The 922,746-nt window shown below is 44.0% G+C and carries 817 protein-coding genes, 55 tRNA genes, 10 rRNA genes, 3 other RNA genes, 13 pseudogenes, 3 riboswitches and 1 other annotated feature (2 of these 902 running past the window's edge); of the genes and pseudogenes, 356 read left to right on the forward strand and 542 right to left on the reverse strand.

What is annotated here, in order from left to right; all coding sequences use genetic code 11:
• The 3 genes and pseudogenes from OCU50_RS08335 to OCU50_RS08345 all read left to right on the forward strand — a co-directional run.
• Positions 1–820, forward strand: the 3' portion of a protein-coding gene (locus OCU50_RS08335; RefSeq protein WP_060467951.1) for an ATP-binding protein. It extends 530 nt beyond the left edge of the window; the window shows 820 of its 1,350 coding nt (coding positions 531–1,350); its start codon lies off the left edge, out of view; the stop codon is at positions 818–820.
• Positions 821–1,145: 325 nt separating this feature from the next.
• Positions 1,146–1,424, forward strand: coding sequence for a 50S ribosomal protein L25 (gene rplY, locus OCU50_RS08340; protein WP_060467952.1), 279 nt, complete (start codon positions 1,146–1,148; stop codon positions 1,422–1,424).
• Positions 1,425–2,260: 836 nt separating this feature from the next.
• A pseudogene (locus OCU50_RS08345) lies at positions 2,261–2,380 on the forward strand (IS110 family transposase); the annotation flags it as partial.
• Positions 2,381–2,425: 45 nt separating this feature from the next.
• On the opposite strand, the gene OCU50_RS08350 reads toward OCU50_RS08345, so the two are convergent.
• From OCU50_RS08350 to OCU50_RS08385, 8 genes are all read right to left on the reverse strand, one after another.
• Positions 2,426–2,635, reverse strand: coding sequence for a DUF3955 domain-containing protein (locus OCU50_RS08350; protein ID WP_060467953.1), 210 nt, complete (start codon positions 2,633–2,635; stop codon positions 2,426–2,428).
• Positions 2,636–2,930: 295 nt separating this feature from the next.
• Positions 2,931–3,356, reverse strand: coding sequence for a hypothetical protein (locus OCU50_RS08355; RefSeq protein ID WP_060467954.1), 426 nt, complete (start codon positions 3,354–3,356; stop codon positions 2,931–2,933).
• Positions 3,357–4,082: 726 nt separating this feature from the next.
• Positions 4,083–4,496, reverse strand: a complete 414-nt coding sequence (locus OCU50_RS08360; protein WP_060467956.1) for a GFA family protein — start codon at positions 4,494–4,496, stop codon at positions 4,083–4,085.
• Positions 4,497–5,220: 724 nt separating this feature from the next.
• Positions 5,221–5,889: a hypothetical protein gene (locus tag OCU50_RS08365; protein WP_060467958.1), complete on the reverse strand. Its 669-nt coding sequence runs from the start codon at positions 5,887–5,889 to the stop codon at positions 5,221–5,223.
• A gap of 219 nt (positions 5,890–6,108) precedes the next feature.
• The gene (locus OCU50_RS08370) at positions 6,109–6,987 is read right to left on the reverse strand and encodes a transglutaminase-like domain-containing protein (protein ID WP_060467959.1); all 879 of its coding nucleotides are present in this window, start codon (positions 6,985–6,987) and stop codon (positions 6,109–6,111) included.
• Positions 6,988–7,244: 257 nt separating this feature from the next.
• Positions 7,245–7,451 (reverse strand): hypothetical protein, encoded by a 207-nt coding sequence (locus tag OCU50_RS08375; protein WP_060467960.1) that lies wholly within the window; start codon positions 7,449–7,451, stop codon positions 7,245–7,247.
• Between the two features lie 275 nt (positions 7,452–7,726).
• Positions 7,727–8,518, reverse strand: a complete 792-nt coding sequence (locus OCU50_RS08380) for an EamA family transporter (protein WP_235588146.1) — start codon at positions 8,516–8,518, stop codon at positions 7,727–7,729.
• A 103-nt stretch (positions 8,519–8,621) separates the two neighbouring features.
• The gene (locus OCU50_RS08385; protein ID WP_060467962.1) at positions 8,622–9,182 is read right to left on the reverse strand and encodes a Crp/Fnr family transcriptional regulator; all 561 of its coding nucleotides are present in this window, start codon (positions 9,180–9,182) and stop codon (positions 8,622–8,624) included.
• Positions 9,183–9,721: 539 nt separating this feature from the next.
• On the opposite strand from OCU50_RS08385, the gene OCU50_RS08390 reads away from it, so the two are divergent.
• Together OCU50_RS08390 and OCU50_RS08395 are read left to right on the forward strand one after the other, a co-directional pair.
• Positions 9,722–11,137 carry a KAP family P-loop NTPase fold protein gene (locus tag OCU50_RS08390; RefSeq protein WP_060467963.1) on the forward strand — a complete coding sequence of 472 codons (1,416 nt, stop codon included), beginning with the start codon at positions 9,722–9,724 and terminating at the stop codon, positions 11,135–11,137.
• Positions 11,138–12,285: 1,148 nt separating this feature from the next.
• Positions 12,286–12,468, forward strand: coding sequence for a YegP family protein (locus OCU50_RS08395; protein ID WP_060467965.1), 183 nt, complete (start codon positions 12,286–12,288; stop codon positions 12,466–12,468).
• A gap of 174 nt (positions 12,469–12,642) precedes the next feature.
• On the opposite strand, the gene OCU50_RS08400 is transcribed toward OCU50_RS08395, so the two are convergent.
• The 7 genes from OCU50_RS08400 to OCU50_RS08435 form a co-directional block, all read right to left on the reverse strand.
• On the reverse strand, positions 12,643–13,380 hold the full coding sequence (locus OCU50_RS08400; protein WP_060467966.1) for a hypothetical protein: 738 nt from the start codon (positions 13,378–13,380) through the stop codon (positions 12,643–12,645).
• Positions 13,381–13,629 carry a competence protein CoiA family protein gene (locus OCU50_RS08405; RefSeq protein WP_060467967.1) on the reverse strand — a complete coding sequence of 83 codons (249 nt, stop codon included), beginning with the start codon at positions 13,627–13,629 and terminating at the stop codon, positions 13,381–13,383.
• A 222-nt stretch (positions 13,630–13,851) separates the two neighbouring features.
• The gene (locus tag OCU50_RS08410; protein ID WP_060467968.1) at positions 13,852–15,093 is read right to left on the reverse strand and encodes a VapE domain-containing protein; all 1,242 of its coding nucleotides are present in this window, start codon (positions 15,091–15,093) and stop codon (positions 13,852–13,854) included.
• Positions 15,086–15,328: a helix-turn-helix transcriptional regulator gene (locus tag OCU50_RS08415; RefSeq protein WP_017057177.1), complete on the reverse strand. Its 243-nt coding sequence runs from the start codon at positions 15,326–15,328 to the stop codon at positions 15,086–15,088. Before OCU50_RS08415 ends, OCU50_RS08410 begins: the two co-directional genes overlap by 8 nt.
• Positions 15,329–15,416: 88 nt before the next feature.
• A complete protein-coding gene (locus tag OCU50_RS08420; protein ID WP_060467969.1) occupies positions 15,417–16,361 on the reverse strand; it encodes a hypothetical protein in 945 nt (314 codons plus the stop codon).
• Between the two features lie 76 nt (positions 16,362–16,437).
• Positions 16,438–17,616 (reverse strand): site-specific integrase, encoded by a 1,179-nt coding sequence (locus OCU50_RS08425; protein WP_060467970.1) that lies wholly within the window; start codon positions 17,614–17,616, stop codon positions 16,438–16,440.
• Positions 17,617–17,897: 281 nt separating this feature from the next.
• Entirely contained in the window at positions 17,898–18,416 is a 519-nt protein-coding gene (locus OCU50_RS08435) for a GNAT family N-acetyltransferase (RefSeq protein ID WP_025634908.1), read from the reverse strand.
• A 192-nt stretch (positions 18,417–18,608) separates the two neighbouring features.
• Here OCU50_RS08435 and OCU50_RS20750 point away from each other — a divergent pair, with 192 nt between their 5' ends.
• Both OCU50_RS20750 and OCU50_RS08445 read left to right on the forward strand, forming a co-directional pair.
• Positions 18,609–18,788: a hypothetical protein gene (locus tag OCU50_RS20750; protein WP_082995078.1), complete on the forward strand. Its 180-nt coding sequence runs from the start codon at positions 18,609–18,611 to the stop codon at positions 18,786–18,788.
• A 915-nt stretch (positions 18,789–19,703) separates the two neighbouring features.
• Positions 19,704–19,829, forward strand: a complete 126-nt coding sequence (locus tag OCU50_RS08445) for a hypothetical protein (RefSeq protein ID WP_261809194.1) — start codon at positions 19,704–19,706, stop codon at positions 19,827–19,829.
• A gap of 380 nt (positions 19,830–20,209) precedes the next feature.
• Here the strand turns inward: OCU50_RS08445 and OCU50_RS08450 are convergent.
• Positions 20,210–20,678 (reverse strand): annotated as a pseudogene (locus OCU50_RS08450) (cold shock domain-containing protein).
• Positions 20,679–20,876: 198 nt separating this feature from the next.
• Here OCU50_RS08450 and OCU50_RS08455 point away from each other — a divergent pair.
• On the forward strand, positions 20,877–21,056 hold the full coding sequence (locus OCU50_RS08455; protein ID WP_060469835.1) for a hypothetical protein: 180 nt from the start codon (positions 20,877–20,879) through the stop codon (positions 21,054–21,056).
• Between the two features lie 332 nt (positions 21,057–21,388).
• Here the strand turns inward: OCU50_RS08455 and OCU50_RS08460 are convergent, their stop codons facing one another.
• The 11 genes from OCU50_RS08460 to OCU50_RS08520 form a co-directional block, all read right to left on the reverse strand.
• On the reverse strand, positions 21,389–21,904 hold the full coding sequence (locus tag OCU50_RS08460) for a hypothetical protein (protein ID WP_060469799.1): 516 nt from the start codon (positions 21,902–21,904) through the stop codon (positions 21,389–21,391).
• Positions 21,905–22,038: 134 nt separating this feature from the next.
• Positions 22,039–22,386: a hypothetical protein gene (locus tag OCU50_RS08465; RefSeq protein WP_060469800.1), complete on the reverse strand. Its 348-nt coding sequence runs from the start codon at positions 22,384–22,386 to the stop codon at positions 22,039–22,041.
• A 204-nt stretch (positions 22,387–22,590) separates the two neighbouring features.
• Complete coding sequence (locus OCU50_RS08470; protein ID WP_060469801.1) at positions 22,591–23,040, reverse strand: RidA family protein; 450 nt, start codon at positions 23,038–23,040, stop codon at positions 22,591–22,593.
• Positions 23,041–23,190: 150 nt separating this feature from the next.
• Positions 23,191–23,751, reverse strand: a complete 561-nt coding sequence (locus tag OCU50_RS08475; protein WP_201023963.1) for a hypothetical protein — start codon at positions 23,749–23,751, stop codon at positions 23,191–23,193.
• Positions 23,752–23,899: 148 nt separating this feature from the next.
• Positions 23,900–25,285 (reverse strand): hypothetical protein, encoded by a 1,386-nt coding sequence (locus tag OCU50_RS08485; protein ID WP_060469802.1) that lies wholly within the window; start codon positions 25,283–25,285, stop codon positions 23,900–23,902.
• Positions 25,266–25,475, reverse strand: a complete 210-nt coding sequence (locus OCU50_RS08490; protein WP_060469803.1) for a hypothetical protein — start codon at positions 25,473–25,475, stop codon at positions 25,266–25,268. Before OCU50_RS08490 ends, OCU50_RS08485 begins: the two co-directional genes overlap by 20 nt.
• A 1,129-nt stretch (positions 25,476–26,604) precedes the next feature.
• Positions 26,605–27,015 (reverse strand): GNAT family N-acetyltransferase, encoded by a 411-nt coding sequence (locus OCU50_RS08500; protein ID WP_054963648.1) that lies wholly within the window; start codon positions 27,013–27,015, stop codon positions 26,605–26,607.
• Between the two features lie 218 nt (positions 27,016–27,233).
• Positions 27,234–27,905, reverse strand: coding sequence for a DUF4145 domain-containing protein (locus tag OCU50_RS08505; protein ID WP_060469808.1), 672 nt, complete (start codon positions 27,903–27,905; stop codon positions 27,234–27,236).
• Between the two features lie 151 nt (positions 27,906–28,056).
• A complete protein-coding gene (locus tag OCU50_RS08510; protein ID WP_060469807.1) occupies positions 28,057–28,524 on the reverse strand; it encodes a cold shock domain-containing protein in 468 nt (155 codons plus the stop codon).
• Between the two features lie 967 nt (positions 28,525–29,491).
• Positions 29,492–29,647: a hypothetical protein gene (locus OCU50_RS08515; RefSeq protein WP_157769195.1), complete on the reverse strand. Its 156-nt coding sequence runs from the start codon at positions 29,645–29,647 to the stop codon at positions 29,492–29,494.
• A gap of 196 nt (positions 29,648–29,843) precedes the next feature.
• Positions 29,844–30,668 (reverse strand): hypothetical protein, encoded by an 825-nt coding sequence (locus OCU50_RS08520; protein WP_060469806.1) that lies wholly within the window; start codon positions 30,666–30,668, stop codon positions 29,844–29,846.
• A 190-nt stretch (positions 30,669–30,858) separates the two neighbouring features.
• Between OCU50_RS08520 and OCU50_RS20755 the strand changes: the two genes are divergently transcribed.
• Positions 30,859–31,038, forward strand: coding sequence for a hypothetical protein (locus tag OCU50_RS20755; RefSeq protein ID WP_060469834.1), 180 nt, complete (start codon positions 30,859–30,861; stop codon positions 31,036–31,038).
• Between the two features lie 334 nt (positions 31,039–31,372).
• Here OCU50_RS20755 and OCU50_RS08525 read toward each other — a convergent pair whose 3' ends face one another.
• The 14 genes from OCU50_RS08525 to OCU50_RS08590 all read right to left on the reverse strand — a co-directional run bounded on the left by OCU50_RS08525 (position 31,373) and on the right by OCU50_RS08590 (position 41,764).
• Positions 31,373–31,834 carry a GNAT family N-acetyltransferase gene (locus OCU50_RS08525; RefSeq protein WP_060469817.1) on the reverse strand — a complete coding sequence of 154 codons (462 nt, stop codon included), beginning with the start codon at positions 31,832–31,834 and terminating at the stop codon, positions 31,373–31,375.
• Positions 31,835–32,509: 675 nt separating this feature from the next.
• Entirely contained in the window at positions 32,510–33,424 is a 915-nt protein-coding gene (locus OCU50_RS08530; protein ID WP_060469818.1) for an alpha/beta hydrolase, read from the reverse strand.
• A 447-nt stretch (positions 33,425–33,871) separates the two neighbouring features.
• On the reverse strand, positions 33,872–34,123 hold the full coding sequence (locus tag OCU50_RS08535) for a hypothetical protein (protein ID WP_157769194.1): 252 nt from the start codon (positions 34,121–34,123) through the stop codon (positions 33,872–33,874).
• A gap of 619 nt (positions 34,124–34,742) precedes the next feature.
• The gene (locus OCU50_RS08540) at positions 34,743–35,102 is read right to left on the reverse strand and encodes a hypothetical protein (protein ID WP_153011343.1); all 360 of its coding nucleotides are present in this window, start codon (positions 35,100–35,102) and stop codon (positions 34,743–34,745) included.
• A gap of 173 nt (positions 35,103–35,275) precedes the next feature.
• Complete coding sequence (locus OCU50_RS08545) at positions 35,276–35,566, reverse strand: hypothetical protein (RefSeq protein WP_060469821.1); 291 nt, start codon at positions 35,564–35,566, stop codon at positions 35,276–35,278.
• Positions 35,567–35,713: 147 nt separating this feature from the next.
• Entirely contained in the window at positions 35,714–36,244 is a 531-nt protein-coding gene (locus OCU50_RS08550; protein WP_060469820.1) for a hypothetical protein, read from the reverse strand.
• Positions 36,245–36,349: 105 nt separating this feature from the next.
• A complete protein-coding gene (locus OCU50_RS08555) occupies positions 36,350–36,670 on the reverse strand; it encodes a hypothetical protein (protein WP_060469819.1) in 321 nt (106 codons plus the stop codon).
• A gap of 241 nt (positions 36,671–36,911) precedes the next feature.
• A complete protein-coding gene (locus tag OCU50_RS08560; protein WP_261809195.1) occupies positions 36,912–37,040 on the reverse strand; it encodes a hypothetical protein in 129 nt (42 codons plus the stop codon).
• Between the two features lie 26 nt (positions 37,041–37,066).
• Positions 37,067–38,650, reverse strand: coding sequence for an IS66 family transposase (tnpC, locus tag OCU50_RS08565; RefSeq protein ID WP_016769319.1), 1,584 nt, complete (start codon positions 38,648–38,650; stop codon positions 37,067–37,069).
• Between the two features lie 55 nt (positions 38,651–38,705).
• On the reverse strand, positions 38,706–39,062 hold the full coding sequence (gene tnpB, locus OCU50_RS08570; protein ID WP_016769320.1) for an IS66 family insertion sequence element accessory protein TnpB: 357 nt from the start codon (positions 39,060–39,062) through the stop codon (positions 38,706–38,708).
• Complete coding sequence (gene tnpA, locus OCU50_RS08575) at positions 39,059–39,412, reverse strand: IS66 family insertion sequence element accessory protein TnpA (RefSeq protein WP_055451982.1); 354 nt, start codon at positions 39,410–39,412, stop codon at positions 39,059–39,061. Before tnpA ends, tnpB begins: the two co-directional genes overlap by 4 nt.
• A gap of 172 nt (positions 39,413–39,584) precedes the next feature.
• Entirely contained in the window at positions 39,585–39,806 is a 222-nt protein-coding gene (locus OCU50_RS08580; RefSeq protein WP_060469655.1) for a hypothetical protein, read from the reverse strand.
• A gap of 89 nt (positions 39,807–39,895) precedes the next feature.
• On the reverse strand, positions 39,896–40,318 hold the full coding sequence (locus OCU50_RS08585; RefSeq protein WP_060469656.1) for a GNAT family N-acetyltransferase: 423 nt from the start codon (positions 40,316–40,318) through the stop codon (positions 39,896–39,898).
• Positions 40,319–41,434: 1,116 nt separating this feature from the next.
• Complete coding sequence (locus OCU50_RS08590; protein WP_060469658.1) at positions 41,435–41,764, reverse strand: hypothetical protein; 330 nt, start codon at positions 41,762–41,764, stop codon at positions 41,435–41,437.
• Positions 41,765–41,907: 143 nt separating this feature from the next.
• On the opposite strand from OCU50_RS08590, the gene OCU50_RS08595 reads away from it, so the two are divergent.
• A complete protein-coding gene (locus tag OCU50_RS08595) occupies positions 41,908–42,180 on the forward strand; it encodes a hypothetical protein (RefSeq protein ID WP_065311204.1) in 273 nt (90 codons plus the stop codon).
• A 789-nt stretch (positions 42,181–42,969) separates the two neighbouring features.
• Here OCU50_RS08595 and OCU50_RS08600 read toward each other — a convergent pair.
• The 3 genes from OCU50_RS08600 to OCU50_RS08610 form a co-directional block, all read right to left on the reverse strand.
• Positions 42,970–43,407: a hypothetical protein gene (locus tag OCU50_RS08600; protein WP_060467979.1), complete on the reverse strand. Its 438-nt coding sequence runs from the start codon at positions 43,405–43,407 to the stop codon at positions 42,970–42,972.
• A gap of 159 nt (positions 43,408–43,566) precedes the next feature.
• Positions 43,567–44,001, reverse strand: coding sequence for a GNAT family N-acetyltransferase (locus OCU50_RS08605; protein ID WP_060467980.1), 435 nt, complete (start codon positions 43,999–44,001; stop codon positions 43,567–43,569).
• A gap of 1,349 nt (positions 44,002–45,350) precedes the next feature.
• On the reverse strand, positions 45,351–45,740 hold the full coding sequence (locus OCU50_RS08610; RefSeq protein WP_060467981.1) for a hypothetical protein: 390 nt from the start codon (positions 45,738–45,740) through the stop codon (positions 45,351–45,353).
• A 1,390-nt stretch (positions 45,741–47,130) separates the two neighbouring features.
• Here OCU50_RS08610 and OCU50_RS08615 point away from each other — a divergent pair.
• Positions 47,131–48,105: an integron integrase gene (locus tag OCU50_RS08615; protein WP_060467982.1), complete on the forward strand. Its 975-nt coding sequence runs from the start codon at positions 47,131–47,133 to the stop codon at positions 48,103–48,105.
• 227 nt (positions 48,106–48,332) lie between these two features.
• On the opposite strand, the pseudogene OCU50_RS08620 reads toward OCU50_RS08615, so the two are convergent.
• Positions 48,333–49,467: pseudogene (locus tag OCU50_RS08620) on the reverse strand (ISL3 family transposase).
• A gap of 115 nt (positions 49,468–49,582) precedes the next feature.
• Here OCU50_RS08620 and OCU50_RS08625 point away from each other — a divergent pair.
• Positions 49,583–50,104: a prepilin-type N-terminal cleavage/methylation domain-containing protein gene (locus tag OCU50_RS08625; protein ID WP_060467983.1), complete on the forward strand. Its 522-nt coding sequence runs from the start codon at positions 49,583–49,585 to the stop codon at positions 50,102–50,104.
• A gap of 402 nt (positions 50,105–50,506) precedes the next feature.
• A complete protein-coding gene (locus OCU50_RS08630; protein WP_060467984.1) occupies positions 50,507–50,698 on the forward strand; it encodes a hypothetical protein in 192 nt (63 codons plus the stop codon).
• Positions 50,699–51,040: 342 nt separating this feature from the next.
• On the opposite strand, the gene proX is transcribed toward OCU50_RS08630, so the two are convergent.
• The 6 genes from proX to OCU50_RS08660 all read right to left on the reverse strand — a co-directional run bounded on the left by proX (position 51,041) and on the right by OCU50_RS08660 (position 58,806).
• Complete coding sequence (proX, locus tag OCU50_RS08635) at positions 51,041–52,048, reverse strand: glycine betaine/L-proline ABC transporter substrate-binding protein ProX (RefSeq protein ID WP_060467985.1); 1,008 nt, start codon at positions 52,046–52,048, stop codon at positions 51,041–51,043.
• Entirely contained in the window at positions 52,041–53,144 is a 1,104-nt protein-coding gene (gene proW / locus OCU50_RS08640; RefSeq protein WP_060467986.1) for a glycine betaine/L-proline ABC transporter permease ProW, read from the reverse strand. The genes proX and proW overlap by 8 nt, the downstream gene beginning before the upstream one ends.
• 3 nt (positions 53,145–53,147) lie before the next feature.
• Positions 53,148–54,335, reverse strand: coding sequence for a glycine betaine/L-proline ABC transporter ATP-binding protein ProV (gene proV / locus OCU50_RS08645; RefSeq protein WP_060467987.1), 1,188 nt, complete (start codon positions 54,333–54,335; stop codon positions 53,148–53,150).
• 538 nt (positions 54,336–54,873) lie between these two features.
• Positions 54,874–55,086 (reverse strand): TIGR02450 family Trp-rich protein, encoded by a 213-nt coding sequence (locus tag OCU50_RS08650; protein ID WP_060467988.1) that lies wholly within the window; start codon positions 55,084–55,086, stop codon positions 54,874–54,876.
• Positions 55,087–55,229: 143 nt separating this feature from the next.
• Positions 55,230–57,677 carry a molybdopterin guanine dinucleotide-containing S/N-oxide reductase gene (locus OCU50_RS08655; protein ID WP_060467989.1) on the reverse strand — a complete coding sequence of 816 codons (2,448 nt, stop codon included), beginning with the start codon at positions 57,675–57,677 and terminating at the stop codon, positions 55,230–55,232.
• 22 nt (positions 57,678–57,699) lie between these two features.
• On the reverse strand, positions 57,700–58,806 hold the full coding sequence (locus tag OCU50_RS08660; RefSeq protein WP_060468145.1) for a NapC/NirT family cytochrome c: 1,107 nt from the start codon (positions 58,804–58,806) through the stop codon (positions 57,700–57,702).
• A 293-nt stretch (positions 58,807–59,099) separates the two neighbouring features.
• Between OCU50_RS08660 and OCU50_RS08665 the strand changes: the two genes are divergently transcribed.
• Complete coding sequence (locus tag OCU50_RS08665; RefSeq protein WP_060467990.1) at positions 59,100–59,375, forward strand: nitrogenase-stabilizing/protective protein NifW; 276 nt, start codon at positions 59,100–59,102, stop codon at positions 59,373–59,375.
• Positions 59,376–59,532: 157 nt separating this feature from the next.
• A complete protein-coding gene (locus OCU50_RS08670) occupies positions 59,533–60,657 on the forward strand; it encodes a M14 family metallopeptidase (protein WP_048658353.1) in 1,125 nt (374 codons plus the stop codon).
• 152 nt (positions 60,658–60,809) lie between these two features.
• Here OCU50_RS08670 and OCU50_RS08675 read toward each other — a convergent pair whose 3' ends face one another.
• Complete coding sequence (locus tag OCU50_RS08675; RefSeq protein WP_017630073.1) at positions 60,810–61,166, reverse strand: hypothetical protein; 357 nt, start codon at positions 61,164–61,166, stop codon at positions 60,810–60,812.
• Between the two features lie 390 nt (positions 61,167–61,556).
• Here OCU50_RS08675 and OCU50_RS08680 point away from each other — a divergent pair, with 390 nt between their 5' ends.
• Together OCU50_RS08680 and OCU50_RS08685 are read left to right on the forward strand one after the other, a co-directional pair.
• Entirely contained in the window at positions 61,557–62,795 is a 1,239-nt protein-coding gene (locus tag OCU50_RS08680; RefSeq protein WP_060467991.1) for a DEAD/DEAH box helicase, read from the forward strand.
• A 252-nt stretch (positions 62,796–63,047) separates the two neighbouring features.
• A complete protein-coding gene (locus OCU50_RS08685) occupies positions 63,048–63,269 on the forward strand; it encodes a hypothetical protein (RefSeq protein WP_060467992.1) in 222 nt (73 codons plus the stop codon).
• Between the two features lie 262 nt (positions 63,270–63,531).
• Here OCU50_RS08685 and OCU50_RS08690 read toward each other — a convergent pair whose 3' ends face one another.
• Both OCU50_RS08690 and OCU50_RS08695 read right to left on the reverse strand, forming a co-directional pair.
• Positions 63,532–63,699, reverse strand: a complete 168-nt coding sequence (locus OCU50_RS08690; protein ID WP_167346763.1) for a hypothetical protein — start codon at positions 63,697–63,699, stop codon at positions 63,532–63,534.
• 107 nt (positions 63,700–63,806) lie between these two features.
• On the reverse strand, positions 63,807–64,070 hold the full coding sequence (locus OCU50_RS08695) for a DUF1289 domain-containing protein (RefSeq protein WP_060467993.1): 264 nt from the start codon (positions 64,068–64,070) through the stop codon (positions 63,807–63,809).
• A gap of 194 nt (positions 64,071–64,264) precedes the next feature.
• Between OCU50_RS08695 and OCU50_RS08700 the strand changes: the two genes are divergently transcribed.
• The 5 genes from OCU50_RS08700 (at position 64,265) to OCU50_RS08720 (ending at position 69,121) form a co-directional block, all read left to right on the forward strand.
• Positions 64,265–64,711: an META domain-containing protein gene (locus OCU50_RS08700; RefSeq protein ID WP_060467994.1), complete on the forward strand. Its 447-nt coding sequence runs from the start codon at positions 64,265–64,267 to the stop codon at positions 64,709–64,711.
• A gap of 311 nt (positions 64,712–65,022) precedes the next feature.
• On the forward strand, positions 65,023–66,189 hold the full coding sequence (locus OCU50_RS08705; RefSeq protein ID WP_060467995.1) for an ABC transporter substrate-binding protein: 1,167 nt from the start codon (positions 65,023–65,025) through the stop codon (positions 66,187–66,189).
• A gap of 5 nt (positions 66,190–66,194) precedes the next feature.
• Complete coding sequence (locus OCU50_RS08710; protein WP_060467996.1) at positions 66,195–67,895, forward strand: ABC transporter permease; 1,701 nt, start codon at positions 66,195–66,197, stop codon at positions 67,893–67,895.
• The gene (locus OCU50_RS08715; RefSeq protein WP_060467997.1) at positions 67,861–68,511 is read left to right on the forward strand and encodes an ATP-binding cassette domain-containing protein; all 651 of its coding nucleotides are present in this window, start codon (positions 67,861–67,863) and stop codon (positions 68,509–68,511) included. The genes OCU50_RS08710 and OCU50_RS08715 overlap by 35 nt, the downstream gene beginning before the upstream one ends.
• Positions 68,501–69,121 carry a CDP-alcohol phosphatidyltransferase family protein gene (locus OCU50_RS08720; protein ID WP_060467998.1) on the forward strand — a complete coding sequence of 207 codons (621 nt, stop codon included), beginning with the start codon at positions 68,501–68,503 and terminating at the stop codon, positions 69,119–69,121. The genes OCU50_RS08715 and OCU50_RS08720 overlap by 11 nt, the downstream gene beginning before the upstream one ends.
• 76 nt (positions 69,122–69,197) lie before the next feature.
• On the opposite strand, the gene OCU50_RS08725 is transcribed toward OCU50_RS08720, so the two are convergent.
• The 3 genes from OCU50_RS08725 to OCU50_RS08735 all read right to left on the reverse strand — a co-directional run bounded on the left by OCU50_RS08725 (position 69,198) and on the right by OCU50_RS08735 (position 72,565).
• Complete coding sequence (locus tag OCU50_RS08725) at positions 69,198–70,151, reverse strand: class I SAM-dependent methyltransferase (protein ID WP_060467999.1); 954 nt, start codon at positions 70,149–70,151, stop codon at positions 69,198–69,200.
• Between the two features lie 8 nt (positions 70,152–70,159).
• The gene (locus tag OCU50_RS08730; protein ID WP_060468000.1) at positions 70,160–70,858 is read right to left on the reverse strand and encodes a TIGR01621 family pseudouridine synthase; all 699 of its coding nucleotides are present in this window, start codon (positions 70,856–70,858) and stop codon (positions 70,160–70,162) included.
• Between the two features lie 273 nt (positions 70,859–71,131).
• Positions 71,132–72,565 (reverse strand): sodium-dependent transporter, encoded by a 1,434-nt coding sequence (locus OCU50_RS08735; RefSeq protein ID WP_082710334.1) that lies wholly within the window; start codon positions 72,563–72,565, stop codon positions 71,132–71,134.
• 367 nt (positions 72,566–72,932) lie between these two features.
• Here OCU50_RS08735 and cls point away from each other — a divergent pair, with 367 nt between their 5' ends.
• A complete protein-coding gene (gene cls / locus OCU50_RS08740) occupies positions 72,933–74,387 on the forward strand; it encodes a cardiolipin synthase (RefSeq protein WP_060468002.1) in 1,455 nt (484 codons plus the stop codon).
• 175 nt (positions 74,388–74,562) lie between these two features.
• Positions 74,563–75,747, forward strand: coding sequence for a cystathionine beta-lyase (locus OCU50_RS08745; protein WP_060468003.1), 1,185 nt, complete (start codon positions 74,563–74,565; stop codon positions 75,745–75,747).
• A 107-nt stretch (positions 75,748–75,854) separates the two neighbouring features.
• Here the strand turns inward: OCU50_RS08745 and OCU50_RS08750 are convergent, their stop codons facing one another.
• The 7 genes from OCU50_RS08750 to pspA all read right to left on the reverse strand — a co-directional run bounded on the left by OCU50_RS08750 (position 75,855) and on the right by pspA (position 83,178).
• A complete protein-coding gene (locus OCU50_RS08750; protein ID WP_060468004.1) occupies positions 75,855–76,421 on the reverse strand; it encodes a DNA-3-methyladenine glycosylase I in 567 nt (188 codons plus the stop codon).
• Positions 76,422–76,497: 76 nt separating this feature from the next.
• Entirely contained in the window at positions 76,498–79,608 is a 3,111-nt protein-coding gene (locus OCU50_RS08755; protein ID WP_060468005.1) for an efflux RND transporter permease subunit, read from the reverse strand.
• Complete coding sequence (locus OCU50_RS08760; protein ID WP_060468006.1) at positions 79,601–80,686, reverse strand: efflux RND transporter periplasmic adaptor subunit; 1,086 nt, start codon at positions 80,684–80,686, stop codon at positions 79,601–79,603. Before OCU50_RS08760 ends, OCU50_RS08755 begins: the two co-directional genes overlap by 8 nt.
• A gap of 1 nt (position 80,687) precedes the next feature.
• Entirely contained in the window at positions 80,688–81,722 is a 1,035-nt protein-coding gene (locus OCU50_RS08765; RefSeq protein ID WP_060468007.1) for an efflux RND transporter periplasmic adaptor subunit, read from the reverse strand.
• Between the two features lie 157 nt (positions 81,723–81,879).
• Complete coding sequence (gene pspC, locus OCU50_RS08770) at positions 81,880–82,266, reverse strand: envelope stress response membrane protein PspC (RefSeq protein ID WP_060468008.1); 387 nt, start codon at positions 82,264–82,266, stop codon at positions 81,880–81,882.
• Complete coding sequence (gene pspB, locus OCU50_RS08775; RefSeq protein WP_004734605.1) at positions 82,259–82,492, reverse strand: envelope stress response membrane protein PspB; 234 nt, start codon at positions 82,490–82,492, stop codon at positions 82,259–82,261. Before pspB ends, pspC begins: the two co-directional genes overlap by 8 nt.
• A gap of 14 nt (positions 82,493–82,506) precedes the next feature.
• Positions 82,507–83,178, reverse strand: coding sequence for a phage shock protein PspA (gene pspA, locus OCU50_RS08780; protein WP_060468009.1), 672 nt, complete (start codon positions 83,176–83,178; stop codon positions 82,507–82,509).
• Between the two features lie 272 nt (positions 83,179–83,450).
• On the opposite strand from pspA, the gene pspF reads away from it, so the two are divergent.
• The 7 genes from pspF to OCU50_RS08815 all read left to right on the forward strand — a co-directional run bounded on the left by pspF (position 83,451) and on the right by OCU50_RS08815 (position 90,696).
• Positions 83,451–84,473 carry a phage shock protein operon transcriptional activator gene (gene pspF / locus OCU50_RS08785; protein ID WP_060468010.1) on the forward strand — a complete coding sequence of 341 codons (1,023 nt, stop codon included), beginning with the start codon at positions 83,451–83,453 and terminating at the stop codon, positions 84,471–84,473.
• A gap of 102 nt (positions 84,474–84,575) precedes the next feature.
• Positions 84,576–86,198 (forward strand): ABC transporter substrate-binding protein SapA, encoded by a 1,623-nt coding sequence (sapA, locus tag OCU50_RS08790; protein ID WP_060468011.1) that lies wholly within the window; start codon positions 84,576–84,578, stop codon positions 86,196–86,198.
• Positions 86,198–87,160, forward strand: a complete 963-nt coding sequence (locus OCU50_RS08795; RefSeq protein ID WP_060468012.1) for an ABC transporter permease — start codon at positions 86,198–86,200, stop codon at positions 87,158–87,160. Before sapA ends, OCU50_RS08795 begins: the two co-directional genes overlap by 1 nt.
• Positions 87,147–88,034 carry a putrescine export ABC transporter permease SapC gene (gene sapC, locus OCU50_RS08800; RefSeq protein ID WP_017057092.1) on the forward strand — a complete coding sequence of 296 codons (888 nt, stop codon included), beginning with the start codon at positions 87,147–87,149 and terminating at the stop codon, positions 88,032–88,034. The genes OCU50_RS08795 and sapC overlap by 14 nt, the downstream gene beginning before the upstream one ends.
• A complete protein-coding gene (locus OCU50_RS08805; RefSeq protein ID WP_060468013.1) occupies positions 88,034–89,035 on the forward strand; it encodes a peptide ABC transporter ATP-binding protein in 1,002 nt (333 codons plus the stop codon). The genes sapC and OCU50_RS08805 overlap by 1 nt, the downstream gene beginning before the upstream one ends.
• Positions 89,032–89,814: a peptide ABC transporter ATP-binding protein gene (locus tag OCU50_RS08810; RefSeq protein WP_017057090.1), complete on the forward strand. Its 783-nt coding sequence runs from the start codon at positions 89,032–89,034 to the stop codon at positions 89,812–89,814. Before OCU50_RS08805 ends, OCU50_RS08810 begins: the two co-directional genes overlap by 4 nt.
• A gap of 81 nt (positions 89,815–89,895) precedes the next feature.
• Positions 89,896–90,696, forward strand: a complete 801-nt coding sequence (locus tag OCU50_RS08815; RefSeq protein ID WP_060468014.1) for a DUF2927 domain-containing protein — start codon at positions 89,896–89,898, stop codon at positions 90,694–90,696.
• A gap of 98 nt (positions 90,697–90,794) precedes the next feature.
• Here OCU50_RS08815 and OCU50_RS08820 read toward each other — a convergent pair whose 3' ends face one another.
• Positions 90,795–91,184 (reverse strand): DUF2750 domain-containing protein, encoded by a 390-nt coding sequence (locus OCU50_RS08820; RefSeq protein WP_017057088.1) that lies wholly within the window; start codon positions 91,182–91,184, stop codon positions 90,795–90,797.
• Between the two features lie 141 nt (positions 91,185–91,325).
• Positions 91,326–92,231 (reverse strand): manganese-dependent inorganic pyrophosphatase, encoded by a 906-nt coding sequence (locus OCU50_RS08825; RefSeq protein ID WP_060468015.1) that lies wholly within the window; start codon positions 92,229–92,231, stop codon positions 91,326–91,328.
• A gap of 201 nt (positions 92,232–92,432) precedes the next feature.
• Here OCU50_RS08825 and OCU50_RS08830 point away from each other — a divergent pair, with 201 nt between their 5' ends.
• Positions 92,433–93,641, forward strand: a complete 1,209-nt coding sequence (locus tag OCU50_RS08830) for a putative manganese transporter (RefSeq protein WP_060468016.1) — start codon at positions 92,433–92,435, stop codon at positions 93,639–93,641.
• Positions 93,642–93,959: 318 nt separating this feature from the next.
• On the opposite strand, the gene torA is transcribed toward OCU50_RS08830, so the two are convergent.
• The 3 genes from torA to torE are packed head-to-tail and all read right to left on the reverse strand — an operon-like array spanning position 93,960 to position 97,860.
• The gene (torA, locus tag OCU50_RS08835) at positions 93,960–96,422 is read right to left on the reverse strand and encodes a trimethylamine-N-oxide reductase TorA (protein WP_060468017.1); all 2,463 of its coding nucleotides are present in this window, start codon (positions 96,420–96,422) and stop codon (positions 93,960–93,962) included.
• A 24-nt stretch (positions 96,423–96,446) separates the two neighbouring features.
• Positions 96,447–97,628, reverse strand: coding sequence for a pentaheme c-type cytochrome TorC (torC, locus tag OCU50_RS08840; RefSeq protein ID WP_060468018.1), 1,182 nt, complete (start codon positions 97,626–97,628; stop codon positions 96,447–96,449).
• A gap of 49 nt (positions 97,629–97,677) precedes the next feature.
• Entirely contained in the window at positions 97,678–97,860 is a 183-nt protein-coding gene (torE, locus tag OCU50_RS08845) for a trimethylamine N-oxide reductase system protein TorE (RefSeq protein ID WP_017057083.1), read from the reverse strand.
• 435 nt (positions 97,861–98,295) lie between these two features.
• Here torE and OCU50_RS08850 point away from each other — a divergent pair, with 435 nt between their 5' ends.
• A complete protein-coding gene (locus OCU50_RS08850) occupies positions 98,296–99,090 on the forward strand; it encodes an ABC transporter permease (protein ID WP_060468019.1) in 795 nt (264 codons plus the stop codon).
• 286 nt (positions 99,091–99,376) lie between these two features.
• On the opposite strand, the gene OCU50_RS08855 is transcribed toward OCU50_RS08850, so the two are convergent.
• Positions 99,377–100,684, reverse strand: coding sequence for a hypothetical protein (locus OCU50_RS08855; RefSeq protein ID WP_060468020.1), 1,308 nt, complete (start codon positions 100,682–100,684; stop codon positions 99,377–99,379).
• 256 nt (positions 100,685–100,940) lie between these two features.
• Between OCU50_RS08855 and OCU50_RS08860 the strand changes: the two genes are divergently transcribed.
• From OCU50_RS08860 to OCU50_RS08870, 3 genes are all read left to right on the forward strand, one after another.
• Complete coding sequence (locus tag OCU50_RS08860; RefSeq protein WP_010440041.1) at positions 100,941–101,171, forward strand: TIGR02647 family protein; 231 nt, start codon at positions 100,941–100,943, stop codon at positions 101,169–101,171.
• Between the two features lie 193 nt (positions 101,172–101,364).
• Positions 101,365–102,219, forward strand: coding sequence for an NAD(P)H-binding protein (locus OCU50_RS08865; protein ID WP_060468021.1), 855 nt, complete (start codon positions 101,365–101,367; stop codon positions 102,217–102,219).
• Positions 102,212–102,877: a YdcF family protein gene (locus tag OCU50_RS08870; RefSeq protein ID WP_060468022.1), complete on the forward strand. Its 666-nt coding sequence runs from the start codon at positions 102,212–102,214 to the stop codon at positions 102,875–102,877. Before OCU50_RS08865 ends, OCU50_RS08870 begins: the two co-directional genes overlap by 8 nt.
• Positions 102,878–103,060: 183 nt before the next feature.
• On the opposite strand, the gene OCU50_RS08875 is transcribed toward OCU50_RS08870, so the two are convergent.
• Together OCU50_RS08875 and cysS are read right to left on the reverse strand one after the other, a co-directional pair.
• Positions 103,061–103,639, reverse strand: coding sequence for a thymidine kinase (locus OCU50_RS08875; RefSeq protein ID WP_017057078.1), 579 nt, complete (start codon positions 103,637–103,639; stop codon positions 103,061–103,063).
• Between the two features lie 85 nt (positions 103,640–103,724).
• Positions 103,725–105,110 carry a cysteine--tRNA ligase gene (gene cysS, locus OCU50_RS08880; RefSeq protein ID WP_017057077.1) on the reverse strand — a complete coding sequence of 462 codons (1,386 nt, stop codon included), beginning with the start codon at positions 105,108–105,110 and terminating at the stop codon, positions 103,725–103,727.
• Positions 105,111–105,301: 191 nt separating this feature from the next.
• Here cysS and OCU50_RS08885 point away from each other — a divergent pair, with 191 nt between their 5' ends.
• The 4 genes from OCU50_RS08885 (at position 105,302) to OCU50_RS08900 (ending at position 108,647) form a co-directional block, all read left to right on the forward strand.
• The gene (locus tag OCU50_RS08885) at positions 105,302–105,796 is read left to right on the forward strand and encodes a peptidylprolyl isomerase (RefSeq protein ID WP_017057076.1); all 495 of its coding nucleotides are present in this window, start codon (positions 105,302–105,304) and stop codon (positions 105,794–105,796) included.
• A gap of 135 nt (positions 105,797–105,931) precedes the next feature.
• The gene (gene lpxH / locus OCU50_RS08890; protein WP_060468023.1) at positions 105,932–106,678 is read left to right on the forward strand and encodes a UDP-2,3-diacylglucosamine diphosphatase; all 747 of its coding nucleotides are present in this window, start codon (positions 105,932–105,934) and stop codon (positions 106,676–106,678) included.
• Positions 106,679–106,789: 111 nt separating this feature from the next.
• Positions 106,790–108,007 (forward strand): EAL and HDOD domain-containing protein, encoded by a 1,218-nt coding sequence (locus OCU50_RS08895; protein WP_029627081.1) that lies wholly within the window; start codon positions 106,790–106,792, stop codon positions 108,005–108,007.
• A gap of 115 nt (positions 108,008–108,122) precedes the next feature.
• A complete protein-coding gene (locus OCU50_RS08900) occupies positions 108,123–108,647 on the forward strand; it encodes a YchJ family protein (protein WP_060468024.1) in 525 nt (174 codons plus the stop codon).
• 177 nt (positions 108,648–108,824) lie between these two features.
• On the opposite strand, the gene hisIE is transcribed toward OCU50_RS08900, so the two are convergent.
• The 9 genes from hisIE to OCU50_RS08945 all read right to left on the reverse strand — a co-directional run bounded on the left by hisIE (position 108,825) and on the right by OCU50_RS08945 (position 118,083).
• Complete coding sequence (gene hisIE / locus OCU50_RS08905; RefSeq protein ID WP_060468025.1) at positions 108,825–109,475, reverse strand: bifunctional phosphoribosyl-AMP cyclohydrolase/phosphoribosyl-ATP diphosphatase HisIE; 651 nt, start codon at positions 109,473–109,475, stop codon at positions 108,825–108,827.
• The gene (gene hisF, locus OCU50_RS08910; RefSeq protein WP_060468026.1) at positions 109,472–110,245 is read right to left on the reverse strand and encodes an imidazole glycerol phosphate synthase subunit HisF; all 774 of its coding nucleotides are present in this window, start codon (positions 110,243–110,245) and stop codon (positions 109,472–109,474) included. The genes hisIE and hisF overlap by 4 nt, the downstream gene beginning before the upstream one ends.
• Positions 110,227–110,964 (reverse strand): 1-(5-phosphoribosyl)-5-[(5-phosphoribosylamino)methylideneamino]imidazole-4-carboxamide isomerase, encoded by a 738-nt coding sequence (gene hisA / locus OCU50_RS08915; RefSeq protein WP_060468027.1) that lies wholly within the window; start codon positions 110,962–110,964, stop codon positions 110,227–110,229. Before hisA ends, hisF begins: the two co-directional genes overlap by 19 nt.
• Positions 110,965–111,007: 43 nt before the next feature.
• Positions 111,008–111,622, reverse strand: coding sequence for an imidazole glycerol phosphate synthase subunit HisH (gene hisH / locus OCU50_RS08920; RefSeq protein ID WP_060468028.1), 615 nt, complete (start codon positions 111,620–111,622; stop codon positions 111,008–111,010).
• A 25-nt stretch (positions 111,623–111,647) separates the two neighbouring features.
• Positions 111,648–112,736, reverse strand: a complete 1,089-nt coding sequence (gene hisB, locus OCU50_RS08925) for a bifunctional histidinol-phosphatase/imidazoleglycerol-phosphate dehydratase HisB (RefSeq protein ID WP_060468029.1) — start codon at positions 112,734–112,736, stop codon at positions 111,648–111,650.
• A 128-nt stretch (positions 112,737–112,864) separates the two neighbouring features.
• The gene (gene hisC / locus OCU50_RS08930) at positions 112,865–113,905 is read right to left on the reverse strand and encodes a histidinol-phosphate transaminase (protein ID WP_060468030.1); all 1,041 of its coding nucleotides are present in this window, start codon (positions 113,903–113,905) and stop codon (positions 112,865–112,867) included.
• Between the two features lie 9 nt (positions 113,906–113,914).
• The gene (gene hisD / locus OCU50_RS08935; RefSeq protein WP_060468031.1) at positions 113,915–115,216 is read right to left on the reverse strand and encodes a histidinol dehydrogenase; all 1,302 of its coding nucleotides are present in this window, start codon (positions 115,214–115,216) and stop codon (positions 113,915–113,917) included.
• A complete protein-coding gene (hisG, locus tag OCU50_RS08940) occupies positions 115,216–116,112 on the reverse strand; it encodes an ATP phosphoribosyltransferase (protein ID WP_060468032.1) in 897 nt (298 codons plus the stop codon). Before hisG ends, hisD begins: the two co-directional genes overlap by 1 nt.
• Positions 116,113–116,165: 53 nt before the next feature.
• Positions 116,166–116,301: a sequence feature (His leader region), on the reverse strand.
• A gap of 189 nt (positions 116,302–116,490) precedes the next feature.
• Complete coding sequence (locus tag OCU50_RS08945) at positions 116,491–118,083, reverse strand: Na+/H+ antiporter NhaC family protein (protein WP_060468033.1); 1,593 nt, start codon at positions 118,081–118,083, stop codon at positions 116,491–116,493.
• A gap of 112 nt (positions 118,084–118,195) precedes the next feature.
• A riboswitch (Lysine riboswitch) is annotated at positions 118,196–118,373 on the reverse strand.
• Positions 118,374–118,735: 362 nt separating this feature from the next.
• Between OCU50_RS08945 and OCU50_RS08950 the strand changes: the two genes are divergently transcribed.
• Positions 118,736–119,146, forward strand: a complete 411-nt coding sequence (locus OCU50_RS08950) for an H-NS family histone-like protein (RefSeq protein ID WP_017057063.1) — start codon at positions 118,736–118,738, stop codon at positions 119,144–119,146.
• Between the two features lie 171 nt (positions 119,147–119,317).
• Here OCU50_RS08950 and OCU50_RS08955 read toward each other — a convergent pair whose 3' ends face one another.
• Complete coding sequence (locus OCU50_RS08955; RefSeq protein ID WP_060468034.1) at positions 119,318–120,622, reverse strand: inosine/guanosine kinase; 1,305 nt, start codon at positions 120,620–120,622, stop codon at positions 119,318–119,320.
• Positions 120,623–120,724: 102 nt separating this feature from the next.
• Positions 120,725–120,994, reverse strand: coding sequence for a hypothetical protein (locus tag OCU50_RS08960; protein WP_010439986.1), 270 nt, complete (start codon positions 120,992–120,994; stop codon positions 120,725–120,727).
• A gap of 204 nt (positions 120,995–121,198) precedes the next feature.
• On the opposite strand from OCU50_RS08960, the gene mnmA reads away from it, so the two are divergent.
• The 3 genes from mnmA (at position 121,199) to purB (ending at position 124,513) form a co-directional block, all read left to right on the forward strand.
• A complete protein-coding gene (mnmA, locus tag OCU50_RS08965; protein ID WP_017060260.1) occupies positions 121,199–122,335 on the forward strand; it encodes a tRNA 2-thiouridine(34) synthase MnmA in 1,137 nt (378 codons plus the stop codon).
• Between the two features lie 46 nt (positions 122,336–122,381).
• The gene (gene hflD, locus OCU50_RS08970; RefSeq protein ID WP_017057060.1) at positions 122,382–122,999 is read left to right on the forward strand and encodes a high frequency lysogenization protein HflD; all 618 of its coding nucleotides are present in this window, start codon (positions 122,382–122,384) and stop codon (positions 122,997–122,999) included.
• 143 nt (positions 123,000–123,142) lie between these two features.
• A complete protein-coding gene (gene purB / locus OCU50_RS08975) occupies positions 123,143–124,513 on the forward strand; it encodes an adenylosuccinate lyase (RefSeq protein ID WP_060468035.1) in 1,371 nt (456 codons plus the stop codon).
• 267 nt (positions 124,514–124,780) lie between these two features.
• On the opposite strand, the gene htpX is transcribed toward purB, so the two are convergent.
• Positions 124,781–125,644: a protease HtpX gene (gene htpX, locus OCU50_RS08980; RefSeq protein ID WP_060468036.1), complete on the reverse strand. Its 864-nt coding sequence runs from the start codon at positions 125,642–125,644 to the stop codon at positions 124,781–124,783.
• Positions 125,645–125,921: 277 nt separating this feature from the next.
• Here htpX and OCU50_RS08985 point away from each other — a divergent pair, with 277 nt between their 5' ends.
• Entirely contained in the window at positions 125,922–126,089 is a 168-nt protein-coding gene (locus tag OCU50_RS08985) for a hypothetical protein (protein WP_017057057.1), read from the forward strand.
• An 80-nt stretch (positions 126,090–126,169) separates the two neighbouring features.
• Here the strand turns inward: OCU50_RS08985 and bioD are convergent, their stop codons facing one another.
• From bioD to bioB, 4 genes are read right to left on the reverse strand one after another with little or no spacing between them, the layout of a single operon-like run.
• The gene (bioD, locus tag OCU50_RS08990; protein ID WP_060468037.1) at positions 126,170–126,853 is read right to left on the reverse strand and encodes a dethiobiotin synthase; all 684 of its coding nucleotides are present in this window, start codon (positions 126,851–126,853) and stop codon (positions 126,170–126,172) included.
• Positions 126,850–127,653, reverse strand: a complete 804-nt coding sequence (bioC, locus tag OCU50_RS08995; RefSeq protein ID WP_060468038.1) for a malonyl-ACP O-methyltransferase BioC — start codon at positions 127,651–127,653, stop codon at positions 126,850–126,852. Before bioC ends, bioD begins: the two co-directional genes overlap by 4 nt.
• Positions 127,654–128,874: an 8-amino-7-oxononanoate synthase gene (gene bioF / locus OCU50_RS09000; protein ID WP_060468039.1), complete on the reverse strand. Its 1,221-nt coding sequence runs from the start codon at positions 128,872–128,874 to the stop codon at positions 127,654–127,656.
• Positions 128,861–129,913 carry a biotin synthase BioB gene (gene bioB, locus OCU50_RS09005; RefSeq protein ID WP_016792500.1) on the reverse strand — a complete coding sequence of 351 codons (1,053 nt, stop codon included), beginning with the start codon at positions 129,911–129,913 and terminating at the stop codon, positions 128,861–128,863. Before bioB ends, bioF begins: the two co-directional genes overlap by 14 nt.
• Positions 129,914–130,073: 160 nt before the next feature.
• Between bioB and bioA the strand changes: the two genes are divergently transcribed.
• Positions 130,074–131,351 carry an adenosylmethionine--8-amino-7-oxononanoate transaminase gene (gene bioA, locus OCU50_RS09010; RefSeq protein ID WP_060468040.1) on the forward strand — a complete coding sequence of 426 codons (1,278 nt, stop codon included), beginning with the start codon at positions 130,074–130,076 and terminating at the stop codon, positions 131,349–131,351.
• Positions 131,352–131,452: 101 nt separating this feature from the next.
• Here bioA and serS read toward each other — a convergent pair whose 3' ends face one another.
• The 5 genes from serS to lrp all read right to left on the reverse strand — a co-directional run bounded on the left by serS (position 131,453) and on the right by lrp (position 138,787).
• Entirely contained in the window at positions 131,453–132,760 is a 1,308-nt protein-coding gene (serS, locus tag OCU50_RS09015; protein WP_019822476.1) for a serine--tRNA ligase, read from the reverse strand.
• A 142-nt stretch (positions 132,761–132,902) separates the two neighbouring features.
• Positions 132,903–134,258 carry a replication-associated recombination protein A gene (locus tag OCU50_RS09020; RefSeq protein ID WP_269983838.1) on the reverse strand — a complete coding sequence of 452 codons (1,356 nt, stop codon included), beginning with the start codon at positions 134,256–134,258 and terminating at the stop codon, positions 132,903–132,905.
• Between the two features lie 64 nt (positions 134,259–134,322).
• The gene (gene lolA / locus OCU50_RS09025) at positions 134,323–134,919 is read right to left on the reverse strand and encodes an outer membrane lipoprotein periplasmic chaperone LolA (RefSeq protein ID WP_046223800.1); all 597 of its coding nucleotides are present in this window, start codon (positions 134,917–134,919) and stop codon (positions 134,323–134,325) included.
• Between the two features lie 75 nt (positions 134,920–134,994).
• On the reverse strand, positions 134,995–138,129 hold the full coding sequence (locus tag OCU50_RS09030) for a DNA translocase FtsK (protein ID WP_060468042.1): 3,135 nt from the start codon (positions 138,127–138,129) through the stop codon (positions 134,995–134,997).
• 163 nt (positions 138,130–138,292) lie between these two features.
• Complete coding sequence (gene lrp, locus OCU50_RS09035) at positions 138,293–138,787, reverse strand: leucine-responsive transcriptional regulator Lrp (RefSeq protein WP_060468043.1); 495 nt, start codon at positions 138,785–138,787, stop codon at positions 138,293–138,295.
• A gap of 156 nt (positions 138,788–138,943) precedes the next feature.
• On the opposite strand from lrp, the gene ald reads away from it, so the two are divergent.
• The gene (gene ald, locus OCU50_RS09040) at positions 138,944–140,068 is read left to right on the forward strand and encodes an alanine dehydrogenase (protein ID WP_060468044.1); all 1,125 of its coding nucleotides are present in this window, start codon (positions 138,944–138,946) and stop codon (positions 140,066–140,068) included.
• Positions 140,069–140,225: 157 nt separating this feature from the next.
• On the opposite strand, the gene OCU50_RS09045 is transcribed toward ald, so the two are convergent.
• Complete coding sequence (locus OCU50_RS09045; protein ID WP_060468045.1) at positions 140,226–141,428, reverse strand: methyltransferase; 1,203 nt, start codon at positions 141,426–141,428, stop codon at positions 140,226–140,228.
• A gap of 148 nt (positions 141,429–141,576) precedes the next feature.
• Positions 141,577–142,551 (reverse strand): HTH-type transcriptional regulator CysB, encoded by a 975-nt coding sequence (gene cysB / locus OCU50_RS09050; protein ID WP_060468046.1) that lies wholly within the window; start codon positions 142,549–142,551, stop codon positions 141,577–141,579.
• 322 nt (positions 142,552–142,873) lie between these two features.
• Between cysB and OCU50_RS09055 the strand changes: the two genes are divergently transcribed.
• On the forward strand, positions 142,874–143,638 hold the full coding sequence (locus OCU50_RS09055) for a hypothetical protein (protein ID WP_060468047.1): 765 nt from the start codon (positions 142,874–142,876) through the stop codon (positions 143,636–143,638).
• A 104-nt stretch (positions 143,639–143,742) separates the two neighbouring features.
• The gene (gene miaE, locus OCU50_RS09060) at positions 143,743–144,537 is read left to right on the forward strand and encodes a tRNA isopentenyl-2-thiomethyl-A-37 hydroxylase MiaE (RefSeq protein WP_279614546.1); all 795 of its coding nucleotides are present in this window, start codon (positions 143,743–143,745) and stop codon (positions 144,535–144,537) included.
• Between the two features lie 101 nt (positions 144,538–144,638).
• Here miaE and pyrF read toward each other — a convergent pair whose 3' ends face one another.
• The 11 genes from pyrF to OCU50_RS09115 form a co-directional block, all read right to left on the reverse strand.
• The gene (gene pyrF / locus OCU50_RS09065; protein ID WP_060468049.1) at positions 144,639–145,334 is read right to left on the reverse strand and encodes an orotidine-5'-phosphate decarboxylase; all 696 of its coding nucleotides are present in this window, start codon (positions 145,332–145,334) and stop codon (positions 144,639–144,641) included.
• Between the two features lie 130 nt (positions 145,335–145,464).
• Entirely contained in the window at positions 145,465–146,640 is a 1,176-nt protein-coding gene (gene lapB / locus OCU50_RS09070; RefSeq protein WP_060468050.1) for a lipopolysaccharide assembly protein LapB, read from the reverse strand.
• An 11-nt stretch (positions 146,641–146,651) separates the two neighbouring features.
• Positions 146,652–146,924: a LapA family protein gene (locus OCU50_RS09075; RefSeq protein WP_017057039.1), complete on the reverse strand. Its 273-nt coding sequence runs from the start codon at positions 146,922–146,924 to the stop codon at positions 146,652–146,654.
• A gap of 129 nt (positions 146,925–147,053) precedes the next feature.
• Positions 147,054–147,338 carry an integration host factor subunit beta gene (gene ihfB, locus OCU50_RS09080; protein WP_010439923.1) on the reverse strand — a complete coding sequence of 95 codons (285 nt, stop codon included), beginning with the start codon at positions 147,336–147,338 and terminating at the stop codon, positions 147,054–147,056.
• 121 nt (positions 147,339–147,459) lie between these two features.
• On the reverse strand, positions 147,460–149,130 hold the full coding sequence (rpsA, locus tag OCU50_RS09085; RefSeq protein ID WP_017057038.1) for a 30S ribosomal protein S1: 1,671 nt from the start codon (positions 149,128–149,130) through the stop codon (positions 147,460–147,462).
• 106 nt (positions 149,131–149,236) lie between these two features.
• Complete coding sequence (cmk, locus tag OCU50_RS09090; protein WP_017057037.1) at positions 149,237–149,917, reverse strand: (d)CMP kinase; 681 nt, start codon at positions 149,915–149,917, stop codon at positions 149,237–149,239.
• 275 nt (positions 149,918–150,192) lie between these two features.
• A complete protein-coding gene (gene kdsB, locus OCU50_RS09095; protein ID WP_060468051.1) occupies positions 150,193–150,939 on the reverse strand; it encodes a 3-deoxy-manno-octulosonate cytidylyltransferase in 747 nt (248 codons plus the stop codon).
• Entirely contained in the window at positions 150,939–151,118 is a 180-nt protein-coding gene (locus tag OCU50_RS09100; RefSeq protein ID WP_004736429.1) for a Trm112 family protein, read from the reverse strand. The genes kdsB and OCU50_RS09100 overlap by 1 nt, the downstream gene beginning before the upstream one ends.
• Positions 151,099–152,106: a tetraacyldisaccharide 4'-kinase gene (lpxK, locus tag OCU50_RS09105; protein WP_060468052.1), complete on the reverse strand. Its 1,008-nt coding sequence runs from the start codon at positions 152,104–152,106 to the stop codon at positions 151,099–151,101. The genes OCU50_RS09100 and lpxK overlap by 20 nt, the downstream gene beginning before the upstream one ends.
• 15 nt (positions 152,107–152,121) lie before the next feature.
• Positions 152,122–153,870, reverse strand: a complete 1,749-nt coding sequence (msbA, locus tag OCU50_RS09110) for a lipid A ABC transporter ATP-binding protein/permease MsbA (protein ID WP_060468053.1) — start codon at positions 153,868–153,870, stop codon at positions 152,122–152,124.
• A gap of 31 nt (positions 153,871–153,901) precedes the next feature.
• On the reverse strand, positions 153,902–156,016 hold the full coding sequence (locus tag OCU50_RS09115; RefSeq protein WP_082710337.1) for a DNA internalization-related competence protein ComEC/Rec2: 2,115 nt from the start codon (positions 156,014–156,016) through the stop codon (positions 153,902–153,904).
• 215 nt (positions 156,017–156,231) lie between these two features.
• On the opposite strand from OCU50_RS09115, the gene OCU50_RS09120 reads away from it, so the two are divergent.
• Positions 156,232–156,744 (forward strand): DUF2062 domain-containing protein, encoded by a 513-nt coding sequence (locus OCU50_RS09120; RefSeq protein WP_060468055.1) that lies wholly within the window; start codon positions 156,232–156,234, stop codon positions 156,742–156,744.
• A 188-nt stretch (positions 156,745–156,932) separates the two neighbouring features.
• Here the strand turns inward: OCU50_RS09120 and lolE are convergent, their stop codons facing one another.
• The 3 genes from lolE to lolC are packed head-to-tail and all read right to left on the reverse strand — an operon-like array spanning position 156,933 to position 160,071.
• Positions 156,933–158,177 (reverse strand): lipoprotein-releasing ABC transporter permease subunit LolE, encoded by a 1,245-nt coding sequence (gene lolE, locus OCU50_RS09125; RefSeq protein WP_060468056.1) that lies wholly within the window; start codon positions 158,175–158,177, stop codon positions 156,933–156,935.
• Positions 158,178–158,870, reverse strand: a complete 693-nt coding sequence (gene lolD, locus OCU50_RS09130; RefSeq protein WP_060468057.1) for a lipoprotein-releasing ABC transporter ATP-binding protein LolD — start codon at positions 158,868–158,870, stop codon at positions 158,178–158,180.
• Positions 158,863–160,071 carry a lipoprotein-releasing ABC transporter permease subunit LolC gene (lolC, locus tag OCU50_RS09135; RefSeq protein ID WP_060468058.1) on the reverse strand — a complete coding sequence of 403 codons (1,209 nt, stop codon included), beginning with the start codon at positions 160,069–160,071 and terminating at the stop codon, positions 158,863–158,865. The genes lolD and lolC overlap by 8 nt, the downstream gene beginning before the upstream one ends.
• A gap of 227 nt (positions 160,072–160,298) precedes the next feature.
• Here lolC and OCU50_RS09140 point away from each other — a divergent pair, with 227 nt between their 5' ends.
• From OCU50_RS09140 to OCU50_RS09155, 4 genes are all read left to right on the forward strand, one after another.
• Entirely contained in the window at positions 160,299–160,868 is a 570-nt protein-coding gene (locus OCU50_RS09140; RefSeq protein ID WP_060468059.1) for a hypothetical protein, read from the forward strand.
• Positions 160,869–160,874: 6 nt separating this feature from the next.
• Positions 160,875–164,336, forward strand: a complete 3,462-nt coding sequence (mfd, locus tag OCU50_RS09145) for a transcription-repair coupling factor (RefSeq protein WP_060468060.1) — start codon at positions 160,875–160,877, stop codon at positions 164,334–164,336.
• Positions 164,337–164,398: 62 nt separating this feature from the next.
• On the forward strand, positions 164,399–165,166 hold the full coding sequence (locus OCU50_RS09150; protein WP_060468061.1) for a peptidoglycan binding protein CsiV: 768 nt from the start codon (positions 164,399–164,401) through the stop codon (positions 165,164–165,166).
• 132 nt (positions 165,167–165,298) lie between these two features.
• Entirely contained in the window at positions 165,299–165,844 is a 546-nt protein-coding gene (locus tag OCU50_RS09155; protein ID WP_060468062.1) for a GNAT family N-acetyltransferase, read from the forward strand.
• 111 nt (positions 165,845–165,955) lie between these two features.
• Here the strand turns inward: OCU50_RS09155 and OCU50_RS09160 are convergent, their stop codons facing one another.
• The 7 genes from OCU50_RS09160 to hinT all read right to left on the reverse strand — a co-directional run bounded on the left by OCU50_RS09160 (position 165,956) and on the right by hinT (position 172,425).
• Complete coding sequence (locus OCU50_RS09160; protein WP_060468063.1) at positions 165,956–167,245, reverse strand: NAD(P)/FAD-dependent oxidoreductase; 1,290 nt, start codon at positions 167,243–167,245, stop codon at positions 165,956–165,958.
• A 492-nt stretch (positions 167,246–167,737) separates the two neighbouring features.
• On the reverse strand, positions 167,738–168,277 hold the full coding sequence (gene ycfP, locus OCU50_RS09165; protein ID WP_060468065.1) for an alpha/beta hydrolase YcfP: 540 nt from the start codon (positions 168,275–168,277) through the stop codon (positions 167,738–167,740).
• Between the two features lie 111 nt (positions 168,278–168,388).
• Positions 168,389–169,243 carry a phosphotransferase gene (locus OCU50_RS09170; protein ID WP_060468066.1) on the reverse strand — a complete coding sequence of 285 codons (855 nt, stop codon included), beginning with the start codon at positions 169,241–169,243 and terminating at the stop codon, positions 168,389–168,391.
• A 155-nt stretch (positions 169,244–169,398) separates the two neighbouring features.
• Positions 169,399–169,989, reverse strand: a complete 591-nt coding sequence (gene lpoB / locus OCU50_RS09175) for a penicillin-binding protein activator LpoB (RefSeq protein WP_017057020.1) — start codon at positions 169,987–169,989, stop codon at positions 169,399–169,401.
• A 114-nt stretch (positions 169,990–170,103) separates the two neighbouring features.
• Positions 170,104–170,487: a YcfL family putative periplasmic lipoprotein gene (locus OCU50_RS09180; RefSeq protein ID WP_017057019.1), complete on the reverse strand. Its 384-nt coding sequence runs from the start codon at positions 170,485–170,487 to the stop codon at positions 170,104–170,106.
• Positions 170,487–171,878 carry a COG3014 family protein gene (locus tag OCU50_RS09185; RefSeq protein ID WP_060468067.1) on the reverse strand — a complete coding sequence of 464 codons (1,392 nt, stop codon included), beginning with the start codon at positions 171,876–171,878 and terminating at the stop codon, positions 170,487–170,489. Before OCU50_RS09185 ends, OCU50_RS09180 begins: the two co-directional genes overlap by 1 nt.
• Before the next feature lie 196 nt (positions 171,879–172,074).
• Positions 172,075–172,425 (reverse strand): purine nucleoside phosphoramidase, encoded by a 351-nt coding sequence (gene hinT / locus OCU50_RS09190; RefSeq protein ID WP_004736268.1) that lies wholly within the window; start codon positions 172,423–172,425, stop codon positions 172,075–172,077.
• A gap of 277 nt (positions 172,426–172,702) precedes the next feature.
• On the opposite strand from hinT, the gene OCU50_RS09195 reads away from it, so the two are divergent.
• A complete protein-coding gene (locus OCU50_RS09195; RefSeq protein WP_060468068.1) occupies positions 172,703–174,694 on the forward strand; it encodes a methyl-accepting chemotaxis protein in 1,992 nt (663 codons plus the stop codon).
• A 195-nt stretch (positions 174,695–174,889) separates the two neighbouring features.
• Entirely contained in the window at positions 174,890–176,056 is a 1,167-nt protein-coding gene (locus tag OCU50_RS09200; protein ID WP_060468069.1) for a DUF1887 family protein, read from the forward strand.
• Positions 176,057–176,243: 187 nt separating this feature from the next.
• Here OCU50_RS09200 and udp read toward each other — a convergent pair whose 3' ends face one another.
• The 4 genes from udp to OCU50_RS09220 all read right to left on the reverse strand — a co-directional run bounded on the left by udp (position 176,244) and on the right by OCU50_RS09220 (position 181,828).
• Positions 176,244–177,002: a uridine phosphorylase gene (gene udp, locus OCU50_RS09205; RefSeq protein ID WP_017057015.1), complete on the reverse strand. Its 759-nt coding sequence runs from the start codon at positions 177,000–177,002 to the stop codon at positions 176,244–176,246.
• 300 nt (positions 177,003–177,302) lie between these two features.
• Complete coding sequence (locus OCU50_RS09210) at positions 177,303–179,654, reverse strand: zinc/cadmium/mercury/lead-transporting ATPase (RefSeq protein WP_060468070.1); 2,352 nt, start codon at positions 179,652–179,654, stop codon at positions 177,303–177,305.
• 154 nt (positions 179,655–179,808) lie between these two features.
• Entirely contained in the window at positions 179,809–181,269 is a 1,461-nt protein-coding gene (locus OCU50_RS09215) for an MATE family efflux transporter (protein ID WP_060468071.1), read from the reverse strand.
• Between the two features lie 142 nt (positions 181,270–181,411).
• Complete coding sequence (locus OCU50_RS09220; protein ID WP_060468072.1) at positions 181,412–181,828, reverse strand: CBS domain-containing protein; 417 nt, start codon at positions 181,826–181,828, stop codon at positions 181,412–181,414.
• 418 nt (positions 181,829–182,246) lie between these two features.
• On the opposite strand from OCU50_RS09220, the gene OCU50_RS09225 reads away from it, so the two are divergent.
• On the forward strand, positions 182,247–182,543 hold the full coding sequence (locus tag OCU50_RS09225; protein ID WP_060468073.1) for a hypothetical protein: 297 nt from the start codon (positions 182,247–182,249) through the stop codon (positions 182,541–182,543).
• A 120-nt stretch (positions 182,544–182,663) separates the two neighbouring features.
• Here the strand turns inward: OCU50_RS09225 and OCU50_RS09230 are convergent, their stop codons facing one another.
• On the reverse strand, positions 182,664–183,620 hold the full coding sequence (locus OCU50_RS09230; RefSeq protein WP_060468074.1) for a glycosyl transferase family protein: 957 nt from the start codon (positions 183,618–183,620) through the stop codon (positions 182,664–182,666).
• Positions 183,621–183,948: 328 nt separating this feature from the next.
• On the opposite strand from OCU50_RS09230, the gene OCU50_RS09235 reads away from it, so the two are divergent.
• Complete coding sequence (locus OCU50_RS09235) at positions 183,949–184,443, forward strand: peptidylprolyl isomerase (RefSeq protein ID WP_060468075.1); 495 nt, start codon at positions 183,949–183,951, stop codon at positions 184,441–184,443.
• A gap of 81 nt (positions 184,444–184,524) precedes the next feature.
• Here the strand turns inward: OCU50_RS09235 and OCU50_RS09240 are convergent, their stop codons facing one another.
• The 6 genes from OCU50_RS09240 to cyoA all read right to left on the reverse strand — a co-directional run bounded on the left by OCU50_RS09240 (position 184,525) and on the right by cyoA (position 190,295).
• Positions 184,525–185,391, reverse strand: a complete 867-nt coding sequence (locus OCU50_RS09240; protein WP_060468076.1) for a DMT family transporter — start codon at positions 185,389–185,391, stop codon at positions 184,525–184,527.
• A gap of 127 nt (positions 185,392–185,518) precedes the next feature.
• Positions 185,519–186,388 (reverse strand): heme o synthase, encoded by an 870-nt coding sequence (gene cyoE, locus OCU50_RS09245; RefSeq protein ID WP_201023949.1) that lies wholly within the window; start codon positions 186,386–186,388, stop codon positions 185,519–185,521.
• 8 nt (positions 186,389–186,396) lie between these two features.
• Positions 186,397–186,708 (reverse strand): cytochrome o ubiquinol oxidase subunit IV, encoded by a 312-nt coding sequence (cyoD, locus tag OCU50_RS09250; protein ID WP_010439794.1) that lies wholly within the window; start codon positions 186,706–186,708, stop codon positions 186,397–186,399.
• Positions 186,708–187,325, reverse strand: a complete 618-nt coding sequence (gene cyoC, locus OCU50_RS09255) for a cytochrome o ubiquinol oxidase subunit III (RefSeq protein WP_010439790.1) — start codon at positions 187,323–187,325, stop codon at positions 186,708–186,710. Before cyoC ends, cyoD begins: the two co-directional genes overlap by 1 nt.
• Positions 187,315–189,393, reverse strand: a complete 2,079-nt coding sequence (cyoB, locus tag OCU50_RS09260) for a cytochrome o ubiquinol oxidase subunit I (RefSeq protein ID WP_060468078.1) — start codon at positions 189,391–189,393, stop codon at positions 187,315–187,317. Before cyoB ends, cyoC begins: the two co-directional genes overlap by 11 nt.
• A 5-nt stretch (positions 189,394–189,398) precedes the next feature.
• The gene (gene cyoA, locus OCU50_RS09265; protein ID WP_082710335.1) at positions 189,399–190,295 is read right to left on the reverse strand and encodes a ubiquinol oxidase subunit II; all 897 of its coding nucleotides are present in this window, start codon (positions 190,293–190,295) and stop codon (positions 189,399–189,401) included.
• 655 nt (positions 190,296–190,950) lie between these two features.
• On the opposite strand from cyoA, the pseudogene OCU50_RS09270 reads away from it, so the two are divergent.
• Positions 190,951–191,049: pseudogene (locus OCU50_RS09270) on the forward strand (TetR/AcrR family transcriptional regulator); the annotation flags it as partial.
• Between the two features lie 22 nt (positions 191,050–191,071).
• On the opposite strand, the gene OCU50_RS09275 reads toward OCU50_RS09270, so the two are convergent.
• Positions 191,072–191,968, reverse strand: a complete 897-nt coding sequence (locus OCU50_RS09275; RefSeq protein ID WP_060468080.1) for a LysR family transcriptional regulator — start codon at positions 191,966–191,968, stop codon at positions 191,072–191,074.
• A 174-nt stretch (positions 191,969–192,142) separates the two neighbouring features.
• Here OCU50_RS09275 and OCU50_RS09280 point away from each other — a divergent pair, with 174 nt between their 5' ends.
• Both OCU50_RS09280 and OCU50_RS09285 read left to right on the forward strand, forming a co-directional pair.
• Complete coding sequence (locus tag OCU50_RS09280) at positions 192,143–192,448, forward strand: monooxygenase (protein WP_060468081.1); 306 nt, start codon at positions 192,143–192,145, stop codon at positions 192,446–192,448.
• 73 nt (positions 192,449–192,521) lie between these two features.
• A complete protein-coding gene (locus OCU50_RS09285) occupies positions 192,522–192,896 on the forward strand; it encodes a hypothetical protein (protein ID WP_060468082.1) in 375 nt (124 codons plus the stop codon).
• A gap of 100 nt (positions 192,897–192,996) precedes the next feature.
• Here OCU50_RS09285 and OCU50_RS09290 read toward each other — a convergent pair whose 3' ends face one another.
• Together OCU50_RS09290 and OCU50_RS09295 are read right to left on the reverse strand one after the other, a co-directional pair.
• Positions 192,997–193,515 carry a lipocalin family protein gene (locus OCU50_RS09290; protein WP_060468083.1) on the reverse strand — a complete coding sequence of 173 codons (519 nt, stop codon included), beginning with the start codon at positions 193,513–193,515 and terminating at the stop codon, positions 192,997–192,999.
• Between the two features lie 186 nt (positions 193,516–193,701).
• Positions 193,702–194,664, reverse strand: coding sequence for a helix-turn-helix transcriptional regulator (locus tag OCU50_RS09295; protein WP_060468084.1), 963 nt, complete (start codon positions 194,662–194,664; stop codon positions 193,702–193,704).
• A gap of 52 nt (positions 194,665–194,716) precedes the next feature.
• Between OCU50_RS09295 and OCU50_RS09300 the strand changes: the two genes are divergently transcribed.
• Together OCU50_RS09300 and OCU50_RS09305 are read left to right on the forward strand one after the other, a co-directional pair.
• Positions 194,717–194,893, forward strand: a complete 177-nt coding sequence (locus tag OCU50_RS09300) for a hypothetical protein (protein ID WP_016786079.1) — start codon at positions 194,717–194,719, stop codon at positions 194,891–194,893.
• 125 nt (positions 194,894–195,018) lie between these two features.
• Entirely contained in the window at positions 195,019–196,713 is a 1,695-nt protein-coding gene (locus tag OCU50_RS09305; RefSeq protein WP_060468085.1) for an amidohydrolase, read from the forward strand.
• Positions 196,714–196,788: 75 nt separating this feature from the next.
• On the opposite strand, the gene OCU50_RS09310 is transcribed toward OCU50_RS09305, so the two are convergent.
• Both OCU50_RS09310 and OCU50_RS09315 read right to left on the reverse strand, forming a co-directional pair.
• Positions 196,789–197,241, reverse strand: coding sequence for a septal ring lytic transglycosylase RlpA family protein (locus tag OCU50_RS09310; protein ID WP_060468086.1), 453 nt, complete (start codon positions 197,239–197,241; stop codon positions 196,789–196,791).
• Positions 197,242–197,602: 361 nt separating this feature from the next.
• Complete coding sequence (locus OCU50_RS09315; protein ID WP_060468087.1) at positions 197,603–198,094, reverse strand: VOC family protein; 492 nt, start codon at positions 198,092–198,094, stop codon at positions 197,603–197,605.
• Between the two features lie 486 nt (positions 198,095–198,580).
• On the opposite strand from OCU50_RS09315, the gene ahpC reads away from it, so the two are divergent.
• Together ahpC and ahpF are read left to right on the forward strand one after the other, a co-directional pair.
• Positions 198,581–199,138 carry an alkyl hydroperoxide reductase subunit C gene (gene ahpC, locus OCU50_RS09320; RefSeq protein ID WP_016798107.1) on the forward strand — a complete coding sequence of 186 codons (558 nt, stop codon included), beginning with the start codon at positions 198,581–198,583 and terminating at the stop codon, positions 199,136–199,138.
• 211 nt (positions 199,139–199,349) lie between these two features.
• The gene (ahpF, locus tag OCU50_RS09325) at positions 199,350–200,942 is read left to right on the forward strand and encodes an alkyl hydroperoxide reductase subunit F (protein WP_060468088.1); all 1,593 of its coding nucleotides are present in this window, start codon (positions 199,350–199,352) and stop codon (positions 200,940–200,942) included.
• A gap of 140 nt (positions 200,943–201,082) precedes the next feature.
• Here the strand turns inward: ahpF and OCU50_RS09330 are convergent, their stop codons facing one another.
• On the reverse strand, positions 201,083–201,682 hold the full coding sequence (locus OCU50_RS09330) for a LysE family translocator (RefSeq protein ID WP_060468089.1): 600 nt from the start codon (positions 201,680–201,682) through the stop codon (positions 201,083–201,085).
• A gap of 121 nt (positions 201,683–201,803) precedes the next feature.
• Between OCU50_RS09330 and OCU50_RS09335 the strand changes: the two genes are divergently transcribed.
• Together OCU50_RS09335 and OCU50_RS09340 are read left to right on the forward strand one after the other, a co-directional pair.
• On the forward strand, positions 201,804–202,289 hold the full coding sequence (locus OCU50_RS09335; protein ID WP_060468090.1) for an Lrp/AsnC family transcriptional regulator: 486 nt from the start codon (positions 201,804–201,806) through the stop codon (positions 202,287–202,289).
• A pseudogene (locus tag OCU50_RS09340) lies at positions 202,290–202,403 on the forward strand (LacI family DNA-binding transcriptional regulator); the annotation flags it as partial.
• 23 nt (positions 202,404–202,426) lie between these two features.
• Here OCU50_RS09340 and OCU50_RS09345 read toward each other — a convergent pair.
• The 4 genes from OCU50_RS09345 to OCU50_RS09360 form a co-directional block, all read right to left on the reverse strand.
• Positions 202,427–202,840, reverse strand: a complete 414-nt coding sequence (locus OCU50_RS09345) for a globin (RefSeq protein ID WP_060468091.1) — start codon at positions 202,838–202,840, stop codon at positions 202,427–202,429.
• A 137-nt stretch (positions 202,841–202,977) separates the two neighbouring features.
• Positions 202,978–203,358, reverse strand: coding sequence for a VOC family protein (locus OCU50_RS09350; protein WP_060468092.1), 381 nt, complete (start codon positions 203,356–203,358; stop codon positions 202,978–202,980).
• Between the two features lie 143 nt (positions 203,359–203,501).
• The gene (gene soxR, locus OCU50_RS09355) at positions 203,502–203,942 is read right to left on the reverse strand and encodes a redox-sensitive transcriptional activator SoxR (protein ID WP_060468093.1); all 441 of its coding nucleotides are present in this window, start codon (positions 203,940–203,942) and stop codon (positions 203,502–203,504) included.
• A gap of 142 nt (positions 203,943–204,084) precedes the next feature.
• Positions 204,085–204,642: a YceB family lipoprotein gene (locus tag OCU50_RS09360; protein WP_060468094.1), complete on the reverse strand. Its 558-nt coding sequence runs from the start codon at positions 204,640–204,642 to the stop codon at positions 204,085–204,087.
• A 161-nt stretch (positions 204,643–204,803) separates the two neighbouring features.
• Here OCU50_RS09360 and OCU50_RS09365 point away from each other — a divergent pair, with 161 nt between their 5' ends.
• The 3 genes from OCU50_RS09365 to OCU50_RS09375 all read left to right on the forward strand — a co-directional run bounded on the left by OCU50_RS09365 (position 204,804) and on the right by OCU50_RS09375 (position 207,412).
• On the forward strand, positions 204,804–205,190 hold the full coding sequence (locus OCU50_RS09365; protein ID WP_060468095.1) for a thiol-disulfide oxidoreductase DCC family protein: 387 nt from the start codon (positions 204,804–204,806) through the stop codon (positions 205,188–205,190).
• A gap of 235 nt (positions 205,191–205,425) precedes the next feature.
• On the forward strand, positions 205,426–206,778 hold the full coding sequence (locus OCU50_RS09370; RefSeq protein ID WP_060468096.1) for an ABC1 kinase family protein: 1,353 nt from the start codon (positions 205,426–205,428) through the stop codon (positions 206,776–206,778).
• Positions 206,779–206,866: 88 nt separating this feature from the next.
• Positions 206,867–207,412, forward strand: coding sequence for a glutathione peroxidase (locus OCU50_RS09375; protein WP_060468097.1), 546 nt, complete (start codon positions 206,867–206,869; stop codon positions 207,410–207,412).
• Positions 207,413–207,555: 143 nt separating this feature from the next.
• Here OCU50_RS09375 and OCU50_RS09380 read toward each other — a convergent pair whose 3' ends face one another.
• The 8 genes from OCU50_RS09380 to OCU50_RS09415 form a co-directional block, all read right to left on the reverse strand.
• Positions 207,556–207,990: a GNAT family N-acetyltransferase gene (locus OCU50_RS09380; RefSeq protein WP_060468098.1), complete on the reverse strand. Its 435-nt coding sequence runs from the start codon at positions 207,988–207,990 to the stop codon at positions 207,556–207,558.
• 339 nt (positions 207,991–208,329) lie between these two features.
• Positions 208,330–209,766 (reverse strand): lipopolysaccharide biosynthesis protein, encoded by a 1,437-nt coding sequence (locus OCU50_RS09385; RefSeq protein WP_060468099.1) that lies wholly within the window; start codon positions 209,764–209,766, stop codon positions 208,330–208,332.
• Between the two features lie 16 nt (positions 209,767–209,782).
• Positions 209,783–210,709: a glycosyltransferase family 2 protein gene (locus OCU50_RS09390; RefSeq protein ID WP_060468100.1), complete on the reverse strand. Its 927-nt coding sequence runs from the start codon at positions 210,707–210,709 to the stop codon at positions 209,783–209,785.
• 369 nt (positions 210,710–211,078) lie between these two features.
• Entirely contained in the window at positions 211,079–211,858 is a 780-nt protein-coding gene (locus tag OCU50_RS09395; protein WP_060468101.1) for a ribonuclease H1 domain-containing protein, read from the reverse strand.
• A gap of 179 nt (positions 211,859–212,037) precedes the next feature.
• The gene (locus OCU50_RS09400) at positions 212,038–212,529 is read right to left on the reverse strand and encodes a DUF2059 domain-containing protein (RefSeq protein ID WP_060468102.1); all 492 of its coding nucleotides are present in this window, start codon (positions 212,527–212,529) and stop codon (positions 212,038–212,040) included.
• Between the two features lie 320 nt (positions 212,530–212,849).
• A complete protein-coding gene (locus tag OCU50_RS09405) occupies positions 212,850–213,179 on the reverse strand; it encodes an AzlD domain-containing protein (RefSeq protein WP_060468103.1) in 330 nt (109 codons plus the stop codon).
• Between the two features lie 2 nt (positions 213,180–213,181).
• Positions 213,182–213,910, reverse strand: coding sequence for an AzlC family ABC transporter permease (locus OCU50_RS09410; protein ID WP_060468104.1), 729 nt, complete (start codon positions 213,908–213,910; stop codon positions 213,182–213,184).
• Between the two features lie 104 nt (positions 213,911–214,014).
• Complete coding sequence (locus tag OCU50_RS09415; protein ID WP_017631022.1) at positions 214,015–214,848, reverse strand: AraC family transcriptional regulator; 834 nt, start codon at positions 214,846–214,848, stop codon at positions 214,015–214,017.
• A gap of 311 nt (positions 214,849–215,159) precedes the next feature.
• Between OCU50_RS09415 and OCU50_RS09420 the strand changes: the two genes are divergently transcribed.
• Complete coding sequence (locus OCU50_RS09420) at positions 215,160–215,921, forward strand: transporter substrate-binding domain-containing protein (protein ID WP_017056974.1); 762 nt, start codon at positions 215,160–215,162, stop codon at positions 215,919–215,921.
• A 274-nt stretch (positions 215,922–216,195) separates the two neighbouring features.
• On the opposite strand, the gene OCU50_RS09425 is transcribed toward OCU50_RS09420, so the two are convergent.
• The 3 genes and pseudogenes from OCU50_RS09425 to OCU50_RS09435 form a co-directional block, all read right to left on the reverse strand.
• Complete coding sequence (locus OCU50_RS09425; RefSeq protein WP_060468105.1) at positions 216,196–217,062, reverse strand: LysR family transcriptional regulator; 867 nt, start codon at positions 217,060–217,062, stop codon at positions 216,196–216,198.
• A gap of 183 nt (positions 217,063–217,245) precedes the next feature.
• A pseudogene (locus OCU50_RS09430) lies at positions 217,246–217,499 on the reverse strand (CatB-related O-acetyltransferase); the annotation flags it as partial.
• 462 nt (positions 217,500–217,961) lie between these two features.
• Positions 217,962–219,238: pseudogene (locus OCU50_RS09435) on the reverse strand (peptidoglycan DD-metalloendopeptidase family protein).
• A 149-nt stretch (positions 219,239–219,387) separates the two neighbouring features.
• Between OCU50_RS09435 and OCU50_RS09440 the strand changes: the two are divergent.
• Entirely contained in the window at positions 219,388–220,260 is an 873-nt protein-coding gene (locus tag OCU50_RS09440) for an aspartoacylase (RefSeq protein ID WP_060468106.1), read from the forward strand.
• Between the two features lie 150 nt (positions 220,261–220,410).
• Here OCU50_RS09440 and OCU50_RS09445 read toward each other — a convergent pair whose 3' ends face one another.
• The 10 genes from OCU50_RS09445 to OCU50_RS09490 form a co-directional block, all read right to left on the reverse strand.
• A complete protein-coding gene (locus tag OCU50_RS09445) occupies positions 220,411–221,502 on the reverse strand; it encodes a nickel/cobalt transporter (RefSeq protein WP_370736480.1) in 1,092 nt (363 codons plus the stop codon).
• A 29-nt stretch (positions 221,503–221,531) separates the two neighbouring features.
• Entirely contained in the window at positions 221,532–222,086 is a 555-nt protein-coding gene (locus OCU50_RS09450; RefSeq protein WP_060468107.1) for a DUF1007 family protein, read from the reverse strand.
• Positions 222,087–222,255: 169 nt separating this feature from the next.
• Positions 222,256–223,269, reverse strand: coding sequence for a CobW family GTP-binding protein (locus OCU50_RS09455; protein WP_060468108.1), 1,014 nt, complete (start codon positions 223,267–223,269; stop codon positions 222,256–222,258).
• Complete coding sequence (locus OCU50_RS09460) at positions 223,259–223,819, reverse strand: LbetaH domain-containing protein (protein ID WP_060468109.1); 561 nt, start codon at positions 223,817–223,819, stop codon at positions 223,259–223,261. Before OCU50_RS09460 ends, OCU50_RS09455 begins: the two co-directional genes overlap by 11 nt.
• 49 nt (positions 223,820–223,868) lie before the next feature.
• Positions 223,869–225,203, reverse strand: a complete 1,335-nt coding sequence (locus OCU50_RS09465) for a dihydroorotase (RefSeq protein WP_060468110.1) — start codon at positions 225,201–225,203, stop codon at positions 223,869–223,871.
• An 81-nt stretch (positions 225,204–225,284) separates the two neighbouring features.
• On the reverse strand, positions 225,285–225,755 hold the full coding sequence (locus OCU50_RS09470) for a Fur family transcriptional regulator (protein ID WP_060468111.1): 471 nt from the start codon (positions 225,753–225,755) through the stop codon (positions 225,285–225,287).
• A gap of 4 nt (positions 225,756–225,759) precedes the next feature.
• Positions 225,760–226,428: a DUF1826 domain-containing protein gene (locus OCU50_RS09475; protein ID WP_060468112.1), complete on the reverse strand. Its 669-nt coding sequence runs from the start codon at positions 226,426–226,428 to the stop codon at positions 225,760–225,762.
• Entirely contained in the window at positions 226,425–227,630 is a 1,206-nt protein-coding gene (gene zigA, locus OCU50_RS09480) for a zinc metallochaperone GTPase ZigA (RefSeq protein WP_060468113.1), read from the reverse strand. The genes OCU50_RS09475 and zigA overlap by 4 nt, the downstream gene beginning before the upstream one ends.
• A gap of 30 nt (positions 227,631–227,660) precedes the next feature.
• Positions 227,661–228,485 (reverse strand): metal ABC transporter permease, encoded by an 825-nt coding sequence (locus tag OCU50_RS09485; protein WP_060468114.1) that lies wholly within the window; start codon positions 228,483–228,485, stop codon positions 227,661–227,663.
• Complete coding sequence (locus tag OCU50_RS09490) at positions 228,475–229,206, reverse strand: ATP-binding cassette domain-containing protein (RefSeq protein WP_060468115.1); 732 nt, start codon at positions 229,204–229,206, stop codon at positions 228,475–228,477. Before OCU50_RS09490 ends, OCU50_RS09485 begins: the two co-directional genes overlap by 11 nt.
• Positions 229,207–229,357: 151 nt before the next feature.
• Here OCU50_RS09490 and OCU50_RS09495 point away from each other — a divergent pair, with 151 nt between their 5' ends.
• Positions 229,358–230,365, forward strand: coding sequence for a zinc ABC transporter substrate-binding protein (locus OCU50_RS09495; protein WP_060468116.1), 1,008 nt, complete (start codon positions 229,358–229,360; stop codon positions 230,363–230,365).
• Between the two features lie 598 nt (positions 230,366–230,963).
• On the opposite strand, the gene OCU50_RS09500 is transcribed toward OCU50_RS09495, so the two are convergent.
• Both OCU50_RS09500 and OCU50_RS09505 read right to left on the reverse strand, forming a co-directional pair.
• Entirely contained in the window at positions 230,964–231,170 is a 207-nt protein-coding gene (locus tag OCU50_RS09500; protein WP_060468117.1) for an antitoxin Xre/MbcA/ParS toxin-binding domain-containing protein, read from the reverse strand.
• A gap of 182 nt (positions 231,171–231,352) precedes the next feature.
• Positions 231,353–231,745 (reverse strand): hypothetical protein, encoded by a 393-nt coding sequence (locus OCU50_RS09505; RefSeq protein WP_060468118.1) that lies wholly within the window; start codon positions 231,743–231,745, stop codon positions 231,353–231,355.
• Between the two features lie 330 nt (positions 231,746–232,075).
• Between OCU50_RS09505 and OCU50_RS09510 the strand changes: the two genes are divergently transcribed.
• A complete protein-coding gene (locus OCU50_RS09510) occupies positions 232,076–232,519 on the forward strand; it encodes a hypothetical protein (protein ID WP_060468119.1) in 444 nt (147 codons plus the stop codon).
• Between the two features lie 29 nt (positions 232,520–232,548).
• Entirely contained in the window at positions 232,549–233,181 is a 633-nt protein-coding gene (locus tag OCU50_RS09515) for a hypothetical protein (RefSeq protein ID WP_060468120.1), read from the forward strand.
• 234 nt (positions 233,182–233,415) lie between these two features.
• Here OCU50_RS09515 and cas6f read toward each other — a convergent pair whose 3' ends face one another.
• From cas6f to OCU50_RS09535, 4 genes are read right to left on the reverse strand one after another with little or no spacing between them, the layout of a single operon-like run.
• A complete protein-coding gene (cas6f, locus tag OCU50_RS09520; RefSeq protein ID WP_060468121.1) occupies positions 233,416–234,033 on the reverse strand; it encodes a type I-F CRISPR-associated endoribonuclease Cas6/Csy4 in 618 nt (205 codons plus the stop codon).
• Positions 234,034–234,042: 9 nt separating this feature from the next.
• Positions 234,043–235,074 (reverse strand): type I-F CRISPR-associated protein Csy3, encoded by a 1,032-nt coding sequence (gene csy3 / locus OCU50_RS09525; RefSeq protein WP_060468122.1) that lies wholly within the window; start codon positions 235,072–235,074, stop codon positions 234,043–234,045.
• Between the two features lie 6 nt (positions 235,075–235,080).
• Positions 235,081–237,168 carry a type I-F CRISPR-associated protein Csy2 gene (locus tag OCU50_RS09530; protein ID WP_060468123.1) on the reverse strand — a complete coding sequence of 696 codons (2,088 nt, stop codon included), beginning with the start codon at positions 237,166–237,168 and terminating at the stop codon, positions 235,081–235,083.
• A 2-nt stretch (positions 237,169–237,170) separates the two neighbouring features.
• Complete coding sequence (locus tag OCU50_RS09535) at positions 237,171–238,382, reverse strand: TniQ family protein (RefSeq protein ID WP_060468124.1); 1,212 nt, start codon at positions 238,380–238,382, stop codon at positions 237,171–237,173.
• Between the two features lie 403 nt (positions 238,383–238,785).
• On the opposite strand from OCU50_RS09535, the gene OCU50_RS09540 reads away from it, so the two are divergent.
• Positions 238,786–239,748 (forward strand): hypothetical protein, encoded by a 963-nt coding sequence (locus OCU50_RS09540; RefSeq protein WP_060468125.1) that lies wholly within the window; start codon positions 238,786–238,788, stop codon positions 239,746–239,748.
• Positions 239,749–239,887: 139 nt separating this feature from the next.
• Entirely contained in the window at positions 239,888–241,234 is a 1,347-nt protein-coding gene (locus tag OCU50_RS09545; protein WP_060468126.1) for a hypothetical protein, read from the forward strand.
• Between the two features lie 66 nt (positions 241,235–241,300).
• Here OCU50_RS09545 and OCU50_RS09550 read toward each other — a convergent pair whose 3' ends face one another.
• From OCU50_RS09550 to OCU50_RS09565, 4 genes and pseudogenes are all read right to left on the reverse strand, one after another.
• Positions 241,301–242,083, reverse strand: a complete 783-nt coding sequence (locus tag OCU50_RS09550) for a hypothetical protein (protein WP_060468127.1) — start codon at positions 242,081–242,083, stop codon at positions 241,301–241,303.
• Positions 242,084–242,251: 168 nt separating this feature from the next.
• Positions 242,252–242,344: pseudogene (locus OCU50_RS09555) on the reverse strand (IS5/IS1182 family transposase); the annotation flags it as partial.
• Between the two features lie 346 nt (positions 242,345–242,690).
• The gene (locus tag OCU50_RS09560) at positions 242,691–244,073 is read right to left on the reverse strand and encodes a DEAD/DEAH box helicase (protein WP_060468128.1); all 1,383 of its coding nucleotides are present in this window, start codon (positions 244,071–244,073) and stop codon (positions 242,691–242,693) included.
• The gene (locus tag OCU50_RS09565; protein ID WP_060468129.1) at positions 244,067–244,612 is read right to left on the reverse strand and encodes a hypothetical protein; all 546 of its coding nucleotides are present in this window, start codon (positions 244,610–244,612) and stop codon (positions 244,067–244,069) included. The genes OCU50_RS09560 and OCU50_RS09565 overlap by 7 nt, the downstream gene beginning before the upstream one ends.
• Before the next feature lie 101 nt (positions 244,613–244,713).
• Here OCU50_RS09565 and OCU50_RS09570 point away from each other — a divergent pair, with 101 nt between their 5' ends.
• Entirely contained in the window at positions 244,714–245,022 is a 309-nt protein-coding gene (locus tag OCU50_RS09570; RefSeq protein ID WP_060468130.1) for a helix-turn-helix domain-containing protein, read from the forward strand.
• A gap of 3 nt (positions 245,023–245,025) precedes the next feature.
• Here the strand turns inward: OCU50_RS09570 and OCU50_RS09575 are convergent.
• The 5 genes and pseudogenes from OCU50_RS09575 to OCU50_RS09595 form a co-directional block, all read right to left on the reverse strand.
• Positions 245,026–246,119, reverse strand: a pseudogene (locus tag OCU50_RS09575) (TniB family NTP-binding protein).
• Positions 246,088–247,953: a Mu transposase C-terminal domain-containing protein gene (locus tag OCU50_RS09580; protein WP_060468131.1), complete on the reverse strand. Its 1,866-nt coding sequence runs from the start codon at positions 247,951–247,953 to the stop codon at positions 246,088–246,090. Before OCU50_RS09580 ends, OCU50_RS09575 begins: the two are co-directional and overlap by 32 nt.
• A gap of 2 nt (positions 247,954–247,955) precedes the next feature.
• Positions 247,956–248,579 carry a TnsA endonuclease N-terminal domain-containing protein gene (locus OCU50_RS09585; RefSeq protein ID WP_060468132.1) on the reverse strand — a complete coding sequence of 208 codons (624 nt, stop codon included), beginning with the start codon at positions 248,577–248,579 and terminating at the stop codon, positions 247,956–247,958.
• 117 nt (positions 248,580–248,696) lie between these two features.
• Positions 248,697–248,793: signal recognition particle sRNA small type (gene ffs, locus OCU50_RS09590), an RNA gene on the reverse strand.
• Between the two features lie 195 nt (positions 248,794–248,988).
• Positions 248,989–249,732, reverse strand: a complete 744-nt coding sequence (locus tag OCU50_RS09595; RefSeq protein ID WP_060468133.1) for a VP0952 family biofilm-associated protein — start codon at positions 249,730–249,732, stop codon at positions 248,989–248,991.
• A gap of 51 nt (positions 249,733–249,783) precedes the next feature.
• On the opposite strand from OCU50_RS09595, the gene OCU50_RS09600 reads away from it, so the two are divergent.
• Positions 249,784–250,086 (forward strand): MGMT family protein, encoded by a 303-nt coding sequence (locus OCU50_RS09600; protein ID WP_060468134.1) that lies wholly within the window; start codon positions 249,784–249,786, stop codon positions 250,084–250,086.
• A 75-nt stretch (positions 250,087–250,161) separates the two neighbouring features.
• On the opposite strand, the gene OCU50_RS09605 is transcribed toward OCU50_RS09600, so the two are convergent.
• Positions 250,162–250,602 (reverse strand): YbaY family lipoprotein, encoded by a 441-nt coding sequence (locus OCU50_RS09605; protein WP_060468135.1) that lies wholly within the window; start codon positions 250,600–250,602, stop codon positions 250,162–250,164.
• Between the two features lie 168 nt (positions 250,603–250,770).
• On the opposite strand from OCU50_RS09605, the gene tesB reads away from it, so the two are divergent.
• Positions 250,771–251,631 carry an acyl-CoA thioesterase II gene (gene tesB, locus OCU50_RS09610; RefSeq protein WP_060468147.1) on the forward strand — a complete coding sequence of 287 codons (861 nt, stop codon included), beginning with the start codon at positions 250,771–250,773 and terminating at the stop codon, positions 251,629–251,631.
• A gap of 103 nt (positions 251,632–251,734) precedes the next feature.
• Here the strand turns inward: tesB and OCU50_RS09615 are convergent, their stop codons facing one another.
• Both OCU50_RS09615 and OCU50_RS09620 read right to left on the reverse strand, forming a co-directional pair.
• The gene (locus OCU50_RS09615; protein WP_060468136.1) at positions 251,735–252,400 is read right to left on the reverse strand and encodes a hypothetical protein; all 666 of its coding nucleotides are present in this window, start codon (positions 252,398–252,400) and stop codon (positions 251,735–251,737) included.
• A gap of 106 nt (positions 252,401–252,506) precedes the next feature.
• Entirely contained in the window at positions 252,507–252,962 is a 456-nt protein-coding gene (locus tag OCU50_RS09620) for an Lrp/AsnC family transcriptional regulator (protein ID WP_060468137.1), read from the reverse strand.
• Between the two features lie 145 nt (positions 252,963–253,107).
• On the opposite strand from OCU50_RS09620, the gene OCU50_RS09625 reads away from it, so the two are divergent.
• Positions 253,108–254,175, forward strand: a complete 1,068-nt coding sequence (locus OCU50_RS09625; RefSeq protein WP_060468138.1) for a PLP-dependent cysteine synthase family protein — start codon at positions 253,108–253,110, stop codon at positions 254,173–254,175.
• A 163-nt stretch (positions 254,176–254,338) separates the two neighbouring features.
• Here the strand turns inward: OCU50_RS09625 and OCU50_RS09630 are convergent.
• Positions 254,339–254,972: pseudogene (locus tag OCU50_RS09630) on the reverse strand (IS5 family transposase).
• 383 nt (positions 254,973–255,355) lie between these two features.
• Here OCU50_RS09630 and bla point away from each other — a divergent pair.
• Both bla and OCU50_RS09640 read left to right on the forward strand, forming a co-directional pair.
• Positions 255,356–256,216, forward strand: coding sequence for a class A beta-lactamase (bla, locus tag OCU50_RS09635; protein WP_060468139.1), 861 nt, complete (start codon positions 255,356–255,358; stop codon positions 256,214–256,216).
• A 482-nt stretch (positions 256,217–256,698) separates the two neighbouring features.
• Positions 256,699–257,334: a CatB-related O-acetyltransferase gene (locus tag OCU50_RS09640; protein ID WP_060468148.1), complete on the forward strand. Its 636-nt coding sequence runs from the start codon at positions 256,699–256,701 to the stop codon at positions 257,332–257,334.
• 442 nt (positions 257,335–257,776) lie between these two features.
• Here the strand turns inward: OCU50_RS09640 and OCU50_RS09645 are convergent, their stop codons facing one another.
• Positions 257,777–258,559: a sulfite exporter TauE/SafE family protein gene (locus tag OCU50_RS09645; RefSeq protein WP_060468140.1), complete on the reverse strand. Its 783-nt coding sequence runs from the start codon at positions 258,557–258,559 to the stop codon at positions 257,777–257,779.
• 21 nt (positions 258,560–258,580) lie between these two features.
• Positions 258,581–259,453, reverse strand: a complete 873-nt coding sequence (locus OCU50_RS09650; RefSeq protein WP_060468141.1) for an NAD(P)-dependent oxidoreductase — start codon at positions 259,451–259,453, stop codon at positions 258,581–258,583.
• Positions 259,454–259,858: 405 nt separating this feature from the next.
• Here OCU50_RS09650 and OCU50_RS09655 point away from each other — a divergent pair, with 405 nt between their 5' ends.
• Both OCU50_RS09655 and OCU50_RS09660 read left to right on the forward strand, forming a co-directional pair.
• A complete protein-coding gene (locus OCU50_RS09655) occupies positions 259,859–261,199 on the forward strand; it encodes an aminotransferase-like domain-containing protein (RefSeq protein WP_060468142.1) in 1,341 nt (446 codons plus the stop codon).
• A 247-nt stretch (positions 261,200–261,446) separates the two neighbouring features.
• Positions 261,447–261,770, forward strand: a complete 324-nt coding sequence (locus OCU50_RS09660) for a DUF1244 domain-containing protein (protein ID WP_017056962.1) — start codon at positions 261,447–261,449, stop codon at positions 261,768–261,770.
• 95 nt (positions 261,771–261,865) lie between these two features.
• Here OCU50_RS09660 and vexH read toward each other — a convergent pair whose 3' ends face one another.
• A complete protein-coding gene (vexH, locus tag OCU50_RS09665; RefSeq protein ID WP_060468143.1) occupies positions 261,866–264,979 on the reverse strand; it encodes a vibriobactin export RND transporter permease subunit VexH in 3,114 nt (1,037 codons plus the stop codon).
• Positions 264,979–266,076 (reverse strand): efflux RND transporter periplasmic adaptor subunit, encoded by a 1,098-nt coding sequence (locus OCU50_RS09670; protein WP_060468144.1) that lies wholly within the window; start codon positions 266,074–266,076, stop codon positions 264,979–264,981. The genes vexH and OCU50_RS09670 overlap by 1 nt, the downstream gene beginning before the upstream one ends.
• 565 nt (positions 266,077–266,641) lie before the next feature.
• Between OCU50_RS09670 and OCU50_RS09675 the strand changes: the two genes are divergently transcribed.
• The 6 genes from OCU50_RS09675 (at position 266,642) to OCU50_RS09700 (ending at position 267,661) form a co-directional block, all read left to right on the forward strand.
• A tRNA-Tyr gene (locus OCU50_RS09675) sits at positions 266,642–266,726 on the forward strand.
• 102 nt (positions 266,727–266,828) lie between these two features.
• Positions 266,829–266,913: transfer RNA gene (locus OCU50_RS09680), tRNA-Tyr, on the forward strand.
• A gap of 102 nt (positions 266,914–267,015) precedes the next feature.
• A tRNA-Tyr gene (locus tag OCU50_RS09685) sits at positions 267,016–267,100 on the forward strand.
• A gap of 102 nt (positions 267,101–267,202) precedes the next feature.
• Positions 267,203–267,287, forward strand: a tRNA-Tyr gene (locus tag OCU50_RS09690).
• 102 nt (positions 267,288–267,389) lie between these two features.
• Positions 267,390–267,474, forward strand: a tRNA-Tyr gene (locus OCU50_RS09695).
• A 102-nt stretch (positions 267,475–267,576) separates the two neighbouring features.
• Positions 267,577–267,661 (forward strand) — tRNA-Tyr (locus OCU50_RS09700).
• A 581-nt stretch (positions 267,662–268,242) separates the two neighbouring features.
• On the opposite strand, the gene OCU50_RS09705 is transcribed toward OCU50_RS09700, so the two are convergent.
• A complete protein-coding gene (locus OCU50_RS09705) occupies positions 268,243–269,151 on the reverse strand; it encodes a Tim44 domain-containing protein (RefSeq protein ID WP_060468149.1) in 909 nt (302 codons plus the stop codon).
• A 196-nt stretch (positions 269,152–269,347) separates the two neighbouring features.
• Between OCU50_RS09705 and OCU50_RS09710 the strand changes: the two genes are divergently transcribed.
• From OCU50_RS09710 to OCU50_RS09720, 3 genes are all read left to right on the forward strand, one after another.
• A complete protein-coding gene (locus tag OCU50_RS09710; protein ID WP_060468150.1) occupies positions 269,348–269,938 on the forward strand; it encodes a TetR/AcrR family transcriptional regulator in 591 nt (196 codons plus the stop codon).
• A 17-nt stretch (positions 269,939–269,955) separates the two neighbouring features.
• On the forward strand, positions 269,956–271,830 hold the full coding sequence (locus OCU50_RS09715) for an MFS transporter (RefSeq protein ID WP_060468151.1): 1,875 nt from the start codon (positions 269,956–269,958) through the stop codon (positions 271,828–271,830).
• Positions 271,831–271,936: 106 nt separating this feature from the next.
• Positions 271,937–272,857 carry a YeiH family protein gene (locus OCU50_RS09720; protein ID WP_060468152.1) on the forward strand — a complete coding sequence of 307 codons (921 nt, stop codon included), beginning with the start codon at positions 271,937–271,939 and terminating at the stop codon, positions 272,855–272,857.
• Between the two features lie 164 nt (positions 272,858–273,021).
• On the opposite strand, the gene OCU50_RS09725 is transcribed toward OCU50_RS09720, so the two are convergent.
• From OCU50_RS09725 to OCU50_RS09755, 7 genes are all read right to left on the reverse strand, one after another.
• Positions 273,022–273,186 (reverse strand): hypothetical protein, encoded by a 165-nt coding sequence (locus tag OCU50_RS09725; protein ID WP_060468153.1) that lies wholly within the window; start codon positions 273,184–273,186, stop codon positions 273,022–273,024.
• 151 nt (positions 273,187–273,337) lie between these two features.
• Positions 273,338–274,771 (reverse strand): o-succinylbenzoate--CoA ligase, encoded by a 1,434-nt coding sequence (gene menE / locus OCU50_RS09730; protein WP_060468154.1) that lies wholly within the window; start codon positions 274,769–274,771, stop codon positions 273,338–273,340.
• A gap of 89 nt (positions 274,772–274,860) precedes the next feature.
• A complete protein-coding gene (menC, locus tag OCU50_RS09735; RefSeq protein ID WP_060468155.1) occupies positions 274,861–275,868 on the reverse strand; it encodes an o-succinylbenzoate synthase in 1,008 nt (335 codons plus the stop codon).
• A gap of 74 nt (positions 275,869–275,942) precedes the next feature.
• On the reverse strand, positions 275,943–276,809 hold the full coding sequence (menB, locus tag OCU50_RS09740; RefSeq protein WP_060468156.1) for a 1,4-dihydroxy-2-naphthoyl-CoA synthase: 867 nt from the start codon (positions 276,807–276,809) through the stop codon (positions 275,943–275,945).
• A gap of 102 nt (positions 276,810–276,911) precedes the next feature.
• Complete coding sequence (gene menH / locus OCU50_RS09745; protein WP_060468157.1) at positions 276,912–277,712, reverse strand: 2-succinyl-6-hydroxy-2,4-cyclohexadiene-1-carboxylate synthase; 801 nt, start codon at positions 277,710–277,712, stop codon at positions 276,912–276,914.
• Positions 277,713–277,721: 9 nt separating this feature from the next.
• The gene (gene menD, locus OCU50_RS09750; protein WP_060468158.1) at positions 277,722–279,446 is read right to left on the reverse strand and encodes a 2-succinyl-5-enolpyruvyl-6-hydroxy-3-cyclohexene-1-carboxylic-acid synthase; all 1,725 of its coding nucleotides are present in this window, start codon (positions 279,444–279,446) and stop codon (positions 277,722–277,724) included.
• A complete protein-coding gene (locus OCU50_RS09755) occupies positions 279,443–280,750 on the reverse strand; it encodes an isochorismate synthase (RefSeq protein ID WP_082710341.1) in 1,308 nt (435 codons plus the stop codon). Before OCU50_RS09755 ends, menD begins: the two co-directional genes overlap by 4 nt.
• Positions 280,751–281,045: 295 nt before the next feature.
• Between OCU50_RS09755 and OCU50_RS09760 the strand changes: the two genes are divergently transcribed.
• From OCU50_RS09760 to OCU50_RS09770, 3 genes are all read left to right on the forward strand, one after another.
• Positions 281,046–282,263, forward strand: coding sequence for a pyridoxal phosphate-dependent aminotransferase (locus OCU50_RS09760; RefSeq protein ID WP_060468160.1), 1,218 nt, complete (start codon positions 281,046–281,048; stop codon positions 282,261–282,263).
• Positions 282,264–282,460: 197 nt separating this feature from the next.
• Positions 282,461–283,045 (forward strand): 5'-deoxynucleotidase, encoded by a 585-nt coding sequence (gene yfbR / locus OCU50_RS09765; RefSeq protein WP_060468161.1) that lies wholly within the window; start codon positions 282,461–282,463, stop codon positions 283,043–283,045.
• Between the two features lie 54 nt (positions 283,046–283,099).
• Positions 283,100–284,443, forward strand: a complete 1,344-nt coding sequence (locus tag OCU50_RS09770) for an anti-phage deoxyguanosine triphosphatase (protein ID WP_060468162.1) — start codon at positions 283,100–283,102, stop codon at positions 284,441–284,443.
• A gap of 26 nt (positions 284,444–284,469) precedes the next feature.
• Here the strand turns inward: OCU50_RS09770 and OCU50_RS09775 are convergent, their stop codons facing one another.
• Entirely contained in the window at positions 284,470–285,069 is a 600-nt protein-coding gene (locus OCU50_RS09775) for a tRNA-uridine aminocarboxypropyltransferase (RefSeq protein ID WP_060468163.1), read from the reverse strand.
• A 9-nt stretch (positions 285,070–285,078) separates the two neighbouring features.
• Here OCU50_RS09775 and rrtA point away from each other — a divergent pair, with 9 nt between their 5' ends.
• A complete protein-coding gene (rrtA, locus tag OCU50_RS09780) occupies positions 285,079–285,627 on the forward strand; it encodes a rhombosortase (protein ID WP_060468164.1) in 549 nt (182 codons plus the stop codon).
• Here the strand turns inward: rrtA and OCU50_RS09785 are convergent.
• The 7 genes from OCU50_RS09785 to tig form a co-directional block, all read right to left on the reverse strand.
• On the reverse strand, positions 285,618–285,917 hold the full coding sequence (locus OCU50_RS09785) for a ComEA family DNA-binding protein (RefSeq protein ID WP_060468165.1): 300 nt from the start codon (positions 285,915–285,917) through the stop codon (positions 285,618–285,620). The two genes, rrtA and OCU50_RS09785, sit on opposite strands and share 10 nt — an antisense overlap.
• A 208-nt stretch (positions 285,918–286,125) precedes the next feature.
• Positions 286,126–287,991 carry a peptidylprolyl isomerase gene (gene ppiD / locus OCU50_RS09790; RefSeq protein ID WP_060468166.1) on the reverse strand — a complete coding sequence of 622 codons (1,866 nt, stop codon included), beginning with the start codon at positions 287,989–287,991 and terminating at the stop codon, positions 286,126–286,128.
• Between the two features lie 222 nt (positions 287,992–288,213).
• The gene (locus OCU50_RS09795; RefSeq protein ID WP_004736083.1) at positions 288,214–288,486 is read right to left on the reverse strand and encodes an HU family DNA-binding protein; all 273 of its coding nucleotides are present in this window, start codon (positions 288,484–288,486) and stop codon (positions 288,214–288,216) included.
• Between the two features lie 192 nt (positions 288,487–288,678).
• Positions 288,679–291,030 (reverse strand): endopeptidase La, encoded by a 2,352-nt coding sequence (gene lon, locus OCU50_RS09800; RefSeq protein WP_060468167.1) that lies wholly within the window; start codon positions 291,028–291,030, stop codon positions 288,679–288,681.
• Between the two features lie 132 nt (positions 291,031–291,162).
• Positions 291,163–292,443, reverse strand: coding sequence for an ATP-dependent protease ATP-binding subunit ClpX (gene clpX / locus OCU50_RS09805; RefSeq protein ID WP_017056940.1), 1,281 nt, complete (start codon positions 292,441–292,443; stop codon positions 291,163–291,165).
• Positions 292,444–292,524: 81 nt separating this feature from the next.
• Entirely contained in the window at positions 292,525–293,151 is a 627-nt protein-coding gene (clpP, locus tag OCU50_RS09810; RefSeq protein ID WP_017056939.1) for an ATP-dependent Clp endopeptidase proteolytic subunit ClpP, read from the reverse strand.
• Between the two features lie 105 nt (positions 293,152–293,256).
• Entirely contained in the window at positions 293,257–294,555 is a 1,299-nt protein-coding gene (gene tig, locus OCU50_RS09815; protein ID WP_060468168.1) for a trigger factor, read from the reverse strand.
• A gap of 639 nt (positions 294,556–295,194) precedes the next feature.
• On the opposite strand from tig, the gene OCU50_RS09820 reads away from it, so the two are divergent.
• The 3 genes from OCU50_RS09820 (at position 295,195) to OCU50_RS09830 (ending at position 298,675) form a co-directional block, all read left to right on the forward strand.
• Positions 295,195–297,021 (forward strand): sensor histidine kinase, encoded by a 1,827-nt coding sequence (locus OCU50_RS09820; RefSeq protein WP_060468169.1) that lies wholly within the window; start codon positions 295,195–295,197, stop codon positions 297,019–297,021.
• A 52-nt stretch (positions 297,022–297,073) separates the two neighbouring features.
• A complete protein-coding gene (locus OCU50_RS09825) occupies positions 297,074–298,423 on the forward strand; it encodes a sigma-54-dependent transcriptional regulator (protein WP_060468170.1) in 1,350 nt (449 codons plus the stop codon).
• 78 nt (positions 298,424–298,501) lie between these two features.
• Positions 298,502–298,675: a hypothetical protein gene (locus OCU50_RS09830; protein WP_167346764.1), complete on the forward strand. Its 174-nt coding sequence runs from the start codon at positions 298,502–298,504 to the stop codon at positions 298,673–298,675.
• Positions 298,676–298,735: 60 nt separating this feature from the next.
• On the opposite strand, the gene OCU50_RS09835 is transcribed toward OCU50_RS09830, so the two are convergent.
• From OCU50_RS09835 to OCU50_RS09845, 3 genes are all read right to left on the reverse strand, one after another.
• The gene (locus tag OCU50_RS09835; RefSeq protein WP_060468171.1) at positions 298,736–300,097 is read right to left on the reverse strand and encodes a TRAP transporter large permease; all 1,362 of its coding nucleotides are present in this window, start codon (positions 300,095–300,097) and stop codon (positions 298,736–298,738) included.
• Positions 300,098–300,099: 2 nt separating this feature from the next.
• Entirely contained in the window at positions 300,100–300,855 is a 756-nt protein-coding gene (locus tag OCU50_RS09840; RefSeq protein WP_060468172.1) for a TRAP transporter small permease, read from the reverse strand.
• Between the two features lie 66 nt (positions 300,856–300,921).
• A complete protein-coding gene (locus tag OCU50_RS09845) occupies positions 300,922–301,917 on the reverse strand; it encodes a TRAP transporter substrate-binding protein (RefSeq protein ID WP_060468173.1) in 996 nt (331 codons plus the stop codon).
• Between the two features lie 346 nt (positions 301,918–302,263).
• Between OCU50_RS09845 and OCU50_RS09850 the strand changes: the two genes are divergently transcribed.
• The gene (locus OCU50_RS09850) at positions 302,264–302,671 is read left to right on the forward strand and encodes a thioesterase family protein (RefSeq protein WP_009847292.1); all 408 of its coding nucleotides are present in this window, start codon (positions 302,264–302,266) and stop codon (positions 302,669–302,671) included.
• A gap of 91 nt (positions 302,672–302,762) precedes the next feature.
• On the opposite strand, the gene OCU50_RS09855 is transcribed toward OCU50_RS09850, so the two are convergent.
• The gene (locus OCU50_RS09855) at positions 302,763–303,590 is read right to left on the reverse strand and encodes a 4'-phosphopantetheinyl transferase family protein (RefSeq protein ID WP_060468174.1); all 828 of its coding nucleotides are present in this window, start codon (positions 303,588–303,590) and stop codon (positions 302,763–302,765) included.
• A 706-nt stretch (positions 303,591–304,296) separates the two neighbouring features.
• On the opposite strand from OCU50_RS09855, the gene OCU50_RS09860 reads away from it, so the two are divergent.
• The 4 genes from OCU50_RS09860 to pfaD are packed head-to-tail and all read left to right on the forward strand — an operon-like array spanning position 304,297 to position 321,881.
• The gene (locus OCU50_RS09860) at positions 304,297–312,156 is read left to right on the forward strand and encodes a type I polyketide synthase (protein WP_060468175.1); all 7,860 of its coding nucleotides are present in this window, start codon (positions 304,297–304,299) and stop codon (positions 312,154–312,156) included.
• Positions 312,156–314,204 carry a PfaB family protein gene (locus tag OCU50_RS09865; RefSeq protein WP_060468176.1) on the forward strand — a complete coding sequence of 683 codons (2,049 nt, stop codon included), beginning with the start codon at positions 312,156–312,158 and terminating at the stop codon, positions 314,202–314,204. The genes OCU50_RS09860 and OCU50_RS09865 overlap by 1 nt, the downstream gene beginning before the upstream one ends.
• Positions 314,201–320,206 carry a hotdog fold thioesterase gene (locus OCU50_RS09870; protein ID WP_060468177.1) on the forward strand — a complete coding sequence of 2,002 codons (6,006 nt, stop codon included), beginning with the start codon at positions 314,201–314,203 and terminating at the stop codon, positions 320,204–320,206. Before OCU50_RS09865 ends, OCU50_RS09870 begins: the two co-directional genes overlap by 4 nt.
• A 37-nt stretch (positions 320,207–320,243) precedes the next feature.
• The gene (pfaD, locus tag OCU50_RS09875; RefSeq protein WP_060468178.1) at positions 320,244–321,881 is read left to right on the forward strand and encodes an eicosapentaenoate synthase subunit PfaD; all 1,638 of its coding nucleotides are present in this window, start codon (positions 320,244–320,246) and stop codon (positions 321,879–321,881) included.
• A gap of 123 nt (positions 321,882–322,004) precedes the next feature.
• On the opposite strand, the gene hflX is transcribed toward pfaD, so the two are convergent.
• The 10 genes from hflX to prmB form a co-directional block, all read right to left on the reverse strand.
• Positions 322,005–323,372, reverse strand: coding sequence for a GTPase HflX (hflX, locus tag OCU50_RS09880; RefSeq protein ID WP_060468179.1), 1,368 nt, complete (start codon positions 323,370–323,372; stop codon positions 322,005–322,007).
• 270 nt (positions 323,373–323,642) lie between these two features.
• The gene (locus OCU50_RS09885; RefSeq protein ID WP_060468180.1) at positions 323,643–324,755 is read right to left on the reverse strand and encodes an ABC transporter ATP-binding protein; all 1,113 of its coding nucleotides are present in this window, start codon (positions 324,753–324,755) and stop codon (positions 323,643–323,645) included.
• A gap of 6 nt (positions 324,756–324,761) precedes the next feature.
• Entirely contained in the window at positions 324,762–325,619 is an 858-nt protein-coding gene (locus tag OCU50_RS09890) for a carbohydrate ABC transporter permease (protein WP_060468181.1), read from the reverse strand.
• The gene (locus tag OCU50_RS09895) at positions 325,616–326,554 is read right to left on the reverse strand and encodes a carbohydrate ABC transporter permease (RefSeq protein WP_060468182.1); all 939 of its coding nucleotides are present in this window, start codon (positions 326,552–326,554) and stop codon (positions 325,616–325,618) included. The genes OCU50_RS09890 and OCU50_RS09895 overlap by 4 nt, the downstream gene beginning before the upstream one ends.
• Positions 326,555–326,698: 144 nt before the next feature.
• Positions 326,699–327,946 carry an ABC transporter substrate-binding protein gene (locus tag OCU50_RS09900; protein WP_060468183.1) on the reverse strand — a complete coding sequence of 416 codons (1,248 nt, stop codon included), beginning with the start codon at positions 327,944–327,946 and terminating at the stop codon, positions 326,699–326,701.
• Between the two features lie 110 nt (positions 327,947–328,056).
• The gene (locus OCU50_RS09905) at positions 328,057–329,502 is read right to left on the reverse strand and encodes an ATP-binding protein (RefSeq protein ID WP_060468184.1); all 1,446 of its coding nucleotides are present in this window, start codon (positions 329,500–329,502) and stop codon (positions 328,057–328,059) included.
• A gap of 13 nt (positions 329,503–329,515) precedes the next feature.
• Positions 329,516–330,244, reverse strand: a complete 729-nt coding sequence (locus tag OCU50_RS09910) for a response regulator (protein ID WP_060468185.1) — start codon at positions 330,242–330,244, stop codon at positions 329,516–329,518.
• 151 nt (positions 330,245–330,395) lie between these two features.
• Entirely contained in the window at positions 330,396–331,853 is a 1,458-nt protein-coding gene (locus tag OCU50_RS09915) for a protein adenylyltransferase SelO (RefSeq protein ID WP_060468186.1), read from the reverse strand.
• 516 nt (positions 331,854–332,369) lie between these two features.
• Positions 332,370–333,011: a LysE family translocator gene (locus OCU50_RS09920; protein ID WP_060468187.1), complete on the reverse strand. Its 642-nt coding sequence runs from the start codon at positions 333,009–333,011 to the stop codon at positions 332,370–332,372.
• Positions 333,012–333,237: 226 nt separating this feature from the next.
• Positions 333,238–334,170 (reverse strand): 50S ribosomal protein L3 N(5)-glutamine methyltransferase, encoded by a 933-nt coding sequence (gene prmB, locus OCU50_RS09925; protein WP_060468188.1) that lies wholly within the window; start codon positions 334,168–334,170, stop codon positions 333,238–333,240.
• Positions 334,171–334,232: 62 nt separating this feature from the next.
• Between prmB and smrB the strand changes: the two genes are divergently transcribed.
• Positions 334,233–334,763: an endonuclease SmrB gene (gene smrB / locus OCU50_RS09930; protein ID WP_017056914.1), complete on the forward strand. Its 531-nt coding sequence runs from the start codon at positions 334,233–334,235 to the stop codon at positions 334,761–334,763.
• 111 nt (positions 334,764–334,874) lie between these two features.
• Here smrB and sixA read toward each other — a convergent pair whose 3' ends face one another.
• Complete coding sequence (gene sixA / locus OCU50_RS09935; RefSeq protein ID WP_046224380.1) at positions 334,875–335,339, reverse strand: phosphohistidine phosphatase SixA; 465 nt, start codon at positions 335,337–335,339, stop codon at positions 334,875–334,877.
• 305 nt (positions 335,340–335,644) lie between these two features.
• On the opposite strand from sixA, the gene OCU50_RS09940 reads away from it, so the two are divergent.
• Complete coding sequence (locus tag OCU50_RS09940; RefSeq protein WP_060468189.1) at positions 335,645–338,422, forward strand: insulinase family protein; 2,778 nt, start codon at positions 335,645–335,647, stop codon at positions 338,420–338,422.
• 193 nt (positions 338,423–338,615) lie between these two features.
• On the opposite strand, the gene fadJ is transcribed toward OCU50_RS09940, so the two are convergent.
• Both fadJ and fadI read right to left on the reverse strand, forming a co-directional pair.
• Positions 338,616–340,832, reverse strand: a complete 2,217-nt coding sequence (fadJ, locus tag OCU50_RS09945) for a fatty acid oxidation complex subunit alpha FadJ (protein WP_060468190.1) — start codon at positions 340,830–340,832, stop codon at positions 338,616–338,618.
• Complete coding sequence (fadI, locus tag OCU50_RS09950; RefSeq protein WP_060468191.1) at positions 340,832–342,139, reverse strand: acetyl-CoA C-acyltransferase FadI; 1,308 nt, start codon at positions 342,137–342,139, stop codon at positions 340,832–340,834. The genes fadJ and fadI overlap by 1 nt, the downstream gene beginning before the upstream one ends.
• A 560-nt stretch (positions 342,140–342,699) precedes the next feature.
• Here fadI and OCU50_RS09955 point away from each other — a divergent pair.
• The 4 genes from OCU50_RS09955 to OCU50_RS09970 all read left to right on the forward strand — a co-directional run bounded on the left by OCU50_RS09955 (position 342,700) and on the right by OCU50_RS09970 (position 347,157).
• Positions 342,700–343,248, forward strand: a complete 549-nt coding sequence (locus tag OCU50_RS09955; protein WP_060468192.1) for a sigma-70 family RNA polymerase sigma factor — start codon at positions 342,700–342,702, stop codon at positions 343,246–343,248.
• Entirely contained in the window at positions 343,241–343,969 is a 729-nt protein-coding gene (locus OCU50_RS09960) for a DUF3379 domain-containing protein (protein ID WP_060468193.1), read from the forward strand. The genes OCU50_RS09955 and OCU50_RS09960 overlap by 8 nt, the downstream gene beginning before the upstream one ends.
• A gap of 296 nt (positions 343,970–344,265) precedes the next feature.
• On the forward strand, positions 344,266–345,534 hold the full coding sequence (locus tag OCU50_RS09965; RefSeq protein WP_060468194.1) for an outer membrane protein transport protein: 1,269 nt from the start codon (positions 344,266–344,268) through the stop codon (positions 345,532–345,534).
• Between the two features lie 297 nt (positions 345,535–345,831).
• Positions 345,832–347,157: an outer membrane protein transport protein gene (locus tag OCU50_RS09970; protein WP_060468204.1), complete on the forward strand. Its 1,326-nt coding sequence runs from the start codon at positions 345,832–345,834 to the stop codon at positions 347,155–347,157.
• Positions 347,158–347,253: 96 nt separating this feature from the next.
• Here OCU50_RS09970 and OCU50_RS09975 read toward each other — a convergent pair whose 3' ends face one another.
• The 60 genes from OCU50_RS09975 to OCU50_RS10270 form a co-directional block, all read right to left on the reverse strand.
• On the reverse strand, positions 347,254–348,039 hold the full coding sequence (locus OCU50_RS09975; protein WP_060468195.1) for an MlaA family lipoprotein: 786 nt from the start codon (positions 348,037–348,039) through the stop codon (positions 347,254–347,256).
• Between the two features lie 126 nt (positions 348,040–348,165).
• Positions 348,166–349,386: a c-type cytochrome biogenesis protein CcmI gene (gene ccmI / locus OCU50_RS09980; RefSeq protein ID WP_060468196.1), complete on the reverse strand. Its 1,221-nt coding sequence runs from the start codon at positions 349,384–349,386 to the stop codon at positions 348,166–348,168.
• Positions 349,386–349,877: a cytochrome c-type biogenesis protein gene (locus tag OCU50_RS09985; protein ID WP_060468197.1), complete on the reverse strand. Its 492-nt coding sequence runs from the start codon at positions 349,875–349,877 to the stop codon at positions 349,386–349,388. The genes ccmI and OCU50_RS09985 overlap by 1 nt, the downstream gene beginning before the upstream one ends.
• The gene (locus OCU50_RS09990; RefSeq protein WP_060468198.1) at positions 349,874–350,425 is read right to left on the reverse strand and encodes a DsbE family thiol:disulfide interchange protein; all 552 of its coding nucleotides are present in this window, start codon (positions 350,423–350,425) and stop codon (positions 349,874–349,876) included. The genes OCU50_RS09985 and OCU50_RS09990 overlap by 4 nt, the downstream gene beginning before the upstream one ends.
• 5 nt (positions 350,426–350,430) lie before the next feature.
• On the reverse strand, positions 350,431–352,401 hold the full coding sequence (locus tag OCU50_RS09995) for a heme lyase CcmF/NrfE family subunit (protein ID WP_060468199.1): 1,971 nt from the start codon (positions 352,399–352,401) through the stop codon (positions 350,431–350,433).
• Positions 352,398–352,880 (reverse strand): cytochrome c maturation protein CcmE, encoded by a 483-nt coding sequence (gene ccmE, locus OCU50_RS10000; RefSeq protein WP_017056901.1) that lies wholly within the window; start codon positions 352,878–352,880, stop codon positions 352,398–352,400. The genes OCU50_RS09995 and ccmE overlap by 4 nt, the downstream gene beginning before the upstream one ends.
• Positions 352,877–353,083, reverse strand: coding sequence for a heme exporter protein CcmD (gene ccmD, locus OCU50_RS10005; protein WP_017056900.1), 207 nt, complete (start codon positions 353,081–353,083; stop codon positions 352,877–352,879). The genes ccmE and ccmD overlap by 4 nt, the downstream gene beginning before the upstream one ends.
• Before the next feature lie 14 nt (positions 353,084–353,097).
• Positions 353,098–353,838 (reverse strand): heme ABC transporter permease, encoded by a 741-nt coding sequence (locus OCU50_RS10010; RefSeq protein ID WP_060468200.1) that lies wholly within the window; start codon positions 353,836–353,838, stop codon positions 353,098–353,100.
• A gap of 147 nt (positions 353,839–353,985) precedes the next feature.
• Positions 353,986–354,654, reverse strand: a complete 669-nt coding sequence (ccmB, locus tag OCU50_RS10015) for a heme exporter protein CcmB (RefSeq protein WP_004736228.1) — start codon at positions 354,652–354,654, stop codon at positions 353,986–353,988.
• A 1-nt stretch (position 354,655) separates the two neighbouring features.
• Positions 354,656–355,273 carry a cytochrome c biogenesis heme-transporting ATPase CcmA gene (gene ccmA, locus OCU50_RS10020; RefSeq protein WP_060468201.1) on the reverse strand — a complete coding sequence of 206 codons (618 nt, stop codon included), beginning with the start codon at positions 355,271–355,273 and terminating at the stop codon, positions 354,656–354,658.
• Between the two features lie 279 nt (positions 355,274–355,552).
• Positions 355,553–356,065 (reverse strand): DUF2802 domain-containing protein, encoded by a 513-nt coding sequence (locus tag OCU50_RS10025; protein WP_060468202.1) that lies wholly within the window; start codon positions 356,063–356,065, stop codon positions 355,553–355,555.
• Positions 356,065–356,559: a chemotaxis protein CheW gene (locus OCU50_RS10030; protein WP_017056895.1), complete on the reverse strand. Its 495-nt coding sequence runs from the start codon at positions 356,557–356,559 to the stop codon at positions 356,065–356,067. Before OCU50_RS10030 ends, OCU50_RS10025 begins: the two co-directional genes overlap by 1 nt.
• Before the next feature lie 70 nt (positions 356,560–356,629).
• The gene (locus tag OCU50_RS10035; protein WP_065311185.1) at positions 356,630–357,769 is read right to left on the reverse strand and encodes a chemotaxis protein CheW; all 1,140 of its coding nucleotides are present in this window, start codon (positions 357,767–357,769) and stop codon (positions 356,630–356,632) included.
• A complete protein-coding gene (locus OCU50_RS10040; protein ID WP_060468205.1) occupies positions 357,756–358,538 on the reverse strand; it encodes a ParA family protein in 783 nt (260 codons plus the stop codon). Before OCU50_RS10040 ends, OCU50_RS10035 begins: the two co-directional genes overlap by 14 nt.
• Before the next feature lie 10 nt (positions 358,539–358,548).
• Positions 358,549–359,655, reverse strand: a complete 1,107-nt coding sequence (locus tag OCU50_RS10045; RefSeq protein WP_060468206.1) for a protein-glutamate methylesterase/protein-glutamine glutaminase — start codon at positions 359,653–359,655, stop codon at positions 358,549–358,551.
• A gap of 13 nt (positions 359,656–359,668) precedes the next feature.
• Entirely contained in the window at positions 359,669–361,870 is a 2,202-nt protein-coding gene (locus OCU50_RS10050) for a chemotaxis protein CheA (protein ID WP_060468207.1), read from the reverse strand.
• Positions 361,871–361,879: 9 nt separating this feature from the next.
• Entirely contained in the window at positions 361,880–362,611 is a 732-nt protein-coding gene (locus OCU50_RS10055; protein ID WP_060468208.1) for a protein phosphatase CheZ, read from the reverse strand.
• Positions 362,612–362,725: 114 nt separating this feature from the next.
• Positions 362,726–363,094, reverse strand: coding sequence for a chemotaxis response regulator CheY (gene cheY, locus OCU50_RS10060; protein ID WP_060468209.1), 369 nt, complete (start codon positions 363,092–363,094; stop codon positions 362,726–362,728).
• Between the two features lie 42 nt (positions 363,095–363,136).
• Positions 363,137–363,871, reverse strand: a complete 735-nt coding sequence (locus OCU50_RS10065) for an RNA polymerase sigma factor FliA (RefSeq protein WP_017056889.1) — start codon at positions 363,869–363,871, stop codon at positions 363,137–363,139.
• On the reverse strand, positions 363,864–364,751 hold the full coding sequence (locus tag OCU50_RS10070) for a MinD/ParA family protein (protein WP_060468210.1): 888 nt from the start codon (positions 364,749–364,751) through the stop codon (positions 363,864–363,866). The genes OCU50_RS10065 and OCU50_RS10070 overlap by 8 nt, the downstream gene beginning before the upstream one ends.
• 13 nt (positions 364,752–364,764) lie before the next feature.
• A complete protein-coding gene (gene flhF, locus OCU50_RS10075) occupies positions 364,765–366,312 on the reverse strand; it encodes a flagellar biosynthesis GTPase FlhF (RefSeq protein ID WP_060468211.1) in 1,548 nt (515 codons plus the stop codon).
• A 27-nt stretch (positions 366,313–366,339) separates the two neighbouring features.
• The gene (flhA, locus tag OCU50_RS10080; protein ID WP_046224363.1) at positions 366,340–368,442 is read right to left on the reverse strand and encodes a flagellar biosynthesis protein FlhA; all 2,103 of its coding nucleotides are present in this window, start codon (positions 368,440–368,442) and stop codon (positions 366,340–366,342) included.
• 242 nt (positions 368,443–368,684) lie between these two features.
• The gene (flhB, locus tag OCU50_RS10085; protein WP_017056885.1) at positions 368,685–369,815 is read right to left on the reverse strand and encodes a flagellar biosynthesis protein FlhB; all 1,131 of its coding nucleotides are present in this window, start codon (positions 369,813–369,815) and stop codon (positions 368,685–368,687) included.
• A 9-nt stretch (positions 369,816–369,824) separates the two neighbouring features.
• Positions 369,825–370,607, reverse strand: coding sequence for a flagellar biosynthetic protein FliR (gene fliR, locus OCU50_RS10090; protein WP_017056884.1), 783 nt, complete (start codon positions 370,605–370,607; stop codon positions 369,825–369,827).
• A gap of 5 nt (positions 370,608–370,612) precedes the next feature.
• Positions 370,613–370,882, reverse strand: coding sequence for a flagellar biosynthesis protein FliQ (gene fliQ / locus OCU50_RS10095; protein WP_060468212.1), 270 nt, complete (start codon positions 370,880–370,882; stop codon positions 370,613–370,615).
• Between the two features lie 11 nt (positions 370,883–370,893).
• Positions 370,894–371,823, reverse strand: coding sequence for a flagellar type III secretion system pore protein FliP (gene fliP / locus OCU50_RS10100; protein WP_082710342.1), 930 nt, complete (start codon positions 371,821–371,823; stop codon positions 370,894–370,896).
• Positions 371,810–372,250 (reverse strand): flagellar biosynthetic protein FliO, encoded by a 441-nt coding sequence (fliO, locus tag OCU50_RS10105; RefSeq protein ID WP_060468213.1) that lies wholly within the window; start codon positions 372,248–372,250, stop codon positions 371,810–371,812. Before fliO ends, fliP begins: the two co-directional genes overlap by 14 nt.
• A complete protein-coding gene (fliN, locus tag OCU50_RS10110; RefSeq protein WP_017056880.1) occupies positions 372,250–372,660 on the reverse strand; it encodes a flagellar motor switch protein FliN in 411 nt (136 codons plus the stop codon). The genes fliO and fliN overlap by 1 nt, the downstream gene beginning before the upstream one ends.
• Positions 372,661–372,689: 29 nt before the next feature.
• Positions 372,690–373,733: a flagellar motor switch protein FliM gene (gene fliM / locus OCU50_RS10115; protein ID WP_017056879.1), complete on the reverse strand. Its 1,044-nt coding sequence runs from the start codon at positions 373,731–373,733 to the stop codon at positions 372,690–372,692.
• A 7-nt stretch (positions 373,734–373,740) separates the two neighbouring features.
• Entirely contained in the window at positions 373,741–374,229 is a 489-nt protein-coding gene (gene fliL / locus OCU50_RS10120; RefSeq protein WP_060468214.1) for a flagellar basal body-associated protein FliL, read from the reverse strand.
• A 53-nt stretch (positions 374,230–374,282) separates the two neighbouring features.
• A complete protein-coding gene (locus OCU50_RS10125; RefSeq protein ID WP_060468215.1) occupies positions 374,283–376,412 on the reverse strand; it encodes a flagellar hook-length control protein FliK in 2,130 nt (709 codons plus the stop codon).
• 182 nt (positions 376,413–376,594) lie between these two features.
• Positions 376,595–377,032 (reverse strand): flagellar export protein FliJ, encoded by a 438-nt coding sequence (gene fliJ / locus OCU50_RS10130; RefSeq protein ID WP_060468216.1) that lies wholly within the window; start codon positions 377,030–377,032, stop codon positions 376,595–376,597.
• Between the two features lie 18 nt (positions 377,033–377,050).
• Complete coding sequence (fliI, locus tag OCU50_RS10135; RefSeq protein WP_060468217.1) at positions 377,051–378,370, reverse strand: flagellar protein export ATPase FliI; 1,320 nt, start codon at positions 378,368–378,370, stop codon at positions 377,051–377,053.
• The gene (gene fliH, locus OCU50_RS10140; RefSeq protein WP_060468218.1) at positions 378,370–379,170 is read right to left on the reverse strand and encodes a flagellar assembly protein FliH; all 801 of its coding nucleotides are present in this window, start codon (positions 379,168–379,170) and stop codon (positions 378,370–378,372) included. The genes fliI and fliH overlap by 1 nt, the downstream gene beginning before the upstream one ends.
• Positions 379,171–379,293: 123 nt before the next feature.
• Complete coding sequence (gene fliG / locus OCU50_RS10145; protein WP_060468219.1) at positions 379,294–380,355, reverse strand: flagellar motor switch protein FliG; 1,062 nt, start codon at positions 380,353–380,355, stop codon at positions 379,294–379,296.
• Positions 380,348–382,090 (reverse strand): flagellar basal-body MS-ring/collar protein FliF, encoded by a 1,743-nt coding sequence (gene fliF, locus OCU50_RS10150; protein ID WP_060468220.1) that lies wholly within the window; start codon positions 382,088–382,090, stop codon positions 380,348–380,350. Before fliF ends, fliG begins: the two co-directional genes overlap by 8 nt.
• Before the next feature lie 16 nt (positions 382,091–382,106).
• A complete protein-coding gene (gene fliE / locus OCU50_RS10155; RefSeq protein ID WP_060468221.1) occupies positions 382,107–382,418 on the reverse strand; it encodes a flagellar hook-basal body complex protein FliE in 312 nt (103 codons plus the stop codon).
• Positions 382,419–382,550: 132 nt separating this feature from the next.
• Complete coding sequence (locus OCU50_RS10160; RefSeq protein WP_060468222.1) at positions 382,551–383,960, reverse strand: sigma-54-dependent transcriptional regulator; 1,410 nt, start codon at positions 383,958–383,960, stop codon at positions 382,551–382,553.
• Between the two features lie 32 nt (positions 383,961–383,992).
• Positions 383,993–385,033 (reverse strand): sensor histidine kinase, encoded by a 1,041-nt coding sequence (locus OCU50_RS10165; RefSeq protein WP_017056869.1) that lies wholly within the window; start codon positions 385,031–385,033, stop codon positions 383,993–383,995.
• 185 nt (positions 385,034–385,218) lie between these two features.
• A complete protein-coding gene (locus OCU50_RS10170; RefSeq protein ID WP_060468223.1) occupies positions 385,219–386,685 on the reverse strand; it encodes a sigma-54 dependent transcriptional regulator in 1,467 nt (488 codons plus the stop codon).
• Positions 386,686–386,913: 228 nt separating this feature from the next.
• Positions 386,914–387,324 (reverse strand): flagellar export chaperone FliS, encoded by a 411-nt coding sequence (gene fliS, locus OCU50_RS10175; RefSeq protein ID WP_060468224.1) that lies wholly within the window; start codon positions 387,322–387,324, stop codon positions 386,914–386,916.
• A 12-nt stretch (positions 387,325–387,336) separates the two neighbouring features.
• Positions 387,337–387,642, reverse strand: coding sequence for a flagellar protein FliT (locus OCU50_RS10180; RefSeq protein ID WP_060468225.1), 306 nt, complete (start codon positions 387,640–387,642; stop codon positions 387,337–387,339).
• 3 nt (positions 387,643–387,645) lie between these two features.
• Positions 387,646–389,655: a flagellar filament capping protein FliD gene (fliD, locus tag OCU50_RS10185; RefSeq protein WP_060468226.1), complete on the reverse strand. Its 2,010-nt coding sequence runs from the start codon at positions 389,653–389,655 to the stop codon at positions 387,646–387,648.
• 22 nt (positions 389,656–389,677) lie between these two features.
• Positions 389,678–390,103 (reverse strand): flagellar protein FlaG, encoded by a 426-nt coding sequence (gene flaG, locus OCU50_RS10190; RefSeq protein WP_060468227.1) that lies wholly within the window; start codon positions 390,101–390,103, stop codon positions 389,678–389,680.
• Positions 390,104–390,183: 80 nt separating this feature from the next.
• The gene (locus OCU50_RS10195; RefSeq protein WP_017056863.1) at positions 390,184–391,314 is read right to left on the reverse strand and encodes a flagellin; all 1,131 of its coding nucleotides are present in this window, start codon (positions 391,312–391,314) and stop codon (positions 390,184–390,186) included.
• Between the two features lie 471 nt (positions 391,315–391,785).
• Positions 391,786–392,919, reverse strand: a complete 1,134-nt coding sequence (locus OCU50_RS10200) for a flagellin (RefSeq protein WP_065311174.1) — start codon at positions 392,917–392,919, stop codon at positions 391,786–391,788.
• 626 nt (positions 392,920–393,545) lie between these two features.
• Positions 393,546–394,682 carry a flagellin gene (locus tag OCU50_RS10205; RefSeq protein WP_060467289.1) on the reverse strand — a complete coding sequence of 379 codons (1,137 nt, stop codon included), beginning with the start codon at positions 394,680–394,682 and terminating at the stop codon, positions 393,546–393,548.
• Between the two features lie 419 nt (positions 394,683–395,101).
• The gene (gene flgL / locus OCU50_RS10210; protein WP_060467288.1) at positions 395,102–396,292 is read right to left on the reverse strand and encodes a flagellar hook-associated protein FlgL; all 1,191 of its coding nucleotides are present in this window, start codon (positions 396,290–396,292) and stop codon (positions 395,102–395,104) included.
• 9 nt (positions 396,293–396,301) lie between these two features.
• Positions 396,302–398,182: a flagellar hook-associated protein FlgK gene (flgK, locus tag OCU50_RS10215; RefSeq protein WP_060467287.1), complete on the reverse strand. Its 1,881-nt coding sequence runs from the start codon at positions 398,180–398,182 to the stop codon at positions 396,302–396,304.
• 222 nt (positions 398,183–398,404) lie between these two features.
• Complete coding sequence (gene flgJ / locus OCU50_RS10220) at positions 398,405–399,322, reverse strand: flagellar assembly peptidoglycan hydrolase FlgJ (RefSeq protein ID WP_060467286.1); 918 nt, start codon at positions 399,320–399,322, stop codon at positions 398,405–398,407.
• A gap of 10 nt (positions 399,323–399,332) precedes the next feature.
• Positions 399,333–400,424 carry a flagellar basal body P-ring protein FlgI gene (locus OCU50_RS10225; RefSeq protein ID WP_060467285.1) on the reverse strand — a complete coding sequence of 364 codons (1,092 nt, stop codon included), beginning with the start codon at positions 400,422–400,424 and terminating at the stop codon, positions 399,333–399,335.
• A 94-nt stretch (positions 400,425–400,518) separates the two neighbouring features.
• Positions 400,519–401,295 (reverse strand): flagellar basal body L-ring protein FlgH, encoded by a 777-nt coding sequence (gene flgH, locus OCU50_RS10230; protein WP_060467284.1) that lies wholly within the window; start codon positions 401,293–401,295, stop codon positions 400,519–400,521.
• Positions 401,296–401,398: 103 nt separating this feature from the next.
• Positions 401,399–402,187 carry a flagellar basal-body rod protein FlgG gene (gene flgG, locus OCU50_RS10235; RefSeq protein WP_004739713.1) on the reverse strand — a complete coding sequence of 263 codons (789 nt, stop codon included), beginning with the start codon at positions 402,185–402,187 and terminating at the stop codon, positions 401,399–401,401.
• A 21-nt stretch (positions 402,188–402,208) separates the two neighbouring features.
• A complete protein-coding gene (flgF, locus tag OCU50_RS10240) occupies positions 402,209–402,958 on the reverse strand; it encodes a flagellar basal-body rod protein FlgF (RefSeq protein WP_009848571.1) in 750 nt (249 codons plus the stop codon).
• Between the two features lie 254 nt (positions 402,959–403,212).
• Positions 403,213–404,517, reverse strand: a complete 1,305-nt coding sequence (gene flgE / locus OCU50_RS10245; protein ID WP_060467283.1) for a flagellar hook protein FlgE — start codon at positions 404,515–404,517, stop codon at positions 403,213–403,215.
• Positions 404,518–404,566: 49 nt separating this feature from the next.
• Complete coding sequence (gene flgD / locus OCU50_RS10250; RefSeq protein WP_017056853.1) at positions 404,567–405,280, reverse strand: flagellar hook assembly protein FlgD; 714 nt, start codon at positions 405,278–405,280, stop codon at positions 404,567–404,569.
• A gap of 17 nt (positions 405,281–405,297) precedes the next feature.
• A complete protein-coding gene (gene flgC / locus OCU50_RS10255; RefSeq protein WP_017056852.1) occupies positions 405,298–405,711 on the reverse strand; it encodes a flagellar basal body rod protein FlgC in 414 nt (137 codons plus the stop codon).
• Between the two features lie 4 nt (positions 405,712–405,715).
• Positions 405,716–406,111: a flagellar basal body rod protein FlgB gene (gene flgB, locus OCU50_RS10260; protein WP_017056851.1), complete on the reverse strand. Its 396-nt coding sequence runs from the start codon at positions 406,109–406,111 to the stop codon at positions 405,716–405,718.
• A gap of 255 nt (positions 406,112–406,366) precedes the next feature.
• Positions 406,367–407,194: a protein-glutamate O-methyltransferase gene (locus OCU50_RS10265; RefSeq protein ID WP_060467282.1), complete on the reverse strand. Its 828-nt coding sequence runs from the start codon at positions 407,192–407,194 to the stop codon at positions 406,367–406,369.
• Positions 407,195–407,205: 11 nt separating this feature from the next.
• Positions 407,206–408,132 (reverse strand): chemotaxis protein CheV, encoded by a 927-nt coding sequence (locus OCU50_RS10270; protein WP_017056849.1) that lies wholly within the window; start codon positions 408,130–408,132, stop codon positions 407,206–407,208.
• Positions 408,133–408,210: 78 nt separating this feature from the next.
• Between OCU50_RS10270 and flgA the strand changes: the two genes are divergently transcribed.
• From flgA to OCU50_RS10285, 3 genes are all read left to right on the forward strand, one after another.
• Positions 408,211–408,957 carry a flagellar basal body P-ring formation chaperone FlgA gene (flgA, locus tag OCU50_RS10275; RefSeq protein WP_060467281.1) on the forward strand — a complete coding sequence of 249 codons (747 nt, stop codon included), beginning with the start codon at positions 408,211–408,213 and terminating at the stop codon, positions 408,955–408,957.
• A 181-nt stretch (positions 408,958–409,138) separates the two neighbouring features.
• Positions 409,139–409,456 carry a flagellar biosynthesis anti-sigma factor FlgM gene (gene flgM / locus OCU50_RS10280; protein WP_060467280.1) on the forward strand — a complete coding sequence of 106 codons (318 nt, stop codon included), beginning with the start codon at positions 409,139–409,141 and terminating at the stop codon, positions 409,454–409,456.
• Positions 409,457–409,530: 74 nt separating this feature from the next.
• Entirely contained in the window at positions 409,531–409,956 is a 426-nt protein-coding gene (locus OCU50_RS10285) for a flagella synthesis protein FlgN (RefSeq protein WP_046224995.1), read from the forward strand.
• A gap of 311 nt (positions 409,957–410,267) precedes the next feature.
• Here OCU50_RS10285 and flgP read toward each other — a convergent pair whose 3' ends face one another.
• Together flgP and OCU50_RS10295 are read right to left on the reverse strand one after the other, a co-directional pair.
• Positions 410,268–410,699, reverse strand: coding sequence for a flagellar assembly lipoprotein FlgP (gene flgP / locus OCU50_RS10290; RefSeq protein ID WP_017056845.1), 432 nt, complete (start codon positions 410,697–410,699; stop codon positions 410,268–410,270).
• Positions 410,700–410,708: 9 nt separating this feature from the next.
• Positions 410,709–411,344 carry a FlgO family outer membrane protein gene (locus OCU50_RS10295; RefSeq protein ID WP_029627050.1) on the reverse strand — a complete coding sequence of 212 codons (636 nt, stop codon included), beginning with the start codon at positions 411,342–411,344 and terminating at the stop codon, positions 410,709–410,711.
• Positions 411,345–411,535: 191 nt separating this feature from the next.
• Here OCU50_RS10295 and OCU50_RS10300 point away from each other — a divergent pair, with 191 nt between their 5' ends.
• The gene (locus tag OCU50_RS10300; protein ID WP_060467277.1) at positions 411,536–412,669 is read left to right on the forward strand and encodes a flagellar assembly protein FlgT; all 1,134 of its coding nucleotides are present in this window, start codon (positions 411,536–411,538) and stop codon (positions 412,667–412,669) included.
• Between the two features lie 138 nt (positions 412,670–412,807).
• Positions 412,808–413,314, forward strand: coding sequence for a hypothetical protein (locus tag OCU50_RS10305; protein WP_060467276.1), 507 nt, complete (start codon positions 412,808–412,810; stop codon positions 413,312–413,314).
• A 125-nt stretch (positions 413,315–413,439) separates the two neighbouring features.
• Here the strand turns inward: OCU50_RS10305 and OCU50_RS10310 are convergent, their stop codons facing one another.
• The 3 genes from OCU50_RS10310 to OCU50_RS10320 are packed head-to-tail and all read right to left on the reverse strand — an operon-like array spanning position 413,440 to position 416,201.
• Positions 413,440–414,681, reverse strand: coding sequence for an NAD(P)/FAD-dependent oxidoreductase (locus OCU50_RS10310; protein ID WP_060467275.1), 1,242 nt, complete (start codon positions 414,679–414,681; stop codon positions 413,440–413,442).
• Positions 414,682–414,706: 25 nt separating this feature from the next.
• A complete protein-coding gene (locus OCU50_RS10315) occupies positions 414,707–415,780 on the reverse strand; it encodes a methyltransferase (protein ID WP_060467274.1) in 1,074 nt (357 codons plus the stop codon).
• 31 nt (positions 415,781–415,811) lie between these two features.
• Positions 415,812–416,201, reverse strand: a complete 390-nt coding sequence (locus tag OCU50_RS10320; protein WP_017056839.1) for a hypothetical protein — start codon at positions 416,199–416,201, stop codon at positions 415,812–415,814.
• Between the two features lie 72 nt (positions 416,202–416,273).
• Between OCU50_RS10320 and OCU50_RS10325 the strand changes: the two genes are divergently transcribed.
• The 17 genes from OCU50_RS10325 to OCU50_RS10405 all read left to right on the forward strand — a co-directional run bounded on the left by OCU50_RS10325 (position 416,274) and on the right by OCU50_RS10405 (position 431,977).
• The gene (locus OCU50_RS10325) at positions 416,274–417,023 is read left to right on the forward strand and encodes a beta-ketoacyl synthase chain length factor (protein ID WP_063124280.1); all 750 of its coding nucleotides are present in this window, start codon (positions 416,274–416,276) and stop codon (positions 417,021–417,023) included.
• Complete coding sequence (locus OCU50_RS10330) at positions 417,020–417,790, forward strand: lysophospholipid acyltransferase family protein (RefSeq protein ID WP_060467273.1); 771 nt, start codon at positions 417,020–417,022, stop codon at positions 417,788–417,790. Before OCU50_RS10325 ends, OCU50_RS10330 begins: the two co-directional genes overlap by 4 nt.
• 106 nt (positions 417,791–417,896) lie before the next feature.
• Positions 417,897–418,157 carry a phosphopantetheine-binding protein gene (locus OCU50_RS10335; protein ID WP_004736154.1) on the forward strand — a complete coding sequence of 87 codons (261 nt, stop codon included), beginning with the start codon at positions 417,897–417,899 and terminating at the stop codon, positions 418,155–418,157.
• A gap of 10 nt (positions 418,158–418,167) precedes the next feature.
• Positions 418,168–418,425 (forward strand): acyl carrier protein, encoded by a 258-nt coding sequence (locus OCU50_RS10340; protein ID WP_017056835.1) that lies wholly within the window; start codon positions 418,168–418,170, stop codon positions 418,423–418,425.
• Positions 418,425–418,982 carry a COG4648 family protein gene (locus tag OCU50_RS10345; RefSeq protein ID WP_017056834.1) on the forward strand — a complete coding sequence of 186 codons (558 nt, stop codon included), beginning with the start codon at positions 418,425–418,427 and terminating at the stop codon, positions 418,980–418,982. The genes OCU50_RS10340 and OCU50_RS10345 overlap by 1 nt, the downstream gene beginning before the upstream one ends.
• 6 nt (positions 418,983–418,988) lie before the next feature.
• Positions 418,989–420,377: an AMP-binding protein gene (locus tag OCU50_RS10350; RefSeq protein ID WP_060467272.1), complete on the forward strand. Its 1,389-nt coding sequence runs from the start codon at positions 418,989–418,991 to the stop codon at positions 420,375–420,377.
• An 88-nt stretch (positions 420,378–420,465) separates the two neighbouring features.
• Complete coding sequence (locus OCU50_RS10355; RefSeq protein WP_060467271.1) at positions 420,466–420,828, forward strand: ApeI family dehydratase; 363 nt, start codon at positions 420,466–420,468, stop codon at positions 420,826–420,828.
• Positions 420,821–422,617 (forward strand): glycosyltransferase family 2 protein, encoded by a 1,797-nt coding sequence (locus OCU50_RS10360; protein WP_060467270.1) that lies wholly within the window; start codon positions 420,821–420,823, stop codon positions 422,615–422,617. The genes OCU50_RS10355 and OCU50_RS10360 overlap by 8 nt, the downstream gene beginning before the upstream one ends.
• On the forward strand, positions 422,595–424,139 hold the full coding sequence (locus tag OCU50_RS10365; RefSeq protein WP_060467269.1) for an HAL/PAL/TAL family ammonia-lyase: 1,545 nt from the start codon (positions 422,595–422,597) through the stop codon (positions 424,137–424,139). Before OCU50_RS10360 ends, OCU50_RS10365 begins: the two co-directional genes overlap by 23 nt.
• Positions 424,140–424,229: 90 nt before the next feature.
• Positions 424,230–424,730 (forward strand): acyl-CoA thioesterase, encoded by a 501-nt coding sequence (locus OCU50_RS10370; RefSeq protein ID WP_060467268.1) that lies wholly within the window; start codon positions 424,230–424,232, stop codon positions 424,728–424,730.
• Complete coding sequence (locus tag OCU50_RS10375) at positions 424,717–425,403, forward strand: LolA family protein (protein ID WP_060467267.1); 687 nt, start codon at positions 424,717–424,719, stop codon at positions 425,401–425,403. The genes OCU50_RS10370 and OCU50_RS10375 overlap by 14 nt, the downstream gene beginning before the upstream one ends.
• Entirely contained in the window at positions 425,375–427,747 is a 2,373-nt protein-coding gene (locus OCU50_RS10380) for an MMPL family transporter (protein WP_060467266.1), read from the forward strand. Before OCU50_RS10375 ends, OCU50_RS10380 begins: the two co-directional genes overlap by 29 nt.
• The gene (locus tag OCU50_RS10385; RefSeq protein WP_060467265.1) at positions 427,744–428,367 is read left to right on the forward strand and encodes a DUF3261 domain-containing protein; all 624 of its coding nucleotides are present in this window, start codon (positions 427,744–427,746) and stop codon (positions 428,365–428,367) included. Before OCU50_RS10380 ends, OCU50_RS10385 begins: the two co-directional genes overlap by 4 nt.
• A gap of 5 nt (positions 428,368–428,372) precedes the next feature.
• Positions 428,373–429,572, forward strand: a complete 1,200-nt coding sequence (locus OCU50_RS10390; RefSeq protein WP_060467264.1) for a beta-ketoacyl-[acyl-carrier-protein] synthase family protein — start codon at positions 428,373–428,375, stop codon at positions 429,570–429,572.
• Positions 429,565–430,029, forward strand: a complete 465-nt coding sequence (locus tag OCU50_RS10395) for a hotdog family protein (RefSeq protein ID WP_060467263.1) — start codon at positions 429,565–429,567, stop codon at positions 430,027–430,029. The genes OCU50_RS10390 and OCU50_RS10395 overlap by 8 nt, the downstream gene beginning before the upstream one ends.
• Entirely contained in the window at positions 430,026–430,751 is a 726-nt protein-coding gene (locus OCU50_RS10400) for a 3-ketoacyl-ACP reductase FabG2 (protein WP_060467262.1), read from the forward strand. Before OCU50_RS10395 ends, OCU50_RS10400 begins: the two co-directional genes overlap by 4 nt.
• Complete coding sequence (locus OCU50_RS10405) at positions 430,748–431,977, forward strand: beta-ketoacyl-ACP synthase (RefSeq protein ID WP_060467261.1); 1,230 nt, start codon at positions 430,748–430,750, stop codon at positions 431,975–431,977. The genes OCU50_RS10400 and OCU50_RS10405 overlap by 4 nt, the downstream gene beginning before the upstream one ends.
• 80 nt (positions 431,978–432,057) lie before the next feature.
• Here OCU50_RS10405 and gltX read toward each other — a convergent pair whose 3' ends face one another.
• Positions 432,058–433,485, reverse strand: a complete 1,428-nt coding sequence (gene gltX, locus OCU50_RS10410) for a glutamate--tRNA ligase (protein ID WP_017056821.1) — start codon at positions 433,483–433,485, stop codon at positions 432,058–432,060.
• Positions 433,486–433,786: 301 nt separating this feature from the next.
• Here gltX and OCU50_RS10415 point away from each other — a divergent pair.
• Positions 433,787–436,601, forward strand: a pseudogene (locus tag OCU50_RS10415) (heavy metal translocating P-type ATPase).
• Positions 436,591–437,037: a DUF411 domain-containing protein gene (locus OCU50_RS10420; RefSeq protein WP_060467260.1), complete on the forward strand. Its 447-nt coding sequence runs from the start codon at positions 436,591–436,593 to the stop codon at positions 437,035–437,037. Before OCU50_RS10415 ends, OCU50_RS10420 begins: the two are co-directional and overlap by 11 nt.
• Before the next feature lie 188 nt (positions 437,038–437,225).
• Here the strand turns inward: OCU50_RS10420 and OCU50_RS10425 are convergent, their stop codons facing one another.
• Both OCU50_RS10425 and OCU50_RS10430 read right to left on the reverse strand, forming a co-directional pair.
• Complete coding sequence (locus tag OCU50_RS10425; protein WP_060467259.1) at positions 437,226–437,993, reverse strand: ABC transporter ATP-binding protein; 768 nt, start codon at positions 437,991–437,993, stop codon at positions 437,226–437,228.
• 2 nt (positions 437,994–437,995) lie between these two features.
• Entirely contained in the window at positions 437,996–439,048 is a 1,053-nt protein-coding gene (locus OCU50_RS10430) for a FecCD family ABC transporter permease (RefSeq protein ID WP_060467258.1), read from the reverse strand.
• Positions 439,049–439,231: 183 nt separating this feature from the next.
• Between OCU50_RS10430 and OCU50_RS10435 the strand changes: the two genes are divergently transcribed.
• Positions 439,232–440,314, forward strand: coding sequence for an ABC transporter substrate-binding protein (locus OCU50_RS10435; RefSeq protein WP_060467257.1), 1,083 nt, complete (start codon positions 439,232–439,234; stop codon positions 440,312–440,314).
• 238 nt (positions 440,315–440,552) lie between these two features.
• Here the strand turns inward: OCU50_RS10435 and OCU50_RS10440 are convergent, their stop codons facing one another.
• Complete coding sequence (locus OCU50_RS10440) at positions 440,553–443,204, reverse strand: beta-N-acetylhexosaminidase (RefSeq protein ID WP_060467256.1); 2,652 nt, start codon at positions 443,202–443,204, stop codon at positions 440,553–440,555.
• Positions 443,205–443,611: 407 nt separating this feature from the next.
• Between OCU50_RS10440 and OCU50_RS10445 the strand changes: the two genes are divergently transcribed.
• Positions 443,612–444,499 carry a TraB/GumN family protein gene (locus tag OCU50_RS10445; RefSeq protein ID WP_060467255.1) on the forward strand — a complete coding sequence of 296 codons (888 nt, stop codon included), beginning with the start codon at positions 443,612–443,614 and terminating at the stop codon, positions 444,497–444,499.
• 171 nt (positions 444,500–444,670) lie between these two features.
• Here the strand turns inward: OCU50_RS10445 and OCU50_RS10450 are convergent, their stop codons facing one another.
• Genes OCU50_RS10450 through OCU50_RS10460 form a run of 3 tightly spaced genes read right to left on the reverse strand, consistent with a single transcriptional unit; the run spans position 444,671 to position 446,421 of the window.
• Complete coding sequence (locus OCU50_RS10450; protein WP_060467254.1) at positions 444,671–445,507, reverse strand: CsgG/HfaB family protein; 837 nt, start codon at positions 445,505–445,507, stop codon at positions 444,671–444,673.
• 16 nt (positions 445,508–445,523) lie between these two features.
• Complete coding sequence (locus OCU50_RS10455) at positions 445,524–445,934, reverse strand: curli assembly protein CsgF (protein WP_060467253.1); 411 nt, start codon at positions 445,932–445,934, stop codon at positions 445,524–445,526.
• 10 nt (positions 445,935–445,944) lie between these two features.
• Entirely contained in the window at positions 445,945–446,421 is a 477-nt protein-coding gene (locus tag OCU50_RS10460; protein WP_060467278.1) for a curli production assembly/transport protein CsgE, read from the reverse strand.
• 314 nt (positions 446,422–446,735) lie between these two features.
• Between OCU50_RS10460 and OCU50_RS10465 the strand changes: the two genes are divergently transcribed.
• The 3 genes from OCU50_RS10465 (at position 446,736) to OCU50_RS10475 (ending at position 449,469) form a co-directional block, all read left to right on the forward strand.
• Complete coding sequence (locus tag OCU50_RS10465; RefSeq protein ID WP_060467252.1) at positions 446,736–447,347, forward strand: curlin subunit CsgB; 612 nt, start codon at positions 446,736–446,738, stop codon at positions 447,345–447,347.
• 84 nt (positions 447,348–447,431) lie between these two features.
• Entirely contained in the window at positions 447,432–448,304 is an 873-nt protein-coding gene (locus tag OCU50_RS10470) for a hypothetical protein (protein ID WP_060467251.1), read from the forward strand.
• 496 nt (positions 448,305–448,800) lie between these two features.
• A complete protein-coding gene (locus OCU50_RS10475; protein ID WP_060467249.1) occupies positions 448,801–449,469 on the forward strand; it encodes a LuxR C-terminal-related transcriptional regulator in 669 nt (222 codons plus the stop codon).
• Positions 449,470–449,748: 279 nt separating this feature from the next.
• Here OCU50_RS10475 and OCU50_RS10480 read toward each other — a convergent pair.
• Positions 449,749–449,825, reverse strand: a tRNA-Pro gene (locus OCU50_RS10480).
• A 255-nt stretch (positions 449,826–450,080) separates the two neighbouring features.
• Here OCU50_RS10480 and OCU50_RS10485 point away from each other — a divergent pair.
• From OCU50_RS10485 to rluF, 3 genes are all read left to right on the forward strand, one after another.
• On the forward strand, positions 450,081–450,221 hold the full coding sequence (locus OCU50_RS10485; RefSeq protein ID WP_017056811.1) for a DUF3149 domain-containing protein: 141 nt from the start codon (positions 450,081–450,083) through the stop codon (positions 450,219–450,221).
• A gap of 167 nt (positions 450,222–450,388) precedes the next feature.
• Positions 450,389–450,970, forward strand: a complete 582-nt coding sequence (smrA, locus tag OCU50_RS10490) for a DNA endonuclease SmrA (RefSeq protein ID WP_017056810.1) — start codon at positions 450,389–450,391, stop codon at positions 450,968–450,970.
• Between the two features lie 192 nt (positions 450,971–451,162).
• Positions 451,163–452,281 carry a 23S rRNA pseudouridine(2604) synthase RluF gene (gene rluF / locus OCU50_RS10495; protein WP_060467248.1) on the forward strand — a complete coding sequence of 373 codons (1,119 nt, stop codon included), beginning with the start codon at positions 451,163–451,165 and terminating at the stop codon, positions 452,279–452,281.
• Between the two features lie 124 nt (positions 452,282–452,405).
• Here rluF and ybaK read toward each other — a convergent pair whose 3' ends face one another.
• The 8 genes from ybaK to hemA all read right to left on the reverse strand — a co-directional run bounded on the left by ybaK (position 452,406) and on the right by hemA (position 460,665).
• A complete protein-coding gene (gene ybaK, locus OCU50_RS10500) occupies positions 452,406–452,879 on the reverse strand; it encodes a Cys-tRNA(Pro) deacylase (RefSeq protein WP_060467247.1) in 474 nt (157 codons plus the stop codon).
• A gap of 135 nt (positions 452,880–453,014) precedes the next feature.
• Complete coding sequence (gene ushA / locus OCU50_RS10505; protein WP_060467246.1) at positions 453,015–454,676, reverse strand: bifunctional UDP-sugar hydrolase/5'-nucleotidase UshA; 1,662 nt, start codon at positions 454,674–454,676, stop codon at positions 453,015–453,017.
• 431 nt (positions 454,677–455,107) lie between these two features.
• The gene (gene kdsA / locus OCU50_RS10510) at positions 455,108–455,962 is read right to left on the reverse strand and encodes a 3-deoxy-8-phosphooctulonate synthase (protein ID WP_171351091.1); all 855 of its coding nucleotides are present in this window, start codon (positions 455,960–455,962) and stop codon (positions 455,108–455,110) included.
• A 22-nt stretch (positions 455,963–455,984) separates the two neighbouring features.
• Entirely contained in the window at positions 455,985–456,794 is an 810-nt protein-coding gene (locus OCU50_RS10515) for a SirB1 family protein (protein ID WP_060467245.1), read from the reverse strand.
• A 28-nt stretch (positions 456,795–456,822) separates the two neighbouring features.
• A complete protein-coding gene (locus tag OCU50_RS10520; RefSeq protein WP_060467244.1) occupies positions 456,823–457,206 on the reverse strand; it encodes a SirB2 family protein in 384 nt (127 codons plus the stop codon).
• Positions 457,207–457,389: 183 nt separating this feature from the next.
• Positions 457,390–458,283, reverse strand: a complete 894-nt coding sequence (gene prmC, locus OCU50_RS10525; RefSeq protein ID WP_060467243.1) for a peptide chain release factor N(5)-glutamine methyltransferase — start codon at positions 458,281–458,283, stop codon at positions 457,390–457,392.
• Positions 458,284–458,288: 5 nt separating this feature from the next.
• Positions 458,289–459,377, reverse strand: a complete 1,089-nt coding sequence (gene prfA / locus OCU50_RS10530; protein WP_017056804.1) for a peptide chain release factor 1 — start codon at positions 459,375–459,377, stop codon at positions 458,289–458,291.
• A gap of 28 nt (positions 459,378–459,405) precedes the next feature.
• The gene (gene hemA, locus OCU50_RS10535; protein ID WP_060467242.1) at positions 459,406–460,665 is read right to left on the reverse strand and encodes a glutamyl-tRNA reductase; all 1,260 of its coding nucleotides are present in this window, start codon (positions 460,663–460,665) and stop codon (positions 459,406–459,408) included.
• A gap of 160 nt (positions 460,666–460,825) precedes the next feature.
• On the opposite strand from hemA, the gene lolB reads away from it, so the two are divergent.
• From lolB to OCU50_RS10660, 25 genes are all read left to right on the forward strand, one after another.
• Positions 460,826–461,473 (forward strand): lipoprotein insertase outer membrane protein LolB, encoded by a 648-nt coding sequence (gene lolB / locus OCU50_RS10540; RefSeq protein WP_060467241.1) that lies wholly within the window; start codon positions 460,826–460,828, stop codon positions 461,471–461,473.
• Positions 461,470–462,345, forward strand: coding sequence for a 4-(cytidine 5'-diphospho)-2-C-methyl-D-erythritol kinase (ispE, locus tag OCU50_RS10545; RefSeq protein ID WP_060467240.1), 876 nt, complete (start codon positions 461,470–461,472; stop codon positions 462,343–462,345). Before lolB ends, ispE begins: the two co-directional genes overlap by 4 nt.
• A gap of 27 nt (positions 462,346–462,372) precedes the next feature.
• Positions 462,373–463,317, forward strand: coding sequence for a ribose-phosphate pyrophosphokinase (locus tag OCU50_RS10550; RefSeq protein WP_012603389.1), 945 nt, complete (start codon positions 462,373–462,375; stop codon positions 463,315–463,317).
• A gap of 223 nt (positions 463,318–463,540) precedes the next feature.
• Positions 463,541–464,131 (forward strand): aminoacyl-tRNA hydrolase, encoded by a 591-nt coding sequence (gene pth / locus OCU50_RS10555; protein ID WP_004739815.1) that lies wholly within the window; start codon positions 463,541–463,543, stop codon positions 464,129–464,131.
• 10 nt (positions 464,132–464,141) lie between these two features.
• Positions 464,142–465,233, forward strand: a complete 1,092-nt coding sequence (gene ychF / locus OCU50_RS10560) for a redox-regulated ATPase YchF (protein ID WP_017056799.1) — start codon at positions 464,142–464,144, stop codon at positions 465,231–465,233.
• Positions 465,234–465,512: 279 nt separating this feature from the next.
• Positions 465,513–465,589: transfer RNA gene (locus tag OCU50_RS10565), tRNA-Met, on the forward strand.
• 68 nt (positions 465,590–465,657) lie between these two features.
• Positions 465,658–465,742: transfer RNA gene (locus tag OCU50_RS10570), tRNA-Leu, on the forward strand.
• 29 nt (positions 465,743–465,771) lie between these two features.
• Positions 465,772–465,846 (forward strand) — tRNA-Gln (locus OCU50_RS10575).
• Between the two features lie 77 nt (positions 465,847–465,923).
• Positions 465,924–466,000 (forward strand) — tRNA-Met (locus OCU50_RS10580).
• Between the two features lie 104 nt (positions 466,001–466,104).
• Positions 466,105–466,189, forward strand: a tRNA-Leu gene (locus OCU50_RS10585).
• A gap of 29 nt (positions 466,190–466,218) precedes the next feature.
• Positions 466,219–466,293 (forward strand) — tRNA-Gln (locus tag OCU50_RS10590).
• A gap of 68 nt (positions 466,294–466,361) precedes the next feature.
• Positions 466,362–466,446: transfer RNA gene (locus OCU50_RS10595), tRNA-Leu, on the forward strand.
• 30 nt (positions 466,447–466,476) lie between these two features.
• Positions 466,477–466,551, forward strand: a tRNA-Gln gene (locus OCU50_RS10600).
• 68 nt (positions 466,552–466,619) lie between these two features.
• Positions 466,620–466,704, forward strand: a tRNA-Leu gene (locus tag OCU50_RS10605).
• A 30-nt stretch (positions 466,705–466,734) separates the two neighbouring features.
• Positions 466,735–466,809, forward strand: a tRNA-Gln gene (locus OCU50_RS10610).
• A 108-nt stretch (positions 466,810–466,917) separates the two neighbouring features.
• Positions 466,918–467,002 (forward strand) — tRNA-Leu (locus OCU50_RS10615).
• Between the two features lie 30 nt (positions 467,003–467,032).
• Positions 467,033–467,107, forward strand: a tRNA-Gln gene (locus tag OCU50_RS10620).
• Between the two features lie 68 nt (positions 467,108–467,175).
• Positions 467,176–467,260: transfer RNA gene (locus OCU50_RS10625), tRNA-Leu, on the forward strand.
• A 30-nt stretch (positions 467,261–467,290) separates the two neighbouring features.
• Positions 467,291–467,365: transfer RNA gene (locus tag OCU50_RS10630), tRNA-Gln, on the forward strand.
• Between the two features lie 68 nt (positions 467,366–467,433).
• A tRNA-Leu gene (locus OCU50_RS10635) sits at positions 467,434–467,518 on the forward strand.
• A 50-nt stretch (positions 467,519–467,568) separates the two neighbouring features.
• Positions 467,569–467,645: transfer RNA gene (locus OCU50_RS10640), tRNA-Met, on the forward strand.
• A 105-nt stretch (positions 467,646–467,750) separates the two neighbouring features.
• A tRNA-Leu gene (locus OCU50_RS10645) sits at positions 467,751–467,835 on the forward strand.
• A 51-nt stretch (positions 467,836–467,886) separates the two neighbouring features.
• Positions 467,887–467,963, forward strand: a tRNA-Met gene (locus OCU50_RS10650).
• 104 nt (positions 467,964–468,067) lie between these two features.
• Positions 468,068–468,152: transfer RNA gene (locus tag OCU50_RS10655), tRNA-Leu, on the forward strand.
• Between the two features lie 156 nt (positions 468,153–468,308).
• Positions 468,309–469,355, forward strand: coding sequence for a lactonase family protein (locus OCU50_RS10660; protein ID WP_060468441.1), 1,047 nt, complete (start codon positions 468,309–468,311; stop codon positions 469,353–469,355).
• 69 nt (positions 469,356–469,424) lie between these two features.
• Here the strand turns inward: OCU50_RS10660 and OCU50_RS10665 are convergent, their stop codons facing one another.
• Entirely contained in the window at positions 469,425–470,600 is a 1,176-nt protein-coding gene (locus tag OCU50_RS10665; protein WP_060468442.1) for a 2-octaprenyl-3-methyl-6-methoxy-1,4-benzoquinol hydroxylase, read from the reverse strand.
• A 306-nt stretch (positions 470,601–470,906) separates the two neighbouring features.
• On the opposite strand from OCU50_RS10665, the gene miaB reads away from it, so the two are divergent.
• The 5 genes from miaB to lnt all read left to right on the forward strand — a co-directional run bounded on the left by miaB (position 470,907) and on the right by lnt (position 476,641).
• On the forward strand, positions 470,907–472,331 hold the full coding sequence (miaB, locus tag OCU50_RS10670) for a tRNA (N6-isopentenyl adenosine(37)-C2)-methylthiotransferase MiaB (protein ID WP_060468443.1): 1,425 nt from the start codon (positions 470,907–470,909) through the stop codon (positions 472,329–472,331).
• 165 nt (positions 472,332–472,496) lie between these two features.
• Positions 472,497–473,618, forward strand: coding sequence for a PhoH family protein (locus OCU50_RS10675; RefSeq protein ID WP_060468444.1), 1,122 nt, complete (start codon positions 472,497–472,499; stop codon positions 473,616–473,618).
• Positions 473,619–474,080 carry an rRNA maturation RNase YbeY gene (gene ybeY / locus OCU50_RS10680; RefSeq protein WP_060468445.1) on the forward strand — a complete coding sequence of 154 codons (462 nt, stop codon included), beginning with the start codon at positions 473,619–473,621 and terminating at the stop codon, positions 474,078–474,080. It begins immediately after the preceding gene.
• Between the two features lie 120 nt (positions 474,081–474,200).
• Positions 474,201–475,091, forward strand: a complete 891-nt coding sequence (corC, locus tag OCU50_RS10685; RefSeq protein WP_017056793.1) for a CNNM family magnesium/cobalt transport protein CorC — start codon at positions 474,201–474,203, stop codon at positions 475,089–475,091.
• Positions 475,092–475,123: 32 nt separating this feature from the next.
• Positions 475,124–476,641 (forward strand): apolipoprotein N-acyltransferase, encoded by a 1,518-nt coding sequence (gene lnt, locus OCU50_RS10690; protein ID WP_060468446.1) that lies wholly within the window; start codon positions 475,124–475,126, stop codon positions 476,639–476,641.
• A 78-nt stretch (positions 476,642–476,719) separates the two neighbouring features.
• Here lnt and OCU50_RS10695 read toward each other — a convergent pair whose 3' ends face one another.
• Positions 476,720–477,190, reverse strand: a complete 471-nt coding sequence (locus tag OCU50_RS10695) for a zinc ribbon-containing protein (RefSeq protein ID WP_017056791.1) — start codon at positions 477,188–477,190, stop codon at positions 476,720–476,722.
• A gap of 266 nt (positions 477,191–477,456) precedes the next feature.
• Between OCU50_RS10695 and leuS the strand changes: the two genes are divergently transcribed.
• The 12 genes from leuS to lipA all read left to right on the forward strand — a co-directional run bounded on the left by leuS (position 477,457) and on the right by lipA (position 490,273).
• Positions 477,457–480,033 (forward strand): leucine--tRNA ligase, encoded by a 2,577-nt coding sequence (gene leuS, locus OCU50_RS10700; protein WP_060468447.1) that lies wholly within the window; start codon positions 477,457–477,459, stop codon positions 480,031–480,033.
• Positions 480,034–480,250: 217 nt separating this feature from the next.
• Positions 480,251–480,907 carry an LPS-assembly lipoprotein LptE gene (locus tag OCU50_RS10705; protein ID WP_060468448.1) on the forward strand — a complete coding sequence of 219 codons (657 nt, stop codon included), beginning with the start codon at positions 480,251–480,253 and terminating at the stop codon, positions 480,905–480,907.
• Positions 480,908–480,916: 9 nt separating this feature from the next.
• Positions 480,917–481,942, forward strand: a complete 1,026-nt coding sequence (holA, locus tag OCU50_RS10710) for a DNA polymerase III subunit delta (protein ID WP_060468449.1) — start codon at positions 480,917–480,919, stop codon at positions 481,940–481,942.
• A 66-nt stretch (positions 481,943–482,008) separates the two neighbouring features.
• Positions 482,009–482,326, forward strand: a complete 318-nt coding sequence (rsfS, locus tag OCU50_RS10715) for a ribosome silencing factor (protein WP_017056787.1) — start codon at positions 482,009–482,011, stop codon at positions 482,324–482,326.
• A 3-nt stretch (positions 482,327–482,329) separates the two neighbouring features.
• Positions 482,330–482,800, forward strand: coding sequence for a 23S rRNA (pseudouridine(1915)-N(3))-methyltransferase RlmH (rlmH, locus tag OCU50_RS10720; protein ID WP_017068506.1), 471 nt, complete (start codon positions 482,330–482,332; stop codon positions 482,798–482,800).
• A gap of 6 nt (positions 482,801–482,806) precedes the next feature.
• On the forward strand, positions 482,807–484,699 hold the full coding sequence (gene mrdA, locus OCU50_RS10725; protein WP_060468596.1) for a penicillin-binding protein 2: 1,893 nt from the start codon (positions 482,807–482,809) through the stop codon (positions 484,697–484,699).
• Complete coding sequence (gene rodA, locus OCU50_RS10730) at positions 484,699–485,820, forward strand: rod shape-determining protein RodA (protein ID WP_017056784.1); 1,122 nt, start codon at positions 484,699–484,701, stop codon at positions 485,818–485,820. The genes mrdA and rodA overlap by 1 nt, the downstream gene beginning before the upstream one ends.
• 3 nt (positions 485,821–485,823) lie before the next feature.
• Entirely contained in the window at positions 485,824–486,663 is an 840-nt protein-coding gene (locus OCU50_RS10735) for a septal ring lytic transglycosylase RlpA family protein (protein WP_060468450.1), read from the forward strand.
• A gap of 93 nt (positions 486,664–486,756) precedes the next feature.
• Positions 486,757–487,938, forward strand: coding sequence for a serine hydrolase (locus tag OCU50_RS10740; RefSeq protein WP_082710346.1), 1,182 nt, complete (start codon positions 486,757–486,759; stop codon positions 487,936–487,938).
• 231 nt (positions 487,939–488,169) lie between these two features.
• On the forward strand, positions 488,170–488,448 hold the full coding sequence (gene ybeD / locus OCU50_RS10745) for a DUF493 family protein YbeD (protein ID WP_026084358.1): 279 nt from the start codon (positions 488,170–488,172) through the stop codon (positions 488,446–488,448).
• Between the two features lie 195 nt (positions 488,449–488,643).
• Positions 488,644–489,303: a lipoyl(octanoyl) transferase LipB gene (gene lipB / locus OCU50_RS10750; protein ID WP_017056781.1), complete on the forward strand. Its 660-nt coding sequence runs from the start codon at positions 488,644–488,646 to the stop codon at positions 489,301–489,303.
• Positions 489,304–489,307: 4 nt separating this feature from the next.
• Positions 489,308–490,273, forward strand: a complete 966-nt coding sequence (gene lipA, locus OCU50_RS10755) for a lipoyl synthase (protein WP_046224568.1) — start codon at positions 489,308–489,310, stop codon at positions 490,271–490,273.
• Between the two features lie 158 nt (positions 490,274–490,431).
• Here the strand turns inward: lipA and OCU50_RS10760 are convergent, their stop codons facing one another.
• The 3 genes from OCU50_RS10760 to OCU50_RS10770 all read right to left on the reverse strand — a co-directional run bounded on the left by OCU50_RS10760 (position 490,432) and on the right by OCU50_RS10770 (position 493,413).
• Positions 490,432–491,793, reverse strand: a complete 1,362-nt coding sequence (locus tag OCU50_RS10760; protein WP_060468451.1) for a sodium-dependent transporter — start codon at positions 491,791–491,793, stop codon at positions 490,432–490,434.
• Between the two features lie 281 nt (positions 491,794–492,074).
• Positions 492,075–492,851: a YggN family protein gene (locus OCU50_RS10765; RefSeq protein ID WP_060468452.1), complete on the reverse strand. Its 777-nt coding sequence runs from the start codon at positions 492,849–492,851 to the stop codon at positions 492,075–492,077.
• 88 nt (positions 492,852–492,939) lie between these two features.
• The gene (locus OCU50_RS10770) at positions 492,940–493,413 is read right to left on the reverse strand and encodes a GreA/GreB family elongation factor (RefSeq protein WP_060468453.1); all 474 of its coding nucleotides are present in this window, start codon (positions 493,411–493,413) and stop codon (positions 492,940–492,942) included.
• A 144-nt stretch (positions 493,414–493,557) separates the two neighbouring features.
• On the opposite strand from OCU50_RS10770, the gene OCU50_RS10775 reads away from it, so the two are divergent.
• Positions 493,558–495,492, forward strand: a complete 1,935-nt coding sequence (locus tag OCU50_RS10775; protein ID WP_060468454.1) for a RecQ family ATP-dependent DNA helicase — start codon at positions 493,558–493,560, stop codon at positions 495,490–495,492.
• Positions 495,493–495,592: 100 nt separating this feature from the next.
• On the opposite strand, the gene dinB is transcribed toward OCU50_RS10775, so the two are convergent.
• The 10 genes from dinB to bolA all read right to left on the reverse strand — a co-directional run bounded on the left by dinB (position 495,593) and on the right by bolA (position 504,976).
• Positions 495,593–496,669 (reverse strand): DNA polymerase IV, encoded by a 1,077-nt coding sequence (gene dinB / locus OCU50_RS10780; RefSeq protein WP_060468455.1) that lies wholly within the window; start codon positions 496,667–496,669, stop codon positions 495,593–495,595.
• Positions 496,670–496,858: 189 nt separating this feature from the next.
• Positions 496,859–497,113 (reverse strand): (Na+)-NQR maturation NqrM, encoded by a 255-nt coding sequence (nqrM, locus tag OCU50_RS10785; protein WP_004735214.1) that lies wholly within the window; start codon positions 497,111–497,113, stop codon positions 496,859–496,861.
• A gap of 16 nt (positions 497,114–497,129) precedes the next feature.
• Positions 497,130–498,134 carry an FAD:protein FMN transferase gene (locus OCU50_RS10790; protein WP_060468456.1) on the reverse strand — a complete coding sequence of 335 codons (1,005 nt, stop codon included), beginning with the start codon at positions 498,132–498,134 and terminating at the stop codon, positions 497,130–497,132.
• Positions 498,135–498,307: 173 nt separating this feature from the next.
• A complete protein-coding gene (gene nqrF / locus OCU50_RS10795; RefSeq protein WP_060468457.1) occupies positions 498,308–499,534 on the reverse strand; it encodes an NADH:ubiquinone reductase (Na(+)-transporting) subunit F in 1,227 nt (408 codons plus the stop codon).
• A gap of 29 nt (positions 499,535–499,563) precedes the next feature.
• On the reverse strand, positions 499,564–500,160 hold the full coding sequence (gene nqrE / locus OCU50_RS10800) for an NADH:ubiquinone reductase (Na(+)-transporting) subunit E (RefSeq protein ID WP_046224563.1): 597 nt from the start codon (positions 500,158–500,160) through the stop codon (positions 499,564–499,566).
• A 7-nt stretch (positions 500,161–500,167) separates the two neighbouring features.
• A complete protein-coding gene (locus tag OCU50_RS10805) occupies positions 500,168–500,800 on the reverse strand; it encodes an NADH:ubiquinone reductase (Na(+)-transporting) subunit D (protein WP_017056771.1) in 633 nt (210 codons plus the stop codon).
• Positions 500,800–501,567, reverse strand: coding sequence for a Na(+)-translocating NADH-quinone reductase subunit C (locus tag OCU50_RS10810; RefSeq protein ID WP_046224562.1), 768 nt, complete (start codon positions 501,565–501,567; stop codon positions 500,800–500,802). The genes OCU50_RS10805 and OCU50_RS10810 overlap by 1 nt, the downstream gene beginning before the upstream one ends.
• A complete protein-coding gene (locus tag OCU50_RS10815; protein ID WP_060468458.1) occupies positions 501,557–502,801 on the reverse strand; it encodes an NADH:ubiquinone reductase (Na(+)-transporting) subunit B in 1,245 nt (414 codons plus the stop codon). The genes OCU50_RS10810 and OCU50_RS10815 overlap by 11 nt, the downstream gene beginning before the upstream one ends.
• Positions 502,802–502,806: 5 nt before the next feature.
• A complete protein-coding gene (locus OCU50_RS10820) occupies positions 502,807–504,147 on the reverse strand; it encodes a Na(+)-translocating NADH-quinone reductase subunit A (protein WP_032547916.1) in 1,341 nt (446 codons plus the stop codon).
• 517 nt (positions 504,148–504,664) lie between these two features.
• A complete protein-coding gene (gene bolA / locus OCU50_RS10825; RefSeq protein WP_017056767.1) occupies positions 504,665–504,976 on the reverse strand; it encodes a transcriptional regulator BolA in 312 nt (103 codons plus the stop codon).
• A 173-nt stretch (positions 504,977–505,149) separates the two neighbouring features.
• Here bolA and OCU50_RS10830 point away from each other — a divergent pair, with 173 nt between their 5' ends.
• The 7 genes from OCU50_RS10830 to csdA all read left to right on the forward strand — a co-directional run bounded on the left by OCU50_RS10830 (position 505,150) and on the right by csdA (position 512,618).
• Positions 505,150–506,301, forward strand: a complete 1,152-nt coding sequence (locus OCU50_RS10830) for a methyltransferase (RefSeq protein WP_046224560.1) — start codon at positions 505,150–505,152, stop codon at positions 506,299–506,301.
• Between the two features lie 66 nt (positions 506,302–506,367).
• Positions 506,368–506,937, forward strand: a complete 570-nt coding sequence (locus OCU50_RS10835) for a YajG family lipoprotein (RefSeq protein ID WP_017056765.1) — start codon at positions 506,368–506,370, stop codon at positions 506,935–506,937.
• A complete protein-coding gene (locus OCU50_RS10840) occupies positions 506,937–507,485 on the forward strand; it encodes a peptidylprolyl isomerase (RefSeq protein WP_060468459.1) in 549 nt (182 codons plus the stop codon). The genes OCU50_RS10835 and OCU50_RS10840 overlap by 1 nt, the downstream gene beginning before the upstream one ends.
• Positions 507,486–507,539: 54 nt before the next feature.
• Positions 507,540–508,898: an AmpG family muropeptide MFS transporter gene (locus OCU50_RS10845; protein ID WP_017056763.1), complete on the forward strand. Its 1,359-nt coding sequence runs from the start codon at positions 507,540–507,542 to the stop codon at positions 508,896–508,898.
• A gap of 618 nt (positions 508,899–509,516) precedes the next feature.
• A complete protein-coding gene (locus OCU50_RS10850) occupies positions 509,517–510,314 on the forward strand; it encodes a nucleoside-specific channel-forming Tsx family protein (RefSeq protein ID WP_060468460.1) in 798 nt (265 codons plus the stop codon).
• Between the two features lie 111 nt (positions 510,315–510,425).
• Positions 510,426–511,319, forward strand: a complete 894-nt coding sequence (gene panE, locus OCU50_RS10855) for a 2-dehydropantoate 2-reductase (protein WP_060468461.1) — start codon at positions 510,426–510,428, stop codon at positions 511,317–511,319.
• Between the two features lie 87 nt (positions 511,320–511,406).
• Positions 511,407–512,618 (forward strand): cysteine desulfurase CsdA, encoded by a 1,212-nt coding sequence (gene csdA, locus OCU50_RS10860; RefSeq protein ID WP_060468462.1) that lies wholly within the window; start codon positions 511,407–511,409, stop codon positions 512,616–512,618.
• Positions 512,619–512,723: 105 nt separating this feature from the next.
• On the opposite strand, the gene csdE is transcribed toward csdA, so the two are convergent.
• The 4 genes from csdE to OCU50_RS10880 form a co-directional block, all read right to left on the reverse strand.
• Positions 512,724–513,152, reverse strand: coding sequence for a cysteine desulfurase sulfur acceptor subunit CsdE (gene csdE / locus OCU50_RS10865; RefSeq protein WP_060468463.1), 429 nt, complete (start codon positions 513,150–513,152; stop codon positions 512,724–512,726).
• A gap of 41 nt (positions 513,153–513,193) precedes the next feature.
• Positions 513,194–514,003: a tRNA cyclic N6-threonylcarbamoyladenosine(37) synthase TcdA gene (gene tcdA / locus OCU50_RS10870; protein ID WP_060468464.1), complete on the reverse strand. Its 810-nt coding sequence runs from the start codon at positions 514,001–514,003 to the stop codon at positions 513,194–513,196.
• A 113-nt stretch (positions 514,004–514,116) separates the two neighbouring features.
• Complete coding sequence (gene mltA, locus OCU50_RS10875) at positions 514,117–515,229, reverse strand: murein transglycosylase A (protein WP_060468465.1); 1,113 nt, start codon at positions 515,227–515,229, stop codon at positions 514,117–514,119.
• An 81-nt stretch (positions 515,230–515,310) separates the two neighbouring features.
• Positions 515,311–515,784, reverse strand: a complete 474-nt coding sequence (locus tag OCU50_RS10880; protein ID WP_060468466.1) for a DUF2850 domain-containing protein — start codon at positions 515,782–515,784, stop codon at positions 515,311–515,313.
• Between the two features lie 160 nt (positions 515,785–515,944).
• Here OCU50_RS10880 and argA point away from each other — a divergent pair, with 160 nt between their 5' ends.
• Positions 515,945–517,285 (forward strand): amino-acid N-acetyltransferase, encoded by a 1,341-nt coding sequence (gene argA / locus OCU50_RS10885; RefSeq protein ID WP_060468467.1) that lies wholly within the window; start codon positions 515,945–515,947, stop codon positions 517,283–517,285.
• Positions 517,286–517,565: 280 nt separating this feature from the next.
• Positions 517,566–517,757 carry a hypothetical protein gene (locus OCU50_RS10890; RefSeq protein WP_082710347.1) on the forward strand — a complete coding sequence of 64 codons (192 nt, stop codon included), beginning with the start codon at positions 517,566–517,568 and terminating at the stop codon, positions 517,755–517,757.
• A gap of 104 nt (positions 517,758–517,861) precedes the next feature.
• On the opposite strand, the gene recD is transcribed toward OCU50_RS10890, so the two are convergent.
• The 5 genes from recD to OCU50_RS10915 all read right to left on the reverse strand — a co-directional run bounded on the left by recD (position 517,862) and on the right by OCU50_RS10915 (position 528,737).
• Positions 517,862–520,054, reverse strand: a complete 2,193-nt coding sequence (gene recD / locus OCU50_RS10895; RefSeq protein WP_060468468.1) for an exodeoxyribonuclease V subunit alpha — start codon at positions 520,052–520,054, stop codon at positions 517,862–517,864.
• Positions 520,054–523,728, reverse strand: coding sequence for an exodeoxyribonuclease V subunit beta (gene recB / locus OCU50_RS10900; RefSeq protein ID WP_060468469.1), 3,675 nt, complete (start codon positions 523,726–523,728; stop codon positions 520,054–520,056). Before recB ends, recD begins: the two co-directional genes overlap by 1 nt.
• A 241-nt stretch (positions 523,729–523,969) precedes the next feature.
• Positions 523,970–524,131: a hypothetical protein gene (locus OCU50_RS10905; RefSeq protein ID WP_167346765.1), complete on the reverse strand. Its 162-nt coding sequence runs from the start codon at positions 524,129–524,131 to the stop codon at positions 523,970–523,972.
• A 6-nt stretch (positions 524,132–524,137) separates the two neighbouring features.
• Complete coding sequence (gene recC / locus OCU50_RS10910) at positions 524,138–527,614, reverse strand: exodeoxyribonuclease V subunit gamma (RefSeq protein WP_060468470.1); 3,477 nt, start codon at positions 527,612–527,614, stop codon at positions 524,138–524,140.
• A 127-nt stretch (positions 527,615–527,741) separates the two neighbouring features.
• The gene (locus OCU50_RS10915) at positions 527,742–528,737 is read right to left on the reverse strand and encodes a TDT family transporter (RefSeq protein ID WP_060468471.1); all 996 of its coding nucleotides are present in this window, start codon (positions 528,735–528,737) and stop codon (positions 527,742–527,744) included.
• 160 nt (positions 528,738–528,897) lie between these two features.
• Between OCU50_RS10915 and OCU50_RS10920 the strand changes: the two genes are divergently transcribed.
• From OCU50_RS10920 to OCU50_RS10940, 5 genes are all read left to right on the forward strand, one after another.
• Positions 528,898–529,794 (forward strand): LysR family transcriptional regulator, encoded by an 897-nt coding sequence (locus OCU50_RS10920; protein WP_060468472.1) that lies wholly within the window; start codon positions 528,898–528,900, stop codon positions 529,792–529,794.
• Between the two features lie 88 nt (positions 529,795–529,882).
• A complete protein-coding gene (locus OCU50_RS10925; RefSeq protein WP_008223840.1) occupies positions 529,883–530,176 on the forward strand; it encodes a YebG family protein in 294 nt (97 codons plus the stop codon).
• A 155-nt stretch (positions 530,177–530,331) separates the two neighbouring features.
• A riboswitch (Fluoride riboswitch) is annotated at positions 530,332–530,416 on the forward strand.
• A 194-nt stretch (positions 530,417–530,610) separates the two neighbouring features.
• Entirely contained in the window at positions 530,611–531,303 is a 693-nt protein-coding gene (locus OCU50_RS10930; protein WP_060468473.1) for an iron-sulfur cluster assembly scaffold protein, read from the forward strand.
• Between the two features lie 23 nt (positions 531,304–531,326).
• Entirely contained in the window at positions 531,327–532,316 is a 990-nt protein-coding gene (locus OCU50_RS10935) for a GGGtGRT protein (RefSeq protein WP_017631946.1), read from the forward strand.
• Positions 532,317–532,554: 238 nt separating this feature from the next.
• A complete protein-coding gene (locus tag OCU50_RS10940; RefSeq protein WP_048663700.1) occupies positions 532,555–533,196 on the forward strand; it encodes a MarC family protein in 642 nt (213 codons plus the stop codon).
• Between the two features lie 75 nt (positions 533,197–533,271).
• Here OCU50_RS10940 and ushA (OCU50_RS10945) read toward each other — a convergent pair whose 3' ends face one another.
• Positions 533,272–534,972, reverse strand: a complete 1,701-nt coding sequence (ushA, locus tag OCU50_RS10945) for a bifunctional UDP-sugar hydrolase/5'-nucleotidase UshA (protein WP_060468474.1) — start codon at positions 534,970–534,972, stop codon at positions 533,272–533,274.
• A 501-nt stretch (positions 534,973–535,473) separates the two neighbouring features.
• On the opposite strand from ushA (OCU50_RS10945), the gene dapD reads away from it, so the two are divergent.
• Positions 535,474–536,505, forward strand: coding sequence for a 2,3,4,5-tetrahydropyridine-2,6-dicarboxylate N-succinyltransferase (gene dapD / locus OCU50_RS10950; RefSeq protein ID WP_009848346.1), 1,032 nt, complete (start codon positions 535,474–535,476; stop codon positions 536,503–536,505).
• Between the two features lie 172 nt (positions 536,506–536,677).
• On the opposite strand, the gene purL is transcribed toward dapD, so the two are convergent.
• Positions 536,678–540,640, reverse strand: coding sequence for a phosphoribosylformylglycinamidine synthase (gene purL, locus OCU50_RS10955; protein WP_060468475.1), 3,963 nt, complete (start codon positions 540,638–540,640; stop codon positions 536,678–536,680).
• A 342-nt stretch (positions 540,641–540,982) separates the two neighbouring features.
• Between purL and mltF the strand changes: the two genes are divergently transcribed.
• Together mltF and OCU50_RS10965 are read left to right on the forward strand one after the other, a co-directional pair.
• Positions 540,983–542,551, forward strand: coding sequence for a membrane-bound lytic murein transglycosylase MltF (mltF, locus tag OCU50_RS10960; protein ID WP_060468477.1), 1,569 nt, complete (start codon positions 540,983–540,985; stop codon positions 542,549–542,551).
• Positions 542,552–542,844: 293 nt separating this feature from the next.
• Positions 542,845–542,979: a hypothetical protein gene (locus OCU50_RS10965; RefSeq protein ID WP_017056742.1), complete on the forward strand. Its 135-nt coding sequence runs from the start codon at positions 542,845–542,847 to the stop codon at positions 542,977–542,979.
• Between the two features lie 63 nt (positions 542,980–543,042).
• On the opposite strand, the pseudogene tadA reads toward OCU50_RS10965, so the two are convergent.
• From tadA to OCU50_RS10995, 6 genes and pseudogenes are all read right to left on the reverse strand, one after another.
• Positions 543,043–543,646: pseudogene (gene tadA, locus OCU50_RS10970) on the reverse strand (tRNA adenosine(34) deaminase TadA).
• A 288-nt stretch (positions 543,647–543,934) separates the two neighbouring features.
• Positions 543,935–545,497, reverse strand: coding sequence for an AbgT family transporter (locus OCU50_RS10975; protein ID WP_017056740.1), 1,563 nt, complete (start codon positions 545,495–545,497; stop codon positions 543,935–543,937).
• A gap of 295 nt (positions 545,498–545,792) precedes the next feature.
• Entirely contained in the window at positions 545,793–546,203 is a 411-nt protein-coding gene (locus tag OCU50_RS10980; protein ID WP_017056739.1) for a type IV pilus modification PilV family protein, read from the reverse strand.
• Positions 546,193–547,458 carry a hypothetical protein gene (locus OCU50_RS10985; protein ID WP_060468479.1) on the reverse strand — a complete coding sequence of 422 codons (1,266 nt, stop codon included), beginning with the start codon at positions 547,456–547,458 and terminating at the stop codon, positions 546,193–546,195. Before OCU50_RS10985 ends, OCU50_RS10980 begins: the two co-directional genes overlap by 11 nt.
• Complete coding sequence (locus tag OCU50_RS10990; protein ID WP_060468480.1) at positions 547,455–548,057, reverse strand: PilW family protein; 603 nt, start codon at positions 548,055–548,057, stop codon at positions 547,455–547,457. The genes OCU50_RS10985 and OCU50_RS10990 overlap by 4 nt, the downstream gene beginning before the upstream one ends.
• Entirely contained in the window at positions 548,035–548,535 is a 501-nt protein-coding gene (locus OCU50_RS10995; RefSeq protein WP_017056736.1) for a GspH/FimT family pseudopilin, read from the reverse strand. The genes OCU50_RS10990 and OCU50_RS10995 overlap by 23 nt, the downstream gene beginning before the upstream one ends.
• A gap of 102 nt (positions 548,536–548,637) precedes the next feature.
• Here OCU50_RS10995 and OCU50_RS11000 point away from each other — a divergent pair, with 102 nt between their 5' ends.
• Positions 548,638–549,069: a type IV pilin protein gene (locus tag OCU50_RS11000; RefSeq protein WP_060468481.1), complete on the forward strand. Its 432-nt coding sequence runs from the start codon at positions 548,638–548,640 to the stop codon at positions 549,067–549,069.
• A 158-nt stretch (positions 549,070–549,227) separates the two neighbouring features.
• On the opposite strand, the gene dnaJ is transcribed toward OCU50_RS11000, so the two are convergent.
• From dnaJ to grpE, 4 genes are all read right to left on the reverse strand, one after another.
• Complete coding sequence (gene dnaJ, locus OCU50_RS11005) at positions 549,228–550,376, reverse strand: molecular chaperone DnaJ (RefSeq protein WP_017056734.1); 1,149 nt, start codon at positions 550,374–550,376, stop codon at positions 549,228–549,230.
• 284 nt (positions 550,377–550,660) lie between these two features.
• Positions 550,661–552,574, reverse strand: a complete 1,914-nt coding sequence (dnaK, locus tag OCU50_RS11010; protein WP_017056733.1) for a molecular chaperone DnaK — start codon at positions 552,572–552,574, stop codon at positions 550,661–550,663.
• A gap of 484 nt (positions 552,575–553,058) precedes the next feature.
• Entirely contained in the window at positions 553,059–554,333 is a 1,275-nt protein-coding gene (locus OCU50_RS11015) for a dicarboxylate/amino acid:cation symporter (protein ID WP_060468482.1), read from the reverse strand.
• Between the two features lie 388 nt (positions 554,334–554,721).
• Entirely contained in the window at positions 554,722–555,303 is a 582-nt protein-coding gene (gene grpE, locus OCU50_RS11020) for a nucleotide exchange factor GrpE (RefSeq protein WP_017056731.1), read from the reverse strand.
• Positions 555,304–555,446: 143 nt separating this feature from the next.
• On the opposite strand from grpE, the gene nadK reads away from it, so the two are divergent.
• From nadK to bamE, 3 genes are all read left to right on the forward strand, one after another.
• The gene (gene nadK, locus OCU50_RS11025; protein ID WP_017056730.1) at positions 555,447–556,331 is read left to right on the forward strand and encodes an NAD(+) kinase; all 885 of its coding nucleotides are present in this window, start codon (positions 555,447–555,449) and stop codon (positions 556,329–556,331) included.
• Positions 556,332–556,624: 293 nt separating this feature from the next.
• Positions 556,625–558,289, forward strand: coding sequence for a DNA repair protein RecN (gene recN, locus OCU50_RS11030; RefSeq protein ID WP_060468483.1), 1,665 nt, complete (start codon positions 556,625–556,627; stop codon positions 558,287–558,289).
• A gap of 167 nt (positions 558,290–558,456) precedes the next feature.
• Complete coding sequence (bamE, locus tag OCU50_RS11035) at positions 558,457–558,816, forward strand: outer membrane protein assembly factor BamE (RefSeq protein WP_010438918.1); 360 nt, start codon at positions 558,457–558,459, stop codon at positions 558,814–558,816.
• A 168-nt stretch (positions 558,817–558,984) separates the two neighbouring features.
• Here bamE and OCU50_RS11040 read toward each other — a convergent pair whose 3' ends face one another.
• Both OCU50_RS11040 and OCU50_RS11045 read right to left on the reverse strand, forming a co-directional pair.
• A complete protein-coding gene (locus OCU50_RS11040) occupies positions 558,985–559,293 on the reverse strand; it encodes an RnfH family protein (protein ID WP_060468484.1) in 309 nt (102 codons plus the stop codon).
• Positions 559,294–559,296: 3 nt separating this feature from the next.
• Positions 559,297–559,725 carry an SRPBCC family protein gene (locus OCU50_RS11045; RefSeq protein ID WP_060468485.1) on the reverse strand — a complete coding sequence of 143 codons (429 nt, stop codon included), beginning with the start codon at positions 559,723–559,725 and terminating at the stop codon, positions 559,297–559,299.
• A 119-nt stretch (positions 559,726–559,844) separates the two neighbouring features.
• Here OCU50_RS11045 and smpB point away from each other — a divergent pair, with 119 nt between their 5' ends.
• From smpB to OCU50_RS11070, 5 genes are all read left to right on the forward strand, one after another.
• Positions 559,845–560,330 carry an SsrA-binding protein SmpB gene (gene smpB, locus OCU50_RS11050; RefSeq protein WP_004735156.1) on the forward strand — a complete coding sequence of 162 codons (486 nt, stop codon included), beginning with the start codon at positions 559,845–559,847 and terminating at the stop codon, positions 560,328–560,330.
• A gap of 66 nt (positions 560,331–560,396) precedes the next feature.
• Positions 560,397–560,763: a transfer-messenger RNA gene (ssrA, locus tag OCU50_RS11055) on the forward strand.
• A 186-nt stretch (positions 560,764–560,949) separates the two neighbouring features.
• Positions 560,950–562,164 carry an integrase domain-containing protein gene (locus OCU50_RS11060; RefSeq protein ID WP_060468486.1) on the forward strand — a complete coding sequence of 405 codons (1,215 nt, stop codon included), beginning with the start codon at positions 560,950–560,952 and terminating at the stop codon, positions 562,162–562,164.
• A gap of 381 nt (positions 562,165–562,545) precedes the next feature.
• Positions 562,546–563,394 carry an EAL domain-containing protein gene (locus tag OCU50_RS11065; protein ID WP_235588154.1) on the forward strand — a complete coding sequence of 283 codons (849 nt, stop codon included), beginning with the start codon at positions 562,546–562,548 and terminating at the stop codon, positions 563,392–563,394.
• Complete coding sequence (locus tag OCU50_RS11070) at positions 563,387–564,124, forward strand: helix-turn-helix transcriptional regulator (protein ID WP_060468487.1); 738 nt, start codon at positions 563,387–563,389, stop codon at positions 564,122–564,124. Before OCU50_RS11065 ends, OCU50_RS11070 begins: the two co-directional genes overlap by 8 nt.
• 137 nt (positions 564,125–564,261) lie before the next feature.
• On the opposite strand, the gene OCU50_RS11075 is transcribed toward OCU50_RS11070, so the two are convergent.
• Together OCU50_RS11075 and OCU50_RS11080 are read right to left on the reverse strand one after the other, a co-directional pair.
• Positions 564,262–565,107 (reverse strand): hypothetical protein, encoded by an 846-nt coding sequence (locus tag OCU50_RS11075; protein WP_060468488.1) that lies wholly within the window; start codon positions 565,105–565,107, stop codon positions 564,262–564,264.
• Positions 565,104–565,343 (reverse strand): helix-turn-helix transcriptional regulator, encoded by a 240-nt coding sequence (locus tag OCU50_RS11080; protein ID WP_060468489.1) that lies wholly within the window; start codon positions 565,341–565,343, stop codon positions 565,104–565,106. Before OCU50_RS11080 ends, OCU50_RS11075 begins: the two co-directional genes overlap by 4 nt.
• 213 nt (positions 565,344–565,556) lie before the next feature.
• Between OCU50_RS11080 and OCU50_RS11085 the strand changes: the two genes are divergently transcribed.
• Positions 565,557–566,138, forward strand: coding sequence for a hypothetical protein (locus tag OCU50_RS11085; protein ID WP_060468490.1), 582 nt, complete (start codon positions 565,557–565,559; stop codon positions 566,136–566,138).
• A 452-nt stretch (positions 566,139–566,590) separates the two neighbouring features.
• Here the strand turns inward: OCU50_RS11085 and OCU50_RS11090 are convergent, their stop codons facing one another.
• From OCU50_RS11090 to OCU50_RS11100, 3 genes are all read right to left on the reverse strand, one after another.
• Complete coding sequence (locus tag OCU50_RS11090; RefSeq protein WP_060468491.1) at positions 566,591–568,471, reverse strand: ATP-dependent zinc protease family protein; 1,881 nt, start codon at positions 568,469–568,471, stop codon at positions 566,591–566,593.
• Between the two features lie 260 nt (positions 568,472–568,731).
• Complete coding sequence (locus OCU50_RS11095; protein WP_060468492.1) at positions 568,732–569,541, reverse strand: M15 family metallopeptidase; 810 nt, start codon at positions 569,539–569,541, stop codon at positions 568,732–568,734.
• An 83-nt stretch (positions 569,542–569,624) separates the two neighbouring features.
• On the reverse strand, positions 569,625–570,353 hold the full coding sequence (locus OCU50_RS11100; protein WP_060468493.1) for a DUF429 domain-containing protein: 729 nt from the start codon (positions 570,351–570,353) through the stop codon (positions 569,625–569,627).
• A 407-nt stretch (positions 570,354–570,760) separates the two neighbouring features.
• Here OCU50_RS11100 and OCU50_RS11105 point away from each other — a divergent pair, with 407 nt between their 5' ends.
• The 3 genes from OCU50_RS11105 (at position 570,761) to OCU50_RS11115 (ending at position 574,538) form a co-directional block, all read left to right on the forward strand.
• The gene (locus OCU50_RS11105; RefSeq protein WP_060468494.1) at positions 570,761–571,705 is read left to right on the forward strand and encodes a hypothetical protein; all 945 of its coding nucleotides are present in this window, start codon (positions 570,761–570,763) and stop codon (positions 571,703–571,705) included.
• A gap of 190 nt (positions 571,706–571,895) precedes the next feature.
• The gene (locus OCU50_RS11110) at positions 571,896–572,663 is read left to right on the forward strand and encodes a 1-acylglycerol-3-phosphate O-acyltransferase (protein WP_060468495.1); all 768 of its coding nucleotides are present in this window, start codon (positions 571,896–571,898) and stop codon (positions 572,661–572,663) included.
• Between the two features lie 327 nt (positions 572,664–572,990).
• Positions 572,991–574,538, forward strand: a complete 1,548-nt coding sequence (locus OCU50_RS11115) for an alanine/glycine:cation symporter family protein (RefSeq protein WP_060468496.1) — start codon at positions 572,991–572,993, stop codon at positions 574,536–574,538.
• Between the two features lie 124 nt (positions 574,539–574,662).
• Here the strand turns inward: OCU50_RS11115 and OCU50_RS11120 are convergent, their stop codons facing one another.
• The gene (locus tag OCU50_RS11120; protein ID WP_060468497.1) at positions 574,663–575,256 is read right to left on the reverse strand and encodes an acetate uptake transporter; all 594 of its coding nucleotides are present in this window, start codon (positions 575,254–575,256) and stop codon (positions 574,663–574,665) included.
• Between the two features lie 217 nt (positions 575,257–575,473).
• On the opposite strand from OCU50_RS11120, the gene OCU50_RS11125 reads away from it, so the two are divergent.
• Positions 575,474–575,677, forward strand: a complete 204-nt coding sequence (locus tag OCU50_RS11125) for a hypothetical protein (protein WP_060468498.1) — start codon at positions 575,474–575,476, stop codon at positions 575,675–575,677.
• A 221-nt stretch (positions 575,678–575,898) separates the two neighbouring features.
• Positions 575,899–577,020, forward strand: a complete 1,122-nt coding sequence (locus OCU50_RS11130) for a phosphatase PAP2 family protein (protein WP_060468499.1) — start codon at positions 575,899–575,901, stop codon at positions 577,018–577,020.
• On the opposite strand, the gene OCU50_RS11135 is transcribed toward OCU50_RS11130, so the two are convergent.
• Positions 577,007–577,936 carry a LysR family transcriptional regulator gene (locus tag OCU50_RS11135; protein WP_060468500.1) on the reverse strand — a complete coding sequence of 310 codons (930 nt, stop codon included), beginning with the start codon at positions 577,934–577,936 and terminating at the stop codon, positions 577,007–577,009. The two genes, OCU50_RS11130 and OCU50_RS11135, sit on opposite strands and share 14 nt — an antisense overlap.
• A gap of 101 nt (positions 577,937–578,037) precedes the next feature.
• On the opposite strand from OCU50_RS11135, the gene chrA reads away from it, so the two are divergent.
• Positions 578,038–579,183 (forward strand): chromate efflux transporter, encoded by a 1,146-nt coding sequence (gene chrA / locus OCU50_RS11140; RefSeq protein WP_060468501.1) that lies wholly within the window; start codon positions 578,038–578,040, stop codon positions 579,181–579,183.
• 147 nt (positions 579,184–579,330) lie between these two features.
• Here chrA and OCU50_RS11145 read toward each other — a convergent pair whose 3' ends face one another.
• From OCU50_RS11145 to OCU50_RS11195, 11 genes and pseudogenes are all read right to left on the reverse strand, one after another.
• Positions 579,331–580,347: a tetratricopeptide repeat protein gene (locus OCU50_RS11145; RefSeq protein ID WP_060468502.1), complete on the reverse strand. Its 1,017-nt coding sequence runs from the start codon at positions 580,345–580,347 to the stop codon at positions 579,331–579,333.
• Positions 580,344–581,315: a type II secretion system F family protein gene (locus OCU50_RS11150; RefSeq protein WP_060468503.1), complete on the reverse strand. Its 972-nt coding sequence runs from the start codon at positions 581,313–581,315 to the stop codon at positions 580,344–580,346. Before OCU50_RS11150 ends, OCU50_RS11145 begins: the two co-directional genes overlap by 4 nt.
• A gap of 3 nt (positions 581,316–581,318) precedes the next feature.
• On the reverse strand, positions 581,319–582,284 hold the full coding sequence (locus OCU50_RS11155) for a type II secretion system F family protein (RefSeq protein ID WP_060468504.1): 966 nt from the start codon (positions 582,282–582,284) through the stop codon (positions 581,319–581,321).
• 10 nt (positions 582,285–582,294) lie between these two features.
• Positions 582,295–583,581: pseudogene (locus OCU50_RS11160) on the reverse strand (TadA family conjugal transfer-associated ATPase); the annotation flags it as partial.
• Between the two features lie 198 nt (positions 583,582–583,779).
• Entirely contained in the window at positions 583,780–584,994 is a 1,215-nt protein-coding gene (locus OCU50_RS11165) for an AAA family ATPase (RefSeq protein WP_060468598.1), read from the reverse strand.
• 211 nt (positions 584,995–585,205) lie between these two features.
• Positions 585,206–585,502, reverse strand: a complete 297-nt coding sequence (locus OCU50_RS11170; RefSeq protein ID WP_201023951.1) for a hypothetical protein — start codon at positions 585,500–585,502, stop codon at positions 585,206–585,208.
• Positions 585,465–586,919, reverse strand: coding sequence for a type II and III secretion system protein family protein (locus OCU50_RS11175; RefSeq protein ID WP_060468507.1), 1,455 nt, complete (start codon positions 586,917–586,919; stop codon positions 585,465–585,467). The genes OCU50_RS11170 and OCU50_RS11175 overlap by 38 nt, the downstream gene beginning before the upstream one ends.
• An 8-nt stretch (positions 586,920–586,927) precedes the next feature.
• A complete protein-coding gene (gene cpaB, locus OCU50_RS11180; protein WP_060468508.1) occupies positions 586,928–587,677 on the reverse strand; it encodes a Flp pilus assembly protein CpaB in 750 nt (249 codons plus the stop codon).
• On the reverse strand, positions 587,670–589,019 hold the full coding sequence (locus OCU50_RS11185; protein ID WP_060468509.1) for an ATP-binding protein: 1,350 nt from the start codon (positions 589,017–589,019) through the stop codon (positions 587,670–587,672). The genes cpaB and OCU50_RS11185 overlap by 8 nt, the downstream gene beginning before the upstream one ends.
• Before the next feature lie 39 nt (positions 589,020–589,058).
• The gene (locus OCU50_RS11190; RefSeq protein ID WP_060468510.1) at positions 589,059–589,589 is read right to left on the reverse strand and encodes an A24 family peptidase; all 531 of its coding nucleotides are present in this window, start codon (positions 589,587–589,589) and stop codon (positions 589,059–589,061) included.
• A gap of 168 nt (positions 589,590–589,757) precedes the next feature.
• The gene (locus OCU50_RS11195) at positions 589,758–589,937 is read right to left on the reverse strand and encodes a Flp family type IVb pilin (protein WP_017088257.1); all 180 of its coding nucleotides are present in this window, start codon (positions 589,935–589,937) and stop codon (positions 589,758–589,760) included.
• 194 nt (positions 589,938–590,131) lie between these two features.
• On the opposite strand from OCU50_RS11195, the gene OCU50_RS11200 reads away from it, so the two are divergent.
• A complete protein-coding gene (locus tag OCU50_RS11200; protein ID WP_099049804.1) occupies positions 590,132–590,875 on the forward strand; it encodes a helix-turn-helix domain-containing protein in 744 nt (247 codons plus the stop codon).
• Between the two features lie 83 nt (positions 590,876–590,958).
• Entirely contained in the window at positions 590,959–592,647 is a 1,689-nt protein-coding gene (locus OCU50_RS11205) for an AMP-binding protein (protein ID WP_060468512.1), read from the forward strand.
• A 157-nt stretch (positions 592,648–592,804) separates the two neighbouring features.
• On the opposite strand, the gene OCU50_RS11210 is transcribed toward OCU50_RS11205, so the two are convergent.
• The 4 genes from OCU50_RS11210 to OCU50_RS11225 all read right to left on the reverse strand — a co-directional run bounded on the left by OCU50_RS11210 (position 592,805) and on the right by OCU50_RS11225 (position 596,142).
• Positions 592,805–594,187, reverse strand: coding sequence for a TadE/TadG family type IV pilus assembly protein (locus tag OCU50_RS11210; RefSeq protein WP_060468513.1), 1,383 nt, complete (start codon positions 594,185–594,187; stop codon positions 592,805–592,807).
• Between the two features lie 10 nt (positions 594,188–594,197).
• Entirely contained in the window at positions 594,198–594,758 is a 561-nt protein-coding gene (locus OCU50_RS11215) for a TadE family protein (RefSeq protein WP_060468514.1), read from the reverse strand.
• An 11-nt stretch (positions 594,759–594,769) separates the two neighbouring features.
• Positions 594,770–595,264 carry a TadE/TadG family type IV pilus assembly protein gene (locus OCU50_RS11220; protein ID WP_060468515.1) on the reverse strand — a complete coding sequence of 165 codons (495 nt, stop codon included), beginning with the start codon at positions 595,262–595,264 and terminating at the stop codon, positions 594,770–594,772.
• A gap of 671 nt (positions 595,265–595,935) precedes the next feature.
• A complete protein-coding gene (locus OCU50_RS11225; protein ID WP_060468516.1) occupies positions 595,936–596,142 on the reverse strand; it encodes a DUF1127 domain-containing protein in 207 nt (68 codons plus the stop codon).
• 103 nt (positions 596,143–596,245) lie between these two features.
• Here OCU50_RS11225 and OCU50_RS11230 point away from each other — a divergent pair, with 103 nt between their 5' ends.
• Both OCU50_RS11230 and OCU50_RS11235 read left to right on the forward strand, forming a co-directional pair.
• On the forward strand, positions 596,246–597,196 hold the full coding sequence (locus tag OCU50_RS11230) for a LysR substrate-binding domain-containing protein (protein ID WP_060468517.1): 951 nt from the start codon (positions 596,246–596,248) through the stop codon (positions 597,194–597,196).
• Positions 597,197–597,241: 45 nt separating this feature from the next.
• Positions 597,242–597,460: a VF530 family protein gene (locus OCU50_RS11235; protein ID WP_060468518.1), complete on the forward strand. Its 219-nt coding sequence runs from the start codon at positions 597,242–597,244 to the stop codon at positions 597,458–597,460.
• Between the two features lie 84 nt (positions 597,461–597,544).
• On the opposite strand, the gene fusA is transcribed toward OCU50_RS11235, so the two are convergent.
• Positions 597,545–599,632 carry an elongation factor G gene (gene fusA / locus OCU50_RS11240; RefSeq protein WP_060468519.1) on the reverse strand — a complete coding sequence of 696 codons (2,088 nt, stop codon included), beginning with the start codon at positions 599,630–599,632 and terminating at the stop codon, positions 597,545–597,547.
• Positions 599,633–599,867: 235 nt separating this feature from the next.
• Positions 599,868–601,247 (reverse strand): DNA repair protein RadA, encoded by a 1,380-nt coding sequence (gene radA, locus OCU50_RS11245; protein WP_060468520.1) that lies wholly within the window; start codon positions 601,245–601,247, stop codon positions 599,868–599,870.
• A gap of 161 nt (positions 601,248–601,408) precedes the next feature.
• Between radA and OCU50_RS11250 the strand changes: the two genes are divergently transcribed.
• A complete protein-coding gene (locus OCU50_RS11250) occupies positions 601,409–603,757 on the forward strand; it encodes a PilZ domain-containing protein (protein WP_060468521.1) in 2,349 nt (782 codons plus the stop codon).
• 146 nt (positions 603,758–603,903) lie between these two features.
• Here the strand turns inward: OCU50_RS11250 and serB are convergent, their stop codons facing one another.
• Entirely contained in the window at positions 603,904–604,884 is a 981-nt protein-coding gene (gene serB / locus OCU50_RS11255) for a phosphoserine phosphatase (protein ID WP_017056693.1), read from the reverse strand.
• 109 nt (positions 604,885–604,993) lie between these two features.
• Between serB and OCU50_RS11260 the strand changes: the two genes are divergently transcribed.
• On the forward strand, positions 604,994–605,605 hold the full coding sequence (locus tag OCU50_RS11260) for a YtjB family periplasmic protein (protein ID WP_060468522.1): 612 nt from the start codon (positions 604,994–604,996) through the stop codon (positions 605,603–605,605).
• A gap of 110 nt (positions 605,606–605,715) precedes the next feature.
• Here OCU50_RS11260 and deoD read toward each other — a convergent pair whose 3' ends face one another.
• The 12 genes from deoD to ubiT form a co-directional block, all read right to left on the reverse strand.
• On the reverse strand, positions 605,716–606,435 hold the full coding sequence (gene deoD / locus OCU50_RS11265) for a purine-nucleoside phosphorylase (RefSeq protein WP_060468523.1): 720 nt from the start codon (positions 606,433–606,435) through the stop codon (positions 605,716–605,718).
• A 65-nt stretch (positions 606,436–606,500) separates the two neighbouring features.
• Complete coding sequence (locus OCU50_RS11270; RefSeq protein ID WP_046223359.1) at positions 606,501–607,721, reverse strand: phosphopentomutase; 1,221 nt, start codon at positions 607,719–607,721, stop codon at positions 606,501–606,503.
• Positions 607,722–607,797: 76 nt separating this feature from the next.
• Complete coding sequence (gene deoA / locus OCU50_RS11275; protein WP_060468524.1) at positions 607,798–609,126, reverse strand: thymidine phosphorylase; 1,329 nt, start codon at positions 609,124–609,126, stop codon at positions 607,798–607,800.
• A 240-nt stretch (positions 609,127–609,366) separates the two neighbouring features.
• A complete protein-coding gene (gene deoC, locus OCU50_RS11280) occupies positions 609,367–610,143 on the reverse strand; it encodes a deoxyribose-phosphate aldolase (RefSeq protein ID WP_048605645.1) in 777 nt (258 codons plus the stop codon).
• 522 nt (positions 610,144–610,665) lie between these two features.
• The gene (locus tag OCU50_RS11285) at positions 610,666–611,928 is read right to left on the reverse strand and encodes a NupC/NupG family nucleoside CNT transporter (RefSeq protein WP_046223358.1); all 1,263 of its coding nucleotides are present in this window, start codon (positions 611,926–611,928) and stop codon (positions 610,666–610,668) included.
• 204 nt (positions 611,929–612,132) lie between these two features.
• The gene (locus tag OCU50_RS11290; RefSeq protein ID WP_060468525.1) at positions 612,133–612,945 is read right to left on the reverse strand and encodes a TatD family hydrolase; all 813 of its coding nucleotides are present in this window, start codon (positions 612,943–612,945) and stop codon (positions 612,133–612,135) included.
• Entirely contained in the window at positions 612,926–613,081 is a 156-nt protein-coding gene (locus tag OCU50_RS11295; RefSeq protein ID WP_160327927.1) for a DUF5363 family protein, read from the reverse strand. The genes OCU50_RS11290 and OCU50_RS11295 overlap by 20 nt, the downstream gene beginning before the upstream one ends.
• 105 nt (positions 613,082–613,186) lie before the next feature.
• Positions 613,187–614,767 (reverse strand): peptide chain release factor 3, encoded by a 1,581-nt coding sequence (gene prfC / locus OCU50_RS11300; protein WP_046223356.1) that lies wholly within the window; start codon positions 614,765–614,767, stop codon positions 613,187–613,189.
• Positions 614,768–614,939: 172 nt separating this feature from the next.
• The gene (gene rimI, locus OCU50_RS11305; protein ID WP_060468526.1) at positions 614,940–615,395 is read right to left on the reverse strand and encodes a ribosomal protein S18-alanine N-acetyltransferase; all 456 of its coding nucleotides are present in this window, start codon (positions 615,393–615,395) and stop codon (positions 614,940–614,942) included.
• The gene (locus OCU50_RS11310) at positions 615,388–615,786 is read right to left on the reverse strand and encodes a DNA polymerase III subunit psi (RefSeq protein ID WP_060468527.1); all 399 of its coding nucleotides are present in this window, start codon (positions 615,784–615,786) and stop codon (positions 615,388–615,390) included. The genes rimI and OCU50_RS11310 overlap by 8 nt, the downstream gene beginning before the upstream one ends.
• A 158-nt stretch (positions 615,787–615,944) precedes the next feature.
• A complete protein-coding gene (locus tag OCU50_RS11315; protein ID WP_060468528.1) occupies positions 615,945–616,448 on the reverse strand; it encodes a GNAT family N-acetyltransferase in 504 nt (167 codons plus the stop codon).
• Positions 616,432–616,959: a ubiquinone anaerobic biosynthesis accessory factor UbiT gene (ubiT, locus tag OCU50_RS11320; RefSeq protein ID WP_060468529.1), complete on the reverse strand. Its 528-nt coding sequence runs from the start codon at positions 616,957–616,959 to the stop codon at positions 616,432–616,434. Before ubiT ends, OCU50_RS11315 begins: the two co-directional genes overlap by 17 nt.
• 259 nt (positions 616,960–617,218) lie before the next feature.
• Here ubiT and OCU50_RS11325 point away from each other — a divergent pair, with 259 nt between their 5' ends.
• The 3 genes from OCU50_RS11325 to OCU50_RS11335 all read left to right on the forward strand — a co-directional run bounded on the left by OCU50_RS11325 (position 617,219) and on the right by OCU50_RS11335 (position 621,349).
• Positions 617,219–619,258 carry a bifunctional diguanylate cyclase/phosphodiesterase gene (locus OCU50_RS11325; protein ID WP_060468530.1) on the forward strand — a complete coding sequence of 680 codons (2,040 nt, stop codon included), beginning with the start codon at positions 617,219–617,221 and terminating at the stop codon, positions 619,256–619,258.
• Positions 619,259–619,438: 180 nt separating this feature from the next.
• Positions 619,439–620,452 (forward strand): ubiquinone anaerobic biosynthesis protein UbiU, encoded by a 1,014-nt coding sequence (gene ubiU, locus OCU50_RS11330; RefSeq protein WP_060468531.1) that lies wholly within the window; start codon positions 619,439–619,441, stop codon positions 620,450–620,452.
• 18 nt (positions 620,453–620,470) lie between these two features.
• Positions 620,471–621,349, forward strand: coding sequence for a U32 family peptidase (locus OCU50_RS11335; protein ID WP_060468532.1), 879 nt, complete (start codon positions 620,471–620,473; stop codon positions 621,347–621,349).
• A gap of 85 nt (positions 621,350–621,434) precedes the next feature.
• Here OCU50_RS11335 and OCU50_RS11340 read toward each other — a convergent pair whose 3' ends face one another.
• From OCU50_RS11340 to rlmE, 17 genes are all read right to left on the reverse strand, one after another.
• Positions 621,435–622,772: an MATE family efflux transporter gene (locus OCU50_RS11340; RefSeq protein WP_060468533.1), complete on the reverse strand. Its 1,338-nt coding sequence runs from the start codon at positions 622,770–622,772 to the stop codon at positions 621,435–621,437.
• Positions 622,773–622,861: 89 nt separating this feature from the next.
• A complete protein-coding gene (locus tag OCU50_RS11345) occupies positions 622,862–623,269 on the reverse strand; it encodes a MarR family winged helix-turn-helix transcriptional regulator (RefSeq protein ID WP_060468599.1) in 408 nt (135 codons plus the stop codon).
• Positions 623,270–623,411: 142 nt separating this feature from the next.
• Positions 623,412–624,335 (reverse strand): lipoprotein NlpI, encoded by a 924-nt coding sequence (nlpI, locus tag OCU50_RS11350; protein ID WP_060468534.1) that lies wholly within the window; start codon positions 624,333–624,335, stop codon positions 623,412–623,414.
• Between the two features lie 124 nt (positions 624,336–624,459).
• Complete coding sequence (gene pnp, locus OCU50_RS11355; RefSeq protein WP_060468535.1) at positions 624,460–626,580, reverse strand: polyribonucleotide nucleotidyltransferase; 2,121 nt, start codon at positions 626,578–626,580, stop codon at positions 624,460–624,462.
• Positions 626,581–626,957: 377 nt separating this feature from the next.
• Positions 626,958–627,227, reverse strand: coding sequence for a 30S ribosomal protein S15 (gene rpsO, locus OCU50_RS11360; protein WP_010436144.1), 270 nt, complete (start codon positions 627,225–627,227; stop codon positions 626,958–626,960).
• 218 nt (positions 627,228–627,445) lie between these two features.
• Positions 627,446–628,399, reverse strand: a complete 954-nt coding sequence (gene truB / locus OCU50_RS11365) for a tRNA pseudouridine(55) synthase TruB (RefSeq protein ID WP_060468536.1) — start codon at positions 628,397–628,399, stop codon at positions 627,446–627,448.
• Positions 628,399–628,812 carry a 30S ribosome-binding factor RbfA gene (rbfA, locus tag OCU50_RS11370; protein ID WP_017056671.1) on the reverse strand — a complete coding sequence of 138 codons (414 nt, stop codon included), beginning with the start codon at positions 628,810–628,812 and terminating at the stop codon, positions 628,399–628,401. The genes truB and rbfA overlap by 1 nt, the downstream gene beginning before the upstream one ends.
• 127 nt (positions 628,813–628,939) lie before the next feature.
• Positions 628,940–631,630, reverse strand: a complete 2,691-nt coding sequence (gene infB, locus OCU50_RS11375) for a translation initiation factor IF-2 (protein WP_060468537.1) — start codon at positions 631,628–631,630, stop codon at positions 628,940–628,942.
• Positions 631,631–631,652: 22 nt separating this feature from the next.
• The gene (gene nusA, locus OCU50_RS11380; protein ID WP_060468538.1) at positions 631,653–633,140 is read right to left on the reverse strand and encodes a transcription termination factor NusA; all 1,488 of its coding nucleotides are present in this window, start codon (positions 633,138–633,140) and stop codon (positions 631,653–631,655) included.
• Positions 633,141–633,175: 35 nt separating this feature from the next.
• Positions 633,176–633,631, reverse strand: coding sequence for a ribosome maturation factor RimP (rimP, locus tag OCU50_RS11385; RefSeq protein ID WP_004738265.1), 456 nt, complete (start codon positions 633,629–633,631; stop codon positions 633,176–633,178).
• A 234-nt stretch (positions 633,632–633,865) separates the two neighbouring features.
• A tRNA-Met gene (locus tag OCU50_RS11390) sits at positions 633,866–633,942 on the reverse strand.
• A gap of 53 nt (positions 633,943–633,995) precedes the next feature.
• Positions 633,996–634,080: transfer RNA gene (locus tag OCU50_RS11395), tRNA-Leu, on the reverse strand.
• Between the two features lie 16 nt (positions 634,081–634,096).
• Positions 634,097–634,429 (reverse strand): preprotein translocase subunit SecG, encoded by a 333-nt coding sequence (secG, locus tag OCU50_RS11400; RefSeq protein ID WP_004734504.1) that lies wholly within the window; start codon positions 634,427–634,429, stop codon positions 634,097–634,099.
• A 275-nt stretch (positions 634,430–634,704) separates the two neighbouring features.
• A complete protein-coding gene (gene glmM, locus OCU50_RS11405) occupies positions 634,705–636,045 on the reverse strand; it encodes a phosphoglucosamine mutase (RefSeq protein ID WP_060468539.1) in 1,341 nt (446 codons plus the stop codon).
• 21 nt (positions 636,046–636,066) lie between these two features.
• Positions 636,067–636,897 carry a dihydropteroate synthase gene (folP, locus tag OCU50_RS11410; RefSeq protein WP_060468540.1) on the reverse strand — a complete coding sequence of 277 codons (831 nt, stop codon included), beginning with the start codon at positions 636,895–636,897 and terminating at the stop codon, positions 636,067–636,069.
• 88 nt (positions 636,898–636,985) lie between these two features.
• Complete coding sequence (ftsH, locus tag OCU50_RS11415) at positions 636,986–638,956, reverse strand: ATP-dependent zinc metalloprotease FtsH (protein ID WP_060468541.1); 1,971 nt, start codon at positions 638,954–638,956, stop codon at positions 636,986–636,988.
• Positions 638,957–639,063: 107 nt separating this feature from the next.
• Positions 639,064–639,693 carry a 23S rRNA (uridine(2552)-2'-O)-methyltransferase RlmE gene (gene rlmE, locus OCU50_RS11420; protein ID WP_060468542.1) on the reverse strand — a complete coding sequence of 210 codons (630 nt, stop codon included), beginning with the start codon at positions 639,691–639,693 and terminating at the stop codon, positions 639,064–639,066.
• Between the two features lie 114 nt (positions 639,694–639,807).
• Between rlmE and yhbY the strand changes: the two genes are divergently transcribed.
• Positions 639,808–640,104, forward strand: a complete 297-nt coding sequence (yhbY, locus tag OCU50_RS11425) for a ribosome assembly RNA-binding protein YhbY (RefSeq protein ID WP_004734509.1) — start codon at positions 639,808–639,810, stop codon at positions 640,102–640,104.
• Positions 640,105–640,233: 129 nt separating this feature from the next.
• Here yhbY and greA read toward each other — a convergent pair whose 3' ends face one another.
• The gene (gene greA, locus OCU50_RS11430) at positions 640,234–640,707 is read right to left on the reverse strand and encodes a transcription elongation factor GreA (RefSeq protein ID WP_060468543.1); all 474 of its coding nucleotides are present in this window, start codon (positions 640,705–640,707) and stop codon (positions 640,234–640,236) included.
• Positions 640,708–641,221: 514 nt separating this feature from the next.
• On the opposite strand from greA, the gene OCU50_RS11435 reads away from it, so the two are divergent.
• Positions 641,222–642,226 carry a porin gene (locus OCU50_RS11435; protein ID WP_017056662.1) on the forward strand — a complete coding sequence of 335 codons (1,005 nt, stop codon included), beginning with the start codon at positions 641,222–641,224 and terminating at the stop codon, positions 642,224–642,226.
• Positions 642,227–642,439: 213 nt separating this feature from the next.
• A complete protein-coding gene (gene dacB / locus OCU50_RS11440; protein ID WP_060468544.1) occupies positions 642,440–643,864 on the forward strand; it encodes a serine-type D-Ala-D-Ala carboxypeptidase in 1,425 nt (474 codons plus the stop codon).
• Positions 643,865–643,976: 112 nt separating this feature from the next.
• Here dacB and OCU50_RS11445 read toward each other — a convergent pair whose 3' ends face one another.
• Complete coding sequence (locus OCU50_RS11445; protein WP_060468545.1) at positions 643,977–644,822, reverse strand: magnesium transporter; 846 nt, start codon at positions 644,820–644,822, stop codon at positions 643,977–643,979.
• 427 nt (positions 644,823–645,249) lie between these two features.
• The gene (gene tyrS, locus OCU50_RS11450; RefSeq protein ID WP_060468546.1) at positions 645,250–646,437 is read right to left on the reverse strand and encodes a tyrosine--tRNA ligase; all 1,188 of its coding nucleotides are present in this window, start codon (positions 646,435–646,437) and stop codon (positions 645,250–645,252) included.
• 129 nt (positions 646,438–646,566) lie between these two features.
• On the opposite strand from tyrS, the gene OCU50_RS11455 reads away from it, so the two are divergent.
• Positions 646,567–647,856: a peptidoglycan DD-endopeptidase ShyC gene (locus OCU50_RS11455; RefSeq protein ID WP_060468547.1), complete on the forward strand. Its 1,290-nt coding sequence runs from the start codon at positions 646,567–646,569 to the stop codon at positions 647,854–647,856.
• A gap of 78 nt (positions 647,857–647,934) precedes the next feature.
• On the opposite strand, the gene OCU50_RS11460 is transcribed toward OCU50_RS11455, so the two are convergent.
• From OCU50_RS11460 to erpA, 3 genes are all read right to left on the reverse strand, one after another.
• The gene (locus OCU50_RS11460; protein WP_060468548.1) at positions 647,935–651,042 is read right to left on the reverse strand and encodes an efflux RND transporter permease subunit; all 3,108 of its coding nucleotides are present in this window, start codon (positions 651,040–651,042) and stop codon (positions 647,935–647,937) included.
• Between the two features lie 10 nt (positions 651,043–651,052).
• On the reverse strand, positions 651,053–652,177 hold the full coding sequence (locus OCU50_RS11465) for an efflux RND transporter periplasmic adaptor subunit (protein ID WP_060468549.1): 1,125 nt from the start codon (positions 652,175–652,177) through the stop codon (positions 651,053–651,055).
• Positions 652,178–652,451: 274 nt separating this feature from the next.
• On the reverse strand, positions 652,452–652,793 hold the full coding sequence (gene erpA, locus OCU50_RS11470; RefSeq protein ID WP_004734539.1) for an iron-sulfur cluster insertion protein ErpA: 342 nt from the start codon (positions 652,791–652,793) through the stop codon (positions 652,452–652,454).
• A gap of 285 nt (positions 652,794–653,078) precedes the next feature.
• On the opposite strand from erpA, the gene hemL reads away from it, so the two are divergent.
• Entirely contained in the window at positions 653,079–654,374 is a 1,296-nt protein-coding gene (gene hemL / locus OCU50_RS11475; RefSeq protein WP_060468550.1) for a glutamate-1-semialdehyde 2,1-aminomutase, read from the forward strand.
• 141 nt (positions 654,375–654,515) lie between these two features.
• Here the strand turns inward: hemL and OCU50_RS11480 are convergent, their stop codons facing one another.
• Positions 654,516–654,641 (reverse strand): hypothetical protein, encoded by a 126-nt coding sequence (locus tag OCU50_RS11480; protein ID WP_017056654.1) that lies wholly within the window; start codon positions 654,639–654,641, stop codon positions 654,516–654,518.
• A 76-nt stretch (positions 654,642–654,717) separates the two neighbouring features.
• Here OCU50_RS11480 and OCU50_RS11485 point away from each other — a divergent pair, with 76 nt between their 5' ends.
• From OCU50_RS11485 to OCU50_RS11545, 13 genes are all read left to right on the forward strand, one after another.
• Complete coding sequence (locus OCU50_RS11485) at positions 654,718–655,803, forward strand: AI-2E family transporter (RefSeq protein ID WP_060468551.1); 1,086 nt, start codon at positions 654,718–654,720, stop codon at positions 655,801–655,803.
• Between the two features lie 111 nt (positions 655,804–655,914).
• Positions 655,915–656,937: a 16S rRNA (guanine(1207)-N(2))-methyltransferase RsmC gene (gene rsmC, locus OCU50_RS11490; protein WP_060468552.1), complete on the forward strand. Its 1,023-nt coding sequence runs from the start codon at positions 655,915–655,917 to the stop codon at positions 656,935–656,937.
• A 216-nt stretch (positions 656,938–657,153) separates the two neighbouring features.
• Positions 657,154–660,543, forward strand: coding sequence for a response regulator (locus tag OCU50_RS11495; RefSeq protein ID WP_060468553.1), 3,390 nt, complete (start codon positions 657,154–657,156; stop codon positions 660,541–660,543).
• Between the two features lie 703 nt (positions 660,544–661,246).
• Positions 661,247–662,929, forward strand: a complete 1,683-nt coding sequence (locus tag OCU50_RS11500) for an ABC transporter substrate-binding protein (RefSeq protein WP_060468554.1) — start codon at positions 661,247–661,249, stop codon at positions 662,927–662,929.
• A gap of 169 nt (positions 662,930–663,098) precedes the next feature.
• On the forward strand, positions 663,099–664,085 hold the full coding sequence (locus OCU50_RS11505; RefSeq protein WP_060468555.1) for an ABC transporter permease: 987 nt from the start codon (positions 663,099–663,101) through the stop codon (positions 664,083–664,085).
• Positions 664,086–664,087: 2 nt separating this feature from the next.
• On the forward strand, positions 664,088–665,113 hold the full coding sequence (locus tag OCU50_RS11510) for an ABC transporter permease (protein ID WP_060468556.1): 1,026 nt from the start codon (positions 664,088–664,090) through the stop codon (positions 665,111–665,113).
• Positions 665,114–665,115: 2 nt separating this feature from the next.
• Entirely contained in the window at positions 665,116–666,099 is a 984-nt protein-coding gene (locus OCU50_RS11515; RefSeq protein ID WP_060468557.1) for an ABC transporter ATP-binding protein, read from the forward strand.
• 87 nt (positions 666,100–666,186) lie between these two features.
• On the forward strand, positions 666,187–667,182 hold the full coding sequence (locus OCU50_RS11520; protein ID WP_060468558.1) for an ABC transporter ATP-binding protein: 996 nt from the start codon (positions 666,187–666,189) through the stop codon (positions 667,180–667,182).
• A gap of 98 nt (positions 667,183–667,280) precedes the next feature.
• Positions 667,281–669,002 (forward strand): glycoside hydrolase family 9 protein, encoded by a 1,722-nt coding sequence (locus OCU50_RS11525; RefSeq protein ID WP_060468559.1) that lies wholly within the window; start codon positions 667,281–667,283, stop codon positions 669,000–669,002.
• 2 nt (positions 669,003–669,004) lie between these two features.
• The gene (locus tag OCU50_RS11530; protein ID WP_060468560.1) at positions 669,005–669,889 is read left to right on the forward strand and encodes a glucosamine kinase nucleotide-binding domain-containing protein; all 885 of its coding nucleotides are present in this window, start codon (positions 669,005–669,007) and stop codon (positions 669,887–669,889) included.
• 12 nt (positions 669,890–669,901) lie between these two features.
• Complete coding sequence (locus OCU50_RS11535) at positions 669,902–671,824, forward strand: beta-N-acetylhexosaminidase (protein ID WP_060468561.1); 1,923 nt, start codon at positions 669,902–669,904, stop codon at positions 671,822–671,824.
• A gap of 120 nt (positions 671,825–671,944) precedes the next feature.
• Positions 671,945–674,350 (forward strand): glycoside hydrolase family 94 protein, encoded by a 2,406-nt coding sequence (locus OCU50_RS11540; RefSeq protein ID WP_060468562.1) that lies wholly within the window; start codon positions 671,945–671,947, stop codon positions 674,348–674,350.
• A 74-nt stretch (positions 674,351–674,424) separates the two neighbouring features.
• A complete protein-coding gene (locus tag OCU50_RS11545) occupies positions 674,425–675,837 on the forward strand; it encodes a phosphoglucomutase/phosphomannomutase family protein (protein WP_060468563.1) in 1,413 nt (470 codons plus the stop codon).
• 149 nt (positions 675,838–675,986) lie between these two features.
• On the opposite strand, the gene OCU50_RS11550 is transcribed toward OCU50_RS11545, so the two are convergent.
• The 10 genes from OCU50_RS11550 to hrpB form a co-directional block, all read right to left on the reverse strand.
• Positions 675,987–677,015, reverse strand: coding sequence for an ABC transporter ATP-binding protein (locus OCU50_RS11550; protein ID WP_060468564.1), 1,029 nt, complete (start codon positions 677,013–677,015; stop codon positions 675,987–675,989).
• Positions 677,015–678,640: an ABC transporter permease gene (locus tag OCU50_RS11555; RefSeq protein WP_060468565.1), complete on the reverse strand. Its 1,626-nt coding sequence runs from the start codon at positions 678,638–678,640 to the stop codon at positions 677,015–677,017. Before OCU50_RS11555 ends, OCU50_RS11550 begins: the two co-directional genes overlap by 1 nt.
• Positions 678,641–678,886: 246 nt before the next feature.
• The gene (locus OCU50_RS11560) at positions 678,887–679,900 is read right to left on the reverse strand and encodes a Fe(3+) ABC transporter substrate-binding protein (protein ID WP_060468566.1); all 1,014 of its coding nucleotides are present in this window, start codon (positions 679,898–679,900) and stop codon (positions 678,887–678,889) included.
• 294 nt (positions 679,901–680,194) lie between these two features.
• Positions 680,195–681,424: an ammonium transporter gene (locus OCU50_RS11565; RefSeq protein ID WP_017056637.1), complete on the reverse strand. Its 1,230-nt coding sequence runs from the start codon at positions 681,422–681,424 to the stop codon at positions 680,195–680,197.
• A gap of 27 nt (positions 681,425–681,451) precedes the next feature.
• Positions 681,452–681,790: a P-II family nitrogen regulator gene (glnK, locus tag OCU50_RS11570; protein ID WP_017056636.1), complete on the reverse strand. Its 339-nt coding sequence runs from the start codon at positions 681,788–681,790 to the stop codon at positions 681,452–681,454.
• A 219-nt stretch (positions 681,791–682,009) separates the two neighbouring features.
• Positions 682,010–682,378, reverse strand: coding sequence for a YacL family protein (locus tag OCU50_RS11575; protein ID WP_060468567.1), 369 nt, complete (start codon positions 682,376–682,378; stop codon positions 682,010–682,012).
• 282 nt (positions 682,379–682,660) lie between these two features.
• Positions 682,661–685,249: a bifunctional aconitate hydratase 2/2-methylisocitrate dehydratase gene (acnB, locus tag OCU50_RS11580; RefSeq protein ID WP_060468568.1), complete on the reverse strand. Its 2,589-nt coding sequence runs from the start codon at positions 685,247–685,249 to the stop codon at positions 682,661–682,663.
• Between the two features lie 271 nt (positions 685,250–685,520).
• On the reverse strand, positions 685,521–687,854 hold the full coding sequence (locus tag OCU50_RS11585; protein ID WP_060468569.1) for a patatin-like phospholipase family protein: 2,334 nt from the start codon (positions 687,852–687,854) through the stop codon (positions 685,521–685,523).
• Between the two features lie 38 nt (positions 687,855–687,892).
• The gene (gene mrcB, locus OCU50_RS11590; RefSeq protein ID WP_060468570.1) at positions 687,893–690,292 is read right to left on the reverse strand and encodes a penicillin-binding protein 1B; all 2,400 of its coding nucleotides are present in this window, start codon (positions 690,290–690,292) and stop codon (positions 687,893–687,895) included.
• Positions 690,289–692,727 carry an ATP-dependent helicase HrpB gene (hrpB, locus tag OCU50_RS11595; RefSeq protein ID WP_235588155.1) on the reverse strand — a complete coding sequence of 813 codons (2,439 nt, stop codon included), beginning with the start codon at positions 692,725–692,727 and terminating at the stop codon, positions 690,289–690,291. The genes mrcB and hrpB overlap by 4 nt, the downstream gene beginning before the upstream one ends.
• Before the next feature lie 94 nt (positions 692,728–692,821).
• Between hrpB and sfsA the strand changes: the two genes are divergently transcribed.
• The 7 genes from sfsA (at position 692,822) to panC (ending at position 698,982) form a co-directional block, all read left to right on the forward strand.
• Positions 692,822–693,565 (forward strand): DNA/RNA nuclease SfsA, encoded by a 744-nt coding sequence (sfsA, locus tag OCU50_RS11600; RefSeq protein ID WP_017056630.1) that lies wholly within the window; start codon positions 692,822–692,824, stop codon positions 693,563–693,565.
• A 135-nt stretch (positions 693,566–693,700) separates the two neighbouring features.
• Positions 693,701–694,147, forward strand: a complete 447-nt coding sequence (gene dksA, locus OCU50_RS11605) for an RNA polymerase-binding protein DksA (protein WP_004738189.1) — start codon at positions 693,701–693,703, stop codon at positions 694,145–694,147.
• Positions 694,148–694,369: 222 nt separating this feature from the next.
• The gene (gene gluQRS, locus OCU50_RS11610; RefSeq protein WP_060468571.1) at positions 694,370–695,269 is read left to right on the forward strand and encodes a tRNA glutamyl-Q(34) synthetase GluQRS; all 900 of its coding nucleotides are present in this window, start codon (positions 694,370–694,372) and stop codon (positions 695,267–695,269) included.
• 159 nt (positions 695,270–695,428) lie between these two features.
• A complete protein-coding gene (gene pcnB / locus OCU50_RS11615; protein WP_060468572.1) occupies positions 695,429–696,784 on the forward strand; it encodes a polynucleotide adenylyltransferase PcnB in 1,356 nt (451 codons plus the stop codon).
• Complete coding sequence (gene folK, locus OCU50_RS11620) at positions 696,781–697,266, forward strand: 2-amino-4-hydroxy-6-hydroxymethyldihydropteridine diphosphokinase (protein WP_060468573.1); 486 nt, start codon at positions 696,781–696,783, stop codon at positions 697,264–697,266. The genes pcnB and folK overlap by 4 nt, the downstream gene beginning before the upstream one ends.
• Positions 697,267–697,288: 22 nt before the next feature.
• On the forward strand, positions 697,289–698,083 hold the full coding sequence (panB, locus tag OCU50_RS11625) for a 3-methyl-2-oxobutanoate hydroxymethyltransferase (protein WP_060468574.1): 795 nt from the start codon (positions 697,289–697,291) through the stop codon (positions 698,081–698,083).
• Positions 698,084–698,091: 8 nt separating this feature from the next.
• Entirely contained in the window at positions 698,092–698,982 is an 891-nt protein-coding gene (gene panC, locus OCU50_RS11630) for a pantoate--beta-alanine ligase (RefSeq protein WP_060468575.1), read from the forward strand.
• 129 nt (positions 698,983–699,111) lie between these two features.
• On the opposite strand, the gene OCU50_RS11635 is transcribed toward panC, so the two are convergent.
• From OCU50_RS11635 to OCU50_RS11645, 3 genes are all read right to left on the reverse strand, one after another.
• A complete protein-coding gene (locus OCU50_RS11635; protein ID WP_060468576.1) occupies positions 699,112–699,882 on the reverse strand; it encodes an ABC transporter permease in 771 nt (256 codons plus the stop codon).
• A gap of 1 nt (position 699,883) precedes the next feature.
• Positions 699,884–700,801 (reverse strand): ABC transporter ATP-binding protein, encoded by a 918-nt coding sequence (locus tag OCU50_RS11640; RefSeq protein WP_060468577.1) that lies wholly within the window; start codon positions 700,799–700,801, stop codon positions 699,884–699,886.
• A gap of 303 nt (positions 700,802–701,104) precedes the next feature.
• Positions 701,105–702,736: a SulP family inorganic anion transporter gene (locus OCU50_RS11645; protein ID WP_046223322.1), complete on the reverse strand. Its 1,632-nt coding sequence runs from the start codon at positions 702,734–702,736 to the stop codon at positions 701,105–701,107.
• 286 nt (positions 702,737–703,022) lie between these two features.
• Between OCU50_RS11645 and can the strand changes: the two genes are divergently transcribed.
• A complete protein-coding gene (can, locus tag OCU50_RS11650; protein WP_046223321.1) occupies positions 703,023–703,682 on the forward strand; it encodes a carbonate dehydratase in 660 nt (219 codons plus the stop codon).
• Between the two features lie 104 nt (positions 703,683–703,786).
• On the opposite strand, the gene hpt is transcribed toward can, so the two are convergent.
• Positions 703,787–704,317, reverse strand: a complete 531-nt coding sequence (hpt, locus tag OCU50_RS11655; protein ID WP_017056620.1) for a hypoxanthine phosphoribosyltransferase — start codon at positions 704,315–704,317, stop codon at positions 703,787–703,789.
• 333 nt (positions 704,318–704,650) lie between these two features.
• On the opposite strand from hpt, the gene OCU50_RS11660 reads away from it, so the two are divergent.
• The gene (locus tag OCU50_RS11660; RefSeq protein ID WP_032547912.1) at positions 704,651–705,256 is read left to right on the forward strand and encodes a LuxR/HapR/OpaR family quorum-sensing transcriptional regulator; all 606 of its coding nucleotides are present in this window, start codon (positions 704,651–704,653) and stop codon (positions 705,254–705,256) included.
• Between the two features lie 186 nt (positions 705,257–705,442).
• On the opposite strand, the gene lpdA is transcribed toward OCU50_RS11660, so the two are convergent.
• The 5 genes from lpdA to ampD all read right to left on the reverse strand — a co-directional run bounded on the left by lpdA (position 705,443) and on the right by ampD (position 713,558).
• Entirely contained in the window at positions 705,443–706,873 is a 1,431-nt protein-coding gene (gene lpdA / locus OCU50_RS11665) for a dihydrolipoyl dehydrogenase (RefSeq protein ID WP_017056618.1), read from the reverse strand.
• A 242-nt stretch (positions 706,874–707,115) separates the two neighbouring features.
• A complete protein-coding gene (aceF, locus tag OCU50_RS11670) occupies positions 707,116–708,999 on the reverse strand; it encodes a pyruvate dehydrogenase complex dihydrolipoyllysine-residue acetyltransferase (RefSeq protein WP_060468578.1) in 1,884 nt (627 codons plus the stop codon).
• Positions 709,000–709,025: 26 nt separating this feature from the next.
• Positions 709,026–711,704 (reverse strand): pyruvate dehydrogenase (acetyl-transferring), homodimeric type, encoded by a 2,679-nt coding sequence (gene aceE / locus OCU50_RS11675; RefSeq protein ID WP_060468579.1) that lies wholly within the window; start codon positions 711,702–711,704, stop codon positions 709,026–709,028.
• 62 nt (positions 711,705–711,766) lie between these two features.
• Positions 711,767–712,528, reverse strand: a complete 762-nt coding sequence (gene pdhR / locus OCU50_RS11680; RefSeq protein WP_060468580.1) for a pyruvate dehydrogenase complex transcriptional repressor PdhR — start codon at positions 712,526–712,528, stop codon at positions 711,767–711,769.
• A gap of 481 nt (positions 712,529–713,009) precedes the next feature.
• On the reverse strand, positions 713,010–713,558 hold the full coding sequence (gene ampD, locus OCU50_RS11685) for a 1,6-anhydro-N-acetylmuramyl-L-alanine amidase AmpD (protein ID WP_046223317.1): 549 nt from the start codon (positions 713,556–713,558) through the stop codon (positions 713,010–713,012).
• Positions 713,559–713,693: 135 nt separating this feature from the next.
• Here ampD and nadC point away from each other — a divergent pair, with 135 nt between their 5' ends.
• From nadC to yacG, 8 genes are all read left to right on the forward strand, one after another.
• Positions 713,694–714,584 (forward strand): carboxylating nicotinate-nucleotide diphosphorylase, encoded by an 891-nt coding sequence (gene nadC / locus OCU50_RS11690; RefSeq protein ID WP_060468581.1) that lies wholly within the window; start codon positions 713,694–713,696, stop codon positions 714,582–714,584.
• 256 nt (positions 714,585–714,840) lie between these two features.
• Positions 714,841–715,251 carry a pilin gene (locus tag OCU50_RS11695; RefSeq protein ID WP_060468582.1) on the forward strand — a complete coding sequence of 137 codons (411 nt, stop codon included), beginning with the start codon at positions 714,841–714,843 and terminating at the stop codon, positions 715,249–715,251.
• Between the two features lie 2 nt (positions 715,252–715,253).
• On the forward strand, positions 715,254–716,939 hold the full coding sequence (gene pilB, locus OCU50_RS11700; RefSeq protein ID WP_060468583.1) for a type IV-A pilus assembly ATPase PilB: 1,686 nt from the start codon (positions 715,254–715,256) through the stop codon (positions 716,937–716,939).
• 15 nt (positions 716,940–716,954) lie between these two features.
• Positions 716,955–718,184, forward strand: coding sequence for a type II secretion system F family protein (locus tag OCU50_RS11705; RefSeq protein ID WP_060468584.1), 1,230 nt, complete (start codon positions 716,955–716,957; stop codon positions 718,182–718,184).
• Between the two features lie 67 nt (positions 718,185–718,251).
• Entirely contained in the window at positions 718,252–719,121 is an 870-nt protein-coding gene (locus tag OCU50_RS11710; RefSeq protein ID WP_060468585.1) for a prepilin peptidase, read from the forward strand.
• Positions 719,122–719,123: 2 nt separating this feature from the next.
• The gene (coaE, locus tag OCU50_RS11715; RefSeq protein ID WP_060468586.1) at positions 719,124–719,738 is read left to right on the forward strand and encodes a dephospho-CoA kinase; all 615 of its coding nucleotides are present in this window, start codon (positions 719,124–719,126) and stop codon (positions 719,736–719,738) included.
• A gap of 26 nt (positions 719,739–719,764) precedes the next feature.
• Entirely contained in the window at positions 719,765–720,505 is a 741-nt protein-coding gene (gene zapD / locus OCU50_RS11720; RefSeq protein ID WP_029627015.1) for a cell division protein ZapD, read from the forward strand.
• A gap of 80 nt (positions 720,506–720,585) precedes the next feature.
• The gene (gene yacG / locus OCU50_RS11725; RefSeq protein WP_017056605.1) at positions 720,586–720,783 is read left to right on the forward strand and encodes a DNA gyrase inhibitor YacG; all 198 of its coding nucleotides are present in this window, start codon (positions 720,586–720,588) and stop codon (positions 720,781–720,783) included.
• Between the two features lie 193 nt (positions 720,784–720,976).
• Here yacG and rplS read toward each other — a convergent pair whose 3' ends face one another.
• The 5 genes from rplS to ffh all read right to left on the reverse strand — a co-directional run bounded on the left by rplS (position 720,977) and on the right by ffh (position 724,581).
• Entirely contained in the window at positions 720,977–721,330 is a 354-nt protein-coding gene (gene rplS / locus OCU50_RS11730; protein WP_046223309.1) for a 50S ribosomal protein L19, read from the reverse strand.
• Positions 721,331–721,389: 59 nt separating this feature from the next.
• Positions 721,390–722,130, reverse strand: coding sequence for a tRNA (guanosine(37)-N1)-methyltransferase TrmD (gene trmD, locus OCU50_RS11735; RefSeq protein WP_017629426.1), 741 nt, complete (start codon positions 722,128–722,130; stop codon positions 721,390–721,392).
• 26 nt (positions 722,131–722,156) lie between these two features.
• Entirely contained in the window at positions 722,157–722,711 is a 555-nt protein-coding gene (gene rimM, locus OCU50_RS11740; RefSeq protein WP_017056602.1) for a ribosome maturation factor RimM, read from the reverse strand.
• A gap of 24 nt (positions 722,712–722,735) precedes the next feature.
• Complete coding sequence (gene rpsP / locus OCU50_RS11745) at positions 722,736–722,984, reverse strand: 30S ribosomal protein S16 (RefSeq protein ID WP_004735508.1); 249 nt, start codon at positions 722,982–722,984, stop codon at positions 722,736–722,738.
• A gap of 211 nt (positions 722,985–723,195) precedes the next feature.
• Entirely contained in the window at positions 723,196–724,581 is a 1,386-nt protein-coding gene (ffh, locus tag OCU50_RS11750; protein WP_060468587.1) for a signal recognition particle protein, read from the reverse strand.
• A gap of 200 nt (positions 724,582–724,781) precedes the next feature.
• On the opposite strand from ffh, the gene OCU50_RS11755 reads away from it, so the two are divergent.
• Positions 724,782–725,576: a cytochrome C assembly family protein gene (locus OCU50_RS11755; protein WP_046223306.1), complete on the forward strand. Its 795-nt coding sequence runs from the start codon at positions 724,782–724,784 to the stop codon at positions 725,574–725,576.
• Positions 725,577–725,704: 128 nt separating this feature from the next.
• Positions 725,705–726,976 (forward strand): HlyC/CorC family transporter, encoded by a 1,272-nt coding sequence (locus OCU50_RS11760; protein WP_060468588.1) that lies wholly within the window; start codon positions 725,705–725,707, stop codon positions 726,974–726,976.
• A 112-nt stretch (positions 726,977–727,088) separates the two neighbouring features.
• Here OCU50_RS11760 and luxS read toward each other — a convergent pair whose 3' ends face one another.
• The 24 genes from luxS to pncC form a co-directional block, all read right to left on the reverse strand.
• Positions 727,089–727,607 (reverse strand): S-ribosylhomocysteine lyase, encoded by a 519-nt coding sequence (gene luxS, locus OCU50_RS11765; RefSeq protein WP_060468589.1) that lies wholly within the window; start codon positions 727,605–727,607, stop codon positions 727,089–727,091.
• A 24-nt stretch (positions 727,608–727,631) separates the two neighbouring features.
• On the reverse strand, positions 727,632–728,282 hold the full coding sequence (locus OCU50_RS11770) for a transglycosylase SLT domain-containing protein (protein ID WP_082710350.1): 651 nt from the start codon (positions 728,280–728,282) through the stop codon (positions 727,632–727,634).
• Between the two features lie 10 nt (positions 728,283–728,292).
• On the reverse strand, positions 728,293–729,861 hold the full coding sequence (gene gshA / locus OCU50_RS11775; RefSeq protein WP_060468590.1) for a glutamate--cysteine ligase: 1,569 nt from the start codon (positions 729,859–729,861) through the stop codon (positions 728,293–728,295).
• Positions 729,862–729,960: 99 nt separating this feature from the next.
• The gene (locus OCU50_RS11780; RefSeq protein WP_060468591.1) at positions 729,961–732,819 is read right to left on the reverse strand and encodes a M16 family metallopeptidase; all 2,859 of its coding nucleotides are present in this window, start codon (positions 732,817–732,819) and stop codon (positions 729,961–729,963) included.
• Between the two features lie 9 nt (positions 732,820–732,828).
• Positions 732,829–733,290, reverse strand: a complete 462-nt coding sequence (locus OCU50_RS11785; RefSeq protein WP_060468592.1) for a YqaA family protein — start codon at positions 733,288–733,290, stop codon at positions 732,829–732,831.
• Between the two features lie 6 nt (positions 733,291–733,296).
• Positions 733,297–734,250, reverse strand: coding sequence for an NADP-dependent oxidoreductase (locus tag OCU50_RS11790; protein ID WP_060468593.1), 954 nt, complete (start codon positions 734,248–734,250; stop codon positions 733,297–733,299).
• Between the two features lie 172 nt (positions 734,251–734,422).
• Complete coding sequence (locus tag OCU50_RS11795) at positions 734,423–735,553, reverse strand: sodium ion-translocating decarboxylase subunit beta (RefSeq protein ID WP_060468594.1); 1,131 nt, start codon at positions 735,551–735,553, stop codon at positions 734,423–734,425.
• A 9-nt stretch (positions 735,554–735,562) separates the two neighbouring features.
• Positions 735,563–737,338, reverse strand: coding sequence for a sodium-extruding oxaloacetate decarboxylase subunit alpha (gene oadA / locus OCU50_RS11800; RefSeq protein ID WP_060468595.1), 1,776 nt, complete (start codon positions 737,336–737,338; stop codon positions 735,563–735,565).
• A gap of 31 nt (positions 737,339–737,369) precedes the next feature.
• Positions 737,370–737,627 carry an oxaloacetate decarboxylase subunit gamma gene (locus OCU50_RS11805; protein ID WP_017056589.1) on the reverse strand — a complete coding sequence of 86 codons (258 nt, stop codon included), beginning with the start codon at positions 737,625–737,627 and terminating at the stop codon, positions 737,370–737,372.
• Positions 737,628–738,002: 375 nt separating this feature from the next.
• A tRNA-Arg gene (locus OCU50_RS11810) sits at positions 738,003–738,079 on the reverse strand.
• 81 nt (positions 738,080–738,160) lie between these two features.
• Positions 738,161–738,237, reverse strand: a tRNA-Arg gene (locus OCU50_RS11815).
• Positions 738,238–738,312: 75 nt separating this feature from the next.
• Positions 738,313–738,389: transfer RNA gene (locus OCU50_RS11820), tRNA-Arg, on the reverse strand.
• Between the two features lie 79 nt (positions 738,390–738,468).
• Positions 738,469–738,545 (reverse strand) — tRNA-Arg (locus OCU50_RS11825).
• A 79-nt stretch (positions 738,546–738,624) separates the two neighbouring features.
• Positions 738,625–738,701, reverse strand: a tRNA-Arg gene (locus OCU50_RS11830).
• A gap of 80 nt (positions 738,702–738,781) precedes the next feature.
• Positions 738,782–738,858, reverse strand: a tRNA-Arg gene (locus OCU50_RS11835).
• Positions 738,859–738,938: 80 nt separating this feature from the next.
• Positions 738,939–739,015, reverse strand: a tRNA-Arg gene (locus OCU50_RS11840).
• A gap of 90 nt (positions 739,016–739,105) precedes the next feature.
• Positions 739,106–739,198, reverse strand: a tRNA-Ser gene (locus OCU50_RS11845).
• A gap of 44 nt (positions 739,199–739,242) precedes the next feature.
• Positions 739,243–739,319 (reverse strand) — tRNA-Arg (locus OCU50_RS11850).
• Between the two features lie 43 nt (positions 739,320–739,362).
• Positions 739,363–739,455: transfer RNA gene (locus tag OCU50_RS11855), tRNA-Ser, on the reverse strand.
• Between the two features lie 472 nt (positions 739,456–739,927).
• Positions 739,928–740,125, reverse strand: coding sequence for a carbon storage regulator CsrA (csrA, locus tag OCU50_RS11860; protein WP_009847619.1), 198 nt, complete (start codon positions 740,123–740,125; stop codon positions 739,928–739,930).
• A gap of 92 nt (positions 740,126–740,217) precedes the next feature.
• Positions 740,218–741,399, reverse strand: coding sequence for an aspartate kinase (locus OCU50_RS11865; RefSeq protein ID WP_082710351.1), 1,182 nt, complete (start codon positions 741,397–741,399; stop codon positions 740,218–740,220).
• 215 nt (positions 741,400–741,614) lie between these two features.
• Complete coding sequence (alaS, locus tag OCU50_RS11870; protein ID WP_060468603.1) at positions 741,615–744,197, reverse strand: alanine--tRNA ligase; 2,583 nt, start codon at positions 744,195–744,197, stop codon at positions 741,615–741,617.
• A gap of 314 nt (positions 744,198–744,511) precedes the next feature.
• Positions 744,512–745,552: a recombinase RecA gene (recA, locus tag OCU50_RS11875; protein WP_060468604.1), complete on the reverse strand. Its 1,041-nt coding sequence runs from the start codon at positions 745,550–745,552 to the stop codon at positions 744,512–744,514.
• Between the two features lie 139 nt (positions 745,553–745,691).
• Positions 745,692–746,186 (reverse strand): nicotinamide-nucleotide amidase, encoded by a 495-nt coding sequence (gene pncC, locus OCU50_RS11880; RefSeq protein WP_060468640.1) that lies wholly within the window; start codon positions 746,184–746,186, stop codon positions 745,692–745,694.
• Between the two features lie 124 nt (positions 746,187–746,310).
• On the opposite strand from pncC, the gene mutS reads away from it, so the two are divergent.
• Positions 746,311–748,872, forward strand: coding sequence for a DNA mismatch repair protein MutS (mutS, locus tag OCU50_RS11885; RefSeq protein WP_060468605.1), 2,562 nt, complete (start codon positions 746,311–746,313; stop codon positions 748,870–748,872).
• A gap of 135 nt (positions 748,873–749,007) precedes the next feature.
• Here mutS and rpoS read toward each other — a convergent pair whose 3' ends face one another.
• The 13 genes from rpoS to rlmD all read right to left on the reverse strand — a co-directional run bounded on the left by rpoS (position 749,008) and on the right by rlmD (position 763,202).
• On the reverse strand, positions 749,008–749,988 hold the full coding sequence (gene rpoS / locus OCU50_RS11890; protein WP_060468606.1) for an RNA polymerase sigma factor RpoS: 981 nt from the start codon (positions 749,986–749,988) through the stop codon (positions 749,008–749,010).
• 98 nt (positions 749,989–750,086) lie between these two features.
• Positions 750,087–751,001: a murein hydrolase activator NlpD gene (gene nlpD, locus OCU50_RS11895; protein ID WP_060468607.1), complete on the reverse strand. Its 915-nt coding sequence runs from the start codon at positions 750,999–751,001 to the stop codon at positions 750,087–750,089.
• A 35-nt stretch (positions 751,002–751,036) separates the two neighbouring features.
• Positions 751,037–751,663, reverse strand: coding sequence for a protein-L-isoaspartate(D-aspartate) O-methyltransferase (locus OCU50_RS11900; RefSeq protein WP_017056581.1), 627 nt, complete (start codon positions 751,661–751,663; stop codon positions 751,037–751,039).
• Positions 751,664–752,407, reverse strand: a complete 744-nt coding sequence (gene surE, locus OCU50_RS11905) for a 5'/3'-nucleotidase SurE (RefSeq protein WP_060468608.1) — start codon at positions 752,405–752,407, stop codon at positions 751,664–751,666.
• Positions 752,408–752,482: 75 nt separating this feature from the next.
• Positions 752,483–753,529 (reverse strand): tRNA pseudouridine(13) synthase TruD, encoded by a 1,047-nt coding sequence (gene truD, locus OCU50_RS11910; RefSeq protein ID WP_060468609.1) that lies wholly within the window; start codon positions 753,527–753,529, stop codon positions 752,483–752,485.
• Between the two features lie 22 nt (positions 753,530–753,551).
• The gene (ispF, locus tag OCU50_RS11915; protein ID WP_060468610.1) at positions 753,552–754,031 is read right to left on the reverse strand and encodes a 2-C-methyl-D-erythritol 2,4-cyclodiphosphate synthase; all 480 of its coding nucleotides are present in this window, start codon (positions 754,029–754,031) and stop codon (positions 753,552–753,554) included.
• 2 nt (positions 754,032–754,033) lie between these two features.
• A complete protein-coding gene (gene ispD / locus OCU50_RS11920) occupies positions 754,034–754,735 on the reverse strand; it encodes a 2-C-methyl-D-erythritol 4-phosphate cytidylyltransferase (protein WP_060468611.1) in 702 nt (233 codons plus the stop codon).
• Positions 754,735–755,016, reverse strand: a complete 282-nt coding sequence (ftsB, locus tag OCU50_RS11925) for a cell division protein FtsB (protein WP_060468612.1) — start codon at positions 755,014–755,016, stop codon at positions 754,735–754,737. The genes ispD and ftsB overlap by 1 nt, the downstream gene beginning before the upstream one ends.
• Before the next feature lie 268 nt (positions 755,017–755,284).
• Positions 755,285–756,583: a phosphopyruvate hydratase gene (gene eno / locus OCU50_RS11930; RefSeq protein WP_060468613.1), complete on the reverse strand. Its 1,299-nt coding sequence runs from the start codon at positions 756,581–756,583 to the stop codon at positions 755,285–755,287.
• Positions 756,584–756,663: 80 nt separating this feature from the next.
• Positions 756,664–758,304, reverse strand: coding sequence for a CTP synthase (locus OCU50_RS11935; RefSeq protein ID WP_060468614.1), 1,641 nt, complete (start codon positions 758,302–758,304; stop codon positions 756,664–756,666).
• Between the two features lie 150 nt (positions 758,305–758,454).
• Positions 758,455–759,252: a nucleoside triphosphate pyrophosphohydrolase gene (gene mazG, locus OCU50_RS11940; RefSeq protein ID WP_060468615.1), complete on the reverse strand. Its 798-nt coding sequence runs from the start codon at positions 759,250–759,252 to the stop codon at positions 758,455–758,457.
• Positions 759,253–759,544: 292 nt separating this feature from the next.
• Positions 759,545–761,767, reverse strand: a complete 2,223-nt coding sequence (gene relA, locus OCU50_RS11945; RefSeq protein ID WP_060468616.1) for a GTP diphosphokinase — start codon at positions 761,765–761,767, stop codon at positions 759,545–759,547.
• Between the two features lie 115 nt (positions 761,768–761,882).
• Positions 761,883–763,202 (reverse strand): 23S rRNA (uracil(1939)-C(5))-methyltransferase RlmD, encoded by a 1,320-nt coding sequence (rlmD, locus tag OCU50_RS11950; protein WP_060468617.1) that lies wholly within the window; start codon positions 763,200–763,202, stop codon positions 761,883–761,885.
• 165 nt (positions 763,203–763,367) lie between these two features.
• Here rlmD and barA point away from each other — a divergent pair, with 165 nt between their 5' ends.
• Positions 763,368–766,181: a two-component sensor histidine kinase BarA gene (barA, locus tag OCU50_RS11955; RefSeq protein WP_060468618.1), complete on the forward strand. Its 2,814-nt coding sequence runs from the start codon at positions 763,368–763,370 to the stop codon at positions 766,179–766,181.
• Positions 766,182–766,310: 129 nt separating this feature from the next.
• Here barA and acpS read toward each other — a convergent pair whose 3' ends face one another.
• From acpS to rpoE, 11 genes are all read right to left on the reverse strand, one after another.
• Positions 766,311–766,691 carry a holo-ACP synthase gene (acpS, locus tag OCU50_RS11960; RefSeq protein WP_017056569.1) on the reverse strand — a complete coding sequence of 127 codons (381 nt, stop codon included), beginning with the start codon at positions 766,689–766,691 and terminating at the stop codon, positions 766,311–766,313.
• 95 nt (positions 766,692–766,786) lie between these two features.
• The gene (gene pdxJ, locus OCU50_RS11965) at positions 766,787–767,521 is read right to left on the reverse strand and encodes a pyridoxine 5'-phosphate synthase (protein WP_060468619.1); all 735 of its coding nucleotides are present in this window, start codon (positions 767,519–767,521) and stop codon (positions 766,787–766,789) included.
• Complete coding sequence (gene recO, locus OCU50_RS11970; protein WP_060468620.1) at positions 767,518–768,246, reverse strand: DNA repair protein RecO; 729 nt, start codon at positions 768,244–768,246, stop codon at positions 767,518–767,520. The genes pdxJ and recO overlap by 4 nt, the downstream gene beginning before the upstream one ends.
• 102 nt (positions 768,247–768,348) lie before the next feature.
• Positions 768,349–769,320 carry a GTPase Era gene (gene era, locus OCU50_RS11975; RefSeq protein ID WP_017056566.1) on the reverse strand — a complete coding sequence of 324 codons (972 nt, stop codon included), beginning with the start codon at positions 769,318–769,320 and terminating at the stop codon, positions 768,349–768,351.
• Positions 769,313–769,990 (reverse strand): ribonuclease III, encoded by a 678-nt coding sequence (gene rnc, locus OCU50_RS11980; protein WP_017056565.1) that lies wholly within the window; start codon positions 769,988–769,990, stop codon positions 769,313–769,315. Before rnc ends, era begins: the two co-directional genes overlap by 8 nt.
• 26 nt (positions 769,991–770,016) lie before the next feature.
• Positions 770,017–770,913: a signal peptidase I gene (gene lepB, locus OCU50_RS11985; RefSeq protein ID WP_060468621.1), complete on the reverse strand. Its 897-nt coding sequence runs from the start codon at positions 770,911–770,913 to the stop codon at positions 770,017–770,019.
• Positions 770,914–771,010: 97 nt separating this feature from the next.
• Entirely contained in the window at positions 771,011–772,804 is a 1,794-nt protein-coding gene (lepA, locus tag OCU50_RS11990; RefSeq protein ID WP_060468622.1) for a translation elongation factor 4, read from the reverse strand.
• Positions 772,805–772,941: 137 nt separating this feature from the next.
• Positions 772,942–773,412, reverse strand: coding sequence for a SoxR reducing system RseC family protein (locus OCU50_RS11995; protein WP_060468623.1), 471 nt, complete (start codon positions 773,410–773,412; stop codon positions 772,942–772,944).
• A complete protein-coding gene (gene rseB / locus OCU50_RS12000) occupies positions 773,409–774,371 on the reverse strand; it encodes a sigma-E factor regulatory protein RseB (protein ID WP_060468624.1) in 963 nt (320 codons plus the stop codon). The genes OCU50_RS11995 and rseB overlap by 4 nt, the downstream gene beginning before the upstream one ends.
• The gene (locus tag OCU50_RS12005; protein WP_060468625.1) at positions 774,368–774,991 is read right to left on the reverse strand and encodes an RseA family anti-sigma factor; all 624 of its coding nucleotides are present in this window, start codon (positions 774,989–774,991) and stop codon (positions 774,368–774,370) included. The genes rseB and OCU50_RS12005 overlap by 4 nt, the downstream gene beginning before the upstream one ends.
• A 26-nt stretch (positions 774,992–775,017) precedes the next feature.
• Positions 775,018–775,596 (reverse strand): RNA polymerase sigma factor RpoE, encoded by a 579-nt coding sequence (gene rpoE, locus OCU50_RS12010; protein ID WP_004739025.1) that lies wholly within the window; start codon positions 775,594–775,596, stop codon positions 775,018–775,020.
• Positions 775,597–775,983: 387 nt separating this feature from the next.
• Between rpoE and nadB the strand changes: the two genes are divergently transcribed.
• The gene (nadB, locus tag OCU50_RS12015; RefSeq protein ID WP_060468626.1) at positions 775,984–777,600 is read left to right on the forward strand and encodes an L-aspartate oxidase; all 1,617 of its coding nucleotides are present in this window, start codon (positions 775,984–775,986) and stop codon (positions 777,598–777,600) included.
• A 43-nt stretch (positions 777,601–777,643) separates the two neighbouring features.
• Here nadB and OCU50_RS20720 read toward each other — a convergent pair whose 3' ends face one another.
• Both OCU50_RS20720 and OCU50_RS12020 read right to left on the reverse strand, forming a co-directional pair.
• Complete coding sequence (locus tag OCU50_RS20720) at positions 777,644–778,051, reverse strand: protein YgfX (protein ID WP_306345493.1); 408 nt, start codon at positions 778,049–778,051, stop codon at positions 777,644–777,646.
• A complete protein-coding gene (locus OCU50_RS12020) occupies positions 778,011–778,271 on the reverse strand; it encodes an FAD assembly factor SdhE (protein WP_004735374.1) in 261 nt (86 codons plus the stop codon). The genes OCU50_RS20720 and OCU50_RS12020 overlap by 41 nt, the downstream gene beginning before the upstream one ends.
• A gap of 167 nt (positions 778,272–778,438) precedes the next feature.
• On the opposite strand from OCU50_RS12020, the gene ygfZ reads away from it, so the two are divergent.
• The 3 genes from ygfZ to OCU50_RS12035 all read left to right on the forward strand — a co-directional run bounded on the left by ygfZ (position 778,439) and on the right by OCU50_RS12035 (position 780,643).
• Positions 778,439–779,410, forward strand: coding sequence for a tRNA-modifying protein YgfZ (ygfZ, locus tag OCU50_RS12025; RefSeq protein WP_060468627.1), 972 nt, complete (start codon positions 778,439–778,441; stop codon positions 779,408–779,410).
• A gap of 4 nt (positions 779,411–779,414) precedes the next feature.
• A complete protein-coding gene (locus tag OCU50_RS12030; RefSeq protein ID WP_060468628.1) occupies positions 779,415–779,876 on the forward strand; it encodes an aminoacyl-tRNA deacylase in 462 nt (153 codons plus the stop codon).
• Positions 779,877–780,436: 560 nt separating this feature from the next.
• The gene (locus tag OCU50_RS12035) at positions 780,437–780,643 is read left to right on the forward strand and encodes a DUF1107 domain-containing protein (RefSeq protein WP_009847660.1); all 207 of its coding nucleotides are present in this window, start codon (positions 780,437–780,439) and stop codon (positions 780,641–780,643) included.
• Positions 780,644–780,768: 125 nt separating this feature from the next.
• Here the strand turns inward: OCU50_RS12035 and OCU50_RS12040 are convergent, their stop codons facing one another.
• From OCU50_RS12040 to OCU50_RS12050, 3 genes are read right to left on the reverse strand one after another with little or no spacing between them, the layout of a single operon-like run.
• Complete coding sequence (locus tag OCU50_RS12040; RefSeq protein ID WP_060468629.1) at positions 780,769–781,992, reverse strand: FAD-dependent 2-octaprenylphenol hydroxylase; 1,224 nt, start codon at positions 781,990–781,992, stop codon at positions 780,769–780,771.
• A gap of 12 nt (positions 781,993–782,004) precedes the next feature.
• Entirely contained in the window at positions 782,005–783,183 is a 1,179-nt protein-coding gene (ubiH, locus tag OCU50_RS12045) for a 2-octaprenyl-6-methoxyphenyl hydroxylase (protein WP_060468630.1), read from the reverse strand.
• Positions 783,184–783,206: 23 nt separating this feature from the next.
• On the reverse strand, positions 783,207–783,782 hold the full coding sequence (locus OCU50_RS12050; RefSeq protein WP_046223279.1) for a YecA/YgfB family protein: 576 nt from the start codon (positions 783,780–783,782) through the stop codon (positions 783,207–783,209).
• A gap of 308 nt (positions 783,783–784,090) precedes the next feature.
• Between OCU50_RS12050 and zapA the strand changes: the two genes are divergently transcribed.
• The 5 genes from zapA (at position 784,091) to serA (ending at position 787,449) form a co-directional block, all read left to right on the forward strand.
• Positions 784,091–784,399, forward strand: coding sequence for a cell division protein ZapA (zapA, locus tag OCU50_RS12055; RefSeq protein WP_004735366.1), 309 nt, complete (start codon positions 784,091–784,093; stop codon positions 784,397–784,399).
• A gap of 11 nt (positions 784,400–784,410) precedes the next feature.
• A non-coding RNA gene (gene ssrS, locus OCU50_RS12060) (6S RNA) lies at positions 784,411–784,594 on the forward strand.
• 6 nt (positions 784,595–784,600) lie between these two features.
• Positions 784,601–785,200, forward strand: coding sequence for a 5-formyltetrahydrofolate cyclo-ligase (locus OCU50_RS12065; protein WP_060468631.1), 600 nt, complete (start codon positions 784,601–784,603; stop codon positions 785,198–785,200).
• A gap of 102 nt (positions 785,201–785,302) precedes the next feature.
• The gene (gene rpiA / locus OCU50_RS12070) at positions 785,303–785,959 is read left to right on the forward strand and encodes a ribose-5-phosphate isomerase RpiA (RefSeq protein WP_060468632.1); all 657 of its coding nucleotides are present in this window, start codon (positions 785,303–785,305) and stop codon (positions 785,957–785,959) included.
• A 260-nt stretch (positions 785,960–786,219) separates the two neighbouring features.
• Complete coding sequence (gene serA, locus OCU50_RS12075) at positions 786,220–787,449, forward strand: phosphoglycerate dehydrogenase (RefSeq protein WP_060468633.1); 1,230 nt, start codon at positions 786,220–786,222, stop codon at positions 787,447–787,449.
• 114 nt (positions 787,450–787,563) lie between these two features.
• Here serA and OCU50_RS12080 read toward each other — a convergent pair whose 3' ends face one another.
• Both OCU50_RS12080 and OCU50_RS12085 read right to left on the reverse strand, forming a co-directional pair.
• Positions 787,564–788,277, reverse strand: coding sequence for an oxidative stress defense protein (locus OCU50_RS12080; protein WP_017056550.1), 714 nt, complete (start codon positions 788,275–788,277; stop codon positions 787,564–787,566).
• A 110-nt stretch (positions 788,278–788,387) separates the two neighbouring features.
• A complete protein-coding gene (locus OCU50_RS12085) occupies positions 788,388–789,284 on the reverse strand; it encodes a LysR family transcriptional regulator ArgP (RefSeq protein ID WP_060468634.1) in 897 nt (298 codons plus the stop codon).
• 142 nt (positions 789,285–789,426) lie between these two features.
• Here OCU50_RS12085 and OCU50_RS12090 point away from each other — a divergent pair, with 142 nt between their 5' ends.
• Complete coding sequence (locus OCU50_RS12090; protein WP_060468635.1) at positions 789,427–790,056, forward strand: LysE/ArgO family amino acid transporter; 630 nt, start codon at positions 789,427–789,429, stop codon at positions 790,054–790,056.
• 66 nt (positions 790,057–790,122) lie between these two features.
• Here OCU50_RS12090 and OCU50_RS12095 read toward each other — a convergent pair whose 3' ends face one another.
• The 6 genes from OCU50_RS12095 to OCU50_RS12120 all read right to left on the reverse strand — a co-directional run bounded on the left by OCU50_RS12095 (position 790,123) and on the right by OCU50_RS12120 (position 798,059).
• Positions 790,123–790,644 (reverse strand): TetR/AcrR family transcriptional regulator, encoded by a 522-nt coding sequence (locus OCU50_RS12095; RefSeq protein ID WP_060468636.1) that lies wholly within the window; start codon positions 790,642–790,644, stop codon positions 790,123–790,125.
• 470 nt (positions 790,645–791,114) lie between these two features.
• Positions 791,115–791,981, reverse strand: a complete 867-nt coding sequence (gene mscS, locus OCU50_RS12100) for a small-conductance mechanosensitive channel MscS (protein ID WP_060468637.1) — start codon at positions 791,979–791,981, stop codon at positions 791,115–791,117.
• Between the two features lie 377 nt (positions 791,982–792,358).
• A complete protein-coding gene (gene fbaA, locus OCU50_RS12105) occupies positions 792,359–793,435 on the reverse strand; it encodes a class II fructose-bisphosphate aldolase (RefSeq protein WP_017056544.1) in 1,077 nt (358 codons plus the stop codon).
• 155 nt (positions 793,436–793,590) lie between these two features.
• The gene (locus OCU50_RS12110) at positions 793,591–794,754 is read right to left on the reverse strand and encodes a phosphoglycerate kinase (RefSeq protein ID WP_060468638.1); all 1,164 of its coding nucleotides are present in this window, start codon (positions 794,752–794,754) and stop codon (positions 793,591–793,593) included.
• Between the two features lie 166 nt (positions 794,755–794,920).
• A complete protein-coding gene (gene epd / locus OCU50_RS12115; protein WP_029222970.1) occupies positions 794,921–795,970 on the reverse strand; it encodes an erythrose-4-phosphate dehydrogenase in 1,050 nt (349 codons plus the stop codon).
• Between the two features lie 130 nt (positions 795,971–796,100).
• Positions 796,101–798,059 carry a ligand-gated channel protein gene (locus OCU50_RS12120; RefSeq protein WP_082710354.1) on the reverse strand — a complete coding sequence of 653 codons (1,959 nt, stop codon included), beginning with the start codon at positions 798,057–798,059 and terminating at the stop codon, positions 796,101–796,103.
• 140 nt (positions 798,060–798,199) lie between these two features.
• Between OCU50_RS12120 and OCU50_RS12125 the strand changes: the two genes are divergently transcribed.
• Positions 798,200–799,093, forward strand: coding sequence for a LysR family transcriptional regulator (locus OCU50_RS12125; protein ID WP_060468639.1), 894 nt, complete (start codon positions 798,200–798,202; stop codon positions 799,091–799,093).
• Between the two features lie 92 nt (positions 799,094–799,185).
• Here OCU50_RS12125 and tkt read toward each other — a convergent pair whose 3' ends face one another.
• On the reverse strand, positions 799,186–801,180 hold the full coding sequence (gene tkt / locus OCU50_RS12130; protein ID WP_261809196.1) for a transketolase: 1,995 nt from the start codon (positions 801,178–801,180) through the stop codon (positions 799,186–799,188).
• A 389-nt stretch (positions 801,181–801,569) separates the two neighbouring features.
• Here tkt and metK point away from each other — a divergent pair, with 389 nt between their 5' ends.
• From metK to ruvX, 8 genes are all read left to right on the forward strand, one after another.
• Positions 801,570–802,724, forward strand: a complete 1,155-nt coding sequence (metK, locus tag OCU50_RS12135) for a methionine adenosyltransferase (protein WP_017056531.1) — start codon at positions 801,570–801,572, stop codon at positions 802,722–802,724.
• A 368-nt stretch (positions 802,725–803,092) separates the two neighbouring features.
• Positions 803,093–803,890, forward strand: coding sequence for a DUF2189 domain-containing protein (locus OCU50_RS12140; protein ID WP_017056530.1), 798 nt, complete (start codon positions 803,093–803,095; stop codon positions 803,888–803,890).
• Between the two features lie 79 nt (positions 803,891–803,969).
• On the forward strand, positions 803,970–804,470 hold the full coding sequence (locus tag OCU50_RS12145; protein WP_060468645.1) for a SprT family zinc-dependent metalloprotease: 501 nt from the start codon (positions 803,970–803,972) through the stop codon (positions 804,468–804,470).
• Between the two features lie 96 nt (positions 804,471–804,566).
• Complete coding sequence (locus OCU50_RS12150) at positions 804,567–805,298, forward strand: endonuclease (protein WP_060468646.1); 732 nt, start codon at positions 804,567–804,569, stop codon at positions 805,296–805,298.
• 145 nt (positions 805,299–805,443) lie between these two features.
• Complete coding sequence (gene rsmE / locus OCU50_RS12155) at positions 805,444–806,175, forward strand: 16S rRNA (uracil(1498)-N(3))-methyltransferase (protein ID WP_017056527.1); 732 nt, start codon at positions 805,444–805,446, stop codon at positions 806,173–806,175.
• Between the two features lie 9 nt (positions 806,176–806,184).
• Positions 806,185–807,135 (forward strand): glutathione synthase, encoded by a 951-nt coding sequence (gene gshB, locus OCU50_RS12160; RefSeq protein ID WP_060468647.1) that lies wholly within the window; start codon positions 806,185–806,187, stop codon positions 807,133–807,135.
• A gap of 106 nt (positions 807,136–807,241) precedes the next feature.
• Entirely contained in the window at positions 807,242–807,805 is a 564-nt protein-coding gene (locus OCU50_RS12165; RefSeq protein ID WP_060468648.1) for a YqgE/AlgH family protein, read from the forward strand.
• A gap of 72 nt (positions 807,806–807,877) precedes the next feature.
• Positions 807,878–808,300: a Holliday junction resolvase RuvX gene (gene ruvX / locus OCU50_RS12170; protein WP_029626997.1), complete on the forward strand. Its 423-nt coding sequence runs from the start codon at positions 807,878–807,880 to the stop codon at positions 808,298–808,300.
• A 308-nt stretch (positions 808,301–808,608) separates the two neighbouring features.
• Here the strand turns inward: ruvX and OCU50_RS12175 are convergent, their stop codons facing one another.
• Together OCU50_RS12175 and OCU50_RS12180 are read right to left on the reverse strand one after the other, a co-directional pair.
• The gene (locus tag OCU50_RS12175) at positions 808,609–809,718 is read right to left on the reverse strand and encodes a PilT/PilU family type 4a pilus ATPase (protein ID WP_060468649.1); all 1,110 of its coding nucleotides are present in this window, start codon (positions 809,716–809,718) and stop codon (positions 808,609–808,611) included.
• Between the two features lie 15 nt (positions 809,719–809,733).
• Positions 809,734–810,771 carry a type IV pilus twitching motility protein PilT gene (locus OCU50_RS12180; protein WP_060468650.1) on the reverse strand — a complete coding sequence of 346 codons (1,038 nt, stop codon included), beginning with the start codon at positions 810,769–810,771 and terminating at the stop codon, positions 809,734–809,736.
• A 26-nt stretch (positions 810,772–810,797) separates the two neighbouring features.
• Between OCU50_RS12180 and OCU50_RS12185 the strand changes: the two genes are divergently transcribed.
• The 7 genes from OCU50_RS12185 to hemW all read left to right on the forward strand — a co-directional run bounded on the left by OCU50_RS12185 (position 810,798) and on the right by hemW (position 815,653).
• The gene (locus OCU50_RS12185) at positions 810,798–811,502 is read left to right on the forward strand and encodes a YggS family pyridoxal phosphate-dependent enzyme (RefSeq protein WP_060468651.1); all 705 of its coding nucleotides are present in this window, start codon (positions 810,798–810,800) and stop codon (positions 811,500–811,502) included.
• Positions 811,503–811,586: 84 nt separating this feature from the next.
• Positions 811,587–812,405, forward strand: a complete 819-nt coding sequence (gene proC / locus OCU50_RS12190) for a pyrroline-5-carboxylate reductase (protein WP_060468652.1) — start codon at positions 811,587–811,589, stop codon at positions 812,403–812,405.
• Between the two features lie 76 nt (positions 812,406–812,481).
• Entirely contained in the window at positions 812,482–813,039 is a 558-nt protein-coding gene (locus OCU50_RS12195) for a YggT family protein (RefSeq protein WP_060468653.1), read from the forward strand.
• Positions 813,040–813,068: 29 nt separating this feature from the next.
• Entirely contained in the window at positions 813,069–813,359 is a 291-nt protein-coding gene (yggU, locus tag OCU50_RS12200) for a DUF167 family protein YggU (RefSeq protein ID WP_060468654.1), read from the forward strand.
• A gap of 28 nt (positions 813,360–813,387) precedes the next feature.
• Entirely contained in the window at positions 813,388–813,819 is a 432-nt protein-coding gene (locus OCU50_RS12205) for a DUF4426 domain-containing protein (RefSeq protein WP_060468655.1), read from the forward strand.
• A gap of 47 nt (positions 813,820–813,866) precedes the next feature.
• Entirely contained in the window at positions 813,867–814,466 is a 600-nt protein-coding gene (locus OCU50_RS12210) for an XTP/dITP diphosphatase (protein WP_060468656.1), read from the forward strand.
• A complete protein-coding gene (gene hemW, locus OCU50_RS12215) occupies positions 814,466–815,653 on the forward strand; it encodes a radical SAM family heme chaperone HemW (protein WP_060468657.1) in 1,188 nt (395 codons plus the stop codon). The genes OCU50_RS12210 and hemW overlap by 1 nt, the downstream gene beginning before the upstream one ends.
• A 117-nt stretch (positions 815,654–815,770) precedes the next feature.
• Here the strand turns inward: hemW and glsB are convergent, their stop codons facing one another.
• Together glsB and trmB are read right to left on the reverse strand one after the other, a co-directional pair.
• Positions 815,771–816,691: a glutaminase B gene (gene glsB / locus OCU50_RS12220; RefSeq protein WP_060468658.1), complete on the reverse strand. Its 921-nt coding sequence runs from the start codon at positions 816,689–816,691 to the stop codon at positions 815,771–815,773.
• Between the two features lie 185 nt (positions 816,692–816,876).
• On the reverse strand, positions 816,877–817,596 hold the full coding sequence (gene trmB, locus OCU50_RS12225; RefSeq protein ID WP_017056513.1) for a tRNA (guanosine(46)-N7)-methyltransferase TrmB: 720 nt from the start codon (positions 817,594–817,596) through the stop codon (positions 816,877–816,879).
• A gap of 165 nt (positions 817,597–817,761) precedes the next feature.
• On the opposite strand from trmB, the gene mutY reads away from it, so the two are divergent.
• The 16 genes from mutY (at position 817,762) to OCU50_RS12305 (ending at position 823,993) form a co-directional block, all read left to right on the forward strand.
• On the forward strand, positions 817,762–818,823 hold the full coding sequence (gene mutY, locus OCU50_RS12230) for an A/G-specific adenine glycosylase (RefSeq protein WP_060468659.1): 1,062 nt from the start codon (positions 817,762–817,764) through the stop codon (positions 818,821–818,823).
• A gap of 28 nt (positions 818,824–818,851) precedes the next feature.
• Entirely contained in the window at positions 818,852–819,124 is a 273-nt protein-coding gene (locus OCU50_RS12235) for an oxidative damage protection protein (protein ID WP_004735465.1), read from the forward strand.
• Between the two features lie 69 nt (positions 819,125–819,193).
• Positions 819,194–820,327, forward strand: a complete 1,134-nt coding sequence (gene mltC / locus OCU50_RS12240) for a membrane-bound lytic murein transglycosylase MltC (RefSeq protein WP_060468660.1) — start codon at positions 819,194–819,196, stop codon at positions 820,325–820,327.
• A 103-nt stretch (positions 820,328–820,430) separates the two neighbouring features.
• Positions 820,431–820,506 (forward strand) — tRNA-Phe (locus tag OCU50_RS12245).
• Positions 820,507–820,580: 74 nt separating this feature from the next.
• Positions 820,581–820,656, forward strand: a tRNA-Thr gene (locus OCU50_RS12250).
• Positions 820,657–820,663: 7 nt separating this feature from the next.
• Positions 820,664–820,739 (forward strand) — tRNA-Phe (locus OCU50_RS12255).
• 56 nt (positions 820,740–820,795) lie between these two features.
• A tRNA-Asn gene (locus OCU50_RS12260) sits at positions 820,796–820,871 on the forward strand.
• 71 nt (positions 820,872–820,942) lie between these two features.
• Positions 820,943–821,018: transfer RNA gene (locus OCU50_RS12265), tRNA-Thr, on the forward strand.
• A 7-nt stretch (positions 821,019–821,025) separates the two neighbouring features.
• Positions 821,026–821,101 (forward strand) — tRNA-Phe (locus OCU50_RS12270).
• Between the two features lie 57 nt (positions 821,102–821,158).
• A tRNA-Asn gene (locus OCU50_RS12275) sits at positions 821,159–821,234 on the forward strand.
• A gap of 373 nt (positions 821,235–821,607) precedes the next feature.
• On the forward strand, positions 821,608–823,233 hold the full coding sequence (locus OCU50_RS12280) for a methyl-accepting chemotaxis protein (protein WP_060468661.1): 1,626 nt from the start codon (positions 821,608–821,610) through the stop codon (positions 823,231–823,233).
• Positions 823,234–823,468: 235 nt separating this feature from the next.
• A tRNA-Phe gene (locus tag OCU50_RS12285) sits at positions 823,469–823,544 on the forward strand.
• 56 nt (positions 823,545–823,600) lie between these two features.
• Positions 823,601–823,676, forward strand: a tRNA-Thr gene (locus OCU50_RS12290).
• A 24-nt stretch (positions 823,677–823,700) separates the two neighbouring features.
• Positions 823,701–823,776, forward strand: a tRNA-Asn gene (locus tag OCU50_RS12295).
• Positions 823,777–823,812: 36 nt separating this feature from the next.
• Positions 823,813–823,888 (forward strand) — tRNA-Thr (locus OCU50_RS12300).
• Between the two features lie 29 nt (positions 823,889–823,917).
• Positions 823,918–823,993: transfer RNA gene (locus tag OCU50_RS12305), tRNA-Asn, on the forward strand.
• A 337-nt stretch (positions 823,994–824,330) separates the two neighbouring features.
• Here OCU50_RS12305 and OCU50_RS12310 read toward each other — a convergent pair.
• Positions 824,331–824,726, reverse strand: a complete 396-nt coding sequence (locus OCU50_RS12310; protein ID WP_017056509.1) for a DUF2391 family protein — start codon at positions 824,724–824,726, stop codon at positions 824,331–824,333.
• 489 nt (positions 824,727–825,215) lie between these two features.
• Between OCU50_RS12310 and OCU50_RS20760 the strand changes: the two genes are divergently transcribed.
• Positions 825,216–825,383: a hypothetical protein gene (locus OCU50_RS20760; protein ID WP_390903982.1), complete on the forward strand. Its 168-nt coding sequence runs from the start codon at positions 825,216–825,218 to the stop codon at positions 825,381–825,383.
• Between the two features lie 123 nt (positions 825,384–825,506).
• Here the strand turns inward: OCU50_RS20760 and OCU50_RS12315 are convergent.
• The 17 genes from OCU50_RS12315 to OCU50_RS12395 all read right to left on the reverse strand — a co-directional run bounded on the left by OCU50_RS12315 (position 825,507) and on the right by OCU50_RS12395 (position 845,197).
• A tRNA-Asp gene (locus OCU50_RS12315) sits at positions 825,507–825,583 on the reverse strand.
• A 30-nt stretch (positions 825,584–825,613) separates the two neighbouring features.
• A 5S ribosomal RNA gene (gene rrf, locus OCU50_RS12320) occupies positions 825,614–825,729 on the reverse strand.
• A gap of 42 nt (positions 825,730–825,771) precedes the next feature.
• A tRNA-Thr gene (locus tag OCU50_RS12325) sits at positions 825,772–825,848 on the reverse strand.
• Positions 825,849–825,885: 37 nt separating this feature from the next.
• Positions 825,886–826,001: ribosomal RNA gene (gene rrf, locus OCU50_RS12330) — 5S ribosomal RNA — on the reverse strand.
• Between the two features lie 127 nt (positions 826,002–826,128).
• Positions 826,129–829,021, reverse strand: a 23S ribosomal RNA gene (locus OCU50_RS12335).
• 452 nt (positions 829,022–829,473) lie between these two features.
• Positions 829,474–831,026, reverse strand: a 16S ribosomal RNA gene (locus OCU50_RS12340).
• 498 nt (positions 831,027–831,524) lie between these two features.
• Positions 831,525–831,640 (reverse strand): 5S ribosomal RNA (rrf, locus tag OCU50_RS12345).
• A gap of 126 nt (positions 831,641–831,766) precedes the next feature.
• Positions 831,767–834,660 (reverse strand): 23S ribosomal RNA (locus OCU50_RS12350).
• A 411-nt stretch (positions 834,661–835,071) separates the two neighbouring features.
• Positions 835,072–835,147 (reverse strand) — tRNA-Ala (locus OCU50_RS12355).
• Between the two features lie 14 nt (positions 835,148–835,161).
• Positions 835,162–835,238 (reverse strand) — tRNA-Ile (locus OCU50_RS12360).
• Positions 835,239–835,305: 67 nt separating this feature from the next.
• Positions 835,306–836,858: ribosomal RNA gene (locus tag OCU50_RS12365) — 16S ribosomal RNA — on the reverse strand.
• 498 nt (positions 836,859–837,356) lie between these two features.
• Positions 837,357–837,472: ribosomal RNA gene (rrf, locus tag OCU50_RS12370) — 5S ribosomal RNA — on the reverse strand.
• Positions 837,473–837,598: 126 nt separating this feature from the next.
• Positions 837,599–840,492 (reverse strand): 23S ribosomal RNA (locus OCU50_RS12375).
• 452 nt (positions 840,493–840,944) lie between these two features.
• A 16S ribosomal RNA gene (locus tag OCU50_RS12380) occupies positions 840,945–842,497 on the reverse strand.
• Together the 16S, 23S and 5S rRNA genes with 4 tRNA genes alongside form the textbook arrangement of a ribosomal RNA operon.
• A gap of 629 nt (positions 842,498–843,126) precedes the next feature.
• Positions 843,127–844,380: a cyclic di-GMP phosphodiesterase gene (locus tag OCU50_RS12385; protein WP_060468807.1), complete on the reverse strand. Its 1,254-nt coding sequence runs from the start codon at positions 844,378–844,380 to the stop codon at positions 843,127–843,129.
• Between the two features lie 81 nt (positions 844,381–844,461).
• The gene (locus tag OCU50_RS12390; RefSeq protein ID WP_060468662.1) at positions 844,462–844,869 is read right to left on the reverse strand and encodes a VOC family protein; all 408 of its coding nucleotides are present in this window, start codon (positions 844,867–844,869) and stop codon (positions 844,462–844,464) included.
• 243 nt (positions 844,870–845,112) lie between these two features.
• A tRNA-Leu gene (locus OCU50_RS12395) sits at positions 845,113–845,197 on the reverse strand.
• A gap of 195 nt (positions 845,198–845,392) precedes the next feature.
• Here OCU50_RS12395 and OCU50_RS12400 point away from each other — a divergent pair.
• Positions 845,393–845,869: an RDD family protein gene (locus tag OCU50_RS12400; RefSeq protein ID WP_017055298.1), complete on the forward strand. Its 477-nt coding sequence runs from the start codon at positions 845,393–845,395 to the stop codon at positions 845,867–845,869.
• Positions 845,870–845,933: 64 nt separating this feature from the next.
• Here OCU50_RS12400 and lptG read toward each other — a convergent pair whose 3' ends face one another.
• Positions 845,934–847,004 (reverse strand): LPS export ABC transporter permease LptG, encoded by a 1,071-nt coding sequence (lptG, locus tag OCU50_RS12405; RefSeq protein ID WP_060468663.1) that lies wholly within the window; start codon positions 847,002–847,004, stop codon positions 845,934–845,936.
• A gap of 3 nt (positions 847,005–847,007) precedes the next feature.
• Positions 847,008–848,108, reverse strand: a complete 1,101-nt coding sequence (lptF, locus tag OCU50_RS12410; protein ID WP_046224430.1) for an LPS export ABC transporter permease LptF — start codon at positions 848,106–848,108, stop codon at positions 847,008–847,010.
• Positions 848,109–848,300: 192 nt separating this feature from the next.
• Between lptF and pepA the strand changes: the two genes are divergently transcribed.
• The 4 genes from pepA (at position 848,301) to OCU50_RS12430 (ending at position 854,490) form a co-directional block, all read left to right on the forward strand.
• Positions 848,301–849,821: a leucyl aminopeptidase gene (pepA, locus tag OCU50_RS12415; protein WP_017055301.1), complete on the forward strand. Its 1,521-nt coding sequence runs from the start codon at positions 848,301–848,303 to the stop codon at positions 849,819–849,821.
• A 99-nt stretch (positions 849,822–849,920) separates the two neighbouring features.
• Complete coding sequence (locus tag OCU50_RS12420; RefSeq protein WP_060468664.1) at positions 849,921–850,370, forward strand: DNA polymerase III subunit chi; 450 nt, start codon at positions 849,921–849,923, stop codon at positions 850,368–850,370.
• 102 nt (positions 850,371–850,472) lie between these two features.
• On the forward strand, positions 850,473–853,361 hold the full coding sequence (locus OCU50_RS12425) for a valine--tRNA ligase (RefSeq protein WP_060468665.1): 2,889 nt from the start codon (positions 850,473–850,475) through the stop codon (positions 853,359–853,361).
• A gap of 223 nt (positions 853,362–853,584) precedes the next feature.
• Entirely contained in the window at positions 853,585–854,490 is a 906-nt protein-coding gene (locus tag OCU50_RS12430) for a bifunctional helix-turn-helix transcriptional regulator/GNAT family N-acetyltransferase (RefSeq protein ID WP_082710356.1), read from the forward strand.
• 93 nt (positions 854,491–854,583) lie between these two features.
• Here the strand turns inward: OCU50_RS12430 and OCU50_RS12435 are convergent, their stop codons facing one another.
• Positions 854,584–855,381, reverse strand: coding sequence for a glycosyl hydrolase 2 galactose-binding domain-containing protein (locus tag OCU50_RS12435; protein ID WP_060468666.1), 798 nt, complete (start codon positions 855,379–855,381; stop codon positions 854,584–854,586).
• A 127-nt stretch (positions 855,382–855,508) separates the two neighbouring features.
• Positions 855,509–855,925, reverse strand: a complete 417-nt coding sequence (rraB, locus tag OCU50_RS12440; RefSeq protein WP_017055307.1) for a ribonuclease E inhibitor RraB — start codon at positions 855,923–855,925, stop codon at positions 855,509–855,511.
• Between the two features lie 577 nt (positions 855,926–856,502).
• On the opposite strand from rraB, the gene arcA reads away from it, so the two are divergent.
• From arcA to OCU50_RS12465, 5 genes are all read left to right on the forward strand, one after another.
• Positions 856,503–857,723, forward strand: a complete 1,221-nt coding sequence (gene arcA, locus OCU50_RS12445) for an arginine deiminase (protein ID WP_060468667.1) — start codon at positions 856,503–856,505, stop codon at positions 857,721–857,723.
• Between the two features lie 156 nt (positions 857,724–857,879).
• On the forward strand, positions 857,880–858,884 hold the full coding sequence (locus OCU50_RS12450) for an ornithine carbamoyltransferase (protein ID WP_060468668.1): 1,005 nt from the start codon (positions 857,880–857,882) through the stop codon (positions 858,882–858,884).
• Positions 858,885–859,149: 265 nt separating this feature from the next.
• Positions 859,150–860,079: an aspartate carbamoyltransferase gene (pyrB, locus tag OCU50_RS12455; protein ID WP_004735321.1), complete on the forward strand. Its 930-nt coding sequence runs from the start codon at positions 859,150–859,152 to the stop codon at positions 860,077–860,079.
• Between the two features lie 12 nt (positions 860,080–860,091).
• Positions 860,092–860,553 (forward strand): aspartate carbamoyltransferase regulatory subunit, encoded by a 462-nt coding sequence (pyrI, locus tag OCU50_RS12460; RefSeq protein ID WP_060468669.1) that lies wholly within the window; start codon positions 860,092–860,094, stop codon positions 860,551–860,553.
• 135 nt (positions 860,554–860,688) lie between these two features.
• Complete coding sequence (locus OCU50_RS12465) at positions 860,689–861,078, forward strand: RidA family protein (RefSeq protein WP_004735319.1); 390 nt, start codon at positions 860,689–860,691, stop codon at positions 861,076–861,078.
• A 109-nt stretch (positions 861,079–861,187) separates the two neighbouring features.
• On the opposite strand, the gene OCU50_RS12470 is transcribed toward OCU50_RS12465, so the two are convergent.
• The 8 genes from OCU50_RS12470 to mlaF form a co-directional block, all read right to left on the reverse strand.
• Positions 861,188–861,913 carry a 1-acylglycerol-3-phosphate O-acyltransferase gene (locus tag OCU50_RS12470; RefSeq protein WP_017055313.1) on the reverse strand — a complete coding sequence of 242 codons (726 nt, stop codon included), beginning with the start codon at positions 861,911–861,913 and terminating at the stop codon, positions 861,188–861,190.
• A gap of 150 nt (positions 861,914–862,063) precedes the next feature.
• Positions 862,064–863,329, reverse strand: a complete 1,266-nt coding sequence (gene murA / locus OCU50_RS12475) for a UDP-N-acetylglucosamine 1-carboxyvinyltransferase (RefSeq protein WP_060468670.1) — start codon at positions 863,327–863,329, stop codon at positions 862,064–862,066.
• An 8-nt stretch (positions 863,330–863,337) separates the two neighbouring features.
• Positions 863,338–863,592: a BolA family iron metabolism protein IbaG gene (ibaG, locus tag OCU50_RS12480; protein WP_010435028.1), complete on the reverse strand. Its 255-nt coding sequence runs from the start codon at positions 863,590–863,592 to the stop codon at positions 863,338–863,340.
• Between the two features lie 13 nt (positions 863,593–863,605).
• Complete coding sequence (locus OCU50_RS12485) at positions 863,606–863,914, reverse strand: STAS domain-containing protein (protein ID WP_060468671.1); 309 nt, start codon at positions 863,912–863,914, stop codon at positions 863,606–863,608.
• Positions 863,914–864,537 carry an MlaC/ttg2D family ABC transporter substrate-binding protein gene (locus tag OCU50_RS12490; RefSeq protein WP_235588157.1) on the reverse strand — a complete coding sequence of 208 codons (624 nt, stop codon included), beginning with the start codon at positions 864,535–864,537 and terminating at the stop codon, positions 863,914–863,916. Before OCU50_RS12490 ends, OCU50_RS12485 begins: the two co-directional genes overlap by 1 nt.
• A gap of 76 nt (positions 864,538–864,613) precedes the next feature.
• A complete protein-coding gene (gene mlaD / locus OCU50_RS12495) occupies positions 864,614–865,105 on the reverse strand; it encodes an outer membrane lipid asymmetry maintenance protein MlaD (protein WP_017055318.1) in 492 nt (163 codons plus the stop codon).
• 2 nt (positions 865,106–865,107) lie between these two features.
• On the reverse strand, positions 865,108–865,887 hold the full coding sequence (mlaE, locus tag OCU50_RS12500) for a lipid asymmetry maintenance ABC transporter permease subunit MlaE (RefSeq protein WP_060468672.1): 780 nt from the start codon (positions 865,885–865,887) through the stop codon (positions 865,108–865,110).
• Between the two features lies 1 nt (position 865,888).
• The gene (gene mlaF / locus OCU50_RS12505; protein WP_060468673.1) at positions 865,889–866,683 is read right to left on the reverse strand and encodes a phospholipid ABC transporter ATP-binding protein MlaF; all 795 of its coding nucleotides are present in this window, start codon (positions 866,681–866,683) and stop codon (positions 865,889–865,891) included.
• A gap of 265 nt (positions 866,684–866,948) precedes the next feature.
• Here mlaF and OCU50_RS12510 point away from each other — a divergent pair, with 265 nt between their 5' ends.
• The 12 genes from OCU50_RS12510 to mgtE all read left to right on the forward strand — a co-directional run bounded on the left by OCU50_RS12510 (position 866,949) and on the right by mgtE (position 876,221).
• A complete protein-coding gene (locus tag OCU50_RS12510; protein WP_060468674.1) occupies positions 866,949–867,914 on the forward strand; it encodes a calcium/sodium antiporter in 966 nt (321 codons plus the stop codon).
• Positions 867,915–867,948: 34 nt separating this feature from the next.
• The gene (kdsD, locus tag OCU50_RS12515; protein ID WP_060468675.1) at positions 867,949–868,920 is read left to right on the forward strand and encodes an arabinose-5-phosphate isomerase KdsD; all 972 of its coding nucleotides are present in this window, start codon (positions 867,949–867,951) and stop codon (positions 868,918–868,920) included.
• Entirely contained in the window at positions 868,920–869,477 is a 558-nt protein-coding gene (gene kdsC / locus OCU50_RS12520; RefSeq protein WP_060468676.1) for a 3-deoxy-manno-octulosonate-8-phosphatase KdsC, read from the forward strand. The genes kdsD and kdsC overlap by 1 nt, the downstream gene beginning before the upstream one ends.
• A complete protein-coding gene (gene lptC, locus OCU50_RS12525; RefSeq protein WP_060468677.1) occupies positions 869,474–870,037 on the forward strand; it encodes an LPS export ABC transporter periplasmic protein LptC in 564 nt (187 codons plus the stop codon). The genes kdsC and lptC overlap by 4 nt, the downstream gene beginning before the upstream one ends.
• On the forward strand, positions 870,018–870,512 hold the full coding sequence (gene lptA / locus OCU50_RS12530; RefSeq protein WP_017055326.1) for a lipopolysaccharide transport periplasmic protein LptA: 495 nt from the start codon (positions 870,018–870,020) through the stop codon (positions 870,510–870,512). Before lptC ends, lptA begins: the two co-directional genes overlap by 20 nt.
• A 2-nt stretch (positions 870,513–870,514) precedes the next feature.
• Entirely contained in the window at positions 870,515–871,240 is a 726-nt protein-coding gene (lptB, locus tag OCU50_RS12535; RefSeq protein ID WP_004735304.1) for an LPS export ABC transporter ATP-binding protein, read from the forward strand.
• Positions 871,241–871,294: 54 nt separating this feature from the next.
• The gene (locus OCU50_RS12540; protein ID WP_060468678.1) at positions 871,295–872,755 is read left to right on the forward strand and encodes an RNA polymerase factor sigma-54; all 1,461 of its coding nucleotides are present in this window, start codon (positions 871,295–871,297) and stop codon (positions 872,753–872,755) included.
• Between the two features lie 61 nt (positions 872,756–872,816).
• Positions 872,817–873,104, forward strand: a complete 288-nt coding sequence (gene hpf, locus OCU50_RS12545; RefSeq protein ID WP_017055328.1) for a ribosome hibernation promoting factor — start codon at positions 872,817–872,819, stop codon at positions 873,102–873,104.
• Position 873,105: 1 nt separating this feature from the next.
• Positions 873,106–873,564: a PTS IIA-like nitrogen regulatory protein PtsN gene (gene ptsN / locus OCU50_RS12550; RefSeq protein ID WP_017055329.1), complete on the forward strand. Its 459-nt coding sequence runs from the start codon at positions 873,106–873,108 to the stop codon at positions 873,562–873,564.
• Positions 873,565–873,568: 4 nt separating this feature from the next.
• Entirely contained in the window at positions 873,569–874,438 is an 870-nt protein-coding gene (gene rapZ / locus OCU50_RS12555; RefSeq protein WP_046224446.1) for an RNase adapter RapZ, read from the forward strand.
• 2 nt (positions 874,439–874,440) lie between these two features.
• On the forward strand, positions 874,441–874,716 hold the full coding sequence (locus OCU50_RS12560; RefSeq protein ID WP_060468679.1) for an HPr family phosphocarrier protein: 276 nt from the start codon (positions 874,441–874,443) through the stop codon (positions 874,714–874,716).
• A gap of 149 nt (positions 874,717–874,865) precedes the next feature.
• A complete protein-coding gene (gene mgtE / locus OCU50_RS12565; RefSeq protein ID WP_060468680.1) occupies positions 874,866–876,221 on the forward strand; it encodes a magnesium transporter in 1,356 nt (451 codons plus the stop codon).
• 77 nt (positions 876,222–876,298) lie between these two features.
• On the opposite strand, the gene pmbA is transcribed toward mgtE, so the two are convergent.
• Complete coding sequence (gene pmbA / locus OCU50_RS12570; RefSeq protein ID WP_060468681.1) at positions 876,299–877,642, reverse strand: metalloprotease PmbA; 1,344 nt, start codon at positions 877,640–877,642, stop codon at positions 876,299–876,301.
• A 118-nt stretch (positions 877,643–877,760) separates the two neighbouring features.
• On the opposite strand from pmbA, the gene yjgA reads away from it, so the two are divergent.
• Positions 877,761–878,285, forward strand: coding sequence for a ribosome biogenesis factor YjgA (gene yjgA / locus OCU50_RS12575; protein ID WP_010435062.1), 525 nt, complete (start codon positions 877,761–877,763; stop codon positions 878,283–878,285).
• 108 nt (positions 878,286–878,393) lie between these two features.
• On the opposite strand, the gene thiQ is transcribed toward yjgA, so the two are convergent.
• From thiQ to mpl, 5 genes are all read right to left on the reverse strand, one after another.
• Positions 878,394–879,098: a thiamine ABC transporter ATP-binding protein gene (thiQ, locus tag OCU50_RS12580; protein ID WP_060468682.1), complete on the reverse strand. Its 705-nt coding sequence runs from the start codon at positions 879,096–879,098 to the stop codon at positions 878,394–878,396.
• 10 nt (positions 879,099–879,108) lie between these two features.
• Positions 879,109–880,704, reverse strand: coding sequence for a thiamine/thiamine pyrophosphate ABC transporter permease ThiP (gene thiP, locus OCU50_RS12585; RefSeq protein WP_060468683.1), 1,596 nt, complete (start codon positions 880,702–880,704; stop codon positions 879,109–879,111).
• Positions 880,705–880,817: 113 nt separating this feature from the next.
• A complete protein-coding gene (gene thiB, locus OCU50_RS12590) occupies positions 880,818–881,810 on the reverse strand; it encodes a thiamine ABC transporter substrate binding subunit (protein ID WP_060468684.1) in 993 nt (330 codons plus the stop codon).
• Positions 881,811–881,863: 53 nt separating this feature from the next.
• Positions 881,864–881,983, reverse strand: a riboswitch (TPP riboswitch).
• A 43-nt stretch (positions 881,984–882,026) separates the two neighbouring features.
• Positions 882,027–882,650 (reverse strand): flavin prenyltransferase UbiX, encoded by a 624-nt coding sequence (locus tag OCU50_RS12595; RefSeq protein ID WP_060468685.1) that lies wholly within the window; start codon positions 882,648–882,650, stop codon positions 882,027–882,029.
• A gap of 37 nt (positions 882,651–882,687) precedes the next feature.
• Positions 882,688–884,046, reverse strand: coding sequence for a UDP-N-acetylmuramate:L-alanyl-gamma-D-glutamyl-meso-diaminopimelate ligase (mpl, locus tag OCU50_RS12600; RefSeq protein ID WP_060468686.1), 1,359 nt, complete (start codon positions 884,044–884,046; stop codon positions 882,688–882,690).
• Positions 884,047–884,315: 269 nt separating this feature from the next.
• Between mpl and fbp the strand changes: the two genes are divergently transcribed.
• A complete protein-coding gene (gene fbp, locus OCU50_RS12605; protein ID WP_060468687.1) occupies positions 884,316–885,326 on the forward strand; it encodes a class 1 fructose-bisphosphatase in 1,011 nt (336 codons plus the stop codon).
• A gap of 99 nt (positions 885,327–885,425) precedes the next feature.
• Here the strand turns inward: fbp and OCU50_RS12610 are convergent, their stop codons facing one another.
• From OCU50_RS12610 to tamA, 3 genes are all read right to left on the reverse strand, one after another.
• Positions 885,426–885,767, reverse strand: coding sequence for a gamma-glutamylcyclotransferase family protein (locus OCU50_RS12610; protein ID WP_060468688.1), 342 nt, complete (start codon positions 885,765–885,767; stop codon positions 885,426–885,428).
• Positions 885,768–885,837: 70 nt separating this feature from the next.
• Entirely contained in the window at positions 885,838–889,596 is a 3,759-nt protein-coding gene (gene tamB / locus OCU50_RS12615; protein WP_060468689.1) for an autotransporter assembly complex protein TamB, read from the reverse strand.
• Positions 889,593–891,305: an autotransporter assembly complex protein TamA gene (tamA, locus tag OCU50_RS12620; protein WP_060468690.1), complete on the reverse strand. Its 1,713-nt coding sequence runs from the start codon at positions 891,303–891,305 to the stop codon at positions 889,593–889,595. The genes tamB and tamA overlap by 4 nt, the downstream gene beginning before the upstream one ends.
• Positions 891,306–891,501: 196 nt before the next feature.
• On the opposite strand from tamA, the gene msrA reads away from it, so the two are divergent.
• On the forward strand, positions 891,502–892,131 hold the full coding sequence (msrA, locus tag OCU50_RS12625; protein ID WP_060468691.1) for a peptide-methionine (S)-S-oxide reductase MsrA: 630 nt from the start codon (positions 891,502–891,504) through the stop codon (positions 892,129–892,131).
• Between the two features lie 109 nt (positions 892,132–892,240).
• On the opposite strand, the gene OCU50_RS12630 is transcribed toward msrA, so the two are convergent.
• On the reverse strand, positions 892,241–892,441 hold the full coding sequence (locus OCU50_RS12630; RefSeq protein WP_060468692.1) for a DUF1107 family protein: 201 nt from the start codon (positions 892,439–892,441) through the stop codon (positions 892,241–892,243).
• Between the two features lie 252 nt (positions 892,442–892,693).
• Here OCU50_RS12630 and OCU50_RS12635 point away from each other — a divergent pair, with 252 nt between their 5' ends.
• From OCU50_RS12635 to OCU50_RS12665, 7 genes are all read left to right on the forward strand, one after another.
• A complete protein-coding gene (locus OCU50_RS12635; protein ID WP_060468693.1) occupies positions 892,694–893,245 on the forward strand; it encodes a YtfJ family protein in 552 nt (183 codons plus the stop codon).
• Positions 893,246–893,335: 90 nt separating this feature from the next.
• Positions 893,336–893,626 (forward strand): DUF2607 family protein, encoded by a 291-nt coding sequence (locus tag OCU50_RS12640; RefSeq protein ID WP_060468694.1) that lies wholly within the window; start codon positions 893,336–893,338, stop codon positions 893,624–893,626.
• Positions 893,627–893,668: 42 nt separating this feature from the next.
• Positions 893,669–894,409, forward strand: a complete 741-nt coding sequence (zrgA, locus tag OCU50_RS12645) for a zinc uptake protein ZrgA (protein WP_060468695.1) — start codon at positions 893,669–893,671, stop codon at positions 894,407–894,409.
• A 140-nt stretch (positions 894,410–894,549) separates the two neighbouring features.
• Complete coding sequence (locus tag OCU50_RS12650; protein ID WP_060468696.1) at positions 894,550–895,266, forward strand: ABC transporter ATP-binding protein; 717 nt, start codon at positions 894,550–894,552, stop codon at positions 895,264–895,266.
• Positions 895,263–896,522, forward strand: coding sequence for an ABC transporter permease (locus tag OCU50_RS12655; protein ID WP_060468697.1), 1,260 nt, complete (start codon positions 895,263–895,265; stop codon positions 896,520–896,522). The genes OCU50_RS12650 and OCU50_RS12655 overlap by 4 nt, the downstream gene beginning before the upstream one ends.
• A 13-nt stretch (positions 896,523–896,535) precedes the next feature.
• Positions 896,536–897,051, forward strand: a complete 516-nt coding sequence (locus OCU50_RS12660; RefSeq protein WP_060468698.1) for a DUF3299 domain-containing protein — start codon at positions 896,536–896,538, stop codon at positions 897,049–897,051.
• Between the two features lie 350 nt (positions 897,052–897,401).
• Positions 897,402–898,310, forward strand: a complete 909-nt coding sequence (locus tag OCU50_RS12665) for a TIGR03899 family protein (protein ID WP_060468699.1) — start codon at positions 897,402–897,404, stop codon at positions 898,308–898,310.
• A 111-nt stretch (positions 898,311–898,421) separates the two neighbouring features.
• Here the strand turns inward: OCU50_RS12665 and cysC are convergent, their stop codons facing one another.
• The 4 genes from cysC to cysD all read right to left on the reverse strand — a co-directional run bounded on the left by cysC (position 898,422) and on the right by cysD (position 903,213).
• Complete coding sequence (gene cysC, locus OCU50_RS12670) at positions 898,422–899,042, reverse strand: adenylyl-sulfate kinase (RefSeq protein ID WP_060468700.1); 621 nt, start codon at positions 899,040–899,042, stop codon at positions 898,422–898,424.
• A 24-nt stretch (positions 899,043–899,066) separates the two neighbouring features.
• The gene (locus OCU50_RS12675) at positions 899,067–900,791 is read right to left on the reverse strand and encodes an SLC13 family permease (RefSeq protein WP_060468701.1); all 1,725 of its coding nucleotides are present in this window, start codon (positions 900,789–900,791) and stop codon (positions 899,067–899,069) included.
• 64 nt (positions 900,792–900,855) lie between these two features.
• A complete protein-coding gene (cysN, locus tag OCU50_RS12680; RefSeq protein ID WP_017055356.1) occupies positions 900,856–902,286 on the reverse strand; it encodes a sulfate adenylyltransferase subunit CysN in 1,431 nt (476 codons plus the stop codon).
• A gap of 18 nt (positions 902,287–902,304) precedes the next feature.
• A complete protein-coding gene (gene cysD, locus OCU50_RS12685) occupies positions 902,305–903,213 on the reverse strand; it encodes a sulfate adenylyltransferase subunit CysD (protein WP_017055357.1) in 909 nt (302 codons plus the stop codon).
• Between the two features lie 435 nt (positions 903,214–903,648).
• Between cysD and OCU50_RS12690 the strand changes: the two genes are divergently transcribed.
• The 11 genes from OCU50_RS12690 to OCU50_RS12740 all read left to right on the forward strand — a co-directional run bounded on the left by OCU50_RS12690 (position 903,649) and on the right by OCU50_RS12740 (position 913,608).
• Positions 903,649–905,625: a bifunctional 2',3'-cyclic-nucleotide 2'-phosphodiesterase/3'-nucleotidase gene (locus OCU50_RS12690; RefSeq protein ID WP_060468702.1), complete on the forward strand. Its 1,977-nt coding sequence runs from the start codon at positions 903,649–903,651 to the stop codon at positions 905,623–905,625.
• 284 nt (positions 905,626–905,909) lie between these two features.
• Positions 905,910–906,497: a DedA family protein gene (locus OCU50_RS12695; protein WP_060468703.1), complete on the forward strand. Its 588-nt coding sequence runs from the start codon at positions 905,910–905,912 to the stop codon at positions 906,495–906,497.
• The gene (locus OCU50_RS12700) at positions 906,494–907,627 is read left to right on the forward strand and encodes an ATP-grasp domain-containing protein (RefSeq protein WP_060468704.1); all 1,134 of its coding nucleotides are present in this window, start codon (positions 906,494–906,496) and stop codon (positions 907,625–907,627) included. Before OCU50_RS12695 ends, OCU50_RS12700 begins: the two co-directional genes overlap by 4 nt.
• Before the next feature lie 19 nt (positions 907,628–907,646).
• Positions 907,647–908,189, forward strand: a complete 543-nt coding sequence (locus OCU50_RS12705; protein ID WP_060468705.1) for a DinB family protein — start codon at positions 907,647–907,649, stop codon at positions 908,187–908,189.
• A gap of 2 nt (positions 908,190–908,191) precedes the next feature.
• Positions 908,192–908,941, forward strand: coding sequence for an NRDE family protein (locus OCU50_RS12710; protein WP_060468706.1), 750 nt, complete (start codon positions 908,192–908,194; stop codon positions 908,939–908,941).
• A gap of 12 nt (positions 908,942–908,953) precedes the next feature.
• Positions 908,954–909,391 (forward strand): YHS domain-containing (seleno)protein, encoded by a 438-nt coding sequence (locus OCU50_RS12715; protein WP_060468707.1) that lies wholly within the window; start codon positions 908,954–908,956, stop codon positions 909,389–909,391.
• 10 nt (positions 909,392–909,401) lie between these two features.
• Positions 909,402–909,845 (forward strand): hypothetical protein, encoded by a 444-nt coding sequence (locus OCU50_RS12720; protein ID WP_060468708.1) that lies wholly within the window; start codon positions 909,402–909,404, stop codon positions 909,843–909,845.
• Between the two features lie 12 nt (positions 909,846–909,857).
• Positions 909,858–911,612 carry a lysophospholipid acyltransferase family protein gene (locus tag OCU50_RS12725; RefSeq protein WP_060468709.1) on the forward strand — a complete coding sequence of 585 codons (1,755 nt, stop codon included), beginning with the start codon at positions 909,858–909,860 and terminating at the stop codon, positions 911,610–911,612.
• Positions 911,613–911,683: 71 nt separating this feature from the next.
• Positions 911,684–912,250 carry a Crp/Fnr family transcriptional regulator gene (locus OCU50_RS12730; RefSeq protein ID WP_060468710.1) on the forward strand — a complete coding sequence of 189 codons (567 nt, stop codon included), beginning with the start codon at positions 911,684–911,686 and terminating at the stop codon, positions 912,248–912,250.
• Between the two features lie 57 nt (positions 912,251–912,307).
• A complete protein-coding gene (locus tag OCU50_RS12735; RefSeq protein ID WP_060468711.1) occupies positions 912,308–912,760 on the forward strand; it encodes a GNAT family N-acetyltransferase in 453 nt (150 codons plus the stop codon).
• The gene (locus OCU50_RS12740) at positions 912,760–913,608 is read left to right on the forward strand and encodes a DMT family transporter (RefSeq protein ID WP_017055367.1); all 849 of its coding nucleotides are present in this window, start codon (positions 912,760–912,762) and stop codon (positions 913,606–913,608) included. Before OCU50_RS12735 ends, OCU50_RS12740 begins: the two co-directional genes overlap by 1 nt.
• A 43-nt stretch (positions 913,609–913,651) precedes the next feature.
• On the opposite strand, the gene OCU50_RS12745 is transcribed toward OCU50_RS12740, so the two are convergent.
• A complete protein-coding gene (locus OCU50_RS12745) occupies positions 913,652–914,230 on the reverse strand; it encodes a LysM-like peptidoglycan-binding domain-containing protein (protein WP_060468712.1) in 579 nt (192 codons plus the stop codon).
• A 214-nt stretch (positions 914,231–914,444) separates the two neighbouring features.
• On the opposite strand from OCU50_RS12745, the gene bamJ reads away from it, so the two are divergent.
• Both bamJ and OCU50_RS12755 read left to right on the forward strand, forming a co-directional pair.
• Entirely contained in the window at positions 914,445–915,065 is a 621-nt protein-coding gene (bamJ, locus tag OCU50_RS12750) for a BamJ family beta-barrel-assembly machinery protein (RefSeq protein WP_060468713.1), read from the forward strand.
• Positions 915,066–915,198: 133 nt separating this feature from the next.
• A complete protein-coding gene (locus OCU50_RS12755) occupies positions 915,199–915,696 on the forward strand; it encodes a DUF2780 domain-containing protein (RefSeq protein WP_060468714.1) in 498 nt (165 codons plus the stop codon).
• A gap of 253 nt (positions 915,697–915,949) precedes the next feature.
• On the opposite strand, the gene rplQ is transcribed toward OCU50_RS12755, so the two are convergent.
• The 13 genes from rplQ to rpsH form a co-directional block, all read right to left on the reverse strand.
• On the reverse strand, positions 915,950–916,330 hold the full coding sequence (rplQ, locus tag OCU50_RS12760) for a 50S ribosomal protein L17 (protein ID WP_017054809.1): 381 nt from the start codon (positions 916,328–916,330) through the stop codon (positions 915,950–915,952).
• A gap of 24 nt (positions 916,331–916,354) precedes the next feature.
• The gene (locus OCU50_RS12765; protein ID WP_004729813.1) at positions 916,355–917,347 is read right to left on the reverse strand and encodes a DNA-directed RNA polymerase subunit alpha; all 993 of its coding nucleotides are present in this window, start codon (positions 917,345–917,347) and stop codon (positions 916,355–916,357) included.
• Between the two features lie 22 nt (positions 917,348–917,369).
• The gene (gene rpsD, locus OCU50_RS12770) at positions 917,370–917,990 is read right to left on the reverse strand and encodes a 30S ribosomal protein S4 (protein WP_004738777.1); all 621 of its coding nucleotides are present in this window, start codon (positions 917,988–917,990) and stop codon (positions 917,370–917,372) included.
• A gap of 31 nt (positions 917,991–918,021) precedes the next feature.
• Positions 918,022–918,411 (reverse strand): 30S ribosomal protein S11, encoded by a 390-nt coding sequence (gene rpsK / locus OCU50_RS12775; RefSeq protein ID WP_004738778.1) that lies wholly within the window; start codon positions 918,409–918,411, stop codon positions 918,022–918,024.
• 19 nt (positions 918,412–918,430) lie between these two features.
• Positions 918,431–918,787: a 30S ribosomal protein S13 gene (rpsM, locus tag OCU50_RS12780; protein WP_004738779.1), complete on the reverse strand. Its 357-nt coding sequence runs from the start codon at positions 918,785–918,787 to the stop codon at positions 918,431–918,433.
• Positions 918,788–918,936: 149 nt separating this feature from the next.
• On the reverse strand, positions 918,937–919,050 hold the full coding sequence (gene rpmJ, locus OCU50_RS12785; RefSeq protein WP_000868186.1) for a 50S ribosomal protein L36: 114 nt from the start codon (positions 919,048–919,050) through the stop codon (positions 918,937–918,939).
• A gap of 41 nt (positions 919,051–919,091) precedes the next feature.
• Complete coding sequence (gene secY, locus OCU50_RS12790; protein WP_017054810.1) at positions 919,092–920,426, reverse strand: preprotein translocase subunit SecY; 1,335 nt, start codon at positions 920,424–920,426, stop codon at positions 919,092–919,094.
• Between the two features lie 20 nt (positions 920,427–920,446).
• Positions 920,447–920,881 carry a 50S ribosomal protein L15 gene (gene rplO, locus OCU50_RS12795; protein ID WP_060468715.1) on the reverse strand — a complete coding sequence of 145 codons (435 nt, stop codon included), beginning with the start codon at positions 920,879–920,881 and terminating at the stop codon, positions 920,447–920,449.
• A gap of 5 nt (positions 920,882–920,886) precedes the next feature.
• Positions 920,887–921,063, reverse strand: a complete 177-nt coding sequence (rpmD, locus tag OCU50_RS12800) for a 50S ribosomal protein L30 (protein ID WP_004736756.1) — start codon at positions 921,061–921,063, stop codon at positions 920,887–920,889.
• Positions 921,064–921,070: 7 nt separating this feature from the next.
• Positions 921,071–921,571: a 30S ribosomal protein S5 gene (gene rpsE, locus OCU50_RS12805; RefSeq protein WP_004738783.1), complete on the reverse strand. Its 501-nt coding sequence runs from the start codon at positions 921,569–921,571 to the stop codon at positions 921,071–921,073.
• A 14-nt stretch (positions 921,572–921,585) separates the two neighbouring features.
• On the reverse strand, positions 921,586–921,939 hold the full coding sequence (rplR, locus tag OCU50_RS12810) for a 50S ribosomal protein L18 (RefSeq protein ID WP_017054811.1): 354 nt from the start codon (positions 921,937–921,939) through the stop codon (positions 921,586–921,588).
• Between the two features lie 9 nt (positions 921,940–921,948).
• The gene (gene rplF / locus OCU50_RS12815; RefSeq protein WP_017054812.1) at positions 921,949–922,482 is read right to left on the reverse strand and encodes a 50S ribosomal protein L6; all 534 of its coding nucleotides are present in this window, start codon (positions 922,480–922,482) and stop codon (positions 921,949–921,951) included.
• Between the two features lie 10 nt (positions 922,483–922,492).
• Positions 922,493–922,746, reverse strand: the 3' portion of a protein-coding gene (gene rpsH, locus OCU50_RS12820; RefSeq protein WP_004738788.1) for a 30S ribosomal protein S8. Its footprint extends 139 nt past the window's final position; the window shows 254 of its 393 coding nt (coding positions 140–393); its start codon lies beyond the right edge, outside the window; it ends in the stop codon at positions 922,493–922,495.

The following is a 922,746-nucleotide window of genomic DNA, read 5'->3' on the forward strand; positions in this document are numbered from 1 at the left end:
TGTTTTATTGTTGATAGGTATTCAAGTCAGTTGGTCTCTACTTCCTCTGAATAAGATGCAACGAGAGTTAGCATTACTAAGAAAGGGGGAACAACAAGGCTTAAGCGATAATTACCCAAAAGAAGTGTCGCCATTAGTGTCTGATCTCAATGCCTTACTCTTCCATTATCAAGAATTGTTGGAGCGAGCTCGTAACCACGCAGGCAACCTTTCTCACGCCTTAAAAACACCACTATCGGTTCTCAAAAATGAAATAGAGAGGCTTCCCGATGATGATAAGAAACTCTTACAGGAACCTATCCATCAAATTCAAAGCCAAATAGATTATCACCTTGGCCGTGCACGTATGGCAGGCGCAATGAACATCCTTTCGGTTAAGTCGTCGCCCTGTGAACGTGTCGAGGCAATTGCGATGGCGTTTGACAAAGTCTATGCCGACAACAACGTAACCATGGTCAACGAACTGGATTTAGAACTTGATGTCGCAGTTGAAAAAACCGACCTCGATGAAATGCTCGGAAACCTGCTCGAGAACAGCTATAAATGGGCACGTAGTATTATTCGAGTGCACGCCAAGGATCTTACTGACGGCAATGTTGAATTAATTGTAGAGGATGACGGACAAGGTATCCCTGAAGAAAAACTCGAACAGGTAACGAAGCGAGGTGTTCGTCTTGACGAAACCACACCAGGAACAGGACTTGGGCTTAATATTGTGAATGAGATGGCACACAGCTATCGTGGCAGCTTAACTTTGGGCAAAAGCTCTATGGGTGGCTTAAGAGCCTCTCTAATCCTAAAGGTTTCTCAGACTCGTTAGAACCTCGATACCGGTTATTGAGTAAGTTGATAGCTATTACTGTCTAATTCTACCTTTAACCAAAGAGGGTGAATTCTATTTTCCAAATTACCCAATATTTGAAAGACGGACCAAACATCATCAACATAAACGTACACTTTATCGACAAACAAATTTTTTAGCCCTCTAAATGAGCTATCAAAAAGGATCTTACTTGCTCAATTAATTATGTGATGTTAGTATCCGCGCTCGCTTAAGCATGATCTCGTTTATGCCTAAGCATTGCCACACACTCAAGGTCGCATTGAGGTGTGAAGTTAATTTTTACTAATTTGAGAGTAAAACTATGAAATTTGAAGCAGTAGTACGTACTGAACTAGGTAAAGGTGCGAGCCGCCGCCTACGTCACGCTGGTAAATTCCCAGCTGTAATCTACGGTGGTGAAGCAGCAGCTGTAGCTATCGAACTTATTCACGATGACGTGATCAACCAAATGGATAAGCCTGAATTCTACGAAACAATCACTCTAGTGATTGACGGCGCAGAAGTTAAGGTTAAACCGCAAGACGTTCAACGTCACGCGTTCAAGCCTAAAGTTGAGCACATGGACTTCATCCGTATCTAATTCCCTACCAAGGAATAAGATTGGATAAATCCAAACCTTCTGCATAGAAAAGATAATCGATCTTACCAGTCGAAAAATCTAGAAATTCGAAACCCCGATGCTACCAACATCGGGGTTTCACCGTTTCTGAGCCCTCAAAAACGTCGTAAATCTCGCACAATACACTGAAAATAATCAACTTTCCTCTTTCCCACTTTATCCCAGTCTTGCTTGGGTGGACGAAAGGTGAAAGGTGGCAGTAGCACCTAAAACCTGGAAAAATTGAAGTCGGTGCCGATATTTACTATGGTAGGTTGCCGTCCATTTTCAGCCCTAAAGGGAGTAACCTAACTACCCGACTTAGAGAGTATAATCAAAGATAAGCTTAATTTCCCTTAGAGATGCTGACACATCAAATCCAACCTTCCCCTAACTGGTTATGATTCATCAACAATCGCTTTGATGACTTCATCTAGCTATGAGTACAAAATAGCAGAACGGCTACATTCTTTATTTCATAAAATATTTTTCCAATCCGATTCTTTGATATCTATATGATCTCCATAAAGTGTCACTTATCAGCATGAATCAAGGCTCCACGTTAAGGTGATTCACGTTGACTATATGAGCAAAGCGAAAAGCTAAAACTAAAATTAAAAGGACTAGATAGAACCTCGAATACTGGTTATACACCTAGCATTAGAACCACACACCAGCACAGTAATCAATTTGTAGTTCATATACCTGCCGACTATTAGTGTATCAACGCCCCGCGTTAAGTGCTCTGCAAATACGAGCCAAAATGATAGCGAAGCGACACTCAGCCAACTACTTTCCATGCAAACGATGGAGCAGAAGAGATATCAAGACTCATCGAAACTTGTCTTCAATACCAAGCCAAAAATGAGGTACTACAAATCATGCTGGGGATAGGAAAAATAACATTAGCGCCTCCCATCAGTAACGTTTCAGAGCTTATTATAACGAAGCTCCTTCGTGTACTTGTAGCTTCATTAGCCCATTTACTGCGCCTTTCTATGTCTTGCGAAGGTGACAACTAAAGCCACCAACGCCAGTAGCTGAAAAAGCCAAAATAAAGGAATAAGTCCAAATGGCTCAACTAAAAAACCTTTTTCATCTACGGATGAGCCGATGATGTTATAAACAATTAAACACAAAATACCGCAGATACAGAAAAGGACGCTTATTTTATACTTACGGAGAAAATTCATCGGAACCTCAATATTTGAACATCTAAATGTTGGACATTCTTTAAAGGTACATGGTTCCCCCTATAAGTGTAATAAGGCAGACAAGTTATAATGCGCATAAAGGTGCGTGCAACACTCCCACTGCACTTAATTTGTACACCGTAAGCACGGAACTAAAACCAAAAATGCCAAGCGTTGGGAATCCGTCTAAAATGAGAAAGAAAGATGGTTGTTATCTTAAATTCAATACTAAGAGACGGTGTAATATGGGATAAAGATAACGTCAAAAATTAGCTATTGACGCCATAGCCTCTTGTTATGTTCGTACTTTTTTCACCTCTGATCTCAATAAAACAATGTGAGCAACCGAGATTGCAGCGATAATAAGTGGAATAAATACCGAAACGAGTGATAGCAAAATGTATATTTGAGACATCATTAGTTTTTCCCCAACACTGCCACTATGCGTCCAACCTGCTAAATGACCATCAGCAAAAAGCCCAAAAGAACCATAATAGTAAATTGGATACATTAACGCTGACTCTTTCCAATAACCTTTCTGCAAGTACCTAATTGAAACTCCAGAAATCAGGAATGCTAGTAGGCCACCAAACACTATAAACATAAAATCTGAAGGATATTTGAACGCTGTCCCCAAAAAGCTCCCTTTTGAAACTAAACTCGCGATAATCATTCCCAAAATGAACGTGATCATAGCGTTTGTTAATCTTAACTCTTTCATATTGCCCTCCGCTCGAACAGTATGAAATAGTCTCAGAAAGAAAATGTATAAAAAAAACTCAAGCTCGACTCATATCTCTTTTTTAACGATGAGCTAACGCTAAACTAAGTAGTGAGCAACGCAATACGAAGCCACCGCATGGCACCTTAAACACATAAATCAACGCATACTAAAAATGCAACACGTTGCGAATCTGCCTTAAGCGCTTTGTTATAACTCAGTTTCGTCGATGTACTCAATCTGCTTATTCACAGAAACTGCCAAAACTATTGCGAAAATAATGGCAATAGAGATTCTAAGAAACGCAGATGGAATGAGAGATTGTGTAGAAATGACAAATGGGCCAGCGAAACCACCGGATATTGCTCCTAGATAAGCTCGCCTCCTACTCCATTTCATCAGCGAGCCACATTCAATACAACGATACTTCGTCCAATGAGAACTAAAGAAAAACCAGCTAAATGCAACATTTTTCCGACACTTGGGACATTGTCTAGACTTCATAACTGCCTCGTAAAGATAAACCAAGCTCATATGAAACAACCCGATTAAAGAAACATCAAATACACTTGCTAGACTTTCGAGCGAGCTCATGAGTTATAACGCCGCATTAAGGTGTGAGCAACGCTACCACAGACCTAAACCATTGCGCCGTAAACACGAAACCCAACCTTGAACTAAAAATGCCAAGCGTTGGGAATCACTCTTAAATGCCTTGTTAGCTGCTTACTCTCCACTTTCAAAGTAAGCAAAAACTTCCGCACCAGTCATATTTTGTGTTTCATTTTTAAATTCGTAGTATTCGGGCTTTTCATCAATGAATATTTGATGAGTTAACTTGTAGTCATCCCCAGGCATCAGCAACCCAACAGGAAGGTGATACTGATTACTTGGCACTAAAAAGTAAAACAAGTGGGTACCGCATTGACCGCAGAAACCTCTTTCTGCCCAATCTGATGATTGGTACCTTACAATATTTGATTCACCTGATATTTCAACTGAATCAGCGCAATCAATAGCTAACATCGGACCGCCTGACCAAGTTCTACACATACTACAATGGCAAGCCGCCAATTCGTAACTGGCGTACTCTACTTCCAATTTAACCGAGCCACATAAACACTTTCCTTTACCTTTCATGAATCCTCCAATCTTTGCAATGTGTGTGAAAACTCTTGTCAGCTGACGCTAAGCTAAGTAGTGAGCAACACTGCCACCAAACTAAGCCATTGTGCCTTAATCACTAAAGCTGATTCAAACTGAAACTGCCAAGCGTTGCGAATCTGCTTAAATTATTTGTTATATGTACGTCACAAACATCACACTTCCATCCCTATAATGGAACAATCCTAGATTTCAATTAAACAAAAGCTTACATTGACCACATTTATTGCTTGATTAGAGTTCCCAGAATAATGCTAATGAAAATGCTGAGGTTACTAAAACAATCTATTGCTCTGTTTTGGGTAATGTTGATACTAAGTTTTGTAGTCAACTATTCAGGCGTTCACAATGAAATGACATTTACAATTTTAGGAGTATCTCTTTTCACATCTGCGGTCATTACTTGGTTATTACCACTCATAATCGTACTAGCTAACAGTGAAGTCCAGAGAAAAGGAATGATACTATTCCTATCATTAGGCTTCCCCGTCTTCGGTGGAATAATTAGCTATTTGATTCTAAGTAAACAGGTAAGAACGACGACAATGTAAGGACGAACCACTTTGCATATCGCCGCATTAAGGTGTGAGCAACGCTACCACTGAACCTAACGATACCACCGTAAACACTAAACCCAACGATGGAATGAAAAATGCCAAGCGTTGGGAATCACTCTTAAATGCTTTGTTAGGCAAACGCGTTATCGAAAGTTTTTGAGTACTTTGTATTTAACACTATGGTTATTAGCCTCAATAATCTCTACTTGAGCACCTTTATACCCGATTACTTTTGATGAATTTAAGTCATATTCAACATCATTTGTAAACGCAGCTCGTGCTTGACCATTGCTGAATTCGCGATAGCTAATATTGATTTTATTACCAACTTTACCCGAGTAGAGTAGTGTCTGTTGAAAAGATAGCATGTCGTTCGTTGTATGCTTGATATCTTTAAACTCGGCAGATGCACACACCGTACCTCCTAAAGTAGAAACACCACAAATTTCTCGGGTTTTCTGATCTACGTACATGCCACCATAAGGGTCTGCTAATGCGCTAGCTTGAACCATACCGTATTGTGTCGGTGTATAGAAAATTTTGTTTTGGCTGTGTCCTATTTGCGTATAAATGCCCGGAGAAAAAGTGTAACCACCGAGCACACCTACGGAGGTGCTGTGCTTCAAAGATATCGCATTCACTGTGGTTTGCTTTCCTTTCGCTAGCATTTCATCCCCCACATAAGCTACAGCCTCAACACCGATCGGCGGGTGATCAATAAGTGTTTCTTCAACACCTCCACCATTATGTTTTAGTGAAGTACAGCCAGATAAAACGCTAAAGCTAGCTAAAACCAGCAGAATATTTCGCATAAATTTGCCCTTTATACTTTATGGAATGAAAGACCATATAATAACTAAGTTCAATCAGACATACGATAAGTTTGAATAGTTTGCCTAACGCCCAATTAAGTAGCTGACAACGCTACCAAATACTCTCAAATTTACCACCGGAATCACTAAAGCTAAACCGAACTGAAAATGCCAAGCGTTGGCAGTCTGCTTAAATTGCTTGTTATATGTGTTCTGCGCCTACAGTGAAGCATATAGCTCACTTAGTGTCGGAAACTTCGAGCAATCCCAACCACTTGGAAGTTCTATTTCCTTACACGACTCAACTAACTTAAGAGCTTTGGAGCTATCCGAAGAACAACTAACATCTGCAAGTTCATCGAGAAGAGTTAATTCATACTCTCCAGAAATAGGGCTGATGAATTTAGGCAATATGCCCCACCCTGTATCCCACGTATGCATTTCAAATTTTGACAATGCATACAAGTCTCGAACAAGGCTACCCTTGATAAACGGTAATCCTTTGAAATCCCGAAAACCAAAATTGTCAGCAGACTCCAAGTTTTCACGGCATAACTTCCAAGCCTGCCCAGCCACTATAAATTTTGATGATGGCACATCACACGGGTCAAATTCAAACTTCAAGATTTGATGATGAATGTCGTCAAGCTGAGCATCAGCCGCTACCCATCCCTTCCCTTTATCCCAATACTGACAAACCCAGTGATCTTCGAAATGGTTTTGAACTAAATAAGTCGCAAATCCACTCCTTAGTCGGGCAGGAACTCCTTTTGACCTCAAAATAGAGCAAACCAATAGTGAAAAGTCTCTACAAATACTTACAACTCTATGGCTTGGTTTCTTGAACACATGGGAAGGTTCGTCTGATTTCAACATTGCTAAAGAGACTAAATATTTAGCATATCGAGTTTGCATTTCTGTAAGTTTTTTTGAGGGGTCAACCTCGACACCATAGTGTTCAAGCCAATATGAATGAATAAGGTTACCTTGAACAAATTTACATATACCCGCAATATCATCAGGCACTTCACTGATATCTAGTAGATTATTAGGGAGCTCTGTAAACTCCGTATTTTCTATATAGTCGTTGACAACCATTTATTTTTACAACCTTTGTGGAAATACCCACTAATACATATAACGCCACATTAAGCGGACTAAAATGGTTGGCTATAATGTGCAGCGAAGCGGAACCTAGCCAACCGTTTTAGTTCCGTTTAAATGCCTTGTTATGCGCGACCTAATTTAGGCTTCCATTCTTTTAGCCAGACTTCCTCCCCTAAAGAATTTAGAGTTTCTTCTCCAGCTAACCCCTCTACTATACCTATGCACTTATCTTCAATTTCAATTGGTAATTAATGACACTCAATCAATTGATGTGCCAGCCACTTTTTGGCTAATGAGTGTTCAAGTAGCTCAAATAAACTTTCTAATTCAGCATTAGAAGCAGAACGCACAAGCAAATACATTTTATCAACTGCTGAATTAGAAGCTTTAACCGAATTGGGCTTATCATATTCTATCTTTTCTGCTGTATTTACTAATTCGATATATTGATTCAAATCTCGGTTCCTGCTTGCGCATAACGCCCTGTTAAGGCGAAATAAAAAATAAAAAAAACATATATTATCAAACACTTAATATAAAGATCAAACTTTAAAATAGAACACATGTAGCATATATGTAGCTTTGTAATTCTCTATTCTTACAACCAAAAACAAGCTCTTTCTAACACATGTCTGGACAATTGTGAGTTATGCGTTTCAAACATTAACGATACATCTTAGAGGGACGATATCCGAAAGCTAGAACCAACTCCCCGATAGTTGTCATACGATTAACCGAAAAGTGTAATGGTTAAAGCTGATGCTATTAGCCCAAATATCGATATGCAGAGTCTCTTTGTTACCGTCTCATTGTACTTATACCAACCAATCAAAATTGAAAATACAGTCGAAAATCGTCTTAGTGAAGATACAAAAGCAACGTTTCCCAGCGAAGCAGCTTGATAAAATGTCAGTAAAGTTAGTAGGTGAGCCAGAGCGGGGACAATTAAAGAAGAAAAGTCACTTAAATTTATAGTCGATACCCGTATTCTGAGCAGAAAAGGCAAATAATATAAGAACATGACTAAACATATGTGCGCCGTCCAATTAACAGCTCCAATCTGACCAGAACCATCTTTATGAATGATTGAGCTAAGTGACCAAAGCAGAACGACACATATCATGCTGTTTATCGCTTTATCTTTTATTATGCTTATTAGGTTTAAACTCTCACCATAAAATATAAAAAAGATCGCGGAAATTATTCCCATGAATCCAAACAAGGAAGGGACTTCATTGTAGAAAACAAAGTTTAAAACTAGCTGAAATACAGGAACAAAGCATAAAAGAGGAATTACTTTGGCTAAGGAGCCATTGCGCAAAGCTAAGAGATAAAATGTCATAGCAGCAGCATCAAGCGTGGCAGCCGATAACATCATTATCACTAGATCAACGTCGTAGTTCACCTTTTCGAGAATGAATATGCAGGATAGACAAATAGGGCAAAGAATGAGCAACATTACCGCTGTAGATTGTATTGCTGATAATCTAGATGTCGACTGTTTTAATGAGACATCCTTCATGGTTAAAAAAGCAGCGGATAAAAGAGAAAATAAAACCCACAAAATAGAGTTCTCTAAGTAAAGAATAGTGGTTCTATGTTCTATTGAAATTCAATGGTGTTAATTAACAATTGTTAATGCGGTTTTTTATTCTTGATAAACTAACAGGGCTTATCCCCATGTAATTAGCGATATCCACGCTTGTTAAGTGTTTGACCCAATGCGGAAAATCGTTAACTAGATGCTTATATCTTTCTTCGTGTGTATTGAGCAGAAAAAAACTTTCCTTTTTTTCTTTATAAAGCAGTTGCTGTTCTAGGAGCTGAATTTTTGTGTTAACCCATTCTTGAGAATTAAGCATACTCATTGGGACTTTAATGAATTCTACTTTAGTTAATGATTCAATTTGATAGCTAGACTCTCGATGCTCTATCCAACTCGAAAAAAGTATGCAAAGGCTTTGTGGAAAATAAAACTCCTTACATCGCTCTACTCCTGAATCGGAATAATGGCAGGCCTTCAAGATACCAGAGACCAAATAGAATGCATGGGTCTGCTCTTCGCCTTGACGTAGCAATACACAAGATTCATCGACTAATGAAGTTGAAAACGTAGAAAAATAACGTTCAGGATGAGTAATACCTAGCCCTTCAAAAAATGAGCATACGGATTCTATATTTTTCATATTACCTACAATATCCCTTGAATGGTAGGCTTTGCATTACCCTACACATAAGCCCTTTCATATAAAAACGAAAGTTAACCACAATAATGTCTAACTTGTATAGGGGCACTTTTGAGTTAGAAAGTACCACGGGTGAAAATTCAGCCTGTGAAGTTTCTGGACATAAACGTTTTAGCGCTATCTCTAATTTAGTAAACAATAAATAACGTGAAGTATGTAAAACTCGTCAGGTCTATTGCTTGAATGATCTATTCACACTTCAGTGACGTGAATTTGACGCTAGCATTTCCTACGCAATAAAGGTGAGCCTATGAGCAGGATTTTTTATTGATTTATGGTATAAATAATTTAATAATCAACCGCTTGAAAGCCTGATCTAAATGCAAATTAGTGAGATTCATGAGTTATCCCTTTGGTATCTAAAGCAGATACAAAGATATCCGGCCGGCCCCCACAGTATTGCTTTTATTTTCAGAAACACCGCGAGATTTATGGTTTCTAATTTCAAGATCAACTTACATATCGTCAAGGGCTAAAACATGGCTTCTCCAGTTCCAAACTCAGAAACGTTCGATCAATACCGAGTCATCGATAATGAACAATTTTCTCAGCATTTAACACGCTTTCTCAATTCAAAATCTGATAAGGGCTATGTTCTCAACCTGAACGCTGAATGGGGTGCAGGTAAAACAACATTTTTACAATGTTGGTACAACGAGCTATCCAAAAGTCATCCCGTTGTTTATTTTGACGCATGGAAGTCAGACTTTTCTAAAGATGCCATGCTGGCACTTGTTGATTGCTTTCAAAATCAGTTAAAAAACCCACGGAGTGTTAACAAAAAGTTTGCAAAGGATCTTCTAGAGAAAAGTAGCCACTTTATTCGTAAAACCGCACCATCTATGGCGGTGGGATATGTTAAACATAAAACAGGCATAGATAGTGATGAATCACTAATCGAAGACTTTAATGAGACTCTAGGTTTAGATATTGCAGAAAAAGAGTGTGGCGATGCTTTAAAAGAAGTACTAAAGAGTTTGGTTGAGCAACGTAAAAAAGTAGAAGGTATCTCCGAGTTCAAGTCTACTCTTCAAACGATGGCCGCCTCGCTTATCAAATCATTAGAAGACTCTGATACACCTAAAACCTACCCTATTTATATTCTGGTAGATGAACTAGACCGCTGTCGCCCAAGCTATGCCATTGAAGTAATTGAAAATATTAAACACTTCTTCGATACCAAGAAGTTTGTCTTTGTAGTCGCGACCGACACAGGCCAATTACAACACTCTATTAAAGCTATTTACGGCAACGGCTTTGATGCTCACTCTTACCTGAGTCGATTTTTCCACAAAACAGTGACACTGCCGCCACCAAGTACAGAGCAATACTTAAAAAGTAGGCTAACAACAATAATTGGTGACGACTTTTCATTTAGCGACCTGTACATTACCCAGATGTTAGTCAGTATTTTTGATTGGCACAATATGACTTCACTGCGTGAAATCGACAAGGTAATACAGGATTTGGACCTAGCTAAAATTAGTGGGAAGCAATTCAAGATTCTTCCGTTAACTATTCTTGCAGTTTTGAAGAGATTACATTCAACAGAATACGCAGCATTTACTAAGAGTAGAGTAAATCCATATCGTAGAGATCACAACGCAAGAGACGACCAAGACTATCTTCTAAAAAATAATGCTATCCCATCTGTTACCATTGGTGGTTCAAAGGCAGAGTCATTTGAAAGTATACTTTTCTATGTTCTAGTTGGAATAGATAACTCCAGTTCTCCGAGCCTTTGGGATTCCATAATGGCCGGCAGTGTACCATCGCATAACTCCACGAGTGCTGTAGGTGCAGTGTCAGATAGATACTTATTAAATCCAAATGGTGAAGCATCAGAGTTTCCTAGCTATATGAAAGTTCTTGAACTTTCAGGGCATTTTGAATGATGCTCATCTGTTAGATCTACATACGAGCAGACATGCCGAATTTTGCCTGCTCTTTAATCACTATTCTCTGGCAAGGCCTGTCGTTTGTAGGCAGTCTTCTGATAAAAAATTTAATCTATCGGCCTAACTGCTTTACGTTACTGATAGGTTTAACTAGAAAGGAATGGGGCACAAAAGAGCTAGCATTGTCTCTGGACTAAGCTGTTTAGGAGGAAAACTACAAACGTCTTAACAAGTCATAAACATCACACTTCCATACCAGCACTGTAACAACCCTAGATTTACATTGAACAAAAGATTACATTGGCCACATTTATTACTTGATTAGGAGTGCGAAACTAATGCTAATGAAAATGCTGAGGTTACTAAAGCAATCTATTGTTCTATTTTGGGTTATGTTGATACTAAGTTTTGTAGTTGACCATTCAGGTATTCACAACGAAATGGTATTTACAATTTTAGGCGTATCTCTTTTCATTTCTGCTGTCACTGCTTGGTTTCTACCGCTCATAATCGTACTAGTTAACAAAGAAGTTCAGAGTAAAGGAATGATACTATTCCTCTCATTAGGCCTCCCAGTATTCGGTGGAGTAATTAGCTATATGATTTTAACTAAACAAATAAGAACGATGACAACGTAAAGTCGAATTTTAAGGCGATACTAAACACTAAACACTAAACACTAAACACTAAACACTAAACACTAAACAAACGTGCCACTTTTCATACTTAATAAACGATTTAGTTATACGGAAAAGTAAGTGTAGTGGGCAACTAAAGCAGCCATACATTTGACATTAGATTTTGCTGGGGAAACACGCGTCCCTTAAGTTTGAACATGTTTTTTCTAAATCATATTGGGGCAGATCTGAGCTAGCCGTGTTAGTGTTAGCTAGTTCGAAGTTGGACATAAACGTGCCAGTGACCTTCCTAATTTATCAAAACATCAATAGCTCAAGTATGGTGTTCTTCTTAGTTTTCTGACCAAATTCATCTTTCCACTGCAGTTTCGAATTCACTGCAACTGCGATAAATCATAACTTGCTCATAAAACATGCAAAATACACTTGAGTTAATATGCAACAATGCCAGTATATCTGTGTGATAAATCGTCTCACAACTTACATTTCCCCAAAAGGAGTAAACAGATGGGCAAGTATGTAATTAAGAAATCTACAAAGGATACCAATCAACCATACTACTTTGTACTTAAAGCTGACAACGGGCAGGTGATCGCGACCAGTGAAATGTATGCTTCAAAGCAAGGGGCTATAAATGGTATCGACTCTGTAAAAAATAACGCAAACTCAACAACTGTTGACGAGTCTTAAACTAAATTCAGTTTCTGGCTGATAGTTATCAACAAGGTCACCTATCAAGGTGGCTTTTTGTAGGCTCAGCCCTAAACCCTACCTAAGCAATGGTTATTCCACTTAATAACGCTCACCAACAACATTTCTAACAATTTCTTGGACAATCCTTTTTGCGGATTTCACTTCATACTTTTAATACCTCGAATAACATTCCGTACAAATATCTTCAAACTCATCCGTTCGACAGGTGAAACACTTGAGGCAGATTTGCTTATCTCGCAATGTATTCAAATCCCTCAATGTTTTGATCTCAGCTCTACGTCCAAACGTTCGACCACTACGGGAACATTCAGGGCATTTAGGCAGAAAAATCTCGTCTAACCAAGCTCGTTTACAATGGTGGCAATAATGTCCACCTTGCCCATAATACTGTTCGTAAATGTCTTTACCGTCTTCATCCTTCCTAAACAACCAGCAATTGAACTCGTTAATAAATTGGTGAAGTTGCGACTTTACTTTCGTTTCTTCTAACCTTCTTCTTGGGTGGTTAACCCATGACCTCTCCCCACTATTTAGAACATAATCTAGAACAACATCAATAAATGTCATCCCCTCTTCGAGTTTGAGTGCTCGATAAACCTCTAACAATTCAGTAAGGTCTATTTCAAGGATGGCGTCATCAGAATCGTTCGCCGCAGAATCAAGGGGCAACCGCCCATCATAAGAAAAGTGCAATCCTATAGGGTGTTTACCACAATAACCGACGATATCGAACTCCCCACCGATATAACTCTTTTCAATCTCGATATTACATAGCGTTAGGATTTTAGCATTGGCGTAATAGCAGGTACTCGTATGGTTTTCACCAACAATATCTCGCTGTGAAATGTGTGATAATCCATCTGGTAACAGAAGATCAATGGTTTCCATTTACTCTAATCGCTGCTTAGTTAGAAGTCGAGCCGCCACAAAGAATGAATATTCACAGTCTTTGCGCTTCTCCCCTTCTTGTTGGGACTTCGGATCATGTGAGAAGTAGTGAATTTTCTTTTCTAGATCACCCTTGTTAGCTCTCAGAAGTTGCTTGCAACTAGGACAAATACACTCACAAGCTCGCCCTCTTTCAACCTCACTCACATCGAAAAGTTTATCATCTTTCATACCAAACGGAATTCGCATCTACACTCCAAAAAAGCAACTGACTGCATATTAATTTTTTCATTTCATAGCAAAGATATCCGTGACAATGATCGGAATACTTTCAGCTAATGAGTAACTTGCGATGAGCTTCCTCAAATTTCCGTCTTCCAGTGGGTTTTGATTTATAGATGTTCCGATTTCTACCCCACTTACTCCACCTAATCATGGTTCAAGTGGAGCAAGTGGGGTAGAAATCGCAACTTACAGAAATGAAGTATGGGGAATGACGGTAGGAAAACAGTATTGATTTGAACCATTAAGCATTTTCTTATCTAGCTTTTCTTCTTTGTGTAGCTGGTTTAAGGCTTTGCCAACCACGTTACCTTTAGATGCATCAACTTTGAATAAGTCACAGATTTGCTTAGTCGTGAGCCATTCCCTAGCCTTGCCATGACAGGTTTCTAGTTGGTCGTTGAGCATGTTGTACCAAGTGCCTTTATCCACGTACTTAGCCGATTCTTTTGATACCAAGGCTTGAGCGTCAGGTGAAAGCATCCAAGGGTGTTTTTGTACTAAGAATAGGTGTTTCACTTCTAACCAGAATTGGCGCAGTTTTTCCGGTTCTACCAGTGTCAACTCACCTGTCACTTGATAATCCCAACCTAATAGTTCGTTAAGTTTGTCCATATTGGTTTCAGCAATTAGTTCAATGACCGCGTAACGTGAGTTGCCTGTTTCATCCTTAAGGAAGTCTGTGCCGTTTACCGTAGCAATTAAGTTGGTTTGTCGTGACTTCTTAATATCACTTCTCGTATAAGGAGGACGAACGGTATCTTGAGCGCGTGTCACAAAGGCTTTGAGCGCGCCTTGGCAGTTTTTGGTAGAACGCTCTAGCTCCCCAAGTTCAACTATCCACGAACGAATCACCGATAAGATGCTGTCTTTGTTATCGGGGTTTAACTCAGCCCCTTCTAAGAAGGCACTTGGCATCACGTTAGCAATACGCTCAACAAAAGCCGTCTTCTTAAAGGACTGCTCACCTTGCAGTACTGGAACGAGCTTTGATTTAAAATTAGGCACAAGCAAACATGCTACACAGCCCACTAACCAGTGTAGCAATACGATTCTAGCCAGTTGTGGATTCTTAGCCCCTAAACAGCTTAACACTGTGTCGACTCTTGGCTGTCCGTCCCATCCTCCACCTAACCAATCCTTAATAGGATGGTAGCTATTGTCTAAGGCGATAGCGTTAAAATGGTCATCAATCGCGGGCTTAGGTAATGAATGGATAGACGCGACTGAAATCAGTTCACTTCTCACCGTATCGGGTGAGCCGATGCATTCCTTACCTTTGAAAATATCAGGCTCTAGGGTCATCTTGTTGAGCTTGGCTTCATAGCCAGAACTTTTGAGTAACGCCTTTAGGTTATCAGCCGTATTCAGCACAATGGTTTTACCGGACTCGGTGTACTTCACATGAGGGAACTCTGGCTCTTTAAGCATGGAAGCACTCCTCTTGTGATAAGTGGTCTCGCTTAGTGTGGTTATCGAGCCAACGGTCTAGGTCTTCTTTAAGGTAACGAACCGCACGCCCAATCTTGATAAAGGGAGGCGCGTCCGTTCTGTTTTTACGTTGCCCTTCCATACGTGCTTGACGTAGAAATGAACGGCTCATGCCGATGTAAGTCGAGGTTTCTTGCTCTGTGTAAGCGCGTTTGTTTTTCTCTTGGTTTTCCATACTTTAAGTACCTTCATTGTTCGTGGAGGTACTATGAAAACCTTAGAATCATTCACGGGAAGAAAGGTGGGAAGTTTTACGGGAGCTTTTATTCTCGTATGCCCTTCCTTACCTCTGACAGCATATTTTGGAAGCGTTTAAAGGACATACCATCCGCAGTATCTTTACTAGTGTATAGACGTTCGTTATCGATGCCGTCAATAATCACATCCACATCAAACTGGTAGCGTTCTTCTCTCACATCTTCACGGATCAGATTCCAAACCTCTCTTGCTTTGGCTTGAGGGTAAAGGGTGAGTATTCGATGCTGGATCATTTTAACGGGATTGGTTTCGATGTTTGGCTTTAAGCCTTGCCCTACTTGGTTTTCCGCTGAATTTGTAACTGGCTTAGCTTGGTTAGATAACCGGTTATCGCTACGGCTTAAATCTTGCCAAGTTCGGTTAAAGGACTGGCTTAAACTCTTTGGACAAAGCCTGATATCACTAGCTTTCAAACCTATAGGTAAGGGCGATAATTGCTTGCTACTTTCACTGATGATTTCAGTGAATGCCGACAAGAGCCCAACGAGGCTTGATACCTGTCCTTGACTGGTTTTGCCTTTGGCAATCTGCATCATGCTTTCTTGCTCTGGGTACAACGCTACCAGTTTTGGCACGATGAAAGCTATATTCTTGGAGCTTAAACGCTGTTCGTGGATGCCATTAAACTGACCTTTAACCGCATTCGGGAAAGCCTGGTTAATGAGTCTCGGTTTAGCATAGGCCAGTGTTGGTACGGCTTTAAACCGCGTTAACTGGCATTTACCCACTAAGACTTGCAGAGATTGCTTTTGGGTTAACTCAATAAAGCCCCGTACATGCAAACTATAGAGCAATACGTTATGGCTATCGACTGCCGCCGCGTCTGGACAGTCAATGTTAGCGTGAAGCCTAAACACCCCACTTTCAACCGCATCAAACACTTGTTCCTTAGTGAGTAACGTTAACTTTTCCAGTTCGTTTAAGTGTATGTAATCCCTGTTATCGTCCATCTATAAATCAGTGCTCGTAACCTAGTAAATCGTTAGCTTACTGATTTGATGCTGGCAACACATCACAACGCACTCACTATCCGATGAGGTTCACAGCTGCGGCTTTATGCTCTGGCGCTAGGTGCGCGTATCTGAGAGTCATCTTCAAATCAGAATGCCCTAACAGCTCACGAACTGTATTCAAATCCACGCCATTCGTCACAAGCTTACTCGCAAAGTGGTGGCGCAAATCGTGAAACCGGAAATTAGAGATGTCCGCCTCTTTCAGCAGGCACCGCCAAGGGTATTGAATCAGAGGTGCAGAGTCTCGGTGATTAGGGGTAAACACGTAAATTTGATTGGGGTTTTGTGCCCGCCACTGACTAAGAAGGTTAAACACGGTGTCATTAAGTGGGATACGCCTTGTCTTCTTTGACTTAGCATTTTCGGCTCTCACTGTCAGGTAACGATTTTCAAAAGACACATCTTCCCAAGACAAACTCAGTAACTCATTTTTGCGAGCACCAGTGTTTATAGCAGTAATTACAAGCGGCTTAACAAAGTCTGAGTATAGCTTTTCACTGCCAGACGCTCTTAGCCTGTCGTTACGTTCATCAAGGGCAATAAGTAAGGCGCTTTCTTCTTCACGGGAAAGATAACGAACGCGAGTATTATCCTCAGTGACCAGTTTCACTTTATCGAGAGAGTGAGAATCTAACAACTCCCACTCTACCGCTCTGGTGAGTGCCGCTTTGAACGACATGAAAATACGGCTCATGGTGGCGGGCGCTCGACCTTGCTTACGTTTTTGCGTGTACCATTCTTGAATGTCACGAGCGGCAATGTCAGTGAGGCGTTTTTCACCCAAGTGAGCAAACGTATTCTTAATCGAGTTAAACGACTGGTTAGCCGTTCGAGGGTTCAAAGCCATCAAATAGTCTTGGTAATGTTCGTCAAGAAAACGGGTTAACGTCAGTCCCTCACGGGCTTCTAATTTCTTAGCTTCGTGACGACTTTCTTGTACGTCTTCCCCACTGGCGACTTGTCCTGATTTCTCTTTGGCTAAGTCTCTAGCTTGAGCGGGTGTTAATGAATTAGCCGCCCCTAAGAAATAGTTTCGCTGCTTGCCGTTAATTCGATAGTACAGGTAATACTTCACCGTTCCTTTTGGGGAGATACGCGCATGAAAACCGCTGACTTCGGTATCGTTTAGGCGCTTATCTTCAATGGTGAGATTCTCGATAGAGCTGTTGGTGATCTTCTGCTTTAATGCCATGACACAATCCTTAGTGTAGCAAATATGTAGCAGAAAAATTGTAACTTGAGGCATTATAGAGAACAACCATGAACCAACCAATCATAGCTATCTTACTGTATTTATTCGGTTAATTTATCATTTTAGTTCATAGCCGTTCATTGCGTTACATTACCGAATCGCACTGTTAAGGGGTGAGCAACGCAATACCGAAGCCGCCGCAAACTACCTTAATCACTAAAACCAACGCATAGTGAAAGTGCCACGCGTTGCGAATCCCTCTTGAACAGTTTGTTATACCGTTACTCACAGCTGACCCAATACCTAGCCAAAGGATTTGGGAAAACCTTACCTATAACGATTTTTTCAAACTCACCACCGTTAGCTTCTATAACACCACGCGATGCAAAGTTATCTTCATCAGCAGTCAGTAGTGCTCGCTCGATGCCAAGAGAGGCAGCTTTCGAAAGCGCCAACTTCAGCATTAACTTACCGTTGCCCTTTCCACGATATGAGGGGGCTATATCGTAACCAATATGCCCAGCTTCTAAAGAGAGGAAATCATTGTCGATATTATGGCGAACCCGAATAGCTCCGAGGATAGACCTTGTACTATCTATCAGCCAAAAATGACTACATGGCACATAACCTTCACGTAAGTTTATACCCGCAGCTTCGTCACTCAAGCGCTGAACATATTTGGAAAAATCAATTTTACCTTCAAGGTAGTACTCAGCATTTTCAACATCGTTTTGAGCAAAGTCCTCATAGAAAGCTTCGAAAGCAGACTTAAACTCTTGCGATGGTACAACTAACTCCATGTAATTTTCTCCGATAAGGTATAACGCAAAGCTAAGTAGTGAGCAACGTAATACGAAGCCACCGCATAACACCTTAAACACATAAATCAACGCATAGTAAAAATGCCACACGTTGCGAATCTGCCTTAAGCGCTTTGTTAGTTTGCCACCGCGATGAAACCAGAGGTTTAGCGCCAAGTTGTTGAATTAGTTATGAAGCTACTGGCTTTAAACACAAAAGTAAAACGGACAGCTCAAAATTTAAATACAACCAACAAAACGCACTTGACTAAGAAGCGACATACGACAAATGACCACGGTTTGAAGCGCTTTAACTGGCAAAGGATTCATTCAATTAACCTGACAACTAAGTGTGACCAAGCCATTTGTTAGCGAAATTAGTCACCAAGACAAAGAAGACGCACTAAAGAACTAGCAACAATGTTAGAACCAGTAAGTGACTAACGCACCGCAAATGCTTCCAATACAGTGCCACCGGAAAGTTCGTGAGATTGGAAAGCGAACAGGTGAATAGCTAGAACGTAGAACATAGCTTTTAGACCACAAACGCTTCTCTGCCCTTTGCAAACTAACGCTAAGCTAAGTAGTGAGCAACGTAATACGAAGTCACCGCATGCCACCTTAATCACTTAAACCAACGCATACTAAAAATGCCACGCGTTGCGAATCTGTCTTAAGCGCTTTGTTAGTTTGTCACCGCGATAAAGCCAAAGGTTTAGCGCCAAGTTGCTGAATTAGCGATGAAACTACTGGCTTTGAACACAAAAGTAAAACGGGCAGCTCAGAATTTAAATACAACCGACAAAACGCACTTGGCTAAGAAGCGACATACGATAAATGGGCACGGTTTGAAGCGCTTTAACTGGCAAAGGATTCGTTCGACCAACCTGACAACCAAGTGCGATTAAGCCATTTGTTAGCGAATCAGCCACCAAGACAAAGAAAACGCACCAACGAACTAGCAACAATGTTAGAACCAGTAAATGACTAACGCACCGCAAACGCTTCCAATATAGTGCCACCGGAAAGTTCGAGAGATTGAAAAACGAACAGGTGTAAAGCATAAAAACCGGACTAGGCTCTTAGACCACAAATGCTTTTCTGCTCCTTGCAAACTAACGCTAAGCTAAGTAGTGAGCAACGTAATACGAAGTTACCGCATAACACCTTAAACACATAAACCAACGCATACTAAAAATACCACGCGTTGCGAATCTGCCTTAAGCGCTTTGTTAGTTTGCCACCGCGATAAAACCAAAGGTTTAGCGCCAAGGTGCTGAATTAGCAATGAAACTACTGACTTTGAACACAAAAGTAAAACGGACAGCTCAGAAGTTAAGCCCAACCAACAAAACGCACTTGGCTAAGAAGCGACATACGACAAACAACCACGGTTTGAAGCACTTTAACTAACAAAGGATTCGTTCGGCTAGCCTGAAAACCAAATATGACCAAGCCATTTGTTAACGAATTAGCCGCCAAGACAAAGAAAACGCACCAATGAACTAGCAACAATGTTAGAACCAGCAAATGACTAACGTACCGCAAACTCTTCCAACATAGTGCCACCGGAAAGTTCGCGAGGTTGGAAAAGGAACAGGTGAATAGCTAGGACGCAGGACAAAGCTTTTAGGCCACAAACGCTTTTCTGCCCTTTGCAAACTAACGCCGCGTTAAGTGGTGAGCAGCGCCTACCACCCTACCCAAACCATTGTGCCGTAAACACTAAATTCAAAGCAAACCGAAAATGCCAAGCGTTGGGGATCCGTCTTAAACGCTTTGTTATGCCGATACTACCAACTACCGCACAACTGGCTCTCACAAGGGCTACCATCATTGTCACCATCAATTTTAACTCCGGGACAGTTTGACAAGTAAAACTTGGCTTCATCACAAGATACCATCTGGCTGCAATAAGTTTTACCTTGACAGTTAAAGCCCATATTTTCATATTTTGGATTTAACTTTGGCTCTATTATAAAAATATATAAAACTGCACCTAAAAAACCAACAATAAGGACAGGGAGTATAATTGAAAAAGGGTTGCTTTTTTGGGGTTCGATACCAACCAACTGTGCAATCGAAGCGCTTGGCTTAGAGGTATTCTCCGCAAATTGAAATTCTACTTTATCTCCAACTTGTGGTCGGCGAAAACCCTTTTTGAATTTGGATACATGAACAAAAAATATCACCATTGAGATTGTCGGACTTTATAAAACCAAAACCTCTATCATCAATCCAGCGAACGATTTTCCCTTTCATATATCCTCCATTTTCTTATAGCGGCATAACGCTAAGCTAAGTGGCTAATAAACCTGCCACCCTACCCAATTTGAACACCTTAAACACACAACTTAACCAAACCAAAAATGCCGAGCGTTTGTTAGTCCGTCTTAAGCGCTTTGTTAGTTTGCCACCACGATGAAGCCAAAGGCTTAGCGCCAAGGTGCTGAATTAGCTATGAAACTACTGACTTTGAACACAAAAGTAAAACGGGCGGCTCAGAAGTTAAACCCAACTAACAAAACGCACTTGGCTAAGAAGCGACATGCGGGATATAACCACGGTTTGAAGCGCTTTAACTGGCAAAGGATTCGTTCGACTAACCTGACAACCAAATGTGACCAAGCCATTTGTTAGCAAGTTAGTCACCAAGAAAAAGAAAACGCGCCAAAGAACTAGCGATAATGTTAGAACCAGTAAGTGACTCACTCACCACAAACACTTCCAACATAGTACCACCGGAAAGTTCGTGAGATTGAAAAACGAACAGGTGTAAAGCATAAAACCGGACTAGGCTCTTAGACCACAAACGCTTTTCTGCTCCTTGCAAACTAACGCCCAATTAAGGGGTGAACAACGCCACCACCCAACCTAAAGCATTGTATCGTAAACACTAAAGTTGAAGTAGAAGCAAAAATGCCAAGCGTTGAGAATCCCTCTTAAATTGTTTGTTATGACCGAACTTAAAGCTACTTGCTTAATATTCTGTGCTCGGTAACCAAATGAAAGCCCAATATGTTTTGACGGACTTTAAGTGATACTAAACCACTTTGCTGCTCTTTTAACCATTCTGCCTTTGAAACTCGTCGCCTTAAAGTCCCTAAAGAATTGTCTTGAAGTTGCAAAACATAAGCAGGGGTTCTACTAAATAGGCTCTTGTACTTGTCAACGACAGTTACTTCCGTTTCAAACGATTCACCTTTAGCGGTGTAAAGACAAAGCACTCCGATAATAATAAGGCAGCAAGCTGCATATAAATCCGGTCTTTGTCTTCTAAAAAATTTTCGGTCATCTTCAAATTGGGTATATATCTTAAGAGGGTCTTTACGCTGATGAATACAAAAACCAATTAATAAGCCGACAAGAGCAATACTCAAAACTATCTCAAGTCCGTTAAACAAGCTATTTTCTACGACGACACATAACCAAGAAGCCGAGGCATATATAGAAAAATATAAAATAAGTTTAACGTTGTTAAGTTTCAAATTTCCTCCTAGGTCATAACGCTGCGTTAAGTGGTGAACAACGCGACCGCCGAAACTAAACCATTGTGACGTAAACACTTAATCCTAATCAAACTAAGAATGCCAAGCGTTGTGAATCCGCCTTAAACGCTTTGTTATGGCGATACTCTAAAGCGTTTCATTAACTCTCTTCTAGAACCCATAAGCTCTTGATATGATGATACATCTATTTTGAAACACATATGATTCTTATCATGCCGAATGTAAAAACCAGACTTATTCTCGCGCAAGTACTCTGTTGGAATGTCGAGCAAATGTATGTTCGTACCATCTTCAAGTAAAAAATAGATTTGCTTGAGCCGACTATCATCAATTTTGTCCAATGAAACTTCTAGCCACCAAACAGGCAGTGCCTTATTGATCTTTGAAAAGTGAGTATTACGGCTGAGAAAGTCAACACCATATATACTTCTCGCTCGTTGTATTGCTTCTGACTTTTTCATAATTAATGTCCTAGCCTTGGATACAAATCAATTATAGCAACTGATGAGTGTGGTTTGTCCCTGCGCCATAACGCCGCGTTAAGTGGTGAACAACGCCACCACCTAACCTAAACCATTGTGCCGTAAACACTTAAGCCGAATTAAACCAAAAATGCCAAGCGTTGTGAATCCGTCTTAAACGCTTTGTTATATTTAGCCTTCGATTTAAAATATGGAGTCAATGATGATTGGTAAATTGCCTCGTACGGACATTGCTCCAAAAACTGAGCGTGCGTGAACGCCCTTTTCACCAAACACGTCTGCCATTAAATCTGAGCACCCATCCAACACTTTAGGATGTTGTTCAAAATCACTCGTGGCATTAACGAAACCTTGGAGCTTTACAACTCGGGCTACTTTATCTAATGAACCTAATTCGAGTTTAACCGCTGCCAAAATATGTAAGCCTGTAGCTTTAGCAAAAACGTAACCTTCTGCTGTTGTGTATTCTTGACCTAGCTTACCTTTCGGTACTTTGTCTAAACCTGCCACTGGTCCTTTACCTGAAACATAAAGTAATTTGCCTGTTCTCACACAATTGCAGTAACTCCCTTGAGGGTCGCTTGCTTGAGGTAACTCTAATCCAAGTTCTGATAGTCTCTGTTCGATGTTCATTTATCCTCCATGATTCAAAAAAATATAACGCCGCATTAAGGTGCGACAACGCTGTAACACCCAAGCTAAACCATTGTACCGTAAACACAAATTTCAAACCGGAGTAAACTCGCCACGCGTTGAGAGTCACTCTTAAATGCTTTGTTAGGTTTATTGGCAAAGGAGCCGTATGCTTCCTGTTTTTTTGTCATATTCATGGTGAGGAATAAGCAATGGCAGTTTTGACAACTCCAAACCTTTTGATTTCGCTCCCCACTTAACGGGCCTACCTGTCGTGTCGTAGTACACTTGATTTTCGTAGTCGATAAGGCCAGATTGCCACTCATCGCCTAGATAACTCAGATCTTCTGATTCATCGTACCATTCTGGATTAATCAGAGTTATTATCGCTCCATTAATAGGGCTGCGGTCCCAAAAAACAAAATACTCTGGAACAACTGAACGCTCTGCTACGGAAAAATAGTTAAGTGGGTATTTATCTTTAGGCCACCAAGAGGGGTATTGTTCATCGAAACTGCCACCAACATGTTTCTTTGCCTTAGCAATTTCTATCTCACTCCGTCTGTAGACATTGACCCTTAACTCTCCTTGTTGAACTCTAACCATTTGACCTACTTCCAATCTGTTTGATTGAATAACTGTCTCAGAGCAATATTCTGAACTTACAGGGGTGCCATGTGCGATAAATGCGACAAACACCCCTGCCAACACTAGTAATCTGTTGATAACAACTCCTTAAACCTAACGCCCAATTAAGGTGTGAAGCACGCAACCACCACACTCAAGTTAACCACCATAATCACTGAACTCAACCCAAACCAAAAATGCCAAGCGTGCTGAATCACTCTTAAATTGTTTGTTAGGCATTTTGTGTCAATAAGAACTGATTAATTACTTGAGCACGAGTTAATGATTGCGAACGTTCAGTTGAAGGTAACCCATATGGAACATATTTACCTATAAATGTGACGCAATCGCCCTTGGAAACAGGCACTACAAGCTGCTCTCCTTTTTCTAACTTGATGTCTGAGAATAGCTCGTTCCCATTCACGTAAATACATTCAAAGTAGGTAGTTTCGTCTTCCAACTCACACACTATGAGCTCACCAATATCTATTGGTACAACATACTTGTCAGTACCAATGACATTCTGGCAACTTGCAATTACCTCTCGAACATACTTTAACTCACCGTCATTGATAAATAAGTGAGGACAAGAGCCTATTTGCCAATGCATATCGTAACTTAGCAAATTATCGAAATCTAAGCTCTGAACAGTCTGGATCAAGTGTTTACTGCTTTTTTTATAGTTAACAGTGTTTATTAATAGCGAGTCCCCATAAACATACGTGTCTTCGTAGTCGATTGAAATAGAGCCATGCTGTAAAACCTGAACTCGTTCTCCCTCTTCACCACAATATGATGATCGGCTTCGACTAACAACCGGACCAAGCTGTGGCAAAACTAAAGCAACTGGGATAACTAATGTTGTGTCTTTTGGTATCGGGACTGGAGGGAGTTTTATAGATTTTGGCTCTCTAGTATCAGAAAGCAAAGTGAACCCGTTGTTTAATAGATAATCGCACTCAATTGATTCAAGGACAATTGTGTCTTCGCTTACATTCGTTATTGCGGTGAAAGCTCCCCACAACGGTCTAGTTATAATTTCTTCAAGCAGTGGGATTCCCCAGCAACCATGCTCATATCCAACAGCTTTTGCAACACAAGTTTTTTGATGCAAATTATGCGTTAGCATGATTTTTAACAAACCATCTTCTCTTGAAAGGTCTTCTAATTCTTTAGTATCAATATCTCGTAGTACTTCGTAATACTTAAATGGGCTAGATGTTCCTCTAGGAAAAGTTACGTTGTCGAATTGCTCACAATATGCCTCAACGCTTCTATAGTTTTCAGATTTGATTATTACGTCTCTATCCGATAGAGAATGACTTTGGATGATATCAAATAGCGACTGAGTTACCTGATTGTTAAGAAATCGAACATTGGTGAGAGGAAATCTTCGATAATCTCGAAATGAGATTTCATAAAGGCTTGAAAAATCCTGACATACATAGTGATTAATAAGAAGGTCATCACTACACACTTGAGGCACAGTTAAAGATGAAATGTACTTTTCCAATTCAGCTTGATTAATACCATTATTTACTATGATATCACCCGCTGCCTGATAGTTGGTGGCATTATCGCCACCTACTTGGAAGTTATTATTTTCTTTTTTGAACATCTTTACCACCGAAGTACATATCGCCTTTCGATTGATAATTGGTAGAGTTTTCCCCACCAACTTGAAAATTTTCGATGATGGTCGTTTCTTTTTTCTTACGTCTTATAAACAAAGAAAAAATCAATGTGGTAATACTTACCCCTATCCCACTGAATACCCATTCTTTATTATCAATAACCCACTGAACCATAATATCTCCGTAATATTGATGCCTAACGCTAAGCTAAGTGGCTAACAAACCTGCCACCTGACTCAATTTGAACACCTTAAACACACAACTTAACCAAACCAAAAATACCGAGCGTTTGTTAGTCCGTCTTAAGCGCTTTGTTAGTTTGCCACCACGATGAAGCCTAAGTTTAGCGCCAAGATGCTGAATTGATTATGAAACTACTGGCTTTGAACACAAAAGTAAAACGGGCAGCTCAGAATTCAAACCCAACCAACAAAACGTACTTAGCTAAGAAGACTTTCGTAGATGCCGACAGCCACAAACACCATCTTTCAAAGTGCCCGCTTAACTTTCAAAACCAAAGAAGCAGCGCGCAAGAACATTGAGAAGTGAACCTTACTAACACGAAAGGATTGAATGACACGAGAGCCAATTAACCGAAAAACGGGCTACGCGAGATGCCTATTTCGATGAAAAGTCTTTGGGAAATAACAGGTGAATAGCTAGGACGTGGAACAAGGCTCTTAGACCACAAACGCTTTTCTGCCCTTTGCAAACTAACGCTAAGCTAAGTAGTGAGCAACGTAATACGAAGCCACCGCATAACACCTTAAACACATAAATCAACGCATACTAAAAATGCTACGCGTTGCGAATCTGCCTTAAGCGCTTTGTTATGTGACATTTCTACGTTTTGACTCTTTTTGATATTTTGATTCTCGATGCAGCCAAATTCCCCAATACACAAAGAACATAAATGCTGAAAAAATAAAATAACTAAGAACTTGTTCACTTAAATACTCGAAAAGAGTTTCCGACGGTGATGATGAGTACTGAAAGAGCACATTGAAAATGATGTAGAACGTAGTTATCAAGAAACAACTTTTGAAGATCCAAGCGAGAAAACCCTGTTCTCTTACTTTTTGCCAGTGTTCAAACATTTGATTTTTCATACAACACCTTATACCAATAACATAGTTCTAAATTCTCTAACATTATGGACCTATCGACTTTTCCAACTGGTCACATAACGCCGCGTTAAGTAGTGAGCAACGCCGACCACCACGCCTAAAATATTGTGCCGTAAACACTAAATTCAAATCAAACCGAAAATGCCGAGCGTTGCGAATCTGCCTTAAACGCTTTGTTATGCGTGCGGCTTAAATTTCTTCGTCATTCCTTGGCTGGATGGAGAAACAAGCTTGTACCCTAATTTCTCGTAAAACACTGGCTCATCTGCGATCATTGAAACATAAGAGCCTTCAAGAGCAACCGACGACAAATAGTTATCTATATGCTCCATGACCTTCCGGCCTAACCCTTGGCCTTGATAGTTCGGATCAACTGCAACATCCACGACTTCAAAGTTACATGCGCCGTCTCCAACTACCCGCCCCATAGCAATTAGCACATCATCATCTCGAACCGAGATAGCGTACAAGCTATTTGGCAAAGCAATAGTGGCAGCTTTTAACGACTTTGGAGACAGCCCAGCCTTCACTCTCATTTCGCAAAATTCTGACGGGCTAGGGACTTTTGCTTCGTATGTTATTGTCATGATGTACATCTCCTTTTATTACATTCGGAGCATACACAAGACAACTGTATAAATAAACATGTGAAGTGAGTTTTTGATTAGTACGCATAACGCCCAATTAAGGGGTGAGCAACGCTACCACCCAACCTAAAGCATTGTGCCATAAACACTAAAATTGAAGTAGAAACAAAAATGCCAAGCGTTGGGAATCCCTCTTAAATTGTTTGTTATAAGAAAAATCACTTATAGGACTTATGCATTTGAGTTGATTTACTTTCAAGATCAAATTTTGCTTCATACAAATGAAGCATCAATGCTTCTAGCAGGTCTATTGCTAAAGACAAGTCCTTTCTTTGGGGCGAAATCAATTTATGTGCGGCACTATCACCCATGAATTTTAGAGTTAACAGCCCTTCAGTAATTCTTTTGGGCATACCTAAGATATCGTTTAATTTTTCTATTTTTATATGAAACTTCCAAGCTATATCATCAGTGATACCTTGGTCTATGCAGATCGCTTCGAGCAATGTTCGTATGGCTGTTGCAGTAGGAATTGCTAGATCGTACCTAAACGAAGTAACAATATCTCGATATAAATCCTGAAGTTCATCTTTGATGTAACAAAAGCTTTTAGGATTGCGATGGCTAAAAGTATGTTCTGGATAAAAGCTAGACACATACACTTGCTCAAACCCATCATTCATACCAGCACATGTATCTTTATCTTCTAAGCAAGCAGAATCACAACCCATACAAACCCAAAACGTATATTCAGATTCCTCTAAAGGTGAACTTTCATCCACACAACCATCATCTTCATCAAAATATACGATTTTTGTATGGGAACTCTTAGCTGTGTGATTCGTTGTTCGATTACAGCTGTTACAGTGAATTTTTTTAGTTTCGCCCATTGTTTGCCTTTTCTTATAACGCCCAATTAAGGTGCGACAACGCTATGACACCCAAGCTAAACCATTGCACCGTAAACACAAAATTCAAATTGGAGTGAAATCGCCACGCGTTGGGAGTCACTCTTAAATTGTTTGTTATATCGCGATCTCATTAGTTACACAGTTGCATTTCACAAGGCTCACCATCATGGTTTCCGTCAATTTTTACATTTGGACAATTAGCTAAATAGAACTTAGCCTCATTGCATGACACCATTTGACTGCAATGAGTCTTGCCTTCACATGCAAAACCCATATTTTCGTATACGGGAGCGGTAAATAGCTTGCTGTAAGTGATGTAACAAATTGCACCAATTATTAGACCACTTAGTATTACTGTTAGTACTGATGGCGATTTACTAAGACCCTTATCAGGTTCAACACCCACTAACGAGACTAAATGTGCATTTGGTTTGCCGTTTTTTAATTCCACTTGAAACTCAACGCTATCACCAATTCGAGGACGTCTAAAACCTTGTTTAAACTTCGATATATGAACGAAAATATCGCCTTGGTAATCATCAGAACTGATAAAACCGAAACCTCGGTCATCAACCCATCGAATAATAGAACCCTTCATAATTAACCTTTCTTTGAAGCGATATAACGCCGCGTTAAGTAGTGAGCAACGCCACCACCCTACCTAAAACCTTGCCACCTTAAACACCAAAGCTGACTTGAACTAAAAATGCCGAGCGTTGGGAATCTGTCTTAAACGCTTTGTTAGCTGTATGAGCTTACTTTGAATTTCGATAGGTTACTTGAAATCCAGTCAAACCTATCGAGAGAGCAGTAATACAGATTCCGCTAAAGATCGCGTCATTAAGATGAACCGAGTAGTAAAGCAATATCGTAAAACCAGTTACCGATGCTAAGAAAGGTACGATCGAATGACGAGTAAAACGAGCAGTATCAACCACACTATAACGGTCTAGAACCAAATCCAATATCAAGAGTATATGTATAACAAACAAAACATTTAATACTGGAAATACCCAGTAAATCCAAACAGTTACAGGGAAGCTAAATAATTGAGTAAAGGACAGGTGAGCCAATATAGAGAACAAAACTGTCTTCCACCCATTCGAGCTACTTTTCACTCTAATGCGGTATGCTCGTCGTGTTGCATTAGAAATTTGCTTGATTGAAAAAACAAAAATAGCCAACCAAACTAGTAGGAATACCATTATTCAATAACCTTACATTAAGATTTATACACCTACTCTAAAGAAAATATCAACACTATTGTGGATACAGCTAACGTAAAGCTAAGTAGTGAGCAACGTAATACGAAGTCACCGCATGCCACCTTAATCACTTAAACCAACGCATACTAAAAATGCCACGCGTTGCGAATCTGTCTTAAGCGCTTTGTTAGTTTGCCACCGCGATAAAACCAAAGGTTTAGCGCCAAGTTGCTGAATTAGCGATGAAAATACTGGCTTTGAACACAAAAGTAAAACGGACAGCTCAGAATTCAAACCCAACCGACAAAACGCACTTGGCTAAGAAACGACATACGACAAACAACCACGGTTTGAAGCGCTTTAACTGGCAAAGGATTCGTTCGACCAACCCGACAACCAAATATGACCAAGCCATTTGTTAACGAATGAGCCGCCAAGACAAAGAAAACGCGCCAAAGAACTAGCAACAATGTAAGAACCAGTAAGTGACTCACTCACCGCAATCGCTTCCAACATAGTGCCACCGGAAAGTTCGTGAGATTAGAAAACGAACAGGTGAATAGCTAGAACGTAGAACAACGCTCTTAGACCACAAACGCTTTTCTGCCCTTTGCAAACTAACGCCGCATTAAGGTGTGAGCGACGCTTGGCTATACTTGAGCGAAGCGAAACTGCCAAACGTTGCGAATCACTCTTAAATGCTTTGTTAGGCTTATGATTCCAGCCTTTTTACTACTTGGTTCATTGTGTAATGAACGAACTGAGAGCCAAGCTCTGTAAGCTCATATTGCTTAGTATTTTCAAACGCTGACTCCATTGTGCTACTGCCAGAACCAGAACGTTTTGTTGTGCGAGTTTGTTTTACAAACTGCCCTTGCATATTTGTTGGTCTAAACTGCCGAATAACACTACCAGTACTTAAGTCTCTGATTAATAGTTTGAAAAGATCTGCCTCTGCACTATTTTCTCGAGGCACGATATCACTTACAGATTGCCAAATACCTAACCGTGTTATCCCAGGTTTCTGATAAATAGAACGAATAACCTTAAAGTGAATTTCATGATAAGTATCAAGCCAATCATTGAATAATCGAATCTGGTCATCAGGACAAATATTTGATGAGGCTGCGTTAGAGATCAAATTTACTATATATTGCCGTTTCTCTGCTGTATCAGAGGTATCCCAAGATCTAAACGCGCGACGAACTAAACCTAAATATTCTTCACTCTGGATTCTAGCTTCAAATTCTTCGGGTATAGACTCTAAGCGGTCGGTAACCTCGTCGAGCGATTTAGCCAACAGTTCAATCTTGGTTTTGTGTACTTGCAACCATTCTTCATAGAGTGCGTTTACTTGCCCTTGGCTTTTTTCACCATGAGCCGCGGCACCAGACGCTAGAATACTTCCGACCCAAGGTATAACACTCATTGCATTAGCCGTAACTCGGCAGTACTTTTTCCATTTATCACTATCGGTCAATACTGCTAAATCATGAATAATGAACTCTTCCGATCTTTCCAGTTTCTTATCTGTCACGATAATCTCCTATAAGCCTAACGCTAAGCTAAGTGGCTAACAAACCTGCCACCTGACTCAATTTGAACACCTTAAACACACAACTTAACCAAACCAAAAATGCCGAGCGTTTGTTAGTCCGTCTTAAGCGCTTTGTTAGTTTGCCACCGCGATAAAACCAAAGGTTTAGCGCCAAGATGCTGAATTAATTATGAAACTACTGGCTTTGAACACAAAAGTAAAACGAGCAGCTCGGAATTTAAACCCAACCAACACAACGCACTTGGCTAAGAAGCGACATACGACAAATGACCACGGTTTGAAGCGCTTTAACTGGCAAAGGATTCATTCAATTAACCTGACAACCAAGTGTGACCAAGCCATTTGTTAGCGAAATTAGTCACCAAGACAAAGAAGACGCGCCAAAGAACTAGCAACAATGTTAGAACCAGTAAGTGACTAACGCACCGCAAACGCTTCCAATACAGTGCCACCGGAAAGTTCGTGAGATTGAAAAACGAACAGGTGAATAGCTAGAACGTAGAACAACGCTCTTAGACCACAAACGCTTTTCTGCCCTTTGCAAACTAACGCCGCGTTAAGTAGTGAGCAACGCCACCGCTGAACCTAACCTATTGTGGTGTAAACACTAAAGCCGATTCAAACCGAAAATGCCAAGCGTTGAGAATCTGTCTTAAACGCTTTGTTATATGTAAAACTCAAAGCTAAAAGTATGCTGGTATTACTTCATTAGAAGCCACTGGTTCCTTTGTGTAGATCATGCAGTCAGAGCCCTGAATACAGACAAAACCAAGCTTCATATAGAACTGCTGTCCAATATCACTATGTAGGTACAAAGCCCTACAATGGTTCCTATCAAATAACTCAGATTTGACTAGGTTAACCAACTTTGACGCATAGCCTTGGTGCCTTAGTTCTTGAGGTGTAGCCACAGAGCCAATACCAAAAGAGCCCTCTTTAAGATCGAACATGCCGCTATAAACAATAAGAGATGATAGAACTTGATCCTTTTCAACCAATACGTACCAAGTACCCGCTAAGTATTTTTCACTGTTACGACAACCAACTAAGTACTCCTCATAAGAAAGACCGTCGCCCCATACATCGAAGCCCATTAAATAGATGAGATCTAAATCATGATCCTCTGCTTTTCTTAGCTTCAGCATTGTAAAAATCCTAAATTGACCAAAACATATAACGCTAAGCTAAGTGGCTAACAAACTTGCCACTTCACCCAATTTGAACACCTTAATCACGCAACTAAACCGAACTGAAAATGCCGCGCGTTTGTTAGTCCGACTTAAGCGTTTTGTTAGTTTGCCACCGCGATAAAGCGAAAGGTTTAGCGCCAAGGTACTGAATTAGCTACAAAACTACTGGCTTTGAACGCAGATGTAAAATTGAAAACAACAGAACTCAAATCTAACCACCAAAACGTACTTGGCTAAAGAAGACTTTCGCTAAACCTGACAGCCAAACACACCCAACCTCGCTGCTTATTGACGACCTTTCAAAACCAAAGAAACAGCGCACAAGAACGTTGAGAAATGAACCTTACCGACACGAAAGAAATGAATAACACGGCGGCCAATTGACCGAAAAACAAGCTACGCGAGATGTCTGTTTCGATGACAAATATTGAGAAAATAACAGGTGAATAGCTAGAGCGCAGAGCAAAGCTTTTAGACCACAAACGCTTTTCTGCCCTTTGCAAACTAACGCCGCGTTAAGTGGTGAGCAACGCTAACCACCCAACCTAAACCATTGTGACATAAACACTAAAACCAAAATAAGCCGAAAACGCCATGCGTTGGGAATCCGGCTTAAACGCTTTGTTATATCTAATTTTTTATTTGGTTTGAAATTGCAGCGATACAACGTTTTGCCGAATTACACACACCAGACAACTGAAAGAAACCATGAATTACACCCAAATAACGTTCACAGTAAGCGTCAACGCCTTGTGAAAGCATCAACTTGTATAAGTGCTCACCCTCATCGCGTAGTGGGTCAAACTCTGCGGTAATAATAGTTGTGATAGGCAAACCGCTAAAGTCACTGTTTAAAAGGTTAAGCTCTGGTTCAGTAATGTCTTTAGAGCTACAGTTCGCGTATAACTCGAAGCCAGAAAGAAGCATATTTGCCGTTATAACATAGTCTGAACCATTTTCTCTGTAACTTTGCGAATTACCTGTTGGATCCAGCATTGGGTAAATAAGAATTTGCTGACGAGGCAACCACTGTTCTAGTTTTTTTAGCCTAAGCGTCGTCGCCAAAGCCAACTGCCCTCCTGCGCTATCACCAATAAAGACTAAATGCTCTGAATCACCACCATACTTATACGCTTGCGCCTTAATGCCAAGTACAGCTTGGTAGACATCATCGTGTGCTGCTGGATAAGCATGTTCAGGCGCTAACCTGTATTGAATGCAAATAACTATCGAGTTGGATAGAAGAGCAATTTGTCTTAGCTGAGCATCATGTGTCTCAAAGCCACCACTGATGAAACAACCTCCATGAAAGTAGACCGTTATAGGTAAGTTCACTTCATCTGTAGGCTTGTAAATCTTAACCGGAATACTATTAATTACATCTAAGTATTCGCTTGCAATTTTAGGGCTCTCACCAGCTAATATGGTACTACCGACATAGCCAGCCCGACGATCAGCAATTGTTTGTGCTGAAGGGCAAAATTTGCCATTTGATTGAAATTCCTCAACTAACTCTCTGATGCCAGATTCTAGGTACTTGGTCATTTTATAACTCTATCACTAAAAAACTAGAGAATAATATACCAGCACAGAAGCATGTATATACATACAGTCGGAATGTGTGATGTAAATTAGATATAACGCTAAGCTAAGTAGTGAGCAACGCAATACGAAGCCACCGTAACACCTTAAACACATAAATCAACGCATACTAAAAATGCCACGCGTTGCGAATCTTCCTTAAGCGCTTTGTTAGTTTGCCACCTCGATGAAGCCAGAGGTTTAGCACCAAGGTGCTGAATTAGCTACGAAAGTACTGGCTTTAAACGCAAAAGTAAAACGGGCAGCTCAGAATTTAAATACAACCAACAAAACGCACTTGACTAGGAAGCGACATACCACAAATAACCACGGTTTGAAGCGCTTTAACTGACAAAGGATTCGTTCGACTAACCTGACAACCACGTTCGACCAAGCTATTTGTTAACGAAATTAGTCGCCAAGACAAAGAAAACGCATCAAAGAACTAGCAACAATGTTAGAGCCAGTAAGTGACTCACTCACCGCAAACGCTTCCAACATAGTGCCACCGGAGAGTTCGTGAGATTGGAAAACGAACAGGTGAATAGCTAGAACGTAGAACAACGCTCTTAGACCACAAACGCTTTTCTGCCCTTTGCAAACTAACGCTAAGCTAAGTAGTGAGCAACGCAATACGAAGCCACCGCATAACACCTTAAACACATAAATCAACGCATACTAAAAATGCCACGCGTTGCGAATCTGTCTTAAGCGCTTTGTTAGTTTGCCACCGCGATGAAGTTAAAGGTTTAGCGCCAAGATGCTGAATTATTTACAATAACTACTGGCTTTAAATGAAAAAGTAAAACGGGCAGCTCAGAATTTAAATACAACCGACAAAACGCACTTGGGTAAGAAGCGACATACCACAAATCACCACGGTTTGAAGCGCTTTAACTGACAAAGGATGCGTTCGACTAACCTGACAACCAAATATGACCAAGCCATTTGTTAGCAAATTAGCTGCCAAAACAAAGAAAACGCATCAAAGAACTAGCAATAATGTTAGAACCAGTAAGTGACTCACTCGCCGCAAACGCTTCCAATATAGTGCCACCGGAAAGTTCATGAGATTGAAAAACGAACAGGTGAATAGCTAGAGCGTAGAACAAGGCTTTTAGACCACAAACGCTTTTCTGCTCCTTTGCAAACTAACGCCGCGTTAAGTGGCGCACAACGCTAACCACCAAACCTAAGCCATTGTGTCGTAACCACTAAAGCTGATTCAAACTAAAAATGCCGAGCGTTGTGAATCCGCCTTAAACGCTTTGTTATGCGACTTTCAATGTACGCAGTTTGATTGAGAAAAGATTTCGTAGTCGTTCAATGAACCGTAACGAAATTTGAAGTCCACAACCTTGCAAACTTCTGTCGTTTCACTCATATAGATAATTTTGCCTTTCGCATAGGCTGTATCGCTATCTTTAAACGCTGATTCAATTTCATGACTTAAACTAGCTGAACCATTTGGTAAAGACCTCAAACCTTCAAGCGCATCAAACCATTGTTCTTTAATAGCAATTTGAGTCAACATACGCTCTGACACAAAGTTCAGCTCTTTGGGTTGTACGACATATCTATCATAGGCGAAATAACCAAGTCCGCACGCTATTATCAATATGATTAGATTCGACTTTTTCACGCATTCCTCCTAGTCGCATAACGCCGCGTTAAGTAGTGAGCAACGCTACCACGAAACTTAACCATACCATCGTAAACACAAAACCCAACGATGGAATGAAAATGCCATGCGTTGGGAATCTGTCTTAAACGCTTTGTTATGCCAAATCTCACGACTGGATGATTACTCTTTCGCTATTCAGCTACTTCAGTTTCAGTCGATTCTGAACTTGAATCTTCATCATCTTTCTCGGTATGAAGTTCCACACCCATAAAACTACCCAACTCTCTTTTAATTCGATGTAGTTCATTTACTGATACGAATATCTCGCCGTATGCATCTGAGCCTTCCAGAGCTATCTGATAAAATGCAAGTTCGGGGTGCGCATTAGTAGTTAGCCTCAATGAGTTATCATCCACAAGGAACTCAACTACCGTATCCATGTTGACGTATAAATTTTCTATTATTTTTAATGCTTTAGCCATAATTGACTCCTTGTTTTTTCCGCATCGGCATAACGCCCAATTAACGTGTGAGCAGCGCATACACTGAACTTGAATACTGCGCCGTAAACACTAAATTCAACCCGAAGTGAGAGCGCCAAGCGTTGCGAATCACTGTTGAATTGTTTGTTAGCTTATGATCTTATTTGGTACTTGAAAGTTAAATTTCGTTAGATTTTTAAAACTCTCATACTCATCTGAGCAAAGGTCTTTCCGTATCAAATCGTACAATTCAGCAAAATTTGGAGCCTTTCCTCCAGCGGCAAAATTATTTACAAACTCGACAACTTCCTGTGATGCATACAAAGGTAAACGATTGAACTCAATGCAGAACTTTTGATTAGCCCTTACCGCCTTTTCTGATTCCATATCATTCAAATACGAAAACTTTGTTGATACCGCATTTAAAAACATATGGTAGTAGTCTTGCTTGATTTTTCTTGCTTCCGCACTCCGCTGGAGCTTTGAATCAGAAAGGTATGTTAGTTCTGCTACTAATTTGTCATTTTCAGCTTTCAAACTTGCTTTTACTTCCTCTAACTTTTGGTCATATTCATGTTTTACTGCGTTTGTTAGTCTTGTAATTATCAGATTCTTCGACAGAAAAGCTAACGCAGACACTGCAACCGAAGATCCTAATACTGTTATGATAAAGTCCATATTTTCCTCAAATAAGCTAACGCCGCATTAAGGTGTGAGCGGCGCTTGGCTATACTTGAGCGAAGCGAAACTGCCAAGCGTTGCGAATCACTCTTAAATGCTTTGTTATACGATTGATTCCAAAGTACTTTCTAAACTTGATAAAGGATATTTTTTTCCTAAGATGATAGCTCTAGAGTTTATTGGGTCAACTTCTACATAATACTCAGTTCTACCGTCAGGATATTGAGCTAAGTGAAGTACAATACGCCCCTTTGATTCTGCAGCTTTACGTAAGTCCCAACCAGTAGATTCCAAGCTCATAATAACCTTTCCGCTGCAAACCTCTCGGATAATCGGCGAGTATACCCAATGAGACATTTTCATTTCTTTGGCAATTGTCAGTACTTCAAATTTACCATTGAGAACATACTGATTTGTTTCCATTCGATATCCCCGTAAAATCGTATAACGCTAAGCTAAGTAGTGAGCAACGCAATACGAAGCCACCGCATAGCACCTTAAACACACAAATCAACGCATAGTAAAAATGCTACGCGTTGCGAATCTGCCTTAAGCGTTTTGTTAGTTTGCCACCTCGATGAAGCCAGAGGTTTAGCACCAAGGTGCTGAATTAGCTACGAAAGTACTGGCTTTAAACGCAAAAGTAAAACGGGCAGCTCAGAATTTAAATACAACCAACAAAACGCACTTGACTAGGAAGCGACATACCACAAATAACGTAAGCGTCTACGAACCGACTCATTGACTTTCTAATATCTACGCAGATACCGCCAACTAAGGCGGTATCTGTCATTCTGAGCGGTATTCTGTAGGGGCGGACTATTCCGTCTTTGGCATTTTCCAAGGTAGAAGATGACCATGGTCATCCTCACTCTTCAGTTTCGGGATTTCTCGTAGCACGTATTCGAGGTACTCATACGGCTCACAGTCGTTAGCCTTCGCGGTTTCGATAAGACTGTACAACACTGCACTGGCGCGGGCTCCATTATGAGTCTTTGAGAACAACCAGTTGTTCCGTCCTACCGTGAACGGACGTACTGAACGTTCCGCTCGGTTATTATCCATGCTTAACCGGCCATCATCGATAACTCTTACTAGCTTCGACCATTGATTGAGACTGTAGCTAATCGCCTCACCCAATTTACTTTTAGGGGGCACCTGAGTGACCGATTTATCTAACCACGCCTTGAATTCATTGAGCAGAGACTGAGTCTTTGATTGGCGGGTAACATATCGCTCTTCCCTCGTCTTATCTTTGAGTGCTTGTTCAACACGATAGAGCTTTTGGAACCAACTCACTGCCCACTGGATTTTACCCCCTTTTCCTTGCTTGCCTTTTGGTTGGCTCTGCTCTGCCTCTATGAACTTGCGTCTTGCATGAGCCCAGCAACCCACCAACTTCGCCTCTGTCTTTTCATACGCTTTATACCCATCAACATGAAGGTATCCAGTGTAGTTTGACAGATACGATTGAGGGCAGTGATGCCCCCGACTCCCTTCCTGATAGTCGAACAAGACGATACCAGGGGATTGCGCATTACCACCCCGGTCTGGACCACACCCATATAACCAGATGTAACTTTTCTTTCTTTCGTCATCGAGCACGGTCAACGTGGTCTCGTCCGCGAACAGAACATCTTGAGCAAGGAGGGTTTCTTTCAGTAAGGCGATTAACGGCTCTACCTTATCAGCGCAACGCAGTATCCATTGACTCATCGTTTTTCGGCTGAGCGCTAGCCCATATTGTCTGAACAGCGATTCTTGACGATAGAGAGGCAGGGCATAGTGGTATTTGTTCGTGATAATTTGCGCAAGCAAAGAGGGAGTCGCGATGCTTTTCGGGATAATCGATGCTGGCGGTGGAGCCATTGCAACAACACTCTTCTCTCCTAACGCGTCACATTGACGACAGACGTATTTGGGTCTTTCAGTGACTTCGACATACAACTTGGCCGGGATATACACCAGTTTTTCACTGGTGCTTTGCCCCATCCTGCAGAGTATCGACTGACAACACGAGCAGGTTTTTTCTGATTCTGGTATGTCCACCACGACTCGCTCTCGTGGCAGGTCTTCGGGAAGCTTTGGGCGACCACGACGTTTTGTCTCGGATGAAGTGTTTTCCGCTTCCGAAGCGTCATCATTCGGATTATCGGGTGCTTCCTCTTCACCTATCGTATCGGCATGAGTCTCCGCCTCATTGAACTCTAAGTCCTGAGGGGGCAGGGTTTCACTACTGCTACCAAAGCGTTTACGCCGCGCTAGGTTGAGTTTTTCAACCAGCGATTGGATGGTTAATTCGCTCTCGCTTAGAGATTGGCGAAGTGTGAGTACCGTAGATTCAAGCTCAGTCACTTTTGAACGTAAGAGCGCTAGCTCATCTTCTTTATTTTTATTTGGCATATAAGGAAGATCGCAGAGAGCCGCGAAAGTTCCTTATACGCTATTATTTTTTAATTTAATTAAGACTTTGGTAATTCAATGTTTGATGGGGTTTCATTTTTTCAATATCGAGCCCATCAAGCAACCAATGCCACTGCTCTTCCGTTAATGAGAGGGTTTTCCCTGGCATTTTTCTTGGCCAAGCGAACTTGTCTTTTTCGAGTCGCTTTTGCCAGAGGCAAAAGCCATTACGCTGCCAGTAGAGAACTTTGAGCTTATCCCGCGTGCGATTAGAGAAGACAAATAGCGCTTCAGAGAAGGGATTAAGGTTCATATTCTGTTCAACAATAAAGCTCAAGCCGTTAATGCCCTTTCTAAAATCGACGGGCGCCTTGTGGAGATAGATAACAGAGATATCAGGGAACATTTTCATACAACAGCAAGCTCCTTCAATAGAAGACCGAGCCACTGAGGTGCTACATCACGAGGTACATGAAGAGAGCATGCTCCCGCTTCAAGGCGTAATTCCGTAGGTAACGTAGAGGGAGGCAGTTGCTCGGTTTTGGTGTTTAGCATGGCTGTTTTTTCAACAACAACGAATTCAGAAAGTGAATCTTCTCGTTTTTTAGGCAGGTTGACTAAGTGGTGTAGTTTGCGACGGTTGTTATCAAATGTTTTTGGATGAAGATTGTGCTCTAAACAAAACTGAGCGGCAGACTGCTCACTATTGTAATACTTCTGAACAAGGCGTAGCCATTCTTGCTGAGATCTATGCTGAGACATTTTCGAGTACCTTTAACGATAAAAGTTAAAGGTTACGACGTTTATTAAAAGGATTGAATGAGTCGATTTAAAGACGCTTACCAAATAACCACGGTTTGAAGCACTTTAAATGACAAAGGATTCGTGCGACCAACCTGACAACCACGTTCGACCAAGCTATTTGTTAACGAAATTAGTCGCCAAGACAAAGAAAACGCATCAAAGAACTAGCAACAATGTTAGAGCCAGTAAGTGACTCACTCACCGCAAACGCTTCCAACATAGTGCCACCGGAGAGTTCGTGAGATTGGAAAACGAACAGGTGAATAGCTAGAACGTAGAACAACGCTCTTAGACCACAAACGCTTTTCTGCCCTTTGCAAACTAACGCCGCGTTAAGTAGTGAGCAACGCAAACCACCGAACCTAAACCATTGTGCCGTAAACACTAAATTCAAAGCAAACCGAAAATGCCGAGCGTTGGGAATCTGTCTTAAACGCTTTGTTAGGAGATTGTTCTCGACATGCTATAAAATCTCTCGTCTGCGCTATCAATTACAAATCCAACTCTTTTGTAGAGGTGGAAAGCTGGACTAATTTTAAATACACGTAACCTAAGTCGAATAGAGCCTGATTTAATGGCTAACCTTTCACATTCAGAAAGTGCTAACGCACCAATACCTTGATTTTGGCATTTTTCGCTGACTTGCAAGTCACGGATGTAACAACCATCGTTATCAAACGCCAAACGAATTGCCCCAACAACCTCACCATTAAACAGAATATCGAAGTTATTTAAATCATGGATTTGAGCTTCTATTTTTGAGCAATCCCAATCAACAGAGTAATGCTCGTAATATGAACGCATGTTTAAGTAAGTGATTTTAGCCGAAGCTGATAAATCTTCTGTTTGTTGATACGAAACCATTGAATCTCCTAACGCTAAGCTAAGTAGTGAGCAACGCAATACGAAGCCACCGCATAACACCTTAAACACATAAATCAACGCATACTAAAAATGCCACGCGTTGCGAATCTGCCTTAAGCGCTTTGTTAGTTTGCCACCGCGATGAAACCAGAGGTTTAGCGCCAAGGTGCTGAATTGGTTACAAAACTACTGGCTTTCGACGCAGATGTAAAATTGAAAACGACAGAACTCAAATACAACCGACAAAACGCGCTGGGCTAAGAAGCGGCATACTACAAATAACCACGGTTTGAAGTGCTTTAACTGACAAAGGATTCGTTCGACCAACCTGACAACCAAATATGATCAAGCCATTTGTTAACAAATTAGCTGCCAAGAAAAAGAAAACGCACCAAAGAACTAGCAACAATGTTAGAACCAGTAAGTGACTCACTCACCGCAAACGCTTCCAACATAGTGCCACCGGAAAGTTCGTGAGATTGGAAAACGAACAGGTGAATAGCTAGAACGTAGAACAACGCTTTTAGACCACAAACGCTTTTCTGCCCTTTGCAAACTAACGCCGCGTTAAGTGGTGAGCAACGCTACCACCCTACCTAAACTATTGTGCCGTAAACACTAAAGCTGAATCAAACCGAAAATGCCGAGTGTTGGGAATCCGTCTTAAACGCTTTGTTATAACTACGCTTTCCTAATTGGTTGACATATAAACCACAAAAAACAACACGCAAACGTTAATCCTGCTGCATTTAATTCGTTAAGTCCGAATTGATTGACAAAAAGGGAACTACCCGAAGCTGCAATAAAAAAGGTAGCATAATAATAGACCTTGAACAGCTTTAACTCGTGAGAACACTTTTTGCATTTTATTAGTTTGCCAGGGATGAATTTTAACTTATCCCTCACAGTCAAGGGCTCTGCGCAGTTTGGGCACTTGAACATATCCACTCCTAATTGGCATTGTAAAACCAATAAGCTAAGAGCAACTAGTTTACTATGCAAAACAGTAAGAATTTACTTCGAGGGAGTTCAAAAATGCCACGTAGTTATAACGCCACATTAAGCGGCTTGTAATAGTTGGCTAAAATGTGAAGCGAAGCGGAACCGAGCAAACTGTTACAAGTCCGACTTTAATGCCTTGTTATGAAGCTTTGTGCAAACAACTCCTTTTAAAAAAGTAATAACTAAAACACAACTGGTTACTATTAAAAGCTGACCGAACAATAACATAAATAGTTTTGGCCAGAAATTAACTTCTTCGGTAAATATCGGATGCCAAAAATAAATAAGAGTTAAATTACCAGGAAATAGAAATATTTGATATCCAGGTAGTGGTCCACCAAAAAACCCCCACAGATTCCAGCTTAGTGTAAATGTAAGTAATCCCACAGCCATAGCAATTAAACCAAGAAAAATAGCAAAACTAACAAGTTTAGGTATATTCATATTAGCTTCATAACGCTAAGCTAAGTGGCTAACAAACCTGCCACCTTACTCAATTTGAACACCTTAAACACACAACTTAACCAAACCAAAAATGCCGAGCGTTTGTTAGTCCGTCTTAAGCGCTTTGTTAGTTTGCCACCGCGATGAAACTAGAGGTTAAGCGCCAAGGTGCTGAATTACCTATTAAACTACTGGCTTTAAACGCAAAAGTAAAACGGACAGCTCAGAACTTAAGCCCAACCAACAAAATGCACTTGGTTAAGAAGCGACATACGACAAACAACCACGGTTTGAAGCGCTTTAACTGGCAAAGGATTCGTTCGACTAACCTGGCAATCAAGTGCGACCAAGCTATTTACAAACACCTCAGCCGCCAAGACAAAGAAAACGCACCAACGAATGAGCAACAATGTTAGAGCCAGTAAGTGACTCACCGCAAACACTTCCGACATAGTGCCACCGGAAAGTTCGTGAGATTAGAAAACGAACAGGTGAATAGCTAGAACGTAGAACAAGGCTTTTAGACTCCAAACGCTTTTCTGCCCTTTGCAAACTAACGCTAAGCTAAGTAGTGAGCAACGTAATACGAAGTCACCGCATAGCACCTTAAACACATAAATCAACGCATACTAAAAATGCTACGCGTTGCGAATCTGTCTTAAGCGCTTTGTTAGTTTGCCACCGCGATGAAACCCGAGGTTTAGCGCCAAAGTGCTGAATTAATTATGAAACTACTGGCTTTAAACGCAAAAGTAAAACGGACAGCTCAGAATTGAAACCTAACCGACAAAACGCACTTGGCTAAGAAGCGACATACAACAAACAACCACGGTTTGAAGCGCTTTAACTGACAAAGGATTCGTTCGACCAACCTGACAACCAAATATGACCAAGCCATTTGTTTACTAATTAGCCGCCAAGACAAAGAAAACGCACCAAAGAACTAGCAACAATGTTAGAACCAGTAAGTGACTCACTCACCGCAAACACTTCCAATACAGTGCCACCGGAAAGTTCGTGAGATTGGAAAAGGAACAGGTGAATAGCTAGAACGCAGAACAAGGCTTTTAGACTACAAACGCTTTTCTGCCCTTTGCAAACTAACGCCGCATTAAGGTGTGAGCAGCGTTTGCCTATACTTTGAGCGAAGCGAAAACGGCAAGCGTTGCGAATCACTCTTAAATGCTTTGTTATACGCCTGTGCGCTAAAAATCACAGCGTTTTTCAACTAAGGGGATGTGTTTATTTCTAGATCTTTTATCAAGAACCAAGTACTTACCATGGTCAATAAGAACTTCATATTGAATATTCTTACGACCGCCACCAAGGTGTTTTTGTGGCCAACTCGGCCAAAACTTATATACACGACCTGTGAACTTAAGTATTTCCTTATTAGCAAGAGGTTCCATGTAAGAACTAAAATCACGCTCTACTACATAGCCCAAAATCTCATTCTCTTTTAGAAAGTCGTCACCAACATTCTTTCCGATAATTTTCCATATTTGAGGCTCATTTGTACCAAAATAATCAGTTGCCAATATGGAGAATGATTGAAAACAGTCATCTTGTATGTCTTGTTTTCGGCTACAACTGTAAATTAATAGAGCTATACATCCGATTACACAAATCCATTTAAAAATCATATCTCTATCACCCATTAGCTAGTGGCGTATAACGCCGCGTTAAGTGGTGAGCAACGCCTACTACCCTACCTAAACCATTGTGACATAAACACTTAAACGGAAGAAAGCTGAAAACGCCATGCGTTGGGAATCCGTCTTAAACGCTTTGTTATGGGCAATTTAGACGCGCCTGATCATCTTGATATGAGGTACGCCAGTGCTCTTAGCCACATAAGATTGACCTGATGCCTGAAAGCCCAATTTTTCATACATTGATACGGCATGTAGCCTAGCATTTAAGTATATTTCTTCAGCACCCTTTTCGAGTGCTTCATGTGTCAGTTTTGTTAGAACTCTAGTGCCTAAGCCCTGACCTTGCATACTCGGGCGGACGACCATCTGAGAAATCTTAAATCGTCGGGGGCTTTCTTCGCTTAGTCTGCCATATGCGCACAATGAACCATTATTTACTACTGCAACATGAAGACTGCTGCTTTCAAGCCCATCAAACATTATTTCTCGAGGAAGACCAGGAGTTCGAAAGAACAAGTCGTACCGTAAATCCAAGGCATCTTGATATAGATCATCCGTACTTTCTAAGTGAATAAGTTCCATTTTATCTCCTTGCCCATAACGCTAAGCTAAGTAGTGAGCAACACAATACGAAGTCACCGCATAACACCTTAAACACATAAATCAACGCATACTAAAAATGCCACGCGTTGCGAATCTGCCTTAAGCGCTTTGTTAGTTTGCCACCGTGATGAAACTAGAGGTTTAGCGCCAAGGTGCTGAATTAGCAATGAAACTACTGGCTTTCGACGCAAAAGTAAAATGAGCAGCTTAGAATTTAAACCCAACCAACAAAACGCACTTGGCTAAGAAGCGACATACCACAAATAACCACGGTTTGAAGCGCTTTAACTGGCAAAGGATTCATTCGACTAACCTGACAACCAAGTGTGATCAAGCCATTTGTTAACAAATCATCTGTCCGGAAAAAGAAAACGCGCAAAAGAACCATTACGAAAAGTTAGAGCCAGTAAGTGACTACCGCACCGCAAACACTTCCAACATAGTGCCACCGGAAAGTTCGTGAGATTGGAAAACGGACAGGTGAATAGCTAGAACGTAGAACAAGGCTTTTAGACTCCAAACGCTTTTCTGCCCTTTGCAAACTAACGCTAAGCTAAGTGGCTAACAAACCTGCCACCCTACTAAATTTGAACACCTTAAACACACAGCTTAACCAAACCAAAAATGCCGAGCGTTTGTTAGTCCGTCTTAAGCGCTTTGTTAGTTTGCCACCGCGATGAAACCAGAGGTTTAGCGCCAAGATGCTGAATTAGCTATGAAAGTACTGGCTTTGAACACAAAAGTAAAACAAGCAGCTCAAAATTTAAATACAACCAACAAAACGCACTTGACTAAGAAGCGACATACGACAAATGACCACGGTTTGAAGCACTTTAACTGGCAAAGGATTCGTTCGACCAACCTGACAACCAAATGTGACTAAGCTATTTGTTAGCGAATGAGCCGCCAAGACAAAGAAAACGCACCAAAGAACTAGCAATAATGTTAGAACCAGTAAGTGACTCACTCGCCGCAAACGCTTCCAATACAGTGCCACCGGAAAGTTCCTGTGATTAGCAAACCAACAGGTGAATAGCTAGAACGTAGAACAACGCTCTTAGACCACCAACGCTTTTCTGCCCTTTGCAAACTAACGCCGCATTAAGGTGTGAGCGACGCTTGGCTATACTTGAGCGAAGCGAAACTGCCAAGCGTTGCGAATCACTCTTAAATGCTTTGTTATGTGCTTAGCCCACCTTTCCCCACCAACCCTTAATAAAACTAAAAGTCTAAGATTGCCACACTTTCTACATTGCCAGCACGCGAGTGCAACCCATTAGCCTGACCGCTTCGTTATGCAATAAAACACCCAAACAGTCAAATTAGTACTACTTTTTTGTAAATACTCCATCACATATTACTTTCATGCCAAAACCACAGATCACTCCATAACCTGCAATTTGAGAAACCTTAGCTTTATTTTCAGTAAACTCTATATCAATTATACAAGCTTCATCATCAAAGCGAGCTTTATTATAACGAACAGTATTGTTATTTAACTTTAAAAGTGTTCTTTTAACCATTCCTGAGTTGAAATTTGGCGTTCCATTTTGGCAATTCATTGATATAAAAACACTACTTTGGTCCTTTCTTTCAACAACAAGCGTTGAATAAACACCATCTTCAATGTATTGCTTGTATGTACCATTTATTTCTATTGAACTAAAACTAGGACAGCTAATGAAAATTAAGCAAACAGCCATTATGAATCGAAACATCTGCACCCCTACTTATTTAAAATGGTATAAGAAGAAATTGAAAATTAGCATCATGTAAACCGGAAGCATATTTAAGTTACATAACGCTAAGCTAAGTAGTGAGCAACGCAATACGAAGCCACCGCATCACACCTTAAACACATAAATCAACGCATACTAAAAATGCCGCGCGTTGCGAATCTGCCTTAAGCGCTTTGTTAGTTTGCCACCGCGATGAAACCAAGGTTTAGCGCCAAGATGCTGAATTAATTATGAAACTACTGGCTTTGAACGCAAAAGTAAAACGAGCAGCTCAGAATTAAAACCCAACCAACAAAATGCACTTGGTTAAGAAACGACACACGACAAACAACCACGGTTTGAAGCGCTTTTAACTGGCAAAGGATTAGTTCGACCAGCCTGACAACCAAATATGACCAAGCCATTTGTTAGCGAATGAACAGCCAAGACAAAGAAAACGCACCAATGAACTAGCAGCAATGTTAGAACCCGTAAGCTACTCATTCACCGCAAACACTTCCAACATAGTGCCACCGGAAAGTTCGTGAGATTGGAAAACGAACAGGTGAATAGCTAGAACGCAGAACAAGGCTTTTAGACCATAAATGCTTTTCTGCCTTTTGCAAACTAACGCTAAGCTAAGTAGTGAGCAACGTAATACGAAGCCACCGCATAACACCTTAAATACATAAATCAACGCATACTAAAAATGCCACGCGTTGCGAATCTGTCTTAAGCGCTTTGTTAGTTTGCCACCGCGAGAAAGCCAGAGGTTTAGCGCCAAGGTGCTGAATTGGTTATGAAACTACTGGCTTTGAACACAAAAGTAAAACGGGCAGCTCAGAATTAAAACCCAACCGACAAAACGTACTTGACTAAGAAGCGACATACCACAAATAACCACGGTTTGAAGCGCTTTAACTGGCAAAGGATTCGTTCGACCAGCCTGACAACCAAATATGACCAAGCCATTTGTTAGCGAAATGAGCCGCCAAGAAAAAGAAAACGCACCAAAGAACTAACAACAATGTTAGAACCAGTAAGTGACTAACGCACCGCAAACGCTTCCAATATAGTGCCACCGGAAAGTTCGTGAGATTGAAAAACGAACAGGTGAATAGCTAGAACGTAGAACAAAGCTTTTAGACCACAAACGCTTTTCTGCCCTTTGCTAACTAACAGTTATTAGACAGAAAAATTCTGTACTTATAATACAGAACTTTTATATCTAGTACCTTAATAACATAAACCATATCCCATTTTTATGAAAAATAACAGTAGCTTAAATACTACAACCCTAAGCCTTCATCCCACAATGCAGATTTTTTCTATATAGTATGAGTTGATATGCCAAACTGCAGTTTATGTATATATAACCAGTAAAAGCTTAATGAAAAAATCACCATTTTTATCGCACATACAAGAATATATGCTTGGGAGAAACTATGCTCTTCGTACAACCGAAGCGTACATTTATTGGATCCACCAATACATTCTTTATCATGACAAAATACACCCAAAACGCTTAACCTCTAGGCATGTAGAGGATTTCCTAACGCACCTTGTTGTTGACAAAAAATCAGCAAAGAAAACACAAAGTCTGGCACTCAATTCACTAGTATTTTTATACAAAGAAATCATTCAAAAACCCATAGATCTTGATATGCAGTTTCGACGTTCAGACAAGTCCAGAAAATTGCCCACGATTATGACTCCAGAAGAAATTGGAAGGTTATTCAGTCACTGCTCACCTAATTACAAATTGGCTTACCAATTAATGTATGGGTCAGGCTTGCGTTTAATGGAATGCGTACGTTTACGCATACAAGATATCGATTATGAATATAAATCCGTACGTGTATGGCAAGGTAAAGGAGGCAAAAACCGCATAGTTACAATAGCTCCAGAACTTTTCCCAGCAATCAAACATCAACAACAGGTATCTACGAGTTATTATCAACAAGACGTGAATGACGAAACTTTTTCTGGTGTATACCTCCCTGAGGCTTTAGCTAGAAAATATCCAAATGCAGAAACGAATTTAAATTGGCAATTTCTCTTTCCTTCTAATCGTTTGTCGTCAGATTTACAAACAGGCGAGATACGTAGACATCATATTCACCCAACAGCGCTGCAAAAGCACATTAAGGTCGCTGGCCAAAAAGCGAACATTGATAAAAATATCTCATGCCATACCTTAAGACACTCATTTGCTACACACCTTCTTCAAAGTGGTGCGGATATTAGAACCGTTCAAGAACAACTAGGACACTGTGATTTAAAAACAACTCAAATATATACTCACATCATTGATAGAGGGGCCAATGGCGTTATTAGCCCGCTATCAAAAATATTCGTCAAATGATGCTTTTACCGACGGAAGCACCTACACCCAAAGCATCTCGAAGAAACTCGTAACGCTAAAGTTCCCTAATCTAATAATGCTGAACCTTAATCTACACGTCTCAATTTGTAAAAGATCAGTATTTTGGAGTCATAACATCGAGATTAGATAGTAAAATTGTCACCATAGAAAAGATATTTCCTTTGGTAAGAGTGGCTTATGATGCATACTAGTGGCTTTTAAAGGGGTCATCGCGGCTTTCCGGGGAAAGCCGCTTTTATCTTCAAGAAGAAGTAGTCTGTATCTCGATACCCATACCCCATTCGCTTGATTAACTTTATTTTGTTGTTTATCCCTTCCAATGTGCAGGTGTTGAGCGGATAACTTGCCGATGCGATAATACCGTGAAGATAAGGCCTCAGTTTTCGTGCGAACTCTTTCAATGGCTTAATTCCACTCTCTTGCACTTGTGCCCACCATACCTCCCAGAGCCCCTTAGCATGTGCTTCTGATTCACAATACCAAAGCTCTTTGAGTTGTGAACCGAGTATATAAGTGGTCATTAAGTCCTTATTGATATTCAATATTTCGGTAAGGTAGCTATCTTGCCGTGGATTTAAGTTGCTTCTATTTTTCAACAATACCCAGCGTGAGCGCTTGACCCATTGCCTCGTTTTTTTATCCTGCTTGAGTTTGTTGGCTTGGTCGACTCTGACTCTATCCATCACCTCACGACCGAACTTAGCAACAACATGGAATAAGTCGTAAACGATTTTTGCGTTCGGGCAGTGTGCTTGAACTTCAAGGTCAAAAGCCGTATTCATGTCCATCGCGACCGCTTCGATATTGTTGCCATGCTTGCCTAACTGCTCGAAGAACGGTCGTATGTCCTTGCGGCTACGGCCTAACCCTATCCAAATGACTTGGTGAGTCTTAGCATCAGCGATAACTGTGGCATATCGGTGCCCTTTAAAGATGGCGAAGTCGACGTTTATCTATCTCTTTAATGGTGTGCCAATGAACGCTCGTTAACTGGGAGATATGCTTAATGGGAAGAAGAGGCAGTAGTTGTTCTATATAGCTTTTTAGGCGCTTCGTTATACGAGCATAAGGCTCCAACCAAGATAGAGACTCTGTTTTTATGCCGCAGTCATGGCATTTAATCCTTCGAGTTTGAACGGAAAGTTCAACAGGAACATTGAACAACATGGCCTCTTTCACATGACGCCATTGATACTCATGGATAGCCTCGGCTTCAAGACCGCAAAGGCATTTAGCCTCAGAGTTCGGTTTAAGAGTCAGTGTAATAAGTGATGCTGTCTGGTGAGACTTTACTATTTTAAAGCCTTCCCAGAATGAAGATAGGAAAGTATGATTCGGCATGAAAACGGTAGTTTGTGTATGATTTTTGTTTGGCGACTAAACCATATCACTTACTACCGTTTTTGTTTTTAGTTCCCGCTAATCCGCGATGAACCTTTTAAAGGGGGGATAGTCAATGAAAAAGAACGGCTTTACACTTCTTGAGCTTGTTGTCGTAATTGTAATTCTCGGAATAATTGCTGTGACCGCTGCTCCTAGATATCTAAATATTAGTACCGATTCTCATGTAGCTGTTGTGAAAGGAACGGGCGCATCTTTTAAAACAGGTGTCGACTTTGCTTATTCAAAGTTAATGGCAACGAATGGCGGTGGCCCTGCAACCAATATTCCTATTTACGATGACTCCGCTACTGGACAGCTTGATTTCAATGAATGGGGGTACCCAGCCCAGCAGTGGCATTTAGAGGAAGACTTTCCAAGGTTAGACAATATCGATGATTGCATATCAGTCTGGGATGCGCTATTCGCAGACCCACCAAGTATTTCTAGCTTTAATTCTCCTACAGATACAGACTATATCGCTGAATACATTCAAACCGATCAATGTCGCTACCATTACAGGACAGTTCCAGAACTCTCCATTTATTATAACTCAATGACTGGTGAGGTTATTATAGACGATGAGCCCAATAACTGAGCCTTAGATGGTATAGTGTTGAGCTACTATAGTTAGTAACCGCGTCCAATAAAAATACCACATGTTAAAAGTTAATATTTGGGAACAAGTGTTATATCTAGTTCGTCTATTGGCAATTAACCAGCATTTTGTATTAGCGCAAAACCTACTACTTTGTAACTATATGTTTCATTGACTATTTTCATGATTACGCAAGTACGTTAGACAAACTTAAACCACCTCACAAAACACTTGAGATCTGATACAAAAGTGAAAAAAGTACGATCTTTCTTATCACTATTTTGTATACATAAGTAATATCAACGATCTCAATTAGCCGTGGCCATTAATTGAGCAATTGCTTTCACTTTTTGAAGTCTGTATCGTTTCCTTATGCACATGATCACTTAAGGATTGATGACAATGGACAAGCTACTAACGAGCGTGATGGAGAAAAAACAGAGAACAATCGTAACAAGTCTATTCGCACTGAGCGGATTTAAAATAGCAGCAACAGACTTTGATGATGTGACTTTTGAGCGTGAAGACGTAACTGTTAATGTTCATTTTGATTTGTCTTCAAATGTAGTATCAATTTCGGTTTTAAATAATTAAGAAAACAGTCTCATTATTGATAGTGAGTCATAAACAATGTGACTCACTATTTATTTTAATTAATTTGACACCAAACACTCTACTCTTCCCCCTTCTGATGTTTGTGATAAGTCATACTTATATCCATATTCAAAACACAACTGAGTTATCGAGTTTTCTAAAAGCTTAGCTGTTCAATGTGAGCGCTAGAACATAAAATAAAAAGCCAGCGTCGGAATAAGACTGCTAGCTTTTTAATGATTAACTTTATCGTTTCCTGACTGAGTATTATAGCGTTTCTTTGATGCTCACAAACACCAAAGAAAGTACTCACTTAGTCTGAACTAATACAATTAAACGTTGTTATAGTGCTGCTTTCTTGGCTTCTTCAATCCAACCATCAAACATGCTTTGGTTCGCTTTAATCCAGCCGTTCACGTGTGCTTCGATATCAGCAGAGCTGTTTTTACCCTTGCTCATCATCATGTTCTGTGCACTTACATCATTGATGTTAAGCTTGATGATTTCGAAAAGCTTAGCCGCGGATGGATTATTTTTTGCAAACTCTTTATTCGCGATAATACGCATTGAGTTCATTTGGAAGCCATAGTTCTTACCGTTAGATAGCGTAGTATCAACATCAGAACGATCACCAGGAAGTGAAGAAAATGGAACTTCTAACCAAACTACATCTTCATTTGGAACCAATACACCACTCACCCAATACGGTGTCCACGTGTAGTATAGAATTGATTCACCCTTTTGGTAGCGCGAAATGGTATCAGCAATGATGGCAGCATAGTTACCTTGATTATGAGTAACCGTATCATCCAGTTTAAATGCTGAAAGTTGGTGCTCAATAACCGTCTCACAACCCCAACCTGGGTTACAGCCCGTTAGATCAGCTTTACCATCTCCATTTGCATCAAACAGTTTCGCAATTTTTGGATCGGTTAGTTGACCAATATTCGTAATGTTATACTTTTCTGCCGTTTTCTTATCAATCAAGTAGCCCTGAGCTGCACCGCTGACATATTGACCTTCACGATAAAACTTATCATCGCCACCTGCCATTTTGTATTTATCATCATGAAGTGGAAACCAGCCTACTGATAGGAATGTGGCGTCACCTTTTGCGATCGAGGTATAACCTACGTTGTAGTCCACTTCTTGCGTCGATTTCACGTCATAGCCAAGTTCTTCTAAAGCACGATTAACGATCAAAGTTTGGAATGTTTCTTCCGCTACAGACGATTGAACAGGTTGAACGGAGATACCTTCACCCGGTAAGCTTGCTGCCCAAACATTTGTTGATACGGCTAATGTAGAAACGATGCTAACAGCTAATTTGCTCTTCCATGAATTATTCATTAGTGTTTTTCCTTGATTGTAGTTTTGATTGGTTACCGCGATTTAAAGCGTTAAGTAAAATGGAAACAGGTCCCATACGGTACCAGCGTAGTTTTGTATCACCTGCATTAACCCCTAAAACTTGAGTAATTCGATCAAGTAGGATTGCAAGAATAACAATGCCTAAGCCACCGACAGCAGCAAGCCCCATATCTAAACGACCGATACCTCTCAGTACCATTTGGCCTAAACCGCCTACTGCGATCATTGACGCTATAACAACCATAGACAGCGACAACATGAGTGTTTGGTTTACACCTGCCATTATAGTTGGCAAGGCGAGCGGCAGCTGAATGCGATAAAGCATTTGCTTTTTATTGGCACCGAACGAATGTCCCGCTTCAATCAATTCTTCCGGTACCTGTTGGATACCCAAGATGGTCAAACGTACCACTGGTGGTAATGCAAATATGATCGTTACCACTACGCCCGGCACGTTACCAATACCAAATAACATAACGATGGGTACCAAATAAACGAAAGCAGGCGTGGTTTGCATCGCATCGAGAATTGGACGCACAAATTTAGCGGCAGTATTACTTCGGGCCAACCATATACCCATTGGTAAGCCGATCAATAAACAGAAGAATACCGATGTCATAACCAGTGAAAGAGTGGTCATCGCTTCAGACCAAGCGCCAATCAAGCCAATAAAAGTAAGGGATACTGCAGTCGCAACACCAAGCTTGAGGTTTGAAAACTGCCATGCAACCAAAAACAAAATGATCAGCATGAATGGTGCAGGTGTAGACACAAGTGCCGTTTCAAATGAACTTAAAATGAAATCGATAGGTATACGTACTGCCTGAAATAATGGTCGACCATGTTCAACTAGCCAATTCAATCCAGATTCAACCCAATTATCAACTGGCAACACTGCTTCCGCAAATGGGTTTAGTGGATCAAAAGGTGCAGTCTCTACTGTTTCACTGCTTAACCAATCAGCCGATGGTGATGTATCACTTGCTTGACCCCATGGGTCACTTGCAGGTTGATCTGATGGTTCTGATTTAGTGGATTGTGACCACGGGTCATTATCTATTTGTTCTGACGACATGCTCTACCCCTTATCCAATGTTTGTAGCAGTCGTGATTTAGTTACCACGCCAAAGTAAGTACCTTTATCGTCGACGACAGGAACGGAGTAAGGAACACCGCCAACAAGGCCAAGTACGTCGTTGATTGGTAAATCCGGGTTAAGAGTTAAGCCATCATCTAATTGAGCACTAACTAATGACTTATTTTCTTTGTGTGCTTTACGAAGAGACTCAACAGAAACAATGCCGGAGTAGTGACTGCTCTTATCAATAACGATGCCGTATTCACGGTCGTTATCCATCAATATCTGTAATGCGGAGGCTGGGCCGTCATGTTCTGACTTCTTAAATACCGCCGCAGGTTTCTTGCGAGCAATATCTTTGACGGTCAATGCACTCGCCACATTAACACCTCGGAAAAAGGCTTCAACATAGTCATTAGCAGGGCTATTTAAGATCTCGTCTGGTGTACCAACTTGAACCACCTCACCATTTTGCATAATCGCAATTCGATCGCCGATTCTCATTGCCTCATCAAGATCATGGGAAATAAAAACAATCGTACGCTTGTCGTCATTTTGCAGTCGGATTAGCTCGTCTTGCATTTCAGTACGAATCAAAGGGTCGAGTGCAGAAAACGCTTCGTCCATTAATAAAATGTCAGGGTCACAGGCGAGAGCACGAGCCAAACCAACGCGCTGTTTCATCCCACCAGACAATTCATCTGGATAAGATTCTGGATATGGGCCAAGGCCAACTCGTTCTAGTGCTGTAAATGCTGACTGTTTTCGTATATCGGCTTCCACACCTGCTAGCTCAAGGCCAAAAGCTGCGTTCTCGATCACCGTCATATGTGGCATCAAGGCGAAATTTTGGAAAACCATAGAGATGTTATTACGGCGAACTTCGCGGAGTCTATCTTCTGAGATGTGGGCAATATCTTTGCCTCGAAGAAGCACATTGCCCTTGGTAGGTTCAATCAAGCGGTTAAGAAGGCGTACTAGGGTTGATTTGCCAGATCCTGACAATCCCATTATGACGAAAATTTCACCTTCTTGAATACTCAAAGAAACATCGTTAACACCGATCGTTAGCCCTGTCTCTTCGAAAACTTTGTCTTTATCCGCACCTTCATCAATCATTGAAAAAGCACGATCAGTGTCTTCACCAAACACCTTGTACAGTCCCTTAACTTCCAGTATGGGATCCATGTAATCTAATCCTTTCTTAGTTTTTTTAAGCTTAAAAACGGCTATTTAAGATTAAAAGTAGTTTATTTAAACCCGGAAAACAATTAGCACTCTAATCAATTGCCTGGTAAGGATCAAGAGATTCTATACTGTAAAAAATTCTGTTAAGACTATAATCAACCATAAAAAAACCAATTCAACATCAACTTAAAACAACATAATATATTGATATTTATATAAAATTAAAAAAACAATAAACCTTATAAATTATGTGTCAACGGCTAAAAGATTATTGAATGTTTATTTAAAACTTGAGTGAACAATAAAGTCCACAAACCAAGAACAAAGAAAATAGTTCGTACACAAATCATTAGAATGCGAACTATTTATCAAAATTTCAGAGCCAGAGATTCACTTTGTTCAATGGATAAATCAAAGGCAGAATAAAACAAGACCACGGCTCTCCATCACCGGCTAAAACAAGCTTGGAGAAACTGGTAGCCTCTAGTTTGCCTTAGAATGATCTAACGACCTTTAACAAAGAACAATATTCTCTCCCCTATTTCCAGCCTGGGAGCCAATTTTGATTATCAATGAGGTCTCGCCAATTGATGTCTTCTTCTCGTTTGGTCATTACCGCCTCTATCATGCAGCGCACTACCTCCCCTTCATCAAATTCGACTTCTGTGACCATAAAGTGCTTTTCTTTCTTCACAGGACTTACGGCTGTCCATTTGCTACGAAATAACTTCTTTGGGTTGATCCGATTCATGGGATTCTCTCTTGCTTTGATGTCGTTGATTATTATGAGTTGTCTACTCGACACACAGTAATAGTCTTTCCACCGCAAAAAAGATCATAAAAAAAGCCAGCGGCTAGGCTGGCTTCGTTCAATTAGCTATTTCTCGTTAAAGATTAACCATTTTTAGGTGGATCAAATGCCGTCAGTTCTAATACTGGGCCTGTGTATTTTTCAATTTTCACAAGCGCAGAGTTCGCCGCACAACCATTCGCCAAACGAGAGGTCGGAATATCCAACGTAAGTACGTTACAGCCGCCGTTTTTACATAGGCCTGTATCTTTATCTAAATCTGGCCAACCGCCTTCATGGATACATACAGAGCCTTGTTTGATGCCATCAGTCACTAATGCACCAACCAATACTTGGCCACGACCATTGTGTGCACGAACCAAATAACCCGTTTTAATACCACGCGCTTTTGCGTCTTCAGGGTGAATTGAAATCGGCTCGCGGTCTGCGATCGCGTACTCTTCACGAATCTTGGCGTAGTTGAACTGACTGTGTAGACGGTGCGCGGCGTGCGCTGTCATCAATTGCAGTTCACCATCTTTTGCATTGCCGGTGTACTCTGTTGGCTCTAACCAAGTAGGGTGCGCCGGACAATCGTCTAGTTGGTAACCTTCAATCGTTCTTGAAAAAATCTCGAACTTGCCACTCGGTGTACCTAGTGGGTTCATGATTGGGTTCTCACGGAAATCTGCGTAACGAACGAACTGTGCATTCTTCTCGTTCCACTTCATCTCAATCAGTTGGTTATCTTCCCAGAACTTGCTGAAGTTAGGCATTACGATGCGCTGACCACGACCGCCTTGCTGTGCGGTTTTGTAGAAACCGTACAGCCATTCCATTTCGGTCTTGCCTTCGGTGTACACATCACGGCCACCTGGGGCAAGTAACTCAGACATGTCCGCAAACACATCGAAGTCATTACGCGCTTCACCTTGAGGTTCGACTACTTTCTTCATTGGCACTAGGTGTTGGTTACTGTAGTCACCTGTCATCGTCATATCATTACGTTCAAACGATGTAGTAATTGGCAACACAATATCCGCGTGTTTAGCTGCTGCTGTCCAGTAAGGTTCTGAGATAACAATCAGCTCAGGTTTTTGCCACGCTTTAATCAAGCGATTGGTATCTTGGTGGTGAGTAAAGTTCGCACCGCCTGCCCACCAGATCATTTTGATCTCTGGGAACGTTAGGTTGTGACCATTGTGATGGTAGCTTGAACCCGGATTTTCTAGCGCTTCAACAATACGCGCGACAGGGAATGCGTTCACAGATCCTGAAACTGCCCAGTCGTTACCCGCCGAAGAACCACCGCCAAGAGACGCTGAAATCGCAGGAAGTACACCTGCATCACGAGCAGGGTTACCGCCGTTTGAGTAGTGGTAAGAAAGACCGAAACCACCACCAGGTAAGCCAACTTGACCTAGCATTGTCGCTAGCGTAACCAACATCCAGTGACGTTGTTCACCGTATTGTTGACGCTGCATACCCCAGCCAGACATCAGTATAGTACGGTTCTTACTGAAGATATCAGCAAGTAGCTCAAGCTGCTTCACTGACACACCACAGATCTCAGACGCCCACTCAGCAGATTTTTCAACGCCGTCTTCTTTGCCCATTAGGTAAGCTTCGAATACGTCATAACCTGTTGTGTATTTGCCCAAGAATTCTTTGTCGTGTTTACCCTGCTTCACTAATGTGTGCGCAATACCCATCATCATGGCTACGTCAGTCATTGGGTGCGGAGCAATCCACTCTGCGTTGTCGCCAAAGAACTCGATAGTCTCAGAACGCATTGGATCAATCGCGATCACTGTCTTGCCCGATTTCTTCAACTGGTGGAAGAATTCAAGACCCGCACAGTCCGTTGAGCTCCAAGCGATCTTCAAGGTATTGATTGGGTTTAGACCCCAAAGTACCACCACATCACTGTGCTCAAGGATGACTGGGTAAGTCGTTTGTTGTTCATACACTTCAATCGAACCCACCACGTGCGGCATGATGACCTGCGCAGCACCTGTTGAGTAATCACCTAAGTGACCAGAGTAACCACCAGCCATGCTCATGTAACGTTGTAGAAGTGTTTGCGCTTTATGTAGCACACCACTTGAACGCCAACCGTAAGAGCCTGCGAATACCGATTCTGCACCGTACTCTTTACGAATACGTGAGTGTTGTTGATGAATCAGTTTATACACTTCATCCCAAGAGATGCGAACAAACTCATCGCTACCACGTACACCTTCAGGTGCAGATGGGTTAGCCAAGTAGCCTTTACGAACCATAGGGTATTTAACACGCGCTTTGGTGTGTACTTGGTCAGGGCCTGTAGTTTGTAGGCTGTTTGGAACGGTTTGTGCCAGTGCATTCGTGGTCGACACTAACTTACCATCTTTCACTTCACACAGCATTGGTCCCATACGGCCTGATGTTAGAACACCAGAACCGCGCTTGTCAGAAGCCATTGCGCTCATCGGCGTCAAGGATGTGAATGCCAACGCACCAGCAGTGATACCTGTGCCTTTCATAAATCCACGACGGGTCATATTAGTCATAATTTTATCCTTCTAATTCTCTTTAGTGACCAACAACGTCTTTCGCGTGGTTTTGGAAGTACTTAGTCAGCAGCTCAAGGTTTTGCTCAGAAATGTCGGTACGGTCGCCCATACTTTTCGCAACAGGTCCCCAAGCGTTCACAGTGAAGTGGTTTGAAGGAATCTTCGCGTGACACGTTGCACAATAAACATTGTCCAACTCTTCTGCATAAGACCAGATTGGGTCTAGGGTATCGACAACTGGGTCAGTAATGTCACCCGTTAACGCCACTGAACGCCACTCGTTACCGTAAGCATCGGCTTTGTATTCACCAGTAGTCAGTGCTTCTTGACCTTTGTCTGTCAGTGTCGCAACGATTGCACGTTGACCTTCACCGAAGTAAAGCACTTGTTCTGCACCTTTCATTTGGAACGCATTCAGAGTCACCGTACGGTTATCGCCTTCAGCTTTAACGACTTCAAGTTCAGCCGTTGGGTTTACGCTACCGAACTCGCCCATTGCGATATCGGTTACTGGGTAAACCACCTTCGCATCTGCTGGCGTGTTTTTGGTAAAGGCAATCAGAGTATCGAAGGCTTTGCTGTCTAGCTGAGCTTCAGGGGCAAAGTGCGCGACGCCTTTATGACAATCTATACACGTTTGGTTGTTCTCTTTACCGTAAGCGTGCATTTTCGCCGCATCACGAGATTGCTCGAACTCTTCCATTGCATCGAATTCGTGACAAGAGCGACACGTCGCTGAGTCATTCTCACGGAATTGAGCCCATACTGTTTCAGCCATCTCTTCACGGTGTGCTTCGTATTTCTCAGGCGTGTCGATCTTACCTGTGATGAATTCGTGGTAGATGTCTTTAGACGCTCTTACTTTGGTGATCACATAGTCAATCGGATCCGTTGGGATGTGGCAATCGGCACATTCAGCTCGAATGCCTTTTGCGTTACTGAAGTGAACTGAACCTTGATACTCTTTGTGGGGTGCTTCCATCGTGTGGCAAGAAACACAAAACTCAGTGCTCGATGTATAGTGCATAACGGCTGCAGTTCCCCCTAAGGTTAACCAGCCAATACCTATACCAACCGCCGCTATTAGTGCGATATAACGTTTTTTATTGTCATAATTCTTAATCATCTTCAACAATTGGTTACAATTGAGATCAGAATAATACTTTAGGGGTAGATCTGTTTGATTTGGATCATAAATCGCAACCTGAGGAACAGAAATTGAACCTTTCTGAGAGCTCACGGTCACTTTGAAAAATTAGCCCCCTCAAAACCTAATCACCTACAAAATACAAGACTACACTTAAATGTTGATTATTGATTAATCTAATATCAACGATACAAAACGGCTTTCTAAGTCAAAGAAGTAAATTGTAAATCTAATACAATATCGGCTAACTCTTTTCATAAGCTCTTCACTCCATGAACCAAACAGAATTCCAGCAAAAAATAGCGAGTTTCACCTCCATCGAACAAGCGCTTGATTACTTTGAAATTGGGTTTGATAGCAAGTTCATCGACCAGAACAGAATCGAACTGGTCAAACGATTTAATGGTTATCTGATTCTTGCGAAACCTGATGATTGGTTTTCTGGACGAAGAGCATTGAAAAACGCTTACTGCAAGGTGCAACGTAGTAAGTTAGATCGCCACACACGCTCTGCCTGTCGTGGGTGTACCACTTGCCAGCGCCGATAATTGGAAAGTTAGTTGTTCAAAAGAAAGTTGGTTGTTCAAAAATAGACAACGAAAAAGTAGATAGTTGAAATAACATCTCATTACGATTTAGTTAGTGGTTTGCTCGAAAAAAAGTGTGCTAGTCTTACGGCAACTCAACTACGAGATAAAAACTACAATGAAAATTTTCAGCAACTTCGAAAGCGGCAACATTCACGTCGTTTCAGCAGATTCACCACAAAATATTCAACTGACTATCCCAGCAGACAACCAGACTGAAATCTCTCAGTGGTTCCACTTCCGCTTAGAAAGTGATGCTCAACAAGCACACCACTTTGAAATCGGCCAATTGGCAACTTCTGCATACCCTGAAGGCTGGAAAGATTACGATGTGGTTGCATCGTACGACCGTGAAGAGTGGTTCCGTATTCCATCTCAGTTCGATGGTGACACGCTAAGCTTCGACATCATTCCTGAGCACGATTCAATGTACTTCGCGTATTTCGCACCATATTCATACGATCGTCACCAAGATCTTCTGCACAGTGCGCAAACGCACCCAGCTTGTAAGCTAGAAACTCTAGGTCACACACTAGACAACAATGACATCACTTTGCTAACCATTGGTGAGCCAAGTGAAGAGAAGAAAAACATTTGGGTTATTGGTCGCCAACACCCGGGCGAGACGATGGCTGAATGGTTGATCGAAGGCCTACTTCAACGCCTGCTTGATGAAACGGACACGGTAGGTCGTTCACTGCTAGACAGCGTTGTTTTCCGTGTTGTTCCTAACATGAACCCAGATGGCAGCATCCGTGGTCACCTGCGTACTAACGCGATTGGCGTTAACCTGAACCGTGAATGGCAATCACCTTCTATGGAACGTAGCCCAGAAGTCTTCCTTGTTCGCGAGCGCATGCTAGAAACGGGCGTTGATCTGTGTCTAGACATTCACGGCGACGAAGCGATTCCATATAACTTTGTAGCAGGTAGCGAAGGCACGCCTTCATACAACGAACGCATTGCTAAACTAGAGAATCACTTCAAGCAAGCACTACTGACTATCACGCCAGAGTTCCAAGATGAGTTTGGTTACGATAAAGACGAACCGGGCAAAGCGAATATGACGGTTGGCACAAACTGGATTGGTGAGCAGTTCAAGTGTTTAGCTTACACAGTCGAAATGCCATTTAAAGATCACATCAGCCACGCTGACGAACTTTACGGTTGGTCTCCAGAGCGCAGCGTTGCATTTGGTCACGACATGCTAGCCGCAGTTTGGGCAACAGTAGACGAACTATAAAACGAACCATAGACAGACTAAGCTCTTTGTTTGTCCCTGTATCTAGTTTGAATAGATATAACAAAGCCCAGCACTTGTGAGAGTGTTGGGCTTTTTAATCTCAGCTTAGAATCGAGTAATTTGGGCTTTAAGACATCTAACCCTAAAGCTCTTTAAGCCACTCTCAAGCTTGCAAAAAATACTGGGTATCGCTGTCTGATGTGGCGTTGTTCAGACACCATATCTTTAAAGCTTGGACCTTGTGATAACTGAACGATCACTTCGTCCCCTTCTTGTCGCAATACAGCGCCGCTAATATCGATACTGTTATTATCATGCAACCTTAAGGTACCAGCCATTGAAAAGCCGCGATAAACAGGAATGATGTTACGCATCATCAGGCGGACGCCCTTTTCAGACACTTCACTGACATGAAAAAGCTCATCCTTAATTCGCATCACCGGGCGTGCCTTTTGGGGGTACTTTAAGCGGTAATATTTGCGTTTCTGGGTGAATGACTCTTCACGCATTAGTGGCTCCCTGTCTCTGTTATTCTGTAAAGCAAACTGACCGTTAATTTCAGTAATCATCAGCAATGGCCATTCTTAATCTTCAATTCGGCTTCAAATAAATACATTCACCAAGTTGATATCTGCCGATTATATCGGCTTGAGAATATAATACTTTAGATATTTGCTCCAGGCGCTAATTATTGACTCATTGCGTACAAAAAAAGGACTTCAGTCATATACGTTGAGTACTTCACTTCTGTATAAAATCTAAACTGAACCGTTAGTTGACTATACTCACAACATTTTTTACTTTGTTTTCAATAAGCTTGTCATTATGGCTGCAAAACTGATTCTCTAACATTTGTAGCCCTGTTAGACTCCACCTCCCTTTTGATACTTGGTTCATTTATGTCATTTGATAACCTAACCCTTAACGCAAAAACCGTCGCGGCTATACCATCTCAATTCGATAAACCAACAGAGATACAACAAGCGGTAATTCCTACAATTATTGCAGGGAAAGACGTGCTGGCGTTGGCTCAAACGGGTAGCGGAAAAACATTGGCGTTTGGCTTACCTTTGCTGAACAACATCAACCATGATGTCAATGAACTGCAAGCGCTGGTTATCGTTCCAACACGTGAACTGGCGTCTCAAGTCGCTGAGTCTTTAGAACCGATCGCAACGGCTATTAATATCAGCACGATGACCTTAATGGGCGGTGTGAACACGGATGACCAACAACAGCAATTATTAACCAAACCACAACTTGCTATCGCAACACCGGGGCGCTTGCTAGCTGTTATCAAAAGTGGCGAATTGGAGTTAACTCAATGTGTGTCATTGGTTCTTGATGAAGCAGACCGATTAATCGACATGGGATTTTGGCCTGATATTCAAGCGATCACCGAAGCTCTGCCAACGAAGCGCCAGTCACTGCTATTCTCTGCGACACTTCCTCCAGAGTTGGTCAATCAAGCTGAAACGCTTTTATCAAACCCAGAAAAGATCACGACTCACCAAGAGAATAGCGTTGTCTCTGCCATTGATGAAACACTCTATCTCGTGAACAAAGGCAGTAAAGCTCAAGCGCTCCTTGCTCTACTTAATCAGAACGATTGGTCACAGGTTTTGGTGTTTATCGGAGCAAAAGATAACGCCGACGCATTAACCAAGCGATTGAACAAAGCCAAGATCAGCGTGAGTGCGTTACATGGCAACAAGAGCCAAGAAGAGCGCGCGCAGGCGTTAGAGAGTTTCAAAAATGGCGAAACTCGCGTGCTTATCGCAACCGATGTGATGGCTCGTGGCATCCATATCGATCAGCTACCTGTTGTGATCAACTTTGAACTGCCTTCTCACTCAGCAACTTATGTACATCGCGTAGGAAGAACGGCGAGAGCAGGGAGCGCAGGCTGTGCTATCTCGCTCGTTAGCCACAGTGAAAACGAGCACCTCAATGCGATTCGAATTTTGACCAACAAACCGCTTCCGTTGCAATCGTTAGAAGGTTTCCCTGTGACTGATAAACCAGCATCAGAAACAACGGTTCGTAAGCGCCCGCCAAAAGACAAAATGGCCAATCGACGAACAGCTAAAAAGAAGAACGTCAAACAATTTAAGAGCAAACCAAACAGCTCAAAGTAACCAGAAATAGCTCTATGCAACCATAAATAGAATAATTAGCTCAGTTTTCACTGGGCTTTTTATAGGCAACAAAACATAAAGTTCACGCCCAAAACAGATCTAAAGACGCCAACTTAAATGACACTTTTGTGAATTATGATGCCAACGTATTGATTCTTGGTTGCTCAAAAAAAATACTCTTAAATCACGTTGACGCCCCTATATCTGACAACTAGATTTTTCTATTAGTGTCTAAAACAGGAGGTCATTGAAATGAAACGTGCTAGCTCTACATATCGATTGCAATTGATTAAGGAAGTGGCAACCCGCCAAGATCGTCAACGTTGCAATGACCCGATGACAAACTACATACAAGATCTAATAGACAGAAAAGACGATTGTGATACTTTGGTGGAACGTAACCAAAGGTTCAATGGCAGTCATTTTGATGAACATATCGGTGGTTGGGTTAGCGATCATTGGGGCAGTAAGTAAGTCGATTTCTGGCTGAGTTAATAAATAAAGCAGCAAGCAACGTAGCCGACTGTAGTGTTTATCTTGGCGTTAATTAACCCACTATCTGCAACAATTTCCTATCACTGAGCCAGTAGAAAGTATCTTAGTTAAAAGATCATAAAATTAATGGTTGCCTTCTAAATACCCAATACCCATTGAGTTAGAGAAGGCAACGACTTCCAGTTGATGAAGGTATTGATTTAGCTTTAGACAAATTTAACCGTTCACAACACTCTGCATGTTATTGAAAAGGCATATCTGAAAGGTGTGAAAGTATCTCCAGTTGCTCTTCTTCTGTCATCGAATGCCAATCGCGTGCACTTTTTTCTGGATCATCTTTAGCCCCAATTCGCTTTCTATCCAGTGCTTGGGCTGGTTTTTTATTTAGTTTTGTGTCCTTTTTATTCATACCAACACCTTTCCTTCTGGTACAACGTACCTATCTTATTATTACACACCAAGCATTATGTAAAGTAATAGTTACTTCAGGGTTAAATAAAATCTTAACACTTCACTTTAGCCGAAAAGATCTCTTTGGGGACTGGTATTTCCCTCTACTTTTTCAGGCTCACCAACTAAGTTTTTTTGCTTCATTATTTTTCGTCTATAGCGCTGACGACACAGTTTTATCACGTGCAATTGCTCTGACGGTGTCATCGACATCCAATTAAAACGTTCATCTCTTTTACGCATACAACCATTGCAATAACCTTTTTCATCGCTTGAGCAAACCCCAACGCAAGGGCTTGGAACTTGGAAAAACTCTAACTGCTCCACCATGCCTCCTCACTTCCTTACACATTAAAAACCTAGCTTACTAATTAAAAAATAAGCGATTAATTGGTCGATGAGGTCATAAAATACATAATAAACTATGACCTTATACTGACACATATAGTGTTTTGTAAACTATACTTTTAACCTATTAAGTTACACATACCCCATAACTTCGTTTTCCTTTGGAGCCTTATAGTATGAAGTTTAGTTCAAAAAAATTACTAGCAATAGCCGCTTTACCTATGGTGCTAGCAGCATGCACGACAACAGGTGATAACGCAGTGCAAGTAACACCAACCGATCTACAGCACCATAATTGGGAACTTGCGCAAATTGATGGTAAGGACATTGAGAAAAGCGAACATCAAGCAACACCTCGTCTAGAGGTCGGCGAAAAGATGACAGCAAACGGCATGGCTGGTTGTAACAACTTCTTTGGTCAGGGCGAGCTGAAAGACGGTCAATTCCGCATTAAGCAAATGGGCATGACAATGAAAATGTGTCACGGCTCTGCGATGGAAATCGAACAATCGGTTTCTGCTACTCTAAGCGAGTGGAGCGACGTAACGCTAACAAACGATACGCTAGTACTGAAAAACGATGTACACACACTAACGTACACAATTCGTGACTGGGTAAACTAATCCGTCATCGACATCAGATATTGATTTAAGGAGCCTTCATGGCTCCTTTTTATTGCTTGCTCAAAACCTAATCATTAAAAACACCACTTCTCGCCTTCTTTTCGTACCAACCTCCAATAAATATCAAAAAAATCTCATTTAGGTGCAATTAATTCACCGCTTTAACGGTCTGTTGTTAGGATGGCAGAGGCCCCTAGTAATTGATTGAATTTACTCTTGAATTAGAAATTATTTAAGAAACAGATAGAATAACTATTAGGGAGTTCGAAAACACAATGCTCTTGCCCGTTCACTACCAAATGGAAAAGTTTATGAACAAGATAGTAAGTACGTTAGGAATCATGGCAACCGTTGCATACAGCGCAACCATTTATGCTGATGAAGCAACATCAACCGACAGCTGGAACCAAATTGAACAGCAGGCAGAGGGAGAAACTGTCTACTTTCACGCTTGGGGCGGAAGCCAAGAAATCAATCGTTACCTACAATGGGCAGGCAAGAAGTTACAGAGTGACTACGGTGTTACCTTAAAGCATGTAAAAGTAACCGATATTGCAGAAACCACGACTCGCTTACTTGCAGAAAAAGCGGCAGGCAAGAACAGTGAAGGCAGTGTTGATATCGTTTGGATCAATGGCGAAAACTTCCGTTCAATGAAAGACAACGCTTTGTTGTTTGGCCCATTCACGGAGTCGCTTCCAAACTGGCAATATGTCGATAAGTCTTTACCGATAGATGTCGACTTCTCTGAACCAACAGAAGGCCTTGAAGCACCTTGGGGCGTTGGACAACTTGTGTTCATTCACGACCAAGAGACACTACACAACCCGCCACAATCGTTTTCGGAGATGTTGAGCTACGCTCAAGCTTTCCCAAACCGTTTGAGCTACCCTCGCCCACCTGAATTTCACGGCACTAGCTTCATCAAGTCTCTATTGATTGAGCTAACAAACAATAACCCAGCACTGGCTCAGCCTGTTTCGGAAGACAACTTCCAAGCAGTAACAGCACCACTCTGGGCTTACCTAGACAAATTCCATAAAGTGGCGTGGCGCGGTGGTAAACAATTCCCTGCTGGCACATCTGAAAGCATCCAACTTCTGGATGATGGACAACTCGACCTAGCCATAACATTCAATCCAAACTCTGTATATTCAGCGCAAGCAAGTGGCCGTTTAGCGGAAACTACCAAAGCTTATGCATTAGAAAGTGGCGCTCTATCTAATATTCACTTCCTTGCGATCCCTTGGAATGCCAATGCAAGTGCTGGCGCTCAAGTGACCATCAACTTCCTATTGAGCCCAGAAGCGCAATCTCGTAAGGGTGACCTCAATGTTTGGGGCGATCCTTCAGTGCTGAGCAGCAAATACCTGACCGGAAGTGCTAAAAATACTCAGCAATTTAAATCGGTTGATGAACCACACCCAAGCTGGCAAAACGCGCTCGAGAAAGAGTGGCTTAAGCGATACGGTAACTAAGCTTAATGCTACGCGCTCTATATTTTGTTGTTATAGCTGTGTGCATTATCCCTACGATTCCCGGGGTAGCGGGAGTGGTGGCCTCGTCACTGAGTTTTATCCCGCCCCTAGGTTTAGAGGAGCCCTCTCTCAACGGTTTTAGCCAAGTCTTCCAATGGGAAGGGGCTTGGCACTCTATCGGTTTAAGCCTAGGCTCTGCGATCGCGAGCAGCTACATCGCCTGCTTCCTTACCTTTTGTATTCTTCAAGCCTCTTGGGGAAACAAATTTTGGAGAAAGATTGAGCTGACGTTGTCGCCAATGCTGGCTATTCCACATGTCGCTTTCGCTATTGGCTTTGCTTTTCTATTTAGCCCAACAGGCCTTGGAGCGAGAGCGGTACATCACCTACTCGGTGAATCGGCGACGAGTTCTGAATTGGCTTTGTTGGTTAAAGACCCATACGCTTTCGGCCTTATCATTATGCTGGCATTCAAAGAAGTGCCTTTCCTATTGCTGATGAGCATATCGATACTTCAACAAATCGATGTCGAACGTATCACTAAGGTGAGTGCTTCACTGGGCTACAGTCGCTATCAGATTTGGTGGAAGTGTATTTTCCCACAATGGTTTACTAAGCTTCGTTTCCCAATGCTTGCGGTACTCGCTTACAGTGTATCGGTTGTTGATATTGCTTTGATCATTGGCCCAACTAACCCGCCGACCTTTGCCGTTTTAGTTTGGCAATGGTTCAATGATCCAGATCTCAACCTACTGCCACGAGCAGCAGCCGGAGCCATTGTGCTATTTGGCTTAGCGTCGTTAATCATCGCCTTAGCACGTTTGGTTGAGTGGGCAATTCTGAAATACTTTCGAACTTGGCAATATTCAGGCAGAACAGGCGTAAACCTTCCCGGGAAAACCGTGTTTACGGTGCTTGCTGCGCTGTCACTGCTTATCATTCCATTGATGGTGATTTGGAGTGTTGCCCAACGTTGGCGTTTCCCAGACCTACTCCCTAGCCGATATAGCATGCGTTTCTGGGAGTTTGAGTGGGATGGCATCATGAGTACCGTGGGACAAAGCTTATGGATTGGTCTTATCGCCGCTTCTGTGGCTTTAATACTTGCGCTTGTTGCTCACGAATATCGGATCAAGTACAAGTGGCAAGTTCCCGGCTTTATCATCGCGATCCCAATGTTGATCCCTCAACTCTCTGTGTTGTTCGGTATGCAAGTCACCACGCTTTATATCGGCAGCAGCGCTTATGAGTTCTGGGTGATTTGGGCACACGTATTCTTCGCCTTTCCATTTGTGTACCTGTCTTTAGACGGGCCTTGGAAGAGCTTCAATGATGGGCTCATTAAAGCGTCACTCAGCCTAGGCAAGTCGCCATTTCAAAGTTGGTACTCCATCAAGCTTCCTATCTTGTTGCCTGCTGTTGCCTTCGCTTGGGCGGTCGGGATCAGTGTGAGTTTGGCTCAATACTTACCAACATTAATGCTTGGCGCGGGTCGCATTAGCACGATCACCACAGAAGCTGTTGCGCTAACGAGTGGTTTCGACCGCAGAGTGACCGCTATTTACGCTATCTGGCAGGCCTTATTGCCTCTGTTCTTTTTCTCTTTAGCGATATTGGTCAGCCGACTTCAGCTCAGATATCGCCGTCTTACTTTTAAGGGTTTTCTAAGTAATGAGTCTGTACCTCAACGACCTCGCCATCCGTAAAAACGATGGTGAATCGCTGTTTTCAGCGCTAAACGTAACATTAGAATCAGGCCAAGTACTGGCTTTGATGGGCCCGAGCGGTTGCGGAAAATCGACTTTGTTGGATGCCGTTGCTGGGCATCTGAATGATGAGTTTTCATACTCTGGCACTGTTGTTTTGAATGATATTCAGCTCGATGATCTTCCATCACATCAACGTGAGGTCGGTATTCTGTTTCAAGATGACTTGCTGTTCCCTCATCTAAAAGTGTGGGAAAACTTAGCATTCTCATTACCTAACTCTATTAAGGGTTCCGCTCGTCAACAGCAAGCAATGACAGCGTTAAAAGACATTGAACTGACTCATTTAGCGGAGTCATTCCCTGATCAAATCTCCGGCGGTCAACGTGCGAGAATAAGCTTAACTCGTATGCTTTTGGCTAAGCCTAAATTGGCTTTGCTTGATGAACCGTTCAGTAAGTTAGACCAAGAGCTCAGAGCACAGTTTCGCGATTGGGTGTTTGAGCAGTTGACGAAAGCCAATATCCCTACGCTGATGGTGACGCACGACGACGCAGACGTGCCTCAAGGGGCGCAAGTACTCTCTTGGCCATGGAGAAGTCACTATGCTGGATAAATACTCTATCAAGGTCATTAAGTGGCCGTTAAACCAATCAGCAAAAGTACTGAATCAACTCGGTATCACAGCGAACCAAACCACCCTGCTCGGATTTTTAGTCGGCTGTTTAGCGTTTCCTGCGTTAGCATTTCAACAATATGAGTGGGCGTTAGGCTTCATTGTATTCAACAGAGTGTGTGATGGACTTGATGGCGCCTTGGCTCGAATCCAAGGCATCAGTGATGCGGGCGGCTTCCTCGATATCAGCCTAGATTTCCTTTTCTACTCGCTGATCCCTTTTGGCTTTGTGATTGCCAATCCAGAGCACAACGCCATTGCCGGTGCATTTTTGGTCTTCTCTTTTATCGGCACAGGCAGCAGCTTTTTAGCGTTTGCGGTGATGGCAGGCAAGCGAGGCATCGAGAACCCCGTTTATAAACATAAGTCTCTGTACTACATGTCTGGGCTAACAGAAGGCACAGAAACCATAGCTAGCTTCATCGCATTCTGTATTTGGCCGCAACACTTTGCAGTTATCGCTTATACCTTTGGTGCGGCGTGTTGGCTAACCACGTTCATGCGTATTTATTTTGGGTTCCAAACCCTCAAGACTCAGCAAGAGAGTTAGCAATCTAACGACAAAAAAAAGATACAAAAACGCCACTCAATATGAGTGGCGTTTTCTTTCTAATGCTAACATTCGATTAAGCGTCAGCAGCAGTGTTAATTCTAAATCTCAATACTTTGAGGCTTGAATCAAGGTCGACATCGACAAACTCAGGCGGGTTGTCTAGGCGCTCAATAAACTCAACGTTTGGCGCTTCTTCTGCCATCGTTTCGATAAGGAAATTAGGAGAAACCGCTGGTGAGTTAACACACGCAATCACTTCACCACCTTCCGTTAGAAGCTCAGGCAATCGACGTAAGATCTTTTTGTAGTCTTTAGTTAGTGCGAAACTGCCTTTTTGGAACGAAGGCGGATCAATGATAACCAACTCGTAAGGGCCGCCTTTCTTGATTTTTCCCCACGACTTAAAGATATCGTAGCCAAGAAAGTTAACCGAGCGCATGTCGTGGTCATTCAAACGGTGATTATCGCGGCCTTTGTTTAGCGAACCACGCGACATATCCACGTTCATGCACTGGCGAGCGCCACCAGCGATAGCTGCGACAGAGAAGCCACAAGTGTATGCGAACAAGTTAAGTACGTTTTTATCCTTGGCATTATCTTGTACCCACTGACGACCGTTACGCATGTCTAGGAACAAACCGAAGTTCTGATTACGGCCAATGTCGAGCTGATACTTAAGACCGTGCTCAACCACGACTGGAGAGTCATTCAACTCACCCCATAGAACCTCTGAAGGCGCACCATCAGCATAACGGTGTTGCAGAACAATACTTGTGCCCTGCTTTGCTTGCCAGATCTCTTTATTGGTCAAGTCCACCAATCCAGCTTTAAGAGATGACAAGAACTCATCGTCTACTTCTTTGAATACGTTAACCAGTAGTTGCCCATCAACCCAATCACATGTCAGTTGCTCTAGACCTGGCCAAAACTTACCACGACCGTGAAAGATACGACGCAGTTCATTAGGAACTTCATTAAGTTGCTGTTCAATATGACTAAAAAACAGAGGTAAAGCTGATGCTTCCATTATTTCACTCACTTAGTGTTTAGCTTTGGCCAAGTTAATGACCAAGGTTCAAGCCAACAGTCCAAACCGTTAGAAACGATTTCCTGATGCCACTTCTCTCCTAAAGAGTCTAAGCTCCTTGGGTCGCAGACATATTCGTAGGCTTGTGATTGATAGGTAAATCGAATCGCGAAGGCATGCAGATAACCTCTATCAGCCTCACTCGATGGATTGTAAATAGGGTCACCAGCAATAGCTGAGCCGATCGACTTCATCGCGACACGGATCTGGTGAGTTCGCCCAGTATAGGGTTTACATAAAAGTAGACGCTCACCGGGTTCAGCCGTTGCTGATAAAAACTGAGTAATCGCTGGGTTTTCTTTGCTGGTCAATAACTTCCAGCTAGAGCGTCGTGAACGCTCCATATCTCCAGAAATCAAACCCTGCTTTTTCTTCGGCTTCTTAAAGCCAATCGCAAGGTAGTATTTCTCCACTTCACGCTTTGCGAAAAGCTGTGAAAGCTCACTCGCCGCTGAAGAGTTCTTTGCTAGCAGCAGAATGCCTGAGGTCATTTTATCAAGGCGATGAACGAGATACAGCTTAGGTTCATTGATTGCCTTAGCCACTTCTTGAAGCAACATAGTATCGCCATCATCTTTGTGGACGCTGACACCAGGGTGCTTATTGATAAGTAAAAAATCAGAGTGGTTCAGAAGAATATCGAACATGTAAAAGCTAGCTCCATTGTAGAGCGTGGAGTATACCGTGTCTGAACCCAGAATCCAGCTACGAAAAAGTCCAACGAACTCAATAAACTTTCTTTCTCACGAACAATTTCACACTAGAGCGACCTAAATCAAAATACAGCTCAACTAATCGTTAATGGTATTTAGACTAAGTACCAAGAGGGTAACTTTAGTTATTATAATTAACGAATAGAGTCGTAAGCATAAAAAACGGGAGCCTAAGGCTCCCGTTTATCAATTGACTTTAGCTTGCGATTAGAATTTTTTAGAAATTACCGCAGAGCCAGCAATGATACCAATACCTAGTAGCATGATTGCCCCTTTACCGCTGTCGAAGCCAGAAGAGATACCCATGAACGCTACAATAGCGATAGCTACTGGGATGATGTACTTAACGAGTGTGTACCACAGACCGAACAATGGGAAAGAGACTTCACCGTCGTTAGTGATTTCTTTCTCTAAGTCTGCACGGTTTAGTCTCCAACCTGCAAAGATACATACCAACATACCGCCAACGGCCAGGAAGATCTTGTCAGTCAATAGATCAAAGATATCGAATGCACCAGTATCAAACAGTGTTGGACCGAAACCACCAAGTGATAAAGAAGCAAAGATACATAGAATGACCATAACTGAACTTGCAGTCAGTACTGCTGTTACACGCTTCATGCCTTTTTCATCAATTAGGTAAGAAACCACAACTTCAAGTAGAGATACTGAAGAAGTCAGTGCAGCAACACTTAGACCAACGAAGAACATAAGAGCAAATAGAAGGCCAACTACGCCGCCCATTTCAGCGAATAGCTGAGGAACAACAACGAAGACTAGACCAGGACCAGCTGCAGGCTCCATACCAAATGCGAACATTGCAGGGAACATTGCTACACCAGCTAGGATAGCAACGCCAGTATCCATCGCTGTAACCATAGCTGTAGTTTGAACTAGATTCTCTTTCTTCTTAAGGTAAGAACCGTATGTCAACATACAACCCATACCAAGACTTAATGAGAAGAAGGCTTGACCTAGTGCTGCTAGGATTACACCGCTGTCTACTTTAGAGAAGTCAGGGCTGAATAGGAATTCAAGACCAGCCATCGCGCCCGGAAGCATGATGCCTTTAATTGATACCACGATAAGGATGATGAAAAGAATTGGCATCAATATCTTACCCGCCTTCTCAATACCACCAGAGATACCTTTAATAACGATAACAACGTTAAGCAACAGATACAGGCCCATCCACATTAATGGTTGAACTGGGTTTGAGATAAAACCGCCGAAGCTATCACCAATGGCTTCTGGTGCATCAAGAAGACCACCAGCAATTTTACCAATGTATGCAATTGACCAACCACCTACAACTGGGTAAAAACCCATAATTAATAGGCCGCTGAACACACCGATAACGCCGGCGAACGTCCAACGACGGTCTGTTGTTTTAAATGCACCTACTGCTGATCTTTGCGTATGACGGCCAATCGCAAATTCAGTCAACATGACACTGAAACCGATAAAGATGACAAAAAACAGGTAGATTGCAACGAATGCACCGCCGCCGCTTTCGCCTGCTGTGTAAGGGAATTTCCAAATGTTACCTAAGCCAACAGCAGAACCTGCTGCAGCCATTACGAATCCTAACTTCGAACCCCAGGTATCGCGAGGTGTTGTGGTTGTATTACTCGTAGCCACGTGTACTCCAAACTTTTGTGTTATGTGATGTTGTGTTTTGCTTTGGGTGGCGTCTTTAAAAGATAAGGTGTATAAATAAATTTACACAACTAAAAGATTTGATTGACGCTCGTTATATAGCAAGTAAACCAGTTTAAAAATAAAATTGGAAGCGCGAACCGTACATATTTCGTTACCAGTGTAAATTTTTATGGTTAAATAGTACGCTTTCGCTCAAAACAATCGCTTTCTTCTTAAGTTAACTAAAACTTAACAACTTTAACCTATTTACAGCTTTTGCTCTATTTTGTAAATAGTTGATTCCTTAAATTCCCATATTCTTAAAATAGCATTACTATCTAACTGTCTCTTTTTTCGAGTATTCAATGTGGAAAAGTTCTACCATTTTTTAACTTTGGCTTCTGTCGCTTTGTACTGGGTTCTTGTCGCCGGTGTAACTTTACGTATCGTACTAAAACGACGCTCTCTCAGTGTTTCTCTTTCCTGGCTCATGATTATTTACATTCTCCCTATTGTTGGAGTCGCTTTTTACTTTCTTTTTGGTGAACTGAACTTAGGTAGAAAGCGAGCTGAACGCGCGCACCGAATGTTTACTCCCTTTGGTGATTGGTTCCGCCAGTTAAATAATTGCCAACTGCACCAGCCAGGCAAAGTCGGCTCGCCTATCCACAAGATTGATGAACTTTGTAACAATAGGATGGGCATTCCTGCACTCAGTGGTAACACGCTTTCACTGCAAGCTTCTCCTAATGAGAGCTTACACGCCATTATCGAAGATATAGAAAATGCCCAGACCAGTATTAAGATGGTTTTCTATATTTGGCACCCTGGCGGCCTTACTGACTCGGTAGCGTCTTCACTCATTAGAGCAGCAAAACGCGGCGTCGATGTTAAAGTTTTGCTCGATTCAGCAGGTAGCCCTCGCTTCTTCAGGAGCCACTGGTATCTAATGATGAAAAACGCAGGCGTCCAAGTTGTGCAAGCGTTGGAAGTGAGCCCATGGCGTATTTTTTTACGGCGCTTAGATTTAAGGCAACATCGCAAAATCATCGTAATTGACGAATCCATTGCTTATACCGGTTCAATGAACATGGTTGACCCACTCCATTTCAAACAAAGCTCAGGGGTGGGTCACTGGATCGACGTAATGGTCCGTATAACTGGCCCAACCGTTAACGTGCTGTCGGCAATCCATGGTTGGGATTGGGAAGTAGAAACGGGCGAACGAATTCTTCCCGACTTACCGAAATGTCCTGTTGAAGAAATAATGACTCATCATCCAGTTCAAGTTGTTCCATCAGGTCCGGGGATGCCTGAATATTTAATCCTGCAGGTTCTAACTATTGCCATTAATCAGGCAAATAAATCTCTATGCATCACCACGCCTTACTTTGTCCCTAGTGCAGACTTATTAGAGACACTTAAAATGACAGCTCAACGTGGTGTAAACGTAGAACTGATCATTCCACACAACAACGATTCGTTAATGGTTAAATGGGCTTCTCGCGCCTTTTATACCGAGCTGCTTGAAGCAGGAGTGAAAATTTATGAGTTTTATGGTGGCCTTCTTCATACCAAATCTGTAGTGGTTGATGAAGAATTCTGTTTGATCGGAACGGTCAATATTGACATGCGTAGTCTCTGGCTCAATTTTGAAGTCACACTTGCCGTCGATGATGTACACTTCACTCGACAACTATCAGAATTACAAAAGTCTTACATTGAATCGGCTCATCAAGTTGAATTAGAACAATGGGAAAAGAGGAGCCTAGGTAACCGCTTCTTTGAAAGGTTGTTCTATTTGTTCAATCCTCTGCTTTAATAAGATCAAAGAATCAGTAATAACTGGCCACTCATCACTTCCTAATTACGCTTGTAACCGTTAATCCTAAACCACGACAAAAATTAAAAAGTGTAAAAACTCCAGTCTCCCTCTTGATTTGGGGGCTGCTAGCATGTTTTAAATAGAACATAACCATCGATAAGGAATTCACAGCATGTCCGAAAGCAAAACCACCAAACTCATCACAGCAGGTCGTGATAAGAAGTGGACCAATGGCGTCGTAAACCCACCAGTTCAACGAGCTTCTACTGTCGTTTTCAACACAGTAGAAGAGAAACGTAAAGCAACCGTTAATCGCGCTAACCAAACTCTTTTCTACGGACGCCGTGGCACTACGACTCATTTCGCGTTTCAAGATGCAATGGTTGAAGTTGAAGGCGGTGCAGGCTGTGCTCTTTATCCTTGTGGTACAGCAGCAATCTCAAACGCAATCTTATCTTTTGTAGAAACAGGAGACCATATTCTCATGGTCGACACCTGTTACGAACCAACTCGTGATTTTTGCGAAACCATCATGAAAAAGATGGGTGTGGAAACAACTTACTATAAGCCAACCATTGGCGAAGACATTAAAGATCTTATAAAGCCAAACACCAAAGTGCTTTTTACCGAGTCTCCGGGTTCAGTCACCATGGAAGTACAAGACATCCCAACACTCGCACGTATTGCTCACGAGCATGAAATCATCGTGATGCTAGACAACACTTGGGCAGCAGGCGTTAACTTCTCTCCGTTTGATTTCGGTGTTGATATATCGATTCAAGCAGCGACCAAATACATCGTTGGCCATTCTGATGTAATGTTGGGGACCGCTGTTGCCAACGAAAAATGCTGGGAACAACTACGAGAACAGAGTTACTTGATGGGACAATGTGTCTCTCCAGATGACGCTTATCTTGGTCTTCGTGGTATTCGAACTCTTGATGTTCGACTACGCCAACACGCAGAAAGCAGCTTGAAAGTCGCAAAATGGTTAGAGACTCGCCCTGAAGTTGACCACGTTCGTCATCCTGCCCTAGAGACTTGCCCCGGCCATGAGTTCTTCAAACGAGATTTTACTGGTGGTAATGGCTTATTCTCTTTTGTTTTAAAGAACTCAAACCCACAAGCAACGACGGCGCTGCTTGACGGCATGACCCACTTTAGCATGGGTTACTCATGGGGTGGATTTGAGAGTTTGATTCTAGCAAATGAGCCAAGTAGCTTTAACAGCCTGAGAACTGTTGCCAATCCTAATTTCGAAGGTACCTTGATACGTGTTCATATTGGGTTAGAAGATGTCGATGACCTGATTGCCGATCTAGAGGCGGGCTTAGAACGTTATAGCGCTCTGATTTAATTTCAAGAGTCATACCAATCGTATTATTATTATATCAAAAGGCAGGACTACCCTGCCTTTTCTATGTTCAATTACCTCACAATTATTTCGTCACAAGAAATAACACTTTATTTATGAGGACAACCGACTAAATGATCATTGACCATACCGGTCGCTTGCATAAACGCGTAACAGATTGTTTCCCCAACAAACTTAAAGCCTCTCTTCTTTAAAAACTTACTCATCGCTTTGGATTGCTCTGTAGAGGCGGGAACTTGGGACATCTCGGTCCATTGATTTTCAATCACCTTATTATCGACAAACTGCCATAAAGCATTGGATAAAGAACCAAACTCTTTCTGAAGTTCAAGCGTTGCACGAGCATTGTTGTAAACCGAAGCAATCTTACCCTTATGCTTAACCACATCGAAGTTTTCAATGATATTCGCCACATTGTCTTCATTGAGTGCGGCTAGCTTGTTGAGATCATAGTTATCAAATGCGGCACGGTAGCCGTCGCGCTTTTTGAGTATCGTGATCCAACTCAGGCCAGCTTGTGCCCCCTCTAACGTAATGAATTCAAACAACACTTGGTCGTCGTAAACCGGTACGCCCCACTCAGTATCGTGATATTCCCTTTCCAGTTCATGTTTAAGAGCCCATGCGCAGGTTCTATCCGATGCGTTCGCTTCCATTTTGTCTTCTCTTTTATCAATCGGTATATAAAAATAACGCCCCATTCAGGGGCACTATTTCAAAGGTTAATTGCCGTTAAGCCACTTTAATCTTGTGGAATAGACGATACAACACAGGTACTACGATTAGCGTCAGTACCGTCGCAAAGCCCAAACCAAACATAATGGTTACTGCCATTGGTTTGAAGAAGATATCTGGTAATAGCGGGATCATACCTAAAATAGTTGTGATCGCCGCCATACATACCGGACGCACACGGCTTAATGCCGCATCAACAACCGCGACATACGGATCTTTACCCGACTTCATCTCAATCTCAATTTGATCAAGTAGTACGATACCGTTCTTCAAAAGCATCCCAGATAGACTCAAGAAACCCAACAGCGCCATAAAGCCAAATGGTGTATTCAAGGCTAATAAGCCTGTCGTCACCCCTATTAACGCCAATGGAACCGTTAACCAAACAATTAAAGGCTCTTTCACTGAGTTAAATAAGAACACGGTAATTAAGAACATGAACAAATAGCCAAGAGGCATGGTTGTGAACAGTGATGCTTGTGCATCTGCTGACGATTCATATTCACCACCCCACTCAAGTGAGTAACCCGGTGGCATCTCAATCGCTTCAATTTGTGGTTGTAATCGTTTTTGCAGAGTCGAAGCGGTTTCTTCACCCAAAAGGTCATTATCGGCCATTACCGTTAACATGCGCTTACGGTTCTTACGAATGATCAGTGGATCTTCCCATTCCAGCTCGTAGCCTAACGTTATTTGTTGCAGTGGGATGTATTCACTTAATGCCGGGCTCCAGATCTTCATGCCTTCGATGTTACGAATGTCGACACGCTCACCTTCAGGCAAACGCGCGACAATGGGCATCAGCGTAGTACCATCACGGTACACACCAATCGATTTACCAGAGAAAGACATCGCGAGGAAATCATCAACGTCTGATTTTGTAATACCATAACGGCGTGCTTGGCTTTCATTGAACTGAGGTTCTAGCACCTTGGTTCTTTCACGCCAATCGTGACGAATGTTAAATGCACCTTTGTCGGCGCGCATGATATCCATCACTTGAGCTGCAATTGAGCGTAATACCGTTGGATCAGAACCTACAATTCGTGCTTCAATTTTCGCACCGCCACCAGGGCCTAATTCGATTTGTTTGAGCTTGTAGTCGATTTCAGGGAACTGACCATTTACATGTTTACGGAAACGCAGCATCAACCCTTCAAGTACTTCGTAACTTTTCACACGAACCGTTATCTCGCCATATGCGCTATAACTTTTCTCTGGTGAGTAAGTCAGCATGAAGCGTTGTAGACCTTTACCTGCCGTCGTCGTGATATGATCAACTTCTCCCTGCTTTGCTAACCAACTTTCAAGTACCTTAAGCTTGGTGTTGGTCGCACGAATATCGCTCCCTTCCGGCATCCACACATCCACTTGGAACATTGGTGTGGTTGAAGATGGGAAGAAGGCCTGTTTCACAAAACCAAAACCATAAACACTCGCCCCCAAACCGATAATCAAAACGAGCATGGTGAGCCACGCACGCTTCATACAGAACTCAAGGAAGTTTTTATAGATAACAAAAACCATCCCATTGTATGGGTCTTTGCCTTCGTTATCAGGGTCAACCTTTTGACCTTTGAAGAACATGTCAGCAAAGAAAGGCGTAATTGAGATAGCAGTAAACCAACTCAGCATTAACGAGACAAGTAGCACCGTAAATAAGGTGCCACAATATTCACCAGTTGAGTCTTCAGACAAGCCAATAGGAGCAAAAGCGGTGACTGCAATAACCGTTGCACCCAACAATGGCCACTTGGTCTGAGTAACGATATCGGTGGCGGCCTGCATCCTGGTTCGCCCCTTCTGCGTGCCGATCAATACTCCTTCCACCACCACAATGGCATTATCCACCAGCATCCCCAAGGCGATAACCAACGCGCCTAATGAAATACGTTGAAGGTCGATCTTGAGGTATTGCATGAAAATGAAGGTACCGAAAACAGTCAATAGCAGTATTAAACCGATCAGAAGACCCGACCGTAGCCCCATGAAGAACAAGAGAACCACAATCACGATCGCAACCGCTTGCCCTAAACTGACTACAAAACCGCTTACCGACTTATCGACTTCTTTTGGTTGGTTATACACCTCAGAAATGTCGATACCAACTGGCTGTTGATATTTAAGCTCTGCAAGCCGTCGGTCAAAGGCTTCCCCCACCTCAACCACGTTCACGCCCTGCGCAAATGAGACACCAAGGTTGAGGGCGAGTTTACCGTTATAGCCAATGATGTTACTCGGTACCTCAACATAGCCACGAGTGACGTCAGCTACATCTTTTAAATAGATGAGGCCTTGAGCACCACCTTCCGTCAAAATTAAATCACCGAGTTGTTCAACATTCTGGAACTCACCTGTGGGATGAATTCGAATGTACTCATCACCAATCCTTACCGCACCCGCACTTGATACAATGTTCTGAGTTGATAAAAGGTTAAATACCGTGCTCGGAGAGAGGCCCAAAGAGCTAATACGTTTCATCGATATCTCAATGAAGACTTGCTCTTGCTGTTGACCGGAAACAGAAACTTTACTGACCCCATCAACCAACTCCATCTCTCGCCTTAAATAATCAATGTAATCCAACAGCTCTTTGTAACTATAGCCATCCCCCGTCACCGCCAGCAAAATACCGTAAACGTCACCGAAGTCATCAATGACTTGAGGATCATTAACGCCGGGTGGCAGTTCCACCTTAAGATCATTCACTTTTCGGCGAAGTTCATCCCATATTTGCGGAAGGTCATCGGGACCGTAGTTATTCTTCATCGTTACCGTTACCTGAGACAGGCCACGGCTTGAGATAGAGTTCACTTCATCCACATAGGTAAGCTGTTGAATCGCTTTCTCTAGCGGATAGGTCACTTCCTCTTCCACTTGCTGAGGGGTCGCCCCAGGGTAAGAAGTCACGACCATCGCATCTTTGATAGTGAAGGCAGGATCTTCTAGACGACCCAAACCAAAGAATGCAGAAACACCACCAATAAGGAAGATCAGAGACAACATCCAGCTGATGACTTTGTTACGTATAAAATAAGAAGCAACCCCTGTGATCTGATCATCACCCTGTTGAGAGTCATTTTGGGGCTTGTTATTTACTTCACTCATTGTTCGTCTCCTGAGACAATACTTCCACTGTCATCCCATCTCGCAATCGCGATACGCCTGCAACAACGACATGCTGCCCCATTTCTAATCCTTTCATTATCTGCAATGTTTTCTGGTTTGCTTTTCCTAACACGACTTGTTGTTTCGAAACTGTCTTGTCGTCATTAAGAACCCACACATAAGAATTTTGACGAGTCAGTTCATCACCATCGGCATTAAAGACAGCTTCGATCGGAATAAGGACGCCGGCTTTTAAATCCAAACCGATATCTCGCCCATTAGAAGTGACATCAACGGCCATACCATCAAGAATCAAATCATCTTTTGGCATAGGTAAAGCTAGTGTGACGGTGAAAGTCCCAGTGCTTGGATCAGGTTCAGTCGTGAACTCCTTAATACTCGCCGTGTATTCATTACCACTAGGCACTCGAACCAAAGCTTCTACATTCGATAAAAGTTGTTCGCTTGGCTGGTTCACATAAATTTGGTCAGGTAGTTGGATAACCACTTCCACATTCTCAACACTGTGAATATTTACAACCTGTTGGCCAACCTGAATATTTTCATATTGATCAACACTGACTCGAGAGATAATCCCATCAACCGGGGCACGAATCTTAGTGAACGATAACCGTAATTTAGCAAGCTCTAATTCAGAATAAGCAATCTGACGTTGCGCGGCGATTTCATCAAACTGCGACTTCGCTAATAGCCCTTTCTTCACGAGCGGACTCGAACGTCTATATTGGCTGTTGATTACCGTGTAACGCGCCTGAGCGTTGTCTACATCCAATTGGTAATCGGTAGGATCTAACTCAGCAATGATATCTCCGGCTTTAACCCGCTCACCTTCTTTTACATCCAGCTTATTGATTTCTCCAGCGACACGAAAGCTAAGGCGGGCTTTCTCTGCAGCATTAGCCACCGCCGGGAAATAAAGCTTATCGCTAAAATCGATGACTGATATCTCGACGGCTTTAACCAAGGGCGTGTTATCCACTTCTGTCACTTGTTTATCTTCACAAGCTGTAAGTAGGGCTAAACACGACAGCCCTGCGGCTACTTTAAGTGTTTTCATGTTATAGCCCCCTTTCCTTGATCCACTCTCGGACTTTAATGCCCGGTTCAAGACCATTAACACCAGAAGTGACAATACGGTCTCCATCGTTCAGCCCAGAGACAATATGACGTTTTTCATCAATCACGATTGCCACATTCTCAACAATACCGTCATTATTGACACGCCACACTGACACATCATCACCATCGGTCATCATGGCAGAGGTTGGTATTTTGGTTGCCGCCGCGAGAGCAGACACGAGATTTACCGTGCCAGACATGCCAGGCAAAATACCGATATCGGTTGGTCTTTCCATCACCATCGTTACTTTGTATGAACTTGTTTTTGGATCCGCTTCGGTATCAACTTCTTGGAAGGTTAAAACGTAAGGATTTTCAGGGAATGCATCAAATACCATGGTTGCTTCGGTTTCAAACCCGGAAGAAAAGCGCGAGATAAGTTGATCGGGTAATAGGAAAACGACTTTAAGAACCTGATTGGTTTGAATATTCATCACACCTTGTTTCGCAGTGATATATTCATGGTTTTCAGCTGGAATGATGGAAATTGTTCCATCGTAAGGCGCGACCAGAGTCGTGTAACGCAGGTTAGCTTTAGCTTGATTAAGAACTGCTTTAGCTGAATTGTGATTAGCTTTCGCTTGGTCGAAATCTTGTTCTGATACCACGCGATCTTTACGTAGCTTGATCGCACGCTGATACTGTACATCGGCAAGCTTAAAGTTGGCCCTCGCTTGTTTCTCTAACAACTGATATTGATCTGGATTTAGTGCTGCAAGTGCGTCACCTTTGGTAACTGGTTGACCCGAAGTGACGTCAATAGTCTGAAGTAACCCGGGGACACGGAATGCAAGGACTGCTTTATTACCGGCTTCTGTGGTGGCAGGAAAGCGACGTTCAAAAGCATTGTTGCCGACAGAGACAGTGAAGAGTTTGGCGGGTCTAGATTCAGGCTCAGGTACCGGAGGAAGCTCCTTACCACACCCAAACAACCCAGCGATGGCTGTCAATAGGACTACGGAGGCTCTATACATTAGTAATCATCCATAACTATAAATATTTTTATAACATAGATTAATCACATGTAACTTACCAATTATCGTAAGATTTATTTAGACAAAATTATCAAAAATAATAATGGTTTAGGATCAGCCGTCCCAAACCATTATCTAATATTTTTAGGTTTTACTACTACATTCTCTTAAATTCGCGGTCGACTTTAAAAGTATCTGAGGTGACATAGGCTTCCATGTTGCGCACACTCGTCTCTAACTTCTGGAAATCACTTTCTAGAGTGCCCAATAAAGACTCGGCTGTTTGTCCTTTTTCCCAAGGTTTTTGCTTCAATGTATGCTCTTGCTTGGCTTTCATTTCATCGACATACTGGGACGGTTGTTTTTCAAGCATGAACGTCAAAGCTAAATACGCGAGTAAAACGAGGAAGCTGCCTCCAAGCAGTGCGGCAGAGATAACCAAGATACGAACCAACCAAACTTCCAGGCCAAAGTAGTTCGCTAAACCTGCACACACCCCAGACAATTTGCCGTTGATTGGATCGCGATACAGTTCTTTACTCATAGTTTCGCCTCCAGTTAGGTGACTCCGCATCCAGTATTTTTTCTAGCGTTTTCACTCGGTCTTGCATAGATTCAGCTTGAGCTGAAAGCTTGTGCAAGCGCTGAAGATCCGTTTCAGAAAGACCGTTACTGGATTTCTTCTTGCTGCGGTAATGTAAGAATAACCATAGCGGTGCCACGAAGATCAAGAAGACAATCAGTGGACCTGCAATTAGAAATGTTGACATAGACAACTCCTAAATTATTTATCGCGGTTTTCAACTTGTTGCTTCAGTTTCGCTAGCTCTTGTTCAATTTCATCTTGAGCTTGTAGCTCTGCAAATTCTTGGTCTAGAGATTTTGCATTGCCTGTTTTTGCGTAAACGTCTGCTTCAGCTTCTAATTCATCCACTTTACGCGAGAATTGCTCAAACTTCGCCATTGCTTCGTTGGTTTTGCTTGAATGCAGGTGTTTTTGAACATCACGACGATTACTCGCGGCATTATTACGAATCATTAAAGCTTGCTGCTTTGCGCGAGTCTCGGCGATTTTGGTTTCTAGCTTACCAATCTCGCTGGTTAGCTTTTCAATCGTTTCATGAACCAAAGTTTGTTCGGTATGTAGACTCTTAAGGATGTCTTCCAGTTTTTGCTTTTCGATCAGCGCCGCTCTCGCCAAATCTTCACGTTGTTTAGTCAGTGCTAGAGTCGCTTTATTTTGCCAATCTACAATCTGCGTTTCGATAGCTTCAACTTTACGCGCTAGCTCCTTTTTGTCTGCAATGGCTTTTGCTGAGTTAGTGCGAACTTCAACCAACGTGTCTTCCATTTCTTGTATAATCAGGCGAATCATCTTTTCAGGATCTTCAGCCTTATCTAATAGTGCACTGATGTTTGAATTTACAATATCTGCAAAGCGAGAAAAAATACCCATGAGGAACTCCTTAATTACAATGACGGCAAATGTGCTTTAAATCGTTGTTCGACTTCCAATTCACTTGCTCACAAATTTACGTTTATTATTAAACCTACTGTAAGTAATCCAAGTAGCGTGCCAACTCTTAAACTATGTATAATCAGTAACTTACAATAAAATGGTGATTAATTCGAACCATGCTATGATGAATTTAGCCAAGTATTGGTATTTTTCACCACTACAGCCCTTATATGACCTCCACCAGCACTCAGCTCACACAAGGACCCGCTATGCAGCAGAATCTCATTGGTGAATCACCTAGCTTTCTCTCAGTTTTAGATAAAGTTTCTCAATTAGCACCAATCGAAAGACCCATTCTGATCATTGGAGAACGCGGTACTGGTAAAGAACTGATCGCTCAACGGCTCCATTATCTGTCTAAGCGCTGGGATCAACCGTTGATATCCCTAAACTGCTCAACACTCAGTGAAGGGTTGATTGACTCTGAATTATTTGGGCATGAATCGGGCTCTTTCACTGGCTCAAAAGGGCGTCATCAAGGACGCTTTGAAAGAGCCGAAGGTGGTACACTGTTTCTTGATGAGCTAGCCACAACTCCTCTTGCTGTTCAAGAGAAGCTATTACGCGTTATTGAATACGGACAATATGAACGTGTTGGCGGTCAAAAGGCGCTCAGTGCTAATGTAAGATTGGTGTGTGCGACCAATGCAGACTTGCCAGATATGGCATTAAAAGGCGACTTTAGGCCGGATCTATTAGATAGACTAGCGTTTGACGTTATTACTATCCCACCGCTTCGTGAACGTAAAGAAGACATCACATTGCTGGCCGAATATTACGCCATCAAGATGTGTCGAGAATTAGAGCTAGAGCTATTTGTCGGCTTTACCACTTCAGCCGTTGAAACGTTGTTAGATTATTCTTGGCCGGGAAATGTCAGAGAACTCAAGAACGTCATTGAACGAGCAGTCTATCAACACGGTAAAAATCCATATCCTATTGAATCTTTGGTGTTCAACCCATTTAAACCAGTATGGCAAACTGAGCAGGTTTCAACTCAAGAAATTGGCAATGAGCCATCCAGCGACCATACTTCACCTGAAGAACCATTTCCTCTGCCACTTGACTACAAAGCGTGGCAAGAACAACAAGACATTAAGCTACTCAATCAAGCTTTAAAACAAAGTAAATTCAATCAAAAACAGGCTGCAGAATTACTTGGGCTGACCTACAACCAACTAAGAGGTATGGTAAGGAAGTACGCGATTGTCGGATCGGTTAACGACAAATAGCTGACCACACAGGATTATTATTTGGAGCAGAATAAATAAAATGTTAAATTATGCGGATCTTGAGGCTCTTCTAATGCCTCGTTTCGAAAAGTATTTCTTTTTATGAATGCACTAATAAAACTATCACTGAGCATCTGTACGCTGAGCTTTTTAGCTGGATGTGGTGAGAGTGTGGATCACGAGAAAATTCGAGAGAAAGGCTTCGTTTATTGCGGCCAAGGTAATCCTACTACCTTCAACCCACAGCTGGTTGATAGTGGAATTACGTCAGAGTCGCTGAGCCCTCAAATCTTCGATACACTGCTAACTCTCGACCCTATGACTTATCGACCAAAACAGAACTTAGCAACAAGTTGGTCTGTCGATAAAACGGGTATGGAATACACTTTCACACTGCGTCCTAACGTTTCGTTTCAAACCACAGATTGGTTTACCCCGACTCGCAGTATGAACGCACAAGATGTGGTCTTCAGTTTTGAGCGTGTTATTGATAGTTCGAACCCATTCCACTATGTGGGTGGCGGTCTATACCCATGGTTTGCAGGAATCGATTTTAAAAACTTAATTGTCGATATCACGGCAGTTGATGACCTAACCGTTAAATTCCAACTTAGCCGTCCAGACAATTCATTCCTCAATAATATAGCCACCAGCTATGCGGTCATTCACTCCAAAGAATATGCCAATAAGCTCGTCGCTGCTGACGAGAAAAATGAAATCGATTCTAAACCGGTAGGCACCGGTCCATTCTACTTAGATGAATACCAAATCAACGACCTTGTACGCTTAAAAAAGAACAAACAGTACTGGAAGGGTGGCGTAAAAATGGACCAAGTAGTGTTCGACACATCACAACGTGGAACTGGCACACTCGCCAAACTGCTTCGTAATGAATGTGACGTGCTGAACTCGCCAATTTCTAGTCAAATCCCAATCATTCAAGCTAATGAAGAACTAGTGATTACGGCAACACCAGCGGTCAATGTCTCTTTCATTGCGCTTAATACTGAACACCCTGCACTAAGTGACTCACGAGTTCGCAAGGCGCTCAATTTAGCCATAAATCGTCAAAATATACTCGACTCTGTGTACTATGGTACGGGGACTAAAGCCTACGCGTTATTGCCACCAACATCTTGGGCTTATCAGAAAGACACCATTCAGGTTCGCTATGACCGCAATTATGCACTCGCTCTTCTTAGAGAAGCTGGCGTAGAGCCAGGATTAGAGCTTTCAATGTGGGTGCCGCTAGAACCAAGAGCTTACAACCCAAGTCCCAGAAAAACCGCAGAGCTAATCCAAGCGAACTTGGCCGATATTGGAATCGACCTCAAACTTTATACCGACGATCGTTTCGATCGTACTCAACTATCATCCATAGCATCAACAGACTTACTGCTTACAGGTTGGATAGGTAACACCGGTGACCCAGATAATTTTTTGCGCCCCCTTCTCTCTTGTAGCTCTGAACGCGCAGGCCTAAACGTCTCTATGTGGTGTAATTCAGATTTCGACTTTCTTCTGGACCTAGCGTTGGAGATCAATCAACAAAGGCACCGTGTGAATTTGTATCGACAAGCCCAAAACATTCTCAACGCTGAAGTCCCAGTGATCCCTCTAGCTCACGGTGTACAATTTAGAGTTCACGATCGTTCGCTGACCGGCTTTAAACAAAGCCCGTTCAATGCCCAACCTTTTGATCAAGTCAGAAGAGAGGTGAACTGATGTTTTGGTATACATTAAGACGTATAAACTTATTCGTTATTACTCTTGGAATTTTGACGTTAGTTGGTTTTTCATTACTTCGACTAGATCAAACCTCACCTTGGGCAATTCAAGAATTTTGGTCCGGTTGGCTCAGCTATATCACAGAGTTATCAACACTTAATTTTGGTTTAAGTAAACATGGCGTACCTATCATTGATGAGCTTGTTGTCGTATTTCCCGCGACTTTAGAACTCTGTTTTTTTGCTTTTATCTTAGCGCTGTTTATTGGTATTCCTTTTGGTACTATCGCGGGGATGAGGCAAGGTAAATTCGTCGATACTACCATCTCATTTACGTCCATGGCGGGTTACTCAGCCCCCGTGTTTTGGGTCGCACTATTGATGATTATGGTGTTTTCACTGCATTTTGAAATATTCCCAGTCGGGGGGCGATACGATCTACTTTATGAGATTGAGCACGTAACAGGTTTTGCGATGATTGATACTTTCTTTGCAGAAGGTAAGTATCGAGCCCATGCCCTGCAAAGTGTTCTTGAACACATGGCGTTGCCTTGCCTTGTTTTGGCATTAGCTCCGACGACTCAAGTTATCCGACTGATGAGATCATCAGTTGCAGAAGTGATGACACAAAACTATATCCGAGCAGCACGAATTAAAGGCCTTTCGACGAGAGAAATTGTCATGCAGCACGTATTAAGAAATGCGATCCCACCGATCATTCCAAAAGTCGGTGTTCAGCTGTCGAGTATGTTAACACTGGCGATCATTACAGAGTCCATTTTTAACTGGCCGGGTATTGGTCGTTGGTTGTTAGATGCCCTATCCAACCAAGATTACGTTTCTATTCAAGCAGGCGTCATCGTGGTAGCAACCCTAGTTCTGACCGCTAATATTCTTTCAGATCTACTGGGAGCGATGATCAATCCTCTGGTAAGAAAGGAATGGTATGCTAACAAATAACATCTACCAAGAAGAGCAAATTCCAACCCAGTTTGAGCGTTTCTGGCGAAGCTTTCGTGCGAACAACCTCTCGATGTTTGGCTTGTGGTGCTTAGCTTTGATCATTCTAGTGACAATTACTTCACCTTGGTTAGCACCTCATGACGCTCAAGAGCAGACGGGGCATTTGTTGACCCCGCCCTCTTGGGATCCAACAGGCACCGTTGAGTATTTCTTAGGTACTGATGACTTAGGACGAGATATCCTTTCGCGCCTCATCATTGGCTCACAGTTGACGTTTGGTGCCGCTGTTATTATTACCTTCATTGCTGCTGTGATCGGTTGTTTGATTGGTGTCTTCGCGGGGATGACGCGCGGTCTCCTATCAAGTACTTTGAATCACTTGCTAGATACAGTGATGTCAATCCCATCTTTGCTACTCGCCATTATTTTCGTAGCATTCCTTGGCTTTGGTGAATTTAATATATTCCTCGCACTCTGTTTGGCACTGATACCACGCTTTATTCGCTCTGTTTACATTGCAGTGCATGCAGAGGTTGAGAAAGACTATATTCTGGCTTCTCGCCTCGATGGTGCGAACAACTTTTATCTATTATGGAATTCAATCGTTCCGAATATTCTTACCGTGGTTGCGCTTGAGATAACACTCGCATTGTCGGTAGCAATCCTCGACATCACAGCGCTCGGTTTTTTAGGCTTAGGAGCACAAGCTCCAAGCACTGAATGGGGGGCTATCTTAGGTGATTCAGTTGAGCTTATTTACTTAGCACCATGGACAGTCACCCTACCTGGTTTAGCGATTATGTTTACTGTTATTGTTATTAACCTTGTAGGTGAAGGTGTTCGCCAAGCTTTAAACGCAGGAATCGAATAATGCCGTTACTTGATATTCGACATTTGACTATCGAAATTGAAACCCCTCAAGGGCTTGTTAAAGCGGTTGACCGCATGAGCCTTACTCTTAACGAAGGGGAAATTCGTGGTCTCGTAGGAGAGTCCGGCTCAGGTAAAAGTTTGGTTGCAAAAGCGATTGTTGGCGTTTGTAAAGAGAACTGGAAGGTATCTGCCGATCGAATGCGTCTTGGTAATATTGATCTCTTGCAACTGACGCCCAAAGAACGGCGCAGGGTGATTGCACGCGATATCGCAATGATCTTTCAAGAGCCATCTTCTTGTCTCGACCCTTCGGAAAAAGTCGGTCGTCAACTTATCGAATCAATTCCTTCCCATTCATTTGAAGGAAAATGGTGGCAAAGGTTTAAGTGGCGTAAGAAACAAGCTATCACCTTACTTCATAAAGTCGGTATCAAAGATCACTCTCGCTTGATGGACAGTTATTCTTATGAGCTTACCGATGGGCAGTGTCAAAAAGTGATGATTGCCATGGCGATTGCGGCTAAACCAAAAATATTAATCGCTGATGAACCGACCAACGATTTAGACCCAATTACACAGTCTCAAATATTGCGCTTATTGAGCCGAATGAACCAGCTCAATAACACGACCATCGTGCTAATCGGCCATGATTTAACCACCATTACACAATGGGCAACGCGTATTACTGTCATGTACTGTGGCCAATCAGTCGAATCTGCAGATACCCAGAAGTTACTAGATGCGCCTAAGCATCCCTATACTGTTGCTTTGCTTAAAGCGATGCCAGATTTCAACGATTGGATACCTCATAAAGAGAAGTTGCAATCACTACCGGGGTCTATCCCTCCACTACAGCATCTTCCTATCGGTTGCCGATTGGGACCTCGTTGTCCCTACGCACAAAGGCAATGTGTTGAGATTCCTTACACCAAACGAATTAAAAGCCATAAGTTTAATTGTCATTTTCCTCTAAATATGGAGAAGAAAAAGAAATCATGAGTGCTTTATTAGAAGTCAATGAATTATCTAAAGACTTTACGACACGCTCCGGTCTTTTCCGTAAAAAGATTCACCAGGCAGTTAAACCTGTAAGTTTCACTCTTGAAGCTGGCCAAACCATTGGGTTTATCGGTCAAAATGGCTCTGGTAAGTCAACATTGGCGCGAATGCTGGCAGGCATGGTTGAGCCAACAGGGGGCGAAATTCGTGTGAATGGTGAAAAGCTGGAGCACAAAGACTACTCAACTCGCTGTAAACTGATTCGAATGATCTTCCAAGATCCGAACACATCACTAAACCCGCGAATTCAGATTGGCCTAATTCTTGAGGGTCCGTTAAAAAGAAACACTAACATGCCGCCAGAAGCACGTATGCGCCGTGTGAGAGACACACTATTACGAGTTGGCCTCTTGCCTGAACATGCTTACTTTTATCCACAAATGCTGGCTGCGGGTCAAAAACAGAGGGTTTGTTTGGCTCGAGCCTTGATACTTCAGCCATCCATCATTGTGGCAGATGAAGCGTTGAATGGTTTAGACATGGCCATGCGCTCTCAGATCATTAACCTATTCTTAGAGCTGCAAGAAGAAATGGGGGTATCGTTTGTGTACGTATCTCAGCACATAGGTATCATTAAACACATCACCGATAAGATCATCGTCATGCACGAAGGCAGTGTGGTTGAAGCGGGTGATACACATGAAGTCTTAACCAATCCAAGCCATCAGATCACACAAAGGTTAGTGGAAAGCCATTTCTTCAAAGCACCCAATCACTAGCTTATCGCCTAAGCTCCCATCTCTACCATAATTGAGAGGTGGGAGAACAGATTCAATATTGACCTCAAAGAGGAGAAACACGTGCTGAGACGAACTTCAATTTTCGCACCACTCCTATTCTTGGTATTTCCCCTATTAACATTGCTTTCTTTCAACGTTGTCAGCACTCCGCTGACTTGGCTTGATAAAACGTTTGTCGAAAATGCATTTTACGATGTTGCGCTCCAACACGAATACTCCCAAGGAAATAAACCTCTCGCCAAATGGAAACAGCCAATCAACATATGGGTCGATCACCGAGTCGGCGATAAAGTACTGCATCAAGAGCTGACAGAGCTTCATATCCGACACTTATCCGAAGTCACCCAACACCCCATCAAAATCGTCAGCAAAGAATCTGAAGCCAACATTAAGTGGATATACACGAGACAAAGCAAGTGGATAGCTGAAGCCAAAACCATCCTCAAGCTAAAATCGACTCAACACTTAAACAGCGCCATCTGCACTGCAGGTTATCGAACTAATTTGAAAGGTGAGATTGTTTACGCTGGGATTGTAATACCGGTTGATCAAGCAAGGTCGCGGGGTAAGCTAATCGCCTGTATCGTAGAAGAGATCACACAAGTTCTAGGCCTACCGAATGATTCAGATAAAGCCTACCCTTCTATTTTCAACGACCACACACCAGAAGACTTATTATCGCCCTTAGATGTAGTGCTGCTGCAACTGCTGTATGAACCAGAATTGAAAGCTGGAATGACAAAATCTGAAGTAAAACCTATCGTTCGAAAGATACTCAAGAGATACAGCAAAACAGGTGTGCTTCAACAAGCTTCTAAAGGCGCACAGCAAGCGCCGTTGTATCAGTTGATTGGGTATTGACGAAAATAAGTTGGAAGCAACTTAGATTGGATAATTGAATGATAGCGCTGCCTAAGAAAGGCAACGCTGACTTACGATGTTACTGTATTACGAAAGAACTAGCGCTTAGCAGCCTGCTTTTTCAATTCGAAGTCGAACTCATCAGGGAACAAGATAACGCCCTCTTCTTGTTCGTTCGGGAATACCACCACAGCAAGTTCATCCTCCTCTAAACCGTTAGTCCAACGGCTATGCCATTTATTCAACGAGATAGACTCAGGTTTACATTCAGACCAATCCCCCGTAGCCCAAGACTCAGCAAACTCTTGATTTGGCCATACTGGAACACAGTCTTCGTCTTCTGTGTTTAGCATTACACAACCGTGCTCATCGGTTAAGATCCATACTTCACGGTTTGCTACGATTTCTTTCACACAGTATTTAAGGCGTTGCTCACCCGTATACTTATTAATTTCAGCGATTTTTTTATCGTCTAGCTGTGTAGTCATCTTAATTTCCTACGTTAGTCAGTAACTTTGTTCATTTTATGCTGAGTAGTATTAACTTCAAATATTTCTATTGAGAAGAAAGGCTACTTCAAAGAAAAACGCCTGCTAAATAAGCAGGCGTTTGTTATTTAAGTGACTTGATTAAACAAGCTCACCTTGTAGCCAAGGCCAGCCTTGCTTCTTACGGCTTAGTGTATTTTCCATCATCAATACGCCGTCTTTCTCGTGCTTAACCAATTTCTCAGCCCACTCACCTTTGTAAAGAAGGCGAGTTTGCGCAGTAGTGATGTCCGTTAGCATTACCGCAGCAAATGCTAGACCGTCTTTCTCACAACGCTCTTCAAGATCAGCTTCTAGAGCTTCAATCATGCCGTCTACTTGCTCAAGAGTCGCAAGTTCAACTTGACCAACAACAACATCGCGGCCGTTGAATGGGTAGCCTTTAAGGTCTTTCTCTACTAGCTCTGCAGCAGATAGGCCTTCGATGTTTGTCTTAGCGATTAGAAGTGCTTTGATGAATGCATCAACGTCTTCTACCCCTGCGATTTCAGCAAGTTCAGCAACCGCGTCTTTGTCTTTTTGAGTACATGTTGGAGAAGCGAAACCAACGGTGTCTGAAAGAATTGCAGACATCATTAGCTTAGCGATTTGTTGAGAGATAGCGTGACCTTCAATCTTGAACATGTTGAAAAGTACAGTGTTTGTACAACCAACAGGCCAGATCCAAGCTTCCATAGGGTTAACTGTCATCACGTCACCTAGACGGTGGTGATCGACAATACCTACGATCTCTGCATCAGCAACATCGTCTGGTGCTTGTGCTAGATCTGAGTAGTCAACTAGCCAGATTTTCTCACCAGCAACAGAAGTACGAAGCTCTGGTTTTTCAGCACCAGCGACTTCTAGAATGTGTTGAGTTTCGCGGTTGATCTCGCCTTGGCGAATTGGTGTCGCTTCCTCGCCACGAGCTTTAAGAAGCTCTGTTGCAACTAACGCACTACAAATACTGTCACTATCAGGGTTTTTGTGACCAACAACTAAAATCATGTTTCTTCCTATTACACTAACAATTATGACTCTACCTTTAGAGCCTCTCTTTATTAGCCATACTTTACCTCATTTTTTTAGATTGGTCATGTTTCCTAGGTTTAGCCAATGGTATCAATAGATAAAAAAACAACAAACGCAATTGATAATTATTATCATTCGTATATATTTATATTAAGCCACTAATTTTGGGTAACACCTATGGATCGACTAATCTCTTTTTTGCCAAGCAGTCGTGCTTCGAAAACAACTCAGTTTTCACTGTCATTTAAGCGACTGCTACTGCCTATATCACTTGCCGCCCTAGTTGCAGCTCCAGCCACACGAGAATTGACAGTCACTACCCTGTCAGACGCGTTTTGGGCCGTGTCTTGTTATGTCGCTTTAACCTTGGCTATTTACCACTGGTTAAGCCTTTACATCAACAAAGACAACGTCTTCAATAAGCTCGTGCATCAATCTCGTTCGAATCAAGTGGTGTTTGCTGCGCTAATGGGTGCATTGCCTGGTTGTGGTGGTGCGATAGTCGTTACTACGCAATTTATATCCGGCAAGCTCGGGTTTGGTGCGGTTGTTGCTGTTCTTGTCTCCACCATGGGCGATGCCGCCTTCTTGTTGATAGCAAGTGAACCCAAAACCGGTTTAGCCATGATGGCAATGGGCGTGATTGTGGGCACGGCGTCAGGCCGAATCATTAACCTGTTCCATGCGGATGACTTTTTACGTCCAAAACAGGCAGAGAAGAATGAAACGGTACATAGCCGCTCACCTCAAGACAAAGAAGCCGTTTCTAAAAAAGCGATCAACCTACAGGGCTACCTGTGGTCGGTGTTGATTATTCCCGGCGCTGCAGTGGCGCTACTTGGCTCTTTTCAAGTGGATGTCAACGAGTTACTCGCGTTGCCTGAAATGTCGATGGAATGGGCGGGAACAATTTTACTGATTAGCTCAATGTTTCTATGGGGTCTCACTCGAGAAATAGAAGATTACCAATCAGCCGTCAGTGAAGATGAGAAGTGTGTAGGCTCTCATCCACTGCAGAAAACTGCTCAAGACACCAATTTCGTAACAGCTTGGGTTGTGGTTGCCTTTCTTTTCTTTGAATTTGGCTCAGTGCTAGCAAATGTAGATTTTGCGACGCTATTCTCAAGTTGGGGGATCATGCTCCCCCTGGCGGGCGTATTGATGGGTTTGCTACCTGGCTGTGGACCACAATTATTGGTCACTAGCTTGTACCTTTCCGGCGCACTGCCACTTTCGGCTCAGGTTGGCAATGCTATTTCAAATGATGGTGATGCGCTATTCCCTGCGATTGCCATGGCACCTAAAGCAGCGCTTATCGCGACGGTGTACTCCAGTGTCCCCGCTTTGATTTGTGCATACGGTTATTGGTTTATGTTCGAACTTTAGGTTTACGTTCGAAGCTTAGGTTTATCTTCAAGGTTTTAGCTTTACTCCATAGGTTTCTATTAGGTCGGTACTTTGTATCGGCCTTTTTGTTTCCATCTGCCTAAGCCCTTACAACAGGTTCTTTGTACATTCCCTTCATGCTTCTACAGCCTACCTCAAACAGCACGTTACAGCCTATCTCAAAAACGCCCCTCTTGGCGCTATTACAATGCTTAGTTAGAAATCCCAACGATGTATACTAGAAAAACAAAAAGCCCCTGTAAGAACGCTTACAGGGGCTTTAATTCAAGCTTCAATCTCTGCTCTTAATCGAGAAGCTTAAGCGACTTCGATTGGACCACCGAATGAAGTGACTGGAGGCAGTTTGCCTTGGAACTTTTCGAAGTTAACCAAACACGTGTTTGCTGACGTTGCTTGAGCAAGTTCAGACGTACCAATATCTTGAGTTAGAGTGTTTGGATCGCCGTATGTATCTAGTGCGCCCACTTTCTCGTTGATTGGGCCGTACCAAGCACCTTCTTCGATACGTACAACACCAGAGGCATAGCTATCCATCAGAACAGCACCTGCTAGTAGTTGACCACGGTCGTTGAACACACGTACTACGTCACCATTTTTGATGCCTTTTTTCTTGGCATCTGTTGGGTTGATGTAGATTGGCTCACGGCCTTGTACCGCGTAAGTCGCACGCCACTCTTCAGATTCACACATCTGAGAGTGAAGACGCTTATCAGGGTGACAAGATTGTAGCCAGTACGGGTGTTTCTCAGAACCTGGACCACCATGTGAACGTTCAGATTTCTCGAACCACATTGGGTGTTCTTGACAGTGCTCGTAACCCATATTGCCAACAGTGCGACTTGTAATTTCAATGAAGCCAGAAGGTGTACCTAGAGCATTGATCTCAGGATCTTCACGGAATGAAGCGTGACGAGTCCATGGCTGACCTTTACCGAAGTCTAGGAAACCTTTTTCCCAGAACTCAGCAAATTCAGGCATTTCGAACTTACCTTCGTTTGAAGCGCGACAGTCGTCATACAGAGATTTAACCCACTGCATTTCGTCCATGCCACGCGTGTAATCGTCGTAACGCCCCCAACGCTTAGTCAGGCTAGACATGATCTCGAAGTCAGTTTTAGACTGGAACAGAGGATCCACTAGCTTGTGCATTGCGATCAAACCACGGCCAGAGTAAGCGCCGTAACCATCAATATCGTTACGTTCCCACTGAGTACAAGCTGGAAGAACAATATCAGAGTGACGACAAGTTGCAGTCCAAGCGAAATCAACAGCCACTACAGTTTGTAGGCTCTTGAATGCTTTACGCATCTTGTTGCGATCTTGGTGGTGGTGCCACGGGTTGTTACCACTGAATACCATCATCTTAATATCTGGCAGCGTTACAGTAGAGCCGTTCGCTTTGATCTTCTTACCAGGCTCTAACAAGCTATCTACCCAGCGAGCAACCGGAATTACGCGGCTGTAACCGTTGTAATCTGTATTGGTATGCTTAGGCGATTGACCTTGGTCGATGTTCAAAGGGAATGAACCCGGAGCAGCGAAGCCAGTTGAAGATACACCGATACCAGAATAGTGGTGACCGTAAGAGATACCACCGCCTGGAAGACCAATTTGGCCAACCATTGCTGCAATAACGGCACACATCCAGTAAGGCTGCTCACCGTGTTCTTGACGTTGGATACTCCAACCAACAAGAATCTGTGTACGACCGTTAACCAGCATCTTAGCGAAATCACGAATTGAGTCCGCGCTTGCGCCACAGATAGCGGAAGCCCATTCCGGAGTCTTCTCAACTTTATCTTTCGTTTCACCTTGAACGTACTTGATGAAGTCTTCAAAACCTAGACAGTAAGTATCGATGAACTTCTTGTCGTATAGGCCTTCGTTGTAAAGAACGTGAGCAACACCCAGCATGAACGCCACATCAGTTTGTGGGTTGATGTACATTTGCTCGTTTTCTAAGTAACGGCCTGTTTTATTTTGAACAGGGTCAACAGAAACAACGTTGATCTCTTTCTTAGCAACTTTCTCTTTCAGCTGTTCTAGGTATGCGAACGACTCGTGAGTCTCACATGTCCAACCTACTTGCAGGTTTTTCACTGGATCGTTACCCCAAAGAACAATGTTGTCACTGTTTTCTAGGATGAGTTCCCAAGATGTCCCTTGCGCGTAAACTTCAGTAGAACCTAGCACGTAAGGCATGATCGTTTGACCAGCACCTGTTGAGTAGTCACCGATTTTCTTCACAGAGTAACCGTGAAGTGCCATTGCACGTTGCATGTGGTTAGTACAACTGTGGAACTGACCTGTTTGTCTCCAACCAGTTTGACCTGTGTGAAGTGCCCATGGACCGTAATCTTTCTGTACGCGCTCTAATTCGCGGTAAACAAGGTCCAGTGCCTCGTCCCAAGTCACACGAATAAAGCGGTTGTTACCACGCGTGTCTGCGCTGTACTTGTGCTTCTTCAACCAATCTAGGCGAACCATTGGGTAACGCACACGAGATGGGCTGTAGATAATACCTTTGATACCTTTCAACATCTCCGTTGGATGTTGATCGATTTCGAGAGGCTTAATTTCTTGTACTTTACCCGCATAAACACGAGCTCGGAATGCCCCCCAGTGAGAACCAGAGACTTTCCACGTACCATCAGTTTCTGCTGCTGAAGCCGACGCTGACGCCAATAAGCTTGGACCAATAACGGATGCCGCACTTGTAGTAGCGACACCTTTCAGAAAACTTCTTCTTGTAATTGCCATTGTGTTACTCCAATTGACGTCTTATTAGTGATGGCCTTCAGAAAAATCTGATGAGTGCTTCTGTAGATACTTAAGAACAAGTGCTTCTGTATCTGTATCGAAGTTAACGAATGCGATCATACCATCTAGCATGCCTACCCAACTGTTAGCACTAAAGTGAGCTTCATCAGGTTGTGAGTGACAAGTTGAGCAGTTGGTTTGATACGCTTGACCAGCAGCGTTCCAGATTGGCCCGAAATCATCAACCATAGACTCTTTCTTCATCCAAAGTGCTAGGTTAACTTCCTCCCACGGTAGGCCCGTTAGCTCATCTTCTTTCTTCTCACCAACAGTGATTACGTCACTTTGTGAGACATCTTTCGTCAAGATCGCGGTTGAGATGTTCATACCGAAGTCTTCTTGGATGACACGCCCGAAGCCCTTGGCTTTACGCCAACCGTCGATTTGAATCTTGATCATGTCGCCTTTTTCATCGATCACGGCTACTTTACTCGCTGGGCTGAGCAGGCCCGCTTCAACTTCAGCCGTTTCATCCGTGTACATTGGAAGGTGACGGATTGAGATAACCTCATTACCTTCAGAGTAAGACGTGCTACCCGCAACTTGCTCAAGCTCACCAACGATACCACTTGCCGATTCCATATCTAATGGAAGGTTGTGTGCAATACCTTTGTGACAATCAACACAGCTTTGATCACGCTCAGCGGCGTTCTTCATTTGGATGCGCGCTGTTGGGCGCATGTTGTCGAAGTCCATCGAATCGTAGTTATGGCAGTTTTTACATTCTAAAGATTTGTTCGAAGAGAAACGATCCCATTCGTGTTTAGCCAGTTCGATACGGCGAGCTTCAAATTTCTCAGGGGTATCTAGGTCACCAAATACCTGAGCGAAGACTTCTTTAGATGCTTGCATCTTACGAGCAATTTTTGCTGTCCATTCATGTGGAACGTGACAGTCAGGGCAGGTGGCACGTACACCAGATGTGTTTTTCCAGTGAACTGTTTCTTGCAGTTCTACGTACACATTGTCGCGCATGGTGTGACAGCTTATACAGAATTCTTCTGTGTTCGTTGCTTCTAACGCAGTATTAAAACCACCCCAAAAAATAACACCGGCGATAAAGCCACCCATAGTTAACACACCAAGACTGATGTGTACTGCTGGGCGAGTCATTGTGCGCCATAATTTCACTAAAAATGATTTCATGTTTAGCTCTCTTAAATATTGATTTCAAAAATGTTGTTACTAGAGGGCATTACATGCCGCCATGAGCACCAGGAGGTCCGAATACGAATACTTGCAATGCCCAAACTAGGAAGCCATAACCGCCTACAAAAGCCACACTTAATATTGGAAAGAGAACCACCGCGATGAAGAGGAAAGACTTCCACTCCAACGAGCGTTTTTCGCCAGTTTTAATTTTATTAACATCACTCATACATTTTGCCTATTTTGTATCTAGTAATTTCGAGTAGCCCATTCTAAGAAGCTAAAGTTATTGCGTATCTAACAACAAATCTTAAACCATACATAAAGTAGGGTTCAATCAAATACCCCCTTATTACCCTTGCTAATCAATACTTTTTTGAGCTCATCCAAACTTGTTTTTAGTTAATTAAAGTTATTAAAAAGTATTAACAAATATGAAAAATTAAGCATGTGTTAGATTTGTTAAATACCAACAATTAAGAAACCAAACCATAAGAACCATTAACAAATCACCTACTAAGTAGTCGCTAAAAAAGCCTAAAACGACCCATATTTTGTACTTTGGTTGTTAAATAATTGAGCTATTTTAATCGATAGATTTGAAGCTGAAATGCATCATTTGACACTTTCAGATATGATGGAGGCCTACTTAAAAGGAAGTATTATGCAAGACGTTATTGATATATCTTGGTGGCAGTTGTTGCTATTCAGTTTACTTCTCATACTACCCATTGCCATCAATCAAAAGCTGAGACTCGGTCTAGGCAAAGAAGCAACTATTAGTATTACTCGGATGGTTGTGCAGCTATTTCTTGTCGGTCTTTACTTAGAGTATTTGTTCACTTTAAACAGCTTGTGGATCAATTTGTTGTGGTTACTCGTTATGATCGTAGTGGGAGCGAGCTCGATTGTTGAAAAGTCGAAGCTACCTAAGAACCTACTTTTAGCACCGGTCATTGTGAGCCTTACGGTCACTTGTGTCCCTATTGTCTTGTTTATTTGCTTTTTCATCATTCAGCCGACACCTGTTTTCAACGCGCAATACCTTATCCCCATTGCAGGTATGTTATTGGGTAATAGTTTAAGCAGTAATATAGTGGCATTGCAGAATTTGTTTGGTGCTTTTGAAACGCAGAAATCAGAATATGAAGCGGCAATCGCATTAGGCGCGTCTCCAACCTACGCTGCTGCACCTTTTGTGCGCAATGCGATACAGAAAGCGATGTCTCCAATTATGGCCTCTATGGCGACCACAGGCTTAGTGACACTACCTGGAATGATGACAGGTCAGATTTTGGGTGGCGCTTCGCCAATGATCGCGATTAAATATCAACTGATGATCATGCTGGCGATTTTCGTGATGATGAGCTGCTCTCTGGCACTGGCTCTTCACCTTTCATTGAAGACTACTTTAACAAAAGAAGGTCGAGTCCTTGCTCAGGTAAAGCCAGAGCACTGACCTCCCCCCAACCAAGAAACTGGTTACTCACTGAATTTGATACAGGTTATCCACAGAAAATGTGGATAACCAAAAACACTACGATCCTTTTTTGTCCATTTTAACCACTGGAAAGATCATTGTTATTGAACCTTGCTTGATTTCAAAGACATATGTCCATATCTTGATTAGCGCTGTTAAGTCTTTAAATGATCATTAGAGAAATAAAGGAGTAAGTTTTCCACAAATAAAAAGCGCCATTAGGCGCTTTCAACTCAATCACAACAAATACACAAAATTAGTTATGCTAAACAGAAGGCTCAATCTCTTCTTCTGATGATTGCTCTAAAGCCGCATCTTCAAGATTAGATTCAACGTTAGAAGGTACTGCGTCAGCATCGCTTTCATTGGCCATTTTACCACCTAAGCTTTTCAAACTGTCCACCAACTCTTCCAAGCTTTTTATATGATCATCACTTTTGGTAATCTGCTCATCTAATAGCTCATTATGTTTGGTCGCCTCAGACAGTTGTTGTACCTGCTGCTGATTCTGACTTTCTAACTTAGCTAACTGCTCGGTCAAAGCTTCGATCTCAGATTTCAACAACGAGGTCATGTCTAAGCTCTTTAGTGCTTTAACGCTCTCTACAATCTTCTGAGATTGTTGACGCAACCCAACATCGCGGTAATCTTCATCATTCACTACTTGTGAAATGCTTAATAGCTGATTCTCAGCATTCAAAACGGATTGTTCGAACTTATCCCCTTTCACGCTCGCAAGCATTTTTACTTCATGAGCGACACTGCGCACGTGGTTCAACTCAAACTCCGCAGCGTGAACCGCGTCTTCAATGATAGACTTTTCACGTGGGCTTGCTTTCACTTGATTTTCGGCCAACACGATTCGAGAAGTCGCTTTAGCAAACGTTAATGGAACAACGTCATCAAAGTCTTCATCCTCTAAGAACTCTAATTCGTCCTTCAAAGGTTCGATGTATTTCTTATGCGCGACTTTTATTTCTAATAAGCGAGCATTATTGAGAAATTCCACCTGCGCTTCTTGAGCGTCTTCAAGTTCATCAACGAGTACGTATTCAAATAATTCGCTGTATTCTGAATACAACTTCTTATAGCGCGATGTAAACATGGTATCTGCACCAAGAAACTTAAGGTACTCCATTTGCGCTATCGAATCGGCAAGTACTCGATCCGCTTTTGTCTTTAATACTAAAATCGAGTCATAGTTTGATTTGATCACAGCAATTTTTTCATCAAAAGCTTCGGCATACGTTAAACTCGAAAAAATCGAATAACTCTGAGTGAGCCGAGACTTGTCTTTCAGTAGGTCCGCATAAATGCTTTCAGCATCATCCCATGCGTCTAACAGTTCATTGTAATTCTCTGGAGCATAGAGAGACAACTGCGCATAGTCTTCAAGCTTCGCTTCCCACTCGGAGTAAACGCTTTCGACAGAATGAAAAGAACGGATCTCGACTGTTGACCCATTATTGTTGTTTGTGGTTTGATTCGCTTCTGTCTGCTCGGAAGGTGTACTCTGACACCCTGCGATAGCAAATAGCATACTAACAACTAATGCTACTTTGTTCGCTCTCACTGATGCATATCCTTTTTTATACAATATTCGCTCAATGCAATATATTTCTAGCCTCAATATATTACAACCACTTAGCAATAAACATCACCGATGACTCAACCGAGCAAAAATAACCCAACATCACCAAAACAAACCCATCAATCGGCGATTAATCACCCAATTTCGTGTCACTTATCAATTCTTTTTATTTACTATTGATTGAGCTGAGAATGCGCACTAAGGTGAGGATAGAGAACGTTATCAATATAGGTTAATTATGAAGTACAACGCTGAACATATTGCTGATTTAAACCTCCTTCTTCAATTTGATGTAAGTAGCGCCGCTACTGGTATTAAAGTTCATCAAGAGGCTGCTCAAGAAACTCAAGACGCCGTTAAGCGTCTATTCGAAAAGAATCTTTGTACTCAACCAGACGGCGGTTACCTAACTGATGAAGGTATTGAGATGGCTGAGCGCGCAGACAAACTCATTCGCGTACTAAACTAAAGCTCCATTGTTCCAATAAAAACTCCACTTGCCTCGGCCGTGGAGTTTTTTCATTTTTGGGCAAAGGTTTGTTAGGCTTATACCAATCACAGTAATTGACTAAGCAGCAATAGCGTACGAAAAAGCTTGGTGACCCGTTAGTTACTACGGTTGATATTATTGTAAATCCATAACTTACAGTTGTGAGGAACACATGGCTTCTATATTTATAGTCGGTGCGGGATGGGTAAGTGCACCTTTATCTGAGCATCTAGAGAAACATGGTAACCGAGTGGTGGTTACGAAAACGACCCAAGCAGGAGCTGACGCGATTGGCCGCGAGCGTATTCCATGTGAAGTATTTCGGTTTGACTCATCACAGGCAGAGCAAACTGTCGTTCAACTTTATTCGCTGTTACTCGAAAATAATGCCGAGATTGTGATTGGTAGCTTCCCTCCTGGCTTTAGAAAAGGCGCAGGCCAACAGTATGCCGATTACTGGAAACAGCTAACCAAAGCTTGTCAGAAGGCAAACGTTAAGAAGCTCATTATGGTTAGCTCAACAACGGTGTACCCAACCAAACCTGGGGTATTAAAAGAGGAAGATGCCTCACTCACCCTTGCCATTTCAGACGACGAACAAACGTATTCGTTTTCCGATAACGCACGAGTTATGCTGCAAGCGGAACAATTGGTGATAGATTCCAGCATCGACTACACCATTTTACGTTTTAGTGGGTTGATTGGGCCTAGTCGTCATCCATCAAGGTTTGCAAGTAAACTGAAACAGGTCAGTACCCAAGCCCCAGCCAATATGCTCCACCTTGACGATGCTATTGGTGCTATCGACTTCGCCATTAACCAGCTACACAATGAAGTTGTTAATGTGACCACCCCAAATACTGTAAGTAAGGCGGAGTTTTATGCCGCGGCACTGAAAAGCGCCAACAGCAGCGAGCCTCTACCACCAGTTGTCGATACACCCGACAAGCTGATCTCATCGAAAAAAATTCTCGACTTAGGTTATTCGTTTAAATTCGAATCCACATTGGACGCACTTCATGACTGAACTATCTACAGCGAAGAAAGATCCCAGCATTAAACTACACCGCGCGATCGACACCCTTTGGAATTTTATGTCTATGGGTCACAAGGTAAAGCCTTCTGACTGTATTTTTGTTTTGTGCAGTAATGATACTCGTGTGGCTGAATACGCATCTGAGCTTTATCACAAAAAAATAGCACCTTATATCGTTTTTTCTGGCGGTGTGGGACGCTTTACCGAAGAGGTTTTTGATCGCTCAGAAGCCGAAACATTTGCGGCTATCGCAAGAGATTGTGACGTACCCGACTCAGACATTATTATTGAGAAGTACGCAACCAATACGGGTGAAAATGTACGCTTTACTTACGAGTTGCTCAAACAACGCGGGCTATCACCAAAGCGACTTACCTTGGTACAGAAACCCTTTATGGAGAAACGTACTTACGCTACTTTCAGTAAACAATGGCCTGACGAAGCTTCGGAACTCACTGTGACTTCACAATGGAGAAATTGGGACGATTATTATAATGAAGAGCTGTCATTAGATATGGTGTTAGGCGCGTTAATTGCCGATTTTGAGAGAATAAAATTATACCCAATCCAGGGGTTTCAGATTGAGATGCCTATTCCCAACGATGTTGATCACGCCTATCGAGCATTGAAAAAATTGGGCTTCGAATAATACCAATCACAGTAAGTGATCATAAATAGCGCAGGAGCAAAGCTGATATTTTCGAGTGTTTAGCAAGCTAGAGTGACCAGTTATTTACGACGATTGATATAAAGCAGAATTAGTAGTTCAATAAGTAAAACGGTGGCTCTTGGCCACCGTTTTTAGTTTTAACAACACCGATTAAAGAGCCGCTTATTTTCCTAATGCTTCTTTATAATGCTGACGACAAGCAGAAACATATTGGTCATTACCACCAATGGAAACTTGGTCACCTTCAGCAATAGCCACCCCGTGCTCATCAGTACGAATCACCATGTTCGCTTTTCGGCCACAGTGGCAAATCGTTTTTAGTTCTACGAGTTTATCGGCCCAAGATAATAAGTAACGGCTACCTTCAAATAACTCCCCCAGAAAGTCAGTACGTAAACCGTAGCAAAGTACTGGGATATGCAGTTTATCGACCACTTCAGTTAATTGGTACACCTGCTCTTTCGATAAGAACTGACACTCATCGATCAATACACAGTGGCGTTTTTCTATTTCGTTTAGCTCTTGAACCGCATTAAACAAATTCGTGTCATTCATAAAAAGTTGAGCTTCAGATTGCAGACCAATTCGTGAGCTCACTTTACCAATGCCATAGCGATCGTCTAACGCTGCAGTAAAGATCACTGGCGTCATACCACGCTCTTGGTAGTTGAATGAAGATTGAAGAAGCGTTGTTGATTTACCCGCATTCATTGCCGAGTAATAAAAATACATCTGAGCCACAGAAATATTCCTGTTAGGTAAAGGAGAAATAAAAGAGTTTTTGCTTAAAAAAAAGGGCTGACAATCAGCCCTCTCTATATAGAATTTACTTGCGACGCCATGTCGTCCCTTCTGGACCATCTTCCAGAACAATACCCAACTCGTTCAATTTATCACGTGCAAGGTCGGCATTCGCCCAATCCTTGGAAGCACGGGAATCATTACGCAGTTTGATTAATGCTTCGATTTCAGCGACTTCCTCATCATTATCCACTGCATTACCTTTTAGGAAAGCTTCTGGGTCTTGGTGAAGAATACCAATAATGTCCGCTAATTCACGCATCAACGCACCAAGAGCGCTGGCTTTCTCAATACTTTCAGTCTTAATACGGTTAATGTCGCGAGCCATTTCGAACAATACTGAATACGCTTCAGGCGTGTTGAAATCATCGTTCATCGCTGTCGAGAAGCGAGTTACATACTCTTCACCACCAGCAGGAGCTGCTGTTAAGTCTAAACCACGAAGTGACGTGTATAAACGCTCTAGTGAAGCTCGTGCTTGGTTCAGATTATCTTCACTGTAGTTAAGTTGGCTACGGTAGTGACCAGACATTAAGAAGTAACGAACCGTTTCAGCATCGTAATGTGCTAATACATCACGAATAGTGAAGAAGTTACCTAACGACTTAGACATCTTTTCTTTGTCTACCATCACCATACCACTGTGCATCCAAGTATTTACATACTGAGTGCCATGCGCACAGCAAGATTGCGCGATTTCATTTTCGTGGTGAGGAAATTGTAAATCTGAACCACCGCCGTGGATATCAAAATGATTACCAAGTATAGAAGAGTTCATTGCTGAACATTCAATGTGCCAACCTGGACGACCAGGGCCCCATGGCGATTCCCATGTTGGTTCACCTGGCTTAGACATTTTCCAAAGCACAAAGTCTAATGGGCTACGTTTTGCAGAATCAACGTCTACACGAGCACCGGCTTGAAGCTGCTCAAGATCTTGCTTAGACAATTTGCCGTACTCGTCAAACTTCTTCACTTCAAACATCACATCACCGTTGCTTGCTACATAAGCAAAACCACGTTGAATTAGTTTTTCTACTAGCTCGACAATTTCAGTGATGAACTCTGTGGCACGAGGCTCAACATCTGGGCGTTTCATGTTCAAAGCATCAAAATCAGCATACATTTCATTGATCAGACGCTCAGTAAGAGAATCACAAGACTCACCGTTCTCGTTAGCACGCTTGATGATTTTGTCATCGATATCTGTGATGTTACGAACAAAGTTCAAATCGTAACCAAGGTAACGCAGGTAACGAGTTACGACGTCAAAAGAGACGAACGTACGGCCGTGACCAATGTGACAGAGATCGTAGATGGTTACCCCACAGACATACATGCCGACTTTACCGGCTGTAATTGGCTTGAATTCCTCTTTCTGTCTTGTGAGTGTGTTATAAATTTTCAGCATGATCTCTATCTATATTTGTGTATTAATCAAAATAAGACAGCAAGTATATCAATTCATGCGTTATTAGGTAATCCCCCAAAGCAGTAATTAGCTTAAACAATCCAGTTAAGTGAATGATTTGGTGATTTGAAAGTCAGCCAACATGCGCTAGAATTCGAACTTCATATTAAAAAGACAGTAAGGTAACAATCATGATCATCCTTCACACAAATTTTGGTGACATCAAAGTTCAACTTAACGAAGAAAAAGCACCAGAAACAAGCGCAAACTTCCTACAGTATTGCCGTGACGGTTTCTACGACAACACGCTATTCCACCGTGTTATCGATGGTTTCATGATTCAAGGCGGCGGTATGACTTCTGGCCTTAAAGAAAAAGCGACTCGCGCAACAATCAAGAACGAAGCAAACAACGGCCTAACTAACAAAGTAGGTACACTTGCAATGGCTCGTACTATGGAACCGCATTCAGCGAGCTCTCAGTTCTTTATCAACGTGAACGACAACTCTTTCCTTAACTTCCGTAGCGAAAGCTTAGACGGCTGGGGCTACTGTGTATTTGCTGAAGTTGTTGAAGGCATGGACATCGTAAACAAGATTAAAGGTGTGAGCACTGGCTCTATGGGCATGCACCAAGATGTACCTCTAGAAGAAGTGATCATCACTGGTACTACAATCGAAGCTTAATTCATCGCTTTCGGTTAGAGCGTGTTGCTCTCGAATTAAATATGACCGAGAAAGCTCAACACGCTCTAGTATGAATAATTGATGAGCCGATAAAAATCAGGATATAGGGAGCGAATTGCTCCCTTTTTTGGACCTATGAAAACATATTTTATTTCAGATCTGCACCTTACTCCGTCAAGACAAGACATCACCGACTGCTTCTTAACATTTATGAAGAACGAAGCGGTAGAAGCAGATGCACTCTACGTCTTAGGTGACCTTTTCGAGTTCTGGATTGGTGACGACGACAAAAGTGAGTTCGCAACTTCCATACGCCAAGCGTTTATTGACCTAGTAAAAACGGGGGTACCTTGCTACTTCACTCAAGGTAACCGTGATTTCCTCGTCGGCAAAAAATTTGCCAAACAAACAGGCGTGCAACTTCTAAACGAAGTATCGACGATCGATATCTACGGACAAAAAGCCGTTGTGTTGCATGGTGATACCTTATGTACCGAAGATGTAAAGTATCTCGCCTTTAGAGAAAAAGTTCATCAACCTTGGTTACAATGGATCTTCAATAAAATTCCGTTTTTTATTAAAAAGAAAATCGTCTCTAAAGTTCAATCTGATATCAAAGATGACAAACAGACTAAATCTTTAGACATCATGGATGTGACGCAACAAGAAGTTGAAAGTGTGATGGAGCGAAGCCACGTAGATTTAATGATACACGGACATACTCACCGCCCCGACATCCACACCTTTAATGCCAATAGCTGCACTAAAACACGTATAGTACTTGGTGATTGGTACACGCAAGGCTCAGTTTTAGTCTTCACTCCAAAAGGTTTTGAACTACAGAATCGAGAGTTTGGCAATAGCTTTCAACATTACTCTTAAACTTTTACTTTGATTATAATTATCGATCAGACTTTCTAAGATTGTAGATGGTAATTTCTGCCGAATTAGCTATTATTTCTCTATCAGAAATAAACCGAACACAGTACCAAGTTGAAATATTCATATGTAGCACGTCAACCAATACTCGACACAGATAAAAAAACCATAGGTTACGAGTTGCTATTCAGGGATGGTCCTAAGAACACTTTCCCTGAAGTAGAACCGGAGCTCGCTACTAGTCGTTTACTTTCAGATCACTTCTTGTCGACTCACTACAATACACTGGGTGATAGGCTTGGGTTCGTTAACTTTCCTTATGCAAGCCTGATTAACTTAGTTCCTACTTTGTTCCCCAAAGAAAGCCTCGTTGTAGAGGTGCTTGAAGACTGCGAACCAACAGACGAATTACTTGAAGCAATCAAGACTATCTATGATGCGGGCTACACCATCGCATTAGATGATTTTGTGCCAAGCAAAGCTTGGAAGCGTTTCTTACCCTACATATCGATTATCAAATTTGATATCCGCCAGATCTCAATTGAGAAAGCTTCGATGTTCATGACCTCGCTAAAAGGGCTGAATATCAAGTTTCTTGCTGAAAAAGTCGAGACTTACGATGAGTATCAAGAGGCGAATCAAGCAGGCTTTACCTATTTTCAAGGTTATTTCTTTAGTAAACCAGAAATGATTCAAACTCGAGCTTTGAACCCTGCCTTTTTAACGATCGTTCAGTTGTTAAAAGAAATAGCTCATGATCCCATTGATTTTAGTGAAGTTGAACGCTTGATAACCTTGGATGTGACACTTTCATATAAGCTACTCACCTACGTGAACTCCGCCGGCGGTTCAGCAACGATGATTCGTTCATTCCGACAAGCCCTTATTTTTCTTGGAGAACAAAAGCTGCGGAAGTTTGTCTCACTTGTGGCAATTGCATCAGCGAAAGAAGATAAACCAGACTCACTTTATGGTTTAGCAGTACTGCGTGCTCGTCAGTGTGAACTATTGGTAGAAAAGATGAATGTCAAAGTTGAACCCGGACAAGCTTTTTTGACTGGTATGTTCTCCCTACTCGATTCACTATTTGACCAACCGTTGAAGCACGTTTTGGACTCTGTCCCCATTGATGAAGAGATCAAGCAGGCTTTGATACAAAGAAAAGGCGTGTTAGGAGCGATCATGGCAATGGTCATCGCTTATGAGCAGGCTGAATGGGACGAAGCAACGCGTATTCGGAAACTGCTTAACTTAAGTGAAACTCAACTCGGCCAAGCTTATGATGAAGCCACAACTTGGGCTCAAGAACTGTTATCACCTCCATTAAAATAGTCGCCTCACAACTGCTTCGATAGAAACTAAACTTTGGTGAGTAGTCATTTCTTGTTAAACTTCAACGCATTCATTTATGGCCTCTTACTAGAGGCCATTTTTACAGGACCAGACTATGTCTTTATGCCCATGCGGTAGCCAAAACACTTACCAACATTGCTGTGAAGCGGCACACCTTGACCACAAAAATATTGAAACACCCGAGCAACTAATGCGCTCTCGTTATTCAGCGCACGTGTTGGGTTTGGTTGATTATGTCGTTGCTACCTACCACCCTAGCTGTAATGCAGAAGCACAAAGAGAAGGCATTACCGAATCTATCAACAGTGGTTGGGCGGGCTTAGAAGTCATCAATACTGCTACAGGTTCACACGAAAACGAAGGTTTTGTTGAGTTTAAAGCCTACTTCAATGAAGACGGCGCGCAATATTGCATGCAAGAACGCTCGCGTTTCGTTCGTGAAGATGGCCTTTGGTTCTATATCGATGGTGAGTTCCCAGAGCAAGAAAACGAACATGAAGAGCTAACAGAGCCAGAGATTGACCCTCGCCTAAACCAAACCGTAGAGAGCTTCAAGATCGGCCGCAATGATCCGTGTATTTGTGGTAGCGGTAAGAAATATAAAAAGTGCTGCGGCTAATACTGAGACTTAAGAGAGCTGAGTGCTAAAGAGATTCCTGACGTCGCTTAGGCTTCTCGGAATGACGAGGCCTAAAGGTGAAGCAATACATTCAAGAACGCTAAAAAGCCCCGTAAACATGGCTGTCTACGGGGCTTTTGTCTGTCTTCTAGGCAGTTCTATGAATCTAAAGAGAGCTTACTTATGGCGCTCTTTAAGTTTATTCACTACGTCGTTCATTGATAGGCCTTGGTCTTGAAGAAGAACCATTAGGTGGTAAATCAAATCTGCGGATTCACACACTAACTCCGCCTTATCGCCCGACGTCGCCGCAAGCGCGACTTCAACGCCTTCTTCGCCCACTTTTTGCGAAATACGCTTGGTGCCACGGGCATATAGACTGGCAGTATAAGAAGACTCAGGGTCTGCGTCCTTGCGGGCAGCCAGTAGCTGCTCAAGCTGATGAAGCCACACCATCTGAGATTCTTCTTGTTTGTCCACATCCCAACATGTTGTTGTACCAGTATGACACGTTGGGCCAATGGGATTGACCTTGACCAGTAAAGTGTCATTGTCACAGTCCAAGGCAATGTTTTGCAGTTGCAATACATTGCCCGACGTTTCACCTTTGGTCCACAAACGCTCTTTTGTGCGAGAGAAAAACGTCACTTGCCCAGTTTCGCCTGTTTTCTCTAGTGCTGCTGGGTTCATGTATCCCATCATTAACACTTGGCTAGATTGGTAATCCTGAACAATAGCTGGCACTAAGCCACCCACTTTTTCCCAATCAATACGCTCTGATAATGCGCCTACTGCTGTTTTTGATAAACATACTGGTTCAAAACTCATAGTCGCACCTCTACATCCTGTTGTTTTAAATACTGTTTAAGTTCACCAATATTGATGACTTGTTTGTGGAATACCGAAGCCGCTAATGCTCCGTCCACATTGGTCTTTTTGTAGGCTTCAGCAAAGTGCTCCATCGCGCCAGCACCACCAGAGGCAATCAATGGCACGTTACATACAGAGCGCACCATATTAAGTTGCTCAATATCGTAACCGTTGCGAACACCATCTTGGTTCATCATGTTTAATACGATCTCGCCTGCGCCACGCTTCTGTACTTCCTGTACCCAATCTTTGGTTTCCCACGCGGTTGCTTTAGTACGCGCTTCATCGCCTGTGAATTGATAAACCTGATACTTACCGGTTTCTTTATCGAAGTATGAGTCGATACCGACAACGATGCACTGCACGCCAAACTTATCAGCTAGGTCAGTAATCAACTGTGGGTTAGCCAAAGCCGGTGAGTTGATTGATACTTTATCCGCACCAAACTCTAGAATGCGCGCTGCATCTTCTGCTGATTTAATACCACCAGCTACACAGAAAGGAATATCAATCACTTCTGCGACACGCTTGACCCAACTCTTGTCGACGACACGACCATCGCTTGATGCCGTGATATCGTAAAATACCAGTTCATCAGCGCCCTCTTCCGCGTAGCGCTGTGCTAACGGAACGATGTCACCAATAATTTCGTGGTTTCGGAACTGAACGCCCTTTACCACTTGTCCGTCACGGACATCCAAACAAGGGATTATTCGCTTTGCCAACATGCAAATGCCTCCTCTGCGGTGAACTTGCCATCAAGTAGCGCACGACCCACAATCACGCCTGCAACACCGCTGCCTTTTAGAGCTTCGATATCTGCTAGGCTGCCGATGCCGCCCGATGATTGGAATTGAACCTGTGGGTACTGTTTACAAAGGTCAACGTAAAGCTCTACGTTTGATCCTTCTAGCGTGCCATCACGTGAAATATCGGTACACAGAACGTGTTTAAGACCAACCGTGAGGTAGTCTTCAATCAGCGCTTCAATGGTCACGCCGGAATCTTCTTGCCAACCGGAAATTGCCACTTTACGTGTGCCGCTTTGGTCGATGTTGATATCCAAAGCCAGTACAATTTTCTCAGCGCCGTATTTTTCCATCCAACCTTTCACCAACTCTGGTTGCTTAACGGCTGTAGAACCAACCACAACGCGCTGTGCGCCAGCTTCTAGTAGGTCGACCACGTCTTGTTCGTTACGCACGCCACCACCAATCTGGATATTGGCAGGCGTGCTAGCAAGTAGCTTTGCGATCAAGTCTAACTGACGAGCCGTTGTGTCTTTTGCACCCGTTAAGTCAACAAGGTGCAGCCAGCCAGCACCAGCTTGGTGATACAGGTTGAACTGCTCTGCTGGGTCTACTTTATATTCTGTTACTTGCCCGTAATCCCCTTGGAATAAGCGAACAACTTGGCCTTCAATTAAATCTAACGCGGGAATAATCATTTACATTCCTTATAGGGCAACGTTAGCCGCTGCCTAATCCTAATTACAATTCCAAGAAGTTCTGAATCAGCTTAGAGCCAGCTTTTGAAGAACGCTCTGGGTGGAACTGAACACCATAATAGTTACCACTTTGCACCGCCGCTGTGAACGGATTACCGTAATCGCATCGTGCGATTGTGTAGTTGCTCACTGGCATTGCAAAGCTATGAACAAAGTAGAAGTATTCGCCTTCTTCAATGTTTTTAAATAGAGGGTGATTAGGTGTTGCCGTTACGGTGTTCCAACCCATGTGTGGTAACGGTAAATCACCCGTTTCAAGTAAACGAACTTCGCCATCACACAGCCCTAAACATTCAACCAACTCATCAGCTTTTTGGCCTTTCTCTTGAGACAGTTTACCTAGCAGTTGCATACCTAAACAGATACCAAGCAGAGGCTTCTCTACTTGCTTCACAAGAGAAACAAGGTCACGCTCTTGTAGGTTCTTCATTGCCTCACTTGCAGTTCCGACTCCGGGTAGAAATAGCTTGTCGGCGGCAAGAACCACTTCTGGTTCTTTTGAAGTTTCAACTGCGTAGCCCAAACGTTCAATGGCAAATTTCACCGAAGAAACGTTGGCACAACCAGTATCAATAATGACGATTTTTTGATCTTTCATTGTTTTTTCCTTGCTAACGTTAGCCTTACAGGACGCCTTTGCTGCTTGGCAACTCGTTACCTTCAACTTTAATTGCTTGGCGAAGAGTACGACCAAACGCTTTAAATAGGCTCTCAATGATGTGGTGATCATTATTGCCATTAGAAGAAAGGTGTAACGTACAAGCCAGTGTATCGGTTAGAGAACGGAAGAAGTGAACCACCATCTCAGTTGAAAGATCACCCACTTGTTCGCGGCTGAACTTAGCATCGAATTTCAAGTATGGGCGGCCAGAAAGGTCGAGTGCACACTGAGCCAAACATTCATCCATTGGTAGGCTGAAACCGAAACGGCCAATACCACGTTTTTCGCCTAATGCATCTTTAAGTGCTTGGCCTAACGCAAGTGCGGTGTCTTCCACAGTGTGGTGATCATCAATATGTAGGTCGCCCTTCACAGTTAGGTTCATTTGGAAACCACCGTGTGTCGCGATTTGATCAAGCATGTGGTCGAAGAAACCCATACCTGTATCGATCTTATTACCACCGGTTTCATCAAGGTTTACGGCTACCTTAATGTCTGTTTCTTTAGTCGTACGAACCACTTCAGCAACACGAGCGTTAACCGTTAGATCTTTAACGATTTGTGGCCAGTTAAGCGTGCCTTCCGTTTCTGTATCCGGGCCATATTGAATACCGCGGATTGCCATATTTTCTGCTAATTGAAGGTCAGTCACTCGATCGCCAATCACGGCTGACTTTTGGAAGTCTACTTTACCACCCTGTAGGTACTCTTTAACCATACCCAGCTTAGGCTTGCGGCAAGAGCAGTTGTCTTCATCAAAGTGAGGGCAAATAAGCACGTCATCAAACTTAACGCCTTGAGATTCGAAGAACTCCATCATCATGTTGTGTGGTGCATCGAAATCTTCCTGTGGGTAGCTATCGGTACCTAGGCCATCTTGGTTAGTGACCATCACTAAGCGGTAGCCCGCGTCTTGCAAAGCAAGCAGGCTAGGAATCACGAGCGGTTCGAATTTTAGTTTGTCTAAACGGTCTACTTGAAAGTCGACTGGCGGCTCAACAATTAAGGTGCCATCGCGGTCTATAAAAAGTATTTTCTGTTGTTTACTCACTTGAACTTCCTTTTAATTTTAAATCTGGTGGCCTAGCTAAAATCAACCGCTGACCCAAATGTCTGATTCATTTGCCAGTCATGTTGATTAAACACAACTGACCAATGTTATTACTGGTAAGCCTTTCGTTACTGAAAAAAGTTACGAATAAATCCGAGTGTCTTTTCGCACTCTTCGCGGTTACCAATACTAATGCGAACACAATCTTCGATTGGCGAGTTACGTAAGATAATGCCAGTGTCCCATGCCGCTTTGAATAGCTCATCGCCATTCGGGAATTTAACCAATAAGTAGTTACCCCAACCATCAAAGACCGTCACTTGAGGCATACTCAATAAACCCGCTTGCAAATACGCTCGGTTAGCACTTAGATCCAAAACTTGGTACTTCGCTCTTGCAAGCCCATGTTCCGAAAGTGCTTGAACAGCAATATCAGCAACTGGGATTGGCACAGGGTATGGCGCAATCACTTTCAATAGAACATCGATCAGTTCTTGATTTGCTAAAGTAAAGCCACAACGTAAACCGGCCAATGCGAAAGCTTTAGAAAGAGTACGTAGAATCGCAAGATTCGGATATTGTTCAAGTAAATCGACGGTTGACGCTTCCGGGCAGAAGTCGATATACGCTTCATCCATTACGACAATCGCTTTATCTTGTGTCATTTCAAGCAGCTTGATGATGTCTTTTCGATTAACCAAATTGCCGGTTGGATTATTTGGACTGCAAACAAACACGACTTTTACGTTGTCTAGTTGCGCTTCAATAGCAGGAAGATCCAATTGCCATTCAGACGTCAAAAGTGCGACTTTACGTTCAACACCAATGGTTTCCGCACTGACTGCGTACATGCCGTAAGTCGGAGGACAGTAAAGGATCGCATCTTCGTTCGGCTCACAGAAAGCACGAATCAGCAACTCAATACCTTCGTCAGCACCACGTGTTGTCAGTGTTTGCTCTGGCGTTACACCTGCATATTGAGCGTAAGCATCAATCAACTCTTTTGGCTGACATTCGCTGTAGCGGTTAAGACGAGACAGATTTAGGTTGTACTCGTTATCAAATGGAGATTCGTTGGCATTCAACCATATATCTCCGCTGCCACCAATTCGTCTTGCAGACAAGTAAGGTGTAAGAGCCTGAACTGCTTTTCTTGCTAACTTTTCCATGCCCTGCCCTTAATTCGCTTTATTCAATTTTTCAACTCGGATAGTCACAGCGCGCTTGTGAGCATCCAAACCTTCGGCTTCAGCCATCGTCACGACTGTTGGTGCTAAGCCTTTCAAGCCATCGGCTGTTAGTTCTTGTACTGTCATACGTTTAGAGAAATCCGCTAAACCTAAGCTCGAATACGTTTTGGTGTAACCGTAAGTCGGTAGAACGTGGTTTGTGCCAGATGCATAATCACCTGCAGATTCCGGAGACCAGTCACCGAGGAAGATAGAACCCGCGTTATCCAACAATGGCAGCAATTCACGTGGGTTCTTGGTCTGAACAATCAAGTGCTCAGGCCCGTAGAAGTTAGAAATCGCAATCGCTTGAGTGATTGATTCAGCGATGATAATCAAGCTAGATGCCAATGCTTGTTGAGCAATATTAGCGCGAGATAACTCTTTCAGCTGTTTTTGCACCGCATCGGTTACTTGGTCAGCAACCACTGGAGATGGCGTTACCAGTACAACTTGAGAGTCAGGACCATGTTCCGCTTGGCTCAATAGATCTGCAGCAATAAAGTCTGCATCAGCGGTTTCATCGGCAATCACTAACACTTCTGATGGACCGGCAGGCATATCAATCGCCGCACCACGGAAATCATTACTCACTTGACGCTTCGCTTCCGTTACGTAGGCATTACCTGGGCCGAAGATCTTATCAACTTTAGCAACACTCTCAGTACCGTAAGCCATTGCAGCAACGGCTTGACCACCACCGACATTGTAAACTTCATCGATTTTACAAAGCTTAGCGACATACAGTATTTCATCAGCGATTGGCGGAGGTGAACAAAGCACAACCTTCCGACAACCTGCAATTTGAGCGGGTACACCTAACATAAGAACCGTTGAAGGAAGTGGTGCACTGCCACCTGGGATGTAAAGGCCAACAGTATTAATCGCGCGAGTCACTTGCTCACACACCACGCCCGGTTGCGTCTCTACCTTAATCGGTTGAGGCTTTTGAGCTTCGTGGAACTTAGCAATATTGCTATAAGCTTGTTCTAGCGCTTGCTTCATTTCTGGTGTTAGACGAGTACACGCCTCTTCGATCTCACCCGAGCTAACTCGAATCGATTCGGGAGTCACACCATCAAACTTCTCAGTCAGTTCTTTAAGCGCAGCATCGCCTTCATTTCGTACTTTTGCAATCACATCAGAAACTGTCGCTGTGATGTTTGCACCTTCAGTAATGGCTGGACGCTCTAATACCGAGTCTTGCTGTGATTCACTTAAAGATTGCCAAACAACGGTTCTCATCGTCACTACCCCATCATTTTTTCGATTGGTAATACTAGAATCGAGCTTGCACCCAACTCTTTAAGCTGTTCCATAGTTTCCCAGAACAAGTTCTCAGTACTGACTAGGTGAACAGCAACTTTGTCTTTGTCTGTAGATAGAGGAAGAACAGTAGGATCTTCAGCGCCAGGCAGTAGTGCTTTGATTTGCTCTAGTTGAGAGGTTGGCGCGTGAAGCATGATGTACTTCGATTCTTTCGCTTGTTGAACCCCCTGCATACGAGTCAATAGTTTTTCAATCAGTGCGGTTTTGTCTGCGTCGAAGTCACCAACACGTTGAATCAGTGTCGCTTTAGATTGGAAGATAGCCTCTGCTTCTTTTAGGCCATTCGCTTCCAGCGTTGCGCCAGTAGAAACTAAATCGGCGATAGCGTCAGCTAAACCTGCGCGAGGAGCAACTTCAACCGAGCCTGTTAGCATACAAGTGCTGAATTCAACCCCCTGCTCGTCCATGTAGGCTTTAAGCAGGTGTGGGTAAGTGGTCGCAATACGTTTTCCTGCTAAATCTTGTGGACCGTTGTATTCTTCGTCTTTGTTGATAGCGATAGAAAGGCGGCAATCACCGAAATCTAAACGACGTAGAGTGCGAAACTCTGATGGCTCTTTTAAAGCAACACGGTCTAGACGAACTTCTTCTAGTTCGTTTTCACCGATGAAGCCTAAATCAACCACACCGTCCATGATAAGACCTGGGATGTCGTCATCACGAACAAGCAGCAAGTCGATTGGCATATTTAGTGAGTGAACCACTAAGCGCTCACCCATGATGTTAAATTTAACACCACATTTTTTTAGTAGCTCTTGGCACTCTTTACTTAAGCGACCTTTCTTTTGAATTGCGATTCTTAGGCGTTGTGTCTGCATTGCTGTATCCCTGTGCAAATATTTGAATTTATTGATTATTTAAAAGCGCTAAAACTAAAAAACCCTCGGAAGACTTTGTCGTCCCGAGGGTTTAAATCTAAATGTTTTGACTTAACCTCCGGGAGAATTCCTGCTCCCGGGTATACGTAAATCTCCCCGAAAGACTAGATAGGGTGATGATGGTGATGAATGTTCATTACTAATTTACGCATACTTAATCGGCTCTTAGGTTGTTTGCTGACTTGTATCCACACTAACTAAGCTGACATCCTTTTTCAACTATTAATTTTAACTTTTTTCACTAAATTTCAAATTCATTCAGCAGGCACAAAAAAGGGAAACCATAGTCTCCCTTTTCATTATTAGATCAAGTGCAGATTAGCTTTTGCACTTCGCCATTTTACTACGAGAGAAATAAGCTAATACAAAACACACAAAAACAAATGCTAGAGATGCAGAGCTAAATGCAATAGCAATCGATGCAGTCATACCTAGGGTGATAAAACCGATACACGACACGAGTGCCACAGACAACGCGTAAGGAAGCTGAGTTGCGACGTGATCAATATGGTTACAACGAGCCCCTGTCGAAGAAAGAATCGTTGTATCTGAGATAGGAGAACAATGGTCACCAAATACAGAACCAGCCAGAACCGCACTGAGCATCGGCAGAATTAGCGCGATATCAGATGCTGCAGACATATCACCCGCGATAGGTAACATGATACCGAACGTACCCCAAGAGGTACCTGTTGAGAATGCCATCAGGCCAGCAAGAAGAAACAAGATAACAGGTAGCCAGTGGTAGTCGATGTTGCCCGTCGCTAGAGATGATAAGTACGAACCTGTTTTCATGTCGCCGATTACAGAACCTATTGTCCATGCAAACACAAGAATTAAGATAGCGCCAAACATTGAGCTTGCACCAATCCACATCGTTCTTGCGATGTCAGACATCGATAGCTTCTGCTTGAACACGGTTGCTAACGCAAACAACAAGCCAATAATACCACCATAAACAAGAGACTTACCTACATCAGTGTTTTCGAATGCACCTAGGAGGTTGAATGCTTGGCCATCAGCAGCCAGCGCTTGGCCGCCTGTGTACAGCATTGCGGCAACGGTCGCTACAATTAACGATACGATTGGCATCACTAGATCAGATACAGAACCATTATCGCTCTCTTTAATATCTAGCTCTTCGTTTAGATCGTGAGCTTGCTTTTGATCGTTGTCTCCGTCAAAACCGCGGCCTTGAGATGCTTCAATTTCATGTTCACGCATTTTACCTACGTCTAAGCCGAACCATGCAACGGCAAACACCATAAGAAGTGCAAATACCGCATAGAAGTTCATTGGAATAAGACGAACGTAAGCACCCAGCGCAGAATACTCTGTCACACCGTGTGTTACTAAGATGCCACCAATAATAGTAATGATGTACGCACCCCAGCTAGAAGCTGGCATGATCACACACATTGGAGCCGCAGTAGAATCGAGAATATAAGCAAGCTTAGCGCGCGATACGTAGAAACGGTCTGTGACAGGGCGAGAGATAGCACCTACCGCTAAGCTATTGAAGTAATCATCAACAAAGATGAATACACCTAGGAAAGCAGCAAGTAGTTTTGAACCACGTTTGCTCTTAACACGGGATTGAGCCCACTCAGCGAATGCACGAGTACCGCCAGACAGTGTTAACAGTGCAGTTGTCATTCCAAGAATAATTAGGAATGCGATAATGCTCATGTTCCATGTATTAATACCACCATCTTCGATGAAAACTCCTGAAGCTTTGGTAAACACGTAGCTAGCTGCGTTCCCTACTGAATAGTCAGCAAGTAAAATAGCCCCCATAGCGATACCAACACCCAAAGAAACCAATACACGACGGGTAACAATAGCAAGACTTAAAGCCACAAGTGGAGGAAGCAAAGATAAAGGTGATGTTGCGAAATCTATTAAATTCATGATCTTCAAGAACCAGTTTTTTATTTGGCTAGAGATCTACTGCAGATAAACTTGATACGATTTATCAAGCTCATGTTGAACTAAGCGAAAGGGAAGTGAACACTTCACCCAACCCTACAGTAGCGCTCCATAGTTTAAAATTAAGACTATGGCAGTGTTGTACCTATTGAGCACAACCCCAGCAAATTGCTTAGATATACAATTTACTTCGGCAATTACACCTTTCATTCTCGTTCATTGGCATCACCCCAACGATAACTACTCTTCATAATTGCACCTCTACGTGCGATAACATCATTAACCATTGAAACTAGAGTTTAACAATAAATTAACTGAAGCATCGCATCAGGTAGCCGCAATTGTACCCATCAAAAGCAACAATGCAACATATCATTCCGAGAAAAATAGGGTTTTGTTAGTGACGTAATACCAGAAAATAATCAACATAAGGTTGCTGCTCTACAAGTCACATATCTATTTTTAGATACTCTAATGATTATTAGAAATTCAATAGAGGAATGTATCTCTTCATTTTCAACTATTCATCTCACTTTTATATTTAAATAACCTTTACTAGAAATACTATTTGTTTTATTCCTGTGCTCTGTTTATTATTAGCAGGATTATTTGGTTTACCTTGATGGGAAATATCATGTCTGAATTAACAAAAACTTTATTAAATATCCGCAGCCTTCGTGCATTCTCACGTGAATTAACTCTTGAGCAACTTGAAGAAGCGCTAGACAAGCTAACTATTGTTGTACAAGAGCGTCAAGAATCTGAAGCTGAAGAACGTGCTGCTAAAGCAGAACAAGAAGCTAAGCTTTCTGCTATCGCTGAACAAATTGCAAAAGACGGAATTGATGTTGCCGATCTTATTGCAGCTCTTTCTGGTGAAGCAAAATCTAAAACAACTAAAGCTAAACGCGCTCCTCGCCCAGCGAAATACAAATACGTAGACGCAAACGGCAACGAGAAAACTTGGACAGGTCAAGGCCGTACGCCTTCAGCTATCCAAGAGCAACTAGATGCTGGTAAATCCCTAGAAGAGTTTGCAATCTAGCTAAACCTTCAGTGGGTGACTCACCACACACTCAACAATTGAATTAATATTACAGTCGACCAAAGTATTATTTACGGCTTCAATATATTCAGAAATAAAAAAGGCTTCTTTCGAAGCCTTTTTTTATATTTCATTTTTAGCACTAGAAATGAATTTGATAAGTAAAGCGTATTATCTTTCCCAGTAAGCTTCTTCTAGGCTATCTTCTCTTTCAGGAAGACCACGAGATAAACGAGGTGAGTGTTGAACTAACACTTCATAACTAGCACGGTTTGAATATTTACAAACTTGTGAGAAAGAAGAGTACGTCAAGAATGAATGTTGGTGCTTACTTGAATTTGGTACATTTTCTTTATGGTATTTATTTGCCGCCATATCATGTAATAGAGCAGACAACGCCGCATCACCAGCACCATTCGTATTTTTGATCGTTTCTGGGCCACCCATGTAAGGGGCAATATGAGAATAGATCTTAGTCGGGTTCTCACATAAATCTTTATGCGCAGGACGGCTAAATTCAAAACGGTTGAATTCTGCAATTGAACCAGGAAGTAAAGGCAGTGATGTTTCACGCTTTGCTGCATCTTCAGTGTAACCCGCCATGAATAGGCCAACAGGGCCAGCCGTACAGAGAACTAAGTCCACCCACTCTAGCGCTTTGTCTGAGGCAGCAAGCGGATCACTTTCACCGGTTAGGGCTTCCGCTTCATCTTCGTTCATTGCAACAACCGTTACGTGCTGCTCTAAGAAGTCTTTCCAAAATTCAGGATCATCTTGAATAACGAACTTTGTACCTAACGTTAAAACAACGGGCACATCATATTTTTTCGCATATTCAATAGCTTTCATCGTTGCTTCAGGCATAGGATCACCTGGCTTACAACGAACTAAATATGCCGTTAATACTAAAGCAGAAGCACTTTTGAAAATTTTCTCTGGAATACTTTCTGGATTTAATTGGTTCATCTGACCTTCGCTGATTGCGAAAGTACGTTCACCATCTTCTGTAATTAATGCAAAGCAGCGACCAATTGCGCCATCTACCCCTTGTAAGTGGTTCAGATCCATTCTGCTTGATGTATTACATAAATAGCGGTAACCATAGCTACCAATCTTAATATCTTGACTCATTACACCAAGCAGTGTTGAGCGATCATCCGCCAGTACTGAATAGTTGTGTAATGTATTACCAATTGTGCCACCAGCGTACTCATTGGTAATTAGGCAATGTTCTTTTAATTCTTGATATAAAAACTCAGCGGCTTCGTCACCGATAACCAATGAATGCCCTTTACTTAAACCATACTTCTCAATAAGTTCGGAACTCACTTTTGCTTCAATATCCACCAAAGTTTGGTCAATACCGATAATATGAGTGCGTGACATTCTTTTACTACTTTGAGCTTGGCTCACTAGAGGGTCACGTGCGTGAACCGGAAAGTAATGCTTTGATTTACGTTGTCCAGGGAATTTCATAGGGCTAGTCTAAGTCAAGGGGAAATAGGTGGCGGATTCTACCGCGCTATATTTAACGCGGCAATCTTTCAAACTATAGCAAACGTTTGCCGAACTATTTTTTTATTCGCCTTCCATAAAGCTTAGATCAGGCAGCATTCCTAAATGCTCTGCATAACGCTTTTGATTAAACTCTGCACCGTTCTTCATTACATCAAACACTTCAATTGCTAATGCACACGCCATCGCCGCAATCGCCTCTTCACGAGGAGTGCCTGTCATCATTAAACGCATTAGCGTCTCTTTTACTTTTACAGGTTCGCCATCTTCAAGCTGATTTTCAATAATCTCAATCAACTCTTCTTCTTGCATAAATTCATTTTGTTCAGACATTTTTTATCTCAGGTCTTGGATTTCGAGCGACTATGCCACATATACTTCTGACATCCTAGCGACTCACCTCGCTCTCATGCAATTCTCTAACAAAGTCAGCGCACTATTTTGTGCAAATGAAACTGTGATTCCGGTCTCGGATCTGTCACGGCGTTTCTCTTTCTGTTAGAATCTGCGACCAAGTAATAGTAACGGTGTTTAGACATGTCAGATATCAGCTCTGGAAACAGCGAAAAGAAAGTAATTGTCGGTATGTCCGGCGGTGTAGATTCGTCAGTATCGGCGTATCTTCTTCAGCAACAAGGCTATCAGGTAGAAGGCCTTTTCATGAAAAACTGGGAAGAAGATGATAACGAAGAGTACTGCACGGCAGCTGAAGATCTTGCTGATGCTCAAGCGGTATGTGACAAATTAGGTATCCACCTTCACACCATTAACTTTGCTGCAGAGTACTGGGACAACGTATTCGAATACTTCCTTGAAGAATACAAAGCAGGCCGCACGCCTAACCCAGATATCCTTTGTAACAAAGAAATCAAATTCAAAGCATTCTTAGAGTTTGCGGATGAAGTGCTAGACGCAGACTACATCGCGATGGGTCACTACGTTCGTCGTACTTTCCCAACTCAAGAAGAACTAGATGCTGGCGTTAAACCAGAAATGCTACGTGGTCTAGACAGCAACAAAGACCAAAGCTATTTCCTCTACACGCTTAGCTCAGATCAAGTAGCACGCAGCCTATTCCCCGTTGGTGAACTAGAGAAGCCTGAAGTGCGACGTATTGCTGAAGAGCAAGACTTGATCACTGCGAAGAAAAAAGACTCTACAGGTATCTGCTTTATTGGTGAGCGTAAGTTCACTGAGTTCCTAGGCAAATACCTACCAGCACAACCGGGTAACATCGAAACGCCAGAAGGCCAAGTGATTGGTCAACACCAAGGCTTGATGTACCACACACTAGGTCAACGCAAAGGCCTACATATCGGCGGCACCAAAGGCGGCGGCGGTAATGAAGAACCATGGTTTGTTGGTGAAAAAGACCTTAAGCGTAATGTACTTATCGCAGTACAAGGTAAAGACCACCCGCTTCTTAAATCAGAAGGTTTGATCGCATCTCAACTTCATTGGGTAAATCGCACACCAATTACTGAAGTTATGACATGCACGGTAAAAACACGTTACCGTCAGACCGATATTCCTTGTACAATCATCCCAATTGATGACGAGAACATTAAGGTTATTTTTGACGAACCACAGATCGCAGTGACTCCAGGTCAATCCGCGGTTTTCTACCAAGGCGAAGTATGTCTTGGTGGTGGTATTATCGAAAAACGCATCTAACTAATCAAACGAACGACAACGATAGAAGACAACTAGGAGTTACTACGTGGCTAATACACTTTATGACCGTACTATTGCTTTCGCCGGGATTTGCCAAGCTGTGGCTTTGGTTCAGCAAGTAGCAAAAGACGGACATTGTGATAAAGATGCCTTCGAAGCTTCACTCAGTGCCATTGTAAATACCAACCCAGCGAATACCGTGGGCGTATTTGGACGTGAAGCGAACCTAAAGCTTGGCCTTGAGTGCTTAGTAAAAGGTATCGATAGTACTCCTGCGGGTAGCGATATCACTCGTTACATCATCAGCTTAATGGCGCTTGAGCGTAAGCTATCTTCTCGCAACGATTCTATGTCTCAGCTGGGTGATCGCATTCAAACTGCAGAACGTCAAACGGAGCACTTTGATCTGTTTGACGAGCAAATGATCAGCAACCTTGCGAGCATCTACCTTGATGTTGTCAGCCCTATCGGCCCACGCATTCAGGTTTCTGGTACGCCGGCTGTACTTCAACAGACATCGAGCCAACATAAGGTTCGCGCACTGCTTCTATCAGGGATTCGAAGCGCTGTGTTATGGCGTCAAGTTGGCGGCAAACGTCGCCACCTTATCTTCGGTCGCAAGAAGATGATCGAGCAGGCTCAAATCCTACTAGCTCGAATGTAATTTATTAGCTCGCGCCTCGTCGCGAGCTTGTTTTTTGTATCAACACAACTCTCACGCAAACGATTGCGCAATGTGCGTGACAATTGAGATTGTTACTGGTATAAACCTCTCAAAATTTAGAAAACTCAATTCAGGAGAACACCATGGAACTGTCAGCATTGACTGCTGTTTCACCAGTAGACGGCCGTTACGGAAGTAAGACTATTGCATTACGCAGCATCTTTAGTGAGTTTGGACTGCTAAAGTACCGCTCTATCGTTGAAATTCGTTGGTTACAAAAGCTTGCAGCTACTGATGCAATCAAAGAAGTACCAACGTTCAGTGCAGAAGCTAACCAGTTTCTTGATGAATTAGCCGCTAACTTCAGCGAAGAAGACGCTCTTCGTATCAAAGAGATCGAGCGCACAACAAACCACGACGTAAAAGCGGTTGAGTACTTCTTGAAAGAGAAAGTTGCGGGCGTTCCTGAACTTCACGCAGTTAACGAATTCATTCACTTTGCATGTACTTCTGAAGATATCAACAACACATCTCACGCACTTATGCTTAAAGAAGCTCGTGACACAGTGATTCTTCCAGAAATTCGTAACGTAATTGATGCTATCAAAGCACTTGCGAACGAGTACCGTGACATTCCTCTACTGTCTCGTACACACGGTCAGCCAGCTTCTCCTTCTACTATGGGTAAAGAGATGGCTAACGTTGCGTACCGTATGGAACGTCAATACAAGCAAATCGAAAGCGTTGAGATCCTAGCGAAAATCAACGGCGCGGTAGGCAACTACAACGCACACCTTTCTGCATATCCAGAAGTTGAATGGCACCAGTTCAGCGAAGAGTTCATCACTGAATCTCTTGGCGTAACTTGGAACCCGTACACAACTCAAATTGAACCTCACGATTACATCGCTGAGCTGTTTGATGCTGTTGCTCGTTTCAACACGATTCTTCTAGACTTCGACCGTGACATTTGGGGCTACATCGCTCTTGGTCACTTCAAGCAGAAGACTATTGCTGGCGAAATCGGTTCTTCGACAATGCCGCATAAAGTTAACCCAATTGACTTCGAGAACTCTGAAGGCAACCTTGGTCTAGCTAACGCTGTATTTGGCCACCTAGCACAGAAACTTCCGGTCTCTCGCTGGCAACGTGACCTAACTGACTCTACGGTTCTTCGTAACCTAGGTGTTGGTGTTGGCTACGCAATCATTGCATACACTTCAACTCTGAAAGGTATTAGCAAGCTAGAAGTTAACCGTGAAGCGCTACTTGCTGAGCTAGACAAGAACTGGGAAGTACTAGCAGAACCAGTACAAACAGTAATGCGTCGTTACGGCATCGAGAAGCCATACGAGAAGCTTAAAGAGCTAACTCGTGGTAAGCGTGTAGACGGCGAAGGCATGCGTGCATTCATCGACGGTCTAGAGATTCCTGAAGACGAAAAAGTTCGTCTGAAAGAGATGACTCCAGCAAACTACATCGGTCAAGCAATCGAGCTAACTGACAAGCTGTAAGATTCGAATTTCGAATCGCAGAATAGACTAAGGCTTCCCATGTGGAAGCCTTTTTGTTGCGCGCAATAAAGTGTATCGATACAAGAGCCGTCGGCAAAAGAACAAGTACTCCCTCTTAGTTCCCTACTCACATCAGTCCATTCACGCCACCACCAAACACGCATACCTCAGGAACTTGCTGTCTTAGATACCAAGATCAAAAAAGGCCTCCCGAGGGAAACCTTTAGATTTATCTTATCGACTAGCGATGGCTAATCATATTAGAAATTACAGATTACGTAGAGACGCAATACGCTTATCTAGTGGTGGGTGGCTCATTAGCAGCTCAGTAAGAGACTTCTTACCGTTGATACCAAACGCCATCATAGAACCTTCTAGTTGTGGTTCGTGGCTCACCTTTAGACGCTCTAGCGCGGCAATCATCTTCTCTTTACCCACTAGGTTCGCTGCACCTGCATCGGCATGGAATTCACGATGACGGCTGTACCACATCGTAATGAAGCTTGCCAAGAAACCAAACACCAATTCCAGCACCATAGACACACCGAAGTACACCATCATGTTGCTGCCACCCTCTTCTTCGCTGTCATTCGACGCAACAATGTTGGCGATAAAACGAGATAAGAAGATAACGAACGTGTTCACAACACCCTGCATTAACGTCATGGTCACCATGTCGCCGTTTGCGATGTGGCTCACTTCGTGCGCTAATACCGCTTCAGCTTCATCACGCGTCATGTTGTGTAGCAAGCCTGTTGATACCGCTACCAATGAATCATCACGCTTAGCACCCGTTGCGAATGCGTTGATGTCTGGCGAATCGTAGATCGCCACTGTTGGCATACCAATACCAACTTGTTGAGCTTGACGGCTTACAGTCTCCATCAACCAATGTTCTGTTTCATTACGTGGGCTTTCAATGACCATGCCGCCTACTGAGCGTAACGCCATTTTCTTTGACATCATCAATGAAATAAATGAGCCGCCAAAACCAAATACCGCAGCCATTAACAGCAAGCCTGAGAGGCTTCCTGGTTGCATACCTGTGACTGCGTATACAATATTAAGAACAACACTTAGTACCAATACAACCGCAAGGTTGGTTGCAAGGAACAACATTACTCGCTTCATTACTTATCTCCGCATGAAAGCTGTTTTTATAAAACTTATTGTTATAGACAAGGCAGACAGCAATATATTTCAACCTTGAAGACTTATACTTACTTATACATATAGTCTTAGATTAAGAAAACAAGGTTAAGCATTAAATTGCAACATTTGATTACGAAGCTGCATTCGGATTGCTCGCATTCTATTAGACCTAAGTCGTATGGCATCGATATAACAATCCGTTTACAGTGGCTTCAGATGATTTATTGGCTTGTCCATGTACAACAAGGGAACAATCATGGTTGAAGGTACTAACACTCAAATGGCTATTGATTTACTGTGCTGTCACCTAGGGATTACTGAAGAAGAAGCAAAGAAACAGATCGGTATTCTTACGCCACAAGCAGCGCAAACCAATATAACAGAGACACAACAAGCGCTAATGGGACTGACAAAAGAGCATTAATCCCAAGCTTCTACATAGGCTTAAAATAGCAAAAGGGCTGCAATCGCAGCCCTTTTCTTGTTTCACGTATAGCTTGAGAATTAAAGCTCAAGCAATGGCTGTACATTAATGTACTTACCAATATTCTTAGACTTCGCTTTTGGTACGTAAGGGATCTCACCTAACTTTGGCGCACCAAGCTTATCTTCAAGCATCGCAATAATATCAGCGTAATGTTCAGTGCCTGGGTTAATGCGGTTTGCTACCCAACCGACTAGGTTTAGACCATCTGCACGAATCGCTTCTGCGGTTAGTAGAGCGTGGCTCAAACAACCCAGCTTAATACCTACCGTCAATACAACGGGAAGCTGCTCTTTCTTAACCCAGCTAGACAAGTATTCGGCATCTGAAACAGGCACACGCCAACCACCAGCACCTTCAACTAAAACGATGTCAGAGTTTTGCTTATGCTGTTCTAGCTTAGCTGATAATACCGCTGCATCAATCACTACGCTGTCATGCTTTGCCGCGATGTGAGGTGATGATGGCAGTAGCAACGCGTACGGGTTCACGTCTTCGTAAGCAATATCTTGCGTCGCCGCTTCTTGAAGATGCAACGCATCACTGTTACGTAACCCTTCAGGGTATTGCTCGCACCCTGCAGCAACTGGCTTGTAGCCAATTGTTGATAAATCTTGTGCGGCCAAAGCTTGAAGAATCGCTTTTGAAACCACAGTTTTTCCCACTTCGGTATCCGTACCTGCAATGAATAATGCATCAATCATAATTGAATAACCCCTAAACAAACTTGATATGTTGCTGGTAAGAAACCTTGATGGTTTTTGAACTCTCGATATTCCCGTTCAACAAGCTGCAACATACGGCGACTTGTTAAACCTTGTGAGCGACCACTTACGTGATTAGCGCCGATACCTTTAAGGTCGCGCATCAGTTCAAACGCAGTGTCATACCAAACGGTGATGGTGGGCAAGTCTAGTTGATGAGCAGTACAGCTAGATTGCGCTAACGCAATTTTTACCTGATTGATTGTAATAAAATGGTTAACGTGTTGATGTGCGTCAATTTTGGACCATGACTTTTCCAGTTCAAACAGTGACCCATCAAGCAAAGTTGAGAAAATCACACGTCCACCAACCGCTGTAACACGCTTCATCTCTTTCAAAGGCGACGATAAATCGTCACACCATTGCAACGCTAAGCTAGAAAAAACGACATCAAAACATCCATCTTCAAACGGCAACTGTTCAGCGTCAGCTTGTTGATATAAAGAGACCGATGCGCCGCAACGTTGTTCTGCCGCTTTTAACATTCCAACAGATAGGTCAGCACACACTACCTCAGCACCACGCTTCGCTATCTGTTCGGAGAAATAACCCGTACCACACCCTAAATCGAGCACCTTTAAACCTGAGAGGTCGGTTGGTAACTTATCCAGTAGTCGATGGCCAACATCGCGCTGAAACTCAGCGTGTTTGTCATAGGTTGTTGCTGCTTTACCGAAGGCTTCGGCAATCGCATTCTTATCTTGGCCTACGTAATTATGCACGACTGCTTCTTGTGACATTTACTGAGCCTCATTATTTATTTCGGTGTTAGTTTCGCTATTGGGTCCAAAGCTTGATTCACCTGATTGAACGTTTCTTTCCACTGCTTGACGTAACGAGCGGGTTAACTGAAGAATCTGCTTTTGAGTGTGATTGGCGGTTAGTGTAATACGCAGACGCGCTGTCCCAGTCGGAACCGTGGGTGGCCTAATTGCAGTAACCCAAACTTGGTTGTGCTTTAATTCTTCAGCAACAGACCGTGCTGCCTGTGCTTCACCGATCACAAACGGCTTAATCGGAGTCTGAGTATCAATAAAACCTTGTACGCCATTCATCTGCTCTGCATAGAGAGCCCCTAGCTCGGTTAGCTTCTCACGACGCCACTCTTGCGTCTGAATCATCTGACACGCATGAGACAAAGCCACCGCTTGTGAAGGTGGCATCGCCGTCGAGTACACATGATGGCGAGCAAACTGAGTTAAGTAATCACCTACTTCTGACGAACACAAAATCGCAGCACCAGAAAGGCCAAATGCTTTACCAAAGGTCACCACCAAAATATCGGGGGAGATTTGTGCCGCACTGCAGCTCCCTGCCCCTTCATCACCTAATACGCCGATACCATGGGCATCATCAACCACCAACCAACTGTCGTATTGATTGGTCAGGTTAGATATTTGATTAAGGAGAGCCTGGTCGCCATCCATGCTGAACACGCCTTCCGTCGCAACCAAAGATTGTGGAGAACGGCTCAGTAGCGACTCTAGATGTTGCGTGTCGTTATGCTTAAAACGTTTCATTGTTGCAGGCGAAAGCATCCCCGCTTCCATCAAAGAGGCGTGGTTAAGTTTGTCTTGCAGCAATGAATCGTCTTTTTCGAGCAGAGAAAACAACAAGGCTTGATTAGCACTGAAACCAGAACTAAAGAGAATGGCACGTTCAAAGCCAAGCCATTCACACAGTTGAGCCTCTAAATTTCGATGAGCAGGACTAAAACCCGTGACCAATGGCGATGCAGCACTGCCGGCGCCATACTGAGAAAGCCCAGTTTGCCACGCATTCACCAACTCAGGATCGTTTGCCAAGCCTAAATAGTCATTACTCGAAAAATTGATGAAGCGAGAGCCTTCGCAAGTAAGCAAAGGGCCATTACTGTTTTCGAGTACCTTAAGTTGACGAGTTAACCCTTGCTCACGGCGATGAGCAAGGGCACTTTTGATGCGAGATTTAAACAGTGGCATCGTAGAACATGTCATCTTTCGTTGGACGAGCAGCAACGCGCTCCACCACTTGATCTAACAGTTCGTTTTCTTGAATTTCATCAGGCTTCTGAGCCACTTGCTGGCTGTTGATACCTAACTTCTTAAACAACTGCATGTCCGTGTCTTCATCTGGGTTTGGCGTCGTCAGTAGCTTACAGCCGTAGAAGATAGAGTTCGCGCCAGCCATGAAGCACATCGCCTGCATCTGTTCGTTCATATTCTCGCGACCTGCAGATAGACGAACCGCAGACATTGGCATCATGATACGAGCAATCGCAATCAACTTAATGAAGTCAAAAGATTCAACATCATCGACGTTTTCCATCGGTGTGCCTTTCACTTTTACGAGCATGTTGATTGGCACACTTTCAGGGTGTACTGGAAGGTTCGCTAGCTCTACAAGAAGGCCTGCGCGGTCATTGGTGCTTTCGCCCATACCGATGATGCCACCAGAACAGATCTTCATTCCTGCATCACGAACGTGAGATAAGGTATCTAAACGATCTTGGTAAGTACGAGTGGTAATAATGCTGCCGTAGAACTCTGGAGACGTATCAAGGTTATGGTTGTAATAGTCCAAACCTGCGTCTGCTAATTCACCTGCTTGATCTGGCGTTAACATGCCCAGTGTCATACAGGTTTCTAGGCCCATGCCTTTCACCCCTTTGATCATGTCAGTTAGGTGAGGCATATCGCGTTCTTTCGGGTTTTTCCATGCCGCGCCCATACAGAAGCGAGTTGATCCCGCATTCTTGGCTTTTTGCGCCGCATCCAAAACACGCTCAACTTCCATTAAGCGTTCTTTGTCAACATCCGTTCGATAGTGAGCACTTTGAGGGCAGTACTTACAATCTTCAGGGCAAGCACCTGTCTTTATCGATAAAAGCGTACTCACCTGCACGTGGTTGTGCTCTTGGTACTGTCTATGAACGACTTGAGCTTCAAACATTAAATCCATAAACGGTTTTTCAAGCAGCGCTGTTACTTCAGCAACTGTCCAGTCATGACGAACTTCCACGTGTCGATCCTTTTTTATTTTTTGATGTTGCAACTCTGTGTCTAGAGTTTGCATTTATGCTTGGCTAGTCTACCGACAAGCTTTAGACTGTCAACAAATTGATAATATCAAAAGTTTACATGTGGTTACTTTTTAATCACAACCAAGAATGGAAGTTACTATGGATCTCGCCTTTGATCGCCAGCATATCTGGCATCCCTACACATCAACGTTAACACCTCTGACCTGCTATCCAGTCACCAATGCAGACGGTGTTTACTTAGAATTAGAAGGCGGAAAAAGAATTATTGATGGCATGTCGTCTTGGTGGTCAACCATTCACGGCTACAATCACCCAGAGCTCAATGCTGCAGCTCATAGCCAAATCGATAAGGTGTCACACGTTATGTTTGGTGGTATTACTCACCAGCCTGCCATCGATTTATGTAAGAAGCTTTTAAATCTAGCACCCAGTAATCTTGAGCATCTATTCTTGGCCGATTCCGGCTCAGTCGCCGTAGAAGTTAGCCTCAAGATGGCGCTTCAATACTGGCATGCCAAAGGAGAACCTCGTTCGAAGTTCCTCACACTCAGGGATGGCTACCACGGTGATACCTTTGCAGCGATGTCAGTGACCGACCCAGATAATTCAATGCACAGCCTCTACAAAGGCTTTTTGCCTGAGCACATTTTTGCAGATTCACCGAAAACAGGCTTTTGGGATCAATGGGACGCTAACGACATAAACAGCTTCCGTGAAAAGCTAGCAACACATCATCAAGACGTCGCAGCCGTGATCTTGGAGCCGATCGTTCAAGGCGCTGGCGGTATGCGTATCTACCACCCTGAATTTCTGAAACAGGTGCGATTGCTGTGTGATGAATTTAACGTATTGCTTATTTTGGATGAGATTGCGACCGGATTTGGCCGCACAGGGAAACTGTTCGCGTGTGAACATGCCGACATTCAACCGGACATTCTATGTTTAGGCAAAGCGCTGACTGGCGGCTACATGACGCTGTCAGCAACGCTGGCGAGCAAAGAAGTCGCTGATACGGTATGTGGCGGTGAAGCGGGCTGCTTTATGCACGGACCAACCTTTATGGGGAACCCATTAGCTTGTGCCGTGGGTGCGGCAAGTTTATCCATCATAGAGCAAGGCCATTGGCAAAATCAGACTCAACAGATTGAACTGCTCTTTTCTGAGTTACTGCCACCTCTGCTGGAGCATGATCTGGTTAAAGACGTTCGCTGGTTGGGCGCAATTGGCGTTGTTGAAACTCACACGCCTGTCGATATGGAAATAATCCAAGCCCACTTTGTTGAACAAGGTGTTTGGATACGCCCGTTTGGCAGGTTGATTTATATGATGCCTCCTTTCATTAGCAAGCCTGAGCACATCGAACAACTTGTTTGCGCCATTGATAGCGCATTAAAAGATAGCCACTGCTTTACTTAACTCATGCAGGTCGCGTCTTATACGTATACCTTTATCTTATCGCAAATAAAAAACCCAGCCGAATGGCTGGGTTACAAAATTAATAGGACTCTAGGAGCTGCCTAACCAATGTGCGTTACGCCGCCCATGTATGGTTGAAGTACTGCTGGGATAGCAATACGGCCGTCAGCTTCTTGGTTGTTCTCAAGAATAGCAACCATAGTACGACCTACAGCAAGACCAGAACCGTTTAGTGTGTGCACAAGTTCAGGTTTCTTCTCGCCTTTACGACGGAAACGAGCTTGCATACGACGCGCTTGGAAATCCCACATGTTTGAACAAGAAGAAATCTCACGGTAAGTCTCTTGTGCTGGAACCCATACTTCTAAGTCGTAAGTTTTCGCAGAACCGAAGCCCATGTCGCCCGTACATAGAATCACTTTACGGTAAGGAAGTTCTAGAAGTTGAAGTACTTTCTCAGCGTGACCTGTTAGCTCTTCAAGCGCTGCCATTGAGTCTTCTGGCTTGGTGATTTGTACTAATTCAACTTTGTCGAATTGGTGCATACGGATAAGGCCACGAGTGTCACGACCGTAAGAACCCGCTTCAGAACGGAAACATGGTGTGTGAGCTGTCATCTTAAGTGGCAGTTCAGCTTCGTCAGTAATCGTGTCACGAACCATGTTCGTTACCGGTACTTCCGCAGTAGGGATAAGCGATAGAGTCTTAAGAGGAACATCACTCACTTGTTCAGTCAGCGGACTTGTGTGGAATAAGTCTTCGCCGAACTTAGGAAGTTGACCAGTACCGTATAGGCTATCGTGGTTCACTAGGTACGGTACGTACATTTCTGTGTAGCCGTGCTCATCAGTGTGAAGATCCAGCATGAACTGAGCAATCGCACGGTGTAGACGTGCAAATTTGCCTTTCATCACGATGAAACGAGAACCTGAGATTTTAACTGCGCTAGCAAAATCAAGACCGCCAGACATTTCGCCTAGATCTACGTGATCTTTCACTTCGAAGTCGTAAGTCTTAGGTTGACCCCAACGAGAAACTTCTACGTTGTCATCTTCGTCTTTACCATCTGGCACTTCTGCGTCAGGAAGGTTAGGAATCGACATGGTGATCGTTTCTAGCTCAGATTGAAGGTCAGCCAATGCTACTTTAGCTTGGTCTAGTTCTGCGCCTAAGTTGCCTACTTCTGCAAGGATACGCTCAGCTTCTTCATGGTCGCCTTTTGCTTTCGCTTGACCAATGGACTTCGATCGAGAGTTACGTAACGCTTGTAGCTCTTCAGTTTTCATCTGAAGGGACTTACGTTTTTCTTCAAGTTCACGAATTGTCTCTACATCAAGGGCGAAACCTCGACGTGCTAATTTTGCCGCTGTTTCATCCAGCTCAGCTCGAAGTAATTTAGAATCCAGCATTGCTAATCCTATGCTTTAGTTATTTGAATATTCAGTAGTTTGCTACTGAATCACTGCTAAACCCCTAAAACTGGTGCTATTTCGACCAATTATTAACGATTTAATTGAATTTTTATGACTAGGTAACGATATCCAAAAAAGACTACTTTTCATAGCGTTTTTGTGGGCTTTTTGCGTCCAAATCCGCCAGATAATCTAGCTTCTCGCCAATCTTGGTCTCTAAGCCTCGTTTTGTTGGGAAATAGTATTGCTTCTCTCCGATTTCAGGAGGCAAATACTTTTCGCCAGCCGCGTAGGCTCCCGGCTCGTCATGAGCATAACGATATTCTTGCCCATAGCCCATGTCCTTCATCAAAGTTGTCGGTGCATTTCGCAAATGATGAGGCACTTCATATTCAGGAAGGTTGTGCGCATCGGTTAACGCTTGTTTCCAAGCGGTGTAAACGGCGTTACTCTTTGGTGCACACGCTAAATAGACAACCGCTTGAGCAATAGCACGTTCCCCTTCCGCAGGGCCAATGCGAGTAAAGCAGTCCCAAGCCGACATCGCGACCTGCATCGCCCTTGGATCAGCATTACCGATATCTTCAGAAGCAATCGCCAATAAACGCCTAACGATATACAGAGGGTCGCAACCGGCGGCAATCATTCGCGCCGACCAATACAGAGCCGCGTCAGGGTTTGAACCACGAATCGACTTATGAACGGCAGAGATTAGGTCGTACCAAATATCGCCCTTGTTATCAAAGCGAGCGACTTTCTCACCAGCTACCTCAGCTAACAACTGCAACGTTATCGCTTTCTCGCCTTTGTCGTTGTCTTCTGCCATGTCATACAGCAGCTCAAGATAGTTGAGCGACATACGTGCGTCACCGTTGACCAGTTCAGCAAGGCGATCTAAGACGTTATCGGCAAAATTGGCAGACACATCACCCAACCCACGCTGTTTATCTTCGATAGCTTGGCAAATAACGAGGGAGATATCCTCAGTATTGAGAGAAGTCAGTTTGTAGACTCGCGCACGCGACAACAAAGCGTTATTCAATTCAAAAGAAGGGTTTTCTGTAGTCGCGCCGATAAACGTAACCGTGCCATCTTCGATATGAGGTAAGAACGCATCTTGCTGACTTTTATTAAAGCGATGGACTTCGTCCACAAACAGAATTGTTCTACGCCCGGCTTGCTTGTTTTCACGCGCTTTTTCAATCGCAATTCGAATATCTTTTACGCCCGAGGTTACCGCTGATACGCGTTCAACCTCTGCGCTCGCATAGTTCGCAGCCACTTCCGCTAACGTGGTTTTACCGGTGCCAGGAGGACCCCATAAAATCATCGAGTGAATATGGCCCGCTTCCAACGCTCTGCGAAGCGGTTTACCTGGACCCAATATATGCTGCTGACCGATGTACTGTTCAACAGTTTCAGGTCTCATACGAGCAGCAAGGGGACGAAAATCTTCGTCCCCTGCAAAATCTAAGCTGTAATTACTCAATTGCAATCTCTTGATTCGTTGATGGCATCAATGCCTATCGACTTACTACCAAACGATCTGTCAGTTTGGATCAATTTCTTTGGTCGTCGACCTCGACACCTTGCGGCGCCACAAAAGTAAAGCGGTCTGCTGCTGGCTTACCTAAGTCAACATTGCTAAAGGTAAACTCCCCTTTCTGACCATCTTGTTCAATCACATTAAAGCCCTGAACAATGCCCTTTTGGGTGATATTAATCTGGAAATCACCCTGATTAGAATCCACAGCCGTTGGCGTTAGCGTAAATTGATTACCAGTTTGCGCGACGTTGTAGTTGTCCCAATCGCTCTCTTGGTTGCGAGTCAGCAGTACAAAAGGCGTTTGTGATGTTGCTTGTTCTTGCCAGTAAATGCTCACTTGCTCAATGAACGGGCTGTAGTACCACAAGCTTTGGCCATCAGATACCAATAGGTTTTCATCAGGGAACGTAGTTTCCCAGCGGAATAAGCTAGGACGTGCAATCTCTACCGTGCCCTCACCTTCCATAACAACGTCACCATCAGGGCTAGTGACGACTTGTTTAAAGTCAGCACTAAAGCCAGCGTTCAATGCCAAGCGGCTACTCAACTCTTCTTTCGGAGAAGCAAACACTGAGAAGCTCATAAATAAAAGTGCGAATACTTTTTTCATCAATAATCCTGTTAAAACATAAGTCGGTCATATTTTCGATTTGACCGACTTAATGGGTATGAGTTCCTAGTGGAACTAATTTTTTGGTGGTGCTGGCGCTAAGACTTCTCGATTACCATTATGACCCGGAGCACTTACAATACCTTGCGCTTCAAGTTGCTCGACAATACGTGCGGCACGGTTATAACCGATCTTGAATCGACGCTGAACACCCGAAACTGAACCTCGACGTGAATGAACCACGTGCTCGACAACTTGATCAAACAAAGGATCAACTTCTTCATCGCCTTCCATTTTCTCACCCGGTAACAGTGCTTCTGGGGTTTGATCGCCGTTAGTAATCTCTTCAATATAGTTCGGTTTGCCACGTGCTTTCCAGTTATTCACAACCGCATGCACATCATCATCTGATGCAAAGGCACCATGTACACGAATGGTATGACTAGAACCCGGTGGTAAGTAAAGCATATCACCCATACCAAGTAGCGACTCCGCACCACCTTGGTCAAGAATGGTTCTAGAATCCGTTTTAGTCGATACGGTGAAAGCAACACGTGTTGGTATATTAGCTTTGATAAGACCTGTAATTACGTCTACAGATGGGCGTTGAGTTGCAAGAATCAAATGGACACCGGCTGCTCGCGCTTTTTGTGCCAAACGAGCAATCAGCTCTTCTACTTTCTTGCCCACTACCATGATTAAGTCGGCAAATTCATCAACGATCACCACAATGTAGGGCAGCTTTTCAAGCAATGGTGCTTCAGGGTCCATGCTGTCCCCCGGCTTCCATAATGGATCATGAATTGGGTGACCCGCATCAGCAGCCATCTTAAGCTTATCGTTGTAGCCTTTAATGTTACGAACACCAAGCGCCGACATCAGCTTGTAACGACGTTCCATTTCGCCTACACACCAACGAAGGGCGTTAGACGCATCTTTCATGTCAGTCACAACTTCAGACAATAGATGTGGAATACCTTCATATATAGACAATTCCAACATTTTCGGGTCAATCATGATGAAACGAACGTCTTCAGGTGATGCCTTGTAAAGCATACTCAAGATCATCACGTTCACACCTACAGACTTACCAGAACCAGTTGTACCCGCTACAAGAACGTGTGGCATTTTCGATAGGTCAGCAATCACCGCTTCACCTGCGATATCTTGCCCGAGGACTACGGTTGTTGGTGATTTCGCTTCTTGGAACTGAGTACTGCTTACCACATCTGAGAAGAATACCGTTTGACGACTCATGTTCGGTAATTCCAAGCCTACATAAGGCTTACCCGGAATAACCTCCACGACACGTACTGCCAATGCAGACAGCGAACGTGCTAAGTCCATTGAAAGCCCTGAGATACGGCTTACTTTCACACCGGGAGCCAAATCCAACTCAAATCGAGTAATCACTGGACCAGGGAAAATATCAACTACATCAGCCTTGATCTTGTAGTCCGCTAGTTTCGATTCAACCAGACGAGCAATCGCTTCTAGTGCGTCACGGTCGATAAAGGTTTCACGCTTTTCAGGATGGAACAACAATTCAAGTGTTGGCAACGGCTCTGCTGGCTTTGGCAAGTTCACATCTTGCTGAACTAAAAACGGATTTTGTGCCGCTGCCATATTAGCCTGTGCTTTAGACACTTTGCTTTGGAACGCAGCAACATCTTGGTCCTCATGTAAAGGCTCTTCTTCTGTCACTTCTTCCCAAGGAAGATCAACGATAGGATCTTGCCTTTGCTCTATTGATTTCGTAAGTTCAGACTGCTCTTGTCCATTAGACAAAGACTCCGGTTGTTCTGTGTTTTCGTCTTCTGCTCGTTCAATATCAAATTTTGAATTCGGTTCAAAGAACGGGTTTTCAGTCATATCAATAGGTGGTTCTTGCGCTGAAAACGCTTGTGACATTTCTCTTTGCTCATCCGCTGATGCAGCATACAACGACTCAGGTTGAACACCTTCTGAATCGAACTCAGTCTTTACTTTTTCTGTCCTACCCATTTCTGAGGCCGCATTATCAACGTCAATATCACTAGCAGCACTAACTTGTGACTGATCACTCTGCGCATATTCTTGGTATGAGGTTTGAGATTCGTGTGCACCCACCTGATCATGTTCAGCAAGATCATCTTCATACATAGCGGCACTTTCTAACTGTTCTATAGTCGCATTCAACTGTTTTGAACGCTCTACGCCCTCTTCCAATAACTCATTTGTATCTTGGACAGGGGGAACAAGGGGCTGCTCTACAGAGGCTCTCTCATTGTGGGCTGATGTTTTTTGTTCATTTGAGGAGGCAACCGTCTTATTAGGAGCCTCTACAGGCATGTGGATATTGTAATGGCGCCTTTGCGATGCAGTATCGTCTAACGTGCTTGTAGCAGTCTCTGAAGGCTCAGCTGTCGCAGGGAAACTCATTGCAGGATCAAAAGCGGTTTGATCTGCGTCTTTCGCGTCTTCAGTAAAAGATATATCCCGGTAAGTAGGCTCTTGATGACGCATTTCAAACCGATCTCGATCTGCCGACTCCTTCAACTCAGGTTCTAGCAGTTCTTGATCTTGTCCGCGTGCTCGATTGACTGCAGACGTAAAAAGTTTGAGCGCGCCTTCGCCTAGCCATTCAACAATACTTAGCCAAGAAATACCCGTTAATAGAGTAAAGCCAGCCCCCCATAAGAACAGGAGAACAAGTGTGCTACCAAGAATATTCAGAGTTGGAAGTGCAAGGCTACTTAGTACATCACCAACCACACCACCTGATGAAAAATACCAAATGTCGTCAAAATTGATATCCGCTAGACCACAACTAGTAAGAATCAGCACAGTAAGCCCAAGTAAGCGAGATCCCCATAACATGAAGTCTATCTGTTCATCTTCATTACGTTTTCGGAACAGCACCCATGCAGTAACCGTTACCAATATAGGTATCGGGTAGGCCAGAGAGCCAAATATAAAGAAAAGTGTATCCGCCAACCATGCACCTAGATAGCCACCCGCATTTTGAATGTCACCACCCCATGCCGTTTGTGACCATGATGGGTCTGCAGGACTAAAAGTTAATAACGCCACGGCAAGTAGAATAGAGAAAAGAACACCCAGTATGAGGCTGCACTCTTTTAGACGTTGAGAACCACTTAAACGAGGAGACTGAGGCTCTTCACTCGTTTTAATGATTGTTTCTACTTTATTACTGCTCTGCTTGAACATAAACCAACTTAATAATTGAACGAGATAAAAACACAGCGAGCGGACCAAGCCGCTCGTTTCAATGAAACTACTGTTGATTTAACCATATCAAACCAAAAAACCCAATTCCAGAAAGCAAGAAAGCGGAACAAAAGTCCGCTTTCTTTCATTTCATCAATTATGATTAACGAGTCTTAATCACAAGTTGATTAGTTTGTTTCACTTCTTCCATTACCACGTAAGTTCTAGTGTCGTTTACGCCTAGTAGACGCAGCAACGTATCACCTAATAACTTACGGTAAGCACCCATATCGGATACTCGAGTTTTTAGAAGGTAGTCAAAATCACCCGACACTAAATGACACTCTTGGATATCATCAAGTTTCTGAACAGCGGTGTTGAATTGCTCGAACACATCTGGAGCACCACGGTTCAACGTAATTTCAACAAACACTAAAAGTGAAGCATCGAGGTACTGTGGGTTCAGCAACGCTGTGTACCCATTAATGTAACCTTGACGTTCTAAACGGCGAACTCGCTCAAGACATGGAGTTGGAGAAAGTCCTACTCTTTTCGAGAGTTCAACGTTTGAGATACGACCGTCTTTTTGCAACTCATTAAGAATGTTGCGGTCAATACGATCTAGTTCCTTGGACGGCTTCTTATAATTGTCTGCCATTTTTTATTCCACCTTATTACTTCCTTGCAAAAAAATATACTACAACTTTTTAATATTCAGTATCAAATTTTATTTAAACCCATCTATACTAGCTATTAATTCGACAGAATTACCCTACACATAGATAAAACAACCAAAATAAAATAAGGAATCAGGATGATCATTGGCGTACCTAAGGAAATCAAAAACCACGAATACCGCGTTGGTATGACCCCAGCTAGCGTGAGAGAACTTATTTCACACGGCCACCAAGTTTTTGTAGAAACCAATGCCGGTAATGGTATCGGTTTTTCAGACGATGATTACATCGCTGTAGGCGCATCCATTCTTCCTACTGCTTCTGACGTTTTCGCAAAAGCAGAGATGATTATAAAGGTTAAAGAACCTCAAGCTGTCGAGCGAGCTATGCTTCGCGAGGGGCAAATATTATTTACCTATTTACACCTTGCACCAGATTTTCCACAAACTGAAGAGCTTATCAAGAGCAAAGCTGTCTGTGTAGCCTATGAGACTGTAACAGATAATATGGGTCGCTTGCCACTATTAGCACCAATGTCTGAAGTCGCTGGGCGCATGTCTATTCAAGCTGGTGCACAAACATTAGAGAAATCTAATGGTGGTTGTGGCCTTCTTCTTGGTGGCGTTCCAGGTGTTGAGCCGGCAAAAGTTGTTGTTGTTGGCGGCGGTGTTGTTGGTGCTAACGCAGCACGTATGGCTGTTGGCCTTCGCGCTGATGTTACAATCCTTGACCGTAACCTAGATACACTTCGTCGCCTGGATGAAGAATTCCAAGGCCGCGCAAAAGTGGTTTATTCTACTGAAGACGCTATCGAGAAGCATGTTCTAGAAGCTGACCTAGTGATCGGTGCTGTACTGATCCCAGGCGCAGCGGCTCCTAAACTGGTTACTAAAGAGCATATCGCTAAGATGAAGCCAGGTTCAGCAGTTGTTGACGTTGCAATAGACCAAGGTGGTTGTTTCGAGACTTCTCACGCAACCACTCACGCAGACCCAACTTACATCGTTGATGACGTAGTTCACTACTGTGTTGCAAACATGCCTGGTGCCGTTGCTCGTACTTCTACTTCCGCGCTAAACAATGCAACACTTCCTTACATTGTTAAGCTAGCAAACAAAGGCTACCGCGAAGCACTTCTGTCTGATGAAGGTTTCCTAGAAGGTCTAAACGTCATTCATGGTAAAGTGACTTGTAAAGAAGTTGCAGAGAGCTTTGACCTAGAATACGTAGACCCAGCAGAAGCTATCGCAATGTTTAACTAATGATGTAGTGACTAACTGAGCGTACATCTTCTCGTTGAAGCGTCCAGTTAACCCACACATAAAAAGCCAGTCCGACATTTCTCGAACTGGCTTTTTTGTATCTATAGCACTATCGCTCGTGAACTATGATCAACGGCCTGTCTTATACTCGTGAGATTTACCGGTCGCTCTTAACACCATGAATCAACAGATTTCGAGGCGTGACACTGCGATCACAAAACTCTTCGATGCTTGCCTCATATCCTTGCTCTTGCAAGTAGATAGCGCGATCTAAAGCTAGCCATATCTCTAGCGGTCGCCTGAAAACTTGCTGAACCAAACTCAGCTTCTCCATTTCCCAGAAAAGTTTCTCGCCTTGAGCAAAATAGAACTCAAAATCGATATCCGTACCAAGTGGTAACTCTTTCACTTCAGATGCCCACAGGCAAAATGATTCAAACCCGTCAGATAGCTCTGATTTCTTGATGCTCGGTACTGGGATGTATTCATCGATATTTAGCTCAGCCTTAAGCAGTTGGCAAAAACCCAAACGATAACTCATCTCTAACTGACGATGTCGCTTTACTCTTTCACCACCAGTAACCGTTTCTTGAAGTGGGATTCGTAAATCACTCTTACTCAGTGTTAAAGCGGATTTTTTCGCAACTGATGACATTGGTTGGTATTTTTCGTCACGAATAAGGTGATAACAACAAGGTGAGATAGTGACTGCTGGTAGCCCGTGTGAGACCGACTTTTTAACCAACTCAACATGAAGGTCGCCACAGGCATGCAGTGCGACAGCGTGTTGATTTGGATTAAATACCTCATCTGCACTGTCAGAAAACGCATCACCTTGAACAAACATCATTTCTAAACGTTGTGAATCTGCAATCTTTTGCCCGCTTTCGCATAGTGATTGTTGCCACTCGAAGCTGGTCACTTTTTGCTTCGATTGTTGAGATAAGATACGACCGAGGAAGCCCTTTCCAGAACACCACTCCAACCACTCTTTGCCGTGGTGATGGTCAAGCGAAGCCTCGCCCATCGAAACAATCTGTTGTAGCTTTCTTCCCGGAATGCCATCTTCGGTACCTCGTGGAAGCGTTAGCCCTTTAAGTGCTGTGGAAGTGAACTGAATGCTTTGATTCGCTTCCTCTAACTCGGGAAGAAAACCAATAAGCTCTTCTACCAACACTTGAGGCTGTTCTTTAAGAATCTGAATATTCTCGATACTCAATCTATCCAACCAATCGACAAGCGGGCGATTCACATCAACCCAAGGTTGTTGCTGAGTTTGGCATAGGTGGAAAGGATCTGAACGCCAGTAAACTTGGTTCTCAAGCAGGAATGAATCGAGTGTTTTAAATCGTGAATGCATGCTTCCCCCTATGGTGCGAGGATTGTAGGGGTAAGAAAAAGAAATAGAAAGGGTCGATATAAAAAGAACAGCAAAGAAAGATAGAAATCAGAAAGAAAAACGGCCTGTATCTACAGGCCGAATAAGAATCTAGATTTGCACGATGGGATTAACGAACAGGTAGCTCGATATCTTTAAACATCTCTTCAATCTCTTCATTCGATTTCAAAGAAATCGCTTGCTCTACTACAGGGCGAGTTAAGTGCGGTGCAAAACGCTCCATGAAATCAAACATGTAAGAACGCAGGAAGGTGCCCTTTCTAAAGCCGATGCTTGTGGTGCTTGCACCAAACAGATGGCTGGCATCAATGGCCACCAAATCAGTATCTTGTTCTTGGTCGATGGCCATACTTGCAATAACACCAACACCGATGCCCATTCGAACATAAGTCTTAATCACATCAGCATCAGTGGCTGTAAATACCACTCGAGGTGTTAAGCCAACTTTATTGAATGCTGTATCCAGCTCAGAGCGACCAGTAAAACCAAATACATAGGTAACCAGAGAGTAAGCAGCAAGATCTTCGATAGTGATATTTCGTTTTTGCGCCAGAGGATGATCTTTAGTAACAACTATTGAACGGTTCCAATGGTAACAAGGCAGCATAATCGCATCTTGGTAAAGATGAAGCGCTTCCGTTGCAATTGCAAAATTAGCCGTACCCTTAGCAACCGCTTCCGACATTTGGCTAGGCGTACCTTGGTGCATGTGAAGTGATACTTTTGGGTAACGCGCCGTGAAGCCCTTAATTACATCAGGCAGAGCATAACGAGCTTGAGTATGTGTTGTTGAAATATTCAATGTCCCCATCTCAGGATGAGTGTGTTCACCCGCAACGGATTTAATACTTTCAACACGGGCTAAGATCTCTTGAGAGATACGAATAATATCTTCACCAGCTTGAGTAACCTGCGTTAAATGTTTACCGCTACGTTCAAAGATCTGAATCCCTAACTCATCTTCTAATAATCTAACTTGTTTACTAATACCCGGTTGAGATGTGTACAAACTCTCTGCTGTCGCAGAAACATTTAGGTTATGGTTTACAACCTCAACAATGTACTTCAGTTGCTGTAACTTCATATTTAACCCCGTAATCCTTTACTCATTTCTGTGATAACTTATTTGTAAAGGGAGCGTTATAGTCTCGTGTAATATAATTAATAGTTATAACGCCTCAAGCCCTAAAATGACAGAAATATTGAGTTTTTATAGGTTAAAAAACAATACTACCAATAACGCTTTGCAACCTACTCCTCATTCTCATACATTAGTTAGTAAGTTTTGATTGCCGATTACGCTCAACAAGAGATAATGATAAATTGCAATTTACGAGTGCCGATACGCCATGGAATCGTGTATCCTTTCTAGTTAGCTATAAAAAACAACAAGCAGACACAAATATATGAATATTGGTTTAATCATTGCCTTAGTAGCCGTTCTTTTGGTGTTAGTTTTAGGCTACAACATCATGCTTCAATATAAAGTTAAGGTAGAAACAGCAAAGAAGCAGGAAGCTTCTCGTTATCTAACCATTATTGACGGAACAGAAGAGTTGATTGGCAATGCTCATCACATGCCTTTTAGCCAAGATCTTCTTGTATGCTTAAATAATCGAATTCTTGATGCATTGGAAAACATGTATCAACTCGACCCAAAAAATAAGCAACTAGCTCAACGCATCGAAAGCGTAAAGCAACAAATCACTCAGCTCAAAGAGAACTATCAAGGTGGCGAGAGCACTACTTTTCGAGTTCCAAGCAGTGACAAGCAGGCGATCATGATGCTTAAATTAGTTAAGCGCCTACGCGATACGGTGCGTAACGAGCACAATAAAGGCCGCTTCGAGACTCAGGCTTATGTAGTAGAAAACGCTCGTCTAGAAACGATTCAGATCCGCATCAACATCGAGAACGTTATTAAACGTGCAAATGACTCTATCTCTCGTGGACAACCGGGAACGGCGATTCAGTTACTACGTAAAGGTATAGATGCACTAGCAACCAAAAACGATGCATATTCTAATCAAGCAAAAGAAAAGCTTCAGCAGATGCTAAACGACCTTGATCAGAAGCGCCTAGATAAAAACGCACAAGATTTACAACAAATAGAATCTAAAGAGCGTGATGACGATATGGATGCCCTCTTCGGTCAGAAGAAGAAGTGGTAAGAGTTTAACTAAAATGCTTAAAGGCCACTTTATCTATAGTAAATAAGTGGCCTTTTTTGTGCCTATCGAATTTCCTTCCCCGATATAGGGAGATCTCTTCAGCTGTGATAAAATCCCGCATTATCAACAAACTTGCCCCGAACATGTATCAAGAATTATTAGATCCAATTCACTCCTTTCTTAAAGCTGAAACGCCAGATTCATGGATCGATGAAGCCAAAAAGCCAGAAAACCTGCACATCATTCTACGTGATCACATGCTTTGTGAGCTTAAAGCGGCTCAGAGCGCTCTGTTCCTTATCCGTAAGTACGCGGTTGATAAAGAGAGTGCAAAACAACTGAATGAGTGGATCCTGCCATACGAGCAGTTTGCTTATCGTCGTATCGGAGATCTAGAGTCACTTCGTGGTAAAAGCAACGTATCAAAACAAATCACAGCGAAAGATGGCTGCAATTATGGTGCAGACCTGATCGAGAAAATGGTGTTACTGATCAAAGAAGAGCTGCATCACTTCTACCAAGTACTAGAATTGATGGAAAAGAAAGGCGTCACGTACCAACCGATAGAGGCGGGTCGCTATGCTAAAGGTTTAATCAAACAAGTAAAAACTTACGAGCCAGATGCTCTGGTCGATAAACTTATAATCGGCGCCTTCATTGAAGCTCGTTCTTGTGAACGCTTCGCGAAACTTGCTCCTTTCTTAGAAGAAGACATGGAGAAGTTTTACGTGTCTTTGCTTCGCTCAGAAGCGCGTCACTATCAAGATTACCTTGAGTTAGCAGAGCAGATCGCAGGCAAAGATATCTCCGAGCGTATTGCTCACTTCGCGCAAGTAGAAGCTGACTTAATATCTTCAGAAGACAGTGATTTTAAATTCCATAGCGGTACTCCAGTTTAAGCTCAGCATAGTAAATCCAAACCAATTTATGTCTCATCAATAAATAAGGAGGCCAGCAAATTGCTGGCCTTCTTATTTTGCATCGCTATCTACAGATAAACTTACACAAGCGTGCCGTTAATCTCAGCAAGAACCGCTGCAGGGTCTACAGCTTGCGTAATTGGGCGGCCGATAACAAGATAGTCAGACCCCGACTCAATCGCTTTAGACGGCGTCATGATACGCTTCTGGTCACCAACATCAGCACCTACAGGACGAATACCAGGAGTCACTAGCTTAAACTCCTGACCAAGAGCACCTTTCAGTAAAGAAGCCTCTTGTGCTGAACATACAACACCGTCTAGGCCAGAGTTTTTAGTAAGAGAAGCCAATCGCATTACTTGCAGTTGTGGTTCTAGGTCTAAACCGATACCCGCTAGATCAGACTGCTCCATGCTGGTAAGTACCGTCACACCGATTAACAACGGACGATCTTTACCATATGGTTCTAAAATTTCACGCGAAGCCGTCATCATACGCTCACCGCCACTGGCGTGTACATTCACCATCCAAACGCCTAATTCAGCGGCAGCACGCACTGCTTTTGAACATGTGTTAGGGATGTCGTGGAATTTAAGGTCTAAGAATACCGAGAAACCACGCTTATGTAATTCACGAACAAACTCAGGGCCAAACAAGGTAAACATCTCTTTGCCGACTTTTAAGCGGCAAGATGCTGGGTCAATACGATCAACAAAGGCTAACGCATCCGCTTGGTTGTCATAATCCAAGGCTACAATGATTTTTTGGTCGTTCATTTCATCTCCTAACGCAGTTAACTTTCTACAAAATATCTACTCACCTACACATAGCGGGTGATAAATAACAGTCATAAAAATGCAGCCCGAAAGCTGCAATTAAAAATTTGGTCTTAAAATGACCACAAATCTATTCACCATCAAGCCCACGAATAGGCTTGATCGTCCCCCACCCTTTACATGAAGGACAGTGCCAATACATTGAGTGTGTTGAGAAACCACACTGATGGCAACGATAATGCGGCTTAAGCTTCAATTGTTCACCCACCATAGACTGTAGAGTAGTTAAGCTTTCTTTCGCTCGGCCTTCTTCTGCTTCAGCTAGGTGGTAATCGATTAGTCGATAAAAACCTTTCATTGTTGGGTTTTTGACAAGTTGCTTAGTCAGTAGTTCTTGGGCTGACCCGACATCTTCATGGTGAGCAACCAACTGAGCAAGCATCAGTTCAGCGGATACTCCGGCTTTCTTCTGAATACAAGCTTTAAGGAACTCGACCAATTGAGCTTCCCGTCCGATCTTGTGGTAACACTCTGCAAGGGTTGGCAATACCTCACTAATAAAGTCGATATCTTGCTCGAGAACCGACTCCAGACAAGTAATTGTCTTTTGATAATCTTCGTTTGCTAAATGGAACTTACCTAAAGCAATGCTAGCACGAACACATTTAGGGTCTTCAGATAAAGCCTTCTTAAAGTGTTGAAGTGCCTTAGCGCGATTACCATCAGCTTGTTCTTGCATCGCAAGCTCACACCAAAAATGTGCAACTGTCGCACGCATCTTCATTTTCTTCTTACCGAGTTTCACTAAGATATTTCCGTAATGGATAGCTTTGTGCCACTCTCGTGTTTGCTGATAAATAGCAACCAACTGCTGTAAAGCACCCTCTTTATGATCGGGTTCTTCGACAAGCTGTTCAAAGATCTTCTCGGCGCGGTCGAGAAAACCAGAGACCATATAGTCTTTAGCTAACTGTTGTAGTGCGAGGTTTTTCTGATCGAGAGTAAGCCCCGAACGAGAGATAAGATTTTGGTGAATACGAATAGCACGGTCGACTTCACCCCTTGAACGGAACAAATTGCCCAAGGCCAAGTGCGTATCGATGGTTTCATTGTCTACTTGAAGTAGCTCGATAAAATGATCTACTGCTTTGTCAGATTGGTCCGACAGCAGTAGATTCAAACCCGTCACATACTGACGGGAGATCTGGTGTGATTGTTTCTGTTTTTCTTGCTGAGCATTACGATTACCCATATACCAACCATAAGCAGCGGCAATTGGTAAAAGTAAGAACAGTAACTCTAACATCAAATATAGCCTTAAGCTTTAGTGGCAGCAGCTACCTGCTTTGATTGCTTATTAAGCTGTTTTTTCAAGCGATGAATTTTCAGCTGAGATCGCATGTGCATATTACCAAAGACTAACCAAGCAAGGCCAAAGCCTGAAACGAAGACCACACCTAATAAGCTGGATAAGTGGAAGTCACCTTGTGCTAGCAGATAATTGAAGTTCACAGTGGTTTGGTTCTGAGAGCCTAAAGCCAGTGCAATTAGGAAAAGTGCGATAACGGCGACTATTTTTATAATTTTCATAGTTCATCACTCATTGGTTGGTTAGCTGTACGATTATGCAGGAAAATTGCTAATCAGACCACCATATTATGGTCATAAAAAAGCGGCATACATTGTAGTATGCCGCTTTTCTTAATTCCGATAAATGGACTACAATCCTGAATTTACTCTTTCACGTAGCTCTTTACCCGGTTTAAAGTGAGGAACGTATTTACCTTCCAATTCTACCTTGTCGCCAGTCTTTGGATTACGTCCAACACGAGGTTCACGGTAGTGAAGAGAAAAGCTACCAAAACCGCGAATTTCGATTCGATCACCACTTTCTAATGTTGAAGCCATATGCTCTAAAATGTCTTTTACAGCGTCTTCAATTTCTTTAGCAGAAAGGTGCGTTTGCTCAGCGCACAGTCTTTCAATCAATTCAGACTTAGTCATAGTTACCCTCGTTGGTTTTCTTTTTAGAAATTATAGACCTATCGGAAAAATAAGCAAAAAAAAAGGAGCCTTACGGCTCCTTTCTTAGCTATATAGCTATAATTCTCTTAATGAGAAGCTATTATTCGCCTTTAGCAGCTTTGAATGCGTCTGCCATTGCGTTACCGAACGCGCCTTCATCAGACTTGTTCAGTGAAGCCATTGCTTCTTGCTCATCAGCTTCATCTTTAGCTTTGATAGATAGGTTGATTACGCGGTTCTTACGGTCTACACCAGTGAACTTCGCTTCAACGCTATCGCCAACGCTTAGGATTAGAGATGCATCTTCGATACGGTCACGAGAAACTTCAGAAGCACGTAGGTAGCCTTCAACGCCTTCGATTAGCTCGATAGTAGCGCCTTTAGCATCAACTGCAGTTACAGTACCGTTTACAAGAACACCTTTCTTGTTGTCAGCAACGTATGCGTTGAACGGGTCGTTTTCCATTTGCTTAACGCCAAGAGAAATACGCTCACGCTCTGCATCTACTGCTAGAACAACAGCAGAGATTTCGTCGCCTTTCTTGTATTCACGTACAGCTTCTTCGCCTGCAGCGTTCCAAGAAATGTCAGATAGGTGTACTAGACCGTCGATACCGCCTTCTAGACCGATGAAGATACCAAAGTCAGTGATAGACTTGATCTTACCAGTAACTTTGTCGCCCTTAGCTTGCATTTCTGCAAATGACTGCCATGGGTTAGCTTTACACTGTTTCAGACCTAGAGAGATACGACGACGTTCTTCGTCGATATCAAGAACCATAACCTCAACTTCGTCGCCAACATTAACAACTTTAGAAGGGTGGATGTTCTTGTTAGTCCAATCCATTTCAGAAACGTGTACTAGACCTTCAACGCCTTCTTCGATTTCAACGAAGCAGCCGTAGTCAGTTAGGTTTGTAACACGACCAGAAAGCTTGTGACCTTCTGGGTAACGCTTAGCGATTGCTACCCATGGATCTTCGCCTAGTTGCTTAAGACCTAGAGAAACACGAGTGCGCTCACGATCGAACTTAAGAACTTTAACTAGGATTTCGTCACCAACGTTAACGATCTCTGATGGGTGCTTAACACGCTTCCAAGCCATATCTGTGATATGTAGAAGACCGTCAACACCGCCAAGATCAACGAATGCACCGTAGTCAGTAAGGTTCTTAACGATACCTTTAACTTCAGTACCTTCTTGTAGAGTTTCAAGAAGTTCGTCACGCTCAACACTGTTTTCAGATTCGATAACAGCACGACGAGAAACAACAACGTTGTTACGCTTCTGGTCTAGCTTGATTACTTTGAACTCTAGCTCTTTGTTTTCTAGGTGAGCAGTGTCACGGATAGGACGTACGTCTACTAGAGAACCAGGAAGGAAAGCACGGATACCGTTAAGTTCAACAGTGAAACCGCCTTTAACTTTACCGTTGATGATACCAACAACAGTTTCAGCTTCTTCACAAGCTTTCTCAAGTACGATCCAAGCTTCGTGGCGCTTAGCTTTCTCACGAGAAAGTTGAGTCTCACCGAAACCATCTTCAACAGCGTCTAGAGCTACGTCTACTTCAGCACCAACTTCAACTTCAAGTTCGCCAGCAGCGTTCTTGAATTGTTCAGCAGGGATAGCAGATTCAGACTTAAGACCAGCATCTACAAGAACGAAACCGTTCTCGATAGCTACTACAGTACCTTTAACGATGCTGCCTTGTTGGAATTCAGTTTCAGATAGAAACTCTTCAAAGAGTTGAGCAAAAGATTCAGTCATTATTTAATCTTCAATAATTAAACGTCCATGGGTATCCTACCGCATGGGGTTGATAAATTCGCCGGTCATCATCCTTGCGACCAACGTTCTTACTCGCTCGGTGAAATTACCCAGCCAGCTTCGATTCAATATAGTGTAGCGCTTTTTCTACTACTTGCTCGATGTTCATCGAGGTAGAATCAAGCACAAGCGCATCCTCAGCTGGGCGTAATGGCGCAACTGGGCGATTACGATCTCGATCGTCTCGCTCTTGGATCTCGCTCAAAAGGTCGTCAAATTTAACATCTAACCCCTTCTGTTGCAACTGTTTAAGGCGGCGACTCGCGCGCTCTTCAGCACTTGCATCTAAAAATATTTTGGCTTCAGCTTCAGGAAACACAACCGTTCCCATGTCACGGCCATCGGCGACCAGACCAGGAGCTGAGCTGAATGCGCGTTGACGACGAAGTAAAGCTTCACGAACGCGAGGTAAAGCAGCCACTTTTGAAGCCGCCATTCCAGTCTCTTCTTTACGAAGCTCACCAGACACGTCTTCACCTTCTAAGATAACCTTAACCAAATCGCCTTCCGCAATAAACTGCACATCTAAGTGAGTTGCAAGCGGTACTAAAGCTTCTTCTGATTCAGTATCGACACCGTGGTGAATTGCAGCTAAAGCCAGTACGCGATAGATCGCACCTGAGTCTAGAAGATGAAAGCCTAGCTTATCTGCTAGTAACATACACAGGGTACCTTTACCTGCACCACTTGGTCCATCAACCGTAATCACTGGGCTTTGAGAAGGCATCTTTTACTCCACGTTTTGTCGTAAATTTTATTCTGTACTAGCGATTCGCTACTACTTTATAGGCGGCATATTATAGAGAAAAATTGGAAGTCGAGCGAGGTAAATCTCATATAATTCAGAGTGGATGATGCATTAGCAAATACAATCGACTCAATATCCGCCAGCTTAGGCGAGTAGACACGTGCACATTTTCTATCGGCATAAAAAAGCCTCGCAATAAGCAAGGCTCATGATTTTTCATTTAGTAGAGCAAAGAAGTAGTGGCTCGAAGAAATTTAACCAATAATAGCGCGAACCGCTTCTAAGTCTTCTAGAGTATCCACCCCTGCAGAAGGCGCTTCCATTGCAACGTCTACGTGAATTTTCTCGCCGTACCACAGTACTCGTAGTTGCTCTAGACACTCAATACGTTCAAGGGTACTTGGTTCCCAATTGATGTAAGTATTGATAAAGCCCGCACGGTAAGCGTAGATACCGATATGACGCAGTAAAGGAGATTCCGCAGCTGTACCATTGTTCGCGTAAGCATCGCGATCCCAAGGAATCGTCGCACGACTAAAATACAAGGCGTAACCGTCTTTATCGGTGACAACTTTAACGGCGTTAGGGTTAAATACTTCATCAGCGTGAGTAATTTCCACACCTAGTGTTGCCATCGGAGCAGTACTGTTCGCAAGATTGTTGGCAACCTGATTAATGATTGCAGGTGGGATAAGTGGTTCATCACCTTGAACATTCACGATGATATGATCATCAGGAATCTTCATGACTTCAATCACTTCAGCTAAACGCTCTGTACCCGAGTCATGATTCGGTGATGTCATACAAACAGTGGCACCAAATGCTTTAACCGCTTTTTCAACTCGGGCATCGTCAGTAGCGATAATAACGTTATCAGCACCTGCCTTCATTGACTGTTCGTATACCCATTGAATCATCGGTTTTCCACCAATGTCAGCAAGTGGCTTCCCTGGCAGACGGCTCGATTGGTATCTTGCAGGTATAACAACCGTATAAGACATTACTTACCCTCATCCATCGAAACAGTGCGCGCTTCAGGCTCTAGAAGAACAGGAATTCCCTCTTTGATTGGATAAGCAAGACGGTCAATTTTACAAACAAGCTCTTGCTTATCCTTGTCAAAAGTTAGTTTACCTTTACATACAGGACAAGCAACGATCTCAAGCAGACGGTGATCCATAGTATTCCATAACCTCTTTTATTCTTTTTAAAATTTGCTGTTGCGAATCTTCATCAAACTGCGCAGAAACTGGAAGATACCACCAGTTGTCTTGAGCATATTCTTCGCATTTTACAGCGTCTTTTTCTGTCATAATCATATTCATACCTTTCTTTGCTAAGGTATGAAGTTCATCTTTATCAAAATCTTGATGATCGGAGAAGCCTTGAGTGAAAACCACATCACCATCAAGTTCGTCTAGTGTTTTAAAAAAGCGTGGCGGATGGCCTATTCCTGCAAAAGCCACCAGCTTCGGTAATTCTGCTACTGACTTTTTCTGTCCAGTCTTTAGATTAACCGCTTCACTAGGCAACAAAGACATTGAGAACTCTCGCCCTTGCGCCTTTCCACCATTGTTAATCAAGAAATCGACATCATCTAAACGTGATACTGGCTCTCGCAATGGACCCAGTGGAATTAGGCTCTCATTACCGAAACGTCTTGCACCGTCAATAACTGAAAACTCAATATCGCGTTCAAGCGCATAATGTTGCAGTCCATCATCAGTGATAATGACATTAACACCTTCACTCAGCAAAGCCTTCACTGCATTTGCACGTACAGGGTCAACCGCAACAGGGCAACCGGTTCGCTTGCGGATCAAACGAGGCTCGTCACCCGAATGTTCGGCTGGCGTATTTTCATCTAGCACGAGTGGATAGTTTGGCGCTTTAGCCCCATAACCTCGAGACACCACACCAGGTTTAAAGCCATTGGCTTGCAGCATCTCAACTAGCCAGATCACAACAGGTGTTTTGCCATTACCGCCAGCGGTTATGTTACCAACAACAATCACTGGTAGAGCTGGTCGATAAGTCTCTTTTTTACCAGATAAGTACGCATCACGACGTTGACCACTGATCATTTTGAACAGCAGGCTCAATGGCCACAACAGTGGCCAAAGAAGATATTTCAACGGATGATTGTTAAACCAAATCTTTTCGATCACAACAACGACCTAATCTTATCCGCTGAACTGAATTCGATGCAGCTGCGCGTAAGCACCATCATGTTCAATAAGTTCTGTGTGCGCGCCTCTTTCTACAATTTGGCCATCATCAACCACTAAGATCTCATCGGCTTGCTCGATAGTTGATAGACGGTGAGCAATCACCAATACAGTCTTATCTTTTTGTAGCTCTTCCAATGCAGACTGGATCGCTCTTTCTGATTCAGTATCCAATGCAGAAGTCGCCTCATCAAGAATCAGTACAGGTGCGTCTCTTAATAGAGCACGGGCAATCGCAATACGCTGTCTTTGTCCACCAGAAAGGCTCGCGCCGTTTTCGCCAACAACGGTATCGATGCCATTTTCCATGCCTTCGATAAACTCACTTGCATGAGCAAGCTTAGCGGCGTGTTCGATCTGTTCGCGGGAATATTGCTCTTCTGCCGCATAAGCGATGTTGTTCGCCACCGTGTCGTTAAATAGGTGAACATTTTGAGAAACAAGAGCAAAGTGCTCACGTAGGTTTCTCAATTCGTAATCACGAATATCGTGTCCATCAAGCTCGATAGAGCCCGAATCTACGTCATAGAAACGAGTAAACAGGTTAGCGATAGTACTCTTGCCCGAACCAGACCGGCCAACAAGAGCGACCGTCTTACCTTTCGGAATATTGAAACTCACCTTATCAAGTGCTGGTTTCTCTGCACCATCATAAGTAAACGTCACATCTTTTACAGCAACCTCACCAGCTACCGTTTTAGGCTTCAACGTACCGGTGTTTTGCTCAGTATCTAGATCCATCAAACCAAATAACGTGGTACTTGCTGCCATACCGCGTTGGAATTCAGATGTTACGTTGGTTAACGCTTTTAACGGACGCATTAAACCAAACATCGCAGAGAACACAACCGTGAAGGTACCCGGCGTTAGCTCTGCCTTGATCGAATCAACACTAGCAAGCACAAGAACCACCACAATCGCAACCGAAGCAATCATCTGAATAATTGGGTTCGCAGCGGCTTGAGCGGTGATCAACTTCATGCTTTGTTGACGCATCTGGTTGCTCACCTTATCAAAGCGGTGTTTTTCTAGATCTTGACCACCGTATGTTAGAACAACTTTATGCCCCTTCAGCATTTGTTCTGCTGAAGAAGCAACATGACCCATGCTGGTCTGCATGTTTTTCGAAATCTTCCGGAATCGCTTCGAGACGATGCCAATCGCCCACGCCACAAGAGGGGCGACAGCAAACAACACTAAAGACAACTGCCAACTATTCCAGAACATCAGTGTCAACAAGCCAATAATACTTGCACCTTCACGTACAATACTAACTAAAGCCTTACTCGTTGCGGCAGACACTTGCTCTGAGTCATAAGTAATTCGAGATAGCAATGCGCCCGTCTGCTCTTTATCGAAGAAAGAAACTGGCATATGCATGAAGTGACTAAATATTTTACGACGAATTTCCATAACCACGTTGCCAGAAACCCAGCTCAAGCAATAGGTTGAAACGAAACCGCTGACACCACGAATAAACATCATGGCAAAAACAATGAAAGGAAGTGTACGTAGAAAATCAGACTCAGCGTTGCCGAAGCCTTCATCAAGTAAAGGTTTTAGCAAGGAAATCATATAGGTATCAGAGACGGCATTAATAATAAGTGCAATAACCGCAACACCGAGGCCAGCCTTATATAGTCGAATATAAGTCCAAAGTCTTTTAAATGTGACCCAGGTGGTTTCATCTGTTTGTGTTGACATAAAATCGCTTAATTTTCTCACAATAATCTATCTATTCTACTCCCTTACGAAGCATCTGCCTATACCACTGCCCACCTTGTTGTTCTCTAATCGTATGATATTTCCAACCTTCCTGATTGACAGTGATGGTTATTTGGCCACTTTCTCCTGTATCAAGCCAAACACTGCCCACATCTCGATAACGTTCAATAACAGATGAGTTTGGCATCCCCCACTGATTACCTTTTGCTAAAGAAGCGATTGCCACTTGAGGTGAAACCGCCTCGAGAAATCGAGTAATAGAAGACGTGTCGCTACCATGATGCGGGACCAGCATCACATCGCTCTCAAGCCGTTCTCCTTCACGAGAAAGTAACCACTCACTGACGAGTTCAATATCACCAGTTAGCAACATAGAGAACCCTGAACTGGGCTCTGATACTCTTACCACACAAGAATGTGGATTGTACGCTCTCTCCACGCGTTCAGGAGGCCAAAGAACTTCAAAAACAACATCTTGCCAAGTCCAAACTTTCCCGATAGTACATGCTCGAAGATTAGATTCCGCTGGTGCATTTGTGCTTTGACTAGTTCTTATCCACTTTGGATCGTAATAGCCAAGTAACGCCGGATAACCACCAGCGTGATCAGAATCAAAATGACTCACAATCACCCCATCTAGTTCGTTAATCCCCCTTCGATTTAATGTAGGGATAAGCAAAGATTCGACAATCGAGCCACCGGCCCACACATTACCAAGGTCGTAAACCACAACTTGATTATTCTTTTCCAGAACCAATGATAACCCGTGTCCGACATCCAAAATGTCGATGGTTAACCTGTCCTGCTTAAGGCTGATCGACCCCCACCACAGCACAAACACCGCAATGACGAATATCGATAGAGCCTGTTTAAGGTACTTGTTAATGAAACCGAAGAATAAAATGAGAAACACAGACAACGCCATCGTGTGATCATCAACTTGAATCCAAAAACGTTTAGAAAAAGGAAGGCTATAAACCAGAGGCTCAAGCGACAAGTCAACCAACGTCCAAAGTTGATCAGCAAGAACGTTTGCCATCAGTGCAATACTACTTGCCCAAAGTGCTGATTCAGATAATAGGCTGATAAACATTGCCGAAAACAGCAATGGGATCGTCACTATCGAAACCCACGGCAAAAGGAGTAAGTTATAAAAAACAGAGACTAAACTGACGCCTTTAAAGAACAGTATAGAAAGGGGAGCAATCAGTATCGTCAACATTAGTTGAATCTTAGTAAGGGTTAACCCTCGATTCATCAATGTAAGATTTGAAGATGATGAATTATTATTTAGAGCAATATAAAGAACCACCCCTAGTGCGCCAAAGGATAACCAAAAGCTACTCGACAAAACTGAAAACGGCCATATAAGTAAAACAACGCATAAGCTTAAAGTAACATACCGAATCACGCCTATATTTTGACCCCGCCACAAAAAATAGCTCGCAACAACACACATCACCAAAGCCCTCAACGTTGGCAAAGTAAACCCAGCAAACCAACTGTAGAAATACGCCAACCCAAGTCCTAGTAACGTCGGTAACCAAAGAAGCTGAGGTGATAATAACCTAGCGAGCTTTCCCAGTTGATAACCGATCCCAAAAGCAATGCCAATATGAAGCCCTGAGATGGCCACTAAGTGGATCAACCCACTGCTTTTCAGTAAATCCCAACGTTCAGGGAGGATAAGTTCTCGATAACCAAAACCTAAAGCCATCATGAGATCTCTATTCTCCAATTGATTTAACCTTTGAAGGCTATTTTCAAACCACTTGGATCGTAAATTCGTACTAGAATAGATTCGATATTTGGTACCCGCTCTGTAAGTTGCATTGGCAACAATACCAGTGCTAAACAGATATTTTTCTAAATCAAATCCCGCCTCATTGAGTTTGCCCCACACCGGTTTTATTGAAACGGACAAATGGACACTATCTCCAAGCGTCAACTTGAAAGGTGTAAATAACCTCAATTTTATCAATTGAGGGAAGATTAGTTTTTCGCCACCAATTGATCTAGCTACTATTACACTTTCAAAACCATGGCTATTTTCACTAAAAAGGCTAACAACCGAAGCATTTATGGTAGTATTCTGTCCTGATTGAAATAATCGACCTGTCTGCATTTCAATCGCATTCCCTAGGCAGATAACTAGTATCAATGCTGTTACTGAACCTCTTGCACTCCGGAAAACGCTATACTTTGTTGACGTTATAAGTAATAACATCATCAATGGTGCCCCAACCCAATGTGGCATCACAGGCCAAAAGCTTGCTGACACAGCTGTCGCAGCAAATGAAATCAAGAACCAAGTGTTAAACAAGAGAGTAGCTTCCTCCTATGCCAAGAAAGTTTATCAAACGATTTATGCCTGACCATGAGCTCATCAAGCGTCAGAAAGCATTGAAAGTTTTTGGCAATGTTTTGTACAACCCCAACTTGTGGTGTCTTAATCGTCGCTCTGCGGCTGGTGCGTTCGCTGTTGGGTTATTCATGGCGTTTGTCCCTCTACCAAGTCAAATGATTATGTCTGCAGGCCTTGCCATCGCGTGTGGCGTTAATCTGCCATTGGCTGTTGCACTCGTTTGGATAAGCAACCCAGTCACCATGCCTGTACTCTTCTACTTTGCTTATAAAGTAGGGGCTTTTATTATGCATGTACCACCTCAAGAATTTCATTTCGAACTGTCGTGGGACTTCATTTTGGCGCAAATGAGTACTATAGGACCTCCATTCCTATTAGGTTGTCTAATTTGTGGCGTGGTTTCAGCAATGATTGGCTACTTTGGCATTCGTGGCTTATGGCGCTATTCAGTAGTAAGAAGCTGGAAGAAACGAAAAGCTAGGTATTAAACCTACCCTTGTATGTGCCTTACTTAAAACGCATACAAGCAAAAATCAGATGAACAACTAACCTCTGCAATATTGGCATGTAAGGAAAGTTGTAAGAAATGCAGTTTGAATTCAATAAAAAAGGATCCCATCGGGGATCCTTTTTTGCATCTGGAGCAAGACGATTTATTTGTTATTAGAAACGGACGTTATTTAGAACTAAGCACCGAGGCCGGATTTAACTTGGCTGCTCGTGATGCTGGGTACCATGTAGCAAGTACACTCAAAGTAATTGCAGTACCTGAAACCACAACAACATCAATCATATTGAGTTGTGATGGCAAAAAATCGACGAAGTAGATATCACCAGACAAAAACTGATGATCGAGTAACCTTTCAAGCCCTTTAATAAGAGTCGTTAGGTTAAGTGCTACCAAAACGCCTACCGCACTACCAACCAAGCTGCCTAATACACCAGAAAACACACCCTGCCATACAAAAATGCGTTTCACCAAACCGTTCGATGCGCCCATGGTTCTTAAAATAGCGATCTCTGATGCTCTATCTTTTACCGACATCATCAATGTCGAAACAATGTTGAAACAAGCCACACCAATAACCAGTACCATGACCAGATACATAATGGTACGCACCAATTGGATATCACGATATAAGAAACCGAATTTCTGTTGCCAGCTACGCAGATATACATAGACATCAAGCTGATTACCAACCTCACGGACAATAGAATTCGCGTTCAAAACATCGGTGACTTTCAATGAAACTCCAGTGACCGCCTCACCTAAGTTTGCGTAAACTTGTGCATCACCAATCGGGATTAGAGCCAAGCTGTGGTCTATCTGTCCATTAAGAGTCAGCAAACCAACGACTTTAACTCGAACACGTTTTGGCGCTTGAACCTTCACCGACCCATTCACCGTCGGAATCATCAGGGTTAGGTAATCGCCGACTTTAGCGCCGAGCACATTCGCGACGCCAGAACCTAAGATGATCTGCTGTTGCCCTGCCTTAAATTCACTCCAAGCGTGTTTGTCGATGAAGTTAGACAAGCTTGATACTTCTTGTTCACGTTTAGGGTCAACACCGCGCACTTCAATTGCTTTCAGCTCTTTGCCCTTTTCGGCAAGCGCTGTAATTTTCACATAGGGCGCTGCTGCCACAACCTTATCGTGTTTCTCGGACTGTTCAATCACATGCTCCCAGCGAGTGACTGGTTCATTCACACCCTCAAACTCACCGTGTGGAATAACAGAAAGCACGCGCGATTCAAGCTCACGCTCGAAACCATTCATGGCCGACAAACCAATAATGATCACCGCCACACCAACCGCAATACCGATCGTCGAAGACAAAGAGATAAACGAGACCATCTTGTCTCGTTGTTTAGCTCGGCTAAATCGACCGCCTATCAATAGAGATAAAGAAGAAAACACTTAGCTCTCCTCTTTTTCTACGTTAACCAGTAAACCATCTTGCATGTGCAGTTGGCGGTCCATCTTGCCAGCTAGCTCACCATCATGAGTCACCACCAAAAAGGCAGTATCGTATTCACGGTTGAGCTCACGCATTAAATCGTAAATAGACAGTGCGGTATTGTGGTCAAGGTTACCTGTCGGCTCATCAGCCAAAACTAAAGCAGGTTTATTCACTAATGCACGAGCAATTGCCACACGCTGTCTTTCACCACCAGAAAGCTCTGAAGGTCGGTGATCAACACGATGGCTTAACCCAACCTTATCAAGTAACAGCTGAGCTTCTTGTTTTGCTTTCGCAGGTTTCTCGCCACCAATAAGCAACGGCATTGCTACATTTTCTAACGCAGAAAAATCAGAAAGAAGATGATGGAATTGATACACAAAACCAAGATGTTGATTACGAAGTTTTGCTTGCTTATTCGAACTCAAAGACGACAAGTCCTGACCTAGAAAGCTCACACTACCAGCTGAAGCATCATCTAACGCGCCTAGGATATGCAGCAAGGTACTCTTACCCGAGCCAGAGGTACCGATAATAGAAACCAGCTCTCCTTTTTCGATTTCGAAGCTTACTCCCTTGAGTACCTCTGTATCTAACAAGCCTTCGCGGTACGTTTTACGGATATCATTACATTGAAGAAAATTACTCATAACGAAGGGCCTCAGCAGGTTTTACAGACGATGCACGATAAGAAGGGAAAACCGTAGCAATTAGGCTAAGTGCAATAGCCAATACCACAACAACGGCGATTTGAATTGGATCAATCATGACTGGCAGCTGGCCACCAAATGAGAACAGAGCGACACCGAGCGCTTTTAAAAGAGTATTGAGGTTCATTGCTAATACAACACCTAACACGCCCCCCGATAACGCACCAATCACTCCACTACTTGCACCTTGAACCATGAATGTCCCCATCACTTGACCGTCGGTCATTCCTTGGGTCTTAAGAATAGCCACTTCAGATTGCTTCTCCATCACCACCATAATCAGCGCAGAGATAATATTAAATGCAGCAACACCAATGATCAGCCCAAGCATCAAGCCCATCATGTTCTTTTCCATTCTCACGGCTTGGAATAGTTCGCCACGTTGGTCACGCCAGTCACTCCACAACCAGCCTTCAGGTAGCGATTGGTTTGATAGTTCTGCCACTTCAAACGGGTCATCAAAAAACAGTCGCCAACCTGAAATCGTGTCAGACTTATAACGCATCAAACGACCTGCATCTTGAATGTGGGTAACCATTAATTGAGCATCAATATCTGAACCTGTGTTGAAAATACCGGCTACCGTGAAATTTCGTTGGCTTGGAATACGCCCTAACGGCGTGTATTGACTAGCACTCGTCACCATTAAGCGAACTTTATCGCCCATGGATACTTTCAAGTTTCTCGCCAAAGTATGACCAAGGAACAGCTGGTATTGTCCAGCTTTGAGGGAAGACAATCTACCGGCAATCAAGTGATTCTGAAGAGGGTCATCTGAATTAGGTTCAATGCCAATTAACAGACCCGCAGATAACTGAGCAGGGCTTTGTATCACCGCTTCACTACGAACAATCGGTTCGACGTGACCATTAAGCGAGATCTGTTCTGCGAAACTTGGGGCTTTTTCGGAAAGTGAGGTCGTGCCCCCTTGCTCATAAACCACAGCCTGAGGAAGAACGCCGAGAATTCGGTCTTTTAATTGCGCTTCGAATCCGTTCATTACCGATAAAACAGTAATCAAAGACAGCACACCAATGGTGATACCTGCCGTCGACATGTAAGAAACAAAACGGCTAAAGCGATCACCTGAACGGCCTTTCAAATAACGCAGGCCAACAAACATTGAAATAGGATGAAACATACTTTGAACCATCAAAAAGGGATGCGGGTTAATGTAACGGGTATTGCTGTTACTGTGTAGGGGGTAATTGAAAATATAGAGTGAATTAACTCAATTAGTTAGGCTTCAAAAACAGAACCTTGTCAAATAGTGATATTTCAAACAACTATTTAAGACTTTCAATTAACTGACCTTGATTACTGCGGCCACATAGCGATAATCAATAGATCACTTCAAGGAACTAACGCATGACAGAACAAGAGTTTTTCACCGTTCACCACAGCCTTACCGCTAATATAGAACCAATGGAAAGTAACTTCACTTTACCCTCTCAAATTCAGTTCGAATCCGAGATCCCTGCCCCTTTTGTTGTGGCGAGTGAATTTAGCCAATTGGACCTGTTAGCCGACAGTGCTCGCGCAGAACTGAAAAACAGCGACTTGAAGAATGTCACCAGTTTATTGGATGCACAAAACTCTAAATTAAACCTCTTGTTGAGCTTTATGCTATCGCAGCAAGATGATGAGAAATTTCGTACACACACCTACTCTTTTGGTGCGAGTCAGTTCTCTTGTTTTTCCAAAACAGATATCGAAGCAGGTCGCTTAGTTAAAGCTAAGCTATTTATCGAGCACCCTGCCGCCGCTATTTATTGCTACGCGGAAGTCTTCGCTAGCGAACCTAAAGATTCAGGCTTCGAAATCAAATTTAAATATGCTCATCTTCGCGATACTGACCAAGACTTACTGATCAAGGCTGCACTTCATCAACAACAGAAGCTCTTACGTCAACGCTCTCTAGAACGAGATAACAAGTAAATTAACATGACCAAACAATCTATTTTTACACTACCTACACTCAAAGGAGCCGGTGACAAGAAGCACATCGGTAACCTAGTCGGTTCCTCTCTCGCTCTAGCCATCGCTAAACTCGCAGAGCAACACAACAGCCATACTGTGCTTGCAGTGCCAGACCCACAAGTCGCACTAAAGCTACAATCTGAAATAGAACAATTTACAGCGCATGAAGTCGCACTATTTCCTGATTGGGAAACACTGCCATACGACAGCTTCTCACCGCACCAAGAGATCATTTCAGATCGTATCGCACGCCTTTATGCCTTACCGACGCTAAAAGATGGTATTACGATCGTGCCGATCAGCACGCTATTGCAACGTCAATCACCGCGTGACTTTTTGCTGCAACACACCCTAATGGTCAAAACAGGCGACCTCTATTCACTAGAGAAACTGCGCCTGCAGCTTGAAAAGTCCGGCTATCGCTATGTTGACCAAGTATTCGGGCCAGGTGAATACGCAAGCCGTGGTTCTATTCTCGATCTGTTCCCTATGGGCAGTAAAGATCCGTACCGTATCGACTTCTTCGATGATGAGATCGATACCATTCGTACCTTCGATCCCGAGAATCAACGCTCTATCGAAGACATCTCTGAGATTCGCCTGTTACCTGCTCATGAATTCCCAACTTCAGAAACGGCGATTGAAGATTTCCGCATTCGTTGGCGCCAACAATTTGATGCGCGTCGTGAACCGGAATCGGTTTATATGCAAGTATCTAAAGGCACATGGCCTGCTGGTATTGAATATTGGCAACCGCTGTTTTTTGACCACACCGAAACCTTGTTCGATTACATTGCCGATGAAGCGCAACTCTTGGTACTTGGTGACGTAGAAGCAGCTGTCGACACTTTCCTCACAGATGTTGCTCACCGATACGAGCAACGCGGTGTTGATCCACTTCGACCATTACTGACACCAGAACAGCTTTGGTTGAAGAAAGACGAACTGTTCGCACACTTCAAACAGAAGCCACAAGTCAACCTGAGCTTAGAGCCGATTGACGAGAAAGCCGGCCGCACCAATTTGCCGGTCGTGCCACTGCCAGACCTCAGCGTTCAACATCAAAATAAAGAACCTTTATCTAACCTCAGGAAGTTCACCGAAGTCTTTGAAGGCAAAGTGGTCTTTTCGGTTGAATCTGAAGGTCGTCGTGAAGCGCTTAGTGAATTACTTCGTGGCATTAAAGTACGGCCAAGCGAAGTCGAAAACCTCGATGCAGCGATTAAAGCCAAAGACAAATTCAGTCTTATATTAGGTTCAGCTGAACACGGGTTTATCCATGAAGAGCAAAACATCGCGCTTATCTGTGAAAGCGACTTACTTGGCGATCGCGTTGTACAGCGTCGTAAGAAAGATCAGAAAAGCGTAAACAGCGACACCGTAATCCGTCACTTAGCGGAACTTAAACCGGGTCAGCCTGTTGTTCACATTGACCACGGCATTGGTCGCTACATCGGCCTGCAAACACTCGAAGCAGGCGGCATGAAAACCGAATACGTGACACTTGAGTATCAAAACGATGCCAAGTTATATGTGCCTGTTGCATCTTTGAACTTAATTGGGCGCTACTCTGGTGGCGCTGAAGATTCTGCACCGCTACATAAACTCGGTGGCGAAGCGTGGCAAAAAGCTCGTAAACGCGCCGCAGAGAAAGTCCGTGACGTTGCAGCAGAACTACTTGATGTTTACGCCAAGCGTGAGCTCAAACCTGGCTACAAATTTGTATTAGACCGCGGTCAATACGCGACCTTCAAATCTGGCTTCCCATTTGAAGAAACCGACGACCAAGCGATGGCCATCAATGCGGTTATGTCTGACATGTGCCAAGCAAAAGCCATGGACCGCTTGGTTTGTGGTGATGTTGGTTTTGGTAAAACAGAAGTGGCGATGCGCGCGGCATTCGTGTGTACCGATAACAGCAAACAAGTCGCTGTATTGGTACCGACAACACTACTTGCTCAGCAACACTTTGAAAATTTCCGCGACCGTTTCGCGAACCAACCGATACGTGTCGAAGTACTGTCTCGATTTAAGTCAGCGAAAGAACAGAAATTGATCATGCAAGATGTCGCCGACGGTAAGGTTGATATCTTGGTTGGCACTCACAAGCTACTTTCTAGCGATATTAAATTCAAAGACCTTGGCTTACTGGTTGTCGATGAAGAACACCGCTTTGGTGTACGTCAGAAAGAGAAAGTGAAAGCGATGCGTGCCGATGTTGACATCCTAACCCTCACCGCAACGCCAATTCCACGGACATTGAACATGGCAATGAGCGGTATGCGCGACTTGTCAATCATCGCAACACCGCCAGCACGACGCTTGGCGATAAAAACCTTCGTCCGCGAGAGTGATGATGCCATCGTAAGAGAAGCGGTACTTCGTGAAATCATGCGTGGTGGTCAAGTTTACTTCCTGCATAACCAAGTCGACACGATTGAAAAGACGGCTGAGTCACTACAAAAACTGATTCCAGAAGCGAGAGTCACCGTGGCTCATGGCCAGATGCGTGAACGCGAACTAGAGCGCATCATGAATGACTTTTACCATCAGCGCTTCAATCTTCTGGTGTGTACAACCATCATCGAAACAGGTATTGATGTTCCGACAGCAAATACCATATTGATGGACAGAGCAGATCACCTTGGTTTGGCACAGCTGCATCAATTGCGTGGTCGTGTGGGTCGTTCTCACCACCAAGCTTATGCTTACTTACTAACGCCACATCCGAAAGCAATGACCAAAGATGCCATCAAGCGATTAGACGCCATTGCTTCTTTAGAAGATTTAGGAGCTGGATTCACTCTCGCGACTCATGACTTAGAGATTCGTGGTGCAGGTGAACTGTTGGGCGATGATCAAAGTGGCCAAATACAATCCGTTGGTTTTACACTTTATATGGAAATGCTTGAACAAGCCGTTGAAGCACTGAAAGAAGGCCGAGAGCCTTCACTTGATGACCTGTTGCGAGAACAGACTGAAATTGAAATGCGTCTGCCTGCATTATTGCCCGACGACTATATTCCAGACATCAATACTCGATTATCGACCTACAAGCGTATTGCGAGCGTCAGTGATACTGATGAGCTAGCAGAGCTGAAAGTTGAGCTAATCGACCGCTTTGGCAGCCTTCCTGACGCGACCAAGAACTTGTTGTCCGTATCTGAACTTAAGTTAGCGGCCGCGTCTATCAAGGCGAAGAAAATTGAAGCTCACGATAAGGGCGGATTCTTAGAATTCTACCCGGATGCTGACATAAACCCAGCCTACCTTGTTAAACTATTGCAATCCCAACCGCAAAAGTTTTCAATGGAAGGACCAACAAAGTTCAAATTTACGATACCATTGGTCGACAGACGGAAACGAATTCAATTTGTTAGTGATTTATTGGGCGAATTCAGGCAGAACTTGCTGCCTTCGGCATAAAGCCCAATCCACTGCACATATAAATTATCCAGCCGTAACAGCGGCTGGAAGACGGAGTAAAAATGAAAAGACTGATCCCACTGCTACTATTGTTCGTCTCACTGCCAAGTTTGGCTCAGAGACAATTTGATATAGAAGTGATCATTTTCAAGCGCGCAGTTGATGCAGAAAAAGTCAACGAGTCTTGGCCGAACACTCAGCCTGAGATTTCACTTGAGCGCGTTGGTTCATTTCAAGATACCCAATATCGCTCCAGGAAAGGCGTACAGATGCTCCCTTACTCGGAATATAAGTTAACGCCTCAGAAAAATAAACTGAGCAATCATGCAGGCTTTGAAGTTCTGATGCATACCGCTTGGCGTCAAGGCGACCAAGGTAAAAGCTATGCTCCTGTCTTCCACATTCAAGCAGGTAGAGACTTCTCTAAGCAGTTCAATGCCGACGGTTCAGAGAAAGGCGCTGTGACAGCATCAAACCCGGATGGCTTCCAAGAAGAGACCATTGATAAGCCGCTTTATGAATTAGACGGTAAACTACAAATCTACGTGCAGCACTATTTATACGCTGAAACAACATTAGATTTAAAAGCACCGAGCATTCGTGAAGTGACTCTACAAGAACAACAAATCGAGCTAGATTCACCAGTAAGTGGTGCAGAGAGCAATGTTCAAGTCGGTAACCTCACCGAGATCTCTCCGACTGTTGAAGTAGAAGAATTCCTTAAGAGCTACCGCATGGATCAAAAACGTCGTATGCGCAGTACCGAAACTCACTACCTTGACCACCCACTTCTTGGGATGGTGATTCAAGTTCGACGTGTAGCACAATAAGTCGATGTAAAATAACTTAAGTTATATTAATTCAATACGCCCTCCATTGTGAGGGCGTTTTATTAAGTACAACCCATATTCACACGTACTTACTGCCCTTACCTAACATTTACACATTCTTCGGTACTTCTTATGAGCCCTGATTTTCAGATCAATACACAGCACCTTAACCTCAAAATCATTGAAGCCTCAGATGCTCAAGAATTTTCTGAGCTGGTAAAGTCCTCCCCTAGCTTGCTTCCATGGGTAGACTGGTGCCACGATAAGTTTTCTATCGTCGAAGCCGAGAAGTTCATTCTGGCAACTCGCTTAAATTGGGTCAAAGCAGAGGCGTTTGGATTTGGTATCTTTGAGCGAAGAAGCGATAAATTAGTCGGTATGGTTGCGATCAATGAGCTTTATCACACCTTTAATATGGCGAGTGTAGGCTATTGGGTGGGTGACAATTTTCAGAGGAAAGGGATAGCCAAAGAGGCCATACTAGCCCTGTTTGAGTTTTGCTTCGCACAATTGAAGTTAACTCGCCTAGAAATCGTCTGTGATACAGAAAACCTACCAAGTCAAAGGTTGATTGAGAAATGTGGCGCCGAACGAGAAACCATCGCCAAGAATCGCTTTATCTTTAATGGAAAGCCGAAAGATGGCGTGGTTTACTCGGTATTACCGCCAGCGGCTTAACCGCTATAACTCAGTGATAAGCGTAAATATCACTAAACTGACACGATCAAAAAAGAGCTCCGAAGAGCTCTTTTTTATTATCAGCGTAATGCCCTTAGAAGGCTTATCTGATTAGTGAAGCTTTAAGTTTGGACGAAGTACACGGTTAATACGGCCAACTAACATCATCAACGATGTTTTGATTAATCCATGAAGCGCCATTTGATGCATACGGTACAAAGATATATAAACTATACGAGCTATACGACCTTCAACCATCATAGAGCCTTTGGTTAGGTTACCCATCAAGCTACCTACCGTAGAGAAACGGCTTAATGAAACAAGCGATCCTTTATCTTTGTAGATGTAATCTTTCAGGTCACGACCATTTAGTTTGGCAATAATATTGCTGAATGCACAACTTGCCATTTGGTGGGCTGCTTGTGCACGCGGTGGAACGAATGAACCATCGGCTTGTGTACATTGTGCCAAGTCACCGATAGCAAAAATGTTATCATCATACGTAGTTTGCAGAGTGTTTTTTACAACCAATTGGTTAATACGATTCGTCTCAAGACCACCAATATCTTTCATGAAATCTGGTGCTTTGATACCTGCAGCCCAAACCATTATTTGCGCTGGGATCTTGTCACCATCTTTGGTTGTTAAGCCATCAGCATCCGCTTGCGTCACCATAGTATTAGTACGAACGTTCACACCAAGCTTCGTTAGCTCAGAGTGTGCAGCACTTGAAATACGAGGAGGAAGAGCAGGGAGAATACGCTCACCCGCTTCAATAAGATTCACGTTCAGCTTACTTGAGTCTAGGTCGCCAAAGCCGTAAGTACGAAGCTCTTTAACCGCATTGTGTAGCTCTGCAGAAAGCTCTACGCCTGTCGCACCCGCACCAACAATCGCAATATCAACGGTCCCTTGACCGTTTTTAGCGTGAAGCTTCAAAAACTGATTGTTCATCTCTGTACGGAAACGGTGTGCTTGCTCTGGGCTATCAAGGAAAATACAGTTGTCACGAACACCTGGAGTATTGAAATCATTTGACGTGGAACCTAGCGCCATCACCAGGATATCGTATTCGAGCTCACGGCTTGGCATAAGCAGTTCACCGTGATCATCTTTAAACTCACTTAGAGCAATGACTTTACGCTCACGATCGATGTCGTTCAGGCTGCCCATTTGGAAGTCAAAGTAGTGGTTTTTTGCATGCGCACGGTAACTCAATGCATCAACACCTTCATCTAACGATCCAGTTGCTACTTCATGAAGTAATGGCTTCCATAAGTGACTCGCTTTGCGGTCTACCAAGGTAATCTGGGCACGTTTTTTACGACCTAAGGTACGACCGAGTTTCGTTGCTAGCTCTAAACCACCAGCACCACCGCCTACTACGATAATTTTTGTCACAATGACAATCCTCTACAAAATGAATAAATGGGGTTCGGCTCGATTACTCCAACCGATAAATTCTATATATCTACTCGGCCTACCTTCAAAGGTTACGGCTTATTTGATAACTGTGATAATGGCTGACAACAGCTCACGAGTAGTTAGAGGGGTTTCAAATAACAAATGCATTTCTGTTATTCTGCTCACGTGGGTAAAACTAAAAGGTGTCGACCTTCGAGGAAGAACACAAATAATGGGCAAGTTTTTCACTCGCTCTCAATTTTTTTTGATATTTGTCAAAATATTTTTCTTGTGAACATTATATATAGCAAAAAGATGACCGCAACAATAATCCTTAACCTTAATGAGGATTCGCAACGAATGAGCTAACGTTTGAACAGCTCATAATCAAACATACATCAACATCTAGAAAAAGAGTCCCTCTTAGTTTAGATATAAAAAAGCAGCACTCGATTAAGTACTGCTTTTTTAGAAAATAGAATAGAGTGATTAAGCGTTTTTGAAAGCACTTATTGTCTGAAGGTGCTGAGAAATTTTTTTGAACTTATGGCTCTCTTTCTCATCCCAAATAACTTCGTAGTAGTCTTCAAGCGCAGCTGCGGTCTTTGTATTATCATGAATTTCATCAGCACGAGAAAGTATAACTAAACAACGTCCTTTATTCTTCATACGATACTGAGCAACACACTTAGTTGCGATATCTTCGTATTCTTCAGGGCGATCTATTCGGCCAACCATGTTGAGCTCAGGTTCCAAATTAGGGTTGAACAATACCTGCTTGATCCCACACAAAAAACCAATACGCTCCGACCAAAAACCACCTAGACCCACGCCACAAATGATTGGATGTGGATCATCGGATTGCTCTATCACTTTATGCACTTCTTTAAGTAAGTGTTGCATATCGTGTTTGGGGTGCAAAGTACTGTAGTTAATAAAACGAACATCATCATCAATGAATTGCAGCTGCAATATCTTTTCGTGATTGCCAGGACTCGTAGAGTCGAAGCCATGCAGGTAAATAATCATTTGTACCTCCCTTATTGAATACTGGTACGCTTAGATTAATCTAACATGAAAAGTAAGGTTTTAAAGTAAAGAGAAATAAAATTAGATTTTTTTCACTTCCTAAACGTGATCCTAATTACAGAAAGTGCGGCTAAGATCTTCCGCTTCCTCTACGTAGCTACCGTCACCCCAAAGCTGATGTGCCAATAAATACCACAGCATTGCCATCATTCGACAGCGTGGTAACCACTGCTCTACCCCGTCCACCCAAGTCTGCACATCATGGATGTCTCGCAGCTGACAATACTGATGAACGGCTTCAGTGACAGACGCACCGGCAATAGAGATGGTTAAAGCCAAGTCTAGTCTTGGGTCTGCCAACGCTGCGTATTCCCAATCAATGATTTTAATTCCGTCGCGACTCTTCACGAGGTTATAACCACCAAAATCAAAATGACACAGAGATAAACCAACACTTGAGATGTTCGGAGCTGATCGCCATTCTTGATAAATAGTAGTATAGGTTTCGTCCTTGTGTGCATCATCAAGTTGAAGCCAGTAATGGTCAACTCGTGCGGTGAAGCTAAATGGTTGGAGTGGTAGTCGCTTGGTATTAACTAAATGCACCGATGTGAGTGTTTTTAAGAGGTGATATAGGTCTAGCCCCTCATATAACGTATCACCTGCTACCCACTCGACTAGTAACCCGTGCTGATTAACCAGTATTGGGCTTGGGCCAATACTAAGACGTTCTATGGTAGACAATACTTGGTACTCTTCATGACGAGAGATAAAAAAAGCGTTAGTGATCGGCGTAATCGGGCGCCAAACATACGCTTTCTCGTCTGCGGAAACTAATTTCCAACATCGATTAGTCAAACCGCCTGTTAAGGTCTGCGCCCTGATTGGTGGCTCAGAAAAGTAGCCATCAAGCGAACTCAGACTGGTATCAAGAAGCTTAGCCTCAGACCAAGAAAAAATTGCCATTGTTTATTCCCTATAAACGTCTTCAGTTCTTACAAAAAAGACACTGACCAAAAGCCAGTGTCTCTTCATAAAACAGCATTTGATCTGTTGTATTGGCGTATGGCCAAGCTAAACACTGTCAATACTGGCTGCGTTGAGTTAACAAGTAAGCGAAATTAAAGACCCAGTAGGCTCTTAGATTGTTGCTTCCGGATTTCAGTCTCATCTGCCCATTCAATCAAACCAGACTCAAGATCCATTAGACGCATCGTCATTTTGTAGTAAACATCCCCATCGCTACCGTCTTTCTTTACAATGCTTGATAGGTTGCCGTACAACATGTATTGCGCACCGACCATTTTACCAAACTGGATTGCTGAGCTTTGGTTTACCAGCTCATCATTATTTTGGAAATTTAATTGGTCACGAACAGACTCTACACGGTCCATATCAACGAAGCGAAACTTGCCAGAGTTCAGCATCTTAGTACTGATAGTGTCAGTGATTGACTCTGTATCGATGTGCTCACTGGTTTTGTTCTTGATTCGCTCTACGAACACGATTGGACGCTGCTCACGAGTGATGTAAGCCACAGAACCAGAAGCCATCATGCTATCGACCATTTCACCCGCAATCGTTTGAAGGTCAGTTGAACCGAAATCGATTGTCGTGGTTTCTACTGCTTGTGCATCACCGTAGCTTACCTTGTTTGAACAACCACCTAAAATAACCGCTAAACCTAGTAACGCAATGACACTCTTTTTCATGTTATTTCCTTAACTTATCACTGAGTGGGGTGACCCTCACTCTTAAATTCTTGTAGTAGCGAATCAATAGTTCTTCTTTTTGATCCCTGTTTATTTTAACTTTGTTCTGATGAGTTATTGCTCTCGGAACTGAACTCGGAACTGAGTTGCCTTCGGGTTTACCGATACTTCTGACAACGAAATACTTTCAAAACCACGAACAATCGCTTGCTTCCAAGGGCCTTGTTTTAGGTTGACCTCAAGCCCTGCATCGTCGTACCAGTAAAAGCGATAGAGGATATGTTGATCGCCTTTATAGTTGCTGTTTAAACGCACGATTCCTCGTGTATGACCATCAATTTGGTCGGTGCGAATATCTTCAACCATTAAACGGCTGCCCAATACCTTGTCACCAAAGAATACGTTCTGAGTCAGGCTATCAACCCTTACGCCAGCTGTATTATCAGCACAACCAGCTAGAGCTATAACCGCTGCTAAGCTCACTAACCACTTTTTCATTACAGCCTCCCTAGCTGTTTATGCCACATTGTTGCGTTGTTCCCTTGTCGAGAAATCCAAACCACGGTGGTCTGCCCTTCTCGAATATCAAAGTCATACGTTTTCACGCCCGCTTCTAACGTATATTGACCGCTACTTGCTACAAACGTGCTGCTCTTAATCTCAGCGGGTAACGATTGCCAACTACGAGTATCTGGTTGTTCGGTGAATACATTCCACACATTGAACAAAATATTACCAACGTCGTTGCCTTTAGTTGCTTCTTTTCGGATACGATCTTTTGCCACAACACGCAAAGCCTGACGAATCACAATAGTCGTCAGGCGTTCAGATAAATCGTTCTGAGCCATTGCGTTTACGTCCGTGAGCAAGTGTTCTTGCAACGGCTGCCCACTGATTCGTAAGGCTGGAAAACGCTCTACATTCTGACTTGGGTAATATGGCAGCGCCAGAGAATATACCGCTCCCTGATCTCGACTGTCATAAATAGGTAAATCCAATCGCCAACTGTCCATAGCTTGAACAGCGCTTTGCTCCTGAAGCACAATCACACGGCCTTGACCGTTGCCAAGCTTAGACGATTGCTTGTAACGCTTTTCAAGTGTCGCGAGATCTTGTCTCATTCCTAAACGAGCGGCTGTCGCCATCGTTCTATCGATGACTTCTTGGTTCTCTGGCATAACCGCCAAAGCACGTCGATAATCAACATAAGCGCTGTTTAAATCATTTGAAGCCTCATAAAGCAGGCCAGACAAAAACATCAAATACGCATTCTGAACTGACTGCAACTTTTTACCCGCATCGGGATAATTGGCAAGAATGCTACCGACATTGGCAGATAAGCCCTGTTTCTTCGCATCGTTGGCTGCTCTTTCTAGATCAGCTTCACGTTGCTTCTTTGCTTGTTCTTGAACTTGGTTGGCACGACGCATTTCGATCACCGCACCTTCTAGATCGTTCTTCTTGAGGTAGTTTAAGCCAAGATAAAGGTGAAGAAAGCCTAACTCGTAATCGGGCGGCACATACTCGGTAATATTATCGTTGACAGCCAACGCACCCACGCTGGTCGCACTGTCTGAAATAGAGATCACGGCTTTGTTTTGTTGCTCTTTTACGGCCTGATCGGCCAATTCAAACGAAGACTTACTCTCAGGGTACTTTTGATCGAGCAGATTAATTCTGCCTCTTTCAAAGTTATCAAGGATGGCGCCTGCCGCGTAATCTGGTAACTCTTGTTGAGCCTCTGAATAATCTCCAGACTTCACCGCTTGATAGATAGCTTTGTTTTGTGCGCTGTAATGACTGAACAGGCTGCCTGCAGACATACTTGCACATCCCGCGGTCAACGCCGATAACAGGGCAATGGAAGCGAATCTAAACTGTTGCTTCACTTATCGTCTCCGTGCATGTTTAAAATGCCAACTTTGTTAGGCTTTGCTTAGGTGATACCGATATTCAGACCACAGATAAAACTTAAAGTTGGCATATAAACTACAAATTTTCCAACTAGCTGTTTATGTGAATCAACTAATTGGCGAGTTTTCGTTAGCTCATTAGCTTTTTAACTAACTCATCAACTTGTTTTGGTTAGCTCATAAGCAACGGACCAAGCGGACGGCCACCCACTAAGTGCATGTGAATATGGTAAACCTCTTGACCACCATGAGAATTACAGTTCACGATAAGACGATAGCCATCTTCTGCGATACCTTCTTCTTTTGCTAACTTACGAGCAACGGTAAACATGCGCCCCATCATCGCTTCATCTTCGACTTCAACATCGTTGGTTGTTGGAATCAGCTTGTTTGGGATAATCAAAATATGGCTAGGAGCGCGAGGGTTAATATCGCGAAACGCCGTTACTAAGTCGTCTTGATATAGCAGATCTGCAGGAATTTCTTTATTGATGATCTTACTAAAGATGGTTTCTTCAGCCATGTTTTTCTCCGATAAAACATTTACTTTTTAATGTTTTGAGTATGCGCTATGCCGCAACAAACCACAATAAATCCGCTTTAAAGCTTAATAAAAAACACCGTTCAAATCAAAGAAAACGAGCTTTAGATCTCAAGAATGGCATATTGGTTATAACTGAGGGTTATTTTTGACGTGTGCGTCATAAAATGCGTACGCTTAGCTGAATAGAATGCTGATAATTTTGTTAGTTTTACTTTGACCTGACATTGGGTCTGCATTTTAATTTAGGGAGAAAGCCATGAAGGGATCTGTGATCAAGCGTATGTACGCTGGCTTCGCACTGATCATCATCATGTTTGCCGTCACGATAACCATTATGATGAACAGCATGAATCAGATACACAGCAATTTCGAGAGTGTCTCAGAAACCTCATTACCGCTTGTTGCGCTTTCAAATCAAACGAGTGTTCAACTGCTTTCAGCTGATAAATCATTTAAAGACTTTTTAACCACCCAAAATACAGAGCGCATGTCTGCGATGCGTACAGAATTTGCTGCATCAAAAGATGCTTTTTCTGAAGTACTCGGAAGACTCTCTGTAGCAAGCGGCAATAACGCGGCGCTCGTAGACCGTATTACACAGCTAAGAGCAATGGAAGAGCGCTACTTTGCAGAAGCAGCTGAAGCCATGAACAACTACTTGGCGATGTTCGAAGCACAAGAACAAGTACAAAAAGCATCACGTGACTTCCAACGCCTACATTCAGAATTAACGGTTGGCATGAAAGAGTACGTTGCCGACCAAAAAAGCATCTCTGTAAAAGTGATGGCAAAGAGCTACTTCATTAAACTGCAAGACGCAGAAGTCATCACCTCTGATGCCCTCGCTAGCTCTGATGTTGCCTTCGTACAGAAAGCCGTAAACCAAAATAAAAAGGCCGTGACTCACCTCAACTACGCTTATCGCGGCTTATCAACACAACTACCTGCACTTAAAAATGTCTTCGATGAGTCGGTTCAAAAGTTCACCAAAGACGTTGGCCAGAAAGGTGGCGTACTAGACAAACACAACAACTACCTGCAAGCAAAACAAGCGCTGTACGTCAACATCGCTAACCTTGCGGTGGAAATTGACCAAGCGATGGCCGTGTTAGATTCATTCAACGTGACCGCAGAAGAGCAACTTAACGCTTCACTGGCAGACGCGAGCAGCATTTACGACAAAGGCTTATTTAACGCGATTGCGATTGGTATTGTTGTAACGGTATTCGCAGCAGCAATCGGTTACCACATTGCACACAGTGTAAGAGAGCCATTAACTCGTATTTTAGGGACATTGGAAGGCCTAACTGAAGGCGATATGACTCAACGTATCGACATTCGTTACGACAACGAATTCAGCCGCGTGAGCCGTCACATCAACACCTTGGCCGACAACCTACACAATATTCTTGTGAAGCTGAATGATGCTTCAGATGACTTAACGAAGACCGCAAGCGTAAACCAAAAGACGTCTTCTGAAACGCAGGTGCAACTGAACAGCCAACGCGAACAAACTGCAACCGTTGCGACAGCGATGACAGAAATGTCTCATTCTGTGCAAGAAGTGGCGAACAGTGCGCAAAGCTCATTAGGCATGGTTCAACAAGTCGAATCAGCTTCTGAATCTGGTCGTCAGATAATGAACACTAACATCAGCACCATCAATCAACTTGAAGTTCGTCTGACTGAATCTGTCAGTGCGGTGGGTGAACTGCAGCAAATGAGCAGCAAGATTGGTTCGATTCTGGATGTAATTCGTGGCATTGCCGAGCAAACTAACCTCCTCGCATTGAATGCGGCGATAGAAGCGGCACGCGCGGGTGAGCAAGGGCGTGGTTTTGCGGTAGTAGCAGATGAAGTTCGAGTTCTGGCACAGAAGACCACGCAATCAACGTCTGAAATTGAAACCATGATCAGTAACCTGCAATCAAGTTCGAAAGCGGCTAGCAACGTAATTGAAAGCTGCATGAATGATATGGACATGTCGGTCGAACAAGCTTCAAGTGCCAATAGTGCGATGGAAGAGATTCAAGCATTAATAATGGAAATCAGCCATATGAGCACACACATCTCTCAAGCAGCTGCTGAGCAGAGTGAAACCTCTGGCGATATCGCGCGCAACATCGAGGACATCAACCACATTGCAGATGCAAGTTACCAAGCGATGTCATCGATTGCTGAAGCGAGCCAAAACCTAACGATTCTGGCGAATCAACAGGGTGATTTGGTTCATCAATTCAAGCTATAGATAAACAAAGAATCGATAGATATTTACTGCGATTCTAGAGACTTGCTACCCAATAGTGGTAACTAATTGAACAAGGGTAACTTTTATCAAGGGTTGCCCTTGTTTTCCATGAGCTTTGTCATTATATGATTACTATGGCTTGCTGCTTTTCGTTTTCTTTCCCCTTTATGAGCGAGCCGCTATTAAGGAATTTATATGGCTGTTCATGTTGGTATTATCGATCAAGACCCCATTCGCTTGATCACCCCACTACTCGATAACCGAACGACCAGCACTCATATCGTGTTTATCGGTGACAAGAACCAAGCAGGCATGTATCAACGCTTGCACAACGTTTTGCAAAAACGCGACATTACGAGTGAGTTTTTCGAAATCCCGACGATAGTAAACACGTCGGCTATTAAGGAATCTATCCAAAGCTTAGCTGAAGACCTAAAGGCACGTGGCCAAGAAGTCAAGCTCAACGCTAGCTGCGGCCTACGTCACCGATTACTTTCCGTTTACGAAGTCTTTCGCACTTATCATTGGCCCATTTTTGTCGTTGAACCAAACAGCGACAAACTGTGCTGGCTCTATCCAAACGGCAAAGATGACACACAAGTCCAAGACCGTATTACTATCGATGACTACCTGACGGTATTTGGTGCTCGTGGTGAATTCAGCGACGTAAAACTGTCTCCTCAACTTGATCAGAAACTTTATGAACTGGGTGAGCGCTGGGCAAGCAATGCGCTAGAATTAGGCCCTGGCCTTGCGACATTAAACTATTTAGCAACGACCTGCCGTAAAGAACAGAAGCTTGATGTTGGACTGTCTGAGAAACAACAAGGCTACCGTGAACTGAACATGCTGTTGAACGATTTGGTTGAAGCTAAGATTGCGACTTACGATAATGGTATTTTGACCTTTGCCAATGAAGATGCGCGTCGCTTCTCAAACGGTGAATGGTTGGAAACTCTGGTTCACAGTACCGTGAAACAAATCCAAGATGACATGCCGACAATACAAGACCGTTCGTTGAATGTTCAAGTATACCGTCAACTCGGTGAACGTGAGGTTCGAAACGAGCTTGATGTTGCATCAGTGGTGAACAATAAACTACACATAATCGAATGTAAGACCAAAGGCATGCGCGATGATGGTGATGACACCTTATATAAACTGGAATCGCTAAGAGACTTATTGGGTGGCCTGCAAGCACGTGCAATGTTGGTGAGCTTCCGTCCTCTCCGTCATAATGATATCACTCGTGCTGAAGACCTTGGATTAGCATTGATTGGCCCTGAAGAATTGAAAGATCTCAAAACACACCTAAAAGCATGGTTTACAGCGGCTGGTGGTAACGAAGATTTAGAGTGCTAATCTGAAGAAAATTGAGCAACTCGATCCATTACTAAGTAAAGAAAAAGGCGAACGGCTTAATTAGTCATTCGCCTTTTTTGTGCTCGTTTACTTTTATTTATCTTAATAAAAAATGGCCGCATCTTCCGATTCGGCCATTTTCAAAATCTTTCTGATACTTTAGCTCATCTAAAGCATAAAGTAACGCTTAAAGCATTTTACGGGCAGCTTCTACAACGACTTTGATTGAGCGTGCTTCAGTCACTTTTAGAGTGTCGTGATCAGGCGTTTCTTTTTGAGTACGGTTGATGATGACACCAGCAACACAACCCGCCTTCAAACCAGAACTTGCACACATTGTTAGTAGTGTGGCTGATTCCATTTCAAAGTTTAGAACCCCCATGTCTTGCCATTCTTGCATCGAACCTTGGAAACGCTTAACAACGCGACCAGAGAATGTATCGTAACGCTCTTGACCTGGGTAGAAAGTATCACTTGAAGCGGTTACGCCCATGTGAACGTCTGCACCTGATTCTTCAACTGCCGCTTTCATCGCCGTTGCAACGTCAAAGTCAGCAACCGCTGGGAACTCCATCGGTGCGAAGTGCAAGCTAGCACCGTCTAGACGAACCGAACCCGTTGAAACAATCATATCTCCCACTTTTACGTGTGGTTGGATAGCACCCGTCGTACCAACACGTAGGAAGGTGCGAACACCAAGTTGAGCAAGCTCTTCAACTGCGATAGAAGTAGATGGGCCACCAATACCTGTTGAGCACACCACAACTGACTTGCCGTCTAGCTCTGCACGGTAAAGTGTGTATTCACGGTGGCTAGCAAGAAAGACTGGATTTTCCATCTCTTCTGCAATTTTTTGTACACGAGCAGGATCACCAGGGATGATCGCAAGAGTAGCACCGTTAAGATCTGCTTCAGTAACACCTAAGTGGAAAACAGCTTGAGACATAGTTCGCTCCTTTTGGCTTATTGGGCTTTTTACCCTTATTTAAGCTCATAGTAAATTCGTGGGGTACGCACACACTCTAACCAAGCTCACTACAAAATGAAGTGACACCCATCACACCAATGATCGCAACAAAGTTCAATGTTTCACGAAAAACCGATTGGCATCACAAAAAACAAGCAATACGTAAGTCTATGTTGCATATTAATGAGACAAGAGCGCCTGTAACGCATTATCGCGAATAACGTACTACCGCTAAAGGCGCTGCTTAAATTAAGAGTGTTCTATATAAGCGATCCGAACTTAATCCGCTTTGGATTTAAATCGAAGCAGACGTAGAGCATTCAGTGTAACTAGAGCGGTCGCGCCAGTATCAGCCAACACCGCAACCCATAAACCAGTAATCCCAAGCAAACTGGTCACCAAGAATACGGCTTTTAAGCCAAGCGCGAGTGCTACGTTTTGACGAATATTGTTCATGGTTGCTTGCGATAGCTCAATCATCGCCGGCAGTTCCGTTAAGCGGTTATGAGTCAGTGCTGAATCCGCCGTTTCCAAGGCCACATCAGTCCCCCCGCCCATCGCGATACCCACATTCGCGGTTTTCATCGCTGGCGCATCATTAATGCCATCCCCGACCATCGCAACATGCGATTGTTGAGAAAGCTCTTCAACATAAGACACCTTGTCACTTGGAAGTAAGCTCGCCTTGTATTGCATACCAATCTTGCTACTTATAGCAGCCGCACTGCGTGGGTTGTCACCCGTCAGCATGATAGATTGAATACCCAAGTCGTTAAGTCGTTCAATCGCAACCTTAGCGTCACTGCGTAACGTATCTTGCCACGCAATCAATCCAATAGGTGTCACTTGATTTGTTGATTCTTCTTGATGCTTAAGCTCTAAAGCAATAACAACCGTCTTACCCTCGCCTTCTAGAGCTTCTACCTGAGACACAACATCAGTATCAAGATCGAAACTGACTTTAGAAGGAGCCAACACTTGGTATTTAATGCCATCGACATCACCTTCGACACCACTACCAATCAGCGCCTTCTTATTATGTGATTCTGGGATGTCTATCTTCAGCTCTTTTACTTTCGCCACCAGCGACTGCGCCAATGGATGAGTAGAACCGACTTCAATAGCACCCACTACGCGTAACATTACGTCTTGCTGCCAACCCGATAGAGGCTGAATATCGGTAACCTGAGGTTTCCCCTCCGTCAATGTACCCGTCTTATCGAAGGCAATCGTTTGAATTTTGCCAAGTTGTTCTAGTGCCGCGCCGCCTTTAATTAGCGCACCACGTTTTGCCGCAGCAGCCAAACCAGAAGTAATGGCAGCCGGCGTTGAGATAACCAGGGCACAAGGGCAAGCAATCAACAACAAGGCTAAGCCACGATACACCCAGGTTTCCCAAGGTTGAGCGAACAACAGTGGAGGCGTGATGATCACCAACAAGGCAACCAACATCATTAATGGCGTGTACCAACGGCTGAACTTATCAAGGAAGCGTTCCAGTGGTGCTTTACGAGATTCCGCCTCTTCAATCAAATGAAGAATACGATCGATCGCATTCTCACCCTGCTTTGATGTGATAGTGATAAGAACGACTTTATCCACAACAACAGCGCCAGCCATGATGGTGCTGCCTTCGATATGTTCAACAGGGACAGATTCGCCAGTCAATGCACTTTCATCAAAACTCGCGGAATCTGTAATCAGTTGACCATCAGCGGGTAAACGAGATCCTGCAGAAACTTCGATAACATCACCAGGTACCAGCTCACTCACTGCAACTTCAGTCCGTTCGCCGTTGATAATTTTAGTCGCATTCTCTGGCACCAGTGCCATTAGGGCTTGCACACCACTTCTTGCTCTTGATGAAGCAAAAGCCTCCAAACGCTCACCAATCAAGAACAACAGTAATACCATGGCTGCTTCAATGGTTTCACCAAGATATAGAGCACCAAGAGCAGCTACACTCATTAAAGTTTCTATCGCGAAAGGTGTCCCAGATCGCGCTAATTGAACCGCCTTTTTCGCTACTGGATATAAGCCAAGTAAACAGGTTGCGATAAATAAGCCTTCGCTGAATTGAGGGAACGAGTTTCTCAGAAGAGCAGCGATCAGCATTGAGGCTGCAATCGCTATGATTTGTAAATTAGGTTGGATATGAGCTTGCCAAAACGTCTCTGGTTGTTGTTTTTCTTTCTTCGCACCCACTTCGGTTAGTGGGAAGCCAGTTTTGATAGAGACTTGTTCAATGGTGTCGACGAGACTTTCTTTTTCGAATTTCACAACCAACTTTTCGGTAGCAAAAAGAACCTTCGCTTGAATCACACCGTCAATGTTACTGATCGCGTTCTCTATTTTTCTTGCACAAGCTGGACAGTCCATTCCAGCCACCAGCCAACTTTTGGAGAATTTGGCATCAAGAGATAAGGTTGAGGAGTGACTGTCTTCCTCTCCACTATCCGATCCGCAACAATCATCTCCAGACGACGAAGACGCAGCATCAGAACTACAACACACAGATGAAGTACCTGCTGCGGTAATGCTTGAAATTTTAGGGCTAGAGCAACTTGCTCCTGCCGCTTGAGGTTGAACGTCCACTTTTGTTGAGCGGCACACTGCATGTTTTGCGCACATATTGTATCTCCTTAATACTCAAAAAGCCTTGAGGCAGTTGCTGACTGATAACAACTGAACCCTAAGTTCACCAAAAGTATAAACCTTAGAGGTAGCTCCAAGGTCAAGAAGAAATTTACAAACCGATGAACCTTATATTAGAACGTCGGTGTTATCATGATTTGAATTTTTTACATTCTTCCCGATTCGCCGACACATCATCGATCAGAACAGCATCATGAGAACAAAATGGCGGGGTATTCAAACTGACTACCGATACATCCTCTTCACCATGATCCACTTCAGATCCTTGCATAAGCTCAGCAATATGATGACGAAGAACCAAGATCCCCAACAATCCAAACAAAATATTACCTAATGCCTGTCCATACAACACGCCTAACGCGCCATACCATTGTGAACCCAAGTACACGAATGGCAGAGTACCTAATGTCGCTTTACCTAAGTTAAGCGCCGTTGAGTAAAGTGGCTTACCTAGGTTATTAAAAGAAGTATTCGCTACAAATAACGCGCCATTAAAGGTAAAAGTAAAGGCAACATAAGTACAGAAAGCAGCAACAATAATGGCCGCATCTCCCTGAAGGCTAAAGCCTTGAATCACGTAGCCCTGAGCTAAATACAACACAATACAAACAGCAATGGTGTAAATCGTTGCCACTAACAAAGAGTTATTCAATGTTTCTTTAACTCGGTCCATTCTTTCAGCCCCGAAGTTCTGGCCAATGATTGGTCCCACGGCACCGGATAATGCAAAAATAGCGGCAAAACAAACAGGCGTTAAACGACCAATGACCGCAAAACCAGCAACGAAATCCTCACCATATTGTGCGATACCAGTCGTCACGATCGCATTACCGATCGGCGTTGCTGTATTAGCAATAATGGCTGGAATTGCTATTGTCAAAATAGGGCGAATATTAATACGCCACTGCCCTAAAGAAGGTAGAGCAACCAATTGATGACTACGAATAAGAGGATAAAGCGAAAAGAAAAGAACCGAAAAACGTGCAATGACAGAAGCAATTGCTGCCCCTTCTATGTTCCAGCCAAAACCAAAGATAAATAGAGGGTCTAAGATCGCGTTCACGATCCCGCCTGACAAAGTCGCCCACATCGAACGCTTTGCATCACCTGCCGCTCTTAAACCAGCACCTGCCGCCATCGCCAGTGCTAGAAATGGCCCACTTGGCAATAAAATCTGTAGGTAAGCTTGAGCCCGTTCTGCCGCAACGCCTTTGGCGCCAATGGCAGTCAGCAACTCTGGGATATAAACGAACATAACCGTAGCCACCGTGGAACTAATGACAAACGCAGTCAACATAATACTAGCACTAAGGTTTCGAGCTTGGTCTCTGCCTTTGGAGCCTATCGCTTTCGATACCAGGGCCCCCATGGCAATTGAAGTACCAATCGAAACTGAAGTGGCGAAAAAAGTGAGTGTCCCAGCAAAACCAACTGCCGCAGCCAATTCAACCTGTCCTAACATACTGATGAACAACATATCGAGTAAATCGACAACAAATAACGCCATCAAACCAACAGAGCCGGCTCCCGACATCATCAATATATGGCGCATCGTTGAACCTTCCACAAACTTTGCAGTTTGATTTGACATGAAACCTCCAAAAGCTGAAATACCACAAGCTAACGATCGACAAAGTAAAGCTCTAAAAAGAACAGCTTTACCAATAAAAAAGGCGCCAAAGCGCCTTTTTTAACCTAGAATATTGGAAAATATAATCTTTCGTATTACGCGACTATACCTGATGTTTGAAGCATTCATTTAAATTCTTGCCTATTGCTCTTAAAACATCCGATCTTGTTATCATGCCCACCAGTTTTTTATTATCAATCACTGGGTAAGCTTTAGGCTTGCCAACCTGCATCATGTCTGCCAATTCAATAATGGACAATTCAGGCGATACCGATAACACCTCTTGGTACATGCAATCGCGCACAATGTGTGTGTCTTGGCAGAAGTAGCTAACCTTGACCAGTTTGTCTAATAAATCTTGTTCCGAGAGGAAACCGATAACTTGCTCGTTATCGTCAATTACAGGTCCGCCCATATGAGGACTTCGCATCACTTTATCTAACGCTAGACTTAAAGGCATATCAGGAGTGAATGTCACAACCTGCTTCGTCATGTAATCTTTCACTTTTATTGAATGCATTATGTTCTCCCTAAATACTTTTCGTCATGTCTTTTCCGTCTTGTTAAGTTAATTGTTGTCTAAAATCTTGATTTTACTAAATGGATTTCAACAATTTTATTGATAGGTAAAACCTACTAAGACAAAAATGCGAGGTCGCAAAAGGCTTGAGCGTGTTTTAACATCACAAAAAAGAAACATTAGAGCACAAGAAATCACCCTCAGTCTGTTCATTAAATAGCGGATTCATACACATATTGTCTCGAACAAAGCTAACCAGCATTGTTATTAATGTATCGATATCGTATTTTGTAGCGAGTTTTTAAGCGGGTAAACTATTTGACAATGGTGGAGGCTTAAATCGATACACTTCGTTCACTGGAGCGCTGGTTTTGTGAACTTTGCTCTTACTACTTTCATTTCTCAAATACGGTCTACTATGCCTTTATCAACCTCTTCTCAGACTCCTCTATCTAAGTATTTATCAAGGCTAAAAGCCTACTTCAATGAATTATTAGACTTCCAATCGCGTATTTGGGTTGTGCATATCTTTGAAGGCTCCATTACCGACCAATCGTTTGTGATTAACGAAGATGGCTTTAAAGAGCCATTAGAGTGGATGAAAAAGCGTGACTATCAAGGAAAAATGCTTGATCGTGTAGATAAGATGAAAGTCTCGCAAGTGATTGAGATTCACTTTGAAGACAAGATGCATCGACTGATGCGAGTTAAATAACCTTTGTAACTTAATCATTTACCGAAATACCTGTGCTAGAAAATGAGTCACAAAAAACAGGCACAAAAAAGGCCAGCAACGACGACTGACCTTCTCTCATTTTATGTCGTTAGTTTGCCGCTAACTTTCACAATAAACTTCCCAAAGATGCAATGCTTTTGCATAGGCTTCAGCTTTGTCATGTGTTTCTGCAAATAAAATCGCCGTCATACTGTCAACCACACTATTCGCCATTAGCTCCATCTCATCTTCCGGAGTACCCAAGACACATTCGGAAGGCAGAGGCAGTTCTGCGTTCATGGTCCCTTCCCAATAGAAAGACTCCACCTTTTCAGGTGAGCTCATCCAAACCGTTTGGCTAACCTTGGGGTTATATTCCGACTCGCCATTCATGCCTTTGAATGAAATTACCGAGTGGGATTTATTGCCAATGACATGCTCAACTTCAGCGTGCAACTGAGGAAAACCAGGGTGGAAACTGCCACGTAACCCTAAACGGCCACCACCTGGGTTTAATGCTCTAACTACAGTGTTGATTGGCGTCCTCAACCCATAGCGGTGTTTCCAACCAATCATCGTTTGAGCTTCTGGAGCAAAATTCACTAGAGGTAGATATGCAATGCCATCAACTTCTAGGATCTGTTTCGCGTCTTGTGGATCGGCCGCTCTACGGACACCAACGAGATCTAAATAAGTCTCAACGTGTGTACGACCGCTTGGCTTATCCATATAACCATGCATCAAGACTTTATAGCCATTGTCTGCCAATATCTTCGCCGCAAGTAAGTTCCACGGTTTACCACTAGCGGTATCGTTCCGCTTACCGGCGTAGCAAGGCCAATCGATATCAGCGCCCAAGTCAGGCACTCGTGATTGGAATGCTTTTACAAAGCCAGCTATCTCTTCGTTGGTTTCATTTTGTACACGAATTAACATCAATAGCATCGCCATTTGGTCGTCACCGACCTTTCCGCTTAAATACTCATCCATGATGCGATAGGCTTGTTCGAACGATAAAGGCTTACGCCCTCTTTCCCCTCGTCCAACAGTACGAATACACTCTAAAATACTACTCATTGACTGTTAATTCTCTTCCGTAGATATCAATAAAATTTATTACGTTTTCGATTCTATGTCACTCATAGCGCATTGCAAAGCGATTCGAGCCTATAGTAATAACTGCAAGTGAGTTTATTAATGATCGATAAGTAAGCGGCCTGAAGTAAAACGAGGCAAGCAATACAACCCGCAACATCGGAGTCGTTTTAAATGGCGGTAAAACATTGGGCTAAAAGAAATATAAACCTAGCGTGGAATCCACCACTGGCATCTGCCGTGATTTTTCATATACTGCACCCTATTGAAACATTCACTACTCTGTAAAACACAAATATTGGGCACCTTTATGATCATTCTGAGCACCAACGTTGGCGATATCGAAATTGAACTCAACCTTGAGAAAGCACCTGTCAGCTCTAAAAACTTCCTTAAATACTGCCAAGATGGTTTCTACGAAGGCACCACATTTCACCGTGTTATTGAAGGTTTCATGATTCAAGGAGGTGGACACACTATCGACATGACAGAAAAACCAACTCGTGCACCCATCGTCAACGAAGCAAACCGTGGCTTGAAGAATGTAATTGGCTCTGTGGCGATGGCTCGTACAGACTCACCACATTCTGCGACAGCACAATTCTTTATCAACCTTGATAACAATGACTTTTTAGACCACACCTCTACCACAAATGCAGGCTGGGGCTATGCTGTATTTGGTAAAGTATCTGCGGGCATGGATGTGGTCAACAAAATCGCTGCCGCACCAACTACCATACGTTGGGGACATGAAGATGTGCCTTGCGAAGATATCGTGATCACTAAAGTCAGCATCAACGAATAGTTATCACGGAAACATAAAGACGAAGCGAGACTAACACTAATATAGAACTGAGCCTGTCACAGCCCTAATTCGCGCAGGCTTTTATTTTCGTCTCGACCATTTGATATAACAAAACAGTGAAGCAATAATCACCGTACCACCAAGCAGCTTCTGCGTTTCAACACTTTCTCCTAGCACCCCAACGCTCAGTAACAGTGTCCATACTGGTTCTAGAATCATGATCAGCGCCGCCACTTCCATGTTCACAGAGTGCTGGCCTACCGTTTGTAATAGGTAGCGAATAGACGTCGCAACAACCGCAGACACAATGAACCAGAACACTAACGTTTTAGTGATTTCAAATTCCGGCTGGGTCGTCATAGACGCAAACGCCAAACCACTGACTCCGACTACGAAAAGCTGAATACAGATCGAGGCAATTGGCTTGATGTTAGTAATCACACGCTTGTTCATCACAAAATGAATCGAGAGCAGCATCGACGCCAATAAGAAATAGATCTGACTCTGTTCGACATTCCAGCCGTTGCCTAAGGTCAGTAATAACATGCCGATGATCGCAATTGGGAAAGACAACCAAAACGCACGATTAGGCTTAACTCGAAACAGAATCCAAGAAACAAACGGCGCAATGATCATGGCTAAGCTCATGATAAAGGCCCCTTCAGACAAGCTTTCGGTTACCGAAACCGCAAATACCCATACCTGCAATGAGGCAGACAGCAACAACCCCACCCCGCAAAGAGACAAGATCTGCTTAATCGAGAGCTGGCGAATATGATGAATACAGAATGGCAATAAAATAAGGCTTGCAACAAAAAATCGCACACCGATGAACACTGGCCCCGGCATTTCCAATACCACCAACTTAGATGCGATCCACCCTACCCCAGCTAGCAGGGTGGCAAATAGGAGGTAAAGTTCTCCACGCATCGATTTCACGTTCATCATTTTCAATCGTCCGATAACAAAAAAACAACCTTACTCTGCAAGGTTGCTTTTATAAAAAATTCAACAGGATCAAGATACTATCCATTACTCAATATACCAAGTCCTTTGGGCTATATCTCTATTGAAGTTACAAAAAAGGCAACGGAATCAGTTCTATCCCGAGTACGCCACTGATGCTCATCACCACCAGCAGAGAGACCTTGAAAACGGTCTTTGACCACTGAATATAGTTGAGGCAATCGACTTTGCGGAATGTCACTTTGGTCCACATAAAGCACACTGCAGCTGACACCGCTAGGTATTCGTAACCCGCTTCTCCGAGCAAAAATAGCCCCAGTGCAACCGCGCCAAACGCGACTACATACGCTTTCATATGCTGATGTGCTTTGTCGACGCCCTCTTTGACCGGTAACACAGGAATGCCGGCATCACGGTAATCTTGAATGCGGAACATCGCAATCGCATAAGAGTGTGGCATCTGCCATAAACAGAACATGATGAACAGTAGAACAGCTTCTAAGCTCAGGTAGTTCGTCACGCCAAGGTAGCCAACTAATGGTGGAACCGCGCCAGAAATACTGCCCACTAAGGTGCCGTAAACCGAATTACGCTTGTACCACATGGTGTAGAAAAAGACGTAGAACACATAGCCAAGCAACACCACCACCGCAGACATTGGATTAACGAATTGAAACAGCAGCGCCGTGCCTGCCAACAACATGACTAACGCATAAATAAATGCCACGTCCGTGTTGATGTTGCCCTGAACCAATTCGCGGTTCTGGGTACGTTTCATTTTCTGGTCGATATCTCGGTCAAAGATGTTGTTCACCACGCAACCTGATGCAATCACAAGCCCTACACCCGCTAAAGTCGTCAGTAACAACATCGCACTGGCTGGTTCTGTTTTTGCGGCGAGGAAGAACCCCGCCGCAACAGAAATCAGGTTGCCGAAAATGATGCCCGGTTTGGTAATAGACAAATATTTTTTCAGCATACCTTGGCCTACAACTTCATGTTGACGTTCATGTTGTAGATGATCCATACCGAGCCAGCGATAAGAATCAATACAACAATGGCGGTAAACATCAGTGACACCAAGTTCCAACGCCCATCGGAAGATTTCGCTTCCATATGTAAGAAGTACTTAAAGTGCACAAAGATTTGTACCAGCGCACAACCGAACAAGATCACGTAAGTTTCCGTGCTTGGTAGCGCATGTGACCACACAATGTAGAACGGAATAATGGTCAGAATCAGTGACGCGATAAAGCCTTTCACGTAATCCGTTGCACCGCTGTCTAGATGCTGTTCCATTACATCACCCCCATTAAGTACACGATGGTAAATACACAAATCCAAACGATATCAAGGAAGTGCCAGAACAGGCTTAAGCACTGGAAACGCATAGACATGTTGTCGTTCAAGCCTTTGGTTGAAAGCTGGTGATACGCCACCGCCATCCAAATCAGACCGAACGTTACGTGCAACCCGTGTGTGCCAACCAAGGTAAAGAACGCAGAAAGAAACGCACTTTCTTGAGGGCCATAGCCTTCTGCAATCAAGTGATGGAATTCATACACTTCCATACAGATAAAGGCTAAGCCCAATACGAAAGTGACTTTTATCCATCGCTTCAGTCCCGTAACGTCTTTGCGCTTCATTGCAATCATGCCAAAGCCAAAGGTGATACTACTGAACAGCAGCATCATGGTTTCGACAAATACGAACGGCAGTTCAAAGATGTCTTTACCTGTCGGCCCTGCGATAGATCCACTCTCAAGCACGGCATAAGTCGCGAAAAGCGTGGCAAACAGGACACAGTCACTCATCAAGTAAACCCAGAAGCCAAACAACTTATTGCCCGCAGCTTCGTGGTGATGATCATGCGAGTGTGCAAGATCATAAGTGTGTGACGGAGTATTAGCTTGCATACGTCGTCTCCAAGTCATCTTTATTGTTGTTATCACTGTCACCGTCAGCGCTGTTACCACGACCAGAGTTGTCGCCTTTCACTGACTGTTTCTTAGCTTCTTCAAGCTGTGCACGTCGAGCCGCTTCAATCGCTTTGATCTCTTCAACTTCCACGTAGTAGTCCACATCGTCGTTGTAGCTGTGTTGAATACACGTCACCACGATACCCACTAAGCTTGCAGCGGCTAACCACCAGATGTACCAAATCATTGCGAAGCCAAATGCCAACGCCCATGCCGACACATAAATGCCTGTCGGTGTGTTCTTCGGCATATGAATACGTTCGTATTCTTCTTCCTGAGTTGGGTCAAACTCGCCACTTTGCTTTTGGTACCAGAACGCGTCTAGTTCATCGCCCCTAGGCAATTTTGCAAAGTTATAGAACGGCGGTGGTGAAGACGTTGCCCATTCGAATGTACGTCCGCCCCATGGGTCACCGGTTAGATCTCGGTTTTGGTCGCGGTCACGAACACTCACGTAAATCTGAACGAACTGACAAACAACACCCATTGCAATCACGCCCGTACCTGCTGCCGCAACCGCCAGTAGAGGGAAAAACTCAGGGTTGATGTCTTGGCTCAAACGGCGTGTCATGCCCATAAACCCTAGAGCGTAAAGCGGTAAGAACGCCATCAAGAAACCAATGATCCAGCAGTAGAATGCGCGTTTGCCCCAAAGTTCGTTCAGAGTGAAACCCGTCGCTTTCGGGAACCAGTAACCAATAGCCGCAAAGCAACCGAATACTACGCCACCGATGATCACGTTGTGGAAGTGCGCAATTAGGAATACCGAGTTATGCAGAATGAAATCTGCGCCCGGAACCGCCATCAATACGCCCGTCATACCACCAACGGTAAAGGTGATTAGGAAGCCCACTGTCCACATCATTGGCGTGGTAAAGCGGATACGTCCTTTGTACATGGTGAACAGCCAGTTGAAGATCTTAACCCCAGTCGGGATGGAGATAATCATGGTTGCGATGCCGAAGAAGGCATTCACATTGGCACCAGAGCCCATGGTGAAGAAGTGATGCAGCCAAACCACAAACGCAAGGATTGTGATGGCGACCGTCGCCCATACCAGTGAGGTATAACCAAACAGTTTTTTACGTGAAAAGGTCGCAGTCACTTCAGAGAACACACCGAAGATAGGCAAGATTAGGATGTACACCTCAGGGTGTCCCCATGCCCAAATCAAGTTCACATACATCATCACGTTGCCACCAAGGTCATTGGTGAAGAAGTGCGTGCCGATGTATCTATCCAAAGTCAGTAACGCGATGGTGACCGTTAGGATTGGGAAAGAGATGATGATCAGGATGTTGGCACACAGAGATGCCCAGGTGAATACTGGCATCTTCATCATTGGCATAGATGGAGTACGCATGCGCAAAATGGTCGCGAAGAAGTTCACACCCGTTAACGTGGTACCCACACCGGATATTTGCAGTGCCCATATCCAATAATCGACCCCGACTCCCGGACTTGCCTCAATGCCAGACAGCGGCGGATACGCCAACCAACCCGTACGGCCAAATTCACCTAAGCCCAGTGACATGTTGGTTAGGATGATACCCACCACAAACAGCCAGAAACTCAGGTTATTCAGATAAGGGAATGCAACATCACGAGCACCGATTTGCAGCGGCACGATGATGTTCATCAAACCGATAACCAAAGGCATCGCTACGAAGAAAATCATGATCACGCCGTGAGCCGTGAAGATTTGGTCGTAGTGATGTGGCGGTAAATAGCCCGTCTCACCCGCTGCAGAAAGCAATTGCTGGCTACGCATCATTACCGCATCGGCAAAGCCACGAACTAACATCACCATCGCCACAGCAATGTACATGAAGCCCAATTTTTTGTGGTCTACAGACGTAAACCATTCATTCCAAAGGTATTGCCACTTACCGGCTTTGGTTACCGCATACACCACTAAACCACCCACTAAAGCGATCATGGTTAACGTGAACAAAATAATGGGTTCGTGGTAGGGAATTGAGTCTAGAGTTAATCTTCCAAACATGACGATTATCCTTGGGTTTCCGGCAAACAGTTCATTGAACCAGGGTGCTGGGTCACGACATCGGTGAATAAAAATGGTGGGATACTGGAGAACAGAGTGACGGGTTCAGCCACACTTGGCGCAGCCAATGAACGGAACTGCTCCCAATCTTCAATACGGTCTGGGCTAGCTTTCACTTTTTCCACCCAGTTTAGAAACGCCACTTGATCAGGCATGGCTGACGCAGTGAATTTCATCTGTGAGAACCCTTTACCACTGTAGTTCGATGCAAAACCTTTGAAGTCACCTTCATGGTTAGCAATCAAATTCAGCTTGGTCACCATTCCCGGCATCGCGTAGATCTGCGAACCAAGACGCGGGATAAAGAACGCGTTCATGATGTTGTCTGAAGTTAGCTTAAACGTCACCGGAACATCTTTCGGGAACGCAACATAGTTAACCGTCGCAATGTTTTGCTCCGGATAGATGAACAGCCACTTCCAGTCCAGAGAGACCACTTCGATCACCATAGGTTGCACATCACTTTCCAGAGGCTTGGAAGGCTCTAGTTCGTGTGTTGTTCGCCAAGTGATGGTGGCTAAAATCGCGATGATGATGATTGGAATCGTCCATACCACAACTTCGATCTTGGTTGAGTGCGCCCAGTCAGGTGCATACTCTTCTGTGGTATTGCTTTCGCGGTATCTATAAGCAAAGTAGATGGTCATCAGAATCACGGGGATGACGATAATCAGCATCAGCAATAGAGCCGTGATTATCAGCTCCTTTTCCTGAACGCCAACGCTACCTTTTGGGTCGAGCAATGCGGAGTTACATCCTTCGAGCATCAGGACGGTTCCCACCAAACCAATCCTCGACAGATTTGCTCTCGATAAAATGCGTTTATATCTTGAAGCTTCCATTAACTTTCTCGATGGTTATCCAGCCTCAGAACGAACGCCCGAGTACTGGTTGTCATGGTCATTAGAATATTTATGTGTTGAGCATGTGAAACGACGCATCTCAAAGCGAAACTGAATTAAACCCATTTCTGCATAGTCAAAACTGCCAAATTAAAACGACAGTGCTGCGCAGCCGAAACATTGCCGCACGGTTAAAACCACACAAAAAACATGACTTAATTGTTACACTTTGAAATGTATTGTTACATTTGGCGCATTATGAAGAGTTGAAATGGAAAGCTCACCAAACAAACTTGGAAACTAACCTTTCATTAATAAAGGCAGAATATAAGAAAGAGAACGCAATTTTGACGCGCGACAATTGCGTGCTACATGAATTAGGCCAATGCTGGTAAGGGCTTAAAGAGAGATGTATGAACAAGTACCTCCCACCAAAGCACAAGGTAAGATCGAGGCATATTAGAAAGTGCGAATCAATGAAAACATGACGAAGATCACGTTAATGAAATCACATACTATTTAAATGGTATTTTTAAAAGATATCACTTCAGACAGATACTCATAAGGTATTTAAATAACATCTTGCTTTTTATGATAATCATGTCAGCTATACTCAGCAGAAAACTGGCAAAGATGTCAACACGAAGGTCTGAGTGCATTCTTCGGACACGACAACGGCGAGTCTGATAATGAAAGACTGAATTACACGCGTGGATGTGTTGCATTATTCTTAAACAGCAACCAACCTCGCTAGTTTGACCCCAAATGAATTAGGGTTAGTTAGCAGGAGGAGCTGACTCTAGCAGTAATTCGTAGAACCGTTTTGCAGCAGGGCCTGTCTTTGCCCCTTTTGGCAAAGTAAGATGAAGCGGAACATGATATCCACTGCCATTTTCGACATTGAGTACCGTGAGCTTGTCACTTACTCGACTTTCAACAATGTGCTTTGGTAATCGACAATAACCCACGCCCTGCTCTACCGCGCCAAACGCATGATCGAAGTTATCGACCGTAATACGCTGACTCGACTTCAACCACCCTACATCCTTTTTCTCAGCTAGCTTTCCTACCGATCCTAAGTCTCGCACCACAATTTGTGGTAGCGACGATAACTGATTAAGCGATACAGACGATGCCTTAACTAATGGGTTCGAGCAAGCAACGACAGGCTCCATCATCGTAAAACCAAAGGCTTCTGCTGAGTAATTAGTAATAGGCAGGTTGATGATAGCCACATCGGCCAGTTCTTGAGTCACCATTTCCGTCGTCTTAGACAATGATGTTTCAATCACTTGTATTGATGTGGTGTTGTTCTCCGCCAAAAATGTAGCCATCGGTTGATAAAGGCGTTCAAGACAACATAAGTGATCAACCGCAACCACAATTTCAGACTCTACACCTTTCGCCAGTTGTTCACTGATCAACTCCAACTCTCTGGCTTGTTCCAGCATACTACTCGCTCGGCGCAGCAGTGACTTTCCATCTTCCGACAGCACAGCACGACGACCTTCGACCTGCACTAAAGTCATGCCTAATTGATCCTCCAACTTTCTCAAAGCATAAATCAGCGTGGTGTGGCTCTTGTTCAATTGCAGCGCCGCTGCCTGAATACTGCCTGCACGGTCAATCTCGTAAAGGGTTTGCCATTGGTCGAGGGTGGTTTTCAATCTCATCGGTCTAAAATCCTGACAGTTACTAACTATATTATGAACTTTTCTGTCTATTTTTTACAGGTAATATCTATTTCAACAGGTAATACCTAACACAACGGGTAATCAAGCCTTCTATATTTTGGAAATGACCATGAGTCTCAGCGCAATACCAAGTAACTGTTTGGAGAAATAACCATGAAATTATTACAAGTCGATTTTGAGTTTAGCGGCCCATTTGGTGAAGAGATGTCGAACGCACTCGTTGACCTAGCAAAGTCTATTAACAACGAACCGGGTATGATCTGGAAAATCTGGACGGAAAACGAAACTGAAAAACTGGGCGGTGGTGTATACCTTTTCGAAGACCAGATCAGTGCAGAGACTTACCTAGCGATGCATGCCGCTCGCCTGCAACAGATGGGTGTACAGGAAGTACGTGGCGTAATTTTTGACGTCAATCAGCCATTAACTACCATTAACAAAGGCCCAATCAACGCTTAACGCATCGCTCATTCCAGTATTGAGTAAAAAGACTGATTAGCGATATCACTAAGTTGAAAGAGAGATCGACATAATGAACAATAAAACGTTTTTAAGCCTACACGGCATCATTTACGCAGGGTTTGCCTTCGCGTTGTTTTTCCTACCAACGGTGATGTGGCCTATATACGGCGTAGAAATTAATGATAAGTACGCTTACTTTCTCTCTCAACACACCAGTATCTTCCTTGGTGGTATTGCAGCGATAACATGGTTACTACGAGATATTGAACCCGGAGTCAGTGCCAAAAAGCTCGTACAAGGTTTGGTTGTGGCCAATATGCTGGGTGCCATCATTACCTTGTATGCCGCGTTTACAGGAATTTTTATTGGCTTTGGTTGGAGTGACCCTGCGTTCTTCCTTTCACTATCGGTGCTCAGCGTGTTGCAGGTTCGTCAACAAGGCTAGTTCATACAGAATACCAAATCAAACCAATAAAAAAGGAACAGATGCACTCATCATCTATTCCTTTTTCTCAATCAACTGTCGTTAACCTAGCGCATTCAGCTTATTTATTATGCTCCACGAAAATCAGCTCGTCAGTGTTAAAGCCACGCTCTTTAGACATCGCTTTGAACCTCTCCATGACCTCAGACGAGACTTCTGGGGTTCTAGAAAGCAGCCACAAGTAATCGGTATTTGGTCCTGAAACAAACGCGTATTGGTAATTCTCTTGGTCCAATTCAAACACCACATAAGCGCCGTAAAATGGTCCGAAGAACGACACCTTCAGATAACCCTGATCGCTGCCCTCGACAAAATAGGCTTTGCCTTCCGCTTCGGTCCATTCGCCATCTTCATCTGAATAACCGCGGTTAATCACCTTTACGCCACCATCATCACGCAGGCTATATTCAGCACTGATGCTATGGAGACCACGTTCAAAAGAGTGATCTAAGCGAGCCACTTCGTACCATTTACCCAAGTATCTATCTAATTCAAACTGTTGAACGGGCTTTACAGTTTCAGGCATGCCCACGCATCCCCCCAATAGAATGACACTCAGCAGCAATAGTATTTTCTTCATCCTAACCTCGATTTGTTTTCATAGTAATTCGAGTAAGTCATGTTAGATCTTTAACTTACATCCTTGATAATACGTTAAATCCGCTTATATGGTTCATATAACGGTAAACTATTCATAAGCTTATATGAATTGCTGCCCCCCAAAAAACCTCTAGCCTCTAAATATCTAAACCTATGAATCGATTAATCAATGCCGCTTCATTGCCATTCGATATTGAGTCGGTGTCACCTGCTTATACGATTTAAACTGACGATTGAAATTGGCTTGATTGTCATACCCTACTTTCTCCAAAATCAAACTCACTGGTAATGAGGTGTTAATCAATAAATCACATGCCACATTGAGCCTAATTTTCTTTAGCCGTTGACTAAAACTCTCGTTGTAATGCTTTTGAAATAGCCGCCTAACACTACTCTCACTAATGTACAGGTGACTGGCTAAGTCGTTAACCGAGATATTGCGGATAAAGTTCTTCACCAAGAAGGCTTCAATCTTATCCAGCTTATCGCTGACCTCATCTTCGTCACCTGAATTGAAAATAGGGTTAATCAATTGAACTACCTCTTGATCATCAAGTAATAACGAAAACAGAGCGAATAATGTAAGCAGTTGTTGATGTGGCGACTGAACCATCACCTTGTTTAACAGTTCCGTCGCTTTTTCTGCGGTAACAGGCGAAAACTGCAGCCCTTTCTTAGAATCTTCCAACAAAGCACGCAGCGGTTCGAGCTCGCGGCAACACGTGATTAATTGCTCTATCCAGTCTTTGCGAAACCAAACCACATGCGTTTCACACATTCGCGAGTCGTCTGCGCTCTCTTCTGAATAGATAGCATGTGGCAAATCTGGACCAACCAAAATCATGTGGTTGTGAAACACATTACTTTGGTGATGCCCAACAAGGCTATGACCAGAAAAGTGACGATGAATCGCTATCTCATACTCTTCATGTCGGTGCCAACCATAGCTTTTACTGTTCTCAATAATTCTCTTGTAACGCCATGACGTGCCAATTCGTTGTGGCACTTTTTCCAAGTAACCCTTCATTGCAATACTCAGTGACTTTTTAATATTGAAAGTATACGTATCAAACCATCTAAATGAGAGTTTTGACTGAAAAGTATTGAAAACTGCACTAACAATACTCATCCGGTTGTCACCGCTAAATATACTGCAAGTGAACTTAACTAGGAGAGCAACTATGGACACTTTATTATTAAAAATTCGCGATATGATTCTTGCCACTCGTCAGCAGTGGATAGGCGAGATCACCTACAACCACAACATTAAAGGTGAGAACACTTGGAAACTTTATGGCTATAACTCTCATGAAGAATACAAAAAAGATCTGCGTAACAGCCTAAGAGAAGAATCGTAACTAGAAGCTCATTCAAACGACAGCTTGTTGATTAATCGCAGTTTTTATTTGTCATTCATGTAGAGTTTCACACCATCCACTCGCTTTCTATACTTACTTAACAGTGGAACATGGAAAATATAATAATGAACAACAAGCTCACTTTTACACGTACTGTATCGATTGCATTACTCGCTAGTTTAAGCGCCGGGCCATCGGCTGTCGCTAAAATCCAAGTCGCAAACCAGATCTTCACCAATGCCGACATCTACGGGCATCGCGAATCGGACTCGATCGTTACCCACAACGGCAAGATCATTTTCATTGGCGACCACTCACAAGCGAAAGCTTTTCAAGGGCAGAGTACCGATGTCATTGATTTAGAAAATGCCTTTGTGCTGCCGGGATTCATTGATAATCACAACCATGTTTTCGAAGCTGCCTCAGAGCTGGGTGGCAATTGCGAGCTGGGTTCTGAAGCCACACTCGAAGAACAAATTCCTTACTTAGAAGCTTGTAAAATCAATGCTGAAAGCAATGGCAAGGGTTGGTTGATGGGCTATGGTTTCTCTTTGGAATCGACACTCGATAGCGATTCTGAATACACACCACTTGAGATCATCGACAGTGTCTTCCCAGACCGCCCCGTAGTAATCATGGAGCAAACCTCACACTCGATGTGGGTGAACTCGAAAGCATTGAAAATAGCCCGAATCAGCCAACAATCTCCAGACCCACAAGGCGGTGCATATCTAAAGGATCCTGATAGCGGAAAGCTTAACGGCATTCTATTGGATAACGCTGGCGACCAAATCATGGAGATGGCGTGGAACAGCCAAAGCGAGCTATTTGAGCAAAGCTACCAAGGCTTAATGTTCGGTCTTGAAGAAGCCGCTGCACACGGCATTACCACCATAGGTGACGGCCGAATGTATTGGAAACGAGGTTGGTATGATGTTTGGCTAGAAGCGGAGCAAAACCAAGATTTGACTGCTCGCGTGTCATTACGCCCTTGGGTTTACCCATCAATGGCGATGCCTTCTCAGCTTAAGGTATTCGAGAAGATGTATTCCGATGACAAAAGCCGTCTGCTGCTGATCGATCAGGTCAAAATGTACAGCGATGGCATCTTCATTAATGGCACGGCAAAAACACTCGCCCCCTACTTGGATACTTACCTGCCACAGTCGCCGAACGGCTTGAACTACATCCCACCAGCACAGATGAAAGAGTGGCTAAGTGCGCTCGATAAAATCGGCTTTAGTGCGCACATTCATGCAATTGGTGATGGCGCCGTTCGTGAATCCCTTAACGCTATCGAAAGCGTGCGTAAACAAGGTTCGCAAAAGCCTTACACCTTAACTCACGTTGAGTTAATCAGTGATGAAGATGTTCCCCGCTTCAAACAGCTCAATGTCTCAGCGGATTTCCAAGTCGAGTCTGATTACGTTGCCAAGCATCAACACCAGTGGGCCGAGGCTTTCCTTGGTGCTCGACGAACCAAAGCCATGATGAACCTAGACGCGATACTCAAAACCGACGCCAACATCACTCTAAGTAGTGATTGGAACGTACACGACATCAACCCATTGGTCGGCATCGCGAACAGTTTAATCATGGGTAAAACAGGCCTAACCGATATCTATACAGCCATCGATGCTTACACGCTCAATGCAGCTAAGAGCCTTGGAATTGAAGACGTAACAGGTTCTATTGAAGTTGGTAAGTCAGCAGATTTCGCCATTCTCGACCGCGACATCACCACCGTATCGGCAAGAGAAATCGCCAGAACTCAGGTACTGATGACGGTATTACGTGGGGATGTGGTTTACGAGAAATAAGGCTAACAAGCGCACCGAAAAGCGTGAAGAGATACAGATCTCAGAGGTAGATTAAAAGAGGAGGTTAGGAAATGATTAGTGTTTGTACCTAAAGGTATTGCTGTCATCAACAATCTCGATTTTTACAGGCACAGTGCCTTGCTTAACGTTGCCGATTTTTGCAAATGCCTTGTGCGAAAGGTCGATCACTCGGCCTTTTACGTAAGGGCCTCGGTCATTAATTTTCACATCAACAGACTTGTTATTGTCTGTATTGGTCACTCTCACGATAGTGCCGAATGGCAAGGTTTTATGAGCTGCAGTATTCGCACTCATGTTATACGTTTCACCACTTGCTGTGAGCCTTCCATGGAACTTATCGCCATACCAAGAAGCTTTACCAGCAAGAGCATGTGACTTGGCATAATCCTTTGTTTTAGAACTGCCAACAGCCGACGTTGAGGTGCATCCGGCTAGTACCATAAGAACAAGCGCAGTAAAGATAATATGTCGTTTTTTAATGTGATTTGGGGGCGTTAATCTCTGCATGTTTCTCTGTTTTCGTTATTGTTAGTTCGGCCGTATGGTACTGAGTATAGTCACTGCCCAGACAAAACTACCATTCGGTATGATTTCCAATGTTTTCATGAACAACGCTTTATTCCGTCATATTCATGAAAGGTTTTATCGTCAAAACGTCAACTTTAGCAACACATTCAAGTTATCTATTTATTGACCATCCATACTAATAAACACTGAAGAGAACATCTTAAGGCCAAATTATTTTTGCCCCACATCGACGTCAGTGCATTCTCCCTTCCCCAAAGTAATTGCAAAAAAGGACTGGTATCTCTACCAATCCTTCTTCGGGGTATTTCGTTTTTCTACCTTATGGAAGGCAGTAACGCTATTACTCGTAATCAGTCGCGTACGTATCTTCGTATGTGTGCGAGTAGAATTCGAATAGGTTGCCAAACGGGTCTTCTAGGTAAACCATTTGTGCTTGTTTTAGTTCGTCTTCTGGGTGGTAACGGTGAATATCCATACGTACCTTACCGCCAAACTCTTCAACGCGCTTAATAGCTGAATGAAACTGTTCTTTTGGAAGCTGTAGACAGAAGTGGAAGATGCCTAGGCGAGAGAAATCAACTTCGTGACGCTCTTGGCGATCTTTCATTTCGAACAGCTCAACACCGATGCCATCAGATGTGACTAGGTGTGCAATGTTGAAGCCCTTGAAGCCTTCACCAAATACTGCGATACACATACGGCCGATTGCTGATTCGCGCTCTTCCATTACTTTGGTGTTGTTCATTACGATTCTTAGACCTAAAGCTTTCGTGTAAAACTCAACTGCTTTGTCCATATCGCCAACCATTAGGCCTACGTGATTCATTTTCATAACTTACTCCAAATTCGTTTTTAATTCTGTGTGTTTCGAAGTCTAGCTTCGGTATTTCGTTTCGATGAAGAGAGTATAGGGAGATGACTTAATTAAATGAAATTATCATAAATTATATTAATGATAATTTTTTGTTATATAAGTTTGCAGAGATCTCAGCTCCCTTAAAGAAGCCACACCTGCCCTTGCCTACATATAAATAGATAGATAGAGGCTTACGTGAATGGAGATAAGCCTAAATAGAGAACAACCTAAAGAGCATAGCTACCCAAATAGAGCGCTGCCCACTCTGATGGTTTTTGTTGATAAGCTTTATCGATAACTTCTGTTGATAGCTTTTATCGATAGCCTTCTTCTATCAAAGATAGGATTTGCCTATTGAATCTATAGAAATGTCCGATTTCACTAATTTCCGGTGCGAATGCAATATATCTCCATCGACGCGGGATAGCGTTAAACACTACAAATTAGAAAGAGAGTCGAATCATGATCAACACAGAAATCAAACCATTCAACGCAACAGCATTCAAAAACGGCGAATTCGTAGAAATCACTGAGCAAGACGTTAAAGGCAAGTGGGCTGTATTCTTCTTCTACCCAGCAGACTTTACCTTCGTATGTCCAACTGAGCTAGTTGACCTACAAGACAAATACGCAGAGCTTCAATCTCGTGGCGTAGAAGTTTACTCAGTATCAACTGACACGCACTTCTCTCACAAAGCATGGCACGATACTTCTGACAAAATCGGTACTATCGAATACTTCATGGTAGGTGACCAAACTGGCAACATCACAAACAACTTCAACGTTATGCGTGAAGGTCAAGGCCTAGCAGACCGTGCTACGTTCCTAATCGACCCAGAAGGCGTTATCCAAGCAATGGAAATCACTGCTGAAGGTATCGGCCGTGACGCTGAAGACCTACTACGCAAGGTTAAAGCAGCACAATACGTAGCCGCTAACCCAGGTGAAGTTTGCCCAGCTAAATGGAAAGAAGGCGAAGAGACTCTAGCTCCATCTCTAGACCTAGTAGGCAAGATTTAATCTAAGCCTAGCCAAAGAACAAATAAAGCTGAATAGCTAAACGGTTCTACAGGCGCGCTTCGGCCCCCCTCCTAAAGGGCAGTTGCGCGCCACCCTTTCAAACCATCAACACCACAATATTTGCCGACTTGCGACCCCCTTTTTATTTTCCTTTTTCAGCAAGAAGGTATTGGTCAATACCAAGACACAGAATTTAAGAGCAGGTACGATTATGTTAGATCAAGCAATGAAGCAGCAGCTAAAAGCATACCTAGAAAACCTAAAAACCAATGTTCAGTTAGTGCTGAGCCTTGATGACAGCGATACCGCAAACAAACTTCAAGACCTAGCGAATAATATCGCCTCTCTCACAGACAAAATTGAAGTGACTCGCGATGACAGCGCAAGCACGCGCAGCCCTATCATGCAGGTCGTCAACCAAGAGAAAGGCACTGCGATCGGTTTCGCGGGTTTACCAATGGGTCACGAGTTCACATCTCTGGTATTGGCACTGCTTCACAGTGGTGGTCACCCGATCAAGCTTGAAGCTGACGTAATCGAACAAATTAAAGAATTAGATCAAGAGCTTAATGTAGAAATCTTCATCTCACTATCGTGCCAAAACTGTCCAGAAGTGGTTCAGGCATTCAACATGATGTCGGCGATTAACCCTCTGGTTAAGACAACTATGATTGACGGCGCTGCATTCCAAGACGAAGTGAAGTCGCGCGACATCATGGCGGTACCAAGCGTGTTCATTAATGGTGAACTATTTGGTCAAGGTCGTATGTCATTGGCTGAAATCCTTAACAAAGTCGATTCAGGCGCAGCTGAAAAGAAAGCGGCAAACCTCAACCAACAAGCACCATTTGATGTGTTAGTTGTCGGTGGTGGCCCTGCAGGTTCTTCAGCAGCTATCTACGCGGCACGTAAAGGCATTCGCACAGGTGTGGTGGCTGACCGATTCGGTGGTCAAGTCATGGATACCATGGCGATTGAGAACTTTATCTCAGTGAAAGCAACAACGGGTCCTAAGCTAGTGGCTAGCCTAGAAGAGCACGTAAAAGAATACGGTGTTGAGGTAATGACTGAGCAGCGCGCTGCCAACATCATTGCTGCAGAAGACACGGAAGACGGCTACATCCATGTTGAGCTAGAGAGCGGCGCAACACTGCGAGCTCGCACGGTGATCACAAGTACAGGTGCTCGCTGGCGTGAAATGAACGTTCCGGGTGAGCAAGAGTACCGCAACAAAGGTGTTGCTTACTGCCCACACTGTGACGGTCCACTGTTCAAAGGCAAGAAAACGGCCGTTATCGGCGGTGGTAACTCGGGTATTGAAGCCGCTATCGACCTAGCAGGCATAGTGGAACACGTAACCGTGCTTGAATTTGCAGATACACTGCGCGCTGACCAAGTGCTTATCGACAAAGCGAACGCAACGCCAAACATCGAAATCATCAAGATGGCACAAACAACACGAGTGATTGGTGATGGTAATCGCGTAACGGGTCTGGAATACAAAGATCGCAACACCGATGAACTGAAACAGATCGAACTAGCGGGTATCTTTGTTCAAATCGGCCTAATGCCAAACAGCGAATGGTTGAAGGGAACGAAGGTAGAACTATCACCACGCGGTGAGATTGAGATTAACGCCCATGGCGCAACATCAATGAAAGGTGTATTCGCAGCGGGTGACGTAACAACCGTACCTTACAAACAGATCATCATTGCGATGGGTGAAGGTGCTAAAGCAAGTTTAGGTGCGTTTGACCACCTAATCCGTAACTCAGCTCCGGTTAAAGAGGCTGAAACCGCTTAATCTTTTAAGCAAACATTCCTTAAAACGTTCTTGTTAACTTACTAGTTATTAGTAACTTACTAATTATTATTAACCACTTAGTCGATTTTAGACACCACTCCTATGGATTTAGGAGTGGTTTTTTTATTTGCAGCGAAATTTTATGCTGGTTGATAAAGCATAAAGGCAACCACTAATGCGAGGCTTCCGCCCAAACAACGGTTTACCACCATCATCTGTTTTGGTGATTGAAGCAGCTTTTTAAGCATCGTACCGCAATACGCCCACACCAACATGCACGGTACGCCCGTGATCACCATGCCTGCAATAATGGTCACCACTTGAATTAGATAGTCTGCGTTCGGAGTGATGAACTGAGAAAACACAGTTAACGAAGCAATCCAACCTTTAGGATTCAACACCTGAACCAACACACCCGACATAAAGCCCGAACGATTATCGGTGGTGCTCTCTTCGATTTGCATATTCGCAATCGACCATGCCATGAACAGCAAATAAGCCGCACCCGCGTACTTCAAAATGTTGTATAGCTCAGGGTAAAGAGTGAATAGGCTCACCAAACCGACGCTAGAACCCGCCAGTACGATGATGATGCCAAAAGCGTTTCCAGAGATAAAAGGCAAAGTTGCGGCAAACCCATAACGACTTGAAATCCCAAGTAATGCGATATTGCCAGCCCCAGGTGTAATTGCAATCGATGTTGAAAATAGCAAGAACGCCAGCATTAATTGAGAGCTCATTTCCTCTCACTCCTAGTAGATAAATATTGATAGGGAGAGAGTTTACAGATTCTATTAGGAATTAAATTGCTATATAGGCTACTATTAGCCCAAACTTGAGCAGAATTTCTTCAAATTGACCATGAAAAAGAAAGAATCCACTCGTGAAGTGTTGGATGATACAGATATCACCATCTTAGGACACATCCAACAAGACGGACGTATGAGCAACAGTAAGCTCGCCGAGAAAGTTAACCTCAGCGAAACCCCGTGTTGGCGCCGTTGGAAACGCATGGAAGAGACAGGCTATATCGATGGTTACGCCGCCAAGCTAAACCGCAAGAAACTTGGCTTTCATGTAGCTGGCTTTACCTTAGTGACGTTGGGCAACCACGAAGTTGAAAACACAGAACCGTTTGAAGAGTTTGTCGAGGTGACTAATTGGATTCCGATGTGTCACTGCATTGCAGGTGGTGCAGACTACATGGTTCAGGTGCTAGCCAGAGACTTGGAAGAGTATTTTGAGCGCATTAGCTCAATAAGACGAGTAAAAGGTGTGAGTGCGATTCAATCCAACATATCAGTGAAAGAATTGAAGAACAGTTATCAACTTCCTCTAGAAGAATAGCGTGAGTCAGTAAAAATTGTCGTAAGCCAAATTCAAGAGCAAGAGACGAGCTTTGTAAAACTCGTAGTTCCAGTTCAATTTGTCGAACGTCATACCATGCTTAAAATTAAGTAAAAAGATTCCAGATAAGAAAATGTCTATGATTCTGACTTAACTACACACTCTTTTTTCATGATATTTAGCCCTTGTTCAAGAGTCTGGGCCCAAGCTTGCTCGACGCTTTCATCGTAAAGGGGATCGTATTTTTTGACTGTATTCAGCAATGAGTTAAACCATTCGTTAAGCTCTTGTTCAGAGATATCCATCCCCAAATCTTTATGTCGCTTACCAAGCTTTTTAACCGAGTTTCTTACACTCGGTAAACCAGAAGAGTTGTAAATCAAGATGATCGAGGCTTTGAGCATCTTAGTTTGTTGCTCTAACCCTATGTTTTCAAAACGTTCTGAAAACCTAGGGTTGTGCTCACAGAAATCGGCCAAAAATGTTTCCAGAAACTCTTGGTCGATCCGGCAACGTTCAAAACTCTCATAAAACAGTTCATTTGGTGTCATCTGGCAGATCCTTTGCAATATTTGTGAGTCTTCAGGGAAACAGACAAGTTCAGAGCCATAATTCACAAGCTCTGAACAATCAACATAACCTAATAATACGCCACCGTGGCATAAAGTGAACTATGGCATCAGGTGAACTATGGCATAAAGTGAGTGGCGCAGATCTTGTTTCCATCAGGGTCTCGTAAGTAAGCCAAGTAAAGGCGGCGCTCATCGGTTCCCCTCACTCCTGGACCATTTTCAATACTTGTCCCCCCGTTTTCTACACCAATACGATGCCACTCATCGACGACTTCTGGTGAGGTTGCTAGAAAACCTATCGTCATCCCATTGCCATACGTGGCAGGCTGGCCATCAATCGGTTTAGTTAAACCCAGTACACCGGTTTGGCTCACGTAAATACAACGCCCTTTAGGATCGACAGAACCTTCGCTGTAACCAAGCACCTTCATAATTGGGTCATAGAAAGACTTCGCGCGTTCAATATCTTCGGTACCGAGAAAAACATGGCTGAACATAACTAACCTCTTCTTATAGTGAAAGAACGTCCTAAACTAGACCCTTAATTCCTATTTGTCTACACGAGACACTCTTTACCATCACAGCTCAACTTATTGATAAAAGCCTCAAATTTGGTTCGATATCCCAAGCGAAATAAAAGCTAATCAACAATACGCTGAGCGCCCTGCCCTCGGTCATGCAGGATGTCTTCAGGGTTTAGTAATTGGCATTTCTGCATACTCAAACAGCCGCAACCGATGCAACCGGTTAAGTTCTCTTGTAACGACTTAATTTGCGCCATTTTACTATCGAGCTGCCCTTGCCACTTCTTAGCCACAAGCTCCCAATCATGTTTAGTCGCCGTATGGTTCATCGGTAACGTCGATAGCTCATCGGTGATTTCTTCAAGCGTGAAACCTATCGACTGAGCGACTTGTATCAGCGCTATTCGTCTAAGCATCGCAGACTGATAGCGACGCTGGTTACCATTGGTTCGAATCGACGCAATTAATCCCTTAGTTTCGTAGAAGCGTAAGGCTGAAGGTGCGACACCACTACGGTCCGACAGTTGACCAATCGTTAGGTATATAATGTTTTTCATTGTTAAAATATCCTTGAAGTCACCAATAGATTAAGTTCACTTTAACTTCATAATAAAGATAGGTTCTGATTGCCACCAATTAAGAGTCCAAAACTTTGGAAGCAAACACAATAAAAAACAGCTTAGATAAATTTAGAAAAAGTTAGTCAAATAGTTCGATAATCAACTTATTGTCTTTGATCACCAGATTAGGTTCCGATGATTTGAGCAATAGCTCTTGCACCTTGTTGCTATCCAATTTGTAAACGGGTAACTGAGACAAGGCAAAACCGATCATAGACACCGCAGGTTTAAGTAGTTTCTCGACTTCAGGAGAAAGCTGCCGCCCTTTTTCATCAAAGCGCTCTAGCCGCAGCGATTTTAAGTACACTTCGCCACTCTCTTTGTCGTATTCGGGAGTCGCACTGAATTCGATATCAAGATCCAACCCCATATTCGGCATGTTAAACACCTGAACTTTTGCATTGGTATTCGCCAGAACAGAAACACGCTGACTCTCTGCTCGCCCGATTTTAACTTCTAGATCATCAACGGCCACTTGTGCATACATGACGCTTTCAACACCAACTTCTTGCTCTAACATCACTGAGTCTTGCAGATATTTCGTCATGTCTTGCTCAGTAATACTGTAGCTAACACAACCACTGAGCATCAGGGCAGTTACAGCTATAATCAAACGGTTCGTTAACTTTGTTGTCATTAGAGATAAGCTCTTAATTTGTAAATGCATGAAACGGATGTTACTCGAAAAGACACTGTAAAATAGTTGTCACAATGACAGTGTCGGATAGCTGTGTAGAATGATCCACCTAAATGGTGATGTCGTATAGATTGATATAGACAAAATGAGTAAGGCAAGCAATGACTGCATTAACGATATTTTACGATGGAAGCTGTCCACTTTGTGCAAAAGAGATGGCAGCACTGACTAAATCTGATACCAAAAATCAAATCCAGACCATCGATATCTACAGTGAAGCGTTTTCAAACTACCCGCAAATAGATGCTGAGGCAGCCAATACGATTTTGCATGCACTGGACGAAAACGGAAAGCTGCTGCTCGGTTTAGACGTAACCTACCAAGCATGGAAGCTGGTTGGCAAAGGGTGGCTGTATGCTCCGTTACGTTGGACGATTTTCAAGCCAATGGCAGATTGGTGCTATCTACGGTTTGCCAAGAATCGATATCAAATTTCATTCTGGCTAACCGGAAAGTCACGTTGCGACGGTAATAGCTGCATTAAATAGCTGTATTAAATTGCATTGGAATTAAGACATGCCACTGGCGACTTTGTAGTAAACGATGCCAAATAGAGCTGCGAACACCAATACCGTAACGGCCACTTTCAACCAAATAAATTTCATGCTTTGCCCTTTTAGTTTTATGTACTGTTACACGCGACAAGTTAGCACAACAAAACATAACGTTGTGCAATGATTGATAGAACTTTGTAGTCAACCTTGATTCCCAGAGAGAACCTTTATGTCGGCAAAAGAAAGAAATCTACCTACCCATCGCATTTCAAGATTCAGTAAGTTTGCCTCGCTGGCGACAAGGGTTGCGGGCAACGTGCTAACGGAAGGCACCAAGCAAATTGCACAAGGCAACAGGCCCAAAGCAAAAGACTTACTGCTAACGCCACAAAACATTGCTCGCCTAACCGATCAACTCGCACACCTGCGCGGTGCAGCAATGAAGCTGGGACAAATGTTATCAATGGATGCAGGTGATGTCTTAGAGCCGGAGTTAGCCGACATTCTTTCTCGTCTGCGCTCCGATGCCGATCCGCTGCCAACCAAACAGCTCAATCAAGTGTTAGAGAGCGCGCTCGGGAAGCATTGGAAAACCGAATTCCTTTCCTTCAACTTTAAACCTATTGCCAGTGCGTCGATCGGACAAGTTCACCAAGCCTATAGCGATGCCGGGGACAAACTGGCCGTCAAAGTCCAATACCCAGGCATTCGAAAAAGCATCGACAGTGATGTCGACAACGTAGGCACACTGCTCAATATTGTTGGCTTGATACCAAAGTCGGTCGACTATAAAGGCTTGTTAGAAGAGGCAAAGAAACAGCTCCACGATGAAGCGGACTATGCTCGCGAGGCTGACTACGCGACTCGTTACCATGATGCATTAAAAGCGCATTCTCACTTCGTGGTACCTAAGATTCATCCGCAAGTCTCTTCAGAATCGGTGCTCGCCATGGATTTCATCGAAGGCGTCTCGATAGAACAAATAGAAAGTTACGACCAAAGTACCCGTGACTTTGTGATGCATAGCTTGCTTGAGCTTCTGTTCAGAGAGTTGTTCGATTTCAAAATGGTGCAAACCGACCCCAATTTTGCCAACTACCTCTACGTTGAAAGCACCCGACAGATTGGACTGCTAGACTTTGGAGCAACCCGTGAATACAGCGACCGCTTCAGCGAGGGTTATCGCTTAGCCTTTACCTCTGTGATCAATCTCGATGAACAAGGGCTCAACCAAGCGTTAGAGCAAATTGGATTCTTTAGCGAGACGATTCTCCCCGATCAACGCCAAGCGATTCTAAACCTAGTAAAGATGGCCTGTGAGCCGATGTTGGTTGACGAAGAGTACGATTTCAAAGCCAGTGGTTTGGCACAGCGACTTCGTGAAGCTGGCACCATATTGAGCATGGAGCAAGAGTATTGGCATACACCTCCCGCCGATGCGCTGTTCCTACACCGTAAAATCGGTGGCATGTACCTGTTAGCCGCTCGCCTTGGTGCGAAAGTGAACATCAGTCGTTTGGTCGCTCCATACCTCACCGCAGAGAGCAAAAGCACAACTAAAAACGTGAGGGAAAACGAATAGTGAAAACGACAGTAAATAATGAGCAAAGTGATCATTTCATGGCGCTCGAGAGTAATTACCATTACGCCAACTAAAATGAGCCAAACCTATGAAATATTCACTACTTTGCTTAACCGTATTGATTACCAGCCTAACAAGCTCTATCGTTTTTGCAGCGAGTTGCCCCGAGATACTTAATGGCAAACAACGCTTGTTAAACTCAACCGAAGAAATCGCCTTGTGTGATGAGTTTCAAGGCAAGACTCTCTTAGTAGTTAACACTGCGAGCCAGTGTGGCTTCACTCCTCAATTTGAGCAGCTCGAGCAGCTTCATCAAACCTACAAAGACCAAGGCTTCACGGTTATCGGCTTCCCAAGTAATGACTTTCGCCAAGATAGAGGAAGCGAGGAGAAGTCGGCCAAAATCTGTTACCTCGACTACGGTGTAACCTTTCCTATGATGGCTCGAGCATCACTATCTGGCAGTAGCGCTAACCCAGTGTTTGCAGAAATACAGCAGCAAGCAGGTGTGACGCCCAAATGGAATTTCTACAAATTCCTAATAAGCAAAGAAGGCAAAGTGGTGGCAACCTTCCCTAGCTCAACATCCCCCGTGAGCGCGACACTCAAAAATGCAATTGAGCAGCAGCTATGAGTTCTAATTACATGGCGACAACTCAACCCCGTAATACTTGGCCAAGGGCCCAATAGCTACCTTGACATAAGATGTCGGTTCTTATTTAGCGTCGTGTTAATGCACGCTATCGTGATGTTAACCTAGATCTGTGAGCCTTTAACCTAGGTGATGAGCTGCATCACCAACCTTGGCTCATCATCACCAAAGTAGTTTTCTTCTTGTGTGATAGTAGAGAACCCCATCGATGCATAGAGTGCACAAGCCGATGCATTATTTGGATCCACGGTGAGCATTACCTTGGAGTCTTGATCCAATTCAGCTATCGCCTGCTCCATCAATGAACGACCTATTCCCATTCCTCGATAGTGACTCTCAACGGCCAATGACAGAATCCAGTACTCTTGTGGTTTGTTCGTTGGTGTCATTAATACATAACCCGCAACCTGTAACTCCTGTTTCGCTACCAACAAGCCCTTTCCCCAGCAATCAAATGCCTGACGAAAGAAAACCAATGGATAAGCATGATCGCCAAACAAAGCATGTTCAAGCTGGTAAATATCAGCCAATTCTTGTTTTTCCGCACAAGTAATATTCATAGATAGACCTTAATCGATTTGACTACAACCACCCTTCAACTAAAGCCAACCAAGTTAGTAGTTTCACTCCTAATCAATGGCTGTACTTTGAAGCCTCAGGGTTGTTACGCGCGACTAATATATTCGTGACTTATATTAGGATCCAGCTTTTCACGACTATTAATTGCTTTACTAAAGCTTCACGAAAATGAGAAAGGAGCAACATCTACTTATTCATACCTCTTTCCATAGCTAACCTATAAATACGTTCTAATCCAAAAGGTTATACACAGAATTTTATTGTGGTTATTCGACTTTTATTCGCTTAACGAAACACTGAATAGCCCGAATGACATGCTTTTAGCTGATATGCGAACACTTGCCGAGCGTCAATTTATCAAGCAGAGTTTGAGGAATAACGATGACCGAGTATTTAATAAAGGCCACCAGCGTGATGAGACCAACAACAATTCCAAGAATAAAATCATGGACATCAACCAACACCAATCCCAAAATTTGATCACTCACTATCGCCACTAATGCAATGCTGACTGCGGTTACCCACTTGCTGTGTTCATAAGGTAATGGTTCCATCGTTTGACTGACAAAATACAGAAGCATGAGGCGCACAACATAAGTTGCGCAAAGAACCGCGACAACACCCCGCACACCATAAATAGGCGTCACTGTGAAATAACCAATGGCCGCCAAGATCGCACACCCACCTTGAATCCACATTTGCGATTGGCTTGAGTCACCGCTAAAACAACCTAGATTCAAATAATCACCTGCATTTTTGATAACGCTAATCGCAAGCAGCGCGACAACAATGGTCCCCGCGTAGTGATAACTGATCGGTAAAATGAGAGATATAAATCCGGGTACCGTTAGAATCATCAACGAACCTAAAACAATGGCGAGGTTCACTCCGACCAATGCCCTATCGGCGCACATCTTGCTGCCACCCGGCTGTTGAAGCATAGCGATACGGTTTGGAAACCACCAAAGCGCGTAAGGCTGTAGTAGCAAACCAAGAAGCAACGCAAACTTGCCACTGACCGCATAAACTGCTAACTCTTCAACGCCAACAAAGCTCGCCATCACCCAGCGGTCGAGTCCCAAGATCATATACATTGATGCCCCGCCAACCAAAACGGGCAGTCCAAATTTTAAGATCTTCGCGGAGTATTTGAAGCAACCAAAAGATCCCATCTCTTGCCATTGATAACGCACTAAACAAACCATTAGTAACACGCTAGATACCGCAGCTGAGATCAACACACCATCAATACCATATCCAGCCTCAAGTAAAACAAAAGTCATGATGGCTTGCACACTTGCCTTCAGTACATTGAGCATGCAAAAACGTTTCGCCATTGCGTTCATTCGCATTAAGGTCAGCGGGATAGAAATCGCACCATCGAGCATAGTAGGGATAAGCAGGAGTAGGATTTGGTACGGCTGGAACTCAACGTGCAGCATTAAGATTAACAACGGCATACTGAGGGCAATCAAAGCGCCCCCAAGCACGCACACTAAGACACTCAATGTGAAACAGTTTGAGATAAACTTTTTCTTTTCTTCGCCCTCAGCAACGCCAACATATCGATACATGGCCTCAACAATGCCGAAGCTAAAAAGTATCGTTCCGATGTCAGCCAACAAAACTATTGCTTCTAATGAACCGTATTCTGCCAACGTCATCTTATGGGTGATATAGGGAATCATTACGAGTGATATCCCTTTCATCATTAATATGCCGATGGCGTAATAAGCAGACTGCTTTAACGAACCCATAGTCGTTACCTATCCCTTACCAAGCTGGCATTAGGAAACTCTTACAGTCTCCAATTAGGTGTCGCAATGTGCGTTTGTGAGGTGACATGACCAAAGAACGGAAACTGTAGGCAACGGCCTGTCTGTTCTGTTGTAAACCTCGATAATAGTCAGCGTAGCCTTCTAATATTCTCGCTTTTGCGATTTTGAAGCTTGAAGTGGGTAGATTCCAACGCTCACTATCATTTTGGTAACGTTGAAGAATAGATTCTATAGACTGCAGGTTTCTCAGCTTAAGACTTTCAGTTTGAGTGACGGAACTCGCTCTCATCAAGTAGCCAACCTGCACTGAGTTAAACACACCAACCTGATGATTTTCACTCATTCGGAGCCACAGTTCCCAGTCTTCACCATATTTGATGTCTGCATTAAAACTGTCGGTTTGAGAAAACACCTCAGCCTTGACCATAACGGTCGAGGTCCCAATCACGTTGTTTTCGATGATGAACTCGAGAGGGTTTTCGATATTGATGAACAACTCGTCTTGATCTTGAAATTGTGACCAATAACTAAAACAGTCAACAATCACTTGGTAATCTTCAGTCAGGTGTTCGTAGTTAGTAAAACTCATCGCTAGATCGGGGAAGCGTTGATGAAATTCGAGTTGGCGCTCAATTTTCTCTGGAAACCAGAAGTCGTCCGCATCTAAAAATGCGATGTATTCTCCGGTCGCTTTTTCTATACCAAGATTTCTCGCTTGAGGTGCTCCAACGCCCAAAGTAGGTATAGTAATAATGCGTTCATCATCTATCGACGCGAGATACGTTGACGTTCCATCATTGCTATTATCATCGATAATGATCAACTCAACGTCGTGATATGTCTGTTTAAGCACACTGCCAATCGCTTTCGGAAGATAGCTTAAACAATTATAGGTCGGGATAATGACACTCACTTTAACCATGATGACGCTCTCATATTTACACGTTATACCACTAACGTTGCATGTTCTGTGCCGTACAGATCCAGTGAATAAATCACAATAATATCAGCCATCTAAGTACCGATTCGCAAAATGACGAAGAAGACAAATAGTAAATAAACTTACAATGTCAAATTGATTACCATTTTGAAAAGATGACGAGTATCCAGGTGATAGACCTCAGAAACAGAAATGGGATGAAGGCAAGCACAAGCGTTATCTCACAGAATAGAGAACCCAGCTTATTAGATTGGTGAATAGCCTTAATAAATAGATAGGAACAAAAAACCAAGCGTTACATTGAAGAAAACCGTAGCGCTTGGTTAGTTATGTTTTAATTATCGCCCCTTCTTAACCAGCTCGCAGAGCTAAGATTTCAGTAAGATCGTCAGTGTCTGAATATCGACTCAAGTTTTGCTCTTTAGAAGAAATCGCCACAATAGACATGCGGTCGGCCAGTTCGTTGCCTTCGATACCTACGTGACCATTAACATGGTGGATGGTAATTTGAGATGCGAGTTCTTGGTAAAGTGCATAAGCAGGCTTAATGATATCAAGGTTTTTGATCTCACCACCCGACTTGGTCCAACCCTTTTTCTCCCAACCTGATGCCCACTTAGTAATGCAGTCTATCGAGTATTTCGAGTCACAATAAATCGCAACTGACAAACCCGCTTGCCGCTTTTCTTTTGCAAGGATGAGTGCTTGCTTCAAACCTTGCAGTTCCGCGGTATTATTAGTACCCATTGGTTGATACAAGCCATACCACAACTCGGTTAGCTCATTCTTCAAGTAGACCGCTAAGCCTGTCCCCGCTTCACCAGGGTTTGGCTCACAAGCCCCATCGGTAAAGATCTTGATGTCAAAAGGCATTTCAGCGATTTGCTGCTCAGAAAGAGGCGGGACTTTCGCTTTTTTAGGCTTACCCGCAGCACTTGGCTTGGTCGATGTAGAAGCAGAACTAGATGCAGAAGATGCTTTACCACCGAAAGCAGACTCTGCTTCGCCTAGTGTTGGAAACGATTTATATCTCGCGCCTGCAAAGCCATCGACCTGAGCTTTACACTCGTTCCAAGTGGTAAAAATACCCGGTGTGCGACCTTTCCAAACCACATAATATTTCTTAGCCAAATTAACTCCTTACCAAACCTAAATACACGATACCCACACCTAAAATAATTCAGCTGTGGGGCAGTAATTATGCCTGATTAAGCAATCATTGCATGAAATACAGCGTGTGTTTTAAGAATATCTACGTTATCGACCAAGTATAGAGCGTTATTTCAAATCACAAACCTGACAACTTCTGATCAGGAACCTCTATGGGCTTCAAGGTCTTTTTTGAGTTTGGTCGTTAACTTTTGAACTTTAGGTAGGACTTGTTGCATTAACGACTGAGTCATGATCATTGACTCTGTCGTCACGGTTGGCATTTTTTTCAGAATGCTTTTTCCATGTTCTGTTTTGTAGAAATCGATCATTGCACCGAGCTCTTCTTCAGTGAATTGATTGCTGTAAATCGTTACAATTCCGGGCTCTAGCTTTTGCCAACTGACCTCTTCTTTCATCAACTCGTTCATACTTTGATAGTAATCATCAAAGATAGCTTGTTCTGACTCCGAAACCTCTAGATCTTTAGACATTTTAGCCATCATGCTATCCATTTGAACGTATACCGCGTCCAACGTGGAATCGACATCCATGATCTGAAGAAGCTCTTTTATCAGAGCTTGCCTGTTATCTTGTGCCGCTGATAATTGCAACGGTACGATTAGAAATAAAATTGCGAAAAATCTGTACATTTTGAGGTCCCTTTAGCTTTGCAAAATAGATGAAATATCTTATAAAACATCTCAACACATTGAATTATTTGCAAATTTACTCACTTTTAATCCATAAGTAAAACGAATTAAACGGTGCAAAATAATATAAACCCAATTGCATTTAAATGTAAGGAGTTTATTGGACAGATATGAAGACGACTAAGAGAGGAACAGAGCGCTTTTAAATAAAAGAACTACAAGAGAACTAGAGCCTAAGAACACTCGTTTCAAGTAATAACTCATACACTTGAAACGAGGATAACTAATGGCGTGACACGCCGTATCAATTGAGCTGCGTATTAATGAAAAAGGAAATCAACCGCGACAAGGTTGTAGAACAAGAACACCGCCATGCTGACGCCTATCGTTAACAGCACATTACCCGTTTTCCATATCAACAGTCCTGTCACCACCGCACCAATCAAGTACGGATTCTCTAGGCTTGGCCAAAATGTTTGTTCTGGTGCGAAAACAATTGGCCCCCAAATCGCAGTCAGAACCGCAGGGCTTGAGTAACGTAGCAAGCGTCGCGCTGTTTGGTTCAATCGAAGTGGAATGGCAGGCTCAAGAAACAGATACCGGCTAAAGAACACAATCACCGTCATGAGTAATATCGTTAACCAAATCATCTCTATTTCCCTTCCACTGCTGGCTTGTTGCCATTGTTTCGCTCTTGAAGCGACTCACTGAAAAAGCCCGCTAACATGCCAGCAATCGCTGCAATCATGAGTCCACCTTCAACGTTGTTGACCGCCATAGCAACCGAAGTAACCAATGAAACCACCACACACACGACAACAGGCAATGTTCTGATTAATGGAAAAACCAACGCAATAAAAGTCGCAGCTACCGCGAAGTCGAGACCGATTTCATTGAGTGACGGGATTTGGCTTCCTGCGACTATGCCAACGAAGCTTGCGATATTCCAAATTAGGTAAAAACCACCGCCCACACCCGCCGCGTACCAACGATTGAACTCTTGCTGAGATTGCCCACTGCATATAGCAAACAGTTCGTCAGTGAGCCAAAAGCCCAGCAATAAACGCCAGCGAGCCGGAAGATGACTGATTTTGTCTCGCATCGATACACTGTATAAAAAGTGCCTTGAGGTGATGAACAACGTGGTCAGCAACATAGTGCCAAGGCCAATGCCCGCTTTGAACATACCAGCAGCGACCAGTTGCGCCGAGCCTGCGAACAGAATCGCTGACATCGCTTGTGCTTGAAGCTGATTCAACCCGGCATCTATTGCGTATGAGCCCGCAAGAATCCCCCATGGGATCACAGCAATACTCAGCGGCATTCCAGCTAAAACGCCCTTCCATAACTGAGTACGCCTATCCATCTTTTGATTATCCATATTATTCTTTTCTCTCTTCACATTGGCTATTCAATGTAAAAACACCTGAGTGGGTTCGATTGTACAAACTTGCTCGATTTGAAGACCGAATTAACGAGTCCGATTTAGAGCATTTTGATGTATTGCCCCGGCGTGTAGCCATTGGCTTTTTTAAAGTGTCGATGAAAATGGCTTTGGTCATGAAAGCCACACTCTTGAGCGGTATCTGAAATCGTATGTCCTTGCTTCAATAACTTGCGAGAAAGCCTCAGCCGAGACTGGATCTGATACGCGTGTGGCGGAAGACCGAACTCTTTTTGGAAAGAACGCACTAAATGGAACGGGCTTAAAGCCGCCAGTTTAGACAACTCTTCTAAGGACACATCAGCTTGTGGAAAATCATCTAAGAACTCTTTCACCAAAACAAGCTGACGCTGAGTTTTGCCATCTAATTGAGGTTTAAGGCTTGATTTACCATGTCGACTAATCAGCTTAACCAACATCCCGTACATCAAGGTTTCACGTAACAAACGATTATCCGATTCATCAATCGCATTGAACACTAGCCTTAATTGGTTAGCGAGTTCAGGGTCTTCAACCACCGCTCTTGGAAAGTAAGGCGCGCCGTAATTGGGTAAGTTAAGCTCTTGAGTGATTTTGGCAAGTTGCTCAGGAAGTGGATACATGGCGCGATACGCCCAACCACCTTCAGTAGCAGAGTGTCCACTATGCACTTCATCGGCGTTTACCAAGATAATGGCATCTTGTGGTGCGACATGATGCCCGCCCGTTCGATAGAAACGTTGAGCACCCTGCTCAATAACACCAAGCGTGTAACCCTCGTGGCTATGGCGTGAGAAGTTCTGCTTTTCATATTCAGCATTCAGGATTTCAAGGCCACCGAGTTCTTCTGTGATCTTATATTCGGCCTTTTCTTTAGAACGTTTCTTGTTCTCCATAACAATTCCCAAGCCTGTTAAGTATCGAGCGACTTATCAGTCTACTCTATAGGCTCTTTCAACTTTTGTACAAAATTGCGCATTTGGTCATTAACACAGTTTTTTATAGTGGGCTTAGAGTGCTCGATAACCACTTCTGATTAGGAGAGAGCTTGATATAAGTGGTTGACGAAAAATTGGCAAATCAGAGAGTCAATCAGGCCCATCGTTTTATACATTTATGCCTTAGTTCACATCGATGTGCATCCGCATTGATAAATATTAACAAGTAGTTAACTATCTACAGCCATTATTACTATAAGGAAATAAAAATGAAATGGATATTCGTTGCATTCGTCAGTGTGTTCTCTGCACTCACATACGCCAAAGATTGGCAGCAAATTCGCTTTACTGTTGAGGGAGCCTACCCACCGTTCAGTTGGACAACACAGGACGGAAAACTAGAGGGATTTGAGGTCGATTTAGCCAACGCGCTTTGTATCGAATTAGGGGTAAAGTGCATCATCTCCAAAACAGATTGGGACGGTATTATCCCTTCACTATTGAGTCGTAAGAACGATGCGATAATTGCCGCCATGACGATTACCGAAGAGCGTGAAAAGAAAGTTAACTTCACCATTCCATACGCCAAAGTCCCAACTCGTTTCGTGATGAAGAAAGATCGAGAGATCAATATGAGTGACGACAGCTTGAATGACCTAACTATCGGAGTTCAACGTGCAACAATTGGTGATAAGTACCTTTCTGAGATATACCCGGATATAGATATTCGCCGCTACGGTACCTTCGATGAAGCATTTACAGACTTGTTGAATGGTCGTCTCGATACTGTGTTTGGTGGTTCAATAGGACTAAATGCTGGTTTCCTTGAAACAGAACAAGGCAAGGATTACCACTTTACAGGCCCTAAGTTCACAGAAGAGAAATGGTTTGGTCGTGGTATTGGTGTAGCAGTCAGAAAGCAAGATAACGAACTAAAAGACCTTATTGATAGTGGCATACAAAAGCTTATCGACAATGGTCAACATCAAAAAATCGCGAGTAAATATTTTACATACAGTATTTACGATTAGAAGGATAACATTCAAGTAATGCAAAAATGGTTGATTGCACTTCTTGATTGGCTTTGAATAGATAGTATCGTAGAAGCTAAAGATAGCAAAAAGCCGCTTATAAAAGCGGCTTTTTATATGCTGCTTACAAATGGGGCGTCAACCATGATTCGAGTACATCTAAATTGATTGCCACTGAACTAGAATCCACTGCGGTCAAGGAGCCTAAGATCAGCTGAATTAAAAAATTTCGATTAATACACCGTTCACTCTATCTAATGGTAAATAGTATATGTTAGAGGTAATCAATTTTATTCTTCATATAGTGTATAAAGTCATTAATAGGCTTGAAATTTCTATTTTTATTCCAAACAAGAAAAAGATCAAATGAGGTATCATGTTCAAAAGGTATTATTATTATATCCTTATGATTATCCTTGATTGATTTCTTAGGAAGGATAGTGAATCCGGTATTGGAAGACACTAAAGTAATTATTGTTTCTATATCAGTTTTAATAAATCTTTTTTTATATTCGCAACTACTTATAGCATTCATAATATCACGGTTCATTTGAGATTTCCCACTATCATTTATTAATAATAGATCTTCATTTTTTAAATAAAAATCAATAGATTCTCCTTGTAATAAACCCTTCGGTAATACAAAAACCAATTCATCACTAGATATTTTAATCGAATCTAGATCCTGTGATATTGGTTTCCTCATAAAACCAATATCTAAAAGTCCTGAAATTAACTGCTCTTCTTGTTTGAAAGATGGTAGATCATATAAAGTTATAGAGATTTTTTTATTAAATTCTCTTAAATAGTTCGGTAACATATCTTTTGAAGATGTACCAAAGCCAACATGTAATGAGGCTGCACTTTTCTCGGAAATTTGTGAAATATACCCTTCAAGTTTTATAGCATGATCTATAAAAGTATTTATTTCATCAATTAATTTTTTTCCGTCATCGGAAAGATCAACACCACTTGAGTTCCTAATGAAAACTTCAATACCATGAAAGTCTTCAAAGCTTTTAATCTGCTTTGAAAGAGCTGGTTGAGAGATACAAAGTTCATTAGCAGCTAAACGATAACTCTTAAGAATTGATAGCGTTTTAATTGAGTAAAGATGCTTTAAATTCAGCCTCATAAACATTAATTATCCACGTTTAATTTTGTTAACTATACTTTATCATCACTCTGGATATGATAACAAGAATAAATTGACACACTTTATTTAACAATTAATATATAAATACTCCATTATTACTTTAATAAATAGAGTGCATTATGTAACTTAAAACACCTAAATTATAAGTTAGATCATTAAATAAAAGGATATAAATGAGTAAAGAAAGAACCTATCTAGCCAATGCGTATGATTCCCTACTAATAAAATCACAACTTCTTCCGCAATACATAGTCACCAATATAAAGTTTATCATTTTCCTATTGTTAGTCCCACTTACGACTTAACTCATTACCATGTCGGTAATGAACGGCTGATGATTCAAAGCCGCGATCCCCAACAATCGTTGTAATAGCTATGGGATCGTTCACAATAATATTCGGATTTGTAATAACTTCATGCAATAACTATATCTTTGACCAATGCTTATCTGTCGCAAAACTTAATAACGAAATACCAGATCCCATTTATCTCAATGCAACAAACGCACTTTAGTATCATGGGGAATCACAGTACTGATAGGAGTAAAATATTGGTTTGATAGGAGTCTGATAGCAAAAAACCGCTCATAAGAGCGGCTTTTTTAAGGTGATGCTTGCAGGATAAGTCAGCATAACTCGAACCAAACATCAAAGACTTATAATACTATTTGCAGTATAAGTTCGCATAACATTGCATCGAAAGTCTGCAAATTTGAACAACGACTAAGATTCAACGTAGTAAAATTACCACGCTCCATTTCATCCTCTAGCAGACATAATCGACATGTGTGTAACAAACTTTTGGACAATTCCGAGTTACGACCCATTGAGTACTCTGTCTTAACGGATAATTTCTGGTATAGCAAAAATTTGCCAAATCAAATTTTAGTTAAGGATCATATCTCGTTGACTAGCTTCTACCAAATTATCAAATTCTGATACTCGTGCCAAAAATGCGGTTTTCTGGATACTAGGAAGCGACTTCGCGATAGGCAAATCGGCTTTCATCGCATCGACAGGACGATTGCGAACTAAAACTTCAAAGTGTAAATGTGGCCCGGTTGAACGCCCCGTATTACCAGAAAGGGCAACTTTTCGCCCACGTTTTACAAGTTGACCTTTTTTTACTAAGACTTTATTCAAGTGAAGGTAACGCGTTTATACACGCTGTTGTGTTCAATCACTAAATAGTTACCAGCATAAGGGTGTTTACGAACCGCAATCACTTTTCCATCCCCTGTAGAATAGACCGGCGCACCGATTGGTGTCGCGAAATCCGTTCCGTTATGTGGCGCGATTCTTCCCGTTACTGGATGTTTACGCTTAGGATTAAACCCAGAGGTGATTCGGCGGTATGCCTTATCGACAGGATAGCGGTTAAACGCTCGCTCCAAGCTGTTGCCTTCTCTATCATAGAACCGTCCATCCTCAGCCAAAAATGCCCCGACTTCACCCTTCGCTAACTTAAAAGAAATCGCCTTAATCTCACTGTTGCCTGTGCTGTGTTCACCTAAATATTGCTGTTTCACTAATATATCGAAACGGTCACCGACTCTAAGAGTTCGAGCAAAATCAATCTTATCTTTCATTACGCGAGTAATATTTGCGACTTGGCCAGATGTCAATCCCACTCGATGTGCCGAAATAGAAAAGCTCCCGTTGATTTTTCCCGAAAACAGGGTCTCACGCCATTGTCCTGAAATCTCCTGAAATTCGTAAGAGAAGGAACCATCGTTTCCTCTGGTGTAGATAGCTTTTTCTACAAGACTCAAATGATAAATTAGCTGACTCAGTTGCCCCATATCATCCACCACCAATTCAAGCTCTTCTCCAGGCTGAATCATATCTAGTTGGAGGTGGTCAAGATCAACCGAGAGAACTTGCAGTAAAGTACTATAAGGGACACCCAACTGAGCGAAAATACCACTGAGCGTGTCTCCAACTTTAACTATATAGCCTATCCGTTTAGATTGAGGAAACGGTGTCAAACTGATATCAGATGCGGCCGTCATCTCTGAAGATGGTGGATGCAACGTATTAACGCTTTGATTGAGCTGAACGCTGTGACTATCTTGATTTGGCTCATCCTCGGTAGGTAGAAGCCAAGCGACCGAAAAACAAAGTACAGCAACGATTAAAACAATAAATCTAAATTGACCCATGAGAAACTAAATATCAACACCTGTTCTATTTTGTTATGTTATATCATATCTTATTTTAATTTTACTCAGTTTTGTCAGCGTTTATTCAATTTATTCGATTGGCTTAGAACACACCTCAATCAACTCATTCTCTTTGAAAAGGCTCAACAATGAACAAGCTTAATTCAGTACTTATCGTTGCAGGAACACACGGAAACGAGCTTTCCGGTATCTATTTACATAAACTAATCAAAGAAAAACGTTACTCTGTCGAGAGATCAACTTTTTCTGCCGATTCGATCATCACCAACTCCGAAGCGGTAAAACGCAACGTTCGTTACATCGATACCGACTTAAATCGCGAGTTCTCAGTAACGAATAGCAAATGTTGCTCCGATTTGCATGAAAGCAAGATTGCACATCAATTCATTGATCAATACGCAAACCAAGAAAAACCGTTGATTGTTGACCTGCACAATACAACAAGCAATATGGGAGCGACGTTGATTCTACTTTCTAACGATGTATTCTATCGGAAATTGGGGGCGTACGTTAAACAGCGAATGCCGTCGGCACATATCCTTTTCGAAGAGCGAAAAGAATGGCAAGAGCAACCTTACCTTTGTACTGCTGGGCAATATGGGATAATGATTGAAGTAGGAGCACAAGCACATGGTGCGCTAAAGTACGAGACCGTAAAGTTGATGAAACAGATGCTTACCGCAGTATTGGACTATGTTGAAAAACACAACCTCAACCAAATAGGCTTACTGAGCGAGTATGACGCCTTTTTTTACACCGAAGAAATCAAGATTCCACTTGACCAAGAGGGTATGCGACAAGCCTTAGTGCATCCAACTATTTGTGGCAGAGATTTTGAGGCGGTCAAACCAGGAGCTCCAATTTTAGCGACTTTCGCTGGTTACGATATTCATTGGAATGGACAAGGGGATATTTACCCGCACTTTATCAATGAGAGCGCCTACAGCAAAGCCAACATTGCAATGGCTCTCGCAGAACAACGTCGTGTTTCTCTTGTATAACTCCAAGATGCATCAGGGCTGTTCTTGACTGTAGGTAGCGCCAACAAATTGAGTCTATTGGGACGGTTATTGAGCAACACCACAAATATGTAAGATAAGTAAGGCCATGTAAGCAATACTGTTTTAAACGTTCTTGCCTACATAGTCAAATTACAATATTGGAGAAATGCCGTAATATTGCCCACCAATAAGTGTGAACCCTAGTATCATCAGCAATACACCACTGATGAATTGTAGAAAATAGCCTGCATTAGCCCAATTTGCTTTGTTATTCCCTTTCGATGGGGTCAAATAACGCTTGACCCATTGCTTACTGGTTAAGGTCATTACCGCAATGATGGATGTTGTAAATGCGGTACCTATCGCCATGACTATCGCGCTAGCAACACCCATCCAGTACAACCCAACCATATTGGCAAATAGCAACACCATAATGGCGCCTGTACAAGGACGAACCCCAATACTTGCAACAATGCCTACATACTCTCGCCAGGTTGCAGCATTGTTGATCGCTTGTGCACTTGCTACATGCTGATGTCCGCATCCACAACTTTCCAGAGTAGCTCTATGTGGATTGGTCAATGCAATCGGCGTTCGCAGAGTCGAAGAATAAACAACGGATTTTTTGTCGAGATGCAATTGTTTTGAAGAAGCTCTCATCGTGAGTGGCGTCATACGGACGAACTTAATTTTCGCAGGTCTCATCGTACGGTAAAGCTGCTTGGCGGCTTTCCAACAGATTGAACATCCAAGCATTACCACTAATGCAAAACTCAATGAAACAAAAAAATTTGTTTGTTGATTAACGACTCGCATTGAGGCATTGAAGCCCCATAACAGAATACTCACCAGCACAATCGCCACTAGTGCCTGACAAAATGCAGAGAGGATGGTTAAGACCAAGCTGGTTTTGACTTTTGTGGGATGGGTCGCTAAGTAAGTCGTGACAATCACTTTACCATGCCCGGGGCCTAACGAATGAAGCAATCCATACAGAAAACTCACACCAACCAAATAACCTCCGGCCAGCCACGGTTGAGTTTGTGCCTCGTATAATAAAGCTGCAAGTTCGCTATTCACTTCCCGTTGCCACTGTAAACTCGCTATTATCAGCGAAGGCCACGCTAGCCAGAATTGATACACACCGCTCAACACCAAGGCACAAGCCAAAAAAGAAAAAAGATAGCGGCGTCGGTTCCGCGTTAAACGGTTCATTTCATTACGCTGTGAATGTGAATTCATCAGTTTCATTCCTACCTCTGATAATTTATTTAGGGGGCACTTGTGCAGTGGAGGTTCACTGTTTGAGTAAAGAGTTGACCCAACGCATAATCAGGATCTGCATCTGCTGGGAGAGACATCGCGTAGCTCACTTGCTCTGGCGTTGGATTGGGCTGTGCCAGACTCAATCGGCATTGCCGCGAAAGCTCGTCAGACAATTGAATATCGCTGACAGATGTCCAAGCCATATCAACGTAGTAACTCCGGTCAAAAATTAGTAAGCGTAATGAATCGCTTGTAACGGGTTGAGGCTTGGAAAGTGGTAACTCAAAGCTCAGCATTAACTTTGCTCGATTACGCGTCAGCTTTTCGCTGTGCGCGACACTATATTTGACAGGTGTATCCCCATCATAAAAATAAGTGAAGTAATGCTCATACAACATATTATCCAGTACCGAGGCGGCTAACTTGCGCAGTGTCTTCTGCGCATAATTAGGCGACATACCTTCACCATCAAGCATGTAGGCGGATGTCATCGGGTCAAAAGTCCACTCCATCTTAAAACCCGTAATCATCCCATCGCGGCCTTGGATGTATGTTTTCATCTCAACCCATGAGTGAGGATGAGCCAGAACTGTACAGGCAAAAAATGCGGTGACTAATCCTAGCCCGATACGGTGACATAAGTACCGTAAGCGCAACTCTAAAAGAAACCCCATTAACGTATTTAGATGGTTAGGCATGGTGGGTAGCAAGATTGTTTTTTCTTCTCGATCATGATGCCTTCTCCAAACATCGAAATAATCTATCTTCAAATTGATCATCTAGACCGGAAGAGATCAGTTCAAGGCGGCTTTCTGAACACTCGTCTAACTCAAACTCTGTGAGTCCATCTGATGTTAGGTTGTAACCAAAAATACCGCTTCCCGTGATAAAAACCGCTTTCATTCGTTCGACCTTGAGGTCGAGCAGCAACAGTCTCAGCTTTTGATGATCGAACACTTTCTCAGCGGAGATACGCCAACCAATACTGTAGAAACCTTCCCCCTCATTGGTTGCTTTTAGAATACCGCTATCGGGCATAGGCAACTCAGGAACAAGTGACTTTTTCTCTCGTTCACGATAAAGAACAGAGGGCTTTTTTTGCACGTCAATATAAGTCGCTCCCTCAAATTCATGAAAAGGGATAGCGCCATGTTCAGCAAAAATCACTTTTGTTTCCCGCGGACCGAGCTTAGCTATATAAGTCGTCAGCTTTAGCTCATCTCCATCTTGATAGAGATCGCGCTTATTTCCTACCACTGTATCTGCGATAGCGATTTGCTGGTTAAACGTTTCATGCTCAGTGTACTTAGGATCCGATAGTTTACGTGCATCGACTAAAGTAATGTTTTTTTGCAAAGCGAGAATTTGACGATAGTACTCGGTCGATAGCACTTGCAGGACTTCTTTAGGATGCCCAAGGCCTGTAGGCTCAATCAACAATCGATCTGGCCTTGCTTCAGACAATAATTGATTTAAGACGATTTGCATCGGAAGACCTGCTGCACAGCACATACACCCTCCGGGGACCTCTCGGATAAACACTTGGTCTTGTTTTTTTTTTTGGCCTTGTAACAAGCTGCCATCAATACCAACTTCGCCAAATTCATTGACCAATACAGCCCAACGTTCATGACTTGGTTTATGGGCCAATAAGTGCATTATTGCCGATGTTTTCCCCACCCCGAGAAAGCCAGTGATGATGTTAGTAGGCACTCGCGAAATCAGAGGCTTATTAAAGTTCATTGGCAATTCTCCGATAGCCTTGGACTAGTTCATGGTTGGCAGAAACGACGGATTCGGAAAAAGCTGAATATTCTGGTGGCACTTTAGAGATACTATCTAAATCAAAACCGACACCAATGTTGGTCATCGGCGGCACATGGAAACAAGCGGGTAAATCGAGGCCATCAACGACACAGTTATGACGAATAACGCACCTCTCACCGATGACGCTATTGAACACAACGGAGTTGAAGCCAATGAAAACATCATCACAAACCTGGCAAGGACCATGAATAATCGAACGATGAGCGATGGATGAGCGCTCACCAATTGTCACCGCAGCCCCTGCCTTAGAATGAATCACGACACCATCTTGGATATTGGTATCACATTTGATCACGATAGCTTCCATGTCTCCATGGTTATTAACTTCGTCAGCTCGGATAACTGCATACGGCCCAATAAAAACGTTATCCTCAATAATGACTTTGCCACAGATAATAGCGGTTGGATCAATAAAGGCTGTTGAGGACACCTGCGGCATATGGCCTGTTGGGTTTCTTCTTAACATAATACTTCCAGTTTGTTCATTGTTCTTTCTTTGTGGTAAGCCACTTAACTTAACGACTGAAGGATAAACGCATCGCTGCGGCTGGTTTATCGATGACTTTGTTATTGGCATAAACTAGCGCGCCATTGACCCAAGTCTTTTGAATTTGAGCTGAAAATTCATGTCCAGAAAAAGGCGACCAGCCACAGTGATATAAACTGTTTTCGTGGCTAACTAGTGTTGGGGTATGAGCATCAACTAACACCAAATCAGCGTAGTAACCTTCGCGAATAAAGCCTCTGCCTTGAATGCCATAGCGAATGGCTGGATTGTGCGCTGTTTTTTCGACTACTTGAGTCAAACTCATATGGCCCAAACGGACATGATCGAAGAGTGTAAGTAACGCATGCTGAACTAACGGCAACCCCGCTGGCGCCTGCTCGTAAGGCACTTGTTTTTCTTGCCAAGTATGAGGCGCGTGATCTGTTGCAATGATATCTATTTGACCTGTATTTAATGCTGCCAATAGCGCGTCACGGTCATTAGGGGATTTGATTGAGGGATTGCATTTGATCAGGTTACCGAGCTGCGCATAATCATTGCTACTGAACCAGAGATGATGGACACAAGCCTCCGCGGTGATTGATTTGTCTCGAATATCACCCGCGTCAAACAGCGCCAGCTCCTTCGCCGTTGTGATGTGCAGCACATGCAGTTGATTGTGGTATTTTTTGGCAAGTTCTACCGCATAAGAAGATGAGGCGTAACACGCCTCTTCGTCACGCAAAATGGGATGCTCTTCGATGGTGAACTCTGACTTATTAAGTCGTTGCTTTTGATGATTTTGTTTAATAACAGCCCCACTTTCGCAGTGAGTCACAATGAGTACTGGAGAGTCACGAAAAATGGACTCTAACGCTTGCGGGTCTTCGACCAGCAAATTTCCCGTCGATGCCCCCATAAACACTTTCACACCACAATGCTGTTCAGGGTTAAGTTGTTTAATTTGTTCTAGATTGTCTTCGGTCGCACCAAGGTAGAAAGAATAATTCGCAAACGAGCTGTCTTTAGCGAGAGCAAACTTGCGTTCTAACGCTTCAATAGTCGTGGTGGCAGGACTAACATTGGGCATTTCCATATAGCTTGTGATACCACCTGCTAACGCTGCGCGAGATTCGCTTGCAATTGTGCCTTTATGTGTCAGCCCAGGCTCTCGGAAATGCACTTGATCGTCAATCATGCCTGGCAGTAAATAAGCCCCTTTCGCATCAATTACAATATCTCCGTGTTGTTTACAGATTCCAGGAGCGATTTTGTCAATTGTTTGGCCGACAATGCGTAGGTCTGTCTCAGTAATAGCACCTTCGTTAACCAATCGAGCGTTTTTAATCAATGTTGCTGACATAATTCATTCTTTAAATAGTTTGAAAAGTTGACCAAGACTCGGTGAGCTTGTGACGTAATAAATAGAGATTGTGTGCCCGTCTCATGGGAGGGACTTTGCGCAGTCGTCACAAACACAGGAAATCTCAAATTGTGGGCTTAGAACGGTGAAGCCTTCTTGCCTTGCGTTCGCACACACGCTGGACACAACATTTGCTTCAACCGCTATTTCACTGACCTTTCCACACTGAGAGCAAATCAAAAACTGAGGAACTCCATGATCATAGTCGCACTCGATTTGAGAACAAACGACGTATTTACTAGATGTATTGAGCTTATGGACAAAGTGCTCTGCTTCTAAAAAGTCCAATATTCTATAAACCGACATTGCTTGGATGTTTTGGGCAAAGTTATCATTACAGTAATCAACCAGTTCGTAGGCAGAAAGCGGCTTCTTCGCGTCTAGCAGCGCAGTAAGTATCAATTTACGTTTTGTAGTGAGCTGTTTGCCTCGAGTTAGGCAGATTTTTTCTGCCTGAGCCATAATGCTAGCTACTGTTGTTTGCTTTCTCATATCTTTAGATGAAGTCCAATGTGAGTAGTAAGCGACGTTTATGCTCACCAACAGATGGAGAGCGATGCACAAGCCCAGTGGCTTCATTGCCTTCCCAACCACTGCCTTTGAGTAAGGCCACGTCGCCTGATTGCACTCGTTGTATAAACTTTTCCGAGCTGTATAACCCCGACAGGTGATCGGGCTGCCCAAGGCTACCTGAGCCCAGCTTGGTACGATCAATCACGTCGTTAGTCAGCCACTCCGTCGCTCGGCCGGTATAAGTGGTGACCAGTCTGCAAGGCACGCGATCAAAGTGAAATTTCGGGCACATCGGGCTGTCTAGGCGAGTTAGCCTCAAACCTGCTTCTTTAACATCAAACAAACAGCAGAACATATCGACGATTAAAGCAACATCTTCACTCAGCGCATCAGCACACGCATAGCCCTCTAACTTGCATCGTACCCATTGTGCAGCATCATCTGGCGTGACACTTTGTACCAGTGCCAAACGAGGCTCCTGAGACAGCATCAGATCAATGTCCTTCGTCAGCTCTTTCGAGAGCGTTCGCTGCCATATGGCAATATTGTGTTCTGGTCTGTAGATGTCGCTAAGTATGTGCGCTGATGTTGATATCGCTATCGATGATGCTCTTTGGACAGTGGCCGGGTCCTCTACGATCTCAATGCTCATACCTCTTCCTCCCAAGCACTAAAAGGATCCGGTAAGGTTTGCCACAATATTTTACCTGCAAGCAGTTCTTCCTCTGTCAGCTGACATTGATCAAGTGCTTCAATCATGGCTGCTTTGTCTAGGCCTTGACCAATAAATACAAGTTCTTGTCGCATATCACCAAATGGTTCGACCCAATTATCTTCTATGGCTTTGAGGTATTCAGGGTCAGTCGGCCATTGTTCTTTCGGGATCGCTTTCCAAAACATTCCGGCAAAACCGTAATGAGCAATACCGCCCGCTTGATTCAACTGCCCGGCAAACTCAGGGCGAGAAGCCAACCAGAAATATCCTTTTGAGCGGATCAGTTTTCCAAATTGAGTCGTGCTGTGTAGAAACTGATAAAATTTTTCAGGGTGAAATGGACGTCGTGCCTGATAGCTAAAACTGCTGATGCCATACTCTTCGGTCTCCGGAACGTGTTCACCTCGCAGTTCTTTTAGCCAACCTGGGGCTTGTTGTGCGCGTTCGAAATTAAATAAGCCCGTATCCAATACATCAGAGATATCCACCTGCCCATTTTGTATTGCAATAATTCGAGCATGTGTATTCAGCGTTCTCAAAATAGCTTTCAAACGCTCGACCTCTTCCGTTTGAGCGAGATCGGTTTTACTGATCACAATGACATCCGCAAACTCAACTTGGTCTATCAATAAGTCAGAAACACTGCGATGGTCTTCTTCACCTAAATGCTCGCCAGTCTCTTGAAGAGATTGCGCGGCTTCGTAGTCACGCAAAAAGTTCACTGAGTCTACAACTGTCACCATGGTATCTAATGTGGCGACATCAGACAGTGATACGCCATTTTCGTCAGCAAAAGTAAAGGTTTCTGCCACGGGGAGTGGCTCAGAAATACCTGTAGATTCGATCACGAGATTATCGAAGCGGCCTTCTTGGGCCAGTTTGGTCACTTCTATCAACAAATCTTCTCGCAGCGTGCAGCAAATACAGCCATTACTCATTTCCACCAATTTTTCTTCTTTGTGATTGAGCGATACTTCGTTTTTCACCGTCGCGGAATCAATATTGATTTCACTCATATCGTTGACAATCACCGCGACTCGCTTGCCTTCGCGATTATTCAGAATATGACTCAGCACGGTCGTTTTTCCTGCCCCAAGAAAGCCGGAAAGTACAGTCACAGTTATTTTTTTCTGACTCATTTTGCTCACTCCAAAGTTGATATTATTATTTTATGTTTCTTGTCGACGTTCTTTGCTTGCTCGCAACTTATGTCGGACGCTCCAAATAGTGCTCGATAAAATAAATAACCCAGTTGCGATACAAACCATTGTTGGCCCTGTCGGGGTATCTAGAAGATAAGAGGCGCGTAGACCAATCACACTGGCACTACTGCCAATCAGCGCAGCAAGTATCACCATCATTTCAGGCGTTTGACTAAATGGCCGAGCCGTTGCTGCTGGAATGATAAGCATGGCGACAATCAGCAATACGCCCACCACTTTAATGGCCACGGCGACCACTACGGCAAGCGCGATAGTCAGAATCAGTTGCTCTCGTTTTGGTGAAAAACCACTCGCCAATGCAAGATCTTTATTTAGCGTCGATAGAAGAAACCCAGACCAACGCAATCGAATCAAGCCAATCACTAATACCGTGCCTGTCCAGATAATCAGTAAATCCGCTTTGCTTACGGCCAGAATGTCGCCAAACAAGTAGGCCATCAAATCCATTCGAATGCCGGAGAGAAAAGAAACAGCCACCAGGCCAAACGCTAGTGCCGAATGCGCCATTACCCCTAACAGCGTATCCATCGCGAACCCTCGACCAGTGAACGAAGTAACCGTGATAGCCATGAGTAACGCAATAAACAATACGCCTGGGAATATCGGAAGTGAAAAAGAGAGCGACAATGCGACGCCTAGCATGGAAGCATGAGCTGTTGCATCACCGAAGTAAGCCATGCGGCGCCAAACAATAAAGCATCCTAAAGGCGCCGCTGCCAACGTTACACCAACACCAGCTAAACCTGCGCGCCAAAGAAAATCATCCAACATGTGATGAACCTCTGCGAGAATTGTGTGCGACGTTCTGATGTCGATAAACACCAAGGACATCATCATCGTCTAGGCCAAAAAGTGCTTTGTATTCTGGAGATTGGCTAACCGTTTCCGGAATGCCTTCACAACATACTCGACCGTTTAAACAGATAACTCGGTCGGTTCGTTTCATCACCACATGCAGATCATGGCTGACCATAATTACAGCACAGCCGCTCTCCTGACGAATTGCATCGATTTGTTGATAAAATCCCACAGTTCCTCGTTGGTCGAGCCCTTGAGTCGCTTCATCAAGCAGCAATAGTGATGGTTCTTCTAGCAATGCACGAGCTAGTAAAACTCGTTGCAATTGTCCGCCGGATAAGGACATCAGTTGCTGTTTCTCCAACCTTTCAACACCTGCCCGCCTTAACGCTTCCTGAATAGCCAGTTTTGAATGACGCAATGGTAGTGTTAAAAATCGATTCACCGTCATCGGCAAAGTTTCATCAATGTGAAGTCTTTGTGGTACGTAGCCTATCTTCAAGTTATCAGCACGCATCACGTGACCACTCGTTGGAAGCACCGACCCAATTAAGGTTTTTAATAACGTTGATTTCCCAGAACCATTGGGCCCTACAATCGTTACGATTTCGCCCTGATTAACCGACATGTTGACCCGATCTAAAATCAGGTGTTGCCCAAACCTGACAGACAACGCTTGTGAAGAAATCAACATCTACTTTCTCTCATTTGGGGGTTACTACTAGCTGCGCGATAAATTCTTAAACAGCAAAGTAAAGATTTTTAAATTAATAGATATGTTATAACATAACATTTGAATTTTTCAATATGTACCATGTTTGATTAAAAGTAATCAGGAGAACATCATGCTCAAACAAGCCTTATCTGGCATTGGCATCGCTTTAGCAGCTGCCTCTCAGACTTATGCTCAAGTCCCGAAAGTGGCCGTAGACATCGCACCGTTACATTCTCTAGTGACACAAGTAATGGATGGTGTGGGTGAACCCGACTTGCTTATTCGTCCAGAAGCATCACCTCATGACTATCATCTACGTCCATCAGAAGCCAAAGCCCTTTCACAGGCAGACGTCGTGTTTTGGGTTGGAGAAGGGCTAACACCTTGGTTAGAAAAACCACTTTCAAGCCTAGCAAGTTCAGCGACGAAGGTTGAAATGATGGAAGTCGAAGGAACCACACTGTATGGCTTCCGAGAAGGTGCAACATTTGAAGCACATTCACATAGCGAAGAGGGACACGAAGAACATCACAAGCATGAACACAAGGAACGTGAAGAAAGTGAAGTTCATCATCAACATGAAGAACATGACCATGACGCACATCATGACCACCATCACGGTAAATATGACCCGCACGCTTGGCTAGATCCGAAAAATGCTGAAGTTTGGGTAGAAGCCATAGCTGGTGCACTGTCAAACGCTGATGCTGAAAATGCGCCTATTTACACGGAGAATGCAAAAGTGGCTATCTCTCGCCTACGTTCTCTAAGCGAAGATATCAGACAACAAGCTCAATCAATCAACGGTATTAAGTTCATTGTATTTCATGATGCATACCAATATTTTGAGCAGCGATTCCAATTGTTAGCCACTGGAGCCATCTCTATTTCTGATGCATCTAAACCAAGTCCGGCACGCGTTTCAGAGATTCGCCAAACAGTGAAAGATTTAGGAGTAACATGTGTGTTTACCGAACCACAATACAACCCTGAGCTGGTCAACGCGGTATTTGAAAATTCAACTGTGAACACGATAGGTAAAATGGATCCTATTGGTGCAAACATCGCTCCAGGTAAAGAGCAATACTACTCTTTGCTGGTGGCGATGATAAGTAGCCTTAAGCAATGTCATCATTGATAGAGCATTCGGAATTCTTTGATACCGCATTATTTTCAACGATATCAATATCTTCTACTCGAAACAATTACCACCTTCAGGAGAAGGTGGTTTACCCCCCTTACGAGAGCTATTTGTTGAGCACAGAAACTGTTTACTTTATCAGTGTACTCGGGGGCAGTGAGCTGCACCAGCAGGGCTGGGCACTTCAATTGGATAAATATGAGTAGGGTAAACTCTGATTAACAAAATATAAATGAGTAAAAGCTCTAACGCATAAAGGGGCATTTTTGATTCAGAATAATTTGTGCAGCAGCCTGTTGCACAAATTGGGAAACAGCCTGTTTCACAAATAAATCTCATGATGGTTTCATGCGTTCTAAACACGTCTTGGGGCAGAAGTGTTTTGGGATAATTGTGCAACAAGCTGTTGCACAATTGGAGCAGGTGGGAGCTTTTGCAGAATCAGCAACAACTGAACTTTTTCATCGCTCAGTCAAATATTGCAAATTTGACAACAATTCAACTGCGAGGAGTTCTTATGAGTTGGAAAGCAACTGAGAAGGATTTCTTCCTAGTAGCCAGCACGAAATGGGGCAAAAGCTTGTAGTAATAAAGGTCACGAAAACACTCCATGCTCTAAACGGCCGATCAAATTGAGTACAGCCTTGGTGTCTTCGGCTGTCGAAAGCATATCAATTGGTCGTTTGTTGCCAAGCCCTCGAGCTGGGTGCTTAAGCCAGTGATTAGCAGCTGCGTCACTCCCAAACAGTGCTAACGTAGCCTGAAATACTTTATCAAAATTCTTTTTGGCTTCTTTATTCACCTTAAACTCCACCTAAATTTATGTGATAAGTCTTATACACCATACCTAAATTAGGAAAAGTTGGTCAAATAATGATTAGCTAACTTATAGATAGTAATTAGCTCAACAAAAATGGGGCAGAGACGAGTCAGCACAATAGTGCCAACAAAGCTCTTCACGGTTTTCACCCTGAATAGAGTTTACTAAGCTCGCCCGAAAGCTTTTAAGAAGTTCTTGGAGTGTTGGTGAAATCTTATATGCTCGGGGTGATTAACCTTTCTCTTTCCCTTAAAAGGCGGCGCAATATATCCCCAATTTGAACATCTTGAGAAATATATTACATAATCAATCTGTGTATTCTGCCATTGGTCAGTAACAACGGTGTTTTCATCAAAGCACTCTACCGATTTCACTTGAATTCGATAGAACTTATTCCCATCAGAAACCAGTACATCAGTCTTCATTCCATGATCGATCATCGGCATAAAGACTTCCCAACCGTCTTGTAATAGCCAACTAGCCAATAATGTTTCGTAGGAGATACTTTTGTAGTGTTTCTTTGCTTCAGAGGAAGTATGGAGTGTTTTTACAGGCATAGTAATATCCTAATTACATGCTGAGTGTCTTTTTAGCACAAGACAGCCAGCGAAGCCTCCCTTTGGGGAGAGCTTCAATTAGGATTCACGATGGCTCTATTGAGGTCTCATCAACTAGCAATGGGAGCTGCCCCTAGTCTTCTACCGTTTGGTTACCTTGACTATTAATACTAGCGTTCACGTATCGTGAGTGAATCAGTCGTGTTCATATAAAGATAAACAAAGTTCAGAATTTCGTCAATTCTAATGCTGGTGAAAAAGCGTCATTAGACAGACAAATTAAAAGATCCCAACTATCTTTATAACAGTCAGAAAGTTGGGATTCCAACCATGTTAAAAACACTCATTACTTGGATTAGGAAGTGGATTACAAAAGCTACTCCCCATCCAAAAGAGCCTGCGATACAGCCAATCAAAACTAATATTGAAACCCTGCATGCTCAGGCACCTAAAACATTGTCCGAAGAATATCTCGATGAAAAAGATAAAGTGAGACACCGACTGGAACGCTGGGCTTTGCATCAAGACCAAATCAATAGTCGTATCCTTAATGCTTATTTAACCCTAGAGCGTAAAGGCTACTCTCCTATAACTATCACGATGCTTCAGAACCAACTTCTAGACATGAAAACTTTCCTACCCAACTTCAATCAAATGAAAAGTATCGCCCCACACAATCATGCGAAAGTATTTGATGTTAGGGGTGAAATTGTGCGCATTTGGAGTGTTGTTGAAGTTCATGTACGAGAGTATGAAAACAAGATCTTTCACTAGAAAACAGGACAGGTTAAAAAGGTTCAAGTATGAAAACTCCGACTACGGTAGCCAACCTAGAAAAACTCGGGCGCGTGCGCCTATCTCCTTCCTTTTTTATGAGGGACTTTCTTCACTCTGAAATAGCACAAATTGAGCAGCTAACCAATGTTCCGGATTACCCTGACATAGCTATAGAATCGGGTAGAAACCTTTGCCAGAAGATACTAGAACCAATAAGTAATAAATTTGGCAGGATCAGTATTCGATCTGGCTATCGTTCACCACTAGTTAATAACATAGGAAATGAAAAGAAGTATAATTGCGCATCAAATGATAAAAACTATGGTGGTCATATTTGGGATTACAAGGATAAAGATGGCCTATTAGGGGCTACAGCTTGTATCGTAGTGAATTCTTTTATTCCTTATTATGACGAAACAGGCCACTGGCAAGCACTGGCGTGGTGGATTCATGACAATATTCCTGATTACTCTGACATCTGTTTTTTTCCTACTTTTGCCGCATTCAATATCACCTGGCGCGAATCCGAACCACGCAAAGTAATACGCAGCTATATTCCTGAAGGCAAAGGGGTTCTAACAAAGCCTTCTTATGACAATCACCACGGCTCCCACCCTCAGGAATACGCAGCATTCATTCACAGCCTTGTGCCAAACTAACCCCACAAGACAAAAAAACCACCAAGTCTAAACTTGGTGGTTTTGATTGCTAACTGCTTGTTCAGCAGGAAGGTTGCTTTCTTCCTGGCCTATTCTTAGCTGCCTATGCGGCAGGACACTGTTAACTATAGTCACTAAACCGTTAATGCCACTGATTTTACATCACAAAATCCCAAAATACCCTTTTTCTTCTTACTTCTGTAAGTCCCTGTTTTTAAAAGTCTAAAAAGAGCTTTAGAAAAATGGTTGAAAACGTAACTCAGGTACCGTACCTTTTCTTTCTTGATTGGTGGCTAAACCATAGCTATTAAAATTTGCTGCACCGCGCTCACCGACAAACTCCTTTTGTACAAACAACATATAACATTCCCCTGATGAGCCGCTAGAAACTGGTATTCGATGAAAATTATCTATGACACGCTCTTCATTAGTGGCTGGTAACGATGGTTCAACACCAGATAGTTCGGCTCTCGCCATGCTACGTTTGATTCTGCGTTTCTTGGAACCTAAAAAGCTTTTCCCAATCGTTTGGTTACGGGTAAACCTCACTTCAGCCGCAGTGTCTGGTACCTCACAGACACTGGAGATCTCAAACAAACCTTCATTTACCATCACAGAGAAATAGGGCTGAAAAGAGAGTCCAACCATCATCCCTTTATCTTCGGCAACAAAAGCTATGGTTTGACCAACCGTAACATCACTCCAGTCGGGAAAGCTCACACCTATTTTATTCATGGCTTGTCGGTTATTCACCATAAACAAGTGCATTTGGGATATACACCGACCTGCCAATAGCTCATAGTCAGCTTGTGCAGGCGTGTAACGTATTAAGAAGTAGTAACGCTTAGTCATATCTACCCTTTACTTCGCTTTGGAACAATTAAAGAGGCCGCCTTTGATCAAGACAGACATGATGAAGTGCACATCATTTGGGATGGTCTGAGAAGCGGTCATTGTCTCAATCCAGTTCTCTGTATTTCTGAGTAGTTGATAGAAGTCATTTCCATGCGCTACATGTCTCCTTGCTATAACGTATTCTCGGTCTGCCCCATACTCATTCACTCTTAAGGGCTTATCTGCGTCTTCATGCCACCAATCGTCAATCGATTGCAACGCTGCACCAATTTTTTGACCATGAAATGCAACAGTTTCCTTTCCGTTTAATAGTTCGACAGTAGCTAACTGCTTAGTAGGGACACCATCTTCTCGGCTATCTAAAAACTCTTGGCTTGGGTAAACCTCATCTCCCCAACCAACTCCAATTTTAGCTTTGACATCCATATAGAAATATTCGGTCGGATCGGAAAGGGCTCGCATCAAATAGGTTGTGAGCTTTTCTAGGCATTCTGCTGAAGCCTCATCCCAATGACCATACCAAGAAAGCTTTGTTGCGTTTTCTACAATCAAGGTTTGTGAATCACTGGTGGTCACTTCTATCGACAGCCTTCGACACTCTCTGTTACGCCAAAGCCAACGGCCAAGCAGTATATTCTTTGCGTATCGATGAGCGAGCTCCTGATACCCATTGAGCTCTTTATATGTTTTAGCGAGTAATGAAAGTTTAGAGCGGACTTCATCATCACTACAGATATCTGGGGTTAGAGAATTGGCTCGAATTCGAAGGGGGAATGCACAGTAGATATCATCGACACCTGGCTTTACGTAACACTCTTCGATGAACTGAGGATTGGAGTGAGCTAAATCTTGTGGAGCAACATTCTTTTTTACAAACTTGCCCCCTTTATATGCTTCTGCATAACCACCTTTTGGTGCGCGCAACCTAGTTCTATCAATTTCAAGGGGACACATCTCACCACTTTTCGAAAGGTGGTAGAAATATGCTTTGCCAGCAGAGAGTGATCGAACGTAGTTCAGCTGAGTGCAAAGTTCCATAAACAATTAATCCCTATAGTTTTTTATAAGAATAGTTTCGCTACTGCATTCTATCGACCAAAAGGCGTGGTTTAAAAAGTGATCTCTTCCACTAAAACGTACTTCTATGGGGTTTACTCGCTGAGCAAGCCCTATCGCATTCTCTGCATAAGCGTGACAACTGGTGGTTGAGTTGCCCCGTTTAGTTGGACGCTCTAACAAATGGTAGCCGATGGAAACTGGCAAGTTATCAGCGTCTTTAGTGATTAAACGTTCTAGCTCATCAAAATCACTCGGCTGATTTTCTCTTGGGTATAACCATCGCCCGTATGCTGGTAACCCTTTTATGGCATGGAAAAGCTCGCTCCTGCTGGTAAACGTCCTTAGCCACTCAATCTGCGTCGATAGCTGTGGTTGGTATAATGCCCCTCCGGCGAAAGCAACGGGAAGTGCCGTTTTAAGCGCGGACTTAAAATCTGAAATTCGGCTGTCGCTATGGACTCTGATAACTAAGTCTATTTCTAGGTCCGCTAATCGTTCACTACGAATAGTTGGTCGCTTCGCGTTAGAAACCGTTCGCGCTTTGGCGACTGAGTTGGGCTCGGTAAGCTTCGCTGTCGGTTGAATATTTTCACTTCGAACATAAAAAGAGAAACTCGAAAACTCAAACGGGGAATCACAATTAACTAGCTTATTAAACTCTCTTTGATAATGGTGCATGAATCCCCAAATAGCCGTCAAAGAAGGCGCACCACACAGATATGGGTTACTCATTGCGACTGCATCTTGCACTCTCATTGATGACAAATAGATATACTGCTCACCCGTTACCTTATCTTCATTGCCATTTGGTTTACTAAGTTGTTCCAGTAACCATACGATTTGGGCTTTGACGACCTGCATAAGCTTAGGGTGGTAGGCAAACTTCGCGGTATACTTGTTATTCTGAAACGTGAGATGCAAGCGACGGTTAAACTCACTAGCTAAAGAGCCTAGACCCGATTCTGATAGCACTAAAAAGGCTTGAGCTAAAGTGTCATCATGTTCCAATTGCTGTTGATTGGGTTCAGCATCAACGATATCTCTTAACTCAATTAATGGAAGCATCCACAGGGCTATCTGCTTTCGCAATATCTTACTTCTAACCTTACGAGCGCTCTCTCTTTGCTTCTGTGTTTTTGATGGTTCTGATCCAATTAAGTGGTTTAACACCTGACAAATTTTAGCGTTAGTTACCTGATAGTCATCAAAGTAATGGCCACTCTTTTTGCGACTTTCAGTTAACGTCCCACCCTGCGCTGGTTTGACGTCTAGCGGGTAGTTTAGGACTTTCATATGCCCACCTAAACTGCCACACAGATTCCCGATACTTGCCGAGTTTGGCAGCGATGAAGACACAAAGCTGAGATTACTTTCTCGACTTCTCGATCTCACTTCTAACTCACTTTGGATGGCATGACTAACCACTGGGGTCACCGAAACATAATCATCCCCCCATGGAAACCGCAGTTGCTTGCTGTAAGTGCTGATACTGTCAGGAAAACTATTATCAGGAAGTTTCTCTTCAATAGTGTGTTTTAAGCGAGCAAGTGACTTAGCACCTAAACCAAACTCTTTAAGTAAGTCGAGCCAAATAGGACTTTCTTGCAGGATAAGTGAAAGAATACATACGGGCTGTGATTGCCAACTAAAAGGATTCAATAACCACAATGTATGACGATACACCGCGGAGTTATGAGCCCACCCTAACCGTTGCTCTAATACTGCGCTTGAAATAAACGCATCGGTTGTAGCAAGAGGTTGTGCAACTATCCGCTGATCTTTAACTCGACAGTCTGGAAACTTGAGATTATGAGTGTGGAACCATTTGATCTCGTCAAGGGATGCGTCTAGGTTCTCAGCCGCTTTAAAATACCTTTTAGCTCGGGCAACATCCAACCAATCCGAGCATCTATATAATTGATGGCTTGAACTGAGGTTGAGCAAGATCGTTAACGCCTCTTTTTCAAACCCTTCAACACAGACATTTTCCGTATAGGGCATGAACATCTTCTTTAGCGTAACCTGCTTTACTGCCTCGTCTTCAATTTCCAATAAGTCAATTAATTTCGTCATAATTACCACTCAGGTAGATACACACTTAAACCATCACTTTCAGAGCTCATTCGAGTCAACTTTGTTTCGATGACACTTCTTAAAGTAAACGCCGACTCATGACTCGCTATCTTTGTATGCATTCGTGGCCTGATAGCGGCTTTAATCTCACCAAACTCATACAGCCGATACACTTCATCTGTTGTACAAGAAAGCAATGTAGAAGCTTCTAAGGGGCTGAGCAGTACATCACCGATATTTCCTTTCGCGCTTGAAGGCACTGTTGCCATTAGCTGTGTAAAGTAAGCTAACACCTGTGCAAGCACGATATTGTGACTCAACTGGCGACTGGGTAACTGACGACAATCTTTAAGCAGAGCATCAAAGGCCTCATTGAAAAACATCTTCTTCCAATCTTTTACTCGAACAAGTTCTGCCTTATCTCTAAAGGCATCGAGGTCTTGCCACAATGACGTTGGCCAAGCGCCACAATATTCAATGAATGATTCGAAACTGAGGTCATCGATATCACCATAGCGATTTACATACCAAAGTAAAAAGCCATAACGCTCAGATAACATCATTTCCCCCGTTAGTAATCCCAAGGGTTTTGAATCATTCCCTGACAACCATTGAGCAACTAATACCTCAGCCTCAGGCGCATCTTCTACTCGTGAGTCTCTTAGTTCATAACCACATTCACATTGGCCAATACTCTCGGTACTTTGGTATTCAAGTCTCGATTTACACTCTGGGCAGTGATGAATCAGTTTACAGCCATGATGTTCACAAGCTTGGTGAGAGATAAACTGCCACTGCTGGCGAATGTAGGGGGCTTCGTTAATACACAGAGGGCAAATAGGCGTGAAGCGTTTGCGGAGAAAAGCATAAGGGTAGTCAGAACCAAATCTATGTACGGCTTTGTATTGCGGTGAGAATTGAGATTTTGAATGTGATAGCGCTAGGCGCAGTACACCAAAGTTGTTGAGCTTTAATTGGTTCTCAAGGTGGATAAGAACCCGCACCCGCATTTGGCTTGTGGTTTGAGCATGGTAGATATTGACTCGTTCGAGCTCTAAGGGGAAAGAACCAGCAATCGCTTCATGCTGATCCATGGTGTCGAACCAAATGTCTTCTGCGAAATGAGAAAATCGCTCGTAACCTTGCTCTTGCGATAAACGCAACAAGAAGCTTTCAAGCGATTCGTCAGAATAAAGTTGAATGTCTGTATTCACATGCCACCTAAACTTAGAATTTCTAAGTTTTAGTATCGGAGATATTTCATGCATTGCAACCATAGAGGCCAACATATTTTGAAAAAATGCCTATGAACTCATTCAAAATACGACAGAATCGCTTGGTTATCACAACTATGATGCGAAAGAGCTAAGAAAATTCTGCCCCAAAGCTTTTTGGGCCAAACGAACTGACCGTCTAGCGAGCATAGCAATAGACCAACTCAATCTAATCTGTGCTTTGGGCGCTAATACGGAAACTTTCCGCAGTTCTATCCCAAAATTCTCCTTCGTTCACACAATAGGTCGATTCATTTGTGTTTCATAATGGATGGCAGCAACATAGACGGAATGCAAACACAAAAAAATTTCGTCTATAAAGCGTTATATTTATTGGTAACTTATGAGATATTTTGATTGTACAACGTTTGACTATAAGAAGCTCAACATCGCAGAAACAGAAGAGCTAATTGAGAGAGATAAAGCTGCATATAAACACTCATTTCAGCAATGGATAAACTCTGAGATCGATAACATTGTTGAAAGGAAGTGGGAAATCGAGAATATCGGAGTGGTTGATGAAACTGGTGATTTTATCCGATTAATTAAGGAGGCTGAGTTATCTTACTCTCTTGGCGCATACTTCAGCTCGATTGCTTTAGTTGGGGTTGCTAGTGAAGATCTTTGTAGATACTTTGCCGAAAAGCAGGGGCATCAAGAACTAACTAACCAATCTCAATTTGATCGCACCAATAAGTTGAAAGAGCTAGGTGTCATATCAGCTTCAGTTCATAATAAATTTGATAAAATTCGTAAAGTTAGAAATAACTGCCTGCATTTTAACGAGGGTTTTAAATCCCAAAAACGTGATCATTTAAAAGTTGAAGCAGCTAACTGTATCAATGACCTAAAGTCGATTTATAAAGAACTTTTTTCATCTTTTAATGGTAAGTACAAGTTAGGCTCTTTAACTACTAGTGTAATTGAAGACTTTGCTCGTCAAATGGCAGACCAGACTTCTTTTGGAGATACTCTCAACACTGAAGAGTTCACAATGAAGTTAAGATATTTTATGACTAGTGAATTTGGAGAAGATATCGCAATTGCTGATTGTGGGTCACAGGTTGAAAGAGTTGGTTTGTTTCGTGTAGCAGATATCGATTTGGATAAACCGATGGAGATCGGATTGTTTGATCCTTCTATTGGTCAGCATGTGATTGTAGATTTGACTAATGAAAATATTCCGACATTACAAGAGCAAGATATAGAGGTTAACTCTAGTGTTATCGCCAGCATTATATCCACTACAAACCATCAAGGTATAACTGCTGATTGGTACTTGAGAAACATATATCGCGTGTCATAAATATAAAGCAATCAAGGTGACCCAACGCATGGTATTTTTCATTCTATCGTTGGGTTTCGTGTTTACGGTGGTATGGTTAAGTTTTGTTGTAGCGTTGCTCACACCTTAATCCAACATTATTTTACTTGGGGTTCAGCGTATGAGGATAACAAACTCTACCTTTAGAGGGGGTGAACCTTCTTCGGCAAATGCGTGTGTTGGGAGCAATGGTTCTCCTAGTTACGTTGAATATGCAAAGGGCTTCTCTAAAGCGGCTAACTTAATTATTGATAAAGCTCTAGACCGTGAAAATACACATTTTCATGTAGATGACATGGTATATCCTGCATGCTTTAATATGAGACATTCGGTTGAGTTAAGGTTAAAAGGCGCAATCGAAGACCTTGAAGTGATTGCTAAATGGAAAGGGGGGCGGATTGAATTCGACTTGGTAGGTTCCCATGATATCGGTAACATTTGGGCGTTTTTTAAACGAGAATCAGAAGCTCTAGATATTCGCTATCAAGCACTCAATGAAAAAATTGAACCTACCATATTAGATATCGCCGATGTTGATGCAACAGGTCAAACATTCAGATATGCCGTTGATCGAGAGAGTCAGAGGCACTTAACAGATGTTGCTATCATCAACTTTAATGTTTTAAAAGCTAAGTTTACCTCACTAGAAAAAGAGCTTGATAACTTACTCTTCCTTAATCAATTCCTCAGAGAGGAATATTCCCTAAACACATTCACAACAAAATTATCACGCCAACAATTATTCTCTTTGGCAGATGAACTTCCAAATATTGCTTCATGGAGAAATGATTCTTTTAAAGAGACTAAAAAGAAGCTCATGGAGCAGTTTTCCTTGGGAAGCCGAGACCTCAGTAAAGCAATAGACATCATTAAGTATAACTATGAATTAAATCATAAAATAGAATCTCGATTACCACTCAAAGGTATAGATGAGTATAACTTGATTTGGTTCTTAGATTTTTGGATGGAGTTAAATCCAGAGATATTATCTCGACAAAGTAAAAAAAGTGGCTTGGTTAAGCTTGATGTTGACTCAATAATGGAGTCGCTAGAACGTGACGCAAAGGTTAAAGCAAAGTTTTGGGAGAACTTGAATGGTTACTTAACACCTGAAAGCTTGGCTGGCTTAAATGCGATATTCTATTTTGCTAGGGATAAGAAATTTTCTGAAAGGTATGTTACCTCTTACGAAAATGAGCTGAAAGAATCAACAATGTACTTCAACGATGATAGCAATGGTGTGTGGAGTAGTATCATGCACATAGCTGATAAGACAAATTTTTTTGATAACTTAGTTATGAGCTTATTTTTCTTGCATTATAACGACTTAGCCGAAGAATTAATCGAAATTTATGGTGTAAGTGATGCATTTAATTGGTTAGATAAAGCAAGGACAAGAGAGCTATTCTCTCTCCCTGAGTTAGCTGGGTACTCACTCGTAAATCCAAGCAATCAGGTTGGGGATTAAATAGCTCTTGAAGTCACACGCTGGTCATAGGGTCACCAGCGTTGCTAAAAGCTGATTGAAGACATATTAAATGGCACTGACTTTATCGGCATACAGTCCTTTACGAATATCAGTTAAGTAGTAGTAGTTTTCATTGATTTGAGACACCACTCCACCGATTTCCCCAAACAGAGCATTAAAACAAAGATAATACTCGTTGATCGGAGGTTCTTCGCAAGTAATGTCTACATTAACCAATAACTTAGCAGGGAGTGAGTCAAATAAGTCGTCGTGACTATAATTATTATAGTAGTTATCAAACTCTCTCAAATCACATTCTAAATCATCCGAGTCTAAGTGTTGGCTGGACATAAACTCAGAGTAACCAGACTTTATCAACTCCATATCACTAAAAAACTCATCCAAGGTACCTTCTAACGTTGATGGGAGTTTCAATAATAATTCTTGGACAGAACCCATGTAATCTTCCAGCAAATCAATTAGTGCCTCCTTGTTCTCCTCCAAAGTAGGATAATCTGAAGTATCAACCCTAAGTGTTTCCCATAACTTTGCGAAACGAGCCTCTGCTAGCTCTTGACACTCCGCTAACTCTTTCTCGCTATAGCGTTCCTTATATACTCGAAGCGAGTCACAATCGTTCCAGTTCGACACAAAAAGGAAATCGTTGCCGATTTGCGCCATGATAACACCTTGAGATTCTGCAATTTCTTCAAGTTCGTAGATCAACTCAAACGACATTTTTTGGCGACTTAAAATCAGCGCTAACTCACTACGTTTCATTTTTAGTGGTGATATTGCATCCTTGCTTTCAGCCAGTAGTTTAGAAAAAGACTCAGCATCATATTGCATCTTCTATCCTTGCTTATTCGTGGTTATACATATGCAATCTTACACTCAACCTCAGTGAGCACAACAAGAATATGGTAGATATCAGGCTTTGATGCGTAATTCAGACAGAAAGCTAAAGCGCCTGAAGTGGTTTGATTTCAAAACAAAATACTGAGTTTAGGCATACCTAGTGTCTATTTCTAAGTACAGCTTTCTCCAGACCCTAAGTTTCCCGCCAGTACCGTGTTTCTTGACCTTCCATCCACTATCACCGTAGACCTTGGGGGCAAGTAACATCGATGGCTAGGCTGCTGCATGCAAGAAAAGAGGGAAGGATGTCCTGTTGTCATTCATGGATTGCTACATTAGCAAAGTCACTGGAAAACTTTTGTCCAGAACCTTCACCGTTGGCACTTCGTAACTCAGAAGTGTCCAAAAGTTTGTTGCAAACGTGTCTACTATGTCTGTGATCACCGAACGGTAATGTTATTGATTATCTAGGGCACAAATTATTGGATCCGAGAGTATCTCAAGCCGCCGCAGTACTACTTGGTTACCCTTGCAGCGGACCCGATTACTGGAGAAGTGCTACAGGCAAAACACTGAAAGAGATTGAAGCGGAATCTATTTAGATAAATGCAGCGATAACTCGCTGTTTAAATTGGCCTAACCTCAGTTCATCAAATGCTAAAGTGAACCCTGCATTATTTGAATCCATCATATCTGAAGTTTCTCCCCAACTGAGTAAGCTTGGTTGGGGTCGATTAGATTGAACGCTTTCCGATACAGTGCTTGACGGCAGGCGTATTTCATCAACACCACTCGGTACGTTGTTATCTTGTTTAATGTACATGCAGCTATCAGGAATATCCTGCTCAATTCTTTCAGCAAACCCAATCAAATTTTCTTCAGCAAAGGTATACAACCACGCTTCTTGGTTGGGTGAATCATTGATTCTTAAAATTCGCCCGAGTACTTGCCTGAAGTACAGTTCCGTTTTTACCGAACTCATATGGCAGCAAACCTGCAGCCTTGGAATATCTGTTCCTTCACTTATCATCCCAACACTGACTATCCATTGAACCGTTGAGTGACGAAAGGACTCAATCTCATTCAACGGATTATCATGATGATAAGTCACTAAGCATGCTGATTGATTAAAGTGCTCAACAAGTCGCTTTTGAATGTCCTTAGCGTGCTTAATAGAAGATGCGACCACCAAGCCTCCAGCACTTGGGGACTCTTGCCTTATCTGCGCTAGCTTTTGGCAACCACTATTTAATATGTAATTCATAGCGTCTTCGTTGTGAATGACACTTTGATAAGACACATCAAATTGTTTAAGGCAATCAAGAATAGAGGCGAAATGTTGATTGTCACTGCCAGCCTTAACACTCAGGTGTTCATTATCGATTAAAACGATTTTAGGGCGGCGGCATACTTTATCTTCAACGGCCTGTTGCAAACCGTATTGGTAATCGCAAACAACCTTGCCATCGGGGTCGGAATACTCAGCCATGACAATCGGTAGTCGATCAGAACGCCAAGGAGTGCCCGACAGCGCTAATGTGTAACGGGCAAAACCTTGGATCTTACTGACAATTTCTAACCCCCATGAATTTGACCGCCCCTCGTCATCAAACGAACAATGGTGGATCTCATCAAATACGACTAAGACTCGATATTTACTGACTGTGTTCCAGAAGTTCTCATCTAAAAAGCGGATGGATTGATAGGTGTAAGAGCCCTCAAGAGAACCCAAACCTCCATTAAAGGGACATTCCAGTTTCCATGAAAAGGTCTTTTGCATCCCTTCAGCAACATTCAGAGAGGGCGAGAAGCACAGCACTAGGTCAATCATGCCTTGTTCAAATAACCGACCCGCGACCTCGGCGGCCATAACGGTTTTACCCGCTCCAGGAGTCGCTTGGCAGAAGAAGTGTGAATGCTTGTTTGACGTAAATTTCTCGATAGCTAGAAATGCGCACTCGACTTGCCATGCTCTTAACATTGTGGAGCCTTGCTTTGGGCAACTTGCATCCAGTTGGTTAGTGCATTAATTCGGCCTAATAGCTTGGCTGAGCGCTCTCTTGCCGCATTAAATAGCGGCTGCATATCTTGCTTATTGTTTGGGAAACGCGTTAACAACGATTGGTATTCCTCAATCTCGCCTAGAGTAATCGCTAACTCGCCTTCATGCTGCTTCTTCTCTTGCTCTAGTGCGTTTAGAGAGCACTCTGGAGTTTGAACAGCTATTGAATCGACCTTAGCTTTCTTATTTCTAGCCACTCTAGGCTCAATTGTGAGCGCTTTGAATTCGTTAGTTTGATGGTAGCGTTTGTCTCTACGAGCCCCAATGACAGAAAGCCAGCCTTTCTCCTCAAATGATAGAAGTTGCTTATAAACATACTTCCGCGCATCGTCCTTGATCGGGAAGGCTGAAGCACTGTTTAGCAAAGCATCTCTAGCTTCTGTGACGGAGAAATTATCCATCCCTTTTTCAATCAATAGGTTAAACATGTGAGGGTTAATTCTGGTTACTTTCTTCATGTGACTCTTACAGGCAATAAAAACTTAGGATTGCTAAGTATACAAAAATCAGTAAAACTTAGACAATCTAAGTTATCTAAAGGTTGAAAAGAAATGTGTAAGTGCAAAAAGACAACCCCATCCCTGCGAGGCTCAAAGCTGCGCGTAAAAAAGCCAAGATCACCCAAAAAGATTTAGGGGTGAAAATTGGTATGGAGCAAAGTTCTGCTAGCGGTCGTATGAATCATTACGAGAAAGGCAGGCATGTACCTGATATTGGTACGCTTGAGCGCATGGCTGAAGAGTTAGATGTGCCTCTAAATTACTTTTTTTGTAAAAGCGATTTAAGTGCGGAACTGGCGTGTGCGATTGATAAGATGAGTGATGAAGAGAAGGCGGTGCTGTTGGAGAGCCTAAAGAGCGAGAAGTAATACTTAAGCTTTAAGTCCATTTTTGCTCAATAACATACTCAATGGAATTGCATCCGTAAATCGCGGAGCAAGTATCTTATCTTCTACAGCAATGGCATTCAGGTTGTAAGACGATCCAGAGTCAATTTGATGAAGACGAAGCTCCTCGATAGAACAATTAAAAGGGTTGTCCAAGTAAGGGAACTTAAATGAAAAGGTACGTGACAATATCGCTTTATCTATCGTATCAACGTTCTCACTGAAACTCATAAGTAGTGCGTCTTTCAAGAAGTGCTTTAACGCTCGGCACTCCCCTCTACACATAATAAACAAAGGATATAACACTTCATTTTTTGTAAGCACCGGCGGTTCATCAAAGCCCATTCTCACACTCAAACCAGCGACAAATTTAGCAAAGTGCTTTTTTTGCTCCAAGTCAAAACTATAAGATGCCGTTCCACTCGAATGGCTGTTAGCTTTCAACAGCTTGAAATAGTTAATCTTTCGTCTCCAACTTAATCGCGAATTCCATTGTGGCTCTGTCGCTATTACATCAGCATATGGCATAACAACCAGCACAAACGAGACTTTTGCTTCTTCACTTATATATTTGAACGTATTAGCAATAGCTTGCCTTTCTCTGCTGTAGAAAACTCCACAAGCTCTTGAATTTCATTGACGATAATCAGCTCAACAGATTTACGTTTAAGTTGCTTTACAACAGCCTCACCAAGAGCAATTTCATTACGTCGTCGAGTACCTCTTCCCCCTGACTTTCCATCTAAATCGACTAAAAATTGCGTAAGCGTGTTCTGTTCATTTATTCGGCTTGGCACTCTGGTGCTAAGAACAGGTTGTTTGCTCCAAGTTCCACTCGACGGAAAGCGTGATAGATAGTTGTTAATCAAAGCCGTCTTTCCACTTCCGGCCTCACCAGTTAACAAGAAAGACTCCGGTTCACCGCCAAGGGAGTGATTAAAACGAAGCTGATCGAAGATAGAATAGATATCAGTTATAGATGGATACTCGATAAAGCTGGTTTCAAAGGACTTTAGTTGCTCAAACTGTCTAGATGTTAAGTTCAAATCAATACCCCTCAATATCTTCAAAGTCATCATCAGCTACTTGTTCTGAAACATCGAACACGACCGCAGCTTCTTTTTTGGTCGGAGTTGTAAGGATTGAGCTTGGACCCTCTGAGCCCACATCATTGAACTTTGCTAATTTCGAAGTATTACCCGTTTTAGGCAAGCTACCCTTATTACTTTTGGCACTGCGGAACCTGTCGGTTTCTTCCCTAATACGTTTCTTCATATACAGAAATGTATCCGCAAGCGCCTCATCATCAGCAAGCTGCTTAGTATTGAGCCTGCGTACTTTTTGTATGCGCTCATGTTCAAAAAGGGACAGTCCTTTTGTATATCCACTGTTGTCTACCGCTGGAATTTTTATGTACCTCTTTTCCGATTCTAGGTAAACATGGATGTAGCTGATATCTGAAGGGTCTGTTTTGGTCTTAACAAACAACTTTTTGCCATTGTTGGACACCCAATATTTACGGTATTCAATAAGTTCTGAGGACTGATAGCGTAGGTTATGAAGCCTGAACCCTGCCACTCCAATAGTTCGGTGTCTAAGCAAACCTAGCTCAACTCTCAACTGCTCCTTCTCAGCACCAACGTAGTAGGAGGGAGTCCATTCCGATTGGTTCCACTTGTGGTATGGAATATCACGTTCTCTTGAATCTGGTGCCATGTGGTAATAATCGACAATCCATTTATGAAGTAATTCAAGAAATACAGAAACTCTAACCACCGCATCCTTCTTTGGGTTGTAATCTTGTAGTTGAGTAGGGTTGGTGAATGTTTTTCCAGGTAGTGAATTCACTAACCCTTTATTCATCTGATCAAACAGCTTTTCGATCCCTGACTTTCGCCAAGGTTTAGCAGTTTGACTATATTGAATGTCAGTTACGAATGGCCTTAAAGAGTCTTCTAAGCTGTCGGTCCAAAATTCAGCGCCATTATCAACAACTAGGTAGTCAATCTTTCCGTGACATGGCCAATCATTTTTTATAGAAGGGTAACTATTTTTCAACCAGCTTTTATCTATTAAAGTATTAAGCAAAGCCTTGCGCACAGAGTCGAAACTGGGATCTCTAAAATTCACACTCAACCCTACGATACACTTACTGAAGCGATCATAAAGCATCGTCAGATAGGGGCGCCCTAAAGGAATATCTAACTCATCATCAATCAAAATCACCGGTACTGGGGTATGGTCAATTTCTACATATTCCATTGGTTTGGTCGAAGCTACTTGCTGACCAACCGAACGAAATTCTCTGTCTGCGTATCGTTTGCCAAACCTGGCAATCGCTACCTCATAAGGAGGTAAGTCGTGTATTCGATTGTAAAAAGAACGTTCAGCAATTGGCTTTATTTTACCTTCGACAATCTCACGATTTATTTGAATCACTCGACTCTTATAGTATCGGTATGCTTCAGCAACGCTAAGTCTTTCTCGGGTAAGGTATATGCTGTTAATTGCTTCATCGACCAAAGATTGAGAATCGATTTCTTTTTGTCGGTTGCCTTTAAACGTATGCCTTGGAATAAGCGCACATGGATCTCTTCCTGACTCAAAGTAGGACTTTGTCCATGTTGCTAAGGTTCGCCAACTCGGAGGAGTAAGCTGTAATTCAGATTCAACGAGACTTAAGATGGGATTCAGGTTTTTCTCGGTCCATCCACCTTTTAAACGTTTTTCCACAAACGCGATGACTTTGATACGACGGAGAACTTCTTGTTGTACCTTCTTTGATTGGCTATCGATAGTTGAAGGTATTTCAATAGGTTCTTGTATTAGCTTTATTGGTAATTGCTGCGACTCTTCTTCTGAAGCTTCAAACTCATCAAAGAACCCAAATATGTTGTTAGAGTCCGATGGCATACTTAACACCAAACGTAAGTTTCAAGGCCAAAGCCAATATTGTTGAGGTCTGTTTTGATTTGCCCTGAAGAGATCCAAGGAAGAGTAGAGATAAGTGTGTCCTGTTCCGATAATCCGAAATACAAAGACACCTCTTGTAGCTGCACCATTTGTTTACATTGAATAAACGCTAACACTAACTTTTGAAACTCAGTCACAGTTCGCAATCCGGAATAACGATGCAGTAACTTAAAGTTATCTAACGTCGGTCCCATTCTAATTTGTTTCTCAGTAACCAAAACTAAGCGTCTGTTGAACTCATTCAACGCCACTCTTTGTTTCTCTTCAAATCTATTCCTGAAATCAGGTTTGAGAATCTGACTAGAGTGTTTTACTTCGAAGAGGATTGACTGCTCGTTGTGATCTGTTACTAAAAAATCTGGGGTATATCGGCACTTACGATTATTGAATTGATAGTGGAAGCCAAAAGGTTGAGAGGAAAAACTTTTAATATTTGCGTTATATTCGAGGTGAAAGCAGAAATCGAACTCCAAAATGGAGAGAGTGCGAACAACAGCATCATTCTTCAAGCTCATGAACTTACAGATGTTGTGTACGTGAGATGATTTCTTGGTTTGGTCGAACATAGCAAATCACTTTTGTTGTAAACCTACAACAAAAAATAGACTATGAAGACTTATGGTGCAAATATGAAGAAAGCCTGCAATTTATGCGAACATATATTGCAGGCTTCATAAGGGGTGGGAACCCAGCCACATCCCGGCACACAAGTCACTCGCTGCGGCTGCTCCCTTCCAGGCCTGACCGAGTTCACGAGTTATTGTTGCGGGAGGACCAGGCCCCCATAGATTCGTTTTCTAAGAGGTTTGCCTCAAAGAGTGATTGGATTATTCAGCATCACAGCAACCATTGCAAGCCCTTACACCTTATTTTTTAACAATTGCTGTTTAAGTGCTTATCCTTTATCCAAACCACTAAAAAATTGTAGGTAAATTCACCATTTACCTACATTTAAAAGCGATGGTTTTTATTGCTCTAGATATCGATGTCTTCGCTATCCTCTGTCCTAATGATGTAATCTGTCATCCATGCGGTAGTCAGCAAGCATAGCCAAACCACAAAAACAGGGCTTGGCACCTCAATACTTGGGGTGACCACCAAAACAGCAAACCCTACGGTTGGCAATGTCCAACACAATAACTTATTCCAACGAAAGGTTTTCAAGCGCGTTAGAGTTTCCATTGAAGCCATAATGCCGGTCACACACAAGGCAACCAAAGCCGCATAAGGTAAATCGGCTATCCATAATGGCAGTATTAAGCCTAATGACCACCAGCTGTGTCGGCTGGCTGGCTTAAGATGATTTGCCGCCCACCAAATCACAATGATTGATAAGGTTTGAAGTGTAGTAACCCACGGAACACCTTCAAGCTTGCCTGCTGATTGCGTGACCATAATTCCGACCTGTAAGGTGGTCACGATCAGGCCAGAAATAATCACGACAGACAAACTACTTCTTCTTGAAAAGACCACCATAAGTAGTGGGAATAGCACCCATGCGCTGACAGAAAGTGTGATTGGCTGTAAAGGAAGGGTTAAACCGTAAGTAGTCATGGAAATAAGCAAAGCTAATCCTGCAATCCCTCCTTGCGGTAAAATCCATAGCGCAGGAATGACCATCGCAAGTACTGGGATGTCACCGTCACTTAAACTGATTGCTCTCGCGCAAATAACCGCTAATAATGTTGTGATTAGAAACTGAAATGTCGAAAACACCATAGCTCTCTCCTTCTACCGATCCGTGGTATTAATGAACTAGGAAATTTTAGTATGGACCAATTTTTGAGCCAAATCTTTGCTGTGATTCACCAAATTCCATATGGAAGAGTAACAACTTATGGAGACATAGCACGTTTTTCAGGTTTTCCGGGCTATGCGCGGCACGTAGGAAAAGCGCTGGGGAATTTACCAGAAGGAAGCAAACTGCCTTGGTATCGAGTGATCAACAGTAAAGGAGAGATCTCTTTGAAGGGTGATTCGTTTGATCGTCAAAAGAAACATATGGTTGAAGAAGGGATTGAAGTAAGTGACGCAGGAAAGGTCAAACTCAGAATATACAAATGGCAGCCCTAGAGCTGCCATCAACCGCCGATTCAACTGGCTAAGTTAAGCTAATCAAGATGCCTTAAAAGTGGTACCCACTACTAATTAACGAACACCAACCAAGCGTAGGTCTGCTTGTTGCGTGTTTTCTACGTCGGTAATCACTGACTTAATCGTATCAGTTGTGAAACGCAGTTTGCCGTCAACATGAATCGTTGCGCGCATGTTGTAACGGTGGTTAGGTTGAATTTTGTTGTTGTCGTAGCTCAGCTCAAATGCGAACGGTACTTGCTTACCGTCAGTGGTGAATTCTTGAGTTGCGATCACAGTTGATGGCGCGTCAGCCAATGAAATATCTTCTAGCGTTACGGTAATCACTGCATTCTCAGGCAATGCAATTCTTTCGCGGTAACTTACTGTTCCTGAAATGACTTGAGCGCTGTCTGTAACCACTTCCTGAGAAGTGCTGGTTTCTGATGTTGCTTGGCAGCCAACAAGTAGACCAAATGATACTAAAGATGTAATAAGAATTAGAGCCTTTTTCATATTCAATTTCTCTCAACATGTTTACCGGATTCGGCAAATCTACACACCGATTATAAGAGAGCTTTTATATTCTGTCTTGAAACCCTATGATTTATTGACAGATATCTGACTAAGCTAAATGATTAGCATCATAATCTGACACTCATTTTACGAAGAGGAATGCTGGCGATGAGTCAACCTTTACAAGAATTACTAAGTTTACTTCAGCTAGAGAAACTGGAAGAAGGTTTATTCCGTGGGCAAAGTGAGAACCTCGGTCTGCCACAGGTTTACGGTGGTCAGGTACTGGGACAAGCGCTTTCCGCTGCTCGCTATACCGTTCAAGACGACCGTAGCGTTCACTCGTTCCACAGCTATTTTCTATTCCCCGGCGATCCTGAAAAACCCATTATTTATAATGTTGAGAACCTAAGAGATGGACGCAGCTTCAGCACGCGCCGGGTTAAAGCGATTCAAAATGGCCGCCCTATTTTCTATCTCACGGCTTCTTACCATGGTGATGCTCCAGGCTTCGAACACCAAAATGAAATGCCAAACATCCCTGGACCAGAGAACTATGCATCGGAAACCGAGTTAGCGAGCCACATTGCTGAATTTCTACCAAAGAAGCTACGCAAAACCTTTTGTGGCGAAAAACCGATTGAGATGCGCCCTGTAACGGTCGTAAACCCACTCAATCCTAAGAAGACGGAAGCGAAACAGTACCTTTGGGTAAGAGCAAATGGCGCGGTGCCAGACAACCAATTGATTCACCAATACTTGCTTGCTTACGCATCGGATTGGGGATTTTTGGTGACGGCGCTTCACCCTCATGAAGTTTCTATCATGACGCCGAACTTCCAAGTAGCGACGATTGACCATTCAATCTGGTTCCACCGCCCATTTAAGATGGATGAATGGCTTCTTTATGCGATTGAAAGCCCGACAGCAGCGAACACTCGTGGCTTAGTTCGCGGTGAAATCTTTAATCAGAAAGGTGAGCTCGTAGCGACAGCCGTTCAAGAAGGTGTGATGCGCTTTACTAAGTAAACCATTCAACACGCACTCCAAACAATAAGGGGCTAGGTATCATACCTAGCCCCTTTCTATTCATGACGTCAACAAAGAGTCGTTATTCAGGAATAAATAAACTCTATTCAGTTTCTAGCGTCGGCTCGAATTCACTTTGAACTCGCGTTTTAATGCCATCACTCGCGTCTCGCAGTAGATTAAATGGCGATAGCACCACCCCTTTCACAGCACCTTCTGCAGCGCCTTGAGCGAGTGCTTTACTCTTATCGGCCAGTAGATTTGCTTGCTCCAAAATTCCCGGTACTTCGGCTCTCAGCATTTCAGATTCAGCCACAACAACAGGGATAGTTTGTTCGCGGTAAGATTTACTTTCCGCAAGCATTGGTGGCATCACATCGACACGGTAGCGTTTCAATTCCGTCAGTGTTGGTGGGATAACCTCGGTTCTTACCTGCTCGACTTCGGTGCGAACATTTTTCACTTCATCCAAAATCGCGGGAATTTTGTTGTCGACTGACGCCACGGTTTGATTTACGCCATCGATCGTCTTTCTGACTTCTTCGACTGTGTTTAGCACCTGAGGAGCAAGATCGCTGACATGTTCAGCCAGTGCTAATAACTCTTCTACTTTGAGCCCTTTAGTGAGCCCCGATATGTCTTCGATGACTTGCGGGTAAGTATCAACGATTTCACCGACTTTATTGGTAAACGAGTAGATGGTGTAGCCCAAATAAAAAATGGAGACAGCTAACACCAATTGGATAGCGGTAGAGACTTTTGCAAACATGAATAATCCTTTTCTTTATCGCAGAGGCGAGATCTAAACTGAGAAGATAGTTAAACTTAGAAGATAGTTAAACTGGAGCGATAGTTAACATTTAGCTAGGTGTAGCCTAAAGAGGCAATGCCGTCGTGTACTTCAATGGTTCCATGGCAAACGTCGAGGTCACATTTGAAATCCCCTCAATGCTGTTAACTAAGCGTTTATAGAAGTCATCAAAGCACTTCATGTCTTTAACCTGCACCTTCATCATATAATCATATTCGCCCGCCATGCGATAGAACTCCATCACTTCTGGAAATTCCGACACAGTATTCACAAAACGACCATACCACTCATGAGAATGATCACTGGTTTTCACTAATACGAACGCAGTAAAGGAAAGATCCAGTTTTTCCGGGTTCAGCAGTGCGACTCTTTTCTCAATAATACCGTTCTCTTCGAGGCGCTTAAGCCTTTTCCAACAAGGCGTTGTGGTGAGGTTGACCGCTTCAGAAATATCGTTCAATGACAGCGTACTGTCTTCTTGCAGTAATCCTAATATCTTTTTATCTACGGCATCAATCATATTTCCACCAAACGGTATTTAAGAGAAAAATTTTCTACAATTTAAACAAAACAAAGCAAATATGGCAAAGTTTTTCTCCGGGATTATCGCTAAATTAGGACCATACCAATCCTAAAAATTCCTACAAAAAATCAAGAGAACGCCTATGTGTACTGACCATCAATGGATTAACAATGCAATTCGAAAAATTGAAGCTGACTACCAACGTTCAGCGGATACGCACCTTATCAAACTCGATTTACCAAGTATCGAAGGCATTGACATTTATCTCAAAGATGAAAGTACACACCCAACGGGATCATTGAAGCATCGTTTAGCGCGCTCTCTATTCTTATATGCTATCTGTAATGGTTGGGTTGGCCCAGAAACAACCATCATTGAATCTTCGTCAGGCAGTACAGCTGTGTCTGAAGCGTACTTTGCTCGCCTACTTGGCCTTCCGTTTATTGCGGTAATGCCAAAATGCACAGCAAAGAGAAAAATAGAGCAGATTGAATTCTACGGCGGTCAAGCGCACCTTGTTGATCGGTCTGATCAAATCTATGCTGAGTCTCGTCGTTTAGCTGAAGAACTGAATGGTCACTACATGGACCAATTTACTTACGCCGAGCGCGCAACTGACTGGCGTGGTAACAACAACATCGCAAACTCAATTTTCAATCAAATGCAGATGGAAGATCACCCAGTTCCAACGTGGGTGGTAATGAGCCCTGGAACAGGAGGAACTTCAGCGACTATTGGCCGTTTTATTCGCTACCAACAACATGAAACTAAACTTTGTGTTGTTGACCCTGAAAACTCAGTATTCCACGAATACTTCCAAACAGGCAACGCGGACGTGAAAGGCAGTACATTCAGCAAAATTGAAGGCATTGGTCGCCCACGAGCAGAACCAAGCTTCATTCCTGGTGTGGTTGACGAAATGCGTAAGATTCCAGACGCAGCAAGCATCGCTACCACACATTGGTTGTCTGACATTCTAGGCCGCAAGGTTGGCGCATCAACCGGTACTAACATGTACGGTGTACTTCAACTGGCAAGCGAGATGAAAGCGCGTGGCGAGAAAGGTTCTATCGTGACTTTACTGTGTGACAGCGGCGAGCGTTACTTAGACACTTACTTCAATGATGAGTGGGTGAACAACAACATTGGTGACCTACAACCTTACGCGGCGAAGTTAGAAGCTTTCTCGCAAACGGGCGAGATCGTTTAAGGGCGATAGTACGTACCTGTTACAAAATAAAAAAGAGCCCTTAATGGGCTTTTTATGTGCCAGTGGTAACAGATCAAACAAGATCATTAAATGAGATTTACGAACGTTCAAGGGCTTTGTTGCTTAATTCAGAGATAAGACATACTTGCGCCATTATGCTTGGTTATTCAACGATATACTGAGTTTCAGGCATACCTAGCCACGTAAGTTTGTTTAGCGCTTTGATCAGGGCGTAAGCCTCGCCAACTTGAGCGTTGTAGTTCCTCAGGCTTAACTTCCCACCTAACAACTGTTTCACACGATACATTGCTGTCTCTGACTAGCGAGCGCTTATGGTAGCCATAACGCTGTTTCCACTTCTTGTTAGAGCCGTATAACTTCTGACAACCTAAGGTTAAATTATGAGGGCGTCCTTGCTGCCAGAAAGCAGCCCCTTCTCATGACGGAATGAGCGGAATCGCTCGCTTGACTCGTATAGCATATGGCAATTTTTTGTGTCATAAGCTCCATCACCTGATATCTCAATGATTTTTCGACGTGTTTGCTTAAGTAAGTTGGGGAGCACTTCGGCACCGGTTACGTTAGATAAACTCAGCTCTACTGCGACTATTTCGTGGGTACGTATCTACAGCAATATGCAGCTTACGCCAGACTCTGCATTTCCCGTCAGTTCCATGCTTCTTGACCTTCCACTCGGCTATCGCTTCCTCATCGATCCAAAAGGTCAGAGAGCCGCGATTTATTAAGGCTTGATTGTACAATTTCCAGTTGGTTGTTTTGTAACGAGGTTTCGGCATTCTGCTATAGCTATTTAATGGGTGTAGCCGCTCAGATCGTAGCTTCTTGATTTAGTTCCATCGATTTAAGCAACAAAGCCGATAAAATATGAAACTTTATATTAAAAAAGTAATTAATAATATAGACAATACAAAATTGTATATCTAATGAATAAAAATATGCACCGATAACCTTTGGTTATTAATTTATGACCACAGAACCCTGACCATATTACAAGTAAGGTTTTTATTTTACACAACCCTGACTTGACCATTTTAAAATGTAGATGTAATTTTCAAATTCATTATAAAAAGTTAAAAAATCACATATTAAACAAAATATTTTCAATATATTAAAAATAAAACACTAGAACTAACAATATTATTTTAATTAAAGGTAAAAAATGAAAATAAAATTAAAAAATGTATTCATTCCATCATTATTACTAGCAAATTTATTATCATCGAATGTAAATGCAACGAATTTAGAAGATAGAGTTCATCACTTTGAAAAACTAGGCTGGAGCATCGGAGTCACGGTATTAGAGACCGATAATGGAGAAAAAGAATCAATACATGGCGATAAACGTTTCCATTTTAATAGTACAATTAAAGCGTTAGCATGTGCAAATATCCTAGAAAAATCGGATAAAAATATCATATCATTAGATGATTCAATTAAATTAAAGAAAGGTGATATCGTTACTTACTCTCCAGTAACTAAAGATTATGTTGGGAGAAATTTAACACTAAAGCAGGCTTGTGATGCTACTTTAACATATAGTGATAATACAGCAGCAAACTACACAATCTCCGCAGGAGGCGGACCGAACGGGCTTACTAATTTTATGCGCTCAATAGGTGATGATGTTTTGCGTTCAGATCGCTACGAACCAGAACTAACCAAAAATATAGAATATGATATACGAGATACAACGACAACAAATGCGATGACTTCAAGTTTAAATAAAATTTTATTGGGCAATGTTTTGTCAGATAGTTCAAAAAAACAATTAAGAGCCTGGATGGAAGGCAATAAAGTTGCTGATAATCTCTTAAGGGTATCCCTCCCTTCTGGCTGGTCAATTGCTGATCGTTCAGGTGCAAGTGATTATGGTGTTCGGGGTATAATTGCACTGGCCTGGTCAGAAAGTAACTCCCCAGTAATCATTGCGATGTATGTGAGAAAGGAGGGTACATCTATGGCAGAGCGAGACCAAGTTATCGCAGATTTAGGTCATGTTATTTTTGATAAATATCAATAACTATAGACTTTATAAATAATCAACTCAATTTCATTTGGGTTGATTATTTAGCTGCAAGCTCATGATACATCAACTTATTATGGCTTTGTTGCGCAATTCACTGTAGGTACAACTCAGCCCCATTTAGTGTACTTTTTGATCATCATAATGCTGTTTCAAATACTTGTTTGAAACGTATAACTTCTGGTAATCAATCGCTATATTTTTGGTGTTCACACTCCCAGAGGACTTGACCTTACCTTGGAGTGATGAACGCGATCGCTCGCTGAGTCTAAATAGCATAGTGGCAAGCTTTCTTCTCGGTATGGAAGCCAACACAATATTAAATAAATTTTTTAATTCTAATGGATCATCAATTAAATTATAGTATATTTAGTTGTCTATAATTTTTATGCATAACGAATAGCTTATTATCAGTCTATAAACAGCAGCAACAACAGTACTTTTAAATCAGTTTAATTTTTTCAAAAGGAAATATCATGATGGGAAAAAAACATTGGTCAAAAACTCAACTTTTGCATGAAGTAGTAACAAACCCAAATATTTTAATCAAAGGAAAACATAGTTATTATAGCGATTGCTGGGACAATGGGTTCGAGGAATCAGTTGTCAGATACTTGCATGGTGATGAAGTTAGCCAACAGTGGGAACCTCTTTGGGAAATAGACAAACTTCATATTGGCAATTATGTTTGTATAGGAGCTGAGTCCATTATATTAATGGGAGGTAATCATACTCACAGAGCTGATTGGTTTTGTCTCTACCCTTTTATGGAATACATAGACCAAGCTTATGTTGGAAAAGGAGATACCCATATTGGGGATGGCGCATGGATCGGTATAAGGAGTATGATCATGCCGGGAGTTTCCATAGGAGAAGGAGCTATTATTGCCGCTAATAGCCTTGTTACGAAGAATGTTGCACCTTACAGCATTGTTGGAGGCTCCCCAGCTAAGTTTTTAAAATATAGATTCGAGCCTTCTATCATTGAAGAGCTATTAAAATTAAAAGTTTATGATTGGTCTGAAGATAAATTCGAAGCTCTTAAAAGTGATTTATGCTCTTCTAATATTGATTCGTTAAAAAAGTCAGCTTCTATTTATGATTCGAGTATATGATATATACCTGATATAAACTTGTCATATTGATATGGTGGTAAATGTACTTACACCATGCTAGGACGTGAACGTAGTTTGATGGATTTATTTTGACTAGCTCGTTACTCATTTAATCATAGGGATAACATCTCAAGTAAAGGTTCAAAGACAACGGAACGTAATATGTATCAAACTACTTTCAGTTTATAATCTGGCTGTCTACGCCAAATTACCCCTACCCTAAAAGTCTTTTGACCCCACTTCGTTTCGTTTTATTCAAGATAACCATAATGACTCCTTTTTGATGAGTCAGCACGATTTTAATGGGGAAGAAGTGAGTCAATATTAGGTTCAGCCTTTATCAAATCTTTCATATAGTTGATCATGTGATCGTAGATTAATACGAGAACTCTCATCCGCATTGAATGAGAATTCCATTGTGTAGACTTTTGCTGGCTAGTTTTTAGAGCAGGAATTTATAACCTAGCGAAATCATCAGTAGAGTGAGTGAGACTGATATGGTCCGTTGAATCAGTTTGGCACCATACTTCATGGCCGATGAACTCCCGACATGGTTACCAAGTAAATTCATTGCTGCTAAAGGTATTGCCAGCATATATAGGACATTACCTGCAATCATAAATGCGAATAATGCGCCTATGTTGGAAGAAAAGTTAAACAGCTTTGAAGTCGCTGATGCCGAAACTAAATCGAATCTAAGTAAGTAATGTAAGGCTAGAATTAAAAAGCTACCTGTACCTGGACCAAAAAATCCGTCATAAAAACCAATGACAAATACAGCGGCTGGAACGCCAAATAAAATGACTTGTTTGTTGATTGGGTCTGAATTTTCTTCATTACGATTCTTCTTAGGAATGAAAGATAAAATAATTCCGAACGGAAGCATAAAAAGAATGATTTTTCCGATTGTGTCAGGGTCAAAGTAAAGGATCGCTTGTGCACCCGCATACGCACCAATGAGGCCGGCTGGGATACCAGTTGCCGCTGCGGTCCAAATTACTTTCTTATTTCGAACAAAATTTCGAATAGCTGCGATAGTACCTAATGTGCTGACAATTTTTTCTTGCCCCAGAGCCAATTGAGGCGGTAATCCTGCAAGGATAAATGAAGGAACTAAGATTAGCCCTCCACCGCCAGCTACGGAGTCAATAAAACCGGCCGCAAAAGCCGATACCATTAATGCTATTAGTATCAAAAGTGTAATGTCGTTACCGAAGAGTTCCATACTGAAAAGTTCCTGTCGAAGTTATCGATCGTAGATTTTGAAAAGTACAGAGGTATCCATGCGACCAAAACCTTGCTGCTGTAGAGTTTGATATTCACTGTCTACTTTTTCTGTTAGCGGAAGCGTAACACCCATCTTATTAGCTTCATTTAGGCAAATGCTGAGATCTTTATGCATCCAGTCAATAGCAAAACCAAAATCGAACTTATCTTGCGACATAGTCACGGTTCTATTCTCCATTTGCCACGAACCTGCGGCACCATGCTTTAATACATCAACTAATTGGTTAATATTGAGATCTGCTTTTTTTGCCAGAAGGAGACCTTCGCTTAGCCCTTTTAATACACCTGCAATACAGATTTGATTAACCATCTTACTGCGCTGTCCCTGCCCATTTTTACCCATTAAAGTCGATTGCTTACCATAACTTTGCATCACGGGCTCTACGTGTTCAAAAACCGTTTGCTCACCACCACACATAATTGTCAGAGCTGCATTTTCAGCTCCTGCCTGACCACCTGATACTGGAGCATCGATAAACGAAACATTCTTTTCCATACATGCCCTGGCCAATTCCTCTGCAAGCTCTGCAGATGTTGTCGTGTGGTCAACCAAAACAGAGCCTGTAACCATACTTGCGAGTACACCGTCTTCGCCATATACAACACTTCTTACGTCGTCATCATTCCCTACGCATAAAAACACAATGTCACAGTTAGTCGCAGCTAACCCTGGAGTTGGCTGGTATTCACCAGAAAATTCTTGCGCCCATAATTTTGCTTTGCTTTCTGTACGATTAAACACTTTGGTCTTGTACCCTGCTTTTGCAAGATGACCCGCCATTGGAAAACCCATTACACCTAAACCAATAAAAGCGACGTTGTTTGATTTCATTTTATTTTCCTTAATCTTTTCCAATATGTTGAAATTCTGGGAAGGCTGGAACGATACGCTCTAATGTACTCATCCCAAACAGGCGAGCTAGCCAGCGGTCTGAACCATCCGATCTGGATTTAAAACCTTCACGGCTATGTAAAAGCCGTTGGTTCTTAATGATCAGTAATGTACTTCTTGAACACTTTGTTTTTTAAGTGTCCCTACCTTTTCTTTTAGCATTTCTTAAGCCTAATTTGATGTTGTTATAGTTTATATTGAGTTATATCAATATTGTTTAAGTATAGATTATTTCTTAAATTGAACTATGTCAATGTGGGGTTTTGTTTTTATTTAAAAGAGTAAAAACTAAAAAGACATATGTTATAATCGATTAAAAACCAGGATTGTCCGGGGAGGCACCTTGTGAGCAATAGTAAATTCATTCATATCGCAGAAGTTATAGAGCAGAAAATTGAAACAGGTGAGTTCCCGCCAAGCTCAAAGCTACCCACTCATCGATTACTTGCAAAGGAGCTAGGCACTACACCTGCAACCGTTGCAAAAGCTTATAAGTTGCTTAATGACAAAGGGTGCTTGGAGTCATTTATTGGACGCGGTACGTTCGTTCGAGCTAACTCAGAACTTGATAAAGCCATCCAAGCTCCCGATAAAGAAGAAAACTATAACTTCTCTATACTTCAACCCTGTCTAGAAAGAAATGTACCTGCGTTGAAAAATGCCTACCGACAATCAGCGGATTTACTGACCTCTGACGTTGTTGGATATATTGAACATTCAGGGCATGACGCTCATAGAGCGGCTGGGGTTAAATGGGCGGAAAAATACGGCTTAGAGGGAGCAAACAGCGGGAATATGTTATTGACGAATGGGGCTCAACACGCTTTGTCTTTACTCATTGATGCTTTAACAAAGCCTGGTGATACTATTCTAGTCGAACGACTTACCTACCCAGGCATTCTGGCCATTGTAAACATGTCAGACCGTCATGTAATTGGTGTCGATCTTGATGAGTATGGTTTATGTCCAAAAGCTTTGGCGAGTGAAATTGATGCACACCAAGCCGCCATGGTGATAACAGTTCCTAGCCATCAGAACCCAACAGGACTCTCAATGCCTGAATCCCGAAAAAAGGAAATAGCACAAGTTATTAACGATAAGAGAGTGTGGTTAGTTGAAGATGATATTTATTGCTTTTTAGATGATGAACCAATACCTCCAATAGCTAATTTTGCTCCAGATTATACGTTCCACATTTCGGCACTATCTAAAGCTATCAGCCCTGCTATGCGTTGTGGTTACTTAAAAGCCCCAGAAAGTCAGATAACAGCTCTCAATGCTAATATTAGGACTAACATTTGGCTTGCGTCTCCAATTAATTTTATTGCAGCGACTTTGTTGATTGAATCCGGTGATGCTTTTCGGTTAGCGGATCAACAAAGAGAAGTTGCGAATGAAAGGCAGAAGATGGTGAGGGAGATTTTTACTTCTATAGAGTTCACGGCGTCTGGATATCATATTTGGTTACCACTACCTGCTCATTGGCAGCCAGATCGATTTGCTATGGAAGCCAAAAACCGAGGTGTAATAGTTACTAGCGGTAGTTACTTCTGTGCAAATAATGAAAGTACGCCACATGTCAGATTATCTTTGATGTCTATTGGGAATGAGACTCGATTGAGAGATGGTTTGAATCAGCTCCAACGATTATTGGACTCTGACATTAATGGCTTTTTCCCATATTAAGGAATCGAACAAATGGTTTTGAAGTAACTAAGGTGTAAATTAGCTTGGTGAGCCTACCCTTTTGAATCGCCACCATACCAGTAAACACAAGCTCTCCACATTATGATAAAACCTCAACCCAATTGAATCATCAGGAAAACAGAGGCAAATATCGTTATCAGAGATGATGAGTCGAGTCTTTGCATCAATAACCTAGCAATGTAGACTCAATACTCATAGACAATAAAACTCATAAAAGGAAGAGATTGTGGCGCAATTTAAATATAAACAACTAACCCAAGAAGAACAAGATAAGCTAGATGCTGCAGCATTTCGTCGACTATTGGCGCATTTAGACTCTAATAAAGAGGTCGCTAATATAGACTTAATGATTTTAGCGGGCTTCTGCCGAAATTGTTTTAGCAAATGGTATGCTGCTGAAGCTGAATCTATAGGCGCTGACCTGAATTTAGACGACGCTCGAGAACGTGTCTATGGGATGACATATGACGAATGGAAGAGTAACCACCAACCAAAAGCGACTCCAGAGCAATTAAAAGCATTTGAAGCTAGCCAGGCAAAAAAGAAATAAAGTGTCCATACTATAAAAGCCTGCAATTCGCTAGGAGCAAACGCAGGCTTTCAATATTGTTACACTATTCCGAGCTCATTAACCGTGCGAGTTCATTAACCATGAGAACTTCTTCCCACGTTGTCATGACTAAGCTCTTTATTAAGCTCCGCTTCCACGTGACCCGGAGAGCGTGTTGAGCCAGAAATCAGGCGATACATCGCAGGGATAACGAACAGAGTAACTAAGGTCGCAAAGCCCATACCAAAGAAGATAACCGTACCCACAGCGACTCGGCTTTCATAGCCAGCCCCTGTCGAGGTAATCAATGGAATCGCACCTGCTAGCGTCGTAAACGCCGTCATTAAGATTGGGCGCAAACGTCGCGCTGAAGCGTCGATGATCGCCTTTTCAAACTCAATACCACGGTCACGCAGTTGGTTAGCAAACTCCACGATCAAAATACCGTTCTTAGTCACCATACCGATCAACATGATCATACCAATCTGGCTGTATACGTTGAGACCTTGACTCATCAACACCAAGCCTAAGAAGCCACCAAAGATACCCATAGGTACAGTGAACATCACCACCAGTGGGTTAATGAAGCTCTCAAACTGCGCGGCCAATACCAAATACGCCACCAACATAGCTAGTGCAAACACAATTAGGATGCTTGATTGGTTCTCTTTGAAGTCTTTTGATTCCCCCGAGTAGCTCACTGATATGTCACCCGGTAGCTGCTCAATCGCTTGTTGATCAAGGAAATCCAGAGCATCACCCAGCGTATAACCTTCCATTAGGTTCGCTTTGATGGTCACCGATTTCTGCTTATTGTAGTGCGACAAACGAATCGACGATGCGACTTCTTCAATGTGCGTTAGCGTATCGAGCGTCACTAGCTCGCCAGACTGAGTTCGCATGTAAATTTGACTCAAGTCATTCGCATTGTTAAAGCTATTCTCATCACCACGTAGGTAAACATCATACTCTTCACCGCGTTCAACAAACGTTGTTTCACTCTTACCACCAAGCATGATTTCTAATGTATCTGAAATGTCTAAGACGCTCACACCCAGCTCTGCTGCACGCTGTTTGTCTACCGTAACCAATAACTCTGGTGTTTTCTCAGAGTAATCGATATCCGCACCTTCCATCATTGGAGAGTCTTCAGCCGCTTGCTTTAATATTTCGCCCCACTTTTGTAATTCCGAGTAATCAGAGCCACCCAACACAAATTGTACTGGCTCACTAGAGCCGCCTTGGAAACCTGGCATGAACGGGAATACACGCACATCAGGAATACCATTCAAAGATTTTCGAACTTCGTTCAATGCTTCTTGCGCCGTCACATCTCGCTCGTCCCAATCTTCTAGGATCATGATAACGAAACCTGTTTGGTCACCCGCATTACCACCAAACGCTGGTGATTGAATGCTGAATGATTTCAAGAAACCTTGACCAAGCAAGGGCATTAAGCGCTCTTCAACAATGTCCATGTTGGCAGACATACGGTTATAACTGGTTGCATCAGCACCACGAACAAACGCAAAGATAACGCCACGGTCTTCTTGCGGAGTTAGTTGCGAAGGCACTTGCTGCATCAACCCATAACTGCCGCCCATACAAGCGATAATGATGATTGGAGCCGCCCAACGCCAATGTAGAGCACGACGTAATACCGCTTTGTAACCACCTTCTAGCTTGCCAAAAATGCGTTCAACGAATCTATTGAAATGGTTCGGTTTCACATTCGCTTTTAAAATCTTGCTGCCCAGGACTGGTGTTAGCGTTAATGCCACCACAGACGAGAAGATCACCGACATCGCCAACAGTACCGAGAACTCAGTAAACAACAGGCCAACCATGCCATCCATGAACGAGATTGGTAGGAACACCATGACCAGAACTAGCGTGGTTGCGATTACCGCAAAGCCTACTTCACGCGTGCCTTTATAAGCGGCAAGCAGCGGCGATTCACCACGTTCAATGTGGTGGAAAATGTTCTCTACTACCACGATGGCATCATCTACCACCAGACCGATAGACAGGATCAGTGCCATCAAGGTAATCAGGTTGATAGAGAAGCCGAAGTAGTACGCCGCAATAAACGACGAGATCAAAGAGACAGGAACCGTCACCGCAGGGATCAGGGTTGCACGTGCTTGGCCAATAAAGACGTATAGCACAAGGATAACCAAACCACCCGTAACGAAGAGTGTGCTGTATACCTCTGAGATCGAACGATCGATAAAGACGGTTGAATCATAATCCACCGCTAGACGAGTACCATCAGGCAAGAATTTTTGAATCGCCTCAACTTCCTTATGTACTAAGTCAGCAACCTCAAGTGGGTTCGCATCTGACTGAGGCACAATGCCCATACTGACGTTAACCACGCCGTCACTTTTAAAGGTTGAGTTTTCATTTTCTGCGCCAATGTAAACATCAGCCACGTCTTTCAAGTAGATAGGTGTGTTATCTGAAGCTCGTTTTACTACTAAGTATTCAAAATCTTTTGCTTGGGTATACGAACGAGCAGTACGAACCGACATCACAATTGCATCGTTACGCACTTCACCACCCGGGCTTTCAATGTTCTCACTGTTTAATGCCGATGTAATATCAGAAGCAGTTACGCCACGTCCCGCCATCTCAGCAGGTTTCAGCTTCACGTACATTACTTTGTACAAGCCGCCAGAAATATCCACTGAACTTACACCAGAGATCAAACTAAAGCGATCAATCAACACGCGTTCGGTGTAATCGGTTAACTGCGTTCGGTCCATCTCGGTTGAGCTGAGGTTGATGTAAACCGATGCTTCACCACTACCATTGTTCTTATAGACAATTGGATCGTCGGCTTCATCAGGTAACGATCGCTGTGCTCGAGCTACTGCATCACGCACATCACTCACACCGGTATTTAGATCATAACCCAACTCAAAGGTAATGGTGATTCGTGAAGAGCCATTTCGGGTAGTCGACTCAATTTCATCGATACCGCTAATGCCGGAGAGCTGGTCTTCAAGATTAGAAGTAATCTGGCTCTCAATGATGGTGGCTGATGCCCCTTCATATCGAGTACTAATCGATACTACCGGGCTTTCAATATCTGGCATCTCACGAACTGCGAGCTTACTAAACGATACAAGACCAAACACAACCAAAAGCAAGCTCAGTACGATAGCTGCTACTGGTCTCTTGACTGAAACATCAGATAACAACATTAGTTAGCGCCTTCTTGTGTTGCTGTATTTACATCAAGATTAGCTGTAACGCCATCAAGTTTAGATGAGTGATTAACGGCGAGTTCTTGAACCAACACACCATCGCGCATATTCACGATGCCTTGCACCACGATCTTCTGACCAATCTCGATACCTTTATCAATCACGACTTCGTTATCGATACGCGCACCCAAGAACACTTCTGTTCGAGTTGCCTTGTTATCTTCGCCAATCACATAAACAAAACGCTTCGTACCAGAGTACTCCAATGCTTGAACCGGGATAATCGGTGCTTCAACTGGTGGGAAGTCCATATTAGCTGCCACTAACATGCCCGGTTTCAAGTAATCATTGTTGTTATCAAAGTGGATTCGAACTCGTAAATTCAAGGTTTCAGCGTTGATACGTGAATCAATGCCAACCACTGTGCCAGTGAACTGAGTATCACCCCATGCACTAGTGCGAGCCGTTACTGTCATGCCTTTAGACAATTTAGAAAGGTAACGCTCAGGAATTTGGAGATCTAACTGCATGACAGATAGATCATCTAAGGTCACAAGTTCAGTACCAGATGTCACCATTTTACCGCGGCTAAAGTCAATAAAGCCGACGGTACCAGAGAAGGGAGCACTGATATGAAGATCTTTAAGATTGGCATTTGCGGCAGCCAATCGAGCATTCGCAATCTCAACATTGGTTTTCTGCGCATCAATTTCAGTTTGCGTAATCGCGTTACGTTTTACTAATCGTTGAAATTCCGCCAGCTTACGTTGCTCATCTTTTAGGTACGCTTGCGCCTCTGCAACCGCGGCTTTGGCTTTGTCGTCATCTAATTGGACCAACATCTGTCCTTTAGTGACATCTTGATTAGCTTTGATGTTGATAGAGTCAACCCTACCCGCTACTTCAGAAGTAATGATCACAGATTGCTCGGCTTCTAACTTACCGACCAAAGAAAGAGACTGACTAACTTGATGGACATCGACCTGTTCAGTAACAACAGTGACAGCGCTTGGGCCCATCAGTTTTGCTAGTGTGGTTGGAGACGCCATAACAATCGACAAGATAAAGAGGGGTAAAACAGATTTACGCTTCATAATAATGGTCTGCAAGTAAGGTTATACCAATCACAGTGAGCAAGTGGTCAGAAATAGCGCAGGAAAAAGGCTTGAGAACAAGGCAGCTCTTTTCAACTGATAGCTACGATAAGTAGTTATTCTACAATCAAAAATTCTAACGCCGTTATCGAGCATTTTAACAAGCTAGGATGACACCTTGATTTACTACGATTGGTATTATTATCTATAAATGAAATTAATCGTATTCTATCAACTGATGAATGCTGTAACGTCAAGAAGTGTAAATCTAGATTAAATTCCATTTACGTTTCATCACATTTTGGACACATAGAACACAATACAGAAAGCCAATCACCTCAAGGTGTTACCTATTAATACGTAAACCTTAGTACAGATGTTCACTTCCCGAGCAATATGCGTACTTTTCGCCATCTTTGCCCAAAAAGGCAGCATTCAACACAAAACAATAAGAAAAACTCTTTACAGGTTTAACGTGTTTGCTATGATGCGCTCCGCACTTGAGAGATGCGTTGGGAAAAACATCTCTTTAGCCTATCCATTATGAGTTAGGAAAAAACACCCTGGAGGGGTTCCCGAGTGGCCAAAGGGAGCAGACTGTAAATCTGCCGGCACTGCCTTCGATGGTTCGAATCCGTCTCCCTCCACCATATTCTTCTTACCTCTTTCGAGAGTTAAGAGAACAACCTGATTGATGGGCTTATGGGAAAACATCAATTTAGGCTTACTTTGTGAAAAGTAAGACACACCCTGGAGGGGTTCCCGAGTGGCCAAAGGGAGCAGACTGTAAATCTGCCGGCACTGCCTTCGATGGTTCGAATCCGTCTCCCTCCACCATATTCTTCTTACCTCTTTCGAGAGTTAAGAGAACAACCTGATTGATGGGCTTATGGGAAAACATCAATTTAGGCTTACTTTGTGAAAAGTAAGACACACCCTGGAGGGGTTCCCGAGTGGCCAAAGGGAGCAGACTGTAAATCTGCCGGCACTGCCTTCGATGGTTCGAATCCGTCTCCCTCCACCATATTCTTCTTACCTCTTTCGAGAGTTAAGAGAACAACCTGATTGATGGGCTTATGGGAAAACATCAATTTAGGCTTACTTTGTGAAAAGTAAGACACACCCTGGAGGGGTTCCCGAGTGGCCAAAGGGAGCAGACTGTAAATCTGCCGGCACTGCCTTCGATGGTTCGAATCCGTCTCCCTCCACCATATTCTTCTTACCTCTTTCGAGAGTTAAGAGAACAACCTGATTGATGGGCTTATGGGAAAACATCAATTTAGGCTTACTTTGTGAAAAGTAAGACACACCCTGGAGGGGTTCCCGAGTGGCCAAAGGGAGCAGACTGTAAATCTGCCGGCACTGCCTTCGATGGTTCGAATCCGTCTCCCTCCACCATATTCTTCTTACCTCTTTCGAGAGTTAAGAGAACAACCTGATTGATGGGCTTATGGGAAAACATCAATTTAGGCTTACTTTGTGAGAAGTAAGACACACCCTGGAGGGGTTCCCGAGTGGCCAAAGGGAGCAGACTGTAAATCTGCCGGCACTGCCTTCGATGGTTCGAATCCGTCTCCCTCCACCATATTCTTCCTTAATTGGAAATTCGAAAAGCCAACTCGTTGAGTTGGCTTTTTTCGTTTCTAAGTTCAACACTTCGGACACCTACCCGCAGTTCTCACTGCAAGACTGTAATCTCTTGGAAATCATTTCCCATACTTCCCAGTGACATCCACAATCTAAAGAAGAGGCGCAACCTAAGCCATTGGTAGAAATAAGCTACTCATACTCTTCAACTATTTGTTGTTTCTGATGCAGTGATATTTCAGGTTCTACTATCGGTCCGAAAACTCAGTCGTCACGATTAACACCTCTATCTTGGTTAGATACCCCGATTGAATATCTAAATAGAATGAGTAACTTGGTTCAGCCTAATTCACCGTTAGCACAAAGTATCACTCTAAATAATTGTCGTGATGATACTGTTTTACTACAAATGAGGAGAATCCAGAGAGCCGCATTATCGTAATGCCCTAGAAAAACTCTCTTCTGAAAACTTACAGTTCTATACAACCAGACACAAAAAAGCCCCTACAGATTTCTCCGTAGGGGCTTTCAATAATCAAAGTAATGTCTAGCTAATTCATTTTTAGTTAACTATCGAGATTAACCTTGAATACCAACAATTAGCCAAGGCGCATTGTTAGTGGTTAGATCGCGCTCTAAGTGCCAGATATCAGTGATATCTTCTTCGATGCCATCCGCGGTATCGCGGTAACGACCACTAAACTGTAGGCTTAGTTGTGCTTTGCTACCGTCGTGGTCAGCTCGAACGATTTCAGCATCAACGTACATTACGTCTGTGTGCTGATCACCGTCTAGCTTATTACGCTCAGCTTTTAGGTCTTCAAACAGGCTTGGAGACACGTACTCTTCAATCGTGTTTAGCTCGTTGTGGTTCCATGCACCTTGCAGTGTACGGTAGTGTTCACGAGAGCCATTGATGAAGGCCGCTTGATCAAAGCCCGGTGGGTAGTTATGTGGTACATCGCTTTGTGCACCAAAACCGAAGCCACCAGCAGTGCCTTGTGATTGAGGTTGTGCTTGCTCGAAGTTATGAACATTTGGTTGTTGCTTTGATTGCTCAAACTTGTTCTGATTCATACCGCCGAATGCAGGCTGTTGACCACGTGCATTCTGCTGATTCATTGAGCCCTGCTTCGCACCCAGCATTCCGCGTAGGAACTTAAACGCTAGGAAAGCAATCAGACCCATGATCAGAATATCCATAAACTGGATACCTTCAAAGGCGCCACCAAAGAATGCCGCTAAAAGACCACCAGCAAGTAAACCACCTAGCAGACCGCCCATAAGGCCTTTCTTGCTAGAGTTAGCTGCTGCTTTCTTACCGGTTTGATCTTGTCGGATCGAATTCGTGTTTTGTTGTTTTGGTGCTGGAGCCGTTTTAAAGCTTTTGCCAAATGACTTACCACCACCAAACTTTTTCGCTTCTGCGATTGGCGTCACCGCGACTGTTACCAACAGGATCGCGACTAGTGAGAAAAATCGTTTCATTATTATCCTTTATAGGTTTTTTATCTTTCGACCCTTTCATCATACTCGTTAACAAAGAACAATGAAATATTCACGGCATTTACACATGTATCATAATATTGCGGCTATTAATTGGTTGCTTAATTAGCGAAAAGATTGACGACTATCGAGGGCATCATTAAAATATTGAACGATGTTCATTTATTAGAAACGAATCATGGCACGAAGAAACGATCATACTCGAGAGCAATTAGTTCAGCTGACCTTAAAGACAGTGACAAACTTTTTAGATCAGCACTCTTATCACGAGTTAAGTCTACGTAAAATTGCCAATATGATTGGTTACGTCCCTAGCACATTGGTGAATGTATTTGGGAACTACAATCTACTACTTTTGCACGTTGTTGCCCAAACATTAGATGAACTGACGTCTGAATCAGCGACCGCTGTCGAACAATCGAGCAATCCTCAACAAGCTCTATTCAATCTTGCCTACTGCTACCACGATTTTGCACAAAGACACCCTCACCGTTGGCAGCTTATTTTTGAGCACAACATGAACGGTGAAAACCTTCCTGAATGGCAGTCGAACCGCATCGATAAAATGATAGGTATGCTTGAGCAACTTCTAGTCGCCATTGCTCCTGAACACACGGAAAGTGAAGTGGTTAAAGCCAGCCGAGTATTATGGTCAGGTGTGCATGGTATTACTTTATTAAGTGTCGACGATAAATTTTTCGCATCAGAACCTATTGATGGTAAAGAGTTGATCGATAACCTAGTCTCAAACTACTTAACTAACTGGTAAGTATCCAAGGAAAAAGAATGAACAACAGCAGCCAATCTTCGCTGTTAACGCAAAAAAGGTTCCTACCCTACTTTATTACCCAATTTTTGGGGGCCTTTAATGACAACATATTCAAAAATGTTCTGTTGCTGTTTGTTGCTTTCGCAAGCGTAGACACGCTGCCTATCTCCAGTAATTTATTCATAAATTTGGCCGCTGGTCTATTTATTCTGCCCTTCTTCCTATTTTCGGCTTTGGCTGGCGTACTGGCTGATAAATATGAAAAGTCTTGGTTTATTCGTAAGATTAAGCTCATTGAAGTGGTTATTATGTCACTGGGTGCTATCGGTTTTATCTACGAAAGCTACGGAATATTACTTCTGCTTCTGTTTCTAATGGGAACACAAAGTGCCTTCTTTGGCCCGGTTAAATATGCGCTATTGCCACAACAATTAAAAACGAAAGAGCTTGTTTCTGGAAATGCCTTAGTTGAGACAGGCACATTCCTAGCGATCCTGATTGGCACTCTCGGTGCCGGTATTATTGCTTCAGAAGAAAGCGCTAAGCTGATCGCCGCTATCAGTATCATTTTATTCGCGATTCTCGGATATGTCTCAAGCTGTTTTATTCCTGAAGCACCAAGCAACGCCCCAAATCTAGAAGTAAATTGGCAGCCCGTTAAGCTGACCCGCAGCACACTGGCGATTGCGAAGAAAGACCGACCTACTTTCCAAGCGCTGATGTCTATCAGCTGGTTTTGGTTCCTTGGTGCAGCTTACCTGACTCAGTTTCCAAACTTCACGAGGCTTCATCTAAACGGTACAGAGAGTTCGGTCGCATTTTTGCTAGCGTTATTCTCTGTCGGAATTGCCATTGGCTCGTTGACGTGTGACAAACTATCCAATCACAGAATTGAAATCGGTATCGTACCCATTGGTAGTATGGGAATATCCATATTTGGCCTATTGATGGCGATATCAATTCCTGAGTCGTTGCCTGATTTCAGCTCGTTTCACCAATTTGTCACCCACTCAGAACTTTGGCCACTGTTTGCTTACTTGCTACTGCTTGGGATATCTGGCGGTATCTTTATTGTCCCTCTGTACTCCTTGATGCAGTTACGAGCAAAGCCAGACGAGCGAGCGCAAGTCATTGCCGGCCTCAACATCTACAACTCACTGTTCATGGTAGGAAGTGCGGTTTTAGGTATTGTTTGCCTCAGCGTTCTAGAGCTTTCAATTCCACAGCTGTTTATCTTGCTCGCGGTGGGCAACACCTTGGTGATGTTCTACCTGTTCCATCAGGTGCCTATCTATGCGTTCCGTTTTTTCACTTGGGTGGTGACTCACACCATGTACCGAGTTAAACATAAAAACTTACATCACCTGCCAGAAAAAGGCGGCGCGCTAATCGTCTGCAATCATGTGAGTTATATGGATGCTTTGCTGCTGAGCGCGGTTTGCCCTCGCTTGATCCGTTTTGTGATGGAAGAGGATTACACCAAGTTGCCGCCAATTCGGCGCTTCTTGAAAAGAGCAGGGGTTATTCCAATCTCCGCCACCAACCGCAGTTCGATTCGAAACGCTTTCAAAGAAGTAGAACGTGCCCTGCATGAAGGCCACATTGTATGTATTTTCCCAGAAGGAAAGCTAACCTCTGATGGCGAAGTGGCTGAGTTCATGCGTGGTATGGAGCTGATTATCAAACGCTCCCCAGTCCCTGTAATTCCAATGGCTTTAAAAGGATTATGGGGCAGTTACTTTAGCCGTTACAAAGGCCGCGCCTGTAAAGGATTACCAACTCGTTTCTGGACTAAGTTAGAGATAGAAGCTGGTGAGCCTATTTCACCTAAAGAAGCGTCTTGTGAAACTCTTCGACAGTCAGTCTCTGATCTTCGTGGATCGCTGCGTTAAGTTTTCCTTAACGTTTGTTCAATTCATTTAGACTTACTTATCATTTTATTGAACGTATAGTGGTTTCATCACAATAAAGCCACAACAAAACAAGACTCTAAATACAATGAACCTAAAAAAGTCCGTTCCATTTTATCTTGCTGCACTGTTTTGCTTAACGCCTTGGGTTAGCTCACCGACTGCGCTCGTTATCGGTTTTCTGCTGGCAAGTTTAGGTTTGGTGCCAGAACACTTGGAAGTAGGCAAACTAACGAAGAAGTTACTGGCCTACTCGATTGTGGGGTTAGGTTTTGGTATTCAGTTTGAGAAAGCATTGGCGGTGACAGGCGACGGTATTGGGTTAATTATCGCCACCATCATCGGCACATTGGTTATAGGTTGGTTCTTAGCGAAACGCATGGGGTTAGATCGCACCACGGGCTATCTTATTTCTTCTGGTACCGCGATTTGTGGTGGTAGTGCCATTGCCGCTGTAGCACCAGCAATTAAAGCCGACGATGAACAGATTGGTTTAGCGTTAGCCACAGTATTCGTACTGAACTCGGTCGCTCTATTCTTGTTCCCAATGATTGGCCACGCGCTTGAGTTAAGCCAACAGACTTTCGGTACATGGGCTGCAATAGCGATCCATGATACCTCTTCGGTTGTCGGTGCTGCATCTGCGTATGGTGAGGAAGCGCTCACCACAGCAACAACATTAAAACTAGCTCGCGCGCTTTGGATCATCCCAATCGCATTAGTAAGTGCAATGATCTTCAAAAATGGCCAAAAGAAGATTACGATTCCGTACTTTATTTTCTTCTATTGTGCCGCTATCGCTGTAAGTGACTTATTGCCACAATTTGAGATGGCCTACCAAAGTATCTTTGACGTGTCTAAGCGCGCTCTAGTGGTGTGTCTTTTCTTGATAGGTTGTGGGATTTCAGTTGAGAAGCTTAAAGCAGCAGGGCCAAAGCCTCTGATGTTTGGTATTACTATGTGGGTGATGATTTCGACAGGCTCATTAGCGTGGTTAACTCTCGCCTAATACACCTAATACACCTAATACACCTAATACGCAAAGAAGCACTGTAGATTGGTTAATATGTTAATCAGACAAACAGATTAGCGAATGACAAAATAAAAAGGCAAAGCTCACATGGGCTTTGCCTTTATTGTCTATAGCGTAAACATCTATATTCGGAACAGTCACTAATCAAACAGGGGCTTATCACTCTTCTTGCTCTCTCTTTTCATCAAAACAAGCACTACAACCAATACAAATGCGGTGAGTTCGGCTAACGATCGCGTCACCCCTGACGACGTCACTGCTTGGCCTATCTGCAGTAAAACCGCAATGATGAGGGCTATCTTCATAATAAAACCTTATTCCATAATCCGTTACTTGTGAGCCTTATTATGATGGATGGTTATAAAGATAATAAATTCTGTTTTGAACTATCTAATTGCTAAATTAACTAACCGTCTTTCAACTGAACAGATCGACAATTAACTTCCATGTTGGCGCTTATTTTGACTTCCTGTGTTGGAACAACCAAGATGCCAAGCCCGACCTAGATACCTTAATGCCCTGCTGCTCTTGCTCAGGCATTTGATAATACTCGATAGGAAATTTGAATCGCTCTAGGCTCTTTTGTAACTGTTCTGCAAACCAATCTCTGGTAGGTAGTTCGTCACAGTCGACGATCGCAATAGGTCTAAAGCCAAATTCACCATCTTCTACAGGGACCACAAAAGCTTGTTTAACTTCAGCTAATTGGTTGAGTGCTCGCTCAATTTCTTCACAGTGGATGTTTTCACCGCCAGAAATAAATTGATTGTCGGCGCGGCCAATTATCGACACTTGTTCGCCGTCCCATTGGCCGAGATCTTTACTATCAAACCAACCGCTCTCATCCACCAAAGGCGTTAATTTACCTTGATGGTAATAACCGGAAGCGAGGGTGTCACCTCCAATATAGATACGTTGGTTTTCAATTTTCAATTGACGATGATTAAGCACGAAACCAGAAGTGCTGCTTGCATCAACAGGTTTTGCAGTCACCGTTGAAGCCGCTTCTGTCATGCCATACCCCAACCAAGTTTCGATGCCCATCTGTTGAGCTTGAAGAGCAAGTTCCTCTGGAATATGACTTCCGCCCAGAAGTACATGCGTTAAAGTAAGTACTTGCTTACTCTTGAGTAATCGATGTAGTTGAGTAGCGACTAATGAAGCGTGACTGCATTCTTCTATATCGGTTTCAAGCTGACCTGAGCCTATTTTTATGCACCCACCAGCCGCCAACCAACGATGAACAATTGCCAACCCTGACACATGGTACATAGGTAAGCTAAGCAACCAAGTATCCGTGCCTTTAAATTGAAATTCATCCAGTAAGCCGACAGCAGAACATAGATGTTGCTCAAATGTATGTGCCACTGCTTTTGGATTTCCAGTAGAGCCAGAAGTAAATACGATGCTTGCGAGGTTGTGAGGATTAAAACGAGAAGAATCAGAAGTAGCGATTAGCTTGTCATCGACATACAGCTCATTCAAACAAGGTAATACAAGTAACTGAGTGTTTGGTTCAGCAACGTCTGATTGATTTAAACCACCGCTCTCCAACAACCATAGATAACGTCTATCCGATGGACTATACAGCGATTCAAGCTTTTGCATTAAACTAGCGGCAGGCTGAGGCATCGTAAACGCACAAAGCACACCCAAATTAAGCGCCGCAAGATAAACGGGGATCACTTCAGCTTGATTCTTACCAACAATGGTCAACACATCGCCTTGAGAGAGGCCTTGTTCGGATAGCCGTTGTTGGTAATCACTCACTAACACTGAGACTTGCAGCCAAGTGTAAGCGCGATTAGGAATCACTAACGCAGTTTGATGTGGGTTCTGCTGCGCCCACTGTACCCAGAGCGGGTGATGAATAGATTGTGGGCGCATCATAAGATAACCAAAAAATAGATTAAGAACTGACGAAGTTAATTAAATAGCCACTCAACTAACTTGTAAAACAGAACGAAAAATAGCTCGGCCTAAGAAGACCAAATCAATTGTTGTTGCTCAAGCGTTGAGACCGGAAGCTGACAACCCGGCCAAGAGACAGCTAACTGTTGTTGATACAAGCCAATTGTATCAAGCCCCGGCACTTCATCAGGTAAGTACTGTTGTGCCAATCGCGCTATCTGAGTTAAGCCAAGGCTAGACTCTATGCTTGAACTTAGGACGGGTTTGATACCAAGTTGCTGCGCGCGTTCAATGATAGCAACACAACGCTCTACCGAGCCAATCAAGGTTGGTTTAATCACAACCGCTTTAACACCAGTCAGATCGCTGAGATCAAACTCAGGGCTTCTTACCGCTTCTTGCAGGGTTTCATCCCACGCAATCGCAACGCCATGGTCGATGGCAAATGCCAAGCTGTCTTCTGGCTTTTGACAAGGCTCTTCAATAAAGCTGATACGTTGACGCAATGAAGGCGCAATGTACTTGATGAACTGCTTAGCTTTTTCCGGCTTCCACGCGCGGTTAGCATCTAATCTTAGCGTTAAATCAGGAATCGATTCAAGGAATAAACTCACCAACATGCCATCACGGATCGCTTCATAAAGACCGACCTTTACCTTAGCAACCTTCTCGCCTTTCATCTCATTGAGCACAGGGATCAACTCGTCAGGGTCACCAGTACACAATGGCGCGGCTTGGTAGTTCCCTTCAGCGTTGAGTTCGCCGCGTAATTCCATCATCGCCATCGAAAAGCCAAACGCGACAGAAGGGTATAACTGATCAAATGGCGTTTGAGGATTATTGTGGTTCCAAAGCTCTAATTCATGTTGCAGTTGAATACCAGCTTGTTCGGCATCTTCTTGACTAAAGCCCGGCAAAGGTGCGACCTCACCAAAACCTGTCTTACCATCACACTCAAGCTGGATGATATAGCCAACGCGTTCGTTCAACTTATTGTCACGCAGCACCACTCCACTATCCATAGGTAATTGATAACGGTAGAGTTTAGCGTGGCGATGAGAATTCACTGAGTTCATAAAGCTTCCTAAAAACGGGGAACATCAAAACAAAACGAGCCGCTATTGAGCGACTCATTCTGAAGAGGAAAAGGTTATGGGTTACGCGGGAATTTGTCGAAATCAGGTCGACGTTTCTCATTAAATGCATTACGGCCTTCTTGGCCTTCCTCTGTCATGTAGAACATCATGGTTGCGTTACCAGCGAGCTCTTGCAGACCCGCTTGACCATCACAGTCAGCATTAAGAGCGGCTTTCAAGCAACGCAGAGCCATTGGGCTGTGCTGCAGCACTTCACGACACCAACGAACGGTTTCTTTTTCTAGGTCAGCGACAGGAACAACCGTATTTACAAGGCCCATGTCCAGTGCTTCTTGAGCATCATAGAAACGGCATAGGAACCAAATTTCACGCGCTTTCTTCTGGCCAACAATACGTGCCATGTAAGAAGCACCCCAGCCGCCATCGAATGAACCCACTTTAGGCCCCGTCTGACCAAATTGTGCATTTTCAGCAGCAATAGTAAGGTCTGCCATCATGTGAAGAACATGGCCGCCACCTACAGCCCAGCCAGATACCGCTGCGATAACTGGTTTTGGACAAGTACGAATTTGACGTTGGAAATCAAGCACGTTCAAGTGGTGTGTACCTGAATCATCTTGATAGCCGCCGTAGTCACCACGGATACTTTGGTCACCGCCAGAACAGAATGCCTTCTCACCAAGACCCGTCAAAATGATCACGCCAACTTTCTCGTCATAACGAGCATCAGCCAGTGCATTGATCATCTCTTTTACGGTTTGTGGACGGAACGCATTGTGTACTTGAGGACGCGCGATCGTGATTTTTGCAATACCATCGTCAGACTTATGGTACTGAATATCTTCGAATTGATTGCTTTCATCGCGCCAGTTAACGGCTGCATAAAGTTCTTCTTCTGTGATGCCTACTGTTTTAGCCATGGTGATTCCCATTGTTCTATTAGAGACCACGACTAACGAATAGTCGTGACGGTGTTGCTCTGCTTTTGATAGTGCTTGATACGAGAGAATCGCTCAATCAGTTTAACGACAACTGGCGATACATTGGATGATCAAGTTTGAAAACAGCTCTGGTTGCTCGAAATGAACATTATGACCAGCGTAATCCACTTGACTATATTCAAAGCCACTATTCTCAGCTAGCTCCATGAATTTACGATCTTTTTCACCGCACACATAATGCAATAAATGCTCATGAGATTTCAGTGTGGCACGTAAATCCGGTTGCTTAGCTAACGAAGTAGATAACAACATATTTGCTACGGATACTCCAAGGTTACCACTACGCTTTATGACCAAAGTTTGTCTTTGCTCATGATTTAGTGAAGAAAAGACGCTTTGTTGATACCAATCGTCTACAACATCTTCAATCGACTGCTGTGCAAAGCGAACCGCCCACTGCGTATCATGTACTAACCTTTGCGCTCTTTCTTCATCACACTCTAAGCCAAAATTGCCGCCTTCAATAATCACTTTCTCTAGGTTAAGCGTCTCAAAACAAGGGCTTGTCACACCGTACATCGCGAGCCTTCCACCCATTGAGTAACCAATAATCACGATAGGATAGTCCGCCGGCAGATTGTTGAGTGCCAATTGAGAAGTAATGCACTGAACAATTTTATTGCAGCAATGATCAAACCCTACCGGATCGATAAAACAACTTTGTCCGTGTCCGGGTAAATCTATGCAAAGACGAGAGAAATCCTCGAGGAATGGATGACATGCACTCCAATCATCCCCGCTTCCGAGTAAACCATGTAAAAAAACAAGCAAAGGTTTGTCAGAAGATACATTTGAAGCTGGGAAATAATTGGAGTAAAGCATACAAAGTCCTTAGGCTAATGCCTCGGTAAGCATTGAACTGAATTGTTTTAGTAAAGTAGACGCTTGCTCGGGAGGGGTCTTAACTTCAACGAGCAAGGTACCCTGCCCCTGTTCGAAATGTTGTTCGATAATATTTTGATAGCAATTTAAAGTTTCTGGCGCCGCATAACCGAGCTGGAATTGCGCAGCAGCATGTTCAAAGTTGAAACCATGAGGCAGTTGATAAAGAGACTGTTTTTGTTGCTCGGGAACCGGCAACAAGTCAAAGATTGCACCGCCGTCGTTATTGGTGACCACAATAACCATTGGCGTTGTGTTATGAGTGAGTAGCGCCAGTGAATTGAGGTCATACAACAAAGAGGTATCACCAATCAGCATCATCAAAGGATTCTGGTTGGCTTTCATCACGCCCGCAGCCGTCGCTACCAAGCCATCAATGCCCGATGCGCCACGATTGCTATAAACTTGATTCGCAGATATTGATGACAGCATATCCACCAGCCTTACCATCAAGCTGTTTCCCACAAACAACTCTCTGTCTTTAAGTCTAGACGACAAGTCAACGGCAACACTCAACTCTGTCAATTGGTCGTTATTAGAGATTTGCGCCAATGCTAACTGCTGAACCGTATTCGCGACTTCTATTAAAGGCGTCGCCCAAGCAGCATGTTCACCCAGTAAGCTTGGTAAATGCTGCTCTGATAGCCATTGTTCGATGTTTGCGACGATATGAATTTGAGGCAGATGGTCTTGATTAATGCGGTGCGAATCAGGTGAAACCACAACGTATTGTGATGGACTAAACAGAGCGGCTTGCACTTTTATCCATTGATTAAGACGTTTAGAAACGATGCGCTCACCAAACTGAAGGATAAAATCACATTGGCTAAGCTGCGCTTTGGCTGCATCACTTTGCATCCATAAATCATAATTTTTCCAATCACTTGTGACACCTGATTGAGGGTCACAAAAAACTGGCCAACCTAATACAGTGGCAAACTGCTGAGCTTTTTTCGCTTGTCCAATATCTAGCGAACCGAGAATAACCACTCCCTTTCGCTCAAGGTACTCACCCGGAGCGATGGGTTGCGTGTTCAGATGACTAGGTAGAAACGTTTGGCTGTAACAACCTATTCCCGACTTCCACCCAGCGACACTGGATGTGTACTCTGCATACATTTCAGTGTTATTTGATAAATAAAGCGGCTCAGGGAACGGGCAATTGATATGAATGGCTCCGCCGACACTGCGTTGTTTCGCGAGTGCGTTATCAACCGATGTCAGAAGCCAGTTCAAAGAAACTTGCGTGGTTGGGCTTGGTAGGTTTAGCGCCGTTTCAACATGGGAAGAAAAGATACCCTGCTGCTGAATTGCTTGGTTAGCACCACAGTCGACTAAATCAATAGGTCGATCTGAGGTCAGTAAAATAAGTTTCTCTCGTGTTAGCCCAGATTCAGCCGTGGCAGGTAGAAGATTCGCAACAGCAGTTCCAGAGGTCACAATCACTGCAACGGGTTTGTCGCTCGCCTTCGCCAGACCTAAAGCAAGAAAACCAAGACCACGCTCATCAAAATGCGTGTGTAAGGTTAACTTGGGGTTAGCTTCAGCTTCGAGAGTTAACGGCGTTGAGCGAGAGCCCGGCGCAACACAAACATGTTCCACACCGCTGCGTGCAAGCTCTTCAAGTAATGTGTTACACCAAACTCTGTTTAATACGGCTTGGTCGTGGTTCATGACGCTACACCCAGAGGTGGGTGATCTGAAATTAGGCTGAGTAGAGTCGACATCTTCTTGTTCAACTCCTGCCACTCGTGTTCGGCGACAGACCCTGGCACTATCCCCGCCCCCGCAAACAGCTGTACTTGATCGTTTACAACTAAAGCACTGCGAATCGCTACACAAAATTCAGCACGTTGATGGCTGATATAGCCAACAGAACCTGCATACCAACCTCGAGCAAACGGTTCATGTTCCAGTATGAAGTCCATCGCTTCTTTACGAGGTAATCCTGCAACCGCAGCAGTCGGCTGCAACGCAGCAAGTAACTGGACGCCGTTAATGCCAGCATTGAGCTGAGCATGGATATTACGCTTCAAATGCTGCACTTTACGCAAACGTACAAGGCGTGCATCCTTTTCAACATGTACCATTTGTGAGTGAGGAGTCAGTCGCTCAATGATATCGTCGACCACATATTGGTTCTCATTGAGGTTTTTGCTGTCTTGAGAAAGCCAGTTTGCTAACTCCATATCCTCGGTTGCGTTCTCCCCGCGACCAATCGTTCCAGCAAGCGCTTCGGTATCAAGCTCTGTACCATGTCGGCTATACAATCGCTCTGGCGTCGAGCCAATAAAGCTGTGTTTAGAATCCAACACCAACATAAAGTGAAAGCTATGATGATTTTGTTGATAGCTTGCCTTAAGTAATTGTGCTGCACAGATAGGCGCATCGAGCTGTAGCGTGGTTTTACGAGCCAAAACCACTTTCTTATATTCTTCGTCACTGATCCCCTGAAGCACTTTATTCACCAAACTACCCCACAGCTCCTTTTCCGGCACGTGGGTTATTTGTTCAATATGAGCAGACAACGGCGCTAAAATCGCCGCTTCAACAGATAGCTTATTTAAGGCATTAATCGAAGCAACGCGATCAGGAGATAAATTAACCGCTAGCGACCAAGTATTATCAAAGCGAATCAATTCAACCTGAGGAAGGAAGAAAAACGATTCCATGCAACGACGGTTCTTAGCAGTGTGCCCGTCAAATGAACGTCCACCCCAAATTCGCTGGTCTTCCCCAAGAATTGCATATGCGGGTGCTGGGTCTGAAAAAGTATGTAACTGACCGAGTGCAACGACCTCTTCACGAGTGTCGCGTGACTGCCAGTAAAATTTGGGAAAGAGAGGTTGAGCATGAAGCCATTCTATAAATGCAAACGATGGTTTTTGCGTTAGAACTTCAACACAACGAACTTCGCTTGCTTGGGCATTGTGTACTCTCTCAATCAAAGCGGAGAGAGTTTGCTGGAAATGTGACAAATCGACCTCGTCCACACCTAAATTATTATTATATTAGGTTGATACTTTATGGGTAGCATCCACTTAGATCAAGAATGTACTATATCTTTTCAACATTCCTGTGATTTTAAGCAATCCCGCCCCCTTTCTCACCTTAGCTAAAACCAACAACGCTAAGAATTAAAGCTCATAAAATAGTGATAGCAAAAAGACCAGACGTTACACGGAAATGCGACATTCAGCAGATTTTTATTCTATCAAACCCCATTTTGCGGTACTTTAATAAAGTATTTAAATTAATTTCAGGAAACCGGCAATGCAAAATATCGGGATGTCGTCAAAACTCAACAATGTATGCTACGAAATCAGGGGGCCTGTACTCAAACATGCTAAGCGCATGGAAGAAGAAGGGCATAAAATACTAAAGCTAAATATTGGTAACCCCGCCCCCTTTGGTTTTGACGCCCCTGATGAGATCCTTGTTGACGTAATCCGCAATCTACCAACATCTCAAGGGTACTGTGACTCAAAAGGTATTTATTCAGCCCGCAAAGCGGTTGTCCAGCACTATCAGAAAAAAGGTCTTCGCAACCTTGATGTAGAAGACGTTTACATTGGAAATGGTGCATCAGAGCTTATCGTGATGTCTATGCAGGCACTGTTGGATAATGGTGATGAAATCTTAGTGCCCGCACCAGACTACCCACTTTGGACTGCATCAGTGGCACTTTCTGGCGGTACTCCGGTTCACTACATGTGTGATGAAGATGCCGATTGGTATCCAGATCTCGATGACATACTCGCGAAAATTTCACCAAAGACTCGCGGGATCGTTTTGATCAATCCAAACAACCCAACGGGTGCTGTATATAGTCGTGATTTCCTGTTGAAAGTTGTGGACATTGCTCGTGAGCATGGTTTGATCATCTTCGCTGATGAAATATACGACAAAGTACTTTACGACGGCGCAGTGCACACTTCTGTATCAACCTTGGCTGAAGACGTTTTAATGGTAACCTTCAATGGCTTATCGAAAGCTTATCGTGTATGTGGCTTTCGTGGTGGTTGGATGTTCTTAACTGGTCCAAAACACTTAGCGAAAGGCTATGTGGAAGGACTAGAGATGCTCGCTTCTATGCGCCTGTGTGCCAACGTGCCAATGCAGCACGCAATACAAACCGCACTCGGTGGCTACCAAAGTATCAATGAACTACTACTCCCTGGGGGTAGACTGCTTGAACAACGTGACCGAGCATGGGAATTGATCAACAAGATCCCTGGGGTATCTTGTGTGAAACCAAAAGGCGCGATGTACCTGTTCCCTAAAATCGATACTAAAATGTACAACATCAAAGATGATCAAAAATTTGTACTCGATTTCCTTAAACAAGAAAAAGTATTATTGGTTCAAGGTACTGGCTTTAATTGGCCAAAACCCGATCACTTCCGCATCGTGACTTTGCCACATATCGAAGATCTAGAAATAGCAATTGGTCGTCTTGAGCGCTTCTTGTCAACTTACAGCCAAGAGTAGTTCGCCAACAATCAATCTGCTATCAACTAGTCCACTAACGATGGCTACAATTTACTGTTTTAAAATACTTTAACTTGTATTCATTCACTTATATGCTTAAAAGGCTCCTGTTTAGGGGCCTTTTTTTATATTTCCTATCTCGTACTACTTGTATTGTTTACAAGACACAAGTAGAGCATTGTTAAGCAAGGACACTTATGAAACAAAGCCATTTCTTTGCCCATCTAGCACGCATGAAACTGATCCAACGTTGGCCACTGATGCGCTCAGTCTCAAGCGAGAATATTTCAGAGCATAGTTTACAAGTTGCCTTCGTCGCGCACGCTTTGGCGCTTATCAAAAACAAGAAATTTGATGGTCAACTCAACCCTGAGCACATCGCATTGTTAGGTATGTACCATGACACCAGTGAGGTACTGACTGGTGATTTACCTACTCCGGTTAAATACTACAATCCAGACATCGCCCAAGAGTACAAAAAGATAGAAGCAGCAGCTGAGAAAAGACTACTGTCCATGTTGCCGGAAGAGTTTCAAGAAGACTTCGCACCATTTTTAATTTCAGGGACAGCAAGTAAAGAAGAACAAAGCATTGTTAAGCAAGCAGATACTATCTGTGCTTATTTAAAATGTTTGGAAGAACTCAGCGCTGGAAATCACGAGTACGAGCAAGCAAAACGTAGACTGCAAGAAACACTCGAACAGCGTAAAAGTCCAGAAATGGATTACTTTCTCACTACCTTTGCACCGAGTTTTGAATTATCACTAGACGAGATAAGCTAACTGGGTATAACTTGAATATAATTAGTTAAATAAATCAATTTGATAGGCGCTATTTTGACAGTCCAACTCGAACCGACATTTGCACTCGAACAAGAATGGCAACATCGAAATGACGATGAACATAAAATAAGACGTGATGACCACCGTAGCCCGTATCAACGCGATCGTGCGCGTGTACTTCACTCTGCGGCCTTCCGCCGCCTTCAAGCTAAAACTCAAGTGCATGGCACCACAGTTAACGATTTTCACCGAACCCGATTAACACATTCTCTAGAAGCCGCGCAGCTTGGTACAGGTATCGTCGCTCAATTGAAAAAAAAGCAGCCCGAATTCCGCGACCTATTGCCTTCAGACAGCTTGATAGATTCACTATGTTTGGCTCACGACATTGGTCACCCAGCTTATGGGCATGGCGGTGAAGTCGCCCTGAATTACATGATGCGCGATTATGGTGGTTTTGAAGGCAATGCCCAGACATTTAGAATCGTCACGCAACTTGAACCCTACACAGAACATCACGGGATGAATCTGTCTCGACGTACGCTGCTGGGGTTGATTAAATACCCTTCACTACTCAGCGAGGTTCAAGCAAAGTTACAGTCTGAACCCGTGAAGCACCAGCGTCAGCTTAGAGCAAAAGATTGGATGCCAGCAAAAGGCATATACGATCATGACGAAGAGCTATTCAACTGGGTACTTGAACCGCTTTCAAGCAACGACCAACAACGGCTAAAAAAGAAAAGAAAGCCGCACACCGAACCACTTGAGCACAACAAGACCAAATACAAGTCACTTGACTGTTCCATTATGGAGCTGGCTGATGACATTGCGTATGGCGTACACGATTTGGAAGATGCGATTGTGCTGGGCTCTGTGACTAAGACACAATGGGTAGAATCGGCTTACCCGCAGCTACAAGAAATGGCGGACCCATGGATTTGTGAACACCTTGACTCAATAACTGAAATGCTGTTTTCCGGTGAGCAGTATCTCCGTAAGGACGCAATTGGCGGAATAGTCAACGCACTGTTGACCAGTATTTCGATTAAGCCCGTTGATGAAAGCTTTGAGAATGTGTTGCTCTCCTACAATGCCGTACTTGAGCCAAGCATGGACGCCACACTCGATAAGCTGAAACACTTCGTGAGTGAGTTTGTTATCCAAGTCCCTCAAGTTCAGGTTATTGAATACAAAGGGCAGCAAATAATCATGGATATGTTTGAAGCATTCAGTGCTGACCCTGAACGCCTGTTGCCGCTGCCGATCAAAAAGCAATGGCTACTGCACGACGATGAATCAAGAAAGATGCGTGTGATAGCCGATTACATTTCATCAATGACCGATGATCTTGCGCAGAAAATGCATCAGCAACTATTCTCGGCTCATACCGAGTTTTAATTCCTGACTCACTCTACTGAAACGGATTAATCTAGGTAGTTTTTCTCAAATACACCGGGCGGCATTTGATTGATTTGAAACTGAATCATTTGGTCAAATGCCGTTAACAGCGAACTGAAATCTCGGTCGCCCTCTAACAAACTCAGTAAATGGTATCCGGCTTCTACAGTCGACAAACTGTTTTCACTTGGCGCTTTACGAATTCGATAATTACCTTTGAGGTCTTTCGGTAAGTGAACAGTATCCAACGCATGCAAGTTACTCGACACCTGCCACATCTTGAATGCCTTCTTCCAGGTGCCATCCAATAAAACCACACGCATTTTTTTGCTTGGGCGTGTTGCAGACTCAACAGACACAGAGTGCTCACTTGGGTACAAAATCACGTGTTGGTAATCTTCATCGGTCAGCAGTTCGTTCAATTTTGTATTATCTGAAAAGTCTTCCCCAACAAGCGTCACGCTGTTTTCTAGAGATAACGAGAGGATACGCGCGGTTCCCATTGGGCGATGCTCTTCTGATGGGTGCTGAAGAATGATAAGCTCAACGTTCGATTCTAGTGGCGTAACCCACTGACAAATACAAGCTTTCAAAGCCTTGCTGCATTGGCGGCAATAACGAGACATGGATTTAATGTGTACCCTGTTTTAATTTTCACTTCACTTTTATGCGTCTTATTCCAACTAGAGCCTGTGCAGGCTTGGGTAGTTTGGGATAACAATGCGATTGCCGATGGGCAGTGGTGGCGGATCCTAACAGGAAACTTTTCACATACCAACTATTCGCACCTTGTGATGAATTTAGCAGGCTTGTGGATCATCAGTTATCTATTTCAACCTAATAAGAAACAACTGATCAGCGCGTTGCTTTTCATTAGTGTAGTCACGGGATTGGCGCTGTTACTGTCGAGCATTAAAGTCTATGTGGGTTTGTCGGGGACTTTACATGGGCTGTTTGGTTTATTCGCGCTCAGAGAAACGTTAAACGGCAGAAAATCGAGTTGGCTCTTGGTGGTAGGATTAATCGCTAAGATAGCGTGGGAGCAGTTTGTCGGCCCTTCTAGCACGACTGGCGAGCTGATTAATGCTCGCGTCGCGATTGAAGCCCACCTAGCAGGAGCACTGGCTGGAGGCTTCGTGGCTGTAATATTTTCGCTAGCGAATACAAAAGCAGATCAAAGCTGAATTCTTTCACGGTTCTTTTCTACCGTCACTTCACCGATTCCTTTCACATTAACCAAACCGTCAGCGGTGGTAAATTCACCGTACTGATCTCGATAATCGACGATCTCTTTCGCTTTTTTTTCACCTATACCGACGAGAAGAGCTGATAGTTCTTCTGCTGTCGCCGTGTTGATGTTTACCGTTATCTCAATACCTTCGTAAAGCTCAGCCTTAGTTGGGCTGTCTGCAAACACTGCGGAGCTAAGCGTAATAAGAAATGAAAGAAGTAGTGTTGAATATATTGTGCGCATAAACCGTTCCTTTGTATAAAAAACGTAACTTATGCATTTGCCATTACAAATGACACAGTAACTAAATAAAAATAAAGCGGGCCACCTAAGTGACCCGCTTTGTTATACATCTCGTTTTCATCAGCTTGTTTGTTCGCTCACAAATTTGATTTATAGAGCAACAGTCATACTTTGATTAACAATGCTAAATCATCGAGTGAATCAAAGTTTACTGACCTTGGCCAACTACGTAATATTCAACGTCCGCGTTTTTGCGAAGTACGTTTAATACATTAGTAAGATCTTGCTGGTTGCCAACTCGCTCCAATTGAGCGCCAATTTGAGTGCTGTAAGCCGGGTTGACTTCAGCCGTTACTTTTGAAAGCTCAACAACAACAATATTACCGTCTTGGTCTTTAGACTGACCGAATACAGATTGACCGTCTTCTGGTTTCGCTAAAGCGAATACAGAAGATGCTAATGGAGAGTTACGGTCTATCGTTTCAAGTTCAGTGAACTCAAGATTATTATCCGCCAGTACTGCTTCATTTCCTTGCTTAAGTTCGTTCACTAGAGAAACACCTAGCTCAATCGCTTGTTGCTCCGCTTGAACAGCAGACAATGCAGCCACAACTTGATCTTTCACTTCAGCTAGAGGAAGAACGGTTTCGTCACGAGTTTCTTCTACACGAACAACAATCACGTGCTCAGGTGCAACTTCGATAACTTCAGAGTTTAGACCATCTTCTTTCACTTCAGGACTCAAGATCGCTTGCATAACTGCTGGTGTCATGAGGAGTTCTGGAGCATCAACTTGAGAAATGAAACCCGTTGTTGTGATCTTAGCGTTAATAGCTTCAGCTGAATCGACCAAAGAATCTGGGAATTCAAATGCCACTTTCTCTAGTTCAGTTTGCTTCTCGTAGAACTGGTCAACAGCATGTTGGTCTATAAGCTCTTGCTTAATCTCAGCCGCCACTTCTTGGTAAGACTGAACTTGAGACGCTTTTAGCTCGTCTAACTTGATGATGTGATAGCCAAAATCAGACTTAACTAAACCAGTTGTGTCGCCAAGAGCTTCAAGAGCAAAAGCTGCATCTTCAAACGCTGGGTCCATAACGTCGCGTTCAATCCAGCCTAGGTCACCACCAAGGTCAGCACTGCCGAAATCATCTGATTTCTCTTCAGCTAGCGTAGCAAAATCAGCGCCTGCATTTAATTCTTCTAGGATTGACTGAGCTTTCGCTTCGTCATCGCCTTGAACTAGGATGTGGCTAACTTTACGTTGCTCTTCAGTTGAGTACTTGTCTAGGTGCTCTTGGTAGTATTTCTGCGCTTCTTCATCACTAACTTCAAGCTGAGACTTAAGTGCTTCAGCAGAAAGCTCAATATAAGATACCTTAGCCTGCTCTGGGCGAGTATAAGCTGCTGGGTTCTCTTGGTAGTACTGTTCGACTTGTTCGTCAGTTAGCTCGATGTCTTTCGCAAGGTCAGCAACAGACAGTGTCACTGTACGAATGTCACGAGTTTGAGCAATCAGTTTGCTTTGCGTATCGATTTCACCTTGAAGAACAAATTCACTGCCTTGAAGCGCAGTAACAAGCTGGTTACGCATTAGGTCGCGACGCATGTATTCAGCGAAGCTTTCTGCGCTGAAGCCTGCACGACGTAGTGCCGATTGGTAAACTTCTTGGTCGAATTGACCAGCCGTTTGGAACTGAGGCATTTCTAGAATCATGGTACGGATTTGAGAATCACTGATTCGTAGGCCTAGAGACTCGGCTTGTTGCTCAAGTAGAACATCGTTGATCATGCGATCAAGGACGGATTTACGGAAAGACTCTACGTATGCAGGGTCTGCCAGCATTTGAGCAAAGTAATCACCAAGTTGAGACTGCATGCGATTGCGTTCATTTTGATAAGCCTGTTCGAACTCACCACGAGCAATTTCGGTGTTGCCAACTTTAGCCGCTGCGTTATTGCCGCCACCGGTGATGTAGCTGCCCACACCTGCGAATACAAATGACAGGATAATCAACCCAAGGATTATTTTTACCGCGATGCTATTCACGCCTTCGCGTAATCGATCCATCATAATTTAAGTGCTCTCCGGATATGAAGCATTGGCTTCAAAATAAAAAATCTATTCACGCGATATTATCAGAAAAAGAAATGCGCATCAGTAGGATGCGCATAATTTAAATAAGTTCAATGTGTTCTGCACATATACTGCTCAATAGTGAAAGACTACTTTTCAAACAGTAAACGCATTTTACTACCTTCCCCCTCTCAAAACCTGAGGTTTCAGTAATAAAAATTAGTTACATGCGTCTTTAAGAGCTTTACCCGCTTTGAAGCCTGGTACTTTAGCTTCTGCGATTTGAATCTCTTCACCCGTTTTTGGATTACGACCTGTACGAGCAGCACGAGTACGAACACTGAAAGTACCAAAGCCAACAAGTGCAACTTGGTCGCCTGATTGTAGCGTTGTGCCAACGGCTTCGATGAAAGCATCTAGAGCGCGGCCAGCTGAAGCTTTAGAGATGTCTGCGTTTTCTGCGATTGATTCTACTAGTTGTGTTTTATTCACTGTTTTTCCCCTATGTGTCATCTGTAACTATTTCTCGATGACGGTACGTTCCATTTTGGTTTTAATTTAGCCGCAAGCCTTGTTGCAAAAGGGATTGCAGCTTTAGTCGAATAACTTAGCGTCCAAAAAAAACGCTGACAAGCCTTTTCGAGCCTATCAGCGTAATTCTTTACTTATTTTTGCTACGCATCACTATTTTTTCACGTCAAACTCGACCCCTGACGGATCTCGTTCTAAAGCAACTTTCAGTACTTCATCAATCCACTGTACTGGGATAACCTTCAAGTCAGCGATTACGTTGTCTGGAATGTCTTCCAAATCACGTTCATTGTCCTTTGGAATCAGAACTGTTTTGATGCCGCCACGGTGTGCTGCAAGTAGTTTTTCTTTCAAGCCACCAATAGGTAAAACTTCACCACGAAGGGTAATTTCACCTGTCATACCCACTTCAGCTTTCACAGGGTTACCCGTTAAGCTAGACACGAGTGCCGTACACATTGCGATACCAGCACTTGGGCCATCTTTTGGTGTTGCACCTTCAGGTACATGAACGTGAATATCACGCTTCTCATAGAAATCTGAATTAATACCCAGCTTTTCAGCACGAGAACGAACCACAGTCATGGCAGCTTGAATCGACTCTTTCATCACATCACCAAGAGAACCGGTTTGCGTCAGCTTACCTTTGCCTGGCGTTGATTCGGTTTCGATAGTCAGTAGATCGCCACCCACTTGTGTCCAAGCTAGACCAGTTACCTGACCAATACGATTGCTTTCATCCGCTTTACCGAAGTCATGACGTTGTACACCTAAGTACTCTTTCAGGTTATCAATGTTAACCGTTACAGACTTAAGGTCGCTGTCTAGCAAGATGTTCTTCACTGCTTTACGACAGATCTTAGAGATTTCACGCTCTAGGCTACGCACACCCGCTTCACGCGTGTAATAACGAATGATGCCGATGATTGCTGAGTCTTCAATCTCAATCTCATGAGGCTTCAGGCCGTTACGTTGAACCTGCTTGTCCAGTAGGTGACTCTTAGCAATGTTCAGCTTTTCGTCTTCTGTGTAACCAGATAAGCGAATCACTTCCATACGGTCTAGTAACGGGCCAGGAATATCCATCGAGTTAGACGTTGCAACAAACATGACATCTGACAGATCGTAATCTACTTCTAAGTAGTGATCGTTGAATGAAACGTTTTGTTCAGGGTCAAGAACTTCCAATAGTGCCGAGGATGGGTCTCCGCGCATATCAGAAGACATCTTATCGATTTCATCTAATAGGAACAGTGGGTTCTTAACACCAACTTTAGACATCTTCTGGATCAGTTTACCCGGAAGTGAACCGATGTAAGTACGACGGTGACCGCGGATTTCCGCTTCGTCACGTACGCCACCAAGAGCCATACGAGTGTACTTACGGCCCGTTGCCGCTGCAATCGAACGACCTAGCGAGGTTTTACCTACACCAGGAGGGCCAACAAGACAAAGGATTGGACCTTTTAGCTTGTTAATTCGATTTTGTACTGCCAAGTATTCAAGGATACGTTCTTTAACACGCTCTAAGCCGTAGTGGTCTTCATTCAAGACCTCTTCTGCTTTCGCTAAATTCTTTTTAACTTTTGAACGTTTAGCCCAAGGAACACCAACCATCCAATCAATGTAGCTACGAACTACTGTCGCTTCAGCAGACATTGGCGACATCATTTTCAATTTTTGCAGTTCTTGCTCGGTTTTCTCGCGAGCTTCTTTAGGCATTTTTGAATCTTCGATCTTCTTCTTCAAAGTCTCGAATTCATCAGGTGCATCGTCCATCTCGCCAAGTTCTTTCTGAATCGCTTTCATTTGCTCATTCAGATAATACTCGCGCTGAGATTTCTCCATCTGTTTCTTAACACGGCCACGAATACGTTTTTCAACTTGCAGGATGTCAATCTCTGACTCCATTTGGCCCATCAAGAATTCCAAACGTTCAGTGACATCTGAAATTTCTAGAACGTGCTGCTTGTCTACTAATTTAAGGGGCATGTGCGCTGCAATGGTATCGGCTAGGCGTGCTGCCTCGTCAATACCATTTAGCGACGTTAGAACTTCTGGTGGAATCTTTTTGTTTAGCTTAATAAAGCCTTCGAATTGATTGATCGCACTACGAACAACCACTTCTTGTTCTTTGTCGTCAAGCTCGGAAGTTACAACGTATTCTGCATCTGCTAAGAAAAATTCACTTTCTTTGAATTGATTAATTTTTGCACGCTGCTGACCTTCAACAAGTACTTTTACAGTACCATCGGGGAGCTTGAGCAATTGAAGAATGGTAGCAACGGTACCTACATCAAATAGGTCTTCTATTGAAGGTTCATCAGTGTCCGCTTCTTTCTGTGCTACAAGTAGTACTTGTTTGTTAGCTTCCATTGCCGATTCAAGGCAAGTAATCGATTTTTCACGACCAACAAACAATGGAATAACCATATGTGGGTAGACCACTACATCACGTAGAGGTAGCACGGGGATTTCGATACGCTCGGAACGTTCCAAGTTCATATATTTCTCTCTTCCGCTTTAACTTATAAAGCAGTATATGGGGCTTAAACGACTGGATTCAATGGAAGAATAAAAAAAAGGAGGTAATTGCTTACCTCCTTTTTCAATTTGAGCGTGCAGTCTAAAAAAGACTTACTCTGCAACCGCTGCTTGGTTATCTGAGTTGCTGTAAATTAATAGTGGTTCTGACTCACCATTAATTACTGACTCATCAATCACAACCTTGCTTACATCTGTAGAAGATGGCAGTTCATACATAGTTTCTAGTAGAACCCCCTCCAAAATAGAGCGTAGACCACGAGCACCTGTTTTACGGTTCATTGCTTTCTTAGCAATGGCACGTAAAGCGTCTTCGCGGAATTCTAGCTCTGTATCCTCAAGTTCAAATAATGCTGCATACTGTTTCGTCAGTGCATTCTTTGGCTCACAAAGGATTTGGATTAACGCTTCTTCATCAAGCTCTGTCAGTGTTGTTGTAACAGGTAGACGACCGATGAATTCTGGAATTAAACCATACTTCACTAGATCTTCAGGTTCTACTTGAGTGAACAATTCACCGATAGTTTTGGTTTCGTCTTTTGAACGCACTTCTGCGCCGAAGCCGATACTTGAACCTGTTTCTACACGTTGCTCAATCACTTTATCTAGGCCTGCAAACGCACCACCACAGATAAATAGGATCTTAGACGTGTCCACTTGCAAGAACTCTTGCTGTGGATGCTTACGACCACCTTGAGGTGGAACTGAAGCCACGGTACCTTCAACAAGTTTTAGTAGAGCTTGCTGTACACCTTCACCAGATACGTCACGCGTGATTGATGGGTTTTCAGCTTTACGAGAAATCTTGTCGATTTCATCAATGTAAACAATGCCGCGTTCCGCTTTCGCTACGTCGTAATCACATTTCTGAAGCAACTTCTGGATGATGTTTTCAACATCTTCGCCCACGTAACCCGCTTCGGTTAGTGTTGTTGCGTCTGCCATTGTGAATGGAACGTCTAGGAAACGAGCCAGTGTTTCAGCAAGTAGTGTTTTGCCACTACCAGTAGGACCGATAAGAAGAATGTTACTCTTACCTAACTCTACGCCTTCAGCCGTTGTATCACCATTACGTAAACGCTTGTAGTGGTTATATACCGCAACTGCTAGCACTTTTTTCGCGTATTCCTGACCGATTACATAGTCGTCAAGATGCTCACGAATCTCACGCGGCGTTGGCAGCGATTCAGATTCTTTCTTAGGAAGAACATCTTTAATTTCTTCACGAATAATGTCGTTACATAGATCGACACATTCATCACAAATGTAAACAGAAGGACCTGCGATTAACTTGCGAACTTCGTGTTGGCTTTTGCCACAGAAAGAGCAGTAAAGCAGTTTACTGCTACCACCCTCTTTGCTTTTGTCTGTCATTCGCTAACCTCTTAGCCTGTACTCTCTATGTTTGAGTGTATATCAATTTGAATCACTTTGCGTTAAACAATTGCCTTGCAATTATTGGCCGCGATGATTAAGAACTGAATCCACCAAACCGTATTCTACTGATTGCTCAGCAGACATGAAATTGTCACGATCTGTATGTTGCTCAATAACTTCTAGAGGCTGACCTGTGTGCTCCGCCAATAGCTTATTTAGCTTTTGTTTGATCGTTAGGATCTCTTGCGCATGAATTTGAATATCAGACGCTTGACCTTGGAAGCCGCCAAGTGGCTGGTGAATCATCACACGTGAATTTGGAAGCGCGTGACGCTTACCAGGAGCACCACCCGCTAGTAAGAATGCTCCCATAGAGCACGCTTGACCCATACATACTGTGCTCACGTTTGGCTTGATGAACTGCATTGTGTCGTAAATAGACATACCTGCAGTTACGCTACCGCCTGGTGAATTGATGTAAAGATAGATATCTTTGTCTGGGTTTTCTGATTCCAAGAAAAGCATTTGAGCCACGACAAGGTTTGCCATGTGGTCTTCAACTTGACCGGTTAAGAAAATGATACGTTCTTTTAACAGACGAGAATAGATATCGTAAGAGCGTTCACCACGGGAAGTTTGTTCAACCACCATAGGAACTAACGCGTCCATAATCGATGGCATTGTATTTTTTTCTTGGTAGCTCATATTCTTATGTCCCTAAAATAAATGGCCCGAATGATTAAATCATACGGACCATTGTTAGCAGAATTGTTGACCGTACGTCAACCTTCTACATCAGATATTACTATATTATGCAGGTTGCTGATTCATTAGCTCGCTGAAGCTAACTTCTTTATCAGAAACTTGAGCTTTAGCGATGATTGCATCAACGGCTTGCTCTTCTAAAGCAACGTTACGCATGTTGTTCATCATTTGCTCGTTTTGCTCGTAGTAAGCAATAACTTCTGTTGGATCTTCGTATGCTGTAGCCATCTCTTCGATGATAGCTTTAACTTTCTCGTCATCAGCTTCTAGCTCTTCAGTCTTGATTACTTCACCAAGAAGAAGGCCTACAACTACGCGACGTTTAGCTTGCTCTTCGAACAGCTCACGTGGAAGTTGGTCAGCAGCTTCAGTGTTGCCACCGAAACGTTGAGCAGCTTGTTGACGTAGAACACCGATCTCTTGATCGATAAGAGCAGAAGGTACGTCGATGTTGTTTTCGTTAACTAGACCGTCGATAGCTTGCTCTTTGATGCGGTTCTTAACAGCTTGCTTAAGCTCACGCTCCATGTTCTTACGAACTTCAGCTTTAAGACCTTCAACGCCGTCAGCAGCGCCGAACTTAGAAACGAATTCTTCGTTTAGTTCTGGAAGTTCACGAGCTTCAACTTTGTTCAACTTGATAGAGAACTTAGCTGATTTACCTTTTAGGTTTTCAGCGTGATAATCTTCTGGGAAGTTTACGTCGATTTCGAATTCCATGCCTGCTGTTTTACCAACGATACCGTCTTCAAAACCAGGGATCATGCGACCAGCACCCATCTCTAGTGGGAAGTTCTCAGCTTTACCGCCTTCGAACTCTTCACCGTCGATAGAACCAACGAAGTCGATAGTTGCACGAGAACCAGCGTCAGCTGCAGCTTCAACTTCAGTCCAAGTTGCTTGTTGCTTACGTAGAGTTTCGATCATCTCTTCAACGTCTGCGTCTTTAACTTCTACTGCTGGTTTCTCAACAGTGATGTTTTCTAGACCTTTCAGCTCAACTTCTGGGTAAACTTCAAAAGTTGCGTTGAATACTAGGTCAGCGCCTTCGCTGTTTTCAACTGGTGCGAAAGTAGGTGCGCCAGCTGGGTTGATTTTCTCTTTAACGATCGCTTCGATGAAGTGACGTTGCATTACTTCGCCCATCACGTCTTGACGTACTGCTTTGCCGTACATTTTAGCAACCATCTTCATTGGCACTTTGCCTTTACGGAAACCATCGAAACGACGATTTTTCGCGATGTTGCGTAGTTCAGCTGTAACTGCATCTTCGATGTTAGCAGCAGGAACAGTAATATTAAGACGGCGCTCTAGGCCTTCTAGCGTTTCAACAGTAACTTGCATTATATAAACCTCAAAACTGGCTCAGTAATCTGAGCATATGAGCCGTAACTTAGCTTTAATTCAAAAGCCGACGTTGTTGGCTGCATCCTTGTGTAGTGCTCTATCCGAACACCTAATTTAAAATCGAGCATTGATGTCTGAATTGACTATTCAACCAAACACCAGACTAATCAGCGATATCTTCGTTCTTCACACGCCGACTTGAACGTAATAAAGCTTGTTTTAAGAAACAAGAAAGGTATCTCCGATTAGCCTCAGGACAGAGATTTTAGACGCGACATTCTAGCGATCTGTTTAATCTCTGTCGAGCCGTTCACCTCTGCTTAATGATGAATGCTCTAAATTCGTTCAACCAAATGATAAAAAAACAATCAAAACATCACTTAGCACAACAGAAATGGGGACAATAGCGACTTTTTCAAGGGAATCGAGGCCTTTTTTTGCTAAAAACCTTAAAAAGAGATCTTGCTCTTGTTTTACCCCTCAGAGTCGATAAGTTTTTCAACAATCTCTGTTACAAAGCCTTAACCTACAGCCATCTGTTGGCTCTCAATTTTCAGCTAAAACACCGTTATTAACTGCAATATACGAGAGAATACAGGCGTATTTGTTTTATCTAAGATTGAGCGGAGAGCCTTCATGTTTCGAGCTTTGAGCCCCCCTTTACTGCTGGCAGTCACCTATTGTTTACTCATGGTCGTTGGTGGTCATTGGATCTGGGGATCAAGCCACCAAAATTTGTTAAATGGTCACCAATCCAAGCTAGATAGGTTTTCTGTTCATATATCTAGCCAATTGGACAAGTTCGCCCACATCCCGGAGCTGCTATCAAAGGATAAAGAACTGATCGACGCCCTACATTCACCAAGCAATTCTGCCCAGATAGAACTCACCAACCGCTATCTAGAGCACGTCAACACAGTGATTCAGGCATCCGACACCTATTTATTGGATAGCATCGGCACCACTATCGCGGCCAGCAACTGGAACCTTGAACACTCGTTTGTCGGGCGTAATTTTGCGTTTCGTCCCTACTATCAACAAGCGATTCTCGGCAATGAAAATCAGTACTTTGCGTTAGGTTCTACTTCGGGGAAACGGGGTTATTATTATTCCTTTCCTGTCTCCTACGCGGCTGAAATCATTGGCGTGATTGTCGTAAAAATGGATTTATCACTGATTGAAACAAGTTGGAAAGGCAAACAGAGTTATTTTGTTGCTGACGATAAAGACCAGATTGTTTTTATGTCGAGTAATCCAGAATGGTTACTCAAAAGTCTCCAACCACTCAATAAAGCCCAACAGGCTCGAATTCAAGAAAGTAGGCAGTATCTAGATACAAAAATCGAGAGTCTGCATTTTTCAGGAGATTTGGAGAGCTCTACCAGCAGTATTAAGTCAACGCATAAACTCGTTCAAGAGCACTTTTTCACTTCCTCACGTTTTTTGGATGACCCCAAATTAACCGTCCGGGTATTCTCTCCGACACACTTAGTTTGGTGGGATTTGATCGCCTATATGGTGGTGTTGAGCTTAGTATTTGCGATTATTTATCTCACCATACAACTCAACAACCATCGCCAACAAAGACGTGCCCAGATCGATAGGCTGCAATCTGAAGCCAAACAAAAGCTGGAATTTCAAGTTCTTGAGCGCACATCAGAACTGCACGTTGAGATCAAGCACCGTATCGAAACAGAACAGATACTCAGACAGACACAAGACGAGCTAATACAAGCAGCAAAGCTGGCAGTATTAGGTCAGATGTCAGCAAGCATCAGCCATGAACTGAATAACCCATTGGCGGCTATTCGCAGTTATGCAGACAATGGCCGACTCTTTCTTGAAAAAGAGAAGACAGACCGAGTCGATGACAACCTCTCTCGGATTTCAGCACTGACGGATCGTATGGCAAAAATAAGCCATCAACTCCGTTCCTTCGCTAAGAAATCCACGGCAGAAGAGCTACACACGTTGCAGATACTGCCTATTCTTCATTCCTCAAAAGAACTGATGAAACCGCAGTTAAAGACTGAGCGAGTCAAAGTAAATGAGCTCCCTGAAATCTTCGACGCCTGCGTGCTCGCCAATGCGATTCAATTGGAACAGGTCATCATTAACCTACTGACCAATGCTGTTCAAGCTATGGAAAATCAAGAAGATAAACAATTGGCTATCCTGTTAGAGATTAGCGAATCAGATAACGCACAATCAAAAACTCTGTTGATTCATGTCGATGACAATGGCCCCGGTTTTGTCTCGCCTACGACGGGACACTTTTTTGAACCCTTTCATACCACTAAAAAAAATGGACTTGGACTCGGGCTGTCGATTTCTCAACAAATAATCAGCGGAATTAACGGCAAACTAGTGACAGGAGTCAGTCCGCAAGGCGGTGCTCGTTTTACTATTGAACTCCCGATAGTGTCCGACGAGCAACGTTCCAAAAAGAACAAAATGGACTGAAGCAAAACAAAAATTTCAGCGATATTCAGTATAAAAGAGTAAAGGAATAACTATGTGTGACGTCTATTTCATTGATGATGAATCCGATTTAAGGATGGCAATTGAGCAGAGCTTCGAGCTCGCTGACATTAATGCTGAATTCTTTCATGATGCAGAATCAGCACTACTTGCGATCCAAAAAAATGGTCTTCCCCATGTGATCATCACAGATATTTGTTTACCGGGTATTTCTGGACATGATCTACTCAACACTGCCATGCACAAAGATAAAGAGATTCCTGTCATCATGATCACCGGGCATGGTGATATATCAATGGCCGTGCAAGCTATCCATGATGGTGCCTATGATTTCATTGAAAAACCATTTGCCAATGAGCGTTTGATCGAAACCACCAAACGGGCGATCGAAAAACGCCGATTGACCCTCGAAAACCAAGAACTGAAGCGTTCGTTGAAAGCGAGTAAAGCACTGGGTCCAAGAATCATTGGTGACACGCCATCGATGACTGAGCTTCGTTCGATCATCACTCACGTCGCCGATACCAACGCCGATATTTTATTGTTTGGCGAAACGGGAACAGGTAAAGAACTAGTCGCACGTTCCCTACATGAACAAAGCAGCCGTCGAGAGCAAAATTTTGTCGCAGTCAATTGTGGTGCCGTTCCTGAGAACCTGATTGAAAGTGAGCTCTATGGCCATGAAAAAGGCGCTTTCACGGGGGCTGATAGCAAACGCGTAGGTAAGTTTGAGTTTGCACAAGGCGGCACCCTGTTCTTAGATGAAATAGAATCCATGCCAATGCAAGCGCAGATACGTCTGTTACGCGTATTACAAGAACGTGTCATTGAAAGGGTTGGCTCAAACGGTTTGGTTCCTCTCGATATTCGAGTGATTGCAGCAACTAAAGTCGACCTAAAGAAAGCCGCTGAAGAAGGCACTTTTCGCCAAGACCTTTATTACCGACTCAATGTCGTGACCTTAGATTTACCTTCACTAAGAAGTAGACAGGAAGACATCCCAGCACTCTTTCACCATTTCTTGCTCGTCGCAGCAGCGCGTTATGGTAAAACAGCCCCTGCACTGCCACAAACAGAACTGCACGCGCTTTTAGCTCATGATTGGCCCGGAAATGTACGAGAACTACGTAATACTGCGGAGCGTTTTGTACTTTTAGGTAAGCTTTCTCATTTATCAGACAACACCGTTGAGTCAAACCAACACTTATCGCTAGCTGAGTTGGTCTCTGACTTTGAGAAAAGTGCACTAAAGCAAGCGCTTATTGAGTGTAACGGCAGTATAAAAGAGACCATGGAAAGGCTTCAACTTCCACGCAAAACCCTTTACGACAAGATGCAAAAATACCAGCTTGTAAAAGAATCGTATCGACAAAGAGAAAACTAAACTATTTTTGTGAGCAAGATCACCTATACTTATTTCGGTCATAGGATGTTCTACGATCAAAATAGTGAGGAGATGGTTATGGGTGAGAAAACGAGAGTGCCATCCATTACTGACACACTTGAAATAGATGGTGTTTATTACATCGATCAGCATGTCGACTTAAACACACCGGAGTTAGAAGCAAAAAGGTCCCTCTATCAACAGAGCGACCATCATTTGAACTTCGGTAAAAATATTGATGAGGAGGTCTAACGACCTCCTTTTTTCCATTCTAATTGTTCTTTTTCTATTTTACGCAAACAATGCCCACACTTACTTAGTGATAATTTCTGGTCCCATCAATGTGGTTGGTAGCCATGTCGAAACCCAAGGCACGTACGTTACGATAATCAGGAATAAGAACATCACGCCTACCCAAGGCAGTGCCGCTTTTACTACGTTCATCATCGACATCTTGGCGACCCCTGCGGTCACAAACAAGTTGAGTCCAACAGGCGGCGTTATCATCCCTATCTCCATATTCACTACCATCATGATACCTAGGTGGATTGGGTCGATACCGAGTGCAATAGCGATTGGGAATACCAATGGCGCAACGATGATCAGCAAGCCTGATGGCTCCATGAACTGACCGCCAATCAAGAGTAAAACATTCACTACAATCAAGAAGGTGATCGGACCTAAACCCGCAGATAGCATAGACTCAGTGATCATTTGAGGAATACGTTCTTCGGTTAGTACATGCTTAAGAATCAGAGCGTTGGCAATGATAAACAGCAGCATAATCGTCAGCTTACCTGCATCGTACAGCGTGTCTTTGGTGTCTTTGTGGAAGAAGGTTTGGAACACTTTTACCAAAGCCGGTTTTGTATTGTTCTTGTCAGCAAATGGCCCCATATCTTTATAGATAAAGTTGGCAATGAAGAAGGCATACACCGCAGCCACTGCCGCCGCTTCTGTCGGAGTAAAGATACCGCCGTAGATCCCCCCCAGAATGATGACAATCAATAACAAGCCCCAGCTCGCATCTTTTGCTGCCGAAAACATCTCGCCCCAACCCACAAATGGCTGTGCAGGAATCTTCTTAATACGCGCCGCAATGTAGATAGCAATCATCAACATCACACCCGCCAATAAGCCTGGAATCACACCACCTAAAAACATACGACCTACCGATACATCCGTCGCCGCTGCGTATACCACCATCACGATTGAAGGCGGAATCAAGATGCCCAAAGTACCCGCATTACAGATAACCCCAGCTGCGAATTCTTTTGTATAACCGTTTTTGATCATACCTGCGATAACAATACTACCGATCGCCACTACCGTTGCAGGAGATGAACCAGAAAGGGCTGCGAACATCATACATGCCACAACCGATGCCATCGCCAAGCCGCCGCGGAACCAACCCACCATCGCGATAGCAAAACGAATAATACGTTTCGCCACACCACCAGTAGACATAAAACTAGAGGCCAAGATAAAGAAAGGAATCGCTAAGAGTGTGTAGTGGCCTGCAAATGCATTAAACAGCGTTTGTGCAACGGATGCCAACGAAGCATCAGAATGCATCAATAAGAATATGACGCTTGATAAACCGAGGGAAATCGCAATTGGTACACCGACCAACATGAAAGCAATTACCATTAAAAATAGAAATAACATTGCCATGATTAGTCTTCCTTCCCGTTAGATTTTGTACCCGACTCATTCGCCTTGTTTTCCTTAGTCGAATCCAATACCGCTGTCGCGTCTTCATCAGAACCCGCTAAAACATCAGCTTTCAATGCATCCAGCTCTTCTTCGGCTTCATGGCCTGCAATCATGCGGTCAAGTTTACCCGTCACAACTTGATAAGCAATTTGGATGAATCGGAACGTTAGCAGTGCCATACCAATCGGCAGCGCCATATAAGGAATAAAACGTGGCAGTTTCTCGTATCGCTCACCTTCATTCAGCCAATCCGCCATGAACTGCAGCATTTCTGGCATAGGGATATCATCGGTTTCATACCATGCGCGATCAGTCGCGAATGGGTACCAATAATTCCAAGAGCCGATAAGCAGTAACACTGAGAATGCTAGACAGCTGGTCACCGCGATTAACGCATACACTTTGCGTAGCTTTTCTGGGGCAAGGTTGATAATCACATCAACACCAATGTGGAAGTGCTTTTTTACGCCGTAAGATGCGCCGACCAAGACCATCCATGCAAACATGAATACCGTCAGTTCCAATGCCCATAAAATGTTGTCATTGAATGCGTATCGAAATACCACATTGGCAAAAGTAAGTAGCGTCATTGCGCCAAGGAAAAATGCGATTAACGACTCTTCAATCACATCCGTAACTCTTCCGACTTTGGAAAAAAGAGAGGTTTCCAGTGCTGATTCGCTAGAATTTGGTTGTTCCATTTGAGGCTTTTCCATAATTGACTCCGCTTATAATTGTTTTAATAAGAAGTGGCGAAAACGCTCGCCACTTCTTTAGCGGTGTTATTGGTTTGAAGCTAGTGCTGCATCGATAAGGTCTGAACCGATGTCTTTTTCAAACTTCTTCCATACTGGTTGAAGTGCCGTTACCCATGCTTGACGCTGATCTGGCGTCAGCGTACGAACCTCACCACCGGCTTCGATGATGTTATTTTTGTTCGCTAGGTTAACTTTTGAAGATTCAGCATTACGCGTCTCAGACACTTCTTGAACGATAGTACCAAGCTGTGTTCGTACATCTTCAGGTAGGTCCTTCCAGAAGTCGTTTGAGGTTACAACTAGGTAATCCAAGATACCGTGATTGGTTTCAGTCACGCCGTCTTGTACTTCAAAAAATTTCTTACCGTAAATGTTTGACCATGTATTCTCTTGGCCATCGATAACCTTAGTTTGTAGACCACCATACACTTCTTTGAAAGACATCTTCTGCGGGTTAGCGCCTAGCTGTTCAAACTGAGCAACCAATACGTCTGATGCTTGAACACGGAATTTCAAACCTTCCGCGTCTTCAGGGCTGATTAGAGGTTTGTTCGCCGACATCTGTTTCATGCCGTTATGCCAAAACGCTAATCCCTGTAGGCCACGACGCTTCATTGCATTCTTCAGTTTTTCACCAGATTCTGAGTTTTGGAAACGGTCAACGGCGTCTACATCTTCAAATAGGAACGGAAGATCAAAAATGCGGTATTTCTTAGTGAACTTCTCAAATTTAGACAGCGAAGGTGCCGCCATTTGAACATCACCATTTAACAGGGCTTCCAGTACCTTATTATCATCGTAAAGCGTCGAGTTAGGGAAAACTTGCATACAAGCTTTACCATTCATTTCAGTGTTTACTCGCTCTTCTAGTAGAGAAGCGGCAATGCCTTTCGGGTGCTTATCGGTATTAGTTACGTGACTGAACTTAATCACGATTTCACCAGGGTCACAGTTTGCAGCAGCATTAAAACTGGTGAGCGCCAGAGCAGATACAGACAGCAGAGTAAGAGGCTTAAACATTATTATTCTCCTTAGTAAACAAAGCAGCCCATCAATGGGAACTGCGTACTTTCACTAAGGCAATTAGCGCGCCATATTGATACAAAACATTAACAAGCCTTTAACCACAAGGCTTCATCATAGTTGCCAACATGAGTCGCCAGCGCTTTGCAAAATTTAATGGGTGGAAAATGACACATAGAATATTTATAAATGGGTGGGAGTTGACCAAAGCATCAGTGATAAATGAGGTCTGACCAAAAGCCCCTTTCACGATGATGCCTTGAAGTAATTTCGACCTATCCTGTAGAGTGCTGCACAACTTAGTCAGATTTACTGATCCACTACTTACCAAGAGTTGCTACCCATGAGTCAGATCTACCATCACCCAGTACAGATTTACTATGAAGATACCGATCACTCTGGTGTGGTTTATCACCCTAACTTTCTTAAATACTTTGAGCGTGCGCGCGAGCATGTGTTAGGCAGCGATAAACTGGCAACATTATGGAATGAGCATGGACTGGGTTTTGCGGTGTATAAAGCCAACATGACTTTCCAAGATGGCGTTGAGTTCGCAGAGATCTGCGATATCCGAACCTCTTTTGAACTCGATGGCAAATACAAAACCTTATGGCGACAAGAGGTATGGCGTAAAGATGCAACCAAACCCGCCGTGATTGGTGATATTGAAATGGTTTGCCTAGATAAAGATAAACAACTTCAGCCAGTACCCGCTGAAGTATTAAAAGCGATGCTTGGCGAAACGAGTTAACCAATATTACGAGTGGCTGAAAGTGCGAGTGGCTAAGAGTGTGCTTTTTTCAAGATTAGAGGTTCAAGTTTCTAGTATAACGAGCGCACACTCAGCCAAGTAGCTTTGCTACTGGGAAGCATTTCATCTCTAATTGCACCGGAAGCGTTGCACCACCAAGCGTCACGGCAAATCGGAATTGGTCATCTAACCTTCCTAAACTGCATTGCCAGTCAGCAGAAACATCGCCTTGTTCAGTAACATCCAACCCAACTCCGTTGTGTATAATGATTTCATCATGTAACTCTGGTTGTAAACCCGACGAATGAAGTGGCAGTGTTTGTTGAGTTAGATTGGAAAAGTCGAACGAAAAACTTTTCAATGATGTGGCCAATCCCTTTCCCGTCGCTTTGATATAAGACTCTTTCAGTGCCCACAAATCAAAAAAACGTTCTCTTTGAGATACGTCATCCAGCTCGAGTAAATCGTTAATCTCAAATTCCGAAAAGTAATGCTTCATGATCGCCGCTATGTTGGTCGAACTTCTTGCATGTTCAATATCCACCCCAAGCTGTAGTGATTGCCCTTTTGTTTGGCATACCGCGATTAACAAATGTTCTTTGCTATGACTGATATTAAAATTCAGGCCAGTTTCTATCTGTTGCTTCTCAACTAAGCTTGGTTTGCCTTTTTCACCATACTCAAACCGCCACTCTTCAGCCGTCAAATCAGAGTAGATCGACAGAACCTCTCTTAAGTAGTTACGAACATAGAGCGCTTGGATCTGAGATGAAGGCATTCGATAACGCTCAACTTTGGCTACTTCATCGACAGTAAGTTTCTGTTTTAGGCGCGACACATGATCACTATCTTCATCCAAATCACTTAAAGAACAAAGCCACAAATCAATGACTAACGTTTCCGTCTTTCTAGCACTCATTTCTTAAAAATCACTCACCATAAAGCCATCAATAAAACATCAAAACGAACAAATTTAACTCACCTATGTTTTGAGAGAAACATAGAGAATTTGGGCAGGAAACACCCTTCATATGCGGACTTAAAACTAATTTTTCAAATAATAACAAATTAAAACACAGATCACACTTAGCCTTACGGAACAGGCATCTATTAAATGTTACTTACAGAAATCTGACATAGATCTCACCAAGTCAAAATATAGAGTATAAACACTAAAAAACAAGTCATATCCATTAATTATCAATAAGTTAATTACATTAAAAATACAAAATTCAAAAGCACACAAATTTCATCTGGTCTGAACAGATCATAGTGGCCTCTGGGAGCATTGTATCGGCAACTCACCTCGGGTAGCCTGCTCAACCATTAAACAAATTCACACGTTTTCATTGCGGATAACTGCTTTCCGTTAAGCAGTACTTTGGACAGGATTTAAATGGACATTACCCTCACATTCGAATACCCCCTTCACGCATGAAACACGTTCTCAACGTCTGCAAGTCAATGAACTTCGCACTCCCTATTTCAGTCAGGTGGCCAACTTTCGGCAGCCTTACTCTTCAGCTGCGTTTGCCCAAATCTGTTTCAGATTTATTTTCGATTCAATTAAAAGCGCAGCCTCAAAACACGACATCGCCCTCAGTGATTTCAAGTGGAGACTCACAATGAGCCAACCCGAAAAAAATACACCGGAATCAGTCGACGACACTCGACTTAATAAACGTCTTAAAGATATGCCTGTCGCTATCGTTGGTATGGCGAGCATGTTTGCAAACTCTCGTTACCTGAATAAATTTTGGGACCTGATCAGCGAAAAGATCGATGCGATTACTGAAGTGCCAGATACGCACTGGCGTCCAGAAGATTACTACGATTCAGATCGTACTGCGCCAGACAAGTCTTACTGTAAGCGCGGTGGTTTCATCCCTGAAGTCGACTTCAACCCAATGGAGTTCGGCCTTCCGCCAAATATCCTAGAACTGACGGATACTTCTCAGCTGCTTTCTCTGATCGTGGCAAAAGAAGTTCTTGAAGATGCCAAGCTGCCTGAAGGCTACGATCGCGATAAGATCGGTATCACGCTCGGTGTTGGTGGTGGTCAGAAGATCGCTCAAAGCCTGAATGCTCGTCTGCAATACCCTGTTTTGAAAAAAGTCTTCAAGAGCAGTGGCATCAACGACGAAGACAGCGAAATGCTGATCAAAAAATTCCAAGACCAATACATCCACTGGGAAGAGAACTCATTCCCTGGTTCATTGGGTAACGTGATTTCAGGTCGTATTGCTAACCGCTTTGACCTTGGTGGCATTAACTGTGTAGTAGATGCTGCTTGTGCAGGTTCTCTAGCTGCAATGCGCATGGCTCTTAGTGAGCTAGTTGAAGGCCGCAGTGAAATGATGATTACAGGTGGTGTGTGTACTGATAACTCACCAACCATGTACATGAGCTTCTCTAAAACGCCAGCATTTACCACCAATGAAACCATTCAACCTTTCGACATCGACTCAAAAGGCATGATGATTGGTGAAGGCATCGGCATGGTTGCTCTTAAGCGTCTTGAAGATGCAGAGCGCGACGGCGACAGAATCTACTCAGTGATTAAAGGTGTCGGTTCTTCTTCGGATGGTAAGTTCAAGAGTATTTACGCCCCTCGCCCTGAAGGACAAGCAAAAGCACTAAAACGCGCTTACGATGATGCTGGTTTCGCACCGCACACACTTGGCCTTTTAGAAGCGCACGGCACGGGTACTGCAGCAGGCGATGTTGCTGAATTTGGTGGCTTAAACTCGGTATTTAGTGAGAACAACGAAGAGAAGCAACACATTGCGTTAGGCTCTGTGAAATCTCAAATTGGTCACACCAAATCAACCGCGGGTACTGCTGGCTTAATCAAAGCTGCATTAGCATTGCACCACAAAGTACTGCCGCCAACGATCAACGTATCGGCTCCGAATCCTAAGTTGGATATCGAGAACTCACCGTTCTACCTAAACACGCAAACGCGTCCTTGGATGAAACGTGTCGACGGCACACCGCGCCGTGCAGGTATCAGCTCATTTGGTTTTGGTGGCACTAACTTCCACGTTGTATTGGAAGAATACACGCCAGAACACGCTCGCGGCGACAAATACCGTCAGCGCCAAGTACCGCAAACTCTGTTATTCAGCGCGGAATCTCGTCAAGCACTGATTAATAAACTCAAGCAGATTTCAACTCAAGCTGCAGACGCTGCGTTCAAACTAGAAGCGCTTGCTGAACAACATAATTTGCGTGAAGTTGACGCTAAGCATGCTCGTATTGGTTTAGTCGTGACTGACCAAGCAGACCTTCAAGCGCAACTGACTCAAGCGGTTTCTATGTTTGAGAGCCAAACCAAAGCACATTGGCAGATGCCAAGCGGTACTAGCTATCGTGAGTCGGCACTGATTGCTGAAAACGGCGCAGGTAAAGTGGCAGCGCTATTTGCTGGTCAAGGTTCGCAATACCTAAACATGGGGCGCGAGCTTGCATGTCACTACCCTGAAATGCGTCAACAGCTTGCTCAAGCGGATCAGGTATTTGGTCAACACAAGAAAACGGCTCTGTCGCAAATTCTATTCCCAATTCCAACCTTCACACCAGAAGCAACCAAAGCTCAAGAAGCGGTACTAACCAACACGGCCAATGCGCAAAGTGCGATTGGTACTGTGTCTATGGGTCAGTTCGACATCATGACTCAAGCTGGCTTCAAAGCAGACATGGTCGCAGGCCACAGCTTTGGTGAGCTAAGCGCACTATGTGCATCGGGTGTTATCTCGCAAGACGATTACTACCAGCTAGCTTTCGCTCGTGGCGATGCGATGGCAGCGACACCAGAACAAGGTGACAGCGGTACGATGTTTGCGGTCATCCTAGACGCAGACAAACTTCCAGCCGTTGAAAACTGTATCAGCCAATTCGAAGGCGTGAGTATTGCCAACTACAACGCTCCGACTCAACTGGTTATTGCAGGTCCAACTGCAACGGTTCAACAAGCAGCACAAGCGCTAACTGAACAAGGCTTCAAAGCGATTGCTCTGCCAGTGTCTGGTGCTTTCCACACACCGCTTGTTGCTCACGCTCAAAAACCATTTGCTGCTGCAATTGATAAAGCTTCATTTAGCGCTCCAACGCTGCCGCTTTACTCAAACGCAACGGGCAAATTGCACAGCAAAGACGCGAAAGCGATCAAGAAAGCGTTCAAGCAACACATGCTGCAATCGGTTCGTTTCAGCGAACAAATTGAAGCGATGTATGAAGCAGGTGCTCGTGTATTCGTAGAGTTCGGTCCGAAGAACATTCTTCAAAAGCTGGTTGATAAAACATTGGCTGATAAGAACGAAGAGCTTTACGCAATCAGCATCAACCCAAGCCCTAAAGGCGACAGTGACCAACAGCTTCGCTTAGCGGCGGTTCAACTGTGCGTGGCAGGTGTTTCATTAGACAACATTGACCCTTACCAAGCTGACATTGCTGAACCTGCAAAGGCATCACCAATGAACATCAAGCTGAATGCAACCAACTACATCAGCCCTGCTACTCGTAAGAAAATGGATCAATCATTGGCTTCGGGCAACGTCACCGAAAAGACTGAGATTGTTGAAGTGAAAGTTGAAGTCGAGAAAATCGTGGAAAAAGAAGTGATTAAAACAGAAATCGTTGAAGTACCTGTGGCTGCGCCTCAAGCTTCAAATGTACAACAGTCAACTACTCCAGCACCAAGTGCACAAGTAGCAACAGCAGCTCAGCAACCACAAGTGGCGCAACCTGCACCAGCGACTAGTCAACCAACAGCTCAAGTAACGGTTGATGAGTCTTCACTGCAATCGTTCTTCAATGCTCAACAACAAGCAGCAGAAGTACATCAGCAGTTCCTTGCAATTCCTCAGCAATACGGTGACACGTTCAACACCCTAATGTCTGAGCAAGCGAAAATGGCAACAGCAGGCGTAGCAATTCCTGAGAACCTGCAACGTTCTATGGAGATGTTCCACCAGCACCAAGCTGAAACGCTAAAAGCTCACGCTCATTACCTAGAAATGCAAGCGCACAGCAACAACTCAGCACTTAACATGCTGACGCAAGGTTCAGTACAAACGGAACAACCAACCTTCGTTGCGCCAGTAAATGCTCAGCCAGCGATTCAAGCTCCAGCTACTCCAGCAGCTATCGTCCAACAGCCTGTAGCTCAAGTACAAGCGACTCCTGTACAAGCTCAGTCTGTTCAAGCTGCGCCGGTTCAAAATACAACAACTCAGAAAGCTCCAGTACAGAAAGCCGTTCCTGCTCCACAAGTAGCGGCTCAAGCGGCAGCGCCTGTTGCAGCTCAACCTGTGCCAGTTAAAGCGCAACCGGCTCCTTTGGCTGCACCAGTAGTAGTACAATCAGCAGATGCTGAAAAAGTGATGCTAGAAGTGGTCGCTGAGAAAACGGGTTACCCAACGGAAATGCTTGATCTAGAAATGGACATGGAAGCAGACCTTGGTATCGACTCAATCAAGCGCGTAGAGATTCTTGGTACTGTTCAAGACGAAATGCCAAACCTACCTGAGCTGAACCCTGAGGATTTAGCTGAGTGTCGTACTCTTGGCGAAATCGTCGGCTACATGAACAGTAAAAGCATGAACAGCAAGATGCCAGCATCAGCGCCTGTTGCAGCACAGCCAAGCGCAACTGCTCCAGTTCAAGCCGCTAACGGTCTCAATGCGAAAGTCGTTCAACAAACCATGCTAGAAGTGGTTGCTGAGAAGACAGGTTACCCAACTGAAATGCTTGATCTAGAAATGGATATGGAAGCAGACCTTGGTATCGACTCAATTAAACGTGTTGAGATTCTAGGTACGGTTCAAGATGAACTGCCTACTCTTCCAGAGCTAAACCCTGAAGACTTAGCTGAGTGTCGCACTCTAGGTGAAATTGTTGCCTACATGAACAGCAAGCTTCCAGCTTCTGCACCTGCAGTCGCTCAAACTGCAGCAACTTCAGTTCAAACAGCTAGCGGTTTAGATGCGGCTGTCGTTCAAAAAACCATGTTAGAAGTAGTAGCAGAGAAGACGGGCTACCCGACTGAAATGCTAGACCTAGCAATGGACATGGAAGCAGACCTTGGCATCGACTCAATCAAACGTGTTGAGATCCTTGGTACGGTTCAAGACCAGCTGCCAACATTGCCAGAACTAAACCCTGAAGACCTAGCTGAGTGCCGTACTCTTGGTGAGATCGTTGACTACATGAACAGCAAGTTAGCTCCTAGTTCAGAAACGGCTCCAGAAGCAACTGCAACCGCTGTAGAAAGCGCGATCAACGACCTAAACCCTGCTCATGTTCAATCAACAATGATGGAAGTGGTTGCCGACAAAACCGGTTACCCAGCAGAAATGCTCGACCTAGCGATGGACATGGAAGCAGACCTTGGCATCGACTCAATCAAACGTGTTGAGATCCTTGGTACGGTTCAAGACCAGCTGCCAACATTGCCAGAACTAAACCCTGAAGATCTCGCTGAATGTCGTACTCTGGGCGAAGTCGTTGCTTACATGAACAGCAAGCTAGACGCTAATGAAGTTCCTAATGCAGAAGCAACTGCAACCGTTGAAAAAAGCGCAAGCAACGACCTAAACCCTGCCCATGTTCAATCAACAATGATGGAAGTGGTTGCCGACAAAACAGGTTACCCAGCAGAAATGCTCGACCTAGCAATGGACATGGAAGCAGACCTTGGTATCGATTCGATTAAACGCGTTGAGATCTTGGGGACGGTTCAAGACCAGCTACCAACGCTGCCAGAGCTAAACCCTGAAGACTTAGCTGAGTGTCGTACGCTTGGTGAAATCGTTACCTACATGCAAAGCAAACTATCCGCGGCTGCACCCGTAGCGACTCCAAAAGCTGAATCAGTAACGCCTATCGCAGAAACAGCGACAGCGGAACTTCCTCCACACAATGAGGTAGCGCTAAAAAAGCTACCAGCGGCAGATAAACTCGTCGATTGTTTCTCAAAAGACGCTTGTGTCGTGATCACAGATGATGGTCACAACGCCGGTGTTCTAGCAGAAAAGTTGACCGCTAACGGCATCCAAGTTGCTGTAGTGCGTAGTGCTACTTCTGCCGCGTCACCTTTAAACAGTGAAATCGCAAGCTACACACTCAACAGTATCGATGATGCTGGTGTGACAGCTGTGATTAACGACATCGAAGCAGACCTTAAAACGTCGAACAAAGTGATTGCTGGCTTCCTTCACCTACAAGCTATCGTTGATACTGAGCAAAGCAACGAGCAAGCGGTTAACTTGAATGCAGACTCAAGAGCTTCGCTAACCACAGCGTTCTTATTCGCCAAACACCTAAATGGCCAACTGAATGCCGTTTCTGGTCGCAGCGTGTTCTTCACGCTAAGCCGTATCGATGGCGGCTTTGGTTACTTAGATACTAAGCAACTAGCGAATGCAGAACTTAACCAAGCCGCGTTGTCTGGTCTAACTAAGACACTGAGCCATGAATGGTCAAACGTGTTCTGCCGTGCATTGGATGCTGACGCTTCTATTGATGCTCGTCACCTATCTGAGGCTATTACAGGCGAACTGTTCGATATCGATACCAACACGGTTGAAATCGGCCTTAGCCATGCGGCAAACGGTGAATCTGGTCGTGCAACATTGATTGCTGCAACACCAGGGGCTGCACAAACTAAAAACACAGGCGCTCAACTCACCAAGAGCGACAAAGTTCTCGTAACGGGTGGCGCTAAAGGCGTGACGTTTGAATGTGCACTGACGCTTGCTAAGCAATGTAAATCTCATTTCATTCTTGCAGGTCGTAGTAAGCATATTATTTCAGCTGAGCTACCTCAGTGGGCACAAGGCAAGCAAGAGAAAGAGCTAAAACCAGCGGCTATCGCTCACCTACAAGCAACAGGTGACAAACCAACGCCGAAAAAAGTTGATGCCTTGCTAAAACCTGTATTGAGCAGCCTTGAAATCAACGCAGCACTTGCCGCTTTCAACGAAATTGGCGCGAGCGCTGAATACCTAAGCCTAGATGTATCGAACCATGAGTCAGTAGCAAAAACGCTGGCGAATTTCGACGGCATCACGGGTCTTATCCATGGTGCAGGCGTACTGGCTGACAAACACATTCAAGACAAAACACTTGATGAGCTGAACATGGTTTACGGCACCAAAGTGGGCGGACTAGAAGCGGTTCTTGGTGGGCTTGATAGCAGTAAGCTAAAACTGATTGCGATGTTCTCTTCGGCGGCGGGTTTCTACGGAAACACAGGCCAAAGCGATTACTCAATGTCTAACGAAATCCTAAACAAAGCGGCTCTGCAATTGTCTGCTCGTAACCCTCAAGCGAAAGTGATGAGCTTCAACTGGGGACCTTGGGACGGTGGCATGGTCAACGCAGCACTGAAACGTATGTTCACAGAGCGCGGTGTGTACGTGATTCCTCTTCAGGCGGGTGCAGACCTGTTTAGCTCTCAACTACTGAACGAAACTGGCATTCAACTGCTGGTTGGTACGAGCATGCAAGGTTCTGACAACAAGGAAGCTGCTGTAAAAAAGCTTAATGCGGAGTCTGTGCATCTTGCAAAGAGTCCGCTAAATACAAGCATCACTGTGACACGTCATCTTGATCCAAAGGCATTGCCTTTCATTCAAGATCACTGCATTGCCGGTAACCCAGTGTTACCGACAGTGTGTGCCATCCAATGGATGCGTGAAGTCGCAGAGCAACTGTTAGGTGTGAACGTTAGCGTTCACAACTACAAACTGCTTAAGGGTGTGATTTTTGATACCGATGAAGTACAAGAGCTGAAACTGGTTCTTTCTTCTGACGCTAAATCAAAAGATCAGCTAAAAGCGGTGATCAGTTGCCAAGGGCGACCACAGTATCAAGCTCAGTTGCAAGTTGCCTCTGTGCAAGTGTCTGAAGATGCTCAACAAGCGTCAGAAAAGCGTTTTGAAGCTAGCACTTCAACACCTGTAACAACGGCACAAGCTCTATACAGTGACGGCACTCTGTTTCACGGACCAAGATTGCAAGGTATTACCTCAGTCGAACGCTTTGACGACTTAGGTTTATTGGCTCAATGCCAGTTGCCCCAGATTGAAAACAGCGACTGCGGAGCATTTATTCCTAAGCAAGGCTTTGGCAATAGCCAGCCATTTGCTGAAGATTATCTGTTGCAAGCCATGTTGGTATGGGCTCGATTGAAATACGGCGCGGCAAGCCTACCGTCTGCAATCGGTGAATTTATTTGTTACGCACCGATGCACTATGGTGACCAAGGTTGGCTAGAGCTAAGCGTAATAAAAAGCACGGCTCGTTCGCTGCAAGCTGATATCTCGCTTTACCACCAAGATGGTCGTTTAAGCGCGGTAATGAAAGGTGCAAAAGTCACCATCAGCAAGAGCTTGAACGACGCATTTTTGCCGAAGTCTAGTTCAGCAGTAGTGAGTAAGCCTAAAGCGGATAAGAAAACAGAAAAGGAGCAATTGTCATAGTGACTGTTCCTACTAATAAAGCGATGCCATTGCGCATCGCTCTTTTAGCTCAGCCAGCAAACGCAGCTGAGCTTTCTGCCGACTTATCACCTTCGCTTCCTGAGATGATGACTGTTGTGGTTGATGGCAGTTTTAATCAAGCGCTTACTCAAGCGATTGAGGCAGTCAATCAAGGTAGTGCTGTTAAGCTTTGTTTGGATTCTCTCGCTCCATCATTGGTGATGTTGAGTGCACTGACCGCTGCTCAGAACAAGATTCATCCACACGCTTATCTAGCGAGTTTTGCAGATGCAACTATCGAAGATAGCGTTCAGCTTGCTCTGGATATTGCACGCCGCCCCGCGACAGATTTAAGCCATCAACAGCAACACTCAGCACTCTCTGCTTCGCAGCAGTTTGATGAATTGCTGAATATGGTTAATGCGATATCGAGCCGTTCATTGCCGAACCATTCATTAGCTAACCATTATTGGTTCACTGAGCCGAACAAAGCACGTGTTGCTTCATTGACCTTTAGTGACGATAGTCAAAACGCCACAAGCCTGATATTGACTCAAGCGACCGGTTTGCAAGAACCAAAGCCACTGCTATCGAGCGAACGCTTGATGTTTGTGGTTTCTGGCAATGACCAAGCTGAATTGGTTTCTCAGTTAATCTCATTGAGAGAAGAGCTTAAATGCATTAGCGATTCGGCGGACAGCGCACTTGCTATCGCCAACTTGATGCATTCAAACCTAAGTCACTTCCAAAGCGTTCAGCACAATGCTGGCCTTAACGCGAACATCGTGATTCAGGCGGCTTCAATTGAGGCTGCACTACAAGAGATCACAGCGCTAGAAAATGCGTTGCCAAAAGTAATGGCTGACAATAGCCAATACAAAACGCCAGCGGGCAGTTGTTTCTCACCGAAGCCTCAAAGCAAAGGTGGCGTTGCATTTGTTTACCCTGGTGTTGGCACGGTTTATCCTGGCATGTTGCGCGAATTTCATCACCATTTCCCACAGTTATTTGCTCGTTTAGAACGTGAAGGTAACTTGAAAGAGATGCTGCAGGCTGACAAAACCTACGCTGAAGACGCGCAAGAAATGTCGCTCAGTGAATTGGCCATTGCAGGTGTGGGCAGTAGTTATCTGTTAACACAACTGCTATGTGAAGAATTCAAAGTACAGCCAGATTTCGCCTTGGGCTACTCCAAAGGTGAAGCTTCCATGTGGGCCAGCTTAAATGTTTGGAAAAACCCACATGCGCTGATCGAGATGACTCAAACCAGCCCTATCTTCACCACGGCTATTTCTGGCGAACTCACCGCAGTGCGTCAAGATTGGCAGTTAAACGGCGACGAAAACATCCAATGGAATAGCTTTGTGGTTCGAAGTGATGCGCAAGCGATTGAGGCTCTATTACCAGAATTTCCACGCGCTTATCTCGCTATCATCCAAGGTGACACCTGCGTACTGGCTGGTTGTGAAAACACTTGTCGTGCTCTGCTCAAGAAACTGGGTAAACGTGGCATTGCCGCTAACCGTGTTACTGCAATGCACACCACGCCAGCGTTGAGCCAGCATAGCCAAGTGCAGGAGTTTTACACTCAACCACTGTTCGACGAGTTGCCAAAGCATATCCGCTTTATCAGCGCAGCAGGTCTACCGACTGGCGCACCAATCAATATCGACAGCGATAGTATCGCCCTTTCGATTGCCGACACTTTCTGTTCGACGCTGGATTTCACTGCGTTGATCCGAAGTGCGCGTCAACAAGGTGCCCGTCTGTTTGTCGAAGTGGGTGCCGATCGTCAAACCAGCACATTGATCGACAAGATCAATCGTAGCGACAACGTAGCCGACCAGTACTGCACAATCGCTTCCAATGCCAAAGGCGGTGACGATGTTGTCACGCTCATCAAGTGCATTGGTCAGCTCATTACTCATCAAATCCCACTGTCTGTCGAGCCACTTATTCAAGGGCTAGAACAACAGATCACCGCCGCTAAGAAATTAAGTGGTGTATCTCAAGGCAGCGCAGTGAATCATCAAGGAGAGCTAGTATGAGTTCTCAATCGAAACCATCTCAATATAAATATCAGGCTCAAGCTCAAGCTCAGAATAAGCAGCAAGTGAAGTGCAATAAGATCGCGATTGTTGGTATTGCTAACCAATATCCAGAAGCTGATACGCCAAAAGATTTTTGGCAAAACTTGCTAGATAAAAAAGATTCTCGAACAACATTAAGCGCTGAAAAGTTAGGTGCTAAACCTGAAAGCTATCAAGGCGTGCAAGGTGAGTCAGATCGCTTTTACTGTGATAAAGGCGGCTACATCGAAAACTTCAATTTCGACAGTAATGGCTACCGCTTAACAGCAGAATCGTTCAACGGTGTTGACCAGAGTTTCCTATGGGCTTTGGATACCAGTCGCAAAGCGTTAGTCGACGCAGGCATTGATCTGAATGCCGATATTTTAGAGCGCACAGGCGTGATCATGGGTGCCCTTTCGTTCCCAACCACACGTTCAAACGACTTGTTTCTGCCGATGTATCACTCGGTGGTCGAGAAAGCACTACAAGCTAAATTGTCTAATGACCAGTTTTCACTGCTGCCAACCAATGAAACCGCGCAAGACCTCAACCCGATAAACGGTGCGGCAGCACACAACGCCTCGAAATTAGTGGCTGATGCATTGGGTTTAGGCAACGTGCAACTTAGCCTAGATGCCGCATGTGCAAGCTCAGTGTATTCATTGAAGTTAGCGTGTGATTACTTGAACACGGGCAAAGCCGACATGATGTTGGCGGGCGCGGTATCCGGTGCTGACCCATTCTTCATCAACATGGGTTTCTCAATCTTCCACGCTTACCCAGACCACGGTGTGTCGGTTCCGTTTGATAGCAACAGTAAAGGTTTGTTTGCTGGCGAAGGTGCTGGTGTTTTAGTCCTAAAACGCTTAGCTGATGCAGAGCGTGATGGCGACAACATTTACGCAGTCGTCAGCGGTATTGGCTTGTCGAACGATGGCCGTGGCCAGTTCGTATTAAGCCCAAACAGCAAAGGACAAGTACAAGCCTTTGAACGCGCTTACGAGGCATCAAACCTAACACCAGACAGCATTGAAGTGATTGAGTGTCACGCAACCGGCACGCCATTAGGTGACAAGGTTGAGTTAACCTCAATGGAGCGTTTCTTTGCTGACAAATTGAATGGTTCTAACCCGCCATTGATTGGCTCTGCGAAGTCAAACCTTGGTCACTTACTGACTGCGGCAGGTATGCCGGGGATCATGAAGATGATCTTTGCAATGAAAGAAGGCGTGCTTCCACCAAGCATTAACCTTGATACTCCGTTATCCTCTCCCGAGGGTCTTTTTGGTAGTCAAACTTTACCAAAACACGTTCAGTCTTGGCCTGATAAAGCGGAGAACTCTGAACGTTGTGCTGGCGTTTCAGTCTTCGGCTTTGGTGGTTGTAATGCTCACCTGTTGTTAGAAGCATATTCCGAAACAAGCAGACCAAGGTTTCAGGCTTCAGAATCATATCGAGCACAAGCCGAACCAAGAACGCTTAAGATCACCGGTCTGGCTTCGCATTTTGGTTCATTTCAAAGCGTAAATGAGTTCTATCAGGCGATAAAAACGAATGACAACGCGTTTATTGAACTGCCAAAAAAACGCTGGAAAGGGTTGGATAAGCATCCTGAATTGCTGAATAAATTTGGCTTGCTCGGCGTTCCTTTTGGGGCGTACATTGATCAGTTTGACCTTGATTTCTTGCGATTTAAAGTGCCACCAAATGAAGATGACCGTTTGATCTCTCAGCAGTTGCTACTGATGAAAGTTGCAGACGAAGCCATCAAGGATGCCAAGCTTGTTGTTGGTCAAAAAGTTGCTGTACTCGTCGCAATGGAAACTGAGCTTGAGATGCACCAATTCCGTGGACGCGTAAACCTACACAGCCAACTGGCTGACAGCTTTGCCAACATGGGTATTGAGCTAACACATGACGAATACCAAGCGCTAGAAACCATCGCAATGGATAGTGTGATGGACGCAGCCAAGCTGAACCAATACACCAGTTTCATTGGCAACATCATGGCTTCGCGTATCTCTTCACTGTGGGACTTTAACGGCCCAGCGTTTACGATTTCAGCCGCGGAACAGTCGGTTGCTCGTTGTATCGATGTTGCGCAAAACCTAATGTCGCAAGAATCTATGGACGCAGTCGTAATTGCAGCCGTAGATCTAAGTGGCAGCGCCGAACATGTGATTCTGAAGAACAGTGTGAGCCCAGTGTCACTTGCTCCTAAATTCGGACAGCCGCAAGACGGCAGTTGGAATGTCGGCGAAGGCGCGGGGGCAATCGTTCTTGTTGAAGAAGGTCGAGTAGCGAGCAACCAAGACACGGCTTACGGCAGCATCAACGCATTGGCCTTTGGTTCAAGTGAGCATAACAACGCCGTTACCGATGAATTACTGACTCAAGTCGGTATGAGCTCGAACGATGTTTCTCTGCTTGAGCTTAACCATGCACCTGAGTCTTCATCACATCAGTCTTCGCCTCTCAGCCTAGGGAACACAAAGACGACTCAAGCGAGCCAACGTGTTGGTCACTGCTCTGCAGCTTCTGGCATGGCTAGCCTGTTACACGGTCTGCTCAACCTGAACCTTGCCCCTCTTAATCCGAATGTCAGCTCTAAGAGTGCAATTGTTGCCAACATCAGCGAAGGACAATGTTCACAGCTGTTACTAAGCCAATCGAATGTTGAATCTCACTCACTATCGGTTCGTTTAAGTAATGAATTGGCAAGTGATGCTAAGCGTCAATTGGTTAAGCAAGTCACTCTAGGTGGTCGCGATATTTATCAACATATTGCCCAAACCCCAGTGACTAACTTGGCAACGATTCAACAGAAAGCTTCTGGTAAACAAGCAGCAAGAGTGGCGTCGATTCCAACGACAGCAAGCATTCAAGCAGCCCTTGCGCAAAAAGAGTTAGAGAAGAAAGCACGAACGCAGAACGCGGTAGAGCAAGTAATCGAAACTCCTACATCAGTATCCCCTACTCTGGCGCCAACTCGCCACAGTCAGCTAACAGGTAACCACAGCAATATGACTCATGTCCTATCCGCTAAAAATGGCGAGTCTCAAATCGACGCAGCTTCACAGCAGCCGCAAAGCCTCAATCAATGTCAGGTAAGCCAAAACCAAGCGTTTGCTCAAAACCAGCAAGCAGCGCAGCAAGTACACAAAGCATTCCTGCACACACGTGCCCAAGGCATACAGATGGCTGATGCGCTATTAAAAGCACAGCTAAACGCAGTGACGTCTGGTTTAGATAGCTCAGCCGCTTCTCAACAAACGAATGGCCAACAAACGGCAGCTCAGACTGTTCAAGCTCAACCTACTCAGGTTCAGGAAGCACCAGTCAACGTACTTGCAACGCCAGCACCAGTAAAACCTATCCGTAAGCCGTGCATTTGGGATTATGATGATCTGGTTGAGTACGCGGAAGGTGATATTGCGAACGTGTTTGGCCCTGACTACGCGATCATCGATAGCTACGCGCGCCGCGTTCGTTTGCCAACCACCGACTATCTACTGGTATCTCGTGTAACCAAGCTAAACGCGACCGTTAACGAGTACAAGCCAAGCACAATGACCACAGAATACGACATCCCAGTTGATGCGCCGTATCTTGTTGATGGTCAGATCCCATGGGCTGTTGCAGTTGAATCTGGTCAGTGTGACCTAATGCTGATCAGCTACTTAGGCATTGATTTCGAAAACAAAGGCGAGCGTGTTTATCGCCTGCTTGATTGTACGCTGACCTTCCTTGGCGACTTGCCTCGTGGTGGCGATACCCTGCGTTACGACATCTCAATCAATAGCTTTGCTCGCAATGGCGACACGCTACTGTTCTTCTTCTCGTACGAATGTTTCGTTGGCGACAAGATGATCCTGAAAATGGATAACGGTTGTGCGGGCTTCTTCACTGATGAAGAGCTAGCAGATGGCAAAGGTGTGATTCACACTGAAGATGAAATCAAGGCTCGTAAACTGGCGACTAAGCAACGCTTCGACCCTATGTTGCACTGCCCAAAAACCCAGTTTAACCACCAAGAACTGCGCCACCTGCTGACTGCCAACATTGCAGAGTGTTTTGGCCCGACTCACCAATCTGATCGCCACCAGCCTTCTCTATGCTTCAGCTCAGAGAAGTTCATGATGATCGAAAAGGTTAGCCGTGTTGAACCACAAGGCGGCACATGGGGACTTGGCTTAATTGAAGGTCACAAACAGCTTGAGCCTGAGCACTGGTACTTCCCTTGTCACTTCAAAGATGATTCAGTAATGGCTGGATCTTTGATGGCAGAAGGTTGTGGTCAACTGCTTCAATTCTTCATGATGCACCTTGGCATGCACACACTTGTTCAAAATGGTCGTTTCCAACCGCTTGAAAATGCGCCTCAACAAGTACGCTGTCGTGGTCAAGTTCTCCCGCAATCGGCAGAACTGACTTACCGCATGGAAGTGACTGAGATTGGTCTAAGCCCTCGTCCATACGCGAAAGCCAACATCGATATTTTGCTCAACGGCAAAGTGATTGTTGATTTCCAAAACTTGGGTGTGATGATCAAAGAAGATGACGAATGTACTCGTTACCTGCCTTCTTTAGAAACAGCTGTCGCGACCCCTGCTATCGAAAGCTTGGACCATAAAAGCTTGGGCCATACACCAGCAGTGAATCAACAGGCTTCAGCAAATGCGCCGTTGATGGCGCAAATTGAAGATCTAGAAACGGCGCCAAATAAAGGTGTGGTTCCTCTTCAACACGTTGAAGCTCCGGTAACTCCTGATTACCCGAACCGCACACCCGATACAGTTCCATTCACGCCATATCATATGTTTGAGTTCGCGACTGGCGATATCGAGAAATGTTTCGGTCCTGATTTTTCTATCTACCGTGGCATGATCCCACCACGTACTCCGTGTGGCGACCTACAGCTAACTACTCGTGTTGTTGAGATCGACGGTAAGCGTGGAGACTTCAAGAAGCCTTCATCGTGTATCGCAGAGTACGAAGTGCCAGAAAATGCATGGTACTTTGATGAAAACAGCCACCAGACCCTAATGCCTTACTCGGTATTGATGGAGATTTCACTGCAGCCAAACGGCTTTATCTCTGGCTACATGGGCACAACACTGGGCTTCCCAGGTGAAGAACTGTTTTTCCGTAACCTAGATGGTAGCGGCAAAATGCTGCGTAACGTCGACTTGCGAGGCAAAACGATCACCAACGATTCTCGTCTGCTTTCAACAGTAATGATGGGCACCAACATCGTACAGAGCTTCAGCTTCGAACTGAGTACTGACGGCGTGCCTTTCTACCAAGGTACAGCGGTATTTGGTTACTTCAAAGGCGCAGCACTGAAAGACCAACTTGGTTTGGACAACGGTAAAGTGACTCACCCTTGGCACGTTGATAACAACCGTACACCGGATGTAAGGATCAACCTACTAGACAAAACGACGCGTTACTTCAATGCACCCGTTTCGTCTACTGGTGAGGTACAAGAGCACTACAAATTGGCTGGCGGCCGCTTGAACTTTATCGATACTGTGCAGATCACCAGCGATGGTGGTAAAGATGGCCTAGGTTACCTATACGCTGAGCGTACGATTGACCCGAGCGATTGGTTCTTCCAGTTCCACTTCCATCAAGATCCGGTAATGCCAGGCTCTCTAGGTGTCGAAGCGATCATCGAACTGATGCAAACCTATGCGCTAAACAAAGACCTTGGCGCTGGCTTCCGCAATCCGAAGTTTGGTCAAATCCAATCTGAAGTGAAATGGAAATATCGTGGTCAGATTAACCCTCTGAACAAACAGATGTCTCTGGATGTACATATCACTGCGATTAAAGACAAAGACGGCAAACGCATCATCGTTGGCGACGCAAACCTGAGCAAAGATGGCCTGCGTATTTACGAAGTGAAAGACATCGCGATTTGTATCGAAGAAGCCCCTGCTAGCGATAAAGCTTGTGGTATCAAGAAAGCATAAGCCGCCATTAGAGATAAAGAATTAGGAAAAATTTAGTATGACAACTCAAACTACAATTAATAACGAAAAGCTATCTCCGTGGCCTTGGCAGATTGAAGAGAACACAACTCACTTTGATAGCGCGGCAATGTCGACCATCTTAAAAGACTTAAGCCTTGCTTGTTACGTAGTGAACCACCCAGAAAAAGGCTTAGGCGTAAGCCAACAAGCTGAGATTACATCAGGCGATTCAGCAAGCTCGGCGCGCAGCCAACCTGTTAGCGCCTTTGCTCCAGCTCTTGGTACACAAAGTCTAGGCGACGAAGATTTTCGTCGCTGCCACGGCGTGAAATACGCGTACTACGCGGGCGCAATGGCAAACGGCATCTCATCTGAAGAGTTGGTGATTGCGCTTGGCCAAGCTGGCATTCTTTGTTCATTTGGCGCGGCGGGCTTAATCCCGTCTCGCGTTGAGCAAGCGATCAACCGTATTCAAGCAGCGCTGCCAAATGGTCCTTACGCGTTTAACCTGATTCACAGCCCAAGTGAACCCGCTCTAGAGCGCGGCAGTGTAGAGCTGTTTTTGAAGCACAAAGTGAAAACGGTTGAGGCTTCTGCATTCTTGGGGCTAACACCGCAAATCGTTCACTATCGTGCTGCTGGCCTTAGCCGTGATGCACAAGGCGAAATCCAGATCGGCAACAAAGTCATCGCAAAGGTGAGCCGTACTGAAGTCGCAAGCAAGTTCATGCAACCAGCTCCAGCTAAAATGCTGCAAGCTTTGGTTGATGAAGGTCGAATCACAGCAGAACAGATGGAGCTAGCACAGCTGGTTCCAATGGCGGATGACATTACCGCAGAAGCCGATTCTGGTGGTCACACCGATAACCGTCCACTTGTCACACTTTTACCAACGATTCTTGCACTGAAAGAGCAAATCCAAGCTCAGTACCAATTCAAAACACCGCTGCGTGTTGGTTGTGGTGGTGGTGTCGGCACACCTGACGCTGCTCTAGCGACGTTTAATATGGGCGCGGCATACATCGTTACCGGTTCAATCAACCAAGCGTGTGTTGAGGCTGGCGCGAGCGAACACACACGTAAGCTGCTTTCGACAACCGAAATGGCTGACGTGACGATGGCTCCGGCGGCAGACATGTTCGAAATGGGCGTGAAACTGCAAGTGGTTAAGCGCGGCACTTTATTCCCAATGCGTGCCAACAAACTGTATGAGCTATACACACGTTACGACTCGATTGAGGCAATTCCAGTAGAAGAACGCCTGAAGCTTGAGAAGCAAGTATTCCGTTCAACACTGGATGACATTTGGGCGGGGACTGTGGCGCACTTTAACGAGCGCGATCCTAAACAGATCGAACGCGCTGAAGGCAACCCAAAGCGTAAAATGGCGTTGATTTTCCGCTGGTACTTGGGCCTTTCTAGCCGTTGGTCAAACACCGGTGAACAAGGTCGTGAAATGGATTACCAAGTATGGGCAGGTCCTGCACTTGGCGCATTCAACGCATGGGCAAAAGACAGCTACCTAGACGACTACCAACAGCGTAATGCGGTCGACCTTGCTAAGCACCTGATGCACGGTGCGGCTTACTTAGCACGTGTTAACCTGCTGACTTCGCAAGGTATCAAGCTTGACCCAGAACTAGCACGTTGGAAGCCAACTCAAAGAATGGCGTAAATGGGCTAGTTGGCGAGTAGCTAACTACTCAGCCAAGCTTAAATTAGCTAGGCTCAACAAATAAAAAAGCGACCTTATCGGGTCGCTTATCTTTTGGTTGTTCTTTTCTAATTCTCTACAAAATTAAGACTTCTGCATACGCTTTTTCAAGCGTGCTAAGTCAATTTCACTAGAGCGAACGGTCAACTTAATACACTCGTAATCGTACTCTTCTTTAACCACACTCATGTTTGAGCGAATCTCACCGATGATGCCTTGTCCAGAATAAGGGATAGTGATCTCTTCTTCGATCATGCCTTCTTCTGCAACACCAACGATGTATTTGTGCAGTTTGGTGATATCCAGAGGATCACGAGTTGACGTCAACATCGCATCTGGGAACTCTTCGATAAGCTCTAATTGCTGTTCTTCAGTCAATCTATCGCACTTATTCAGCACTAATAGTTTTTCGCTGCCTTCAACGCCCACTTGTGCCAATACGTCGTGTACCACATCAAGTTGTGCGCGGAATGAAACGTCAGAAGCATCAACGACATAAAGCAACAATGAAGCATCATGCGCTTCTGCTAGCGTAGAGTGGAACGAAGCAACCAGATCGTGTGGCAGTTTCTTTATGAAACCCACCGTATCTGAAACAAGGATACGCGGCTGAGTGATTGGTTGAAGCGCACGAACCGTAGTGTCTAGTGTTGCGAACAGTTTATCTTCACCGACCACTTCGGTTGCGGTCATTGCACGCATCATCGAAGATTTACCGGCATTGGTGTAGCCAACTAAAGCAACAGTGAAAAGCTCCGCACGCCTTGTGCGTCGGGTCTTCATTTCATCTTGTACGCTTACTAGCTCACGCTTAAGCGCAGCAATTTGGTCACGTACGTTACGACGGTCTAGCTCTAGTGAAGTTTCACCTGCGCCCTGACCCATTTGACGCTCTTTATCACCCTCAGCCGTTTCACGAAGTCGTGGCACTAAGTAGTTTAGACGAGCTATATCAACTTGCAGACGAGCAGTACGAGTACGAGCGTGACGGCTAAAGATTTCGATGATGATGCCAGTACGGTCAAATACTTCCACACCCAAACTCGCCTCAACAGTACGCATTTGAGATGGGCTTAAATCACAGTCAAATACCACAACATCAGCGGCACCGTATTGGAAGTTGCCCGTTGGAAGATCATCAAAATCTAGCTCATCGATTTCAGCATTAAAATCAAACGACTCATCAATAAAGTCTTCATCTTCTGCTTCTTCAATAGAGCCTTGATAACCAGTTAGGTGTGCAATTTCAGCAAGCTTACCGGCACCCAGCACGTTTTGTCGTTGTGATGAGCTGTGATGTTGCGATTGTGTTCCGACGACTTTAAACCCTAGGGTTGTCACTAAGCGAGCAAGTTCGGCAAGAGACTCTTTTGCTTCGTCACCTTTAAAATCCGGTGTCGTAATAGAAATAAGTAAAGCGTTATTCGCCGCTGGTTTTGCTGTTAGTTTCATGTATTGTTCTGTTTATGCACCAAGGTGCAACCTAGTATTTGGTCTAAAGTAGCGCGATCCTACGCTGTTCTCGGTCAGCTTTATAGAGCTAACGGAGGCTAATTAGCGATATTATTGCAGTTAATCCATTTATCTCGTTTATCCCTCTCTTTTCGTGAGGAAATAAAACAGACTAAAACAACAAAAAAGACAGCATCACGTTACTTATTAGTAATTAGTGATACTGCCTTTGCTTAAGCTTAGACTCTCATTGAACTACTGTCTCAAAAACTAAAAATCAATTCTCGCTTCAGTCTGAGCATCAAAAAATACAGCTTTCGATAAGTCAAAATGCAGCGGTGCCATTTGTCCAACGGACACTTCAAATTCTGGCGATAAACGACACGCGACTTCTTGGTCGTTCACTTTAACCATCGCAATCGTATCTGGCCCTGTTGGCTCCAACACTTCTAATTGCAGATCTAGCTTTGTGGTTGCCGACACATCATCACCTTCTTGCTCAGTGATGTGTTCAGGGCGCAATCCAATAACCAACTCCTTGCCATCTTGGTCACGCATACTCTGTGGCAATCGAATGTGGTGTTCTTGCTCCGCCGTGCCAGTTACTTTGATGATCGGATTCTGCTCATCATCCAAATCCACCATGGTCTTAATGAAGTTCATGGATGGTGAACCCATAAAGCCCGCCACGAACATGTTATTTGGCTTGGTGTAGATCTCTTGCGGCGTACCGAGTTGCTGCAGTTCACCATCTTTCATCACCGCGATGCGATCAGCCAACGTCATTGCCTCAATCTGATCATGAGTCACATAGACAATGGTGGTGTTGAGCTTTTGGTGCAGACGTTTAATCTGGTGACGCATCTCAACACGCAGCTTGGCATCCAAGTTAGAAAGCGGCTCATCGAACAGATAAAGCTTAGGACGACGAGCCAAAGCACGGCCCATCGCGACACGTTGACGCTGGCCACCAGAAAGTTGCGACGGTTTGCGATCCAGCAACTGTTCAATTTGCAGCATTTCAGCGACTCGATTCACTTCTGCATCGATTTCATCTTGTGGCATCTTGCGAATCTTCAAACCGAAGGCGATATTGCCGCGCACCGTCATGTTTGGGTAAAGCGCGTACGACTGGAATACCATCGCAATATCGCGGTCTTTAGGTTCAACCTGCGCCACGTCTACACCATCAATTACAATCTCACCCGAGCTAATATTTTCTAGCCCAGCAATAGTGTTCATTAGGGTGGATTTTCCACACCCCGAAGGGCCGACAAGTATCAAAAATTCCCCCGAATCGATACTGATGTCGATGCCCTTTAACGTTTCGTTGTCCGCGTTGCGATAGGTTTTACGGATCTGTTTTAAATCTAATGTTGCCATGGGTAATTATCCTTTTACTGATCCTGCCGTTAGGCCACGAACAAAATATTTTCCTGCGAAGACATACACCAACAACGTTGGCAGTGCGGCGATGATCGCGGCAGCCATGTCGACGTTATATTCTTTAACGCCAGTACTGGTGTTGACTAGGTTGTTTAATGCCACGGTGATCGGCTGTGTATCTGAGCCGGAATAGACCACTCCGAACAAAAAGTCATTCCAAATCGCGGTGAACTGCCAGATCACCGTCACCATAATGATTGGTGTTGAGATCGGTAATAAGATCTTGAAGAAGATGGTAAAGAAGCCCGCACCATCCAGTTTTGCCGCTTTGATCAATTCATCAGGAATCGAGATGTAGAAGTTACGGAAAAACAGCGTAGTAAATGCCATGCCATAGATAACGTGCACAATCACCAAGCCGATGGTTGTGTTCGCTAAGCCCATCTTGCCAAGCATGGTCGCCATTGGTAGCAACACAACTTGGAACGGAATAAAGCAACCAAACAACAGCAAACTAAAGAAAAGGTTTGAGCCTCTGAATTGCCACTTAGTGACCACATAACCATTGAATGCACCGAGCAATGTTGAGATTGCGACCGCAGGTATCACCATTTGAAATGAGTTCCAAAAGTAGCCTTTGATGCCTTCACACTTAACGCCCGTACACGCGGTGTCCCACGCTTTATACCAAGCATCAAACACCCACTCTTTCGGTAAGCTCATCAGGTTTCCCGCCTTAATGTCTGGCAGCGTTTTGAATGAGGTCAGTACCATTACAAACAGTGGCATTAGGTAAACCAAGCAGAAGAAAAGCAGTGCTGAATAGATAAACATTCGAGCAAAGTTGATGTTGTTCATCATGACTTTTTCTCCCTAAGTTCAGAGTAAAGATAAGGCACGAGAATCGCTAAAATACCCGCAAGCATCATCATGGCACTGGCCGCACCAAGGCCAATTTGTCCACGTGTGAATGAGTGTGCGTACATGAATAGCGCAGGAAGATCCGATGAATAACCTGGGCCACCCGCAGTCATTGCGGTCACAAGATCGAAGCTCTTAATCGCAATGTGTGAGGTGATGATCACCGCACTGAAAACCACAGGACGCAAGCAAGGCAGAATGATTTTGAAATAAATAGTGGGTAAGCTTGCCCCATCAATTTGAGCGGCTTTAATGATTGAAGAATCAATGCCACGAAGGCCGGCCAAGAACATTGCCATCACGAAGCCAGAAGACTGCCAAAGCGCCGCAATAACTAAGGTGTAGACCGACATTTCAGAGTCGACTAACCAATCGAATTTGAAGTCAGTAAAGCCCCAATCTTGCATCAGTTTTTCGATACCCAGCCCCGGATTGAGAATCCATTTCCAAGCGGTACCCGTCACGATGAATGACAAGGCCATTGGGTATAAATAGATGGTACGAATCGCGCCTTCTTGGCGGATGTTCTGGTCAAGCAATACCGCCAAACCCACACCTAACAAGATAGCAATTGCCATAAATAGAAAACCAAACACACCAAGGTTGGTGATTGAGGTTATCCAGCGATCGTTATCCATCAGCTTTTCATATTGGGTTAAACCAACAAAGTTAAAGCTCGGCAGAAATCGAGAGTTGGTGAACGACAACGCGGCCGTCCAAAAAATGTAACCATAGATACAAACCACGGTCACTAACGCGGTGGGCGCCAATACAATTTTAGGTAACCAATGTTGCAACCTGTCAACAAAACTCGGTTTGGGCGCAGGCTGGCTCCTTGTGGGTTTTGGAGTCGACTCAGTCAAAACATGCTCCATAACTTATCCTTGTTGCACAATCGAGCCGATGGCTTACCTCTCGGCACCACATCAGCATCACGCATATTAGAATTGGGAATGAAGAGCAGATAGGCTCCCTACGAGCCTACCCACCCTGGGGGTTTGGTGTTAAACCAAGTGAGATTAGATAGCCGCTTTCACTGCTTTCGCTAACTTAGCTGCCGCTTGTTTCGGATCGGCATCTTTCTCATTGAAGAAGTTGGTCACTACGTCATAGATAGCGCCTTGAGCGTAGCTTGTCGTCGCTAGGCCGTGAGCCATACTCGGAACTAGATCGCCCGACTCGGCACTCGCTTTGAAGGTTACCATTGAATCCAACGCACATTGGTCAAACTTAGACATGTCCATATCGAGACGTACAGGGATAGAACCTTTGTTCAGGTTGAAGACTTCTTGGAAATCTTTGGTAAGAATGGTTTTCGCTAGATCTTGCTGCGCTTTTTGGTTCTCTTTGTTGCTCAACTCAAAGAATGCAAAGCTATCGATGTTGAAGGTAAATTGGCCTTCAGTACCCGGAGCTGGTGCACAGATGTAGTCTTTACCCGGCACTTTGCCAGCTGCAGTAAACTCACCTTTCGCCCAGTCACCCATGATTTGCATCGCGGCTTCGCCATTGATAACCATTGAGGTTGCGACGTTCCAATCACGACCTGGCGAGTTACTGTCGATGTAGTCACGCATCTTTTTAAACTTGGTGAACACTTCCACCATTTTATCGCCAGATAAAACGTCCATATCAAGATCAACGAACGCTTTGTTGTAGTCTTCACTGCCCAGTACATCAAGTGCTACCGCTTCGAAGACTGTCGCGTCTTGCCAAGGTTGGCCACCGTGAGCCAGAGGAATAAAGCCAGCCGCTTTGATCTTGTCTGCCGCCACGAAGAATTCGTCTAATGTGGTTGGAACCGTCACACCTGATTTTTCTAATACAACAGGGTTAGCCCAAAGCCAGTTAACACGGTGAACGTTAACAGGAACCGCTACATATTCGCCGTCCCACTTCATCACTTTAGTGACAACTTCTGGCAGTAGTTCATCCCACTGCTCTTGTTTTGCTGTTGCATCGAGAGACGTTAGAAAACCTAAACCACCCCACTCTTGAATATCATGACCTTTGATCTGCGCAGCAGACGGTGGGTTGCCTGATACTGCTCGCGTTTTCAAAACGGTCATCGCACTTTCACCGCCGCCACCAGCCACTGCAAAGTCTTTCCATGTATGGCCTTGTTCTTCAATCATCTCTTTCAGTACCGCAGCGGATTTTGCTTCGCCACCGGCAGTCCACCAGTGAAGCACTTCCACTTCACCAGCTTGAGAAAATGTTGAGGCAGCAAGAAGAGATAGAGTAAGTAGGGTTTTATTGATTTTCATTATTATCTTCCATGTTTAGCGGACTCGACGTCCGGTTCAATAAAGAGTCTACTTATTTTGATTTTTAGGATTGAAACAAAAGGTAAGCCCAATGTAACACAATTGTTACATTACACTTCTAGGCCTCTAGGGATATAGACTTTGGCCTCTAAGCCGCCTTGAGGGGAGTTACGAATAATGAGATCTCCGCCATGTCCGTGCAGGATATTTCGGCAGATCCCAAGCCCTAAACCGTGTCCTTGGTCGTCGGTGGCGAGCCTGAAGTAAGGTTCAAACACCAACTCTAACTTGTCTTCAGGAATACCTTTGCCGTGGTCTTGAATCGTCACGATAACCCACACCGAATCACTGTTAATATCGACCTCACCTGATGTTCCATATTTCACAGCGTTGTCGATAAGATTGGTGAGCACACGTTTAATTGCTAGTGGTTTGGCGACTAACGGTTCAACCACTATGGGTTCAAACTCAACCAAGGTTTGATGTTGGTTGTGCAGTTCAATCACAGAAAGCATCATCTCGTTGAGATCGATAATGGCGTTGTTTTCGTGAAGGTCAGTATCTCTTACCGCTTGTAATGCGCCCTTGACCATCATCTCAAGCTCATCCAAATCCTTATTGAACTTGTCTTTCTTAACCTCACTTTCCAATAGCTCGGCTCGAAGCCTTAAGCGGGTGATTGGAGTCTTTAAGTCATGAGAGATAGCAGAGAAAAGGTGTTCTCGGTCGGCAACATAACGACGAATACGCTGCTGCATGCGATTAAACGCCCGAGTCGCCGTGACCAGTTCAGTCGCTCCTTCTTCGTTAAGTGGAGGCTGCTGGATATCCATGCTCATTTCGTTGGCTGCCCTTGCAAGTTTCTTAAGCGGACGTACTTGGCGGCGAATCATTAAGTAGGTCAACACCAGTAGAATCAGCGTTGAAGAGAGCAAGAAAATCACCTGTTCACGACCAAGAATAGTGTCATCAAGTTTTACGTAAGGTGCTGGCAACAGTGCGGCAATATAGACCCATTCATGACTAGCTAGCTCAATTTGCACAACCAATATTGGCGGATTGAGAGGCTCTAAGGTTAATGTGTGATGCGCCCATGATCGAGGGAGATCGCTCAAGTAGATGTCATTTTTAAGTAATCGAAGGTGCTCTGGGCGAGAGAAGTCGACGCGCACCGATTCCACCTTATTGAGCTTGCTACTCAACACACTTTCTATGGCTTCTATCGAGGCAGCTTTTAGGCGGGTATCAGGTATCGGCTCAACAATCAGCGCCTCTTTATTGAAAGAGACGAAGAAACGCGTACCGCCCATATTGCGGATCTGATCCAACACGATATGACGATATTTGACGGGCAAAGACTGGAAGAAAGTCACTGTTGAAGCAAACATGTTCGCCATGCTCGATGAGGCTGAACGAATCCCTTCAAGTTCCTTATGTTTAGATTCGCTATACCAAATAGAGGTTGCGATACCCTGAGCAATCACCACCGCCAACAAGGTCAGTAACAAGGTTCTGGCAACCAAGGAGTTTGGCTTTAAACTTTTCAACCACTTCATACGGACTTCTTACTCAGTGCTCATAATGCACAGGCACAGCCAGAATGTAGCCGTTGCCGCGCATGGTTTTGATGTAGTGAGGATATTTACCACTGTCGCCCAACCGGCTTCTCAAGCGGCTAAGCTGCACATCAATGCCACGTTCAAAAGGCAGCGCTTCACGGCCTCTAGTGGCGAAAGAGATGGTATCTCGGTCTAATACTTCATTAGGGCGAGTAAGGAACAACATTAACAATGAGAAATCACTGCCCGATAAGTCCATCTCTTCTGAGCTTTCATTGTGAGAAATTCGATGCGCTAACGTATCGAGCGTCCAGTCACCAAAAATGATCTGCTTTGGCAATGCATCATTAGGCTTGTCATCAACGACTTGAACGCGGCGTAACAGAGCTTTGATACGCGCCATTAACTGGCGAGGGCTAAACGGCTTAGCGATGTAGTCATCTGCACCAATTTCTAAGCCAATAATCTGGTCGGTTTCATCCGATACCGCAGTCAGCATGATGATAGGCACATTCGATTGTTTGCGGACGCGCTGACACAAGGTAAAACCGTCGTCACCGGGCAGCATCACATCAAGAAGAATCAGGTCTGGGTAACCTTGGCTTTGCAGGTGAGTTTCGAGTTCAACACCATCTCCGACCGAAGAGACATCGAAACCCGATTTTGTGAGGTACTCTTCCAGCAGCTCGCGGATTTCTTGATCATCATCCACCACGAGAATTCGAGTATTTGTTGGCATCGCCCAAACCTATTAAATTTACAACTTATTCACATAGTGTATAGACAGGTTGAGCATTTGATTATTGATATGTTTGTAAAATTAGAAGAACAAACAGACAGAGATCACAACTAAGTGACCTCCATCCACTCGTTTGATTAAGCGAATCGATTTACGACGAGCAGCTGATCTCCATCGCTTTACCCCACTCTGGTGGTAACGCGGCAAGATGTTCGTAATCAGGATGTTCCGCATAAGGATCGGACAACACCACCATTAATGCGTCAATATCACTGCTATCACCACGCTCAGCTTTATCGATCGCCAGCTGAGCAAGGTAATTTCTGAGGATGTATTTAGGGTTTACCTGCCTCATCTTTTCACAGCGCTCGGCTACTGAGCTCTCTTCGAGTTCACAGCGTTGCAAATAGTTATCCAGCCATAGCTTCGCAGCATCACGATCGATTACCAAATCAATCACTTCCTGCGCAGGCAAAGTATCTAGGTTCGACAGCGTTCTAAAGAACCTTGGGTAATCGACTTTGCTTTGCGACATCAATTCGAACATAGATTCAAACAAGCGGCTGTCGCCCTCGTGTTTTGCAAGCAGCCCTAACTTACGACGCATCGACTGACTGAAATAACCGTTCATTTGTGGCTCGTATTGTTCTAACGCTGCCTCTAAATCAGCTTTCTCCACCAGCGGCGACAGAGAGTGAGCCAGAGCTGACAGATTCCATAATCCAATTCTAGGTTGTTGATTAAAGGCATAACGACCTTGATAGTCGGAGTGATTACAGATCAACCTCGGGTCATACTCATCTAGGAAAGCGAACGGACCGTAGTCAAACGTCTGTCCAATAATCGACATGTTATCGGTATTCATGACTCCGTGAGCAAAACCATTCGCTTGCCACAGCGCGACCATTTCCGCAGTGCGATCAACAATCTGATTAAACATAGCAGCGTAGGGCTTGTCTTCATCAAGGCATTCAGGGAAGTGCCACTCGATGACTTTATCAGCCAACAATTTATGCTCGGCCAACTGATTGGTATAAAACAGATGTTCAAAGTGACCGAAACGAATGTGTGATTCAGCAGCACGCACCAACAATGCGCCCCACTCTTGCTTCTCTCGATAAACAGGCGTGTCACTGGTCATCATCGCCAACGCACGTGTCGTTGGGATATTAAGCCCAGCCATCGCTTCGCTACATAAATACTCACGAACGGTTGAGCGAATCACAGCGCGCCCATCACCCATACGTGAATATGGTGTTTTCCCTGCACCTTTAAGGTGTAAGTCGAACGTTTCACCACTTTTAGCGACAATTTGAGCTAATAACAGCCCTCTACCATCACCTAAGTCAGGGTTATAAGAGCCAAACTGATGGCCTGCGTATTTCATTGCTACTTGTGAGAACTGCTCAGGTTCAACGTTGCCCGATAGCGTTTCAAGCAACTCATCAGAGACGTCCTCAAATGACGGAAAGCCCAGTTCACTGGCTAGGTTTTGGTTCCATGCAAGCCATTGGACATTATTTAAAGGTGTAGGTTGAATTGGGGTATAGAACAGTCGAGGTAACGTCGTAAATCGATTGTTAAATGAAATTGAATCCCAGACAGACATGAGAGATACACTGTAGGTAATAGATAACTTAAGATTATCACAGTTTGATAACAACTTCAGATCAGGTTAAACAATGAGTCTATTAAACAAATGGGGAATCAGACAAAGAGACTATTCAGGGAAAGAAGGGGGTCAGAGAAAGGTGCAGCGAGAAAAGGTTAAGTGGCTAGCCTGATGAGAAAAGCCACGTTTATGAGATAAAGAGTTCTGACTTTGAAGACTTTTTAACAAGTGTGTTCATAATAAAAACTAAAAATATAGAGCCATAAAGCTGACTACATTAGAGCAAGAATACCCACTAGAGACAGGGTAGAGAAAAGCCAAGTGCGGCTGATAACGCCAAAGTTACTGTGTTGAATCATTTCTTGATGCTGCATATATCTCTCCTTGAGAACGTGATGGTGTAACTACAATATATCGGCTTTTCGCTAAAAGCAGCAAGCATATTAATATTAACCTTTTATGACAGCATTAAGAATTTTCTGTAACTATTCAGCCCTTTGATAAATCGAAAAGTTATGCTCGGCTTGTTGTCGAAAGTAGCGCTCCTGCACCAATAAACACGCCCCCTGTAACACGGTTAAATACCTTGGCTCGCCCCTTGGCAAATAACCACGTTGATGATTTTGCACCTAGGTAGGCGTAGATCAATAACCAAGACAACTCCATCACAACAAAGGTTAAAGCAAACACAGCAAACTGGGGAAGCAGAGCGAGTGACGGGTCGATAAACTGAGGGAAAAGTGCGGTAAAAAACAAGATCGCTTTCGGGTTACTCGCGCCAACAATAAAACCACTTAAGTAGTGTTGCACCGCGCTTTCTTTAACAAGCTGAGAATCGGTTTGTTGACTGGATAGATTGTCGTAATCTTGCTGGTTAGAACGTAAAGACTTCCAGCCAAGATAGATAAGATACGCAGCGCCAGTCCATTTTATGACATTAAATACCACTTCCGATGAAGCTATGATCACCCCTAAACCGGTGAACGATAACGTTAAGATTCCGGTGATCGCCGTTAAGCTGCCCAGCGCAGTAAATATTGATAATTTAAAACCCGATTGCACACCTTTGGTCATGCACAATAAAGAACTTGGGCCCGGCGATGCCGTTAAAATCAGTACTGCCAACAAATAATAAATCCATGTATCAAAGCTCATTGCGAATTCTCCTTAACTCACTAAAACGGCTAAACATTAGCCACCAATATGTAATAGCCATTCATATTAGGCAACTAAATATTGAACATTATTTATTCTGTATTGATGACTTAGCCCTAAAACTAAGGCAATAAAAAACGCCATGCATTGCTGCATGGCGTTTAAATTAAAACGTTTCAAATAGAACGTCTTACCAGATACTAAGCTAAAAACTAGCCATCATTACCTAGTCTTTGTAGATTGAGAACTCGTCAGCGCAAGCCACTAGCTGCTCGCGAGTGATCATGAATACACCGTGACCACCGTTCGAGAATTCAATCCAAGTGAATGGAATCTCAGGGTACTGATCCATCATATGAACCATTGAGTTACCCACTTCACAGATCAGAATACCATCATCAGTTAGGTAATCTGGTGCGTTAGCTAGGATACGGCGAACCAATTTCAGACCGTCAGTACCTGCTGCTAGGCCAAGTTCTGGCTCATGAGTAAACTCATCTGGCAGGCTGTTCATATCTTCTTCGTCCACGTAAGGAGGGTTAGACACGATCAGGTTGTATTTCTCTTTCGGCAGATCACGGAAAAGATCTGAACGGATTGGGAACACTTGTTGCTCCATGCCGTGATCTTGAACGTTCTGCTCAGCAACTTGAAGTGCGTCAGTAGAGATATCTATCGCGTCTACTTCAGCATCTGGGAATGCGTGCGCACAAGCGATAGCAATACAACCACTGCCCGTACAAAGATCCATAATACGAGCTGGTTCTTCTGTTAACCATGGTTGGAACTGAGCTTCAATTAGCTCACCAATTGGCGAACGAGGCACAAGAACACGCTCGTCAACAAAGAACTCAAGGCCACAGAACCAAGCTTTATTGGTTAGGTAAGCCGTTGGTGTACGATCATTGATACGCTTAATCACGCGCTCAACAATACGTAGACGCTCACTGCTTGTTAAACGAGAGTTCATGACATGCGAAGGAACATCAATCGGCAGATAAATAGTAGGTAAAATAAGTTGTACCGCCTCATCCCACGCGTTATCAGTGCCGTGACCATAAAATAGGCCCGCTGCGTTAAAGCGGCTAACAGTCCAACGAATCACATCTTGAAGCGTGTGTAGTTCTGATACCGCTTCTTCTACAAAAATCTTATCCAAAATTGTCTCCGAAAAGCGCTACAATACCGCTAATTACGTTTCTAATTAGAATTCATAACCTGATGAGCAAAAAAGACACCGACTTCGATGACGATTTCGCCCTATTCAATGATGCAGTAAAGGGCGTTAAAAAGTTGCGACAGGATACCATAGTCCAGCAGCCAAAAAGAAATGCCAAGCAAAAAGAAATTACGCGAACGGCAAGACAAGCCAGTGACAGCGAGTTTTATTTCTCGGATGAATTTATTCCGCACCTTAGCGAAGACGGCCCAACACGTTATGCGCGTGATGATGTCTCTAAATATGAGGTGAAGCGTCTGCGTCGTGGTGTCTACGTACCAGATGTGTATCTCGATATGCACGGTATGACTCAACAAGAAGCGAAACGCGAGTTAGGTGCAATGATTGCCCACTGCGTAAAAGAGAGCGTGGCGTGTGCCTGCGTTCAACATGGTATTGGTAAACACATCCTTAAACAAAAGGTGCCTTTGTGGTTAGCGCAGCACCCGGACATAATGGCTTTTCATCAAGCACCATTAGAGTTTGGTGGCCATGGTGCACTGTTGGTTTTAATTTCGATCCCTGAGAAATGATCTGTTGGCCTGTTAAGTATTCCAACGTCAAATACAGCAAAGGGTATCTCAAATAATTGGGATACCCTTTTCTTTGTTACCTTTCAGCATGCAGCTTCTCTAAAGCCTCGCCTATGGATTAATATTCCAAAGTAACTCGCCTCTTTGTGTCTCTAGCTCAAAGTCGATACAGGCCAAACCTGAAGTCGGAAACATAGGTGGCGCCATACCTGTTGCGAACTCCGCAGTTAAGTAGCCCACTAAAGGTAAATGAGACACAAATAAAACAGTCTCTAGCTTTTCCACTTCCGTCATCGCTAAGGTCAAATCAAACACGTCGTCGGACATTCCATAAGGAGTAATATCATCACAGGTTTCAACTTTCTTTGCAGAAAACACCTGAGAAATCTCTAACCACGTTTCTTGTGCTCTTAAGTAGGGACTTACCAGTACTTTATCAAATTGACTTATGCCTTGCTCATTTGCCGCTTGCGCGACCGCAAGAGACGCCATTTTACCGCGCTGAGTTAACGCTCGTTCTGCATCAGAGTTTGCAAAATTTTCTGCTTCACCGTGGCGCATTATGAATACTTTCATGCTCAATCCTGTCTACGTAACATTTCGAGAGTTGATATATCCCATATCAACGATACGCTACTTAGCGTTTGGCTCTCAGTCCAGAGAAAACGCAGTCTATATAAATAATTATATCAAGTCACTTGCTAAAGAGTTCGACTTTCTTAACAATCTTATTAAAAGAAAATAAATTACTGATAAAAATCGATAAAAGATGATTTTTAAGTCGCTAAAAATCTCTTCATATCCCAAAAAATGATCACAACGTTTGCACGCCGAATCATCGGGTACATAATTTAAAAACCACCTTCTCTGGAGATGCTCCTGTGCACTTAAGCCCCAATGATGAACATCAATACCGTTACATAACCTTAAATAACGGGTTACGCGTACTGTTAGTTCAGGACCCAAAAGCTCAAAAAGCCGCAGCCGCATTAGCCGTTAATGTGGGGCACTTTGATGACCCTACAGACCGAGAGGGTTTAGCTCACTACTTAGAGCATATGCTATTTTTGGGAACGGAAAAGTACCCAAAGGTCGGAGAGTTCCAAAGTTTTATCAGCCAGCATGGCGGTAGCAACAATGCATGGACGGGCACAGAGCACACCTGCTTCTTTTTTGATGTTGAATTGAATGCGTTTGAAACCGCACTCGATCGCTTCAGCCAATTTTTCACTGCTCCCCTGTTCAACGAAGAAGCATTAGATAAAGAACGCCAAGCGGTTGATTCAGAATATAAAATGAAACTCAACGACGATTCGCGACGCTTGTACCAAGTGACCAAAGAACTGGTGAACCACAATCACCCATTCTCGAAATTTTCTGTCGGTAATATCGATACGTTGGGCGACAGAAACGGCGAAACGATTCGACAAGATATCTTATCGTTCCACCAGCAGCAATATTCTGCAGACCTAATGACACTCACACTGTCTGGCGATCAATCATTAGATGAGATGCAAGGTTGGGTTGAGGAACGCTTTAGCTCAATTACCAATCACAGCCTGCAAGGTAAAAAAGTTCAAGAACCGATTATTGGCGAGTTAAGCACAGGCGTTCAAGTACATGTCGAACCAATAAAAGAAGTGCGCAAACTCATACTCACCTTCCCGATGCCAAGCATGGATGAGCACTATGGTGTTAAGCCACTGTCGTTCTTCGCACACCTTTTAGGTTACGAAGGTGAAGGCAGTTTAATGATGCAATTGAAAGAGAAAGGTTGGATCACTTCTCTCTCAGCCGGTGGTGGCGCAAGTGGCAGTAACTATCGTGATTTCACCGTCAGTTGCTCGTTGACCATCGAAGGTTTAACCAAAACCGATAACATCATCCAAGCAGTGTTTCAATACATCAAGTTGATTGAACAACAGGGCATTGAAGAGTGGCGTTATCTAGAAAAACGCGCAGTGTTAGAATCAGCGTTCCGCTTTCAAGAGCCAGCAAGGCCACTTGATTTAGTCAGTCATCTGGTGCTCAACATGCAACACTATCAAGAACAAGATGTGGTGTATGGCGACTATAAAATGTCGCACTTCGATGACGAATTACAGCGATCTTTACTCCCCTACTTAACCGTCGACAATATGCGCGCGACCATTGTGGCTCAAGGCTTCGAGTATGATAGAGAAGCAAAATGGTACTACACGCCCTACTCAGTGACACCTTTTAGCCCAGAGCAAACCCAAAGCTTTATGTGCATTAACCCCGGTTGGCAGTTTGAGCTTCCAAACAAAAACCCGTTTATTTGCTATGACTTAGATCCGGCAGAACTCGAAGGTGACGCTAAGCACCCGCAATTGTTAGAAGAGTTGGACGGCTTTAAGCTGTGGCATCTGCAAGATCATCAATTTCGAGTACCGAAAGGTGTGGTGTATATCGCCATCGATAGCCCGCACTCGGTCGCTAGCCCTAAGAACATTGTCAAAACACGCTTATGCGTAGAGATGTTCTTAGATTCACTCGAAAAAGATACCTATCAGGCTGAAATTGCTGGTATGGGTTACAACATGTATACCCACCAAGGTGGCGTAACCCTGACTCTGTCTGGATTTAGCGAAAAACAACCACAATTGCTCAATATGATCCTTGAACGCTTTCAAGCTCGTGAATTTAGTCCAGCCCGCTTTGAAACCATTAAGCATCAATTGCTTAGGAGTTGGGGCAATGCGTCACAAGATCGCCCTCTGTCACAACTGTTTAATGCCATGACTGGGATACTGCAGCCAAATAACCCTCCTTATGCGGTTCTCATAGAAGCGCTAAATACCATTGAAGTGGATGAGTTGTCCTCATTCGTTCAATCGATATTAGCCGAACTCCATGTTGAGATGTTTGTGTATGGCGATTGGAAGCAAGCTGATGCTCTCGAGATGGCTGAAACGTTAAAAGACACATTGCGTGTCCAAGATCAAGCTTATGAAGAGTCACTGCGACCGTTAATAATGCTAGGTGAAAATGGTAGCTTCCAGCGTGAAGTTGTGTGTAATCAGGATGATTCGGCCATCGTGGTTTATTATCAATGCCCCGATATTTCACCTCAGAATATTGCGCTGTATTCATTGGCTAACCATTTGATGTCAGCTACTTTCTTCCATGAAATACGCACCAAACAACAACTTGGATACATGGTTGGCACAGGCAATATGCCGCTCAACCGACACCCAGGTATTGTGTTGTACGTGCAGTCACCGAATGCCGCTCCAGCCGACTTGTTGGCCTCAATAGATGAGTTCCTTAATGCCTTCTACATGGTTTTATTGGAGCTGAATGACTACCAATGGCACAGCAGTAAACGTGGCCTTTGGAATCAGATTTCGACACCCGATACGACTTTGCGAGGTCGAGCTCAGCGCTTATGGGTTGCGATAGGTAATAAGGATATTGAATTCAACCAGAGAGAGCGTGTATTGGAAGAGCTTAAAGGGCTCACTCGCTCGGACATGATCCGTTTTGTGATTAACCAACTGAAACCACGCACGGCAAATCGTCTAATAATGCACGCTCACGGTAATGCTCATCAGGACGAAGATAAGCTGTCGGCGGGTGTGGAAATAGGCTCTATTGACGAGTTCCAGTTGCGCCCGAAAGATACTGAGCTTGGCTAATTAGAATGTATAAAAATCAAAAGGTTGATGTGAGAGCATCAACCTTTTTTATTGGGTGAAGTACATCACTCCCCGTCATTCCCGAGAAGGAAGAATGACTGAGTCGGGAATCTCATTCCTTTCGCTCGCTCATAAAAAAGAAAAGCCCGCATCAATTGCTTGATACTGGCTTGATAATTAGCGAACTAGAAAGTTACTTGTAGAAAGACTCATCCAAGCCAGCACGTGTCAGTAGGCCATCACATGGCGCAAAACGATCACCGTACTTCTTAGCGAAGTCGTTCATCATCTCAACCAGTGACTTAATACCGATTTGATCCATATAACGGAACGGGCCACCTAAGAATGGAGGGAAACCGATACCGAAAATAGCACCAATATCACCATCACGAGGGCTACGGATAATCCCGTCATCTAGACAGCGAACCGCTTCATTGAGCATTGGTAACACACAACGCATTGCGATGTCGTTATCACTTAGCTTAGGTTCAGGTTGCAGCTTAAGCAGTTTGTAAACTGACTTATCGACTTCCTTCTTCTTACCTTTGTAGGTATAGAAACCTTTACCACTCTTACGGCCTTTGCGGTTGTCGTTCAGAAGAATGTCGAACACATCAGGGCCTTGGAAACGATCGCCTAATTCATTAACCAGAATCGGGATAATCTTAGCGCCGATATCCACGCCAACCTCATCTAACAAGGTAATCGGGCCAACCGGAAAACCGAAGTCCAATAACGTGCTGTCGAGCTTTTCAATCGGCTCATTTGCCAATAGCAGATATGCCGCTTCATTCATGTACGGAGCAAGAATACGGTTCACATAAAAACCTGCCGTGTCTTTAACAACAATCGGCGTTTTACCTTGCTTCTTCGCTAATGCTACAACCGTTGAAATCGTCTCTTCTGAGGTTGTCTCATGAGGGATAACTTCAACCAGTGGCATTTTCTCTGCAGGGCTGAAGTAGTGAAGACCGACCACATTTTCTGGTCGCTTCGCCTTATCCGCAATCTTATGGATTGGTAACGAAGATGTGTTGGTCGCGAAGATCGTGTCTGGCTTAGCATTTTCTTCAATGTCTGCAACCATTGACTGCTTAAGGTCTAGGTCTTCAAACACCGCTTCGATTACTACGTCAGTATGGTTGAAGCTCGTAAAGTCGATACCACCAGAAAGCTGAAGCATCTTACTTTCAAGGCCAGCACGGCTCAGAATACGACGCTTACGCTGCTTATCGAACAACTTGTAGTTGTAGTTAAGTGCGTTCAGCACGCCTTCATTTGATACGTCTTTAATACGGACTGGTACTTTTGCTTTAGCTACGCTGACATGGCTGATACCTGCCCCCATAAGACCGCCACCCAACACACCAACGCGCTTAACCACTTTCGGTTCTGCATCAGCACCGTGTTCTTTCTTCATTTCAGTGGTTGCAAAGAAGATTGAACGAAGGGCTTTTGATTCAGAGGTCATTACTAACTCAGAGAAACGCTTCGCTTCGTACTGAAGACCTTTTTCAAAGCCGTTCTCTAGGCCATAACGAATCACATCAAGAATCGCATCGGCTGCTGGGTAGTTTCCGCGTGTTTTCTGGCTCGTCTTCTTCGACGCTTGTTCAAAAATCACTTTACGGCCAAGGCCATTGCGTGAGATCAGTTTCTCTTTGGTTGAAGCTTGGCTTTTAGACGCCAGACGCTTACCTTTTTTGCTGCCCGTATTCTTTTCAACGAAGCTTTTCGCCACTTCAAGCAAGATAGTGTCTGGGACACAAGCATCCACAACACCAAGCGATTTCGCTTTCTTAGCACGAAGCTGTTTACCTGTGAGAATTAGATCGAGCGATGGTAGCAAGCCAATCAAACGAGGCAAACGCTGCGTACCACCAGAACCCGGTAATAAGCCTAACTGCACTTCTGGTAGGCCAAGGCGTGTCTTATCGGAATCGGTACATACACGGTAGTCACACGCTAATGCGAGCTCTAAACCGCCACCAAGACATGGGCCGTGAATTGCCGCGACGACTGGGTAAGGAAGATCAGACAGCGCTTGGAACATCTCCTGACCTTGACGAGCAAGAGACTGCGCTTCATCAGCGGTTTTACACGCATCCAGCATTCGTACGTCAGCACCCGCAATAAAGTTATCAGGCTTAAGAGAATGAACGATTAGACCTTTAACACGGCTTTGCTTCTCTTTTAACTGCTCAAAGATCGCTTTCATCTCTTCAGCAAAAGCCGCTTGTAGCGTGTTCATTTTCTCGCCCGGTACATCAATTGCTAGCCAAGCAATATCTTGGTCATCGATGTTAAGAGAGAATGCCGTCGCTTTCTTTTTGGTTGATTCAGTTGCAGACGTTGAATCCGGTTGAGCGACTGTTTCTTTTTCTGTTGTTGCATCAAGAGTCGTAGACATTATTCTACCTCCAAGATCATTGCTGCACCTAAACCACCAGCTGCACAAGCTGTATTCAGTGCCAGGCCGCCACCGCGACGTTTCAGTTCACGTAATGTTTGAGTCATCATGCGCGCACCAGTCGCAGCAAACGGGTGTCCGTAAGCAATTGAGCTGCCCAGTACGTTGAACTTCTCCATATCAATCTCACCGATTGCTTTATCTCGGCCAAGGTTCTGTTGAGCAAACTCATCGCTTGCAAACATTTTGACGTTAGCCAAAACTTGAGCTGCAAACGCTTCGTGCATCTCGATAAGTGTTAGGTCTGACAACTCTAAACCCGTGTTTTTTAATACTTGAGAGGTTGCATAAGTCGGTCCCATCAACATGTCTGTTTCAACACCAATCGCTGAGAATGCGTAACCGCGAATATAACCAAGCACTTCTAAGCCTAGCTCTTTCGCTTTGCCTTCGCGCATCAACATCACTGCCGCACCGCCATCAGTAAGAGGCGTCGCATTAGCTGCCGTTACGCTGCCGTACTTTCTGTCGAATGCAGGACGAAGTTTAGCGTAGCCTTCTACTGTTGAGTCGTGGCGAATGTTGTTATCTTCCGCTAGGTATTTTTTGTAAGGCGCCGGGAATGCAGTAATTACTTCGTCTTTAATCTTGCCTTCTTTCCATGCTTGAGAAGCCAAAGAGTGAGAACGGTGAGCAAGTGCATCTTGAGCTTCGCGAGTAATCCCGTGTGTCTTCGCCATCTGCTCAGCGGTTTGACCCATGGATAAACCGGTCGAGTATTCAGCAACAGCTGGCGGTACTGGCATAAGGTCTTTGACTGAAAGGGTTTTAAGAATCTTCAGCTTTTGACCCATGGTCTTGGTTTTACTCAGCGCTAATAGGTTTGCCGCTAACTTTTTCGAAACACCGATTGGCAATACAGAAGAAGAATCAGCACCACCGGCAATACCGACATCAATCGTGCCCGCCATAATGCTTTCAGTTACGTTGACTGCCGCTTGAAAACTGGTCGCACACGCTCGGGTCACACTGTAGGCATCGGTATTGATATTCATTCCAGTGCCCAGCACGATCTCACGCGCAATATTTGGTGCTTCCGGCATCTGAACAACTTGGCCGAACACAACTTGTTCGATAAGCGCAGGATCGACATCAGTTCTTGCAAGCATTTCGCTCACAACCATTTTGCCTAAGTCGACCGCAGGCACTTGACTAAATTCGGTGCTCTGACGAGCGAATGGGGTTCGTAACCCAGCGACAACGGCAACACGTTCTCCAGAACGCGTTTTGACTTCCTGTTTGCCCATGGTTTCTCCTTAAGGTTAAGAGGTCTGACCTGAATCATTGTAAAGAAGTTGTTAATTAAATCAAACGAGCGTTTAAATAAACGTGATACGAGTATCTCACTGTTTGAAAGTATGGCAGCACATTCAGGCGAATCTTTTTTGGGGGAAGGTTGTCGTTAGAGACTAAACTATTGTGAGCAAATACTGTTATCGCTTTGTAGGGAATGGTTTTCTTGAGGTAAAAAAAACCACACAAAGCTGTGTGGTTGGAATGTGTATAAAGCAATTAACTTGACGCCAATTGAAATAATCAGTTTCCTGATTAGGAGAAAGTAAAGTCAGCCTTCAAAAGGAAGTGTCGTCTTGCTCAACATGCTAGTCACGAATGACTAACTAGACGACAAGGTGTACTATAACTGGTTCGAGGCCTTAGATTTTGAAGTAGATCAATTTTAATGTGATTTTACGAATTCCTGCCGATCGTTCGCTCTGAAAACGAAACAGAATATAAAAACGAAGCACAACGTATAGAGACAGCTATACGCAGAGCAATTATGGAGGCTCGTGTGTCAATAATAAAAATGTTTGGAAAGAAAACAGCCAAGCGTCCGGTCAACTCTGATATGGACAAACAAAGAAAATACGAAGCACTCGTGCGCGCCTATCATCGTGACCTCTTTCGCTATGCCTATTGGTTATGTAAAGACAAAAGCATTGCCGAGGATTTAGTGCAAGAGACTTGCCTTCGTGCATGGAAGTCACTCGATAGCCTACAAGATGAAAAAGCCGCTAAATCTTGGCTGATTACTATCTTGAGACGCGAGAACGCTCGACGTTTTGAACGTAAACAATTTGATCTGGTTGATATCGACGATCATGGTAACGATGCTAGTGTCAGTGATGACCCGCACCATCAACACCAGTGGTTACAAGCTCAGATCATGAAACTTGAAATTGATTACCGTGAGCCTCTCTTCTTACAAGTGATTGGTGGTTTTAGTGGTGATGAGATCGCAGATATTCTCGAACTCAACAAAAACACGGTGATGACACGTTTATTCAGAGCTCGAAATCAATTGAAAGAGATGCTGGATACAGAAGAGGCAGAAAGGGGGCAACATAATGGATGATTTGGAATTTCGTCGTCGTGTATTGTCGGAACCTAAACAGCGTACACAAGATATTGTTGATGCAGCAGCGAATAGCGAAGCCAATAGTAACTTCTTAGACGATGTACTAGCGCTTGATAAACAGATCCATTCAGCAATGAATGTGGATGTGCCAGACGATCTTGCTGATCGTATACTGTTCAATCAGACCTCAAGCGAAGAAAGCAAAGTAGTAAGGCCGACTTTTGCTCGACGAGCAATGGCGATGGCAGCCTCAGTAGCATTCGTTGCTGGTTTATTAGTTGGCCAGGTTAACTGGGGCAATGCATTCGTTTCACCCGCACAAGCAAGTTTGGCTGATACAGCAATGAAGCACGTTGTTGATGAAAAGAGTTTTGTTAGTAGCATCGATGAACAGGTTACATCGCAGCAGATCAACGCAAAAATGAACCCATTTGCTTTTCAGTTTGATGATGCTTTCCCTTACCACGTCTATTACCTAAACCACTGTGGCTTTGGTAAATCCAACGCGGTACATATGGTCTTCCAAGGCGCAAAAGGCAAAGTAACGTTGTTTTTAACCGGTATTCCGACAGACAAACCTATCGACTTTGATGAAAAAGGCATGTCCGGTTCGGTAACCCCCGTGGATGGCAGCAGTTTGATCCTTGTAGGTGAGAATGGTGAAGACATTTCTAAGATCGCCGAAAAGCTTACCAAAATGATCAAACCGATGAGCTAATTCGCTCTCAAAGCCCCGTAATAAAAGGCCCAGCAACTATACTCTTGATATTGCTGGGCTTTATTTATAACAACCCCTTAAACCATTCACAAAGCTAATACCACTAGAGTTAAAACTCTAAAAATAAGCGTTTCTCACCATTTTCGTGCCAGATAGGCGTCATTTCCATAATTTTCCACTCAAATTTTTCAATGGTCGGATTTGTATATCGTATACTTGCGAATAGGATCAGCCACCATTGAGCAATTGCTCAAATTAATCGCCCTGTAGAGGCGGAGATATAAAGGAATAAATAAATGACTACCAACAACACGCGTCTGTTTAAAAAGTCTCTTTTAGCAGTAACAATTACACTGGCGTCTTCGCAAGCGATGGCAGCAGGTTTCCAAATCAACGCACAATCAGCAACCGGCGTCGGCCGTGCTTTCGCTGGTGATGCAGTAATCGCAGATAACGCGTCAGTAATGGCACGTAACCCTGCAGCAATGGCACTGTTTGATAAAACTGAGCTTTCTCTTGGTTTTGAAAGCATCACTTCACTGATTGAAGTTAAAGATGCAGAATACAATATTAACGGCAGCCCAATCCCAGTTGCCAATACTGATGATGTCGGTGACACTTCTATTGCACCCAATATCCACCTTATCGTCCCAGTAAATGATAAATTTGCTTGGGGTGTGAATGCATATTCAAATTTTGCTACAAAGACTGAGTTTGATGACAGCTACACTGCAGCTGAATACGGCGGCCTAACTGATGTTAAGAGCATTAACTTTGGTCTTGCTGGGTCATATCGCCTAAGTGAACAATGGAGTTTCGGTGCAGGTTTAGACCTGATTTACGGCCAAGGCACGATGAAAAGAGAAACAAGTGCGGCTCTAGGAGTCGCTAGTGGTGGCTTAGTCCCAGCTGGAACAACGTTAGTTGATGTTGATGAAGCTGATGGTTGGGCTGTAGGCTTTAACGTGGGTACTGTGTATGAACTAGATGAAAACAACCGTTTTGGTCTATCGTACCGTTACAGCCCTGAAATTACAGCTAAAGATGACAAAGGGCAGGAAATTACTCTACCTCTACCCGACATTGCTGAATTCTCTGGTTACCACAAAATCGAAGATACTAAATTCGCAGTTCACTATTCTGTACAGTGGATTGGTTGGGGTGCATTCGATCAGATTGACTTTGACAACCTACAAGGTTCACCACTTGGTTCAACGTATGCAAAACAATACCAATGGCAAGACGGTTGGCACTACGCAATTGGTGGTACTTACTACCTAAACGATACTTGGACACTACGTACTGGTTATATGTATGACACGAGCGCACAAGACAAGCTAACTTCAATCTCTGTACCAGACTCTGATCGTCAGTGGTTCTCTGCAGGTTTCACATACCACATTGATACAGTTTCTAATGTTGACTTCGGTTTCACATACTTAATGGGTGATGATGTAAATGTATCAGAAAACACACAGTTAGGAACAGGGCTTTCAACTGGTGTCAACGCGACAACACACGCTGATGCAATCCTACTAGGTCTGCAGTACAGCCGCAGCTTCTAATATAAGCTAGGTTATAAATATCCAAAGGGTCGCATCACGCGACCCTTTTTTGTTACTTAAACCACTGACTGGCATCGATTTAGGCTTACAGGTGTAGGCTGCAGAGGCAAAATATGCCTACACCTGTACGCTCAAATTTCGCAACACAGCCGAAACATTCAGGCTATTTACCTAATAATTCGGCATATTTGACAATTAAATCCCTAAAACACTATTTTATTCGAATTTCATTTTTAAAGTAATAACTCTAAACGTAGAATCATGTCACTAAATACTTATGATTCAGCGAACATCACAATGAAAATGAATAAGACTCTTCTATCTGCTGCAGTGGCAGTTGGACTACTTTCGACTTCTACCGTGACTCAAGCGGCAGGTTTTCAATTAGCAGAATACTCAGCTACAGGCCTTGGCCGTGCATACGCGGGGGAAGCTGCAATCGCAGACGGTGCGGACGCACAATGGCGCAACCCTGCAATGTTGACTTACCTAGAAGGTACACAGGTTTCTGTTGGTGGTATCTACGTTAACCCTAACATTGATGTTAAAGGTGAAGTAAACCACGCTCACCCTGCGATAGGGACAAGCCAAGCATCTTCAAACGATTTCGCAGATGATGCCATTATCCCTAACCTTTACATTTCTCACCGTTACAACGAAAAGTTTGCTATTGGTCTTGCATTTGGCACGAACTATGGCATGGAAACTAATTTAGGTGATGACTTTAACGCCTCTCACTTCGGCAACGAAGCAAGCGTGATCACCAAAGAAGCTAACCTTAACTTTGCTTATCAAATCGTTGAACAAGTTAGCATTGGTGGCGGTATTCGTTACGTTATGGGAGAAGGTAGCTTTGGCGCAACAGCCCCCGAAAAAAACGCTGTTGCAGTAAACCCAAGCACAGGTGCACCAATCTCAGTCCCTGCAGGTACAACACTAAAATATATGGAAGGTGATGACACGGCTTGGGGTTGGCAAGTAGGTACAGCGTGGCAGATCAACGAAGACCACCGTATAGGTTTTGCCTATAAATCTGAGGTTGAACTGAAATTAGAAGGTCACGCTGAGGGGATCGGATTTAAGATGGCACAAGGTCAACGTGCCAACGGCCATATGATGTTAGCACTTCCTGCAACAGCAGAACTCGCAAGTTTCCATCAACTGACTAAAGCCTTAGCACTTCACGCTAGTTTCAACTGGACGGATTGGAGTTCTTTCGAGAAACTGCAAGCAGAGCTAGGCACATCTGGCAGCCATACAGTTAAAGTCGAAAATTGGGAGGATAACTACCGCTTTGCTTTAGGTGCAACTTACCAAATTGATCCTAAGCTAGCGCTACGTACCGGTATTGCTTACGATACCTCAGCAGTAAGTGACAAAAACCGTACTATTACTATCCCAGAAACAGACCGCACTTGGTTAAGTGTTGGTGCTGGTTACCAATGGTCTGAGCAACTGTCATTCGATGCTGGCTTTACATACATTATTGCTAAAGATGCTCCAATCACCGAATCACGTGGCTATACATCTGACGATACTGCTGAAGCCGTTGGTGGTCAATTTGTTGGTACAACAACTGGTAATGTTTGGCTAGTGGGTATCCAAGCCAACTACCGCTTCTAATCTGTTTGACTTAATCTAAAGTCATAAGCATTAAAAAGGCTCGATGTTGTTTTCAACCTCGAGCCTTTCCTTTATTTATTCTTCAAAGTTTTATATTTAGTAATCTTCTAGATACCCATCAATGAAGTCTTCTTCATCAAGATCGACCTCTTCAGGTTCAACCTCGGCTTTGAAGTCACGGCGTTGAATGTAAACGTCACGTGTTAATGCGTATGGATCCGGAGAGTCATCCAATTGGGCTTCTTGTGAAACTAATTTAGCTCGAGTCTCCATCCCTTCAAACGCCCACTTGCCTAAGCTCGCCCAGAAGTTCAAGAAAGAGAGAGGCACATACAAACCATCGACAGTATCTGTTACTTCACGAGTCGTTAATGGGCCATAACCTGGCACCATAAAGTAAGGGCCATTTCCTACTCCATGATGACCAATCGCATCAGAGAATGATTTGTCATCAAACTTAGTGATCCCCGCTTCACTAGCGATATCAATTAAACCAAGTAGACCAAACGTAGAGTTAATCCAAAATCGGTTGAAATGGTCGAGAGCTTCACCGCCATTACCCATTATTAGATTATTCACCATGCTTGATGGTTCGTCTAAGTTGGCTAAAAAATTGGAGATTCCAGAGCGAATTGGCACAGGAGTATAATCAACATAGGCTAGAGAAACTGGACGAACCAAGTAAGGGTCCAGGTACTCGTAGTTGAGATCCCACATCGCTCTGTTGAACCCTTCAAAAGGATCATTGGAGTGGGATTCTACGACGTATTCAGAAGTTTCAAGGTTATTATCGTAAGTGCTTTCATCTGGCGCGCTAGAACAGCCCACCGTTAAGCTAGCGATAAAAAGTAAACTCGAGAGTCTTAAAACACTGCTAGACATATCACCTTTTCCATAAGGAATTCATATAATAATAAAAAGGCCAGCAATCGCTGGCCTCAATTGTTTGCGTAAGTCTATACCGTTTATCAACAAATCGGAATAGCTAACACCTATGCAAAGTGATGATTAATATTGCTTGTTGATATCAATGGTCACTGGAGCACCCAGTTCAACCACTTCACTCTCACCGTACCAATCACCATCGCGAGTTGAAACATTACCATCGGTATCAAGCCTAGCTCTAACCATCAGAGTTTCAAGGCTAGACAACTTTTGGCCTTCCAACATGCTGTTACCATCATCAAGCACAACAGTACGAGGGAAAGTCCCCAATGGGTAACGAGCCGCAGCAACAGGCATTGGCGAGCCATCCGCTCTGTGTATTGATACTACCAACACTGAATTCGGATCAGCATTCACATCACCAGATATATCAAGCGTTACGGCAACACTCTTACCTTGGTCAACGCCCATGGCATTGCCCATTTTCTTCTGAGCACTTTCAATACTGCGTGACAACATTTCGTAGCGACTGTCTTGCGGACCAATCATCTGCTGCATGATACTCCAGTACTTCACAGCACCTGGGTAATCTTGACGCTCAAACGCATCGAACGCCAGCAATGAAAACACACGCAGGTCCACGTAATCGTTTTGAATCAAACGGCTCAAAATCAAGCGAGCTTGGTTTTGATCGGCTTCATCAGGCGAAAGCATCAGTGCTTGTGCAAAACCTAACTGAACATCTTCATTCTTAGGCTCAAGCTTGTACGCTCGTTCCATAGAATTTTTTGCTGTTTCAGCATCGCGATTAGCCAGTGCAATGCGACCAAGAAGCAACCAACCCGTTGAGTCTTTAGGTTGATAGTGCAGACGAGTACGAAGCGCTAACGTCAAATCTTCGAGTTCATCATCCGTTAGCGCACCACCTTCCGATGACATTAGCTTTTTAGACAACTCAGGAAGGTTCGAACTCACTTCTTGCCAGTGTTGAACTTTGTCTAGCGCACCAAACTTAAAGTACATACCATACGTTACCACTACAACCAGAATGATCGACGGCACAACAACACCAAGCGTTGAGATTTGAGTCTTCTTCATCTCTTCTTGTGCAGGAACATCATCAAGCAGCGACTGTTTCAAATCAGCGATCAATTCTTGCTGGTTATCAACAAGGCCTTCTTCTGCTTCTACTTCTAACTCAACGAGGCGGTCTTTATAGAATGCTTTGTTCAACTCGTCGCGAAGCATTTCGTCGTTGTTCGCCTTCTTGTTAATGAAGGGCAGAACAATTAAGAAAATTGCCGCTAGCGAAAGGATAATGGTAGAAATCCAAAATAGAGTCATTACTGTTTATCTCCGTCGTTCTCTTCGTCGAGTAACGCTTTTAAACGTGCTTCTTTGTCTGCATCCCAGTCTTTATCTGACTCTACTGCCGCTTTCGATTTTGACTTTCTGCTGCGTAAAATGATCAAACCAAATCCAATAACAACCACTGCAAACGGACCAACCCAAAGGATTGAAGTTGCGAGTGTCAGCGGTGGATTGTAAGTAACAAAGTTACCATAGCGAGCAATCATGTAATCAATGATGTCTTGCTTCGACTTACCATCTTTTGTCATCTCGTACACTTTTTGGCGTAGATCGACCGCCAGTTCAGCGTTCGAATCACCAATGGTGTTGTTCTGGCATTTAGGACAACGAAGCGTGTTGCTCAGCTCTTTGAACTGCTGCTCTTGGTCAACGTTATCAAATTCATGGAACTCGATAGGTGCAGCAAAAGCCGTTGCCGAAATTGCAAACGTAGCGAATAGAGCAATCAGTGTCTTTTTAATCATTTCGCTTCCTCCAACAAATCTTGATACATCGGCTCAAGCGTCGACGCCCAGTTGGTTGGATTCACATCACCAACATGGCGGTAACGAACCACGCCGTTAGCATCCATCAGGAAGGTCTCAGGCGCGCCATACACACCTAGGTCTAGACCTAGCATACCGTTACCATCAAACAGACTGATTAAGTACGGGTTGCCTAGCTCGTTTAACCAACCGACAGCCTTGTTACGATCATCTTTGTAGTTCAAACCAATAATCTTAACGCCTTGATCAGCGAGCTTGTTCAGGTAAGAGTGCTCTGCATAACAAGTAGGACACCAAGTCGCCCACACATTAAGAAGTAGCGGCTCACCTTTAAAGATAGCTTGGTCGTGAAGTTTGCCCGGTTGCTCTAAGTCTTCTAGACGAAACTCAGGAACCGTTTTGCCAATCAATACGGATTCCAGTTTAGTCGGATCATCGCCCGACTGGTTGCGCATTAATTGCGTTGCAAAGACTCCAGCTAGAACCATGAACGCAATCAATGGAATGAATAAAATCTTCTTGTTCATTCGAATTAGGCCTCCTGCTCTTGAGCCGACTTTTTGGTTGGCTTACGGAAACGGTAACGACGATCACTAATAGCGATAACACCACCAATCGACATAATCAAAGAACCCGCCCAGATCCAACGTACAAACGGTTTGTAGTAGATGCGAACTGCCCAAGATTTGTTGTCGTCTAAACGCTCACCCATTGCGATGTATAGGTCGCGTGTTACGCCACGGTCGATCGCCGCTTCTGTCATCATAGACTTAGCTGTGGTGTAAAAACGTTTTTCCGCATGAAGCGTGTTGATGTATTTGCCTTCTTTAGTGATTTCAAAGTCAGCAATGTAACCATCGTAGTTTGGACCATCTTTGTCACGAACGCCGGTAAACAGGAAGCTATACTCTTCAAGTTGATAGCTTTCGCCGGGTGCCAGACGAACATCGCGTTCGATGCTGTAGTTTTGCACCATTGCAATACCAATCACTGTCACAGCTAGACCAATGTGACCACACATCATCGCCCAGTGGCTACGAGGTAGCTTAGTCAAACCTTTCAGGAATGTATGACGGTGAGTTGCACGCTCATGCAGTTCAAAGCCGTGCATGAAGATGATCCAAAATGCCATTACCCAACCAGCAAACGCAGTACCACTAAAGCGGTCAGCCAACAGAGCTACCATTAGTGCACTCAAACCAAGTGAGAATGCACCTGAAAGCAACATTGGTTTAACTAGCTTGGATAGATTGTCGCGTTTCCAGCGAATCAGAGGACCGATACCAAGCAAGAACGAGAACGGAATCATTAACCAGAAGAACAACATATCAAAGAATGGAGCACCGATAGACACCGAGCCCAGACCTAGCTGTTTGTGAACTAATGGTAATAGCGTACCGACTAACACAACCACTAGTGCCGCGATCAATAAGATGTTGTTGCCAAGCAGTGCGTTTTCACGAGAAACCAGATCGAAGTTACCGCGAACACGAACCGATGCGCCTTTAACTGCGAATAACAGCAGTGAACCACCGATAACAAAGACTAGGAAGCCAAGAATAAACATACCGCGAGCAGGATCCGACGCAAACGCGTGAACCGATACCAAGATGCCCGAACGAACTAGGAACGTACCTAGTAAGCTTAGCGAAAATGCAGAGATAGCCAGCAATACTGTCCAAGCTTTAAATGTGCCACGCTTTTCGGTTACCGCTAGTGAGTGCATCAATGCAGTACCAGCCAACCAAGGCATGAATGAAGCGTTTTCTACTGGATCCCAGAACCACCAGCCACCCCAGCCAAGTTCGTAGTAAGCCCACCATGAACCCAGTGCGATACCTACCGTTAGGAACAACCAAGCGGCGATAGTCCAAGGACGCGACCAACGAGCCCACGCCGTATCAAGACGACCACTCATTAAAGAAGCAATAGCGAAAGAGAACGCAACAGAGAAACCTACATAACCCATGTAAAGCATTGGCGGGTGAATGATCAAGCCCGGGTCTTGCAATAGAGGGTTCAAGTCACGGCCATCAACAGGGAAGAAAGGCAATGTACGTAGGAACGGGTTAGACGTTACGATAATGAACAGCAAGAAGCCGACAGTAATCAAACCCATGATAGCCAGTACGCGAGCCACTGATTCTTGAGGCATACCACGGCTAAACGTCGCTACTGCAACCGTCCAACCCGCTTGGATAAGCACCCAAAGCAGTAATGAGCCTTCATGAGCGCCCCAAACCGCAGTAATTCGGTAATACCAAGGCAGTTGGCTATTCGAGTTACTTGCTACGTATTGAATCGTAAAATCATTGGTATAGAACGCGTAGCACAAAATAACGAATGAAATCGCTAGGAATCCGAACATGCCCCACGACAAAGGTCGGGCACTATTCATCAATAACGTGTTATTTCGAGAGGCTCCGTACAGTGGGAGCACACTCAATAGCAATGCCAACCCCAAGGACAGGATCATGGCAAAATGGCCGATTTCGGCTATCATTGAACACTTCCTTCTTTTTGTTCAGTTGTGTATTGCAAAGGCTCATGGGTTTTCTTCATGGCTTCAGCAACCTCTGAAGGCATATACTCTTCATCGTGCTTTGCCAACACCTCGAACGCTTCAATAGTCGTAGCATCTTTTAAAACACCCTGAGCAACAATCCCTTGACCTTCTCTAAAAAGATCAGGAAGGATACCATCGTATAGAATTGTTACTTTAGGGCCTACATCAGCTAAATCGAAGCTTACACGTAATGATTCATTATCACGGCTTACAGAGCCGACTACCACCATGCCTCCAATACGTAGGCGTTGACCAACTTCAGGTTTTTTTCCGTCTTTGCCGTTAACCAGCTCAGTTGGTGTGTAGAACAGATCCATGTTCTGGTTGAGTGCGTAAACCATCAATCCAACAGTCGCACTGATACCAAAAAAGATCGCTAAAACAATGCCCAGCCTCTTTTTGCGTCTAGGGTTCATAGAGTGTTCTCCATATTTTTTGCTGCATCGATACGAGCTTGACGGTCAATCTTAGCTTGTACTTCATTTAGTAATTGCTTACCACGACGAATACTTGTTACGAGTAAAATGGTCATCGCGAGGAATGTGATTCCAAATGCACTCCATACATATGAGGCGTAGCCCCCCATGGCAAGGAAATCACTCAAAGATTCAAAATACATAATTACCTACCCTACTACGCTTTGTCGGCCGCAAGCTTGCGAACCCATGGACGGTGACTTTCTTTGCTGATAATTTCGTTTCGGAAACGAATCATGGTCACAGCACCAAAGAAAAAGGCGAAGCCGAAAGTGTTAAGAAGAAGCGGCCATAGCATGTCACTTGAAATAGAAGGCTTGTCGAACTTGGTGATCGTGGCACCTTGGTGAAGTGTATTCCACCATTCAACAGAGAAGTGAATAATCGGTAGGTTAATCACACCTACGATAGCCAGAATACCCGCCGCTTTTGCCGCTGTTTTCTGATCATCAAAAGCGTGGTGCAATGCAATCACACCTAAATATAGGAACAGTAAAATAAGCTCCGAGGTTAAACGTGCGTCCCAAACCCACCAAGCACCCCACATTGGTTTCCCCCAAACCGCACCAGTCAAAAGAGCGATAAAAGTAAACACAGCACCAATAGGTGCCATTGCCAACGCCGCCATGTCAGATAACCTTACTTGCCATACCAAGCCAATAAAGGCCGCAATTGCCATAGACATATAAACGCCCATAGACCAAATTGCTGACGGAACATGGATGTAAATAATCCGGAAGCTATCACCTTGTTGGTAGTCGGAAGGCGCAAAAGCTAGCCCCCACACGGTACCGGCGGATAGACACAATAACGCTAGGATAGAGAACCATGGCAGAAGTTTACCAGCAAGCTGATATGAGGTTTCTGCTTTGGCATAGGGATGGAGCCATTTCCACATGTTGTAATCTCACTCTTACTTCATATTGCTTACAGCTATCACAGCTATAATTATTATAATTTATTAGGTTTGGAGCTTCTTCCAGTGACTCTCTGAGTTTGAAAGTTTGAAATAGTTCACCTTGAATATACAAAGTGGCAGTGGTCTTTAGTTAACACTTACTCTCAGTGCGGCACTAATAGCAAAAGGAGTAAGCGTCATTGCTCCCATTAGCATTGCCCCTAGTACTGCTAACTGCCCGTTATACGCAACGCCCAGCGCTGCCGCATCAATCGCTGATGTAGCAAAAATTAGAATTGGGATATACAACGGCAAAATAAGCAGACTTAAAAGTACGCCACCCTTTTGAAGCCCTACCGTTAAAGCGACCCCAATAGCACCAATAAAACTCAATGCAGGAGTACCAACCAATAACGTTAAAACAACCGACAACCAAGTATCGAAATCCAAAGACAGCAGCACTGCCAATAACGGACTGATCAAAATTAATGGTAACCCGGTCAATAACCAGTGTGCTATGACCTTGGACAATACTACCAACTGCAACGGGATGGGCATCAGCATCATCTGCTCAAGGGCGCCATCTTGAAAATCATCCCGGAAAAGGCGCTCTAAAGAGAGCAATGCAGAGAGTAAAGCGGCTACCCAAACAATCCCCGCCGCGATACGTGCAAGTAGGTTTGGCTCAGGACCAATACTCAAAGGGAAAAGAGTAATAACAATGATGAAGAACCACAGAGGGTTGAAGATATCCGCTTGACGTCGGAATGCGATAAGCAGCTCACGTCGGATAATCGTGGTCATCGAAGAGATCATATTATTCACCCAACTTTATTTTTCTTAGTTTCGGGCTATCAGCAAACATATCTTGGTGTGTGGTTAACAGCACAATGCCACCGTTGTCTGCATGCTGAGAAAATAGAGATTCCAGAACTTTTACGCCCTGCTTATCAATAGCAGTTAGAGGTTCATCGAGAATCCACAACATTTGCTTACTCAACCAAAGACGAGCCAATGCAACGCGGCGCTGTTGACCAGCCGACAGTTGCCCTGCAGGTACATCTTCTCGACCAGCAAGGCCAACTTGAGTCAGCGCATGGTAAAGCTCTTCCTTATTCGTTCCACCGCTGTGAATCGTTTGATAAAAACTAAGGTTCTCATAGGCACTAAGCTCACGCTTCACGCCCGTTTGGTGTCCAAGAAAAAGCAAATTTTGGTGGTAAGTATCTCGACTCGTTTCGATAGACTCACCATCCCAAGAGATGGTGCCTTCATCGCGGTCACCTAAGCCAGTAATAATTCTAAGGAGCGTCGTTTTCCCGGTACCGTTACGACCTTCAACTTGAACCAGTTCACCTGGTTTCAATTGAAAAGACAACGATTCAAACAGAACCCTGTCGTCACGAATAGCAGTTAAATTTGAGACTTCTAGCATAGGTAAATTTAGTCGAGTAAAGAGAGAGCTATAGTAGCACACCAATATGGTGACAAAATAGGACTAGGCGTTTTCGATAGAACAAACTCCGTAAGAAACTGTTACCGCTGCATCACAATTTACACATTTTTATTTACCAGACGGATACCCTCTTAGATACAAGTACTTATAAACATCGTTCTATAAATAAATGCTAGGTGTAAAAAAAGAAGCCGAAGCTTCTTTTTAAAAGGAGTGCGTGGTAAACATCAAGTGTTAAACACACAATGAGCGCTCAATTTAACGACGTCGGGGGCTATCTCTACGATCACGAGAGTCTGCTGGTTTTTCATCAAACGATGTAGGATCGCTTCTTAAAGAAGGAATTTTTTCTTTACCTGCAAGCTTATTTTGCAGAGACATCATCAGCTCAGCTTCAGCTTTTGGTAATTCGCACTCTTCAATCAGTTCGTTGATCCCAGCGCCAAGCTGAACCATTTTCGTTGCACGTGTGTACAAACGTCCATCGTTGTCCGCATGCTCCAACTCAACAATACGTTCATTCAAGTGCTTTATCAGGTCTTGCTGTTCTGTCACTTTCTGGCCCAAGCCAACCACAACAGAGCGAACTTCAAGTAACTGCTTACTCGATTTTTGAAGCTCCTTGTCCAAGTTACGAACTTGCAGACGTGACTGCTCGAGTTGTTTTTGAATCGCACGTTTTACTTTGCTAATCAAAAGCACGACAAATAACGTAAAAACCCCAACTCCAGAAAAAAGAGCAACAGGGGTTAAAGAAAGCGCTTCAAACATTACAGGTGAGCCATCTCATCCCATTCATCTTCGCTTAGTAGCTTATTCAGATCTACTAAGATAAGCAGCTTGCCATCACGGTTGCTTACACCTTGGATAAACTTAGCACTTTCATCGGTACCAACACTTGGTGTCGTATCGATCTCAGAAGAACGTAAGTAAACCACTTCAGCAACGCTATCCACTAGAATACCGATCACTTGACGCTCAGATTCAATAACGATAATACGAGTGTTATCTGTGATTTCACCTTGCATCAAACCAAAGCGAGAACGAGTGTCGATCACGGTAACAACATTGCCACGTAGGTTGATAATACCTAAAACATAGTCTGGAGCACCTGGTACTGGGGCAATTTCGCTATAACGTAGTACTTCACGAACCTGCATTACATTAATGCCGTAAGTTTCTTCTTCCAGCTGGAATGTCACCCATTGAAGTACTTCATCATTGGTTGGATCTTTTCTTACTTCAACTTCACTCATATGAGACATAGATAATCCTCTTGTCGTCGTTACCGACCACTATTATTAACTTGATGCGTTTATTGTACCAATCGTAGTACTAGCTCAATGCTTTTACATCTAGCCCTGCGTTTAACATGGCGACTAATGCTTCGACATGGATCAAAGCACACATTTTTTCTTTAACCATACCGGCGAGCCATGGGCGTTTTCCTGCCATTTCTCGCCAACGTACTTTATCTGCGTTCAACAGCTCTGTGCCTTTAAGCTCGGTACTCGCAAGCCCCCATAAGCTATCTCCAAGCATCACTATATATTGATAGTTTTCTTTATATTCGTCACCCGATAGTTTCTCAGACATCACCCATTTTGCGGTATCGACCACATCTAGCTGATTTTCACGGTTGGTTTGCAACCCCAGATACCAGGCAGGCTTACCAATAATGTGACTTAACTCTTCAAGGCGATGGATACCACCTAGCTCATCAAGCGGCACGGCGAAGGTCACACCATTAACTTCAAAATACAAGGCTTGAAAATCTTCCGTTCGAGCCGTGCTTTCCCACGAGGTAAACTTGTCAATACCTCCGGCTTGAGTTTCAAGTTCAACAGCCGTCTCAATTTTAGGATATTCAAGCTCAGTCTCTTCAGACTTAATTTCTGGTTGTTCAGCTTCAACTTGTTGCTGTTCAATTTGCTGTGATACAACTTGAGGTTCGACAGCAATGGATAATTCAGGTTCTGGAAGATTCCAATCTTGAATTTCTGGCTCTTCAAACAATTGAGCAGATGCCACCGCGACGTCAAACACCTGCATGTCTTCTTGCTGGGCGATTTTCTGAGTATTTTGATCCATCAATTCATCTAGATTCAGATCTTCTACTACATTAGTTGCCTCTAAACGACTCAGGAGTTTTTGAACATCCTCAAGATTCGGAACCTCAAACTCAGCCGCGCGAATTTCCGCGTAGCTTGAATGATGACTCGCCAATTGGCGCTCTGGCTCTGGCTCTGGCTCTGGCTCTGGCTCTGGCTCTGGCTCTGGCTCTGGCTCTGGCTCTGGCTCTGGCTCTGGCTCTGGCTCTGGCTCTTCAGATTGTGATTCGTCGCTAGATTCGTCAACAAAAAAATCATCAGATTCAAAACTCTCATCACCTAATAGCGCAGTAAAATAGTCGTCCAGCGCTTGTTCACTCGATAGACTTGTTGGCGCCATTGTTAATTCTTTATTCGCGCTCATTTATCGCCAACCTCTCGAGATAAATAAGCAGCTGTTTGTAAGCAAATACACCACGACTACCCGATGCAAAATGAGATGCTGGTAAGCGCTTTAGGCTTGCATCTCGAAATTTAGTATCAATCGGCACAGCTGACGTCCAAACTTGGTTCGGATAGTCATCTTTGAGTTGCGTTAATGTTTGCAATGAAGCCTTAGTTCGCTTGTCGTACATCGTCGGGACAATTGTCACCTTAAACGGGGTTTTACGAGACTTCTGCATGATAGTCAAAGTGCGGATCATGCGCTCTAAACCTTTCATCGCCAAAAACTCAGTCTGTACCGGAATCAAAATACGGTCGCTGGCCGCCAATGCGTTCACCATCATCACACCAAGAATTGGCGGACAGTCGATCAGCACGTAGTCATAGTCATCTTTCAACGCCGCTAAGGCACGCTTTAAAATTAAACCCATGCCGCTTCGATTACCCATCACACGGTCTAGTGTCGCCAGTGACATATGTGCAGGGATAATATCGATACTTTCGACCTCTGTTTGTAAGATCAAAGGTTTTACCGTCTGCGTGGTAAACTCACGCAGCTGAAACAGATCAAACAAGCTCGATTCCACCGTATCTGAGTCATAACCCAGATAGGTGGTTAGTGATGCATGTGGGTCAGTATCAACCAACAACACACGGTTCCCCTTTAAGGCAAGTAAGCCTGCCAAGGTCACTGTCGTGGTTGTTTTACCAACACCACCTTTTTGGTTTGCAACACTCCAAACAATCATTTCGATTTACCTAAGCTAACCCAACTTCAACCAAGATTCTTTCCGCGATACGGTCTAGAGGCAGGTCTTCAGTAGAAATGCCAGCTTTTGCTACAGCTTGAGGCATACCATATACGACACAACTATCTTCATCTTGCGCCCAAATCGTCGAGCCCGCTGTTTTTAGCATACGCGAACCTTCTCGACCATCAGCCCCCATACCGGTCAGTATCATAGACAAGACTTTGTCACCGTAAATCTTCGCAGCAGAGCCGAATGTGACATCCACACAAGGCTTGTAGTTCATTCGATCGCCGCCATCGATAATTCTCAAACGAGCAGATCCTGCACGACCATCAACCATCATCTGTTTACCGCCGGGAGCAAGGTAAGCCACTCCTGGTTTCAACACATCTCCATCTTGCGCTTCACGAACTTCAATCTTACACAAGGTATTCAGTCGGCTTGCAAATGCAGCGGTAAAGGTTGCTGGCATGTGCTGAACTAACACGATCGGATGTGGATAATGAGCAGGAATGCGAGTCAAAATCTTCTGTAGTGCAACAGGGCCGCCAGTCGAAGTACCAATTGCAGTTAACTGGTATTTCTTACCCGAAGCTCTAAATTTTGCTGTCGATACAACAGCAGGCTTGGCTGTTGAAGTTGTTTGACGCAGTAATGAAGGTGCCGACGCCGTTGCTGTTGTTCGAGGAGCAACAGGTACACGGCGCATGAATGCACGCTTAGCGGCAATTTGAATCACACGTTGCTGAAGCAAAGCTACAGCATCATCACGATTACGCGCAATATCTTCGAACTTCTTAGGTAGGAAGTCGAGCGCTCCGGCATCTAAAGCATCTAATGTGGCTCTTGCACCGTCATGCGTTAATGATGAGAACATTAAAATTGGCGTTGGTGAAGCTGCCATAATCTCACGAACGGCTGTAATACCATCCATGACAGGCATCTCAATGTCCATCGTGATCACGTCAGGCTTCAGTTGCTTGGTTTTCTCAACCGCTTCTTTACCATTTACCGCTACATCGATGACTTCGAGACGAGCCTCTGAGTTAATGATTTCGCTAACACGACGACGAAAAAAGCTCGAATCATCAACGACTAATACTTTAATCGCCATATTTATCCTTAAATTAAATTCTTGACGCAGCTGCGTACTGCTTCAACAAGTCAGGCACATCTAAAATCAATGCAATGTGTCCGTCACTTGTAATTGTTGCGCCCGCCATTCCTGGCGTGCCCTGCAGTAGTTTATCAAGTGGCTTAATAACAACTTCTTCTTGACCGATAAGCGTATCGACAACAAAACCAACACGTTGACTGCCAAGCTGCACAATCACAACATGGCCATGGCCATTACGCTGTTCAACAATTCCCGCTTTAGGTGTAAGCCAATTTTGTAAATAGAACAACGGAATAGACTTATCACGAACGATAATAGTCAGTTGACCATCAACCACATTTGTACGGCTTAAATCTAAGTGGAAGATCTCGTTTACAGAAGCTAATGGCAATGCAAATGGGTGACTTGCTACACCGACCATCAAGGTTGGTAGAATCGCTAGCGTCAATGGAACCTTGATCGTGATCTTGGTGCCTTTACCCATTTCTGAGTCGATGTCAATTGAGCCATTCAGTGTGTTGATCGCTGTTTTAACGACGTCCATACCCACACCACGGCCAGAGATATCCGAGATCTGCTCTTTGCTTGAGAAGCCAGGCGCAAAAATCAAATTAAAGCACTCTTTATTAGATAAACGAGATGCTGCATCTTCATCCATCAAGCCACGTTTAACCGCAATACCACGAAGCTTGTCAGGGTCCATACCGCCACCATCATCAACGATAGCCAGTTCAATATGATCGCCCTCTTGAGAGGCAGACAGAATCACTTTACCCGTTCTAGACTTACCTGCAGCAACACGGTCGTCCGGCATTTCAATACCGTGGTCAACAGAGTTTCTCACCAAGTGAATCAGGGGATCAGCAAGTGCTTCTACTAAGTTTTTATCAAGGTCTGTTTCTTCACCACGCATTTCAAGAACGATGTCTTTCTTCAAGCTACGAGCAAGGTCACGGACAACTCGAGGGAAGCGACCAAATACTTTCTTAATCGGCTGCATACGAGTCTTCATTACCGCGCCTTGTAGGTCTGCGGTAACGACATCTAAGTTAGAGACAGCTTTCGACATTTCTTCGTCGTTGCTGTTTAGCCCTAAACTGACAAGTCGGTTACGAACCAATACTAACTCACCTACCATATTCATAATGGTATCAAGTGTTGATGTATCGACACGAACTGTTGCTTCAGCTTGTTGCTTCTTCGCTTGCGCTTTAACTTCGGATTTTACTGGAGCACTCGGTTTAGGCTCTTCTTTAACAGCAACTGGAGCTTCAGACTGCGGTGTAGGTGCAGCTTGTGGTTCAACTGGTTCGGGCTTCACTGCTGCCGGTTTAGTTGCCGCATCCAGCTCTTCAATCGTTGGTCCATTACCTGAACCGTGTAACTGATCCAGTAACTTCTCGAACTCTTCGTCGGTCATCAGATCATCGCCTTCAGACATCGCCGACGCAGGTGCTGGTGTTGTATGAGGTGTTGGCGGTGGCGGCGCCGTTGAATTTGTTGCTGTTGGGCTCTTACCCGCACCGTGCAATTCATCTAACAACTTTTCAAATTCGTCATCAGTAATATCACTACTGTCAGCAGCAGGTTGAGGTGCTGCTGGTGCTGGCGGCGGTGTTGATGCAGAAGCCGCAGTTGGTGAACCACCTTTACCATGAAGTTCATCAAGCAGGCGTTCAAACTCATCTTCAGAGATATCATCAACTGAAGATGCATTGATGTTTGAGTTTTCGACAACCGGTTCAGGTTCCGCTGGCACTGCAACAACTGATTCAGCAATAACGGGGGCAGGGGCCTCTATTGGTGCAACTTCATCGGCAGACTCTGGTTTACAAAGGCGGTGAAGCTCATCCAATAAAGCTTGATCAGCTCGCACTAAAGGCTCCTGATCTTGCACGGCTCGAAACTGTACATTTATTGTATCTAGAGCCTGCAACATCGTATCCATCAAACCAGAGGTTACGCTGCGTTGGCCGTTTCTTAGAATGTCGAATACATTCTCAGCACCATGACAAGTATCCACCAGCTCAGTCAATGCTAGGAAACCAGCACCACCTTTTACTGTATGGAAACCACGGAAAATAGCATTTAATAGGTCTTTGTCTTCAGGATTATTCTCAAGCTCTACCAGTTGTTCTGATAGGAGTTCAAGGATCTCTCCTGCTTCGACTAAAAAGTCCTGAAGAATATCTTCGTCTAAATCGTAGCTCATACGTTACCTTTAAAATCCAAGACTGGATAACAAATCGTCGACTTCATCTTGAGATGCAACGGCGTCTTTTCGCTCTTCTGGGTTCATAATTGGACCTTCAGGCGCAATAGATACTTTCTTCTCTGACTCAGGAGTTGGCTCTATTTGATTAGCTCCGAATACGGTGAGAATCTCTACCAAACGCCCTTCAACCTCATTTACCAAGGTAATAACTTTGCTAATAATCTGCCCAGTTAAATCTTGGAAATCCTGAGCCATCAAGATTTCAGTCAGTTGTCCACGTAGTTCAGTACTGTCCCCTTCTACTTGGACAAGTAATCCATCAATGCGGTGACATAAAGCTTTAAATTGTGTCAGCTCAATGCGGCCATGCATCAGTTCATTCCATTGAGGCCTTACTTGAAGTAAACACTCGTGTAGATTATCTGCAATTGGCATACAGCGATCGACAGCGTCCATCGTTTTATTTGCCGCAACTTCCGTTTTATCAATGACATACTGAAGGCGATCCCTAGCGTCAGGGATTTCATCATTTGCGATAACGCTAATGCGCTCGTCAAAGTTGAATTGTGTCAAAGAGTCATGGAGGTCGCGTGTCAGACTACCTATTTCTTGAAGCATTGGATTGTCTTGAAGACTAAAATTATCTTCATAAATGCTTCTGACAAGAGAATCAGCACTTTGCTGCTCATCGTTTTCAAGCAGATCTACTAATTTTTTTGCTTGTTCTAATGAAATCATCCTGAGTTCAGCCTTACTCCGCATATTTGTTACGCTTCAGCTGTAGAGATAAACGGGAAACTAAAAAGTTAATGCCTCTCTAGAAGCGCCTAAAACAGGTTATATTGTCAATGCTTATAAGCGCTCAAAAATCTTATCAAGTTTCTCTTTCAGCGTTGCAGCAGTGAAAGGCTTCACAATGTAACCATTAACACCGGCTTGCGCTGCTTCTATGATCTGCTCACGCTTCGCTTCTGCTGTGATCATAAGTACTGGAAGGTGCTTAAGTTCTGCATCTGAGCGAATGTGTTTTAGCAGGTCGATACCTTGCATGCCTGGCATATTCCAGTCAGTTACCACGAAATCAAATTCGCCTTTTTTCAGCATAGGTAACGCGGTCAAGCCATCATCTGCTTCTTGTGTGTTGTTGAAACCTAAATCACGAAGTAGGTTTTTAACAATTCGGCGCATCGTTGAAAAGTCATCAACAATGAGAATTTTCATGTTTTTGTTCAAATTAGCCTCCACTGAATAAAATCAGTGTTGTTAGTCGTTCTGTGTCCAAGCACTTAACTTAGTGCGTAAACGCTGCATAGATTGGCTCAGTATTTGGCTGACGCGAGATTCGCTGACACCTAGCACTTCCCCTATCTCTTTTAAATTGAGTTCTTCGTCGTAATAAAGCGAAAGCACAAGGCCTTCTCTTTCTGGAAGCTGTTTTATTGAATCGATCAAAGCTTGGCGGAATGACTCATCAGCAACCCCTTGAAAAGGTGTGTTATCTTGAGAGTCTTCATTCGGAGATATTACATCATCTGAGACCCCCAAATCTTCGATCCCAACCAATCTTGAGCAATTAATATCAGTTAAAGCACTATGATACTGCTCTAAAGTGAGCCCCATATGTTTTGCTACTTCGGCATCACTTGGATCGCGGTTGAGTGTACCCTCTAAATCCGCAATTGCACTGCTGATTTCTCGATTATTTCTATGAACCGATCTCGGCACCCAATCCCCGCGGCGAATATCATCCAACATCGCCCCACGAATTCGAATACCTGCATACGTCTCAAAACTTGCGCCTTTGGTACCATCATAATTTTGTTGTGCTTCAATCAAACCAATCATGCCAGCTTGAATCAAGTCATCAACCAATACATTAGGCGGTAATCGCCCCAACAAATGATGAGCGATACGTTTTACCAACACAGAGTACTTCTCAAAAAAAGCCTGCTGGCTATTATGATTAGCATGTTGGTCGTAAGTAAGCGCTTTATTCACCAAATGGTTCCTCTACAAATTCAGTACGGTTCAGTAGCCTTTCAACAAAGAACTCCAAGTGTCCGCTTGGTGTTTTTGGTATTGGCCAGGTCAATGCTTTACTTGCCAATGAGCTGATAGCCAATGCCGCAGGAGAGCGAGGAAACGCATCAACTACGATTTTCTGTCTCTTAACTGATTGACGTACTTTATCATCTAAAGGAATACATGCTACGAGTTCGAGGCTCACATTCAAGAAGCGCTCTGTGACCAAAGTCAACTTTGCAAATAATTCTCGGCCTTCACGGTAACTTCTGACCATATTTGCAACAACTTTGAATCGCTGAACTTGATGTTCTCTACTCAACAATTTGATCAAGGCATATGCATCAGTAATCGAGGTAGGTTCATCACAAACGACGACAACAACATCCTGCGCCGCTCTTGAGAAGCTGATCACCATATCCGATATACCCGCAGCAGTGTCGACTAATAAGATATCCATCTCATCTTCAAGTGAACCAAATGCTCGAATCAAACCCGCGTGCTGAGCATGTGAAAGTTCAGTCATGCTTTGTGTACCCGAAGTCGCTGGAATTATTTTAATTCCGTGTGGCCCTTCAACAATCGCATCTTTTAACTCACACTCACCCGCCAACACATGGCCAAGGTTTCGTTTAGAACGAATACCTAACATAATATCAACGTTAGCGAGTCCTAAGTCGGCGTCCAGCACCATGACTTTTTTGCCTTGGCGTGCCATGCAAATAGCCATACCTAACGTCACATTAGATTTACCGACCCCACCTTTACCACCCGTTACAGCGATAACTTTGGTAAGTGAAGGCTTAGTTAAGCGACGGAGGCCGCTAGCTTGATCATGTATCATATTTTCATTCATATTTATCCGCCGCCTAGAGCCCTTCAGAATCGCTATTCCAGTAATGAGGTTCATTCTCTGTAGATTTCTCTAATAGCTCATTGGCCTTAGCCATCATGTACTTTGGCTGAGCTATGACGATATCTTCAGGAACTCGTTGACCATTTGCTATGTAAGCAACTGGTAATGCATTTTGTATCACTACACTGATGAATTCGCCTAGACTGAGGGACTCATCAAGCTTAGTCATGATGCATCCCGACAATGGGATTCTTCTAAAGTGTTCAATTGTTTCTTGTAGCACTTTACGTTGCGCGGTTGCGGGCAACACAAGGTAACTATTGATAACGGAACCACTCTCTTGCATCAATGTGTCTAACTGCTCAGATAGGCGAACATCTCGTTGCCCCATACCTGCAGTATCGACCAGAATTAGGCGACGATTACGTAACTGATATATTACATCGGCCAATTCGCTAGAATCTTTAGCAACTCTTACCGGGCAGCCCATAATTCGACCATAAATAGATAACTGCTCGTGCGCACCTATACGATATGTGTCAGTTGTTACTAATGCGACGTTGTCGGCGCCATATTCCATGGCTGCGCGTGCCGCTAGCTTAGCAACGGTGGTGGTTTTACCCACTCCAGTTGGGCCCAATAAGGCCACTATACCGCCACGTTTTAGAATATCTTTTTGTGTGACTGAGATTTGGTCTGCAACCAACGCAAGCAATGCCTTCCACGCTCGAGCTGGCTTGGTGTCTTCTGGGATATAGCACGCCATTTGATCAGCCAGTTCTGCTGAAACGCCCATTCTTTCAAGGCGCTTGATCAACATGGCTCTTAAAGGCTCTCGGCGTTCAACCTCTTGCCACATCAGGCCAGATACTTGATGCTCGAGTAAACGACGAATTGAAGTCATCTCGTCGCGCATCGTTTCCATTTCAGTATCAGAGCCTTTGGATGGAGCACTTTCACGGCCACGATCATAACGCGTAGGGTCGAGACGAGGAGCTGGGCGATCGACTCTGCGATCTTCAGCAATCAGTTTGGATAAACCCGTTTCACGAGCAAATGCTGAATCTACATTACTGCGCGGCGGCTGGTTACTATTAGAACCTTGATGGCGATTAGAATCTTGATGACTATTAGCGTGATGGCTACTGCCTGATTGACGATTCAGCAACGCAGACAATGAATCTTCATTTTCTGCTCGGTGTTGTGGCTCATCATCGGCCCCATGACTGTATTGCTTAAGCATATTCGCAAAGCGCTTAGTCATTGAACGTCCACCTTCAGCATTCGATTGCAGGTTCACCTTATCTTCATCTAATTGACGAGAACCAGTTGACGCCGCGGTCGCTGCCATTTGCGTATACTGACTTTGCGCCGGTTGCTGAGGTTTATTGATTCTTGGGCTCGCTGTCGACTGGCTTGATTCACCATCGATAGCGGCAACAATTTCCACACCACCTGCGACCTTTTTGTTAGACATGATCACCGCTTCTGAGCCAAGTTCTTCTTTAACTTGGAGCAGAGCTGTTCGCATATCTTTTGCAAAAAATCGTTTAATTTTCAATTCGATCGTCCGTTCTAATTAGGCGGCTTAATTACCAACAGCTTGTACTATACGTATCTGCTTTTCGTCCGGTATCTCTTGGTAAGATAACACTCTCAAGCTTGGGATCGTGTTTTTCACGAACTTAGCGAGAGTCGAACGAAGCACCCCAGAGGTCAATAACACCGCTGGCTCCCCTTTCAACTCTTGCTCTTGTGTGGCATGGCTAAGGGAGGTCTGTAAGCGCTCCGCTAAACCAGGCTCAATACCTGCAGATTCTCCGCCAGATGCTTGCATGGTTTGGTGCAAGATTTGTTCCAACTCTGGTATTAAGGTTATTACCGGCAATTCTGTCTCTATACCATTGATTTCTTGGACAATTAGTCTTTTTAGAGAGATACGAGCAGCCGCTGTAAGTATGTCAGGTTCTTGACTCTTACCGGAGTACTCCGACAAAGTTTGGACTATCGTTCGAATATCTCGAATTGGAATGGCTTCATTTAGTAGGTTTTGAAGCACTTTCACAACCACACCAAGCGGCAGTTGATCCGGTACAAAACCTTCGACCAGCTTAGGCGTTGAACGACCAAGCATTTCCAGTAGATTCTGAACTTCTTCATGGCCAATTAACTGCGAAGCATTATTAGTCAACAGTTGACTAAGGTGTGTCGCCAGTACAGTTGAGGAGTCCACAACCGTGTAGCCTAAAGCTTGCGCATGCTCGCGCTGCTCTTCACGAATCCACACGGCCTCGAGACCAAATGCAGGGTCAATGGTCGGCTCACCTTCGATCATTCCATAGACTTGGCCAGGGTTAATCGCCAATTCCATATCAGGTTTAATCTCGGCCTCGCCAACCGCGACTCCCATCAGAGTGATTCGGTAGCTGTTTGGCGTCAGTTCTAGGTTATCGCGAATATGTACAGCGGGGATCAAAAAACCGAAGTCTTGGGACAGCTTCTTACGCACTCCTTTTACCCGTTCAAGCAGTTCACCACCTTGATCTCGATCAACCAACGGAATCAGGCGGTAACCCACTTCTAAGCCGATAATATCGACGGGTTGAACATCGTCCCATGAGAGCTCTTTTTGCGATGAGGGTGTGTCACCATTAGCATCGACAGTGGCTGGCAGGTTTGTATCTTCAGCCTTTGCCTTATTCTTTTTATCGATAAAGTAGGCACCAGCACCCGCCACAGCAGCCAAACTTAAGAAAGAAAAGTGCGGCATACCAGGAACAATACCCATCACCCCAAGGATACCGGCGGTGATCATCAAAGCCTTTGGGTTATCCAACATTTGGAAGACGAGCTGCTGCCCCATATCTTCATCGGTATTTTGACGCGTTACCATCATCGCTGCGGCGATAGACAGTAATAGAGACGGAATTTGTGCAACCAAACCATCACCGATGGTCAATAGCGTATAGATTTCGATAGCTTCACCGAAACCAAGGTCGAATTGAGCCATACCGATACTCAAACCACCTATGATGTTGATAAACAAGATCAATATACCAGCGATAGCATCGCCTTTAACAAACTTTGAAGCACCGTCCATCGAACCATAGAAATCGGCTTCTTTGGTCACTTCAAAACGTCGGGTTCGAGCCTGATCTTGGTCAATCAAACCCGCATTTAAGTCGGCATCAATTGCCATTTGTTTACCAGGCAAAGCATCTAGCGTAAAACGGGCACTTACTTCCGAGATACGGCCCGCACCTTTGGTGACAACCATAAAGTTGATGATCATCAGGATCAAAAACACCACTAAACCAACCGCATAATTACCGCCGATAACGACGTTACCGAAGGCTTCAATAACGTTACCAGCGGAGTCACCACCTTCGTGACCATGGAGTAATACCACACGTGTCGAAGCAACGTTCAAGGCTAATCGAAGTAGCGTCGCAATCAGAAGAACGGTAGGAAATGCCGCGAAATCTAATGGCCTACGGGTATAAACCGAAACCAGTAGCACAACCATAGACAAGGCAATATTGAAGGTGAAGAACATATCCAACAAGAAAGCAGGAATGGGCAACACCACCATAGCAAGCGTTGCAAGTACCATAACTGGTGCTCCAATCGCAGGCATAGCACGGTTAGGAATTTTCGGTAGCTTGTCCGCAAAAGGCAGGGAGAATTTCATAAATCTAGACAGTTTCGCTATGTTGTAGCTATCTCACCAAGCGGATTGAGGCTCAGGTCTAAGCTATGTTTCTATGGTTTGTAATGTACGGGTTTATAATACACGGACTTATTATGTTCGGAGTTGATATAGCAAACACTGTACCAACATCTTACGTCAAATTATCGCCATTACTTTGTAGAAAAGAGTAATAGCCAGCCTCCTATTATCAGGGTTCATCAAGCTAAGCTCAAGCAATTGATCTAATGACGTAAATCGGGCGGGATCGGCATATTGGAATCTTGCAGTTTTGGCCTTTCTCCCCCGCGTTTTCGATACTGTTTCAGTTGGAAAACATAGGCAAGTATTTGTGCTACCGCTGTAAACAGACCGTCAGGAATTTGTTGTTCGAGCTCTGTGGTGTGATAAAGCGCCCTCGCCAAAGGTGGTGCTGGAACGATATAGATATCATTTTCACGGGCAATTTCACGAATCTTCATCGCCATATGATCAACACCTTTAGCGACCACAATCGGTGCCTTATCTTGATTCTGCTTATAGCGCAGAGCCACCGAAAAGTGCTCTGGGTTGGTCACAATCACATCCGCTTGAGGCACGTCTGCCATCATTCGACGCTGAGCCGCTTCTCTTTGCAGCATGCGAATTCGTCCCTTAACTTCCGGTTTACCTTCGGTGTCTTTGAACTCGTCTTTCACTTCTTGCTTAGTCATCTTCAACTGATCGGCGTGTTGCCAAATCTGAAATGGGATATCAATGGCGACCACGATCAGCAAGGAACAACTGATCAGGAGAATAAAGTTAAGCAAGATATCCAAAGCGTGGAAGATATTCTGTGGGTACACATCCATGCTCAACTGCATCAAATCATGCTGAGAGGCTTGGATAAGATAGATGGCCATGCCCGACACGAGTGCCACCTTCAGAATAGACTTCAGCAGCTCAACCCAACTTTGTAGACCAAACATACGCTTGATGCCGCTCAGTGGGTTTAACTTAGACGCTTTTGGCATCGCCGCTTGCATCGAGAAATTAATACCACCGACACCCGCCGCACCAATGACTGCCGCTACGAACAAAGTTATCAGAATCAAGAATAACGGAAACAACAAGTTCACCAGTGCACCACCGGCGATTTCAAGGAGTTTATTGGTGTCAAAGATTTCGTCACGACTGAGCGAAAACAGGCGTTGCATGGCCTCGAATAAAGCCTTCGCCATCGATTCGCCAAACCACATTAAGGCAATCGCACCAACTATCAGTACCGACGCTGATGCCAGTTCTTTTGACCTTGCAACCTGCCCTTTCTCTTTGGCCTGTTGCAAGCGTTTGGGCGTGGCGTCTTCTGTGCGTTCTTGACCGTCTGACTCTGCCATTTCAGTCTCCTAGCAATCTAACCGGATTAGACGACATATCTGTTGCTCACTTTGCAACCAGAATAGCTCATAGTGGCTATACAAGCTGCCAAGGATATACCAACAAAGTAACAGACCTACAAGTAGCGCAAATGCAAAACCCAAAGAAAATATGTTTAGCTGAGGAGCGGCACGCGTCATTACACCAAAAGAAAGGTTGATCGTTAACAGCGCAATAATACCCGACAACGACATTGCCAATGCCGTTTTAAACATGATACCCAACCACAGTGCCAGCTCTCTGAAATCGACGGCGGTTAAAGACCCACTGCCAATCGGCAAGGTTTTAAAGCTGAACACCACCAGTTGCAACATTTTCAAGTGACCATCGGTCGCCAAGAAAAACATGGTCGCCAACAGCATGAAAAGTTGACCAAGTACTGGCGTGTTTTGACCGTTCGCTGGATCCACCATAGAAGCGAAACCCAAGCTTGATTGCATACCTAGAATTTGGCCGAGCATAACGAAGGTTTGGATCATGAATTGGGTAACAAACCCCATTGAAACGCCAATCACAATTTGTTCAAAGACCGTCAAGAACCCTTGAAACGACAGCAGTTCGATCTCTTTGGGGACCGCAGGAATCGCAGGCATCACAGCCAAAGTAATCGCCAAGCCTAAATACAGACGAATACGCGGCGACACAAAGCGTGCACCGGTTACCGTCATCACCATCAGCATGGCTGAGATGCGAGTGTATGGCCAAAAATAATTGGCTAACCACTCTAGTACAAGGCTCGTTGGGTATTCCATTTGGTCTAGTACAATACTTGAGGCAAGCGTTCGATGAGTTCAAAAAAGAACTCCATCATCATCTGAGTCATCCAGTGAGCAAACATCATCAACGCTAGTAAGGTCACGATTAAACGTGGTAGAAAACTCAAGGTTTGTTCGTTGATAGACGTCGCAGCTTGGAAAATGGCGACGACTAAACCGATTAACAGGCTAGGAATAATAATGGCACACACCATGATGAGAACCATCCAAAGTGCGTCTCGGAACAACTCTACGAATATTTCAAGATTCATTATTCCCCCAGCTACAAGGCAAAACTGCCGGCGAGTGTGGAGAGTATCAAATTCCAACCATCAACCAGGACAAACAGCATCAACTTAAACGGCAACGATACAATCATCGGAGATAACATCATCATACCCATCGCCATCAACACCGAAGCTACCACCAAGTCGATAATCAAAAACGGTAAAAACAGCATAAAACCAATCTGGAAAGCCGTTTTTAGCTCTGATGTGATAAACGCTGGAATCAGAACAGCCATAGAAACATCTTCAGGATTGGTTACTTCCGCTCCAGAGATCTCAACAAAAGTCTCGAGATCTTTAATTCGAGTCTGTTTCAACATGAATGATTTAATTGGGCCTTGGGCAACATCAAACGCCTGTCGCGCCGATATCTGTTCATTCAAATAGGGCTGAACCGCTTGTTCGTTAACCTGATTGATCACCGGTGACATGATGAAGAAGGTCAAAAATATCGCGATACCAATGATCACTTGGTTTGAAGGGGTTTGTTGTAAACCCATCGCCTGACGCAAGATAGACATCACCACCACAATACGAGTGAACGAAGTCATCAAAATCACCATTGCCGGCAAGAAGCCAAGCATGGTCATTAACGCCAGAATTTGCAGGTTAATAGAGTAATCTTCACCGCCATTGGCGTTGGTTGTCATGGTGAAGGCAGGAATCCCTCCGCCATTACCCGTCAAGCTGCCCGTAGTCATGGTTTGCGATTTGGCTTGATCTTGTTCCATCGTGCTAATGGTGACCGACTCTGAGCCAGCGGTATTCGCAGGAATCACAGTGTCGTCTTCAGCTTGTGCAAATACCGACACACTGAACACGAGAGAGTAGAGTAAAATGAGCTGAACCAAGCACACTTTCACCAGTCGGAAAGATCCGGTTTGGAAAAAGTAAGAAGATTCCAAAAATCCGTTACTTGTTTGCATCTTTTTTTATTAGCTGGGAAAGCTGACTTGAAAATGTACTTTTTTCCAGCATCTCCTGAGTAAGAGGTTTATCGAGCTTAGAGATCAGCTGAATTGACTGCGTGGTAATGCCCACTAAGAACTGCTCATCACCGGCTTGAACAATAGCAATACGCTCTTTGGTACCAACAGGTATTTGCCTAACAATCGCCAAACCTTGTTGATTCGACATCGCCGGAACTTGCATTCGCTTCAGTAGCCAAGCAATAAATAAAATGAAGGCTATAACGAAAATTAGCGACCCAAAGGTGGTCGCTAAATCGAGAGAGGGAGGTGCCGCAGCAAAGGCTATGGAAGGAATAGAGAATAGCCCTACTCCTATTAGCCCACGAACGACACCTGTGAACCCGTGAGGTAAACCTGTCACCCTTTGAGAAAGAAGGCCCATTAACGCAGCTTCTTAATTCGTTCTGTTTGGCTAATAACGTCAGTCAAACGAATACCAAATTTATCGTTCACCACAACCACTTCACCGTGAGCAATCAAGGTTCCGTTAACCATCACATCTAGAGACTCGCCAGCAATTCTCTCTAGCTCCACCACTGACCCCTGATTCAATTGAAGTAAGTTACGAATGCTGATCTTAGAGCGTCCAACTTCCATTGAAATGGTGACAGGGATATCCATGATGGTATCCAGTTTACGGCGCTCATCTTCAGAAATCGGAGACGATGAATCGGTTAGCTCGTCGAGTGGTGCCGCTAGAACATCATCAACATCAATTGACGGTGCAGAAGGGTCTTCACCAAGAGCTGCAGCCCATTCATCTGCTAACTTTTGATCTTCACTAGGTTCCATTACCAATTCCTATACTTTTATCTATTTTACTATTCGTTATCATCGTCGTTTTCTAGCTCAGACATTAAATCCTTGCCTAAAAATGCGAGATCAGTTTTGACCACATGCGGTCTTTGAATTTTTTCAGAAATCTGTACCGCGAGCTTTTCACCCGAACGCCCCATTTTCACACGATACGTAGGCAAATCTTCAACAAACATAGTCGCATTTTCTGGCATGTTTATGGGGATAACATCACCAGGACGTAACTCCATTAAGTCACGCAGAGAAATGTCTTGCTCTAGTAGGTTTACACGAAAATTGACTGGCACATCCATAATTTCATCACGCAGGGCTGAGCTCCAACGAACGTCGGTTTCCATTTTGTCTGATTGAACACCCGCATCCAGCAATTCACGAATCGGCTCAACCATCGAATAAGGCATCACCACGTGGAAGTCACCACCACCGCCATCCACTTCAATGTGAAATGAGCTCACAACAATTACTTCTGTCGGGCTCACAATGTTGGCCATACTTGGGTTCACTTCCGAATCCAAATATTCAAACTCAACCCCCATCACTGGAGACCAAGCTTCTTTGTAATCTTCAAACACAATTTTAAGTAATAGCTGAATAATGCGCCTTTCGGTGGGCGTAAATTCACGACCTTCAATCTTAGCGTGGAAACGACCATCACCACCAAAAAAGTTCTCTACTAAGATGAAAACAAGGCGCGCTTCCATCGTTATCAGTGCTGTACCTTTTAATGGGCGGAAACGAACCATATTCAAACTAGTGGGTACATACAATGTGTTCTGGTACTCACCAAACTTCATCATTTGTACGCCGTTAATCGACACTTCAGCCGTTTTTCGCAACATATTAAATAAGCTGATCCGCATATGGCGTGCAAAACGCTCGTTAATAAGTTCAAGGGTCGGCATTCGACCACGAACGATTCGATCTTGAGATGAGAAGTCGAAATTGACCGCACTGTCATTCTCGGTTTCTAAGACATCTTCAACTTCTTCAACATCATCAACGCCATGCAATAGCGCATCAATTTCGTCTTGGCTTAATAAATCGGTCACAAATTACCTATTGAATTACGAAATCAGTGAATAACACTTTTTCAATCACAGGCTGGCCAACAGCTTGAGCCAGACTTGCTTTAATATCTTCAGTTGCCTTGTTTCGCAGTTCAACCCGCCCCGTTGGAGAGCGCAATTGATCGACCGTTGCCGAAGCGAACGTTGCTAATAGCGTACTTTCTACTAGCGGAGAATGATAACGAGCTAAATCTTCATTCTTGCTGCCACGTACCATCAACTGTGCTTTTATCTGGACAAGACGATCTTTCTTATCACCCGAAACATTGAACAAGAAAGGCTGTGGAATATTAACATACATGACGGGTTCTACAGCGACCGCTGCAGTAGCTGGTTGGGACTGAGACTCCGAACCACCATCATCGGATCCTAAGAAAAAGAACAGCGCCGCGCCGACACCAAGCAATATTACGATTACGGCAATAATAATGATAAGGAGCTTACTTTTCTTTTTAGCTGGATCTTGTTCTTCAATCATACTGCTCTCTAATTTCCTGTTGTTTCCACTAACTAACTGGGATAGGGCTGATATTAGGCATAATAGCTAATTCCATCACGCTTTGATGCGACATTCAATTCAAGATTGCTGCTGCTATCAAGATTTTCATCACCTTGACCATCATTTGTGCGGTTAGGACCTGATTGCTGTTCACCATTGTTGTAACTATCTTGGCCCTGACCAGAGCTCTGTTGTTGAACTGATGAATCAGCAAGCTGCATCCCTTGTTGAGCTAACATCTCTCTCAAGCGAGGTAAGGTTTGTTCAATTACATCTCTCGCCTGCTGATTACTCACCGTAAAGTGCACATTCGCCACGTCATTATTCATGGTCATTCGAATCTTCATTTGCCCCAACTCTGGTGGGTCGAGGCGAATGTCTAAGTTCTTAAGGTTCTTAGACATCATCATTTGCACTTTTTCCGCGACCTGTTCATTCGCTAGCTCTTTAGTCAGCTGCAAAGGCGCTTGTTGAGCGGCTTGAATCTCAGCTCGGGTTGGCGCAGAACCCGCAGTTGCAGCGCCTTGAACACCCGCAGCAGAAGCGATCTGTTGAGCAAATGTCGAATCTTTAGAGTCTTCTTTAGCACCCGCTTTTCCAAGACCAGACAGTGCTGCTGCACCCGCTCCAGCTTTAAGTAACATGTCCGTTGAGCCGGCTTTGGTCGCGGCAGGTGCTGCATTCATCGCCACCCCTTGCGCAGTTAAAGCAGGGTCTAACGCAGCTTGTTGTTGAGGTGAAGCAAGGCTAGCTTGTTGAGCAGCTGCCTGTTGAGCCGCATGCGCATTATTGGCATGTAGCATTGCTGCTTTATCCGCGAGAGCATTCGTGACAGATTGAGATGAGGCCTGTGATGTTGCTTGCTGAGCCGCGGTCGCGACAGCTGCTGTCGATGCCATTGCCGCTAAGGCCTTGGCTTCATTCGAATCTGCGTTATCCCAATCAATCGCGGTTGGATTTCCTGAGGTGTCGTTCGCGTTCGGGGCTTGGCTTAGTAAAGCAGTCGCTTGTTGCTGAACGTTAGCTAGCTGTTGATTCAATACTTCTATATTAGACGTTGCTTTGGCTAAAGCAGCTTGCTCGTCAACCGTCAGCTTAGCACCGCTTTGTTGTTTTTGAAGCAAACCGTCCACAACAGACTGCTCTGATTCAATTTGCGCGTTCAATTGCTTCAGCGCTTTGGTATGAGCATCAACCTGTTTTGCTAGCTCGATATCCGCTGGTGAGAGTGACTGGCTTTGAGCGGTAGCAACCGCGCTAGCCGCATTTTTTTGGCTCAGCTCTCGGTTCATACTCGCTTCGATCTGCTCGGGGGTCACACCCTTGTCCATTAGCTGTCGGATTTCATCATCAGTCAGCTGAGAAACACCTTTACCGCCAGTAAGCACTGCAATTTCAGAGTCCACTTCAAGAGCGCTTTCTGGGTTTGCAGTATTATTTTGTTGTGTCGCCAAACCCGCAACGGAGGCACTTGTAATAGGAGCACCCGCGATATTACCTTGAGCTTGCTGAGGCAAGCCTTTGCCGTTCGATGTCTGATTTAACGTTTTATTTGCCTCATCCAACTGACCAAGCAATTTATTGCCTTCGCTCATCGCTGCGTTGGCTTGATAAGCATCTTTGGCTTTTAATTCAGCCGCTGAGTTGTGACCAGTTGAAGCAACCTGAAGTTGCTCCCCTTTGGACTGAACTGTCTCAGCCGAGGTATCGTCACCCGTCATGTTCGATGAGGTTTTGCCTTTCGACTGCGAATCTAATTCAGACGTTTGTTCAACTCCTGATTCATTGATCATCGCACCTTCAACAGACGTCTTTTCAGCGTCTATAGTTGTAGCAGCTTGTTTGGCTTGAGCGTCGCTAGTAGCATCTGTACTCTTAGGTTCAGCTGAATCGCCTTGCGTTTTCCCCGCTGACTCACTGTTAGCCTTTTCAGAAGACGCATCACCTTCAGCTGAGGTTTGTTTGCCCTCAGGTTTGGAGGCACTTTCTGTATCTTTAAGCGCAGCTTTTTTGTCGCTTTCTTCAAAGCTAAGTGCTTCTTTAAATGATTCAAAGAAACCTTTTGAATCGCCGGTTTCTTCGACCTTTGAAGCAGCAGACCCCATGTCCAGCAACGATGACGTTTTGCTGGCCGTTGAATTTGAGGAAGGACTAACATTCATATATACATGCTCTATCTACAAGCTTTGTTGCCACAAATCTGGCAACAAAAAGAAAGTCGGGCACCTTTCATGCCTTGGTGAGGCATAACGCGCAATTTTATCTACAACAGAGCAAGAAACATGCCTACAAGCTTTGATTGCACTATCTGACGAACAACACTGGTGTCATTCGTGGCTTAGGATCACATCTTCTTTCGGCTATACAACAGAGTCGAGAGTTCATCCATTTGCTTTTGTTCTCTTTGGTCTTGCAGCCTAGCATTCTCTTTCTGCTTTTTTTCCATCAACCACTCGTAAGATTTACGCTTTTTACGCAGTTCCATCCAGTAATCTTGGCAGTTATCGACCTGGTTCTTAAAGTGATGCTCCGCTTCTCTCTGTTTAGAGAGCGTTTCATCTAATTGGGTTAAGAAGCGATTCAAGTGGCCATACTGACTGGCGGTTAGTCCTGCCTTACCTCGATCAACAAGTTGCTGGCAGTAATCCAGTCGGTACTTTTCGATCTGCGCGACCTGTTCGTAGTAGCCCTGTAGCTCTGCACTTGCTTTGTTTAAGGCCTGTACGGCTTGATTTTCTTTATCCTTGGCTTGATCAAGAAGAAACTCTAATGCGTTATCCATGACTGACCTTATTCACTATTAGCCACCCAACACATGCTTCAACATGTTAACGCACATGTCATATGGGACAGTTTCTTTCATCTTCTGCTGTAAGTACTCGTCCAGTTTCGGCTTCAAAGTAAAGGCACTATCAATAGCTGGATCGGTACCCGGTTTGTAGGCGCCAATCGATACCAAGTCTTGGTTCTTACGGCAGATAGACAGCACCTGCCTCACAGCTTTCGACATCAAGACATGTTCTTCAGTGGTGATTTGCGGCATAACACGACTGACGGATTTCTCGACATCAATCGCAGGGTAATGACCCGCATCTGCCATCTCACGTGACAGCACAACGTGACCATCAAGAATCGCTCGCGACGCATCGGCTATTGGGTCTTGCAAGTCATCGCCTTCGGTTAACACGGTAAAGAAAGCGGTGATAGAACCTTGCTCATCGTTGCCGTTACCCGCTCGCTCCACCAGCGCAGGAAGCTTGGCGAATACTGATGGCGGATAACCTTTGGTTGCTGGCGGCTCACCCACAGACAGAGCAATTTCACGCTGTGCCTGAGCAAAACGAGTTAATGAATCCATCAATAGCAGAACATCTAAACCTTGGTCGCGGAAGTACTCTGCGACAGCCAGTGCGGTTTGACAGCCTTTCAATCGCATCAGTGGCGATGAATCCGCAGGGGCGGCGACCACCACAGATCGCTTACGACCATCTTCGCCAAGAATCTCTTCAATAAATTCTTTAACTTCTCGTCCACGCTCACCAATTAGACCGACTACCACCACTTGTGCCGTTGTGCCTCGAGTCATCATGCCGAGCGTAACCGACTTACCTACACCAGAACCCGCAAATAAGCCGATACGCTGCCCTTTCCCCACCGTGAGCAAACCATTAATAGCCTTTAAACCAACATCAAGTGGTTCAGAAATCGGTTTACGAGCTAGAGGGTTGATTGGCTCAGCATTAAATGAAGCGCGTTGCTCGGTATAAATTGGACCTAGCCCGTCGAGTGGATTACCGACACCATCGATCACTCGACCAAGCAACTCCATCCCAACCGGGATACCGCTCTCTGAGGTCATTGGCGTGACACGAGCGCCAGGTAATATCCCCGTGATTTGCTCACTCGGCATCAAAAATAGGTTATCACCAGAGAAACCAACCACTTCGGCTTCCATCTGACCAGACATGGTTTCAACTAAACACAGGCTGCCGATGGGTGCTTTACAGCCCGTCGCTTCAAGCGTTAAGCCAATTACGCGTACTAACTTACCTGATGCAATGGGTCGCGATTTTAGCCCTTCGACTTTGTATTGGCTAAGACGGTTCGCTAACTCAAGCATTACTCATGGCCTTGGTGACGGTTTGCGCCGCAGAAACTGTGAAGCACGTTCTTCACACGCTCTTCCATGCGGTAGTTAACACTCGACTCACCCGCTTCGATTTGTACGTCACCACGATTAAGTGCAGGCTCTGCCACCAGCGTCCAATTGCGGCAATCCAGATCCGTTTCGCCATACGCAGAACGAATAATCGCGACGTCTTCAGGGTTAAGCTTCAATGTGATCGCGTGACCAGAAATAGGCAATGACTCTACCGATTCTTTCACGGTATCTAATATGATCTGTGGGTTGGTTTGTACTTCAACATGAACCACTTCTTTGACCATGGTCAGCACCATGTCTACCAGTTGTTTCTCAACCTGAGCGTTCATTAGCTCTAAAGGTTGGGCAAACTGATTAGCGAGCCCCATAAAGATAGCAACTTGCTGTTGAATATACTCCTGACCTGCCGTTACGCCTTCAAGCTTACCGGCTTCACTGCCTTCTGCATGACCTGCGGCAAGCCCTTCTTCTTTGCCTTTTTCGTAGCCCTGCTTAAAGCCAGCCTCTTGCCCCTGGTAAAGCCCTTCCTGATAAGCGCCCTGCTTGATCAGTTCGATTTGCTCTTCCGTCAGAACCAACTCTTCATCTTCGATGGCTTTTTCAACCGTCGGCATCCAACTAGGATCGTAATTAAAGGCCGTTTCTTTGGCTTGTTGACTCACATCAGAGGTGTAATCAGGCAGCCCCCATTTTTGAGGTTGAGCTACCGTATTATCTTCTTCAGGGCGAAGGAAGCCGCGTTTTCTATCACCTGACATATCAGTACCTATCATGAGTGAGTCAAACTGCTTAGTACATTCAAGCAGTTAAACTTAATTAATGTATGGTTCGAAATTGGATAAAGAAAAGCCCCAGCAGTGTGGGGCTTTGAGGTTTCTGTATTAAAGGAACTCGTCGGCGCCACCAGATAGCATAATCTCGCCACTGTCTGCCATTTTCCTCGCAATCCCCAAAATCTCTTTCTGAGCCGCTTCAACGTCAGAAACTTTCACTGGCGGCATCGCCTCAATATCGTCTCTCATCATATCCGCTGCACGTTTCGACATGTTCTTAAAGATCTTCTCACGTAAACCGTCATCAGCGCCCTTAAGCGCTTTCTGTAGAACGTCTTGTGGGACATCACGCAGCAATCTCTGGACACCTTGATCATCAACTTCAATAAGGTTTTCAAAGACAAACATAAGATCTTGAATCTGTGTCGCCATGTCTTCGTCTTGGTCACGGATTTGATCCATCAAGACACCTTCAACGTTGTTGTCCATGTAGTTCATGATCTCAGCCGCAGCTTTCAGGCCACCGATTTTGGCAGCTTGGGCACCCGCTTGACCCGCAAACTGTTTCTCCATGATTTCGTTCAGTTCAGCAAGAGCGGAAGGTTGAACTTCTTCAAGGTTGGCAATACGCATCATCAGGTCCAGACGAACACGCTCTGGGAACTGAGACAATATTTCTGCCGATTGGTCAGAATCGAGGTACGACAGCACAATGGTTTGTATCTGAGGGTGTTCGTTGATGATGATGCTCGCCACCTGACGAGGATCCATCCACTTCAACGAATCCAACCCTTTCGAGCCAGTGCCGAGAAGTATTTGGTCCACAAGGTTATTCGCCTTATCCTCACCCAGAGCAGCCACCAGCGCATTACGCATAAAGTCTTCACTGCCCATACCAATATTGGTGTACTTCTGAATATCATCTAAGAATGCACGGTGAACCGCACCCACTTTTTCTTGAGATAGATCCGCAGCTCGCGCCATCGCACTACCTACACGTTGAACCTGCTTAGGCTCAAGGTGGCGAATAATACCAGCAGCGTCTTCTTCATTTAAACTTAGTAATAAGATCGCCGCGCGCTCATCGCCTGAGATAGAGCCGATATCCACGCTAGAGACATCAAGCACTTCACCGCCTTCCGTTTGTTGTGGAACTATTTCGTTAGCCATCTACCATCCAATTTTTAACTACTTGAGCTGCTAGCTCTGGTTCATTCGCTACGAGTGCACGTACTGCTTTCAGCACGTCTTCGTCTTTATGAAGGTTTGGTAAGTCGATACTTGAACCAAACTCAAACAGTTCGCCACCTTCGATATCACCACCAATTAAGCTGGTTTCGCCATCAGCACCAATTGGCATACCGTCAGGACCATACATCTGTTCATCGTTGTCCGCTGCAGGATTAAGCAGTTTCTTCATTGCTGGACGAACAAGGACCAACACCACCACAATGATGACCAACGCACTTGCAAACCAACGTACCCAATCATTAAAGTTTGGATGCTCCCAAATTGGGACATCAGCAACAACATCGGTTACTTGAGGTGCAAACTGCATGCTTAATACGTTGAGTAAATCGCCACGGGTTTCATCAAAACCCACAGTGCCAATCAAAACCTGACGAATCGCGTTGATCTCGCTTACAGGGATTGGCGTGTGGACCACTTCACCCGTATCTGGATTCAATGATTGGCGGTCTTTTATTGCGACAGATACTGTCTGACGGTTAACCGTTCCACTCTGTTTACGTTCATGGCTAATGGTTGTGTCTAACTCGAAGTTTCGGGTCGCTTCTTTATGAACCGAACCTTGGCCCGTCAAAGAACCATCTTTCATTTGAGCAACATCTTGCGGAATTGAGGCATCAGCAGGTGGCTGATTACTCAAAGCACCAGGAATTCCGGCAACCGTATTGCCATTATTATAGTCTTCTAGCGTGTACTCACTTCGAGTCGCGGGGGTATTTGGATCAAAACGTTTTCTCGTTTGCTCCACCGCACTAAAATCGAGCTGAATATCAACCTGCGCGGTATAGTTACCAAACCCAAGAATCGGAATCAGAATAGAGTCAATTTTCTCACGCAGCGCTTGCTCTTGGTTACGCTCTAATTCGTGTTCTTTACGACGCGCCGCTGACATCGGGTCTTGAGAGCCTGAACTCAGAAGTCGACCATGCTGATCGGTTACGGTAATACGTGAGGTTTTCATGCCCGGAACGGCACTCGCCACCATATCCACAACAGAATCCACTTCTTGTTGCTTAAGGTTGGTGCCCGTTTTAAGGGTTAGGAATACAGAAGCAGAGGCTTCTTGATTGTGACGCACGAACACACTTTGCTTCGGCAAGGCCAGTAAAACCTGTGCTTTACGAACCTGTTTCATCTGTTCAATGGCTTTCGCAAGCTGTCTTTCACGGCTTAATTTAAGGCGCTCTTGCTCCAAACGTTGTGACACACCAAAACCCATGTCTTGCATGAGAATGTCATCACCCGCGTTTCGCTCTTGGTTCAAACCAGCTCGAACCATATTCAACTTCAGAGAGTTGTACTCGCTGGCAGGAACAGAGATAGTGTTGCCTTCAAGAGAGTACTCGATCTTTTGCAGGTCTAAGTAATCCAGAACGGGGATCAACTCTTCTGTTTCGTAAGCCCCTAATGGACGCATTTCTGGCTCTTTTACCCAGAAAAAAAGCATCACAATAAGCGCTACACAAATAGAAATAGAAAGGACTAAGACAACCTGACGAAGTAAATCGAGATCGCCCACGGCCATATCGAATTTCGATGAACTGCGTTCACCTAGATCGGGATTTTGCCCTTCTCCGTCAAGCTCAGAACCTGCAATAAGTGCGTGATCGTTACTGTCGTTTACGGCTAAATCTGTTGTTTGACTATTATCTGCCACTATTTAACTACCTAAATTATACCGGCATATTCATCAGCTCTTTGTACGATTCGACCAATTTATTTCTAATTTGGATCGTCGCCTCAAAAGCCACACTAGATTTATTACGAGCAATCATCACATCGGATAGAGACACGCTTTGGTCACCACTATCAAAACGTGCTTGAAGATTACCTGAGGTCTTTTGTAATGAGTTCACATTATTGATGGCTTGCGTAAGCATGTTGCCAAAATCTGCACCGACCGCTTGCCCCGTTGCTGCGGGACGCGTGCTAGCAGCTTCAACCATCATTGCCTGCATTTCGCCTTGTAAACCATCTATTTTCATCTACTACCTCAGGAGTCAAAATTATGACTATCTATTTCGCTGTATTATTGACTGAGCAATTAGCGTGCCACACATCATTTTGACTAGACATCGTACTACAACAATCAGAAAGCTGGCACTACTAATCTATCCTCAGTTTGGGATATCTATTCCAGCATCACGCATTTTCGCCAACTTATAGCGCAATGTACGAGGACTAATGCCCAGTTTTTCGGCCATATCTTTGCGTCGACCATTACACGCGATCAAGGTTTCAAGAATTATTGCATACTCTTGATCTCTAAGCTCATTGCCAAGTCCTTCACTGCTAGCTACTACTTTATTGATTGGGTTTGCTTCGGAAATAGGTTTAATTTCTGGCGCCGCAACATCGTTACCTTCAACAATTTGTTGTAGACCACTAGCATCTTGCCAATCAACACCTTCAAGAAGGATGTGCTCACCAGATATATGCTCTTTCTCACTCAATATTAGCGCACGCTGTATTACATTATCCAATTCACGCACATTTCCCGGCCACGGATAATTGACGAGTTTACTAATAGCTTGCTCAGACAGAGCAGGAACAGGCATTCCAAGTTTAGTGCAATGGCGTTCAATCAAATGCTTCGCAAGCGGCTCAATATCGCCTTTACGTTCACACAGAGCTGGCCAAGTAATTGGGAAAACATTCAGTCTGTAGTATAGATCTTCACGGAAGTTCCCTTCAGAAACATACTGTTTAAGATCTCGGTTACTGGTCGCCAACACACGAACATCTAATTTGATGCTCTTACGGCTACCTAGGCGTTCAACCTCACGTTCTTGCAATACACGTAGTAATTTCGCTTGAAGGCTAAGATCCATTTCACTGATCTCATCCAACAAAATAGTGCCACCTTGCGCCTGTTCGAATTTACCTGGACACGCCTGAATAGCGCCAGTAAAAGCGCCTTTTTCATAACCAAACAGGGTCGCTTCCAACATATTATCGGGGATCGCAGCGCAGTTAATCGCGACAAACGGTCCATCCTTGCGACTCGAAGCATTGTGAATGTAGCGAGACATCACCTCTTTACCGGAACCACTAGGCCCCAACACCATGACATTGGCGTCAGTTTTCGCTACTTTATCAGCCAGCATCATTAACTTGATGCTTTTTTCATCGGCAACGATGGCATCGCCATTATCATCCGACTTCACAGGAGCGTAGCGGCTCACCATGTTTAGCAATACTTCTGGCGCAAATGGCTTCGCCATGTAGTCGATCGCGCCCTCTTTCATTGCCGCCACTGCATCTTCGATGTTGGCATAGGCAGTCATCAACAATACCGGTAAATTTGGCCAATGCTGCTTGATGTTTCGCAATAGTGCCAAACCACCCATGCCCGCCATTTGAACGTCAGATACAACAATATCAACGGAGTTGGATTTTAATTTTACCAGAGCATCTTCCGCACTATCCGCTTCCAGCCATTCATAACCAGCAAGCGCGAGAGTGTCGACAAGGGCTTCGCGTAGACCTTCATCATCTTCGACGATTAACACTTTGCTTTGAGCCATAGGATTCTCCAGTGTAAATTCAGTTAAACTTATTAGTCTTCAGTAGAAGCGCTTCTTTCAAGTGGCAAGCACATGGTAAAACATGCGCCATCACCTTCTTCTGAGATCAATTCCAGCCGGCCTTCATGGGCTCGACATACCATTTGTACAACCGCTAAGCCTAAACCTGTACCTTGAGAACGGGTGGTAAAGAAGGGTTCCATAATTTTACCTTGAAGCTCCTTGGGTACACCGGGGCCACTGTCTTGTACTGATATCTTAAGTTCACCGTTTACCGGTCTAAAAAAAACATCAATCTGCGATTCCTTACCAGCAATTTGAACCGCATTCAAAACCAAGTTGCTTAACGCCGAAGCGATCGCATTTGCGTTACCAAACATTTGAGTCTCTTCGCCTTCCACTTCTTGGCAATAATCAATCTGGTTGGTTTTTAATGCCGCTTCAACCATAGGGTGGAATTCATTGATCAATTCAGCCACAGTAAATGGCTTAACTACTTTGTTGTCGCCCCCTTTAGCAAACAACAGCATATCATTAACTTGCTTCTCTAAGTCATGCAACCTATCCATAAGCTTAGATTGAAAACGCGTCTTTGTTGCCGACGGTAGGTTTGGCGCGGCAAGGTTGGATGCATACAGCATCGCGCTAGAAAGTGGCGTACGGACCTGATGCGCCAGCGAAGCGACCATTCGACCTAACGACGACAAGCGCTGGAGATCACTCACACGAGATTGCAATAGACGAGTCTCAGTCAGGTCGGTAATCAAGATAAGTTGACCTGTCGTAGAAGCAGAAATCGCTAAACGCACTTTTCGTCCGTTCTTTAATGAGATCTCATGACCGTCATCGTCTTTTGGGTCGAAGGCACTTTGAATCACCGAAAACCACTTCTCACCAACTAACTCAACACTGAGAATACGGTGCGCTTCTGGGTTAGCTTCTCTCACTTCACCATGTGTATCTAACAAGATAACACCAGCGGGCATCACATCGAGCACTTGTTTATAGCGCTCAACTTGCTGCTCAACAGAGTCTAGGTGTGACTGATTTTCTGGTTCGTTAGATACGTGCATATCAAAAATTTGCCTCAAATACTAAAACAGCCTGGCACGTACAATACGAGTCAGGCTATTTGCTATATTTATCACATAGTTAATCAAGCAACAACTCGGCTATGTTTTATCGATTCAATTAGTTAAAGTTAAAATTTAGCTAAAAGTGTGTACTATTTTTTTGTATTTTCGTCTAAAACTAAATACTAACGCTGTAAGTTATATTTACGCATTTTTTCAACCAGAGTGGTTCTTCGCATTCCAAGCATGTCCGCAGCACGAGCAACGATCCCCCCCTGAGCCTCCAAGGCTTGACTAATCATGTTCACTTCCATATCCGCGAGCAGCTCTTTCAGATTAACCCCTTCAGCGGGTAACTCTTGGGGCGCATTCGCATTGTCGGCAATATCATCTTGCTGATCAAAACTGAAATCTTCGGAAAACAAGTCCGCCAATGCATCACGCTCTTGTTCTTCTTCAGAGGTAAAGCTATTAAATTCAGGTTGGAACTCAGGAATATCGCTGTATCTGTACTTCGTTGGAAGATGATTAACGTCGACCAGACTATTCGGATAGAGGATCAACATTCGTTCAATGAGGTTAGCAAGTTCACGAACATTACCCGGCCAATCATGTTCCATCAAAGAATTGATGGCGCGCGGCGTAAAGCAAATAGGCATGCTACCTTCCGCTTCCATTCTGGTCATTAGCTCTTGAAGCAACAGTGGAATATCTTCTTTACGATCTTGAAGTGCCGGCATTTCAATCGGGAAGACATTTAAGCGGTAGTAAAGGTCCTCACGGAAAGATTCATCGTCGATCATATCTTCGAGGTTGCGGTGTGTGGCTGCTATCACGCGGACATTAGCTTGAATGGTAGTGTTACCACCTACACGTTCAAAACAACGCTCTTGCAAAACACGCAGCAGTTTAACTTGCATCGCCATTGGCATATCACCAATTTCATCAAGGAACAGCGTGCCACCTTCAGCTAACTCAAAGCGACCTTTACGTGCGGTAATTGCGCCGGTAAACGCCCCTTTCTCGTGGCCAAATAGTTCACTTTCGAGCAAATCTGCTGGAATCGCGCCACAATTCACTGGCACAAACGGTCCAGTACGACGCTTAGAATGGTAGTGAATATTACGCGCGACCACTTCTTTGCCCGTACCCGATTCGCCAAGAATCAATACGTTCGCTTCCGTAGAAGAGACTTGTTCAATTAAGTGACGTACTTCTTGAATGCCCGAACTCTGCCCCACGAGGCTACGAAACAGCGTGTTCTTACGTGCCGAAGACACAACTTGCCCCCCTTTTCGGCCTAAGAAGTCTTTACAGTGCCTTAATGCATCACTTAATTGAGGGTAATTGAGAGGAAGCTCGAGTTCGCCAACGAAGTTAGTTAGCTCATCAACCGAGTAATTGTTTTTGCTAATCACAAGTAAAGGAATGTGATTGGCGTGAACAAGCTGTTCATTCAATAATATGTTGAAGCCTTTACCTTTAATTGAGCCGATAATGCAGCCTGCCCACGGTAATGACCAGTCAACTTTGCGCGCTTGTTCAGAGCTGATAACTTCGCAGCTCTCTCCTACAAACTCTAATATTGTGCTTAAATTGTGACGATCTTGAGCGTTATCGTCGACGACAAGCAGTTTTGCCAAACCTTGCATAAGTAGGAATTATTGCCTTTATTTTGGTGCGATGCGGAAAAACGGTGAGCAACGTAATCGATAAAAACAGAAAAAAACATCAATGATTATGTTTACGTGAACAAATTAAGGAAATCAGCAACGAAAAAAGCCATTAGGCTATCTAATGGCTTCTATTTTATTTGATTAAAAAAATAAGGCAACCAACCAATTAAAGGATATGAGATTGGTTCAAACTGCAATTTTTCGTTAAATACCTACCTCAGTAGAGGTCAAGTTGTGATATTCATTCGGAATTTGGTCCCAAGCGCTCTTAATTTCACGGATAATACCAACAACATCATCAATAGGCTGTGGATCATTTTTGTGATTTGCCGCAGAAATTTGCGTGATCATGAACTCATAAAGTTGATCTAGGTTTTTCGCTATATCGCCGCCGTCATCCATAGACAGGCAACTACGTAGGCTAATAATGATATCTAAAGCTTTACCAAGTCGCTCACCTTTCACTGGGATATTACCCGCCTGCATTGCCGCCTTGCCTTGGATCAAGCGCTCAATAGCACCTGCCATTAACATTTGCACAATTTTATGCGGTGAAGCAGCCGTTAGCTGACTATCCACTGATACCTTTTTATATGCCTGTAAAGAACCGCGCATAGTAAACCTCTTCTATAAAAACTTTTTGTATTGTTGAACTGATTTAGCACCGTGACGATATTTGTGTAGGTTTTTACCTATTCGATTCGTCTCAGACTGCATCAATTCGACCAATTTTCTGGTTCTGGTAATGGCTTCAAACCATTCAGAACTTTGCTTAACGTCGGGGTGTGAGTCGATTAATTGAAACACGTTTTGCAATAACTGATCTCTGTTATCGACAAGCTGTGTTATTTCTTCAGCATTAATTTCACTTAATTCGAGCTTAGAGATAATTAGTTGATCTAGTTCACAAAGCTCTTGAAGTTGTCCATTCATCTACTAGCCCAACGCATTCATCATACTGCCCAGCTGAGATTGCATTTTACTGGTCGCATCTTGCATCGCAGTGAACTTAGAGTGAGTGCGGTTCTCTAGGCTATCCATGCGACGGTCGAGCGCGCTTTGGTCATCCGCTAGGCGGTAATTTTGCTCAACTAAGCTCTTTTCTCTCGTACGAATTGAGCCAGTGACACCAGTGATGCCTTGAATCGCATCTTCGACCTTTTTAGCGAAACCGTTGTTGCCCCCGAAGAACTCACCCAACTTATCAAAATTATTATTAAGTTGACGATCAAGCATGTCGTAGTTGATCTCTAACGAGCCTTGTCTTGTAGTCGTGATACCAAATTCAGTCAAAGACTTAAGGTTATCGGGTGCACCTTCAATACTTGATGAGAACACACCTTTAAGACGCGAATCGGCGTTACGAACCGTACTGTCGCCAGAAAGAGGGCCTTTTTGCCCAGTCGTTGGGTCAACGCCCGCCAAGTTTTTAGACACTTGGTAAAACTGATTGTAAGAATTAACAAAAGCTTCAATGTCTTGGCGAACACTATTACGGTCGTACTCCACACCAATTTCTGCTGGCGGCTTATCTTTTGGTGTTTTTCCTTTTACCGTAATATCGATCCCTTCCACGGCATCTTCAATCACATTGTTGTTACTAGAGAGCTGAGCAACGCCATCCAAAACCACCATTGAGTCTTGTCCAGCTTGAACTTCAGCCATACCACTGTAGGCATCAAAAGCCTGTTGAGCCTGAACCAAGTCAGCTTGTGCTTTATCGACCTTCTCTAAATGCTCACGCTCTTCCGGTTCTAATTTGGCACGTTCAATCTTTTTAGCTTGTTCAGCCGTCAATTCGCCTTTTTGAACTTTCTCAGCCAGATCCGCTTTTTCTTGTGAAATTTTTTCTTCGATACGCGCTTGTTCAGCCTCAAGCTTTTGTTGGGCTTCTTTTGGCGTCACGTAGGAATCGGTCAGCGTACCTGATGCGGCATTGGACCACCCCGGCACATCGGGTGCCTTCTCTATCGCCTTTTCATCAAGCTCAAGTTCGGGTGTGTAATAAGAGTCCAATAACGTACCAGAGGCCGTTTCCGTCCAGCCTGGAATATTATCTTCAGGCATCACCGATTTTGCAGCCTGAGCAGCGTCTAGCGCTGCTTGACCATCGGCTGCGGCCTGCTCGCCGTAACTAAGACTAACACTCTGAGCAGAATTACCCTTTCCACCTTCTTGTGGCGGAATCTGATTGCCGTCAGCATCAAGTGAAGACTTATCAGCCTCACTAAAGGGGTCTAAGGCTGCAACTTCTTGCCCTGGTGCAGGCTTAGAAAGGATCTCTTGAGCAGAAAGACGAGCTTTCTCCAACGTTTTAACACGCTCTTCAAGAGTCTTGTATTCGAGTTTTTTAAGAGGATTGGCAGTATCAGATTCAACATTTATGCTGATCTGCTGATCGGAACCGGACTGGTTCGAGGCAACAATAAGTCGTGGGCCTCCGACATCATTGATAACCGATGCGCGAACGCCTGGGTTGCTATCTGCGCCGTTTATGCTGCGAACAATATCGATAAGTTTCGATCTATCGCCAACTTGTACATCAAAGCTATTATCGCCAAGCGAAATCTGCAGCTTACCTGGGCCAAACTTCATGTCCTCTGATAGTACATCAGAAGCCACTTTATGGCTCTGGGCAAGCTGCAACACATCGATGGCATATTTGCCAGCGATCGCTTCAGTAGTCGCGGTCGCAGAAACAAGACCTTCATCAGTACTTTCCACTGTTCGCACAGCAAAAGCTTTTTCCTGACGAAAGTTTGTCATCAGGTTTTTCATCGAGTCAAGGGATTCTCTGAGTCTTCCATAGGCACTAATGCTGGTATCGATTCGCGTTCGTTCATTGTCGATTCGTTGCTGTTTAGGTACGCGCTCCGAATCAACAATTTTGCTGACCATGGAATTGATATCCATGCCAGACGAAATCCCCATTGGGCCAAAACTCATTAAATCACCTCAATAATACGACTTAAACCTTCACCTCAAATATTCGACTATTCGAGTTTTGGGCTGCTAGGCGTCTTAGAATTTCAAGCATTTCTTCATCGGGTATTTGGCGAATAATATCACCGGTTGTGGTCTCATAAATGGTCACCACATCCCGACCTGACTCTTCATCGACTTTAAAAGCAACACCCTTATTGAGAGAGGAGATAAACTCATTTACCTTCTCCACCATCTTGACCCGCTCTTCATCATTTAGCTCTTGTCTATCTTGAGCTAATTGAATCACTGCTGCGGTAGCCTCTTCTTTTGATTTATCTACCTTGTCATAAGATGTTGCTTCTTTCAGTCGCGAAGTGCTCGACGCACTACTACCTTCATCGCTTGCAAATTTAATGCCATTGGGTGAGCCATAAGGCTGGATGTTCGATGCGTTGGATGGTATTTCCATAACACTCTCCCTCCCTCCTTTATGAGCCATACAGTAAAACTCTACCAGAGTAGAGTTTACTGCTACTTACCAAAGTAAGTTTAGCCCAATAAGCTTAGAGCTGCTGACGGTGACTGCTTCGCTTGCGCTAAGATAGAAGTACTCGCCTGTTGCAGAATTTGAGACTTCGTCATTGCCGTTGTTTCTTTCGCGTAATCGGTATCTTTGATACGGCTCTTAGATGCATTAACGTTTTCGTTGATGTTGTCTAAGTTGCTGATTGCGTGGTCAAAACGGTTTTGGAAAGCACCAAGAGAAGCACGGTTACTATCAACAGATTTTAGTGCGCCATCAATAATAGAGACTGCTTCGTTTGCACCCGCAACCGATGTTACGTCGATATCGTTAACAGTAACGTCTTTACCAGCACCAATACCTAATTCACCAGCAAGGCTGCCACCGAATTCAACATCGCCTTCAACTTTTTGGCTTGAAGCGAAAAGTTGCAGTTTGCCGCCTTCACCTACAGATGCTTTAACGTCTTGGCTTTGACCATTGATGTAAGTTGCTAGCTCTTCGATGTCGTTGCCTTCCTTCGCAGAAATAGACAATTCTTGTGCTTCACCAAACTTATCGTTGTATTTGATCGTTAAGTCAGCACCAGCACCTACACGCCAAGAAGCATCTTTGCCTTCTTCTACGCTGTAGCTCTTACCACCCATATCTTGAGTGTCAGTACGCATGTTATTCATTGTGAGCATTACGGCTTCACCAGAATCTGCACCGATTTGGAAAGATTGACTGCCGTAAGTACCGTTAAGAAGCTTGTTACCACCAAAAGAGGTCGTTTCAGCGATACGGTTAAGTTCTGTATTTAGAGCAGAAACTTCTTCTTGGATCGCAACACGTTCAGATTTGCTGTTCGAACCGTTTGAAGATTGAAGAGAAAGGTCACGCATACGTTGCAGAATGTTGGTTGACTCATTCATTGCACCTTCAGCTGTTTGTGCAATAGAGATCCCGTCATTCGCATTTTTCACAGCCATATCTAGGCCACGGCTTTGCGACGTTAAGCGGTTAGAGATTTGTAGGCCCGCAGCATCATCTTTTGCGCTATTGATTTTATAGCCAGAAGACAAACGCTCCATTGATTTTTGAGTACCTTCAGCCGCGCTATTTAGGTAGCGCTGAGCCGTCATTGCAGACACGTTAGTGCTTACATTAATCGCCATAGTTGATCTCCTTTAGGCATTTTTTAATGCACCTATGTGACTCTCACCTCACACAAATACATATCAAATTGTTTTATGTACCACTGTCTCTCTCACCTTACATTGGTACATATCATTTCTCTCAATCCCTTTAACGGCCCCTTAGTTAGAAGCTTTAATAAAAAATGTGCTTTTTTTCGTATTCTTTTCAACAACAAAGAAAAGTGTGACCGAACTTCAACTAATAAAACATCATTTCCCGCTCCCGTGATTCTCTACAACGAGGAACGAGAGTGATAGGGACTCGCTTTTACTCCTACTCCTCAGCTCCGTAATTTCCCAAACCCTCTGTTACCAAACAGCAGGCAATAAAAAACCCAGCCGAAGCTGGGTCTGTTTAGCGCTCATCTCTCACCACGAGCTAATTTGTGGAAGCCTTACGTTAACGCTTTTGCTCAACAACGCTTATAGTCAACGTGGCTTTTCAATCGATTAACCTAGTAGGCTAAGTGCCGAGTTCGGTGCTTGCTTCGCTTGAGCAAGAATCGAGCTTGAAGCTTGAGAAAGGATCTGAGACTTAGTCATCTGAGTCGTTTCTTTCGCGAAGTCGGTATCTTTAATACGGCTCTTAGAGGCATTAACGTTCTCGTTAATGTTGTCTAAGTTGCTGATAGCGTGGTCGAAACGGTTTTGGAAAGCACCCAGTTCAGCGCGGTGGCTGTCTACGTACTTAAGTGCCGCATCGATGACTGCTACAGACTCTTGTGCACCGCCAACAGACGTTACGTCGATAGTATCAACCGTAACTTCTTTGCCCGCTTGAATGCCTAGCTCACCAGCAAGACCGCCAGAGAAAGACACATCGCCGCTCACTTTGTTGTTACCAGTGAACATTTGTAGCTTGCCGTCTTCAGTCACAGACGCTTTAACAGAATCTTGTTGACCGTTGATGTACGTTGCTAACTCTTCGATGTCGTCACCCGCTTTTGCGTTGATGTCGATTTCTTGTGCTTGACCGAAGTTATCCGTGAACGACAGTTTCAGGTCGTTAGAGCCTGCTTGAACGTTCCAATCTTTGTCTTTTGCATTCTCAGTTTGGTAGCTCTTACCACCCATCTGAGCGTTATCAGAGCGCATGTCTTTCAGTTGAAGCATTACCGCTTCACCGTTATCCGCACCGATTTGGAATGATTTAGTCCCGTGAGTACCGTTAAGCAGCTTGTTACCACCAAAAGACGTCGTTTCCGCGATACGGTTCAGTTCATCGTTCAGTGCAGTTACTTCTTCTTGAATCGCTACACGCTCAGATTTTGAGTTTGAGCCGTTTGAAGATTGTAGAGACAAATCACGCATACGTTGCAGGATGTTCGTTGTCTCGTTCATCGCACCTTCAGCCGTTTGTGCAATAGAGATACCGTCGTTTGCGTTACGTACAGCAACATCAAGACCACGACTCTGAACGTTCAAACGGTTCGAGATTTGTAGGCCTGCAGCATCATCTTTTGCGCTGTTGATTTTAGAGCCTGAAGATAGGCGCTCCATTGATGTTTGTTGTGCGTTGTTTGCATTATTTAGGTAACGTTGCGCTGTCATCGCTGAAACGTTGGTATTTACATTCACTGCCATGGTGATTTCTCCAATTGATTTTCCGGTATAGCGGTTTCCGACGTCTCGGAAAACCAAGTAGTTCTCTCAAAGTTACTTTTAGTAACGGCTCGAAAACACGAAGCTTTAGAAAAACTTTTGAAAAACTATAAACAAAATAATAAATCTTTATTTTTCAGCGTCTTATTTTTTATGTTTTTCTAAAACAACCACTAATATCGACGAACAAAAGATTTCAATGTGTTCATAAAACGTACGAAACGTTCTTCAAATGAATCAACGCATAGAAATGATCCATCCCCCAACATTTCATACTGGCGTGAACCGGGAGATTCAGGCGAATGATTGGCCGTAAAGTAGATCGGAAAAAGAATAAGGAAAAAAGCTAGTGGGAGCCCCAAAGAGGCAGAAAGCAGAAAGGAAAAAGCCCCTTTTCCTTTGAGAGAACCGGGGCTAGTTGGCGCGTCAGAGCCTGTGTGGAGATCATCGAGAAATGAACACATTTCCGACTTGCCGTTGCATTCTTACTGTAAAAATGGATAGCAGGTGAGAGATGAGAGAGCTAAACATTCAATAGTAAGTATGCTTGCCAGTTTCCCTTGCTGCATGGCTCACGTCTGAACACGAGCAGCAAGTTCAACCAATAACTATTGCAATAGTGACATTGCAGAGTTAGGCAACTGTTTTGCTTGAGCAAGTATCGAAGTACCTGCTTGTTGCAGAATTTGTGATTTGGTCATTTGCGTCGTCTCTTTCGCAAAGTCCGTATCTTTGATTCGGCTGTTAGAAGCGTCTACGTTCTCTTGTACGTTTGCCAAGTTATTAATACTGTGGCTTAGACGGTTCTGTTTCGCACCTAAATCAGCACGCTGTGAATCTACATATTTCATTGCAGAGTCAATCACGCTGATCGCGTTCTGTGAGCCTGCAACACTAGTTAAGCTAACGTCTTGCACTGACGTAGGGCGACCTTCGCTCTTAATACCTAGCTCAGAGGCTAGACCACCAGAGATCGACATTGCACCTTCGAGATCAGGTTCAGCAACGAATAGTTGTAAACGACCTTCATCAGTCACCGATGCGTTCACTAAATCAGACTGACCATTAATGTAAGTCGCTAGCTCTTCTATATCATCACCCGCTTTGGTATTGATATCTAAAATGATGTCTTCACCCGCTTTAGTCTTGAATTCGAACTTAAGGTCGCGAGCTTGTGCAGGCACTTCCCAGTTCTTATCTTTAGCGTTTTCAGAATCAAATGTAGTGCCCCCCATACGAAAGTCATCAGCACGGATACTCGTTAATCCCATGATCATGGCTTCACCGGAGCTAGCACCGATCTGGAATGAGGCTTCACCAAATGAACCGTTCAATAGGCGGCGGCCACCAAAAGAGGTTGTTTCAGCGATACGGTTAAGCTCATCTTGAAGTGCCATTGACTCTTCATTCAGTGCAGTACGCTCTGCCGGCGAGTTAGTGCCGTTTGATGATTGAATCGCTAGGTCACGCATACGTTGTAGTACGTTGGTTGATTCGTTCATCGCGCCTTCTGCCGTTTGAGCAATCGAAATACCGTCGTTGGCATTACGCATTGCCACATCAAGACCACGAGATTGCGCCGTTAAGCGGTTCGAGATTTGTAGACCCGCTGCATCGTCTTTCGCACTGTTGATCTTGTGACCCGATGACAAACGCTCCATAGAAGTCGCTAAGTCATTAGACGCTTTATTCAGGTAACGCTGCGCTGTCATTGCGGAAACGTTAGTACTTACATTAACTGCCATTTTGCTCTCCTTATGAGTCCGCAAACTTTCTGCGAAGCGGCCAGCTTTACTCTCATATGGATAAGCACTGACCGTGTATTACTCGATAAACCCTGTACAGGATTTAAGATCTGTATTAATCATTTACAACCAACACAGATACAAGTTGTATGCCAAGTTTAATTTTGTATAAATAATTTTTTAATTAAATAAAAATCAAAAACTTACACAAAATCAAACGCGATTATGATTGTTTGTTCTTTGAGGGTGAAACAACGTACACCCTCCTGATTGCCGTTTTTTGCCGCTATCTTAGAAACGTCATGTCTCGTACGAAAAAGCGGCAAACTATGGCGTCATTCGCACGTATGGCATAGCACATACGGCAAGGAATCAACGCCATGGTGATCGACAAGTCGCCACTAAATACCGATTAATTATTAAATATAGTTAAACAAGGTCAGGTCTTTGGTTTTGCCAAACGCTTGTTGAGAAGCTTGCAGTGCCCGAGAGTTTTCATTGAATTCAATGATTGCTTTCGAATAATCCAAATCTTCAAAGTTGCTTTTTGCTTTTGCTAAAGACAACTTAAAATCTTCATGTTGTTGCTCTTGAATATCCAAGGTATTCAAACGCGCACCGACATCGGTTCTTGCCTTCGTCAAATGAATAAACGCAGCATGGAACTCTTCGGTCACTTGATGCAGTTTCGCGGTCGCCGACGCATCTGAAACCGGATGTTCTGCTTGCTCTGCCGCTTCTTTGAATGTATCAAAAATAGAGAATGTCTCTCTCGGCTCTAAGGTGATTGAGTCGCCCTTAGTGATCTGGCCTTTGATTTGAATATTCAGCCCTTCGTAAACAATGCCTGTCGAAGGATCAAAATCTTCTGCCGCAACCACTGCACCATCTTTTTCAAGTTGATAAGCGAACTTACCCGTCTGCATGTCGACGAAAGTCACTTTATAGGTAGAACCATCTTCTGCGCTGTTAGTCGCACGCTCGAGTAATAACTCAGAGGCAGGCTCAAGCTCATATTGGGGCTCGTAATCACCGAAAGGGTTATCTATTTCCATAAATAACTTGCTGCCCGGATCATTCATTGCCATCTCAAAGCTACTTGCCACACGCATCTTGCGTTGGTAATCATCACCTTGATACGTCACGTTCCCTTCGTTATCTCGAAAGAAAGGCTGGTTCTTCGGCTTAGTGCCCGCAAATGTATAGTTACCCGACTCATCTTGAGAGTTGGCCAAGTACAAAAAGTTATTCGCCAGTTCTTTAATTTCACGCTGCTTAGCTAAACGGCCTTCCGGTGAAAGCGCGCCGTTGATCATTTCCATTACGGTTCGTTTGGCTTCATCAGCAAACCCTTCCGAGTTAGACATCATAACTTCATGATGCTCTAAACGATTTCGAACCAACGTAATAGCATCAACATATTGTTTCAGTTGCTCAGATTGCTGACCAATATTTTGTAGGTAGTGGGTCGCCAACGGGTCATCACTTGGCGACTGCAGCTGCTTACCAGAAGCGAGTTGCGCTTGGTTGTGATGCACCTTGTTCTCTTGGCGGCGCAAGTCATTTTGTACTGACTGATAGTTATGGAAGCTAGAAATACGATTCAACATTTACACTTCCTATCTCAGAGCTAAAATAGTGTTAAACGTGTCATTGGCTGCTTGCATGATGCGTGAGGAAGCCATATACGCTTGCTGAAACTTCATCATATTGGCTGCTTCTTCATCGAGATTGACCCCGGATACCGAAGCAATACGCTCTTGAGCTGACTGTTTTTCTAAGGTCGCAATATCACTCAAGCGATTGGCCGTTGAAGACTTCAACCCCATATTGGTATTCAAGTTATGGTAAAGGTCTAAAATCGTAGACTCACCATCGTTCAAAATTTTTCCGGTTTGTAGATTCTGCATCTTACGTAGATTACCGTTGTCACCTTCTGATGGGACAAGGTTTGCCGTAAATTTGTCGTTTGCCAACGCTCCCGGTGTTAACTCAAACGTGGTGCCATTAATAGTGACCGGCCCTTCAGGCGGATACGGTTGCGGCTGCATTAAAATGTTGCCTTTCGGGTCCGTTACCGCAAACTGCTCACCCTTGGGTGACACAATGACTTCGAACTCGCGCAATTGACCCGCTTGTAAAATTTTGAAACCAGCCGTGCCTTTAGCAAACGTGGTCGATGCTTCATAACTTTGCGCAGTAATGTCTTTTGGATCTTTGGTTTCCATCTGAATCTGTGCGGCAAAATTGCGAGTTGGACGCAACAGCAATTTCTCTCCAAGCTCAGGAGGGTTGCGAACTTCCACTCGCATACCATCAAGATTAAAAGCGTTGCCACTTGAATTAGTGCTGACTTTTACCGTTTCACCGTCAGGCTTGGTCACGACAAAGTCACTGCCATCATACTTAAGGCCATACTCTCCGCCTTTTAAAGCAGAGGTGTCATCTATATAAACCGCAACATCAGCCTTTGACTGGCTGCTCGCCGTCACGCGTGATTTTGCCACCCGCTCAGAGTTCACATCGGTAAACAGATTTTTACCCACGTTGCCATTAAGATCTAAACCTTGCGATTGCAACTCATTGACTTTGTGTGAAAACGCCGTCGCCAAACGACCCAGTTCATCCATGACTTCTGGAATGTGGTCATCTCGCATGTCTAACATGGCACCGATTTTTCCATCGATATCACTGCTAGTTATCGGTTTTAGAGACTTTCCTTCAACAATCGCTAAGCGACGTTGATGGACATCTGGTAGGCCATCGACCATTTTTAATTGGCTCGCTTCACTACCAGAAACTAAGGTATGGCCATTACCGATATGGACATTAAAACCTTCGGCATTCGAGCGCGGCGTCACCGTTACTTTGGTGTAACCAGACAGCTCATTAATCAGTTTCTCATGCTGATCTCGTAGGTCGTTATGAGGCCCAGGAGTTCGCATCATTAAGCGTTGTACGTCACGGATCTCGTAAGCGAGTTGGTTAACTCGCTCTATACCCATATCTAATTTTTTATTCGTAGAATCAGATTGTTGGCGCACCGTTTCATGAAATTCATTCAGTGTTTTGCTTAACAGCTCGGCTTTTTCTAACACCACTTTTCGCGCACCTACATCATTAGGTGTATCAGCGAGTGTCTTAACCGAATCAAACCATTCATTGAGGTTTTCTGGAATCTTCTTTGAAGCAACCGATGACAACATACTCGACAGCATGTCGAGGTTAGCTTCAGTATCGCCTTTGTTGGCGGCATTGGTTGTCGATAAGTTAAGTTCTTTAACGGCAAACTGATCCCAAGAGCGGCGAACATTTTCCACATGCACACCCATACCATAGGACTGGCCACCGTACTGACGCGGGTCATTCACACCTTGAATTACAGATTGGCGGCTAAAGCCCTCTGTGTTGGCATTAGAAATGTTATGACCTGTGGTGTTTAACTGTCTCTGAGCAGTAAGAACACTTTGTGCCCCTACATTCAGAAGATCCGACGCCATAATGCCCCCAAAAAACTTAACAAAATCAGAATGAACTGATTAACTACAACCGTATATTACTAAGATAATTAGCAATATATGTGCCAATAGAATTAGCAGAGAGTTAAAAGACAATAATTTATTGAAGTGTAAGGAGATAACTATGGACAACGGGGCCAGGTTTGAGGTGGCGGATAAGAAAAAAGCCTGCCAATGGCAAGCTCTCAATGCTAGTTGATTGCGCTAATTCATCTCATCAATCTTAGCTTTAACGCGCAATACCTTATCGGCATAGTTAGGGTCAGTTGCGTAACCCGCTTGGTGGATACCTTTGATGAAGTTCTCTGAGTTACCCTGATGCTTCAATGCCGTTTCGTATCTTGGATTTTCGTTCAAGAACTTCACATAGTCATTAAAGCTGTCTTCGAAGTTTGAGTAAGAACGGAAAGACGCTGACTCTTTGACTGCTGTTTTACCATGGAACTCAAGAGTCTGCGTAGCAACCTTATCGCCCTTCCAACTTCTATCGGCTTTGATGTTGAATAGGTTATTACTATTACCCAAAGAGTTTTTAACCATTTTAGAACCCCAACCTGTTTCAAGAGCGGCTTGTGCTAATAGCAACGATGAATCGACACCAAGCGCGCTTGCTGCTTTTTCAGCATAAGGCTTCATAGAGGTAACAAACGATTCTGGAGAATCGAAAGAGACGGGTTGTTTAGCCGCTGATGCAGATTGAACTTCAGATACTCTATCTTCTGAACGGCCTGAGTACTGAGGTCTTTGCAGTGAAGTATCAAAGCCTTCACTACGAACCTTATCTTCTGCCGCATCGCTTGCTTGACCAGCACTTAATTGAGCCACAATCATATCCGCTAGGCCTAGCGAACCCGAAGCGCTCAATTCACTCGCCATTTGGTCGTCTTGCATCTGACGATAGAACTGTTCGTTCTGGCTGTTCAACATATCCGACTCAAAGCTTGAGTTCGCGTCGCGCATCGACTTAAACAACATCGAGGTAAAAATCGATTCAAACTGTTTTGCCGCAGCCGTCAGTGCTTCTTTTTCGCTGCCTTCTTCACCATTTACCGCTTGTTGACGAAGGCGGTCTAAGCTACCGATGTCGTGAATAAAGCCGATGTCATTGTTATTCTTAATCATGCTTTATTCCTTAGATAATGATCAATTGGCCTTCAATTGCACCGGCTTGTTTCAGTGCTTGAAGGATTGCCATTAAATCAGAAGGCGCTGCGCCCACTTCGTTGACGGCTCGAACCAAATCATCCAGCGTTAGACCCGGTTCAAACTTGAACATCTTGCCATCGGCTTCGGTGACTTCGATATCAGAATCAGGAACCACTACCGTTTGGCCACCAGAGAATGCATTCGGTTGGCTTACGTTGAGATTTTCTTTGATTGCAACCGTCATACCACCGTGTGTGACCGCCGCCGCTCTTAGACGAACGTGCTTACCAACCACAATGGTACCGGTGCGAGAGTTAACGATGATTTTTGCAGAGCCTTCTGCAGGGTCGAATTCGATGTTTTCGATAGCCGATAAGAACGCCACACGTTGGCTGATTTCACGTGGTGCGCGAACTTTTACTGAAGTCGCGTCTACCGCTGAAGCCATTTGTGGACCTAAGAAATTATTAACCGCATCAGCTAAACGCTGAGCCGTTGTGAAATCGGATTGGATTAGATTAAAAGTGATGTAGTCGCCACGGCCAAATGGTGTTGGGATCTCTTGCTCAACTGTCGCACCGCTAGAGATAATACCAACGTTAGGATTGTTACCGACAAGCTTTGAACCGTCGTTACCTTGTGCACTGAAGCCACTGACCACCAAGTTACCTTGCGCTACCGCATACACTTGGCCATCAAGACCTTTTAGGAAGGTTTGTAGCAAGGTACCGCCACGTAAGCTTTTTGCCGAACCGATAGAAGAAACCGTTACGTCAACTTCCTGACCTTGCTTAGAGAAGGCTGGCAGTTCAGCAGTAACAATAACAGCCGCTACGTTTTTGGTTTTTGGCTTAGTGCCGGGCGGCAATTGGATGCCAAAATTTTGCAGCATCGCGTTAAACGTTTGATCGGTAAAGGGAGTTGTCTCACCTGTACCCGGCAAACCCGTGACCAGACCATAACCGACAAGTTGGTTACTACGAACACCCGCCACTTTTGCCACGTCTTTAATACGCGCAGCATGGGCACTGGTGGCAAGAAATAGCATGCCGAATAGTACGAGCGTTAGTTTTTTCATTGAGTAACCTGTCTGTATTGCTTTAATTTAGAATAGCTTAGCTAAATATGGCTCAGTGATAGAGGCTGTCAGTAAGCCGACATCCTCTCAAGCTCTACAGTGATACATTAAAGAATCGTGCCAAGAATCCAGGCTCTTGCATATCTTTTTGTACGCCGGTCCCTGAGTACTGAATTCGTGCGTTAGAAACCCGGTTTGAAGCGATGGTATTTTCGAAGTCAATATCATCAGGACGGATGGTGCCGCTTAAGCGAATGTACTCATCACCCGTGTTCAGTGTCATCCACTTTTCGCCACGAACCACTAGGTTGCCATTGGCTAATACTTCGATAACTTCAACGGTAATGTAACCGCTGATGCTGTTACTTTGGTTGGCTGATGCATCACCTGCAAAGGTGTTGGTGTTACTCAAATCGTAAGAAAAATTGTACTTATCGATAGCTAACTCTTGGCCGCCAACAGCCAGAGGTTCCATCGATGCATCGTTCGACTTAGACATGTCAGCATTGGCTTTTTTGGTCGCTCGCGTATTTTCATCTAACGCCACAGTAATAATATCGCCAATACCACGAGGCTTTGAATCATCATACATGCTGCCAATATGGTTAATATTGAACAAAGATCCCGTTGCCGCTGCGTAATGTTCTGGTTTTTGCTTTGGATTAATCGGTGCCCATGCAGGGTCACCAGCAACAGGATCGGTTCGACCACGAAGCGTATCGATAATGCCTGAACTCTCTTGAGTCGACTTATCGCCTTCCACCGCATCAACTACAGTGGTCGCGTTTTCTTCTGCCGGTGTTTCAATTGGAGCCAGCATGGTACAGCCCGTCATGGATACAAACAGAGCTAAACAAAAAATACGTTTCATGGCGATATACTCTTAGTTGGCCGCTGTAAATTGTTGGCCGTTGTAAATAGTAGGTCGTGACACACGTCAATGAGTGCGAAACAAGTCAGCGACAAATAACCAATTACAGCTGTTGGTTAACAAAGCTCATCATCTTGTCTACCGACGAGATAACTTTCGAGTTCATTTCGTAAACACGTTGAGCTTCGATCATATTCACTAGCTCTTCGGTTACGTTTACGTTCGATGTTTCTAGCATCGACTGGCGGATATTACCTAGGCCATCAAAGCCCGGAACACCTTCTTGTGGGTCGCCACTTGCGCCCGTTGGTAAGTAAAGGTTTTGACCGACTGGCTCTAAACCACCGGGGTTTACGAAGTCAGTAATGGTGATTTGGCCAACTACGACGTTGTTTTGCTCACCACGTAAACGAACCGACACTTCACCATCGTTGCCAACTGTCACCGAGATCGCGTCTTCAGGAATCACGATTTCTGGTTGCAGCGGGTAGCCTTGACCCGATGTCACGATTGCGCCGTCACCGTTCAGTGTGAACTGACCATTACGGCTGTAACCTGTCTCACCGTCTGGCATTTCAACTTGGAAGAAGCCGTCGCCTTCAATCATCATATCTAGGCTGTTCGATGTCGTTTGCGCATTACCGTGAGTGTGAACTTTTTGAGTTGCTACTACCTTAGAACCGGCACCCAACATCAAACCACTTGGCAGCTCAGTGTTCTGTGACGATTGGCCACCCGGTTGGTTGATGTTCTGATAAAACAGATCTTCAAATACCGCGCGGCTCTTTTTAAAACCAATGGTCGAGGCGTTGGCAAGGTTGTTCGAAATCGTTGAGATATTGGTTTGTTGGGCGTCTAAACCTGTTTTACTTACCCATAATGCTGGATGCATAGCAAATTCCTTTAAATTCTATTAGCTCATACGAAGCAGTGAATCAGACGACTTGTCCATTTCCTCTGCCGTACTCATCATCTTGACCTGCATTTCAAACTGACGCTGTAAGTCAATCAAACTGGTCATTTCACCGACAGCATTTACGTTACTGCCTTCGATAGCACCTTTTAGCAACGTTACCGCTGCATCCGCTTCGTATGCCTGATCTGGGTTTTTCGAACGGAATAGACCATTCGTATCTTTAAACAAACTTTGGTTATCTGGACGTACAAGTTTAATACGATCAACTACGGCCAATTCTTCAGCTGGAGCGCCTTGAGGAATGACTGAGATCGTACCATCTGTACCAATTTCTACTTTACTGATTGGGATGGGCAGCGTGATTGGTGCGTCGTTTTCACCAAGCACTAAATGGCCACTTGCGTTGGTTAGCAAACCGTTTTGGTCAACCCGTAGGTTACCGTTACGTGTTAAACCTTCACGGCCAGTGTTGTCCATCACTGAAATCCAACCATCACCTTGAATGGTGACGTCTAGATCTCGGCCAGTGGTGACCACGCTACCTTGCGCGAAATTATGACCCGGGCGCTCTGTCATGCTGAAAACACGAGTAGGCATGCCTTCGCCATACGCTTGCATTGAACGAGCTTGTGCTAAATCAGCACGGAAACCCGTGGTACTTACGTTGGCAAGGTTGTTTGAACGCAACTGCAAAGCTTGCATATTTTGCTTGGCGCCACTCATGGCAAGAAACAGGGCACGATCCATAATTTTGCTCCAAAAATCATCTTCTGGGACTAATAAAGCAAACTCTGTGCCAGTATTTTTACTTGTTATTTATCAGCAATTTAGAAATAAAACAAACAAAGAAGGTGAGTGTTAAAGGGCCACTCAGGAAGAATTGTTGCCAGTGGCACTACCGGGCGGCAATAGGAGTGGCAAATAGTAAGGCAAGCAACAATACCCAATTTAATAACATTAAATTGGGTATTCTCAGATAACTTAGACTCTATAAAAAACGATTAACGAATTTGCAGAATATTTTGCTGTAGTTGGTTATGTACTTCTAGAGAACGAGAGTTCGCTTGGAAGTTACGTTGAGCAGAAATCAGGTCAACTAACTCTTGCGTCATGTCGATATTCGATTGCTCTAGCGAGCCGTTGTTAATCCCACCAAATGAACCTTTATTCGATTCACCCCAGATTTTATCACCAGAGTTGTTAGTAGAATCCCACTGAGTACCGCCTTTCTTATCTAGACCTTGCTCATTAGGTACACGAACCAGACCTACACGGCCAAGCATCACGTTTTCACCATTTGAGTAAGTACCTAAAACACTGCCGTACTCATCGAAATCGATTTTGGTTAAGAAACCTGTTGTCGCGCCATCTTCATCAAACTTAGTCAATTCAAACGGTGCAGCAAACTGAGTTGAAGAATCGAGACCGAACTTAAGTACTTGCGTTGGATCGGCACCGTTTAAATCAACAGGGTTCGCACCAGCACCTAATGGATCAGAATTAATTGGCTGACCATTGTTCAGGCTTGCTAACGTACCGTCATTGTTGAACTTCATTGTATGGCCAACATGACCTTGTGCATTCGTCGCATCACCACCTGTAATGTTCACCGGCTTTTCGCCGTTCTCATCTGACATGGTGTAGTACGTCTGCCAAGTGTTTGGTTGAGTCTGATCTTTGAGGTAGTAAGTCGTTAACTTGTAAGACTGACCCATAGAATCGTATACCGTCGAAGATGTCGCACGGTTATAGGTGTCCGCATCTTCGAAGTTAAATGCAGCCGGATCTTTAAGATCACCATTTGCAGGCAGGTTAACCCCTACTTCAATGTTTTCTGTCTGTTTTGGCTTACCAAACTCAGCAGGAATGTCGAGAGGCTTTGGCGCGTAAGAAAGAACTTCACCCGAATTAGGATCGACATCATAACCCAAAAGAAACTCATCATTAGCTGTGACCATGTAGTTGTCTTTGTTTAGGTGAAATGCACCATTACGCGTTAGTTCATTGATCTCTGGTACCATGCGGTCTTTCGATACGGCAAAGAAACCTGTACCACTGATACGCAAATCCATTGGGTTATTCGTATAAATACTTGAACCTTCATGGAACTGTTGCGCCACTTGGTTAGCTTGCGCACCACCGCCTGCCGCCGTTTTTGCGTTAGTGAACAACGAGTTTGAATATACATCACCAAACTCAGCACGAGACTCTTTAAAGCCAAATGTGTTTGAGTTCGCAATGTTGTTACTGGTTGTATTCAGGTCTAATTGTGCAGCGGACAGACCGCTTAAAGCTACATATGACATTCCAATATTCTCCTAATCTATCTAGCTAGCATAGTCACTTTGCAAAAAGCTACGCTTTACCAACTTCTAGTACTTCAGCAAGTCGTACTGGCGATGTGAAACCAGCCAGATTGAGTAGTACGTTGCCATCACCCTTACCAAGAAGCACACTGTTCACGTTCGCATAACTCGACACTTGGAACTCTGTACTCTCGCCATCCAATAAACCCGACGCTTTCACGTTGTACTTACCGGCCGGCAATGGGTTACCGTCTTCGTCTTTTCCGTCCCATTCAACACGTGTATCACCTGATGGTTTAGAGCCGATATCAAAAGTGCGAACCAATTGGCCTACTTCGTTCTCAACACGGACCATTACATTGTCCATTGCCTGAGGAAGTTTAACCATTGCCGCCATACCGCCATCACCGGGTTTCACACCTGCCGCACCAGGAACCAATACATCACGGCCAACCAAAGAGGATGCCTGCAGTGCTTGGTTAGAGGTCATTGATGAATTCAAGCTTTCAAACTGTGTATTCATTTTGCCAATGCCATCTACGGTCGCAAATGAAGCCATTTGCGCAATCATCTGGTCATTGCTAACCGGCTTGAAAGGGTCTTGTTGTGCTAGTTGCTTAGTCAACAAAGATAAGAAATCTTCTTGTTTAAGATCCTGCTTACCTGTTGTTTCATCGGGCTTCTTAGCGCCATCTTGAAGACTCTTCAGCTGGTCAACATAGGACAAGCCGCTTTGACCAACATTGTTGTTGATTCCAGCCATGTGCTACCTCCTTATCCTTATTGACCCATCTGCAGCGTACGCAGCAGCATTTGTTTACTCGAGTCAGCAACCTGTACGTTTGTTTGGTACGCACGTGATGCCGAAATCATGTTCGCCATTTCTTCCATAACGTTCACGTTAGGCTTGTAAATATAGCCCTCGTTATTCGCTAATGGGTGATCCGGGTTGTACTCCGCGCTCAGCGGCTTATCGCTTTCCACAATACCTAATACTTTCACAGGCACAGTATGACCACTGTTACGTGCTTTATTTAACTCAGCGCCGAACACGGCGTGACGAGCTTTGTAAGTTTCTTTAGCAGAACTACTTACACTATCTGCGTTCGCCAGGTTGCTCGAGGTCGTATTTAGACGAACAGATTCAGCACTCATCGCAGAACCAGTCACATTGAATACATTAAATAAGCTCATCTAATTATTCCCCTTTAATCGCTTTCGTTAAATTCTTGAACTTACTTCCTAGGAAGTCGAGAGAGGCTTGATGCCTAATTTGGTTTTGCATGAAAAGGTTTCTTTCCAAATCCAAATCAACCGTATTGCCATCTCCTGTATCAGGTTGGGTAGGAATTCGATACTTCGTTTCCCCGTTCACCGTTGTTGAGGCAGAAATGTGCCGACCATCTGTGCGGCTAAGACCAATGCTTGCCCCAGAACTTGCCGCTTGCAGTGATTTCTCAAAGTCTAATCCCTTTGCCTTATACCCAGGCGTGTTGGCTTGCGCGATATTGGTGGAAAGCACCTCAGCGTTACGCTCACGTACACCAACTGTATGCTGGTGAATGCCTAAAGCATTGTCAAAAGAAATAGCCATGTAAACCTCAACTCAAGAACTGACTGTTATGAAGTAACCAAAGCAATATATATACCAACTTTTAAAACAAAGTGGTCTATCAATACTTTTACCGATTACTCGTGGGTGAACCTGCAATATACAAGCCAAAAAATAGAGTAAATTGGAATGTCACTCTGACTTAAAGATATAGGTTAAGCAGGAAAAAGAAAACCCAGCACTTGGCTGGGTTTTGAAATTAAACAGTAACGCCGCACCTTATTCTGGTGCCAACCATTACTTTAATTTGTAGATGATGCCTGGATTACAACGAACCATTTCAAAACGATCCGTTAAGCCTGTTAACGATTCAGACGCCCCCAATAACAGGTAACCACCAGGGTTCAGGCTGTTTGCCATCTGGTTAAGTACCTTTGACTTCATTTCAGGCGAGAAGTAAATCAACACGTTACGACAAAAAATAATGTCGAACTTGCCTAACAATGCATAGCTTTCCATTAAATTTTGAGGACGGAAGTTCACCATACGCTTTACGTTATCTTTCACTTTCATACGGCCATCGCCCGCATCTTCAAAGAAGGTACGGCGACGTTCAGGAGAAAGGCCCCGACCTAACGCCAAATTGTCATATGCGCCTGTACGACACATATCCAACATACTTGCTGATATATCCGTTCCCGTGATCGATACGTTCGGCAGCATACCTGGCCTACGAGCTTGAGTTTCAAGAATCGTCATAGCCATTGAGTATGCTTCTTGGCCTGAAGAACTGGCCGCTGACCAAATCTTAATAGGACGTTTATTTGCCGCTATTTCCGGTAGAAGTTTATCCGCAAGCACAGCAAACGGGTAAGTATCACGGAACCAAAGTGTCTCGTTTGTCGTCATGGCATCAACTGCAGCCACACGCAGTTCACGGTTTCGACCTGTTACTACGTCCTTCAATAAATCAGATAACGAAGCCAAATTAAACTTCGCTACTAATGGGCTTAGACGACTGCGCACCAAATACTGTTTGCTGTCACCTAATACAATGCCACATTGAGATTCTAAGAAACGGCTGAAATCGCGATACTCTTGATCACTTATTGTTATAGCAGTCATTAATGTCTCTTTTAGTTAGTTAACGCAGCTTTAACTGCTGCACCAAGCTCATCAGGATTGAATTTAGCGATGAAAGAGTTAGCCCCCACGCGCTCAACCATAGCTTGGTTAAATACACCACTCAATGAAGAGTGTAAAATTACGTATAGATCTTTAAGTTCAGCGTGACGTCGAATCTCGGCGGTTAGCGTATAGCCATCCATCTCTGGCATTTCAATATCAGAAATAACCAATGAGATTTGATCGTAAATACTGCCTTCTGATGACATCTGTACCAGCTTCTCATAGGCTTCTTTACCATCTTTCACTGAGACAACTTCAAAGCCAATCGACTCAATCGCACGTTGAACTTGCTTACGAGCCACCGTTGAATCATCAGCAATCAAGATACGGCGAACTAATGGTTTCTCTTGCTCTACTTTCGCAATATCTTCAGCAATTTTACTGTCCATTGTTTCATCAACAGGCGAAATTTCCGCAAGGATCTTTTCAACATCAAGAATCTCTACCAATTCATTATCAATATTGGTTACCGCGGTCAAGTAGTTTGCTCTACCCGCCCCATCCGGCGGCGGAAGAATTGATTCCCAATGCATATTAATAATGCGCTCTACTGAGCTGACCAAGAAACCCTGAATGGTTCGGTTAAACTCAGAGATAACCACAAAACACTTTTCAACATCCGTTGTAGGACGGCCACCAGTCGCTAAGCTCAAATCGATAACAGAGATCGTCTGGCCACGAATGTGCGCTACACCTTTAACTAGTGGGTTTAAGTTTGGCATCTTTGTCAGCTTAGGGCATTGAAGCACTTCTTTTACTTTAAAGACATTAATGCCGTAACGCTGACGCCCCATTAGGCGAAAGGTTAGTAATTCTAATCGGTTTTGACCGACGAGTTGCGTACGCTGATTCACTGAATCAAGAATACCCGTCATGAGCTCATCTCCATATCAAACTTTTTTGGATAAAAAAGTGTTAGTCTACTGCAAGCTACGAACTACTAGAGAAACAGAATGACGAATCGTAAAACAAATCTGCCTGCTTTTTCCATAGCAATGTGTAGAGCTACTTTTAAAACTGTCGTTAAGTTTATCGGCATTTTATCAATATTGTTTAGTTTTTTTATACAAGCTGCGACTCCAGAACAAATTGAAATGATTCAGTCTGCGGCAGAGCAACACATCCTTGATACCGTTGAGCAACCACAAGGTGGCGAACTCTTTGTAAATTCAGCAAATGTTGACTCAAGAATCAAAGCAACAGACTGCCCTATCCCACTTGAAACCAGCGCCTCGACGACAACCAATACCCGCAGCAGTATTACGGTTTTAGTGCAATGCATCCCTGATGAGTGGCGAGTTTATGTCCCGGTACGTATTTCGATGTCAGTACCACTCGTCACCACTACTCGTTTAATCGCAAGAGGTGAAATCGTCGGCCAATACGATGTCACCACAGCCATGATTTCCCTAAACAAATTTCGTCGTCAAGGCTTTACACTTCCAGAGCAAGTCATCGGGGCGAAAGTGAAAAAGAACTTACGCCCAGGCGATGTTGTCGAAAGAGGCGATGTCTGTGTCGTCTGCCGAAACGAGAAGGTTATCATACAGGCAGTAAAAGGTGGCATGACCATTACCACCAAAGGTACAGCATTGACCGATGGTTCGATGGGCGATCAAGTAAGAGTGAAAAATGATAAATCACAGCGTATAATTGAAGGTATTGTTACCAGCATGTCTGAAGTCACAGTTTATTTTTAACTCTTTACTTCTAAAGTGACGGTATCGTTAGCTAATTTTACTCTCAACACTTAACGCCAAATATAACGGCTGTGGTGTGACGTCCCTTTTCGACTATTGAGCTAAAAATTTGCTAAAGTATTCGAACCCTTGGTCGATATTGACTGTACAGGTTCCCATTTTTGAAGAAAAAGGCTTAACGATGGCAGGTATTGATAATATACGTTCAGGGCATACCCTAACGACCACTAACCGATCAGCAGCGCGCTCTGATTCTAGCCCTCAAACATCTCATTCTGATGTTGCAGCTAAATCTCCAGCAAGCAAAGACGCGGTTTCTCTGAGCCAACAAAGCAAAGCGATGGGTCAACTGCACCAAGACATGGCCACACAGCCTAGCTTTGATACAGCAAAAGTAGCAGCGATTAAAGAAGCGATTACAAACGGTTCATATACGGTCGATCCAGAGAAGTTGGCTGATAATATGATCAAGTTTGAGAACGAATTAAAAGACCTTTGATAGATGACTCCATACGAAGTCATCTTTACTTAAAGATTTTACTTTTTACCAAAGAAGTTCAGCAGGTTTAAATTATGGCGGCACTCGCAGACTTAGTTAATTTCCAACTTCAAAATGCCAAAGCCTTATCTGATCTTTTAAGTTCGGAAAAAACTGCTATCACCAGCAGAAAATCAAATGATATTGAACGAATAGCTCAAGAAAAAGTTGTCCTTGTCGAACAACTAAGATCAACCGATCAACGAATCTCTGCCCATACTAATGTCTCAGAACTGACCGAGAATCCTGAACTTGCTCAAATAGTCGCAACCATCAAGTCCATAGTGCACGACTGCCATCAAGCAAACCTGGTTAATGGCGAAGCCCTGAACCGAGCACAGCTTAGCTTTAAAAAACTCAGCAATATGATGCAACAAAGCCACGGAAAGGTTGGCATGACGTACAACGCTGGTGGCCAAACTCACACCATCTCTACCCTGGGAACCAACATAAAAGCTTAGTTAGGCTAACCCTCTTCGTAACAACCCCCCTTCTTGCTTGTATCTGTATCTGTATCTGTATCTGTATCTGTATCTGTATCTGTATCTGTATCTGTATCTGTATCTGTATCTCAGCCTATTCTTCTCGCTCGACCCGTCAAGCTTTCATAGAACCTGTAAATGCGTCCAATAAATCTACAAACAAAAAAGCGGCAAGTATTTTCATACTTGCCGCCCTGTTTTCGTACCTGTTACTGGTTGCCGTTACGCCATCTGGAAAGCGAGTGACAGCCAATACAACTGGATAATCTTATAACTAGATGATGCTTGAGTTAGAACAACGTTTGTTGTCTTTTCTGAGGCACTGCTTGAACTTCACCGTAATTACGTAACTGTTCCATCTTTCGGATATCTAGCTGAAGCTCAGTAACATAACTATCACCGACTGGGTAACTGCGGACCACTTCTGCGCCACGGATTACACCATCAACAGCACCAGAAGTTCTCTCGGTGCCAAGACGTTGATCTTCAAGCTCAGCTCTACCACTCACCCGCATACCATAGACTTGTTCAGCAAGCTCACGGTAAGCATCAATTTTAGAAGCTCTCATCGCTCGGATACGTTTTTCTTCGTCATTACGTCCTTTTTGCTCACTGATACTAGCGTAGCCAACAGCAACTAGAAAATCATTTGGCCTCATGTTTTGTAATGGTTGACAACCAACAAGCAATAAAGCGACGACAACAAATATTAACTTCTTCATCACGAACTCCTAAGGGCGAAGAATAACAGTATAAGGCTGAGTCATCGTTGGATCAGAACGAATGATGACACCATCTTGAGTTCGAATACTATTCAGAGTATCTAGGTCACGACCGATACGATCCGCTGGTAAGAAACCTTGAGCAGAAGCAACAACGATACGAGTTTGCATGCCAACCACACGAGCATTCACAAGCACACCGCCTTCTTGGCGAAGCATAGTACCCGTCAAAACGTACTGGACATCTTGCTCTTGAGCTAGGTCTTTCCAGTCACGACTTAAAGAGAAGTCGCCCTGCTGAGTCACCTGAATTGAGCCTGTGGTTTTGAAATCAACGACTTTGAAGCCACGACGCTGAAATTGATGAATAAAGCCTTCTGAAACTGAGTTACCTAACCAGTTTGTTGTGTCCATATGTTGTAGGTCAACAAACGACGTAATGGCAATCGGTGTTCTTGCTGAAATACTCGTATTCGAAATGATCAAATCTTCAGTCATACTTTCTACGAAGAAATCCATGGTATGACGAGGGCTAGCCATCAACATAAACTGACTGCCTGAATACTCAGACTTGCCGTTATATATAGGCGAATAAGCGCATGATGTCATCAACATGACACTCATTACTACGAGCCATTTTTTCATTCTCTTATCTCCAGATGTTTATAGTGCTTACTGTGCCAATATCTTCTCACCATTATTTTTTCAATGGATTACAATGTTGGAACAGTCTTTGCTTTTCAGTAATGGTTCAGATTAAGAAAAACACACTTAAGTCAGCTTCAAGCTTATAGTTATTTGTTAAGCAATATTTATACCCAACTGGTAACGAATAGATGAAAAAAATAATTTCTTACTTATTTTCAATAAGTTTATTAGTCACAATAAACTTCAATGTTCATGCCTCTTGGTATGAAGTTACCGGTACTGCCGCCATCGTATCGTCAGAAGAGACCGCAAGGATTCACGCTCTGGAAGACGCGGTCTATAAAGCCGTGCAGTTCTCAGGAGCCGATATAGGCAGCATTTCCAACCTCACTCCCTACTTAGACGCAAAGAAAAAAGAGTTCCAGTTTACCAATCACGAAGTACGCTACATCTTGGTTGAAAAAGAGAAATCACGCGGTGGCAATTTAATGATCACTGCAAAGATCGACATCTACCCTTCGGCAAATGCTTGCCATGAGAGCCAATATAAGAAGACATTCTTGGTCGGTAATATAGATGTGACTTCCCCTCAACAGGCCGTGATGGGCAGGATCTATAACCTCGGAGATGATTTCGGCCATGTCGTTGACCGTCAACTCGCGCAAGAGTCTCGCAGCTTTGTTTCTGTAGGCACGACCGACTACGACATCGATAAACGTCGACCTGAAGTCATTAAGATGATCGCTCAAGACACTGGCGCACAATACATTATTGGCGGCGATATTACCGACTTAACCGCAACCGTCGAATCTAAGTTATTGAAAGATGACGTTATCAATCGCCAGTTTGCATTAGAAATGCAGGTATTCGATGGCAAAACAGGCCATCAAGTATATAACCGTAGCTATCGTGAAGTAGCAAAGTGGCCATTCGCTAAGACCAGTGAAGTCGATACCCGTAGTGCGCGTTTCTGGGCATCCACCTACGGCACTATGATGCTTCGTGTCAGCCGCAACATTATGTTGGACTTGGAGTCTGAAGTATCATGCAAGATCACCCTTCCAGAAGTTGCCGCTGTATTTGGTAACACCGTGACCATCGATTTAGGTCGACTGCATGGCGTACAACGAGGTGACAAACTACAACTGTGGCATACAGGTTCGTTTATCGACCAACGAGGCTTACCACGTAATAAAGTATCTCAAAGTGATATCACTCTGACAGTTTCTCGCGTCTACGAAAATGAAGCGGAACTCACTATTGATCAGCCAAGCCTTGCAGGAAGCATTCAGATTGGTGATGTGATGCAAAAAATCATGTAGTTAGCGAAACGTTCGCTTCATCGTTTTTCATAAAGCCTTAGCAAAAGTACTAAGGCTTTATTTTTTTCTGATGATTGGTTTCGGTTTAGACGTATTTGTCGTAACCTTATTAATAACATAATCATCATTTAGTAAGCTATGAGTCAGAATAATCTAATTGGTGCGACCGGTTACCGCTTTATTTCGAAAGGTCAAACCGCTTTTAAAATCCATATTCATACTCCCGAAGATACGGTGCTGCATCGCTCTGTCGGCTTTGTTCGTATGGGTGAAAATAAGGCACTGAAGAAAACTATAAAATTGAGAGATGAGCTAGGCAGAAAGCTTTGGGGTAAGTTTTGGCCCAAAGTCCTCAAAGAGCCCTACTTGATGACGCGCCTACCCCATAGTTTAGAGCCCAAAATTGTATTCAAGCCAAACCCAACTCAGAGTGACCCTGAACACCGTGACGAATGTTATATCGCTAAATGGCGTGTATTCTCTGAGAATGGCGATTACAAATACAAAACTAAGGTGTGCTCAATCAGAAAACACGGTCGACTTGCCGCTTATAGCCAAACCAAACGTGCACTGCTTGATGCTCACAGAGATGTGATTGATTTGCTTATTTTTATGGGACGATTGAACAGCATCGACTTGAAGTAAACTTCACTCGATTGAATTGAATTCCCATATGTTCAGATACAAAAACAGCCGCATTTGCGGCTGTTTTTATTTTTAGGTTAGTCGCCCTAATGATTGAAGATATTCAATCACACTGAATCGACCACTTAGCTTCGGCAGATCTCTGCCAGTGTCGTCAATCGACGTTTTGAATCTTTTACATAAGGATTGGTTTGATCCCATGCGTAACCCGCTAAGATCGAGCACACCATTTGCTTAATCTTTGGGTTTGGATCTTGATAGAAAATCACATCCTGCAGCGTACCTGAGTACCAACCTTCAACATAAGTTCTAAAGGTGCTTACGCCAACCATCAACGGATCTGCATAATCGCGCTCCCAATCAACCTTCTCACCGTTAAGTTGCTTTTCCACACACTCAACCGCAAACTGAGCCGACTTCATCGCAATCGTCACGCCCGACGAGAATACAGGATCAAGAAACTCACCAGCATTACCGAGCAGTGCATATTTGTCTGTGGCAAGATGTTTTACGTTAGCAGAATAGCCACCGATTTCACCCGCAGGGTTCGGATACTCTGCGCGTGCCAGTATCTCAGCTAAACCCGGCTCTTCCATTGCCAATTGCTTAATCGCGGCAATCTTGTCTTGTGGGTAGGATTCAAAGAACTTCGGCTCCCCGACGACACCAAACGAAGAGACACCGTTGCTAAATGGGATCAACCAATACCAAACATCAGGGTTGGTTGGATGCACCGAGATCAGAATTTTATTTCGGTCATATTCAAGGTCGGTATCGGCCTCTGGAATATAATCGTTAATGTGCGTGAAAATAGCTTTGCGTGGAGGAAGCGATGATGGCTCTTCCAAGTTCAACATCTTTGGTAGCACGCGACCAAAACCACTGCCATCTAGAACGTATTGCGCCTCTAGCTGATAGCGCTCTCCATCAAGCACTTGTACGTCTAAAATGGTACTGTCTTCAGTGAAGTTAATACCCATCAACTCATGTTGATAATCAATAGTAACGCCTTGTGCTTCGGCTGTGTCTGCTAACACCTTATCAAAGGCCCCTCGCTGAACCTGAAACGTGGTTCCCGGCCCTGCAGAGAACTTATCTTCAAAATTAAACGCGGTGTACACGCCATTTTTACGAAAAGCGGCACCATCTTTGAATTGGAAGTTAGCGTCAGCCACCGCTTCGCTCATGCCAGCTTGTTCAATCACTTCCATGCAAGCCGGTAACAGGCTTTCACCAATAGAAAAGCGCGGGAAAACACTCTTTTCAATCACTCGAACATCTATGCCTTTTTTGTGCAATAAAGACGCGGCAATAGACCCTGATGGCCCAGCTCCGATGATCACTACTTGAGTTGACAATTTTTTCATTCATTTAAGCCATGTTTGTTATTTTTTATTGCGCGCTAGCTTTCAATTCAAGCAGCGTATGACCAAGGCCGATATCATCGGTACGGGTCACTACCTCAAGGCCTGCTTCTTCAACGATCTCTAAGAAATCTTCACTGCGGTAAAAACGGCTGTTGCCATTGGCCAAACAAGTGAAGTAAAGAGAAGTCGCATTTAAACTATAAGAAGCCGCATCGTATTTCTGTGCATCCCAAAACAGCTCAAGAATATAGACCGTCGCTTCTTCTGACATATGAGAGCGTACACGCTTTAATATGCTCAAAATCTCCATGGGCGAGAAGCAATCAAGGAACTGGCTCATCCACCAAACTTCCGCACCTGTCGGCAATGCTTGTTGTTTATCGAGCATGTTTGCAGGGAATGGCGTCACTCTACCTTGATGGCCATGTTGTGTCGCGTTTGCCATGGCCATTTCTAACTGCTGCGGAAGATCAACAATCGTGACTTCAACGTCTGCATCGTGGTTGCAGCACTGCATTGCCCACTTCCCCGTGTTACCACCAATATCCACCAGCGATTTCGGCTTCTTACTGAAGACTTTCTCAAGCAACACTGGGAACGAGCGGTCTGAATAGAAATGATCAAACTTGAACCAGCTCTCTTTTGCTTTTTCTGGCAATTGAGATAAACCTTGGTAAATGGTTTCCCAATCACCTAGCTCTTTCAAGCCCGCAGGTGTTCCTTCTTCAATCGCTTCCGTTAAATGCATCATCGCGGCGTAACAAACATCGGCAGTGAAATCCAAGTTGGCATTAGTCATGCCATCGTGCAGAAGGTAAAAACCAAGGTTGGCTATTTTATAGTTAGGTTTGTCCCAAGTAACAATATAAGCACTTAGCGCCATATCGAGTAGAACTTTCACGCCGTACTCGGATACACCGGTTATTTCCGAAAGCTTCTCGGCGGGTAAACCATCATTACCCACCTCATCTAGGGCCTTTAAAATACCTAAATCACGAAGTGTACGAGCTGTATGAAAAACAATAGGAGCAAAAGATAATTTTTGCGCTTCTGTTTTTGCTTCTAATGCGTTGAATGGATCTAATTTATATTCCGACACGAAAAACCTAACTTTCAAATAATAGGAGGGATTACTCTGCAGCCATTTGTGCAAGCTTGCGTTTAATATCAACGTTTAAGTTATTAACCCAGCGGTTGTAATTTCGGTGTATTTCACCATCGTCATATTTCAAATTCTCTGATTCAACGTAAAGAATAGAGTAAAACTTGTCACTATAAGGAATTTCAACCACCGCATGGTGTGAACGAACATACAGCTCGGCACGAATCAAGCCTGGCTTTATTTCTGAAACCAACCAGCCTCGATTCTCAGCGGACTCATAAATAGCTGATTTCACCTGTTTACTTTGAAGATTCAGTGCAACTGGAGTATCCTCAACATTCATTACAGGCTGGACACGTCCACACCCTGCAAGAACGAGTATGAATAACATTGAAACGGCTATTTTTAATAATTTCATTTAAATTCCTTATCTGTGTTTATTTATAAGCACGCATAGTATTCAGTTAGACCCAAAGCAAATCAATACTCTATGTCAAATCAAGCACAATTAATGTCATTTAATATCGAGAAGTGGTCTGCAAATTCGGCTGGCCTCAATTCTATTGTTGAATGGAAAACGTGGAGCTCTAATTTAGATTGGCCGAAAAATGGCTCAACTGAGTTTAAAGCTATTCCTCCGATGATGCGCCGTCGCATGAGTGTGCAAAGCAAACTTGCCGTCCAAACTGCATTAACCTTATTAAAAGACACCACGATTGATTATCTGGTTTTTGCCAGCCGACATGGTGAACTACACCGAACTGCCACATTAATTCAGTCAGTACTGGAAGGTGACGATGCTTCTCCAATGGCGTTCTCGCAGTCGGTACACAATACCGCAGCCGGGCTAACCACTATTGCCGCGAAAGCACCAATTCCACTGTCCTCAATCGCCGCTGGGCAAGATACTTTCCATAACGCTCTAATTGAAGCTTACCTTTACCTTGACCAATACCCATCGCATCGTGTGTTAGTCATCGACTTCGATCAGCCTCTGCCTGACCTCTACCAAGAGTACGAAACTCAGAACTATGCTGATTATGCTCTGGGCTTAGTGCTAACCGCAGGCCGTGACTACTCTGTTTCAAGGGCAGTAACCAGTGATAGACCAGCGACTGATTTACCGCAAGGCCTACAAACACTGCAAAGCATCCTACAAAATGCACAACGTTGGACTATTGCCGGAAAACACCAAACTTGGTCATGGGTAAACAACACGAAACCTGGAACTCAAGAATGAGTAAGATCGACCAATATTGGCGAGTATTCGCGACAGGGCTTTGCTTCACCATCTTCGGTTTAGGAGGGTTAGTGCTTAGCTTCTTGATCTTGCCTTCGATCGCGATCACCACATCAAACACCATTCAAAGAGAGCTTAAAACTCAACGACTGATTCGTTTCTCCTTCAATGCTTTTTGCCAAATCATGAAGTTCACGGGCGCGATTGATTACCGAATTGATGGCGCCGAACTGCTACGCAAAGATCGTAACTGCATCATCGTCGCCAATCACCCAAGTTTGATTGATTATGTACTGATCGCCTCTCAACTTCCTCAATGTGATTGCCTCGTCAAAGCGGCAATATGGGAAAACCCATTTATGAAGAAGATTGTTAGAGCGGCAGGTTATATCCCCAACCAAACACCTGACGATCTTTTAGAGCGCTGTGAAGAGCGTTTTTCACGTGGCAATGTACTGCTCGTTTTTCCAGAGGGAACTCGCACAACGCCAGGAATTGAACCATCCTTACAACGTGGTGCGGCGCAAATAGCGACTCGAACACAAACCGATTTACGCATTATTCATATTACAGTTTCTCCGACATTCTTAACGAAAGAGAAAAAATGGTATCAAGTTCCTGCTACGAAACCCTTTTTTCATATTGCGGTGAAAGGTAAAATAGAAGTCGCACCCTTTATTGAGAATGCAAATAACTTAACTTCGGCAGCAAGACGCCTTAATCACCACCTTGCAGAGACTATTTTCCCTTCCGAAGACAACATTTAGCTCATCAATAAGACAACTGGCGATATCAGCATTTGGAAAATACCTCGCATAATGTAGAATCGCCTCCCTTAAAGCAGCATTTAGATAAAGTACTAAGTAGGCCAAAGTGGAAACATTACACAACGAACTGAAACAACTGATCATCGACGCATTGAACCTTGAAGACATGAGCATTGATGAGATTGAAACAGAAGCTCCACTATTTGGTGATGGACTGGGACTAGACTCTATCGATGCACTTGAACTTGGCCTTGCTATCAAGAAGAAGTACAACATTGTTATTGATGCCGACGACTCAAACACTCGCCAGCATTTTGCATCGGTAGAAAACCTAGCAAACTACATCTCATCTCAAACGAACAACTAGACAGATCTTTATGACACAAGCTAACCAACAAGAAGTATACAACCAGGTTAAAGATGCGCTTATTGAGCTGTTCGAGCTTGATGCTGAAGATATCACGCCTGAAGCTCATCTTTATCTAGATCTCGACCTAGACAGCATTGATGCGGTTGATTTGGTCGTTCACCTACAAAATGTTACCGGTAAGAAGATCAAACCTGAAGAGTTCAAAGCAGTACGCACCGTTAATGACGTTGTTGAGTCTGTGATTGAACTATTGAAGGACGCGTAATGCGTTCTCTGCTGACTTTACTGTCGGCAATCATACTTTTCACTTATCCAATAGCGGTTTACTTTGGACTCAACAAGTTTGGCCTACAAACCGTTGGTATCGTCTTAGCCGCTATTTTTGCTGTCCGCATTTTCTCTGCTGGTCAGGCTAAAATCAAAGAGCTAAAACACCTAGCTTGGATCAGCGGAAGTGCTGGAATTGTTCTGTTGGCCTTAGGTTTAACCTTTAAACAGCATGGTTGGTTAACCTATTATCCCGTTATCGTTAATGTTTGTATGTTGGCTGTATTTGCTTCAAGCCTATGGCAACCTCAAACGATTATCGAACGCCTTGCTCGACTTCAAGAGCCTGAACTTCCGCAAAGTGGGATTGATTACACACGAAAAGTCACTAAGATTTGGTGCTTATTCTTTGTTATCAATGGCTCTATTGCCCTTTATACCTGCTTCCAACCTCTTGAAATATGGACCCTATACAACGGCTTACTCAGCTATATGTTCGCAGGGTTACTCTTTGCAGGAGAATGGGTGGTAAGACAGCGTATTCGTCAGAGTTAAATTGTTATGACCCAAACCGTACCTTACATCTCGTTGTCTGACCTTCTCAGTCAAAAAAGAGCCCCTGAATCTATTGTCTGCTTTGACGACAATAGCAAGATTACGTGGCAAACCTTTAACGACGACTTATCTCAACTCGTACACCTTTTATCTTCATCCCCTTTTCAACGAGTTGCGATTTGTACCCAGGACAGCTACCTATTTTCGGTGGCATTTCTGGCGTGTGCAGCAGCCAGCAAACACATCATCTTACCGGGCAACTACCAGCCTTGTGCGCTTGCTGAGTTAAGTGAACAGTTTGATTGCCTGCTAGTTGATAACTCGATTGGCGAAGTTGAGGTGAGTGACGTTCGCAATATCCAAACCTTATTAAACTCCAACACCGAAGTACAAAAGCCTCTAACCGATAATCTGACGACCATGGATTTGGCATCAACCCACTTGACCTTGTTTACTTCAGGTTCGAGTGGTACGCCCAAAGCTATAGATAAAACCTTAGAGCACCTAGACATTGAGACGGCTCAGCTAGCTAAAAACTGGGGAGAGTTACTCAAGGGTAACCGAATCCAAAGTACAGTTTCTCATCAACATATCTATGGTTTGTTGTTTCGCATCTTATGGCCGCTCTGTTCTGGCATTCCATTCGCGAGAAATAATCTTGAATACCCAGAACAGATTCTGTCCCACGCCAATAAAAATTGTGTACTGATCAGTAGCCCTGCTTTGCTCAAACGATTAAAACACGAGAGCAAAACCGCGCAACTTGCTGGTGTTTTCTCTTCGGGTGGTCCACTGCCTACCGAGTCGGCTCACCAGTCACGAGATCTACTTGGTCATTTACCTATCGAGGTGTTTGGCAGCACAGAGACCGGAGGCATCGCCTTTCGCCAACAAGAAAGCGCTCAAACGCCTTGGCAACTTTTTGACTGCATTGAGGCTAGTCTCAACAGTGAGAATTGCATTAAGTTATTGTCGCCCTACATCGATAAAAACAACTGGTATCAGACCGCTGATGAGTGTGAAATGGTCTCGGAGAATCAATTCATATTGAAAGGCCGCACCGATCGAGTCATTAAGATTGAAGAAAAACGAGTATCACTGGTAGAAGTAGAAAAACGATTAGAACAACAGCCTTGGATAAGCGAGTGTGTGGTGATTCCGTTTGAAGAGCCTGATCGCTTAATCTTAGCCTCTGTTTTAGTATTATCAGAGGAAGGCCAAGCAACTCTCGCCACCATGAGCAGAGGTAAGTTCTGGTTGATGCTGCGTTCTGAACTCAGAAAGTGGTTAGAACCGATCGCTATCCCAAGAAAATACCGTGTTGTCGATGAGATCCCCCTCAACAGCCAAGGTAAGCGATTAACATCTCACATAGAACAGCTAATAAAATCATAGAAACCGCTGATCGTATTTTACACTGAGATTATCTTTTTATATTTTTGTCAAAGAACCAATATTTGCCCAAGGATTCTAAGCACGCCCTATGGATAAAAGAAAACCAAACATCATTGCTGTAGACACGGTAGAGAATGAATCGACCCTGACACTCAATGTTAGCGCAGACATCACCGATTTTAAGGGACACTTCAAACGCTTTCCTATTCTCCCCGGCGTCACGCAAATTGATTGGGCACTTCACTACGCTGTCCAAGAGCTAAACGTCCCTGGTTTCTTTAAAGGCATGGAAGTCATCAAGTTCCAAGAGCCTATCCTGCCTGATGCAACAATTCAGCTATCACTCAAATGGGATACTGACAAAAACAAGCTGAGCTTCAGTTACACCTCAAACAACGGTGAACAGACCCACTCTTCAGGCAAAATGAAGCTGGGAGAGAAAAGTGAATAGCGCTCCCGTCGAGGCTACTCAAGACCAAACAAAAGAAAGCAGCTACAAGGCTTGCTTCCTTATACCGTGCTTTAACCATGGTGCAACCATGCCCGAAGTCGTCTCATCACTCCTTGAATTTGAACTACCAATTATTATTGTTGATGATGGCAGTGAACTCGCGACCAAACAGTTTCTGGCTCCCCTAGCAGAGAATTCAAACGTAACCTTGGTGACACTTGAACAGAACCAAGGCAAAGGCGGCGCAGTAAAAGCGGGGATCAAAAAAGCACAAGAGATCGGCTTTAGCCACACCATTCAGATAGATGCTGATGGACAACACGACCTTGAAGCCTTGCCGACATTGATTGAGGCCTCACAAGCTAAGCCACGACACCTGATATCAGGCCGACCTATCTACGACGAGAGTGTGCCTAAGGCAAGGCTTTACGGGCGCTACGCGACACACATTTGGGTATGGATAGAAACCCTTTCTTTATCAATTAAAGACAGCATGTGTGGCTTTAGAGCGTACCCGATCAATCAAACACAAGCGGTACTCAACAAATACGATGTTGGCTCTAGAATGGACTTCGATATCGAGATTCTGGTTCGCTTATATTGGGAAGGTTGTGACATTGATTTCGTTAAAACACGCGTCATCTACCCAGAAAATGGCGTCTCTCATTTCGATGCGCTGTGGGATAACGTAAAAATCAGCTGGATGCACACACGACTGTTTTTCGGCATGCTGCCAAGAGCACCAAAATTGATTGCTCGCCATTTCAAATCCGATTCAGCTGATAATAACCAAAGTTTATCGATTGATTCAGAACCACAAGCTTCAGAACAACCCCATTGGTCTCGCACTCAAGAACGCGGCACCGTACTCGGCATCAAGCTACTATTGGCCGTGTATACCCTATTAGGTCGCGGTGTCTTTAACCTCATTTTACGCGGTGTGATGCGTTACTACCACTTAACGGGCAAACGCGCACGAAACGCTTCTGAGCAATACTTGTTCCAGCTAAAGGCGTACGCAGAGCAACAGAATATCGAGTTACCCGCTGAGTTAACCAGTTATAACCATCTGCTTTCGTTTGGCCATACTATGCTAGATAAGTTAGCCGCATGGAAAGGTGACTTCTCGGCAGATAACCTGACGATTCATGGCCAAGACCAATTCGAAAGCATGGTAGCCAACCAACAAGGTGTGCTGATTCTGGGTTCTCATCTTGGCAATATCGAACTGTGCCGCGCTTTAGGTCGCAGACACTCGAACATCAAAATCAATGCTTTGGTTTTTACAGAACACGCTGAGCGTTTTAACTCGGTTATGAAAGCCGTGAACCCGCAGTCTGACTTAAACTTGATTCAAGTGACCTCGATGGGGCCTGATACGGCTATCTTATTGCAGCAAAAGTTGGAGCAAGGTGAGTGGATCGTGATTGTTGGTGATAGAACTTCCACCAGCAAAGAGAGCCGCTCGGTATGGGCAGAGTTCTTGGGTAAGGAAGCGCCGTTCCCTCAAGGACCATTTATGTTAGCCTCGGTTCTCAAAGCACCCGTATTTTTGCTGTTTGGCTTACGTGACAACTCACAAGCAAAGCCGCACTTTAATGTCTATTTCGAGCATTTTAGCGACAGAATCGAACTACCTAGAAAGACACGCGAACAATCTTTGAAGCAAGTCGTTCAACAATACGCAGACCGACTTCAGCACTACACACTGAAAGCACCGCTTCAGTGGTACAACTTTTTTAATTTTTGGACATTGAGCAAGCACCATGACGAAAAAGAATCCAAATAGCATCACCTTTGGTGCCGAACGCCTCACGATTGAGGATGTTGTCGCTATCTCACAAGGCGCAAAAGCCTCGATGAACTCAAGTGAAGCATTCACATCTAAGATCGACCGTGGTGTCGCTTTCTTAGAACGCCTACTCAAAGAAGAAGGCGTAATTTACGGCGTAACGACAGGTTACGGTGACTCTTGTACGGTTGCGATTCCGCCAAGCCTTGTCGATGAACTGCCTCTTCACCTAACTCGCTTCCACGGTTGTGGCTTGGGTGAAATACTGTCTCACGAGCAAGCGCGCGCAGTACTTGCAACTCGTCTCTGTTCGCTATCACAAGGCGTTTCTGGTGTGACTCACGATCTACTTAACCAGATCGTAACCCTGATCAACCAAGACATCTCACCGCGTATTCCTCAAGAAGGATCGGTAGGTGCCAGTGGCGACTTGACACCTCTATCTTACTTAGCAGCTGCACTGATTGGTGAGCGTGATGTCATCTACAAAGGTGAAGTGCGCCCAACCAGCGATGTCTACAAAGAGCTAGGCATTAGCCCTATCAAGCTTAAGCCGAAAGAAGGCTTGGCATTGATGAATGGTACATCTGTGATGACGGCATTAGCTTGTATCGCTTACAAGCGCGCGGAATATCTAGCTCAACTATCGACCAAGATCACCGCTATGGTATCTGTTGGTATGCACGGCAATGACTTCCACTTCGATGAAGCGCTATTCGCAGTGAAACCTCATCCAGGTCAACAACAAGTTGCGGCATGGCTACGTGATGATCTACAAGCGGATCGCCCGCCACGTAACAGTGATCGCCTACAAGATCGATACTCTCTGCGCTGTGCGCCACATGTTATCGGTGTGGTTCAAGACTCTCTGCCTTGGCTTCGCCAGATGATCGAGAACGAGCTAAACAGCGCCAACGATAACCCAATTATCGATGGCGACAATGAGCGAGTACTGCACGGTGGACACTTCTACGGTGGCCATATCGCCATGGCGATGGATACGCTAAAAACAGCCGTAGCCAACCTTGCTGACCTGCTTGATCGCCAAATGGCACAGCTGATGGATTACAAATTCAACAACGGTTTGCCATTTAACCTAACGGGTGCAGAAGGCGAACGTAAGCCAATCAACCACGGCTTCAAGGCAGTACAAATCGGCGTGTCAGCTTGGACAGCAGAAGCATTGAAACATACTATGCCTGCAAGCGTATTCTCTCGCTCAACTGAGTGTCACAACCAAGACAAAGTGAGCATGGGCACCATTGCTGCTCGCGACTGTTTACGTGTTCTAGAGCTAACCGAACAAGTAGCAGCAGCGTCACTACTGGCTGGTACGCAAGCGCTTGAGCTTCGTAAACGCCACAATGAGCTTGATGAGCACCACATGAGTGAAAACCTCAAGCACATTCGCGACGAAGTACTGAAAGAGTTTGAGTTTATAGTCGAGGACCGTCCGCTGGAAGGCGATCTACGCCACTTTATTTCTCGTATTCAAAGTCAGCATTGGTCACTTTATTAAAAGAACTTTACTCATGGAGTAGTTAACCTCATAAAGTAGCTAAGTTCATATAGTAACCAACCCTTTACGCAATATTGTTGAGAGCGATTTATGTCTGAAATCCTTCATCCGTTACAATCTGAGGTGACACTTATCACCTCATTCCAAGATGCCGACCCGATGGGCGTGATCTATCACGGCAACTACTTCCGATTTTTTGAAGAAGTAAGACGCATCATGATGGATAAGATTGAGTACAACTATCATGAGATGAAGGATTCTGGCTACATGTGGCCTATCATCGATACCCGCGTGAAATACATCAAAGCGATACCGTTTAATCATCAGATCAAGGTATCGGCTAAGTTGACTGAATGGGAAAACCGTCTGCGCGTTGATTACGAAATTCACGATGCCAACACAGGCGCTCGCATGACACGAGCACACACCATGCAGGTTGCAGTGACCATTGAAGAGCAAGAGATGTGCTTCGCTTCACCGAAAGTGTTTACTGATAAAGTCGAGCATTGGCACCAATTCGGGTGCTTGCCCCTAACTGAACATCAATCCCAAGCCTCTAACCCACAACAGGTGAATCATGAGTCTGTTTAAACGCAGTCGTAAACACATCAGCGTCTTGCTGTTAGGACTCGCTGCGATGATGTCGAGTGACCTTGCTACCGCGAATCAGAACACCGCTCCCGTCGGTTTTATTTCAGAGCTGCAAACGGTGCTCAGCGAAAATAACATTGTTCGTGGCGAGTTTACTCAAACACGCAATATGGAAATGTTTGCCCAACCTTTGACGTCACAAGGTACATTCCTGTTAGACAAATCAAGTGGCCTACTTTGGACGCAAACGTCACCGTTTCCGGTGAACTTGGTGCTCACCGACAACAAATTGAGCCAAAGGTTTGCCGACCAACCCGCTAAAATCATCACCGATAAAGAAAACCCAATGGCGTTTTATTTCAGCCATATTTTCCTATCAGTGTTCCACGGTGATACACAAAAACTTCAAGAACAATTCTCTCTGTCGTTCGAGGCTGCAACAATACAAAGCCCAGACGAGAAAACAGGCAACAATTCATGGACGCTTATCCTAACGCCAAAAAGTGCACCAATGAATGCGGTATTTGAAGCCATCACGCTACAAGGCAACAGTGATATTGAGCGAATCGAGCTAAAAGAGATTCGTGGAGACAGCACGGTGATCGAATTCAGCCAGCTAAGCAATCAACCGGAAGTATTATCAGATGCCGAAGCGCAACAATTTCAACTCTAAGCTTGCCCTTGTCTGGCTAATTGTCGTGGTGCTGTTTAGCGGACTGTTGATCAAACAGTTCGCTTTTTCTTCTTCAGTGCCTATCGAAAGCAACATCATGAAATTGCTACCTGAGAATCAGCAAGATCCTATGGTTGAACAAGCTTTTCAGCAGATTTCCAACTCGATGAGTGAGCAAGTAGTATTCATCTTGAGTGGCTCCGATATCAAGAGCACCATGGCGGCAACCCAAGCCTTTGAGACATCACTCAATCAAGATGCCTTTTCTGACAATTCAGTACTCTTCAAGCATGTTCAAGGCAAGATCAACGCCAGCACACAAAGCCAATGGAGTGACTTCTATTTTCGTCATCGCGCTCAATTGCTGACCGAACAACAGAAAGAAACATTAACTCATGCACCAGAATCACGTGCTCAATATGTGATTCAATCCTTGTACAACCCTTTTTCAGGCGTGACAGCGACCGAGTTAACCTTAGACCCGTTCCTGTTATTTCGTGACTATATAAGCGAGGTTGGCACCCGTTCTAGTAACTTTGGGATTAATGAAGGTTATCTAACCGCACAATCACAAGATCAATCACACATTCTTGTTACCGCGACGTTAGCTGGCTCTCCTTATAGCTTAGCGATTCAAGAACAACTTCCTGTATTAGACGCTTTAGAGCGAAAAATTGAGAAGCAATTTGACGTCAAAGTTCAGCATACTGGCGTGGTTTTCTATGCCAATTACGGTACTCAAAGTGCGAAGTCTGAAATCAGCACCATTGGCTTAGGCTCATTGGCTGGCGTAATTTTATTGGTATGGCTGACGTTTCGTAGCGCGCTGCCACTTGCTTTGTCTTTACTCTCAATCAGCACGGGATTATTAGTCGCACTGGCGAGCACCGTCGCCATCTTCGGTAAAGTCCACCTATTTAGCTTGGTGTTTGGCGCAAGCTTAATTGGTGTATCCATCGATTACTCCTTTCATTACCTCACTGACCGTTTGGCAGCAGGAAGCGAGTGGCAGAGCGATAAAGGCCTAAAACATATCTTCATTGCGATCACTCTAGGTTTAATCACCAGCCTGATCGGCTACCTAGGGTTGCTGGTTGCACCCTTCCCAGGTCTACAGCAACTCGCTCTGTTTTCATCGATCGGGCTTATTGCCGCGTATGCCAGTGTGGTGTGTTGGTATCCAGTATTAGCCTTCAAGCCAAGCCAAGAGCGTGCACTTCCGTTGGCTAGCCTTTGGTGCACATGGCTAAACTTGTGGAGTAAACCCAAGTTTAAAATCGGCTTACCTTTAGTAGTGACCGTGGTGAGTTTGGCGTCAATCAGCCAAGTTCGTTATGACGACGATATCCGCCAGCTACAAGCGATGCCTGACGAGCTTAAACAACAAGAGCAAGCCATCTCTGAGATCTCAGGACTAGGTAGTGCTCAGAACATGCTATTGGTGACGGCGAACAGCAATCAGACGTTACTGAACAAATTAGCGTTGATCAGCTCGGAATTAGATTCGTTGGTCGATCAGCAGGGCATCTCTGGCTATCGCAGCGTCAATCAGCATCTGCCAAGTGAGCAAGAGCAACACGAAAACTATCAGTTGGTTAAGCAGCTCTACGCTAACCAAAGCGCGACCTTACAAACCACACTCGGTTGGTCGAGCTTCCCAGAGCTACCAAAATACCACCCCATCACACTGGATGAGTTTTTGGCATCTCCGGTATCCGAGCCGATTCGCCCTCTTTGGTTAAAACCAATCAATAACCAAGCAGCGTCGGTTATCATGATCAAGGATGTCACCAATTCAGAGCTGTTCTCTCAATGGCTCGATTCAAGCTTTGCTCAACAACAAGGCGTGAAGTACCTCAATAAAGCCGATGAGATCTCATCTCTGTTTGCTGAATACCGAGTTAAGATTACCGAGCTATTATTGATAGCGTTTGCGGCTATTGGCATGGTGTTAGTTTGGCGCTATGGCGTGAAACAAAGTCTGTTGATGCTGCTGCCGTCATTGATTGCAGGCGTAGCGGGTTTAGCGGTGACTGGGGCTTTAGGCTCAACACTGAACCTGTTTAATCTGCTTGGTTTGATTCTGATTTTAGGGATTGGTATCGACTACACCCTGTTCTTTGCTGAACAGAAGAAGTCACTAAGCACCTTATTGGCGATCACCTTATCTGGTCTCACAACATTGCTTTCATTCGGCTTACTGTCGTTGAGTCAGACTCATGCTATTCATAGCTTCGGTATTACCGTGCTAACTGGTATTTTTGTAGCGTGGCTGCTTTCCCCACTCGCAATCAACAGCGAACAAGCCACAGAAAAAACTAAACCTCGCGAGGCTTTTAGATGAACAAAACAATCAAGATAGCGCTCGCCGTTGGATTGGGCTTACTACTCAGCGCTTGTTCGATGGTGTCTCAACAGCCAACAGGCGCAAGTGTCGCAATCGACAAAGACACAGAGCTAGCCTTGCCGCTGCCTGCTGAACTGGGATACTCATTTACCGCGAGCCAGTTGATCAGCGCAACATGGCAAGACGATACCCAGCAACTGCCTGTTCAAGTTGAAGTCACCCCCGAGAAGGTCGTTTTAGCGGGTTTCTCTTCTTGGGGAACGCGCATCCTATCGCTGCAATACCAAAACCAAGCGATTGATACGCAAGTGCTATCTGGCCTTGGGGCAACATTACCGCAGCCCGAACAGGTGCTATTTAATTTAATGCTGACTCTATGGCCGGTCGAAGCGTGGGCTCAGCCTCTGCAAAGTATCGGCTGGCACTTGGTCGACACAGACAACAGTCGCACCGTGTTTGATGACAACCAACAGGCAATCATTCGAATTGATTATCAAGCCGCCCCCGGTGCACACAAAACGGCAGGCAATATTGTCTTCAAACATTTGACCCAAGGCTACAACATCACCATACAAACGTTGAACTCAACGATTGTCGATAACCCAAGTAAGAGCTAAACACTATGCCTATTTATATCCAAGACTGTGGTTTCCACTCAGCGTTAGGCTCAAGTATTGCTGACATTCATGGCTGCCTCAAAGACGAACGTGAATCAAACATGGTTGAAGTGAGCGATATGCTGAACGACGGCAAGCACACTGTCGTTGGCAAAATCGCAAGTGAGCTACCAGACATACCACCAGCTCAAGCGCAATATACCACTCGCAACAATCAGCTGGCACTGTCGGCTCTTAATCAAATTGAAGACTCTATCGAGCAGGCAAAGTCACAATTTGGCGCAGATAGAATTGCAGTGGTTATCGGCACCAGCACTTCGGGGATTTCGGACGGTGAGGCAGCATTCAAACATAAACTGGCACACGGTGAATTTCCTGAGCATTACCACTACTCGAAACAAGAGTTAGGCAATACCTCTGAATTTGTTAGCCAACATTGTGCATTAACAGGACCAAGCTATGTGATATCTACCGCCTGCTCATCAAGTGGCCGTGTATTTCTCACTGCCCAACGTTTGCTAGATTCAGGCATGGCTGATGCTGTGTTAGTGGGTGGTGTGGATACACTGTGTAGGCTGACGCTCAATGGTTTTCATGGTCTTGAAGCCCTTTCGACCACACATTGTCAGCCATTTAGTGCCACTAGAGATGGCATCAACATAGGTGAAGCAGCGGCGTTTATGTTGCTCAGCAAAGCAAAACTGAATGCTACCAATACAACCCCAAACACATCAAGCATTGCTCTATTAGGCTGTGGGGATAGCTCTGATGCACACCATATTTCAGCACCTCACCCTGAAGGGAATGGCGCTGAGCAAGCCATTAGAAAAGCGTTAAATTCTGCTAACTTACAAGCAGAAGACATCGGTTACATTAATGCTCACGGCACTGCGACACCACTTAATGATTCAATGGAAAGCAAAGCCATTCATCGTATTTTTGCAAACAAGGTTCCCGTTAGCTCAACCAAGCCGCTCACCGGGCATACTCTAGGAGCGGCAAGTGCGATTGAGGCTGCAATTGCATGGCATATTTTGAAATATGACTTACCGCTTCCCTTACAAAAATGTCAGGATAAAGCTGAAGATATTGAGATTGATTTGGTAAACTGTTCGCAGAAACTTAAAGTAAAGAACATCTTAAGCAACTCGTTTGCTTTTGGTGGCAACAACATTAGCCTGATTTTTGGTGTAGTAAATGACTGAACTCCCTTCTATAGAGCAACTTCTCCCACACGATGATCCGATGATTTTAATCGATCGTGCGATTAGCATAGAGGCGTTGTCGATCCACTGTCAGGTCGATATTGATGACCATAATCTGTTCTTTGACGCCGAATCTCAAACGGTACCAGCTTATGTTGGCATCGAATTTATGGCGCAGTCTGTCGCGGCATGGTCTGGATATCACGCACTTAAAAACGGTACCACTCCTCCAATCGGATTCTTACTCGGCTCTCGTCGTTATAAATCACTGTGTGATGAGTTTATTCAAGGTCAGACCCTTGATATCTACGCTGAACAGCTTATGGAAGACAGCGGTATGGCCGTGTTTACCGCCAGAGTCGAAGACCAAGGCGAGTTAGTGGCTCAATGCCAACTCAACGTCTACGTGCCAACCGAACAAAAATTACAAGAAATGAAAACTAGGAGCCCATCATGACCCGTCAGGTTTTAGTCACCGGAGCCAGCAAAGGCATTGGTAAAGCGATCGCTATTCAACTCGCGAAAGACGGATTTGAAATCGCCGTTCATTTCATGGGTGACAAGCAAGGTGCTGAAGACACATTAAAGTCGATTACCGAATTGGGTGGCGCTGGACGTCTTATCCAATTTGATATCAGCAACCGCAGCGAGTGTCGCGAAAAACTTGAGTCTGATATTGCCGAGCATGGCGCTTACTATGGTGTTGTAAATAATGCCGGAATTACTCGTGATACAGCATTCCCAGCCATGACGGAAGAAGAGTGGGATGGCGTTATCCATACCAACCTCGACAGCTTCTACAACGTACTTCACCCGTGCGTGATGCCAATGGTTCAAAAACGCAAAGGCGGTCGAATCGTTACTCTGGCGTCGGTATCCGGCATCATGGGTAATCGCGGTCAAACCAACTATGCCGCAGCAAAAGCGGGCGTGATTGGCGCGACTAAGTCTCTGGCTTTAGAGCTAGCAAAACGTAAGATCACGGTAAACTGTGTCGCTCCAGGCTTAATTGATACCGGCATGGTTGATGAGCACGTGAAAGATCACGCGCTTCCTCAAGTACCACTGCGCCGTATGGGTGAACCAGAAGAAGTGGCAGGCCTAGTCAGTTACCTAATGTCAGATATTGCGGGCTATGTTACTCGCCAAGTGATTTCAGTGAATGGAGGCTTAGTATGACCCGCCGCGTTGTTGTAACAGGCATGTCTGGTGTTACTGCCTTTGGTAATGATTGGCAGCACATCGAACCAAAATTGAAAGCGTGTAAAAATGCGACTCAATATATGCCAAGCTTCGAGCAGTATGATGGCCTCAACACTAAACTCGCCGCGCCTATTGATGACTTCCAACTTCCTAAACACTATAAACGTAAGCAAGTACGTGGCATGGGTCGTGTATCTCGCCTAGCCACCGTTGCGTCAGAAAATGCACTAGAGCAAGCAGGGCTGATTGGTCACGACATCTTAACCAATGGCGAAACAGGTATTGCTTACGGTTCTTCCACTGGCAGTACTGATGCCGTTGGCGCGTTCGGTGTGATGCTGAATGAGAAATCGACACGAGCAATCACAGCAACCACCTATGTTCAAATGATGCCACACACCGCTGCGGTAAACGTAGGACTGTTCTTTGGCCTACGCGGCCGCGTGATTCCCACCAGCAGTGCCTGTACTTCAGGAAGCCAAGCAATTGGTTACGCCTATGAAGCAATCAAACACGGCTACCAAACCGTGATGGTTGCTGGTGGCGGTGAAGAGCTATGCCCAACTGAGTCTGCCGTTTTCGATACCCTTTTTGCTACCAGTCTAAAAAACGACACGCCAGAAAAATCCCCTAGCCCTTACGACAGCGAGCGTGATGGCTTAGTTATTGGTGAAGGTGCCGGCACGCTTGTTCTTGAAGAGTATGAACATGCCGTTGATCGTGGCGCAAAGATCTACGCTGAGATCATCGGTTTTGCCAGCAACTGCGATGCCGCTCATGTGACCCAACCTCAGATGGAAACCATGCAAATCTGTATGGAAAATGCACTGAAAGATGCGCAGCTTCCGGCAGAAAAAATCGGTTATGTTTCTGCGCACGGCACTGCGACTGAGAAAGGTGATATTGCAGAAAGTAATGCCACCGCGAACATTTTTGGCGAAGTGCCAATCAGCTCATTGAAAAGCTACTTTGGTCATACGCTTGGTGCGTGTGGGGCGATTGAAGCTTGGTTAAGCCTAGAAATGATGCATTCAGGTTGGTTCAACCCTACCTTAAACCTTGAGAATATCGACGAACGCTGCGGTAAGCTTGATTACATCACAGGTTCAGGTCGTGAATTGGATGTTGAATATCTGATGAGTAACAACTTTGCTTTTGGCGGAATCAACACTTCGATCATCTTCAAGAGAATTTGGGCTTAGCTAGATAAAACTCCAAACAAATAAAAAGGGTCAGTAACCAAGTTACTGACCCTTTTCTAATCTAGCAAACGCTTATTAAATTATGCGTTAGCTTCACGCTCAGCGATGAACTCAAGAGCCATCTTGATGCGAGCGATTACGCGCTCTTTACCAACAAGCTCCATCACTGCATCAACAGAAGGAGACTGACCGCCGCCTGTTACTGCTACGCGAAGTGGCATACCGATTTTACCCATGCCGATCTCTAGCTCTTCACATACAGCAGCAATCACACCGTCTTTGATGTTTGCTGTAGTGAAATCTTCAAGAGCTTCAACCTTAGCAAGAGCAAGCTCTAGTGGACCTTTAGCAACACCACGTAGGTGCTTCTTAGCTGCGCCAGCTTCAAACTCAGAGAAATCTTCGTAGAAGTAACGAGATTGCTCAGCAAGTTCGATAAGTGTGTTACAACGCTCGCCAACTAGCTTGATCACTTCAGTGATCGCTGGGCCGTTTGTTGTATCGATCTTCTGTGCGTCTAGGTGCCATTGCAGGTATTTTGCAACGTACTCAGGCTCAGAAGTCTTAATGTAGTGGTTGTTCAACCAAAGTAGCTTGTCAGTGTTGAATGCAGATGCAGACTTGCTGATTGCTTTTAGGCTGAAGAACTCAATCATCTCTTCTTGAGAGAAGATCTCTTGGTCACCGTGAGACCAACCTAAACGAACTAGGTAGTTGTTCAGCGCATTTGGTAGGTAACCTTCGTCGCGGTATTGCATTACAGATACAGCACCGTGACGCTTAGAAAGTTTCGCACCGTCATCACCTAGAATCATTGCACAGTGAGCGAACGTTGGAACTGGCGCGCCTAGTGCTTCATAGATGTTGATTTGACGAGGTGTGTTGTTGATGTGGTCTTCACCACGAACAACGTGTGTAATCCCCATATCCCAGTCATCCACTACCACGACGAAGTTATAAGTAGGAGCGCCGTCTGTACGACGAATGATTAGGTCATCAAGTTGGCTGTTAGCGATTTCAATGCGACCACGGATTTGATCATCAAATACGACGCTACCCTCTTTAGGATTACGGAAACGGATAACGCACGCATCGCCTTCTTTTGCTGCTTCGTTTGCTGCAACAATTTTAGGGTGGTTCGCATCGTAACGAGCCATTTCTTTGTTTTCTTCTTGCTCTGCACGAATTTCGTCTAGTGTCTCTTTAGATGCATAACATTTGAATGCTTTGTCTTCAGCAAGTAGCTTATCAACCATTTCGTTATAACGGTCAAAACGCTTAGATTGGTAGTAAGGACCTTCATCCCATTCCATACCCATCCATTGCATGCCTTCTAGAATTGCATCAACCGCTTCTTGAGAGTTACGCTCAAGGTCTGTGTCTTCGATACGTAGAACGAATTCACCGCCTTGGTTTTTAGCGAATAGCCAAGAGTAAAGTGCAGTACGTGCACCACCAACGTGAAGATAGCCAGTTGGGCTAGGAGCAAAACGAGTTTTAACCGTCATTTAAATACCTTGATTATGTAGGTGATTCTTTTAGTGGCGCCAATTACAAAGCCTGTAATGGCCAAATATCACTAAATTTTGGGCGCTATTTTATCACCACCGCTTAAATCTACAATCAGTAGTGAATGATTAATGTGCTGTTGTTGTACGAAAGCGATTATAGAAAGCCGAATTCTGCCTTCAAAGTAGCAAAACTATTGTCTTAACCAGTAGATTATAGCTACGGATCCTTTATTCCCCTCTCCCATTCCAAAATTGAATCCACCAGCTAATGCACCACTAAGATCAAATTCTTGAATTTATGTTTGACCTTACCCTTACGGGAAGGTTTATGTTAGGCGTAGATGAGAATTGGAGTATCGATATGAACCACTACACAACCGCGCTCAACGGCTTAAATTGCATGGGTTGTGCGAAGAAAGTTCGCACACTGTTTGGCGTTCTCGACAATACGACGATCAATGATATATCGCCGTCATACATCGATATTTCGACTCCTTCTAGTTACATTCAACTCAACGAACAACTTGCGACGCTTGGTTATAGCATGGGCAATGAACTGCACCTTTCGCTATCTGGCCTTAGCTGCGGTAAGTGCGTGAACAAACTGACTCAAGCGCTTGAACACACTGAGCAAGCCTCAAACCTAGAAGTCAGCAAGCATGAATTGTCGTTAGTTACTCTGCTTTCTGAATCCGAGGTTATTGCGCTGATCGAAAACGTGGGTTATCACGCGACTCCCTACTCTGAAGCTAATGAGCTTTTATCGACTTCAGGCTCAGAAGAAGATACAAAACCAACGCCTGCAGAGTCGACGCCAACTGAACCCGTTACGAGTCAATATACTTATCACCTTGTTCTTGAGGGGATGACGTGTGCGAGTTGTGTTTCTTCAGTCGAAAAAGCGCTAAAAAAGAATGAGTTCGTCGACCAAGCTCAAATCAACCTCGCCGAGCAAACGGTTTTAGTTTTCACCTCTAAGACACGTGACATCATCGAAAATGATCTAATAGCGTCCGTTAAAGCCGCAGGTTATGGCGCCGAATTTGTTGATGATGCGGCAACACAACAACAAAAACAGCAAGAGCAACAACTTCGCACTCAACGATCCTTCCTTAGAAACTCAGTCAGCGCGCTGGTTATCGGTGCTCCGCTGATGGCGTGGGGTCTGTTTGGTGGCAGCATGACCATTGCCACTTTTAACGATCAACTGGCTTGGGGATTAGTCGGTGTGCTCTGTTTGGTACTGCTAGCCACTTCAGGTCGCAGCTTCTTCACCAATGCTTGGCAATCTCTGATGCATAAACGTGCAACCATGGATACGTTAGTTGCTTTAGGTACTGGCGCCGCATGGTTCTACTCAATGTTAGTTGTGCTTATTCCATCGTGGTTTCCTGAAGCCTCTCGTCATGTCTATTTTGAAGCCAGCGCCATGATTGTTGGCCTTATATCTTTGGGTCACTACATCGAAGCCAAAGCCAAAGCTCGCACTACAAAATCGCTACAAGCACTGATTAATTTACAGCCTCAAAAAGCGGTGGTCATTGTCGATGGCAAAGAACAAACCATTGCCGTAGAAGCTATTCAGGTCGGCATGCAAGTACGAGTAAAACCCGGTGAAAAAGTGCCTGTTGACGGTGTTGTGGTATCTGGTGAGTCTTACATCGATGAATCGATGTTGACTGGTGAACCGCTTCCCAACGTTAAATCGGTGAGTGATGGCGTTTCTGCAGGCACCATTAATGGTGATGGCAGCTTGATCATTGAAGCGACAGGTATTGGCTCAAGCACCATGTTGGCTCGCATCATCCAGATGGTTCGCCAAGCACAAAGCAGCAAACCTGCGATTGCGAAACTAGCCGACTCTATTTCTGCCGTGTTCGTACCCGTTGTAGTCGCGATCGCAGCGGTTGCCGCCCTAATTTGGTTTTTTGTTGGCCCACAACCAAGTGCCAGTTACATGCTTGTGATATCGACGACCGTGCTTATCATCGCTTGTCCGTGTGCCTTAGGCCTAGCGACTCCGCTCTCTATTACTGTCGGCGTAGGTAAAGCCGCTGAATTTGGCGTTCTGATCAAAGACGCTGATGTGTTGCAATCAGCCAGCAAAATCGATGCTGTCGTGTTTGATAAAACAGGTACGTTAACCCAAGGCAAACCAAGCGTTCAGCAGGCGTTTTATCACAACCTATCAGAACAAGAGTTGCTGGCTTACGCCTATTCCGTTGAAGTCGGTTCAGAACACCCGCTTGCCAAAGCCGTTTGCCAATATGCCGAGAACTTGCAAGTGTCAGCACTCCCACACAGCGACTTCGAAAACCACCGAGGCCTTGGAGTACAAGCCAACATTAACGGCAAACACGTTCAAGTCGGCTCGCTTAAATATCTAGCCCAACTCAATGTTGACACTGAAATTGGCGCAGACTTTATCGAGCTTTGTCGTACACAAGCGTGGACGCCAATCTTCGTAGTCATTGATCAAAAACTGGAAGGCATCTTAGGCATTTCAGACGCATTAAAAATGGATAGCAAACAGGCTATAGCTCAACTGAAATCTGCCGGAATTCACACCGTGCTATTAACGGGCGACAACGATTCAGTTGCTCAAGCGATTGGTAAAAACGTCGGTATCGACGAAGTGATTTCAGAAGTGCTTCCAGAGCAGAAAGCTCAACACATTGTTCAACTGCAACAGCAATATAAGAGTGTTGCCATGGTCGGAGATGGCATTAACGATGCACCAGCACTTGCTCAGGCGGATATAGGCATCGCAATGGGTAGCGGCAGTGACGTGGCAATCGAAAGTGCGCAAATGACACTCCTCAACTCATCGCCACTCTCTGTGAGCAATGCTATCGAGCTGTCTCAAGCGACCGTGAGAAACATGAAGCAAAATCTGTTTGGCGCCTTCATCTATAACTCACTTGGTATTCCTATCGCGGCCGGTGTGCTCTACCCATTTTTCGGATTTCTACTAAGCCCAGTCGTTGCAGGCGCAGCGATGGCAATGTCGTCAATTACGGTAGTGAGCAATGCCAACAGGCTGAGATTGTTCAAACCCACACATTCTAATATCAACAAAAAACCAGATTCACGAGGTTAACCATGATTCGTAAATTAATGACTCTTACAGCACTTGCTGCAATGTCAGGACAGGCTTTGGCTACTGATGTTCTAAACCACAAATCTCCATACTGCGGCTGCTGCACAGAATGGACAGAGCATATGCGTGATGCCGGGTTCGATGTTACAGAGAAGCTCCACGATGACATGAACCCTATCAAGCATAAGCTAGGTGTAACGCCAGAGTTGGCTTCTTGCCATACGGCAGAGATCGACGGTTACGTATTTGAAGGGCACATTCCAGCAGAAGACGTGAAAGCCTTTTTAGAAAATCCACCACGCAATGCGATTGGCTTGGCAGTTCCAGGCATGCCAATGGGCTCGCCGGGCATGGAGTATGGCGATAAGAAAGACGAGTATTCTGTGTATGCGTTTAACGAGAAAGGTCAGGTGTTTGAATACCGTCACTACGATGGAAACAGAGAGTAGGTTAACCAAGGTTACGTTATAAAAATAAAGAGTCATCAGCTGTATGGTAATGCGGAGTTAACGGATAGGCTAGGACGCTAATCCGTTGCTGTATATTGCACACACCGCATATTCATAAGTATGACTAGATAACTTTTGAGAAGCGTCTATCTAGTGAAATTTAATCAATTTCAGAGTACTGAGTTTTACTAACTGGCTTTCATGGTTCTTATGAATGGGACACCGTCTTCGTCGTGATGGACTTTCGCTTCAACTTGATAAATCTCTTTGACTAACTCTGTCGTTAAGATGTCTTTTGGTGAGCCAACACTAACTAATTCACCCTTTTTTATCACTAATAGGTTATCGGCATATTGAGCTGCAAGGTTGAGATCATGCAATACCATTATACTCACATAATTTTTCGCGCGAGTTTGGGTAACAAGGTGATTGAGTAATACATGTTGATGATGTAAGTCTAAAGCACTAACAGGTTCATCTAGCAGCATAATCTGAGGGTTGCGCATAATCGCTTGAGCGAAAAGGATCATTTGGCGTTGACCGCCGCTGAGAGAGCTCACATTACGGTTTGCCAAATCCGCCATGCCAATACTGTTGAGTATCTGTAACCCTTCACCAAGAAGCTTGTCATCGATGCGTAAACTTAAGCTATCTAATCGCCCCATTAGCACGACTTCGATGACACTCAAACTCACTTGTAAACCAATATCTTGAGGCATGTAACCCAACTTGGCGCGCCATGATGATAGAAACTTAGTATCGAGTTCGTCATCGTAATGAGAAACCGATCCACTTGTCATATTCACATCACCAAAAATGGCCTTAAGTAAGGTGCTTTTACCAGCGCCATTTGGCCCTAAAACAGCAGTAACCTGACCAGGCTCCAGCGTAAAGCTAAAGTTATTAGCAAGCGTCAATGTGTCAATTTTAATGTTTACTTTGTTCGCGACTAACATGATTAACCTCTCTTCGCCAAGATCAGCCAGAAGAAGAACGGCACACCAATGATTGCCGTTACGATACCAATAGGAAACAGTGCGCCCGGAACAATGGTTTTTGACAGTACAGATGCGCTAGAAAGCAGGAAAGCTCCAATCAAGAAAGAAAGTGGTAAATAGAATCGCTGATCTTCGCCCACCATAGATTTCGCCATATTTGGTGCAACAATGCCAACAAAGCCGATGATTCCTACAAAACTAGTCACCGTGGCTGTGATAAGCGCGACAATAAATAAAGTTTTGAAGCGCAAGCGAGTGATGTTTACGCCCACACTTTTGGCACGCTCTTCACCCAAACGAAGTGCAGTCAGCTTCCATGCATCTTTCAGCAACAACACGCCGCCAATAAGAACAACAGCAGCCGTAACCGCGACGGTGTTCCAAGTTGCTTTTGTCAGACTACCGAACAACCAGAACAGAATCTGTTGGCTAAGTTCAGGCGAAGAAACAAACTGAACCAGAGATAATAGCGATTGAAACAAGAACAAAAGGGCAATACCAGCCAGAATTAGCTGTCCGGAACTAATATGACGAGTAGACGCTAACGAGAATAGAAAGCATGCAGACAACATACAACATAAAAATGCGCCCAGCGGAACAGCGTAGTAGCTGCTTAACCCGAATGAACCCATATACAACGTGATTGCGGCGCCAAAACCAGCCGCTGCCGCCATACCTAACGTATAAGGGCTCGCCATTGTATTATTGAGCAAAGTTTGCATCTCTGCTCCTCCCATACCAAGAGCACCACCAACAACAATAGCCATTATTGCAATTGGCAGTCTTAGTTCGGTCACAATAATTTGTGTAGACGGCTCGACTTGGTATGGCAAACCGATGAACTCGAACAGAGAGTGAAGTACTTTCGTCGCATCGAGCAAAGACGGACCTGTCATAATGTCCAGAATAAAGGTGGCCAGAATAAGTACACAGAAAGCACCGATAACCCAAAATCGACGTTTTTCACTTTTTCTCTGTTGCTGGATGAGCTGTTCTAATACTTCGGATTGCACGCCATATTACCTAGTTTGTTTTTGTTTATTGTTGATACACGGCGGGCTAAGGACTCGCGGTAGGGACGCGATATTATCATTAATGATAGTTAGTTGCATTATCATTAACAAAACAATTAATATACCTTCCCACAGACGGATCTGGAGCCGTCTCACACATTGAATCTAAAAGGAACCTTGTTGATGCTGAAATATTTACTGACACTTGCTGCTACATGTATTAGCACACTGTCATTTGCCGAAGTAACAACCGTAACCGATGTACTTGGACGTGAGGTGACGTTTGATTCGCCAGCTCAGCGAGTTGTTGTGGGGTTCTACCCTGAAGACTACATGGCCATCGGCACAGAAGCGTCCTATGACAACGTGGTAGGTATGTCAAAGTACATTTGGCAGGCACGCTCAGCGAGCTGGAAAGCGTATGTGACACATCGACCATCGCTTGATGATATACCAGAAATTGGTCGCGTAGATACCAACGCTTTTTCTATGGAGAAGGTAATCAGCCTGAATCCAGACGTTGTCATGCTTGCGGATTGGCAGTTCAAAGCTCTGACATCAGACGTTGAACGTATGAAGAATGCCGGTATTGCCGTTGTTGTCGTAGATTACAATGCGCAAACCGTTGAACGCCACGTTCAGACTACGAAGCTAATTGGTGAAATCACTGGTCAGCAAGAGCGTGCAAAGATCATTGCCAATGAATATCAAAAGAATGTTGAGATGATCGGCGAGCGATTAGCGAAAGCAAACCTAGATAAGCCCAAAATTTACACCGAGTACGGCGCTTCTGGTGTTGATGAAGTTGGTTATACATTTGGTAAAAACATGTGGGGCGCTATCGCAACAATGGCAGGGGGTGACAACATCTCCTCTCCATTTGTGGAGTGGTGGGGCAAATTAAACCCAGAACAAATCATCGCTGCTAACCCAGATGTGATTGTAATGACGGGCTATGAATCTGGCAGTGCAGATGACGCAATGCTCATGGGGGAAGGCGTGAAGTCTGCATTGGCAAAAGAACGATTAGCAGGATTTAAAAACCGTATCGGTTGGTCTTCAATTTCTGCAGTAAAAAATAATCGTATGTACGCAGCTTACCACGGTGCTTGCCGTACCATCATTGATGGATCCTTGATTCAATTTTATGCAAAAATCATGTACCCAGACGTATTCAGTGACCTAAACCCAGAAGCAGAGTACGAAGCATTTTATGCTAAGTATCTACCAATAAAACCGGCTGGCACATTCATGACAGAGCTCTAATCTTACTCTGTAATACCTGACAAGCTGGCCGATTAATTTTAGACAACGCCACTTCTGAGTTCACACCTTGAAGCTTCGGGAACAAAAAAGCGTACATACCATTATAGAGTGTGTACGCTTTTCATTTATATAGAGACATCACGAATAAAAGGCTATAACTCACACCTCCCCGAATAGATACTTTTTCTACTGTTTACTCAAATTACGGGGGAGCCCTTCTATTAAGGTTGCTTATCGATTATTTAACCGAGGTGACTCGACTTACTTTCTCACCGCTTTCAGAGATAGAGCGGATGTAAGTTTCACCAGAAACCGATGGACGTTGTTGCTCATCATACGTTAGCCAGTTTTCGCCATCAGCAGAGTATTGCAGCTCTACGCCTGGGAATTGAACGTTCATCGCTAACTTGCCATCCACAACCTGAGCGCCCGGTACTGGTAGTCGGTAATCAATGCCTGCTTTCTCAAGCTTAGCCAGCTCACGTTGACCAACAATATTGGCAAAGCGATTAAAGTCGCTGTTTAGAATCTGCTTATTTACTAGGTTAGTTTCTTGAGAATACTCAACGCCCACTTTGTAGTCGTTTTCCCAATCCGCTCGGTGCCATGCACGCTCTGCAGCTGCCAGTACGCGAGGGAATACCATGTATTCATATTGCTCGTCAGTACGTACCGTTTCAGACCAAAGTTGCGCTGACAAACCGTAGAAAGGTTTCGCTTCAATCTCGCCTTTACCAGAGAAACCATTGCCGTCACGGTCTAATGATGTTTCCGCATTTTGTGGCATGTTTTCTGGTGCAAAGCCAAACATCTTACGAGTATCGGTTGCACGCGTTGCCCAGTAGTAACCGCGTTCTGCTGCATCTACTTCGTATGGCATATCCATGTATACGTAGTCTGGGTTAGAAACAATGACGTCATAGCCTTTTGCTGACCAGTCGTATACTGATGAAGTACCGCCCCAGTAAAGAACGTCCCAGAAGTTGACGCGAGTGCTTTCGGTTGCAAATGCTTTCTCGCCTTCGCTGTATTTCAGGCCATCTTGCCATGCTTGGAAGTGAGGGATGCCTTTGTCAGCAACAATCTTAGATACCTGCTCTGCAAAGTGACTTGGCAAATGACCGAAGTCGCTTACCGTTCCATCAGCGATCAAAGACTGACACTGTGGAGACTGTTGGAATGGCTTATCTTGCTTAGACAAATCGATGTTACCTTTCCAAGCCACTTTATCTTCTGCATTAATATCTTGTAAGCCAGCGCCTAACTTGATGTTTTTCGCTTCATCGCCGCCAAAGTGCCAAGTCGTTAATGGAACGCCCGCTTCTTGGTGCATTGCCGCCACTTCAGAGATAACTTTATCGACAAAGTGAGTAGAAGATTCCATACATGGATTAATGAAGCTTTGCTTATCATAGAACTGAACCGTGGTTACGTTCGATGTATCTTGTGGATCCATCAGACGGTATTCGTTCGCTTCCGCTTCTTTACCTTCCGCCATTAGGCGAGTGTAACGCGCTTCCATTGATACCACAGCAGAACGAGCGTGTGCTGGCATATCAATTTCTGGAATGACTTCGATGCTGCGCGCTTTTGCGTAGCTTAAGATCTCGACGTAATCCGCTTTACTAAAGAAACCAGAGCCAAAGTTGTCTGTTGTTGGACCTGAACCTAGCTGAGGCAGTAAACAGCTTTGCTCTTCCAAATCAAAACAACGATTAGACCCTACATCCGTTAGCTCTGGTAAACCTGGGATTTCTAAACGCCAGCCTTCATCATCTGTTAAGTGAAGGTGAAGTTTATTCATCTTGTATGCCGCCATTTGATCTAGCGTTGCGAGGATGGCATCTTTTGAGTGGAAGTTTCGAGCAACATCCACCATCACACCACGGTAATCAAAGCGCGGTGCATCTTTGATCGACAGTTGTGGTAATGATTCAGCGTTCTGACTGTCTATTAGGCCAAAAATAGACTGAACTGCGTAGAAAGCACCGGTTTTATCAAACGCTTTAATCGCAATCCCCTCTTCCGAGATGCTTAGTTCATAAGCGCCAGATTTCGCCAAATCACCCGTAAACTGAGTAGGAACAACAGCAACACTAACAGGTAGGTCGCCACTCACATCTACGTTTACCACATCTGCACGTTCTTCAATTGCAGCGAACTGATCAGCATCGAATGCGTCTTTTGGTAGGGCAATACCACCAGCAATGCTCACAGATCCTTCACCCGCTTCTACCGACATTGGCGTTGGTAGTAGTGTTGTTGATACATCTTGAGTTGCGAGATCAGCATTCTTTTCGAAACGCGTCACCGCTGTAGCCATTACGTTATTGTCATCAGGTGTACGTTTAAGGTTGTTACCCTCTAGACCGGTTACGAACGATGCGATATCTTCCGTATTCAATGAAGCAATCATCTTCGGTTCTGCGTTTGGCGCAGTAACAAATGCACCTGGCATAAAGTCGGTTTCAAACAGTTGCCAGTATTCACTCGTCAGTGGAAGGATCACTTCTTCACCAGCCGCAAAGCCATCGAACTTATCTGTAGGCTCTAGTTTGTGTAGGTCACCCGTTACACGAGTAATTTTAAATTGTTCATTATCAACATCTAAGATAAGGCGAATACTGTGGAAGTAGATAGTCCAATCTTTAGAATCAATCGCTTCACCATCATTAGTCAGGGTCATGTTCACTTTGTTACATGATGCCCATTCAGCGCCGAGATCCTGACAAGCCATACCCTCATTCGCACCATGATTGGTTAGAATTTCATATTGCACATCAAGGTTATCAGCCAGTGCATTAACCACCAGTTGTTCTGGTGCTTGTGTTACTGCACAACCTGTCAGGCCAGCTAATACCGCTACAGATAGTAAGTTTCTCTTCAACATCGTATTCACCCATAAATTTAAAAAATTGAGTAAGAAGCAAAGTGGAGCGCTTCTGAAAGTTAGATAAACTATATGGCCTTATTTTTTGGCGTGAATTAAATCAAGCCAATTCAGTGATCGGCTTCAAATCTCAAAAATACTGATAAATTTAATCTAAATAAAATCATAAGGTTATACTTAACGACACTTCCGTCACTTTTGTTTTGACGTAATAACTGAGAATTAAATCACAATCTTTTCACAGGATTTCATAAAATCGTGTCGTTCGTAGAGAGAAAAGTTTTAGAGTTTGCTCGTATTGTTATACTTTTTGTACAAACAACGTGACATTGTTCTCAAAAAAAACCGTTAAAAAACGCCGTCAAAATCTTTTTTAACGAGTTTATGTCTTTCTAAAGGAGCTTTCTTTGCGCACATTCTTGTACCTTACGCTACTCACACTTGCCTTTTCAGCAAAGCAAGCTGTCGCCGAACCTCTTTATTGGCAAACCAAAAAGGATGATCTGACCCTCACTATCTTAGGTTCTGTGCACGTTGGGGATGAGAGCATGTACCCGCTTCCCATACAGATCACTGACACGTTAAAAGAGAGCGACGGATTAATTGTCGAGACGGATATAAGAAAGACAAAAGGCGTGGTATATCCCACGACCACAGTGACCACGGGTGATGTATTAAACAAACAACAAAAACAATTATTAACGAGCATCTCAAAATCATTGGATATACCAACCCAGCAGCTACTTAGTTCCCCCCCTTGGGCAACCTCTCTCTCCATACAGATGCAGCAGTTGAAGAATCTTGGTTATGGTTCGGCTGACGGTGTTGATGCCACACTCGCCTATAAAGCAGCAATCGCGGATGTTCCCGTCATCAGCTTAGAGGCTCTACAATTTCAAATAGACCTCATCGCAGGGCAGAAAGATTCCGGTAAAGAGTGGCTAGTCAGTAGCCTTGAAGAATTTGACCAAACTGATGCTGTGGTTCACTGCCTAATTGAAAGTTGGAAAGCCGGTGATATCACCAAGCTTGAGGACTTTGCAGAGCTTTCTGAAATGCCCACCGAGCTTGAGAAAGCATTTCTAACGGATCGCAACGTTGATTGGGCAAACAAACTATCTGCCAATGACTGGAAACTCGATTCGAAAGGACACTACGTGCTGGTCGTCGGCACTTTACACCTGATTGGCGAAGGCAACCTTTTACAGTTATTAGAAGATAAGGGGTTCAGTGTCACTCAACAATCACAAAGCCAAAAGGCCCAGTGTCAATTTGAGGTTAGTGTCGACGGCTAGCTCAATTCGATATCATAGTCTTGACGGAATATAACCATTACCTAAATAACAGAACCCGTACTTTTTCTTCCCTTTCGCTCTTGAACTGAACGTTTTATGAGTCGAAAAAAAATAGGGCTAAGGGAAAGATCCGTTTTCCGCATAACCCTATTTTGCTACTTACTTGGTTATTTAAAGTATGTCAGTGCTCGCTTCTGAATAACGAGCAATAATTGGGTTTTCAAGCGCATTCGGGTCACCTGGTGACCACATTCCGCGCTTCATGCCTTTTACAATCAGATGTATGACAGCCGCATCAATCGCCGACATCACAGCAATATTTACGGGTTCGTTCTGGCTATAGCCCATTTCAACTTCTAACAATTCTTTGTAATCAACAAATCGAAATGCACCGAAGCCTATCTCATGAGAGGAGATGGTTTTGGTCGTTGTCACACTCAGTAAAACCTGACCCGTTCTCACATCAACCGCTCTTAAGTTGACGGTCACTTGGTCTGTTCTGTACTGCCCGGAACCACCAATGCCTAAATACTTGGCCCCCGCTCCTCCGGTAACGATGTTGGAGTCGTAAGCCACAATGCCACCTTCAATGACAATATTAGCGGAACTCAACGAGGTTAAATCGGCTCCGTGATTGTTCACTACCTTGTCTTTCTTTTGAGCTGCACGAATAATCTTACGTTCCGTCAGTAGGTTTTGTAAGCCTTCACGCTCTAAAGGTACAAACCATTGAGAATCGATCAATGATGTCGTTAACAACGATGTGCCCCCCTGCGGCACTGCGGTTGAAAAATTACTATTTGGTTGTGGCTTATATTGCCCAGTTTGGTCTCTGAAATCGTAAACAGACACCAATATTTTGCCTCGTGGTTGAGGTAAAGAAATGAGGTCAGTATAAGTTGAACCTCTCGGCATAAGCTTGGGCGTTTCAGAAGTCTCTGGAATTTGCATAGAGTAAGTACATCCCCCCAACACAAAGGCCAGAAAGACGATGGCTATCGATTTCATAACACAATCCTTGTGATTAGAGGTCTGGGTTTAGTCCCGAAACACTGATTTCTGTTGATTCTCCTGTCGCTTTATCGACGATTTGAACTAGCAAGGTGCCTGAGTCATCAACAATATTAAGGAAAAAGTCATCCGTTTCTAATTGCCCTGTATTCCCACTCCCTACATCCGCAAGTAACTGGCTGATCAAACGTGATTCCAAGCTTGAAGCCAGCCGATCTAAAGCGGACTCACGCTCACCAAAAATATCCCTTGCACTCGGATCATCATAATCATTAATGGCATTAGCGTGGTTAAAAAGGTGAGAACTGTTTAAAGCATTCCCTCCAAAACTTGGGTTTACGGGCGTATAGACTAACTCGCTCGAATAAACCGAAGGCGAAACTAGCAACGCAATCAGCGCTACTTTTCTGAAAAATATCGACATCCTTGGCTCCTTAAAATTCATCATGGTCTAGATCGTAAGTATCTTGGAACAGCCGCTCTGCTTGCCATCGGATAATATAATTTCCGACCACTCTTGTAGCATCATCTGCACGCTCTTTCGCTTGCCTGCGACCTGGGGATAACGCTGTGCGAAAGATAGGTTTCCTAGAGTGTTGAACCTCTATAATGCTTCCAGATAACGCCGTTGGCCTCTCTCTTACCGTCAAGTTTTCCTTGAGGTTGGGATAGCTATCATTGAGCGATTGCGAAAAGAAAAAATAGAAATCCTCTCCAAGACGCGTGATGGTTCTATCCACGATGATTCCATCAACTTCACTAAAATCATTAAATTTTTCTTTGAGGTTGCTTGTTGACTCCTCAAGTTTCTTTCCATTTTCTAACGGGACACCATTTTCAAGACCATGACTTTTATCTCCGGCATGAACAACAAAAGAGAGAAAAGTAATTGTAAGTAGCTTGAGTTTCATATTGGCTCCCATTTAAAGTCCATTTACAAAATGAGAAAGTGATTCCCTGAATCCAAGTTAAGCGTAATTCGTGCTTACAGTGGCATATATAAACTTTTGAATTAATTACCATGGGAAATTAATTAACTAAGGTAGGTGGGAAGCGGGAAAATACTAGTTACATTGCATATATGCAATTAAATATTTTCAACTATAAGTTTATAGCTACCCATAAATTGAAAGCCTAGGATTTCGTTAAGATAAAGATTCACTCACTTCTCTACGTTTTTTATTTTTGTAGAGATCACAACCACGAACACTTTAAGGTAAAGATAATGATAATTAGGCGAAAATCACTTATCGGCTTAACTTGTTTATACTTGTTATCAGGAGGTTTTAATAATGCTATTGCTTCAAATGTAGAGGGGGATTTTTTATATCATGTTAGTCAAGATATTATTAATGATTATAATGATTTGGGGAATTTATCCTCTGGAGACTTAGATAATTATTCAGAAATAAATATATCTAACGCCTTTGATTCAACAGCAATAATAAAACAAAGTAGTACTGGTATTACCGCGAACAACAGAGCGAAGATAACACAACGCGGAGGATCTAATTCCGCATTTATAGGGCAATCAGGGAGAGACAATACAGCCTTGGTTAACCAAAATGGTTCAAATAACGATGCAGTAATTGGACAACTCGGAATAAACTCGGAAGCGCTTATTTCCCAAGACGGAAATAACAATTTGGCGGTAATAGGACAAGCAAACTTCTCTAGGCAGAGTAGCCAATTAAGTATTGACCAAACAGGCAATGGCAATAAAGCATATTTGGCAGGGTCTGGGGGGAGTAATTTGGGTATTTCTCAAGATGGACATGACTTTGCAATAGTAAACGCGTCTAGTTCAATGAGAATTCACATCAATCAAGCAAATTAGCGTGCAGTATGGAAGCTTGATTCACCGTTGCTTCTCGATGAAGCAGCAACATAGTCGACATGGAAATGTATAAGGAAACAACTTATGAAACTTACAAAAATTGGAATGTTAGTCGGTGCCATCATTAGTTTGAATGTAGCTCACGCAGATCCGCTACCCGCTCCCTATCCAGCTTCAGCTCCTGGAACTGGAGTGATTGAAGGCACAACCGATCTTGGTATTGACGCAGCCCTTACCGCTGCTGCTGGCGGAGTGACTATCCCCTCAGCTAGTGACAACACAGCGCTTTGGCAAATGGGTAATGGTGACATGGCTAATGTAACTATTAATCAAAACACGTCAGGCACAACAGACGGTCACACAGCATTGGTCGATACGCACGCGAGTTACAAATCTGATGTAGTCGTTGAACAAAGCGGTAACCTAAATGGAGCACATGTTCAACTTAGAGGTTCGTATAACAATGCTCTAATTGACCAAAACGGACAATCTAACCAAGCACGCGTTCAAGTTGAGCAATACGGTGACGTTAACGATCTTCGTGTAACGCAAATGGGTGATGACAACATTTCCGTTACCGTAGCTCTTGGAGGAGCAGACCGCAACAGAGCCGAAACGACTATATATGGCGATTCAAACCAAACATATACAGAATTCAGTAACGGTGACGTTGACTACAATAACGCTGCAATTGATATCAACGGTGATGACAACTACGTGCAGACTATTGTTAATAATAGCGTAGGTGGTGGTGATTGGAACGATGTCGACATTGATCTAATGAACAGTGACGATAATAGAGTATTCGTTCTACAAACAGGTTCTTATTCTGATGCGGTCGTTCAATTACAAAACAGTAATATGAACCAATTTACGGTTGAACAAACATCACATGATAGTGCTGTCGTATTAGGTAATGGTGCTTACGGTAACGTAGGTATTATTTACCAAAATTAATATGAAGTACAACATATATATTAAAACGGCGCTTGTCGTCGTTTTATTTAATTTTTATAATTTAAATGGATTTTCTTCAGATTTAAATTCAGTACAGTGCCTAGTAAAAAATGAAAAACTAGTGCTAACCTTTGATAACATTATGATATCTTCATTTACGTTAAGTACAAAATCCGATTCTAATTTTAATCAAAATACAAATAGCGGTATTACAACACTGATTATGAATATAAATCAATTCCCTGCAGTTCTAACATTGCATCCCATTGGCAATAAATGGCAAGTGCAACCCGATTGTACGTTAAATAAACTAAAATAATAGCACTTAACTAAGCATGATCTCTCGACCTGAATATTGATTCATCCTTACCATCAATATAAAACCAGACTCATAACAAAGATTAATAATTCCCCCTGGATATTAGAAAAAAATCAATATGTGCTATAAGCTATAGATCCTATAGTTTAGGTAATGAGTCATTAAAAGGAGTTCCACATGGCAAAGTTGGAGGCTCATAACGCCATTTTACTTGCAGAAAACAACCTACAATCAACACTGCTTAAAGAGTCAATCGAACAGAAAATAAATATAAGTATCAAGCTCATATCGCCAGAAAGATTGAGAACCACAACACTAAAAAACCAAGAGTTGGATCTCATTATTATTGATTACCCAACAATGACGAAGCAATACACTGAAAAGTACCAAGAACTTAAAGATGACGTGGCAAGTGACGTTCATGAAGTACTCCTCAATACCCCCCACGACTTCCCTCATTCAGAAATGTTAAAATGGCAATATTTGGTCGGTATTTTTTATGCCTCTGACACGCTTGATAAGCTAGTTACCGGCTTTGACTGCATTTTACAGGGTGAAATGTGGATGAGTAGAAAGCTCATCTATCAATACATAAGCTTTTATAGAGATAGACAATGCGCAAAAACGAGCCCGTACTATTTAAAACTCACCAAACGCGAGCAACAAATTATCAAGCTGCTCGGTGAGGGCGCGTCCAACACTCAGATCGCCGACACACTCTATGTGAGCGAAAATACAGTCAAGGCACACTTACACAACACATTTAAGAAAATCAAAGTTAAGAATCGACTACAGGCTCTAATTTGGGTAAAGAATAATGTCGCTACCAGTGAGTTCGTTCAGTAGGCTACCGCTCTTAATTACACCTTAAGGCTTACTACACTTATCAAACTGTTTAGCTAACAGCATCAAATTCAAACAGTCGCTATTTATATCGCTATTCACGATTTAGGAGTGCAAAGAGGCTATAACTCCTCTATCGAAAATGAAGGGCTATACCTTTCTTTAATGTGGTCAACAAAGCGCTTATTTTGAACATCAGGCGAACCCCTACTTAGGTTCAAATCCTATTTTCAATACCCTAAAACGACGAAAGCCTGCTCAATGAGCAGGCTTTCTTTAATGTGGTCGGTGAAGAGGGATTCGAACCCCCGACCCTCTGGTCCCAAACCAGATGCGCTACCAAGCTGCGCTATTCACCGAGATATCTAACGGGCTTATTGCCTGTCGATGCAGCGTATAATACGGATTCTGAATTTATCCGCAAGGGCTTTTTTCACTCTTTTTTACAAAGTTGAATCATTCGAACAAAAGACATACAACCTAACGCCTAACGTGACGAAAAACACACACTCACCAACAAATATTTAACTTATGAAACAGGATTGATCCAGATCAGTGAATCAATAATGCCACTTAATACACTAAGTGGTGTCATATAACTTTGAGGTATACACATGGACTTTTGGCTAGAACTCCTATTTGGTAATGCGGTGGGGCTATCTTCAATGATAGTAATCTTCGGGGCTTTGGGTCTCATGATGTTCTATGGAGGTTTCTTCATCTACAAAGTTATGACTGACAAATCTCCTCATTAGAATTGCTCAGCCTAACTCATTTACTTTTAAGTATCATTCTTGATAGGTAAACGTTAAAACGCTTTGCACCGGAGTAGGCTTCTTGTCTTCTCCGGTTTTTTCATTTTTAAACACCATACTAACTTAGGTATACTTACCCTACCCTTATCCAACTTGAGATACCCGCTATGTCTCATGATGACGACTTAGATCTATTCCAAGAAATGATGGGCGATGTTAAACGTATCGACAATGACACCGCCGAACACCAGAAAGTACACCGAGTCACAGAATCTCATCTTGCCAAACGTGAAGCTGCTATGTGGTTGTCTGATGACGAGAAAGATTATCTCTCGCTCGACTATTCTCCGATGTTAAAGCCTGATGATGTTATCGCCTATAAAAAAGATGGCGTGCAAGAAGGCGTATTCAAGAAACTGCGCTTAGGTAAATACCCAATTCAAGCTAAGCTCGATCTGCACAGAAAAACACTGAAAGATGCTCGTAATGAAGTGCTTTCATTTTTACGTCAATGTCTAAGAATGGATGTGCGCACCGTGATTATTGTTCACGGTAAGGGTGAGCGTTCTAACCCACCAGCCATGATGAAAAGCTATGTGGCAAATTGGCTCTCGCAAATTAATGATGTTCAGTGTGTTCATTCAACACAGCAATTTCATGGTGGCACAGGTGCCGTTTACGTCATGCTGAGAAAAAGTAATGACAAGAAACTCGAAAATAGAGAGCGGCACCAGAAACGCTCGAGTTAATGCATGTTGTGTCGATAACACCAGCTACACGTTCTTTAATGCTCTAACCTGGTGCGCAATAGATATTTAGTGCCGAAGTACACTCTAGGTGCTAAAATTGTCGTCAGTTAACGAATTCAAACGTAAAGGCAACTATCCTGTAGTTGCTTTTTGTTTATCTAAATTTCCGTTGTGAAACGCTAAGAGAATATCATGTCACAAGAATCCCAAGCTAAACGCCTTAATAAGTACATCAGTGAAACTGGTTTTTGCTCACGCCGCGAAGCCGACAAACTCATTGATGCTGGCCGAGTTACGATTAACGGTAAGATCCCTGAAATGGGAACTAAAGTCATGCACGGTGATGATGTTGAGATCGACAATAAACCTGTCCGCTCGAAAGAGAAGCCTATCTACATAGCTCTTAATAAACCAACAGGTATCACCTGTACCACTGAGCGTGATATTCCTGGCAACATCGTCGACTTTATCGGCCACCATAAGCGTATTTTTCCTATCGGTCGTCTAGATAAGCCCTCAGATGGTCTAATATTTTTGACCAATGATGGCGATATCGTCAATAAGATCCTACGTGCAGGTAACAACCACGAAAAAGAATATATGGTTCGCGTTGATAAGCCGATTACAACTGAATTCTTAAAGAAAATGGCGTCGGGCGTGCCAATTTTGGACACCGTTACTTTGCCATGTAAGGTAGAGAAAGAGACCAAATTCTCGTTCCGAATTACGTTAACGCAAGGCCTTAACCGCCAGATTCGTCGTATGTGCGAAGCTTTAGGTTATGAAGTTTTCAAACTACGTCGTGTTCGCATTATGAATATCTCTTTAGATGGTATTCCTAATGGCAAATGGCGTTACCTGAGCGAAGAAGAAATCACTGACATATTAGCGATGTGTGAAGGTTCGGTAAGCACTGAAGATGCGTCAAAGATAAATGCAAAAGGTCAGCGAATCCGTAAGGCAACCGATGCTAAGTTATTTGATAGCCGCGAGGAAAATGAAACCTCAACAGCGCGCCGCAATAAAACAGAGAACCGCACTCGCACGTACCGTGGTAATAATGCGGATGAATTCCGTCATGCCCCCAATTCAAAGCGTGGTCGTAGTTCGTCGAATAGTGAAAGCGGCGGCAATACCGAGCACTGGAAATCGAACTCTCGTTCAGAGCGCTCTAATTCAGATCGCAATCGTACAGACCGCAATAACAACGATCGTAGAAGCGGTAAACCGGCAAACCGCAGCCAAGATTCAAGCAGACCGAACCAACCTGCACCAAAGCGTGTTGGCGGAACACTAGGACTGAAAAAGTAGTCATCATTCATCCTAAATGTGCAACCCCATTTCAGAATGAACACTCTATATAGAAACGCCCACTAGGTTAGCCTAGTGGGCGTTTTTGTTGGTCATTCGATAATTTTATCGCTATGACGACAACCTATAAACATAGATCAGCAAACTGGCCGCGAGTTAGTAGTGCTAAGTCTTGTGGATCTAGCTCGATTTCCAAGCCCCTCTTCCCTGCACTCACACATATCGTTTCAAAATCTGTAGCACTGCAATGAACAAAGGTAGGCAATGCTTTTTTCTGCCCAAGTGGGCTGATTCCACCAACCACATAGCCTGTGGTTTTCTGTGCAATATCAGGATTCGCCATCTCTGCCTTTTTGCCTTTCGCCGCTTTTGCTGCAAGCTTTAGGTTTAGCTTTTGATCCACAGGGATAACCGCCACAGCCAAATCTTTAGCAACACCGTTCAAACAAAATAGCAACGTTTTGAATACGCGTTTCGGATCCTGACCAAGAGCTTCCACGGCTTCTAATCCATAATTAGTATTATTCGCATCATGATGATATTGATGCACGCTATGAGCGATTTTCTTTTTCTTGGCAAGATTAATAGCAGGAGTCATAACAAGTCCAAACGATAAATAAAAACAAGCAGTATATAAACAACAAGCGACGCCGAGGCGTCGCTTTAGTTAAATTTATCATGGTGCTGGAGTCAATCTAATTCAGCACCTAGTAACTAAATTTATTGGAGTCAATTACTTGTAAACTATTTGACCAGACGGTGCGTAGTTGTTCACGTCAACCGGGCTGTTTGCTTCTAGGTACTCTTTTAGTACTTCAGCATCAACAAAACCAGTGTTTACGTAACCTGGGTGGTCAGACAATTTAGGATAGCCATCACCACCAGCAGCGTTAAAGCTTGGTATTGTGAAACGGTATGTCTCGTCCAAACGAAGCTGTTTACCACCGATGAAGACATTCGATACTGCACCATTTACTACAGTCATAGAGATGCCAGCAAACTGAGCGTAAGCACCAGAATCGATTGGTTTAGTCGCCACTACATTTAGGTAATCAAGTACTTCTTTACCCGTCATATCTGTGTAAGTCAGAATGTTTGCAAATGGTTGTACTTTTAGCACGTCTTTGTAAGTTACATCGCCCGCTTCAATTGAATCACGCACACCACCAGAGTTCATCACAGCAAAGTCTGCTTTTGCACGCTCCATGTGAGAAGTCGCAATCAAACGACCTAGGTTAGTCTGTTGGAAACGAACAACGTTACGATCACCTTCAAGCTTTCCATTTGTCTCGGCTATCTTAACTTCTAGCTGAGCTTGACCTTGCTCTTGGAAAGGGCGTAGGAATTCAAGTAGCTCTGGATCTTGGGCGATTTCATCTTGAATAAGAACTCGTTGCTTCTTACCATCAATCTTAACTTTCTTCTTAAGGTTAACTGGAACCAGATCGTAGCTCACCATTTCTAGCTCACCGTTACGGAATTCGTAATCAGCACGACCAACGTACTTACCCCACTCGTGAGCTTGAACGATGTAAGTACCGTTCTGTACGTCGGGTCTACACTCATCACCCGGTGTGAAGTTTTTCTTCGCAACGTTAGGGCCTTCCATACAGACAGGCTCTTGAGAATGACCGCCTACGATCATATCGAGATCACCTTCGTTGAGGTAACGAGCCAATGCTACGTCCCCAGGTGCGTTAACACCACGTTGGCCATTTTCGTAATGACCCATATGAGTGACAGCAAAAATCAGATCCGGACTTTCTGTTTCTTTCAATTCAGCGATTAACTTTTTCGCTTCTTCTTTAGGGTCACGGAAGTCGATGCCAGCGATAAACTCTGGATTCCCAATTTTCGCTGTGTCTTCAGTTGTTAGGCCGATAACTGCAATCTTGATGCCTTGCTTTTCAAACATCTCGTAAGCTTGGAACTTGCGTTCGCCAGTCGCTTTATCGTAGATGTTTGCAGAAAGCATTGGAAAGTTAGCCCAGTCGATCTGCTTTTGTAGTACGTCTAGTGAATTATCGAACTCGTGGTTACCCAATGCCATTGCATCGTAACCAATCTTGTTCATGCCTTTGAAATCAGGTTCTGCATCCTGAAGATCGGACTCTGGTACACCAGTATTGATGTCACCGCCAGAAAGAAGCAACACGCTACCACCTTCGGCTTCAACTTCAGCACGGAGTTGATCAACCAGCGTTTTACGCGCAGACATGCCGTATTCGCCGTACTTGTTCTGCCAGAAGCGACCATGATTGTCGTTAGTGTGAAGAATCGTTAGCTTGTAAGTTTCATCTTGGTTCCAATCTAGAGTAGATTGAGACGAACACCCAGCGAGAGTAGCTAAGATTGCAGCACTTAGTGCTGTCTTTAGAATAAGGCGTTGCTTCATTGTCATACCTTTGAACTTTTTAGGGGAATCCACTGCTTTTTATAATCTATTGCGACCCCTTTCTTGGAGTTCGAACAATAAGACTTCAACATGACTAATCTTAAATTAACATTCTCGATGTAACACGACGATTTCATATTTATGTCGAATTGGTCACGCATAGATCAACACTTAAGTGTAACAAATTTATGAGATTACACTCAAACTTCCCCTGTATCACAGGCAATCGTTTACTTAAAAAGTGTGATAAATATCAGTAATTTACTATAAATAGGATAAGCCTCATACTCATAAAACAAATCACCGAGTAATCACCTACATTGTTAATGCCAATTGTAGTAAATAACGGGTTACCCTAGCTGATAAAAAAACGCCTAGTTCAAAGAACTGGGCGTTTGCTTTTCCTCTTAATCTTAAATAACTATGCTGAGTTATTTAATATCAATGTGGTCAAATCCTTTAATAAGATCATCAAGCGCTTTCATCTGCTTCAAGAACGGCTCTAGTTTATCTAGAGGTAGAGCTGATGGACCGTCACAACGAGCTTGATCTGGGTTCGGGTGTGCTTCAATAAACAGACCAGCAATACCTGTAGCAAGGCCCGCTTTCGCAAGCTCAACCGTTTGCTCACGACGACCACCAGATGCAGCTCCTGATGGGTCACGCATTTGAAGCGCGTGAGTCACGTCAAAGATGATTGGACTACCGTTCGAAGACTTCTTCATGACACCGAAGCCAAGCATATCAACAACTAAGTTGTCATATCCCATGCAAGAACCACGTTCGCAAAGAATGATGTTGTCATTACCACACTCAGCAAACTTATCAACGATATTACCCACTTGATCTGGGCTCATGAACTGAGGTTTCTTCACGTTGATCACTGAACCTGTTTTCGCCATCGCTTCAACAAGGTCAGTTTGACGAGCTAGGAATGCTGGAAGCTGGATTACATCAACCACATCAGCGACTGGCTGAGCCTGTGCTTCGGTGTGGATATCAGTAATGATCTTCACGCCAAAGGTATCTTTCAGTTCTTGAAATATTTTAAGACCTTCTTCCATACCTGGACCACGGTATGAATGAACTGAGCTGCGGTTCGCTTTATCGAAAGACGCCTTAAATACATAAGGGATGCCCAGCTTCTCTGTTACTTTTACGTAGTGCTCACAAATCTGCATAGCGAGATCGCGAGACTCAAGAACATTCATGCCTGCAAATAGCGTAAATGGCTTATCATTAGCGATTGGCATATCGCCAATGTGGACTGTTTTCTGTTCCATCATATCCTCTCTAAATAATTATTAATTAGTGAACAACCACGGTCTTTTCGTTCATGACATTCACTTGAGATTTCAGTAATTCAGATGCAGGGTCATCTGGGCATTGGTCGATAAAATATTGATAATCTGTTGCGGCTACTTGATGACAGTCTAGCTGCTGATAAATAAACCCGCGATCACGGATTTCATACGGGTCATCCGGAACAAACGTCAAAGCAAGGTCTGTGCATTTCAATGCCAGCGTATAACGCTCTTCTCGTAGTAATGCACTCTTAAGTAACGCTAGCCATTTACCGATAATCGTTGGGTGATCAGCGACCTCTAAATGCTCTGCTTTCAACTTAGCGAGTGGCCCATCATGGCCAATCAACCAGGCTCGTAAGGTTTTTGCACCAACATATTCGCCATTGTAAGGATTAATATAGAGAGCAGCTTGGCCATACCAACTCACTTTAAGCAAAAACTGAGTTGGAAAAGAAACCCCCTCTACAGGGAAGCCTAGCTTTCGACCTAGAAAAAGAAAGATCGCGCCAAGACTCACTGGAATCCCCTTCTTTCTCTCAAGTACTTTGTCTATAAATGCGTTCTCCGAAGAGAAATACGCCTCTTTATCGCCAGCGAAGCCCCATTCAAAAAAGAATAGTCGAATAAAAGACTCAAATTTCTGCTGTTCGTCGGTTTCATGAACCAAAGCAAACTCAGCTTCTTTAAACAATCTTGCCAGTTCTTGCTCTGCCCAACTGTCTTGAGTTTCTGGGTTAATCGCTTTATTTAAGATCAATGCACCTTCAGCTAATTCTAGCTGGTCAAAGTCTTCATCAAAAAATTCGTACATAGATAGTTAACCGAAAATAAGGAGATAATTAACCGAAAAATGTTGGTGTCTTCGTCATTGCGATTTTGCCTGCCATTGCTAACCAGCCAAGCGCACCAAAGAAAGAGAACACTCTCAGTAGATTGTTTTTACCTAGCTTAAGCGCAAAGAAACCCAGTGCGATGTAAGCCATAACACAAGTTAGTTTTTCGGTTAACCATGGTGCTGCAGGTGTAAATGGAATAAAGCCAGTGATAAAAATCAAACCAATACCTGATAGCAGTAGCAACGAGTCATTGATATGAGGAAAACGCTGCAAGAAAGGATGCTTAAGCTTCGGAGAGTTAGCCATCATAAGAGCGAAACGAATCGAAAGCAGCAGTGCGCTTATCGCAATCGTTAGTAAGTGAAAATGTTTTAAACCTTCGTACATGGTATTCCTTTATATTTTTATATGTGCTTTCGTTAACACGAGCCACACAATACCCGTAAATGCTCTGTATTTCTGCGTTAAATGCATCACCGAGTGAAATGTATTGTCGAGTTAAAGGTATAAATTTAGCAACTTCATCATCTATTGCTCACAAGATGATTAACCGCAGCCGATGGACAGTCACTATCTATAAACAGTAACTACCGATGAACAGTAACGACCCAATGTCACTCGGTCATTACCACCGTAATCTTTCTCTGTGACAACCTCGAGATAACCGAGCGCCTGCATTATCTCACGCACCGCCAAACCTTGGTCGTAGCCGTGTTCAAATGCCAACCAGCCTTCATTTTCCAAAAAGCCACGTGCTTTTTCAGAAATGTATCGAATGTCAGCCAATCCTTTCTCTTCAGCGACTAACGCAGTCATTGGCTCAAAACGTACATCCCCTTGAGATAAATGAGGGTCATCTTTCTCAATATAAGGTGGGTTAGAGACAATTAAAGAGAACTTGGTATCGTTGCCATCAGAAGCTAGTTCACTTAAAGGCTCAAACCAACTGCCATGTAAAAACGTAGCGTTGGTGATGTTTAAGCGCTTCGCATTTTCTGTCGCAAGCTCTTGAGCTTCAGGGCGCAGATCAATACCCGTCACTGGTCTATTTGGCATTTCAGACGCTAACGCCAATGCAATTGCACCAGTACCAGTACCCAAATCTAGAATCGCACCTTGTTTGCCATAGGTTTTATCTAAAGCCACTTCAACCAAACGTTCAGTGTCTGGACGAGGGATTAAGGTAGAAGGAGAAACTTTTAACGGCAATGACCAAAACTCACGTTCACCAATAATATAAGCCACAGGCTCACCGGTTAAACGTCGTCTTAAAAGTGCATTGAATTCGGACTCTTGTTCTGAGGTAAGAAGCTTCTCAGGCCAAGTAAGCAAGTATGACCTTGGTTTGTCTAAAACGTGACAAAGCAGTACCGCGGCATCAATAGAGGGTGATGTGTTATCACCCTTTTGAAGCTGTACGATTGCTGATTTTAAAGCGCTTTCAACCGTATATGCTGACTGCATACTGATTAGTTGTGCTCAGAAAGTGCAGCAAGTTGGTCGGCTTGGTGTTCTTGAAGAACAGGATCAAGCAAGCTTTGCATATCGCCTTCAAGTACTTCGTTCAGACGGTAAATTGTCAAGTTGATGCGGTGATCAGAAACACGACCTTGTGGGTAGTTGTACGTACGAATACGATCACTACGGTCACCAGAACCTAGTAGGTTACGACGTGTGTCAGAAACAGCTGCAGCGCGGCGCTCTTCTTCAGCCTGAACGATACGAGCCGCAAGCACAGCCATCGCTTTCGCTTTGTTTTTATGCTGAGAGCGCTCGTCTTGACACTCTACGACTGTGCCCGTTGGTAAGTGAGTAATACGGATTGCTGAATCCGTGGTGTTAACGTGTTGACCACCCGCGCCAGAAGCACGGAAAGTATCAATTTTAAGATCGCCAGCTTTGATTTCTGGAAGATCAGCTTCTGGGATCTCAGGCATCACTGCGACCGTACATGCAGAAGTATGAACACGGCCTTGGGATTCAGTTTCAGGAACACGCTGCACACGGTGACCACCCGACTCGAATTTCATGGTACCGTAAACACTGTCGCCACTTATTTTGGCGATCATTTCTTTAAAGCCGCCCTGCTCTGAAACATTGCTGCTCATCACCTCGACACGCCAACCTTTTTTCTCGGCAAATTTAGAGTACATACGGAAAAGGTTACCCGCAAAGATACCCGCTTCATCACCCCCCGCACCTGCGCGGATTTCTAGGAAACAGTTACGCTCATCATTTGGATCTTTTGGAATAAGAAGAATTTGCAGCTCATCAGTCAGACGTTCAATGTTCGCTTTCGCCTCTTTGATTTCTTCTTGCGCCATTTCGCGCATTTCTGCGTCATCTTCATTTGCCATCTCTTCAGCAGCTTCTAAATCTTCTTGAGCTTGCTGGTATGACTGGAAGCAAGCCGTCACTTCTTCAAGCTGAGAATACTCTCTTGAAAGTGCACGGAATTTGTCTTGATTCCCGATTACATCTGGATCACCAAGTAGATGTTGAACTTCTTCATAGCGTTCAACAAGTGTTTCAAGCTTTACTAGAATCGAGGCTTTCATAATGTCTTATCTTATTGGGGGTCTAATATTATTGAGGGTTTTCTAGGCCCAAACTCTGTCTAATGACCGTTAATTTTGCAGGTTCTCCTTGCTCTGCTGCACTTTGGAGTGCTCGCGTTGGAGCATGGATCAATTTGTTTGTGAGCTTATTACTGAGCTCAAGTAAAACTTTTTCGGGGTCACCGCCAGCAGCAAGTGATTGCAAACTCTTACTTAATAATTCTTCTCGTATTTCGTTGGCCGATTTACGGTAATCACGAATACTGTCAACTGCTTGCAATGAACGCATCCAACTCATGAATGCAGCACTTTCTTCGCTGACAATCGCTTCAGCTTGAATCGCTTCCACTTTACGTTGCTCAATATTACCATCAACAATCGACTGCAGGTCATCCACTGAATATAGATACGCATCATTCAGTTCGCCTACCTGAGATTCAACGTCACGAGGTACAGCAATATCAACCAACAACATTGGTTGGTGTTTTCTTGTTTTCAAAGCAGTTTCGACCATTCCCTTACCTATGATAGGCAATGGGCTTGCTGTTGAGCTAATCACAATATCCGCTCTATGCAGATGGTCCGGAATCTCATTGAGGCTGATCACTTCAGCACCAAACTCTTCAGCTAGCCCTAAAGCACGTTCACGAGTTCGGTTCGCCACAATCATTTTGGTACAGCCATTCGCCGACAGGTGCTTAGCCACCAGTTCAATAGTTTCCCCCGCACCAACCAATAACACTGTTGATGCGGCAATCGATTCAAAAATTTGCTTGGCTAACGTACAGGCGGCGTAAGCAACAGAAACGGCACTACCGCCAATTTCAGTTTCCGTTCGAACTCGTTTCGCAACAGAGAAGGATTTCTGGAATAGCTTTTCCATTGAAGCATCAACAGATTGGTTCTCTCTTGAATCTGTATAAGCTTGCTTCACCTGACCTAAGATCTGCGGTTCACCTAACACCAAAGAGTCCAAGCCACAGGCCACACGCATTAAATGTTTTATTGCAGCTTGCTCTTCATGGATATACAGGCTTGGCTTTAGCTCTTCAGGGCTCACTTGATGGAACACTGATAACCAATCGATCAGCTTGTTTTTTGCCACGCCTTTAACGTCACAATACACTTCAGTTCGATTACAGGTAGAAAGTATGACACTTCCATTTACGTGTGCATTTGCGTTGAGTTGCTTAAGTGCCTCAGATAATTTATCTGGACCAAAAGCGACTTTTTCGCGCAATTCAACCGACGCAGTGTTGTGATTGATACCTACGGCAAGCAAAGACATGTATCAGAAGTTCTCGATCAGGGAATGGAAACAAGGGGCGAATTTTACTTGATGCATGGCTCTATTTAAAGAGCAAGCGGGATTTGTTTTCCTGAGTTCGTGAATTCAATGCTATAGTTGAAGCGTTTTTTAGATAAATTTGAACAAGTTGTGAGCAAATATGAGCAAGCTTCGTAAAATCACGTCTCTTCTTTTTATGACCATAATTATGGTGGGTTGCTCGTCTATGCCCGAACAGCCGACCAGCGTTGAATGGCAAACCCACCAAAACCGACTTCTACAAATAGAAAGCTACCAAGCCTCGGGCAAGCTCGCCTACATATCGCCAGAGCAGCGCCAAAGCTTAAACTTCATTTGGAAACATTCACAAAATCAAAGTCAATTAAGACTCACGACGTTCCTCGGTCAAACCGTATTGAACCTGACCATAGATCCGTCGGGGGCCAAAGTCGTGACCTATGACGACCAAGTATTTACTCACGCAAGTGCGTCTGTATTGGTTGAGCAATTGACAGGTTTGCAGATCCCGATCGATCATCTGCCCCAATGGTTCCTTGGCATTCCCGACCAAGCAGATAGCTACCAACTCAACAGCACTAACACACTTGAATCTCTATCTAAACAAGTCAGCAGTCAATTATGGACACTGAATTTTGCTAACTATCGCAATACAGAGATGCCGAGTAAGCAACTATCGGATAAAGACAACGTAAAGGTAGAGATAATTCCCCTCCCTACTCGATTGTCATTCAAGCAAGACGAGAACAAAATCAACATTGTAGTTTCGAAGTGGACACTGAAAAAATGATAACAACGCCAACGCACTGGCCTTCGCCAGCTAAGCTGAATTTATTTCTTTATATCACTGGTCGACGTGACAATGGCTATCACGAACTTCAAACCTTGTTTCAATTCGTCGATTTTGGCGATGAATTAACGGTTACCGCCAATGAGAAAACGAACTCGATTACCATTACACCAGACATCCCAAACGTTGCGACCGAAGACAACCTAATTTGGAAAGCGGCTACCGCCCTTCAACAATATACATCGACCTTTTTCGGTGCCGATATCACGCTAAAGAAAGTGCTTCCTATGGGAGGGGGTATTGGTGGAGGCTCTTCAAATGCCGCAACCGTGTTGGTCGCGCTTAATTATCTATGGCAGCTAAACCTGTCTGATGATGAGCTCGCAGAGATCGGATTGAAGCTAGGTGCTGACGTTCCTGTGTTCGTTAGAGGCCACGCAGCCTTTGCAGAAGGAGTTGGAGAACAGCTTCAACTCGCTCATCCGGATGAAAAATGGTACCTCGTTGTTAAGCCTCAAGTGAGCATAGCGACTGTAGACATATTCACACATTCAGAATTAACTCGAAATACCCCAAAGCGAGCACTATCAACGCTTCTAGAGCAAGAATACGTAAACGATTGCGAAAAAATTGTGCGAATGCTGTACCCAGAGGTTGATAAGCAACTTTCATGGCTGCTACAATACTCGCCGTCGAGACTGACTGGTACTGGCTCGTGTGTTTTTGCTGAATTTAACAGCAAAAAAGAAGCCGAGTTGGTACTAGAAAAACTGCCTGACATAGTTTCCGCTTTCGTGGCGAAAGGACGAAACATTTCGCCTTTAAAAGAGACTTTGGCTGAGTACCAATCAGCCCACCCACAATCTATTTAAAACTGGACGCAACCCGAGGTTTCCACCGTGCCTGATATGAAGCTATTTGCTGGTAACGCAACACCTGAACTAGCCCAACGTATTGCTGATCGTCTATACATCTCTCTTGGAGATGCTACTGTAGACCGTTTTTCTGATGGCGAAGTCGCTGTACAAATCAATGAAAACGTTCGTGGTAGCGATGTATTCCTGATTCAATCAACTTGTGCACCAACCAATGACAACCTTATGGAGTTGGTGGTAATGATTGACGCAATGCGCCGTGCTTCTGCTGGCCGTATTACTGCTGTAATCCCTTACTTCGGTTATGCTCGTCAAGATCGTCGTGTACGTTCTGCTCGTGTACCTATTACTGCAAAAGTTGTTGCAGATTTCCTTTCTAACGTTGGCGTTGACCGCGTTCTTACTATTGACCTACACGCAGAGCAAATTCAAGGCTTCTTCGATGTACCAGTTGATAACATCTTCGGCACTCCAGTTCTTCTAGAAGACATGGCGAACCGAGGCCTAGAAAACCCAGTTGTGGTTTCTCCAGACCTTGGTGGTGTTGTACGTGCTCGTGCTACAGCTAAAGCGCTAGGTGATGTTGACATTGCTATCGTTGATAAGCGTCGCCCACGCGCTAACGTTTCTGAAGTAATGAACCTAATCGGTGATGTTGAGGGTCGCGACTGTGTAATCGTTGATGACATGATCGATACTGGTGGTACTTTATGTAAAGCAGCGGAAGCGCTTAAAGAACGCGGTGCTAAGCGTGTATTCGCTTACGCAACTCACGCCGTATTCTCTGGTACTGCTGCAGAAAACATCCGCAACTCAGTACTAGACCAAGTTATTGTTACTGATTCAATTAAGCTTTCTCCAGAAATGGCCGCGACAGGCAAAGTGACAGAGCTAAGCCTTTCTCGTATGCTTGCTGAAGCAATTCGCCGCATCAGCAACGAAGAATCAATCTCAGCGATGTTCAACTAATTAGAGCCTCATAGTTTTTTTTACAAAAGCTTTGTTTTAGAAACACGTTAGAGAAAGACATTAAGCACTTCATTTAATGAAGTGCTTTTTTTATGTCTGAGTGATATCGCACGACTATTTATCACAATCAGGAATAATCGTGTTGCTATCAGCTAGCTCGCACCTTTTTCATAAACTGTGATATCATACGGCGCTTTTTGAAATCCCAAGAGAGATCCATACCTTGAGCCAACAAATAAAACTTCTCGTTGGACTGGCTAATCCAGGTCCTGAATACGCCAAAACTCGCCACAATGCGGGTGCTTGGGTAGTTGAAGAATTAGCACGTGTACACAACGTGACACTAAAGAACGAACCAAAGTTCTTTGGCCTTACGGGTCGTATCATGGTTCATGGTGAAGATCTTCGTTTGCTGATCCCAACGACTTTTATGAATTTATCAGGCAAAGCAGTTGCAGCTCTGGCAAAGTTCTACCAAATTAAACCAGAAGAGATCATGGTGGCTCACGATGAATTAGATCTCCCTCCTGGCATTGGAAAGTTTAAAAAAGGTGGTGGTCACGGCGGACACAACGGTCTAAAAGACATCATCAGCAAACAGGGTAACAATAAAGAATTCTATCGTCTTAGATTAGGCATTGGCCATCCAGGACACAAAGATAAAGTTGCAGGTTATGTATTAGGCAAAGCTCCACAAAAAGAGCAAGAGTGTATCGAGGCCGTCGTTGACGAATCGGTTCGCAGCCTAGACATCTTATTAAAAGATGGCCTACCAAAAGCACAAAATCGCTTACATACGTTCAAAGCAGAATAAGGTTTATATCATGGGTTTTAAATGTGGCATCGTTGGTCTACCAAACGTTGGTAAGTCAACTCTGTTTAACGCACTGACTAAAGCAGGCATCGAAGCAGCAAACTTTCCATTTTGTACGATCGAACCAAACACAGGTATCGTTCCGGTCCCAGATCTACGCTTAGATGCATTAGCAAAGATTGTTAATCCACAGAAGATCCTTCCAACAACAATGGAATTCGTAGATATCGCAGGCTTAGTTGCTGGCGCGTCTAAAGGTGAAGGCCTTGGCAACAAATTCCTTGCAAACATCCGCGAAACAGACGCTATCGGTCACGTTGTTCGCTGCTTTGAAAACGAAAACATCGTTCACGTTTCTGGTAAAGTATCTCCTATCGAAGATATCGAAGTGATCAATCTTGAACTTGCACTGGCTGACTTAGACAGCTGTGAGCGTGCAATTCAACGTAACGCTAAGAAAGCAAAAGGCGGTGACAAGGACGCTAAATTCGAGATCACTGTACTAGAAAAACTACTACCAGTTCTTACTGAAGGTGGCATGGCACGTACAGTTGAACTAGGAAAAGAAGAAGCGGCGGCTATCGGCTACCTAAACTTCCTAACGCTTAAGCCAACTATGTACATCGCAAACGTTGCGGAAGATGGTTTCGAAAACAATCCTTACCTAGACGCGGTTCGTGAATACGCAGAAAACGAAAACAACGTAGTTGTTGCTGTTTGTGCGGCTATCGAATCTGAACTTTCTGAACTTGACGACGAAGATCGCGAAGAATTCCTTGCAGACATGGGGATCGAAGAACCAGGCCTTAACCGAGTGATCCGCTCTGGTTACGAATTACTGACTCTTCAAACTTACTTCACTGCTGGTGTTAAAGAAGTTCGCGCTTGGACTATTCCTATTGGCGCAACGGCACCACAAGCTGCTGGTAAAATCCACACTGACTTCGAAAAAGGCTTCATCAGAGCTGAAGTTGTTGGTTTTGATCACTTTATCGAATTTAATGGTGAGAGCGGTGCAAAAGATGCAGGTAAATGGCGTCTTGAAGGCAAAGAATACATCGTTAAAGATGGTGACGTTGTTCACTTCCGTTTCAACGTATAATTACTGATTTTACATCAGATAAAGGCCAGTGAACTCACTGGCCTTTTTGTTTTCCCTCTGGTGAAATAGTTCTGTATCTGAAACCTAACTTCCTATATATATCGGCTTTTTTACCTGTTTTTTGCCGACAAATACGCCTCTTTGACTAAAAAGAAACCGAACAGATGTTTATTCGTGATTTATTCAAAAAAAAAGTTGACGGGTTTCACTCAACTCCGCATAATGCGCCCCGTTCACAGCGAAGCGGTAACGTCTCAAAATGAACAAAAATTTGGAAATGGCTACTTAGCTCAGTTGGTTAGAGCACATCACTCATAATGATGGGGTCGCAGGTTCAAATCCCGCAGTAGCCACCATTTCCTAAGCGCTCTATTTGTTATTAAACATATGTCTAGTAACAGTAAAGAGTTTTTAGGAAAGCAAAGCGGACGTGGCGGAATTGGTAGACGCACCAGATTTAGGTTCTGGCGCCGAGAGGTGTGAGAGTTCAAGTCTCTCCGTCCGCACCATATTAAGATATCTTAGATGATATCATTGTTGGGCTATCGCCAAGCGGTAAGGCACTGGCTTTTGATGCCAGCATTCCCTGGTTCGAATCCAGGTAGCCCAGCCACTATTTAAAGTGAAATTATCTTTAAAAAGATAATAGCATTGAAAGCGAGATTATATTATATTACTCCGCTCTCAGATGGCTACTTAGCTCAGTTGGTTAGAGCACATCACTCATAATGATGGGGTCGCAGGTTCAAATCCCGCAGTAGCCACCATTCTTTCTTTAAGAAAGAACACACAACGTTATATTGAATCACCAATGTCGATATAACTATACTCTTCGCTAGGCTCTTTGCTTAGTTGAGGGGAAAGCTTTGCTGCGGTCGTGGCGGAATTGGTAGACGCACCAGATTTAGGTTCTGGCGCCGAGAGGTGTGAGAGTTCAAGTCTCTCCGACCGCACCATTATTTAGATATCTTAATTGATATCCTGTTGGGCTATCGCCAAGCGGTAAGGCACTGGCTTTTGATGCCAGCATTCCCTGGTTCGAATCCAGGTAGCCCAGCCATTACAACGTTACTTAGACAAACCATAAGTCTTCTTAACTATACTCTTCGCTAGAGTAAAAGCTTTGCTGCGGTCGTGGCGGAATTGGTAGACGCACCAGATTTAGGTTCTGGCGCCGAGAGGTGTGAGAGTTCAAGTCTCTCCGACCGCACCATTATTTAGATATCTTAAATGATATCATTGTTGGGCTATCGCCAAGCGGTAAGGCACTGGCTTTTGATGCCAGCATTCCCTGGTTCGAATCCAGGTAGCCCAGCCATTACAACGTTACTTAGACAAACCATAAGTCTTCTTAACTATACTCTTCGCTAGAGTAAAAGCTTTGCTGCGGTCGTGGCGGAATTGGTAGACGCACCAGATTTAGGTTCTGGCGCCGAGAGGTGTGAGAGTTCAAGTCTCTCCGACCGCACCATTATTTAGATATCTTAAATGATATCATTGTTGGGCTATCGCCAAGCGGTAAGGCACTGGCTTTTGATGCCAGCATTCCCTGGTTCGAATCCAGGTAGCCCAGCCACTATTTAAACTCTTTGTTTTTACTTCGGTAAGCATTTATTGAATTAAGTAACCAAGAGTACAACGTTATATCGAACCACCAATGTCGATATAACTATAAAGATTTGCTGCGGTCGTGGCGGAATTGGTAGACGCACCAGATTTAGGTTCTGGCGCCGAGAGGTGTGAGAGTTCAAGTCTCTCCGACCGCACCATTATTTAGATATCTTAAATGATATCATTGTTGGGCTATCGCCAAGCGGTAAGGCACTGGCTTTTGATGCCAGCATTCCCTGGTTCGAATCCAGGTAGCCCAGCCATTACAACGTTACTTAGACAAACCATAAGTCTTCTTAACTATACTCTTCGCTAGAGTAAAAGCTTTGCTGCGGTCGTGGCGGAATTGGTAGACGCACCAGATTTAGGTTCTGGCGCCGAGAGGTGTGAGAGTTCAAGTCTCTCCGACCGCACCATTATTTAGATATCTTAAATGATATCATTGTTGGGCTATCGCCAAGCGGTAAGGCACTGGCTTTTGATGCCAGCATTCCCTGGTTCGAATCCAGGTAGCCCAGCCATTACAACGTTACTTAGACAAACCATAAGTCTTCTTAACTATACTCTTCGCTAGAGTAAAAGCTTTGCTGCGGTCGTGGCGGAATTGGTAGACGCACCAGATTTAGGTTCTGGCGCCGAGAGGTGTGAGAGTTCAAGTCTCTCCGACCGCACCATTATTTCTCTTTCATTAGAGAACAAACAGTGAATCTATTAGATTTATTATGGCTACTTAGCTCAGTTGGTTAGAGCACATCACTCATAATGATGGGGTCGCAGGTTCAAATCCCGCAGTAGCCACCATTCTTTCTTTTAAGAAAGAACACACAACGTTATATTGAATCACCAATGTCGATATAACTATACTCTTCGCTAGGCTCTTTGCTTAGTTGAGAGGAAAGCTTTGCTGCGGTCGTGGCGGAATTGGTAGACGCACCAGATTTAGGTTCTGGCGCCGAGAGGTGTGAGAGTTCAAGTCTCTCCGACCGCACCATTATTTCTCTTTCATTAGAGAACAAACACTGAATCAATTAGATTTATTATTGGCTACTTAGCTCAGTTGGTTAGAGCACATCACTCATAATGATGGGGTCGCAGGTTCAAATCCCGCAGTAGCCACCATTCTTTCTTTAAGAAAGAACACACAACGTTATATTGAATCACCAATGTCGATATAACTATACTCTTCGCTAGGCTCTTTGCTTAGTTGAGGGGAAAGCTTTGCTGCGGTCGTGGCGGAATTGGTAGACGCACCAGATTTAGGTTCTGGCGCCGAGAGGTGTGAGAGTTCAAGTCTCTCCGACCGCACCATCATTTATAAAACCCAGCTTTTTAGCTGGGTTTTGTTTTATCTGGAATATGAAAATCTGCTAACCAAATCACCAAATATTTCCCTCTCACTCCTCACTTTTTCGTTCTTTTTATAAGACAATGTCAGCTCCATTTTCTAACTGAGTCTGACTGCCAATGAAAATCCTCCCTTTAACGATCGGTTGCTACACGGACACACCAAGTAAAAGCCAAGGTGTTTATCAAACTCAGTTAGACTTAGGTACAGGAAAACTATTACCTTTTAAGCTTGTCGCCGAGTGTAATAACCCCTCTTTTGTCGTAGCGACAAAACTTGGAATTTATACCGCGTCTGAAGTCGAACAACCAAAACAACCCCAGCTATTTCATATTCCTAATACATATTCAAAGACAACGACCAATTCAGGAGTTATCTCGGGCAGTCACCCCTGCCATGTCGCGATTGCTCCCAACAATAAATTTGCTATTACGTCGCAATACTCATCAGGCACATTCGATATTTTTAGTCTAAGTATCAATGGCAATATCGATAAGCGACTCAAAACAATCAAAATGGTCGGTTCTGGGCCGAACAAAGATCGACAAACTGGGCCTCATGCTCATCAGTGCCTGTTCTTACAAAACTCACCACAGTTTGTCACCATCGATCTAGGAGCTGATAAAATCAATTTCTATTGTTTTGACGAAGAGCAGGAAGAGTTTCTAGACGAACCAATGCAATCCATTAAAGCGCCAGCAGGTAATGGGCCTCGCCATTTGGTCTTCAATAAGGCTGAAGATAAGGCCTACGTGCTCTGTGAGCTCTCTGAAACAATACTCATGTTGGAAAAAGTTTTAGGTGTGTGGAGCATTGTGGAGGAAATAGATGCCCTTCCGAATATGGAGAAGGGAGAAGCCGCAGCTGCAATTAAGTTATCGCCGGATGAGCAATTCCTATATGTGTCTGGTCGATATCAATCAAGGATCAGTAGCTTCAGAATAGATTCTATGACTAAAATACCAATTTTTATTGATAGCTATAACACTGAAGGTAACTTCCCTCGCGACTTTCATATCACTGACTGTGGACAGTGGCTTATCGCCGCAAACCAGCACTCCAACAACATCACATCATTCAAGCGAGATAATAAGGACGGGTCTTTGGTTTATACAGGGTACTCTTTAGAGATCGATACACCGGTTTGTATTACACAGCAGTTATAGCATCCAACACCATACAAAAAAGGAGAGCATCTGCTCTCCTTCTCTATGTAAACAACCTTATGTAACCGTTTAAAGGCCCAACGCGTATTTCAAGACTTGAGCTTTAATCGGCCCTGAGTGTTCTGCTAGCTTTAGTGCAGCATTACGCACAAACTTGAGCGGGCCAATATCATTACTGAACGTTTTGTAGAAAAAGTCCATGCCACTTTGCATCATCAGATTGTCACCTCTTCTGATCACTTCATAGCGTCTCGCCTCAGATTGACTCAATTCACCTTTCTCTTTGGTAATATCCAATAGTACTGCCACATCTTTAAAGCCCAAGTTAACACCCTGCCCAGCCAACGGGTTAATCGTATGCGCAGAATCCCCGACTAAAATGCAGTTTTTCTTCGAGTATGATTGAGCATGACGTCGAGTCAAAGGGAATGAACCTGCATTCAAGACTTTAATATCACCTAACTCTTTAGGAAAGTGAGTAAGTACTTCATTACGTAATTTTTCTGGGCTCATCGTAGAAAGTTGCTTAATACGAGAAGGCGAGTCATACCAAACTAAAGAACCCTGCCCCACCTCTTTGCCTTCAGACATTAGCGAGCACAATGGAAGGAATGAACGAGGTCCACTCGGTAAAAACTGTTGCCAAGTAATATCTTGTTGAGGTAGTTCTGTTTCTACATTGATAAGCATGCAGTGCTGTCGATAATCCCAAGCCGTAATGCCTATTCCAGCTTGTTGACGAACGGCTGAATTCGCACCATCAGCACCAACCAACCACTTCGCTGATAACTCTGCCCCAGATTGAAGCTTGACGATATTAGTTTCGCCAAATTCAATAGAATCCAACTTTTCAGGGCACAACAGTTCTAAATTGTTATAAGCATCAAACTGAGACCATAAGCCTAACTGAATAAGTCTGTTTTCGACAATATAACCTAGACGAGGCAGATCCAGTGATGCGGCATCAAAACGAGTACGACACTCTGGGTGCTCCCACGTCTCTAAACGCTTATAAGAACACACTCGCATCGCTGCAATACTTTGCCATGCACCAAGATCTTCAAGCAAATCGACCGATGCTTGAGAAATCGCTGACACACGAATGTCCATCGCTTGCGACTCATCAAAAGCTTGTGGAGCACAACCTTCGATCACCGCAACACTCAGACCTTGCTTTGCAAAACCAATCGCTGTTGCTGCACCAACCATACCACCACCAACGACCACAACATCGTAATTGTTCATATTTCGTACTTATCAGTTTGATTCTTTGACTGTTTTTGATTGTACTTTTTCATAACTAACTTGTAACCAAAAACCTTATTTGAAAGAAGGGTTATTCCTTGCTGTATCTAGCGTTAACGATAATAGAAACCACTACCGAAGAGATTTGATCAGACTACTAGTCAGTCGGTTTTGAAACCAGTACAATACGCCGCTTGCCGCTAGCGCCCGTCATAAATGAATACCTAATGATGACCGAAGGCGCTTGAGGATGAATAATGGGCGATTTGCTCCCTTAAATTAAACTAACGATCGAGCGAACATAAAATGAGTAAGAAACTGCTAATTAAAACCTGGGGCTGTCAGATGAATGAATACGATTCATCAAAAATGGCCGACCTGCTTAACGCTGCAAACGGCTATGAGCTAACGGAAGTACCTGAGGAAGCAGACGTACTACTATTGAATACTTGTTCTATTCGTGAAAAAGCACAAGAAAAAGTATTCCACCAGCTTGGTCGTTGGAAAACGCTTAAAGATAAAAAAGAAGGTGTGGTAATCGGTGTGGGTGGCTGTGTAGCAACTCAAGAAGGTGACCACATTCGTCAACGAGCACCGTACGTAGACGTAATCTTTGGCCCACAAACTCTGCACCGTTTGCCTGAGATGATTAAGTCATCACTGTCTAACGAAAAGCCAGTAATGGACATCTCGTTCCCTGAGATCGAAAAATTCGATAACCTGCCAGAACCAAAAGCAGACGGTGCAACGGCGTTCGTTTCTATCATGGAAGGCTGTTCTAAGTACTGTACTTACTGTGTTGTACCATACACACGTGGCGAAGAAGTTAGTCGTCCAATGGATGATGTATTGTTCGAAGTTGCACAACTTGCAGAACAAGGTGTACGTGAAGTTAACCTACTTGGTCAGAACGTAAACGCATACCGGGGTCCAACACACGAAGGTGATATCTGTACATTTGCTGAGCTTCTTCGTCTTGTTGCTTCTATCGACGGTATCGACCGTATTCGTTTCACAACAAGCCACCCGCTTGAGTTTGGTGACGACATCATTGAAGTTTACAAAGATACACCAGAACTAGTGAGCTTCCTTCACCTACCAGTACAAAGTGGTAGTGACCGTATTCTGACGATGATGAAGCGTCCCCATACAGCTATCGAGTACAAGTCTATTATCCGCAAACTGCGTAAAGCTCGTCCTGATATTCAAATCAGCTCTGACTTTATTGTTGGTTTCCCTGGCGAATCTAAGCAAGACTTCCAAGATACAATGAAGCTAATTAAAGAAGTTGATTTCGATATGAGCTTCAGCTTTGTTTTCTCTCCTCGCCCAGGTACGCCAGCAGCAGATTACCCATGTGACGTTCCAGCACAAGAGAAGAAAGATCGCTTGTACGAACTGCAACAAACGGTAAACACACAAGCTATGCGCTTCTCTCGTCTGATGCTAGGCACTGAGCAGCGTATCCTTGTTGAAGGCCCATCAAGAAAGAATCTAATGGAACTGCGTGGCCGTACTGAAAATAGCCGTGTTGTGAACTTCGAAGGTTCTGCTGATCTCATCGGTCAATTCGTAGACGTGAAGATCACTGAAGTTTACACCAACTCACTACGTGGCGAATTGGTTCGAACAGAAAAAGACATGGGTCTACGCGTTGTTATGACTCCAGCAGAAATGATGGAAAAAACAAAACGCGAAGACGAGCTAGGCGTAGCAACCTTTACGCCATAAGCAATACAACTGTTTGAGCACAAAGCACAAACACAAAGCTTGAAATTACCTAACTAAGTGACCATCTTAGAAATAGGGATATCACCATCAGAAGCCCGGTCTAAATCGGGCTTCTTGCTCTTTTATTTTTATTTAAGAGAGAATGGTACAAAATGAGAGGCTAATTTGAGCAATAAAATCGTTACCTTAGAGATAAATCTAGAGCCAGCAGACAACAAGCGCTTGGCAAATTTATGCGGACCATTCGACGACAACATCAAACACCTTGAGCGTCGCCTGGGTGTTGAGATTAATTACCGCAGCAACTTCTTCACAATCGTTGGTAAGCCTCACACGACAGCCGCCGCTTTAGACATCATCAAACACCTCTATGTTGAAACGGCTCCAGTTAAAGGCAACATCATCGATATCGAACCAGAGCAGGTGCATCTGGCGATCACCGAGTCAGGCATTTTGGAGCAACACGTCGAGTCTGAAATTGACTACGGCAAAGAAGTGACTATTAAGACTAAAAAAGGCGTTATCAAACCTCGAACGCCAAACCAAGCACAGTACCTAATGAATATGGTGACTCATGATATCACTTTTGGTATTGGCCCAGCAGGAACTGGTAAAACATATTTAGCCGTTGCGGCAGCTGTCGATGCACTCGAACGCCAAGAGGTTCGCCGTATTCTACTGACTCGCCCTGCTGTTGAAGCCGGTGAGAAACTTGGTTTCCTTCCTGGTGATTTAAGCCAGAAAGTCGATCCATATTTGCGTCCACTTTACGATGCACTCTTCGAAATGCTTGGCTTTGAACGTGTTGAAAAGTTGATTGAACGTAACGTGATTGAAGTAGCGCCTCTGGCCTATATGCGTGGCCGTACACTGAATGATGCTTTTATTATTCTTGATGAGAGCCAAAACACCACGGTTGAACAGATGAAAATGTTCTTAACCCGTATCGGTTTTAATTCGCGAGCTGTCATCACGGGTGATATAACGCAAATCGATTTACCTCGTGGTGCAAAATCTGGTCTACGTCATGCAACTGAAGTGCTCAGTGAAGTTGATGACATTAGCTTTAACTTCTTCATGTCTGAAGACGTTGTTCGTCACCCAGTGGTTGCTCGTATCGTCAATGCCTACGAGAAGTGGGAAGCAAAAGACCAGAAAGAGCGCAAAGAGTTTGAACAACGTAAACGTGAAGAGAGAGAAGCCAAACTTCTTGAGGCTCAACAAGTAGCGACGACACAACTAGCAACACAAAATACTTCTGCGGTTACAGGGCAAGGTGATAAATAGATGTCTATTGAACTAGACCTGCAATTAGCGGTCGAAAATGAGCAAGGTCTCCCAACCGAACAAGATATTCAGCTTTGGTTAGACAAGACCATTCCTCAGTTTCAAGAGAACGCCGAGTTGACAGTTCGTATCGTAGATACAAAAGAAAGCCACCAGCTCAATCATGAATACCGTGGAAAAGACAAACCGACTAACGTGTTGTCTTTTCCATTCGAGGCTCCTCCTGGGATCGAGTTAGATCTACTGGGCGACCTTATTATCTGCCGCCAAGTTGTCGAGAAAGAAGCAGAAGAGCAAAATAAGCCTCTGTTAGCACACTGGGCTCATATGGTTGTACATGGTAGCCTCCATCTGCTAGGTTATGATCATATCGAAGATGATGAAGCTGAAGAGATGGAGTCACTCGAGACAGAAATCATGCAAGCTATGGGCTTTGAAGACCCTTACATTCTAGAAAAGTAAATTGATTCTAGTAAAGTAGATTGCAGAGAAACAATAACTCATCGAACCTGTTGTTTTTACAGGAATCTGAGTTTTAATGTGTGCTATCACACTTCTGGTAGCGTTATTTTTTGAGAAATCATGAACGAAGGTAACCCCCCCACTTCTGAGGGAAGTAAAAAATCTGAAGGTCCGAGTAGAAAGTCCTTCTTTGAACGCCTAGGCCAACTATTTCAAGGCGAAATGAAAGACCGCCAAGAGCTCGTAGATATTATCCGCGACTCAGAAATTAATGACCTAATTGACCACGACACTCGCGACATGCTCGAAGGTGTTATGGAGATTTCAGAGATGCGAGTACGCGATATCATGCTGCCTCGCTCTCAAATGGTTACAGTTGAACGCACCGATGACTTAGATACATTGACTGCGCTTATTACTGATGCTCAACACTCTCGCTACCCAGTGATCAGTGAAGATAAAGACCATGTTGAAGGCATTCTATTAGCGAAGGACCTACTTAAGTATCTAGGTTCAGACAGTGCCCCATTTGATATCGAACAAGTGATTCGCCCTGTCGTGGTTGTTCCGGAAAGTAAGCGAGTTGATCGCCTACTTAAGGAGTTCCAAGAAGAGCGTTACCACATGTCTATCGTAGTCGATGAGTTTGGCGGTGTTTCTGGCCTAGTCACCATTGAAGATATCCTCGAAGAAATCGTTGGTGAAATAGAAGACGAGTTTGACGATGAAGAAGAGCTAGATATTCGCAAGCTGAGTAAGCATACCTATTCGGTTAAAGCTTTAACCACCATTGAAGAGTTTAACGAAACGTTTAACACAACCTTCAGTGATGATGAAGTAGATACTGTGGGTGGTATGGTGATGACAGCCCTCGGTCATCTGCCTGTTCGTGGAGAAGTAGTAGAAATCGACAACTACCATTTCAAAATAACATCAGCGGATAATCGTCGCGTGATCCAGCTACAGGTAACCGTTCCTGATGAGCAACCTCTTCCGACTACCGAAGAATAACTACCTCTCTCCAAAGAGATGACAGAAATTAGATGACTAAGACCTTTATTCATCGCCTATTACGGCCGCTTGCGGCCGTTTTTGTTGGCGCTATAACAACCTTTTCGTTTGCACCATACTCGATATGGTCTCTTGCTATTCTCAGCCCAGCCTTATTACTTTTGCTGATCCACAACCGATCACCTAAAAGTGCGCTTTGGATTGGTTATGCATGGGGTTTAGGCCAATTTACAACAGGTATCAGCTGGGTATATGTCAGCATTGATGGCTTTGGTGGAATGCCGCTGGCAGCCAACCTGTTTTTAATGGCATTGCTTGTTGGCTACCTAGCTGTTTATTCGGGTCTATTTACTTGGAGTCTAAACAAGTTTTTTCCTGCTAATAGTCTCAGTCGATATTTCCTCGCGGCGCCAGCATTGTGGTTAATCAGTGATTGGCTGCGTGGATGGGTAATGACTGGTTTCCCTTGGTTATGGTTAGGCTATAGCCAAATCGATTCTCCGTTAGGCTCATTCGCACCTATTGGCGGTGTAGAACTGGTCACTCTGGCGATCATTATTTCAGCCTCCGCACTTGCCTATACGGTTATCAACAAGGCATGGAGTGTCAGCATCATCCCTGCCATCGTGTTTAGTGCAGGTTTCGGTATTCGAAACATCGATTGGGTGACACCGAACCTAGACAAAACAACGTCAGTCGTATTAATCCAAGGTAACGTCGCTCAAGACAGTAAATGGCTACCCAGTCATCGCTGGCCAACTATGATGAAATACACAGACCTGAGCAGAGAAAACTGGGGCGCAGATATCATCATCTGGCCTGAAGCGGCGATCCCTGCATTTGAGGTTGAGATCCCTTCTTTCTTACGCAACTTAGACAGCGCAGCCAAGATGAACAACAGCTCAATCATCACCGGTGTGCTAAATCAGTCTGAAGATAAGAAGTACTACAACAGTATTCTGTCACTAGGAGTAAACCCATACGGCGAATATAGCTATGATCCAAACGAACGCTACCATAAACATCACCTATTACCATTTGGTGAGTTCGTTCCGTTTGAAGATATCCTTCGTCCATTGGCACCATTATTCAACTTACCAATGTCATCGTTCAGCCGCGGCGATTTCGTCCAGCCAAACATAGTGGCAAATGGTCGTCACCTTGCGCCTGCGCTGTGTTATGAAATAATCTTTAATGAACAAGTAAGGCGAAATGTTACCGATGAGACAGACTTTATCTTAACGCTCTCTAACGATGCGTGGTTTGGTCGTTCAATTGGGCCTCTGCAACATATGGAAATCGCTCAAATGCGTGCTCTAGAGCTCGGCAAGCCTCTTATTCGCTCTACCAACAATGGCGTAACGGCTGTGACAGATCACAAAGGCAAGATCATCAAACAGATACCTCAGTTTGAAACCGCAGTATTAAAAGCTGAGCTTGTTTCAACAGATGGTCAAACCCCTTATCACGTGGTCGGTACTTGGCCGCTGTATATCTGGGCTTTGTTGAGCTTGGTGGTTGGTTGGCTGGTGAGAAGACAAAAAGACTAAATACAAGATGCAGGTTGATGTGAGAGCATCAACCTTCATCTTTATTATTAAACAGTTTAGAAGAGAAAGCAGCTAAAGCTAAGGTTTCAATGCCTTTCGGCTAAATCCAGTCGAACCGCACTTAATGCAAGGGATAATGGTTGTTGGGTGGTTATATTCCGTTTGATTCCCACACTCATCACATACGAGTGTACCTAAACCAATAACTTCACCAGCTTGATATAGACCTTGGTGCTCCAGGTCTTGGAACAGTTCAACCCACTCCACTTTAGTTCGATCAGTGATATCTAACAGACCTTGCCAAATAGAGTCTGCAATCATCAAATAAAATGGACCGCTTTTACTCTCTTCGTAACTTTCAGAAAACTCTTTCAAGTCCGACTTAACATACGCTGAAATCAATGATAACTCGTCTTTGGTCATATCATTGGCTGCTTTAGCAAACTTACCTGACGTTTCAATTTTATTGTTGAACTCTTCGGGGCTATGCTTCAGCGTTTCAATTACCTCTTCGACGACTTCTTCATAGAGTGCTTTTTTCTTCGGCATAAACAACCTCCTTAAGATTACAAACCTTTATCTTAGGTAACTGGTATACAGCTAAGCAAGCAATCCCTCACAAACAAATGCAATTCATACCCTTAAGCATAGCTGTCTTAAGTAATACGGTTGAATTTACGCAATCAACCATGGTGCAACTGCAAGTATGAAGGGTATAACTATTGTTGTACTAAGCTCCTTTAGGTATTCTATGACGATCTGTAAGATTCTGTTCTAACCGAACTCACAAATTCCAAGATAACCGGATACCATCGATGCAAGAACAATATAACCCGCAAGAGATTGAACAAAAGGTTCAACAACACTGGGATGACAGCGAAACTTTCGTTGTAAGTGAAGACCCAAACAAAGAAAAATTCTACTGTCTGTCTATGTTCCCGTACCCAAGTGGCCGACTGCACATGGGTCACGTGCGTAACTACACCATCGGTGATGTGGTATCTCGTTTCCAACGTCTACAAGGCAAAAACGTAATGCAGCCAATTGGTTGGGATGCATTCGGCCTGCCTGCAGAAAACGCAGCTGTTAAGAACAACACAGCGCCTGCACCATGGACTTACGAAAACATCGAGTACATGAAAAACCAGCTTAAGCTGTTAGGCTTTGGTTACGACTGGAACCGTGAATTCGCAACTTGTACGCCTGAGTACTACCGTTGGGAACAAGAGTTCTTCACTAAGCTTTACGAAAAAGGCCTAGTTTACAAGAAGACTTCTTCTGTTAACTGGTGTCCGAACGACCAAACTGTACTAGCAAACGAGCAAGTAGAAGATGGCTGCTGCTGGCGTTGTGATACCCCAGTAGAGCAAAAGAAAATCCCACAGTGGTTCATTAAGATCACTGAGTACGCACAAGAGCTACTCGACGATCTAGACAACCTTGAAGGTTGGCCTGAAATGGTTAAGACCATGCAGCGCAACTGGATCGGCCGCTCTGAAGGTGTTGAGCTATCTTTCGCTGTTAACGGTGAAGAAGCGCCACTGGAAGTTTACACAACGCGTCCAGACACACTAATGGGTGTTTCTTACGTGGGTATCGCTGCAGGTCACCCTCTTGCAGAGAAAGCATCTCAAAACAACCCAGAGCTTGCTGCATTCGTTGAAGAGTGTCGTAACACTAAAGTGGCTGAAGCTGAACTCGCAACAATGGAAAAGAAAGGTATGGATACTGGCTTAACGGCTATCCACCCTCTTAACGGTCGTCTTGTTCCTGTATACGTAGCAAACTTCGTTCTTATGGATTACGGCACAGGTGCGGTAATGGCGGTTCCTGCTCACGATCAACGTGACTACGAATTCGCAACGAAGTACGGCATCGACATCATTCCTGTAATCAAGCCTGAAGATGGTTCTGAGCTAGACGTGTCTGAAGCAGCTTACACAGAGAAAGGTGTGCTGTTCGATTCTGGTGAGTTCGATGGTCTTGCTTTCCAAGAAGCATTCGATGCTATTGCTGCGAAGCTTGAAGCTGAAGGCAAAGGTAAGAAGACAGTAAACTTCCGTCTACGTGACTGGGGTGTATCTCGTCAACGTTACTGGGGTGCGCCAATCCCAATGGTAACCACTGAAGACGGTGAAGTTCACCCAGTACCAGCAGACCAACTACCCGTTATTCTTCCAGAAGACGTGGTAATGGATGGCGTAACTAGCCCAATCAAGGCAGACAAGTCTTGGGCAGAAACAACCTTCAACGGCGAACCGGCTCTACGTGAAACTGATACATTCGATACGTTCATGGAGTCTTCTTGGTACTACGCTCGTTACTGTTCACCACAAGCTGACGATATCTTAGATCCAGAGAAAGCAAACTACTGGCTACCAGTGGACCAATACATTGGTGGTATTGAGCACGCGTGTATGCACCTGCTTTACTCTCGCTTCTTCCATAAATTGCTGCGTGACGCAGGTTACGTAACGTCTGATGAACCGTTCAAGCAACTTCTATGTCAAGGTATGGTTCTAGCTGACGCGTTCTTCCACACGAATGAGAAAGGCACGAAAGAGTGGATTGCTCCTACTGATGTGACTATCGATCGTGACGGTAAAGGTCGCATCGAAAAAGCAGTCGACAACCAAGGCCGCGACGTTGAACACTCAGGCATGATCAAGATGTCTAAGTCGAAAAACAACGGTATCGACCCACAAGAGATGGTAGACAAGTACGGTGCTGACACAGTACGTCTATTCATGATGTTTGCTTCTCCTGCAGATATGACACTTGAGTGGCAAGAATCTGGCGTTGAAGGCGCAAACCGCTTCCTTAAACGTGTTTGGAAGCTAGTTCACGCTCACTCTTCTAAGGGTACAGCTGAATCTGTTGATGCTTCTGCTCTGTCTGGTGACCAAAAAGCACTTCGTCGTGACATCCACAAGACTATCGCGAAAGTAACGGACGATATCGGCCGTCGCCAAACGTTCAACACAGCAATCGCTGCGATCATGGAACTGATGAACAAGCTAGCGAAAGCACCTCAAGAGTCGGTACAAGATCGTGCAATCCTTGATGAAGCGCTAAAAGCTGTCGTTCGCATGCTTTACCCAATGACGCCACACATCTCTTACGAAATGTGGGTTGCGCTGGGTGAATCAAACGTAGACTCAGCAACATGGCCAACTTTCGATGAGAAAGCGCTAGTGGAAGACGAGAAAACTATCGTTGTCATGATCAACGGTAAGCTACGTGCGAAACTGACGGTTGCTGCTGATGCGACCGAAGAGCAAGTTCGTGAACTTGGTCTAAACGATGAAAACGCTAAGAAGTTCCTAGATGGCCTAACTATCCGTAAGGTTATCTTCGTACCTGGTAAGCTTCTAAACATCGTAGCTAACTAATATTGGCAAACTAACAGTTGCAGGCTAAAACTGGCTCACTGGTTTTAGCCTGCATACATAACTGCTGTAACGAACTTATTTCGTTTTTAGTAGTCTGTAGACAGGGTAACGAATTACCCCTGTCTACTTATTTAAGCGCTTTCCATTCAGAGCCACACGACTCGAAGAAACTAAAGCCTTTAAATAAGTATTCTACCTTCATGAGAGCCATCAAATAATGCGCCTGATTTCACTATCTTCATTGAAAGTTACTATTGTTGTTTTAACCGTTAGCCTACTGAGTGCCTGTGGCTTCCACCTGCGTGGTGATTACTCCGTACCAGAAGAACTCAACAAGATCTCTGTGACCAGTTACGACCAATACAGCACGTTTACACGTATGATGAAAAGTCAGTTACGCATGAATGATGTAGAAATTGTGCCACCTGCGCAGAACACTCCTAACCTGCACATTATTCGCGAGAGTGTTGGCGAGCGCACTCTGTCTCTTTACCAAAATACACGTGCGGCAGAAAAAGAACTCACATTCCGCGCTTCTTATCGCGTAACCATCCCAGAGGTTGGTTCAAAAACGTTCTCAACGAGCGTAACCCGTAGTTACCTAGATAACCCGTTAACAGCATTAGCAAAATCGGTTGAGCGAGAAATGATTGAAGATGAGATGCGTAAGCTTGCAACCAGTCAAATCCTTCGCCAAATGGCTCGCCTAAAAGCGACTATTGCAGCTGGCAGTATGGACCTAGAAGCCTTAGGTAATGTTCAAGTGAAAGAACTTGAGAAACAGTACAACATTAAGAACATCGAAATTGACGACATTGAGATCGACGCCAGTGCAGCATCTGATGCTGAGCCCAGTGTAACTGTCGAGCAATAGGTTTATTTAATGCGTATTTTTGCTGATCGTCTACCAGAGCAACTTGCTAAGCAGTTAAGCAACGTTTACCTCATTTTTGGTAACGAGCCTTTACTGCTGCAAGAAAGCCGAGAAGCGATTCAAAAGACAGCCAAAGAGCAAGGCTTCGAAGAACGTCACCGTTTTGTGATTGATAATAGCCTCGACTGGAATCAAGTCTATGACTGCACTCAGGCATTGAGCCTGTTCTCTAGCCGTCAAATAATCGAGCTGGAACTGCCAGAATCAGGTGTGAATGCTGCAATAGCGAAAGAACTGCTCGCCATCTCTGAGCATATTCACAGCGATATTTTGTTAATTTTAATTGGTACTAAGCTAACCAAAGCTCAAGAGAATGCTAAATGGTTTAAAGCGCTCTCTAATCAAGGCCACTGGGTAAGCTGTTTAACTCCTGATATCAGCCGATTGCCTCAATTTGTTCAGGCTCGTTGTCGTCAAATCGGCTTGTCGCCAGATCCTGAAGCCATTCAAATGCTGGCTCAGTGGCACGAGGGGAACCTTTTTGCACTGACTCAGAGCCTAGAAAAACTGGCACTGCAATACCCAGATGGAAAGCTCACTTTAGTACGCTTAGAAGAATCGCTGAGTCGACACAACCACTTTACTCCTTTCCACTGGAGTGATGCATTGCTGGCAGGTAAAGGCAATCGCGCACAACGAATCTTAAGGCAACTCGAAGCGGAAGGTGTTGAGCCAGTCATTTTACTGCGCAGCGTACAACGTGAACTTTCTTTGTTGTTGCAAATGCAGCAACAAATGAAACAGATGCCGATTGGTCAGATCTTCGAAAAACACCGCATCTGGCAATCTAAAAAGCCGCTTTATAACGCCGCGCTAACAAGAGTTTCGATTTCTCAATTACACTCCCTGTTCGCGCTGCTCACTCAAGCAGAATTGATGACAAAAACCCAATATGAGCAATCGCCTTGGCCACTAATTCATCAGTTAAGCGTAGAGTTTTGTATCCCTTCAGCTTCAATACCATCTCACGCATAAAAGCGTGTTATATTCTAAGGTCAATAGACCCTAAGCAAAGCTACATTCAGATTAAAGGAACACCCTGTGTTACGTGAAGAACTAAAAGATTTTCTTGCAGACAAAGCCGACGACATGAAAGCAGAATCGATAGTGACTATCGATGTAGAAGGCAAATCAAGTGTGACTGATTACATGATTGTTTGTACTGGTACCTCTAAACGCCATGTTGCCTCCATTGCACAGCACGTTGCAGATGAAGTGCGTAAAGCAGGTATGCAACCACTCGGTATTAATGGTCAGCAAGAAGGTGAATGGGTCGTTCTCGATATGGGTACAAGCATGTTACACGTTATGCAAGAAGAACATCGTGAGCTGTACCAACTAGAAAAACTTTGGGGCTAAGCTTTGAAGATCCAGTTAATCGCAGTTGGTACAAAAATGCCAAAGTGGGTTGAAGAAGGGTTTCAAGAATACAAACGCCGCTTCCCTCACGATATGCCATTAGAACTCATTGAAATCACTGCGGGAAAGCGCGGGAAAAATGCCGATATAGCACGCATTCTTCAAAAGGAAGGCGAAGCGATGTTGGCTGCGGTTCCAAAAGGCAACCGCATTGTCACGCTCGATATCCCAGGACGCAAGTGGGATACCCCTCAACTAGCTGAACAATTAGAAAGCTGGAAGCTGGATGGACGTGACGTTTCAATCTTAATTGGCGGACCTGAAGGGTTAGCCCCTGCATGTAAAGCGGCTGCCGACCAAAGCTGGTCTTTGTCAGCACTTACTCTGCCTCACCCATTAGTACGCGTTATCATGGCTGAAAGCTTGTATCGAGCTTGGAGCATTACCGCTAACCATCCGTATCATCGAGAATAAGTGTTAATGTTACGTAAACGTAGCCAAATCCGTGATTACAAAGCAGAAGCACGACTATTTACTAGTCGTGCTTTTGTTGCGTTTATAGGGATCATCGTGATGATGTCGATGTTGGTTGTTAACCTGTATAACATTCAAGTCAACCAGTATCAGGACTATAAAACTCGCTCCAACGACAACCGTATCAAGGTCGTTCCAATCGCCCCCAATCGCGGTTTGATTTACGATCGCAATGGCGTCCTTCTTGCTGAAAACCGTCCAGTTTTTAACTTAGAAGTTACACCAGAAAAAATTAAAAATATGGATGATACTATCGTCCGTTTACAAACTTTAATCGATATTCCGCCAGAACGTATCGAGCGCTTTAATCGTGATCGCCGAAATTCACGACGTTTTAAATCCGTTCCAATTTTAAACCAACTGACTCAAGAGCAAGTGGCGGTTTTTTCCGTAAATCAGCACAAGTTCCCGGGCGTTGAAGTGACAGGCACACTAAAGCGTTTTTATCCGTATGGTGATGTACTGACCCACGTTATTGGCTACGTATCTCGTATCAATGACAGAGACATACAACGACTAGAGCGCGAAGAGAAATACGCCAATTATCAAGCGACTCGTGACATTGGTAAGCTAGGTATTGAAAGGTACTACGAAGATACGCTGCATGGGACAGCGGGTTACCAAGAAGTCGAAGTTAACAGCCGTGGTCGAGTCATTCGCACATTAAAATTTGTTCCTTCCATTCCAGGTAAAGATATTGTTCTCAACCTCGATATCAACCTACAACTTTACGTGCATAAAATACTTGATGGTCGTCGAGGTTCAGCTGTCGTTCTCGATCCGAAAGATAACGGTGTACTGGCTATGGTTTCCAGCCCAAGCTATGACCCAAACGCCTTTGTTCATGGTATATCTTCAAAAGGTTACAACGCCTTATTACAAAACAAAGATAGACCTTTGGTTAACCGTGCAACACTAGGTATTTATCCACCAGCTTCTACTATCAAACCGTTCATTGCCGTTGCAGCTCTGCAAGAGGGCGTAATAACGCCAAATACAACGCGTAATGACCCCGGTTATTGGAAGATACCAAACTCGAAAACAAAACCGTTCCGTGATTGGCGTCGCTGGGGACACGGTAAAGTTGATATTGTCCAAGCCATTGAAGAATCTGTTGATACGTTCTTCTACCAAATATCCTTTGATCTAGGCATAGATCGTTTATCTAAGTGGATGATGCTATTTGGCTTTGGGGACTACACTGGGATCGATATTTACGAAGAAAGTAAAGCCAACATGCCTACTCGTGAATGGAAGATGGCAAGACACCGTGTGCCTTGGTATCAAGGTGATACCATTCCTGTTGGTATTGGCCAAGGCTACTGGACAGCCACACCTATGCAAATCGCCAAGGCCACCTCTGTATTAGTCAACGAAGGTAAAGTGACAGCACCTCACTTGTTGCGCTCGACGATTGAGAATGCCCAGCCGTTCGATGAACAAACAATATCAGAGATCGTAACTTACCCCCCTATTACCGGTGTTAAACAAAAGTACTGGGATATAGCGCAAGAAGGTATGAGGTTGGTAAACCACGGGCGTAAAGGTACGGCAAGACGCTCATTCCGAAATATGTCTTACCAAACCGCGGGTAAGTCAGGAACAGCACAGGTCTTTGGCTTGAAGGAGAATGAAGAGTACAACGCTGACGAGATTGCCGAGCACTTACGCGATCACGCTCTATTTACTGGTTACGCTCCTTTTGAAAACCCTGAAGCCGTAGTCACCATTGTTTTAGAAAATGCAGGTGGCGGTTCATCAAATGGTGGGCCAGTAGTAAGACAAATTCTAGACCATATTATCCTTGCAGAAGATGACGACAGTAAGGCAACAAAATAATGAAACTTGATCCTTCAACAGGGAGAAATAGAGCCTTATTTGAAAGGCTACATATCGACCTAACACTATTACTCGGTATCCTAGCTTTAATGGGCTTCGCCTTACTGATAATGTACAGCGCGAGTGGTCAAAGCCTGGCAATGATGGATCGCCAGGCCATGCGCATGGCACTCTCCTTGGGGGTTATGATTTTCTTAGCGCAAATTTCGCCTCGTACCTACGAAACCTTAGCTCCACTGCTGTTCGCTGTTGGTGTCATTCTACTATTGGGGGTGTTATTTTTTGGTGAAGCTTCTAAAGGTGCACAGCGTTGGTTGAACTTCGGCTTTGTTCGATTCCAGCCTTCTGAACTATTGAAACTTGCGGTACCTTTGATGCTGGCACGTTTTATCGGTAAGCGCTCACTTCCGCCCACCTTACAGACCTTGACACTCTCTTTAGTCATGGTTCTTGTACCGACTATTTTAATCGCTAAGCAACCCGATTTAGGAACATCGATACTCATCGCGGCGTCAGGTATCTTCGTAATATTCCTTTCAGGTATTAGTTGGAAGATCATCGCCAGTGCCGCAATTGCTCTTGGCGCGTTCATTCCAATTCTGTGGTTCTTCTTGATGCGCGAATATCAAAAAGTACGGGTAAGAACCCTTTTTGACCCTGAATCCGATCCATTAGGTGCGGGTTACCACATCATTCAGAGTAAGATTGCGATAGGTTCGGGTGGGATATCAGGAAAAGGTTGGCTGCAAGGCACGCAGTCTCAACTGGAGTTTATCCCAGAACGACACACCGACTTCATTTTTGCAGTGATTGCCGAAGAGTGGGGCATGATTGGTATTTTGTTTTTGCTTGCTATTTACCTGTTTATTATTGGACGCGGGTTAATACTTGCGAGCCAAGCGCAAACGGCCTTTGGCCGAATGATGGGCGGCAGTATTGTATTGAGCTTCTTCGTCTATATTTTTGTAAACATTGGCATGGTAAGTGGCATCCTTCCAGTTGTAGGTGTCCCCCTTCCTCTGGTTAGTTATGGCGGTACTTCAATGGTTACCCTTATGGCTGGTTTTGGTATTTTAATGTCTATCCATACACATAGAAAAGCATTCTCAAAGGCGACCTAATCGATGTCTATTAAAACGTTTCCAAAAAAAGCATCCTTGGTTGATGAACTGCCAATCAAAAAAATAGTCTCTATCTTAGGGCTAGCGATTTTAATTAATGGTTGTTCTTCACAGCAGCCAACAGGCCGCTACGATATTGATTCAGATATTGCACCAGACGCACCTATCTCGGTAGAGCATTTAGAGGACGCTCACCCTCAGTATGAACCGTACAGCTTAGGTGGTAACACGGATTACACTCTGCGTGGCGAAAACTACAAAATAGTACAAAAGACCCAAGGGTTTACTGAGAAAGGCAAAGCCTCTTGGTACGGTAAGAAATTTCATGGTCATTTAACGTCTAATGGCGAGATCTACGACATGTATTCGATGTCTGCAGCGCACAAAACATTACCCATTCCAAGCTATGTAAAAGTGACGAATACCGACAATAACAAAACCACGATTGTTCGTATCAATGACCGCGGCCCATTTCATGAAGGCCGAATCATTGACCTTAGTTATGCGGCGGCTTACAAGCTCGATGTTTTGAGAACGGGCACGGCTAATGTGGAGATTGAAGTCATCACAGTCGCTATGCCGACCGATGCGAATAAAAAAGCCACTTTACCTCAATTTATCATTCAGGTTGCCACATCTCGGCATAAAGACAGAACTGAGAACTTAGCCAAAGATCTAGGTGGAAAGCTTGCAGTAGCAACCTTCTTACAGTCAAATGATGATAACTACCGTCTGATGCTTGGGCCATTTCATGACTATGCGCTGACTCAAGAGAAATTAAAACAGGTTAAGCTTATGGGTTACCCGTCAGCTTATATAAAAAAACACACACTAACTCGCTAATTAATCTAACAGTTACTTCTGGTAATCAGCGCTCTGGTGTGACAGAGTGATTCTGTTAAGATATGAATAGTTAACCAAATAATTGCATTCAAAATGATTAAATCTAATAAACTTGTTAAATCGATTTTTGCTACTTCTGTTGCGCTTTCAGCAACAATAGCTACATCATCATTCGCCGCTCCTATTGTTGTTCCTGACGCACCCCAAATCGCCGCTAAAGGTTTTGTTCTAATGGATTACCATTCGGGCAAAGTACTAGCCGAGAAAGAGATGAATACTCAACTTTCTCCAGCAAGTTTAACCAAGATGATGACGAGCTACGTGATTGGCCAAGAGCTTGATCGTGGTAACATCAACCTGAACGACGACGTTGTAATCAGCGAAAATGCTTGGGCTAAAAATTTCCCAGATTCATCTAAAATGTTCGTTGAAGTGGGTACAACGGTTAAAGTTGAAGAACTGAACCGCGGAATCATTATTCAATCAGGTAACGATGCTTGTGTTGCTATGGCCGAACACATTGCCGGATCTGAAGACGCATTTGTTGATCTCATGAACGCATGGGCAAGCTCTATCGGCATGAAAGGCACGCACTTCGCTAACGTGCACGGTTTAGATAACCCGAACCTATACTCAACGCCTTATGATATGGCGCTACTTGGTCAGGCGCTGATTCGCGACGTTCCTGATGAGTATCGTATCTACTCAGAGAAAAAATTCACTTACAATGGCATAACCCAATACAACCGTAACGGTCTGTTGTGGGACAAGAGCATGAACGTTGATGGCATAAAAACTGGCCACACGAACAACGCAGGTTACAGCCTAGTAAGCTCAGCGACAGAAGGAAAAATGCGCTTAGTTGCTGTTGTTATGGGCACTAAGAATACAAACGCTCGTAAGACCGAAAGCAAAAAGCTACTGAGCTACGGTTTCCGTTTCTTCGAAACAGTTGCACCACATACAGCCGGTGAAACCTTCGTTGAAGAGAAGATCTGGATGGGTAGCCAAGATACCGTTGCTTTAGGCGTAGACGAAGATACTTTCGTTACGCTTCCTCGTGGTCAAGCGAAGAACTTAAAGGCAAGCTTCGTTCTTGAGAAAGAGCTAGAAGCGCCAATCAGTAAAGGCGATGTTGTAGGTAAGCTGTTCTATCAAGTAGACGGTGAAGACGTTGCTGAATACCCACTGCTCGCACTTGAAAATGTAGAGCAAGGCAGCCTATTTAGCCGTCTGTGGGACTACTTAGTACTGCTTTTCAAAGGTTTCTTCTAACGAGTTAAAGGTTTGTTCTAAACAATACCTAAACTTCTTACAGAGCTAACCTAATGAGTAAGTTCATAATTTACTCATTAGCGAAAAAAAAGCCGCTATGTGCGGCTTTTGTTGATCTTGAGTTCGATGATATTTACACGTAATATTCCGCCTTATTACTCGTGTCTGTTGACCGAACACGCTTTTTATCGACATATCGCCAATTTGCGAGAGTCTAGCCTTTTGGAGCTAATCATGAACATCAATTCTGATGCAAAACTAAAAGACCTCTTAGAGTTCCCTTGTTCATTCACTTACAAGGTAATGGGCCACGCTAAGCCAGAACTGACTGAGCTAGTGCTAGAAGTGATCCAGCGTCATGCTCCTGGTGACTACAGTCCAACGCTAAAACCGAGTGCGAAAGGTAACTACCACTCCGTTTCTATCAATATTACTGCGACATCAATCGAACAAGTAGAAACACTATATAAAGAACTGGGCGAGATCGAAATCGTTCGGATGGTTCTGTAGTTTTCGATTACGCATGAAAAACAGCGGCTTATTGCCGCTGTTTTTATTTAAAGCTTTCTATCAATGCCGAATTCATTCAACTTAATTTTAAATAAATACAAAGAAAGTTGAAAAACCTTGCAGTCCGTCTGTAGTTAGAATCATGTTTCGCGTTTATAATGCGTTCACTTTGTTAATCCTTGAGGGAGTGCTGATTTGCAAAATAAGCTAATTGTAAAAAAATTAGGTCGTCAGGATTACGAACCTGTATGGAAAGCCATGCATAAGTTCACAGACGAACGCACAGAAGAAGATGTAGACCAAGTTTGGTTAGTTGAACATAACCCTGTCTTCACTCAAGGACAAGCAGGTAAAGCTGAGCATGTATTAAATGCTGGTGATATCCCTGTGGTACAAAGCGATCGCGGTGGCCAAGTGACTTATCATGGCCCGGGTCAGTTAGTCGCTTACTTTTTGATTAATATCCGCCGCAAGAAATTCGGAGTACGTGATTTGGTGACTCATATCGAGAACCTCGTAATCAATACTATGAAAGCTTACAATATAGATTCAGCTGCCCGACCTGACGCTCCTGGTGTTTATGTCGATGGCAAGAAGATCTGTTCACTCGGATTACGTATTCGACGCGGCTGCTCCTTCCACGGGCTAGCACTCAACGTTAATATGGATCTGTCTCCTTTCCTACGCATTAATCCATGTGGTTACCAAGGTATGGAAATGGCACAAGTAAGCCAACTCGGTGGACCAAGTGAATTAGAAAACGTTGAGCAACAGTTAATACAAGAGCTTGTAGAATTACTCGATTATGACCAAGTAGACATTCAAGCCACCAGTAACATTACAGCAGAAGCATAAAATCATGAGCAAACCAATCCAAATGGAAAAAGGCGTTAAATATCGTGACGCTGACAAAATGGCATTAATTCCCGTAAAGAATATGCCTGCTGAACAGAAAGAAGTTCTACGCAAGCCTGACTGGATGAAGATTAAACTGCCTTCAGACAGCCATCGTATCCAAGAAATCAAATCTGCAATGCGCAAAAACAACCTACATTCAGTTTGTGAAGAAGCGTCTTGTCCTAACCTAGCCGAGTGCTTTAACCACGGTACGGCAACGTTTATGATTCTTGGCGCTATCTGTACTCGCCGCTGCCCGTTCTGTGATGTTGCCCATGGTCGCCCGGTTGCTCCTGAAGCAGAAGAGCCGAAGAAACTGGCTAAGACGATTAAAGACATGAAACTGAAGTACGTAGTAATCACTTCAGTTGACCGCGATGATCTACGTGATGGTGGCGCTCAGCACTTTGCTGACTGTAACCGTGAAATTCGTGAGCAAAACCCAAATATTCGTATCGAAACACTGGTTCCTGACTTCCGTGGTCGTATGGACGTTGCACTTGATCTAATGAAAGACAACCCGCCAGATGTTTTCAACCACAACCTAGAGACAGCGCCACGTCTATACCGTAAAGCGCGTCCAGGTGCGAACTACAAGTGGTCTCTTGATCTACTGAAAAAATTCAAAGAGCAACACCCTGATATTCCAACAAAGTCAGGTGTAATGATGGGTCTTGGTGAGACTAAAGAAGAGATCGTTCAAGTACTGAAAGACCTTCGTGAACATGGTGTAACTATGCTGACACTAGGCCAATACCTAGCGCCAAGCCGTCACCACTTACCAGTAGAACGTTACGTGCCGCCTTCTGAGTTCGATGAACTAAAAGAGATTGCTCTTGAACTAGGCTTCACTCACGCCGCTTGTGGCCCGTTTGTGCGTTCTTCTTACCATGCCGACTTGCAAGCTCAAGGTATGGAAATTAAGTAATCACATAGCTTAAACCAAAATTGAAAAGGCGCTGAACTGTATGTTCAGCGCCTTTTTTCTATCGAGTAAAACAAGCTTGTTCGATATAAAAACAACAAGGCCACTCAATAAGAGTGGCCTTGAACTACACGTCTAATGCTCTAGGCAGTAAATGGTTACTAACCGAAAGAAGCCCAAATAACCGTTGCCACTAAGCCTGGGCATACGAACTTCACATACATTGGCCACACTTTACCAAACCAGCCAAGTTGAAAATCAGGACAGCCTTGCTCAAGCTCTTTCACTTTTGAAGCTCGGCTCCACACCCAGCCGCCAAACAGGCAGAACATCAGTGCTGCAATCGGTTGAAGGTATTGAGTCGCTATCATCGCAACCATGCCAAACATCGCAGCAAAGTTGTAAACAATCACCACACTGAACAGTGCAATAGCACCACCAATCACCCAACTCGTTGCCGTTCGTCTGGTATTGAAACGCTCGCTCACTAGCGCTACAGGCCCTTCCAGCATCGAAATTGAAGAAGTAAGGGCTGCAATCGTTAGCAACAAGAAGAAGACAATTGCGAAGATCTGACCAAGTACACCTAAACTATCAAACATCAAAGGCAAAACCGTGAACACTAAAGTATCAGAACTTAACAACGAGCCATCTTCCGCATAGATTTGAACACCTTTTTGCATCGCGACAAACATTGCAGGCATTACGACCAAACCCGCAATAAAAGCAACCGCGGTATCAACCAAAGTAACGTTCATTGCCATTTTTGGCAGATTCTCTTTCTTGCTTAAGTAAGAACCATAAACCAACATTGAGCATCCACCAATGGTGAGCGAGAAGAATCCCTGTCCCATCGCTGCTAGAATCAGTTTTCTATCCCACACCTTTTCAAAGTTTGGCACTAAATAGTGCTTTAGGCCTTCCATCGCGCCAGCTTGCGTCATGATATAAACAAACAATAAACCGAACAACACAAACAGTGCAGGCATCAAACGCGTCGACCACTTCTCGATACCTTGCTTAACACCACCCTGTACAATCAGAATAGTCAGTACATAGAACGCCACGGTACCAAATACATTGCGCTCAACACTGAAACCTTTAAACCAATCCGCAATAATCTCTAGGCCAATCAGGTCAGCAACAGCACCGATCAGGAAACAGATCAACCACCCACCAACAATGCTATAGAAAGCTAATACTGCACTTGGGACACTTAGGCCAATCCAGCCGACAAATTCACCGACTTTTTTGCCTAAAGGTTTTTTAGTTAAAGAGCGCATGCTATCGACAGGGTTCGCTTGACCATGACGCCCAATCGCCATCTCAACCACCAGCATTGGAAAAGCAACCACGAAGATCATGAACAAATAGACTAAGAGAAAAGCGCCACCACCGTTACTGGCAACTTGGGTTGGGAAGCCCCAAATATTTCCCAAACCAACAGCGGCACCAGCCGCTGCTAAAATAAAACCCAAACGAGAGCTAAAATGCTCTCTTGAAGAGGAAGATTGTTGCTCCATATCTCTCACATCAAAATCAGCGAACTAGTTTAGAAGTACAATAATAAAAAGTAATGTTAGGCACAACCAATAAATGAATAATTCGCTAATTTTTATAGTTAATTCACTATTTAGAACCATCAAATTAACAGAAAGCCAGTTTTATTAATTTAAATACATCGAGAAAACCAAATAGCCCTCTACCTCAAAACTAACCAACACTAAAATAACCTTATCAACTCAATCCAATAGAAACAAAAAAAGCACCAATCGGTGCTCTTTTTATTCCTATCCACTTCAGGTTAGATCGTAAATACCTGATAATCTTTTAGGTTCGGAATGATGTCATGCAGCTCTTGCTCTTGTTCTGCCATCTCATCTAGAGAATCACAAAACTCAGCCGTTTCTTCTTCTACTTGTTGAGCATGCTCTTTCATTTTCTCTTCTACTGTGAGCTTTAATTCAGCCATACTATCAGCCAACTCGGTAAGATTTAATCCACCCTCTTGCTTCATTTTCTCTGACATCGCATTAAAAGCGCTAGAGATAAACTCTTGGTTAAAGATTTTCTTAGCCTTATCGAAATCTTCAGACCAACCATTGGCCATCGAGTCAAAACTATTAGCTGGCAGCACTAACTCACCGTCTTTATAATAACGAGCTTCTAGTTCTGCGAAGTACTCTTTCATTGAACTTTTTACATTATCAAAAGACTCAGGGGAATCGAGGCTAACCGCGATGTCATCAATAACGTCATTAGCTAGCGCTAAGCTATCGTTAGCCATTTGTTTCGCTCGTGGTAAATACTCACTCATGTTGTCACGGTATTCCTCTATTGCTGCTTGTTGATCAGCATCGAGTTCAACCTTTTCACCATGGATATAGAGATCATTATTGTTATCAAAGACAGCAGTATCACCATTCACTTGGTGGATTTCGACTTTTTGATCATCGATTCGTAATTCATTCTTCAAATCAACTCGACACTGAGCTGCAAACGTTGGCAAGCTCACAACAGCTATTGCAGCTGTTAGTGATGCAATTAATACATTGTTTTTCATAAATATATTGCTTTTCATAACATCCTCTCATCAATCTGACAAATTACTATACCTTGGCTTTATGCTTCTTTGTCAGAGAAACGTTTTATATCTATTAGCCAGTTAGTTAGTCGATAGATATAACTTCGTAGCAAAACTGTTTATCAGCGACCTTAAACTCAATCTCATCACCGACTTCTTTCCCCATTAGAGCCTGACCAAAAGGTGCATTTTCCGTCACGATAGCGATCTCATGATGATTCCACGTTACAGAAAGCCCTCCGACTCTCGGTCCAATGAAAAAGTGTTTATATTCATCATTTTCGTCAATAACCACAACATAGCTGCTTACTGCAATCTTTTCACTGTCACGTAATACTAGATTCCGATAGCACTGGATATCATCTTCACACTCTTGCACTCGCATCGCTTGACCATGGGCGAGATATGAAGCTTCTAGTGCCAATGTATCATACTTATGTTCTGGCACAGTTTCTTCATCGGTCGCAGCGTCAATAGCTCGTTGAGTAGCAGATTGTGCGATACGTAATCGGGATTCGAGTTGTTCTAAGATTATTTGTCGAAGCTCAGACTTATTCATACTTTTGGGGTGCTTTTCTATAGGAGCTACAGAATAGAATTAGGTACAATCAGGTGCAAGACATTTGATTCATCGAGCGACGCTATCACCAATAAGCGCTGCTTTAGCATCAGTACAACACTTAATAATTCAGGTAGAGCATAAATGATTGAGCAGAAGCTAAAACAGGTATTCGGATTCGATTCACTGCGTCATGGGCAAAAGCAAGTCATTGATAATGTTCTATCTGGTCATTCAACTGCCGCTATATTCCCGACGGGTTCAGGCAAGTCGCTTTGTTATCAATTACCAGCGTTGGAGTTACCTCATTTAACCTTAGTGATATCACCACTATTAGCGTTAATGAAAGATCAACTCAGCTTCTTACACGATAAAGGCATCAGCGCAGCCGCAATAGAATCAAGCCAAGACAGACAAACGACACAACAAGTCATGCAGTCAGTACGTAACGGTGACACCAAAATCCTAATGATCTCCGTTGAGCGCCTGAAGAATGAACGATTTCGCCAGTTCATTTCTCAGGTTCCAATCTCGCTGCTTGTGGTCGATGAGGCGCACTGTATCTCGGAGTGGGGACACAACTTTAGACCAGACTACCTGAAGCTTCCTCAATACCAAAAACAGCTGAATATTCCTCAGGTGCTATTGCTCACGGCAACCGCAACGACCTCTGTTATCCAAGATATGAAGTCTAAGTTTGATATCGATGAAGAGCGTGTTGTGGTTACTGGCTTCTATCGTCAAAACCTCGACCTGTCGATTCAACCTTGTGAACAAACCAGCAAGCTAGAAACCTTGTGTAATGTTGTTAACCAAGCATCTCAGGCGCCAACCATTGTTTATGTCACCCTTCAACAAACAGCAGAAATGGTCGCACAGCAGCTTCGTAATGCTGGCGTTAACGCCGTGGCTTATCACGCTGGTCTTAAGCCAGAAAACAGAGATGCAATTCAACACCAATTCATGAATGACGACGTGAACTGTATTGTGGCGACGATTGCCTTTGGCATGGGCGTCGACAAATCCAATATTCGCCGAGTTATTCACTTCGATCTCCCAAAATCGATAGAGAACTACTCGCAAGAGATAGGCAGAGCGGGACGAGATGGTCAGCCATCTGAATGTATTTTACTTGCTAACAAGTATGGCCTAAGTACTCTAGAGAACTTCGTCTTTGGCGACACGCCAGACAACATAGCAATCCAAGCAGTATTGAAGGAGATCTACGAGAATCAGAACATTGGTGCTTCTGGCGCAAACCAATGGGAAATCATGCTCAACCAACTATCACGTGAGTCCAACATTCGTCAGTTGCCATTAAAGACACTACTGGTGTACCTCGAAATTGAAGGGGTGATTGAGCCTAAATACAGCTACTTCGCTGATTACAAATTTAAGTTCATTCGTCCTAAGCAGCAGATCTCCGAACCATTCCAAGGGGAGCGTCGTAATTTCGTAGAAGCAGTTTTCCAATGCTCGCCTCAAGCAAGAGTCTGGTGCCAAGTCGATTTCGACGCACTTTGGACACACTTCCAAGCGGATCGTCAACGTGTTATCGCAGCTATCGATTACTTCAATGAACAAGGTTGGATCGAACTGGAAAGCAAGCAGATCACAGATGTCTACGCAATCCATAATACCTCTGAAGATATGATGCAACTATCTGAACGCCTAACTGAGCTATTTAAGGCAAAAGAGAGCAGTGAAATTAATCGCCTCGATCAGATGCTGAGCTTCTTTGAATCCGACACCTGTCTAAGCTCACGCCTTGCGAGTTACTTTGCCGACGACAAAGCCCCTACCAATTGTGGACACTGTTCAGTATGTCGCGGTCAAGTCGCAATGTTACCCACTGTTGATGTTGAACCTATTGATGATGAGACGGTGATAACATGGATTCATGAGTTTGTATCTAAGAGCCAACAATTGATTACCGACGAAGCCATTACTCGTTTTTTATGCGGAATCGCCACTCCGCTTTCAACCAAACTTAAAGCGAGCAAGATGAACGGTTACGGCAAGCTCGAACAACAACCATTCAGTGATACTTTAGCGCGAGTTAAACAGCTACCTAGGTAAGCCAAGTTCTTTTTCTTTGCTTTTAGAAAAAACCGATTAGGCTGTAAAGTCTAGTCGGTATCAAACAACACTTCTAAACCTAAAGTCTCAACGCCTTTCCTTAAAAGAAACTCAGCTGACGCATCTGGTCTTTCGGTTGTAACACCACACTCAAACCAAGTAAGCGTATTTCTCGTCCTTGTTGCCTTTTCAGTATTTCACTTAACAGTTCTTTGAAGTGTTCGCGATCAAGTGAAGCATGTATGTGCTCAATCGTGGTTTGCTGAAAATCAGCAAATTTGAGCTTAATACCTTGCTTGATGATCGCTTTGCTTGGGCTAGCCTTTTCTAAGCGAGTTTCAAGTTCAGGAAATAACTTGTCTTCAATCACATGCCAACATTCTGCGTAGGTCGATATGTTTTGAGTAAAGGTTCGCTCCACACCTACCGACTTTCTTTCACGCTCAATAATCACTTCTCGGTCATCAATACCATGGCTGCGCTTCCAAAGTGATGCACCTTGACGGCCAAACTTGAGCAGTAAGTCGCGATAGTCAGATTCTTTGATATCTTTACAAGTAAAGAAGCCAGCTTGATGTAACTTTTCAATGCTCACCTTGCCAACACCGGGAATGCTTTCGAGTGGTAACTGGTCGATCACCGCTTGCACGTCTTGCGGAGGGATAACAAACTGACCATTTGGCTTATTCATATCTGAAGCGACTTTCGCTAGGAACTTTATCGGAGCAATACCTGCAGAAGCCGTGAGGTTGAGTTCACTCCATATATCACGCCGAATCGATTCGGCGATCAGTGTTGCCGAACCCTGACACTTTTTCGACTCTGTAACATCAAGAAATGCTTCATCTAAAGAGAGAGGTTCAATCATCGAAGTGTATCGAGAAAAAATTTCTCGAATTTTTTTAGATATCTCGACATAAACCGACATCCTTCCTGGGACAACCAACAAGTTAGGGCAAAGCTGTAGCGCTTTCCCTGTGGGCATAGCAGAACGAACTCCAAACTTGCGAGCCTCATAGTTACACGTACTTAAAACGCCACGCTGCTTTTCATGACCACCTACAGCCAGTGGTCGATTTCGATAAGCAGGGTTATCACGCATTTCTACAGCCGCGTAAAAACAATCCATATCGACATGGATTATCTTTCTTATTTTATCTTCAACCACACTAGACATCTAAGAATAGCTCAACCTTACAACTGTATCTATAAACAGTATAGTAAATTATTACTAGGTTTAAAACGACCGAAATCCCACCCCAAAAAAGTTCACCACAACAAAAAAAGCTCAAGACAGTCGTCTTGAGCTTTTCATTCTAAATTCTCTGGAGGCGAGACAACTCTGCCCCCTAATAGCTATCATCAGTTAAGCGATACGATCTTTATTCCAAGACGCTTCTTTCTGTTGACGCTCTGCTAGTTTCTCTTCACGGTATGCTTCCCGTGCTTCACGCTTCTTACGCGCATCACAAGGCTCAGGGCAGTTACATACTTTATCAATACCAACAGCCCCCAAACCACCACAGCTACCTTTTACAACTTTCTTTTGGATAATATAACCAATTGACATCGCTGCGATTACAGCAAGAAAAACACCAAATGTAATCAGAAATGTATTCATAATTCTCTCGCTTACCTTATTTACTTAAGTATGGCTTAAATGCTTCAGAAGCAATCTCTTTAAAGCCATCTGCTGTTTTAACCACCATGAACACAGGTATGTTATGTTGGTTTGCGATTTCCATTCCCTTAACCTCACCTAAGACCATAAGGCCAGTAGATAAGCCGTCTGCAGTCATTGAAGACGGGTCCAATACAGTTACAGAAACCACTTTATGATGAAGAGGCTTTCCTGTTTCTGGGTTGATGATGTGAGAATAACGAACACCATCACGCTCATAATAATTACGGTAGTCACCAGACGTGGCTATCGCCATATCACCCGGCTCAATGATCTCTTGAATAGTGCGCTCTTCAACACTTGGTTTCTCTATCGCAATACGCCAACCGACACTTTCACGATTTAGACCTTTCAGACGGATTTCACCACCTACTTCTACCATGTAATTATGAATACCAATTGAATCAAGGTAATCTGCGACCACATCCACGCCCCAACCTTTTGCAATGGTTGAAAGGTCAACATACAGGTTCGGTAAATCTTTAGTGAGCTTATTGCCTTCAACGCTTAGGTGATGTATTCCTACTTTTGCTTGACGAGCAGCTAATTCTTCATCTGTTGGGACGACTTCAGGTCGCGCTTCAGGACCAAAGCCCCATAGATTAACTAATGGGCCAACCGTGACATCTAATGCACCTTCAGTAAGACCGTTCAAACGAATCGCTTCTTTCACAACAGTCGCAGTCTGTTCGGACACTTCGAATGCATCAGCAGCAAGGTGTTGATTAAAAAGGCTCAGTTCAGAGTCTTCACGGTAAGTCGACATCTGGTCGTTCACCTGTTCAAGTAAACGATCAACCTCAGTATGAACTTCGTTAGACTCAGGAAACTCATCACCATTGATGTATTTAATATTATAACTGGTACCCATTGTTGGGCCACTTAAATGCACTTGCTCTCTTGGCTGTTCACAGCCTGCAAGAAAAATTAAAGAAGTTAATGCAACAAGCCAAATTTTCACTTGCTTACTCCAATCTAATGTTGAGGATTTATATAAGGAAAAATAAGAGAACAAATAGGTATTTTTAACACCTTACTCTTTCTTATATAAGCCGTTGTATTGTCAAAAGCCACCTTAGAAAAACAAATGGCTGACTCGTTGGAGTCAGCCATAATATCAATCACTTGAATGGATTAACCACCAAAGTCATCTAGTAGGATGTTTTCATCTTCTACACCAAGATCTTTCAGCATGCCGATAACAGCCGCGTTCATCATTGGTGGACCACACATGTAGTACTCACAGTCTTCAGGAGCTTCATGATCCTTCAGGTAGTTTTCGTACAATACGTTATGGATGAAACCGGTATAACCGTCCCAGTTGTCCTCTGGCTGAGGATCAGACAGTGCACAGTGCCACACGAAGTTTTCATTCGCAGCCGCTAGGCCGTCGAAATCTTCAATGTAGAACATCTCACGCTTAGAACGCGCACCGTACCAGAAAGACATCTTACGGCTCGACTTAAGACGCTTAAGCTGGTCGAAGATATGTGAACGCATTGGCGCCATACCTGCACCACCACCGATGAAGACCATTTCATTGTCTGTATCTTTAGCAAAGAACTCACCAAATGGACCAGAAATAGTACATTTGTCGCCTTCTTTAAGAGACCAAATGTATGAAGACATCACACCAGGAGCTACGTCAGGGTTGTTTGGCGGCGGAGTCGCGATACGCACGTTAAGCTTGATGATGCCTTTCTCTTCTGGGTATGAAGCCATAGAGTAAGCACGGATCGAATGCTCTTTAACGATAGACTCGTAACGGAACAAGTTGAACTTATCCCAGTCACCACGGTATTCCTCAGGAATATCGTAATCTGCGTATTTCACGTGATGTGGTTCAGCTTCAATCTGAATATAACCACCCGCGCGGAACGGTACTTCTTCACCCTCAGGGATTGCAAGAGCCAGTTCTTTGATGAAAGTAGCTTCGTTGTTATTCGAGATAACAGTACATTCCCACTTTTTAACACCAAAGATATCTTCGTCTAGTTCAATCTCCATGTCGGTTTTCATAGCAACTTGACATGCAAGACGTTCGCCTTCGCGAGCTTCGCCTTTTGTGATGTGATCAAGTTCAGTTGGTAGGATGTCGCCACCGCCAGACTTAACTTTCACACGACACTGACCACAAGAGCCACCGCCGCCACAAGCAGAAGATACGAAAATACCAGCGCCAGCTAAGGCACTAAGTAGCTTGCTACCAGGTTGAGTAACGATCGCCTTTTCAGGATCGTCATTTACTGAAATAGTGATGTCACCTGATGGTACTAACTTAGACTTAGCGAAAAGAATCACTAGTACTAGAGCCAGTACAATAATGGTAAACATCGCTACGCCAAGAATAATACTAAACATTTGTTATTCCTTATTACTGGGTGCTTACCCTACAGTTGAACACCAGAGAAAGACATAAAGCCTAACGCCATCAGACCAACAGTAATGAACGTGATACCAAGACCACGTAGACCTGGAGGTACGTCAGAGTACTTCATCTTCTCACGGATACCCGCAAGAGCAACGATAGCTAACATCCAACCCACACCAGAACCGAAACCGTAAACAATAGATTCAGTAAAGTTGTAGTCACGAGTTACCATGAAAGATACACCACCAAAGATTGCACAGTTAACTGTGATCAATGGAAGGAAAATACCTAGTGCATTGTACAAAGGTGGGAAGAAACGGTCTAAAACCATCTCTAGAATTTGTACAAGCGCCGCGATAACACCGATGAACGCGATGAAGTTAAGGAAACTTAAATCGATACCTTCAACAAGCGCGTTTTCTTTTAGGATGTGTGTGTAAACAAGGTTGTTTACAGGAACAGCAATGGTAAGTACTACAACTACCGCCACACCAAGACCAAAAGAAGTTTTAACTTTCTTAGATACCGCTAGGAATGTACACATACCTAGGAAGAAAGAAAGCGCCATGTTTTCGATGAAAATCGATTTAACTAGCAGACTAATATAATGTTCCATGATTACCTTACCCCTTCGCTTCTACTTGTTCAGGTTTGAACACACGAATTGTCCAAATCAAGAAACCAATTAGGAAGAACGCAGAAGGTGCTAGAAGCATCAAGCCATTCGGCTGATACCAACCACCGTTACTCACTAGAGGTAGTACTTCCATACCAAATAGTTTGCCAGAGCCTAGAAGCTCACGGAAGAAACCAACAGTGATAAGAACGAAACCGTAACCAAGACCGTTGCCAAGACCATCGATTAAAGATGGGATTGGTGCAGACTTCATTGCGAATGCTTCAGCACGACCCATTACAATACAGTTCGTAATGATTAGGCCTACGAATACAGATAGCTGCTTAGAGATATCGTATAGGTATGCTTTAAGCACTTGGTCAACCACGATTACTAATGATGCGATAATTGCCATCTGAACGATGATACGTACACTGTTAGGAATGTGGTTACGGATCAAAGAAACGAAGAAGTTAGACAAAGCAGTAACAAACATTACCGCGATAGTCATAACAAATGCTGTTTCTAGTTTAGTGGTAACCGCAAGAGCAGAACACACACCAAGAACCTGTAGCGCGATTGGGTTGTTGTCCAACACAGGCGCTAATACGCTTTTTTTAATTTCTTTTGCACTAGACATTAGTTCAGACCTCCGTCACGAACTTTTGCTAGGAAAGGACCAAAGCCCATTTCACCTAACCAGAAGTCAAATGTATGTTGAACACCAACACTAGTCAGTGTTGCACCAGAAAGTCCATCTACACCGTGCTCTGAACCTTGAGGAGCGCCACCTTTAACTACCTTAATCGCTGGTTTGTGGTTTTCGTCGAATAATTTCTTACCAACGAACTGATCACGCCAAGTTGGGTTCTCAACTTCACCACCAAGTCCAGGAGTTTCACCTTGCTCGTAGTATGTGATGCCAGCCACAGTGTTACCATCTGTTTCTACCGCAACGAATGCGTACATCATTGACCAAAGGCCATTACCGTGAATAGGAATGATAACTTTAGAAGTTTCAGTGCCATCTTTCACTAGGTACACTGTCGCAGTGTTCGCACGGCGAATAATCTTCGCGATGTCATCGTCAGCTGAAAGCTTGATTGATTGAGCTGGATCTTTTGCTGCTTTACGTTGATTGTATTCAGCAGCATCGCCTTCAACAAAGTCGCCAGTAGCCAAATCAACTAAACGAGGTTCAATATTATCGGCGTACAGTGCTGGAATATCACCCGCAAGTTCAATGCCTGCAACTTCCAGGATCTTAGTTTGCTTATCCAGAACTGCGTTAGCTTCTTGTTTAGGTTTAAGAACAACTGCAGCTGTTGAAACGATGATTGAGCACACAAGGCTCAATGCGATAACAACAAACAGCGTCTTTTTAATGCTATCGTTATTACTTGCCATAGCGCGCTAGTCTCCGCTTAATGTTCTTCTCGATTACAACGTGGTCAAACAGAGGGGCAAATAGGTTTGCGAATAGAATCGCAAGCATCATGCCTTCTGGGTATGCAGGGTTAACTACACGGATCATTACACAAATTGCGCCGATTAAGATGCCGTACCACCACTTACCTTTGTTGGTAAATGAAGCTGATACTGGGTCTGTCGCCATGAAGAACATACCAAACGCGAAGCCACCTAGAACTAAGTGCCAGTGCCAAGGCATGCTGAACATCGCATTTGTCTCAGAACCGAGCACGTTGAACAGAGTAGATACAGCGATCATACCAATCATCACACCAGCAATGATACGCCATGAAGCGATACGCATGTAAACGATCATCGCAGCACCAATCATAAGCGCCAGAGTCGATACTTCACCGATAGAACCTGGAATGTTACCAATGAATGCGTCCATCCAAGTGATTGCTTCACCAGATGTTACGTTCATTAGTGCGCTACCGCCGCCTTGAGCCCATTGGCTAAGCGCAGTTGCACCAGAGAAACCATCTGCAGCAGTCCAAACTACGTCACCTGAAATCTGTGCAGGGTATGCAAAGAATAGGAACGCACGGCCAGCAAGTGCAGGGTTCAGGAAGTTACGACCCGTGCCACCGAAGATCTCTTTCGCTACAACAACACCGAAGGTAATACCTAGTGCTGCTTGCCATAGAGGAAGAGTTGGCGGAACGATAAGCGCAAATAAGATAGAAGTAACAAAGAAACCTTCGTTGACTTCGTGCTTACGCACCATACAGAACAGAACTTCCCAGAAACCACCAACGATAAATACCGTTGCATAGATAGGTAGGAAGTATGTCGCACCAAGTAGCATCTTGCTGCCAACACCAGCATCGGGCCCTAAGGAGGCGCCAAGCATTTCGGTTAGCCAGTAGTGCCAGTTACCATCGATAACAGAAACTAATTCAGCGCCTGCGTACATATGGTTAAGTGCAGCGATAGCTTGGCCACCCGCGTTGTACATACCCCAGAACATTGCTGGGAATACCGCGAACCAAACCATGATCATGATACGTTTTAAATCAACGCTATCACGAACGTGTGAGCTTTTCTTTGTGATAAGACCTGGCGTGTAGAACACTGTCGCTGCTGCTTCGTAAAGCGCAAACCACTTCTCGTGTTTACCACCTGGCTCAAAATGATGCTCGATGTCTTCAAGAAACTTTTTAAGGCCCATGAAAATTACCCTTCCTTCTCAATCGTATCTAGGCATTCACGAAGTAGTTGACCGTACTCGTACTTGCCTGGACATACAAAGGTACACAATGCTACATCTTCTTCGTCTAGCTCTAGCGCACCTAGTGCTTGAGCACTATCAATATCGCCTGCACATAGATCACGAAGTAGCAATGTAGGTTCCATATCTAGAGGCATCACGCGCTCATAGTTACCAATTGGAACCATCGAACGATCACTGCCGTTTGTTGTCGTTGTCATATTGAACAACTGACCTGTAAACAGGTGACCAAGGAATGCACGAGTAACAGAGAACTTGTTCTTACCAGGCATAGCCCAGCCGAATAGCTCTTTATCACGACCTTCACGTAGAACAGAAACTTGCTGATGGTAACGACCAAGAAAAGCATGTGGACCTGTTGCTTTAGTACCCGTGAGTACAGAACCAGAAATCACACGAACTTCGCCTGGCATTAACTCACTGTCTGTTAACTCTTCAAGGCTAGCACCAATTAGAGTACGAACTAGACGTGGGTTGTTAACCACTGGGCCAGCCAGAGCAACAACACGCTCAGAATGAATCTCACCAGTAAGGAAAAGCTTACCGAATGCGATAACATCTTGGTAGTTAATGCTCCACGCTACATTTTGTGCATTTACCGGGTAAAGGTAATGCATATGCGTGCCTGCAAGACCTGCAGGGTGTGGGCCATCAAAAACATGTTCTTCAACGTTAGACTGAGCAGAACGAGGCAAGCTAGTGCCTTTTTTACAAACGTACACTTTGCCGTTAGTCAATGTTGAAAGAAGATCTAAACCAGCAACGAAAGCATCAGACTGCTCGTTAATGATTAATTCTGGCTCAGCTGCTAACGGATTCGTATCCATAGCAGTTACAAAAATAGCCTGAGTTTCAGAATCAATGGCTGGAACCTTGCTGAACGGACGAGTTCGCAAAGCGGTCCATGCGCCAGACTCAACTAACTGAGTTTTAACCGTTTCACGGTCAAGACCTGCTAGTTGGTTGGCTTCATAGTTATTGAACGTGATTTGCTCATTGCCTGCTATTTCAATCACTACTGATTGAAGAACACGCTTAGCACCACGGTTCACTTCAATAACTTTACCGCTTGCTGGAGAAGTAAATACAACACCTGGGTTCTTTTTATCTGCAAAAAGAACTTGGCCTTTCTTCACTTCATCACCAACGCGAGCATGCATCGTAGGACGCATACCAACGTACTCTTCGCCAAGCAAGGCGACTTTAGTGATGGACTTACCATCATTAATCACCTGGGATGGAGTTCCTGCAATAGGAAGGTCCAAACCCTTATTTATTGTAATCATACGCACTTGCACTACTTTATCGGGAAAAAGATTCTTTTAATTGCGTAAATTCGGGACGTTTTAAATCGCCCTTAGACACGACATTACTGTGTCCGGTTTTGGTAAATTTGAGGCACCAAAATCGCAACATTATCTTAATAAACTCATCACATAAATCATGTGAGATTTATCAGGTGCCGTATACTAGCATTTTTTGATAACTTGATGCCATGACCAATAACTTGAATACGGCCTTTATTTGGTGAGATTTGAAGCATATGGACTCTCAAATATGTATAAATTTGACGGGCCGCACAGATAAAATGGCTTTTGAATCATGTTTTAAACAAGAGATTAATACTCTGTCACAAACTCATATTTTACGAACTATGTTGAAACACTGTTAATAAAAACATTACTCATTGTAGGTATTTTTAGCCGTTCGATTTACCATCAATTTGAGTGATATAACAACGAAAAACAGAGATATTTGGCAACAAAAAAGGCGGTATTGCCGCCTCTTTTGTATAGATAAGTTCTATGACTTACCACCACCCATACACATTGGGCTATCTGGCACGTTATCTAGCTGCTTCATCCATTCATCTTTTGTATAAGTGTGAATGGACAGGGCGTGAATATTATTCGCTAGCTCTTCTGAAAGTACTTTATTGACCGCTCGATGACGAGCAATAAGACGCAAACCTTCAAACACATCGCTGACAACAATCACTTTAAAATGACTTTCAGAACCAGCCGGAACATTGTGCATATAGCTCTCATTCACCACGTTTAAATGACTTGGTGAAAACTCATTGTGCAATTTTGTTTCGATAACTTCTTGGATCATTGTGATTCCTTAGTAACGTATTGGCATTATATGTTGCTGAGTATAAACCTTAACAGGTCGACTGTCTGAGTATTTCATTGCGAACCACTCCGGTTTAGTGGAGTTTTTTCTATCTTGTTTAGCCTGCATTTGAGACAATATCTTTGTTATTTCTTATATAAGCACCTCAAGCAATGAAAACCGAACTTACCCTTCACGATAGAACTTTGACCTTACATCGTTTCCCTAAACGTTCAAATGAAACCCTTCAAGCTTGGGATGCGGGCGACGAATACCTGCTCAGTCATGTTGAAGAGATGAACCTTGAACCTGGCAAACACATACTGATCATGAACGACAGCTTTGGTGCTCTATCTGCTTGGTTCTCGAAAGATCATGATGTCACCATGATGAGCGACTCATTTATCTCTCATCGCGGTGCGCTAAAAAACTTACAGCGAAATCAATGTAATCGAGTCAACTTTTTAAACACAATGGATGCTATCCCACACGGTATCGATCTTGTGATCATGCAACTACCAAAAACCAACCGCCACCTTGTATGGCAGTTAAGTCAGTTACGCCAAGCACTGCCTGAAGGCTGCCAAGTGATCGGTGTCAACAAAGTAAAAGAGATCCACACCTCTACACTTAACCTTTTCGAAAAATACCTAGGCGAGACCAAAACCTCATTAGCGAAGAAAAAGCACCGCTTGGTTTTCTCTTCTCCAAATTGCCAACCGATTCAAACTGTTGAGCCGTTTGTTGAGTGGGATGTAGACGGTGAAGATATCCGCCTGAAAAATTTACCGAATGTTTACTCAGGGGAAGCACTCGATCAAGGCGCTCGCTATATGCTAGAGCACATACCTCAAGATCCTGAGCTACGTCATATTATCGACCTAGGCTGTGGCAACGGTGTATTGAGTGTAAAAGCCGGGCAATTGAATCCCAAAGCTCGTATCACCTGCGTTGATGAGAGTTTTATGGCCGTTGAATCAGCACGACAAAACGTCAAGGATAACCTTGGTGAAGAAGGTAACTTCCAATTCATTGCTAACAACTGTTTAGATGGCTTTAAGAAAAACAGCACCTACTTGGTGATGTGTAACCCTCCGTTCCATCAACAACAAGCGATTACTGATCACATTGCATGGCAAATGTTCTGTGATGCGAAGCATGTTCTTAGCAATGGCGGAAAATTAATTGTTATTGGTAACCGACACCTCGGATACGATGTAAAACTCGCAAGATTATTTGGTGAAGCGAACGTTGAAACGCTTGAACTAAACCAAAAATTTGAGATATTACAGGCAACAAGAGAACCTGCTAATTTTAATAAATAAGCAGAAACGACTTCACAAAAATTTAAAATACCGAGCTTCTGGTGTGAATTTAGAAAGGATAAAGGAATGAAAAAACTGATTTTGGCTGCTTCTATTATGGCTTTGACGGCATGTTCAGCCCCTCAGCAAGAACAGATCAACGTAATGCCAGAAGCTTCACTAAGCTCAAGCAACCTTGTACAAGGCAAAACATACACGCTCACAAGTAAAGATGTCCGTGCTGCTCAATATGTAGCATTGGTTGATAGCGGCCGTTCAAATATTCAGCCGATTCACGCTAAGCAAAACATGCGTATTTCTCTAGAAAACGCGCTAGCAAAACAGCTGGACTCTCAAGGTTTCCGTGCAAGCGTAAACAGTGAAAACTCGATTGTTTTAGAGATTCAAGAAGCACTCGTTACCGTAGAACACACCATCATGGAAAACCAAATGGACGGTAAAGTGACGCTTGAAGTAACCGCTGAGACACCTGAAGGCAAACTGGTTAAGACATTCAATGGTACAGCCGTTCGAACTGGTGCGTTAAGCGCTTCAAACGACGACATCTCAATGGTCCTTAATGATGTGCTCAATTTAGTACTTACTGAGATTGCTAACGACCAAGAGCTACAAACTTACATGAAGGAACGTTTCTAATGAGCCGTATCTTTACTTCTATCGTATTAATGCTGGTGAGCGTGAGCGTTTGGGCTGGTCCTAAAGTGAACGTGGAAACAACATTAGGCAACTTCACTATTGAGCTTAATCAAGAGCAAGCACCGATTAGCGCTGAGAACTTCCTAAAATACGTTGAAGACGGCAGCTATGAAGGCACTATCTTCCACCGAGTTATTCCTGGCTTTATGGCTCAAGGTGGTGGCTTCGATCAAGACATGGATCAACAAGCGACTTATGGCCCTATCAAAAACGAAGGCAGTAACGGTCTAAAGAATGATACAGCAACGATCGCTATGGCTCGCACTAATGCGCCTGATTCTGCAACTCGTCAGTTCTTCATTAACTTTGCTGACAATGATTTCTTAAACGCGAAAGGCGCTAATCCTGGTTACGCTGTATTTGGTAAAGTGACTGAGGGATTTGATGTCGTACAGAAGATGGCTACCATTCCGACTAAGCGAATGGGCCGTATGTCAGACATCCCAATAGACCCTATCATCATCAACAAAGTAACACTTCTTAAGTAATCTCATACAGCGCCCTTAACCTCTTAAGGGCGTTTTTCTATACAAGGACGCCCCATGTCATCAGGCTCTCCCTCTCTTTCTTGGATGCAGACTTTTCGCAGCTACCTAGATAAACGTCTACTTTGGGTGTTTATGTTAGGCTGTTCAAGTGGCTTCCCATGGGTTCTTATTGGCTCCAACATGTCTGGTTGGCTAAAAGATGCAGGTTTAACAAGAGCTGCTATTGGCTATTTTGGTAGCGTATTTGCCGTTTATGCCATTAACTTTCTATGGGCCCCCCTGGTAGACCGAGTCAAACTACCAATCCTACATGCGATATTAGGCCAACGGCGTAGTTGGATATTTTTGTGTCAAAGCGCTGTATTGATCTGCACGCTCTTCATTGCTGGAGTAAACCCAGCCGATGATCTTGTTCTAGCTTCGATGTTAGCTTTAGGCATAGCGATTGCTTCATCGACTCAAGATATTGCGATCGATGCCTTTCGAATTGATACATTTCCAAAGTCAGAGTCATCTAAACTGCCTCAAGCTTCTGCTATGACGGTTATAGGTTGGTGGACAGGCTATTCGCTACCCGGTTACCTTGCCTTCATAAATGCTGATTCAGTTGGCTGGAATGGTGTTTACTACGGTATGGCTGGTATTGTCGCAATTCTAATGTTGTTCACATTACTCGTTGGCGAACCAAAAACGAAACGAGATAGCTTACAAGCAGAAGCCGAACGCCGTCATCGTCAAATAGTAGGTAACCCTATTGTTGTCTGGCTTACCGTGACCGTCGCAGAACCCTTCCTAGACTTCTTCAAACGCAATGGATTTAGAGTCGCTCTAACTTTATTACTTTTCGTCTTTCTATTTAAGATAGGCGAAGCCTTCTTGGGAAGAATGTCGATCACATTCTATAAAGAAATTGGCTTCTCTAACGAGCAAATCGGTTACTACTCTAAATTAATCGGTTGGGGGTTAACTATGTTATTCACCTTAATTGGCAGTATGGTCAATGTTAAATTTGGTATAGTTCGCGGGTTAATGATCGGCGGTATTGCAATGGCAGCCAGTAATCTAATGTTCGCATGGATCGCCCAAGTTGGTCCAAATGAGCATCTGTTCTTAGCCACGCTGATGGTTGATAACTTCACATCTGCCTTCTCAACCGTTGCATTTGTTTCTTTCCTGACAATGGTAACTGGCCAAGCATTCTCTGCAACCCAATACGCTCTGCTTGCATCATTGGGAAATTTAGGTCGGACAACACTGGCATCATTCAGCGGTGAAGTCGTTGATTACCTCAATGACTGGTCGACTTTCTTCATACTGACAGCATTAATGGTGATTCCGAGTTTGATCATGCTCTATTCATTACGCCACTTTTTCACTGATTTATTAGAAAAAGCCAAAAACCATCAAGAATAGTAAAAAAAGGGTAGCGTCAAACTACCCTTTTTACTTTCTGACGGCAGAGACGAAACCGAAAATCTATTGTACCAGTCACAGTTAAGTGGAACTCCGTTCCCATCACATCATCAATTGCAAACTCTCCAAAGTTCTTTCCATGTTTAGAACAAAGAACAATCTCTTTCTATAAATAAACAACAAAGCTCAATTACCTCTTTATCAAATGATTCTAACTCCAGTACAACGTCGATCAAAAATAGCTCAAAGCAAAGAAAACGAGACGGACGATTTACCTCATTTTGAGGAAAAGAAAGCTTAGAAAAGAATACTGTTGATTTTGATATGCATGTCACTCTATTCAGTAGAATCGTTTGCTTAGAACGGTATTTCAGCAATTCCCCCACAAAATAACCGAATTTCACAAAATCAATAGAATTTATGGTGCATCAAGATGCATTGCTATCTTAAAGTTCCGTCATTTAGATCGTTAGTGTGATCGGCTTCACTTTAATAATTGTAGTTTTCACTCTGTCTCACTTTTATTTGAGAACAAAATCGCTATTATGCTCGGCATTCGGACAACGTAAACACTTACAAGTTTGCGGGTTACTTATTTCAAATATAGAGAGTTCCATTATGCGTAAATCACTTTTAACTCTTGGCCTACTTGCAGCAACTTCTGCTCCAGTAATGGCAGCAGATTATTCTGACGGCGACATTCACAAGAACGATTACAAATGGCTTCAATTCAACCTTATGGGTGCAATTGACGAGCTTCCAGGTGAATCAACTCATGATTACCTAGAAATGGAATTCGGCGGCCGCTCTGGTATCTTCGATCTTTACGGTTATGTTGATGTGTTCAACCTAACTTCTGATCCTGGCAGCGACAAAGCTGACGCTGACTCAAAAATCTTTATGAAGTTTGCTCCACGTATGTCTCTAGATGGCCTGACAGGTAAAGATCTGTCTTTCGGTCCAGTTCAAGAGCTATACGTTGCTACTCTTATAGAGTGGGATGGTGCAAACGGTGGTGTGAACACTCAGAAAGTAGGTCTTGGTTCTGACGTAATGGTTCCATGGTTCGGTAAAGTTGGCCTAAACCTTTACGGTACTTACGATTCAAAGGAAAAAGACTGGAACGGCTACCAAGTTTCTATGAACTGGTTCAAACCATTCTACTTCTTCGAGAACGGTTCATTCATCTCTTACCAAGGTTACATCGATTACCAATTTGGTATGGATGACGACTTCGCTGCACTTAACACTACTAACGGTGGTGCTATGTTCAACGGTATCTACTGGCACTCAGACCGCTTCGCGGTTGGTTACGGTCTAAAAGGTTACAAAGACGTATACGGTCTTAAAGATGACGGCCTAGCTGGTAAAACAACTGGCTTCGGTCACTACGTAGCAGTAACTTACAAGTTCTAATCGAACTTCTAAGAAATATTTCCTAAATGGCACCCTCGGGTGTCATTTTTTATTGCTTTCATATAATGCCTCGCTATCCTTGCAGCATCACTTTCTTATCTCGGTATTGCTGTGAACATCACGATTGTTGGGCCTGGGGCTATTGGATCTTTGTGGGCCATAAAACTACTTCAAGCGGGTCATAATGTCTCTTTGTGGAGTCGCTCTTCTGAAATCTCTACAGACCTATCGCTTGATGAGCGAACTTCAATTTCCTTCAGTAACAACAATATCGAAAAGCTATCTGCAAGTGACTTAGTGATCGTCACGGTCAAGGCTTGGCAAGTGGAAGAAGCCACCACTCCGTTACTTCAATATCTCGCCCCTGACACCATTCTTATGTTCATGCACAACGGAATGGGAGCAGTAGACGAGATAGCCACTCAAATTGATGCTCATCCGGTAGTATTGGCGACCACCACCCAAGCAGCTTTTAAATCCGACCGCAACAATGTATCCCACACAGGAATCGGCCAAACTCAACTAGGGGCTTTTAACCTCAAAGGTCAGCAATGCACTTTTTTGGTTGATGTGTTGGAACACGCCCTACCAACCGTGAACTGGAACCCTAAGATAAAAACGGCACTTTGGACTAAGCTCGCCATCAATTGTGCTATCAACCCACTGACTGGATTAGAACAAATTAAGAATGGGGAGCTCGCCGATCAACGCTTCAGCGAGACGCTGAATTCCATCATTCACGAACTCACGCAAGTAATGCAGGCGGAAGGTATTACTTATTCATTCAATGAGTTAGAAGCAAGCGTCAACAAGGTTATTCACGCCACAGCACAGAACAACTCTTCAATGAAGCAAGATATGTTTTATCAGCGAAAGACTGAGATCGACTTCATTACCGGGCACCTTATAAAGACCGCACTCAAGCATCAAATAGAAGTACCCACTAACCAAAAGCTGCTCGCAATGGTTAAAGAACGAGAAAATAGCTGGAATCATCAAGATTAGTCAGCAACGCTTTACAAGTCGCGATAAAATAACGATACCGCTCAGCGTAACGCTGGCACCAATTTCCAAGATTTTAGGTAAGAATAGATGCTTGATATCAATCACATCCGAGAGCAGTTTCCTGCGCTATCACAAACCGTCAACCAACAACCGTTGATTTACTTAGACAGCGCGGCAACGACGCAAAAACCTCAGGTGGTTATTGATGCCATTAGCCAATATTACTCTAAGCAAAATGCCAATGTTCACCGTGGTAGCCACAGCTTAACCGCGCAAGCAACCAGTCAATTTGAAGCAGCAAGAGACAAGGTCGCTCAGTTTATTGGCGCTACGTCTTCAAAGGAAATTATCTGGACTCGCGGTGCCACCGAAGCACTTAACCTCATTGCTCAAACGTACGCAAGAAGCACTCTTCAGCATGGCGATGAGATCTTAGTGAGTGAAATGGAGCATCACGCCAACATCGTGCCTTGGCAAATTGTGGCAGAACAAACCGGCGCTAAAGTCATAAAAGTACCAATGACATCGGATTGCGAATTTGACCTAACTGCGTTTGATAAGCTCTTAAATGAACGTACCAAGATTGTTGCATTAGCTCAGATAACCAACGTGACGGGTTCTCGTCAGCCGATTGAACAAGTGATAGAGAAAGCACACACGATGAATGCCATTGTTGTGGTCGATGGCGCGCAAGGTATTGTTCATGAATCTGTTGATGTAGCGGCTTTAGGTGCAGATTTCTACGTATTCTCTGGGCATAAGCTCTATGCCCCTGCAGGTATTGGTGTGCTTTACGGTAAGCTTGAATTACTCGAAGCGATGCCACCTTGGCATGGCGGTGGCAAAATGGTTGAGCGCGTCTCTTTCTCTGGCACTACTTTTTCTGAACTACCTGGCAAGTTCGAAGCAGGCACACCCAATGTCGCAGGCGCTATTGCTTTAAGTACCGCAATAGAGTGGTTACATCAGTTTGACCCAAAAGACGTGGAAGAACACATCCACCAGCTACAACAGAAAACCTATCAAGCGCTCAATCAATTGGATGATATCCAGATCCTTGGTTATAAATCTAATTCAAGTGTGATTACTTTTGTGATGGACGGTGTTCACCATCAAGATATTGCAACGCTATTGGATCAACAAGGTATCGCAGTTCGTGCTGGTCACCATTGTGCACACCCATTAATGGATGCGCTCAACGTAAAAGGAACCGTGCGAATTTCGTTTGGCATTTACAACAATATGGATGATGTCGAAAGGCTCATAGCGGCGATAGAAAAAGCCGTTGATATGCTTTAGCGAGTAGCGAGTAGCGAGTAGCGAGTAGCGAGTAGCGAGTAGCGAAATTATTTAGGGTTGGCGTTTAGCGCCAACCCTTTTTATATTTTGTACTTCTAAGAAATGTTAAACACTTAGCTCTTGGATTTGAGCAACGATCGCTTTTAATCCATTACCGCGAGATGGGCTTAGATGGGTGATTAGACCGATCTGTTCAAAGTAACCATCAATATCGAACACTTGAATTTGTTGTGACGTTTTACCATCAAAAGCAGCCATTACTAATGTAATCAGACCACGAACGATACGCGCATCTGAATCGGCGAAAAAATACCAAACACCGTCGATGTTCTGGGAAACTAACCACACTTGGCTTTCACAACCAGACACCAATACCTGCTCACTTTTCAGTTCATCAGGCATGTTAGGCAATTTCTTACCCCATTGAATCACTTGGCGATAACGGTCTTCCCAGCCGTTGAATGTCTGCATTTTCGCGACAATATCATCACTGGTAATTTCAGTGCCGAATGGAGAGCTTGGGAATGACATCATTTTAATATCCAGTAAATTATTATGAAACGAACAATAACGAGTTACTTAGTATGCTTTTGAATGATCTTTTCGACAATACGCGAAACAGCCACAAAACCAAACGTCGCCGTTACCACAGTTGCAGCACCAAACCCCGTCGCACAATCCATGCGTTTTGGACCTTCGGCTGTCGCTTTCGCAGCACACACACTGCCGTCAGCTTGCGGGTATTTAAGCTGTTCAGTTGAGAATACACAATCAATACCAAACTTACGCGCTGGATTTGTAGGGAAGTTGTGATGACGACGCAACGTACCTTTCAGTTTTTTCGCTAGCGGATCTTGAATCGTCTTGGTCAAATCGGCAACTTTGATTTGAGTCGGGTCGACTTGGCCACCCGCACCACCAGTGGTGATCACTTTGATTTTGTTACTACGACAATACGCCAGCAGCGAAGCCTTAGCTTTCATGCTATCAATCGCATCAAGAACAAAATCGAACTCTTTCGATAGATATTCTGCCTGATTGTCAGGGCCGATAAAATCATCAATCAGGTTAACTTTACACTCAGGGTTAATCAGCTTAACGCGCTCAGCCATCACTTCGATTTTACTCTTACCGACAGTGCCCGACATTGCGTGGATTTGACGGTTGATGTTAGTCACACACACATCATCCATATCGATCAACGTCAGCTCACCTAACCCCGTACGAGCAAGCGCTTCAACCGCCCATGAACCTACACCACCAATACCGATCACACACACATGTGCAGCTCTAAGTATGTCGACTTCACTATTGCCATATAGGCGACGAGTGCCACCAAATCGTTGGTCATAGTTTTCTGAAGCTGGAGTGGTCAATTCACGCATGGTTGCCGCCAATTTATTTCTGAGAAAAAGAAAAGAGTGCGTTTTATACGCACTCTTGAATAAAAAGTCTAGGGGATTAGCGAATCACTTTAACAGCCCTATTCTATTAGGCTTTACTCGATCTTTTCAGGAGGCAAAGCCCAAGGCGCTTCGGTTGCGCTACCATTTAAACCCAACTTCCATACACGACCAAAATGTTTGTAATGCCCCGCTTCAGTACCCGCTCTTGGCCCCATACCGTGGTAGAGATCTAAGTGGTTCTGCTTAACCGCTCCCCCCGTATCCAAAACCAGTAACAACCTTAATTGGTGTGCACCACTCCAAGTACCATCTGCATTTAATAACGGAACCTCAGCCAGAATTGGTGTACCCATAGGCAAGAGTGAGCGATCGCCCGCTACCGCAGCCATTGGTAACAGTGGAATGCCTGCGCTTCCCATTACCGACAAATCATCTCTTGCATTAAAGAACACAAAAGACGGGTTTTGCTCAAGCAGCTCTTTGACCACTTCAGGCTCGTTCGCCAATACCCACTCTTTGATTGCCTTTAATGACATTTTTTCGCGCGGAACTAAACCTCGTTCGATCAAAACTCGGCCAATACTCACGTAAGCCTTGTTGTTCTTACCCGCATAAGCAAAATACTGCAAGGTGTCATCATCACCAAAATGCACAAAACCGCTGCCCTGCACTTCCATCATAAATGGGTCAATACGGTTTGCAGAGTAACCTAACTCAAGGCCTTGGCCTTCTAATGCACCGTTGTAGATATCTGCGCGAGTTGGACACTCTTTATCGCACTTAGGAAGCCCATAAACAGGAAAACGATATTCTTCAGTCGCTTCATGACGAAGCTCCATTACTGGAGAAAAATACCCCGTGAATAAGACATTACCTTGCTTATCTCCACCACCGAGTTGCGCGGTTTGAACACCGAAATTAGCTAACTCGCTTGGATCACCACTCAGCATTGCCCACTCATTGAGCTGTTGATAAAGCGGCTCGTAGATTTTCGCCATCGAAGGAGATTTGGAGACCACCATTTCAGCTTGTTCAGCAAATGCGGTGTAGTCTCTTGGCTTGTTGGATTGAACCTGATCGATCTTATTTAAAGTACGGGGAAATTCATCATCAAGGTGTTGTTGAGCACGATCGGTTGGTTGAGCACAGCCAAATAGTAGAGAGGCGGCAACAAGGGGAAGCCATTTTTTAATCACAAGAGTCATCCTAAAAATTCTATGCATCGAGGATGACAAAAACAATCAGATAACACAATCTTAGATTGTAAGAGTTTACAATAAGATAACCTATCGGACCGAGTGATCGATATGGCCTTTAAGGCGAAATACAGGATTATAGTGACTATCCGAATCAAGCATCATTTCGGTGTTGTCGGAATTGGTCATACGGAAACGATACGTTTGATCGCCCGCCTTATATTCGAAGTAGTTACCATCAAACTCAAAGTAAGTTGCAACAATAGAACCCGCCATTGATACACCATTAGCATTTAACACAAACTCATCCGTCGCATAATGCGCAACATCTTGTTCTACCCAAGTACCATAAAGCAAGTGATTTGGCGTTACTGAATCTTGCAATCGAGTGATCACATCACCAAAAAGTGACACCACTGCGAACGAACCTACCAAAGCCAAAACCATGAGACAACGCTCGATGATCTTACGCTTTAACTTAGATTGGTTTCGCTGTTCTTCCTTACTATAAAGGCCTGTGGTTATCTCATCGATCTTGTTCTTTGTTGCTGGAGCTTGTTGCATTCGGTAACTACTCATAAAGATGCTATGCATATTCTACACTGAGACCGTTTATATAATGAAGTCTAGATAAGAATAGTTTGCGCTTTATTCCAAAAAGTGTTGTTTAAATTTGAATTTAAATGCTAAATTATCGAATAAATAAACAAAATGGACTTGTTCTGTGAAATTAAGAAGTACAGCGCTAGTAAAAGGTTTCAGACAATCAACCCCTTACGTAAATGCTCACCGTGGCAAGACTATGGTAATTATGCTGGGAGGCGAAGCCGTTGCCGCTAAAAACTTTGGCAATATTATTAATGATATAGCTTTACTCCACAGCCTTGGAGTCAAGATAGTTCTTGTTCATGGGGCAAGACCTCAGATAAACCAACTGTTGGTAAAACAAGATTGCCATACGCCTTATCACAAGAATATTAGGGTCACTGACGAGTATTCTCTGGGTGTCGCGATGCAGGCTGCAGGCCAATTACAGCTGGCTATTACCGCTCGTCTTTCAATGAGCTTGAACAACACCCCAATGGCGGGCACTCAACTGAATGTGATGAGCGGCAACTTTATCACCGCTCAACCGCTAGGCGTGGATGATGGCACAGACTACTGTCATAGTGGGCGTATTCGTCGAATCGATATTGAAGGGATTAATCGCACACTCGACCAAGGTTCCATCGTATTACTTGGCCCGATTGCCAGTTCAGTCACCGGCGAAAGCTTTAATCTGCTTTCAGAAGAGGTCGCGACCCAAGTTGCAATTCGCCTAAAGGCAGACAAGCTGATTGGTTTTTGTTCCGAACAAGGTGTAACTGACGAAAACGGTAATGTCCTCGCCGAACTTTTCCCTAAAGACGCGAAACAAATTCTAGAACGCTTAACGGAATCTCAGAACCCGACAGAAGACATGAGTACCGGAACGCTGCGTTTTTTAAAGGGAGCTATCTCCGCTTGCCACGCAGGTGTGCCTCGCTGTCACTTAATCAGCTACAAAGTGGATGGCGCATTGATCCAAGAGCTGTTCTCTTTCGACGGTATTGGAACCCAAGTGGTCATGGCGAGTGCCGAACAAGTAAGACAAGCTCAGATTGATGATATCGGTGGTATCTTTGACCTCATTCGTCCGCTTGAAGAACAAGGCATCCTCGTTCGTCGTTCAAGAGAGCAGTTAGAGCAAGAAGTCCATCGCTTTACTATTATCGAGAAAGACGGACTGATTATTGGCTGCGCTGCACTATACGCTTACCCAGAAGATCACATGGCAGAGATGGCCTGTGTGGCTATCCACCCTGACTATCGAGATGGAAACCGTGGCCAGTTACTATTGGATTACATGCGTCATCAATCCAAATCTCGTGATATCGACCAGATTTTTGTTCTTACCACACATAGCCTACATTGGTTTCGTGAACAAGGGTTTTACGAAATAGGTGTCGACGAGTTGCCGATGAAGAAACAAGGTTTGTACAACTATCAACGGAATTCAAAAATTCTAGCCCTAGACGTTCAGTGAAACTTTCAGATGCTAGTCACACTTTCTCATTAAAATAATTGCAAATGTAATCGTTTGCTGTGCAATTTTTAACAAATATGCACTTTCACTCACACGTATAATTGTATAGTATTTAGCCGCTTTAATGATATTAACAAATAATTTTAATTGGATTACCATCTTGATAATCGTATCGAGTTAATTAAGGTGGTCACTGCACGGATTGCTATACCCGTTGACGGTCAGCACGCTAGAAATAGCTCTGCTCGTTGATATAAACAGCAAAAAGAGCACCATTGATATGAGAACCATTGTTTGTAACTCGCTGCAAAGTTTTTGGGATATGGCCGACAACCAATTCTTAGAAGGGCTAGACGTACACTGCGTGTTCCCTGTGAGTGAGAACCTTAAAGAGTTTATTTTGAATTGCCAAGCAAAGTACAAGATAAACCATATATCGTTTACTCGAGCGTTTTTAAGCTCTGATTCCTAATAACGCTCAAAGCAACCAAGGATGGTTGCTTTATGTATACGCTATCCCCCCTGCAATTTGGTCACTTGACTCTCCTAAACACTTTCGCCAAGTATCTATCTTCGTTAGCTGGTTAAGCGACTGCCTAAACCACTCACTCGCTCTGTTTTCACCTTAATACCACGCTTCAATACATTCGTATCACTGAACATCATCAGTCGTTTCTTCGCTCGTGTAATACCGGTATAGATAAGCTCTCGTGTTAAAATTGGACTAAAATCTGGTGGTAAGATCATTAAGGTCAGATCAAATTCACTACCTTGAGATTTGTGTATCGTCATCGAATAAGCCGTTTCATGATCGGGGACTCGGCTTGGTAACACCGCTTTCACGCTGCCATCCGGCAATTCAAAATAAACCTTCAATCTAGGTGCTGTATCAGAATGACTCGAATCAGATTCAAGCATACATATACCAATATCACCATTGTATAAACCCAAACCATGATCGTTACGCGTTACCATTACAGGACGTCCGTGATACCACAACTCATCGTTGTGTGGATTCACCAAGCGTCTGGCGGCAAGTGCTCTTTCGATTCGCTGGTTGAGGCCTTTAACACCAAAGTCACCTTCACGAATGGAACACAGCAATCGACATTGGCTGAACAAGTCGAGCACCGATTTAGCTCTCGCTTCCTGAGTTTCTAATTCTTCTAACGGCACGTTCATTCGGTTCAGATACGCACCATACTCATTGACTAAAGTACGCAGCATCAAGTTATAGCTATCGCTTGATAGAGGATGATTTTCAATATCGCCAAATCCTTTGGCAAACACTTGATCGACCTGCTTAGCCGAGCCGTTATTGATTGCTTTTGCCAACTGTCCGATACCTGAACGCGCATCGAAACGATAACTCTTTTGCAGCATACACAAGCTATCTGCAATCGCAGGAGGATTAACCGCTCCTGTTTTGACTTGTCTTGGTTTAGCTATCGCATCAAAGCCTGTCATTTCCGCAATCAAATTGCCTTGCGCGCTGCTGTAACCGGCAGAGTTAAATGAGCAAATATCACCCAACACCGCGCCAGCTTCAACGGAAGCGAGTTGATCTTTATCCCCAAGCAGAATCAGCCTTGCGTGTTCAGGGAGTGCATCCACCAGTTTATACATCATGGATAAGTCGACCATAGAAGCTTCATCCACCACCAAGATATCAAGGTGAAGTGGATTACGTCGGTTATGTCTAAACTCAGCACGATTAGGAATCGCGCCAAGCAGCCTGTGCAAAGTGCTCGATTCAGTGGGTATGTTGGCTTTTACTTCAGGCGCTAAAGGCAGTTGCTCAATCGCTTTACCAATCGACTCGGTTAAACGCGCCGCCGCTTTACCCGTTGGTGCCACCAGCTTGATCGTCGGTGTTTTACCTTGGCTGAGTGATTGCTCGACCATAGCCGAAAGCAACTTAGTTACCGTGGTCGTTTTACCAGTACCCGGCCCACCAGAAATCACCGCAAAGCGACGACTCAACGCCACGGCTGCCGCTACTTTTTGCCAGTTCAAACATGCCGATAACGGTACCAAGCTGTCTAGAACATCTAGGTCTGTCACTTGCTTGGCTTGTACAATCGCTTGGTCAATTGCGCCCCAATTCAGAGGTTGCTCATCGACGATATCAAGATGATCACACACCAGCTGTTGGCGTAATACCTGAGACGTTTGTTGGTTTGCTTCAGCCTTCGCTAAGGCGTTAAACAGAAAATGATAGCTGCGTGCAAAGAGCTGATTGAGTGTTTCAGTCAGCGCCTTTTTCTGTTCAATATTGAACTCGACTGGCTTACTTAAACGGTTTAACGTTTCAGCCAACACGACTTCATAGTTCCAATAGCGTTGTAAGTAGACACGCTGCCCATCAAACATCAACGGCTTAACGCAATCATTGGTTGTGCCAACGAGGTTAGATGATTGAAGTACCGTCACCCAGTCAATGCCTAACAATTTCTGGTTCAATTGCAGCGCCGTTTCACCGTACAAACCGAGTAACTGGGCAAGGTCTGCTGTTTGAGCTTGTATAAGCTGAGTACAAATGTGTCCTTTGCCTAATTCATGGCTCACTACCCCAGCAAGAAAGCCGATCTCTTGAGAGCAACTCGTGGCTTGCTGAGCAATAAAACGGGCAAATTGATAATCCAACTGACGAATAGAACCCTTATCCGCAAGGAACTTGAGTACATCCATAAGTTGCTCAGGAATAAGTGAAACTGGCTTTACTGTGTTCGCAGCTTCTATGCTGGTATTAGTGGTTGTTGTTGTCATTATAGAAGCCCCATCTGTCCAGTTTCATTGTCATTCAATTGTGCTGAACGTCTATCTATCACTTTACCGTCAATCAATTGATCCATTTCATCAAGTAACGCCAGTGTTGGTTTCGCTGAGAAAATACCTTGTTGAGATTGACCGTCCATTCCTCGTAAGAACAAGTAATAAACACCACCAAAATGTTGTTCATAGCTGTAATTGGCAACGCGGCTACGTAAAAAGCGGTGCAGCGCCAATGCATAGATCTGATATTGCAGATCATAGCGGTGGTCGGCCATCGCCGATTTCAATGCTTCACCATGGTATACGGCAACATCATCTCCCAAGTGGTTCGATTTCCAGTCGAGTACATAGTATTTACCTTGATGCTCGAACACCAAATCGATGAAGCCTTTCAGCATACCTTGCACGGTTTGGAAACCTAGGTCGCCCGCTTTAGCGGATAGCGGATCATGATATTGAATGGTTTGATTCAATTCCGATGCGGCTAACACTTCGATCGGTAGTAAGAACTCCATCTCAACTAAGCGTTGCGTCGAATCTTTCTCGCTTAGCTTTAAGCTTTTACCATCCAATGCTGTGTTAAGAACGGTATCGACCAGTTGCTGAAGCACAGGTAACCACTCTAATTCGTATTGTTCAGACTCTAATAAGTGAGTGATGATTTGCGTGTTTTGTTCGCTGGTTGCTGGCTCGGTAAATTCAACATCCTCAAACAAGGTGTGTAAGAAAGTACCTGGGCGAGCACCACGTGGGAACGTAAAGATAGAGCGTTCAGGTTCGATCAACTCAGACTCATCCTGCTCATCAGCCGAATCAATATCGAAGCCAGACACCTCAATGGTCGCGTCATGACTAGCACCATGGCTGCCTTGCTTTACAAGCCCCGAATAACTGGTGATACGCCAAGCTCGGTCGATTGAAGCCTTTAGCTCGTTCGCATGTAAGTCTTCACTCACTTGCTCTGTTTGTACAAACACTTGCTCGTTAGCGGTTGGTGTTTCGGCTAACAACACACTGGAGTTCTTGCCCTCAATGGTTGCAAGAGCCTGATGTAATTCAGCAATACCTTGTTCTTGACCGTTTTGAACCAAATAGCCCATCGCACTTAAATGCACGCCGGTCGGTTCTTTGGTTGAACGCCCTTTACGCAGTGGCGCCATACCAATGAAACAGCCATAAACGGCACGAGTCAGCGCTACATAAATCAAACGCAAGTCTTCCGCTAGTCGCTCTTTATCGGCTTGAGCTAAGGCACTGTCACTACCCGTAATATCCAGTACTGTGGTATCTGAATCATGGTCGTAGAATTTGCCTTCGCTAGCTTCTCGATAGCTCGCAACAAATGGCAAGAATACTAAGTCATATTCCAAACCTTTCGACTTGTGAATAGTAACGATTTGAACCAAGTTTCTCTCTGATTCAAGACGCTGAATGTCATCTTCACTGCCGCCTAAACCATTTTGAGCATCTGATATCGCTTCTGCTAGCCAGCGCAGCAAACCATAATCACTATCGAGCTCTTGTCTTGCCTGTTGCAGCAATTCGCCTATGTGCATCAAATCAGTAAGTGAGCGCTCACCATTTTCTTCTTCCAGTAAGCGTTCCGCGAGATGTCGTTTGCTAATCACGCTGCGCAGCATTGGCAGCACGCCACGCTGTAGCCACAACTTACGATACTCACGAAATTCGTTAACGACGTTTTCCCACACCACTTCATCGTTGTTGAGTTCATCCAATGAAGCCGCATCCAGAGCAAACAACTCAGAGGCTAAACTCGCGCGCAATGCACGATCATTTTCAGGTGTCAGCACCGCTTGTAGCAGGCGTTGAATATCTTGCGCTACTAAGCTGGTGAACACACTGTCTCGGTTCGACAAATACACACTCGCGATACCCTGTTCAGACAGGGCGTTCTTGATTAGACGGCCTTCACTGCCGGTTCGAACCAAGACAGCAATATCACCCGCATTCACGGCATGTTGTTTTTTGCCGTTATCAAAATAAGCTTGCTGGTTTTGAGAAGCGGTCAGAATGGTTTGAATTTGACTCGCCGTCGCCTCAGCCATCGCCTTATGATATTCGCCCTTTGGTAACGGCTTGTCTTCAGCCTCTTGCAGCCAAAAGGTAAGTGCGTGCTGAGTTTCTCCGTTCATCACCCATTGGCGTTTGTCGGCCGATGGACTGGCAGCTACGGGTAAGAATGGGATGTCTTGGTCGTAGATAAACGGGCTGTCCGAATTCATAAACACTTGGTTTACTGCACTGACCATATCGGCACTTGAACGCCAGTTAGTCCCTAAGGTGTAGTGAGCACTAACTTGGTTTCTCGCCTTGATATAGGTAAAGATATCTGCGCCACGGAAGCCATAAATAGCCTGCTTCGGGTCACCGATCATAAACAAGCCGCACTGCGAATTATCGAGATAGATTCGGCTAAAAATACTGTATTGCAGCGGGTCGGTATCTTGGAATTCATCGATCATCGCAACCGGGTAGAGTGTGCGAATTCTTTCCACCAGCAATGATTGCTCATCGACATCAATCGATGCAGATAACTGAGTCAGCAAGTCATCAAACGATAACCACTGCTTTTGCTGTTTAGCCTTAGCGAGCATAGTTCGACAATGGGTAATCGCATGTGCCAATAACGGAGCTTTCAAGTCGGCTGGGTGATTTAAGAAATCTTCAATCGCTTCGAAAACGGCATGCTGAGGTGCGGTGCCTTTCGGTGTTTTCTCGATTAAAGTGGCTTGCGAGAACTTCTCTAATTTGTCTGGGAACTGGTAATCATGGGTGTCGCTCTGCGCCCATGCTGTGACCGCTTCTAGCCATGTCGGCAGAGACTTCTTGGTGTAACTGCGCTTGTTCACATCTGAACCTGAGATCAAAGCCAAAAAGTCCGCTTCAAATTCACACCACAGCGCTTTGAGCTGCTTCACTTTGTCTAGGTTCTGGTTGTGCAGAGTTTGCAAATCACCCGACATAGCATCTACCGTCAATTTCAGCGGCGATCCTGTCAGATAACGATTTACGTCTGCTAATAATGCAGCCGGTGACCCCCAGATATGACGAACCTCACCAGCCAGTTGAATAGGTAGCGGATAAAACTGCTTACGCCAATAATCGGCAACCACTTGCGCTTTCAGATGGCTTTCATCGGTCACAAATTCGTTATCGAAACGGCTTCCGGACTCGAAGGCATTTTGAGTCAACATTCGCTGACAGAAGCCATGAATGGTGTAGACAGCAGCCTCGTCCATTTGCCTTTCGGCATTGAGCAGTGTTTTCGCAGCGCCAGCATGATCATCGATGGCTTGCAACAGAGGCGCAATCACTGGGTCGTCACTTTGACCACGAGCAAACGCAATGCGCGCATCATGGATTCGGGCACGAATACGATCTCGCAGCTCTGCAGTTGCCGCTTCAGTAAAGGTCACCACCAGAATTTGGTCTACGGTTAACGGTTCATGGTGTCGGGTGGCTTCGTTCAGATCACCTTGCGGTGCAGCCGTGCCGTGCCCGAGCAGTAAGCGCAAATACAAGCCAGCAATGGTGAATGTTTTACCCGTACCTGCTGATGCTTCAATTAAACGCGCACCATGAAGTGGAAACGTCATGGTATCGAGTGTCTGTGGAGTGATTACCTGAACACTGCTTGTGGTCGTCATACCTTACTGCCTTCTGATAAATTAGTCTGTTACAAATGTGACCTAGCGTAGAAAATGTCATTCAATTTACGTCCTACGCTGATTTGTTAATAGTTAGTGCGATCTCTCTCACGGATCAATTCAGATCGCCTCGCTACTATGCGCCCACGAGTTCAGGAGCGCGATTCGAGTTTTATACTCATGCGTTACTTTGAACCACAGAATAATGGTCCCTCTGACCTGTGGCCGTACAGCGAACGCCCTACACTAATAATGATTTACTGGCGGCCACTTTATTTCCTGTACCTTGCTTCTCTTCACCTTGATTCCATTCACATTGAAAGCAAGCACCCCAAATGCTGACCAGCAACTCTCTTTCGTCATTCATTAATTCAGCGCACCCGCGATTGATCTTATCGATCACAACCACTTACTCCTGATCTTCCAGATCGGCAGCCGCCAACCTTGCCGCCTGTAACACAAGCGTTGAATACATACGCGACTCAGCAGCCAGCTCATCGTCCCACTTAGGCCAAATACGTGAGATGTAGGTATCTCGACCCTCGCCAGTAAAGGCGAAGCTGTCATTAAAGGTATCGGCCATTTTCTTCAGAGACTTCTCTTCATCATCGACCCATTTACCACGGCTAAAGCCCGCTTCAACGCCGGCCAATGCGGTTTTCGGGAAGTAAGGCAGTGGTGCAGTCATACCTTGATAGAACAGTCGAACTAACTCAGCCAATAAACTCTTTGCTTGCTGCGCATCAGCAATCGGTTGTAACGTTTGGTGAACCACACCTTCTTTTCTGTCATAGCCAATAATATGAGTCGTTTTCCCTTGCCCCATGACTGCACAACATAGATGATCAATCCACGCTGCCAAGTAATCTTGAGAGCGTATTTTACCGCTACGGAAGCGCACTAAGCCTGATTGATAGTTTTGAGTAAGCCAACCCATCAAACGAACCGGTTTGCCCTCGCCTAGCACATCAAACTCAATATTTATCTCAAGATCTTGCTGTGGCTGCCCACTCACAAATCGAATCTCTTTGGCTAAGTCTTCCGCTTGGACACGGTTAGTCTCAAATTCAATATCACCAAAGGCGCCAACCGGTAATCGACCTTGGGCTTTTTGCTCAGAAACAAACAAGCGAACCGCTTCATCTGCCCCTTCTGGGTTATCCAGCAATACTTGCAGCAGAGCATCTTTAAGTTGGAAGCTTTCTAAGCCATTAAGCACGAACGGCTCATCGTCTTCCATTACAGGAAGTGGCGGCTCAAACACTACCTTTAAGCGACGATTAAAGAAGTATTGCACTGGCAAGCGCCAGAAACGCTGCAGCTCAACCAGATCGAGCTCTAACGGATAAGTCGCACCAAGCAAATAGTCATCCAACGCACGATTGAATTCACCACTGCGTTCACCGGAACGGTTAGCCGCAGGAAGCCATTCTTTGGCGTAGCTCAATACATGACTTTCATCACCTTGTGTAAAGGCTGCCGGGCTAAACGGGGTCATGGTGTGCTCAAAGCTGATCGCTTGAGTCAGTTTGATACCAGAATCATCACTTGGTAGTGATTGGTCTTCACTTAGGCAGTAGTTCTGCTGGCAGTACTCAATCAACTCTGAAACCAATACCGAGGGCACTCGCTCAGTGTTATCTTGAATCGAGCGACCGACATAACTGATGTACAAGCACTCTTGCGCCGACAACATCGCTTCTAAGAATAGGTAGCGGTCATCATCACGACGAGAACGGTCACCCGGTCGTGTGCGCCCGTTCATTAGGTCAAACCCTTCTGGCGGCATTGATCGAGGGTAAACACCATCATTCATACCTAACAAACAAACAGTTTTGAACGGAATAGAACGCATCGGCATCAGGGTACAGAAGTTAACTTGCCCCGCTAAGAAACGCTGACTAATACGCGCGCCCGATAGTTTATTGTTTAAGTACTGATAGATGATGCTTGGCGATAGCTCTTGTTCGTACAAGGCATCATCAAGCTGTTCATTCAGTTGGGAAAGCGCATCACGAATCGACTTAAGCACCACCTCGCCTTCTAGCTCAACGGCGAAGAAATCATCAATCATTTGCAGCAAGGTTTCACGCCACATATCGATAGATTGCGTCTCAGCAAGGAGCTGACGGTAATGAGCGATACGGCCAATAAAGTGCGCTAACTTACCAGCAAGTTCGGCGTTAATGCCCTGAACTTCATTATAAGCCGCGATTGGAGAGTGTTCAGTTTCAAACAAACCTGCCGAGTCAGACATCGCATAGCCCAGTAGCATTCGCTGAATACCAAACAACCAAGTATTTTGCTCGGTGGCAGGCAAGTCAAATTCGGTCGCCGTAGACGAGTCGACGCCCCAGCGGATACCCGCTTCTTCAACCCACTGCTTAGTTTGCTCGAATTGAAACTCATCAATACCGAAGCGTGCCATCATCGCTGGGATTTCTAATAACTCTAGAAGTTCAGAAGCTAAACAGCGCGTGTTTGGTAGCGCGACCAACTGCATGAACGCGGTCAAAATTGGGCTCTCTTGATCGGCCGTTCTATCCGAGATCGAGTAAGGGATATAGCGCTCACCCGGAGCATTACCAAATACCGCCTGAATCGCAGGGCTGTAAGCATTGATGTCAGACACCATTACGATGATATCGCGTGGTTTTAGGCTTGGATCGGCATCGAACATCGCCAATAGCTGATCGTGAAGAACTTCCACCTCGCGCATTGGGCTGTGACAAGCATGCACAGTCAGCGAGCGCTCACCCAGCTCAACCACCTGTTTGTGGTTGCTGGAATCTAAGATGTGATCGTCTTGGTGTTCTTCTAACTGAAGAATATCGGCTTGTAGCTGATGCAGCAGACTGTCTCTTTCAACATCAATAAAGAATTCATGCTCTTCGCTGTCTGATTGAGACAACAAGAACAGGTTATCTCTGCCCAGCTTACCCATAGACGCAAGCAAACTATTACCCACGGCTTGGCTGGTGTGCAGTTCATCTTCAACGTTGGCTTCAATACCATCTTTCAAAGGTGACACTTCATCTTCTAGCTGAGGTAAACCATCAACCAACGCAAACTGCTTACGACGCTGTGCTTCAACTCTTGCCAAATATTTACGGTCGCGAATATCGCCCCAGTAATGCTGACAAGGATTGGTAAACATCAGGTGAACATCAATCTGTTCACCAAGTGCCTTCAACGCATCCATGTAACGAGGAGGCAGTGACGAAATACCAAACACGAACAAGCGTTTAGGTAGGTGCTGCAGTTGACCTTGTTGATTGGCTAACGCTTCAATGAAATCGTGATACAAGTTACCACGGTGATACTTTGATTGGCCTTGAGACAGCGTTTGATCATAGAGTGCTTTCCACAAAATGGGCTGCCAAGGGTGCTCTTGCTGCCCTTCACTATCAATCAATTCTGTAACGGGTTCGCCCGCTTCCCACATCGCCATCCACTCAGGTCGATATACCAAGTAACCATCAAAGATATCAGCAATTTTCTCAGCTAATTGATACAGCTTTGAATCATCTTCGTCGTTTTCAAGATAGCGCTGTAAGGGTAAGAAATCAGGGTGGTCAAGCTTAGCGGGTAGCAAACTCATTAGCTTCCACGTCATCGCTTCTTTGTTAAAAGCACTGCGTTTCGGTACATCAGGAAGCACTTGGGTAAACATATCCCAAATGAAGGTTGCTGGAAGAGGAAAGTCAATATTTGCTGCTACACCAAACTCTTTGGCGAGTTCCATCTTAAGCCATTGAGACATACCTGGGCTCTGAACCAGAATTTGCTCTTTTTCGAAAGGATTGGCTAAAGGGTCACTTTTGATCAAGTGAACGAGAAGAATTTTTAAAGTATCAACTTTATTGGAATGGTAAACAGTAAACAAAGTGCACTCACGCTAATCTTGCCACAATATACTGCCAGATTAGCATAAGTGCTGAGTTTGAATGAGGAATATAAGCTTATGAAATACTGAAAACTTAAGCTCCGTTTATCTTTTGAACTATTGCCCTTTACAATCTACCCGCTACCGCACTTAAAACACGATGAGGTTTGTAGTTAATGCAATAGCGAACGGCGACATAACCGACGACTAAGGTTGCCACAATCAGTTCTAGATACGCTAGATTGAACACTTGGCTGATGTAGCGAGCTTCAACACCTTGTACTTGCATCCAAGCCGCCAATTTAAATAACGCTGTTGCACCAATCACGATTGGGAAAGTAAACGCTGCATAGCCTGGGCTGAATGGCAGACGAAGTAGTTTGAAAAACGCGATGTAGATAATAAACGTCATCAACACTGCAATACCAAAGAGTAAACCAATGATCACTGGTGAAGGGCTAGCAGTAACGGTTAAGTAACCCGCCAAAGATAGACTCGCTGGTGCCGCCATAATCGCAATCGTTGGTTTTGCTGCATCTGGCACTTCGTGAGAGAAGATCAAACGGTAAACCATTAGTGGTAGCATCACAGCGTAAACCAATAAACCGAATACCAAAGTCGCGTTCGCTACTGGCTCTAAAACTGGATTACCAGAGAAAGACACGTCAGCCACAATAATACCAATCGGCGGCACAAACCAACTTGGCACCATGTGGTGAATCTCAAAGTTTTTAGCTCTGTGGTACAAAAAGCTCACTAGAAACACAACGTGCAAAGCCACAGAGGCCAACCACATCGCTTCTTGTAAGAATTGAGATATTGGCGCCAAAGACGCTGATACCACCATGCACCCCATAGCAAATGTTGGTACTACACTGCCAACAACAGGGTGAGCAAGATCTTCACGCAATAGGTGACCATGAATCAAAAATTTCACAGCTAAAACAAGAAGCAATACCGCTGCAATACCTGCACTGATCCACTGAACTAAGCCTGGAGTGTGCAAAATACCTTGTGCGACTAAAACGCCATCCCAGCACCAGCCTAAGCTTGCGATTGCTAGTGCTAACCCTGCCATGGGTGTTGGAGCTCCTGTTAATCTATATTTAATACGTTGAATCATGTCAGCCTCTCTTAAACTTAATTCACTAAACTTGTGAACTCATCAGCTTGTTGAAGCCATAATACGCTTGCGCTTCGTTAAACAATATCCAATTATATATAACAAGTGTTCACCAATACTGAACAACCCTTTCCACCAGCAGCGTAAAACTAGGAACCTGATGGCTAATATCTCAATCAAACAACTCAAAGTGTTTGTCACCATTACCCAGCATTCGACGCTTACCGCCGCATCGGAAGCACTGTTTTTATCTAAGGCTGCTGTCAGCATGGCGCTGGGCGAAATGGAAAAGCAGCTGGGTCACTCTCTATTTGACCGGATTAACAACCGATTAATTCTCAATCAGGAGGGACAAAAGTTACTTCCTTTGGCTGATGAGATACTTCACCGAGCTGCGGGCATCGATGTTTTGTTCCGTGATGACCAACCATTAAGTGGTAATCTCAAGGTTGGCGCGAGTGACACGATTGGTAATCAGGTTGCGCCCTTTATTCTCTCTGGCTTTCGCGAACGAACTCAACATCAAGACCAGAGCTTGTTCATTTCAAACAGTGCGCTGATCTGCCAAAAGTTGGTGGATTATGAACTGGATATCGCGCTAATTGAAGGAAAAACACTCCACCCTGAATTGATATCTAGCCAGTTCAGTAGCGATGAGATGTGTATTATCGTTAGTAATCAACACCCTCTCGTTTCACAAGACAAAGTTGCTCTGCATGATTTAGAAGACAGTCATTGGATATTGCGCGAATCAGGCTCAGGTACACGTGAGTTTTTCTTGCGTGCCGTTGCACCGCGAATCGAGCACTGGTATGAATCATTTGAGCTCAACACCACCGAAGCGATCATCAACTCTGTTTCTGCAGGTCTGGGCTTTGCCTGCTTATCGCGTCTAGCGGCACAACGCGCGATTGATTCAGGCCGAGTGAAAGCACTTGATGTACCACTCGACATGAAACGTCGATTCTGGATGCTGGTCCATAAAGACAAATATCAAAGCCCACTACTGAAATCTTTCATGAGTTATTGTGAAGACTGGGCTACACATCAAGATTGAGGCCGCATAGTTCGGGCTCCAACTGGACTTTTAGCATCAGAAACTGTATAAAAAGCCAGTAAAATTTATCAAACTTAGAGGATTAACCATGGCTGTTATCGTCAAGTACGTGGTGGAACGCAACGGAGAAGAGAAAATGACTTTTACCTCTAAAGCCGAAGCTGACGCATACGACAAAATGCTGGATATGGCTGATGAGCTTTTTGAACTGTTAGGCAAAAGCGATTTAGTTGAAGATGAAGGCAAGCAAGAAGAACTTGCAATGTACCTAGCGAAGAACAAAGAAGAAGTTCTTTACGCTTTAGGTGCTAAGCGTAAACCAGCTCCGAAAAAAGCTAAGAAGCTTGAAGCTGTTGAAGACGCAGAAGAAGATGCAGCTTAACTAGCTGATACCTTTCTAAAAAACGTCAATGACGCCTCTAATTAGAGTTCGTTATTGGCGTTTTTTTATACTTATCGAAATATAATGAAGCTTGTTTATAGTCGAAATTGCTCTAAACATTCGCTTGCATGAAAGTGTGATAAAGATCTAATCTATAGCCATCAGGTGATGGGGTTCCACCTAAGCTTTTGCTTCAACCGCCCGTTCTTTCCGAACAGTGCTAATGACTCCTACAGAATCGAAAACAGGTAAAACTGTTGGACGTATCGCTATTCCTCCATTTTGAAATGGACTTAGTCTTTTAAGACCAAGATCCATGACACCTTTGGATTATCGATACTCAAGATCTGTAGTGAATTAACCGCACCTCTTCCAACACGTCCTGTTTTCTCAATGCCCTAGGTCTTAAATGGCTCTATAAGTGAGAAAACATTATGCACTACTCTTCAGAAATTCAATCAATGTGCCCTATTCAAAGGGGTGATCTTCACAATTCAGCTCCAATTCCAGTTGAAGGCGCAATGGTTAGCCCAAAAGATGTCATCGCTATTTCTGGCTTAAGCCATGGTGTTGGCACTTGTGCACCACAACAAGGTGCTGCAAAACTGACTCTTAACGTAAAAAACGGCATCATTGAAGAAGCGCTAATCGAAACGATTGGTTGTTCAGGCATGACGCAATCTGCCGCGATGGCCGCTGAAATCCTCACCGGAAAAACCATCCTTGAAGCACTCAATACTGACTTAGTATGTGATGCTATCAACGTAGCGATGCGCGAGATCTTCCTGCAGTTTGTTTATGGTCGAACTCAGTCTGCTTTCTCTGAAGGCGGCCTAGAGATCGGCGCAGCGTTGGAAGACTTAGGTCAAACACAGCGCAGCCAAGTCGGCACCAGCTATTCAACCTCAGCGAAAGGCGTTCGTTACCTAGAGCTTGCAGAAGGTTACGTGACCAAGCTTGCGCTTGATGATCACAGCGAAGTGATTGGCTACGAATATCTCAACCTCGGCAAAATGATGAAGGCGATTAACCAAGGCATACCAGCGAACGAAGCTGCTGACCTTGCGACAGGGACTTATGGTCGCTTCGACGAAGCCGTGACCACCATTAACCCACGCCAACAATAATTTTGCCAATTAAGAGGAAAGATATGATGAACACTCAATTTAATGAATCAGTAACTCGCGTATTGGCAGAAATGAACTTCGACTCTTTAGAGCAAGCAAACCAATACTGTTTATCACACAATGTCGACCCAAAAGCATTAGTGATGGACACTCAACCTATCGCATTTGAAAGCGCAGCTGACGCCTACACTCTTGGTGCAGCATTGGCTCTGTTCCGTAAAGCGAACAACGCAGAACAAGCGGCGAATATCATTGGTGAAGGCCTTCAAGCATTCACAAAACCCGGCAGTGTTGCGGAGCAACGCCAAGTCGGTATCGGCCATGGCGCACTGGCTGCTCGCCTTCTGAATGAAGAGAGTCACTGCTTTGCTTTCCTTGCAGGCCATGAGTCTTTTGCAGCAGCAGAAGGCGCGATCAAGATTGCGCTGAACGTGAACAAATCACGCAAAACACCATTGAAAGTTATCTTAAACGGTCTAGGTAAAGATGCCGCATACTTAATCTCTCGTATCAATGGCTTTACTTATGTTCGCACTCAATTTGATTACCAAACGGGTGAGCTAGTTGAAACAGAACGTCGCCGCTTCTCACAAGGGCCTCGTGGAGAGATCTTGTGTTACGGCGCTGATGATGTACGTGAAGGCGTTGCGATCATGCACAGAGAAGAAGTGGATGTGAGTATCACGGGTAACTCAACCAACCCAACACGCTTCCAACACCCTGTTGCTGGTATCTACAAAGCAGAGCGCACTCGCCAAGGTTTGCCTTACTTCTCAGTTGCTTCTGGCGGCGGTACAGGCCGTACATTACACCCAGACAACGTAGCCGCTGGCCCTGCGTCTTACGGCATGACAGATACCATGGGCAGAATGCACGCTGACGCTCAGTTCGCTGGTAGCTCTTCTGTTCCGGCTCACGTCGCAATGATGGGTTTCATCGGTATGGGTAACAACCCAATGGTGGGTGCTACGGTTGCATTGGCTGTCGCAGTAAGCGAATCTCAAAACGCATAGCGACAAAACGAGCTCTATAGTCGGCCTGTCATATAGAGCCTTTGTAGAGCTTGTTAATTGAGAAACTCGCAATAACGCACGACCAAAACTCTACACCTATCACTAAACCAAACAGCCAGCCTTATGCTGGCTGTTTTTTATTCACACTTGCTCTACTATCTATTTCTAATAATTATTTGTATCTAAGATTAAATACACCAACCATTGGTATTTAACTGCATCTTTTCAAAGGAATAATATGAAAGAGCTCATCATTCATACCATTACCGTGTTCATGGGCTTTTTTGCCATCATGAACCCAATCGCTAATACGCCAATCTTTCTTGGATTAACCGGTGACAATGATAGGGAAACGGTCAAGTCCATCGCCTTCCGTTCAGTGTTTATCGCATTCGTCATCGTCAGTACGTTTGCGCTCTCTGGCAAACTGATCTTCGATCTCTTTGGTATCACGCTGTACGCACTGCGCATCACGGGCGGTATTCTGGTCTTTTTGATTGGCTTCCACATGCTTCAAGGCGACTCAACACACGCCAAAGCGAAAGAGAAAGTAAATTCAGACGCCCAAAGAGACGCAGCGCTAAGCATCGCAGTATCACCTTTAGCCATGCCAATACTGGCCGGCCCCGGCACTATAGCCACCGCGATGAACTTCGCCAGCACTGAAGGCATTTACGAAACCATAATAACCATCGTCGCCTTTGGTCTTCTGTGCACCTTAACCTACGTATTATTTGTATTCGGCGAACGCTTCGTGAAAGCCGTAGGGCCAAGCGCACTGAACGTGATTACTCGAATGATGGGGTTGATACTCGCAGTTATCGGTATGCAGATGTTGATTGAAGGGATTGAGCAAGCTTATAAGGCGCTGTTTATCTAGCGTTTGATTTCACTAAATTTTATAAAAAAATAACCAGCGATTCGCTGGCTATTGTCTTCAGGGCCTTCTTAAAAATCAGTTCGCAGGGCAACCTTTCACGTCTACGCCATTGCTCCTATAGATGAGTTCACCGTCCACTGGAGCATAATCGTCAGCTTTCACTTGAGGGTTATTGACAAAAAACTCTCGCAGTACGGAGGCGTCTGTCATTTGAGTCGATTCAACATCAATTACAGGATAGTCATCACCACCAGCCGCGCTGAAACTGATCACAGAGAAGGTGTAAGTATCTGCTAGATCAAAGCCTTTACCGTTGATATCTCGAATAGTCACATCGCTCAAATCACAGTCGACGGTTAAGCTAATGTTGTCGAGTTGAGCATAAGCACCAGAACCCGCAGTCATCGTCGCAACCACATCTAAATACGCTTTCACCTCAGCCCCTGTCATCGTTGCTTTGGTCACGAAGTTTCCGAAAGGTTGCACCGTCAACACATCGCGATACGTCACCTTTCCCTTTGCAATTGAATCACGTACACCACCAGAGTTCATCACACCAAAATCAGCATTCACTAGCTTATATGTACGATAAGCTTCCCCTAACAAATGCCCAAGATTAGTTTGCTCAGTTCGAACCACATTACGCTCACCTTCAAGCTTCGCATCTGTGTTCGAGATAACCTCATCAAGCAACTCTTGTCCTTGCTGTTGATACGCAGAAAGCGTCGCAATCACAGTTGAGTCTGGTTCAATTTCAGCTTGGATAAACTGATAATCACCATTTTCATCCTTCTCTTTTAAGTTCACCGGAACCAGAGCGTATTTCGCTAAATGTAATTTACCGTCATAGAATTCAAAGTCAGCTCGACCTACATACTTACCCCACTCGTGAGCTTGCATGATGTAAGTACCATTTTGTTGGTCCGGTTTACAATCATCTCCCGGATTAAAATCTGCGTATTCATTGCCTTCCATACAAACTGGATTTTGAGAGTGCCCACCAATAATTGCATCTAGCTGCCCTTCTTCTAGGGATCGAGCAAGCAATACATCGCCAGGCGCTTCACTACCATGCTGACCATCGGCGTAGTGCCCCATATGAGTCGTAGCAAAAATCAGATCGACCGTTTCATTGGCCTCGATTTCTTGTATCGCTTTCTTGATTTCGACTTGTGGGTCAGCAAAGTGAATCGTCGCGACATTATCAGGATTAACAAGTTTCGCTGTGTCTTTGGTCGTTAAGCCAATAACCGCAATTTTTAACCCATTGATGGTAAATACTTTATATGGAGAGAAAAGGCGTTCATCAGTAACTGTGTCTCCATCTTTTATATAAATATTCGCCGCTAGCATAGGGAAGTCAGCCAACTCAGCCTGCATGTCTAGTACATCTAAGCTGTTGTCGAATTCATGGTTGCCTAATGCCATCGCATCGTAACCGAGAAGGTTCATACCAACAAAATCAGGGACGGCATCCTGCATATCAGACTCAGGCACACCGGTATTAATATCACCGCCAGACAATAGGATCGTTTCACCACCATTTTGAGTAACTTCTTCACGAATACTATCAATCAGCGTCTTACGAGCCGCCATCCCATACTCACCCTTACTGTTCTCCCAAAAACGACCATGGTTATCGTTAGTATGCAAAACCGTAAACTTGGTACAAGAATCCGCGGTATCACATGTCACCGTGATATCGTCACTATCCGAGCCACAGCCAACCATCGCCACGCCGATAGAGAGCACCAGTAAAGACTTAGTAAAATTCATAGAAGATCCTTTATTCATCGTTTTAATGTCGTTATTGCAGGAATATACTGATATTTTTTTAATTTTTAGTGATTTTCATCTTAGTTAGTTGGTTGAAAGTTTGGGTATTTACTCAGATTGTAAGCACAAACGATAAATCAACAGAACTCGATTAATTTTCATAATAAACATATATTTATGAAGGAAGTGTGACTAATCCTATTGATACTGATAACAAAGAGCTCACTTAATATAAGTATCAAATATTGAATAGAGGTTGTTACGTGCAACTAAAGTGAGTGCGACTCGTTAAGCTCTTAGGTTAGTATCCGGATAATAAAAACTATCGCTAAAAAGACAAGCAGTATCATTTTACAGACTTTATCCCCCTACGCTCTTTCATAACAGAGGCGCTCTCTTTATGATGAACGCAATTAAATTAACTTTGCTAACGGCAGCGCTTATTATTCGAGCCGTTGTTATTGAATAGCAAAATCAAGACTCATCATATGGAGATTTAACATGGCTTACTTTTCACTAGCCTTCGGTACGGCAACCAAAAATCGCGACAATAAAATCATTGAAGCGTTCTTCCCTAACCCACTTCTAAACCCAAGCGATGCTCTTGTAGCAGCTGTTGGTGAGGTTGCAGGTTACACTGAAGGCAACCAAGCTATCGAAATCTCTGCTGCACAAAGCGCAGAACTGGCGAAAGCATTCGCAGCAAACGACGATGCAGCAAACGCATCTTTTGCAGAAAAAGCAGCAGCATCTGAGCAACCACTTGTTCTTGTTGTTCTTGCGACTGACGAGAAGCCAGCATCAGTTGCTGAAGGCTTCCTTAAGCTACAACTTATCTCTAACCGCCTAGTACAACCGCACGGTACAGTACTGGACGGCATCTTCGGTCTACTGCACAACATCGCATGGACAAACGAAGGCCCTATCGACCTTCCTGAGCTGGCTGAGCGTCAAATCGAAGCTCGCCTTGCTGGTCGCGCTCTGTCTGTAGATTGCGTAGACAAGTTTCCTAAAATGGTGGATTACGTGGTACCAACAGGTATTCGTATTGCTGACACTTCTCGTGTTCGTCTTGGCGCACATGTGGGTGAAGGTACAACGGTTATGCACGAAGGTTTCATCAACTTCAATGCGGGTACAACTGGCGTAAGCATGGTTGAAGGTCGTATCTCTGCAGGTGTTGTTGTGGGTAACGGTTCAGACATCGGCGGTGGCGCCTCTATAATGGGTACGCTATCTGGTGGCGGTACTATGGTTATCTCTATCGGCGAAAACTGCCTACTAGGCGCAAACGCGGGTCTTGGCTTCCCAATGGGTGACCGTTGTACGGTTGAGTCTGGTCTTTACGTGACTGCGGGTACTAAGGTTCGTATGCTAGATAAAGAAGGCAACGAAGTCGAAATCATTAAAGCTCGCGACCTAGCTGGCGTTTCTGATCTTCTGTTCCGTCGCAATTCGATCACTGGTCAAATTGAATGTCTAGCGAACAAGTCTGCTGTTGAACTAAACAGCGAGCTACACAGCAACAACTAATCTACGCGCTAGATGCTAGATGCATTTTGTTATAAATCATAAAGCCGCTGGGGTTAAATCCAGCGGCTTTTTTTGATCCTAGCTCTATAAACATCAAGCCTAACAAAAAAGCGCAGACCTTTAGGTCTGCGCTTTTATTAGCTTTTAAAACTCTTAGGTTTAGTGAACCAGATTAACCCACATTCTTACGTGCGTTTTGGAACATACGCATCCAAGCGCCATTCTCGCCCCAACCTTCTGGAGACCAAGAGTTAGCAACTGTACGGAATACACGCTCTGGGTGAGGCATCATGATAGTCACACGGCCATCCGTCGTTGTTAAACCAGTGATAGCGTTTGGCGAACCGTTCGGGTTATTCGGGTATTGCTGCGTTTGGTTACCGTTGTTATCAACGTAACGTAGAGCAACTGTACCTGAGTTTTCAATCGCGTTTAGGTGGTCGTTATCACGCACTTCGACGCGGCCTTCACCGTGAGAAACAGCGATTGGCATACGAGAACCTTCCATGCCATTGAAGAATACAGAATCAGATTTCTGAACTTCAACTAGGCTGAAACGAGCTTCAAAACGCTCAGATTCGTTACGAACGAAACGTGGCCAGTACTCAGCTCCAGGGATAAGTTCACGCAGGTTAGATAACATCTGACAACCGTTACACACACCTAGAGAGAAAGTATCTTCACGCTTGAAGAAGTTTTCAAAGTGGTCACGAGTAGAGTCGTTAAATAGAACCGACTTAGCCCAACCTTCACCTGCACCTAATACGTCACCGTAAGAGAAGCCACCACATGCCACAAGGCCGTTGTATTCTTCTAGTACCGCTTGACCCGTTAGGATGTCGCTCATGTGAATATCAGTTGCTTCGAAGCCTGCACGGTCGAATGCTGCTGCCATTTCAACGTGAGAGTTAACACCCTGCTCACGCAGAATTGCCATCTTAGGCTTAGCGCCTTTATTTATCATAGAACCAGTGATAAATGGTGCGGCGATATCTTCGTTCACATCGAAGCTTAGGATAACATTCAGACCTGGATCTGAGTTGTCTTTCTTCGCTTCGTGCTCTTGGTCAGCACACACTGGGTTATCACGTAAACCTTGCATCTTGTGCGTAGTTTCAGCCCAGATAGTACGTAGCTCAGTACGGTTACGTTCGATAACGACAGTCTCACCTGATTTAATCACTAACTCATCAGAATCAGCAACAGAGCCGATTACGTGTGAACACGCTTCTAGACCGTTTGCAGCAAGAGTAGAAAGTACTGCGTCTAGGTCGTCGTTACGTACTTGGATTACTGCACCTAGCTCTTCGTTGAAGAGTGCTGCTAGCGTATCTTCGCTGTTCTCTGATGCAGATAAAAGCGCCGCAATATCAGCATTAACACCACAGTGACCTGCGAATGCCATCTCAGCTAGTGTTACGAATAGACCACCGTCACCTTTATCGTGGTAAGCCACAACTTGGTCGTTAGCAACCAGTGCTTGAACGCCTTCGTAGAAACCTTTTAGTTGCGCTGCGTTGTCTACATCAGCTGGCTTGTCACCAAGCTGCTTGTAAACCTGTGCCAATGCCGTTGCTCCTAGACGGTTTTTGCCGTTACCTAGGTCGATAAGTACTAGGCTTGTAGCGCCTAAGCCTTCAAGGTTATTCGGGGTACGAAGCTGAGGCGTAATCGTCTTACGAACATCTTCAACACGAGCAAATGCAGTGATAACAAGAGATAACGGAGAAGTGACTTCTTTCTGCTCGCCGTTCTCTTCCCACTTAGTCTTCATAGACATAGAGTCTTTACCCACAGGGATAGTTAGACCCAGTGCTGGACATAGCTCTTCACCGACTGCTTTCACCGCTTCGTAAAGACCTGCGTCTTCACCTGGGTGACCCGCAGGAGACATCCAGTTCGCTGACAGTTTAATGTGTTTGATATCGCCGATGTTGGTCGCAGCAATGTTAGTGATTGCTTCACCAACCGCTAGACGAGCTGATGCACCGAAGTCTAGTAGTGCAACTGGCGTGCGCTCACCAAGAGACATCGCCTCACCGTGGTAAGAGTCGTAACTTGCTGCTGTTACAGCACAGTTAGCAACAGGAACCTGCCATGGACCAACCATTTGGTCACGAGCAACAAGGCCAGTTACCGAGCGGTCACCGATAGTGATAAGGAATGTTTTCTCAGCCACTGTTGGTAGACGAAGAACACGGTCAACCGCTTCGTTCATCTCGATGCCAGAGCGGTCAATCGCAGGGTTGTTCGCTTTTAGCGTCTTCGCGTCACGGTGCATCTTAGGTGTTTTACCTAATAGGATGTCCATTGGCATATCGATTGGCGTGTTGTCGAAGTGTGAATCTTCAAGTTTCAGGTCACGTTCTTCAGTCGCTTTACCAACCACTGCGTATGGTGCGCGTTCACGCTTACAAATTGCGTCGAACGTTGCCATGTCTTCGTCAGCAACGGCCATTACGTAACGTTCTTGAGATTCGTTACACCAGATCTCAAGTGGGCTCATGCCCGGCTCATCGTTTGGCACGTCACGTAGGTTGAAGATACCGCCACGCTCACCATCGTCTACTAGCTCAGGAAGGGCATTTGAGATACCGCCCGCGCCCACATCGTGGATGAATGCGATTGGGTTCGCATCACCTAGCTGCCAACAACGGTCGATCACTTCCTGACAACGACGTTCCATCTCTGGGTTTTCACGTTGTACCGAAGCGAAATCTAGATCTTCAGAAGAAGAGCCCGAATCCATTGAAGATGCCGCACCGCCACCAAGGCCGATGTTCATCGCAGGGCCACCAAGAACAATTAGGCTTGCGCCTACCGGGATCTCTTTCTTCTGAACATGATCATCACGGATGTTACCAAGACCACCAGCCAGCATGATTGGCTTGTGGTAACCTCGGACTTCTTCACCTGCGTGAGAGTTGACTTTCTCTTCGTAAGTACGGAAGTAACCAAGTAGGTTTGGACGACCAAATTCGTTGTTGAATGCCGCGCCACCAAGAGGACCTTCAAGCATGATATCCAATGCAGTAACGATACGGCTTGGCTTACCAAAGTCTGTTTCCCAAGGTTGAACAAAGTTCGGGATCTTAAGGTTAGATACAGAGAAAGCAACCAGGCCAGCTTTTGGCTTACCGCCAATACCCGTTGCGCCTTCATCACGGATTTCACCGCCTGAACCTGTTGATGCGCCCGGCCAAGGAGAGATAGCCGTTGGGTGGTTGTGCGTTTCAACCTTCATCAAGATGTGTGTTTTCTCTTGGTGGTAGTTGTACTGGCGAGTTTTTGGATCTGGGAAGAAACGACCGACTTCAGAACCTGTCATTACCGCTGCGTTATCTTTATAAGCAGACAGAACGTGTTCTGGTGTCGTTTCAAAGGTGTTCTTAATCATCTTGAACAATGATTTTTCTTGCTTCACGCCATCGATAGTCCAATCAGCGTTAAAGATCTTATGACGACAGTGCTCTGAGTTCGCTTGTGCAAACATCATTAGCTCGATGTCAGTCGGGTTACGACCTAGCTTTTCTGTGAAGCTTTCAAGAAGGTAATCAATCTCGTCTTCCGCAAGTGCAAGACCTAAGGTAACGTTTGCTTCTTCAAGCGCTTTACGTCCACCTGCTAATAGCTCAACTTCCATATATGGAGCAGGCTCAGCAACCGTGAACAGTGCCGCTGCAGATTCGAAGTCAGTAAAAACCACTTCCATCATACGATCGTGCAGAATTGCTTTCAGCTCAACAAGTTGAAGCTCAGAAAGTTCAGCAGAGGTTTCAATGTAGAAAGCAGTACCGCGCTCTAGACGTGACACTTTAGCCAGTCCACAGTTGTGTGCGATATCTGTTGATTTTGAAGACCAAGGCGAGATAGTGCCCGGGCGTGGCGTTGCAAGCAGCAGTAAACCTTCAGGTTCATGCTCTTCACCATTCTCTGTACAAGGAAGCGTTGGACCGTAAGTCAGTAGCTTTTCTAGCTTCTCAACCTCAGACTCGTCTAGGTCTGCCGTTAAATCAGCAAAGTGGGCAAACTCAGCGTAAATACCTGTTACAGGTAAGCTTAATTCACGACAAAGCTCTAAAAGCTTGTTAACACGAAACTCAGATAGAGCTGGGGAGCCACGCAAAATTCTCATGTGCTTAGGTCTCTTATGCAGTTGATTAAGGTAGTATTGGAATAAATTCAGTGGGTTACAGGTACAACCTAACTGTTTTCTTCGAAGCTATTCCTGAGAGTATTTCCCGAAGGTTGCCAAACCTATGCCGATTCCACCTCTTCAATGCGAGCGCATTATAAAGCATTTCTTTTTGTGACGTAACACCAAAAGCAACCGTTTGCGTTATTTTTTTTATCTTTCTGTATAAATGGTACTTTTGCTGCATTTATCACCACTTTTACATCTGTTTAATTAAACCTACTTTGCCAGCCTTGCATGGTTTGGTATAAAGGGGCTTCCACTTTTCGAGATTTCATTTTGATGCCTAAATTTACGCCCACCTTTTCGTTTAAATTCCTTCTGCTCGCTATTGCCTTGTTTGGACTAACAGGGTGCCAGATTGAATCTGAACCTAAAAGTGTCCTTGAGCAGATACGAGATCGCGGCGTTCTTCGTGTCGGAACCCTCAATAACCAACTCTCTTATTACATTGGTCCTGATGGCCCAGCAGGCTTAGATTACGAGTTAGCTCGTGAGTTTGCACAAGAGCTTGGTGTAAGGCTTGAGGTTAAACCCGCTTACCGCTTATCCGGCCTATTCCCTGCTTTAAAGAAAGGTGAAATCGATCTCATCGCAACCGGATTAACACAAAACAATAACCTGACACGTGCGTATCGCGCTGCACCTGCTTATTACTATGTAAGCCAACAAGTCGTGTACAAGAAAGGTCAATGGAGGCCAAGAAACCTCGAACAACTGATTTCGTTTGAAAACGAACGTCAGGCTGAATTTGTAAACGCACAAACTCAATCGGAAGAAACACCATCCAGTGACACGTTAACTCCAGCTTTGGTGGTAGTGAAAGACTCACACTTCGAACCAACACTCAAGCAGCTGCAGAAAATACACGATGACTTTATCTACGATGCGGTCGACAATGCAGACATCAATGACCTGCTAAAAGAAGTATCGACAGGTGAACGTTTATTTACGGTGGCAGACTCTATCGAGCTATCACTGGCACAACGTTTGTACCCAGACGTCGCATTAGCTTTTGAGCTCACAGAAGACCAACCAATCTCTTGGTATTTACAGAGATCTGAAGATGAAAGTCTTTATGCTTTACTGATCGAGTTCTTCGGCCACCTAAAGCAATCTGGTGAATTGGCTTCACTGGAAGAGAAATATATCGGCCACATTGGTACCTTTGACTACGTTGATACTCGTGCCTTTATCCGCGCGTTAGATAGCAAACTACCAAAATGGTCACCACTGTTTCAGAAATACTCGAAAGAATTTGATTGGCGCTTAATTGCTGCTTTGGCATACCAAGAGTCACATTGGAACCCTGTCGCACGCTCACCGACGGGTGTTCGCGGTATGATGATGCTGACATTACCTACAGCGAAGAGTGTTGGTGTGACTAACCGTCTCAACCCTAAGCAATCGGTACAGGGTGGGGTCGAATACCTGCGTCGTATCGTAAACCGGGTCCCAGACTCCATTGCCCAACATGAGAAAATCTGGTTTGCCCTTGCATCATATAATGTAGGTTACGGGCACATGATGGATGCACGTCGCTTAACCAAAGCACAAGGTGGCGATCCTGATGCTTGGGGGGATGTAAAAGATAGGTTACCTCTATTACGACAGAAGAAATACTATAGACATACTCGTTACGGGTACGCCCGCGGTGATGAAGCAAAAAATTACGTTGAAAACATTCGCCGTTATTACCAGAGTATTATCGGCCATGTAAATAAGCGGCATAAAGAACAAGAAGCGAGCCTTGAAGATTTGGTCGTGATCCCGCCTTTAGAGATTTCAGGCTCTGAATCAGCCATCAATGCTGCTCAGTCGGTTATTAATAGTTCTGCTTCCCCACAGTAAAATCTAAAAGAGCAATGCCATTTAGCCTTGCTCTTTTTTATTACCCTAATTTATGGCTTCGTGCTAACGGAGTGGGATCGGCAAAGGGAGGCTTAGAGGCAGCGTGTCATATTGCAGTAACAATCGAACTTTATAACGGCACACCATAATCAATATTACGGGTTGTCTCATCAAGACGTCGAATGTTGAGTAGAATGTCTCTCGAAGCAAATTCGAACGTGGCAGAACGAATAACACTATAATTAAACATTGATCCAAACTACAAGTCAGACGACAAATAGGAAATCGTTAAAATGATAAAGAACAAGCTGAAACCGAAGCGCCTTGATAAGACCGTTGCTGCAAACCGTCGTAAGCGTATGCTTTCAAATAATAAGAAAAAGATCATTTGGCGCAACCGTGCTTTCATGCAGATGATTGCCGAGTAAGTTTACGTAGGCACTTTCGCATAGAAAGTGCCTATTCTTAACGTCTCATGAGCGCGGCACGCTCTATTCAGACTGGTGGCTTTTATCTGCCTTTTCGACCAGCTCTTCATCTAATCGCTGTCGTTTTCTTTGCTCTTTGATCTCTTTTCGACGACGCTTGAAAAATGCCTGCAATTGCTCGCGACACTCTTCTTCTAATAGGCCATATTCAACGTCGGCATAGTGGTACGAGGCTTGGCTTTCAAACAAGTTCAATACTGTACCCGCCGCACCAGCTTTCAAGTCAGGCGCACCAAACACAATGCGTTTTACACGACTATGTAACAGGGCGCCCGCGCACATAGGGCATGGCTCTAGCGTGACGTATAAAGTGGTATCGAGCAGTCGGTAATTTTCCAGAGCTTGCCCCGCTTTACGCAAAGTTTCGATTTCTGCGTGTGCCGTGGCATCGTGACTACCAATCGAACGGTTCCACCCTTCAGAGATAATCTCATCATCTTTTACCAACACGGCACCCACGGGAACCTCTCCCTCACTCTCAGCTCGCTTAGCCACCTCAATGGCACGTCGCATAAAAATTTCATCTTGAGGGCTGAATTGATAGTCTGACAAAGGGAACTCCAGAAAAACAAAGAAATAGGAACAAAAAAGGTATGCAATAAAGCATACCTAATCTTAGCGAAAGTGGACAATATCGTGAAATAAAGTGACTAACGGGGTTCTAATTGAAGTGACTAAAAATAGAGTTCGGTTATCTGAGAATACCGTGCTATTTAAGTTAGATCCTAGTCTTATACTCAGTATAAGGAATACGAAACACGGAATAAAAATAGCCATTAGCTCATTAAAGCTGCCCTAATAAATATAGAACATTGGAAAATAATCAGTAAAAAGCCCGCTTGTTCGGTGCGAGCTTAACATTTATTAGTGCAGCTTAATATGACTTAGTGGGGCCTTACATTGTGTAAGTGTAAGGTGCTTGGATACCTAGTGGGATACCAAGCGCCCAGTAAGCTAGCAAGAAGATAGACCAACCAATTGCCATCGCGATAGAGTATGGCATCATCATAGAGGCTAATGAACCAATGCCTGACCCCTTCACATAACGCTGCATGTAAACAACAACTAATGGGAAAAACACCATCATCGGAGAAATGATATTGGAAACTGAGTCACCAACACGGTACGCCGCTTGCGTCAGCTCTGGAGAGATACCGACAGCCATTAGCATTGGAACCATAATAGGACCAATCAGCGCCCACTTAGCAGAAGCCGAACCGACTAATAAATTAACAAATGCGGTGAGTAAAATCATACCAATAATCGTCACTTGTCCTGGTAGATTCATCGCTTGCAATAACTGAGCACCAGATAGCGCCAGTAATGTACCCAAGTTAGATTGAGAGAAAGCGACTAGGAACTGAGCAATGAAGAAAGCCATTACCATAAAGCTGCCCATGCTTGCCATAGTTGCAGACATCGATTTAATGATGTCGTCGCTAGCTTTAAAAGTACCAACAATACGACCGTAAACCACCCCTGGAATAATAAACAGGATAAAGATAAGCGGTACAATAGACTTCATAATTGGCGCATTAAAAGAAGTGATCTCCCCCGCAGGAGAACGCAAGGGCGAGGTCTCAGGGACTAAAGCAGCAATCAAAGCAACAATACCAACGACCATTGCCCAACCCGCACGCGAGAAAGCCTTACTTTCAATTTCAGTAAATGACCCCATATCCGGTGCTTCTTCTGCATCTTCATCGATAGCCGTTTTAGCAAGACGTGGGGAAATAATCTTATCCGTTACATACCAACCAATACTTACAATTAATAGGGAAGATAAACCGGTAAAAAAGATATTAGAAAGAGGGTTTACTATGTAATCTGGATCAAGAATTTGCGCAGCTTCTTGTGTAAAGCCCGCCAAAAGAGGATCGATACCTGATGGCAAGAAGTTTGCCGCAAAGCCACCTGATACACCAGCAAACGCAGCTGCAATACCCGCTAGAGGGTGGCGACCCGCAGCGTGGAAAATAATACCACCAAGAGGAATAACAAGTACGTAACCAGCATCGGCAGCTGTGTGAGACACAATAGCTACCAAGATAAGCATCGGCGTTAATAGCTTAGCTGGAGTCACGTTCAGCATCTTTTTCAGACCAGTATTAATAAAGCCTGAAGCTTCAGCAACACCAACACCCAACATAGCAACCAGTACGATGCCAAGAGGTGCAAACCCGGTAAAGTTAGTCACCATATTAGCTAAAAAGCTCGCAAAGGACTCACCGGTTAATAAGTTCGAAACGACAATGGCTTCACCAGATACAGGGTGAATCAAATCGAAAGTAAAACGTGAGAATACTGCAGATAACACCCAGACTAAAATAAGTCCCCAAAAAAAGAGTAGGGCTGGATCTGGGATTTTGTTACCGGCACGTTCAATGAAGTTTAGAAAGCGGTCCATCCCACTGATCTTATCAGTCGGCGGTGCTTTTTTTACGGCTTGGTTACTCATGGTAACTCCATATGTGATGTTGTTTGTTTAGGGCTTATATAAATTTTAATCAAGGCCTATTGGCACAGCACATATTCTATTTAAATCGCCATTAAAAAGCACAAGGTTCCGCCTTATTTTACATAAATGGAGACATATTTTGCAAAATTACCATTAGGAAGCAACAATATAAAAACACAAAACACACCATCTCGTATACATAACTTTAACCAGAGCGCAAATAACACCCGAAAAATTACAACTATCAGTAAAAAGTTGGTGGAAACTGATATACAGACAATGTTTGTTTAAAAGGTCAGTCAAACTCACTGTATTTAGAAATCATTGTATCTAAAGTTATGGATTGATCTTCTCCAAACCTATCTTGCCACGAACTGGTCATCTGGATAGTTTTCAAAGCCCCAGATAAACGACTCGTCACAGTCCAATCAAGTTGATACTTAACGTGGGTGTGATCCTCACCATCGACGATATCAGTAATAAAATCGGTAGGGGTAATACTTGACAAGGCTGCAGATGCTCCGCGAGTTCTAAATCCTTCCAATTTATTTTCAGCTAAGTGCAAAGCCTCAACACTTTGAATAGCAAAATCAGATTTTTGCTCTACATACGTTTGTAGTTTAATAAGTCCAAGAGCTCCTACTCCTATCAATAAAAAAGAAATGAGTACTTCGATTAAGTTGAAGCCTTTTTGCCTACAAATCATTCCATGAACCTTTTTGCCACTTAACCTTTAAGCTGTTATTTGGAACAGACCCAGAATCAAAGGTTAAACTTAATGAAACACCAAAAACGGTTAAGCCTCCCGGTGTATCAAAAACATAACCTCCTTTAGGCTTAAATGCACCACGAGAGAAGAATGTTAGTTTCTTTTTTTGGGCTACCGTTAACTCAGCTGTAGAAAGATTGTTATACGTGGAAACATCACTTGTCCAACGCGAGCTTAAATTCGCATCGCTTGGAATCGTAGAGGTGAATAACTGATATATAATACCAGGGAAGTCATTGGCCCCATTTACACTAAGAATCCCGTCTTCGACGACTAACACCTTCGATGATGCACCAATTGAAGTTGTATTCAGCAAGTTACCACTTTCAAGATCACAGTCACCTTCAACCCAAACATTATCGTTTATAGAGTAAGCATTCTTGATTCTATCTTGGCAGCTATCACTTCCCGAAGATCCTGAGGTTACAGTCCCTTGTACAATCTCATACTCTGCTTTTATTGAATCAATATTACTTCTTGTATCTCCAAAAAAACTTTCAAATGGGTCAAGACTAGGATCATAAACAAAGTCATTTTCAACTAATTTATCTGCACCTCTGTGAGTTATATCGCTCCCGACAACAGTTAGGTCGTAATCCGACTTACTATGCTTCACACAATTACTATCACCTGATATGCACATATAATCCGATGCCTCTGTGTCTGTTTGGTACGCACTGTCACAAATAACACCTGCAGGGTTCAAGGTTTTAAATGAACCATTCATGATAAACCCACTCGCATACCGAACAGATACACATTGATCATCCCCTTCAACATCGGGAACAAATTCATTCGCACCGATCAATTTAAGGTCAGATCGAGCCTGAATAGCTCCAGTTGAGCGAGAAGATATATCTATGTTTTTTTTCAATGAATTGTAACCACTCATTGATGTCAACGTATATATCGTTTCACCGACAGTCTGAGGGGAAATAGATATTGAAGATAAATCACATAAACTATAAGCCTGATTTACTGGATGAATAGAACGATCATATTTAATTTCTGTAATCGCACATTCTAAACCTCCTTCTGCCTTCCAATGCTGCTTACGAGCTTCCACTTCATTTTGAGCTCTCTTTATTTGGTAGAAAACCGAACGATAGCTACCGAAAGTGAGCATTAAAGCAGAGACCAGTAACACGCTTGTCACCAATAGAACAACCGCGCCTTGTTGATTTTTATTCATCCCCAATTCCTATTTTTTACAACCACACTTGATGAATAACTTACTGAAGGCTCCCCAACCAACTCCGCAGAGATCGCAATGGTTGTAATACCTGAACTAACCCCTTGAGTGCCTATACTTGATTGTCTAACATCGAAGTTAATCACTCGGATTTGATTTGGTTCAAAAATAGAAGAACAACCACTCGTGGCTGCAGACACTGTTTTTACAGTGGTAGAAGGACTGTCACAGACTTTTACTACACCTGAATCAAATACAAACGCAACATTTCTCACCTCAGATTGATATGTATAAGCGTATGCGACCGTTTTTGAGTCCGGAGATATGTATACTATATTTGTGGCATCAGATAATTTTAGAGATATCCCAGCTCCTCCATCATAGCCAGCTCGCTGGAGATCTTCTTTAAAATACTGGAGAGCACCAGAAACTTGCTGTAGTAATAGCAACTCCTTACTTTTCTCTGATGCTATATTTTGTCCTGACATAAAGACTGAACCGACACTTCCAATAACAATAACGCCTAAGATAGAAGAGATCATAAATTCAATTAAAGTCGCACCACATTGTCGCCTTCTAACTACAGGCTTGATAACCATAAAAGTCTCCCCCAACACCACATATCCTCATCCGCCCAGAAGCTCTATACGTGATTAATTTCAATGGCTTTGAATTAATATCAAATAAAAAGCTTCCATCTTTAGCCCTTCCATTGATTCCACTGAATTTTATTTGTTCTGAGCTATAGTTAACGGTGACATCAACATTACGGAACGCCCCGCCCTCCATCGTTAATATTGCAGTACCTGTATTAGGAACATTAAATTCAGTTAGCTCGACTTTCCAGTCACCAGTATCACTTGAGTTACCATTCATCAGAAAGTGCGCCCAAAGGTCTGTATTTCTCATCACAGCTTCAGATTTCGCTTGCATCATAAAACCGTTCAATTCACTTGCTAGCCTTTGCATTTTAATAGTCTGAGAGACAGAACTAAAACTTGGCGCAGCAACTGCCAATAATATTGAGAGCACTGAAATGGTTATAAGTAGCTCTAAGAAGGTAAACCCGCGAGACATTTCCCAAATTCCTATGTAAACCGATACGTAACCGTATTTAATCTTGCACAGATGCTATCACCAGAGAAAAATGGGCAGAATAATAAAAGGGAACTACTCGTGATGATTCGAAAAAATAAATGCAACAACAACAACTTAAGTATTAAAGGAATGACATTGATCGAATTATTGTTGACTGTCATCATCATAGGGATACTAGGTGCAATAGCGTATCCAAGTTATACCAATCATGTGATAAAGGCGCATCGAGTCACAGCAATGGCTGATATGACAAAGATACAGTTGGAAATAGAGACGCTGTACACGGGAAACTACGCGTCGGCAGCGGCGGGTATTGTTTCTGGAGGGACATGTTTATTTTGTGATACCGATACTAGCCGATACACGCTAGCGGTTTCGGCCAGCAGCACCACCTATTCGATTCAGGCTGAACCACATTCACCACAAACAAACGATGACTGCTTAGATTCGACGACCGATATTTTGGAATTACACCACTCAGGTATCTCGGAGCCAGAAACATGTTGGAAGTAACGAATTAAACCATCAAATAATTCGAGAACGTACCTCCAAAAAATCAGCTATTTATTCTCTGATCTACAGATACAAAAAAGCCTGCTACATAAGCAGGCTTCCTAATTTTATCAACAACCCTATTAGTTGGCTTAACCAGTTACCAAGTAATTAGTTGATTACTTAGTTAGGTCATCGAAGAAGTTTTTAACACCACTGAAGAAACCTTCAGATTTTGGTTTGTGCTTACTTGCCGCTTCGCCACCACATGTTTCTTCGAATTCACGCAGTAACTCTTTTTGGCGAGAGCTTAGCTTAACAGGGGTTTCAACTACTAGCTTAACAATTAGGTCACCCACACCGCCGCCACGAACGCCTTTCACGCCTTTACCACGCATACGGAACATACGGCCCGTTTGTGTTTCTTCTGGCACTTTAAGGTTAACACGGCCATCTAATGTAGGGACTTCAACATCTCCGCCTAGAGCAGCCATAGAGAAACTGACTGGAACTTCACAGTAAAGGTTGTTGCCGTCACGCTCAAAGATATTGTGCTCTTTTACGTGTACTTGTACGTACAGGTCACCTGCTGGAGCGCCTTGCTCTCCCGCTTCGCCTTCGCCAGACAGACGAATACGATCGCCAGTATCAACGCCTGCAGGGATCTTAACGTTAAGTGTTTTTGTCTTCTGCTTACGGCCTTGACCGTGACATGAGTTACATGGATCTTTGATGATCTTGCCTTTACCATTACAAGTAGGGCAAGTCTGTTGAACAGCAAAGAAACCTTGACGCATTTGTACTTGGCCATGGCCATGACAAGTGCCACATGTCTGTGCAGAAGAGCCCGCTTTAGCGCCGCTACCGTCACAAGTATCACATTCAACCAGTGTTGGTACTTCGATTTCTTTAGAAATACCACGAACCGCCTCTTCTAGAGAAAGCTCCATGTTGTAACGTAAATCAGAACCACGTTGTGCACGTGCTTGACCGCCACCACGACGACCGCCGCCAAAGATATCACCAAATACATCACCGAAAATATCGCCGAAGTCACCTTGGCCACCGCCACCGAAACCACCGCCGCCGCCCATACCGCCTTGTTCAAAAGCAGCGTGGCCGTATTGGTCATAAGCTGCTTTCTTTTGAGGGTCGGTCAGGATCTCGTACGCTACTTTTACTTCTTTAAACTTATCTGGTGCGGCAGCGTCACCTTGGTTACGGTCCGGGTGGAATTTCATCGCTAAGCGTTTGTAAGCTTTTTTAATATCGCGCTCTGATGCATCGCGGCTTACGCCTAATACTTCGTAAAAATCACGTTTTGACATGTTCTAGGTCACCAAAATAATTGCTACTACCGAATGTTCACTTCAGTAGTCTGTGTATCAATCTAGATAAAAGTTCTGCCGGCTAAAGAACCGAATAAAGCTATTATCTAGATCGACAAGTCTAAACACAAATTTACGGGCGTGAGAGTTACCTCTGACGCCCGTATTAATAAGTCTTCGAGACAAATTTCTAAGCAGGTAGCTTGAATTCTAGGAGGAAGCGCGGAGCCTACGCTAGTAGGTGAGCACTTCCGACAACGAAATCAGGCTACTCTGCGACGAAATTATTTTTTGTCGTCTTTAACTTCTTCAAACTCCGCGTCAACAACGTCGTCGTCTTGCTTAGGTTGCTCACCCGCTTCAGCGCCAGCTTGTTGTGCTTGAGCTTGCTGTTGAGCAATTTCCATTAGCTTCTGAGCTGCTTGCATAAGTTCTTGAACTTTAGCGTCGATAGCTTCTTTGTCGTTACCAGACTTAACTTCTTCTAGTGCCGTGATAGCTGCTTCGATCTTCTCTTTCTCTTCTGCAGGTAGAGCTTCACCAGCTTCTTCTACTTGCTTACGAGTACCATGAATCATTTGGTCAGCTTGGTTACGTGCAGTTACTAGCTCTTCGAACTTTTTGTCCGCTTCTTTGTTAGCTTCTGCTTCTTGTACCATTGCTTCGATCTCTTCATCAGACAAACCACCTGATGCTTGGATAGTGATCTTCTGCTCTTTACCTGTTGCTTTATCTTTAGCAGATACGTTCAGGATACCATCAGCATCTAGGTCGAATGTTACTTCGATTTGTGGCATGCCACGAGGTGCTGGTTGGATACCTTCTAGGTTGAACTGACCAAGAGACTTGTTGTAAGTCGCTTGCTTACGCTCACCTTGAAGAACGTGGATAGTTACTGCGTTTTGGTTGTCTTCAGCTGTAGAGAACACTTGATCCGCTTTAGTAGGGATAGTTGTGTTTTTCTCGATAAGCTTAGTCATCACGCCGCCCATCGTTTCGATACCGAAAGATAGAGGAGTAACGTCTAGTAGGAGAACGTCTTTAACATCACCAGCTAGTACACCACCTTGAACAGCAGCACCCATTGCAACAGCTTCGTCAGGGTTCACGTCTTTACGTGGCTCTTTACCGAAGAATTCAGTTACTTTAGCTTGAACCATAGGCATACGAGTTTGACCACCAACTAGGATAACGTCAGTGATTTCGCCTACAGATAGGTCAGCATCTGCTAGAGCTACTTTTAGTGGCTCAAGAGAACGTTGAACTAGGTCTTCAACTAGAGACTCAAGCTTCGCACGAGTCACTTTGATGTTCATGTGCTTAGGACCAGTCGCGTCAGCAGTAACGTAAGGTAGGTTTACGTCAGTTTGAGTCGTAGAAGAAAGCTCGATTTTCGCTTTTTCTGCTGCTTCTTTAACTCGCTGCATTGCTAGTGGATCAGTTTTAAGGTTGATACCTTGTTCTTTTTTGAACTCATCAACTAGATAGTTGATCATGCGGTTATCGAAATCTTCACCACCAAGGTGAGTGTCACCGTTAGTTGAAAGAACTTCGAAAGTCTTCTCGCCTTCTACTTCATCGATTTCGATGATAGAGATATCGAATGTACCACCACCAAGGTCGTATACAGCAATAGTGCGATCACCACCTTTCTTGTCTAAGCCGTAAGCTAGAGCTGCTGCAGTTGGTTCGTTGATGATACGTTTAACATCTAGACCAGCGATACGGCCAGCATCTTTAGTTGCTTGACGCTGAGCATCGTTGAAATAAGCAGGAACAGTAACAACTGCGCCAGTTACTTCTTCGCCTAGGAAGTCTTCAGCTGTTTTCTTCATTTTCTTAAGAACTTCAGCAGATACTTGAGGAGCCGCCATTTTTTGGCCTTGCGCTTCAACCCATGCATCACCGTTGTCTGCCTTAATAATGCTGAAAGGCATGATTTCGATATCACGTTGAACTTCTTCATCTTCAAAACGACGACCGATTAGACGCTTGATAGCGAACAGTGTGTTTTGAGGGTTAGTAACAGCTTGACGTTTCGCAGGTTGACCAACTAGCGTTTCGCCTTCTGTGTATGCGATTACTGATGCTGTTGTGCGTTCGCCTTCAGCATTTTCAATTACGCGTGGTTTGTCGCCGTCAAGAACAGCAACACAAGAGTTAGTAGTACCTAAATCAATACCAATGATTTTACCCATCAGGCCATCTCCGAATATATATTATTTAGTTTTTGCTATACCCACATATGTGGGGGGTGATAATCAGGGATTCAACCCCAAGACACAAAATTAAAGTGCAAATGTAATTTGCTTTCGTATGCCCAATAGATAAGGGCTCACGACACCTTTTCAAGGGTAAAAAGATATTTTTTTAAATTTATTTTGCTAAAAAGGATGATTCGGCACGAATACCTATCATTACTGAGCTTATAACTCCCACAACTAGGTTTATCAGCCGCCGCTCCCCTCTTCTATAGAAAGAGCTTGTTTCTGTTTCTGTTTCTGTTTCTGTAAGCAGACTAGTTAAAAAGCTTTTCATCAACTCAACCTGCCCCAGTTTCTATTCAACCAAAGCGATATAATATGATTAACCTCTCACCCAATAAAAACGGAGCCATTTTGGCTCCGTTTATCTATTCAGGCTTTCTATTCAAGTTTCATCGATAGAACAAACAGCCTCTGATTATGCTTCTGCTTTCTTTAATTCGGCTTCTTCGTTAACTTCTGCGCCGATTTCACCTTCAGACTTAGCAACGATAGTGTTAACCGCAGTATCACCGACTACGTTAGAAGAAGTACAGAACATGTCATTAATACGGTCAACAGCAGCAATGATAGCAAGACCTTCTGGTGGTAAACCTAGTTGGTGCAATAGAACACCTACCATTACAACACCACCACCTGGAACACCACCAGCACCGATAGACAGTAGCAGGATAGTTAGACCAAGAGTAAAAATGTCAGCAGTGTTGATTGGTTGACCGAATGCGTTTGCGACGAACATTGTCGCTAGTGCGATGTAGATAGATACACCAGACATGTTCATTGTTGCGCCGAGTGGAACACCGAAACCAGCTACTGATTTAGATACACCAAGCTTTTCAGTTAGGGTGCGCATTGTTACAGGAATCGTCGCATTCGAACTTGCCGTCGATAGTGAGAACAGGATTTGCTCACGGATTGCACGTAGGAATTGCTTAGGTGTAATACCTGTCGCTAGTCCAACCATCATTGGGTAGAAGAAGAAAATCCAAAACACTAACATTGCAACTACTAGTGCAACATACCCGGCGACCGACATCAGGGTATTTGCATCAAGCGTTGCGCCCAGTTGAATCATCAGTGCAAATACACCAAATGGAGCCAGGCTCATGACGAGGCCGATAAGTTTCATCATGATTTCATTAGCCATCTTGAACGTTTTGATCGCTGGACCGCCACGTGAATCAAGAGCTTGAATAGCAAGACCTGTCAAAATTGCCATGAAAATGATTTGTAGCATGTCGCCACTTGCAAACGCTTCTACAGGGTTACTAGGAACGATATTCACAACGAGAGAGAAGATATCTGGCGTTTCAGTTGTTGTTAATTGAACTGTCTCAGAGATCGTTCCAGCTAGATCTGCGCCAGCACCCGGTTGGAAAATAAGACCAACGGTTAGGGCAGCAGAGATCGCGATGATGGTGTTGATAATGTAAAGAGCAAAAGTTTTACCACCTAGGCGACCGAAAGAACGAATATCTTTCAATTCAACAATGCCACACACGATAGAAACATATACCAGTGGAACAACCAATAGTTTGATCAAAGAGACAAACATACCACCAGCACCTTCTGCTAAACCAAGCAGATAAGTATCAAATATCGTAATACCGCTAAATAAGTACTGAATAGCAGTACCAATAAGTAGTCCTGCAAACAAGCCTACAAAAATCTTACTTGAGAGCGATTTATCCATCGTTCTTCTCCAGTCTGTTGTGTTTAAAATTTGTACTTTTATAGTTATATATGCGACCCAAATCGCTATATTGCAGTGGATTTTACATACAAAGATAACAATTAAAAGCACTTATTCACAAAAAATTTACAAGTGTGACATCAAAACATTCCATCAATAACAATCAGTTTCATAACATAAAACTCTAAATTACTGATCTGGATAAAATAAAGAGAACGACGTTATCAATACGTTTTTGATTACTATTTACGAGGACTCCAAGTTACAAGCATAAAAAAAGAGAGGCATATGCCTCTCTTTTCATTTCACATTAACCAGTGAATTATTTTGCAGTCGCTATTTACTCAGTAAGAGTGCCAGTCAATCACTTGACTACGTACTACTTTAATTATTTAGCAACCATAACCATCGCTGGGCGAACTACTCGGCCGTTCAGCTCGTAGCCTTTTTGCATCACGAGCATAACTGTGTTTGATTCGTGATCTGGGCTATCTTGAATAGACATCGCTTGATGGAACTCAGGGTTGAACACTTCACCTTCAGGGTTAATCTCTCTGAGACCAAACTTAGCAACAGTATCAACAAATGTTTTGTGCGTAAGCTCAACACCTTCAAGGATTGGCTTAACCGCTTCATTCTCTGTATCGCCAGCTTGAATTGCGCGCTCTAGGTTATCGATAACAGGAAGTAGACCTTCAGCAAACTTGTTCAAAGCAAATTTACGTGCTTTATCAATTTCTTGCTCACTGCGGCGACGCATGTTTTCAACTTCAGCTTTTGCGCGAAGAACAGAATCTTGCTGTTCTTTCACTTTAGATTCGCTAGATAGCAACGCTGCTTCTAGTTGAGCAATTTTTGCTTCCTGCTCGTCAACTGCACCTTCATTAAGCTCAGCTTCTTCAACTTTCTCTGCTTCAGCAATGATCTGATCTAGCTCTTCTTCGGTTACTTTGTTTTCTTCGTTGCTCATGATATCTCCAGAATTCGTTTTCAATGCAAGTGACAGGCATGTTTGCGCCTCAAATTGATATAAAACACTCGCATAGACGTTCAACTTGCCTTTATTATGGGGATGAAGAATTTTGATTCAAGCCTAATTCGTTTGGAAACCGTATGAAAAAGCCATTTGAAGTCATCGCCATTATAGGTAAACCTCGAGATCAACAAGCAATTCAGACCCATAAAGAACTCTACCAATGGTTGAGTTCCGAGGGTTATCAAGTGTTTGTCGATGACAGACTCGCCAGTATTTTAGATGATATCCCAAAAAAACATTTTTCTAGCCTAATTGAATTAGGAAAGCGTGCCGATCTAGCGATTGTCGTCGGTGGTGATGGAAACATGCTCGGAGCAGCCAGGATCTTGTCACGTTTTGACATTTCGGTGATTGGTGTTAACCGAGGTAACCTTGGATTTCTAACCGATCTCAATCCTGAAAACTTCCAGAGTGCACTTACCGACGTACTCAAAGGAGAGTTCATGGAAGAAGAGCGCTTCTTACTTGAAACTGAAATTCACCGTCACGGCCAAATAAAAAGTCACAACGCCGCACTTAACGAAGCGGTACTTCACCCCGGTCAAGTTGCACATATGATCGAGTTTGAAGTGTATATCGACGACAGCTTTGCCTTCTCACAGCGTTCTGATGGTTTGATCGTATCAACGCCGACAGGTTCTACCGCTTATTCACTTTCTGGCGGCGGTCCTATTTTGTCATCAAGCTTAAATGCCATTTCGTTGGTCCCAATGTTTCCACATACGCTTTCAAGCCGGCCACTCGTCGTCGATGGAAAACGTCGTATTAAGCTTATCGTATCGCCTGACAACCGCGGCACTCAAGAAGTGAGCTGCGATGGTCAAATCTCACTACCTGTGTCTCCGGGCGACGAGATCCACATTTACCAAAGCCCAAATGTGCTCAAGCTAATCCACCCGAAAGACTACAACTACTATCATGTCCTACGTAATAAACTAGGCTGGTCGAGTAAGTTGTTTTAACTAAACGACTCTAGCAATAACCGAAAATTTTAAAGGCTGACGACATCCGTCAGCCTTTTTTATTCCTCACAAAAAGCCCGCCAGCTCTAGCTTCTCGTCAATTTTCTTATACCGTCATTCCCCAAGAGGGAGGAACGACTGAGTTGGGAATCTATAGCGGTTTCAGTGATCTACAGACAAGTTCAATTCTGAGAGCTATCGCAAAAAATTTTCACCAGTCGACTTTACTGTATAAAGAAACAGTATATACTGACCTTATATACAGTATTGTTCAGTTATACAGGTAAATAAAAATGCTGGCTCATTTAAGTGTTAATAATTTCGCTATTGTTAAGTCTTTACAGCTAGAACTCTCTAAAGGCATGACAACAATCACCGGAGAAACTGGTGCGGGTAAATCTATCGCTATCGATGCTTTAGGCTTATGTCTTGGGGGAAGATCTGATGCAGGAATGGTAAGACAAGGAGAAGATAAAACCGAAGTCAGTGCTGCTTTTTTACTTGAGAACAACCTGCACGCTACCCGCTGGTTAGAAGACAATGAACTGCTTGATGGCGGTGAATGTATCCTACGCAGAACCATCTCCAAAGAAGGTCGCTCCCGTGCATTTATCAACGGTAGCCCGGTCCCTCTTTCGCAATTGAAATCGCTCGGGCAGCTGTTGATCAACATTCATGGTCAACACGCTCATCACCAGTTAATGAAAAGTGACTACCAAATGGCCATGCTTGATCAATACGCAGGCCACTTAAACCTATTGAAATCGACACGTAATGCTTACCAAGCATGGCGACAAGCCGACAACCACTTAAAAGAGTTACGTGAAAATAGCCAGCAAAACCAAGCTCAAAAACAGCTCCTTGAATACCAAATCAAAGAGTTAAATGAGCTGTCTATTGGGGAGGAAGAATATGAAGACCTCGAACAAGAGCATAAGCGCCTCTCCAATAGCGGAGAATTGGCCTCAACCTGCCAGCAGGCTATCGAGCTTATTTACGAAGGTGAAGAAGTTAATGCGCTTAGTATTCTGCAATCGGCCAATCACTCCCTAATCCAATTAGCTGAGCTTGATGAAAGGTTAGTTGATCTGCCCAACCTACTCTCTGAAGCCATCATTCAGATTGAAGAGACCAACAATGAACTAAGAACCTACCTAGACAGCATTGATGTCGATCCAGGTCGTATGGTTTACGTTGAAGAACGCTTCTCTAAAGTGATGTCGATGTCGCGTAAGCACCATGTGTTGCCAGAAGAACTTTATAAACACCACCAAGACTTGCTACAACAAGTCGAAGCGCTGGATTGCTCCGATGAAAAGCTGGATGAGTTAGCATGCGAAGTCGAAAACCAATACCAATCGTTCGTTGCTAAATCAGAGAAGCTTCATAAATCTCGAACTCGTTACGCAAAAGAGCTAAACAAGCTGATCAAGCAAAGCATGCACGAACTGAGCATGGAAAAAGCGCAGTTTTCTATTGAAGTGAACAACACCAATACACACCCATCGCCACTGGGTATGGATAACGTGACCTTCATTGTGTCGACGAACCCAGGTCAACCGATGCAGCCCATTGCTAAAGTAGCGTCTGGTGGTGAACTATCACGAATCTCACTCGCGATTCAGGTAATCACGGCACAGAAAGTCGACACACCAAGTCTGATTTTCGATGAAGTCGATGTGGGTATCAGTGGACCAACCGCTGCGGTTGTCGGAAAAATGTTGCGTACACTAGGTGAATCGACTCAAGTGATGTGTGTGACTCACTTACCTCAAGTAGCAGGTTGTGGTCACCAACAATTGTTCGTTGCGAAGAACACCAAATCGGGCAAAACAGAAACTCAAATGCACACATTGGATGAACAACAACGTATTTCAGAGCTTGCTCGTTTGCTCGGCGGCAGTCAGATCACCGAGTCGACATTAGCCAATGCAAAAGAATTATTAACCGCAGCCTAGGTTAACTATTCAGCAATTTTCTGATAATTTACCGAAAATCATTGGTAATTTTGCAACTAAATTCAAAATTGCTAGTCATAACAAGTTCAAAGCGCAAGGAGCTTTTTACTTCTTGCTGGAGCTTGTTTATTATCAGGCAGTATTTTAGCGAAGAAAGATCTCAAACTATGCGAATTAAAAAGTGGTTAGTTGCAGTTCCACTTGCACTAACAATGTTGACCGGTTGCTCTCTACTAGAGAAGTTGGTTTATCGAATTGACATCAATCAGGGTAACTATGTTGAACAGGAAGCTGTCGACCAGCTGAAGTTTGGCATGACAAAAACACAAGTTCGTTACGTTATGGGCTCACCAATGCTTATCGAAAACGGCTACCCAGATACGTGGTACTACATTTACCATCACACAAAAGGCCATGAAGACTCGATTCAGAAAAACCTCGTTGTTAACTTTGATGCGACTGGCACCTTAGTAACGATAAATGGTGATTTTGAAGCCAGTGATGAGTTCTTCGAAAGCCTTCGCTAGCTTTCAATCAACAAAGCTCTCAGTCGACAAAGCAAGAATCGCAAAAGCCTGCTCACATGAGCAGGTTTTTTAATATCCACTAACAAGTCAACCTTAAGCACCTAACCAGCAGATACAACAAAGCTCGCCGATGCGAGCTCTCTTCTCATTCAGATTCGTTGAGCATTTTTATTTTTTTGCAGCTGCTTTTGCTTGTTCAGCACGCTTACGGCGAATCTCTTTCGGATCTGCCAATAATGCTCGATAAATTTCAATACGATCCTTATCACGAACCGTTGCATCTAACTTAACGTTACGGCTGAATACACCAACCTTGTTTTTCGCCAAATCGATCTCTGGATACAACTCCAAAACACCGGACTGTGCGATAATGTCTTCAACGGTTGCGTTTTTATTCACAACTAAAGTAAATACACGTTGCTCATGCGGAAGTGCAAACACAACTTCTACGTGGATCATATCAGATTCAATAGTCATGGTTTAATACACCTGTTTCGCTCGTTGAGTAAAAGCGCTGACCATATTGCTCGTCAGTTCATTAAACACTTTACCGAATGCCATTTCAATCATTCGACTAGAAAACTCAAACTCTAGCTTAAGCTCAACTTTACAAGCTTGGTCGTCTAGAGGAGTGAAATACCAGCCACCTTCCAACTTCTTAAACGGGCCGTCCACCAGTTCCATTAAGATCTCGGCGCCATTCGCCATTCGGTTTGACGTTGTAAATGTTTTGCTGATACCGGCTTTAGATACATCAACCGAAGCCACCATCACTGAATCTGAAGATTCGATCACACGAGAGCCAGAACACCCTGGCAAAAACTCAGGATAACGAGCAACATCATTGACCAAGCTGAACATCTGGTCGGCACTAAAAGACACTAATGCTGAACGAGTAACCTTTGGCATATAGACTCCTGTTAAAGACAGCGTTACATTAACACAAACTGCAATTTTAATTGTATTGGGCCAGAGCGCAAATAAAAAGGATTCCCCATCTAGGGCTCAATCCGTATAATGAGGCCATTATGGCAAAGAATAAATCAAAATCAAAAGCTGGTAGCAATACCATTGCGCTTAACAAGAAAGCTCGCCACGAATATTTCATCGATGATGAGATAGAAGCGGGGCTTGAGCTACAAGGTTGGGAAGTAAAGTCCCTACGTGAAGGCAAAACCAATATCGCAGAAAGCTACGTTTACATCCGAGATGGCGAAGCATTCATCAGTGGTATGACGATCACTCCGCTTACTCAAGCGAGCACTCATATCGTGGCGAACCCAACACGTATCCGTAAACTCCTTATGTCGAGAAAAGAACTCGACAACCTTATCGGTCGTATTAACCGTGAAGGCATGACACTAGTCGCTACCGCGCTTTACTGGTCTCGCTCTTGGGCGAAGATTAAAGTTGGCGTAGCGAAAGGTAAGAAGCTGCATGATAAACGTACTGATATGAAAGAAAAAGATTGGGCGAGAGACAAAGCACGAATTATGAAGAGTAATTTGCGTTAATTTTAAGCACTTAAACGCACAGCGCTAGACAGGTTAAGCTTTTCTGGTACTATACAAATAACACTTGGGGCTGATTTAGGATTCGACAGGAATTTTGAAGTCTGAGGTGCATGCCGTGGGGCGGTTGGCCACGTTAAAAGCCGCAAAAAAATAGTCGCAAACGACGAAAACTACGCACTAGCAGCTTAATAACCTGCTCAGAGCTCTCTTACCCTAGCTTCCGCTCGTAAGACGGGGAATAATAAGAGATCAAACCCAAACTAGCTAGCGTGGCTTCTCCCACCTGAGAGGAAAAGCGCGAATTATAATTCAGGTTAGCCTTTAACTAGCGTGTCGGTTCGCAGGTTGCTGGTGAAATTAAAGATCGACTAAGCATGTAGTACCAATGATGAATGATTTTTGGACGCGGGTTCAACTCCCGCCAGCTCCACCAAACGTTTGGAAAAGGCCACCTTCGGGTGGCCTTTTTTGTACCTAAAACATAAAAAATTCAATCACTTAACTCACCTTTCTGTCTCATCGCGTCTCATCGCGTCTCATATCTGCTCACGTTTTTAGTACCCGTCCAGTTACCCTATACTCTCATCCAAGATATTTCGGGTACTAAATAGGTTTAAAAATGGCAAGACCAGCAGTTCAACTGACAGAAAAAAAAGTCAAAAGCACAAAACCAACTGGCAAAGAAAAATTGCTCAGTGATGGACGAGGCTTACAGCTTAGAATAATGCCAAATGGAACTAAATCTTGGCGTTTTGTATACAAGAGTCCAGCGACAGGGAAACGCAGCAATATAACCTTAGGCAAGTACCCAGATCTATCGATAGCTAATGCACGGAAAATAACAGAAGGCCACCGTGAGCTAATAGCACTAGACATTGATCCAAAACACCACAAAAAAGAAGCAAAGGAAAAAGCCGACGCTATATATAAGCACACGCTATTCAATGTTTCACAGCAGTGGATGGAACAAAAGAAATCAACAGTTACCGAAGATTATGCGAAAGATATCTGGCGTTCACTTGAGCTACATGTTTTTCCTTCTTTGGGCCCACAACCTATCTCTATGGTTACAGCTCAGACTGTAATTCAAACTCTAAAGGTTGTCGAAGCCAAAGGCTCTTTAGAAACACTCAAACGATTATCTCAACGGCTAAATGAAGTCATGCTTTACGCTATGCACAGTGGCTTAATTAACGCCAATCCAATAAGCAATGTTTTTGCTACTTTTAAAAAGCCTCAACAAGAGCATTTGAAAGCACTAGAGCCACACGAATTACCCAAATTAATGGCAACTTTAACTGAAGCAAGTATCAAGCGTTCTACACGATGCCTGATCAAGTTTCAACTACATACAATGACCAGACCAAACGAAGCTGCTGGAGCCAAGTGGTCAGAATTCGATTTAGAAAATCGAGTTTGGACAATACCTGCAGAAAGGATGAAAAAACGCAAAGAACACCGAATACCTCTAACGGACGAAGTCATCGTTCTATTAAATGCGATGAGCTCGATGAGAGTAAATAGCGAATATGTTTTTCCGTCGGCAACAGATCCAAAAAAACCAATGCATAGTCAAACAGCTAATATGGCTCTAAAACGCATGGGGTTTGGAGGTCGGTTAGTTTCCCATGGTTTACGCTCTATAGCTAGCTCAACGCTGAATGAAGCTGGACACGACTACATTTTAATTGAATCAGCACTCGCTCACCTTATTGGTACCAAAACACATCGTGCATACAGCCGAACAGATTACCTAGAACGTAGAAGAGATCTTATGACTTGGTGGAGTAAGCATATTGTTGATGCTACTCGAACAGGTATTCCGCTGAGCTAGCGCAGTTTGAAATACAACAATCATCGTAACTTTAGTTACTTCTAAACAGCGAAGAGCCGCTAAGTCATCGAACTTACCAAGGAGTAAGAGAGCTGAGTTAGACTCCGTTAATTGATTAAACGATCACGAACAATAGCAATCAATCTTTCTTTGCTAACCAACCCAAGTAGAAACTGATACTCGCAAATTGGCTAAAAAACGTGACCCATATATCAGATTGGGATAATAACCAAGAAAAATTAAAATAATTAATACATTCTTTGAACCGAAATCACACTCAGTTCGTAACCATCTAGCTCCTAAAAAGACAGCGAATAAACAGCATACTGTTTTGGCATTTCAGTTATCCCTTGTACGTCAGGATTATGACGCTTGTTAATAATGAAAATATCAACTCAATCTTTTGTAAGATCAACACGCTTAGTAGACGGAAAAGTGATGCATATAGATGATACGAAAAACAACATCAGTTCATTGAAGAATAATATGTACGAATATAACTACACGGAAAGTGGAATCATCGTAAGAAGCGATGCATCATTTGTTAAGCTTGAGTTTTTGTTTCAACCAATAATCGATTTGAAGCAGAGACAAGTAAGGCATCTTGAAATCCTATCTAAAGTTTTGAGCGATTCCGGTGAAATTTTCTACAACGAAACGTTTTTCTCTGAAATTGATCAAGAGTTCATAAAAATGGTCGCACTAGCTCAAATTAAGTTCTGTAGTGATCTCAAAGTCCATATTCCTATAACTGTTAATATCACTTTGTCATGTTTAAAGGATAGTTTATTTTTGCAAAGTCTCTTAAATGAATGTGATGTTAACTTTGATCTTGAAATTACAGATATCGACTGTGATGTAAATTGCGGCCGCTTGCAAAGTAGTATCAGATTATTAAAACGCTCTGGTGTAGGATTGTTATTAGATGATTATTATCATAAAAACAATGCTGCAAACTCATCATTAGGATTTATTGATTGGGATTATATTAAAGTAGACAAGTCTTTCCTTCATCATAACTTTGATGATATTAATACAATAAACTATCTATTGAGGGTAATATCTCCTTACGCCAAGAACGGTATTATTTTAGAAGGTGTCGAAACCTCTTATCAGCACGATATCGTGAAGAACCTTGATGTTATGGTTCAAGGATATTTATATTCTCCGCCAGTAAGCTGGACACAGCTAAAAAGAGAAATGAACATAACGAATAAAGAACATGTTTAAGATAAGAAAGATAAAAATAAATTCAAAAATAAAAGATACAGGAAGCTTTGTATCTAAGTCAAAACACATAATTAAATTCACTGGTTTTTTCGGGGCTATCTCATACCCAGGATGCGTCATAGTGATAGAAGGGGAAGCTTTGATTCAGTTACCCTCAAATACATTAATAAATTTTTCGTTGAAAAAAGAGTTATCCGATGAGTTATATTTAGTGATGTGTGATATGGATTATGATAGCTATACGTTTAAAAAAATGAAACCTTATATCGATTCGTTAATTAATCTTCAAAATGGCATTTTCGAACATACTGATTTTTTACGCGAATTAATAAATAGAGATGCTTTTAGAACTCTAAAAAGATTTGATCTTAAAAAAAATGACTCTATATCTGAACGTGTTCATCGTCTAATATCCAAACAAATCCAACATCGTTGGACAGCAGAAGAAATATCCAAAAATCTTAATATGTCAAAAGCTACACTTATGAGGAGGATATCTCAAGAAAAAACCACGTTATCAGACTTGATACTTTCAGAAAGAATGAACAAAGCTGCTTATTTACTATTGAAGAAAAAACATCCTATAAAAAAGGTAGCTCACTTAACTGGTTTTTCTAGCGCATCTTACTTTTGCAAAAAATTTAAGGAAACATATGGGAACTCCCCCAAGCAATTTGTTAACTTAATGGACTATAAACAAAAAGAAACGCCGCGCGAACGCGCCTATTAAATGAATGAATTTAAAATTAACACCTTGTCACTAGAACATAATTAATAGGCGACTAGTGTTGTATCGGATGTTTCTTGAAAGTGCAAATATAAGCCATTGAGATAGATCATATTGGTGTAATCTACACAAATCGTAGATTACACTTTGGACTGCTTTAACCACGGTCTTGCATGCCATTGAAAAAATAGAGTCCTTCTATCTTGTTCATCTAACCAGCAAAGAGACTCACAGAACATCAACTTATTAAGTCGATATTTTTTAGTCAGATTCTTACCCCAAAACGATTGATAATCACGAACTTCAAAGCAAGCCAGCTTGTGTATGTAACTCAACTGCTTGAGAGGTTCTCTAAAGTCCTGCTTCATGAATGGTCTAGCTTGTCTGTTTTGCTTGATATGCTTAGGGTGTAGCTTCGTAAGCTTCTCTCTTAGCCGTTCAATCGCCTCTTCGTTACCCGATTTACGCATAAGAACATGATAATGAGGTAACCATTTTTGTGGTGAATCATGAAAATCTAGCTCGAAAGAACCCAATACCGGACCATCGATACCACATCTAGACAATAACTTTCTCAATCTGTCTTTATCTTTAGGGATATCATAGTCAACGAAGTCATACGCATCCACTCCGCGCGAGTATTGGATTATAGTGTAGACACCGTATTCAACATTCTCTGTTTGCTCTTGATCAAGCAAAATTGAAGCAATGATGTTATTAACACGTTCTATTTTAAACTGCCGATTACACTTCTTACACGCCACACTCTTACACTCGTATAGACCTTCATTGCAGTCTTTTAGCTTGTCTGCTAGCGCATGCAGTCGACCACAACTATATCTTCGACCAAGACTCCCATGGACATGATCAGCCATTTTTCTCAACAGCTCGATGCGATACTCATTCTCCAAATAAGTTTCATACTCGCTCATTAACCAATCGCACTCTTCTAATCTGATGCCAGATAAGAATATGTCTAGTTTCATCTTTTCCATACCTCTTCGAGTAGCTTTTGCCCTTTATCTAATTGTGGAAATAGAAAAATACTTTGACGCTCTTCAACCCAAGCATCCACTTCAGATTCTTTCCATGCGACTCGGTTTTTCGAAAGTCGATATGAACTTGGAAACTCTCCTGATTTCATCAGACGATAGATTTGCGCTCTACTGTAGGAGCTTCTTTCCAACACTTCTCCGATTTTTAAGTATCTATCACTAAGCATTTTTAATCCCAAAATTACAGGTCTAACCCAATACGTAGAACATATTCTAACATGCGTTTTTTTAGCTAAGTGAGGCTCACAAATTTTTGTGAGCCTCACTTAAAGTTTGTGTTATTAAGTAATTTCAAAACAATAGGTTAGCAACAACACTTTGTGAGACTCACAATAAATAGTGTATATTTATATATCATTTTTAAGTAGAGACTATGCTTTATGGTATGTAAATCTGATGCAGCCTCAAGACAAGAATACGTCACGATCCGACGCAAAGAATCAGGCTTGGTTACGAAGAAATTTCATCTTCATCAAGATTCCGTGGATAAACTGTATGAGTTAGGATTACTCATTGGATACAATGAGCTCGAATTAAAAAAAAATGAAAATCTCTCCGCTATTCTCGAAGTTTGTATAGATACCTTCACAGATCATTTTCCCAAAAATAGAAAGCCGAGTAGAAATTCTATTCGCCTTCAACAACTGCATAAAACCATCAAGTTTAAGGAAGATGAAGGATATACAGACGCATCGATAGCTGAATTCCTCAAATATTGGGACTATCAAACTCCAATACTGTTTAAAAACATGACTACCCAAGATGGTATGAAGATGAAAAAATTCAAACTCATCTCATGGTCAGATAAAGCGGTTGCTCGTATCAAAAGTCCTGAATACTTGAAAGAACAAACAGAGCACCTCAACAAACGGCCAAAGAGAACTCTAAGAAAACAAAGGACTGTAGAACCACAAAAAAGAAAGAAAAGAGATTTCGAAGATATGTTTCGTTATGAGATTTAAAGTTATTGCAAATAGTCAAACTAAGCTTATTGCACGAAAGACGAAAAACAGCAGAGTAAGCAGTAAGAGATTTCTCATTAGATAAGGTTAAGTGGCTTAGTTAGTAGCTGAAGTCGATCTAAATCACACTCTTATAATTTTCCCTTACTTTTCTTTTTAGTACCCAATGAGTTACCCAAAAAGAAAATGATTTGTAATTTTTTCTATAATAATCAGTCAGATAATCTTTATTTTCAGATGACGCCAGCTCCACCAAACGTTTGGAAAGGGCCAATTCGAAAGAGTTGGCCCTTTTTTTGGGCCTGAAGATGCAGAAGTTGATAGAGAGCAGTGACTTAGTTGCTAGTACATCAACATCAAAGACAAACACTCAACAAAAAACCACACATCCCAATACTAAAATGTGTGGCCGTATAGAACTGTTCTATTACGAATAGAAGCAGGTTTAGGTGTTAATCCATATCACCCAGCACATAATCTTCATCGCTGCTCACTACTGCGCCGTGCTTTAAGAAGTTCTTACCTAAGATCATGCTGTATTCGAAGCGTGAACGATCTTGAAGGTTTACTCTCACCTTCTTCTCTAGGTCGCCTAACTTAACGTTCATTTCAACGACAGGGCGAATGTTCACCTTCTCACCTTTTTTGGCTTTAATACGCATTACATCAATCACTGGCTTGGTGAAGTCTTGCTTATCGCCTTGGTTGTTTTGGTAGGTAAAACTCACCATGTCTTGTCCATCTTCTTTGAATCGTTTGATGTTGACAGCATTCATTGAACTCACATCGGCACCTGTGTCTAGTTTGGCCGGGAACTTCATGCCGTTCACTTCAACGACTTCGATGTGCCCTACTTTAAACAAAGGCTCCGATTTCAAAAGGTAGTCAGACCGGGTATTCACATACACCCCATCTTTCGCCATCTTCTTGCCTAACACGAAGTAGGACTCTTTCTCGTTGCTATTAAGCACGTCGATGGCAAATTCTTGTTGGCGAACTTTGCCAGAAACCGAAAACTCACCGCTTACAACCGGGCGAGTATCTTCCCCTACTTTGAGCTTTTTACTGATTGGCTTGGTCACCTTCTGCTTTTCGCCATTGACATCAGTTAGGTAGAACTCAACAGACTCACCTTTGCCCTTGCCGATAATCTCAAAGCTGCCCACCTTTAACAGAGGTGTGTTTACTGTGAAAGAAGCCACAGCCTTGAGTGGGAAGTTGTCGATAGTAATATCTTCTTCCGGTGAGATGATCAGTGGCTCACTTTTTTTCGCGACATCGCTGAAACTCTCAGAGCCTTCAGAAAGAATATTTTCAGCGTTGGTATCAATCATGAAAAGTTCGCTAGCGGTGCTCGTTCCAAATCTCAACTGTGACTCACTGCTAGAGCGGTCGCGTAAGTACACAAGAACATCTTTGGTTGTATTCTCATCGAGTTGAACATGTACATAGACTAAAGGTCTTTTCTTACCACTCACGCTTAACATACGAACCAACGGCAATGTCACCTCTTTCTGTTTGCCGTCCTTGTCGAACATATCAAACGTCACTTCATTGTTTTTCTTGTCTACATTGATATTTTTTGCGTGCAAAATACTGTAGCGATTCTTTAAAGAGAAGGTCGCGTTCATCGCCATTCCCGAAACAGACACCACCTCTTTTCGACCTACCACCGTCGCGTTCTCTTGCTCTTGCAAATAGTCGTATCCTGCAAACACCAGCGCGTTATCCGCCAGGAAGGTTTTGCCGATCAATACAGGCGCGGAGAAGTGACTTCTGTCTGTCAGGTTAACGTCGGTTTTTAGCTCTTGGTCGGCAATGGTCAGAGACATTTTAATCGTCGGGCGAAGCAGAGGTGTGATACTGGTTCGGCTGCGGATCATGCTGACACGCTCCAATGGTGCCTCAATCAATACCATTTCTCCCGTACGTGGATTTTGAACCTTGAAAGACACCACTGCTTCATATTTCGCAAAGGTGCTGCCATCCCAATCATCGTAATCAACATCACTATTGTTCAACACATCTTCGGTTAATACCGCCATTAACTCTTTGTCTTTAAGGTTTTTATAATCAGCATGTGTGCTTTTTACATGAATGTCTTCTGCATGCATGGAAGTGGTTTCGGCACCGGTGTCGATTTTACCAATGAAAGGAACGTCTTTAAGCCCTTGAACGCTAGAGAGGTACACATTCTCAGTACGGCCTAATACCGCCTTACCATCGAGTTCGTAAGTCGGGTTTTGAGTGGTGTGTGAAGTGTCTGTAGCCAAAGAATATTGTGAAAAAAGTAGAGTGCTTAAAAGAGTTAGAGCTAAAGGTATCTTTTTCATTAGTTGGTCCGTTGTGATCAGTTCACTAATAATACTGGCGAATAGGCAAGAAGTTCCCCCACCAGCAATGGTTCTCACATAACGTTTACGCTATGAGTTTTTCAATGACAAACCGATGACTTTGCAGAGCAATACCTTATCGATTATTGACTAATGGATACCCAATAACCTTTTTAATGCCTGGTGTTATATTGAAGAAATGAATAGCTAGAAGCGAGTTTAACTTGCTAAAACACAAACGGTTCTAGATAAACATAGCACTAAAAAGTCCCGACTGTTTTCTTTGCACAGACAGCGCGAGCTTTTTCTGCTCCCTCGCCTTTATTCTTGTTAAAACATTGGCGGTAAGATTCAACGTATCGCTCAAATAGAATTTTTGCTTCAGGTAGCGGTTTAGCGAGTAGTTGGTTAACAAATCTTCTTGAACCGATCTCGAAATGCTGAGTATCGATCGGGGTATTCCAATCCCCTCCCCAGATCATAAAACCATGATGAGCAAACAGCTCGACGACATCTTCTGCCATGCCTCGGCGTTCAATGTCATCACGCGCTCGAAAGCGAGTACGGTTCACATAGTTGCTCGCAGATTGTGAAGGTTTTACCGTGATTCGTCCGTTGTTATCGATGTCTAAGAAAGGGTTTTGAACTGGGTTGATGTCTATCGCCACACCATAGGCATGCTTCGACCAGTCTCCTCCGCCAGTGATAGGCCGAGCATTAAATGCGCTGCTGTTATTGGCTTCCATCGAGGCGTTATCATCACCGTAAAACTCACGCATTAGACGCGCAGAATGCAATGGGAAGTTACGCTGTTTTAGCTCTAAAAAGATTCGCTCAACAGCAGGCGCGATCACATCAAGCACGATCATGTTGCCCTGCTGCGCTTCGCCGTTAAAGTTAATGAAATCAAAGTCCACTTTGGATAACCGCTCACAACCAACAGGCGCACCACTACTCAAGACGTTGTTCTTTTTCATCATGTCGCATTGCCATTGAGATATAGGGGCAACTTGAGCATAACTCGCTGAACTGAGCACAGTGACCAGACAACCGACAATAAAACGTTTCATATCAAATACTCAAAAATAGTAAGATTGAAAAGTAACAGTGGGTTGGAAAATAACATATGAAGCCAAGTTGAGCGCAAGCTTTGTTAGCGCGCTTTATTCCAATAGACAATCTCTCTAACTCGTCCGTTCTGATCCGTATCAGCTTCTCCACCAGCATCAGAAGACTCAGATAAGGTTGATAATTTCGGAGCGTGATAGGCAATCAACATCAGTACGAAAGCATCGTAAATATCATCTATCGCGACGTCTTTACGCTTAGTGTTTGAGATAGCTAGCGCCAAGCCCTCACACCATTGCGGGACGAGTTGCTGAATAACGAAAAGCCGTTCCTCTTTGCCTTCTTGCGTTCGTTTTGAAAACGTCAACGGTTCCCCTTTCAAAGCTGCGAACACCACTTCAGGGTGTGACTCTCGTATTAATAGATTTGGGTGAGCTTCAATGAGTTCATCAAGCTCACGAATCTTGGGCACTATTCCCCAAGTCTGTTTAGAAAATTTCTTATCAAGCTGCTGCACATTGGCATGACACGCCGCAATATAATCAGTTTGATAAACCGCCTCACGGCAAGGCACAGGAAACACAGAAGATCCCCGCTTGCTGGTAAGAAAACGCCTTGCTGCTTTGTCGCATAAACGATCTGGAGTCTGTGCATCACTAAAACCAATCGGCATATCGATTAACGTTGTTGAACCTGCAAGTTCATCGACTAACTCATCGAGCGTGTTTACCACTTTGAACGTAGGTAGCTCATTGCCAGAGACAACCCAAGCTATCCACCCCGTCTTACAGCCATCAATTCCGATGTATTTCATTGTTTTCCCAATCGTTTTTTAAAGGATGCATATTTAGAGAGTTAGCAAGACACTCTGTGCCACTCACTAATTAGCAGTCGGCTTTTTACACCTCGTACTTCTAAACCCATTGCGTCAAACACCTCTTCGAAGTCTCGACAGTGGATGGAATATTGGGTAAAGAAAGTGCCGCTTCAGAAAAGAACTGCTGTTCGAAATAAGTGGAATCGATGAGGACATATGCGCTATTGGAGTGAGGAAACTAACACCATAGTAATAGGGGCCCTACCGGATTACTAGTGGCACATATAAGTTCAGCCACCTCCATAGAAAAGTGAAACAAACCAGGTGCAAGGTAGCACTCGAACAGAGATAATTACTTTTACAATGATGAACCCAACCTCAAACATTCAACCGATAAAAGACTAATGACCCCATACTCGCATATAGACACTCCATTTAATCTTCGCCATACCTGTTGGTTTTGTGGTGAACCTTCTAATCACAGCGTTGAGTTTCCTAAAACCGATCAGCTTTTTGCCAAGGTTGAGCATGCACCGATAGCGCTGCCAGCATGTAAAGAATGCGCGAATGTTAAGTATGCGAAAGACCTGACTTCAATTTGGGCGGTGCGCGATCAGATAAAACATTCGCTCATCGATAAGTACGCTAAGCACCTGGGTATTGGTGAGAATTGGACGGAACAAGAACTTATCGATTCAGACTTTTCTGGTTCGACACTAGGCGGGTTTGGACGCAGTGCTTGGAAGATGTATCAAATAGCCAAACAACGAGTAGAGTACAAAGGCTGGCTTTTATCGGTTGATGACATCCCTCTAGAGGTATATGACGACACCAGTGGCTTTGAGTTTGAGGGGACTCGTTATGCCTCAACCACTTCATGTATCGATTATTTCACTAAAGCGACAGGGGTAGACAAAGAACTGTTAACACAACTTGTCGACATATTGTCACCTGACCGGTTCAGCTTGGCGCTTCGAATCGCCAAGCTGAACAAGAATGTCTCTAATACCAAACGCTTAGAGATCATCGAAGAGGTGTTACAGCAAGCGTCTGAACAAGAAGAGATACAGCTTGAGCAAGCCAACTCACTGTTCAACCCAAATGTCGAAGAAGTCACGATTTCAGGTTCGACAGCTCCGGTGTTCGCCATTCAATGGGCGATGGTGAATAACGTTAAAGATTTGGCCCATCTTTGCTCGCTCGAAGATGAGTATTTTGACTATTTCGAGCACTTAGGAGGGCCAGCGGCTTTCATGTCTTATAGCGGCCTACAAATGTATTTAGAGTCACGCCAAGATCCGGAATGGGTAGAAAATGAAGACCCAAATAAGAAATATTGGCAATCTTAAGCTATCGCTAGCGAACACCTGTAAGCCCACAAGGCCGTCTGCAGCCTATTGTTAGTCATTGTTTTATATGTATATCTCAAATTAGACATCTAGCGTGGTTAATTGTTGCAATTTAGTTAAATAGAGTAAAAACTCCAATTACCTTAAACGATTTAACCACTGCAGTTTTGTAGTGAGTAAGGAGTGAATTGTGCTTGCTGTTCTTCGTCTTATCATGGCTACGATATTAATTATTATTATCACCCTATTTGCTCTTGTTTACTGCATTTTTAGCCCCAAAAACCCTAAGCATGTGTACCTTTTTTGTCGTTGCTTCCATCAACTGCAAAAGATCGTAGGGGTAAAAACGGTGCAACGTGGCCTAGACAATGCGCCGACACCTGAGAAAAGTGTATATATCTCTAACCACCAGAGCGTGTTTGATTTTGTAACCGATCCTGGGATGCTAAGGCCTCGCACGGTGACATTGGGTAAGCGTGATTTGCTGTGGGTTCCTTTCTTTGGTTTATTGTATTGGATTACGGGTAATATTTTGATTAACCGTGAAGACAAGTCCAAAGCGCGCGATACTATCAAGCAAGTTGCTGAAGATATTCATCGGAGAGATCTGTCTGTTTGGGTTTACCCTGAAGGGACACGCAGTAAAGGACGGGGACTGCTGCCATTCAAAACAGGTGCTTTCCGGATGGCTATTGAGGCTGGTGTACCGATTACCCCTATGTGTACCAGCACAACTCACAATAAGATCGATCTTAATCGGCTCAATAACGGCATTGTGATCACCGAAATGCTTGAACCTATCGATGTCACTGAATACAAGCTCAGTGATGCTAAAGCGCTTGCCAATCGCTGTCATGCATTGATGGCTGAGAAAATAGCTCAGCTAGATGAAGAAGTGGCGCATTTAGAAGCACAAGCTAATCCAGATCTGGATTCAGATAACTCTTATACACCCTAGTCCTTTGTAGGTTGACGGCCCATTATTGACTCACGATCAGATTGCTCACATAGGTCGATAACCTTCCGCTATCCCCCTGCACTTTGCTTGTTTGTTTTAATCATTATTTATGCACTTAGTTAAACAAAAGCAAAAGCAACCAGTTGCACTTTAGGTTAAATAAAACGATTTACGAACTAGCACTAAGCGTTAACAAATGCCTCCTGTAACTTGCTTTATGTCACAAGAATTCTATTGCGTAGTTAAATAATTTAACACTTACATTACAAGTGAAGTATTGTGTTGTTCGAAAAACAATCATAAGTAAAACTAACAGGGAAAATACTCATGCAGTCATTCGTTGATTTTTTGAATGGAATAATCTGGAGTCCAGTACTTATCTACCTATGTTTAGGTGCTGGTTTGTTCTACTCCATCATGACTCGATTTGTACAAATCCGTCACTTCTTTGAAATGTGGCGCTTGTTACTTTCGGGTAAAAGTTCAACCAAAGGTATCTCATCTTTCCAAGCTCTAGCTGTTTCGCTATCTGGTCGTGTAGGTACAGGTAACATTGCAGGTGTTGCTGCTGCTATCGGTTTCGGTGGCCCAGGTGCGGTATTCTGGATGTGGGTTGTAGCCTTCTTTGGCGCCGCGACTGCTTTCGCAGAATCTACGCTAGCGCAAATCTATAAAGAAGAAGACGAAGGCCAGTTCCGTGGTGGCCCGGCTTACTACATCGAAAAAGCGATGGGTCAGAAGTGGTACGCATGGATCTTTGCAATCGCGACTATTTTTGCTTGTGGTATTTTACTTCCAGGTGTTCAGTCAAACAGTATCGGTAACGCTGTAGAAGCTGCATTTGGTTCAGGTGCTATGATCGAAACAGCTGTCGGTACATTCAGTTTCGCTAAAATTTTCACTGGTACTGTTGTCGCTATCATTCTTGGTTTCATCATCTTCGGTGGTGTTAAACGTATTGCGAACTTCACGCAGATCGTTGTCCCATTCATGGCATTGGCTTACATCATCATCGCGTTCGTTATCATCCTACTAAACATCGGCCAAGTTCCGGTTGTTTTCTCTATGATAGTTAGTGATGCATTCACACCTATGGCGGGCTTCGGTGCTGCAATTGGTTGGGGTGTTAAGCGTGGTGTTTACTCAAACGAAGCGGGTCAAGGTACTGGTCCTCACGCGGCTGCGGCGGCAAGTGTTGATCACCCGGCTCAGCAAGGTTTGGTTCAATCCTTCTCTATCTACATCGATACACTTCTAGTATGTTCTGCAACCGCGTTTATGATCATCATCACTGGTGCTTACAACGTTCACGGCGGTGCAGAAGGTGTATTCCTTGTTCAGAACTTAGCAGCCAACATTGGTGCGAATGGTCCTGTATTTACACAGCTTGCAATTGAAAGTGCTCTACCAGGGGTTGGTAAGCCGTTCATCGCATTTGCTCTGTTCTTCTTCGCATTTACAACGATTCTTGCTTACTACTACATCGCAGAAACGAACATTGCTTACCTACGTCGTACCATCAAAATCCCTGGCATGATGTTCGTACTTAAGCTTGTTCTTATCACTGCGGTTTTCTATGGCACAGTTAAAACAGCGAACCTTGCATGGGCAATGGGTGATGTAGGTGTGGGCTTGATGGCATGGTTAAACATCGTCGGCATTCTGATTATCTTCTTCATGTCTAAGCCTGCGCTTAAAGCACTGGCTGATTACGAAGAGCAACAGAAACAAGGCGTCACTGAGTACACGTTCAACCCTGTGAAACTAGGTATTAAAGGGGCGACTTACTGGGAAGAAAAGTACAAAAGAAAAACGGGTAAATCGCCTGAAGCCGATGCGGCAGATAGCAAGCCTGTAGAGCAGCCTTCAGCGTAAGACGTTCCAATGATGAAACGACTTTAAATAACAACGATGTTTTAGATTCTGTTTTTATTTGAAGCAAAATGCAAAAAAGGGTTAGCCATGGCTAACCCTTTTTATATTTCTAAGAAGCACTACATTATGCAGCGATTTCTTGTGTTGCCATTTGAGGTGCTTTCTTCTCACCAATAGGCAGTACTGTGCGGCCGTATTCGTTGTTGATGACTTGTGCCATTGCAAAGTAGATAGCAGAAGCGCCACAGAAGATACCCTCAAAACCAGCGATAGTGCCAATGAATTCGCTGCCAGTAAAATCACGAGCGGCAAGTAGGAAGAACAAAATAGTGAGTGAACCGAATACCACTTGCTTCGCTACTGGGTAGCATAGAGAACCGATGAACATGAAGCCTGTGAAGATACCCCAAAGTAGTAAGTACCAACCCATGAATTCAGCAGGGCTTGCTGGAAGCCCCATGTAAGGCATTACGATCAAACCAACTAGAGATAACCAAAATAGGCCATATGACGTAAATGCAGTCGTACCGAACGTATCACCACGTTTGAAACACATAGTGCCCACGATAACTTGGCTCAAACCACCGTAAAAAATACCCATTGCAAGAATCATAGAATCGATTGGGAAAAAACCTGCATTATGGATATTAAGAAGAATAGTGGTCATACCGAAACCCATTAAGCCTAATGGCGCTGGGTTAGCTAGTTTGGTCGACATTGCGAATTTACCTTATTAAAGTGGTTAATTAAAAAAAAACGATAAAAATTATCATAAAATTTTAATCTATAAACCGTACGACTAGGTAATCCAGTTATCGAAAACTAAGATTGTACAAATGATCTTATGGAGAATTGATTTTATAGTGAACATATTGATTCATTGAAATTATCAATTAATAGGATCTTTATGCGCTCGTTCCTCACTATTGTTATGAATGACGATTGAAGTAAGTGAAATCTACCGGATGAAAGCGAAGGAGAGTGGTTTAGTGATTGGGGATATTAAGTTAGGAAAAGTTTGGTGCTTTTCTGAGTTACAAAATATAAAGATAGAAGAATTCAACGTCACTCCAGAATCAAGCAGAAAAGAAAAAGCGCTAGGGGGATCTAGCGCTTTAAGACCAACTAAGTCCGTTTAGCCTGGTAGAGTTTTTATCTATACCAATAAGATATAAACCATTTTTTATACTTCGGTAAATCAAAAAGCCTATTCTCTACGACTGCTTTGAGTCGTAATCTAAGTATAGTCGGATTGTGAAAAATGGAAGGAATTATTTCGTTTATTTTTGCAATAGCAAATGAGCCTAAAGTAGAAAACCAGTCCAAATGAACTAACCTTTAATCATGATAGGAAATCTTGATGAGGGGTAACATGGATTCAGAGACGACAACCGCAAAACCCGCTCCTCACAAAGAACAATCAAACTTGTTGTTGTCTTTACTTCATGAATTCAGAAGAAACAAACTGATTTTATATTATGTTGGGTTCACGACTCCGGTAACGCTAATTGTTAATTATTTTGTGCCTCATGAAGTTCGGTACAATATATACACCTACTTAGAGATCTTAGCTACAGTCTGCTATGTCACCTTTATATTATGGGCGACGTACTACTACTGCCACCTGCTATTTAATCGAGAAAAAAGACCCACCAAACAATTTATCCAGAAAATAAAAACACTGTTATTTCCTGTATCAAAACCGATCTATTTTGTTTTGTTAATGCTCGTGTTAAACATCTCATTCTCAAGCTATACCTTTTTAAAATCGGTCATTCCTTATCTCAACCCGTACTTTTTAGATCTCGACCTGTACCATTTAGATAAATGGTTACACTTCGGCGTTTCACCTTGGGAAATTACCCACTTTTTTCTGCCTAATGCGATAGCTTCACTCGCCATCAACATCTTGTATAACTTATGGTTTTTTATCATGTGGGGGATGCTACTTTACTTTGTTATTCATCGAAAAGATGACCAACTTCGTAACCAGTTTTTGCTCACATTTTTAAGTTCGTGGTTTATTATTGGAAACATTATGGCCACCCTCCTTTCATCGGCTGGCCCCGTTTATATTAGCTACTTCAATGACCAAGATTTGTATATCTCTTTGATACAAAGATTAGACATGCAGAGCGCAGAACTCACTGAGTATGGTTTGTTTTCTTTGTGGGCTCTCAGCACTCAAGATGCCTTATGGGCAAGTTATGAAGGAGGTATTGGGGATATAGGAACGGGGATATCAGCCATGCCGAGTATGCACGTAACAATATCCGTGCTGATTGCGATGGCATCATTCAGACTAAACAGAAAACTCGGTTACTTAGCTTGGATTTATGCGTTTTTTATTCAGGTTGGGTCAGTGCATTTGGCATGGCATTATGCGGTAGATGGCTATTTCGGCGCAATACTTGTTGTTGCTCTCTGGCACTTGATCGGTTACTTACTCCGAAGGAACACGCCCTCAATTACTCGGCAGTAATAACAATCTCAACCGCTTGGGTGATTACTTTTCTTAAGTGAGTGTGTTTATCGTCTAATTCTTTTCCCTTACGGTAAACAAGCTGGATATCAAAATCTGGGACATCTATCGGCGGAGCGATTGCTATCAGTGAGCTATCAACATCAGGGGCATTTCTAGCGACTAATTTAGGCACAATACACAATAGCTTTCTTCCACTAATCAATCGTTTTACTGTTAAAAAGTTACTCGATGCTATTGCCACTTTTCTTGTGTAGCCCAATTCGGCCAACTTAGTATCAACCGCCGTTTTTAGCGATCCGTTAGAAGACACTAAGGCGTGCTCCACAGAGACAAATGATTGCAGTGACATAGGCTGTTCAACATCCAAAACAGATTCATCAAGCAAGCAGACATGTTGCTCGGTGTAGAGAAGTTCAGTGCCATACAATTTAGGAGCTTCACCAAAACAGCCTATCGCAATGTCTAGCTTAGCTTCTTCAAACACCTGCTGATAATTGGTTCGATTAACGTTAAAAAATGCGACTTGAGAGCGTGGCGAAGCTTGCTTAATAAAATCGAATATCATTGGACCAAACATCTGTTCCGCGTAATCGGTAAGCCCTATTTTCCAACTGCCTTTATAACTATCAACTTCGAACCTTTTGGACAACAGAACCTCAGATTGAATAGTATTAAGCAACGCATCGACGGTGCTTGATAACTCAATGGCTCGGTCAGTCGCTTCCATCCTACTACCAACACGTTCAAACAATGGGTCATCAAACAGCTTTCGTAATCTTTGTAGGCTATGACTCATTGCAGACTGGCTAACGTAACAACGCTCCGCTGCCTTGCTTACACTGTTGGTTTTATGCAATGCCTGCAGTGCAATCAGCAGGTTAAGGTCAATACCTTTCCAGTTAAAATCAGCCATACATCCAAACCCATTTCATTAATAATTATAATTAAAATAATTAATTTGAATCATAATTCAACTCCACCTAAATTACGCTAAACCTTTATCTGGAATCGATCATGCTTTCAATTTTTAAAACTTTTTTCTTGCTTGGCTGGATTAGCTTTGGTGGGCCAGCGGCACATATAGGCTACTTCCGTAACACCTTTGTTGAGAAACTGAATTGGTTATCCGACGAAGAATACGCGCAAATTGTTGCTCTTAGTCAGTTCCTACCTGGCCCAGGTTCAAGCCAAGTTGGCTTTGCAGTTGGCTACAAGAAAGGTGGCTTGACTGGTGCTATTGCCGCCTTTGTCGGCTTCACATCCCCATCTGTCATCCTGATGCTGATATTGGCTTTAGTGAGCAATCAATTATTGGAAGCGCCACTGTTCAATTCCATCATTCACGGTTTGAAATTACTTGCGGTTGTGGTTGTGGCTGATGCAACGTTTGGCATGTATAAAAACTTTTGCCAATCGAAGGTAGCGACCGCCTTATGTGTGATTACTGCGATCGTTCTGCTGTTGGTTCCAGGGAGCTGGCCTCAAGTTTTAGTGCTTCTATTTGCAGCGATCGTTGGCAGTAAGTTCTTAACCTCGCAAAAGCTAAAGACAGTTCCATCGACATACAAAATATCCATAACACCGCTCGCTATTTTCGTAGCCCTGTTAGTTTGCCTTCCTCTGTTCAGCGCATACTCTCAAGGCATTGAAGTGTTTGGCCTGTTCTACCAAGCTGGCAGTTTGGTATTCGGTGGCGGTCACGTGGTTCTTCCTTTACTACAAAATGGTATTGGCGACCAACTATCGCAAGATGCCTTTTTAACCGGCTATGCCGCGGCACAAGCGGTCCCAGGACCTATGTTTACATTAGCCACTTACCTAGGTTATGTATTAATGCCATCAGCGCCAATTACAGGCGCACTGCTAGCAACGATTGCCGTGTTCTTACCAGGCTTCTTATTGCTATTGGGCGTACTGAAGAACTGGCAAGCAATTGCGAGCAAACCTCTGGTGGCGGGTGCACTTTCGGGAGTAAATGCGGCCGTTGTTGGTTTACTGCTTGCGGCTCTATATCAGCCCATTTTCACTAGTGCGGTGAGCAGCGGCTTAGACTTCGCTCTGATCATTGTTGGTATTTGGTTATTGAAATCCGTCAAACTATCTATCGTTGGTCTAGTTGGTGCCTTTATCGCTGCGGGTGTGGTTCTTAGCTATCTGTAATCTGGAACTATCTGACATTAAGAGCGGCCAGCGACTAAAAACCCAAACACTAGTTCGTTAACAAACCATTCGCCCCTGCAAGGAGCTTGTCAGGGGCTATGTACATTTATGTTATGGCTTTATAGAAGTAACTGCGATACAGCAACACTATATCGGTGTACTTGCCTTCATTTCTCTTACCTCTGCCAACGCTCGATTTAGGTTCTCATTAGCGATCTTGTAATAAGAAGGCTTTTTGTCTATGGCTTGTTGAAGGTAAGGGATCGCTTCATCAGGTCGCCCTTGAATAATTAAAAAGTAGCCGACATTGTTCAAAGCTTCAGGCGCATCCATATGACGCATGAACACGTTTATTGCCTTTTTCACATCACCTGATGCCAAATAGATAAGTGCAAGATTGTTCTGAGCCTTCTCATTGTTAGGTTCAATTTCTAAAGCTGAACGAGTATATTGATACGCTTCTTTGTAATTACCATACATGTAATGAGAGTAGCCCATATTCAGCAAAGCTTTGACTGAAGTCTTATCAATAGTGAGCGACTTTTTAAAATACTCTTGGGCTATCTGGTGTTTTCCATCAACATCTTCTAACACACCAATGCCCATGTAAGCCAATGCTGGAGACATGCTATCAACCTTTAAGCTAGCAACTTCACTTTGACTTAGAGCTTGGTAATTCTTAGTCGTTTCACTACTTTTCAGACGAAGTTGGTCTGCATTAACCGCCTTAAAGAAATAGCTACGACCTTCGTCTGTACGGCGCTGTTTGGTATATAAAACACCTAACTGTTCAAGTACTTCAGTATGTGCAGGGTTAAAGTCTAAAGCCGCTAGATATGCTTTCTCAGCGAGAGCGTAGTTACCTCTAGAGGTGTGAATTCGACCGATAGTAAACAACGTTTTGTCGTGAAACTCTTGTTCAGGAAAAGACAGAGATCGAATGTACTCATAGAGAGCTAAATCGACATTGTTGTCTCTAAGTGCAACATCACCTCGCATGATGGCTTCTTTTTCACTGACGGGTGGGTCGTCACTGGTTAAAGTGTCAATTGGTTTCCCCGAATACAACTCGGCATCAAACTGATTAGTTGGTTCATCAGAAGAGGCACACCCGAGAATCAATAGCGGTAATAAAAGTAAAACCATTCGATTCATTCGTATCATAAACTCGCTCCTGGAGATGTCAGTGCATCCATTACAATCATCATTCCGGGCCCAAGAGCAACGATAAAGAAGCAAGGCCAAATGAATAACAACATGGGAAATAACATTTTTGTGGGGATTTTTGCTGCGATTTCTTCCGCAGCCTGTTGGCGTTTATCTCGAAAGTCTTCGGTATAGTCACGTAGAGTTTGGGCTAGACTTCCGCCCATTCTTGATGCATGAGAGAGCAAAGACACAAGCCCTTCCAATTCACGAAGCCCAGTCCGTTCGACGAGTTGACTCAATGCATCTGGCATAGTGACACCCGCTTGGATTTTGGCAAACACAGTTTCCAGTTCGTCAGCCAATTCCGGTTGAGAAACATAGAGCTCAGAAGCCACTCTGCCAAGAGCAGCATTAAAGCCAAGTCCGGATTCCGTACAAACTACCAGAAGGTCAAGAGCATCAGGAACACCGTTTCTAATTTTTTTTTGGCGCTCCTTTTGAAATCGAAACAACATATAATTAGGCAAAAAAGTACCGACAAAAATACAAGTAATCACCAACAAGCTGTTGTAACTATTACCTATAGACAGGTAGTAAACAGCAAACGCGAACACTAGCCCGATTAAAGCAGATAAGATTTTGATTGCGTAAAAAATTGATAATGCACTTTTGTCATGGTATCCGGCATGCATTAATTTCTGAGAGTAAGTTTCGTTGTCTTTAGCATTACCGCGCCCAATTAAAGGACTCAAAGACTCTAACGTATGACTAAAATCATAAGGCTTTCTATGCTTCGCAGAGTTACCTTCAGATATCTGCTTTAACTTCTTATCTAACGGTGAGCGAGAACCAATGAAAAAAAAGCCTAAAGTAAAAGTCAGTAAAACCGTGGTCAGCAAGATCATTCCATAAAGAAAAAACTGATTGCTTAAACTGAACTCAGAGATAGCAACTTTCCATGCTTCGATATCTAATAGTTCCATAATCTAGATCTCTATATTGATTATTTTTCTTATCCACAGGGCGCCAATGGCAAGTAGAATAACCCCGATACTCACCATTGATACTCCTCTAGGATCACTATACAAAGGCTCGATGTATTCTGGGTTTACAAATTTGAGTCCAAAAAAGAGAGCAAATGGAGAAAGAGTCAGTATCCACGCAGAAAGTCGGCTCTCAGCAGAAAGAGTTCTGATTTTTCTTTCTAATTTAAAGCGGGCTCTTAATACTTCAGACACTTTTTGTAGATTTTCAGAAAGGTTCCCCCCGGTTTCTTTCTGTAGCATTACCGCGCTTGAAAAAGCCAACATAGAAACCGTCGGTATTCTTTCTGACATTTGTAAAATAGCGAGCCTTAAGTCATAGCCATAATTAAGTAAGTTATAAGTATTTTTGAACTCGCCCCCAATAGGCTCCGGCATCTCTTCACCAACTTCATTGAAAGACTGAACTAATGGCTGACCCGCCTGCAGAGCCCGACGAATGATATCCAAAGCATCAGGAAGCTGCTCTTCAAATCGTGCAATTCTGTATGTAACTCTATTTTGTACAAACAGATAAGCCAATACCCAAGCAAAAACAAAAAGAGCGACACAAATAAACCACACTTGATTGAAAACCAAGGCGGTCAGGGCCAATAAGGTTCCGCATAAAAATACAATCAACAAGAAGCGACTCAATGTGATCTTAAGGCCTGCTAATTCAAGCATTCGTTTCAGATCTGCAAAGAAAGGAATAACAATCAACTTTCGGTCAATAGGTGATAACTCTTTGTTGTAGTGATCTTTTAAGAGCGACAAACTCTCTTCATCAATGTTTCTTTGTGTCTCTTTTAAACGACGAGATAACTCTTTGTGCTTGGCTTTTTTACCGGCTGCGGGCAACAACAATGCCTGAGAAATAAACAACACCGCGACAAATAATAGGGCCAGCGATACAGTGACGTTATCCATAATCGGCTCCTCAGCTATGAGACTCAGCAAACAGTTCAAACGGCAAGTTAAGACCACGTTTAACCAACTGGTCATGAGACTGAGGCACCACACCCGTTGCGGTGTAATAACCTAAGATGTTGCCATGCTCATCTACGCCTTGACGCTGAAAGTGAAAAATCTCAGACATAGTGATGATATCTCCTTCCATACCATTGATCTCTTGAATGCTAACCATACGACGCTTACCGTCTTCTTGCCTTTCCATTTGAACCACCAAATGAATCGCAGAAGCAATCTGTGCTCGGAGGTTTTTCGTCGAAATATTCCAACCCGCCATCGAGAACATATTCTCAACACGACTTAAAGCATCGCGGGGGGTATTGGCGTGAATGGTTGCCAATGATCCATCGTGTCCAGTGTTCATCGCTGCCAACATATCTACAGCTTCACTGCCACGCACCTCACCAACAACAATCCGGTCTGGCCTCATACGCAGAGTATTTTTTACGAGCTCCCGTTGACTGATCTCCCCTTTACCTTCAAGGTTTGCAGGGCGAGTTTCTAAGCGAATAACGTGAGGTTGCTGAAGTTGAAGTTCGGCCGAATCTTCGATCGTAATAATTCGTTGGTCGCGGGGAATAAAACCAGAGAAGATGTTTAAGGTGGTGGTTTTTCCTGAACCAGTACCGCCTGAAATCAAGATGTTAAGTTCACCTTTGACAGCTGCTTCAACGAACTTAGCCATTTGTGGGGAGACTGACTTATACTCCAATAAGTTGTCCATGGTTAAGCTGTCTACTGCGAAACGTCGAATGGATACCGATGGGCCGTCTAAAGCAAGAGGAGGGATAATCGCATTTACCCGTGAACCATCGACCAGTCTAGCATCTACCATTGGAGACGCTTCATCAATTCGACGCCCCACTTGGCTGACAATACGATCTATGATGTTTCTAAGATGTCGGTCATCTAAAAATGTATAGGGCGTTTTTTCTAATTTACCGCCACGCTCAACAAATACATTCTTAGGTCCGTTAACCAAAATATCAGATACCGTTTTATCGGCCAACAACGGCTCCAAAGGCCCTAAACCAAATACTTCATCTTCGATTTGCTTGATAACCCTTTTCCGACCTTCAGCACTCATGGCATGACTTTGATCGTCTGCCATTAATTGAACAATAGCTTCATGAAGATCAACCTTTGCGCGTTCTTTATCAAGGCTCGAAAGTAGCCCAAGATCGAGTGTTTCAAGCAGCTGCTTATGGAAGTAGTGTTTAATGGAAAGTTCTTGCTCTAGGATTTTCTTTGCTCCATTAACCATTGCTTCCTGTTCCTCATTAGCATTTAAGCCTTGAGCAACAGTAGATTCACTTACGCCACCCTGAGGAAAAGTTGCGGTGTTATCACTTTCTTGTTGAGAAAATTGTTCTACTTTCTTTTCAAACTCAGGGTTTACATTTTTTCGTTTAAAGAACATAACGATCCCTCATTTATGCTTAGAACAAACAGCCTATGAAAATATCTTTTTGAACCAGCCTTTTTCTTCCTGATCTGGAGGTGAAAGGATATGAGACAAATCTATGATCGATCGTGTAATCGAACTCTTCTTTTTTGACTCAACCAAAGGCTGACCTAAATTGGCGCTCTCGAGCGCTACTTTAAAATCGTTAGGCATTAAATGGATATCATGCTTTCCAACGGTTTGTTCTATGTCTGATAACTTAATGGTTTGTCGTTTTTCATAACGATTCACAATGATCTCGATTGCGTCTTGCTGTAACCCATACTCAAATTTCAAAGTTCTAACCAATCGGTTACTGTTTTTGACAGACACTAAGGTCTGCTGTGCAACAAGTAATACCTTAGTCGCAGGAGAAATAGCCGATGCGAAGATATGATCTAATCCTCGAGAGAAATCGATAATAATGTAGCGATAGAAACGACGTAATACGGGTAACAACTTTCCAATTTTCTGGGCGTGTTCATAATCATCTGCGTTGTTTTCATGCTTAAAGCTCAACACGTGTAACCCTGACGAGTGCTTGTTCACCAAGCTACCCAACGACATCTCATCCAAATCATTCGAGCTATCAATTGCATCCGAAATACTATAGCTTGGGGTGATATTCAAATATTCAGGGATTACACCAAACTGAAGGTCTATATCGAGTAAAAGGACCTCATCCGGGTGATAGGTCGCTATTTCTACGGCCGTGTTAAGCGCTAAAGTTGTCGCTCCCATTCCACCTTTGGTGTTGATAAATAGGAACACTTCTCCGTAGCTTGAGTTTTCGATTTTCTCTGCCGCCGTTTTCTTAAGCAGAGGCAGAAGACCAGAAATAGAAATATCGTGAGACAGAAAATCCGAGGCTCCAAGTCTGAGCGCTATTTTCAGCGACCCGTTGTCATTCTCATCACCAAACACAACCAAAGATAAATCATGGTCTTCTAGTTGTAGATTATAGCTTTGCAAATCCACCATTTTCTGAGCCCAACTACCACTGGCTTCGACGAAGATAAGATCGGGAGCATCAATATTCTTCACATACTCTTCCGTCATCCCAAGTAAAGAAAATGACTCGATGTGCACATTTCGACAGCGTTTAAGTTGCTGTCTCATATGAGAGTGAAAATTCTCATTGTTATAAATCAGCCATACATTCAAGTTGGTTTTAAGGCGAATTGCATCGTCTTCATTCGGTAAAATATCAATTGCTTCGCCCATATTCCCACCTGTCTTCATTGCGGACATCTTGTCCTAATATCATCGAATCCTTCCTTTTATACATAAGATCAATTTCGATGATGGCATGACTCACTGACAATGTTTGCCATTTAATCTCACTATATAAAGCTCAAAAAAACCAATTGTTCCCAAAGAGATCTTTTAAGCTGTACCTATGACTAAGTGCCATATCAACGCCTAATTACTTGCATCAATTTAACTTATCAAAGACCTGGCTACTGCTCCCAGCAAGCTCCTCATCACCTTTCCCCACATAGCTGTCGTAGCCCGCTTGCATTCGCTCCCCAGTACCATCAGGTAACACCTGCAAATTCTCTTTAGTCGCATTAGGGTTATACGTTTGCTCCATCGTCACCTTCACTACCGACTGCCCTAACGGGGCATCATTCGCGCAACCCACCAATAGAACGACGAGAAATGCCATCATTGTTCTAATCATATCTATCTCCTTATAAATCATGACCAAATGAGCCTTCACTACCACCATCATTTGGCGTAATGTCCTTTGAAGCTTTAGAATGTTCTGAACCTGATTCTGACGGCTCTGCAATGTAAGCGCTCCTACCTAACAAGTAATATTCCAAGTCATTAGGATTCACGAAAGCATCTGTCGGCAAAGTTACTTTGTTTCTATCGATAGGCTTCGCTAACCTCGGTGTCACTAAAATCACGAGTTCAGTTTCTCCAGATACGTATTCTTGGCTATTAAAAAGCTGACCTAAAATCGGCACATCCCCAATACCTGGCATCTTGTTGCTGACATCACGCACGTTCTCACTTAATAGACCCGCAATACCGATGGTTTGACCATCAGCAAGCTCTAGCGTGGAGGAAGCACTGCGACGCGTGATAGGTGGGATGAAGTACGTCGCATTCGTAGAACCGGGGTCGATAGTCAAAGAGCTGCTGTTGGCAATTTCACTCACATCTACCGCTAGGTTAAGGTTGATTTTTTGGTCGCTGAGTACCGTCGGGATGAATTTCAGCCCCACACCATATTCTTTGTACTCAATAGTAATACCATCATCGTCGGGAACCGGGATCGGAAACTCACCACCAGCTAAAAACTCAGCCTTAGAGCCACTCAATGCGGTTAGATTCGGCTCAGCTAATACCTTTGCAACCCCATTTTGTTTAGCGACATCTAAAGCGAAAGTAAACAGAGTGTTACTATCGATGAAAGACCCTAATATTCCGTAGTCAGTTGAGGTGGGAATATCAAAGATAGGCGTAGCGCCTAGCACTCCCGCAGGAACAGACGATCCCCCCCAAGAAAAATCCGAACCGCTAGTTTGGAAAAAGTGAAAATTGGCATCGAACTTTCTTACTAAGCTTCTTTGAACCTCTGCAACGGTTACCTCTAACATCACTTGTTGAGCCCCACCGATAGACATCAAATTGATGACACCGGTAGCATCGGCTTGCTCACTACCACTGTCTTTTGAGTCGTCGGCGGTTTTTCCAGAAGAATACGTTTCCGCGATTCGCATCGCCACGTTCATTTGCTGTTGGTTACTTACCTGACCACTCAACAATAAGCGATTTTGTGCACTATGCACCTCAATCGTTTCGTCAGGCAAAAATTCATACAACTTTGCTTTTAAACTATTAAGATCATGGGTAACTTCGATATTGATAGACTCGATCAACTGACCTCTTGAATCCCAAGCCATCAAATTGGTCGCTCCTAACTTTTTCCCGATTAGAAACAGTTCGTTGGATTTCAACATCACAATATCAAGAACTTCTGGGTCTCCAAGAGACACTTTGCTTGCTTTCCCAGACAACACCACATGCGTTGATTTGTGATGTGGAACGGTGACTGTTTTTCCGGTTTGCAATGCAGCAAAGCTTACGTTCGAAAAACAGATCACGCTCAAAATACACGCTAATATTATTCTCATATTTCACCTCAATCCTTGACGCGCACACTAGAAGTTTCCGTACCTTTGATAATGGTTACTCTTGGTCGAGGCACGTATCGACGAACGACTTTCTTCTCAATTTCATGAGGATTTCTCAACGCTAGCTGAATACTCCCCTTGCTTTTAGCTGTTAGTAATTTTTCAGCATCTTTGGGGGAAACCTCTAACGTCACAGCGCGTACAATAATGGGGCTGTTTTCATTGGTTTTGGCGGTTTGGTCTACCGCTAACACTTTGATATTTTTGAGGACGGTTCGAGTCGCTGCAGAATTTTTACCATAAGAAACGGTATTGAGAATATCCACTTTATTCCCCGGTAATAGGAAACCAGCCACACCAATAACGTCATCAACTCGTATTGTTACTGCGCGCTTATTCTCCGGTATTAGCGCGGCTAATGTCGATCCCTCTCCAGGCGTAGTAAACCTCATTTTATGAAGAACTTCGCCAGCATAAATGGTATTGGCGACGACCTTGCCAACAAGTTCAGAAGCATCGGAGTAATTATTGTCATTAATCCAATCCACTTCCATTAACTTGGTCGTTAAGAATGTATCCTCAATAACGGTTCCAGCTTCAATTTCTTGTGACGCAACCACAACGGGATGGCGCTCCACTGTCTCTACTTCAACCGTTGGCTGAACTTGGTTGTCCATCCACTGCTTAGCAAAAAATACGGCAGCTAAACCAAATACTACGGACAATAAAAATAGTAGGAAAACTTGACTCTTATTCATTATTTTCTCCCTCGTGTCCATCAGAGGTAAAATAGACTTCCCATGCCATGGAAAGAATATCGTAGGTAATAACAGGCGGTAGTTGCTCAAACGAAAGTATATCTTTGCTTATACCAACGAGATCTTTCGGTAAACAAGGGAAGAGTGGTATTTTGCAAAGAGAATGCATCTGAGACAAACGCTCAAAAAAACCAACTTCAAGCTCAACTCCTTTTTCAGCAACAACGCGCATCCACAAAGCTTCATAGTCACCTTGGTTAAGAGGCTTAAATTCAATTTTGTAGCCCAAGCGTCGTAGAAATGCAGGATCGCTTATTTTCTCTGGATTCAGATTAGTAGAGAAAGCAAGCGTTAACACGAATGGCATCGTGACTTGTTGACCATTAGGTAGCGAAAGGTAATCAAAGGAGTACTCCATCGGCACAATCCAGCGATTAAGCAATGTATCCACAGGCATGGGTTGACGTCCAAGGTCATCAATCACAAAGATGCCGTTGTTGGCCATCATTTGTACAGGCGCTAGCCAAACCCGACTGTTCTCAGAGTGATTGACTTCAAGCATGTTCATAGACAGCTCGCCACCCACTTGAATATTTGGCCGCTCACAATTGAGCCAACGCTTATCATATTGATCTTTAAGAGAAACTAAACTATCACTACCATTACTATCTAAAGGTTTATGGTGTTGAGTAGAGAAAACCTTGATGATATTACCAAGCGCATAAACGGCATAAGGAATAAAAACAGACGTATGTAAGGCATTCACAATACGCGTTGCCACAAATGTTTTACCCGTTCCAGCATGCCCATACAACAACAAAGCTCTCCCTGAATTAATTGCCGGTCCCAACACAGAGATCATTCTGTTGACACCATAAACATCACTCAGTGCCGCTTCGACATGTGGTCGCGTCACTAACTCAGCTCTTAGATCTTGTTGTTTTACAATGTCACTATATTGAGCAAGTGAAACAGGGACAGGTCCAAGATAAGCATCACGGGTAAAGGCGAGATCAGCTTCTTCCATGCCTTTTTCCGACAGAGAATATCGGACATGACTATGTGAAGATGACTCTAAGGATAGAGCCGAAACTGGCTGAAAAACTTCAATCAATGATTTTTTTCTAAGTACCGCAAGTCCGTTTTCAACAATATGCGTCACTACACACAAATAGTTAGAAAGCTCTAATACATCAGATTTAGGGTACGCAGATAAGTGCTTGAGCAATAAGTTTTCAATCACAACTTCAGGTATACCAAGCGATTCAATGGAAGTCGGTACCAAAGGAGCTGATATTTGAGGCTTTAAGTTGCTCGGGGAAGGAATCCCTCTCATATCCATATATCCTCTCCAACACATCGATTAGTGATTTAGTTTGACCTATGTAAAATAACTGTACATCGCTAAACCTATTACAACTGAAGGAGCAAATGGCATTGTTACTTTATTTGAGTACCGAGAATGCACAACCGACTCATAATTAACATTAGGTGATATTCCACTCACAAACATAAGTTTCTCTTCCAAATACCGTCTAACCGTTATTTCACTATTATTTGCCCGATTATAAAGCAGATAAAATGCTCCTATAACGCCGGAAGCTATGAGTATGTAATAAGTTACATCAAGCAATGACCCCCACCCAACATACAATCCAATAACACCCAAAAACTTCACATCCCCTGCAGACATTGCTCTCAGAAAATATAATATCAAACCTAAAGAAAAAAGAACGACAGCACCAGTTAATGAATGAACTAACTCATAGAATGAAAAACCATCATTTAACATTAATAATAAATACAACAATAAAAATAAAATCAGTACCTTGTTTGGTATACGATGCTTATCAACATCGTATACCGAAACAATGATAAGCAACGCCCAAAAAACTAAAGATTCACTTATCATTAAATTAAATACCCGCCACAATCGAAAGAAACTTATTGATTAGAGCAGTCGCGATTCCAGAAAATATTAACCAAGCGAGGATGACAAGCGAAGCAGCTCCAATGACATATTCCACTACAGTTAAACCTTTCTGGTGCCCCTCCCTTTTTAGGTTCATGTGACAAGCTCTTACGATGTACTGATTTGATCAACAATCGTACTTAACTTCGTTGATAGCGCAGTACCAATACCGGTAAATATTGTCGTCAACCCCAATACAAGCATCGCTGCACCAATTACGTATTCAATAACCGTAAGACCTTCTTCATCATTCATGAATTCTTTACAATTTTTCAAAAACTTACTCATGAGAATCTCTCCTTGATTTAGCTAACAGGTTTTGTTTACCTGTAAACTAAATCTAGAGCTGAACAATATATTTGGTTAGGATTTTCTTGCCATTTACTTGCACTTTTTTGTGGTACTTCTAATCTAATTAGTATGTTTAGTTATTTACCTATTATTGAGTCATACTTTTAGTACAAAACTGGACACATATGAGTATAAATATAGTTACACCATTATTATCGGATGTGGATAGTGAATTTAACTCAATTATTAACAAAAAAATTAGCCACTATTTTTCCGTGCAATATTTTGGTCAAGATATCTCTATTATCAGTAACTTAGATGTGAGATTGGTCTTTTTTACTCTCAATAGTAACGATAGTTATCAATTGCTTAACATGGCAATTTCTATTTGTGAGAACCTAAATAAGCGAATAGTCATTATTTGCTCATCTCCGTTACCGAATATTATTCAAAATCATAAAAATGTTTTTTTTATTATCGAAACGAGCAGCAATCATCTAAGTCGTAAATTCGAAGAACTAAAAGAGAAAACACAGCATATTTTTGATCCTCATTTCGACATCGATAGAAACATGAACAAGAACAACCAATTACCAGCAAAAATATTCACATCGGAAGTTGTCAATTTTATCATGAGGAATATCAACAGAGACATTAGAGAAACAGAAATTGCCGATCGATGTCATTGTTCAACAACCTACTTTTCGAAAAAGTTTCATCTACACTTTGGAGTAAGCTTTAGAGACTTTGTGTGCGACAAGCGGATTTTGTTGGCTAAGAAGCTGATTGAAGCGGATACCGAATCAAAAATTGCTGTGATTGCTTATCAATGTGGCTACAAGGATGTCTCGTACTTCTCGAGAATTTTTAAGAAAAGGACCGGAGTAACACCGGCAAGTTACAGGCGTACGTGCATGGATAACAGAAACCGCTAATTTTACTCTCAAAAATAAAAAAACATGGTACATTTAACATGATTTTAACAAAAATAACTTAGCGAAAAACATGGAGTTAGACAATGATTCAGCCTAACGAGTTTAGCCAAGAACAAGCAACAGCTCTCCCTACACCCAATGATATGATTTTAAAATGGGCAGAAGAACGCCCAGATGAGATCTATTTAAAACAAATAATTAACCGCCAGTTTGTGGAGTTCACATATAAAGAGGTGGCCGATAAGGCACTCAAACTTGCTTCTGCATTAGAAGCTCTTGGCGCCAAACCTGGTGACCGAGTGGCTCTGGTTTCTAAAAACTGTGCAGAGTGGTTTATCTGCGATCTTGCCATGATGTTGGGAGACTTTGTTAGCGTCCCTATTTTCCCAACAGCTGGTGCCGATACGATTCAATACTGTATTGAACACAGCGAAAGTAAGATTGTAATTGCGGGTAAACTCGACGATGCTACTGCAACGCAAAAAGTGTTAGATGACAACCCAAGCCTGATAAGCATCTCGCTTCCTTATGACAGTGCAGCAAAATGTCATCATACTTTTGAAGAACTCATCGATAAACATGAACCATCAACCAAACGCCCTCAGCATCACGACGATAAGCTAATGTCACTTGTTTATACTTCGGGTACATCAGGGCTACCAAAAGGCGCAATGCTTACATACGGCGCGTTTACTTGGTCTGTTCAAAGGTTGATTGACCATATTGGAATCCAGCCCGGCGATCGCCTGTTTTCTTACCTACCACTGGCCCATATTACAGAGCGCGTTTACATCTTTGGTTCTTCAGTGATGGGTGGCGTAGTCACGGCTTTCCCAGAGTCTTTAGACACGTTTATTGATGATGTGAAAATGCATCGTCCAACTCTGTTTATTTCAGTTCCTCGCCTATGGACTCTGTTCCAGCAGCGAATCCAAGACAAATTGCCACAGAAGAAGCTCAATTTCTTGTTGAAGATTCCATTTGTAAACAACCTCATCAAAAAGAAATTAGCGGATGGTTTGGGCCTAGATCAAGCTCGCGTACTTGGTTGTGGCTCAGCTCCAGTATCACCCGCTCTACTTTCATGGTACGAAAGTGTTGGTCTACATATTACCGAAGCTTGGGGCATGACAGAGTCATTCGCGTATAGCACACTCAACTACCCATTTAGAGCAGACAAAATTGGTACGGTTGGCAATGCTGGTCCGGGGATTGAACTCAAAATAGCGGAAGATGAAGAGATCCTTGTTCGAGGCAAGGGCCTATTCTGTGGCTACTACAAGAATGATATTGCGACCCAAGAATCTTTCAATTCAGAAGGTTGGCTCCATACTGGAGATATTGGCGATATTGATAGCGAAGGCTACCTAACGATTCGTGGACGTAAGAAAGATACCTTTAAAACCGCTAAAGGTAAGTTTGTTGCTCCCGTCCCTATCGAGAATAAACTCTTTGAGTATAGCCGCGTAGAAATGATGTGTTTGATAGGCTTAGGCTTACCAGGTCCTATCTTACTTGTCGTGCCCCATGACTTCCCTAACTTTGATAGAGCTCGTTATGAGAGAACGACCAAACGTGTTATCGAGAAAATGAACGAGCAGCTCGCCTCACATGAGAAGATCAAAGGCGTACTGATGATTAAGGAACCATGGAGTATTGAGAATGGCGTATTAACGCCTACTCTCAAGATAAAGCGACATATCCTTGAACAGAAATATCACGAAGTCGGTCATAACTGGCCAAAAGATAAATTGGTGGTTTGGGAAGAATAACCATCACTTCCAACTAACCCTGAATAAAGATGCTACTAAATATAAATTAGCACTAAGAGGGAGTTAATAGCTCCCTCTTTTTATGTGACTCAACTTCCTATTGATAGCTCTTCCTACTGATAGCATTAACACAAGTAAACGAAACCACAGATAAATATTACAAGGTTAACCTGATAATTACATCTAACATCTTATCAAAGCAAGGACCTAACGCTTCTTCATCAATGGCATGGCAATACACCCCTTCGAGCTGAGCAGGATCATAATCCGCACTTAAACCTGGATCATCTAAAAGTGCGCTCGAGTTTGCCATTCGTAACAATAAGTCTTCACCAAGCTCGCTATCAGGCCCGGTTGCCGATGTTAATGATGAACCTAACCCCAGAGTAAAGACATAGATATCTTCCCCTCTTGCGGCTTCTGCGATGTCTTCAACTAGATTACGAGCAACCCGATTAACCCGGGAATACAGATCATTAGCAGAATGACTATCTGGGTCATATTGCGGCACGGGACGTAAGTAGTGGGCGGGATTTAAGATATTGAACTCAGTAGCGCCCGAGTCATGAGTCGTATAATAAGTTGGCATTTCACTTATATGATCATCAATGTCACTCCCTTCGTAACCACCAGACAAAGTGGTGGCAATTAAATCATGCCTCCAAAGCCCTCTGGGAGTACCACTACTGCTATCACTGGATCTAATCGCGCCAACGTGTGAACCACCGTCTTCAAAGTCAAAAGTTGAAGCAAAGGTATTAGGAGCCCCATCGGTAAAAAAAACTATTACTTTCAAGTTGGCAGGATCCGTCACCGTTCTTAACTCATTCAGAGCTCGATACATTCCCTCCGATGCATTGGTATATTGAGCATTAAAAGTGGTACCAAAATTAAAGTTATCTATCTCCGATTTGATAGTACTTCGACTATGGCCTCGAGTCGTACTGAACACCACAGGAACCTCAGCCCCAAAGGCGAATTTAACCAGTGAAATACGGTCAAATCCTTCATGAAAATTTTCGACAAATGACTTAGACCTGTCAATAACATCTTGGGTCACATCGCCTATGCTCCCAAGCCTCAAAGATGTTGTGTTATCAATCACTAATACCAAATCAACTGGACGGCGGATGGATTGCGCGGACACGCCTGGACTAAATGAATCTAAACCTATCAAGGGTAAGAAAATAGTGGGCACTTGTGCTGTCGCCGAAATATCAATGGAGATATTACCAAAATCATCATGCGAGAAATTTGCCCCACCGAAGCTTGGCGTTGCTGAGTAGAAGTCAGCAGGGAAATTGGCTGAAAAATACTTTTGAGCTGCTGCTCGCCCTGCATCTTCACCATTAGCAACCGCTCTCGCGGCTGCAATACTTGCAGCATCGACCGCCGCAAATAACTTGGACTTAACAATATAAGCTCGCCCAACATCAACAGAAAGCCCAACCACTAAGAGAATAAAAGGCAGTGCGATAACTGACATCAAAGCCACTAGTCCCCGACTGTAACGGTATTTGATTGGAGCTCCAGTATCCATATTGACCTCCCTACATATATGTTGTGTCGCTCAGAATGTATTCATCATCAAAAATTCGACTAAAAATAGGCGAATAGTCATAGAACACTTCGACGCTATACACGATCTCCCCATCATCTAACGCCAACGTCAAATTATTAATAAGCGGAGGATCATCTGCATCGATATCAGAGCATTCTCCATCAACTTCCCAGTTACTGCAGCTAGACCAAATATTACTATTTCGAGCTAACCCATATTGGTTCCAACGGTATTGGCTTTTTACATAAGGAAAAGCATCTTCTTGGCCAACCACCTCGGTAATATAAATAACGCCGTCTTGAGTCAAATCCAATGTTCCCGATGTCGTTGCAATGATATCCATGACTTCTTGAGGTGGATCTGTATTACTCCGCGAGATAATGTTACCGCCTTCTCGACTGATACTGATAATGATGTGGTTAGCTTGAATAAGGTGTGTGATATCGACGGCAGCAACAATAAGCAACATAAACAATGGTGCAATCAAGGTCATTTCAATTGCTGCAAACCCTTTTTCTGTGCTTTTTGTTTTTATCTTTAAAGGAAGCATCTTGTTTCTCCTTAAAAAGCTTCGTTTTTCATTGCCGCACTAACGGTAAACTTAAACTTTCCATCGTCGAGCAAAACATACATATAAGGGTTAACAGATGGCCATTCGCAATCGAGATGAATAGAAATGATATCTCCAGAACCACCAAAACCGCTGACAGCGTTGCCATAAACATCTTCAACACGTATGTTTTGGACGTCCATCACTTTATCGAGCAAGCCACTCGAAGATCGAGAGATTTGTTCTAGTATTGCCGCTTCGCGATTACTCGATGCGTCAGGATCCAAATCAGAGCGGCCTGTGATCGCATATCTGGCGCCCTCTCTTGCCGAATGCTGCATGGTCAATTTAACAAATCCATATATGCCAAGATCGACAACCGTTAGGAAAAGAGCAAAAAATAGGCTTACCACAATCGTAAACTCTATAATAGCGATGCCTTTCATCTTGGAACTTACACAGTTTCGAGCACGGTTATGCAACGAACATTTTGAAAAATATCTCATACATCACATCCCCTACCTCTTTGTTTTTCTGTCTACTACATTTAGTCCAATCGAAAACCTAGGAGAGATAAAAACAGACCTTTACACATATAGGATTAATAAATTAGTTATTCAAGTTTTATATTTTTACGCATTTAAAGGTTGTAATATGGAAGTGTAACTCCAGGTAAAGTAAATTTAACTGTTTCATATTCAATTACTTAAATTAAATATCAATTAAAAATAATATAATCGATACCTAGCCTTCATTTATTAATCATTAAAATAACTGTATGTTTTATATCCATTAGAAAAAGAAAAGAGATAAAGGGCACGAAGAGGATTTCCATACAAATATGAACCTCTGTCTCAAAAGTAAGACAATAAAACTTAAAAATAAGCATTTAGTTTAGTAATAAGTAGAATTCTCAAACTCTAAGTTATTAGTGACTAAAATAAGATTGAGTTAAGTTGGCAGAAGTAGATCTGTGTTGAGCAAAATTTAGCACTTGGAGCACTATTCAATGGATAAAAGAGCATATTTCGGCGTTGACTGAATAACTGCACGAAGAAGTTTCTGATATATCAAAGAGCTAGTTTTGGTTTTGCAAAGAGAGTAAACATCATTGTTCCTTACAAGTCCTGCAGTGTAACTCTTTCTAAGAAGAAAGAGTTACATACGCTAATCTAACTCACTTCCAAAACGGTTTTCTCAGCTCTTCGTTAACCTGACTTTGGGTAATACCAACATCTTCAAGTAAATGATCCGACAGTTCAGATAAGTGTTTTCTTGTTCTACGATTCTGAAGATACATCTTAAACTTAGAATAGAATTTCTTAACTGGGAACGATGATAAGAATGAATGATGAGTAGTTGATATCTCTGTTATTGTGTTCATTGCAACTCTCCTATTGATTTTCCGCTTTGTCGTGGTCAATAATCGACCAATAGCGCACTAACGACAAACGATAGATACTGGCAGTCAGTTAAGGATAACTAATGTGAGAGAACGAACCCCACCATTCCAAGGGATCTATTACTTTTACACTGCAGCTGAAACAGGCAGTTTTAAACTCGCCGCAGAAAAGCTATTTGTCACGGCTGCAGCCGTCAGCCAACAAATTCGCCAACTTGAAGAGTGGTTAGGCGCAGATCTGTTTATTCGCCAACACCGGAAAATAGTATTAACTCACGAAGGTGAAGTGCTCTATCTACAAGCGAAAAAAGGCTTTGCTCATATTCAAGATGGTGTAAGACAAATCAACCAAGATCCTAACCCCACTCAATTATCAATTTCTACCGTGCCCTCTTTTGCACAACATTGGTTAGTGCCTCGAATTGGCGATTTTCGCGAGCGTCATCCAGATTTATCTATGCTGATCGAACCGACCAACAAGTTAGTAACCTTTGAAGATTCTAATATTGATGTCTGTGTTCGATATGGCCATGGTCAATACCCAAACATTGAATCACGTTGGTTAATGGACGAAGTGGTTTACCCTGTCTGCCACCCTATCTACCAAGAAAATCATGGGATTTATGATATTAACGACTTGCATAAGGCCGAATTGATTGAAGATCGCTGGCCTGATATGGATTGGAACCTATGGTTAGACGTTGTTGGTGTGAAAGCTGGCCGTTCGTCACTGCAATTTGATGGATCTCATTTTGTTTTAGAAGGCGCGTTATCGGTTCAAGGTGTAGCGCTGGTTAAGCACAGCTTGGTGTATCGTTATTTGCAAGAAAAGAAGTTAGTAAGAATTGGTAACATTGCGCTCAAGCCCAAATACAATTACTTTTTATGTGCCCCCGCAGGTTACTTTCATCGAGAAAAAATAAAACGTTTCGAAGAATGGATGCAGGCCCAAGTTAAATTGTTTGGCGATAGGGGTAGAGAAGAATTGTCGATTATCCACACCGATTACGAACTCAAATGGTCGAATAATTCATAAAGCGAAACTGGTATACTGAGCTCAAATAAATGGCGAGAGCACCTCATGACACAAGAAAATAACCCACTTCATGGTATCACTCTACAAAAGCTACTGACTGAATTGGTTGAGCATTACGGTTGGGAAGAGTTGAGTTACATGGTGAACATCAACTGTTTCAAAAAAGACCCGAGTATTAAATCTAGCTTAAAATTCTTGAGAAAAACAGACTGGGCACGAGTTAAAGTTGAGTCTATTTATATTGAGTTAAAACGGAATTCATAAGTCTTAGTCTTCCAGAAATGAGATAACAAAAAGCCCCGCCAGTCAGACTAGCGGGGCTTTTTAGTTAACTTAGAAAAGAGCTAATTACTTACCAGCTTCTTTTTCTGCTTTAACTTTTGCAATTACTTCGTCAGCAACGTTAGTTGGACATGGAGAGTACTGTTGGAATTCCATAGAGAATTGACCACGACCCGAAGTAATAGTACGTAGGTGACCGATGTAGCCGAACATCTCAGAAAGAGGTACGTCAGCTTTAATACGAACACCTGTTACGCCTGCTTGTTGATCTTTGATCATGCCACGACGACGGTTAAGGTCACCGATAACATCACCAACGTGATCTTCTGGAGTGAATACGTCAACATGCATAATTGGCTCAAGAAGTTGCGCGCCAGCTTTAGGCATAGATTGACGGAATGCACCTTTCGCTGCGATTTCAAATGCGATAGCAGATGAATCGACTGCGTGGAAACCACCATCGAAAAGTTCAACTTCAACGTCTAGAGTAGGGAAGCCAGCTAGTACGCCGTTTTCCATCATAGATGCAAAGCCTTTCTCAACTGCTGGCCAGAATTCTTTAGGAACGTTACCGCCCACAACAGAAGACTTGAATGAGAAGCCAGAACCAGCTTCGCCTGGTTTGATACGGTAATCGATCTTACCGAATTGACCAGAACCACCAGATTGTTTCTTGTGCGTGTAGCTATCTTCAATTGCTTGAGTGATAGTTTCACGGTAAGCAACTTGAGGAGCACCTACAGTTAGGTCAACGCCGTATGTACGCTTAAGGATATCTACCTTGATGTCTAGGTGAAGTTCACCCATACCTTTAAGGATAGTTTCGCCAGTCTCTTCGTCAGTCTCAACTTGGAAAGATGGATCTTCTGCAACCATTTTACCGATTGCAATACCCATTTTCTCAGAACCGCCTTTATCTTTTGGAGATACAGCGATTGAGATTACTGGAGTTGGGAATACCATTGGCTCAAGCGTTACTGGGTGCTTAGGATCACATAGAGTGTGACCAGTTTGCACGTTCTTCATACCAACGATCGCAATGATGTCACCAGCTTGTGCGCTAGTTAGTTCGTTACGGTCATCAGCTTGCATCTCAACCATACGGCCAACACGCTCAGTTTTACCAGTAAAGGCATTAAGAATAGTGTCACCTTTGTTCAATTTACCAGAGTAAATACGAACGAAAGTTAGGGCACCGAAGCGGTCATCCATGATTTTGAATGCAAGCGCTTTAAATGTCTCGCTTGTAGAAACGATAGCGTGCTCGCCAGTTTCTTCGCCTTCTTCGTCCATTAGAGGTTGAGGATCAACTTCAGTTGGAGAAGGTAGGTAATCTACAACAGCGTCAAGAACGATTTGTACGCCCTTGTTTTTGAATGCAGAACCACAGAAAGTTGGGAAGAATGCTAGGTCACGAGTACCTTTACGGATACAACGCTTGATGTCTTCAATAGAAGGCTCTTCACCTTCCATGTAAGCTTCCATTAGGTCATCGTCTTGCTCTACAGCAGTTTCGATTAGCTCTTCACGGTATTGTTCTACGTCATCTACCATGTCCGCAGGAACATCTTTTATTTCGTAGTTTTCAGGAAGACCAGTGTCATCCCAAACGTATGCTTTACGGCTTAGTAGGTCTACAACACCAACGAATTCGTCTTCACGACCGATTGGTAGAACCATAACTAGAGGAGTTGCACCTAGAACGTTTTTAACTTGGTCAACAACGTTGTAGAAATCTGCACCCATACGGTCTAGTTTGTTAACGAAGATCAGACGAGATACACCTGATTCGTTAGCGTAGCGCCAGTTAGTTTCTGATTGAGGTTCAACACCACCAGAACCACAGAATACACCGATACCGCCATCAAGTACTTTAAGAGAACGGTATACTTCAACTGTAAAGTCAACGTGTCCAGGAGTATCGATAACGTTTAGACGGTGATCGTTCCAAAAACAGCTTACAGCTGCTGATTGGATAGTAATACCGCGCTCAGCTTCCTGTTCCATGAAGTCAGTCGTTGATTCGCCATCATGTGTCTCACCAGATTTGTGGATTTGACCAGTTAGCTTAAGGATACGCTCAGTGGTAGTTGTTTTACCCGCATCAACGTGCGCGAAAATACCAATGTTTCTGTATTTCGATAAATCTGCCATTGTCTTACTCTGTTAATAGGATATAAAATGCGCGCAGAGTATATCACAATCTGTGAAGACTGATAGCTTTGCATGCATTTGGGTCTAAAAAACTTTGCCTTTTTCTAACATATAGAAAAAGGCACTCAAGTAGTAACAATCTAAGTGATTGTTATTTATAGTGCTAACCCAAAGTTCAATCGGCTTTAAGGTTAGGCTGAATTGCTGCTGTATAGAGTAGCTGAAGTGAGTTCAATTACAACTCATCAAAAGCATTAATTGCCTCTGATAACTTTTTCACACCGTGGATCTGCATTCCTGGAATGCCACCTTTAGGCATATTAGCCGCCGGTACAATCGCTTTCTTAAAGCCGTGTTTGAATGCTTCATTTAAACGTTCTTGCCCGCTTGGTACAGGTCGAATCTCACCCGCTAGGCCTACTTCACCAAATACCACCACATCTTTGGGTAATGCTCGGTCTCTGAAACTAGATAGTAGTGCCATCACCAACGCAAGATCAGCACTGGTTTCGGTTACTTTAACACCACCGACGACATTCACAAACACATCTTGATCAGCCATTTGTAAGCCGCCATGTTTATGCAGCACCGCCAATAACAGTGAAAGTCTGTTTTGCTCTAAGCCGACAGCGACACGACGCGGGTTAGCCAGCTGTGAATAGTCGACCAGAGCTTGGATTTCAACAAGAAGCGGACGAGTCCCCTCCCATACAACCATCACTGAACTGCCCGAGGTTTCTTCTTCACCACGAGACAAGAATATAGCAGATGGGTTGCTGACTTCTTTTAACCCTTGACCTGTCATGGCAAACACTCCCAGCTCATTCACCGCACCAAAACGGTTTTTGTGGCTGCGCAATGTTCTAAAACGGCTATCTGTTCCACCATCCAGAAGAACAGAACAGTCAATAATGTGCTCAAGCACTTTTGGCCCCGCTAGCGTACCGTCTTTCGTTACGTGTCCCACTAAGAATACCGCAACGTTATTCTGTTTTGCGTAACGTGTTAATGCGGTTGCTGACTCACGAACCTGAGCAACGCTGCCTGGTGATGACTGAACATCAGCGACATGCATAACTTGGATTGAGTCAATGACCATGATCTTTGGCTGTTCTTTTTCCGCGATCTGACAGATCTTATCTACGTTCGTTTCAGAGAGCATTTTGAGATGCTCTTTCGGTAAACCAAGTCGAGAGGCACGCATTGCTACTTGTTGCAATGATTCTTCACCTGTCACATAGAGAGTAGGCAACTGAGAAGAGAGCTGACACATGGTTTGCAGCAGCAGTGTTGATTTACCTGCACCAGGGTTACCGCCAATCAGGATAGCAGCACCAGGCACGACACCACCGCCTAGCACACGGTCAAGCTCTTTGAAGCCACTGCTAAAACGAGGGACTTCTTGCAGGTTAATTTCCGATAATGTCTGAACACTCGCTTCCGTGACCCCACCCGCATACCCAGATAACCTTTCATTACGCACGACCTGAGGTGAAGCGGCTAACCTAACTTCTGTAATCGTGTTCCAAGCACCACATGCATTGCACTGCCCCTGCCAACGTGGAAAGTCAGCCCCACAGTCATTACACACATAAGCTCGTTTTGCTTTAGCCATAAAACCTCAATAATTAGCTTGGCAACTGGTCAATGTTGCTATTTTGTGACCCCGTTGACCGTACACATAAAAATAAACGTTGCAGTAGAGTCATGAATATCTAAAGATCAAATACAACTTGTCGATAACAATAACGCACCGTCCATTCTAACAAGAAAAGTATGCAGCAATCTGAAATTCTATCTGTAGCAGAACGTTTAATCCCGGCTTACCACGCCGAAGATTTCGAATTCCTTCTTTCTCAAATGACAGAAGGGGAATCGCCGTCTCTGAAGCTGCTCGTTAAAATGGAACTGAATCGTATCATGGCTCCGTGTACAAAGAGCATTGATTTACGCGGGCGCATTGATAATGAGTGTCGTCAATTCACTCTCGACGGCCGTAAGCACTGGCTCGATGACATTGCTTTAAACGCGTACCAGCGTGGTACTAAAAAATTTAAAGGCTATACCGAAGGCACGTGGGAGTTAGTCATGGCACCACGCACCCAGCAACACCACAGTGCTGTTAAAACCGCCTCTCAAGATCACCATGATATCACCAATGCTAATAGCCCATATGAAGCCGAGGCCATAAATCTAGGCTATGACTTAAAGCGCCAAGAAAACAGACTCAAAATCAGCTCACAGGTTGAAATCACCACCTCTAAGGGGCAAAGCTTACATGGGGTAACGGTTGATATCTCCCCATCGGGTGCCAAGTTTAAGGTGCCAAGCGCCTTTAAATACAATCTCGGTGAGATCATCAGTGTTAAGTTCACAGAGATGGTTGAAAAGTCGCAAGAAATCGATGTTAACCAAACCGTTGAATTTCGAGTTCTAGGCATTGATGAGTCTTACGAGAACGATGCTGTTAAATTTTTGAGAACGATCAAAGTAAGCGATACCAATATTGTGGCTCGCTTACTTGAAGAATCTTTAAATAGTTCAAGTAAAAAAACCAGCCATGAGAATCAAGACAGGGTTATTCGAACTCGTACTCGAGGGATTGAACACACTTATCTAAAACACACCTGTAATCTTCCCCTGTTCTTCAGTGGCAGTGAGTTAAAACTCACCCTACTCACGGACAACAACCACCCGCTATGGCAATATTGGCACGATGAAAGGAACCAGCAAGCTCTGGGGACCTTGTTCAACGAACAACGCATGAATTTACTGGCTAAGCCTGGTGTTAAAGGTACAAGTAACGTCATCTACTCATTCACCCACGAACATCAGAATAAGACCTTGTTCTACTCGATGATGCTACCTGAAGCTTCTCGTGAACAAAGACAACTGTTCTGGCACATCGGAGGGAAACGTAAGAGTTGGAAGACATTCAAATTTTCTGTTTTCGAACTATCAGATAGTGAGCGACAAGCCTTGGCCAAGCATTCAAATACGCTAGCTCAAAGCTCTGCGCAATTGACCCACTGCGGCATTTTGCAGGAAATAGGCGATCACGAAAGTGCTGCTGACTATCTATTGAGTGAAAAACCACGGATTCCAAGCAGTGAACTGAATCGCTTCCGCCACCCACGTACCGTGGTTGGGAATATTAAAAGCATCTACTTTGATTCCCAAACTCGTCGTAAAGAGCCGAGATACCAATTTAAGTCACCGTTGCAACTCACATCACAAGATGGCGCGACAGCGAGCGGGCAAACCTTAGACATCTCGAAACGTGGACTCAGCATTACTCTTGAACAACCGATGGTACTCAAGATTGATGATCCGGTATTGGTCAACTTCAATGAGCTACAGCTTTACGACAAAAACTTGCCTCTAAGCATTGTCCCTTATCACGTAATTCGAGTAAGCCCGAACGGTCGCAAAGTGCAATTAGTTATCGAAGAGAGCGCTAAAACAATGCGTACTATCGCCTTTCTCAATGGGCTTATTGATCAGAACCAGAGTAAGTTAATTAAGAAACAAGAAATACTACCAACGCATTCACTCCTCGAATCGTTGCACAATATATTGCTTAGCAAGATGGTCAGCAGCCCAATATTCATTGATAAACCTGGCTCAACGCTGCGCTGTAAGATCATTGGTGTAAACTTTCCATTGAATAAGCATCTCGCGCTACTCGCCAAACTAGGACACAACCAAAAGTTCTCACTCGAACCTATTTTCAAAGGACACTCTAACTCGCTATTGGCTGAGCCACTGAAAAGAATTGAAGGTGCAAAGCCTAAACACCATGATGTCTACATTGCCGCAGTTAAGTTTGGTGACAAAATACAATCAGTACATACTAAATTGATCAAAGAATTCGCTTCAGCAAAAGAAAGGATCTTATTCATTAAAAAGGCACAACATTTAGGTGATGTGTACGTGCTAAGAGTAACGACCGCGCCAATTTTTAATCCGCTGACGAGCCTGTTCCAATCGGATTTAGAAGAGCTCTCAAGAATTAGCATGCATCAAGCAAAGAAATTGGAGAACGAGGTCACCGCTTTTATTGGTTATGGCGAAGTAGAAGATATTACCGATGAAGTGTTGATTCGATTGGAGCTGACGCGCTAAATAAACATGTCGTAAATAACGGTATCGATTTGTCGAGTCATGAACTTAGCCGATTTGAAAATAGAAAAAGCAAGCTCATCACCTGCTTTTTTGTACCTGAGCTCTATTATAAATTAGTTACGAATAGAGCTTATCAAGAGACAACCTTAAGGTTTCGCCTGCCAACTTATCTTTTGCTGCTTAGCTAATACACCCGATAAGATACACAGTACCCCGCCTAACCCTGCGTAGCGCACCGCAGTTTGAGCTTGTTGCTCAACTTTGGGTTTCGCATGGTAGGCAATACCGAGACCCGCTGAATTCATCATAACCAAGTCATTCGCACCATCACCAACTGCAACCGTGTTATGCAATTCAAGCTCATACTCTTCAGCCAGCTCAACTAAAATGTCGGCTTTGGTTTGCGCTGAAACCACATCACCCAGAACTTTACCCGTTAGCTTGCCTTTAACGATTTCTAAAGTGTTCGATTGAGCATGGTCAAGGTCTAGCGTGTCTTTCAAATAATCCGAAAAGTAAGTAAAGCCGCCAGATGCTATAGCCGTCTTCCAGCCAAGTTTATTCAGAGTATTAACAAGCGAGACTAAATCAGGCATGAATCTCAGTGATTGACGCACTTGCTCCAAGATAGCTTCATCAGCACCTTTAAGTGCTCCTACTCGTTGGCGTAAGCTCTGTTCAAAATCCAGTTCTCCTTGCATCGCACGCTCGGTGATTTCAGAAACTAACTCACCGACTCCAGCCAGCTTTGCAATTTCATCAATGCATTCAATCTGAATCGCGGTGGAATCCATATCCATCACAATCAAACCCGGCTTAGATAAATCTGGGACCTCACTAAGACAAGCATAATCGAGCTTTAATGCTTGTAGGATCTCTTCGTGTGCTGGGGTTAAATTACCAGACATCAAAGCCACTTCATAATGCCCAACCTTCCACGTATCAAGGATGGTGTTGTAAGTGCCAGTGAAAAAGTCGATGTCATCAAAAGATTGTGGTGAAAGGTACTCACCGAACACAATCCAATTCGCTTTAGCCTTAGCGAGTTGAGAAGCAAAGCGGGTCTCGGGGAGTCGAGTTAATAATGTCGTATGCCTTTTAATCGGCAGATATTTCTGAGCATCCATGTGTATGATTCCTAATTAACTATGCTAAACGTTAACCTATTGCAATTTGAAAACGCAAGTCTCAATATGTCTTAATCATAACATTTGTTTATTTCAGGCTTCGTGAAACATGAATGAATCATTGTTCTCAATACGTAACGCTTTACGAATGCTAGCGCTCATTTTGCTGGCTGCGATGTTCGTTGTAACGATAAAAAACACGGTCGTGATCAGTAAAGGTAATGAGAAAATCCAAGTAAAACAGCTAGAGACGTTAACTAAGCTGCTGATCTCTCAGGCATCACTTTCCGCTAGCAAGATGATCCTACAACAAGACCAAGAACGACTGCTTGAGCTGACTAACCAGCTCTCTCAAGACCGACTGGTATTTGATACCACCATCTATGATGCAGAAGGGATCCGACTGGCTTCGAGCGAAAAAGCACTCTCTGTACGTGAGGTTCTTGGTTTAGACACGCCACTTTCAACTGCAAGTATTGGCAGACAGCAATTAGTCGAACCTATTTATTCTGCAGAACATACGATCATTGGCTTTATTCGTGTGACCTTCGAAACCGGTAAGATGACGGCGATTTCTGATCACCACTACCGAAAAAGTGATCGCTACATGATTGGTATGGTCTTAATGGGTTTTGTCAGTGGTGTGTTGTTTATCATGCTGATTCGTCGAAGACCAACCAAGTCTGGTGAGAACTTACTGCTTAGAAATGTAAGCTCATGAACAAACTAGGCTCAGAATAAATATAGCAATCCAATAAAAAGCCCCGACGCTCAGGCAGCAACGGGGCTTTTAGTTATCTGTTGCTTTATCAAGCTTAAAGCGAAGAACGATTACTCTTGGTCACCAAGAAGTACAGACTCTAGTGCGATAACCATCATGTCGTTGAAAGTTGTTTGGCGCTCATCTGATGTGGTTTGCTCACCGGTTTTGATGTGATCAGACACAGTACAAATCGTTAGAGCTTTTGCGCCGTATTCAGCACACACGCCATAGATACCTGCCGCTTCCATCTCTACGCCGACAATACCGTATTTATCCATCACTTCGAACATTTCAGGATCTGGCGTGTAGAACAGCTCAGCAGAGAATAAGTTTCCGACTTTGACATCAACACCATGCGCTTTGGCTGCATCTTCTGCCGCACGTACCATTTTGTAGTCTGCGATAGCTGCGAAGTCGTGACCTTTAAAGCGAATACGGTTCACTTTTGAGTCAGTACATGCGCCCATGCCAATAACCACATCGCGCACTTTGATATCTTCGCTCACTGCACCACAACTCCCGACACGAATGATCTTCTTCACACCAAAGTCTTTGATCAGCTCAGTCGCGTAAATAGAACAAGATGGAATGCCCATACCATGTCCCATTACCGAAACCTTACGACCCTTGTAGGTACCGGTGTAACCAAACATGTTACGAACGTCGCACACTTGAACCACTTCTTCTAGGAAGGTTTCAGCGATGTATTTAGCACGTAGCGGGTCACCTGGCATGAGAACTACGTCAGCGAAATCACCCATTTCAGCATTAATATGTGGAGTAGCCATTGAAAATATCCTTAATCTCAAAACAAAAAAGAAAGAGAGAGGTTTCCCTCTCTCTTAGTTAACTATTATAGGAAGCTTGTACCGTATCCCATTGGCGATGTACCAAAGTATGACGCTAAGCTTTGACCGATATCAGCGAACGTATCACGACGGCCTAGAGAACCGGCTGGAACCTTCTGACCGTAAACAATCACAGGGATGTGCTCACGAGTATGGTCGGTGCCTGGCCATGTTGGATCACAACCGTGGTCTGCAGTTAAGATTAGTACATCATCTTCTTTCATCATATCGATGATTTCATTGATGCGACCATCGAAGTACTCAAGTGCCGCTGCGTAACCCGCAACATCACGGCGGTGGCCGTAAGCAGAGTCGAAGTCAACAAAGTTAGTGAACACAATCGTGTTGTCGCCCGCTTCATTGATCGCTTCTTTGGTTGCTTCAAATAGCGCAGGAATACCTGTCGCTTTGGTTTTCTGAGTGATACCACAACCTGCGTAGATATCAGAGATCTTACCGATTGAGTGAACGTTACCGCCCTTCTCATCAGCAAGTTTCTGCAGGATAGTTGCTGCAGGTGGCTCAACAGAAAGGTCACGACGGTTACCTGTACGCTCGAATTGACCTTTGCCAGGGCCAACGAATGGGCGCGCGATAACACGACCAATGTTGTAGTCTTCTAGCTCTTCACGAGCAATCTGACAAAGGTCTAATAGGTTTTGTAGGCCGAATGTCTCTTCATGACAAGCGATCTGGAAAACAGAGTCCGCAGAAGTATAGAAGATAGGTAGGCCAGTCTTCATGTGTTCTTCACCTAGGTTATCTAGGATTTCAGTGCCTGAGGAGTGGCAGTTACCCAAGAAACCAGACAAACCTGCACGCTCAAGGATGCGGTCAGTCAGCTCTTTTGGAAAGCTGTTCTCTTTATCGGTGAAGTAACCCCAGTCAAACAGTACCGGTACACCAGCGATTTCCCAGTGACCTGATGGCGTATCTTTACCAGAAGACAGCTCAGCAGCGTGGCCGTAAGCGCCAATGATTTCAACGTCTGCATCCATACCTGGAGCGAAGCGACCTGTAGACTCTTTGTGAGCCATGGCTAAACCTAACTTAGACAGGTTTGGTAACGTCAGAGGACCTTGACGATCTGCAGTGTTTGCAAGACCTTTATCACAATGATCTGCGATGTGACCCATAGTGTCAGAACCAACATCACCGAATTTGTCTGCATCCGCTGCTTCACCGATACCGAATGAATCTAAAACTAAAATAAATGCTCTTTTCATTTTCTTCACCAACTTAATGCTCTTTGCACCAGAACTCTGTTTATCGACATACACTAGGTATGCCGATACCTGTTATTTACACGTCTTCAGAACGAATCTGACGGTAAACGTCTGGCGTTGCTGTATATTCTCCACCCACAGTGATTGCATTTTGTAATGCCGTTGCAGCTTCTTGCCACTGTTGTTCGTTGCGAGCATGAATCATTGCTAATGGTTTATCTTCACTTGCTACTTCACCAAGGCGAATGAAGTGATCAAAACCAACTGCGTAATCAATACTGTCTGTTGCTACACGGCGACCACCGTCCATACCAACGACAGCCATACCAATTGCACGAGTATCCATTGCAGATACCACACCGCTTTCTAGCGCGTACACTGGCTTAATAATTTCTGCTTTCTCTAGGTAGTTATCGTAGTTTTCTACGAAATCTGCTGGACCACCAAGGCCCGCTACCATTTTACCGAAGCACTCTGCTGCTTTACCGTTATCCAGTACTGCCATCAGTTTTTCGCGCGCTTCGTCTGAATCTTTTGCAAGGTTACCCAACACCAGCATTTCAGCACACGATGCCATCGTAATTTCTAGCAAACGTGGGTTACGGTATTCACCCGTTAGGAATTGAACCGCTTCACGCACTTCTACTGCGTTACCCGCCGAAGAAGCTAGAACTTGGTTCATGTCCGTTAGGATTGCTGTTGTTTTAGTACCCGCACCGTTTGCTACTGCAACGATCGATTTCGCTAGCTCTTCAGAGGCTTCATAAGTCGGCATGAATGCGCCTGAACCTACTTTTACATCCATCACTAAAGAATCAAGGCCAGCGGCCAGTTTCTTAGATAGGATTGAAGCCGTGATCAGCGAGATATTATCTACGGTTGCTGTGATATCACGAGTTGCATAAACACGCTTATCAGCCGGTGCTAGATCGCCTGTTTGACCGATGATCGCTACGCCAGCATCTTTAGTGACTTCACCGAACACATCGTTGGTTGGTGTAATGTTGTAACCAGGAATAGATTCAAGCTTGTCTAGCGTACCGCCAGTGTGGCCTAAACCACGACCAGAGATCATTGGAACGAAACCACCACATGCTGCCACCATAGGGCCAAGCATCAGAGAAGTTACGTCACCAACACCACCAGTAGAGTGTTTATCAACGATTGGGCCATCAAAGTTCATGTGGCTCCAGTCAATCACCATGCCTGAGTCACGCATTGCACACGTTAGTGCGATACGTTCTGGCATTGTCATTTCGTTAAAGAAGATAGCCATTGCGAATGCTGCAATTTGGCCTTCAGAAACCGTGTTCTTAGCGACACCTTGGATGAAAAAGTTAATTTCTTCTGTGGTCAGTACTTCGTTATCACGTTTTCTGCGAATAATTTCTTGAGGTAGATACATTAGTGCCTCCCAAACTCTAGTGAGTATGGTTTGTAGGGGAAAGAGGTAATATGGAGTGACTTAACGCCACTCCATCAAACAGACTTGTTATTTTCAATACTCTAAATATTTCGCGTTGCAGCTAGGCGACTATTCTCTTGAAAGAAAATCGAAGTTCATTCCTATGAGCATAGAGGCTCTATGTGATTAGGATGAACTTACGCAGTCAACAACGCTGCTACGTCAAATATGACGGGTAAATTAGTATGCTGCTGGATCAGCAGTTTGGTCTGTCACTTCTAATGTATTGAGAAGGTTAGTTAGTAGGCTTGACGCACCAAAACGGTAGTGCATGTTGTCTGCCCACTCAGCGCCTAGTAGCTCATCAGCCATTGCTAGGTATAGTGCTGCATCTTCAGCTGTACGAACGCCACCAGCTGGCTTAAAACCCACTGTTTTAGCAACGCCCATATCACGAATAACTTCAAGCATCATGCGCGCGAACTCTGGAGTCGCGTTTACTGGCACTTTACCTGTTGAAGTTTTGATGAAGTCTGCACCCGCTTCGATACAGATTTGAGAAGCTTTCTTGATCAGAGCTTCTTCTTTCAGCTCACCAGTTTCGATGATCACTTTAAGCGTGATGTCACCACAAGCGGCTTTACATTGCTTAACTAGCTCAAAGCCAACTTCTTCGTTGCCAGCAATAAGAGCACGGTATGGGAATACTACGTCAACTTCGTCTGCGCCGTACGCTACCGCTGCTTTTGTTTCTGCAACAGCAATTTCGATGTCGTCATTACCATGAGGGAAGTTAGTTACAGTCGCAATGCGTACTTCTGGAGTACCTTGCTCACGCAACGCTTTCTTAGCGGCTGGGATAAAGCGAGGGTAAATACAGATTGCAGCTGTGTTGCCTACCGCAGTCTTCGCATCATGACAAAGCGCCACTACTTTCTCAGTAGTATCGTCATCATTCAACGTTGTTAGGTCCATAAGTTTAAGTGCACGTAGAGCTGCTGCTTTTAAATCGCTCATTTCTATCTCCGATCAATATATTCAAATAGTTAACTACTTTGCCATCCACCCAGTATAGATGGATATTTTAGTCATGCTCAGTAGCCAAAAATGAACGGACTTGGTTCCCTGAAGACTTGATAACTTTCGTTATCAATTGCAATCCTTGTCACCGCACAGTACCAGTTTGGTCTATGGCACAACAAATCAGTCATGTTGTGTCTAACATCTATAGCGTATCGCTAAGTTTGGCTAAATCCCAAAAGAATAACGCTAGAATCGATCCCGCGGTTACTTTCTTGCCAACAAGAGACATCCTATCCCTTAAGCTTATACACTATAGGTATCCATCAATAAATTGTAGTGCTCCTTAGAACGCAAACGGTTTGTATCTCAAAAAAACATTCTAGACCCATTTTCGACACCAAGCATTCACTCATGCTAGTACTCAAAATTACTAGGCCTAAAAACAAAAAAGCCCCGCAGCAATTTCTTGCTACGGGGCGATATTATGATGGCGTCTATATATCGATTTCTAACTAATTAGAAAGACAGGAAGAAGCCAGCAATTGTTGCTGCCATCAGGTTAGATAGAGTACCAGCAATTACCGCTTTAACACCCATACGTGCGATGTCGTGGCGACGGCTTGGTGCAATACCACCTAGACCACCTAGAAGAATCGCAATTGAAGAAAGGTTTGCGAAACCACATAGTGCGAATGCGATGATAGCTTGAGTCTTCTCAGACATCACTTGACCAGTTGCTGCAACAACTTGCGCGTTCTCACCAACGTATGGTACGAAGTTTAGGTATGCAACGAATTCGTTAACAACCGTTTTCTGACCAATGAAAGAACCAGCGATGGTTGCTTCTTCCCATGGAACACCGATGATGAATGCTAGCGGTGCAAAGATCCAACCTAGAAGAAGTTCTAGGGTTAGATTTTCCATACCGAACCAACCACCGATGCCACCTAGCATACCGTTGATTAGAGCAATCAGACCGATGAATGCTAGTAGCATAGCACCAACGTTAAGTGCTAGTTGTAGGCCAACTGATGCACCACCTGCTGCTGCGTCGATAACATTCGCAGGTTTGTCATCACCACCGTCAATATCATCAGCGATGGTATCGTCTGGTGTGTCTGTTTCTGGCTTGATGATTTTAGCGAATAGTAGACCACCAGGTGCTGCCATAAATGACGCTGCAACAAGGTACTCTAGAGGTACACCCATAGATGCGTAACCTGCTAGTACACCACCAGCTACAGAAGCCAAACCACCACACATTACTGCGAATAGTTCAGAGTTAGTCATTTTAGGAACAAATGGACGAACAACTAAAGGTGCTTCAGTTTGACCAACGAAGATGTTTGCTGCTGCAGACATAGACTCGGCGCGAGAAGTACCTAGAGCTTTCTGAAGACCACCACCAAGCACTTTGATTACAACTTGCATTATACCAATGTAGTAAAGTACAGAGATAAGTGCAGAGAAGAAAATCAGAGTCGGTAGAACTTGGAAAGCAAAGATGAAACCGATACCGTCAACTGAGAAGTTAACTAGGCTGCCGAATAGGAAACCAGTACCGTCTTTACCATAGTCGATCACGTTTGCTACACCAGCAGAGAAACCTGCAAGTAGATCACGACCCCAAGGGATGTAAAGTACGAATGCACCAAGTGCGAATTGGATAGCGAAAGCGCCACCCACGGTTCTTAGATTAATAGCTTTGCGGTTGTCAGATAGTAGTACTGCGATTGCAATCAGTGCAACCATTCCGACGAGGCTCATAAACAGGCTCATAGTTTATGACTTCCTTATTAGTTATTTATTGGCGTGTTACAAAATGGGGCTATAAAGCGGAGGCAATTATACTCATGCGACCACTAATAAAGTAATGCCGCCCTCACACTTTCGTATAAGATTTATGTACCATTCACACACAAATGTGAGACCAATCACGATATAAGTGTAATTCGCGCAAACGATAAACAAAAACCTTCGATTTTATTCACGTATACCGAATGCAAGATGGCTATTTTTCCAAACTTGCACTGCAATCGATTGCTTTGATTCTTTTCTGATCAAAAAAAGCGCATTTGATATCGTAACTAACTGTTTGGAATGATTAACACCTCCTTGATTACCATACGTTGGCATGTCCGGAGCATCGGTTTCCAACACCAAATATTCTAGAGGCAGTTTTGCGATGGTTGTGCGCGTTTTTTGTGCTCTTGGGTAAGTAATCGTTCCACCAACACCAATATAGAAACCGAGCTTAATCCACGCCAAAGCTTGCTGCTCACTCCCAGAAAAACCATGAATTACCCCACCTAAAGTGAACCTTTGTTGCTTCAATAGTTCAATTAATCGGTTGTAAGACTTTCTCTCGTGGATAATTAAAGGCAACTCGAACTCCTTAGCAAGCTCAATTTGCTGAATGAAAAAGCGCTCTTGTTTCTCTCGATCAACATCCACAAAAAAGTCGAGTCCGCACTCTCCTATCGCAACACATTGATTTGACCTTAAAGAAAGCAACTGGCGAAGCTCTGAAAACTGATTGTCATCAGCTTGGTCCAAGAAGTAAGGATGGAAACCTAAAGCGTAATAAACATTAGGATGAGCTTGAGCAATTTTATCAAGCTCCCTCCAGTTACTCTGGCCAATAGAAGGAATGAGTAGCTTCTCGACATGTGCTTGTTTCGCTTCTTTGACGTAACCGTCAATACCTTTATCAAGTGCAATACCTTGCTTAAAGGTATCAAAGTCCGCATGGCAATGAGTGTCAAACAACGGAAAACTACTTAATTCCTTTGTCATCTTTCCTACTCTCTGCATGTTGTCCTTGAGGGTCACGGCGATAGGCCACACAGCTGCGCTTATTCTCTGACGTTAAGCCAAGCTCCTCGCACCACTTATCGTATTTCTTAATCCAAACTTTTATCCAACCCAACATAACTGCCTCTAACCTCAGCCTTTAAACCTTAAATAAAACGCATTAAAAAACGCCTACTGCAGAACAATAGACGTTTTTGTTTAACTCGAATAGATCGCGGAGAAATTAGTGTTCGCGCGTCGCTCGGAATTGAACGTCAGGGAAACGTTCAGAAGCTAGGTTCAAGTTCACCATCGTTGGTGCAATGTAAGATAGGTTATCACCACCATCTAACGCTAGGTTAGATTGGTTCTTACGCTTGAATTCTTCCAGTTTCTTATCGTCGTCACACTCAACCCAACGAGCGGTTGCAACGTTAATGCCCTCATAGATAGCTTCTACGTTGTATTCCGCTTTCAAGCGCGCTACAACTACGTCAAACTGAAGGACACCAACCGCACCAACGATCAGGTCGTTGTTCTGCATAGGACGGAATACTTGTACTGCGCCCTCTTCTGAAAGCTGAACTAGGCCTTTTAGAAGCTGCTTCTGCTTCAGTGGGTCACGTAGACGAATACGACGAAATAGTTCTGGCGCAAAGTTTGGAATACCAGCGAACTTTAGGCTTTCACCTTGCGTAAAGGTGTCACCAATCTGGATTGTGCCGTGGTTATGTAGGCCGATAATGTCTCCAGCATACGCTTTCTCAGCTCGCGCACGGTCTCCCGCCATGAAGGTTACCGCATCAGAGATACTTACATTCTTGCCAGTACGAACATGGTTCATCTTCATACCTTGGTTGTAAGTACCCGATACGATACGCATAAATGCGATACGGTCACGGTGTTTAGGATCCATGTTTGCTTGGATCTTAAATACGAAACCAGAAAACTTCTCTTCTGTCGCAACAACATCACGCTCGTTCGCTTTACGAGTTTGAGGGCCTGGAGCCCACTCAGTTAAGCCATCTAGCATGTGGTCAACACCAAAGTTACCCAGAGCAGTACCGAAGTAAACAGGCGTCAGTTCACCAGCAAGGAACAACTCATGATCAAACTCAGGGCACGCACCGATAACAAGCTCTAGCTCTTCGCGTACGCTTTCCGCCAGATCATCACCTACCGCTTCATTGAGCTCGGGGTTATCTAGACCTTTAATGATACGTACTTCTTGGATCTCATGACCGTGGCCAGATTCGTACAAGATCGTTTCATCACGGTGAATGTGGTAAACACCTTTGAACTCTTTACCACAACCAATTGGCCAAGAGATTGGAGAACAAGCCATACCTAGCTCGCTTTCCACTTCATCAAGCACTTCCATTGGGTCACGAACGTCACGGTCAAGTTTGTTCATAAAGGTAACGATTGGCGTATCACGCAGACGAGTGACTTCCATGAGTTTACGAGTACGATCTTCGACACCTTTCGCAGCATCGATAACCATCAAACAAGAGTCAACCGCAGTTAGTGTACGGTACGTATCTTCCGAGAAATCTTCGTGCCCTGGAGTATCAAGTAGGTTTACTAGGCAATCATTGTATGGGAATTGCATTACCGACGTAGTTACCGAGATACCACGTTCTTTTTCCATCTCCATCCAGTCAGATTTAGCGTGCTGGTTAGAGCCACGGCCTTTTACGGTACCCGCTTTCTGAATCGCGTTTCCGAATAAAAGAACTTTTTCAGTAATCGTGGTTTTACCCGCATCCGGGTGAGAGATAATCGCAAACGTTCTACGTTTGCTCACTTCTTGTTGGAAAGACATAGTCGCCCTTTGCTGATCTAAAGCGTAAAAAGGGCAAGTAGATAATACTTGCCCTTGAATTCTGTGTGCGGATTATACAGAAAGCGTGTCACTTTCTAAAGGGTCAGTTTACACGCTATTTTGTGGCTAATTCGAGGTTAGTTATCGGGGTTATCTAAAAGACATAACATGACTAGCTAAAAGACATAAAAAGATAGCTCATAATGATCGCATCTTCGTTGCCTTGCTTAGTCGGATAGTAGTTACGACGGCGGTCGACTTCATTAAAACCAGCTTTCTCATACAAGTTAAACGCGTTCACGTTACTTTCGCGCACTTCCAGCCAAGCACTTTCCGCGTCAGCTTGCTCACACATATCAAGGAAGTGTTCCGTTAACGCCTTACCATAACCTTTGCCTTGTTGGCTTGGGTCGACAGCAATATTAAGTAACGTGACTTCACCAACGATATTCTGCGCGAAGAAATACCCAACCACTTTCCCATCGACTTCAAGTACATGGTGACAAGCGCCTCGGCTATCGAGATCGCGAATCATCGTTTCAGACCAAGGATGAGAGTGCGCGGCCTGCTCTATCTGCCAAATGGCGTCTAGGTGTTGTTGTGAAGTCAGTAAAAATTGATTAGTCATAAGCACAAATTTGTTGCCATAAGTCGCGGCGGTGTTGGTTATTACCATTGATATCAGACAGTAATGGCGATTGTAATGTTTTTGCTTTCAGCTCTTGGGCAGACTCACAACCCGCAAACCACACCCATTCAACATCACCGAGTTCGATAGAAGATAGATGTAGAGGCTGAATATGTAAGGCTTGAGATAAGTCGAGCTTGATACTTTTGAGTACACGCTCAAACATCACGGCAAGATCTTCCTGAGGCTTTTCAGGCGAAACTAACAGTAACTTGCAGTCGCTCGAGAGCGGAGTCAACTCAGATTCATAACCCGCCAAACGCTCTGGGTGGCTAAGCTCCCATTGGCTAATGTCCATCTCTTGCAGGTATTGTGCGTGTGTTTGTGGCATATTTAGCAGTGTAACCTTAGGTTGGTGATGGGTGGCTTATCAGAGCAAACTTAAAAAGAGCTCATCAGAGCTGGGCTGATACTAACAAAAAATAAAGGAGCATCAAGCTCCTTTATTTAGACTAAATCAGTTTGCATCATATTACGTGGGAAATAGGCTTATAAGTCGTTGAACTCAGGACTGTAAGCAATTTCACCGGAGTGCCCAGCAAGCGCACCTTCAACTAACTCGATAGCTTGAAAAGCACCTTCAGGCACATCCCAAGTGCAGCTCAAACCAAACTCACTCGCCGCCTTGAAACCAAAGCGGCCGTAATAGGCAGGATCACCAAGCACAACACAGGCTGGGTAACCGAAATCAACCAAAGTAGAGAAAGCATCTTCAACCAATGATTTAGCTATGCCTTGGTTGCGGAACTCTTCTTTCACAGCAAGCGGCGCAAGTCCCTGCCAGTTGTGATCTTCACCATGCAGCGTGATCGGGCTAAACATTAGGTGGCCAACCACCTCACCTTCGTCAGAACAAGCCACCAGCGATAGCGTTAAATGACTATTCTCACGTAAGCTCATAACCAAATTAGCTTCTGCATCCGTTTCAAAAACAGATTTCAATAGACGATCAATGACAAGTATATCTGCCGGTGCTTCAGTTCGAATAAGCATTCATTACCTCACTTTGTGTATCTGAGGATTGTACTCCCTTCTGCACAAAATCAGCTAATTGATTTAACAAAGTTTTCATAGGAATAGGCAATAAATCTAAATCTACGCTATCCATCAAGTTTTTAATCTCTAAACCGAGCTCAGTATCGCCCTCAATAGACAATCGACGTTGGAAGAAAAGCGTATCTGGGTCTTCTTTACGTCCTGCAATCAACACAAGGTCGTTCAGGTTTCCGCTAAAGCTTACATCTTCAGTCACTGCTTTATCAGATACAACTAGTTGCTCATTTTTGTAGCTAATATGCCAACTTAACCCCAAATCTATTATTGAAACTTTAAGCCACTTGTTTTCTAAGAACTCAAAGTCACCATCTTCCAAAGACTCCTTAAAGACACTTTTCATTGCTTCTAATAAGGCTATTTTTTGTACTTTTTTAGGCAATAACTGGACTGGAGATCGCAAAATTGATGCGGCATTTTGAACTAGTTGAGTGCGAATCTTGTTTATCACGTGACTTATCCGTAACTTTGTCAATAATATGGAATGCATCATAAATGATGCTAAGAACTCAGTTACTGTTATGTATCAATTTTGTGCCCCTTTGGCGCAAGAGCTTTGATATATTGAGAATCGTGGTATAAGTTATAGTAATTGAGTTAACAAAATACAGCAGCTCGCTGATCTCACAAGTTAATACGAACAATAAAAAAAGCTATGAGTATCTAACTATAGTGAATATTTAAGCTCTTGGAGAATTGGTAGTACTTTGATGCCTCCCCAGCAACTACAACATTGGTTTACCCAGCTAACAGCAAACAGCCCGTTATTTTTTGCCGTTCTTGATGCTCAACATAATTATTTTATGGTGAATGAGCGTTACTGTGATATTGCAGGTTTAAATCAAGCAGAGCTTGTCGGCATGAATGATCGCCAAACCTTAGGCGAACAATTTTACCAACACCTGAAACCGTATTACGAGCGTGCATTCAACGGTGAAAAAATTGAAGCCGAAATCACTCTCAACGAAACCGACCTCGATACCAGTCTTCATTTCAGCCTATCTCCTCTGACAAATGGTAACAAAATCGACTACATCGTTTTTCATGCCTTCGATACATCAGAAAACCAAGTGCTTGTTCGCTCTTTAGAAGAATCCGAAGCAAAATTTCACAAACTATCTCAACTGCTCCCTGACGGGCTATTGTTAGTCGAAAGCGACTATATTTTATCATCAAACCCAGCGGCAGCACGCTTGCTTGGTTTCAACTCCACTACTGAGTTGATTGGTGAGGAGTTGGGTCGCTTATTTATCGATGAACAAACCAAAACCGTCTTTAATAATAGGCTTAGCTCTATTATTACCGAGTCTGGCTTGGTTTGCTTAACGGGGGCCAGATGCGGTTTTGAACGTAAGGTACAATTGCATATTGATTCTACTGCCATTCTTGGAAGTAGCACCCAACTAGTGCTTATCCAAGACGCACAAGATACCGCAAAACAATTTTCACCCGCTAACAGTGAAGATGCCTACATCGATGCACTGACCAAACTCTACAACCGAGTGGGGTTTACCAAGCGTCTTGAGCAATTTATTCACAACGACACATCTGTGGTGATGCTCTACTTAGACATTGATAACTTTAAAAATATCAATGACTCACTTGGTCATCACATTGGTGACAAAGTGATTAAAGAGGTCGCCTCACGCCTTAAACGCTTACTGCCTCGTAAAGCCGTTATTGGGCATTTAGGCGGTGATGAGTTTGGTATTATCCTGCCTGAACCTGAACATCAGCAGACGCCTGAAATGCTCGCTGAAAAGATCATTTCCTTGATCAATCAACCCTTCGATCTTCACCACTTCAGTAAACGCTTAGCCTGCTCGATTGGTAGTGTGAGCTTCCCTAAAGATGGTACAGACGCACGTATCTTGCTGCAAAACGCCGACACGGCAATGTACGAAGCCAAAGATCGTGGTCGTAATCGCTTGATTAAGTTCAACGAACAGATGAACAAAGAAGCGCGTATGCGACTGTGGCTTGAGATAGAACTTCAGAAAGCACTGCAACAAAACGGACTCGAGGTTTGGTATCAACCAAAAGTAAACGCCCGTGACTTCACCATCAACGGAGCAGAAGCTCTAGTACGTTGGAAACACCCAGTAGAAGGCTATATCAGCCCTGCCGCCTTCATCCCAGTTGCAGAACGTGCCGGTCTTATCGAGCAGCTTGGTCGTGTGGTTATGCGTGAGGTATTTGCGACGGTTAAGCGCTGGAAGATGCAAGGCATCCTCCCAGGTCGCGTTGCAATCAACCTTTCTCCAGAACAGTTTGGTAACCCAAAACTGATTGATTATGTTGAAAAATTACTGCGTTCTACAGAGCTAGACCCAAGCGCTATCACTTTTGAACTGACAGAAAGTGCAGTGATGAGTGATAGTGAACACACACTGCAGATGCTCAATGCGATTAAGAAACTTGGCTTTGCGTTATCAATCGATGATTTTGGTACCGGTTATTCATCCCTGTCTTATCTGGCTCGCTTCCCAATTGACGAACTGAAGATTGACCGTGCTTTCATCTCTGATATCGATACCCTGCCAAAGCAAATCACTGTGATTGAAAACATCATCAACCTTGGTAAATCTCTCGATTTAACCGTGGTTGCAGAAGGTGTCGAAACCAGTGAGCAAGCGACGCTGCTCTCTAACCTCAACTGCAGTTCAATTCAGGGTTTCCACTTCTATCGCCCTCAGCCTAAGCAAGATGTTGAAGAGTTATTCGCGCAGAACCGCCGTCATAAGAATTAATGAGACGATTCAAATACGCTCCCCCTTTAGAGATAAACCAACATACACAACGCTCACTCGTCAGTACCTAAAACGGAGTAAAAGCAAATTTATCCATCTAAACCTGCCTTACATCAATTCTGTCATTCATAATTCTTCATAAAATGCTCACCTCAACTTAATTCTACTGGTAGTGAGCAAATGGAACTCTTATGCCCAGCGGGTAACTTACCTGCTCTGAAAACCGCCATTGATTGCGGTGCGGATGCTGTCTATATCGGATTCAAAGACGATACCAATGCCCGACACTTTGCAGGCCTAAACTTTGCGGGTAAAAAGCTCGATCGAGCGGTGCAGTATGTGCATGACCGCAACAAGAAAGTTCATGTTGCCTTAAATACGTTTGCTCACCCATATGGCTTCGAACGCTGGACTAATGCGGTAGACAACGCCGCCGCACTGGGTGTCGATGCGCTAATCATCGCAGATATCGCGGTACTCGAATATGCGGCAAACAAATATCCAGATCTTGAGCTGCATTTATCAGTACAAGCCTCAGCAACCAATGCGACGGCAATCGATTTCTACCACAAAAACTTCAATGTTAAACGTGTAGTATTGCCTCGGGTATTATCGATTCATCAGGTCAAACAGCTTTCTCGTAATGTCACTTCTGACGTTGACCTTGAAGTCTTCGCTTTTGGTAGCTTGTGCATCATGGCAGAAGGTCGTTGTTACCTCTCTTCCTACATGACCGGTGAATCACCCAATACGGTTGGCGCGTGTTCTCCTGCGAAATACGTTCGCTGGCAAGAAACAGAAACTGGCCTAGAGTCACGCTTGAATGAGATTCTTATCGACAAGTACGTAGCGGGCGAAAATGCGGGCTACCCAACGCTGTGTAAAGGTCGCTTTGAAGCGGAGATCGACGGTGAGCGTAAGCGTTACCACGCACTTGAAGAGCCGACTAGCCTTAACACACTCTCAATGTTGCCTGAGTTGTTCGCCGCGAATGTTGCTTCGGTGAAAATTGAAGGCCGCCAGCGGAGCCCGGCTTATGTTGAACAAGTAACTCGTACTTGGCGCGCGGCTATCGATCGCTACTTAGCAAATCCTGAACAATACCAAGTAGAACAAGCTTGGAATGCGACGTTGGCGAATGTATCGGAAGGTACACAAACCACGCTTGGCGCTTATCACCGTAAATGGCAATAGAGCCAAATGGAGAACTCAATGAAATACGCATTAGGCCCTCTACTTTATTTCTGGCCAAAACAAGACGTTGAAAGCTTCTATGAGCAAGCAAAATCAAGCTCTGCTGATATCATCTATCTAGGTGAAGCGGTGTGTTCAAAACGTCGTGAGATGAAAGCGAAACATTGGATGGACATTGCTAAAGAGCTGTCTGCTTCAGGTAAGCAAGTGGTGCTGTCGACCATGGCATTGCTCGAAGCGCCAAGCGAAGTCAACATCATGAAGAAGTACATTGATAACGGTGACTTCGCGATTGAAGCCAATGACGTGTCTGCGATTCAACTGGCGAGCGAAAGCAAAGTACCTTTTATTGTCGGCCCTGCGGTAAATACCTATAACGCGCGAACGCTGAACTTGTTCCTAAAGCAAGGGATGACACGTTGGTGTATGCCGGTTGAGCTTTCTCGCGAATGGCTAAGCAACGTAATGACACAGTGTGAAGAACTCAATATTCGTAATAAGTTCGAAGTCGAAGTATTTAGCCACGGTTACTTGCCTCTTGCTTACTCAGCACGTTGCTTTACGGCTCGCGCAGAGAACAAAGCTAAAGACGATTGCGAAACTTGTTGTATCAAGTACCCAACAGGGCTACAAGTCGAAAGCCAAGAAGGCCAGTCGGTATTCAACCTTAATGGTATCCAGACCCAATCGGGCTACTGCTACAACCTAGTGAATGATTTACCCAACATGCGCGATCTGGTTGATGTGGTTCGTTTAAGCCCGCTAGGTATCGATACCTTCTCTGAGATCAACAACTTCAAAGCCAATGAGCATGGCCAAAAACCAATGACCATTGAAAGCCGTCAATGTAATGGTTACTGGCATCAGCTTGCAGGTTTAGACGTAAAAAACATCTAGTCTCGATAATAGAACCTATCAGCAACAGATACAAAAAAGGTCTAACATTCGCTAGACCTTTTTCATTGATCTTAAGAAACAAGACCTATGCCATCGCTGTTTCCATCGGTGAAACATCGAGCTTCTTTACGTCTTTGTAGAGCATCACCATCACTATCACACTTAGCGCAATATTAGACAGTGGGTACGCAATCCAAATCCCCGGAACACCGTACAACTTAGGCATGATGTACAAGAAAGGTAACTGGATAAGCATATTGCCTAGCATAACAAACATCGCTTTACTGCCCTTGTTGACCGCTTGGTAATAAGCGCCCGCAACCACTAAGAAACCATCAAGCGCCAATGCAAACATGTGTAGTCGAATACCCAACACAGTGTACTCTACTAGCTGTGGTTCGTCTGAGTTAAAGACTGACACAAACTCACGTGGGAACGCGTTGAGAAGCAACACAAACGCCACACCAATCAATACTGAACTCAGCATAGCAATCTTAAGTAGCTTACGAATATTCGCTTGGTTACGCGCACCGTGGTTGTAACTCACTAATGGCTGCATACCGTTGGCGATACCTTCAGCCGTGAGGTAATAAACCGTCACGATGTAGCCCAAGATAGCGTAAGCACCAATCATTAACTGGTCGCCATATTGAGAGAACAACGCATTGTGCATCGCCACCATCATCGAACCATAGGCATACATAAAGAAGCTTGATGTACCAATCGCGAAGATCTGTGGGATAACCGAGAGCTTCAGTCGCAACTCATTCCAACGTAAGCGTAAATTTGCTCGACGTGAGAAGAAGTAAGCCAGACCCAAACCCGTTACCACAAATTGTGCAATGGCTGTTGCTAGTGCCGCGCCCATTAATTCCCAACCAAACAGAGCGATAAACAGGTAATCCAGAACGATATTAATCACCGCACCAACAATCATCAATATCGTGGCTAAGTTCGGGCTGTCATCATTACGCAGCAAAAACGGCATCGCGATAGAACCCAAAGTGAAGACACTAGCGCCAATCAGGATGTGTAAATATTGCAGGCCAAGTTCGTACACACGCCCTTCTGCCCCCTGCCAAAGCAAAAAGTTATCAGCAAACAGATACAGTAACGCTGAAACAATCGGCGTTATCGCCAGTAGCAAGGTTAGACCGGTCGCCAGGATCTGTTTAGCACCTTGAGTGTCTTTTTCGCCTTGGCGAATCGAGACAAGCGCACCAGTACCTACGCCCACCAGCATACCAATGCCGAGAATCGAACCAATCACAGGCCACGCGACGTTAATACCCGCGAGTCCGTCAGCGCCAACATAACGGCCAATGAAAATGCCATCCACCACTTGGTACAGGCCATTAACCAACATCGCCGCCACGGTAGGGATCGTGTATCGCCAAAATTGACGACTAATTGAGTTACTCATTTCTTACTCTACTTTCATTTGTGAGTCGCATATCAAAAAGATAGGACTCGGAAAATTAGTTAACAAGACTAACTAAATATCTAAATTATTTATTTCAAAGCTTTGTCTAATAGTAGGTTCAGTTGCTTAGATTCTTGCTCAGACAAACGGCTTTCCAGTATTTGAGCCATCACCTGATAGATTTTACTTTCTTCTTCTAAGCTCAGTTCCGCTTTATTGGTCAGTACCACTAACTTGGATCTTGCATCTTCTAGAGACGCTTTGCGCATAACGAGGCCTTTTCTCTCAAGCCGTTGAACCATGGTGGTCGCTGAAGGCTTAGTCACCTGCATTTCAGTCGCAAGGTCGGTCAATCGGATTGGTTCTGGAGAAGTCTGAATAACCTTCAAGTAGTCATATTCGTTATAGCTCAATTGACAGATAGGATCTTCATTCGCCTGAGTTCGCCATATCTTAGAGGCGAAGCGCTCAATCTTTTCTAAATTCTGGTTTAGCATACTTACCCAATCAAAGAACAGCATTTAGTTAGCAAGACTAACTATTTTAATATTGTTTAAATAAAAAGCAATCAAAACGAGACAAAGATCATAAAAAAAGCCGCTGACAGGCAGCGGCTTCTTAATATTCATAATGAATCGTTTATCGAGCGTTAGCTTCTTCTTCCGCTTCTGCCAACTTAGCTTGAGCTAAGTGTTCGGCTTTAAGCGTAGTAAAGATACGGCTTAACTCTAAGAAAGAGTAACGGTGTTCTACGTATTCATACACGTTAAAAGAAACCGCTAACTTGTACAAAGAGATAGCATTCGCGTAGTCACCATTCATGTGGTAACGCTTCGCAAGGTAGAAGTACGTTTCTGTTAGTCGCTGCGCAAGTAACGTGTTGTCACGAGTGCCGGTTAAGATCGCCTTGAAAGCCTGTTCTTCAGTAATGTCATCAAGCATAATCGCGACTAATACCCAGCCCCACTGCTCATCACGGCTCTCGTAACGTTTTTGCAAATCAAGCTTAGCTTGCTCTGGCGTTAGCTCATGCTGAATGATGTACAACCAAAGAGCGCGAAACGGATCGCTAGGATCATCGTCATAGTGCTTCATCATCTCTTCATTGGCTAAGTCGTAACGCTCGCCATAGTAGAGTGCAATAGACCGATTCCTTTCTGCATATGAGTTTGCAGGATCAAGCTCTAACGTCGAATCAAAAGATTCATAAGCGGCATCAAACTCCCCTACCTGCGTAAAGTAAACACCCAAAAGATTGAAGATATCAGGTTGAGCTGGCTTCAATGAAAGAGACTGATTGAAGTCCAGACGCGCTAAGTCACGCAGGCCAACACTGTCGTAGTAATTACCACGTTCAAACAGCATCTTAGCTCGAACTTCATCGTTTAAATCTGGGCGCTGTAATAACTGACTAAGGCGTGCAATTTGAACTTCTTGCTGAACGCTTGGTTGCAGTGGCACAGCCATCGGTGGATAAACCCAACGTGAGTTGTTATCTGATGTTGTCGCACAACCTGTTAGTACAAGCAGTAAACACATACTCGCGGTTTGAAACCATTTCACAAATAATTACTCCTGTTATGACCGCAATAAAAAAGGGGAGCGATATGCTCCCCTTTATAACATGCTTTTTTACCAATGGGTTAGAAATCACTAAAAAGCGATATCACCATCGACACACTGAGAATTACTCAGCAGCAGGTGCTTCGCCTTCAGCTGGCGTTTCAACTGCTTCTTTCATGCTTAGACGTACACGGCCTTGACGGTCAATTTCAAGAACCTTAACAGGCACTTCTTGACCTTCAGTTAGGTAGTCAGACACTTTCTCAACACGCTTGTCAGCGATTTGAGAGATGTGTACTAGACCATCTTTACCTGGAAGGATAGTAACGAATGCACCGAAGTCAGCTAGACGAGCAACTTTACCTTGGTAAATACGGCCAACTTCAACTTCAGCAGTGATCTCTTCGATACGACGGATAGCTTCTTTAGCAGCTGCGCCTTCAGTAGCAGCAATCTTGATTGTGCCATCGTCTTCGATTTCGATTGTAGTACCCGTTTCTTCACAAAGAGCACGGATAACTGCGCCGCCTTTACCGATAACATCTTTGATCTTATCAGAGCTGATTTTCATTGTGTGGATACGTGGAGCGAATTCAGAGATATCTTCACGAGCACCAGAGATAGCTTCATCCATTACAGAAAGGATGTGCTTACGTGCACCTTGCGCTTGGTTAAGTGCAATTTGCATGATCTCTTTAGTGATACCTTCGATCTTGATGTCCATTTGAAGTGCAGTGATACCAGCGTTAGTACCTGCTACTTTAAAGTCCATGTCACCTAGGTGATCTTCGTCGCCAAGGATATCAGAAAGAACAACGAAATCGTCGCCTTCTTTAACAAGGCCCATCGCGATACCCGCAACAGAAGCTTTGATTGGAACACCAGCATCCATAAGTGCTAGAGATGTACCACATACAGAAGCCATTGAAGAAGAACCGTTAGATTCTGTGATTTCCGATACAACACGAACTGTGTATGGGAATTCGTCAACAGAAGGCATTACCGCTGCAATGCCACGTTTAGCAAGCTTACCGTGACCAATTTCACGACGCTTAGGAGAACCAACGAAGCCAGTTTCACCTACACAGTATGGAGGGAAGTTGTAGTGCAGAAGGAAGTTGTCTTTCTTCTCACCCATTAGACTGTCGATGATTTGTGCATCACGTTGTGTACCAAGCGTTGCAGTAACAAGTGCTTGAGTTTCACCACGAGTGAATAGAGAAGAACCGTGTGTACGTGGAAGAACACCAGTACGTACGTCTAGCGCACGAACCATATCTTTTTCACGGCCGTCAATACGTGGGTTGCCAGCGATGATGCGGCTACGTACTACGTTTTTCTCTAGAGAACCAAGCATGCCACGGATTTCGCGCTCATCTAGGTTTTCGTCTTGTGCAATTAGAGCTTCAACAACGTCGTTCTTGATTGCGCCAACTTGCTCGTAACGAGCCATTTTCTCAGTGATCTGGTACGCGTCAGATAGACGAGTTTCAGCTTGCTCAGCAACTTTAGCTTTAAGCTCAGTGTTAACTGCTGGTGCTTCCCAGTTCCAAGATGGAGTTGCAACTTCAGCTGCAAATTCGTTGATCGCTTTGATTACAACTTGTTGTTGGTCGTGACCGTAAACAACAGCTGAAAGCATTTCTTCTTCAGATAGGTTATCTGCTTCAGATTCAACCATAAGTACTGCGCCTTCTGTACCAGACACAACTAGGTCTAGTTTAGAGTTTTCAAGCTCAGTATTTGATGGGTTAAGAACAAGTTCGCCATCGATGTGACCAACACGTGCAGCACCGATAGGACCATTGAATGGAGCACCAGAGATAGCAAGCGCAGCAGACGTTGCGATCATAGTGATCATGTCTGGGTTTACGTCAGGGTTGATAGAAACAACCGTAGCGATAACTTGAACTTCGTTTTTGAACGCACTTGGGAAAAGTGGACGAATTGGACGGTCAATCAGACGAGCTGTTAGCGTTTCGCTTTCAGAAGGGCGACCTTCACGCTTGAAGAAACCACCAGGGATTTTACCCGCAGCGTATGTACGCTCTTGGTAGTTAACGGTTAGAGGGAAGAAATCTTGACCCGCAACAGCTTCTTTCTTAGCAACAACAGAAACGAATACTGATGTATCATCCATCGTTGCCATTACAGCAGCAGTAGCTTGACGTGCCATTACGCCCGTCTCTAGAGTAACGGTGTGGTTACCGTACTGGAACGATTTTACAACTGGTTTTTCAAACATTGTATATCCTTAGCTCTAAAGTCATAACTTTAGATTAAGTGAATAATGACTCAAGATATTACCAATCGCGACTAGTGAAAAGGGACTCAGGACAATACTCTTTGTATGAGTTCATACGTCGAATTAGACCAAATCCGCCTTTGAATAGTCGCGACCTATTGGCCGACATCTGTGACTGTAATCTCTTGAGAGGGTTGATTGCCAAACGTTGAAAACGCTTTAGGCGGGCGTAGTATAAACTATTTTTATTAGGAGATATATTTCCTATCAGAAAAAGCCAGATGATATTCTGAGCATCTGGCAAACATTTTCTTACAGGCACAAAAAAAGGAGCATAAATGCTCCTTTTCTTCAAACTGTCTTTGCAGACATCGCTATTAGCGACGTAGGCCTAGACGCTTGATTAGGTCTTGGTAACGAGCAAGGTTTTTACCTTTCAAGTAATCAAGAAGCTTACGACGGCTAGAAACCATACGTAGTAGACCACGACGGCTGTGGTGATCGTGTTTGTGCGCTTTGAAGTGACCTTGTAGGTGGTTGATAGAAGCAGTAAGTAGTGCTACTTGTACTTCTGGTGAACCTGTGTCGCCTTCAGATTGTGCGTATTCTGCAACGATTGCTGCTTTAGTTTCTGCATTCAGAGACATCATTCTCTCCTGATAAGAGTAAGTTTATATTTGTAGCAGCCAATCTCTGATTCAGCCGCTACGCGAGCCGAAGATTATAGGGAAGTTTGTCAGTTGGTGCAATAACAATCGAACCCATTAAAAACGAAAAAAGCGAACCACCTATATTAGGCGTTCGCTTTCTATTTTATTTGCTCGTTTTTCAAGACAAACTGCTAAGATCTGACGCGACTTAAGCGCTACGCTTGTGGCTCTTCATCTCTGAAAACAACCAAACGCTTCGGTGCAACTCGGCCATCTTCAGCAATCTGAGCAACGCCAACAAACAGCTTCTCTTCACCACTGGTCATGCGAACCGTGCCTTCAGTTGGCGATCCAGAAACCTGAACGGGCATACCGTGCTGGACTAAGTCAGTCAGTTCCGCATTCAAATTTACTTCTGGTAAGTCTTCAACAGCAGTGTCCATTGGCATCAACAGTGGATCAAGCAACTCTTTTGGCGCAATTTCTTGCGCCTGTGCTTGCTCTAGGATCTCGCTTAACTGCTCCAAAGTCACCATACGCTCGTAGGGGTACTTTGCTACACCAGTGCGACGAAGCATGGTCACGTGAGCACCACAACCTAGCATTTCACCAAGATCGTCGGTAATTGTGCGAATGTAAGTACCTTTCGAACAATGTACTTCCATTTCAACTTCATCACCTTCAAAGCGAAGCAGTTCAATAGAGTAAACCGTGATCTTACGAGACTCTCGAGGCACTTCAATGCCTGCACGAGCATATTCGTACAAAGGCTTACCTTGATACTTCAATGCTGAGAACATTGATGGGATTTGGTCAGTTTCACCTTTGAAGCTTGCAATGCAACGCTCAAGCTGCTCTTGAGTCACATTCACTTCACGCGTTTCAACTACTTCACCATCAGAGTCTGAGGTGTTGGTGCGCTCACCAAGCTTGGCTATCACTACGTAACGCTTGTCAGAATCTAGCAGAAACTGAGAAAACTTCGTTGCTTCGCCAAGACAAATTGGCAGCATACCAGTCGCAAGAGGATCCAGAGCACCGGTGTGCCCTGCTTTCTCTGCAAAGTAAATACGTTTTACTTTTTGCAGTGCATCATTAGATGAAATACCTGTCGGCTTATCTAACAGAATTACCCCGTTAATTGGGCGACCTTTACGACGGCGAGCCATTACTCTTCGTCCTTAGACTGAGTTTCGTCAGTACGACCCGCTTCTTCTTGCTTACGCTTGTCGTCGCTTAGTACTTCACTCACTAAGTTAGACATGCGCATGCCTTCAACCAAAGTGTTGTCGTAAGTAAAGCGAACTTCAGGTGTTAAGCGGTGACGAATACGTTTACCTAGCATCATACGTACTGGCACTTCGTGCTCTTTAAGCGCAGCTAAACAAGATTCTGGTGTCTGCTCACCGATACATAGGAAAGTCACGAACACCTTTGCGTAAGCAAGGTCACGAGACACTTCTACGTCTGAAATCGTTACCATACCGATACGTGAGTCACGAACTTCACGTTGTAGGATAAGAGCAAGTTCTTTTTGAAGCTGCTGGGACACACGTTGTGTGCGGCTAAATTCTTTTGACATTTCTTTTCTCACTTAGAAAGATGGGGGGCTTGGTAATAACCAGCCCCCCATGGTGTATTCAACAACCGATTACTCATTACCTTTAGTAATATTAGTAACCTTAGTCAATATCGAGTCAGCGGACTGATTAGTCTAGAGTACGCTTAACTTCAACAATTTCGAATACTTCGATCTGGTCACCAACGCGAACGTCGTTGTAGTTCTTAACGCCGACACCACACTCGTAACCATTTTTAACTTCTTGAACGTCATCTTTAAAGCGACGAAGTGATTCTAGCTCACCTTCATAGATAACAACGTTTTCACGAAGTACACGGATTGGGTTGCTACGCTTCATCGTACCTTCAGTCACGATACAACCAGCAATTGCGCCAATCTTAGGTGACTTGAATACGTCACGAACTTGAGCAAGACCAATGATCTCTTGACGGAATTCAGGAGCAAGCATACCACCCATCGCCTGTTTAACTTCGTCGATAAGTTGGTAAATGATCGAGTAATAACGTAGATCTAGGTTTTCATTCTGAACAGTACCACGCGCAGTTGCGTCAGCACGAACGTTGAAACCAAGGATGATAGCGTTAGATGCTGCTGCAAGCGTTGCATCAGTTTCCGTAATACCACCTACACCAGAACCTACGATGTTCACTTTAACTTCGTCAGTTGATAGTTTCAGTAGAGAGTCAGCAATCGCTTCTACAGAACCTTGAACGTCAGCTTTAAGTACAACGTTAAGTTCAGCAACTTCACCAGCCGTCATGTTCGCGAACATGTTCTCTAGTTTCGCTTTTTGTTGGCGAGCTAGTTTAACATCACGGAATTTACCCTGACGGTAGTTTGCAACTTCACGAGCTTTACGCTCATCACGTACAACAGTCGCTTCATCACCTGATGCTGGTACACCAGAAAGACCTAGGATTTCTACAGGGATAGATGGGCCTGCAGTTTCAATGTCTTTGCCGTTTTCATCGCGCATTGCACGAACACGACCGTACTCTTGACCACAAAGAACGATATCACCTTTGTTTAGAGTACCAGATTGTACTAGTACTGTTGCAACTGGACCACGGCCTTTATCAAGACGGGATTCAACAACAACACCTGAAGCCATGCCTTCTTTAACGGCTGTAAGCTCAAGAACTTCAGACTGAAGAAGGATTGCTTCTAGAAGACCATCGATATTTGTACCTTGTTTTGCAGAGATGTGAACGAAGATGTTCTCACCGCCCCATTCTTCAGGGATAACGTCGTATTGAGCTAGCTCATTCTTAACGTTGTCTGGGTTTGCACCCTCTTTATCGATCTTGTTCACGGCAATAATCAGAGGAACGCCTGCCGCTTTCGCGTGCTGGATTGCTTCGATTGTTTGTGGCATTACGCCATCGTCTGCTGCAACAACCAGTACAACGATATCTGTCGCTTGAGCACCACGAGCACGCATAGCAGTAAACGCCGCGTGTCCAGGAGTATCAAGGAATGTAATCATGCCATTGTCAGTATCCACGTGGTAAGCACCAATGTGCTGTGTGATACCGCCAGCTTCGCCAGAAGCAACGTGTGCTTTACGAATGTAATCAAGAGTAGAAGTTTTACCGTGGTCAACGTGACCCATGATAGTTACAACAGGAGCACGACCTTCTGCGATAGCATCGCTATCACGGTCAGCTAGCACTGCTTCTTCTAATTCATTTTCTTTACGAAGGATAACCTTGTGACCCATTTCTTCAGCAACAAGCTGCGCTGTTTCTTGGTCAATCACTTGGTTGATAGTCGCCATAGCGCCCATCTTCATCATCACTTTGATAACTTCAGTTGCTTTAACTGACATTTTGCTTGCCAGTTCAGAAACAACGATAGTTTCGCCGATAGCAACGTCAGATTTAGCAACAGTTGCTGACTTATCGAAACCTTGCTGCATTGAAGTTGGTTTAGCAAGTCTACCTTTACCACCACGACCACGTTGGTTACGACCACCACGGTTATTACCTGGTTGGTTAGCCGGAGCCGCTTTCTTCTTGCGACGACGAGGTGCTTTTTCGTCTTTTTTATCAGCAGCATCTTCAGCTTCACGAGCGTAAGTAGAAGTAGTCACATGGTAATCCGCAGATTTCTCTTGCTCGCTCTTCTTCTTCTCTTCTTCAGACCAGCGCTCTTGGTTTTCTTCTGCTAACTTACGAGCTTCTTCTACAAGCTTAGCTGCTTCAGCTTCTGCTTTACGAGTTGCTTCTTGCTCTTGACGAGCTTTTAGTTCATCCGCTTCTTTTTTCGCTTGTGCGTTAGCGTCTGCATTTTTTGAATTCATGTCTTTTTTAGCCTTTTCAGCTTGTGCGCGTTGAGCCTTCTCTTCAGCATCACGTTTTGCATCCGCTTCACGTGTTACTTTTTCTTCAGCTTCGCGCTGTGCTTTCTCTGCAGCATCACGTTTCGCTTGCTCTTCAGCATCGCGTTGTGCTTTCTCTTCCGCTTCACGATTAGCTGCATCCTCAGCTTCACGTTTCGCTTCATCTTCAATAGTGCTGCGCTTCACGTAAGTACGCTTTTTACGTACCTCTACTTGAACATCCTTACTCTTACCGCCTCCAGCGGCAACACTTAGCGTGCTGCGGGTCTTGCGTTGAAGAGTTAAACGAGTCGGTTCTGTTTCACCAGAAGTATCGCCGTGCTCCTTTTTAAGGTGCGTTAGCAATGTTTGCTTCTCTGAATCAGTCACTTGATCCGCCCCTGATTTCTTCATGCCTGCATCAGCAAGTTGTTCAATTAAGCGGTCAACTGGCGTACCAATCTCTTCACTCAGTGCTTTAACTGTTAATTGTGTCATACCGCTTTCTCTCCTTGCTGAATTATTCTTCGTCGCCGAACCAACAGATGTTACGCGCAGCCATGATTAGCTCGCCTGCACGCTCTGCAGTTAGGTCTTCGATGCCTTCTAGTTCATCAACGCCTTGGTCAGCTAGGTCTTCCAATGTCGCAACACCTTTTGCAGCTAGCTTGTAAGCCATCTCACGCTCAAGACCTTCAAGTGCAAGTAAGTCTTCAGCTGGCTCAACACCATCGAACGTTTCTTCTTGCGCTAGCGCTAGAGTCGTTAATGCATCTTTTGCACGGCTACGTAGTTCTTCGACGATACCTTCGTCTAGGCCATCTACCTCAAGAAGCTCGCTTACAGGAACGTATGCTACTTCTTCAAGCGTAGAGAAGCCTTCTTCAACAAGCATTTGAGCAAAGTCTTCTTCAATGTCTAGATGCTTCATAAAGTTTTCAATTGAAGCAACCGCTTCTTCTTGGTGCTTCTTCTGAAGATCTTCGACAGTCATGACGTTCAGTTCCCAACCAGTGAGTTGAGATGCTAGACGTACGTTTTGACCACTACGACCGATAGCTTGCGCTAGATTGTCAGCTTCAACCGCGATGTCCATTGAATGTGTATCTTCATCTACGATGATAGAAGCAACATCAGCAGGAGCCATAGCGTTGATTACGAATTGTGCCGGGTTATCGTCCCAAAGCACTATATCGATACGCTCACCGCCAAGATCGTTAGAAACAGCTTGTACACGTGCACCACGCATACCAACACACGCACCAACAGGGTCAATACGTTTGTCGTTTGTTTTCACAGCGATTTTAGCACGAGAACCAGCGTCACGTGCAGCACCTTTAAGTTCAATTAGCTCTTCACCAATCTCAGGCACTTCAACACGGAATAGTTCAGCTAGCATTTCTGGCTTCGAACGAGTAACGAAAAGCTGGAAACCGCGAGCTTCTGGTTTCACTGCGTATAGAAGACCACGAACACGATCACCTGGACGAAAGTTTTCACGAGGAAGTTGGTCATCACGAAGGATTACCGCTTCTGCGTTATTACCAAGGTCTAGAATAACGGTATCACGGTTAACTTTTTTAACTGCGCCAGTTACTAGCTCGCCTTCGTTATCAATAAACTGTTCAACAATTTGAGCACGCTCAGCTTCACGTACTTTTTGTACGATAACTTGCTTAGCGGTTTGAGTCGTAATACGGTCAAACGTTACTGATTCGATATCATCTTCGATGAAACCGCCAAGTTCGATCTCTGGGTCATCGTACTTTGCAGCTTCAATAGAGATTTCTTTTGTTGGAAATTCAACTTCCTCAACAGCTTCCCAACGGCGGAAAGTTTCGAAATCACCCGTTTTACGGTCAATCTCAACACGAACTTCAATTTCTAGTTCGCTTTTCTTTTTTGTTGCCGTTGCAAGCGCGATTTCAAGCGCTTCAAAAATACGCTCACGAGGAACTGCTTTCTCATTAGAAACAGCTTCTACTACCGCCAAAATTTCTTTGTTCATTAATCTAGCCTCTTAAGCTCTTCTCTCTAGGAGAACTAAAATTTAGGGATCAGGTTAGCTTTCGCAATATTGCTAAGGACGAATTCTTCTTCTTGTCCTTCAACCAATACTTTCACTGTCTCGCCTTCGATAGATTGGATATCACCTTTCCATTTACGACGGTTGCCGACAGCCATTTTTAAAACGATGCTTACCTCGTGACCAATAAATTGTTGGTAATGCTCTGCTTTGAACAATGGTCTTTCTAAACCTGGTGAAGACACTTCAAGGTTATAAGCCACTGAAATTGGATCTTCAACGTCCATTACGGCACTGACTTGGTGACTAACTTCAGCACAATCATCTACATTGATACCGTTTGGTGAATCGATGTAAATACGTAGCGTTGAGTGCTCACCAGCACGAATAAATTCTAATCCAACTAACTCATAACCTGATGCTGCTACTGGAGCGTCAAGCATTTCAGTAAGTTGTCTTTCTAAACCAGTCATTTAACCACTCCAGAAACAAAAAAAGGGCTCAAAGCCCAATTTAAATTCCAAGCAAATATTATCTAAACGCATTTACAAATGCTTAGATAACAAAAAACCCCGTATAAGCCGGGGTTTTTATTGCTGGACCCTTATATGCTAAGCGTTATCATATTAGATATTCACTTAGCTCACAGTGAGGTTCACACTGTGCAAACTTGCCACCAACACATGCTACATTATAGCACTGAAAATTGGTTGCGGGAGCCGGATTTGAACCGACGACCTTCGGGTTATGAGCCCGACGAGCTACCAAACTGCTCCATCCCGCGTCCGACTTGTGAGCATTATACGCCCAACAAGATGTTTTACAAGTTTGTAAACATGGTGCCGAGAGAGGGACTCGAACCCTCACACCCTAAGGCACTAGCACCTCATGCTAGCGTGTCTACCAATTTCACCATCTCGGCATCAAATCTTTGCAGATTATTGTGGAATTTCGTCGCCTTGCGTCGGAACTTCACTCACTGCATCTTCAGCTTGTTGGATTACCTGACCTTGGGTCGGGTCAATCCACTGAGACTCAGTCTTATGTGTAGACATATTACCAAGTACTAAGCTAAGGATAAAAAATGTAGTTGCAAAAACTGCAGTCATTCGGGTAAGGAAATTTCCTGAGCCACCAGCACCAAACACAGTGTTTGAAGCGCCAGCACCGAAAGAGGCTCCCATATCTGCGCCTTTACCTTGTTGAATCAACACTAGGCCAATTACACCAAGCGCTGCCAACAGGTAAATCACAAGTAGAACTGTAAACATTTTTCCACCTATGTTCCTAATTGTTGAGCCAGCGCCGTTCAAAAAATACTTTCATGAACAAGGCTAGCGGCCTCCTAACTGAAGGCCGAGCAATACTAGCGAATGCAGCGTGGCCTGACAAGAGGATTTTTCCAAAAAATAAGTCTTTACCAAGTGAATGGTCAAAAAAAGGCCAAAAGCGACACCAAACACACTCAGGTCCCTTTAGCCTCTATATAACTCAACCACTTCTAATAACAGGGGACACTCAGTACGCCTGTTAAAGTTGAGGTTGATTAGCAGTTAGCTTTTACTGCATCAGCAATCTTAAGTGCAGATGATTGAACAAGTTCAGCGTCTTCACCCTCGACCATCACGCGCAGTAAAGGCTCAGTGCCAGACTTACGCAGTAGTACACGACCTTTCTCACCGAGCTCAGCTTCCACGTCAACAACCGCCGCTTTAACCACTTCGGCTTCTAATGGGTTTGAATCACCACTGAAACGAACATTTTCGAGAACTTGAGGGTATAACGTCATACCTTGAGAAAGTTCATTCAATGTCATATTACTGTCCACGACTGAAGCTAGTACTTGCAGGGCAGCAACAATAGCATCACCCGTAGTTACTTTATCCAACAAGATAACGTGACCAGAGTTCTCAGCACCGATTTTCCAGCCTTTAGCCAGAAGCTGCTCCATTACATAACGGTCACCGACAGCGGCACGTACAAATGGAATACCTAGCTGCTTAAGGCCGTTTTCCATACCAAGGTTGGTCATTAATGTACCAACAACGCCCCCCTTCAGCTCACCACGACGCAATGCATCACGAGCAATGATGTAAGCGATTTGGTCGCCATCTACCTTGTTACCGAGTTCATCAACCATAATGATGCGGTCGCCGTCACCATCAAAACCAAGCCCTAAAGCCGCTCCCTCTTCAAGTACTTTAGCTTGCAGAGCTCTAACATCTGTTGCGCCTACTTCATGATTGATGTTAGTACCGTTAGGCTCAACACCAATCGCAATCACTTCGGCACCGAGCTCTCTGAATACAGCAGGAGCAATATGGTAAGTCGCGCCATGTGCACAATCGACAACGATCTTCATTCCTGCAAGCGTCATCTGATTTGGGAACGTGCTTTTACAAAATTCAATGTAACGACCAGCCGCATCGTTTAAACGTACTGCTTTACCCAGCTCAGAAGAATCAACACACTCAATGTCTTTATCAAGTTCAGCTTCAATGGCTAACTCAATGTCGTCTGGCAACTTTGTACCTTCCGAAGAGAAAAACTTAATGCCATTATCGTAATATGGGTTATGCGATGCAGAGATAACTATCCCTGCTTCCGCACGGAATGTTTGTGTTAGGTAAGCAACAGCGGGGGTCGGCATAGGGCCTGTAAAGGTCGCCTGAAGACCGGCTGCAGCAAGGCCTGCCTCTAAAGCTGATTCAAGCATGTAGCCAGAAATACGAGTATCTTTACCAATGATTACTTTCTTTGTGCCTTGTTTCGCAAGAACACGTCCCGCAGCCCAGCCAAGCTTCAGAACAAAATCAGGGGTAATCGGGTACTGGCCTACTTTGCCACGCACACCATCTGTTCCGAAGTAACGTCTTTTATCTGACATGTGGATTTTCCTTAATTATTATTAGTGATTGTTATTCATCACTTCGATTATCTTCATCGCTTCTAACGTGTCTTCAACATCGTGAACGCGAATAATTTGAGCCCCTTTCATTGCAGCGATAGTTGCGCAAGTGACACTTGCTACCATGCAATCAGCGGGGACTTTGTCCAACAGCTTATAGATCATCGATTTCCTCGACATTCCAGCTAAAATTGGAAGCCCAAGAGAATGAAATTTATCAAGGTGTGCTAAGAGGTGATAATTATGTTCGATGGTTTTACCAAAACCAAAACCAGGATCAAGAATTAGCTGTTCTTTTGATATCCCCACGGCCTCACAACTTTCTACCCTTTCAGTCAAAAAGTCTTCTACATCCTTAAGGACATCATCGTAATTTGGAGTCGATTGCATGGTTCTTGGTTGGCCTTTCATATGCATCAGGCAAACCGGAACATTCGCATCAGCAGCAGCCTCTAAAGCTCCGGGCTCTTGTAAAGCGCGAACATCATTGATCAAATCAGCCCCCGCTTCAACAGCCTCGCGCATCACTTCAGGTTTACTGGTATCAATAGAAATCCAAACATCAAATTTAGCGCGAATGGCTTTAATTGTAGGAATCACTCGAGACAGCTCTTCTTCTAGGGAGACGTCAGGAGCTCCAGGGCGAGTCGATTCACCACCAATATCAATAATGCTCACGCCAGCTTGAATCATTCGTTCTGCTTGCAGTAAGGCATTATCTAATGAATTGAATTTTCCGCCATCAGAGAAAGAGTCAGGAGTGACATTGAGGATACCCATTACATGTGGGCGGTCTAAAACGAGAGTTTTATTGTTTGCTTTTAATATCATGAAATGCAGCTCTTAAAAAGTAAAACACTTAAGGCTATAAACAGAAAAACCCTGAACACAGTCAGGGTTTTAATTTATAGATTAGTGATTAAGAATCTTTGTTTTGAGCATCATCTGATTCAGATTTAACTTCTTCAACTTTCGATTCTTCAGCGTCTGGTTCGGCTTTTGCTTCAGATTGAACCTCAGCTTCAGGCTTCGCCTCTTCCTTCACAGGTTCAGCCTTCGCTTGATCACTCCAGCCCGCAGGTTCACGAATATCGTCTTTACGTTCCATCAAATCATCAATCTGACCGGCATCAATCGTTTCAAACTTCATTAGCGCATCTTTCATCGAGTGCATGATATCCATGTTATCTTCAAGAATTTGCTTAGCACGCGCATAGTTTCTATCGATTAAAATACGAATTTCTTCATCGATAAGTCGAGTTGTGTCTTCAGAAACATGTTTCGCTTGACTCATGCCACGACCTAGGAAAACTTCACCTTCTTCTTCAGCATAAAGAAGAGGACCCAGTTTCTCAGAGAAGCCCCATTGCGTAACCATCTTACGAGCAATATCAGTTGCACGCTCTATATCGTTAGACGCACCAGTCGAAACCTTGTCTGTACCGTAGATAAGCTCTTCAGCTAGGCGACCGCCATACAAACTAGAAATCATGGACTCTAGATGCTGACGAGACATGCTTATGCGATCTTGTTCAGGCAAGTACATGGTTACACCGAGTGCGCGCCCACGTGGGATGATTGACACTTTATAAACAGGATCATGTTCCGGAACCAAACGACCGACAATCGCATGGCCCGCCTCGTGGTAAGCGGTTGACTCTTTAACTTCTTCAGACATAACCATTGAACGGCGCTCGGCACCCATCATGATTTTGTCTTTCGCAAGTTCAAACTCAACCATAGATACGTTGCGCTTGTTACCACGAGCAGCAAATAGCGCCGCTTCATTCACAAGGTTCGCAAGATCTGCACCAGAAAATCCTGGAGTACCACGAGCTATCAAAGATGGTTCCACATCGCCTGATAATGGAACCTTGCGCATGTGTACTTTAAGAATCTGTTCACGACCACGTACATCAGGTAGACCAACTACAACTTGACGGTCAAAACGACCTGGACGAAGTAATGCTGGGTCAAGTACGTCTGGACGGTTAGTCGCAGCGATAACAATAATACCTTCGTTACCCTCGAAACCATCCATCTCAACCAGCATTTGGTTCAGCGTTTGTTCACGTTCATCGTGACCACCACCAACACCAGCGCCACGTTGACGACCTACGGCATCGATTTCATCGATAAAGATGATACATGGTGCAGCCTTCTTCGCTTGTTCAAACATGTCACGCACACGAGATGCACCAACACCAACGAACATTTCTACGAAGTCAGAACCTGAGATAGTAAAGAAAGGTACTTTCGCTTCACCGGCAATCGCTTTTGCAAGCAATGTCTTACCAGTACCAGGAGGACCAACCAACAGAATACCTGTCGGGATCTTACCGCCTAGTTTTTGGAAACGACTAGGGTCACGAAGGTAGTCAACAAGTTCTTTAACGTCTTCTTTTGCTTCGTCACAACCCGCAACATCAGCAAACATCGTTTTAATTTGTTCTTCGCTCATCATACGAGCTTTGCTCTTACCGAAAGACATCGCGCCTTTACCGCCGCCACCGCCTTGCATTTGACGCATGAAGAAAATCCATACACCAATCAGTAAGATCATTGGGAACCATGAGATGAAGATAGTGCCAAGCAGGCTCTGTTCTTCAGGTGGTGTACCCTGAACTTTTACGTTTTGATTAATTAAGTCATCAAGTAGCTTTTGATCATAAACAGGCATGTAAGTTACATACTTAGCACCACCGCCACGACGTGTGAAAGTGATTTCGCTGTTATTGAACTGTGCGTCTTGAATCTGGCCTTGGCCAACTTCCTGTACAAACGTGGTGTAATCTACTGCTCTGCCGTTACTTTCCCCAGGACCGAAGCTCTGGAATACCGACATCAACACTACAGCGATAACAAGCCACAGAATTAAATTTTTTGCCATGTCACTCAAGGTGTCAGCCTCTCGATAACTAATTGTAATTAAAGGTAGGGTACTACAGTTTGTCACCTGTAGCCATATTGTTAACTCTCACTCTTAGAAGAGAATCGTTAACCTTTGTAACCAGTGGCTACGATAAACACTTCACGAGATCGAGCTCGAGAAGAGTCGGGTTTTCTAACTTTGACTGTTTTAAACATCTCACGGACGTCTTTAACATATTGGTCAAAGCCTTCGCCTTGGAATACTTTTACAACAAAACTACCATTGGTAGCTAGAACTTGTCGACACATATCCAAAGCTAATTCAACTAAATACATAGCTCTTGGCTGATCCACAGAATTGTTGCCTGCTATATTAGGTGCCATATCTGACATCACTACATCGACCATGTTGGGTTGTATACGTTCCAATAGCGCTTCTAGCACAGCGTCTTCTCGAAAATCGCCTTGTAAAAAACTAACGCCAGCAATCGGATCCATTGGTAACAAGTCGCACGCAATGATTTGTCCGTTGTCTCCAACAATCTTAGCAGCATATTGAGACCAACCGCCAGGTGCAGCCCCCAAATCCACAATAGTCATCCCCGGAGACATCAATTTATCTTTCGTCTGAATCTCTTCCATTTTGAAATAAGCACGCGAGCGATAACCTTTTTTTCTTGCTTCGTTTGCGTACTTGTCGTCGAAGTGTTCCTTCAACCAACGGCCTGAACTGGCCGAGTGTTTCTGTTTGCTCATTGGATACCTAAATTGGAGGAAAGTACTAATTGCTGAATAAATTATAGTCTTCAGCTTTAGATGGCGTTAAAATAGGTTTTTTCAACCCTAATAGTAAAGAAAATTGGCCGCGTAATGAACCTAAGTACCAAACAAAAGCAGCATCTAAAGGGCCTAGCTCACAGTTTAAAACCTGTTGTGCTAATGGGCGCAAATGGACTTACTGAAGCTGTTCTAGCGGAAATCGAATTAGCTCTAGACCACCACGAACTGATCAAAATTAAAGTTGCATCAGAAGACCGTGAGACTAAGCAACTGATTATCGACGCCATTGTACGTGAATCTAAAGCAGAGAAAGTACAGACTATCGGTAAAGTTCTAGTACTGTTCCGTCAGTCAGAAGCACGTAAAATCGAGATTCCACGTAAATAAGTTAGCTATATAATAGTAAGCTAGCATCACAAAGAGGGAGCTACAGCTCTTATCTTATAGTGTAGCGTGAGAAACGAAAAAGGTCGCATTTAGCGACCTTTTTACCTATCAGAAACAAAGAAAATTCAATTAGATATATTCTACTTTGTCTATTTCGTAATCTTTATCACCGCCAGGAGTCGAAATCATCACTTCGTCGCCTTCCATCTTACCGATAAGACCACGAGCAATTGGTGATTTCACTGAAATACGCCCCGTTTTGATATCGGCTTCGTCTTCAGAAACGATCTGGTAACGATACTCTTCATCTGTATCCACATCGATCAAAGTCACAGTAGTACCAAAGATAATCTTACCTGTGTTATCCATCTGAGTGACATCAATGATCTGAGCCAGCGATAGCTTGTATTCGATATCTCGAATCTGAGCTTCACATATTCCTTGCTCTTCACGAGCTGCGTGGTATTCAGCATTCTCTTTCAAGTCACCTAATTCACGAGCTTCACCAATAGCAGCTGAGATAGCAGGGCGTAGCTTAAGTAGGCGATCTAATTCGTCACGTAGCTGTTGTGCGCCACGTACTGTCATTGGAACGTTTTCCATTTTTTACCTCTATGCCAAAGCTTTCTTTGGCCAACATAAATCCACCCAACGTATTTATTGGGTGGTAGAAACAAAACGATATGGCTTAGTGTAAACAAACTTGATAGCTAAATCATCTTTATTCAACTTTGCATTATAAAAGCTTTACCTAAGTCTAAATTACAGGCATCACAAAAATCAATACTAATCTCCCGACCAACAAATCGGAGATGAAATACCTAAAAATAACAAAAACAAACCAAATAAACACAGATCACACTTAAACTAAAATTATTTTAAAACAACAAGTTAAATAACAAAAAAACAATAAAACAGCGTTCAGTATTTTTATTGATATCATTTTACTAACGAAGCATTGAACTTTAAGGGTAAAAAGAACCCCATGAATTGCTCTAGCAAGTTTTGCACTTTTGCTCTAAGCATGATTATGAAGCTTGATTAATACGAGCAATACACAAAAAGGATTCAAATCCTTGATAAATACCTTTATGGACAGTAATTAGGAATTAATAACATGAATAACAAGACTCTGATCGCTCTAGCAGTAGCAGCAACAGTATCAGCCGGCGCAAATGCAGCAAACGTATACAGCCAAGATGGCACAGAACTAAACGTTGGTGGTCGCGCGGAATTCCGTGGTGATTTCATTGGTAACGGCGGAGAAGAAATTGAAGGCACAATGGCTAACAACAGCCGTTTCCGTCTTAACGTTGGTGGTACTACAGAAATCAATGAATCACTAAGCGGCTTTGGTTTTTACGAAGCAGAGCAAACAGTAAACTCTTCTAGCGACAATGATGCGAATTCTGACTTCAAACAACGTTACATGTTCGCAGGTCTTCAAGGTAACTTCGGCGCAGTATCATTCGGTCGTCAAGATACAGCGGCAGTACAAATCTCTCAAATGTCTGACGTAACGACATTTACTGGTGCTCAAAAAGAATTCATCAGCGCTGGTAACGAGCAAATCAACAACACAATCCTTTACACTGGTAACTTTGTTGATGCTCTAACAGTAAAAGCAAGTTTAGTTGCGGGTGAAGAAAAAGACACTGACGCTTACGGTGTTTCTGGTATCTACACTCTACCAATGGGGCTAGGCTTCGGTCTTGGTTACTCTGCTGGAGACAATGGCGAAGGCAACGGTTCTGGCGACGCTATCATCGCAGGTGTAAACTACACTCTTGATTCTCTATACTTGGCGGGTACATACACTACTGGCGAAGCAGACGATAAAGACAAATCAGATTTCAACGGTATGGAATTCTCTGCAGTATACGGCTTTGGTAACGGCTTCTCTTTAATGGGTGCTTACCAAAAAACGGATCTAAAAATTAATGGTACTAAAGAAGATCAAAGCGATTTCTTCGAAGTTACTGGTGACTACCGCTTCAACAAAAACATTAACGCTTATGTTGCTTACCAATTAAATAACCTAGATAGCCAATACTCTCAGATTGCTGGCAAGAAAATCGAAGGCGAAGATACTCTACGTCTAGGTCTAAAATACGCATTCTAATGTGTTAACAAACACTCTGTTTGTTATATAAAAAACCAAAGGTCTAGCAAAAATGCTAGACCTTTTTTATACCTCACCAAATTCACCACCTTTAAAGCACGCAGCCAAAGTAATTCCACCTTTACATTGAAATTTCACCCACATACGTGACCTTTGAGCCTCACTACGATAACTTAGCAATAGTTTTAGAACGGTTCTCATATTGGAATAAAAATGACCAGGTTTTATATACTTATCGTATCCTTACTATCGTGCTCTGCATTTGCCTACGCTCCTTTAAATAAACTGCCCGATGGCAGTAGCACAAGTTTAATCTTAGGATCTCTAAGTGGCGATTTAAATGAAATGGATATCGACAGTGGTGGCTTTTATCCACCAGCTAGCACTTTAAAACTGGTCACGGCTTTGGCGGCTAAATTAGAATTAGGGGATGACTTTCACTATACGACTAGCATTGCTCGTTCTAGTAAGGATGCTGTGATCTCATTTAGCGGAGACCCAACACTACAGCGAGACGATCTAAAAAACCTGTTAGCTCAATACGCTAAATCGCATTCTAAAAGCATCAAAGGTAATCTATACCTCGATAATTCAGCTTATACTGGCTATCAACGAGCGGTTGGTTGGCCTTGGGACATTCTAGGCGTTTGTTACAGCGCGCCTTCTAGTGCAATGACGTTAGACAGCAACTGCGCACAAGCCTCTATTTATACGAAAGATAACGGTACCACACGAGTATATATCCCAGCTCATTATCCGATAGACGTGACAACCACCGCAGCCACCGTAACTCGCTCAGGGCAGAAGGCCACACAATGCGACTTAGAGCTCATTACTACTCTAAACAACACTTACAAGCTTTCTGGTTGCTTGGTTGAACGTAAGAAGCCATTACCACTCAAGTTCGCGATTCAAAACCCAGAACTTTACACCTATCAAGTCGTCACTTCGCTTCTTAAAGAGCTGAAAATCCAAGTTAAAGGCGACGTAGTTGTTGGTAAAAAAGCTAAAGTAAACAAAACCATATTAGTCGCGAGTCACCGTTCTGAAAAACTTCCAGAACTGCTCGATACCATGCTGAAAAAATCAGACAACCTTATCGCAGACAACCTAACCAAAACGCTTGGTGCAACGTTTTATGTCCAGCCCGGTAGCTTTAATAATGGTACTGAAGCAATAAAACAGATATTGCAGACCAAGGCCAACATTGACCTAAGCAAAGCGCAGTTGGTCGATGGCTCAGGGTTATCGAGGAATAATCGCATGACCTCACAAACCATGGCTCAGGTTCTGCGTTACATCTGGGATAATGACCAACAGCTCAACCTCATTGAGGCAATGCCTACATCGGGCACAGATGGAACGCTCAAATACCGTCAAAGCATGAGAAAAGCACCAATCCAAGGTAATATTATTGCGAAAAGTGGGTCTTTGTACGGCAGCTATAACATGGCAGGTTTTGGTTTAGATAAAGTGGGAAATCCAAATTCGATTTTCGTGCAGTTTGTACGTGATTACTTCCCTGAAGAGCAAGATCCAGACAAACCAGTCGAGGCACCAATCACCCTGTTTGAACGTGCTTTCTACAAAGATGTGGTCAAATTCAGTCAACACAGAGTAAATCTAAGTAGTGATTAGCTTGTGGTAAGCCGCTAATTGCAGAATAAAAATGACGCTGAGGTTCTTAAATATTCAGCGTCATTTTGTTTCGAAGATGTTTTTTTGTTTCCAGAATCTTTATTTAAAGGCGTTAAGCAATGCCCAAGAATGAGTTCACGACCGTAAAATAAATCCACATCCCCGAAATATCGACTATCGAAGCTAAAACAGGGCTTACTAACACTGCAGGATCAAGCTTAAACAGCCTTGCTACGATCGGTAACCCAGCTCCTAATACTGTTGATATCGTCACCTGAATAAATAACGCCACCGCAATCGCAAAAGCAATCATATTGATGTCGTACTCCCCTGTTGACTGGTTATCACTAAACAATAAGATACGACCGATCATCACCACAGCTATAGCAAAAGCTAAGCAAATGGCGACTCTAAACTCCTTCCATAAAACTTGAGCCCATTGGCGCTTCTTCATCTCACCGGTGGCTAAGGCTCTGATCACCAGAGTCGCAGCTTGGGTGCCCGTGTTACCACCCGCAGCGGCTATAACAGGCATATAGATCGCCAGCAGTACCAATTGGCTCAGGATATCTTCATATTGAGCAATGATAAGTCCAGAAACAATACCAAGTAACGCTAAGGCGATAATCCAACCGATACGCTGCCTAACGTGGCTCATAACCCCCGTTGAAAGGTAACCCTGCTGAGGCTCAACCTCTGAATAGATCAACCCTAGTTGGTGAGCTAAATGTCGAGAACGCTTCTCAAAGCCTTGCTCCTCTAAACCACTAAGTAAGGCCTGAATCGCACTGAGAGAACATTGTCCAAGTACTAACACCGCATCCTCAAGTGGCATACGGTTCAAAAGGTTAATTTGTTGCTCACGTCCGTATTGCTGAAATGCATTAGATACAGCTCGGATGTCTTGCTCTGAATACAGAGCTTCAATAGATAAAAAAGTGTTGTTCATTACCGTCATGACGAATCTCCCGATTGGCAAAGGTAACGACCATCAAAACAAATAGCCTACAGCTAGTACACCAAGAGCATACCGCTAGGCGCACCAAGAGCTTAACGCTAGGCGCACCAAGAGCTTAACGCACAGATGTGTCTATTTGTTAGAATCTAGAGTGTGGAAAAGAATTAGAGGGGGGAAACAAAGATACCCTACCGGAACGGCAGGACAATAGATCAATACCGAGTCAGGTTATTCTTCTCCATTCAAACTAGGAGGATGGTCGGTATTGTTCATAAAAATCTCCAGAATTACTGCCAATTTGACAGCGCGCGCAGTGTAGCAGCTCACGTTCAAAAACTTTGTCAAATTTCGGTCAATAGTTCTTATTTTGAGGGGAATAAAAAAGGCATCCATAGATGCCTTTTCGATAAATCATCGAGCCTTAATATTACTTGATAGTAATACGAGCAAATTTACGCTTACCAACTTGGTAAACGGCGGTACCTGCTTCCGGTATAAATTTGCTATCTTCAATCTTTTCGCCTTCAAGCTTAGCTGCGCCTTGCTTAATCATACGCATCGCATCAGAAGTCGAGTTTACTAGGCCCGCTTCTTTTAGAACGTTAGCAATGGGTAGGCCTGCTTCGAATTCGAATTCAGGCATATCATCTGGTACTTGGTTCTTCGCAAAACGATTAACGAATTCTTGTTCAGCCGCTTCTGCGTCCGCTTCACTGTGGAAACGAGCAATGATCTCTTTAGCTAAAAGAACTTTCACGTCACGCGGGTTTTTACCTGCATCAACGCCAGCTTTTAGTTCCGCAACGTCTTCAAGTGGACGGAAAGATAGTAGCTCGTAGTAGCTCCACATTAGATCGTCAGAGATCGACATGATCTTACCGAACATCTCGCTTGGTGCTTCGCTGATACCAATGTAATTGTGCGCAGACTTAGACATCTTCTTAACACCGTCTAGACCAACCAACAGTGGCATCATCAATACTGTTTGTGGTTTTTGACCTGCCGCTTTTTGCAGTTCACGACCCATTAGAAGGTTAAACTTTTGGTCAGTACCGCCAAGTTCAACATCACTCTCTAGTGCAACAGAGTCGTGACCTTGTAGAAGTGGGTACATGAATTCGTGGATTGCGATCGGTTGACTACCAGCATAACGCTTTTTAAAGTCATCACGCTCAAGCATACGAGCAACGGTTTGGTTAGAAGCAAGACGAATCATACCTTCAGCACCAAGCTCAGATAACCACTCAGAGTTGAAACGAATTTGTGTTTTCGCAGGATCTAGAATCTTGAATACTTGCTCTTTGTAAGTTTCAGCATTCTTCAATACGTCTTCACGGCTTAGCGGTGGACGAGTGGAGTTCTTACCTGATGGGTCACCAACCATTGCAGTAAAATCACCAATAAGGAATGTCACTTCATGACCAAGCTCTTGGAAAGCACGAAGCTTGTTAAAGATAACCGTATGGCCTAAGTGGATATCTGGAGCAGTTGGATCGGCACCCAGCTTAATGCGTAAAGGACGACCTTCTTTTAACTTCGCTATCAGTTCGTCTTCTGGAATTAGTTCTTCTACGCCACGTTTGATCTCGGCTAGTGCAGCTTCAATACTCGCCATTCTTGTTCACTCCCACAGATTTGGCAAAAATATAATAATTAGACATCTTACTTGAATAGCGATGTATTTTGAAACCAGTTACACTATTCCATCGTCGATTTTCATCATATTTACAAAACGAACCGGAACATGTTATCAATTTTTGCACGTCTTCCTATTTTGCACCGGGCTTTTATCGCATTTTTTAGTGCCGTAATTTTCGTCGCGATTTTCTTACTCCCTGATGTCAACAGCTTACGTGACGACACTGGCGCTTTAGTCGTGGGAAAACATTACCCACTAGCTATCAATGCATCTATTCTTACCACTTCAAGTGACACACTACCAACATCAGTACTCAATTGGGAAAAATATACCGTTCGCTCTGGCGAAAGCACCTCTGTTTTATTCGAACGCATCGGCCTCTCATACCGCTTACTGATCACTCTACTTAATACCAATAATGATATTAAAAATCAGCTATCTAACCTAAGACCCGGTGATGTTTTGCAATTTGGTTTTGATGAAAACAACAACCTTATTCAGTTAAAACGACAGCTTAGTGCATTTGAACACTTTAAAATCACCAAGTCTGGTGATTCCTTTTCCTCAAGTTTTGACAAAAAAGAAATTGTCTACCAATACAATTATGCCGAAGCCAATATTACGTCGAATTTCTGGAATGCAGGCGTAAGCGCAGGGCTAACCGCAAATCAAATGATGGAGCTAGCGGGGATTTTCGGTTGGGATATCGATTTTGCTCTGGATATTCGCAAGAACGATAGCTTCAAGATTTTATACCAAGAGAAAGTCGTTGAAGGCGAAGTGGTTGGTCGCGGCAAGATTATCGCTGCAGTTTTCAGAAACCAAGGTGATTCATTTACCGCGATATTAGATGATAAAAGCGGCAACTACTTCGACGAAAATGGTCGTGCCATGAAAAAAGCTTTCCTACGTTCACCAATTGATTTCCGTCGTGTGACATCTAACTTTAATCCACGTAGAAAACACCCTGTGACAGGTAAGGTCCGCGCACACCGAGGTACAGATTACGCGGCGCCAGTAGGCACACCTATTTGGGCTGCTGGTGACGGTATTGTTCAAAAATCAGGTTACAACCAATTTAATGGTAACTACGTTTTCATCCGCCACAGCAACACCTATATTACTAAGTATCTGCACATGAAGCGACGTATGGTGAAAACAGGTCAGCGAGTGAAACAAGGCCAAACTATCGGTACTCTTGGTGGAACCGGTCGTGTGACTGGCCCACACTTACACTATGAATTCTTGGTCAACGGCGTACATAAAAATGCACGAACGGTGAAACTGCCTCAATCAAAATCGTTGACCGGCAAAATGAAAACGACCTTCATTGCTAATTCAGGGATCCGACTACAAAACCTTGAACGATATGGTCAGTTGCTTGCGACCAATTAGATCGTTTACAGGTTTCAGCAACTTCACCGTTAAATAACCATATGAGAAGAGCCCCTATTTAGGTGCTCTTTTTTATTTTCATCGAACCACAGTGTCAGTTATTTCAGGCTTCTTGTTTCGCCCTAGCATTAACAAACAAGGCGTCAGTACCAATGTCAGTACCGTCGCGAACGCTAATCCTCCTGCTATTGCCGTAGCCAATTGAGACCACCACTGCGTACTCGGAGCACCGAACTCTATTTTTTGATTTATCAGGTCGATGTTCATCTCTAAGACCATAGGCATCAGACCTAAAATGGTGGTTATCGTCGTTAACATTACCGGTCTTAAACGCTGAACACCGGTTCTTAGAATGGCATCTCGCTTATCTAAGCCTCTTTTTATTAACTGGTTATAGGTATCAATCAACACGATATTGTTGTTCACCACTATCCCAGCAAGCGCAATAACCCCAATGCCAGACATCACGATGCCAAACGGACGCTGGAAGATAAGCAAGCCAACAAACACACCAACCGTTGAAAACAACACCGCACTGAGAATCAAGAATGCTTGATAGAAGCTATTGAACTGAGTGATCAGAATCAACGCCATTACTGCAAGAGCAACCATGAATGCACTTTGTAAGAAGGCTGAAGAGTTTTCTTGTTCTTCATTCTGACCACGGATACGGAACTCAACGCTACTCGGCAGCCCCAACTCACTCAGCGACTGTTCGATCTTTGGCAGTTCGAGGGCAAGGTTATAGCCCTCTTCCATATCTGCCATGATGTTCACTACTCGCTTACCATCAAGACGCTTAATCGTGTCTTGCTTATGATCAGGAACTATCTGTGCGAAGTTGGTGATCGGAACAAGACCAGCCGGAGTTTTGACTCTTAACTGGTCAAAGCGGCCAATGTCTCTCTTATCATTCGGATAACGCACTAAGATGTCGACTTCTTCTGATGAGTCATCTGGCAGGTAATCACCAATCTTTAATCCATTGGTGACAAACTGAACGGTATTACCAACTAAGGTTGCATCCGCAGCAAAACGGGCAGCATCGTCTCGGCGAATATCCACCTTCCAATCTATACCGTCTTTACTCGCGGTATCACTAACATTGGTTAGCGCTTGGTTGCCGTCCGCCCAATGCCTCACAATTTTAGCCGCCTGATTAAGTTGCTCTGGTGTTTTTGCCGCCAGCTCAATCACTAAGTCATTTTCAACTGGCGGTCCTGCATCGGGAAACTTGAATTCAATCTCAACCCCTGGGTAGAGTTCAGTTTGTAGCTTCAACTCTTCAATGATCGCTTTAACACTACGACGATATTGCCAATCGACAGGTGTAATCGAGATCAAACCAATTTGATCGTCGCCACCCGTTCGTGTGTAAACAGTATCGAACTCATCATGATTCAGCATCATCTGTTCGATATCGCGCATAATGTCATCTTTTTCTTGAATTGAAAGATCACCATGTGAACGAACTTTGACGTTAAAAAATGGCGGATCGACTTCAGGGAAGAACTCAGCACCAAGTCCGGCCTTGGAGTAAGTAAAACCCACCGCAACCGCAAGTAATACCGCACCGAAAAGAATTTTAAATGGGTGACTAATCGCAATAGATAATGTGTGGTAATACGCCTTGGTTAAACCCGTTGCTTGTGAAAAATCGCCATTATGCAAAGCCACCATTCGAGCTTGGCTCTGAGGAGACACGTATTGAGGTTTACCAATCAATCCGCCTAATACGGGAACAAACAACAACGCCATGATCAATGAAGCAGTTAAGGTCGCGATCAGTGTTAATGGCAAGAACTTCATGAACTCGCCCGTCACATCCGGCCAAAACAGTAACGGAGCAAACGCCGCCAAGGTTGTAGCAGTTGATGCTGTTATCGGCCATGCCATTCGCTTGGCTGCATCTCGATAGGCCGCTTTACGTCCCTCCCCTTCTTGCATCCGCCTATCGGCAAATTCAGTAACGACAATCGCTCCATCGACCAACATACCAACAGCCATAATCAATGAAAATAGCACCACGATATTGACTGTTAAGCCAAATACAGACAAAACCAATAACCCCGTAAGGAATGACCCGGGGATTGAAATGCCAACCAGTAATGCGGTACGAACACCAAGAATTGCGATGATAACGATCACCACTAAAATAATGGCGGATAAGATATTGTTTTGAAGATCATTGAGCATGATCTTCACATCTTTAGATTCATCCCAGGTATATTTAACCAATAAATTGTTTGGCCATTCCTCTTGCTGTTGAGCTCCGACCATAACGGCTTTGACTAACTCTACGGTTTCGATGATGTTCTCGCCTGCACGCTTCTTAATATCTAAGACAACTGCAGATTTACCGTCTAAACGAGCAAAACTCTCTGGGTCTCGAAATGCTCGACGAACCGTAGCCACATCAGCGAATGTCACCACCTGTTTACCATCCACTTTGATAGGTAACTCAAGCACATCTTTTAAGGAGTCAAAAACCGAAGGAACTTTGACAGAGAAACGCCCATAACCCGTATCAACGAAACCCGCCGCCACGACTCGATTATTCAAAGCAATCAGATTGTAGATATCAGCTTGATCGAGGCTGTAACTTTCCATTAGTAAAGGATCAACGAGAATCTCTACGATATCATCACGATCACCCGCAATATCGACCTCTAGAATTTGCCGGTGGCTTTCTAATTCATCACCAAGATCTCGGGCTATTTGCACAATAGTTCGTTCAGGGACAGTACCGAATAACACAACCGAAAGTACCGGCTGCTCTGAAGCAAGCGTCACCTCATTCACAGTTGGCTCATCACTGTCTTCTGGTAGCTTTGGCTTAGCAAGATCCACCGCATCACGAACATCGGCCATCGCTTTAGTAAGATCGACACCAACGTTAAACTCCAACACAACAGAGGCATGCCCTTCAGCTGCCGTTGCCGTCATTTCTTTCACACCTTCAATCGATCTAAGCTCTTGCTCTATCGGTCGAACCAGCAAGCGTTCAGCATCGGTTGGGGAAATGCCTTGGTGTCCTACAGAAACGTAGATAATTGGTATTGTGATATCGGGGCTCGACTCTTTGGGTATCGTTATGTAAGTCACAACACCTGCTACAATAATTAGCGCCAAAAGTGAGAGCATTGTTCGAGATCGAGACAAGGCTGCATCAATAATTGAATACATCGGCTATCCCCTACTCAGCGGTTGCGTTTGAGAGTTCAGCACCTTGCGCAACCGCAATCACCGAATCGCCATCACGCACAAAACCTTGGCCTACCGTGATGATATCAACGCGTTGTCCAAGTCCTGTGAGCCACACGCCATCTTGCTCGGCTTTCACAAGCTGGATGCCGACAAATTTTACAGTTGGAGAGTCATCGAGTGACACCAGAGTTTTAACCCCAAGGTTACCGGCTTCATCCAATGCCAACATAGCAGGTGTTACCTTGATGGCGTCTCTTGTTTCTAGGTTGAGTTTCACTTCAGCACTGACACCGGCCGGTAATAAGCCATCAGAGTTGTCGATTTCGATCTCTACGGGGAAGGTGTTAGTTGAAGTTGAAGATATTCGAGAAACGTAACGCAAGCGCCCTTCTGCTTCTTCTCGGCCTAAAAGGCGAACTAAAGCGGATTGATTGACTAACAAATGTTGAATATGGCGTTCACTAACATCAGCCTCAATAACTAAAGGGTCGAGGTCAATCACACCAGCGACTGGATCGCCAACACCAACAAAATCACCCAGCTCCACCATTAAATCTTGAACCACGCCCGAGAAAGGCGACGTAATAACGGTATTCTTTAGAGCCAGTTCCGCGTTGCGCTTCATGGCCTTGGCTTCAGTTAGTGAAGCCTCTGCGGAAGTATAGGCTATCTCTCCTTGGAGCCCTCTTTCCTTCAATGATTGTGCGGCTTTAAATTCTTTTTGTTTTAAGCGATATAAAGCCGATGCACGTTCAAGTTGAATCTCTAAATCGCCTTTATCAATCTGAGCAATGGCCTGCCCTGCTTTGACCAGATCACCTTTAACAAGGTTCAATCGAACAATCTTTCCCGCGACTTCGGCTCCTAAACGAGCATGTCTATCTGGCGCCGTTCTGCCATAGAGATCAATGCTTTTATAGGTAGGTGAAGAAGTGAATGTTTGAAAAGAAACCTTAGCCAGCGGAACCTCTGCCGCTTTTTTCTCTGGCGATTCTTCCGCTTGTCCCACTCCTAAACCAAGCCAAATAGACAACAACATCACGAGAATCAAAGAAACCAGCCATGGCTGTTTAAGTTTCTGAGAAAGCAATGGGCCAGAAAAGAGAGAGGTCATAGCAAATCCTTTTATACGATATAATTAATTACGCCAATTAATTTAATATGTCATATACAACTTCCTGATGTACAAAAGTAACCTTAACAGACCAACGAGGAATGAAGTTGGACACGATCGACAGTTTAAAAAATATGCGGTTTACAAAAAGCCGGAATACTTTGAAAAATAATAAATTTAAAGTAGCAGTAAGTCTTTTTAAGGTTCCTCTAAAACAAAACGCCGAACATCAGTCCGGCGTTTACAATCTTTCAAGCCCTACTTTCCACTAAAGCTAGACGCTAAACGATGCACCACAGCCACATGTTGTCGTTGCGTTCGGGTTGTTTACAAAGAAACGTGCGCCTTCTAGGCCTTCAGTGTAATCAACCATGCCGCCCATTAAGTACTGTAGGCTCATTGGGTCAACAACCAGCGTTACACCGCTGTTTACAATGGTAGTGTCACCATCATTTACTTTTTCATCAAATGTGAAGCCGTATTGGAAACCACTACAACCACCACCTGTAATATATACACGCAGTTTTAGTTCTGGGTTTTCTTCTTCAGCAATTAGCGTTTGTACGCGGGTAGCTGCTGCATCAGAAAAAGACAATGGGATATTTACTTCGCTCACGACAACCTCTCTTACCTGTGTCAAAAACAACATGATACAAATCTAATTCGAGACCATAGTTGTTGAGTATTTTCTTATATTCGGCTGATTATCTAATACCTGACTGAAACGTTCAAGTATTCACCACCGGATCCTTCCTTTTACTGCTGTAAACTGGCAATTAAAACGTGTAACCACACAAAACAACCAGATTCGGATGATTATATCGGCGAAAGCATTCCTAGTTGGATTCGGGATAGGTACAATGCGTGCCAATTGGTCCGACAGTCAAAAGAGGATATATCAATGACCAAATCAGCAGAGCTATACGAACAAGCACAGCAAACTATTCCTGGTGGCGTAAACTCTCCAGTTCGTGCATTCAATGGCGTAGGTGGTTCGCCAATCTTCGTTGAACGCGCTGATGGCCCACTTATTTTTGATGCTGATGGTAAAGCATATATCGATTACGTTGGCTCTTGGGGTCCAATGATTTTGGGTCACAACCACGCTGTGATTCGTGATGCAGTCATTGAAGCAGCTCAACGAGGCCTTAGCTTCGGTGCTCCAACTGAAACTGAAATCAAAATGGCTGAACTGGTATCTGAGATGGTTCCATCAATGGAACAGCTACGTATGGTTAGCTCGGGTACTGAAGCAACAATGAGTGCAATTCGTCTTGCTCGTGGCTTCACTGGTCGTGACAAAATCCTCAAGTTTGAAGGCTGTTACCATGGCCATGCAGACAGCCTACTAGTAAAAGCGGGTTCTGGCGCATTAACTTTAGGTCAACCAAGCTCTCCAGGTGTTCCTGCTGATTTTGCTAAACTGACATTAACGGCAACGTTTAACAACCTAGATTCAGTACGTGAATTATTCGCTGCAAACAAAGGTGAAATCGCATGTATCATCGTTGAGCCAGTGGCGGGCAACATGAACTGTATTCCACCAGTAGAAGGCTTCCACGAAGGTCTACGTGAAATCTGTGACCAAGAAGGTGCATTGCTAATCTTTGATGAAGTAATGACAGGTTTCCGCGTTGCTGAAGGCTGTGCGCAGGCTTACTACAACATCAAGCCAGACCTAACGTGCCTTGGTAAAGTGATCGGCGGCGGTATGCCGGTGGGTGCTTTTGGTGGTCGTAAAGAAGTGATGCAATACATCGCACCAACAGGCCCAGTTTACCAAGCGGGGACGCTTTCAGGTAATCCTGTTGCTATGGCAGCTGGCTACGCATGTTTGAACCTTCTACGAGAAGAAGGTAACGAAAAACGTCTAGCTTCAAAAACGAAACAACTAGCGAATGGCTTCAAGCAACTTGCTGACAAGCACGGTATTCCTTTGCTTGTACACCAAGCTGGCGGTATGTTCGGCTTCTTCTTTACAGATCAAGAAACCGTAACCTGCTACGAAGATGTAACTAAGTGTGATGTTGAACGCTTCAAGCGCTTCTTCCACCTAATGCTTAAGCATGGTGTTTATCTTGCCCCATCAGCATTTGAAGCAAGCTTTACTTCTCTGGCTCATGGTTCAAAAGAGATTGATGCGACACTAGAAGCGGCTGACCGTTGTTTCGCGATCATAGCTTCTGAAAGTAATTAATCGAAAGTCCTCTATAAGTCGCTAACCGATTGAATTTAGGGCTGCATTAACGCAGCCTTTTTTAGTGCGCCGAGTTATTCAGCCTCGAGTATTTCCGCTTAGATTCCTCGTCAATTTGTTCGAAAACTTAACAAAAAGCGTCTAACGTTCCCAGAAAAGGAAAACCAACAACATCAGCGTACCAAGGAACATTCTGAACCACGGGATCTCTTTTTTTATTTGTTGTTCTTCGTCTTGGCATTTCTTATCTTTGTCACAGCACCCCATAATCAAAACTCCTCATTGCTAACTCTCTGTTTTGCAGCCATTATAAACTTAGAATGCCAATATAGAGACCATTATCGTGTCAGAAAAAATTAAAATTAATTCTAGCCATTGGGTGATCATCATAGCCCTACTCGCGGCGGCTTTTGCTTGTTATCTGCTTATCGAACCCTATGTGAACTCAATAATAATGGCATTTATCATTTCACTTTTGATGTTCCCGATCCACGAATGGCTTGAAAGAAAGATACCAAAGAAAAAAAACATCGTCTCATTGCTTTCTTGTGTGATACTGACTTTTATTATCGTTATTCCTTTATTAGCAGTGTTTGCTGCAATTGTTCAGCAAGGTTCTCTGTTTTCTCAAAACACCTATCAATGGGTAACACACGGTGGCATTCAAACTCTATTTGCCCACCCATTGGTGGTTAAAGCGCTGTCGTTTGTAAATAACTACCTCCCTTTTGACAACATTGAGCCTCAAGCCATCGCTCAAAAAGTCGGTGAGTTCGCTACCAGCTTTGGTTCAAAATTGGTTGGTATTAGTGCAAAAATTCTTGGTGATGCGACCAGTTTTTTGATGGATTTTTTCTTGATGCTGTTTGTTCTGTTCTTCTTGTTAAGAGATCACGACAAAATCATCAGCGTCGTTCGCCATATTCTTCCATTGTCTCGTAGCCAAGAAGACAAACTTCTAACAGAGATTGAACAAGTATCGAAGTCTGCCGTAATGGGGTCATTCTTAACCGCAATCGCACAAGGTATTGCAGGCGGTTTAGGCATGTGGATCGCCGGTTTCCCTGGCCTATTCTGGGGAACCATGATGGGCTTCGCCTCTTTCATCCCTGTAGTCGGTACGGCGCTAATCTGGATTCCAGCCGCAACCTACTTATTCCTAACAGGTGATACCACATGGGCAATTTTCCTAACGGTTTACTGTGTGGCAATTGTTGGTTCAATTGATAATCTTCTGCGTCCGCTTCTGATGCAAGGCAGCGCAGGCATGAACACCCTGATGATTTTCTTCTCACTATTGGGTGGTATTCAACTGTTTGGCTTGATTGGTCTTATCTATGGCCCGTTGATTTTTGCTATAACGATTGTCCTATTCAATATCTACGATGAAGAGTTTAAAGACTTTTTAAACCAGCAAGACAAGAGTTAACCGACTCATTAGGCAACTTGCTTGCCGAACGCGTATTAAACACTTCAAGCTTTAGGCGGATTATGCGAAAATCCGCCCTCATTTTTTGCTAACGATTCAATAGAGTGTCCTATGTCCGCCTACATTGCCCCAAGTCAGATTGCTGAGCGCCAACTTGCCTACTTTGAAGGCAAACATGTTTTAGTTGCCGGTGAGGCTGAAGACTTATTCCCTGTTGAATTAGCGAAGCATTGTGAATCTGTCTCTGTGTTCACTTCTAATTACAGCTACTACCGTCAGCTTGAAGGTTGTAGCACCATCCAACGTTTTTACGGTGCTGAGTTTACCGAAGAGACCAAAGCTGACTTAGTGATGTTGTATTGGCCAAAAGCCAAGGCAGAAGCGGAGTATTTGTTGGCGATGCTGTTTGCCAAGTTAGGCAAAGAGATTGAGATTGTCGTTGTCGGTGAAAACCGCTCTGGCGTGAAAAGTATTGAGAAGATGTTTGCGCCTTACGGCAAGGTCGTAAAATACGATTCAGCGCGTCGCTGTTCTTTCTACTGGGGTCAATGCTTCGAACAGCCACAATCTTTCAACTTGCAAGACTGGTTTAAAACCTACACGGTTAACATTGGTGAGCAATCACTTACCGTAAAAAGTCTTCCTGGCGTATTCAGCCACGGTGAGTTCGATGTGGGTAGCCAACTGCTGTTGGATACTTTGCCAAAACTAAAAGGCAAGGTATTGGATTTTGGTTGTGGTGCTGGCGTGTTGGGCGCAGTAATGGCATCTCGTAATCCTGATATCGAGCTAGAAATGTGTGACATCAGTGCATTTGCAGTAGCATCAAGCCAAGCAACCCTCGAAGCGAATGGTTTAACAGGTAAAGTCTTCGCGTCAGATGTCTATTCTGATACAGCACAAGACTACCAATTCATCATCAGTAATCCACCATTCCACTCAGGTTTAGACACCAGCTACAGTGCAACGGAAACTCTGCTGGCGCAGGCACCGAAGCACTTAAAGCATGCTGGAGAGTTGTTCATCGTTGCGAACAGCTTCTTAAAATACATTCCAATTATTGAACAATCTTTTGGAAAATGCGCGACTCTAAATAAGACCACCAAATTCGCGATCTACCACGCAAATAAGTAGTCTATTTAACACAGCGTAGAGGCATTATCTGCGCTGTCTGTTCATATTTTTATCAAAAGCTTATAAAAATGCGCTTTTGCACACGCTTTAAATACCACTTACTTGTCAAAGTAAAAAAACTCGTTAATTTCGTTAAATTGGAAACCGTTAATTCTATTCTCTGTACCTGTTTTCGCCTCTTTTAGCAGTACATCAAAGGAAAGTAGTACCCAATTTATGTTTAGATTCTATCGTAAGCAGAAGTTTAAGCGCCTTCAAAATACTCTAATGCTGGCATTTCTTGTCCTCAGTATTATCCCAGTGACACTAATCGCAATATTCTTCCTCCAGTCGCACAGTCAAGATCTACAGGAACAAAGCACCTCACATCTTGTTTCGGTTCGTGATACTAAGCAACAGCAAATCGTCGATTACTTACAAGCTCAAGAGTCCCAAGTCATGGGCTTTGTACGCTCAGAACTGGCTAATGCCAGTGGTGGGCGATTCTATGGGTTGATCAATGCATTTCAAAGGCTCGGCCTAGATATTGACGAAGCACGTAGCAATGCGCAGCAGCGTTATATTCAAGGATCAGGCGATCAAATCAAAACATCTATTCTTCCAGAATCGAACAGTTTTATTGGCAGTGAGCGTTATCGCCTACTACACAAACGCTACCACAACGCTTACCTAGAACTACTGAAACGATCCGATTTTGACGATATATTATTGGTTGATATCAACGGTAACGTCGCTTATTCCGTATTTAAACGTGATGATTATGGCACCAATTTACTGACAGGTAAGTACAAGGATTCAAACCTAGGCACTACCTTTCAACAACTAAAAAAAGACGTAACCGACCGACGTAAATCTAATGAGGATTACACGCCTGTTATTGTCTCTGACTTTAAAGACGAGAATGGTAGACAAACAGCATGGTTAGGTGCGCCTATCGTACAGCAGGGCTATCTGCACAGCTATGCGATGTTTAGATTACCGATCAACGGCATAACGAAACTTATCGCGGATCTCAACAAGAGTTCCAACATTCAAACCTTATTGGTAGGTAGTGATCACTTACCTCGTAGCCTTGCGCATTCGCAAGAATCGATCAACTTAAGCCTAGACGTTGTTGATAAAGCGCTTGCGGGCGAAACTGCAGTGGGCACCTTCGATAACACTCAAGATCAAGCGATCATCGCTGCCTATACGCCAATTGAACTCAAATATGCAACTTGGGCTCTCGTTGTCGAGCTGCCAGAGAAAGAAGCATTTGCCCGAATTCACCAGCTAGAAAAGATCTTCGTGATCGTAATGTTAACTGCAATCATTCTAGTATTTGTTGCATCGCATTACCTATCCAACTTCATCACATCGCCGCTCCTCAAACTCACTTGGGCAGCCGAGAAAGTATCTGCTGGTGATCTTGATGAAACGATGATCAATACCGAGCGAAAAGATGAGATAGGCCGCCTTGCAGTAAGCTTCGAACGAATGCAGCGCTCAATTCGCGAAAAGATGCAGCTGATAAGAAGCCAGAATGATGAACTTGAGGACAACCTCAAGACCATTCAAAAGCAAAACGAAGAGTTGCACCTTGCTAACAAACTAAAAGATGAGTTCTTAGCAACAACTTCGCACGAACTTAGAACACCACTGCATGGGATGGTTGGTATTGCTGAAGCACTAATATCTGGTGCGAACGGCCCCATTCCAGCTAACCAGAAGTACCAGTTAGATATCATCATCAATAGTGGTCAGCGATTAGCAACCTTGGTTGATGATCTACTTGATTACCACAAGATGCGTTACGGCAGCTTGGATATTAAGAAATCTGCGGTTGATCTGTCTGCAGCCACCAGCTTGGTGCTTGAGCTGTCCCATCACCTGCTGGGTAGTAAACCAATCCGCATTATTAACCAAGTTCCTAGTGATTTGGGACTAGTTTCATCTGACCCTCAACGCCTTGAACAAGTGATGTATAACTTGGTCGGTAATGCCATCAAGTACACATCAGAAGGTAAGATTGTCATCTCTGCGAGCGTTATTGACGACAACATTCGCGTGCAAGTTGTTGATACCGGACAAGGTATACCCGCTGAGTATCTAGAGCACATCTTTGAACCCTTAGTTCAAGCAGGTCAAGATGCAGGCAACTATCGTCAAGGTGCAGGGCTTGGGTTATCCATTAGCCGTCAACTGATTGAGCTTATGGGCGGGTCACTTTACGTAAGTAGTCAGCCGATGCTTGGCACTACCTTCAGCTTTACGCTACCTTTAGCTACACAAGAAGAATTGCAGAACTACAGCAAGTCTGGCAGCTACTCACACTTCCAAGCTCCAGATTTAATTGATAATACTCAACAAGAAGACAGCGTTATCAATGAAAATCCTGACGGCCCACTCTTAGTAATCGCAGATGATGAGCCAGTAAACCTACGCGTATTAGACAGTTTCTTGAAGTTAGAAGGTTTTCGAGTTCGTACTGCATGTGACGGTCCAGAAACCATTGAAATAATTGAAAAAGAGAAGCCTGAATTACTTCTACTCGACATCATGATGCCTGGTATGAGTGGCTACCAGGTTTGCGAAACACTGCGTAAACAATATGACCATGCACAGTTACCAATCATCATGCTTACGGCGCTTAACCAAGCAGAGGATCGAGTACGAGGCTTCGAAGTCGGAGCCAATGACTACTTATCCAAGCCGTTCAACAAACAAGAGTTAGCCGCTCGAATTACTGCGCACCTATCAGCAAGCAAAGCTGAGCAAAGACGACTTGAAAATGACCAACTACAACTAGAGCTTAAACATAGAGCCATGGTTGAAGCTAATTTACTAGAGACACAAGGACGTTTACTAGAACAATTAGAATCCGCTCCGGAAGCCATCATCTGTATTCGAGACGACCAGCGCATTCGATTTGCAAATGAAGCAGCAGCCAAACTCTTTAGGCGTGGGCAAGAGCAACTTAAGCGTTCAATGGCTGACGAAATCATTGCGCCTAAGTACCTCAAAATAGAACAAGCCCACTACTGCGGTGATATTGATATCTACATAGACGACACACGTCAGCGCATTCCAAGTGATATCCTTAAGCTACCTGAAGGCTCAGGGCTCGACACCATGTATATCTTCAATGTGGGTGGTGGCGTTAACTCAAGCCGAGTCAATAACCTTGAAACGGCGGTTGAGGCACTTTCAAGCTACGCCTTTGAAGGTGACAAAGATAAGCTCCAACAGCTGAAAGAGCTCGGAGGTGAGTTTACTCGTATCGCAGATAAAGCGAGCGGTGAAGGTAAAAACAAACAGGAATTAATGCGTGAAGTATTGGTTGATGCCATGACCAATGCCATCATTTACTGGGAATCAGTAACAGGTGAAACTAAGTTTGCCTTCGCAGAGAAGAGTGGCTTGTGGCGCGTCTATTTAGACCGCAGCACGCTGCAAACACGAACGTTAGACAAATACCTACGCGTAGAAACACTCCCTAAAACACCTCGTTGGCGAACCGTATTGAGCTCGATCGAGTTTATACTCGAACACTGTAAAGAACAGACACCAGAACGAACTCATATAGAGATGCTCAGAGATAAGTTACAGAAACTACTGACTAGCTAACTCTGAACTAACACCGTCTCGTCTTATTAGCCCACCTCGCGTGGGCTTTTTTGTACATAATCTTCAGACTTAAAACAAAGTAGCTCATATTTCAATTTACTTTTTTCACTTCTTTAAACAAGAGGATTATCTCGTTACTTGAGATCAAACACCTCTCCCTCTAGTCACTATTTCTCGTCCGGTTTTCCATCATATTTAACCGTTAGCTGACTATTTGTTGCAGTTTGAGAAGCGAGTCACAACAGAACGGCAGATTTAATTTTCTAGTGAAATTTAACGTAAAACAGGCAAGTGACCAAGATCTACAATTACATTAAAATAACACAAGTCTATATAATAAAAAGGAAATAGAGTAAGTGACCACTAACATGGACTTTCCAGAACAAATTCAATTGCGAGTCACATCACCATAACAATTGCGTGCAAAAAACCATCAAACCACCCTATTTTGACGTTAATGACGTGTGGTTATGTGTTTTTAACGTTTTTGACGGGAAACGAGTTTGATTAATTCATCGATAAGGTGTTTTCTTACTCCTGCCAAAGGCCTACAGGCCACTCTTACCACTTCTCGGAATCAACGATGAATCTGGAGCAACGAAGAAGAGGTAGGCCTTTAATAGAGTGTGTATCTACTAAACCATTTAGCGACAGATAACATTCAATCCATTAGTGAAATGAAAGCAAATAGTAAGGAACAGCTATGCTTGCCAATATAAAAAAAACAGCAATAGCAACAGCAATTATTGCGACCGCTACAACAGGTTTTGCATCAGTAGCAACCGCTGCAGAACGCAGTGAACTGACCGTTCACCCGAAAGAGTACACTACATTCGTACGTAACTTTAACCCGTACCTTGGTGCTACTAACCTACATACTACAACTGACTTCATGTATGAGCCGCTAGTAGTATTTAACGAAATGCACGGTAACACTCCAGTGTTCCGTCTAGCTGAAAACTTCAAAATGTCAGATGATCTGATGAGCGTAGTTTTCGACATTCGTAAGGGTGTTAAATGGTCTGACGGAGAAGCTTTCTCTGCTGATGATGTTGTTTTTTCTTTCAACCTTGTAAAAGAGAAGCCAGAGCTTGACCAATCTGGTATCAACTCTTGGGTAACTTCTGTAGAAAAACTGAACGATAACCAAGTTAAGTTCACCCTAACAGAAGCAAACTCGAACGTACCTTATGAGATTGCTAAAGTACCTGTTGTACCTAAGCACATCTGGAAAGACGTTAAAGATCCATCAACGTTTACCAATGAGAATCCCGTTGGTTCTGGTCCATTTACAGAAATCGATACGTTTACAGCACAACTATACATCCAGTGTGCAAACCCGAACTACTGGGATGCAGACAACCTAGATGTTGACTGTCTACGTGTTCCACAAATTGCGAACAACGACCAATTCCTAGGTAAAGTTGTAAACAGTGAAATGGACTGGACGTCTTCTTTCGTTCCAGATATCGACCGTACATACGCAGCAGCTAGCCCTAAACACCACTACTGGTACCCGCCAGCAGGTACACAGGCATTCATCGTTAACTTCAAACACCCTGATGCTGCGAAGCATGAAGCGTTGAGCAACGTTGACTTCCGCCGTGCTTTCTCTATGGCTCTTGACCGTCAAACTATCATCGACATCGCATTCTACGGCGGCGGTACTGTGAACGATTTCGCATCGGGTCTAGGTTACGCGTTTGAAGCTTGGTCTGATGAAAAAACTCACGACAAGTACAAAGGCTTCAACACTTACAACGCTGAAGGCGCGAAAAAGCTTCTTGCTGACGCTGGCTTCAAAGATGTAAACAAAGATGGTTTTGTTGACACTCCATCTGGCAAGTCTTTCGAACTAATGATCCAATCGCCAAACGGCTGGACTGACTTCAACAACACAGTTCAACTAGCGGTAGAACAGCTAAACGAAATCGGTATTAAAGCGAAAGCTCGTACGCCAGACTTCTCAGTGTACAACCAAGCAATGCTTGAAGGCACATACGACGTAGCATACACAAACTACTTCCACGGTGCGGATCCATACACGTACTGGAACAGCGCTTACAACTCATCACTACAATCTGGTGATGGTATGCCTCGTTTCGCAATGCACTTCTACAAAAACGACAAGCTAGATGGTCTTCTAAACAGCTTCTACAAAACCGCTGATAAGAACAAGCAGCTAGATATCGCACACGGTATTCAGCAAATCATCGCTGCAGACCAAGTGACGATCCCTGTGATGTCTGGTGCTTACATGTACCAATACAACACAACTCGCTTCACTGGTTGGTGGAACGAAGAAAATCCAAAAGGCCGTCCAAACATTTGGGCTGGTATTCCAGAACGTCTACTTCATGTACTGGACCTAAAACCAGTTAAATAAGTAATCGTTCAATCTTTGCGGCGTAACTTCTTACGCCGCTTATAAAAATCCCCACACTCTCTATTGAAAGTATGGCGCTAGTCGTCAGGGGATTTTTCGTTCCAAATTTCGCTAGGAGCGACCTGAATCCAGAAACAGGGAAACAATCTGGGTGAGTAAGGTGTGAGTTATGGGTTATTTTTTAAGACGTTTGTCATTTTATTTTGTCGCGCTATTAGTTGCAGCGACGTTAAACTTTATTATTCCAAGAGCAATGCCTGGTGACCCCGTTACCATGATGTTTGCGAACGCTTCTGTACAAGTTACTCCTGAGCGTATTGCGGCAATGAAAGAACTATTAGGCTTCGTTGATGGTGGCTATTTGGTTCAATACGGCGCATACATGAAGAATATTCTAAGCTGGGAGCTTGGCACATCAATCCAGTTCTACCCACTGTCGGTAAATACATTGTTGGGTGGCGCATTCGGTTGGTCACTATTCTTAGCGGGCACCGCCGTTATTCTTTCTTTCTCGATTGGTTCAATTCTAGGTATTTTCGCAGCGTGGAAACGCGGCAGTAAATACGATGCCTTTGTTACTCCAGGGATGCTGATTCTGCAAGCCGTTCCTCAAGTTGTTATTGCGATGATTGCACTATTCACCTTCGCAATTGGCTTAAAGTGGTTCCCAACAGGCTACGCCTACACCGCAGGTACAATACCGGACTGGACAAGCTGGGCGTTCATTAAAGACGTCGCTTACCACGCTTTCTTACCTCTGCTGTGTGCTTCTATTGTTCAAATTGGTGGCTTCCTAGTCAACATGCGTAACAACATGATCAACCTACTTGCGGAAGACTACATCACGATGGCTAAGGGTAAAGGCCTTAGCGAAAACCGAGTGGTATTCAACTACGCAGCTCGTAACGCGATGCTACCAAGTGTGACAGCCCTTTCAATGTCGCTAGGTATGGCAATCGGTGGTCAGTTAATTATCGAAATCATCTTTAACTACCCAGGTCTTGGCAGTGTACTTTTCAACGCCATTAACGCTCGTGACTACCAAGTGCTGCAAGGTCAACTGCTTATCATGACGCTGTTCATGCTGTTCTTTAACCTAGTTGCAGACATGCTTTACGTTGTTCTTGACCCTCGTCTTCGTAAGGGTGGTAAATAATCATGAAAGACTTTCTAAAACTCATTTGGCGTAACCCGATGGCCCTTACTGGCGTCATCATCCTAAGTATTTTTATCCTTGGCGCGATTGCGGCTCCATTGCTCACCAAACACGTACCAGACAAACGAACAGGTAACCCGCACGAATACCCTGGCTTCGTTGTTAAGTCTGCACAAACAAGCCCTGATGGTTGGATTGCTCAAAACCTAGCAGACGACCGTCGTACATTGATTATGTCTAAAAAGGCAGATCACGTACTTGGTACAACTCGTATGGGGCGTGACGTTTGGTCACAAGTGGTATACGGCGCACGCGTATCTCTTGCGGTAGGTTTTGGTGCTGGTCTAACTGTATGTCTACTCGCAACAGTTATCGGTGTTTCTGCTGGCTACTTTGGCGGCCGTGTCGATGACGTACTGACAGCGGCTATGAACATCATGCTAGTTATCCCTCAGTATCCACTGTTGTTCGTAGTTGCAGCCTTTATTGGTGAGGCAGGGCCACTCACCATAACCTTGGTTATCGGCTTTATGTCTTGGGCTTGGGGCGCCCGGGTTGTTCGCTCCCAGACCCTAGCACTGCGTGAAAAAGAGTTTGTAAAAGCCGCTGAAGTTTTGGGTGAATCTTCATTCCGTATCATCTTCGTAGAGATTCTGCCAAACCTTATCTCTATTGTTGGTGCGAGTTTCATCGGTTCGGTGATGTACGCAATCATGATGGAAGCAACGATTTCGTTCCTAGGCCTTGGAGACCCAAACACAATCAGCTGGGGCATCATGCTTTACAACGTTCAAACCTCTTCATCAATGCTGATTGGCGCTTGGTGGGAACTATTAGCTCCTTGTATCGCACTGACACTACTCGTAACAGGTCTTGCTCTGCTTAACTTTGCTGTCGATGAAATTGCTAACCCGCAACTGCGTTCTCACAAAGGCATGAAGCGCTGGAAGAAACTAGCAGCTCAAGACAAAGAAGAACGTGAACCAGAACTACCACCACAAAATGCACTTTGGAGCGGAGATAAATAATCATGTCTGAACCACTAATTTCTATCCGCAACTTATGCGTGGATTACATCACCGAATCAGGCGATGTTCGCGCTTGCAACAACGTCAGTTTCGATATCGCTCCGGGTGAGGTATTCGGCCTAGCCGGTGAATCTGGCTGTGGTAAATCAACGGTTGCTTTCTCTCTTATGCGTCTTCATAAGCCGCCCGCTTACATCAGTGGTGGTGAGATTATCTTCAACGGGGAGAATATCCTTGAATACAGTGATGACCGTATGCAAGCGTTTCGTTGGAGCGAGATGTCGATGGTATTCCAGAGTGCGATGAACGCACTCAATCCAGTACTACCGATGGAAGAGCAGTTCTGTGACGTAATCATGCGTCACACCAATATGACTCGTGAACAAGCGAAGCAACGTGCTGAAGGTCTACTTGAAATCGTCGATATTCACCCGAGCCGATTGAGTGACTACCCTCACCAATTCTCTGGTGGCATGCGTCAACGTTTGGTTATTGCTATCGCTCTAGCCCTGAATCCGAAGCTGATCATTATGGATGAGCCAACAACAGCACTTGATGTAGTTGTGCAACGCGAAATCCTACAAAAGATCTATGCGCTGAAAAAAGAATTTGGCTTCTCGATTCTGTTCATTACCCATGACTTGTCATTGATGGTCGAGTTCTCTGACCGCATCGGCATCATGTACTCAGGTGAGCTGATCGAGGTAGCTAACTCTCAAGATATTCTAGAAAACCCTTACCACCCTTACACCAAAGGGCTGGGAAGTTCTTTCCCTCCACTAACAGGGCCGAAGACAAAATTAGCGGGTATTCCGGGCAACCCTCTGAACCTATTAGAGATTCCTGAAGGGTGTCGTTTCCAAGCTCGTTGTGACCGTGTACATGAAACCTGTACTAAGGTGCCAACCAAGCTGCGTTCTATCGAACCGGGACATTTGTCTAACTGCCACCTGTACGGCGACCCAATAGTACAAAGGAAGCTATAGCTTGCACGCTTTCTCAGCGTGAATAACTAGACAGGCGGCTCGACCGCCTAAAAACAAGCCAAGCGAACAAGGATTCTGGAGACAATTATGAGCAAAGATTTCGGTCAATTATTGGTAGAAGGTAAGAATGTCGTAAAAGACTTCCCAATAAGCAGTACCACCATTCAAACCCCGATGATGCGTGCGATCAACGACGTATCATTCAAGATGTACAAAAGCCGCGGCCTAGCAGTGGTTGGTGAGTCTGGTTCAGGTAAATCAACAACAGCAAAAATGATCGCAAAGATGTACGCGCCTTCAGGCGGTACGATTGAATACAAAGGGCGCGACATCCAAGAGATCTCAAGCAGAAAAGATCTTATGCATTACCGTGAAGGTGTGCAGATGGTATGGCAAGACCCGTTTGGTTCACTCAACCCAACACACAATATCTTTCACCACATCGCTCGACCACTGTTGATTCACAAGAAAGTGACTCCGGGTAATAAGAGAGAACTAGAAGAACGTGTTTACGATCTTTTAGAGCAAGTGGGTCTGATCCCACCGAAAGAAACAGCAAAAAAATACCCTCACCAACTGTCTGGCGGTCAACGTCAGCGTGTCAACCTAGCACGTAATATCGCGGTTGGTGCTGAGGTTGTTCTCGCAGATGAACCAACCTCAATGCTAGACGTTTCTATTCGTGCTGGTGTTTTGAACTTGATGGAAGAGATGAAATTTGAGAAGCAAATGTCACTGCTTTACATCACTCACGACATCGCAACGGCTCGTTACATCGCTGAAGACCTTTCAGTGATGTATGTCGGCCATATGGTGGAATGGGGCGATACCGATGACGTTATTGCTAACCCTCAGCACCCTTACACTCAACTACTGGTTTCTGCGGTTCCAGATCCTAAGAAATCGATCCACGAGCAACTAGCGGGTAACAAAGGGGAGATTCCACTTTGGACTCCAGTATCCGCCGGCTGCCCTTTTGCAGGCCGTTGTACTCACGCAATGGACAAGTGTAAAGAGCGGCTACCTAGTGTAACTCAATTAGCCGATAACCACTTTGTTCGTTGTTACCTGCACGAAAGCTAAACATTAAGACTGAGTTAGGGTCTGCGGGCCCTAACTACTCATATCCAAACCAATTCAGGTACCTAGCCAAAAGAAACTAGGACCTTTGGAGAACATTGATGCTGTTATTGACCAACCATATTGGCTACGAATCTTCGGCTCCCAAGCAGGCGATCTTACAGACTAAGAAAACTCGCTTATCGAGCACGACTGCACTTTTGGTGTGTGCCGACAACCATATTACTGTGGGCAACTTTGATGTTGTAAAACAAGGCCATGTAGCAAATTGGCATCAAGGGCAATTCTTCACCATCGATTTCAGTTCATTTACCGAATCCGGTCGCTACTACCTGCGCTTTGATAACCTACGTTCGGAAGTGTTTGAGATTGGCAACAACCTACTAATGAACCACACATTTTCTGATGTGCTTCATTACTTCAAGTCACAACGTTGTGGCGGCACTTTTGACAAGAAAGATCGACAAGCACAAATTCTCGGCACCGACAGATACGTCGATGTCCATGGTGGCTGGTACGATGCATCAGGTGATGTAAGTAAGTATTTCAGCCACTTGTCTTACGGCAACTACCTCAACCCACAACAGATTCCTATGGTTGTTTGGAACATGCTCAAAAGCGTGCGCTTAACCAGCGACAATCCAGACTTCCCTAAATTCTCTATGACTCGCCTAACAGAAGAAGCGCTATTCGGAGCTGATTTCTTAGTTCGTATGCAAGACGCGGCTGGATACTTCTACATGACAGTATTCGACAAGTGGAGTAAAGACATCAACCAACGCGACATCTGCGCGTACGCCACTCAAGAAGGCCATAAATCAACAGACTTACAAGCAGGCTACCGACAAGGGGGTGGTGTTGCTATTGCGGCACTCGCAGCGGCTTCTGAACTTGAAGTTTCAAGCAGTTACTCTAGCCAAACCTATCTTGATACCGCAACCAAAGGTTACTGGCATCTCAAAGAGTACAACCTCCAATACCTAAACGATGGTGAAGAAAACATCATCGATGAGTATTGCGCCCTACTCGCAGCCAATGAGCTGTACCGAGTAACACAAGACGAACAATACCTTTCAGAAGCAAGAACTTGGGCGACTCGTTTAATCTCTCGTCAACAGTCAGATGATTCATTTGAGCACTTCTGGTCAGCTAATGCTGATGGCTCTCGCCCATACTTTCATGCAGCTGAAGCCGGCCTTCCAGTAATTGCCCTGTGCGAATACATCGACAATGAAACCGATACGGAGCTGAAAGAACGAGCTCGCATTGTTGTTGAACAAGCGTGTCAGTTCGAAATCAACATCACCGATAAAGTAACCAACCCATTTGGCTACCCAAGACAGTACGTTAAAAATGTTGATGGTGATAAGCGCGATGCTTTCTTCGTCGCTCAGAAAAATGAAACAGGCTACTGGTGGCAAGGCGAGAACGCACGTCTTGGTTCGATCGCAACCATGGCGTACTTAGTTCAACCACATATTCAAGATAGCGAACTGCAAAAGCGTTTAATCCAACTTTCACAGAACAGCCTAGATTGGATCTTGGGTCTCAACCCATACCACATGTGCATGCTTGATGGTCATGGTCATAACAACCCTGACTACCTGCCGCAGCTTGGTTTTTTCAATGCGAAAGGTGGTATCTGTAATGGCATCACAGCTGGCTTTGAAGATGATCAAGACATTGCATTCAATCCACCAGCGCAAAAAGATGACATGCTCCAAAACTGGCGCTGGGGCGAACAATGGATCCCTCACGGCGCGTGGTACTTACTGGCAACCGCTGCGCAATTCAATTTCCTAGCACAACGTAAGGAGCAATAACCATGACTCTTTACTACGTAGGTATTGATGGTGGCGGCACTTCTTGTCGTGCGCGTATTCGCGATGACCAAGGCACACTCATTGGTGAAGCGAAAAGCGGCAGCGCTAACATCCTTTTGGGTGTTGATGTTGCGATGAGATCGATTGTTGATGCGATTACTCAAGCGGCGCAGCAAGGGCAACTCGACTCAACTCATTTTTCCAATATGCATGTCGGCCTTGCACTGGCTGGTGCTGAGCAAAAATCGGCATGGTTCGACTTCATGGCTCAACCACACCCTTTCGCCAGTATGACGCTCAACACTGACGCTTACGGTGCTTGTATTGGCGCTCACAATGGCCAAAACGGCGCGATCATGATTGGTGGCACGGGCTCATGCGGCATCTACCTACAAGATGGTGAGCAGCACGTCGTTGGTGGTCGTGAATTCCCAATTTCCGACCAAGGTGGCGGCGCTGTAATGGGCCTTCGCTTGATTCAACAAGTTCTGCTTGCTGAAGATGGCATTCGTAGCAAAACCCCACTCACTCAGCATGTTATGCATCACTTTAATAATGATGTCGATGCCATTGTGGAGTGGTCAAAAGGCGCAATTCCAAAGGATTACGGTCAATTCTCGCCAGTAATTTTTCAACTGGCGAATGAAGGTGACGAACTGGCTATCGAGATGCTCAAGCAAACCGCAGCGGATATCGAAATGTTTGTACTAGCACTGCATCGTAAAGGTGCGGACAAGGTATGCCTGATGGGAAGTATCGCAGAGCGAATTCTCAATTGGCTATCACCACCAGTACAGCAATGGATCGTTAAACCTCAATTCGACGCTATCGAAGGCGCATTGATGTTTGCCGGAAAACCACAACACAACTTGTATCAACAGGCTTAGCAGGGAAGTTATATGAATTATCGCATCGACTTAGCTGTTCTTTCTGAACAAAAAAACAACTGCCGATTGGGCCTTACGGTACATAACTTAAGTGATCTTGACGTGACAGATTGGTCACTGCATTTTGCCTTTGACCGATTCATCCTTCCTGAGAGTTTATCGCAAGGTGAACTGACTCAAGTTGGCAGCTTCTGCTCGTTCAAACCAAGTTCGTCAGTATTAAAGGCCAATAACCATTACTACCTTGAATTCAGTATTCAAAGCGCACCATTCCGCTTCTATTCGGATGGCTTGAATGATGCCTTTATTCAATCGAACTCAAAGGGAGAAGCCTCTGTTCTGCCGGTGGCTATTTCTCCGATAGTGCTAGCATCTCCTTATAGTGAACGTAGTCAACTTCCAGCAGTAAGCGCTTCAAGGCTAGCTCTCATCCCCCGTCCAAACAAGCTCAAGGTTGATCAAGGTCATTTTGAACTAAACAGCAATTGTAAAGTTGAGATTAAATCTCACCTTGCAGACAACGCCGTGACTTGGTTAGAACAAGAGTTGCTCTCTACCTTTGATTTATCCCTAACTACCAAGAATAGCGGCAATATTCTATTTCGTAATAATCCAACTTTAGATGAAGCCAAGTACAAACTAAATATCACCTCACAACACATTAATATTGAGTCTGGTAGCCAGTCTGGCTTTATCCATGCCGTCGCTAGCTTAATACAATTAGTTGAGCCGTCGAGTAATACTCGTTTTTCTCTTCCATGCTGCCAAATTGTAGATGAGCCACGCTTTAAGTATCGCGGCATGATGTTGGATTGTGCTCGCCACTTCCATTCAGTAGATCAAGTGAAGCGTCTAATCAACCAATTGGCGCACTACAAGTTCAACGTTTTTCACTGGCACCTAACCGATGATGAAGGCTGGAGAATTGAGATAAAGAGCCTACCTCAGCTAACTGAAGTTGGTGCTTGGCGTGGTCCTAACCATGCACTGGAACCGCAATACACCCATATTGCGGAAAACTACGGCGGCTTCTACACGCAGCAACAGATTCGCGAAGTTATTGAATACGCAGAACAGCGTAGCATCACGGTTATCCCTGAAATCGATATCCCGGGACACTGTCGCGCCGCGATCAAATCACTGCCAGATATGCTGGTAGAGCAAGCTGATACCACTCAATACAAGAGCATTCAGCACTACAACGACAATGTGCTAAACCCAGGCTTGCCAGGCACTTACCAATTCTTAGATGCGGTTATTGAAGAAGTCGCAGAGCTGTTCCCAAGTGAATTAATTCACATGGGCGCAGACGAAGTACCACCGGGCGTGTGGACCAACAGCCCTGCAGCTCAAGCGTTGATGAAAGAACATCAATATCAAGACAGCAAAGACCTGCAAGGGCACCTATTCCGCTACGCTGAAAGCAAACTCAAGCAACTCGGCAAGCGCATGGTGGGCTGGGAAGAGGCGCAACACGGCGACAAGGTGAGCAAAGAGACCATCATCTACTCGTGGCTTAGCGAAGAAGCCGCTGTGAACTGTGCTCGCCAAGGCTTTGATGTGGTTCTGCAACCCGCACAATTTACTTATCTCGACATGACCCAAGATTATGCACCGGAAGAGCCGGGTGTAGATTGGGCGGCTGTGATTCCATTAGAACAAGCTTATACCTATGAAGCGCTTGCTGAGATATCTGACACCGATCCAATTCGTAAGCGGATATGTGGAATTCAGTGTGCTCTATGGTGTGAAGTCATCACCAACCAACAGCGTATGGATTACATGGTATTCCCAAGAATTAGCGCTTTAGCTGAAGGATGTTGGACACATAAAAACAACCGAGAGTGGCTAGATTACCTGTCTCGCCTAAAGGGTCACTTGCCACTACTCGACAGGCTCAATGTTGACTATCGCAACCCTTGGAAAGCTGAATAAACCAAAACACATTCACACGAGTGACTGCTGAATCAAATTAAGGTGCTCAGTCAGATACGACTCAGTACCACTATTTAAAAATTAGCTGCATAGATGCAGTTTGTTAAAAAGGAAATGACAATGAAATACGGCTATTTCGATAACGACAATCGCGAATACGTCATCACTCGCCCTGATGTACCTGCACCTTGGACAAACTACCTAGGTACTGAAAAATTTTGTACCGTGATTTCGCACAATGCGGGCGGTTACTCGTTCTACAATTCTCCAGAATACAACCGTGTTACTAAATTCCGCCCAAACGGCACCTTCGACCGTCCAGGACACTATGTTTACCTGCGTGATGATGAAACAGGTGATTACTGGTCTATCTCTTGGCAGCCAGTGGCAAAGAGCCTAGATGAAGCGAATTACGAAGTTCGTCACGGCCTGTCATACTCAAAGTTCAAATGTGAATACAGCGGTATTACAGCGACCAAAACGCTATTCGTACCTAAAGGCGAAGATGCAGAAGTTTGGGACGTTGTCCTAAAGAACAACACAGATAAGCCACGTACTATCAGCACATTCTCATTTGTTGAGTTCTCATTCAGCCACATCCAATCTGATAACCAGAACCACCAGATGTCTTTGTACTCTGCGGGCACGTCTTACCAAGAAGGTGTGTTGGAATACGACCTGTACTACAACACTAATGACTTTGAAGGCTTCTACTACTTAGCGTCAACTTTCTCTCCAGACAGCTACGACGGACAACGTGATAACTTCCTTGGTATGTACCGTGACGAAGCAAACCCAATTGCGGTTGAAAACGGTAAATGTTCTAACAGCGCTCAAACCTGTTACAACCACTGTGGTTCTCTACATAAGCAATTGACGATTCAACCGGGTGAAGAAGTTCGCTTTGCCTATGTACTAGGTATCGGCAAAGGCAACGGTGAACGCCTACGTGAAAAATACCAAGACACTGCAAACGTAGATGCTGCTTTTCAAGGCATCAAAGATCACTGGGACGAACGTTGCAACAAGTTCCAAGTTAAGTCTCCAAACGAAGGCTTAGACACTATGATCAACACGTGGACACTATACCAAGCGGAAACTTGTGTGGTGTGGTCGCGCTTTGCATCATTCATTGAAGTTGGCGGCCGTACGGGTCTTGGTTACCGTGATACCGCGCAAGATGCGATTTCAGTCCCTCATGCCAACCCACAAATGACCAAGAAACGTATTATCGATCTGCTTCGTGGCCAAGTGAAAGCGGGTTACGGTCTACACCTATTCGATCCTGACTGGTTCGATCCAGAGAAAGCAGACGTTGAGCCTTCAAAATCACCAACGGTTGTTCCAACACCGTCAGACGACGACAAGATCCACGGCATTGAAGACACCTGTTCTGATGATCACTTGTGGATTGTCCCAACCATCATCAAGTACGTAATGGAAACCGGTGAACACGGTTTCTTTGATGAAGTGATTCCATACGCAGACGGCGGTGAAGCGACCATTTACGAACACATGAAAGCAGCACTGAACTTCTCTGCAGAATACGTTGGTCAAGCCGGTATCTGTAAAGGCCTTCGTGCAGACTGGAATGACTGTTTGAACCTAGGTGGCGGTGAATCGTCAATGGTTTCATTCCTACACTTCTGGGCGCTACAAGAATTCTTAGACTTAGCTAAGTTCCGCAATAACGACGCTGATGTTGCGAAATACACTGAAATGGCCGCGAATGTTCGTGAAGCGTGTGAAACACACCTTTGGGATGACGAGGGGGGTTGGTACATCCGTGGTCTAACTAAAAATGGCGACAAGATCGGTACCGCTCAACAAACAGAAGGTCGTGTGCACCTTGAGTCAAATACGCTAGCGGTTCTCTCTGGCGCGGTATCTCAAGAACGCGGTGAGAAAGCGATGGACGCCGTTGATGAGAACCTGTTCTCTGAATACGGCCTACACCTAAACTCTCCTTCATTCGCAACACCAAACGATGATATCGGCTTCGTAACTCGCGTTTACCAAGGCGTAAAAGAAAACGGCGCTATCTTCTCTCACCCGAACCCATGGGCTTGGGTAGCGGAAGCAAAGCTTGGTCGTGGTGACCGTGCGATGAAATTCTACGACGCACTCAACCCATACAACCAAAACGACATGATTGAAACACGTTACGCAGAACCATACTCGTACGTGCAATTCATCATGGGTAAAGACCACCAAGACCACGGGCGTGCAAACCACCCATGGTTAACCGGTACTTCTGGTTGGGCTTACTTTGCGGTAACCAACTTCATTCTTGGTGTTCGAACAGGCTTCGAAGGCTTAACGGTTGATCCATGTATCCCGACGGATTGGCCAGAATTCGAAGTTACTCGTCAATGGCGCGGTGCAACTTACAACATCACGGTGCAAAACCCTAATGCAGTAAGCAAAGGAGTTACCTCTATCACTATCAACGGTGAGTCAATTGAAGGTGCAATCCCAGTACAAGCAGAAGGCAGCGTGAATGATGTTGTCGTTGTTCTAGGCTAGTCACTCAATTTAACGAACAGCTCTTGTCTCAAGTCTTTACAGGCTTGAGACAATGAGACAAAAAGGATTTTCTAATGATTAAATTTGGTACAGGTGGTTGGCGCGCTTTCATTGGTGAAGAGTTCACCAGAGAGAACGTTCGCCTTGTGGCGCAAGCACTGGCAAACATCATCAACAATGAAGGAGCGGCAAAGAACGGATTTGTGATCGGCTATGACCGCCGCTTCCTTTCAGATAAAGCCGCGTGTTGGTTTGCAGAAGTACTTGCGGCGAACAACATCAAAGTGAGCTTCATCGATAAGTTCGTTCCAACTCCTATCGTAATGTTCCAAGCGAAAGAGATGGGCTGCACCTACTCGGCATGTATCACCGCTTCTCACAACCCAGCAGACTACAACGGCATTAAGATTTTTATTGAAGGTGGCCGTGATGCTGATGAGATCATCACAGAGAAGATCGAACAGCAAATCGCAACCCTAACCAACGAAGATGTTATTCGTGTCGATTTCGAACAAGCGTTGAATGACAAAGAGATCGAAATCATCAACCCGATGAACGCCTTTGTTGATTCCATCATTAATACCATCGATATTGAATCGATTAAGAAAGCGAATCTACGCGTACTGATCGACCCAATGTTTGGTGTGGCTAAAAATGCTCTACAAACGGTTCTTATCAACGGTCGTTGTGATGTCGACGTAATCAACGACGGCAAAAACCCAGACTTCGGTGGCCTAATGCCTTCTCCAAGCGCAGCAACGCTGTATCGTTTGAAGCACTTAGTCGCGGCAGAAGGTTATGACATTGGTATTGGTACCGATGGCGATGCCGACCGTTTGGGTATCATCGATGAGAAAGGTCACTTCATTCACCCTAACGAAGTGCTGCTACTGCTTTACTACTACTTGTTGGAATACAAGGGCTGGAAAGGTTCTGTAGTTCGTAACATCGCAACCACACACCTACTCGATAAAGTCGCGGCGGATCATGGCGAAAAGAGCTTTGAGGTTCCGGTAGGCTTTAAGCATATCAGCTCGCAAATGGAAGCCGATGACTCTCTGATTGGTGGTGAAAGTTCAGGTGGTTTAACCATTCGTGGTCACATCAAGGGTAAAGATGGCGTCTTCGCGTCAAGCCTACTGGTTGAGATGATCAGCGTAACAGGTAAGAAGCTGTCTGAATTACTTGATGAGATTTACTCTAAATATGGCTATGCCTACACCGCAGAAGGCGATTGTAAGTTTAAGCCTTCAGAGAAAGAAGCGCTCTACACTAAGATCTACGTCGAGAAGCAACTGCCTGAATTTGAATATGAAATTGAAAAAGTCAGCTATGAAGATGGTGCTAAGGTGTACTTCAAGAATGGCGGCTGGGTAATTGCTCGTTTCTCAGGAACAGAGCCATTACTACGAATCTTCGCTGAAATGGAAGATAAAGACACTGCAGAACGTGTTCTTCAAAAAGTGAAAGACTTCCTCTCTCTATAGGCTTATAGAGTGCAGCAGTTTTAAATGGGACTTAACAAATTACTGCCTTGTTAAAACCTATAAGTGAAGAACCCTTGCCCAGTACTTGATTAAAGTGCTGGGCTTTTTTATAGCGATTCTTGTAACGATTAGTATCGCGTTATATCTCTTTAAAAAGCTAATACGCCTTTGGTATCGACTTTTACGTTGACCGGCATACCCACTTCAAGTGCTTCTGATGAAGTTGCTAATAACTTCTGACCATGCGCTTCGATTACATAACGACAGTGGTCGCCCATAAATTGCTGTTCTAGCACCGAAATAGCACTACCTTGCTCGTAACTTGCTTGTATATGCTGAGGTCTTAGCAGAAGCTCACAAGTATTGCCGAACTCAATCTCCGTTTGCGGTTTGGCTTCAATCATACCCAAACTGGTTTCAAATTCATGTTCTGAAACACGCTGTGCATTGAGATAGCTACCGCCGCCCAAAAAATCTGCAACGAACTTACTCGAAGGATGGAAATACAACTCAGAGGCCGAACCATACTGTTCAATCACACCATGGTTCATTACTGCCATCTTATCTGCAAACGCGAACGCTTCTTCACGGCTGTGAGTTACGAAGATAGCTGTGACACCCTGTTTCTTAAAGATTTTACGAATCTGAGAAATCAACTCATGACGCACTTGAGTATCAATGTTCGAGAAAGGTTCATCCAACAAAAGTAGATCTGGCTTATATGCCAAAGAACGAGCAATCGCAACACGCTGCTGTTGACCACCTGAAAGTTGGTGTGGATATCGGTCACCGAATTCATCTAAATGAACCAACTCCAACATCTCTTGGACCTTCTCTTTCTTTTGATGCTCAGAGAGATCTTTCAAGCCAAAACCGACATTCTGGTTGACCGTCAAGTGCGGGAACAAGGCGTAATCTTGGAAAATCATACCAATGTTTCGTTGTTCTGGTGGTAACCAACTCTCACCATCATCGATGGTTTGACAGTTTAAGCTCATTACGCCGCTACTCAATGGAAGTAAACCCGCGATCGCCTTAAGCAAGGTGGTTTTTCCGCAGCCACTGGCACCAAGCAGACAAACAATTTCACCATGCTCAACTTCTAAAGAAAGCGCTTCCAAAATGGTTTGCGACTCATACTTACACGTCAGCTCTTTAATTGATAATGCACAACTCATTAGTGTTTCTGCTCCAAGGAACGGTTTACGATGATCAGAGGAATTAAACCCACCAGCACCAATAATACAGCAGGCATCGCCGCTAACTCTAGGTGTTCGTCTGAGGCATAGTTATAAACATAAGTCGCCAATGTTTCGAAATTGAAAGGACGTAACAACAATGCCGCATTTAACTCTTTCATTGATTCGATAAACACCAATAAACCTGCGATCAACGCGCCGCGTTTAATCAAAGGTAAATGAACACGACGTAACATCTGGTTGGTATTACAACCCATGGTTTTAGAAGCCATATCCAATGAAGGAGATACTTTACTCAAGCTACTTTCGATACTGCCAATGGCAACCGCCGAAAAACGCACCACCATGGCAAAGATAAGTGCAAACATGGAACCAGAGAAAATAAGTCCTGGTCGTCCCCACTCCATCACTTTAGCGATGTCATTGACCAAGTGATCCATAAACAACACAGGTACCATCACGCCAATCGCTAACACGGTGCCTGGAACGGCATAACCCATTGAAGCAAGTCTCATGTAAGCCTGGTTTTTCTTACTTGGGCTAACACGCTGATTAAAATTCACAATCATCGCAATGATAACGCCAATAATCGCCGCAACTACAGACACATAAAGGCTATTAACGGCGTACTCTCTGAATTCAGGCGTCCAACTTTGCGCAAAATATTTGTAGGCATAGATCATTAACTGGCCAAGAGGGAACAAGAATGCAACGCACACTAACCCCCAACACCAGAACAGTGCCAACCACTTTCTCCAACCGGAAAGATCGTAGCGAAAGTCTTCGCGACTGCTGAATTGATTCTGGAACAGTTTCTGTTTACGACGGCTATATCGCTCGGTACTCAATAAGAGAATGACGATCACCAACATGATTGCCGATATTTTTGCTGCGGCTGTTAGGCTCGAATAGCCCAACCAAGTATCGTAAACCGCAGTCGTTAGTGTGTTAACAGCAAAGTAACTTACAGTACCGAAGTCACCGATGGTTTCCATCGCAACAAGAGACAAACCTACCGCCATTGATGGGCGAACAAGCGGTAATGAAATACGGCGAAAACTCTCCCAAGGCGAACATTTAAGCAACCGAGCCGACTGCAATAGAGATACATTTTGTTCCATGAATGCTGCACGGCACAACAAATAAATATAAGGATAAAGGACGAGAGATAGAACAATAATAGCGCCCGACAAGGTTCTGATATCTGGAAACCAATACTCTCCGGGTACCCATCCAGTCAAATCCCGTAATAGGATCTGAATAGGCCCGGCGAAATCGAACCAGTCGGTAAAGATATAGCCGATAATATAGCCAGGCATTGCTAATGGTAGTACGAGTGCCCATTGCAAAACACGCTCCCCCGGAACACGGCACATTGCCATAACCCAAGCCGACGGAATACCAAAAACTAAAGACAGGAACATGGTTCCTATGACTAAAACCACCGTATTATAAGCATAGGTGGGCATCACTGTAGATATCAGATGAGAAAACAGCTCATCAGTTTCTCCAACAGCAGTCGTAAAAATCGCTAAGACAGGTAAAACCAGCAATACAGCAATGATGACGCTGCTGGTGTTCCATAAATAATTCTTCTCTTTCATCGCCTAACTACAACGAGGCTTAATGAAACACAAATGCATTTGCAAATACATCTCATATCCTTTTAATGGTGGGGGTATTTATACCCATATACTGTAATGACTTCAAGGTGAGATGCTCATAACTCAGAGGATTAACGGCGAGCTTTGTATCAAAAAGTGACTTTCAAAAAACAAACAACCCCAAGTGGCCAAAAAGTGGCGACTTGGGGTTGTGATTTTTTGCGGGCAAAAGCCTACAAGAATAAGTTATAGATCGAACTTAACTTCGTCTAATAGCTTGATTGCAGCCGCGTGGTGGTCAGCAATTTGGTCTAGAGAAATAGTATCAGCTTTGAATTCACCCCATGAAGCAACAAGTTCAGAAGGCTTCACATCGACTTTAACTGGGTATTCATAGTTTACTTCTGCATACATTCCTTGTGCTGTGTTACCAGAAAGGAATTCCATCAGCTTAACGGCATTCTCTTTATTTGGAGAGAATTTAGCCATTGCCATACCAGAGATATTTACGTGAGTACCTGTTGTTTCTTGGTTAGGGAAGTTGATATAAACCGCATCAGCCCAAGCTTTTTGTTCTTTATCGTTAATCATCTTACCTAGGTAGTAGCTGTTACCAAGAGCAACGTCACACAGGCCTTCTTTGATTGCTTTAACTTGCGCACGGTCGTTGCCTTGAGGCTTACGAGCTAGGTTTGCTTTTACGCCTTCTAGCCATTCTTTCGTTTCAGCTTCACCTTTATGAGCGATCATTGAAGATACTAGAGAAACATTGTATGGATGCTTGCCGCTACGTGTACAGATTTTACCTTTAAATTCAGGCTTAGTTAAATCTTCATAAGTGAACTCTTCACCTAGGCGACCAACACGGTCACGCGAAGAATAAACGCTACGTGTACGAGTTGTTAGAGCAAACCACTCGTTAGCAGTATCTTGGTATTGAGCGGGAATGTTCTTTTCCAGTACATCACTTTCAACAGATTGAACTAGATCTTGTTTAGTAAGTTCAGATAGACGGCTGATATCGACAGTTAATACAACGTCAGCAGGGCTGTATTCACCCTCTTGAGCTAACTTTTCTGCTAAACCTTTTTTAGCAAACTTAACGTTTACTTTAATGCCAGTCTCTTTCGTGAATTCCTTGAACATTGGCTCAACTAGGAAAGGTTGACGGTAAGAGTACACATTTACTTCTTCCGCAGCCATTGCTGTCGGAGCAATTACACTACACGCTAGAGCTGAAAGTGTTAGCAGTTTCTTCATTGTAAAGTCCTTTATATCGAAATGATAATGTCTATCAGTTGCGTTATTATATTCATCAATAACATAATTACAATGACGACCGACAAAAAAACACTCCGTTCAGCATCTTAAAACTCGCACTTTTGTAACAATATATTACAACCATTCTCATCACAATTTCTAGTTAAACACTTAGCCTCGCTTGATATATCACAGCCTGAGCCAGGCGACTATAAATAGTAAAGCCCTACAACCATGAGTTGAAGGGCTTTACTTTACAGCTTAACTTTTCAGATCAGGCGGTTACTGCTGCTCTTACTTTACTGATACAAACTCTGGGTAAGCGCCTACACCACAATCGTGCATGTCCATACCTTCAAGTTCTTCATCTTCAGTGACGCGAATGCCGATTGTTGCTTTAAGCACAGCCCATACCGCTAGGCTCGCACCGAATACCCAAGCAAAGATGACTGCAGCACCCAGTAGTTGAGCACCAAATGTTGCATCAGCGTTGCTTAGTGGCACAGCCATTAGGCCGAAGAAACCACACACACCGTGTACAGAGATAGCACCTACAGGATCATCAATCTTAGCTTTATCTAGAGCAATGATACTGAATACCACTAATGCACCAGATACTGAACCAATAGCGACCGCAAATAATGGAGAAGGAGATAGTGGATCTGCCGTAATAGCAACTAAACCAGCTAATGCACCGTTCAGTACCATTGTTAGGTCTGCTTTACCCCAAGTTGTCTTACATACTAGTAGTGCTGCAATGGCACCCGCTGCTGCTGCCGCATTTGTATTCAGAAAGATTTGCCCCACTGCTGTCGCATTCTCAAAATCTGAAACCATAAGTTGAGAACCACCGTTAAAACCAAACCAACCGAACCAAAGAATGAAGGTACCTAATGTTGCTAGTGGCATATTTGAACCAGGAATTGGATAGATTGCACCATTTTTCCCGTATTTACCTTTACGAGCACCTAATAGTAAAACACCAGCTAACGCTGCTGAAGCACCAGCCATGTGTACAATACCTGAACCAGCGAAGTCACTGAAACCCGCTTCAGATAGGAAACCACCGCCCCAAGTCCAGTAACCTTCCATCGGGTAGATAAACGCTGTTAGTACAACAGAGAAGATTAGGAATGACCAAAGCTTCATACGCTCAGCAACCGCACCTGAAACGACAGACATTGCTGTTGCGACGAATACGACTTGGAAGAAGAAATCAGACTCTAGAGAGTGATCTGCACCTTCACCCTGCGTACCAATTAAAGCACCAAACGAAGGTAACCAGCCGCCTTCGCCATTGTTTACATACATGATGTTGTAGCCAACCACTAAGAAAGTCGTACAAGCAATGGCGTACAAACAGATATTCTTAGTTAAAATTTCTGTGGTGTTCTTTGAACGAACTAAGCCAGCTTCTAACATCGCGAAGCCTGCTGCCATCCACATTACCAACGCACCCGAAATGAGGAAGAAAAAAGTGTCTAGTGCGTAACGTAGTTCCGTTACTGTTGTTGTAAGTTCCATATTAAAGTCTCCAGTCCTTGTAATTCTTTAAAGTGCTTCAGCATCCATTTCACCAGTACGAATTCGTACGGCTTGGCTTAGGTCATACACAAAGATTTTGCCATCACCTATTTTCCCGGTGTGTGCCGCTTGGCTAATCGCTTCAACAACTCGGTCAACATTCTCTGCTTGGGTTGCAATCTCTATCTTTACCTTCGGTAGAAAATCAACTTGGTATTCCGCACCACGATACAATTCAGTGTGTCCCTTCTGACGACCGAAACCTTTCACTTCAGAAACCGTCATACCTTCAATGCCCACATCAGAGAGTGCTTCACGTACATCGTCTAATTTGAATGGCTTAACAATGGCATTTATTATTTTCATATTCGTTCCTTAAATTCTTCAGTAATCCGTTCATTCTCTTATTACAATCCAAGTAGCGTGCCAAAAAATTAAACTATTGATATTAAAGGGGATAACATAAACAAGGCCGTAATAACAAAAAAGGCTGCACCAATGCGGTGCAGCCTTTTCACTATCTTAATGCGTAACGCTATTGTTGCTCCAGTTTTGGGCAACGGGAACCTTAAAAGCCCGAAACAGCTAGTAACCCAAGAAATCCATCCAACGATCAATGAGTAGCTCGAAATCATCGATTCCACAGCTTGCCTGGCTTTCACAGTTATAGAAATCAAACTCACTGCCTTCTTCCATCTCTTGCTCGTGGCCGAGTACGTTTTCTTGAATCGTGACTTCATCTTCATTGATCGCTAGGCTGATCTCTTTACCGAGTAGCGTCACCTCATTACTCAGATCCTGTCGGGAGCGATCAATAAGCGCCATCACATGATCTAATTTCTGCTTATCTTTACCGATCTCTTCTTGAAGCCAACGGCCAACAATCTCATGGCCCATGCTGCATTTCACATAGTATTCACCCATTAGAGTGTTTCTAACAAATTCGAATTCCATAAGACTCCAAAGCGCTAATAAAAATAAGGCTCAATAAATAGGTAGTAAAAAATGAGGCGAGAGTATATAGCTAAGTCATCAAGAGATCGAGTCGCTCGTCGTCCTAGATTCAGACATAAAAAAACGCCTACCGAAGTAGACGCTCTATCATTTGGGTTCCTCTAAATAGTTGGAGTTGCAGCTAGGCGACAAGTAAGTTCATCCCTATGAGCATAGAAGCTCTATGTGATTAGAGTGAACGTACGCAGTCAACAACGCTGCAGCTACAAATATAACGAGGAACTAAGCTGGCTCTTGGAAGATAACTGTATCCGCTTTTTCCGTGTACTGACCCATTTTATGGAAATTCAGGTAACGGTATGTGTCAGCAGCCGTTGCATTAACCTTCTCTGCATACTCTAAGTACTCTTCTTTGGTCGGGATGCGGCCAAGAATCGCGCCAACAGCTGAAAGCTCAGCAGACGCTAGATAAACGTTCGCACCATTACCCAAACGGTTCGGGAAGTTACGAGTAGACGTAGACATTACCGTCGACTTGTCTGCGACACGAGCTTGGTTACCCATACATAGAGAACAACCCGGAGTTTCAATACGAACCCCAGCACGGCCAAAGATGCCGTAGTAACCCTCTTCTGTCAGCTGGTCTTTATCCATCTTCGTTGGCGGAGCCACCCATAGACGCGTATTTAGTGAGCCGTTAAACTCTTCAAGCATCTTACCTGCTGCACGGAAGTGACCGATGTTTGTCATACAAGAACCGATGAACACTTCTTGAATCTCAGTACCTTGAACGTCAGAAAGAAGACGAGCATCATCTGGATCGTTTGGTGCACATAGGATTGGTTGGTCGATGTCAGCAAGATCAATTTCAATAACATGAGCGTATTCAGCATCTGAATCAGCAGACAACAACTCAGGGTTTGCTAGCCACTCTTCCATTGCCGTAATACGGCGCTCAATAGTACGCACGTCACCGTAGCCTTCAGCGATCATCCACTTAAGCATCACGATGTTCGAGTTCAAGTACTCAGAGATAGACTCTTCAGAAAGCTTAACCGTACAACCTGCAGCAGAACGCTCAGCAGATGCATCAGACAGTTCGAATGCTTGCTCAACAGATAGGTGCTCAACACCTTCAATTTCTAGTACGCGACCAGAGAATTCGTTGATCTTACCAGCTTTCTCTACAGTCAGTAGACCTTGCTTGATACCGTATAGAGGAATTGCGTGTACTAGGTCACGTAGCGTGATACCTGGCTGCATTTCACCTTTAAAACGAACCAAGATAGATTCAGGCATATCAAGCGGCATAACACCGGTTGCCGCCGCGAATGCGACTAGACCAGAACCCGCAGGGAACGAAATACCTAGTGGGAAACGAGTATGCGAGTCACCACCGGTACCAACAGTATCAGGAAGCAACATGCGGTTTAGCCATGAGTGGATAACACCATCACCCGGACGTAGTGAAACACCCGCACGGTTCATGATGAAATCAGGCAGCGTATGGTGAGTGTTAACATCAACAGGTTTCGGGTATGCCGACGTGTGACAGAAAGACTGCATAACCAAATCAGCAGAGAAGCCAAGACATGCAAGATCTTTAAGCTCATCACGCGTCATAGGGCCCGTTGTATCTTGAGAACCTACGGTTGTCATCTTAGGCTCACAGTACTGACCAGCGCGAACGCCTTCAACACCACATGCTTTACCTACCATCTTCTGAGCAAGCGTGTAGCCTTTATCAGAAGCAGAAGGATCAATTGGTTTAGCAAACAAATCGGTTTCAGCTAAGCCAAGAGAATCACGAGCTCGACCTGTAAGGCCACGACCGATGATCAGTGGAATACGACCACCAGCACGAACTTCATCTAGAAGCACTTTGCTGAGTTCGAAGTTTGAAATCACAGAACCGTTTTTGTGAACAACACCTTCGTACGGGTAGATATCAATAATATCGCCCATGTTCATGTCTTGTACGTTCAGTTCAATAGGTAGTGCGCCTGAATCTTCCATTGTGTTGTAGAAGATTGGAGCAATTTTACCACCTAGACAAACACCACCAGTGCGCTTGTTTGGTACAAATGGGATATCTTCACCCATGAACCAGAGCACGGAGTTTGTCGCTGATTTACGCGAAGAACCGGTACCCACAACATCACCAACGTAAGCCAGTGGAATGCCATCTTTTTGTAGTTCTTCAATTTGAGTAATTGGACCAACGTTACCCTGATCGTCAGGAGTAATGCCTTCACGCTCCATCTTCAGCATCGCCTTTGCGTGTACTGGGATATCAGGACGTGACCATGCATCTGGCGCAGGAGATAGGTCATCGGTGTTCGTTTCACCAGTGACTTTAAATACTTTAACGGTGATTTTTTCTGCTACTTTATCTTTCGCTGTAAACCATTCAGCATCAGCCCAAGATTGAAGTACTTGTTGTGCAGCAGCATTGCCAGCTTTTGCTTTCTCTTCTACGTCGTAGAACGCATCAAACATCAGTAGAGTATGAGACAGTGCTTTAACAGCGATTGGAGCTAGCTCAGCATCATCAAGTAGGGATACTAGAGACTCGATGTTGTAACCGCCTTGCATAGTGCCAAGCAGCTCAGCCGCTTTTTCTTTACTTACTAGTGGAGAAGCTACTTCACCTTTTGTGATAGCCGTAAGGAAACCAGCTTTTACATAAGCAGCTTCATCAACGCCTGGTGGAATGCGGTTTTCTAGTAGGTCAAGAATGATTTCTTCTTCACCTTGAGGTGGATTCTTCAGAAGTTCAACTAGGCCAGCTACCTGCTCAGCATCTAGTGGTTTTGGAACAACTCCTTCGGCAGCACGCTCTGCGACGTGTTTACGGTAGGCTTCAAGCACGACTTTTTCCTCTCATTGCGGTTCACTTCTTACCTTCATAATTATTAGTAAAATAAAGAAGTGGACATCCTTGGAAACTTGGCTCTCCATTGCCATTTTTGTCATTCAATTTGTATTGATGAGCGGCGTCATAGAGGCCAAACTGTGGGCGGTAGAATAGCAAATTTAACGTTAAATTAAAATCTTATCATTTTGACCAACATAGCAAGTTAAGACGAAAGTCTTACTATTTTTACCTATTTACGCAGTTAAACACTTCTCCCACTCATGTTTATTTGTAAGACGTGCCAATAATTAAGTAGACCGAGTCGTAGTTATCTTCGGTTCGTCCATAAGCCAGAATAATGGGCCCTATTGGGGAGTCTACTCCAGCAAAAACTGAACCAGCCGTGAACATTGGCGCTTCATCAATGCTCAGCTCATTGTTAGACCATACTCCACCATGTTCTATCGATGCACCTATATAGAATGGAGACTCAAACAAACCAAAGTCGTTTTCAAACCACTTGTATCGATAAGTTAAGCTGCTATACGCTAAGTTCTGGCCTATTAGGCTGTTTCTTGGGATACCGGATAAATTCAGGAATCCACCAAGCTCTTTCGGATCAATGGGAAAAACAGAGTTTTTGCTTTCGACCATACCAAAATCCAGCTTTGCGACTAAAGTATGCTTCTCAATACTTTGTGCAGCCATGAAGTTTGCTGAAAACTCATAAACAGTATCACTATTCGATGTTAAATCAGAATCCCCAAGCGAACTGTCATTTTCAAAGTCATCATGAGAGACAAGGTACTCTAAATCGACAAAGTAACCCTTGGTCGGCAAGCTGAAGTTATCCAAAGTATCCAGTCGGTAACCCATAAATCCACCAAGACGCTTGAAGCCACCGCTGCCCAGTGAAGGTAACGAAGATACCTCAACATCCCCATAAGTATAACGAAGACCAAATTTCAGTTCTTGCCACAAGGTAGGTTGATAGCCTAATGCCAGTTCACCGATATATTCACTATACGTCATTGGGAGATAATCTTTCGTTACGTCCAGTGTCGGTTCTTCAATATCGTCAATATCTGCCGGTAGATTTCGGTTCTCTTTGCTATAAACAACCGATGCTGAAGTGAACAATTTTTGACTCGAAAAGAATGGCGAGAAAAGCTCGGCTTCAATTCTCTTATCAGTCCCCATCTCGACGTTGGTTCTCAACTCAGCACCATGTTGATTAATATCGGTAAAGTTGGCAGAGATACCAATCGAGTATTGGCTTTCTGTAGAGAAGTCATCTTCAAGAAAGAATCGAAAATTGAGGTAGTTTGGGCCCCAAGACTTTTCATTAACATCCACTTGTAGCTGCTCTTCGCCATCAACAGTCTCAAATTCATAAGTGACCAACTCAAACCTATCTAATGCATAGAGATCTTGTACTTTAGATTCGATTTCACTGGTTTTAAGAACCTCACCAGAATCGAGGTTTAAACGGTTTCCAATCAGCTTATCTGAGTAATGGGTGTTGTTATTGATAACCACTTTGTCGACCACAGTTTTGTCACCGTGTTTAAGCTGTCTACGAGCCTTCTGTTTATCATCAATATAGTGTTGGTAGTCCGCATAGGAGAGCGACAACTTGGAAAGCTGATCGGTATACTGCTTAGCTTCCTCGTATCCGGCATGGTAAGCCGTCGGCATTTTATCGAACTCTGTCGTTTCCATTTGTCCAACATCGGGGCGCAAGAACACATCGCCCTCCGTTAACGTAGCGGCTTGATCTTGAGTACTACGGCGAACAAGGTAATTAGAGAGTTGATCGGCGGCCGCTAGAAAATTGGTGTAGTCTTCCATACCTTTATAGTTAGTACTAATATCAACGGCGATAACGATGTCAGCGCCCATCGCTCTTGCAACGTCAACAGGCATATTATTGGTCACGCCGCCATCAACGAGCATTCGCCCCTCGACTTCATAAGGTGGAAGCGCTCCGGGCACCGACATACTTGCCATCATGGCATCAACAAGATAACCATGGTCGATGACCACTTCTTCAAGAGCGATAATGTCCGTTGCGACTGAACGATAAGGGATAGCAAGGTGATCAAAAGAGTCTATCGGGGCTAAGTTACCCGTAGTCTCACGTAGAATACGCAGCATATTCTGCCCTTGTACCACACCTTTACTCGCTTTGACTTCTCCCCAACCTAATCCTAGGTCGGTGTTTAGCTGATAGCGGTCTTCATATTCTTTATCACGTACTCGGCGATCACTACGGTTAACACGATCTCGGTAACCACGATTCCAATCTACCGTATAAATAAAACTTTCAATCTCGTCGGCACTCATTCCTGTCGCATACAATCCACCAACGTAAGAGCCCATGCTGGTGCCGGTAATATAATCCACCGGAATTCGCATCTCTTCTAAGGCTTTAAGTACCCCAATATGAGCTGCACCTTTGGCTCCTCCACCAGCAAGCACAACAGCAACCGTTGGCCTTTTACTCACTTGCTCAGTCTGCTGAGACTCATCAACCTTCACCGCTGTATATGCAAACAGCTGAAAACTGAACACAGTACCGACAATGCCTAACCCACTCACTAGCCAACGAGAAATCATTATTTAAACTATCCTTGTCATTGTTTTCTGCTGCGACTTTACCACTGAAAAAGCTTTTTTAGCCACTGTTTTGGCTGACTTTCACAACCCTTCTTAATACTGCCACTCTCATCCCAAACGGGTAACTTAACTGCACCGTCACAGTTAAACTCTAAAGCACCGTCAGAAGCGCGAGTGAAGCGTGCCGTAGAGATTCCAGTAGGCCAAGGCAGTAATAGTTGTTCTGGCGTTCTCTGCTTTAGGTAATCAGCATAAACACGCAATGCACCGCTAGAACCCGTTAATTTGGTCGGTTTATTGTCATCGCGCCCTAGCCATATCGTCGTTACCTCACGGCCATCAACCCCAACAAACCAACTGTCTCGGCTGTCGTTACTAGTACCCGTTTTACCGGCTAAACCAGCCCATGAAAACTGACCTTGTAGGAAGCGACCAGTCCCTTCCGACACACCACGTTTCATCGCATAAGTCGTTAGCCAAGCCGCTTGCTGATCAACACTTTGCGATACGCGAGGAATCGATTGATATAAAACCTCACCGTCATTATCAACCACTGAACGAAGTGCCGATAACGGCGCGATACGCCCAGAGTTAGTGATCGTCTGGTACATCTGTGCTACCTGAAACGGTGTCAATGAGAACGCACCTAAGAACATCGATGGTACTGGACGAATCTCTTTTTTATCGACGCCCAACTTTCCAATCGTATCTGAGACACTATCAATGCCTAGCTGCATCCCCAATCGAACCGTTGGCACGTTATAAGACTTCGAAAGTGCCACATACAAAGGCACTTCACCGCGGAACTTACGATCGAAGTTTCTCGGGCTCCAGACGCTGCCTTTACTGCCTTTCAAACTGAGTGGAGTATCCATCAAAGTCGTCGCAAGCGTGTACTTTTGTGGCTGTTCCAATGCTGTCAGATAAATTGCAGGCTTCACCAGTGAACCAATAGGGCGGCTCGCATTCAGAGCACGGTTGAAGCCATCGTAGCCAGTACGCTTCCCCCCTACCATCGCACGGATTTCACCGGTATTCCTATCGACAGCAATCGCCGCGGCTTCAAGCTGATTACCTCCGGTTTTGGATAACTCAGGCACCTTACGTGCTATGGATTTTTCTAATTGGTCTTGAGAAACCGGGTCCAGAGAGGTAAAAACTCGTATCCCTTTCTTGGCTTCAAATCGCTCACCCACATACTTTTTCAGTTCAATGTTGACCTGTTGAAAATACGCAGGCTGACGGCTCGCAATACGCGGGTTGTCTTGAATATCCAGATCGCGACTCGCGGCTTCTTCATACTGTTTCGGTGTCAGTATGTCTTGTTGCATTAGTAAACGAAGTACCAAATCACGACGAGCTTTGACACGCTCAGGGTAACGAACGGGGTTATAATACGATGGTCCTTTCACCATTCCGACAAGCAACGCTAATTGGTCAATACGAAGCTCTTGAATAGGTTGACCGAAATACAAGCGCGAAGCCAAACCGAAGCCATGAATGGCTTGACCGCCATTTTGGCCTAAGTAAACCTCGTTCAAGTAAGCCTCTAAGATTCGGTCTTTGCTATAACGATGATCCAAGATCAGAGCAATGTAGGCTTCACGAACCTTACGCCACAATGTGCGCTCACTAGATAGGAACAGGTTCTTCGCTAACTGTTGAGTCAGCGTACTGCCACCTTGTACCGTGCGCCCCGCTTTAACGTTAACCACCATCGCACGAGCTATCGCTAATGGGGACACTCCATCGTGTTGATAGAAGTTTCGGTCTTCGGTTACCAATAGTGCATCAACCATTACTTCAGGGAATTGATTACGTTTTAAGAACAAACGCTGCTCATCGTTACTTTTTTCAAGCATGCCAAGCATTTTCGGCTCTACACGCAGGTAACCCATGTCGCCTTTCCTCTCTAGCGACTGGATTCGAGTTAATTCGTTGCCATTGAAGTGCAGCATCACATGACGATCGGCTTCTGGCCCATCGACAAACTCAAACGGACGACGAATCATCTCTATCTTGGTTGAAGAGGAAGAGTACTCGCCCGGATGACGAGGAGAGTTCACCTTACGGTAATTCAGTACATCCAGTTCATTCTTAACCTGTGTCAAACTCACCGCAGTACCCGGAGACAGATCCAACACACGTGCATAAACCACGGTTGGCAAATCAAACAATTGACCTTCAAATCGCTGTTTGACTACAGAGTCTAGGTAGATACCAACAAACAACAATAGCGCAGCCAAGGCTAAACCCGCTTTCCAAGCAATCCCCCACAAGATTTTCAACCAACCTCGGTTGCCCAATTTTTTGGCTCTTGGCTTGGTCTTCTTCGCGGCAGCTCTCGGTTTTCGAGGCTTGGCTTTGGTCGCTGGTGACTTCTTTGCTGGCGCTTTTTTAGGTGGTGCCTTTTTTGGCGTTAACATTTTGGTCATCATCGGTTCAACTGTCGTTTGGTTTTAGTGGTTGCTACATGGTTAGCAGGATCATCAGGCCAAGGATGTTTTGGGTAACGGCCTTTCATCTCTTTTTGTACTTCTTTGTACGCGCCAGCCCAAAAGCCAGCTAAATCTTGAGTGATTTGCAATGGTCTCTGCGCAGGAGAAAGTAACTCAAGCACGACTTTTTTACGACCTTGCGCTATCAAGGGTGAGTCTTGTTCACCAAAGACTTCTTGCATTCGCACCGAGATCACAGGCTCCGATTGATATTGGTATCGAATCGCTTTTTTACTGCCTGTAGGCATCACGTAATGCGTCGGTAGCCATTGGTCGATTTCTTGATTCAACGGCCAACCAAGGTACGCCGACAGTGCCTGTTCAATCGACACATTCGACAACCCTTTTGCTGACTTAATGCCATTCAAATACGGCGACAACCAGGTATCTAGATGTGTAATTAAACTAGTCTCATCCATTGCAGGCCAATCATGCTCCGGCATCCAAAGCTGAGCGCAGCGTACACGTTCAACTAGCTGCTTCGCGGCGGGCGTCCAATGTAAACGATCAAGACCACACCGATCGATATAATTGAGTAGCGCTTGGCTTGCCTGATTCGCACTCGGCTCAGGTAAGGCTTTGGTGCTGATAATCAGTTTGCCCAAAGACACTCGCTGCTCAGCAACCAAGCGGCCACGCTTCTCATCCCAATCCGCATAATCTGAACAGACGAAGAGTTTGGGAAACGCTTCTTCTAACTGCGCAATATCGACAGCGGTTGCCAAGAAAACCTGACTGGCTCGTCCTGTGCTGCGCATCAAATCAATCACCACGATGTAATCGTTATTCGCCAATGGATCATCATCACGAACCTCAGCTCCATGACCATTCGCAAGAAGGAAAGCACTGCCAGTCGCGCTTCTCGCCTGAGCTATTCGGTCAGGAAATGCAAAACAAAGCACTAATGGTAACAATGATTCGTCAAGTTGTGACAAATCTACGTGATGATTGAGTTTGCTGGCGAGGCTTTTCGCTCGCTGCATCACTACGTTGTTTTTCGAATGCTTTCTTTGCTTAAGCCGGTGCAACGAATGCTGAATATCGGTGACGTTGCGTTCAGGCTCTTCAAGTAAAGCGGCGGCGACAATCGCGGCATTCAGCAATGCTTGGCTGCCCTGTTGCGCTTTTATCAGCATGCTGGCGATACGAGGCTCAAGACCTAAACGCTGAGCTTGTTTACCTAGCGCCGTAAATTGGCCATTACAGCCTAATACCTCAAGGCTTTGCAGCAGTTGCTTGGCTTGTTCCACTGAAGCTTGTGGCGGAGCATCTAGCCATTGCAACTCGTCTGCAGTTGCAGCGCCCCATTGCGTCAACTCAGCCACCAGCGAAGAGAGATCCGAATGGAGAATTTCAGGCTCAGGTACAGCGGGTTGATGCATTAACTGCGTTTCACTGTACAAGCGAACACACAAACCTTCTTCAATTCGCCCTGCACGGCCTGCACGCTGCTCAGCGGAAGACTGCGAGATTTTCACTTGATCAAGCTTGGTGATGCCGGTTTTCAAATCAAACTTGGCGACTCGCTCAAGACCAGAATCCACCACTAACCGAATGCCCTCAATGGTCAGAGAGGTTTCCGCTATATTGGTGGCCAACACCACTTTTCGACGCCCTTTCTCAGACGGTGCGATCGCTTTCTGTTGTTGAGGAAAGCTGAGTTGACCGTACAAAGGACACACATCGATATCGTTAGAGAGTTTTTCTAGTTGAGACTCCACCTGCTTAATCGCAGACACCCCAGGTAAGAATGCCAACAACGAACCGGATTCCTTCTCCATCAAAGAGCGAATCACGCTAGCCATTTTAGGGGCTAAGTACTCATTGGTATTAAGAGGCTGATAACGGAACTCAACCGGAAAAGTACGACCTTGGGATTCAACGTATTTGGCATTGGGCAATAAAGACTGCAAAGCTTGTTGGTTTAATGTCGCCGACATCACCACCACTTTTAGATCGTCACGCAACGCCTCTTGGATCTCTAAACTAAAAGCGAGAGCAGTATCCGCATGAATGCTGCGCTCGTGGAACTCATCGAAGATCACCATATCGATCCCGCTCAATTCAGGGTCGGTTTGGATCATTCTTGTCATGATCCCTTCGGTAACGATCTCCAAACGAGTTGCACTGCTGGTTTTAGATTCACCACGAACTCTAAAACCTATGCTCTCCCCTACCTTCTCTCCTAGTTGGCTCGCCAAGTAAGTGGCAATATTCCTAGCCGCCAAACGCCTAGGTTCAAGCATGATAATTTTGCCTTGAACAGCATTGGTCTTAACCAGTTGCAAGGGGAAAAATGTTGATTTACCTGCACCGGGAGCGGCCTTTAGAATAAGTTGAGTGTGTGTTTCTACGCCTGCGAGCAGATCTGGCATCACAGCTTCTATGGGCAGTTGTGGCAATGGGAGAACCTTGTGGTGTAATGTTGGCAGCATTGTACATAAAAACTGACCTCTCTAAATAAGTAATATGCACTTCAATCCGCCATTAGAGCCAGCGACTCTTATTAAACGCTATAAACGTTTTCTTACTGACATCAAACTTCCAGACGGCAGCGAGCGTACGATTCATTGTGCTAACACTGGAGCGATGACGGGATGTGCGACACCTGGCAACACGGTGTGGTACTCAACATCAGATAACGCCAAAAGAAAGTACCCAAATAGCTGGGAGATCTCAGAAACAGACAAAGGTCACCGTATTTGTGTAAATACTGCTCGGGCAAACCAGCTAGCAGTGGAAGCAATTGAAAATGGGACTATAGTTGAACTCTTAGGCTACAACGCGTTACGAACTGAAGTGAAATATGGCAGTGAGAATAGTCGAATCGACATTCTGCTTGAAGATAACGAAAAGCCGCCTTGTTATATCGAAGTCAAAAGCGTCACTTTGCTTGACGAGCAATTAACGTCAACTAAGCAAGAATCATCAACCAAAGGACAAGGTTTTTTCCCTGATGCTGTGACAACCAGAGGCCAAAAACATCTGCGTGAACTCACAGAAATGGTCGAATCTGGAAATAGAGCCATACTTTTATTCACTGTTTTACATTCAGGTATTGAAAAAGTATCCGCGGCACACCATATAGACGCCAAATATTCGTTATTACTAAAACAAGCACAAGACGCTGGAGTTGAAGTGCTTTGCTATAAAGCAGAGCTCAGCAGTACTCAAATACAACTAAAACAAGCTGTTGAATTTATCAATAGTTAAACAAAGATGCAGAACTAATCACATTGATTGCAAGTTTGAATAAGAGTATTTGCCACCATTCGTTCTTTCTGCTATAGATACCCGCCTTAAAATTAGCTGCTTTGCAGTTGACTAGGTGTAAATAGGAGATGCTGTATGCCAGAATCTAAGAAAAAAGCGCTAGGCATCCTAGCCATCGCAGGTGTTGAACCGTACCAAGAAAAGCCCGGTGAAGAGTACATGTCACCTGAGCAAACGGAACATTTTACAAAAATTTTAGCAGCTTGGCGCAACCAGCTCAGGGAAGAAGTTGATCGTACTGTGCACCATATGCAGGATGAAGCGGCGAATTTCCCAGACCCAGTTGACCGCGCTTCTCAAGAAGAAGAATTCAGCCTAGAGTTACGTAACCGTGACCGTGAGCGTCGTCTTATCAAGAAAATTGAAAAGACACTAGACAAGATCGAAGAAGATGATTTCGGCTTCTGTGATTCTTGCGGGATCGAGATTGGCATCCGCCGTCTTGAAGCTCGTCCAACCGCTGACCTTTGTATTGACTGTAAAACGCTTGCAGAGATCAAAGAGAAACAGATGCAAGGTTAATTCTTGCGGATGTAAAGAAAGGGAGCTTTGGCTCCCTTTTTTGTTGGCCATCTCCGTTAAAAATTTCATACACTTGATAGCAAATAGCAGCTTTAAAGCTGAGTTCTATGCATTAAACCGCTAATTCAGCGTCTTAACACGCTAGCCAAACGCATTATAACAACTAATTAAACACCTTAAGAACCAGCTACTGCGGTACCATCAGAATTAGGTTATTCACTCATGAATTATATCGGGCGCTTTGCACCATCACCGTCAGGTCCTCTTCATTTTGGCTCGCTTGTTGCTGCTCTAGGTAGCTACTTTCAAGCGAAATCTAACCAAGGACAATGGTTAGTTCGTATGGAAGACCTTGACCCGCCAAGAGAAATGGCCGGCGCTGCAGACCTCATTCTTAAAACGCTTGAGGCTTACCACCTATTTTGGGATGGCGAAGTCGTCTATCAAAGTCAGCGTCACAACATGTATCAAGCTCAAATTGATCAATGGGTCGCTGATAAACAAGCCTACTACTGCCGATGCACTCGTAAACAGATAAAAGCCTTAGGCGGTTTCTATAATGGCCACTGCCGACACGCAGGTTTGATTGATTCAGGTGAGCAAGCGGTGCGCTTGTGTATGGATTTCCCTGTTGAGTCGTTTAATGATGTTCGTCACGGCTCGATTCAGATACCTAAAGCATTAGCGGAAGAAGACTTCATTATCAAACGCCGAGATGGATTGTTTGCCTATAACTTAGCGGTTGTCCTTGATGATATTGAGCAAGGGGTAACAGAAGTCGTAAGAGGGGCGGACTTGATAGAACCAACAGGTCGCCAAATAAGCTTGTACCAAACACTCAAGCAAAAAACAGTGAGTTACTTGCACTTACCATTGGCAACCGATGGTTTGGGGAATAAACTGTCAAAACAGAACCATGCCACCGCGATAGATCTCGACAATCCAAAACCAACGTTACTCAACGCTATGCGATTCTTAGGTTTTGATATCCCAGCAGCCCTTTTTGAAGCTTCAATGGATGAGATTTTATTGTGGGGCTGCCAGCAATGGCACGTCAGTCAATTACCTGATAGTTTACAAAAAGAGCATCGTAATGAGCTCGAAACTAATGGTAAATACTAAAAGCGACACATAAAAATGCCATAACCAACAGCAGCGGTTAGGCCGATGATGTTCTCAAATGGCTCGCGCTAAGCTATTATTAGCCGCAATTAAACTCTGCACTACCACTTTGGACTAAGAGAAAAACAAAGTTGGCGATACCTACTTTGTTCTAAACTAATGAATACAAACGACAATACCCCAAGCGAACAACGCGGATTCCACGAGTTAGCTCTGAATGTTTATACTCGCCAAGAGCACAATATTTCACGCAAGCAGATCAGTGACAACGCACTAAAAGTGTTATATCGCCTGAATGGTGCGGGTTTTGACGCGTTTTTAGTCGGTGGTGGTGTACGCGATATCTTATTAGGCTCTCAGCCGAAAGATTTTGATATTGCGACCAACGCAACGCCAGAACAAATCAAACACCTCTTCAGAAACTGTCGCCTTATCGGTCGCCGTTTTCGATTAGCCCATATCATGTTTGGCCGAGACATCATTGAAGTAGCGACTTTCCGTGGCCACCACCAGGAGCCATCGAAAAACGTTTCTGCCCAATCGGAAGAAGGCATGTTGCTACGCGATAACGTGTACGGCAATGTTGATGAAGATGCAGAGCGTCGTGACTTCACTATTAACGCGATGTATTACAACATTGCTGATTACAGCATCCACGATTACGCAGGTGGTGTAGAAGATTTAGAAGACAAGCTGATCCGCCTAATCGGCGATCCTGAAACTCGCTACCGTGAAGACCCTGTACGTATGTTGCGTGCAATGCGTTTCGCCGCTAAGCTAGACTTCGATATTGAAGAAGACACCGCCGATCCTATTGAAGAACTGGCACATCTTCTCAAAGACATCCCAGCAGCGCGTCTTTACGAAGAATCTCTTAAATTGCTTCAATCAGGTCATGGCTTAGAAACCTACCACCTAATGCGTGAATACAACCTCTTCCAGCAGATGTTCCCTGCTGTGGCAGAGCACTTCACTGCCAATTACGACTCTCATACTGAACAGATGCTGGACTTAGTACTCGACTCAACCGACCTTCGCATCGAAGAAGGTAAACGAGTAAACCCTGCCTTTATGTTTGCAGCAATTCTTTGGTATCCAATGAACAAGCTCGCAGACAAGCTAGTCGCTGAGCAGGGTATGGCGCACTACGATGCAGTCATGGAAGCGAGCAACATCATTCTTGATCAACAAGTAAAATCTATTGCGATTCCTCGTCGCCATACAGCAACCATTCGTGAAGTTTGGCAACTGCAACTACGATTGCCTCGCCGTAATGGTAAACGTGCTGTTCGCCTTATGGAGCTTAATAAGTTCCGTGCAGGCTACGATTTCCTAGAAATGCGTGGGGAGATTGAAGGGGGCGAAACCAAAGAGTTAGCGAAATGGTGGGAGCGTTATCAGACCGCAGGTCGCAACATGCGCCAAGCGATGGCCAACGACGTAGCAGCGCCCTCAAAATCAGGTCATCGTCGCCGTAAGACTTACCGTAATAAAAAGAGTAAGCAGTCAGAATGATAACCGCTTACATTGCGGTCGGCAGCAACCTTGCCGCCCCAGTTAGCCAAGCAAACTTGGCTATCGAAACGCTAAAAAGCCTACCGCGATCAACGTTTATTGCGAGCTCGCAGCTATATAGTAGCACTCCAATGGGGCCACAAAATCAACCAGACTACATCAACGCGGTAGTGGCAATCCAAACAGAATTAACGCCAATTGAACTGCTTGATTGCACTCAAAAAATCGAGTTAGAGCAAGGGCGCGTCCGTAAAAACGAGCGTTGGGGGCCAAGAACCTTGGATCTCGACATTGTGCTATACGGCAATGAGGTGATCGATTCAGAGCGTTTAACTGTTCCTCATTACGGAATGAAAGAACGAGAGTTTGTTCTCTACCCGCTTGCTGAAATCGCACCAAGTTTACAGCTCCCAGATGGGACTGAGCTGACAGACTTACTCAAGTTAGTTGATAAGAACGGGCTCAATGTTTGGCAACAATAGTCAAGCGCATTAAGGAAAACCAATGAAAAAAGTAACCATTAACGACCTTATCAAATGCAAACGTGAAGGCCGTAAATTCGCGACTTCGACAGCTTATGATGCGAGTTTCGCTCAATTGTTCGAAAGCCAAGAAATGCCAGTCCTGCTTGTCGGCGACTCACTTGGTATGGTACTACAAGGCCATAACGATACTTTACCTGTAACTGTAGAAGATATTGCTTACCATACGCGCTCAGTGCGTTCTGGTAGCCCAAACTGCCTTCTTATGGCTGATATGCCATTTATGAGCTACTCTACCTCTGAGCAGGCTTGTGAGAGCGCAGCAAGCTTAATGCGTGCTGGCGCGAACATGGTAAAAATCGAAGGCGGCAGTTGGTTGGTTGATACTGTTAAGATGCTCACAGAACGTGCTGTACCAGTATGTGCGCACTTAGGTTTAACACCTCAATCTGTGAACATCTTTGGTGGCTACAAAATACAAGGCCGTGACGATGAGCAGGCCGAAAAAATGCTTGCTGACGCTTTAGCTCTACAAAACGCTGGCGCACAAATCGTGCTACTTGAATGTGTCCCGGCTTCATTGGCAAAACGAATTACTGAAGCTTGTGACGTACCCGTTATTGGTATTGGGGCAGGTAATGTTACCGATGGGCAAATCCTAGTAATGCATGACATGTTCGGTATCTCTGCGAACTACATGCCGAAATTCTCTAAGAACTTCTTAGCCGAAACGGGTGACATGCGAAAAGCAGTTGCACTGTACAAAGAAGAAGTAGAGAGTGCGCGTTTCCCTGATGACGCTCATACAATCGCTTAGGAATAACTATGCAAACTTTTGCTGAAATAGCGGCTCTTCGTGAGCAGATTAAACAGTTTAAGCGTGATGGACGCACAATAGCTTTTGTACCAACAATGGGGAACCTACATGAAGGCCACCTTACCCTGGTAAAGAAAGCGCGTGAATTAGCTGATATTGTTGTGGTTAGCATTTTTGTTAACCCAATGCAGTTTGACCGTGCCGACGATCTAAACAACTACCCTCGAACGTTAGAAGCTGATCTAAGTAAACTAACCGGGGAAGGCGTTGAGCTTGTGTTTACTCCTACTCCAGAAGTAATGTATCCAGAGGGCCTAGATAAACAAACATTTATCGAAGTTCCGGGCCTATCACACATGCTTGAGGGCGCTTCTCGCCCAGGGCATTTTCGCGGTGTCGCGACAATTGTGACTAAGCTATTTAATGTTGTTCAGCCAGATTTTGCATGCTTCGGCGAGAAAGACTTCCAGCAACTTGCTGTCATTCGCCAGATGACGACTGACTTAGCGTTAGACATTGAGGTTGTGGGTGTCGCGACTGTTCGTGAAATGGACGGTTTGGCAATGAGCTCTCGCAATAGCAATCTCACTATGGATGAGCGCCAACGCGCACCTGTTCTAGCGCGCACCATGCGTTGGATCAGCAGTGCAATTCGTGGAGGTCGTGATGATTACGCATCAGTGATTGAAGATGCAACAGATCAGCTTCGCGCTGCCGATCTGCAACCAGATGAGATCTTCATTTGTGATGCCAAGACTCTGCAAGCCATCACTTCAGAATCAACTCAAGCAGTGATTCTTATGTCAGCTTTCCTAGGTAAGACTCGTCTTATCGACAACCAAGTTTTTGATTTGGTAACGGAAACGAAAGAAGAAGTGAAAGAAGAAACGGCTGAGTAATCGCGTTTTTCTCTTTAAGTAAACCAGCTCCTAGCGCAAAGCAAAAGCACAAACGGAAAAATCAAAAAAGGTCGATGTAATATCGACCTTTTTCTTTGTCTGTTATTCAGGGTAACCAGTTATTTACTACTAACTACGTAAGCCGATACCTTTCGTCACTAGGTAATGTGCGATGCCATACAGCACCACGATAAACACACCTAAAACGCCAAACGACGTCACAATACCCACATCAGATACACCTAGAAAGCCATATCGAAATGCGTTTACCATATACACGATCGGGTTCAGTTTGGACACACCTTGCCAGAATTCAGGCAGTAAACTGATCGAGTAGAATACACCACCAAGGTAAGTAAGAGGTGTCAAAATAAACGTTGGAATGATAGATATATCATCGAATGTGCGCGCAAATACCGCATTAATCAAGCCACCCAGAGCGAACACTACCGACGTTAAAAATACCGTCGCAATGATCACCCCCCAATGCTCAACTTGGAGGTCGACAAAGAACAGTGATACGAAGGTTACGATAGTACCCACTAACAAACCACGAACCACGCCGCCCATCACGAAACCGGCGATAATCACGTAGTTAGGAACAGGTGCGACAAGCAGCTCTTCAATGTTCTTTTGGAACTTTGCACTAAAGAACGAGGATGCCACATTTGAATATGAGTTGGTGATCACCGACATCATGATCAGACCCGGCACAATATATTCCATGTAACTAAAACCGTTCATTTCACCAATACGGGCACCGATAAGGTTGCCAAAAATAATGAAATACAGCGTCATGGTAATCGCAGGCGGTACCAATGTTTGAACCCAGATACGCGTAAAACGGTTGATCTCTTTGGTCAACAAGCTGCAAAAAGCTGTCCAATATAGGCTGTACATATTATTTACTCCCCTCACGGACAATACTCACAAATAGCTCTTCTAAACGATTCGCTTTGTTGCGCATAGAGAGGACTTTAACCTGTTGCTCGCTCAATTGAGCAAAGATCGTATTCAAACCTAGGTTCTTGTCGACTTCGATTTCTAGCGAGCCATTCATCATCACTTGGCTATTAACACCTTCCACTTTAGGTTCAGCCGTGCCCTCTTCGAGATCAAAAATAAAGGTCTCTGCACTCAATTTACCAAGCAGTGCCTTCATCGTTGTATTCTCAATGAGCTCGCCACGATTGATGATACCGATATTGCGACACAACATTTCCGCTTCTTCTAGGTAGTGCGTGGTCAAGATAATAGTAATGCCTTGCTTCTTATTTATCTCTTGCAAGAATTCCCACATTGAACGACGCAGTTCTATATCAACGCCAGCTGTTGGCTCATCCAAAATCAACAACTGTGGTTCATGCATTAAAGCACGTGCGATCATCAAACGGCGCTTCATGCCACCAGACAAGTTACGCGCACGTTCGCTACGTTTTTCCCACAAATCCAACTGAGATAAGTACTTTTTCGCTCGCTCTTTCGCCAATGCTTTTGGCACGCCGTAATAACCCGCTTGTTGCAGCACGATCTGTTCAACGGTCTCAAACGGGTTAAAGTTAAACTCTTGAGGCACAAGGCCTAAGTTCAGCTTCGCCAACTCTAGATCGGTATCAATGTCGTAGCCGAATACTTTGACCTGACCTGAAGTCTTGTTAACAAGAGAGGAGATAACGCCAATTGTGGTTGATTTCCCTGCACCATTTGGACCAAGTAGTGCGTAAAAGTCGCCTTTTTCTACTTGCAAACTAACGCCCTTCAGAGCCTCGAAGCCCCCAGCATAAGTTTTTCTTAATTGCTCAATTTCTAATGCATACATAGAGATAGACTGCCATTTGCTATAGATAGATGTGGTTAGCCGCGCATGAGGAAAAGTGTAAAGCTTTAAGCGAACAGGTTGAAACTAAACCTGACTTGTCTGCACGGCCATTTTGCAAACAAGTCTATCGTTGAATTACGATGAATACAAATATCGATTATCCGTTTCTTTTGAAAGCTTGATAGTTTTTGTACTCTATAAAAATAAAAATGCCGCTAAGTCATTCACTTAACGGCACTCATGCCGATGAGTCGATGCTGAACAACAGCTTAAAACCAATCGAGTAATGAGGTCGATTTAGGCTTAGACAGATTCAAATTGATGTTCATCCCTATCAACATAGCTTGTTGCCGCCGTCAGTGCTTCGTATCTAAATCGATAAGTATTGGATTCAGGTACCAAATCAAGTACGTGAAACTTCTCTAATTGTTGACGGGTATTCTCATTAGGACACAGCAGGTATACTTCGCACTGTGCATCTAAAGCATCTTTAATCGCATTTTCTAGAGCAAGTCCGACCGTTACATCAATCATAGGCACGTCCGTGAGATCTAAGATCATCACTTCATAATCAGAGATGCTTGAATGCTGACGTGAAATAGCCTTTGAAACACTAAAGATCATTGGGCCAGAAAGATAGAAAAACAACACCTTCCCGTTAGCACTATCTAGCAGTTGACGTTCGCTATCTGTCAGCGGAATGTCCTCTTCATCATCACCATCACTGATGGCCTTAACTTGCCGAGCTTGCTCTCTGCTTAATCTTTCGATAATCAAGATATTCGAGATAAACACACCAAGTCCAACGGCAATAATCAAGTCAACAAAAACGGTTAGCAGCATCACACCGTACATCACGCCCATACCTGTGTAACTCACCTTATGTGCCCGCTGAATGAAACTCCAATCGAGGATGTTGAAGCCCACATACATGGCGATGCCAGCCAGTACCGCCATAGGAATCGGCTCGGTTAAGCCACCCGCGACCAATACCACCAACGCCAACACTAAGGCACGAATAACACCAGATAACGGAGAACGTGCACCGACCTGAATGTTGGTTACGGTTCCCATGGTGGCACCCGCACCAGGCAATGCTCCGAATAGACCAGAAAGCATATTAGCGATGCCTTGCCCTCTAAGTTCCTTGTCGGAATCGTGCTCTTTACGTGTCAGTGAGTCTCCGATCACCGCGGTAAGAAGCGTATCAATACAACCAAGAGTACCAAGCACCAAGGCATCAATAACCATAGTGGTAAATTGATCAGGGCTAATGGTAGGAATAACTAATGAAGGTAAACCCGCCGGGATTTCACCAATACGGCGGATAGAGTCAGTGTCGAAAATGATAACCGATAAAAGAGTTACAACAACTAACGCAACCAGTTGTGCTGGCACATACTTACGATACTTTGCAGGGAAGCCAAAGAGAATGCCGAGCGTCAACGCACCTAGAAACAATTCGCTGACTTTTAAATTAGCCAACGTATCAGGAAGCACAGAGAGAGTGCCCATCACTCCACCAGATGGAGCGGCGTGCCCTAATAATGGCGAAAGCTGTAAGATAATCAGAATAACGCCGATGCCCGACATAAATCCGGAAATTACGCTATATGGCATCAAAGTAACGTATTTTCCGAGCTTTAGTGTCCCGAGTAATATCTGAAATGCCCCCGCCATCATAACGACTGTGAAGGTCATTGCCATTCCTGTTTCAGGGTACTTGGCCACCATACTCGTCATCACGGCCGTCATGATTACCGTCATTGGTCCGGTTGGCTCTGATATCAAACTACTCGAACCGCCAAACAGCGCCGCAAACAAACCGACCATGATAGCGCCCCACAGACCAGCTTCAGCCCCCGCACCAGAAGCTACACCAAATGCCAACGCTAAAGGTAGTGAGATGATGGCGGTTGTCACACCACCAAACATATCCCCTTTGAGGTTGATATCCGTAAAACGACTTCCAAACAAAATACACCTTCCCGATGATGAAATGACAAACCTTATAACTTCAGCAAATGAGTTACTCGCACAGAAAGTGTTAATTTAATCACATTATTCATGCCTTATAACCAAATCAAAGCTTCTAAGCTAAGTTAATAAATTTAACGACTAGAACACGTCAGATGAGCACTATTTGACACAGTTTTTACAAGATTGAATTTGTAACATTGTGTATAGTTGTGATTCTTAATTAAGGGATGTAAGACGCAAAATGCCAGAAATTAAACAGCTTTTTGAAAACAATTCTAAATGGTCAGAGTCAATTCGCTCTGAACGCCCTGAATACTTTACTGCGCTTGAAGAAGGGCAAAATCCTGGTTTCCTATGGATCGGCTGCTCTGATAGCCGTGTACCGGCCGAGCGTCTCACCGGTTTGTATTCTGGCGAACTGTTTGTTCACCGAAATGTGGCCAACCAAGTGGTTCATACCGACCTGAACTGCTTATCTGTTGTACAGTACGCTGTGGATGTACTCAAAGTTAAACACATTATTATCTGTGGCCACTACGGTTGTGGCGGTGTTAATGCGGCGATAGATAACCCTAAGCTTGGCTTGATCAATAACTGGTTACTTCACATCCGTGACAACTACCTAAAATATCGTAAGCAAATTGAGTCTTTACCTCGTGAACAATGGGGTGACAAACTATGCGAAATAAACGTCGCAGAACAAGTTTATAACCTAGGCAATTCAACCATCCTGCAAACGGCATGGGAACGCGGTCAAGACGTTGAAATCCACGGCGTTGTTTATGGTATAGGTAATGGCAAACTGCAAGACCTTGGCGTACGTTGCTCAAGTAATGACACATTAGAGAGTAGCCACTTAGATGCGCTCAATAAGATCTTGTCGACGCCAATTCTTGGCTAAAATCAGCCTTACTCACTTCTATCCTGACTAGTTTCTGATAGATAAAAAGAAGGCTCGCATAATGCGAGCCTTCTTTATTTTCATTCAACAGAGTCGTAATTACTTTACTCTTGAGGAACCACTTTACCGATGTATGGTAAGTGACGGTATTTTTGTGCGTAGTCGATACCCACACCAACAACGAACTCATCAGGAATTTCAAAACCAATCCATTTAGTATCTACAATCACTTCACGGCGAGAAGGCTTATCCAACAGTGTACAAATTTCGATAGATTTAGGACCGCGTAGGCTCAAAATCTCTTTCACTTTAGTCAGTGTGTTACCAGTATCGATAATATCTTCGACAAGTAGAACGTCTTTACCTTGGATATCATCATCAAGATCTTTCAAAATACGAACGTCACGTGAGCTTTCCGTGCCATTGCCGTAGCTAGATGCGGTCATGAAATCAACTTGGTGAGTTAAATCGATAGCACGAGCAAGATCCGCCATAAAGACAAAAGATCCACGTAATAAGCCAACTAAAACGAGATCTTCACTCCCTTTATAGTGCTCCGTGATCTGTTTGCCTAGTTCGTTCACTCGATCCTGAACTTCTTGCTCAGAGATCATGACTTCAACTGTATGCTTCATACTGCTCTCATTTTATTTGGTGATTGCGACAAGTGTAGATAGCTTTGCCATTGATGCCGCTCAATTTGTGCGTAAGTCTAGCATTGCTCAAATACCCACACCACCTTATGGTTCAAATTTACTGTGAGATTCTCAATGAGATAGGTACGGATACCTTACCTCATACTCTCTTACTTTCACATTCATACTGATCACGCTTTATGTATCAAGTTTGATGTAACTGTCTATAAACACGCTCAAAGGATTGACCATTTGCATATGCACTATTACACTCATCCTGGCTTAAATAATAATAAAATCATTAATATAAAAATCGTTGGCAAGGAAAATAAAATGGACTCAATATCTAAGAGGCCTAGAACTAGGCTTTCACCCTTAAAAAGAAAACTTCAATTGATGGAAATCGCACTTGAGGTATTCTCTCGCCGCGGCATTGGCCGAGGTGGCCACGCAGATATCGCAGATATTGCTCAGGTGTCTGTAGCAACTGTATTTAACTACTTCCCTACCCGAGAAGATCTGGTTGATGAAGTACTGAATCATGTCGTACGCCAATTCTCTAACTTCCTTTCAGATAATATCGATCTCGATATTCACGCGAAAAAAAATCTACATAATATTGCCACTGAAATGGTGAACTTAGTGGCTCAAGATAGCCATTGGCTGAATGTTTGGTTCGAGTGGAGCGCATCAACTCGTGATGAAGTATGGCCTTTATTTGTCACTACCAACCGCACTAACCAAATGTTATTACAAAATATGTTTAGTAAGGCGATTGAGCGTGGAGATGTGTGTGATGAGCATGATCCTAAGCATCTTGCGAACCTATTTCACGGCATCTGCTACTCGTTATTCATTCAAGCAAAACGTCTCGAAACGCCAGAAGAGCAAGAAAACTTAACAGACAGCTACTTAAACATGTTGTGTATTTATAAGTAGATTCGAGATAAATTGTTAAAGGGTTGACCTAATGGGCAGCCCTTTTTTTGTGGAGTGTAGTCGCTCTTCGCATCCCGTAGCGTACTCGCATCTCGAATAAAGTGTTTCTGCTCTTTTCTTCATGCATAAAAAAACCGCTGACGAATCAGCGGCTTTTAAAAACATTCGCGAGTGGCTAAAGAAGAATTACTTCTTCTTTTTTACTGCTTTTTTGTTTGGAAGGTCAGTGATTGAACCTTCGAATACTTCCGCAGCAAGACCAACAGACTCGTGTAGAGTTGGGTGAGCGTGGATAGTAAGAGCGATATCTTCCGCATCACAACCCATTTCGATTGCTAGGCCGATTTCACCAAGAAGTTCACCACCGTTAGTACCAACAACAGCACCACCGATTACGCGATGAGTATCTTTATCGAAGATCATCTTAGTCATACCGTCTGCACAGTCAGAAGCGATTGCACGACCAGAAGCAGCCCAAGGGAAAGTAGCAACTTCGTAGTTCAGGCCTTCCGCTTTCGCTTCTTTCTCAGTCTTACCTACCCAAGCAACTTCTGGCTCAGTGTACGCAATTGATGGGATTACTTTAGGGTCGAAGTAGTGCTTCTTACCAGAGATAACTTCCGCAGCTACGTGACCTTCGTGCACACCTTTGTGAGCAAGCATTGGTTGACCAACAACATCACCGATTGCGTGAATGTGAGAAACGTTAGTACGCATTTGCTTATCAACATTGATGAAACCACGCTCATCAACTTCGATACCCGCTTTTTCAGCGTCGATAAGTGCACCGTTTGGAACACGACCGATAGCAACAAGAACAGCATCGTAACGCTCAGCTTCAGCTGGTGCTTTTTTGCCTTCCATTGAAACGTAGATACCGTCTTCTTTTGCTTCAACCGCTGTCACTTTAGTTTCAAGCATAAGCTTAAACTTGTCTTTGATGCGCTTAGTGAAAACTTTAACGATGTCTTTATCCGCCGCAGGGATAACTTGATCGAACATCTCAACAACTTCAACTTTAGAACCTAGAGAATGGTAAACCGTACCCATCTCAAGACCGATGATACCACCGCCCATGATAAGCAGTTTTTCTGGTACTTCGTTTAGTTCTAGTGCATCCGTAGAATCCCAAATACGTGGGTCTTCATGTGGGATGAACGGAAGTTTGATTGGGCGAGAACCCGCAGCGATGATTGCGTTGTCGAAGTTAACCGTTGTTGCTTCGCCTTCGCCTTCAACAAGAATGCTATTAGGACCTGTGAACTTACCGAAACCGTTAACAACAGTCACGTTACGCATCTTAGCCATACCGCCAAGACCGCCAGTAAGTTGGTCAACTACTTTATCTTTCCAGATACGGATTTTGTTGATGTCCGTTTGTGGCTCGCCGAATACAACGCCGTGCTCTGCCATCGCTTTTGCTTCTTCGATTACTTTAGAAACATGAAGAAGTGCTTTTGATGGAATACAACCAACGTTTAGACATACACCACCAAGAGTGCTGTAACGTTCAACTAGTACTGTTTCTAGACCTAAATCCGCACAACGGAATGCCGCTGAGTAGCCAGCAGGACCTGAACCAAGTACAACAACTTGGGCTTTAATTTCTTTGCTCATTGTGACCTCTTGTAGTCATTATCCCTAACAGGCTGAGTAGATGTTCTTAAAATTATTGGGCTTTCAAACAGGAAACATTTTACAGAGATGTTAACAGTGTGAAAGTAGCTTTAAGTTAGCCTGTGAGCTAGACAACAATTCCCCATCAGATTATGAGAAATGCAGGAAACTGTTCTCTAAAAATAGTCTTTATATAAAGAATTAAGGTGACTCGAAAGTCACCTTAATAATTACTTTCTCAATTACAGAACTAGACGACGAATGTCAGATAGCGCGCTGTTTAGGAAAGTAATGAAGCGTGCACCTTCTGCACCATCGATCACACGGTGGTCGTATGATAGAGACAGTGGAAGCTGTAGACGTGGTTGGAACTCTTTACCATTCCAAACAGGCTTAATCTCAGACTTAGATACACCTAGGATACCTACTTCTGGCGCATTTACGATTGGTGTAAATGCAGTACCGCCAATACCACCAAGGCTAGAGATTGTGAAACAACCGCCTTGCATGTCTGCCGCTGTTAGCTTACCAGAACGTGCTTTCTTAGAAACAACCATGAGTTCTTCAGATAGCTCGTAAATGCCTTTCTTGTTCACGTCTTTGAAGACAGGAACCACTAGGCCGTTTGGTGTATCAACTGCGATACCCACGTTTACGTACTTCTTAAGAATGATGCTTTCGCCATCTTCAGAAAGAGAAGAGTTAAACGCAGGGAATGCTTCTAGCGCTTTAGCAACAGCTTTCATGATGAACACAAGTGGTGTGATCTTCATGCCAGTGTCTTTCTTCGCTTCGATTGCGTTCTGTTCTTTACGGAATGCTTCTAGCTCAGTGATGTCTGCGTTGTCCCACTGTGTAACGTGAGGGATCATTACCCAGTTACGGTGCAGGTTTGCGCCAGAGATCTTCTTGATCTTAGACAGTTTCTGAACTTCAGTTTCGCCGAACTTGCTGAAGTCAACTTTTGGCCATGGTAGTAGACCAAGAGCAGAACCGTCGCCACCTTTGCCAGATGCTGCAGCACCAGACTCAAGACGCTTAAGTGCATCTTTAACGTAAGACTGAACGTCTTCTTTAAGTACGCGGCTCTTACGACCAGTACCTTTAACTTTCGCTAGGTTTACGCCGAACTCACGAGCTAGACGACGAACAACTGGAGATGCGTGAGCATACTCGCCGTTCTCTTGGAAGTCATCTGATGCTGCTGGAGCCGCTGCAGGTGCTTCTGCTTTAGGAGCAGGTGCCGCCGCAGGAGCCGGAGCTGCTGCTTGTGCAGGTGCTGCAACAGGAGCTGCGCCTTCAACGACGAAAGTCATGATTAGAGAGCCAGTTGATACTTTGTCGCCCGCTGCAATCTTGATCTCTTTTACTGTACCAGCGAATGGTGCTGGCACTTCCATTGAAGCTTTGTCACCTTCAACAGTAATTAAAGATTGCTCTTCTTCTACTGTATCGCCAACCGCTACCATGATTTCAGTAACTTCTACTTCGTCACCACCGATATCTGGAACGTTTACTTCTTTCTCAGCTGATGCTGCTGGAGCCGCTGCAACTGGTGCTGCTTCTGCTACAGGAGCTGGAGCTGCTGCGCCTGAGCCAGCAACTTCAAATACCATCACTAGAGAACCCGTAGAAACTGAATCACCAGAAGCGATCTTGATTTCTTTAACGATACCAGCGAATGGTGCAGGAACTTCCATTGAAGCCTTGTCGCCTTCAACAGTAAGAAGAGATTGCTCTTCTTCTACTGCATCACCGATAGCAACCATGATTTCCGTTACTTCAACTTCATCACCGCCGATATCAGGAACGTGAACTTCTTTAAGCTCTGCCGCTGCAGGCGCAGCTACTGGAGCTGCCTCTGCTGCTGGAGCAGGTGCAGCTTCAGCTGCACCCTCGGCTTCGAAAATCATGATAAGAGAACCAGTAGAAACTGAATCGCCTTCCGCTACTTTGATCTCTTTAACGATACCCGCTTGAGACGCTGGAACTTCCATTGAAGCTTTGTCGCCTTCAACAGTGATCAGTGACTGCTCTTCTTCAACCTTGTCGCCAACGTTTACAAGAATCTCAGTTACTTCAACCTCGTCAGCACCAATGTCTGGTACATTAATTTCGATTGTCATTGTTTTTTCCTACCTTAATGCCAGTCTTATGCGTATTGCGGGTTAGTTTTTTCAGTGTCGATATCGAACTTAGCAATTGCTTCAACAACGACAGATTTCTCAATATCACCACGTTTAGCCAGTTCAGTTAGAGCTGCAACTACGATGTAGCCAGCGTTAACTTCGAAGTGACGACGTAGGTTTGCACGGCTGTCAGAACGGCCGAAACCATCTGTACCAAGTACTTTGTAAGACTCAGTTGGCATGTACGCACGTACTTGCTCAGCGTAGTTCTTCATGTAGTCAGTCACTGCGATTGCAGGTTCTTTACCAAGAACTGTTGTGATGTACGGTACTTTCTCTTCAGCTTCTGGGTGAAGCATGTTGTCACGCTCTACCGATTGGCCGTCACGAGTAAGTTCGTTGAACGACGTTACAGAGAATACGTCAGATGCTACGCCGTACTCTTCACTTAGAATTGCACCTGCTTTACGCGCTTCGTTCATGATAGTACCAGAGCTCATTAGTTGAACTTTGCCCTTAGTCGCTTTATCACCTTGAGGAACGTGAGATTCAAGCTTGTAGATACCCTTACGGATGCCTTCTTCAGCGCCTTCTGGCATTGCAGGCATTGCGTAGTTCTCGTTCATTACTGTTAGGTAGTAGTAAACGTTCTCTTGCTCAGGACCGTACATGCGACGGATACCGTCTTGCATGATTACTGCTAGCTCGTAAGCAAACGTTGGGTCGTAAGAGATACAGTTCGGGATCGTGTTCGCTTGGATGTGCGAGTGACCATCTTCGTGCTGTAGGCCTTCACCATTCAGTGTTGTACGACCAGCAGTCGCACCTAGTAGGAAGCCACGAGCTTGTTGGTCACCTGCTAGCCATGCCATGTCACCAATACGTTGGAAACCGAACATTGAGTAGTAGATGTAGAACGGGATCATCGGCAGATCGTTTGTGCTGTATGACGTTGCAGCCGCAAGCCATGACGCCATAGAACCTAGCTCGTTGATACCTTCTTGAAGAACTTGACCTGATGTCGCTTCTTTGTAGTAAGAAACGATGCCTTTATCTTCAGGTGTGTATTCTTGACCTTGTGGGTTGTAAATACCAACCTGACGGAATAGACCTTCCATACCGAATGTACGAGCTTCATCACAGATGATAGGAACAATGTTCTTACCAATATTCTTATCTTTAAGCAGGATGTTTAGCGTACGTACATAAGCCATAGTGGTAGAGATATCACGCTTCTGCTCACCAAGTAGAGGTGCGAATGCATCTAGCTCCGGAACCTTGAACTCTTGCGTAAATTTAGGCAGACGTGCTGGCGTGTAACCTTGTAGAGCTTTACGACGAGCGTGTAGGTATTCGTACTCAGCAGAACCTTCTTCCAGTTTCAGGTAAGGAAGTTCAGCGACTTTCTCATCAGAAAGAAGCTCTTGTAGGCCTAAACGATCACGTAGGTATTGAACGTGAGTCATGTCCATCTTCTTAACACCGTGAGCGATGTTTTTACCTTCTGCAGCTTCGCCCATGCCGTAACCTTTAACAGTTTTAGCTAGGATTACAGTTGGCTTACCGTTTGTCTCTTTTGCATTGTTGAATGCAGAGAACAGTTTAGAAGAATCGTGGCCACCACGTTTCAGTTCGAAGATCTCGTCATCGGTCATGTCTGCAACAAGTGCAGCAGTTTCAGGGTACTTACCAAAGAAGTGTTCACGTACGTATGCACCATCTTTAGACTTGAACGTTTGGTAGTCACCATCGATAGTTTCGTTCATTAGTTGAAGAAGCTTACCAGTCGTGTCTTTAGCAAGTAGAGAGTCCCAGTTGCTACCCCAGATAACTTTAACAACGTTCCAACCTGCGCCTTTGAATAGGCCTTCAAGTTCTTGAATGATGCTACCGTTACCCATTACAGGGCCATCTAGACGCTGTAGGTTACAGTTGATTAGGAAACATAGATTGTCTAACTTCTCACGCGAAGCGAAAGAGATAGCACCACGTGATTCTGGCTCATCCATCTCACCGTCACCTAGGAACGCGTATACACGTTGCGCTGAAGTATCTTTCAGGCCACGACCTTCAAGGTACTTAAGGAAGCGCGCTTGGTAGATAGCAGAAATCGGACCTAGACCCATAGATACAGTAGGGAACTGCCAGAATTCAGGCATCAGTTTAGGGTGCGGGTAAGAAGGGATACCTTTACCATCCACTTCTTGACGGAAGTTATCTAGTTGCTCTTCAGTTAGACGACCTTCAACGAATGCACGAGAGTAGATACCTGGAGAGATATGACCTTGGTAGTAAACTAGATCGCCACCGTCAGTCTCGTTTGGAGCACGGAAGAAGTGGTTGAAACAAACTTCATAGAACGCTGCTGCTGACTGGTAAGAAGCCATGTGACCACCAAGGTCTAGGTCTTTCTTAGAAGCACGCAATACGATCATGATTGCGTTCCAGCGAATAATCGAACGAATACGACGCTCAAGAGTTACGTCACCAGGGTAAGCTGGCTCTTGTGCTGCTGGAATTGTGTTGATGTAGTTTGTGTTGATGCCTGTAGCCATATCAACACCATCTAAACGCGCTTTATCTAGAACTTGTTCTAGTAAAAACTGTGCACGTTCTACACCTTCTTCACGTACTACTGACTCAAGAGCTTCTAACCAATCTTGAGTTTCCAGAGCATCAACGTCATGCTTCATGTCAGACATGGCGATCTATCCTTTTTGTTAGTTGGATTCTACTAAACACGTAAACAGCCGAAGTATTACGACTATCTACCCTGTTGAATTCGACGTAGAGAACGTTCGCGACGCGATTCTTCCTTCGTCAAATCAAGCAATGTTTCTTCGATGTAAGCTAAATGAGAATGTGACATTTCACGCGCCTGTTCTGGCTGCCCTGAAACGATCGCATCTACAATGTTAGCTCGATGTATACTCACTTTCTCCACAACGTCTTTACGACGATGCAACAGCTTTAAATTTTCTAAGACGTTTTGTTCGAGTAACGGAGCCAAGCTACGAACAATGTGCAATAACACTACATTGTGCGCTGCCTCTGTTAAAGCAACAAGAAAAGCCATCACCGCTGCAGATTCGGCTTCAATATCACCCTTATCTTGCGCACCATGAATTTTTTCTTGGCATGCTTGAATTCGAGTAAAGTCTTCTTCGGTGCCACGCAATGCCGCAAAGTAAGCCGAAATCCCTTCCATCGCATGACGCGATTCCAACAAGTCTAGTTGGGTTTCAGAATGGGAGGACAACAAATTAAGCAAAGGATCTGAAAAGCTTTTCCAGATACTTTCGCTAACAAACGTACCTCCACCTTGACGGCGAGTAAGCAAGCGTTTTGCCTCTAAACGTTGTATCGCTTCTCGGACTGAAGGACGAGACACATCGAACTGTTTCGCCAGTTCGCGCTCAGGCGGCAGTTGCTGCCCTGGAGCCAGTGTTCCTTCCACAATCAACCTTTCTAACTCTTGCTCGATAACATCGGAGAGTTTTGGCTGACGAATCCTTTGATAAGCCATAGTTTATTGTTCTTCTTTTTCTTCGCTGACAATTGGTAATACCAATTTTAAGTTGAGCAGAAATTAACATAATTAAAACGCCACTGTCCAGCCTAAAGTTGACCTGTATCATAGAATGCAGCATGAATTAACCACGATTTAACAAATGAAATTTAAAACAGCAACCAAATTGGTCTTACCATTTACAGGAGTAATACTTTTGGGGAGCTTTCGTGCTAGAAAGTTTCAGGATAAAAATGAATTGTTTCAGGAATACTAGCCTAAACTGGTTAAAAATCGAACCAAGAGCACAATTGAGAGTAAAATACTGTTCATAAATATTAATATCTGAGTGTTTGATAGGCCCGTCACACTCTCAATTTATTGATCCCCTCTCCTCAACCACTTCCTTTACATAACAACAACAAAAATTCACAAGTGATTATACTAAATGTTGACGACTTAAGGCTCAGTACACACTGAATCCTATTAAGGTTTAGGCCTAAATCTTGAGCTTTCCTTTAAACTTCTGCCAATCGAAAACCAAGCCTGGATCAGTTTTACGAAGGGGCGCGATATATTGGTGTCCAGTAATTCGCTGGTTAGTAATCGCTGGAAAATTCGACATTAGAGTCTTGGTTAATTGTACTAAAGATTGATATTGCAGCTCGGTGTACGAAACAAAGTCACTGCCCTCCAATTCAATACCAATAGAGTAATCGTTACACTTTTCACGCCCGGAAAAGCTAGACTGACCAGCATGCCAAGCTCGATCAAGAAACGAAACAAACTGCACAACTTCACCGTCACGACGAATTAAACAGTGAGCAGAAACGCCCATCTGGTGAATCACCTTGAAAAACGGATGGGCATTGGGGTTCAGGTTCCCAGTAAAAAATTGCTCAATATAGGGCCCACCAAACTGACCCGGCGGTAAACTGATGTTGTGAACCACCAGCAGAGAGATGTCCTCACAATCCGGTCTTGAATCAAAATACGGGGATGGGACATGTCGAGCGTTGTCATACCATCCGTTGGAACTGATCATCATCTTGGTCTCACTTTCTTTTCCGCTAGCACAATAAGATTGTGACCTTGCCCATAGAGCAGTCGCGCTAGCCTCTTTAATTTGAAGTTAAGCAAGAGTATCATTCCATTCCCACTCCCTTTCAAGATTAGATTTGCGATGAAAAACACACATAACAGCCACCAACGCCTTGACTACTTAAAAGAGCAACTGCCTCGAGAGATCACACGTGCCGTCGCGGATGCCATCAAAGAAGATTTAGGCGGAACGTTGGATCCAGCGGCTGATATTACGGCAAGTCTAATCCCTGCAGACGCAATCAATAGCGCAACCATCATTACCCGAGAGCACGGCGTATTCTGTGGTAAAGCTTGGGCTGATGAAGTATTTAAGCAATTGGGCGGTGAAGTCACTATCGAGTGGAACGTAGAAGACGGTGACAAGGTTGAGCCAAACCAAACGCTTTGTTCATTAACCGGTCCAGCACGCGCACTATTAACGGGTGAGCGAAACGCAATGAACTTCATCCAAACACTATCAGGTTGTGCAACAGCAACGGCAATCTACGCCGATAAAATCAAGCACACAGAATGCCGCCTGTTAGATACACGTAAAACCATTCCAGGCCTACGCAGCGCACTAAAATACGCAGTCGCTTGTGGCGGCGGTTTCAACCACCGTATTGGCGTTTTCGATGCTTACTTAATCAAAGAAAACCACATCATTGCATGCGGTGGCATTGAGAAAGCAATCTCTTCAGCAAAAGAGCTGAACCCAGGCAAGCCAGTAGAAGTTGAAACAGAGAGCCTAGCAGAGCTAGAACAAGCGATCACCGCAGGCGCAGACATCGTTATGTTAGACAACTTCACCACCGACATGATGCGCGAAGCCGTTAAAATCAACGCTGGCCGAGCGGCACTTGAAAACTCAGGTAACGTCACTCTAGAAACAATAGCTGAGTTCGCTGAAACAGGGGTTGATTATATCTCTGTAGGTGCGCTAACCAAGCACCTAAAAGCAATGGATTTATCGATGAGATTCATAGGTTAATCTACTTAACTATCAATATCTTAACTACCAAGGCGTGGCTATAGGCGATGCCTTTTTTATTGCTTGTCTTGTCAATATATCAAGTGGTTAGTTTAAGTTGATCGCATAATTTTGCGCTCAATATGCAACGTGACACTATAAAACACCAAACCACTCGCGACCACACCTGCACACCATTCCACTTCTCCATTTCGACTTATATTCTCTCCATCAACCAGTGCTTGCACTGAAACAAACCAAATAATGGAAGAGAAAAATGAACAACAAAAGAACAAATCAGAAAGGTTTTACCTTAATTGAATTGATGATTGTAGTGGCTGTAATTGGGGTACTTTCAGCTATTGCTGTACCTCAATATCAAAACTACGTAAAAAAAAGTGCGCTTGGGACGGCATTAGCTTCGGTTACAGCCTATAAAACGATCATTGAAGACAATATAGCCTTTGAAAATCAATTCCCTACGATTTCAGCTGCATTTGGTATCGGAACTATCAATGCTACATCTGGAGGGGTTGATACAACACAGACTGTGGTAGCAGAAATACGAGAAGGTTCTGGAACAGGTACTAAAGTTCAACTGTCCAGAGATAGTGATGGGCTTTGGACTTGTGGCCATAGCCAAAGCGATATCAAATTAACGGGTTGTGAATACGATAGTGCTATCTAGACATGCTCACTAATCTCCCAACCGTTCTACGTCAGGCTAATCTACTTAGTCTGACTCAAGAACAAGCTGTTGCGGAACATGTGCAAGCTTCAGGTGTTTCTACGCCTGAAGCTTTACTCGTTCTGGATTTATTCAGCGGCTATTCCTTAGCAAGCAATATCAAAACCATTTTCGGTTTACCGTTAGTACAACTCGCCAATACCAACTACGAAACCTTATGTGAACAGCTAGGGCTTCGTGAGCTGATCACCAAGTATTGTGCTATTCCGATTGCCGTTTCTAGTTCTACGCTCACGCTCGCCTCTGCCGACCCGACCGACTTACACGCTGAAGACGATTTCCGATTTGCTACAGGGTTGCAAATTGAACTCGTCGTCGCTAATTATTCAGAATTAGAAGGCGCGATACGCAAACTGTATGGCCGTTCGATTTTCGGACAAGACTCCAAGCGAAAAGAGATCACTCAAGATGAACTCGCCAACCTAGTTGAAGTCTCTGACGATGAAATCACGTCAATTGAAGATCTCAGCCAAGATGATTCCCCTGTGAGCCGTTTTATTAATCAAATATTGGTTGATGCGGTGCGCAAAGGCGCCTCTGATATCCACTTCGAACCTTATGAAGAAAACTACCGAGTTCGCCTGCGTTGCGATGGCATCCTTGTCGAAATTCAACAGCCCGCTTCTCATTTAAGTCGTCGGTTATCGGCCCGCTTAAAAATTCTCGCTAAGTTGGATATTGCCGAGCGTCGATTGCCTCAAGACGGCCGCATCAAGTTGCGGTTAAATGATGAGCTCGCGATTGATATGCGTGTATCAACACTGCCAACATTATGGGGCGAAAAGATCGTACTGCGTCTGCTAGACAGTAGCGCTGCCAATTTAGATATCGATAAACTCGGCTACAGCGAAGAACAAAAAGCACTCTACCTTAATGCACTGAAACGACCGCAAGGGATGATTTTAATGACCGGGCCAACCGGCAGTGGCAAAACAGTCTCTCTTTACACCGGCCTTCGAGTTCTTAACACCACAGAACGCAACATCTCTACCGCAGAAGATCCGGTCGAAATTAACTTACGTGGTATCAACCAAGTACAAGTCACACCAAAGATCGGCTTTGGATTTGCTGAAGCACTACGATCCTTTTTACGACAAGACCCAGACATCGTGATGGTCGGAGAGATCCGTGACTTAGAAACGGCAGAGATAGCGATCAAAGCCTCGCAAACAGGCCACTTAGTCCTTTCAACACTGCATACAAACTCTGCCGCAGAAACCGTCACTCGACTCGCTCACATGGGGATAGAGCCCTTTAACCTTGCTTCATCATTAAGCCTAATTATTGCTCAGCGACTCGCAAGGCGCTTGTGCAACCATTGCAAAACGGTGGATGATTCACCGGACATATTTCTGCGTCACTCTATTCCCAACAGCCAAACCATTTACAAGGCCAACCCACAAGGGTGCAATGAGTGTACTCAAGGGTATTCTGGCCGAGTCGGTATCTACGAAGTGATGCCGTTTACCGACCAACTCAAAAACAGCCTTATCAACAAGCCTAACGCGCTAACAATTGAAAGCCTTGCTCGTCGGGAAGGCATGCGAACCCTACAAGAATCAGGGCTTGATAAGCTGCTTGAAGGTATCACCAGCTATCAAGAACTACAGCGTGTTCTGTACATATAGTCCAATGGAGAACAAATGAGTATTCAGCCCAAACAGTCACAATTAAAAAGCTACCATTGGAGAGGTATAAATAGCTCAGGTAAGAAAGTGTCTGGCCAAACTTTAGCGTTAACCGAATTGGAAGTACGAGAGAAGCTCAATGAACAGCATATCCAGATAAAAAAAATCAAAAAGAAAAGTATCTCGGCCATTACACGCTTAACGCATCGCGTCAAAGCAAAAGACATCACTATTTTGACTCGCCAACTTGCCACTATGCTAACCACTGGTGTGCCCATCGTACAGGCGATTAAATTAGTATCAGATAACCACCGCAAAGCTGAAATGAAATCTATTCTGTCGCATATCTGTAAAGGCATCGAAGCCGGCACCCCTATTTCAAGAGCGATGCGTACGGCCAGTAGCCACTTTGATGAGCTCTATACCGACTTAGTCGCAACTGGCGAACTTTCAGGTAACCTTGCGCAAGTCTTTGATCGCTTAGCGACATATCGAGAAAAGAGTGAGCAACTCCGCTCAAAAGTCATCAAAGCACTCATTTACCCTGCTATGGTGGTGTTAGTTGCCTTATCGGTTTCTTACCTAATGCTAACCGTGGTTATTCCAGAATTTGAATCCATGTTTGCAGGCTTTGGCGCTGATCTCCCTTGGTTTACCCAGCAGGTTTTGCAGTTATCACATTGGATGCAAGCTTATAGTCTGTACGCTTTGATTGCCGTTAGTGTTGTAATGGTTAGTTTTAAATTACTGCGTAAGCGCTCTTACTCACTCAGATTAACCACCAGCCGACTTAGTTTAAAATTTCCTATACTCGGTACGATTCTATCTAAAGCTTCTATCGCCAAATTCAGTCGAACTCTTTCTACTAGTTTCAGTTCCGGTATCCCGATCCTGACTAGCCTTAAAACCACGGCAAAAACCGCGGGTAACCTTCATTATGAGGTTGCGATTGGAGAAGTTCACCGTGAAACGGCCGCAGGTATGCCAATGTATATCGCGATGCGTAATACAGACGTGTTCCCTGAAATGGTGCTACAAATGGTGATGATTGGTGAGGAATCGGGAAATTTAGACGACATGCTCAACAAAGTTGCGACTATTTATGAATTTGAAGTCGACAATACCGTTGATAACTTAGGTAAGATTTTGGAACCGCTGATCATTGTCTTTCTGGGCACCGTTGTAGGAGGGCTTGTAGTCGCAATGTACTTACCAATCTTTAATCTAATGAGTGTGTTAGGATAGTAAAAGCGACTTAACACCCATGAGTAGCAAACTTCGACTCATATAGATCACGTGGTAAAAAGACACTATGGAAGTACTTCACTACTATCCTTGGCTATTCCCTGTATTAGCTTTCATTTTTAGCCTTCTTATCGGCAGCTTTCTCAACGTTGTAATTCACCGATTACCGATTATGATGGAGCGTGAGTGGCAACAAGAGTGCTCCGAATATTTCTCTCAATATAAAATTCCAGCACCTGAAGGGGAATTTAATCTTAGCACTCCACGTTCGACTTGCCCGAAATGTGACACCCAATTAAGAGTCATCGACAATATCCCCGTTTTGAGCTGGTTGTTCTTGAAGGGCAAGTGCCACAGTTGTGCGAATCCAATCAGTGCTCGCTACCCTTTGGTAGAATTGCTTACAGCCATACTTTGTACCGTGGTGGCGAGCCACTTTGGTTTTAGTTTCTACGCTATTGCGCTGATCTTTTTCACCTTCGCATTGATTACAGCGACCTTTATCGATCTCGATACTATGCTGCTGCCTGATCAGATCACCTTACCTTTGGTTTGGTCTGGTATTGCATTAGCTCTGTTTAATATCAGCCCAGTATCTCTTCAGGATTCGGTGGTTGGTGCAATGGCAGGCTACCTAGCTTTATGGTCAGTGTACTGGTTGTTTAAGCTGCTAACTGGCAAAGAAGGAATGGGCTATGGTGACTTTAAATTATTAGCAGCACTTGGGGCATGGCTTGGGTGGCAGCACCTACCAATGATCATTCTTTTATCATCACTCGTCGGCCTTATTTTTGGATTGATTCAACTGAGGTTAAAACAACAAGGCATAGATAAAGCTTTCCCCTTTGGACCTTACCTCGCCATTGCTGGTTGGGTAAGCTTGATGTGGGGTAACGACATCATGGATTGGTATTTCACGTCTGTATTAGGAATTTGATCATGGCAATCATTATCGGATTAAGTGGTGGGATCGCCAGTGGTAAAACCACGGTAGCTAACCTTTTCAATAAACACTTTAATATTGATATTGTCGATGCTGATATAGTGGCTCGTGAAGTCGTGGCACCAGGCAGCAAAGGCCTACAACAGATTACTGACCATTTTGGTGAAGCGATTTTACTTGAAGATGGGACGCTAAACCGAAGTAAACTACGTGAGCAGATCTTCTCTGATGCAAAAGAAAAGCAATGGCTCAATGATCTTCTTCATCCGATGATCCGCAACAAAATTGACAGTGACCTGTCTAAAGTCACCTCTCCTTATGCTTTATTAGTAGCTCCTCTATTGGTTGAAAACCAAATGCAAGGTATGGCCGACCGCGTATTGATCGTTGATGTGCCTTCCGAAGTGCAAATAGAGCGTACGATGAATCGTGATAATGTTTCTAGGGAACAAGTTGTATCAATTTTAAAATCACAGGCTTCAAGAGAACAACGTTTAGCCATTGCCGATGATGTGATTGAAAACCATACTAAAAACCAAGAACTTTTGCCTCAAATCACAGATTTACATCAAAAGTATCTGGCAATCAGTACAGTAGATGGGTCAGAATAGAACTATGTTGAATGAAGGCTTGCTTGATGATCACCCACAAATTTGAACATCCTCTGAATGAGAAAACACGAATTTACTTAAGAGTTGAATCGCTCTTGAGACAACTACACTTGTCTTCTACATTTTCCGATGCTCAACAGTATCAACTCTTTTTCCGTTCTATCTTTGACCTGATTGAAATTTTCGAACAGATTCAGCTTAAGAGCGAACTCGCAAAAGACATTGAGAAGCAGCGTTTGACCTATAAAAGCTGGTTAAACGTTGAAGGTGTCGATCAAGAGATGCTAACGTCATTACTCAAAGACATTGGCAACATCTATCGTGAACTGATGCAAGCCGAGCGTTTTGGTCAATCACTGAAGGAAGACCGCTTCCTGAGTGCTATTCGCCAACGTTTTAACTTACCAGGTGGCTCATGCTGCTTTGATTTACCCGCACTGCATTACTGGCTGCACCTTCCTCTCGACAAAAGAATGAGAGATGCCAAGATGTGGATGGATAGCCTACAACCTTTGTACGAAGCGCTAACGCTATGGTTAAAGCTAACCAGAGAAACTGGCCACTTTAAAGAGCAAATTGCTCGTGCAGGATTCTTCCAGAGCGATGCTGATGAAGCAAATATCCTGCGTCTTTCGATTCCAATGCAATATGGCGCTTACCCGATGATCTCGGGTCATAAAAACCGTTTTGCCGTTAAATTCATGAGCTTTGAAACAGGGCAAGCCTGTACTCAAGATATCGAATTTGAATTGGCTATTTGCACCTAATTAATTTCCTTTTATCGTTTGGCTTGAGTGCTCACTCGAGCCTAAACTCACTATTATCACCCCTCAAATTAAGAATCACTATGTCGAAGAAAATCACCATCGTTAAATGCCCTCAATGTAATACTGACGTTGAATGGGGTGAACAAAGCCCACATCGCCCGTTTTGCAGTAAGCAATGTCAGATGATTGATTTTGGTGAATGGGCAGATGAAGAGAACAGCATCGCTGGCGCACCAGACATGTCGGATAGCGATGGTTGGTCGGAAGATCCACACTAGCCACTTAGCATAGCGAGTAAATTTTGAAGGGTTGGCGTTTAACGTCAATCCTTTTTTATTGCCGGTGATTCCTTATTTCTTCAAGAACGAGGAACGATCGAATTGAGACTCTCTTGCCTGTTCAGCTCGAAATTACAGACACAAAAAAGCGGAGCCAAATGGCTCCGCTTTTATCGATAGAATGCAAAAAGAATTACTTTTTAGTAAGCTTCTCTTTAATACGAGCTGACTTACCAGAACGCTCACGTAGGTAGTACAACTTGGCACGACGTACTGCACCACGGCGTTTAACTTCGATGCTATCAACGATTGGAGAGTGAGTTTGGAACGTACGTTCTACGCCTTCACCGTTCGAGATCTTACGAACTGTGAATGCAGAGTGTAGACCACGGTTACGAATAGCGATTACAACGCCTTCGAAAGCCTGTAGACGCTCACGGTCACCTTCTTTTACCTTAACCTGAACTACAACAGTGTCACCTGGTGCGAATTTAGGAAGGTCTGATTTTAGTTGCTCTTCTTCAAGAGCCTTGATGATGTTGCTCATTTGTATAAATTCCTAGAATAAACTGATACTAAATTTAATAGGTTACTGCTTGCTTTTCGTTAAGAGCGTTGCTCTTTAATGAATTCAGCCAGTAATTGTTCCTGTTCGTCAGTCAGAGCTAGGTTTTCCAGGAGCTCTGGTCTTCTTAGCCAAGTTCGGCCCAGCGATTGTTTCAATCGCCAGCGACGAATGTCCTTATGGTTTCCAGACTTGAGTACCGATGGCACATCTTTATCGTCTAGCACCTCAGGGCGCGTATAATGGGGACAATCTAGCAAACCATTTGCAAAAGAATCTTCTTCTGCTGAAGCGAAATCTCCAAGTACCCCCGGAACAAACCGAGAGACTGAATCAATCAGCGTCATGGCTGGCAATTCGCCACCCGTCATCACAAAATCACCAATCGACCATTCTTCGTCGACTTCTGATTGAATGATGCGCTCATCTACCCCTTCGTAGCGACCACAAATAAGAAGTAAATTCTCGTTTGTTGCCAACTCTTCAACACCTTTTTGGTCGAGTTTACGACCTTGAGGTGAAAGGTAGATAACCTTCGTCTTTCCCGGTGATGCTTGCTTGGCAGTTTGGATAGCATCGCGCAAAGGCTGAACCATCATTAACATGCCAGGACCACCACCGTAAGGTCTGTCATCAACAGTGCGATGTTTATCATGAGTGAAATCACGAGGATTCCATGTCTCAATAGATAAAAGACCTTTTTTAACCGCTTGACCTGTTACTCCAAAATCAGTAACAGAACGGAACATTTCAGGAAACAGGCTTATTACGCCAACCCACATGTGTTCTCTCGCTCTGTAATTTGGAATTAGAATCCAGGATCCCAGTCAACTTCGATCCGTCGAGCTTCGCGATCAACTTTCTTGACCACTTGCTCTTCAAGGTACGGTACTAACCGTTCCTTTTGACCAAAAGCATCTTTAAGATTTGCTTTGATTACGAGAACATCGTTCGAGCCAGTCTCTAATAGGTCTGTGACCTTACCAAGGTCGTAACCTTTAGTAGTAAAAACTTGCATACCAAACAATTCACGCCAGTAGAATTCATCTTCTGACAATTCAGGTAACGAAGCAGGGTCAATAGCAATTTCAAAGTTAGTCATCAGTTGCGCGTCTTCACGAACATCTAATCCCGCTAGCTTACATACATAACCTTGGCCATGACGTTTCCAGCTCTCAACTTTGTACTCAACCCACTTACCCTTTTGGTTTAAATACCAAGGGGTGTAATCAAATATGCTTTCAGCATTGTCTGTGTAGGAGAACACTTTAAGCCAGCCACGAATACCATAGGTAGACCCAAGTTTACCCATGACAATTCTATTGTTTTGCTCGCTCATCGTTTCTTTATCCTTCATCGACATAAGCTATTTCTCTTTAAAAAAGAATTAAGCCGCTTTTTGAGCGTCTTTAACTAGCTTAGCTACACGATCAGATAGAGATGCGCCTTGACCAACCCAGTGGTTAACACGATCTAGGTCTAGACGTAGACCTTCTTCTTGACCTTGAGCTGTAGGGTTAAAGAAACCTACTTTCTCGATGAAACGGCCAGTTACAGAGTTACGGCTATCCGCAACTACGATTTGATAAAATGGGCGCTTCTTTGCACCGTGACGTGCCAAACGAATGGTTACCATGTCGTCCTCTTTGCTTTCTTAATAAAATAATTAACCCCAAGTCTAAGTAATAGCTTGGGGTCTCGTGCCAAATTAAAGCCCCGGAATTTTACTCTTATTCCGGTGCAATGCAAGGGCTTTAGCTGTTTTTTCACCAACATAGCCACCATACACTTTCCGTGACACAGCTAACACTATGAAAAGTAACGTAGCTAAAGGTTACATTTATAGATTATCGGCCGAACGGGTTAAAGCCACCGCCCATACCGCCACCGCCGCCCATCATACCTTGCATGTTGCGCATCATGCCTTTCATGCCACCTTTCTGCATCTTCTTCATCATCTTCTGCATTTGGGTGAATTGCTTAAGCATACGGTTTACATCTTGTACCTGTGTACCTGAACCAGCAGCAATACGCTTTTTGCGTGAGCCTTTGATTAGGTCAGGACGTTGACGCTCTTTCATTGTCATAGAGTTGATGATCGCTTCCATCTGCTTGAACATCTTGTCATCAACTTTATCTTTAACGTTGTCCGGTAGTTGGGACATGCCTGGAAGCTTATCCATCATGCCCATCATACCACCCATGTTGTGCATCTGACCAAGCTGTTCACGGAAGTCTTCAAGGTCAAAACCTTTCTTCTCTTTAAACTTTTTCGCCAGTTTTTCTGCTTTATCGGTATCAACGTTTTTCTGTAGATCTTCAATAAGAGACAGTACATCGCCCATACCAAGAATACGAGAAGCTACACGATCTGGGTGGAAAGGTTCTAGTGCATCAGTCTTTTCACCAACACCTAAGAATTTAATCGGTTTACCTGTGATATGACGTACAGACAGTGCAGCACCACCACGCGCATCACCATCCACTTTCGTTAAGACAACACCGGTTAGTGGTAGCGCATCACCAAAGGCTTTTGCAGTGTTCGCAGCATCTTGACCTGTCATCGCATCAACAACGAACAGCGTCTCTACTGGGTTAATTGCAGTATGAAGCTCTTTGATCTCGCCCATCATCTCTTCATCGATAGCCAAACGACCAGCGGTATCGACTAATAGCACGTCGTAGAACTTCTTCTTAGCGTGATCGATTGCAGCGTTGGCTATATCAAGAGGTTTTTGATCAGATGAAGACGGGAAGAAATCAACACCAACATCGCTTGCTAACGTTTCAAGCTGTTTGATCGCCGCTGGACGGTAAACGTCGGCAGACACGACCAATACTTTTTTCTTGTCGCGCTCGGTTAGAAGCTTAGATAGCTTACCTACCGATGTGGTTTTACCTGCACCTTGTAGGCCTGCCATTAAGATAACCGCTGGCGGTTGCGCTGCTAGGTTCAGAGCCTCGTTAGACTCACCCATTACCGCTTCAAGTTCAGCTTGAACGATCTTAATGAATTCTTGACCAGGTGTGAGAGATTTAGAAACCTCAACACCCACCGCACCTTCTTTTACGCGCTTAACAAAATCGCGGACAACAGGCAGCGCAACGTCGGCTTCAAGTAGCGCCATACGTACTTCACGCAGCGTTTCTTTAATATTGTCTTCGGTCAGGCGACCTTTACCGCTGATATTTTTCAGCGTTTTGGATAGACGATCCGTTAAATTATCAAACATAGTTTTCTCTTCGCTCAATCCTGCGACTATTACTGTGAGTATACATTAGCGTGGATTAGAGTCATACCCGTTGTAGAGCGTTAATCATCCGCGCTTGTGATGTGAGACATTGTTCACTTGGAATTGAGTGAGGTTCACCATAGCCCCAAAGAGCGATGCGAGGTATAATTCGTCTATTAGTAATCATTTAAATGGATACCATGGACAGTCTTATTGCGATCGCAGCAGCCTTTCTTTATACAATGGCGATTTCCACGATCATTCCAGGTCTCGTGCACCAAACAGGAATCCGTGTAAAAACGGTGTTTATCAGCGCCTTACTTGCTTTAGCTTTTCATGCTTGGTTGCTTGGCGATTTAATCTTTAATGCCAGTGGTCAAAACCTCAGTATCTTGAACGTTGCTTCATTAATTAGTTTAATCATCTCACTGGTGATGAGCGGTGCTATGCTCAAAACCCGACTGTGGTTTATCTTGCCAGTCGTTTATAGCTTCGCTGCGCTTAATTTGATGGCCGCAACTTTCCTTCCAAGCACATTCATCAAACATTTAGAACATGATCCAAAACTTCTAGTGCACATCTCTTTGGCGCTATTTTCGTACGCCATGCTCACTATTGGCGCGCTATACGCTTTACAGCTGGCGTGGCTGGATCACAAACTTAAAAAGAAAAAAGCGCTAGTGATGAATCCTAATCTACCTCCATTAATGATGGTGGAACGACAACTTTTCAAGATCATTCTTATCGGGAATGGCTTGTTAACAGGTACATTGTTGACAGGTCTTATCTTCGTACAAGATATGTTTGCCCAAGGAAAGGCACACAAAGCCGTGTTGTCGTTTATTGCTTGGGTTATCTACTCCATACTTCTATGGGGTCACTATCAAAAAGGTTGGCGCGGACAAAAAGTCACATGGTTCGCATTAGCTGGCGCAAGCATGCTCACTTTAGCCTACTTTGGTAGTCGCTTCGTTCAGGAAATCATCCTAAGTTAATCCCCAAAATTAAAGGCAAGGTACCGCATCCCTTGCCTTTAAAATATTGAGTACGATATATTCAATTGACATCTCGACCATGTTCGGTCATAAATTAATCAAGATACACAAATAGGAAAAGAATAGTTTTGGACGACATATCAACGGGTATCTTATTTGCGCTACTCGCGTGTCTCATTGTAATTTCTGGTTATTTCTCTGGTTCAGAAACGGGCATGATGTCCCTGAACCGCTACCGTCTTAAGCACTTGGCCAATACGGGCCATAAAGGTGCCAAACGCGTAGAAAAACTTCTGAACCGTCCAGATAGATTGATTGGCCTCATTCTCATCGGCAACAATCTCGTCAACATTCTAGCATCGGCGATTGCTACTATCCTTGGTATGCGTATCTACGGAGATATCGGTGTGGCTATCGCGACTGGTACTCTAACTCTGGTGATCCTTGTATTTTCCGAGGTAACACCAAAAACCATTGCCTCTCTATTTCCTGAACGCGTCTCCTACGCCAGCAGCATTTTATTGATGATACTAATGAAGGTAATGTCACCACTGGTGATCTTGGTTAACTTCATTACTAACGGCTTTATTCGTATCTTAGGGGTCACAACCAATCACGATGCGACCGATCACTTAAGCTCAGAAGAACTCAGAACTGTGGTAAATGAGGCAGGAGGCCTGATACCTCAACGTCACCAAGATATGTTGGTCTCTATCTTAGATTTAGAGCACGTCACCGTGAATGACCTTATGGTGCCTCGAAATGAAATCACCGGCATCGACATCAATGACGATTGGAAGTCTATCGTCCGCCAACTCACTCACTCTCCTCATGGTCGTGTAGTTCTATACCGTGATCAGATAGATGAAGTGGTTGGTATGCTGAGGCTACGAGAAGCTTACCGTTTGATGCTGGAAAAAAACGAGTTCAATAAAGAAACACTTTTGCGTGCGGCAGACGAAATCTACTTTATTCCAGAATCCACACCACTCAACATTCAACTGCTTAAATTCCAGCGCAATAAACAACGTATTGGTTTAATTGTCGATGAGTATGGCGATATCAACGGCTTGGTTACGCTAGAAGATATTCTTGAAGAGATCGTGGGTGAGTTTACGACTTCAATGACACCAAGCTTATCTGAAGAGATCACGCCACAAAGTGATGGCAGTTTTTTAATTGAAGGCAGTGCCAATATCCGTGACATTAATAAAGGTCTGCAATGGGCACTACCAACCAATGGCCCTAGAACACTTAATGGGTTGATATTGGAACATCTTGAGGACATCCCTGAGAGTCATCTTAGCGTTCAGGTTGCCAGTCACCCCATGGAAATACTTGAACTAAAAGAAAACCGTATCAAACTAGTACGCGTGTTCCCACAAGTCGTTAACGGGTAATAATAGGTGTAAGTAAGTCATAACTTAAACCACTATATTACGAAAACCAAAAAGGCCCGGTTCAATGAAGCGGGCCTTTTGATATCAAGACTCAATGTGAACTAAGAAGTGGTTAGTCAATTTTAAGCTCTTGAAGCATCGACTCTGGCAATGCCAGTTCATCATTCTTGTTTACAGAGATACCTGCAGCGATGATCGCGTTAGCGATCTCTTTCGCTTCATCCAAAGAGTGCATTGCCGCGGTACCACATTGGTATTCGTTCAGTTCAGGGATCTTATTTTGATTCTCAACTTTCAGTACGTCTTGCATTGCAGCCAACCATCCGTCTGCCACTTGTTGCTCTGTAGGCGTACCAATCAGGCTCATGTAGAAACCGGTACGACACCCCATCGGTGAGATATCGATAATCTCTACATCTGAACCGTTCAGTTGATTACGCATGAATCCAGCGTATAGGTGCTCTAGCGTGTGGATACCTTTCTCAGATAGGATATCTTTGTTTGGCACGGTAAAACGCAAGTCAAACACAGTGATGGTATCCCCTTTTGGGGTTTGCATTGTTTTCGCGACACGAACGGCTGGTGCGTTCATGCGTGTATGATCAACAGTGAAACTATCTAATAAAGGCATTGCTATTCTCCATGACGGTTGGCTTTAGAAAAACCAACTTCGATTGTCTTCCAGTTCTTTGCGGCACTGTTTCAGTTGCCATCCATAATCTTTTGCTTGCTGTTCGACTTTACGAGCCACCTTAATCAAAGATGGTTTGCTTTTGTATGATTGACGCTTATAACCACCACGCCCTTCATGATAGGCCAGATATTGGTTATACGGGTCCCACAACGAGATACCAAGCTGACGACGAGTCTCGCTGGTATACCAACCAATGAACATCAATGAATCATCGAAATTGGTTCTTGACCCACCGTTATTGGTCGCTTTTTGAAAGTCTTCCCAAGCAGGATCTTGCGCTTGCGCATACCCGTAGGCGCTACTTACCCGCCCCCAAGGGATAAAGCCAAGAAGGTAATCTTTGGGTGGGCGGGCATCATGACGAAAGCTACTCTCTTGTTTCACAAAAGCCATCGCTACGTTAATCGGCGTGCCCCACTTTTCTTGCATATCCAATGCCCCCTCATACCATGAAGAGTGCTCTCTGAAGATACTGCACAGATTATCTTGCTGCTTAGGTGGCGGTGTTGCACAACCAACCAATAAACTAGAGACAACACCAACAGTCACCACCGGTGACCATTTACCACTTACATGAATAGGTTGACCTAATAAGGCTTGCTTCCTTTCCACCAAAGTCTCGCTATGCTTTTAAATACGAAAAGTAATCCGCTAAGAAGCTATCAAAATCTTGAGTGCTGGCTTCTTCACTTTGCTGTTGATCAATCACTGAACGTCGAACTTCGGCTTCCATCAACTCAGCTGAATACACTTTATATTGATGTGCTGCATGTTGTTGAGCGTAAGCACTTCCTAACGCGCAGCCTACTTTACCTAAGCCACCCAGTTTTTTAGTCTCTTCTAGCAACTGGCCAGAAATCGTTAGCTCAGGGTTATCAATCCAAGATCCCAGCGTATCACAAGTTTCTTGGTATGCACGACCACCTTGCTCAGCGTCCATCATCTCGGCAATAGAACGTAGGTCTTTGAAGACTCGCTTCGCCCAATCTTGCAGAGACAATCGCTCGCCATGACAACCAATTTGAAGTTCTAGGCCAACTTGACGACCTTCTAAGATCACCTTGTTCCAGTTATCACGCCAGCATTCCAACTCACAGTTATCCATCTCCGCAGAATCCGTTAACACGCTCCACGTTAAGAATAGATCGAGGAAGCGGACCTGCTGCTCATTAATACCAATTGAACTGAACGGGTTTACGTCTAAAGAACGAACTTCAATATATTCGACACCGCCACGCGCGAGTGCTTCTGATGGCTTCTCACCACTTTTCGCGACACGCTTAGGACGAATTGGCGCATAAAGTTCATTCTCGATTTGAAGAACGTTACTATTCAACTGACGGTATTCACCATCAACTTTAGTACCAATTTCGGCAAACTCTTCCGATGGTGTCCGAATCGCTTGGTTCAATCCGTCTAAGTACTGTTCTAAGCTATTAAAGCCAATTTTCAGCACACTTTGCGCACTGTTAGTATAGCCAAGATCGCTCAGACGTAGTGCTGTTGCATTGGGTAAATACAGCGTTTCGCCTATCTTTTCAAAAGGTAGCTTTGTCTCTCTTCCTTTGATGAAAGAAGGACATAGTGCAGGCGAAGCGCCGAAGAAATATGGGATTAACCAACCAAAACGGTAGTAATTACGAATCAAACCAAAGTAAGCATCGGACTTAGATTTACAACGCGCTTCTTCTGTTTGCTCTCCAAACAAGCTATCCCAAAAGCTATCTGGGAAAGAGAAGTTGAAGTGAACACCGGAAATAATCTGCATCAGACTACCGTAACGACGCTTTAAGCCTTCGCGATATAGCGTCTTCATCTTGCCATTATTAGAGGTGCCGTATTGAGCGAGCTGAATGTAATCTTCACTGCCTACGTAGCAAGGCATAGAAAGCGGCCACATCTTTTCGCCATCTAACTTGGTTTGTGTGAAATGGTGGATATCAGACAATTGATTCAAAAGCGTCGGAACGTCGTTAGAAACAGGCGTAATAAACTCCAGTAGCGACTCGGAAAAATCGGTCGTTACCCATCCGTTCATCAACGCAGATCCCAAAGCTTTTGGGTGCGGCCCAGTAGCAAGGTGCCCATCCTCCGTGTAGCGTAACGTTTCCCTTTCAACACCACGACCAAATTGAGAAAAGGTCTTAGGGTTGGTTGCAACTTGCTTTAGTCGCGCAGCAAAATCAGTCAAAATTCAGTTCACTTATCTTATATCGTTCTGATTAGAACTATCATAAATTAGGTTGGAGGAGAAAAATAGAGTCTTTTTCCTCCCCCTTTAATGTGTACTCTAACGAATGATTTCAAGCTCTTCTATTGGAATATCTAACTTTTCTAGTTGAGGACGAAGCGAAGTCGCGTCGCCAACCACTATTATTTGATAATCATTCGGGTCAAACCATTTCTTCGATAGCTCGTTTAAGGTCTCTTTTGAAACCGTTTCAACTATCTGATTACGCTGTTGTAGGTAATTTTCATCAAGGCTCAATGCGACAATATTACTCAATAACCCAGCCTTTTGACTTGGCGTTTCGTATTTAAGTGCATCTTGTTGACCGACAGCAAGGCGCATAAATTTCACCTCTTCGTCAGTTAATCCACTTTGACTAAATTCATTCAGTTCATTAATGAACTCTTGAATCGATGGAACAGTCGCATTGGCTCTTACCTGCGCGCTAAAAACTACCGCACCCGTTTCACGAGTACTCGCGAAATAACCGCTTGCACCGTAAGTGTAAGCTTTGTCTTCACGTAGATTCTGGTTGATACGGCTATTGAAGTTACCGGCTAAGTTAAAGTTAGCCAGTTGGCTCAAGTACAATTCACCCGTCGCATCAAACGGCAGACCTTTACGCACCAAACGAACAATGCTTTGCGGCGCACCCGGTTTGTCAACTAAATACAGATGCTGCCCTGAAAGCTCTTTGACGATCTGTGGGCGCGTTAATGGGGCTGCATCGCCTTGCCACTGCTCAAAGAATTGTAGCTGTTTCCCCACCTCTTTCTTCGAGATGTCTCCCACAACAACAATATTGGCCCCTTCTGGTGTGTAATGTTGGCCATAGAATTTTTTCACGTCATCTAAGGTCAATTTCGACAGAGATTCCTGAGTTCCATCACTTGCGCGAGCAAAAACAGTGTCACCAAACAGTACCTCACGGGTAGCTTGAGAAGCCATCCAACTTGGTTGTTGGTGCTGATACACAACGCCTTCAAGCATCTGCTTCTTAACACGCTCGAAGTCTTGCTCATCAAACTTAGGCTCAAACAGAACCTCCTGCACGATCGCTAAGGTTTGAGGCAGGTTTTTCTCTAGCGTAGAAACTGAAATATTAGTGGTATAACTGCCCGCACTGATACTCACACTGCTGCCAAGCTTATCTAATGTTGCCTGTAGTTCTTCAACGGCTCGTTTTGTTGAACCTTCCTCCATCATCGAAGCGGTTAGGTTCGCAAGGCCTTCTTGACCTTGACGAACATAACGTTCGCCTGCTGGAAGTTGAATTTGTAGCTGTACTGTCGGCGTTTCACTGGTCACGGTACCAATCAAGCCCATACCATTCGCAAAGTACATGCGGTACAACTCAGGCATCGTCGCTTTAACACCAAAGGTCACTTCTGGCATTACGCTGCGATCAAAGGTATTTGGTGCTTTTCTGAAATCGAGCTGATCTTCAGTGACTTTGGCATATTCAGGTAACGTGCGAGTTGGAGTGGTGAATGTAGCTTCGCGAACCGCTAGATCAAGTCGCTTCTTAGGTACGACACTGAGTGTCACCTTATGTTTACCCTCGATAAAGTCTTGATAAGCTTTACTTACGCTATCGGGAGTCACCGCGCGGATTTGATCCAGTTGTGATTCAATACGATCAGGCTGGCCATAGAAGGTTTGATTAGACGCGAGCTGTGAAACCTTACCTTTGACACTTTGCAGTGCAAAAACCGCATCCGCTTCTGCCATACCGGTGATCTGGTCCAAACGATCTTGTTGAACGCCCTCTTTCGAGAATTGCTCTAGAGTATCCATCAATTCTTTATTAAGAACCGTCAAATCGCCTTTTTCACCTGAGTTGCCCATTGCATACACGTACATGGTACAAGCAAGCTCAGCACAATCATGGAAAGATCCAGCGCTGACTGCTTTCTGTGTTTTAACCAAGTTTTGATACAGGTAACTGTTGGTGCCAGAACCTAACACGTTAGACAGTGCATTCAGTGAAGCTTGTGTCTCTTCACCGCGATACGTGGTTGGCCAACCGACTAGTACCATCGGCTGACGAATATTATCTTCTAAGGTAATGTACTTATCTTCTGTTAGCACGGCAGGTTGTTTATCTGCCGCCTTAACTTCTGGGCCTTGAGGGATAGGGCCAAAGTACTTGTTCACCCACTCTAGCGTGTCATCAACGTCGATATCACCACCAATCGTTAGCGCAGCATTATTTGGGCCATACCAACGTAGGAAGAACGCCTTAAGGTCATTCACATCAACACGGTCGAGATCTTCCACATAACCGATTGGTTGCCATGAATATGGGTGACCTTCAGGGTAAAGCGCCTCACCCATGCGCTCCCACATCAAGCCATAAGGACGGTTTTCATAACTTTGAGCACGTTCGTTTTTAACCGTGCCTCTTTGAACTTCAAATTTCTTCTGAGAAACCGCATCCAATAAGAAACCCATTCGGTCTGATTCTAACCACAACATTTTCTCAAGTTGGTTAGATGGGACGGTTTCAAAGTAGTTGGTACGGTCACGGTTAGTGGTACCGTTTAACGAACCACCCGCTTCGGTAATGATCTTAAAGTGTTGCTGATCACCGACGTTCTCAGAGCCTTGAAACATCATGTGTTCAAAGAAGTGAGCAAAGCCCGACTTACCAATCTGCTCACGAGCAGAACCTACGTGATAGGTCACATCCACATGCACAAGAGGATCAGAATCATCCGGAGATAGAATAACGGTTAAGCCATTATCCAATTGATACTTGGTGTAAGGAATGACAACTTTGTCTTTAGAAGGCTTAACCTCCTCGACTAAAGTGACGCCTTCTGGCAATGAGGAAAAGAAGGATGTTGAGCTAGGTACATTGTAAGAACAGCCTGCGATGGCGATAAGAGAAAATGTACCAAGTAAAACCTTTTTCATAGGTTCTCCTTAGAAAAAACCGAAGTAGATAGCGGCAAGTAAGCTGTAGCGAGCGGCTTTGCCAATCGCTATCAAAATAACGCTAGGGATAAATTTCATTCTTAGCCAACCCGCCGCGAGACACAAAGGGTCACCAATAACGGGTAACCAACTGAATAACAGTGTCCAATAGCCATAGCGGCTCAGCCAAGCCATAGCCTTATGACCATGTTTTTCAGATTGAGTTCGATTAGGCAACCACAAACCAACCCAATAATTAGTAAGACCGCCAAAAGTATTGCCGAGTGTCGCCACTAGAATAATCGATGAGACAGAGAACTGTTCTAAACTCAATGCCGCAACAAGACTGGCTTCTGAACCGCCGGGCAGTAATGTGGCACTTAAGAAGCCACTGATGAAGAGTACCCAAAGCGCCGAGTCAGAAAACCACAGCGCTATGCTTTCAAAAAGAGAATTAAAGAACTCTAGCACTGCATATTAGCCTTCTTGCATTTTAAGTAGCACCTTGCCTCTGGTGTGTCCGGTTTCAACCTGAAGATGAGCCGATTGCACTTCGTCTAACGGATAGATACCTTGAACTTCTGTTTTAAGCAATCCGACACTGACCATGTAAAGCATGGTGTCCATTTGCTCAGGGTTTGGCTCCACCAACATGCCTGATGCAGTAAAACCTAATAATTTCGCTTTCTCGCAGATCAACTCTGCCGATAGAGTAGGAACAGTGACCACTCTCGCACCATCTTTCAGGCACTTCAACGCATCAAGCGCTGTATCGCCACCGACCAAATCAATCAGCACATCAACATCAGAAACTCGCTCTGAAGCTGGGGCAAATTTATAGTTGATGGCATGAGCGCCTAGCGTTGCAAGATAGTCGAGGTTAGATTCGCTGCAGGTCGTGTAAACCTCGGCTTTTGCTGCCACTGCAATTTGAACCGCAAGGTGACCAACGCCGCCCGCGCCCGCTAAGATAAGCACGCGATCGCCTTCCTTCACTTCGGCTTTATTGAGTGCTTGTGCTGCTGTTTGACTAGCAAGTGGTAATGCCGCAGCCGCTTCTAGGGTGACAGAATCAGGAACCACGCTAAGTGCCGCTTCTGAAACACATACATATTGGCTGTAACCGCCACCTTGCAGTGGGAAGCCAATAAAGCCTGCCACGTTATCACCAATAGTAAAACGTTCAGCCTGATCGCCTAGCGTGACAATTTGACCTGAAATATCGTATCCCGGCACCCAAGGAAGGTTGTCTTTGTTTTGTGCTGCTGCCCAACCAAGGCCAGCACGGGTTTTCACATCAATCGGATTAATGCCCGAAAAGGAAACTTTAACCACCACTTCTCCAGCCTTAGGCTCAGGAATCGCACTGGTTTGAATACTAAGGTTTTCGACGCCGCCGAATTGAGTAATCGCAATCTGTTTATTTTCCATTTCTACATTTCCTTGATTGATAAAAGCCCTGATGAGCAAGCACCCTAATTAATAAAAAGAAAGGGATGCGAAAGCATCCCTTTGACTATAAACCATTTAATAAGGCTAAGTTAACCGCTCATTCGTAAATTGACGACCAATTAACGTAACGATACATGACCTAAGTAATCCATTAACCGACTAGCGCTAATAGAATACCCGCCGCAACCGCACTACCCAGTACACCTGCCACGTTCGGGCCCATCGCATGCATCAACAAGAAGTTCTGAGGGTTTGCCTCAAGTCCAACCTTATTGACAACACGAGCCGCCATTGGAACCGCAGATACACCAGCTGCGCCAATTAATGGGTTGATGTCTTCTTTCGAGAAGCGATTTAGAACCTTCGCCATCAATACACCACCCGCCGTACCGATACTGAACGCGACCGCACCTAAACCTAGAATACCCAGAGTCTCTAAGTTCAAGAACGTATCTGCTTGAAGCTTAGAACCCACACCGAGACCAAGGAAAATAGTCACAACGTTAATCAGTTCGTTTTGGGCTGTTTTCGATAGACGATCCACCACACCCGCTTCACGCATTAAGTTACCTAGGCAAAACATACCTACGAGAGGCGTTGCTGAAGGTAAGAACAAAATCGTCATCAGTAGTACAGCAAGCGGGAAGAGGATCTTCTCTGCTTTGCTAACATGACGAAGTTGAGCCATCTTAATCTTACGCTCTTCAGGAGACGTTAACGCCTTCATGATTGGCGGCTGAATAATAGGAACCAATGCCATGTAGCTATACGCCGCTACTGCAATGGCACCTAAAAGATCAGGAGAAAGCTTACTCGCCAAGAAAATCGCTGTTGGGCCATCGGCGCCACCAATGATCGCAATGGAAGAAGCGTCGGCCATCGAGAATTCCATTCCTGGAACATAGTTCAGTAAGATCGCGCCAAATAGTGTTGCGAAAATACCAAACTGAGCCGCAGCCCCTAGCCACAGTGTTTTAGGGTTCGCAATCAACGCACCGAAGTCCGTCATTGCACCAACACCCATAAAGATCAGCAGTGGGAAAATACCCGTTTCAATACCAATATAATAAACGTAGTAAAGCAAACCACCTGGCTCAGTAAACCCAGCATTTGGAATGTTTGCTAATACAGCACCAAAACCAATAGGTAGTAGAAGTAACGGTTCAAATCCTTTACGAATTGCCAAAAACAACAATAAGCAACCAATCAACATCATACAGATCTGACCGAACTCAAAGTTCGCAATCCCTGTTTCAGACCATAAGGTCATCAATCCTTCCATGGTACTCCCTTACGCTAAGCTTAGTAGTGGAGCGCCTACAGTAACTGCATCGCCTTCTTTAACATTCAGTTCTTGAACGATACCACCACGAGCAGCACGAACTTCCGTTTCCATCTTCATTGCTTCTAGGATAAGCAGAACGTCGCCTTCAGCAACCTCAGCGCCCGCCTGAACGATGACTTTAAAGATGTTCCCCGCAAGTGGAGCTGGAACCGCTTCAGCATCAGAAGCGGCGACTGGTGCAGCCTGAACTGGTTTGGTTGATGGCGCGACTGATGTGAGTTCACCTTGTGGACCAACTTCGACATCATAAACTTGGCCATCCACCTTCACGCTGTAGCTTCCAATACCACCAGAAGCTTGTACAGGAGCAGCTACAACTGGAGCCTCTGTTTCTAGCGTTGGTGCAGGTTCAAATGCTTCAGGGTTACGACGATTCTTAAGGAACTTAAGACCAACTTGTGGAAACAATGCGTAAGTAAGCACATCATCAACCGTATCTTCAGCTAATGAAATACCGTCTGATTTTGCTTTTTCTAGAAGCTCTGTCGTTAGTATATCCATTTCTGATTTAATTAAATCAGCAGGGCGACAAGTAATTGGTTCTGAACCATCAAGGACTTTCGCTTGCAATTCAGCATCCACTTCCGCTGGTGCTTGGCCATATTCACCTTTCAGTAGACCTGCCGTCTCTTTAGTGATGCTCTTGTAGCGTTCACCCGTTAGCACGTTAATAACCGCTTGAGTACCGACAATCTGAGAAGTTGGTGTTACCAAAGGAATGTATCCAAGCTCTTTACGAACGCGAGGGATCTCTTCAAGTACTTCGTCCATACGATCGGCTGCGCCTTGCTCTTTAAGCTGACCTTCCATGTTGGTTAACATGCCGCCAGGAACCTGAGCAATCAAGATACGAGAATCCACACCTTTTAGCTGACCTTCCCATTTTGCGTACTTTTTACGTACATCACGGAAGTAAGCCGCGATGGGTTCGATCTGATCAAGCTTAAGATTGGTATCACGCTCTGTACCTTCTAACATCGCAACAACCGTTTCGGTTGGCGTATGACCGTAAGTACAACTCATTGAAGAAATAGCGGTGTCTAGAATATCAATACCCGCTTCAACGGCTTTAACCGCTGTTGCTGTCGATAGACCTGTTGTCGCGTGGCTATGCAACGCTAGAGGAACGTCACAAGAAGCTTTAATACGTGTAATCAGCTCTTCCGCTTCATAGGGTTTTAATAAACCTGACATATCTTTAATACATAATGAATGACAGCCTAGGTCCTCTAGGCGTTTAGCCAAATCAACCCAAGTATCTGAGTTGTGAACCGGACTGGTTGTGTAAGACAAGGTACCTTGAGCGTGACCACCAACATCAATCGTTGCTTTCACTGCTGTTTCAAAGTTACGTACGTCATTCATCGCATCAAAAATACGGAATACATCCATGCCGTTCTTATGGGCACGTTCAACAAATTTCTCTACTACATCATCCGCGTAGTGACGGTAACCCAATAAATTTTGACCACGCAGTAGCATCTGCATTGGTGTATTTGGCATCGCTTTTTTCAGCTCACGCAAACGCTCCCATGGATCTTCTCCTAGAAAACGGATACACGAATCAAACGTTGCGCCGCCCCAAGTCTCTAAAGACCAGTAACCGACTTTATCCAGCTCTGCCGCAATGGGCAGCATATCTTCGATACGCATACGAGTAGCAAATAGTGACTGGTGCGCGTCACGAAGTACCACATCTGTGATAGCTAGTGGTTTAGACATGCTCATAAACTCCTTTTTAATCCTTTAAATGCTACTTAGCAGTAGACGCACGGTATTGATGAACCGCGGCCGAAATTGCTGCCACAACTTGTGGACTAACAGCTGAAGGGTTTGATTGTGATTTTTGATTTTTTTTAGGTGCTGCGATCGGCTCTGGTACTTCTTCAGGTACCAGTTTTGACATCAACCGAACGAGGTAAACTAGAATAGTTAGGAAAATAAAGACAACGGACATCCCCGTTATCATTAGAGTCGCCGCATCTCCTAGCAGGCTTCCAATATTAGTCATGTTGCTTCCTTTCTTCGTCATCCTGACATACGTGCAGGATTTCAGCGAATAGTGATCCCGACCCATGGATTATCTCGATTGGTAAAAGTTTGTCAATTTTGTTTAAGGTTCTGTTACGGATAACGCACACATAGGGTTAATTATTCGCCGATCAGATCACATAAATCTGTCAAATACGTCATTTTTAGATATTTAAACTGTGACTTAAAAGAGGCTTTGCTAAGAATTGATATGGGAAAGGTAGAATAATAAAGAAGTACTCTATAATTACTTTAAATACAACAAGTTAAGTCATGGGTAAATTTAACATTATCGCAACAAAATTACGACAGATATAAAAAAAGCCTCGTATAAACGAGGCTTTTTTTAATAATGTGGCGCGCTCTGGAGGATTCGAACCTCCGACCGCCTGGTTCGTAGCCAGGTACTCTATCCAGCTGAGCTAAGAGCGCACGGTTTTAATATTAATTCATTGTTACTAACAACGTATCAATATAAGGATTTCATTCTCATAAGAGATAAATCCTAAATAGTGGCGCGTCCTGGAGGATTCGAACCTCCGACCGCTTGGTTCGTAGCCAGGTACTCTATCCAGCTGAGCTAAGGACGCACGGTTTTGATATTAAGTCTCGCTAAGCGATACATCAATATCAGGATTCTAATTTACATAAGAACCCCTAAATATTGGCGCGCTCTGGAGGATTCGAACCTCCGACCGCCTGGTTCGTAGCCAGGTACTCTATCCAGCTGAGCTAAGAGCGCACGGTTTTAGTATCAATTCACTGTAATCAGTAATTTAATACGAGGATTCCATTCTCATAAGAAAGAAGCCCTTAAATAGTGGCGCGCTCTGGAGGATTCGAACCTCCGACCGCCTGGTTCGTAGCCAGGTACTCTATCCAGCTGAGCTAAGAGCGCACGGTTTTAGTATCAATTCACTGTAATCAGTAATTCAATACAAGGATTCCATTCTCATAAGAAAGAAGCCCTTAAATAGTGGCGCGCTCTGGAGGATTCGAACCTCCGACCGCCTGGTTCGTAGCCAGGTACTCTATCCAGCTGAGCTAAGAGCGCACGGTTTTAGTATCAATTCACTGTAATCAGTAATTTAATACAAGGATTTTCATTCTCGTAAGAAAGAAGCCCTTAAATAGTGGCGCGCTCTGGAGGATTCGAACCTCCGACCGCCTGGTTCGTAGCCAGGTACTCTATCCAGCTGAGCTAAGAGCGCACGGTTTTAGTATCAATTCACCGTAATCAGTAATTCAATACAAGGATTTTCATTCTCGTAAGAAAGAAGCCCTTAATTAGTGGCGCGTCCTGGAGGATTCGAACCTCCGACCGCCTGGTTCGTAGCCAGGTACTCTATCCAGCTGAGCTAAGGACGCACGGTGTTCATTCACTTAGAATGAAGTTGTGAAATATATCACATTCTTCTTGCTACGAAGAAAAAAAAAAGGCCATTGGCCTGTAATGAATGGCGGTGAGGGAGGGATTCGAACCCTCGATGCGGCTACAAACCACATACTCCCTTAGCAGGGGAGCGCCTTCGGCCACTCGGCCACCTCACCTAATTCATTATTCTCAAAACACTTACAAAGAAGAGTAAAGAGAATGGCGCGCTCTGGAGGATTCGAACCTCCGACCGCCTGGTTCGTAGCCAGGTACTCTATCCAGCTGAGCTAAGAGCGCACATTTATATTGTCTAACTTGCTAATTCTAGACTCGCAAGAAATGGCGGTGAGGGAGGGATTCGAACCCTCGATGCGGCTACAAACCACATACTCCCTTAGCAGGGGAGCGCCTTCGGCCTCTCGGCCACCTCACCGTCTTGCGGAGGCACATATTACGTTTTACCGAAAATATGTCAAACACTTTATTGAAAAAAATTGGACAAAAACACTCAACCGTTTGCTATTTAATCAAAGCGCTTGCAAATTAAACTTACAAGCTCTAGAAACCACTTTTTCCCTTAAAAATTAAGGCGAAAGATTAACAATAATAAACAGCCGAAAACAATTATCTAATTTATCCAGCAGCAAGTGCTACTGCTGTTTTCACCATACTATGGGATGCGATATTACGCCATAGGAGAAGTTAACAAATCTTGAGCTTTGGCAAACAAAACCCGATAAAGGGCCATGCTCAGTCATGTCTGTATTTCACAGTTTTATGACATGTTCGCTTCGCAGCATCAAAAAGCCTGTTATTAAACCCATTTTCATCCACACAATATTTCTCGCTCCCCAAGATCAAAAAAGGCTAGCGACAATGCTAGCCTCTTCTCTACGCAAAAAATATCAGTAGTTGCCAGGTGCAACGTTACCATTACCTTTTTCAGCTTGAATGCGCATGTAGATCTCTTCACGGTGAACAGATACTTCTTTAGGTGCGTTAACACCAATACGTACTTGGTTACCTTTCACGCCCAATACAGTAACTGTTACTTCATCACCAATCATCAGTGTTTCGCCAACGCGGCGAGTCAAAATTAGCATTCTTTGCTCCTTGAGTAATCTCTAAATTTATCTAGCTACGTGAGTATTATCCAACAAAAGTTATATTTTCGTAAGCTATCGATTGATTTTATTTAACCAAAATGCACTTCTTTTTTAAGATAACCCTGTGTTTCACGCGTAACGATGTATGCATTGTGTAATATGTTAGCAGCCATATCGACTTGCGTTGGTGATATCACCAAAGTTAAAGACTGCTGCTGCAATAAGTGATGCTGTACATCAATTTCGCCTTCAGACAACAATCCATGTGAACTGACCACAATTTCTCGTGTTCGGCTTCCTACCACAGTTAACAAACTAACTTGTTCACTATTACGGATTTGTGCAGCAAAAACTAGTTTTAATTTAGCACTTATGTCTTGTTTAATAATGAGTGCTGCTCGTTCTGTTTCCTCGATCACACTACAGACTTCGATCCCTAACAATTGACAATGAGAAATGAAAGACGGTAAATCTTCATTCAAACACTCAATCCGCTCCATATCTCTTTCAATCGCTATTCCAGTAATATCATTCAAACACTGGTTGCCCGTGATCAATGTACCCTCGCCTTTTTCAAAACTTGAAAGCACTCGCAATGGCACATTGTGTTGCCAGGCATACTGAACACACGGCAGGTGCAATACCTTAGCACCTCGACGAGCCATCTCTTCCATAGAAGGAAAATCTAATGTATCTAACTTTTGAGATTGCTTTACGACTCTAGGGTCACAAGAGTAAACACCATCAACATCGGTATAAATCTGGCACTCTTTCGCCTGCAGTGCGCCCGCTAGCGCTACCGCCGTAGTATCTGAACCGCCACGGCCTAATGTCGTGATATCACCTTTGGTATTGACGCCTTGAAAGCCTGCCACTATCACAATCTGGTTATCATCGAGCAGCGCTTGAATAGGAGCTGTATCAATATGCTCAATCGTCGCATTATTATGATTGGAATCGGTGTGTATCTTTGCTTGATAGCCAGTCATCGATGTCGCTTCATAACCTAACTTGTGCAACGTCATTGCCAATAAGGCCATGGAAACTTGTTCTCCAGCCGTTAACAGCACATCCAGTTCTCTAGCGTTGGGGACGCTATCAATTTGTGTGGCTAGGTTAACCAATCGATTTGTTTCACCTGACATAGCAGAAACGACAACAACGATCTGGTTACCTTCATTTTTCGCTTCAATGATTTTATCTGCTACATGATGGATGCGCTCTATCGAACCCACCGACGTTCCACCAAATTTCTGTACGATAAGAGGCATTTTCACCCGTCCTCACCTTCCCAAGACCGATATCTATATATGACAAAAAAACACATGCTTTGCGTCATAGCGAAGCAATAAAAAATGAACCAAGGAGTCTAACTTACTATTAGACTTCTTGGTTAATCTCAATCCGGCCTTTTACACACTTCCAATAGGCAAAATAAAAGATGCCCAATCATCTGATTGGGCATCTTTGTATCAATTACTTAAGCTTAAAGACGTTCTTCTAGCCAAGTGCGTACAGATTTAAGCGCTTCAGGTAGTGCTTCAACATCAGTACCGCCCGCTTGAGCCATATCTGGACGACCACCGCCTTTACCACCAACTTGCTCAGCAACCATCTTAACGAGGTCACCCGCTTTTACTTTGCCGATTAGGTCTTTGGTTACGCCCGCAATCAGGCCAACTTTACCTTCTGCTACGTTAGCAATCAGTATGATGCCGCTACCCACTTGGTTTTTCGCGTTATCAACCATAGTACGTAAGTTCTTGTTGTCTGCACCTTCAATGGCAGCAACCAGTACTTTAGTACCTGAGATCTCTTCCACTTTGCCCATGATGTTTGCGCCTTCAGCTGCAGCCATCTTTTCTTTAAGCAGTTGAATTTCTTTCTCTAGAGATTTCGCTTTCTTTGCTGCCTCAACAAGCTTCTCTTCGTAAGCGTTGTTCTGAGCCTCTACTGCATCTAAAGCAACCTCACCCGTTACCGCTTCGATACGACGAATACCAGCAGCGATTCCACCTTCAGAAGTAATCTTAAACAGACCTATATCGCCTGTGTTGCTCGCGTGAATACCACCACAAAGTTCTGTAGAAAAATCGCCCATAGACAGAACGCGAACTTCATCATCGTACTTCTCGCCAAACAGTGCCATTGCACCTTTTTCTTTCGCAGACTCGATATCCATGATGTTGGTTTCAATCACGTGGTTCTTACGAACTTGTGCGTTAACCAAGCGCTCAACTTCTTTAATCTGTGCTGGCGTTACCGCTTCAAGATTAGAGAAGTCAAAACGCAGGTTGTCTGGCTTAACTAAAGAACCTTTCTGAGCAACGTGTTCACCTAAAATTTCACGCAGGGCAGAGTGAAGCAAGTGAGTTGCAGAGTGGTTGAGTGCGATAGCTGCACGACGCTCGGCATCAACCGTTGCTTCTACTTTATCGCCTTTAGCAAGTACACCTTCAACTAGCTCACCGTGGTGTGCAAATGCGTTACCGAGCTTCTGAGTGTCTTGTACTTTGAATAGACCCGATGCCGTTTTTAGCGTACCCGCATCACCACATTGGCCGCCAGATTCAGCGTAGAATGGCGTCTCTTCAAGGATGATGATTGCTTTGTCGCCAGCTGATAGTGAAGATACTTCTTCGCCGTCAACGAATAGCGCAGAGATCTCACCTGAACCTTCAGTACCTGTGTAACCACAGAACTCAGTGTTGGTGTCTACTTTGATCGTCGCGTTGTAATCAGTGCCGAATTGGCCAGCTTCACGTGCACGCTGACGCTGTGCTTCCATCGCCTTCTCAAAGCCTTCTTCATCGATAGTAAAGTCGCGTTCACGAGCTACATCGTTAGTAAGGTCAGCTGGGAAGCCGTATGTATCGTAAAGTTTGAAAACGGTTTCGCCGTCAAGCTCTTTGCCTTCAAGTGCATCTAGTGCGTCATTAAGGATAACCATGCCACGCTCTAGAGTACGACCGAAGTTTTCTTCTTCGATGCGAAGTACTTTTTCAACAAGCTCTTGCTGCTTCTTAAGCTCATCAGCGGCAGAACCCATCACTTCAGCCAGTACACCCACAAGTTTGTGGAAGAACACACCTTGTGCGCCAAGCTTGTTACCGTGACGAACTGCACGACGAATAATACGACGTAGAACGTAGCCACGACCTTCGTTTGAAGGCATAACGCCATCAGCGATTAGGAATGAACAAGAACGAATGTGGTCAGCAATCACGCGCAGCGATTGGTTAGATAGATCATCATGACCAACAACTTCAGCTGTCGCTTTGATTAGCTTTTGGAATACATCAATTTCGTAGTTAGAGTGAACGCCCTGCATGATTGCAGAGATACGCTCAATACCCATGCCTGTATCTACAGCAGGCTTAGGTAGCGGTTCCATTGTACCGTCAGCGTGACGGTTGAACTGCATGAATACGTTGTTCCAGATCTCGATAAAACGGTCACCATCTTCTTCAGGTGTACCAGGACGACCGCCCCAGATGTGCTCACCGTGATCGTAGAAGATTTCAGTACATGGACCACAAGGACCCGTGTCACCCATTGTCCAGAAGTTATCAGACTCGAACTGTTTACCGCCTTCTTTGTCGCCGATGCGAACGATACGGTCAACAGGTACACCTACTTTCTTGTTCCAGATATCGAATGCTTCGTCATCTGTCTCGTATACCGTTACCAATAGACGCTCTTGTGGCAGTTGAAGAGTTTCAGTCAGGAATTCCCAAGCAAACGCAATCGCTTCTTCTTTGAAGTAATCACCAAAGCTGAAGTTGCCTAGCATTTCAAAGAATGTGTGGTGACGAGCCGTGAAACCTACGTTTTCAAGGTCATTGTGTTTACCACCCGCACGTACACAACGCTGAGCCGTAGTTGCTCGTGTGTAGGCACGTTTTTCGGCGCCTAGGAAGCAATCTTTGAATTGGTTCATACCTGCGTTAGTAAATAGCAGGGTTGGATCGTTATGTGGAACTAACGATGAACTGTCTACGATTTGGTGTTCTTTGCTCTCAAAGAACTTAAGGAACGCGTTGCGAACCTCATCAGTGCTCATGTACATGCAGCTCTTCCTGAAAATAGTCGAGTTAGAATTTTGCCGTATTGTAGATCATGGTTAAGGCTTCGACTAGTTTTCTTGTAGAAAAGACACCCTTGGGCAGGATTTTATTGAGAATTAGGCAAAATGGAGAATATTCCACTAGCTGAGCAGAGAAAAAACAAAACTACACTTTCGACCTAACCACTAAGGCAAGCTAAATAAACACAGACCAGGACGGAAGAGCTTCAATAAAAAAGCCCCACATAAAATATGTGAGGCTTCAAATTCTTTCAAAGCGAATATTCCTTCAAACATACGCTCGATAAAACGTTAGCTTATAGCTCTTCGTTTTCTTCTTCTTTCTCTACGCCTTTCTCTTCAAGAACAGCAGGCGTTAGTAGCAACTCACGAAGTTTAGTATCGATCTCCAGAGCAATCTCTGGGTTTTCACGTAGGTACTTACCAGCGTTAGCTTTACCTTGGCCGATCTTGTCACCCTTGTAGCTATACCAAGCGCCCGCTTTTTCTACTAGCTTGTTCTTAACACCTAAATCGATAAGCTCACCTTCACGGTTGAAGCCTTTGCCGTATAGGATTTGAGTTTCAGCTTGTTTGAATGGTGCAGCGATTTTGTTCTTAACAACCTTGATACGCGTTTCGTTACCAACAACCTCATCACCATCTTTGATCGCACCAGTACGGCGGATATCAAGACGAACAGATGCGTAGAACTTAAGAGCATTACCACCTGTTGTTGTTTCTGGGTTACCGAACATCACACCAATCTTCATACGGATTTGGTTGATGAAGATAGCCATACAGTTAGACTGCTTAAGGTTGCCTGTTAACTTACGCATTGCTTGAGAAAGCATACGAGCCTGAAGACCCATGTGGCTATCGCCCATTTCGCCTTCAATTTCTGCTTTTGGTGTTAGTGCTGCTACTGAGTCAATAACAAGCACATCGATTGCACCTGAACGAGCCAATGCATCACAGATTTCTAATGCTTGCTCACCCGTATCAGGTTGAGAAACAAGAAGTGCATCGATATCAACACCAAGCTTTTGAGCGTAGATAGGGTCTAGTGCGTGTTCCGCATCAACGAAAGCACACGTCTTGCCAACTTTTTGTGCTGCAGCAATAAGCTCAAGCGTTAGCGTTGTTTTACCTGATGATTCTGGACCGTAAACCTCTACGATACGTCCCATCGGTAGGCCACCAGCACCAAGTGCGATATCTAGAGATAGAGAACCTGTAGAAATAGTTTCTACGTCCATTGTGCGGTTATCACCAAGACGCATGATAGAACCTTTACCAAATTGTTTTTCAATCTGACCAAGGGCTGCGGCTAACGCTTTTTGTTTATTCTCGTCCATTTCTATCTCCACATAATCGGTTGTCTCAACAAGCGATCTAGAATCTATTTCTAACCCACATAGGGGTGACTAATTGGCTCTCATTATACTGTTGATTCATACAGTGTCTATACCTGTATGAAAATAATTTGTACAAATGTTACTTACCTTCCATTGATAGGTAATCATAAATAACTTGCAGGGCATGGTGCGTGGCTTGTTGGCGTACTTGTGATCTATCACCTGTAAATACATTCGTTTCTACTTTATCCCAGCCATTTAGCGATTTCCAAGCAAAACAGACGGTACCAACGGGCTTTTCTTCCGTGCCGCCGCCAGGGCCAGCAATACCGCTGATCGACACAGAAATAGTGCCATTTGAATGTTGTAGCGCCCCCTTGGCCATTTCTATCACCACGGGTTCACTCACCGCACCAAACTCAACCAAGGTTTCAAGCTGAACACCAATCATCTCTTGCTTAGCTTCATTACTGTAAGTCACAAAGGCGCGGTCAAACCATGCTGAGCTGCCCGCCACATCGGTGACAGCAGTCGCTACACCACCGCCGGTACAAGATTCAGCGGTCACTAGCACTTGTTTATGCTTTGCCAGTAATGGTCCGAGTTTTTCACTAAGAGCTTGAGTCATCTGCATTATTAGCTTCCCTTTAATTACCGTCATATCATTTGGATTTGCATCTTTTCGCATCAGCCGCTTTTCGCACGAAACGCTTTCACGTATCCTAAGCCGCAATAGAAATAAACGAAAGAAGTTAACTGTGAAAGCCGATCAAAAACACACTCCCATGATGCAGCAGTACCTAAAACTCAAAGCAGAAAATCCAGAAATTCTGTTGTTCTACCGCATGGGCGATTTCTACGAGCTTTTCTACGATGACGCTAAAAAAGCCTCTCAACTCCTCGATATTTCACTGACTAAGCGTGGTTCATCAAATGGTGAGCCGATTCCAATGGCGGGTGTTCCATACCATGCCGTTGAAGGATACCTTGCAAAGTTAGTGCAACTCGGTGAGTCCGTAGCAATTTGTGAACAGATTGGTAATCCAGCACTTTCAAAAGGTCCTGTAGAGCGTGCGGTAGTACGTATCGTGACACCAGGTACCGTAACCGATGAAGCCTTGCTCTCTGAACGCATCGATAACCTGATTGCAGCCATTTATCACCACAACGGTAAATTTGGTTACGCGACGCTTGATATTACCTCTGGCCGATTCCAACTTTGCGAGCCAGAAACAGAAGAAGCGATGGCAGCAGAGTTACAAAGAACCTCTCCGCGTGAGCTGCTGTTCCCTGAAGATTTCGAACCTGTCGATTTAATGGCAAGCCGTAACGGCAATCGCCGTCGCCCAGTCTGGGAATTTGAATTAGATACCGCCAAGCAGCAGCTGAACCAACAATTTGGTACTCGCGACCTTGTGGGTTTTGGCGTTGAAGGTGCCAAGCTGGGTCTTTGTGCGGCTGGCTGTCTTATTCAATATGTAAAAGACACGCAACGTACCGCCCTGCCGCACATCCGTTCACTGACCATGGATAAGCAAGATCATTCGGTGATCCTCGATGCTGCGACTCGCCGCAACCTAGAGATCACGCAAAATCTTGGCGGTGGCACAGATAACACTCTTGCTGAAGTGCTTGATCACACCGCAACCGCTATGGGCAGTCGCATGCTTAAGCGTTGGTTACATCAACCAATGCGCAATATCTCGGCACTTGATCAACGCTTAGATGCGATTGGTGAAATGAAAGACTTGGCTCTCTTTACAGAGCTACAGCCAACCTTAAAGCAGATTGGTGATATCGAGCGTATTCTTGCTCGTCTTGCACTTCGTTCTGCTCGCCCACGTGATATGGCGCGCCTTCGCCAAGCAATGGAATACTTACCAGAGCTAGCTGAAACACTGACACAGCTTAAGCACCCGTACCTAACTCAACTTGCTCAGTATGCCTCTCCTGTAGATGAGGTTTCAGAACTGCTTGAACGTGCAATCAAAGAGAACCCACCCGTGGTTATCCGTGACGGCGGTGTGATTGCAGAAGGCTACCACGCCGAGCTAGATGAATGGCGTGATCTTGCTGCAGGTGCAACTGAGTTTCTGGATAAGCTTGAGCAAGAAGAGCGTGAACGTCACGGCATCGACACGCTAAAAGTTGGTTACAACAACGTACACGGTTTCTTCATTCAAGTAAGCCGCGGACAAAGCCACCTTGTACCGCCACATTATGTTCGTCGCCAAACGCTGAAGAACGCTGAGCGCTATATCATTCCTGAGCTGAAAGAGCACGAAGACAAAGTGCTTAACTCTAAATCGAAGGCACTGGCTATCGAGAAGCAGTTGTGGGAAGAGTTGTTTGATTTACTACTGCCATACCTAGAACGACTACAAAACATCGCTTCTTCAGTATCTCAACTTGATGTACTACAAAACTTAGCTGAGCGAGCAGATACACTTGATTACTGTCGTCCAACCATGACAGAAGTGGCCGGTATACAGATACAAGCGGGTCGTCACCCAGTAGTAGAACAAGTGATGGATGAACCTTTCATCGCCAACCCTATCGACCTAAACGATAAGCGTAAAATGCTGATCATCACAGGTCCAAACATGGGTGGTAAGTCGACCTACATGCGCCAAACTGCACTTATCGCATTGATGGCCCATATCGGTTGTTATGTGCCAGCTGAAAGCGCGACGATTGGCTCTATCGACCGTATATTTACTCGTATTGGCGCATCGGATGATTTGGCTTCTGGCCGTTCAACCTTCATGGTTGAGATGACAGAAACCGCTAACATTCTGCATAACGCGACACCAAATAGCCTTGTATTAATGGATGAGATCGGCCGTGGTACTAGTACTTATGATGGTTTGTCGCTAGCTTGGGCAAGTGCAGAATGGCTAGCAAATCAAATTAATTCGATGACGTTGTTTGCCACGCATTATTTTGAGCTAACCGAGTTACCGAACCAGCTTCCAACATTGGCAAACGTACACTTAGATGCAGTTGAACATGGCGACAACATTGCCTTTATGCATGCAGTACAAGAAGGTGCAGCGAGTAAATCTTATGGCTTAGCGGTTGCCAGCTTAGCCGGGGTTCCTAAAGTGGTGATCAAAAATGCTCGCGCTAAACTAACGCAACTAGAAGCACTCAGTATCGGGGCTCCGATGTCGAGACCAAGCGACGTTGATATCGCAAACCAACTGAGTCTAATCCCTGAACCGAGTGAAGTGGAACAAGCACTAGCGAGTGTCGATCCTGATGATCTAACACCTCGACAGGCATTAGAAGAACTCTACCGCTTGAAAAAGCTACTCTAGCTTAAGAAGCACTCTAGTTTAGAATAACCAAGCGCTGTGGTTTCTAGCTAAATTAAAAAGCTCAATCAGAAGCTAAAACTAAAAAACGCTGACATTAAGTCAGCGTTTTTTTATTTCGATATTATTGAATATCATTTAGTCATTTTCAACGTTGAACAGGTTTTCCATGTTCAGACCTTGTTTGATCAGAATCTCACGTAAACGACGCAGACCTTCAACTTGAATTTGACGAACACGCTCACGAGTCAGGCTAATTTCACGACCAACTTCTTCTAGTGTTGACGGTTCATAACCAAGCAATCCAAATCGACGTGCAAGCACCTCTTTCTGCTTCGGATTCAGCTCATCAAGCCAGAAGATCAACGAATTCTTGATATCGCTATCTTGAGTTGAAACCTCAGGATCTGAATTGTTGATGTCTGGAATAATATCCAACAGTGCTTTCTCACCGTCACCACCAATTGGCGTATCTACAGAACTCACTCTTTCGTTTAGACGAAGCATCTTGCTCACATCACCAACGGGTTTATCTAGCTTAGAAGCGATCTCTTCTGCCGTTGGTTCATGGTCAAGCTTTTGTGATAGCTCTCTTGCAGTACGTAGGTAGATGTTCAGCTCTTTCACAACATGGATTGGTAAACGGATAGTCCGAGTCTGATTCATCAACGCACGTTCAATGGTTTGACGAATCCACCATGTCGCGTAGGTCGAAAAACGGAAACCACGTTCTGGGTCAAACTTCTCTACGGCGCGAATCAAACCTAAGTTGCCTTCTTCAATTAGATCGAGAAGTGCTAAACCGCGATTGCTATAACGACGGGAAATCTTTACCACTAAAGGCAGGTTACTTTCTATCATGCGTTTACGTGCTGCTTCATCACCGCGTAGAGCTCGACGTGCATAAAGCACTTCTTCTTCTGCGGTTAATAGTGGTGAGAAACCGATCTCGCCTAGATAAAGTTGAGTGGCATCTAAGCTTTTAGACGTAACTTCAACTTCTTCTTTCGCTTCGGTTTTCTTAGTGACTGTTCGCTTTGCTTTTCCAAGTGCTTCCGGTTCCGTGGTTGCTTGGACAAGATCGAACTCTTCTTTGGTTACTGCATTGCTTATACTCATAACGCCTCCCCCTGGCGAAATTAGCATGACATTACAACTTCATATGTCGCTAAATGACTATGTCACTTCATACAATGTCCTATTAAGAGACCTTGTATTTAAGGCAAGTATCGTTTTGGATTAACTGATTTGCCTTGGTAACGAATCTCAAAGTGCAGCCTGACACTGCTGGCTCCAGAGCTTCCCATTGTTGCAATCTTCTGCCCTGGTTTCACACTTTGCCCTTCAGATACTAATAACCGGTCATTATGCGCGTATGCACTTAAGTAATTATCATTGTGCTTCACAATCACTAGATTGCCGTAGCCTCGCAATGCATTACCCGAATAAACAACCGTTCCCCCTGCAGTAGATACTATTGGCTGACCTCGCTGTCCTGCTATGTCTATGCCTTTATTTCCTTGTTCGCCTACAGAGAAGTTCTTAATCACTCTCCCTTTTGTTGGCCATAACCATTTGGATACTTTATCACTTGTTGGTTTGGTGGTCGGTGTAACATTTTGTTTACCTTTAGAACCAACATACTCTTTTGATTTGGATTGTTCAACCTTCTTTGGTGAATCTTTTTTAACCACTTTGATGGTAGTTTGAGCAGGGGAAGATTTAGAGTTTTTACTCTGCTTAGGTATGGTTTTAGGGGTACTTGCCGCAGATGACGTGGTTGATGCCGCGACAGGCGCAGCAACTGCTGCAGCCGCTACCGTTGATTTACCATACGCTGGCGCGCTGTAGCTCGGGCGCCATAACTTAAGCTTCTGTCCTGGATGGATCGTATATGGGGCAGACAATTTGTTGTAGCTAACGAGGTCATTCACGTCTTTGTTGGTCACATAAGCGATGAAATAAAGCGTATCGCCTTTTTTTACTTCATAATAACTGCCGCGATAACTACCACGATCGATCGATGAGTAATTCTTGTTAAGGCTTGAAACGGGCGCAGGCGAATTCGCTGCACACCCAACAAGTGCACAGCCAAGCAGTAAAGTACTTCCTTTTAACAACTTCGAACCCATCGACTCTCTATCCACCTACACCAGTAGTATTTTGATTAAGCTAACTCACCAGGAACGAGAGGTACAAATCTCACGACCTCGATAACACTCGATAAAAACTCGTCACCATGGCGAACAATCTTCAACAATTGCTGTTCATCATCACCGACAGGAATCAGTAAACGACCACCATCTTTAAGTTGTTGCAAAAGCACTTGAGGAATCGACTCAGCAGCAGCGGTGACAATAATCGCATCAAAAGGGGCTTTTGAAGACCACCCATGCCAGCCATCACCGTGTTTGGTTGAGATATTGTAGAAATCGAGTTGCTTCAACCTACGCTTAGCATTCCACTGTAGCGACTTTATTCTTTCAACCGAATAAACATGGTCAACAAGCTGAGCTAATACTGCGGTTTGGTAACCAGAACCGGTTCCGATCTCCAAAACGCGACTGTCTTGTTGTAACTCAAGTAACTCTGTCATTTTAGCAACGATGTATGGCTGAGAGATTGTTTGTCCCTGTCCGATAGGCAGCGCATTGTTATCATAAGCTTGATGGTACATTGCCTGTGATAAAAAGCTCTCTCTCGGCAGTTGGTAAATAGCATCGAGAACCTTATGATCCTGAATACCATTTTCAATCAAAAAAGTAACTAAGCGCTCGGCTTGTGGGTTGCTCACTTACTTCTCTCCTAACCATGTTGTCATCGCACCTAACGACTCGTGTGCCGTCAGATCAACTTGTAACGGTGTTACCGATACAAAGCCATGTTCGATAGCGTAAAAATCGGTACCTTCGCCGGCATCTTGCTCTTTGCCCGGAGGACCAAGCCAATAAATATCATGACCGCGGGGGTCTTTTTGCTTAATCATATCTTCAGCATGGTGACGAGCGCCAAGGCGTGTTACTTGAGTTCCAGACAACTGTTCTAAAGACAGGTCAGGCACATTGACGTTTAATAGGCGGTTAGTTGGGATTGGGTTGACTAAATGTTGTTCGACGATACCACGAGCAATCACTGCCGCTGTCTTAAAATGTTTTTTACCCACCAGGGAAAACGCCACCGATTGAACGCCCAAGAAGTGCCCTTCCATTGCAGCAGCCACTGTGCCTGAATAAAGTACATCGTCACCAAGGTTAGCACCATGATTAATGCCCGTTAAAACCAGATCGGGCATATCGTTCTTGAGCAGTTCATTTAACGCAAAATGCACACAGTCGGTCGGTGTGCCTTGTACCGAATAGGTATTTTCAGCAATTTCTTGAACACGCAAAGGTTGTTCTAAAGTTAATGAATTTGAAGCACCTGAGCGATTACGATCAGGTGCAACAATGATAACTTCAGCAAGATCACGTAATTCACTTGCTAGCTCATGAATACCTTGAGCATGCACACCATCATCGTTGCTGAGTAAAATCTTCATCTTGTATCCTTTCTTTTGTTCCAATGCCAAGTGACTAAATTCCAATATCAAGTGACTTAGCTCCAAGCAGAATCGTTATTGCTCGTAGCTTCTTTCTACGTGTACTTCTTCAATCAATTCGCGAACGATCGCTGTTGCGAAACAACCCGCATCAAGAGAGAACTTAAGCGTGACATTATCTTCGTTCACTTCCCAAGTTAAATCCGTTGGTTTCAGTGACGCTTCACGACGATCATGGCGCATACGGTTACCACGAATCAGAGCCATTAGATCCGGTTCAGCATCAAGGTGTTTCTGCTCTAAAGCTTGAGACTCATCCGTCGTAGGCAAGGCATTATCTCCAGCCAAAGCAACAGTAACCAATGCTGCGCCGTTCGCGATGTCTTGGTTTACTACTTCGATGTTGTCAGCCGTTACTGCTAGTTGAGTACCGTCTTTCACCACGATATCGCCCACCAATGCTGATGCAAACGCATCTTGCTCAATACGGTCTGAAAGGATCAGGTTGTAAATCCACGAACGAGCAGCAGAAAGGTACAAGCTGCGTTTATTCTGGTTACGAGTACGAACGTTATCGCGGCCCCAACGACGAGCTTCAGATAAGTTGTTACCTTCATTACCAAAACGTTGAGCACCAAAGTAGTTTGGTACGCCGACTTGAGCGACTTTTTCCAAACGCTTGACCACATCATCGCAATCCGTTACTTCAGACAAGGTCAACTCAAATTGGTTGCCAACTAAATCGCCCGGACGTAACTTTTTGTTGTGGCGTGCTGTCGCTAGGATTTCGATGCTTGGGTATTGTGCTAAGAACGCTGAAAAGTCAGGCTCACCTTTAGGTAGGTGAACGCTCAACCACTGCTCTGTCACTGCGTGACGGTCTTTCAAACCCGCCCAGCTCACGTCTTTCGACTTAACACCGCAAGCCTTAGCTAGCTCATTAGCCACGAAGCTCGTGTTCTCACCCGTTTTACGGATGCGAACCATTAGATGCTCGCCTTCGCCAGTAAATTCAAAACCCAAGTCTTCATTAACGACAAAGTGTTCGGCTTTTGCTTTTAGTTTTGCTTTCGCAGTTGGTTTACCGTTTAGATAAGCCAATGAAGATAAAATATCTGACATGCTGTTCTTTTCGTGTTGGTGCTTACGCACTTTTAGTAATTAGGACCACCGCTTCACATGCGATGCCCTCTTTGCGACCTGTAAAACCTAAACGCTCAGTGGTCGTGGCTTTTACATTCACATTACTGATGCTGGTTTCTAAGTCTTGTGCAATAGCTTGGCACATAGACTCTATATGAGGCGCCATTTTTGGCGATTGCGCCATGATAGTAATATCGGCATTACCAATCACGTAGCCTTGTTCTTTTACTCGACGATAAACGTCTTTCAATAGCTCACGGCTGTCTGCACCTTTCCACTCATCATCGGTATCTGGAAAATGACGACCAATATCACCCGCAGCAATCGCACCTAATAGAGCGTCACATAACGCATGCAGGGCAACATCACCATCTGAGTGTGCAATAAGACCTTGTTCATAAGGGACGCTCACGCCACCAATAATTACCGGGCCTTCACCACCAAACTTATGTACATCAAAGCCATGGCCAATACGAATCATCATTATTCCTTATTCTGACTTAAATAGAACTCAGCAAGGGCTAAATCTTCTGGCTGAGTAATCTTAAAATTATCTGAGCGCCCTGTAACTAAAGCGGGCGATAAACCTTTCCACTCAAAGGCTGAAGCTTCATCGGTAATAGAAACACCTTGTTGAAGCGCCTCACTTAATGCATTCCACAGAGGTTTTGCTCTAAACATTTGCGGCGTCAGTGCATGCCACAAATCGGCTCGTTCAACGGTATGCTCGATCTGCCCTTGGGCACCACGCTTCATCGTATCACGAACAGGAGCAGCCAAAATCGCCCCTACCTCATGACTCATTGCACCGGAGATCAAATTATCGATGTCACCTAATTGAACACAAGGCCTTGCCGCATCGTGAACCATAACCCAATCACCAAGCTGTTGCTCAGCGATATAATCTAAGGCAGAGAGTACTGAGTCCGCTCTTTCGCTTCCACCAGACACTCTGAGCACTTTTGGATTCTTATTTAAGGCAAGCTCTGGGTAGTATGGGTCATCATCGCTAATAGCAACGACAATTTGAGAGACTTGTGGGTGAGACAATAATTTCTCAACGGTGTGCTCTAAAATCGTTGTGCCGCTAATTTTTAGATATTGCTTAGGACGGTCGGCCTGCATTCGGCTGCCCACGCCCGCCGCAGGTACAACGGCAATCACGCTTTGAAGTTGAATCGACATTAATGGGATTCCTCACCAATGATACGATAAAACGTTTCGCCTTCTTTCACCATTCCAAGTTCATGACGTGCACGCTCTTCTATCGCGTCTAAGCCTTGGCGTAGATCGTCAATTTCCGCAAACATCTCAGCATTACGAAGATGAAGCTTTTCATTTACTTGCTGCTGAACTTGGATTTCGTTGTTCACACCGTAGTAATCAGAGATACCATTTTTACCAAACCACAGTGTGTGTTGTAGCCAGCCAAACACTATGAGCAAAACTAAAGCAAAAATTCGCATAACACCTTTCGCTGGTTGAAAAAGAAGGAACTAGAATAAGGCACATATATACCATAATGCGCTTATTGGTGCGAGATATGTGGTACCAGGGAATCAATAAGTCGGGGAATTATTGTTGTTCGTAACACAAGATGATATTCCCACCTCCCTTCTCCGTAGGTCTCAATAATGACGAATTGTAGGTATAAAAAAGACAGTTTTATACAGGCAAAAAAATGCCCCGCATAAGCGAGGCATTTAAAAGCATTAGTGCATAATTCGCTAGGAATTATTGACCTTTAACTTCTTTAAGACCGTTGAAAGGAGCTTTAGAACCTAGAGCTTCTTCGATACGGATTAGTTGGTTGTACTTAGCAACACGGTCAGAACGGCTCATAGAACCAGTTTTGATTTGACCTGCAGCTGTACCTACCGCTAGATCTGCGATAGTTGCATCTTCAGTTTCGCCAGAACGGTGAGAGATTACTGCAGTGTAGCCAGCGTCTTTAGCCATCTTAATTGCAGCTAGAGTCTCTGTTAGAGAACCGATTTGGTTGAACTTGATAAGGATAGAGTTAGCTACGCCTTTCTCGATACCTTCAGCAAGAATCTTAGTGTTTGTAACGAAAAGATCGTCACCAACGATTTGAAGCTTGTCGCCTAGAAGTTCAGTTTGGTGCTTGAAGCCATCCCAATCTGACTCGTCAAGACCGTCTTCGATAGAAACGATAGGGAAGTTGTTCGCTAGTTCAGCTAGGTAGTGGTTGAACTCTTCAGAAGTGAAAGTTTTACCTTCGCCCTTCATGTTGTAGATGCCAGCTTCTTTGTCGAAGAACTCAGATGCAGCACAGTCCATAGCAAGAGTAACGTCTTTACCTAATTCGTAACCAGCAGCTGCAACAGCTTCTGCGATAACTTCTAGAGCTTCAGCGTTAGATTTAAGGTTAGGAGCGAAGCCACCTTCATCACCAACTGCAGTGCTGTAGCCTTTAGACTTAAGAACTTTAGCTAGGTTGTGGAACACTTCAGCGCCGATACGTAGACCTTCTTTAAGAGTTTTAGCGCCAACTGGTTGGATCATGAACTCTTGGATGTCAACGTTGTTATCTGCGTGCTCACCACCGTTGATGATGTTCATCATTGGTAGAGGCATAGAGAACTGACCAGCAGTACCGTTTAGCTCAGCGATGTGCTCGTATAGAGGCATGCCTTTCGCAGCAGCAGCAGCTTTTGCGTTAGCTAGAGATACAGCTAGGATAGCGTTCGCGCCGAACTTAGACTTGTTATCAGTACCGTCTAGGTCAAGCATAATTTGGTCAACGTCAGCTTGAACTTTAGCGTCTTTACCAACTAGAGCTTCAGCGATTGGGCCGTTTACAGCTTCAATAGCTTTAAGAACACCTTTACCTAGGAAACGTGATTTGTCGCCGTCACGTAGCTCAAGAGCTTCGCGAGAACCAGTAGATGCGCCAGATGGAGCAGCAGCCATACCTACGAAACCGCCTTCTAGGTGTACTTCAGCTTCTACAGTTGGGTTACCACGTGAATCGATGATTTCACGACCTAGAACTTTAACGATCTTAGACATTGAATGTTTCCTTCTCGTTGAATATATAAATGTCAAATTTAAAGGTAGCAGCACAACCTACGCAGCTACCTGTATTCCTTTTATTTCTCTAATTCGCCACGCTGGAACTCACCAGCCGCTTTCACGAAACCTGCAAACAATGGGTGACCATCGCGAGGTGTTGAAGTGAACTCTGGGTGGAATTGAGCAGCAACAAACCATGGGTGGTTCGGGTTTTCAATTACTTCAACCAGCTTCTTGTCCGCAGATAGGCCCGATACTTTTAGGCCCGCTTTTTCGATTTGTGGACGAAGATTGTTGTTCACTTCGTAACGGTGGCGGTGACGTTCATGGATCGTCGCGCTACCGTATAATTCGTAAGCTTTCGTCCCTTTCGCTAGGTGACAAAGCTGTGAACCAAGACGCATCGTGCCGCCTAGGTCAGATGATTCTGTACGCTCTTCAACTTTACCTTCACCATCAGTCCATTCAGTGATAAGACCAACGACTGGGTACTTAGTTTCAGAGCTGAACTCAGAAGAGTGTGCCCCTTCCATTTTCGCAACGTTACGAGCGTACTCGATAAGCGCTACTTGCATACCTAGACAGATACCTAGGTACGGTACTTTGTTTTCACGAGCGTATTGAGCAGCAAGAATTTTACCTTCAACACCACGGTCACCAAAGCCACCAGGCACTAGGATTGCATCTAGGCCTTCTAAAAGCTCTACGCCACGAGACTCAAGGTCTTGTGAATCTACGTATTTGATATTAACGCTTAGGCGATTTTTCAAGCCCGCGTGTTTTAGCGCTTCATTAACTGATTTGTAAGCATCTGGTAGTTCAATGTATTTACCAACCAGACCAATCGTCACTTCACCCGTTGGGTTAGCTTCTTCGTAAATAACTTGTTCCCATTCAGACAGGTCAGCTTCTGGAGCCGTGATGCCGAAACGCTTACATACAAGTTCATCAGTACCTTGAGCTTTAATAAGCTGAGGGATCTTGTAGATAGAGTCAACATCACGCATAGAAATAACTGCATTTTCTTGCACATTACAGAACAAGGCAATTTTCTTACGCTCGTTCGCAGGAATGTTGCGGTCTGAACGACAAACTAGGATGTCTGGCTGAATGCCAATAGACAGTAGCTCTTTTACAGAGTGTTGCGTTGGCTTAGTTTTCACTTCGCCCGCTGCTGCTAGGTATGGCACTAGAGTAAGGTGCATGAACATTGCGCGTTCACGGCCTAGTTCTACTGCTAGCTGACGAATCGCTTCCATGAATGGTAGAGATTCGATATCACCAACCGTACCACCAACTTCAACGATCGCAACATCGTGGCCAGATGCACCTGAAATAACACGCTCTTTGATAGAGTTAGTGATGTGCGGGATAACCTGAATAGTTGCACCTAGGTAATCACCGCGACGCTCTTTAGCGAGTACGTCTGAGTAAACACGACCTGCAGTGAAGTTGTTACGCTTAGTCATCTTGGTGCGAATGAATCGCTCATAGTGACCAAGGTCAAGGTCAGTTTCAGCGCCATCTTCCGTAACGAACACTTCACCGTGTTGAGTCGGGCTCATAGTGCCTGGATCAACGTTGATGTAAGGGTCAAGCTTCATCATAGTCACTTTAAGACCACGAGCTTCTAAAATAGCCGCAAGAGATGCTGCTGCAATACCTTTACCTAGAGAGGATACAACCCCGCCAGTAACAAAAATGTAATTTGTCGTCATGTTTAACCTGAAATTGGTTGAATGAGGGAAATGGATTACTTCTGGACGGGATGAAAATATACCAGAAGCCCCTTATCGCCACAACGTGAAATCTATCACACTGCAATTTTTTATTTTTTGCTTCAAATCAATTCATGATAAAAGCTTTGATTATCTTTTCTCCTCAACTTTGACCTCATCCCACATGGAATCAAGCTGTTGTAGAGAAAAATCGGTTAAATTTTTATCTTGTTGACGAACTTTTTGTTCCACTCCTTTAAAGCGACGAGAAAACTTTAGATTAGCTTTGTTCAGCGCCGTTTCTGGGCTTTTACCTAAATGTCGCACCAAATTGACCGTCGCAAACAACAGATCTCCCAACTCTTCTTCAATCAAATCTTCGTTCGGTGTGACTTGCAGCGCCTCTTCCAACACTTCGTCAACTTCCTCTAAAACCTTATCTGCCACCGGGCCAATAGCGTCCCAATCAAAGCCAAATTTCGCAACCTGCTTTTGAATCTTTGTAGCACGCGAAAGTGCAGGTAGCGAGTTTGGTATTGAGTCTAGAATACTTTCTTGAGTTTTGCCTGCTTGTGCTTTTTCTTTGGCCTTTTCAGCTTCCCAGTTGGCATTAATTTCTTCATCACTGGCAAACTCGGTATCAGAGAACACATGCGGATGGCGACGTGTTAGCTTCTCATTGATACCATCAACCACATCAGAGAACTCAAACAACCCCTGCTCTTTAGCTAACTGGCTGTAGAAAATCACCTGGAACAGCAAGTCACCCAACTCTTCTTGTAGGTTCGGCCAGTCTTTGTTGTGAATCGCGTCCACTACCTCATAGGTCTCTTCGATAGTATGCGGCACAATTGTTTCAAAATTTTGTTTTAAATCCCAAGGACAGCCACCTTCTGGATCGCGCAGCTTAGTCATAATCTGTTCAAGGTGTTCAATCGGGTGATTCATCGTTTTCTTCCTATTACTGTCTTTGATTTTTAAACTTATAGCTTCACTGAAACTAAAAGGTTCTCAAACTAAAAAAATACTAGAACTAAAAAAGGTGAGCAGCCAAAACCACTCACCTTTCTGTTTTTCTTGTTAAACAACGCGTCATTCAATGCATTGTTCGGTTTTTACTAAGTACTTGGTTCTTCTAACAAGGCAACAAACTTACGAGACTTCTGAGCATAGCTTGCCTATGTGATGAAGCGAGTATAGTGCAGTTAACACAGTTAGAAGGCCAAGTACGACGTAAAAACTAGCCTAGGCGTTTAACCGACATGACATCTTTGATTTGTTCTACTCGGCTCGTCACTCGACTCAGAATTTCAATATTGGTCACTTCCAAATCAAAATCCATTACCGACAGCTGACGTTTATAGTCGATACGGCTCTTCATTGTGGTCACACTGATCTTTTCATTCGAGAACAGTGAGGTAATGTCTTTCAACAAACCATTACGCTCTAACGCTTCGACGCGTAGCGTTAGGATGTATGAGCCGACAAATCCATGCCCCCAAACAGTATCGATAATACGTTCTGGAGCATGTAGGTTAAGTTCGCTTAGTTGTTCACAGTCACTACGGTGAACAGAGATACCACGACCTTGAGTGATGTAACCTTTAATCATATCGCCAGGAATAGGCTGACAACAGCGAGCGAGGTGTGTCATTAGGTTATCAACACCTTCAACCACTACCGCGTCTTTATTTGGACGACTCTGTTGTGCAGGCTTATTTTCCGACTCAAGCAGCTTTTCTAACGCTTTTTTATCTTCTTCTTCCGCCGTTGGTTTATTGACCAATGCATTGATGTGGTTAACCACTTGGTTAATACGTAAGTCTCCACTGCCGATGCCAGCATAAAGCTCATCAGGTGTGTTAACGTTAAAGCGTTTTAGCGCATATTGGTCGGCATCTTTTAGGGTAGCCCCCACTTTCGCAAGTTCAACTTCAAGGATATCTCGACCGGCTTCTAAATTTTTCTCGCGGCTTTGTGCTCTGAACCATGCGTTGATTTTTGCACGAGCACGACCTGAGTGAACGAAACCTGTGGTTGGATTTAGCCAATCACGCGATGGATTTGGTTCTTTCTGAGTGATGATCTCTACTTGGTCGCCCATCGATAGTTTATGGGTAAACGGTACGATACGTCCTGCTACTTTGGCACCAATACAGCGGTGCCCTACCATCGAATGGATATGGTAAGCAAAATCGAGAGGCGTAGCCCCCATCGGCAAATCGACCACGTCACCGCGAGGTGTAAATGCGTAGACACGGTCATCGAACACTTGGCTACGAACTTCATCTAGCATCTCACCAGAATCCGACATCTCCTCTTGCCAATCGATAAGTTTACGCAACCAAGTAATTTTCTCGTCGTAACCACTGCGAGCGCTTGTAGCACCTTCTTTATACTTCCAGTGCGCAGCAACCCCCAGCTCAGAATCTTCGTGCATTTGCTTAGTACGGATTTGAATCTCAATGGTCTTACCTTCAGGACCAAGAACCACGGTATGGATAGATTGGTAACCATTGGGTTTAGGGTTAGCTACATAGTCATCAAATTCACTGGGGAGGTGTTTATATTTGGTGTGAACCACACCTAGGCCGGCATAACAGTCTTGAAGTTGATCGGCGATGATACGCACAGCACGCACGTCAAAAAGCTCATCGAAGGCCAAGCCTTTCTTCTGCATTTTACGCCAGATACTGTAGATGTGTTTTGGTCGACCACTCACTTCAGCATTGATGCTTGAACGTTGCATTTCTGCCGTTAAGTCGTTAACGAAGTCTGTGATGTATTGTTCACGTACAATGCGACGCTCAGACAACTGCTTGGCAATCTGCTTGTAGGTGTCTGGCTGTTGGTAACGAAATGCGTAATCTTCAATTTCCCATTTAAGCTGACCAATGCCTAAGCGATTTGCTAATGGAGCGTAGATGTTGGAGCACTCTTTCGCCGCCGCACGACGCACAGCATCTGGAGCCTTTTTCACTTCAATAAGGTTACATATTCGCTCCGCCAGCTTGATAACTACGCAGCGGAAATCATCGACCATAGCCAATAACATGCGACGAACGTTATCGACTTGACCCGAGGCAGCACTGCCTTCAAGGGTGACGTTTAGCTGGCCCAAAGCCGCCATCTCTTCGACGCCATCAATCAACTTTACGATTTCTTTGCCGTAGCTTTCTTCAAACGCTTCGCGCTCAAAAACACCACTTGAGACGACGGGGAAAAGTTGTGCTGCCACTAAAGTGGCACGATCCATAGACAAGGTGACCAAAATTTCGATCATCTCGCGCCCACGCCAAAGCAAGAGCGAAGCTTGTTCATGATCTTTTAAAAGCTCTTCACAGTGAAGGTAAACTTTGATCAGTTTATTCGAGGTCTTTGCATCTTGATTCAGTGACGCAATCCAACGTTCTAGCTCAAACTGTTCGCTTGGGTTTAAATGTGCGCTTCGTACCGCAACCATCATGTCTTCCTAGTTATTATGTTTTATACCCAATTCAATATGACTAACTGGTTCCAAGTTAGTTCGACTCATATTGATATCAACGCAGTCTTAACTGCGCCTTTGTGATTCATTTTTAAGCCTTGATAAAAAGAGCCATCGATTCTAGATGGCTGGTGTGGGGGAACATGTCCAACATACCAAGCTTGGCTAATTGATAGCCTTGTTTTTCTAGGCTCTCAGAATCTCTAGCTAGAGTAGCAGGATTACACGAAACATAAACCACACGCTTCGCGCCTAACGCTGAAATTTGATCAACAACCCCATTCGCTCCAGCCCGTGCTGGATCCAGTAATACTTTATCGAATTTCTCTTTTGCCCAAGGCTGTAAGGATAAGTCTTCTTCAAGGTTCGCTTGGTAAAATTCCGTATTACTTAGCTGGTTTAATGCTGCATTAGATGCGGCCTGTTCTACCATTTCAGTAACACCTTCCACACCAACCACAAACGCCGATTGTTGTGCGATAGGTAAGCTGAAGTTACCTAAACCACAAAACAGATCAAGCACCCGCTCATCCGCTTGAGGTTCTAGCCACTCGATCGCTTGAGCCACCATCTGTTGATTGACCTTTTGATTCACTTGAATAAAGTGATTTGGCTCAAACGGCAATGTCACACCAGTTTCATTATAAGCTGGCGTATCACCCACCAAACGAATCAACTTGTCAGCTTCTGGCATCGAATACAGCGTAGCGCCTTCTGCCTGAGCCAACTCAATCAAAGATTGCTCATCTTTTTCAACCAAAGGCTTAAGGTGACGTAGCACCATGACAGGACCAGTATCGCCCAGCACCAATTCTACGTGTCCTAAAGAGGTAAGGTTACTGAAAGTGTTAAGTAAATTTTTCAGCTTTGGCAGCAGTACATTAAGACGGAAATCAAGCACAGCACAGTCGGTGATATTTTCAATCTGCTTACTTTGCTTCTTACGGAAACCGAACTGAAGCTGCTGTGTCTTTTTATCAACAAATAGGCTGATGCGCGCACGGCGACGATAACCCGTTTCATCACCCACGATCGGTTGGGCAACTTCGGTTTCAACGGTTTGATATTGGCTCATCAGATGTGAAAGAGACTGTGCTTTGTGCTCAACCTGAGAGGCGTAACCAAAATGCTGAAGATGACAGCCACCACACTGATTAAAGTGCTTACAAAACGGCTTTAGGCGCTGCTCGCTTGGCTTTAATAATTTGATGAGTTTCGCGCGTGCAAATTTACTCTTACTCTCAGTCAGTTGAATGACCACCTGCTCACCGGGCAATGCCCCATCAATGAAAACAGGTTTGTTTTTCTGATAAGCGATGCCAGCGCCATTGTGATCCATTCGTTCAACCAAAACCGATTGATGCTTGGTCTCGAATTGAGTTTTCTTTTTTGGTTGGAAAAAACGTGCCATTGCTTATGCCTAATGTATCTTTTAATTAGTAATTGGTATCCAGGGCTCACTATTCTGCCTTGGAATCATTGTCGAACGTCACGGCTTTGATTAAGCTTACCGTTCACTTAACCGCCATTGGGTGCGTTATTTTCCCATATCCAGACCTCGATGTAATTAAAGAACATGACCAGATATGGCTTAAGAGCCCGTGTAATTACCTTAACTCTAGCTCCAACATTGATTATTGGGTTGCTATTGAGTGCATTTTTCTCATTTAACCGCTATCAAGACCTTGAGGGTCAGGTGGTGAACACTGGTACTAGCATCATTGAACCACTGGCGATTGCGAGTGAATCAGGCATGCAGCTCGAAAGTCGAGAGTCTGTTCGACAGCTGATTAGCTATGCGCATCGAAAAAATTCTAAGCTGGTGCGCAGTATCGCGGTGTTTGATGAACGTCACGAACTGTTTGTAACCTCAAACTTCCACCCTGACTTTGAAAGCCTGACCTACCCCAAAGATAAACCGATTCCGCATTTAAGCTCATCGAACCTGCTCGATAATACGCTGATTCTTCGGACGCCTATCATTGCTGAAGGTCAGTATATAAACTCAGCCAATGGCCAATCTCAAGCCAACCAAGCGATCGGTTATATCGCGATAGAGTTAGACCTTTCATCACTTCGATTACAACAATATCAAGAGGTGTTTTCTGCATTCTTAGTGTTAGTTCTCGGGCTTGGGCTTTCAGGTGTGTTTGCCTTCCGCTTAATGCACGACGTGACCCAGCCGATCACACACATGAAAAACATGGTCGACCGAATTCGTCGTGGTCATCTCGATGTACGTATCGAAGGCAAAATGCATGGTGAGCTAGACTCGCTGAAAAACGGTATCAATGCGATGGCAGTGTCGCTGTCGGAATATCACGTTGAAATGCAACACAGTATTGACCAAGCGACCTCCGATCTACGTGAAACACTTGAACAGTTAGAGATTCAAAACGTTGAATTAGACATTGCGAAAAAGCGTGCTCAAGAAGCGGCTCGTGTTAAGTCTGAATTCTTGGCGAATATGTCTCACGAATTAAGAACGCCGCTCAACGGTGTAATTGGCTTTACTCGCCAAATGCTCAAAACCCATCTATCGAACAGCCAAACTGATTACTTGCAAACTATTGAACGCTCGGCGAACAACCTACTCAGTATTATTAACGATATCTTGGATTTCTCGAAACTCGAAGCTGGCAAGCTAGCCTTAGAGAACATCCCATTTGAATTCCAATCCAGCCTCGAAGAAGTTGTGAATCTTCAAGCAACTAATGCTCATGAAAAAGGCTTAGAACTGACCCTCAAGATCGACCCTAAAGTACCGCCAGGCGTTGTTGGTGATCCACTACGTATCCAGCAGATCTTGACTAACCTAGTTGGTAACTCCATCAAGTTTACTGAGCATGGCAACATTGATATCAGCGTTGAACTTCGCTCACAAAGCGAAGACAATATCGAGCTTCAATTCATGGTTCGCGATACTGGTATTGGTATATCTGAACGTCAACAAGCTCAGCTTTTCCAAGCCTTTAGCCAAGCAGATGCAAGTATTTCTCGTCGTTATGGTGGTACAGGTTTAGGTCTGGTTATCACCCAAAAATTGGTGAGCCAAATGGGTGGTGAAATCAGTCTAACCAGTCGTCTTCACCAAGGTTCAACCTTCTGGTTTACGTTGAGGCTTTCTACCACTGATATGCCGATGACGGAGCTGATTGAAACTCAGTGTCTACAAAACAAACAACTACTGTTGATCGAACCAAATATGCAAGCAGCGTCAATTACCCAACAGATCTTAACCCAAGAAGGGCTTGTGGTCACTTATCGTTCGGTGATGCCTGACGAGTCAACCTCGTATGACTACGTTCTGCTAAACCTTGCATCAAACCAAGAATACCAATTTGATACCGTAAGTGGTTGGGCTATTGGCGCTAAAAAAATAGCTCAGAACGTAATTATTGGTACACCAAGTACCGAATTAGCGTTAGGTGAACAATTGATGAAAGAAGTGGATGTTCAGTGCATCACCAAGCCTCTTTCTCGTAAGAAACTGCTTCAAACCCTAGTATCGAACCAAGCTCCAACCTTGATTGCACCGGCAATTGAAACGCACTCGGAAGAGAAGCTTCCATTCACCGTATTGGCTGTCGATGACAACCCTGCAAACCTTAAATTGATTACCGCACTACTGAAAGAACGCGTAGAAACCGTCATCAGTTGCACTAGCGGTCAGCAGGCTATCGACAAAGCGACAGAAACACCATTTGATATCATCTTCATGGACATTCAAATGCCACAAATGGATGGCGTGACCGCTTGTCAGAATATCAAAAAGCTAGTGAATAATGCGAATACTCCGATCATTGCAGTGACCGCTCATGCCATGATTGGCGAACGTGACCGGTTGCTTGAAGCTGGCATGGATGACTACCTAACGAAACCTATTGAAGAGCATATATTACAACAGGTTCTGATTCATTGGAGCCCAACCTCTGAGGTTGATCATATCGAAAAAATAGACCCAGATCACCCAGCAGTCTCAGTCGAAATCGATAATAGCCAAATATCAGAAAGTGAAATAAGTGTGCACAAAAACATCATCATAGATTGGCAAGCTGCAATGAAACAAGCAGCCAATAAAGAAGACCTCGCACGAGATATGTTGCAAATGCTAGTGGAGTTTATTCCTGAGGTTTATGAGGCAACTGAGAGAGCGATAGAAGATAGTGATTACCCTGTTGAAGAGCTAATACACATAATCCACAAGATGCATGGCAGCAGCTCATACAGTGGTGTACCAAGGCTTAAATCGGTATGTGCAACGATAGAGAAAGAGCTGCGATCTGGCATTTCCATTGAAGATATTGAACCGGAGCTTTTTGAACTTCAGGATGAGTTAGATAAGGTTCAAGCAACCGCGGTTCATTATTTAAAACCATCTAGCATCTGATATCTAGTTAGCGATTTAGCGTTTAACGACTAAGAATATACAAACCAATAAAAAAGCAGAGCTCATGGACTCTGCTTTTTTATGTTTGCTGATTAATTAGGCACTAGATTTAGATTAGCGGCAACAGGTTTAGGATTCGAGTAATACCGTTGCCACAGCATAGTGGCGCTCATCCGAGATAGTGAGGTGGATCGACCTAGTTCCACTCGTATCGGCGATTTCACGAGCTTTCTTATGTAGGATCAATACTGGCTTACCATGTTCATCATTTGAAATCTCGAAGTCATGAAAGGTCACACCAAGGGCAATCCCCGTACCTAACGCTTTAGATGCCGCTTCTTTTGCGGCAAAACGCTTTGCAAGGTAGCGCCCTTTTTGCTTAATTTTCTGAAAGACTTCAAATTCAGAACTCGTCAAAATACGCTGAGCAAAAGCGTCACCACTTCGTGATAGTGCCTTCTCTATGCGTTCAATTTCTGCGATATCGGTACCTAATCCAACAACAGCCATTATTAACCTTTACTACTCAACTCGTTACTACTCAACATGCTACGACTCAATTTGTCGCTTATGGTTACCGCTTACCTAAGTTACCGCTTGCCTAACTACTTATTACGTGCTGTTTCCATAACGGATTTCATGTCTGCAACGGCTCTGTTCAAGCCATCAAAGACAGCGCGTCCCATGATAGAGTGGCCAATATTCAGCTCATAAATCTCAGGAAGCGCCGCAATCGGTGCTACATTGTGGTAAGTCAGGCCATGACCCGCATTGACAGTGATACCAAGATCGTCAGCATAGCTTGCGCCAGCTGCAATCTTTTTCAGTTCATCTTGCTGATCTTCTTCTGTTTTCGCATCAGCGTAATGACCAGTATGAAGCTCAATGAACGGCGCACCACATACTTTAGCTGCATCGATTTGCTGACGATCCGCATCAATAAATAGCGACACCTTAATACCAGCAGCAGACAGTTTTTCCGTCGCCGCTTTGATCTTTTCAAGTTGGCCGACAACGTCTAAGCCACCTTCAGTGGTCAGCTCTTCACGTTTCTCAGGAACTAAGCAAACGAACTCAGGATTAGTATCGAGTGCAATTTGAACCATTTCGTCCGTCACAGCCATCTCTAAATTCATTCGCGTTTGAATAGTTTCAGCCAGAATACGCACATCACGATCAACAATATGGCGACGATCTTCACGTAAATGGATGGTAATGCCATCAGCGCCTGCACGTTCAGCGATTTCAGCTGCGTGTACTGGATCTGGGTATTTAGTCCCACGTGCATTACGTAGTGTTGCAATATGATCGATATTAACGCCTAAAAGGATTGAGCTCATTTTCCAATACTCCGTGCTCTAGAGAGGGCTATTGTTGGCATAAATAGCTCTCTGCTTTTTAATGGTTTGCCGCCAAGATACGGCTTTAAGGCTATGCGTGTAAAGCGTTTTGCTGCTTTTAACTGTTCTTTAGTGATAAACCTACGTTCGCTGATTGCGATAAGTTCATCGCCCATAAATGTCAGATTATCTCGACGCACTGAAGCAATAAAACCTTTCTGTTCTCGGTATCGATAAGTCATGTTTGGCGCGACCAGTTCACCGCTACCAGCGCAATGCAAAAAGTCGACACCATATCCCATCGCGGATAGTAGAGCCAACTCAAAACGACGCAATGCTGGCTCCGGATTTTCATTATGAGCCAGTTCTGTTAAAGCATGAAGATAGTCATGAAAAAGTGCAGGCATGGGTACTTCGGCCATCAACACTCGACCAATCAGCTCATTCACGTACATCGCTGAATATAAGTTTATCCCCGAGAGAGGAAGCCCTAAACTAATTGGCTCAGCTTGACGTAAGGTTTTCATTGAACTGTTGCCAGACCACTTTAGCAATAGCGGCGTAAAAGGTTGTAATGCACCTTTCAAATTGGAACGCTTGCTTCGAGCGCCTTTAGACATCAAGGTCACCCGACCGAACTCTTCGCTGAAGACGTCCAAGATCAGACTCGACTCACTGTATGGTCGACGGTGCAACACAAAGCATCGATGTAAACCTTCGCTCAATCACTTACCCTTCTTACAGATACAAAAAGAGAGAGTTCGCACTCTCTCTAGAAATTATATTAAGTTCAACTTTCGTGATATCAGAAAGTGACGTTCAATATATTATAGATCGTCGATGTAACCTAATGAGCGAAGTGCACGCTCATCATCAGCCCAACCCGATTTAACCTTGACCCAAGTTTCTAAGTAAACCTTACGGCCAAATAGGTCTTCCATATCAATACGCGCTTCACGACCAATTGTTTTGATCTTCTCGCCCGCTTTACCAATCACCATTTTCTTTTGACCCGTTCGTTCAACAAGAATCAGAGCGTTGATGTGGAAGCCATCGTTGTCTGGGTTGTAATCAAAGCGCTCTATTTCAACCGTTACCGAATAAGGTAGCTCTTCGCCTGTGAATCTCATCAGCTTTTCACGGATAATCTCAGACGCCATAAAGCGCTGCGAGCGATCCGTCACGTACTCTTCAGGGAAGTGATGGGTCGCTTTTGGTAAATGCTCACGTACATGCTTACGTAATACATCAATGTTTTTACCTTGCTTCGCCGAGATTGGCACAACATCAACGAATTCCATCTTCTTAGAGACTTCCATCATATGCTGCATGACGTTAGTACGATCCTGAACGTTATCAACTTTGTTAATGCAAAGTACAACTGGGAAGTCCGTCTTCTTCAGTTTGTTCAGAACCATTTCATCGTCGTCAGTCCAGTGTGTTCCATCCACAAGGAAGAAGACTAGGTTCACATCACTCAGAGAACTGTTCGCCGCACGGTTCATCAAACGGTTGATTGCACGCTTTTCTTCAATATGAAGTCCAGGAGTATCAACAAAGATCGCTTGGTAATCACCCTCAGTTTCGACGCCCATAATACGGTGACGTGTCGTCTGTGGTTTACGTGATGTAATAGAAATCTTCTGTCCCAGAATATGGTTCAGAAGCGTTGATTTACCTACGTTTGGGCGACCTACAATAGCGATGAAGCCACAGTGTTGGTTTTCCGGTAGGCCTGTTTTTTTGCTATCCGATGAAAAAAATGCATCGATATCGAAATCTTGGTTGTTATCAGACATTGCTTAGTTGCTCTAATGCTGTTTCAGCAGCCGCTTGCTCTGCCTTGCGGCGGCTAGTGCCTTTACCGATAACAGGTTTATCCACACCTGCCACTTCACACTCAACCGTAAACTCTTGGTTGTGTGCTTCACCTTTAATATTAGTCACTGTGTAGACAGGTAGAGGATTTCTTCGACCTTGTAAAAACTCTTGAAGGCGAGTTTTGGGATCTTTTTGAGATACTCCAGGCTGAATAGCTTCTAGGCGAGATTGGTACCAGCTCAAAATAATGCGACGAACCGTCTCGGTATCACTATCTAAATAGACAGCACCAATAATCGCTTCAACCGCATCCGCTAGAATAGAATCACGACGGAAACCGCCACTCTTCAACTCACCTGGACCTAATTTTAAGTAATCTCCTAGTTCGAATTCACGACCTAGTTCAGCCAATGTATGACCACGCACCAGTGTTGCACGCATACGGCTCATGTCACCTTCGTTTACCTTAGGAAAACGGTGGTAAAGATCATCAGCGATAACAAAACTTAAAATTGAATCGCCCAGAAACTCAAGACGTTCGTTATGTTTACCTGCGGCGCTGCGGTGAGTCAGCGCCAAGTGGATAAGATCGGCATCATTAAACTGATAGCCAATCTTTCTCTCTAGTTTATCAATTGGAGAATTCATGATCTCTCGATGTGTTAATTGATCGATTAATGAATCCCACCGATGCGATTAAAACGCACACCAGTAGGAATCCATGTTGGAAGTACACTGTCTGAACCACGTTCGAACTCGAAGCTGATCCAAATCGCAACGGCCTTACCAACAAGGTTTGCTTCAGGGACAAAGCCCCAGTAACGGCTATCGGCACTGTTGTCACGGTTATCACCCATCACAAAGTACTGGCCTTCTGGAACGACCCACTCGTTAACACCATTACGGGGCTGATATGCTTGCACACGATCACGGCGTAATGGGTTAACTAAAATTTGGTGCTCTACGTCTCCAAGCTGTTCATTCAGCTGAATAAGAGGCACACCATCTTGAACAAATTGGCTTTCTTCAACGTGACTTAGTTTCACTGGATCACAGCTACTTGTACCCTTCGCTTGAATGCAAATCTCTTTTCGACTGCTGTAACGAATGGTGTCACCTGGCATACCAACAACACGCTTGATGTAGTCGATATTAGGCTGTGGTGGGTACTTAAATACGATTGAATCACCACGTTCTGGTTTGCCCGTTTCAACCAGTTGAGTACGCCATACCGGGTCTTTTAGACCGTACGCATACTTCTCTACCAAGATAAAATCACCCACCAAAAGGGTTGGCATCATCGAGCCAGACGGGATCTGAAACGGTTCATAAATAAATGAACGCAGAATCAAAACAAATGCAATGACCGGGAAAATGGAAACACTGTTCTCAACCCACCAAGGCTGAGCCGTAACTTTTGCGCTCGTTTCAGCGTCTAGACCTGTCGATTGTGCTTCAACGTCAGCCAGTTTCTGCTGGCGCTTCTTTGCCCACAACCACTTTTCCAACGCCCATACAATGCCAGTCACTAGAGTTACGATCACTAAGATAAGTGAAAATGTATTAGCCATTGATATCCCTTAAATTTCATTTCTTTAAAAATAACGAAAGTGAAAGAATAGCGAGCTACTCTTTCACTTTCAATTATTCGTTTAATGCTGGATAAAGTTAGTCTTTACCAACATGAAGAATCGCTAAGAATGCTTCTTGAGGCAGTTCAACGTTACCGATCTGCTTCATACGCTTCTTACCTTCTTTTTGTTTCTTAAGAAGTTTCTTCTTACGACTGATATCACCACCGTAACATTTTGCGATTACGTTCTTACGCAGTTGTTTCACTGTAGAACGAGCAATGATGTGGTTACCAATCGCAGCTTGAATCGCAATATCGAACATCTGACGAGGGATGAATTCTTTCATCTTCTCTACCAGTAGACGACCACGAGACTGAGCAATGTCTTTGTGCGTGATGATAGCCAGTGCATCAACCGTTTCACCATTCAACAATACGTCTACACGTACCATGTTTGATGGCTCGTAGCGTTGGAAGTTGTAATCCAATGATGCGTAACCGCGAGACGTTGACTTCAGACGGTCGAAGAAGTCTAGAACCACTTCTGCCATAGGAAGATCGTACGTCACAGCAACTTGGTTACCGTGGTAAACCATGTCTACTTGTACGCCACGCTTCTCAACACACAGTGTGATTACGTTACCTAGGTAATCCGAAGGTACCAGAATATTACAGCGTGCAATTGGTTCACGAATTTCTTCAAGGTCATTAACCGCTGGCAGTTTAGCCGGGCTATCAACGTACAGAACTGTTTTATCTGTTTTTACAACTTCATACACTACGGTTGGAGCCGTTGTGATGAGGTCTAGGTCGTATTCACGCTCTAGACGCTCTTGGATGATCTCCATGTGAAGCATTCCTAAGAAGCCACAACGGAAACCAAAGCCAAGTGCTGCTGAACTTTCTGGTTCGTAGAACAGTGATGCATCATTTAGGCTTAGTTTGCCTAGTGCGTCACGGAAGTTTTCGTAGTCATCAGATGAAACAGGGAACAGGCCTGCATATACCTGAGGCTTCACTTTTTGGAATCCAGGTAGACGTTCAGTACAGCCGCCTTTAGCAAGCGTCAAGGTATCACCAACAGGCGCACCTAGAATGTCTTTAATGCCACAAACAACCCAACCTACCTCGCCAGTATTCAGCTCAGTGGTGTCGATTCGCTTAGGAGTGAAGATACCTAGACGGTCAACTCCCCAAACTTGGTCTGTCGACATGACTTTAATCTTGTCATTCTTCTTCAGCTTACCGTTTTTGATACGTACCAAAGAAACTACGCCAAGGTAGTTATCGAACCAAGAGTCAATAATAAGGGCTTGTAGAGGCGCATCTGGATCACCTTCCGGTGGTGGAATAGCCGTTACGATGTTTTCTAGAACATCGTCAACACCTACCCCTGTTTTCGCAGAACAGCGAGTCGCTTCCATAGCATCGATGCCAACGATCTCTTCGATTTCTTCAGCAACACGTTCTGGTTCAGCAGCGGGTAGGTCAATCTTGTTCAAGATTGGCACCACTTCCAGCTCCATTTCGATTGCTGTGTAACAGTTTGCTAGAGTTTGTGCTTCAACACCTTGGCCAGCATCTACTACAAGTAGCGCGCCTTCACAAGCCGCTAGAGAGCGGGATACTTCATAAGAAAAGTCTACGTGTCCAGGGGTGTCGATAAAGTTAAGTTGGTAAGTTTCTCCATCTTTAGCTTTATAATCTAAAGTCACACTCTGCGCTTTAATTGTAATACCACGTTCGCGTTCTATATCCATAGAATCGAGGACTTGAGCTGCCATCTCACGTGCACTTAATCCTCCACAAACTTGGATTAAGCGGTCAGAAAGGGTCGACTTACCGTGGTCGATGTGGGCGATAATCGAAAAATTACGAATGTGCTTCATAGGCTTGGTATGACTAAACTCTTTGTATAGGGATAATAAGAAAGCCGCTATGCTTCCAACCTAATATTAGCATTGGTGGCGGCATTTCAATCAAGTTGGCAGATTCTACCCAATTTAAGGGCAAGACGCATCATAAATTAGACGAGAGACTCACCTAGAATTCGAATCAAGACGACTTCTTGCTTGGATTTGTCTTCCATTGGTTTGGCTAACCGCTTCGCCAAGGCAATACCAGCAGTGGTAAATAGTGCAGCACAGAGTATAACAACCCCTTCGCCCCCTTGGAGCAAGGGCTGTAACAAGAGTTGTCCAAAGCCAGCACCAATCATCAACATGAAAAGTGGGACGAGGTAAACAATAGCCGCCGACTGAAGCAGACTTTTTTCTGGGAAGCCAATCTCTACAATTTGTCCGGCTTTAACAAGGCTTTTGGTTTTAAACTGCCAAAACAAAGCTTTATTACCAACGGCCTTGGTGACAATACCGGTTCCGCAGCTTTTTTGAGAAGAGCAACTACTGCAACTGGTTTGCTGTTCGCAGCTCAGTTGAACAAAATATTGCTTACCTTTTTGCTCGACTGAGCTAACGGTCGCCAACGCGGTCATCATTGCACTGGTACCGAGTTATTGAACGTGACTGATTGAGCGATACGCTTAGCCGTTGCAGGCGGAATATCGCCGACTACAGATACTTCCCTGTTGCCCATCACTAAACTATGTAAGGTTCTGCGCCCTTGACGTACCAATTGCCCTTTCAATGAGTGCTCATCTTTTTCGGCGATATACACCGAAAAACTAAACAACCCATCACTGAAAAGTTGACTCTCAACCATTTTTTCGGTCACCGCCATTTGATAACGGCTAAGCTCTTTTGACTTAAATCCTTCAGGAATCCAAGAAGCTTGCCAGTTAGTTTCACTCACCAAGCCTTCTGGTAATGACAAAACCTTCGGCAGTTTAACTTGATTCAAGCCACCCATTGCTTCTGCGATCTTATCATTCACCACGTAAGAGATAGTGCGGTACTGTTCTAGCACTTCGCCATCACGATCTAAAAGATCGGCACGTAAAGGAAGATGAGTTTTCTCGTCGACCCAAACTACGTAAGAGTAACGAAGGCCATCTTTCGGCACCACGCGTAATACTTGTGTTGTGCTCCCCGCTTCACGAGATCGCCCAACTTTTACGAAGTCGTAGTACCGGTTAAGAGAATCGATATCTCTATTAATCATCGGAATGACAGGGGCAACCATACTGCCAGACAAAATAGTAAATGGCTCAGTCCCCGGCTCGACGTAGCTAACTTCATTGCCACGTCGAATGACTTCACGCACAGGGCCACTGAGATAAACAAGGTGTGCGAGCTGTTGATCGTCGTTAACTGCATGACGATAAAGCAGAGGCTCAATACTGCTCTTCTTTATCAATATATAGGAGAGTTCGTAATTTAGATGCTGACTGGCCTCATTCATTTGATGCAATAACGCCTTTGCAGAGAGTTCTTCTGCAAAGGCTGTTGGAGACATCAAGCTGAACAGTGTCAGTGCACTGACCAGGATTTTCTTCATTCAATATCCGATTCTAAATGTGCATCTTCCATTGATGATGCGTCACCGTTTAATCTTAACTGCAGTTCATAATCTTCCAGCAATGCATGAACGCGTTTACGTTGTTCTTGTAAGTTAGCCTCAGATACAGGCTTAGAAACAGAGTCTCGCGTTAGGCTTACTGGTTCTGCAGAGCCCGCAAATGGAATCGTCTGTAATACAGGTAACTGCTCTGGTGCTGCTGGATCGTTACCACCATACTGCTGAACACCCAATACAACCGCTAATGAAACACACGCTGCCACGGCAACTTGTCCAAACTGTTGTAGCCATGCAGGAAGCTGACGTTTCGCTTGCTGAGGCTTTGGTTGCTCTTCGATTGGAGCAACCGTAGGTTCAACATTCACTTGGTGCAGGTTTGGCATTGCACTATGCGCAGGCTCGGCTTCAAGCGCCGCTGCCACACTGTCAGCAATGTTCCAATCTTTCGTTTCTGGCGCATCCCCACGCATCACGTCACCAATTAAATGGTAACTCTGCCAGGTATTCATGCTTTCTTGATCAGATTCAAGATCTACTATGAGAGCTTTATCGATCGTTTCACCATCCATGAGTGCCGAAAGCTTTTCTTTATCAGCCATTATTTTCACCATAATTATTACAAGTTCTAGCGTTGCAAAAGAGGTTTAATTTTCTTTTCCACCGCTTCACGAGCTCGGAAAATACGCGAACGTACGGTTCCTACAGGGCAATCCATTACTTCTGCAATCTCTTCGTAGCTCAAACCTTCGAGCTCACGCAGCGTCATTGCAGTTTTTAAGTCTTCTGGTAGCGCTTCAATCGCACCAAAAACAACTTGTTTCAACTCTTTTGACAGCGTTAAGTTCTCAGGGTTCGATATTTCTTTTAACGCGCTGCCTGTTTCGTAATATTCTGCATCTTCTGCATCTACATCCGTTGCTGGCGGCCTGCGGCCCTGGGCAACGATATGATTTTTAGCGGTGTTCACGGCAATTCGATACAGCCATGTATAGAAGGCACTCTCGCCACGAAAGTTAGGTATCGCGCGGTAAGCTTTAATAAAAGCTTCTTGTGCTACATCAGGTACATCACCGGAATTATTCACGTATCGAGAGATAAGATTACAGACTTTATTTTGATACTTAACCACTAATAAGTTAAACGCCTGCTTATCTCCACTCTGAACTCGCTCAATCAACACTTGATCGGTTAGCTGCTCGTTCATTCGAGCGGGTACTCCTATTGTTATAACCCTTACCTTCACAGATATGGGTACTAATTATGCGAAATGTAGTATTGACACCACCGTCTACAAGAGCACTATTGTGACTAAGCCAAATACTGAAAGTTCCAACTTTCTTAAAATTATTTGCCATTATTGTTTCACAATGTGATGTAATGAAAATAGCTATCCCTATCAATTTGGGAAAACTTGAGCAAAAGCAATGGTATTGAGCAATTAAATATTTCTAGATAGCTGTCTATATCTTGATTTTGCATAGCGTTTTAGGATGACTCAGAAGATTATAACAGTCTTACTGCAACTCCTAAAACAAGACAAAGTCAATTGAGTGTAGACAATTCGACTATAGCCCGGGATTTAATAAGTTTTATGAACGCAAACCGTGAACATCAGTGTGATGTATTAGTGGTAGGAAGTGGTGCGGCAGGCTTGTCATTAGCTTTACGCGTAGCAGAACATGCAAAAGTAATTGTATTAAGCAAAGGACCACGCAGCGAAGGATCGACGTATTACGCACAAGGTGGTATCGCCGCGGTGTTCGATGAGTCGGACAGTATTGAGTCTCATGTAGAGGATACTCAAATTGCTGGGGCCGGGTTATGCGAAGAAGATACAGTTCAATTCATTGCTGAAAATGCTAAAGAGTGTGTGCAATGGCTGATTGATGGTGGTGTTCCATTTGATAAAGATGAGAATAGCACGGAAGGTCAGCCAAAATATCACCTCACTCGTGAGGGTGGACATAGCCACCGCAGAATTCTTCATGCAGCCGATGCCACCGGCATGGCGATGCAAACTTCGCTACAAGATAACGTCAACAACCACCCCAACATCGAGATCTTCGAGCGCCACAATGCGCTGGATTTGATCACTGAAGATAAAATTGGTGGTTCGAAAGACAAGGTTATCGGTGCCTACATTTGGAACCGTAACCAAGAACACGTCGAAACCGTGCGCGCTAAATTTGTTGTGCTAGCAACAGGCGGCGCTTCAAAGGTTTACCAATATACCTCCAACCCAGATGTCTCTTCAGGTGATGGTATTGCTATCGCTTGGCGTGCGGGTTGCCGAGTAGCCAACCTTGAGTTCAACCAGTTCCACCCAACGTGCTTATTCCACCCAGAAGCGCGCAACTTCCTACTAACGGAAGCACTGCGTGGTGAAGGAGCCTACCTTCGTCGTCCAGATGGCTCCCGCTTTATGAAAGATTTCGATGAGCGCGGTGAATTGGCTCCGCGTGATGTAGTTGCTCGTGCAATTGATTTTGAAATGAAGCGCTTAGGTGCTGATTGCATGTATGTCGATATCAGTCACAAACCTGAAGAGTTCATCACCACGCACTTCCCAATGATCCACACGCGCTTGATGGATTTGGGGATTGATATGACCAAAGAAGCTATTCCTATAGTACCAGCAGCCCACTACACCTGTGGTGGTGTCATGGTGAATAAGCAAGGTCAAACCGACCTAGCGAATCTGTATGCGATTGGTGAAGTGAGCTACACCGGCCTACACGGTGCGAACCGTATGGCTTCTAACTCACTGCTTGAATGTGTGGTTTACGCATGGGCGGCAGCCAAAGACATCGTGGAAAACATCGACCAGTCTCAGCTTTGTGCTGAACTACCAGCATGGGATGAAAGCCAAGTCACCAACAGTGATGAAGAGGTTATCATTCAGCACAACTGGCACGAACTACGCCTATTCATGTGGGATTACATGGGGATTGTTCGAACCGATAAACGACTAGAACGTGCACTACGCCGTATCCAGATGTTGCAACAAGAAACTCATGAGTACTACAGCTACTTTAGGGTTTCGAATAACCTGTTAGAACTGCGTAACTTGCTACAGGTTGCTGAGTTAATGGTTCGCTGTGCAATGCAACGTAAAGAGAGCCGCGGATTACACTACACGTTAGATTACCCTGAGCTTGCAAAAGACAGTGGCCCAACAATTCTTACACCAGAGAAAACCCAATCGTAAATATAAGTAACAGATAAAAAAGGAGCAAGTGCTCCTTTTTTATCTAGCGCTCTCGTTGTAAGTGTGCCAGTAAATGACGATACTCACGCTCACGACAGCTGTCTCGCCATAGTAAGACAGAGTGTCCACACTCGAATTGCAGTTTGACAAAGAACTGTGCCCAGACTTTGTCAACGGACTTTAATTTATAACCTTGGTCATTCAGCTTTATCTCACCATCGTCTTTATAATCAAAATGCCCATAAGCGGAATTCAATATCACATTATTTGTTCTAAACAAGTTGATTATTAAAGGTAAGCAATAGAGGCTAATAACGAGCGGAATGGAAGAAAGAACAATGAAAAACAAAAGGCACCCAAAAATAGTGCCTTTTGCGAATAATGCAGAATATGAAGGGTTAAGCTGAAGCTTAACGAACCTTGCTGAGGTTATGTGCGACAATTTTATCAACCATTGATGCGTGACCTAAGTTCTCACTGCGTCCATGCCCCATTACCCAAGTAAACAGATCTGGATCATCGCACTCTAGTAGAGAAACAAACTCTCGCTGTTCCTGCTCTTGCAATGAATCAAAACACTCTTCAAAAAATGGCATGATGACGACATCAAGTTCTAACATGCCCCGACGGCAACCCCATTTAATTCGTGCTTTCTGCTCTGCAGTGTACATTAGCTATCCTCACCTATAATTTTGCTTTCTCGGAGTGTAACAAGTCAGGCGCTCTGCAACTACTGTGTGAGTCACAGTCCCTATCTAAGCTCACAAAAAAACCTAGGCTGACAAAGAAACAGAACCGGATTAACATAGAGGAAAATAAAATTCTTAGGAAAGATAATATGGATTGGAAAAATACATTTCAGCCGCTTGCTCATACACAAAATGATTCGCTTCCAGAACTGATGATGACACACGTGTCAGACTGGAGTGCCATTACCATGGTAGGCGATGACAAAAAATCATACCTGCAAGGTCAAATAACATGTGATGTCGTCACTCTTCCTAGTGATAAATCCACGTTAGGCGCGCACTGCGATGCAAAAGGAAAGGTATGGAGCATCTTTCGCTTATTCCACCACAATGGTGGCTACGCACTCATGCAACCTAAATCTGCTATTGAGATCGAATTAGTTGAAATCAAGAAGTATGCTGTATTCTCTAAGGTCGATATCGAACAAACGTCTGACGTTGTTATCGGTGTGATGGGTACGTCTGCTAATCAATACATTGATTCTATTTCAGAAAGCCAAGGCAATGTGCGTGTTATCTCTGGCGGCACAGCCGTTTTAATATCAGACAACCGTTGGGCTCTGCTTGTTACTGAAGAAGCCGCTGAAGCCTTGGTATCAAGCAGCACTGCGGAGAAAGTATCAGAGGCGTTATGGCAGTATCATGAGATTCTTGATGCTCAGCCTAATCTATCGAAAGCAGAGCAAAACGAACACATCCCGCAAGCATTGAACCTACATGCTCTTGGCGGCATTAGCTTTTCAAAGGGTTGTTACACAGGTCAAGAAACCGTAGCACGCGCCAAGTATCGTGGCATGAACAAGCGTGAGATGCGTATTGTGTCAGGCACAACAGCGGACGTGTTGTCTCTAGAGAGTCCTATTGAACTAGAGCGTAGCGTTGGTGAGAACTGGCGTAGTGCTGGCCGACTCTTAAACGTCTATCAATTTTCTGATAACCAAGCGATTGGTTTGATGGTGTTACCAAACAACCTTGATGACGATGTTCAGCTTCGATTGACTGCGCAACCTGATCAAACGTGGAACATCCTACCATTGCCTTACAGCCTCGACGACGAGTAATCACGTGGAAACACCGATTACACAATGGCTGGATCAACAGCAGGTGAACTATCGCCTGCTGATACAAAGTAAACCAACCACCAGCATCGAAGAAACAGCACAAGAACGAGGTATCGACACCTCTCAAATGGTTAAATGCATCCTGCTGAAAGATATGGGGAACCAGTATGCGTTGGCTTGTACTGCTGGTAATCGCTCTGTCGACCCCAAGAAAGTACGCTCGATACTGAATTGCCGCCGAATGACCAGCGTATCACTCGATGATGTTGAGGCCATCACCGGCTTTAAAGTTGGATGTGTCGGCCCTCTAGTCCTAAAAAGACATATGCCGATCATTTTTGACCCTTCCATTCCGAACAACTCAACCGTGACCATTAGCTCAGGTGATCGAAGGGCTGGTGTAGCGATGGAACTCAATGATCTTATGGCCCTATGCGTACCGATCGTTGCAGACATCAGTCGATGATCCTCTCGATCGCGTCGTAGATCGCAAGCTTCATCCTATTATTTCATTGAGTACATTTTTAGTGTGAACTTCATCATAAGAAGGACACGCCACAATTAAATAGTTAATCAAAATAAAAGCATAAGTAGTCAAAAGATAAGATTTACGTTATTGTGAGTTTACTGACTAGCCTTTAGGTAATCAGTATAAGTGAATCCACTGAGTAATATCAGTATCCACTTTTGTGTAATGCATCTGTGACTATTCGCCCGTTTTAGACGGGCTTTTTTTGTCCAAAATTTACAATTTGATTACACAAACAAAAAAATCCCGCCTATTCTTATATTTGTAACATTGTCACTGCTTAATACCGGACAGGAAAGTTTATGGCAGTTCACCACTCAGCATTATTTTGGGGACGAGCTCACGTAAAAAAAGATATTTACTGAAGAAAGTGCTTCGAACAGCACAAATATCTAATTAACGTCAACTCTACTGCGTATTACTCCATGCTTATCACAATTATGATCTTGGAGTTTTTCTATAATATGCAGGCTAGGTAAATATAAGGATAATTAAGAATGAGACTGTTTAAGCGCTATACACCGAGTATGATTGCTAAACATGTAAGTCGACTTTTCAAAGGACGAATCTACATTTACGGCGTCGGGAAATTTGAATTTGATAACGGCAAGCTAGTCCTGCCAGATCGAGCAGAGAAGCGCCATTTTCAAACGGTGAAAGAAATAAATAGTGAAATCATGAAGCTGCGCTGTGCTTACGCCTAATCTGATTATCTAAAGAATCCAAAACAAAAAGGGTTGGCATGTGCCAACCCTTTTTTCGTACTCATGACGCTGAGAGTGACGCTAAGGCGTTAGTTCAGGTGACTAACCACCTGAACATTGAACGACTACCGATGAGTCACTGGGCGCTTGGCTAACTCAGGAAGATTTCCTGATAGACCAAGTGCCCGCTTCATTATTTCATCTTTAGCACCAGGTAGTTGGCCGGCCAGTTTCATACCAATGCCACGAATCAGCTTCTTCGCTGGATTGTCACCTTCAAACAGATCTTTAAAGCCCTGCATGGAAGCAATCATCTTCGCCGCTTCTGCTTTTCTCCAGCGCTCATAACTGCGTAGGTTACGCTTGGTACCAATGTCCTCGCCAGCGGCCCACAGCTTTAACAGCTCTTGCGCTAAACTTGCAGCATCTAATAGGCCAAGGTTCACGCCCTGCCCTGCTAGCGGGTGAATGGTATGGGCAGCATCACCAACCAAAGCCACACGATCTACCGCGAAGTCTCTCGCGTATCGCATGCGTAGTGGGAAAGCAAAGCGGTCACCGACGACTTCGCACAATCCAAGCTTCGAATCGAACTCTGCCGTTAGTTGTTTATTGAATTCAGCATCCGACATGGACACAAGATTCTCGGCACGATTAGGTTCGGTAGACCAAACAATCGAACTCATGTTGCCCGGCTGCATTGGTAAGAATGCCAGTGGGCCTTGGGGTGTAAATATTTGACGAGCAACACTATGGTGCGGCTCTGTTGTTTTAATGTTAGCGACAATCGCACTGTGACCGTAATCCCAATGCGTCAGCGGAATATCTTGCTGTTTACGAACCCAAGAGTTTGCACCATCCGCTCCCACCACTAACTTGGCCGTCAGCGCTTGGCCATTGTCTAGGGTTAACCAAGCTTCACTTTCACCGATCGCCATCGTTTTGCATGTCGCTGGCATGTAGAGGCTGACGTTTTCCTGCTTCTTAACCTGATCAAGCAACGCTAATTGAATCACTCGATTTTCAACAATATGGCCTAGGTTAGGCTGCGCCAAGCGTGTTGAGTCAAACTCGATACGAGCGAAGCTGTCTTGCTCCCACACTTCCATCGCTTGATACGGTGCAGCACGTCTTTGTTCAATGCCTTGCCAAGCACCTAAATTACGCAGAATCGATTCGCTCGAACGACTCAGAGCCGACACTCGAACATCCGGCAATTCGTTCAGGCCTTCGCTAGGTGCTTTGCCCTCAATCACGGCAATTCTTAGGTCACTGTCTTTCAATGCCGCCGCGAGCGCTAAGCCAACCATACCACCACCAACAATCGCGATATCAACACTTTGCATCATTATTTATCTACCTTATCTTTCTACTAGGCCAAGCGTATGACGCAAAAGTGGACCTTTAAGTGGTGGAAGGTTATCCATGACAGCTAACCCCAGATTACGCCCGATACGAGCGGTTAAAAATTCGTTTGAGAACAGATGAACGAGGCTCGATGTCAGCGTGATCGTTGCGCCTCTATCTTGTTCTCTACGATTTCTAAAGTTAACAAGACCAGTGTAACGACCCACATCATCCAACTGACGGCACAGCTCTTCAGCCAAAGAGGCCACATCACGAATGCCAAGGTTAAAGCCTTGACCCGCAATGGGATGGAGTGTTTGTGCTGCATTGCCAACAATGGCGAATCGATGTGACACGTTCTGCTGTCGATGGCGAAGAAGCAGTGGGTAGCTAGCACGCTTACCAACCTTCTCTAATCGACCCAGTCGCCAACCAAAGTCGCACTGAAGCTGCTTAAGGAATTCGTCGTCGTTGAAAGCCATGACTTTATCGGCTTGGTCCGGCGGTATACACCAAACCAGAGACAAACGATTATCGCTCATCGGCAGTAGAGCAATTGGCCCATGATGAGTAAAACGCTCAAATGCGCGGCCTTGATGGGGTTCGCTCGCCACGATATTGGCAATCACAGCGACTTGTTCAAAGTCATGCTCACTCAATGGGATATTAAGTTGCTGACAACAGGTTGAGATTGCACCGTCGGCCGCAACCAATAACTTAGCCGTAATGGTTTGCCCACTATTGAGGTCGACAGTCGTCAGTGATTCACTGCGATCGATTTTCGCTACTGAATCAGGACACAACATCGTAATTGCCGCTTCTGATTCCAGCTTCTGCTGATAAACTCGACCAACATCCGCTAACTCGACCACATAGCCAAGTGCATCTACAGCCAGTTTTTCACTGTAGATATCTGTCATTCCGGCATGGCCTCTATCCGATACATGGATATCTTTAATCGGAGAAGCCAAGGAAGCGATAGATTGCCACAAGCGCAATGAATCGAGAATCTGTACCGTGCCATAAGACAAAGCAATCGAACGAGAATCAAACCCTGGGTGAGCTTGATGATCAACCTGATAAGGTTCAACAACCGCAATCGATAGCGAACCTTGGCTTAGGTGATTCAGAGCAAGGGCCAGAGTAGCCCCCGCCATTGCCCCACCCGCAATTACAACATCATACTGAGCCATCATAACCTCAAATCGACAAACGATTAGTGAATGGTTGGCGCCGCATCTTCAGATGGGCGTGCACCAAATTCAGCATGAATCGTTAGTGCACACGCTTTTACGTGCTCAATAACGTGCTCTAGAAGTTGCGCTTGCTCTTCGAGATCATCTTCCTCGTCAATGCCTAGCTTCGCCATCTCTTCAAGATCCGCCAACGCTTCTTTAGCGCCATCAGACGCTTTGTTTAATTGAGCGCCAACAAGACCCAAGCCAGAAATAAAATGATTAATCCAATCAGACACGCCGTCAGCCAGATCAAAAATGCTCGCGCTTGCGTCCTCATCCGGTAATAGCATAGACAGCTCCATGCCTGAACCTGTAATTTCGCTGGTTGTTACTTTCAGTGTTGCTTCCGCTAAGGTTAACGCGCGATCTGGCCAGCCCATACCTTCGTTGGTGTAATCGAAGATCAATGGTTGCCAGCTTTTATCTGCAAGGTTTAAGCCTCCGCTTAACATACCCGTTAATAAACCGTGCATCTCAGCAGGGGTAACGGCTAGACTTGCCGATTGAAGTTCAGTCGCAACCGTTAGGTAGTCAGGTAAAGTAGTTTCGCTCATCAGATAGCTCGCTCAGTTATTCTTTATATCGATAGTATAATCGTACCACTTCACCCCAATTCTGGTAAGCGTCGATCCCCAGCAATTGAAGGATGACTGACTAGCAATTGTTCAATTTGCTGAATTACTGTGTGCTCAAGCTCTCATTTACAAACAGTCACTCTGAAAAGCTTGAATCTTAATAGCGGTTTACCTATAGTTTCTCCCTCAGAGGAGATTGCTTCCTCATCGGTACTTGCACTTTTTCTTTCTCAAAAAATGGCGAAGAGCAACAGCCTTAAAATAGCGCGTTAAAGAGTTCATCCATCATGAGTAATCAAGCGGTAGACGTTGAAATATTAGGAAAACTGACTCGAGTGAATTGTCCACCAGGGCAAGAAGAGTCATTGATTGCAGCGGCGGCCGATCTCGATAATCGATTGAAAGAGATGGCTGAACGTACTAAGGTAACCAATGAAGTGAAGCTGCTGACTATCGCAGCTCTGAATATTTGCTACGAATTACAAACGAAAAAGTTTGAAGCAAATGACGAACAAAACGCACTGACCGAGCGCATGGAACAGCTCACGACATCACTTTCAGATGTCCTCAGTAAAGTTAAGCACGGACAGCAATAGCGTACACAAAATTTACCCTGGAGTGTTTGTCAGAGGATTCACGTCCCCGAGCCGATAAGCAATCCCTAAGGGTTAGTACTTGAATGCTATTGAGCATGCTCGGCCCGACCGAGAAGCCTACGGTAATCATTGCTGACCCGCCTTGAACTCGCTGGTTCAAGGGCCATCTATTCTCAACGGCACTTTGGGGTATCCCTTCTTATGAAGACGCTCACACGCTGCGAATTTCGCAAACAGATCCGTATCAAACGCAATGCCTTATCTGGCGAACAACAAACTCAATCCGGTTTAGACCTCGTTAAGCAGTGCATGCAGCTTGATGAGATTCAGTCTGCTCAGCATATTGCTCTTTATATTTCGATTGATGGCGAGCTCGATACCCAGCCTTTAATTGAATGGTTATGGTCGCAAGGTAAGCAAACTTATTTACCAGTATTGCACCCCTTCTCAGCCGGACATCTTTTGTTTCTGCACTACTCTCCAACCACACCCACTGTTTTGAATAAGTACGGCATTGTAGAACCTCAGCTTAATCAAATGTTGGTTCAGCCTTGTCAGCAACTCGACCTTATCCTAACCCCCCTTGTCGGCTTTGACTCTCATGGTCACCGCTTAGGGATGGGCGGCGGATATTACGATCGCACCTTAGCGAAATGGTTTGAGACAGGTAGTGGCGCAACCCCAATTGGTTTGGCTCACGATTGCCAACATGTCGATACGCTGCCAATTGAGGAATGGGACGTTCCCTTACCTAAAATCGTGACTCCGAGTAAAACTTGGCAATGGGAAAATGACCATTAAAGCGCTATAATCGCGCCGCAAACGTTAACCTCGATATACAAACGTTAACCTCAATACGCGAACAATTAACTCAAAGCGCACGACCTTATTCAGGAGAATGGCATGACTCAAGATGAAATGAAAAAAGCAGCTGGCTGGGCAGCACTTCAATATGTTGAAGAAGGCAGCATTGTAGGTGTAGGTACTGGCTCTACAGTAAATCACTTCATCGACGCACTTGGCACAATGAAAGACAAAATCAAAGGTGCGGTTTCAAGCTCTGTCGCTTCTACTGAAAAACTAGAAGCACTAGAAATCAAAGTATTTGAGTGCAACGACGTTTTCAAACTAGACGTTTATGTTGATGGCGCTGACGAAATTAACGGTTCACGTGATATGATCAAAGGCGGCGGCGCTGCTCTTACTCGTGAAAAAATCGTAGCGGCAATCTCAGACAAGTTTATTTGTATCGTAGATGGCACGAAAGCGGTTGATGTTTTAGGTAAATTCCCTCTTCCTGTTGAAGTTATTCCAATGGCACGTTCATACGTAGCTCGCGAGCTAGTGAAACTTGGTGGTGACCCAGTTTACCGCGATGGTTGCACAACGGATAACGGTAACATGATCCTAGACGTGTACGGCATGGCGATCGAAAATCCAAAACAATTAGAAGATAATATCAATGCTATCGCTGGTGTAGTTACAGTTGGTCTGTTTGCTCACCGCGGCGCAGATGTGGTGATCACTGGCACGCCTGAAGGTGCAAAAATAGAAGAATAAATACCAGGAGATTGAGTTTTTCTGTTACTTCATTACATACGGTGCCCAAGGGCGCCGTTTTTTTGCTTTGTCCCCGTAAAATTATGTCTTATTCCGTAATTTTCTTACCCAAAACATTTTTTTTTTGTTACTTTATTGTTCAGAAGACGCACAAGGAAAACGTTTGTCTCCTGACAAAATGGTGAATTAGTTCCCCTCTCAGCCATTTTGTTGCACGTGCGCCGCATTTGCCCCACCTTTCCACTTTAAGGACGAGAACAATGGCCAAAGTTTCACTGGAAAAAGACAAGATAAAAATTCTACTTCTAGAAGGTCTTCACCCTTCTTCTGTAGAAGTACTGCAAGCCGCTGGTTATACCAATATTGAGTATCATAAAGGCTCATTACCAGAAGATGAGCTTCTTGAGGCTGTTAAAGATGTTCACTTCATTGGTATTCGTTCTCGCACAAACATCTCCCAAGAAGTTATTGATGCGGCTGAAAAGCTTGTTGCTGTCGGCTGTTTCTGTATAGGTACAAACCAAGTAAACCTTCAAGCTGCGGCGAAGCGCGGTATTCCTGTATTCAATGCGCCATTTTCAAATACACGAAGTGTTGCTGAGCTAGTTCTTGGTCAGGTTCTATTGCTACTTCGTGGCATTCCAGAAAAGAACGCTCTTGCGCACCGTGGCATTTGGAAAAAGAGTGCAGACAACTCTTACGAAGCTCGTGGTAAGCGTTTAGGTATTATTGGTTACGGTCACATTGGTACTCAACTGGGTATTATTGCGGAAAATCTTGGGATGCGTGTTTACTTCTATGACATCGAGAACAAACTGTCTCTAGGTAATGCCACTCAAGTTCATACTATGACTGAATTGCTAAACAAGTGCGATGTGATCTCTTTACACATACCTGAAACTAAAGAAACTAAGAACATGATGGGGAAAGAGGAGTTCGAGCGAATGAAGCCAGGCTCTATCTTTATTAATGCGGCACGTGGCACTGTGGTTGATATCCCGGCTCTGTGTGGTGCTCTAGATTCTGGTCACCTTGCAGGTGCAGCGATCGACGTTTTTCCAACAGAACCAAAAACCAATGCAGACCCATTTGAGTCTCCGTTAATGCAGTTCGACAATGTCATCTTGACTCCTCACGTAGGTGGTTCAACACAAGAAGCACAAGAGAATATTGGTGTAGAAGTAGCAGGTAAGCTAGCGAAATACTCAGATAACGGCTCAACGCTATCAAGTGTTAACTTCCCAGAAGTATCACTGCCATTGCATACTGGAACCTCTCGTTTGCTCCATATCCACGAAAACCGTCCTGGCATTCTAACTCAGATCAACACCATCTTCGCAGAAGAAGGCATCAACATCGCAGGTCAGTACTTACAGACGGCGGCAGATATGGGTTATGTGGTTATTGATGTGGAAGCAAATCGTTCAGAAGAAGCACTGCTTAAACTGAAAGAGATCGAAGGCACAATCCGCGCTCGTCTACTTCACTAATCATCAAACTCGATCATTAGTAAAAAAGCTCTCATTATGAGAGCTTTTTTTACTATTTGGCCTATCGTAGGTAACTAGATCATAGTGATCGAATACCTCTCAGATATGCGTTCCCTATTCTTCTAGTTGATAGATCACATTAACACGATCGCGAATAGTGATCGTTGAATCTTCATAAGAGTTCGACTCTGTTCTCGCATCCATCGCCATTGAGCGCATCAGTACGGGCTGAGAAGATTGTGCGTTGTAATCTACACGCCATACATCACCTAACTCACGTTCAAAACCACTCGCTAGCGACTTAGCTTTCAACCTTGCATCTTTAATTGCTTCTAAGCGCGCTTGTTCTTGGTACTTAGCTTCGTCACGAACCTGAAGCTGAATATTATCGATCTGATTAATACCCTGCCCAATAGCAATATCCATGTACTCATTTAAGTTAGCTAAATCGTTCACTTGAACCGTCACGTTACGTGAAGCTCTATAGCCAACTAGCTCAGGCTTGCCATCTTTAGGGTAATGGTATTGAGGAGACAGGTAGAGATTAGAGCTGTGTACACTCTCTTCCTTGACGCCAGCGTGATGCAGCTTGTTGAGGAAACCCGTTACAACTTTATCAACGGTTTTTTTTGCCTGTTCGGCCGTCATCGTCGATTCTACGACTCTAACAGAAAATGTTGCCATATTAGGTGTCGCAACTACTTCACCATAGCCCGTCGTTGAAATATGCGGAAAAGAGGGAGAGTTTGCCAATGAAGGAAAACTCACAGCACTCAACGCTGCAGTAAGAGTAAGAGACGTTACTAACATCTTTGGTGCAAACTTCATTAGGTAGACCTGTGCTAAGCAAATGTACTTTCATCATAGAGCAATTTGTCGTTTAGCCAATCCTAACCTCTCATTTCTAACAGAACATTGACGATGAAAAAATCGACAGATTACTGAGGCAAGTGGTTGTGAGCATAACTTAATATCGCTTGAGATATCTCTTTGAGTACCCCACTTTCAAGCTGCCAGTGGTGCCAGTAGATGCGATAAGACAGCAGAAAACCAGGCGTGATATCAATCAATGTCCCAGACTCTAACTCATCAATGATCTGCAATCGAGGGATCAAACAGTAGGCAACACCTGATAAACCCAAACGTACAAACGCTTCTGAGCTACCTACTGTATGATTGATCACACTGTCTCTTGGTACGTTAAAATGGTCATGAAGAAACTTCTTATGCAGGTCATCATATTGGTCATAAGAGACCGCTGGTGCCTTGCTTAATGTGGCGTAGTTTACGCCCTCAGAAAAATAGCGCTGATGGAAGTCAGGGCTCGCCACACATACATAATCCATTCTGCCGAGATAATCAGCACTGCAGCCTGGAATCGCTTGAGACTCCAAACTGATCGCGCCGGCAACCTCACCACTTTTTATCTTATCAATGGTTCTCGCCTCACCATGAATCGCGAGGTTCAGTTCCACTTGGCGAGACCTCATCACATCCGATAATGCTGGTAACAGCCATGTCGCCAAACTATCTGCGTTGGTTGCTATCGATATAGAAAGAGGATGATTACCATCTTCATTCATTAATTCAGGGACAAGTTCGTGCTCTAACAAACGAACCCGGCGATACAAACCCAATAACTTTTTACCCGCAGGGGTTGGCCTTGGCGGGTTTTCTCTCACCAAAGCAGGTTGAGCTAGCCACTTTTCCAGTTGTTTGATACGTTGAGACACCGCAGACTGGGAGATATATAACTGCTCCGCAGCCCTTTCGAAGCTACGTTGTTTCACCACAGCATCCAGTGCTTCTATCCACTTATAATCTAATCCACGCATCAATTTGCTTCCTTTTTAAGCTAACTCAACGCCACATTAGCAACTCTAATAATAGATTAAAATCATTAATTATACTTATTCAAAAGGTCAGAGTATCTTCGCCATATAGCACGTAAATATCGTTAAATCAGTGGAGGTTAAAATGAGTTTTTGGGTTTTATTACAAGGTTTTGGTCTAGGGGCAAGCATGATTATCCCTATTGGCGCTCAGAATGCGTACGTCTTAAATCAAGGGATAAAGCGCAACCATCATTTAACCACTGCGACAATTTGTAGCCTGCTCGACACTCTGTTTATCTCATTGGGTATTTTTGGTGGTGGTGCGATTTTGTCGCAAAATGAATTGCTACTCACCTCAGTAACGTTAGGTGGTATCGCTTTTCTAACCGTGTATGGTTTGTTGTCGCTACGCAGTGCCTTTAAAGCGCCCTCAAGCGAGGAGTCAAAAGGAGAGATACTGGCTCGTGGTAAGCGCACCGTTATTTTGGGTGCATTGGCGGTTACCGTATTAAACCCACACCTCTATTTGGATACCGTAGTGATTCTTGGTTCGATTGGCGGGCAGTTTGAAGGTAACGACAGAATTGCTTTTGCTATGGGGACTATCTTGGCTTCGTTCGTTTGGTTTTACTCTTTGTCATTGGGCGCAGCAAAGCTAGGCCCAACGCTATCTAAACCGAATGTTAAGAAAGGCATTGATATCGCAGTAGCGACCATGATGTTCGCAATTGCTGCTGTGCTTACTCATGGACTGATTGAACAATACTGGTAACCACTTAAAGAACAAAGACTACCGACCAAGCCAGACACGCCGTAAGTAACTCATTAATATAATGAGTTACGCTAGAATGACTCGAATTTTACTGTTCAGTTCACTCAACGCAGCTTCAAGGCTTGGCTCTGGTTGGCTCAAGTGATTTATCAAGGTCATGAAATAGCTATCCATAATCAATGGCATTTTTTCAGAAATAGATACATCGACATTAACCGTCTGAAAGAGTGCCTGATCAAAGGTGCGGTAATAATCTAGATCCCAAATGACCTCTTTGAGTAACGCTCGACTTAACTCAACATTATCAAAATAATATCGGTAGTAGTGTTCAATCAGCGAGATACCGACATCCACAGCACGTTTATCTTGGTCAGCAGCTAACACCTCCTGACCAATCTTTTCCAACTGCGATAGCATCCCTTCTCGAAGAATCGTCAGCTTAGTTTCAAAATGACTAAACACCGTGCCATCTGCCACACCCGCGTGACGAGCGATCTGTCGAGTTGTGGTGTTGTCATAACCATTCTCCCCAAACAACTCCCAAGCAGACGCTAAGATCTTCTGTTTCGTTATCTCTCTCTTACTCACGAAAATACACCCTTCTCAAATCAAGCTTGATCATACTCTTAGTGCTTTAATTTGACAAATTGAGCGCGCTCAATTATAAAAATGAGCATGCTCATTTTTTATCTTGGAGATACGGACATGATGAATATATTAAACCGACTGGGACAAGTACTGATTTTTCTGCCCACGATCTTTTGCTTCTCTTACCTACTTCGACCACTACTGATGATGATTTTGATTCCTGGCGGTTTATGTTTATTGGCTATTTTGGGAGGACAAGAAGTAAGAAAGCCCTTATATGCGATGTTGAAAGCATCGTTGTGGCCAACGTCGAGTAGAACGAAAAATAGGGATATACAAAGAAAAGAAACTAAGCCGTGATAACAACTAACGAACAAGAGAAGTGATATTGAAGACAATAAAAAGGCGGATAACCTAAGTTATCCGCCTTTCCTTATAAAAGCTTATAGCTATAAAAAACTAACTAGAAATTAAGCTTCTACTTTATTCATGTGCACATCCATTTGTGGGAATGGAATTTCGATACCTTCTTTATCCAAGCCTTCTTTGATTTCTTGCATTAAGTCGAAGTAAACATCCCAATACTCCGCAGTTTTAACCCATGGACGAACTACGAAGTTTACTGAAGAATCCGCTAGCGTATGAACACCAACTTTAACACCTGGCGTTTTTAATATACGTTCATCAGATTCACAGATCTTAGTCAGTAATGCTTTTGTCTTCTGAAGATCAGCGTTATAAGAAACACCAATCATTAGATCAATACGACGCGTCGCATGACGAGAGTAATTAGTAATAGGGCTACCAATAACACTTCCGTTTGGCACCACTACCATTTTGTTGTCTGGCGTTGTTAGAACCGTTTGGAAGATTTGAATTGAATCAACTGAACCCGCTACACCACCAATTTCCACATAGTCACCAGACTTGAATGGACGGAACGCAACGATAAGTACACCAGCAGCAAAATTAGATAGTGAGCCTTGTAGCGCAAGACCTACAGCTAAACCTGCCGCACCAATTACAGCGACTACAGATGCAGTTTGAACACCTAAGCGACCAAGAGCAGCAATTAAGACAATAACAAACAACAAGTAACGAACTAAACCGTGGATAAACTCAACAACGGCTCGGTCCATCTTCTTCTTCTCAAGAACCTTGGACACGCTGTTCGCTACGGCTTTAACAACGAGGTTACCAATAAATAAAATTAACAGTGCTGAAATAATATTTACGCCATATTGGATAAATAGATCTGAATTATTTGTTAACCACTTCTCAGCGTGAGATAAGCCGTCCACAAGTGGGGTTTCAATTGCTGTCGAACTATCAGCCATAATGTGCATCCTCTATATAATATGCTATGGGCTAAACTGCCTTAAGCCAAACTTACTAGACAACAAAGCAAACAGTTTAACTCCTGTTAAGTCATTGTGTTAAAAGTAAATAAAAGCCAAGTCCTTTTTATAAACTGAACCAAGTCCAGTTTTTCGGCACGATATCCTATCTTTGACAGATTGCAAAGTCATATTTATGTAAGCTTTTGAAAAATAAAACTTACCGATAAACACAAATACCGATAACTAAAAGACTACGAAATTTATGCACGGTAGGCTAGGTTTTTCACATATTTAATACAAGTTTTCATCAGACATAAAAAAACCCGCTCATTAAGCGGGTTTCTTAAAACTCAAAGAGTACTTAATTCAAAGAATTATAGTACGTCTACAGCATTAAGGTCAGCAAATGCTTTCTCTAGACGAGCAACCATTGAAGCTTGACCTGCACGTAACCATACGCGTGGATCGTAGTACTTCTTGTTTGGAGCAGATTCGCCAGTTGGGTTACCGATTTGACCTTGTAGGAAATCGAAGTTGTCAGCTGAGTACTGACGAATACCGTCCCAAGTTGCCCACTGTGTATCAGTATCGATGTTCATTTTGATAACACCGTAACCGATAGACTCTTGGATTTCTGCTTCAGAAGAACCAGAACCACCGTGGAATACGAAGTTTAGAGCGTTAGGTGCAATACCGAACTTCTCTGAACAGTATGCTTGAGAATCACGTAGGATAGTTGGAGTCAGTACAACGTTACCAGCTTGGTAAACACCGTGTACGTTACCGAAAGAAGCAGCGATAGTGAAACGAGGGCTAACTTCCATTAGTTTCTCGTATGCGTACGCTACGTCTTCTGGAGAAGTGTAAAGCTCAGATGCGTCCATATCAGAGTTATCTACGCCGTCTTCTTCACCACCAGTACAACCAAGTTCGATCTCGATTGTCATGTTCATTTTAGCCATGCGCTCTAGGTACTTAGCACATGTTTCGATGTTCTCTTCTAGAGACTCTTCAGAAAGGTCTAGCATGTGAGAAGAGAATAGAGGCTTACCAGTTTGTGCGAAGAACTCTTCACCAGCGTCTAATAGACCGTCGATCCATGGAAGAAGTTTCTTAGCAGCGTGGTCAGTATGTAGAATAACTGGAACACCGTAAGCTTCAGCTACAGCGTGTACGTATTTTGCACCAGCTACAGCGCCAAGCACTTGTGCGCCTTGACCTTCAAGTTTAACGCCTTTACCTGCGAAGAATGCAGCGCCACCGTTAGAGAACTGAACAACTACTGGAGATTTAACTTTAGCAGCTGCTTCTAGTACTGCGTTTACAGAGTCAGTACCAACAACGTTTACAGCAGGAAGAGCAAATTTGTTTTCTTTTGCTACTTCAAATACTTTCTGTACGTCATCGCCAGAAATCACACCAGGTTTTACAAAATCGAAGATCTTAGACATGGAAATAGTCCTATTTATTCTATCGTTTTAAGATTAAAAAACTTAAGTTCAAAAACTTGCAATCGTTTGCTCACAACTTATGCCATTCTAGCAAAAAAGTGTGATATGCAGCAAACGTTAAAAGGCGAGATTCGCATCTCGCCTTTCTAAATCAATTATGCTTTAGCACGCTCTTCAAGCATTGCTACTGCAGGAAGTACTTTACCTTCAACGAACTCAAGGAAAGCGCCACCGCCAGTAGAGATGTAAGAAACGTCCGCTTTGATACCGAACTTATCGATAGCGGCTAGCGTGTCACCACCACCTGCTACAGAGAAACCTGCAGACTCAGCGATTGCTTTAGAGATACCAGCTGTACCCGCTTCGAAGTTTTTGAATTCAAATACGCCTACAGGGCCGTTCCAAAGGATAGTTTTTGCGTTACCGATGATTTCAGCTAGTGCTGCAGTTGAATCTGGGCCAAGGTCGAAGATCATGTCGTCGTCTTGAACTTCAGAAACGTGCTTGATTTCAGCTTCTGCGTTTTCGTCGAATGCTTTAGCACATGCAACATCAGTAGCAACTGGAATTGCGCACTCTTTCATTAGCTTCTGAGCCGTTTCAACTAGATCAGCTTCGTATAGAGACTTACCTACGTTGTGGCCTTCTGCAGCGATGAATGTGTTTGCGATACCACCACCAACAACAAGTTGGTCAGCGATTTTAGATAGCGACTCAAGAACCGTTAGTTTAGTCGAAACTTTAGAACCACCAACGATAGCAACGAGTGGACGCTCTGGGTTGTCCATTGCTTTACCAAGCGCTTCAAGCTCAGCAGCTAAAAGAGGACCAGCACATGCTACAGGAGCGTAAGTACCTACACCGTGAGTAGAAGCTTGTGCACGGTGAGCTGTACCGAATGCATCCATTACAAAGATGTCACATAGTGCAGCGTACTGCTTAGAAAGTGCTTCTTCGTTTTTCTTCTCGCCTTTGTTAAAGCGAACGTTTTCAAGAACAACGAGTTCACCAGCGTTTAGCTCTAGGCCGTTAACGTAATCTTTCGCTAGCTTAACGTCGCAGTCTAGTGCGTCGTTTAGGTAGTTAACTACAGGTGCTAGAGAGAACTCTTCGTTGTATTCGCCTTCAGTAGGACGACCAAGGTGAGAAGTAACCATAACTTTTGCGCCAGCTTCTAGGCAAAGTTTGATAGTTGGTAGAGATGCAAGGATACGTGCATCTGAAGTTACTTTACCGTCTTTTACTGGTACGTTTAGGTCAGCACGAATAAATACGCGTTTACCTGCAAGTTCCAGGTCAGTCATCTTGATCACAGACATGTTTTGTCCTCTCAAATTTAAATAAATATAAAGTTTTGGAAACTCAGCAACCCTGCTAAGCCTATAAATTATTCAACTGGTAATTCTTTAACTACTCATAATATGTGGATACTTTGTATTTATTTCAAGCTAAAAAATAAATAATCCACACATTTGCTTCTAGGTCTTACTTCTTGCCTTCAGAAGCTTGCATTGCAAGAACCGTATCCAGCATTCGATTCGCAAAGCCCCATTCATTGTCACACCACACCAGCATTTTCACTAAGGTGCCATTGCTCACTCGTGTTTGTGAACCATCAACGATTGCGCTATGGGGATCGTGATTAAAGTCAATGGAAACGAGCGGCGCTTCAGTATAGTCAACTATATTGTGTAATGTACACTGGGATGCATTAACAATGGTTTGATTTACGTCATTAACTTTCACATTTGTATTAATTGTGACACTTAAATCCATCGCGGTTACGTTTACCGTCGGCACACGCACAGATATCGCTTCGAACTTGTTAGAAAATTTCGGGAAGATTCTTTCAATACCTTTATGCAGTTTGGTATCGACAGGAATGATGGATTGGCTCGCAGCTCGAGTACGGCGAAGATCGCTGTGGTACGCATCGATCACTTGCTGATCATTCATTGAAGAGTGAATAGTCGTGATGGTACCGGATTCGATGCCAAAGGCGTCATCAAGCACCTTAATGATAGGGACAATACAGTTAGTGGTGCATGAACCATTGGAAACGATTCGGTGGTCAGCTTCGATGGTATCGTGATTTACACCATAGATAATGGTGTTATCGAGGTCGTTAGCACCTGGATGTGAAAACAGCACTTTCTTCGCGCCAGCAGCGATGTGCGCAAGGCCGTCATCTCGGCAACCGTAAACACCAGTACAATCGAGAACAATATCAACCTCGAGGTCACGCCAAGGCAACAGTTCAATATCAGCCAGATGTAAGATACGAATGGTATCAAACTCGCCTTTATCTTCAGCACCAATGCCATGATGAACATAGATGTGCTCTTGATCGTTAGAGATTTTCTTGCCGAAGCGGCCATGACTGGTGTCGTACTGCAATAGGTGAGCCATAGCGTCAGGCTGAGCAAGCTCATTGACCGCTACTACTTTGATTTGTTGGCTTTTGCCACTTTCATAGACAGCGCGTAATACATTACGCCCTATTCGTCCAAATCCATTTATCGCGACTTTTAGCATAGTTCCGTACATCTAACCAAAATTTCGTGTCACAGATACTACCTGATCAGGTTGAAAAGCGCACCTGTTGAATCATAGCAAAGTAGGATTAAAAAAGGCCGAGACAATGCTCGGCCTACTACAACAATCATTAAAATGCGACGTCTAAACCTAACCAGTAGCGACGACCATCTTCGACATATCCGTATTCTTCGTAACTGATTTCCTCGTCCAGCAAGTTATAGATCGCGCCTTTGATACGAGTGTTATCGGTTAACTGGTATGTCACACCGGCGTCCACAAAGGTATAAGCGGGCTCTACGGTACTGTTTCTCGATGGGCCCGTAACCGGATCCATTTCTTTACCTCGATAAGTGACTTTAGCCCAACTCTCTAGGTCTACTGTTGTTTGCCAAGCCACATCAACGTTAAATAGATGCTTTGGTAACTGCTGTAACGGCATGCCTTTGTATTCACCTGTTTTTTGTTCGGAATCGGTAAATGTGTAGCTCGAGCTGATATAAATAGTTTCTGTTAACGGCGATGCTAAGGTCGCTTCAATACCTTGTGTGACGGCTTCATCCACGTTGATACGGTACGTAGGATCGGCTCCCCATTGGTTTGGCCCATCAGTACAGATGGTATCTGGACAAACAACACGTGTGATTTTGTCTTTGAACTCATTATGGAATGCAGTCAAAGAGACATCTAAACCAGCGTCACCTTGATACAAGACGCTGATTTCTTTGTTTAGCGACGTTTCAGGATCAAGATCTGGGTTACCGTAAATATTACCGCCACCGCTGACTTGTGCCCAACCAGGAGTAATTTCACGTAATTGCGGAGAACGGAAACCTGTTGCCACACCACCTTTCACAGTCCAAGACGGGTCGACACGCCATACACCATAAACACGCGGGCTAAAGTGCGCGCCATAGTTTTCGTCATGATCTAGACGACCACCAAACGTAACGCTAAACGGATCGGCGATTCTCCATTCATCTTCAATGAAGACAGCCCACTGCGTATTCGATGTTTCGGTCTTCGATGACGCTTTGTTGGAAGTAAAATCCTCAAGCTCCGCATGAGTGGCGTCCACACCGGTCGTCAGTGTATGGTTTCCAATACCAGTCACTAAGCTCGACTTGAACGTAGTGTTGGTGATCATCATCTCACGAGATTTGTTTTCGCTCTCTTCACGTTGCAAGTAAGTATCTGATAGGCCAACCGAGTCCCAATCGCCGTTGTGACTCAGTGTGACGTAATTACGACTATATTCGTTGAGCGAATCCTCACAACCTCTTCGGCAACCCGTAGTGGGTACGGAGAGTCCAACGTTCCCACGACGACTTTGTGCCGATGTGCCCCCTTCTAATTGCACAGAATGGCGGTCATTAACCTGGTAGGTCAGTTTTGACGAGATACTTTGCATATCTTTATCTTCATAACCGTATTCAATATCATCTTCTTCTCTTGCGGTATACTGACCGTATACTTGGAGAGATAGATTTTCGGCTAGCGGCCCATTGACGAAGAAATTCGCGCTCTGTTCTCCGCCCGAGCGACTGTTGTCTTGCAAAACCGTGCCTAGTTGAACGTTACCCGTCCACTCCATCGCGTCTTTTCGTGTGATCACGTTAATCACACCACCAATCGCATCAGAGCCATAAAGCGTCGACATTGGGCCACGAATGACCTCAATTCTCTCAATCGCTTGAAGAGGGGGTAGCCAACCTTGTTCAATACCAGGGCCGTCACTATTTGGGCGAGTTTCACGCGTGCTTTGGCGCTTACCATCGACGAGTATCAAGGTGTATTTAGAACCCATACCACGAATACTGATGTCGGTAGTGTCGCCACCACCAGTCACGACAACACCAGGCACACTTTTTAGTGCATCAGTAACATCACGATAATAACGCGAGTCCAACTCCTCACGCGAAATCACACTAATACTCGCAGGTGCGTCCGCTTGAGACTGTTCATAACTTGATGCAGTTACAACCACTGTTTCCATTCTAGAAACCGCATCATTGGCAAAAACATGAGGGATACTGACAAAGGCAAAAATACCAGTTGCAGTAATAACTGGCAGTCTAAGAGTAGACATCTACATCTCCATAATTGATAATGATTATTATTTTCAAACGCAAATTATTCATAAATAGAGTGAGATGCATAGTGATAGTTATGGAACGGTTCCTCCCATTTATGGAACCCATACATAACTCAGTAAGGAATAAATGAAATATGCACGACTTAGCATCAATTCGAGCCTTTGATGCGCTCAATCAGCATAAGAGCTTGACCGCCGCTGCCAAGGCCCTTAACCAACCTAAATCAACGCTGAGTCGTCGCTTGGCACAATTAGAAGAAGATTTCGGTCAAGCTCTAACAGCAAGACAAGGCAACCGATTAGTTCTAACAAGAGCAGGAGAAATTTTTGCCCACTACAGTCGCCAGATTCTTGAGCTAAGTGAAGAGAGTTATGATGCGCTCCAAGGTTTAACGAACCAAGTCTCAGGGCCGCTGCATATTGTTTGTCACACAGCATTAGTTAGAAGTTGGCTAGGCGGTGTGCTCAACGGCTTTCTCGCCGGTAACCCTGACGTCAGGGTCCAACTCACCAGCGACTTTTCTGAAGCGCATCATGACCCAGATTTGTTCATCTGGCTCGGTGAGCGTAAGGATCTCGGTTGGCGCAAAGAGGTATTAGGCTCATTTCGTTACACGCCCTTTGCCTCTCCAGCTTATCTAGAACAACATGGTTCGCTCCGACACCCCAAAGAACTTGAAGCGCACCCTTGGATAGACTTTGGCTCGGTACAAGAAAACGGATTGATGCTCACGCACCCTCAACACGGTGAGTTCTTCTTAGAGCCATTTATTAGTCGCTTATACAGCGACAACATCGCCATGCAGATCGACAGCATCGCGAATGGTCATGGTATTGGGTTGCTACCAACTTGGACAGCAAGCGGTTATGAGCAACATCACCCAGGTCGAATCACGCCTTGCTTAGAAGGTTGGCTTTCGGAGCCCATCTCCATTAACTGCTATACGCCAGCAGGAAGACCACCACTGCGCTTATCCGTACTTTTAGAGCGCATTTACCAAAGCATTCCACAAGGTTGGAAAACCTGACACAATTAAAAAAGGCCATCGTAATGATGGCCTTTCTAAATTTAGCATCTAACAGTCGTCCTTTACGTTCGACTGTTAGGGCTGTCTAGCAGTTACGCTAGCAACTCTTTCGCTGTGTTTACTACGTTTTCAGTAGTGAAACCGAACATCTTGAATAGCTCGCCTGCTGGTGCAGATTCGCCGAACGTTGTCATGCCGATGATCTTGCCACCGAAACCAACGTACTTGTACCAGAAGTCAGCGATGCCCGCTTCTACTGCGATACGTGCAGTTACGTCAGATGGCAGTACAGACTCACGGTATTCTGCGTCTTGCTTATCGAACGCGTCAGTTGCAGGCATAGATACTACGCGTACTTTCTTGCCTTCAGCGGTTAGTTCAGCCGCAGCGCTAACCGCTAGCTCAACTTCAGAACCTGTAGCGATAAGAATAAGCTCTGGCTTGCCAGCACAATCTTTCAGGATGTAACCACCCTTAGCGATGTTAGCCACTTGCTCAGCGTCACGATCTTGTTGTGCAAGGTTTTGACGAGAGAAGATAAGTGCAGAAGGACCATCTTTACGTTCGATTGCCAGTTTCCAAGCAACAGCTGACTCAACTTGGTCACATGGACGCCATGTGCTCATGTTTGGAGTCAGACGTAGAGATGCGATTTGCTCAACCGGTTGGTGAGTAGGACCATCTTCGCCTAGGCCGATAGAATCGTGCGTGTAAACTTGGATGTTCTGAGTTTTCATCAGAGCCGCCATACGCATAGCGTTACGAGCGTATTCCATGAACATTAGGAACGTTGCGCCGTAGGGTACGAAACCACCGTGCAGAGCGATACCGTTCATGATAGCCGTCATACCGAATTCACGTACACCGTAGTGGATGTAGTTACCAGAGAAGTCGTTTGCTTCAAGCGACTTAGAACCAGACCACATAGTTAGGTTAGAAGGCGCAAGGTCAGCAGAGCCGCCCATGAATTCAGGTAGCATAGCACCGAACGCTTCGAGAGCATTTTGAGATGCTTTACGTGATGCGATGTTTGCTGGGTTAGCTTGAAGATCAGCGATGATTGCCGATGCTTTCTCTTCCCACTGTGCAGGAAGATCACCGTTTACGCGGCGTTTGAATTCAGCTGCCAGCTCAGGGTATGCTGCTTCATAAGCTGCAAGTTTCTCGTTCCACGCTGCTTCCTTAGCTGCGCCTGCTTCTTTCGCATCCCACTCTGCGTAAACTTCCGACGGAATTTCAAAAGGACCGTGCTCCCAACCTAGTTGTTTACGAGTTGCTGCGATTTCGTCAGCGCCTAAAGGTGCACCGTGACAGTCGTGCGTACCTGCTTTATTTGGAGAACCAAAGCCAATTACTGTTTTAGTACAGATTAGAGTTGGACGAGGATCCGCTTTAGCCGCTTCAATAGCAGCGTTGATAGCATCAGAGTCGTGACCATCTACCGCTGGGATTACGTGCCAGCCGTACGCTTCAAAACGCTTAGGTGTATCGTCAGAGAACCAACCTTCAACTTCACCATCGATAGAGATGCCATTGTCATCCCAGAAAGCAACCAGCTTACCAAGACCCAACGTACCTGCTAAAGAACATGCTTCGTGAGAGATACCTTCCATCAGACAGCCATCACCCATGAATGCATAAGTGTAGTGGTCTACGATGTCATGGCCTTCTTTGTTGAACTGTGCAGCCAGTGCTTTTTCAGCCATTGCCATACCAACAGCGTTAGTGATGCCTTGACCTAAAGGACCAGTAGTCGTTTCGATACCTGGTGCGTAGCCGTACTCTGGGTGACCTGGAGTCTTAGAGTGCAGTTGACGGAAGTTCTTAAGATCTTCAATTGAAAGCTCGTAACCTGCTAGGTGAAGCAGAGAGTAAATCAGCATTGAGCCATGGCCGTTAGACAGGATAAAACGGTCGCGGTCAGCCCACTCTGGGTTGGCCGGGTTATGGTTCAAGTGGCCACGCCAAAGAACTTCAGCGATGTCAGCCATACCCATAGGTGCGCCTGGGTGACCAGAGTTTGCTTGTTGAACACCGTCCATGCTAAGCGCACGGATTGCATTGGCTAGAACTTTACGAGAAGGCATGTCTGCTCCTGAGTACATAAGCGATTTAAAAAGAGTTAGTGCTAAAAATTTCATTTTTATTAGCGCGGGTATTCTCTCAAACGACTATAGCGACTGCAAACGATTTACTGTCCTTTTAACCATCATTTTTCGCAATTTTTACCCATTGATATCACTTGGTAATGGCTTATATCACCCGGCACGCAAACGTTTAGTTATGTCATATCATAAAAAAGAGCTTGTAATTCGACCGTTGGAATTTAGAATGGCCGTCTAGATGTAGAAACACCTACAAAATATACTGTATTTAATGGCGGCGCTTCCTTAACTTGCGACGCCTAAAATTATTTGCATTTAATCTATTTGCAACTAAAACACTATTTGCAACTAAAACTAAAAGTGGAGCTCTCATGGCTAAGCACCTATTCACTTCTGAATCTGTTTCAGAAGGCCATCCAGATAAAATTGCAGACCAAATCTCTGATGCTGTTCTTGATGCCATCTTGGAACAAGATCCAAAAGCACGTGTTGCTTGTGAGACTTACGTAAAAACCGGCATGGTGATGGTTGGCGGTGAAGTAACAACGTCTGCATGGGTTGATATTGAAGAAATCACTCGTGAAACAGTACGTGAAATTGGTTACGTTCATTCTGATATGGGCTTTGACGCTGACTCTTGTGCCGTTCTAAACACAATTGGTAAGCAGTCTCCAGACATCAACCAAGGTGTTGATAAAACAGACCCGAAAGAGCAAGGCGCTGGCGACCAAGGTATCATGTTTGGTTACGCGACTAACGAAACACCAATCCTAATGCCTGCTCCAATTACTTACTCTCACCTTCTTGTTAAAAAGCAAGCTGAAGTACGTAAGAGTGGCAAGCTTAACTTCCTTCGCCCAGATGCTAAGTCTCAAGTAACATTCCAGTACGACCAAGGTAAGATCGTGGGTATCGATGCCGTTGTTCTTTCAACTCAGCACTGTGATTCAGTCACGACACCTGACCTGCGTGAAGCGGTAATGGAAGAGATCATCAAGCCAGTACTTCCTTCTGAGTGGATCAATAAAGACACTAACTTCTTCATCAATCCAACAGGTCGTTTCGTAATCGGTGGCCCAATGGGTGACTGTGGTCTAACTGGTCGTAAGATCATTGTTGATACCTACGGCGGCGCAGCTCGTCACGGTGGCGGTGCATTCTCTGGTAAAGATCCATCAAAAGTTGACCGTTCTGCAGCTTACGCAGCGCGTTATGTTGCGAAAAACATCGTTGCAGCAGGTATGGCTGACCGTTGTGAGATTCAACTGTCTTACGCTATCGGTGTTGCTGATCCTACATCTATCATGGTTGAAACGTTCGGTACTGAAAAAGTAGCGCACGAGATCATCATTGAAGCCGTTCGTCAAAACTTCGATCTACGCCCATACGGTCTTCAAGAGATGCTGAACCTTCTTCAACCTATCTACAAGCAGACTGCTGCATACGGCCACTTCGGTCGTGAAGAATTCCCTTGGGAAGCGACAGACAAAGCAGCAATCCTTGCGGACTTCGCTGGTCTAAAATAATTTAGCCACTGCGATTTGTTTCTTTAAAGCCCTTATTTCTTAGTAAGGGCTTTATTTTTATGTACTTACCGAACTTTCACTCGCCATTCCCTTCTCTAACGCCCTTCTTTACCGTTAACCACTTAGTATAAAAAGCCACTGATAATTTGTATTTTCTAGCACTACTGACAATAGTTAAGGTAACTCCTAGACGATCAAGCTCACGTTTAACCCTAATGTATTTAGTCTAAAATCATTAGTTAAATGAATGCGAGAGCAAAAACTAGGACGATTACGAGCGATTGAGCTCGACACCATAACGCTAATGTCAACCACACCACTGAGCCTTATGGAATTATAACTAGGACGTTATTTAACTAGGGGGAATTATGCCTCGTACCGTGCACCCATCGGAACTGAACAATAAAAAAGATAAGGTCAGCGATCAGGATTACGCTCGAACCATTCCTTGTAACCAAGTTAGCATTTCAGCACCCTTTCATTGGTTGTCACTAGCTCTACACGACTTCGTGAAAATGCCATTAATCAGCGCATTTTACGGCTTGTGTTTTATGGCGGCAGCCATCGCCATAGTCCAACTTGTCCAATGGCAAGGAACACACCTAGTCGTTATGCCGAGCTTGATAGTCTATATGTTGATAGGGCCTTTTCTTGCTCTAGGCCTGTATGACGCCAGCTGGGAAAGAGAAAAAGGACACAACGCTAGCCTACTGCACTCAATGAAGGCCATCACACGAAACTCAACCCATCAATGGGCCTTTGCGATTGTATTGATGGTAGCGATGATTTTCTGGATGCGAATCGCGGCGTTATTGCACGCGTTATACCCTTCTGTTCAAGGGGCTCCACTAACTGAATTCGCTCCATTCCTGATTACGGGCTCTTTAATTGGGCTAATCATCGCTAGCCTAATATTCAGTATTTCAGCGTTTTCAATTCCATTAATGATGGAGCGACGCGTTGATGTAATGAGCGCTATTTTCACTAGCTTCAATGCAGTGAAAGCAAACATCCCAGCAATGGTTGTGTGGGCGAGTATTATTTGTTCCGGTATTCTGGTGGGCTTTGCAACCTACGGCATCGGTATGATCGTCACCATGCCGCTACTTGGTTACGGTACATGGCACGCTTATCACGAGATCATCAAGAAAAAACATCACGTGTAAAGCATCGCTAGATTAACAAGCAATGTTATTATGAGGCCTTAGCTTAACGCTGAGGTCTTTTATTTGGAGTTAACAACGTTTGTCTTACACCCCACAACAACATCGCGCAAATAAGAAACTGGCGGAGTGTCTCGCTATTGCTAATCAACATTTCTCTCGTGAGTTTCCATACCCAACTATCACTTACAAATTAAGAGGTAAATCGGCAGGAAAGGCCTACCTTCAGTTAAATGAAATTAAGCTCAACCACGTGCTATTCAGCGAAAACGAAGACGCCTTTATCAACGAGGTTGTTCCTCATGAACTCGCACACTTGATCACGCATCAGGTCTTCGGACGCGTTAGACCTCATGGTAACGAGTGGAAATACGTGATGGAAAAGGTATTCAACGTACCAGCCAAAACAACCCACAGTTTTGAGATTACCTCTGTGCAAGGCAAGACCTTTGAATACCGCTGCGACTGCACCGTTTACCCACTATCAATTAGACGACATAACAAAGTCCTTCGAAATCAATCGACCTACCGATGCCAACTGTGCCAACAAACCTTAGTTTTTACAGGCACTCAACTAAGCTAATAACCGATTGATTCACTCGTTCGGATAAATCTAATAGAGAGATCTAACATTTGAGTGATAGACTGATATTTATCATACTTTTATCAGTCTTTCTCTATGCAAAAACTCACCTTAAAAGCATTTGGCCTACCTGTGTCTTTTTACTTATCAATAGTATTTGGCCTACTGGTAACCCAAAGCGTTTTCGCTGCCCCACCAAGCTCATTCTACAAAGCCAAAAAAGAAGCCGTGAAGATTTATCTCGATCATCCGACTTCGTTTTATTGTGGTTGTGATATTACTTGGAAAGACAAAAAGAAAGGTATTCCAGACCTTAATGGTTGTGGCTACCAAGTCCGAAAACAGCAGAAGCGAGCAAGTCGTATTGAGTGGGAACACGTGGTTCCCGCTTGGCAATTTGGCCACCAGCGTCAGTGCTGGCAAGACGGCGGACGCAAAAACTGTACGCGAAATGATAAAATATTTAAATCCATGGAGGCTGACCTTCATAACCTAACGCCCACGATTGGCGAGGTTAATGGTGATCGATCCAATTACAATTTCAGTCAGTGGAATGGAATAGATGGCGTGAGCTATGGTCAGTGTGAAATGCAGGTCAACTTCAAACAGCGTAAAGTTATGCCGCCTGACAGAGCAAAAGGCTCAATCGCAAGAACTTACCTATACATGAGCCAAGAGTACGGTTTTAGGCTCTCAAAGCAACAAACCAATCTGATGATGGCGTGGAACAAACAGTTTCCTGTCGATCAGTGGGAATGTACTCGTGATAAACGAATCTACGCCGTCCAAGGTAATCACAATCCATTTGTTTACCCAGCTTGCAAATAACACCACTCGCATAGCCATCTCTACCAAGCAAGAGTTTCAGCATTGCCCCTGAAACTCTTGCTCTACCCTTGTTTTTTCAACTAAAAGCATCCATGTTAGGCATAGATAAAAATACCCAAATAATCATATTTATAGGTTTACCAGCATGAGAGTCCCTCGTATCCATCACCCTGAACGCATTCATCAGTTAGGCTCACTCGCTTTAGGCGAAGATGCCGCGGGTCATGTTGGTCGTGTTCTTCGCATGAAAGAAGGCCAAGAAGTACTTCTATTTGACGGCAGTGGCGCTGAGTTCCCTGCGACAATTATTGAAGTATCAAAAAAGAACGTCACGGTTCATGTTACTGAGCGAATCGAGCGTAGCAGTGAATCTCCATTAGACTTACATTTAGGCCAAGTGATTTCACGCGGTGATAAAATGGAGTTCACGATTCAGAAATCGGTAGAGCTCGGTGTGAATACCATTACTCCGCTGATTTCAGAGCGCTGTGGCGTGAAACTTGATACCAAACGCTTTGAGAAAAAACTCGCACAATGGCAAAAGATTGCTATCGCGGCATGTGAACAGAGTGGCCGTAATACGGTTCCTGTCATTCGCCCTATCATGCAACTTGAAGCGTGGTGTAGCGAAACCAGTGAAGCGTTAAAGTTGAACCTACATCCTCGCGCAAAATACTCAATTAACACCCTTCCAGAACCCGTCAGCAAGGTGCGCCTATTAATAGGCCCTGAAGGTGGATTGTCAGCTGAAGAAATCGGCATGACAGAACAATACAAATTTGAAGAGACGCTACTCGGCCCACGTGTACTTCGTACCGAGACAGCAGCTCTAACCGCAATTACTGCCTTACAAGTCCGTTTTGGCGATCTAGGCTAGGAGAAAAAAATGATCAAACTTGGCATCGTAATGGATCCTATTTCATCCATTAACATCAAAAAAGACTCTAGCTTTGCCATGATGCTTGAAGCTCAGCGTCGTGGTTACGAAATCCATTACATGGAAATGGATGATCTACACTTAGATCAGGGCGTAGCCATTGCTGACACAAAGGTTGTAGAACTAAAAGAAGATCCAAACGGTTGGTATGAGTTCAAGTCAGAGCAGACTATCGCGCTATCTGAATTAGACGCCGTACTGATGCGTAAAGATCCTCCGTTTGATACTGAGTACATCTACGCGACTTACATTCTTGAGCGTGCTGAAGAGAACGGAGCACTGATCGTAAACAAGCCACAAAGCTTACGTGACTGTAATGAGAAGTTGTTCACTGCTTGGTTCCCTGAACTAACACCGACGACAATCGTGACTCGTAAAGCTGAGAAGATTAAAGAGTTTCGCGAGAAGCATGGTGATGTGATTCTTAAGCCGTTGGATGGCATGGGTGGCGCGTCTATCTTCCGAGTGAAGAAAGGTGATCCAAACGTATCAGTAATCATTGAAACATTGACCAACCACGGTCAAAATTACGCAATGGCACAGACTTTTGTTCCAGACATAAGTAATGGTGATAAACGTATTCTTGTGGTTGATGGTGAGCCTATGCCTTACTGCTTAGCTCGTATTCCAGCGGAAGGGGAAACGCGAGGTAACCTAGCGGCCGGTGGTACTGGTGTGGCTAGACCACTGAGTGATACTGACTGGGAAATTGCAAAAACAGTGGCTCCAACACTGAAAGAAAAAGGCTTAATCTTTGTTGGCCTTGATGTAATCGGTGACAAACTGACTGAAATAAACGTAACCAGCCCGACTTGCATTCGTGAAATCGAAGCGGCTTTTGATATTTCAGTAACCGGTAAACTGATGGACGCAATCGAACGTCGCGTTAAAGCAAAATAGCTTCCAATCGATTGGCTTAGTTTAAATAATCTAAGCTGAATCGTTCTTAGCTAAACCAATGTAATGAGCGGCACAAGCCGCTCTTTTCTCAAAGGCAGGAGGCTTTATGAATTTAACCAATCACTTTCTGGTTGCTATGCCAGGAATGAAAGATCCTTACTTTCAAAACTCTGTAATTTACCTTTGTGAACACAACAATGAAGGTGCAATGGGGTTAATGATCAATGCCCCTATTGATATAACGGTTGGAAAAATGCTGGATCAAGTCGAGATCGACTCCATAAACCCAAAATCCAATCAAGCTAGCTTAGATAAGCCAGTGTTAAACGGAGGACCGGTAGCTGAAGATAGAGGTTTCATTTTACATAAGCCAAAAGGCAACTATCAATCTAGCATCAACATGACCGATCAAATCTCTGTCACGACCTCTAAAGATATCCTTACCGTGCTCGGAACTGGAGACGAGCCAGTGCATTACTTGGTCGCATTAGGCTACGCAGGTTGGGAACCAGGGCAGCTAGAAATAGAACTCACCGAAAACTCTTGGTTAACCGTTGAAGCCGACCCTAAAGTTATCTTCGACACCCCCATTGCAGATCGTTGGAAAGTTGCCGTTCAGATGCTAGGCATTAATGTTGCGCAATTATCGGCTGATTCAGGACACGCCTAAAACCAACTCATAACAATCAATACAAACCCAACCCAACCCAACCCAACCCAACTATTTAATTCTGGAACTTTTATGTCACGGACAATTATGGCATTTGATTACGGTACAAAAAGTATCGGTAGTGCAATCGGCCAAGAGATTACTGGTACCGCAAGTCCCTTAACAGCCTTCAAGGCTAAAGATGGTATTCCGAATTGGGATGATATCGAGAAGCAAATCAAAGAATGGCAACCTAACCTGATTATCGTCGGTTTGCCAACGGATTTACACGGCAAAGATCTAGCAACCATTACTCCAAGAGCAAAGAAGTTTGCTAATCGCCTCAAAGGGCGCTTTGGTATTGATGTCGAACTTCATGATGAAAGGCTATCTACAGCAGAAGCCCGATCCGAGCTTTTTGATATGGGCGGGTATAAAGCATTAAGCAAAGGAAATGTGGATAACCAATCTGCAGTTGTTATTCTAGAGAGCTGGTTTGAAGCACAATATTTTTAACTCAGCATTAAGCGAGCAATAATTACACTCAATTCTAACCTGTAATCATATAGCGACGTAATATTAATGCGATTTATTATTAGGTTAGTGATGGCTCATATAAAACTGTTCTAATAGCCTGCTCAGTTCTAACGATAATAGTATGTAACTCAATGGAAGCTGGCGACGGTTATCCAACTAAAAATTAAATGAGAAAAGAGCGTGGTGACGCGAATGATAATTTCAGCTCCTCATAAAGGTTAAACCTTCCCCCACAGCTTGTTGTGGGGAATCTATTTACCCTCTCCTATAAAAATCAGCGGCACTAATTAACCCATATCGATTTTCACACTGCTGAGAGCTCCCATGCCATTGTCACCATCACCTCGCTTGGTTTTCAACATTAAGCGCAGATCATTAGCAGAGTCGGCACTATGAAACGCATCTTCTTCGCTGATTTTGCCCGCAACGACTAAATCATACAAAGCTTGGTCAAAGGTCTGCATCCCAATCTCTTTCGATTTAGCCATTGTCGATTTGAGTTCATGCAACTCACCACGACGAATCAGGTCCGACACTCGAGGGCTGTTCAAAAGAACCTCGAACACCCCATGACGACCATTGGCATTCTTGTCTCGAATTAATTGCTGTGCCACCACACCACGTAAGTTCATCGACAGATCAAACAAGAATTGCTCTTTTTGCTCTTTGGGAACCAAATGCAGAATACGTTCTAGTGCTTGATTAGCATTATTAGCATGCAGAGTTGCCATACATAGGTGACCAGTCTCAGCAAAAGTCATCGCGTACTCCATGGTTTCACGGCTACGGATCTCACCAATCAAGATCATGTCGGGAGCTTGGCGCAGGGAGTTCTTAAGCGCGACTTCATAACTCTCGGTGTCGAGTCCGACCTCACGCTGAGTAACAATGCACTTTCTATGCTCATGTACGAATTCAATCGGATCTTCAATCGTCAAAATATGACCAGACCGGTTAGCATTCCGGTACCCTGTCATCGTAGCCATTGAAGTTGATTTACCAGACCCCGTCGCTCCAACCACTAGCACAAGTCCGCGTTTCGCTATTGAAAGGTCTTGTAGCACATCAGGGAGTTTTAATTGTTCAAAGGTTGGAATGTTAGTCTCGATGCGTCTAATTACCGCACCAGGAAGCTCTCGTTGGAAGAAAGCACTCACACGAAAACGGCCACTATCACGCACAATCGCAAAATTAGCCTCGCGTGTTTGTTGGTATTCATCGCGTCGGTCTTGCTCCATCATCGCATCAAGCAATTGAGAGACCTGAGCCGTATTCAGCTTTTCTCCCTGAGGTCGCAGTTCACCATCAACACGAAACAGAACTGGTGCGTCCACGGTGATGTAAAGATCCGACGCTTTCTGTGAAAGCATGCCTTCAAGAATTTGATTCAACTCCATATGATTCATCCTGACTTAAAACCGTGAGGTTTCGATTTCAATCTTCTTCTCGACTTCTTCTGAATCAACTAAACCTTGGGCCATAAGCTGCTTCGCATTCTGCTCCATGGTTTGCATACCATGTGCTGCGCCAGTTTGAATAATCGAGTACATCTGTGCAACTTTATCTTCACGAATCAAGTTTCTAATTGCAGGTGTCGCCATCATAATTTCATGACAAGCCACACGACCACCGCCTACACGCTTTAACAATTTTTGAGCAATCACCGAGCGTAGTGATTCGGATAGCATTGAACGAACCATAGATTTGTCGCTGCCGGGGAACACATCAATAATACGATCTATGGTTTTAGCAGCAGAACTGGTGTGCAGCGTACCAAAAACTAGATGGCCTGTTTCTGCGGCCGTTAGCGCTAAGCTGATTGTCTCTTGGTCACGAAGTTCACCCACAAGGATAACGTCAGGGTCTTCGCGCAATGCACTGCGTAGCGCCGCTTTAAAGCTGTGGGTATCACGATGAACTTCTCGCTGGTTAACGAGGCATTTATTGTTGGTATGAACGAATTCAATCGGGTCTTCAATGGTCAGGATGTGCTTGTTATGGTTACGGTTAACATAATCAACCATCGCCGCAAGCGTCGTCGATTTACCAGAACCAGTAGGGCCAGTGACCAGCACTAACCCTTTCTCGTAGTTAGCAATCTTTTCAAAGATTTCAGGCGCGCCTAACTGACCTAAAGTTGGGATCTCTACAGGGATAGATCGAAACACAGCTGAGCAACCACGAGCTTGGTTAAAAGCATTCACACGGAAACGACCAACATTGGGCAATTCAAAAGAGAAGTCGACTTCGAGTTTCTCTTCAAACTCACCGCGCTGTGAATCGTTCATGATCTCAAAAACTAAACGATGCACATCAGCATGACTCAAAGCGGGCACTCCAAGCTTTCTTACTTCACCATCTATACGTACCATTGGAGATACACCCGCAGAAAGATGTAGATCTGATGCGTTATGCTTTACACTAAAATCTAGTAACTCGGTGATATCCATTTATTTTCCCTTAAGTAAAGTCAGCTATGAGTAGTATTCAACAAAATATCAAACAAATCACCTCACAGATTCGTAGTGCTGAACAAAAGTGCGGACGAGATCCAGAGTCCGTGCAACTTTTAGCCGTCAGCAAAACTAAACCTATTGATGCGGTTCTAGAAGCCGCACTTGGAGGCCAAATTGCCTTTGGTGAAAACTATGTCCAAGAAGGTGTTGATAAAGTAAAACACTTTTCAGAACATCATTCTAACTTAAATTTGGAGTGGCATTTTATTGGCCCAATTCAGTCCAATAAAACACGCCCAATCGCAGAAAGCTTCCAATGGGTGCATTCTGTGGATCGCGATAAAATAGCCCAAAGGCTTAATGATCAGCGACCAAGCGCCCTCCCACCTCTGCAGGTGCTTATTCAAGTGAATACCAGCGGCGAAGAATCGAAAGCTGGCACTTCAGAACAGACAGTTTTTTCACTCGCAGAGTTGATTTCGTCGCTCCCTAACCTCACTTTAAGAGGATTGATGTCGATTCCAGCAAACGTATCTGACTATCAATCACAGCTTAATGCATTCTCTCAACTGGCCGAGCTTCAACAAAAGCTAGCCGTGAAGTATCCTGACGTTGATACCCTTTCTATGGGCATGAGTGGCGATATGGATGCAGCGGTTGAGGCAGGTAGCACCATGGTTCGTATTGGTACAGCTATCTTTGGTGCGCGTGATTACGCGAAATAACAAATAATTAGTCACTAGAAATCGACGATAAATATTGATACAGCTTCGCTTGAACCGCGCAGCGACACGCTCAGGATTGTATATATGGAACATAAGAACATCGCCTTTATTGGGGCAGGAAACATGGTTCGCTCAATTGTAGCGGGCTTAGTGGCGAGTGGTTACCCAGCACAAAAAATTACTGCGACAGCGCCTTCAGACACCAGAAGATTACCGTTAGAGCAAAAATACGGAATCAATACCACCAGCGACAACATTGCCGCAGCAGAGCAAGCAGATGTTGTTGTGTTATCAGTGAAGCCACAAATGATGGCCGATGTATGTAAACCCTTACAAAGTATCGATTTTAGCAACAAACTGGTTATCTCAATTGCCGCGGGTATTAATGCGAATCGGCTCAATGAGATGTTAAACTGCAAACTGAACCTTGTGCGTGTGATGCCAAACACGCCATCACTACTTGGTAAGGGGATGAGCGGCCTTTATGCTAATTCAAAGGTCAGCCAAGGCGATAAAGACTTCGCTTCTCAGCTAATGCAAGCCGTAGGTGAAGTGAGTTGGGTTGAGCAAGAGTCAGGCATCAACAACATTATTGCGGCGGCGGGCAGTGCTCCTGCTTACTTCTTTTTGTTTATGGAAGCGATGCAAGCAGAGGCAATCAACCAAGGTTTCGACCAAGAAACCGCTCGAAAGCTAGTGCAACAGTCAGCATTGGGCGCGGCAGAGATGGTGGTAGTGAATCCAGATATTGAGTTATCAACATTGCGCGAACAGGTTACTTCAAAAGGCGGGACCACCGCAGAAGCACTGCGCACATTTAACGAACACCAACTATCAGATATCGTAGCCAAAGCGATGCAAGCGGCGGTAGCTCGAGCTGAAGAGATGGAAAAACTGTTTTAATACTCATTACTGTACAAAAGCATTGTGTCGCTCGGGTTATACCTAAGCGGCAAGTAAATCCGAAAAAGGAAACAATATGAACTCGATGAGCTTTCTGATCTCGACCGTTTTTGATCTTTACATCATGGTTGTGATCTTGCGTATCTGGCTACAAGCATCACGTGCAGATTTCTACAATCCATTCTCACAATTCATCGTAAAAGCGACGCAACCGGTTGTTGCTCCACTGCGCCGAGTTATTCCATCAATCGGCAGCCTTGATCTTGCGACGGTTGTTTTCGCTTATGTGCTGTGTGTACTTAAGTTCGTTGCTCTAAATCTGATTATCTCTGGCGGCGCGGCTGTATTTGATATTAGCTTCCTTATCTTTGGCGCACTATCTCTACTCAAAGCCGCTGGTGGCTTATTATTCTGGGTACTATTGATCCGTGCAATCCTAAGCTGGGTTAGCCAAGGCCGCAGCCCAATTGAGTACGTGTTCCATCAACTGACTGAGCCAATGTTAATACCTATTCGTCGCATCTTACCTGACATGGGTGGCTTTGACTTAAGCGTGCTGGTTCTGTTCATTGTTCTGCAATTTGCAAACTTCCTAATGGGTGACATGATTGGCCCTATTTGGTATCAGCTATAATTTAAGTACGGACACTAGGTACTTTGACGATGCCAAAAGCGGTTTGGTCCGAAGAAGACGATATTCTTCTTCGGCTCTATATCCAACCCAAAGCAAGCCGAGATAAAATTGTCGGCTTGCACGGTGAGGAACTGAAAATTGCCATTACAGCACCACCGGTTGATGGCAAAGCCAATGCCCACTTAGCGAAATACCTTGCGAAACAATTTAAGGTCGCTAAAGGGCAAATTACGATAGAAAAGGGAGAGCTCGGTCGGCACAAGCAAGTTCGAATATGCTCACCAAGCCAAATCCCAACTGAAGTCAAAGCCATCCTATGATGGCTTTTTGCTATTTATTGGAGTCATTATGCGTTTATGGATAACAACCCTACTCACCGCTCTTGTTGCCCTCCCAAGCTCGGCAGGACAGTTTAAGAATATTAAGGATGTCGAGGTTCACTACTCGGCTTTTAACTCGACATTTATAACGGCGAAGGTCGCTAAGCAATATAAGCTGAAACGAAATGGCTACTCAGCGATTCTGAACATCAGCGTATTAGACAAAGCTTCCCTAGGTAAACCTGCGACAACGGCTAAAATCACGGGAACAGCGAAGAACCTAGTAGGTAACACTCGCACACTGAACTTCCGCGAAATAAAGGAAGGTGATGCGATTTATTACCTGGCTGAGTTCCCTATAACACACGAAGAAAACATCACCTTTAATATCGATGTTAACGCAGGGTTGAAAGGCACAGGTCCACTGCGCTTCACACAAAAATTCCATATAGAAGAGTAGGTTCAACCTTCACTTTTCTGTTCACTAACTTATTAGAGCCACATCCCATGAGTAAGATTGTTTTAGCAACAGGCAACCACGGCAAAGTTCGCGAGATGGCAGATATTCTGTCTGAATTTGGTTTTGACGTTATCGCACAAAGTGAATTCAATGTTTCAGAAGTCGCTGAAACGGGAACAACTTTCATTGAAAATGCCATCATCAAGGCTCGCCATGCTGCGCAAGAAACTGGGCTACCAGCCATTGCAGACGATTCTGGCTTAGAGGTTGATCACCTTAATGGTGCACCGGGTATCTACTCTGCGCGTTACTCAGGTGAAGGAGCAACCGATAAGCAAAACATCGAAAAACTGCTTGAGGCAATGCGAGGTGTGGAAACTGAAAAGCGCACCGCTCGTTTCCACTGTGTGTTGGTACTAATGCGTCACGAAAACGATCCGACACCATTGGTATGCCACGGTAAATGGGAAGGTCGTATTCTGACTGAAGAACACGGTGAGAATGGCTTTGGCTACGATCCGGTATTCTTTGTACCTGAAGATAACTGCGCATCTGCTGAACTTGAATCAACACGTAAAAAGCAACTATCACACCGTGGTAAAGCCCTGACGTCACTATTCAAATCACTCAAGGAGCAAGCTCTGTAATGCATAATACAGCGCTAATACCACCAGCACTTAGCCTCTATGTCCACATCCCATGGTGTGTACAAAAGTGTCCGTATTGTGATTTCAACTCACACGCTCTGAAAACCGAGATTCCTGAAAAAGAGTACATCGATGCGCTACTTGAGGATCTCGATACTGATATCGAAAAGTACCAACTCAATGGCACACCTCGCCCATTGCATTCGATCTTTATTGGTGGCGGCACACCGAGTCTATTCTCTCCAGAGGGAATCGGTCGATTGCTGCAAGGCATTGAACAGCGCATTCAGTTCAAGCCAGAAATCGAAATCACCATGGAAGCCAACCCTGGCACTATTGAAGCTGAGCGTTTTGCAGGTTACCAAAAGGCAGGCATTACTCGAATCTCGGTAGGCGTACAAAGCTTTGAGCAAGAGAAGCTGGAAAGGCTTGGGCGTATTCATGGTCAAGGTGAAGCGGTCAACGCAGCTCACTTAGCACACAAGATCGGATTGAATAGTTTCAACTTAGATCTCATGCACGGCTTACCGGATCAAAGCATAGAGCAAGCATTGGCGGATCTAGATAAAGCGATCGAGCTTAATCCTCCACACTTATCTTGGTATCAACTCACCATAGAACCTAACACCATGTTCTATTACAAAACGCCAAAGCTGCCTGACGACGATGACCTTTGGGATATCTTCGACTTAGGCCATAAAAAGCTCTCAGATGCAGGTTATGTACAGTATGAAATTTCAGGCTACAGCAAGCCAGGATACCAATGCCAGCACAACCTCAACTATTGGCGCTTTGGTGACTACTTAGGTATTGGCTGTGGCTCTCATGGCAAACTAAGTTTTGCTGATGGACGCATTGTTCGCACCACAAAGGTTAAGCACCCTAGAGGCTATTTAGTGGCTTACCAGAACATGGTGAAACCTTATCTATCTGATGAGTTTGAAGTGCCGAATGAAGACCGCCCTTTTGAATTCTTTATGAACCGCTTCAGGCTAATAGAAGCGTGTCCAAAACAAGATTTCATTAATACGACTGGGCTTGATTTTGACTCGATTCAGCCAACAATAGAGTGGGCAAAAGAGCTTGGTTACTTGAATGAAACCGACACTCACTGGCAGATCACTGAAAAAGGAAAACTGTTCCTGAATGATTTGCTAGAAGCCTTTATGGCAGAAGAAGACGAATAGAGCGAAATTCGAGAAGTATTGCATAAGGGTTGGCTTTAGGGTCAACCCTTTTTATTGTAAGAACCTTTCTCGAAGCGAAGCGCTCTATAGGACGAAGTCCGTGCTCGCATCTTTCTTCTAAAAAATAGAACGACCAATTCGCTCTGAAAGCAGCTCTAGCGCCTTAGTACCAGCAAGCGAGTTACCAGAAGGATCAAGCTCTGGAGACCATACAGCAATTGTCATCTCACCCGGAACGATGGCAATAATACCGCCACCCACACCCGATTTTCCTGGCATACCAACACGATACGCAAACTCCCCCGCCCCATCGTACAAACCACATGTCGCAAGCAAAGCATTCAACTGCTTAGTTTGAACCGGCGTGATGATCTTTTTCTTAGTTTGAACCGACACACCTTTGTTCGCCAAATAGCTAAAGGTTTTCGCCAAATCCACACACGTCATTTTAAGCGCACAGGCATGAAAGTAGTTATTCAGAACAGGGATAACATCATTTTCAAAGTTACCAAATGAACGCATCAAGTAAGCGATAGCCGCATTACGATCGCTGTGCATCATTTCTGAAGCCGCAACTACCTTGTCATACACAATATGAGTATCACCCGATAGCTGACGTACAAATTCTAATAAACGGTGTCTTGGTGCTGATAGACGGCTGTGCAATAAGTCTGCCACTACAATTGCCCCCGCATTGATAAACGGGTTACGAGGAATGCCTTGCTCCATCTCAAGTTGAATCATCGAGTTAAACGCTTGGCCAGAAGGCTCCTTGCCCACTCGCTGCCAAATTTCTTCGGGTTTATAAAGCACCATCGCTAACGTCAAGCTCAACGCTTTAGAGATAGATTGCACAGAAAAAGCTTCTTCTGCATCACCCGCTTGAATCACCTCTCCTTCATTGGTGTATACCGCGATCGCCAACTTCTGGTTCGATACGCGAGCCAGTGCGGGGATGTAATCAGCGACCTTTCCCTGCCCAATTAAAGGACGAACCTCGTCTAAAATCTCGGCTAAAATAGCTTGAGTTGGTTTCATGTGTGCTTACTTCTATATTGTTATTTTTGTAGGGGGATGACTTTACTTTTTTGTCCTTAAACCTCTATCGCAATAAAAGCCTAAGGACAAAAAAGCCAACATTACAATAATGTTGGCTTTAATCAATCCCATAAAGTGTAAGGTTTAACCTAAAGCAGATTTACCTTCACTTATTTGTTTCAGAATTACTTAGTACGTTTGTACTTAATATCCCAAACGCCATGACCTAAACGGTGGCCACGAGCTTCAAACTTCGTTAGCGGACGCTCATCAGGGCGAGCAATATAATCACCATCTTCAGCGATATTTTCGAAACCAGGAGCTACGTTCATCACCTCAATCATGTGTTCTGCGTAGTTCTCCCAGTCTGTTGCCATGTGAAAAATACCAGTCTCAAGTTGAAGCTTGCCGCGAACCATTTCTGCAAACTCAGCCTTAACAATACGACGCTTGTGGTGACGAGCTTTGTGCCATGGGTCAGGGAAGAACAGTTGCAGTGTATGCAGGCTGCTATCTGGAATCATGTGTTCAAATACTTCTACGGCATCGTGACACATTACGCGCAGGTTAGTTACACCCGCATCACGCGCAGTCCCCAAACAAGCACCAACACCAGGGCTGTGAACTTCAATACCTAAGAAGTTTTTCTCTGGTGCGTTCTTTGCCATTTCAACCAGTGATGCACCCATACCGAAACCAATCTCTAGTACAACTGGGTTATCGTTGCCAAATACTTCTTTCCAGTTAAGAAGCTCTGGGGTGTAGTCGATACCCATTGTTGGCCAACATTCATTCATCGCGCTTTCTTGGCCTTTGGTTAAGCGGCCTTCGCGGCGAACAAAACTACGGATCTTACGAACCAGTTTGCCATCTTCAGTATATTCGTTAGTGGTCACTTCACTCATTGATTTTTGCCTGCACATTGATTAATCAAAGCGGGGATTATCCAAAGAATTGCCTTCGGTGCAAGTCTTTCCGTGGATAAATTCCCACACAATTTGTCTGTTTTACATCCAACGTTAAGTGTGGTGCAATTTCGCTTCTAATAATAGCAAAGCATAGAGCATGTCGTGACTCCTTTCGCAACCGCCATATTAAAGTGGTATGACGCTTACGGGCGTAAAGAACTACCTTGGCAACAGAATAAAACCGCCTACACCGTTTGGTTATCTGAAATCATGCTTCAGCAGACTCAGGTAACAACAGTGATTCCATATTACCAACGCTTTTTGGAACGCTTTCCAACGGTTATTGACCTAGCAAACGCCGAACAAGATGAGGTACTCCACTTATGGACGGGGCTTGGTTACTACGCAAGAGCTCGTAATTTGCACAAGGCTGCCAAGATTGTTGCCGAGCAATATAGTGGTGAATTTCCGCTTTCTATTGAAGAAATGAACGCACTACCGGGTATTGGACGATCTACTGCCGCTGCAGTTCTGTCTTCGGTTCATAAACTCCCTCATGCGATCCTTGATGGTAACGTCAAGCGCACCTTAGCGAGAAGCTTCGCAGTAGAAGGTTGGCCTGGGCAAAAGAAGGTTGAAAACCAACTTTGGGAACACGCAGAAGCTCATACTCCGAAGAAAGATGTCGATAAGTACAATCAAGCGATGATGGACATGGGTGCGATGGTGTGTACTCGTAGCAAACCTAAATGTACTCTGTGCCCGATTGAAAGCATGTGCGAAGCCAAGAAGCTTGATAGGCAACTCGACTTCCCGGGCAAAAAACCTAAGAAAGAAAAACCAGTAAAAGAAACATGGTTTGTGATTCTGTACCACGATAATCAAGTATGGCTTGAACAGCGTCCTCAGTCTGGTATCTGGGGAGGCTTATTCTGTTTCCCTCAAAATGAAAACGCTGAGATCGAACATCAATTAGATCTTCGTTCGATCAAAAACAATGCTAAAGATTCGATCCAAACCATGATTGCGTTTCGACATACTTTCAGCCACTACCACTTAGATATCACACCTGTACTAGTGAAATTAGATAAACAACCAGATTTGATAATGGAAGGGACTAAAGGTCTCTGGTATAACTTATCAAAACCGGAAGAAATTGGCCTAGCCGCTCCTGTGAAGCAGCTTATTGAGAGCCTACCCTTTGAACTGAACGACGACGTTTGAATCCGCGAACGCGATAAGAGGAACCACTATGAGCCGCACTGTATTTTGTGCTCGCCTTCAAAAAGATGCTGAAGGCCTAGATTTTCAACTTTACCCAGGTGACTTAGGTAAGCGTATCTTTGACAACATTTCTAAAGAAGCTTGGGGACAATGGCAAAGCAAGCAAACCATGCTTATCAATGAGAAGAAGCTAAACATGATGGATCCTGAACATCGTAAACTTCTTGAAACTGAGATGGTTAACTTCCTTTTCGAAGGTAAAGATGTCGTTATTGATGGCTACACTCCACCAAGCGAATAAGACATTTATTTAAGCAAATTTTAATGACATCATGGTTAACGCTGCGATGTCATTTTTGTATGAGGAACTATGAAAAAGCTAAGTTACTTCCTAATAGCCATGTTATTAACTGGGTGCAGTCGTGAATTTGTCGAAAACATTTATGATGTTAACTACGAACCAACCAACCGATTTGTAAGTAATTTAGCGGAGCTACCCGGTCAATTTGAAAAAGACACTGATGCACTGGATGCTTTGATTCATAGCTTTTCAGGCAACATCCAAAAACGTTGGGGCAGCAGTGAAATAAAGATGGCAGGCAAAAGTAACTATGTGAAATACATTGATAATTACTTAAGCCGTTCAGAAGTAAACTTTAGCCAAGGCCTAATCACAGTAGAAACCGTCTCCTCTACCGAACCTAAAAAACACCTCAAAAACGCAATAATCACGACACTTCTGACGCCGGATGACCCGGCCCATGTCGACCTATTTTCTTCCAAAAGCATCAAGTTAGAAGGGAAACCTTTCCTCTACAATCAGGTCGTAGATCAAGAGAAAAAGCCCATTCAATGGACATGGCGCGCTAACCAATTTGCTGACTACCTGATCGCCAATAACCTAAAAACCAAGGAAGTCGATTTCAAAAAAGCTTACTACGTTGAAATCCCAATGGTGGCCGATCACGCTAGTAAACGTCGCTATCAGTACGCCGATATCGTTAGACGAGCGTCTCAACGTTATGACATTCCTGAAGACTTGATTTACGCGATCATCAAAACAGAAAGTAGTTTTAACCCATATGCTGTGAGCTGGGCGAATGCTTATGGTCTTATGCAAGTCGTACCAAAAACTGCAGGTCGAGACGTGTTTAAACTAGTAAAGAACAAACCTGGAGAACCCACTCCTGAGTATTTATTCAATCCAGAAAACAATATTGATGCTGGCACCGCGTACTTTTACATACTCAAAAATCGTTATTTAAAAGATATAACACACCCGACAACGCTCGAGTACAGTATGATTTCAGCATACAATGGTGGCACTGGTGGGGTACTCAATACCTTCAGTAAGGACAGAAAGCGGGCGATGCGCGACCTAAACTCGCTGCAACCTAGTCAAGCGTACTGGGCACTGACAAAGAAACACCCAAACAAAGAGTCGCGTCGATACTTAGAAAAAGTAACAAAATTCAAGATAGATTTTAACCAAGGTAAAACGTAAGCCTCACTTTTGAATAAAAAAACAACTAACGAACGTTTTTTTTAATTATTTTCAAAAAAGGTGTTGACGGTTATGCAGAAAATCCGTTTAATAGCGCTCCGTTGCCCGGATAGCTCAGTCGGTAGAGCAGAGGATTGAAAATCCTCGTGTCGGTGGTTCGATTCCGCCTCCGGGCACCACAATTTGATTTGTTGGTGTCATTACTCTTTAACAGGGAGTAGCAACACGAACAAAAGCATAAAGAATTTAGTGTGCCGACTTAGCTCAGTAGGTAGAGCAACTGACTTGTAATCAGTAGGTCACCAGTTCGACTCCGGTAGTCGGCACCATTCTTTTGCCTCGATAGCTCAGTCGGTAGAGCAGCGGATTGAAAATCCGCGTGTCGGTGGTTCGATTCCGCCTCGAGGCACCATTATTTGGTACTTAGCAAATAATGGTCTTTATAGACCTGATGTTGAGACAAGTAATTCCCCTTTAGTTCAGTTGGTAGAACGGCGGACTGTTAATCCGTATGTCGCAAGTTCAAGTCTTGCAAGGGGAGCCATTTTTAAAGGACTTCATTTTATATGAGGTTTTAATTGAAGAGTTTAACTCTTTAAGCAAAGAATTTAGTGTGCCGACTTAGCTCAGTAGGTAGAGCAACTGACTTGTAATCAGTAGGTCACCAGTTCGACTCCGGTAGTCGGCACCATTCTTTTGCCTCGATAGCTCAGTCGGTAGAGCAGCGGATTGAAAATCCGCGTGTCGGTGGTTCGATTCCGCCTCGAGGCACCATTATTTAGTACTTAACAAATAATGGTCTTTAATAGACCTGATGTTGAGACAAGTAATTCCCCTTTAGTTCAGTTGGTAGAACGGCGGACTGTTAATCCGTATGTCGCAAGTTCAAGTCTTGCAAGGGGAGCCACATTCAAAAAAGCCAAGTCGAAAGACTTGGCTTTTTTTCGTTTGAGCAAAGCTAACTCTATTCGATATTAACGCCCACTCACACCAAACCTTAATAACCCCTAATCCTATAAGTTAAAAGGGCTTCCTTTCCTACCTCGACCATACCCATCACCTCATTCATTTAAACGCTCTAAACCACCTCTGAAATTAAACGTTTTTATCCATTTACCGTCACATAAAAACAAACAACATACCAGCCTGTTACTTTTTTTTCTTCGTAAATTTAATCTTCATCATATTTTGATACCTTTCTGATATCTGCCCTAAACAAGTTAGATTAAGATTCGATAAAAATACCGAATACTTATTATTGAATTGCTACGCAGGAAAATATGAAATTAAAAACGCAAGCTTACTTATTATCGGGCATCATCTTGATCGCTCTGTTAGCGCTAACTGCTACTGGTTTATGGACCTTGAGAGTCGCTAGCAACATGGACAACAAAGCTCGCGTGACAGAGTTATTTAAGAGTGCATACAGCATTCTTACTGAAGTCGAAAAAATGGCTATTGATGGCACTCTAGAAGAGCAACAGGCCAAACAACTTGCTACCCGCCTACTACGTAACAACATCTATAAAGACAATGAATATGTTTATGTTGCTGATGAAAACATGACGTTTATCGCGACGCCTCTGGATCCACAACTACACGGAACCAGCTTTAATGATTTTAAAGACGGTGATGGAAACAGTGTTGGCCAACTCATTCAACGAGTACTTGGCAATCGCACTGGCCAGATCATTGAGTACACCTGGACACAAAAGCTTCCAGACGGAACGATTGAAGAAAAGCTGTCTATTGCAGAGAAGACCCCGCATTGGGGTTGGGTTGTCGGCACCGGTATCGGGTTCAATGAAGTTAACGCTCGTTTTTGGTCTACCGCTCAATGGCAGCTATTCCTTTGTGTGGTGATTGCTGGTCTTATTCTATCGAGCCTAATTGTATCCATTAAACGCATGCTAGCGCTTCTTGGCGGCGAACCTAAAGATGTACGAGAAGCAGTACAAGCCGTAGCACAAGGTCGAATTCAAACCTCTTTCGAAACTCAGGCAACTGACGGCAGTATTTACCAGGCCGTACAACAAATGAGTAAATCACTGGCTGAGCTCGTATCAAACCTAAATACTTCTATGCTGGCATTAAGAGGGGAATTACAACGTGTAGAAGATCGTGCAGGGTCAATCGCTCAATTGACAGAGACTCAGCAGCAATCAACGGAGATGATCGCGACAGCAATGACCGAGATGGCCTCTTCTGCCAGCCATGTTGCAGACTCAGCGAGCGATACTGCACGTAATACTGATGAGGCAGACAAACAGAGCCAACATACTCAACGCCTAATTCACAATACGGTGGACAATATTCAAGGCTTAGCGGGCCAGCTAAGTACAGCAAGTGAAGCTGTCTCTAACCTAGACAGCGATGTGAACAATATTGTGAAAGTACTCGACGTTATCGGTGACATTGCAGAGCAGACTAACCTCTTAGCACTTAATGCAGCCATCGAAGCGGCTCGAGCCGGTGAACAAGGCCGTGGGTTTGCGGTTGTTGCTGACGAAGTTCGCAACCTCGCAGGTCGAACGCAATCAAGCACAAAAGAAATCCAGCTAATGATCAATAACCTTCAAGAAGGATCCCGTAATGCAATTCAAACTATGGAAGTGTGTGCGGCAACCAGTGAGAGCACAGTGAAAGAGTCTCAAAGCGCCTCTGAAGCGCTACAACAGATTGTTATCGCTCTAGCGTCTATATCCTCAATGGGGCATGAGATAGCGACAGCAGCCGCTGAGCAGACCCAGGTAGGCGATGATATTTCGAAGCGTATCAACATGATCGAAGAAAGTGGCAACCAATTAAGCAGTGTAGTAACAGAAAGTCACAACAGCACCCAAACACTCGCCTCTCTTTCTAACGAATTAGAAGCTTGGGTTAATAGATTTGAAGTAAGACACTAAGCTCTCAGAAAAACTCTTAAATAAAAACGCACGTTTCCATACGTGCTTTTTTTATTTCAGCACCCATTCAGTGTAGTTAACCGTACTTTCGTGATCTTTTAGGGCATGCTAGATCTAGGTTTTTCGTCCTAAATGAACAAAAACAACCCACTAAGTATAGAAAAACATCAAACAATACTTTTTTTGCAATTTAGTGTTGACCCAGAACGCGAAAACACGTTTAATACACCTCGTTGCCCGGATAGCTCAGTCGGTAGAGCAGCGGATTGAAAATCCGCGTGTCGGTGGTTCGATTCCGCCTCCGGGCACCACAATTTATTTGTTGGTGTCTTAGACAGCAACAGCAAAGCACAAAGAAATATTATGTGCCGACTTAGCTCAGTAGGTAGAGCAACTGACTTGTAATCAGTAGGTCACCAGTTCGACTCCGGTAGTCGGCACCATTTCTTTAAAGCTTTAAGAACAATTCCCCTTTAGTTCAGTTGGTAGAACGGCGGACTGTTAATCCGTATGTCGCAAGTTCAAGTCTTGCAAGGGGAGCCAATTTAATCATCAAGCATAAGCTTTTTGGTTCATAATGCCGACTTAGCTCAGTAGGTAGAGCAACTGACTTGTAATCAGTAGGTCACCAGTTCGATTCCGGTAGTCGGCACCATTCTCTTGATTAGAGACTAAATAATCAATTCCCCTTTAGTTCAGTTGGTAGAACGGCGGACTGTTAATCCGTATGTCGCAAGTTCAAGTCTTGCAAGGGGAGCCAATTAAAAAAAGCCGCATCATTGATGCGGCTTTTTTGCATCTGAAGATCCTAACTTTCTCTATAGACACACCTTACCTTTCTAATACCTAATGCAGTTCATAGTTCAGCAGTTCCAATATTCTTCTAAAAGAGCCAGTTTTGCTCTTTAATTCCCTTTAAGATCATGTAACGACACATACACATAAAAGGTCAACCATAAAGGACTTTCAGCCTGTTTTATCTATAAATATCTCTATTAAACAGACCTAATGATAAGTATAGAAATGAAAGACCTAATAGTGAATCAAATAAGCTCTAGAGAGCCTCTAGTGGTTGTTTAAATTGAAGTGGCATACAATTACTCTTTATCAAAACTATCTACTACGATCGCTCCCATAGACGCAGGCATGGAAATAACGATCACCCTTTTGATCGATACTATTGGATCGCTTAATAGAGGCAGCTTATCCAAACAAGTTAGAACCAAAGCAACAACCAATGCTGTCATCACATAAGCAATAACGATTCTGAACACAAACACAGGGATACGAGCGACAACATCCTTTTGGAAGACGCTCTCATAAGTATAAAAGCCTAGAAACACAGCGGACAATAAAAACAACAACAGTAAATTAGCAGCCGGTAAGGTCTCCCCTAACTTCCACGCCTCTTCAGAAAAAGAAATAGGTACAGCCAAAGCAAAAGACCCAACAAAGATTTGGCTCGCATCTTCGAAGTTAAAGCTTAATTTCATAGAACTACCTTTAGGCTGTGGAATACCCCTAGTTACCAAAATCATCATCAAGCTATAAACTCATGATCGTGGGAAGTTTCTGATTTACCAGTTAACAAAAATAACTTTGCGTAGCTTTATACTAAACGCATTGACCAAAATATAACTTGAACTAATAAGCAATTATATACTCATATTGACGTTTGCTTTTAAGATGAGAAAAGATTTGACCAGCAGAGACTAAGGTTAAAAATAGGAATACGCACACGAGCAATCAAACAGCAACAGTTCGAATATGCCTACCTCTTGCTCTGCTTTCCCTAATCGTGAATAGGAGAAGCGGTCGCTGTCCCTTGGGGCATTATCTCCAGCAAATATCAAATGCAACAAAAAAGGAAGGCATGCTGGTGTGATAATGGTGGTGCAGGATGACTAATTGAAGATACTGGCTATACAGTTTCTAATGCTAGTATCATCAAACTCCCGCCATATTCACCTGTTCTGAATTACATAGAACAGGTATGGAGTTGGCTCCGTCAAAATGAAGTAGCAAACAGGTGCTTCGAAAACTATGACGATATCGTAGAGACATTATGTAGAGCGTGGAATAGGTTTTGTGAAGATAAAAGCAGAGTCATCTCACTCTGCTTTAGAGATTGGCTAAGACTGATAAGCTAATTAACGGAATTGGTATTACCTAGATAGCTATTATAGATTTCTGGCAGCTGCTTGACCAAAAGGCAATACACCATTATTTAGATAAAAAAAGCCTCGCTATTTCTAGCGAGGCTTCTTAATAAGTGGCGGAGTGGACGGGACTCGAACCCGCGACCCCCGGCGTGACAGGCCGGTATTCTAACCAACTGAACTACCACTCCGCAGTGTCTATTCAGCATAAAGCAAATTAAGTCTGACGATGTCCTACTCTCACATGGGGAAGCCCCACACTACCATCGGCGCTATTGTGTTTCACTACTGAGTTCGGCATGGAATCAGGTGGGTCCACAATGCTATGGTCGTCAAACAAATCCTGTTGTTAATTTGACTAATCAAATCAACTAAATAGTGGTGCTGATACCCAGACTCGAACTGGGGACCTCACCCTTACCAAGGGTGCGCTCTACCGGGCTGAGCTATATCAGCAATTTAAGAAGCGTTTAAACGATTCTAAAAATTTGGAGCCTGGCGATGTCCTACTCTCACATGGGGAAGCCCCACACTACCATCGGCGCTATTGTGTTTCACTACTGAGTTCGGCATGGAATCAGGTGGGTCCACAATGCTATGGTCGCCAAGCAAATTCTGTTTAATTGACGCCTCAGCGACAATTAATAATTCGGAAAACTGATTTAAAAGTCTATCTCTTCAAACTCATTCAAGCGTTTGGTATTGCTTTGAGTCCACAAAACCCCTTGGGTGTTGTATGGTTAAGCCTCACGGGCAATTAGTACAGGTTAGCTCAATGCCTCGCAGCACTTACACACCCTGCCTATCAACGTCGTAGTCTACGACAACCCTTTAGGACACTTATAGTGCCAGGGAAAACTCATCTCAAGGCTCGCTTCGCGCTTAGATGCTTTCAGCGCTTATCGATTCCGAACGTAGCTACCGGGCAATGCCATTGGCATGACAACCCGAACACCAGAGGTTCGTCCACTCCGGTCCTCTCGTACTAGGAGCAGCCCCTTTCAATTTTCCAACGCCCACGGCAGATAGGGACCGAACTGTCTCACGACGTTCTAAACCCAGCTCGCGTACCACTTTAAATGGCGAACAGCCATACCCTTGGGACCGACTTCAGCCCCAGGATGTGATGAGCCGACATCGAGGTGCCAAACACCGCCGTCGATATGAACTCTTGGGCGGTATCAGCCTGTTATCCCCGGAGTACCTTTTATCCGTTGAGCGATGGCCCTTCCATTCAGAACCACCGGATCACTATGACCTGCTTTCGCACCTGCTCGAATTGTCATTCTCGCAGTCAAGCGGGCTTATGCCATTGCACTAACCACACGATGTCCAACCGTGTTTAGCCCACCTTCGTGCTCCTCCGTTACTCTTTGGGAGGAGACCGCCCCAGTCAAACTACCCACCAGGCACTGTCCGTAACCCCGATTCAGGGGCCAACGTTAGAACATCAAAACTACAAGGGTGGTATTTCAAGGACGACTCCATCACATCTAGCGACGCAATTTCATAGTCTCCCACCTATCCTACACATGTAGGTTCAATGTTCAGTGCCAAGCTGTAGTAAAGGTTCACGGGGTCTTTCCGTCTAGCCGCGGGTACACTGCATCTTCACAGCGATTTCAATTTCACTGAGTCTCGGGTGGAGACAGCGTGGCCATCATTACGCCATTCGTGCAGGTCGGAACTTACCCGACAAGGAATTTCGCTACCTTAGGACCGTTATAGTTACGGCCGCCGTTTACCGGGGCTTCGATCAAGAGCTTCGACCGAAGTCTAACCCCATCAATTAACCTTCCGGCACCGGGCAGGCGTCACACCGTATACGTCATCTTACGATTTTGCACAGTGCTGTGTTTTTAATAAACAGTTGCAGCCACCTGGTATCTGCGACTCTCGTCTGCTCCATCCGCAAGGGACTTCACTGATAAGAGCGTACCTTCTCCCGAAGTTACGGTACCATTTTGCCTAGTTCCTTCACCCGAGTTCTCTCAAGCGCCTTGGTATTCTCTACCCGACCACCTGTGTCGGTTTGGGGTACGATTCCTTACAATCTGAAGCTTAGAGGCTTTTCCTGGAAGCATGGCATCAATGACTTCACACCCGTAGGTGCTCGACATCGTATCTCAGCGTTAAGAAAGTCCGGATTTACCTAAACCTTCCGCCTACGTACTTGAACCTGGACAACCGTCGCCAGGCCCACCTAGCCTTCTCCGTCCCCCCATCGCAATTGTAAGAAGTACGGGAATATTAACCCGTTTCCCATCGACTACGCCTTTCGGCCTCGCCTTAGGAGTCGACTTACCCTGCCCCGATTAACGTTGGACAGGAACCCTTGGTCTTCCGGCGAGGGAGTTTTTCACTCCCTTTATCGTTACTCATGTCAGCATTCGCACTTCTGATACCTCCAGCAGCCCTTACAGACCACCTTCAACGGCTTACAGAACGCTCCCCTACCCCACGCACCCTAAGGTACGTAGCCGCAGCTTCGGTGTATAGCTTAGCCCCGTTACATCTTCCGCGCAGGCCGACTCGACCAGTGAGCTATTACGCTTTCTTTAAATGATGGCTGCTTCTAAGCCAACATCCTGGCTGTCTGAGCCTTCCCACATCGTTTCCCACTTAGCTATACTTTGGGACCTTAGCTGGCGGTCTGGGTTGTTTCCCTCTCCACGACGGACGTTAGCACCCGCCGTGTGTCTCCCGGATAGTACTTACTGGTATTCGGAGTTTGCAAAGGGTTGGTAAGTCGGGATGACCCCCTAGCCTTAACAGTGCTCTACCCCCAGTAGTATTCGTCCGAGGCGCTACCTAAATAGCTTTCGGGGAGAACCAGCTATCTCCAGGTTTGATTGGCCTTTCACCCCTAGCCACAAGTCATCCGCTAATTTTTCAACATTAGTCGGTTCGGTCCTCCAGTTGATGTTACTCAACCTTCAACCTGCCCATGGCTAGATCACCTGGTTTCGGGTCTAATCCTAGCAACTGTACGCCCAGTTAAGACTCGGTTTCCCTACGGCTCCCCTAAACGGTTAACCTTGCTACTAAAATTAAGTCGCTGACCCATTATACAAAAGGTACGCAGTCACACCACGAAGGTGCTCCTACTGCTTGTACGTACACGGTTTCAGGTTCTATTTCACTCCCCTCACAGGGGTTCTTTTCGCCTTTCCCTCACGGTACTGGTTCACTATCGGTCAGTCAGTAGTATTTAGCCTTGGAGGATGGTCCCCCCATATTCAGACAGGATATCACGTGTCCCGCCTTACTCGATTTCACTGATGATGATGTGTCGGTTACGGGGCTATCACCCTTTACTGCGCCACTTTCCAGAGGCTTCACCTGCATCATTAAAAGCTTAAGGGCTAATCCAATTTCGCTCGCCGCTACTTTCGGAATCTCGGTTGATTTCTCTTCCTCGGGGTACTTAGATGTTTCAGTTCCCCCGGTTTGCCTCCTGTTGCTATGTATTCACAACAAGATACGTGCTTATGCACGTGGGTTTCCCCATTCAGAAATCCCAGACTCAAAAGGTTATTACTACCTAATCTGGGCTTATCGCAAGTTATTACGTCTTTCATCGCCTCTGACTGCCAAGGCATCCACCGTGTACGCTTAGTCACTTAACCATACAACCCGAAGAAGTTTCGTGTTGATGTCAAATCACCAAGGTTTTTGGTTGTCATCAAGAAGGGTTAATTCTTGATGACTGTTTGCCGGACTCAATTTACTTTTTGTTTCCACTTTTTAATAAAAAGTAGAATCAAAAAATGAACAATCATTGCTGATCATTCGAATACAAGACACTTGAATGTGTTTGTTGTGTTTATGCTGTTCTTATTAAATAAGAGCAGATAAACATTGAGAACTTTTAAATTTGATTAACTTAATCACAGCCTTGAGCTGTTTGATTTCACTTTTTAAAGTGAAAACCAATTAAGTAATCAGTCAGCTTTCCAAATTGTTAAAGAGCATAAAGCAAAAAGCTTTAATCAATAACTTACGTTATTAATTAAAGCTCTGGCTTTAACTAAATCTAAACCATCAATCTGTGTGGACACTCATCGTCAATATCTTCGTATAAGGAGGTGATCCAGCCCCAGGTTCCCCTAGGGCTACCTTGTTACGACTTCACCCCAGTCATGAACCACAAAGTGGTAAGCGTCCTCCCGAAGGTTAGACTACCTACTTCTTTTGCAGCCCACTCCCATGGTGTGACGGGCGGTGTGTACAAGGCCCGGGAACGTATTCACCGTGACATTCTGATTCACGATTACTAGCGATTCCGACTTCATGGAGTCGAGTTGCAGACTCCAATCCGGACTACGACGCACTTTTTGGGATTCGCTTACCATCGCTGGCTCGCTGCCCTCTGTATGCGCCATTGTAGCACGTGTGTAGCCCTACTCGTAAGGGCCATGATGACTTGACGTCGTCCCCACCTTCCTCCGGTTTATCACCGGCAGTCTCCCTGGAGTTCCCGACATTACTCGCTGGCAAACAAGGATAAGGGTTGCGCTCGTTGCGGGACTTAACCCAACATTTCACAACACGAGCTGACGACAGCCATGCAGCACCTGTCTCAGAGCTCCCGAAGGCACTCCTGCGTCTCCGCTGGATTCTCTGGATGTCAAGAGTAGGTAAGGTTCTTCGCGTTGCATCGAATTAAACCACATGCTCCACCGCTTGTGCGGGCCCCCGTCAATTCATTTGAGTTTTAATCTTGCGACCGTACTCCCCAGGCGGTCTACTTAACGCGTTAGCTCCGAAAGCCACGGCTCAAGGCCACAACCTCCAAGTAGACATCGTTTACGGCGTGGACTACCAGGGTATCTAATCCTGTTTGCTCCCCACGCTTTCGCATCTGAGTGTCAGTATCTGTCCAGGGGGCCGCCTTCGCCACTGGTATTCCTTCAGATCTCTACGCATTTCACCGCTACACCTGAAATTCTACCCCCCTCTACAGTACTCTAGTTCACCAGTTTCAAATGCAGTTCCGAGGTTGAGCCCCGGGCTTTCACATCTGACTTAATGAACCACCTGCATGCGCTTTACGCCCAGTAATTCCGATTAACGCTCGCACCCTCCGTATTACCGCGGCTGCTGGCACGGAGTTAGCCGGTGCTTCTTCTGTTGCTAACGTCAAGAGATAGCGCTATTAACGCTACCCCCTTCCTCACAACTGAAAGTACTTTACAACCCGAAGGCCTTCTTCATACACGCGGCATGGCTGCATCAGGCTTGCGCCCATTGTGCAATATTCCCCACTGCTGCCTCCCGTAGGAGTCTGGACCGTGTCTCAGTTCCAGTGTGGCTGATCATCCTCTCAGACCAGCTAGGGATCGTCGCCTTGGTGAGCCATTACCTCACCAACTAGCTAATCCCACCTAGGCATATCTTGACGCGAGAGGCCCGAAGGTCCCCCTCTTTGGCCCGTAGGCATCATGCGGTATTAGCCATCGTTTCCAATGGTTATCCCCCACATCAAGGCAATTTCCTAGGCATTACTCACCCGTCCGCCGCTCGACGCCCATTAACGCACCCGAAGGATTGTTAGTGTCGTTTCCGCTCGACTTGCATGTGTTAGGCCTGCCGCCAGCGTTCAATCTGAGCCATGATCAAACTCTTCAATTTAAAGTTTTGATTACCTAAATTAATAGGTGTGACTCAACGAATACTGACTTCAAAACTATTCTTTATAAATAAAGAGTGTAATTTTAAAGCTATTATCTTTCCAACAGAAAGATAATGAATTGACTGTGCTCTTTTTGGTTTTCACTTTAAAAAGTAAAATCAAACAGCTCAAGGCTGTACCAAATTGAATTGGTCACTCAGTTCATTGAAATCAATTTGTTACCGAAGTAACTGTTACTACCTAAGTAATAACGTTTTGATATTCATCAACGAGTGCCCACACAGATTGATAGGTTTAAATTGTTAAAGAGCGTGTTCTCTAAAAAGAGAACGCTTTCAGTGCCTTAGCACGTAAGCAGGACGCGTATAATACGCTTTCCACTTTGAAAGTCAACATAAAACACTAAGAAAACTTAGAACTCTATGGTGACTTGTCTACTAAGTAGACAAAGTCGAACTTTTTGTCTTCACTTTTAAAAAGTGAAAACATAAATAAGAGCCTGGCGATGTCCTACTCTCACATGGGGAAACCCCACACTACCATCGGCGCTATTGTGTTTCACTACTGAGTTCGGCATGGAATCAGGTGGGTCCACAATGCTATGGTCGCCAAGCAAATTTGGTTAATTGACGCCTCAGCGACAATTAATAATTCGGAAAACTGATTTAAAAGTCTATCTCTTCAAACTCATTCAAGCGTTTGGTATTGCTTTGAGTCCACAAAACCCCTTGGGTGTTGTATGGTTAAGCCTCACGGGCAATTAGTACAGGTTAGCTCAATGCCTCGCAGCACTTACACACCCTGCCTATCAACGTCGTAGTCTACGACAACCCTTTAGGACACTTATAGTGCCAGGGAAAACTCATCTCAAGGCTCGCTTCGCGCTTAGATGCTTTCAGCGCTTATCGATTCCGAACGTAGCTACCGGGCAATGCCATTGGCATGACAACCCGAACACCAGAGGTTCGTCCACTCCGGTCCTCTCGTACTAGGAGCAGCCCCTTTCAATTTTCCAACGCCCACGGCAGATAGGGACCGAACTGTCTCACGACGTTCTAAACCCAGCTCGCGTACCACTTTAAATGGCGAACAGCCATACCCTTGGGACCGACTTCAGCCCCAGGATGTGATGAGCCGACATCGAGGTGCCAAACACCGCCGTCGATATGAACTCTTGGGCGGTATCAGCCTGTTATCCCCGGAGTACCTTTTATCCGTTGAGCGATGGCCCTTCCATTCAGAACCACCGGATCACTATGACCTGCTTTCGCACCTGCTCGAATTGTCATTCTCGCAGTCAAGCGGGCTTATGCCATTGCACTAACCACACGATGTCCAACCGTGTTTAGCCCACCTTCGTGCTCCTCCGTTACTCTTTGGGAGGAGACCGCCCCAGTCAAACTACCCACCAGGCACTGTCCGTAACCCCGATTCAGGGGCCAACGTTAGAACATCAAAACTACAAGGGTGGTATTTCAAGGACGACTCCATCACATCTAGCGACGCAATTTCATAGTCTCCCACCTATCCTACACATGTAGGTTCAATGTTCAGTGCCAAGCTGTAGTAAAGGTTCACGGGGTCTTTCCGTCTAGCCGCGGGTACACTGCATCTTCACAGCGATTTCAATTTCACTGAGTCTCGGGTGGAGACAGCGTGGCCATCATTACGCCATTCGTGCAGGTCGGAACTTACCCGACAAGGAATTTCGCTACCTTAGGACCGTTATAGTTACGGCCGCCGTTTACCGGGGCTTCGATCAAGAGCTTCGACCGAAGTCTAACCCCATCAATTAACCTTCCGGCACCGGGCAGGCGTCACACCGTATACGTCATCTTACGATTTTGCACAGTGCTGTGTTTTTAATAAACAGTTGCAGCCACCTGGTATCTGCGACTCTCGTCTGCTCCATCCGCAAGGGACTTCACTGATAAGAGCGTACCTTCTCCCGAAGTTACGGTACCATTTTGCCTAGTTCCTTCACCCGAGTTCTCTCAAGCGCCTTGGTATTCTCTACCCGACCACCTGTGTCGGTTTGGGGTACGATTCCTTACAATCTGAAGCTTAGAGGCTTTTCCTGGAAGCATGGCATCAATGACTTCACACCCGTAGGTGCTCGACATCGTATCTCAGCGTTAGTAGCGGTCCGGATTTACCTAAACCACCCGCCTACATACTTGAACCTGGACAACCGTCGCCAGGCCCACCTAGCCTTCTCCGTCCCCCCATCGCAATTGTAAGAAGTACGGGAATATTAACCCGTTTCCCATCGACTACGCCTTTCGGCCTCGCCTTAGGAGTCGACTTACCCTGCCCCGATTAACGTTGGACAGGAACCCTTGGTCTTCCGGCGAGGGAGTTTTTCACTCCCTTTATCGTTACTCATGTCAGCATTCGCACTTCTGATACCTCCAGCAGCCCTTACAGACCACCTTCAACGGCTTACAGAACGCTCCCCTACCCCACGCACCCTAAGGTACGTAGCCGCAGCTTCGGTGTATAGCTTAGCCCCGTTACATCTTCCGCGCAGGCCGACTCGACCAGTGAGCTATTACGCTTTCTTTAAATGATGGCTGCTTCTAAGCCAACATCCTGGCTGTCTGAGCCTTCCCACATCGTTTCCCACTTAGCTATACTTTGGGACCTTAGCTGGCGGTCTGGGTTGTTTCCCTCTCCACGACGGACGTTAGCACCCGCCGTGTGTCTCCCGGATAGTACTTACTGGTATTCGGAGTTTGCAAAGGGTTGGTAAGTCGGGATGACCCCCTAGCCTTAACAGTGCTCTACCCCCAGTAGTATTCGTCCGAGGCGCTACCTAAATAGCTTTCGGGGAGAACCAGCTATCTCCAGGTTTGATTGGCCTTTCACCCCTAGCCACAAGTCATCCGCTAATTTTTCAACATTAGTCGGTTCGGTCCTCCAGTTGATGTTACTCAACCTTCAACCTGCCCATGGCTAGATCACCTGGTTTCGGGTCTAATCCTAGCAACTGTACGCCCAGTTAAGACTCGGTTTCCCTACGGCTCCCCTAAACGGTTAACCTTGCTACTAAAATTAAGTCGCTGACCCATTATACAAAAGGTACGCAGTCACACCACGAAGGTGCTCCTACTGCTTGTACGTACACGGTTTCAGGTTCTATTTCACTCCCCTCACAGGGGTTCTTTTCGCCTTTCCCTCACGGTACTGGTTCACTATCGGTCAGTCAGTAGTATTTAGCCTTGGAGGATGGTCCCCCCATATTCAGACAGGATATCACGTGTCCCGCCTTACTCGATTTCACTGATGATGATGTGTCGGTTACGGGGCTATCACCCTTTACTGCGCCACTTTCCAGAGGCTTCACCTGCATCATTAAAAGCTTAAGGGCTAATCCAATTTCGCTCGCCGCTACTTTCGGAATCTCGGTTGATTTCTCTTCCTCGGGGTACTTAGATGTTTCAGTTCCCCCGGTTTGCCTCCTGTTGCTATGTATTCACAACAAGATACGTGCTTATGCACGTGGGTTTCCCCATTCAGAAATCCCAGACTCAAAAGGTTATTACTACCTAATCTGGGCTTATCGCAAGTTATTACGTCTTTCATCGCCTCTGACTGCCAAGGCATCCACCGTGTACGCTTAGTCACTTAACCATACAACCCGAAGAAGTTTCGTGTTGATGTCAAATCACCAAGGTTTTTGGTTGTCATCAAAGAAGGGTTAATTCTTGATGACTGTTTGCCGGACTCAATTTACTTTTTGTTTCCACTTTTTAATAAAAAGTAGAATCAAAAAATGAACAATCATTTCTGATTATTCGAATACAAGACACTTGAATGTGTTTGTTGTGTTTATACTGTTCTTATTAAATAAGAGCAGATAAACATTGAGAACTTTTAAATTTGATTAACTTAACCACAGCCTTGAGCTGTTTGATTTCACTTTTTAAAGTGAAAACCAATTAAGTAATCAGTCAGCTTTCCAAATTGTTAAAGAGCTTGATTCAACTTCTATTAAAAGAAGGGAACCATTTTTAAAGATTCTTAGGGAAAAACCCTTAAAGATGGTGGAGCTATGCGGGATCGAACCGCAGACCTCCTGCGTGCAAGGCAGGCGCTCTCCCAGCTGAGCTATAGCCCCATCTAGGTCGATATTGGTGGGTCTGAGTGGACTTGAACCACCGACCTCCCGCTTATCAGGCGAGCGCTCTAACCAGCTGAGCTACAGACCCAATATCGTCTCTTAACTTTTCTAAACCTAATCAATCTGTGTGGACACTCATCGTCAATATCTTCGTATAAGGAGGTGATCCAGCCCCAGGTTCCCCTAGGGCTACCTTGTTACGACTTCACCCCAGTCATGAACCACAAAGTGGTAAGCGTCCTCCCGAAGGTTAGACTACCTACTTCTTTTGCAGCCCACTCCCATGGTGTGACGGGCGGTGTGTACAAGGCCCGGGAACGTATTCACCGTGACATTCTGATTCACGATTACTAGCGATTCCGACTTCATGGAGTCGAGTTGCAGACTCCAATCCGGACTACGACGCACTTTTTGGGATTCGCTTACCATCGCTGGCTCGCTGCCCTCTGTATGCGCCATTGTAGCACGTGTGTAGCCCTACTCGTAAGGGCCATGATGACTTGACGTCGTCCCCACCTTCCTCCGGTTTATCACCGGCAGTCTCCCTGGAGTTCCCGACATTACTCGCTGGCAAACAAGGATAAGGGTTGCGCTCGTTGCGGGACTTAACCCAACATTTCACAACACGAGCTGACGACAGCCATGCAGCACCTGTCTCAGAGCTCCCGAAGGCACTCCTGCGTCTCCGCTGGATTCTCTGGATGTCAAGAGTAGGTAAGGTTCTTCGCGTTGCATCGAATTAAACCACATGCTCCACCGCTTGTGCGGGCCCCCGTCAATTCATTTGAGTTTTAATCTTGCGACCGTACTCCCCAGGCGGTCTACTTAACGCGTTAGCTCCGAAAGCCACGGCTCAAGGCCACAACCTCCAAGTAGACATCGTTTACGGCGTGGACTACCAGGGTATCTAATCCTGTTTGCTCCCCACGCTTTCGCATCTGAGTGTCAGTATCTGTCCAGGGGGCCGCCTTCGCCACTGGTATTCCTTCAGATCTCTACGCATTTCACCGCTACACCTGAAATTCTACCCCCCTCTACAGTACTCTAGTTCACCAGTTTCAAATGCAGTTCCGAGGTTGAGCCCCGGGCTTTCACATCTGACTTAATGAACCACCTGCATGCGCTTTACGCCCAGTAATTCCGATTAACGCTCGCACCCTCCGTATTACCGCGGCTGCTGGCACGGAGTTAGCCGGTGCTTCTTCTGTTGCTAACGTCAAGAGATAGCGCTATTAACGCTACCCCCTTCCTCACAACTGAAAGTACTTTACAACCCGAAGGCCTTCTTCATACACGCGGCATGGCTGCATCAGGCTTGCGCCCATTGTGCAATATTCCCCACTGCTGCCTCCCGTAGGAGTCTGGACCGTGTCTCAGTTCCAGTGTGGCTGATCATCCTCTCAGACCAGCTAGGGATCGTCGCCTTGGTGAGCCATTACCTCACCAACTAGCTAATCCCACCTAGGCATATCTTGACGCGAGAGGCCCGAAGGTCCCCCTCTTTGGCCCGTAGGCATCATGCGGTATTAGCCATCGTTTCCAATGGTTATCCCCCACATCAAGGCAATTTCCTAGGCATTACTCACCCGTCCGCCGCTCGACGCCCATTAACGCACCCGAAGGATTGTTAGTGTCGTTTCCGCTCGACTTGCATGTGTTAGGCCTGCCGCCAGCGTTCAATCTGAGCCATGATCAAACTCTTCAATTTAAAGTTTTGATTACCTAAATTAATAGGTGTGACTCAACGAATACTGACTTCAAAACTATTCTTTATAAATAAAGAGTGTAATTTTAAAGCTATTATCTTTCCAACAGAAAGATAATGAATTGACTGTGCTCTTTTTGGTTTTCACTTTAAAAAGTAAAATCAAACAGCTCAAGGCTGTACCAAATTGAATTGGTCACTCAGTTCATTGAAATCAATTTGTTACCGAAGTAACTGTTACTACCTAAGTAATAACGTTTTGATATTCATCAACGAGTGCCCACACAGATTGATAGGTTTAAATTGTTAAAGAGCGTGTTCTCTAAAAAGAGAACGCTTTCAGTGCCTTAGCACGTAAGCAGGACGCGTATAATACGCTTTCCACTTTGAAAGTCAACATAAAACACTAAGAAAACTTAGAACTCTATGGTGACTTGTCTACTAAGTAGACAAAGTCGAACTTTTTGTCTTCACTTTTAAAAAGTGAAAACATAAATAAGAGCCTGGCGATGTCCTACTCTCACATGGGGAAACCCCACACTACCATCGGCGCTATTGTGTTTCACTACTGAGTTCGGCATGGAATCAGGTGGGTCCACAATGCTATGGTCGCCAAGCAAATTTGGTTAATTGACGCCTCAGCGACAATTAATAATTCGGAAAACTGATTTAAAAGTCTATCTCTTCAAACTCATTCAAGCGTTTGGTATTGCTTTGAGTCCACAAAACCCCTTGGGTGTTGTATGGTTAAGCCTCACGGGCAATTAGTACAGGTTAGCTCAATGCCTCGCAGCACTTACACACCCTGCCTATCAACGTCGTAGTCTACGACAACCCTTTAGGACACTTATAGTGCCAGGGAAAACTCATCTCAAGGCTCGCTTCGCGCTTAGATGCTTTCAGCGCTTATCGATTCCGAACGTAGCTACCGGGCAATGCCATTGGCATGACAACCCGAACACCAGAGGTTCGTCCACTCCGGTCCTCTCGTACTAGGAGCAGCCCCTTTCAATTTTCCAACGCCCACGGCAGATAGGGACCGAACTGTCTCACGACGTTCTAAACCCAGCTCGCGTACCACTTTAAATGGCGAACAGCCATACCCTTGGGACCGACTTCAGCCCCAGGATGTGATGAGCCGACATCGAGGTGCCAAACACCGCCGTCGATATGAACTCTTGGGCGGTATCAGCCTGTTATCCCCGGAGTACCTTTTATCCGTTGAGCGATGGCCCTTCCATTCAGAACCACCGGATCACTATGACCTGCTTTCGCACCTGCTCGAATTGTCATTCTCGCAGTCAAGCGGGCTTATGCCATTGCACTAACCACACGATGTCCAACCGTGTTTAGCCCACCTTCGTGCTCCTCCGTTACTCTTTGGGAGGAGACCGCCCCAGTCAAACTACCCACCAGGCACTGTCCGTAACCCCGATTCAGGGGCCAACGTTAGAACATCAAAACTACAAGGGTGGTATTTCAAGGACGACTCCATCACATCTAGCGACGCAATTTCATAGTCTCCCACCTATCCTACACATGTAGGTTCAATGTTCAGTGCCAAGCTGTAGTAAAGGTTCACGGGGTCTTTCCGTCTAGCCGCGGGTACACTGCATCTTCACAGCGATTTCAATTTCACTGAGTCTCGGGTGGAGACAGCGTGGCCATCATTACGCCATTCGTGCAGGTCGGAACTTACCCGACAAGGAATTTCGCTACCTTAGGACCGTTATAGTTACGGCCGCCGTTTACCGGGGCTTCGATCAAGAGCTTCGACCGAAGTCTAACCCCATCAATTAACCTTCCGGCACCGGGCAGGCGTCACACCGTATACGTCATCTTACGATTTTGCACAGTGCTGTGTTTTTAATAAACAGTTGCAGCCACCTGGTATCTGCGACTCTCGTCTGCTCCATCCGCAAGGGACTTCACTGATAAGAGCGTACCTTCTCCCGAAGTTACGGTACCATTTTGCCTAGTTCCTTCACCCGAGTTCTCTCAAGCGCCTTGGTATTCTCTACCCGACCACCTGTGTCGGTTTGGGGTACGATTCCTTACAATCTGAAGCTTAGAGGCTTTTCCTGGAAGCATGGCATCAATGACTTCACACCCGTAGGTGCTCGACATCGTATCTCAGCGTTAGTAGCGGTCCGGATTTACCTAAACCACCCGCCTACATACTTGAACCTGGACAACCGTCGCCAGGCCCACCTAGCCTTCTCCGTCCCCCCATCGCAATTGTAAGAAGTACGGGAATATTAACCCGTTTCCCATCGACTACGCCTTTCGGCCTCGCCTTAGGAGTCGACTTACCCTGCCCCGATTAACGTTGGACAGGAACCCTTGGTCTTCCGGCGAGGGAGTTTTTCACTCCCTTTATCGTTACTCATGTCAGCATTCGCACTTCTGATACCTCCAGCAGCCCTTACAGACCACCTTCAACGGCTTACAGAACGCTCCCCTACCCCACGCACCCTAAGGTACGTAGCCGCAGCTTCGGTGTATAGCTTAGCCCCGTTACATCTTCCGCGCAGGCCGACTCGACCAGTGAGCTATTACGCTTTCTTTAAATGATGGCTGCTTCTAAGCCAACATCCTGGCTGTCTGAGCCTTCCCACATCGTTTCCCACTTAGCTATACTTTGGGACCTTAGCTGGCGGTCTGGGTTGTTTCCCTCTCCACGACGGACGTTAGCACCCGCCGTGTGTCTCCCGGATAGTACTTACTGGTATTCGGAGTTTGCAAAGGGTTGGTAAGTCGGGATGACCCCCTAGCCTTAACAGTGCTCTACCCCCAGTAGTATTCGTCCGAGGCGCTACCTAAATAGCTTTCGGGGAGAACCAGCTATCTCCAGGTTTGATTGGCCTTTCACCCCTAGCCACAAGTCATCCGCTAATTTTTCAACATTAGTCGGTTCGGTCCTCCAGTTGATGTTACTCAACCTTCAACCTGCCCATGGCTAGATCACCTGGTTTCGGGTCTAATCCTAGCAACTGTACGCCCAGTTAAGACTCGGTTTCCCTACGGCTCCCCTAAACGGTTAACCTTGCTACTAAAATTAAGTCGCTGACCCATTATACAAAAGGTACGCAGTCACACCACGAAGGTGCTCCTACTGCTTGTACGTACACGGTTTCAGGTTCTATTTCACTCCCCTCACAGGGGTTCTTTTCGCCTTTCCCTCACGGTACTGGTTCACTATCGGTCAGTCAGTAGTATTTAGCCTTGGAGGATGGTCCCCCCATATTCAGACAGGATATCACGTGTCCCGCCTTACTCGATTTCACTGATGATGATGTGTCGGTTACGGGGCTATCACCCTTTACTGCGCCACTTTCCAGAGGCTTCACCTGCATCATTAAAAGCTTAAGGGCTAATCCAATTTCGCTCGCCGCTACTTTCGGAATCTCGGTTGATTTCTCTTCCTCGGGGTACTTAGATGTTTCAGTTCCCCCGGTTTGCCTCCTGTTGCTATGTATTCACAACAAGATACGTGCTTATGCACGTGGGTTTCCCCATTCAGAAATCCCAGACTCAAAAGGTTATTACTACCTAATCTGGGCTTATCGCAAGTTATTACGTCTTTCATCGCCTCTGACTGCCAAGGCATCCACCGTGTACGCTTAGTCACTTAACCATACAACCCGAAGAAGTTTCGTGTTGATGTCAAATCACCAAGGTTTTTGGTTGTCATCAAGAAGGGTTAATTCTTGATGACTGTTTGCCGGACTCAATTTACTTTTTGTTTCCACTTTTTAATAAAAAGTAGAATCAAAAAATGAACAATCATTGCTGATCATTCGAATACAAGACACTTGAATGTGTTTGTTGTGTTTATGCTGTTCTTATTCACTAAGAGCAGATAAACATTGAGAACTTTTAAATTTGATTAACTTAATCACAGCCTTGAGCTGTTTGATTTCACGTTTTAAAGTGAAAACCAATTAAGTAATCAGTCAGCTTTCCAAATTGTTAAAGAGCATAAAGCAAAAAGCTTTAATCAATAACTTACGTTATTAATTAAAGCTCTGGCTTTAACTAAATCTAAACCATCAATCTGTGTGGACACTCATCGTGACTATCTTCGTATAAGGAGGTGATCCAGCCCCAGGTTCCCCTAGGGCTACCTTGTTACGACTTCACCCCAGTCATGAACCACAAAGTGGTAAGCGTCCTCCCGAAGGTTAGACTACCTACTTCTTTTGCAGCCCACTCCCATGGTGTGACGGGCGGTGTGTACAAGGCCCGGGAACGTATTCACCGTGACATTCTGATTCACGATTACTAGCGATTCCGACTTCATGGAGTCGAGTTGCAGACTCCAATCCGGACTACGACGCACTTTTTGGGATTCGCTTACCATCGCTGGCTCGCTGCCCTCTGTATGCGCCATTGTAGCACGTGTGTAGCCCTACTCGTAAGGGCCATGATGACTTGACGTCGTCCCCACCTTCCTCCGGTTTATCACCGGCAGTCTCCCTGGAGTTCCCGACATTACTCGCTGGCAAACAAGGATAAGGGTTGCGCTCGTTGCGGGACTTAACCCAACATTTCACAACACGAGCTGACGACAGCCATGCAGCACCTGTCTCAGAGCTCCCGAAGGCACTCCTGCGTCTCCGCTGGATTCTCTGGATGTCAAGAGTAGGTAAGGTTCTTCGCGTTGCATCGAATTAAACCACATGCTCCACCGCTTGTGCGGGCCCCCGTCAATTCATTTGAGTTTTAATCTTGCGACCGTACTCCCCAGGCGGTCTACTTAACGCGTTAGCTCCGAAAGCCACGGCTCAAGGCCACAACCTCCAAGTAGACATCGTTTACGGCGTGGACTACCAGGGTATCTAATCCTGTTTGCTCCCCACGCTTTCGCATCTGAGTGTCAGTATCTGTCCAGGGGGCCGCCTTCGCCACTGGTATTCCTTCAGATCTCTACGCATTTCACCGCTACACCTGAAATTCTACCCCCCTCTACAGTACTCTAGTTCACCAGTTTCAAATGCAGTTCCGAGGTTGAGCCCCGGGCTTTCACATCTGACTTAATGAACCACCTGCATGCGCTTTACGCCCAGTAATTCCGATTAACGCTCGCACCCTCCGTATTACCGCGGCTGCTGGCACGGAGTTAGCCGGTGCTTCTTCTGTTGCTAACGTCAAGAGATAACGCTATTAACGTTACCCCCTTCCTCACAACTGAAAGTACTTTACAACCCGAAGGCCTTCTTCATACACGCGGCATGGCTGCATCAGGCTTGCGCCCATTGTGCAATATTCCCCACTGCTGCCTCCCGTAGGAGTCTGGACCGTGTCTCAGTTCCAGTGTGGCTGATCATCCTCTCAGACCAGCTAGGGATCGTCGCCTTGGTGAGCCATTACCTCACCAACTAGCTAATCCCACCTAGGCATATCTTGACGCGAGAGGCCCGAAGGTCCCCCTCTTTGGCCCGTAGGCATCATGCGGTATTAGCCATCGTTTCCAATGGTTATCCCCCACATCAAGGCAATTTCCTAGGCATTACTCACCCGTCCGCCGCTCGACGCCCATTAACGCACCCGAAGGATTGTTAGTGTCGTTTCCGCTCGACTTGCATGTGTTAGGCCTGCCGCCAGCGTTCAATCTGAGCCATGATCAAACTCTTCAATTTAAGATTTTGTGACTCAACGAATACTGACTTCAAAACTATTCTTTATAAATAAAGAGTGTAATTTTAAAGCTATTACCATTCCAACAGAATGGTAATGAATTGACTGTGCTCTTTTTGGTTTTCACTTTAAAAAGTAAAATCAAACAGCTCAAGGCTGTACCAAATTGAATTGGTCACTCAGTTCATTGAAATCAATTTGTTACCGAAGTAACTGTTTTATCTAACGATAAAACGTTTTGATATTCATCAACGAGTGCCCACACAGATTGATAGGTTTAAATTGTTAAAGAGCTTCTCTTCGTTGTGATTTACATCACTTCGGAAGAGGCGGCCATTCTAGCTATTTAATTCTCAGTGTCAAACACTTATTTGGAATCAATTTCCACTTTTTAAAAGTAGAAGCGAGTCATCGCTTAAAGCTAGTTGCCTTACTAACATTCTTCGCTGAAGCCTTGTGGCATCTACCGTGTCAGTGAGGCGGCATTATAGAGATGCAGTTCTTATTGGCAAGCATAAAATGCGTTTTTTATTAAAAAAATAGGTTAAGTGAAGACATTTCAATCAAGGGCTTATTTATACCACTTTTAACCCAAGTTTCGAACAAGTTACCCACAACACCCTGTGGGTAACTACTCACCATTATCAAAAAAGTAGGATAAACGAGCCCTTGGGTTTAGATATTCTCTAACTTGTTCCGGTAACTTGCTTGGATGAACGGCATTGACAATTTTTATCTCTTTAGTAAAGAGGTCAATGATCGGGGCTTGGGTTCTTGGAACGCTAGGATCATAGATCAGTACATTCGGATAAAGCATGTGTTTGGCATTAACAGAAATCACAATCCCAATTGATTCATTTGAAAGCTGCACCACTGTACCCGGTGGATACACTCCCATAAACTTGACTAACAGGCTCAAATTGTCCTGACTATATAGATGTTTGCAATTCTTATACAAATGAGACAGTGCTAGGTAAGGAATCTTCTGTTGAGGTTGCCCTCTACCATGACAAAGGTTGTCGAAGGCATTAGCCACTGCGACTATTTTAGCGAATTCATCAATCTCCCCTTCCGTTAACCCTTCTGGGTAACCTGAACCATCATTCATTTCATGGTGCTGACCGATTACCTTCTTCGCACTGTCAGGAAAATCATCAATCCCCGCTACTATATCCACACCGTATTTAGTATGAAGCTTTAAATAGTTTTCTTCCGGTACCGTCAACGCAGTCTGTTTTCTTAAGATAGCCGTCGGTATTTTTATTTTACCTATATCGTGAAATAACGCAGCAAAGGAGAGAGCTTTCAATTGTTGAGTATCGAACCCTTTAGCCTTACCTATCATTAATGCAACAACAGAAACATTCAATGTATGAAAGTAGAGATCATCAAAGTCCACTTTAGCATTCATAAGATGCAGGGTGACGTTATCATCACTCACGAGTGTTTCGACAATATCGTCAACAAGAGCCTTTATCTCCCCTACCGCATCTAAAGGACGATTACGAATCTTGGTCATAATTGAACGCATACGAGCAAGCGAACGTTCGAACTCTTTCTCACAATGGCTTACTCTGCGGCGGTAAGAACTTAGAGTTTCAATACGCTCATGTTTATCTTTCCACATTCTTTCCGTTTCAAGACTTACCTGTAAATCAGTATCAAGGACTTGCTCACTCACGTGGTTAACAGGTAAGGGAGATGTGTCGCTTTGGTTCGGGTTTATATAGACATGCTTAATCCCAAGATGTCGAATGACTTTTACTTGGGCGTCATCTTTGATTTTAAAGCTGTTGAGTAGAAATGGGTGTTCATTCCATTTTACTGGGAGTCGTATATGTAGACCGGGCTGAATGCGATCTACGGTAATCTTTATGCTGCCCATTTTTATATAGTATTGATTAATAATCTCTACGTATAATTCTAATAAAACCAAGCAGTAATTTCACTATCCAATTTCAGAGGTTTAATTTAAAGAATCGCAATGTATCATCCAACGTATACCAAACTTATCTTCAACCTTACCAAACCGAGATCCCCAAAAAGTATCCGCTAGTGGAGTCATCACACGCCCACCCTGCTTAAGATTTTCAAAGATTTGCTCTTGAGTCGTGGTGTCTTCAGTAACAAGAGAGAGTGCAAGGTTATTCCCTTCGAGTTCTCTTGCCTTAACACCATCAGACATCATGAGCTTCATACCAAACGCTTCAAACTCAGCATGCATCACCCAATCAGGTTGAGCCCCCTCAACTACCTGTGGCGCATCACTAAAAAGTTGCTTCGATAAAACCACACCACCAAAACACTTATGATAAAAACACAATGCTTCATTACAACGGCCATCAAAAAACAAGTAAGGGGTTACTGTCAGCATATATCTCTCCTTTGTTATTTATTTAAACATAGACAATAGAAGAAAGAATGACAGGTAACATTCTGATTTAAGATAATTAATTTTTTAAGAAATGGAATTACGAAGGAAAACAGTACAAGTTCAGAATGAAACAGCAAGATCTAACTGATTGAAAAGCGCTTCTACCGTGAATGGAACGGTAAGCTTTCCATCATGGAAATACAACAAAGCCCCGACAGAAGTCGAGGCTTTATCATTTAAATATGGTACCGGTAGGCGGACTTGAACCGCCACGCCCGAAGGCAACGGATTTTGAATCCGTCGTGTATACCAATTTCACCATACCGGCATTATCTTGAGGCGTTGCCCTTTCGATGCTTGGCATTATACGTATGCGAACTGATGTGGCAAGTATAAAAACTTGAATTCATGTGTGTTTGCCGATAATTTCGCCACTAAGTCATAAGCTGTGCGTTATGTCTCTTTTCACGCTAAGCCTTAAACTATATTCTGACGCCTCAATTTTTGAAGAAGTAATAACACCATGACATCAACAAACACTCTGCCACCAGCAGGAGTAATGCGCCGATTTGGTGCCTTGTTCTATGACGCTCTTATCGTAATCGCTATTGAAATGTTGGCAGCTGGCGTTATTGTCGCTCTGCTGCACGCTCTAATGGCTCTTGGTATTTTTAACCATAGCGGATATGCAGATGTTAGTGACTTCTTAACAAACCATCCGATTTGGAGCCCAGCGTATACTTTTTACTTAGTCGTGGTTTGGGTTTACTTCTTTGTGTTCTTCTGGACAAGAGCAGGACAAACTCTGGGAATGAGAGCCTGGAAGCTACGCGTTCAAAACAAAGACGGTTCAGCTATTACAGTAACTCAGGCGCTGATTCGTTTAGGTACTTCAGGTTTTGGATTGGCAAACCTATGTGTTCCATTCGATCCACAAAAGCGTGGTTTTCACGATATCTGGGCAAAGACCGAAGTCGTTGTGTTACCACAAGCACGATAGCGTGATTTAAGTTAGCTCTAATCAAGATCAAAAAAGGAAGGCGTTATACCTTCCTTTTTTCTATTTACAGTTTCCGCCTCAAGAGCATGACTGCTATTCCGAGGAATACTACACTCGGGGCTAGCGCACCAAAAGCGGGGGGAATTTGATAAACCAAACTCACAGGACCAAAAAACTCACTGGATATATAGAAAGTAAAACCAGCGATAACACCAGAAAGAATCCTAGCCCCCATGGTCACACTACGTAGAGGGCCAAAGATAAACGACAATGCCATCAACATCATAACCGCTATCGAAATAGGCTGAGTTATCTTTCGCCATAACGCCAGTTCATAGCGTGACGCATCTTGCTCTGACGCCTTCAGATAAGATACATAATCATACAACCCACTTAAAGATAGCTCTTCAGGCTTAACCGTAACAATCGCAAGTTTATCTGGGGCAAGAGATGTCTGCCATGAATATGTAGGGAGGCTTTCTTTGGAAATCTGGAGCTCATTTTCGAAAGATGTGATCTCGACATCGTTCATTGTCCAAACGTTATCTCCAACGTAATCGACCTCTTCAGAATATATCGCCGTCTTAAGTGCTTTGTTTTCATCAAAGCGCCACATGTTCAAACCATATAGCTTTTCATCGTCAATTTTGACAACAAATATAAAGTCATTGGCATCACGCGCCCATACCCCGCTTTGAGTGGAAATAATATTACCACCCGCAATCGATATAGTTCTTAAGTCGCGAGCCATTTTTTGTGCTTGAGGCGCTCCCCATTGACCAAGAAGAGTCACGACAACCATTAGTGGAATCGCGGTCTTGAGTACTGATAAGCCAATATCTAACTTAGAGAAACCCGCAGCCTGCATCACCACTAATTCAGAACTTGCAGCAAGCATACCTAATCCAATCAATGCACCAAGTAATGCCGCCATTGGAAAGAACATTTCTATATCACGAGGAACACTCAATAAAACGAAATACAGCGCTTGTAATAAATCATAGGTACCACGACCAACCTTTCTCAGCTGCTCTACATACTTGATAATCCCAGAGAGACCAACAAACGTCACCAATACCAGCGACGTCGTTGCGATGATGGTTCTGCCTATATATAAATCGAGAATCTTAAACACGGCTTAAGCTAACCTTTTATTCTTGAATTTTTCTTTCAAACGCCTTACTGGCACACTATCCATAAAGTTTGCACCAATTGCGACAAATAACAATAACGCATTAATTGGCCACATGCCGACTACCGCAGGGATACTCCCCTCTTCAATCGAAGATTTGGTTGCACTAATTGCTAAGAAATAAGTTAGGTAAATTAGAATGGCTGGGCCAATTTTAGCGAAACGACCTTGTCGAGGGTTCACCGCAGACAGTGGCACAACAAGCATGGTCAACAATGGAATGCAAAGCACCAATGAAATTCGCCATTGTAATTCTGCTTTCGCACTGTTTTCTGGATTACCAATCAGTTCGAGCGTAGGAATGGCTTCCCAATCTCGACCTTTTTTCTCGACTTCACGTTGGCCAATTAGGCCTTCGTACTCCTCAAAGTGCGTCACCATATAGTCAAGACGTGTTGGAACACCTTCATGTCGAGTGCCATCGTACATCACAATAACTTGGCGACCATCACTAAGCTCTTTGACATCGCCTGATTTAGAGAACATCACGCTCGGTAGTACAGAATCACGTGGGCGCATTTGAGCAACAAACACATTTTTTAACTTATTACCGTCGATATCATCAATAAAAACGACAGAAGAACCATCCGGCGTGCCTTCAAACTTACCTTTTGGCAGCAAATCAACGCTGTTCTCTGCAGCCACTTCTTCATACATTTGCTCAACTTTGTCTTGCGACCAAGGAGATAACCAAAATGAGTTAAAGGCTGCAACCGATGCGGTAATCAAAGCCAAATAAAGCGCAGATTGGATAAGAAATTTATTACCAATACCCGTGGCGTTCATTACGACTATTTCACTTTCAGCGTAAAGACGCCCAAAAGTAAGTAAAATACCAATATAGATACTGAGTGGAAGCATCAGTAAGCCCATCGCTGGCATATTTAGGCCAACGATCGACAATATGAGGCTCGCAGGAATATCACCATCAGAGGCGTCCGCTAAAACACTGATGAATTTTTGGCTGAGAAACACGAGAAAGAGAACAAAAAAGATCGCAAATTGGCTCTTGATTGTCTCGCGGATCAAATATCTAACAATAATCACACTCAAATTACCTATACAAAACTTGTTTTTTTGATTGAATCACTATAATTTCCCGTTGAACCTTTTATTTTTTTCAATTTTTAGCTAAGTGTCAGTGTTCTTCTTTAAGGTTAGTTCCATTATAGGATCCAACAAGTAAGAACCCATTATCTAACATTTAGTTTGATTTGTCTTCAGGATGTAGGAGTACGCATGGAGTTCAGTGTAAAAAGTGGCAGCCCAGAGAAACAGCGCAGCGCATGTATCGTTGTCGGTGTATTCGAACCGCGCCGCCTTTCTCCAGTAGCCGAGCAATTAGATAAGATTAGCGATGGCTATATTAGTTCACTGCTTCGTCGCGGTGACCTAGAGGGTAAACCTGGCCAGATGCTACTACTGCATCAAGTACCTGGTGTACTTTCAGAACGTGTTCTACTGGTAGGCTGTGGTAAAGAACGTGAGCTAGGCGAGCGTCAATACAAAGAAATTATCCAAAAAACCATCAGCACACTAAACGAAACAGGCTCTATGGAAGCAGTATGTTTCCTAACAGAACTTCACGTTAAAGGCCGCGACACTTACTGGAAAGTTCGCCAAGCGGTTGAGGCGACTAAAGATGGTCTTTACACATTCGACCAATTCAAGAGCAACAAGCCAGAGACTCGTCGTCCGCTACGTAAATTGGTGTTCAACGTACCAACACGTCGCGAGCTAAGCCTTGGTGAAAAAGCGATCTCTCACGGTCTTGCTATTGCTTCCGGTGTGAAAGCATCTAAAGACCTTGGCAACATGCCACCAAACATTGCTAACCCAGCATACCTTGCCTCTCAAGCTCGTCGCCTAGCTGACGACTTCGAAACCGTAACGACTAAGATCATCGGTGAAGAAGAGATGGAAAAACTAGGCATGACTTCTTACCTAGCGGTAGGTCGTGGCTCTAAGAACGAATCGATGATGTCTATCATGGAATACAAAGGCGCACCTGATTCAGATGCAAAGCCGATTGTACTTGTTGGTAAAGGCCTTACGTTCGATTCAGGCGGCATCTCACTTAAGCCAGGCGAAGGCATGGATGAGATGAAGTACGACATGTGTGGTGCAGCGTCTGTATTCGGAACAATGAAAGCATTGGCGAAACTGAACTTGCCAATCAACGTTGTTGGTATTCTAGCAGGCTGTGAAAATATGCCTGGTAGCAATGCTTATCGCCCAGGTGACATCCTAACAACGATGTCAGGCCAAACCGTTGAAGTTCTAAATACTGATGCTGAAGGTCGTTTGGTTCTGTGTGATGCACTAACTTACGTTGAGCGCTTTGAACCAGAATGTGTGGTTGACGTGGCAACGCTAACCGGCGCGTGTGTTATTGCTTTAGGTCACCACATCAGTGGCGTTCTATCAAACCACAACCCACTGTCTCACGAACTTGTGAATGCTTCTGAGCAAGCAAGTGACCGTGCATGGCGTCTACCAATGGCAGACGAGTACCATGAGCAGCTAAATAGCCCATTCGCAGATATGGCGAACATCGGCGGCCGCCCTGGCGGTACTATTACTGCTGGTTGCTTCCTGTCTAAGTTCACTAAGAAATACCACTGGGCTCACCTGGATATCGCAGGTACAGCTTGGAAATCTGGTGCAGCGAAAGGCTCGACAGGTCGTCCTGTCTCAATGCTAGTCCAATTCTTATTGAACCGCAGCGGCCATGAGACTGAAGAGCAATCTTCAAAATAATGAAAAGGGCCTACGGGCCCTTTTTTAATAAGCGCTATTTGTCAGACTCGATTAAGCAAGTAAGATGAATAGCCACGATTTCCAGTTCGAGTATTAAGCATGCAGACAGCTACGTTTTACATAGTGTCATCAGATAGCCCGCAAGCCAGTGAAGAAGGTTTTACTCACTATGTGCTGTTTCTTGCTCAGCACTTTGCGAAACAAGGCGCTAAACTTTATCTCAACTGTAATGACAAAGAACATGCTGAACGTATCGCAGAGATTTTCTGGCAAGTCGAACCCAGTGAATTTATTGCACATAACTTAGTTGGCGAAGGTCCGAAATATTCAACCAACATTGAAATCGGCTACCAAGGTGTAAAACACAATTGGAATCGTCAGCTGGTAATTAATCTGGCCGATAATCATACAACCTTTGCGAACGCCTTTGCTCAGGTGATAGACTTCGTTCCTTGCGAAGAAAAAGCTAAGCAACTCGCTAGAGAAAGGTATAAAATTTACCGTCAGGCTGGATATCAGCTACAAACTATCGAGATTCAACATCCATAGTCAAACCTCATAGTTAAAGCTATCTTTGGATTTAGATTCAAGAAGCTTCACTTATGAAGTTTGACCACGATTAACCATTCACAGTATCCGTTTAAGAGCACTATGGAAAAGACATACAACCCAACATCAATCGAACAAGCTCTGTATCAGACTTGGGAAGAGAAAGGCTACTTCAAGCCACACGGTGACACATCAAAAGAAGCTTACAGCATCATGATCCCGCCACCGAACGTCACTGGCAGCCTACACATGGGTCACGCGTTCCAAGATACGATCATGGATACGCTTATCCGTGCTCAACGTATGAAAGGCAAAAACACGCTTTGGCAAGTGGGTACTGACCACGCCGGTATCGCAACTCAAATGGTTGTTGAGCGTAAGATTGCTGCTGAAGAAGGCAAAACAAAACACGACTACGGCCGTGAAGCTTTCATCGACAAGATCTGGGAATGGAAAGGCGAATCAGGTGGCACGATCACTCAACAACTTCGTCGTCTTGGTGCATCTGTAGACTGGGATCGTGAGCGATTCACTATGGATGACGGCCTATCGGCTGCAACTCAAGAAGTGTTCGTTCGTCTATACGAAGAAGACCTAATCTATCGTGGTAAGCGTCTAGTAAACTGGGATCCTAAACTACACACTGCAATTTCTGATCTTGAAGTTGAAAACAAAGACAAAAAAGGTTTCATGTGGCACTTCCGCTACCCGCTAGCGAACGGTGTTAAAACGGCTGATGGCAAAGACTACATTGTTGTTGCAACTACGCGTCCAGAAACCATGCTTGGTGATACTGGCGTAGCCGTAAACCCTGAAGATCCACGTTACAAAGATCTTATCGGTAAAGAGATCCTGCTTCCTGTTGTTAACCGTCTTATCCCTATCGTAGGCGATGAGCACGCAGACATGGAAAAAGGTACTGGTTGTGTGAAGATCACACCTGCTCACGACTTTAACGATTACGAAGTGGGTAAGCGCAACAACCTACCAATGATCAACATCCTAACGTTCAACGCTGATATCCGTGATGCTGCTGAAGTATTCACAACCAACGGCGAAGAAAGCGATGTTTACTCAACAGACATCCCTGCTAAGTACCAAGGCATGGAGCGCTTTGCTGCTCGTAAAGCTATCGTTGCTGAATTCGAAGAACTTGGTCTTCTTGAAGAGATCAAAGATCACGACCTAACCGTACCTTACGGCGACCGTGGTGGTGTCGTTATCGAACCAATGCTGACTGACCAATGGTACGTACGCACAGCGCCTCTTGCTGAGCCTGCAGTTAAAGCCGTTGAAGATGGTCAAATCCAGTTTGTGCCTAAGCAGTACGAAAACATGTACTTCGCGTGGATGCGTGACGTGCAAGACTGGTGTATCTCTCGTCAACTTTGGTGGGGCCACCGTATCCCAGCATGGTACGACAACGATGGTAAAGTTTACGTAGGTCGCACTGAAGAAGAAGTTCGTGAAAAGAACAACCTAGCGCCTGTTGTTGTACTTAAGCAAGACGACGACGTACTAGACACTTGGTTCTCTTCTGCACTTTGGACGTTCGGCACACAAGGCTGGCCTGAAGATACTGAAGCGCTGAAAACATTCCACCCATCTGAAGTGCTAGTATCTGGTTTTGATATTATCTTCTTCTGGGTTGCTCGTATGATCATGATGACCATGCACTTCGTGAAAGATGAAGATGGCAAAGCTCAAGTACCTTTCAAAACCGTTTACATGACAGGTCTTATCCGTGATGAAAACGGCGACAAGATGTCTAAGTCGAAGGGTAACGTACTTGACCCTATCGACATGATTGACGGCATCGGCCTTGAAGAGCTAGTAGAGAAGCGTTGTGGCAACATGATGCAACCTAAACTAGCCGCTAAAATCGAGAAAAATACACGTAAGACTTTCGAAAACGGTATCGAACCATACGGTACTGACGCACTGCGTTTCACTCTTGCTGCTATGGCTTCAACAGGCCGTGACATCAACTGGGACATGAAGCGTCTTGAAGGTTACCGTAACTTCTGTAACAAGCTATGGAACGCAAGCCGTTACGTACTGATGAATACAGAAGAACACGATTGTGGCATGTCACTGTCTGTTGAAGACCGTGCAAACATGGAATTCTCTCTAGCCGATAAGTGGATTGAATCTCAGTTTGAAGTTGCAGCGAAAGAGTTTAACGCTCATCTAGACAACTACCGTCTAGACATGGCAGCAAACACGCTTTACGAATTCATCTGGAACCAATTCTGTGACTGGTACCTAGAGCTAACTAAACCGGTTCTTTGGAAAGGGTCTGAAGCTCAGCAACAAGCGACTCGTTACACGCTTATCACGGTTCTAGAGAAGACTCTACGTCTTGCTCACCCTGTTCTTCCTTACATCACTGAATCTATTTGGCAGAGCGTTATTCCACTCATTGACGGTGTTGAAGGCCCTGATTCAGAAGAAAGAACGATTATGACTCAAGCGCTTCCTCAGTTTAATGAAGATAACTTCAATGCTGAGATCGTTGAAGACATCGAATGGGTTAAGACTTTCATCACAGCTATCCGTAACTTACGTGCAGAATACGACATTGCACCAAGCCAAGGCTTAGAAGTAATGATCAAAGTCGCTGATGAGAAAGACGCTGCTCGTATCGAAGCGAACAAGATCGTTCTGAACTCTCTGGCTAAACTAGACGACATTAAAGTTCTAGCAGACGGCGAAGCGACTCCAGCTTGTGCTACTAAGCTTGTTGGCAAATCTGAGCTGATGATCCCAATGGCGGGTCTTATCGACAAAGGTGCTGAGCTTGCTCGTCTAGATAAAGAAGTGGCTAAGACTCACGGTGAGATTAAGCGTATCGAAGGTAAGCTAGGTAACGAAGGTTTCGTTGCTAAAGCACCAGAAGCGGTTATCGCGAAAGAGCGTGAAAAGCTAGAAGGCTACCAAGAGACTCTTGTTAAGCTTGAAGAGCAAAAAATGACCATCGCAGCTCTATAATCTTCAATGCTCAGTTGAGTGATTAAGTACCAATTGAAAGCCGGTGTGAAAACATCGGCTTTTTTATGACCTAAAGAAAACCCTACCCTCAAATAACTCCTCCAAAGGTTAGCAATAAACGAAATGACCATTACTTATTGACGTAGTCCAGTGACATAGCTTATTGACATGGTTGCGAGTCGCAATTACATTATATGTATTAAAATCATACTGAGGAGGTAACATGACTTCTGCACAACTTAGAGAATTATCACGTCAGCTCGTTCGACACCTTGGAATGCTCGACAAAGATTGTGGTGATATTGCCCTACCTCCAATTCAAGCCCATACGCTTATCGAGTTAGAACTGCAGCCATTAACCGTGAATCAACTGGCGGATAAGCTCAATATCGATAAATCTAACGCCAGTAGAGCAGTCAATAATCTAGTAAAGAACTCACTGATTCAAACCTCGCAACACCCCCATGATAAGCGCAGTGTTGTTGCCTCATTAACCCCCCAAGGTCTTGAGACACTGACCAAGCTACACCAGCAACAAAATCAATTTTACGATTCGGTACTCGAACGTTTAACCGAAACGGAAACTCAACAAGTCGCAGGCGGAATAGAGCAATATCTAAAAGCACTGCAACAAAGCCACGCCTCAAGTAATGTGGAGGTTCGCCCCCTAAAACAGCAAGACAACACCGAAGTTGCCAATGTGATTCGCCAAGTCTCTTATGAAAACGGGTTAACCGAAGACAAAGGTTATGGTGTGGCGGATCCCACCTTAGAAGACATGTTCAGTGTTTATAACAATGGAAGATCGCAATATTGGGTGATTGAGCTTGATGGAAAGGTGGTCGGTGGTGGCGGGTTTGCACCATTAGCCGGTATGCCAGAAGTCTGTGAACTGCAAAAGATGTACTTCTTGCCAGAAACCAGAGGCAAAGGCTTAGCGAAGAAGTTGGTTAATATGTCGATGGAGAAAGCTAAAGCTCTGGGTTATCAACATATGTATCTAGAAACGACCGAATGCCTTAATGCCGCCGTTAAACTTTACGAAAAACTGGGCTTTGATCACCTTGATTCAGCTTGGGGGGAAACAGGCCATGACGCTTGTGAGGTGGTCATGGCCAAAACGCTATAATGTGTTTTTGAAATAGGGTTAGCGTCGGCAGTTCATTGATGAGAAGCGAGTACACGAATTGATGCATTGCGTAACAGGCTAATTGAAGAACCACTAGTTACGCAAAAAATTACTCACGCAAGAGGCTGGATTCAAGGCGACAAAAGAGCTCTCTTTCTGTCCATCCAATTCAACTTCTAATTGATATAAATGCTTAGGGTTGGGGTTATCAAGATCAAAAAGGATCGGAGCTTCAACCTGAAATACCACACCAGTATGCTCAGCTCGTACATCTATTGGCATGACTAATGTCATACCGTTGAATTTGATTGATGCAGAGACTAGCCCTGCTTTTAATGTCTGATAAATAACATCCACTTTAAACTCACAACCACCACCGTGGTGCCAGATTTGCTCGGTGACGACTTGTTCAAGCTTCACATTACGAACAAACTGCAAATACGGTGCGTGCCAAATCCCAATACGTGAATCTGATTTAGTAACGGCTGCTGAAGATACAGAGTCATCCATATCCTCTTCAAGTAACAGGCTCTCCTCTTCTTCAAGGAAAAGGATCTCAAAACGATTGCGACCAAGCTGCATATAAGGGCGAATGTCTTTACGATATTCAGCTTCGCTACCATCACAGTCAAACACGGCAACGCCATTGAGTCGTACTTCTGCAAAGTAGTCAACGCCTGCGACAACTAGCTCAACAAATGGGCACGCCAACATGGCATCATCCACTTCGATGTCATGCATCAGGTGCCACTCTTGCTCTGCGATTTCCTCTTCACTCAAGTGATCAGGGAGTTTAGAGCTTAACGGAGCAGGAAAGGTAATGTCATCTTGTGGGATTGAGAGATCCGTCAGTGGCGAAATTTGCCAAAGACCATCGAGAGGTAGCCGCATGTCATTCCTTGAGCTAGATCAATTTTGACCGCATTATAATGAATGAATGCATATAAAGACATTCATTTTTCTGAGGACAAAAAAAATGCCAGCTAGTCGCTGGCATTCTTTTAAAATTGGGAAAGAATTACTCTTCGCCTTCATCATCTTCTTCAGGGTAGATAGCATCTGCACCTTCGTAGTAAGTGCCCCAACCGTCATAGATAATGTCAAACTTTTCAGCAAGGTTTACAAGCTTTTCAACTTGCTCATCAATCGCTTCTGCATTCAGAGTACACTGCATCGTTGCATCACAACAAAGTAGCTTTTTACCATCTTCGTCTTCTGTCTCTTCAGCTTCAAGCACTTCAAAGCCCATTTTGAATGCTTCAACAACCGCTTTCTCAAGTACGTCGAAATCTTCAGCGAATAGGTGATGCTCAATATCGTATAGAGCTTCAGGATCGCTACCATCTTCAATTAATGCTGTAATGATGTCGCGAGTCTCTTCCTTTTGAAATTCAATTAATTCCGCTACTGATAGATATTCATCTTCGTGAGACATGTGTCTGCTCCAGAGTGTTGACTATGAAAAGATCAAATTTGATTGCCACGAAATATGGCACGGATCGTCTAGAAAAGCCACCTAGATCAGGCTTAGAAAGGTAAGTTTATCGCGAGATAGCAAAGGCGATATCGATTCAAAAGTGAAATCAAAATCACATAAACAAATTTTCAACATTTTATTAACCGTCGTGTGTTTTAGCATTTCATTTTTATTGTTACTTTTAGTCTTAGTCTTCAAAAATTGAGTGGTTAGTCATATCAAATGCATACTGACGATCACTTGACTGATGCATAAAACCTCATTAAAAAGTAAATAACTGCATACTTTTTGAATGGAAAATCATGTTCACCAAGCATAGTGGATCATCGAATAACTAAAATTTAAGCATAGAACCGCAAAAAGTTTGTTCCAGAATTAAGCCTTTCGATTGGATTTTAATACCATCAAACTTAAATAACTCAGAATTTAAACCCAAAAATATTAGAACAACACAGCCTTTACACAATCTTCAAAACTTGCATATTACGATCAAGCTTGTCATAAATAGAAGTTGGATTAATAGTAAGGATGCAAAATGAGTAAGCTGTACGTTGGCTCCGAAGTCGGTCAATTAAGACGAGTTCTCCTAAATAGACCTGAAAGAGCACTCACCCACCTCACCCCTTCAAACTGTCACGAACTTCTATTTGATGATGTACTTGCCGTTGAAGCTGCTGGTGAAGAGCATGATGCCTTTGCAGAAACACTGCGTGACCAAGACGTTGAAGTGCTGTTACTGCATGACCTATTAGTTGAGACACTCGCAGTGACTCAAGCTCGTGAATGGCTGCTTAATACTCAAATCTCTGATTTCCGTTACGGCCCTACATTCGCACGTGAGTTAAGAGAGTACCTTGCTCAAATGGACAATGAGCACTTGGCCACGCTCCTACTTGGTGGTTTAGCCTACTCAGAGCTTCCTATCAAATCATCTTCAATGCTACCGAAGATGCATCGACCACTCGATTTCGTTATCGAACCGCTCCCTAACCATCTATTTACACGAGATACCTCATGTTGGGTTTATGGAGGCGTCTCTCTTAACCCGATGATGATGCCAGCTCGTCAACGAGAAACGAATCACTTGCGAGCAATATATCGCTGGCACCCTGTATTCGCTGGCCAAGATTTTATTAAGTATTTCGGTGATGAAGATCTTCATTACGACAACGCCAATATTGAAGGCGGCGATGTCCTAGTTATTGGTAAAGGCGCCGTACTTATCGGTATTTCAGAGCGAACTAAACCACAGGGTGTCGAAAACCTAGCGGCAAGTTTATTCAAATCCGGTCAAGCGAAAGAAGTCATTGCGATTGATTTACCAAAGCACCGCTCTTGCATGCACCTTGATACGGTAATGACTCATATGGATATCGACACGTTCTCAGTCTACCCAGAAATTGTTCGCAAAGACCTAGACACCTGGCGCTTAACGCCAAAAGAAAATGGCGAGATGCGTGTAGAAAAGGCTGACAACTACCTTTCTGCTATTGAAGGTGCATTAGGACTCGATCAACTGAAGATTATAACCACGGGTGGTGACAACTACGAAGCTGAGCGTGAACAGTGGAATGACGCTAACAACGTACTAACGGTGAAACCGGGTACCGTTATCGGTTATGAACGCAATATTTACACCAACGAGAAGTACGACAAAGCCGGTATCGAAGTTCTGACAATTCCGGGCAACGAACTCGGTCGTGGCCGTGGTGGCGCTCGTTGTATGAGTTGTCCTATCGAAAGAGACGGTATCTAAGTCAAATAGCTCAGCTAATCGCAAACAATAGCGTATCTAGGCCAGTATTATTTTACTGGCCTTTTTTATCAAAAAAATAAAATAAGTATTCACAAATACAGCATTTTTATGTTTAACTGAGTTCTTCATTGATTCTATATACCCAAGGAGCGAGAGATGGCCTTTAATCTTCGCAATCGTAACTTTCTAAAACTTCTCGACTTTACTCCTAAAGAGATTCAGTTTTTACTCGATCTGTCTGCTGACCTAAAAAAAGCTAAGTATGCAGGTACAGAGCAGAAAAAGCTTAACGGCAAAAACATCGCTTTGATCTTTGAAAAAGCATCAACTCGAACTCGATGCGCTTTTGAGGTCGCCGCCTTTGATCAAGGTGCTCAAGTCTCTTATTTGGGTCCTTCTGGTTCTCAGATTGGTCAGAAAGAATCAATGAAAGATACGGCTCGTGTACTAGGTCGTATGTACGATGGTATTGAATATCGCGGTTTTGGCCAGAGCATTGTCGAAGATCTTGGCGCATACGCTGGTGTGCCGGTTTGGAATGGTCTAACCGATGAATTTCATCCAACCCAGATCTTGGCTGATTTCCTCACTATGCTTGAGCATGGTCGTGGTAAACATCTGCACCAAATCAGCTTTGCCTATCTTGGTGATGCACGTAATAACATGGGGAACTCTCTGTTAGTGGGTGCTACTAAAATGGGCATGGATATTCGCCTTGTCGCGCCAAAAGCATTTTGGCCAGAAGAACAACTCGTTGAAGAGTGCCAAGCTATTGCGCAAAATACAGGTGCAAAAATCACGCTAACTGAAGACGTAACTGAAGGCGTGAAAGATTGTGATTTCCTTTACACCGATGTTTGGGTTTCCATGGGTGAAGCGCCCGAAGCTTGGGACGAACGCGTGGCTGTAATGACGCCTTACCAAGTGAATATGGATGTCATAAAGCTCACAGGTAACCCTCAAGTGAAGTTCATGCATTGCCTGCCTGCTTTCCACAACAATGAAACAGTGATCGGCCAGCAAGTCGCAGACAAATATGGAATGAACGGTTTGGAAGTAACAGACGAAGTGTTTGAATCTGATTACTCTATTGTGTTTGATGAAGCAGAGAATCGTATGCACACCATCAAGGCCGTAATGGTCGCGACTCTTGGTCAATAGACAATAATGAAAGTAAACAAAAGCTTGATGTAATCGCTTGCGCTCACAAATTGAAAGCGTATAATTCTCGGCAATTTGTCTGAGAGTAGTGAAAATGACGCCAACCAATATTGTGATAACACATAATAAAATTGTGAAAACACCTAATATTGATCGCAAGCTAGCATGCTTGCCAGGCCGTCTATTCTGCTTTTCAGCACTTTTTTAAAGCCTCCCTTATGGGGGGCTTTTTTATGGCCAATACATTATTGTGGGGAAGAAGATCATGGCGAATTCGCTCTATCAAAAGCACATCATCTCAATTCCAGAGCTTTCTCGTGAAGAGCTAGAATTAATTGTTCAAACGGCAGGTCAACTTAAAGCTGAACCAAACCCAGAACTCATCAAGAACAAAGTTGTTGCCAGCTGCTTCTTCGAGCCTTCAACGCGAACTCGCCTCTCTTTTGAAACGGCTATTCAACGCATCGGCGGTGATGTGATTGGTTTCGACAGTGGTGGTAACACTTCACTGGCGAAGAAAGGTGAAACGCTAGCAGACTCAGTGCAAGTTATCTCTTCATACGTTGATGCTTACGTAATGCGCCACCCTCAAGAAGGCGCAGCGCGTCTAGCTTCTGAATTCTCTAACGGCGTACCGGTTATTAATGCAGGTGACGGAGCAAACCAACACCCAACACAAACGCTATTAGACCTGTTCTCTATCGCTGAAACACAAGGCCGCCTAGATAACCTAAACGTGGCATTTGTTGGGGATCTTAAGTACGGTCGTACGGTTCACTCGCTGACTCAAGCACTAGCGAAATTCGACAACATCTGTTTCTACTTTGTGGCGCCAGAAGCGTTGGCGATGCCTGACTACATTTGTGAAGAGCTTGATGAGGCGGGTATCAAGTACCAACTACTTACCGACATGGAAGATGTGATTCCTGAGCTGGATGTTCTGTACATGACTCGAGTTCAGAAAGAACGTTTTGATGAATCGGAATACGCGCACATCAAATCAGCGTACATCCTGACTGCTCCGATGTTGGAAAATGCACGTGATAACCTAAAGGTTCTTCACCCTCTTCCTCGTGTTGATGAAATTACTGTCGATGTCGATAAAACACCTTACGCGTACTACTTCCAGCAAGCAGAGAACGGTGTTTACGCACGTGAAGCACTGCTAGCCCTTGTTCTTAACGAAACACTGTAGAGGAGAGATATCATGTCTAAAGAGACTCAATTAAAAGTTGAAGCAATCAAAAACGGAACGGTTATCGACCATATCCCAGCTAACATCGGGATCAAGGTGCTAAAACTGTTCGACATGCATAACTCAAATCAGCGAGTAACGATTGGCCTAAACCTGCCATCTTCTGCGCTAGGTGGAAAAGACCTGCTCAAAATTGAAAATGTGTTTATTACGGAAGAACAAGCAAGCAAGTTGGCACTTTACGCGCCTCACGCAACCGTTAACCAGATCGAAGATTACGCAGTCGTTAAAAAGCTGGCATTAGAACTTCCAGAGCAAATCAACGACGTATTTGAGTGTCCAAACACCAACTGCATCACCCACAACGAGCCTGTTGAAAGCAGCTTTAAGATCTTTGAAAAGAAAGAAGATATTCGATTAAGGTGTAAGTACTGTGAAAAAGTTTTCTCTCGCGAAATCGTGACAGAAAGGTAACACGATACGGCAACACCGATCGAACGCAAAAACTACTCAATACCTCGCCTGTGCGGGGTATTTTGCGCTTTACCTAGCCTAAGTTTGAAGGCACACTGAAAATCAATTTTTATCTAATAACTGATGGAATAACTAATGACTAAAGTACTTCACACAGAATCAGCTCCAGCTGCAATCGGCCCATACGTACAGGGTGTTGACCTTGGCAACATGGTTCTGACTTCTGGTCAAATCCCAGTAAACCCAGCCACTGGTGAAGTATCTGCTGACATCGCAGAGCAAGCTCGCCAATCTCTAGACAACGTTCAAGCGGTTGTTGAAGCTTCAGGCCTGACAGTAAAAGACATCGTAAAACTAACGGTATTCGTTAAAGACCTAAACGACTTCGGCACAGTAAACGAAGTTTACGGTAAATTCTTTGATGAGCACGGCGTTGCAAACTACCCAGCACGTTCATGTGTAGAAGTCGCTCGTCTACCAAAAGATGTAGGTATCGAAATCGAAGCTATTGCGGTTCGCAAATAGATTTCGCTCTATTTAGTCGTCGGTTTAACGTAGAACTAAGCGTTGATGAGATACAAAAAAGGTTGCCTAGATGGCAACCTTTTTATTGTTCATCGCTTCGCTTAGATAATTACTTTTTATTAAGCTCAACCACTTCTTTGTCTAACTCTTCAAGCTTAGCAGCCATCTGCTCACGAGCTAGGTTAGCCAGTTCACGAACATTCGACTTGCTGTAACCTTCAGTGCTGATAGGTGGCAACATCTCAACAATCACGTGACCATTATTCCAGCGGTTCAACTTCACGTCACCCGTAGAGCTACACACGATAGGAATAATAGGTAAGCCAGCACCAATCGCAGCATGGAAAGCACCCGTCTTAAACGGCAACAGGCCGCGGCCACGAGAACGAGTTCCTTCAGGAAACATCCATACCGACACATCGCTGCCTTTTAAGCTATTAACCACTTGATCAATCGTCCCCACTGCTTTGCTGCGGTTCGCACGGTCGATCAGAATGTTGCCCGTCAACCAGTAAAGCTGACCAAATAGAGGCATCCAAGCTAAGCTTTTCTTACCCACGGTGACAACTTTAGGTGTTACCGCGGATGAAATCGTGAATAGGTCCCAGCTGTTTTGGTGGTTGGCCACATAAACATGCTGCCCGCGAGAGTATGCATCTTCCGGGATACGCAGCTCCAGCTTCATACCAAAGACTCTTGACATACGTCCAAAGTAACGGCCAAAAGTAAATACGTGTTTCGGGTTACGGGGACTTAATAAACAGTAGCCACACCCAAATACAAACATAAGAATCGCAAATATCGCTAAAGCGAAAATACGTAAGATTGCTATCATTTTGTTCCTCACCAACCGTAACATTCGTTTATCTGCTAACAGAGAATAGTAACAGAGTCATTTACGGTAAATACAACTATAAAAAAGCCGAAACCAAGGTTCCGACTTTTGTGTTTTTATCTTATTTACTCATGAAGACACTAACCTAAGTTAGTTAGGCTCATGAAATCGTGTGATGTTAGCACCTAAAGCTGACAGCTTATCTTCAATCTTATCGTAGCCACGATCGATGTGATAAATACGGTCAACGATGGTTTCACCTTGAGCAATACAACCAGCAATAACAAGGCTCGCAGATGCACGAAGATCCGTAGCCATGACTTGAGCGCCGCTCAATTTCTCTGTTTCACCACAGATAGCCGTGTTACCTTCAATCTCAGCTTTTGCGCCCATTCGTTGTAACTCAGGAATGTGCATAAAGCGATTTTCGAAGATCGTTTCTGTAATCACACCACTGCCTTTTGCCATCATGTTTAGCAGCGTGAACTGTGCTTGCATGTCGGTTGGGAAACCAGGGTGTGGTGCTGTGACGATTTTCACCGCTTTCAGCTCACGACCTGTCATATCAAGGCTGATCCAGTCTTCGCCCGTTTCAACCTTCGCACCCGCTTCTTCAAGCTTCGCTAAGGCAGCTTCAAGAAGATGAGCGTTGGTATTGCGACAAACCACTTTACCGCCAGACACTGCCGCAGCAACAAGGAAGGTACCCGTTTCGATACGGTCAGCAACCACAGAGTGTTGACCACCACCAAGACGTTCAACGCCTTCGATAGTAATCGTGTCTGTACCGGCGCCAGAAATCTTAGCACCCAGTTTGTTTAGGAAGTCAGCAGTATCAACGATCTCAGGCTCACGCGCAGAGTTGTCTAATACTGTAGTCCCTTCCGCTAGTGTTGCTGCACACATGATAGTAATCGTAGCGCCAACGCTTACTTTATCCATCACGATGTGCGCGCCTTTCAAACGGCCATCAACACTTGCTTTCACATAACCATCTTCCAATGTAATGGTCGCACCTAGTTGTTCTAGGCCATGGATATGTAGATCAACAGGTCGAGCACCAATCGCACAACCACCAGGAAGTGACACTTGCCCTTCACCAAAACGAGCCACTAGCGGACCTAAAGCCCAGATAGAAGCACGCATTGTTTTTACCAAATCGTAAGGCGCACAAAACTCATTGATTTCGCTGCCATCAACATGAACACTACCGTTGCGTGATACTTTCGCGCCTAAGCGTTTAAGTAATTCCATCGTCGTATCAATGTCACGTAGGTGGGGGACATTACTCACTTCAACTGGCTCTTCAGCAAGGATTGATGCGAATAAAATAGGTAGCGCTGCATTCTTTGCGCCTGAGATCGTCACTTCACCGCTTAACGGCTTGTCTGATCCAATAACTCGAAACTTTTCCATCATAAACCTTAAAGTGACATCAGTTTCTTATCACGTTCCCACTCTTCCGGCGTGAAAGCCTTAATAGAAAGAGCATGGATGTCATTGCGTTGAATGTATTCCATTAATGGGCCGTAGATTAGCTGCTGCTTCTTAACTCGATTCATGCCATCAAAACATGCATCAACCGCAACAACTTCGTAATGACTGCCTTCACCCTTCACGAAAATCTCCTGAAGGTTCAGTGCCTCTGCTAATAATTCTTGTACTTTTGTGCTGTCCACAAATAGCTCCTGCCTAATTTTTTGTGTGTTCTGCCATCATTGGCTGGATATTGCTCAATTGGAACAACGTTCGTAATTGTTCTGGCACGAAACTGAGCATTATATGACAGTTTTGATTTTTTGCATGCTCTAATAAGTGAATTAGCATCACCATTCCTGCTGAATCGACTCGATTTATATGGCTAAGGTCAATTTCAACGCTCGATTCCGTCGTTTGCCACTTTTCCAATATACGCCAGATTGCAGGAACACTGTCACGGTCCAAATCGCCATGAAGCTGATACTCTCTAGAGCTTAGCGTTTGCCATTGAGAATGACTCATTATTTGCTACTCTCAAAACGAATCGGTTGTGCAGCCAATTTCTCTAATTCAGCAGCCACCTGTAAGATACCTTCTTGACGAATCTTGGTATTCCACTCTGACTGCTTACTGGATAGTAGGCTAATACCTTCAGCAACCATATCAAATGCCTTCCACTCGCCCGATTTCTTGTCTTTGCGTAGCTTAAATTCAAGCTTAATATTTGGTCGTGGTGTATCAATAATATCGACTTTGATACTTGTAATACGGCTATCCGCTTTGATTTTGGGTTCTGGACCAAATTCAATCGTTTGATCTGTGTATTGGGTCAGCACCTGAGCATAAGAAGAAACGAGATATTTACGGAATGAATCGATAAATACAAACACATCTTTTCTATCCGCACCTTTCAAATTAGGCCCGAGTAGTTTAAGTGCCGCATATTGAGCATTCACATAGGGCATTAACTCTTCTTCCACAATGACCTTCAATAATTCAGGATCTTGCTGGATATTTTTTTGTTCACTCTTTAAGCGATCAAAGGCAACTTCAGCGACCTGTTTCATCATTTGGTAAGGCTGGGTGCGGTCGATAGGCTCGGCCGCCAAAACCTGAGTCGACATCAGCAAAGTAACCATTGTCATAAACCATCTTTTCAAGATGGTACTCGCTTTAAGCATGTTATAGCTCTTCAACAGGATACTGTTTTTTAACATGAGACTACTCCTCAGCTTCGTTTTCATCAGAGCCACCAACGCTATACAACACTTGGCCAATCAAGTCTTCTAACACTAACGCAGACTTAGTGTCTTCGATGGAATCACCATCAACCAACATCTCTTCGTCGTCAAAAACAAATCCTGGAACCAGACTGATGTACTGCTCACCGATTAAGCCAGACGTTAAGATTTGAGCACTAGAGGTATCTGGAAATTGTGAGTACTTCGCATCAATAGATAATTCAACCATAGGGAGATAGCTTTCAGTATCAAGTTGAATACTTTGCACTCGGCCAACAACCACACCACCCACTTTCACCGGAGAGCGAACTTTTAGGCTACCAATGTTATCAAATGTCGCTTTCAGGTTATAAGTATGATTCGAACCTATGCCTTTTACGTCAGCGACTTGAAAGATCATGATTAAAATTGCGCAAATTCCGGCAATAACAAAGGTGCCGACCCATAATTCTAATTTTCGAGTTTGTTGCATGATTAATTCCCAAACATCAATGCGGTAAGAACAAAATCTAGCCCTAATACCGCTAGAGAAGAGTGCACTACAGTGCGTGTGGTAGCCTGACTAATACCTTCAGAGGTCGGTACTGCATCATAACCATTGAAAAGTGCGATCCAAGTTACGGTGATAGCGAAGACCATACATTTGATCATGCTGTTACCAATATCTCGGCCAAGTTCAACTGAAGACTGCATCGCAGACCAGAAACTGCCGTGATCAATACCTTTCCAATCAACACCAACTAACTGAGCGCCCCAAATCCCGACCGCCATAAAGATCATAGCGAGCAGTGGCATTGAAATAAGCCCCGCCCAAAGACGCGGCGCAATAATACGTTTGATAGGATCGACAGCCATCATCTCAAGGCTAGAGATCTGCTCCGTTGCTTTCATTAAGCCAATTTCAGCCGTTAACGCTGAGCCCGCACGACCTGCAAATAGTAAAGCAGTTACCACAGGCCCCAGCTCTCGTAACAATGAAAGTGCAACCATTTGACCAAGGTTCCCCTCAGCGCCGTAATCAATTAACACGACATAACCCTGCAGGCTAAGTACCATGCCAATAAACAACCCCGAAACTAAAATGATAGCTAATGACTGAACACCAACGCTATAAAGTTGCTTAACTAATAAAGGGAAGTTTTTTAGTCTCGGAATGCCAAACAAAGCCCCGAATAACATCAGGCTTGCTCGACCAAATGACTCGCAAATCGCAAGTGTGCGTCTACCGACACCCGCAATAGTTTTAGCAATCATATTAAAACAAATCCTCTTCTAGGCTCTTTGCTGGGAATCTAAATGGCACCGGACCATCAGCTTCACCTTGCAAGAATTGCTGCACTCGTGGATCGCTGTTGCTGTACAGATCTTCAGGTGAACCTGCTGCAATGATTTTCCCATCAGCCATCAGATAAACCCAATCGGCAATGCTCATCACTTCAGGAACATCATGCGACACAATGACGGAGGTTAAACCCAAGGCTTGGTTAAGATTATGGATGAGTTCGACCAACACACCCATGGTGATAGGGTCTTGGCCAACAAAAGGCTCATCATACATAATAAGCTCCGGATCCAACGCAATAGCACGAGCCAACGCCGCTCGTCTCGCCATACCGCCAGACAACTCACTCGGCATTAACTCTGCAGCCCCTCGTAACCCTACTGCTTCAAGCTTAAGCAATACGATGGTACGAATAAACTTCTCATTGAGTTCGGTATGTTCCCTTAATGGAAAAGCCACATTATCAAAAACATTGAGATCCGTAAAAAGTGCACCAGACTGAAAAAGCATGCTCATTTTTTTACGGGCCTGATATAGCTTTCGGCGTGATAATGCAGGGATATTATCTCCATCAAACCAGACTTCGCCTTCATCTGGCGACAATTGGCCACCAATCAAACGCAGCAAGGTTGTTTTGCCAATCCCAGACGGTCCCATGATCGCAGTAATCTTTCCTCGAGGCACCTCCAAGCTAATATCATCAAAGATAAGTCGCTCTCCTCGAGAGAAGCTAAGGTTCTTAACTTTCACAAGCTCAGTGTTCAACATATTTTTGTTGTTTCCTTGCTTTAAAAAACGCCAATTATGGCTGCAATAATAATGAGTCTACTTTAGAATTAAAAGCACTGTTCAATTAATTCATATTAAACATGAATCTATGCAGGGATTTGAAAGCATTAGAAAATTATCTATTCAGCTCTTTTTCTTACCGACTAACTGGTAATTAATTTGCCGAGTGACTTCCCTTTTATCTAGCAACAGGTCAAAATTAGCGGTTAATTCTTCGTTTTTTATTAATTTTTTAGGAATCATCATGCTTGAAGCGATTGCGTTTCTTATTATCGGTCTAGGTTTTTTGGTGTGGAGCGCAGATAAGCTGGTCTACGGCGCCGCGGCTCTTGCTCGCAACTTCGGTATCTCACCACTAGTTATCGGTATGACGATCTTAGCAATGGGTTCTTCAGCTCCTGAAATGATGGTTTCTGCGACTGCAGCCCTTGACGGCAAAACAGATACCGCCGTAGGTAACGTGATCGGCTCAAATATCGCAAACATCGCCCTGATTTTAGGTATTACAGCGCTTATCAAGCCGTTATCGATTAGCTCTGGCGTCATTCGCCGTGAACTACCATTAATGATTGGTGTCACTTTATTAGCAGGCGCAATCCTTTGGGATAACCACTTAGGATTCTATGAAGGTGTATTACTGTTTGTACTTTTTGCCGCGTTCTTGTTTGCCATGCTGCAAATCAGCCGCAGTGAGAAGAAAAACGGCGATGCCTTCCTGGATGAACAAGAATCCGAAATTCCTCAAGGTGTAAGTAATCCTAAAGCCGCGATGTGGGTCGTGATTGGTTTGATCATTCTGCCTTTGGCCGCCGACATGCTGGTTGATAACGCGGTGATCATCGCGAAATATTTCGGCATGAGTGATCTAGTGATTGGTTTAACCATCATTGCCGTTGGTACTAGTTTACCTGAACTTGCAGCGTCGCTTGCTGGTGTGATGAAAGGTGAAGATGATATGGCCGTTGGTAACCTCATCGGTTCAAACGTATTCAACATCCTTGCGGTAATGGGGATCCCGGGCATCCTAAACCCTTCAATCTTGAGCGAGTTTGTTATGGGCCGTGACTTCTGGGTAATGCTAGGCGTCTCGCTACTGCTTGTAGTCATGGCACTAGGGAAGTCTCGTAGCGTGAATCGTATTGAAGGCGGTGTGTTAATCGTGACGTTCGTGGCCTATCAAAGTTACCTACTAATGAATATGTCGGCTTAATTGTTAATTTAACTTCTCGTACTTGGAGTATTTGATGTCTCAGCCATTTGATTACCGCAGTGTTGCAAAACAAGTTTTGGACACCGAAGTTGCAGGTCTCACCCAATTAGACCAATATTTTAATGATGATTTTTGCAAGGCTTGCGACCTTATCCTGAACAACAAAGGTAAAGTCGTTGTGATGGGCATGGGGAAATCAGGCCACATTGGTAACAAAATCGCGGCAACTCTTGCAAGTACCGGCACATCGGCTTTCTTTGTACACCCAGGTGAAGCGGCACATGGTGACTTAGGCATGATTGAACCTGGCGATATAGTAATTGCGATATCCAACTCTGGGGAATCAGGAGAAATCCTTAGCCTGTTCCCAGTATTAAAGCGTCTGAACATAAAGATCATCAGCATGACGGGTAAGCCCTTATCAAACATGGCGACCTTGTCTGATATCCATTTACAAATTTCAGTACCGGAAGAGGCGTGTCCACTGGGCTTAGCACCAACCACCAGTACCACGGCGACTTTGGTTATGGGTGATGCATTAGCCGTCGCACTTTTACAAGCGCGAGGCTTTACTGCTCAAGATTTTGCACTGTCTCACCCTGGTGGCGCTTTAGGTCGTCAATTGTTGTTAAAACTTGACGACATCATGCACACAGGCGATGCACTTCCTGTTGTAGCACCAGATGCACTAGTAAGAGACGCGCTACTAGAAATATCTCAAAAAGGCCTAGGCATGACAGCCATCGTTAGCGCAGATGGTCAAATGGCCGGTATTTTTACCGATGGTGATTTACGCCGCATCTTAGACAAACGCGTTGATATCCATAACACTCAGATCGGCGATGTGATGACACTTAACCCAACGGTAGCAGAACCAAACATGCTTGCGGTAGAGGGACTAAACTTGATGCAAGCTAAAAGCATCAATGGCCTGATGTTGTGCCAAGAAGGTAAATTGGTTGGAGCCTTAAACATGCATGACTTACTGAAAGCAGGAGTAATGTAATGACACAGACAGTCGAAACCCTATACGGCACAGTAGATTCTGATGTGTTCGCAGTAGCAAAAGAGATCAAACTCCTAATTTGCGATGTAGACGGCGTCTTTTCTGATGGCCGCATCTACATGGGTAACAATGGTGAAGAGCTGAAAACGTTCCACACTCGTGACGGTTACGGTATTAAATCACTGATGAACGCTGGCATTGAAATCGCGATCATCACTGGCCGTAAATCTCAGATTGTTGAGAATCGAATGACTGCTTTGGGCATTAAGCTTATTTACCAAGGTCAAGACGATAAAGTTAAGGCATACCAAGATATTTGCGATAAGCTTTCTGTAAACCCTGAAAATACGGGTTACATCGGAGACGATCTGATCGATTGGCCTGTAATGGAAAAAGTTGGCTTGAAGGTATGTGTAGCAGATGGTCACCCACTACTTGCACAGCGAGCAAATTACGTAACAACTATTCACGGTGGTCATGGCGCGGTACGTGAAGTGTGCGACCTTATTTTACAAGCAAGAAATGAACTCGACGTGCATAAAGGTTTAAGCATATGAGTTTTACTCGTATTATCTATTTAATACTCATATTTATTGCCTCTTGGTCGACCTATTATCTATACGACAAAGAGCAAACATCGACGATACAAGTAGCTCCAAATTTGGAGTTGCCCGCGTTTAGTGGCAAAAGTCTAAACAACATTAGCTATGACCAATCAGGTATCCGTAGCTATCAGGTTGAATCGACCTATTTAGAACACTACTCAGTGGTGGGCGACACGCACTTTCAAAATCCAGTTCTTTCGGTATTTCGAGAAGGACACACAATTGAATGGCAAGTTACCGCCGATCGCGCGATTATGGATGAGAATCAAGTTGTCACTTTTTATGACAACGTAGTGGCCAAGAACCTGTTACCCGAAGCGAGCTTCGATACGATGACCACAGATGAAATGGTTGTTGAGCTAACTAGCCGAGATTTTTATTCAGAGACTCCGGTCCATATGATCGGTACATTTTTTGAAACTGAGGGGCAAGCAATGAAAGGTAACTTCGGTACCAACAATGCAACTCTCTTTAATTCTGTTCAAGGTAGATATGAAACTCTTACACCTTAGTTTATTCGCTTTGACCCTTGCGGCACCTAATGTCTATGCCCTTTCTTCGGATAGCGAGCAGCCTGTCTACATTGACTCAGACAGCCAGCAACTGGATATGAAAAGTAATCAAGTGACGTTCCTTGGTGATGTAAACCTTAAGCAAGGTAGCATCAACATCAATGCCGATAAGATCATTGTTACCCGTAATGCCGTAAACGGTGAGATTGAAGAAATTCAAGGTTTCGGTAAGCCAGCAACCTTCTCTCAACTTACTGACGACGGGAAAACACTCTACGGTGAAGCTGACGATTTACATTACCAGCTTGTTGCTGACCGATTGATCATGACCAAGAATGCAATGCTATCTCAAGATGGCAGCATTATTCGTGGTTCTAAGATCACTTACCAGATCGGCTCTCAGAAATTAGTCGCTGACAGTGGTGAGAACAAACGTGTGTCAACGGTTTTACAACCAACGGAAGTGAATAAGTAACGATGGCTGTTCTAAAAGCAAAAAACCTAGCGAAAACATACAGCAAACGTAAGGTAGTAACCGACGTTAGCTTGCAGGTGGAGTCAGGTCAGATCGTTGGCCTGCTTGGACCGAACGGTGCAGGTAAAACCACGTCGTTCTATATGATAGTTGGTCTGGTTGCTCGTGATGAAGGCACCATCAGCATTGATGACCGAGACATCAGTATCTTGCCAATGCACAGTCGATCTCGCCTTGGTATCGGATACCTACCTCAAGAAGCATCGATTTTCCGCAAGTTGTCTGTAGAGAACAACATCATGGCGGTTTTACAAACCCGTGATGAGATGACCAACGAACAGCGTCAAGATAAGCTAGAAGACCTGCTAGAAGAGTTCCACATTCAACATATTCGCACCAGTAATGGTATGGCTCTGTCGGGTGGTGAACGTCGTCGAGTTGAGATTGCTCGTGCACTAGCAGCAAACCCGCAGTTCATTCTATTGGATGAACCGTTCGCTGGTGTTGACCCGATCTCGGTTATCGATATCAAGAAAATCATTGTTCACCTACGCGATCGTGGCTTGGGCGTTTTGATTACTGACCACAACGTTCGTGAAACATTAGACGTATGTGAAAAAGCTTACATCGTAAGCCAAGGACACCTGATCGCTGAGGGAACTCCTGAAGATGTTCTCAATAACGAACAAGTTAAACAAGTTTATCTAGGCGAACAATTCCGTCTATGATTAGATAGAGAGTATCGAGAGTTCTAAGAATAATAACTAGGTAAGTCACACTGAATGAAACCCTCATTACAACTTAAGCTAGGTCAACAGTTAGCAATGACCCCTCAATTGCAGCAAGCGATTCGTTTGTTGCAGTTGTCTACTTTAGATTTGCAACAAGAGATCCAAGAAGCACTTGAATCTAACCCACTACTCGATGTCGAAGAAGGCAATGAAGATACGCCGACATCGGAAGAAAAACCTAGCAGTGACGAGAAAGAAACAGTTGAAGCCACAGAGCAAGACTTACCTGATAGCTCAGATTTAATCGAAAAATCAGAGATTGGCAACGAACTCGAAATCGACACAACTTGGGAAGATGTCTACAGCGCAAATACGGGTAACACTGGCATTGCGATTGATGATGACATGCCTGTTTACCAAGGCGAAACCACACAAAGCCTGCACGATTACCTACTTTGGCAACTCGGCTTAACCCCCTTCACTGACACTGACCGAAGTATCGCCTTCGCGCTGATCGATGCCATTGATGATTATGGCTACCTCACTGTTTCTTGTGAAGATATCCTTGAAAACTTTGATAACGAAGAGATCGAGCTTGATGAGATCGAAGCCGTTCGCAAACGAATTCAGCAATTTGACCCATTAGGCGTTGGTTCCGTGAACCTGCAAGATTGCTTGTTACTGCAACTCGCGACCTTCCCTCAAGATACCCCTTGGCTTAATGAAGCTAAGTTAGTACTTACTAGCCATATCGATCAACTAGGTAATCGTGACTATAAACTTGTCATAAAAGAAACCAAGTTGAAGGAAGCAGAACTGCGTGAGGTTATGCAACTAATTCAGCAGTTGGACCCTCGCCCTGGCAGCAAAATTACACCGGATGAAACTGAATATGTGGTTCCTGATGTTTCAGTTTTCAAAGAGCTCGGTAAATGGATAGTCACCATAAACCCTGATAGCGTGCCTAAGCTTAAGGTAAATCAGCAATACGCAGCTCTTGGTAGCAAAGGCAACAGCGCCGACAATCAGTACATTCGATCGAATTTGCAAGAAGCAAAGTGGCTAATTAAAAGCCTAGAAAGCCGAAATGAGACGTTACTCAAAGTTGCGAGATGCATTGTTGAACATCAGCGCGATTTCTTCGAACATGGCGAAGAATCAATGAAGCCAATGGTCCTAAACGATGTTGCATTAGCTGTTGAGATGCATGAATCCACAATATCCCGTGTGACGACTCAAAAGTTCATGCATACACCACGCGGCATCTTTGAGCTCAAATACTTTTTCTCGAGCCATGTTAGCACCGACAATGGTGGTGAATGTTCATCTACAGCAATTCGCGCGCTCATTAAGAAGCTGGTCGCGGCGGAAAATACCGCGAAACCTCTCAGTGATAGTAAAATTGCTGCTTTGCTGGCTGACCAAGGAATTCAGGTAGCTCGACGTACCATAGCGAAATACCGTGAATCTCTGGGTATTGCCCCATCAAGTCAGCGTAAACGCCTGCTGTAAAATAATTTAACTCGCTATTTAATTTAGTTATAGCCAGGCAACCAACTGAAAAGGAAAGTCTATGCAAATCAATATTCAAGGCCATCACGTTGATCTTACCGATTCAATGCAAGACTATGTTCACACTAAATTAGACAAACTTGAGCGCTTTTTTGATCATATCAATAGCGTCCAGGTTGTATTACGAGTTGAGAAAGTTGATCAAATTGCAGAAGCGACTCTTCATGTTAATCAAGGAGAAATCCATGCAACAGCAACAGATGAAAATATGTATGCTGCGATTGATTCATTAGTTGATAAACTAGTCCGTCAACTCAACAAGCACAAAGAAAAGCTAAGTAGCCACTAACATGCAATTAAGCGAAGTACTTTCATTGGACTGCACTAAAAGTGCTGTCCAATGCACGAGCAAAAAAAGAGCCCTTGAACTCATCAGCCAGATTGCAGCAGAAAGCTGCGGTCAAGATTCAACAGAACTGTTTGAGTGCATGTTGAGCCGTGAAAAAATGGGCAGTACTGGTATTGGTAATGGTATCGCTATTCCTCATGCTCGTATGAGTGTCAGTGATAAAGCGATCGCAGTGCTGCTGCAATGCCAAGCTCCAATCGAATTTGACGCTATTGACAACCGCCCTGTCGACCTATTATTTGCTCTTCTTGTCCCTAGCGAACAGTGTAAGGAACACCTAAAAACCCTTTCTTGCATGGCAGAACGCCTTAACGACAAGCAGACTCTTAAACAGTTGCGTAATGCTCAAAGTGATCAAGAGCTTTATGACATCATGATTCAAGTACCATCTGGCGAGTAATAATATGCGACTAATCGTTGTAAGTGGCCAATCGGGGGCCGGTAAAAGTGTTGCGCTACGAGTCCTCGAAGACTTGGGGTATTACTGTGTCGATAACCTACCAGTAAATCTACTCAACGACTTCGTCAAATCCGTCAGTGAGATCAATCAAAACGTTGCCGTTAGTATTGATATTCGTAACCTACCGAAAGAGCCTCAATTAGTCACAGATACACTAGAACAACTAAAATCTGCCACTGATATTGACGTGAACGTTTTGTTCCTAGATGCGAGTAAGCAAACACTGCTCAAACGCTATAGCGAAACACGTAGAATTCACCCTCTATCTATTGGTCAAGAAAAGCTATCACTTGAGCAAGCTATCGATTTAGAGAAAACACTCTTGGCTCCCCTTGCAGAGCAAGCCAGCATTGTAATTGACAGCAGTGAATGCAACCTTTACGAATTGAGTGAAAAGGTTCGGTTTAAAGTGGAAGGCAAAGAGAAGCAAGAGCTGATTATTGTCTTTCAATCGTTCGGTTTTAAGTTTGGCTTACCAAGTGACGCTGACTATGTGTTTGATGTTCGCTTCTTGCCAAACCCTCACTGGGAACCAGACCTACGGCCATTAACCGGTCTTGATGCTCCGATTCACTCTTTTCTAGAAAAACACCCCGAAGTTATTGAACTCAAGCAACAGATCCAAGGCTTTGTTGAGCAGTGGTTACCAATGTTAGAGAAGAATAATCGTAGCTACCTAACGGTCGCGATTGGCTGTACTGGCGGTAAACACCGCTCGGTTTATCTGACACAAAAAATTGGTGAGTACTTCGAACAACTTGGTCATCAAGTACAAATCAGACACGCCTCCTTAGAGAAGCACCAACAGGGCTAACCATGGAATTCACTCGAACTGTACTGATCCAAAACCGTTTGGGTCTTCACGCTAGAGCAGCAGTAAAGTTGGTTGAACTTGCACAAAGCTTTGATGCCATCATTACTATCCATAGCGAAGACGATAAGATCGCGACGGCAGACAGCGTTATGGGGCTATTGATGCTGGAATCAGCACAAGGGCAACACATCACAATTCAAGCCATAGGCAGCGACTCACAGCAAGCGCTTGATGCCGTCTGTCATCTCATTGAAGATAAGTTTGATGAGGGCGAATAAGAGAAAAGGCGTTACTCACAACGCCTAAGACTTAAATAAATAGCCAACCAATATTAAATATTAGTTCTACCTAAGTTAATGATTTAAATAAGCCCTAGAATTAAGTTACTATTCTAAGTATTGTTAGAATAATGAGATAGGAGGAACATATGGCAGAGCAATTAGAATTTGACCAAGCTCACCAAACCCTCCAAGAAGTCAGCGAAGCCCTAGAAAATGGGCGATTTGTTCACGTACGCCGACAACTTCAGGACATGGAGCCTGAAGATATTGCACACCTTTTAGAAGCCTCCCCTCGCAAAAGTCGTGATGTACTCTGGCAACTCACCGATCCTGAAGACTTCGGTGAAATTCTTGATGAATTAAACGAAGACGTCAAAGATGCTCTTGTGTCAAAAATGGCACCAGAAACGTTGGCAGAAGCAACCGAAGGCATGGAGACCGATGACGTCGCGTACGTACTTCGAAGCCTACCCGACGATGTTTCTCGCGAAGTCCTTTCTCAGATGGACTCCGTTGACCGTGCTTTGGTTGAGACAGCACTATCATACCCAGAAAATTCTGCGGGTGCGTTAATGAATACCGACGTGATCACGATTCGTGGTGACGTCGATGTTGATGTTGTTTTGCGTTATCTACGTATGCGTGGTGAACTTCCGGACGCTACCGATACTTTATATGTCATCGATGAAGAAGAGCGTTTGATTGGTAACTTATCATTAACGACCCTGATCACAACACAACCGGATGTTGCAGTCTCTGAGGTGATGGAAGATGCAGACGAAGCTATCGCCGTTGAAACCAGCGCTTCCGATATTGCGAGCCTGTTTGAACGTCGTAACTGGGTTTCTGCCCCTGTAGTCGATAGTAACCAGCACCTTGTGGGTCGTATCACCATCGATGACGTGGTTGATGTCATCCGTGAAGATGCTGAACACTCAATGATGAGTATGGCGGGTATGGACGATGACGAAGATACCTTCGCACCGGTCGTAAAATCCGCTCGTCGTCGTAGCGTCTGGCTTGGGGCCAACGTACTTGCAGCACTGGCAGCGGCTTCAGTATCGAACATGTTTGAAGCAACGCTCGACCAAATGGCCGCAATTGCCGTACTGATGACTATCGTGCCTTCAATGGGCGGGGTTGCCGGTAACCAAACCGTTGCGCTAGTGATTCGTGGTTTAGCGCTCGGTCATATTGGTGATAGTAACAAGCGTGAATTGCTACTTAAAGAAGCGGCTATCGGCTTCCTAAACGGCATTCTATGGGCCGTTATCATTGGTGGTATCGTAGTAGCCTGGAAGGGTAACTGGGTACTGGGTGGCATCATCTCCGCTGCGATGATGACCAACTTACTTGTCGCTGGTATTGCCGGTGTAACCATACCGGTGATGTTGAAGAAAATGAACATCGACCCTGCATTGGCAGGTGGTATGGCACTCACCACAGTAACGGATGTTATTGGCCTATCGGTATTCTTAGGCTTAGCGACCATACTGATCTAGCTTGATTGCCTACTCGGTAAATACAAAAAGGGAGCCATCGGCTCCCTTTTTTAATTCATCCAATAGCGTTAATTAAATTACTCGCCTGCGACTTTCATCGACTCAAGCAAGATAGAACCCGTTTGAATCTGTGAACGCGTTTCAACATCGTTACCGACTGCCACGATCTGATTAAACATGTCTTTTAGATTACCTGCAATCGTCACTTCCGATACTGGGTATTGGATCTCTCCGTTCTCAACCCAGAAACCTGCAGCACCACGAGAGTAATCACCTGTCACTGTGTTTACACCTTGTCCCATTACTTCAGTAACAAGGAAACCTGTGCCCAATTCTTTCAGCATCTGCTCAAAGTTTTGACCGGTCGATTTAACGAACCAGTTATGAATACCACCAGCATGGCCGGTTGGTGTCATATCCATCTTACGCGCGGCATAGCTCGTTAGTAGGTAAGTTGCTAACACACCATCAGTGATGATCTCACGATCTTGAGTGTAAACACCTTCACTGTCGAACGGGCTTGAAGCCAAACCTCGTAAGATATGTGGACGCTCAGAGATATTGAACCAACCTGGCAAAATTTTCTGACCTAGATGATCCAGTAAGAACGACGACTTACGGTAAAGGTTTCCGCCACTGATCGCCATCACAAGGTGACCAATTAGACCTGTGGCAACATCGTTAGCGAACATAATTGGGTATTGGCCTGTTGATAGCTTTTTCGCATCCAAACGGCTGATAGTCTTTTCTGCAGCCTCTTGGCCTACACGCTCAGGCGTCCACAGCTCGTCACGGTGACGAGCAACGGTATAGCTGTAGTCGCGTTCCATTTCACCGTTAGCGCCTTGTCCAATCACACAGCAGCTCGTGCTATGGCGGCTTGAAGCGTAGCTGGCTAGTAAGCCATGGCTGTTACCGTACACTTTAACGCCGTAATGGCTGTCGTAGCTCGCGCCATCACTTTGTTTGATTTTGTCGCTATAAGCTAGCGCTTGCTTCTCAGCAGCAATCGCAATCTCAGCGGCATAGTCTGGGTTAGGTTCATCAGGGTGGAAAAGATCCAAGTCTGGAATGTCTTTTACCATGTACTCTTTTGCCGCAGGACCTGAAAATGGGTCTTCAGACGTGTACTGAGCGATATCAAGCGCAGCCGCTACCGTTTGAGCAATCGCCTTTTCACTTAGATCGGATGTAGATGCGCTGCCTTTTTTCTGGCCACGGTAAACAGTAATACCTAGCGCACCATCACTATTAAATTCAACGTTTTCCACTTCACACATACGTGTTGAAACACTTAAACCCGTTGACTTAGTAATAGCAACTTCAGCGGCGTCGGCACTCACAGAGGCCATGTCCAATGCTTTTGCTACTGCGGCTTCTAGCTCAACTCTTTGCTGAGCGACTTGCTGTTTTACATCCATATCTATTCTAATTTTGTAGGTCAATATTACGTAGGATAACAAGAATTTCGCTTTCTCCCCAAGATTCTTGCTAAAATAGGCAATATATTCGTTTGAGATAGTGACATAGGCAGAAAAGATGGCTCGCAAAAACCAAAAAGCCCCATGGGAACCAGAAGAAGAAATCATCTGGGTAAGTAAGACAGAAATGAAAACCGACATGGATGCCCTGCAAAAGCTGGGAGAAGAGCTTGTTGGTTTAAAGCCTTCTGTATTAGACAAGTTTCCTCTGTCTGAAGATTTGGCACAAGCGATAAAAGATGCACAACGCTTTAAAAATGAAGCGAAGCGTCGTCAACTTCAATACATTGGTAAAGTAATGCGTAGTGTCGATCCTGAGCCAATTCAAGCGGCTTTGGATAAAGTACGTAACAAGCACTCACAAGCAACCGCTGAGCTACATAAGCTTGAGCAACTGCGTGACCGTGTTGTAGCTGAAGGCGATACTGCCATTTCAGACGTTATGGAGATGTACCCTGAAGCAGACCGTCAACGTCTTCGTCAGCTAGCGCGCCAAGCTAACAAAGAAAAATCAGCGAACAAGCCAGCCAAGGCTTCTCGTGAAATTTTTCAAATCTTAAAAGAGCTAAAGCTAGGCGACTAATCCTCGTCTCGCTTTACTTATAAAGATAATAAAAGACCTAGCGCATGCTAGGTCTTTTGCTTTCTACGTACTCAATATCAAGAGATATTAAACAAGATTGGTGAATCGTCACTCACCCGCTTTAACAAACGAGCTTAGCTCTTGCTGTGGATGATCAGCCGTCAGTGTCTCTATCGAGTCTGCAACCAACACTTTACCTAATGCCACAAATACAAACTTATTGGCAATACTGCGTGCATCCCCTAAATGGTGAGTCACCATCAACACCGTAATGCTTCGCTCTGCTGCTAATCGCCTAACAAGGTTAAGCATTTCCTCACGAAGCAAAGGGTCAAGCGCCGAAAAAGGTTCATCAAGCAGCCAAATGTCGTGTGGTTGAACAAAACAACGCGCCAGTGCGACACGCTGACGTTGGCCACCAGATAAATGTTCAGGCAGCCTATCTAAATACTCTGCAACACCGACTTGTGCAGCGGCTTGCTCAACATCGAGCTTTTGGGTTGCGGTAAGCTTTAACCCCGGATGCAAGCCTAAGCCAATATTTTCACGCACCGTGAGGTGAGCAAATAGATTGTGCTCTTGGAACAACATCGCCAATGGACGCTGATGCGCTTCTTTGCCAATCAGCGATTGTCCTGCTACCGAGATCTCACCCGATGTCGGCTCAATAAACCCAGCAACCAATGCGAGTAGCGTTGATTTACCCGCACCACTAGGCCCCATCAAAGCAACAATATCACCCTGTTCTGCTTGGAAATCAAAACTAAACAACTCTTGGTGATAGTGGTAATCCACTTCTTTCATCACTAACATCATCGGTTCCTTAACTCTTTAGCTTTGAGCTTCGAGTAAACAAAAATTCAATCAGACTAAAGATGCCCACACTCAATAACAGTAAACTCACTGAAACCACCGCAGCCGCTTCCATTTGATAACTGCCTAACAATTGAAATAGATACAAAGGCAGAGTTCTAAAATCGTGGCTACCAAACAAAGCAATCGCACTTAAGTCGCCCATCGCCAACATAAAGCTGATAGAGAAAGCCTGCGCCATTGGCTTGCGAAGTGCGCGCCATTCCACCAGCCTAAAGCGAGTGAATCCTGTCATTCCTAAACTTGCACACACATACTGATACTGCTGAGAAAGATGCAGCATAGGTTGAGCCAAGGTTTTAATCACATAAGGCAGCGCCATCAAACTGTTTACTGCAATCACAATAAAGAACGCCAAGCTGAACACATCAGTAAAGGAACGCAGTAATAAAAAGAGACCAGTACTAATCACTAAGCCCGGCGTCACTAAAATAATAGTACCAATCAGTTCGATTTTATCGGCTCGAAAATTCTTGTTCTGCAAACGCCATGCGCGACTGGTCAGGAGTATCGCAATACCAATACCAACGGCGATAATGCTTGCGAGGGAAGCGACACGAACTGAGGTCATTAACGCAGCCCAGAACGGCTCACTGCTCAGCACTATCAAAGCTTGTGAATTAATGCCACTGAATATGACCATGGCTAGTGGCGGCAATACCAGCATTGAGACTACGATGATCCAAAAGCTATCCCAAGCTTTTGACCACCAGCTGTCCTTAACCAGATATTTCTCTTCCGACAGTTGGCTGGCTGTTACGGAGATAGGTTTAGACAAGCGCTGAATACTCACCGCTAAGACACCACACAGCAGCATTTGCCATATTGCGAGTAGCGCGCCAGCTTGTAGGTCAAAGTCGAATTTGATTGCTTGATAGATGGCTAGCTCAATGGTGGTTGATTTCGGACCACCACCCAACGCCATCACGGTAGCAAAGCTGGTGAAGCACAACATGAAGACCAAGCCACACACATGCGGCAATTGCTGTCTGAGCCTCGGCCATTCAACCCATTTAAATTTATTCCAATGACTCATGCCTAAGTGGGCACACAGTTTATGCTGCTCGGTAGGCACAGTATCTAACGCTTGCAAAAGTAAACGACTGGCATAAGGCAGGTTGAAGAAAACGTGCGCCAACAAAATACCATTCAAGCCATAAATCGAGAATGGTAGCTCAATGTCGAAGTTCGCCAAGAATTTAGCTAACCAACCACTGTTGCCGTAAATCGCCAGCAAGCCAAATACACCGACCAACACAGGTAGAACTAAGGTCGACGCGAACAGCCTTAACAACAAAGCGCGCCCAAAAAACTGTCTGCGACACAGAGCGTGTGCAATAGGTATGGCAAAGCCAACACTCAGCAAAGTTGAGAGTGTCGCTTGATAAAAGCTGAATTTCGTTACATGCCAATAGTAAGGATCGGACCATACTTGGCTGATATCAAGAGAAGGGGCATTGCTAAGCAATGCCCCAACTGCTGAAACCACGAAGGCGGTAATGAGTATCGCAACCCAAACCCCGACCTTAGGTGTTTTCTTTATCATAAATTGATTTTTTACCGTAAATGGTTCATTCCAAACATCACGAATGAACCTTAAAATACAGAAAGCTAGTTTTTTAAAAATACGTTAGAAAGCTCATTTTCTTAAATAGTCAGTTAAAAAGTAAGTGCACTCTGCCATTCACGAATCCAAGGCTTACGCTTCTCGGCGATTTCTTCAGAGCTAAAGCTCAACGCTTTCTGCGGTACTGTTAGCTGCTCAAAACCTTTTGGTAGCTCGACACCCGTAACTGGATACATCCAATTACCTGTAGGCATCGCCGATTGGAATTCATCACTTAGGATAAACGCCATAAACTCATCAGCAAGCTTTTCGTTCTCACTGCCTTTAACCTTAGCGGCTACTTCTACTTGAGTGTAATGCCCTTCTTCGAAGCTCGCTGCTGCGTACTTAGAATCACTTTCTGCAATGATATGATAAGCCGGAGACGTAGTGTAAGACAGAACCAAGTCAGACTCACCTTCTAGGAACATAGAGTAAGCTTCAGACCAGCCTTTGGTTACCGTCACGGTTTTCTGAGCCAGCTTCTTCCAAGCTGTCGTTGTGTCATCACCGTAAACCGACTTCATCCATAACATCATGCCTTGACCAGGTGTTGAAGTACGTGGATCTTGGTAAATAACCTCCAGATCATCACGCTGCTCAACCAGCTCTTTCAAACTCTTAGGCGGGTTTGCTAATTTCTCTTTGTTATAGATAAACGCAAAGTAACCAAAGTCATAAGGTACAAAGGTGTTGTCATCCCAACCATTAGGCAGTGTTACCGATGACGTATCAACCTTGTGTTCCGCCAATAATCCCGTTGCTTTCGCTTCAGCCATTAAATTGTTATCTAGACCTAACACGATGTCAGCTTTGCTGTTGCCGCCTTCAAGGCGTAAGCGGTTTAGAATAGACACGCCATCTTCTAGCGCGACAAAGTTCACATCACAACCACACTTCTCTTCAAATGCTTTCTCTACGGCAGGACGAGGGCCCCAATCCGCTGCAAAAGAGTCATAGGTGTATACGGTCAAAGTGTTATCTGCAGCAAAGGCAGAAAAAGAGATCGCTGTAGAAACAGCAAGGGTAGTTAATGTGAATTTCACTGGACGCTCTCCATGGTCTGAGCGGCACAGGTTTGAGGGAGGAGAACGGTAGAGGTTGTTCCTAACTCAATTCCTACGCCAGCATTATCTGGTTCAGGTTTACGGGTCCCAAGCGCCTGCTTGATCTCAGCTTGCATTCATTATTTGAATGGTCAGCTCCCCGATGAGTGTTCAGAATTGTAATTCGAATTTTAACAATAAGCCATCAAGTTTGGATCAATTACGTTGATCGTAGCCCCAACGTGGCACTAAACCTTGCTCGATACCAAGATGGTCCAGAATGCGCGCCACCATAAAATCAACCAAGTCTTCAATCGACTTAGGTTGGTGATAAAAGCCTGGAGCCGCAGGCATGATCGTCACGCCCATGGTTGAGAGTTTGTGCATGTTCTCTAGATGCAGAGTAGAAAATGGCGTCTCACGCACCACCAACAACAGTTGGCCTCGCTCTTTCATGACGACATCTGCTGCTCGTTCAATCAGGTTATCCGATAAACCATGAGCAATTGACGCTAAACTTCCCGCAGAGCATGGACATACCACCATCTGCTTCGGCGCAGCAGAACCAGATGCAACCGGTGAGAACCAATCATCTTTGCCACACACCATCAACTTTTCTGAGTCGCAGCCTAGATGCTTAACTAAGGCTTGTTTCGCCGCTTCCGGCCCAGCAGGTAACTTAAGTTCATGCTCGGTCGCTAAGACTACTCGCGCTGCCGACGATATCATCAAATAGACCTGATAATCGGCCGCCAAAAGGCATTCAAGTAAACGCAGTCCATAAGGCGCACCAGATGCGCCAGTGAAAGCAAGAGTTATCGCTTTATCGTGTTTTGTCATGTTCTCAATTACTTCAAATTATAAAGTCGTAAATCAGTTAAGCTTTGAGTGCCAATCCATCCAACAGCTTTTGATGAATACCACCAAAGCCACCGTTACTCATTACCAAGATTTGGTCACCCACTTGTGCCTCTGAGACAATTCTAGCAACGAATGCATCCATGTCATCACTTACATGGGCGGGTTGATGGCACGCATCGGCAACATCTTGTACAGACCAATCAATGTTATCCGGTTGGAATAAGTAGGTAGAATCCGCCTGTTTGAGCGAATCAGCCAAGGTTTCTTTGTGCACACCACGCTTCATGGTGGCAGAGCGAGGCTCTAGAACGGCAATGATTTTTTTCGTGTCGACCTTATTACGTAAACCACCAAGCGTAAGTTCAATCGCCGTTGGATGATGAGCAAAATCATCATAAATAGAGACACCAGCAACCTCACCTTTAAACTCCAAACGACGCTTGGTATTGATGAAGTTCGCCAGCGATTCACACGCCAAATCAGGCGTCACACCCACATGTCTGGCTGCCGCAATCGCCATCAAAGCATTACTAACGTTATGATCACCAACCAAATCCCAGTCGACGGTTCCAACACATTCGCCTTGGAAGTACACCTCAAATTTAGAGCCATCTTTAACCCGCTTCTTGGTATCCCAATCACCAAGCTCACCACTCGATTCAGTCTCACTCCAGCAGCCTCGAGATAAAACATCTTGGATAGCCGTGTCTTGCTTCGGTGAAAAAATGCGGCCGTTGCTTGGCACAGTACGCACTAAATGATGGAACTGACGCTTGATCGCTTCAAGATCATCGAAGATATCGGCATGATCGAACTCTAGGTTATTCATGACTAAAGTTCTTGGGTGATAATGAACGAACTTAGATCGCTTATCGAAAAAAGCACTGTCATATTCGTCGGCTTCCACCACGAAGAACATGCTTTCACCAAGACGAGCAGAGATACCAAAGTTACCCAACACACCGCCAACTAAAAAGCCCGGCGCATAACCACAGTCTTCCAAGATCCAAGCCAGCATGCTGGATGTTGTGGTCTTGCCATGCGTGCCGGATACCGCCAGAACCCAACGGTCATGGAGCAAGAACTCTTGCAACCACTGCGGGCCAGATGTGTATCTAAGGTTATTATCCAATACATACTCAACACACGGATTACCACGGCTCATCGCATTACCGATGACCACAAGGTCTGGCCTTGGTTCTAATTGGCTAGGGTCGAACCCTTCAATAATTTCAATCCCTTGAGACTCCAACAAGGTGCTCATTGGAGGATAAACATTCGCGTCACTACCGGTAACCTTGTGACCTAATTGACGAGCCAATACCGCAGCACCACCCATGAAGGTGCCACAAACTCCTAAGATATGAATATGCATAAATTGCTTCCAAACGCTTGGCTAAATGAACCATGTCTAAATCAAACTACTGCACTCATTATCATGAAATGGCAATTAAAAGCGAGTAGCAATGCAAAACAAATTAAGTCGACATAGTAAGTGAGATCTGTGTCGCTTAGTTCATTACCATTAAAAAGATCTAAGCCGTAGAATTTAGGTAAGTGTCTAGATGAATAAAGCCCACACAAGAGGCAAGTTCTACAGTGCTCAAATCCCCCCTAATATTCAGAGAAGTTTAAGGAAATAACATGTCTGAGATGCGCACCCTTGGTGAGTTCATTGTTGAAAAACAAAGTGACTTCCCCCATGCAAGTGGTGATCTATCATCCCTTTTGTCATCAATTCGCCTTGCTGCAAAAATTGTTAACCGAGAAATCAACAAAGCAGGTCTTGTCGACATTACTGGCGCTGTTGGTACAGACAACGTTCAAGGTGAAGAGCAACAGAAGCTAGACCTTTACGCGAACGATAAATTTAAAGCAGCTCTTGAAGCTCGTGACCAAGTTTGTGGTGTAGCAAGTGAAGAAGAAGACGAAGCGGTAGCCTTCAATAAAGAGCTCAACAAAAACGCAAAATACGTTGTTTTGATGGATCCACTTGATGGCTCTTCAAACATCGATGTGAATGTATCGGTTGGTACAATTTTCTCTATCTACCGTCGAGTATCACCGATTGGTACCCCACCAACACAGGAAGATTTTCTACAACCTGGCCACAAACAAGTAGCCGCTGGTTACGTGATTTACGGCTCTTCAACCATGTTGGTGTATACAACAGGGGCAGGTGTAAATGGCTTTACCTATGACCCATCACTGGGTACATTCTGTCTATCTCATGAAAATATGATGATTCCAGACAAAGGTAAGATCTACTCTATCAACGAAGGGAACTACATCCGCTTCCCAACAGGTGTGAAAAAATACATCAAATACTGTCAAGAAAGTGAGCCTAGTGATAACCGTCCATACACGTCACGTTACATCGGCTCTTTGGTTTCTGATTTCCACCGTAACCTACTTAAAGGCGGTATCTACTTATACCCAAGCACAGAAAGCCACCCTCAAGGTAAGCTACGCCTGCTTTATGAGTGCAACCCTATTGCCTTCATTATGGAGCAAGCTGGCGGTATCGCTTCTGATGGTGCACAGCGCATCATGGACATCAAGCCAACAGAATTACACCAACGTGTACCATTCTTTGTCGGTTCAAAGAACATGGTGAGAAAAGTAGAAGAGTTTCTTGAGCTTAACCGAGACTAAACCTCTCATTAACTTCTCAAAATAACGTCATTAAAAAGCCAGCATTCACATGCTGGCTTTTTGTAGGATATTGAGAATATAGAGCGACTACGGGTTGTTCTACTTACACCAGTCACCCGAAAGTATTTCTTTATTAGCGGTTAGCTCAAGTTGATACAAATATACCCACGCTAATCCAAATGTGGTCTCTATTTGCTCGCGACGATACTCAACCGGGACATCCTCTAGCCGGTCAAGCGAGGCTAGAACTTCATCGTTAATGACATAGACCTCGCCAACAACACTTTTACTTCCACAAGTTAGAGCTGGATACGCCCCTAAATCGAACAGAGCAAATTCCTTAGGAGTATCAAAGCGCCCCAACAACTCGCAATCCTGCACATAGTGGTGATTGGACTGGCCTTGTCTCAAGGTGCCATAGACGAACACAAGATGCTGCATAAACCCTCCATAAGCCATTCATCTCTGCTATTCAATGAATGGCTAAACACTACTCTCGACCTAAACTGCTCTACTCGAACTCAAATTGATAGAGAAGGTCTACGGCACTGTCTAGGCCAGATACCGCTTCAACATAAAGGTCCTGCATTAATCGGTAACGAACGGTAAACTCACCTAAAGAGTTAAAAATACCGACACCATACTTCACCTGCAAGCCAGGCAGAATGTAGCCACTGACAGTCACTTGAGAGTCATCACCTGAACCGGCAGTATCCAGTTGTAAATCTTGTACACCAAATGCCTCACCGATTTCGCCAACAACCTTACCGCTTTTCGCCAGACTCAAGCCAATTAAGGTTGTCGTCATCGAGCCATTCGACTCCCCATCGATATCTTGACCACGCAAAATATAAGACAGCGCGTTGGCTTGCGGCATTGCAGGGTCAGAATAAATCTCGATGGCTGGCTCTGCCGCAGGGCCCGTCACTCGAATCCCTGCGATCACGTCATCCTGAGTATTATCCGGATTACGTATTGCATTTATCGCTACATATGGCTGATCTGGCGGTCCATTCATCAAAATTTTACCCTCTTTGATCAACAGGTCCTGTCCGAATGATCGGTAAGTACCACCCACAATGTTTACTTCACCTGTGATAAACGGCCCTTGGTCTTTTTGAGCGACATTAAGCTTACCGACTAAACCGCCTTCTAGGCCGAACGCAGAAAGTTTAAAGTCATCACCGATAGAGATATTAATATTGGTCATCACATCAAATGGGATCGTGTCTTCGCTTTCCGGCTCAAGGTCTTTATTCAAGATAACTTGATCAGAAGAGACGCCAACGGCTGACGGTGGTAAGTCTTCGACAACAATGCGTCCCCATGGTAATGCAATATCACCAGTGATTTTTGCCAATTCTGGGGTGACATCAATGGTCATATCAGGGACGACTTTCACCTTAACCATCGGTGGGATATCAACCATCAACTCATCAGCGAAAACTCTAACGTTAGAGTGCCATGCTTTAAGATCTTGCCAATCCCCATTCCCCTCTATATCAAGGTGACCATCAGGCGTTTCAACATTCGCATCCAGTTTTGCACTATAGCCATCAAAGTCGAGGTCGATACGGCCACCTTGAACATCAATAGGCGTTACATCACCTTTAACTTGAATGCCATCAACAGAGAACTGACCAAAAACTTGAGGATGCATCAAAGCACCTTTTACTTTTAAATCACTCTCAAGGTCGGCCTTCAATAAGCTGTATTCACCGAGAATCGGCTGTAAGAAATCCAGGTGGAAGGTCGTCAACTTAATGGCCGCATCAACCATTTTATCTTCTGCGAGAATGTCCGGTAATGACACCGTGCCAGACAGGTCACCATTGTCGGAAACATCCAACTTAAAATCGGCATCCAGTTTGTTGTCTTTCAGTTGGGCATTCAATGCAATGCTTTCCCAACCCAGTGTGATTGGCTCACCCACTTGTTGAACAACCTGACCTTTCGGCATATCAACGCTTACCGTAACCTCAGGCTCACCTTGCTCCGACCATTTAGCATGAGCGGTCGCATTCACTAAGCCCTGTAGTTGCGTCTCTTTAGGCACAAAAGCTTTAATCTGTTCGAAGTTGAATTGGTTGATCGCCAATTTCGCCTCACCCGATTTTCCGACACGAACGTCTTCATCCAAACACACGCTCGAACCCGATTGTTTCCAACAGTGCGCTTGAACATCGGCAAACTGCTTATCGACATCCGCCTTTATTGCGACAGGTTGATCTAACACCCAAGGGCCTTGCTGAGTGGTAATTTTGACTCTGTCTAACGAGCCATCCCAAATAAGAGAAGGCTTTTGAATCAATTCACCAGAAATCGCTAAGCTTGTCGACACGATGTCAGATATCACATCAAGTGTTACCGTATGCTTCTTCTCACCGCCACTCACCGTTAAGTCGATACTTTCAACGCTTTGCTCTTGATAGGTTAAGTTCTTGGCTTTTAATACAAGATCAGCTTGAGCTTCAGGTAATGGTAGGGGAACCACAGAGCCATTGAGCGACAACGACTCAAGTGTTGCCTCGCTATTCCAATCAACCTTATCGACATTTAAAGCAAGATCGACCTTCGGCTCTTTCGTTGGGCCGCTCAGTTGGATGTTACCAATCACTCGACCTTTCAACTCGGGGATACTTTTTAGAAGATCAGGGACGTAAATTTCAACGCCCATGTCCCATTGTTGATCAAGCTGACCCAAAGCCTTGATTGAGTTAACACCGTGAGCCAAACTCAAACCACTGGTCTTCAGTTTAGGTTCACCGCTCGCACTGCGATCCGACGCCGACAATTGGCCTTCGATATCCAGAGGATATTCTCGCAAGATCCCTTCAATATCCAACTTAGGCAGCTCAATCGCCCAACCTCCCGCTTCGGTCAATTCACCCGAGGTGACGATGCTTCCGCTAATGTTACCTTCGGCTTCTGGCCACTGGAGGCCAGGTTGAATATCTTTGAGCGTCACATCAGCTTGCCAGTTAACGAGACTCTTCCAATTCGCTTTAACGACACCGTTAAGTTCACCGCCTAGCGTGTTCAGCTTAAGACGCTCGAGCTCAATCTGTTCCGTCGTACCTTTACCCTGTAGATCGATGGCTAACTCAGGAATCTCCTTACCATCGGCTTCACCTTTAAGTTGAACATTGAAACCATCTAGTGAACCATCGGCTTTGAATTGCTCAATTGTCGCTTGGTAATCGCTTTTTCCGGTAAGGGGCCACTGCGCTTGCCCGCCCTCTAAAAGAAGGTCAAATGGCAGAGTCGGCTCTAAGGGTTGAATATCCCCAGACAACTTTGCCTCAATCAATTCAGAAAACTGAGAATCTAGGTTTAGCTTGGCAACACTCCCTTGTGCTTTCAGTGATAATTTCTGGCCTGCTAGGTCGGTTTCTTTAACCAACGCATCCAAAGAAAGATCTAACGGGTAACCTTCTTTCAGCTCAACCTTTACTGCAAGATTAGCGCTTGCTTGTGGCATATCGAGTTCTAAAGTTGAAACATCGACCGTATGTTTGCCTGCCTTAGCTTCGAGACCAAGGTGGTTGACGATAATTGGCGTTTCTTGATCTAAAGTGAAACGGTTTAGGTCAAAACGCTCCAGTACAACCTGTAAAGGAATCCAGACTTCAGGCAGCTCGATCGCTGTTTTAGCGGTTGATTCTGGCTCGACCGCTTCTGCTTGCGTTTCTTCTGTCGACTCAGCAAGTTTAACTTTCAGATCATTGAATAAAGTTGGCGATACCGTCAGCTTTTCACCCTGCATGCTCAGAGCTGTAGAGAACAAGCCCCATTCGATTTCATGACCTAAGATATTCAGTTTAATATCAGACAAAGCGACGCGATTGATCACTATAGGTAAAGGTGTTTTCACCGATGTCACTGGCGGAGCCGGTTCTGTTTCTTCTGTAGAGGCAGGAGGCAATTCAGTCAATGCGAAGTCTAAACCTTGAATCGTTAAACGGTCGACACACAACTTAGGGTCGAGTAAACAGCGAGGATTAATAGCCAGTACCAATTTTTTAACTTTGGTATCAATATGAAGGCTATCATCTTTAAACTTCACATTATTAAGCGTAAAGCTTGGGAACAGTGCCCCTTTGGTGCTTTCCACTTCAAGTTGTGGCAATGCTTTTTCAGCGCCCCATAGCACTGTGTTCAACCCTGGGTTAGTGAACAACACGAAACCGAGCAAGGCTATCAACAACAGCAAAATAGACGTCAATGAAATCGACGTCCACTTAATGCATTTGCCCATCACTTTGATCATAATTCTGGCCCTAAACTAAAGTGCAGTTGGAACTCATCGCCTTTCTTCGCATCTAGACCCCAAGCAAAATCTAAACTCACAGGACCAACAGGCGACGCCCAGCGAACACCCACACCAGTACCATGTTTCCATTCAGGTTTATCATTGAATGCATCACCAATATCGTAGAAGGCGGCTCCCCACCAGTTTCCAACCAATCTGTATTGGTATTCAAATGAGCTGGTGGCAATGTATTTTGCCCCCGTTAGTGCGCCACTTTCATCACGAGGAGAGATAGATTCATAGCCATAACCACGAATACTATTGTCACCACCGGCAAAGAACCTTAGTGAGGGAGACAACTTATCAAATTCATCGGCAAAGTTACCGCCGAATTGAAGTTGAGTTAAGCCTCGGTGATTGTCACCAATGCTGCGAATCCATGCCGTTTGTCCCTGAAAACGCACCACTCGAGTTTCAGACAACAAGGTGTCATCTGCAGCTTCCACCATGATGGTTTGTTTATCGCCCCACATTGGCATCGAGCCACCACGAGTTCGAGTTCTTGAGAAAGAGATCCCCGGCAACACGAATTGCGCTAAGTCATCTTGCAGACCTTGCTCATAGTTTTCGAGCAAATATCGAATAAAGACAGTGCGCTGCCAGCCATTATCAAGACGCCAATATCTTTCTAACGCTAAGTTTGACTCCAAACTCTTAGTATCACGGTTATCTAAATTCTTCATTCCGTACTTAACTTGATAATAATCATTAAGAACATCATCTAGCGGGATTTTATAAGTCGCGGTTATAGTCTGCTCAGGCTTAGAAATTGACAGACTACTATTGAAACTGTGACCACTGGCGTTAACCCACGGTTTCTTCCATTTGAGAGTGCCTTTTACACCAAGGTCGGTTGATACACCGATACCCGTTTCGATTTGGTTACGCGATTGTGGAGCAAGGCTCACCTTCATCGGAATTTCACGGCCTTCGCCCAATTGACTTAAATCCGGTTCAACAAACACAGAAGAGAACCAATCCGTATTGGACAGGTTTTGGTTATACTCGCCGACTTTGGTAATCGAGTAAGCATCTCCATCTTTAAAAGGCTTAAGAGATTGAACTTTGTCTTCCTCGATCTGGCTACCAGTCACCTTCGTTTCACCAAAGTGGTAGCGAATACCACTGTTGTAATGCAATCGAACATATGCACGATTAAGTTCCGGGGCGACTTCGAGTTTACTCACTTCATAAGTTCCATCAAAGTAGCCTTTCGCCAAGCCAAGGTTACGCACTGAAGACTTTAACGAATCGTAATTACCATGATTGAGAACCGATCCTTTAGACAAGTTACTTTTTGCCACTAAAGCCAAAAAGTCGGGATCATCTTTTGCTTCTCCGCTGAGCACGATATCAGAGGTATAAATTAGAACAGGCTCGCCCGGTTCAACAGACACAATAAGCTCAGAATCATCTTCAGAGCGAGAGAATGTAATACTAGGTTGGTAATAGCCCAAAGCATTAAGCGCTTCTTGAATCATGGATTCCAAGCGTGATTGGAACCTAAGCGAAACTGAATACTCCTCTTCGGGAATGGCACTTAAATAAGCATCCACATTGTCTTCAAGCGCACCTTTAACCCCTTCAATTCTAAGGGATACATCAGCGTAAGCGAGTGTCGAGGACAGCAGAGTGCCAATCAGAACTGGTAAAGTTTTTCTTATCATGTTTAATTGGTTGAAGAAGTTATCAGTACGTAAATGAGTGAAAATAAATCATACCGTTAAAAGGGCACTGAGTCTGTAATAAATCCAGTAATAACACGGTCTAATTTGAAGACTTAATCAATATTAACCAACCGTTAATATCAGCCTACCGTTCATAAAAACCAACGCGGTAAACGTATGCAAGAAGGAACATAACATGCTAAACAAACAACCTCTGGTGTCCGCAGCAACCGCATTACCGGGAAATGCTGACCCAATCCGAATCACTGAGCGCCATTTCGTCAATCAGACCGACTTGCTAGATACCCCTACAGGTTCTCAACAAGAAGTCCTGCTTGGCATGGGATGCTTCTGGGGAGCTGAGCGTTTGTTTTGGCAATTGCAAGGGGTTGTCTCTACCTCTGTGGGTTACGCAGGTGGATACACAGTCAACCCAACCTATGAACAAGTATGCTCAGGGCAAACTGGCCATACCGAAGTGGTTCGTGTGATTTTTGACAGCAAACAAACCTCTTTAGCGCGAATACTAGAGACTTTCTGGGAGCGTCATGACCCAACTCAAGGCATGCGCCAAGGCAACGATTTGGGAACTCAATACCGCTCCGCTATCTACACTTTCAGCGAAGAGCAACAGTCTATTGCCGAGCACTCTAAACAAGAATATCAAAGAGCTATGACTGAATCTTTAGGCAACGAGATCACAACGGAAGTTCTACCTGCGGGAAAATATTTTTTTGCTGAAACCTACCACCAGCAATACTTAGCTAAAAACCCTAACGGTTACTGCGGACTAGGTGGAACAGGGGTTTGCTTCCCGCCACAATAGAGGGCAGTTAGGCACCCTCCTCAAACGATATCCATTAAAAAAGGGCTTCCATTAGGAAGCCCTTTTCGCTGTTAATCTATTTGAAGCAGGACCAATCAATAAAGTCCAGTTACATCGGCAGCGCAGCAATCGTGCCGTTCACTTCTTTAAAAATAGTAAGCTTTTGTTTGTCAGAGACTTCAGGAAGAAGCACCTTGCCTTGGTCGAAGCGAAACTCTCCAACACCTTCGATGGCAAATTGGCCCTTGAACAGGACTTTAACGAAACGCGCCACTTGATGTGGGCGGTAAGTAGAAAATTTTCTTAACATAATACAACCTCAATTCCATTTGAGTACTACAGTCACGCACCTGAACACCACTGTATTTAAAGCACATTTAATCGCTAATTCCTTTAGCAAACAGCAAGATAATCTATTGTTCATCTTGATATTGATGCATTATACCTTTTGGTAACAAGCCTGCAACTTATTTCTACATCGTACGATAAAAAAGTTAAAGAGGCATTTTTCAAATTTCATATTATACTTCCAGTGCAAATAAATAAGCGGAACAAAAATATAATGAAAAACAAAACTCTACTGGCTTTTCTAGCCGCAGCCTCTCCACTCTTCGCCAATGCTCACAATCTATCTGTAGGTTCAACTCTACCTGCTGTCGATGTTAGCAACTATGGTGAAATCGTTCTAAACGACGGCAATACCGGATATCAAGCTTGGGCAACCAGCAATCTCCTAGGTAAAGTGCGCGTCGTTCAAGCTATCGCTGGCCGTAGCAGCTCTAAAGAGCTCAACGCACCACTGATGGCAGCCATCACAGCATCGAAGTTCTCAGAAGACAACTACCAAACTACCACCATCATCAACCAAGATGATGCTATTTGGGGTACGGGTTCTTTTGTTAAATCGTCAGCAGAAAGCAGCAAAGAAGAATTTCCATGGTCTTCTATGGTGTTAGACGAAGATGGCACCGTTGCTTCATCTTGGGCTCTGAAAGAAGAGAGCTCAGCGATTATCGTTCAGGACAAACAAGGAAAAATCTTGTTTGTTAAAGAAGGTGCGCTTAACGAATCAGAGGTCACGCAAGTCATTGAATTGATTAAAGCGAGTCTTTAATCAGATATTCACCTCTTTTTCGATACCTTATCAAAGGATATTGTTATATTGTAACAGTATCCTTTTTTAATTCTGTGGTTAATCATCCTCATGTGGCAAGACACACCCAACAATGTGAAACGCAAAACAGGCTTCTTGCTTGGGCTGATGCTCATGCTAAGCGTGTTAGCCGCAACACACATGGTGGACATTGACCCGGAGCACCACACCTCGCATCACTGTGAGCTGTTTTCGATAAATCAGTTCATTACGGCACACTCGCTGCCACAAGTTCCAGAGTTTCATTCAGAGTTTACTGCCTTTATCACAGAGTCAGTAACCTCACTACAGCGCCTCTATTTCGCCTATCTAGCGCGCTCTCCTCCTGTCAAAAACACTTAATTACCACTACTTTTTAATTAACCTTTATTCAGGAAACAAAACATGAAACCTTCTATTTTAGCCGTTGTTATCGGCATGACTGTCTCTACTAATGTTCTAGCAAACGAAGAATTCCGCTCTCATGGTGCGCACGTACATGGTCAAGTTGAAGTAAACATCGCTCAAGACGGGCAAGAACTGCTGGTTGAAGTAACAGCACCAGGTGCCGATGTGGTTGGCTTTGAACATGCTCCAGAAACAGCAGAGCAAAAGAAAGTGCTTGAACAAGCTATCGCACAACTGAACAAGCCAGACGAGTTGTTTAGCTTTAACAATGCGAGCTGTACTCTGAAATTTAAATCAGTGACTAACACGCTAGAAGGCGACCATGATGATCATGAAAACCATGACCACGCTGAACACGCTGAACACGCTGAACACGGCCATGATGACAACGAAGGCCATGACCATGCTGAACACGATCATGACGACCACAAAGACCATGAACACGCTGAACACGCTGAACACGCTGAACACGATCATGACAACCACAAAGACCATGACCACGCTGAACATGATCATGACGACCACGACCATGAAGGCCATGACCACTCAGAAGGCGGCCACGGTGAGTTCACTGTTGAGTACCACTATGAATGTTCAGATATTGCTAAGCTAGATACAGTTAGCACTCAGTGGTTCTCTAAGTTCAGCAACACTGAAAAAATGACGGTGAACCTACTAACAGACACTGCTCAAGTGCAAGAAGTACTTAACGCAGAGCGTATTAGTTTCCGATTCTAATCACGCCTAGATCGGATTAAACGTAAATAAGCAGCCAAGTAAGTACCTACTTACTTGGCTGTTCAAATCGGTGTGCTCTAGGGAATTTATGCTTCTAATTGCTGTCCAGTAGATACACCGCTTTAATTATTGGAGCTCGCATGTCTTCTGACAGTTCATCACTTGTGGTCAAACTCGAAAATATTAGCTTTCGTTGGAAGCCTGAATTACCACCTACACTAGAGATCCCTTCTCTACACATCCAAGCTCAAGAGCACCTTTTCATAAAAGGGCCAAGTGGTTGTGGCAAATCTACATTGCTAGGGTTGCTGACTGGAATCAACCAAGCCGAGCAAGGTGAAGTCTCTATCTTAGGCCAAGACCTGACTCAGCTTACACCTCGTCAAAGGGACAAATTCAGAGCCGACCATATAGGTTATATATTCCAACAATTTAACCTGCTCCCTTACCTGTCAGTGATCGACAACGTGACGCTTCCTTGCCAGTTCTCAAAGATTCGCAAGCAGCAAGTTGCTGAAAGTCAAAGCAGCCTGCAAGCCACCGCTCAAGAATTACTATTACGATTAAAGCTACCTCAAGCTCTAATGGACAAGCCCGTTACTGAGTTGAGTATTGGTCAACAGCAACGTGTCGCGGCAGCTCGTGCCTTAATCGGACAACCAAAGCTCATCATTGCCGATGAACCGACATCCGCTCTGGATCACGACAACCGAGAAGCTTTTATCGAACTGTTACTAGAGCAAGCCGATCAGGCAGGTTCTACTCTGATCTTTGTGAGTCATGATCCAACACTAGAAAAACTGTTCACTCGAACCATAGATTTAAAAACCATTAACCAAGCTAAGGTTGTCGTATGAAAGTCATTACTCACTTAGCCTTAAAAAGCGTACTCAATCGTAAAGCCACCGCTATTCTAACCATTCTCACCGTGGCCGTGTCCGTCATTCTCTTGCTCGGTGTAGAGCGCGTGAGAACCGAAGCCAAGAGCAGCTTTGCTAATACTATTTCAGGTACAGACCTTATCGTCGGTGGCCGCTCTGGTCAGGTAAACCTTCTGCTTTATTCTGTATTTAGAATCGGCAATGCGACCAACAATATCGATTGGAAAAGCTACCAAGAATTTAGCCAACACAACGCTGTAAAGTGGGCGATACCCATCTCATTGGGAGATTCGCATAAAGGCTTCCGCGTGATGGGTACTAACCATAGCTACTTTGAAAACTATCGCTATGGAAGTAAGCAACCACTCACTTTCCAGCAAGGAAAAGAGTTCAATCAGCTATTTGATGTGGTAATTGGTGCTGATGTCGCGAAGAAGTTAGATTACAAGATTGGTGGTCACATCATTCTGGCGCACGGTATTAGTGATGTGGCCTTCAGCCGACACGATAACCTGCCGTTCACGATTGTCGGAATACTCGCACCAACCGGAACACCGGTAGATAAAACGGTGCATGTGTCGTTAGAGGCAATTGAAGCGATTCACGTTGGCTGGGAGTCGGGGGCTAACCTCGGTCACACACCAGATGCTGAAACGTTAAAGACTTATGATTTCCAACCTAAACAGATTACTGCGATGATGGTTGGGCTTAAATCTAAGATCCAAACCTTTGCACTGCAACGAGAAATCAATAACTACCGCCAAGAGCCTTTAAGCGCAATTATGCCAGGCATTGCGCTTCATGAATTATGGGGAATGATGGCAGTAGCAGAGCAAGCACTACTGATTGTGTCAGGGTTTGTTGTTGTCGCAGGCTTACTAGGCATGCTGAGTAGTCTACTCACTAGCTTGCAAGAAAGACGCAGAGAGATGGCTATTCTTCGTGCAATGGGAGCAAGGCCTCGCCACGTCTTCGGTTTACTGATCAGTGAAGCCAGTGCCCTGACCTTTCTAGGAATCACACTAGGCGTCTCACTCTTATTTGCCCTGATCGCAGTAGTTGCTCCAATTGTACAACAAAGTTATGGTATCAACATATCGATATCCGCCATTACATCTCATGAATGGAAACTGCTCATGTTGGTACAAACCGCAGGAGTCATCATCGGCTTTATTCCCGCTTTCCGTGCATACCGTCAATCATTGGCAGATGGCATGACCATTCGAATCTAATTAGGAACCTATGATGCAACGCAAACTTCTACTGATACTTGGGCTACTTTTGTTCCCATTGATCAGCACAGCTCACGCTGAAACCGCACCGACTGACGAATCGGTATTAACTCTGGATTGGATTGATTTGATTCCGGAATCAGAACGTGCTCAGTTGGATTCGTTCGGCATGCCGACAGTTAACCACGACAGTATGGACAAACCTCAACAATCGACACTTGGCGCTGTTCGCCCTGAGCTGAATGGCAGCACAGTAAAGATTCCTGGCTTTGTGATTCCATTGGAAGGTGATGAAAACATGATCACTGAATTTCTGCTGGTACCGTACTTTGGCGCATGTATCCACGTGCCGCCACCGCCGCCAAACCAAATCATCTACGTGAAGTTCCCTAAAGGTGCACCAATACAGCAGCTATGGGATGTGATTTATTTAGTCGGTACGCTAAAAACCGAGTCAATAAGCCACGACTTAGCTCAAACAGGTTATCTTATTGAAGGCACAGCGATTGAAGAGTATGACGATATGTAACCATTAGAAGGGTGGCTCAAGGATGAGCTACCGTTACCGAACAAGTGATATTATTCAATAACAGTTTAATAACTAAAACTTTCGTCTAAGTTATACGATGTAATTAGACAAATAAGCTAGAACACCAACATAAGTAACAAGTAATATCCCTATACCAAGCTGTTTCTTCAGCTTATTATCATCCACTTGATTCATAACTCCCCCTTGATAATTACAACAAATTTAACATTTTATTATCATTATCAAAAGTGAAATTTTGTTGAAGTCTTCAACTCTGCACGCAAAATCTAGCCACTAATAAGATAAAGAGTTACATTTTAGGCAGTTAAATCGTCTCCTACGGTACTTTTATGTCTGAAACCAAACAGCCAGTAATTATTGAGCATGCAAGTGATGCACAGCATAAGCATGATAAAAAACCTCATATTGCCGACAGTGCAAGCAGAATGCGGCATATCGCACAAAGCTTCGGCTTAGATTCCTTAATCAGTCATAGTGTAAAACCAAGCGATAAAGCTGAGAGCACGCTTATCGAACGAGCCCTATTGCGTGAGAAAAAACGTAAGGAGCTGCGTCAAAAGAATCTAGAGCAGATTCTCAAATTGGCGCACTCTTCCTGTAAGGATGAAGCCGCGGGAGACCCGGATCAGGACTGGCTATACCGTTTTTTCGATATGGCGCAAGAGATCCACAATACATCGATGCAAAGACTCTGGGCTCAGGTATTAAAAAGAGAAGTTACCAATCCAGGCTCAACCTCTATGAAGGCGCTGAAAATATTGCAAGACATGACCCCAAAAGAAGCATTAACTCTGCAAAGAGCAGCTTCACTGGGCTGCAGTTTTGGCAGTGATAACAGCAGGAAACTATTACTTGGTTTTAAATCTCATGCTGGAATATTCAGCTTCGGTAAAAGAGACTCCACCAACACCATCAACCTAGGTGGACACAACCTGCCCTACTCTAGCCTGCTTCACTTAATTGAGATCGGTATCATTCTAGGTACTGAATTAGAGTCTGGTGAAATTGATTTCGATCCAGCGTTGCACCTCACTTACCAAGGTAAGAGCATGTCACTGGCACCTATATCAAAAGGGGTTAAGTTGATTTACTACCGATTTAGTCCAACAGGCAATGAGCTGTGTACCTTACTTGGCAACAAACCCAACATGCAGTACTACGACCAACTGATTACTCTGTTGAGCCAAAAATTCACGGTACAGACAGAAACGAAAAGCACCGTAAACTACACTGTTTAGCAATATGATTGAAGAGATAGGCTTGCAGTCTCGACACAACCAAGGCTACGTTACTGAAAGGGACATTCAATACATGGCTAAGTAAGCGTAGTCTCAGTCATACCACTCAACTCAATTGGCTAAAATGTTGCGCTTCTCTAAAGCGTCAATACACAGCTCGACTAGCTCATCGAGTGTTTTCTCTCCCGCGGGCAGATCTATCTCAGGGCTCTGCGGCGCCTCGTAAGCTGAGCTAATGCCCGTGAAATTCGGGATTTCTCCAGCGCGCGCTTTCTTATACAGGCCTTTGGGGTCACGCTGCTCACACACCTCAAGTGGTGTATTTACAAACACCTCTAGAAATTCACCCTCCGGCAATAAATCACGCACTAACTGTCTTTCCGCCTGATGTGGCGAAATAAACGCTGACAACACGATCAAACCTGCGTCCGCCATCAATTTAGCGAGTTCACCAATACGACGGATATTCTCTCGACGGTCTTGCTCAGAGAAACCAAGGTCACTACATAGTCCATGACGAACATTATCGCCATCCAATAAATAAGTATGGTAACCAAGCTGTGCCAAACGGTTCTCTAGTGCCCCCGCGACTGTCGACTTTCCAGAACCAGACAACCCCGTGAACCAGAGCACGGCGGGCTTTTGTGATTTCAAATCAGCACGGAATGTTTTATCAATCGAGTGTTGGTGCCACACAACATTCTCATCTTTTGGCTTGAGTACTGCAGTCATAATGAGTCCTTGAAATAAAGAGCATTAAAATGGGAAAAAGTAAGGAATTAAGGTCAAGACCAACCCCGAATAGACAATCGAGATTGGGATACCGATACGCAAATAATCCGTGAGGTGGTAATTACCTACGCTATAAACAAGTAAGTTGGTTTGGTAGCCGTATGGCGAAATGAAGCTAGCACTTGCACCAAACAAAACCGCCATGATGAACGGCATTGGGTCAACGCCATAGCCTACCGCCATGCTGTAGCCGATAGGAAATGACAGCGCTGCAGCCGCATTGTTGGTAACCAGTTCAGTCAACACCAAGGTCATGAAATAGGTCGCGACTAATGCCCCGAACACACCCCAACCATTAAAGGCTTCCATGAACATCAGTCCCATACGCTCAGACAGACCCGATGAAATCATCAGTTGAGCAATCGACAGCGCTGAACCTACAATTACCACAATATCAACGGGAAAACGTCGGCGAAGTTCACCAAGCTGTACTACTCCAAAAGCCACCAGCAATAAAAGAAAGACAGCTAAGCCTTTGATAATAGGTAATACGTCAGCAAGTGCTAGGCCAATTACACTGGCGAAGCCAAATAGAACTAACGTCGACTTATCAGCATCAAGCTTGGCACTCGAATCTAGGTCATTCATCAACACAAACTCTTTGCTGTGTTGCTGACGCTGCTCTTCAAAACGTTTACCGGGAACCAAAATCAAGGTATCACCAGCCGTTAAAGTGATGTTTCCAAGGCCACCTTCAAGGCGCTCATGGCCACGACGAATAGCCACGACAACCGCATCGAAACGGTCTCTAAACTGACTGGTTTTCAAGGTTTTATTGCAGAAGCTTGCCGAAGAGCTCACCACAACTTCAACAAAACTCTGGCCATTAAGGTGATGTTGACCAAACAGAGTTAAGCCTTGTATTTCTTGCAGTGTCGCTACGCTCTCGACGTCACCACAAAACAATAATCGGTCACGAGCTTGAAGAATAAAATTAGGGTCAATAGACGCGGTGGTTTTACCGTCTCGAATCACTTCCGCTAAGAAGAGTTTTCTCAGTGCCCTTAGGTTGTTCTCACTAACACTGCGGCCAACTAACGGTGAGCCCGGTTCAACTCTGGCTTCTAAAAAGTAAGGCAGATCATCTTGAGAGCCATCATCGTAGCTGGGTAGAAAGTAGCTGAGAGGAATAAGGATCAACACACCACCGACCAAGACTGCCAAGCCAATTAGAGTGGGTGTGAAAAAATTCAAGCTCGGTAATCCCGCATCTTCAACAAAGCTATTAATGATCAAGTTGGTTGAAGTGCCGATCAATGTCAACGTGCCACCTAATATAGCAGCGTATGACAACGGGATAAGCAATTGGGAAGGCGCATGTTGCTGATTACGTTTGATCGCACCGATCAGAGAAACAACGACTGCCGTGTTATTGGTAAAAGATGAAAGTAACGCGGTGGAAATACCCAACTTCGCGACTACTGTACCTAGCCGACCTTCAGATATATTGCGGCTAACCCAGCTGATTAAGCGAGTTTTCTCCAACGCACTCGATGCGAGGATCAGAAGAATTAAAGTCAGTAGTGAGGAGTTAGTGAAGTTATTAGCCAGGCTCGACAAGTCAATCATTCCTGCCATAAAAGCAATAAACGCCGCACCAGCAAAGATAAAGCTTGGCTTAATACGGGTTACGAGTAGGCAAGTAATGATGCCAAGCAAAATCGCTAATACAAATCCTTGTTGCCACATATACCCGTCCTTTATGGCGGAAACGATGGGTTTCCGCCTGATTCAATAAGCGATGACTTGGTCGTTATGACTTCAGTAGTTGGCTTAAATCTTTGGCATCCCAATGAGGGAAATGTTTGCGAACCAATGCGTTAAACTCAAGTTCAAATGCAGAGAAGTGACCAGCTTGCTGTTCAACTGAGCCCAAACGGTCTCGAATCAAACCAGCACCAACCGTCACGTTAGTCAGACGATCAATAACGATGAAGCCTCCGGTATCAGCACTTTCACGATATTTATCCAACGCAATAGTCTCGTTCAGTGACCACTCACACAAGCCAATACCATTCAGCGGTAACTCGTCAACTTCGTGAGTCGACAGGTTGTTGATGTCGTATTGGTGACGAACCGTTTCAACCTGACCGACAGTTTTCTTGCCTGCGATTTTAATGTCGTAAGCTTTACCCGGTTGCAGTGGTTGTTCTGTCATCCACACGATATCGGCTAATACGTGGTTAGTTGATTCAATTTGAGCGTTTTCCAACACAATCAAATCACCACGACTGATGTCGATCTCATCTTCAAGTGTCAACGTGACTGCTAAGCCCGCTTGCGCAGATTCCAAGTCACCATCAAAGGTAACAATACGTGCAACCTTAGAGCTTTTACCTGACGGCAGAGCCTTGATTTCATCACCGACACTCACACGACCAGAGGCGACAGTGCCAGCAAAGCCACGGAAGTCTAAGTTAGGACGGTTCACATATTGCACAGGGAAACGGAACTCACCTGCAGAACGCTTTTTATCAATATCGACGTTCTCTAACACTTCTAATAAAGACGGACCTTCGAACCATGCGAGCTCTTTATTTGACGTTGCTACGTTAATGCCTTCAAGCGCCGAAACCGGCAAGATCTGAATATTGGTTTCGCCTTCTAGGTTTTCAGCAAACTCTAAATATTGATCGCGAATCTCTTCAAAACGATCTTGCGAATAATCCACCAAATCCATCTTGTTCACTGCAACGATGAAATGCTTCAAACCAAGCAGGTTAGAAATAAACGAGTGACGACGTGTTTGATCCAGCACGCCCTTACGAGCATCAATCAAGATCACTGCCAGATCACACGTTGAAGCGCCTGTTGCCATGTTGCGCGTATACTGCTCATGCCCTGGGGTATCAGCAATAATGAATTTACGTTTTTGCGTCGAAAAGTAGCGGTAAGCTACGTCGATCGTGATGCCTTGCTCACGTTCAGCCTGCAAGCCATCAACAAGCAGTGCCAAGTCAGGCTTCTCACCTGTGGTGCCCACTCGTTGGCTATCTGAGTGAACCGCGGCTAGCTGATCTTCATAAATCTGTTTTGTATCATGGAGTAAGCGACCGATTAAGGTACTTTTACCGTCATCTACTGAGCCACAAGTTAAAAATCTAAGCATAGATTTATGCTGATGCTGACTTAGATAACCTTCAATTCCTAGTTCAGCCAATTCGGCTTCTACTGCACTATTCATTTTTCTTTCCTTAGATTCTTAGAAATAACCTTGGCGCTTTTTCAGCTCCATAGAGCCCGACTGATCATGGTCAATCGCTCGACCTTGACGCTCACTGGAGGTTGCCACCAGCATTTCTTCAATAATGCCAGTGAGCGTATTCGCCTCAGATTCAACCGCTCCAGTTAGTGGGTAGCAGCCTAAAGTACGAAAACGAACGCTTTTCTCTTCGATCACTTCACCTTCTTGCAACTCCATACGCTCGTCATCGACCATGATCAGCATGCCATCACGTTCAACAACAGGGCGCTTATCCGATAGGTAAAGTGGAACAATATCGATGCTCTCTAGATAGATGTATTGCCAAATATCCAGTTCAGTCCAGTTTGATAACGGGAATACACGGATGCTTTCGCCCTTATTAACCTGACCGTTATAAGTGTGCCAAAGCTCTGGACGTTGGTTTTTTGGGTCCCACGTGTGGTTCTTATCGCGGAAAGAGTAAACACGCTCTTTTGCTCTAGATTTTTCTTCATCACGACGCGCACCACCAAAAGCAGCATCGAACCCATACTTGTTTAACGCCTGCTTGAGGCCCTGAGTTTTCATGATGTCCGTATGTTTCGAAGAACCATGTACAAATGGGTTACAACCCATCTCGATACCTTCAGGGTTTTTATGTACCAATAAATCAAAGCCATACTTTTCTGCTGTACGGTCACGGAATTCGATCATCTCGCGGAATTTCCAATCCGTATCAACGTGTAATAATGGGAATGGAATCTTTCCTGGGTAAAACGCTTTGCGAGCTAAATGAAGCATCACAGAAGAATCTTTACCGATGGAGTACATCATCACTGGGTTATCAAACTCAGCCGCCACTTCACGGATAATATGGATACTTTCCGCTTCTAGCTGTTTTAGGTGGGTTAAACGTTCTTGGTCCATTACAGTGCTTCCTTTAAGGCTCGCATTACGAGCAATTCATTACTTGTTCTTGCCAAGTAAGGGATTTAACTCATTCACTTCAGTGAATAGGAGTATTGGCACTAGAAGAAAAAGAAGCTTCGTTTTGAGCTGTCCTTGCTATTCATCTGCCTGATACGTCCTTGACTTAGGCATTATGACGAGCCTCTCATATTACTGGAAATTCTAAAATTTCATTCTTTATTCGAAAAGCTGATAAGGGACTGAATTTATCGATAGATAGACCTATTAAATTGGTATCAATTATTTGTCGATTTAACAGATTTGAGAGGCTCATTACAGAGCAGCACAAAGTAATCGATCTAAGTCACGGATTGAAATTAGCTGTAATCATTGTTTCATTGCATTTTGTTACATTACGCAATGAATTTTCTACCATCCACTTTGGAGCCCACAATGAAAGTTGCAATAAAACCTTTGTCATTGGCTGTACTTGCAGGCCTTGGTCTGACTCTAGCAGGCTGCACAACCACACCTGATACCGATGAAGTGATTAAACTACGTGTCGTAGAAACAACGGATATCCATACCAACCTAATGGATTACGACTACTACAAAGACAAGCCATCGAAGAAAATCGGCTTAGCACGTACTGCAACTCTAGTAAAAGAAGCTCAAAACGAAGTAACCAATAGCGTATTAGTTGATAACGGTGACTTACTGCAAGGTAGCCCAATGGGTGACTACATGGCAGACAAAGGTATCGAAGCAGGTGAAGTTCACCCGGCATACAAAGCCATGAATCAACTAAGCTATGAGGCTGCAAACCTAGGTAACCACGAATTCAACTACGGTCTTGAGTTCCTAGAAGAATCAATCAACGATGCTGACTTCCCGTACATCAATGCTAACGTTTACGACGCAAGAACCAAAGAACACTACTTCACGCCATACATCATCAAGACACACACCTTTGAAGATACTGCTGGCGTAGAGCATGAAGTAAAAGTGGGTTACATCGGGTTCGTTCCACCACAAATCATGACGTGGGATAAGAAGAACCTTGAAGGTAAAGTTACTGCTCGCGACATCATTGAAACCGCTAACGAGTTAGTGCCTCAAATGAAGGCTGAAGGTGCAGACGTTATCGTTGCTATCCCTCACTCTGGCGTATCAACTGACCCGTACAAAAATGGCGAAGAAAACTCAACGTTCTACCTATCTGAAGTAGACGGCATTGATGCAATCGCATTCGGCCACTCTCATGCGGTATTCCCAGGTAAAGGTTTTGATGACATTCAAGGTGTTGACAACGAAAACGGCACCATGAACGGTGTTGTGGCAGTCATGCCAGGTCGTTGGGGTAGCCACGTGGGTGTAATGGATCTAACTCTTGCACAAAAAGACGGTAAGTGGGAAGTGGTTAAGGGCCAATCGGAAGCGCGTCCTATCTACGACAAAGTAGAGAAGAAGTCGCTTGCTGCTGCTGATGAAGGCATCGTAACGGCACTAGAAAAAGACCATGCAGGTACTCGTGAGTTTGTTAACCAACCAATAGGTAAAGCAGACGATGTGATGTACAGCTTCCTGTCTCTAGTACAAGACGATCCAACAGTACAGATTGTTAACCTTGCACAGAAAGATTACGTTGAGCAATTCATCCAAGGTGACCCAGACCTAGATGGCACACCAGTACTTTCAGCAGCCGCACCATTCAAAGCAGGCGGTCGTAAGAATGACCCGGCTAACTTCACTGAAGTTGAGTCTGGTCAACTGACATTCCGTAACGCAGCTGACTTGTACCTTTACCCGAACACGCTAGTTGCGATGAAAGTAACAGGTCATGAAGTAAAAGAGTGGCTTGAGTGTTCTGCTGGTCAATTCAACCAGATCGACGTGAACTCAACCGCACCACAACAGCTGATCGAGTGGGATAACTTCCGTACTTACAACTTCGATGTTATCGACGGTGTGGATTACCAAATCGACGTAACTCAACCTGCAAAATACGATGCAAACTGTAAAGTGGTTAACCCTGACTCACAACGTATTGTTGGCCTAACTTACCAAGGTAAGCCAATCGACATGAAGCAAGACTTCCTGATCGCGACCAACAACTACCGTGCATACAGTGCTAAGTTCCCAGGTACAGGTGAGGACTTCATCGCATTTGATGCACCAGATGAGAACCGTACTGTACTTGCTAACTACATCTCTCGCGTGAGCAAAGAGCAAGGTCAAGTGAGCCCAACAGCTGACAACAACTGGTCATTTGCACCAATCAAAACGGATAAAAAGCTAGATATCCGCTTTGAAACGTCACCAAGTGAGAAAGCGGCACAGTTCATCAAAGAGAAGGGTCAATACCCAATGAAACGTGTTGCGACTGACGATGTTGGTTTCGGCGTCTACCAAATTGACCTAACTAAATAGATTACTCTACTAATCAATAGTTAACCTTCTAAAAGGCTGAGTTTAACGACTCAGCCTTTTTCTTTTCTTATCTCAATTCACAGTCTAAAGCCTTAACTTTCGAGCCTTAAACACCTGCTCATTCTTCATCTAAATCGCATATCTCAAATCATCTATTGAATCCAATCAACGTAAAAAAGCAGCAATTCGCTGTAAGTTTTTCTCAGCTCCTCCTGTCTATTTAATTTACTACACTCAATGAATGGCCAATAAACCATTCACTATAGGATAGATAAGGACATTTGATGGGCACCGTCGAGAGCATTCAAGCATGGTTAAATTCAGGGGAGGAGTCGCTGCTATGGCTGATGCTTGGCATTATCGCGCTTTCTTACCTGCTTGAAGATCTGGCCATCGTTACGGCGGCAGGTTTAGCGACCCAAGGGCTCATCCCACCTCAATATGCGTTACTTGCGATTTTCATTGGCATTGCTACTGGTGATCTTGGCCTTTATTACTTAGGTAAATCAGGACGCTATTTCAGAGCTGTTCGTTACAAAGCCCTCACCAACCGATACTTTCGGGCACTTCGTACTAAATTACGTCAAAACGCATTCAGCAGTCTTTTTGTCATTCGCTTTATACCGGGGCTGCGTACCGTTGGTTTTACCTTAAGTGGTTTTTTCGCCATACCACTGCCTACTTTCTTGTTTGCCGTTATTAGCGCGACAGCGATCTGGACTGGCGTTGTCTTCTCTACCATCTACTATTTAGGGACATCAGCCTGGCTGCAAGCCTCTGAATATCAATGGATCGTCATCCCTTGTGCCATCGCTTTGCTGTTTGTCGGTAATCGATTAATGAATAAAACCTACTCTAGAGGATTATCATGAGTTCACCGCAAGATATTCACATCATTCCAGCACATCAAATTAATGCAGGCATGCCCCTGCTTGAAAAAGATACCGTGCGCAGTGTCTCTCCTTATGAGTTTCTTCCGACGTGGTTCTTCTACACGCCAGTAGTGATTCAAAGCCTGATGCAAGGGTTACGGCACTTTGATTGGACGCTGCCGCTGATCGCCAACCCGAGCATCAAGTTAAGCGGCATGGTAGGCGAATCAAAGCACGAGATATTAAGCCTTGCCGGATCATCGAGTCAGCGTTGGATCTCGCCGTTTATCACCCTAACCAAAACCGATCTGAGCAGTAAGAAACAAGCCGAGAATGCACACTGCGCATTGATACAATCTGATCTCGATTTCCCTATTGTGGCGAAACCGGATCTGGGTTGCCGAGGTGTCGGAGTAAAGCTGATCAACAACCAAGATCAACTTGAGCAATACATTAAATCTTTCCCAAATAATGCTCGCTTTCTATTGCAAGAAAAGGCGCCTTACCAAGCCGAGGCTGGCGTTTTCTATGTTCGTTATCCAAACAAAAAGCAAGGCGAGATCATCTCGATCACTCTTAAATATTCGCCAATGGTGACGGGGGATGGTACCTCTACACTCAAACAGTTAATCGAGAACAGTCCACGTCCAGGGCAACTCAGTCACCTCTATCTCCCAAGGCATCAAGATAAACTGGATCGAGTGCTCGCAGAAGGCGAAGAGTTCCAACTTGCGTTTGCAGGTAGTCATAGCCGTGGCTGCATCTTCCGAGACGGCAATCAATACATCACTCAAGCTTTAACCGAACGTTTAGATGAGATATTCGACGACTTCGACGGCTTCCATTTTGGTCGACTCGACGTCAAATTCAAAGACATGCACAGCCTAATGAGAGGTGAGGATTTCACCATCCTTGAGGTTAATGGTGCAAGCAGTGAAGCCGGGCATATTTGGGATCGCAACACACCACTACGAGAGATATTTTCCACACTACTTCTGCAATACCGCATTCTTTTTGATATTGGCGCTCAACAGAAACAAAGAGGCCATCAACCTCCTTCTTTTAAGAGCTTGCTTAACGCGTGGCAAGAAGAGCGACGCCTTGTTCAACAATATCCGACCACCGACTAACTTTGTACGAGGATCATGAATGAACCCGATAGCCCAACCAAGCGCCCTCACTTCTATCTCTCCCAGTATCAAGGGAGCGATAGAGATATTGAATCAGGGTTTAGAGTTCTTGTTAGCAATATCTGACAGTGACTATCTGACACGAGCGAAGCCGCACGTCACAAGCTCTATTGGTGAGCATACTCGTCATACGCTCGATCTTTTTCATGCGTTGATTTTAAAAGAGAACGCGACCGTTGATTACAACACTCGTCGTCGTGGCCATCCAGTCGAATACAACCGCTCAATTGCAGTCAAAGAGATTCGCTATGTGATCAACTGGCTTGAGCGACTAGACCGCAACGATCTCGAAGCGCACATCATGATCCAAACCGAGGTTTCGATGGATACTCAGGTGTTTGCCAGTCTGCCTTCTACGCTGGAAAGAGAGATCACCTTTGCCGCGCTGCATGCCAATCATCATTACGCGATGATCAAGGTGATCACCAGCTTCCTAGACATGGAAACCTGCAACACTTTTGGTTATGCCCCAACCACCAGCAGCTATCTGAGGGAGCAATAATCATGTGTTCAGTATCTTGGCTACTTGAAGAAAATGGCTATCAGGTCTTTTTTAATCGCGATGAACAAAAGACGCGAGCACTGGCGATGCCGCCTAAACAATATCGAGTTAACGGTGTCGATATCATCATGCCACTCGACCCAACGGGCGGTGGTAGTTGGATAAGTATTAATGAGTTCGGGCTTTCGCTTTGTCTACTCAATAACTATCAAGGCATAGTCCCTGCTGGACCTTTAGTCAGCCGTGGTTTGTTACTTAAGAACCTATCATCGAGTCGTAACATCAGTAAGCTCTCTGAAGCATTTCATCAGCTCGACCTGCACTCTTTTGCCCCGTTTACCTTGTTGGCTTTTGCGCCGAACTTAACTCAACACCATGGTTTGGTGATTGCCTACATGTGGGATGGCATTCAACAAAAAATAGTCGAAACCGATTCTCCACTGTTCTCATCCGGTGTTGATTTAGAGCGAGTGCAAGCCTACCGACAAGCAAAGTACAACCAACTTATGGCAACAGGCAAGAATCAGCAGAACTTACTGCTGTTCCACTCTCACCATCACAACGAACAACCTCATTTAGCGACCTGTATGCATCGCGAAGACGCACATACCGTGAGCTTTACACACTTACGTAACCTGCATGGTCAAGCCTCTATGTTTTATGCATCCGGCTCGCCATGCGAACCCATTAAACCATGCCAGATAAATCAGCAGCGCTTTACCTTTGATTTATCACCCGCAATCAATCTATAGATGGAGTCCATCATGAGAAAACTAATCACCATGGTCATGCTACTTGTTAGCCCGTACGTATTTGCCGCCGATGAAATCTACACTGAGTTCTTTAGCAGCAAGGCGCTCGATGGCTACGATACCGTCGCGTATTTCACTTCCGGTAAGCCCGTTGAAGGCAGTAAAAAATTCAGCACTGAATACAAAGGCGCGGACTGGTATTTCTCTTCTGAAAAGAATCTGACTTTATTTGTTAATAATCCTGAAAAATATGCCCCTCAATATGGTGGCTATTGCGCATGGGCCGTTTCTGCCAAAAACGACTTCGCACCAGGCGATCCACAGTATTGGACCATAGTTGATGACAAACTTTATCTTAACTACGACCAAGAGATCCAAGAGGCTTGGGAGCAAGACCGTGCACAGCATATTCAACAAGCCGATAAAGTTTGGCCGCAGCTGATTAAGTAAGGGAATAACCATGACATTCACTCCTGCTAAACATCTCCCGGCAGCATTTATCGCTTTTGTGTTTATTCAGTCGCTGTTCTTTAAGTTCACCGGCTCATACGAGACTGAGCATATCTTTGGCACCTTGGCGACATGGTCTGGCCTGAGTTGGTTCGGTTCATTTGGCGGCTACTTGATTGGGTTCGCTGAATTGATTGCGGCCATTTTGCTGTTTACTCGTTGGCATGGCTTAGGTGCCATCATGAGCGTGGGAATTATGAGTGGCGCGATTTTCTTCCACCTGTTTACGCCGCTCGGTATTCAAATGCCTGAGTTCAATGCAGCAGGCGAGATTGTCGGTTACGACGGCGGGTTATTGTTTGGCATGGCATGCCTAGTTTGGTTATGCGGTGCGTTTTTAAGTGTGAAAGATTTCAAGAATCAAAACGGTTTTCTAAACAACTTTAGTCAATAAGGTAGCTTCACTATGATTGATAGTCCTTTTCGTTTACCACGTTACACGCCTTTTGGTTTAGGTGAGTCTGTTGTCGAGTGGGCAACTGGGCTATCTAAGCTCAATCGACTCTATCAAGATAGACCAAACGAGTTATCTAGTTTTGAATTCATGCATCACACCCTGTCGGCGCTCAATATCGACTACTCGGTTGCATCGGGAAGCACGGAAAACATCCCGGAAGAAGGACCAGTCGTGATTGTGGCGAACCACCCACTTGGCGCCATTGAAGGTGTGATCCTTGCTGATCTCGTAGGATCGGTAAGAAAGGATGTGAAGGTATTAGCGAATGAATTACTCAAGCGACTGCCTGAACTGGATGATCTTTTCATTGGGGTTGATGTCTTTAATAGTAAAGAGTCGAAACGCACCAATGCCAAGGCTATTCGAGATGCCAATCGTCATTTGGCAGACGGTGGACTGTTGATTGTGTTCCCTGCGGGTGAAGTATCGAGTTACCGTAAAGGGGCAAAAACACTGACAGACATCGAATGGAGCAAATCGGTTGCCAAATTCGTCAAACGTCATCAAGCCACTACAGTTCCGATCTTCATCAATGGTAAAAACAGCGAACTTTTCTATCAAGCAGGTCGAGTCCATCCGCTATTAAGAACCGCTCTACTCGGCCGTGAACTTCTTAATAAGCAAGCGACGACTATCTCGATCTCGATTGGCTCATCGATTCCGTGTTCAGAGATAAAATCGTTTGAAAAAGAGATGGATATCGTCAACTACCTACGACTCAATACCTACCTAATGAGTCAACAAGATAGCCCGAGTACGCCAATCCACGCCCCCTCTTTCGATACCCAAGTGATAGCGCCAATATCACCAGAAGTATTATCAATCGAAATAGACTCACTCCCTGAAGAGATGAAACTACTCGAGCAGGGCGACTTTGAGGTCTACTGCACACCAAGCCAATCCATTCCAAACTTAATGCGTGAGATCGGTCGAGTCAGAGAAGAAAGTTTCCGTGAAGTTGGAGAAGGCAGCGGGCTTGCTTGTGATTTAGATGAGTACGATCTTTACTACCACCAACTGTTTGTGTGGAACAAAGCGAAGGCAGAATTGGTCGGCGCTTATCGACTTGGTATGGTCGACAAATTAATCGCAGAGCACGGACTTGATCAGCTCTACTCTCGTAGTCTGTTTAACTACAATCAAGAGTTCATCGATACGTTAGACAACAGCATTGAACTTGGTCGCTCTGTAGTGAGTAAACCTTATCAAAAAAGCCTTAACTCACTGTTACTGCTATGGAAAGGTATCGCGACCTTTGTGTCTCGTCACCCTCAATACACCCACCTATTTGGCCCGGTCAGTATCAGTAATGATTACAGCCACAATGCGCGCCTGTTGATCGCGACCACCTTATCAATTCACCACTACGATGAGGAAAAAGCGAACCTGGTTTCACCTTCTTCACCACTCAATACCAGTAGTCATGTATTCTGGCAGAATCACCTATTATCGTCATTGGCGAGTGTGCCCTTACTTTCTAAAGTGCTAGCTCGTATGGAACAAGGAAAAGGGCTACCGGTGTTATTGCGCCAATACCTAGGGATGAACGGGAAACTAGTGTGCTTTAACGTCGACCCATCATTTAATGATGCTTTAGACGGCTTGATTGTGGTGAACCTTAAGAAAGTACCATTGAAAACTCTAGGTAAATACATGGGTCGAAAACTTGCTCAAGACTATCTAGAACAACATGCTCGACGCTGATTTAACCCACTCTGTACCTACACTTAAATAAGTGCGATGATTTCGGCACTTATTTGAGTTAGGTTATTTTCATGCACACCTCTTTTATCGAACAATTACAAAGCTTCGACTTCTCTGAAAGTCAAATTGAGTCTCTATTAGCCGTCGCGAAACCGCTTGAACTGCCGACGAGACACATACTGATCAACCAAGGAGAGATGGCGAGCTCAATCTACTTTGTACTTGAGGGCTTGTGCCATGCTTGCTACCTCACTGACGACGGTAAACAATACAGCAAAGAGTTCTACTGGGAACAAGATTGGATCATCGGTTTTGAGAGCTTAATAAAAAAACAAGCTTCCCCTTATCTACTGGAAACTTTAACGCCAATCACTCTATTAGAACTTCCAATGATAGCCCTAACTGAGTGGCGCGCATCGAATAACCCCTTGTATTTAAAGTTGTTAGAAACTCAACTGATGCATAAAGAAAACAAAGAACGCTTTATGCTACTCTACACCCCAGAGCAACGTTACCAACTTTTCTGCGAACATTATCCCGATCTGGAACAGCGCTTGAACAACAACCAGATTGCAGCCTACCTAGGAATAACCTCGATAAGCCTTAGCAGAATTAAAGGTCGAATTAACAATAGTTAATGCCAATAATCATCACGCATAGTACATTCAGATCATCGATAATCTCTGGATATAAACATGATCAATTGGTACTCACTTCCCTTTACAGAACTTTCAACGCAACAACTTTATCAATTACTTAAATTACGAGTAGATGTATTTGTGGTTGAGCAGACTTGTCCTTATCCGGAGCTTGACGGTAAAGACACACTCGCAGGTGTTCAACACCTATTAGGCTACGCTGATGAAGAATTGGTAGCGTGCGCGCGTTTACTGCCACCGGGCACAACTTATGACAACGCCAGTATTGGTCGAGTCGCCACCAAACAATCCGCAAGAGGTGATGGCCTAGGACATCAACTACTGAAAGAAGCATTAACAAGCTGTGAAGTTTTTTGGCCGAGTACAGCCATCGATATTGGCGCACAACAACACCTAGAAAGCTTCTATAAAAGTCATGGATTCAAGACGATCTCTGAGATGTACTTGGAAGATGATATTCCACATGTAGACATGAGATTAGAGAAGTAATGTCGAATATCACTGTCGGTATCCTAATGCTGATTGCGGGTAACCTGTTTGCCTCACTTTCGGACGTAGCAGTTAAATTATTGAATGGCGAAGTACCACCTCTTCAGTATATTTTTTTCCGACAGTTGATATCCCTACTTATCATCACCCCTTTGTGGCTGCAACAGAAAAAAGAGCAACGACGCTTACAGCAAGCTAAAGTCACCTTTATACGAGGACAGCTAATATTAATTGGCAGTGGGTGTATGGTTGTGGCGATCACCCATTTATCTTTGGCAACTGCTAACGCTGTGTTTTACGTCGCCCCCTTATTGATGTTGCCTCTTGCTATGTTTCTACTGAAAGAGCAACCAGCACTTGGGAAGGTGATCGCCACTACTATCGGCTTCATTGGTGCGCTGATAGTCTTAAGGCCATCGCAATTCCACTGGGCAGCACTGTTTGCTTTGGGCACAGCACTCACACTCGCACTCTTCAATGTACTAGTAAGAAAACTCCCTAGCGAGCAATCGGTGGTCACGACGCTGTGGTGGACAACATTATTCTCAGTTCCAGCTTCATTGATATTATGCTTCCTATACTGGCAACCGGTTTCCATAGAACATTTGGGATACATTGGATTAAGCGCAACATTGATACTGAGCTATAACGGTCTTGCCGTTGCCGCCTATCAGAAAGCTCACTCTAGCCAAATTGCATTGGCAGAGTATTCGGGGTTAGTCTTTGTTGCATTCATCGGAGCAGCATGGTTCGATGAAATCCCAGACACATTGACCTTTATCGGAATCATGCTGATTATCTTGCCGCTGGCACCTTTCAAACGCCCAAAAAAAAGAGCTAGTCATTAGCTCTTTGTTATCAAAGAATAGGTAGCTGTCAACTTCGTCTGATTTACTTGCTTCGACCAAAGCCACCATCAGACAGTCGGAAAAACATCACCGAAGTGTCGCCTTTCTCTAGCTGAAGAATATCCAGTTGACCCGTTTCTGCAACTTTAAATCGCACTAGCTGGCCTTTTCTGATCTGGCTAAGAGGCTTATCAGAGCCTTCAATACGGACTAAAGCGTTAAGATCAGACAACGGTAAATCATTGTTTCGAAAAACCTGCGCCAAAGTGTCACCTTGCTTAACAAGATACTCCTGCCAGCTGCTAGATTCTGATGGCGTACTTTTGGTATTTTGCTGTTTACTTAACCCAACGGTGTCTATCTCAAGTGCGACACGCGATGTTGATGGAACTACCTCGACTTTAGGCTCTGGGAGCGGCAAGAAAAATAAGACCAATACGATTGGCGCTATTACCATCAATAACCTTTGATGCAACTTCGGCAATGCTTGCCAAGTTTGCATAACTGTGGCCTTCATTTTTTTTATATCGAGTGAGCTCAATTTGACTTTGAGCTGTAGCAGTCGATCCTTAAGCTCTGCAAAGTGGTCAACTTGCTGTTTTTTCTTTTGACGACGATTCATACCACTGCGTCCTATACGTTGAATCACTACAGTATAAAAACCAAAGTACCAACAGTATAGATCTTTCCGTCACAACGAGGAGCAAAGCAGGAAAATTAACATAGCTGTGATTTTGGGCTCAGTAAAGCACAAGTGATCAGGGGCTAACCATTTCTTCACGATGCTAATACTGTTATTCTTACTGTTTTCGTACTGACAAAAAGAGTGACTTTTCATGTCTGAAGTAAAATTTGAAACTGTAGAGCAAAAAGCAAGCTACGGTATCGGTCTACAAATGGGCCAACAACTTGCTGGTTCTGGTCTTGAAGGCCTAAACGTTGACGCAATCGCTGCCGGTATCGCAACTGCTCTAGTTGGTGACATGCCAGCTATCGAAATTGACGAAATCAACAATGCACTACAAGAGCTACACACTCGTGGTGAAGCTGCACGTCAAGAACTAGCTAAAGCTGCTGCTGCTGACGGCGAAGCTTTCTTAGCTGACAACGCTCTTCGTTCAGAAGTGACGGTTCTTGAGTCTGGTCTTCAGTACGAAGTACTCACTGAAGGTACTGGCGAAATTCCAACAGCAGACAAGCAAGTTCGTGTGCACTACCACGGTGAACTAACTGACGGTACTGTTTTCGACAGCTCTGTATCTCGCGGCCAACCTGCTGAATTCCCAGTAACTGGCGTAATTCAAGGTTGGGTACAAGCTCTACAAATGATGCCTGTTGGCTCTAAGTGGAAGCTATACGTCCCTCAAGATCTAGCATACGGTGAGCGTGGCGCAGGCGCAGCAATCCCACCATTTGCTGCTCTAGTATTTGAAGTAGAACTTCTAGCTATTCTTTAATTTTTGAAAAACCTATAGTAAAACAAACTACTATAGGGAAATAAAATTAAAATAATCCAACGGCGATGTCACTACATCGCCGTTTTTCGTTTATAGTGAAAGAGTCAATTACTTTATTACTTAAGGACGAATAATGAAGAAAGTACTCATTACAATTTTAAGCAGCCTTGCTGTTGTCTCTTGCGCTAGCACTAGCGATTCTGAACAAAAAGCCAGTTCATCATCAGATACCAACTATTCACAACTATCACAAACTGCACTAATGGCAGCTGTGAATATGTGGGCTCAACAAAATGAAACAACGCCGCTCGCAGATAGCGTTGCTGACCAAGCCTCTGTAACCAACGACCAAGCTATTGGCGGTATCGGTTCAATGCTGGCTCTAGCACAAAACTCACTTGATACTGCTGACAATAAAGAACTCGCATCACTTATTCCTGGAATGTCTTCACTTGAATCAAGCGGCTTATCATCTGTTCTAAACTCGCAAACAGCTGTAGAAAGTGCTTTTTCTGGTTTAGGTATGGACTCGTCAATGATAGCAAAGTTCGCACCAATCATTCTTCAAACACTTCAATCTCAAGGCGCAACAAGTGGATTGATGGACTCACTTGCAGCTATTTGGCAGTAGCTATAAACAGTAAATTAGAGAATAGTTTAAGGGCACTTTGGTGCTCTTTTCTGTGTGCGGAAGATATGAGATATGAGATATGAGATATGAGATATGAGATATGAGATATGAGATATTTTTTAAAAATGGCGCAGATAAGACAAGCCAAAAATGCCAAACATCGTGGTGCAATTTCTGGTCTTGTTGTCAGATTCGACAGACACAAAAAAGCCGAGCTAATGCTCGGCTTTTTGTATTAATAATCTAGTCTAGATTACTCAGCGGCGTCTTCAGCAGCTGGGCGGTCTACAAGCTCAATGTAAGCCATTGGAGCTTTATCACCAGTACGGAAACCACATTTAAGAATGCGAGTGTAACCACCTTGGCGAGCCGCAAAGCGCGGGCCTAGTTCATTAAATAGTTTTGCTACAACTTCGTTATCACGAGTGCGAGCAAATGCAAGACGACGGTTAGCAACACTGTCTGTCTTAGCTAGGGTAATCAACGGCTCAATTACGCGACGTAGTTCTTTTGCTTTAGGCACGGTAGTCTTAATAACTTCGTGACGAACAAGAGAGCTAGCCATGTTGCTGAACATCGCTTTACGATGACTGCTGTTGCGGTTGAGTTGACGACCACTTTTACGATGGCGCATGACCTAATCCTTCTAACTTTTCGATTAATCTTCAGCGATTGACGCTGGTGGCCAATTTTCTAGGCGCATGCCTAGAGAAAGACCACGTGAAGCAAGCACATCTTTAATCTCTGTAAGAGATTTCTTACCAAGGTTTGGCGTTTTAAGTAGCTCAACCTCAGTGCGCTGTACAAGATCACCGATGTAGTGAATCGCTTCTGCTTTCAAACAGTTAGCAGAGCGAACTGTTAGTTCAAGATCGTCTACAGGACGTAGTAGGATAGGATCGAATTCTGGCTTCTCTTCCTTCTCCTCAGGTACACGTACATCACGAAGATCTACGAACGCATCCAATTGTTCAGCTAAAATAGTAGCTGCACGACGGATTGCTTCCTCAGGTTCTAGAGTACCGTTCGTTTCCATATCGATAACAAGCTTGTCTAAGTCAGTACGTTGTTCTACACGTGCCGCTTCTACAGCGTAGGCGATTTTATCGACCGGGCTGTAGGTAGCGTCAACAAGTAGACGACCGATTGGACGCTCATCTTCTTCAGTATGGATACGAGCTGAAGCTGGAACGTAACCACGACCACGTTCTACTTTGATTCGCATAGCGATCTCAGCATTGTCATCCGTTAGGTGACAAATTACGTGCTCAGGGTTAGCGATCTCTACATCACCATCGTGGGTGATGTCACCTGCAACAACAGGGCCTGAGCCTGATTTGTTCAGTGTAATAAACACTTCATCTTTGCCTTCAGCAACGCGTACAGCCAAACCTTTAAGGTTCAGAAGGATTTCAAGGATATCTTCCTGAACGCCTTCTTTAGTGCTGTATTCGTGTAGCACACCTTCAATTTCAACTTCTGTTACGGCACAACCCGGCATAGAAGATAGAAGAATGCGGCGAAGAGCATTACCTAGAGTGTGGCCGAAACCGCGCTCTAATGGCTCAAGAGTTACTTTCGCGTGTGTCGTATTGATCTGTTCAATGTCAACAAGACGCGGCTTAAGAAATTCTGTTACAGAACCCTGCATTGTGTCCTCTCTTTTTTTAACCTTACTTAGAGTAAAGTTCGACGATCAAGTGTTCATTGATGTCAGCTGATAGATCAGAACGCTCAGGCATACGCTTGAATGTACCTTCCATTTTGCCAGCATCTACTTCAATCCAAGTTGGCTTTTCACGTTGTTCAGCAACTTCTAGAGCAGCTTTAATACGAGATTGCTGTTTAGCTTTCTCGCGAATAGAAACAACGTCATTTGCCGCTACTTTGAAAGAAGGAACGTTTACAACTTTACCGTTAACTAGGATAGACTTGTGGCTAACTAGTTGACGAGATTCAGCGCGAGTTGCACCAAAACCCATACGGTAAACTACGTTATCAAGACGACCTTCAAGAAGCTGAAGCAGGTTTGCACCCGTGTTGCCTTTAAGACGTGCAGCTTCTTTGTAGTAGTTGCGGAATTGTTTTTCTAGAACGCCGTAGATACGACGAACTTTTTGCTTCTCACGAAGCTGAACGCCATACTCAGATAGACGACCGCGACGAGCGCCGTGTACACCTGGTGCGTTATCAATTTTACACTTGGTATCGATCGCACGGACACCAGACTTAAGAAATAAGTCAGTACCTTCGCGACGGCTAAGCTTCAGCTTAGGACCCAAATATCTTGCCATGATCTTTCTCCAATATTCCTAGAAACGAAACTTAAACGCGGCGTTTCTTAGGTGGACGACAACCGTTATGAGGGATTGGTGTCGCATCAACAATGTTAGTGATACGGAAACCAGCAGCGTTCAGTGCACGAACAGTAGATTCGCGACCTGGACCTGGACCCTTAACCATAACTTCCAAGTTCTTTAGGCCATATTCTTTAGCCATTTCACCACAACGCTCAGCTGCAACTTGTGCTGCGAACGGAGTAGATTTACGAGAACCACGGAAGCCTGAACCACCTGCTGTAGCCCATGCAAGAGCATTGCCTTGACGGTCAGTGATAGTTACGATTGTGTTGTTGAAAGAAGCATGAATGTGCGCTACGCCATCAGCTACTTGCTTGCGTACGCGCTTACGCGCGCGAGTTGGTTGTTTTGCCATTGTACTCTACCTTATCCGACTATTTCTTGATCGGCTTGCGCGGACCCTTACGGGTGCGAGCGTTGGTTTTAGTACGCTGTCCACGTAGTGGTAGACTGCGACGATGACGAAGACCGCGGTAACAGCCAAGGTCCATAAGACGCTTGATGTTCATCGATACTTCACGACGTAGATCACCTTCTACAGTGTACTTAGCTACACCATCACGCAGTTGATCGATCTGCTCTTCAGTTAGTTCACTGATCTTAGCATCTTCAGCAATACCCACTTCAGCTAGAATAGCTTGAGAGCGAGTTTTACCGATACCGTAGATTGCAGTAAGTGCAATTACAGAATGCTTATGATCAGGAATGTTAATGCCGGCTATACGGGCCATTATTCACTCCTAAGGGGGTTCATAAAAGAATTATCCGCAGCAAAGCCCGTTATGGATACGCTGCGGCATACTACTTCTTTTGCACGCAAAAGGTAGGCCGAGGAATATACTCGACTCTACCTTGTATTTCAAGTAAAAATTTCTGCTAATTAGCCTTGGCGTTGCTTATGCTTTGGCTCACTGCAAATCACGCGAACGACACCGTTACGCTTGATAACTTTACAGTTACGGCAGATTTTTTTAACGGAAGCACGAACTTTCATTGCTAAACTCCGTAAATGGAATCGAAATTGTTATAACCGAATTAACGGCCGTAACCTTTTAGATTCGCTTTCTTTAACACAGAATCATACTGTTGAGACATCAGATGAGTCTGTACCTGTGCCATGAAATCCATGATAACTACCACTACGATTAATAGTGAAGTGCCGCCGAAGTAGAAACGAACGTTCCACGCGACCATCATGAACTCAGGAATCAGACATATAAAAGTAATGTATAGAGCGCCCGCAAGGGTCAGTCTAGTCATCACTTTATCGATATATTTCGCTGTCTGCTCACCTGGGCGGATACCGGGTACGAATGCACCAGACTTCTTCAAGTTATCAGCTGTTTCGCGAGGGTTAAACACCAACGCTGTATAGAAGAAACAGAAGAAGATTATAGCTGCTGCATAAAGCATTACATACAGAGGCTGACCTGGGCTAAGAGCTAATGACACGTCAGTTAACCAACCGAACGCGCTGCTTTCACCATTTTGACCAAACCACTGTGCTAATGTTCCTGGGAACAAAATAATACTCGATGCAAAAATCGCTGGAATAACACCTGCCATATTAATTTTAAGAGGCAGATGAGAGCTTTGTGCTGCAAAAACTTTACGACCTTGTTGACGTTTCGCATAGTTAACGACAATACGACGTTGACCACGTTCCATGAAAACTACGAAGTAAATAACAGCAAAAGACAAAACAGCAATCAACAGCAGAAGAAGCACATGCAATTCACCTTGACGCGCTTGCTCGATTGTTTGACCGATTGCAGAAGGCAACCCAGCAACAATACCTGCAAAAATCAGAATGGAAATACCATTACCGATTCCTCGCTCAGTGATTTGTTCACCTAACCACATTAAAAACATGGTACCAGTTACTAAACTCACGGTTGCAATAAGCGTAAACATGGTTTGGTTGATAACAACCAGATTATCGACCATGTTTGGTAAGCCTGTTGCGATACCAATAGCTTGGAATGTTGCAAGTACAAGCGTGCCGTAGCGTGTATATTGGCTTATCTTACGACGGCCTGCTTCACCCTCTTTCTTGAGTTCCGCTAACGCTGGATGAACTACAGTTAGCAATTGGACTACGATCGATGCCGAAATGTACGGCATGATACCCAATGCTAATATAGATGCACGCTCAAGAGCACCACCGGAGAACATGTTAAACATTTCAACGATGGTACCTTTTTGCTGATCGAACAAATCGGCAAGTACAGCTGCGTCAATACCAGGGATCGGCACAAAAGAGCCGGCTCGGAATACTAAAAGTGCACCAATTACGAATAATAAGCGCGACTTTAGTTCACTTAAGCCGCTTTGAGCACTACGAAAATCTTTTCCTGGTTTCTTAGCCATCTGTACCTCGTTCCTCGAGATTATTCCTCGATTTTACCGCCTGCAGCTTCGATTGCAGCTTTAGCGCCTTTAGTCACGCGTAGACCTTTAACAGTCACAGCTTTGCTTAGGTCACCAGAAAGAACGATCTTAACAAATTCGATGTTCTTAGTGATAACGTTAGCAGCTTTAAGGCTGTTAAGATCAACTACGTCACCTGTTACTTTCGCTAGCTCAGCTAGACGAACTTCAGCAGACACTAGGCTCTTACGAGAAGTGAAACCGAACTTAGGTAGACGTTGTTTTAGAGGCATTTGACCGCCTTCAAAACCTGGACGAACAGAGCCGCCAGAACGTGACTTTTGACCTTTGTGACCGCGGCCACCTGTTTTACCAAGGCCAGAACCGATACCACGACCTACACGCTTCTTAGAAGGTTTAGAGCCAGTAGCCGGTGATAGAGTATTCAAACGCATTCTGATTACTCCTCAATCTTAACCATGTAGTAAACCTTGTTGATCATACCGCGTACGCACGGTGTATCTTCAAGTTCTACTGTATGGTTGATGCGACGAAGACCTAGACCTTTAAGACACGCTTTGTGCTTAGGTAGGCGACCAATTGAGCTTTTAGTTTGAGTTACTTTAATAGTTGCCATCGTGTGCTTACTCCGAAATAGATTCAACAGTTAGACCACGTTTAGCAGCAACCATTTCTGGTGACTTAACGTCTACTAAAGCACCAATCGTTGCACGAACGATATTGATAGGGTTCGTAGAACCGTATGCTTTAGAAAGTACGTTATGTACGCCCGCAACTTCAAGTACAGCACGCATTGCACCACCGGCAATAACACCTGTACCTTCAGCAGCTGGCTGCATGTAAACTTTAGAGCCCGAATGACGACCTTTCACCGGGTGGTGAAGAGTGCCTTCGTTAAGCGCAACAGTAACCATGTTACGACGCGCCTTTTCCATTGCTTTTTGAATCGCAGCAGGTACTTCACGAGCTTTGCCGTAACCGAAACCTACACGACCATTACCGTCACCAACTACTGTTAGTGCAGTGAAGCTCATGATTCGACCACCTTTAACCGTCTTAGATACACGGTTAACAGCAATCAATTTTTCTTGCAAATCATTAGCTTGTTGTTGTTCTTTAGCCATCTTCCAACCCTACCTTAGAATTTCAGACCAGCTTCGCGAGCAGATTCTGCTAGCGCCGCTACTCGACCGTGGTATTGGAAACCAGAACGATCGAATGCAACTGAAGCTACGCCTTTTTCAAGAGCGCGCTCAGCAACAGTTTTACCAACTGTTTTAGCTGCATCAATGTTACCAGTGTTCTTAACTTGCTCACGGATCGCTTTTTCTACAGTAGAAGCAGCTGCGATAACCTCAGAGCCGTTTGCCGAGATAACTTGTGCGTAAACATGGCGAGGAGTACGGTGTACTACCAGGCGAGTTGCACCAAGTTCTGCAATCTTACGACGTGCACGTGTAGCACGACGGATGCGAGATGCTTTCTTATCCATAGTGATACCTTACTTCTTCTTAGCTTCTTTAGTACGCACATTTTCATCTGCGTAACGTACACCTTTACCTTTATAAGGCTCAGGCTCACGATAAGAACGAATGTCAGCCGCAACTTGACCAACTAGCTGTTTATCACAACCAGTTACAATGATCTCAGTTTGGCTAGGGCACTCAGCTTTAATACCTTCAGGTAGAGCGTGCTCTACTGGGTGAGAAAAACCAAGAGTTAGAGCTACAGAGTTGCCTTTCATAGCAGCACGGTAACCAACACCCTTAAGAGTAAGCTTCTTAGTGAAGCCCTCAGTAACACCCACAACCATGTTGTTAACTAGAGCGCGAGCTGTACCAGCTTGTGCCCATGCGTTAGCAACACCTTCTTTCGGACCGAAAGTTAGGTTGTTTTCTTCCTGTGCAATAACTACGGCGTTGTTAAGAACGCGAGTAAGCTCACCTTTGCTACCTTTTACAGTAACTTCTTGGCCGTTTAGTTTCACCTCTACGCCAGCTGGAATAGCGACAGGTGCTTTAGCAACACGAGACATAATCTACTCCTTAAGCTACGTAACAGATGATTTCACCGCCAAGACCTGCTTTACGAGCAGCACGGTCAGACATCAGACCCTTGGAAGTAGAAACAACTGCAATACCAAGACCACCCATCACTGTAGGTAAAGAGTCTTTATTTTTATAAACTCTTAGACCAGGACGTGATACACGCTTGATTTGCTCGATTACAGGTTTAGCTTGGAAGTACTTTAGAGTAACTTCTAGCTCAGGTTTTGCTTCGCCTTCAACAGCGAAGTCTA

The sequence above is a fragment of the Vibrio toranzoniae genome (assembly GCF_024347655.1).
GTDB classification, from domain to species: Bacteria; Pseudomonadota; Gammaproteobacteria; order Enterobacterales; family Vibrionaceae; genus Vibrio; species Vibrio toranzoniae.

Coding starts and splice junctions, on each gene's coding strand:
- hflX (WP_060468179.1), bottom strand. CDS start 323,372: ATGAAACTAACAGCAAAACCAGCGGCGAATAACGCTTTACTTATTTCT.
- OCU50_RS10515 (WP_060467245.1), bottom strand. CDS start 456,794: ATGTACGAATTTTTTGATGAAGACTTTGACCAGCTAGAATTAGCTGAA.
- tamA (WP_060468690.1), bottom strand. CDS start 891,305: ATGATAAGAAAAACTTTACCAGTTCTGATTGGCACTCTGCTGTCCTCG.
- csy3 (WP_060468122.1), bottom strand. CDS start 235,074: ATGGAACTTTGCACTCAGCTGAACTACGTTCGATCACTCTCTGCTGGC.
- rpoE (WP_004739025.1), bottom strand. CDS start 775,596: ATGAACGAGCAGCTAACCGATCAAGTGTTGATTGAGCGAGTTCAGAGT.
- OCU50_RS08380 (WP_235588146.1), bottom strand. CDS start 8,518: ATGAAGGATGTCTCATTAAAACAGTCGACATCTAGATTATCAGCAATA.
- OCU50_RS10965 (WP_017056742.1), top strand. CDS start 542,845: ATGATAAAGAACAAGCTGAAACCGAAGCGCCTTGATAAGACCGTTGCT.
- rluF (WP_060467248.1), top strand. CDS start 451,163: ATGTCACAAGAATCCCAAGCTAAACGCCTTAATAAGTACATCAGTGAA.
- OCU50_RS12640 (WP_060468694.1), top strand. CDS start 893,336: ATGTGGCAAGACACACCCAACAATGTGAAACGCAAAACAGGCTTCTTG.
- flgH (WP_060467284.1), bottom strand. CDS start 401,295: ATGAAACGTATTTTTTGTTTAGCTCTGTTTGTATCCATGACGGGCTGT.
- OCU50_RS11165 (WP_060468598.1), bottom strand. CDS start 584,994: ATGGGCGAAGCAATTGATATTTTACCGAATGAAGACGATGCAATTCGC.
- fliP (WP_082710342.1), bottom strand. CDS start 371,823: ATGCAAACAAGTAACGGATTTTTGGAATCTTCTTACTTTTTCCAAACC.
- OCU50_RS12470 (WP_017055313.1), bottom strand. CDS start 861,913: ATGATAGCAATCTTACGTATTTTCGCTTTAGCGATATTTGCGATTCTT.
- OCU50_RS08665 (WP_060467990.1), top strand. CDS start 59,100: ATGAACCAAACAGAATTCCAGCAAAAAATAGCGAGTTTCACCTCCATC.
- clpP (WP_017056939.1), bottom strand. CDS start 293,151: ATGAGCTACCAAGAAAAAAATACAATGCCATCGATTATGGACGCGTTA.
- OCU50_RS09155 (WP_060468062.1), top strand. CDS start 165,299: ATGAGCCCTGATTTTCAGATCAATACACAGCACCTTAACCTCAAAATC.
- OCU50_RS08525 (WP_060469817.1), bottom strand. CDS start 31,834: ATGCTGAAGCTAAGAAAAGCAGAGGATCATGATTTAGATCTCATCTAT.
- OCU50_RS10440 (WP_060467256.1), bottom strand. CDS start 443,204: ATGTTGAAGAGAAACTTACTATCTGTAGCGGTATTAGCTGGCCTGACA.
- panB (WP_060468574.1), top strand. CDS start 697,289: ATGAAAAAAGTAACCATTAACGACCTTATCAAATGCAAACGTGAAGGC.
- mltF (WP_060468477.1), top strand. CDS start 540,983: ATGCCTAAATTTACGCCCACCTTTTCGTTTAAATTCCTTCTGCTCGCT.
- OCU50_RS12715 (WP_060468707.1), top strand. CDS start 908,954: ATGAGAAAACTAATCACCATGGTCATGCTACTTGTTAGCCCGTACGTA.
- cyoD (WP_010439794.1), bottom strand. CDS start 186,708: ATGGAACAGCATCTAGACAGCGGTGCAACGGATTACGTGAAAGGCTTT.
- rlmE (WP_060468542.1), bottom strand. CDS start 639,693: ATGAGCAAACAGAAACACTCGGCCAGTTCAGGCCGTTGGTTGAAGGAA.
- hisG (WP_060468032.1), bottom strand. CDS start 116,112: ATGCAGACACAACGCCTAAGAATCGCAATTCAAAAGAAAGGTCGCTTA.
- rraB (WP_017055307.1), bottom strand. CDS start 855,925: ATGTCTCACGAAGATGAATATCTATCAGTAGCGGAATTAATTGAATTT.
- kdsD (WP_060468675.1), top strand. CDS start 867,949: ATGTCTCAGCCATTTGATTACCGCAGTGTTGCAAAACAAGTTTTGGAC.
- flgD (WP_017056853.1), bottom strand. CDS start 405,280: ATGGCTGGAATCAACAACAATGTTGGTCAAAGCGGCTTGTCCTATGTT.
- tnpB (WP_016769320.1), bottom strand. CDS start 39,062: ATGAAAATGTTCCCTGATATCTCTGTTATCTATCTCCACAAGGCGCCC.
- OCU50_RS09210 (WP_060468070.1), bottom strand. CDS start 179,654: ATGTGCGCAAAACATGCAGTGTGCCGCTCAACAAAAGTGGACGTTCAA.
- OCU50_RS10980 (WP_017056739.1), bottom strand. CDS start 546,203: ATGATTTGTAGGCAAAAAGGCTTCAACTTAATCGAAGTACTCATTTCT.
- OCU50_RS12040 (WP_060468629.1), bottom strand. CDS start 781,992: ATGATGCAAAGTGTTGATATCGCGATTGTTGGTGGTGGTATGGTTGGC.
- dacB (WP_060468544.1), top strand. CDS start 642,440: ATGACCAGGTTTTATATACTTATCGTATCCTTACTATCGTGCTCTGCA.
- OCU50_RS10465 (WP_060467252.1), top strand. CDS start 446,736: ATGATAATTAGGCGAAAATCACTTATCGGCTTAACTTGTTTATACTTG.
- OCU50_RS11235 (WP_060468518.1), top strand. CDS start 597,242: ATGACACAAGAAAATAACCCACTTCATGGTATCACTCTACAAAAGCTA.
- OCU50_RS09585 (WP_060468132.1), bottom strand. CDS start 248,579: ATGTTCGACCAAACCAAGAAATCATCTCACGTACACAACATCTGTAAG.
- radA (WP_060468520.1), bottom strand. CDS start 601,247: ATGGCTAAAGCAAAACGAGCTTATGTGTGTAATGACTGTGGGGCTGAC.
- OCU50_RS12630 (WP_060468692.1), bottom strand. CDS start 892,441: ATGTTAAGAAAATTTTCTACTTACCGCCCACATCAAGTGGCGCGTTTC.
- OCU50_RS08865 (WP_060468021.1), top strand. CDS start 101,365: ATGGCTTCTATATTTATAGTCGGTGCGGGATGGGTAAGTGCACCTTTA.
- OCU50_RS10775 (WP_060468454.1), top strand. CDS start 493,558: ATGATTGAGCAGAAGCTAAAACAGGTATTCGGATTCGATTCACTGCGT.
- OCU50_RS08680 (WP_060467991.1), top strand. CDS start 61,557: ATGTCATTTGATAACCTAACCCTTAACGCAAAAACCGTCGCGGCTATA.
- OCU50_RS11515 (WP_060468557.1), top strand. CDS start 665,116: ATGTCTGAACCACTAATTTCTATCCGCAACTTATGCGTGGATTACATC.
- OCU50_RS09230 (WP_060468074.1), bottom strand. CDS start 183,620: ATGAGTAGTATTTTAGAGTGTATTCGTACTGTTGGACGAGGGGAAAGA.
- OCU50_RS10985 (WP_060468479.1), bottom strand. CDS start 547,458: ATGAATAAAAATCAACAAGGCGCGGTTGTTCTATTGGTGACAAGCGTG.
- OCU50_RS09965 (WP_060468194.1), top strand. CDS start 344,266: ATGACTACCAACAACACGCGTCTGTTTAAAAAGTCTCTTTTAGCAGTA.
- thiP (WP_060468683.1), bottom strand. CDS start 880,704: ATGATAAAGAAAACACCTAAGGTCGGGGTTTGGGTTGCGATACTCATT.
- OCU50_RS08585 (WP_060469656.1), bottom strand. CDS start 40,318: ATGGTTTCGTATCAACAAACAGAAGATTTATCAGCTTCGGCTAAAATC.
- OCU50_RS09620 (WP_060468137.1), bottom strand. CDS start 252,962: ATGATTGATGCCGTAGATAAAAAGATATTAGGATTACTGCAAGAAGAC.
- yjgA (WP_010435062.1), top strand. CDS start 877,761: ATGGCTCGCAAAAACCAAAAAGCCCCATGGGAACCAGAAGAAGAAATC.
- lptC (WP_060468677.1), top strand. CDS start 869,474: ATGAGTTTTACTCGTATTATCTATTTAATACTCATATTTATTGCCTCT.
- OCU50_RS12430 (WP_082710356.1), top strand. CDS start 853,585: ATGACTTCTGCACAACTTAGAGAATTATCACGTCAGCTCGTTCGACAC.
- rsmC (WP_060468552.1), top strand. CDS start 655,915: ATGTCCGCCTACATTGCCCCAAGTCAGATTGCTGAGCGCCAACTTGCC.
- nqrF (WP_060468457.1), bottom strand. CDS start 499,534: ATGTTTAGTATTATTCTTGGCGTAGCGATGTTTACCATTATTGTACTG.
- rplO (WP_060468715.1), bottom strand. CDS start 920,881: ATGCGTTTGAATACTCTATCACCGGCTACTGGCTCTAAACCTTCTAAG.
- OCU50_RS09720 (WP_060468152.1), top strand. CDS start 271,937: ATGAACCTAAAAAAGTCCGTTCCATTTTATCTTGCTGCACTGTTTTGC.
- OCU50_RS12725 (WP_060468709.1), top strand. CDS start 909,858: ATGATTGATAGTCCTTTTCGTTTACCACGTTACACGCCTTTTGGTTTA.
- OCU50_RS08695 (WP_060467993.1), bottom strand. CDS start 64,070: ATGGTGGAGCAGTTAGAGTTTTTCCAAGTTCCAAGCCCTTGCGTTGGG.
- OCU50_RS11170 (WP_201023951.1), bottom strand. CDS start 585,502: ATGGTGGTAGTGAAGGCTCATTTGGTCATGATTTATAAGGAGATAGAT.
- hisIE (WP_060468025.1), bottom strand. CDS start 109,475: ATGAGTTTTGAACCAGTATGTTTATCAAAAACAGCAGTAGGCGCATTA.
- OCU50_RS08560 (WP_261809195.1), bottom strand. CDS start 37,040: ATGACAGATACCGCCTTAGTTGGCGGTATCTGCGTAGATATTAGAAAG.
- OCU50_RS11135 (WP_060468500.1), bottom strand. CDS start 577,936: ATGGCTGATTTTAACTGGAAAGGTATTGACCTTAACCTGCTGATTGCA.
- OCU50_RS10055 (WP_060468208.1), bottom strand. CDS start 362,611: ATGATTTCATTAGAACAAGCAAAAAAATTAGTAGATCTGCTTGAAAAC.
- flgG (WP_004739713.1), bottom strand. CDS start 402,187: ATGCATCCAGCATTATGGGTAAGTAAAACAGGTTTAGACGCCCAACAA.
- relA (WP_060468616.1), bottom strand. CDS start 761,767: ATGGTTGCGGTACGAAGCGCACATTTAAACCCAAGCGAACAGTTTGAG.
- OCU50_RS10045 (WP_060468206.1), bottom strand. CDS start 359,655: ATGGCGATTAAAGTATTAGTCGTTGATGATTCGAGCTTTTTTCGTCGT.
- acpS (WP_017056569.1), bottom strand. CDS start 766,691: ATGGCTGTTGTTGGATTAGGTACCGATATCGCAGAAATTGAACGCATA.
- ybeY (WP_060468445.1), top strand. CDS start 473,619: ATGTCTATTGAACTAGACCTGCAATTAGCGGTCGAAAATGAGCAAGGT.
- OCU50_RS11045 (WP_060468485.1), bottom strand. CDS start 559,725: ATGCCAAAGGTTACTCGTTCAGCATTAGTGTCTTTTAGTGCCGACCAG.
- OCU50_RS08720 (WP_060467998.1), top strand. CDS start 68,501: ATGCTGGATAAATACTCTATCAAGGTCATTAAGTGGCCGTTAAACCAA.
- mltC (WP_060468660.1), top strand. CDS start 819,194: ATGAAAAAGCTAAGTTACTTCCTAATAGCCATGTTATTAACTGGGTGC.
- lolC (WP_060468058.1), bottom strand. CDS start 160,071: ATGTTTCATCCTATTTCAATGTTTGTTGGCCTGCGTTATTTGAAAGGC.
- ahpF (WP_060468088.1), top strand. CDS start 199,350: ATGTTAGATCAAGCAATGAAGCAGCAGCTAAAAGCATACCTAGAAAAC.
- pspC (WP_060468008.1), bottom strand. CDS start 82,266: ATGAGTAAAGAACTGTATCGCGATCCAATCAACGGCAAATTGTCTGGG.
- hpf (WP_017055328.1), top strand. CDS start 872,817: ATGCAAATCAATATTCAAGGCCATCACGTTGATCTTACCGATTCAATG.
- flhA (WP_046224363.1), bottom strand. CDS start 368,442: ATGAAATTCTCCCTGCCTTTTGCGGACAAGCTACCGAAAATTCCTAAC.
- ushA (WP_060468474.1), bottom strand. CDS start 534,972: ATGAATTTTACTAAGTCTTTACTGGTGCTCTCTATCGGCGTGGCGATG.
- OCU50_RS09910 (WP_060468185.1), bottom strand. CDS start 330,244: ATGCCAACAAATACTCGAATTCTCGTGGTGGATGATGATCAAGAAATC.
- OCU50_RS11325 (WP_060468530.1), top strand. CDS start 617,219: ATGCCTCCCCAGCAACTACAACATTGGTTTACCCAGCTAACAGCAAAC.
- OCU50_RS10200 (WP_065311174.1), bottom strand. CDS start 392,919: ATGGCAGTGAATGTAAATACCAACGTTTCAGCGATGACAGCGCAACGT.
- OCU50_RS08425 (WP_060467970.1), bottom strand. CDS start 17,616: ATGGCATTAAAGCAGAAGATCACCAACAGCTCTATCGAGAATCTCACC.
- OCU50_RS08810 (WP_017057090.1), top strand. CDS start 89,032: ATGAGTGCTTTATTAGAAGTCAATGAATTATCTAAAGACTTTACGACA.
- OCU50_RS12140 (WP_017056530.1), top strand. CDS start 803,093: ATGCCTCGTACCGTGCACCCATCGGAACTGAACAATAAAAAAGATAAG.
- OCU50_RS08870 (WP_060468022.1), top strand. CDS start 102,212: ATGACTGAACTATCTACAGCGAAGAAAGATCCCAGCATTAAACTACAC.
- OCU50_RS11805 (WP_017056589.1), bottom strand. CDS start 737,627: ATGACTAATATTGGAAGCCTGCTAGGAGATGCGGCGACTCTAATGATA.
- OCU50_RS10695 (WP_017056791.1), bottom strand. CDS start 477,190: ATGCCGAAGAAAAAAGCACTCTATGAAGAAGTCGTCGAAGAGGTAATT.
- flgC (WP_017056852.1), bottom strand. CDS start 405,711: ATGAGCTTATTTAATGTATTCAATGTGACTGGTTCTGCGATGAGTGCT.
- ccmA (WP_060468201.1), bottom strand. CDS start 355,273: ATGCTAGAAGTCTCAAATTTAACTGCTATTCGTGACGACAGGGTTCTG.
- OCU50_RS09560 (WP_060468128.1), bottom strand. CDS start 244,073: ATGTTAAGAGCATGGCAAGTCGAGTGCGCATTTCTAGCTATCGAGAAA.
- OCU50_RS11795 (WP_060468594.1), bottom strand. CDS start 735,553: ATGGAAGGATTGATGACCTTATGGTCTGAAACAGGGATTGCGAACTTT.
- OCU50_RS09180 (WP_017057019.1), bottom strand. CDS start 170,487: ATGAAAAAGTGGTTAGTGAGCTTAGCAGCGGTTATAGCTCTAGCTGGT.
- cysB (WP_060468046.1), bottom strand. CDS start 142,551: ATGAAGTTACAGCAACTGAAGTACATTGTTGAGGTTGTAAACCATAAC.
- OCU50_RS12120 (WP_082710354.1), bottom strand. CDS start 798,059: ATGTCTACTCTTAGACTGCCAGTTATTACTGCAACTGGTATTTTTGCC.
- OCU50_RS12610 (WP_060468688.1), bottom strand. CDS start 885,767: ATGCAGCATCTTGTGTTCGTCTATGGCACCTTGAGACAAGGCCAGTCC.
- OCU50_RS09640 (WP_060468148.1), top strand. CDS start 256,699: ATGGGAAAAAAACATTGGTCAAAAACTCAACTTTTGCATGAAGTAGTA.
- OCU50_RS12210 (WP_060468656.1), top strand. CDS start 813,867: ATGAGTAAGATTGTTTTAGCAACAGGCAACCACGGCAAAGTTCGCGAG.
- OCU50_RS10030 (WP_017056895.1), bottom strand. CDS start 356,559: ATGTCTCATATGAGTGAAGTTGAAGTAAGAAAAGATCCAACCAATGAT.
- cmk (WP_017057037.1), bottom strand. CDS start 149,917: ATGCCTTCTCAAAGCCCAGTGATTACGGTTGATGGACCAAGTGGTGCA.
- OCU50_RS09785 (WP_060468165.1), bottom strand. CDS start 285,917: ATGCGCACAATATATTCAACACTACTTCTTTCATTTCTTATTACGCTT.
- OCU50_RS09415 (WP_017631022.1), bottom strand. CDS start 214,848: ATGGAGAACAAGAAACGTTCTAAAGAAAAGGCCGAATATAAGATCACA.
- OCU50_RS09195 (WP_060468068.1), top strand. CDS start 172,703: ATGAAGGGATCTGTGATCAAGCGTATGTACGCTGGCTTCGCACTGATC.
- OCU50_RS09220 (WP_060468072.1), bottom strand. CDS start 181,828: ATGCATTCAATAAAAGTGAAAGATTACATGACGAAGCAGGTTGTGACA.
- OCU50_RS08350 (WP_060467953.1), bottom strand. CDS start 2,635: ATGAATTTTCTCCGTAAGTATAAAATAAGCGTCCTTTTCTGTATCTGC.
- fliQ (WP_060468212.1), bottom strand. CDS start 370,882: ATGAATCTTGAAATATTCGTAGAGTTGTTCCGAGACGCACTTTGGATG.
- pcnB (WP_060468572.1), top strand. CDS start 695,429: ATGAATACAAACGACAATACCCCAAGCGAACAACGCGGATTCCACGAG.
- OCU50_RS09595 (WP_060468133.1), bottom strand. CDS start 249,732: ATGGTGTTTTCGACATTTCAGTTTCTAATCACAACATTATTAGCGGTT.
- cpaB (WP_060468508.1), bottom strand. CDS start 587,677: ATGAATAAGAGTCAAGTTTTCCTACTATTTTTATTGTCCGTAGTATTT.
- rpsE (WP_004738783.1), bottom strand. CDS start 921,571: ATGGCTAAAGAACAACAACAAGCTAATGATTTGCAAGAAAAATTGATT.
- hinT (WP_004736268.1), bottom strand. CDS start 172,425: ATGGCTGAAGAAACCATCTTTAGTAAGATCATCAATAAAGAAATTCCT.
- OCU50_RS12435 (WP_060468666.1), bottom strand. CDS start 855,381: ATGCGGCTACCTCTCGATGGTCTTTGGCAAATTTCGCCACTGACGGAT.
- rpsM (WP_004738779.1), bottom strand. CDS start 918,787: ATGGCCCGTATAGCCGGCATTAACATTCCTGATCATAAGCATTCTGTA.
- OCU50_RS11555 (WP_060468565.1), bottom strand. CDS start 678,640: ATGAAAGAGAAGAATTATTTATGGAACACCAGCAGCGTCATCATTGCT.
- ruvX (WP_029626997.1), top strand. CDS start 807,878: ATGTCACGGACAATTATGGCATTTGATTACGGTACAAAAAGTATCGGT.
- yhbY (WP_004734509.1), top strand. CDS start 639,808: ATGAACCTAAGTACCAAACAAAAGCAGCATCTAAAGGGCCTAGCTCAC.
- OCU50_RS08655 (WP_060467989.1), bottom strand. CDS start 57,677: ATGACTAATATGACCCGTCGTGGATTTATGAAAGGCACAGGTATCACT.
- OCU50_RS09140 (WP_060468059.1), top strand. CDS start 160,299: ATGACAGAACAAGAGTTTTTCACCGTTCACCACAGCCTTACCGCTAAT.
- OCU50_RS10345 (WP_017056834.1), top strand. CDS start 418,425: ATGCGTTCTCTGCTGACTTTACTGTCGGCAATCATACTTTTCACTTAT.
- OCU50_RS10520 (WP_060467244.1), bottom strand. CDS start 457,206: ATGTACGAAGGTTTAAAACATTTTCACTTACTAACGATTGCGATAAGC.
- OCU50_RS12090 (WP_060468635.1), top strand. CDS start 789,427: ATGAGTTTTTGGGTTTTATTACAAGGTTTTGGTCTAGGGGCAAGCATG.
- cheY (WP_060468209.1), bottom strand. CDS start 363,094: ATGAAAATTCTCATTGTTGATGACTTTTCAACGATGCGCCGAATTGTT.
- OCU50_RS09820 (WP_060468169.1), top strand. CDS start 295,195: ATGTTTCGAGCTTTGAGCCCCCCTTTACTGCTGGCAGTCACCTATTGT.
- OCU50_RS08365 (WP_060467958.1), bottom strand. CDS start 5,889: ATGCGAAATATTCTGCTGGTTTTAGCTAGCTTTAGCGTTTTATCTGGC.
- OCU50_RS08355 (WP_060467954.1), bottom strand. CDS start 3,356: ATGAAAGAGTTAAGATTAACAAACGCTATGATCACGTTCATTTTGGGA.
- OCU50_RS12755 (WP_060468714.1), top strand. CDS start 915,199: ATGAAGAAAGTACTCATTACAATTTTAAGCAGCCTTGCTGTTGTCTCT.
- panC (WP_060468575.1), top strand. CDS start 698,092: ATGCAAACTTTTGCTGAAATAGCGGCTCTTCGTGAGCAGATTAAACAG.
- tyrS (WP_060468546.1), bottom strand. CDS start 646,437: ATGGCGAGTATTGAAGCTGCACTAGCCGAGATCAAACGTGGCGTAGAA.
- bolA (WP_017056767.1), bottom strand. CDS start 504,976: ATGATCCAAGAAGTTATCGAAACAAAATTGCACAATGAGTTTTCACCA.
- OCU50_RS11645 (WP_046223322.1), bottom strand. CDS start 702,736: ATGTTTGGTGGTGTGACAACCGCCATCATCTCACTACCTTTAGCGTTG.
- OCU50_RS10850 (WP_060468460.1), top strand. CDS start 509,517: ATGCGTAAATCACTTTTAACTCTTGGCCTACTTGCAGCAACTTCTGCT.
- OCU50_RS08420 (WP_060467969.1), bottom strand. CDS start 16,361: ATGGACGATAACAGGGATTACATACACTTAAACGAACTGGAAAAGTTA.
- OCU50_RS20750 (WP_082995078.1), top strand. CDS start 18,609: ATGAAGCTACTGGCTTTAAACACAAAAGTAAAACGGACAGCTCAAAAT.
- OCU50_RS09850 (WP_009847292.1), top strand. CDS start 302,264: ATGAGTCAGATCTACCATCACCCAGTACAGATTTACTATGAAGATACC.
- rpsD (WP_004738777.1), bottom strand. CDS start 917,990: ATGGCAAGATATTTGGGTCCTAAGCTGAAGCTTAGCCGTCGCGAAGGT.
- OCU50_RS08715 (WP_060467997.1), top strand. CDS start 67,861: ATGAGTCTGTACCTCAACGACCTCGCCATCCGTAAAAACGATGGTGAA.
- OCU50_RS08405 (WP_060467967.1), bottom strand. CDS start 13,629: ATGCGAATTCCGTTTGGTATGAAAGATGATAAACTTTTCGATGTGAGT.
- OCU50_RS08470 (WP_060469801.1), bottom strand. CDS start 23,040: ATGAACATCGAACAGAGACTATCAGAACTTGGATTAGAGTTACCTCAA.
- OCU50_RS08605 (WP_060467980.1), bottom strand. CDS start 44,001: ATGGAACTTATTCACTTAGAAAGTACGGATGATCTATATCAAGATGCC.
- OCU50_RS09505 (WP_060468118.1), bottom strand. CDS start 231,745: ATGCCTGTAAAAACACTCCATACTTCCTCTGAAGCAAAGAAACACTAC.
- OCU50_RS10940 (WP_048663700.1), top strand. CDS start 532,555: ATGAAAGAGCTCATCATTCATACCATTACCGTGTTCATGGGCTTTTTT.
- rplS (WP_046223309.1), bottom strand. CDS start 721,330: ATGAGCAACATCATCAAGGCTCTTGAAGAAGAGCAACTAAAATCAGAC.
- OCU50_RS09830 (WP_167346764.1), top strand. CDS start 298,502: ATGGGTGAGAAAACGAGAGTGCCATCCATTACTGACACACTTGAAATA.
- OCU50_RS12490 (WP_235588157.1), bottom strand. CDS start 864,537: ATGACAATGGTTACTTTGCTGATGTCGACTCAGGTTTTGGCGGCCGAG.
- OCU50_RS08825 (WP_060468015.1), bottom strand. CDS start 92,231: ATGATTTTAGTTGTTGGTCACAAAAACCCTGATAGTGACAGTATTTGT.
- menB (WP_060468156.1), bottom strand. CDS start 276,809: ATGGCTAAAACAGTAGGCATCACAGAAGAAGAACTTTATGCAGCCGTT.
- OCU50_RS10025 (WP_060468202.1), bottom strand. CDS start 356,065: ATGTTTGAAGCGCTTTCTTTAACCCCTGTTGCTCTTTTTTCTGGAGTT.
- OCU50_RS09285 (WP_060468082.1), top strand. CDS start 192,522: ATGAACAATAAAACGTTTTTAAGCCTACACGGCATCATTTACGCAGGG.
- OCU50_RS08950 (WP_017057063.1), top strand. CDS start 118,736: ATGTCTGAATTAACAAAAACTTTATTAAATATCCGCAGCCTTCGTGCA.
- OCU50_RS11080 (WP_060468489.1), bottom strand. CDS start 565,343: ATGCTTAGTGATAGATACTTAAAAATCGGAGAAGTGTTGGAAAGAAGC.
- OCU50_RS11075 (WP_060468488.1), bottom strand. CDS start 565,107: ATGAAACTAGACATATTCTTATCTGGCATCAGATTAGAAGAGTGCGAT.
- htpX (WP_060468036.1), bottom strand. CDS start 125,644: ATGAAGCGAGTAATGTTGTTCCTTGCAACCAACCTTGCGGTTGTATTG.
- ffh (WP_060468587.1), bottom strand. CDS start 724,581: ATGTTTGATAATTTAACGGATCGTCTATCCAAAACGCTGAAAAATATC.
- fliL (WP_060468214.1), bottom strand. CDS start 374,229: ATGATTGAAGAACAAGATCCAGCTAAAAAGAAAAGTAAGCTCCTTATC.
- OCU50_RS12310 (WP_017056509.1), bottom strand. CDS start 824,726: ATGAAATTAAGCTTTAACTTCGAAGATGCGAGCCAAATCTTTGTTGGG.
- OCU50_RS10420 (WP_060467260.1), top strand. CDS start 436,591: ATGATTCGTAAATTAATGACTCTTACAGCACTTGCTGCAATGTCAGGA.
- ccmI (WP_060468196.1), bottom strand. CDS start 349,386: ATGACTCTATTTTGGATTTCTACCATTATCCTTTCGCTAGCGGCAATT.
- OCU50_RS10070 (WP_060468210.1), bottom strand. CDS start 364,751: ATGAATGAAAATATGATACATGATCAAGCTAGCGGCCTCCGTCGCTTA.
- OCU50_RS09515 (WP_060468120.1), top strand. CDS start 232,549: ATGAAAACTCCGACTACGGTAGCCAACCTAGAAAAACTCGGGCGCGTG.
- OCU50_RS08660 (WP_060468145.1), bottom strand. CDS start 58,806: ATGATTAAGAATTATGACAATAAAAAACGTTATATCGCACTAATAGCG.
- OCU50_RS10735 (WP_060468450.1), top strand. CDS start 485,824: ATGTCTATTAAAACGTTTCCAAAAAAAGCATCCTTGGTTGATGAACTG.
- OCU50_RS08960 (WP_010439986.1), bottom strand. CDS start 120,994: ATGTCTGAACAAAATGAATTTATGCAAGAAGAAGAGTTGATTGAGATT.
- OCU50_RS10665 (WP_060468442.1), bottom strand. CDS start 470,600: ATGAACAATTACGATGTTGTGGTCGTTGGTGGTGGTATGGTTGGTGCA.
- OCU50_RS11105 (WP_060468494.1), top strand. CDS start 570,761: ATGACCCCATACTCGCATATAGACACTCCATTTAATCTTCGCCATACC.
- cyoC (WP_010439790.1), bottom strand. CDS start 187,325: ATGCAAGCTAATACTCCGTCACACACTTATGATCTTGCACACTCGCAT.
- OCU50_RS10180 (WP_060468225.1), bottom strand. CDS start 387,642: ATGAATGGACAACTTCAAGAGCTTTGTGAACTAGATCAACTAATTATC.
- fliN (WP_017056880.1), bottom strand. CDS start 372,660: ATGGAACCTAGTGAAGATCAAAAGTTAGCAGATGAATGGGCTGCAGCT.
- zigA (WP_060468113.1), bottom strand. CDS start 227,630: ATGAGTCAGAAAAAAATAACTGTGACTGTACTTTCCGGCTTTCTTGGG.
- OCU50_RS10835 (WP_017056765.1), top strand. CDS start 506,368: ATGAAAAAACTGATTTTGGCTGCTTCTATTATGGCTTTGACGGCATGT.
- OCU50_RS11130 (WP_060468499.1), top strand. CDS start 575,899: ATGAGGGGTAACATGGATTCAGAGACGACAACCGCAAAACCCGCTCCT.
- tesB (WP_060468147.1), top strand. CDS start 250,771: ATGAGTCAACCTTTACAAGAATTACTAAGTTTACTTCAGCTAGAGAAA.
- mnmA (WP_017060260.1), top strand. CDS start 121,199: ATGTCAGATATCAGCTCTGGAAACAGCGAAAAGAAAGTAATTGTCGGT.
- dapD (WP_009848346.1), top strand. CDS start 535,474: ATGGCTTACTTTTCACTAGCCTTCGGTACGGCAACCAAAAATCGCGAC.
- OCU50_RS08850 (WP_060468019.1), top strand. CDS start 98,296: ATGCAAGACGTTATTGATATATCTTGGTGGCAGTTGTTGCTATTCAGT.
- OCU50_RS10435 (WP_060467257.1), top strand. CDS start 439,232: ATGCTGAAATATTTACTGACACTTGCTGCTACATGTATTAGCACACTG.
- fliS (WP_060468224.1), bottom strand. CDS start 387,324: ATGCGCGGTTCTTTACAGGCATATAAAAAGGTATCAGTGGATAGTCAG.
- gshB (WP_060468647.1), top strand. CDS start 806,185: ATGATCAAACTTGGCATCGTAATGGATCCTATTTCATCCATTAACATC.
- OCU50_RS12665 (WP_060468699.1), top strand. CDS start 897,402: ATGTCTGAAACCAAACAGCCAGTAATTATTGAGCATGCAAGTGATGCA.
- OCU50_RS09550 (WP_060468127.1), bottom strand. CDS start 242,083: ATGCAATATGATGCTGAGTCTTTTTCTAAACTACTGGCTGAAAGCAAG.
- OCU50_RS10340 (WP_017056835.1), top strand. CDS start 418,168: ATGACACAAGCTAACCAACAAGAAGTATACAACCAGGTTAAAGATGCG.
- rpiA (WP_060468632.1), top strand. CDS start 785,303: ATGACTCAAGATGAAATGAAAAAAGCAGCTGGCTGGGCAGCACTTCAA.
- serB (WP_017056693.1), bottom strand. CDS start 604,884: ATGGATGCTCAGAAATATCTGCCGATTAAAAGGCATACGACATTATTA.
- OCU50_RS09225 (WP_060468073.1), top strand. CDS start 182,247: ATGCCTTTATCAACCTCTTCTCAGACTCCTCTATCTAAGTATTTATCA.
- rpmD (WP_004736756.1), bottom strand. CDS start 921,063: ATGGCAACTATTAAAGTAACTCAAACTAAAAGCTCAATTGGTCGCCTA.
- ispF (WP_060468610.1), bottom strand. CDS start 754,031: ATGATTCGTATTGGCCATGGCTTTGATGTACATAAGTTTGGTGGTGAA.
- OCU50_RS12675 (WP_060468701.1), bottom strand. CDS start 900,791: ATGTGGCAACAAGGATTTGTATTAGCGATTTTGCTTGGCATCATTACT.
- OCU50_RS09345 (WP_060468091.1), bottom strand. CDS start 202,840: ATGACACCAAATGAACTGTTTTATGAGAGTTTTGAACGTTGCCGGATC.
- OCU50_RS11125 (WP_060468498.1), top strand. CDS start 575,474: ATGACGATTGAAGTAAGTGAAATCTACCGGATGAAAGCGAAGGAGAGT.
- truD (WP_060468609.1), bottom strand. CDS start 753,529: ATGTCAGATATTTTATCTTCATTGGCTTATCTAAACGGTAAACCAACT.
- OCU50_RS09710 (WP_060468150.1), top strand. CDS start 269,348: ATGGCACGAAGAAACGATCATACTCGAGAGCAATTAGTTCAGCTGACC.
- OCU50_RS08830 (WP_060468016.1), top strand. CDS start 92,433: ATGGATCGACTAATCTCTTTTTTGCCAAGCAGTCGTGCTTCGAAAACA.
- OCU50_RS12110 (WP_060468638.1), bottom strand. CDS start 794,754: ATGTCTGTGATCAAGATGACTGACCTGGAACTTGCAGGTAAACGCGTA.
- OCU50_RS09920 (WP_060468187.1), bottom strand. CDS start 333,011: ATGAGCTTTGATACATGGATTTATTATTTGTTGGCAGTACTGATTTTA.
- hisC (WP_060468030.1), bottom strand. CDS start 113,905: ATGGAAAAGTTAGCAAGAAAAGCAGTTCAGGCTCTTACACCTTACTTG.
- ubiU (WP_060468531.1), top strand. CDS start 619,439: ATGGAACTCTTATGCCCAGCGGGTAACTTACCTGCTCTGAAAACCGCC.
- pyrF (WP_060468049.1), bottom strand. CDS start 145,334: ATGAACGACCAAAAAATCATTGTAGCCTTGGATTATGACAACCAAGCG.
- greA (WP_060468543.1), bottom strand. CDS start 640,707: ATGGAAAACGTTCCAATGACAGTACGTGGCGCACAACAGCTACGTGAC.
- OCU50_RS11190 (WP_060468510.1), bottom strand. CDS start 589,589: ATGATAAGTGAATCTTTAGTTTTTTGGGCGTTGCTTATCATTGTTTCG.
- OCU50_RS08545 (WP_060469821.1), bottom strand. CDS start 35,566: ATGGCTAAAGCATTAAAAATAATAGAAAATTTATACGTCAACATGGAT.
- OCU50_RS09300 (WP_016786079.1), top strand. CDS start 194,717: ATGGACACTTTATTATTAAAAATTCGCGATATGATTCTTGCCACTCGT.
- OCU50_RS09410 (WP_060468104.1), bottom strand. CDS start 213,910: ATGGATAATCAAAAGATGGATAGGCGTACTCAGTTATGGAAGGGCGTT.
- OCU50_RS09445 (WP_370736480.1), bottom strand. CDS start 221,502: ATGAATTCACATTCACAGCGTAATGAAATGAACCGTTTAACGCGGAAC.
- OCU50_RS11065 (WP_235588154.1), top strand. CDS start 562,546: ATGAAAATATCAACTCAATCTTTTGTAAGATCAACACGCTTAGTAGAC.
- OCU50_RS11040 (WP_060468484.1), bottom strand. CDS start 559,293: ATGACTATTGAATCTGATATGATCCACGTAGAAGTTGTGTTTGCACTT.
- OCU50_RS09375 (WP_060468097.1), top strand. CDS start 206,867: ATGAAATATTCACTACTTTGCTTAACCGTATTGATTACCAGCCTAACA.
- OCU50_RS09400 (WP_060468102.1), bottom strand. CDS start 212,529: ATGTACAGATTTTTCGCAATTTTATTTCTAATCGTACCGTTGCAATTA.
- OCU50_RS11755 (WP_046223306.1), top strand. CDS start 724,782: ATGGACAGTCTTATTGCGATCGCAGCAGCCTTTCTTTATACAATGGCG.
- OCU50_RS11640 (WP_060468577.1), bottom strand. CDS start 700,801: ATGTATGCATTAGAAATTGAGCAATTAAGAAAAACTTATGCTGGGGGC.
- recN (WP_060468483.1), top strand. CDS start 556,625: ATGCTGGCTCATTTAAGTGTTAATAATTTCGCTATTGTTAAGTCTTTA.
- OCU50_RS11285 (WP_046223358.1), bottom strand. CDS start 611,928: ATGAGCCTGTTTATGAGCCTCGTCGGAATGGTTGCACTGATTGCAATC.
- OCU50_RS08625 (WP_060467983.1), top strand. CDS start 49,583: ATGAAAAAGAACGGCTTTACACTTCTTGAGCTTGTTGTCGTAATTGTA.
- OCU50_RS11505 (WP_060468555.1), top strand. CDS start 663,099: ATGGGTTATTTTTTAAGACGTTTGTCATTTTATTTTGTCGCGCTATTA.
- OCU50_RS12400 (WP_017055298.1), top strand. CDS start 845,393: ATGACATCAACAAACACTCTGCCACCAGCAGGAGTAATGCGCCGATTT.
- proC (WP_060468652.1), top strand. CDS start 811,587: ATGGAACATAAGAACATCGCCTTTATTGGGGCAGGAAACATGGTTCGC.
- OCU50_RS12485 (WP_060468671.1), bottom strand. CDS start 863,914: ATGAGTCATTCTCAATGGCAAACGCTAAGCTCTAGAGAGTATCAGCTT.
- OCU50_RS12735 (WP_060468711.1), top strand. CDS start 912,308: ATGATCAATTGGTACTCACTTCCCTTTACAGAACTTTCAACGCAACAA.
- OCU50_RS08390 (WP_060467963.1), top strand. CDS start 9,722: ATGGCTTCTCCAGTTCCAAACTCAGAAACGTTCGATCAATACCGAGTC.
- OCU50_RS10310 (WP_060467275.1), bottom strand. CDS start 414,681: ATGAAAAAATTGTCAACTCAAGTAGTGATCATCGGAGCTGGGCCATCA.
- OCU50_RS11585 (WP_060468569.1), bottom strand. CDS start 687,854: ATGATTTCTCGTTGGCTAGTGAGTGGGTTAGGCATTGTCGGTACTGTG.
- OCU50_RS10805 (WP_017056771.1), bottom strand. CDS start 500,800: ATGTCTAGTGCAAAAGAAATTAAAAAAAGCGTATTAGCGCCTGTGTTG.
- OCU50_RS11865 (WP_082710351.1), bottom strand. CDS start 741,399: ATGCCTCTTATCGTACAGAAATTTGGTGGAACGTCGGTGGGTTCGATA.
- OCU50_RS10170 (WP_060468223.1), bottom strand. CDS start 386,685: ATGCAAGGTTTGGCAAAACTGCTTGTCGTCGACGATAACGCTCAAGAT.
- OCU50_RS08745 (WP_060468003.1), top strand. CDS start 74,563: ATGTCCGAAAGCAAAACCACCAAACTCATCACAGCAGGTCGTGATAAG.
- ubiH (WP_060468630.1), bottom strand. CDS start 783,183: ATGGCTCAGTATGATGTTGTAATTGCGGGTGGGGCAATGGCGGGGGCT.
- OCU50_RS11500 (WP_060468554.1), top strand. CDS start 661,247: ATGCTTGCCAATATAAAAAAAACAGCAATAGCAACAGCAATTATTGCG.
- luxS (WP_060468589.1), bottom strand. CDS start 727,607: ATGCCTTTATTAGATAGTTTCACTGTTGATCATACACGCATGAACGCA.
- OCU50_RS10995 (WP_017056736.1), bottom strand. CDS start 548,535: ATGTCTCGCGGGTTTACCTTCTTAGAGCTACTTATAACCATTTCAGTG.
- nadK (WP_017056730.1), top strand. CDS start 555,447: ATGAAAAAGCCATTTGAAGTCATCGCCATTATAGGTAAACCTCGAGAT.
- lipA (WP_046224568.1), top strand. CDS start 489,308: ATGAGCAAACCAATCCAAATGGAAAAAGGCGTTAAATATCGTGACGCT.
- OCU50_RS08885 (WP_017057076.1), top strand. CDS start 105,302: ATGATCATCCTTCACACAAATTTTGGTGACATCAAAGTTCAACTTAAC.
- OCU50_RS08860 (WP_010440041.1), top strand. CDS start 100,941: ATGAAGTACAACGCTGAACATATTGCTGATTTAAACCTCCTTCTTCAA.
- secY (WP_017054810.1), bottom strand. CDS start 920,426: ATGGCTAAGAAACCAGGAAAAGATTTTCGTAGTGCTCAAAGCGGCTTA.
- OCU50_RS08675 (WP_017630073.1), bottom strand. CDS start 61,166: ATGCGTGAAGAGTCATTCACCCAGAAACGCAAATATTACCGCTTAAAG.
- OCU50_RS12065 (WP_060468631.1), top strand. CDS start 784,601: ATGAAGACGCTCACACGCTGCGAATTTCGCAAACAGATCCGTATCAAA.
- rpsO (WP_010436144.1), bottom strand. CDS start 627,227: ATGTCTCTGAATGCAGAAACTAAAGCAGCAATCGTTGCAGAATACGCA.
- fliI (WP_060468217.1), bottom strand. CDS start 378,370: ATGCTTGAGTTAGCGAACCGTCTTAGCCAATACAAAGTCGAAGGGCTA.
- OCU50_RS09645 (WP_060468140.1), bottom strand. CDS start 258,559: ATGGAACTCTTCGGTAACGACATTACACTTTTGATACTAATAGCATTA.
- thiQ (WP_060468682.1), bottom strand. CDS start 879,098: ATGTTAGTGATGAAAGAAGTGGATTACCACTATCACCAAGAGTTGTTT.
- OCU50_RS10880 (WP_060468466.1), bottom strand. CDS start 515,784: ATGCAACAAGCTCCAGCAACAAAGAACAAGATCGATGAGATAACCACA.
- clpX (WP_017056940.1), bottom strand. CDS start 292,443: ATGACAGACAAAAGCAAAGAGGGTGGTAGCAGTAAACTGCTTTACTGC.
- hisF (WP_060468026.1), bottom strand. CDS start 110,245: ATGTTGGCAAAGCGAATAATCCCTTGTTTGGATGTCCGTGACGGACAA.
- OCU50_RS11290 (WP_060468525.1), bottom strand. CDS start 612,945: ATGACAAAGGAATTAAGTAGTTTTCCGTTGTTTGACACTCATTGCCAT.
- OCU50_RS12560 (WP_060468679.1), top strand. CDS start 874,441: ATGGAATTCACTCGAACTGTACTGATCCAAAACCGTTTGGGTCTTCAC.
- OCU50_RS10330 (WP_060467273.1), top strand. CDS start 417,020: ATGAGTAAGATCGACCAATATTGGCGAGTATTCGCGACAGGGCTTTGC.
- flgK (WP_060467287.1), bottom strand. CDS start 398,182: ATGGCGTCGGATCTTCTGAATGTAGGGGCACAAAGTGTTCTTACTGCT.
- OCU50_RS11145 (WP_060468502.1), bottom strand. CDS start 580,347: ATGATACGAATGAATCGAATGGTTTTACTTTTATTACCGCTATTGATT.
- csrA (WP_009847619.1), bottom strand. CDS start 740,125: ATGCTAATTTTGACTCGCCGCGTTGGCGAAACACTGATGATTGGTGAT.
- OCU50_RS10225 (WP_060467285.1), bottom strand. CDS start 400,424: ATGAAAAAACTAACGCTCGTACTATTCGGCATGCTATTTCTTGCCACC.
- ahpC (WP_016798107.1), top strand. CDS start 198,581: ATGATCAACACAGAAATCAAACCATTCAACGCAACAGCATTCAAAAAC.
- OCU50_RS10205 (WP_060467289.1), bottom strand. CDS start 394,682: ATGGCAGTTAATGTAAGTACTAACGTTTCCGCAATGACAGCGCAGCGT.
- nusA (WP_060468538.1), bottom strand. CDS start 633,140: ATGAACAAAGAAATTTTGGCGGTAGTAGAAGCTGTTTCTAATGAGAAA.
- epd (WP_029222970.1), bottom strand. CDS start 795,970: ATGCTAAAAGTCGCGATAAATGGATTTGGACGAATAGGGCGTAATGTA.
- OCU50_RS10930 (WP_060468473.1), top strand. CDS start 530,611: ATGCACTACTCTTCAGAAATTCAATCAATGTGCCCTATTCAAAGGGGT.
- csdA (WP_060468462.1), top strand. CDS start 511,407: ATGCTTGATATCAATCACATCCGAGAGCAGTTTCCTGCGCTATCACAA.
- cysS (WP_017057077.1), bottom strand. CDS start 105,110: ATGCTGAAAATTTATAACACACTCACAAGACAGAAAGAGGAATTCAAG.
- fadJ (WP_060468190.1), bottom strand. CDS start 340,832: ATGTCTACGACTCTTGATGCAACAACAGAAAAAGAAACAGTCGCTCAA.
- OCU50_RS20755 (WP_060469834.1), top strand. CDS start 30,859: ATGAAACTACTGGCTTTGAACACAAAAGTAAAACGAGCAGCTCGGAAT.
- OCU50_RS12085 (WP_060468634.1), bottom strand. CDS start 789,284: ATGCGTGGATTAGATTATAAGTGGATAGAAGCACTGGATGCTGTGGTG.
- OCU50_RS08690 (WP_167346763.1), bottom strand. CDS start 63,699: ATGAATAAAAAGGACACAAAACTAAATAAAAAACCAGCCCAAGCACTG.
- OCU50_RS08410 (WP_060467968.1), bottom strand. CDS start 15,093: ATGCTTAAAGAGCCAGAGTTCCCTCATGTGAAGTACACCGAGTCCGGT.
- OCU50_RS09670 (WP_060468144.1), bottom strand. CDS start 266,076: ATGAAGCGTAAATCTGTTTTACCCCTCTTTATCTTGTCGATTGTTATG.
- OCU50_RS09885 (WP_060468180.1), bottom strand. CDS start 324,755: ATGGCAACATTAGATTTAAAACAGATCCGTAAAACCTATCGCAACGCG.
- OCU50_RS08370 (WP_060467959.1), bottom strand. CDS start 6,987: ATGGTTGTCAACGACTATATAGAAAATACGGAGTTTACAGAGCTCCCT.
- lpoB (WP_017057020.1), bottom strand. CDS start 169,989: ATGAAAAAGAGTGTCATTGCGTTACTAGGTTTAGCGGTTATTTTAGGT.
- rnc (WP_017056565.1), bottom strand. CDS start 769,990: ATGAATTCTCCAATTGATAAACTAGAGAGAAAGATTGGCTATCAGTTT.
- OCU50_RS12465 (WP_004735319.1), top strand. CDS start 860,689: ATGACTAAAGTACTTCACACAGAATCAGCTCCAGCTGCAATCGGCCCA.
- serA (WP_060468633.1), top strand. CDS start 786,220: ATGGCCAAAGTTTCACTGGAAAAAGACAAGATAAAAATTCTACTTCTA.
- OCU50_RS11115 (WP_060468496.1), top strand. CDS start 572,991: ATGCAGTCATTCGTTGATTTTTTGAATGGAATAATCTGGAGTCCAGTA.
- OCU50_RS08705 (WP_060467995.1), top strand. CDS start 65,023: ATGAACAAGATAGTAAGTACGTTAGGAATCATGGCAACCGTTGCATAC.
- OCU50_RS11315 (WP_060468528.1), bottom strand. CDS start 616,448: ATGCTTATTCGAACTGAAGCACCGGCAGATATACTTGTCATTGATCGT.
- OCU50_RS08395 (WP_060467965.1), top strand. CDS start 12,286: ATGGGCAAGTATGTAATTAAGAAATCTACAAAGGATACCAATCAACCA.
- OCU50_RS08595 (WP_065311204.1), top strand. CDS start 41,908: ATGAAACTAGAGGTTAAGCGCCAAGGTGCTGAATTACCTATTAAACTA.
- fliR (WP_017056884.1), bottom strand. CDS start 370,607: ATGGAATACCCAACGAGCCTTGTACTAGAGTGGTTAGCCAATTATTTT.
- OCU50_RS09115 (WP_082710337.1), bottom strand. CDS start 156,016: ATGCAGACAGGTCGATTATTTCAATCAGGACAGAATACTACCATAAAT.
- mgtE (WP_060468680.1), top strand. CDS start 874,866: ATGGCAGAGCAATTAGAATTTGACCAAGCTCACCAAACCCTCCAAGAA.
- OCU50_RS08400 (WP_060467966.1), bottom strand. CDS start 13,380: ATGGAAACCATTGATCTTCTGTTACCAGATGGATTATCACACATTTCA.
- OCU50_RS08710 (WP_060467996.1), top strand. CDS start 66,195: ATGCTACGCGCTCTATATTTTGTTGTTATAGCTGTGTGCATTATCCCT.
- rseB (WP_060468624.1), bottom strand. CDS start 774,371: ATGAAGAAAATCCTGGTCAGTGCACTGACACTGTTCAGCTTGATGTCT.
- OCU50_RS10380 (WP_060467266.1), top strand. CDS start 425,375: ATGCCGAAGCGCAACAATTTCAACTCTAAGCTTGCCCTTGTCTGGCTA.
- OCU50_RS08900 (WP_060468024.1), top strand. CDS start 108,123: ATGTCTTTATGCCCATGCGGTAGCCAAAACACTTACCAACATTGCTGT.
- dksA (WP_004738189.1), top strand. CDS start 693,701: ATGCCAGAATCTAAGAAAAAAGCGCTAGGCATCCTAGCCATCGCAGGT.
- OCU50_RS08485 (WP_060469802.1), bottom strand. CDS start 25,285: ATGTTCAAAAAAGAAAATAATAACTTCCAAGTAGGTGGCGATAATGCC.
- flaG (WP_060468227.1), bottom strand. CDS start 390,103: ATGGAAATACCATCCAACGCATCGAACATCCAGCCTTATGGCTCACCC.
- OCU50_RS10935 (WP_017631946.1), top strand. CDS start 531,327: ATGATGAACACTCAATTTAATGAATCAGTAACTCGCGTATTGGCAGAA.
- dinB (WP_060468455.1), bottom strand. CDS start 496,669: ATGTCTAGTGTGGTTGAAGATAAAATAAGAAAGATAATCCATGTCGAT.
- OCU50_RS12280 (WP_060468661.1), top strand. CDS start 821,608: ATGAAATTAAAAACGCAAGCTTACTTATTATCGGGCATCATCTTGATC.
- aceF (WP_060468578.1), bottom strand. CDS start 708,999: ATGACAATCGAAATTAATGTACCAGACATTGGTGCTGACGAGGTTGAA.
- OCU50_RS09975 (WP_060468195.1), bottom strand. CDS start 348,039: ATGTCTAGCAGTGTTTTAAGACTCTCGAGTTTACTTTTTATCGCTAGC.
- OCU50_RS12635 (WP_060468693.1), top strand. CDS start 892,694: ATGAAAAACAAAACTCTACTGGCTTTTCTAGCCGCAGCCTCTCCACTC.
- OCU50_RS09970 (WP_060468204.1), top strand. CDS start 345,832: ATGAAAATGAATAAGACTCTTCTATCTGCTGCAGTGGCAGTTGGACTA.
- nadB (WP_060468626.1), top strand. CDS start 775,984: ATGAACGCAAACCGTGAACATCAGTGTGATGTATTAGTGGTAGGAAGT.
- soxR (WP_060468093.1), bottom strand. CDS start 203,942: ATGAAAAACATTATATACCTAACGATTGGTCAACTGTCGGACCGTAGT.
- OCU50_RS08505 (WP_060469808.1), bottom strand. CDS start 27,905: ATGGGCGAAACTAAAAAAATTCACTGTAACAGCTGTAATCGAACAACG.
- OCU50_RS09450 (WP_060468107.1), bottom strand. CDS start 222,086: ATGAAAACATACATCCAAGGCCGCGATGGGATGATTACGGGTTTTAAG.
- gltX (WP_017056821.1), bottom strand. CDS start 433,485: ATGACGGTTAAAACTCGTTTTGCTCCTAGCCCAACTGGCTATCTTCAC.
- lpdA (WP_017056618.1), bottom strand. CDS start 706,873: ATGAGCAAAGAAATTAAAGCCCAAGTTGTTGTACTTGGTTCAGGTCCT.
- barA (WP_060468618.1), top strand. CDS start 763,368: ATGACCAGATATGGCTTAAGAGCCCGTGTAATTACCTTAACTCTAGCT.
- OCU50_RS11260 (WP_060468522.1), top strand. CDS start 604,994: ATGAATGAATCATTGTTCTCAATACGTAACGCTTTACGAATGCTAGCG.
- OCU50_RS09915 (WP_060468186.1), bottom strand. CDS start 331,853: ATGTCTGTCTGGGATTCAATTTCATTTAACAATCGATTTACGACGTTA.
- ftsB (WP_060468612.1), bottom strand. CDS start 755,016: ATGCGAATTTTTGCTTTAGTTTTGCTCATAGTGTTTGGCTGGCTACAA.
- OCU50_RS09330 (WP_060468089.1), bottom strand. CDS start 201,682: ATGAGCTCTCAATTAATGCTGGCGTTCTTGCTATTTTCAACATCGATT.
- OCU50_RS11530 (WP_060468560.1), top strand. CDS start 669,005: ATGACTCTTTACTACGTAGGTATTGATGGTGGCGGCACTTCTTGTCGT.
- prfC (WP_046223356.1), bottom strand. CDS start 614,767: ATGTCTTTCCAACAAGAAGTGAGCAAACGTAGAACGTTTGCGATTATC.
- yacG (WP_017056605.1), top strand. CDS start 720,586: ATGTCGAAGAAAATCACCATCGTTAAATGCCCTCAATGTAATACTGAC.
- OCU50_RS08760 (WP_060468006.1), bottom strand. CDS start 80,686: ATGAAAACACTTAAAGTAGCCGCAGGGCTGTCGTGTTTAGCCCTACTT.
- OCU50_RS12425 (WP_060468665.1), top strand. CDS start 850,473: ATGGAAAAGACATACAACCCAACATCAATCGAACAAGCTCTGTATCAG.
- OCU50_RS09625 (WP_060468138.1), top strand. CDS start 253,108: ATGTGTACTGACCATCAATGGATTAACAATGCAATTCGAAAAATTGAA.
- OCU50_RS12540 (WP_060468678.1), top strand. CDS start 871,295: ATGAAACCCTCATTACAACTTAAGCTAGGTCAACAGTTAGCAATGACC.
- OCU50_RS09470 (WP_060468111.1), bottom strand. CDS start 225,755: ATGAGAAAGCAAACAACAGTAGCTAGCATTATGGCTCAGGCAGAAAAA.
- OCU50_RS11060 (WP_060468486.1), top strand. CDS start 560,950: ATGGCAAGACCAGCAGTTCAACTGACAGAAAAAAAAGTCAAAAGCACA.
- fadI (WP_060468191.1), bottom strand. CDS start 342,139: ATGGGCAAACAGGAAGTCAAAACGCGTTCTGGAGAACGTGTTGCCGTT.
- fusA (WP_060468519.1), bottom strand. CDS start 599,632: ATGGCAGATTTATCGAAATACAGAAACATTGGTATTTTCGCGCACGTT.
- OCU50_RS08765 (WP_060468007.1), bottom strand. CDS start 81,722: ATGTATAGAGCCTCCGTAGTCCTATTGACAGCCATCGCTGGGTTGTTT.
- OCU50_RS09490 (WP_060468115.1), bottom strand. CDS start 229,206: ATGTTGATTTCTTCACAAGCGTTGTCTGTCAGGTTTGGGCAACACCTG.
- era (WP_017056566.1), bottom strand. CDS start 769,320: ATGTCTGATAACAACCAAGATTTCGATATCGATGCATTTTTTTCATCG.
- corC (WP_017056793.1), top strand. CDS start 474,201: ATGAACGAAGGTAACCCCCCCACTTCTGAGGGAAGTAAAAAATCTGAA.
- OCU50_RS09295 (WP_060468084.1), bottom strand. CDS start 194,664: ATGAGTATTGTTAGTGCAGTTTTCAATACTTTTCAGTCAAAACTCTCA.
- OCU50_RS09760 (WP_060468160.1), top strand. CDS start 281,046: ATGCAAAATATCGGGATGTCGTCAAAACTCAACAATGTATGCTACGAA.
- trmB (WP_017056513.1), bottom strand. CDS start 817,596: ATGAGTGAAGTGACCACTAACGAATATACTGAAGATGGCAAACTGGTT.
- flgP (WP_017056845.1), bottom strand. CDS start 410,699: ATGAAGAAGTTAATATTTGTTGTCGTCGCTTTATTGCTTGTTGGTTGT.
- ptsN (WP_017055329.1), top strand. CDS start 873,106: ATGCAATTAAGCGAAGTACTTTCATTGGACTGCACTAAAAGTGCTGTC.
- OCU50_RS10815 (WP_060468458.1), bottom strand. CDS start 502,801: ATGGGCCTTAAAAAGTTTCTTGAAGACATCGAGCATCATTTTGAGCCA.
- OCU50_RS11150 (WP_060468503.1), bottom strand. CDS start 581,315: ATGGAACTATTAGATATCGAAGCATGGAAAGTTGCTATCTCTGAGTTC.
- OCU50_RS10485 (WP_017056811.1), top strand. CDS start 450,081: ATGGACTTTTGGCTAGAACTCCTATTTGGTAATGCGGTGGGGCTATCT.
- OCU50_RS10770 (WP_060468453.1), bottom strand. CDS start 493,413: ATGAATAAGTCTGAGCTTCGACAAATAATCTTAGAACAACTCGAATCC.
- OCU50_RS08415 (WP_017057177.1), bottom strand. CDS start 15,328: ATGGAAAACCAAGAGAAAAACAAACGCGCTTACACAGAGCAAGAAACC.
- OCU50_RS11535 (WP_060468561.1), top strand. CDS start 669,902: ATGAATTATCGCATCGACTTAGCTGTTCTTTCTGAACAAAAAAACAAC.
- sixA (WP_046224380.1), bottom strand. CDS start 335,339: ATGAAAGTATTCATAATGCGCCACGGTGAAGCAGAAAATTTTGCAAAC.
- OCU50_RS11565 (WP_017056637.1), bottom strand. CDS start 681,424: ATGGAACTTACAACAACAGTAACGGAACTACGTTACGCACTAGACACT.
- aceE (WP_060468579.1), bottom strand. CDS start 711,704: ATGTCTGACATGAAGCATGACGTTGATGCTCTGGAAACTCAAGATTGG.
- rimP (WP_004738265.1), bottom strand. CDS start 633,631: ATGACTGGTTTAGAAAGACAACTTACTGAAATGCTTGACGCTCCAGTA.
- OCU50_RS12175 (WP_060468649.1), bottom strand. CDS start 809,718: ATGGAGTTGAATCAAATTCTTGAAGGCATGCTTTCACAGAAAGCGTCG.
- fliD (WP_060468226.1), bottom strand. CDS start 389,655: ATGAGTTTTGGCCCAATGGGGATTTCGTCTGGCATGGATATCAATTCC.
- OCU50_RS08555 (WP_060469819.1), bottom strand. CDS start 36,670: ATGGAAACAAATCAGTATGTTCTCAATGGTAAATTTGAAGTACTGACA.
- ftsH (WP_060468541.1), bottom strand. CDS start 638,956: ATGGCAAAAAATTTAATTCTGTGGCTTGTTATCGCTGTAGTGTTGATG.
- OCU50_RS10385 (WP_060467265.1), top strand. CDS start 427,744: ATGAACAAAACAATCAAGATAGCGCTCGCCGTTGGATTGGGCTTACTA.
- OCU50_RS09995 (WP_060468199.1), bottom strand. CDS start 352,401: ATGATAGCCGAAATCGGCCATTTTGCCATGATCCTGTCCTTGGGGTTG.
- OCU50_RS10165 (WP_017056869.1), bottom strand. CDS start 385,033: ATGCACGTATCTAACGAACCAGAAAATCAGTCACACCTAGACTCTGTT.
- smpB (WP_004735156.1), top strand. CDS start 559,845: ATGGCAAAGAATAAATCAAAATCAAAAGCTGGTAGCAATACCATTGCG.
- nqrM (WP_004735214.1), bottom strand. CDS start 497,113: ATGAATACATTTCTGATTACATTTGGTGTTTTTCTTGCTGTAATCGCA.
- OCU50_RS09460 (WP_060468109.1), bottom strand. CDS start 223,819: ATGTTAAGAAGAAACCCAACAGGCCATATGCCGCAGGTGTCCTCAACA.
- OCU50_RS09705 (WP_060468149.1), bottom strand. CDS start 269,151: ATGAAACGATTTTTCTCACTAGTCGCGATCCTGTTGGTAACAGTCGCG.
- OCU50_RS10450 (WP_060467254.1), bottom strand. CDS start 445,507: ATGAAATCGATAGCCATCGTCTTTCTGGCCTTTGTGTTGGGGGGATGT.
- OCU50_RS10890 (WP_082710347.1), top strand. CDS start 517,566: ATGAGAACCATTGTTTGTAACTCGCTGCAAAGTTTTTGGGATATGGCC.
- OCU50_RS10425 (WP_060467259.1), bottom strand. CDS start 437,993: ATGTTAGTCGCGAACAAAGTAAACATTAAAATTGACACATTGACGCTT.
- OCU50_RS12510 (WP_060468674.1), top strand. CDS start 866,949: ATGCTTGAAGCGATTGCGTTTCTTATTATCGGTCTAGGTTTTTTGGTG.
- dnaK (WP_017056733.1), bottom strand. CDS start 552,574: ATGGGTAAAATCATTGGTATTGATTTAGGTACTACTAACTCTTGTGTT.
- miaB (WP_060468443.1), top strand. CDS start 470,907: ATGAGTAAGAAACTGCTAATTAAAACCTGGGGCTGTCAGATGAATGAA.
- OCU50_RS12660 (WP_060468698.1), top strand. CDS start 896,536: ATGCAACGCAAACTTCTACTGATACTTGGGCTACTTTTGTTCCCATTG.
- glsB (WP_060468658.1), bottom strand. CDS start 816,691: ATGAAACCAACTCAAGCTATTTTAGCCGAGATTTTAGACGAGGTTCGT.
- OCU50_RS09895 (WP_060468182.1), bottom strand. CDS start 326,554: ATGGAGCATGTTTTGACTGAGTCGACTCCAAAACCCACAAGGAGCCAG.
- OCU50_RS10840 (WP_060468459.1), top strand. CDS start 506,937: ATGAGCCGTATCTTTACTTCTATCGTATTAATGCTGGTGAGCGTGAGC.
- lolB (WP_060467241.1), top strand. CDS start 460,826: ATGAGCAAGCTTCGTAAAATCACGTCTCTTCTTTTTATGACCATAATT.
- OCU50_RS12385 (WP_060468807.1), bottom strand. CDS start 844,380: ATGGGCAGCATAAAGATTACCGTAGATCGCATTCAGCCCGGTCTACAT.
- OCU50_RS12050 (WP_046223279.1), bottom strand. CDS start 783,782: ATGAGCGAAACTACTTTACCTGACTACCTAACGGTTGCGACTGAACTT.
- OCU50_RS11340 (WP_060468533.1), bottom strand. CDS start 622,772: ATGAGTAACTCAATTAGTCGTCAATTTTGGCGATACACGATCCCTACC.
- sfsA (WP_017056630.1), top strand. CDS start 692,822: ATGCACTTCAATCCGCCATTAGAGCCAGCGACTCTTATTAAACGCTAT.
- menD (WP_060468158.1), bottom strand. CDS start 279,446: ATGAACCACGACCAAGCCGTATTAAACAGAGTTTGGTGTAACACATTA.
- OCU50_RS11525 (WP_060468559.1), top strand. CDS start 667,281: ATGCTGTTATTGACCAACCATATTGGCTACGAATCTTCGGCTCCCAAG.
- cyoA (WP_082710335.1), bottom strand. CDS start 190,295: ATGGAAGCTTCAAGATATAAACGCATTTTATCGAGAGCAAATCTGTCG.
- dnaJ (WP_017056734.1), bottom strand. CDS start 550,376: ATGTCAAAACGTGATTTTTACGAAGTATTAGGCGTAAGCCGCGATGCA.
- OCU50_RS09890 (WP_060468181.1), bottom strand. CDS start 325,619: ATGATGAACAACATCAACTTTGCTCGAATGTTTATCTATTCAGCACTG.
- OCU50_RS09825 (WP_060468170.1), top strand. CDS start 297,074: ATGTGTGACGTCTATTTCATTGATGATGAATCCGATTTAAGGATGGCA.
- lptB (WP_004735304.1), top strand. CDS start 870,515: ATGGCTGTTCTAAAAGCAAAAAACCTAGCGAAAACATACAGCAAACGT.
- OCU50_RS09465 (WP_060468110.1), bottom strand. CDS start 225,203: ATGTCAGCAACATTGATTAAAAACGCTCGATTGGTTAACGAAGGTGCT.
- OCU50_RS09360 (WP_060468094.1), bottom strand. CDS start 204,642: ATGACAACAAAGTTAACGAACCGTTTGATTATAGCTGTAACTGCCCTG.
- mscS (WP_060468637.1), bottom strand. CDS start 791,981: ATGGCTGATAGTTCGACAGCAATTGAAACCCCACTTGTGGACGGCTTA.
- proV (WP_060467987.1), bottom strand. CDS start 54,335: ATGGATCCCATACTGGAAGTTAAGGGACTGTACAAGGTGTTTGGTGAA.
- hisA (WP_060468027.1), bottom strand. CDS start 110,964: ATGATTATTCCCGCGTTAGATTTAATTGAAGGCCAAGTTGTTCGCTTA.
- OCU50_RS08550 (WP_060469820.1), bottom strand. CDS start 36,244: ATGGACTTTATCATAACAGTATTAGGATCTTCGGTTGCAGTGTCTGCG.
- OCU50_RS11175 (WP_060468507.1), bottom strand. CDS start 586,919: ATGAGAATAATATTAGCGTGTATTTTGAGCGTGATCTGTTTTTCGAAC.
- bioF (WP_060468039.1), bottom strand. CDS start 128,874: ATGCCACTGTTTAAATCTCGCATCAAAAGTGCCCTTGCTCATCGCCGT.
- ispD (WP_060468611.1), bottom strand. CDS start 754,735: ATGTCGATTCAACTTCAAAGCGTGATTGCCGTTGTACCTGCGGCGGGC.
- OCU50_RS08435 (WP_025634908.1), bottom strand. CDS start 18,416: ATGGAGTTAGTTGTACCATCGCAAGAGTTTAAGTCTGCTTTCGAAGCT.
- pdhR (WP_060468580.1), bottom strand. CDS start 712,528: ATGGCTTATCAAAGGATTCGTCAGCCAAAACTCTCCGATGTTATCGAG.
- leuS (WP_060468447.1), top strand. CDS start 477,457: ATGCAAGAACAATATAACCCGCAAGAGATTGAACAAAAGGTTCAACAA.
- deoD (WP_060468523.1), bottom strand. CDS start 606,435: ATGGCTACTCCACATATTAATGCTGAAATGGGTGATTTCGCTGACGTA.
- OCU50_RS09615 (WP_060468136.1), bottom strand. CDS start 252,400: ATGTTTGCAAAAGTCTCTACCGCTATCCAATTGGTGTTAGCTGTCTCC.
- sapA (WP_060468011.1), top strand. CDS start 84,576: ATGAATGCACTAATAAAACTATCACTGAGCATCTGTACGCTGAGCTTT.
- hrpB (WP_235588155.1), bottom strand. CDS start 692,727: ATGCCAGATCTGCTCGCAGGCGTAGAAACACACACTCAACTTATTCTA.
- OCU50_RS10320 (WP_017056839.1), bottom strand. CDS start 416,201: ATGAAATTATTAAAAATAGCCGTTTCAATGTTATTCATACTCGTTCTT.
- glmM (WP_060468539.1), bottom strand. CDS start 636,045: ATGTCAGATAAAAGACGTTACTTCGGAACAGATGGTGTGCGTGGCAAA.
- OCU50_RS11070 (WP_060468487.1), top strand. CDS start 563,387: ATGTTTAAGATAAGAAAGATAAAAATAAATTCAAAAATAAAAGATACA.
- OCU50_RS11660 (WP_032547912.1), top strand. CDS start 704,651: ATGGACTCAATATCTAAGAGGCCTAGAACTAGGCTTTCACCCTTAAAA.
- OCU50_RS12705 (WP_060468705.1), top strand. CDS start 907,647: ATGAACCCGATAGCCCAACCAAGCGCCCTCACTTCTATCTCTCCCAGT.
- lapB (WP_060468050.1), bottom strand. CDS start 146,640: ATGTTAGAGTTACTGTTCTTACTTTTACCAATTGCCGCTGCTTATGGT.
- pfaD (WP_060468178.1), top strand. CDS start 320,244: ATGACAACTCAAACTACAATTAATAACGAAAAGCTATCTCCGTGGCCT.
- OCU50_RS09855 (WP_060468174.1), bottom strand. CDS start 303,590: ATGAGTGCTAGAAAGACGGAAACGTTAGTCATTGATTTGTGGCTTTGT.
- OCU50_RS12235 (WP_004735465.1), top strand. CDS start 818,852: ATGAGCCGCACTGTATTTTGTGCTCGCCTTCAAAAAGATGCTGAAGGC.
- OCU50_RS08725 (WP_060467999.1), bottom strand. CDS start 70,151: ATGGAAGCATCAGCTTTACCTCTGTTTTTTAGTCATATTGAACAGCAA.
- OCU50_RS11215 (WP_060468514.1), bottom strand. CDS start 594,758: ATGCTTCCTTTAAAGATAAAAACAAAAAGCACAGAAAAAGGGTTTGCA.
- OCU50_RS11085 (WP_060468490.1), top strand. CDS start 565,557: ATGGTATGTAAATCTGATGCAGCCTCAAGACAAGAATACGTCACGATC.
- OCU50_RS09380 (WP_060468098.1), bottom strand. CDS start 207,990: ATGAATATTACTTGTGCGGAAAAACAAGAATTGGCTGATATTTACCAG.
- OCU50_RS08455 (WP_060469835.1), top strand. CDS start 20,877: ATGAAACTACTGACTTTGAACACAAAAGTAAAACGGGCGGCTCAGAAG.
- OCU50_RS08670 (WP_048658353.1), top strand. CDS start 59,533: ATGAAAATTTTCAGCAACTTCGAAAGCGGCAACATTCACGTCGTTTCA.
- OCU50_RS11100 (WP_060468493.1), bottom strand. CDS start 570,353: ATGAAATACATCGGAATTGATGGCTGTAAGACGGGGTGGATAGCTTGG.
- OCU50_RS11000 (WP_060468481.1), top strand. CDS start 548,638: ATGATTCGAAAAAATAAATGCAACAACAACAACTTAAGTATTAAAGGA.
- fliJ (WP_060468216.1), bottom strand. CDS start 377,032: ATGGATAACGCATTAGAGTTTCTTCTTGATCAAGCCAAGGATAAAGAA.
- bioD (WP_060468037.1), bottom strand. CDS start 126,853: ATGATTGATGCATTATTCATTGCAGGTACGGATACCGAAGTGGGAAAA.
- OCU50_RS12740 (WP_017055367.1), top strand. CDS start 912,760: ATGTCGAATATCACTGTCGGTATCCTAATGCTGATTGCGGGTAACCTG.
- OCU50_RS09150 (WP_060468061.1), top strand. CDS start 164,399: ATGAAAAGACTGATCCCACTGCTACTATTGTTCGTCTCACTGCCAAGT.
- metK (WP_017056531.1), top strand. CDS start 801,570: ATGGCTAAGCACCTATTCACTTCTGAATCTGTTTCAGAAGGCCATCCA.
- rodA (WP_017056784.1), top strand. CDS start 484,699: ATGAAACTTGATCCTTCAACAGGGAGAAATAGAGCCTTATTTGAAAGG.
- flgL (WP_060467288.1), bottom strand. CDS start 396,292: ATGTTGAATCGTATTTCTAGCTTCCATAACTATCAGTCAGTACAAAAT.
- mltA (WP_060468465.1), bottom strand. CDS start 515,229: ATGACTCTTGTGATTAAAAAATGGCTTCCCCTTGTTGCCGCCTCTCTA.
- hemL (WP_060468550.1), top strand. CDS start 653,079: ATGACCAAATCAGCAGAGCTATACGAACAAGCACAGCAAACTATTCCT.
- ygfZ (WP_060468627.1), top strand. CDS start 778,439: ATGGATTGGAAAAATACATTTCAGCCGCTTGCTCATACACAAAATGAT.
- secG (WP_004734504.1), bottom strand. CDS start 634,429: ATGTTTACAGTTCTACTTGTGATTTACCTGTTGGCAGCGCTTGGTGTA.
- OCU50_RS12125 (WP_060468639.1), top strand. CDS start 798,200: ATGCACGACTTAGCATCAATTCGAGCCTTTGATGCGCTCAATCAGCAT.
- pspB (WP_004734605.1), bottom strand. CDS start 82,492: ATGTCAACATTTCTAATTGCAGGTCCACTGATTGTCTTCTTGATCTTC.
- OCU50_RS09030 (WP_060468042.1), bottom strand. CDS start 138,129: ATGTTCAAGCAGAGCAGTAATAAAGTAGAAACAATCATTAAAACGAGT.
- OCU50_RS08500 (WP_054963648.1), bottom strand. CDS start 27,015: ATGACAATAACATACGAAGCAAAAGTCCCTAGCCCGTCAGAATTTTGC.
- OCU50_RS08615 (WP_060467982.1), top strand. CDS start 47,131: ATGAAAAAATCACCATTTTTATCGCACATACAAGAATATATGCTTGGG.
- flgM (WP_060467280.1), top strand. CDS start 409,139: ATGGCAGGTATTGATAATATACGTTCAGGGCATACCCTAACGACCACT.
- OCU50_RS12700 (WP_060468704.1), top strand. CDS start 906,494: ATGAGTTCACCGCAAGATATTCACATCATTCCAGCACATCAAATTAAT.
- OCU50_RS09860 (WP_060468175.1), top strand. CDS start 304,297: ATGAGCCAACCCGAAAAAAATACACCGGAATCAGTCGACGACACTCGA.
- OCU50_RS11465 (WP_060468549.1), bottom strand. CDS start 652,177: ATGACCTCTCTCTTTTCTGGCCCATTGCTTTCTCAGAAACTTAAACAG.
- vexH (WP_060468143.1), bottom strand. CDS start 264,979: ATGTTGTTATCTGATGTTTCAGTCAAGAGACCAGTAGCAGCTATCGTA.
- OCU50_RS09420 (WP_017056974.1), top strand. CDS start 215,160: ATGAAATGGATATTCGTTGCATTCGTCAGTGTGTTCTCTGCACTCACA.
- OCU50_RS10820 (WP_032547916.1), bottom strand. CDS start 504,147: ATGATTACAATAAATAAGGGTTTGGACCTTCCTATTGCAGGAACTCCA.
- OCU50_RS09530 (WP_060468123.1), bottom strand. CDS start 237,168: ATGACGAAATTAATTGACTTATTGGAAATTGAAGACGAGGCAGTAAAG.
- yggU (WP_060468654.1), top strand. CDS start 813,069: ATGCCAAAAGCGGTTTGGTCCGAAGAAGACGATATTCTTCTTCGGCTC.
- mazG (WP_060468615.1), bottom strand. CDS start 759,252: ATGAATCACCCGATTGAACACCTTGAACAGATTATGACTAAGCTGCGC.
- OCU50_RS10470 (WP_060467251.1), top strand. CDS start 447,432: ATGAAACTTACAAAAATTGGAATGTTAGTCGGTGCCATCATTAGTTTG.
- zrgA (WP_060468695.1), top strand. CDS start 893,669: ATGAAACCTTCTATTTTAGCCGTTGTTATCGGCATGACTGTCTCTACT.
- OCU50_RS10365 (WP_060467269.1), top strand. CDS start 422,595: ATGACGAAAAAGAATCCAAATAGCATCACCTTTGGTGCCGAACGCCTC.
- OCU50_RS11205 (WP_060468512.1), top strand. CDS start 590,959: ATGATTCAGCCTAACGAGTTTAGCCAAGAACAAGCAACAGCTCTCCCT.
- OCU50_RS11220 (WP_060468515.1), bottom strand. CDS start 595,264: ATGAGATATTTTTCAAAATGTTCGTTGCATAACCGTGCTCGAAACTGT.
- lolA (WP_046223800.1), bottom strand. CDS start 134,919: ATGAAAAAAGTATTCGCACTTTTATTTATGAGCTTCTCAGTGTTTGCT.
- OCU50_RS08795 (WP_060468012.1), top strand. CDS start 86,198: ATGTTTTGGTATACATTAAGACGTATAAACTTATTCGTTATTACTCTT.
- OCU50_RS09200 (WP_060468069.1), top strand. CDS start 174,890: ATGGCTGTTCATGTTGGTATTATCGATCAAGACCCCATTCGCTTGATC.
- OCU50_RS09605 (WP_060468135.1), bottom strand. CDS start 250,602: ATGAAAAAGGCTCTAATTCTTATTACATCTTTAGTATCATTTGGTCTA.
- OCU50_RS08945 (WP_060468033.1), bottom strand. CDS start 118,083: ATGAATTTAATAGATTTCGCAACATCACCTTTATCTTTGCTTCCTCCA.
- OCU50_RS11495 (WP_060468553.1), top strand. CDS start 657,154: ATGTTTAGATTCTATCGTAAGCAGAAGTTTAAGCGCCTTCAAAATACT.
- lepA (WP_060468622.1), bottom strand. CDS start 772,804: ATGAAGCACATTCGTAATTTTTCGATTATCGCCCACATCGACCACGGT.
- OCU50_RS11460 (WP_060468548.1), bottom strand. CDS start 651,042: ATGTATTCAATTATTGATGCAGCCTTGTCTCGATCTCGAACAATGCTC.
- ald (WP_060468044.1), top strand. CDS start 138,944: ATGATCATTGGCGTACCTAAGGAAATCAAAAACCACGAATACCGCGTT.
- OCU50_RS09370 (WP_060468096.1), top strand. CDS start 205,426: ATGTCGGCAAAAGAAAGAAATCTACCTACCCATCGCATTTCAAGATTC.
- infB (WP_060468537.1), bottom strand. CDS start 631,630: ATGACACAATTAACAGTTAAAGCACTGAGTGAAGAGATTGGTACGCCA.
- OCU50_RS09715 (WP_060468151.1), top strand. CDS start 269,956: ATGAACAACAGCAGCCAATCTTCGCTGTTAACGCAAAAAAGGTTCCTA.
- OCU50_RS11780 (WP_060468591.1), bottom strand. CDS start 732,819: ATGAAAAAGGTTTTACTTGGTACATTTTCTCTTATCGCCATCGCAGGC.
- rpsP (WP_004735508.1), bottom strand. CDS start 722,984: ATGGTAACCATTCGTTTGGCACGTCACGGTGCAAAGAAGCGCCCATTT.
- OCU50_RS11015 (WP_060468482.1), bottom strand. CDS start 554,333: ATGGATAAATCGCTCTCAAGTAAGATTTTTGTAGGCTTGTTTGCAGGA.
- OCU50_RS10390 (WP_060467264.1), top strand. CDS start 428,373: ATGCCTATTTATATCCAAGACTGTGGTTTCCACTCAGCGTTAGGCTCA.
- can (WP_046223321.1), top strand. CDS start 703,023: ATGCCAGAAATTAAACAGCTTTTTGAAAACAATTCTAAATGGTCAGAG.
- OCU50_RS09475 (WP_060468112.1), bottom strand. CDS start 226,428: ATGAGCATTGAGATCGTAGAGGACCCGGCCACTGTCCAAAGAGCATCA.
- OCU50_RS09240 (WP_060468076.1), bottom strand. CDS start 185,391: ATGATGAACGTGAAATCGATGCGTGGAGAACTTTACCTCCTATTTGCC.
- truB (WP_060468536.1), bottom strand. CDS start 628,399: ATGGCTCGCCGTCGTAAAGGTCGCCCAATTAACGGGGTAATTCTGTTA.
- OCU50_RS08755 (WP_060468005.1), bottom strand. CDS start 79,608: ATGAGTGAAGTAAATAACAAGCCCCAAAATGACTCTCAACAGGGTGAT.
- OCU50_RS10475 (WP_060467249.1), top strand. CDS start 448,801: ATGGCAAAGTTGGAGGCTCATAACGCCATTTTACTTGCAGAAAACAAC.
- OCU50_RS08750 (WP_060468004.1), bottom strand. CDS start 76,421: ATGGAAGCGAACGCATCGGATAGAACCTGCGCATGGGCTCTTAAACAT.
- deoA (WP_060468524.1), bottom strand. CDS start 609,126: ATGTATCTACCTCAAGAAATTATTCGCAGAAAACGTGATAACGAAGTA.
- OCU50_RS08465 (WP_060469800.1), bottom strand. CDS start 22,386: ATGAAAAAGTCAGAAGCAATACAACGAGCGAGAAGTATATATGGTGTT.
- menC (WP_060468155.1), bottom strand. CDS start 275,868: ATGAACTCAGTGAATTCTCATCGCCACGCTAAACTCTACCGTTATCAA.
- OCU50_RS08590 (WP_060469658.1), bottom strand. CDS start 41,764: ATGAATATACCTAAACTTGTTAGTTTTGCTATTTTTCTTGGTTTAATT.
- OCU50_RS11935 (WP_060468614.1), bottom strand. CDS start 758,304: ATGACGACAAATTACATTTTTGTTACTGGCGGGGTTGTATCCTCTCTA.
- OCU50_RS12690 (WP_060468702.1), top strand. CDS start 903,649: ATGAAAGTTGCAATAAAACCTTTGTCATTGGCTGTACTTGCAGGCCTT.
- OCU50_RS09955 (WP_060468192.1), top strand. CDS start 342,700: ATGTTTGGAAAGAAAACAGCCAAGCGTCCGGTCAACTCTGATATGGAC.
- OCU50_RS09545 (WP_060468126.1), top strand. CDS start 239,888: ATGAGGATAACAAACTCTACCTTTAGAGGGGGTGAACCTTCTTCGGCA.
- OCU50_RS10305 (WP_060467276.1), top strand. CDS start 412,808: ATGAGTCAGAATAATCTAATTGGTGCGACCGGTTACCGCTTTATTTCG.
- nadC (WP_060468581.1), top strand. CDS start 713,694: ATGAAAAACACACATAACAGCCACCAACGCCTTGACTACTTAAAAGAG.
- bla (WP_060468139.1), top strand. CDS start 255,356: ATGAAAATAAAATTAAAAAATGTATTCATTCCATCATTATTACTAGCA.
- cyoB (WP_060468078.1), bottom strand. CDS start 189,393: ATGTTTGGAAGATTAACTCTAGACTCAATTCCCTACCACGAACCCATT.
- OCU50_RS08360 (WP_060467956.1), bottom strand. CDS start 4,496: ATGAAAGGTAAAGGAAAGTGTTTATGTGGCTCGGTTAAATTGGAAGTA.
- torC (WP_060468018.1), bottom strand. CDS start 97,628: ATGAAATCATTTTTAGTGAAATTATGGCGCACAATGACTCGCCCAGCA.
- OCU50_RS09170 (WP_060468066.1), bottom strand. CDS start 169,243: ATGGCAATTTTTTCTTGGTCTGAGGCTAAGCTTCTTGATACCAGTCTG.
- OCU50_RS10920 (WP_060468472.1), top strand. CDS start 528,898: ATGGCTAATATCTCAATCAAACAACTCAAAGTGTTTGTCACCATTACC.
- OCU50_RS09985 (WP_060468197.1), bottom strand. CDS start 349,877: ATGATTAAAAAGACACTGATTGCTCTATTCGCTACGTTTGCAATTTCG.
- lrp (WP_060468043.1), bottom strand. CDS start 138,787: ATGGCAGACAATTATAAGAAGCCGTCCAAGGAACTAGATCGTATTGAC.
- OCU50_RS08985 (WP_017057057.1), top strand. CDS start 125,922: ATGGTTGAAGGTACTAACACTCAAATGGCTATTGATTTACTGTGCTGT.
- OCU50_RS10270 (WP_017056849.1), bottom strand. CDS start 408,132: ATGACGGGTATTCTTGATTCAGTGAATCAGCGTACGCAACTCGTCGGT.
- OCU50_RS11790 (WP_060468593.1), bottom strand. CDS start 734,250: ATGGAAAATAAACAGATTGCGATTACTCAATTCGGCGGCGTCGAAAAC.
- tkt (WP_261809196.1), bottom strand. CDS start 801,180: ATGCCTTCTCGTAAAGTTCTAGCCAATGCAATCCGTGCGCTTAGCATG.
- OCU50_RS10845 (WP_017056763.1), top strand. CDS start 507,540: ATGTCATCAGGCTCTCCCTCTCTTTCTTGGATGCAGACTTTTCGCAGC.
- zapD (WP_029627015.1), top strand. CDS start 719,765: ATGATCACCCACAAATTTGAACATCCTCTGAATGAGAAAACACGAATT.
- OCU50_RS11635 (WP_060468576.1), bottom strand. CDS start 699,882: ATGTACAGCCTATATTGGACAGCTTTTTGCAGCTTGTTGACCAAAGAG.
- OCU50_RS09305 (WP_060468085.1), top strand. CDS start 195,019: ATGAACAACAAGCTCACTTTTACACGTACTGTATCGATTGCATTACTC.
- OCU50_RS09455 (WP_060468108.1), bottom strand. CDS start 223,269: ATGAACTTTAATAAGCCTCTGATTTCGCGAGTGCCTACTAACATCATC.
- OCU50_RS11270 (WP_046223359.1), bottom strand. CDS start 607,721: ATGAAAAGAGCATTTATTTTAGTTTTAGATTCATTCGGTATCGGTGAA.
- OCU50_RS09280 (WP_060468081.1), top strand. CDS start 192,143: ATGAAATTATTACAAGTCGATTTTGAGTTTAGCGGCCCATTTGGTGAA.
- OCU50_RS09365 (WP_060468095.1), top strand. CDS start 204,804: ATGACTGCATTAACGATATTTTACGATGGAAGCTGTCCACTTTGTGCA.
- udp (WP_017057015.1), bottom strand. CDS start 177,002: ATGTCTCAAGCTGTTTTCCACTTAGGTGTTACTGAAGCAGATCTTAAC.
- OCU50_RS09100 (WP_004736429.1), bottom strand. CDS start 151,118: ATGGATCACCGTCTGCTTGAGATCGTTGCTTGTCCTGTATGTAAAGGT.
- OCU50_RS10455 (WP_060467253.1), bottom strand. CDS start 445,934: ATGTCGATATTTTTCAGAAAAGTAGCGCTGATTGCGTTGCTAGTTTCG.
- lpxH (WP_060468023.1), top strand. CDS start 105,932: ATGAAAACATATTTTATTTCAGATCTGCACCTTACTCCGTCAAGACAA.
- OCU50_RS10195 (WP_017056863.1), bottom strand. CDS start 391,314: ATGGCGATTAATGTAAGCACTAACGTGTCTGCAATGACGGCTCAGCGC.
- glnK (WP_017056636.1), bottom strand. CDS start 681,790: ATGAAAATAATAAATGCCATTGTTAAGCCATTCAAATTAGACGATGTA.
- eno (WP_060468613.1), bottom strand. CDS start 756,583: ATGTCTAAGATCGTTAAAGTTCTAGGTCGTGAAATCATCGATTCACGT.
- OCU50_RS11550 (WP_060468564.1), bottom strand. CDS start 677,015: ATGAGTTGTGCATTATCAATTAAAGAGCTGACGTGTAAGTATGAGTCG.
- fbp (WP_060468687.1), top strand. CDS start 884,316: ATGTCTGAGATGCGCACCCTTGGTGAGTTCATTGTTGAAAAACAAAGT.
- OCU50_RS09055 (WP_060468047.1), top strand. CDS start 142,874: ATGAATATTGGTTTAATCATTGCCTTAGTAGCCGTTCTTTTGGTGTTA.
- msrA (WP_060468691.1), top strand. CDS start 891,502: ATGCTAAACAAACAACCTCTGGTGTCCGCAGCAACCGCATTACCGGGA.
- tig (WP_060468168.1), bottom strand. CDS start 294,555: ATGCAAGTTACTGTTGAAACGCTAGAAGGCCTAGAGCGCCGTCTTAAT.
- lepB (WP_060468621.1), bottom strand. CDS start 770,913: ATGGCTAATACATTTTCACTTATCTTAGTGATCGTAACTCTAGTGACT.
- OCU50_RS10830 (WP_046224560.1), top strand. CDS start 505,150: ATGAAAACCGAACTTACCCTTCACGATAGAACTTTGACCTTACATCGT.
- OCU50_RS11480 (WP_017056654.1), bottom strand. CDS start 654,641: ATGGGGTGCTGTGACAAAGATAAGAAATGCCAAGACGAAGAACAACAA.
- cysD (WP_017055357.1), bottom strand. CDS start 903,213: ATGGACCAAGAACGTTTAACCCACCTAAAACAGCTAGAAGCGGAAAGT.
- OCU50_RS12720 (WP_060468708.1), top strand. CDS start 909,402: ATGACATTCACTCCTGCTAAACATCTCCCGGCAGCATTTATCGCTTTT.
- mfd (WP_060468060.1), top strand. CDS start 160,875: ATGACCAAACAATCTATTTTTACACTACCTACACTCAAAGGAGCCGGT.
- OCU50_RS09540 (WP_060468125.1), top strand. CDS start 238,786: ATGAGATATTTTGATTGTACAACGTTTGACTATAAGAAGCTCAACATC.
- mrcB (WP_060468570.1), bottom strand. CDS start 690,292: ATGATGACCAAAATGTTAACGCCAAAAAAGGCACCACCTAAAAAAGCG.
- OCU50_RS08445 (WP_261809194.1), top strand. CDS start 19,704: ATGAAACTACTGACTTTGAACACAAAAGTAAAACGGACAGCTCAGAAG.
- OCU50_RS12165 (WP_060468648.1), top strand. CDS start 807,242: ATGAATTTAACCAATCACTTTCTGGTTGCTATGCCAGGAATGAAAGAT.
- OCU50_RS12185 (WP_060468651.1), top strand. CDS start 810,798: ATGAGTAGTATTCAACAAAATATCAAACAAATCACCTCACAGATTCGT.
- OCU50_RS09235 (WP_060468075.1), top strand. CDS start 183,949: ATGATCATTCTGAGCACCAACGTTGGCGATATCGAAATTGAACTCAAC.
- OCU50_RS11225 (WP_060468516.1), bottom strand. CDS start 596,142: ATGAACACAATAACAGAGATATCAACTACTCATCATTCATTCTTATCA.
- gluQRS (WP_060468571.1), top strand. CDS start 694,370: ATGAATTATATCGGGCGCTTTGCACCATCACCGTCAGGTCCTCTTCAT.
- OCU50_RS12180 (WP_060468650.1), bottom strand. CDS start 810,771: ATGGATATCACCGAGTTACTAGATTTTAGTGTAAAGCATAACGCATCA.
- fbaA (WP_017056544.1), bottom strand. CDS start 793,435: ATGTCTAAGATCTTCGATTTTGTAAAACCTGGTGTGATTTCTGGCGAT.
- ispE (WP_060467240.1), top strand. CDS start 461,470: ATGATAACAACGCCAACGCACTGGCCTTCGCCAGCTAAGCTGAATTTA.
- OCU50_RS09385 (WP_060468099.1), bottom strand. CDS start 209,766: ATGGGTTCGTTAAAGCAGTCTGCTTATTACGCCATCGGCATATTAATG.
- arcA (WP_060468667.1), top strand. CDS start 856,503: ATGAGTAAGCTGTACGTTGGCTCCGAAGTCGGTCAATTAAGACGAGTT.
- OCU50_RS11710 (WP_060468585.1), top strand. CDS start 718,252: ATGGAAGTACTTCACTACTATCCTTGGCTATTCCCTGTATTAGCTTTC.
- OCU50_RS12020 (WP_004735374.1), bottom strand. CDS start 778,271: ATGTACACTGCAGAGCAGAAAGCACGAATTAAATGGGGTTGCCGTCGG.
- pnp (WP_060468535.1), bottom strand. CDS start 626,580: ATGTTTGAAAAACCAGTTGTAAAATCGTTCCAGTACGGTAACCACACC.
- OCU50_RS11335 (WP_060468532.1), top strand. CDS start 620,471: ATGAAATACGCATTAGGCCCTCTACTTTATTTCTGGCCAAAACAAGAC.
- bamJ (WP_060468713.1), top strand. CDS start 914,445: ATGTCTGAAGTAAAATTTGAAACTGTAGAGCAAAAAGCAAGCTACGGT.
- OCU50_RS09900 (WP_060468183.1), bottom strand. CDS start 327,946: ATGAAAATCAATAAAACCCTACTTACTCTATCTCTTCTTGCTGCCTCA.
- OCU50_RS09335 (WP_060468090.1), top strand. CDS start 201,804: ATGAAAAAGAAAGAATCCACTCGTGAAGTGTTGGATGATACAGATATC.
- OCU50_RS11445 (WP_060468545.1), bottom strand. CDS start 644,822: ATGACGGTAATGAACAACACTTTTTTATCTATTGAAGCTCTGTATTCA.
- sapC (WP_017057092.1), top strand. CDS start 87,147: ATGCTAACAAATAACATCTACCAAGAAGAGCAAATTCCAACCCAGTTT.
- fliE (WP_060468221.1), bottom strand. CDS start 382,418: ATGAAAATAGATGGTTTACAAGGCGAAATGCAGGCAATGATGGTTGAA.
- OCU50_RS09840 (WP_060468172.1), bottom strand. CDS start 300,855: ATGGAAAAGCCTCAAATGGAACAACCAAATTCTAGCGAATCAGCACTG.
- proW (WP_060467986.1), bottom strand. CDS start 53,144: ATGTCGTCAGAACAAATAGATAATGACCCGTGGTCACAATCCACTAAA.
- OCU50_RS11995 (WP_060468623.1), bottom strand. CDS start 773,412: ATGATGACCGCGTTGGCGACCGTTAGCTCAGTCGAGCAAAAAGGTAAG.
- OCU50_RS12035 (WP_009847660.1), top strand. CDS start 780,437: ATGAGACTGTTTAAGCGCTATACACCGAGTATGATTGCTAAACATGTA.
- OCU50_RS12650 (WP_060468696.1), top strand. CDS start 894,550: ATGTCTTCTGACAGTTCATCACTTGTGGTCAAACTCGAAAATATTAGC.
- OCU50_RS09775 (WP_060468163.1), bottom strand. CDS start 285,069: ATGTCTCGTTATTGCCGCCAATGCAGCAAGGCTTTGAAAGCTTGTATT.
- OCU50_RS09600 (WP_060468134.1), top strand. CDS start 249,784: ATGGACCAATTTTTGAGCCAAATCTTTGCTGTGATTCACCAAATTCCA.
- OCU50_RS12765 (WP_004729813.1), bottom strand. CDS start 917,347: ATGCAGGGTTCTGTAACAGAATTTCTTAAGCCGCGTCTTGTTGACATT.
- flgA (WP_060467281.1), top strand. CDS start 408,211: ATGACGAATCGTAAAACAAATCTGCCTGCTTTTTCCATAGCAATGTGT.
- pmbA (WP_060468681.1), bottom strand. CDS start 877,642: ATGGATGTAAAACAGCAAGTCGCTCAGCAAAGAGTTGAGCTAGAAGCC.
- prfA (WP_017056804.1), bottom strand. CDS start 459,377: ATGAAAGCCTCGATTCTAGTAAAGCTTGAAACACTTGTTGAACGCTAT.
- OCU50_RS11540 (WP_060468562.1), top strand. CDS start 671,945: ATGAAATACGGCTATTTCGATAACGACAATCGCGAATACGTCATCACT.
- rpsK (WP_004738778.1), bottom strand. CDS start 918,411: ATGGCAAAACAACCAACTCGCGCGCGTAAGCGCGTACGCAAGCAAGTA.
- ccmE (WP_017056901.1), bottom strand. CDS start 352,880: ATGAACCCTAGACGCAAAAAGAGGCTGGGCATTGTTTTAGCGATCTTT.
- fliG (WP_060468219.1), bottom strand. CDS start 380,355: ATGGCTAACGAAATAGTTCCACAACAAACGGAAGGCGGTGAAGTGCTT.
- OCU50_RS10760 (WP_060468451.1), bottom strand. CDS start 491,793: ATGGAGCAACAATCTTCCTCTTCAAGAGAGCATTTTAGCTCTCGTTTG.
- OCU50_RS12595 (WP_060468685.1), bottom strand. CDS start 882,650: ATGACAAAACACGATAAAGCGATAACTCTTGCTTTCACTGGCGCATCT.
- OCU50_RS11455 (WP_060468547.1), top strand. CDS start 646,567: ATGTTATCAATTTTTGCACGTCTTCCTATTTTGCACCGGGCTTTTATC.
- purB (WP_060468035.1), top strand. CDS start 123,143: ATGGAACTGTCAGCATTGACTGCTGTTTCACCAGTAGACGGCCGTTAC.
- cas6f (WP_060468121.1), bottom strand. CDS start 234,033: ATGACTAAGCGTTACTACTTCTTAATACGTTACACGCCTGCACAAGCT.
- OCU50_RS09405 (WP_060468103.1), bottom strand. CDS start 213,179: ATGATTTGGTTAACGATATTACTCATGACGGTGATTGTGTTCTTTAGC.
- OCU50_RS10295 (WP_029627050.1), bottom strand. CDS start 411,344: ATGAAAAAATGGCTCGTAGTAATGAGTGTCATGTTGATGACATCATGC.
- fliH (WP_060468218.1), bottom strand. CDS start 379,170: ATGTCAGGTGATAGAAAACGCGGCTTCCTTCGCCCTGAAGAAGATAAT.
- OCU50_RS11310 (WP_060468527.1), bottom strand. CDS start 615,786: ATGCCACAAACACACGCACAATACCTGCAAGAGATGGACATTAGCCAA.
- pyrB (WP_004735321.1), top strand. CDS start 859,150: ATGGCGAATTCGCTCTATCAAAAGCACATCATCTCAATTCCAGAGCTT.
- OCU50_RS10400 (WP_060467262.1), top strand. CDS start 430,026: ATGACCCGTCAGGTTTTAGTCACCGGAGCCAGCAAAGGCATTGGTAAA.
- OCU50_RS09725 (WP_060468153.1), bottom strand. CDS start 273,186: ATGAAGATAGCCCTCATCATTGCGGTTTTACTGCAGATAGGCCAAGCA.
- OCU50_RS12420 (WP_060468664.1), top strand. CDS start 849,921: ATGCAGACAGCTACGTTTTACATAGTGTCATCAGATAGCCCGCAAGCC.
- OCU50_RS08630 (WP_060467984.1), top strand. CDS start 50,507: ATGGACAAGCTACTAACGAGCGTGATGGAGAAAAAACAGAGAACAATC.
- mpl (WP_060468686.1), bottom strand. CDS start 884,046: ATGCATATTCATATCTTAGGAGTTTGTGGCACCTTCATGGGTGGTGCT.
- pdxJ (WP_060468619.1), bottom strand. CDS start 767,521: ATGAGCTCAATCCTTTTAGGCGTTAATATCGATCATATTGCAACACTA.
- OCU50_RS08515 (WP_157769195.1), bottom strand. CDS start 29,647: ATGTTGGAAGCGATTGCGGTGAGTGAGTCACTTACTGGTTCTTACATT.
- rplR (WP_017054811.1), bottom strand. CDS start 921,939: ATGGATAAGAAAGCATCTCGCATCCGTCGTGCTACACGTGCACGTCGT.
- OCU50_RS09310 (WP_060468086.1), bottom strand. CDS start 197,241: ATGCAGAGATTAACGCCCCCAAATCACATTAAAAAACGACATATTATC.
- kdsC (WP_060468676.1), top strand. CDS start 868,920: ATGACACAGACAGTCGAAACCCTATACGGCACAGTAGATTCTGATGTG.
- recB (WP_060468469.1), bottom strand. CDS start 523,728: ATGACGACCACAAGCAGTGTTCAGGTAATCACTCCACAGACACTCGAT.
- OCU50_RS08530 (WP_060469818.1), bottom strand. CDS start 33,424: ATGACCAAGTACCTAGAATCTGGCATCAGAGAGTTAGTTGAGGAATTT.
- rpsA (WP_017057038.1), bottom strand. CDS start 149,130: ATGACTGAATCTTTTGCTCAACTCTTTGAAGAGTTTCTATCTGAAACT.
- folK (WP_060468573.1), top strand. CDS start 696,781: ATGATAACCGCTTACATTGCGGTCGGCAGCAACCTTGCCGCCCCAGTT.
- OCU50_RS10925 (WP_008223840.1), top strand. CDS start 529,883: ATGGCTGTTATCGTCAAGTACGTGGTGGAACGCAACGGAGAAGAGAAA.
- OCU50_RS12390 (WP_060468662.1), bottom strand. CDS start 844,869: ATGCTGACAGTAACCCCTTACTTGTTTTTTGATGGCCGTTGTAATGAA.
- ampD (WP_046223317.1), bottom strand. CDS start 713,558: ATGATGATCAGTTCCAACGGATGGTATGACAACGCTCGACATGTCCCA.
- OCU50_RS11155 (WP_060468504.1), bottom strand. CDS start 582,284: ATGGATAACGTCACTGTATCGCTGGCCCTATTATTTGTCGCGGTGTTG.
- rapZ (WP_046224446.1), top strand. CDS start 873,569: ATGCGACTAATCGTTGTAAGTGGCCAATCGGGGGCCGGTAAAAGTGTT.
- OCU50_RS09495 (WP_060468116.1), top strand. CDS start 229,358: ATGCTCAAACAAGCCTTATCTGGCATTGGCATCGCTTTAGCAGCTGCC.
- OCU50_RS10010 (WP_060468200.1), bottom strand. CDS start 353,838: ATGTGGAAATGGCTCCATCCCTATGCCAAAGCAGAAACCTCATATCAG.
- lolD (WP_060468057.1), bottom strand. CDS start 158,870: ATGAGTAATTTTCTTCAATGTAATGATATCCGTAAAACGTACCGCGAA.
- ccmD (WP_017056900.1), bottom strand. CDS start 353,083: ATGTATTTTGAATCTTTGAGTGATTTCCTTGCCATGGGGGGCTACGCC.
- OCU50_RS11120 (WP_060468497.1), bottom strand. CDS start 575,256: ATGTCGACCAAACTAGCTAACCCAGCGCCATTAGGCTTAATGGGTTTC.
- OCU50_RS10050 (WP_060468207.1), bottom strand. CDS start 361,870: ATGAGCTACGATTTAGACGAAGATATTCTTCAGGACTTTTTAGTCGAA.
- OCU50_RS12080 (WP_017056550.1), bottom strand. CDS start 788,277: ATGAAGTTTGCACCAAAGATGTTAGTAACGTCTCTTACTCTTACTGCA.
- OCU50_RS11210 (WP_060468513.1), bottom strand. CDS start 594,187: ATGGATACTGGAGCTCCAATCAAATACCGTTACAGTCGGGGACTAGTG.
- prmC (WP_060467243.1), bottom strand. CDS start 458,283: ATGCAGTCAGCATATACGGTTGAAAGCGCTTTAAAATCAGCAATCGTA.
- trmD (WP_017629426.1), bottom strand. CDS start 722,130: ATGTGGGTTGGCGTAATAAGCCTGTTTCCTGAAATGTTCCGTTCTGTT.
- OCU50_RS10370 (WP_060467268.1), top strand. CDS start 424,230: ATGTCTGAAATCCTTCATCCGTTACAATCTGAGGTGACACTTATCACC.
- nlpD (WP_060468607.1), bottom strand. CDS start 751,001: ATGGGTTCGAAGTTGTTAAAAGGAAGTACTTTACTGCTTGGCTGTGCA.
- OCU50_RS11435 (WP_017056662.1), top strand. CDS start 641,222: ATGAATAACAAGACTCTGATCGCTCTAGCAGTAGCAGCAACAGTATCA.
- smrB (WP_017056914.1), top strand. CDS start 334,233: ATGAGCAAAAAAGACACCGACTTCGATGACGATTTCGCCCTATTCAAT.
- OCU50_RS12745 (WP_060468712.1), bottom strand. CDS start 914,230: ATGAATCGTCGTCAAAAGAAAAAACAGCAAGTTGACCACTTTGCAGAG.
- fliO (WP_060468213.1), bottom strand. CDS start 372,250: ATGGGCCTTCTTTCTCAAAGGGTGACAGGTTTACCTCACGGGTTCACA.
- ccmB (WP_004736228.1), bottom strand. CDS start 354,654: ATGATCTCTTCGATGACCACGATTATCCGACGTGAGCTGCTTATCGCA.
- OCU50_RS11705 (WP_060468584.1), top strand. CDS start 716,955: ATGAGTATTCAGCCCAAACAGTCACAATTAAAAAGCTACCATTGGAGA.
- OCU50_RS11695 (WP_060468582.1), top strand. CDS start 714,841: ATGAACAACAAAAGAACAAATCAGAAAGGTTTTACCTTAATTGAATTG.
- recD (WP_060468468.1), bottom strand. CDS start 520,054: ATGACAACAACAACCACTAATACCAGCATAGAAGCTGCGAACACAGTA.
- OCU50_RS08955 (WP_060468034.1), bottom strand. CDS start 120,622: ATGAAATTCCCTGGACAACGTAAATCAAAGCATTACTTTCCGGTTCAC.
- OCU50_RS09960 (WP_060468193.1), top strand. CDS start 343,241: ATGGATGATTTGGAATTTCGTCGTCGTGTATTGTCGGAACCTAAACAG.
- OCU50_RS08820 (WP_017057088.1), bottom strand. CDS start 91,184: ATGACTACACAGCTAGACGATAAAAAAATCGCTGAAATTAATAAGTAT.
- OCU50_RS11090 (WP_060468491.1), bottom strand. CDS start 568,471: ATGAAAAAGATACCTTTAGCTCTAACTCTTTTAAGCACTCTACTTTTT.
- holA (WP_060468449.1), top strand. CDS start 480,917: ATGCGTATTTTTGCTGATCGTCTACCAGAGCAACTTGCTAAGCAGTTA.
- OCU50_RS10035 (WP_065311185.1), bottom strand. CDS start 357,769: ATGAGCGCGAATAAAGAATTAACAATGGCGCCAACAAGTCTATCGAGT.
- OCU50_RS09290 (WP_060468083.1), bottom strand. CDS start 193,515: ATGAAGAAAATACTATTGCTGCTGAGTGTCATTCTATTGGGGGGATGC.
- cyoE (WP_201023949.1), bottom strand. CDS start 186,388: ATGCTGAAAAAATATTTGTCTATTACCAAACCGGGCATCATTTTCGGC.
- OCU50_RS10350 (WP_060467272.1), top strand. CDS start 418,989: ATGACCCAAACCGTACCTTACATCTCGTTGTCTGACCTTCTCAGTCAA.
- OCU50_RS10460 (WP_060467278.1), bottom strand. CDS start 446,421: ATGAAACTCAAGCTACTTACAATTACTTTTCTCTCTTTTGTTGTTCAT.
- OCU50_RS10265 (WP_060467282.1), bottom strand. CDS start 407,194: ATGACTGCTATAACAATAAGTGATCAAGAGTATCGCGATTTCAGCCGT.
- csdE (WP_060468463.1), bottom strand. CDS start 513,152: ATGATGTCATTCCCAAGCTCTCCATTCGGCACTGAAATTACCAGTGAT.
- ppiD (WP_060468166.1), bottom strand. CDS start 287,991: ATGATGGATCGATTACGCGAAGGCGTGAATAGCATCGCGGTAAAAATA.
- OCU50_RS12450 (WP_060468668.1), top strand. CDS start 857,880: ATGGCCTTTAATCTTCGCAATCGTAACTTTCTAAAACTTCTCGACTTT.
- OCU50_RS11295 (WP_160327927.1), bottom strand. CDS start 613,081: ATGTTGGGTTGGATAAAAGTTTGGATTAAGAAATACGATAAGTGGTGC.
- surE (WP_060468608.1), bottom strand. CDS start 752,407: ATGAAGATTTTACTCAGCAACGATGATGGTGTGCATGCTCAAGGTATT.
- OCU50_RS08385 (WP_060467962.1), bottom strand. CDS start 9,182: ATGAAAAATATAGAATCCGTATGCTCATTTTTTGAAGGGCTAGGTATT.
- OCU50_RS10810 (WP_046224562.1), bottom strand. CDS start 501,567: ATGGCAAGTAATAACGATAGCATTAAAAAGACGCTGTTTGTTGTTATC.
- OCU50_RS10300 (WP_060467277.1), top strand. CDS start 411,536: ATGAAAAAAATAATTTCTTACTTATTTTCAATAAGTTTATTAGTCACA.
- ushA (WP_060467246.1), bottom strand. CDS start 454,676: ATGAAGCAACGCCTTATTCTAAAGACAGCACTAAGTGCTGCAATCTTA.
- msbA (WP_060468053.1), bottom strand. CDS start 153,870: ATGTCAACACAAACAGATGAAACCACCTGGGTCACATTTAAAAGACTT.
- pspF (WP_060468010.1), top strand. CDS start 83,451: ATGCAGCAGAATCTCATTGGTGAATCACCTAGCTTTCTCTCAGTTTTA.
- rplY (WP_060467952.1), top strand. CDS start 1,146: ATGAAATTTGAAGCAGTAGTACGTACTGAACTAGGTAAAGGTGCGAGC.
- flgJ (WP_060467286.1), bottom strand. CDS start 399,322: ATGATTAAGAATAACAATGACATCGGCTTTATTCACGACATCGGTAGC.
- OCU50_RS12205 (WP_060468655.1), top strand. CDS start 813,388: ATGCGTTTATGGATAACAACCCTACTCACCGCTCTTGTTGCCCTCCCA.
- OCU50_RS08650 (WP_060467988.1), bottom strand. CDS start 55,086: ATGAATCGGATCAACCCAAAGAAGTTATTTCGTAGCAAATGGACAGCC.
- nqrE (WP_046224563.1), bottom strand. CDS start 500,160: ATGGAACATTATATTAGTCTGCTAGTTAAATCGATTTTCATCGAAAAC.
- OCU50_RS09425 (WP_060468105.1), bottom strand. CDS start 217,062: ATGTTTATGAGGCTGAATTTAAAGCATCTTTACTCAATTAAAACGCTA.
- OCU50_RS09120 (WP_060468055.1), top strand. CDS start 156,232: ATGCCAAGAAAGTTTATCAAACGATTTATGCCTGACCATGAGCTCATC.
- torA (WP_060468017.1), bottom strand. CDS start 96,422: ATGGCAATTACAAGAAGAAGTTTTCTGAAAGGTGTCGCTACTACAAGT.
- OCU50_RS11345 (WP_060468599.1), bottom strand. CDS start 623,269: ATGCTAAACCAGAATTTAGAAAAGATTGAGCGCTTCGCCTCTAAGATA.
- OCU50_RS11510 (WP_060468556.1), top strand. CDS start 664,088: ATGAAAGACTTTCTAAAACTCATTTGGCGTAACCCGATGGCCCTTACT.
- OCU50_RS10355 (WP_060467271.1), top strand. CDS start 420,466: ATGGATAAAAGAAAACCAAACATCATTGCTGTAGACACGGTAGAGAAT.
- ybaK (WP_060467247.1), bottom strand. CDS start 452,879: ATGACTCCTGCTATTAATCTTGCCAAGAAAAAGAAAATCGCTCATAGC.
- kdsA (WP_171351091.1), bottom strand. CDS start 455,962: ATGATGGAACAGAAAACAGTCCACATTGGCGATATGCCAATCGCTAAT.
- grpE (WP_017056731.1), bottom strand. CDS start 555,303: ATGAGCAACGAAGAAAACAAAGTAACCGAAGAAGAGCTAGATCAGATC.
- tamB (WP_060468689.1), bottom strand. CDS start 889,596: ATGATCAAAGTGATGGGCAAATGCATTAAGTGGACGTCGATTTCATTG.
- OCU50_RS08600 (WP_060467979.1), bottom strand. CDS start 43,407: ATGATTTTTAAATGGATTTGTGTAATCGGATGTATAGCTCTATTAATT.
- rsmE (WP_017056527.1), top strand. CDS start 805,444: ATGAGAGTCCCTCGTATCCATCACCCTGAACGCATTCATCAGTTAGGC.
- OCU50_RS11545 (WP_060468563.1), top strand. CDS start 674,425: ATGATTAAATTTGGTACAGGTGGTTGGCGCGCTTTCATTGGTGAAGAG.
- rplQ (WP_017054809.1), bottom strand. CDS start 916,330: ATGCGCCATCGTAAAAGTGGTCGTCAACTCAACCGCAACAGCAGTCAT.
- OCU50_RS09045 (WP_060468045.1), bottom strand. CDS start 141,428: ATGCATTCACGATTTAAAACACTCGATTCATTCCTGCTTGAGAACCAA.
- OCU50_RS09905 (WP_060468184.1), bottom strand. CDS start 329,502: ATGAAGTGGTTGAAAAGTTTAAAGCCAAACTCCTTGGTTGCCAGAACC.
- OCU50_RS10975 (WP_017056740.1), bottom strand. CDS start 545,497: ATGAGTAACCAAGCCGTAAAAAAAGCACCGCCGACTGATAAGATCAGT.
- torE (WP_017057083.1), bottom strand. CDS start 97,860: ATGAGTGATGTTAATAAAATTAAAACTGGCGAAAAACGCTCGTTGGAG.
- bamE (WP_010438918.1), top strand. CDS start 558,457: ATGCGAATTAAAAAGTGGTTAGTTGCAGTTCCACTTGCACTAACAATG.
- OCU50_RS09990 (WP_060468198.1), bottom strand. CDS start 350,425: ATGAACAAGAAGATTTTATTCATTCCATTGATTGCGTTCATGGTTCTA.
- flhB (WP_017056885.1), bottom strand. CDS start 369,815: ATGGCAGAGTCAGACGGTCAAGAACGCACAGAAGACGCCACGCCCAAA.
- OCU50_RS11520 (WP_060468558.1), top strand. CDS start 666,187: ATGAGCAAAGATTTCGGTCAATTATTGGTAGAAGGTAAGAATGTCGTA.
- OCU50_RS09565 (WP_060468129.1), bottom strand. CDS start 244,612: ATGAAGAAAGTAACCAGAATTAACCCTCACATGTTTAACCTATTGATT.
- tcdA (WP_060468464.1), bottom strand. CDS start 514,003: ATGCGTGAATTGACCACTCCAGCTTCAGAAAACTATGACCAACGATTT.
- OCU50_RS09350 (WP_060468092.1), bottom strand. CDS start 203,358: ATGTTCAGCCATGTTTTTCTCGGTACCGAAGATATTGAACGCGCGAAG.
- OCU50_RS11195 (WP_017088257.1), bottom strand. CDS start 589,937: ATGAGTAAGTTTTTGAAAAATTGTAAAGAATTCATGAATGATGAAGAA.
- flgB (WP_017056851.1), bottom strand. CDS start 406,111: ATGGCTATTTCTTTTGACAATGCTTTAGGCATTCACCAGCATACAGTT.
- rpoS (WP_060468606.1), bottom strand. CDS start 749,988: ATGAGTATAAGCAATGCAGTAACCAAAGAAGAGTTCGATCTTGTCCAA.
- OCU50_RS10395 (WP_060467263.1), top strand. CDS start 429,565: ATGACTGAACTCCCTTCTATAGAGCAACTTCTCCCACACGATGATCCG.
- bioA (WP_060468040.1), top strand. CDS start 130,074: ATGGATCTCGCCTTTGATCGCCAGCATATCTGGCATCCCTACACATCA.
- OCU50_RS11250 (WP_060468521.1), top strand. CDS start 601,409: ATGCAGCAATCTGAAATTCTATCTGTAGCAGAACGTTTAATCCCGGCT.
- OCU50_RS09485 (WP_060468114.1), bottom strand. CDS start 228,485: ATGTTGGATGATTTTCTTTGGCGCGCAGGTTTAGCTGGTGTTGGTGTA.
- OCU50_RS11095 (WP_060468492.1), bottom strand. CDS start 569,541: ATGAAACGTTTTATTGTCGGTTGTCTGGTCACTGTGCTCAGTTCAGCG.
- coaE (WP_060468586.1), top strand. CDS start 719,124: ATGGCAATCATTATCGGATTAAGTGGTGGGATCGCCAGTGGTAAAACC.
- OCU50_RS12195 (WP_060468653.1), top strand. CDS start 812,482: ATGAACTCGATGAGCTTTCTGATCTCGACCGTTTTTGATCTTTACATC.
- OCU50_RS09215 (WP_060468071.1), bottom strand. CDS start 181,269: ATGTCAAATCAAACTGCAAAGTTTGTGGAAGGTTCAACGATGCGCCAT.
- folP (WP_060468540.1), bottom strand. CDS start 636,897: ATGATATTAAAAGCAAACAATAAAACTCTCGTTTTAGACCGCCCACAT.
- OCU50_RS12005 (WP_060468625.1), bottom strand. CDS start 774,991: ATGGCTGATAAAGAAAAGCTTTCGGCACTCATGGATGGTGAAACGATC.
- mlaD (WP_017055318.1), bottom strand. CDS start 865,105: ATGCAACAAACTCGAAAATTAGAATTATGGGTCGGCACCTTTGTTATT.
- OCU50_RS10040 (WP_060468205.1), bottom strand. CDS start 358,538: ATGATTGTTTGGAGTGTTGCAAACCAAAAAGGTGGTGTTGGTAAAACA.
- rplF (WP_017054812.1), bottom strand. CDS start 922,482: ATGTCTCGTGTTGCTAAAGCACCTGTCGCTATTCCAGCTGGCGTAGAG.
- OCU50_RS08610 (WP_060467981.1), bottom strand. CDS start 45,740: ATGTTTCGATTCATAATGGCTGTTTGCTTAATTTTCATTAGCTGTCCT.
- chrA (WP_060468501.1), top strand. CDS start 578,038: ATGCTTTCAATTTTTAAAACTTTTTTCTTGCTTGGCTGGATTAGCTTT.
- OCU50_RS08700 (WP_060467994.1), top strand. CDS start 64,265: ATGAAGTTTAGTTCAAAAAAATTACTAGCAATAGCCGCTTTACCTATG.
- OCU50_RS08730 (WP_060468000.1), bottom strand. CDS start 70,858: ATGTTCGATATTCTTCTGAACCACTCTGATTTTTTACTTATCAATAAG.
- lptA (WP_017055326.1), top strand. CDS start 870,018: ATGAAACTCTTACACCTTAGTTTATTCGCTTTGACCCTTGCGGCACCT.
- pncC (WP_060468640.1), bottom strand. CDS start 746,186: ATGCAGATGACTCAAGCTCTTAGTGAAAAACTCGGACCATTACTGGCA.
- OCU50_RS10990 (WP_060468480.1), bottom strand. CDS start 548,057: ATGGTTATCAAGCCTGTAGTTAGAAGGCGACAATGTGGTGCGACTTTA.
- hemA (WP_060467242.1), bottom strand. CDS start 460,665: ATGTCTTTGCTTGCCGTAGGTATCAATCACAACACTGCGTCGGTTGAA.
- OCU50_RS12695 (WP_060468703.1), top strand. CDS start 905,910: ATGGGCACCGTCGAGAGCATTCAAGCATGGTTAAATTCAGGGGAGGAG.
- hpt (WP_017056620.1), bottom strand. CDS start 704,317: ATGAAGCATACAGTTGAAGTCATGATCTCTGAGCAAGAAGTTCAGGAT.
- OCU50_RS10160 (WP_060468222.1), bottom strand. CDS start 383,960: ATGGCTCAAAGCAAAGTGTTAATCGTCGAAGATGATGAAGGTCTACGC.
- bioC (WP_060468038.1), bottom strand. CDS start 127,653: ATGTCACAAGAAGCAGTCGTGCATAATTACGTAGGCCAAGATAAGAAT.
- alaS (WP_060468603.1), bottom strand. CDS start 744,197: ATGTACATGAGCACTGATGAGGTTCGCAACGCGTTCCTTAAGTTCTTT.
- murA (WP_060468670.1), bottom strand. CDS start 863,329: ATGGAAAAGTTTCGAGTTATTGGATCAGACAAGCCGTTAAGCGGTGAA.
- serS (WP_019822476.1), bottom strand. CDS start 132,760: ATGCTGGATTCTAAATTACTTCGAGCTGAGCTGGATGAAACAGCGGCA.
- OCU50_RS11575 (WP_060468567.1), bottom strand. CDS start 682,378: ATGGAATTCGAATTTGTTAGAAACACTCTAATGGGTGAATACTATGTG.
- OCU50_RS12710 (WP_060468706.1), top strand. CDS start 908,192: ATGTGTTCAGTATCTTGGCTACTTGAAGAAAATGGCTATCAGGTCTTT.
- zapA (WP_004735366.1), top strand. CDS start 784,091: ATGAGTAATCAAGCGGTAGACGTTGAAATATTAGGAAAACTGACTCGA.
- OCU50_RS09390 (WP_060468100.1), bottom strand. CDS start 210,709: ATGGTTAAAGTGAGTGTCATTATCCCGACCTATAATTGTTTAAGCTAT.
- OCU50_RS10405 (WP_060467261.1), top strand. CDS start 430,748: ATGACCCGCCGCGTTGTTGTAACAGGCATGTCTGGTGTTACTGCCTTT.
- OCU50_RS10125 (WP_060468215.1), bottom strand. CDS start 376,412: ATGAATGTTAGTCCTTCCTCAAATTCAACGGCCAGCAAAACGTCATCG.
- OCU50_RS12655 (WP_060468697.1), top strand. CDS start 895,263: ATGAAAGTCATTACTCACTTAGCCTTAAAAAGCGTACTCAATCGTAAA.
- lnt (WP_060468446.1), top strand. CDS start 475,124: ATGACTAAGACCTTTATTCATCGCCTATTACGGCCGCTTGCGGCCGTT.
- rbfA (WP_017056671.1), bottom strand. CDS start 628,812: ATGTCAAAAGAATTTAGCCGCACACAACGTGTGTCCCAGCAGCTTCAA.
- rlmD (WP_060468617.1), bottom strand. CDS start 763,202: ATGGCACGTTTTTTCCAACCAAAAAAGAAAACTCAATTCGAGACCAAG.
- OCU50_RS08510 (WP_060469807.1), bottom strand. CDS start 28,524: ATGAAGGGTTCTATTATTCGATGGGTTGATGACCGAGGTTTCGGTTTT.
- OCU50_RS12150 (WP_060468646.1), top strand. CDS start 804,567: ATGCAAAAACTCACCTTAAAAGCATTTGGCCTACCTGTGTCTTTTTAC.
- OCU50_RS12730 (WP_060468710.1), top strand. CDS start 911,684: ATGCACACCTCTTTTATCGAACAATTACAAAGCTTCGACTTCTCTGAA.
- OCU50_RS10285 (WP_046224995.1), top strand. CDS start 409,531: ATGGCGGCACTCGCAGACTTAGTTAATTTCCAACTTCAAAATGCCAAA.
- menE (WP_060468154.1), bottom strand. CDS start 274,771: ATGATGCGCCCACAATCTATTCATCACCCGCTCTGGGTACAGTGGGCG.
- rimI (WP_060468526.1), bottom strand. CDS start 615,395: ATGACTAATCAATTTTTACTGACTTCACAACAACACCTAGACGCCATT.
- OCU50_RS10765 (WP_060468452.1), bottom strand. CDS start 492,851: ATGAAAAGCAATATATTTATGAAAAACAATGTATTAATTGCATCACTA.
- cysC (WP_060468700.1), bottom strand. CDS start 899,042: ATGACTGCAGTACTCAAGCCAAAAGATGAGAATGTTGTGTGGCACCAA.
- OCU50_RS08490 (WP_060469803.1), bottom strand. CDS start 25,475: ATGGTTCAGTGGGTTATTGATAATAAAGAATGGGTATTCAGTGGGATA.
- OCU50_RS09845 (WP_060468173.1), bottom strand. CDS start 301,917: ATGTTTAAGCCTCTTACTCTGCTGTCTGTATCTGCTCTGGCGCTCACC.
- ihfB (WP_010439923.1), bottom strand. CDS start 147,338: ATGACTAAGTCTGAATTGATTGAAAGACTGTGCGCTGAGCAAACGCAC.
- kdsB (WP_060468051.1), bottom strand. CDS start 150,939: ATGTCTTATACGGTTGTTATACCTGCAAGATACCAATCGAGCCGTCTG.
- oadA (WP_060468595.1), bottom strand. CDS start 737,338: ATGTCTAAACCACTAGCTATCACAGATGTGGTACTTCGTGACGCGCAC.
- mlaF (WP_060468673.1), bottom strand. CDS start 866,683: ATGTTGAACACTGAGCTTGTGAAAGTTAAGAACCTTAGCTTCTCTCGA.
- deoC (WP_048605645.1), bottom strand. CDS start 610,143: ATGAGCGATTTAAAAGCAGCAGCTCTACGTGCACTTAAACTTATGGAC.
- lon (WP_060468167.1), bottom strand. CDS start 291,030: ATGAACTTGGAACGTTCCGAGCGTATCGAAATCCCCGTGCTACCTCTA.
- OCU50_RS11185 (WP_060468509.1), bottom strand. CDS start 589,019: ATGGATATGAGAGGGATTCCTTCCCCGAGCAACTTAAAGCCTCAAATA.
- pspA (WP_060468009.1), bottom strand. CDS start 83,178: ATGGGTATTTTTTCTCGCTTTGCAGATATTGTAAATTCAAACATCAGT.
- smrA (WP_017056810.1), top strand. CDS start 450,389: ATGTCTCATGATGACGACTTAGATCTATTCCAAGAAATGATGGGCGAT.
- proX (WP_060467985.1), bottom strand. CDS start 52,048: ATGAATAATTCATGGAAGAGCAAATTAGCTGTTAGCATCGTTTCTACA.
- OCU50_RS09440 (WP_060468106.1), top strand. CDS start 219,388: ATGAACAAGCTTAATTCAGTACTTATCGTTGCAGGAACACACGGAAAC.
- flgE (WP_060467283.1), bottom strand. CDS start 404,517: ATGTCATATGTAGCTTTAAGCGGTCTGTCCGCTGCACAATTAGACCTG.
- OCU50_RS08685 (WP_060467992.1), top strand. CDS start 63,048: ATGAAACGTGCTAGCTCTACATATCGATTGCAATTGATTAAGGAAGTG.
- OCU50_RS09315 (WP_060468087.1), bottom strand. CDS start 198,094: ATGAAAATGAATCACGTAGGCCTAATGGTTGGCGATATGGACAAAGCA.
- yfbR (WP_060468161.1), top strand. CDS start 282,461: ATGAAACAAAGCCATTTCTTTGCCCATCTAGCACGCATGAAACTGATC.
- menH (WP_060468157.1), bottom strand. CDS start 277,712: ATGCTTTACTCCAATTATTTCCCAGCTTCAAATGTATCTTCTGACAAA.
- OCU50_RS10705 (WP_060468448.1), top strand. CDS start 480,251: ATGCGCCTGATTTCACTATCTTCATTGAAAGTTACTATTGTTGTTTTA.
- OCU50_RS09275 (WP_060468080.1), bottom strand. CDS start 191,968: ATGAGATTGAAAACCACCCTCGACCAATGGCAAACCCTTTACGAGATT.
- OCU50_RS11560 (WP_060468566.1), bottom strand. CDS start 679,900: ATGAAGAAACTGCTAACACTTTCAGCTCTAGCGTGTAGTGTAATTGCT.
- rpmJ (WP_000868186.1), bottom strand. CDS start 919,050: ATGAAAGTTCGTGCTTCCGTTAAAAAAATCTGCCGTAACTGTAAAGTT.
- pepA (WP_017055301.1), top strand. CDS start 848,301: ATGGAGTTCAGTGTAAAAAGTGGCAGCCCAGAGAAACAGCGCAGCGCA.
- pilB (WP_060468583.1), top strand. CDS start 715,254: ATGCTCACTAATCTCCCAACCGTTCTACGTCAGGCTAATCTACTTAGT.
- ycfP (WP_060468065.1), bottom strand. CDS start 168,277: ATGATTATTTACCTGCATGGCTTCGACTCTACGAGTCCTGGCAATCAC.
- pyrI (WP_060468669.1), top strand. CDS start 860,092: ATGTCTAAAGAGACTCAATTAAAAGTTGAAGCAATCAAAAACGGAACG.
- OCU50_RS08805 (WP_060468013.1), top strand. CDS start 88,034: ATGCCGTTACTTGATATTCGACATTTGACTATCGAAATTGAAACCCCT.
- purL (WP_060468475.1), bottom strand. CDS start 540,640: ATGAGAATTTTGCGTGGCTCCCCAGCTCTATCTGAGTTTCGTGTTAAC.
- OCU50_RS09580 (WP_060468131.1), bottom strand. CDS start 247,953: ATGCCATCGGACTCTAACAACATATTTGGGTTCTTTGATGAGTTTGAA.
- hisH (WP_060468028.1), bottom strand. CDS start 111,622: ATGAAAGATCAAAAAATCGTCATTATTGATACTGGTTGTGCCAACGTT.
- OCU50_RS09835 (WP_060468171.1), bottom strand. CDS start 300,097: ATGGCAATGTTATTTCTATTTTTAATGGTAATTGCTTTCATGTTGGTC.
- ychF (WP_017056799.1), top strand. CDS start 464,142: ATGGGTTTTAAATGTGGCATCGTTGGTCTACCAAACGTTGGTAAGTCA.
- flgF (WP_009848571.1), bottom strand. CDS start 402,958: ATGGATCGTGCCCTGTTTCTTGCCATGAGTGGCGCCAAGCAAAATATG.
- OCU50_RS09510 (WP_060468119.1), top strand. CDS start 232,076: ATGTTAAAAACACTCATTACTTGGATTAGGAAGTGGATTACAAAAGCT.
- rimM (WP_017056602.1), bottom strand. CDS start 722,711: ATGTCGATGAAGGATAAAGAAACGATGAGCGAGCAAAACAATAGAATT.
- tnpC (WP_016769319.1), bottom strand. CDS start 38,650: ATGCCAAATAAAAATAAAGAAGATGAGCTAGCGCTCTTACGTTCAAAA.
- hemW (WP_060468657.1), top strand. CDS start 814,466: ATGCATAATACAGCGCTAATACCACCAGCACTTAGCCTCTATGTCCAC.
- OCU50_RS10660 (WP_060468441.1), top strand. CDS start 468,309: ATGAAAATCCTCCCTTTAACGATCGGTTGCTACACGGACACACCAAGT.
- recA (WP_060468604.1), bottom strand. CDS start 745,552: ATGGACGAGAATAAACAAAAAGCGTTAGCCGCAGCCCTTGGTCAGATT.
- OCU50_RS09075 (WP_017057039.1), bottom strand. CDS start 146,924: ATGAAAATTATAAAAATAGTCGCCGTTATCGCACTTTTCCTAATTGCA.
- OCU50_RS10740 (WP_082710346.1), top strand. CDS start 486,757: ATGATTAAATCTAATAAACTTGTTAAATCGATTTTTGCTACTTCTGTT.
- OCU50_RS09870 (WP_060468177.1), top strand. CDS start 314,201: ATGAGTTCTCAATCGAAACCATCTCAATATAAATATCAGGCTCAAGCT.
- OCU50_RS10915 (WP_060468471.1), bottom strand. CDS start 528,737: ATGATTCAACGTATTAAATATAGATTAACAGGAGCTCCAACACCCATG.
- mlaE (WP_060468672.1), bottom strand. CDS start 865,887: ATGATTGCTAAAACTATTGCGGGTGTCGGTAGACGCACACTTGCGATT.
- tnpA (WP_055451982.1), bottom strand. CDS start 39,412: ATGTCTCAGCATAGATCTCAGCAAGAATGGCTACGCCTTGTTCAGAAG.
- OCU50_RS09650 (WP_060468141.1), bottom strand. CDS start 259,453: ATGAAATCAAACAACGTCGCTTTTATTGGTTTAGGTGTAATGGGTTTT.
- cysN (WP_017055356.1), bottom strand. CDS start 902,286: ATGAATAGTGCAGTAGAAGCCGAATTGGCTGAACTAGGAATTGAAGGT.
- OCU50_RS10375 (WP_060467267.1), top strand. CDS start 424,717: ATGAGTCTGTTTAAACGCAGTCGTAAACACATCAGCGTCTTGCTGTTA.
- mrdA (WP_060468596.1), top strand. CDS start 482,807: ATGTTACGTAAACGTAGCCAAATCCGTGATTACAAAGCAGAAGCACGA.
- OCU50_RS10325 (WP_063124280.1), top strand. CDS start 416,274: ATGTCAAATCAAGCACAATTAATGTCATTTAATATCGAGAAGTGGTCT.